The sequence below is a fragment of the Ramlibacter agri genome (assembly GCF_012927085.1).
In the GTDB taxonomy this organism is placed as follows: domain Bacteria; phylum Pseudomonadota; class Gammaproteobacteria; order Burkholderiales; family Burkholderiaceae_C; genus Ramlibacter; species Ramlibacter agri.
Genome location: NZ_JABBFX010000001.1, coordinates 3,156,474 through 3,830,216, shown reverse-complemented (window position 1 = coordinate 3,830,216; position 673,743 = coordinate 3,156,474). Strand labels below are relative to the sequence as shown.

648 protein-coding genes, 13 tRNA genes, 1 other RNA gene, 2 pseudogenes and 2 riboswitches (1 of these 666 cut by a window edge) are annotated in these 673,743 nt (G+C 69.2%); of the genes and pseudogenes, 293 read left to right on the top strand and 371 right to left on the bottom strand.

Going from position 1 to position 673,743, the window contains the following annotated elements; genetic code table 11:
- From HHL11_RS18705 to HHL11_RS18640, 14 genes are all read right to left on the bottom strand, one after another.
- Positions 1-815, bottom strand: an 815-nt coding sequence (locus HHL11_RS18705; RefSeq protein ID WP_281068673.1) for a calcium-binding protein, incomplete at its 3' end; no start/stop codon positions are given.
- Between the two features lie 40 nt (positions 816-855).
- The gene (locus tag HHL11_RS18700; protein WP_169419852.1) at positions 856-2,136 is read right to left on the bottom strand and encodes a glycosyltransferase; all 1,281 of its coding nucleotides are present in this window, start codon (positions 2,134-2,136) and stop codon (positions 856-858) included.
- 162 nt (positions 2,137-2,298) lie between these two features.
- A complete protein-coding gene (recD, locus tag HHL11_RS18695) occupies positions 2,299-4,260 on the bottom strand; it encodes an exodeoxyribonuclease V subunit alpha (RefSeq protein WP_169419851.1) in 1,962 nt (653 codons plus the stop codon).
- Positions 4,257-7,970, bottom strand: coding sequence for an exodeoxyribonuclease V subunit beta (gene recB, locus HHL11_RS18690; RefSeq protein WP_169419850.1), 3,714 nt, complete (start codon positions 7,968-7,970; stop codon positions 4,257-4,259). Before recB ends, recD begins: the two co-directional genes overlap by 4 nt.
- On the bottom strand, positions 7,967-11,464 hold the full coding sequence (gene recC / locus HHL11_RS18685) for an exodeoxyribonuclease V subunit gamma (RefSeq protein WP_205964307.1): 3,498 nt from the start codon (positions 11,462-11,464) through the stop codon (positions 7,967-7,969). Before recC ends, recB begins: the two co-directional genes overlap by 4 nt.
- Positions 11,465-11,545: 81 nt before the next feature.
- Complete coding sequence (locus HHL11_RS18680; RefSeq protein ID WP_169419848.1) at positions 11,546-11,941, bottom strand: LysM peptidoglycan-binding domain-containing protein; 396 nt, start codon at positions 11,939-11,941, stop codon at positions 11,546-11,548.
- Between the two features lie 257 nt (positions 11,942-12,198).
- Positions 12,199-12,274 (bottom strand) — tRNA-Lys (locus HHL11_RS18675).
- A 62-nt stretch (positions 12,275-12,336) separates the two neighbouring features.
- Complete coding sequence (locus tag HHL11_RS18670) at positions 12,337-13,101, bottom strand: tRNA threonylcarbamoyladenosine dehydratase (protein WP_169419847.1); 765 nt, start codon at positions 13,099-13,101, stop codon at positions 12,337-12,339.
- The gene (locus HHL11_RS18665) at positions 13,098-14,207 is read right to left on the bottom strand and encodes a YeeE/YedE family protein (RefSeq protein WP_169419846.1); all 1,110 of its coding nucleotides are present in this window, start codon (positions 14,205-14,207) and stop codon (positions 13,098-13,100) included. Before HHL11_RS18665 ends, HHL11_RS18670 begins: the two co-directional genes overlap by 4 nt.
- A gap of 78 nt (positions 14,208-14,285) precedes the next feature.
- Positions 14,286-15,053 carry a tol-pal system protein YbgF gene (ybgF, locus tag HHL11_RS18660; RefSeq protein ID WP_240980110.1) on the bottom strand — a complete coding sequence of 256 codons (768 nt, stop codon included), beginning with the start codon at positions 15,051-15,053 and terminating at the stop codon, positions 14,286-14,288.
- Between the two features lie 8 nt (positions 15,054-15,061).
- Positions 15,062-15,595 (bottom strand): peptidoglycan-associated lipoprotein Pal, encoded by a 534-nt coding sequence (pal, locus tag HHL11_RS18655; RefSeq protein ID WP_169419844.1) that lies wholly within the window; start codon positions 15,593-15,595, stop codon positions 15,062-15,064.
- Positions 15,596-15,626: 31 nt separating this feature from the next.
- Positions 15,627-16,910 (bottom strand): Tol-Pal system beta propeller repeat protein TolB, encoded by a 1,284-nt coding sequence (tolB, locus tag HHL11_RS18650; protein WP_240980109.1) that lies wholly within the window; start codon positions 16,908-16,910, stop codon positions 15,627-15,629.
- A 17-nt stretch (positions 16,911-16,927) separates the two neighbouring features.
- Positions 16,928-17,773: a glycosyltransferase gene (locus HHL11_RS34855; RefSeq protein WP_169419842.1), complete on the bottom strand. Its 846-nt coding sequence runs from the start codon at positions 17,771-17,773 to the stop codon at positions 16,928-16,930.
- Positions 17,770-18,579 (bottom strand): glycosyltransferase family 2 protein, encoded by an 810-nt coding sequence (locus HHL11_RS18640; protein WP_169419841.1) that lies wholly within the window; start codon positions 18,577-18,579, stop codon positions 17,770-17,772. Before HHL11_RS18640 ends, HHL11_RS34855 begins: the two co-directional genes overlap by 4 nt.
- Positions 18,580-18,656: 77 nt before the next feature.
- Between HHL11_RS18640 and msbA the strand changes: the two genes are divergently transcribed.
- Genes msbA through HHL11_RS18625 form a run of 3 tightly spaced genes read left to right on the top strand, consistent with a single transcriptional unit; the run spans position 18,657 to position 22,807 of the window.
- Positions 18,657-20,399, top strand: a complete 1,743-nt coding sequence (gene msbA, locus HHL11_RS18635; RefSeq protein ID WP_240980108.1) for a lipid A export permease/ATP-binding protein MsbA — start codon at positions 18,657-18,659, stop codon at positions 20,397-20,399.
- Positions 20,400-20,457: 58 nt separating this feature from the next.
- A complete protein-coding gene (locus tag HHL11_RS34850) occupies positions 20,458-21,723 on the top strand; it encodes an O-antigen ligase family protein (RefSeq protein WP_169419839.1) in 1,266 nt (421 codons plus the stop codon).
- A 7-nt stretch (positions 21,724-21,730) separates the two neighbouring features.
- Positions 21,731-22,807, top strand: coding sequence for a glycosyltransferase family 9 protein (locus tag HHL11_RS18625; protein WP_169419838.1), 1,077 nt, complete (start codon positions 21,731-21,733; stop codon positions 22,805-22,807).
- Positions 22,808-22,813: 6 nt separating this feature from the next.
- Here HHL11_RS18625 and chrA read toward each other — a convergent pair whose 3' ends face one another.
- The gene (gene chrA, locus HHL11_RS18620) at positions 22,814-23,998 is read right to left on the bottom strand and encodes a chromate efflux transporter (protein WP_169419837.1); all 1,185 of its coding nucleotides are present in this window, start codon (positions 23,996-23,998) and stop codon (positions 22,814-22,816) included.
- Positions 23,995-25,461, bottom strand: a complete 1,467-nt coding sequence (gene rng / locus HHL11_RS18615) for a ribonuclease G (protein WP_169419836.1) — start codon at positions 25,459-25,461, stop codon at positions 23,995-23,997. Before rng ends, chrA begins: the two co-directional genes overlap by 4 nt.
- A gap of 109 nt (positions 25,462-25,570) precedes the next feature.
- Here rng and HHL11_RS34680 point away from each other — a divergent pair, with 109 nt between their 5' ends.
- Both HHL11_RS34680 and HHL11_RS18605 read left to right on the top strand, forming a co-directional pair.
- Positions 25,571-26,935: a DUF3300 domain-containing protein gene (locus HHL11_RS34680; protein WP_169419835.1), complete on the top strand. Its 1,365-nt coding sequence runs from the start codon at positions 25,571-25,573 to the stop codon at positions 26,933-26,935.
- A 20-nt stretch (positions 26,936-26,955) separates the two neighbouring features.
- A complete protein-coding gene (locus tag HHL11_RS18605) occupies positions 26,956-27,882 on the top strand; it encodes a DUF2950 domain-containing protein (RefSeq protein WP_169419834.1) in 927 nt (308 codons plus the stop codon).
- A gap of 45 nt (positions 27,883-27,927) precedes the next feature.
- On the opposite strand, the gene HHL11_RS18600 is transcribed toward HHL11_RS18605, so the two are convergent.
- Positions 27,928-28,530, bottom strand: coding sequence for a hypothetical protein (locus HHL11_RS18600; protein WP_169419833.1), 603 nt, complete (start codon positions 28,528-28,530; stop codon positions 27,928-27,930).
- Positions 28,531-28,685: 155 nt separating this feature from the next.
- Here HHL11_RS18600 and HHL11_RS18595 point away from each other — a divergent pair, with 155 nt between their 5' ends.
- Positions 28,686-29,117 (top strand): hypothetical protein, encoded by a 432-nt coding sequence (locus HHL11_RS18595; protein WP_169419832.1) that lies wholly within the window; start codon positions 28,686-28,688, stop codon positions 29,115-29,117.
- A gap of 3 nt (positions 29,118-29,120) precedes the next feature.
- Here HHL11_RS18595 and HHL11_RS18590 read toward each other — a convergent pair whose 3' ends face one another.
- From HHL11_RS18590 to HHL11_RS18560, 7 genes are read right to left on the bottom strand one after another with little or no spacing between them, the layout of a single operon-like run.
- Complete coding sequence (locus tag HHL11_RS18590) at positions 29,121-29,726, bottom strand: Maf family nucleotide pyrophosphatase (protein ID WP_169419831.1); 606 nt, start codon at positions 29,724-29,726, stop codon at positions 29,121-29,123.
- Positions 29,719-30,186 carry a 23S rRNA (pseudouridine(1915)-N(3))-methyltransferase RlmH gene (gene rlmH / locus HHL11_RS18585; protein WP_169419830.1) on the bottom strand — a complete coding sequence of 156 codons (468 nt, stop codon included), beginning with the start codon at positions 30,184-30,186 and terminating at the stop codon, positions 29,719-29,721. The genes HHL11_RS18590 and rlmH overlap by 8 nt, the downstream gene beginning before the upstream one ends.
- 3 nt (positions 30,187-30,189) lie before the next feature.
- Positions 30,190-30,852 (bottom strand): ribosome silencing factor, encoded by a 663-nt coding sequence (rsfS, locus tag HHL11_RS18580; RefSeq protein WP_169419829.1) that lies wholly within the window; start codon positions 30,850-30,852, stop codon positions 30,190-30,192.
- Positions 30,852-31,424 carry a nicotinate (nicotinamide) nucleotide adenylyltransferase gene (gene nadD, locus HHL11_RS18575; RefSeq protein WP_169420101.1) on the bottom strand — a complete coding sequence of 191 codons (573 nt, stop codon included), beginning with the start codon at positions 31,422-31,424 and terminating at the stop codon, positions 30,852-30,854. Before nadD ends, rsfS begins: the two co-directional genes overlap by 1 nt.
- Before the next feature lie 8 nt (positions 31,425-31,432).
- A complete protein-coding gene (gene hemF, locus HHL11_RS18570) occupies positions 31,433-32,335 on the bottom strand; it encodes an oxygen-dependent coproporphyrinogen oxidase (protein ID WP_425355200.1) in 903 nt (300 codons plus the stop codon).
- Positions 32,336-32,348: 13 nt separating this feature from the next.
- Positions 32,349-33,629 (bottom strand): phosphoribosylamine--glycine ligase, encoded by a 1,281-nt coding sequence (gene purD, locus HHL11_RS18565; RefSeq protein ID WP_169419827.1) that lies wholly within the window; start codon positions 33,627-33,629, stop codon positions 32,349-32,351.
- Complete coding sequence (locus HHL11_RS18560) at positions 33,626-34,351, bottom strand: YebC/PmpR family DNA-binding transcriptional regulator (protein ID WP_169419826.1); 726 nt, start codon at positions 34,349-34,351, stop codon at positions 33,626-33,628. Before HHL11_RS18560 ends, purD begins: the two co-directional genes overlap by 4 nt.
- Positions 34,352-34,413: 62 nt before the next feature.
- Here HHL11_RS18560 and HHL11_RS18555 point away from each other — a divergent pair, with 62 nt between their 5' ends.
- The 10 genes from HHL11_RS18555 (at position 34,414) to HHL11_RS18510 (ending at position 45,225) form a co-directional block, all read left to right on the top strand.
- Positions 34,414-35,901 carry a helicase HerA-like domain-containing protein gene (locus tag HHL11_RS18555; RefSeq protein ID WP_169419825.1) on the top strand — a complete coding sequence of 496 codons (1,488 nt, stop codon included), beginning with the start codon at positions 34,414-34,416 and terminating at the stop codon, positions 35,899-35,901.
- Positions 35,902-35,958: 57 nt separating this feature from the next.
- Complete coding sequence (locus tag HHL11_RS18550) at positions 35,959-36,486, top strand: REP-associated tyrosine transposase (protein WP_169419824.1); 528 nt, start codon at positions 35,959-35,961, stop codon at positions 36,484-36,486.
- 54 nt (positions 36,487-36,540) lie between these two features.
- A complete protein-coding gene (locus HHL11_RS18545) occupies positions 36,541-37,788 on the top strand; it encodes a GTP cyclohydrolase II (RefSeq protein ID WP_169419823.1) in 1,248 nt (415 codons plus the stop codon).
- Positions 37,785-39,047: a URC4/urg3 family protein gene (locus HHL11_RS18540; protein ID WP_169419822.1), complete on the top strand. Its 1,263-nt coding sequence runs from the start codon at positions 37,785-37,787 to the stop codon at positions 39,045-39,047. The genes HHL11_RS18545 and HHL11_RS18540 overlap by 4 nt, the downstream gene beginning before the upstream one ends.
- A 24-nt stretch (positions 39,048-39,071) precedes the next feature.
- The gene (gene upp, locus HHL11_RS18535) at positions 39,072-39,707 is read left to right on the top strand and encodes a uracil phosphoribosyltransferase (RefSeq protein WP_169419821.1); all 636 of its coding nucleotides are present in this window, start codon (positions 39,072-39,074) and stop codon (positions 39,705-39,707) included.
- Between the two features lie 129 nt (positions 39,708-39,836).
- On the top strand, positions 39,837-40,808 hold the full coding sequence (locus HHL11_RS18530; RefSeq protein WP_240980332.1) for a BMP family protein: 972 nt from the start codon (positions 39,837-39,839) through the stop codon (positions 40,806-40,808).
- 4 nt (positions 40,809-40,812) lie between these two features.
- Positions 40,813-41,727 carry a 5'-methylthioadenosine/S-adenosylhomocysteine nucleosidase gene (locus HHL11_RS18525; protein WP_169419819.1) on the top strand — a complete coding sequence of 305 codons (915 nt, stop codon included), beginning with the start codon at positions 40,813-40,815 and terminating at the stop codon, positions 41,725-41,727.
- The gene (locus tag HHL11_RS18520) at positions 41,718-43,241 is read left to right on the top strand and encodes an ABC transporter ATP-binding protein (RefSeq protein ID WP_169419818.1); all 1,524 of its coding nucleotides are present in this window, start codon (positions 41,718-41,720) and stop codon (positions 43,239-43,241) included. The genes HHL11_RS18525 and HHL11_RS18520 overlap by 10 nt, the downstream gene beginning before the upstream one ends.
- Positions 43,241-44,302: an ABC transporter permease gene (locus tag HHL11_RS18515; RefSeq protein ID WP_205964480.1), complete on the top strand. Its 1,062-nt coding sequence runs from the start codon at positions 43,241-43,243 to the stop codon at positions 44,300-44,302. The genes HHL11_RS18520 and HHL11_RS18515 overlap by 1 nt, the downstream gene beginning before the upstream one ends.
- Positions 44,302-45,225 carry an ABC transporter permease gene (locus HHL11_RS18510; RefSeq protein WP_169419816.1) on the top strand — a complete coding sequence of 308 codons (924 nt, stop codon included), beginning with the start codon at positions 44,302-44,304 and terminating at the stop codon, positions 45,223-45,225. The genes HHL11_RS18515 and HHL11_RS18510 overlap by 1 nt, the downstream gene beginning before the upstream one ends.
- On the opposite strand, the gene HHL11_RS18505 is transcribed toward HHL11_RS18510, so the two are convergent.
- A complete protein-coding gene (locus HHL11_RS18505) occupies positions 45,222-45,596 on the bottom strand; it encodes a nuclear transport factor 2 family protein (RefSeq protein WP_169419815.1) in 375 nt (124 codons plus the stop codon). The two genes, HHL11_RS18510 and HHL11_RS18505, sit on opposite strands and share 4 nt — an antisense overlap.
- 94 nt (positions 45,597-45,690) lie before the next feature.
- Here HHL11_RS18505 and HHL11_RS18500 point away from each other — a divergent pair, with 94 nt between their 5' ends.
- The 8 genes from HHL11_RS18500 (at position 45,691) to HHL11_RS18465 (ending at position 53,192) form a co-directional block, all read left to right on the top strand.
- Positions 45,691-46,965, top strand: a complete 1,275-nt coding sequence (locus tag HHL11_RS18500) for an amidohydrolase family protein (protein ID WP_169419814.1) — start codon at positions 45,691-45,693, stop codon at positions 46,963-46,965.
- A gap of 64 nt (positions 46,966-47,029) precedes the next feature.
- Entirely contained in the window at positions 47,030-47,440 is a 411-nt protein-coding gene (locus HHL11_RS18495) for a nuclear transport factor 2-like protein (protein ID WP_169419813.1), read from the top strand.
- Entirely contained in the window at positions 47,437-48,342 is a 906-nt protein-coding gene (locus tag HHL11_RS18490; protein WP_342593238.1) for a polysaccharide deacetylase family protein, read from the top strand. The genes HHL11_RS18495 and HHL11_RS18490 overlap by 4 nt, the downstream gene beginning before the upstream one ends.
- A gap of 55 nt (positions 48,343-48,397) precedes the next feature.
- Positions 48,398-49,426 (top strand): ABC transporter ATP-binding protein, encoded by a 1,029-nt coding sequence (locus HHL11_RS18485; protein ID WP_169419811.1) that lies wholly within the window; start codon positions 48,398-48,400, stop codon positions 49,424-49,426.
- A 27-nt stretch (positions 49,427-49,453) separates the two neighbouring features.
- Positions 49,454-50,725, top strand: a complete 1,272-nt coding sequence (locus HHL11_RS18480) for an ABC transporter substrate-binding protein (protein WP_169419810.1) — start codon at positions 49,454-49,456, stop codon at positions 50,723-50,725.
- A complete protein-coding gene (locus HHL11_RS18475; RefSeq protein WP_169420100.1) occupies positions 50,725-51,603 on the top strand; it encodes an ABC transporter permease in 879 nt (292 codons plus the stop codon). Before HHL11_RS18480 ends, HHL11_RS18475 begins: the two co-directional genes overlap by 1 nt.
- A 3-nt stretch (positions 51,604-51,606) precedes the next feature.
- Positions 51,607-52,500, top strand: coding sequence for an ABC transporter permease (locus HHL11_RS18470; protein WP_169419809.1), 894 nt, complete (start codon positions 51,607-51,609; stop codon positions 52,498-52,500).
- A complete protein-coding gene (locus HHL11_RS18465; RefSeq protein WP_205964305.1) occupies positions 52,497-53,192 on the top strand; it encodes an aspartate/glutamate racemase family protein in 696 nt (231 codons plus the stop codon). The genes HHL11_RS18470 and HHL11_RS18465 overlap by 4 nt, the downstream gene beginning before the upstream one ends.
- Here HHL11_RS18465 and HHL11_RS18460 read toward each other — a convergent pair.
- Genes HHL11_RS18460 through HHL11_RS18450 form a run of 3 tightly spaced genes read right to left on the bottom strand, consistent with a single transcriptional unit; the run spans position 53,137 to position 55,923 of the window.
- Entirely contained in the window at positions 53,137-54,180 is a 1,044-nt protein-coding gene (locus HHL11_RS18460; protein ID WP_169420099.1) for an ABC transporter permease, read from the bottom strand. The two genes, HHL11_RS18465 and HHL11_RS18460, sit on opposite strands and share 56 nt — an antisense overlap.
- Positions 54,180-54,920 (bottom strand): ATP-binding cassette domain-containing protein, encoded by a 741-nt coding sequence (locus HHL11_RS18455; protein ID WP_169419808.1) that lies wholly within the window; start codon positions 54,918-54,920, stop codon positions 54,180-54,182. Before HHL11_RS18455 ends, HHL11_RS18460 begins: the two co-directional genes overlap by 1 nt.
- 7 nt (positions 54,921-54,927) lie before the next feature.
- A complete protein-coding gene (locus HHL11_RS18450) occupies positions 54,928-55,923 on the bottom strand; it encodes a substrate-binding domain-containing protein (RefSeq protein ID WP_169419807.1) in 996 nt (331 codons plus the stop codon).
- Positions 55,924-56,127: 204 nt separating this feature from the next.
- On the opposite strand from HHL11_RS18450, the gene HHL11_RS18445 reads away from it, so the two are divergent.
- Positions 56,128-56,394 carry a type II toxin-antitoxin system ParD family antitoxin gene (locus HHL11_RS18445; RefSeq protein WP_342593237.1) on the top strand — a complete coding sequence of 89 codons (267 nt, stop codon included), beginning with the start codon at positions 56,128-56,130 and terminating at the stop codon, positions 56,392-56,394.
- A 4-nt stretch (positions 56,395-56,398) separates the two neighbouring features.
- The gene (locus HHL11_RS18440; protein WP_169419805.1) at positions 56,399-56,716 is read left to right on the top strand and encodes a type II toxin-antitoxin system RelE/ParE family toxin; all 318 of its coding nucleotides are present in this window, start codon (positions 56,399-56,401) and stop codon (positions 56,714-56,716) included.
- Here the strand turns inward: HHL11_RS18440 and HHL11_RS18435 are convergent.
- The 13 genes from HHL11_RS18435 to HHL11_RS18375 are packed head-to-tail and all read right to left on the bottom strand — an operon-like array spanning position 56,713 to position 69,757.
- The gene (locus tag HHL11_RS18435) at positions 56,713-57,297 is read right to left on the bottom strand and encodes a hypothetical protein (protein ID WP_240980107.1); all 585 of its coding nucleotides are present in this window, start codon (positions 57,295-57,297) and stop codon (positions 56,713-56,715) included. The genes HHL11_RS18440 and HHL11_RS18435 overlap by 4 nt on opposite strands.
- 16 nt (positions 57,298-57,313) lie before the next feature.
- Entirely contained in the window at positions 57,314-58,207 is an 894-nt protein-coding gene (locus tag HHL11_RS18430) for a ketopantoate reductase family protein (protein WP_169420098.1), read from the bottom strand.
- Between the two features lie 51 nt (positions 58,208-58,258).
- Positions 58,259-59,566, bottom strand: a complete 1,308-nt coding sequence (locus HHL11_RS18425) for an MmgE/PrpD family protein (RefSeq protein WP_169419803.1) — start codon at positions 59,564-59,566, stop codon at positions 58,259-58,261.
- A complete protein-coding gene (locus HHL11_RS18420; RefSeq protein ID WP_169419802.1) occupies positions 59,563-61,131 on the bottom strand; it encodes an AMP-binding protein in 1,569 nt (522 codons plus the stop codon). Before HHL11_RS18420 ends, HHL11_RS18425 begins: the two co-directional genes overlap by 4 nt.
- Positions 61,128-61,520 (bottom strand): Zn-ribbon domain-containing OB-fold protein, encoded by a 393-nt coding sequence (locus tag HHL11_RS18415; RefSeq protein ID WP_169419801.1) that lies wholly within the window; start codon positions 61,518-61,520, stop codon positions 61,128-61,130. Before HHL11_RS18415 ends, HHL11_RS18420 begins: the two co-directional genes overlap by 4 nt.
- Entirely contained in the window at positions 61,520-62,677 is a 1,158-nt protein-coding gene (locus tag HHL11_RS34845; RefSeq protein WP_169419800.1) for a thiolase C-terminal domain-containing protein, read from the bottom strand. The genes HHL11_RS18415 and HHL11_RS34845 overlap by 1 nt, the downstream gene beginning before the upstream one ends.
- Positions 62,674-63,114: a cobalamin B12-binding domain-containing protein gene (locus HHL11_RS18405; RefSeq protein ID WP_169419799.1), complete on the bottom strand. Its 441-nt coding sequence runs from the start codon at positions 63,112-63,114 to the stop codon at positions 62,674-62,676. Before HHL11_RS18405 ends, HHL11_RS34845 begins: the two co-directional genes overlap by 4 nt.
- Positions 63,114-64,811, bottom strand: coding sequence for an acyl-CoA mutase large subunit family protein (locus tag HHL11_RS18400; RefSeq protein ID WP_169419798.1), 1,698 nt, complete (start codon positions 64,809-64,811; stop codon positions 63,114-63,116). Before HHL11_RS18400 ends, HHL11_RS18405 begins: the two co-directional genes overlap by 1 nt.
- A 13-nt stretch (positions 64,812-64,824) precedes the next feature.
- On the bottom strand, positions 64,825-65,796 hold the full coding sequence (locus HHL11_RS18395) for a Bug family tripartite tricarboxylate transporter substrate binding protein (protein WP_169419797.1): 972 nt from the start codon (positions 65,794-65,796) through the stop codon (positions 64,825-64,827).
- Between the two features lie 10 nt (positions 65,797-65,806).
- Complete coding sequence (locus HHL11_RS18390) at positions 65,807-66,796, bottom strand: Bug family tripartite tricarboxylate transporter substrate binding protein (RefSeq protein ID WP_169419796.1); 990 nt, start codon at positions 66,794-66,796, stop codon at positions 65,807-65,809.
- A 13-nt stretch (positions 66,797-66,809) separates the two neighbouring features.
- On the bottom strand, positions 66,810-67,823 hold the full coding sequence (meaB, locus tag HHL11_RS18385; RefSeq protein ID WP_169419795.1) for a methylmalonyl Co-A mutase-associated GTPase MeaB: 1,014 nt from the start codon (positions 67,821-67,823) through the stop codon (positions 66,810-66,812).
- On the bottom strand, positions 67,817-68,986 hold the full coding sequence (locus tag HHL11_RS18380) for an iron-containing alcohol dehydrogenase family protein (RefSeq protein WP_169419794.1): 1,170 nt from the start codon (positions 68,984-68,986) through the stop codon (positions 67,817-67,819). The genes meaB and HHL11_RS18380 overlap by 7 nt, the downstream gene beginning before the upstream one ends.
- A gap of 18 nt (positions 68,987-69,004) precedes the next feature.
- Complete coding sequence (locus HHL11_RS18375) at positions 69,005-69,757, bottom strand: IclR family transcriptional regulator domain-containing protein (RefSeq protein ID WP_169419793.1); 753 nt, start codon at positions 69,755-69,757, stop codon at positions 69,005-69,007.
- 268 nt (positions 69,758-70,025) lie between these two features.
- Between HHL11_RS18375 and HHL11_RS18370 the strand changes: the two genes are divergently transcribed.
- The 15 genes from HHL11_RS18370 to HHL11_RS18300 are packed head-to-tail and all read left to right on the top strand — an operon-like array spanning position 70,026 to position 83,784.
- On the top strand, positions 70,026-70,340 hold the full coding sequence (locus tag HHL11_RS18370; protein ID WP_169419792.1) for an EthD family reductase: 315 nt from the start codon (positions 70,026-70,028) through the stop codon (positions 70,338-70,340).
- A 7-nt stretch (positions 70,341-70,347) separates the two neighbouring features.
- Entirely contained in the window at positions 70,348-70,725 is a 378-nt protein-coding gene (locus HHL11_RS18365) for a hypothetical protein (protein WP_169419791.1), read from the top strand.
- Between the two features lie 4 nt (positions 70,726-70,729).
- The gene (locus HHL11_RS18360) at positions 70,730-71,533 is read left to right on the top strand and encodes an alpha/beta fold hydrolase (protein WP_169419790.1); all 804 of its coding nucleotides are present in this window, start codon (positions 70,730-70,732) and stop codon (positions 71,531-71,533) included.
- A 28-nt stretch (positions 71,534-71,561) separates the two neighbouring features.
- Complete coding sequence (locus HHL11_RS18355) at positions 71,562-72,752, top strand: ABC transporter substrate-binding protein (protein WP_169419789.1); 1,191 nt, start codon at positions 71,562-71,564, stop codon at positions 72,750-72,752.
- 6 nt (positions 72,753-72,758) lie between these two features.
- Positions 72,759-73,622 (top strand): branched-chain amino acid ABC transporter permease, encoded by an 864-nt coding sequence (locus tag HHL11_RS18350; protein ID WP_169419788.1) that lies wholly within the window; start codon positions 72,759-72,761, stop codon positions 73,620-73,622.
- Positions 73,623-73,645: 23 nt separating this feature from the next.
- A complete protein-coding gene (locus tag HHL11_RS18345) occupies positions 73,646-74,647 on the top strand; it encodes a branched-chain amino acid ABC transporter permease (RefSeq protein ID WP_169419787.1) in 1,002 nt (333 codons plus the stop codon).
- Positions 74,644-75,408 carry an ABC transporter ATP-binding protein gene (locus HHL11_RS18340; protein ID WP_169419786.1) on the top strand — a complete coding sequence of 255 codons (765 nt, stop codon included), beginning with the start codon at positions 74,644-74,646 and terminating at the stop codon, positions 75,406-75,408. The genes HHL11_RS18345 and HHL11_RS18340 overlap by 4 nt, the downstream gene beginning before the upstream one ends.
- Positions 75,409-75,412: 4 nt before the next feature.
- Positions 75,413-76,150 (top strand): ABC transporter ATP-binding protein, encoded by a 738-nt coding sequence (locus HHL11_RS18335; protein ID WP_169419785.1) that lies wholly within the window; start codon positions 75,413-75,415, stop codon positions 76,148-76,150.
- Between the two features lie 10 nt (positions 76,151-76,160).
- Positions 76,161-78,197, top strand: coding sequence for a hydantoinase/oxoprolinase family protein (locus HHL11_RS18330; protein WP_169419784.1), 2,037 nt, complete (start codon positions 76,161-76,163; stop codon positions 78,195-78,197).
- Complete coding sequence (locus tag HHL11_RS18325; RefSeq protein ID WP_169419783.1) at positions 78,197-79,969, top strand: hydantoinase B/oxoprolinase family protein; 1,773 nt, start codon at positions 78,197-78,199, stop codon at positions 79,967-79,969. The genes HHL11_RS18330 and HHL11_RS18325 overlap by 1 nt, the downstream gene beginning before the upstream one ends.
- Entirely contained in the window at positions 79,969-80,721 is a 753-nt protein-coding gene (locus tag HHL11_RS18320; RefSeq protein WP_169419782.1) for an SDR family NAD(P)-dependent oxidoreductase, read from the top strand. Before HHL11_RS18325 ends, HHL11_RS18320 begins: the two co-directional genes overlap by 1 nt.
- Before the next feature lie 4 nt (positions 80,722-80,725).
- A complete protein-coding gene (locus HHL11_RS18315; RefSeq protein ID WP_169419781.1) occupies positions 80,726-81,709 on the top strand; it encodes an NAD-dependent epimerase/dehydratase family protein in 984 nt (327 codons plus the stop codon).
- Position 81,710: 1 nt separating this feature from the next.
- Complete coding sequence (locus tag HHL11_RS18310) at positions 81,711-82,493, top strand: HpcH/HpaI aldolase family protein (protein WP_169419780.1); 783 nt, start codon at positions 81,711-81,713, stop codon at positions 82,491-82,493.
- Positions 82,490-82,963, top strand: a complete 474-nt coding sequence (locus tag HHL11_RS18305) for an EVE domain-containing protein (RefSeq protein WP_169419779.1) — start codon at positions 82,490-82,492, stop codon at positions 82,961-82,963. Before HHL11_RS18310 ends, HHL11_RS18305 begins: the two co-directional genes overlap by 4 nt.
- A gap of 50 nt (positions 82,964-83,013) precedes the next feature.
- Positions 83,014-83,784 carry a TSUP family transporter gene (locus tag HHL11_RS18300; protein ID WP_169419778.1) on the top strand — a complete coding sequence of 257 codons (771 nt, stop codon included), beginning with the start codon at positions 83,014-83,016 and terminating at the stop codon, positions 83,782-83,784.
- Here HHL11_RS18300 and HHL11_RS18295 read toward each other — a convergent pair.
- From HHL11_RS18295 to clpS, 18 genes are all read right to left on the bottom strand, one after another.
- Positions 83,781-84,929, bottom strand: a complete 1,149-nt coding sequence (locus tag HHL11_RS18295; protein ID WP_169419777.1) for a DUF1501 domain-containing protein — start codon at positions 84,927-84,929, stop codon at positions 83,781-83,783. The genes HHL11_RS18300 and HHL11_RS18295 overlap by 4 nt on opposite strands.
- A 1-nt stretch (position 84,930) precedes the next feature.
- Positions 84,931-86,286 carry a DUF1800 domain-containing protein gene (locus tag HHL11_RS18290; protein ID WP_240980105.1) on the bottom strand — a complete coding sequence of 452 codons (1,356 nt, stop codon included), beginning with the start codon at positions 86,284-86,286 and terminating at the stop codon, positions 84,931-84,933.
- Positions 86,287-86,389: 103 nt separating this feature from the next.
- The gene (locus tag HHL11_RS18285) at positions 86,390-87,055 is read right to left on the bottom strand and encodes a tetratricopeptide repeat protein (protein ID WP_169419775.1); all 666 of its coding nucleotides are present in this window, start codon (positions 87,053-87,055) and stop codon (positions 86,390-86,392) included.
- Positions 87,052-87,417 (bottom strand): cytochrome c-type biogenesis protein, encoded by a 366-nt coding sequence (locus HHL11_RS18280; protein WP_169419774.1) that lies wholly within the window; start codon positions 87,415-87,417, stop codon positions 87,052-87,054. The genes HHL11_RS18285 and HHL11_RS18280 overlap by 4 nt, the downstream gene beginning before the upstream one ends.
- Positions 87,410-87,949 carry a DsbE family thiol:disulfide interchange protein gene (locus HHL11_RS18275; RefSeq protein ID WP_169419773.1) on the bottom strand — a complete coding sequence of 180 codons (540 nt, stop codon included), beginning with the start codon at positions 87,947-87,949 and terminating at the stop codon, positions 87,410-87,412. Before HHL11_RS18275 ends, HHL11_RS18280 begins: the two co-directional genes overlap by 8 nt.
- Positions 87,946-89,913 carry a heme lyase CcmF/NrfE family subunit gene (locus tag HHL11_RS18270; protein WP_169419772.1) on the bottom strand — a complete coding sequence of 656 codons (1,968 nt, stop codon included), beginning with the start codon at positions 89,911-89,913 and terminating at the stop codon, positions 87,946-87,948. Before HHL11_RS18270 ends, HHL11_RS18275 begins: the two co-directional genes overlap by 4 nt.
- A complete protein-coding gene (gene ccmE, locus HHL11_RS18265; protein WP_169419771.1) occupies positions 89,910-90,344 on the bottom strand; it encodes a cytochrome c maturation protein CcmE in 435 nt (144 codons plus the stop codon). The genes HHL11_RS18270 and ccmE overlap by 4 nt, the downstream gene beginning before the upstream one ends.
- Positions 90,341-90,481: a heme exporter protein CcmD gene (locus HHL11_RS18260; RefSeq protein WP_169419770.1), complete on the bottom strand. Its 141-nt coding sequence runs from the start codon at positions 90,479-90,481 to the stop codon at positions 90,341-90,343. Before HHL11_RS18260 ends, ccmE begins: the two co-directional genes overlap by 4 nt.
- Before the next feature lies 1 nt (position 90,482).
- Positions 90,483-91,244 (bottom strand): heme ABC transporter permease CcmC, encoded by a 762-nt coding sequence (gene ccmC / locus HHL11_RS18255; protein WP_342593236.1) that lies wholly within the window; start codon positions 91,242-91,244, stop codon positions 90,483-90,485.
- Between the two features lie 4 nt (positions 91,245-91,248).
- Positions 91,249-91,917, bottom strand: coding sequence for a heme exporter protein CcmB (gene ccmB, locus HHL11_RS18250; protein ID WP_169419768.1), 669 nt, complete (start codon positions 91,915-91,917; stop codon positions 91,249-91,251).
- A gap of 4 nt (positions 91,918-91,921) precedes the next feature.
- Positions 91,922-92,578 carry a cytochrome c biogenesis heme-transporting ATPase CcmA gene (gene ccmA, locus HHL11_RS18245; protein WP_169419767.1) on the bottom strand — a complete coding sequence of 219 codons (657 nt, stop codon included), beginning with the start codon at positions 92,576-92,578 and terminating at the stop codon, positions 91,922-91,924.
- 4 nt (positions 92,579-92,582) lie between these two features.
- A complete protein-coding gene (locus tag HHL11_RS18240) occupies positions 92,583-93,182 on the bottom strand; it encodes a cytochrome c3 family protein (RefSeq protein WP_169419766.1) in 600 nt (199 codons plus the stop codon).
- 12 nt (positions 93,183-93,194) lie between these two features.
- Positions 93,195-93,695, bottom strand: coding sequence for a nitrate reductase cytochrome c-type subunit (locus HHL11_RS18235; protein ID WP_169419765.1), 501 nt, complete (start codon positions 93,693-93,695; stop codon positions 93,195-93,197).
- Entirely contained in the window at positions 93,692-96,193 is a 2,502-nt protein-coding gene (gene napA / locus HHL11_RS18230; protein WP_169419764.1) for a periplasmic nitrate reductase subunit alpha, read from the bottom strand. Before napA ends, HHL11_RS18235 begins: the two co-directional genes overlap by 4 nt.
- Complete coding sequence (locus HHL11_RS18225) at positions 96,165-96,509, bottom strand: chaperone NapD (RefSeq protein ID WP_169419763.1); 345 nt, start codon at positions 96,507-96,509, stop codon at positions 96,165-96,167. Before HHL11_RS18225 ends, napA begins: the two co-directional genes overlap by 29 nt.
- A gap of 10 nt (positions 96,510-96,519) precedes the next feature.
- Positions 96,520-96,678: a periplasmic nitrate reductase, NapE protein gene (gene napE / locus HHL11_RS18220; protein ID WP_169419762.1), complete on the bottom strand. Its 159-nt coding sequence runs from the start codon at positions 96,676-96,678 to the stop codon at positions 96,520-96,522.
- 118 nt (positions 96,679-96,796) lie between these two features.
- Complete coding sequence (gene clpA / locus HHL11_RS18215; RefSeq protein ID WP_169419761.1) at positions 96,797-99,142, bottom strand: ATP-dependent Clp protease ATP-binding subunit ClpA; 2,346 nt, start codon at positions 99,140-99,142, stop codon at positions 96,797-96,799.
- Positions 99,143-99,194: 52 nt separating this feature from the next.
- Positions 99,195-99,554, bottom strand: coding sequence for an ATP-dependent Clp protease adapter ClpS (clpS, locus tag HHL11_RS18210; RefSeq protein ID WP_205964304.1), 360 nt, complete (start codon positions 99,552-99,554; stop codon positions 99,195-99,197).
- A 242-nt stretch (positions 99,555-99,796) separates the two neighbouring features.
- Between clpS and HHL11_RS34445 the strand changes: the two are divergent.
- Positions 99,797-99,994: pseudogene (locus HHL11_RS34445) on the top strand (cold-shock protein); the annotation flags it as partial.
- Positions 99,995-100,169: 175 nt separating this feature from the next.
- On the opposite strand, the gene HHL11_RS18200 reads toward HHL11_RS34445, so the two are convergent.
- The 7 genes from HHL11_RS18200 to icd all read right to left on the bottom strand — a co-directional run bounded on the left by HHL11_RS18200 (position 100,170) and on the right by icd (position 108,715).
- Positions 100,170-100,937, bottom strand: a complete 768-nt coding sequence (locus HHL11_RS18200) for a slipin family protein (RefSeq protein ID WP_169419758.1) — start codon at positions 100,935-100,937, stop codon at positions 100,170-100,172.
- On the bottom strand, positions 100,934-102,277 hold the full coding sequence (locus HHL11_RS18195; RefSeq protein ID WP_169419757.1) for an NfeD family protein: 1,344 nt from the start codon (positions 102,275-102,277) through the stop codon (positions 100,934-100,936). The genes HHL11_RS18200 and HHL11_RS18195 overlap by 4 nt, the downstream gene beginning before the upstream one ends.
- A 62-nt stretch (positions 102,278-102,339) precedes the next feature.
- Positions 102,340-103,095 carry a glycine zipper 2TM domain-containing protein gene (locus HHL11_RS18190; RefSeq protein WP_240980104.1) on the bottom strand — a complete coding sequence of 252 codons (756 nt, stop codon included), beginning with the start codon at positions 103,093-103,095 and terminating at the stop codon, positions 102,340-102,342.
- Between the two features lie 138 nt (positions 103,096-103,233).
- Positions 103,234-105,471, bottom strand: a complete 2,238-nt coding sequence (locus tag HHL11_RS18185; protein WP_169419756.1) for an NADP-dependent isocitrate dehydrogenase — start codon at positions 105,469-105,471, stop codon at positions 103,234-103,236.
- 127 nt (positions 105,472-105,598) lie between these two features.
- A complete protein-coding gene (locus HHL11_RS18180; protein WP_169419755.1) occupies positions 105,599-106,777 on the bottom strand; it encodes a peptidylprolyl isomerase in 1,179 nt (392 codons plus the stop codon).
- Positions 106,778-106,796: 19 nt separating this feature from the next.
- Positions 106,797-107,330, bottom strand: coding sequence for a hypothetical protein (locus HHL11_RS18175; protein WP_169419754.1), 534 nt, complete (start codon positions 107,328-107,330; stop codon positions 106,797-106,799).
- Positions 107,331-107,458: 128 nt separating this feature from the next.
- Positions 107,459-108,715, bottom strand: a complete 1,257-nt coding sequence (gene icd / locus HHL11_RS18170) for an NADP-dependent isocitrate dehydrogenase (RefSeq protein ID WP_169419753.1) — start codon at positions 108,713-108,715, stop codon at positions 107,459-107,461.
- 147 nt (positions 108,716-108,862) lie between these two features.
- Between icd and HHL11_RS18165 the strand changes: the two genes are divergently transcribed.
- The 3 genes from HHL11_RS18165 to HHL11_RS18155 all read left to right on the top strand — a co-directional run bounded on the left by HHL11_RS18165 (position 108,863) and on the right by HHL11_RS18155 (position 109,996).
- Positions 108,863-109,120: a hypothetical protein gene (locus HHL11_RS18165; RefSeq protein ID WP_169419752.1), complete on the top strand. Its 258-nt coding sequence runs from the start codon at positions 108,863-108,865 to the stop codon at positions 109,118-109,120.
- A gap of 164 nt (positions 109,121-109,284) precedes the next feature.
- Positions 109,285-109,476, top strand: a complete 192-nt coding sequence (locus HHL11_RS18160; RefSeq protein WP_169419751.1) for a hypothetical protein — start codon at positions 109,285-109,287, stop codon at positions 109,474-109,476.
- Between the two features lie 79 nt (positions 109,477-109,555).
- On the top strand, positions 109,556-109,996 hold the full coding sequence (locus HHL11_RS18155) for a DUF192 domain-containing protein (RefSeq protein ID WP_169419750.1): 441 nt from the start codon (positions 109,556-109,558) through the stop codon (positions 109,994-109,996).
- Positions 109,997-110,036: 40 nt separating this feature from the next.
- On the opposite strand, the gene HHL11_RS18150 is transcribed toward HHL11_RS18155, so the two are convergent.
- Both HHL11_RS18150 and xseA read right to left on the bottom strand, forming a co-directional pair.
- The gene (locus HHL11_RS18150) at positions 110,037-110,618 is read right to left on the bottom strand and encodes a superoxide dismutase (protein ID WP_169419749.1); all 582 of its coding nucleotides are present in this window, start codon (positions 110,616-110,618) and stop codon (positions 110,037-110,039) included.
- Between the two features lie 43 nt (positions 110,619-110,661).
- Positions 110,662-111,927: an exodeoxyribonuclease VII large subunit gene (xseA, locus tag HHL11_RS18145; protein WP_169419748.1), complete on the bottom strand. Its 1,266-nt coding sequence runs from the start codon at positions 111,925-111,927 to the stop codon at positions 110,662-110,664.
- Positions 111,928-112,316: 389 nt separating this feature from the next.
- Here xseA and HHL11_RS18140 point away from each other — a divergent pair, with 389 nt between their 5' ends.
- From HHL11_RS18140 to adk, 6 genes are all read left to right on the top strand, one after another.
- Complete coding sequence (locus tag HHL11_RS18140) at positions 112,317-112,946, top strand: MotA/TolQ/ExbB proton channel family protein (RefSeq protein WP_169419747.1); 630 nt, start codon at positions 112,317-112,319, stop codon at positions 112,944-112,946.
- Positions 112,943-113,371, top strand: a complete 429-nt coding sequence (locus HHL11_RS18135) for an ExbD/TolR family protein (RefSeq protein ID WP_169419746.1) — start codon at positions 112,943-112,945, stop codon at positions 113,369-113,371. The genes HHL11_RS18140 and HHL11_RS18135 overlap by 4 nt, the downstream gene beginning before the upstream one ends.
- Positions 113,372-113,375: 4 nt before the next feature.
- Positions 113,376-114,356 (top strand): tetraacyldisaccharide 4'-kinase, encoded by a 981-nt coding sequence (gene lpxK, locus HHL11_RS18130; protein ID WP_169419745.1) that lies wholly within the window; start codon positions 113,376-113,378, stop codon positions 114,354-114,356.
- Complete coding sequence (locus HHL11_RS18125) at positions 114,337-114,543, top strand: Trm112 family protein (protein WP_169419744.1); 207 nt, start codon at positions 114,337-114,339, stop codon at positions 114,541-114,543. Before lpxK ends, HHL11_RS18125 begins: the two co-directional genes overlap by 20 nt.
- A 7-nt stretch (positions 114,544-114,550) precedes the next feature.
- Complete coding sequence (gene kdsB / locus HHL11_RS18120) at positions 114,551-115,303, top strand: 3-deoxy-manno-octulosonate cytidylyltransferase (RefSeq protein ID WP_169419743.1); 753 nt, start codon at positions 114,551-114,553, stop codon at positions 115,301-115,303.
- Between the two features lie 116 nt (positions 115,304-115,419).
- Positions 115,420-116,085 (top strand): adenylate kinase, encoded by a 666-nt coding sequence (gene adk, locus HHL11_RS18115; RefSeq protein ID WP_169419742.1) that lies wholly within the window; start codon positions 115,420-115,422, stop codon positions 116,083-116,085.
- Here the strand turns inward: adk and HHL11_RS18110 are convergent.
- A complete protein-coding gene (locus HHL11_RS18110) occupies positions 116,082-117,008 on the bottom strand; it encodes an asparaginase domain-containing protein (RefSeq protein WP_169419741.1) in 927 nt (308 codons plus the stop codon). The genes adk and HHL11_RS18110 overlap by 4 nt on opposite strands.
- Positions 117,009-117,080: 72 nt before the next feature.
- On the opposite strand from HHL11_RS18110, the gene lexA reads away from it, so the two are divergent.
- A complete protein-coding gene (gene lexA, locus HHL11_RS18105; protein WP_169419740.1) occupies positions 117,081-117,758 on the top strand; it encodes a transcriptional repressor LexA in 678 nt (225 codons plus the stop codon).
- A 115-nt stretch (positions 117,759-117,873) separates the two neighbouring features.
- The gene (locus tag HHL11_RS18100; protein ID WP_169419739.1) at positions 117,874-118,137 is read left to right on the top strand and encodes a hypothetical protein; all 264 of its coding nucleotides are present in this window, start codon (positions 117,874-117,876) and stop codon (positions 118,135-118,137) included.
- On the opposite strand, the gene HHL11_RS18095 is transcribed toward HHL11_RS18100, so the two are convergent.
- The gene (locus HHL11_RS18095) at positions 118,134-118,646 is read right to left on the bottom strand and encodes a DUF1993 domain-containing protein (protein WP_169419738.1); all 513 of its coding nucleotides are present in this window, start codon (positions 118,644-118,646) and stop codon (positions 118,134-118,136) included. The genes HHL11_RS18100 and HHL11_RS18095 overlap by 4 nt on opposite strands.
- A gap of 100 nt (positions 118,647-118,746) precedes the next feature.
- On the opposite strand from HHL11_RS18095, the gene HHL11_RS18090 reads away from it, so the two are divergent.
- The gene (locus HHL11_RS18090; protein ID WP_169419737.1) at positions 118,747-119,754 is read left to right on the top strand and encodes a D-2-hydroxyacid dehydrogenase family protein; all 1,008 of its coding nucleotides are present in this window, start codon (positions 118,747-118,749) and stop codon (positions 119,752-119,754) included.
- Positions 119,755-119,777: 23 nt separating this feature from the next.
- Entirely contained in the window at positions 119,778-120,965 is a 1,188-nt protein-coding gene (locus HHL11_RS18085) for an MFS transporter (protein WP_342593235.1), read from the top strand.
- Between the two features lie 6 nt (positions 120,966-120,971).
- On the opposite strand, the gene HHL11_RS18080 is transcribed toward HHL11_RS18085, so the two are convergent.
- Entirely contained in the window at positions 120,972-123,077 is a 2,106-nt protein-coding gene (locus HHL11_RS18080) for a hypothetical protein (RefSeq protein ID WP_169419736.1), read from the bottom strand.
- Positions 123,078-123,150: 73 nt separating this feature from the next.
- Between HHL11_RS18080 and HHL11_RS18075 the strand changes: the two genes are divergently transcribed.
- The 6 genes from HHL11_RS18075 to HHL11_RS18050 all read left to right on the top strand — a co-directional run bounded on the left by HHL11_RS18075 (position 123,151) and on the right by HHL11_RS18050 (position 129,167).
- Positions 123,151-124,671 carry a 3-hydroxyacyl-CoA dehydrogenase gene (locus HHL11_RS18075; RefSeq protein WP_169419735.1) on the top strand — a complete coding sequence of 507 codons (1,521 nt, stop codon included), beginning with the start codon at positions 123,151-123,153 and terminating at the stop codon, positions 124,669-124,671.
- 5 nt (positions 124,672-124,676) lie between these two features.
- Positions 124,677-125,456 carry an oxepin-CoA hydrolase, alternative type gene (locus HHL11_RS18070; RefSeq protein WP_169419734.1) on the top strand — a complete coding sequence of 260 codons (780 nt, stop codon included), beginning with the start codon at positions 124,677-124,679 and terminating at the stop codon, positions 125,454-125,456.
- 73 nt (positions 125,457-125,529) lie between these two features.
- Positions 125,530-126,249 carry a Crp/Fnr family transcriptional regulator gene (locus HHL11_RS18065; protein ID WP_169419733.1) on the top strand — a complete coding sequence of 240 codons (720 nt, stop codon included), beginning with the start codon at positions 125,530-125,532 and terminating at the stop codon, positions 126,247-126,249.
- Between the two features lie 12 nt (positions 126,250-126,261).
- On the top strand, positions 126,262-127,368 hold the full coding sequence (locus HHL11_RS18060) for a phosphotransferase (RefSeq protein ID WP_169419732.1): 1,107 nt from the start codon (positions 126,262-126,264) through the stop codon (positions 127,366-127,368).
- 20 nt (positions 127,369-127,388) lie between these two features.
- Positions 127,389-128,663 (top strand): acyl-CoA dehydrogenase family protein, encoded by a 1,275-nt coding sequence (locus tag HHL11_RS18055; protein WP_169419731.1) that lies wholly within the window; start codon positions 127,389-127,391, stop codon positions 128,661-128,663.
- A 24-nt stretch (positions 128,664-128,687) separates the two neighbouring features.
- Positions 128,688-129,167, top strand: a complete 480-nt coding sequence (locus HHL11_RS18050) for an ASCH domain-containing protein (protein WP_169419730.1) — start codon at positions 128,688-128,690, stop codon at positions 129,165-129,167.
- Between the two features lie 5 nt (positions 129,168-129,172).
- Here HHL11_RS18050 and HHL11_RS18045 read toward each other — a convergent pair whose 3' ends face one another.
- Positions 129,173-129,859, bottom strand: coding sequence for a hypothetical protein (locus HHL11_RS18045; protein WP_169419729.1), 687 nt, complete (start codon positions 129,857-129,859; stop codon positions 129,173-129,175).
- Positions 129,860-129,915: 56 nt separating this feature from the next.
- On the opposite strand from HHL11_RS18045, the gene HHL11_RS18040 reads away from it, so the two are divergent.
- The gene (locus HHL11_RS18040; RefSeq protein WP_342593234.1) at positions 129,916-130,614 is read left to right on the top strand and encodes a glutathione binding-like protein; all 699 of its coding nucleotides are present in this window, start codon (positions 129,916-129,918) and stop codon (positions 130,612-130,614) included.
- Here the strand turns inward: HHL11_RS18040 and HHL11_RS18035 are convergent, their stop codons facing one another.
- Entirely contained in the window at positions 130,615-131,952 is a 1,338-nt protein-coding gene (locus tag HHL11_RS18035) for an MFS transporter (protein ID WP_169420094.1), read from the bottom strand. It lies immediately after the preceding gene.
- 225 nt (positions 131,953-132,177) lie between these two features.
- On the opposite strand from HHL11_RS18035, the gene HHL11_RS18030 reads away from it, so the two are divergent.
- Complete coding sequence (locus HHL11_RS18030; RefSeq protein ID WP_169419728.1) at positions 132,178-133,140, top strand: recombination-associated protein RdgC; 963 nt, start codon at positions 132,178-132,180, stop codon at positions 133,138-133,140.
- A 137-nt stretch (positions 133,141-133,277) separates the two neighbouring features.
- Here HHL11_RS18030 and HHL11_RS18025 read toward each other — a convergent pair.
- A pseudogene (locus tag HHL11_RS18025) lies at positions 133,278-133,796 on the bottom strand (tripartite tricarboxylate transporter substrate-binding protein); the annotation flags it as partial.
- Between the two features lie 169 nt (positions 133,797-133,965).
- Here HHL11_RS18025 and HHL11_RS18020 point away from each other — a divergent pair.
- The 3 genes from HHL11_RS18020 to HHL11_RS34440 all read left to right on the top strand — a co-directional run bounded on the left by HHL11_RS18020 (position 133,966) and on the right by HHL11_RS34440 (position 136,015).
- Positions 133,966-134,550: an RNA polymerase sigma factor gene (locus HHL11_RS18020; protein ID WP_169419727.1), complete on the top strand. Its 585-nt coding sequence runs from the start codon at positions 133,966-133,968 to the stop codon at positions 134,548-134,550.
- Between the two features lie 8 nt (positions 134,551-134,558).
- Positions 134,559-135,320: an anti-sigma factor gene (locus tag HHL11_RS18015; protein WP_169419726.1), complete on the top strand. Its 762-nt coding sequence runs from the start codon at positions 134,559-134,561 to the stop codon at positions 135,318-135,320.
- Positions 135,321-135,406: 86 nt separating this feature from the next.
- Positions 135,407-136,015: a fasciclin domain-containing protein gene (locus tag HHL11_RS34440; protein ID WP_169419725.1), complete on the top strand. Its 609-nt coding sequence runs from the start codon at positions 135,407-135,409 to the stop codon at positions 136,013-136,015.
- Positions 136,016-136,035: 20 nt separating this feature from the next.
- Here HHL11_RS34440 and HHL11_RS18005 read toward each other — a convergent pair.
- From HHL11_RS18005 to HHL11_RS17985, 5 genes are all read right to left on the bottom strand, one after another.
- Positions 136,036-136,112: transfer RNA gene (locus tag HHL11_RS18005), tRNA-Arg, on the bottom strand.
- The gene (locus tag HHL11_RS18000) at positions 136,090-137,358 is read right to left on the bottom strand and encodes a tetratricopeptide repeat protein (RefSeq protein WP_169419724.1); all 1,269 of its coding nucleotides are present in this window, start codon (positions 137,356-137,358) and stop codon (positions 136,090-136,092) included. Before HHL11_RS18000 ends, HHL11_RS18005 begins: the two co-directional genes overlap by 23 nt.
- Positions 137,359-137,362: 4 nt before the next feature.
- The gene (locus HHL11_RS17995; RefSeq protein WP_169419723.1) at positions 137,363-138,244 is read right to left on the bottom strand and encodes a methyltransferase domain-containing protein; all 882 of its coding nucleotides are present in this window, start codon (positions 138,242-138,244) and stop codon (positions 137,363-137,365) included.
- Positions 138,241-139,941, bottom strand: coding sequence for a preprotein translocase subunit SecA (locus tag HHL11_RS17990; RefSeq protein ID WP_169419722.1), 1,701 nt, complete (start codon positions 139,939-139,941; stop codon positions 138,241-138,243). The genes HHL11_RS17995 and HHL11_RS17990 overlap by 4 nt, the downstream gene beginning before the upstream one ends.
- Positions 139,942-140,242: 301 nt before the next feature.
- A tRNA-Pro gene (locus tag HHL11_RS17985) sits at positions 140,243-140,319 on the bottom strand.
- A 204-nt stretch (positions 140,320-140,523) separates the two neighbouring features.
- On the opposite strand from HHL11_RS17985, the gene HHL11_RS17980 reads away from it, so the two are divergent.
- From HHL11_RS17980 to HHL11_RS17970, 3 genes are read left to right on the top strand one after another with little or no spacing between them, the layout of a single operon-like run.
- Positions 140,524-142,086 carry a methyl-accepting chemotaxis protein gene (locus tag HHL11_RS17980; RefSeq protein WP_169419721.1) on the top strand — a complete coding sequence of 521 codons (1,563 nt, stop codon included), beginning with the start codon at positions 140,524-140,526 and terminating at the stop codon, positions 142,084-142,086.
- 18 nt (positions 142,087-142,104) lie between these two features.
- Positions 142,105-142,533, top strand: a complete 429-nt coding sequence (locus HHL11_RS17975) for a hypothetical protein (RefSeq protein WP_169419720.1) — start codon at positions 142,105-142,107, stop codon at positions 142,531-142,533.
- The gene (locus HHL11_RS17970) at positions 142,526-143,995 is read left to right on the top strand and encodes a TRAP transporter large permease subunit (protein WP_169419719.1); all 1,470 of its coding nucleotides are present in this window, start codon (positions 142,526-142,528) and stop codon (positions 143,993-143,995) included. Before HHL11_RS17975 ends, HHL11_RS17970 begins: the two co-directional genes overlap by 8 nt.
- 3 nt (positions 143,996-143,998) lie before the next feature.
- On the opposite strand, the gene boxB is transcribed toward HHL11_RS17970, so the two are convergent.
- Genes boxB through HHL11_RS17955 form a run of 3 tightly spaced genes read right to left on the bottom strand, consistent with a single transcriptional unit; the run spans position 143,999 to position 148,057 of the window.
- Positions 143,999-145,423 (bottom strand): benzoyl-CoA 2,3-epoxidase subunit BoxB, encoded by a 1,425-nt coding sequence (gene boxB, locus HHL11_RS17965; RefSeq protein WP_169419718.1) that lies wholly within the window; start codon positions 145,421-145,423, stop codon positions 143,999-144,001.
- A 3-nt stretch (positions 145,424-145,426) separates the two neighbouring features.
- Positions 145,427-147,121 carry a 2,3-epoxybenzoyl-CoA dihydrolase gene (boxC, locus tag HHL11_RS17960; protein WP_425355213.1) on the bottom strand — a complete coding sequence of 565 codons (1,695 nt, stop codon included), beginning with the start codon at positions 147,119-147,121 and terminating at the stop codon, positions 145,427-145,429.
- A gap of 39 nt (positions 147,122-147,160) precedes the next feature.
- A complete protein-coding gene (locus tag HHL11_RS17955; RefSeq protein ID WP_240980103.1) occupies positions 147,161-148,057 on the bottom strand; it encodes a helix-turn-helix transcriptional regulator in 897 nt (298 codons plus the stop codon).
- Positions 148,058-148,141: 84 nt separating this feature from the next.
- On the opposite strand from HHL11_RS17955, the gene HHL11_RS17950 reads away from it, so the two are divergent.
- The 13 genes from HHL11_RS17950 (at position 148,142) to glgA (ending at position 168,948) form a co-directional block, all read left to right on the top strand.
- The gene (locus tag HHL11_RS17950; protein ID WP_169419716.1) at positions 148,142-148,621 is read left to right on the top strand and encodes a flavodoxin domain-containing protein; all 480 of its coding nucleotides are present in this window, start codon (positions 148,142-148,144) and stop codon (positions 148,619-148,621) included.
- A gap of 63 nt (positions 148,622-148,684) precedes the next feature.
- Positions 148,685-150,253, top strand: a complete 1,569-nt coding sequence (locus HHL11_RS17945) for a benzoate-CoA ligase family protein (protein ID WP_169419715.1) — start codon at positions 148,685-148,687, stop codon at positions 150,251-150,253.
- A gap of 118 nt (positions 150,254-150,371) precedes the next feature.
- The gene (locus HHL11_RS17940; protein ID WP_169419714.1) at positions 150,372-151,562 is read left to right on the top strand and encodes an ABC transporter substrate-binding protein; all 1,191 of its coding nucleotides are present in this window, start codon (positions 150,372-150,374) and stop codon (positions 151,560-151,562) included.
- A gap of 4 nt (positions 151,563-151,566) precedes the next feature.
- Positions 151,567-152,430, top strand: a complete 864-nt coding sequence (locus HHL11_RS17935; protein ID WP_169419713.1) for a branched-chain amino acid ABC transporter permease — start codon at positions 151,567-151,569, stop codon at positions 152,428-152,430.
- Positions 152,427-153,473, top strand: coding sequence for a branched-chain amino acid ABC transporter permease (locus HHL11_RS17930; protein ID WP_169419712.1), 1,047 nt, complete (start codon positions 152,427-152,429; stop codon positions 153,471-153,473). The genes HHL11_RS17935 and HHL11_RS17930 overlap by 4 nt, the downstream gene beginning before the upstream one ends.
- Positions 153,466-154,227 (top strand): ABC transporter ATP-binding protein, encoded by a 762-nt coding sequence (locus HHL11_RS17925; RefSeq protein ID WP_169419711.1) that lies wholly within the window; start codon positions 153,466-153,468, stop codon positions 154,225-154,227. Before HHL11_RS17930 ends, HHL11_RS17925 begins: the two co-directional genes overlap by 8 nt.
- Positions 154,220-154,933, top strand: coding sequence for an ABC transporter ATP-binding protein (locus HHL11_RS17920; protein WP_169419710.1), 714 nt, complete (start codon positions 154,220-154,222; stop codon positions 154,931-154,933). Before HHL11_RS17925 ends, HHL11_RS17920 begins: the two co-directional genes overlap by 8 nt.
- A gap of 173 nt (positions 154,934-155,106) precedes the next feature.
- Positions 155,107-157,059, top strand: a complete 1,953-nt coding sequence (gene glgB / locus HHL11_RS17915) for a 1,4-alpha-glucan branching protein GlgB (RefSeq protein ID WP_169419709.1) — start codon at positions 155,107-155,109, stop codon at positions 157,057-157,059.
- Entirely contained in the window at positions 157,046-158,347 is a 1,302-nt protein-coding gene (gene glgC, locus HHL11_RS17910) for a glucose-1-phosphate adenylyltransferase (protein WP_169419708.1), read from the top strand. Before glgB ends, glgC begins: the two co-directional genes overlap by 14 nt.
- Positions 158,344-160,521, top strand: coding sequence for a glycogen debranching protein GlgX (glgX, locus tag HHL11_RS17905; protein WP_169419707.1), 2,178 nt, complete (start codon positions 158,344-158,346; stop codon positions 160,519-160,521). Before glgC ends, glgX begins: the two co-directional genes overlap by 4 nt.
- 2 nt (positions 160,522-160,523) lie before the next feature.
- Positions 160,524-162,347 carry a malto-oligosyltrehalose trehalohydrolase gene (gene treZ, locus HHL11_RS17900; protein WP_169419706.1) on the top strand — a complete coding sequence of 608 codons (1,824 nt, stop codon included), beginning with the start codon at positions 160,524-160,526 and terminating at the stop codon, positions 162,345-162,347.
- Positions 162,344-167,416 carry a malto-oligosyltrehalose synthase gene (locus HHL11_RS17895; protein WP_169419705.1) on the top strand — a complete coding sequence of 1,691 codons (5,073 nt, stop codon included), beginning with the start codon at positions 162,344-162,346 and terminating at the stop codon, positions 167,414-167,416. Before treZ ends, HHL11_RS17895 begins: the two co-directional genes overlap by 4 nt.
- Positions 167,413-168,948, top strand: a complete 1,536-nt coding sequence (glgA, locus tag HHL11_RS17890; protein WP_169419704.1) for a glycogen synthase GlgA — start codon at positions 167,413-167,415, stop codon at positions 168,946-168,948. Before HHL11_RS17895 ends, glgA begins: the two co-directional genes overlap by 4 nt.
- 52 nt (positions 168,949-169,000) lie before the next feature.
- On the opposite strand, the gene HHL11_RS17885 is transcribed toward glgA, so the two are convergent.
- Positions 169,001-169,912 carry a LysR substrate-binding domain-containing protein gene (locus HHL11_RS17885; protein WP_169419703.1) on the bottom strand — a complete coding sequence of 304 codons (912 nt, stop codon included), beginning with the start codon at positions 169,910-169,912 and terminating at the stop codon, positions 169,001-169,003.
- 115 nt (positions 169,913-170,027) lie between these two features.
- Between HHL11_RS17885 and HHL11_RS17880 the strand changes: the two genes are divergently transcribed.
- Together HHL11_RS17880 and HHL11_RS17875 are read left to right on the top strand one after the other, a co-directional pair.
- On the top strand, positions 170,028-170,678 hold the full coding sequence (locus HHL11_RS17880) for an FMN-dependent NADH-azoreductase (protein ID WP_169419702.1): 651 nt from the start codon (positions 170,028-170,030) through the stop codon (positions 170,676-170,678).
- 190 nt (positions 170,679-170,868) lie between these two features.
- Entirely contained in the window at positions 170,869-171,999 is a 1,131-nt protein-coding gene (locus HHL11_RS17875) for a Fic family protein (RefSeq protein WP_169419701.1), read from the top strand.
- Between the two features lie 65 nt (positions 172,000-172,064).
- Here the strand turns inward: HHL11_RS17875 and HHL11_RS17870 are convergent, their stop codons facing one another.
- Entirely contained in the window at positions 172,065-172,631 is a 567-nt protein-coding gene (locus HHL11_RS17870; RefSeq protein WP_169419700.1) for an NADPH-dependent FMN reductase, read from the bottom strand.
- Between the two features lie 42 nt (positions 172,632-172,673).
- Positions 172,674-173,696, bottom strand: a complete 1,023-nt coding sequence (locus HHL11_RS17865) for a sulfate ABC transporter substrate-binding protein (protein ID WP_169419699.1) — start codon at positions 173,694-173,696, stop codon at positions 172,674-172,676.
- Between the two features lie 114 nt (positions 173,697-173,810).
- On the opposite strand from HHL11_RS17865, the gene HHL11_RS17860 reads away from it, so the two are divergent.
- Together HHL11_RS17860 and mnmC are read left to right on the top strand one after the other, a co-directional pair.
- Positions 173,811-174,083 (top strand): oxidative damage protection protein, encoded by a 273-nt coding sequence (locus HHL11_RS17860; protein WP_169419698.1) that lies wholly within the window; start codon positions 173,811-173,813, stop codon positions 174,081-174,083.
- Between the two features lie 4 nt (positions 174,084-174,087).
- The gene (gene mnmC, locus HHL11_RS17855; RefSeq protein WP_169419697.1) at positions 174,088-175,908 is read left to right on the top strand and encodes a bifunctional tRNA (5-methylaminomethyl-2-thiouridine)(34)-methyltransferase MnmC2/FAD-dependent 5-carboxymethylaminomethyl-2-thiouridine(34) oxidoreductase MnmC1; all 1,821 of its coding nucleotides are present in this window, start codon (positions 174,088-174,090) and stop codon (positions 175,906-175,908) included.
- Here the strand turns inward: mnmC and HHL11_RS17850 are convergent.
- On the bottom strand, positions 175,894-176,631 hold the full coding sequence (locus tag HHL11_RS17850; protein ID WP_169419696.1) for a response regulator: 738 nt from the start codon (positions 176,629-176,631) through the stop codon (positions 175,894-175,896). The two genes, mnmC and HHL11_RS17850, sit on opposite strands and share 15 nt — an antisense overlap.
- 225 nt (positions 176,632-176,856) lie before the next feature.
- On the opposite strand from HHL11_RS17850, the gene HHL11_RS17845 reads away from it, so the two are divergent.
- The 9 genes from HHL11_RS17845 to HHL11_RS17805 all read left to right on the top strand — a co-directional run bounded on the left by HHL11_RS17845 (position 176,857) and on the right by HHL11_RS17805 (position 183,792).
- The gene (locus HHL11_RS17845; protein ID WP_169419695.1) at positions 176,857-178,677 is read left to right on the top strand and encodes a nitrite/sulfite reductase; all 1,821 of its coding nucleotides are present in this window, start codon (positions 176,857-176,859) and stop codon (positions 178,675-178,677) included.
- A 2-nt stretch (positions 178,678-178,679) separates the two neighbouring features.
- Complete coding sequence (locus HHL11_RS17840; protein WP_205964475.1) at positions 178,680-179,060, top strand: DUF934 domain-containing protein; 381 nt, start codon at positions 178,680-178,682, stop codon at positions 179,058-179,060.
- Between the two features lie 4 nt (positions 179,061-179,064).
- Entirely contained in the window at positions 179,065-179,796 is a 732-nt protein-coding gene (locus HHL11_RS17835; RefSeq protein WP_169419694.1) for a phosphoadenylyl-sulfate reductase, read from the top strand.
- Positions 179,793-180,725, top strand: coding sequence for a sulfate adenylyltransferase subunit CysD (gene cysD / locus HHL11_RS17830; protein ID WP_169419693.1), 933 nt, complete (start codon positions 179,793-179,795; stop codon positions 180,723-180,725). Before HHL11_RS17835 ends, cysD begins: the two co-directional genes overlap by 4 nt.
- Entirely contained in the window at positions 180,725-181,996 is a 1,272-nt protein-coding gene (locus tag HHL11_RS17825) for a sulfate adenylyltransferase subunit 1 (RefSeq protein ID WP_169419692.1), read from the top strand. The genes cysD and HHL11_RS17825 overlap by 1 nt, the downstream gene beginning before the upstream one ends.
- Before the next feature lie 70 nt (positions 181,997-182,066).
- On the top strand, positions 182,067-182,396 hold the full coding sequence (fdxA, locus tag HHL11_RS17820) for a ferredoxin FdxA (protein WP_169419691.1): 330 nt from the start codon (positions 182,067-182,069) through the stop codon (positions 182,394-182,396).
- 6 nt (positions 182,397-182,402) lie between these two features.
- Positions 182,403-183,515: an NAD(P)/FAD-dependent oxidoreductase gene (locus HHL11_RS17815; RefSeq protein WP_169419690.1), complete on the top strand. Its 1,113-nt coding sequence runs from the start codon at positions 182,403-182,405 to the stop codon at positions 183,513-183,515.
- 67 nt (positions 183,516-183,582) lie between these two features.
- Positions 183,583-183,658 (top strand) — tRNA-Asn (locus HHL11_RS17810).
- A 58-nt stretch (positions 183,659-183,716) separates the two neighbouring features.
- Positions 183,717-183,792: transfer RNA gene (locus HHL11_RS17805), tRNA-Asn, on the top strand.
- 59 nt (positions 183,793-183,851) lie between these two features.
- Here the strand turns inward: HHL11_RS17805 and HHL11_RS17800 are convergent.
- Together HHL11_RS17800 and HHL11_RS17795 are read right to left on the bottom strand one after the other, a co-directional pair.
- On the bottom strand, positions 183,852-186,233 hold the full coding sequence (locus tag HHL11_RS17800; protein ID WP_169419689.1) for an arylsulfatase: 2,382 nt from the start codon (positions 186,231-186,233) through the stop codon (positions 183,852-183,854).
- A 31-nt stretch (positions 186,234-186,264) separates the two neighbouring features.
- Positions 186,265-186,810, bottom strand: coding sequence for an HdeD family acid-resistance protein (locus HHL11_RS17795; protein ID WP_169419688.1), 546 nt, complete (start codon positions 186,808-186,810; stop codon positions 186,265-186,267).
- Between the two features lie 126 nt (positions 186,811-186,936).
- Here HHL11_RS17795 and HHL11_RS17790 point away from each other — a divergent pair, with 126 nt between their 5' ends.
- Positions 186,937-187,701 carry a pentapeptide repeat-containing protein gene (locus HHL11_RS17790; protein WP_169419687.1) on the top strand — a complete coding sequence of 255 codons (765 nt, stop codon included), beginning with the start codon at positions 186,937-186,939 and terminating at the stop codon, positions 187,699-187,701.
- 90 nt (positions 187,702-187,791) lie between these two features.
- Positions 187,792-188,241: a hypothetical protein gene (locus HHL11_RS17785; RefSeq protein WP_169419686.1), complete on the top strand. Its 450-nt coding sequence runs from the start codon at positions 187,792-187,794 to the stop codon at positions 188,239-188,241.
- A gap of 6 nt (positions 188,242-188,247) precedes the next feature.
- On the opposite strand, the gene HHL11_RS17780 is transcribed toward HHL11_RS17785, so the two are convergent.
- Positions 188,248-188,877, bottom strand: a complete 630-nt coding sequence (locus HHL11_RS17780; RefSeq protein ID WP_342593233.1) for a response regulator — start codon at positions 188,875-188,877, stop codon at positions 188,248-188,250.
- Positions 188,874-190,238 (bottom strand): histidine kinase, encoded by a 1,365-nt coding sequence (locus HHL11_RS17775; protein ID WP_169419685.1) that lies wholly within the window; start codon positions 190,236-190,238, stop codon positions 188,874-188,876. Before HHL11_RS17775 ends, HHL11_RS17780 begins: the two co-directional genes overlap by 4 nt.
- On the opposite strand from HHL11_RS17775, the gene pqqA reads away from it, so the two are divergent.
- From pqqA to pqqE, 5 genes are read left to right on the top strand one after another with little or no spacing between them, the layout of a single operon-like run.
- Positions 190,237-190,467 (top strand): pyrroloquinoline quinone precursor peptide PqqA, encoded by a 231-nt coding sequence (pqqA, locus tag HHL11_RS34170; RefSeq protein WP_205964303.1) that lies wholly within the window; start codon positions 190,237-190,239, stop codon positions 190,465-190,467. The two genes, HHL11_RS17775 and pqqA, sit on opposite strands and share 2 nt — an antisense overlap.
- 23 nt (positions 190,468-190,490) lie before the next feature.
- Positions 190,491-191,411, top strand: a complete 921-nt coding sequence (gene pqqB / locus HHL11_RS17765) for a pyrroloquinoline quinone biosynthesis protein PqqB (protein WP_169419684.1) — start codon at positions 190,491-190,493, stop codon at positions 191,409-191,411.
- The gene (gene pqqC / locus HHL11_RS17760) at positions 191,408-192,112 is read left to right on the top strand and encodes a pyrroloquinoline-quinone synthase PqqC (protein ID WP_169419683.1); all 705 of its coding nucleotides are present in this window, start codon (positions 191,408-191,410) and stop codon (positions 192,110-192,112) included. The genes pqqB and pqqC overlap by 4 nt, the downstream gene beginning before the upstream one ends.
- Positions 192,109-192,375: a pyrroloquinoline quinone biosynthesis peptide chaperone PqqD gene (gene pqqD, locus HHL11_RS17755; RefSeq protein WP_169419682.1), complete on the top strand. Its 267-nt coding sequence runs from the start codon at positions 192,109-192,111 to the stop codon at positions 192,373-192,375. Before pqqC ends, pqqD begins: the two co-directional genes overlap by 4 nt.
- Before the next feature lie 4 nt (positions 192,376-192,379).
- Positions 192,380-193,477, top strand: a complete 1,098-nt coding sequence (gene pqqE / locus HHL11_RS17750) for a pyrroloquinoline quinone biosynthesis protein PqqE (protein WP_169419681.1) — start codon at positions 192,380-192,382, stop codon at positions 193,475-193,477.
- A gap of 37 nt (positions 193,478-193,514) precedes the next feature.
- Here the strand turns inward: pqqE and HHL11_RS17745 are convergent, their stop codons facing one another.
- The 5 genes from HHL11_RS17745 to HHL11_RS17725 form a co-directional block, all read right to left on the bottom strand.
- A complete protein-coding gene (locus HHL11_RS17745) occupies positions 193,515-194,333 on the bottom strand; it encodes a formylmethanofuran dehydrogenase subunit C (protein WP_169419680.1) in 819 nt (272 codons plus the stop codon).
- On the bottom strand, positions 194,330-195,238 hold the full coding sequence (gene fhcD, locus HHL11_RS17740; RefSeq protein WP_169419679.1) for a formylmethanofuran--tetrahydromethanopterin N-formyltransferase: 909 nt from the start codon (positions 195,236-195,238) through the stop codon (positions 194,330-194,332). The genes HHL11_RS17745 and fhcD overlap by 4 nt, the downstream gene beginning before the upstream one ends.
- Complete coding sequence (locus HHL11_RS17735; RefSeq protein ID WP_169419678.1) at positions 195,238-196,857, bottom strand: formylmethanofuran dehydrogenase subunit A; 1,620 nt, start codon at positions 196,855-196,857, stop codon at positions 195,238-195,240. Before HHL11_RS17735 ends, fhcD begins: the two co-directional genes overlap by 1 nt.
- Positions 196,854-198,089, bottom strand: a complete 1,236-nt coding sequence (locus HHL11_RS17730) for a molybdopterin-binding domain-containing protein (protein ID WP_240980102.1) — start codon at positions 198,087-198,089, stop codon at positions 196,854-196,856. Before HHL11_RS17730 ends, HHL11_RS17735 begins: the two co-directional genes overlap by 4 nt.
- 74 nt (positions 198,090-198,163) lie before the next feature.
- The gene (locus tag HHL11_RS17725) at positions 198,164-198,904 is read right to left on the bottom strand and encodes a HisA/HisF-related TIM barrel protein (protein WP_169419677.1); all 741 of its coding nucleotides are present in this window, start codon (positions 198,902-198,904) and stop codon (positions 198,164-198,166) included.
- Here HHL11_RS17725 and HHL11_RS17720 point away from each other — a divergent pair.
- Genes HHL11_RS17720 through HHL11_RS17710 form a run of 3 tightly spaced genes read left to right on the top strand, consistent with a single transcriptional unit; the run spans position 198,903 to position 201,627 of the window.
- The gene (locus HHL11_RS17720) at positions 198,903-199,886 is read left to right on the top strand and encodes an ATP-grasp domain-containing protein (RefSeq protein WP_169419676.1); all 984 of its coding nucleotides are present in this window, start codon (positions 198,903-198,905) and stop codon (positions 199,884-199,886) included. The genes HHL11_RS17725 and HHL11_RS17720 overlap by 2 nt on opposite strands.
- Positions 199,873-200,937 (top strand): hydantoinase/oxoprolinase family protein, encoded by a 1,065-nt coding sequence (locus tag HHL11_RS17715; RefSeq protein ID WP_169419675.1) that lies wholly within the window; start codon positions 199,873-199,875, stop codon positions 200,935-200,937. The genes HHL11_RS17720 and HHL11_RS17715 overlap by 14 nt, the downstream gene beginning before the upstream one ends.
- Positions 200,938-200,940: 3 nt before the next feature.
- Entirely contained in the window at positions 200,941-201,627 is a 687-nt protein-coding gene (locus tag HHL11_RS17710; RefSeq protein ID WP_342593232.1) for an amino acid kinase family protein, read from the top strand.
- Here HHL11_RS17710 and HHL11_RS17705 read toward each other — a convergent pair.
- Genes HHL11_RS17705 through HHL11_RS17685 form a run of 5 tightly spaced genes read right to left on the bottom strand, consistent with a single transcriptional unit; the run spans position 201,574 to position 206,711 of the window.
- Positions 201,574-202,278 (bottom strand): (5-formylfuran-3-yl)methyl phosphate synthase, encoded by a 705-nt coding sequence (locus tag HHL11_RS17705; RefSeq protein WP_240980101.1) that lies wholly within the window; start codon positions 202,276-202,278, stop codon positions 201,574-201,576. The two genes, HHL11_RS17710 and HHL11_RS17705, sit on opposite strands and share 54 nt — an antisense overlap.
- The gene (locus tag HHL11_RS17700) at positions 202,278-202,859 is read right to left on the bottom strand and encodes a DUF447 domain-containing protein (RefSeq protein ID WP_169419674.1); all 582 of its coding nucleotides are present in this window, start codon (positions 202,857-202,859) and stop codon (positions 202,278-202,280) included. Before HHL11_RS17700 ends, HHL11_RS17705 begins: the two co-directional genes overlap by 1 nt.
- Positions 202,856-204,205, bottom strand: coding sequence for a DUF6513 domain-containing protein (locus HHL11_RS17695; RefSeq protein WP_169419673.1), 1,350 nt, complete (start codon positions 204,203-204,205; stop codon positions 202,856-202,858). Before HHL11_RS17695 ends, HHL11_RS17700 begins: the two co-directional genes overlap by 4 nt.
- On the bottom strand, positions 204,184-204,753 hold the full coding sequence (locus HHL11_RS17690; protein WP_205964301.1) for a flavoprotein: 570 nt from the start codon (positions 204,751-204,753) through the stop codon (positions 204,184-204,186). The genes HHL11_RS17695 and HHL11_RS17690 overlap by 22 nt, the downstream gene beginning before the upstream one ends.
- Positions 204,750-206,711 carry a sigma-54-dependent Fis family transcriptional regulator gene (locus HHL11_RS17685; RefSeq protein WP_169419671.1) on the bottom strand — a complete coding sequence of 654 codons (1,962 nt, stop codon included), beginning with the start codon at positions 206,709-206,711 and terminating at the stop codon, positions 204,750-204,752. Before HHL11_RS17685 ends, HHL11_RS17690 begins: the two co-directional genes overlap by 4 nt.
- Positions 206,712-206,874: 163 nt before the next feature.
- On the opposite strand from HHL11_RS17685, the gene HHL11_RS17680 reads away from it, so the two are divergent.
- The 19 genes from HHL11_RS17680 to HHL11_RS17590 all read left to right on the top strand — a co-directional run bounded on the left by HHL11_RS17680 (position 206,875) and on the right by HHL11_RS17590 (position 223,078).
- Positions 206,875-207,363, top strand: a complete 489-nt coding sequence (locus HHL11_RS17680; protein ID WP_205964300.1) for a dihydroneopterin aldolase — start codon at positions 206,875-206,877, stop codon at positions 207,361-207,363.
- Between the two features lie 2 nt (positions 207,364-207,365).
- Positions 207,366-208,397: a beta-ribofuranosylaminobenzene 5'-phosphate synthase family protein gene (locus tag HHL11_RS17675; protein WP_169419670.1), complete on the top strand. Its 1,032-nt coding sequence runs from the start codon at positions 207,366-207,368 to the stop codon at positions 208,395-208,397.
- Positions 208,398-208,401: 4 nt separating this feature from the next.
- A complete protein-coding gene (locus tag HHL11_RS17670) occupies positions 208,402-209,298 on the top strand; it encodes an NAD(P)-dependent methylenetetrahydromethanopterin dehydrogenase (RefSeq protein ID WP_169419669.1) in 897 nt (298 codons plus the stop codon).
- Between the two features lie 10 nt (positions 209,299-209,308).
- Positions 209,309-210,451 (top strand): ATP-grasp domain-containing protein, encoded by a 1,143-nt coding sequence (locus HHL11_RS17665; RefSeq protein ID WP_169419668.1) that lies wholly within the window; start codon positions 209,309-209,311, stop codon positions 210,449-210,451.
- Positions 210,448-211,428 carry a methenyltetrahydromethanopterin cyclohydrolase gene (mch, locus tag HHL11_RS17660; RefSeq protein ID WP_169419667.1) on the top strand — a complete coding sequence of 327 codons (981 nt, stop codon included), beginning with the start codon at positions 210,448-210,450 and terminating at the stop codon, positions 211,426-211,428. Before HHL11_RS17665 ends, mch begins: the two co-directional genes overlap by 4 nt.
- Positions 211,425-212,366, top strand: a complete 942-nt coding sequence (locus tag HHL11_RS17655) for an ATP-grasp domain-containing protein (protein WP_169420085.1) — start codon at positions 211,425-211,427, stop codon at positions 212,364-212,366. The genes mch and HHL11_RS17655 overlap by 4 nt, the downstream gene beginning before the upstream one ends.
- Positions 212,333-213,244, top strand: a complete 912-nt coding sequence (locus HHL11_RS17650; protein WP_342593231.1) for a triphosphoribosyl-dephospho-CoA synthase — start codon at positions 212,333-212,335, stop codon at positions 213,242-213,244. The genes HHL11_RS17655 and HHL11_RS17650 overlap by 34 nt, the downstream gene beginning before the upstream one ends.
- A 67-nt stretch (positions 213,245-213,311) precedes the next feature.
- Positions 213,312-213,824 (top strand): formaldehyde-activating enzyme, encoded by a 513-nt coding sequence (gene fae / locus HHL11_RS17645; RefSeq protein WP_169419666.1) that lies wholly within the window; start codon positions 213,312-213,314, stop codon positions 213,822-213,824.
- A gap of 32 nt (positions 213,825-213,856) precedes the next feature.
- Complete coding sequence (locus HHL11_RS17640; RefSeq protein WP_169419665.1) at positions 213,857-215,668, top strand: methanol/ethanol family PQQ-dependent dehydrogenase; 1,812 nt, start codon at positions 213,857-213,859, stop codon at positions 215,666-215,668.
- On the top strand, positions 215,668-216,069 hold the full coding sequence (locus HHL11_RS17635; protein ID WP_169419664.1) for a c-type cytochrome: 402 nt from the start codon (positions 215,668-215,670) through the stop codon (positions 216,067-216,069). The genes HHL11_RS17640 and HHL11_RS17635 overlap by 1 nt, the downstream gene beginning before the upstream one ends.
- Positions 216,066-216,926 carry a substrate-binding domain-containing protein gene (locus HHL11_RS17630; protein WP_169419662.1) on the top strand — a complete coding sequence of 287 codons (861 nt, stop codon included), beginning with the start codon at positions 216,066-216,068 and terminating at the stop codon, positions 216,924-216,926. The genes HHL11_RS17635 and HHL11_RS17630 overlap by 4 nt, the downstream gene beginning before the upstream one ends.
- A gap of 11 nt (positions 216,927-216,937) precedes the next feature.
- Positions 216,938-217,597, top strand: a complete 660-nt coding sequence (locus tag HHL11_RS17625; RefSeq protein ID WP_169419660.1) for a hypothetical protein — start codon at positions 216,938-216,940, stop codon at positions 217,595-217,597.
- Positions 217,594-217,950 carry a hypothetical protein gene (locus HHL11_RS17620; RefSeq protein WP_169419658.1) on the top strand — a complete coding sequence of 119 codons (357 nt, stop codon included), beginning with the start codon at positions 217,594-217,596 and terminating at the stop codon, positions 217,948-217,950. Before HHL11_RS17625 ends, HHL11_RS17620 begins: the two co-directional genes overlap by 4 nt.
- On the top strand, positions 217,937-218,962 hold the full coding sequence (locus tag HHL11_RS17615; protein WP_169419656.1) for an AAA family ATPase: 1,026 nt from the start codon (positions 217,937-217,939) through the stop codon (positions 218,960-218,962). The genes HHL11_RS17620 and HHL11_RS17615 overlap by 14 nt, the downstream gene beginning before the upstream one ends.
- Positions 218,963-218,969: 7 nt before the next feature.
- Positions 218,970-219,821 carry a DUF58 domain-containing protein gene (locus tag HHL11_RS17610; protein WP_169419654.1) on the top strand — a complete coding sequence of 284 codons (852 nt, stop codon included), beginning with the start codon at positions 218,970-218,972 and terminating at the stop codon, positions 219,819-219,821.
- On the top strand, positions 219,818-220,654 hold the full coding sequence (locus HHL11_RS17605; protein WP_169419652.1) for a calcium incorporation protein MxaA: 837 nt from the start codon (positions 219,818-219,820) through the stop codon (positions 220,652-220,654). The genes HHL11_RS17610 and HHL11_RS17605 overlap by 4 nt, the downstream gene beginning before the upstream one ends.
- A complete protein-coding gene (locus tag HHL11_RS17600) occupies positions 220,651-221,667 on the top strand; it encodes a vWA domain-containing protein (protein ID WP_169419650.1) in 1,017 nt (338 codons plus the stop codon). The genes HHL11_RS17605 and HHL11_RS17600 overlap by 4 nt, the downstream gene beginning before the upstream one ends.
- The gene (locus HHL11_RS17595) at positions 221,664-222,200 is read left to right on the top strand and encodes an MxaK protein (protein ID WP_169419648.1); all 537 of its coding nucleotides are present in this window, start codon (positions 221,664-221,666) and stop codon (positions 222,198-222,200) included. The genes HHL11_RS17600 and HHL11_RS17595 overlap by 4 nt, the downstream gene beginning before the upstream one ends.
- Positions 222,197-223,078 carry a vWA domain-containing protein gene (locus tag HHL11_RS17590; RefSeq protein ID WP_169419647.1) on the top strand — a complete coding sequence of 294 codons (882 nt, stop codon included), beginning with the start codon at positions 222,197-222,199 and terminating at the stop codon, positions 223,076-223,078. The genes HHL11_RS17595 and HHL11_RS17590 overlap by 4 nt, the downstream gene beginning before the upstream one ends.
- Here the strand turns inward: HHL11_RS17590 and HHL11_RS17585 are convergent.
- Positions 223,065-223,448 (bottom strand): 4a-hydroxytetrahydrobiopterin dehydratase, encoded by a 384-nt coding sequence (locus HHL11_RS17585; protein ID WP_169419645.1) that lies wholly within the window; start codon positions 223,446-223,448, stop codon positions 223,065-223,067. The two genes, HHL11_RS17590 and HHL11_RS17585, sit on opposite strands and share 14 nt — an antisense overlap.
- Before the next feature lie 144 nt (positions 223,449-223,592).
- On the opposite strand from HHL11_RS17585, the gene HHL11_RS17580 reads away from it, so the two are divergent.
- A complete protein-coding gene (locus HHL11_RS17580) occupies positions 223,593-223,955 on the top strand; it encodes a SpoIIAA family protein (protein ID WP_169419644.1) in 363 nt (120 codons plus the stop codon).
- Here HHL11_RS17580 and HHL11_RS17575 read toward each other — a convergent pair.
- Positions 223,952-224,158 carry a hypothetical protein gene (locus HHL11_RS17575; protein ID WP_169419642.1) on the bottom strand — a complete coding sequence of 69 codons (207 nt, stop codon included), beginning with the start codon at positions 224,156-224,158 and terminating at the stop codon, positions 223,952-223,954. The two genes, HHL11_RS17580 and HHL11_RS17575, sit on opposite strands and share 4 nt — an antisense overlap.
- 109 nt (positions 224,159-224,267) lie before the next feature.
- Positions 224,268-224,432 carry a hypothetical protein gene (locus tag HHL11_RS17570; RefSeq protein ID WP_169419640.1) on the bottom strand — a complete coding sequence of 55 codons (165 nt, stop codon included), beginning with the start codon at positions 224,430-224,432 and terminating at the stop codon, positions 224,268-224,270.
- Positions 224,433-224,643: 211 nt separating this feature from the next.
- Between HHL11_RS17570 and HHL11_RS17565 the strand changes: the two genes are divergently transcribed.
- Positions 224,644-225,006: a PilZ domain-containing protein gene (locus HHL11_RS17565; RefSeq protein WP_169419638.1), complete on the top strand. Its 363-nt coding sequence runs from the start codon at positions 224,644-224,646 to the stop codon at positions 225,004-225,006.
- A 13-nt stretch (positions 225,007-225,019) separates the two neighbouring features.
- Here HHL11_RS17565 and HHL11_RS17560 read toward each other — a convergent pair whose 3' ends face one another.
- Positions 225,020-225,343, bottom strand: coding sequence for a PilZ domain-containing protein (locus HHL11_RS17560; protein ID WP_169419637.1), 324 nt, complete (start codon positions 225,341-225,343; stop codon positions 225,020-225,022).
- Positions 225,344-225,505: 162 nt separating this feature from the next.
- Here HHL11_RS17560 and aat point away from each other — a divergent pair, with 162 nt between their 5' ends.
- Genes aat through HHL11_RS17545 form a run of 3 tightly spaced genes read left to right on the top strand, consistent with a single transcriptional unit; the run spans position 225,506 to position 227,840 of the window.
- Positions 225,506-226,252, top strand: coding sequence for a leucyl/phenylalanyl-tRNA--protein transferase (gene aat / locus HHL11_RS17555; protein ID WP_169419635.1), 747 nt, complete (start codon positions 225,506-225,508; stop codon positions 226,250-226,252).
- Positions 226,249-226,989, top strand: a complete 741-nt coding sequence (locus tag HHL11_RS17550) for an arginyltransferase (RefSeq protein WP_169419634.1) — start codon at positions 226,249-226,251, stop codon at positions 226,987-226,989. Before aat ends, HHL11_RS17550 begins: the two co-directional genes overlap by 4 nt.
- A gap of 53 nt (positions 226,990-227,042) precedes the next feature.
- Positions 227,043-227,840, top strand: a complete 798-nt coding sequence (locus HHL11_RS17545) for an IclR family transcriptional regulator (RefSeq protein ID WP_169419632.1) — start codon at positions 227,043-227,045, stop codon at positions 227,838-227,840.
- Between the two features lie 146 nt (positions 227,841-227,986).
- On the opposite strand, the gene pbpG is transcribed toward HHL11_RS17545, so the two are convergent.
- From pbpG to HHL11_RS17510, 7 genes are all read right to left on the bottom strand, one after another.
- The gene (gene pbpG, locus HHL11_RS17540; protein ID WP_425355212.1) at positions 227,987-228,988 is read right to left on the bottom strand and encodes a D-alanyl-D-alanine endopeptidase; all 1,002 of its coding nucleotides are present in this window, start codon (positions 228,986-228,988) and stop codon (positions 227,987-227,989) included.
- 176 nt (positions 228,989-229,164) lie between these two features.
- Positions 229,165-230,703: a 2-isopropylmalate synthase gene (locus tag HHL11_RS17535; RefSeq protein ID WP_169419629.1), complete on the bottom strand. Its 1,539-nt coding sequence runs from the start codon at positions 230,701-230,703 to the stop codon at positions 229,165-229,167.
- On the bottom strand, positions 230,688-232,370 hold the full coding sequence (gene leuA, locus HHL11_RS17530; RefSeq protein WP_169419627.1) for a 2-isopropylmalate synthase: 1,683 nt from the start codon (positions 232,368-232,370) through the stop codon (positions 230,688-230,690). The genes HHL11_RS17535 and leuA overlap by 16 nt, the downstream gene beginning before the upstream one ends.
- Positions 232,371-232,586: 216 nt before the next feature.
- The gene (pssA, locus tag HHL11_RS17525) at positions 232,587-233,399 is read right to left on the bottom strand and encodes a CDP-diacylglycerol--serine O-phosphatidyltransferase (RefSeq protein WP_169419626.1); all 813 of its coding nucleotides are present in this window, start codon (positions 233,397-233,399) and stop codon (positions 232,587-232,589) included.
- A 130-nt stretch (positions 233,400-233,529) separates the two neighbouring features.
- Positions 233,530-234,546 carry a ketol-acid reductoisomerase gene (gene ilvC, locus HHL11_RS17520; protein ID WP_169419624.1) on the bottom strand — a complete coding sequence of 339 codons (1,017 nt, stop codon included), beginning with the start codon at positions 234,544-234,546 and terminating at the stop codon, positions 233,530-233,532.
- Between the two features lie 41 nt (positions 234,547-234,587).
- Entirely contained in the window at positions 234,588-235,079 is a 492-nt protein-coding gene (gene ilvN, locus HHL11_RS17515) for an acetolactate synthase small subunit (RefSeq protein ID WP_169419622.1), read from the bottom strand.
- 218 nt (positions 235,080-235,297) lie between these two features.
- Positions 235,298-237,073 (bottom strand): acetolactate synthase 3 catalytic subunit, encoded by a 1,776-nt coding sequence (locus tag HHL11_RS17510; protein WP_169419620.1) that lies wholly within the window; start codon positions 237,071-237,073, stop codon positions 235,298-235,300.
- A gap of 278 nt (positions 237,074-237,351) precedes the next feature.
- On the opposite strand from HHL11_RS17510, the gene HHL11_RS17505 reads away from it, so the two are divergent.
- The 6 genes from HHL11_RS17505 to HHL11_RS17480 all read left to right on the top strand — a co-directional run bounded on the left by HHL11_RS17505 (position 237,352) and on the right by HHL11_RS17480 (position 240,609).
- The gene (locus tag HHL11_RS17505) at positions 237,352-237,921 is read left to right on the top strand and encodes an RNA polymerase sigma factor (protein WP_169419619.1); all 570 of its coding nucleotides are present in this window, start codon (positions 237,352-237,354) and stop codon (positions 237,919-237,921) included.
- Complete coding sequence (locus tag HHL11_RS17500) at positions 237,918-238,331, top strand: DUF3619 family protein (RefSeq protein ID WP_169419617.1); 414 nt, start codon at positions 237,918-237,920, stop codon at positions 238,329-238,331. Before HHL11_RS17505 ends, HHL11_RS17500 begins: the two co-directional genes overlap by 4 nt.
- Positions 238,332-238,456: 125 nt before the next feature.
- Positions 238,457-239,083 (top strand): DUF3106 domain-containing protein, encoded by a 627-nt coding sequence (locus tag HHL11_RS17495; RefSeq protein ID WP_169419615.1) that lies wholly within the window; start codon positions 238,457-238,459, stop codon positions 239,081-239,083.
- Positions 239,084-239,096: 13 nt separating this feature from the next.
- On the top strand, positions 239,097-239,621 hold the full coding sequence (locus HHL11_RS17490) for an RDD family protein (protein ID WP_281068671.1): 525 nt from the start codon (positions 239,097-239,099) through the stop codon (positions 239,619-239,621).
- The gene (locus tag HHL11_RS17485; protein WP_169419613.1) at positions 239,618-240,028 is read left to right on the top strand and encodes a diacylglycerol kinase; all 411 of its coding nucleotides are present in this window, start codon (positions 239,618-239,620) and stop codon (positions 240,026-240,028) included. The genes HHL11_RS17490 and HHL11_RS17485 overlap by 4 nt, the downstream gene beginning before the upstream one ends.
- On the top strand, positions 240,025-240,609 hold the full coding sequence (locus tag HHL11_RS17480; RefSeq protein WP_169419612.1) for an LOG family protein: 585 nt from the start codon (positions 240,025-240,027) through the stop codon (positions 240,607-240,609). Before HHL11_RS17485 ends, HHL11_RS17480 begins: the two co-directional genes overlap by 4 nt.
- Here HHL11_RS17480 and HHL11_RS17475 read toward each other — a convergent pair.
- Positions 240,606-240,944, bottom strand: a complete 339-nt coding sequence (locus HHL11_RS17475) for a P-II family nitrogen regulator (RefSeq protein ID WP_169419610.1) — start codon at positions 240,942-240,944, stop codon at positions 240,606-240,608. The two genes, HHL11_RS17480 and HHL11_RS17475, sit on opposite strands and share 4 nt — an antisense overlap.
- Before the next feature lie 10 nt (positions 240,945-240,954).
- Positions 240,955-242,619, bottom strand: coding sequence for an NAD+ synthase (locus tag HHL11_RS17470; protein WP_169419608.1), 1,665 nt, complete (start codon positions 242,617-242,619; stop codon positions 240,955-240,957).
- Positions 242,620-242,626: 7 nt separating this feature from the next.
- On the opposite strand from HHL11_RS17470, the gene HHL11_RS17465 reads away from it, so the two are divergent.
- The 17 genes from HHL11_RS17465 (at position 242,627) to HHL11_RS17385 (ending at position 263,529) form a co-directional block, all read left to right on the top strand.
- The gene (locus tag HHL11_RS17465; RefSeq protein WP_342593230.1) at positions 242,627-243,787 is read left to right on the top strand and encodes a GNAT family N-acetyltransferase; all 1,161 of its coding nucleotides are present in this window, start codon (positions 242,627-242,629) and stop codon (positions 243,785-243,787) included.
- Between the two features lie 162 nt (positions 243,788-243,949).
- Positions 243,950-245,263, top strand: a complete 1,314-nt coding sequence (locus HHL11_RS17460) for a capsular biosynthesis protein (protein ID WP_169419606.1) — start codon at positions 243,950-243,952, stop codon at positions 245,261-245,263.
- A gap of 82 nt (positions 245,264-245,345) precedes the next feature.
- Positions 245,346-246,452 (top strand): KpsE/RkpR family capsule polysaccharide export protein, encoded by a 1,107-nt coding sequence (locus tag HHL11_RS17455; protein WP_169419605.1) that lies wholly within the window; start codon positions 245,346-245,348, stop codon positions 246,450-246,452.
- Positions 246,453-246,466: 14 nt separating this feature from the next.
- Positions 246,467-247,249 carry an ABC transporter permease gene (locus HHL11_RS17450; RefSeq protein ID WP_169419604.1) on the top strand — a complete coding sequence of 261 codons (783 nt, stop codon included), beginning with the start codon at positions 246,467-246,469 and terminating at the stop codon, positions 247,247-247,249.
- Positions 247,246-247,899 carry an ABC transporter ATP-binding protein gene (locus tag HHL11_RS17445; RefSeq protein ID WP_169419603.1) on the top strand — a complete coding sequence of 218 codons (654 nt, stop codon included), beginning with the start codon at positions 247,246-247,248 and terminating at the stop codon, positions 247,897-247,899. The genes HHL11_RS17450 and HHL11_RS17445 overlap by 4 nt, the downstream gene beginning before the upstream one ends.
- A gap of 26 nt (positions 247,900-247,925) precedes the next feature.
- Positions 247,926-249,437, top strand: coding sequence for a glycosyltransferase family 4 protein (locus HHL11_RS17440; protein ID WP_169419602.1), 1,512 nt, complete (start codon positions 247,926-247,928; stop codon positions 249,435-249,437).
- Positions 249,434-250,129, top strand: coding sequence for a class I SAM-dependent methyltransferase (locus HHL11_RS17435; RefSeq protein ID WP_169419601.1), 696 nt, complete (start codon positions 249,434-249,436; stop codon positions 250,127-250,129). Before HHL11_RS17440 ends, HHL11_RS17435 begins: the two co-directional genes overlap by 4 nt.
- Positions 250,130-250,162: 33 nt before the next feature.
- Entirely contained in the window at positions 250,163-250,879 is a 717-nt protein-coding gene (locus HHL11_RS17430; RefSeq protein ID WP_240980099.1) for a DUF4214 domain-containing protein, read from the top strand.
- Positions 250,880-250,882: 3 nt separating this feature from the next.
- A complete protein-coding gene (locus tag HHL11_RS17425) occupies positions 250,883-254,914 on the top strand; it encodes a glycosyltransferase (RefSeq protein ID WP_169419600.1) in 4,032 nt (1,343 codons plus the stop codon).
- 1 nt (position 254,915) lies between these two features.
- On the top strand, positions 254,916-256,106 hold the full coding sequence (locus tag HHL11_RS17420) for a polysaccharide biosynthesis/export family protein (RefSeq protein ID WP_169419599.1): 1,191 nt from the start codon (positions 254,916-254,918) through the stop codon (positions 256,104-256,106).
- A 13-nt stretch (positions 256,107-256,119) separates the two neighbouring features.
- On the top strand, positions 256,120-257,277 hold the full coding sequence (locus HHL11_RS17415; protein ID WP_169419598.1) for a glycosyltransferase family 4 protein: 1,158 nt from the start codon (positions 256,120-256,122) through the stop codon (positions 257,275-257,277).
- Positions 257,274-258,281 (top strand): capsular polysaccharide export protein, LipB/KpsS family, encoded by a 1,008-nt coding sequence (locus HHL11_RS17410; protein WP_169419597.1) that lies wholly within the window; start codon positions 257,274-257,276, stop codon positions 258,279-258,281. Before HHL11_RS17415 ends, HHL11_RS17410 begins: the two co-directional genes overlap by 4 nt.
- Entirely contained in the window at positions 258,278-259,531 is a 1,254-nt protein-coding gene (locus HHL11_RS17405; RefSeq protein WP_169419596.1) for a glycosyltransferase, read from the top strand. Before HHL11_RS17410 ends, HHL11_RS17405 begins: the two co-directional genes overlap by 4 nt.
- The gene (locus tag HHL11_RS17400) at positions 259,528-260,631 is read left to right on the top strand and encodes a thioesterase domain-containing protein (RefSeq protein ID WP_169419595.1); all 1,104 of its coding nucleotides are present in this window, start codon (positions 259,528-259,530) and stop codon (positions 260,629-260,631) included. The genes HHL11_RS17405 and HHL11_RS17400 overlap by 4 nt, the downstream gene beginning before the upstream one ends.
- Positions 260,628-262,013: a cytochrome P450 gene (locus HHL11_RS17395; protein ID WP_169419594.1), complete on the top strand. Its 1,386-nt coding sequence runs from the start codon at positions 260,628-260,630 to the stop codon at positions 262,011-262,013. Before HHL11_RS17400 ends, HHL11_RS17395 begins: the two co-directional genes overlap by 4 nt.
- On the top strand, positions 262,010-262,357 hold the full coding sequence (locus HHL11_RS17390; RefSeq protein WP_169419593.1) for a hypothetical protein: 348 nt from the start codon (positions 262,010-262,012) through the stop codon (positions 262,355-262,357). The genes HHL11_RS17395 and HHL11_RS17390 overlap by 4 nt, the downstream gene beginning before the upstream one ends.
- Complete coding sequence (locus HHL11_RS17385) at positions 262,357-263,529, top strand: hypothetical protein (RefSeq protein WP_169419592.1); 1,173 nt, start codon at positions 262,357-262,359, stop codon at positions 263,527-263,529. The genes HHL11_RS17390 and HHL11_RS17385 overlap by 1 nt, the downstream gene beginning before the upstream one ends.
- Here HHL11_RS17385 and ppa read toward each other — a convergent pair whose 3' ends face one another.
- Positions 263,530-264,072, bottom strand: a complete 543-nt coding sequence (ppa, locus tag HHL11_RS17380) for an inorganic diphosphatase (protein ID WP_169419591.1) — start codon at positions 264,070-264,072, stop codon at positions 263,530-263,532. It lies immediately after the preceding gene.
- A 235-nt stretch (positions 264,073-264,307) separates the two neighbouring features.
- On the opposite strand from ppa, the gene HHL11_RS17375 reads away from it, so the two are divergent.
- Entirely contained in the window at positions 264,308-266,377 is a 2,070-nt protein-coding gene (locus tag HHL11_RS17375) for a sodium-translocating pyrophosphatase (protein ID WP_169419590.1), read from the top strand.
- A gap of 74 nt (positions 266,378-266,451) precedes the next feature.
- Here the strand turns inward: HHL11_RS17375 and HHL11_RS17370 are convergent, their stop codons facing one another.
- Positions 266,452-267,039 carry a TetR/AcrR family transcriptional regulator gene (locus HHL11_RS17370; protein ID WP_240980098.1) on the bottom strand — a complete coding sequence of 196 codons (588 nt, stop codon included), beginning with the start codon at positions 267,037-267,039 and terminating at the stop codon, positions 266,452-266,454.
- A gap of 86 nt (positions 267,040-267,125) precedes the next feature.
- Between HHL11_RS17370 and HHL11_RS17365 the strand changes: the two genes are divergently transcribed.
- Both HHL11_RS17365 and HHL11_RS17360 read left to right on the top strand, forming a co-directional pair.
- Positions 267,126-267,944, top strand: a complete 819-nt coding sequence (locus HHL11_RS17365; protein WP_169419589.1) for a metal-dependent hydrolase — start codon at positions 267,126-267,128, stop codon at positions 267,942-267,944.
- A gap of 31 nt (positions 267,945-267,975) precedes the next feature.
- On the top strand, positions 267,976-269,409 hold the full coding sequence (locus HHL11_RS17360; RefSeq protein WP_169419588.1) for an aldehyde dehydrogenase family protein: 1,434 nt from the start codon (positions 267,976-267,978) through the stop codon (positions 269,407-269,409).
- 28 nt (positions 269,410-269,437) lie between these two features.
- Here HHL11_RS17360 and HHL11_RS17355 read toward each other — a convergent pair whose 3' ends face one another.
- From HHL11_RS17355 to HHL11_RS17345, 3 genes are read right to left on the bottom strand one after another with little or no spacing between them, the layout of a single operon-like run.
- A complete protein-coding gene (locus HHL11_RS17355; RefSeq protein ID WP_169419587.1) occupies positions 269,438-270,040 on the bottom strand; it encodes a hypothetical protein in 603 nt (200 codons plus the stop codon).
- Positions 270,037-271,236 (bottom strand): M48 family metallopeptidase, encoded by a 1,200-nt coding sequence (locus HHL11_RS17350; protein ID WP_169419586.1) that lies wholly within the window; start codon positions 271,234-271,236, stop codon positions 270,037-270,039. Before HHL11_RS17350 ends, HHL11_RS17355 begins: the two co-directional genes overlap by 4 nt.
- Positions 271,233-271,952 (bottom strand): hypothetical protein, encoded by a 720-nt coding sequence (locus HHL11_RS17345; RefSeq protein WP_169419585.1) that lies wholly within the window; start codon positions 271,950-271,952, stop codon positions 271,233-271,235. Before HHL11_RS17345 ends, HHL11_RS17350 begins: the two co-directional genes overlap by 4 nt.
- 205 nt (positions 271,953-272,157) lie before the next feature.
- On the opposite strand from HHL11_RS17345, the gene moaA reads away from it, so the two are divergent.
- From moaA to moeA, 3 genes are read left to right on the top strand one after another with little or no spacing between them, the layout of a single operon-like run.
- A complete protein-coding gene (moaA, locus tag HHL11_RS17340) occupies positions 272,158-273,273 on the top strand; it encodes a GTP 3',8-cyclase MoaA (RefSeq protein ID WP_169419584.1) in 1,116 nt (371 codons plus the stop codon).
- The gene (gene mobA / locus HHL11_RS17335; RefSeq protein WP_169419583.1) at positions 273,270-273,887 is read left to right on the top strand and encodes a molybdenum cofactor guanylyltransferase MobA; all 618 of its coding nucleotides are present in this window, start codon (positions 273,270-273,272) and stop codon (positions 273,885-273,887) included. The genes moaA and mobA overlap by 4 nt, the downstream gene beginning before the upstream one ends.
- Positions 273,884-275,158 carry a molybdopterin molybdotransferase MoeA gene (moeA, locus tag HHL11_RS17330; protein ID WP_169419582.1) on the top strand — a complete coding sequence of 425 codons (1,275 nt, stop codon included), beginning with the start codon at positions 273,884-273,886 and terminating at the stop codon, positions 275,156-275,158. The genes mobA and moeA overlap by 4 nt, the downstream gene beginning before the upstream one ends.
- A gap of 128 nt (positions 275,159-275,286) precedes the next feature.
- Here the strand turns inward: moeA and HHL11_RS17325 are convergent, their stop codons facing one another.
- From HHL11_RS17325 to HHL11_RS17310, 4 genes are all read right to left on the bottom strand, one after another.
- On the bottom strand, positions 275,287-278,457 hold the full coding sequence (locus tag HHL11_RS17325; protein ID WP_169419581.1) for an efflux RND transporter permease subunit: 3,171 nt from the start codon (positions 278,455-278,457) through the stop codon (positions 275,287-275,289).
- Positions 278,454-279,665 (bottom strand): efflux RND transporter periplasmic adaptor subunit, encoded by a 1,212-nt coding sequence (locus tag HHL11_RS17320; protein WP_169419580.1) that lies wholly within the window; start codon positions 279,663-279,665, stop codon positions 278,454-278,456. Before HHL11_RS17320 ends, HHL11_RS17325 begins: the two co-directional genes overlap by 4 nt.
- Positions 279,666-279,848: 183 nt before the next feature.
- Positions 279,849-280,298 carry a ribonuclease HI gene (gene rnhA / locus HHL11_RS17315; RefSeq protein WP_169419579.1) on the bottom strand — a complete coding sequence of 150 codons (450 nt, stop codon included), beginning with the start codon at positions 280,296-280,298 and terminating at the stop codon, positions 279,849-279,851.
- A complete protein-coding gene (locus tag HHL11_RS17310) occupies positions 280,295-281,077 on the bottom strand; it encodes a class I SAM-dependent methyltransferase (protein ID WP_169419578.1) in 783 nt (260 codons plus the stop codon). Before HHL11_RS17310 ends, rnhA begins: the two co-directional genes overlap by 4 nt.
- 237 nt (positions 281,078-281,314) lie before the next feature.
- Between HHL11_RS17310 and HHL11_RS17305 the strand changes: the two genes are divergently transcribed.
- Together HHL11_RS17305 and HHL11_RS17300 are read left to right on the top strand one after the other, a co-directional pair.
- Positions 281,315-282,850, top strand: a complete 1,536-nt coding sequence (locus tag HHL11_RS17305) for a transglycosylase SLT domain-containing protein (protein WP_169419577.1) — start codon at positions 281,315-281,317, stop codon at positions 282,848-282,850.
- Positions 282,851-282,989: 139 nt separating this feature from the next.
- Positions 282,990-283,403 (top strand): YXWGXW repeat-containing protein, encoded by a 414-nt coding sequence (locus tag HHL11_RS17300; protein WP_169419576.1) that lies wholly within the window; start codon positions 282,990-282,992, stop codon positions 283,401-283,403.
- Here the strand turns inward: HHL11_RS17300 and HHL11_RS17295 are convergent.
- The 5 genes from HHL11_RS17295 to dnaX all read right to left on the bottom strand — a co-directional run bounded on the left by HHL11_RS17295 (position 283,400) and on the right by dnaX (position 287,797).
- Positions 283,400-284,446: an ABC transporter substrate-binding protein gene (locus tag HHL11_RS17295; RefSeq protein ID WP_169419575.1), complete on the bottom strand. Its 1,047-nt coding sequence runs from the start codon at positions 284,444-284,446 to the stop codon at positions 283,400-283,402. The two genes, HHL11_RS17300 and HHL11_RS17295, sit on opposite strands and share 4 nt — an antisense overlap.
- A gap of 130 nt (positions 284,447-284,576) precedes the next feature.
- Positions 284,577-284,990: an MAPEG family protein gene (locus HHL11_RS17290; RefSeq protein ID WP_169419574.1), complete on the bottom strand. Its 414-nt coding sequence runs from the start codon at positions 284,988-284,990 to the stop codon at positions 284,577-284,579.
- 2 nt (positions 284,991-284,992) lie between these two features.
- The gene (recR, locus tag HHL11_RS17285) at positions 284,993-285,586 is read right to left on the bottom strand and encodes a recombination mediator RecR (RefSeq protein ID WP_169419573.1); all 594 of its coding nucleotides are present in this window, start codon (positions 285,584-285,586) and stop codon (positions 284,993-284,995) included.
- The gene (locus HHL11_RS17280) at positions 285,587-285,910 is read right to left on the bottom strand and encodes a YbaB/EbfC family nucleoid-associated protein (RefSeq protein ID WP_169419572.1); all 324 of its coding nucleotides are present in this window, start codon (positions 285,908-285,910) and stop codon (positions 285,587-285,589) included.
- Between the two features lie 12 nt (positions 285,911-285,922).
- Complete coding sequence (gene dnaX, locus HHL11_RS17275; RefSeq protein ID WP_169419571.1) at positions 285,923-287,797, bottom strand: DNA polymerase III subunit gamma/tau; 1,875 nt, start codon at positions 287,795-287,797, stop codon at positions 285,923-285,925.
- A 96-nt stretch (positions 287,798-287,893) separates the two neighbouring features.
- On the opposite strand from dnaX, the gene ffs reads away from it, so the two are divergent.
- The 4 genes from ffs (at position 287,894) to HHL11_RS17255 (ending at position 290,196) form a co-directional block, all read left to right on the top strand.
- An RNA gene (ffs, locus tag HHL11_RS17270) (signal recognition particle sRNA small type) lies at positions 287,894-287,990 on the top strand.
- 33 nt (positions 287,991-288,023) lie between these two features.
- The gene (locus tag HHL11_RS17265) at positions 288,024-288,944 is read left to right on the top strand and encodes a M14 family metallopeptidase (protein WP_169419570.1); all 921 of its coding nucleotides are present in this window, start codon (positions 288,024-288,026) and stop codon (positions 288,942-288,944) included.
- 294 nt (positions 288,945-289,238) lie between these two features.
- Positions 289,239-289,772 carry a hypothetical protein gene (locus HHL11_RS17260; RefSeq protein ID WP_169419569.1) on the top strand — a complete coding sequence of 178 codons (534 nt, stop codon included), beginning with the start codon at positions 289,239-289,241 and terminating at the stop codon, positions 289,770-289,772.
- Positions 289,773-289,809: 37 nt separating this feature from the next.
- Entirely contained in the window at positions 289,810-290,196 is a 387-nt protein-coding gene (locus HHL11_RS17255) for a response regulator transcription factor (RefSeq protein ID WP_169419568.1), read from the top strand.
- A 2-nt stretch (positions 290,197-290,198) separates the two neighbouring features.
- Here HHL11_RS17255 and HHL11_RS17250 read toward each other — a convergent pair whose 3' ends face one another.
- Complete coding sequence (locus HHL11_RS17250; RefSeq protein WP_169419567.1) at positions 290,199-292,427, bottom strand: sensor histidine kinase; 2,229 nt, start codon at positions 292,425-292,427, stop codon at positions 290,199-290,201.
- Positions 292,428-292,589: 162 nt separating this feature from the next.
- Between HHL11_RS17250 and trxA the strand changes: the two genes are divergently transcribed.
- The 9 genes from trxA (at position 292,590) to HHL11_RS17205 (ending at position 300,918) form a co-directional block, all read left to right on the top strand.
- Positions 292,590-292,922, top strand: coding sequence for a thioredoxin TrxA (trxA, locus tag HHL11_RS17245; protein ID WP_169419566.1), 333 nt, complete (start codon positions 292,590-292,592; stop codon positions 292,920-292,922).
- Positions 292,923-293,109: 187 nt separating this feature from the next.
- Positions 293,110-294,375: a transcription termination factor Rho gene (gene rho, locus HHL11_RS17240; protein ID WP_169419565.1), complete on the top strand. Its 1,266-nt coding sequence runs from the start codon at positions 293,110-293,112 to the stop codon at positions 294,373-294,375.
- Positions 294,376-294,448: 73 nt separating this feature from the next.
- Positions 294,449-295,204, top strand: coding sequence for an ABC transporter substrate-binding protein (locus HHL11_RS17235; RefSeq protein WP_169419564.1), 756 nt, complete (start codon positions 294,449-294,451; stop codon positions 295,202-295,204).
- On the top strand, positions 295,201-295,989 hold the full coding sequence (locus tag HHL11_RS17230) for an amino acid ABC transporter permease (RefSeq protein WP_169419563.1): 789 nt from the start codon (positions 295,201-295,203) through the stop codon (positions 295,987-295,989). Before HHL11_RS17235 ends, HHL11_RS17230 begins: the two co-directional genes overlap by 4 nt.
- Complete coding sequence (gene arsC / locus HHL11_RS17225) at positions 295,982-296,404, top strand: arsenate reductase (glutaredoxin) (protein ID WP_169419562.1); 423 nt, start codon at positions 295,982-295,984, stop codon at positions 296,402-296,404. Before HHL11_RS17230 ends, arsC begins: the two co-directional genes overlap by 8 nt.
- A 9-nt stretch (positions 296,405-296,413) precedes the next feature.
- The gene (gene pstS, locus HHL11_RS17220) at positions 296,414-297,463 is read left to right on the top strand and encodes a phosphate ABC transporter substrate-binding protein PstS (RefSeq protein WP_169419561.1); all 1,050 of its coding nucleotides are present in this window, start codon (positions 296,414-296,416) and stop codon (positions 297,461-297,463) included.
- Between the two features lie 82 nt (positions 297,464-297,545).
- Complete coding sequence (locus HHL11_RS17215) at positions 297,546-297,806, top strand: type B 50S ribosomal protein L31 (RefSeq protein WP_169419560.1); 261 nt, start codon at positions 297,546-297,548, stop codon at positions 297,804-297,806.
- An 89-nt stretch (positions 297,807-297,895) separates the two neighbouring features.
- On the top strand, positions 297,896-299,578 hold the full coding sequence (locus tag HHL11_RS34435) for a hypothetical protein (RefSeq protein ID WP_169419559.1): 1,683 nt from the start codon (positions 297,896-297,898) through the stop codon (positions 299,576-299,578).
- Positions 299,575-300,918 carry an MATE family efflux transporter gene (locus HHL11_RS17205; RefSeq protein ID WP_169419558.1) on the top strand — a complete coding sequence of 448 codons (1,344 nt, stop codon included), beginning with the start codon at positions 299,575-299,577 and terminating at the stop codon, positions 300,916-300,918. Before HHL11_RS34435 ends, HHL11_RS17205 begins: the two co-directional genes overlap by 4 nt.
- On the opposite strand, the gene phoR is transcribed toward HHL11_RS17205, so the two are convergent.
- The 7 genes from phoR to pstS (HHL11_RS17170) form a co-directional block, all read right to left on the bottom strand.
- Positions 300,866-302,227 (bottom strand): phosphate regulon sensor histidine kinase PhoR, encoded by a 1,362-nt coding sequence (gene phoR, locus HHL11_RS17200; protein WP_169419557.1) that lies wholly within the window; start codon positions 302,225-302,227, stop codon positions 300,866-300,868. The two genes, HHL11_RS17205 and phoR, sit on opposite strands and share 53 nt — an antisense overlap.
- Positions 302,228-302,243: 16 nt before the next feature.
- Positions 302,244-302,954: a phosphate regulon transcriptional regulator PhoB gene (gene phoB / locus HHL11_RS17195; RefSeq protein WP_169419556.1), complete on the bottom strand. Its 711-nt coding sequence runs from the start codon at positions 302,952-302,954 to the stop codon at positions 302,244-302,246.
- A 4-nt stretch (positions 302,955-302,958) separates the two neighbouring features.
- Entirely contained in the window at positions 302,959-303,663 is a 705-nt protein-coding gene (gene phoU, locus HHL11_RS17190; RefSeq protein WP_169419555.1) for a phosphate signaling complex protein PhoU, read from the bottom strand.
- A gap of 16 nt (positions 303,664-303,679) precedes the next feature.
- Positions 303,680-304,462 (bottom strand): phosphate ABC transporter ATP-binding protein PstB, encoded by a 783-nt coding sequence (gene pstB / locus HHL11_RS17185; RefSeq protein WP_169419554.1) that lies wholly within the window; start codon positions 304,460-304,462, stop codon positions 303,680-303,682.
- Between the two features lies 1 nt (position 304,463).
- On the bottom strand, positions 304,464-305,348 hold the full coding sequence (gene pstA, locus HHL11_RS17180; protein WP_169419553.1) for a phosphate ABC transporter permease PstA: 885 nt from the start codon (positions 305,346-305,348) through the stop codon (positions 304,464-304,466).
- On the bottom strand, positions 305,345-306,355 hold the full coding sequence (pstC, locus tag HHL11_RS17175; RefSeq protein WP_169419552.1) for a phosphate ABC transporter permease PstC: 1,011 nt from the start codon (positions 306,353-306,355) through the stop codon (positions 305,345-305,347). Before pstC ends, pstA begins: the two co-directional genes overlap by 4 nt.
- A gap of 100 nt (positions 306,356-306,455) precedes the next feature.
- Positions 306,456-307,493 (bottom strand): phosphate ABC transporter substrate-binding protein PstS, encoded by a 1,038-nt coding sequence (pstS, locus tag HHL11_RS17170; protein WP_169419551.1) that lies wholly within the window; start codon positions 307,491-307,493, stop codon positions 306,456-306,458.
- A 223-nt stretch (positions 307,494-307,716) separates the two neighbouring features.
- Here pstS (HHL11_RS17170) and HHL11_RS17165 point away from each other — a divergent pair, with 223 nt between their 5' ends.
- The 3 genes from HHL11_RS17165 (at position 307,717) to HHL11_RS17155 (ending at position 310,893) form a co-directional block, all read left to right on the top strand.
- The gene (locus tag HHL11_RS17165; RefSeq protein WP_169419550.1) at positions 307,717-308,838 is read left to right on the top strand and encodes an ABC transporter substrate-binding protein; all 1,122 of its coding nucleotides are present in this window, start codon (positions 307,717-307,719) and stop codon (positions 308,836-308,838) included.
- 70 nt (positions 308,839-308,908) lie between these two features.
- Positions 308,909-310,396, top strand: coding sequence for a Ppx/GppA phosphatase family protein (locus tag HHL11_RS17160; RefSeq protein ID WP_169419549.1), 1,488 nt, complete (start codon positions 308,909-308,911; stop codon positions 310,394-310,396).
- 59 nt (positions 310,397-310,455) lie between these two features.
- Positions 310,456-310,893, top strand: coding sequence for a hypothetical protein (locus tag HHL11_RS17155; RefSeq protein ID WP_169419548.1), 438 nt, complete (start codon positions 310,456-310,458; stop codon positions 310,891-310,893).
- On the opposite strand, the gene HHL11_RS17150 is transcribed toward HHL11_RS17155, so the two are convergent.
- The 7 genes from HHL11_RS17150 to HHL11_RS17120 form a co-directional block, all read right to left on the bottom strand.
- A complete protein-coding gene (locus tag HHL11_RS17150) occupies positions 310,890-311,351 on the bottom strand; it encodes a SixA phosphatase family protein (protein ID WP_169419547.1) in 462 nt (153 codons plus the stop codon). The two genes, HHL11_RS17155 and HHL11_RS17150, sit on opposite strands and share 4 nt — an antisense overlap.
- Positions 311,342-313,432 carry a polyphosphate kinase 1 gene (gene ppk1 / locus HHL11_RS17145; protein ID WP_169419546.1) on the bottom strand — a complete coding sequence of 697 codons (2,091 nt, stop codon included), beginning with the start codon at positions 313,430-313,432 and terminating at the stop codon, positions 311,342-311,344. The genes HHL11_RS17150 and ppk1 overlap by 10 nt, the downstream gene beginning before the upstream one ends.
- Before the next feature lie 45 nt (positions 313,433-313,477).
- A complete protein-coding gene (locus HHL11_RS17140; protein ID WP_169419545.1) occupies positions 313,478-314,548 on the bottom strand; it encodes a glycosyltransferase family 4 protein in 1,071 nt (356 codons plus the stop codon).
- Positions 314,545-315,405 (bottom strand): UDP-2,3-diacylglucosamine diphosphatase, encoded by an 861-nt coding sequence (locus HHL11_RS17135; RefSeq protein WP_169419544.1) that lies wholly within the window; start codon positions 315,403-315,405, stop codon positions 314,545-314,547. The genes HHL11_RS17140 and HHL11_RS17135 overlap by 4 nt, the downstream gene beginning before the upstream one ends.
- Positions 315,406-315,407: 2 nt before the next feature.
- Positions 315,408-316,220 (bottom strand): GNAT family N-acetyltransferase, encoded by an 813-nt coding sequence (locus HHL11_RS17130; RefSeq protein ID WP_169419543.1) that lies wholly within the window; start codon positions 316,218-316,220, stop codon positions 315,408-315,410.
- A gap of 102 nt (positions 316,221-316,322) precedes the next feature.
- A complete protein-coding gene (locus HHL11_RS17125) occupies positions 316,323-317,081 on the bottom strand; it encodes an alpha/beta fold hydrolase (RefSeq protein ID WP_169419542.1) in 759 nt (252 codons plus the stop codon).
- The gene (locus HHL11_RS17120; RefSeq protein WP_169419541.1) at positions 317,078-318,088 is read right to left on the bottom strand and encodes a M14 family zinc carboxypeptidase; all 1,011 of its coding nucleotides are present in this window, start codon (positions 318,086-318,088) and stop codon (positions 317,078-317,080) included. The genes HHL11_RS17125 and HHL11_RS17120 overlap by 4 nt, the downstream gene beginning before the upstream one ends.
- A gap of 183 nt (positions 318,089-318,271) precedes the next feature.
- Between HHL11_RS17120 and ppk2 the strand changes: the two genes are divergently transcribed.
- Both ppk2 and HHL11_RS17110 read left to right on the top strand, forming a co-directional pair.
- Complete coding sequence (ppk2, locus tag HHL11_RS17115; protein ID WP_169419540.1) at positions 318,272-319,174, top strand: polyphosphate kinase 2; 903 nt, start codon at positions 318,272-318,274, stop codon at positions 319,172-319,174.
- A 4-nt stretch (positions 319,175-319,178) separates the two neighbouring features.
- Positions 319,179-320,642, top strand: a complete 1,464-nt coding sequence (locus HHL11_RS17110) for a CYTH and CHAD domain-containing protein (RefSeq protein WP_169419539.1) — start codon at positions 319,179-319,181, stop codon at positions 320,640-320,642.
- A 34-nt stretch (positions 320,643-320,676) separates the two neighbouring features.
- On the opposite strand, the gene HHL11_RS17105 is transcribed toward HHL11_RS17110, so the two are convergent.
- From HHL11_RS17105 to HHL11_RS17085, 5 genes are all read right to left on the bottom strand, one after another.
- Positions 320,677-321,165, bottom strand: coding sequence for a hypothetical protein (locus tag HHL11_RS17105; protein ID WP_169419538.1), 489 nt, complete (start codon positions 321,163-321,165; stop codon positions 320,677-320,679).
- 116 nt (positions 321,166-321,281) lie between these two features.
- The gene (glmM, locus tag HHL11_RS17100; protein WP_169419537.1) at positions 321,282-322,616 is read right to left on the bottom strand and encodes a phosphoglucosamine mutase; all 1,335 of its coding nucleotides are present in this window, start codon (positions 322,614-322,616) and stop codon (positions 321,282-321,284) included.
- Positions 322,613-323,467, bottom strand: coding sequence for a dihydropteroate synthase (gene folP, locus HHL11_RS17095; RefSeq protein WP_169419536.1), 855 nt, complete (start codon positions 323,465-323,467; stop codon positions 322,613-322,615). Before folP ends, glmM begins: the two co-directional genes overlap by 4 nt.
- 72 nt (positions 323,468-323,539) lie before the next feature.
- Entirely contained in the window at positions 323,540-325,447 is a 1,908-nt protein-coding gene (gene ftsH / locus HHL11_RS17090; RefSeq protein ID WP_169419535.1) for an ATP-dependent zinc metalloprotease FtsH, read from the bottom strand.
- 134 nt (positions 325,448-325,581) lie between these two features.
- On the bottom strand, positions 325,582-326,235 hold the full coding sequence (locus HHL11_RS17085; protein ID WP_169419534.1) for an RlmE family RNA methyltransferase: 654 nt from the start codon (positions 326,233-326,235) through the stop codon (positions 325,582-325,584).
- A 20-nt stretch (positions 326,236-326,255) separates the two neighbouring features.
- Here HHL11_RS17085 and HHL11_RS17080 point away from each other — a divergent pair, with 20 nt between their 5' ends.
- Positions 326,256-326,729, top strand: coding sequence for a YhbY family RNA-binding protein (locus HHL11_RS17080; RefSeq protein ID WP_169419533.1), 474 nt, complete (start codon positions 326,256-326,258; stop codon positions 326,727-326,729).
- Here the strand turns inward: HHL11_RS17080 and HHL11_RS17075 are convergent.
- From HHL11_RS17075 to rpsB, 22 genes are all read right to left on the bottom strand, one after another.
- Positions 326,726-327,175, bottom strand: coding sequence for a DUF4149 domain-containing protein (locus HHL11_RS17075; protein ID WP_169419532.1), 450 nt, complete (start codon positions 327,173-327,175; stop codon positions 326,726-326,728). The genes HHL11_RS17080 and HHL11_RS17075 overlap by 4 nt on opposite strands.
- Before the next feature lie 2 nt (positions 327,176-327,177).
- Complete coding sequence (gene greA / locus HHL11_RS17070) at positions 327,178-327,654, bottom strand: transcription elongation factor GreA (protein WP_169419531.1); 477 nt, start codon at positions 327,652-327,654, stop codon at positions 327,178-327,180.
- A gap of 110 nt (positions 327,655-327,764) precedes the next feature.
- Positions 327,765-328,493 carry an alpha/beta hydrolase gene (locus HHL11_RS17065; protein WP_169419530.1) on the bottom strand — a complete coding sequence of 243 codons (729 nt, stop codon included), beginning with the start codon at positions 328,491-328,493 and terminating at the stop codon, positions 327,765-327,767.
- A gap of 53 nt (positions 328,494-328,546) precedes the next feature.
- Positions 328,547-329,431, bottom strand: a complete 885-nt coding sequence (kdoO, locus tag HHL11_RS17060; protein ID WP_169419529.1) for a Kdo hydroxylase KdoO — start codon at positions 329,429-329,431, stop codon at positions 328,547-328,549.
- 4 nt (positions 329,432-329,435) lie between these two features.
- Complete coding sequence (gene carB / locus HHL11_RS17055) at positions 329,436-332,726, bottom strand: carbamoyl-phosphate synthase large subunit (protein ID WP_169419528.1); 3,291 nt, start codon at positions 332,724-332,726, stop codon at positions 329,436-329,438.
- Between the two features lie 3 nt (positions 332,727-332,729).
- Positions 332,730-333,899 carry a glutamine-hydrolyzing carbamoyl-phosphate synthase small subunit gene (gene carA, locus HHL11_RS17050; RefSeq protein WP_169419527.1) on the bottom strand — a complete coding sequence of 390 codons (1,170 nt, stop codon included), beginning with the start codon at positions 333,897-333,899 and terminating at the stop codon, positions 332,730-332,732.
- Positions 333,900-334,058: 159 nt separating this feature from the next.
- Entirely contained in the window at positions 334,059-334,823 is a 765-nt protein-coding gene (locus HHL11_RS17045; RefSeq protein ID WP_169419526.1) for a TrmH family RNA methyltransferase, read from the bottom strand.
- Complete coding sequence (gene rnhB / locus HHL11_RS17040; protein ID WP_169419525.1) at positions 334,820-335,476, bottom strand: ribonuclease HII; 657 nt, start codon at positions 335,474-335,476, stop codon at positions 334,820-334,822. The genes HHL11_RS17045 and rnhB overlap by 4 nt, the downstream gene beginning before the upstream one ends.
- On the bottom strand, positions 335,448-336,587 hold the full coding sequence (lpxB, locus tag HHL11_RS17035) for a lipid-A-disaccharide synthase (RefSeq protein ID WP_240980096.1): 1,140 nt from the start codon (positions 336,585-336,587) through the stop codon (positions 335,448-335,450). The genes rnhB and lpxB overlap by 29 nt, the downstream gene beginning before the upstream one ends.
- Positions 336,588-336,591: 4 nt before the next feature.
- Entirely contained in the window at positions 336,592-337,380 is a 789-nt protein-coding gene (gene lpxA / locus HHL11_RS17030; RefSeq protein WP_169419524.1) for an acyl-ACP--UDP-N-acetylglucosamine O-acyltransferase, read from the bottom strand.
- 11 nt (positions 337,381-337,391) lie between these two features.
- Entirely contained in the window at positions 337,392-337,829 is a 438-nt protein-coding gene (fabZ, locus tag HHL11_RS17025) for a 3-hydroxyacyl-ACP dehydratase FabZ (protein ID WP_169420080.1), read from the bottom strand.
- Between the two features lie 11 nt (positions 337,830-337,840).
- Positions 337,841-338,815, bottom strand: coding sequence for a UDP-3-O-(3-hydroxymyristoyl)glucosamine N-acyltransferase (lpxD, locus tag HHL11_RS17020; RefSeq protein ID WP_169419523.1), 975 nt, complete (start codon positions 338,813-338,815; stop codon positions 337,841-337,843).
- 13 nt (positions 338,816-338,828) lie between these two features.
- Positions 338,829-339,356 (bottom strand): OmpH/Skp family outer membrane protein, encoded by a 528-nt coding sequence (locus HHL11_RS17015; RefSeq protein WP_169419522.1) that lies wholly within the window; start codon positions 339,354-339,356, stop codon positions 338,829-338,831.
- Positions 339,356-341,650 (bottom strand): outer membrane protein assembly factor BamA, encoded by a 2,295-nt coding sequence (bamA, locus tag HHL11_RS17010; protein ID WP_169419521.1) that lies wholly within the window; start codon positions 341,648-341,650, stop codon positions 339,356-339,358. The genes HHL11_RS17015 and bamA overlap by 1 nt, the downstream gene beginning before the upstream one ends.
- A 54-nt stretch (positions 341,651-341,704) precedes the next feature.
- Complete coding sequence (rseP, locus tag HHL11_RS17005) at positions 341,705-343,069, bottom strand: RIP metalloprotease RseP (RefSeq protein WP_169420079.1); 1,365 nt, start codon at positions 343,067-343,069, stop codon at positions 341,705-341,707.
- 15 nt (positions 343,070-343,084) lie between these two features.
- Positions 343,085-344,275, bottom strand: a complete 1,191-nt coding sequence (gene ispC, locus HHL11_RS17000) for a 1-deoxy-D-xylulose-5-phosphate reductoisomerase (RefSeq protein WP_169419520.1) — start codon at positions 344,273-344,275, stop codon at positions 343,085-343,087.
- Positions 344,272-345,129 carry a phosphatidate cytidylyltransferase gene (locus HHL11_RS16995; protein ID WP_169419519.1) on the bottom strand — a complete coding sequence of 286 codons (858 nt, stop codon included), beginning with the start codon at positions 345,127-345,129 and terminating at the stop codon, positions 344,272-344,274. Before HHL11_RS16995 ends, ispC begins: the two co-directional genes overlap by 4 nt.
- A 74-nt stretch (positions 345,130-345,203) precedes the next feature.
- Entirely contained in the window at positions 345,204-345,950 is a 747-nt protein-coding gene (gene uppS, locus HHL11_RS16990; RefSeq protein ID WP_169419518.1) for a polyprenyl diphosphate synthase, read from the bottom strand.
- Positions 345,951-345,969: 19 nt separating this feature from the next.
- The gene (gene frr, locus HHL11_RS16985) at positions 345,970-346,533 is read right to left on the bottom strand and encodes a ribosome recycling factor (RefSeq protein WP_169419517.1); all 564 of its coding nucleotides are present in this window, start codon (positions 346,531-346,533) and stop codon (positions 345,970-345,972) included.
- A 23-nt stretch (positions 346,534-346,556) separates the two neighbouring features.
- Positions 346,557-347,276, bottom strand: coding sequence for a UMP kinase (gene pyrH / locus HHL11_RS16980; RefSeq protein WP_169419516.1), 720 nt, complete (start codon positions 347,274-347,276; stop codon positions 346,557-346,559).
- 96 nt (positions 347,277-347,372) lie between these two features.
- Positions 347,373-348,263 carry a translation elongation factor Ts gene (tsf, locus tag HHL11_RS16975; RefSeq protein ID WP_169419515.1) on the bottom strand — a complete coding sequence of 297 codons (891 nt, stop codon included), beginning with the start codon at positions 348,261-348,263 and terminating at the stop codon, positions 347,373-347,375.
- Between the two features lie 83 nt (positions 348,264-348,346).
- Positions 348,347-349,099, bottom strand: coding sequence for a 30S ribosomal protein S2 (gene rpsB, locus HHL11_RS16970; RefSeq protein WP_169419514.1), 753 nt, complete (start codon positions 349,097-349,099; stop codon positions 348,347-348,349).
- A gap of 172 nt (positions 349,100-349,271) precedes the next feature.
- Between rpsB and HHL11_RS16965 the strand changes: the two genes are divergently transcribed.
- From HHL11_RS16965 to HHL11_RS16955, 3 genes are read left to right on the top strand one after another with little or no spacing between them, the layout of a single operon-like run.
- Complete coding sequence (locus HHL11_RS16965; RefSeq protein ID WP_169419513.1) at positions 349,272-350,549, top strand: amidase; 1,278 nt, start codon at positions 349,272-349,274, stop codon at positions 350,547-350,549.
- Positions 350,550-350,561: 12 nt separating this feature from the next.
- Complete coding sequence (locus HHL11_RS16960; RefSeq protein ID WP_169419512.1) at positions 350,562-351,836, top strand: D-amino acid dehydrogenase; 1,275 nt, start codon at positions 350,562-350,564, stop codon at positions 351,834-351,836.
- A 28-nt stretch (positions 351,837-351,864) separates the two neighbouring features.
- Complete coding sequence (locus tag HHL11_RS16955; protein WP_169419511.1) at positions 351,865-353,295, top strand: NAD(P)H-hydrate dehydratase; 1,431 nt, start codon at positions 351,865-351,867, stop codon at positions 353,293-353,295.
- Between the two features lie 54 nt (positions 353,296-353,349).
- On the opposite strand, the gene HHL11_RS16950 is transcribed toward HHL11_RS16955, so the two are convergent.
- From HHL11_RS16950 to rnr, 3 genes are all read right to left on the bottom strand, one after another.
- A complete protein-coding gene (locus HHL11_RS16950; protein ID WP_169419510.1) occupies positions 353,350-354,117 on the bottom strand; it encodes an SDR family oxidoreductase in 768 nt (255 codons plus the stop codon).
- A gap of 58 nt (positions 354,118-354,175) precedes the next feature.
- The gene (locus HHL11_RS16945) at positions 354,176-354,781 is read right to left on the bottom strand and encodes a DedA family protein (protein ID WP_169419509.1); all 606 of its coding nucleotides are present in this window, start codon (positions 354,779-354,781) and stop codon (positions 354,176-354,178) included.
- An 82-nt stretch (positions 354,782-354,863) separates the two neighbouring features.
- Complete coding sequence (gene rnr / locus HHL11_RS16940; RefSeq protein WP_169419508.1) at positions 354,864-357,137, bottom strand: ribonuclease R; 2,274 nt, start codon at positions 357,135-357,137, stop codon at positions 354,864-354,866.
- An 18-nt stretch (positions 357,138-357,155) separates the two neighbouring features.
- Here rnr and HHL11_RS16935 point away from each other — a divergent pair.
- A tRNA-Leu gene (locus HHL11_RS16935) sits at positions 357,156-357,240 on the top strand.
- Positions 357,241-357,421: 181 nt separating this feature from the next.
- Here the strand turns inward: HHL11_RS16935 and rimO are convergent.
- From rimO to phaR, 3 genes are all read right to left on the bottom strand, one after another.
- Positions 357,422-358,777 (bottom strand): 30S ribosomal protein S12 methylthiotransferase RimO, encoded by a 1,356-nt coding sequence (rimO, locus tag HHL11_RS16930; RefSeq protein WP_169419507.1) that lies wholly within the window; start codon positions 358,775-358,777, stop codon positions 357,422-357,424.
- A gap of 149 nt (positions 358,778-358,926) precedes the next feature.
- On the bottom strand, positions 358,927-360,144 hold the full coding sequence (gltS, locus tag HHL11_RS16925; RefSeq protein ID WP_169419506.1) for a sodium/glutamate symporter: 1,218 nt from the start codon (positions 360,142-360,144) through the stop codon (positions 358,927-358,929).
- A 63-nt stretch (positions 360,145-360,207) separates the two neighbouring features.
- Positions 360,208-360,747 carry a polyhydroxyalkanoate synthesis repressor PhaR gene (gene phaR, locus HHL11_RS16920; protein ID WP_205964297.1) on the bottom strand — a complete coding sequence of 180 codons (540 nt, stop codon included), beginning with the start codon at positions 360,745-360,747 and terminating at the stop codon, positions 360,208-360,210.
- A 205-nt stretch (positions 360,748-360,952) separates the two neighbouring features.
- Between phaR and HHL11_RS16915 the strand changes: the two genes are divergently transcribed.
- Positions 360,953-361,507: a hypothetical protein gene (locus HHL11_RS16915; RefSeq protein ID WP_169419504.1), complete on the top strand. Its 555-nt coding sequence runs from the start codon at positions 360,953-360,955 to the stop codon at positions 361,505-361,507.
- Positions 361,508-361,526: 19 nt separating this feature from the next.
- On the top strand, positions 361,527-362,474 hold the full coding sequence (locus HHL11_RS16910) for a dioxygenase family protein (protein WP_169419503.1): 948 nt from the start codon (positions 361,527-361,529) through the stop codon (positions 362,472-362,474).
- On the opposite strand, the gene HHL11_RS16905 is transcribed toward HHL11_RS16910, so the two are convergent.
- The 14 genes from HHL11_RS16905 to HHL11_RS16840 all read right to left on the bottom strand — a co-directional run bounded on the left by HHL11_RS16905 (position 362,413) and on the right by HHL11_RS16840 (position 375,105).
- Positions 362,413-364,119, bottom strand: a complete 1,707-nt coding sequence (locus tag HHL11_RS16905) for a mechanosensitive ion channel family protein (protein WP_342593229.1) — start codon at positions 364,117-364,119, stop codon at positions 362,413-362,415. The two genes, HHL11_RS16910 and HHL11_RS16905, sit on opposite strands and share 62 nt — an antisense overlap.
- On the bottom strand, positions 364,116-364,904 hold the full coding sequence (locus HHL11_RS16900) for a DUF2189 domain-containing protein (protein ID WP_169419501.1): 789 nt from the start codon (positions 364,902-364,904) through the stop codon (positions 364,116-364,118). Before HHL11_RS16900 ends, HHL11_RS16905 begins: the two co-directional genes overlap by 4 nt.
- Before the next feature lie 102 nt (positions 364,905-365,006).
- Positions 365,007-365,894, bottom strand: coding sequence for a fructose bisphosphate aldolase (locus tag HHL11_RS16895; RefSeq protein WP_169419500.1), 888 nt, complete (start codon positions 365,892-365,894; stop codon positions 365,007-365,009).
- Positions 365,895-365,947: 53 nt separating this feature from the next.
- Positions 365,948-366,505 (bottom strand): lipid-binding SYLF domain-containing protein, encoded by a 558-nt coding sequence (locus HHL11_RS16890; protein WP_169419499.1) that lies wholly within the window; start codon positions 366,503-366,505, stop codon positions 365,948-365,950.
- A 91-nt stretch (positions 366,506-366,596) separates the two neighbouring features.
- Entirely contained in the window at positions 366,597-367,220 is a 624-nt protein-coding gene (locus tag HHL11_RS16885) for a trypsin-like serine peptidase (RefSeq protein WP_169419498.1), read from the bottom strand.
- Positions 367,221-367,320: 100 nt separating this feature from the next.
- A complete protein-coding gene (locus HHL11_RS16880) occupies positions 367,321-367,950 on the bottom strand; it encodes a LysE family translocator (protein ID WP_169419497.1) in 630 nt (209 codons plus the stop codon).
- A 9-nt stretch (positions 367,951-367,959) separates the two neighbouring features.
- Positions 367,960-368,613: an AAA family ATPase gene (locus HHL11_RS16875; RefSeq protein WP_169419496.1), complete on the bottom strand. Its 654-nt coding sequence runs from the start codon at positions 368,611-368,613 to the stop codon at positions 367,960-367,962.
- On the bottom strand, positions 368,614-368,961 hold the full coding sequence (locus HHL11_RS16870; RefSeq protein WP_169419495.1) for a type II toxin-antitoxin system prevent-host-death family antitoxin: 348 nt from the start codon (positions 368,959-368,961) through the stop codon (positions 368,614-368,616).
- A gap of 131 nt (positions 368,962-369,092) precedes the next feature.
- Positions 369,093-369,169: transfer RNA gene (locus tag HHL11_RS16865), tRNA-Val, on the bottom strand.
- Positions 369,160-370,362, bottom strand: a complete 1,203-nt coding sequence (locus HHL11_RS16860) for an amidohydrolase family protein (protein ID WP_240980312.1) — start codon at positions 370,360-370,362, stop codon at positions 369,160-369,162. The genes HHL11_RS16865 and HHL11_RS16860 overlap by 10 nt, the downstream gene beginning before the upstream one ends.
- Positions 370,359-372,563: a RelA/SpoT family protein gene (locus HHL11_RS16855; RefSeq protein WP_169419493.1), complete on the bottom strand. Its 2,205-nt coding sequence runs from the start codon at positions 372,561-372,563 to the stop codon at positions 370,359-370,361. The genes HHL11_RS16860 and HHL11_RS16855 overlap by 4 nt, the downstream gene beginning before the upstream one ends.
- Positions 372,535-373,479: an alpha/beta fold hydrolase gene (locus tag HHL11_RS16850; protein WP_169419492.1), complete on the bottom strand. Its 945-nt coding sequence runs from the start codon at positions 373,477-373,479 to the stop codon at positions 372,535-372,537. The genes HHL11_RS16855 and HHL11_RS16850 overlap by 29 nt, the downstream gene beginning before the upstream one ends.
- A 32-nt stretch (positions 373,480-373,511) precedes the next feature.
- The gene (locus HHL11_RS16845) at positions 373,512-374,342 is read right to left on the bottom strand and encodes a metallophosphoesterase family protein (RefSeq protein WP_169419491.1); all 831 of its coding nucleotides are present in this window, start codon (positions 374,340-374,342) and stop codon (positions 373,512-373,514) included.
- Between the two features lie 61 nt (positions 374,343-374,403).
- Entirely contained in the window at positions 374,404-375,105 is a 702-nt protein-coding gene (locus HHL11_RS16840; protein WP_169419490.1) for an SIMPL domain-containing protein, read from the bottom strand.
- 180 nt (positions 375,106-375,285) lie between these two features.
- On the opposite strand from HHL11_RS16840, the gene ompR reads away from it, so the two are divergent.
- Entirely contained in the window at positions 375,286-376,017 is a 732-nt protein-coding gene (ompR, locus tag HHL11_RS16835; RefSeq protein WP_169419489.1) for an osmolarity response regulator transcription factor OmpR, read from the top strand.
- 56 nt (positions 376,018-376,073) lie between these two features.
- Positions 376,074-377,540, top strand: coding sequence for a sensor histidine kinase (locus tag HHL11_RS16830; protein WP_169419488.1), 1,467 nt, complete (start codon positions 376,074-376,076; stop codon positions 377,538-377,540).
- A 6-nt stretch (positions 377,541-377,546) separates the two neighbouring features.
- On the opposite strand, the gene HHL11_RS16825 is transcribed toward HHL11_RS16830, so the two are convergent.
- Positions 377,547-378,263, bottom strand: coding sequence for a Crp/Fnr family transcriptional regulator (locus tag HHL11_RS16825; RefSeq protein ID WP_169419487.1), 717 nt, complete (start codon positions 378,261-378,263; stop codon positions 377,547-377,549).
- A 99-nt stretch (positions 378,264-378,362) separates the two neighbouring features.
- On the opposite strand from HHL11_RS16825, the gene HHL11_RS16820 reads away from it, so the two are divergent.
- Together HHL11_RS16820 and HHL11_RS16815 are read left to right on the top strand one after the other, a co-directional pair.
- The gene (locus tag HHL11_RS16820) at positions 378,363-380,123 is read left to right on the top strand and encodes an adenylate/guanylate cyclase domain-containing protein (protein WP_169419486.1); all 1,761 of its coding nucleotides are present in this window, start codon (positions 378,363-378,365) and stop codon (positions 380,121-380,123) included.
- An 8-nt stretch (positions 380,124-380,131) separates the two neighbouring features.
- Positions 380,132-381,901 (top strand): adenylate/guanylate cyclase domain-containing protein, encoded by a 1,770-nt coding sequence (locus HHL11_RS16815; RefSeq protein ID WP_169419485.1) that lies wholly within the window; start codon positions 380,132-380,134, stop codon positions 381,899-381,901.
- On the opposite strand, the gene ispF is transcribed toward HHL11_RS16815, so the two are convergent.
- Both ispF and ispD read right to left on the bottom strand, forming a co-directional pair.
- A complete protein-coding gene (gene ispF / locus HHL11_RS16810; RefSeq protein ID WP_169419484.1) occupies positions 381,891-382,367 on the bottom strand; it encodes a 2-C-methyl-D-erythritol 2,4-cyclodiphosphate synthase in 477 nt (158 codons plus the stop codon). The genes HHL11_RS16815 and ispF overlap by 11 nt on opposite strands.
- Positions 382,367-383,059, bottom strand: coding sequence for a 2-C-methyl-D-erythritol 4-phosphate cytidylyltransferase (gene ispD / locus HHL11_RS16805; protein WP_342593228.1), 693 nt, complete (start codon positions 383,057-383,059; stop codon positions 382,367-382,369). The genes ispF and ispD overlap by 1 nt, the downstream gene beginning before the upstream one ends.
- A gap of 131 nt (positions 383,060-383,190) precedes the next feature.
- Between ispD and mfd the strand changes: the two genes are divergently transcribed.
- Together mfd and HHL11_RS16795 are read left to right on the top strand one after the other, a co-directional pair.
- Positions 383,191-386,634 (top strand): transcription-repair coupling factor, encoded by a 3,444-nt coding sequence (gene mfd, locus HHL11_RS16800; RefSeq protein ID WP_169419482.1) that lies wholly within the window; start codon positions 383,191-383,193, stop codon positions 386,632-386,634.
- 48 nt (positions 386,635-386,682) lie between these two features.
- A complete protein-coding gene (locus HHL11_RS16795) occupies positions 386,683-387,300 on the top strand; it encodes a hypothetical protein (RefSeq protein WP_169419481.1) in 618 nt (205 codons plus the stop codon).
- Here the strand turns inward: HHL11_RS16795 and HHL11_RS16790 are convergent, their stop codons facing one another.
- Together HHL11_RS16790 and HHL11_RS16785 are read right to left on the bottom strand one after the other, a co-directional pair.
- Positions 387,301-388,050: a Crp/Fnr family transcriptional regulator gene (locus HHL11_RS16790; protein ID WP_169419480.1), complete on the bottom strand. Its 750-nt coding sequence runs from the start codon at positions 388,048-388,050 to the stop codon at positions 387,301-387,303. It lies immediately after the preceding gene.
- Positions 388,051-388,181: 131 nt separating this feature from the next.
- Positions 388,182-388,823, bottom strand: a complete 642-nt coding sequence (locus HHL11_RS16785; RefSeq protein ID WP_169419479.1) for a response regulator — start codon at positions 388,821-388,823, stop codon at positions 388,182-388,184.
- Positions 388,824-388,894: 71 nt separating this feature from the next.
- Here HHL11_RS16785 and serB point away from each other — a divergent pair, with 71 nt between their 5' ends.
- Complete coding sequence (serB, locus tag HHL11_RS16780; RefSeq protein ID WP_169419478.1) at positions 388,895-389,614, top strand: phosphoserine phosphatase SerB; 720 nt, start codon at positions 388,895-388,897, stop codon at positions 389,612-389,614.
- Here serB and HHL11_RS16775 read toward each other — a convergent pair.
- Positions 389,611-390,207, bottom strand: coding sequence for a DJ-1/PfpI family protein (locus tag HHL11_RS16775; RefSeq protein ID WP_169419477.1), 597 nt, complete (start codon positions 390,205-390,207; stop codon positions 389,611-389,613). The two genes, serB and HHL11_RS16775, sit on opposite strands and share 4 nt — an antisense overlap.
- A gap of 60 nt (positions 390,208-390,267) precedes the next feature.
- On the opposite strand from HHL11_RS16775, the gene HHL11_RS16770 reads away from it, so the two are divergent.
- Positions 390,268-391,617: an aminotransferase-like domain-containing protein gene (locus tag HHL11_RS16770; RefSeq protein ID WP_169419476.1), complete on the top strand. Its 1,350-nt coding sequence runs from the start codon at positions 390,268-390,270 to the stop codon at positions 391,615-391,617.
- Here HHL11_RS16770 and HHL11_RS16765 read toward each other — a convergent pair.
- The 3 genes from HHL11_RS16765 to HHL11_RS16755 are packed head-to-tail and all read right to left on the bottom strand — an operon-like array spanning position 391,574 to position 396,791.
- Positions 391,574-393,958 (bottom strand): 7TM diverse intracellular signaling domain-containing protein, encoded by a 2,385-nt coding sequence (locus HHL11_RS16765; RefSeq protein ID WP_169419475.1) that lies wholly within the window; start codon positions 393,956-393,958, stop codon positions 391,574-391,576. The two genes, HHL11_RS16770 and HHL11_RS16765, sit on opposite strands and share 44 nt — an antisense overlap.
- On the bottom strand, positions 393,955-395,514 hold the full coding sequence (locus HHL11_RS16760; protein ID WP_169419474.1) for an alkaline phosphatase D family protein: 1,560 nt from the start codon (positions 395,512-395,514) through the stop codon (positions 393,955-393,957). Before HHL11_RS16760 ends, HHL11_RS16765 begins: the two co-directional genes overlap by 4 nt.
- A 17-nt stretch (positions 395,515-395,531) precedes the next feature.
- Positions 395,532-396,791 carry an MFS transporter gene (locus HHL11_RS16755; RefSeq protein WP_169419473.1) on the bottom strand — a complete coding sequence of 420 codons (1,260 nt, stop codon included), beginning with the start codon at positions 396,789-396,791 and terminating at the stop codon, positions 395,532-395,534.
- A gap of 86 nt (positions 396,792-396,877) precedes the next feature.
- On the opposite strand from HHL11_RS16755, the gene HHL11_RS16750 reads away from it, so the two are divergent.
- Entirely contained in the window at positions 396,878-398,002 is a 1,125-nt protein-coding gene (locus HHL11_RS16750) for an ABC transporter substrate-binding protein (protein ID WP_169419472.1), read from the top strand.
- Between the two features lie 104 nt (positions 398,003-398,106).
- Positions 398,107-398,736 (top strand): CDP-alcohol phosphatidyltransferase family protein, encoded by a 630-nt coding sequence (locus HHL11_RS16745; RefSeq protein WP_169419471.1) that lies wholly within the window; start codon positions 398,107-398,109, stop codon positions 398,734-398,736.
- Here the strand turns inward: HHL11_RS16745 and HHL11_RS16740 are convergent.
- Genes HHL11_RS16740 through HHL11_RS16730 form a run of 3 tightly spaced genes read right to left on the bottom strand, consistent with a single transcriptional unit; the run spans position 398,733 to position 399,636 of the window.
- On the bottom strand, positions 398,733-398,990 hold the full coding sequence (locus HHL11_RS16740; protein ID WP_169419470.1) for a DUF5985 family protein: 258 nt from the start codon (positions 398,988-398,990) through the stop codon (positions 398,733-398,735). The two genes, HHL11_RS16745 and HHL11_RS16740, sit on opposite strands and share 4 nt — an antisense overlap.
- Before the next feature lies 1 nt (position 398,991).
- Positions 398,992-399,255, bottom strand: a complete 264-nt coding sequence (locus tag HHL11_RS16735) for a DUF5985 family protein (RefSeq protein ID WP_169419469.1) — start codon at positions 399,253-399,255, stop codon at positions 398,992-398,994.
- 3 nt (positions 399,256-399,258) lie between these two features.
- Positions 399,259-399,636, bottom strand: coding sequence for a hypothetical protein (locus tag HHL11_RS16730; RefSeq protein ID WP_169419468.1), 378 nt, complete (start codon positions 399,634-399,636; stop codon positions 399,259-399,261).
- 117 nt (positions 399,637-399,753) lie between these two features.
- On the opposite strand from HHL11_RS16730, the gene thpR reads away from it, so the two are divergent.
- Entirely contained in the window at positions 399,754-400,260 is a 507-nt protein-coding gene (gene thpR / locus HHL11_RS16725; protein ID WP_169419467.1) for an RNA 2',3'-cyclic phosphodiesterase, read from the top strand.
- On the opposite strand, the gene HHL11_RS16720 is transcribed toward thpR, so the two are convergent.
- The 3 genes from HHL11_RS16720 to HHL11_RS16710 form a co-directional block, all read right to left on the bottom strand.
- The gene (locus HHL11_RS16720) at positions 400,245-400,559 is read right to left on the bottom strand and encodes a hypothetical protein (protein ID WP_169419466.1); all 315 of its coding nucleotides are present in this window, start codon (positions 400,557-400,559) and stop codon (positions 400,245-400,247) included. The two genes, thpR and HHL11_RS16720, sit on opposite strands and share 16 nt — an antisense overlap.
- Before the next feature lie 61 nt (positions 400,560-400,620).
- Complete coding sequence (locus HHL11_RS16715) at positions 400,621-401,319, bottom strand: hypothetical protein (RefSeq protein WP_169419465.1); 699 nt, start codon at positions 401,317-401,319, stop codon at positions 400,621-400,623.
- 15 nt (positions 401,320-401,334) lie between these two features.
- Positions 401,335-401,958, bottom strand: a complete 624-nt coding sequence (locus tag HHL11_RS16710; RefSeq protein WP_169419464.1) for an FHA domain-containing protein — start codon at positions 401,956-401,958, stop codon at positions 401,335-401,337.
- Between the two features lie 155 nt (positions 401,959-402,113).
- Here HHL11_RS16710 and HHL11_RS16705 point away from each other — a divergent pair, with 155 nt between their 5' ends.
- Positions 402,114-402,554, top strand: coding sequence for a universal stress protein (locus tag HHL11_RS16705; protein ID WP_169419463.1), 441 nt, complete (start codon positions 402,114-402,116; stop codon positions 402,552-402,554).
- 50 nt (positions 402,555-402,604) lie between these two features.
- Positions 402,605-403,042, top strand: coding sequence for a universal stress protein (locus HHL11_RS16700; RefSeq protein WP_169419462.1), 438 nt, complete (start codon positions 402,605-402,607; stop codon positions 403,040-403,042).
- Here the strand turns inward: HHL11_RS16700 and HHL11_RS16695 are convergent, their stop codons facing one another.
- Entirely contained in the window at positions 403,043-403,945 is a 903-nt protein-coding gene (locus tag HHL11_RS16695) for a hypothetical protein (RefSeq protein ID WP_169419461.1), read from the bottom strand.
- A gap of 71 nt (positions 403,946-404,016) precedes the next feature.
- Between HHL11_RS16695 and HHL11_RS16690 the strand changes: the two genes are divergently transcribed.
- Complete coding sequence (locus HHL11_RS16690; protein ID WP_342593227.1) at positions 404,017-405,264, top strand: YbfB/YjiJ family MFS transporter; 1,248 nt, start codon at positions 404,017-404,019, stop codon at positions 405,262-405,264.
- Between the two features lie 9 nt (positions 405,265-405,273).
- On the opposite strand, the gene HHL11_RS16685 is transcribed toward HHL11_RS16690, so the two are convergent.
- The 6 genes from HHL11_RS16685 to HHL11_RS16660 all read right to left on the bottom strand — a co-directional run bounded on the left by HHL11_RS16685 (position 405,274) and on the right by HHL11_RS16660 (position 409,820).
- On the bottom strand, positions 405,274-405,966 hold the full coding sequence (locus tag HHL11_RS16685; protein ID WP_169419459.1) for a M23 family metallopeptidase: 693 nt from the start codon (positions 405,964-405,966) through the stop codon (positions 405,274-405,276).
- Positions 405,963-407,009, bottom strand: a complete 1,047-nt coding sequence (locus HHL11_RS16680; RefSeq protein ID WP_169419458.1) for a L,D-transpeptidase family protein — start codon at positions 407,007-407,009, stop codon at positions 405,963-405,965. The genes HHL11_RS16685 and HHL11_RS16680 overlap by 4 nt, the downstream gene beginning before the upstream one ends.
- A 72-nt stretch (positions 407,010-407,081) precedes the next feature.
- Positions 407,082-407,669 carry a putative pterin-binding protein gene (locus HHL11_RS16675; RefSeq protein ID WP_169419457.1) on the bottom strand — a complete coding sequence of 196 codons (588 nt, stop codon included), beginning with the start codon at positions 407,667-407,669 and terminating at the stop codon, positions 407,082-407,084.
- A gap of 25 nt (positions 407,670-407,694) precedes the next feature.
- Positions 407,695-408,252, bottom strand: a complete 558-nt coding sequence (locus HHL11_RS16670; protein ID WP_342593226.1) for a transglutaminase-like domain-containing protein — start codon at positions 408,250-408,252, stop codon at positions 407,695-407,697.
- A gap of 128 nt (positions 408,253-408,380) precedes the next feature.
- Positions 408,381-409,169 (bottom strand): 2-keto-4-pentenoate hydratase, encoded by a 789-nt coding sequence (locus tag HHL11_RS16665; protein ID WP_169419456.1) that lies wholly within the window; start codon positions 409,167-409,169, stop codon positions 408,381-408,383.
- 9 nt (positions 409,170-409,178) lie between these two features.
- On the bottom strand, positions 409,179-409,820 hold the full coding sequence (locus HHL11_RS16660; protein ID WP_169419455.1) for a glutathione S-transferase family protein: 642 nt from the start codon (positions 409,818-409,820) through the stop codon (positions 409,179-409,181).
- A gap of 26 nt (positions 409,821-409,846) precedes the next feature.
- On the opposite strand from HHL11_RS16660, the gene HHL11_RS16655 reads away from it, so the two are divergent.
- On the top strand, positions 409,847-410,473 hold the full coding sequence (locus tag HHL11_RS16655; RefSeq protein ID WP_342593225.1) for a 3'-5' exonuclease: 627 nt from the start codon (positions 409,847-409,849) through the stop codon (positions 410,471-410,473).
- Here the strand turns inward: HHL11_RS16655 and HHL11_RS16650 are convergent.
- The 3 genes from HHL11_RS16650 to HHL11_RS16640 form a co-directional block, all read right to left on the bottom strand.
- The gene (locus HHL11_RS16650) at positions 410,433-412,466 is read right to left on the bottom strand and encodes a penicillin-binding protein 1A (protein ID WP_169419453.1); all 2,034 of its coding nucleotides are present in this window, start codon (positions 412,464-412,466) and stop codon (positions 410,433-410,435) included. The genes HHL11_RS16655 and HHL11_RS16650 overlap by 41 nt on opposite strands.
- Positions 412,467-412,564: 98 nt before the next feature.
- Positions 412,565-412,924 carry a translation initiation factor Sui1 gene (locus HHL11_RS16645; RefSeq protein WP_169419452.1) on the bottom strand — a complete coding sequence of 120 codons (360 nt, stop codon included), beginning with the start codon at positions 412,922-412,924 and terminating at the stop codon, positions 412,565-412,567.
- A gap of 14 nt (positions 412,925-412,938) precedes the next feature.
- Positions 412,939-414,003 (bottom strand): Ldh family oxidoreductase, encoded by a 1,065-nt coding sequence (locus HHL11_RS16640; RefSeq protein WP_169419451.1) that lies wholly within the window; start codon positions 414,001-414,003, stop codon positions 412,939-412,941.
- Positions 414,004-414,111: 108 nt separating this feature from the next.
- Here HHL11_RS16640 and HHL11_RS16635 point away from each other — a divergent pair, with 108 nt between their 5' ends.
- From HHL11_RS16635 to HHL11_RS16625, 3 genes are read left to right on the top strand one after another with little or no spacing between them, the layout of a single operon-like run.
- Positions 414,112-415,377 carry a phospholipase D-like domain-containing protein gene (locus tag HHL11_RS16635; protein ID WP_169419450.1) on the top strand — a complete coding sequence of 422 codons (1,266 nt, stop codon included), beginning with the start codon at positions 414,112-414,114 and terminating at the stop codon, positions 415,375-415,377.
- A gap of 23 nt (positions 415,378-415,400) precedes the next feature.
- Positions 415,401-416,804 (top strand): M20 family metallopeptidase, encoded by a 1,404-nt coding sequence (locus HHL11_RS16630; protein WP_169419449.1) that lies wholly within the window; start codon positions 415,401-415,403, stop codon positions 416,802-416,804.
- 26 nt (positions 416,805-416,830) lie between these two features.
- Entirely contained in the window at positions 416,831-417,805 is a 975-nt protein-coding gene (locus HHL11_RS16625) for a Bug family tripartite tricarboxylate transporter substrate binding protein (protein ID WP_169419448.1), read from the top strand.
- A 3-nt stretch (positions 417,806-417,808) separates the two neighbouring features.
- Here the strand turns inward: HHL11_RS16625 and HHL11_RS16620 are convergent, their stop codons facing one another.
- Together HHL11_RS16620 and HHL11_RS16615 are read right to left on the bottom strand one after the other, a co-directional pair.
- Positions 417,809-418,909: a matrixin family metalloprotease gene (locus HHL11_RS16620; protein ID WP_205964295.1), complete on the bottom strand. Its 1,101-nt coding sequence runs from the start codon at positions 418,907-418,909 to the stop codon at positions 417,809-417,811.
- Between the two features lie 9 nt (positions 418,910-418,918).
- A complete protein-coding gene (locus HHL11_RS16615; protein ID WP_169419447.1) occupies positions 418,919-420,733 on the bottom strand; it encodes a caspase family protein in 1,815 nt (604 codons plus the stop codon).
- Positions 420,734-420,906: 173 nt separating this feature from the next.
- Here HHL11_RS16615 and HHL11_RS16610 point away from each other — a divergent pair, with 173 nt between their 5' ends.
- From HHL11_RS16610 to HHL11_RS16600, 3 genes are read left to right on the top strand one after another with little or no spacing between them, the layout of a single operon-like run.
- Complete coding sequence (locus tag HHL11_RS16610) at positions 420,907-421,584, top strand: helix-turn-helix transcriptional regulator (protein ID WP_169419446.1); 678 nt, start codon at positions 420,907-420,909, stop codon at positions 421,582-421,584.
- Positions 421,581-422,210 carry a Crp/Fnr family transcriptional regulator gene (locus HHL11_RS16605; RefSeq protein ID WP_169419445.1) on the top strand — a complete coding sequence of 210 codons (630 nt, stop codon included), beginning with the start codon at positions 421,581-421,583 and terminating at the stop codon, positions 422,208-422,210. The genes HHL11_RS16610 and HHL11_RS16605 overlap by 4 nt, the downstream gene beginning before the upstream one ends.
- Positions 422,211-422,232: 22 nt before the next feature.
- Positions 422,233-423,081: an alpha/beta fold hydrolase gene (locus HHL11_RS16600; protein ID WP_169419444.1), complete on the top strand. Its 849-nt coding sequence runs from the start codon at positions 422,233-422,235 to the stop codon at positions 423,079-423,081.
- On the opposite strand, the gene HHL11_RS16595 is transcribed toward HHL11_RS16600, so the two are convergent.
- Positions 423,047-423,673 (bottom strand): DedA family protein, encoded by a 627-nt coding sequence (locus HHL11_RS16595; RefSeq protein WP_169419443.1) that lies wholly within the window; start codon positions 423,671-423,673, stop codon positions 423,047-423,049. The genes HHL11_RS16600 and HHL11_RS16595 overlap by 35 nt on opposite strands.
- 69 nt (positions 423,674-423,742) lie before the next feature.
- Here HHL11_RS16595 and HHL11_RS16590 point away from each other — a divergent pair, with 69 nt between their 5' ends.
- Positions 423,743-424,987, top strand: coding sequence for a hypothetical protein (locus HHL11_RS16590; protein WP_240980093.1), 1,245 nt, complete (start codon positions 423,743-423,745; stop codon positions 424,985-424,987).
- A 36-nt stretch (positions 424,988-425,023) separates the two neighbouring features.
- Here HHL11_RS16590 and HHL11_RS16585 read toward each other — a convergent pair whose 3' ends face one another.
- Positions 425,024-425,443: an Lrp/AsnC family transcriptional regulator gene (locus HHL11_RS16585; protein ID WP_169419442.1), complete on the bottom strand. Its 420-nt coding sequence runs from the start codon at positions 425,441-425,443 to the stop codon at positions 425,024-425,026.
- 120 nt (positions 425,444-425,563) lie between these two features.
- Here HHL11_RS16585 and HHL11_RS16580 point away from each other — a divergent pair, with 120 nt between their 5' ends.
- On the top strand, positions 425,564-426,601 hold the full coding sequence (locus HHL11_RS16580; RefSeq protein WP_169419441.1) for an ornithine cyclodeaminase: 1,038 nt from the start codon (positions 425,564-425,566) through the stop codon (positions 426,599-426,601).
- A gap of 20 nt (positions 426,602-426,621) precedes the next feature.
- On the opposite strand, the gene HHL11_RS16575 is transcribed toward HHL11_RS16580, so the two are convergent.
- The 4 genes from HHL11_RS16575 to HHL11_RS16560 are packed head-to-tail and all read right to left on the bottom strand — an operon-like array spanning position 426,622 to position 429,276.
- On the bottom strand, positions 426,622-426,951 hold the full coding sequence (locus HHL11_RS16575) for a CcdB family protein (protein ID WP_169419440.1): 330 nt from the start codon (positions 426,949-426,951) through the stop codon (positions 426,622-426,624).
- Positions 426,951-427,193, bottom strand: coding sequence for a type II toxin-antitoxin system CcdA family antitoxin (locus HHL11_RS16570; RefSeq protein ID WP_169419439.1), 243 nt, complete (start codon positions 427,191-427,193; stop codon positions 426,951-426,953). Before HHL11_RS16570 ends, HHL11_RS16575 begins: the two co-directional genes overlap by 1 nt.
- Before the next feature lie 60 nt (positions 427,194-427,253).
- A complete protein-coding gene (locus HHL11_RS16565) occupies positions 427,254-428,444 on the bottom strand; it encodes an aminotransferase-like domain-containing protein (protein WP_169420076.1) in 1,191 nt (396 codons plus the stop codon).
- Positions 428,445-428,487: 43 nt separating this feature from the next.
- Positions 428,488-429,276: an IclR family transcriptional regulator domain-containing protein gene (locus HHL11_RS16560; protein ID WP_169419438.1), complete on the bottom strand. Its 789-nt coding sequence runs from the start codon at positions 429,274-429,276 to the stop codon at positions 428,488-428,490.
- An 83-nt stretch (positions 429,277-429,359) separates the two neighbouring features.
- Here HHL11_RS16560 and HHL11_RS16555 point away from each other — a divergent pair, with 83 nt between their 5' ends.
- The 5 genes from HHL11_RS16555 to HHL11_RS16535 are packed head-to-tail and all read left to right on the top strand — an operon-like array spanning position 429,360 to position 433,983.
- A complete protein-coding gene (locus HHL11_RS16555) occupies positions 429,360-430,334 on the top strand; it encodes a Bug family tripartite tricarboxylate transporter substrate binding protein (RefSeq protein ID WP_169419437.1) in 975 nt (324 codons plus the stop codon).
- Positions 430,335-430,336: 2 nt separating this feature from the next.
- Complete coding sequence (locus HHL11_RS16550; protein WP_169419436.1) at positions 430,337-431,563, top strand: aromatic ring-hydroxylating dioxygenase subunit alpha; 1,227 nt, start codon at positions 430,337-430,339, stop codon at positions 431,561-431,563.
- 2 nt (positions 431,564-431,565) lie between these two features.
- Positions 431,566-432,030 (top strand): aromatic-ring-hydroxylating dioxygenase subunit beta, encoded by a 465-nt coding sequence (locus tag HHL11_RS16545; protein ID WP_169419435.1) that lies wholly within the window; start codon positions 431,566-431,568, stop codon positions 432,028-432,030.
- Between the two features lie 5 nt (positions 432,031-432,035).
- Positions 432,036-432,974 carry a PdxA family dehydrogenase gene (locus HHL11_RS16540; protein ID WP_169419434.1) on the top strand — a complete coding sequence of 313 codons (939 nt, stop codon included), beginning with the start codon at positions 432,036-432,038 and terminating at the stop codon, positions 432,972-432,974.
- 10 nt (positions 432,975-432,984) lie between these two features.
- A complete protein-coding gene (locus tag HHL11_RS16535) occupies positions 432,985-433,983 on the top strand; it encodes a 2Fe-2S iron-sulfur cluster-binding protein (RefSeq protein ID WP_169419433.1) in 999 nt (332 codons plus the stop codon).
- On the opposite strand, the gene HHL11_RS16530 is transcribed toward HHL11_RS16535, so the two are convergent.
- Positions 433,984-434,568 carry a hypothetical protein gene (locus HHL11_RS16530; protein ID WP_169419432.1) on the bottom strand — a complete coding sequence of 195 codons (585 nt, stop codon included), beginning with the start codon at positions 434,566-434,568 and terminating at the stop codon, positions 433,984-433,986.
- A gap of 109 nt (positions 434,569-434,677) precedes the next feature.
- Positions 434,678-435,244: a peptidoglycan recognition protein family protein gene (locus HHL11_RS16525; RefSeq protein ID WP_169419431.1), complete on the bottom strand. Its 567-nt coding sequence runs from the start codon at positions 435,242-435,244 to the stop codon at positions 434,678-434,680.
- 158 nt (positions 435,245-435,402) lie between these two features.
- Between HHL11_RS16525 and HHL11_RS16520 the strand changes: the two genes are divergently transcribed.
- Positions 435,403-435,837 carry a DNA-binding transcriptional response regulator gene (locus HHL11_RS16520; RefSeq protein WP_169419430.1) on the top strand — a complete coding sequence of 145 codons (435 nt, stop codon included), beginning with the start codon at positions 435,403-435,405 and terminating at the stop codon, positions 435,835-435,837.
- Between the two features lie 6 nt (positions 435,838-435,843).
- Here the strand turns inward: HHL11_RS16520 and HHL11_RS16515 are convergent, their stop codons facing one another.
- The 4 genes from HHL11_RS16515 to HHL11_RS16500 all read right to left on the bottom strand — a co-directional run bounded on the left by HHL11_RS16515 (position 435,844) and on the right by HHL11_RS16500 (position 439,875).
- A complete protein-coding gene (locus tag HHL11_RS16515; RefSeq protein WP_342593244.1) occupies positions 435,844-437,064 on the bottom strand; it encodes an ROK family transcriptional regulator in 1,221 nt (406 codons plus the stop codon).
- Between the two features lie 5 nt (positions 437,065-437,069).
- Positions 437,070-437,855 carry an ATP-binding cassette domain-containing protein gene (locus HHL11_RS16510; protein WP_169419429.1) on the bottom strand — a complete coding sequence of 262 codons (786 nt, stop codon included), beginning with the start codon at positions 437,853-437,855 and terminating at the stop codon, positions 437,070-437,072.
- On the bottom strand, positions 437,855-438,793 hold the full coding sequence (locus HHL11_RS16505) for an ABC transporter permease (RefSeq protein WP_169420074.1): 939 nt from the start codon (positions 438,791-438,793) through the stop codon (positions 437,855-437,857). Before HHL11_RS16505 ends, HHL11_RS16510 begins: the two co-directional genes overlap by 1 nt.
- Before the next feature lie 89 nt (positions 438,794-438,882).
- Positions 438,883-439,875 carry a sugar ABC transporter substrate-binding protein gene (locus tag HHL11_RS16500; protein WP_169419428.1) on the bottom strand — a complete coding sequence of 331 codons (993 nt, stop codon included), beginning with the start codon at positions 439,873-439,875 and terminating at the stop codon, positions 438,883-438,885.
- Between the two features lie 131 nt (positions 439,876-440,006).
- Here HHL11_RS16500 and HHL11_RS16495 point away from each other — a divergent pair, with 131 nt between their 5' ends.
- The 9 genes from HHL11_RS16495 to HHL11_RS16455 all read left to right on the top strand — a co-directional run bounded on the left by HHL11_RS16495 (position 440,007) and on the right by HHL11_RS16455 (position 447,771).
- The gene (locus tag HHL11_RS16495; protein ID WP_169419427.1) at positions 440,007-440,930 is read left to right on the top strand and encodes a carbohydrate kinase family protein; all 924 of its coding nucleotides are present in this window, start codon (positions 440,007-440,009) and stop codon (positions 440,928-440,930) included.
- 74 nt (positions 440,931-441,004) lie between these two features.
- Positions 441,005-441,694 (top strand): TetR/AcrR family transcriptional regulator, encoded by a 690-nt coding sequence (locus HHL11_RS16490; protein ID WP_169419426.1) that lies wholly within the window; start codon positions 441,005-441,007, stop codon positions 441,692-441,694.
- Positions 441,695-441,772: 78 nt separating this feature from the next.
- Positions 441,773-442,300, top strand: a complete 528-nt coding sequence (locus HHL11_RS16485) for a TRAP transporter small permease (RefSeq protein WP_205964294.1) — start codon at positions 441,773-441,775, stop codon at positions 442,298-442,300.
- Complete coding sequence (locus tag HHL11_RS16480) at positions 442,297-443,571, top strand: TRAP transporter large permease subunit (protein WP_169419425.1); 1,275 nt, start codon at positions 442,297-442,299, stop codon at positions 443,569-443,571. The genes HHL11_RS16485 and HHL11_RS16480 overlap by 4 nt, the downstream gene beginning before the upstream one ends.
- Positions 443,572-443,610: 39 nt before the next feature.
- Positions 443,611-444,609 carry a TRAP transporter substrate-binding protein gene (locus tag HHL11_RS16475; protein ID WP_169419424.1) on the top strand — a complete coding sequence of 333 codons (999 nt, stop codon included), beginning with the start codon at positions 443,611-443,613 and terminating at the stop codon, positions 444,607-444,609.
- 29 nt (positions 444,610-444,638) lie between these two features.
- Positions 444,639-445,109 carry a type II 3-dehydroquinate dehydratase gene (gene aroQ / locus HHL11_RS16470; RefSeq protein ID WP_169419423.1) on the top strand — a complete coding sequence of 157 codons (471 nt, stop codon included), beginning with the start codon at positions 444,639-444,641 and terminating at the stop codon, positions 445,107-445,109.
- Complete coding sequence (locus HHL11_RS16465; protein WP_169419422.1) at positions 445,106-445,942, top strand: shikimate dehydrogenase family protein; 837 nt, start codon at positions 445,106-445,108, stop codon at positions 445,940-445,942. Before aroQ ends, HHL11_RS16465 begins: the two co-directional genes overlap by 4 nt.
- 12 nt (positions 445,943-445,954) lie before the next feature.
- A complete protein-coding gene (locus HHL11_RS16460) occupies positions 445,955-446,869 on the top strand; it encodes a VOC family protein (protein ID WP_169419421.1) in 915 nt (304 codons plus the stop codon).
- On the top strand, positions 446,866-447,771 hold the full coding sequence (locus HHL11_RS16455; RefSeq protein ID WP_205964293.1) for a sugar phosphate isomerase/epimerase family protein: 906 nt from the start codon (positions 446,866-446,868) through the stop codon (positions 447,769-447,771). Before HHL11_RS16460 ends, HHL11_RS16455 begins: the two co-directional genes overlap by 4 nt.
- 37 nt (positions 447,772-447,808) lie before the next feature.
- Here HHL11_RS16455 and HHL11_RS16450 read toward each other — a convergent pair whose 3' ends face one another.
- A complete protein-coding gene (locus HHL11_RS16450) occupies positions 447,809-448,465 on the bottom strand; it encodes an ankyrin repeat domain-containing protein (protein WP_169419420.1) in 657 nt (218 codons plus the stop codon).
- Positions 448,466-448,607: 142 nt separating this feature from the next.
- Between HHL11_RS16450 and HHL11_RS16445 the strand changes: the two genes are divergently transcribed.
- Both HHL11_RS16445 and HHL11_RS16440 read left to right on the top strand, forming a co-directional pair.
- The gene (locus HHL11_RS16445) at positions 448,608-450,329 is read left to right on the top strand and encodes a pyrroloquinoline quinone-dependent dehydrogenase (RefSeq protein WP_169419419.1); all 1,722 of its coding nucleotides are present in this window, start codon (positions 448,608-448,610) and stop codon (positions 450,327-450,329) included.
- Positions 450,330-450,333: 4 nt separating this feature from the next.
- Entirely contained in the window at positions 450,334-450,909 is a 576-nt protein-coding gene (locus HHL11_RS16440) for a c-type cytochrome (RefSeq protein ID WP_169419418.1), read from the top strand.
- Here the strand turns inward: HHL11_RS16440 and HHL11_RS16435 are convergent, their stop codons facing one another.
- The 3 genes from HHL11_RS16435 to HHL11_RS16425 all read right to left on the bottom strand — a co-directional run bounded on the left by HHL11_RS16435 (position 450,910) and on the right by HHL11_RS16425 (position 453,546).
- Positions 450,910-451,170 (bottom strand): hypothetical protein, encoded by a 261-nt coding sequence (locus HHL11_RS16435; protein WP_169419417.1) that lies wholly within the window; start codon positions 451,168-451,170, stop codon positions 450,910-450,912. It lies immediately after the preceding gene.
- A 229-nt stretch (positions 451,171-451,399) separates the two neighbouring features.
- On the bottom strand, positions 451,400-452,563 hold the full coding sequence (locus HHL11_RS16430) for an FAD-dependent monooxygenase (RefSeq protein ID WP_169419416.1): 1,164 nt from the start codon (positions 452,561-452,563) through the stop codon (positions 451,400-451,402).
- Positions 452,564-452,574: 11 nt separating this feature from the next.
- The gene (locus HHL11_RS16425) at positions 452,575-453,546 is read right to left on the bottom strand and encodes a Bug family tripartite tricarboxylate transporter substrate binding protein (protein ID WP_169419415.1); all 972 of its coding nucleotides are present in this window, start codon (positions 453,544-453,546) and stop codon (positions 452,575-452,577) included.
- A gap of 114 nt (positions 453,547-453,660) precedes the next feature.
- Between HHL11_RS16425 and HHL11_RS16420 the strand changes: the two genes are divergently transcribed.
- Positions 453,661-454,617, top strand: a complete 957-nt coding sequence (locus HHL11_RS16420; RefSeq protein ID WP_169419414.1) for a LysR substrate-binding domain-containing protein — start codon at positions 453,661-453,663, stop codon at positions 454,615-454,617.
- 34 nt (positions 454,618-454,651) lie between these two features.
- Here HHL11_RS16420 and HHL11_RS16415 read toward each other — a convergent pair whose 3' ends face one another.
- Together HHL11_RS16415 and HHL11_RS16410 are read right to left on the bottom strand one after the other, a co-directional pair.
- Positions 454,652-456,265: a gamma-glutamyltransferase family protein gene (locus HHL11_RS16415; RefSeq protein ID WP_169419413.1), complete on the bottom strand. Its 1,614-nt coding sequence runs from the start codon at positions 456,263-456,265 to the stop codon at positions 454,652-454,654.
- Between the two features lie 5 nt (positions 456,266-456,270).
- Positions 456,271-457,236 carry a Bug family tripartite tricarboxylate transporter substrate binding protein gene (locus HHL11_RS16410; protein ID WP_169419412.1) on the bottom strand — a complete coding sequence of 322 codons (966 nt, stop codon included), beginning with the start codon at positions 457,234-457,236 and terminating at the stop codon, positions 456,271-456,273.
- Between the two features lie 82 nt (positions 457,237-457,318).
- Between HHL11_RS16410 and HHL11_RS16405 the strand changes: the two genes are divergently transcribed.
- Entirely contained in the window at positions 457,319-458,200 is an 882-nt protein-coding gene (locus tag HHL11_RS16405) for a LysR substrate-binding domain-containing protein (RefSeq protein WP_169419411.1), read from the top strand.
- Positions 458,197-458,841, top strand: coding sequence for an endonuclease III (nth, locus tag HHL11_RS16400; RefSeq protein ID WP_169419410.1), 645 nt, complete (start codon positions 458,197-458,199; stop codon positions 458,839-458,841). The genes HHL11_RS16405 and nth overlap by 4 nt, the downstream gene beginning before the upstream one ends.
- Here nth and HHL11_RS16395 read toward each other — a convergent pair.
- From HHL11_RS16395 to HHL11_RS16375, 5 genes are read right to left on the bottom strand one after another with little or no spacing between them, the layout of a single operon-like run.
- Positions 458,838-459,800: a Bug family tripartite tricarboxylate transporter substrate binding protein gene (locus tag HHL11_RS16395; RefSeq protein WP_240980092.1), complete on the bottom strand. Its 963-nt coding sequence runs from the start codon at positions 459,798-459,800 to the stop codon at positions 458,838-458,840. The two genes, nth and HHL11_RS16395, sit on opposite strands and share 4 nt — an antisense overlap.
- A gap of 15 nt (positions 459,801-459,815) precedes the next feature.
- Complete coding sequence (locus HHL11_RS16390; protein ID WP_169419409.1) at positions 459,816-460,940, bottom strand: DUF5624 domain-containing protein; 1,125 nt, start codon at positions 460,938-460,940, stop codon at positions 459,816-459,818.
- Complete coding sequence (locus HHL11_RS16385; RefSeq protein WP_169419408.1) at positions 460,937-462,025, bottom strand: hypothetical protein; 1,089 nt, start codon at positions 462,023-462,025, stop codon at positions 460,937-460,939. The genes HHL11_RS16390 and HHL11_RS16385 overlap by 4 nt, the downstream gene beginning before the upstream one ends.
- A 4-nt stretch (positions 462,026-462,029) precedes the next feature.
- Positions 462,030-462,911 carry an amidohydrolase family protein gene (locus HHL11_RS16380; RefSeq protein WP_205964292.1) on the bottom strand — a complete coding sequence of 294 codons (882 nt, stop codon included), beginning with the start codon at positions 462,909-462,911 and terminating at the stop codon, positions 462,030-462,032.
- A complete protein-coding gene (locus HHL11_RS16375; RefSeq protein ID WP_169419407.1) occupies positions 462,908-463,696 on the bottom strand; it encodes an HpcH/HpaI aldolase family protein in 789 nt (262 codons plus the stop codon). The genes HHL11_RS16380 and HHL11_RS16375 overlap by 4 nt, the downstream gene beginning before the upstream one ends.
- Positions 463,697-463,775: 79 nt before the next feature.
- On the opposite strand from HHL11_RS16375, the gene HHL11_RS16370 reads away from it, so the two are divergent.
- Positions 463,776-464,675, top strand: a complete 900-nt coding sequence (locus tag HHL11_RS16370; protein WP_169419406.1) for a LysR substrate-binding domain-containing protein — start codon at positions 463,776-463,778, stop codon at positions 464,673-464,675.
- Between the two features lie 35 nt (positions 464,676-464,710).
- Positions 464,711-464,986 (top strand): hypothetical protein, encoded by a 276-nt coding sequence (locus tag HHL11_RS16365; RefSeq protein ID WP_169419405.1) that lies wholly within the window; start codon positions 464,711-464,713, stop codon positions 464,984-464,986.
- An 18-nt stretch (positions 464,987-465,004) separates the two neighbouring features.
- Here the strand turns inward: HHL11_RS16365 and HHL11_RS16360 are convergent, their stop codons facing one another.
- The 25 genes from HHL11_RS16360 to HHL11_RS16240 all read right to left on the bottom strand — a co-directional run bounded on the left by HHL11_RS16360 (position 465,005) and on the right by HHL11_RS16240 (position 495,180).
- The gene (locus HHL11_RS16360) at positions 465,005-465,832 is read right to left on the bottom strand and encodes an alpha/beta hydrolase (protein ID WP_205964291.1); all 828 of its coding nucleotides are present in this window, start codon (positions 465,830-465,832) and stop codon (positions 465,005-465,007) included.
- A 2-nt stretch (positions 465,833-465,834) separates the two neighbouring features.
- Positions 465,835-466,743: an alpha/beta fold hydrolase gene (locus HHL11_RS16355; protein ID WP_425355211.1), complete on the bottom strand. Its 909-nt coding sequence runs from the start codon at positions 466,741-466,743 to the stop codon at positions 465,835-465,837.
- A 130-nt stretch (positions 466,744-466,873) separates the two neighbouring features.
- Entirely contained in the window at positions 466,874-467,638 is a 765-nt protein-coding gene (locus tag HHL11_RS16350) for a helix-turn-helix domain-containing protein (RefSeq protein ID WP_169419402.1), read from the bottom strand.
- A 210-nt stretch (positions 467,639-467,848) separates the two neighbouring features.
- Positions 467,849-468,256 carry a hypothetical protein gene (locus tag HHL11_RS16345; protein ID WP_169419401.1) on the bottom strand — a complete coding sequence of 136 codons (408 nt, stop codon included), beginning with the start codon at positions 468,254-468,256 and terminating at the stop codon, positions 467,849-467,851.
- A 43-nt stretch (positions 468,257-468,299) separates the two neighbouring features.
- Positions 468,300-469,727, bottom strand: a complete 1,428-nt coding sequence (locus tag HHL11_RS16340) for an efflux transporter outer membrane subunit (RefSeq protein ID WP_169419400.1) — start codon at positions 469,725-469,727, stop codon at positions 468,300-468,302.
- Positions 469,727-473,005, bottom strand: a complete 3,279-nt coding sequence (locus HHL11_RS16335) for an efflux RND transporter permease subunit (protein ID WP_169419399.1) — start codon at positions 473,003-473,005, stop codon at positions 469,727-469,729. Before HHL11_RS16335 ends, HHL11_RS16340 begins: the two co-directional genes overlap by 1 nt.
- 7 nt (positions 473,006-473,012) lie before the next feature.
- Entirely contained in the window at positions 473,013-476,156 is a 3,144-nt protein-coding gene (locus HHL11_RS16330; RefSeq protein ID WP_169419398.1) for an efflux RND transporter permease subunit, read from the bottom strand.
- Positions 476,153-477,841, bottom strand: a complete 1,689-nt coding sequence (locus HHL11_RS16325) for an efflux RND transporter periplasmic adaptor subunit (RefSeq protein WP_169419397.1) — start codon at positions 477,839-477,841, stop codon at positions 476,153-476,155. Before HHL11_RS16325 ends, HHL11_RS16330 begins: the two co-directional genes overlap by 4 nt.
- A gap of 203 nt (positions 477,842-478,044) precedes the next feature.
- On the bottom strand, positions 478,045-479,502 hold the full coding sequence (locus tag HHL11_RS16320; RefSeq protein ID WP_169419396.1) for an alkaline phosphatase family protein: 1,458 nt from the start codon (positions 479,500-479,502) through the stop codon (positions 478,045-478,047).
- Complete coding sequence (locus tag HHL11_RS16315) at positions 479,499-480,143, bottom strand: class I SAM-dependent methyltransferase (protein WP_169419395.1); 645 nt, start codon at positions 480,141-480,143, stop codon at positions 479,499-479,501. Before HHL11_RS16315 ends, HHL11_RS16320 begins: the two co-directional genes overlap by 4 nt.
- Positions 480,144-480,167: 24 nt before the next feature.
- Positions 480,168-480,605 carry a universal stress protein gene (locus HHL11_RS16310; protein ID WP_169419394.1) on the bottom strand — a complete coding sequence of 146 codons (438 nt, stop codon included), beginning with the start codon at positions 480,603-480,605 and terminating at the stop codon, positions 480,168-480,170.
- A gap of 167 nt (positions 480,606-480,772) precedes the next feature.
- Positions 480,773-481,315 carry a histidine phosphatase family protein gene (locus HHL11_RS16305; protein WP_169419393.1) on the bottom strand — a complete coding sequence of 181 codons (543 nt, stop codon included), beginning with the start codon at positions 481,313-481,315 and terminating at the stop codon, positions 480,773-480,775.
- Positions 481,312-482,109: an adenosylcobinamide-GDP ribazoletransferase gene (locus tag HHL11_RS16300; protein WP_169419392.1), complete on the bottom strand. Its 798-nt coding sequence runs from the start codon at positions 482,107-482,109 to the stop codon at positions 481,312-481,314. Before HHL11_RS16300 ends, HHL11_RS16305 begins: the two co-directional genes overlap by 4 nt.
- Position 482,110: 1 nt before the next feature.
- Positions 482,111-483,160 carry a nicotinate-nucleotide--dimethylbenzimidazole phosphoribosyltransferase gene (gene cobT, locus HHL11_RS16295; protein ID WP_169419391.1) on the bottom strand — a complete coding sequence of 350 codons (1,050 nt, stop codon included), beginning with the start codon at positions 483,158-483,160 and terminating at the stop codon, positions 482,111-482,113.
- Positions 483,161-484,603: a cobyric acid synthase gene (locus HHL11_RS16290; protein ID WP_169419390.1), complete on the bottom strand. Its 1,443-nt coding sequence runs from the start codon at positions 484,601-484,603 to the stop codon at positions 483,161-483,163. It abuts the gene before it with no gap.
- Positions 484,600-485,550 carry an aminotransferase class I/II-fold pyridoxal phosphate-dependent enzyme gene (locus tag HHL11_RS16285; protein WP_169419389.1) on the bottom strand — a complete coding sequence of 317 codons (951 nt, stop codon included), beginning with the start codon at positions 485,548-485,550 and terminating at the stop codon, positions 484,600-484,602. The genes HHL11_RS16290 and HHL11_RS16285 overlap by 4 nt, the downstream gene beginning before the upstream one ends.
- The gene (cbiB, locus tag HHL11_RS16280; RefSeq protein ID WP_169419388.1) at positions 485,547-486,491 is read right to left on the bottom strand and encodes an adenosylcobinamide-phosphate synthase CbiB; all 945 of its coding nucleotides are present in this window, start codon (positions 486,489-486,491) and stop codon (positions 485,547-485,549) included. Before cbiB ends, HHL11_RS16285 begins: the two co-directional genes overlap by 4 nt.
- A complete protein-coding gene (cobO, locus tag HHL11_RS16275; protein WP_169419387.1) occupies positions 486,492-487,061 on the bottom strand; it encodes a cob(I)yrinic acid a,c-diamide adenosyltransferase in 570 nt (189 codons plus the stop codon).
- Between the two features lie 11 nt (positions 487,062-487,072).
- On the bottom strand, positions 487,073-487,846 hold the full coding sequence (locus tag HHL11_RS16270) for an ABC transporter ATP-binding protein (RefSeq protein ID WP_342593224.1): 774 nt from the start codon (positions 487,844-487,846) through the stop codon (positions 487,073-487,075).
- Positions 487,843-488,859, bottom strand: coding sequence for a FecCD family ABC transporter permease (locus HHL11_RS16265; protein ID WP_169419386.1), 1,017 nt, complete (start codon positions 488,857-488,859; stop codon positions 487,843-487,845). The genes HHL11_RS16270 and HHL11_RS16265 overlap by 4 nt, the downstream gene beginning before the upstream one ends.
- The gene (locus HHL11_RS16260; RefSeq protein WP_169419385.1) at positions 488,856-489,719 is read right to left on the bottom strand and encodes an ABC transporter substrate-binding protein; all 864 of its coding nucleotides are present in this window, start codon (positions 489,717-489,719) and stop codon (positions 488,856-488,858) included. The genes HHL11_RS16265 and HHL11_RS16260 overlap by 4 nt, the downstream gene beginning before the upstream one ends.
- Entirely contained in the window at positions 489,716-490,285 is a 570-nt protein-coding gene (locus tag HHL11_RS16255; RefSeq protein WP_169419384.1) for a bifunctional adenosylcobinamide kinase/adenosylcobinamide-phosphate guanylyltransferase, read from the bottom strand. The genes HHL11_RS16260 and HHL11_RS16255 overlap by 4 nt, the downstream gene beginning before the upstream one ends.
- On the bottom strand, positions 490,278-491,090 hold the full coding sequence (locus HHL11_RS16250) for an ABC transporter substrate-binding protein (RefSeq protein ID WP_169419383.1): 813 nt from the start codon (positions 491,088-491,090) through the stop codon (positions 490,278-490,280). Before HHL11_RS16250 ends, HHL11_RS16255 begins: the two co-directional genes overlap by 8 nt.
- A 9-nt stretch (positions 491,091-491,099) precedes the next feature.
- Positions 491,100-492,908 (bottom strand): TonB-dependent receptor domain-containing protein, encoded by a 1,809-nt coding sequence (locus HHL11_RS16245; RefSeq protein ID WP_169419382.1) that lies wholly within the window; start codon positions 492,906-492,908, stop codon positions 491,100-491,102.
- Positions 492,909-492,981: 73 nt separating this feature from the next.
- Positions 492,982-493,239: riboswitch (cobalamin riboswitch) on the bottom strand.
- Positions 493,240-493,245: 6 nt separating this feature from the next.
- Positions 493,246-495,180, bottom strand: coding sequence for a TonB-dependent receptor (locus tag HHL11_RS16240; RefSeq protein WP_169419381.1), 1,935 nt, complete (start codon positions 495,178-495,180; stop codon positions 493,246-493,248).
- A 71-nt stretch (positions 495,181-495,251) separates the two neighbouring features.
- A riboswitch (cobalamin riboswitch) is annotated at positions 495,252-495,510 on the bottom strand.
- Between the two features lie 32 nt (positions 495,511-495,542).
- Here HHL11_RS16240 and zapB point away from each other — a divergent pair.
- The 7 genes from zapB to HHL11_RS16205 all read left to right on the top strand — a co-directional run bounded on the left by zapB (position 495,543) and on the right by HHL11_RS16205 (position 500,333).
- The gene (zapB, locus tag HHL11_RS16235; protein ID WP_169419380.1) at positions 495,543-495,755 is read left to right on the top strand and encodes a cell division protein ZapB; all 213 of its coding nucleotides are present in this window, start codon (positions 495,543-495,545) and stop codon (positions 495,753-495,755) included.
- Positions 495,752-496,093 carry a cell division protein ZapA gene (locus tag HHL11_RS16230; RefSeq protein ID WP_169419379.1) on the top strand — a complete coding sequence of 114 codons (342 nt, stop codon included), beginning with the start codon at positions 495,752-495,754 and terminating at the stop codon, positions 496,091-496,093. The genes zapB and HHL11_RS16230 overlap by 4 nt, the downstream gene beginning before the upstream one ends.
- Positions 496,094-496,415: 322 nt before the next feature.
- Positions 496,416-497,219: a sulfite exporter TauE/SafE family protein gene (locus HHL11_RS16225; protein ID WP_169419378.1), complete on the top strand. Its 804-nt coding sequence runs from the start codon at positions 496,416-496,418 to the stop codon at positions 497,217-497,219.
- A gap of 23 nt (positions 497,220-497,242) precedes the next feature.
- Positions 497,243-498,190 carry a methionyl-tRNA formyltransferase gene (locus tag HHL11_RS34840; RefSeq protein ID WP_342593242.1) on the top strand — a complete coding sequence of 316 codons (948 nt, stop codon included), beginning with the start codon at positions 497,243-497,245 and terminating at the stop codon, positions 498,188-498,190.
- A gap of 54 nt (positions 498,191-498,244) precedes the next feature.
- A complete protein-coding gene (locus HHL11_RS16215) occupies positions 498,245-498,526 on the top strand; it encodes a hypothetical protein (RefSeq protein WP_169419377.1) in 282 nt (93 codons plus the stop codon).
- Between the two features lie 10 nt (positions 498,527-498,536).
- Positions 498,537-499,304: a fumarylacetoacetate hydrolase family protein gene (locus tag HHL11_RS16210; protein WP_169419376.1), complete on the top strand. Its 768-nt coding sequence runs from the start codon at positions 498,537-498,539 to the stop codon at positions 499,302-499,304.
- Between the two features lie 21 nt (positions 499,305-499,325).
- A complete protein-coding gene (locus HHL11_RS16205) occupies positions 499,326-500,333 on the top strand; it encodes a 2-dehydropantoate 2-reductase (RefSeq protein WP_169419375.1) in 1,008 nt (335 codons plus the stop codon).
- On the opposite strand, the gene HHL11_RS16200 is transcribed toward HHL11_RS16205, so the two are convergent.
- Positions 500,330-501,268 carry a LysR family transcriptional regulator gene (locus tag HHL11_RS16200; protein WP_169419374.1) on the bottom strand — a complete coding sequence of 313 codons (939 nt, stop codon included), beginning with the start codon at positions 501,266-501,268 and terminating at the stop codon, positions 500,330-500,332. The genes HHL11_RS16205 and HHL11_RS16200 overlap by 4 nt on opposite strands.
- A 98-nt stretch (positions 501,269-501,366) precedes the next feature.
- On the opposite strand from HHL11_RS16200, the gene HHL11_RS16195 reads away from it, so the two are divergent.
- The 6 genes from HHL11_RS16195 to oxlT all read left to right on the top strand — a co-directional run bounded on the left by HHL11_RS16195 (position 501,367) and on the right by oxlT (position 507,191).
- A complete protein-coding gene (locus HHL11_RS16195; protein WP_169419373.1) occupies positions 501,367-501,603 on the top strand; it encodes an HAD family hydrolase in 237 nt (78 codons plus the stop codon).
- 248 nt (positions 501,604-501,851) lie between these two features.
- The gene (locus HHL11_RS16190) at positions 501,852-502,871 is read left to right on the top strand and encodes a Bug family tripartite tricarboxylate transporter substrate binding protein (protein ID WP_169420067.1); all 1,020 of its coding nucleotides are present in this window, start codon (positions 501,852-501,854) and stop codon (positions 502,869-502,871) included.
- Between the two features lie 49 nt (positions 502,872-502,920).
- Entirely contained in the window at positions 502,921-503,442 is a 522-nt protein-coding gene (locus tag HHL11_RS16185) for a tripartite tricarboxylate transporter TctB family protein (RefSeq protein WP_169419372.1), read from the top strand.
- Positions 503,443-503,463: 21 nt separating this feature from the next.
- The gene (locus HHL11_RS16180; RefSeq protein WP_169419371.1) at positions 503,464-504,993 is read left to right on the top strand and encodes a tripartite tricarboxylate transporter permease; all 1,530 of its coding nucleotides are present in this window, start codon (positions 503,464-503,466) and stop codon (positions 504,991-504,993) included.
- Between the two features lie 13 nt (positions 504,994-505,006).
- A complete protein-coding gene (locus HHL11_RS16175; RefSeq protein WP_169419370.1) occupies positions 505,007-505,840 on the top strand; it encodes a cytidylate kinase family protein in 834 nt (277 codons plus the stop codon).
- A gap of 40 nt (positions 505,841-505,880) precedes the next feature.
- Positions 505,881-507,191 carry an oxalate/formate MFS antiporter gene (oxlT, locus tag HHL11_RS16170; RefSeq protein ID WP_169419369.1) on the top strand — a complete coding sequence of 437 codons (1,311 nt, stop codon included), beginning with the start codon at positions 505,881-505,883 and terminating at the stop codon, positions 507,189-507,191.
- On the opposite strand, the gene HHL11_RS16165 is transcribed toward oxlT, so the two are convergent.
- Positions 507,188-507,796 carry a Crp/Fnr family transcriptional regulator gene (locus tag HHL11_RS16165; RefSeq protein ID WP_169419368.1) on the bottom strand — a complete coding sequence of 203 codons (609 nt, stop codon included), beginning with the start codon at positions 507,794-507,796 and terminating at the stop codon, positions 507,188-507,190. The two genes, oxlT and HHL11_RS16165, sit on opposite strands and share 4 nt — an antisense overlap.
- Before the next feature lie 113 nt (positions 507,797-507,909).
- Between HHL11_RS16165 and oxc the strand changes: the two genes are divergently transcribed.
- Genes oxc through HHL11_RS16135 form a run of 6 tightly spaced genes read left to right on the top strand, consistent with a single transcriptional unit; the run spans position 507,910 to position 516,552 of the window.
- Positions 507,910-509,634: an oxalyl-CoA decarboxylase gene (gene oxc / locus HHL11_RS16160; RefSeq protein ID WP_169419367.1), complete on the top strand. Its 1,725-nt coding sequence runs from the start codon at positions 507,910-507,912 to the stop codon at positions 509,632-509,634.
- 26 nt (positions 509,635-509,660) lie between these two features.
- Positions 509,661-510,908, top strand: a complete 1,248-nt coding sequence (frc, locus tag HHL11_RS16155) for a formyl-CoA transferase (protein ID WP_169419366.1) — start codon at positions 509,661-509,663, stop codon at positions 510,906-510,908.
- A gap of 19 nt (positions 510,909-510,927) precedes the next feature.
- Complete coding sequence (locus tag HHL11_RS16150; RefSeq protein ID WP_169419365.1) at positions 510,928-513,069, top strand: acetate--CoA ligase family protein; 2,142 nt, start codon at positions 510,928-510,930, stop codon at positions 513,067-513,069.
- A gap of 3 nt (positions 513,070-513,072) precedes the next feature.
- Positions 513,073-513,870, top strand: a complete 798-nt coding sequence (locus HHL11_RS16145) for a thioredoxin domain-containing protein (RefSeq protein WP_169419364.1) — start codon at positions 513,073-513,075, stop codon at positions 513,868-513,870.
- 34 nt (positions 513,871-513,904) lie between these two features.
- Positions 513,905-514,375 carry a (2Fe-2S)-binding protein gene (locus HHL11_RS16140; RefSeq protein ID WP_169419363.1) on the top strand — a complete coding sequence of 157 codons (471 nt, stop codon included), beginning with the start codon at positions 513,905-513,907 and terminating at the stop codon, positions 514,373-514,375.
- Positions 514,372-516,552, top strand: coding sequence for a xanthine dehydrogenase family protein molybdopterin-binding subunit (locus tag HHL11_RS16135; RefSeq protein ID WP_169419362.1), 2,181 nt, complete (start codon positions 514,372-514,374; stop codon positions 516,550-516,552). The genes HHL11_RS16140 and HHL11_RS16135 overlap by 4 nt, the downstream gene beginning before the upstream one ends.
- Here the strand turns inward: HHL11_RS16135 and HHL11_RS16130 are convergent, their stop codons facing one another.
- A complete protein-coding gene (locus HHL11_RS16130) occupies positions 516,553-516,897 on the bottom strand; it encodes an antibiotic biosynthesis monooxygenase family protein (protein ID WP_169419361.1) in 345 nt (114 codons plus the stop codon).
- 25 nt (positions 516,898-516,922) lie between these two features.
- Positions 516,923-517,915: a cytochrome P450 family protein gene (locus HHL11_RS16125; RefSeq protein ID WP_169419360.1), complete on the bottom strand. Its 993-nt coding sequence runs from the start codon at positions 517,913-517,915 to the stop codon at positions 516,923-516,925.
- 63 nt (positions 517,916-517,978) lie between these two features.
- Between HHL11_RS16125 and HHL11_RS16120 the strand changes: the two genes are divergently transcribed.
- Positions 517,979-518,665: an ArsR/SmtB family transcription factor gene (locus tag HHL11_RS16120; RefSeq protein ID WP_169419359.1), complete on the top strand. Its 687-nt coding sequence runs from the start codon at positions 517,979-517,981 to the stop codon at positions 518,663-518,665.
- 32 nt (positions 518,666-518,697) lie between these two features.
- On the opposite strand, the gene HHL11_RS16115 is transcribed toward HHL11_RS16120, so the two are convergent.
- Genes HHL11_RS16115 through HHL11_RS16105 form a run of 3 tightly spaced genes read right to left on the bottom strand, consistent with a single transcriptional unit; the run spans position 518,698 to position 521,460 of the window.
- Positions 518,698-519,486, bottom strand: a complete 789-nt coding sequence (locus HHL11_RS16115) for an alpha/beta fold hydrolase (protein WP_169419358.1) — start codon at positions 519,484-519,486, stop codon at positions 518,698-518,700.
- Between the two features lies 1 nt (position 519,487).
- A complete protein-coding gene (locus tag HHL11_RS34165; RefSeq protein WP_205964290.1) occupies positions 519,488-520,081 on the bottom strand; it encodes a DUF1294 domain-containing protein in 594 nt (197 codons plus the stop codon).
- Positions 520,078-521,460, bottom strand: coding sequence for an APC family permease (locus HHL11_RS16105; protein WP_169419357.1), 1,383 nt, complete (start codon positions 521,458-521,460; stop codon positions 520,078-520,080). Before HHL11_RS16105 ends, HHL11_RS34165 begins: the two co-directional genes overlap by 4 nt.
- Before the next feature lie 129 nt (positions 521,461-521,589).
- Here HHL11_RS16105 and HHL11_RS16100 point away from each other — a divergent pair, with 129 nt between their 5' ends.
- Positions 521,590-522,468: a DUF3014 domain-containing protein gene (locus HHL11_RS16100; protein WP_342593223.1), complete on the top strand. Its 879-nt coding sequence runs from the start codon at positions 521,590-521,592 to the stop codon at positions 522,466-522,468.
- Between the two features lie 51 nt (positions 522,469-522,519).
- Positions 522,520-524,223: a ClcB-like voltage-gated chloride channel protein gene (locus tag HHL11_RS16095; RefSeq protein WP_169419356.1), complete on the top strand. Its 1,704-nt coding sequence runs from the start codon at positions 522,520-522,522 to the stop codon at positions 524,221-524,223.
- Positions 524,224-524,230: 7 nt separating this feature from the next.
- Here HHL11_RS16095 and HHL11_RS16090 read toward each other — a convergent pair whose 3' ends face one another.
- Positions 524,231-525,886: an alpha-amylase family glycosyl hydrolase gene (locus HHL11_RS16090; protein ID WP_169419355.1), complete on the bottom strand. Its 1,656-nt coding sequence runs from the start codon at positions 525,884-525,886 to the stop codon at positions 524,231-524,233.
- Between the two features lie 181 nt (positions 525,887-526,067).
- Between HHL11_RS16090 and HHL11_RS16085 the strand changes: the two genes are divergently transcribed.
- The 6 genes from HHL11_RS16085 (at position 526,068) to HHL11_RS16060 (ending at position 534,144) form a co-directional block, all read left to right on the top strand.
- Positions 526,068-526,460, top strand: a complete 393-nt coding sequence (locus HHL11_RS16085; protein WP_169419354.1) for a hypothetical protein — start codon at positions 526,068-526,070, stop codon at positions 526,458-526,460.
- Positions 526,461-526,549: 89 nt separating this feature from the next.
- Positions 526,550-529,465, top strand: coding sequence for a PAS domain-containing hybrid sensor histidine kinase/response regulator (locus HHL11_RS16080; protein ID WP_169419353.1), 2,916 nt, complete (start codon positions 526,550-526,552; stop codon positions 529,463-529,465).
- A gap of 52 nt (positions 529,466-529,517) precedes the next feature.
- Entirely contained in the window at positions 529,518-530,243 is a 726-nt protein-coding gene (locus tag HHL11_RS16075; protein ID WP_169419352.1) for a response regulator, read from the top strand.
- Between the two features lie 148 nt (positions 530,244-530,391).
- Positions 530,392-532,062 carry a methyl-accepting chemotaxis protein gene (locus HHL11_RS34655; protein WP_205964289.1) on the top strand — a complete coding sequence of 557 codons (1,671 nt, stop codon included), beginning with the start codon at positions 530,392-530,394 and terminating at the stop codon, positions 532,060-532,062.
- Positions 532,063-532,221: 159 nt separating this feature from the next.
- Positions 532,222-533,070, top strand: coding sequence for a TauD/TfdA dioxygenase family protein (locus tag HHL11_RS16065; RefSeq protein ID WP_169420065.1), 849 nt, complete (start codon positions 532,222-532,224; stop codon positions 533,068-533,070).
- A gap of 27 nt (positions 533,071-533,097) precedes the next feature.
- On the top strand, positions 533,098-534,144 hold the full coding sequence (locus HHL11_RS16060) for a beta-keto acid cleavage family enzyme (protein ID WP_169419351.1): 1,047 nt from the start codon (positions 533,098-533,100) through the stop codon (positions 534,142-534,144).
- On the opposite strand, the gene HHL11_RS16055 is transcribed toward HHL11_RS16060, so the two are convergent.
- Positions 534,116-535,087 (bottom strand): MYG1 family protein, encoded by a 972-nt coding sequence (locus HHL11_RS16055; protein WP_169419350.1) that lies wholly within the window; start codon positions 535,085-535,087, stop codon positions 534,116-534,118. The genes HHL11_RS16060 and HHL11_RS16055 overlap by 29 nt on opposite strands.
- A gap of 35 nt (positions 535,088-535,122) precedes the next feature.
- Between HHL11_RS16055 and HHL11_RS16050 the strand changes: the two genes are divergently transcribed.
- The gene (locus tag HHL11_RS16050; RefSeq protein ID WP_169419349.1) at positions 535,123-536,106 is read left to right on the top strand and encodes an NADPH:quinone reductase; all 984 of its coding nucleotides are present in this window, start codon (positions 535,123-535,125) and stop codon (positions 536,104-536,106) included.
- On the opposite strand, the gene HHL11_RS16045 is transcribed toward HHL11_RS16050, so the two are convergent.
- From HHL11_RS16045 to HHL11_RS16030, 4 genes are read right to left on the bottom strand one after another with little or no spacing between them, the layout of a single operon-like run.
- Entirely contained in the window at positions 536,107-536,880 is a 774-nt protein-coding gene (locus HHL11_RS16045; protein ID WP_169419348.1) for an enoyl-CoA hydratase, read from the bottom strand.
- Positions 536,877-538,091, bottom strand: coding sequence for a CaiB/BaiF CoA transferase family protein (locus HHL11_RS16040; RefSeq protein ID WP_169419347.1), 1,215 nt, complete (start codon positions 538,089-538,091; stop codon positions 536,877-536,879). The genes HHL11_RS16045 and HHL11_RS16040 overlap by 4 nt, the downstream gene beginning before the upstream one ends.
- Positions 538,092-538,093: 2 nt before the next feature.
- Positions 538,094-539,059, bottom strand: a complete 966-nt coding sequence (locus tag HHL11_RS16035) for a Bug family tripartite tricarboxylate transporter substrate binding protein (RefSeq protein WP_169419346.1) — start codon at positions 539,057-539,059, stop codon at positions 538,094-538,096.
- A 36-nt stretch (positions 539,060-539,095) separates the two neighbouring features.
- The gene (locus HHL11_RS16030) at positions 539,096-540,325 is read right to left on the bottom strand and encodes a pyridoxal-phosphate-dependent aminotransferase family protein (protein WP_169419345.1); all 1,230 of its coding nucleotides are present in this window, start codon (positions 540,323-540,325) and stop codon (positions 539,096-539,098) included.
- Positions 540,326-540,422: 97 nt separating this feature from the next.
- Here HHL11_RS16030 and HHL11_RS16025 point away from each other — a divergent pair, with 97 nt between their 5' ends.
- From HHL11_RS16025 to HHL11_RS16005, 5 genes are read left to right on the top strand one after another with little or no spacing between them, the layout of a single operon-like run.
- A complete protein-coding gene (locus tag HHL11_RS16025) occupies positions 540,423-541,112 on the top strand; it encodes a GntR family transcriptional regulator (protein ID WP_169419344.1) in 690 nt (229 codons plus the stop codon).
- Positions 541,109-544,168 (top strand): FAD-binding and (Fe-S)-binding domain-containing protein, encoded by a 3,060-nt coding sequence (locus tag HHL11_RS16020; RefSeq protein ID WP_169419343.1) that lies wholly within the window; start codon positions 541,109-541,111, stop codon positions 544,166-544,168. The genes HHL11_RS16025 and HHL11_RS16020 overlap by 4 nt, the downstream gene beginning before the upstream one ends.
- 26 nt (positions 544,169-544,194) lie before the next feature.
- Positions 544,195-544,650, top strand: a complete 456-nt coding sequence (locus tag HHL11_RS16015; RefSeq protein WP_169419342.1) for a GNAT family N-acetyltransferase — start codon at positions 544,195-544,197, stop codon at positions 544,648-544,650.
- A gap of 2 nt (positions 544,651-544,652) precedes the next feature.
- Entirely contained in the window at positions 544,653-546,890 is a 2,238-nt protein-coding gene (locus tag HHL11_RS16010) for a hybrid sensor histidine kinase/response regulator (protein ID WP_169419341.1), read from the top strand.
- Positions 546,890-547,501: a hypothetical protein gene (locus tag HHL11_RS16005; RefSeq protein ID WP_169419340.1), complete on the top strand. Its 612-nt coding sequence runs from the start codon at positions 546,890-546,892 to the stop codon at positions 547,499-547,501. Before HHL11_RS16010 ends, HHL11_RS16005 begins: the two co-directional genes overlap by 1 nt.
- On the opposite strand, the gene murQ is transcribed toward HHL11_RS16005, so the two are convergent.
- The gene (gene murQ / locus HHL11_RS16000) at positions 547,498-548,502 is read right to left on the bottom strand and encodes an N-acetylmuramic acid 6-phosphate etherase (RefSeq protein WP_205964288.1); all 1,005 of its coding nucleotides are present in this window, start codon (positions 548,500-548,502) and stop codon (positions 547,498-547,500) included. The two genes, HHL11_RS16005 and murQ, sit on opposite strands and share 4 nt — an antisense overlap.
- A 220-nt stretch (positions 548,503-548,722) precedes the next feature.
- Here murQ and HHL11_RS15995 point away from each other — a divergent pair, with 220 nt between their 5' ends.
- The gene (locus HHL11_RS15995; protein WP_169419339.1) at positions 548,723-550,081 is read left to right on the top strand and encodes an MBL fold metallo-hydrolase RNA specificity domain-containing protein; all 1,359 of its coding nucleotides are present in this window, start codon (positions 548,723-548,725) and stop codon (positions 550,079-550,081) included.
- Between the two features lie 52 nt (positions 550,082-550,133).
- Here the strand turns inward: HHL11_RS15995 and HHL11_RS15990 are convergent, their stop codons facing one another.
- From HHL11_RS15990 to HHL11_RS15960, 7 genes are all read right to left on the bottom strand, one after another.
- Positions 550,134-550,601 (bottom strand): GFA family protein, encoded by a 468-nt coding sequence (locus HHL11_RS15990; protein WP_169419338.1) that lies wholly within the window; start codon positions 550,599-550,601, stop codon positions 550,134-550,136.
- Between the two features lie 13 nt (positions 550,602-550,614).
- Positions 550,615-551,001, bottom strand: coding sequence for a gamma-glutamylcyclotransferase family protein (locus HHL11_RS15985; protein WP_169419337.1), 387 nt, complete (start codon positions 550,999-551,001; stop codon positions 550,615-550,617).
- 30 nt (positions 551,002-551,031) lie between these two features.
- On the bottom strand, positions 551,032-551,271 hold the full coding sequence (locus HHL11_RS15980; RefSeq protein ID WP_169419336.1) for a DUF1653 domain-containing protein: 240 nt from the start codon (positions 551,269-551,271) through the stop codon (positions 551,032-551,034).
- 33 nt (positions 551,272-551,304) lie between these two features.
- The gene (locus HHL11_RS15975; protein ID WP_205964287.1) at positions 551,305-551,592 is read right to left on the bottom strand and encodes a hypothetical protein; all 288 of its coding nucleotides are present in this window, start codon (positions 551,590-551,592) and stop codon (positions 551,305-551,307) included.
- Positions 551,593-551,653: 61 nt separating this feature from the next.
- Entirely contained in the window at positions 551,654-551,941 is a 288-nt protein-coding gene (locus HHL11_RS15970) for a hypothetical protein (protein WP_169419335.1), read from the bottom strand.
- A 14-nt stretch (positions 551,942-551,955) separates the two neighbouring features.
- Positions 551,956-552,300, bottom strand: coding sequence for a hypothetical protein (locus HHL11_RS15965; protein WP_169419334.1), 345 nt, complete (start codon positions 552,298-552,300; stop codon positions 551,956-551,958).
- A 51-nt stretch (positions 552,301-552,351) separates the two neighbouring features.
- Positions 552,352-552,624 (bottom strand): hypothetical protein, encoded by a 273-nt coding sequence (locus tag HHL11_RS15960; protein WP_169419333.1) that lies wholly within the window; start codon positions 552,622-552,624, stop codon positions 552,352-552,354.
- 97 nt (positions 552,625-552,721) lie between these two features.
- On the opposite strand from HHL11_RS15960, the gene HHL11_RS15955 reads away from it, so the two are divergent.
- Complete coding sequence (locus HHL11_RS15955; RefSeq protein ID WP_169419332.1) at positions 552,722-553,444, top strand: TSUP family transporter; 723 nt, start codon at positions 552,722-552,724, stop codon at positions 553,442-553,444.
- A 21-nt stretch (positions 553,445-553,465) separates the two neighbouring features.
- Here the strand turns inward: HHL11_RS15955 and HHL11_RS15950 are convergent, their stop codons facing one another.
- Together HHL11_RS15950 and hemN are read right to left on the bottom strand one after the other, a co-directional pair.
- A complete protein-coding gene (locus HHL11_RS15950) occupies positions 553,466-554,146 on the bottom strand; it encodes an urease accessory protein UreH domain-containing protein (protein ID WP_169419331.1) in 681 nt (226 codons plus the stop codon).
- Between the two features lie 10 nt (positions 554,147-554,156).
- A complete protein-coding gene (gene hemN / locus HHL11_RS15945) occupies positions 554,157-555,542 on the bottom strand; it encodes an oxygen-independent coproporphyrinogen III oxidase (protein WP_169419330.1) in 1,386 nt (461 codons plus the stop codon).
- A 125-nt stretch (positions 555,543-555,667) separates the two neighbouring features.
- Between hemN and fnr the strand changes: the two genes are divergently transcribed.
- Together fnr and HHL11_RS15935 are read left to right on the top strand one after the other, a co-directional pair.
- Positions 555,668-556,399: a fumarate/nitrate reduction transcriptional regulator Fnr gene (gene fnr, locus HHL11_RS15940; protein ID WP_342593222.1), complete on the top strand. Its 732-nt coding sequence runs from the start codon at positions 555,668-555,670 to the stop codon at positions 556,397-556,399.
- 111 nt (positions 556,400-556,510) lie between these two features.
- The gene (locus HHL11_RS15935) at positions 556,511-556,738 is read left to right on the top strand and encodes a CsbD family protein (protein ID WP_169419328.1); all 228 of its coding nucleotides are present in this window, start codon (positions 556,511-556,513) and stop codon (positions 556,736-556,738) included.
- Between the two features lie 45 nt (positions 556,739-556,783).
- Here HHL11_RS15935 and HHL11_RS15930 read toward each other — a convergent pair whose 3' ends face one another.
- Positions 556,784-559,633 (bottom strand): penicillin-binding protein 1A, encoded by a 2,850-nt coding sequence (locus HHL11_RS15930; RefSeq protein ID WP_169419327.1) that lies wholly within the window; start codon positions 559,631-559,633, stop codon positions 556,784-556,786.
- Between the two features lie 232 nt (positions 559,634-559,865).
- On the opposite strand from HHL11_RS15930, the gene HHL11_RS15925 reads away from it, so the two are divergent.
- Positions 559,866-560,186 (top strand): DUF2917 domain-containing protein, encoded by a 321-nt coding sequence (locus HHL11_RS15925; RefSeq protein ID WP_169419326.1) that lies wholly within the window; start codon positions 559,866-559,868, stop codon positions 560,184-560,186.
- A gap of 55 nt (positions 560,187-560,241) precedes the next feature.
- Here HHL11_RS15925 and HHL11_RS15920 read toward each other — a convergent pair whose 3' ends face one another.
- Together HHL11_RS15920 and HHL11_RS15915 are read right to left on the bottom strand one after the other, a co-directional pair.
- Positions 560,242-560,886, bottom strand: coding sequence for a response regulator (locus HHL11_RS15920; protein ID WP_169419325.1), 645 nt, complete (start codon positions 560,884-560,886; stop codon positions 560,242-560,244).
- On the bottom strand, positions 560,883-561,935 hold the full coding sequence (locus HHL11_RS15915; protein ID WP_169419324.1) for a PAS domain-containing sensor histidine kinase: 1,053 nt from the start codon (positions 561,933-561,935) through the stop codon (positions 560,883-560,885). The genes HHL11_RS15920 and HHL11_RS15915 overlap by 4 nt, the downstream gene beginning before the upstream one ends.
- A 153-nt stretch (positions 561,936-562,088) precedes the next feature.
- Between HHL11_RS15915 and HHL11_RS15910 the strand changes: the two genes are divergently transcribed.
- Complete coding sequence (locus HHL11_RS15910) at positions 562,089-562,835, top strand: hypothetical protein (protein ID WP_169419323.1); 747 nt, start codon at positions 562,089-562,091, stop codon at positions 562,833-562,835.
- 5 nt (positions 562,836-562,840) lie between these two features.
- Here the strand turns inward: HHL11_RS15910 and HHL11_RS15905 are convergent, their stop codons facing one another.
- The 3 genes from HHL11_RS15905 to HHL11_RS15895 all read right to left on the bottom strand — a co-directional run bounded on the left by HHL11_RS15905 (position 562,841) and on the right by HHL11_RS15895 (position 567,713).
- Positions 562,841-563,656 carry a hypothetical protein gene (locus HHL11_RS15905; protein ID WP_169419322.1) on the bottom strand — a complete coding sequence of 272 codons (816 nt, stop codon included), beginning with the start codon at positions 563,654-563,656 and terminating at the stop codon, positions 562,841-562,843.
- An 803-nt stretch (positions 563,657-564,459) separates the two neighbouring features.
- The gene (locus HHL11_RS15900; RefSeq protein WP_169419321.1) at positions 564,460-565,080 is read right to left on the bottom strand and encodes a transposase; all 621 of its coding nucleotides are present in this window, start codon (positions 565,078-565,080) and stop codon (positions 564,460-564,462) included.
- 149 nt (positions 565,081-565,229) lie between these two features.
- Positions 565,230-567,713: a sensor domain-containing protein gene (locus tag HHL11_RS15895; RefSeq protein WP_169419320.1), complete on the bottom strand. Its 2,484-nt coding sequence runs from the start codon at positions 567,711-567,713 to the stop codon at positions 565,230-565,232.
- Between the two features lie 147 nt (positions 567,714-567,860).
- On the opposite strand from HHL11_RS15895, the gene HHL11_RS15890 reads away from it, so the two are divergent.
- The 3 genes from HHL11_RS15890 to HHL11_RS15880 all read left to right on the top strand — a co-directional run bounded on the left by HHL11_RS15890 (position 567,861) and on the right by HHL11_RS15880 (position 570,764).
- Entirely contained in the window at positions 567,861-568,265 is a 405-nt protein-coding gene (locus HHL11_RS15890; RefSeq protein ID WP_169419319.1) for a response regulator, read from the top strand.
- Positions 568,262-569,512, top strand: a complete 1,251-nt coding sequence (locus HHL11_RS15885; protein ID WP_169419318.1) for a hypothetical protein — start codon at positions 568,262-568,264, stop codon at positions 569,510-569,512. Before HHL11_RS15890 ends, HHL11_RS15885 begins: the two co-directional genes overlap by 4 nt.
- 79 nt (positions 569,513-569,591) lie before the next feature.
- Positions 569,592-570,764 (top strand): S41 family peptidase, encoded by a 1,173-nt coding sequence (locus HHL11_RS15880; protein WP_240980091.1) that lies wholly within the window; start codon positions 569,592-569,594, stop codon positions 570,762-570,764.
- Between the two features lie 56 nt (positions 570,765-570,820).
- Here the strand turns inward: HHL11_RS15880 and HHL11_RS15875 are convergent, their stop codons facing one another.
- From HHL11_RS15875 to HHL11_RS15790, 18 genes are all read right to left on the bottom strand, one after another.
- Entirely contained in the window at positions 570,821-572,710 is a 1,890-nt protein-coding gene (locus HHL11_RS15875; RefSeq protein ID WP_169419316.1) for a putative bifunctional diguanylate cyclase/phosphodiesterase, read from the bottom strand.
- A gap of 24 nt (positions 572,711-572,734) precedes the next feature.
- Positions 572,735-574,516, bottom strand: coding sequence for a hypothetical protein (locus HHL11_RS15870; protein ID WP_169419315.1), 1,782 nt, complete (start codon positions 574,514-574,516; stop codon positions 572,735-572,737).
- A 116-nt stretch (positions 574,517-574,632) separates the two neighbouring features.
- Positions 574,633-575,463: a DUF4434 domain-containing protein gene (locus HHL11_RS15865; RefSeq protein WP_169419314.1), complete on the bottom strand. Its 831-nt coding sequence runs from the start codon at positions 575,461-575,463 to the stop codon at positions 574,633-574,635.
- 7 nt (positions 575,464-575,470) lie between these two features.
- Positions 575,471-577,792, bottom strand: coding sequence for an NfrA family protein (locus HHL11_RS15860; RefSeq protein ID WP_169419313.1), 2,322 nt, complete (start codon positions 577,790-577,792; stop codon positions 575,471-575,473).
- Between the two features lie 21 nt (positions 577,793-577,813).
- On the bottom strand, positions 577,814-579,988 hold the full coding sequence (locus HHL11_RS15855; RefSeq protein ID WP_169419312.1) for a glycosyl transferase family protein: 2,175 nt from the start codon (positions 579,986-579,988) through the stop codon (positions 577,814-577,816).
- Between the two features lie 19 nt (positions 579,989-580,007).
- Positions 580,008-582,059 (bottom strand): hypothetical protein, encoded by a 2,052-nt coding sequence (locus HHL11_RS15850; RefSeq protein WP_169419311.1) that lies wholly within the window; start codon positions 582,057-582,059, stop codon positions 580,008-580,010.
- A 37-nt stretch (positions 582,060-582,096) separates the two neighbouring features.
- Complete coding sequence (locus HHL11_RS15845) at positions 582,097-583,950, bottom strand: DUF2334 domain-containing protein (protein WP_425355199.1); 1,854 nt, start codon at positions 583,948-583,950, stop codon at positions 582,097-582,099.
- A 10-nt stretch (positions 583,951-583,960) separates the two neighbouring features.
- Positions 583,961-584,353: a hypothetical protein gene (locus HHL11_RS15840; RefSeq protein WP_169419310.1), complete on the bottom strand. Its 393-nt coding sequence runs from the start codon at positions 584,351-584,353 to the stop codon at positions 583,961-583,963.
- Positions 584,354-584,371: 18 nt separating this feature from the next.
- The gene (gene wecB, locus HHL11_RS15835) at positions 584,372-585,508 is read right to left on the bottom strand and encodes a non-hydrolyzing UDP-N-acetylglucosamine 2-epimerase (RefSeq protein ID WP_169419309.1); all 1,137 of its coding nucleotides are present in this window, start codon (positions 585,506-585,508) and stop codon (positions 584,372-584,374) included.
- A 336-nt stretch (positions 585,509-585,844) separates the two neighbouring features.
- Positions 585,845-586,126, bottom strand: coding sequence for a hypothetical protein (locus HHL11_RS15830; protein WP_169419308.1), 282 nt, complete (start codon positions 586,124-586,126; stop codon positions 585,845-585,847).
- Positions 586,127-586,137: 11 nt separating this feature from the next.
- Positions 586,138-586,383: a FixH family protein gene (locus tag HHL11_RS15825; RefSeq protein ID WP_169419307.1), complete on the bottom strand. Its 246-nt coding sequence runs from the start codon at positions 586,381-586,383 to the stop codon at positions 586,138-586,140.
- Between the two features lie 10 nt (positions 586,384-586,393).
- Complete coding sequence (gene ccoG / locus HHL11_RS15820) at positions 586,394-587,821, bottom strand: cytochrome c oxidase accessory protein CcoG (protein ID WP_240980090.1); 1,428 nt, start codon at positions 587,819-587,821, stop codon at positions 586,394-586,396.
- A 103-nt stretch (positions 587,822-587,924) separates the two neighbouring features.
- On the bottom strand, positions 587,925-588,836 hold the full coding sequence (gene ccoP, locus HHL11_RS15815; RefSeq protein WP_169419305.1) for a cytochrome-c oxidase, cbb3-type subunit III: 912 nt from the start codon (positions 588,834-588,836) through the stop codon (positions 587,925-587,927).
- A 7-nt stretch (positions 588,837-588,843) separates the two neighbouring features.
- A complete protein-coding gene (locus tag HHL11_RS15810) occupies positions 588,844-588,981 on the bottom strand; it encodes a cbb3-type cytochrome oxidase subunit 3 (RefSeq protein ID WP_169419304.1) in 138 nt (45 codons plus the stop codon).
- 9 nt (positions 588,982-588,990) lie between these two features.
- Positions 588,991-589,614, bottom strand: coding sequence for a cytochrome-c oxidase, cbb3-type subunit II (ccoO, locus tag HHL11_RS15805; protein ID WP_169419303.1), 624 nt, complete (start codon positions 589,612-589,614; stop codon positions 588,991-588,993).
- Positions 589,615-589,633: 19 nt separating this feature from the next.
- Positions 589,634-591,073 carry a cytochrome-c oxidase, cbb3-type subunit I gene (ccoN, locus tag HHL11_RS15800; protein ID WP_169419302.1) on the bottom strand — a complete coding sequence of 480 codons (1,440 nt, stop codon included), beginning with the start codon at positions 591,071-591,073 and terminating at the stop codon, positions 589,634-589,636.
- Positions 591,074-591,136: 63 nt separating this feature from the next.
- Positions 591,137-591,274, bottom strand: coding sequence for a cbb3-type cytochrome oxidase assembly protein CcoS (gene ccoS, locus HHL11_RS15795; protein ID WP_169419301.1), 138 nt, complete (start codon positions 591,272-591,274; stop codon positions 591,137-591,139).
- A 12-nt stretch (positions 591,275-591,286) separates the two neighbouring features.
- Positions 591,287-593,536 (bottom strand): heavy metal translocating P-type ATPase, encoded by a 2,250-nt coding sequence (locus HHL11_RS15790; protein ID WP_169419300.1) that lies wholly within the window; start codon positions 593,534-593,536, stop codon positions 591,287-591,289.
- A gap of 103 nt (positions 593,537-593,639) precedes the next feature.
- Here HHL11_RS15790 and HHL11_RS15785 point away from each other — a divergent pair, with 103 nt between their 5' ends.
- Positions 593,640-594,083: a universal stress protein gene (locus tag HHL11_RS15785; protein ID WP_169419299.1), complete on the top strand. Its 444-nt coding sequence runs from the start codon at positions 593,640-593,642 to the stop codon at positions 594,081-594,083.
- Positions 594,080-594,502: a universal stress protein gene (locus HHL11_RS15780; RefSeq protein WP_169419298.1), complete on the top strand. Its 423-nt coding sequence runs from the start codon at positions 594,080-594,082 to the stop codon at positions 594,500-594,502. Before HHL11_RS15785 ends, HHL11_RS15780 begins: the two co-directional genes overlap by 4 nt.
- 6 nt (positions 594,503-594,508) lie before the next feature.
- Here HHL11_RS15780 and HHL11_RS15775 read toward each other — a convergent pair whose 3' ends face one another.
- The 3 genes from HHL11_RS15775 to HHL11_RS15765 all read right to left on the bottom strand — a co-directional run bounded on the left by HHL11_RS15775 (position 594,509) and on the right by HHL11_RS15765 (position 597,117).
- Entirely contained in the window at positions 594,509-595,048 is a 540-nt protein-coding gene (locus tag HHL11_RS15775) for a hemerythrin domain-containing protein (RefSeq protein WP_169419297.1), read from the bottom strand.
- Between the two features lie 159 nt (positions 595,049-595,207).
- A complete protein-coding gene (locus HHL11_RS15770) occupies positions 595,208-595,519 on the bottom strand; it encodes a hypothetical protein (protein ID WP_169419296.1) in 312 nt (103 codons plus the stop codon).
- On the bottom strand, positions 595,519-597,117 hold the full coding sequence (locus HHL11_RS15765; protein WP_169419295.1) for a multicopper oxidase domain-containing protein: 1,599 nt from the start codon (positions 597,115-597,117) through the stop codon (positions 595,519-595,521). Before HHL11_RS15765 ends, HHL11_RS15770 begins: the two co-directional genes overlap by 1 nt.
- A gap of 136 nt (positions 597,118-597,253) precedes the next feature.
- On the opposite strand from HHL11_RS15765, the gene HHL11_RS15760 reads away from it, so the two are divergent.
- Positions 597,254-597,793: a hemerythrin domain-containing protein gene (locus HHL11_RS15760; protein WP_169419294.1), complete on the top strand. Its 540-nt coding sequence runs from the start codon at positions 597,254-597,256 to the stop codon at positions 597,791-597,793.
- Between the two features lie 139 nt (positions 597,794-597,932).
- The gene (locus HHL11_RS15755; protein WP_169419293.1) at positions 597,933-598,445 is read left to right on the top strand and encodes a hypothetical protein; all 513 of its coding nucleotides are present in this window, start codon (positions 597,933-597,935) and stop codon (positions 598,443-598,445) included.
- 18 nt (positions 598,446-598,463) lie between these two features.
- On the opposite strand, the gene HHL11_RS15750 is transcribed toward HHL11_RS15755, so the two are convergent.
- The 10 genes from HHL11_RS15750 to HHL11_RS15705 form a co-directional block, all read right to left on the bottom strand.
- On the bottom strand, positions 598,464-599,111 hold the full coding sequence (locus HHL11_RS15750; protein WP_169419292.1) for a DUF4130 domain-containing protein: 648 nt from the start codon (positions 599,109-599,111) through the stop codon (positions 598,464-598,466).
- Between the two features lie 89 nt (positions 599,112-599,200).
- A complete protein-coding gene (locus tag HHL11_RS15745) occupies positions 599,201-602,419 on the bottom strand; it encodes a CheR family methyltransferase (protein ID WP_169419291.1) in 3,219 nt (1,072 codons plus the stop codon).
- Between the two features lie 23 nt (positions 602,420-602,442).
- Positions 602,443-603,474 carry a chemotaxis protein CheB gene (locus HHL11_RS15740; protein ID WP_169419290.1) on the bottom strand — a complete coding sequence of 344 codons (1,032 nt, stop codon included), beginning with the start codon at positions 603,472-603,474 and terminating at the stop codon, positions 602,443-602,445.
- Positions 603,475-603,514: 40 nt separating this feature from the next.
- Positions 603,515-603,901 carry a hypothetical protein gene (locus HHL11_RS15735; protein WP_169419289.1) on the bottom strand — a complete coding sequence of 129 codons (387 nt, stop codon included), beginning with the start codon at positions 603,899-603,901 and terminating at the stop codon, positions 603,515-603,517.
- 80 nt (positions 603,902-603,981) lie between these two features.
- Positions 603,982-605,502, bottom strand: a complete 1,521-nt coding sequence (locus tag HHL11_RS15730; RefSeq protein ID WP_169419288.1) for a malonate--CoA ligase — start codon at positions 605,500-605,502, stop codon at positions 603,982-603,984.
- A gap of 60 nt (positions 605,503-605,562) precedes the next feature.
- Positions 605,563-606,552: a Bug family tripartite tricarboxylate transporter substrate binding protein gene (locus HHL11_RS15725; protein WP_169419287.1), complete on the bottom strand. Its 990-nt coding sequence runs from the start codon at positions 606,550-606,552 to the stop codon at positions 605,563-605,565.
- A 38-nt stretch (positions 606,553-606,590) separates the two neighbouring features.
- Positions 606,591-607,997: a malonyl-CoA decarboxylase gene (locus HHL11_RS15720; RefSeq protein ID WP_169419286.1), complete on the bottom strand. Its 1,407-nt coding sequence runs from the start codon at positions 607,995-607,997 to the stop codon at positions 606,591-606,593.
- Positions 607,998-608,028: 31 nt separating this feature from the next.
- Complete coding sequence (locus tag HHL11_RS15715; RefSeq protein ID WP_169419285.1) at positions 608,029-608,694, bottom strand: GntR family transcriptional regulator; 666 nt, start codon at positions 608,692-608,694, stop codon at positions 608,029-608,031.
- Positions 608,695-608,908: 214 nt separating this feature from the next.
- Entirely contained in the window at positions 608,909-609,751 is an 843-nt protein-coding gene (gene lgt / locus HHL11_RS15710) for a prolipoprotein diacylglyceryl transferase (RefSeq protein ID WP_169419284.1), read from the bottom strand.
- Positions 609,752-609,767: 16 nt separating this feature from the next.
- Positions 609,768-610,727 carry a LysR family transcriptional regulator gene (locus HHL11_RS15705; protein ID WP_169419283.1) on the bottom strand — a complete coding sequence of 320 codons (960 nt, stop codon included), beginning with the start codon at positions 610,725-610,727 and terminating at the stop codon, positions 609,768-609,770.
- A gap of 87 nt (positions 610,728-610,814) precedes the next feature.
- Between HHL11_RS15705 and ilvD the strand changes: the two genes are divergently transcribed.
- Together ilvD and HHL11_RS15695 are read left to right on the top strand one after the other, a co-directional pair.
- Entirely contained in the window at positions 610,815-612,512 is a 1,698-nt protein-coding gene (ilvD, locus tag HHL11_RS15700) for a dihydroxy-acid dehydratase (protein ID WP_169419282.1), read from the top strand.
- A 180-nt stretch (positions 612,513-612,692) separates the two neighbouring features.
- Positions 612,693-614,201, top strand: coding sequence for an FAD-dependent oxidoreductase (locus HHL11_RS15695; protein WP_169419281.1), 1,509 nt, complete (start codon positions 612,693-612,695; stop codon positions 614,199-614,201).
- A 3-nt stretch (positions 614,202-614,204) separates the two neighbouring features.
- On the opposite strand, the gene HHL11_RS15690 is transcribed toward HHL11_RS15695, so the two are convergent.
- Positions 614,205-614,447, bottom strand: a complete 243-nt coding sequence (locus HHL11_RS15690) for a TIGR04438 family Trp-rich protein (RefSeq protein ID WP_169419280.1) — start codon at positions 614,445-614,447, stop codon at positions 614,205-614,207.
- Between the two features lie 97 nt (positions 614,448-614,544).
- On the opposite strand from HHL11_RS15690, the gene HHL11_RS15685 reads away from it, so the two are divergent.
- Positions 614,545-614,853: a c-type cytochrome gene (locus HHL11_RS15685; RefSeq protein WP_169419279.1), complete on the top strand. Its 309-nt coding sequence runs from the start codon at positions 614,545-614,547 to the stop codon at positions 614,851-614,853.
- 57 nt (positions 614,854-614,910) lie between these two features.
- On the opposite strand, the gene acs is transcribed toward HHL11_RS15685, so the two are convergent.
- The 4 genes from acs to fumC all read right to left on the bottom strand — a co-directional run bounded on the left by acs (position 614,911) and on the right by fumC (position 621,272).
- Positions 614,911-616,896 carry an acetate--CoA ligase gene (gene acs / locus HHL11_RS15680; protein ID WP_169419278.1) on the bottom strand — a complete coding sequence of 662 codons (1,986 nt, stop codon included), beginning with the start codon at positions 616,894-616,896 and terminating at the stop codon, positions 614,911-614,913.
- 94 nt (positions 616,897-616,990) lie between these two features.
- The gene (locus HHL11_RS15675) at positions 616,991-618,388 is read right to left on the bottom strand and encodes an MmgE/PrpD family protein (protein ID WP_169419277.1); all 1,398 of its coding nucleotides are present in this window, start codon (positions 618,386-618,388) and stop codon (positions 616,991-616,993) included.
- A 57-nt stretch (positions 618,389-618,445) separates the two neighbouring features.
- Positions 618,446-619,801, bottom strand: coding sequence for a glycerophosphodiester phosphodiesterase family protein (locus HHL11_RS15670; RefSeq protein WP_169419276.1), 1,356 nt, complete (start codon positions 619,799-619,801; stop codon positions 618,446-618,448).
- Between the two features lie 85 nt (positions 619,802-619,886).
- Positions 619,887-621,272, bottom strand: a complete 1,386-nt coding sequence (gene fumC, locus HHL11_RS15665; protein ID WP_169419275.1) for a class II fumarate hydratase — start codon at positions 621,270-621,272, stop codon at positions 619,887-619,889.
- 117 nt (positions 621,273-621,389) lie between these two features.
- Here fumC and HHL11_RS15660 point away from each other — a divergent pair, with 117 nt between their 5' ends.
- Positions 621,390-622,886, top strand: coding sequence for a methyl-accepting chemotaxis protein (locus tag HHL11_RS15660; protein ID WP_169419274.1), 1,497 nt, complete (start codon positions 621,390-621,392; stop codon positions 622,884-622,886).
- Between the two features lie 2 nt (positions 622,887-622,888).
- On the opposite strand, the gene HHL11_RS15655 is transcribed toward HHL11_RS15660, so the two are convergent.
- Positions 622,889-623,179, bottom strand: coding sequence for a hypothetical protein (locus HHL11_RS15655; RefSeq protein WP_169419273.1), 291 nt, complete (start codon positions 623,177-623,179; stop codon positions 622,889-622,891).
- Positions 623,180-623,257: 78 nt separating this feature from the next.
- A complete protein-coding gene (locus HHL11_RS15650) occupies positions 623,258-623,803 on the bottom strand; it encodes a hypothetical protein (protein ID WP_169419272.1) in 546 nt (181 codons plus the stop codon).
- 100 nt (positions 623,804-623,903) lie between these two features.
- Here HHL11_RS15650 and HHL11_RS15645 point away from each other — a divergent pair, with 100 nt between their 5' ends.
- Together HHL11_RS15645 and HHL11_RS15640 are read left to right on the top strand one after the other, a co-directional pair.
- Positions 623,904-624,269, top strand: a complete 366-nt coding sequence (locus tag HHL11_RS15645) for a helix-turn-helix domain-containing protein (protein WP_169419271.1) — start codon at positions 623,904-623,906, stop codon at positions 624,267-624,269.
- A gap of 140 nt (positions 624,270-624,409) precedes the next feature.
- A complete protein-coding gene (locus HHL11_RS15640) occupies positions 624,410-625,573 on the top strand; it encodes a methyl-accepting chemotaxis protein (RefSeq protein WP_169419270.1) in 1,164 nt (387 codons plus the stop codon).
- Here HHL11_RS15640 and HHL11_RS15635 read toward each other — a convergent pair.
- The 4 genes from HHL11_RS15635 to HHL11_RS15620 are packed head-to-tail and all read right to left on the bottom strand — an operon-like array spanning position 625,561 to position 628,982.
- Positions 625,561-626,157, bottom strand: a complete 597-nt coding sequence (locus HHL11_RS15635) for a hypothetical protein (RefSeq protein ID WP_169419269.1) — start codon at positions 626,155-626,157, stop codon at positions 625,561-625,563. The genes HHL11_RS15640 and HHL11_RS15635 overlap by 13 nt on opposite strands.
- Positions 626,154-627,005 carry a hypothetical protein gene (locus tag HHL11_RS15630; protein WP_169419268.1) on the bottom strand — a complete coding sequence of 284 codons (852 nt, stop codon included), beginning with the start codon at positions 627,003-627,005 and terminating at the stop codon, positions 626,154-626,156. Before HHL11_RS15630 ends, HHL11_RS15635 begins: the two co-directional genes overlap by 4 nt.
- On the bottom strand, positions 627,002-628,564 hold the full coding sequence (locus HHL11_RS15625; protein ID WP_169419267.1) for a cytochrome c3 family protein: 1,563 nt from the start codon (positions 628,562-628,564) through the stop codon (positions 627,002-627,004). The genes HHL11_RS15630 and HHL11_RS15625 overlap by 4 nt, the downstream gene beginning before the upstream one ends.
- A gap of 7 nt (positions 628,565-628,571) precedes the next feature.
- Positions 628,572-628,982, bottom strand: a complete 411-nt coding sequence (locus HHL11_RS15620) for a hemerythrin domain-containing protein (RefSeq protein WP_169419266.1) — start codon at positions 628,980-628,982, stop codon at positions 628,572-628,574.
- Positions 628,983-629,153: 171 nt separating this feature from the next.
- Between HHL11_RS15620 and HHL11_RS15615 the strand changes: the two genes are divergently transcribed.
- Together HHL11_RS15615 and murI are read left to right on the top strand one after the other, a co-directional pair.
- Positions 629,154-630,707 carry a fumarate hydratase gene (locus tag HHL11_RS15615; RefSeq protein ID WP_169419265.1) on the top strand — a complete coding sequence of 518 codons (1,554 nt, stop codon included), beginning with the start codon at positions 629,154-629,156 and terminating at the stop codon, positions 630,705-630,707.
- A gap of 46 nt (positions 630,708-630,753) precedes the next feature.
- Positions 630,754-631,512 carry a glutamate racemase gene (gene murI, locus HHL11_RS15610; RefSeq protein ID WP_169419264.1) on the top strand — a complete coding sequence of 253 codons (759 nt, stop codon included), beginning with the start codon at positions 630,754-630,756 and terminating at the stop codon, positions 631,510-631,512.
- Positions 631,513-631,516: 4 nt separating this feature from the next.
- On the opposite strand, the gene HHL11_RS15605 is transcribed toward murI, so the two are convergent.
- From HHL11_RS15605 to HHL11_RS15595, 3 genes are read right to left on the bottom strand one after another with little or no spacing between them, the layout of a single operon-like run.
- Complete coding sequence (locus HHL11_RS15605) at positions 631,517-632,689, bottom strand: lanthionine synthetase C family protein (RefSeq protein WP_169419263.1); 1,173 nt, start codon at positions 632,687-632,689, stop codon at positions 631,517-631,519.
- The gene (locus tag HHL11_RS15600; protein ID WP_169419262.1) at positions 632,686-634,017 is read right to left on the bottom strand and encodes an MFS transporter; all 1,332 of its coding nucleotides are present in this window, start codon (positions 634,015-634,017) and stop codon (positions 632,686-632,688) included. The genes HHL11_RS15605 and HHL11_RS15600 overlap by 4 nt, the downstream gene beginning before the upstream one ends.
- Positions 634,018-634,053: 36 nt before the next feature.
- Complete coding sequence (locus HHL11_RS15595; protein ID WP_169419261.1) at positions 634,054-634,683, bottom strand: DUF6806 family protein; 630 nt, start codon at positions 634,681-634,683, stop codon at positions 634,054-634,056.
- A gap of 169 nt (positions 634,684-634,852) precedes the next feature.
- Between HHL11_RS15595 and HHL11_RS15590 the strand changes: the two genes are divergently transcribed.
- The gene (locus tag HHL11_RS15590; protein WP_169419260.1) at positions 634,853-635,221 is read left to right on the top strand and encodes a response regulator; all 369 of its coding nucleotides are present in this window, start codon (positions 634,853-634,855) and stop codon (positions 635,219-635,221) included.
- A gap of 7 nt (positions 635,222-635,228) precedes the next feature.
- Here HHL11_RS15590 and HHL11_RS15585 read toward each other — a convergent pair.
- The 12 genes from HHL11_RS15585 to HHL11_RS15530 all read right to left on the bottom strand — a co-directional run bounded on the left by HHL11_RS15585 (position 635,229) and on the right by HHL11_RS15530 (position 647,095).
- Positions 635,229-635,318, bottom strand: a tRNA-Leu gene (locus tag HHL11_RS15585).
- A 43-nt stretch (positions 635,319-635,361) separates the two neighbouring features.
- Positions 635,362-635,437 (bottom strand) — tRNA-Gly (locus tag HHL11_RS15580).
- Positions 635,438-635,448: 11 nt separating this feature from the next.
- Positions 635,449-635,522, bottom strand: a tRNA-Cys gene (locus tag HHL11_RS15575).
- A 46-nt stretch (positions 635,523-635,568) separates the two neighbouring features.
- Positions 635,569-635,644, bottom strand: a tRNA-Gly gene (locus HHL11_RS15570).
- Positions 635,645-635,713: 69 nt separating this feature from the next.
- Positions 635,714-638,131: an endopeptidase La gene (lon, locus tag HHL11_RS15565; protein WP_169419259.1), complete on the bottom strand. Its 2,418-nt coding sequence runs from the start codon at positions 638,129-638,131 to the stop codon at positions 635,714-635,716.
- Positions 638,132-638,290: 159 nt separating this feature from the next.
- Positions 638,291-639,556 carry an ATP-dependent Clp protease ATP-binding subunit ClpX gene (gene clpX / locus HHL11_RS15560; RefSeq protein WP_169419258.1) on the bottom strand — a complete coding sequence of 422 codons (1,266 nt, stop codon included), beginning with the start codon at positions 639,554-639,556 and terminating at the stop codon, positions 638,291-638,293.
- Positions 639,557-639,685: 129 nt separating this feature from the next.
- Complete coding sequence (gene clpP / locus HHL11_RS15555) at positions 639,686-640,294, bottom strand: ATP-dependent Clp endopeptidase proteolytic subunit ClpP (RefSeq protein WP_169419257.1); 609 nt, start codon at positions 640,292-640,294, stop codon at positions 639,686-639,688.
- Between the two features lie 110 nt (positions 640,295-640,404).
- The gene (gene tig, locus HHL11_RS15550) at positions 640,405-641,721 is read right to left on the bottom strand and encodes a trigger factor (protein WP_169419256.1); all 1,317 of its coding nucleotides are present in this window, start codon (positions 641,719-641,721) and stop codon (positions 640,405-640,407) included.
- Positions 641,722-641,748: 27 nt separating this feature from the next.
- Positions 641,749-641,835, bottom strand: a tRNA-Leu gene (locus HHL11_RS15545).
- A 125-nt stretch (positions 641,836-641,960) separates the two neighbouring features.
- Entirely contained in the window at positions 641,961-642,689 is a 729-nt protein-coding gene (locus tag HHL11_RS15540; protein WP_169419255.1) for a glycosyltransferase family 25 protein, read from the bottom strand.
- A 61-nt stretch (positions 642,690-642,750) separates the two neighbouring features.
- On the bottom strand, positions 642,751-645,918 hold the full coding sequence (locus tag HHL11_RS15535; RefSeq protein ID WP_169419254.1) for an efflux RND transporter permease subunit: 3,168 nt from the start codon (positions 645,916-645,918) through the stop codon (positions 642,751-642,753).
- Positions 645,919-645,925: 7 nt separating this feature from the next.
- A complete protein-coding gene (locus tag HHL11_RS15530) occupies positions 645,926-647,095 on the bottom strand; it encodes an efflux RND transporter periplasmic adaptor subunit (protein WP_169419253.1) in 1,170 nt (389 codons plus the stop codon).
- A 199-nt stretch (positions 647,096-647,294) separates the two neighbouring features.
- Between HHL11_RS15530 and hpnC the strand changes: the two genes are divergently transcribed.
- From hpnC to hpnE, 3 genes are read left to right on the top strand one after another with little or no spacing between them, the layout of a single operon-like run.
- Positions 647,295-648,152 (top strand): squalene synthase HpnC, encoded by an 858-nt coding sequence (gene hpnC, locus HHL11_RS15525; protein ID WP_169419252.1) that lies wholly within the window; start codon positions 647,295-647,297, stop codon positions 648,150-648,152.
- Between the two features lie 11 nt (positions 648,153-648,163).
- Positions 648,164-649,003 (top strand): presqualene diphosphate synthase HpnD, encoded by an 840-nt coding sequence (gene hpnD, locus HHL11_RS15520; protein WP_169419251.1) that lies wholly within the window; start codon positions 648,164-648,166, stop codon positions 649,001-649,003.
- A 7-nt stretch (positions 649,004-649,010) separates the two neighbouring features.
- A complete protein-coding gene (hpnE, locus tag HHL11_RS15515) occupies positions 649,011-650,267 on the top strand; it encodes a hydroxysqualene dehydroxylase HpnE (protein WP_169419250.1) in 1,257 nt (418 codons plus the stop codon).
- Between the two features lie 64 nt (positions 650,268-650,331).
- On the opposite strand, the gene HHL11_RS15510 is transcribed toward hpnE, so the two are convergent.
- Positions 650,332-651,036 (bottom strand): HAD family hydrolase, encoded by a 705-nt coding sequence (locus HHL11_RS15510; RefSeq protein ID WP_169419249.1) that lies wholly within the window; start codon positions 651,034-651,036, stop codon positions 650,332-650,334.
- Between the two features lie 18 nt (positions 651,037-651,054).
- Here HHL11_RS15510 and hemH point away from each other — a divergent pair, with 18 nt between their 5' ends.
- Positions 651,055-652,062: a ferrochelatase gene (gene hemH, locus HHL11_RS15505; protein ID WP_169419248.1), complete on the top strand. Its 1,008-nt coding sequence runs from the start codon at positions 651,055-651,057 to the stop codon at positions 652,060-652,062.
- Here the strand turns inward: hemH and HHL11_RS15500 are convergent, their stop codons facing one another.
- The 10 genes from HHL11_RS15500 to HHL11_RS15455 all read right to left on the bottom strand — a co-directional run bounded on the left by HHL11_RS15500 (position 652,063) and on the right by HHL11_RS15455 (position 662,641).
- On the bottom strand, positions 652,063-652,929 hold the full coding sequence (locus tag HHL11_RS15500) for an alpha/beta fold hydrolase (protein WP_169419247.1): 867 nt from the start codon (positions 652,927-652,929) through the stop codon (positions 652,063-652,065).
- Between the two features lie 10 nt (positions 652,930-652,939).
- Complete coding sequence (locus tag HHL11_RS15495) at positions 652,940-653,995, bottom strand: branched-chain amino acid ABC transporter permease (protein WP_205964441.1); 1,056 nt, start codon at positions 653,993-653,995, stop codon at positions 652,940-652,942.
- Entirely contained in the window at positions 653,995-654,975 is a 981-nt protein-coding gene (locus tag HHL11_RS15490; RefSeq protein WP_169419245.1) for an ABC transporter permease subunit, read from the bottom strand. Before HHL11_RS15490 ends, HHL11_RS15495 begins: the two co-directional genes overlap by 1 nt.
- Positions 654,972-655,697 (bottom strand): ATP-binding cassette domain-containing protein, encoded by a 726-nt coding sequence (locus HHL11_RS15485; RefSeq protein WP_169419244.1) that lies wholly within the window; start codon positions 655,695-655,697, stop codon positions 654,972-654,974. The genes HHL11_RS15490 and HHL11_RS15485 overlap by 4 nt, the downstream gene beginning before the upstream one ends.
- Positions 655,694-656,458 (bottom strand): ABC transporter ATP-binding protein, encoded by a 765-nt coding sequence (locus HHL11_RS15480; RefSeq protein WP_169419243.1) that lies wholly within the window; start codon positions 656,456-656,458, stop codon positions 655,694-655,696. The genes HHL11_RS15485 and HHL11_RS15480 overlap by 4 nt, the downstream gene beginning before the upstream one ends.
- 180 nt (positions 656,459-656,638) lie before the next feature.
- On the bottom strand, positions 656,639-657,826 hold the full coding sequence (locus tag HHL11_RS15475; protein WP_169419242.1) for a substrate-binding domain-containing protein: 1,188 nt from the start codon (positions 657,824-657,826) through the stop codon (positions 656,639-656,641).
- A 157-nt stretch (positions 657,827-657,983) separates the two neighbouring features.
- Positions 657,984-659,438 (bottom strand): sigma-54 interaction domain-containing protein, encoded by a 1,455-nt coding sequence (locus HHL11_RS15470; protein ID WP_169419241.1) that lies wholly within the window; start codon positions 659,436-659,438, stop codon positions 657,984-657,986.
- Between the two features lie 156 nt (positions 659,439-659,594).
- Positions 659,595-661,106: a tripartite tricarboxylate transporter permease gene (locus HHL11_RS15465; RefSeq protein WP_169419240.1), complete on the bottom strand. Its 1,512-nt coding sequence runs from the start codon at positions 661,104-661,106 to the stop codon at positions 659,595-659,597.
- Positions 661,107-661,110: 4 nt separating this feature from the next.
- Entirely contained in the window at positions 661,111-661,623 is a 513-nt protein-coding gene (locus tag HHL11_RS15460) for a tripartite tricarboxylate transporter TctB family protein (RefSeq protein ID WP_169419239.1), read from the bottom strand.
- A 58-nt stretch (positions 661,624-661,681) separates the two neighbouring features.
- Positions 661,682-662,641, bottom strand: coding sequence for a Bug family tripartite tricarboxylate transporter substrate binding protein (locus HHL11_RS15455; protein WP_169419238.1), 960 nt, complete (start codon positions 662,639-662,641; stop codon positions 661,682-661,684).
- Positions 662,642-662,740: 99 nt separating this feature from the next.
- On the opposite strand from HHL11_RS15455, the gene HHL11_RS15450 reads away from it, so the two are divergent.
- Genes HHL11_RS15450 through HHL11_RS15440 form a run of 3 tightly spaced genes read left to right on the top strand, consistent with a single transcriptional unit; the run spans position 662,741 to position 665,255 of the window.
- Positions 662,741-663,427, top strand: a complete 687-nt coding sequence (locus HHL11_RS15450; RefSeq protein ID WP_169419237.1) for a response regulator transcription factor — start codon at positions 662,741-662,743, stop codon at positions 663,425-663,427.
- A complete protein-coding gene (locus HHL11_RS15445) occupies positions 663,424-664,833 on the top strand; it encodes a sensor histidine kinase (protein ID WP_169419236.1) in 1,410 nt (469 codons plus the stop codon). The genes HHL11_RS15450 and HHL11_RS15445 overlap by 4 nt, the downstream gene beginning before the upstream one ends.
- A complete protein-coding gene (locus tag HHL11_RS15440; RefSeq protein ID WP_169419235.1) occupies positions 664,833-665,255 on the top strand; it encodes an RNA-binding S4 domain-containing protein in 423 nt (140 codons plus the stop codon). Before HHL11_RS15445 ends, HHL11_RS15440 begins: the two co-directional genes overlap by 1 nt.
- 390 nt (positions 665,256-665,645) lie before the next feature.
- Here HHL11_RS15440 and HHL11_RS15435 read toward each other — a convergent pair whose 3' ends face one another.
- The 10 genes from HHL11_RS15435 to cysS all read right to left on the bottom strand — a co-directional run.
- Positions 665,646-665,822 carry a hypothetical protein gene (locus HHL11_RS15435; RefSeq protein WP_169419234.1) on the bottom strand — a complete coding sequence of 59 codons (177 nt, stop codon included), beginning with the start codon at positions 665,820-665,822 and terminating at the stop codon, positions 665,646-665,648.
- Between the two features lie 58 nt (positions 665,823-665,880).
- Entirely contained in the window at positions 665,881-667,038 is a 1,158-nt protein-coding gene (locus HHL11_RS15430) for a ferritin-like domain-containing protein (protein WP_240980087.1), read from the bottom strand.
- 10 nt (positions 667,039-667,048) lie between these two features.
- Entirely contained in the window at positions 667,049-667,909 is an 861-nt protein-coding gene (locus HHL11_RS15425) for a phosphate/phosphite/phosphonate ABC transporter substrate-binding protein (RefSeq protein WP_169419232.1), read from the bottom strand.
- Positions 667,910-667,919: 10 nt separating this feature from the next.
- A complete protein-coding gene (locus tag HHL11_RS15420) occupies positions 667,920-669,038 on the bottom strand; it encodes an acyl-CoA dehydrogenase family protein (RefSeq protein ID WP_169419231.1) in 1,119 nt (372 codons plus the stop codon).
- 169 nt (positions 669,039-669,207) lie between these two features.
- Positions 669,208-669,301 (bottom strand) — tRNA-Ser (locus tag HHL11_RS15415).
- A 52-nt stretch (positions 669,302-669,353) separates the two neighbouring features.
- A complete protein-coding gene (locus HHL11_RS15410; RefSeq protein ID WP_169419230.1) occupies positions 669,354-670,622 on the bottom strand; it encodes an aspartate kinase in 1,269 nt (422 codons plus the stop codon).
- A gap of 143 nt (positions 670,623-670,765) precedes the next feature.
- Complete coding sequence (gene tilS, locus HHL11_RS15405) at positions 670,766-671,776, bottom strand: tRNA lysidine(34) synthetase TilS (protein ID WP_169419229.1); 1,011 nt, start codon at positions 671,774-671,776, stop codon at positions 670,766-670,768.
- Positions 671,739-672,716: an acetyl-CoA carboxylase carboxyltransferase subunit alpha gene (locus HHL11_RS15400; protein WP_169419228.1), complete on the bottom strand. Its 978-nt coding sequence runs from the start codon at positions 672,714-672,716 to the stop codon at positions 671,739-671,741. The genes tilS and HHL11_RS15400 overlap by 38 nt, the downstream gene beginning before the upstream one ends.
- A gap of 42 nt (positions 672,717-672,758) precedes the next feature.
- Positions 672,759-673,412, bottom strand: a complete 654-nt coding sequence (locus HHL11_RS15395) for a DNA-3-methyladenine glycosylase family protein (protein ID WP_240980085.1) — start codon at positions 673,410-673,412, stop codon at positions 672,759-672,761.
- Positions 673,409-673,743: the 3' end of a cysteine--tRNA ligase gene (cysS, locus tag HHL11_RS15390; RefSeq protein WP_169419227.1), read on the bottom strand. Its footprint extends 1,039 nt past the window's final position; 335 of the gene's 1,374 nt are visible here — the last part of the coding sequence; the start codon falls outside the window, past its right edge; it ends in the stop codon at positions 673,409-673,411. Before cysS ends, HHL11_RS15395 begins: the two co-directional genes overlap by 4 nt.

Genomic DNA, 673,743 nt, shown 5'->3' with positions numbered 1-673,743 from the left:
GCCCACTCGATGTTCAGCAGCGTGTCGGTGCCGCCCTGGCCGTCGTTGGCCGTGCCGGCCATCAGGTCGACGCTGCCGCCGGTGGTGGCGCCGTCCATGCGGTACTGGTCGATGCCGCCGCGCCCGTCGATGGTGTCGTTGCCGCCGCGCCCGTCGAAGCCTTCGACGTAGGCCGTCGTGTCGCTGCCGTACAGGTGGTCGGCGAAGTTCGAGCCGCGCACCTGGCTGATGTTGGACAGCGTGTCGGTGCCGCCCATGCCATCCTGGGCCTGGCCGGTGGCGAGGTCCACCGTCACGGCGCCGCTGGAGTTCTGGTAGGACACGCGCGCGCCGGTGAAGTTGTTCGACGCGTCGATCGCCCCGCCGTCGATCGTGTCGTTGCCCGCGCCGCCTTCGAACTGCTCGAAGATGTTGGTCGCCGCGCCGGTCAGGCGGTCGTCGTATTGCGTGCCGCTCACCCAGTTGATGTTGACCAGCGTGTCGGTGCCGCCCTGTCCGTCCTGCGCCGTGCCGGCGCCCAGGTCCACCACCACCCCGGTGGTGGCGCCGTCGAAACGCACCCAGTTCAGGTCGGTGTAGTTCACCAGGTCGGTGATGGCGCCGCCGTCCAGCGTGTCGTTGCCGGCCCCGCCGACCAGCACGTCCTGGCCCGCGCCACCCAGCAGGCTGTCGTTGCCTGCGCCACCATCGAGAAAGTCGTTGCCTCCCTGGCCCTCCAGCGTGTCGTTGCCGTCCAGACCGTTGATCGTGTCGGCACCGGGAGTGCCGATCAGGTCATTGTCTTTGGCATCTCCGTTCATGATGGTGGTACCCATGGCGCGGACTCTCCTTGTCGATGTGAATGCGTTGCGGTTTCTAACAGGCCGTTGCTTTCACCGTCATCACTCGTTTGGGGGGTCGCCCCCGCGGATAGGGGTCTTCCCCCAGCACGGCACGCAGTTGCCCCGGCAGGCAGACGCTGGCCAGGTCATACCTTTCGCGCACTAGTTCACGCGCGCGCCGTCCCATCGCATGCGCGGCCTGCGGGTTTTCCAGCACGCCCACGACTTCTTCGACGAGTTGCTTCCCGTCGAAGAAATCGAACAGGCGGCCGGTGGCGCCATGCTCGACGACTTCCTGCACGGGGCCTGTGCGGCTCGCCACCATCGGGCAACCCACGCTCATGGCTTCCAGGCAGCTCCAGGACAGCACGAAGGGATAGGTCAGGTACACGTGGCAGGCCGAGACCTGCAGCACGCGCAGGTAGTCGGCATACGGCAGGCCGCCGAGGAAGTGCACGCGGCCGGCGGGCAGCCGGGCGCCGACTTCCTTCAGCATCGCGTCGCGCCAGGTGCCACCGCCGCTCGGTGGCGAGCCGTAGCTCACCGAGTCGCGGCCGACGATGATGCAGTGCGCATTCGGGCGGCGCTCCATCAGTTCGGGCAACGCCCGCATGAACACGTGGAAGCCGCGATAGGGCTCGAGGTTGCGGTTGACGAAGGTGATCACCTCGTCGCCCGGCGCGAGCTGCAGTTGCGCGCGCTGCAGCTGGATGGTGGCCGCGGGGTCCGGCGCGACGCGCGTGGTGTCGATGCCATCGAACATCACCTGCGCCTTGGCGCGGTATTCGGGCGGCAGCCGGCTGCGCTGCCACTCGGTGGGCGAATAGATCGCGTCCGCGGCGGCGAAAGCGTGCAGGTGCACCGTGTTTTTCAGGCGCAGGCGCGCCCGCTGCTCCGGGCCGTCGGTGGAGAGCTCGGGGTCGAACAGGAAGTCGGAGCCTTCGCCGCCATAGAAGAACTCGGCGTAGATGACCAGGCGCGCGCGCGGCCAGACGTCCTTGCAGAACAGCGCCTCGCCCCAGCCGGGATGGGCGACCACGATGTCCGGCTCGAAGCCTTCGCGCTGCAGCCGCTGCATGGCGGCGGCGCAGGCCAGGCCGCGCGCGACCTTCACCTCGAAGTCACGCGCGGTGTCCAGCGCGGACGCGCGCTGCAGGCGCGGCGGCGCATAGCGCAGGAAGCGCACGCCCTTCAGCGGCCGCCCCTCGATGCCGAGGGCGACCACCTGGTGGCCGGCGGCCGCCAGCGCGCTCGCCACGTGCACGAACTGCCCCGGGAAATTCTGGTGGATAAAGAGAACGTTCTGGTTTCGCAAACGATCCGGACTCCCCTTGCCGGCGCTGCGAGTCTCCCCAGCTGACACAAAACGTGTCAACTCCTCATCTGGGGGGTACTTGACCAAATTCCAACAGGGCGCGCTCACGCCGTCCCCCGCAAGGACGAAGCGCGGGCAGCCCGCGAGGGTGGGAATTGCCCTTTAAGCCAAGTCCCCGCCCGCGCGCTCCATCCGCCGCACCACGGCTTCTTCCAGCACGCCCATGCCGCCGGCGGTCGCCAGCGTGAAGCGCTGCCGCGCGCGCGTGATGCCCGTGTAGACCAGCTCGCGCGTCAACACGCGGCTTGCGCGGTCCGGCAGCAGCAGCGCCGCATGGCCGAACTCCGAACCCTGCGACTTGTGAACCGTCATTGCGAACACGGTCTCCACCGCCTGCAGCCGGCTGGGCAGCACCCAGCGGATGCCGTCGCTGCCGTCGCCGGCCGGGAAAGCCACGCGCAGCTTCCACTCGCCTTCGGCCGGCAGCCGCAGCGTGATGCCGACGTCGCCGTTCATGAGGCCCAGCCCGTAGTCGTTGCGGCTCACCATCACCGGCCGGCCCAGGTACCAGCCACTCGCGGCAGGTGTCAGGCCCGCGGCCTGCAGCATCGTGGCGATGCGCTGGTTGACGCGTTCCACGCCCTGCGGCCCCTTGCGCACCGCGCACAGCAGCTGGAAGGCGCCGTAGCCATCCAGCACCGCACGGGCCCAGTCGTCGAAGGCGCTGCGCTGCGCATCCGGGGCCGGCGCCTTCGCGCGCAGGCGCTCCAGGTACTGCCGATAACTGGCGTCGTCTTCCAGCACGAGGCGGCGCAACGCTGCATCGTCCGTACCGAGTTCGACGAAAGCCAGGTCGGCCTGCGGCGTGCGCACGATGGCGCGCACACGCTCGGGCGAACCGTCGTTCACCGCCTCGGCGAACTGGCCGATGCCGCTCTCCGCGCTGAAGCGGTGGCTCTTGCGCAGCTTCACCACGGCCTGGTCCAGCGGCTCGCCCGCCGCATCGAGCAGGAAGGCCGGCACATCCTCGCCGGTCGCCGCGCGCAGCCAGTCGCGCGTGGCTTGCGTGTAGTGGCCGCCGTCGGCGCGGCGGCACAGCGCGCCCAGCACCGCGCCGGCTTCCACGGAGGCGAGCTGGTCCTTGTCGCCCAGCAGCACCAGGCGCGCGGAAGGCGGCAGCGCATCGAGCACCGCGGCCATCATCTCCAGGTCCACCATCGAGGCTTCGTCCAGCACCAGCACGTCCAGCGGCAGGGGGTTGGCCGCGTGGTGGCGGAAGTGGCGCGTATCCGGCAGGCTGCCCAGCAGCCGGTGCACAGTGGTGACCTCGGTCGGGATCGCGGCGCGGACCGCCTCGCCTTGCGGCAGGCCTTCCAGCTTCAGCTTCTGCACCGTGCCGGCAATGGACGCGTTCAGCCGCGCCGCTGCCTTGCCGGTGGGCGCTGCGAGGCGGATGCGCAAGCGGCGCCCGCTGCTCCCCAGCGCCAGGTGCTGCAGCACGGCCAGCAGCTTCACCACCGTCGTCGTCTTGCCCGTGCCCGGGCCGCCGGTGACGATGCTGAAATCCTGCCGCGCGGCCAGCGCGCAGGCGACCTTCTGCCAGTCCGGCTCGCCCGGCTCGCTGGCGGGGCCCGGGAAGAGGACGTCCAGCGCCTCGCGCAGGCCCGGCACCGGCGCGGGATCGTCGCGCAGCCGCAGCACGATGGCCTGCTGCACGGTCTGCTCGTGCTGCCAGTAGCGGCGCAAGTACAGGCGCGCGCCATCCAGCACGAGTGGTGTGGCACCCGCACCCGCTGCCACCAGGCGCGGATGCTGCAAGGCCGCCTGCCAGCGCGCGAGGTCCACGCCTGCCAGCAGTTGCTGCGGGCCCGGCAGGTCGGACGGCGTCTCTTCTTCCGGCGGCAGCGCCAGCGTGTCGAGCGGAGCTTGCAGCGTGCCTTGCAAGTCCAGGCAGGCGTGGCCGCGCCCGAGCTGGTGGCTGGCCAGCGCCGCGGCCAGCAACAACAGCGGGTCGGCGTCGCTTGCTTCGCGGGCCAGGAAGGCCGCGAAGGCGTGGTCCAGCGGCCGCAGCCACCCGGCCTCGGCCCAGCGCGCGAGTTCCTGCAGCAGGGTCTCCACCTTCATGCCGCAACCTCCGCGCCGCTGAACAGGCGATCGAGCGCATCCATCAGCGCCACGCCCGGCCGCTCCAGGTGCAGGCCGCCACCGGGCGCCGCATGCCCGCGCAGGAACAGGTAGACGGCGCCGCCCACGTCGCGCTCGTAGTCGTAGTCCGGAATGCGCGAGCGCAGCAGCCGGTGCAGCGCGAACAGGTACAGCGTGTACTGCAATTCATAGCGGTGCTTGAGCACTTCGGCGCGCATCGCCGCCGGCGTGTAGTCGGCCTCCATCGCGCCGAGGCGGTTGGACTTGTAGTCGGCCACGTAGTAGCGGCCCTCGTGCGCGAACACCAGGTCGATGAAGCCCTTGAGCATGCCATTCAGCTGGTTGGGCTGCAGCGCCGGCCGCGGCGCGCCGGGCAGCACGTGGCGGCGCACCAGCGCGTCCAGCTTCTGCGTGTCCACGCGCGAGGCCGCGAACCAGAACTCCATCTCGACCTGCACCGAGCGCATCTGCGCCGGGCTCACGCGTGCTCCCGGCGTCAGGGCCGACAGCTCCAGCGGCGTCGCCAGCCAGCGCGCCAGCCACTGCTGCAGCGGCACGGTCCAGGCCTGCCAGCCGCGCGCCTGGCAGCGGCGCGCGATCAGCGCGTCGCGCTCGGCGGACGAGGTGGCGACGCGCGCAAAGCCTTCGCGGCCGGCCCACTCCAGCAGTCCGTGCAGGAAGCTGCCGGGGCTGGGTCCGCGCGGGAAGTCGTGCAGGGTGCCGGGCTCGGCGGCCACGTCGGCCGGCACGTCGTCGCTGGCGTCGTCCAGGCTTTCGCGATAGGTCGCCTCGGTGGCGCTCTCGGGCACGACGGCTTCCGCGACCGGTGCCGTGCCCTCTTCCAGGGCGGCACCCGGCGCGATGCGCAGGCCCGAATAGCTCGCGATCCACCAGGGCTCGCGCGGGCCGGCCGGCAGCGGCGGCTCGGGCGCGAGCACCGTTTGCGCCAGGCTCGCGACGTAAGGCTCATCGCCCGCTGCGGGCGCCGGAGCGATGGCGATCGCATCGCCCTCGCCCAGCGACGCGCGGACGACGTCCTCCAGCGTCCCTGCCGCCACCGGCGCAGCGCCGGCCAGCAGGTAGCCGACGGCGGTGCGCTCGAAATCGCGCACCGGAGCCAGCCCGATCCAGGTGGCATAGCGGGCCCGCGTGAGCGCCACGTACAGCTTGCGCAGGTCCTCGCCCAGGCGCTCTTCGTCCACCAGCGGCAGCAGGCCGGACTGCGCCTGCAGCGCCAGTTGCAAGCGGCCTTCGGCGTCATGCCACTTCAGCGGCAGGTCGGTGTCCTTCGCCGGGCGGCAGGCGCAGGCGAAGGGCAGGAACACCAGCGGGTATTCCAGGCCCTTGGACTTGTGCACCGTCACCACCTTCAGCAGCTCGGCGTCGCTTTCCAGCCGCACGAGCCGTGCTTCGCCGGCGTTATTGCCTTCGGCGCGCTGCTCCGCCAGGTAGCGCACCAGCGCATGTTCGCCATCGAGCAGCGCGCTGGCTTCCTGCAGCAGTTCGGCCAGGTGCAGCACGTCGGTCAGCGCGCGTTCGTCGGCGGCGGCGAGCAGCCGGCGCGGCACCTCGAAGTCGTTCAACAGGCGGCGCAGCATGGGCAGCACGCCCTGCGTGCGCCATTGCTCGCGATAGGCGCGGAACTGCAGCACCCGCGCCTCCCAGTGCAAGTCGTCCTGGTTCAGGCGATCCAGCGCGGACCAGGACAGCCCCAGCAGCCCGGTGCCGAGGGCGGCCCGCAGCACGCGGTCGTCTTCCGGCTCGGCGCAGCCTTGCAGCAGGCGCTGCAGGTCGGCGGCCACGGCGCTCGCGAACACCGAGTCCTGGTCGGACAGGTAGACGCTGCGAACGCCCAGCGCCGCCAGCGCCTGCCGCACGGCACGCGCCTCGCGGCCGGTGTTCACCAGCACCGCGATGTCGCCCGGCTGCAGCGGCTTCAGCACGCCGTCGTGCTCGAATCCGGCCTTCCTGTCCTGCCCCAGCTTCAGCAGGCGCACGATCTCGCCAGCAGCGGCGCCGGCCATGGACTGCACGTAGGCGTTGTTCGCCGGCGCGCCGCCCTCGTCCTGCACCCAGCAGGTGAGCGCGGGCGCGGGCGCGCCTTCCACCACCCAGCGCTGCTTGCGGCCCTGCGCGCCGACCCGCACGAAGGGCAGCGGGTTGTCGCCTTCCTTCCGGAACAGGAAGGCGCCCTTGCCGGCGGCCCGCTCCTCGGCCTGGCCGAAGAACTGGTTCACCGCGGCAACCATGTCCTGCGTCGAGCGGAAATTGGTGCCCAGGGTCGCGTGCCTCCCCTCGGTGTCGCGCCGCGCCGCAAGGTAGGTGTGGATATCGGCGCCGCGGAAGGCGTAGATCGCCTGCTTGGGGTCGCCGATCAGCACCACCGCGCCGTCCTGCGCGTTGCGCGCCACGCCATAGACCGCGTCGAAGATGCGGTACTGCAGCGGGTCGGTGTCCTGGAACTCGTCGATCAGCGCCACCGGGAACTGGGTGCGGATCACGTTCGCGAGCCGCGCGCCGTTCGGCCCCTGCAGCGCCGCGTCGAGCCGCGTCAGCAGGTCGTTGAAGCCCATCTCGGCGCGCCGCTCCTGCTCCAGCGCGAGGCGCGCCGCAATCCAGTGGGTCGCGTGGCATAGCACGTCGGCCTCGCCGGTGGGCAGCGACTGCAGGCGCTCGCGCAGGGTGCGCAGATCGTCCAGCGCCGGATGGTCCGGCGGCTGGCCCGCCTTCCAGACCTCGGCCAGGCCTTGCGGCGTGAGGCGGGCCCAGCCCTTGCCGAGATCCAGCTCCGCCAATGCGTCGTCCGCGGCCCAGGTTCGCAGGCGCGCGAACCAGGGCTTGTAGTGGCTGGACTTGAACTTGGTGCCGTTCACCTGCTTGGCCGCGCAGGCGGCGTCCAGCAGGCCTTCCAGCTGGTCTGCCCACTGCTTCCACGGCGCCTTGTACTCGCGCAGCTTCGCGGTGCGCTCGGCGCGCGCGGCAGCCAGCGCCTGCGCCGGCTCCTCGCCGGCGGGCAGGTGGGCGCGCTGCTCCAGCAGCTTGCGCACGATGTTCGCCAGGTCCTTTTTCTGCCGGCTGCCGGACTCCGAATCCGGCGTCGGCGCTGTCCAGCGCTTGGCCAGCTTCGCCACGTCCTCCGCCTCCAGCGGATAGAAGTAGCTGCGCCAGTAGTCGCGCACCGCTTCCTCGAACAGTTCGTCCTGCTGCGCCTCCAGCGCCTGCGTGAACAGGCTGCCGCTGTCGAACGCGTGCTCGCGCAGCATGCGGTAGCACCAGCCGTGGATGGTGGAGACGGCCGCCTCGTCCATCCACTCGGCGGCCAGGCGCAGCGTGCGGGCGCAGCGTGGCCACTCCGCGGGCGGATAGCTCGCGCGCAGGTCGTGCAGCAGTTCGCCGTTCGGCTCGCAGGCTTCGCTGGTCGGCTCTTCGAGGAACAGGTCCGCCGCTTCGGCCAGGCGCGCGCGGATGCGGTCACGCAACTCCTTGGTGGCGGCCTCGGTGAAGGTCACCACCAGGATCTGCGGCGGCACCAGCGCCTGCGGGAAGGCGGCCGCGCCGCCGTGCCCCAGCACCAGGCGCAGGTACAGCGCCGCGATCGTGAAAGTCTTGCCGGTGCCGGCACTGGCCTCGATCAGCGCGCTGCCGCGCAGGGGGAAAGCCAGCGGTTCCAGGATGGAGGGGACACTCATGCCGCGCCTCCTTCCTTCGGCGGCGTGCCCAGAGCGTCGGCCATCGGCTTCAGCAAGGCATCGGTCCATTGCGCGAACTCGCCGGCGGCCCACAAGGCCTCGAAATCGGTGAAGGCGCGCCCGAGATGCGCGTTGCGCTGCCGCTCGGCGAACTTGCCGTTGTCGGGATCGTGGTCCTCGTAGCAGGCACGCGCCGCTTCGCGGTCTTCGCCCTTCATCCAGGCGCTGGCCGGCAGCACGGCGAAGGGCAAGGGCCGCCGCAGGCCTTCGTCCCAGGCGCGCAGCAGCTGGTCCCAGCAGGCGCGCGCATGCGCGAGGTCCAGCGGCTTCAGCCAGGCCGTGCCGGCCTTGCTCAGGACCACCGTCGTCAAGGGCTCCCCTTTCACGTGGCCGGCCAGGTGCGCCACCCAGTGGGGCAGCAACTTGTCGTGGCGCCACTTGCCTTCCTTCACCACGCCGCTGCTTTCCAGCAGCAGGCGGGCGCGCGAACCGTCTTCGCCGGCGCGCAGGCCGGACAGCCAGTCGTCCAGCCGCAGCGTCGATGACGCCCCGTGCGGCAAGTAGTCGAGCGGTTCGTCGGGCAACACCCGCGGCCACGCCCGCAATTGGCGCTGGTACTCGGTGAACAGCCTGGCCATCGGCTCGGCCAACTGCTGCTGCGCACCGGCGGCGAAGTGGCCCAGCGGGAGCTCGCCCTGCGCGACCAGCCGATCCAGCTGCGCCTGCAAGGCCGGTTCGCGCTCGACGCCGGCATCGACTGCCGCCTTCTGGGCCTGGATCAGCGCGTCCTGCAATTGCCAGTTCTCCAGCGCGTTCAGCGCGAACGGCTCCTGGTCCTCGCCGACGGGATCGTCGTCCCGGAAGCGGATGCCCAGGCGCTCGTGGAAGAAGCCGCGCACCGGGTCCTTCACGAAGCTCGCCAGCGTGCGCACCGTCAGCGGCGCGTCGCGCGGCTGCGGCGGCAGTGCGGCGGGATCTTCCGCGGCGGCCTTCGGCGTGGCAAGGCTCGCGCGCCACTCGCCCGCATAGCTGAAGAGCCCCGGCAGGTTGCCGTCGAAATAGGACGGATGGAAAGGCTGCAGCCGATGCGCCACCGTCAATGCCTCGACCAGCGCACGGCCGGCCTTCGCCTGCCCGCGCTCGTCGCCGGCGAGCCGCCAGCCGGCCGCGATGTGGTCGCGCAGCTGTGCCAGCAGCACCGAGGGCGGACGCGCCTCGTTGTCGCGGATGCTGCGGCCCACCCAGCTCACGTGCAGGTGTTCGCGGGCCGACAGCAGCGCCTCCAGGAACAGGTAGCGGTCGTCCTCGCGCCGCGAGCGGTCGCCGGGCCGCCAGTCCTGCCCCATCAGGTCGAAGTCCATGGGCACGCGGCTGCGCGGGTAGTCGCCGTCGTTCATCCCGAGCAGCGCGATCCAGCGGAAGGGGATGGCGCGCATGGGCATCAGCGAGGCGAAGGTGACGCCACCGCCGAAGAAAGGCTGGTTCAGCCCGCCCTGCTCCATGCGCGCCAGCCAATGGTCGCGGACCACGGCCAGCGGCAGCGGCTCGCGCAGCGCGGCCTGCTCGCAGGCCTCCAGCCATTCCTGCAGCGCGCCTTCCAGCCGCAGCAGGGTGAAGCCCTCTTCGCTGCCATCCTCAGCCTCGAAGAAGCCGGCCAGCAGCGCGCGCAGGCGTTCGCCCCAGATGGCAGGCGGCGCCGGCTCGGCCAGGGCCTGCCAGTGCGCCTCCAGCGCATTGAGCAGGCCTACCAGCGGCCCGAGCAGCGCCGCGTCCAGGCCGCCGATTTCGTCCATCGGCGCGATGCCTTCCCAGGTCTCCCCCGCGCCCACTGCATAGCCAAGCAGCATGCGGCGCAGGCCGAAGGCCCAGCTGTTCTGTTCCAGGCCCTGCGGCAGCTCGAGGCTGGCCCGGTGCTGCGCATGCAGGCCCCAGCGCACGCGCGCCGCCGCGATCCAGCGATGCAGCAGCGGCAGCTGGTGCTCCTCGATGCCGAAGCGCTCGCGCAGCGCGGGCACCTCCAGCAGGTCCAGCACGTCGCTCACGGCCAGCCGCGACGTCGGCAGCGCGAGCAGCTTTTCCAGGGCGACCAGCAGCGGATCGTGCTGCCGCTGGCCGCGGTCGGCCAGCGCGTAAGGAATGTGGCGCGGGTCCTTGCGGTCCACCAGCCCGAACACGGCCTGCACGTGCGCCGCATAGGTCGCGATGTCCGGCACCATCACGATGACGTCGCGCGGACGCAGCGTGGGATCGGCGGCGAAGGCAGCGAGCAGCTGGTCGTGCAGGATCTCGACCTCGCGCTGCGGCCCGTGGGCGACGTGGAATTCGATCGAACGGTCCGCGCTCGCGTCCACCGCCGGCCACTGCGCGCGCGTCTCGGCCAGCGGCCGCAGGTCGCGGATGTCGTCCTGCAGCTGGCGCAGCAAGGTCAGAGGTTCCTCGCGCTCGAACACGTCGATGCGCTGGCCGATGGCGGCGAAGCGCGGCTCGTAGCTTTCGCGCTCGTCGTGCAGGTCCAGCAGGCGGATGAAGTCGCGGCCCTGCTTGCCCCAGGCCGCCAGCAGCGGCTGCGCCTGCAGATGCAGCACGTCCTCGTCGTCCGGCTCGTTGCGAGTGCCGGGCCGGCGCTGCTGCCGCATGCGCGCGCTGCGCAGCAGGTCCTGGTCGGCCACGATGTGCGACCAGTCGTGCTCGCAGGGGTTGTGCACGGTCAGCAGCACCTGCGTGAAGCGGGCCAGCGCCGCCAGCACTTCCAGCGCCTGCTGCGGCAGCGAGGACACGCCGAACACGCAGACGCGGCGCGGCAACTGCGCGGGCCGTTCGCCCGTCCAGTCCCGCGCGGCGAGGAGGAAGCGGCGGTGGACCTCGGCGCGGCTGCTGGCCGCGCCAGCGGCGCCCACGTCCTTCAGCAGCGCGCGCCACAGCTGCGGCTGCCACATCTGCTCGCGCGGCACCAGCAGGCGGCCCTGGCGGCTGGTGTCGATGTAGTCGGTGCCCGCGGCCCATTCGGCCAGCCAGTCGGCCCGGTACACCTGGTACTGGTCGAACAGGTCGGCGATGCGCTCGGCCAGCTGGTGCAGCTTGCGCGCGTCGGTGTCGCGTTCGAGGAAGCGCGCGAGCGGCGCGAACACCGGCTCGGCCAGGCGCTGCGGCAGCAGGCGCAGCAGGCGCCACACCAGCTGCGCCTTGTCGAAGGGCGAGGCGGCCGGCACGGCTTCGCGCCCGAGCACGGCGCGGTAGGCTTCCCAGAGGAATTGAGAAGGCAGCTGGGTGCGCAAGGCAGCGGCAATGCCGATGCCGCCATCCTGGCGGTCCGCCGCCAGCGACAGCTTCAGCCACTGGGCGACGCCGTTGCTCTGCACCAGCACCACCTCGTCTTCCAGGGGGGCCAGCGGATGGCCGGCGATCCAGGCCAGCATCAGGTCCCGCAGGGATTCGGGGTGGTTGCCATGGACCACCATGAAACCGGGGCTGAGTTCTTCGTCTTCTGGCCTCACGGCTGGTACTGCTTCCGTCGCATGCTGGCGCATGCATGCGACTCTACCGCAAGGGAGCTTGCGCCTAGCGGCGCCCGGGTATCAGTTGCAGGGCGCCGGCACTTCGATGGCCTGGCCAGGCTCGAGGCCCTTGTCTTCCACCCTCAGCCGATCGAGCAGCGGCTGGTTCAGCACCCAGATGTCCTGTGCATGCCACTCGGCGCCCATTTCGTTCGCCGCGATCGCTTCCAGCGTCTCGCCAGCCTGGAAGATGTGCGTGTGGTGGCAGCCCGTTGCGCGGCCGGGCGCCGGCGTCAGGCCCGCGCTGGCCAGCGGCCGCCCCGGCTCGGCGAAGTGCAGGCGCTGGGCCGGCATCTGCAGCCAGAGCACCCAGCCCGCGATCACGAGGACCGAGGCAGTGGCCGTCCAGCCGACGGCGACGTTCGCGATGTGGCGGCGCTTTTGCAGCACGCCATGCGCCGGTTCGGCGCGCGCCAAGACGGAATGGAGGGGGACGAAGAGGGAGCGGCCGCAGCTGGCGCACTGGTAGCGCCGGCGTGCCGGGAACAGCAGGCGCATCCAGCCGGAGCGCGGAAGCCGGTGGAGGTCCGCGGTACCGCAGCTGCAAAGAGTCCAGCGCATCGATGCGTCCCCTTGTTTCGGGGCGAGGCTAGCGCTGAGGCACTGACGGGCACCTGACCCGGCCCGGAAAAGGAAAAAGGGAATGGTCTCGCGACCATTCCCTTCGGGATTCCTGGTAGGACGTACAAGATTCGAACTTGTGACCAACGGATTAAAAGTCCGCTGCTCTACCAACTGAGCTAACGTCCCGCCGTTCACTGCTGTTTGCGCAGCAGCAAAGCCCACGATTATAGCGTCACTTTTCCCGGTTTTCAGGCCGCGATGCGATCGAGCACCCAGCCGGCCGCGCATTGGCCGAAAGTGGCGGTGACGCTGACCACCGAGCCGTAGCCGTGGCAGTTGAGCGTGCCATCGCCCTCGAGGTTGCACGACGGGTCCGGCGGCGCCACGGCCTCGCGGCTGAACACGCAGTTCACGCCGATCTTCTTGCCGTCCTTCGGCGCGCCATGGGACTTGCGCAGGCGATACCGGAGTTGCGCCAGCAAAGGGTCGTGCGTCGTCGCGGACAGGTCGTCAACGTCCACCTTGTGCGCGAGCCGCTTGCCGCCGGCCGCGCCGCAGGAGATGAACAGCGCGCGCGTGCGCCGCGCCCACTCGGCCATCGCCACCTTGGCCTTCAGCTGGTCGCAGGCGTCGATCACCGCGTCGGGCAGCACCGGCAGCAGCTGCGGCCAGTTCGACGGCTCCACGAACTCCTCGACCGCGTGCACCGTGCAGCGCGGGTTGATCTGCGCGATGCGCTCGCGCATGGCCTGCACCTTGGCCTGGCCGACCGTGCTGTCCAGCGCGTGGATCTGGCGGTTGATGTTGGACTCGGCCACGTGGTCCAGGTCGACCAGCGTCAGCGTGCCGACGCCGCTGCGCGCCAGCGCCTCGGCCGCCCACGAGCCGACGCCGCCGATGCCGATGACGGCCACGTGGGCGTTGCGGATCGCCGCGGCGCCGTCCATGCCATACAGGCGCTCCAGCCCGCCGAAGCGGCGCTGCAGGTCGAGGGCTTCATCCAGGTGGGTCATGCCATGCGCTCCACTCGCCAGGCCTGCCAGCGCAAGCCGCCCAGCGCACCGAGCACGATACCCGCGACGGCGACGAAGCTGGTGGCGCTGAGCGTAGCCAGTCCGCTCAGGCCCTGGCCGATGCTGCAGCCCAGCGCCGTCACGCCTCCCACGCCCATCAGGAAGGCGCCGACCAGGTGGTTGGCCACGTCCTCGGTGCCGGCGAAACCTTGCCAGCGGAACTGGCGGCGCAACAGCGCGCTGGCAAAAGAACCCGTGACCACGCCGGCGACCGACACGATGCCGATGGTGAGCAGCTTGCTCTTGTCGCTGAAGAACAGGAGCCAGTCCAGCGTGTAGGCGATGGGGCCGACGAAGCTCAGCGCCTCGGCCCGCCCCGAGTTGGTGGCGAGGAAGGTTTCCTCCAGCGTCTCCGGGTGTTCGGCGAGGTAGCCGAGATGGGCCGACACCCACCAGGCCGCGACGATGACGAGGCCCACGCCGATGCCCGCCAGCAGGTTGTCGAAGGTCCGGAAGCCGCGCCCGGCCAATGCCCACAGCGCGAGCCCGCCGCCCAGCACCAGCGCGCTGGCGAGGCCGGCCGCGTGCAGGCTGATGCCGCCGAGGCTGGCGATGCCCACCGGCAGCAGCGCCGGGGCGCCGAAATCGAACGCCACCCGGTCCACCGTGTTGACGCGAAGCACGCCGGTGATGCCCTTGAGCGTGGCGAAGGCCGACAGCCCCAGCACGAGGAAGACGACCAGCGACTTCAGGTTGCCAGCCCCGAGGCGCACCAGGTTCTTGCTGCCGCAGCCAGACGCCAGCACCATGCCAGCGCCGAACAGCGCGCCGCCGGTCAGCGCCGACAGCCAGATCCAGCGGCTGCCGCTGTAGAGGGTCTTGGCCGGGTCGATCTGGCCCGCGGCCGCCAGCGCCCAGAAACCGAGGATGGCGATGCCGGCGGCCAGCGCCCATTGGCGCAGTCGCATGGTGTCGCCCATGTTGTAGGCGTCGGCCAGCGCGCCCATGGTGCAGAAATGGGTGCGCTGCGCGATCGCGCCGAACAGGAAGGAAAGGAAAAAGGCCGCCAGGAGAACCTTGGCGGCCAGGGCTTGGACTTCGGCCATCGGGAAATTGTAGGGTGCGCGGCTCGGCCGCGCACCGCGGCCCAACGTTCCATGCGGTGCGCAGCGAAGCTGCGTACCCTAGCGCAGCCGCGCCAGCCGTTCCTTCGCCGCGCTTGCGGCCTCGGACTGCGGATACGCCTTCACCAGGTCGTCCAGCGTCCGGCGGGCGCTGGCGTTGTCCTTCAGCTCGATCTGGCAGTTGGCGACGGACAGCACGGCCTCGGGGGCACGCGGGTGGTCCGGAGCCTGCTGCAGCAGCGCGCGGAAGTTGGCGATGGCGCCGCGGTAGTCGCGGTTCGCGTACTGCGCGTTGCCCAGCCAGAACAGCGCCGTCGGCTTGTAGCCCGAGGACGGGTACTTGCGCACGAAATCGGCGAAGGCGCTCTGCGCCCCGACGAACTCGCCCTTGCGGAAGGACGCCAGCGCGGCTTCGAAGTCGCGCTGCTCCGCGGGGTCGGCCGCGAACTCCTTGCCGTCCACCGTCACCTGCACCGGCTCGAACTTGCGCAGCCGCTCGTCCACGCCCTGCGCGATGTCCTTCTGCCGGCGCTGCAGGTCCGACAGGTCGCGGGCCAGCGACTCGTCGTTGCCGCGCAGCCGCGCGATCTCGGCCTTCAGGGCTTCGATCTGCTGCTGCAGGTCCAGCAGGCTGCGGCGCAGCGAGGCGTTGTCCTCGTTGGCGTGCCGCAGGTCCTCGCCGAGCGACTGGCGCTGCTGGTCCACGCGCTGGCGCAGGTCCAGGATGGCGCGGCGCGCCTCTTCGTCCTCGAACAGCGCCGCGTGGGCGCCGGCGCTGAACAGGGACGCGACGGCCAGGGCGGCCGCGGCAAGGGCGGGACGGTTCATGCTGCGCATTATCGGTAGGCGATCTCGGCGCGGCGATTCTGCTGCCAGGAGGCCTCGTCATGGCCGTCGACGGCCGGCTTCTCCTTGCCGAAGCTCACCGACTCGACCTGCGAATCCGGCACGCCCAGCAGCTCCAGCGCGCGCCGCACGGACTCGCTGCGGCGCTGGCCGAGGGCCAGGTTGTACTCGCTGCCACCGCGCTCGTCGGTGTGGCCTTCGATCACGACGTGCCGGCGGTTGTTCGCCTTCAGGAAGCGCGCATGCGCCTCGATCAGCGAGCGGAACTCGGGCTTGATCTCGTTGCTGTCGTAGTCGAAGTAGATGATGCGGGCCACGTTGGCCGGGCCGGCCTTGTCCGCCGCGGACAGGTCGGCCTGCACCGGCGCCACGTTCGACTGCGCCCCACTGGCGGGGCCGGAGGCATCCGCGGGTGCTGTCACCCCGGTCTTGTCCTCGACGGGCACGTTGTTCAACGGCACGCCGCTGGAACACGCCGCCAATACCGCCACCATGGCAGCCGCAAGGAACACACGCTTCTTCATTCCAAAAACCTCCTGGAGAAAAACTGGAAAATCAACGCTGGAACGGGCCCCAGTCCGGCTCGCGGATGTCTCCGCTCTTGCCGGGCAGGCTGGCCTTGATCTTGCCGTCGAGGGTGGTGGTCATCAGCGCTTCGCGGCCGCCTTGCCGCGTGGCATAGATGATCAGCTTGCCGTTGGGCGCGAAGCTGGGGCTCTCGTCGGCCGTGGTATCGGTCACCGATGACACGTTGCCGCTGGCGAGCTCCATGACCTGCAGCTTGAAGGCGCCGCTGATGCGGGAAATGTAGGCGAGCCATTTTCCGTCGGGGCTCACCGTCGGCGAAATGTTGTAAGTCCCTGTAAAGGTGACGCGCTGCGGGTCGCCCCCCGTAGCGGGCATGCGGTAGATCTGCGGCGCGCCGCCACGATCGCTCACGAAATAGATGGTGCGGCCGTCGGCGGCATACACGGGCTCGGTGTCGATGCCGCTCGACTGCGTCAGGCGGCGCGGCTCGCCGCCCTCGGCGGGAATCGTGTACAGCTGCGAGCCGCCATCGCGCGTGAGCGTCACCGCGAGCGTGCGGCCGTCCGGCGACCAGGCCGGCGCGCTGTTGGAGCCGCGGAAATTGGCGATCAGGCGGCGCTTGCCGGAGCCGACGTCGTGCACGTAGACCACCGGCTTGCGCGACTCGAAGGAGACGTACGCGAGCTGCTGGCCGCTGGACGACCAGGCCGGCGAGATGATCGGCTCGGGGCTCGCCAGCGCCGACTGCGCGTTCTCGCCGTCGGCGTCGGCCACCCACAGGTTGTAGCGGTTGCCGGCCTTGGTGACGTAGGCGATGCGCGTGGAGAACACGCCCTTCTCGCCGGTCAACTTCTCGTAGACCAGGTCCGCGATGCGGTGCGCCGCCAGCCGCAGGTCGTTGGCGACCACCGTGAAGCTCTGGCCGCCCAGGTCCTGCCCGCGCACCACGTCCCACAGGCGGAAGCGCACGTCGTAGCGGCCGTCGGCCAGCCGCTGCACGCTGCCCACGGCCAGCGAGTCGGCGCCCTTCTGGCGCCACGGGCTCATGTCGGGCCGGCTGGTTTCGTCCAGCGCCTGGCCCGCGGCGTCGATCGCGCGGAACTGGCCGCTGCGCTCGAGGTCCGCCTGGACGATGGCGCCGACCTTCTGCGGCGCCTCCGCGTCGCCGCGGAAAGGCGCGACGGCGATGGGCAGCTGCCGCAGGCCGACACCCGTGACTTCCACCCGGAACTGGGCCCATGCCGGCCAGGCGGCCAGCCCTCCGACGAGCGCCGCCAGCTCCCGGCGGCGCCACAGCTTGTTCACTTGCATGCTGCTTGGTTCTTGATTCATCGGTTCAGTTCAGTGACGATTGCTTCCGGTTCATGAAGCGCTTCGGCCAGGCCGCGCTCTGCCCGGATCATGCCGCTTTCCATGCGCGCCGTGACGCGCGCGCGGTTGACGGCTTCGCCGGAGCGGCTCTGCTCGCGGTGCCAGAGGTGGTAGACCTCCGTGCCCAGGAAGCCGTTCTTGCGCTGCAGGCCCGCATGATGCAGGCGCAACACGAGATCGGCATCTTCGTGCCCCCAGCCGGCGAAGGTCTCGTCGAATCCGTTCACTGCCTCGAAATCCTTCCACGCCACGCCGAAGTTGCAACTGCGGATGCCCTTCCACCTGAAACGCGGCTGCACCCGGAAGGGCGCAGCCGGCCACTGGAGAAGATGCGTCAATTTGTTAACGTCACCCTTCAACCTCAGGCGCAGCCAGCCCGCAGTATCGCATTTGGACAAATCGATCCGCCCGGCCAGCACGCTTTCGGTCAGCTGCGGGCTCAGCAGCACCCGGCTGCCGTTGACGAAATGGCCCGCCTGCGCCAGTTGCGCGTGCCGCTGGACGAAGCGGGGATTGGGCACGCAGTCGCCGTCCATGAACACCACGTAGTCGGCCGCCGCCGCTGCCGCGCCCAGGTTGCGGGCGCGCGCCGCAGTGAAGCCGACGTCCGGATGCCACACGTGCTTCACGCTGCAGGCGAAGCGCGGCATGCCCGCGCGCAGGGCCTGCACGTTTTCCGGCTTCGAGCCGTCGTCGGCCACCACCACCACGTGCTCCGTCCCGCACTGCGGTGCGAGGCCGCGCAACACGGCGAGCGCAGCATCCGGACGGTTGTAGGTGAGGACGACGAAGGCGGTCTTCACGGGGCGCGGGTGGCCTGTTGCTGCAGCAGCCACAGCTTCAGGTAGCGGTAGTAGGTGCCCTCGGCGTTGGACACGGCCAGCGCGAAGCCCAGGCGCCCGTCGAGGAAGCCGCGCTGCAGCAGGTAGGTGCGCAGGAAGGCCCACAGGCCGTGCACCACGGCGCTGCCGAAAGAGGCGCGCTTGCCCTGCTCCCACATGCGCTGGGCGCCGGCCGTCGAATAGCGATCGACTTTCTGCAACACCGAATCGAAACCGGGAAAACTTTGATGCAACAAATCGTGCTGCAGGTGGCCCGTCGCGCCCTGCGCCACCAGCCGTTCATGCACGATGTCGTCGGAAAAGCGCGCGGTGCCCCGCTTGAACAGGCGCAGCACCCGGTCCGGATACCAGCCCGAGTGCGCCATGTACTGGCCGCAATAGCTGGAACGCCGCGGCATGTCCCAGGTATCCGCGCCGGCGTTGGCGCTGCGCACCACCGCCAGGATTTCTTCACGCAATTCGGGGGGCACGCGTTCGTCGGCGTCGATCGACAGCACCCAGGGCCGCGTGGCCAGGGCGAGCGCACGGTTCTTCTGCGGGCCGAAGCCGGGCCAGTCGGGGGCGTGGTGCACCTGCGCGCCGGCCGCACGGGCCAGTTCGGGCGTGCGGTCGGTGCTGGCGTTGTCCACCACGATCACTTCCCCGGCGAATGAAAGCGAGGCCAGGCATTCGGCGATGTTGGCCTCTTCGTTGCGCGTGATGAGGATGGCGCTGAGCTCGGGCGCGCGGACCGGGGGGGCCGCGGATTCGCTGGATAATCCACGCATGAACCTTGATTATGCCCGCGCCCCCTGCCGTGCCTGAGACTGCTCTCGGCGCCGCGCGCGCGGCGGCGGGATCGCCCATGCCACCAGAATCCACCCTGGTGCAGCGCATCCGCCGTGTCCTCCCCTATATCTCCCATGTCCGCCGCCTCTGGATCGTGGTGTTCCTCGCGACGGTGATCAGCTCCGCGACGGAGCCGGCCATGCCCGCGCTGATGAAGCCGCTGCTCGATCACGGCTTCACGCCGCAGGGGCTCAACCCCTGGCTGGTGCCGGCCGCCCTGCTCGGCCTCTTCGCCATCCGCGGCAGTGCCGGCTTCCTGGCCGACATCGCGCTGGCCAAGATCGCCAACGAAGGCATGTTCGCGCTGCGCAGCGCCCTGTTCGGCCGCCTGCTCGACGCCCGCATGGACCTGTTCGCGCGCGAGTCCGCCAGCTCGCTCGCCAACAGCATCGTCCACGAGGTGCAGAACGGCTTCAGCCTGCTGGTGAACGCCCTCACCGCGCTGGTGAAGGAAGCGTTCTCGGTCGTCGCCCTGCTTGGCTACCTGTTGTACCTGAACTGGCAGCTGACCCTGATCGTCGGCTTCCTCGGGCCGGCCGTCGCCTGGTTGATGCGCACGGCCTCGCGGCGGCTGCACCGCCTGGCCAAGAGCAGCCAGGCCGCGACCATCGAACTGTCGTATGCGGTCGAAGAGAACGTGCTGGCCAACCGCGTGGTGCGCCTGCACGAGGCGCAACCGGCGCAGGCCGGCCGCTTCGGCAGCCTCAGCAACCAGCTGCGCCGGCTGGCGATGAAGCAGGCGGTGGCCAACGCCGCCATCACGCCGACCATGCACATGTTCGCCGCCGCGGCGCTGTCCGGCGTGATCGTCATTGCGCTGTGGCAGACGCAAAACAACATGACGGTGGGCGGCTTCGCCGCTTTCGTGGCCGCCATGCTGATGCTGATCTCGCCGGTCAAGCGCCTGTCGGAGGTGACCAGCCCGATCACCCGCGCCCTGGCGGCGCTGGAACGCTCCTTCGACCTGGTGGAGCACACCGAGCCCGAAGCCGGCGGCACCTATGCGGCCGAGCGCGCGCAAGGCCACATCGAACTGCGCGGCGTGACGGTGCGCTACAAGGACGCCGCCCGCCCCGCCCTGCAGGACGTCTGGCTGGAGGTGAAGCCGGGCGAGGTCATCGCGCTGGTGGGCCCCTCGGGCTCCGGCAAGACCACGCTGGCCAACCTGCTGCCGCGCTTCCTGGACCTGAACGGCGGCAGCCTGCTGCTGGATGGCCATGAACTGCGCGACTGGGACCTGAAAGCGCTGCGCCGCCAGTTCGCCATGGTCAGCCAGGACGTGGTGATGTTCAACGACACCCTGGCCGCCAATGTGACGCTGGGCCGCGACTTCGACCGCGAGCGCGTGCTGCACGCGCTGGAAGCCGCCAACCTGGGCGACCTGCTGGCGCAGCTGCCGCAAGGCATCGACACGCCGGTGGGCCACAACGCCACGGCGCTGTCCGGCGGCCAGCGGCAGCGCCTGGCGATCGCGCGGGCGCTGTACAAGGACGCGCCGCTGCTGATCCTGGACGAGGCGACCTCGGCGCTGGACAACGAGTCGGAGCGCATGGTGCAGGAAGCCCTGCGCCGCCTGATGGCGGGCCGCACGACGCTGATCATCGCCCACCGGCTGTCCACCATCGAACACGCCGACCGCGTCGCGGTGCTGGACCAGGGCCGCCTCGCCGAACTCGGCACGCACGACGAACTGATCGCGCGCGGCGGCCTGTACGCCCGGCTGCATGCGCTGCACGCGTCGGAGGGGGCTCTTCCTTGAGCGCCGCACGGCCGCCCGAAGGCGCTCGAACCGCAGTGTGCAGCACGGAGGTCTCCGAGTGAGCGCCGTGGTTCCCCGGTACGTCAGCGAGGAAATTGCCTCCTGGAACGACCGCATTGCGCAGGCCATCCTGAGCTTCGGCCTGGCGACGCTGGGTTTCTTCGTCCTGTGGTCTTCGGCCGGCACCAGCATCGCGATGTTCTTCATCGTCGTCGCCTGCTGCCTGGTGCCGCGCCGCTTCGTCCAGCTCTGGCCCCGCCGCGACCGCATGGTGCAGATCGGCCTGCTGCTGCTGGCCTGGATCGCGCTGCGCTCCTTCGTCGGCGAGGGCGTGAACTACGCCAGCTGGCGCATCGTCAACCACTACCACGAGCTGCTGATGCTGCCCGTGATGTGGGCCGTGATGCGCCTGGCCTGGCGGCCGCAGGCCTTCACCAACGGGCTGATGCTGGCCGGACTGATCGCGACCGCCATCCTGTTCGCGACGGCGCTGCGCGCGTGGTACCACCTGGGTGGCAGCTACGAGCTGCAGGGGCACATGGAACAGGCCATCGTGGACCGCCGCATCTCGCTGGGCTTCGGCCTGAGCGTGTGCGCCTTCCTGATCTACGAGCACGCCCGGCTGGGGCGCCTGCCGCGCGTGCCGGGTTACGCGGGCGCGGCGCTGTTCGCCGGCGCGGTGCTGTTCGCCTGCGACGCCCGCACCGGCTACGTGCTGGTGCTGGCACTGGCCGGCTGCGCGGGCTACCGCGCCGCGCCGCGCAAGTGGCGCTACCAGGCCGTGGTGGCGCTGCTCGTGCTGGGCGCGCTGCTTGCCAGCACCTCGCAGCCGCTGCGCACCCGCTTCATGGACACGGTGAAGGTGCTGCAGGGCGCCCAGCCGGTCAACGATTCGGAGCTCTCGACCACGATCCGCCTCGAGGTGCTGCGCAACGGCCTCGACGTGGCCCGGGACCACTGGGTGCTGGGCACCGGCTGGGTCGCCTACCAGGATGCCTTCCGCGCGATCGCGCTGGCGCGCCACCCCGGCCAGCCCGAGCTGCCCGGCTCGCAGAGCGTCAACCCGCACAACGAGTACCTGTTGCAGCTCGGCGCGGGCGGCCTGCCGGCCCTGCTGCTGTTCCTCGCCTGGCTCGCGTGGCCCATGTGGCGGGCCGCGCGCCAGCGCCGCCTGGACCGCCCCTGGGTCGGCGCCGCCGGCTGCATCGCCTTCGCCTTCGCCATCAGCGCGCTGTTCAATTCGGTGCTGCTCGATTTCATGGAGGCGCACCTCTATGCCGCGCTCATGGGCTGGATGATGGCCCGGCGCCTGGACCGGAGCTGAGGCTTCGATGCGCTCCGTGCTGGTGGTGGTCACGCGCCAGATCGGCGACGTCCTGCTCACCACGCCGCTGGTGCATGCCGCGCGCGAGCGCTGGCCGGAGGCCGCGATCGACGTGCTCGGGTTTGCCGGCACGCTGGGCATGCTGCGCGGCAACCCGGACGTCCGCACGCTGATCGAGGTACCGGCGCGGCCCGGGCTGCGCGCCACCTGGGCCCTGGCCCGCAGGCTGTGGCGGCGCTACGACCTGGCGCTGGTGGCCGACCCGGGCGACCGCGCCCACCTGATCGGCTGGGTGGCGGCACGCGAACGCAGTGGCCTGCTGCCGGCGGAAAGCGGCAGCAACTGGTGGAAGCGCAAGCTGCTGCGGCATGGGGTCACGATCGGTGGCGACCAGGGCGAGACCCACGTCGTGCCCGAAAAAATGGAGCTGCTCGCGGCTTGGGGCGGCGGCACCGGCGCACCGCAATTGGTGGGCCCCGCGGGCGACCCGTTGCCCGCGCCGCTGGCCAGCCGGCTCGCGCCCGGCTACGTCGTGGTCCACACGCCTTCCATGTGGGTCTACAAGCAGTGGCCCGAGGAGCATTTCCGCAAGCTGATCGCGCTGCTGGCCCTGGCCGGCCGGCAGGTGGTGTTGACGGGCGGCCCGGGCGCCGGGGATCGCGCCACCGTGGCGGCGATGGAAGGCGCGGCGCCACCGGAACAGTTGCTCGACGCCGGCCTGCTCTCGTTCAACCAGGTGGCGACCTTGCTGCGCGGCGCGGCGCTCTACATCGGGCCCGACACGTCCGTGTCGCACCTGGCGGCCGCCTGCGGCACGCCGGTGCTGGCCATCTTCGGGCCCACGAATCCACGGCGCTGGGCGCCCTGGCCCGGTGGCGAGCAGCCGGTGCGTTTCGAGCGCCGCCGCCCGGCGCAGACGATCGGCCAGGTGACGCTGCTGCAAGCGCCGCTGCCCTGCGTGCCCTGCGGCCGCGCCGGCTGCGAGGACCACCGCGACAGCCGTGCCGACTGCCTGCCGGCCATCCTGCCGGAACGCGTGGCGGCGAAAGCGCTGGAGTTGCTCGACACCGCGCACGGCGCCTGAGGCGCCTCAGCCCAGGAAGGCCCAGCCCGTGGCCGCCGCCAGCAGCACGACGAGGAACGGCGACACGCGGGCGTAGACCAGCAGCGCGAACGCAGCCAGCGCCGTCGCGAAATCGGCGCGGCCGCGGATCGCGCTGGTCCACACCGGGTCATACAGCGCCGCCAGCAGGATGCCCACCACCGCCGCATTGATGCCCGCCATGGCGGACTGCACCGCATCACGCTGGCGCAGCGCATCCCAGAAGGGCAAGGCGCCCACCAGCAGCAGGAAGGCCGGCAGGAAGATCACGGCCAGCAGCACCAGCCCGCCCTGCCAGCCGGTGAGCGGCCCTTGCATCACCGCGCCCAGGTAGGCCGCGAAGGTGAAGAGCGGGCCCGGCACGGCCTGCGCCGCGCCATAGCCCGCCAGGAACTGGTCGTTGCTGACCACGCCGGCCGGGACCACCGCTGCCTGCAGCAAGGGCAGCACCACGTGGCCGCCACCGAACACCAGCGCGCCGGCCCGGTAGAAGCCGTCGACGACCTTCCAGGCCACCGACTGCGACGCAGCCGCGAGCAGCGGCAAGCCAACGAGTCCGGCCACGAGCAGCACCAGTGCCAGCACGCCCGCCATCCGCGAGACGCCGTAGCCCTGGTGCGCGACGGCCTGCTGGTGCGGCAGCTTCAGCAGCCTCCAACCCGCCAAGCCGGCCACGGCAATCGCCGCAACCTGCGCCAGCGCAGTCGGCAAGGCCAGCACCAGCAAGGCCGCGGCGACGGCGATGGCCGCCCGCGCGCGATCCGGGCACAGGTTCTTCGCCATGCCCCAGACCGCCTGTGCCACGACGGCGACCGCCGCCACCTTCAGGCCATGCACCGCGCCGCTGGCGGCCAGGTTGCCCCAGCGCGCCACGCCGTAGGCAAAGGCGATCAGCGCGAAGGCGGACGGCAGCGTGAAGCCGCACCAGGCGGCCAGCGCGCCCAGCCAGCCGGCGCGGGCCAGGCCGATGGCCATGCCGACCTGGCTACTGGCCGGCCCCGGCAGGAACTGGCACAGCGCCACCAGGTCGGTGTAGCTGCGGTCGTCGAACCAGCGCCGCCGGTCGACGAATTCGGAGCGGAAGTAGCCCAGGTGCGCCACCGGGCCACCGAAGGACGTCAGGCCCAGCTTGAGGAAGACACGCAGCACTTCGGCCACGGAGCCCCGGTTCACAGCAGCACGATGTCGTACTGCTCCTGGCCCATCGCGTTCTCGCTCTGCAACGAGATCGGCTTGCCGATGAAGTCCGACAGGCCGGCGAGGTGCTGGCTCTCCTCGTCGAGGAACAGCTCGATCACCTTGGGCGCGGCGATCACCCGGTATTCGCGCGGGTTGAACTGGCGGGCCTCGCGCAGGATCTCGCGCAGGATGTCGTAGGCCACGGTGCGCGGCGTGCGCACCGTGCCCTTGCCCTGGCAGAGGGGGCAAGGCTCGCACAGCATGTGGGCCAGCGATTCGCGGGTGCGCTTGCGCGTCATCTCCACCAGCCCCAGCTGCGAGAAGCCGCCGGCCATGGTCTTCACCCGGTCGCGCAGCAGCTGCTTGCGGAACTCCGCCAGCACCGCGTCGCGGTGGTCCTCGCGCTGCATGTCGATGAAGTCGACGATGATGATGCCGCCCAGGTTGCGCAGGCGCAGCTGCCGCGCGATGGCCTGCGCCGCCTCCAGGTTGGTCTTGAAGATCGTGTCGTCGAAGTTGCGCGAACCGACGAAGCCGCCGGTGTTGACGTCGATGGTGGTCAGCGCCTCGGTCTGGTCGACGATCAGGTAGCCGCCCGACTTCAGGTCCACCCGGCGGCCCAGCGCCTTGGCGATTTCCTCGTCGACGGAATACAGGTCGAAGATCGGCCGCTCGCCCTTGTAAAGCTGCAGCTTGGTGGCCGCCGCCGGCATGAATTCCTCGCCGAACTTCGCCAGCAGCCCGAACTGTTCGCGCGAGTCGAGGCGGATCGTCTGCGTCTCCGGCGTCACCAGGTCGCGCAGCACCCGCTGCAGCAGGTTCAGGTCCTGGTGCAGCAGCGCCGGCGGCGGCTGCCGCGTGGCGGCTTCGCGGATGCGGGCCCAGGTCTTGCGCAGGTAGGCGATGTCCTCGGCCAGCTCCGCGTCGGACGCGTCCTCGCCGTTGGTGCGCAGGATGAAGCCGCCGCCGGCATCGCCCACCAGCTTGGCCAGGCGCCGGCGCAGGCTGTCGCGCTGTTCGGAAGGAATCTTCTGCGAGACGCCGACATGGTCGTCCTGCGGCAGGAAGACCAGCAGCCGGCCGGCGATGCTGATCTGGGTGGACAGGCGCGCGCCCTTGGTGCCTATGGGGTCCTTGATCACCTGCACCATCAGGGCCTGGCCCTCGAACACCTGCTTCTCGATCGGCACCGCGGTGCGCGACGGCGCCGGCGGCTCGCCATCGGGTTGCCGCTGCCAGACGTCGGCCACGTGCAGGAAGGCGGCGCGCTCCAGTCCCATGTCGATGAAGGCCGACTGCATGCCCGGAAGCACCCGCGCAACTTTACCCAGATAGACGTTGCCCACCAGCCCGCGTTCCAGCGTGCGTTCGACGTGCAGTTCCTGCACGGCGCCGTTTTCGACGATGGCCACCCGCGTCTCCTGCGGGGACCAGTTCACCAGGATGTCCTGCTGCATGTTCTTGTCTGTTCCTGCCTGTCCGGCAGGAAAGCAGGATAACAGCCCGCAACCACATGCGACCAAAGTCCCATTGCCCGCGCAAGACACGAAACCTAGCCTCCGCGGCATGCTGTGCAGCAACCCCAGGCGGCGCCGCCACGCGCCCTTCACCCTCTCCCTGCGAGCCCTCGCGGTGGCGGCCGCACTCGTCGCTCTTGCGCCGCAACATGGGCTTGCGCAGGCACCGGCCGCGCCCGTCGCGGCCCCGCCGGTGCAGAACTCCGCGCAGGACCTCGAGCAACTGGTCGGGCCCATCGCGTTGTATCCGGACGACCTGGTGGCGATCATCCTGCCGGCGTCGACCAACCCGGTGCAGATCGTGCAGGTGGACCGCTTCCTGGACCAGCGCAAGTCCAACCCCAAGCTGGAACTCAATCCGAGTTGGGACGACGCGGTGAAGACGCTCGCCAACTATCCCGACGTCGTCAAGATGATGAGCCGGGACCTGGACTGGACCACGGCGCTCGGCGAGGCGGTGGTGGCCGACACCGGCGAGGTGATGGAGGCGGTGCAGGCCTTCCGCCGGCGCGCGCAGAGCGCCGGCAACCTGAAGTCGGACGACAAGACCAAGGTGACGGTGGAACAGGAGAACATCACCATCGTGCAGGCCGACCCGCAGGTGATCTACGTGCCCCAGTACAACCCGCAGACGGTGGTGGTCGCGGGCGGCTATCCGGCCTACAGCTACTACCCCTCGCCCTACCCGGTCTACTACTATCCGTATGCACCGGGCGCGGCGCTGGCCACCGGCATCATCTGGGGCGCCGCCATGGGCGCCATCTGGGGCGGCGGGCACTACGTCAACCACTACGGCGGCGGCGGCAACAACAACATCAACATCGATCGCAGCCGCAACACCAACATCAACACCGGCGACCGCAACATCGGTTCCGGCAACCGCGGCGGCAACCAGGCGACCCAGTGGAATTCCGGCAAGAAGCCGGGCGACGTCAGCCGCACCACCGGCAACACCGCGCACAACCGCGTGGGTGACCGGCAGGCGGGCGGCGGCGGCAACTACCAGAACCGACAGGGCGGCGCCGGCGGTGCCGGTGGCGTGCAGAACCGGCAGGCTGGCGGGGGCGGCGTCGGCGGCGGGACCAACGCAGGCGGCGCGCAGAACCGCGCCGGTGGCGCCGGCGTGCAGGACCGCGCCTCCACCCAGCAGATGGGCAACCGGGGCGGCGCCTTCGAAGGCAGCCAGGGTTCGGCGCGCCAGACCCAGATGGATAGCCAGCGCGGCGCGGCCAGCCGCGGCAATGCCGGGGCAGGCGCCTCGCGTCCCGCCCCGAGCAGCCGGCCCTCCCCCAGCGCCGGCGGCGGTGGCGGCGGCATGCGCGCCGGTGGCGGCGGTGGCGGGGCCCGCGCAGGCGGCGGCGGCGGTGGTCGCGGCGGCGGCGGCGGTGGCCGCGGTGGCGGCGGCCGGCGTTAGGAATCATCACCATGCAAGACATGCACAACCCATCGCATCCCGCATTCCGCCTGCGCACGCTCGCGCGCAGCCTGGCCCTCGCCGCGGCGCTGCTGGTGCCGCTGGCCGCAGCGGCGCAGCAGACCACCTTCGCCACGCCCGAGGCCGCGGCCGACGCGCTGCAGCGCGCGCTGCAGGCCAACGACTCGCAGGCCCTGGTGGCGCTCTTCGGCGACAAGTACAAGGACCTCGTCGGCACCGGCGAGCCCGGCTACGACGCCGCGCGCCGGGCCGAAGCGGCCCAGGCGCTCGCCACGCGGCGCAGCCTGGAGGAGATCGGCGCCGATCGCCGCATCCTGCGCATGGGCGCGCAGGCCTGGCCCTTCGCCATCCCGATCGTCCGCGAGGGCATCGCCTGGCGCTTCGCCTCCGAACAGGGCGCCGAGGAACTCCTGAACCGCCGCGTCGGCGCCAACGAACGGCATGCCATCCTCGTGATGCGCGCGCTGGTCGATGCACAGCGCGAGTACGCGCAGAAGGACCGCATGGGCGACGGCGTGCTGCAGTACGCCAGCCGCATCGGCAGCACGCCGGGCAAGCACGATGGCCTGTACTGGCCGGACACCGCTGGCGCGGATGCCAGCCCGCTCGGGCCCTTCGTGGCCGACGCTTCGCAGGAACTGGCGGGACACAAGGCCGGCGATCCCTACGGCGGCTACTACTTCCGCATCCTCACGCGCCAGGGCGCTGCCGCGCCGGGCGGGGCCCACAGCTACATGATCAACGGCCACATGCTGGCCGGCTTCGCGGCGGTGGCCTGGCCGGCCGAGTGGGGACGCAGCGGCGTGATGACCTTCGTGGTCAGCCAGAACGGCAAGGTGTACGAGAAGAACCTGGGGCCGAAGGGCGCACCGGTGACCAGCTTCGACCCGGGCGCGGGGTGGATCGAGGTGCCGCCGGAGGAATGAGGCGGCAAGCCGGGTTCGGCCATGCCGAACCCAGCACCCGGGGATTTACTTCGCCGCCGGCTCGACCTTGATGGCCAGCGACTCGGTGTAGAGCGCCTGCACCTGGTCGCCCTTCTTGATGTTCTTCAGCTGCTCCGGGTCGTCTACCGTCAGGTCGACCATATTGCCGGCCGGCCCCTTGAGGGTGACGGTCTTCTTCTTGGCATCGACGCTGACCACGTCCGCCAGCACCGTGACCTGGCGCGCCGCCATGCCACCCGGCTTCTGGCCCGGCTGCGAACGCGACATGCCTTCGCTGCTCGAGACTTCGGCCTTGCCGCCGCCGCCCTTCTTCAGGTCCAGCGCCAGCGCCTGCACGTACTCGGCCTTCACGGTATCGCCGACCTTGAGCTGGTCGAAGTTGCGCAGTTCGTCGCTGGCGACGACCGTGCTCACCTTGCCGTCCTGCCGCTTCAGCGTGATGGTCCGGGTGGCGGGGTCGAGCGAGACGATCTTCGCGCTGGTCTTGATGGTCTGGGCGGCCACCGCCTTGCCGGGCGCAGTGGCGGCGCCGACGTCCATGGTGGCGGCCGGCTGCTGCGCCAGCGCGGGCAGGCAGGCGGCGGCGAAACCGATGGCCACGATGACCGGGGTGCGACGGAATGACATGATGGAATGCTCCTGCGAAATGAGGCGGGGCGAGCATCGGCCGGCGCTGGGTTTGCGTCCATGGGACCTTGGTCGCACGGGCCGTCCCCGATGCGACCAAGGTCCCATGGACGAGCCGCGCCGGCGCCCTAGGCTGTATGCGCAAGGAGAACACCATGCGCATTTCCAGCATCCTCGTCCTGGCGGTCGCCCTCGCCGGTCCCGCCCTTGCGCAGAAGCCCAGCGCCTATCCGTCCAAGGGCCAGTCGGCCAGCCAGCAGTCCAAGGACGACCATGACTGCCAGGCCTGGGCCCAGCAGAACACCGGCGTGAACCCGGCGCAGGCGCAGCAGGCCGCCAACGCGCCGCCCCCGCCGCGCAGCGGTGGCGTGGCGCGCGGCGCCGTCGCCGGCGCCACGGTCGGCGCCATTGCCGATGGCGACACCGGCAAGGCCGCGGCCGCGGGCGCCGTGGTCGGCGGCGCACGGCAGAACCGCCAGCGCCGCGAAGCCCAGGCTGCGCAGAACGCCGGCGGCGCCAGCGCGATGACGGCTTACTGGAACGCCTATGCCAATTGCATGGGCAACCGCGGCTATTCGATGAAGTGAGGCTCAGGCGAGCCGCAAGCCCGCGGCTCGCAGCAGTTGCGCCGTCTCGTGCAGCGGCAGCCCCATGATCCCCGTGTACGACCCGGCGATGCGCGAGATATAGGCCGCGGCGCGGCCCTGCACCGCGTAGGCGCCGGCTTTGCCCATGGGCTCGCCGCTGGCCACATAGGCGCGGACCTGCGCCGGCGTCATCGGCGCAAAGGTGACGCGCGAATCGCTCACAGCCTCGTGGCGCTTGCGCCCCGACTGCACGCCGACGGCCGTCAGCACGCGGTGGGTGGCACCCGCCAGTTCCCGCAGCATGCGCTCCGCGTCGCGCCCGTCCACCGGCTTGCCGTAGATGCTGCGCCCCAGCGCCACCGTGGTGTCCGAGCACAGCACCGGCGCCGGCGGCAGCCCGCGGCGCTTCAGGCGCGCCACGGCGGCGTCGAGCTTGAGCGCCGTCACGCGCTTGACGTAGGCGGCCGGCGCCTCGCCCGCATGCACTTCTTCCAGCGCTTCGCTGTCCTCCTCGGGGCCGGCCAGCAGCAGCTCGTGCCGCACGCCCAGCTGCTCCAGCAACTGGCTGCGGCGCGGGCTCTGGGAGGCGAGATAGATGAAATCACTCACGGTGGTAAGGGTGGCCGACGTTGATGGACCAGGCACGATAGAGCTGTTCGGCGAGCAGCACGCGCACCATGGCGTGCGGCAGCGTCAGGTCCGACAGGCGCACGCGTTCGTGCGCAGCCTGGCGGAACGCCGGATCGAGGCCGTCGGGGCCACCGATCACCAGCGCCACGGCGTCGTTCTCCAGCTGCCAGGCCTTGAGCTTCTGCGCCAGGGCGACGGTGGTGAGCGAGGTGCCGCGCTCATCGAGCGCGACGACTCGTGCCCCTTTCGGAATCGCCGCCTCGATGCGTTCGCGTTCGGCGGCAAGCAAGGTCGCCAGCGTCTTGGAGCCGCGCGGCTCCGTCTTGACCGCCTTCAGCTCGAGCCGCGACTCCGGCGGGAAGCGCTTGGCGTAGTCGTCCCAGGCCACCTGTGCCCAATCGGGCACGCGCTGGCCGACGGCCACCACCAGCAGGCGCATGCGTCAGGCCTTGCGCGGCGCGGGCTTCTTGGCGGCGGCCTTCCTGGCGGGCGCCGCCTTCTTCGCCGGCGCGGCCTTCTTGGCGGGCACGGTCTTCACCGCGGCCTTCCTGGCCGGGGCGGACTTTTTCGCGGCGGGCGCGGCCTTCTTGGCCGCCACCTTCTTCGCCGCGGCCTTCTTGGCCGCTGTTGCCTCGCGCTCGATCGTCTTCACTGCGGTGCTGCGGCGCAGGGACTGGTTGGCGCCGGCCGGCAGCTTCTTGGCCGGCGTTGGCTTGACCGGCGCGGCCGGCTTGGGCGCGCCCAGGCGCAGGCGGATCGGCTTCTCGCCCCAGATCTCTTCCAGGTGGTAGTACTGGCGGATGGCGGGCTGCATGACGTGGACGACGGCGGGGCCGCAGTCCACGATGATCCATTCACCGTTCTCCTCGCCCTCGATGCGCGGCTTGGCGAAGCCCGCTTCGCGCACCGCGTCGACCACGCTGGAGGCCAGCGCCTTGGTCTGGCGGTTCGAGGTGCCCGAGGCGACGATCACGCGCTCGAACAGCGGCGACAGGTGCTCGGTGTTGAAGACCTGGATATCCTGCGCCTTGACATCCTCGAGGCCATCGACGATGGCCCTCTGGAGTTTCTGCGTGTCTTTCTTGGCGGTGGCTTCTTGGGTCATCAGGTCGGGGTGTAGAGGTGATGGCGGGCAATATAACTGGCAACCCGCGGGTCAACCAGTGCGGAAATGTCCTGCCCGGCTGCAAGCCGGGTCCGGATCTCGGTGGCGCTCTCGGACATGCGCGGCAGTTGCAGGCTTTCGACCCGCACGCCCGGCAGGGCGCGCAGGGCGGCAAGGCCCTCGCCTGCCCCGCGTCCAGCGACAGCAAGCGTAGCGAGGCGGGCGATCTCGGGCCAGGCGTGCCAGCGCTCGAAGCCGCTGGCCTGGTCCTCGCCCATCAGCAGCACGAGCGCCGCGCCGGGGTGTTCGGCCTGCAGCTCGCGCAGCGTGTCGACGCTGTAGGTGGGGCCGCTGCGACGCAGCTCGCGATCGTCGACGACGACCTGTGGCAGCTCCGCAAAGGCCTCGCGCGCCATGGCCAGGCGGTCTTCGGCCGGCGACAGCGTGCGCTGCTTGTGCCAGGCGTCGCCCGTGGGAAAAACGTAGAGGCGGTCCAGGCCCAACTGGCCCAGGGCCGCTTCGGCCAGGGCCACGTGGGCCCGGTGCGGCGGGTCGAAGGCGCCGCCGAACATGGCGATCTTCAAACCCAGTCCTTGCGCACGACGAAGCGCTCCAGCAGCGCGGCCTCCGGGGAGCCCGGCTCGGGCGCGTGGCGGTAGGCCCAGGCAGCCAGCGGCGGCATGGACATCAGGATGGACTCGGTGCGGCCGCCCGATTGCAGGCCGAAGTGCGTGCCGCGGTCCCATACCAGGTTGAATTCGACGTAGCGCCCACGGCGGTACAGCTGCCAGTCACGCTGGCGCTCGCCGGAAGCCTGGTCCTTGCGGCGCTCCAGGATGGGGCGGTAGGCCGGCACGAAGGCATCGCCCACCGAGCGCAGCATGGCGAAGCTCTGCTCGAAGCCGCCTTCGAAGTGGTCGTCGAAGAAGATGCCGCCGACGCCGCGCTGCTCGTTGCGGTGCTTCAGGAAGAAATATTCGTCGCACCAGGCCTTGAAGCGCGGGTACTTGTCGGCGCCGAAGGACGCCAGGCTGTCGCGGCAGGTCGCGTGGAAGTGGACCGCGTCCTCTTCGTAGCCGTAATAGGGCGTGAGGTCCATGCCGCCGCCGAACCAGTAGACCGGCTCGGCATCCTCGGGCAAGGCGGCCAGCATGCGCACGTTCATGTGCACCGTGGGCGCATACGGGTTGCGCGGGTGGAACACCAGCGACACGCCCATGGCCTCGAACGATGCACCCACCAGCTCGGGCCGGTGCTGCGTGGCCGAAGGCGGCAGCCTGGGCCCGGTGACATGCGAGAAGCCGCAGCCGGCGCGCTCGAACACGGCGCCGCCTTCCAGGATCATGGAGATGCCATCGCCCTGCAGCGGCTCGCCCGGGTCCTTCTTCCACGCATCGGGGACGAAGGGCTGGCCGTCGATGGCGCCGAACTCGCGGGTGATGCACTCCTGCAATCCGAGCAGGTAGGAGCGGACTTCCGGCACGCGTGACTGCACTTCAGCCTTTCACGGCGCGGTGGCCGATGTCGCGCCGGAACTGCGCGCCATCGAAATGGATGTTGCGCAGCACCTCGTAGGCGTGCAGCTGCGCCGCCTTGACGGTGTCCGCCAGCGCGGTGACGCACAGCACGCGGCCGCCCGAAACCACGGTCTGGTTGCCTTGCGGCGACGTGCCGGCATGGAACACCATCGCTTCCGGCGTCTCCTTGGGCAGGCCGGTGATCACGGCGCCCTTCTGCGGGTCCATCGGGTAGCCGGCGGCGGCCATCACCACGCCCAGCGCGGTGCGGCGGTCCCATTCGAGGTCGACGTTGTCCAGGCCGCCCGAGGTGGCCGCGATCATCACGTCGTACAGGTCCGACTTCAGCCGCATCATGATGGGCTGGGTTTCCGGGTCGCCCATGCGGCAGTTGAATTCCAGCGTCTTCGGGTGGCCGTCCTTGTCGATCATCAGGCCGGCGTAGAGGAAGCCGGTGAACGGGATGCCGTCCTTTTCCATGCCACGGATGGTGGGCAGGATGATCTCGCGCATGGCGCGCGCATGGATCTCGGGCGTGACCACCGGCGCCGGCGAATAAGCGCCCATGCCGCCCGTGTTGGGGCCCTGGTCGCCGTCCTGCAGGCGCTTGTGGTCCTGGCTGGTCGCCAGCGCCGTCACGTTCTTGCCGTCGCACAGGACGATGAAGCTGGCTTCCTCGCCCACCAGGCATTCCTCGATCACCACGCGGGCGCCGCCGGCGTTGTGGGAGACGCCCAGCTTGTTGTCCAGGAGCATGAAGTCGATGGCTTCGTGCGCCTCGACCAGCGTCGTCGCCACCACCACGCCCTTGCCGGCCGCCAGGCCGTCGGCCTTGATGACGATGGGCGCGCCCTTGCTGTCCACGTAGGCGTGGGCGGCCGCGGCGTCGGTGAAGGTCTCGTACTCCGCGGTCGGGATGTTGTGCCGCTTCATGAAGGCCTTGGCGAAGGCCTTGGAGCTTTCCAGCTGCGCGGCGGCCTGGGTGGGGCCGAAGATGCGCAGGCCGTGGGCCCGGAAATCGTCCACCACGCCGGCGGCCAGCGGGGCCTCGGGGCCGACCACCGTCAGCGCGATCTTCTGCTCCAGCGCCCAGTCGCGCAGCTGGCGCAGGTCGGCGATGGGCACGTTTTCCAGCCGCGGGTCGAGCGCGGTGCCGCCGTTGCCGGGCGCGACGTAGACCGCCTGCACCTTGGGCGAAGCCGCGAGCTTCCAGGCGAGCGCGTGTTCGCGCCCGCCGCCGCCGATCACGAGGACTTTCATTCAGAGATCTCGGCGTTGTGGTACACGGCCTGCACGTCGTCCAGGTCTTCCAGCATGTCGATGATCTTCTGCATGCGGGCGGCGTCGTCGCCGGCCAGGGCTATCGTGTTTTCCGGCCGCATCGTGACCTCGGCCAGCTCGGCCTTCAGGCCGGCGGCCTCCAGCGCGTCCTTGACCTTCTCGAAGTCGCCGGGGGCGGTGATGACCTCGATGGCGCCCTCGTCGTCGGTGATGACGTCCTCGGCACCAGCTTCCAGCGCCACGTCCATCACCTTGTCCTCGCTGGTGCCGGGGGCCAGGATCAGCTGGCCGACGTGGCGGAACTGGAAGGCCACCGAGCCTTCGGTGCCCATGTTGCCGCCGTACTTGCTGAAGACGTGGCGCACCTCGGCCACCGTGCGGACCTTGTTGTCAGTCATGGTGTCGACGATGATGGCCGCGCCCGCGATGCCGTAGCCCTCGTAGCGGATTTCCTCGTAGCTGACGCCTTCGAGGTTGCCGGTGGCCTTGTCGATGTTGCGCTTGATGGTGTCGGCCGGCATGTTGGCCGCCTTGGCCTTGTCCACCGCCAGCCGCAGCCGGGGGTTGGCCGTCAGGTCGCCGCCGCCCTGGCGGGCCGCGACCATGATTTCACGGATGACCCGCGTCCACACCTTGCCGCGCTTCTCGTCCTGGCGCCCCTTGCGGTGCTGGATGTTCGCCCATTTGCTGTGTCCGGCCACGGAATATTCCTTGTTCGCTGTGCGTTACTCTTCGGATAACCCCGATTCTACTTTTTGCCTCCATGTCCGAACCGCTGTTGATCGCCCAGGCCGGAAAGAACCAGGCCTTCCTGCTGCCCGGCCTGGCCAACCGCCACGGCCTGGTGACCGGCGCGACCGGAACCGGCAAGACCGTGACCCTGCAGAAACTCGCCGAAAGCCTGAGCCAGGCCGGCGTGCCGGTGTTCCTGGCCGACATCAAGGGCGACCTCACCGGCATCAGCCAACCGGGGCGCATCGAAGGCAAGCTGGCCGCCTCGATCCAGGAACGCGGCCTGCCTGAGCCGCAGCCCTTCGCCTGCCCGACGACCCTGTGGGACGTCTTCGGCGAGCAAGGCCATCCGGTGCGCGCCACGGTCTCGGACATGGGCCCGCTGCTGCTGGCCCGCATGCTGAACCTGAACGACACCCAGGCCGGCGTGCTGCAGATCGTCTTCAAGATCGCCGACGCCAACGGCCTGCTGCTGCTGGACCTGAAGGACCTGCGGGCCATGCTGCAGCATGTGGGCGACAACGCGAAGGACACCACCGAGTACGGCAACATCAGCGCCGCCAGCGTGGGCGCCATCCAGCGCGGCCTGCTCCAAGTGGAAGCGCAAGGCGGCGACCGGTTCTTCGGCGAGCCGATGCTGAACATCGCCGACTTCCTGCAGACGGATGCCGCCGGCCACGGCGTGGTGAACATCCTGGCTGCCGACAAGCTGCTGAATTCGCCGCGGCTCTATGCGACCGTCCTGCTGTGGATGCTGTCGGAGCTGTTCGAGCAATTGCCCGAGGTGGGCGACGTCGACCAGCCCAAGCTGGTGTTCTTCTTCGACGAGGCGCACCTGCTGTTCGACGACGCGCCCAAGGTGCTGCTGGAGCGCATCGAACTGGTGGTGCGGCTGGTGCGGTCCAAGGGCGTGGGCGTCTATTTCGTCACCCAGAACCCGCTGGACATCCCCGACAGCGTGCTGGCGCAGCTTGGCAACCGCGTGCAGCATGCGCTGCGCGCCTTCACGCCACGCGACCAGAAAGCCGTCAAGGCGACGGCCGAGACCATGCGGCCGAAGCCGGGGCTGGACATTGCGGCCGCCATCACGGAGCTGGCCGTGGGCGAGGCGCTGGTGAGCTTCCTCGACGAGAAGGGCCGGCCGAGCGTGACGGAGCGGCTGTATGTCATCCCGCCGGGCAGCCAGATCGGGCTGATCACCTCGGAGCAACGCAAGGCCTTGATCGCGAATTCCATCGTGGCCGGCGTGTACGAGCAGGCGGTGGATCGCGAGTCTGCCTACGAGAAGCTCAAGGGGCGGGCCGCGGCGGCGCCCTCGGCTTCCGCGGGTGGCGCGGCTGGCGGCGTGATGGGCGGGCTGTCGGACGTCCTGTTCGGTTCGACCGGTCCGCGCGGCGGCCGGCACGAGGGCCTGGTCGAGGGCTTCGCGAAGTCGGCGATCCGGACGATGGGGAGTTCGGTGGGGCGCGAGATTGCGCGCGGAATCCTGGGGAGCATTCTCGGCGGCAAGAAGCGCTAGGGAGCGCTCGTCCAAACGGGTGTCGGCGGGCGCGCACCCGCCCGGCGTTTCATGCCCATGCGCCGCTACATCCGTGCCAATACCACCGGGGCCACCTCCTTCTTCACGGTGACCCTGAGGGACCGCGGCATGCGCACCCTGGTCGACTACGTCGTCGACCTGCGCACGGCATTTGCCCAGGTGAAGCAACGCCATCCGTTCGCCATCGACGCGATGGTCGTCCTGCCGGAACACCTGCACACCATCTGGACGCTGCCGGAAGGCGACGCGGACTTCGGCATGCGGTGGATGTTGATCAAGCAGGCTTTCACGCACCGGCTGAGTGCGTCCGGGGTGGAACCCGCGCCCCGGCGCCAGCGCGGCGACCGATCGCTCTGGCAAGCACGCTGCTGGGAACATGCGATCCGTGACGAAGACGACTTCGCGCGGCACGTGGACTACATCCACTTCAACCCCGTGAAGCACGGCTGGGTGCTGCAGGCTTCGGACTGGCCCTATTCCAGCCTGCACAGGTACGTGCGCGACGGGGTATTGCAGCAACATTGGGGCATCGGAGGGCCGATCGAAGGCGAGTTCGGGGAGTGAGGTTGACGCATCAGGCCCGAGCTTTGCTAGAGTGTCCATTTTGAGGGCCCCGCCATGCCATCCGAAGTCTCGGCACCGCGCCACATCCGCCTGACGTCCCACTCGGGCAGCCACGGAGCGCTTCCCATCCACTGGGGGGCGGCGACGCCCGCAGAAAGGGGGCCGGTGGTCGGCACCACGACGAAGCGCAGCCATCGCAACGTCATCGGCACCCACAGCGGCTCGTACAGCGTCTACCGGGCGTTGGCAGTGGCAGCCGGTGCCCTGGCCCGCGACCACAAGGCCGACCTCACCAACACCTCTCCCACCGACGCCATCGGCCCCTACCCGCAGTGGGCCGACCCCGGCAAGATCGTCAGCCTCGACCCCTGGGGCGCGACGGTGGCTGAAGTTTTCGCCGGCGACATCAAGGCCGGCTACGACATCCGCCCGACCATCGCCGTCACCAAGGCGCACGTGATCCTGCCCGAGGTGATCGAAGCCCTGCAGAAGGGCCGGCTCAAGGCCGACGGCAAGTTCCTCACCGAAGGCGGCGCCGCCATGGTGACCAAGGCCGCCATCGAGCCCGTGTGGTACCTGCCCGGCGTGGCCCGGCGCTTCGGCTGCACGGAGGCGGACCTGCGCCGCGTGCTGTTCGAGGAAACCGGCGGCATGTACCCCGAGCTCGTCACGCGCAGCGACCTCGAAGTCTTCCTGCCCCCGATCGGCGGCCAGACCGTCTACATCTTCGGCAACCCGCAAGACCTGGCCAACCCCGAGGTGGAGCTCACCGCGCGGGTGCACGACGAGTGCAACGGCTCGGACGTGTTCGGCTCCGACATCTGCACCTGCCGCCCCTACCTGACGCACGCCATCGAGGAGTGCATCCAGGGCGCGCAACGCGGCGGCGTCGGCCTGGTTGCGTATTCGCGCAAGGAGGGCCGCGCGCTCGGCGAGGTGACCAAGTTCCTCGTCTACAACGCGCGCAAGCGCCAGGTGGGCGGCGACACCGCCGACAAGTACTTCGCCCGCACCGAATGCGTGGCGGGCGTGCAGGACATGCGCTTCCAGGAGCTCATGCCCGACGTGCTGCACTGGCTGGGCGTCAAGAAGATCCACCGGCTGGTCTCCATGAGCAACATGAAGTACGACGCCATCACCGGCAGCGGCATCGAGGTCGGCGAGCGCATCGACATCCCCGACTCGCTGATCCCCGCCGATGCCCGCGTGGAGATGGACGCCAAGAAGGCGGCCGGCTATTTCACCCCCGGCACGGTGCCCGACGCCGAAGCCCTGAAGAACACCAAGGGACGCGCGCTATGACCGCTCCCTGGGAATCGGATGCGGCGCAGCAGGCGGCCGAGCAACTACGCACCACGCCCGTCATCCGCGACCGCTGCAAGCAGCTGCTGCAGCGCGTGCGCGCCGGCGAGAGCAAGTGGTTCGTCCTGGACGAAGGCTTCCTGGACACCGCGGCACGCGAGGTTGCGGACAGCACGCGGCAACGCTATCCCAAGCTGCACGTGCCCTTCCACAGCCGCTGGCGCCACTTCGAAGCGGGCGGCGTCGACCGCAAGGCGCAGCTCGATCGCCTGCTGGCGCCCTTGCCTCCGGTGGAGCGCGCCCACGCGCTGATCGACCTCGCCTTCGTCAGCGTGCTGCTCGATGGCGGCGCTGGCCCCGACTGGAAATACGTCGAGCCGGCCACGGGCCAGACCTTCACCCGCTCCGAAGGCCTGGGCGTCGCCAGCTTCCATGCCTTCACCAGCGGCCTGTTCTCCAGCAACAAGGCCCGGCCGCTGCAAGCCGATGCCGACGGCCTGCGCGGGCTGGTTACCGACCACCTCGCCAGCGCCTTCCAGGTCAGCGAGGCCAACCCGCTGGTGGGCCTGGAAAGCCGTGCCGTGCTGCTGCGCCGCCTGGGCGAGGCGATGGCCGACCAGCCGGAGATCTTCGGCGACGAGGAAGTGCGGCCTGCCGGCATCTTCGACGTCATCATCTCGCCGCTGGGCCCGGCCGTGCCGCCGACGGCGGACGTCGCGGCGCACGACATCCTGTCGCAGGTCCTTGCCAGCTGCTCCGGCATCTGGCCTTCGGGCAACTCCATCGGCAACATCCCGCTGGGCGATTGCTGGCGGCATGCGGCCGTGCGCGGCGACGGCCTCAGCGACGGCTGGGTGCCCTTCCACAAGCTGTCGCAGTGGCTCACCTATTCGCTGCTGGAGCCCTTTGCCTGGGCCGGCGTGCAGGTGCGCGGCGTCGAGGCGCTGACGGCCCTGCCCGAATACCGCAACGGCGGGCTGGTGCTCGACTCCGGCTTGCTGCGCCTGCGCGACGAAGCGGCCGCCGGCGAGCTGTGGCAGCCCGGCGACGAGATCATCGTCGAATGGCGGGCCCTGACCGTGGCGCTGATGGACGAGGTCGCGCGCGCGGCGCGCAAGCAATTGCACCTCGACGAACAGCGCTTCCCGCTGGCCTGCGTGCTGGAAGGCGGCAGCTGGGCCGCCGGCCGGGCGCTGGCGCAGCAGCGGCGCGGCGGCCTGCCGCCGCTGCAGGTGGCCAGCGATGGCACCGTCTTCTAGAACACGAACCTGAGAACAACGATCATGCACAGCTCCAACGTCCACGTCATCGACCATCCCCTGGTGCAGCACAAGCTCTCGCTGATGCGCAACAAGGAGGCCAGCACCAACAGCTTCCGGCGCCTGCTGAACGAGCTGTCGATGCTGATGGCCTACGAGGTGACGCGCGACGTGCCGATGCAGGAAATCGACATGGAGACGCCGCTGGAGAAGACGCGCGTCAAGGTGATCGATGGCAAGAAGCTGGTGTTCGTCTCCATCCTGCGCGCCGGCACCGGCATCCTGGACGGCATGCTGAGCGTGGTGCCCGGCGCGCGCGTGGGCCACATCGGCCTGTACCGCGACCCCAAGACGCTGACGGCGGTGGAGTACTACTTCAAGATGCCGCAGAACATGGAGGAGCGCGACATCATCGTCGTCGACCCCATGCTCGCCACCGGCAACAGCGCCATCGCCGCCGTGGAGCGGCTGAAGGAGCTGGGCCCCAAGTCGATCAAGTTCGTCTGCCTGCTCACCTGCCCCGAGGGCGTGGCGAACCTGCAGAAGGCCCACCCCGACGTGCCGATCTACACCGCCGCCATCGACCGCGAACTCAACGACCACGGCTACATCCTGCCAGGCCTGGGCGACGCGGGCGACCGGATGTTCGGGACCAAGTAGGCGGGGTTGCGGGCAGCGGCTCCCCTCGCCTTCCCGCTTGACGTTTCCGCCGCCTGGCACGACGCTTGCACCGGTTTGCCGACCGATCACGCAAGGAGAAGAGCCATGCATTGCACCCGCCGTCACCTGATGGCGCTGGCCGCGGCCGCCCTGGCCGCTGCCGCACCGGGCTTCAGCCACGCCCAGGCGAAGACCAAGGTCGCCGCCGTCTACACCGTCCCCTTCGAGCAGCAGTGGGTGAGCCGCATCCACAAGGCGCTGAAGGCGGCGGAGGCGCGCGGCGAGATCGAGTACAAGGCCAGCGAGAACGTGGCCAACGCCGACTACGAGCGGGTGCTGCGCGAGTACGCCACCGCCGGCAACCAGCTGATCGTCGGCGAGTCCTTCGCCGTCGAAGCCGCGGCGCGCAAGGTGGCCAAGGACTTCCCCAAGACCGCCTTCCTCATGGGCAGCTCGGGCAAGCCGCAGGCGCCCAACTTCAGCGTGTTCGACAACTACATCCAGGAGCCGGCCTACCTCACGGGCATGATCGCCGGCGGCATGACCAAGTCGAACCGGATCGGCATGGTCGGCGGCTTCCCCATTCCCGAGGTCAACCGCCTGATGCACGCGTTCATGGCCGGCGCGAAGGAAACCAACCCCAAGGTGGAATTCACCGTCACCTTCATCAACAGCTGGTTCGATCCGCCCAAGGCCAAGGAAGCGGCCTTCGCCATGATCGACCAGGGCGCGGACCTGCTGTATGCCGAGCGCTTCGGCGTGTCGGACGCCGCCAAGGAGCGCAGCAAGCTCGCCGTCGGCAACGTGATCAACACGCAGGACAAGTACCCCGACACCGTCGTCGCCTCGGCCCTGTGGAACATGGAGCCGACCATCGACCTGGCGCTGAAGAAGGTGAAGGACGGCAAGTTCACCGCCGAAGACTATGGCCAGTACTCGATGATGAAGCACAAGGGCAGCGAACTGGCTCCGCTGGGCAGCTTCGAGAAGAAGGTGCCGCCGGAGGTCGTCGCCAAGGTCAAGGCCAGGGAACAGGCCATCCGCGACGGCAAGTTCACCGTGCCGGTGAACGACAGCCAGCCCAAGTCCTCGGCGAAGTAAGGCGATGCGCAAGCTGCTCCGCTGCCTGCTCGCGGGCGGGCTCGCCCTGGCAACCCTCCTCGCTTCCGCGGCGCCCGCCCTGGACGAGACCCCGCGCATCGCGGTGATCTCCGCCTTCCAGCCCGAGCTGTCGCTGCTGCTGTCGAAGGTGCAGCAGCCGCAGAAGTTCAGCGCCAACGGCGTGGAGTTCACCACCGGCACCTTGCAGGGCAAGCCGGTGGTGCTGTTCCTGAGCGGCATCAGCATGACCAATGCCGCGATGACCACCCAGCTCGCGCTGGACCGCTTCAAGGTGACGCACATCGTGGTCAGCGGCATCGCGGGCGGCGTCAACCCGGGCCTGCACATCGGCGACGTCACGGCGGCGCAGCGCTGGGGCCAGTACCTGGAAGTGATCGCGGCGCGCGAAGTCGCGCCGGGCCGCTACCTGGTGCCGGGCTGGGCGAAGGATGCGACCGTTCCCAACTTCGGCATGTTCTTCCCGCAGAAGGTGGAGGTGCGCTCCACCGGGCGCAGCGAGGCCGAGCACAAGTTCTGGTTCGACGCCGATCCGGGCCTGCTGGCCATCGCCGGCCGGATGAAGGACGTGCCGCTGGGCCGCTGCGACACGGAGCAGAAATGCCTGGGGCACCAGCCGCAGCTGGTGGTGGGCGGCAACGGCGTGTCGGGCCAGGCCTTCGTCGACAACGCTTCGTTGCGCGAATACGCCTTCAAGACGTTCGAGGCCAACGTGCTGGACATGGAGACGGCGGCGATGGCGCAGGTGGCCTATGCCAACGGCGTGCCCTTCATCGCCTTCCGTTCGCTGTCGGACCTGGCCGGTGGCGGCGAAGGCGAGAACGAGATCGGCACCTTTTTCAAGATCGCCGCGGACAACTCGGCCAACGTGCTGCTGGCCTTCCTCGCCGCATGGAAGTAGCCGCAGCCCCGGTGCTGCGGATGGAGCGCATCGCGAAGCGCTTCGGCCCGGTGCTGGCCAACGACGGCATCTCGCTGCAGCTGGCCGCCGGCGAGGTGCTGGGCCTGCTGGGCGAGAACGGCGCCGGCAAATCCACCCTGGTCTCCATCCTGTTCGGGCACTACACGCCCGACGCAGGACGCATCGAGGTGTTCGGCCGCGAGCTGCCGCTGGGGCAGCCGCGCGCCGCGCTGGCCGCGGGCATCGGCATGGCGCACCAGCATTTCACGCTGGCCGACAACCTGACGGTGCTCGAGAACGTGGTGCTGGGCACCGAACCCTTCTGGCGTCCTTTCACACGACGCGCCGAGGCGCGTGCGAAGCTGCTCGCCGTGGCGCAACGTTTCGGGCTGGCGGTGGCGCCGGATGCGATGGTGGGCGCCCTGTCGGTGGGCGAACGCCAGCGCGTCGAGATCCTCAAGGCCCTGTATCGCGGTGCGCGCATCCTGATCCTGGACGAGCCGACGGCGGTGCTGACGCCACAGGAAAGCGAGGCACTGTTCCGCACCCTGGCCGACATGGTGGCGCAAGGCCTGTCCATCATCTTCATCACGCACAAGCTGGCCGAAGTGATGCGGGTGGCGCTGCGTGTCGTGGTGCTGCGCGCCGGGCGCGTGGTGGCCGAGGCGAAGACGACGGACACGCAGCCGGCCGAACTGGCGCGCTGGATGGTGGGCCAGGACGTGGCATTGCCACAGGCGCGGCCTTCCACGGTGGCTGCGCGGCCGGTGGTGTGTGGGCTGGAGAACGTGGGTACCGGCGCGGGACGCGAGCGCCTGGTGGATGCGTCGCTGCAACTGCGCGCGGGCGAGATCACGGCGATCGCGGGTGTCTCCGGCAATGGGCAGCTCGCGTTGGCCGAACTGCTTTGTGGCATGCGTCCGGCCGTGTCGGGAAGCGTCACCTTGGGCGGTTCGCCGCTGGCAGCCGACCCGGCGTGGCTGGTGCGCAAGGGCGTGGCGCGCATCCCGGAAGACCGCCATGGCACCGGCGTCGTCGGCGACTTGCCGGTGTGGGAGAACGCGGTGGCGGAGCGCCTGCGCAGCCGCGCGTTCCGCCGCGGACCGCTGGTGCGGCGCGCAGCTGCGCGGGCCCATGCCCTGGCGATCGAACGCGCCTTCGATGTGCGCGGCGGCGGGCTGGACGTGCCCGCGCGCGCCCTCTCAGGCGGCAACATGCAGAAGCTGATCCTCGGCCGCGCGCTGCTGTCGCCCGAAGGCGGCGCGCCGCGGCTGATCGTCGCGCACCAGCCGACCTGGGGTCTCGACGTCGGCGCCGTCGCCTACGTGCAGCAGCAATTGCTGGCCGCGCGCGACGCCGGCGCCGCCGTGCTGCTGATCTCCGACGACCTCGACGAGGTGCTGGCGCTGGGCGACCGCATCGCAGTGATGCACGCAGGCAATCTCACGCCGGCCCTGCCGGCCAGCGGCTGGACCCGCGAACAGATCGGCCTCGCCATGGCAGGAGCCAGATGATGCGCCTCGAAAAGCGTCCGGCCATCTCCCCCCTTGCACTCACCCTTGCTCCCATCGGCGCCATCGCCTTCACCCTCCTCGTCAGCTCCCTCCTCGTCCTCTGGGCCGGCGCACCCGTCGCGCCGACGTGGGCGGCGCTCGTGAAAGGCGGCTTCGGCTCGCTCTTCGCCTGGACCGAAACGCTGACGCGCGCCACGCCCCTGATCCTTACCGGCCTGGCCGCAGCCGTTGCCTTCAGGGCCCGCCTGTTCAACATCGGCGCCGAAGGCCAGCTCTATGCCGGCGCGCTCGCCGCAGTCGCCGTGGGCGGGCTGCATGGCGGTACCGGCTTCGACCTGCCATCCGCCCTGCTTCTTCCCTTGATGTTCCTCGCCGCGGCGCTGGCCGGCGCCCTGCTCCTGCTCGGGCCCGCGCTGCTGAAGGCACGGCTCGGCGTCGACGAGGTGGTCACGACCCTGCTGCTCAATTTCATCGTGCTGCTGGCCGTGTCCGCGCTGCTGGATGGACCGATGAAGGATCCCGGCGCCATGGGCTGGCCGCAAAGCGTCGCGCTGCAGCAAGGGCTGGAGCTATCGAAGCTGGTGCAAGGCACGCGGGTGCACAGCGGGCTGCTGCTCGCTTGCGGGCTGGCCGTGCTGCTGTGGGCCGTGTTCAAGTACACCGTGTTCGGCTTCGACCTGCGCGCGCTCGGGGCGAACCCGCGCGCCGCCGCCTTCGCTGGCGTGCCGCCGCTGCGCACCCTGGCCGGCGTCGCCATCGTCTCCGGCGGACTCGCCGGGCTGGCGGGCGCCATCGAGGTGGCCGGGCGCACCGGCTATGTGACGCTCGACATGTCGCCCGGCTACGGCTACAGCGGCATCGTCATCGCGATGCTGGCGGGCCTGCATCCACTGGCGCTGCTGGCGGCCGCGGTGTTCGTGGCCGGCGTGCTGGTGGGCGCGGACAGCATGAGCCGCGTGATCGGCGTGCCGACCTATATCGCCGACGTCATCGTCTCGGCCTCGCTGATCGCGGTGCTGGTGGCGACGCTGCTCGCGCAATATCGCTTGCGGTGGCGCTGATGCAGGCCCTGCTGGAGCTGCTGGCCAACCAGGCGCTGTGGATCGCGGTGCTGCGCATCGCCACGCCCCTGATCTTCGGCACCTTGGGCGTGCTGCTGTGCGAGCGCGCCGGCGTGCTGAACCTGGGCATCGAAGGCATCATGGTCGCGGGCGCCTTCACCGGCTGGCTGGCGGTGTACGCGGGCTGGCCCTTGTGGGCCGGCGTGGCGGTGGCGGCCGGCACCGGCGCGGTGTTCGGCGCCTTGCACGCATTCCTGACCGTGGGGCTGGCGCTGTCACAGCACGTGTCGGGGATCGGCATCACGCTGCTGGCGACCTCGCTCAGCTCCTACGCGTATCGCGTGAGCTTTCCCAAGGTGAACACGCCGCCGACGGTGAAGCCCTTCGCGCCGATGGAGGGACTCGGCATCCCCATCCTGTCGGCGCAGACGCCGCTGACCTTGCTGGCCCTGCTGCTCGTGCCGGTGGTCGCGTGGCTGCTCTATCGCACGCCCGCCGGCCTGGCCCTGCGCATGGTGGGCGAGAACCCGCAGGCCGCGGAGAGCCAGGGCGTGTCGGTGCTGGCGGCGCGCAGCGGCGCGGTGATCGCGGGCTCGGCCTTGATGGGCGTGGCCGGCGCCTTCCTGACCTTGTCGGCCTTCGACGCCTTCTTCTTCAACATGGTCAACGGGCGTGGCTGGATCTGCGTGGCGCTGGTGGTGTTCGCCAGCTGGCGCCCCGGCAAGGCCTTGGCCGGGGCGCTGCTGTTCGCCTTCTTCGACGCATTGCAACTGCGGCTGCAGCAGTCCGGCGCGGCGGTGCTCCCGTACCAGGTGTACCTGATGCTGCCGTATGCCTTGTCGATCCTGGCGCTGGTGCTCGTTGCGCGGCGGGCGGCCTATCCGCAGGCCTTGATGAAGCCGTATCGCAAGGGCGAGCGCTAGACGGCCGCCGGCTGCGCGCCGAAGAAGCCGACGACACGCAGGAGCTTGCCATCGACGTCCAGCTCCGCGACGTCGACGCCCTCCAGCACCGCCGCGCCATCGGCGTTCACCAGCCGCCAGCCATAGCGCAGGAAGTCGTGGTGCGCATCCACCGCGGTGCTGCGCTCGAAGCGGTGCTGCGGAAACTGCGACAGCAAGGTCGCGGCCTGGTCCGAGATGCCCTGGTGGCCGCGGGCGGCCAGCGGCGGGTCGACCAGGCTGCCGTCGGCGTTCCAGGCGGCGCGGATGGCGCTGGCGCGGCGGGCGGCGTCGGCGTCGCAATAGGCGGCCAGGTGGCTGTCGACCAGGCGTTCGATGGCGGGAAGGTTCATCATGGGCTCCTTTCGTTGACGATGGAGCCATTGTTCGCGGCCGCTCGCCGCGTGGCGATGACCTTGGAGGTCATGGAAAGGCTATAAATCGGACATGCTCGACCTGCTCCTCACCAACGCCAGCCTGCCCGATGGCCGCACGGGCATGTCCGTCGCAGTGCAAGGCGGCAAGATCGCGGAGCTCGCGCCTGGCCTGCATGCTCCCGCGCTGGAGACCATCGATGCCGGCGGCCAGCTGCTGGCACCGCCCTTCTGCGACCCGCACTTCCACATGGACGCGACGCTCAGCTACGGCCTGCCGCGGGTCAACGAGAGCGGCACCTTGCTGGAAGGCATCGCGCTGTGGGGCGAGCTGAAGCCGCTGCTGAAAGCGGAGGACCTGGTCGCGCGCGCACTGGCCTACTGCGACTGGGCGGTCGCGCGCGGCCTGCTGGCGATCCGCAGCCACGTGGACACCAGCGACCCGAGCCTGCTGCCGGTGGAAGCGATGCTGGAGGTGAAGAAGCGCGTCGCGCCCTACCTCGACCTGCAGCTGGTGGCCTTCCCGCAGGACGGCGTGCTGCGCACCAAGGGCGGCGTGCAGAGCCTGCTGCGCGCGCTGGACCTGGGCGTGGACGTCGTCGGCGGCATCCCGCACTTCGAGCGCACCATGGCGCAGGGCGCGGACAGCGTGAAGCTCCTGTGCGAGATCGCCGCGGAGCGCGGCAAGCTGGTCGACATGCATTGCGACGAGACGGACGACCCGCAATCGCGCCACATCGAGACCCTGGCCTTCGAGGCGCAGCGCCTGGGCCTGCAGGGCCGCGTGAACGGCAGCCACTGCACCTCCATGCACAGCATGGACAACTACTACGTCAGCAAGCTGATTCCGTTGATCGCCGAGAGCGGCGTCAGCGTCATCGCCAACCCGCTGATCAACATCACCTTGCAGGGTCGGCACGACAGCTACCCCAAGCGGCGCGGCATGACGCGCGTGCCGGAGCTGCTGGCCGCCGGCGTCAACGTCGCCTTCGGGCACGACTGCGTGATGGATCCCTGGTACGGCATGGGCAGCGCCGACATGCTGGAGGTGGCGCACATGGGCCTGCACGTGGCGCAGATGACCAGCCAGAAGGGCATCCACGCCTGCTTCGCCGCGGTGACGGTGAATGCAGCGAAGGTGATGCACCTGCAGGGCTACGGCCTCGCGCCGGGCTGCGATGCGAGCTTCGTGCTGCTGCAGGCCCGCGACGTGGTCGAGGCGATCCGGCTGCGGGCGAATCGCCTGAAGGTGTGGCGCAAGGGCAAGCTGCTGGCGCAGACGGCGGAGGTGGTGGCGCAGTTGCATGTCGAAGGACGTCCCGCAGGCACGCGCTTCACGCGGCCGTGAGCTCGCCACGCTTGCCAAACAGGGCCGCTCCGCCCTCGGCACATCTCTTGCAAACTCCCCTCCCATGACCCCTGCCGACCTCGTCAATGAATACCTCCGCCTCCACATGCTGCCGGATCCGCAGGGCGCGGCGGCCTTCGTGGCGCCGGACATCCGCATCCGCTTCACCGGCAACCGGCCCATGGGCCACCCGGCGGACGCCACGGCCTTCAACGCCAAGCGCTATGCCTGGGTCAAGAAGAAGATCGAGCGCACCGAAGTGGTGGCCGGCGCCAGCGAAGACGAAGCCATCGTCTACAGCCTGGGCACGCTGTACGGCGCCTGGCCGGACGGCACGGCGTTCGAAGGCAACCGCTACGTCGACCGCTACGTGGTGAAGAACGGCCGGATCGTGCAGATGGACGTCTGGAACGACAGCGCCGAATGGCTGCTGGTGCGCGCCGGCCTGGCCGACGCCGACGGAGCGCCGGTGTGAGCGAGGCGCCCCAGTGGACCGGCCCGCTGCCCGGCCACGAGCGCTTTCCCTACCAGCCCATCACGCGCAGGCCCGGCTGGCGCTGGCCCAATGGCGCGCGACTGGCCGTCTACCTCGGCTTCAACCTGGAGCACTTCGCCTTCGGCGCCGGCCTCGGCGCCTGCCTGGGGCCGGCCTCGCCGCACCCCGACGTCCTCAACTACAGCTGGCGCGAATACGGCAACCGCGTGGGCGCCTGGCGCTGCCTGGAACTGTTCGACCAGCTGCGGCTGCCGGCCGCCGCCATCCTCAACACCGCGCTCTACGACCATTGCCCGGAACTGGTCGCGGCCTGCGCGGCGCGAGGCGACGAACTGGTCGGCCACGGCCACACCAACGCCGAACGCCAGGGCACCTGGACCGAGACGCACGAGCGCGCCCTGCTCGCATCCTGCGCCGAACGCATTACCCGCGAGAGCGGCCAGCGGCCCACCGGCTGGCTGTCGCCCTGGATCTCGGAAAGCGCCTCCACGCCCGACCTGCTGGCGGAGACCGGCTACCGCTACACCCTGAACTGGTGCCATGACGACCAGCCGGTCGCCATGCGCACGCGCGACGGCCGGCACCTGTGGTCCGTGCCCTATCCGCAGGAGCTGAACGACATCCCCATGATCGTGGCGCGCCAGATGGACGCGCGCGACTTCTTCGACCTGGTGCTGGACAACTTCGAGGAGATGCTGGAGCAGGCTCGCACTACGCCGCTGGTCATGGGCCTGGCGCTGCATCCTTACATCGTCGGCCAGCCCTACCGGCTGCGGCACCTGCGCCGGGCGCTCCAGCGGCTGGCGCAGGCACGCGACGACGACCGGATTTGGTTCACGACGCCGGGCGCGATCGCACGATTCATGGACGCGCCGGGCTGAAGCGCACCAGGGGCGTGCATCCCGGCTGGCACGGCCGTTGCATCCCTGCCCCAACATGGATGCCGCCGCAGTCGTGCCCGCCTATGCCGTCGAACTGGTCCACCTGACCAAGCGCTACGCGCCGGGCACGCCGCCCGCCGTCGATGCCATCGACCTGCGCATCCCCGCCGCCAGCTACTGCTGCCTGCTCGGGCCCTCGGGCTGCGGCAAGACGACGACCTTGCGCATGATCGCCGGCCACGAAAGCGTCAGTGCCGGCGACATCCTGCTGGAGAACCGCAACATCACCTTGCTGGGCGCCGCCGACCGCGGCACGGCAATGATGTTCCAGAGCTTCGCCCTGTTTCCCCATCTCTCGGCGCTGGACAACGTCGCCTTCAGCCTGAAGATGAAGGGCGTCGCGCGCGCCGAGCGCCACCAGCGCGCCCAGGAACTGCTGGAGCGCGTGGCCATGGGCCACCTCGCGCAGCGCAAGCCAGGCGAGCTCTCCGGCGGCCAGCAGCAGCGCGTGGCGCTGGCGCGCGCCCTCATCACCCAGCCGCGCGTGCTGCTGCTGGACGAGCCGCTGTCCGCCCTCGATCCCTTCCTGCGCATCCAGATGCGCGCCGAGCTGCGCCGCTGGCAAAAGGAACTGGGCCTCACCTTCATCCACGTCACGCACTCGCAGGAGGAAGCGATGGCGCTGGCCGACCAGATCGTGGTGATGAACCAGGGCCGCATCGAGCAGGTGGGCCGCCCGCGCGAGGTGTACAACGCGCCGGCCACCGAGTTCATCGCCCGCTTCATGGGCGGCCACAACGTGCTGGCCACCAGCGCCGGCAAGCTGGCCGTGCGCAACGACCACATGCTCATCGCCCCGGCCACGGGAGAAGCGCTCGACAACGGCAACCTGCCCGGCACCGTCACCGACGTCGAATACCAGGGCACCTACGTGCTGCTCGGCCTGCGCGCGCGTGACGCCGCCGGCGAGCGCGAGGTGTCGGTGATGCTGCCCGAAGCGCAGTTCGCCGCCCTGCCCTATGCGCCCGGCGACGCCGTGGAGCTGTCCTGGCTGCACGACAACGCGCACCCGCTGCTTGCCTGATTCCCACCCAGAGAAGGAGAGAAAACCATGGCTCACGACCAAAACGACGCCCCCAAGGGCCTGCTGCGGCGTTCGCTGCTGCAGGGAACCGCCGGCATCCTCGCCACCGGGCTCGCCCCGGCGATCCATGCGCAGGACAAGCCGGTGCTGCGCTACCTGGGCACCGCGGTGAACCAGGACAAGGAGATCGCGGACAAGTTCAAGGCCGACACCGGCATCACCATCCAGTACGTGGCGGTGACCACCGACGACGTCACCAAGCGCGCCGTCACCGCGCCCAACAGCTTCGACCTGCTGGACACCGAATACTTCTCGCTGAAGAAGATCGTGCCCACCGGCAACCTGAAGGGCATCGACGTCAAGCGCGTGAAGAACGCCGACAAGATCACGGCCCTCTTCACGCGGGGCGAGGTGGCGGGCAAGAAGGTCGGCGACCAGGGCACGGCGCCCAAGAAGGTGATCTTCCTGGAAGGCGAGAAGAGCAAGGTCTTCGCGAAGGCGCCGACGCAGTTCATGTCGCTGATCCCGACCACCTACAACGCCGACACGCTGGGCATCCGGCCAGACCTGATCAAGCGGCCGATCAACTCCTGGGCCGAACTGCTGAACCCCGAGTTCAAGGGCAAGACGTCGATCCTGAACATCCCCTCCATCGGCATCATGGACGCGGCGATGGTCGTGGAGGCCATGGGCAAGTACAAGTACCCGGACAAGGGCAACATGACGAAGAAGGAGATCGACCTCACGATCGCCACGCTCATCGAAGCCAAGAAGGCCGGCCAGTTCCGCGCTCTGTGGAAGGACTTCAACGAATCGGTGAACCTGATGGCTTCCGGCGAGGTCGTGATCCAGTCGATGTGGTCGCCGGCCGTGACGGCCGTGCGCACCAAGGGCATCGACTGCGTGTTCCAGCCGCTGAAGGAAGGCTATCGCGCCTGGGCTTCCGGCTTCGGCCTGCCGGCCACCTTGTCCGGCAAGAAGCTCGACGCCGCCTACGAGTTCATCAACTGGTTCCTCGACGGCTGGGCCGGCGCCTACCTCAATCGCCAGGGCTACTACAGCGCGGTGCTGGAGACGGCCAAGGCCAAGATGGAACCGTACGAGTGGGCCTACTGGATGGAAGGCAAGCCGGCCACGCAGGACATCAAGAGCCCGCACGGCGACCTGCTGGCCAAGACCGGCTCGGTGCGGGACGGCGGCAGCTACGAGCAGCGCATGGGCGGCATCGCCTGCTGGAACGCGGTCATGGACGAAAACGAGTACATGGTCCGCAAGTGGAACGAGTTCGTCGCGGCCTGATGGCGCGCGCGGTCCCCGCCTGGTGGCAGGCGGGGCCGTTCGCCGCGGTCTTCGGCTTGTTCTTCCTGCTGCCGCTGGCGTTAACGCTGGCGGTCAGCTTCTGGAACTTCAACGAATACGAGCTGATCCCGGCGTTCTCGCTGCGCAACTACCTGACGGTCTTCGAGGGCTGCGGCGCCCTCGGCGATCGCGGCAACCTGTGCGTGACGCTCGCCACCTATGCGTCCACCTTGCAGCTATGCGCGCTGGTGTGGGCCTGCACGCTGGCGCTGGGCTTCACGGTCGCCTACTTCCTGGCCTTCCACGTGCGTTCGCCGGGCATGCAGACCGCGCTGTTCGTGCTGTGCACGGTGCCGTTCTGGACCTCCAACGTGATCCGGATGATCTCCTGGGTGCCGCTGCTGGGGCGCAACGGGCTGGTCAACGACTTCCTGATGGGCGCGCACCTGGTGGACCACCCGGTGGAATGGCTGCTGTTCTCGCGCTTCTCGGTGGTGCTGGCTTTCGTGCACCTCTACACCATGTTCATGATCGTTCCCATCTTCAACAGCATGATGCGCATCGACCGCAGCCTGCTGGAAGCCGCCAGCGACGCCGGCGCCTCCGCCTGGCAGGCGTTGTGGAACGTGGTGGTGCCGCTGTCGCGCACCGGCATCCTGATCGGTTCCATCTTCGTCATCACCATCGTCATGGGCGACTTCGTCACCATCGGCGTGATGGGCGGGCAGCAGATCGCCTCGGTCGGCAAGATCATCCAGGTGCAGACCTCCTACCTGCAGTTCCCGCTGGCGGCCGCCAATGCGGTGATCCTGCTGGCGGTGGTGCTGATGATCATCTGGGGCCTGACCCAGCTGGTCGACATCCGCAGGGAGCTCTGAGCGATGCAGGCCCGCGTGTCCGACGCCCGTGCGCCCGGCTTCTGGCCGCTGGCGATCGTGTTCGGCCTGTTCGTGATGTTCCTGTACGGGCCGATGCTCACCATCTTCGTGCTCAGCTTCCAGGGGCCGGAAGGCGGCCTGACCTTTCCGCTGCGCGGGCTGTCGCTGCACTGGTTCCACGCGTTGGCCGCGGGGCTGGGGACGGTGGACATCGCCGCGGCCTTCCGGCGTTCGCTGCTGCTGGGGACCGTGGTCATGGGCTTCACCGTGCTGCTGTCGCTGCTGGCCGGCCTCGCCTTTCGCAAGCGCTTGCGTGGCGGCGATGCGCTGTTCTACGTGGCCATCGCCAGCCTGATCATGCCTTCGATCATCGTGTCGCTGGGCATCGGCCTGCAGTTCAGGCTGGTGGACACTGGCGTCAAGGCGGCGCTGTCCGCGCTGGGCGCCGAAGGCACTCTGGAGGGCTACGGCAGCGCGCTGGGCCTGCTGACCTCGGCGCTGGGCGCGCACCTCACGTGGACCCTGCCCTTCGGCCTGCTGATCATGTTCGCGGTGTTCAACCGCTTCGATCCGTCCTACGAGGAGGCGGCGCGCGACCTGGGCGCCACGCCCTGGCAGACCTTCCTCCACGTGGTGCTGCCGCTGATCGGGCCTTCCGTGGTCGGCATCGGCATGTTCGGCTTCACCTTGAGCTGGGACGAGATCGCGCGCACCTCGCAGGCCATCGGCGACGTCAACACGCTGCCGCTGGAGTTGCAGGGGCTGACGTCGACGGTGACGACGCCGGCCATCTATGCACTGGGGACGCTGACGACGGTGGTGTCGTTCCTCGTGATGGGCGTGACTGCAGGCTTGCTCGCCTGGCTGCGGAAGCGGCAGAAGCGAGGGCGGGCGTGAGCCGATCGCTGCTCGTGATCAATCCGAACACGACGGAGGCGGTCACGGTGTTGTTGCGGGAGCATCTGATGCGGGCGGCGGGTCCTGACATCAAGGTGCATGCGGTGACAGCCCGCTTCGGTGCGCCCTACATCGCCGACGAGGCCAGTTACGCGGTGGGGGGCCATGCGACGCTCGATGCGTGGACGACAGGGACTGCAGTCGCCCCGGATGCGGTGTTGATCGGGTGCTTCGGCGACCCGGGCCTGTTCGCACTGCGTGAATGCACGTCCGTTCCGGTGACCGGGCTGGCGGAAGCTTCGTTCGTCGAAGCGTCCCGCCACGGCCGCTTCGCCATCGTCACCGGCGGCGCGAAGTGGGAAGCCATGCTGCGGCGGCTGGCGCTCGCCACGGGATTCGCGCAAGCCCTGGCCGGTATCGTGACGGTGGCGCCTACCGGGGCGCAGTTGGCGGCGGATCCGCAAGGCGCGCGCGACCTGTTGACCCAGGCTTGCCAGGAGGCGGCGGTGCGCTTCGAGGCGCAGGCCGTGATCGTCGGCGGCGCAGCCCTGGCGGGCTACGCGGCGCTGATGCAGGCGGACGTGGGAGTGCCCTTGATCGACAGCGTGGCGGCCGGAGCGCGCTGGGCGCTGCGCGCTACTCACCCGCTTCGCGCGAGCGGAAGCGATCGAACAGCGCCGCCACCACGATGAACCCGCCGACGAAAGTCCCCTGCCAGAAGGTACTGACGCCCAGCAAGGTCAGGCTGTTCCGGATCACCTCGATCAACGCCGCCCCCACCACCGCACCGAAGGCCGTTCCCGCCCCACCCGCCAGGTTCGCGCCGCCGATCACGGCTGCCGCGATCACGGTGAGTTCCATGCCCTGCCCCAGCCCGGTGGTGATCGTCCCCAGCCAGCCCACCTCCAGGATGCCCGCGATGCCGGCGCAGAAGCTGCAGAACATGTAGACGCTGACCTTGGTGCGCTTCACCGGCACGCCGGTGAGGACAGCCGCGCGCTCGTTGCCGCCGATGGCGAACAGGTGCCGGCCCCAGCGCGTCCAGCGGAAGGCGAAGCTGGCCGCCAGCAGCAGCACCAACAGCACGAGCACCGGGTTGGGGATGCGCACCGCCGCCGCGAAGGGAATCGGCAGGTCGATGAATCCGCCGCCCAGGACCAGCAGCTTCGGCTGGTCCGGGCCGAACTCGTACACCATGCGGTTGTCCGAAAGCACCATCGCCAGGCTGCGCGCGATGGACAGCATGCCCAGCGTGACGACGAAGGCCGGCACGCCGACATACGCGATCAGCACGCCATTGATCGCGCCCACCAGCAGCGCCGCGCCCAGTGCCAGCGGAACCGCCAGCCACACCGACATGCCGTCGTGCATGGTCATGCCGATCACCATGCCCGAGAGCACCAGCACCGCGCCCACCGACAGGTCGATGCCGCCGCTGACGATGACCGCCGTCATGCCGATGGCGATGATGGCCACGAAGGCGAAGTTGCGCGTGACGTTGAACAGGTTCTGCTGGGTGGCGAAGACGACGCTGGTGAGCGTCAGCACCACGAAGGCGACGATGGCCGCCACCGTGACCCAGAAAGTCTGCTGGCCGACGACCCAGGCCAGCCAATGCCGGTGCGCCGAATGCGCGATGGCCTCGTCCAGGCTGGCAGCTACGTCGTCATCGCGAACCATCACGCCCTCTCGATCGCGCCGGTGATGAGGCCGGTGACTTCCTCCGGCGTGCTTTCGGCCACCGGCTTGTCGGCCACCTTCGAACCCCGCCGCAGCACCACGATGCGGTCCGCCACCGCGAACACGTCAGGCATCCGGTGGCTGATCAGGACCACCGCGATGCCGTGCTCGCGCAGCCGCCGGATCAGGGCCAGCACCTCCGCCACCTGGCGCACGCTGATGGCCGCCGTCGGTTCGTCCATCAGCACGATGCGCGGATCGGCCAGCCGCGTGCGCGCGATCGCCACCGCCTGGCGCTGGCCGCCGGACATGCGCCGCACGAGGTCGCGCGGACGCGTCTCGGACTTGAGCTCGGCGAACAGCTCGCCGGCGCGCTTGCGCATCGCCGCGTAGTCGAGGATCCGCAGGGGCCCGATGCCCTTGCGCAGCTCGCGTCCCAGGTAGACGTTCTCGGCCGCCGTCAGGTTGTCGCACAGCGCGAGGTCCTGGTAGACGATCTCGATGCCGGCCGCCCGCGCATCGGCCGGTTTGCGGAAGCTGACCGGGCGGCCTTCCAGCGCGATGCAGCCCACGCTTTGCGGGTAGTTGCCGGCAATGACCTTGACCAGCGTGGACTTGCCGGCGCCGTTGTCGCCCATCAGGCCGACGACCTCGCCGGCCTGCAGCGCAAGCGACACGCCGCTCAGCGCCTGGATGGCGCCGAAGTGCTTGGAAACCCCGTTCAGCTCGAGGACCGCCACGCCCGGCTTACTTGGCCGGGCACTTGCCCAGGTTGGCCGGCGTGCATTCGTCCAGGCCGGTGTACATCGGGTCCGTCACCTTCTTCTTGTTGATCAGGTCGATCAGCACGGTCGGCGCGCGGTAGCCCATCTCGAAGGGCCGCTGGCCGATCTGCGCATGGCTGCGGCCGCCCTTCAGCGCGTCCAGTTGCGGCGGCAGCGTGTCGCCGGCCACGATGATCAGGTCCTTGGTCTTGAGCTTGGGCATCACCTGGTCGGTGACCTGTGCATAGGCCTGCGGGCCGAACTGCGCCCAGCCGCCAACCAGGATGAAGGCATCGAGCTTCGGGTTCTTCGTGAACACGTCGGCCATCTGCTGGTTGGCCAGGTCGATCTGGTCGTTGGTGAACAGCGGGCAGCCCGCCACCTCGCTCCAGCCACCTTCGCCGGCCAGCTTGGCCACGCCCTTCTTGCCGGCGATGGTGTCGCGGAAGCCCGCGGCGCGCGCGTTGATGTTGTCGGCCGCCACGTTGCCCAGCTGCAGGCAGACGCTGCCGCCCTTGGGCTTGAGCTCCTTGAGGTGCCTCGCCATCAGCACGCCCATGTCGTAGTTGTTGGTGCCCAGGTAAGTGGTGCGCAGCGACCGGTCCGCCGCCGCCAGGTCGGCATCGATGGTCATGATGGGCATCGTCGGCTTCTTGTCCTTCAGCATCTTGGCCATGGCCGGCGCGTTGGATGGCGAGATGGCGATGCCCGCGACGCCCTTGTTGATGAGGTCCTCGACGATCTGGACCTCGCCGGCCTCGTCGGCGCTGGAGGCCGGGCCGGTGTACAGGCAGGTGTACTCGGAGTTCGGGTTCTCCTTGTTCCACTTGGCGCAGCCGTCGCCGAGCACCGTGAAGAAGGGGTTGTCCAGGCCCTTGACGACGACCGCGAGGGTCTTCTTCTGGGCCGCCGCGGGTGCCGCGGCAAGAAGAGCGGCGAGCGCGAAGCCCGCGATCCTGAGAAGCGACTGCCTGTTCATGCATGCCTCCTCGATGGAAACCCGGCGCAGGGAAAGCGCGGGGGGAAATCACTCTACGCGCCGCGGCGCGGGGTGTCGAGGAAGGGGAGACGCGAATATCGAAGCGGGTATCGGTCGATCACGGAACGAAGATGCCGCGCCCATGCGATGGGGACGATTCTTGCCAAAATTTGGCAAAATGGCTAGGCTCTGATCATGGGAACGATGAACGTCTCGCTGCCGGAAGGCATGAAGGAATTCGTTGACCAACAGGTGGCCGAACGCGGCTACGGAACCAGCAGCGAATACATCCGCGACCTGATCCGGAGGGAACAGGACCGACTGCAATTGCGCAACCTCATCCTCGAAGGTGCCACGGCCCCGCGGACGGGCGAAGCCGACGCCGTCTATTTCGACGGCCTTCGTGACCGGGTCCGCGGCAAGTCAGCGCCGCCTTCCAGCAAGAAGACGACTACGCCGCGCAAGCGCTGACGACATGAAGCCGCTGGTCCGGCGCGCGCTCGCAGATTGCGATGTGGAGTCCGCTGTCGACTACTACCTTGGTAAAGGCGATGCCGATGTTGCGTTGGCGTTCGTGGACGCGATTCAGGACGCCTATGGACATCTGTCACGGCATCCAGGCACTGGTTCACCGCGGTACGCCCAGTTGCTGGGCATCGACGGGCTTCGATCGTGGCCCATGCGATCGTTCCCCTACATCGTGTTCTACTTTGAACGCCCCGACCTGGTAGAGGTGTGGCGGGTTCTGCATGCAAACCGGGACCTGCCCGTCCACCTCCAGGAATCGCTCTAGGACCCGCGGTTCGGCGCGAGTCGCCGCAGCCTTCGCGCCTCCTCCCACATCCGCTCCGGCCCGACATGGGCGTACCACGCCAGGAAGCGGCGGCGGTCGCTTTCCCAGGGCTCGGCCAGCGGCTGGCGCGGGTCTTCGCTGAGGGCATAGGCCATGCCTTCGACCAGCCAGCGCGGCTTCAGCAGCATGGCCAGCGCGTTGAGGTGGCGGGCTTGCACGTAGTGGATCAGCTCGTGGCGCACGATCCAGTAGGTCCAGGCCCGCGGTCCGATCACCGCGCCCCAGGTGCCCATCATCACGGCGGCGCGGTCGCCCAGGCCGAAGGCCTCGGCACAGCGCTGCGTCCAGCAGAACACGATGCGCGGCGGCCGGTCCATGGGCGCGAGCCGGGCCGAGACGAAGGCCACGGCCTCGTCGTACAGCGCCTGCGCGTCGCCGGACCGGGCCAGGTCGTCGACGCATACGTTCGAGCGGACGCAGGTGACGCCCACCAGCGTCGGCGCCAGTACCCTCACCGGCTTGACGAGGAACCAGGCCGCCACCGGCAGCAGCAGCGCCAGCCCCAGCAATCGCCAGCGCAAGGAAAACAACGTTGCCTCAGGACTTCGTTTCGAGCAGCTTCACCAGCGCCCACAAGGTGCGGTTCACCGGCGTCGGGATGCCCAGCGCCTCGCCGCGGCGATCGACGTAGCCGTTCAGGTAGTCGATCTCGCTGGGCTTGCCGCGCGCCAGGTCCTGCGCCGTGGACGAGTACTGGGCGGGCATCTGTTCCGGCAGCTTGCGCACGACCTCGGCCACCTCGCCCGGCACCACCACGCCTTCGGCACGGGCCACGGCCAGGCATTCGGCGATGACGTCGTCCATGACGTCGCGGATGCCGGGGCTGTTCACCGTCTTGCCGTAGGGCAGCTGTGAGATGGCGGAAATCGCGTTGTACGCGCTGTTGAGGATCAGCTTGAGCCACAGCGCGCCCCGCACGTTATCCGAAAGCTCGGTCGGCACGCCGGCCGCGCGCAAGGCCTCGGCCAGCCGCTCGGCCGCGGGCGACGGGTCGATGACCAATTCGCCGCGGCCATGATGCTTGAGGTGGCCGGGCCCGGCCATCTCCGTGCCGACGTAGACGACGGCCGCCGCCACTTGGTGCTCCGGCAGCACGCTGCGCAGGCGGTCGGCGTTGTCCACGCCGTTCTGCAGGCACAGAACCAGCGCGTCCGGCCGCAGGTGCGGCCGGATCTGCTCGCCCGCGCTTTCGGTCGCCATGGACTTGACCGAGAACAACACCACGTCGGCGCCAGCCACCCCGGCCGGGTCGCTGGTGGCCGCGAGCCGCACCTGTTCGTCGAAACTGCGGGTTTCCATACGCAGGCCTTGTGCCTGGATCACGTCCACGTGCTGCGGCCGGGCGATCAGAGTGACTTCATGGCCGGCACGGGCCAGCATGCCGCCAAAGTAGCAGCCGACGGCGCCGGCGCCCATGACGGCGACTTTCAGGGAGGGAGTGGAAGGCATGGCGGCATTCTAGGAAGAACGCCGCCGCCCCGATCACTCCAGCGCGGCGCGGAGGCCCCGGAAGCCCGTGTTCGGCAGGGCCAGCACCGCCTTCCGCGCGCGCTCGCAGGCCGCGGCGCTCCGGCCGGCGGCGCTCCACAGTTCTTCCGTCCAGGCGGTGATCGTGTCCCACTCGATCGCGAGCTCCTTGCCGCCATCGCGCAGTTCGCCCGCCACCTGCTCGCCGCCCTCGACCGCCAGCGTGACGCGGCAGCTGAGCGTGCCCAGGTCCTGCGCGGCTTCCACGTCCGTCGCCGCCACCAGCCGCGAAGCCTCGCGCGACAGTGGTCGCAGGAAGGCGTCGAAGTCGAAGCGGCCGGCCTCCAGCACCGAAGCGGCGCAGAAGCGCGCGCTCATGAGGCGGTCGGAGAAAGACCGGAACTCGGGCCCGGCGTTGAGCGTCCCGGGATAGTTCATCTCGAAAGCGTTCATTTCGACCCGCACCTTCTCGATGCGGCGGCCGGCCAGCTGGCGCGCCAGCTTCTCGGTCAGGCGCACCACGGGCTGGCAGATGCCGCTGACCGGGTAGCGCTTGAGGACCGACTCCACGATCGCGGCATCGGGCTCGAAATCGGGGGCGATCTCCTCGAAGGAAGGCGTGCGCCCCAGCAGCGCCGGATAGAAGCCGGACGGGCCATCGAGCGCATGCGCGCCGCCCGCCACCCCGGCTTCGGTCAGCTCCGCGCACAGCAGCGCCTGGCTGGCGGCGTTGGCGGCGTGCAGTTGGTACTCGTCGGAGCCATCGCGCCAGCACTGCGTGGTGCCGAAGGACGACTGCGAGGCCAGCGCGACGGTGTTGCCGATGGCGCGGGCGTCCTGCCCGCGCAGGCGCGCCACGGCCGCCGCCGCGCCCATGCCGGCATACAGGCAGGTGGAGCGCAGGCCGCGCGGCGTGTTCAGCGGCGAGAAGCGGCGCGACAGGCCCACGGCGCAGGCGTAGCCCACGGCCATGGCATCGAGGAAGGTTTCGCCCGTCACCTCGCGGCGTTCCGCCTCCGCCAGCAGCGCCGGCAGCACGAGGGTGGCGATGTGCAGGTTGCCGGCCGGATGGAAGTCGTCCTGCGTGCGCGCATGCATCAGCGCGCCATTGAAGAAAGCCGCTTCGCGCGCGCTGCCGGTCTCGCCGCCATCGAGCAGCAGATGGCCGCTGCCCGCGGCGGGACGCGGCAGTCGCAGCGCGCTGCGCCCGGCAACGGCGACCGACAGGTTCGCGAGCAGGCACAGCAGCAGCTTGCGCCGTGCCGGTTCCGACAGCTTGCGCCAGGCGACCTCACGCAGCTGGCGTCCCAGGGCTTCGATCATGCACGGGCCTCCTTTCCATGCAGGCATTCGATGGCGAGCGCCGGCTTGAGCGCGCTCTTCTGGATCTTGCCGGCGGCGTTCTTGGGCAGTTCGGGCAGCGTGTAGATGCGCTGCGGCTTCTTGAACCCGAGCTGCTCGCGCGAGAAGGCCAGCAGCTCGCGCCCCTGGCCCGCGTGGGTGTCGCGCAGCACCACGTAGGCGACCACAGCCTGGCCCCATTCGGTGTCGCTCTCGCCCACCACCGCGGCTTCCTGCACGCCGGCGTGCTGGTACAGCACGTCCTCGACCTCGCGCGGCGCGATGTTGTAGCCGCCGCTGATGATCATCTCGTCCTTGCGACCCAGCAGGTACACGTAGCCGTGCTCGTCGATGCGCCCCATGTCCTTGGTCTTCAGCCAGCCGTCGCGCAGTGCTTCGCGGGTCTGCTCGGGCTTCTTCCAGTAGCCGCTCATCATGTGCGGGCCGCGCAGCACGACCTCGCCGATGCCGCCGGGTGCGACGTCCTGGAAGTCGTCGTCGACCACGCGCATCTCCACCGTGGCCCAGGGCCGGCCGGCCGAAAGCAGGCGCTGCGGGTACGGCTGGTCCAGCCGGTGCTCGCCGGCGTGCAGCACTGACAGCGTCACCGGGCATTCGCTCTGGCCGTAGATCTGCACCAGCCGCTCCGGCCCGAAGACGTCGATCGCCTGCTTCAGCGGCTCCGCCGGCATGGGGCTGGCGCCATAGATCATGGCTCGCAGCTTCGGCAGCTTCACCTGCGCCACGCCCGGCACGCGCAGGATGCGCTGGAGCATGGTGGGAATCAGCTTGATCACCTCGATCTCGTGCACGGCTGCCAGGCGCAGCACTTCGGCCGGGTCGAAGCTGCGCATGATGACGCTGCAGCCGCCCTTCATCCACTGCGGCAGCACGAAGAAGCCGGCGCCGTGGGACAGGGGCTGCATCAACAGCACCTTTTCGCCGATGGCGAGCGGCCCCACTTCCATCAGCAGGTTCCAGGCGACGTGCAGCATGGCGCGGTGCGTGAGCATCACGCCCTTGGGCCGGCCGGTGGTGCCCGAGGTGTAGAAGAGGCAGTAGAGGTCCTCGGCGTCGATCGCGCGCCCAGGCGCCTGCGGCGCACCGCTGGCCAGGAAGGCTTCGAAGTCCTCGCCGGCGGCGGACACAGGTGTCCCTTCGCTGGCCCGCACCCGCAGTTCCAGCTGCGGCGCGTCCTGCATCACCTGCGCGATCTGCGCATCGAAGGAAGCGCCCCAGACGAGGCAGCGGGCATCGCTGTCCTGCACGATGTACTGCGCCTCACGCGGCGTCAGGCGCGGGTTGAGCGAGACGCGCACCAGGCCGGCCTTGGCCAGCGCGAAGTCCAGCTCGACGCAGCGGATGGAGTTCTCCAGCCAGGTGGCGACGCGGTCGCCATGCTTCAGGCCGCGCGCGAGCAGCGCATGGGCCAGGCGGTTGCTGCGTTCCTCGAGCTCGGCAAAGCTGCGGACTTCGTCCTCGCAGCGCGCGGCGACGGCGTCGCCATACAGCAGCGCGCAGCGGTGCAATTGGTCGGCGACGTTCATGCGGCCTGCTCCAGCGGGGCGTAGGCGAAGCCGATGCGGCCGTCGGCGCGCTCCAGCAGCCTGAAGCGCAGCGGCATGCCTGCACGCAGCTCGGTGCCCGGCTTGGCCGCAATCGGCGCGAAGGTATGCGGCCCCTGCTCCGTGGCGATGGCGCCGATGAAATACGGCGCATCGAAGCCGTCGACCGAGTGGAACACCTCGGCCGATTCGCCCAGAGTCGCCCGCTGGCCGATGCAGACGGTTTCCAGCGCGCGCCCGCCGCAGCGCGGGCAGGCGGCGATCTGCAACAACACGGTCTGGCCGCAGGCCGGACAGCGCGAACCCTTGAGGCCCGGCGCGCCCGGCGCCTCGCCTTCCAGGAAGAAGAGGGAGGGATTGGTCTTCTGCATCAGCGGGAACCTTCGAGGATGTGGACGGCGCTGACGGCGGGGTCCTCGCCGATCCAGCCGCCGGAGTTGTGGGCCAGCGCGAGCCTGGCGCCCGGCACCTGGCGCGGGCCCGCATCGCCGCGCAGCTGCAGCGTCAGTTCGATCAGCTGCGCCACGCCGGTGGCGCCCACCGGGTGGCCGCGCGAGTTGAGGCCGCCGCTGGTGTTCACCGGCAGGCGGCCGCCCAGCGCGGTTGCCTTCTCGGCCACCAGCTTCGCCACCTCGCCTTCGCTGCACAGGCGCAGCTCGCGGTAGTGCATCAGTTCGGCCGGCGAGACCGCGTCGTGCACCTCGGCCAGGTGCAGGTCCGAAGGCGCGACGCCAGCCTGCGCATAGGCCTTGTCGGCGGCCATCGTCGGCCCGGGCAGCGCGCCCGCATCCAGCCGCCAGGGCGAGGACGCCAGCGCGCTCGCGCGCACGCGCACCTTGCCGCGCCCCGGCTTGCTCGAAAGCACCAGCGCGGCGGCGCCGTCCGAGATGGCGCTGCACATGAACAGGCGGATCGGGTCGGCGATCATGCGCGAGGCCCGCACCTGCTCCATCGTCACCGGCTTGCGATACTGCGCGATCGGGTTGCTCACGGCGTGCTCGTGGTTCTTCACCGTGACCCATTCGAAGGCCTCGGCGCCCACCTCCTCCTCGGCCATCATCTCGCGCACGCGGATCGCGTCCACCGCCGAAAACTGCAGGCCGATGTTGCCCATGACTTCGGTGTCGGCCGAATTCGCCAGCGCGGCCAGCGCGCGGCCGGTGTCGTTGACGAACATCTTCTCGGCGCCCACCACCAGCACGGTGTCGTAGTTGCCGCTGGCAATGCCCATGCAGGCCAGGTGCACCGCGGTGCTGCCGCTGGCGCAGGCGTTCTCCACGTTCATCACCGGGACACCGCCCAGGCCGATGCCGCGCAGCCACGTCTCGCCGCGGATGGACTCCTGGTTGTTCAGGAGGCCCGCATAGGCGTTGGCGCAGATGGCCGCATCGAGCTCGCGCACGCTGATGCCGGCGTCGTCCAGGGCGCCGAGCGCGGCGGTCGCCGCCAGCGTCTTGAGCGACTTGTCGGGAAAGCGGCCGAAGGGATGGAACCCGACGCCGGTGACATAAACGTCCTGCCCTTTCACTTGGCCTCCTGGTAGCTGCGCTCGGCGGGCACGCTGGCGCGGATGTAAGCGACGATCTGCGTGAGCGAGGTGCCCGGCGTGAACACGCCCTGCACGCCCAGGCTTTTCAGCTCCTCGCGCGCCGGCTCGGGCACGATGCCGCCCACCACCAGCACCACGTCGTTCACCTGCTGCGCATGCAGCGCTTCCAGCACGCGGCGCGTCAGCGGCACCACGGCGCCGGAGAGGATGGACAGGCCCAGCACGTCGGCGTCCTCCTCCAGCACGATGCGTGCGATGTCCTCGGGCGTGCGGCGCAGGCCGGCGTAGATCACCTCCATGCCGGCGTCGCGCAGCGCCTGCGCGATCACCTTCACGCCGCGGTCGTGGCCGTCCAGGCCCACCTTGGTCAGGACCACCCGCAGGGGCCGCTGCTTGTTGTCTGGCACGAGCTGCATCAGAACCTCACTGCTTCGGGAACATAGGTGCCGAAGGCGTCCCGCCAGACGTCGGCGATCTCGCCGATGGTGGCGTAGGCCTTGACGGCGGCGAGCACGGCGGGCATCACGTTGACACCGGCCTTGCAGTCTTCGCGCAGCCGCGCCAGGGTGCGCTGCACCTCGGCGGCATCGCGCCGCTCGCGCACCGCGCGCAGCTTCGCCACCTGCCGCTCCGCGGCGCCCGGGTCGAGCTTGAAAGTCGGCACCGGCTGCGCCTCGTCGGACTGGAAGCGGTTGACGCCCACCACCACCTGCTCGCCGCTCTCGATGGCGCAGGCCTCGCGGTAGGCGCCCTGCGCCAGTGCGCGCTGGTAGAAGCCGTCGTGCACCGCGGCCAGCGCGCCCCCCATGGCGTCGACCTGGCGGATGATGGCCTCGATCTCCCGCTCGTAGGTGAGCGTCAGGTGCTCCACGAAATAGGAGCCGCCCAGCGGATCCACCGTGTCGGGGATGCCGCTTTCGTAGCCGATGATCTGGTTGGTGCGGATCGAGGTGCGCGCCGCTTCCTGCGTGGGGATGCCCAGCGCTTCGTCGAAGGACGCGGTGCGGGTCTGCTCGCAGCCGCCCAGGATCTGCGCCAGTGCCTGCAGGGTGATGCGGGCGATGTTGTTCAGCGGTTGCTGCGCCGTCAGCGGCCGGCCCGAGGTGGCGGCATGCAGGCGGAAATGCTGCGAGCGCTCGGTGGTGCCGCCGAAGCGCTCGCGCACGAGCTTCGTCCACACCTTGCGGGTGGCGCGATATTTCGCCACCTCGTCGAAGAAGTCCATCTCCGTGCAGAAGTGCAGCTCAAGCACGTGGCCGAAGTCGTCGATCTTCATGCCACGCTCCAGGCAGGTCTCGACGTAGGCGATGGCATTGCAGATGGTGAACGCCGCTTCCTGCACGCAGGTGGCGCCGGCCTGCTTCATGTGCGAGCCGGACACCGAAATCGGCAGCCACTCGGGGGCGGCGGTGCGGCAGAACTCGATCATGTCGCAGGACAGCTTGACGGCCGCCTCGATCGGCAGGAACTGCGTGCCGCGCGCCACGTATTCCTTGATCGGGTCGTTCTGCAGCTGCACGATGCAGTCGCCGGTGGGCGTGCCGCGCTTCTCGTACAGCGCGATCAGCCAGGCGCAGACGATCGGTCCGATGGCGTTGGCGGTGGAGAAGATGTGGCCCACCTTCTCCAGCGGGATGCCGTCGAACACCCGCTCCACGTCGTCGAGCGAGGTGAGCGCCACGCCGATCTGGCCCACCTCGTCGCGCGCCATCGGGTGATCCGAGTCGTAGCCGACCTGCGTCGGCAGGTCCAGCGCGATCGAGATGCCGCCGGTGCTGCCCTGGGACATCAGGTAGCGATAGCGCTGGTTGGCTTCCTCGGCGGAGCCGAAGCCCGCATACATCTCCATCTTCCACAGCTGGCTGCGGTAGCCGCCGGGCGTGAAGCCGCGGGTGTAGGGCGCCTGGCCAGGGTAGCCGACGTCGCGCTGGTAGTCCCAGCCCTCGTGCTGCAAGTGCTCGGGCGTGTACAGCGTTTCGACCGGGATGCCGGCGGGCGTCTCGAAGGATTTCTTGCGCGAATCGCGCAGTTCCTCCTGGTGGCGCTGCAGCCAGGCTTCGTAGTTCTCGGCGGGGGGCGGCGGCACGCGGGCCGGCCGGGTGGATGAACCCATGTCCTCTCCTTCTCTATTCCAGCGCGATGCCGGCGGACTTGATCAGTTCTTCCATGCGCACGTAGTCGCGGCGATGGATGGCGCCGAACTCCTCGGCGCCGACCTGCTTGGGCACGAAACCGGTCTCGAAGATCTTCTGCTGCACGTCGGGGCGGCTCATGATCTTCACGATCTCGGTGCTGTAACGCTGCACGATCTCCTTGGGAACGCCGGCCGGCACGAAGAACCCGGCCCAGGTCTCGTGCTCCATCGGCAGGCCGGCCTCGGCCATGGTCGGCACGTTCAGGTCCAGCTTGTTGCGGTTCTTGCTGGTGATCGCCAGCGGCCGCAGCTTGCCGGCCTTGATCAGGCCCATGCTGGTGCCGAGCGGGTCGCACACCAGCTGCACGCGGTCGGCGGCCAGGTCGGTCAGGGACTGCGGCGAGCCCTTGTACGCCACCTTCATGATGTCCACGCCGGCGACGCCGTTGAACATCTCGCCGCACAGCAGCGCGGCGCTGGTGCCGTAGCCGTAACTGAGCTTGCCCGGCGCCGCCTTGGCCGCCGCCACCAGGTCCTTGACCGTGTGGTAGTTCGAGGACGCCGGCACCATCAGCGCGAAGTCGATCGTGCCCAGGATGGCCAGCGGCGCGAACTCCTTGAAGGGGTCCATGCTGGCTGCGGACTTGTACAGGAACTTGTTCGCCGCCAGCGTGGTCGACGAACCGATCACGAAGGTGTAGCCGTCGGGCGCGGCCCTGGCCGCCTCGTTGATGCCGACCACGCCGTTGGCGCCGACGCGGTTGTCGATGATGATGGGCTGGCCCAGCGCTTCGCCGAGGTACTGCGCCACCACGCGGGCCGCGACGTCGGTGCCGCCACCGGGCGCCAGCGGCACGATCATGCGGATCGGCCGGCTCGGCCAGGCATCGGCGCCCTGCGCGAAGCCCGCGGCCAGGGCCAGCACCGCGCCGGCGGCGCCGCGCAGGAAGTGTTTGCGGTCCATGCTCGTCTCCTTACTTGTTGACGGCGAAGTTGGAGTCCTTCACCGTCTTCGCCCAGCGCGCGGTGTCGGCGGCGATGCGCTGCTGGAACTGTTCCGGCGTGTCGGGCAGCGCGTCGTAGGAAAGCTCTGCCAGCTTCTGCTTCGATTCCGGCAGCGCGAAGATGCGGTTCGTTTCGCGATAGAGCTGGTCGACGATGGGCTTGGGCGTGCCCACCGGCGCGAACACGCCGATCCAGGTCTGCACTTCGTAGCCTGGGAGGCCGGCCTCGGCCAGCGTGGGCAGCTCCGGGAACACGCTGGAGCGGCGCGAACCGGTGACGGCCAGCGCGCGGAACTTGCCGGCCTTGAAGTGCTGCACGCCGAGGAAGGGATCGAAGATCACCTGCACCTCCTTGCCCAGCATGGCCGTGACCTGCGGCGCCGTGCCCTTGTACGGCACCGCCACCATGTCGGTGCCGCTGATGTGCTTGAACATCTCGCCGGCCAGGTGGGTGAAGGTCGAGCCCGCGGCGTAATTGAGCTTGCCCGGATTGGCCTTGGCGTAGGCCACCAGGTCCTGGACGTTCCTGATCGGCAGGTCCGGCTGCACGCCCAGCACGCAGCCCACGCTGGCGATGTTGGCCACGGGGATCAGGTCCTTGGCCGGGTCGAAGGGCATGCTCTTGTACAGCGCCGGGTTCATCACGATCGGGCTGGAGGGGATCACGCCCAGCGTGTAGCCGTCCGGCGCGGCCTTCACGATCAGGTCGGTGCCGATGATGCCGTCGGCGCCCTGCTTGTTGTCGACGATGAAGCCCTGGCCGGTGCTCTTCGTCATCTGGTCGGCCAGCACGCGGGCCAGCAGGTCGGTGCCCGAGCCGGCCGAGAACGGCACGATCATCTTGACCGGGCGCGTGGGCCAGTTCGGCGCCTGCGCGCGGGCCAGGGCGGGCAGCAGCGCGGCGAGCGCGGTGCCGGAGGAGAGCGCGAGCGCGCGACGGCGCGTGATCTGCGGGTTCATGGGCTTGTCTCCTTCATCGGGTAGCTTGGTTTTCGAGGACGGCGTCGGCCAGCAGGCGGGCGGCGGCGAGCGGGTCGCCCTGCCCGCCGGCGAGTTCGGCTTCCAGCCGGTCGGCCAGGGCCAGGGAGGCGATGCGTGCCTGCAGCCGCTGCTGCACCACCTCCATGAAGTAGGACTGCATCCGGCGCAGGTCGTGCAGCCGGTTCAGTTCGGCCAGGCGGCCCTGGCGCTCGAGCACCGCGCGGTGTTCGCGCAGCGTGTCGCACAGTTCCTGCACGCCCTGCCCGGTGAGCGCCACGGTCGCCAGCACGGGCGGGTGCCAGTGCACGGCGCCATCGGGCAGCGCGTTGGCGCCCGGGCGCATATGCGCTTCGCGCTCGGATAGCTGCAGCGCCTGGCGCAGCGAAGCGGCGGTGTCCAGCGCGCCGGGACGGTCGGCCTTGTTGACGGCCAGCACGTCGGCCACTTCCATCACGCCGGCCTTCTGCGCCTGCACGTCGTCGCCCAGGCCCGGCGCGTTGACCAGCAGCACCGTGTGCGCCACCTGCAGGATGCCCAGCTCGGATTGGCCGGCGCCCACTGTTTCGATCAGCACGATCTCGTGGCCGGCGGCGGCCGCGACCCGCACCAGGTCGGCAACGCAAGTCGCCAAACCGCCCTGCCCGCCTCGCGTGGCCACGCTGCGGAAGAAGACGCGCGGGTGCTGCTCGCCGTTGGCGTCGCGGATGCGGTCGCCCAGCAGCGCGCCGCCGGTGAGCGGGCTCGACGGGTCCACCGCCAGCACGGCGATGCGGGTGCCGTCCTCGGCGAGCCGGCGCGCGAGATGCGGCACCAGCGAGCTCTTGCCGGCGCCACCGACGCCCGTGATGCCGACCACCCAGGGATGCGGCGCCTGCGCGTAGACCTGCTCCAGCAGCGCGGAGGCCTGCGGCGCACCGTTCTCCACCCAGGAAATGGCGCGGGAGAAGGCACGCGGCCGGCCTGTGCGCAGGTCGCCGAACACCTGGCTCGCCTCCGCCTTCACCATGCAGCCTCCAGCAGCTCCAGCACTTCGGCTTCGCAGGCCAGCCGCGGATTGAAGTAGAGGCCGCGGTCGGACATGGCACCGTGCGCCAGGCGCGGCAACAGAGCGCGGTCCAGGCCGGCGTCGCGCAGGCGCAGCGGCACGCCGATGCGCCGTTGCAGCGCCTCGACTTCGGTGATCGCGGCATCGGCCGCCTGCACCGGCGTGAGGCCGGGCGTGTCCGCGCCCAGCGCCTGCGCCGCCAGTGCGAGCGGACCGCTCGCCGCGAGACGGTTGAAGCGCATCGCATGCGGCAGCAGGATGGAGTTCGCCACGCCGTGCGCCAGGCCACCCAGCGAGCCGAGGCCGTGGCAGACGCCGTGGTGGATGCCGACGCGGGCATTGCTGATCACGAGACCGCTCACGTAGGCGCCAACCAGCGCCTGTTCACGCGCCTCGGTGTCCGCCGCGTTCGCCACCACCCGGGGCAGCGCCGCGTGCAGCAGCCGGATGCCCTGCAGCGCGAGGCCTTCCGAAATCGGGTTGCGCACCCGCGAGTACATGCCTTCGACGCAGTGGGCCAGCGCGTTCATGCCGGTGCTGGCCAGCAGGCTGGCGGGCACGTCGGCGCAGGCCGCCGCATCGAGCACGATCAGGCGCGGCACCACGTTCGCGTCCCAGAACACCAGCTTGTGGCCCTGGGCGTCGCGGATGCCGAGGCCGGGCGTCACTTCGGCGGCCGACAGCGTCGTCGGCACCGCGATGATCGGCAGCTTGGGCGCCGGCAGCACCTTCTGCAGGTAGCGGTCCGGCGGGTAGAAGACGTTGGCGTGCTCCTGCAGCGTGCCGCCTTCGGCCAGCAGGATGGCCGCGGCCTTGGCGCTGTCGGACGCGCTGCCGCCGCCGACGGCAACGAAGCCGTCGATGCGCTGCTCGTGCGCCTGCGCGGCCAGCGCCGTGACGGCGTCCACGCCGGAATGTTGCGGGATCTCGGTCCACTCGGCGGCCAGCAAGCCACCGAGCGCGGCACGCACTGCCTGCGCCGCATCGCCGCGCGCCGAGCGCGAGCCGCTCACCAGCATCAGGCGCCGCGTGCCGAGCGCGGCCGCTTCTTCGGCCAGCGCGGCGATGGCGCCGGGGCGGCAAAGCAACTTGCTGCGAGCCGAGAGGTACTGGAAACCGTCCATGGTGCTTGCTCCGGGTTGTCAGGCGGCCGAACGCACGTGCGGGCGCAAGTGGCGGTCCACGGCGTTGCGCAGCAGGTCCACGTATTCCTGCTGGCGTGCGCGCATCTCGCGCGCCCAGCCGCCGATGCCCACGGCCAGCGGCAAGCCGCCCAGCTCCATGGGCAGCAACATGCCGACGAGGCCGGCGCCGGGCGTCACGCCGCGCAGCACCACGGCATGGCCGCGCGCGCGGATCCCGGACAACTCTCGCTGCAGCGCGGCCAGGCTCACGCGGCCTTCCTCCGCCGCCAGCGGGCCATCGTTGTGGCGCAGCACAAGTTGCCGCACCTTGTCCTCGCTCATCGTCGACAGCAGGACGCGGCCGAGGCCCGAGGCCACCAGCGGCCGCATGGTGCCGGGCCCGACGTGCATCCGCATCGTGGTGGTGGCCGGCACGACGTGCAGGTATTGCGCCTGGTCGCGCGTGGGCGCGGCGAGGATGATGGTTTCGCCGGTGGCTTCGCCCAGTTCCGCCATCATCCGCATCACTTCGGCCTGCGGCGTCAGCAGCGGCTCGACCCAGGAGCCGAGCAAGGTGACGCGCGGCGTAGGAAAGTAGGAGCGCTGGTCGGCGCCGTGGCGCAGGTAGCCGCGCTCGAACAGGTTGGCCAGCAGCATCGAGGTGCTGGAGATCGGGTAGCCCAGCTCGCGGGCGATCTCGCCGACCGACGCTTCCCGCTGGAGCCGGTCGAACAGTTCCAGCACTTCGAGCACTCGCACGGCAGACTTCACGGTACGCGGCATCTTGCTTCCTCGGCTCCCGCGGCAACGGGCTGAACCCATTCTCCGCCGCGCTTCCACGCATGCGGAATGGCAGTTCACATATGCGATGGGATCCGGGACTTTTCGGGGGTTAACCCGCGACTGCGAGGCGCGGCCGGGCTGGCTTCCGGGTTAACCCCCGAACTGCGCGCGCCGCATCGCATATGTGAAAGCCAATTCCCGTGTGTGGAGGGCCGGACATAGAGTGGTTTCGTCTGAAGCCACTCCAGGAGTCCCGATGATCAAGGTTGTCTCCCTCTGGGCCCTGCCCGCCGGCATGAGCGAGGACGAATTCGAGTCCTGGTACGTCGGCAAGCACATCGGCGATGCGCAGAAGATCCCCGGGCTGCGCCGCTACACCGTGAACCGCGTGGTCCCGGAAGAGCGCGCCAACACCCGCTTCTACCGCATGGCCGAACTCGGCTTCGACACCATGGACGCCGCCCGCGCCGCGTTCGAGTCGGAAGAGTGGCGCTACGCCTTCGCCGACGCCAAGCGCTACATCGGCGAGTTCATGCGCTTCTACTTCGACAGCACCGACATCAAGAGGTAGCCGCGCCATGAACGCATTCCCCGAGCTGCCCTGGTTTCGCGCCTATGCCGCGGCGCTGGAGAAGGACGCCGACTTCCGCGCCAACTGCCGCTGGTTCCGCGGCCGCGTGGCCTTCCGCGTGGATGGCCAGGCCTGCACCGTCGCCTTCGACGACGGCATGGTGACCGGCGTGGAGGAAGGCATGCAAGGCGCCGAGTACGTGCTGAGCGCGCCGCGCTCCTGCTGGGACCGCCTGCTGCATGCCGACATCACGCTGCTGCGCCTGTACCGCGCCGGCGAACTCGACATCCGCGGCCGCAACACCGAGATCATGAAGAACTGGAAGGCGCTGTTCTGGATCGCCGAAGGCATGAAGCTCGTCGCCGGTTCCGGCAGGAAGGACTGACACCATGCCCTACGCCAAGCTCCAAGGCTCCCGCCTGTACTACGAGGAGGAAGGCAGCGGCCAGCCGCTGATCTTCACGCACGGCGCGAGCCAGGACACCTTGTCCTGGCGCGAGAACATCGGCCATTTCGCGCAGCACTACAAGGTCTACGCGATCGACCTGCCGGGCCACGGCAAGTCGGACCTGGTGCAGAACCGCCCGACCCGCTCCACCGACGAACACGCGGCGGCCATTGCCGGCTTCATGCGCGCGCTGGACATCCGCCGGCCGATCCTGGTCGGCCACTCGATGGGCGCGGCGATCTCGATCACGGCCTCGCTGAACTATCCCGACCAGGTGCGCGGCGTCGTCGCCGTCGACGGCGGCGCGGCCTTCTCCGGCGCGGCCGGGGTCAACTACCGGGGCAACATCCTGACCGACGCCGAGATCAACCCCGGCGACTGGATGGAGACCTCGATCCTGTCGGTGCTGGGCAAGACCACGCCGACGGAGCGCCGGCGGCAGATGGCCTTCGACTGCTCGCGCTGTTCGCCCTACGTGCAGTATTCGGACCTGCTCACCTACACCTCCTTCGGCTTCGCCGCGCGCCTGCACGAGGCCAGGGTCCCCGTGTACTACATCATCGGCGAGGACGACTGGTCCACCACGCCCGCGATCTGCCGCGAGACCGCGGCCAAGCTGGAAGCGCGCGGCGTCGCCAGTGGCGTGTGGGAGCTGAAGGGCGTGGGCCACATCCCGCACTGGGAGCAGCCCGAGGTCTTCAACCGCACCCTGGAACAGGTTCTCGCCAAGCTCGGGCGGGATTGATTCCACAACCACAAGGAGACAAGCAGCCATGGAATTGCCAAACCCGCTCCGCGCCTGGCCCGGCATCGTCGCGATCCTCTGCGCTGCCCTGGCAGCACCCGCCGCGCTCGCGCAGGATGCCGGCGCATCCGACGTGGGCGTCAGCAAGGACGCCATCAAGATCGGCGCCACCGGCGGCATCACCGGCGCCTACCCGATGGCCGGGCGCCAGTTCACCGGCTTCATGAAGCGCGTCTTCGACAAGACGAACGCGGCCGGCGGCATCCACGGCCGCAAGATCCAGTTCACCGTCATGGACGACGGCGCCGACGGCAAGCGCGCCATCGACAATGCGCAGGCCCTGGTGCGGGAGGAGAAGGTCTTCATCATGACCTCGGTCGGCACCACGACGACGCCGGGCATCATGCGGCTGCTCGAATCGCAGAAGGTGCCGCTGGTGTTCCCGCTGGCGCTGTTCAACGACCTCATCACGCCGCCGAAGGATGGCGTCTATGCCTTCCTGCCGCTGTACCACCAGCAATCGAGCGCGATCGTGGAATGGGGCATGAAGAAGAAGGGGCCCGGCAAGGTGGTCATCATCCGCGCCAATGCCCCGGTCTGGGATCCGCCGACCGACGCCGCGGCGAAGAAGGTGAAGGAACTGGGCGGCGAGGTCGCCGGCGTGATCAACACCGAGTACAGCCAGAAGGAATGGGGCTCGGTCGTGATCCGGCTGAAGGAGCTGGCGCCCGATTACCTGATGGTCCTCACCACCGCGCCCGACCAGGGGCGGCTGTACGCCGAGATGAAGCGCCAGGGCTTCGCGGTGAAGAAGTCCATCCTCGGCACGGCGACGCTGGCCGACCAGGCTTTCCTGGACGCCGCCGGCTCGGTGCCCGACGGCCTGGTGTACGCCTCCGTCCCCGCGACGCTGATCCAGACGGCGCCCGAGGCCAAGGTCTGCCAGGACCTGTGGCCCGACGAGAAGATCGGCGTCTATGGCATCGAGGGCTGCGCCGCCGGCGAGATGATCGTCGAAACGCTGCAGAAGCTCGGCCCGCAGCCGACGCGCGCCAACCTGAACAAGATGCTGTCGACGAGCTTCGGCCCGTTCAAGCTGCCCTACACCGGCGTGTTCAAGTCCTCGCCCGACCACCTGCTGGCGCACGGCATGGGCGTCGCCACCGTCGAAGGCGGAAAGTTCGTGTCGGTCGGCACCGAAATCATCGAAGCGAAGTAGCCAGCCATGCAGATGCTCGGGGCCACGCTGGTCAACGGCGTCGTCGTCGGAATGATGTACGGCCTGCTGGCCATGGCCCTGATCCTGCTGCTGCAGACCACGGGCGTCTTCAACTTCGCGCAGGGCGACGTCGGCATGCTCGTGGCCTTCGTCTCCTGGGCGCTCATCACCTCCGGCAAGTGGCCGGTCGGCCTGGCGGTGCTGGCGAGCGTGCCGATTTCGGCGGCGCTCGGGGTGCTGCTCTACTTCGTCGTGATCCGGCCCGGGCGGGCCGATCCGGTGGGGCTGTCGCTGCGCAGCCTGGGGCTGCTGGTGCTGTTCATCGCCCTGGCGCAGCGCACCTGGGGCACCAATGCGCCCTACACCTTCCCGAAGCTGCTGCCCGATTCCGGCGTGGCGGTGTCCGGCTTCAACATCACCTGGCTGCAATTGGCCACGCTCGTGTTCACGATCGCGCTGGCCCTGCTCGTGAGCTTCATCCTGCAGCGCACGCGCATCGGCCTGATGATCCGCGCCGTCCGGGCCAACCGCGTCGCCGCCTTCGAGCTGGGCGTCAACGTGGCCGCCATCGAGATCACCGCCTGGGCCGCCGCCGCGGTGGTGTCGGGCGTGGTCGGCATCCTGTTCGCGATGCTCACCTTCCTGGCCCCGACCATGATGGCGCCCTTCCTGCTGTCCGCGTTTGCCGCGGCCATGCTCGGCGGCCTGTACAGCATGGCCGGCGCGCTGGCGGGCGGCGTGCTGCTCGGCGTCGTCCAGTCCGCGTCCTCCGTCTACCTGAACCAGCCGGAGCTGACCAGCCTGATCGCCTTCCTGATCCTCGTCGCGGGCCTGCTCCTGCGCCGCGAGCGCCTGGCGCTCAGCACCTGAGGCCCGCCTCCATGCGCAGTTCCATGCCGCAGTCTCCTCCGCTGCCGCTCGCCTGTGGCGGCTTCGAATCGCTGGCCGGCTGCGCGGCGCTCGTGCTGCTCGCGCCGCTGCTGCTGTCCGAGTACCAGGTCTACGCGCTGGCCGTGACCTTCGCCTACGCAATCGCCGCGCTGGGCACCGGCATCGCCTATTCCAGCCTGGGCATCCTGGCGCTCGGCCAGTCCGGCTTCATGGCGATCGGCGCCTTCGCGAGCATCCTCCTGCTGGAGGCCAAGGTGCCCTTCATCGCGGTGCTGCCGCTGTGCCTGCTGCTCGGGCTGGCCTGCGGCGCCGCCTTCGGCCTGCTAGCCAGCCGCCTCACGCAGTTCCCGCTGGCGGTGGTCGGCTTCGCCTTCGCCTTCCTGCTGATGGACCTGGGGACCGGCGGACTGCTGAAGCGCCTCACCGGCGGCGAAGCGGGACGCACGGCCCCCGTGGGCACGCTGTTCGCCGCCGACGTCAGCCAGGGCCTGCCCATGTACTACCTGGGCGCGATCGCGCTGGTGCTGTGCCTGCTGCTCGCGCTGCTGGCGCAACGCTCTTCCTTCGGACGCGCGCTGCTGTCGATCAAGCGGGACGAGATGCTCGCGGCCTCCTGCGGCGTCCACGTGTCCGGCTGCAAGACGGCACTGCTGGCCCTGGCCACGGCCTTTGCCACGCTGGGTGGCGCGCTGGTCGCGCAGTTCACCAACTTCGCGTCGCCGGGACAGTTCGGCCCGGGCTTGACGGTGAGCCTGCTCGCGATGGCGCTGGTCGGCGGTTCACGTTTTCTGCTCGGCCCGCTGGTGGGCACGCTGATCCTGGACACCCTGCCTTACCTGGTGAAGATGCGCGCCGACGACCGCCAGGTGCTGGTCGGCGTGGTGCTGCTCGCGGTGCTGGTGCTGGCGCCCGACGGCCTGCTCGCGTGGCTGCAATCGGGATGGCGCGCGCTCGCGCGCCGGCTGCCGCGCCCCGCGGCCAAGCACGAGGAGCGGACGCCATGAACGCCGGCATGCTGCAGGTGCAGGACGTTTCGGTGCGCTTCTCCGGCCTGCTGGCGCTCGACCGCGTCCGGCTGGCGGTGGGCCGGCGGGAAGTGGTCGCGCTGATCGGCCCCAACGGCGCCGGCAAGACGACGCTGCTCAACGCGATCTGCGGGCTGGTCACACCTGCCAGCGGCGGGGTCAAGTTCAGCGGCGGCAGCCTCGGCAGCGCCGGCTTGCGCGGCCTGCGCGGCATCGGCGTGGCGCGCACCTTCCAGCACGCCAAGCTGCTGGACGAACTGACGGTGCTGGAGAACGTGATGCTCGGCACGCACTCGATGCGCTCCCGCCTCTCGCTCGCGGGCGAATGCCTGCGCCTGCCCGCCAGCCGCCGGGATGCTCGAGCGGCCGAGCGCAAGGCCATGGACATGTTGTCGCTGTTCTCGCTGGCGGGGCTGGCCGGTACGCTGGCCGGCGCCCTGCCTTTCGGCAAGAAGAAGCTGGTGGACCTGGCGCGGGCGCTGGCGAGCGAGCCGACGCTGATCCTGGTCGACGAACCCACCGCCGGCCTGAACGACAGCGAAGTGCAGCACCTCGGCGCCGTGCTCGCCGACCTGCGCTCGCACATGTCCATGCTGATCGTCGCCCACCACATGGGCTTCGTGCGCGGGCTCGCCAACCGCGTGCTGTGCCTCGATCGCGGGTCCGCCATCGCCGAAGGCACACCCGAACAGGTGCAGCAGGATCCGGTCGTCGTGCAGGCCTACCTCGGAAAGGACTGAAGGCATGGCTGCGAACCAACCCGTGCTTCGAGTCCAGCAACTGGCCGTGTCCTACGGCGGGCTCACCGCGCTCGACGACGTGGCCTTCGCGCTGGCCGAGGGCGAAGTGCTGGGCGTGGCCGGCCCCAACGGCGCCGGCAAGAGCTCGCTGCTGAAGGCGTTGGCCGGCGTCGTGCGGCCGGCCGCCGGCCGCGTGGCCTTCGGCGAGGAGCCGATCTTCGATGGCAGCGCCCGCGTGGCGCGCGGACCGCGCTGGGCCGTGCGCCACGGCATCGTGCTGGTGCCGGAAGGGCGGCACCTGTTCGGCGACCTCAGCGTCGAAGAGAACCTGCGCTTCGGTGCCTACCTGCTGGGCGCGCATCGCTACGACGAGGACCTGGAGCGCGTCTACACGCTCTTCCCCAAGCTGCGCGAGCGGCGGCAGCAGAAATCCGCGACGCTCAGCGGCGGCGAGCAGCAGATGGTCGCCATCGGCCGCGGCCTGATGGCGCGGCCGCGCCTGCTGCTGCTGGACGAGATGTCGCTCGGCCTCGCGCCCGCGATCGCCGCGGAGGTTTCCTCCGCGCTGGTGCGGCTGCGCGAGCAGACCGGCCTCACGATGATCGTCGTCGACGAGAGCCTCAAGCGCCTGGCCCGCATGACCTCGCGCGTGCTGTTCCTCGCCCGCGGCCGCGTGCACAGCGAGCTCGACTCGCAAGGCATGCGCGTCGACGAGGCCAATTACCTGCTTTCGAGCTTCTGATGGACAAGGCATGAGCAAGCTACTGGGCATCGACGTAGGCGGCACCTTCACCGACCTCTTCCTGCTGGACGAGGCCACCGGCGAAGTCCGCATCAGCAAGGCCTCCACCACGCCGGGCGACCAGGCCACCGGCCTGTTCAACGCGATGGCGGCGATCGACGTGCAGGCGGCCGACATCAACCTCTTCATCCACGGCACCACCATCGCCACCAACGCGCTGATCGAGCGCAAGGGCGCGGCCTGCGGGATGATCACCACGCGCGGCTTCCGCGACGTGCTGGAACTCGGGCGGCGCGACCGGCCGCACCTGTACGGCATGACGGGCCTGCAGGATCCGCTGATCCCGCGCTGGCTGCGGCTGGAGGTGCTGGAGCGCATGGGCCCGGATGGCGCGGTCATCGAACCGCTCGACGAAGCTGCGGTGCTGCAAGCGGCACGGGTGCTGCGGGCCCGCGGCGCAGAGGCGATCGTCGTCTGCTTCCTGCATTCCTATGCCAACCCGGCGCACGAACGGCGCGCGCGGGACCTGCTGCGGGAAGCCGAGCCGGACTGCATCGTCAACCTGTCGTCGGACCTGCTGCCGCAGATCTACGAGCTGGAGCGCTTCAGCACCGCCGCCATCCACACCTACCTGCAGCCGCTGGTGAGCCGCTATGTCGATGCACTGCGGCAGCGCCTGTCGGCAGCCGGCTACCGCCAGGACGTGCTGTTCGTGCAATCCAGCGGCGGCGTGATGTCCAGCGCCACGGCGCGCCAGCGGCCGGCCAACCTCGCCCTGTCCGGCCCGGCCGCGGGCGTCATGGCCGCGAGCTACGTCGCCGAAGTTGCCGGTTTCGAGAACGTGATCTCCGCCGACATGGGCGGCACGAGCTTCGACGTCTGCCTGATCCCGAAGGGCCGGCCACGCACGTCGGACCAGACGGAGCTGGGCTTCCGCATGCCGCTGCGCGCGGCGATGATCGACATCCACACGATAGGCGCCGGCGGCGGCAGCATCGCGCGCGTCGACCGCGGCGGCATCCTGCAGGTGGGCCCCGAGTCGGCGGGCGCCATGCCCGGCCCCGCCGCCTACGGCCGCGGCGGCGTGCAGCCGACCGTGACCGATGCGAACCTCGTCATCGGCCACATCGGCGAATCGTTCGCCTTCGGCGGCCAGGGCGGCATGAAGCTGGATCGCCAGGCAGCTGAAAGCGCGATCCGCTCGCGCGTGGCCGAACCGCTGGGCCTGGCGGTCGAAGAAGCGGCGCGCGCCATCGTGCGCCTGGCCAACCACGGCATGGCCGGGCGCATCCGCGCGGTCTCCATCGAGCGCGGCTACGACCCGCGCGAGTTCGCGCTGGTCGCCTATGGCGGCGCCGGGCCGATGCACGCGGCGGCGCTGATGAAGGACGTCGGCATCGGCCGCTGCGTCATCCCCTACTACCCGGGCGTGCTGTGCGCGCTGGGCAGCGCCGCAGCGGACGTGCGGCAGGACATCGCGCGCACCGTGATGCGCGACCTCGACACGCTGGACTTCCCGGCCTTCGCGAAGACCGTCGACGAAATGGTGCAGGAAGGCGCGCGGCTGATCCAGGGCGAAGGCGTGCCGGTAGATCGCGTCGATGTCTTGCTCGCCGCCGACATGGGCTACGAAGGACAGCGGCACGACATCCGCGTCAACCTGCCGGCGGCGCTGTCGCGCGAATCGGTGCGGCAGGCTTTCGAGCAGGCCTACCAGCTCGAATACCGGCAGATCCTGCCGCGGATCGGCATCCGCCTGACCGCGCTGCGCGTGATGGTGCTGGGCGTGCGGCCCCGCCTGAACATCGCGGGCTGGTTCAAGCAGCGGGGGCGCGGCATCCAGGCCCCGCCGGCCACGCGGCCCCTGTACGTGGAGGGCGAATGGCGCACGGCCGAAGTGCACCAGCGCGACGACCTGGGCGTCGGCGCCGAGGTGTTCGGCCCCGCCATCATCGAGCAGCGCGACTCCACGGTCGTCGTCGACGCCGGCACCGCCGCCCGCGTGGACGCGCATGGCAACCTGGTCCTGGAAATGAGGAGCCGCTGATGGCCAAGGACAGCATCGACCCGATCACGCTCGCCGTCGTCAAGGGCGCGCTCGAGCAGATCGTCGAAGAGATGGACGCAATCATCGTGCGCGCCGCCTTCTCGCCCGTCATCTCCGAGCAGCTCGATCGCTCCAGCGGCATCTTCCATCCGGAGACCGGCGAGGTGGTGGCGCAGGGCACGCTGTCGCCGCCGCTGTTCGTCACGGCCATGCAGGTCACCACGCAGGCGACGCTGGAGGCCGCCAGGCAGCGCGGCGGCTTTCGTCCCGGCGACGTCTACATCGTCAACAACCCCTACCTCGCGGGCACGCACCTGCCGGACATCAAGCTGGTGGCGCCCGTGTTCGTCGAAGGCCAGCTGATCGCGCTGCTTGCCACCTGCGGCCACTGGAACGACATCGGCGGCGCCACGCCCGGCGGCTTCGCGCCCACCGCGACCGAGATCCACCAGGAAGGCCTGCTGCTGAACCCGCGGCCGCTCTACCGCGAAGGCGTGCTGCAGGAGGACTTCCTCGGCTTCCTCCTGGACAACGTGCGCATGCCGGAGGAGCGGCGCGGCGACCTCAACGCCTGCATCGCCGCGCTCGACGTCGGCAAGGCGCGCATGGGCGAGTTGGTGGAGCGGCATGGCGCGGCGACGGTGCTCGACACCTTCCAGTCCCTCAACGACCGCTCCGAGCAACACATGCGCTCGCTGATCCGCGAGATCCCCGACGGCACCTACCGCTTCCGGCACACGCTGGACAACGACGGCCAACAGGACCGCGAACTGGTCATCCAGCTTTCGGCCACCGTGCGCGGCGACACGATCCGGTTCGACTTCAGCGGCTCCTCGCCGCCGGTGCGCGGCGCCGTCAACGTGCCGCGCAAAACCTGCATCGCGGCCTGCCAGATCGCCATCAAGCACCTGTTCCCCGAGGTGCCCATCAACGGCGGCTGCTTCCGGCCCTTCGAGTACGAGATCCCGGCGACGACCTTCCTCGGCGTGGAGTACCCGTATGCGATCAGCGGCTACCTGGAGTCCATCGGCCGCGTGGTGTCGACCGTGGTCGGCGCGCTCAACCCGGGCCTGCCGCAGCGCGCGCTGGCCGACTCGATCAGCACCACCGGCGTCATCACGATGTCCGGCACCCACCCGCAGCGCAATGCCTACTACGTGATGCTGTTCCCGGCGGCCGGCGGCTACGGCGCCAACGCCCACGGCGACGGCCTCGTGCACGGACCGAGCGCGCTGGGCTCCGCCAACTATCCCTCGGTGGAGTCGGTGGAGCACCGGCTGCCGGTGCGGGTCGAAGCACTGGAACTGCGCACCGACTCCGGCGGCGCCGGTGCGCATCGCGGTGGCTGCGGCACGCGCTACGTGTACCGCAGCCTGGCCGAGGGCGTGGCCGTGGCGGCCCTGGGCGACCAGCATCGCAGCCGGCCTTTCGGCGTGCATGGCGGACAGCCGGGCGCGGGCTCGGATGTGGTCTTCTACGGCGCCGACGGCGCGACGCACCTGCCCTTGCGGACCAAGGGCTTGCGCGTGCTGAACACGGGCGACGTCCTCGAGTACCGCTCGCCTGGCGGCGGTGGCTACGGCCTGCCCGCGCAGCGCGCGCCCGAGGAGGTGCTGCGCGACGTGCGCTTCGGCTACGTGGCCGCCGCGACCGCACGCGAGGTCTACGGCGTCGTGCTGCGCCAGATGGCCGGCGCCGACCCGGACGCGATGGAAGTGGACGAACCCGCAACCGCCGCCGCGCGGTCCCGCATGATGAAGGAGAACGGATGATGCTGAAGGACAAAGTGGCCATCGTCACCGGAGGCGCCCGCGGCCTCGGATATTCGATGGCGCAGCACCTGGGCGCCCAGGGCGCGCGCGTCGTGATCTGCGACCTGGACGCAGCGGCCGTAGCCGAGGCGGCCAAGCGGCTCGAAACCGCGGATATCGAGGCGCTGCCGGTGGAATGCAACGTGGCCTCCACCGAGGACCTGGACCGCCTGGTGCAGGCCTGCCGCGAACGCTTCGGCCGCCTGGACATCCTCGTCAACAACGCGGGCGGCAGCGCCCACACGCCGCTGAAGATGGAGGACGTGACCGAGGAGCACTTCGACCGCGTGATGAACTGGAACGTGCGCGGCACCTTCTTCTGCATCCAGCGCGCGCTGCCCCTGCTGAAGGTGCGCGGCGGGTCGGTGATCAACATCTCGTCGATCGCCGGCCGCTCCGGCACCGAACTGGTGAGCCCGCAGTACAGCGCCGCCAAGGCCGGCATCGTCGGCATGAGCCGCAACCTGGCCAAGCACCTCGGGCCGGACGGCATCCGCGTCAACGTCATCGCGCCCGGCTTCATCAAGAGCGGCGAGCGGGTCGAGGCCGTCTGGCGCACGCGCGACGAGACTGCGGTGCTGTCGCAGGTGGCCCTGCGCCGCCGCGGCGAGATGCCGGAGATCGGGCAGGTGGCCGTCTTCCTGGCTTCCGACGCGTCCAGCTACATCACCGGTGCCGTGCTCGACGTCAACGGCGGCTTCATGATGGCCTGAGCCCATGGACGGCATACGCGGCCAATCGTTCCTCGTCACCGGCGGCTTCAGCCTGGTCGGGTCGCACATCGCGGAGCATCTGCTGGCCGCCGGGGCGGCACGCGTGCAGTTGCTGGACAACGGGTCCATCGGCCATGCCGGCACGGTGCGCTCGCTGTGCGCCGACGAGCGCGTGCACGTCCTGCACGCGGACATCCTGCGCCAGGACGCGCTGATGGAGGCCTGCGCGGGCGTGGACGGCGTCTTCCACACGGCCTTCTTCATCACCACGACACTCGCCCGCGACCTCGCCACCGGCATGGACGTCAACATCCGCGGCGTGCTGAACGTGCTGGAAGCCTGCCGCTGGCAGAAGGTGCCGAAGATCGTGATGTCCTCGTCCATCGCCGCCTACGGGCACCCCACCGGCGAAGTCGTGACGGAAGACGCCGCCTTCCAGCCGCAAGGCATGAAGCCGGCAGGCGCCCTTTATGGCGCCGCCAAGCTCATCGGCGAGCAGCTGTGCGCCTTCTACCAGGAGCGCCACGGCGTCGCTTACGCCAGCCTGCGCTATTCGACGGTCTATGGCGAACGCCAGCACGAGCGCGGCATGCACGTGATTCCGATGATGGCGGCCTGGCGCGCGGCGCGGGCCGGCCAGGACACGGTGTCGCTGCAGGGCGATGGCACCGACCGCCACGACTACGTGTACGCGGGCGACGTGGCACGCGCCAACCTGCTCGCGATGACAGCTGGCCAGGGCAACTACACGATCGCTACCGGCGTCTCCACGCCCGTGGACGAAGTGGTGCGGCTGGTGCTGCAGGCCTGCGGCGCGCGGACACAGGTCCGCTACCGCGAAGTGGCCGGCGGCAACCCGAACGCCTACCAGAGCGTGCCGCGCTTCGACATCGCGAAAGCCGGGCGCGAACTCGGCTGGGCACCCGAAGTCCGCTTGCCCGACGGCCTGGCGCGCATGGTCGCCTGGTGCGACGCCAACGGAGCCTGACATGCAAGCCGATTTCCCCCAGCGCGTACGGGCGGGCGAGCGCCTGCTCGGCTCCTTCGCCTTCCTGCCCAGCCCCGGCCTGGTGGAGGTGCTGGGCCGCGCCGGCCTGGACCACGTGATCATCGACCAGGAACACAGCCGCAAGGGCTGGGACGTGGTGGAGAACATGGTGCGCGCGGCCGACGCCGCGGGCATCGCGGCGCTGGTGCGCGTCGCCTGGAACGACGAGAAGGAGATCCTGCACGTGCTGGAGACCGGCGCCGCCGGCATCGTGCTGCCCTTCGTGGAGAGCGCCGCCGACGTGCGGCGCGCAGCGGCGGCCCTGCGCTATGCGCCCGAGGGCACCCGCGGCACCTGCACGCAGACGCGGGCGGCGGGCTACGGCTCGCGCAAGCAGGGCTTCGTGCAGTACGCCCAGGCGTGCAACCGGCAACTGCTGCTGGTGGGGCAGATCGAAAGCCGCAAGGGGCTGGAGAACATCGAGGAGATCGTCGCCGCCCAGCCGGGGCTGGACGTCGTCTTCCTCGGGCGCTCCGACCTGGCCTCCGACCTCGGCAAGCCCGGGCAGACCCATGACCCGGAAGTCGAGGCGGCCACCGGGCGCATCGTCGCCAGCGCACGTGCCGCCGGCAAGGTGGTGGGCATCGCGCACTACGAGGCGGCCGAAGTGGCGACCTGGGGGGCGCGCGGCTGCAGCTTCTTCGCCCTGGCCAGCGAGTCGGGATTCCTGCTGCGCCAGGTGGCGCGTTTCGTGGAAGACGCGGCACAATCCGCTCCACCATGAACTACTGGCTCATGAAATCCGAACCCGACGACGTGTCGGTCGACGACGCGCTGGCCGCGCCGAAGCACACGGTGCCGTGGACTGGCGTGCGCAACTACCAGGCGCGCAACTTCATGCGCGACCAGATGCGCGTGGGCGACGGCGTGCTGTTCTACCACTCCAGCTGTCCCGAGCCCGGCATCGTCGGCATCGCGAAGGTGGCTTCCACGGCCTACCCCGACCCGACGCAGTTCGAGAAGAAGTCGCCCTACTACGACGCCGCCTCGAAACCGGAAGAGCCACGCTGGTCGCTGGTGGACGTGCAGGTGGTGGAGAAGACCCGCAACTTCACCTTGCCCGAGATGCGCGAAGACCCGGAGCTCGCCGAGATGCTGGTGCTGAAGAAGGGCAACCGCCTGTCCATCACGCCCGTCGATCCGAAGCACTGGCGGCATATCGTGAAGAAGCTGGGCGCCAAGGCCGCCGCCTAGACAGGCTGCGGCAAGGCCAACGCCGGCCCGCCGCCGATAATCGCGGCGCAATGCAATTCGACATGAGCGGCTGGCAGGTCGCAGGCTTCCTCGCGTGCGCGGCCGTCGCCGCCGGCGCCCAGAGCATCACCGGTTTCGCGCAGGCGCTCATCCTCCTGGGGCTGACCGGGCTGTTCCACCTGGCGCCCTTGCCCGACGTCGCGAACGTGGCGATGGTGCTGTCGCTGGCCAGTGCCGCCACGGCGCTGCGCGGTTCGCTGCGCTCGCTCGACCGCGGCCTGCTGGTCTCCACCATCAACGGCAGCGTCGTGGGCGTCGCCGCGGGCGTCGTGCTGCTGTCCTGGCTCAACGCCAACGTCGTGATGCTGCTGCGCCTGCTGCTGGGGCTGGTGGTGATCGCGTGCGCCATCGTGGTCCTGGTGCGCGCCCGTCCGCTGGCGGCGCTGTCGTCACGACGCTCCTTCGCAGGCTTCGGCTTCCTCTCCGGCCTGCTGGGCGGCCTGTTCTCCGCTTCGGGGCCGCCGCTGGTCTACCAGTTCTACCGCCAGCCGATGGACATCGAGGCCGTCCGCGACACGCTGCAGGCCACGCTCGCCGCCGGCGCGCTGGTCCGCCTGGTGATGGTGGTGCCCAGCGGGCAGTTCAGCCTGCGCGCGCTGGTCCTGGCCGTCGTGGCCTTGCCGCTGGTGGTCGGGATCACGTGGTGGATGCGCCGGCATCCGCCTGCGTGGCGGCGGACCACGGTGCTGAAGTTCGTGTGCGCGCTGCTGGTGGTGACCGGCGTGGGCCTGGTCGGGCCCGCGGTGCACGCCGTCTTCTAGGCCCGCACGATTCTCGGCAGGGCCTTCACGGCCGATCCGGCCGGGAACAGCGCGTGCGCGACCCGCTCGCGATCCAGCCCGAAGGTCTCCGCCGCCGCGGTGGCGATGAGCGCATCGAGCTGCAAGGTAGGCCGCAGGTCCCGACCTTCGTGCAGGGCCCCGGTCGCCAACCCCGGCCAGTCCGCCAGCACCTTGCCGCCCTGCACCGCCCCGCCGGCCAGCAGCGCCGCCGACGCGGTGCCGTGGTCGGTGCCGCCGGTGCCATTGGCCGCGGCCGTGCGGCCGAACTCGGTGGCGACCAACACCACGGTGTGGTTCCAGGCCTCGCCCAGGCCCTGCTTCAAGGCGGCGAGCATCGCATCCAGCCCGCGCAACTGCGCAGCCAGGCGCGGGTTCTGCGCGCTGTGCGTGTCCCAACCGCCGGTCTCGATCATGGCGACGCGCGGGCCCTGGGCTTGCGCCAGGAAGTTGGCCGCCATGCGCCCGACAGCCCCCGGATCCTGGCGTCGGCCGCCCTCCTCCTGGCCGCCCGCCATGCCGCGCGCATCGAGCGCGGCCGACCACAGCGCGTGCAACTGCGCGTCGGCGGCATAGAGCTGTTCCACCCGCAGCAGCAGGTCGTCGCTCGCGGCCGGCAGAGCGGACGCCGCATAAGAACTGACCTCTGCGCTGCCGCGCAGCGCAAGCGGCACGGTCGGTGCGAAGGCGATGGCCTCCTTGCTCCGCCTGGGCAGCAGGCCCACCAGCCGGTTGAGCCAGCCGTCCTTCAGCTGGTAAGGCGAAGTGCCCCCGCTTTCCAGCACGTTCTGGCCGTCGAAGTGCGAGCGGTCGCGGTAAGGCGAGGCCACCGCGTGCACGCACAGCGCCTGCCCCTGCGTGTAGAGCGCGCCGAACTCCTGCAGCGCCGGATGCAGCGCGAAGCTGCCATCCAGCTTGATCGCGCTGGCGGGGTCGATCGCCAGCCCGGCCCGCAGCGCCGCGTAGTTCGGCTCCGCATACGGCACGACCGTGTTCAGGCCGTCGGCCGCGCCGCGCTGGATGACGAAGACGAAGCGGCGCTCGGTGGCCGCCTGCGCGAACAATACGCGCGGGGCCGCGAGCAAGGCCGCTGCGCCGCCGAGGAAGCCGCGTCGGTCCAGGGCCATGTCACCTCCTCAGGAATTCGGGCGCCACCAGCAGCAGCGCGAGCGCGCTGGCGGGGCTCTCGGAACGGGCGATCGCTTGCGTAGTCGCCTCGCCCACGCTGCCAGGCAGCAGGCGCGGCGCCAGTGCGCGCGCATCGGCACTGTCGCCGGAGCGGCCGGCGATGCGCTGCGCGACTTCCACGCGCCGCAGCAAGGCATCGGGTGCGGCCCAGGTGGCTGCCACGTCATCCCATCCGGCCGGCGAGCCGGGCCGCCACACGGGCTGGCCCAGCTGGTTCATCAGGTTCGCCACCTGCATGGGCGCGACATCGCGCACGCCGACGGCGCGCAGGCTGGAAATGCCCCAGTCCCAGGGTGACTTGAACTTGGCCGGCGCCGGCTGCCAGGCTTCGGGCGCCGCGACCAGTTCGCGGTAGACGGTGGGCAGGTCGCCGGCGCTGCGCTGGAAGGCCGCGGCCAGCCGCTGCACCAGCGCGGGCGGCGGGTCGTCGGCGACGAAGTGGCGCGCGAGCTTGCCGGCAATGTGCTGCGCCGTCGCCGGCGCGGTGGCCAGGTCGTGCAGGATGGCCCGGGCCTGCTGCTCGCCCGCTTCGCCGTAGCTGCGTCCCAGCAGCATGCGTGCGCCGGGCTCGTGCATCGCGGGGCGATAGCGGAAAGCCTCGCTGCCCGCCGCTTCGGCCTCCAGGCCCGGCAGCGACCAGCCGGTGAGGGCTCGCGCGAACTCGGTGACGTCCGCCTGCGTGTAGCCGCTGCGCACGCCCAACGTGTGCAGTTCCAGGATCTCCCGCGCCAGGTTTTCGTTCAGGCCGCGCCGGCGCCCGGCCTGCCGCTCGGCCAGCATGCTTTGCGGGCCCGCCGATTGCGCCTGGTCCAGGTACAGCAGCATGGCCGGATGGCGCACCGCGGCCAGCAGCAGGTCCTCAAAGCGGCCCAGCACGTGCGGGCGGATCGCGTCGGCCTCGAAGGCCCCGGCCAGCCCCACCACCGCGACCTTGTCGACCGAGATGGCGAAGTGGTTGGACCAGAAGTGCACCAGCCGCTCCGTGAAAGGCGTGGCGGTCGTGAGAGCGGTCGCAGCGCGGGCGCCGACGGCGGCGAGATAGGTGTCGCGCGCCTCACGCCGGTAGGCCTGGCGCGCGGCCTGCTTCTCGCCCTGCGCAGCGTCGCGCGCATTGCGCTGCTGTTCCACCAGGGCCTGCAGCAGCGCCGGCGTGCGCGGCTGCGCCTGCCACGTGGGCGGCAGCGGCTCGTAGCGATCCAGCTGCGCCAGCAGCCAGCCGCGCGGATCGGCGGGCGGCGCTTCGTCCGCGCGCGCGCCGAGGCCGAAGCGGTTGAGGGCGATGGCGGCGGGCGTCATGCGGCGATTGGACGCCATTGGCGGCCCGCATGCTTGTCAGGAAGGTATCGGCGAGGTAAAGCGAGACAGCGGCCAGCCTGGCCCGCGCTCGCCTGCCGGCCGGTCAGCGCGCGGGCGCGGCGCGTGCCCGCGCCAGGTTCGCCTGCACCTGCGCTGCGGTGCGCGAATCCGGCGGCAGCACCTGCAGCAGCCGCTCCCAGCTGGCAATCGCCTCGCTGCGATCGCCGCGCTCCAGCGCCGCGCTGGCCGCAAGGGCCAGCGCCTTGGGCTGCGCCGGGTCGAGCGCCAGCGCCGCGAGAATCTGCTCCCGCGCCGCGCCCTGCAACGTGCCGCCTTCGGCGCTGGCGAGCTCGTCGGCGAAATCGGCGCGCAGGGCAGCCTCACGCGGCAGCAGTTCCACGGCCCGGGCGTAGGCGGCTGCGGCGTCGCCGTGGCGCTCGAGGGCCGAGTAGGAGCGCGCCAGCATGGCCCAGCCCTCGGGGTCGTCCGGCTCGGCGCGCAGGCGTTGCGCCAGCTGGTTCACCATGCCTTCGACCTGCGCCGTGCTCGGCGTGCCGTGGCCATGGGCCAGGTCCTCGCCGGACCACAGCGCGATCGGATTGCCCAGGTGCAGGTACATCATGATCGCGCAGCTGGGAACCACGGCGATGAGCGCGCCGGCCAGCGCCGGCGCCGGAGGCGTCGCACCGGCGCCGCGCAGCAGGGGGCGCAGCAGGCCCGCCAGCACGCCGGCGACGAGCACGGCGGCAATGACCCAGAACGCCGTCATGCCTGCTGCCTCCGGTTGCGCACGAGGACCGCCACCACGGCGACCAGGAGGATCGCGGGCCCGAACCAGAGCAGCCAGGTGCGCGGCTGCAGCGGCGGCTCGTACAGCACGAAATCGCCATAGCGCCGCACCAGCCAGTCCTTGACGGCAGCATCGCTGGCGCCGGCGCGCAGCTGCTCGCCGATCTGCCGCCGCAGGTCCACGGCCAGGTCCGCCTGCGAATCGGCGAGCGTCTGGTTCTGGCACACCACGCAGCGCAGCTGCGCGGCCAGGCGCAGCACGTGCGCATCGAGGTCGGCGTCCGCTGCGCCGGCCGCGCAGCACGCAGCCAGCAGCAGCAGCGCCAGCACGCGCTCAGGCATGGCCGCCCTCCTGCCGCAGCTGCAGCAACAGGGGCAGCAGCTTCTGTTCGACGATCTCCGGCGTCAGCGGCCCCGCCAGGCGCAGGCGCACGATTCCGCGCCCGTCGACGACGAAGGTCTCGGGCACGCCATAGACGCCCCAGTCGATGCCGGTGCGGCCTTGCGGGTCCAGCAAGGTCGCCGCGTACGGATTGCCCAGGCGCCGCAACCACTCGCGCGCGGCAGCGGGCTGGTCCTTGTAGTTCAGGCCATAGACTGGCACGCGCGCGCGCCGCGCCAGGTCGGCCACCACGGGATGCTCCGCCTGGCAGGGCGCGCACCACGAGGCCCACACGTTGAACAGCCAGACCTGCCCGCGCAGTTCGTTCGCGGCCAGGCGGCGGCCCGCGCCATCGAGCACCGGCAGCTCGAACGCCGGCGCCGCCTGGCCCACCAGCGCCGAAGGCAAGGCCCGTGGGTCGTGCGACAGGCCCGCGGCCAGGGCGACCGCCAGCGCCAGGAACAGCGCCAGGGGCAGCAGGCGGCGCATCATGCGCGGGCCTCCTCGGTGGCCGCCAGGGCCGGCAGCGCCGCCCCCGCCGCGCTGCGTTGGCGCACTCGGCGGTCCCAGGCGGCGGCCAGGCCGCCCAGCATCATCAGGAGGCAGCCGGCCCAGATCCAGTCGACGAAGGGCTTCACGTAGATGCGTACGGCCCAGCGTCCGGTATCGACCTCCTCGCCGAACGCCACATAGAGGTCGCGCGTGACGCCGGCATCGATGGCCGCCTCGGTGGTCGGCATGCCCTGGCTGTGGTAGATGCGCCGTTCGGGCGCCAGCACCGCCACCAGCCTGCCCTCGTGCTGCGCCGTCACGCGCGCCACCAGCGCCTCGTAGTTGGCCCCCGTGGCCGGGGCGACACCCTCGAAGCGGAAGCGGTAGCCCCCGACTTCGACGCTGTCGCCAACCCGCATCGGCAGCTCGCGCATGCTTTCCTGGCTGCCCACCAGCGTGACGCCGGCGATGAAGACGCCGACACCCGCGTGCGCGAGCAGCATCCCGACGTAGCGGCCCGGCAGCCGCCGCCAGCCCTGCGGCTGGCGCAGCCGCTGCGCCAGGTGGGTGAGCACGCTGGCGCCCACCCAGCAGGCCAGCAGCAGGCCCAGTGCCGTCAACAGCGATGCGCCATGCAGCGAGGCCGCCAGCACCGCCGCGCCCAGCAGGCTCGCCGCGGCCGCCAGCCGCAGCGGGCGCAGCAGCTCGCGCGCCGTGCCTTCGCGCCAGCGGGCGAAGGGCGCGGCGCCCATCAACAGCACGGCCGGCGCCATCAGGGGCACGAAGACCTGTTCGAAGTAGGCCGGCCCGACCGAGATCTTGCCGAGGTCCAGCAGTTCCAGCACCAGCGGATACAGCGTACCGAGCAGCACGGTGGCGGCAGCCACGGCCAGCAGCACGTTGTTGGAGAGCAGGAAGTTCTCGCGCGAAGCCAGCATGCAGGGCACCGGGCGCAGGCCGCGCGGCGCACACAGCGCGAACACGAGGAGCGCCCCGCCGGTCACGGCGGCCAGCAGCGCCAGGATGAAGACGCCGCGCAGCGGGTCCACCGCGAAGGCGTGCACCGAGGTGATCACGCCCGAGCGCACCAGGAAAGTCCCCAGCAGGCTCAGCGAAAAGGTGAAGATGGCCAGCAGCGCAGTCCAGGCGCGGAAGGCGCCGCGCCTTTCCGTCGCCGCCAGCGAATGGACCAGCGCGGTACCGGCCAGCCAGGGCATGAAGGACGCGTTCTCCACCGGGTCCCAGAACCACCAGCCGCCCCAGCCCAGCTCGTAGTAGGCCCAGGAGCTTCCGAGCAGGATGCCCAGCGTGAGGAAGGCCCAGGCCGCGAGCGTCCACGGGCGCGAGCGACGGGCCCAGTCGGCGTCCAGCCGGCCGGAGAGCAGCGCGGCCAGTGCGAAGGCGAAGCTCACCGAGAAGCCGACATAGCCCAGGTACAGCATGGGCGGGTGCGCCACCATGCCGGGGTCCTGCAGCAGCGCGTTGAGGTCGCGGCCCTCCATGGGCGGCGGCAGCAGCCGCGTGAAGGGATTGGAGGCGAGCAGCAGGTACAGCAGGATGCCGCTGCTCACGAGGCCCAGGATGCCCAGCACGCGGGCGTGCAGCGCGCCGTCCAGGCCGGCGCCGCGCCAGGACACGGCGGCGGTCCACCCGCCCAGCATCAGCGCCCACAGCAGCATCGAGCCTTCGTGGGAGCCCCAGGTGGCCGCCAGCCGGTAGGCCAGCGGCAGTTCGCTGCTGGAATTGGCCGCGACGTTGGCCACGCTGAAGTCGTTGTCGGCGAAGGACCAGGCCAGCGCGCCGAAGGCCAGGGCCACCAGCAGTGCCTGCAGCCGGGCGGCCGGTTGCGCGACCGCCATCCAGCGCTGCCGCCCGCGCGCCGCGCCGGCCAGCGGCAGCAGGGCCTGCACCAGGGCCACCGCGAGCGCGAGGATCAGGCAGAAGTGGCCCAGCTCCGCGATCATGGCTGCCCGGTCCGCGCCTGCCGCAAGGCCGCGGCGGCCTCCGGCGGCATGTAGTTCTCGTCGTGCTTGGCGAGCACCTCGCTGGCGACGAAGGTGCCATCGGCGCGCAGCTGGCCGCGCGCCACCACGCCCTTGCCCTCGCGGAACAGGTCCGGCAGCAGGCCGCGATAGACGACCGGGACCTCGCGCGCGGTGTCGGTGACGACGAAGCGCACCGTCAGGCCGTCGCCTTCGCGGCGGATCGACCCCGGCAGCACCAGCCCGCCCAGCCGGAAGCTGCGCGTGGCCGGCGCCTCGCGCGCCAGCACCTGCGTGGGGCTGAAGAAGAACACGATGTTGGAGCGGAAGGCCTGCAGCACGAGGGCCAGCGCCACCGCGCCGCAGGCCAGGCCTGCCAGCAGCAGGCCGAGGCGGCGCTGGCGGCCCGTCATGCGCGAGCGCGCGCCGCCGCGCGCCAGCGCCGCCGCAGCATCGCCAGGTCCACCGCAAGCGCCCCGAACGCGAGGCCGAAGGCTGCCACCACGTAGGCCGTGTGGCCGTCCGCCGAGAGGCTCGCGAGCCAGGCCATGTCAGGCCGCCTCGCCCAGCACGCCGCGCTCGCGCAGCAGGCAGCGCAGGCGCACCAGCGACGCGCCGATCGCGTACAGCCAGCAGGCCAGCGCCATCAGCAGCATGCCGGCCAGCATGGCGAGCGCCATGGACGGAGCGGCGGTGAGGCTCACCGACGCGCCCTGGTGCAGCGTGTTCCACCACTGCACCGAGAACCAGATCACCGGTACGTTCACCGCGCCCACCACCGCCAGCAGCGCGCAGGCGCGCTCGGCGCGGCGCGGCTCCTCGATCGCCCCGTCGAGGGCCAGCAGTCCCAGGTAGAGGAACAGCAGCAGCAGCTCGGAGGTCAGGCGCGCATCCCACACCCACCAGGTGCCCCAGGTCGGCTGGCCCCACAGCGAGCCGGTGGCCAGCGCGATCGCCGTGAACAGCGCGCCCGTGGGCGCCAGCGCCGTGACCATCAGGGCCGACAAGCGCGTGTGCAGCACCAGTGCCAGCGCGCCGTAGCCGGCCATGACGAGGTAGATGAACATCGACAACCACGCCGCCGGCACGTGAATGAAGATGATGCGGTAGACCTCGCCCTGCTGCGCATCGGCCGGCGCGACGGCGAAGCCGACGTACAGGGCCGCCAGCGCACACGCCAGCGCGCCGGCGAAGAACAGCGGCACGAGCCGGCCGGCCACCGGGTCGAAGCGGCGCGCCGAAGCCAGCGCGAGCCAGCGCGCGCGGCGGCTGGGTGCCGGCGGGCTATTCCAGGAGGAAGCGACCCTGTCCACGGCCTCATTCCAGCGCGATGCGCAGGCCGGCTGCGGCCGCCAGCGGACAGGCGAACAGGCCGAGCGCCAGGCAGGCGCCCAGCAGCGACAACTGCGGCAGCATGCCGAGGCCGGCATCGGCGGCCGCGCCTGCGTCCGCGCCGAACACCAGCACCGGTACGCACAGGGGCAGCACCAGCACGCACAGCAGCACCGCGCCGCCCCGCACGCCGAGGGTGAGCGCCGCGCCGACCGCGCCCAGCAGGCTCAGCACCGGCGTCCCCACCAGCAGCGAGGCGGCGAGCTGCAGCGCGGAGCCGGCCGGCATGCCATATTGCTGCGCGAGCAGCGGCGCCAGCAGCAGCAGCGGCGCGCTGCTGGCCAGCCAGTGCGCGCAGGTCTTCGCCAGCACCAGCAGCGCGAGCGGCTGCGGCGCCAGCAGCAGCTGGTCGAGGCTGCCGTCCGCATATTGCGTTGCGAACAGCCCGGACAGCGAAAGCATGGAGGCCAACAGCGCCGCGACCCAGAGGATGCCTGGCGCGAGCAGGCGCAGCTGCTGCGGCTCGGGACCCAGCGCCAGCGGGAACAGGCTGGCCGCCACGACGAAGAACAGCAGGCCCGCCAGCAGGCCGCTGCGCCGGCGCCAGGCCAGCAGCAGGTCGTGCGCCACCGTCGCCGCGAACACCTGCGCCATCGCCCTAGCCTTCCAGCTGCAGCACGCGGCTGCGCAGGTCCAGCAACTGGTGGGTCGCGACAACCGCCAGGCCGCCGGCGCGCAGGTGCGTCGCCAGCTGGCTGGTGAAGCAGGCCGTGGCGGCGGCGTCCAGCGCGGCCAGGGGTTCGTCCAGCAGCCAGAGCGGACGCGCCAGCAGCACCAGCCGCGCCAGCGCGATGCGGCGCCGCTGACCCTGCGAGAGGCGCCGCAGCGGCGTCCCACCAGCCTCGTCGACACCGAAATCCCGCAGCGCACGCAGCGCCTCCGCGCGGTCCGGCCGCGCGCCCGCCAGCCGCTGCGCGTAGGCCAGGTTCTCGAACGCATCGAGGTCGGCCGAGAGGCCATCGGCGTGGCCGAGATAGCCGATGCAGCGCTGGTACCGCGCATCGCCGCCGCGCACGGGCAGCAGTTGCCAGGACAGCGTCCCGGCAGCCGGTGCCAGCAGGCCCGCCAGCACGCGCAGCAGGCTGGTCTTGCCGCTGCCGTTGGCGCCACAGACTTGCAGCAATTCGCCGGGTCCGAGGGCCAGGTCCAGGCCGGCCAGCAGCTGGCGGCCGCCACGGTGCAGCGAGAGCCCGCAAGCCGCCAGGCCCTGGCCGGCCGCCGGCACCGGTGCGTTCGCCTCGGCCGGCCCGCGCATGCCGCTACTTCCGTTCCGGCCCGGGGGCGGCCGCGCCCACGTCGGGCAGGTGGTGGGCGATGCCCTTGTGGCAGTCGATGCAGGTGCGCTCGCGGTTGGCCAGGTAGGTGGAGTGCATGGCCTGCGCGCGCGGCGACTGCCGGGTGAAATCCATCGACTCGTAGTCGTGGCAGTTGCGGCACTCGAGCGAGTCGTTCGCCTTCATGCGTGCCCATTCGTTCTGCGCCAGCTCCAACCGGTGCGCCACGAACTTCTCGCGCGTGTCGATGGTGCCGAAGATCTTGCCCCAGACCTCCTTCGACGCCTGCATCTTGCGGGCGATCTTGTTGGTCCAGTTGTGCGGCACGTGGCAATCCGGGCAGCGCGCGCGCACGCCGCTGCGGTTGGTGTAGTGGATCGTCGCCTGCAGCTCCTGGAACACGTTGTCGCGCATCTCGTGGCAGCCGGTGCAGAACTTCTCGGTGTTGGTCAGCTCCAGCGCGGTGTTGAACGCGCCCCAGAACATCACGCCGGCGATGAAGCCGCCCAGCGTGAGGAAGCCCAGGCTGAAATAGGCGCTCGGCCGGTTGATGGTCCTCCAGTAGCGCTTGAGCAGGTCCGGCATGGACGCCTCCGGCTACCTGGTGGATCCCAGCACGCCGGGCTTGCGCTGCAGCAGGCGCTCGACGTCGACGAACGTGTTGCCCACCAGCGGTTTCGCCTCGACCTGCGGCACGTGGCACTGGGTGCAGAAGTAGCGGCGCGGCGAGATCTCGGCCAGCACGTTGTTGTTGCGGTCCATGTAGTGCGTGACGCTCACGGGGATGGCGCCCGTGTCCTGCGCCACGGTGCGCGCGTGGCAGGCCATGCAGCGGTTGAAGTCCTTGTCGACCTGGTAGTTGTCGATCGTGTGGGGAATCGTCGGCGGCTGCATCGCGTAGTTGCGCGTGCGCCGGATGTCCTTGTTCTCGGTCGGGAAGACCGGCGGCGGCCGGGTCGAATCCGGGATGGGGGTCGCCCCCCGCATGGCGTCGCCGAAGGGCGGCGCAGGCGCCTTCTGGGCCGGCGCCGAGGAGCCCGCCAGCACGAGCGATGCCGCCAGCAAGAGCGTGCCTGCGATGCGCGCGACGCCCGTCATGCCTGCACCTTCACGAGCTTGACCGCGCACTTCTTGAAGTCGGTCTGCAGCGAGATCGGGCACGTGGCGTCCAGCGTGACCTTGTTGATCAACTCGCTGGCGTCGAACCACGGCACGAACACCAGCCCGCGCGGCGGCGCGTCGCGGCCGCGCGTCTCCACCCGCGTGCGCATGCGGCCGCGCCGCGAGACCACCTCCACCGTGTCGCCGCGCCGCATGCCCAGGGCCTTGGCGTCCTCGGGGTGCATGTAGCACAGCGCGTTGGGCACCGCCCGGTACAGCTCCGGCACGCGGCGCGTCATCGAGCCCGAATGCCAGTGCTCCAGCACGCGCCCGGTCGAGAGCCAGAACGGATATTCCTTGTCCGGCGCCTCGGCGGCGGGTTCGTAAGGCAGCGCGAAGATCACGGCCTTGCCATCGGGGTTGCCGTAGAACTTCCAGCCCTCGCCCGCCTTCACGTAGGGGTCGCTGCCCTCGCGATAGCGCCACCTGGTCTCGCGGCCGTTCACCACCGGCCAGCGCAGGCCGCGGGCCTCGTGGTACATGTCGAAGGGCGCGAGGTCGTGGCCGTGGCCGCGGCCGAAGGACGCGTACTCTTCGAACAGCCCCTTCTGGATGTAGAAGCCGAAGGCCTTGGCCTCGGCATTGGCGTAGTCGGGATCGACGTCCTTCAGCGGGAACTTGTCGACCACGCCATTGCGGTACAGGACGTCGAACAGCGTCTTGCCGCGCAGTTCGGGCTTCTTCGCGATCAGGTCGGCCGGCCAGACTTCCTCCACCTTGAATCGCTTGGAGAATTCCACCAGCTGCCACAGGTCGGAGCGGGACTCGCCCGGCGCGTCCACCAGCTGGTGCCAGAACTGCGTGCGGCGCTCCGCGTTGCCGTAGGCGCCCTCCTTCTCCACCCACATCGCCGTGGGCAGGATCAGGTCGGCGGCCAGCGCGGTCACGGTGGGATAGGCGTCGGAGACGACGATGAAGTTGTCCGGGTTGCGGTAGCCGGGGTAGCCCTCCTGCATCAGGTTGGCCGCGGCCTGCATGTTGTTGTTGACCTGCACCCAGTAGGCATTGAGCTTGCCGTCCTTGAGCATGCGGTTCTGCAGCACCGCGTGGTAGCCGGGCTTCTCGGGGATGGTGCCGGGCGGCAGGCGCCAGATCGTTTCGGCCGTCTCGCGATGCTTGGGATTGGCCACCAGCATGTCGGCCGGCAGCCGGTGCGAGAAGGTGCCGACCTCGCGCGCCGTGCCGCAGGCGGAGGGCTGGCCGGTCAGCGAGAACGGGCTGTTGCCGGGGGTGGCGATCTTGCCGGTCAGCAGGTGCAGGTTGTAGACCATGTTGTTGGCCCAGGTCCCGCGCGTGTGCTGGTTGAAGCCCATGGTCCACAGCGACATCACCTTGACGTTCGGGTCGGCGTAGAGCTGCGCCAGGTGCTCCAGCCGCTCGCGCGGCACGCCCGAGAGCTTGCTGACCGTCTCCACGTCGTACTTCGACACGAACCTGGCGAAGTCATCGAAGCTGATGGGCTTGGCCGCCCCCGGGTCCGCCGCGTTCTTCGCCGCCTTCTGCAACGGGTGTTCGGGCCGCAGGCCGTAGCCGATGTCGGTCACGCCCTCCTTGAACACGGTGTACTTGTTGACGAAGTCGCGGTTGACCTTGTTGTTGCTGATGATGTAGTTGGCGATGTAGTTCAGGATCGCCAGGTCGGTCTGCGGCTTGAAGACGATCGGGATGTCGGCCAGGTCGAAGGAACGGTGCGTGAAGGTGGACAGCACCGCCACCCGCGTCTTCGGCGCGCTCAGGCGCCGGTCGGTAACCCGCGTCCACAGGATGGGGTGCATCTCCGCCATGTTGGAGCCCCACAGCACGAAGGCATCGGCCGCCTCGAAGTCGTCGTAGCAGCCCATGGGCTCGTCCATGCCGAAGGTGCGCATGAAGCCCGCCACGGCGCTGGCCATGCAGTGCCGCGCGTTGGGGTCGAGATTGTTCGAGCGGAAGCCACCCTTCATCAGCTTGGAGGCCGCGTAGCCTTCCCACACCGTCCACTGGCCCGAGCCGAACATGCCGATCGCGGTGGGCCCCTTTTCCTTGAGCACGCGCTTGAACTGCTGCTCCATGACGTCGAAGGCCGTGTCCCAGCTGACCGGCTGGAATTCGCCGTTCTTGTCGTACTTGCCGTTGCGCATGCGCAGCAGCGGCCGCGTCAGGCGGTCCGAGCCGTACATGATCTTGGACAGGAAGTAGCCCTTGATGCAGTTCAGGCCGCGGTTCACCTCCGCCTGCGGGTCGCCCTGCGTGGCGACCACTCGGTTGTCCTTGACGGCCACCGTCACGCCGCAGCCGGTGCCGCAGAAGCGGCACGGCGCCTTCGACCACTTGAGCTTGGTGAGGTCGCCGTCGGTGACGAAGTTGGCCGCGCCCGCCGGCAGCGCCACGCCGGCCACCGAGGCGGTCGCCGCCACCGCCGTCTGCTTAATGAAGTCCCTGCGGCTGAAGCTCATGTCCCATCTCCTCGGCCATCGAGGCCGCGTCCTCGCCGTGCTGGTACACCAGCGCCGCGGACAGCACCCCTTCCAGCTGGTGGAGGACTTCGAGCTGCGCCGCGATGGCGCGCGCCGTAGGGCCTTCAAGGGTCACCACCAGTTTTCCTTCGGGGCTGCTCGCATGGACCTCGGCGCCCGTCATGAGGGCGACGGCCCCGGCTACGCCGGCGATCCGGGCCGGCGTGCAGTGGACTGCAACGCCGGCGACGTGCCATTCCTCGCAGGCTTCTGGCGCCTCGGGCTGGATGTGGATGAAGCGGGGGGTGATCGGCATGGCCGGCCCGTCAGTGCGTGGGCGGACCCGTGACGACCTGCGTCATCCAGACGACGAAGCCCCAGCCGCCCACCACGATGACCGACAGCACCGGCACCATCACGGCGGTCAGGAACAGGAAGCTGCGCCACTCCTCTTTCTTGCGTTGCGCGTCGATCTCGCTTGCCATGCCTTCCCCTGCAAACCGACGACGCGAAGTTTGCCTTGTGCGGCCGTCGACGCAATCCGGGATTGGGGCAAAGAAAAAGCCGCCCGAAGGCGGCCTGGTGTTGCGCGAGCGCGGCGGCTTACTGGCCGTCGGTGGAGATCTCTTCGGGCTCGGGCTTGGCCCGGCCTTCCTTCTTCGGCAACGGCTGGATATCCAGCTGCACGTCGCTGGTCTCCACGCCCTTGTCGTCCACCTTGGTCTCGATGTCCACCGTGAGGCGGCCACCTTCGGTGAGGCGTCCGAACAGCAGTTCGTCGGCCAGCGCCCGCCGGATCGTGTCCTGGATCAGCCGCTGCATCGGGCGCGCGCCCATCAGCGGGTCGAAGCCCTTCTTCGCCAGGTACTTGCGCAGGTTGTCGGTGAAGGTGACTTCGACCTTCTTCTCGGACAGCTGCTGTTCCAGCTGCAGCAGGAACTTGTCGACCACGCGCAGGATGATCTGCTCGTCCAGCGGCTTGAAGCTGACGATGGCGTCCAGGCGGTTGCGGAACTCCGGCGTGAACAGGCGCTTGATGTCCTGCATCTCGTCGCCCGCTTCGCGAGACGTCGTGAAGCCGATCACCGACTTGTTCATGGTCTCGGCGCCCGCGTTCGTGGTCATGATGATGATCACGTTGCGGAAGTCCGCCTTGCGGCCGTTGTTGTCCGTCAGGGTGCCGTGGTCCATCACCTGCAGCAGCACGTTGAAGATGTCCGGGTGCGCCTTCTCGATTTCGTCGAGCAGCAGCACCGCGTGCGGCTTCTTCGTGATGGCCTCGGTCAGCAGGCCGCCCTGGTCGAAGCCCACGTAGCCCGGGGGCGCGCCGATCAGGCGCGACACCGCGTGGCGCTCCATGTACTCCGACATGTCGAAGCGGATCAGGTCGATGCCCATGATGTAGGCCAGCTGCTTCGCCGCTTCCGTCTTGCCGACGCCCGTGGGGCCGGAGAACAGGAAGGCGCCGATCGGCTTGTCGCCCCGGCCCAGGCCGGAGCGAGCCATCTTGACGGAGGCCGCCAGCACTTCCAGCGCTTTGTCCTGGCCGAACACGACGCTCTTCAGGTCGCGCTCGATCGTCTGCAGCTTGCTGCGGTCGTCGTTGCTGACGGACGCCGGCGGGATGCGGGCGATCTTGGCCACGATCTCCTCGACCTCGGTCTTGGAGATGGTCTTCTTGCGCTTGCCCACCGGCAGGATGCGCTGCGCCGCGCCGGCTTCGTCGATCACGTCGATCGCCTTGTCCGGCAGGTGGCGGTCGTTGATGTACTTCGCGCTCAGTTCGGCCGCGGCCTGCAGGGCGCCGGCGGCGTACTTGACGCTGTGGTGTTCCTCGAAGCGGCTCTTGAGGCCCTTCAGGATTTCGACCGTCTGTTCCACCGTCGGCTCGACGACGTCGACCTTCTGGAAGCGCCGCGACAGCGCCGCGTCCTTCTCGAAGATGCCGCGGTATTCGGTGAACGTGGTCGCGCCGATGCACTTCAGCGCGCCGCTCGAAAGCGCCGGCTTCAGCAGGTTGGACGCGTCCAGCGTGCCGCCCGAGGCCGCGCCGGCGCCGATCAGCGTGTGGATCTCGTCGATGAACAGGATCGCGTTGGGCTTGTCCTTGAGTGACCTCAGCACGCCCTTCAGGCGCTGCTCGAAGTCGCCGCGGTACTTGGTGCCCGCCAGCAGCGCGCCCATGTCGAGGGAGTACACGTTGGATTCCGCGAGGATCTCCGGCACTTCCTTCTGCACGATGCGCCAGGCCAGGCCTTCGGCGATGGCCGTCTTGCCCACGCCGGCCTCGCCCACCAGCAGCGGGTTGTTCTTGCGGCGGCGGCACAGGATCTGGATGACGCGCTCGACCTCGTACTCGCGGCCGATCAGCGGGTCGATCTTGCCGTCCTTGGCCGACTGGTTCAGGTTCTGCGTGAACTGCTCCAGCGGCGAGGCCTTCTCGTTCTTCTCGCCGCCCTCGCCCTCTTCGGACGAGGCGTTCTCGCCGCTCTTGGCGGGCTCCGGCGGGTCGCTCTTCTTGATGCCGTGGGCGATGTAGTTCACCACGTCCAGGCGCGTCACGCCCTGCTGGTGCAGGTAGTAGACGGCGTGCGAATCCTTCTCGCCGAAGATGGCGACCAGCACGTTGGCGCCGGTGACTTCCTTCTTGCCGTTGCCGGTGGACTGCACGTGCATGATCGCGCGCTGGATGACGCGCTGGAACCCCAGGGTGGGCTGGGTGTCCACGTCGTCGGTGCCCGCGACCTGCGGCGTGTTGTCCTTGATGAAGTTCGACAGCGACTTGCGCAGGTCGTCGATGTTCGCACTGCAGGCGCGCAGCACTTCGGCCGCGCTGGGGTTGTCCAGCAGGGCCAGCAACAGGTGCTCCACGGTGATGAACTCGTGGCGCTGCTGACGCGCTTCCACGAAGGCCATGTGGAGGCTGACTTCCAATTCCTGGGCAATCATGAGATTTCCTTCTGCCTATCGTTCAAAACGTTCTGTTCCTTCTGAGTGCCGGTCATTCCACCGGTTCACTCAAACACTGCAGGGGATGGCCAGCTTGCCGGGCGGCCTCCTGCACTTGCTGGACTTTGGTCGCCGCGACGTCCCTGGAATAGACGCCGCAGATGCCTTTGCCGTCCAGATGGATCTTCAGCATGATCTGGGTAGCCGTCTCGCGGTCCTTGTTGAAAAACTCCTGGATTACCACCACCACGAATTCCATGGGCGTGTAGTCGTCATTCAGCATGACGACCTGGTACATCTGCGGAGGTTTGGTCTTCTGTGTTTTCCGCTCTGCTACCACCGAGCCGCCATCGTCGTCCGCCGGCCGGTTGACGGGACCGGTCGGGGGCGGGAGAGGTGTCTGACTGGCCATGAAAATCATTCTATCGAGGGCAAACAGCACCCGCCGACCTCAGGTGAATTGGTGGCGGTTGCGTCACATTCAAGCGACACGACGGCCGCGCTGTGCTGATTCTTGCGCGCACCCACCGCATTTGGAAAGTAATCGTTTGGCGACGCGGACTTACGCGGCCTTAAGTGAAAATATTGACAGCTGAGCCCGAGTGAACGAAACTCTCGGACCGCATTGAGGGAAGAAAAACGGGGGCGCACAGCATGGCGACCGGCACAGTGAAATGGTTCAACGACGCCAAGGGGTTCGGCTTCATCGAACCCGATGGCGGTGGCTCCGACGTGTTCGCTCATTTTTCAGCGATCACGATGGAAGGCTTCAAGACGCTCAAGCAGGGCTCGCGGGTCTCGTTCGACATCCAGCAGGGCCCCAAGGGCCAGCTGGCGCAGAACATCCAGGCGCAACCCGGCCCCATCCAGACGCAGCCCAGCTCCGGCGAACGGCCGCCGCGCCAGCCCAAGGTGCGTGCGCCGCAGTTCCACGCCACCGGCGGGCACGGCGGCGACCACGCCAGCAAACCCTAGGGCGGCTGCGCGCCGCCGCTGATGGCCGCCGCCAGGCGGCCATTTCATTTGCTCAGCGCGGTGGCTCATCCGTGCGGGCAGCCTTCCATCTACGCAACAGGTCCAGCGGCAGCGGCAGCACCACCGTGCTGGCGCGGTCGCCGGCGACTTGTGTCATGGTCTGAAGATAACGCAGTTGCAGCGCCTCGGGCTGCTGGGCGAGCGTACGCGCGGCCTCCAGCAAGGTCACGGCGGCCTGCTTCTCGCCTTCGGCGTGGATCACCTTGGCGCGCCGCTCGCGCTCGGCCTCGGCCTGGCGGGCGATGGCGCGCACCATGTTCTCGCTCAGGTCGATGTCCTTGATCTCGACGTTCGTGACCTTCACGCCCCAGGCGTCGGTCTGCGCGTCCAGGATCTGCTGCACGTCGATGTTCAGGCGCTCGCGCTCGGCCAGCATCTCGTCGAGCTCGTGCTTGCCCAGCACGACGCGCAGCGTGGTCTGGGCAAGCTGGCTGGTGGCCAGCAGGAAGTTCTCCACCTGGATGATCGCCTTCTGCGGGTCGATCACGCGGAAGAACACGACGGCGTTGACCTTCACCGAGACGTTGTCGCGCGAGATGACGTCCTGCGGCTCGACCACCATGGTCACCACGCGCAGGTCCACCCGCACCATCTGCTGGACGCCGGGGATCACCAGCACCAGGCCCGGCCCCTTCACCTTCCAGAAGCGTCCCAGCTGGAACACGACCCCGCGCTGGTACTCGCGCAGGATGCGTACCGAGAAGGCGGCCAGCAGCACGATGAGCGGCACCAGCGCTCCGAAGCCGTAGTTGAAGATCATCGCGGTCCTCCGGGGGATTCGGGTTCGGGGAGCACGTCCAGCGTGAGCCCGCGCAGCGCCGTCACGCGCACCCGCTGGCCGGCGTGCAGCGGCTCGGGGCTGGCGACGCGCCAGCGCTCGCCGCGCACCTGGGCCCACGCGCCGGCGGGCTCGGTGGGCAGCACCACCCCGCTCGCGCCAATCATTTCCTCGACGCCCGTCACCACGGGCCGGCGGCGGGCGCGCCAGGCCATGCCGCCCGCCAGCAGCACGAAGCCCACCGACGCCACCACCAGTTCGAGGATCAGCACCAGCGGCACGGCCATGCCCGGCACGTCGCGGTCGAACAGCAGCAGCCCGCCCGCCAGCAAGGCAACGGCGCCGCCCGCGCCCAGCACGAAGCTGGGGGCGGCGATTTCGGCCGCCAGCAGCAGCATGCCCAGCACGATCAGGCCGAGGCCGGCGTAGTTCACAGGCAGCATCTGCAGCGCGAACAGCGCCAGCAGCAGGCAGATGCCGCCGATCACGCCCGGCGCCACCAGGCCCGGCGACATGAATTCGAACGCCAGGCCATACAGCCCGATCATCAGCAGCATCAGCGCCAGGCTGGGATTGGCAATCACCGACAGCAGCCGCTGGCGCCAGTCGGGCAGCAGCCGCTCGGTGGCCGCGCCGCGCGTGGCCAGCGTCACTTCGCGGTCCTGCAGCTGCACCTTGCGGCCATCGACCTGGGCCAGCAGGTCGGGCACGTCCTTGGCCACCAGGTCGACCACGTGCTCGCGCACGGCCTCGCTGGCGGTCAGCGTCACCGCCTCGCGCACGGCCCGCTCGGCCCACTCGGCATTGCGGCCGCGTTGCTGGGCCAGCCCGCGGATGTAGGCCGCGGCGTCGTGTACCTGCTTGGCGGTCATCGGGTCGGCCGGGCCGGCGACCGCAGACGCCGCGCTGGCCGGCGCCGCCGGCTTGCGCTCGCCGCCGATGCCGATGGCTACCGGCGTGGCCGCGCCCAGCGTGGTCGCCGGCGCCATCGCCGCGATGTGGGCTGCATAGAGGATGTAGGTGCCGGCGCTGGCGGCCCGCGCGCCTTCCGGACTGACGTAGACGGCCACCGGGACCCGCGAGGCAAGAATGGCCTGGATCACCTGCCGCATCGAGAGGTCGAGTCCGCCCGGCGTGTCCAGGCGGATCACCAGCAGCGGCGCGCCTTCGGCCTCGGCCCGCGCGATGCCCCGCAGCATGTAGCTGGCGCTGGCGGGACCGATGGCGTCCTGCACTTCGAGCACCAGCACCGGCGCGGCATGCGCTGCCGCGGCCAGCAGCATGGCGGCCAGCCAGGCAAGTGCGCGACGGAACGGGCCCATGGCCGTTCGATCATGGCGAACGGCCGGGGTTCGCGCAAGCCGGGGCCCGCGCGTTTACCTGCTCAGGCGGCGACCCAGACGCCGCCCGGACGGCGGCAGGCCACGCCTTCGGTGCGCTGCCAGCCGGCGCCGACCTGCATGTCCAGCGTGTAGGGACGGCAATGCGCGCCATGGCGCTCCGTCACGCGACCGGGCGTCACGACGTAGGTCGTGCGGCTTTCCACCCACTGCACGCGGCGGCCCACCGGCGCCACCTCCAGCACCTCGCCGACGCAGGCCTGGTTGCCCGCATCGATGCGGCGTCCGACTTCGCCGCCGACCAGCACGCCCGCGACGGCGCCGCCCACGGTGGCTGCCGTGCGGCCGTTGCCGCTGCCGATCTGGTTGCCCAGCACGCCGCCGACGATGCCGCCCAGCACCCGGCCCACGTTGGCGCTGTTGCAGCGCCGGGCGTCGCCCGTGGCCATGACCGGCCGGTATTCCGGGTGGTACACGTACTGGCCGCGCTGCTGCACGATCCAGGGCGGATAGACCACGGCCATCGCAGGCTGCGGCGGGGGCGGCGGCGCCACCATCACCGGCTGCGGCTGCACGATGACCGCCGGCCGCGCCGGCACCACGTACACCGTCTCGGGGCGGTGCTCATGGCAGGTCCGCTTTTCCTCGACCTCGCCGTGCTTCCACTTGCGGACGACGTGGCACTCGCCGTCCCACCATTCGTCCTTGTCGTGGCCATGGCCGTGGCCGTGGCCATCCGCGAATGCCGCGGGCGCGGCCAGCGCGGCGCCGAAGGCCGCCATCACGAAGGCTTTGCGCATCTCGATCTCCCAACAGCTCTTCCGATGCCTTTTCTTGTAGCAGCGGGCCCGCAAAGCCATGAAAAAAGCCGCCCAAAGGCGGCTTTCCAGGCATGAGCGGCAGGACCCTTGTGGGCCCCAGCCACTCGTTACAGGCTGTCAGCCTTGCGCGGACGCCAGAGCGGCGTTGAAGGTCTCGCTGGGGCGCATGATCGCGCTGACCTTCTTGCGGTCCGGGAAGTAGTAGCCGCCGATATCGACCGCCTTGCCCTGCACGGCGTTCAGTTCCTCGACGATCTTCTTCTCGTTGTCGGCAAGCGCCTTGGCCAGGGGCGCGAAGCGCTTGGCCAGCTCGGCGTCGTCCTTCTGCTCCGCCAGCGCCTGGGCCCAGTACAGGGTCAGGTAGAACTGGCTGCCGCGGTTGTCCAGCTGTCCCGTCTTCGGCGAGGGGTTCTTGTTGTTGTCCAGGAGCTTGCCCGTGGCCGCGTCCAGCGCGTCGGCCACGACCTTGGCCTTCTTGTTGCCGGTCTTGAGGCCTTCGTCTTCCAGGCTGACGGCCAGCGCGAGGAACTCGCCCAGCGAATCCCAGCGCAGGTGGTTCTCCTCCACCAGCTGCTGCACGTGCTTGGGCGCGGAGCCGCCGGCACCCGTCTCGTACATGCCGCCGCCGGCCATCAGCGGCACGATGGACAGCATCTTGGCGCTGGTGCCCAGCTCCATGATCGGGAACAGGTCGGTCAGGTAGTCGCGCAGGATGTTGCCGGTGACGCTGATCGTGTCCTTGCCGCGCATCACGCGTTCCAGCGTGTAGCGCATGGCGCGCACCTGGCTCATGACCTTGATGGTCAGGCCATTGGTGTCGTGCTCCTTCAGGTACTTCTCGACCTTCTTGCGCAGCTCGGACTCGTGCGGGCGGTAGTTGTCCAGCCAGAACACGGCTTCCATGCCGGAGTTGCGGGCGCGGGTGACGGCCAGCTTGACCCAGTCGCGGATGGCGGCGTCCTTCACCTGGCACATGCGCCAGAGGTCGCCCTGCTCCACGTTCTGCGACAGCAGCACTTCGCCGGTGGCCAGGTCGGTGATGTTGGCGACGCCGTCCTCGGCGATCTCGAAGGTCTTGTCGTGCGAGCCGTATTCCTCGGCCTGCTGCGCCATCAGGCCCACGTTGGGGACCGTGCCCATGGTCTTCGGGTCGAAGGCGCCATGCCACTTGCAGAAGTTGATGATCTCCTGGTAGATGCGGGCGAAGGTCGACTCGGGGATCACGGCCTTCACTTCCTGCAGGCGGCCGTCGGCGCCGTACATCTTGCCGCCCTGGCGGATCATGGCCGGCATGGAGGCGTCGACGATCACGTCGTTGGGCGAGTGGAAGTTGGTGATGCCGCGGGCGGAATCGACCATGGCCAGCGCCGGGCGATGTTCCAGGCACTTGTGCAGGTCCAGCTTGATCTCGTCCTGCTTGGACTCGGGCAGCGTGGCGATCTTCTCGTAGAGGTTCGCCATGCCGTTGTTGACGTTCACGCCCAGCTCGTCGAACAGCTTGGCGTGCTTGGCGAAGGCGTCCTTGTAGAAGGTGCGCACGGCGTGGCCGAACACGATGGGGTGCGACACCTTCATCATGGTGGCCTTGACGTGCAGCGAGAACATCACGCCGGTCTTGTGCGCGTCCTCGATCTGCTGCTCGTAGAAGGCCAGCAGGGCCTTCTTGCTCATGAACATCGAGTCGATGATCTCGCCTTCCAGCAGCGCGACCTTCGGCTTCAGCACGACGGTCTTGCCGGACTTCGTGACCAGCTCCATCTTGACGTCGCGCGCCTTGTCCAGCGTCAGCGACTTCTCGCCGGCGTAGAAGTCGCCGCCGACCATGTGCGACACGTGCGTGCGCGAAGCCTGGCTCCACGGGGCCATGCTGTGCGGGTTCTTGCGGGCGTATTCCTTCACCGCCTTGGGCGCGCGGCGGTCGGAGTTGCCTTCGCGCAGCACGGGGTTCACCGCCGAACCCAGGATCTTCGCGTAGCGCTGGCGGATCGCCTTCTCTTCGTCGGTCTTCGGCGCTTCCGGGTACTCGGGGACCATGAAGCCCTTGGAGCGCAGCTCGCGGATGGCCGCGACCAGCTGGTTCTGCGAAGCGCTGATGTTCGGCAGCTTGATGATGTTGGCATCGGCCTGCAGCGTCTTCTTGCCCAGCTCCGACAGCGTGTTGGGCACCTTCTGGGCGTCCGTCAGGAAGTCCGGGAACTCGCCCAGGATCCGGTTCGCCACCGAGATGTCGCTCTCGGCCACGTCGATGCCGGCGGCCGCAGCGAAGGTGCGGACGATGGGCAGGAACGAGTGCGTTGCCAGGTACGGGGCTTCGTCGGTCAGCGTGTAGATGATCTTGGAACGGTCGGCAGCCAAGGGGATGTCTCTCAGGAAGGTTGGTGAAAGTCGGCGAGCGCCACGATGCGAGGAGGTATTTTACGCTGTGGAACCGGGGCCATAAAAATAGCCGCCCGGGGACGGCTCCTGAGCTGGGCCGGCTGGACTAATTCGCCGCCTTGAACTCAAAGGACTGCGTGGCAATCACCGGCCGGTCGAGGCGGTCGCATTCGTACCTGTTCACCGCATCGGTCACGGCGGCATGGAAGACGCCGGGCCCCGACAAGCTCAGGATTTCCACGACCTTGCCGTTCTCGACGCGCATCTCCGCGACCACGGTGCCCTGGGCGCCGTCCCGGACCGCGGCGGCGACGTCCGGCGCAACCATCTTCCTGCAGACGGCCTTCGCCGGGACGTGTGCGGCCGCGGCACGGGTGTCCCTGAGCTTCGCCGCGATCCGGTCCTTCACGGTGGCCAGCGGCGGGAACGAGTCCTTGCCGGTCTTGGCCGCCAGAACCTCGATCACATGCCAGCCGAAGCGCGTGCGCGTCGGTTCCGTCGCCAGGCCCGCGGGATCTAGCGACACCATGGTCTTCGAGAACTCGTCGATGAACGCCGAAGGCACGTTCCAGCCCAGGTCGCCACCCTTGAAGCGGCTGCTGGGATCGATGGAGACCCTGCCTGCCACTTCGGCGAACGACTTCCCGGACTGGATTTCCTTCAGCGCCGATTCGGCCTCTTCCCGCGTGCGCACCAGGATGTGCCGCACGTGGAACTCCCTCACCGGCACGGCCGCGGCGACGAGGCGGTCGTACTCCTGCTGGATCTCCGCATCGGTGGGCTCGCGCGGCGCCGCCTGCACCTGCGGCGCCGCCGGTTCAGGCGCCGGTGCAGGGTGGGCCGCGCGATACGCCGCGGTGCCGATGACGGTCGCCTCCATGCCGAGGCGGCACTGGGTGCCGAGGGGGTTCACCTCCAGCACCGTCGCGAGCCCGTAGAACTGGATGACCACTTCGTCCCCGACCTTCGAGCCCTGGGGAACGCACTGCGCCGACGGCACCTTGCGGACCTCCTCCGACGCCAGCTTCTGGGTCGTCGCCAGGTTCGGGAAGGCGGGGTCCGGGCAGCGGGCGGAATTGGCGCCGTGCACGCCCGTTGCCAGGACCAGAGTGCCGTCCGAAGCCTTCGTCTCCTGGCCGCTGGCCACGCCCTCGGCGATGCACGCGTTGCCCGGTTGGGCGGGCGCGACTCCCGGCACGACGACGATGTAGCTGCCGCCGCCTCTGGCCCACACGCCGCCCGCAAGCAGCGCAAGCGCCACGCATGCGATGATCGATCGAAGCATCTGTCCTTCCTCCGATGCTTCAGCGCAGGCTCAGTTCGGCGAAGGACTTCTGGAAATCCATGGCCTTGAAGTAGGCCGGATAGGTGTCGGCCAGGTAGGTGCGCATCTCGAGCTCGTGGTCCAGGGCCTGGATGCTGAAGCGGCTGTCCGTCACCTTGATGTTGATGTGCCCGATGTAGGTGATGGCGTTGGCGCGCACCTTGAAGCGGTTGGTCGCCTGCAGCCAGGCGAACTTCGGGTGCACGGTGAACTTGGTGAACATGTAGTCACCCGCGTCCAGGGGCACCATGTAGTAGGTCTCGCCCGCCTTGATGCGCAGTTGCCCCTTGGCGCCGACCATGTTCTCGTTGAAGCGGCTGCCGAAGGTGGAGGTGCTCGCAAAGTCGCCGAAACCCAGGAAGGCGTCGGCGTTCGAAGTGACGTGGAAAGCCAGCAGGCCCTGGTTCGGGCGCAGCGAGGCGCCGTCCGTTGTCGTCGGCGACGTGGCGCAGCCGCACAGGACGAGCAGCGCGAAGGCCAGGGTGAGCAGCAGGCGCAGTGGCAGAATTTTCATGAATTTCCTCCTCGTTGTTGGGATGTTTTGGCGGGCGCCATTCTAGGGAGGGCACTGTTGGCGCCCCGCGACGGAGCACCAAGGAAAAAGCCACCCGAAGGTGGCTTTCCTCGATGGTGCAGGCACCGTCACATCTGGTCGATCATCACCTGGCCGAAGCCCGAGCAACTGACCTGCGTGGCGCCTTCCATGAGCCGCGCGAAGTCGTAGGTGACCTTCTTCGACTGGACGGCCTTCTCCAGCGACTTGATGATCAGGTCGGCGGCCTCGGTCCAACCCATGTGGCGCAGCATCATCTCGGCCGACAGGATCTCCGAGCCGGGGTTCACGTAGTCCTTGCCGGCGTAGCGGGGCGCCGTGCCGTGGGTGGCCTCGAACATGGCGACCGAGTCGCTCATGTTCGCGCCGGGGGCGATGCCCATGCCGCCCACCTGCGCGACCAGCGCGTCGGAAATGTAGTCGCCGTTCAGGTTGAGCGTGGCGACCACGCTGTACTCCGCCGGCCGCATCAGGATCTGCTGCAGGAAGGCGTCGGCGATCGCGTCCTTGACGACGATGTCGCGGCCGGTGCGCGGGTTCTTGAACTTCATCCACGGCCCGCCGTCGATGGCCTCCGCGCCGAACTCCTTCCTGGCCAGGGCATAGCCCCAGTCGCGGAAGCCGCCTTCGGTGAACTTCATGATGTTGCCCTTGTGCACCAGCGTCACGGAGGGCCTGTCGTTGTCGATGGCGTACTGGTAGGCCTTGCGCACCAGGCGTTCGGTGCCTTCGATGGACACCGGCTTGACGCCGACGGCGGAGGTCTCGGGGAAGCGGATCGTGCGCACCCCCATGTCCTTCTCGAGGAAGGCGATCAGCTTCTTCGCCTTCTCGCTGCCCGCCTCGAACTCGATGCCGGCGTAGATGTCTTCCGAGTTCTCGCGGAAGATCACCATGTTGGTCTTCTCCGGCTCCTTCAGCGGCGAAGGCACGCCCTTGAAGTACTGCACCGGGCGCAGGCAGACATAGAGATCCAGCTGCTGGCGCAGGGCCACGTTCAGCGAACGGATGCCGCCGCCCACCGGCGTGGTCAGCGGGCCCTTGATGGAGAGGACATATTCGCGCGCGGCCTGCAGCGTCTCGTCCGGCAGCCAGACGTCGGGCCCGTAGACGCGCGTGGCCTTCTCGCCGGCGAACATCTCCATCCAGTGGATCCTGCGCTTGCCGCGGTAGGCATGTTCCACCGCGGCATCCACGACCTTCAGCATGACCGGCGTGATGTCGACCCCGGTGCCGTCGCCCTCGATGTAAGGGATGATCGGCTGGTCCGGCACGTTCAGGGACATGTCGGCGTTGACCGTGATCTTCTGGCCCTCCGCGGGGACCTGGATATGCTGGTAAGCCATTGTGGCGAAGATTCTAGCGGCGAACCGCACACACGATCTTTACGGGGCAGTGTCAACCGCCGCTTTCATTGCCGCGTTTCGGAAGTGTCTGCCGCAATATCGCGACGGGCGTTTTCAAAAACGATCCACTCTGAAGGAACGATTCCAATGAGCAAGCTCCTCGCCGCCCTGGTTGCCGGCCTGATGTCCGCCGCCGTGTTCGCGCAAGCTCCCGCCGCCGCCCCGGCTGCTGCTCCCGCCGCCGCTGCCGCCCCCGCGGCCGCCGCCGCTCCGGCCAAGGCCGAAGCGAAGAAGGAAGCGAAGGCCGAAAAGAAGAAGGCCACCAAGGCCGCCAAGGCTGACAAGAAGGCCTCCAAGAAGGAAGCCGCCAAGACCGAAGAGAAGAAGGAAGAGAAGAAGTCGTAATCGACTCACTCTTCGTGCAAAGCCCGCCTCTGGCGGGCTTTTTCATTTAGGGGTCGATCCCTGTCAACCGCCTGGCGTGAGCCGCCGTTACGGATGGGCCTTCCCGCATAGCGGGAGGATGCATTCCTGAAAAACCGGACCATTCCCGAAAGGACTCATTCGCCATGACCAAGCTGCTCGCCGCGCTGCTCGTTTCCGCCTTCGCCGTGACCGGCGCCTTCGCCCAGACCACGCCCGCCGCCGACGCTTCCGCGCCGAAGGCCGCCAAGTCCGAGAAGAAGGCCACCCACAAGAAGAAGTCCTCCCACAAGTCTTCGGCCAAGAAGGAAACCAAGGCCGAAGAAAAGAAGTCCTGATCCAGGCCTTCGCGAGAACGATGCCCGCCGCGTGCGGGCATTTTTCTTGGGGCCTCGCGCAAGACGCACAATACACACCATGAAGAAGCTGATTGCCCTGGCCGCGGCCTGCGCCGCCACCCTCGCACTGGCGCAGGACGCGCCCCAGATGGACCTGCCGCGGGTGAAGCTGTCCGCCGGCATGCACCAGATCGACGCCCAGGTCGCCGCCACCAACGAGCAGCGCATGATCGGGCTGATGTTCCGCAAGTCCATGCCGCAGCACGAAGGCATGCTGTTCGTGTTCGAGTACCCGAGCCAGCAGTGCTTCTGGATGAAGAACACCCTGTTGCCGCTGTCGGTCGCCTTCGTCGCCGACGACGGCCGCATCGTCAACATCGAGGACATGAAGCCCCAGACCGAGGACTCGCACTGCTCCAGGGAGCCGGTGCGCTACGTCCTGGAGATGAACAAGGGCTGGTTCGCCAAGAAGGGGATCAAGGCCGGAGCCGTGCTCGCGGGCCAGCCCTTCGCCAAATGAAAAAGGCCGCGTGAGCGGCCTTTTTCATTCATGCGAGACGTCAACCAAAGTTCTTGGCGGCGAAGTCCCAGTTCACCAGCTTGTCGAAGAAGGTCTCGACGAACTTCTGGCGGGCGTTGCGGTAGTCGATGTAGTACGCGTGTTCCCACACGTCCACCGTCAGCAGCGCGCGGTCGGCGGTGGTCAGCGGCGTGCCGGCGGCGCCGGTGTTGACGATGTCGACGCTGCCGTCGGCCTTCTTCACCAGCCAGGTCCAGCCGGAACCGAAGTTGCCGACGGCGGACTTGACGAAGGCTTCCTTGAAGGCCGCGAAGCTGCCCCACTTGGCGCTGATCGCCTGGGCCAGCGCGCCGGTGGGCTCGCCGCCGCCGTTGGGCTTCATGCAGTTCCAGAAGAAGGTGTGGTTCCAGATCTGGGCGGAGTTGTTGTAAATGGCGCCCGAGGACTTGCGGACGATGTCCTCCAGCGGCATGTTCTCGAACTCGGTGCCGACCTGCAGCTTGTTCAGGTTGTCGACGTAGGCCTTGTGGTGCTTGCCGTGGTGGTACTCGAGGGTCTCTTTCGAATAGGCGGGCGCCAGCGACTCGATCGGGTACGGCAGCGGGGGCAGGACGTGTTCCATGGCTCTTCTTTCCTCGTTGGGTGGTTATCGAACGTGCCCGATTCTAGGCGCGCGGCGAGGCGCCCGGCGCGACGGTCACATCAACCTCGCCATCCGCGAGGGCTGCGCGCAGTTCCTGGCCCGCCTGGACTTGCGCGACAGCGGTCACCGGGCGCCCCGATGCGCGATCGGTCAGCAGCGCGTAGCCACGCTGCAGCACGAGCCGCGGGTCCAGCAACTGCAGTCGCAGGTCGATGCGGTCGAGCCGCTGGTCCGCGCGCGCGAGGCGGTCCGCTGCCGCGCTTTGGTAGCGCGTGCCGGCAACCGCCAGCGCATCGCGCCCGCGCTGCACGCGCAGCGCAAGCGCATGGCGCAGGCGCTGCGCGCTGCGTTCCACGCGCAGGTGCTGCTGCGCCGCGCGCGCCGAAGGCCGGCCGAGGTGCGCCGCCGCGGCGTCGAGACGCTGGCTGGCACGGTCGAGCCGGCGCCACGCCGCTTGCTGCAGGCGCTCGCCCGCGAGGTCGAGCGCGCCCAGCCAGGTGTCGCGCGGCTGCGCGGCGAGTTCCGCCGCCGCGGTCGGCGTCGGCGCGCGCAGGTCGGCGCAGAAATCGGCGATGGTGAAGTCGGTCTCGTGGCCCACGCCGCTCACCAGCGGCACCGGGCTGCGCACGATGGTGCGGGCCAGCTGTTCGTCGTTGAAGGCCCAGAGGTCTTCGATGGAACCGCCGCCGCGCACCAGCAGGATGAGGTCGATGGCTCCCGCGTCGGCCTGGCGGTACAGCGCTTCGAGCCCGGCGACCAGTTCGCCCGGCGCCTGCGCGCCCTGCACGGCCGCCGGCGCCAGGACCACCTGGACATGCGGCGCGCGCCGCCGCAGGCAGGTGACCACGTCGTGCAGCGCAGCGGCCTGCAGCGAGGTGACGATGCCGATGCCGCGCGGCAGCAGCGGCAACGGCCGCTTGCGCTCGGGCTCGAACAGCCCTTCGGCCTCCAGCTTGGCCTTCATGCGCAGGAACTGCTCGAACAGCGCGCCCTGCCCGGCGCGCCGCAAGCTTTCCACAATCAGTTGCAGGTCGCCGCGCGGTTCATAGACGCCGAGGCGCCCTTGCACCTCGACCAGTTCGCCGTCGCGCGGCAGGAACTGCAGCAGGCCGGCGGCGCGGCGGAACATCGCGCAGCGGATCTGCCCCTGGGCATCCTTGAGCGTGAAATAGCAGTGGCCGCTGGCGGCGCGCGAAAAGCCGGTGATCTCGCCGCGCACGGACACGGGGTTGAAGCGGGACTCGAGCGCGTCGGCAATGGCGCGGCAAAGCGCGCCAACCTGCCACATGCGAGGCGTAACCGCTGGAAACGGGGATTGCGAAGTCAGCAAAATAGGAAGGATCCAGGGTTTACCCGATGGAAATTCATCCACAGCGTGCAGGAAGCAGGCAAGTGACCCAGCGGCCTAGCCGCAGACGCTGATTTCTCGATGCAAGCTATTGATAGCAAAGGGCTTTTTCCTGCTCAAAACGTCATCGTTCTGTCACGGCTCAGTATTGGCGCGGGTTCGGGCGGGGTGGAGGGGGCTTTCTCAACAAAGTTATCCACAGCTTTTGTGAGTGTCGTCCTACGGCCACGCGCTCGAGTCCTACAGCTGGCAAGTCCGCGATAATCCGCCCCACGCAAGGCGCCGCAAGTGTGCCTTTCAGCAGCGGAACCTGCCGCGGAGGACCCCCTTTGTTTTCGATCATACAAGCCGCGGGCTGGCCGATCTGGCCGCTGGTAGCCTGCTCCATCCTGGCCCTGGCGCTGATTTTCGAGCGCTTCCTGAGCCTGAAGCGGGCCAAGATCGCCCCGCCGCGACTGCTGGACGAAGCGCTCGCAGTCTCCCGAGTCTCGGTCCCTTCCCCCGACGTCGTCTCCCAGCTCGAGCAGAACTCGGCCCTGGGTGAAGTGCTGGCCAGCGGCTTTCGCGCCCTGAACGCCGACCCGCGCTGCACCGAAGCCGACCTGCGCGCCAACATGGAGCAGACCGGCCGGGCCGTCGCCCACCGGCTGGAGCGCTACCTGAACGCGCTGGCCACCATCGCCTCGGCCGCGCCACTGCTCGGCCTGCTGGGCACGGTGATCGGCATGATCGAGATCTTCGGCTCGCAGTCGGCCGGCAGCGTCACCGGCGGCAACCCGGCCCAGCTGGCGCACGGCATCTCGGTCGCGCTGTACAACACCGCCTTCGGCCTGATCGTCGCCATCCCGGCGCTGATCTTCTGGCGCTACTTCCGCGGCCGCGTCGACGACTACCTGCTCACGCTGGAACTCGCCGCCGAACGCTTCGCCCGCCACCTGGTTGCCTTGCGCCGGGCATGAACTTCCGCCCCCGTCCCAAGGATGAACCGGAGATCAACCTGATCCCGTTCATCGACGTGCTGCTGGTGATCCTCATCTTCCTGATGCTGACCACCACCTACAGCAAGTTCACCGAAATGCAGTTGCGGCTGCCGGTGGCGGACACCGAAGCCCAGCGCGACTATCCCAAGGAAGTGGTGGTGGCCGTCTCCGCCGACGGCCGCTACATGGTCAACAAGCAGCCGGTGTCCGGCCGCAGCACCGAAGCCCTGGCCGAGGCGCTGACCGAAGCCGCCAAGGCCGGCAAGGAATCGGTGGTGATCATCAGCGCCGACGCCACCGCGACCCACCAGTCGGTGATCACGGTGATGGAAGCGGCGCGCCGCATCGGCCTGACGCAGATCACCTTCGCCACCCAGTCCTCGGCGCAGGCCGGGGCCAAGTAGCCCCATGCGGGCGGCGTTGCAGCGCGCCTGGCTGGCGCGCGGCCCGCTGGCCCGCGTGCTGTGGCCGCTGTCGCTGCTGTATCGCGCCGGCGCGGCGCTGGATCGCCGCAACGCCCGCGCCGAGCATCTCCCGGTTCGCGTCATCGTCGTCGGCAACGTCGTGGCCGGCGGTGCGGGGAAGACGCCGGTGGTGCTGGCGATCGTCGAGCACCTGCGCAAACGCGGCTTCGCGGTCGGCATCGTCTCGCGTGGCTATGGACGCAGCGGCGATGGCACCACCGAGGTCCAGGCGGACGACGTGCCGTCCCGCGCCGGCGACGAACCCCTGCTGCTGAAAAGAAAGTCTGGCGTGCCGGTGTTCGTGGCCGGCAAGCGCGCGGAAGCCGGGCGGGCGCTGCTGGCCGCCTATCCGGCCACGCAGGTGATCGTCAGCGACGACGGCCTGCAGCACCATGCGCTCGCGCGCGACCTGGAAGTCTGCGTGTTCGATGCCCGCGGCCTGGGCAACGGCTGGCTGCTGCCGGCCGGCCCGCTGCGCGAACCCTGGCCGCGCCACGTGGACCTGGTGCTGCGGCCGCCACAGCTGCCGGCGATCGCGGGCCACGACATCAAGCGCGGCCTCGCGTCCACTGCCGTCCGCGCCGACGGCACCCGCATGCCGCTCACCAGCCTGGCGGGGCAAAACATCCAGGCCGTGGCGGGCATCGCCAACCCGGAGCCCTTCTTCGCGATGCTGCGCGCCGCCGGCCTGCAGCTCGCGCGCACGACCGCCCTGCCCGACCACCACGACTTCGCCGACGCGAGCGGACTCGATCCGCAGGCCACGCTGGTCTGCACGGAGAAGGACGCGGTGAAGCTCTGGCGGCTGCGGCCCGACGCCTGGGCGGTACCGCTGGAGGTGGAGATCGCACCTGCCTTCTGGCCGGAGCTCGATCGCCTGCTGGAGGCGAAGCTATCATCGCCGGATGGATCACCGACTGCTTGAGCTGCTGGTGTGCCCCGTGACCAAGGGGCCGCTGGACTACGACCGCGAGCGGCAGGAACTGCTGTCGCGCAGCGCCCGCCTCGCCTATCCCATCCGCGACGGTATTCCGGTGATGCTGGAAGAAGAAGCGCGCACGCTCAGCGACGAAGAGCTCGAGCGCCTGCCACCCCGCACGCCCGTGGCCTGAAGGCGGCATGCAGTACACCGTCCTGATTCCGGCGCGGCTCGCCTCCACCCGCCTGCCGGACAAGCCGCTCGCGGACATCGCCGGCCTGCCGATGGTGGTGCGCGTGGCGCAGCGCGCCCGTCTTTCGTCTGCCAGCCGCGTGGTGGTGGCCGCCGACAGCGAACGCATCGCCGAGGCCTGCCGCGCGCACGGCGTCGAAGTGGTGCTGACGCGCGCCGACCATCCTTCGGGCAGCGACCGGCTCGCCGAGGCCTGCACGAAGCTGGGCCTGCAAGGCGACGACGCGGTCGTCAACGTGCAGGGTGACGAGCCGCTGATCGACCCCGCGCTGATCGACGCGGTGGCGCGCCTGCTGCACGAGCGGCCGCAGGCCAGCATGAGCACGGCCGCGCACCCGATCGCGAGCATCGAGGAGTTCACCAGCCCCAACGTCGTGAAGGTGGTGCTGCAGGCCGACGGCATCGCCATGTATTTCAGCCGGGCGCCGCTGCCCTGGTGGCGCGATGGCTTCGCCCAGGGCATCACCGCCCTGCCCGAACCGCGCCCGCTGCGCCACATCGGCATCTACGGCTACCGCGCCGGCTTCCTGCGCCAGTTCCCCGCGCTGCCGCAGGCGCCGGTGGAAAGCTGCGAGGCGCTGGAGCAACTGCGCGCGCTCTGGCACGGCCACCGCATCGCGGTGCACGTGACCGAAGCCGACCCGGGCGCAGGCGTCGACACCCCCGAGGACCTGGAGCGCGTGCGCCGGCACTTCGCGTAGTCAACGCGTAAGTTCCCTGAGGGGGACGCATGCTATCCTCGCAGCAACAAGGTGCAACGGCTGGGTCGAGCCCCCGGCCCGCACGCGCCGGCGATTCCAAACCATCCGAGGATTTCATGAGACTGATCTTGTTGGGCGCTCCCGGCGCCGGCAAAGGCACGCAGGCCGCATTTCTCTGCCAGAAGTACGGCATTCCGCAGATCTCCACCGGGGACATGCTGCGCGCGGCGGTCAAGGCAGGCACCCCGCTCGGTCTCGCGGCGAAGAAAGTCATGGACGCCGGCGCGCTGGTCAGCGACGACATCATCATCGGCCTGGTGAAGGAGCGCATCGCGCAGGCGGACTGCGCCAAGGGCTTCCTGTTCGACGGCTTCCCGCGCACCATCCCGCAGGCCGAGGCGATGAAGAACGCCGGCGTGAAGATCGATTGCGTGCTGGAGATCGACGTGCCCTTCGACGCGATCGTCGAGCGCATGAGCGGCCGCCGCTCGCACCCGGCCTCGGGGCGCAGCTACCACCTGAAGTTCAATCCGCCCAAGGTGGATGGCCAGGACGACCTCACCGGCGAGCCGCTGATCCAGCGCGACGACGACAAGGAAGAAACCGTCCAGAAGCGCCTGCAGGTCTACGAGTCGCAGACGCGCCCGCTGGTGGAGTACTACTCCAACTGGGCCCGTGCCGACGGCCAGAACGCGCCGGTGTACCGCAAGATCGACGGCATGGGCTCGGTGGACGAGATTACCGGCCGCGCCCTCGGCGCGCTGGCCAACTGCCCGGCCTAATGCATCAACGCGAGGATCAGGCCGATCCTCGCCTTCACCGCTGACACTTCCACCGCCGGCAGCCTGTCGTTCGCGGTGGCAATGACCTGCCCCTGCGCGCAGCGCGTCGTCCGGCGCACGGCCACTCCCGCCTGCTGCGCCTCGAGCAAGGCCTGCTCCAGCGCATGGTGCAGCGTCCCGTTGCCGGTCCCTGCCACCACGAGGCCGCGCGCGCCGTCGGCCACCAGCGCACGCACCATGGCGCCCGTCGCGCCGGCGTGGTTCATCACGATCTCCACGCGCGGCCAGTCGGCCGGTGGCCGCAGGTTGGCGACGCCGCGCTGGGGCGTGCCCGCGGGCCAGGCGCGCAGTTGCCGCAGCCGGCCTTCTTCGATGTAAGCCAGCGGGCCTGCGTCGCCGGAACCGAAGGCGTCGAGCCGGTAGTTGTGCAGCTTCGCCACGTCGTGCGCGCCGTGCACCGCGCCGGCAAAGACGACGCTCACGCCCTGCGCCCCCGGCGCCGCCGCCACGGCCAGCGCATCGGCCAGGTTCTGCGGCCCGTCCGCCAGCGCCGAAGTCGCCGGCCGCATGGCGCCGGTCAGCACCACCGGCTTCGCGGGCGCCAAGACCGACTGCAGGAAGAACGCCGTCTCCTCCATCGTGTCGGTGCCGTGCGTGACCACCACACCGGCCACTTCCTCCTGTGCGAGCCAATGGGCGCAGTGTTGCGCCAACGCCGCCCAGATGGCGAAGTCCATGTCCTTGCTGTCCACCTGCGCGACCTGCTCGGCTTCCACCTGCAGCCCCGCGAGGCCAGTCACGCCCTGCAGCAGCTCCGCCACGCCCAGCTGCGCCGCCTGGTAGCCGACGTTGTCCGCCGCCGACGCCGCCCGCCCGGCGATCGTGCCGCCAGTGCCCAGTACCACGATTTTTCTTGCTGCCACTTGCGTTCCCGTCCGAACTGTTGAAAAATACAGCTACTGGATATCGAAACAGTTATTCCGCCAGGAGCCGCGATGATCGACGAAGCCCCGAAGCTCACTGCCCGCCAGCAACAGATTCTGGACCTGATCCAGAGCGCCATTGCTCGTACGGGCGCGCCGCCCACCCGCGCGGAAATCGCCGCCGAACTCGGCTTCAAGTCGGCCAACGCGGCCGAGGAGCACTTGCAGGCCCTCGCGCGCAAGGGCGTCATCGAACTGGTGAGCGGCACCTCGCGCGGCATCCGCCTCAAGGGCGAAACGCTGCGCTCCATCCACGAAAACCGCATCAAGCAGTTCGACCTGCCGCTGCCCAGCCTGGCGCAGCTCGGGCTGCCGCTGGTGGGCCGCGTCGCCGCCGGTTCGCCCATCCTGGCGCAGGAACACGTCGATCGCACCTATTACGTCGAAAGCGGGCTGTTCCAGCGCCGGCCGGACTACCTGCTGAAGGTGCGCGGCATGTCGATGCGCGACGCCGGCATCATGGACGGCGACCTGCTCGCCGTGCAGTCCACCAAGGAAGCCAAGAACGGCCAGATCATCGTGGCCCGCCTGGGCGACGACGTCACCGTCAAGCGCTTCCGCCGCAACAAGCACCTGATCGAGCTGCACGCCGAAAACCCCGACTACCCCACCATCGTGGTGGAGCCCGGCGAACCCTTCGAAGTCGAAGGCATCGCCGTCGGCCTCATTCGCAACACGATGTTGATGTAAGGCCTCCGGCTGCCGCCGCAGGTGGCAGGCGTATGGCGCGCGGATGCGCCATCACCCTGCGCCGGCAGCCCTGTTTTCGCAATCCTGCCTGTGCGTAACCCCAAGGAGCTTCCGCATGGCAACCGCAACCTTCTCCCTTCCGCAGCTGTTCGCACCGCTGCAGGCCTTCGTCCAGTGGCTGGCCGGTGGTCCGCAGCCGCCGCGCACGCCGTCCGCGCCGCTGCGCGTGGCCTACCCGGCGCCGGCAGCGCCGGCCAAGCCCTTGCGCGTGGTGCGCGTGCTCGATGCCGGCACCGGCAGCGGCCGGCTGGTCATCTCCGGCCGCATGGCGGACGTCTGCGCCGAGCTCGACCGGCTGGCGGCGCAGGAGGCCGCTTAACGCGCGCCGACCAGGTAGTCCTGCTTGCCCAGGTCCACGCCGTTGTGCCGCAGGATGGCGTAGGCGGTGGTGATGTGGAAGAACATGTTGGGCAGGACCCAGGTGGTGAGATAGGCCTGCGCCTTCATCGTGCGGGTGTTCTCGCGGCCGATGGGGAAGGTGATGTCCTTGTCCTCGGTGCCGTCCAGCGCGCTGGCCGGCACGGTGGCCAGCCAGTCCAGCGTCTTCTGGACGCGGTCCTTGAGCTCGGGGAAGGAGGCCTCGCTGTCGTCGAACTTGGGGGCTTCCAGGCCGGAAATGCGGGCGACACCCAGCTTGGCGGCGTCGCAGGCAATCATGATCTGCTTCGTGAAGGGAAGCATGTCGGGCGCAAGCCGGTAGGTGGTGAGCGCTGTCGGGTCCAACTTGCGGGCAGCCGCGGACTGCTCGCCCTTGTCGAGGATATGGACCAGGTTCTTCAGCATGTGCTGGAACACGGGAACACTGGCGGAATACATGGACATCGTCATCGAAGAATCTCCGGGGAGCCTGTTGTTCAGAGCCCGCCATCGTAGCGCCCACCGGGAGCCCTCGCAGCGGCGGGTGGATCGCTCAAGGCACAATCCGGGCATGAACATCGTCATCCTCGACGACTACCAGGACGCGGTGCGCAAGCTGCAATGCGCAACCAAGCTGGAGCCGTACCCGGCCAAAGTCTTCACCAATACCGTCAAGGGCATCGGCCAGCTGTCGGTGCGCCTGCGCGACGCCGACGTGATCGTGCTGATCCGCGAGCGCAGCTCCATCACTCGCCAGCTGGTCGAGAAGCTGCCCCGCCTCAAGCTGATCTCGCAGACGGGCCGGGTCGGCTCGCACGTCGACATCGAAGCCTGCACCGAGCGCGGCATCGCCGTGGCCGAGGGCGTGGGCTCGCCCATCGCCCCGGCCGAACTGACCTGGGCACTGATCATGACGGCCATGCGCCGCCTGCCGCAGTACATCAGCAGCCTGAAGCACGGCGCCTGGCAGCAGTCCGGCATGAAGTCCGCCTCCATGCCGGCCAATTTCGGCGTCGGCATGGTGCTGCGCGGCAAGACGCTGGGCATCTGGGGCTACGGCAAGATCGGCCAGCTGGTCGCCGGCTACGGCAAGGCCTTCGGCATGCGCGTGCAGGTCTGGGGCAGCCCGGAGTCGCGCGCCAAGGCCGAAAGCGACGGCTACCTGGCCGCCACCAGCCGCGAGGAACTCTTCGCCGAAAGCGACGTGTTGTCGCTGCACATGCGCCTGAACGAGGAGACTTTCGGCATCGTCAAGCTGGACGACCTCAACCGCATGAAGCCCACCTCGATGCTGGTGAACACCTCGCGCGCGGAGCTGATCGAGCCGGAAGCGCTGATCGCCGGCCTGAACCGCGGCCGGCCGGGCTTCGCCGCCGTCGACGTCTTCGAGAGCGAACCGATACTTCAGGGCCACGCGCTGCTGCGGCTGGAAAACTGCATCTGCACGCCGCACATCGGCTACGTCGAGCAGGAAAGCTACGAGCTCTACTTCGGCGCGGCTTTCGACAACGTGGTCAACTTCATCAAGGGCACGCCCACCAACATCGTCAACCCGGGCGCATTGCAGGTCCGCCGGTAACCGCGCGCAGCGCGGAGGTCCCCGTGTCATCCACCGCCACCCTCGAAGCTGCGCCGCGCGCCGGCAACCCGCCCGTGCTGTGGGCGCTGCTGGCCGGCAACTTCGTTATCGGGACCGGCGTGATGGTGGTGCCAGGGACGCTGAACGACATCAGCACGTCCCTCGCCGTGCCGGTCGCCACGGCCGGCCAGCTGATGACGGCCGGGGCGCTGCTGATGTGCCTGGGCGCACCGCTGCTGGCGGCAGTGGTGGCCGGCTGGGACCGGCGCCAGTTGCTGGCGCTGTCCATGGCCTGGTACGCCCTGCTGCACCTGGCCTGCGCACTGGCGCCCTCCTTCGCCTGGCTGCTGCCGCTGCGCGTGCTGGCCCTGGTGCCGCCCGCGGTCTTCACGCCGCAGGCCGCGGCCTGCGTGGGCCTGCTGGTGCCCGGCGCGCAGCGCGGGCGCGCCATCACCTTCATCTTCGTCGGCTGGTCACTGGCCTCGGTGCTGGGCATGCCGCTCGCGGCCTGGGTGGGCGGCACGCTCGGCTGGCGCTGGGCCTTCGGCCTGGTGGCCGTGGTCAGCCTGCTCAGCGCCGCGTGGGTCTGGCGCGCGATGCCGCAAGGGGTGCGGCCGCCTGCGCTGTCGGCGCAAGACTGGCAAGCCACCTTCCGTTCCCGCGCGCTGATGACGACCTGCCTGGTGACGGTGCTGTACGCCGCCGGCCAGTTCGTGCTGTTCTCCTATTTCGCGCCCTACTTCAAGCAGAAGCTGGACTCGGGCCCCACGGCCCTGAGCCTGTACTTCCTGTCCTTCGGCGTGTTCGGCCTGCTGGGCAACGTGCTCATGACGCGCTATATCGACCGGCTGGGCGTGCATCGCTCGGTGATGATCGCCGTGGGCTTGATGGCGCTGTCGCTCGCGGCCTATCCGCTCGGCACCACGCCTTGGCTCGCTGCGCTGGTCACCGTGCCCTGGGCGCTGGGCTGCTTCTCGTCCAACTCGGCGCAGCAGGCGCGCCTGGTCGGCATCGCCCCGCCGCTGGCGGCAGCCTCTGTGGCCCTGAATTCCTCGGCGATGTATGCCGGCCAGGCCATCGGCGCGGCGGTCGGGGGCTGGCTGATCGCGCGCGACGCCATGGACTGGCTGCACTGGGCCGGCCTCGCGGGGCTGCTGGCGGCGATGGTGGCCAGCGCGCTGGCGACGCGGTTCGCGCGCCGGGCGACCTGACCGGATTCAGCGCCGCGGCGGCGGCTCGCCAGGGTCCTGCGTATTCCAGCCGTCGAACTCGCTGGTGTCGAAATCCAGCGGCGGCAGCTCGCGCGGCGCCTGCTCCGGGGAGTCCAGGTCGATGTCGAGCCCGATGCGCGGCGAGGAAGGCGGCACCATGAGGTGGTCGCGGTCCTCGCCGAGATCCATGTCCAGGTCGAAGTCCGGCTGGCCCATCACCACGGTCGCCTCTTCCGGCGGCACCGCGTGCGGCGGCGTGCCGGTGCGCTCGGGCTCCGGCTCCGGCTTCGCATCCAGCGCCGGCTTCGCGGCAGCCGGCGGTTCGGCGGCCAGGGCTTGCGGGCGCGTGAGGACGGTGCGTTCGACGGTGTCCAGGGTGTTCAAGGGTTGCAGCGAGGTGGCGGGGAAATCGGTCGCGCGGTACTCCAGCGGGGCCGACACGCTGTCGTCCTCCGGGGCCACGTCCTTGGCGATGTGGTACAGCAGCACCAGCTCGCGGTAGGCCTCCAGGCTGAAAGGCTCGGCGCCGGGCAGCCCCGGCTTGCGGAAGATCGACTCCTCGATCACGTTCAGCACGCGCTTGGACGGCCACAACGCCACGATGCGGCTCAGCGCGCGGCCGTAGTTCTCCAGCGAGCTGGTCGGCTGGTCGAAATGGTCGAAGTCGGGCACCTGCACCGCGAAGCGCTGGCGGAACTCGGAGCGCAGCCGCTCGTAGTCGGCCCGGCGGTCCAGCTTGTGGTACTGCTCCAGCAGGTCCATCCAGGCCAGCGCGCTGGTCTCCACCTGGTCGTGCACGTGCGATTCCAGGATGGCGATGGCCTGGTCGTGCTGGCCGAGCGCGAAGAAGAAATCGGCCTTGTCGTGGACGTCGATCAGTTCCTGCACGCCCACCATCCGGACCGTGCCGCCCTGGCTGACGTGGAAGTCCGACGGCAGGCTGCCGAAGCCCGAGGACGTCACCGAGGCGATGGCCGCGGCGGCGGCCGGGCCCAGCGCCACCGGCGCGGCGGCCGCCGGCGTGGGCACTGTGGCCGCTGGCGCGGCGGGCGCAGGCGGCTGCGGCGCGGTCGAGGCCGCCTCGTGCGGCATCTCGAACCAGCGGCGCACGTTTTCCAGCCGGCGGGCACGCCACCACAGCCCGCCCATGAGGGCGGCCAGCACAGCCAGCACGGCCACACCCGCCAGGGCCAGCAGCGACACCTGCCGGCGCTCGGAGCGCGCCTTCTCCACCTGGGCGCGCATCTCGCCGACGGCGGCGGCGTTCTGCTGCGTCTGCGCGCGCAAGGCCTGCAGGTCACGCTCCAGCGCCTGTTGGCGGCGCGCGTCCTGCAGGATGTCCTCGGGGCTGCGCTGCAGCGCGGCCCACAGCGCGGCCGCATTCAGCCGCGCCTGCGGGTCCGCCTGCGCCGGCACCTGCAGTTCCTGGCTGAGGCGCAGCGTGGGATTGCGCTCGCTCGTGAGGTCCAGCAGGTCTATCTTCAGGCGGTCCGCCGGCGGCGCGCTGGCAACCGGCTTGCGCGGGCCGCGCGCCGGCGGAGCGGGCGGCGCGCCGGCAGCAGCCGTCGCGCGTTGCGCGGAGCTCCGGGGCGGCGGCGCCGAAGGCTCCGCGGATTCGGAGGTCGCGGGGGATGCGGAACGCGGCGCCGGCGCGGGCCGCGGTGCAGGGGCTTCGGCACTGCGCGGCAGTTGCGGCCGTGCCGACGGGACGCTGCCGACGTAAGGCGAGGACGGCTCGTTGACCGGCGGCACCTCGGCCAGCAGCACGAAGCGCCGGCTGACGCTCTGGCCGCAGCCGACCCGCAGGTAGATCGTCACGACGGGTTCGTCGACCGGCACCGAGGACTGGATGCGGACCACGCCCTGGCGGTCCGGGCCCGGCTCCCAGCGGGCGCTGGCGCGGGCCATCTTCTGCTCGCCGTAGAACACTTCCGCATCGGCGCAGGGCTCGCCTTCGGTGCCTTCCAGCGTGACGGGCACGGTGACTTCGAGCATCCGGCCCACGAGGGCGGCGCCACGGACGCGGCCCAGCGAAAGCGCGGACGCGTCTGCGGCGACCAGCCATCCGCAAGCCGCGAGAACCAGGGTACGGACGGTTACCGAGTGCAACATCAAGAGCGGCATTCTAGGCACGGAACGCAGCCGTGGCGAGTAGGGGCGGGGCAGTCGACCATAATTCGTCCCGATGGGAACGCAATACAACACCGTTGGCGTGGCCGGGGCCGGCGCCATGGGGCGAGGGATCGCCCAGATCGCAGCGCAGGCGGGCAGCACCGTCCTGCTTTATGACACCCAGCCCGAAGCCGTGCAGCGCGCACTGGCGGACCTGGGTTCCCAATGGGACAGGCTGCAGCAGAAGGGCCGCATGGACGCGGCCGCGGTGCAGGCCTGCAAGGACCGGCTGCGCCCGGCCAATTCGCTGCAGGACCTGGCCGGCTGCCAGCTGGTGGTGGAAGCCATCATCGAGCGGCTCGACATCAAGAAGCAGCTGTTCTCCGAGCTCGAAGGCATCGTGGCGGCCGACGCCGTGCTGGCCACCAACACGTCTTCGCTGTCGGTGACTTCGATCGCCGCGGCGCTGAAGCGGCCGCAGCAGTTCGCCGGCTTCCACTTCTTCAACCCCGTGCCGCTGATGAAGGTGGTGGAGGTCGTCGCCGGGCTGAAGACCGCGCCCGCCGTCTGCGAACAGCTCGCCACCTATGCCCGCCAGATGGGCCACACGCCGGTGCAGGCGCAGGACACGCCCGGCTTCATCGTCAACCACGCCGGCCGCGGCTACAACACCGAGGCGCTGCGCATCGTCGGCGAGGGCATAGCCGATTTCGCCACCATCGACCGCATCCTGCGCGACCAGGCCGGCTTCCGCCTGGGCCCCTTCGAGCTGATGGACCTGACCGCACTCGACGTCTCGCACCCGGTGATGGAGTCCATCTATCGCCAGTACTACGACGAGCCGCGCTATCGCCCCAGCGTCATCACCGCGCAGCGCCTGGCCGGCGGCGTGGTGGGCCGCAAGAGCGGCGAAGGCTTCTACCGCTATGTGGACGGCAAGGCCGAAGTACCGGCCGAGCCGCCGGTGCCAACCGTCGCCGAACTGCCGCCGGTGTGGGTGTCGACCCGCGCCGCCCGCCGCGCCGAGCTGCTGCAGCGGCTGAAGGAACTGGGCGCGAACATCGAGACCGGCCAGTCGCCGTCGATGCACGCGCTGACCATCGTCGCGCCGCTGGGCTTCGACGTGACCACGGTCGCCGTCGTGGAGCGCCTGGACCCGAGCCGCACGGTGGGCATCGACATGCTGGTCGAAGACGCCGCCACCAAGCGCCGCGTGCTGGCCACCAACCCGGCAACCCGCGCTGACATGCGCGACGCGGCCCACGCCCTGTTCGCCCGTGACGGCAAGGCAGTCAGCGTCATCCGCGACTCCGGCGGCTTCGTCACGCAGCGCGTGCTGGCCACCATCGTCAATATCGCGTCCGACATCTGCCAGCAGCGCATCTGCACGCCGGCCGACCTGGAAACGGCCGTCACGCTGGGCCTGGGCTACCCGATGGGCCCGCTGGCCATGGGCAACCGCTGGGGCCCGACCAACGTGCTGGAAGTGCTGTTCAACATGCAGACCGTGTACGGCGACCCGCGCTATCGCCCCAGCCCGTGGCTGCGCCGCCGCGGCGCCATCGGCCTGTCGCTGCTGCACGAGGAAAGCTGAACACCATGGCTGGCGAACTGAAAAGTGCCTCGCACGGCCGCACGATGGTCCTGACCATCAGCAACCCGGAGCACCGCAATGCGCTGGGGCCGGAGATCTACGCCGCCGGCGTGGAGGCCCTGAACGCCGCGGACAGCAACCCCGAGGTGCGCAGCGTCGTCATCACCGGGGCCGGCAGCACCTTCTGCGCCGGCGGCAACCTGCAGCGCCTGCTGGAGAACCGGGCCAAGCCCAAGGAAGTGCAGCGCGAATCCATCGAGGGCCTGCACGGCTGGATCGAGGCGATCCGCACCTTCCCGAAGCCAGTCATCGCCGCGGTGGAAGGGGCGGCCGCCGGCGCCGGCTTCTCGCTGGCGCTGGCCTGCGACTTCATCGTCGCCGCCAACAACGCCGTCTTCGTCATGGCTTACAGCAGCGTGGCGCTGTCGCCCGATGGCGGCGGCAGCTGGCACCTGGCGCGTGCCCTGCCCTCGCAGCTGGTGAACGAGCTGCTGATGTGCGGCGAGCGCATCTCCGCGGAGCGCCTGCAGCACTTCGGCCTGGTGAACCGGGTGGCGGACGCGGGCAGCGCGCTCGCCGAAGCCCTGCAGCTGGCGGAGCGCCTGAACGAGCGCGCCCCAAATGCACTGGCCAGCATCAAGGAGCTGGTGAACGAGGCGGCCCTGGCGCCGCTCACGCGCCAGCTCGCGCAGGAGCGCGACCAGTTCGTGGCCAACCTGCACCACGCGAACGCGGGGATCGGGATCGGCGCGTTCCTGGGCAAGAAGAAGCCGGATTACACCTGACGTCCTCGTCGCAGACGCTCAGGTGACAACCCTGAGCGGATCCGCCCATCACGCGCGCGAAAATGGCTGCAGCATGGACGACCCGATCCTCACCGTCGAAGAACGCGCCGCGATCAATGCCGGCCGCTGGTTCTCCACCCTCTCGCCTTCGCTGCGGCACGACATCCTGCGCTGCGCCTTCGTCAAGCGCTACAAGGACGGCGAGCTGATCTGCGCGCGCGGCGACCCGGCCGAATTCTGGAGCGCCGTCGCCAAGGGCTCGGTGCGCGTCAGCTCCACCTCCATCACCGGCAAGCAGGTGACCCTGCAGTACGTGGAGCCGGGCATCTGGTTCGGCGACGTCGCCATCTTCGACGGCGAACGCCGCACCCATGACGCCTACGCCCACGGCGACACCACGATGCTGATGGTGACGCGGGCCGACCTGCAGAAGATCCTGGCGCAGCACGTCGAACTGTACGAGGCCATGCTGCGGCTGCAGGCGCGCCGCATCCGCCAGCTGTTCGGCCTGGTCGAAGACCTGAACACCCTGCCCCTGCGCGCGCGCCTGGCCAAGCAGCTGGCCCACCTGGTGCGCAGCTACGGCACGCCTTCCCTTTCCGACAACCGCGAGATCCGCATCGGCCTGCACCTGGCGCAGGAAGAACTGGCGCAGCTGCTTGGCGCTTCACGCCAGCGCGTGAACCAGGAGCTGAAGGCGATGGAGCGCGAGGAAGTGATCCGCATCGAACCGGGCGGGCTGGTGGTGCGCAACCGCGAAGCGCTGCTGCGCATCGTCGAGGCCGACGACTAGGAGACAGAGGCAATGAGCAGCGAATTCGACCACTTCGTCGGCACCAAGGCGGTGTCGGACCGGCACGCCTTCGACATCCCGGCCCTGCAGGCCTGGCTGGAGAAGAACCTGGAAGGCTTCCGCGGCCCGCTGGCCGTGTCGATGTTCAAGGGCGGCCAGTCCAACCCCACCTACAAGCTGGACACGCCCGGGCGCAGCTACGTCATGCGAGCCAAGCCGGGCCCGGTGGCCAAGCTGCTGCCCTCGGCGCACGCCGTGGAGCGCGAGTTCGCCGTGATGAAAGGCCTGGCCGGCACCGACGTGCCGGTGCCGCGCATGGACTGCCTGTGCGAGGACGAGAGCGTGATCGGCCGGGCCTTCTACGTCATGGAGTTCAAGCAGGGCCGCGTGCTGTGGGACCAGGCGCTGCCGGAGATGAACACCGCGCAGCGCGGCGAGATCTACGCCGAGATGAACCGCGTCATCGCGGCGCTGCACACGGTGGACTTCGCGGCGCGCGGGCTGGCCGGCTACGGCAAGCCGGGCAACTATTTCGAACGCCAGATCGGCCGCTGGACCAAGCAATACAAGGCATCCACCGACGGCGCCGGCCCCATGAGCCAGCCGATTCCGGCGATGGAGAAGCTGGTGGAATGGCTGCCCGCGCACATCCCCGCGGCGGCGCGCGACGAGAGCAAGGTCTCCATCGTGCATGGCGACTACCGCCTCGACAACCTGATGTTCCACCCCGCCGAGCCGCGCGTGGTGGCGGTGCTGGACTGGGAGCTGTCGACGCTGGGCCATCCGCTCGCGGACTTCAGCTACCACTGCATGGCCTGGCACATCCCGCACGGCTCCTTCCGCGGCATCGGCGGGCTGGACCTGAAGGCGCTGGGCATTCCCGGCGAAGACGAGTACATGCGCCGCTACTGCGACCGCACCGGCCTCGCCACCGTCGCCGACCTGAAGGCCGACTGGAACTTCTACCTCGCCTACAACATGTTCCGCATCGCCGCCATCCTGCAAGGCATCGCCAAGCGGGTGGAAGCCGGCACCGCGTCCAGCGCCCAGGCCGCGGCCTCCGGCGCCAGCGCGCGCCCGATGGCGGAACTGGCCTGGAGCTACGCCCAGCGCGCCTGACACTCACGAGGGAGGGACCCATGGACTTCGCCTACTCCGCCAAGACGCAGGACCTGCAGGCGCGGCTGCAGCGCTTCATGGACGACCACGTCTACCCGGCCGAGAAGACCTGCGCGGAGCAGCTGCAGGCCAACACCGAGGCGGGCAGGCGCTGGACGCCGCTGCCGGTCATCGAAGACCTGAAGAAGAAGGCGCGCGTGGCGGGGCTGTGGAACCTGTTCCTGCCGGTGGACACCGCCGAAGCGTCGGGCTACGAAGGCGCCGGCCTCACCAACCAGGAATACGCGCCGCTGGCCGAGATCATGGGCCGCGTGACCTGGGCGTCCGAAGTCTTCAACTGCTCGGCGCCCGACACCGGCAACATGGAGACGATCGCCCGCTACGGCTCCGAGGCGATCAAGGACCGCTGGCTGAAGCCGCTGCTGGATGGCGAGATCCGCTCCGCCTTCGCGATGACCGAGCCCGAGGTCGCCTCGTCCGACGCGACCAACATCGCCACGCGCATCGAGCGCCAGGGCGAGCACTACGTGATCAACGGCCACAAGTGGTGGATCTCGGGCGCGTCCGATCCGCGCTGCAAGGTCTTCATCACCATGGGCAAGACCGACCCCGAAGCGCCCAAGCATTCGCAGCAAAGCATGATCATCGTGCCGGCGGACACGCCCGGCATCCGCATCGTGCGGCCGCTGAGCGTGTTCGGCTACGACGACGCGCCGCACGGCCACGCGGAGATGTACTTCGAGAACGTCAAGGTGCCGGCCGGCAACATCCTGCTCGGCGAAGGCCGCGGCTTCGAGATCGCGCAGGGCCGGCTCGGGCCGGGGCGCATCCACCACTGCATGCGCCTGATCGGCATGGCCGAACGCGCGCTGGAGCTGATGTGCCGCCGCGCGCTGTCGCGCACCGCCTTCGGCAAGACCGTGGCGCAGCAGACCGTGACGCAGGAGCGCATCGCCGAAGCCCGCTGCCGCATCGACATGGCACGCCTGCTCACGCTGAAGGCGGCCTGGATGATGGACGTGGCCGGCAACAAGGTGGCGCGCACCGAGATCGCGATGATCAAGGTGGTGGCGCCCAACATGGCGCTGCAGGTGATCGACTGGGCGATGCAGGTGCATGGCGCCGGCGGGGTGTCGGAGGACTTCCCGCTGGCGTATGCCTTCGCTGGCGCGCGCACGCTGCGCTACGCGGATGGGCCCGACGAGGTGCATCGGAATGCGATCGCCAAGTGGGAGCTGGGGAAGTACGGGACGTATGGGCGGGAGTCTGGCGTGCCCATCACGCGCGGCTCCTGACCGCCTCCGACCGGGGTTGCGGCCATGCCGGTCCCTGCCCGTCTAGCCGCCTTCTGGTACGGCTTCGCCGCGGACGAGGCGCGCTTCTACGAAGCCTTCTCCTTCGGCGACAACGAACAGCTTGCCGACGAACTCGCAGCGCTGGTCCTGCAAGGCAGCAAGCGCGCGACCGCGAGTTCCGTCTGGTCGTTCGAGGCCAAGGGCAAGCGGCTTCCGCAGCCGGGCGACCTCAGCATCGTGACCAACTGGGCCGGCGAGCCACTGTGCGTGATCGAGACCCGGGCCTTCGACGTCATGCCCTTCAGTGCAGTCAGCGCGGAATTTGCCGCTTTGGAGGGCGAAGGAGATGGATCCTTGTCGTACTGGCAGCGGGCGCACCGGCAGTATTTCACGCGTGAGTGCGCCAAGGCGGATCGCCAGTTTCTGGAAAACATGCTCGTGGCCTGCGAGCAGTTTGAAGTGGTCTATCGGCGGCGCCCTGGGTCCCCGCCTGCGCGGGGATGACGAAACTATTTCTTGAACCCCGACAGCGCACTCTCGCAGGCGCTGGTGAAGATCGTCGCCGCATGCTCCAGCGTGCTGGTGTCGGCCGGCTGGTACTGCATGCGCAGGTAGCACTTGCCGCGCAGCAGCACCACCAGGAAGGGCGTGCTGGCCGAGGGGCCGGGCTGGGGCCAATGCAACAGCAGGTTCACGAGGTTGGAGTCGACCCAGGCCAGCGCGTGCTCGCGGCGGTCGGACAGCACGGCATAGCGCTGCCAGAAGGCGTCGGCCACGGCTTCCCAGCCGATCTCGTCGTACATGGCCAGCCAGCGCATTTCCTCCGGCAGGTTGGGCGAGGCGGTGGTCTGCAGCGTGTCGGTGATCATGCTGTAGGCGCGCCGCTCCAGCGACTCCTTCAGCGGGCGGTTGATGATCATGGCCGCCACTTCGTCGTTGACGCCCAGTTCGGCGCGGGCACGCAGTTCCTCGCCGCCGATGTAGTCCCGCGTGGGGCGTCCCAGCTCCATCTTCCACGAGCGGCCGCCCACCTTGCCCTGCATCGACACGGCACTGGACAGGGCGGCGTTGGAAAACGTCATGCCGCGCGAATGCGCCCATTCGGACAGCGGTCCGTGCGCGGACAGCTGGGAAGCTGGCGCGCCGGACGGTCCCTTCGCATCGCGTAAAAAGGCCTTCTTGATGCGTTCGAACATGCCTTGGGGCTTTGTCCTAAAGTGGACATTATCAATTGAAACAGGAGGTTTCGATAGTGGAGCAGATCGAGGTTTACTCATGGGCGACGCCCAACGGCCACAAGGTCCACGTCATGCTGGAGGAATGTGGCCTTCCGTACCAAGCCATCCCGGTGAACATCGCGGCCGGCGACCAGTTCCAGGCCGGGTTCCTGGCCATCAGCCCCAACAACAAGATCCCGGCCATCGTCGACCCGCACGGGCCAGACGGCAAGCCGATCACGCTGTTCGAATCGGGCGCCATCCTGGTCTACCTGGCGGCCAAGACCGGCCGCTTCCTGCCCGCCACCGACCGCGAGAAGTACGAGGTGCTGCAGTGGGTGATGTTCCAGATGGCCAGCGTGGGCCCCATGCTGGGCCAGGCGCACCACTTCCGCGGCTATTCCAAGGAAAGGATCCAGTACGCCATCGACCGCTATTCCAACGAGGCCAAGCGCCTGTACGGGGTCATCGACAAGCGCCTGGCGGCCAGCCCCTGGCTGGGCGGCAAGGAGTACTCGATCGCCGACATCGCCACCTTCCCCTGGCTGCGCAGCTGGGAGAAGCAGGGCATCGTGCTCGATGACTACCCGCACCTGAAGAAATGGTTCGACACCATCGCGGCCCGGCCGGCGGTGCAGCGCGGCGTGAAGGTGCTGCAGGACCTGCGCCAGGAGATCACCGACGACAAGTCGCGCGAGATCCTGTTCGGGGCGACGCAGTACCAGCGGCGTTGATCACCCGCGCAGCCGCAACAGGCTGAAGCACGCCGACGCCGCCGACATCGCCGCTGCCAGCGACAGCGCGATCGTCGGCCCGGCGTCGTGTACGCCCCAGACGCTGAAGATGATCCCCAGCAGCACCGCGCCCAGCGACTGGCCGGTCAGGCGCGCGGTGCCCAGCATGCCGCTCGCCGCGCCGGCGCGCCGCAGCGGCGCGCTGGTCACGATGGTGTGGTTGTTGGGCGACTGGAACAGCCCGAAGCCGATCCCGCACAGCACCAGGCGCCACGCGATGTCCCACGCCGGCGGCGTGCCGTGCAGCATCGCGACCAGCGCCAGGCCCAGGGCCAGCACGCCCTGGCCGATGCCTCCGAGCAGCCCGCCGGGCACGCGGTGGATCAGCCGCCCGGCGATCGGCGCCGCCACCACGATGGCCGCCGGCCACGCCGTGATCAGCATGCCCGCCTCGAAGTGGCTGCGGCCCTGGCCTTCCAGCAGCAGGAAAGGCAAGGTGACGAAAGCCAGCGTCTGCGCCGCGAACGCGCAGACCGACGTGCACATGGACAGCGCGAACACCGGAATGCGTAGCAGGTCCACCGGAAACAGCGGCGTCGCCTCGCGCACCTGGCGCCGCAGGTAGACCCAGGCCACGACGACCGCGCCCGCCAGCATCGCCACGGCCGGCAGCAGGGAGCCGCCCGCGGCCGGCGACTCGCCGCGCCGCGCGCCCAGCATGTCGGCGCCCAGGAACATCAGCACGAACAGCGCCATGTTCAGCGCCACGTCCAGGGGTGACAGCGGCGGACCGCCGGAGGCGGCCGCATTGGAAGGCAGCGCGCGCCGCCCCAGCCACCACACCGCCATGCCAAAAGGCAACTGCAGGAAGAACAGCCAGGGCCAGGAAGCCAGCGACAGCACCAGCGCGGCGATGCTGGGGCCCGCCACGGAGCCGGCGGCAACCACCACCGAGTTGATTGCGAGCGCCCGTCCCAGCATGTCCACCGGGTAGGTCAGGCGCACCAGCGCAGAATTCACGGACATCATCCCGGCCGCGCCCAGGCCTTGCAGCGCGCGGAAGACGGACAGCATCACGAGCGAATGCGAGACCGCGCAGCCGATCGAAGCGATGAAGAACACGGCCAGTCCGACCAGGTAGACCCGCTTGTAGCCCAGGCGGTCGCCCAGGTGGGCGCAGGGCAGGAGCAGGCCCAAGGTGGCGAGCTGGTAGGCGTTGACCACCCAGACCGCCGCCGACGGCGAGGCGCCGAAATCGCGCGTGATGTCAGGCAAGGCGAGGTTGACGATGGATCCGTCCAGGACCGAGAGCGTCATGCCCAGGAGGATGGCCGCCATGGCCCAATAGCGCTGCGGCGCCGGCAGCCCGTCCCGTGCGGACGCTGCAGGCGCGGTGTCGTTCTTCTGCACCGGCGCGACTATACCCGCGCGACGACACCCCCTCGCCCCACTAGAATTTGAACCTTCGCCGGGGCGGACCACCGCCCCCCCGCCCCAAGCGCACGCCGCGTGCGCGCCCTCCCCGATCTTTTCCCGCCGCCGGTCCTCCCGGCGGCCGCAGCCATGTTCAAGAGCGCCTGTTACTTCCGCATCGCCGACGACTTCGTCCTGCCGCCGCTCGAAGCCCTCGAGCCCATCCTGCAGCAAGCCCAGTTCCTGCCCTGCGGCGCCACCCAGCCCGAGTCGCAGGGCTGGGTCGCGCCGCGCGGCCGCAAGAGCAGCATCCTGGCCGAAAGCCTCAATGGCCAGCTGATCGTGAAGCTGGCCACCGAGAAGCGCGCGGTGCCCTCATCCGCCATCAAGGCCGCCATCGACGAAAAGGTCGAACGCTACAAGGCCGAAACCGGCAACGAGCGCGTGCCGGCCAAGGTCAAGAAGGACTTCAAGGAGGAGGCGTTGCTGGACCTGATGCCGCGCGCCTTCACCAAGCGTTCCAGCACGCTGCTGTGGCTGGACACGATCCACAAGTTCCTGGTGGTGGACAGCCCCAGCCTGGCGGGCGCCGACCGCATCGTGACCGCGCTGCTCGACGCGCTCGCACAGGTGCCCGGCACCGGCAACATCGACCTGCAGCCGGTGCAGACGCAGACCTCGCCCTCGGCGGCGATGTCGCACTGGCTCAGCACCCGCGAAGCGCCGTGGAACTTCACCATCGACCGCGACTGCGAGCTGAAGGCGCCCGACGAGAACAAGTCCACCGTGCGCTACGCGCGCCACACGCTGGAGATCGACGAGGTGGCGCAGCACATCGCGGCCGGCAAGGTGCCGACGCAGCTGGCCATGACCTGGAACGACCGCATGTCCTTCGTCCTCAGCGACGCCGGCACGCTGCGCAAGCTGAAGCTGCTGGACGTGGTGATGGATGGCGTGGACAAGCCGGGCAAGGACGACGACGGCTTCGACACCGATGCGGCCATCTTCACCGGCGAATTCTCGGCCCTGTTGCCCGACCTGATCGAGGCGCTGGGCGGCGAGCAAGGCGAAGAAGCGCCCAAGGCCGAAGAGGCAGCCGCGGCTGCTGCCTGAGCTTTTTCAGACGAAGCCGTAGAGGCGCGCCGGGTTGTCGACCAGCACCTGGCGGCGCGCGGCATCGTCGGGCAACGCATCACGGACAGAACCTGCGGCAACTTTGGCGAACGCTGCTTCGAGGAGATCGCCACCGCGCGCCCGCGTCTCGACTGCAGCGCGCCGCCCATGCTGGTGATGCTGTCGATCAGCATGTCGATCTCGCCGCCCTGCAGCGCCTTCAGCGAATCGCCGCCGCCCTTGTACGGGATGTGCGTGAACTTCGCGCCGGTCAGCGTGCTGAGGTACTCCGTGGTCAGGTGGGGCGTGCTGCCAACGCCGCCCGAGCCTTAGTTCACTTTGCCCGGGTTCTGCTTCGCGTAGGCGATCAGGTCCGCTGCGGTCTTGAACTTCGACTCCGCGGACACCAGCAGCACCATCGGCGACTCGGCCACCTTGGTGATGGGCGCGAAGTCCTTGACCGTGTCGAAGGGCATGCGCGCCTGCAGCGCCGGCGCCATCACGAACGGCGCGCTCGCGAACAGCAGCGTGTAGCCATCGGCCGCGCCCTTGGCGACGTAGTCGCTGCCGATGATGCCGCCCGCGCCCGGCTTGTTCTCCACCAGCACCGGCTGGCCCAGCTGGCCCGCCAACTGGTTGCCCAGCAATCGGGCCATGAGGTCGTTGGGGCCGCCTGGCACGAAGCCGACGATGAAGCGCACGGGGTGGTCGGGATAGGCCGCTTGCGCCCGGGCGAGCGGCGACGGCCTCCGGCTGCGCTCGGTACCATGAGCGACTGACCAGCCGGGGCTGAATCCGGTTGGTCCCTTGCTGCGTAACCACCTGATGACCTCCCTCAATCCTGACCAGGTGCTCGTCGCCCTCCTGGACCGCGTGGCGGCCCGGCAGGCCGACAGCGAAACCTCCCTGCGCGAGCTCTACGACCTGAGCGCGAGCCGCCTCTTCGGCCTGGCGATGCGCATCGTCGGCCGGCGCGAATGGGCCGAAGACGTGCTGCAGGAGGCTTTCCTGACGATCTGGCGCTCGGCCGCCGCGTACAAGGAGACGCTCAGCCCGCCGCTCGCCTGGATGGGAATGATCGTGCGCGGCCGCGCGCTGGACTTCCTGCGGCGGCGCGCGAGCGAACGCGCGGATGCCGTGCAGGACCTCGACGATGGCATCCAGGAGACGGTTGCCGGCGAAGGCCCGGGCCCGGCTGACGCCACCGAGTCGAGCGAACAGGCTTTCGCGCTGAACGAGTGCCTGCGCAAGCTGGATGCGCGGCAGCGCGAAGTGGTGGTGCTGGCCTACCTGCGCGACCTGAGCCACAGCGAGCTCGCGCAGCAGCTCAAGCTGCCGCTCGGGACCGTGAAGACCTGGATCCGGCGCGGGCTGGAACAGCTGCGCGGCTGCATGGCGCGGTTTGCCTGAGGCGCACGATGAACATCCTCGAACGTCCCGAACTGATCGACCGCCTCGCCGCTGCCTATGCGCTGGGCACGCTGCGCGGGCCCGCCCGCCGCCGCTTCGAAACCATGGCACGCAACAGCCCGCGCCTGCGGCTGGCCGCGCGCACCTGGCAGGAGCGCCTGGTGTCGCTCACCGAACTGCAGCCGGGCGAAGCGCCCGATCCGAACGTCTGGAAGCGCATCGAGAACCTCGTGGCGGCGGAGCGTCGCGCCGTCGTTCCAGCGGGTACGCCCTCGCTGCCCGAACGCGTACGCGATCGCGTGAGCCGCTGGTGGCGCGCTGGCGCGCTCGCTGCGGGCGCCGCGGCGGTGGCGGCGCTGGCCGTGTCGCTGCAGCTGACCCAGCAGATGCACGCGCAGCGCACCGAGCTCGCGGCGCTGCAGGCGCAGCCCGCCGTGCGCTACGTCGCCGTGCTCACCGACGACCGCGCGCAGCCTGCCATGCTGGTCACGCTGGACCCCGCGCGCAGCACGGCCACCCTCAAGCGCGTGGCGGCCTTCCAGGAAGGGCCGGAGAAGTCGTTGCAGCTCTGGGGGCTGGTCCCTGGCGAACCACCGCATTCGCTGGGTGTGCTCGGCGACGGGCCGGTGCTGCGCCTGCCCATCCCGCGCGCGAGCGCGGCCATGCCGGCGCTGGCGATCAGCCTCGAACCCAAGGGCGGCGTTCCCGGCGAGCGCGGCCCGACGGGCCCGGTGCTCTGGAAGGGCGCGGTGCTGCAGGCCCCGGTGTAGCAGCTGAATCCAGTCGCAGGGATCGTGCGTATCAGGAGGTGGGGACGCAATCCAGCGGACCCGCCTTTCGATCAACGGAGTATTCCATGCGACATCACCTTCTCGCGGCCTGCGCCGCCTCCCTGCTTGCGGCCGCCGCCCTCCCCGCGCTGGCGGATGGCTATGGCCAAGGCGTTCCCATGGACAGGAACGCGTCGGCGATGGGCGCCAACGGCACCAAGATGGTCGGCGGCGCGCCGATGTACCCCAGCAAGGACATCATCGACAACGCAGTGAACTCGCGCGACCACACCACGCTGGTCGCCGCCGTCAAGGCCGCCGGCCTGGTGGACACGCTGAAGACGCCGGGCCCGTTCACGGTCTTCGCGCCCACCAACGCCGCCTTCGGCATGCTGCCCGCCGGCACCGTGGACACGCTGCTGCAGCCACAGAACAAGGCCAAGCTCACGCAGGTGCTGACCTACCACGTGGTCGCGGGCCGCCTCGACGCGATGGCGCTGGCCGAGCGCATCCGCGCCGGTGGCGGCAAGGCGACGCTGGTGACGGTGGAAGGCGAGCCGCTGACCGTGATGATGCGCGGCAAGGACATCGTGGTGAGCGACGCGAAGGGCGGCATGGCGACGGTGACCACGTCGGACGTGTACCAGTCGAACGGGGTGATCCACGTGGTCGATCACGTGCTGTTGCCGGGTTGATGGCTACGGCGCGCTGGACGTGGCCTGCCCGGAGGGAATCGAACCCCCGACAACCTGCTTAGAAGGCAGGTGCTCTATCCAACTGAGCTACGGGCAGCCAGGGCGTGATCGTAACCCGGTTGGGCCGCCGCGCCGGCCAGCACGCGCTCCAGTTGGCCGCAGCCGTCCCAGGCCGGCGCTGCCTCATGCGCCGCATGGGCCCAGCGCCAGCCCTGCGCGGGGTCGTTGAGGGCCGCGGCGCACAGGGCCAGGTGGTACCAGGCCGCCACCCGCGTTTCATCGTCCTGGGCCGCCAGGTGCAGCCACGGCAGCGCCTCCTGCGGATGGCCGGCCGCCAGTTCGAGCTTGCCCACTTGCAGGGCCAGGTCGGGGTGGCCGCCGAAGGCGATCTCCGCCTGTTCGTGGCATTCGCTGGCCTCGGCTGCGTTGCCGAAGGCGGCATACAGCTGGCCCAGCAGGATCCACTCGGTCGCCCGGCGTTCGCCGTCCTCTTCGGACCGCTCCACTTCGCGCCGCAATGCCAGCACGCTCGCCAGGTCCACCGGCCGGCCGTGGGCGCGAATCTCGCCCAGCCGGCGCAGCAGGTCGTCGTTGCCTGGCAGCGCGGGCAGCGGCAATCCGGACAGCTCCATGTCGAGAAGGCCCTGGCCATGGGCCACGTCCTCGGCCCGGCCTTCCCACAGCGCGGCCAGCAGGTCCGACACGAAGCGATGCCGCAGCGGCAGGAAACCGGAGCTCACCGAGCGGGCGATGGTGAGCTCGCGCCCTGCGCCCAGCCAGTTGCGCAACTGGCGCAGCACGGCTTGCGGCCGCACCCAGAGGCGGTCTTCCGGCACCTGCACGAAATAGTCGGTGTCGATGTCGACCAGCACCGGCTCGGGCAGCGGCAGCGCGACCAGTTCCTCGAGGGCGCCCACGACCAGTTCCACACCGAGCAGCCGGCCTTCGAACCAGCCGCCAGGCATGCGCTGGAACGAGGCGATGTCCTCGGGCGTCACGCCTTCCATCTGGCGCAGCGCACGCAGCGCGGCGCCCATCTCCGCCAGCACGTGCGGCGGCGCCACCCACACCAGCCGGCCGACCACGCCCAGCTGCGCCGCGGCATAGAGGAAGTCCTCGATGCCGTAGCAGGCGTCGCGCCGCGGGCTCAGCGGATGCGGGCTCTCCAGCGCAGCGACGGCCGCGGCATCCCGGCACGCGCGCAGCTGCGCGATGCGCGCCGGCTCGATGAACTGCAGGTCCAGGTGCGCGTCCAGGCAGACCAGCGTGGCGCCGTGCACGTGCCGCCCCACCCAGTGCGGCAGCACCGAAGCATGTTCCTCGAACAGGAAGGCGCGGTCCATGGCTTCATTCCTCCGGCTTGCGCGCCAGGAAGCGGCCGATCGTGAAGGCGCCGCGCTCGGCGGCCTCGCCCAGCACCAACAGGCCTTCGATGATGGAGTTGCGGATCAGGTCCGGCGTGTCCGCCAGCTCGGCCCGCACTTCGTCACGGCGGCCGGCGTCGGCGATGAAGCCGCGCAGCAGCGCCATCTCCCCCCGCATGTCGCGCGCCAGTTCCACGGCGAAGCCGGCTTCCGCCATCTGCCGCGCGTAGTCGTCCAGCGAACCCAGGGCGGGAATCGCCCAGGCCGTCGCGATGCGCTGGCTCCACAGCACGCGTGCAGGCTGCGGCCCCGCCGCCAGCCAGTCCTCGCCGGCCAGCACGCCGCCCGGGCGCAGCACGCGCAGTGCCTCCGCGAAGAAGCGCGGCCGGTCCGGGAAGTGGCAGGCCGACTCGAAGAACAGCACGGCGTCGAACGTGCCGGCCGGGTAAGGCAACGCGCTGGCTCCGCCCAGGTCGAAGGCCAGGCGGTCCTCGAGCCGCAGCGCGCTGGCGCGCCCGCGCGCCAACGCGAGCTGTTCGGCGTCGGGGGTGAGGCCGCGCATGTGCACGCCCAGCACCTGGGCCAGGTGGCAGGCGGTGCCACCGACGCCGCATCCCACGTCCAGCACCGAGGCGCCGGGGGCCAGCCGCGCGCTGTCGGCGATCACGAGCTCCATGCGAAGTTGGTCCCGCGGACCACACGCGCCATCGGCCGGGTAGTAACCGGTGTGCCAGTGGTCGCCGAGGAACTCGCGGTAGAAGGGGATGCACAGGCCGTAGTAGCGGTTCACCAGCTCCGCGCTGGCGGGCAGGCCGCTGGCCAGTGCGGCCACTACGGTACCGGCGCTGGCGCGCGCGACGTTCACTCGCTGCTCCCGGCGAAGGCCAGCGAGCGATGCAGTTGGCGGTCCTGCCGCACGTTCGCGCGGCGGGTCGCGCTGTGGCGGCGCTCGGTCGCCTGCTGGCACCACGCGCGCAGCGCCTGCAACGCCGAGGGCGGCGGCACCAGGCCGCCATTGCTCAGGCGCCGCAGCCAGGCGCTGGTGCGCGGCGCGCACACCGCGAAGATCTCGTCTTCCAGCGACACGATGGCTTCGCAGCTGCCGGGGTCGCCCCGGCGCGCGCAGCGGCCCACCAGCTGGCGGTCGACCCGGCGCGAGTCGTGGTACTCGGTGAGGATCACGTGCAGGCCGCCGCGCGCCTCCACGCCGGCACCCAGCGGGATGTCCGTGCCGCGGCCCGCCATGTTGGTGACCACCGTGACGCGTCCCGGCTGCCCGGCCTGCGCCACGACTTCCCCCTCTTCGGCATCCTGCCTGCCATGGAGCAGCGCATGCGGCACGCCGAAGGCGCGCAGCACCGCGCTCAGTTGCTCCGAGGCTGCCACCGAGCGCGTGCCGACCAGCACAGGGCGCCCCTGCAACATCGCCACCCGATGCACGGCCGCAGCAACCAGCTCCCACTTCTTTGCCACGCTGCCGCACCAGGTCACGCCCCACTCCGCGCGTTGCGAAGGCCGGTGCAGCGGGATGCGTGCCAGCTCCAGCCCGTACACCGAGCGGATCTCGGCGGACGCCTCGGCCGCCGTACCCGTCATGCCGGCCAGGTGCACGTAGCGGCGGAACAGGCGCTGGTAGGTCAGGCGCGCCAGCGTGTCGCGCCGCGTCGTGGGCGGCACGCCTTCCTTCAGTTCGATCAGCTGTTCCGCCGCCGCCGCCTCGTCGCCGCTGCTGGCCGACAGGATCAGCGGCGTGCGCGCCTCGTCGACGAACACGCTGTCGGCCTCGTCCACGATGGCGAAGTACAGGCCGCGCAGCACAGGGCCGTCGTCGCGCCCCTCCTCGGCCAGCGCCTGGTGCAGCCGGCTGCTGCGCCCCTGCAGCGCCACGCCGTCGCGCAGGTAGTCGAAGGCCAGTTCCTTGTTGGTGACGTAGGTGACGGGCTTCGCGTAAGCCGCGCGCCGCGCCGCCCGGTCCATGCCTTGCGACACCACGCCGACGCCGAAACCGAAGTAGGCATACAGCGGCTCCATCTTCTCGGCGTCGCGCTGCGCCAGGTAGTCGTTGACCGTGATGACGTGGACCGGATAGCCCGCCATGGCCACGGCACAGGCCGGCAGCGTGGCGCAGAAGGTCTTGCCCTCGCCGGTGGCCATCTCCATCAGGCGTCCGCGCAGCAGCGCCCAGCCGCCTATGAGCTGCGTGTCGAAGTGGCGCTGGCCCAGCGTCCGCTGGGCGGCGGCGCGCACCAGCGCGAAGCTCTCGGCCGCGGCATCCAGTGTGAAGCCATGGCGGCGCAGCCGCGCGCGCAGCGCATGGGCGCGTTGGCGCAGCACTTCGTCGGAAAGCAGCCGCAGGGTTTCCTCGCGCACCGCCACCGCCGCGACCAGCCGCTCGCGCTCGGGCGTGAAGGCCGCCACCGCGCGCAGCAGCGGCGCCACCGTGCCCGCGTGCAGCGCACGCGCGATCGCGTCGGGCCAGCGGGTGTCCTCCTCCGCGCGTTCGGCATAGGGCCGGCCCGGGGCCAGCACCGCCTGGTCGAAGGGCAAGGCGCGCCTAGACATGGAACTGCGGACTGCCTCGCATCGAACGGATCGCAGACATGGCTTTCCCTCCGGAGGAAAGCTGGGCGCTTGCCTCGCGTTGTGTCAACCAGGAATCGAATCTCCCGCGGCCCTGTGCCTCGTCGTTCTTCGCAGGCCGCCTATTCGAGCGACACGATGTGCGTCATCGCTGAGGAATGTTTATAGGGCAACGCCCTAAGCCAAGTCCATGGCCTGATGCAATCGCACACAAACGCTCAAGCTTTGTCTCGAAGCAAGTGTTCATGCGGAAGCCGCGCCGCTGCCCGCGGCGGGTGAAGAATGGTCGGAGCGATAGGATTCGAACCTACGACCCTCTGGTCCCAAACCAGATGCGCTACCAGACTGCGCTACGCTCCGACGAACCGCTATTGTAAGCGGGCCCCGGCCTGCCGCTCTTCCGCGCCAGACGACCGCCTGGCGCGGCATGTTGCGTTCCGCTTGCCGGTACCGCGAGCCCTGTGATAACTTGTGGTTACAAAAATCGCTGTGGCCATCCGCTGCAGGCAGCGGATGCGCGCCGGTTCTCCTTCCCACTCCCCGCGTCTCTCAGGCCTTTTCGCAATGCAATTCCAGTGGACCATCGCCCGGAAACTGACCGGGCTGAGCCTCCTTGCCGTCGCCTTCATGCTGGGAGTCGGCCTCGCCGGCCTCTACGCCCGGCATTTCCTCACGATCGGCGCCGAGCGCGTGCTCGCGGCCCAGGAAGTGCTGCGCCTCCAGATGGAGGCCGACCAGGCCCACGACGCGCTGCGCGGCGACGTGCTGGCCGCCCTGGTGTCCGCGCGCGAAATCGACCACGACGAGGTCGCGGCGGTCCGCAAGCAACTGGCCGACCACGCCAAGGAACTCCTCGGCCCGCTGGACAAGCTGAACGAGATGGCCATCGACGCGGACACCCGCGCGGCGCTGCAGAAGGCGCGGCCGCAGATCGACGCCTACGTCGCCCAGGCCACCACGCTGGTGGACCTCGCGTACAAGGACCGCATCGGCGCGCAGCAGAAGCTGGACGACTTCCACAAGATCTACAAGCAGGTCGAATCGGAAATGTCCGCCATCAGCGACCTCATCGGCGAGCGCGCCCGCGCCTCCCAGGCCGAATCGCGCGAGGTGGCGGAGCAGACCGGCCAGGTCGTGGCGGCGGGCGTCGTCCTCGCCGCGATCCTGCTGCTGTTCATCGCCTGGACCATCAGCCGCAGCATCGTGCGCCGCATCGACCGCGCCGTGCAGGTGGCGCGGACGGTAGCCAGCGGCGACCTCAGCTCGCGCATCCACGTGCAGGGCGACGACGAAGCGGCCGACCTGCTGCGGGCGCTGGCCGGCATGAACGGCAACCTGGTGCAACTGGTGAACACCGTGCGCCAGAGCAGCGAGAACATCGCCACCGGCACCGGCCAGATCGCCACCGGCAACCAGGACCTGAGCCAGCGCACCGAGGAGCAGGCCAGCAACCTGCAGCAGACCGCCGCCTCGATGGAGCAGCTGAGCGCCACGGTGCGCACCAACGCCGACACCACGCGCGAAGCCAGCGCCATGGCTGCCCAGGCCAGCACCGCCGCCCGCCTGAGCGGCAATGCGGTGGGCGAACTGGTGGCGACCATGAGCGAGATCACGGCCGCCAGCCGCCGCATCACCGACATCATCGGCGTCATCGACGGCATCGCCTTCCAGACCAACATCCTCGCGCTGAACGCCGCCGTCGAAGCGGCGCGCGCCGGCGAGCAGGGCCGCGGCTTCGCCGTGGTGGCCGCCGAAGTGCGCAACCTGGCGCAGCGCAGCGCCTCTGCCGCCAAGGAAATCAAGGGCCTGATCGAGGCCAGCGCCGGCAAGGTGGCCGACGGCGAACGCCAGGCCGCCAACGCGGGCGACCGCATGGCCGACGTGGTGCGGCAGGTGCAGCAGATGACGTCGCTGATCGGCGAGATCAGCAGCGCCACGCAGGAACAGACCAAGGGCATCGCGGAAGTGAGCCAGGCCGTGACGCAGATCGACCACGTCACCCAGAGCAATGCGTCGCTGGTGGAAGAAGCCGCCGCGGCGGCCGACAGCCTGAACCGGCAGGCGATGCGCCTCGTCGAGGCGGTGGCGCAGTTCCGCATGGACGAACGCGGGGCCGTCGCGGCCTGACCACCCCCCGCCGCAGCCATGCCGCAGCGCCTGCTCCTCGCCGCCGCGGCCCTGGTGCTGCCGCTGGCGGGGCTGTTGTTCGCGCAATGGCCGCTGCGCGATTGGCTGCAGGCCTACTCGCGCCAGGCCAACGACCTCGGGCAGGTCCTCTTCGCGCTGTACATAGCGGTCGCTGTGACGGCAGCCAGCGAGGCCGGCGCGCATCTCGCGGCGGCGCGCCAGCGGCTTTCGCCCCGCGCGGCTGCCATCGCGGTGCTCGCCTGCACCGGGCCCTGGGCCTTGTACCTGCTCGTCATCACGGCGCAGCCGGTGTGGCAGTCGCTGCGCACGCTGGAGAAATTCCCCGAGACGCTGGACCCCGGCTACTTCCTCGTGCGGATCGCGCTCTGGCTGCTGGCCGCCCTGGTGCTGCTGCAGGCGCTGCGGCGCGCAATGCGCCATGGCTAGCGCCGGACTCTGGATGCTGGCGCTGCTGGCGGCGCTGGTCGTCGCGACCGGCTTGCCGGTCTGGGCCCTGCTCGTCGGCGTGGCCAGCCTCTTTGCCGCACTGGGGGTCGCGCTCAGCGCCTTCGATTCCAGCGTTCTGAGCGCCGTTTACCCGCGCCTGACGAACCTGCTGGAAATGGACCTGCTGCAGGCGATGCCGCTGTACGTCTTCATCGGCGTGCTGCTGCAGCGGCTGCCGGTGGCCGACGCGCTGTTCGGCGCCTTCGCGCGCGCGCTGCGGCCCACGCGCGCCGCGCCTTCGCTGGCGGCGCTGGCGCTCGGCGCGCTGGTCGCGCCCATGAACGGTTCGGTGGCGTCCAGCTCCGCCCTGCTGGCGCGCCTGGTCGCGCCGCGCCTCACCGCCCTGCCCGCCGGCCGCGGCGTGGCGCTGGTAGCGGCCGCAGCCACGGTGGGCGTGGTGGTGCCGCCTTCCTTGGTGCTGCTGTTCCTGGGCGACGCCATGATGCGCGCGCACACCGAAGCAGCGAACCTGGCGGGCGCAGCGTCGGCACTGGCCACGCAGCGCATCGTGAACACGCAGGACGTGCTGCATGCCGCGCTGCTTCCTGCCGCCCTCGTACTGCTGCTGTGGGCCCTGGCCGCCTGGTGGCAGGGCCGCGGCCGCGAGCACGAGGTAGCACCCTTGCCGCTGCGGCGCCTGCTGCTCGCCGTGGCTGCGACGCTGGGCATCCTGGCCTTGCTGGCCGCGGTGTTCACGGGGCGCCTGTTCGCGGTGGAAGGCGCGGCCACCGGCGGCTGCGTGCTTGCCGTACTGACGCTGGTGACGCGCACGCTCGATCGCGCGGCCTGGCGCGCGGTGCTGCTGGACACGCTGGCCTTGAGCGGCGCGCTGTTCGCGGTGCTGGCGGGCGCCACCACCTTCAGCCTGGTGTTCGGCCTGTTCGGCACCGGGCCGTGGCTGGCCCAGCTCACGCAGGCTTCCAGCTGGCCGCCGGCCGTGCTGGCCGCCTGCCTGCTCGCCGGCGTGGCGGCTTGCGCCTGGGTGCTGGATGCCTTCGAGATGATCTTCGTGATCGTGCCCGTGGTCGGACCGCTGCTGGTGCTGCGCCTGGGCGACGCGCAGCAGGCGGCGGTGCTGCTCCTGCTGGTGCTGCAGCTCAGTTTCCTGCTGCCGCCCATGGGCTATGCGGTGCTGATGGCGCAGGCGCGTTCGGGCCTGGCCGCCGGAACCTTGCGCGTGTTGCTGGGCGCGCTGGCGCCTTATCTCGCGGGCCTGCTGCTGGTGCTGGCGGCGGTGTTCGCCTTTCCCGTGCTGGTGCACAAGCTGGACGAAGCGCCGGCCGCCACGCAGCAAAATGCGCCGCCCGAGTCCGAGGAGGACCTGGTGCGGCGCATGCGGGAGATGTCGCAGCCGGAGGAACCTGCCCCCACCCCGACCCTCCCCCAGAGGGGGAGGGAGTGAGCCTTACAGCTTCACGTACTCGTATTCGACCGGGTTCGCGTTGATGCCGCGGTCCGGCGGCGCGATCCACGCGGCCATCTTGCCCGGCTCGGTCACTCGCTGCATCAGGCTTTTGACGAAGGCGACGTCGGCGTCGGTGGGCAGCCAGTCGTCCTTTTTCGCGTCGAACTCGGCCTGCGTGATGGGCTGGCCTTCCGGATTGGTCGGCACGTTGGCCCACATGCCCACCTGGCGGCGGAAACGCGTGGACGGCAGCTTCAGCTCGAAGGGCACGCCGGCGCGCTTGATCGCCATGTTCCAGCGGGTCACGCCGACGTTGCAGTCCTTCACGTACTCCAGGCGCGTGATCTCGTTGATGCCGTTGCGCACCGAGACCGACTCGTCCTTCACGCCGCCCTGGCCGTCCGGCACCTGGATCGTCATGATGGTGTCGGCTTCCACGTGGTCGGCGAACTTGGTTTCGTCCGGCCGGCCCTTGATGCCGTTGGCGAAGTAGTTGGCGGCGTTGGACGAGGCTTCCGAACCGAACAGGTCCAGCGAGCTGGTGAACCAGAAGTTCATGAAGCGCTGGATGGTCGGCAGGTCGATGGCGCCGGCCTCGCGCACCTTCTTCCAGTCATCGGTGTCCAGCTCCTTCATCACTTCCAGGCTGCGCTTGATGACGCGGCCCACGCCCGTCTCGCCCACGAACATGTGGTGCGCTTCCTCGGTCAGCATGAAGCGCGTGGTGCGCGCCAGCGGGTCGAACGCGCTTTCGGCGAAGGACTTCAGCTGGAACTTGCCGTCGCGGTCCGTGAAGTAGGTGAACATGAAGAAGGACAGCCAGTTGTCCATGGGCTCGTTGAAGGTGCCCAGGATGCGCGGCTTGTCGGCGTCGCCGGAGTGGCGCTGCAGCAGTTCCTCCGCCTCTTCGCGGCCGTCGCGGCCGAAGTGCGCGTGCAGCAGGTAGACCATGGCCCACAGATGCCGGCCCTCTTCCACGTTCACCTGGAACAGGTTGCGCAAGTCGTAGAGCGAAGGCGCGGTGTGGCCCAGCAGGCGTTGCTGTTCGACCGACGCCGGCTCGGTGTCGCCCTGCGTCACGATCAGGCGGCGAAAGATGGAGCGGAACTCGCCGGGCACGTCCTGCCAGACGTCCTGGCCCTTGTGGTCGCCGAAGCCGATCTTGCGATCCGCTTCCTGGTCCGCCAGGAAGATGCCCCAGCGGTAGTCGGGCATGGGCGTGTAGCCGTACTGGGCCCAGCCCTGGGCGTCGACGCCGACGGCGGTGCGCAGGTACACCTCCTTGGCCTTGAAGTCGCTCGGGCCCATCTCGTCCCACCAGTTCAGGAAGGCGGGCTGCCAGTGTTCGAGGGCGCGCTGCAGCTGGCGGTTGTCGGCCAGGCTGACGTTGTTGGGGATCTTGGCCTGGAGGTCGATCGTGCTCATTTGTTAAACCCTCTTCCAATCAAACTTTGCCTTCTTGCCCGTGCCGAACAGCTTCAGCGCGCCGTCCTCGCCCACCGCATTCGGCCGGATGAAGATCCAGTTCTGCCAGGCCGAGAGGCGGCCGAACACGCGGGTCTCCATCGTTTCCTTGCCGGGGAAGCGCAGCGAGGCTTCCATGCCGGTCAGCGCGTCGGGCGACAAGGAGGCGCGCTCTTCCAGCATCAGGCGGATCTCGTCTTCCCAGTCGATGTCGTCGGGCGTCAAGGTCACCAGGCCCAGCTCCAGCGCCTGGTCGGCGCGCAGCGGGCTGTCCTGCAGGTCGCGCAGCTGCTTGACCGTCGATTCGTCTTCGCAAAAGCGCGTCTGCAGGCGCGTGAGGCCGTTCACCTCGGGATAGCGGCCGAAGTTGGCGGCGTTCAGGCGCAGGGCCGGCGCGGCGTCGGGCGCATCGGGCAGGTCCAGCATGTAGATCCGGTCGCAGGCCAGGGCAAGCTCGTAGAAGGTGCCGGCAAAGCAGGAGCCTTCGTCCACCAGCGCGATCAGCGAGCGGCTCGTGACGTCCAGGCGGGCCAGCGTGCGGCGCAGCAGGCCCAGCGTCTCGCGCACCAACCAGAAGTCATGGTGCTGCTCCAGCACGGCGTCGGCCTGCATCACCAGGTTGGCGTCGCCGCGGGTCTTGATCACCCAGGTGCCGACTTCCAGCTCGTTGGTGCGCAGGTTGAGGATCGCGTCGTCCAGCTCGCGCGCGAACTGCAGCGGCCACCAGTTGACGCCCGCGGCGACGATGGCTTCGGGCGTGTTCTCGATGGCTTGCGCCGGCGCCTTGACGGTGAAGGTGGCGATGCGCGTGGTGCGGTCCACCTGCACGTCGACCAGGCCGTAGTGGTAGCCCTGCTCGTCGATCTTCGCGTTGACCGGCGTCAGCGTGATGCCTTGCGCCGGGCCCTGGCGCGTGGATTGCGCGCGCAGAGCGGCGACCTCGCCGTCCACCAGTGCACCGAAAGCTTGCGGCTTCGCATGGCCGTCGATCAGCTTCCAGTCCTTGGCGCGGTCCGCGCGCACGCCTTCGCTGGTCGTGCAGAAGATGTCGGCGAGGTCGCGGCGCACCTTGCGCTTGTCGGTGACGCGCGTCAGGCCGCCGGTGCCGGGCAGCACGCCCAGCAGCGGCACTTCGGGCAGGCTGACGGTGGAGGAGCGGTCGTCCACCATCACGATGCGGTCGCAGGCCAGGGCCAGCTCGTAGCCGCCGCCGGCGCAGGCGCCGGTCACCGCGGCAAGCGACTTCAGGCCGTCGTTGCGCGAGGAGTCTTCCAGGCCGTTGCGCGTCTCGTTGGTGAACTTGCAGAAGTTCACCTTCCAGGCGTGCGTGGACAGGCCCAGCATGTAGATGTTGGCGCCGGAGCACCAGATGCGCTCCTTGCCGCTTTCGAACACCACCACCTTCACGGCGGGATGTTCGAAGCGGATGCGGTTCACCGCGTCGTGCAGCTCGATGTCGACGCCGAGGTCGTAGCTATTCAGCTTCAGCTTGTAGCCGGGCTTGATGCCGCCATCCTCGTCGATGTCCAGCTTCAGGCGCGCCACTTCGCCGTCGACGGCCAGGTTCCAATGGCGATAGCGCGAAGGATGCGTGGCGAAGCTCACCAGCTCGCGCTCCTCGCCGCCCAGGGTCTGCTTGAACAGCAGCGGTTCGGTCATGGCGTTCATCTCGTACTTCCTGTCTTCTCGGGTCTTGTCTCAGGCAGCGGGGACGGCCCGCTCCAGGTCTTTGAGGGATTGCTTGACGGTGCGGGCGGCGGTGTCCACCACCGCATCGGCACGCGCATAGAGCACTTCGCGGCTGGAAAGAATGCGGCGGATGTCCTCCAGCGCCTCGCCCATCGCGTGGGCACCTTCTCCGTGCGCGGCGCTGAAGGGACGCAGGTCGCCCTGGGCCACCACGCGGCTCATGTGTTCTTCGGGGCTGGCCTTCACCCACACGCAATAGAAATGGCTTTGCAGCAGGTCGAAGGTCTCGCGTTCGCTGACGATGCTGCCGCCGGTGGTCATCACGACGCCGTCGCCGTGCTCCTCGGCCACGCGCAGCAGCGCGCGGCGCTCGTAGCGGCGGTAGCCGGCCTGGCCGTGCAGCAGCAGGATCTCGTTCATGCTGGTGCCGGCCTCGCGCTCGATCTCGCGATCCAGCTCGATGAAGGGCACGCCGCGCTGCGCCGCCAATTGCGCACCCAGGGTGGACTTGCCGGCGCCGCGCAGGCCCACCAGGGCGATGCGCTGCTCGCGGCCCTGCGCGTCGGCCAGGCCGAAGCTGGAGGCCAGCAAGGTGTAGGCCTGGTCCAGTTGCGCATCATCGAGGCGCGACAGCAGGTTGTGCGCGCGGGCCAGGGCCGGCCGCGGCGCGTCCTGCAGCAGGTCCAGGATGGTGATGTTGAGGGCGCGGGCCGCGGCTTCCAGCGAGTTGATGGAGACGTTGCCCTTGCCGGTCTCGACGTCGGCAAGGAAACGCTCCGACAGGCCGGAGTCGGCGGCGAGCTGCTTGCGCGTCACGCCGCGGCGCGCGCGCCAGGCACGCACGCGGGCGCCCAGCTCGGAGAGCGTGGCACGGGACTCGGTGGCGTCGGTCATCGTCGGCTGCATGAACAAAGCTTGCGCTGAATCAATATTGCAGTATACTTCCTGCAACACGACAGTCAAGCAGTTTACTGCAGCAAGCCCCGCATCATGAAGCTCAAGATCCTCGTCGGCACCATGACCAGCACGGCGGACTACGTGGCCCAGGCCATCCAGATGGATTGCGCCGACCTGGTCGAGGACATCGAGGTGCAGCTGATGGACAACCTGGACATCGGCGCCTTCGACGAGACCGATGCACTTTACCTCATCTGCACGTCCACCTATGGTTCGGGCGACGTGCCGGACAACGCGCGGGCGCTCTACGACTCGCTGGACCTCACACCGAAGTTCCTGGGCCACGTGCGCTTCGGCGTGATCGCGCTGGGCGATCGCACCTACATGCAGACCTTCTGCTTCGGCGGCAAGAAGTTCGACGAGCGCCTGCGCGACCTGGGCGCGCAGCGCATCGGCGAAGTGTGGTGCCATGACGCCAGCGCCGCCACCTTGCCCGAGGAACTGGGAACGTCGTGGTGCCGCGAGTGGCTGCAGAACGAGGCCTTGCCGGCGATGCAAAAAGCGCCGGCTTAGGGCCCTGCGGCGGCCATGGATTGCGGGTCCGGCCCGCAATGACAAAAGAGTGAGGAGACAACCATGCACCTGAGCCACGCCGACCACAGCAGCACGCCGCCCCGCGTCGAGATCCCGCGCGACTACAACGCGGCGCACGATCTCCTGCAGCGCAATGCCTCGCGCCCGGACAAAGTCGCATTCATCGACGCCTCCAGCGGCGCGCAACTCAGCTACGGACAGCTCGCGGAGCAGGCCCGCCGCTTTGCCAACGCATTGCGCGCACGCGGCTTCGCCCCCGAGACGCGCGTGATGCTGGCCATGCTGGACACGCCCGAATGGCCGGTCGCCTTCCTGGGCTGCATCCTGGCCGGCGTCGTGCCGGTGGCGGTGAACACGCTGCTGACGGCCAAGGACTTCGAGTTCATGCTGCGCGACTCGCGCGCGCAGGCCCTGTTCGTTTCCAAGCCGCTGCTGCCGACCTTCGAGCCGCTGATCGGCAAGATCTCCACGCTGAAGCAGGTGTTCGTGGCCGGCGAGTCGGGCGAACGTTCGGTGGCGGGCCTCGTCGCCGCCGGCAGCCCCGACCAGGAGGTGGCCGGCACCTGCAGCGACGACGCCTGCTTCTGGCTGTATTCCAGCGGTTCGACCGGCACGCCCAAGGGCACGGTGCACCTGCACAGCCACGTGGTGCAGACCGCCGAACTCTATGGCCGCGCGGTGCTGGGCATCCGCGAGGACGACGTCGTCTTCTCCGCGGCGAAACTGTTCTTCGCCTACGGCCTGGGCAACGCCCTCACCTTCCCCATGAGCGTCGGCGCCACGACGGTGCTGCTGCCCGGGCGGCCCACGCCGGCGGACGTGTTCGGCGTGCTGAAGAAACACCAGCCGACGATCTTCTACGGCGTGCCGACGCTCTACGCCGCCTTGCTGGCCGACGCGAACCGGCCGAAGAAGTCCGAGCTGAAACTGCGCGTGTGCACCAGCGCCGGAGAGGCGCTGCCCGCCGACATCGGCAAGCGCTGGACCGCGGACTATGCCTGCGAGATCCTGGACGGCATCGGCAGCACCGAGATGCTGCACATCTTCCTGTCGAACAAGCCCGGCAAGGTGCGCTATGGCACCACGGGCCAGGCGGTGCCGGGCTACGAACTGCGCATCGTCGGTGACGACGGCCGCGAATGCGGCAATGGCGAGATCGGCGAACTGCAGATCAAGGGCCCGAGCGCGGCGCTGATGTACTGGAACAACCGCGCGAAGACCAAGAGCACCTTCGCCGGCGAGTGGACGCGCAGCGGCGACAAGTACACGCGCGACGCCGACGGCTACTACACCTATGGCGGGCGCAGCGACGACATGCTCAAGGTCGGCGGCATCTACGTCTCGCCGTTCGAGGTGGAAGCCTGCCTGATGACGCACCCCGCCATCCTGGAGGCGGCGGTGATCGGCGTGTCCGACAGCGATGGGCTCGTCAAGCCGAAGGCCTACGTGGTGCTCAAGCCCACGCAGCAGGCCAGCGCCGCGGACCTGCAGGCGCACGTGAAGAACCTGCTCGCGCCCTACAAGTACCCGCGCTGGATCGAGTTCGTGCCGGAGCTGCCGAAGACGGCCACCGGCAAGATCCAGCGCTTCAAGCTGCGCGCGGCGAACTGACGCCTGCACTCCCGCCTGCAGGGGAGTGCCGGAACCCGGGTAAGCCATGTGGCGAGTCGTCGCCACTCTCGCCGAGAATGCCTCACGCTGAAATCAACCAGAACGCAAGGAGCATCCCATGACCACTCGCCGTCTCGTCCTCTCGCGCGGCGCGGCCCTCGTAGGCGCCGCATCCACCGGCCTGCTGCTGCCCGAAATCGTGCGCGCGCAGTCCAACAAGATCCGCGTGGGCTTCATGCTGCCCTACACCGGTGCGTATGCGGCGCTGGGCGTGGCTATCGAGAACGGCGTGCGGATGGCCATCAACGAAAAGGGTGGCAAGCTGGGCGGCCGCGAGATCGAGTGGTTCAAGGTCGATGACGAATCCGAACCGTCCAAGGGCGTGGAGAACGCCAGCCGCCTGGTGCAGCGGGACAAGGTCGACGTCCTGATCGGCACGGTGCACTCCGGCGTGCAGATGGGCATCCACAAGGTGGCGCGCGAAAGCGGCGTGCTGAACATCATCCCGAACGCCGGCGTGCACGAAGCCACCCGTGCGCTGTGCGCGCCCAACGTGTTCCGCACCTCGTTCACCAACTCGCAGCCGACGCTGGCGCTGGGCAAGCCGATGTTCGACAAGGGCATCAAGCGCGCCGTGTGGATCACGCACAAGTACGCCGCCGGCGACCAGGCCTTCGAAGGCTTCCGCGACAGCTTCACCAAGGCCGGCGGCACCGTCGTCAAGGAACTGGGCCTGCCCTTCCCGCAAGTCGAATTCCAGGCGCTGCTGACCGAGATCGCCTCGCTCAAGCCCGATGCCGTGGCCTGCTTCTTTGCCGGCGCGCCGGCCGTCAAGTTCATGAAGGACTACGCGGCGGCCGGCCTGAAGGACAAGATCCCGCTGTGGGGCTCGGGCTTCCTGACCGAGGGCGTGCTCGATGCCACCGGCCCGGCCGCCGAAGGCGTGATGACCACGCTGCACTACAGCGACTCGCTGGACATCCCGCGCAACCACGAATTCCGCCTGGCCTACGCGAAGATGTTCAAGCTGCAGCCGGACGTCTACGCGGTCCAGGGCTACGACAGCGGCCAGTTGCTGGTGCAAGGCCTGGCGGCGGTCAAGGGCGACGTCGGCAACAAGCAGGCCCTGTACAAGGCCATGGAAACCGGCGTCATCGACAGCCCGCGCGGCAAGTGGACGATGAGCAAGGCCCACAACCCGATCCAGGACATGTACCTGCGCCGCGTGGAAAAGGGCGAAAACAAGGTGCTGGGCATCGCCGCCAAGGCGGTGGCGGATTCCGGCGCGGGTTGCCGGATGAACGCCTGATCCTTTGGATATCGCCAACTTCCTCATCCAGCTCCTGAACAGCGTGCAGTACGGGCTGTTGCTGTTCATGCTGGCCGCCGGTCTGACGCTCATCTTCGGCATCATGGGCGTGGTCAACCTCGCCCACGGCAGCTTCTACATGCTGGGCGCCTATCTCGCCTGGTCCCTCGCCAGCAAGACCGGCAGCCTCGCGCTGGCCATCGTGCTGGGCACGGCCTTGTCGGTGGTGTTCGGGCTCGCGCAGGAACGCATCCTGTTCCGCCACTTCTACCGGCGCGACCACCTCGACCAGGTGCTGCTCACGTTCGGCCTCATCTACATCTTCGAGGACCTGCGCTCCATCTTCTGGGGCGACGAGGTGCATGGCGTCACCGTGCCGGCGCTGCTGGGGGATTCGATCCGCCTCACCGATACGCTGTCCTATCCCGTCTACCGGCTCTTCATGTCCGGCATCTGTGTCGCGCTGGCCATCGGCCTCTACCTGCTGATCTCGAAGACCCGCCTGGGCATGAAGATCCGCGCCGGCGCCTTCAACCACGAGATGACCGAAGCGCTGGGCATCAACATCAAGTTCATCCACGCCATCGTGTTCGCGCTGGGCGTGGGCCTGGCCGCCGTGGCCGGCATGATCGCCGCGCCCGTCTCCAGCGTGTACCCGAACATGGGCGCGCAGGTGCTGATCATGTGCTTCGTGGTCGTCGTCATCGGCGGCATCGGCTCGGTGCGCGGCGCGCTCATCGCGGCCCTGCTGGTCGGCCTGGTCGACACCTTCGGCAAGGTGCTGCTGCCGCAGGTGGCCAGCATGCTGGTCTACGTGCTGATGGCGGTGGTCCTGCTCTGGAAACCGCAGGGGCTGTTCAAGCAATGACCCTGGCTGCCTCCCGCCTCGAAAAGCTGCCCCGCAGCGTGTACGTCGTGCTCGCGCTGGCGCTGGCCGCGCTGGCCGTGTTCCCTTTCGTCGCGACCGACTTCTACATCCAGATGGTCGCGCGGATGATGATCCTCGGCATTTTCGCCATGAGCCTGGACCTGCTGCAGGGCGTGACGGGCCTGGTGTCGCTGGGCCACGCCGCCTACTTCGGGCTGGCCGGCTACACGCTCGCCTTCGTGATGCCGCAGGACCATGCCGCCAGCCTGTGGTGGACCTTGCCCGTCGCCGTGGGCGCGTCGGCACTGGCCGCGCTGGTGATCGGCTTCGTCGTCGTCCGCACGCAGGGCATCTACTTCATCATGGTCACCCTCGCCTTCGCGCAGATGGTGTTCTACCTGTTCTTCGACAACAAGGTGCTGGGCGGCTCGGACGGCCTGTACATCAACTTCAAGCCGGACGCGGGCCTGTTCGACCTGGAGGACAAGCGCGTCTTCTACTGGTTCACACTGGCGGTGCTGCTGCTGGTGTACGGCTTCCTGCGGCGGCTGCTGTTCAGCCCCTTCGGGCGCGCGCTGGCCGGCATCCGTGTCAACGAGCACCGCATGCGTGCCATGGGCTTCGGCACCTTCGGCTACAAGCTGTCGGCCTTCACCCTCGCCGGTGCGCTGGCAGGACTGGCGGGCTACCTGTGGGGCGCGCAGACCGGTTTCGTCAACCCGGAGCTGATGGGTTTCCACATGAGCGCGCACGCGATCATGATGGTCATCCTGGGCGGCATGGGCAATTTCGCCGGCGCGGTGGTCGGCGCGTTTGCCTTCGAGTACCTGCTGCACCTGTTCAAGGACTTGCCCACGGTCGGCGGCTTCGATGCGGGCAAGCACTGGCAGTTGTGGATGGGGCTGTTCATCGTGCTGGTGGTGACGTTTGCGCCGCGGGGGTTGCTGGGGGCGCTGGATCGCCTGCTGGGTGGATTCGCATCGCGTCAAACCCGCAAGAACGAAAATGTCGAGACGGGCGGGGAAGGACTGGCGCATGAGTGAAGTCCTCCTCTCCGCCCGCGGCCTCACCAAGCGCTTCGGCGGCCTGGCCGCCGTCAACGCCGTCACCATCGACCTCTGGCGCGACCGCATCCATGCGGTGATCGGCCCCAATGGCGCCGGCAAGTCGACCCTGACCAACCTGCTTTCCGGCGACCTCGCACCCACCGAAGGCGGCATCGAGCTTGCCGGCCGCGACGTCACCGGCTGGAGTCCCGAGCGCATTTCGCGCGCGGGCCTCGGCCGCAGCTACCAGAAGACCAACATCTTCCTGCCCTTCACGGTGTGGGAGAACGTGCGCCTGGCCGCGCAATCGCGCACGCCGCATGCCGCGCGCTGGCTGACCTTGGCGAGCAAAGTGCGCGCAGCCAACGAGCGCGCCGAACGCGCGCTGGAGCTCGCCGGCCTGCAGCCTCGGCGCGACTTCGTCGCCGCGGCCATCAGCCACGGCGAGCAGCGGCAGCTCGAAATCGCCATGACCCTGGCCACCGAACCGCGCGTGCTGTTGCTGGACGAACCGCTGGCTGGCATGGGCTCGGCCGAAGCGGAGCGCATGGTCGCCCTGCTGCTGCGCCTGAAGCAGGACCACGCGATGCTGCTGGTCGAACACGACATGGACGCCGTCTTCGCGCTGGCCGACCACCTGACGGTGATGGTCAACGGCCAGGTCATCGCCGGCGGCACGCCGGCGCAGGTGCGCGCGGACGCCAGCGTGCAGTCCGCCTACCTCGGCGAAGGGGAAGCCGCCCATGGCTGAACGCCTGATCGAAGCACGCGGCCTGCAGACCTATTACGGCGCGAGCCACATCCTGCGCGGCATCGACTTCCACGTGGACCGCGGCGAGACCATCGGCCTCATGGGCCGCAACGGCATGGGCAAGAGCACGCTGCTGAAGTCGCTCATGGGCATCGTGCGGCCGCGCGCCGGCAGCGTCGAGGTCAAAGGCCGCACCACGCTGGGCCGGCCAGCCTACGAAGCCGCGCAACTCGGCATTGCCTACGTGCCGGAAGGCCGCGGCATCTTCGGCAACCTCAGCGTCAAGGAAAACCTGCTGATGGCCGCGCGGCCCGGCACGCAGGGCCAGCGCGACTGGACCTACGAGCGCGTGCTCGAAACCTTTCCGCGCCTGCGCGAAAGGCTGGGCCACGGCGGGCAGCAACTGTCCGGCGGCGAGCAGCAGATGCTGACCATCGGCCGCGCGCTGATGACCAACCCCGACGTGCTCATCCTCGACGAAGCCACGGAGGGCCTCGCGCCCCTCGTCGCGCGCGAGATCTGGCGCATCTGCGGCCTGATCCGCGAGAGCGGCATCTCCAGCGTCATCGTCGACAAGGCGTGGAAGCACGTCACGCAGGTCAGCGACCGCAACGTCATCCTCGTCAAGGGTGAAGTGGTGTATGAAGGCAGCTCCGGCGACCTGCGGTCGCAGCCGCAGTTGCTCGGGCATTACCTCGGGGTCTAGCGTTTCCGCACCCTGCGGCTGAAGCGTACTCGGCGTAGTCGCCACATGACGGCCGCATGACCGTGGCCGTCTGCTCCGGCTGTAGGTAACGACCTACGCCGCTTGATCTGTGCATCCTTCACGCTGCGCGCGTGGCCATCTTCAGAATGGCCTGCTCAGAACGAGCAGAGGACATGACTTCACAGTTGTCCGAGACGGACCCCCACGCATCAGGAAACGGCCCCGCCGGCGAGCCCTCGCGGCAGCGCTACGCCAGCCACCACCATCGCCAGTTCGAGGTGATGGGCGCGCACCCCACGGATCAAGGCACCTGGTTCACGGTGTGGGCCCCGAACGCGCACAACGTCGGCGTCATCGGCGCCTTCAACAACTGGCATTGCGAGCCGCTGCGCCGCATGGACGACGGCAGCGGCCGCTGGACCGGCCGCATCGCCAACGCGCGCGCCGGCGACTGCTACAAGTACCGCGTCGAGAACGCCTGGGGCCACTGGATGGACAAGGCGGACCCGTATGCCTTCCGCATGGAGCATCCGCCCGGCACGGCTTCGCAGGTCTGGGACCTGGCGTACGACTGGAACGACGGCGAGTGGATGCGCACGCGCGGGCAGCGCCAGGGCCACGAGCAGCCGATGTCCATCTACGAAGTGCACCTGGGCTCCTGGCAGCGCGAAGAGGACGGCCGCTTCCTCAACTACCGCGAACTCGCGCAGCGCCTGGCCGTGCATTGCCACAACATGGGCTTCACGCACGTGGAGCTGATGCCCGTCGCCGAGCATCCCTTCTACGGCTCCTGGGGCTACCAGGTCACCGGCTACTTCGCGCCGACTTCGCGCTATGGCACGCCGCAGGACCTGATGGCTTTCGTCGACACGCTGCACCAGCAGGGCATCGGCGTGTTCCTCGACTGGGTGCCTTCGCACTTCCCGGCCGACCCGCACGCGCTGGCGCGCTTCGACGGCACGGCGCTGTACGAGCACGAGGACCCGCGGCGCGGCTTCCACCCCGAGTGGAACAGCCTGATCTTCAACTACGGCCGCTACGAGGTGCGCGACTTCCTGATCAGCAATGCGCTGTTCTGGCTGGAGAAGTACCACTTCGACGGCCTGCGCGTGGACGCGGTCGCGTCGATGCTGTACCTGGATTACGCGCGCCGCCACGGCGAGTGGATCCCCAACCAGCATGGCGGCAACCAGAACCACGACGCGGTGCGCTTCCTGCAGGACCTGAACACGACGATCTACGCGCACTACCCCGACGTGCACATGATCGCGGAGGAATCCACCGCCTGGCCCGCGGTCTCGCGGCCCGTGCACTTCGGCGGCCTGGGCTTCGGCATGAAGTGGAACATGGGCTGGATGAACGACACGCTGCGCTACTTCTCGCGGCCGCACTTCTACCGGCACTGGCACGGCGACGACATCCGCTTCTCCGCGGTCTACGCCTTCCACGAGAACTTCATCCTGCCGCTGTCGCACGACGAGGTGGTGTACGGCAAGGGCAGCCTGTTGCGCCGCCAGCCCGGTGACGAGTGGCAGCGCTTCGCGGGCCTGCGCAACCTGTATGGCTACATGTGGGCGCACCCGGGCAAGAAGCTGCTCTTCATGGGCGGCGAGTTCGGGCAGTACGAGGAATGGCACCACGAGCGCACGCTCGACTGGCACCTGTGGGCACGCCCCTTCCATGCGGGCGTCGCGCGCTGGATCGCCGACCTCAATGCGGTCTACAAGCAGCTGCCTGCGCTGCACCGGCACGACTTCGACGGCGAGGGCTTCAGCTGGATCCCCTGCGAGCGCCACGAGAGCACCATCCTCACCTTCCTGCGCCGCGCCGGCCCCGGCGAGGGCAGCGCCGTCGTCATCTGCAACCTGACCGCCGAACCGCGGCCCGCGCTGCGCGTCGCGATGCCCGAAGCGGGCGAATGGCATGAAGTCCTCAACAGCGATGCGGCTGTCTATGGCGGCAGCGGCATCGGCAACCTCGGGCGCGTGCAAGCGTCGCCCCAACCGGTGGGCGGCTGGCCGGCCAGCGCCCTCGTCGCCGTGCCGCCCCTGGGCACCGTGATCCTCTCGAACCGCCCCATTCCAACGACTGCACCCCCTCAGGGAGATTTCCATGCCCGCCAATAGAAACGTCCTGGCCTTCGTGATGGCCGGAGGCGAAGGCTCGCGCCTGCATCCGCTGACCGCCAACCGCTGCAAGCCCGCGGTGCCGTTCAACGGCAAGCACCGCATCATCGACTTCGTGCTGTCCAACCTGGTGAACTCGGAGATCTACTCCACCTACCTGCTGGTCCAGTACAAGTCACAGTCGCTGATCGAGCACGTGCGGCAGACCTGGACCATGGCGCGCTTCATGCCGCAGCAGTTCATCACCGTGGTGCCGCCGCAGATGCGCAACGGGCCGGAATGGTTCCAGGGCACGGCGGACGCGGTCTACCAGAACATCCACCTGATCGAGAGCATGCAGCCGGACATCGTGGCAGTGTTCGGCGCCGACCACATCTACCGTATGGACGTGCGGCAGATGATCGACTTCCACATCAAGAGCAACGCCCACGCCAGCGTGGCGACCCTGCCGGTGGAACTGCGCGAGTGCGACCAGTTCGGCATCGTCGACGTCGACGACAACCACCGCATCGTCGACTTCAAGGAAAAGCCGAAGAGCGCGCGTCCCATGCCGGGCAGCCGCACGCACGCGCTGGCCTCGATGGGCAACTACATCTTCAACGCCGACGTGCTGCTGCAGCAGTTGAAGCGCATGCACGACAACGGCGAGACCGACTTCGGCAAGCACATCCTGCCGTCGATGGTGAAGAGCCACAAGCTGGTGGCCTACGACTTCGCCACCAACATCATCCCGGGCACCGAGCCCTACGAAGAGCACGCCTACTGGCGCGACGTCGGCACCATCGACGCCTATTACCAGGCGCACTTCGACACGCTGGGCGCGCAGCCGCGCTTCCGCATGACCAACCGCCGCTGGCCGATCTACGCCAGCCCGGACCAGGCGGAATCGGCGCAGATCGAGAACGGCGTCATCAACCGCTCGGTGGTGGGCTCCGGCAGCATCGTCGACGGCGCCACGCTGGACCATGCGATGCTGCGCCGCTCGGTGCTGGTGGAGCGCAACGCCCGGCTGGAACACTGCATCGTGATGGAGCGTTCGCGCATCGGCCGCGGCGCTCAGGTGCGGCGCGCCATCATCGACCAGGACAACGACGTGCCGCCGGAAGAGCGGATCGGCTTCAACCTGGAGCAGGACCGCAAGCGCTTCCCGGTCACGCCCAACGGCATCGTCGTGGTGCCGGCCGGCTACTTCCCGGTGCGCCGCGCGCAGTCGCCTTTCCTGGCGCAGATTGACGAAAGTGCCACGCTGGGCGAAGAATCCACCCGCATGATGGAGATGCTTGCATGACGGCGCAAGCCGTCGCTACATCCCGCTCTCCCCGCGTCAGCAATCCACCGGCCGAGTCCGGAGCACCTGCAGCCTGCGCAGCCGGGCGGCCCTGGCCGCTCGGCGCCACGCTGGAGGCCGGCGGCGTCAACTTCGCCGTCTATGCCAGCTCCGCCGAAAGGGTGGAGCTCTGCCTGTTCGCGGAGGGTGGCGAGCGCGAAGAGCGCCGCGTCATCCTGCCCGGCCACACCGACGACATCTGGCACGGCTTCGTGCCCGGCCTGCGGGCCGGGCAACGCTACGGCCTGCGCGTGCACGGCCCTTACGAGCCGCTGCACGGCTGGCGCTGCAACCCCTACAAGCTGCTGCTCGACCCTTACGCCAAGGCGCTGGACCGCCCGCTGCGCGGCGCCGCCTGGCAATACGGCTACCCGCTCGGCCAGGACAAGCGCGACCTGCACATGGACACGCGCGACAACGCCGCCTACGCCGCCAAGTGCGTCATCGTGGACTCCCGCTTCGACTGGGGCAAGGACCGCCCGCCCGGCACGCCGATGGAAGACAGCGTCTTCTACGAGGTCCACGTGCGCGGCTTCAGCAAGCAGTTGCCGGACTTGCCCGAGGAAGTGCGCGGCACTTTCCTGGGCCTGGCCAGCGAACCGGCCGTCGCGCACCTGAAAGCGCTGGGCATCACGGCGGTGCAGTTGCTGCCGGTGCACGCCTTCAACGACGAACGCCGGCTGGTCGAACTGGGGCTGGCCAACTACTGGGGCTACAACAGCATCGGCTTCTTCGCGCCGGACCCGCGCTACCTTTCCAAGGGCCAGCCGGACGAATTCCGGACGATGGTGAAGGCGCTGCATGGGGCCGGCATCGAGGTGATCCTGGACGTGGTCTACAACCACAGCTGCGAAGGCAACCACCTCGGCCCCACCCTCGCCTTCAAGGGCCTGGACAACCGCAGCTACTACCGCCTTACCGACGACTACCGCCACTACGTCGACTACACCGGCACCGGCAACACGCTCAATACCAGCCACCCGGCGATGCTGCGGTTGTGCATGGACAGCTTGCGCTACTGGGTGCAGGAGATGCACGTGGACGGCTTCCGCTTCGACCTGGCGCCGGCGCTGGCGCGCAACGCCAGCGGCGGCTTCGACCATCGCGGCCCCTTCCTGTCGGCGGTGGCGCAGGACCCAGTTCTCAAGCACGTGAAGATGATCGCCGAGCCCTGGGACCTGGGCGAGAACGGCTACCAGGTGGGCGGCTTTCCCATCGGCTGGAGCGAATGGAACGGGCAATACCGGGACCGCGTGCGCGACTACTGGCGGGGCGAGGAAGGCAGCCTGGGCGACTTCGCCGCGGCGCTCTGCGGCTCGGCCGACATCTACGGCCACTCGCGGCGGCCGCCGCGCGCCAGCATCAACCTGATCACCGTGCACGACGGCTTCACCCTGCAGGACCTGGTGAGCTACAACGAGAAGCACAACGAGGCCAACGCCGAGGACAACCGCGACGGCGAAAGCCACAACCGCAGCTGGAACTGCGGCGTCGAAGGGCCGACCGGCGACCCCGAGATCCTGGCCTTCCGCGAGCGCCAGAAGCGCAACTTCCTCACCACGCTGTTCGCCTCGCGCGGCGTGCCGCTGCTGCTGGGCGGCGACGAGATGGGCCGCACCCAGGGCGGCAACAACAACGCGTACTGCCAGGACAACCCGGTAAGCTGGTTCGACTGGAGCAAGGCGCGCCGCAGCGATCCGCTGATCGCCTTCACGAGCGACGTGATCCGGCTGCGGCGCGAGCTGCCGGTGCTGCGCCGGAACGCCTGGCTGACGGGCCGCCCGGACGAAGCGGGCCGGCGCGACATCGGCTGGTACAGCGTCTGGGGCCTGGAGATGACGGGCGAGGAATGGACCAACCCGGCCGTGCGCTGCGTGGCCGCCGTGCTCGATTGCCGCTACGCGCATCCGGAGGAAGAGCCCGGCTGCTCGGTGCTGCTGGTCTTCAACGCCACCGGCGACGAGGCCACCTTCACGCTGCCGCAGGTGCCCGGCCACGAGGAGGAATGGGCCCTGCGCATCTACACTGGGGAAGGCCACTTCGAGGAGGCCGCGGCGCGCCGCTACGCGCCCGGCGCCAAGCTGGAGATGCTGCCCCATTCCATGGCCTTGCTGACGCAGAAACCGAGGGAATAAGAATGCGGTGCCAGCACGAGATGCCTTTCGGCGCCAGCCTGCACGCGGGCGGCGCCACCTTCCGGCTCTGGGCGCCAGCCGCGCGCAGCGCGGAACTCTCCTTCGCGCCCAACGCGGCGGGGCGCGCGATAGCGCACCCGGCGGAAGCCGACGCCGAGGGCTGGTGGGAATGCACCTTGGCCGAGGCGGCGGCCGGCAGCGTCTACCAGTGGCGCATCGACGGCCAGCTGCTGGTGCCCGACCCGGCTTCGCGCCAGAACCCCGAGGGACCGCACGGGCCCAGCGCGGTCGTCGACCCGCGCCAGTTCGAATGGGACGCCGGCTGGTCCGGCCGGCCCTGGAACGAAGTGGTGCTGTACGAACTGCACGTGGGCGCCTTCACGCCCGAGGGCACCTTTCGCGCAGCCGAAGCGCGGCTACGCGAGCTGGCGGACATCGGCATCACGGCCATCGAGCTGATGCCGGTCAGCAACTTCGGCGGCCGCTTCGGCTGGGGTTACGACGGCGTGCTGCCCTTCGCGCCGCATGACGCCTATGGCGCACCCGACGACCTGAAGCACCTGGTGCAGGCAGCGCATCGCCTCGGGATGATGGTGTTCCTGGACGTTGTCTACAACCACTTCGGGCCCGACGGCAACTACCTGCACGCGTATGCGCCCGGCTTCTTCTCGCAGACGCATTCCAGCCCCTGGGGCGCTGCGATCAACTTCGACGGGCCGGACAACCGGCCGGTGCGCGACTTCTTCATCCACAACGCGCTCTACTGGCTGCAGGAGTACCGCTTCGACGGCCTGCGGCTGGACGCGGTGCACGCCATCCGCGACAGCAGCACGCCGCACATCCTGGAGGAGCTGTCCGCCACCGTGCGCAAGGCCACGCACGGCCGGCACGTGCACCTGGTGCTGGAGAACGAGGACAACGACTGGCGCCTGCTGGCCCGGTCCGAGCCGCCGGGCCGCTACGACGCACAGTGGAACGACGATTTCCACCATGCGCTGCACGTGGCGCTGACCGGCGAGACGCAGAGCTACTACCACGACTACGGTGTCGATCCGCTGGACCTGCTGGGACGAGCGTTCACGCACGGCATGGTGTTCGAGGGTTCGCAACGCAAGCCCGGCGGCGCCCGCAAGCATGTGCACGCGGCACCGGCGCAGGACCTGACGACGCTCGTCAACTTCGCGCACAACCACGACCAGGTCGGCAACCGCGCGCGCGGCGAGCGCCTGTCGCAGCTGGTGCCGCCGGAAGCGGCGCAGTTGCCGACCTTGCTGGCGCTGCTGACGCCGGCCATTCCCATGTTGTTTCTCGGCGAGGAGTCCGGCGCGAAAGCGCCCTTCCTCTATTTCGCCGACTGGGAAGGCAAGCTGCGCGAAGCGGTACGCGCAGGGCGCAAGCGCGAGTTCGGGCACGACCACGCCGAGGACCTGCCGGATCCCTGCAGCGCGGCCACCTTCGCTGCCTGCCGGCCTGACGCCGCGCAGGCGCACAGCGAAGCCGGCCGGGCCTGGCGCGACAACGTGCGTGCCGCCGTGGAGGCGCGCCGCAGTTGCATCACGCCGCGGCAGGCGCAGCTGCTCACCGGCAAGCACAGCGTGCAGCGCATCGGCGAGCACGGGCTGGCGGTGCAGTGGCGCTATGCGGATGGCCAGATGCTGTCGCTGGAGCTGAACCTCGGCGCCGCCCCCATCGCCGTGCCGCCGCAGCACCTGGGCCCGGTCGAAGCGAACTGCGTGTTCAGCCACCGCTGGCCCGCCAGCCAGCCGCCCGGCCAGTGGCCGCCCTTCGCGGCGCGCTGGCTGCTGGGCGCGGAGATCACGCAGTGAATGCTCCGGGGGAGCTCGAACGGGCCGCTCTGGCGGAGGAGGCGCGCAGCCTCGGCATCACCGACCGCTACCACGGCTTCTGGGGCAACGAGGAACTGGTTTCCGAGGAAGTCCTGCGCCGCGCGATCGAATCGGTACGCGGCGATGGCCGCGAGCCGCCGCGGCAGCATCTCGGCCTGCCGGCCGTCCACGTCGGCCACGAGCAGGAGCCGATCACCTTGCAATGGGCCTGCGAGGATGCACAGGCCGCGCAATGGCAATTGGCGCCCGAGGACGGCGGCGCTCCCATTGCAACGGGCGACTTGCAGCATGCAGAAGGCCAGGGCACCATCACGCTGCCCGCCGACCTCGCCATGGGCTACTACCGCCTCACGCTGCAAGGCGCACCGGAGGGAGAGTACTGCCGCGTCGTCGCCGCGCCGCGCCACTCCTACGTTCCGGCGCCTCTGCACGAGGGCGAGCGCTGGTGGGGCTGCACGATCCAGCTCTATGCCTTGCGCTCCTCGCGCAACTGGGGCATCGGCGATTTCGGCGACCTGCGCCGGCTGTGCGACGCCGCGGCCCACCAGGGCGCGAGCTTCCTCGGCCTGAGCCCGCTGCACGCCCTCTTCCCGCACAACCCGGCGGCTGCGAGCCCCTACAGCCCGTCCAGCCGCAAGGCGCTGAACCCGATCTACCTGGACGTGCAGACGCTGGTGGACCTGAGCGGCTGCGAGGAAGCCACGCAGAAGGTGCAGTCCGAGACCTTCCAGGAGCGGCTGCGCGCGCTGCGCGACGCCGAGATGGTGGACTACCCCGGCACCGCAGCGGCCAAGGGAGAAGTGCTGCGCCTGCTGTGGCAGCACTTCGAACGCCACGAGCTGCACAAGGACCATTCGCGCGGCGCGCACTTCCTGCGCTACGTGCGCGAGCGCGAATCCACGCTGGGCCGCCACGCCTTGTTCGAGGCCTTGCAGGAGCACCTGCACGCGGCCGACGCCAACGTGTGGGGCTGGCCGGCCTGGCCGCAGGAATATCGCGACCCGGGCGGCGAAGCGACCCGCGCCTTCGCCAGCGAGCATGCCTCCGACGTGCAGTACCGCTTCTGGCTGCAATGGCTGGCGGAGCTGCAGCTGGAAGCCTGCCAGCGCTACGCGCGCACGCGCGGCATGGGCATCGGCCTGTATTGCGACCTGGCCGTGGGCGTCAACGGCGGCGGCGCCGAGACCTGGATGGAGCACGAGCTGTTCGCGCTGGGCATGCATGCCGGCGCGCCGCCCGACCCGCTCGCGGTCAAGGGCCAGGACTGGGGCCTGCCGCCCTGGAGCCCGCACCGGCTGCAGCAGGCGCGCTACCAGCCCTTCATCGACACCTTGCGCGCCAACATGCGGCACTGCGGCGCGCTGCGGCTGGACCACGCGATGGCGCTGATGCGCCTGTTCTGGACCGGCCCGGACGGCGGCACCTACGTCGAATACCCGCTGGAAGACCTGATGGGCGTGCTGGCGCTGGAAAGCCGGCGCCACGAATGCATGGTGATCGGCGAAGACCTCGGCAACGTGGCGCCGCGCATGCGCGAGGCCATGCGCGAAGGCAGCCTGCTGTCGTACCGCCCGCTGCTGTTCGAACGCGAGGACGACGGCGGCTTCCGCCCGCCCGCGAACTGGCTGCCGCAGGCGCTGGCGGTGTTCAGCACGCACGACCTGCCGACCTTGCGCGGCTTCTGGCTGGGCGAGGACATCGAGCTCGCCACCAGGCTGCAGCTGTACCCGAACCCGCAGGCGCGCGAAGAGCACGTGCTGAGCCGCGCGCAGGACCGCGCCCGCCTGCTGATGGCGCTGGAGCGCGAACAGCTGCTGCCCGAGGGCGTGAGCGTGCAGCCGACCTCGCTGCCCGACGCCACGCCGGGCTTCACCGATGCGGTCTACGCCTTCCTGGCCCGCACGCCCTGCTGGCTGGTGGGGGTGCAGCTGGAAGACGTCACCGGCCAGGTGCTGCAGGTCAACGTGCCGGGCACCACCGAGGACCGCTTCCCCAACTGGCGGCGCAAGCTCTCGGTGACCCTGGAAGGCCTGGGCAGCGACCCACGCTGGGCCTCGGTGACACAGGTGCTGCGCGAAGCGCGCAGCGGCCCCAGCATCGCCGCGCAGGCACCGCGAGAGCTGCCGGCGCTGGACACCGCGCTCATTCCCTGCGGCACCTATCGCGTGCAGTTCCACAAGGGCAACACCTTCGAACAGGTCACACAGGCCATCCCCTACCTGCGGGCGATGGGCGTGAGCCACCTCTATAGCTCGCCCTACCTGCGCGCGCGGCCTGGCAGCACCCATGGCTACGACATCGTCGACCACGGCGAACTCAATCCCGAAGTGGGCGACGAAGTAGCGCATGGGCGCCTGTGCCAGGCCTTGCGCCGCAACGGCATGGGGCAGATCCTCGACGTCGTGCCCAATCACATGGGCGTGCTGGAAGCGGACAACGCCTGGTGGCTGGACGTGCTGGAGCACGGACGCGGCTCGCCGCACGCGGAGTTCTTCGACATCGAATGGAACCCGGCGCAGCCGGACCTGGCCGGCCGACTGCTGCTGCCGGTGCTGGGTGACCAGTACGGCAAGGTGCTGGAAGCCGGCGAGATCCAGCTGCACTTCGCGCCCGAGGACGGCGAGTTCCGCCTGCACTACTGGGACCATCGCTTCCCGCTGGACCCGGCCAGCTACCCGGAGATCCTGGCGACCCTGCCCGCGCCGCCCGCGCGCGACGACAGCGAGGGCGACAGCCATGCGGTGGTGGGCGCCCTGCTCGACTCCTTCGGCCGCCTGCCCTCGCGCGACGTGCCCACGCCCGAGGGTCGCGCGTCCCGCGTGCGCGACAGCGCCGTCTACAAGCGGCAACTGGCGCGACTGGCGCAGAGGCACGAGTGGCTGGCGCGCTGGATCGAGGCCTGCGTGCAGCGCCTGAACGGCCAGGCCGGCGAACCCTCCAGCTTCGACGCGCTGGACCGCTTGATCCGCGCGCAGGCCTACCGCCTCGCCGACTGGCGGGTGGCGAGCGACGACGTCAACTACCGCCGCTTCTTCGACGTCAACACGCTGGCCGCGCTACGCATGGAGAAGCCCGAGGTATTCGAGGCCACGCACCGCAAGGTGCTGCACTGGCTGCAGGACGGCATGCTCACGGGACTGCGCATCGACCACCCCGACGGCTTGAGCGACCCGCAGCACTACTTCGAGCAGCTGCAGGCGCGCTACGCCGGCCAGGCCGAGGTGGCCGGCCACCATCCGCGCGCGCTGTACCTGCTGGTGGAAAAGATCCAGGCCGAGCACGAGCCACTGCCCGAGGACTGGCCGGTGCACGGCGACACCGGCTACCGCTTCGGCAGCCTGGTCAACGGCCTGTTCGTCGAAGGGCGCAACGAGAACGCGCTGCTCGCGGCCTACCACGCCTTCACCGGCGAGAGCACCGACTTCGACGAGATCCTGTACCAGTGCAAGCGGCTGATCATCGAGACCTCGCTGTACTCGGAGCTGAACTGGCTGACGCACGCGCTGTACCGGCTGACGCGCAGCAACCGCCGCCGCTGGGACTTCACGCGCAACCGCCTGCGCTGGGCGCTGGCCGAGGTGGCCGCGGCCTTCCCGGTCTACCGCACCTACCTGCGCGTCGGCGAGCCGGCCAGCGCGATGGACCGCCGCCACATCGACTGGGCCATTTCCGCCGCCGAGCGCCGCCTGGGCGGCTCGGAGGCCACGGTGCTGGCCCACCTGCGCGAAGTGCTGCTGGGCGAAGGCGAAGGCGCGGACCTGCCGGCCGGGCCGCGGGCGCGCTTCATCGCGCGCTGGCAGCAGTACACCGCGCCGGTGACGGCGAAGTCGATGGAGGACACGGCGTTCTACCGCTACCTGCCCTTGCTGTCGCTCAACGAGGTGGGCAGCGACCCGCGCAGCTTCGGCGTGTCGATCGCGGCTTTCCACTTCGCCAATGCCACGCGCCAGCGGCACCGGCCGCATTGCATGCTGGGCACGTCCACGCACGACAGCAAGCGCGGCGAGGACCTGCGCTCGCGCATCGACGTGCTGTCCGAAATGCCGGCGCAGTGGGAGGACAGCCTGCTGCGCCTGTCGCACTGGGCGCAGCTGTATGTGACGCGCAATTCCAAGGCAACCTGGCCGACCGGCAACGACGTCTGGCTCCTGTTCCAGACCCTGGTGGGCCTGTGGCCGGCACGACCGCCGGGCGAGGCCGAGCGCGAATCCATCCGCACCCGCGTGCAGGACTACATGCGCAAGGCAGTGCGCGAAGCCAAGCAGAACACCAGCTGGGTCTGCCCGGAAGGCGAGTACGAGGACGCGCTGGAGCGCTACGTCGACGGCGTGCTGCGCTCCAGCCAGCCGACGCCTTTCGCCGACGAACTGCAGAAGATCACCGCGCGCATCGCGCCCTTCGGCTTCCGCAACAGCCTGGCGCAGGTGGCGCTGAAATACACGGTGCCCGGTGTGCCGGACCTGTACCAGGGCTGCGAGCATTGGAACTTCAGCCTGGTCGACCCCGACAACCGGCGCCACGTGGATTTCGGCAAGCTGGCCGCGGACCTGGAAGGCCTGCGTGCGCTTTATGCGAACGGCCATCCCGACACGGAGCAGTGGCGCGCCCTGCACGCCTCGGTGGCCGATGGCCGGTTGAAGCAGCTGGTCACCTGGCGCTTGCTGCAGCTGCGGCGCGAGCGCAAGACCCTGTTCCGCGAGGCCAGCTACCTGCCGCTGGGCGTGGAAGGCGGCGCCGCCGAACACGCGCTGGCCTTCGCCCGCATCTGCGATGGCGAAGCGGTGCTGGTGGTGGCGGCGCGCCTGACCTATACCTTGTGCCGCGGCGACGATGGGCGCTGGTCACCCGCGCTCTGGCGCGGCACGCAGCTGCACCTGGGTCCCGATGGCGCGCTGCGCCGCTTCCGGCGCTGGCGCAACTGGCTCACGGGCGCCGACTGCGCCGCAACGGCGGGCGATGGCGCCACCCTGGATCTGAACAACGTTTTCGAAGGCGCCGGCGGCCTGCCCTTTGCCGTGCTGGTCGCGCAGCCGGAGTCCCCTGCATGAACATCCTCTTTGCCACGCCCGAGTGCGCGCCCTGGGTCAAGACCGGCGGCCTCGGCGACGTCAGCGGCGCCCTGCCCGCCACCCTGGCCGCACTGGGCCACGACGTCCGCGTGCTGCTGCCGGCCTACCGCGGCATGAAGGTCACCGGCGAGATCGGCGACGGCGTCGAGCTGCCGGCGTGGGGCCCCTGGCCGGCCGCGCAGCTGGTGCCGGTGAAGGCCGACAACGGCGTCACCTTGCTGCTGCTGGCCTGTCCCGGCCTGTACCAGCGGCCCGGCGGGCCTTACGTCGACGCGAGCGGCCACGATTACCACGACAACGCGCTACGCTTCGGCCTCCTGAGCCGCGTGGCGGCGCAACTGGGCACGGCGCATTCGCCGCTGCACGGCTGGATGGCCGACGTGGTCCATGCCAACGACTGGCCCTGCGGGCTGGCGCCGCTGTACCTGGCACAGGCGCGCTCCACGCCCTTGCCGGAGCGCACCGCCGCCTCGGTGTTCACCATCCACAACCTCGCTTTCCAGGGCGTGTTCCCCATGGGGGCGGCCGATTTGCTGGACGTGCCGCACCACTGGCGCACGCTGGAAGGCGTGGAGTTCTGGGGCCAGCTGTCGATGCTGAAGGCGGCGCTGCAGTTTTCCGACGCCATCACCACCGTCAGCCCGACCTATGCGCGCGAGATCCAGACGCAGGCGCATGGCGTCGGCATGGACGGCGTGCTGCGCTCGCGCTCGCCCTACCTGCGCGGCATCCTGAACGGCATCGACACGAAGCAGTGGAACCCCGGCATCGACCCGCTGCTGCCGCACCACTTCGACGCCGACAACCTGCAAGGCAAGGCGCTGTGCAAGGCGGCGCTGCAGGCGCGCGTTGGCCTGCCGGCAGAACCCAAGTGCATGCTGTTCTCGCTGGTGAGCCGGCTCACGCAGCAGAAGGGCGTGGACCTGGTGCTCGCCACCTTGCCGCGCATCCTGCAGGCGGGCGCGCAACTGGTGGTGCTGGGCCAGGGTGACCCGGCGCTGGCGCAGGCGTTGCGCGAAGCGGCGCAGAAACATCCGAAGCAGGTGGCGGTGACGCTGGGCTTCGACGAGTCGCTGGCGCACCTGATCGAAGCCGGCGCCGATGCCTTCCTGATGCCTTCGCGCTTCGAGCCCTGCGGCCTGAACCAGATGTACAGCCAGGCCTACGGCACGCCGCCGATCGTGGCGCCGGTCGGCGGCCTGCTCGACTCGGTCACCGACGTCAGCGCCGACCCGGCGCACGGCACGGGCTTCATCATGACCGGCGTCGACCCGGCCGGCCTGGACGACGCCGTGCAGCGGGCTCTGCGCGCCTGGCGCGAGCCGCAGCGCTGGCGGAAGATCCAGGCGAACGGCATGGCGCGGCACTTCGGGTGGGAGGATTCGGCGATGCAGTACCTGGAGGTCTACGAGCGCGCGATTGCTAGGGCGCCACTCGTGGAGAAAAGCCCGAACAGCCAGGACGCAAAAGCCGCAAAGGCTGCGCAAAAGGCGCAGAAGAAGGCCAGCTGAGTTTACCTGGCGGACCCGGACGACTCGCCTTGCGGCGCAGGCGTGGCATCCATCACACGTCGCAGATGTGCGGGCCCTTCACGCTGTCGCCGAGGAAGTCGAGGAAGCGCCGCACCGCCGGCACCATGCCGCGGCGCGAGGGGAAGACGGCCAGCACCTTGGACGAAGGCAGCGACCAGCCTGGCAGCACCTCCACCAGTTCGCCTCGCTCGATCTCCTCCTGGCACATGTAGTCGGGCAGCATGCTGAAGCCGGTGCCCTGCATGACCGCGAACTTCAAGGTCAGCAGGTCGTCGGCGGTATAGACCGGATGGTGGGTGAACTCGTGCTCGTCCCCCTTGGGACCGACCAGGCGCCAGCTCGCGCGGCCGTCGGCGGCGGACATCGCCACCGTCGGCAGGTTGCGCAATTCATCGGGCGAGGCGGGCGTGCCGAAGCGCTGCAGCAACTGCGGGCTGGCAAGCAGCAGGCCGCCCGTAGGCCCGAGGTTCTTGACCACCAGTGAGCCGCTGTCGTCCAGGGTGGAGCGCACGCGCAGCGCCACGTCCACGCCTTCCTGCACCAGGTCGACCACCCGGTTGGTGACTTGCATCTCGATGCGCACCTGCGGATGCGCCGCCAGGAAGCGCGGCAGCACCGGCCCGATCGTGGTCTGCGCCAGGGTCACCGGGCAGGTGACGCGCACCGTGCCGCGCGGCTCGGTCTGCACCCGGGCCACCGCCTCGTCGGCGGCCTCGGCCTGCTCGCGCATGGCCACGCAATGCCGGTGGTAGATCTCGCCCGCCTGGGTCAGCGACAGCTTGCGGGTGGTGCGCTGCAAGAGCCGCACGCCCAGCCGCGCTTCCAGGTCGGCGACCCGGCGGGACAGCTTGGACTTGGGGATGCCCAGCGCCCGGCCGGCGGCCGCGAAGCCGCCCTGGTCGACCACTTCGGCGAAGTAGTACATGTCGTTCAAGTCCTGCATCGTTCCAAGGATAGAACAATCCAACCCGAAATTGCCGTCTTATCAAGGGATTGATGGATCCCCACAATTCATTCCCACGGGGAGCGCTGGCGCTCCCACCGAACAGGAGAAGACCTTGAAACTGCTGCAAATCGATTCCAGTCCCCTCGCCGCCAACTCCGTTTCGCGCGAACTCACGCGCCGCGTGGTGGGCCAGTGGAAGGCGAACCATCCCGGCACGACCGTCGAACACCTCGACCTGGCCAAGGACGCGCCGAGCCACCTGAACATGGATTCGCTGGGCTTCCGCCTGGGCGTGGACGCCCCGGACCTGAGCGAAGTGCAGAAGCGCGAGAACGTCGTGTCCGAGCAGCTGGTGAGCCAGTTCCTGGCCGCGGACGTGATCGTGGTGGGCGCCCCCATGTACAACTTCTCGATCCCCAGCCAGCTGAAGGCCTGGATCGACCGCATCGCGCAGGCCGGCCGCACCTTCAAGTACACCGAGAAGGGCCCGCAAGGCCTGGCCGGCGGCAAGACGGTGATCGTGGCTTCCACCCGCGGCGGCGTGTACTCGACCAACCCGGCGCTGGCCGGCCTGGACCACCAGGAAAGCTACCTGAAGACGGTGTTCGGCTTCCTGGGCATCACCGACGTGCGCTTCGTGCGTGCCGAAGGCGTGGCCATGGGTGAAGAGGCGAAGGCCAAGGCCCTGGCGGCGGCGGACGGCGAGATCCGGACGCATGCGCAAGTTGCCGCGAACGAAGCGGCGAAGGCCATTCGCGCCTGACGCCGTCCGGTTCCTCCGGCTCACGCCGGCTGGGCCGCGCAGCCCCTCCTGCCCTGGCAGCGAGGGGCTTTTTGCTGGGAGAACCCATCCAGTCGCCTTTTCGACTCAGATTTTGATTGGAATAAACGCCTTTTCGACTCATGAGTCGATTGACGGCTATATTCGACTCAATATCTGATGCGAATAGGCCATGGAATCGCCTCGCTACATCTGGCAGCACGACGGCTGGCCCGAGCTCCGCTTCGACGCGGCCCGGGTTGCGCAGGACGTCGGCCTGGCGCGCCGGGCCCAGGGCCTCGTGGAGGGCAAGCTCGCGGTCCTTGGTTTCCGGGAGCGCCAGGAGCTGGCCGCCGAAGCATGGGCGCAGGACGCCGTGGCCACTGCGGCGATCGAAGGCGAGCAACTGGACCTGCTGGCCGTGCGCTCCTCGGTTGCCCAGCGGCTGGGCGCCGCGGCAGCGTTCCGGGGGCCCGCGGCGCCGCGGCACGTCGACGGGCTCCTGAGCATCATGGACGACGCGGTCGTCAAGGCAACGGAGGCCTTGACGCACGAGCGGCTTCAGGCTTGGCAGGTGGCTCTCTTCCCCACGGGCTTCTCCGGCATGCGGCGGGTGCAGACGGCCGCCTATCGCACGGAAGCGATGCAGGTCGTCAGTGGTCCGGCGGGCCGCGAGACGGTGGACTACGAGGCCCCAGCGGCCGAACGAGTCGCTGCGCAAATGCAGCTGTTCCTGGACTGGTTCAACGCCAGCGAGCAGGACAGCCTCGTGAAGGCCGCGCTGTCGCACCTGTGGTTCGAGACCATCCACCCGTTCGATGACGGCAACGGGCGGGTCGGCCGCAACATCGTTGACTTGTGCCTGGCACGCGACGCCGGCGAGACCTCGCGCTTGCTCCGGATCTCGCAGCGCCTGCTCGAACAGCGGGAGGCGTACTACGGCGAGCTGGGCCGCGCCCAGCACGGCAGCCTGGACGTCACGCCGTGGATGACGTGGTTCGTGGCCCAGGTGGGTGCTGCCTGGGAGGCCGCCAGCAAGGTCGTCGACACCTCGCTGGAGAAAGCCCGCTTCTGGGCCAGCCACGCGGGCCTGGAGCTGAACGCGCGGCAGAAGAAGGTAGTCAATCTGCTGCTTGATGCAGGCTCGGGCGGCTTCGAGGGCGGCATGAACACCCGAAAGTACGTCGGCCTGACCGGCACGTCCCGCCCCACGGCATCGCGTGAGCTGATCGCACTCGACGCGCTCGGCGTGCTGCAGCAGGTGGGCGGAGGCCGTTCCACGCGCTATTACGTGAACCTGCCCGGCTGGGTTCCCGCAACGTGATCCTTGGATCCCGGCGTCCGCCGGGATGACAGGAAACAGCCCGCGTCGCGCGGGCCTTTTTCATGTCACTTGTTCGCCACGCGATCCGCGTGGTGCTTCACCCAGTCGGCGAAGCGGTCCAGGAACTTGCCCAGGAACTGCTTGGTGTCCTCGATCGCGATGCTGCCGTCCGGCGCGAACATGCCCTGCTTGTTCTGGATGAAGGCTTCCGGCTGGCCCAGCGTCGGCATGTCGAGGTAGGCCAGCACATTGCGCAGGTGCTGCTGCGCCATCGCGGTGCCGATCGCGCCGCCCGACATGCCGATCACCGCTGCCGGCTTGCCCGCCCACGCGCTCTGGCCATAGGGCCGCGAGGCGTGGTCAATCGCGTTCTTCAGGACTCCGGGCACCGAGCGGTTGTACTCCGGCGTCACGAACAGCACGCCCTGCGAATTGGCGACCTCGTCCTTGAGCCGCTTCACCGCCTCGGCCGGGTTCTTCTCGTCGTCCTGGTTGTACAGCGGCAGGTCGTCGATGCGCACCAGGGCCATGTTCAGCTGCTGGGGCGCCATCTTGACCAGCGCGGCGGCCAGCTGGCGGTTGATGGACTCGCGGCGCAGGCTGCCCACGACGACGGCGATCTGGTAGCTCATGGAGTTCTCCTTGGTGCAGGGAAACCCATTCTCGCCGCGGTCCTACTTGCGCGTGTAGACCTGGTCGAAGCTGCCGCCGTCGGCGAAGTGCTCCTTGTCGGCCTGGGCCCAGCCGCCGAAGGCCTGGGCTATGGTGAACAGGTTCAGCTTGGGGAACTGCTTCGCGTACTTCGCCTGCGCCTTCGCCGAGACGGCGGGGCGATAGAAATTCTTGCCGATGATGTCCTGGCCTTCCTCGCTGTACAGGTACTGCAGGTAGGCCTCGGCGACGGCGCGGGTGTGCTTGCGGTCCACGTTCCTGTCGACCACCGCCACGGCCGGCTCGGCCAGGATGCTCAGCGAAGGCGCCACGATGTCGAACTTGGCGCCGAACTCCTTTTCCAGCAGGAAGGCTTCGTTCTCCCAGGCGATCAGCACGTCGCCCTGGCCGCGCTGCGCGAAGGTGATCGTGGAGCCGCGGGCGCCGGTGTCCAGCACCGGCACGTTGTTGTAGACCCTGGCCACGAAGTCCCGGGCCTGCGCCTCCCCGCCGAACTTGCGCCTGGCATATTCCCAGGCCGCCAGGTAGTTCCAGCGGGCGCCGCCGGAGGTCTTGGGGTTGGGCGTGATGACGCTGACGCCCGGCCGCGCCAGGTCGTCCCAGTCCTTGATGTTCTTCGGGTTGCCCTTGCGCACCACCAGCACGATCGTCGAGGTGTAGGGCGAGGCGTTGTGGGACAGGCGCTTCTGCCAGTCGGGCGCGACCCAGCCGCCGTGCTTGACCAGTGCGTCGGTGTCGCCGGCCAGGGCCAGCGTGGCGACGTCGCCCTCCAGGCCGTCGATGATCGAGCGGGCCTGCTTGCCCGAGCCGCCATGCGACTGCTTGATGCTCACGTCCTGCCCGGTCTTGGCTTTCCAGTACTTCGCGAAGGCCTGGTTGAACTCGACGTACAGCTCGCGCGTCGGGTCGTAGGAGACGTTCAGCAGCTGCAGCGGCTGGGCGATCGAAGGCAGCCCGCTCAGGGACATGACGCCGGCCACGGCGACGGCCAGGGGAATCTTGATAAAGTCGCGGCGTTGGCTCATGAAGCGTCTCTCGTGTCGATGGGGCGCATTCTGGAAGCCGGTGGTGGCAAGGGGAACGACAGATTTCTCCTTTGCATATCCACATAAGCTCATTCCCTTTTTCCTGGAGGCGCCATGGCGCGCACTGTCAACTGCATCAAACTGGGCCGCGAAGCCGAAGGCCTGGATTTCCCTCCCTATCCCGGCGAGCTGGGCAAGCGCCTCTACGAAAGCGTCAGCAAGGAAGCCTGGCAGGCGTGGCTGAAGCAACAGACCATGCTGGTCAACGAGAACCGCCTGAACCTGGCGGACCAGCGCGCCCGCGAGTACCTGAAGCGCCAGATGGAGAACCATTTCTTCGGCTCCGGCGCGGACCAGGCCGCCGGCTACGTGCCGCCCTCGCAGTAAATCCGTGAGCGAGGTCGTGGCCTGGGGCGACGACGGCACGCCGCGCAGCCCGCGCTACGACGACAGCTATCGCACCGAAAGCGGCGGGCTGGCACAGGCGCGCCACGTCTTCCTGCAAGCTTGCGGGCTGCCGGCCGCCTGGGCTGGGCAGCGGCAGTGGCGCATCCTCGAGACCGGCTTCGGGCTGGGGCTGAATTTCCTGGCAGCCTGGCAGGCTTGGCGGGACGACCCGGCGCGGCCGGGGCTGCTGCATTTCGCCGCGGTCGAGGCGCATCCGGTCGCGGCCTCCGACCTGCTGCTCGTCGAGCCGGAACTCGCGCCGCTGGCCGCGGAGCTTGCCGAGCGCTGGCAGGGCCTGACGCCCGGCCACCATCGCTTTTCATTCGAGGAAGGCCGCGTGCTGCTCACGCTGTGCGTGGGCGATGCGGGCGCCATGCTGCGGGAGCTGGACTTCGCGGCCGACAGCGTGTTCCTGGACGGCCTCGAGCCGCTGCGCAATCCGGCCATGTGGGAGCTGGGCACGCTGAAGGCCGTGGCGCGGCTGTGCCGGCCCGGAACCACGCTGGCAACCTGGACGGTCAACGGCCAGGTGCGGCGCGATCTCGCCACCTGCGGCTTCCGGGTCGACAAGGTGGCGGGCCTGCCGCCCAAGCGCGCTTGCCTGCAGGGACGCTATGCGCCCGAATGGGACGTGAAGGGCATGCGGGCTGCCACCCCGCTTCCGCCCTCGCAATGCGTCGTGATCGGCGCAGGCCTGGCCGGCGCGGCGGCGGCGGCCAGCCTGGCCAGGCGCGGCTGGCAGGTGACGGTGCTGGATGCCGCACCGGCGCCGGCGGCCGGCGCTTCAGCGCTGCCGGCGGGCCTGCTGGCGCCGCACCAGTCGCCGGACGACAACGTGCTGTCGCGCCTTTCACGCGCCGGCGTGCGGATCACGCTGCAGGCTTGCGCGGGGCTGGGAAATGAGGACTGGCAGCCCACGGGCGTGCTGGAACATCGCATGGACGATGCCCGGACTCTGCCCGCGGTGGAAGGCCTCGAGGTGTGGAGCGCGGAGGCCAGAACTGAACAGCGCGCTGCCGCAAGACTTTCGGAAGACACGGCGGCCTGGTGGCATGCCAGCGCGGCGTGGGTCCGGCCGGGCGCGCTGGTGCGCCATTGGCTCGCGCAACGTGGCGTGAGCTTTCGCGGTGGCTGCCCGGTTCACGCCATCGAGCAAGCCGGAAGCGGCTGGCGGGTGTGCGACGCGGATGGCGTCACGCTCGCCGAGGCGCCGCTCGTCGTGGTCGCCGCGGCGCATGCCAGCGGCCCGCTGCTGGCCGGGCGCATCACCACCCACCCGGTGCGTGGGCAGGTGTCCTGGGCTTTGCACGACGAAGCCGCAGCAGCAGCCCTGCCCTCGTTCCCGGTGAACGGCCATGGGCATTTCCTGCCACGGGTCCCGACGGCGGACGGCCTGGCCTGGTTCAGCGGATCGACCTATGGGCGGGGCGACGCGGACACGCGTCCACGAGCCGAGGACCAGGTCGCCAACCGAAAGCGGCTGGGCGAATTGTTGCCCGGGCTGCTTGAATCGCTGTCACCAGCGTTTGATGAACAGCGCGTGCGCGCCTGGAGCGGCGTGCGCTGCACCTCTGTCGACCGCCGGCCGCTGGTGGGCGAACTGGCACCCGGCCTGTGGGTCAGCACGGCGATGGGCTCGCGCGGCTTGACCTTCGCGGCGCTGTGCGGGGAGTTGATTGCGGCGCGGCTGCATGGGGAGCCGCTGCCGCTGGAGAAGAAGCTGGCGGCGGCGCTGGACGTCAGCCGCTTGTCAAAGCCGTCGTAACCACGCGTTCAAGCGCTGCGGATGCGGCGGGCTATCCAGCAGCGCTTCCGCGCCGCCCCACCACGCCCGCACGTGCTCCGGCAAGGAGCGCTGGGCCTTGGTCAGGGCCACGTGCTGGATCGGCCGCTTGCCCTGCTTCAGCTGGCGCAGCAGGTTCCAGGCGTCCATGTCCGGCACCCGGAAATCGACCAGGGCAAAGTCGTATTGCTTGCCGCGGGCCAGCTGCAGCGCCTCGGCGCCGCTTTCGGCCTCGTCGGCCTGGGTCAGGTGGGCCAGCGACAGCCGCGCCCGCAGGTACAGGCGCTCGTCCCGGCTGGGGCTGACGATCAAGGCCAGCTTGGGCGGCAGCGGCGGCAGGGAATCCGGGGCTTCCGACGGTGTCACGTCCAGGTCCAGGTCGACCGAGCCCGGGTTGAAGACGGTATCCAGGGCCTCGATCACTTCCGGCCACTGGAAGGGCCGGGCGATGCTGCGCCAGACCGAGGGTGGCGCATCGGCCCCTATCCACAGGAGCTTCATGCCCGAATTCAGGGGCGACTCGGCTTCCAGCCGGGCCTCGTAGCTGTCCCCGTCCAGCAGGGCCATGCCAGCCGGCGCGCGCGCCTGCGGCGACCACAACTGGTACATGGTCAGGCACTGCTCGGAAAGCCGGAACAAGGTGTTCAGGGCATGCCGCTCCTCCTCGGAGAAGCCCACCACCTTGATGTAGATCCGCTGCGCCATGACTCCTCTTGCATTCTTCTAGTGCGGGCCATTATCGGGCGCACGGCCGCGCAGGCCAAACGGGCTTATCCGCCACTGTCGCGAAATGGCCCGGAAACCCGCGCCAATCCTCGCGAATAAGCTTATCCAGATAAGCGATGAAGAAAAAAATCGTTTGGATCCATAAGGGTCCACCCTAAAGTCCAGCGCTCGGGCCGATTCCCACCGGCCAGCACAACGACTCTCATGTACCAATACACAGAATTCGACCGCCAGTTCGTCCGTGCCCGGGCCGCGCAGTTCCGCGACCAGCTCGAGCGCTGGCAGGCCGGCACGCTCAGCGACGAGGAGCTGCGCCCGCTGCGCCTGCAGAACGGCTGGTACATCCAACGCTACGCGCCGATGGCGCGCATCTCCGTGCCCTACGGCGAGCTGTCCAGCGCCCAACTGCGCGCGCTGGGCACGGTGGCCCGCGACTACGACAAGCCGGACGCGGCGCTGCTGGCCGAATCCCAGGAAAAGCAGCTGGCCCTGGGCCCGGTGCCCGTGCCGGGGACCAACCGCCAGGTGGTGACCAAGCTGACCTACGGCTACGGCCACTTCACGACCCGCACCAACGTGCAGTTCAACTGGATCCCGATCGGCAAGGCCGCCGACGTGATGGAACTGCTGGCCGGCGTGAGCATGCACGGCATCCAGACCAGCGGCAACGCCATCCGCAACATCACCACCGAAGCCCTGGCGGGCATCGCCGTCGACGAGATCGCCGATCCGCGCCCCTTCGCCGAGATCATCCGCACCTGGGCCGCGCTGCACCCCGAATTCGCCTTCCTGCCCCGCAAGTTCAAGATCGCGCTGAACGGCGCCAAGGAAGACCGCGCGGCGACGGGCTGGTACGACATCAGCCTGCAGGCGGTGAAGAACGAAGCCGGCGCGCTGGGCTTCAAGGTGCTGGTGGGCGGCGGCATGGGCCGCACGCCGATCATCGGCACCGTGGTGCGCGAGTTCGTCGAGTGGCAGCACGTGCTGTCCTACCTCGAGGCCTGCATCCGCGTCTACAACCAGTACGGCCGCCGCGACAACATCTGGAAGGCGCGCATCAAGATCCTCGTGAAGTCCGAGGGCCAGAAATACATTGACAAGGTGGAAGAGGAGTTCCGCCAGATCGTCGAGATCGACGGCGCCCCGCACACGATCACGCAGGCCGAACTGGACCGCGTGTCCGCCTTCTTCGTCGCGCCCGAAGTCAAGCGCCCGCAGCAGGACGCGCGCGTGCACGAGATCATCCGCAGCGACGCCGAAGCCGACCCGCAGTACGACCGCTGGCTGCAGCGCAACGTGCTGCCGCACCGCAACCCCGGGCTGCGCGCCGTGGTGCTGTCGTTCAAGCGCCTGGGCCAGAACCCCGGCGACTGCACGGCCGACCAGTTCGACGCCGTCGCCGAACTCGCCGACCGCTTCTCCGCCGGCGAAGCGCGCGTCATGCACGAACAGAACCTGCTGCTGCCCTGGGTGCACCAGGACGACCTGCCGGAGCTGTGGGCCGCGGCCCGCAAGCTGGGCCTGGCGCGCGCCAACATCGGCCTGCTGACGGACATGATCGCCTGCCCCGGCGGCGACTTCTGCTCGCTGGCCAACGCGCGCTCGCTGCCCATCGCCGAAGCCATCACCGAGCGCTTCCAGGACCTCGACGAGGAATGGGACATCGGCGAGATCGACCTGAATTTCTCGGGTTGCATCAACTCCTGCGGCCACCACCACGCCGGCCACATCGGCATCCTCGGCGTCGACAAGGACGGCAAGGAGTGGTACCAGATCACCCTGGGCGGCTCCAACGGCTCGGACCTGTCCGGCCCCGCCACCCCCGGCAAGATCGTCGGCCCCTCCTTCGCCAAGGAGGAAGTGCCCGGCGTCATCGAAGCCCTGATCGACACCTATCGCCAGCTGCGGCAGCCCGCCGCGGACGGCAAGTCCGAAACCTTCATCGCCACCCTGCGCCGCGCCGGCCACGAGCCTTTCAAGGCCGCGGCCAATGCAGCCCGCTTCGTGGAAAGGGAAGTCGCGTGACCCTGCGCACCATCAACATCCTGCAAGCCGGCGCCGTGCCGGAAGACCAACTGAACGTCCTGGTGATCGGCAACGATGCCGACGTGCTGGAAGCCTCGCTCGAAGGCGTGGACCGCGTAGAACTGAACTTCCCCAAGTTCACCGACGGCCGCGCCTACAGCCAGGCCTACCTGCTGCGGCGACGCAGAAAATTTGAAGGCGACATCCGCGCCACCGGCGACGTGCTGATCGACCAGCTGGTGCAGATGCAGCGCACGGGCTTCAGCAGCGCCGTGCTGAAGGAAGGCAAGGACCCGGCCGAAGCCGAGCGCCAGTTCGCCCGCTTCGCCGAGTACTACCAGGCCGACGTGCAAGTGCAGCAACCGCACTTCGCCCGGAGCTGAAGCGGTGGGCGCCATTGCTCTGTACGCGCGGCCGTCGAAGGACTTCGAGGCCAAGCTGGCGGAAACGCAGCAGCTGCTGGTGCGCGCTGCCTCCGAATACGCCGGCAGCCTCAAGCAGGCTTCCAGCCTGGGCGCCGAGGACGTCGTCGTCACGCACCTGATCAACAGCCTGGCACTGGACATCCCGGTGTTCGTGCTGGAGACGGGTGCGCTGCACGCGGAGACGCTGGCGCTGCTGGAACGCACGCAAGCCGGCTCCCGCGCGCCGGTGGAGGTCTACCGCCCGGTGCAGGAGTCGGTGGTGCACTTCGTCGGCAAGGAAGGCAGCGACGCCATGTACCGCAGCATCGAGCTGCGCAAGGCCTGCTGCCACATTCGCAAGATGGAGCCGCTGGAGCGCGCCCTGGCCGGCCAGAAGGCCTGGATCACCGGCCTGCGCCGCGAGCAGTCGAACGCCCGCGCCGAAGTGCCGTTGGCCGACACCAGCGACGCCAGGCGCGTCAAGTTCAACCCCCTGGCCAACTGGACCTGGGGCGACGTGTGGCACTACATCAGCGCCAACAACGTCGACTACAACCCGCTGCACGACGATTTCTATCCCAGCATCGGCTGCGCGCCGTGCACGCGCGCGATCGCGGTCGGCGAGGACTTCCGCGCCGGCCGCTGGTGGTGGGAGGACGAGAAGGCCAAGGAATGCGGCCTGCATGTGAAGCAAGAAGAGAAAGTGGCCGCATGAACGCCCGTACCGAACCGCAACTGCTCTCGCGCATCTCCAACCGCCACCTCGACGCGCTGGAAGAGGAAGCCATCTTCATCCTGCGTGAAGTGGCCGGCGCCTTCGAGCGCCCCGCGCTGCTGTTCTCCGGCGGCAAGGATTCGCTGGTGATGCTGAAGCTCGCCGAAAAGGCTTTCGGCAGCGGCCGCATTCCCTACCCGCTGCTGATGGTCGATACCGGCCACAACTTCCCCGAGGTCACGGACTTCCGTGATTACCGGGCGCAGCAGCTCGGCGCGAAGCTGATCGTGCGGACGCTGGAGGATTCGATTGCCCGCGGCACCGTGCGCCTGTCGCGCCCCGACGAGAGCCGCAACCCGCACCAGTCGGTGACCTTGCTGGAAGCGATCGAGGAGTTCCGCTTCGACGCGCTGATCGGCGGCGCCCGCCGCGATGAGGAGAAGGCCCGCGCCAAGGAGCGCATCTTCTCCCACCGCGACAGCTTCGGCCAGTGGCAGCCCAAGGCGCAGCGCCCCGAGCTGTGGACGCTGTTCAACACCCGCATCCAGCCAGGCGAGCACTTCCGCGTGTTCCCCATCTCCAACTGGACCGAGCTGGACGTGTGGCAATACATCGAGCGGGAACAGATCGAGCTGCCGTCCATCTACTACGCCCATGAGCGCCAGGTGGTGGAGCGCCGCGGCCTGCTGGTCCCGGTGACCGAGCTGACGCCGCCCAAGGCGGGCGAGACGGTGGAGACGCGCACGGTGCGCTTCCGCACGGTGGGCGACATCACCTGCACCTGCCCGGTGGAAAGCGATGCGGCCGACGCCACCGACGTGGTGGCCGAAACGCTGGTGGCCGACGTCAGCGAGCGGGGCGCGACGCGGATGGACGACAAGACCTCCGACGCCTCGATGGAAAAGCGCAAGAAGGACGGGTATTTCTGATGACCACGCAAGCCCACGACCACGACGCCGCGCTGCGCTTCATCACCTGCGGTTCGGTCGATGACGGCAAGAGCACGCTGATCGGCCGCCTGCTGGTGGACAGCCGCACCGTGCTGCAGGACCAGCTGGCCTCCGTCTCCAAGTCGGGCGAGACCGACCTGGCGCTGCTGACCGACGGCCTGTCCGCCGAACGCGAACAGGGCATCACGATCGACGTGGCCTACCGCTACTTCGCCACGCCAGCGCGCAAGTTCATCATCGGTGACGCGCCCGGCCACGAGCAGTACACCCGCAACATGGTGACCGCCGCTTCCAGCGCCGACGCCGCCGTGGTGCTGGTGGACGCCACCAAGCTGAAGTGGCAGAACCCCGGCCTGGAGCTGCTGCCCCAGACCCGCCGCCACACGCTGCTGTGCAACCTGCTGCGCGTGCCGTCCATCGTGTTCGCCGTCAACAAACTGGACGCGGTGGAGGACGCCAAGACCGCCTTCACCAACATCCGCGGCGCGCTGGAGGACTTCACCGAGGCCGCCGGCATCCAGGCCGGCGCCATCGTGCCGATCTCCGCGCTGAAGGGCCACAACGTGGTCGAGCCGCAGCCCGGCTGGGCCGGCTACGAAGGCCCGTCGCTGCTGGCGCTGCTGGAACAGCTGGACGTGACGCCCGCCGAGACCGAGGAAGCTTTCGCCTTCCCGGTGCAGTGGGTGGAGAAGTTCTCCTCTTCCGCCGACACCAGCCAGGGCCGTCGCGTCTTCTGGGGCCGTGTGGCCACCGGCGAGGTGCAGCCCGGCCAACAGGTCACCGTGCTGCCCAGTGGCCAGACCGCCACCGTGGCCCAGGTGCTGGACCACGCGCGCGAGCCCAAGGCCGTCGAAGCCCGCCACAGCGCCGGCATCATCCTGGACCGCGAAGTGGACGTTTCCCGCGGCGACTGGCTGCTGGCGCCCGGCGCCTTTGCCCCCAGCCGTGAGATTTCCGCCACGGTCGCCTGGCTCGACGACGAGCCGCTGGTCGCCGGCCGCACCTACTGGGCGCTGCATGGGCACCGCTGGGTCAAGGCCAAGGTCAAGCGCATCGTGCACAAGCTGGACGTGAATACGCTGGCGGAACAGGACGCCAACCACCTGGAACCCAATGGCATCGGCCACGTCGAACTGGCCCTGCAGGAACCCCTGGTGACCCTGCCCTACGCCCGCTCGCGCGCCCTGGGCGCCCTGGTCCTGGTGGACACCGCTTCGCACAAGACCTCCGGAGCAGTGCTGGTTCGTTGATCGAACCGGGGGAGTTTTCTCCAAAACCAAATAAAATCAAGGGTTTTCCCCCGACCCTCGCGTTACAACAATGACCCACGTCGTCACCGAATCCTGTATCCGCTGCAAGTACACCGACTGCGTGGACGTCTGTCCCGTGGACTGCTTCCGCGAGGGGCCGAACATGCTCGTCATCGACCCCGACGAGTGCATCGACTGCGCGGTGTGCATCCCCGAGTGCCCGGTCAACGCGATCTATGCCGAAGAGGACGTGCCCGCGGACCAGGTCGCGTTCATCAAGATCAACGCGGAACTGACCCACGCCGCCGGCTGGAAGAGCATCACCAAGCGCAAGCCGGCCCTGCCGGACGCCGAAGAATGGAAGGACAAGACTGACAAGCTCAAGGAGCTGGTCAAGTAAGGCATCATGGAACTGCAACTCAACGAAGAAGTGATCAAGACCGCCGCCGCGCATGACGGCCCGATCGAGACCGACGCCATCATCGTGGGCGCCGGTCCCGTCGGCCTGTTCCAGGTGTTCGAACTCGGCCTGCTCGAGATCAAGGCACACGTCATCGACTCGCTCGCCTACCCCGGCGGCCAGCCGATCGAGCTGTATCCGGACAAGCCGATCTACGACATCCCGGCGATCCCGGTGTGCACCGGCAAGGAACTCACCGACGCGTTGCTGAAGCAGATCGAGCCCTTCGGCGCGACCTTCCACCTGGGCCAGACGGTCTCGGTGGTGCAGAAGCAGGACGACGGCCGCTTCTACGTCGAGACGTCCAAGGGCACGCAGTTCCTCACCAAGACCATCTTCATCGCCGCCGGCGTCGGCGCCTTCGAGCCCAAGCAGCTGAAGGTGGACGGCCTGCAGAAGTACGACGGCACGCAGCTGTCGTACCGCGTGAAGAACCCGGCGGAATACGCCGGCAAGAACCTGCTGATCGTCGGCGGCGGCGACTCCGCCCTCGACTGGGCGCTGAACTTCTGCGGCGGCAACGACAACGGCAACCCGCACAAGGCGGAGAGCGTGATCCTCGTGCACCGCCGCGACGGCTTCCGCGCCGCGCCCGCTTCCGTGGCCAAGATGCACGAACTGTGCGAAGCCATGGAGATGCAGTTCATCGTGGGCCAGGTCACCGGCATCGAGGAAAAGGACGGGCAGCTCGTGGGCGCCAAGGTCACCGGCGGTGACGGCGTGACGCGCGTGGTGCCGACCGATGCGGTGCTGGTCTTCTTCGGCCTGTCGCCGAAGCTGGGCCCGATCGCCGAGTGGGGCCTGGACATCGAGCGCAAACAGCTGAAGGTGGACACCGAGAAGTTCTCGACCAACGTGCCGGGCATCTTTGCGGTGGGCGACATCAACACCTACCCGGGCAAGAAGAAGCTGATCCTCTCCGGCTTCCACGAATGCGCGCTGGCCGCCTTCGCCGCCGCGCCCTTCATCTTCCCGGACAAGAAGATCCACCTGCAGTACACGACCACCAGCCCGAAGCTGCACAAGGTGCTGGGCGTCGAGACGCCCGTCTTCGACTGACGATTCGCTGAATCACGGTCGAGCCCTCCGGACTCGGCCGCTTTTCCGCATATAATCGAAGGCTTGTTCCCCGATAGCTCAGTTGGTAGAGCGCCGGACTGTTAATCCGTAGGTCCCTGGTTCGAGCCCAGGTCGGGGAGCCAAGAGAAAGCTGAAAGGCCTCGCTTCGCGGCGAGGCCTTTTCAATCATCGCCGACATATTCCCCGATAGCTCAGTCGGTAGAGCGCCGGACTGTTAATCCGTAGGTCCCTGGTTCGAGCCCAGGTCGGGGAGCCAAGCCAAACAGGAGCTCGCAGCGCACGCTGCGAGCTCCTGTTTTTTCATGCGCCGACGGCTCAGTAGTTGATGCCGGCGTGGAAGCGGGCCTGCATGGCACGTTCCTCGTCCTCGCTGAGGCCGGGGTCGCCCAGCACGATGTCGACCTTCTCGATCTCGCCGCTGAAGGCGAAAGGCGGCCGGTAGGCGTTGCACACCGGCGAGCCGGTGTCGCAGCCGACCCCGAAGGTGTCGATGCCGAAGCGGCCGGCTACGGTGCGCTCAATGCGCTTCCTGCCCACCACCTTGTCGTTGACGAACAGCACGGCCTCGCCGCCCTTGCCACCGCCGCCGCCGTCGTAGCGGAACTCGAAGGACACCTTCGACTTTCCCTTCGGCAGCGGCCTGCCGGACTCGATGCTCGTGCGCTCGAGCTCGAAGAAGTTGTAGTGGTAGCAGGGCTTGCCGTCCTTCACGTAGAGGACGAAGCCGGCCGACTGCCCGCCTTCGGCCAGCAGCACGCCATCGCCCTCGCGCGCGATCGACACGTCGATGCGGTGCGACCGGTTCTTCGTGTTCGGGGCAGCCGTCTCGGCCAGCCGCACGGCGCCCGGGTAGTAGGTGAACTGCCGCCGCTTCGGGTCGGCGCCGCCCGACGGCGGCTTCGGGATCGACAGGCGCTCGGCGCCGCGGTCGTCCATCGGGTACACGCCGTACTTGCGGCACTCCTGCTCGAAGGTCTTCTGCAAGGCGGCCAGCTTCCTGGGGAACCTGGCGGCCAGGTCGGTGTTCTCGCTGTAGTCCTCGTCGAGGTTGTACAGCTCCCAGCGGTCCTTGTCCCAGTTGCCCGGCGCGAAGTCCTGCCGCCACGGGAAGGTGTGCTGGGCACAGGCAATCCAGCCCTTGTCGTAGATGGCACGGTTGCTGAAGATCTCGAAGTACTGGCGCTCGCGCACCGGCTTGGCGTTCTTCGACTTGAAGGTGGCCGCGATCGACACGCCATCCATGCGCTTCTGCTTGATCCCGTTCACCGTCTTGGGCGCGGGAATGCTCGCGACGTCGAGGATGGTGGGGACGATGTCGATCAGGTGCGTGAAGTGGCTGCGGATGCCGCCCTTGTCCCTGATCTTCGCCGGCCACGACACGACCATCGGGTTGCGGCTGCCGCCGAAATGGCTGGCCACCTGCTTCACCCACTGGAAGGGCGCGTTGCCCGCCCAGGCCCAGCCCAGCGGATAGTGCGGTTCGGTGTCGGGCGCGCCGATGTCGTCGATGCGCTTCAGGTTGTCCTCGAGGTTCGACGGGATGCCATTGAGGTTCATGACCTCGTTGACGGTGCCGGTGAAGCCGCCTTCCGAACTGGCGCCGTTGTCGCCGACGATGTAGAAGACCAGCGTGTTGTCCGCGTCGGGCAGCGCCTCCACGGCGTCCAGCAGGCGGCCGCACTCGTGGTCGGCGAAGGACAGGTAGCCGGCGAAGTTCTCCATGAAGCGCGCGTAGAGCCGGCGCTCGTCGGCCGACAGCTCGTCCCAGGGCTTCACCCACTCGGGCCGCGGCGTGTTCGCTGTGCCCTTGGGGATCACGCCCAGCTTCAACTGGCGCTGGTAGGTTTCCTCGCGCACCTGGTCCCAGCCCTGGTCGAACTGGCCCTTGAACTTTTCGCGCCACGCCTTCGGTGCGTGGTGCGGCGCGTGGGCCGCGCCGGGCGCGAAGTACAGCAGGACCGGCTTGTCCGGGTTGACCGCCTTGCTGTAACGCAGCCAGCCGATCGCCCGGTCCGTCATGTCGGTCATGAAGTGGTAGCCCTCTTCCGGCGACCGGTCCGGTTCGACGGGCTTCGTGTTCTCGAACAGCACCGGGTAGTACTGGTGCGTCTCGCCGCCGACGAAGCCATAGAAATAGTCGAAGCCCAGGCCGGTGGGCCAGCGGTCGAACGGCCCCACGACGCTCGACTCCCAGTCCGGCGTGTTGTGGTTCTTGCCGAACCATGAGGTGTTGTAGCCGTTGTCCTTGAGCAGCCGCCCTATCGTGGCCGTGCTCTGCGGGAGCATGCAGTTGTACGACGGGAAGCCGGTGGCCCACTCGGCCAGGAAGCCCGACCCGCAGTTGTGGTGGTTGCGCCCGGTGATAAGCGCCGCCCGCGACGGCCCGCAGATGGCCGTGGTGTGGAAGCGGTTGTAGCGCAGCCCGCTGGCCGCCAGCTTCTCCAGGCAAGGCGTGGGCACCGGGCCGCCGAAGGTGCTCACCTGGCCGAAGCCGACGTCGTCCAGCAGGATGATCACGACGTTGGGGGCACCCTTCGGCGCCTTGGGCAGCGCCGGCCATTCCTGCTTCGACTCCTTGTAGGTCTTGCCGATCTTGCCGTGGAAAGGCGCGTCCGGCAGCGGCAGCGCCGTTCGGTCGCCCGCCTTGGCGCGGGCTGGCCTGGCTTGCGCCTTCGTCGTGGTCTTGCGGGTCGTCATGCTTCGGGCAGCGGCGCCTGATTGTTCGGGTTCACGCGAACCGCGCCTTGGGCATCGAGCGCACGCGCAGCCCCAGCGCCACCAGCAGCACCCCGAACACCACGGCGTACGAGGCAATCAGCCACACCACGGCCAGCGCCCCGCCCGCCGGGCTCATGAGCAGCACGACGCCGAAGGCCACCGAAGCGATGCCGGCGAGCGCGAGCCACCATTCGTTCTCGATCACCTTGCGCAGCTGGATCGCTTCGACGATCTCGAAGATGCCGGTGACGATGGCCCAGGCCGCGATCAGGTACAGCAGGACGACCGCCGTGAGGCCCGGGAAGAAGAACGCGCCCGCGGCCGCGGCGATGCTGACGAGGCCCTCGAGCGTCAGTACCCACCACGGCGCGCCGCCGGTCCCGGTCACCGCTGCGCCCAGGGCCAGGATGCCGCCGACGAAGGCGTAGCCGCCCCACAGGAACACCAGCGCGCCCAGCGTCACGTGCGGCCAGGCGAAGGCAAGCACGCCGAAGACGATCGAGCAGAGGCCCCGCAACACGAGCAACCACCAGTTCTTCGCGACGAAATCGAGCATGGGTCACCCTCCTTGCGAGACCCGACTATTCCGTCCCCCTGCCCGGCCTGCCATGGGACCTTGGGCCCACCAGGGCGGCAGGGCCTTTGCGCGCGGACACGGCAGGGGTGGTACCGTCCGGCCACCATGTCCCGGCGCAAGCATGCGGTGCTCGCGGCGCTCGTCGCGCTGGGCAGCGTCGCGTCCGGCGCCGAACTCTCGCGCGACCAGGTCGTGCAGGCGCTCACGGCTGAAAGCGCCGACTTCAATGGCAAGGACCTCTCCGATCTCGACCTGAGCGGCCTCGACCTGCGCCGCGCCAGCTTCCGCGGCACCAGCCTGTTCGGGACGAAGCTCGTGTCGGCCGACCTGCGCGGCGCCGACCTCGCGGGCGCCAACCTCAATGGCGCCTGGTTGATGGGCGCGGACTTCACCGGTGCGCAGTTGCGTGAGGCCAGCCTGCTGTCGGTGGTGGTGCTCGGGGGCACGGTGCGCAAGATGCCCACCTTCAAGGGCGCCAACCTGCGCGGAACGAAGATCATCGCGGACCTGCCGGGCGCGGACCTGAGCGGCGCCGACCTCGGCCAGGCGCGCATCGGCGTCAACATCAAGAACCAGGGCATGGGCCAGATGCGCACCGACCTCACGGGCGCGAACCTCTCCGGCGTGAATCTCGAAGGCGCGGACCTGAACCGCTCGCTGCTCGCTTTCGCCAACCTGCGCGGCAGCAACCTGCGCGGCGCGAACCTGTTCCGCGCGCGCCTGGCCGGCGCGGACCTGGGCGGAGCCGACGTCGCCGGCGCCGACTTCACCGAAGCCGACCTGGCCGGGACCATCCTGCGCGGCGCGACAGGGCTGGCCGAGGCCAAGGGACTGGAGCACGCGGAAAACCTGGACCGTGCGCTGCGTTGAAGTGAAGGCGTCTTTGTCCGTCCTGGCTTAAGCCATTCGGATGACACGAAGCCGCGTGCCCGGCCGGAGGCCGGAAGACAGAATGTCCCCATGACCGAGCTCTATGCCACCCTGCTGTCCTGGGCCGTGACCTTGTCCGGCTACCCCGCGCCCACCGAACCTCCGGTCGTGGTGCCCAAGCCGCACGAGTTCTTCGTCCAGCAGGCCTGCCACGGGCAGGAATGCAAGGTGCTCGGCTGGTACGCCGGCGGCCACAACCTGTACGTCGACGAAGCGCTGGACCCGGAGAACAACCTGTTCGCCAGTTCGGTCGTGGTGCACGAAATGGTCCACTACCTGCAGGCCGTGGCCCGCGGCGACGACGCGCTCCGCGACGGCGCAGCCTTCCGCGTCGCACCGTCCTGCACCGAGATCGTGAGCTGGGAACGCCAAGCCTACGCCGTGCAGCGCGAGTACATCATGCGCTACGGCGCCTACCTGCCCATCGGCGTGTCGATGGCGCACGTGCAATGCGAGGCCGAGGACGCGCCGCAACGCTGAACTGCGTCACGCCTGGATCAAGCCCCAGCGCAGCGCCACCAGCGTGAGCTCCGACTGGTTGCTCGCCCCCAGCTTCTGCTTCACGTGGTACAGGTGCGTCCCCACCGTGCTGGGCGACACCTTCAGGTTCTCCGCCACCTGCGCCACGCTGGCGCCGCGCGCGAGCTGCACGAACACCGAGAACTCGCGTTCGCTCAGCACGTCGGCCGGGCTGCCGCCGCCTTCCAGCTGCGCCATCGCCAAGGCCTGCGCCGTCTGCGGGTCGACGTAGCGCTCGCCGCGCGCCACCGTGCGGACCGCGGTGGCCAGCGCTTCCGGCGCGCTGCGCTTGGCCAGGTAGCCCAGGGCGCCGGCGCGCAGCACCCGGCTCGAATGCGCCGTGTCCTCGTGCGCGGACAAGGCGAGCACGCGGACCTTCGCGTCCTGCGCGAGCAGGCGCCGCACGGCCTCGATGCCGCCCATGCCGGGCATCGACAGGTCCATCACCACCACGTCGGGCCTGACGCGCGCATAGTCCTGGCAGGCCTGCTCGCCATCGCCGGCTTCGGCGACCACTTCCACCTGCGCGTCCGCGAGCAGCATGCGAAAGCCCATGCGCACGAGCGCATGGTCGTCCACCAGCATCACGCGGATCACGCGAGCGCCTCCGCGGCTTCGTCCACCGGCACGCTGACTTGCAGGCGCACGCCGCCCGTGCTGCCCCGCTCGACGCTGCAACTGCCACCCACCGACTCCACCCGCTCGGCCAGCCAGCGCAGGCCGCGCTGGCCGCGGTGCTCGGGCCAGTCCGCCGGCAAGCCGCGGCCGTCGTCCAGCAGCTGCAGTTCGATGCCATCGGCGACGACGCGCAGCTGCAGCCGCAACGTCCGCGCCTGGCCGTGGCGCAGCGCATTGGTGATGCCCTCCTGCGCCGCCCGGTACAGCGTCAGCGCCACTTCGGCCGAAGGCCGGGCATCGGCGAGCTGGGCATCGAGTTCGATGCGCACGTCAGGATGGCTGCGGCGCGTGCGCTCGACCAGGTCGGCCAAGGCCTCACGCAGGCCGAAGTTGTCCAGCACCAGGGGCGCCAGGCGCGGAATCAGCCCGTGCATCGCCTCGTAGAGACGCGAGGATTCATCGGCAATGACGCGCGCCGCGCGCTCCGATTCGGCGTCGATGCCGCGCGCACGCTGCGCAATCGACAAGGCCATGCTGCGGATGGCGGTGACCGACTGGCCCAATTCGTCGTGCAGCTCGCGTGCGATGCTGCGCCGCTCCTGCTCGATCTGGCCGGCCACCCAGTGCGCGAGTTCGCGGCTGTCGTTCAGCTCGCGCTCGGCGATGGCGGCGCGGCGCTCGCTTTCGATGTTCCGCCGCAGCATGCCCACCATGCGGTTGAAGGCCTCGCCAATGGCGCCCGCCTCCTTGCCGGGCAGGCGCGGCAGCTCCGTGTCGAAGCGGCCCGTCTCCACTTCGTTCAGCGCGACCACGATGCGGCCGAAGGGACGCACGGCCCGGCCCACCAGCCAGAACACCGCGGCATTGGCGGCCAGCAGCACCAGCAAGGACTGGCCCATGAGCGGGACGAACTCGTCCCAGGCGTCGAGCGCGGCACGCGAGGCGTTGGAGCGCACGGTCAGCGTGCCGTCGGGGAACTGGATGCTCTGCGACGAAGGCGGCGGCGAGATCAGGTCTTCGAACCAGTCCGGCGCATTGCGCCCCTCCTTGTAAGTGGACGGCGGCGAGCGGTACAGCTCGGCACCGGCGGCGTCGACCAGCGTGATGTCGTTGGAGCGCACCCGGCCCATGCCTTCGAGGTAAGCGCGCAAGGCCTCAGGCCCTTGCGCGGCCGCGCCCCACACCGCGCGCCGCAGCATCTGCGCCGCCACCCGGTTGGCGGCCACCACTTCCTCGTTGACCGACTTGCGCATGCCGTCGAACTGCTCCGCCAGCAGGGCGACGAGGAACAGCAGCGTCAGCGCGCCGACGATCAGGTGGATCTTCAATCGCAGGGTCATGGCCGGGCCCCTCCCCGAGCGCATGGTACGGCTGCGCGGCATGGGCGGCAAAACGCGATTCATGAAAATCATGAGGCAGGATTCATGCCGCGAGGGCTGGGCGGACCCGCACGGTCCGGCGACCATGGCCATCCCCTTTTCCAGGAGATCGACCATGAAGTGGCAAACCCCGCAGGCCCAGGACTTCCGGTTCGGGTTCGAAATCACGATGTACATCGCGGCCCGCTGAGGGGGCGCCGCCGGCCGTTGCCCATGCGGATCACCATCCTCGGCAGCGCCGCCGGCGGCGGTTTCCCCCAGTGGAACTGCAATTGCCGCAACTGCGCCGGCGTGCGCGGCGGCACGGTGCGCGCGAAGCCGCGTACCCAGTCCTCGATCTTCGTTCGCGCCGATGCCGGCGTGGACGGCATTCTCTTCAATGCGTCGCCGGACATCCTGGAGCAGATCCGTGCGCGGCCGGCGCTGCAGCCGGGCCGCAAGGTCCGCGACACGGCCATCGCCGGCGTCGTGCTCGTCGACGGCCAGGTGGACCACGCGACCGGGCTCCTGATGCTGCGCGAACGCGGCTCGCCCCTGCCCATCTGGTGCACCGAAGCAGTCGCCGCCGACCTGCGGCAGGGGTTGCCGCTGTTCGAGGTGCTGCGCCACTATTGCGGCGTCGAGTCCCATGGGGTCTCGCCGGACGGCCCGGGTTTCGAGCTGCCGGGCGTGCCCGGCATCGTGCTGCGTGCCCTCGCCCTGGCCGGCAAGGCCGCGCCCTATTCTCCGCACCGCCAGCAAGGCACGCCGGGCGACAACATCGCTGTGGTCATCGCGGACCGCCAGCGCGGCACCTCGGCGTTCTATGCGCCCGGCCTCATGGAGATCAGCCCGCCGGTGTTCGACGCCATGTGCACCGCCGACGCGGTGCTGGTGGACGGCACCTTCTGGACCGACGACGAAATGATCCGCCTCGGCCTGTCGCGGCACCGGGCCCGCGACATCGGCCACCTGGCCCTGTCCGGCAACGGCGGCATGCTGGACTGGCTCGCGCGCCTGCCGTCCCCTACCCGGCGCTTCCTCATCCACGTCAACAACACCAACCCCATCCTCGACGAGGACTCGCCCGAACGCGCCGCGCTGGCGGCGGCCGGCGTGACCGTTTGCGAGGACGGCATGGAGATCGTGCTGTGAGCAGTCCCTGGACGCGCGTCGAATTCGAGGAGCGCCTGCGCGCGCTCGGCAGCCGCTACCACATCCACCACCCCTTCAATCGCATGCTGAACGGCGGGAGGGCCACGCCCATGCAGATCCGCGGCTGGGTGGCCAACCGCTTCTATTACCAGGTGGCGATCCCGCAGAAGGACGCCGCCATCCTGGCCAACTGCCCGGACCGCGAAGTGCGGCGCGACTGGGTCCAGCGCATCCTGGACCACGACGGCTTCGAGCTGGGCGGGATCCAGGATGAAGGCGGCATCGAAGCCTGGCTGCGGCTCGCGCAAGCGACCGGCCTGGAGCGCAAAGAGGTGCAGGACCTGCGCCACGTGCTGCCGGGCGTGCGCTTCGCCGTCGATGCCTACGTCAACTTCGCGCGGCGCGCGCCCTGGCAGGAGGCGGTGTGCTCCTCGCTCACGGAGCTGTTCGCGCCGGAGATCCACCAGCAGCGGCTGGCGAACTGGCCCGAGCAATATCCGTGGATCGAGTCACAAGGCCTGGACTATTTCCGCCAGCGGGTGAGCCGCGCGCGCCGCGACGTCGAGCAGGGCCTGGCGATCACGCTGGCGCACTTCGACACGCACGCGCTGCAGCAGCGCGCGCTGGAAGTGCTGCAGTTCAAGCTGGACGTGCTGTGGGCGATGAACGATTCCATGGCCCAGGGCTACGGCGTGTCATGACGGCCAGCGATGTCCCGCGCCTAGGCAGCGGCTTCCGCCTTCAATGGGAAGCCGCGCAGGACTGCCACGTGCTGCTCTACCCCGAAGGCATGGTGAAGCTGAACCAGAGCGCGGGCGAGATCCTGAAGCGTTGCGACGGCCAGCGCACCGCCGGCGAGATCGTCACCGACCTGGAGACGGCGTTCGACACCGCGGGCCTGGCGCCGGACGTGTTCGCGTTCATGGACATCGCGGCGCAGCAGCGCTGGATCGCCTGGGACTGAGGCCATGGCAGTTCCCGGCCCTCCGCTCTGGCTGCTGGCCGAACTGACCTACCGCTGCCCGCTGCACTGCGTGTTCTGCTTCAACCCGCTGGACTTCGCGAAGCACGGGGACGAACTGGGCACGGCCGACTGGCTGCGCGTGTTGCGTGAAGCGCGCGCGTTGGGCGCGGTGCAGCTGGGCCTGTCCGGCGGCGAGCCGCTGCTGCGCGATGACCTGGAGGAGATCGTCGCCGAAGGCCGGCGCCTGGGCTTCTACACCAACCTCCTGACCTCCGGCGTCGGCCTGACCGCGGAACGGGCCCAGGCCTTGAAGCAGGCGGGACTGGACCACGTGCAGCTGTCCTTCCAGGACTCCACCCGCGAGATGAACGACTTCCTCTCGCACACGAAGACCTTCGAGCTGAAGAGCCGGGTGGCGGCGCTCGTCAAGGAACAGGGCTGGCCGATGGTGCTGAACGTGGTGATCCACCGCATGAACATCGACCACGTCGACCGCATCATCGAGATGGCACACGCGCTCGGGGCCGAATACCTGGAGCTGGCCAACACGCAGTACTACTCCTGGGCCTTCCTGAACCGCTCGCAGCTGCTGCCCACGCATGAACAACTGCGGCGAGCCGAGGAGCGCACCGATGCCTGGCGGGCGCGGTTGGGCACCTCCATGCGCATCTTCTTCGTGGCGCCGGACTACCACGAGGCCAAGGTCAAGCGCTGCGTGAACGGCTGGGGCAGCACGCTCTTGAACGTCGCGCCCGATGGCGTCGCCCTGCCCTGCCACACGGCCCGCATGCTGCCCGGGCTGGCTTTTCCCAACGTGCGCGAGCACGGGCTGCGTGAGATCTGGTTCGAGTCGGAGGGCTTCGCACGCTACCGCGGCACCGGCTGGATGAAGGAACCCTGTGCGAGCTGCGACCAACGCGAGATCGACCTGGGCGGCTGCCGCTGCCAGGCCTGGCTGGTGGCGCAGGATGCGCAGGCGGCCGATCCGGTCTGTCCCAAGAGTCCGCAACACGATCGCATCCGGAGCGCCGTGGCCGAGGCTGGGGTGGTTGAACGTCCGCTGGTGTTTCGCGACAAGCGCGAGTCGCTGCGGCTGGAGTGAGATGCTGGGGTCGGCTGCGCCGAACCCAGCCTACCTTTCACCGCGGCAGGATCCACTCCCCCTTGCCGTCGACCGCCAGGTCTCCTGCCCAGCGCGCGATGTTCCGTCGCGGCAAATCTTCGAACACACCACCGAATCCCGCCAGATCCCGCGCCAGCAATTGCCAGAACACCTCCGCCTCCGCGCGCACCGGCACGAAGCTCGCCGGCGGCGCCGGCGCGTCGCCCGCGAACACCACCGTCCCGCGCCGCATGCCCCAGCCCGCGTGCGCGCCGCAGCGTCCCGCGATCGCGATCGTGCCAGCCACCATGCGCGAGCCCAGGAACTCGCCGGCTTCGCCATGCACCACCACGGTCCCGCGGCGCATGCGATCGCCCAGGCGCGCACCCGCACGCCCGCGCACGACCAGAGTCCCGCCACGCATGCCCTCCATCTCTCCCGCCAGCGCGCCGGCGGCGAAATCGCCGACGCTGCCCTGCACCTGCAGCCGCCCACCGCTCATGGCGCAACCCGCCAGGTCGCGCGCCGAGCCCTGCACGCGCAGCTCGCCGCCGGACATGCCCAGGCCGGCGCAGTCGCCGACATTGCCTTCAACTTCCAGCGATCCGTCCGACAGGGCGGCGCCCAAGAAGTCGAAGCGCCCGAGATCGCCCTCCACCGTCAGGCAAGGCAGAGAGTCGTCCAGGACTTGCGAGAGCACCTCGAACCACTCCCCCACCGGCACGCCCTCGCGCCCGCACGGCAGCAGCACCCGCAGCACCTCTTCGCGGCCCAGCGCCGACAGCGCCGCCGGCAGCAGCGCCCGCGCATCGACCCGCAAGGAAGGCGTCGCGCGCAGCAGCAGCCGGTGCCTCATGGCGCCGCGCCTTCCGGCAGCAACTGGTGCAAGCGGAAATGGAAGGGGCCCAGCTTGCCGCCATAGTTGCCGGCGGTGATGCGGCTGACACCGGCCTGCGCGCCACGCGCGATCACGGCCGCCATCCCCGCCCGCATGGCGGCGGCGACGCTGCCCTCGGTCATGCCGTCGATGACGATCTCCAGCACGCAGCGGACCTCCTCGCCGAGCTCGCTGCGCGCGCGCCCGGCCAGCGAGGGGCAGAAGGCTTCGTTGGTCGAGGCTGGCAGCGAGCTGTACTTGCTGCCCACCTTGGAACCCGAGCGCACCACGCCGCCCGGGAAGGGCAGGATCACGCCCGGCATGCGCATCGCCTGCGCGGCGGCGGTGGCGCCGGCCAGCGCGGCGTCGGTGTCACGGGCCAGCAGCAGCAGGTTGCCGCCGCCCACGCCCTTCACCACGCGCGTGGTCTCCTGCGCGACGAATTCGCCGTCCATGACCGGGATGCGCCAGTAGCGCACGCCGGCGATCACCTTCGCGATCTGCCAGCCGTCGCCGAAGAAGCGCAGGTTGCGCCCCAGCGGCACCGGCTCGCCTTCGCGCAGGCCGGCGAAGATGGCCGTCGTCGGACAGGTCATCACGCACTGGCCGACGCGCCGCTCCACCTGCCGGGCCAGTTCCTTGCCCGAGACGGCGAACAGCAGGATGGACACGCCCGGGCGACCGTCCGGCGTTTCCTGCGGCGACAGCTCGCCTTCGATGCCGCCTTCGCAGCCGCAGCCGATCACCGACGTGGCCATGCCGGTGGCGCTGGTCGCCGCCAGCATGGCCCACATGCGCTCGTGCGCCGTGATCACCAGGCGCGTCGCTTTCATGGCGAAGGCCTCGGCGAAGCCGTCGTCGATCGCAATCCCGTTCACGCGCATCACGGGCTCCTCGGTTCGCAGGCCCAGGCGAACAGCCGCCCTCCGTTGCAGCAGGCGCAGAGTTCGTCACGTCCGATGACGGCGTGGTGGCGATGCAGCCCCAGCGGGGCGTCGCCACGCGCGTCCAGCAGGCGCTGCACGCCGGCATCGAACTGGACCTCGGCAAAGTGGGTGGCGCCCACCGGCGAGGCCCTCACCTCGCCGTCGCGCACCACCGGCTCGCCGTCCTTGTACACCCAGGCAGCATGCGCGAACATGACTTCGGCATTGCCCTGTTCCCGGTAGACGGCCACGTCCGCCGCCGCGCCCGGCCCGAGGTGGCCGCGGTCGCGCAGCCCCAGCAGCCGGGCCGGCGCCGCGCGCGTCATGGTGGCGATCTCCTCCAGGCTCAGCTCGCGCGTGATGTGCTTCAGCGCGGACTGCTCCGCGACTTCCGGGTGCAGGCGGGCCAACTGTTCGTCGCGGAAAGGCTTGTTCATCAGCAGCCGCATCAGGTGCGGATAGCTGGTGAAGGGCGCGCCGTTCGGGTGGTCGGTGGTCAGCACCACCCGCCACGGGTCGCGCACCTGCAGGAACAGCTCCAGCCCGATGCTCCATTGCAGCGCGTTCACGTAGCTCTGCTCCCGGTAGCGAAAGGGCAGCACCCCGCAGCCCGAGTCGCCATCGAGATCAGCCAGGACCGCCTTGTGCGGACTGGCGAAATCCACGTTCGCGTACTGGCGCATGGTGTCCGCCGAGGCCGTGACAGTCTGGCCGAACAGCACCTGCCCGATGTCGATGGAGCAGTTCGGGTGGGCATCCAGCGCCTCGGCCAGCTCCAGCGCGGCGGAGGAGAACTTGTGCGGCCCTTCGGTGCCGTAACTGTGGAACTGCACGTGCGTCAAATGCCCCGGCAGGCCTTCCAGGGCGTCCATGGTCGCCAGCGTGGAGGCGATGTTGCCCGCGACCCCGAGATTGCTGCAGTGGATGTGCAGCGGATGCGCGAGCCCCAGGTCGTGCACGGCCCGCGCCAGTGCGCGGATCACCTGCCGCGGCGTCACTCCCCAATGCACGTGCGCTTCGTCGACATCCAGCTTGCGCTGGTTGAACTTGAAGGCCGAGATGCCGGCGGGGTTCACGACCTTCACGCCCAGGGCCTTGGTCGCGTGCACTACCCAGCCGACGTAGTCGCGCACGAGCTGCGGGTCCGCACCCTGGGCCAGCAGTTCGAGCAGGGTCTCGTCGTTGCCCAGCATCACGTAGGCGCCGTGGTCGACGATGGGCACGTCGCCCATCTGCAAGTGCGCCTGGCGCGCATCGCTGGCGGCCATGGCCGGCTCGAACACCGAGGTGTAGCCCATTTCCGCGTAGTGCCTGCCGGTGGCCAGGGCGCTGGGCGTGCACTGGTGGCGGGGCAGCAGCAGGCGCGCGAGGTTCACCTTGCCGCCACCGATGTGGCTATGGAGGTCGATGCCGCCGGCCAGCACGATGCAGCCGCTGGCGTCGATCTCCTCATCCACCGCAGCGCGTGGATCGAGCTCGGCGATGCGGCCATCGCGCATGACGACGTCGCGCACTTCGCCGGCGATGCCGTTGGCCGGGTCGAACACGCGGCCGCCGCGCAGGCGCCGCGTGCTCATGGCAACGCCTCCAGCAGGCTCGCGGCAACGCGGTCCACGCCAGGCAGGGCGTCATCGCGCGCCGCCACCAGCGGGACGACCGTGCCATCGGTCCGGAACAGGTGGCCGGCCGCGTTCAGTCCCGGCGTCGCGACCGGCAGGAACACGCAATCGCGTGCGGCACCGGCCTGGCGCAGACGCGGCCCCATGCCGGGCGGCCCGAGGACGACGCGCGGCAGGTCCGCAACGGATGGCAGCCGCTCGGGCGTCCAGCTCCAAGTCCACAGCAGGCCATCGACCGCACCATCGGCCAGCAGGCGCTCGCCGGCGAAGCGGACCGGGTCGTGTTCCGGGTCGGCGGCCTGCAGGCGCGTGCGCAGCGGCAGCCCCGACAGCCAGGTGAAGGCCTGCTGCGCGGTGGCCGCGCCATCGCTGCCGCCCAAGGCAAAGCTGGCCGCGCGTGTCTCCCGGTTCAGCAACATGACGATGCGATGGAGCATCTCCACCGCCAGCGCGCCCTGGCGCGGCAAAGCGGCCGCTTCCCAGACCAGTACCGCGTAGCGCGCCGCTCGCAGCGCTTGCGCCAGGCCGGCAAGCTCTTGATCGGCATGGCGACAGGTCGCTGCGCCGACCAGCGTCGCCAGCTGTTGCAGGTCGGCAAGCAGGTCGCCGGAGCCCGCGATGCGCGGCGTCTCCATATGCGCGGGCAGTTGCGTGGGCGGCTCGGCCCCGAGAAAGACCAGCCGGCGGCAAGGCGTGTCGTCCCGGTCCAGGCCGCAGCGCCGGAAGAACTCCGGGTAATGGGTGACCGCGTCCGTCCCCACGCACACGAGCAGGTCGGCACGCGCGCGGATTTCCGCCAGCGTCGTGTGGAACTGGCCGCGATCCTGCAGCGCGCGCAGGCCCGCAGCCAGCGCCTCGCCGTCCGCGTGGTCGCAGATGGCGCCCGTGCGCAAGGCCAGGCGGAACAAGGCGCGAACGCCGGCCAGGTCGGTGCCGAGGCCGCCGAAAAGCGGCTGGCGCCACTGCGCCAGGCGGCGCGCGGCCTCGGCCAGGCCAGCTTCCAAAGACGCCACCGCGCCGTCGACAAAGGCTTCGGGCTGCCCGCGGGACTGGTGCGCGACGAGGCCGGCGCGGGCGCGCGGGCAATCGCTGCCGTCCAGCACGAGCGCACCCTCGCGCGACGCCAGCGCGAAGCCGTCGCACAGCAGCGAACAGAAGGGACAGGTCCACTCCACGCTGCCGACGCGCAAGCGTTGTGCCAGCCTGCAACGGCCTTATCGACTGCGCCTGTGGAACAGTGTGTGGCGTGCGGTGCTGGCACGCTTCATGAATCGTCCCGTCCATGGCCGGACACAACGAGGGTGCCGTCGTGCAAGGCGCTGGCCACCAGCCAGCCCGCCGCGCCCGCGGCGGAAGCGGCGCGCAGGTCCTGCGCGTCGCGCACGCCGCCGGCCCCGACCCAGTGCCGGTCGGGCGACAAGGCGCGCAAGCGGGAGAACGTCGACAGGTCGGGCCCGCTGGCGGCGCCGACGCGGTCGAGCGTCATCACGATCACCGTGCCCGGCCAGGCCTGCGGCCGTTGCCAGCTGCCGGACGGATCCAGCGGCCGCTCCAGCCGCGAGTCGAGCGACAGGATGGCGTGCGGGTCCGCGCCCAGTTCGTCCAGGTCGGCGGCCCCGGCCAGGGTTTCGCTGCCGTACACGGGCCGCAGCCTTGCCGCCGCAGCGCCGAGGTCGGCCCGCAGCGTGCGCACCGATGCGGGCCCGGTGAAGCCCGCATCGAGCCAGATGCTGAGATCGGGTTCGCCGTGCAGCAGGTCGGCCAGCACCTTCACCTGCGGCGCGCCGCCCTGGATCGCGTCGAGGTCGGCGACGTACAGCACCGGTTCGCGCCCCGGCACTGGCGGCGCCGCCTTGCGCAAGGCCAGCGCGACGTCGCAGGGCGCGCTGCCCTCCACCAGCCGCGAGACGATGGGCCGGTAGGCGTGGCGCTCGCCGCGCACGCCGCGCACCACTTCGCCACGCATCAGATCGATCACCGGGATCACCCGCGTCGTAAAGCTCATGGTCCGCATCCTTGTCTATGAGCCGCTGAGTGCCGGCGACGCGGCGACGGTCGAGAGTCTCGGCCGCGGCAGCGCTGCCCATCTCGACATGCTGGACGCCGGACTGGCCATGCGCAATGCCGTGGCCGGTGACCTCGTGCGCATCCCCGGCATTCAAGTCTCGCTGGCGACGGGCGAGCAAGAGGCAGGCCATGCCATCCATGGCAGCCGCGCGCTCACGCCGCGGCCCGGCGAAGGCGCGCCCGAATTCCTGCGTAGCCAGGCGCCGCTGCACGACTTCTGCTGGGTCGTGGCGCCGGAGACCGGCGGCCTGCTGCTGCGCCTGCACGCAGCCGTGGGCGCGCAACGCTGGATCGGCTGCAGCGCCGCTGCGATCCGCATCGCTGCCAGCAAGAAGGCCACGTGTGCCGCGCTGGATGCGGCAGGCATCGCGACACCGCTGGCGTTCAGCGGCGATTCGTGGATCGTGAAGCCCGACGACGGCGCCGGCACCTTGCAGACACGCCGGTACGCGACGCGCGCGGCCGCCGAGGAAGACCTGCAGGCGCGGCTGCAAGCCGGACGCTCCGCGCTGCTGCAGCCCTTCGTAGCCGGCGAGCCGCTGTCGATCGCAATCGTCGTCGGTCCGGTTCTTGCACGGCCCGTGGCGTTCAACCGGCAAAGGCTGGAGACCGACGGCGACGGCTGGCTGCACGACCTGGGCGTGCAGCCGGCGGCCCTGGACCCGGCCGGCCCGCGCGCGGCGCAGCTGCAGGCGCTGGCCGAACGCGTGGCTGCCGCCCTGCCGGGGCTGCGGGGCTACGTCGGCGTCGACGTGGTGTGGAACGAAAGGAAGGGACCGGTGGTCATCGAAGTGAATCCGCGCGTGACCTGCGCCTATGCGGGACTGTCCGCGATCCTGCAGCGCAACCTCGCGGTCGACATCCTCGCCGCCCACGGATGCAAGCCGGGGCGGCAACTGGCGGGCCATGCCGCCACGTAAGGGCGCAAGCCTGCAACTGGGCTGGGACATCGGCGGCGCCCACGTGAAGGCCTGCGTGCTGGCGGACGGGGCGCTCAGCGACATCGCACAGTGGCCCTGCCCGCTGTGGCAAGGCCTGCCTCACCTGGACGCGGCGCTGGAGCAGGCGCGCTCGCGCTGGCCCGCGGCGTGGCAGGCCGGGGCGCGCCACGCGGCCACCATGACCGGCGAGATGGTCGACCTGTTCGCCGACCGCGGCCAGGGCGTGGCCCGCATCGCCACGCACCTGGAAGCGGCACTGGCCGGCGACATCCGCCTCTTCGATGGCGACGGCGGCTGGCGCGCGCCACCTGAAGCCGCGGCGCACTGGCGCGGCATCGCCTCCGCCAACTGGTCGGCGACGGCTCGCGTGCTGGCGCCGCGCGCAGGCGACGCCGTGCTGGTCGACATCGGCAGCACGACCACCGATCTCGTTCCCCTGCGCGGCGGCCGCGTGGCAGCGCGCGGCACGAACGACGCCGAGCGCCTCGCCACCGGCGAGCTGGTCTACCACGGCGTCGTGCGTACCCCGCTGTGCGCCCTGGGCCCGCGCGTGCAGTGGCGCGGCGAACGCATCAACGTCATGAACGAATTCTTCGCGAGCACGGCCGACATCTACCGGCTCACCGGCGAACTCGATCCCGCTCACGACCAGGCGCCGGCCGCGAACGGCCAGGGCAAGGACGCCGTCGCGACCCGCCAGCGCCTGGCCCGCATGGTCGGGCGCGATGCCGCCGATGCGAGCGCGGACGACTGGCTCGCGCTGGCTGCGTGGTGGCGCCAGGCACAGCTGCGCGAGATCGGGATGCAGCTGGAGCGCGTCTGCGCGGAGGCGGATGTTCTTGCCAATGCGCCCATCATCGGCGCCGGCTGCGGCGCCTTCCTCGCGGCGCAACTGGCGCGCCGCCTGGGCCGGCCCTACCGGCGCTATGCCGAGGTCGCCTTGCCAGCGCCGCCAGCCGATACCGCGCTCGCCGGCTGGGCCGACGTCTGCGCGCCCGCCGTCTCGGTGGCCTTGCTGGCCTGGGGCTGAGCCATGTGGATCGTCAAGCTGGGAGGCAGCCTCGCACACGACCTGCGGCTCGTGCCGTGGCTGGCCATGCTGGCCGAACTGGGCGGCGGCCGCGTCACGGTCGTGCCCGGCGGCGGCATCTTCGCCGACGCGGTGCGCAATTCGCAGCAGCATTGGCGCTTCGCCGACCTGCCCGCGCACAACATGGCGGTGCTGGCGATGGCGCAGACGGCCCACCTGTTCCATGCGCTGGAGCCGCGGCTGGCACTGGCCGCCGACGAAGACGGCATCCGCCGGACCTTGCACGCCGGCCAGCCGGCGCTGTGGCTGCCCAGCATGGTGTTGCGCGATGCGCCGGACCTCCTCACCAGCTGGGAAGTCACCAGCGACAGCCTCGCGCTGTGGCTGGCACGCCTGCTCAATGCGGAACGGCTGGTGGTCGTGAAAGCCTGCAAGCTGCTGCCCGGCAGCTCGCTGGCGCAGCTTGGCGCGGATGGCGTGCTCGATGCGCGCTTCGACCAGTGGTCGCGCGATGCGCCCTTCCCGATCGAGGTGGTCGATGCCGACGCGGTCGAGGCCATGCGCGATGCGCTGCTGGGCGGCACGAGCGCGCGGCCGCCGGTGGCAGCGCCGCTTCCGGCTTCGGCGCTGGCGGGCTCAGGCGGCGGCCGGCAAAGGGGCGCGCGCACCCGCCGCAAGCCGGCGCCTTAGCTCGCGAACCCGGCGGCCATCGAGCGCCGCGGCGCGCTCGCCGTGCGTCAGGGCACCGCGGAAGCCTGCGATGTCGGGTGCCAGCGCCCGCAGCGCAGGCGCGTCCTCCATGCGCAAGGAGCCGGCGAGGCCAGCCAATCGGCCGCTCGAACGCACGGCGGCGATGAACCCGGAAAGTTCGGGCAGCGGCACGCGCCGCAGCAGGCTGCCGCCGCCCTTGTCCGCCGTGTCCACCATCAGCGCCGGGAAGGCGCGGCCACGCAGCGCATGGTCAAGCAGGCTGGCATTGATGCCAGCATCGGCCACCAGCACCGGTACGACGGTGGCTCCACAGTCGGCCAACGCATCGAGCAGCGCGCCGCCGCCCGGCCACACGCCCACCTTGACGTAATCGACATCGCAGGCTGCGACGCCCTGCACGCGCCGCAGGATTTCCTCGATGGCCGACGCGGGCAGGTCGCCCGTCGTGGCACTGAGCGGCAGGCCCGGGTAGCGCGCCCGCAGCACGGCCACGACCTGCGCGATGCGCTCTATGGTCAAGGCGCCGAGCGCGCCCGCGGCCGGGTCCTTCAGGTCGACCAGGTCCGCGCCGGCGTCGGCCGCACACAGCGCTTCGTCGACGTCGCGCACGCTCGCCAGCAGCTGCATCATCAGGCCTCCCCCAGCGCCGGCGCGAAATGCCGCGCCACGGCCTGCTGCAACCAGCCCCAGGCCTCCCGCTCCAGCGGGCCGGCGGTCTTGTCGATGGCGATCTGCAGGTAGGCCATCTCGGTCTCGATCTTTTCGCGCGGCAGCAGGTGCAGCCGGCTCGCCAGCACCGAACCCTCCACCACTGCAGCCTGCGCGCGGTTGAAGCCGGCGAAGGTGGCGTGGTGCTCCTCGTGCACGCGCACCAGGCGCAGGGTCGGGCGCTGCGTGTCGTCGTCGGCCACGGCCAGCCGCAGCAGCACATGCGCGTCCGCGCAGGCCAGGCGCACGGCGCCGCTGGCGGCTTCCACCGGCAGCGTGGGCCAGTCCTTGCGGCCGGTGACGCAGCCGGCGAACACGCGCACGTCGGTCACCGTGTTCAGCACCGCGGTGCGCGTGGCCAGCAGGTTGTCCAGCGTGCGCGAGGGCCGGAAGGGCTTGAGCACCACTTCGTCCTCCACGTAGCGCACGCCCATGGGCGCCACGTGCACGGCGCCACCCGGCGCGCAGGTGGTGATGACGACCTCGAAGATGCGATCGTTCATGGCAGGCCTCCATCGGTCGCGCAGCCCCAGTCCAGCGGCTGGTCCTGCACGTAACGCTTGCCGAGCTGCCAGGCGATCTGCGCCCTGGCCGTTTCCACGCCCATGTAGAAGGCGTGGCTGGCGTCGTGTTCGAGGTGCAGCTGCGGCCACAGCACGAAAGGGTCGCGCGCCAGCCGCAGCCCCTCGCGGTTGTAGACGTGCACGCCTTGCTGCGAGACCTGCACGCGGAAGTTGGGGTCGCGCACCTCTCGTGCGATGGCGGCGATCTCCTCCGGCTCGTCCGGGAAGGGACTACGGGCGTGCACCGTCATCAGCTGGTCGCTAAGGCCCTTGGGCAGCGTCTGCTGCGAGACCGCCACATGCATGATGCGCCGCGCCCAGTCCGCTTCGCGCACGGCACGCCGCGTATGCGGGCTGACCTGCGTGGTGAGGACGGCGCTGGCGCCCAGTTCGGCGGCGATCCCGAGCAGCACCGCGTTGATGCCGGTGGTGTCGGCTTCCACCAGCTCCGTGATGTTGCCTACGCCCATCAGGATCGGCGCTTCGGGATGGCGCTCGCGCAGGCGGTGGTAGCGCACCAGGGAAGCGAGCAAGCCGTAGGGAATGGGATCGAGGATGGTGTCGGCCAGGAAGGGCCGGCCAGCGGCCTGCATCTGCTCTATCGCTTCGTACAGCGAAGCTTCGTCCTGCGGCGTGCGCCCGATCAGCACCGGCGTGGCGGCGACCTCCTCCGCGATCCACAGCGTGTCCAGCGTCAGGCTCAGGAGATAGTCCGCGCCGGCCCGGCCGCCGCGCAGCAGTTCCTGCGGGTCCAGCGAATCGACGCTGACGCGCAGGCCGCGCTCCTTCAGCGCGCGCACGCTGTCTTCCAGCTGCGGGAAAGGCGTGTCGGGCAGGCAGCCCAGGTCGATGACGTCGGCGCCGTCCGCCCGATGCCCGAGGGCGCGCTGCACGATCGCATCCACGGTCAGCCGGGGCGCGTCGACGATCTCCGCGAAGATCGCGATGCCGTAGTCATCCAGCGCGATGGGGCGCGACTCCCGGCGGAAGAAGGCCGGCAAGTCCTTCAGTTCCTCGGGCCCGCGCTGCACCGGCACGCCCAGGTGCGCGGCCAGTTCTTCCACGTCGCCGCGGCAACGTCCCGGCAGCAGGACACGGTCGGCGTTCACCGGCAACGCCAGCCGTCGCTTCACCATGTCCGCCGTCATCAGGCCGGCCACCTGCAAGCCGATCTCGCGCACCTCCCAAGTGAAAGGCGCGTCGTCCCCCGCGGGCGCGAGCTGCGCCAGCACACGCTTCAGGGCCGGCTCCGCGAGCCGGCCGGTCAGGAAGAGGATGTGCTCCATGCGAGGGACAGCGCCCGCAGCCTTTCATCCAGGGCCGATTCAAGCTCGGCGACCGAGCAGGCCACCTGGCAATGCTCGAAGGCCCGCAGCCGCTCCACATTCTCGAACTCGATGCGGCGCGGACGCAAGGTGACCAGGTCGCGCGGGGCGCGCGTGATCACCACCGGCTCGGTGTCGCAGGCGAACACCAGGCTGGCGATGCCCAGCTTGCCGGCCTGCGCGAACATGTTGGTCGGCAAGGTGTCGCTGATGCCGAAGGCGCATTTCGCCACCGTGTTGCTGGTGGCCGGTGCCACCACCAGCGTGTGGTAACGCTCGTGGTACAGGAAACCCACCGGCACCGCGCTGGCACTGCGGTCGGTGAAAATGCGGAAGTGTTCGCGCAAGACCTCTAGCCGCAGGCCGTACATGGGCAGGATCTCTTCGGCCGCGGCGGACAGGAACAGGTCCACCTGCGGCAGCCGCTGCGCCAGCGCCAGCGCCTCGGGCAGCAGGTGGCCCGAGCCGGTGAGCGCCCAGGCGAAGCGGCCGGCCCCCGGCGCGCTCAACCGTTGTGCGTCACCGGGATGCGCAGCCTGTGCATGCGGCGGTACAGAGTGTTGCGGCTCACGCCCAGCGACTTCGCCACGTGGCTCACGTTCCACCGCTGGCTCTCCAGCACGTTCAGCAGCGAGGCCCGCTCCTCCGCGTCCTGTGGCGACAGGAAGGCTTCCTCGGGCGCGCCCGGCGCGCCGGCGGCCGCGGCCACCGAAGCCGGCACGTTCAGCGAGGGGAAGTGTTCCAGGCCCAGGGCCGCGCCCGCCGCCAGCGCCACTGCGCTGCGCAGCACGTGGTGCAGTTGCCGAAGGTTGCCGGGCCATGGATGGTGCAGCAGCAAGTCCCAGGCCGCAGGCGTCAGGGCGGCGTCGGCCCGGCCCTCTTCGACCAGCAGGTTGCGGATGATCTCGGCGCGGTCGCCGCGTTCGCGCAGCGGCGGCAGTTCCAGCTCGATGCCGGCCAGCCGGTAATAGAGATCCTGCCGAAACTCGCCTTCGGCCACCATCTCCGCCAGGTTGCGGTGGCTCGCGCTGATCAGCTGGAAGTCGATGGGCCGCGGCTCGTCGGTGCCCAGCGGCGTGACCATGCGTTCGTCCAGCACGCGCAGCAGCCGGGCCTGCAGCGGCAGCGGCATGTCGCCGATCTCGTCGAGGAACAAGGTGCCGCCATCGGACTGCGCGATCTTGCCGCGGCGGCCGCCCTTCTCGGCGCCGGTGAAGGCACCGGCGCGATAGCCGAACAGCTCGGACTCGATCAGCGACTCCGGCAGGCTCGCGCAATTGATCGCCACGAAGGGGCCGCCAGTGCGGTTGCCGGACGCATGGACGGCACGCGCGAAGACTTCCTTGCCGGCGCCGGTTTCGGCGCGCAGCAGCAGCGGCGTGCCGCCGGCGACCACGCGCCGCGCCGTGGCCAGGTGCGCGACCAGCCGCGGGTCGCCAAAAGTCGCGGCCGGCATCGCATGGCCCGGCGGCCGCGGACGCGCGGGCGGCTGCACGCGCGGCGCGATCGGCGGCACCTGCGCGCCGGTAATGCGTGGCGTGCCCTCTTCATGCACAGGCTGCCGCGCGACCGCGAAGAAGCGGTTCGCCGCATTGGCGCGATAGGTGACGATGGGGTGGAAGGCGGCGCGCTGGCTGCGTTCCAGCATGTCGTCCAGCGTGGTCTGGAACACCTGCTCCAGCGGCTTGCCGCGCAATTCCGTCGGCGTCGCACCGAGTTGCGTCAACGCGCTCTGGTTGGCCGCCAGGATGCGGCCGCCGTCGTCCACCACCAGCTTGCCTTCGTGCAGCGTGTAGACGAACTCGGGCCGGCTGTGGAAGTGGATCGGATGGGCGTCGCGGAAACGCGCGTCGATCAGGCGGTTCTCGATCATGCGCGCCGTCATGTTCAGCAGCACCAGCAGGTGGTTCTGCGGATGGATGGAACGGCTGCTGACGTCGAGCACCGCGGTCATCTGCCCCGCCGGGTCGTACACCGGCACCGCCGTGCAGGTGAGTCCCGTGTACTGGCTCTGGAAATGGTCCGCCTGCTGCACGACCACCGGCCCGGCCTGGGCCACGCAGGTGCCCATGCCGTTGGTGCCGACCTCGGCCTCGCTCCACACCGCGCCCAGCGACAGCCCGAGCGGCTGCGCGAGCCGCTCGAACTCCTGCGAGATCACCATGTGCAGGATGACGCCCTCCGTGTCGGTGAGCACCACCGCCAGCGCCGGGTCGCCCAGTTGCTGGTACAGGGTGGTCATCTCGTAGCGCGCGCATTCGATGACGGTGGCCATGCGGCGCTGGCGCCCCGGCAGGTCGACGCCGCCCAGCACCGGCGGCAGGCGCCGCTGGCTGGGATCGAGACCATGCTGCTGGACGCAGCGAGCCCACGACTGGGCCACCACGTCGTTCGAGGCATGGAGGATCTCGCCGCGCACGACATCGAAGACTCGATGCGCGTGGTCAAGCGCTTCGGAAACAGGCATGGTTGCCCCCTCGCTCCCTCTGCGGCCGGACGGTACCGGGCAGTCCGTGGCATTCTGGAACAGTCTGTGGCGGCCTGCACTAGGGATTGAGGCAGTAGCCGCCGAATGGCGCGCAAGTTGCTATCGGCCCCGGCACCACGAAGGAAAGCTGGAGGGATGCGCCATGTTCCAAGCCCTAGCTCCCGGCGCCGGCGAGCGCCCGTCGGCCACGGACCAGGAAGAGCCGCTGGACCTGGTCTTCCTCGAAGGCTTCCGCGGCCACACCGTCATCGGTATCTACGCCGGCGAACTGGATGAGCCTCAGCCGGTCGAGATCGACCTGTGCGCCGGCCGGCCCCGCGTGCGCGCCTGCGAGACCGACCGCATCGCCGACACCATGGACTATGGCGAGATCCGCGAGCGGCTGCACCGGCTGCTGCGCGAGCATGGCGTGCAATTGCTGGAAGCGTTGGCCGAGCAGGTGGCGCGCATCGTCATCGATGAATTCCATGCGCACTGGGTGCGCGTGCGCGTCGCCAAGCCGCGCAAGTTCGAGGACACGGCCGCCGTCGGCGTGGTGATCGAGCGCCGGCGCAGCCTGCCGTCGCTGGCCGCCTCCCGCGCCGCCACCTTGCGGCTCATCGGCCACGGCCTGGTCCCAGGGGGCCGCTAGCGATGCGGCTCGCGCTCGCGCCCGAAGCCGAAACACCGCTGCGCACCTGGCCCGCGGGACGCGTGCGTGTGCACGCGCCGGCGCGCCTCCACCTGGGTTTCCTGGACCCGGGCGCATCGCTCGGCCGCGCCTTCGGCAGCCTGGGCCTCGCGATCGCCGGGCCGGAAACGGCACTCGACCTCAGCCGCGCCGAAGCGGACTGCTTCGACGCCGCTCCCGGCTGCGCCGCGGCGCTGGAGCGCGCCCGCGCCCACCTCGAAACGCTGAGGCAGGCCACCGGCATGCGCGCGCCGGTCGCCTTGCGCTTGCGCAGTGCGCTGCCCGCCCACGTCGGCCTCGGCTCCGGCACCCAGCTGGCCGTGGCGCTGGGGCGCGCCTTCAGCGAGCTGTTCGGGCTGGACATGGAGAGCGCAAGAATCGCCGCGCTGCTGGGACGCGGCGCACGCTCCGGCGTGGGCATCGCCGCCTTCGACCAGGGCGGGCTGCTGCTCGATGGCGGTCCGCGGGCGGATGGCGGTCCGCCGGCGCTGCTGGCGCGCATCGCCTTGCCGCCAGCGTGGCGCGTGCTGCTCGTGCTCGATGCGCGCTTGCACGGGCTCAGCGGCGCCGCCGAGAAGGCGGCGCTGGCGCGGCTGGCGCCGTTGCCGCGCGAAGCCGCGGCCGAGATCTGCCACCAGGTGTTGATGCGCATCCTGCCGGGCGCCGCGGGCGCGGAGTTCGCGCCCTTTGCGGCGGGCATCACGCGCATGCAGGAAGTGCTGGGAGCCCATTTCGCCCCGGCGCAGGACGGCAGCGCCTTCACCAGCGCGGCGGCGGGACGGCTGCTGCGCTGGATGTCGGCACGCGCCGGCGCCGGCATCGGGCAGAGCTCGTGGGGCCCCGCCGGCTTCGCCATCCTGCCTTCGGAAGCGGCCGCGCGCGAGTTGCTGGCCGAAGCGCGCGCAGGCGGCCTGGTGGACCCGGCCCTGGACCTCCTCGTGACAGCCGCGCGCAACCACGGGGCGCTGGTGTCCGATGCGCGCGCGGGAGCTTGAAACCATGGAACGCCCTTACGTCCTCCACCTGTTCACGCCCGGCGCGCAGGTCAGTCCCTTCGACGTCAACATGGCGGCCGATGCCGGCTGGCAGATCCCGGTGCCCTATTGCCACGTGACGACGGACAACGTCGTGGCGCTCACGCAGGACGCGATCTTCTCGCGCGGCCCCAAGGGCGTCGCGCGCACCGGCCTGTTCATCGGTGGGCGCGACGTGCTGCTCGCCGACGACATGCTGCAATTGGCCCGCAAGGCGATGTTCCCGCCGTTCCAGGTCTCGGTGTGCGCCGACCCGAGCGGGGCGTACACGACGGCCGCGGCGCTGGTGGCTTGTACCGAGGCGTCGCTGGGAGGCGGCGGCCTGGCCGGATCGCAGGTGCTGCTGCTGGGCGGCACCGGGCCGGTGGGCCGCGTGGCGGCGGTGTTGTGCGCGCGCCGCGGGGCGCGCGTGACGTTGGGGAGCCAGCGCGGCCAGGCCGTGGCGGAAGAAGCTGCTTCCGCCACGGCCGCGCGCTTCGATGTCGTCTTGCAAGGCACCGGCACCGCGGGCGCGGGGCTGCGAGCCGCGCTGGCCGAAGCCGAGGTGGTGCTGGGCGTCGCCGGCGCCGGCGTGCAGGTGGCCAGCGAAACGGACCTGGCCGCAGCCAAGCGGCTGCGGGTTGCCGCCGACATCAACGCCGTGCCACCGGCCGGACTGGCCGGCGTCGGCGCGATGGACGACGCCAAGCCGCTGGCCGGGACGGCAGCGGTGGCGATCGGCGCGCTTGCCGTCGGCAACGTGAAGTACCAGGTCGAACACCGGATGCTCACGCGCATGCGCGAGGCCGAGCGGCCGGTGGTGTTCGGCTTCGCCGAGGCCTTCGAGCTGGCGCGCGAAGTGCTGGCCGAGAAGGGCCGCTGAGGGCCCCGGCATGCAGGGCACCCTCGTCGTCGCCGGGCTGTGGGTGCGGCCGCTGGCCGAATCGGCGCGCCAGGCCGGCTGGAAGGTGATCGCGCTCGACCTGTTCGGCGACACCGACACGCGCCGCGCCAGCATCCGCTGGGAGCGCATCGGCGAGCCCTCTTCCCTCGCGATCGCGCCGGCGCTGCTGCGCGATGCGCTGCACGACGCCGCGCGCGAGCCCGGCGTGGCCGGCTGGGTCGCCGGCAGCGGCTTCGAGGCGCTGACGGAAGAACTGGAGGCGCCCATCACGGGTCTGCCGCTGCTGGGCATGCCCGCCGCGGCGATCCGGCGCGTGCGCGACCCCGCCACTTTCTTCTCGCTGCTGGACGGCCTGCGGCTCGAACACCCGGAGGTTGCGCTCGAACCGCCCGCGGCGCCGGAAGGCTGGCTGGCCAAGAGCGCAGCCGGTTCCGGCGGCTGGCACATCCACCCGGCCGAAAACGGCGCACGGCCGGGCGGACGTGCGACCTACTGGCAGCGGATGCAGGTCGGCGTGCCGCTGTCGGCACTGTTCGTCGCGGACGGCCGGCGCGCCGTACTGGTGGCGCTGAACCGGCTGATCGTGCGGCCGCTGGGCGGCCTGCCCTTCGTCTACCACGGCGCGCTCGGGCCGATCCGCGATGCCGCGCTCACGCGCCACATGGAAGCGGCCCTCTCCGCGCTGGTGCCGGCGCTGGGGCTGCGCGGCCTCGCCAGCCTCGACTTCCTCGCCGACGGCAGCCATGCCTGGCTGCTGGAAATCAACGCGCGGCCGACGGCTACCATGGCGCTGCATCCCGGGGCGTGGCCGGGTGGCTTGATGCAGGCGCACGTGCAGGCCCTGCAGGGCGAACTGCCGCGGCAGCCGGCCTTCCATCCGGCCGGCCTGCGCGGTTGCCTCACGGTGTTCGCGGACCGTGCCTGCCGCATGGGCCTGGCACTGTCGGCGGAGCTCGCGCTGTCCGCCAACGCGCACGACGTGCCGGCCCCCGGCGCCTGCTTCGCCGAAGGCGAGCCGGTGTGCACCTTGAGCGGCGCGGGCGACAGCATGGAGGCGGTGCTGGCGGCGCTGGATGCGCGCGGCGCCCGCTTGCGCGAGCGCCTCGGCGCGCGCGAGGAGCTCGCGATATGAGCGGCGGCCCTGCCAGCGTCAACCAGCTCGCGCAACCCTTGCTGCAAGGCCTGTTGCGCGACGCCGGGCGCCTGCGCGTCAGTGCCACGCACGACGACGCCGGGGTGCAACTGCTGGACGCCGGCATCGCGGCAACGGGCGGTGTCGAGGCAGGCTTGCGCATCGCCGAACTGTGCATGGGTGGCCTGGGCGAAGTGCGCCTGGCCGCCGCTCCGCACGAAGGCTGGCCCGACTGGTTGCAGGTGCGCAGCTCGCAGCCGGTGCTGGCCTGCCTGGCCAGCCAGTATGCCGGCTGGAGCCTCGCGGCCAGCAAGGAGGAAACCGGCGGCAAGAAGTTCTTCGCGCTGGGTTCCGGGCCGGCGCGCGCGCTGGCTTGCAAGGAGCCGCTGTTCGAGGAGCTCGGTTACCGCGACACCAGCGAGCACGGCGTGCTGGTGCTCGAAGTCGACCGGCCGCCGCCGCCCGTGGTTGTCGCCAAGGTGCTGCGCGATTGCGCCCTCGCCGCCTCCGGCCTGGCGATCGTGCTGACGCCGACGGCCAGCCTGGCCGGCACGACGCAGGTCGTCGCCCGCGTGCTCGAGGTCGCGCTGCACCGCGCCCACCAGCTGGGTTTCCACCTGCCTGACATCATCGAAGGCAGCGGTTGCGCGCCGCTGCCCGCGCCGGGCGCCGACATGCTGCAGGCGATGGCCCGCACCAACGACGCCATCCTCTATGGCGGCCAGGTCCACCTGACGGTCAGTGGCGATGCCGACGCGGCGCGCGCGCTCGCGCTGGCCTTGCCGGCGGAGAACTCGCGCGACCACGGCCGCTCTTTCGGCGAACTGTTCGAGCAGGCCGGCTACGACTTCTACAAGCTGGACGGCGCCCTGTTCGCGCCGGCCGAGGTGTGGGTCAGCCATCTCGGTTCCGGCAAGACCTGGCATGCCGGCCGCCTGCACATGGAGCTGCTGCGGCAGTGGTGGCAAGCCGCATGACCGGCCTGCGCGTCGCCATCATGACCGACGAGACCGGCTGGCACACGCGCGAGCTGCTGCGCGCGCTGCGCGAGCGCGGCTGCACCGGCCGCTGCCTGGACCTGGCGCAATGCCGCATCGCGACCCCGCAAGCCTGGCACGGCCTGGTGTTGCCCGGCTTCGGCGATCGGCTGCCCGACGCCGTGCTGGTGCGCGGCATCGCCGGCGGCAGCTTCGAGCAGGTGACCAAGCGCCTGGGCGTGCTGCACGCGCTGCGCGAATTTGGCGTGCCGGTCTACAACGACGCGCGAGCCATCGAGCGCAGCGTCGACAAGTCGATGACCAGCCTGCTGCTGCACGCCGCCGGCGTGGCGACGCCGCCCACCTGGGCGACCGAGTCGCCGGCCGCCGCCGCGCAGCTGGTGCTGCGCGAGAGCGCCGCCGGCCGCGCGCTGGTGCTGAAGCCGCTGTTCGGCTCGCAGGGCCAGGGCCTGCAGCGGGTCGGTTGGGTCGACGGCACGCACGTGCCGCTGCCGCCGCTGGAAGGCGCCTATGGCGGGCTGGCCTACCTGCAGCGCTTCATTCCGCCACGCTCGCAGCCCGGGCACGACTGGCGCGTGCTGGTGGTGGGCGGCAGCGCCGTCGCCGCGATGCGGCGCGTCAGCGAGCACTGGGTGCACAACGTCGCCCAGGGCGCGCGCTGCGAGCCGCAGCCGCTCGCGCAAGGCGCCGGCCCGGAACTGGCCCGCTTGGCGGAAGCGGCCGCGCGCGCCCTGGACATGGACTATGCCGGCGTCGACCTGCTGCCCGATGCCGACGGGCCGACGGTGCTCGAAGTGAATGGCGTCGCGGCCTGGCAGGGCCTGCAGCGGGTCACGCCCTTCAACATCGCGCAGGCGCTGGTGCGCGATCTCGTGGAGCGCAAGTGCGCCCGCCCGCGGGCGCGGCTGCAGGCCTGAGCCCCATGGACGCGATCGCGGCCCGGGCAGAAGCCGGCCGCCAGGCCTTCCTCGCGGCCTGCGCGCTCGATGTGCAGGCGCGCAAGCCGGGCAACGTGAGCCTGGCCTCGCCGGGCCACGGCATGCAGGCCGCGCAGTTCCTGGCGAGCGCAGCGGCGGCCGCCGCTCCGATCAGCTCTGCGGGCTCGTCCACAGGCGAGCGCATCGAGGCGGCCGTGCGCGCCTCCTGGCAGGCGGCGGGCTGCAACACCAACCTGGGCATCGTGCTGCTCTGCGCACCGCTGCTCGCGGCCTTCGAGCACTGCGGCGGCGGCGTCACCCTGCGTGAAGCCCTGGACGCCGTGCTGCAGGGCCTGAACCTCGCCGACGCCCGCGCGGCCTATCGCGCGATTGCGCTGGCCCGGCCCGGCGGCCTGGGCAGCGCGCCGCAACAGGACGTGAATGCAGCACCCACCGTGAACCTGCGCGAGGCCATGGCGCTCGCCGCCGGCCGCGACCGCATCGCGCACCAGTACCTGCATGCGCACGCGGATGTGTTCGAGCTGGGAGCACCGGCGTTCCGCGCGGCGGGCGGCGGAACCTGCGGCATGCAGTCTGCCTTCCTGGAGTTCCTCGCCGCCTTTCCCGACTCACACATTGTGCGAAAGCAGGGCGAAGCGATGGCGCAATGTGTCATGCGCGAGGCAGCTCCGTGGCGCGAGCGCGCGCGCCGCGCCGAGCCCCTGGATGGCGATGCGGCCTTCGCGCGCTGGGACGAAGACCTCAAGTCCAGGGGGCTCAATCCCGGGACCAGCGCAGACCTCGCGGTGGCCACGGCGCTGGCCGCGGAACTGACCCTATCGTTTCCCCTGAGCGGACCCGGCATGGAATATGTGTGAGCGCCTTGATGCGCGCGGCAGGTGGCTGCGCGCTGCCACTGCCAAACCCCGTTCCGGAGGAGCACACATGGCCAAGATCGACCGCTTGCTGGTTGGAGAGTCCCTCGTCGGCGAGGGCAACGAGGTCGCCCACATCGACCTCATCATCGGCCCGCGCGGGTCGCCGGCCGAAAGCGCGTTCGCCCACGCCCTGACGAACAACAAGGACGGCTTCACGTCCCTGCTGGCCGTGGTGGCGCCGAACCTGCTGGCCAAGCCGGCCACCGTGATGTTCAACAAGGTGACCATCAAGGGCGCCAAGCAGGCCGTGCAGATGTTCGGCCCGGCGCAGCACGCGGTCGCACTGGCGGTGGCCGACTGCGTCGAGGACGGCACGATTCCCAAGGACGAGGCCGACGACCTGTTCATCTGCGTCGGCGTGTTCATCCACTGGCAGGCCGAGGATGACAAGAAGATCCAGGAATACAACTACCGCGCCACCAAGGAATCGATCAAGCGGGCGGTGGCCCGCGAACCGAGCGCCGCCGAAGTCGTGGCGAAGAAGGCCAGCGTGGCCCACCCGTTCCAGGCGGCCGGTTGATCCCCGATCTGCACCAGGAAGGAGACAGAGCTATGGATGCGAGACGCGTTCCCTGGCGGCAATGCCTTGCCGCCGTCCTGTTCGTCCTGCCGGCGCTGGCGCAAGCCAACGCCGACGTGGAGAAGAACATCGCCGACCCGAAGAACTGGGCCATGCAGGCCGGCGACATGTACAACCAGCGATACAGCAAGCTGAACCAGATCAACACCGGCAACGTCGGCAAGATGCAGGTCGCGTGGACCTTCTCCACCGGCGTGCTGCGTGGCCACGAGGGTTCGCCCCTGGTGATCGGCGACATGATGTACCTGCACTCGCCCTTCCCCAACAAGGTGTTCGCGATCGACCTGAACCAGCAGAAGATCGTCTGGAAGTACGAGCCCAAGCAGGACCCGGCGGTGATCCCGCAGATGTGCTGCGACACCGTCAACCGCGGCCTGGCCTATGCCGAAGGCAAGGTGTTCCTGCAGCAGGCCGACAGCACGCTGGTGGCCTTCGACGCCAAGACCGGCAAGGTGGTCTGGTCGGTGAAGAACGGCGACCCGAAGCTGGGCGCCGTGAACACCAACGCGCCGCACGTGTTCAAGGACAAGGTCATCACCGGCATCAGCGGCGGCGAATGGGGCGTGCGCGGCTTCGTCGCGGCCTACGACATCAATACCGGCAAGCAGGTCTGGAAGGCCTACAGCGTCGGCCCGGACGCCGAGATGCTGTTCGATCCCGCCAAGACCATGACCTGGACCGACGGCAAGATGGCGCCGGTGGGCGCGAACTCGTCGCTGAAGACCTGGCAGGGCGACCAGTGGAAGATCGGCGGCGGCACCACCTGGGGCTGGTACAGCTACGACAAGGCCACCAATACGATGTACTACGGCTCGGGCAACCCGTCCACCTGGAACCCGGCGCAGCGCCCGGGCGACAACAAGTGGTCGATGACCATCTTCGCGCGCGACGTCGACACGGGCCAGGCCAAGTGGGTCTACCAGATGACGCCGTATGACGAGTGGGACTTCGACGGCATCAACGAGATGATCCTGGCCGACATCAACGTGAAGGGCCAGCCGCGCAAGGCGCTGGTGCACTTCGACCGTAACGGCTTCGGCTACACGCTGGACCGCGTGACGGGCGAACTGCTGGTCGCCGAGAAGTATGACCCGCAGGTGAACTGGGCCACGAACGTCGACATGCGCACCGGTCGCCCGCAGGTGGTGAAGAAGTACTCCACGGCTTCCGGCGGTCCCGACGTCAACACCAAGGGCATCTGCCCGGCGGCGCTGGGCAGCAAGGACCAGCAACCCGCCAGTTTCGACCCGAACACCAAGCTGTTCTACGTGCCCACCAACCACGTGTGCATGGACTACGAGCCGTTCAAGGTCGAATACACGGCCGGCCAGCCCTACGTGGGCGCCACCCTGTCGATGTTCCCGGCGCCGAACAGCCACGGCGGCATGGGCAACTACATCGCCTGGGACGCGGGCACCGGCAAGATCGTGCAGAGCCACCCGGAGAAGTTCTCGGTCTGGAGCGGCGCGCTCAACACCGCGGGCGGCCTGTCCTGCTACGGCACGCTGGAAGGCTACATGAAGTGCGTGGATGCCAAGGACATCAACAAGGAACTGTTCAAGTTCAAGACCCCGTCGGGCATCATCGGCAACGTGTTCACCTATGAGCACGCCGGCAAGCAATACATCGGCGTGTTCTCCGGCATCGGCGGCTGGGCCGGCATCGGCATGGCGGCGGGCCTGGAGAAGGACACCGACGGCCTCGGCGCGGTGGGTGGCTATCGCGAACTGAACCAGTACACCGAACTGGGCGGCTCGCTGACCGTCTTCACGCTGCCGAACTGATGTCTCGCACCACCCGCGGCCTGCTGATCGCGTTGTACCTGGCCGCGGGGAGTGCCGCGGCCCAGGCGCCCGCGCCGGGCGATACGCCGTACAAGGTCGTCGACGGCTACAAGGTCGACGCCTTCACCATGACCGGCTTCCGCACCTGGCGCGCGGCCGCCTGCGACCGCTGCCACGGGGCCAACCAGGAAGGCCTGGTCGGCCCCTCGCTGGTGGAAAGCCTGAAGACCCTGTCCAAGGAGGATTTCGTCAAGACCGTGACGAACGGGCGATTGGACAAGGGCATGGTCAGCTTCGCGACCAACCAGACGGTCATGACCAACATCGATGCGCTGTATGCGTACCTGAAGGGCCGCTCCGACGGCGCCATCACGCGCGCGAAGGTGGAGCCGATGCCATGACGAAAGCCGCCTGGGCGATGCTCGTGCCTGCGGTCCTGGTTTGCGCGGGCGGCGCAGCGCGGGCCCAGCCCGCGCCGGACGAGGCCCGCACAGCCTTCCGTGTCTGCCAGGACCCGAACAACCTGCCCTTCTCCAACGTGCAGGGCGAAGGCTTCGAGAACAAGATCGCCGAACTGTTCGCACACGATCTCGGGCTGCCGCTCGACTACTTCTCCTTCCCCAACCGGCTCGCCTTCATCCGCAACACGCTGCGCTACAAGCTGCCGGACCAGCCCTATCGCTGCGACGTCGTGCTGGGCGTGCCGGCGGACTTCGACCAGGTCTCGGCCACCAAGCCCTACTACCGCTCGACCTACGTCCTGGTGTTTCCCAAGGGCCGCGGACTGGACGCGCTGCGCGGCTCGGACGACCTGCTGGCGCTCGCGCCCGACAAGCTGCGGGCCCTGCGCATCGGCGTCGGCGACCGTTCTCCGGGCTCGCTGTGGCTGGCACGCCATGAGCTGCTGGAAAGCGGCGTGCCCTACCCGGTGATGAGTCCCGACCCGGACGCGTATCCGGGCCAGATCATCGAGCGCGACCTCGCGCAGGGCAAGATCGACGCCGCCATCGTGTGGGGGCCGATCGCCGGCTATTTCGCCAAGCGGGTGCGCTCGCCCGAACTGGTGCTGGTGCCGATGAAGTCCGAGCCCGGCCTGCCCTTCGACTACGCGATCGCGATGGGCGTGCGCTATGGCGAGCCGGCCTGGAAGCAGCAGATCGAGGGCCTGCTCGTGAAGCATCGCGAGGCCATCCTGGCCATCCTGCGCGAGTACAACGTGCCGCTGGTCGCGCCGCCGGCGGCCACGGCCAGCCAGTGAGGGGCGGCGGCATGCGGCGGGCGCTGTTCGCCTTGCTGCTGGCCTGCGCCGCGGCGTCGGCCGCCGCACAGGACCCGGCGGTTGCGCCGTCGGAAGCGGAGCGCCTGCTGTTCCTGCAGGAACACCTGGCCAACGTGTCCCGGCCGCGCGTCCTGCGCTTCCGGTACGAGGAGGATGCCCCCGGCAAGGCGCGCGTGAGCGACGCCGCCGTGTTCACGCTGCGGATGCGCGAGGGCGGACCCTGTTGCGACGTGCACGGCGAGTACCTCTCCGGCGCGATGGCCGTGAACCTGCCGGACTTCACCGCCGCCCGCGCCAACCCTGTGGTGCTGTACTTCCTCGAAGGCGAGGTGCGCCGCCTGGAGCGCAGCACGGGCGGCCAGGCGGCCCATTTCCGCCGCCAGCTCCGCATCGCGCTCGCCGAGACCGCCGCCGTCAGCGACTCCAGCATCCAGTGGGACGCGCAGGCGCGACCAGCCCGCACGGTGCGCGTGGTTCCCTTCGCCAGGGATCCTTTCCGCGCCCGCTTCGCCGACCAGGCGGACATCGAATATGCCTTCGTGCTGTCCGACGCCGTGCCGGGCGGCGTTTACCAGATGAGCGCCACGCTGCCCGGGGCCGGCGCGCCCCGGGCCCGCCGCACGCTCACCCTCGAGGAGGACAAGCGATGAAATGCCTGCGCTGGATCGCCGCGGCTGCCCTGGCGCTGCCAGCGTGGGCCCAGGCCTTCGACTACCCGACCTCGGAGCGCGTCGTGTTCGTCGAAGCCTGCATGCGCGAGAACCCTGGCCACTACTACGAGATGCTGAACAAGTGCTCCTGCGTCATCGACACCCTCGCGCGCGAGCTGCCCTACGACGACTTCGTCACCATGAACACGATCGCCAACGCCAACACCATCGGCGGCGAGCGCGGCTCCGCGGTGCGCGACGTCGAGCCCCTGCAGGTGCAACTGCGCAAGTTCCGGCAGCTGCAGACGCAGGCGCGCAAGAGCTGCATGATCGGCCTCGATGCGCCGCGCTGACGAACTGCTGCACGACTGGCGCGAGCGCGCCCTGCGCGTCGAGGACGGCGTCGCCCGCGCGGTGGTCGGCCAGGCCGGCACGCTGCGCATGATCAACGTCGCCCTGTTCGCGCGCGGCCACGTGCTGCTGGAAGGCGACGTCGGCGTCGGCAAGACCACCGTGCTGCGGGCCTTCGCGCGCGCCATCGGTGGCGCCTTCGAGCGCGTCGAGGGCACGGTCGACCTCATGCCCGGCGACCTCGTCTACCACACCTACGTCGACGACCAGGGCCAGCCGCGCATCGAGCCCGGCCCGTTGCTGCGCCACGGCGATGCGCTCGCCACCTTCTTCTTCAACGAGGTCAACCGGGCCCGCCCGCAGGTGCAGGCGCTACTGCTGCGGGCGATGGCTGAGCGCAGCGTGACGGCCTTCAACCGCGAGTACCGCTTCCCGCACCTGACGGTGTTCGCCGACCGCAACCGGCTCGAGCGCGAGGAGACCTTCGAACTGCCCGCCGCCGCCCGCGACCGCTTCCTGTTCGAGCTGCGCATGGCCGCGCCCACCGATGAGGCAGCGCGCCACGCGATCGTGTTCGATCCCGCCTTCCACGACACCGAGGCCTTGCTGGAGCGCGTGGAGCCGGGCATCGTCGCCGCTAGCGAGCTGAACGACATCGCCGCGCAGATCCAGGCGAGCGTAGTCGCCAGCGAGGCCTTGCAGCGCTACGTGATGGACCTGTGGGAAGCCACGCAGGCGCCGCAACGCTTCGGCGTGGCCATCGAAGGCGTGGAGATGGACCGGCTGATGCTGGCCGGCGCCAGCCCGCGCGGAACGATGGCGCTGGTGCGCGCGGCACGCGTCGTCGCCTGGCTGGCCGGCCGCACGCACGTGGTGCCGGACGACGTCACGGCGGTGTTCTCCGCCGTGATGGGGCACCGCCTGTTCTTCTCGCCGCTGTACGAGATGCGCCGGGCGCAGATCGCCGAGGCCCTGACGGCGCAGCTGCTGCAGCAGGTGCCGACGCCGCGCTGAGGGCGCCATGGACGACGTCCAGGAGTTCCGCTACCGCGCGCCGCAGCGCGTGCCCGGCTGGCGCGCTGGCACCCATGCCGGTACCGCACCGGGCGCCGGGCTGGAGTTCGCCAATCACCTGCGCCTGCAGGACTATCCGGACCCGCGCCGGCTCGACCTGCGCGCCAGCATCGCCAGCCTGCGGCGCGAATGGCTCGTGCGCGTGAACCGCCAGCGTTCGGCGCTGACGGTGCGCCTGCTGGTCGACGTCTCCGCTTCCATGCGCTTCGGCACGCCGTCCAAGCTGGAGGTGGTGGCGGGCTTCGCGCGGGCGCTGGGCCACAGCGCCTTCCGCGTGGGCGACGCAGTGGGGATGGCGGCATTCGACCGCAGCGAGCGGCCGGAGCTGCGTGTCGCGGCCTGGCGGCATCGCGGCATGGGCGAGATGCTGGCATCGCTGCTGCTACAAAGCCGCGGCGGCGCCGGCGGCATCGAAGGTCTGCGCGAGGCCGCCGCGCTGCTGGCCGGACGCAGCGGCATCGTGTTCCTGGTGTCCGACTTCCAGTGGCCGCTGGCCGGGCTGGGCGAAGTGCTGGATGGACTGGCGCCTGCCCATATCGCGCCGCTGGTGGTCTGGGACGCCGCGGAGGTGGAACCGCCCGCAACTGACGGCCTCGCCATGCTGCGGGACGCGGAGAGTGGCCGCAGCCGCACACTGTGGCTGCGGCCGGCGCTGCGCGCGCGCTGGCGGGAGGCCGTCCATGAAAAGCGCAGCGCGCTGGACCGCATGTTCGGCGCGCGCGGGCTGCGCCCCTTCTACCTGCAGGGTGGCTTCGATGCCCAGGCCCTGGGCAACCATCTCTGCGAGGCGGAAGCATGAGGGCCGCGCTCTCCGCCATGCTGTTGGCGCTGGCCTGCGCGGGCGCGCTCGCGCAGCAGCGCGATGCGGTCGTGGAGCAGCCACGGCCCTTCGGCTACACGGTAGGCGACATCGCCACGCAACGCGTGCTGCTGCCCGAGGGCTCCACGCCGGCCGCGCTGCCCGAGGCGGCGCGCGCCAGCGCCTGGCTGGAACGCCGGCCGGCGCGCATCGAACGCGGCGCAGACGGCCGGCGCTGGCTGGTGGTGGAGTACCAGGTGGTGAATGCGCCGCGGGCACTAGCCACGATCACCGTGCCGGCCTGGGACCTTGCCGGCACGCCGCCGCTGCGCGTCGCGGCCACGGGGATCAGCGTCGGCCCCTTGACCGCGCCGGTCGAGGCGGGCCAGGCCTTGCCCTTGCGGCCTGATCGGCCCGCATCTGCCATCGCCACCGCGCCCATCGAGCGGCGGCTCTGGCTCTGGTCGGGCGTGCTGGCGATGGCCCTGGCGGCGTGGCTGGCCTACGCCGCATGGAACGCCTGGCGCGACCGCAACGCCCTGCCCTTCGGCCGCGCACTGCGCGAACTGCGCGGGAAAGCGGGCGTTCCGATGGCGGCCCATGTCGCCCTGCACCACGCCTTCGACCGCACGGCCGGCCAGGTCGTGCAGGCGGGCACGCTCGCGGCTCTCTTCCAGCGGGCGCCCTGGCTGCAGGCGCTGCGGCCGCAGATCGAGCGCTTCTACGCGCAATCGGCCGGACTGTTCTTCGGCAGCGGCCTGCCCGCGGATGCCGTGTCGCCGCAGGCGCTGTGCCGGCAATTGCACCGGCTGGAACGGCGGCACGTCGCATGAGTCCGCTGCTCGCTTTCGCGCAGCCCTGGGCCCTGGTGCTGCTGCCGCTGGCCCTGCTGCCGCTGCTGGCGGCGCGCCGCGATGCGCTCGCCTTCTCGCACCTGCCCTGGCTGCCGGCGGACCGGGCCGGCACGGTGCTCGGCTGGGTTTCGCGCGTACTCGCCGCGCTCGCGATCCTCGCGACGGCGCTGGCGCTGGCGGGACCGCAGCGGCCCGAAAGCTTCGTGCAGCGCACCGGCCGCGGCGCCGAGGTCGTGCTGCTGATCGACCGCAGCCGCAGCATGGACGAACGCATGGTGCCGGCCGACTGGCGCACGATCGATCCGCTGAACCTGCGCTACCAGGCGCAGTCGCGCGGCGAGCCCAAAGGCAAGGTCGCGCGCGAGCTGCTGGCCCGCTTTGTCGCCGAGCGGCGGGACGACCGCTTCTCGCTGATGTTCTTCAGCACCAACCCGATCCGCATCGTGCGCTTCACGCAGCATGACGCCGTGGTGCAGGCGGGCATCACGGCCGGCGGCATCGGCCGCGGGCTGTCGGATACCGAGGTCGGACGGGCGCTGGCCGCTGCCATCGCCGAGTTCGACCAGCGCGCCTACACCGGCAGCCGCATCGTGCTGCTGGTCTCCGACGGCGGCGCCCGCCTCGATGCGGCCACCAGGCAGCGCCTGCGCACGGCGGCCCTGCGCAATCGCGTTGCGCTGGCGTGGATCTACCTGCGCTCGGTCAACGGGCCGAAGCTCGACACGCCCGGAGAGGCCGCCGAGGCCGTACCCGAGGTCGCCCTGCACCGCTTCTTCCAGACCTTGCCGGGCGGCTACCGCTCGTACGAGGCCGAGGACCCGGCGGGCCTGGCGCGCGCGGTGGCCGACGTCGGCCGCCAGCAGAATTTCCCCCTCGACTACAGCGAACGCGTGCCACGCCGCGACCTCACCCGCGTCGCGCTGGCCTTCGCAGCCGTGTGCTGCGCGCTGCTGCTGGCGCTGCGGGCCTTGACCCTGGGAGCCTGGCGATGAAGCGGCGCACCGTGCATCTCGCATTCGCGCTGGCCAGCCTGGCCCTGGCTGTGCCCGTTGTGCTGCAGGCCTTGCGGCTGCAGCAGGCGGTGACGGTCAACCGCGCGATCGCCCAGGCAGCCGACCCGGCTACGCAGGCCGGCGACTTCGCCGAGGCCCGCTTCGCGCATGCGCAGGCCCTGGCGCGCACCGGCGGCTACGAAGCGGCGCTGGCCGCGCACAAGGCGCTGGTCCAGCGCGAAAGCGGCCCTTTGCGCGCGGCCGCCCTCTACAACCTGGGCAACCTGCACCTGCGGCAGGCCCTGCGCATCGGGGCGGGCGAGGCGCTGCCGCTGGTGGAACTGGCCAAGCAAGGCTACCGCGATGCGCTGCGCGCCGATCCCGGCGACTGGGACGCCCGCTACAACCTCGAGCGCGCCCTCGCGCTTTCGCCCGAGATCGACACCCAGGTCGACGAGGACCAGGAGCCGCCGGTGGTCGAGCGCGAGCGCACCATCACCACGGCGCCGGCAATGCGCACCGACCTGCCATGAAGTGGCCCGCCCGCCTGCAGCCCCGCGGCGCCGGCGCGTTGCTGGCCGCGACCTTGCTGCTCGTCGTCGCGCTCGTGCTGCCGGCCGTGACCTTGCCGCTGCAGCGCAGCGAGACCCTCGTCGTGTTCGACATCACGCAAAGCATGGACGTGGAGGACATGCAGCTAGCTGGCGCGCCGGCCAGCCGCCTCGCCTTCGCGCGCGAGTCCGCGCGGCGGGCGCTGCGCGCGCTGCCCTGCGGCACGCGCGTGGGCTGGGCGGCCTTCACCGAATACCGCACCCTCGTGCTGCTGGCGCCGATCGAGGTCTGCGAGAACTACAGCGACCTGCTGGCGACGCTGGCCGAGATCGACGGCCGCATCCGCTGGGGCAATGCCAGCGAGGTGGCCAAGGGCGTGTTCTGGGCGGTGCGCGCGGCGCGCGAGCTGGGCAAGCAGACCTCGATCGTCTTCCTCACCGACGGCCAGGAGGCGCCGCTGCTCGAGGCCTTGCCGCGCTTCGACGACGTGAAAGCCGGCGAGGTGCATGGCTGGCTGCTGGGCGTCGGCGGCAGCGTGCCGCAGCCGATCCCGCGCACCGATGCCGAAGGCCAGCGCGTCGGCTACTGGCGCGCCGCCGACATCCTGCAGCCGCCCGGCTCGCACGAGCACCTGTCGGAGCTGCGCGAGCCGCACCTGCGCATGCTTGCCAGCCGCACCGGCATGGCCTACGCCACGCTGCGCGATCCGCAGGCGCTGGCCGGCTTGATGCGCGACGCCAGCCTGGCCCACCGGGTGCCGGTGCCGGTCGACCTGTACGCCGTCCCGGCGGCGCTGGCGCTGCTGCTGCTGGCGTGGCAGTTCCGCCCCGCCAGGCCGCGCCGCTTCAGCCGTACTTGACGTAGGTGAAGCGCGGGTCGTCGGGCGTGCCTTCCAGGGCGCCGCCAGGCTCGGGACGCCACAGCACGACGTCCTCGATCTTGCGCGCCAGTTCGAAGTCCTTGTCGGTGACGCCCTTGGCGGCGTGGTTCACCAGCTTGACGATGACGAAGGCGTACGAGACGTTGAGGTCCGGGTGGTGCCAGGCGGCCTCCGCAAGGTGGCCCACGGTGTTCACCACCATCAGCGTGGCTTTCCAGCCGCTGGTCTTGTACTTGCGCCGGATCCAGCCGTCCTCGTAATACCAGGCCGGCAGCTCGGACACGAGCCGCTCCTTGATTTCGTCGGGTGAGTAGACCTCGCCGGGGGAATTCTTGCGCCACTTGGCCATGGGGGCCTCCTTCGGATGCGCGGAGGCCCAGCATATTCCGTGCGCGCGACTCACACTTTTTTCTTCGGCCTTCCGCCAACAACTACCGCCCGTTCACGGATCCTCACGCATGTCACAGGGCGGGTATGGCAAAGTGGGCGGGCGATGAGCTACGACGTGAGCGTCACCCAGCAGCGCTTCTATACCCGTGTCGCGGTCACGGGCGAACCCACTTTCGACCAGCTGCTGGCGCTGGTGCACCTGCTGGGCGTGGACAGCGACAGCTGGAAGCACGACGTCCTGCTCGTGGACCTGCGCAAGGTGGCGACACCGTTCTCGAACGAGGAACAGTTCGCCATCGGCCAGGCGGCCGCCACCAGCCTGTCCCACATGCGCCGCATCGCCTCCGTCGTGCCCACCGACCGCATCACCCGCATCAGCGAGAAGGCGGCACGGCGCGACGGCACCAACGTGCTGGTCTTCGTCGACGAAAAGGAAGCCCTGGCCTGGCTGCAGGCGGACGACTAGTGCCCGCGCTTCAGCATCCGCAGGGTGTTGTCCATGTGCGGGAACACCGGGTTGCGGATGAAGTCTTCCTCGCCCTCGCGCCCGCTGAAGGGCTTGGCCAGCAGCGACACGTACAGGTAGGGCACGATGCTGCGCGCGCCCATGCCCCAGCGCTTGCCTTCGGGCATCAGCGGAGAGCGGTCGTCGGGGCGGGACTTGGACATGCGAAGGCGAAGAAGCAACTGGAGTTTGGCACAGATCGGCCACGACGGCGCAGTGCCCCGCCCTGCTGCTCAGGCAAGCGGGGAGCCCTTGACAGGCAAAGTTTCGCGCTCAGGCGCTGGTGAGCAGCAGGGCGATGCCCGTCCACAGCAGCAGCGACGCGCCTCCGGTGAGCCACCAGCCGAGGCCGCCGAACATCTCGGCATCGCATTCCAGGTCGAACCTCGACGCGGACCCTTGCACGGGCAGGTCGGCGGCTTCGCTCTCTTGTCGCATCGCGTTTCTCCCTCACCAGGCAAGCGGGCATCGTCGAAGCGCGCGCCCGGACGGCATGTCGGAAAGGTCCTGCGGGTCGCGTAGTCACCCGTCCCACTCGAGCCTTCCTGCATGCGCCGCGTGCGGCGCATGCCGACGCGGGCCTGCGGGTTCGGCCTACACGGCTGGACAGCGGGCCGGCCAAGCATGCCCTCTGTCCCAGGAGAAGCGCATGGCTGCCGAGAAGCTCACGATCGCGGTTCCGCTGCGGCGGCGCGAGGACCGCCGCGCGGCCGAACGCTTCGTGGCCAGCATGCCGGCCAGCGTGAACGGCGGCGAGGCGACGACGCAGGACCTCAGCGCGACCGGCCTGTCCTTCGTCGTCGACCGGCCCTACGCGCCCGGCGACCGCATCGAGGTCACGATCGAATACCTGCTCGACGGCCACCACTACCCGCTGCAATGCGAAGCGGAGGTCGTGCGCGTGCAAGAGGGCCCGCTGGGCTACACCATCGGCGCACGGCTGGCGCCGGCGTCGCAGCCGGCGGTGGCCGTCCCGTCCGAGCCGGAAGCGCGCCTGCGGCGAGCTACCTGAGCGCGCGGCGCGCTCACGTGCCCGACTGCACTGGCTCCTGCAGCGTGAAGAGGGGCGCCAGCAGGCGCGCGGCCACGCCGATGCGCGTGCCCTGCGCTTCCACCCGCACCACCTTGCCTTCGCACAGCAGCCGGTGCCGCTGGCCATACAGCTGGAACTCCACCGTGAGGTTCACCAGCGCGCCCAGCTCGTGCGGCACGTCGGTCTCGAAGTAGATGCCATTGGTGCTGATGTTGTGCGAGACCGCGCGCTCCCCATCCAGCCGGACCGGCAGGTGCGTGTCGAAACGCACCGCGGTCCGCTGCTCGCTCCCTTGCTGTTGCGATGGCTTGTCCATGTCGGTCCCAGGTCAGGTCATGGGAAACCGCCACCCTAGGGCGGCGGCGTGACCGGGTTCGTCGGCGCCCGGCACCGCACGGTGTCGGACGGCTCGGACGCCGCCCGGCGCGCGCCGCGGCGCCAGCGCACAATGGGGGCGCATGACCGAAGCCCCGCCCCGATGCACCTGCCCTGGCTGAACCCCGGCGATCCCTTTCCCGACACCGCACGCGCATGGGACCAGAAGCAACCGGCGCCCGGCTTGCTGGCCGCCGGCGGGTCGCTCGACGTGGACACGCTGGCACGCGCCTACGGCTCCGGCATCTTCCCCTGGTTCAGCGAGGGCCAGCCCATCCTGTGGTGGAGCACCGACCCGCGCATGGTGCTGTTCACGGGCGAATTCCGGCTGCACCGGTCGCTGCGCAAGACGATCCAGAAATTCGTGGAGGACCCGCGCTGCGAGGTGCGCTTCGACAGCGATTTCGACGGCGTCATCCGCGCCTGCGCCGGCAGCCCGCGGCCCGGCCAGTCGGGCACGTGGATCGTCCCCGCCATGGTCTCCGCCTACGAGGGCTTCCATGCCGCCGGCTTCGCGCACAGCGTGGAGACCTGGATCGATGGCGAGCTCGCCGGCGGCCTGTATTGCGTTGGCATCGGCCGCGCAGTGTTCGGCGAATCGATGTTCACGCGCGTGCCTGACGCCTCGAAGATCGCGCTGGCCGCACTGGTGGCGTGGTGCCGGCACGCGGGCATTGCGATGATCGACTGCCAGCAGAACACGCGCCACCTCGCCTCGCTGGGCGCGCGCGAGGTCGCGCGCCGGGATTTTGTGCAACAGGTGGGGCGGCAGGCACAACTTGCGTCCCCGCGCTGGCAGTTCGAACCCGTATACTGGAACGCACTCCTGCCGCACACTTCGAAAGCGTGACGCACCTCAAGGATCTTCCGCTCCAGACGCTGCAGTTCTATGCGACGGCGCCTTATCCTTGCAGCTACCTGCCGGGCAAGCAGGCCCGCTCGCAGGTCGCCACGCCCAGCCACCTGATCCACAACGACGCCTACTCGGACCTCGTGACCAGCGGGTTCCGCCGCAGCGGCATGTTCACCTACCGGCCGTATTGCGACGGCTGCCGCGCCTGCGTGCCGCTGCGCGTGCAGGCCGAACGCTTCAGCCCGAACCGCAGCCAGCGCCGGGCCTGGGCGCAGCACGAGAACCTGCAGGCGCGCGTGCTGCGGCTGTGCTTCGTGCCGGAGCACTACCAGCTGTACCTGCGCTACCAGACCGGCCGCCATGCCGGCGGCGGCATGGACCACGACAGCATCGACCAGTACACGCAGTTCCTGCTGCAGAGCCGGGTGAACTCGCGGCTGGTGGAGTTCCGCGAGCGGCCCACCGACAACGGGCTGCCAGGCGCGCTGCGCATGGTCTCCATCCTCGATGTGCTCAACGACGGCATCTCCGCCGTCTACACCTTCTACGAGCCCGACGCGGCGGCGAGCTATGGCACCTACAGCGTGCTGTGGCAGATCGACCAGGCCAAGCGCCTGCGGCTACCGCACGTTTACCTGGGCTACTGGATAGGCGAGAGCGACAAGATGAACTACAAGGCCCGCTTCAACCCGCACGAGGTGCTGGTCGACGGGAAGTGGGTCCCGGGTACCTGACCGTTCCGGCCGGTTTGGCCCTTGGCGATTTCACCCTGTAAAATCGCCGGGCCATGCGAAAAACCGACCCCCAGGCTGCGGCCACTCCGACCATCCAGGTGATCGAGCGCATGTTCGCGCTGATCGACGTGCTCGCCTCGCGCGAGGATGCGGTCTCCCTCAAGGAAATCAGCGAGAAGACGGGCCTGCACCCGTCGACCACCCACCGCATCCTCAACGACCTCGCCACCGGCCGTTTCGTCGACCGCCCCGAGGCCGGCAGCTACCGCCTGGGCATGCGCCTGCTGGAGCTGGGCAACCTGGTGAAGGCGCGCCTGAACGTGCGCGACGCCGCGCTGGCGCCCATGCGCGAGCTGCACAAGCAGATCCAGCAGCCGGTGAACCTGAGCGTGCGCCAGGGCGACGAGATCGTCTACGTCGAGCGGGCGTACAGCGAGCGCTCCGGCATGCAGGTGGTGCGCGCCATCGGCGGCCGTGCGCCGCTGCACCTCACTTCCACCGGCAAGCTGTTCCTGGCGGCGGACGACGCGCAGCGGGTGCGTGCCTATGCCACGCGCACGGGCCTGGCTGGCCACACCAAGAACAGCATCACGCAGTTGCCGGTGCTGGAGCGCGAGCTGGCCAAGGCGCGCCAGTACGGCATCGCCCGCGACAACGAGGAACTGGAGCTGGGCGTGCGCTGCATGGCCGCCGGCATCTACGACGACCAGGCCCGCCTGGTGGCCGGCCTGTCGATCTCCGCCCCGGCCGACCGGCTGGACGAAAGCTGGCTGTCCAAGCTGCAAGGGACCGCCAACGAAATCTCGACGGCACTGGGGCACAAGGCTTCGGCGCAGCGGATGGCTGCGTAAGGGTCAGGACATCCGGACGCAAAGGCCGCAAAAGGTACGCGAAAGACGCAAAAGAGAAAAAGCCCTTGAGGAGAAAATCCCAAGGGCTTTTTTTGCGACCTTTGCGTACTTTTGCGCCTTTTGCGTCCGGAAGTCCGCCTTCCGATTCAACTACTCACTTGCCGGACGACGGTAGCGCCGGGCATCTGCGTTTCGACCCACTTGCGCACGCGCTCGGCGTCGCCGATGCGGCTCAACTTGCCGGCGGAGTCGAGGAAGACCATGATCAGCTTGCGGCCGGCGATCTTGGCTTCCATCACCAGGCACTGGCCCGCTTCGTTGATGAAGCCGGTCTTCTGCAGGCCGATGTCCCACGCCGGGTTCTTCACCAGGCGGTTGGTCGTGTGGAATTCCATCATGCGGCTGCCGACGGCGACCTGGTGGCTGGGCGAGGTGGTGAACTCGCGCAGCAGCGGGTCACGCGCGGCGGTGCCGACGAGACGCGCCAGATCCTGCGCGCTCGACTGGTTCTTGCTGGAAAGGCCGGTGGGCTCGACGTACTTCGTGTCCTTCATGCCCAGCAACTGCGCCTTGGTGTTCATCGCATCGACGAAGGCGCTGAGGCCGCCGGGATAGGTGCGGCCCAGGGCGTGCGCAGCGCGGTTCTCGCTGGACATGAGCGCCAGGTGCATCAGCTCCTCGCGGCTCAGGGTGGTGCCCACGCGCAAGCGCGAAGAGCTGTGCTTTTCGGTGTCGACGTCGTCGTCGGTGATGGTGATCATCTCGTCCATCGGCAGCTTGGCCTCGGACATGACCAGGCCCGTCATCAGCTTGGTGAGCGACGCGATCGGCAGGACGGCGGAATCGTTCTTGCGCAGCAGGACTTCGTTGGTGTCCTGGTCCAGGACCAGGGCCACGCTGGACTTCAGGTCGAGGTCGTCGGAGGTCTGGTGCAGGCCGGCAAGCTGGCCATAGGAGGGCACGGCCGGCGCCAGGCGCACGACGGAGCGGCGGCTGGCCTTGACAACGGTGTTGCCGCGCGCGCCTGCCACGAAGGTCTTGCTCACGCGCGAGGACTTCGCGACCTCGCCGTGCTTCTTCTTGACGATATGCGTCTCTGCGTTCGCGCCCAGCGGAACGAGCGAGAGGGCCAGCAGGCTGACTGCAATGCTGTGGACGAATCGGTTCAAGGCGCGGACTCCGTAACGACGATCAGGTGTGCGATGGGCTTGACTGCTGAACGCACGACCTGGCTGCGCAGTGTACTTCGGGCTCCAAAACTTACACAAATCAAGCACTTAGGAAATTATCCTAAAGTCTCGATGCAGATTATCAGTAGTAACCCTTATCCCTGCGCCGCCACCCGGTCCGACTTGCTCTGCAACTTGTTGAGCGCGCTCAGGTAAGCCTTGGCCGAAGCGACCACGATATCGGGGTCCGCACCCACGCCATTGACCACCCGGCCGGAGTTCTGCAGCCGCACCGTCACCTCGCCCTGGCTCTCGGTGGAACCGCTGATGGCGTTGACCGAATACAACACCATCTCCGCCCCGCTCTTCACGAAGCTCTCGATCGCCTTCAGCGAAGCGTCCACCGGACCGTTGCCGTCGGAAGCGCCCCGCACCTCCTTGCCGTCGGCAGTGAACACCACCTCGGCATGGGGCCGCTCGCCGGTCTCGCTGTGCTGGCTGAGGGCCACGAAGCGGTAGGTTTCCTGCTCGTGCTGCTGCGCCTCCTCGCTCACCAGCGCCAGGATGTCCTCGTCGAAGATTTCGCTCTTGCGGTCGGCCAGTTCCTTGAACTTGGCGAAGGCGACGTTGACGTCGGCCTCGCTCTCCAGCTGCACGCCCAGGTCCTGCAGGCGCTGCTTGAACGCGTTGCGGCCCGACAGCTTGCCCAGCACGATCTTGTTGGCGCTCCAGCCCACGTCCTCGGCGCGCATGATCTCGTAGGTGTCGCGCGCCTTCAGCACGCCGTCCTGGTGGATGCCGGAAGCGTGCGCGAAGGCGTTCGCGCCCACCACGGCCTTGTTCGGCTGCACGACGAAGCCGGTGGTCTGGCTGACCATGCGGCTGGCCGGCACCAGGTGCTTCGCGTCGATGTTCACCTCGAGGTCGAAGTAGTCCTTGCGCGTCTTCACGGCCATCACGATCTCTTCCAGCGAGCAGTTGCCCGCCCGTTCACCGAGGCCGTTGATGGTGCATTCGACCTGCCGCGCGCCGCCGATCTTGACGCCGGCCAGCGAGTTGGCCACCGCCATGCCGAGGTCGTTGTGGCAGTGCACCGACCACACCGCCTTGTCGGCGTTGGGGATGCGCTCGCGCAAGGTCTTGAAGAAGTTGCCGTACAGCTCCGGCACGGCGTAGCCCACCGTGTCCGGCACATTGATCGTGGTCGCGCCCTCGGCGATCACCGTCTCCAGCACGCGGCAGAGGAAGTCGATGTCGCTGCGGTAGCCGTCCTCGGGCGAGAACTCGATGTCGCCGCACAGGTTGCGGGCGAAGCGCACCGACAGCTTGGCCTGCTCCAGCACCTGCTCCGGCGTCATCCGCAGCTTCTTCTCCATGTGCAGCGGCGAGGTGGCGATGAAGGTGTGGATGCGCGCCCGCTCGGCGCCCTTCAGCGCCTCGGCCGCGCGCGAGATGTCGCGGTCGTTGGCCCGCGCCAGCGAACAGACAGTCGACTCCCTGATGGCCTGCGCGATGGCGTGCACGGCCTCGAAGTCGCCGTTGGAGCTGGCCGCGAAGCCGGCCTCGATGACGTCCACCTTCAGGCGCTCGAGCTGGCGCGCGATGCGCAGCTTCTCGTCCTTGGTCATGGACGCGCCGGGCGACTGCTCGCCGTCGCGCAGGGTCGTGTCGAAAATGATCAGTTGGTCTGCCATGAGGACTCCTTCGCCGCCTCGACCAGGCCTGCACGCTGCAGGCCCGACACGATCGCCTTGAGCGAGGCGGACACGATGTTCGCGTCGCTGCCCACGCCGAACAGGGTGCGTTCGCCCACGCGGATTTCCAGGTAGGCGACGGCACGCGCATCGGCGCCGGCCGCGACGGCGTGCTCATGGTAGTCCAGCACGCGGATGGTTTCGCCCGTGGATTCCGAGAGGCCTTGCACGAAGGCGTCGATGGGGCCGTTGCCGGTGCCACGCACGGTGATCGACTCGTGGCCGATCTTCACGTCGGCGGCCAGGGTCAGCTGGTCGCTGCCCGATTCGGTCACCTGGTGGGTGACTTCGGCCTGCCCGACGCGGTACTCGCCCTGGAACAGGTTCCAGAGGTCCTGCGCGCTCAACTCCTTGCCTTCCTGGTCCATCACGCCCTGCACCACCTGGCTGAACTCGATCTGCAGGCGGCGCGGCAGCTCCAGCCCGTATTCGGCTTCCAGCAGGTAGCTGATGCCGCCCTTGCCCGACTGGCTGTTGACGCGGATGACCGCCTCGTAGCTGCGGCCCACGTCCTTGGGGTCGATGGGCAGGTAGGGCATGTCCCAGATGTCGGTTTCCTTGCGGGCGCCGAAGGCTTTCTTGATGGCGTCCTGGTGCGAACCGGAGAACGAGGTGTAGACCAGGTCGCCCACATACGGATGGCGCGGATGCACCGGCAGCTGGTTGCAGTGCTCCACGGTGCGGCGGATCTCGTCGATGTCGGAGAAGTCCAGGCCCGGGTTCACGCCCTGGCTGTAGAGATTCAGCGCGACGTTGACGATGTCGAGGTTGCCGGTGCGCTCGCCGTTGCCGAACAGGCAGCCTTCCAGGCGGTCGGCGCCGGCCATCACGGACAGTTCGGCGGTGGCGGTGCCGGTGCCTCGGTCGTTGTGCGGGTGCACCGACAGCACGACGGAATCGCGCCGCTCGATGTTGCGATGCATCCACTCGATCATGTCGGCGAAGATGTTGGGCGTGGACAGTTCCACCGTCGTCGGCAGGTTGACAATGCACTTGCGCGCCGGCGTCGGCTGCCAGACCGCGGTGACCGCGTCGACCACGCGCTTGGCGAAGGGCAGCTCGGTGCCGGAGAACATCTCGGGCGAGTACTCGAACATCCACTCGGTCTCGGGCTGCTGCGCGGCCAGTTCCTTGAACAGGCGGGCCTGCGAGGTGGCGAGTTCGACGATGCCGTCCTCGTCCAGGCCCAGCACCACGTTGCGCATCACCGGCGCGGTGGCGTTGTACAGGTGGACGATGGCGCGCCGGGCGCCCTTGAGCGATTCGAAGGTGCGGCGGATCAGCGGCTCGCGGGCCTGGGTCAGCACCTGGATGGTGACGTCGCGCGGAATGAGGTCTTCCTCGATCAGCTTGCGCACGAAGTCCCACTCGATCTGCGAAGACGAGGGGAAGCCCACCTCGATCTCCTTGAAGCCGATGTCGACCAGCGTCTCGAACATGCGCAGCTTGCGCTGGATGTCCATGGGCTCGATCAGCGCCTGGTTGCCGTCCCGCAGGTCCACGCTGCACCAGACCGGAGGCTCGGTCAGCACCGCGTCCGGCCACGTGCGGTCCTTCAGGCCGATCGGGGCGAACGGGCGGTACTTGCTGGCGGGGTTCTTCAACATCGGCATGTGCTTCTCGCTTATCGGTAAGTGGTAGGTGTACCGGCAGCCCCAAAAGAAAAACGGCCCGCTGCTGGTGCAAACGGGCCGTGATCCGGGAATTAATTGCGCGTGCGCGCTACCGTCTCCGCCCGTGGGGGATTAGCAGTAGGGCCAGCGCGATGCGGTTCATGACTTTCAATGTACCACAGGTTTGGCGCGGCGCAACATCAGGGTTTTCTAGCGATGCAGTCCGGACTCTTCCGGCTCGTCGGTCGACGTGCTGATGACGCTGGCACGCTGGCCGCGCGAGCGGCGCCAGGCGTAGACGCCGTAGCCCGAGAGGCCGTAGACGCAGAAGATCCCGAACAGCACCACCGGCGGGTGGATGGCGATGAAGGCGAAGCCCAGCGCGATCAGCACGATCACGACGAAGGGCACGCTCTTCTTCATGTGGATGTCCTTGAAGCTGTAGAACGGCACGTTGGTGACCATGGTGAGGCCGGCATACAGCTGCACGGCGAACATGACCCACATGACGTCGTAGGGCTTGACCTGGTATTCGTCCATCAGCCAGATGAAGCCGGTAACCAGCGCCGCGGCGGCCGGCGAAGGCAGGCCCTGGAAGTAGCGCTTGTCCACCGAGCCGGTGTTGACGTTGAAGCGCGCCAGGCGCAGCGCGGCGCAGGAGCAATAGACGAAGGCGGCGATCCAGCCCCAGCGGCCCAGGCCCTTCAGGGTCCACTCGTAGGCGATCAGCGCCGGCGCGGCGCCGAAGGAGACCATGTCGGAGAGCGAATCCATCTGCTCGCCGAAGGCGCTCTGGGTGTTGGTCATGCGGGCCACCCGCCCGTCCAGGCTGTCCAGCACCATGGCGCTGAAGACGCCGGCGGCCGCCATGTCGAAACGGCCGTTCATGGCCATGACGACCGCGTAGAAGCCGCCGAACAGCGCGGCCAGCGTGAACAGGTTGGGCAGGATGTAGATCCCCTTGCGGCGCTTGCGCACCACCACGCCCTCGGGAAGGTGTTCGTCCTCGTGTCCGTCGTGCATATTCCGAAAGTGTAAGGCCTCCCCTCGTCATCCCCGCGCAGGCGGGGAACCAGGGCTCCCAAAGAAAACGCCCGCTGTTGCGGGCGCTCCTCAAAGCTCCGGGTTCCCGCGTCGGCGGGAATGACGGAGCTTAGTTGCGGGTCTGGTCGACCAGCTTGTTCTTCTTGATCCAGGGCATCATCGCGCGCAGCTGCTCGCCCACCACCTCGATCTGGTGCTCGGCGTTCAGACGGCGGCGCGACAGCAGGGTCGGCGCGCCGGCGCGGTTTTCCAGGATGAAGCTCTTGGCGTATTCGCCGGTCTGGATGTCCTTCAGGACCTGCTTCATCACCTTCTTGGTCTCGTCGGTGATGACGCGCGGGCCCGTCACGTACTCGCCGTACTCCGCGTTGTTGGAGATCGAGTAGTTCATGTTCGCGATGCCGCCTTCGTAGATCAGGTCCACGATCAGCTTCAGCTCGTGCAGGCACTCGAAGTAGGCCATTTCGGGCGCGTAGCCGGCTTCCACCAGCGTCTCGAAGCCGGCCTTGATCAGTTCCACGGTGCCGCCGCACAGCACGGCCTGCTCGCCGAACAGGTCGGTCTCGGTCTCTTCGCGGAAGTTGGTCTCGATGATGCCGGCCTTGCCGCCGCCGTTGGCCATCGCGTACGACAGGGCCAGGTCACGGGCCTTGCCGGTCTTGTCCTGGTGCACCGCCACCAGGTGGGGCACGCCGCCGCCCTGGGTGTAGGTGTTGCGCACGGTGTGGCCGGGGGCCTTGGGCGCCACCATCCACACGTCGAGGTCGGCGCGCGGCTGGACCTGGCCATAGTGCACGTTGAAGCCGTGGGCGAAGGCGAGCGAGGCGCCCTGCTTGATGTTCGGCTCGACGTCGTTCTTGTAGACCGTGGCGATCTGCTCGTCGGGCAGCAGGATCATGACGACGTCGGCGGACTTCACGGCCTCGGCGACTTCGGCGACCTTCAGGCCGGCCTTCTCCACCTTGGGCCAGCTGGCGCCGCCCTTGCGCAGGCCGACGATGACCTTGACGCCGCTGTCGTTCAGGTTCTGCGCGTGGGCGTGGCCCTGCGAACCGTAGCCGATGATCGCGACCGTCTTGCCCTTGATCAGGCTGAGATCACAGTCCTTGTCGTAAAAAACCTTCATGGTTGCTCCTGGGTGAATCGGGTTGGGGTTGTGGGTGCGCGTCAGGCGCGCAGGATGCGTTCGCCGCGGCCGATGCCGCTGGCGCCGGTGCGCACCGTCTCGAGAATGGCGGTCCGGTCGATGGCGACCAGGAAGGCGTCGTTCTTGGACTGGTCGCCGGTGAGCTCGATGGTGTAGCTCTTGTCGGTGACGTCGATGATGCGGCCGCGGAAGATGTCCGCCATGCGCTTCATCTCCTCGCGCTCCTTGCCCACCGCGCGCACCTTCACCATCATGAGCTCGCGCTCGGTGTAGGCGCCTTCGGTGAGGTCGACCACCTTCACCACCTCGATGAGGCGGTTCAGGTGCTTGGTGATCTGCTCGATCACGTCGTCGGAGCCGGTGGTCTGGATGGTCATCCGCGACAGCGACGGGTCTTCCGTCGGCGCCACGGTGAGCGACTCGATGTTGTAGCCGCGGGCCGAAAACAGGCCCACCACGCGGGAGAGTGCGCCGGGCTCGTTCTCGAGCAGCACGGCAATGATGTGCTTCATATGCGATTCCTCTTTTCGCCGCCCTCCCCTGGCACCGGTAAGTGCCAGGCTCGGCGGTCAATAGATTCGTCTTTGAAATCGGACTTCCGGACGCCAAGGACGCGAAGGTCACGCAAAGGACGCAAAAGAAAACCAAAAAATGGATTTTCCTTGATGTCTTCTTTTGCGTCCTTTGCGAATCCTTTGCGCCCTTTGCGTCCGGAAGTTGGGTCCGGGGGTTAGAGGTCTTCCGACCCGAGCAGCATTTCCGTGATGCCTTGCCCCGCCTTCACCATCGGCCAGACGTTTTCGGTCGGGTCGGTGCGGAAGTCCATGAACACGGTGCGGTCCTTCAGCTTGCGCGCCTCGCGCAGCGCCGGCTCGACGTCCTCGGGGCGCTCGATCAGCATGCCCACGTGGCCATAGGCCTCGGCCAGCTTCACGAAGTTCGGCAGGGCGTCCATGTAGCTGTGGCTGTAGCGGCCCTCGTAATCGAGCTGCTGCCACTGGCGCACCATGCCCAGGTAGCGGTTGTTCAGCGCGCAGATCTTGATCGGCGTGTTGTACTGCAGGCAGGTCGAGAGTTCCTGGATGCACATCTGCACCGAGCCTTCGCCGGTGATGCAGAACACTTCCGCATCGGGCTTGGCCAGCTTGATGCCCATGGCGTAGGGAATGCCCACGCCCATGGTGCCCAGGCCGCCGCTGTTGATCCAGCGGCGCGGCTCGGGGAACTTGTAGAACTGCGCGGCCCACATCTGGTGCTGGCCGACGTCGGACGTGATGTAGGTCTCGGTGTCCTTCGTCAGGTTCCACAGCGTCTCGATCACGTGCTGCGGCTTGATGACGTCGCGGTTGTTGCGGTCGTAGCGCAGGCAGTCGCGCTTGCGCCACTCGGCGATCTGGTCCCACCAGCCGCCCAGCGCCGCCGGGTCCGGCTTCTGGCCGGCTTCCTTGACCTGGGCGATCAGTTCGTCGAGCACGTCCTTGACGTCGCCGACGATCGGGATGTCGACCTTGACGCGCTTGGAAATGCTGGAAGGATCCACGTCGATGTGGATGATCTTGCGCTCGGCCTGCGCGAAGTGCTTCGGGTTGCCGATCACGCGGTCGTCGAAGCGCGCGCCCACGGCCAGCAGCACGTCGCAGTTCTGCATGGCGTTGTTGGCCTCGATCGTGCCGTGCATGCCCAGCATGCCCAGGAACTGCGGGTCGGTGCCGGGCATCGTGCCCAGGCCCATCAGCGTGTTGGTGACGGGCACTCCGAGCATGCGCGCCAGCGTGCGCAGTTCCTCGGTGGCGTTGCCCAGCACCACGCCGCCGCCGGTGTAGATGTAGGGGCGCTTGGCCGCCAGCAGCAGCTGCACCGCCTTGCGGATCTGGCCGCCGTGGCCCTTGTGCACCGGCTTGTACGAGCGCAGCTCGATCTTGTCCGGGTAGCCGTTCCACTGCGTCTTGGCGAAGGAGATGTCCTTGGGCACGTCCACCACCACCGGGCCGGGACGGCCGCTGCGGGCGATGTGGAAGGCCTTCTTCATCACCTCGGCGAGCTGGCGCACGTCCTTCACCAGGAAGTTGTGCTTGACGATCGGGCGGGTGATGCCGACGGTGTCGCACTCCTGGAAGGCGTCCTGGCCGATGACCGTGCTGGGCACCTGCGCGGTGATCAGCACCACCGGGATCGAATCCATGTAGGCAGTGGCCAGGCCGGTCACCGCGTTGGTGACGCCGGGGCCGGAGGTCACCAGGCAGACGCCGACGTCGCCGGTGGCGCGGGCGTAGCCGTCAGCGGCATGCACGGCGGCCTGTTCGTGGCGCACCAGCACGTGCTGGATGGTGTCCTGCTTGTACATCGCATCGTAGATGTGCAGGGCAGCGCCGCCGGGGTAGCCCCAGACGTACTTGACGCTCTCGGCCTGGAGGCACTTGATGAGGATTTCCGCGCCGCGGAGGTCCTGGGAGTGGCCGGAAGAGGCTGCGGCCGCGGAGCTGAGCTCCGTCCTCGAGATTTCCATGATCAACCTTTAGGGTTTCGAAAACGAACCTTGGGGTGCCCCTTCGCCCACCCTCGTGAGGCGACGTCGGGACTTAGAGCCTCGGGCCATGGGCGGGCCGATTGCGCCGCCGGATCCGGACTCGTTTGCCTTTGACTTGCAGCCGCCATTATCGCACTGCAACAGAACCTTGCCCACATGCCCGGCCCTGCAATGCCATAATTTCCGGCTGTCCAGTCCCGGCCGCGTCCTGGCCCGGCGGACCCCCAACCCGTATTTCCACCAGCGCCCACGGATCCTTGGCAACCGACCGCGAACTCTCCGATTTCCTGCAGAGCGTGGAAAAGCGGGCCTTCAAGCGCACCGTGTACCACGTGCGCGAAGAGGAATCCGCCCTGGACATCGTGCAGGACAGCATGATGAAGCTGGCCGAGCACTATGGGGACAAGCCGCCCAACGAGCTGCCCATGCTGTTCCAGCGCATCCTGTCCAACTGCACGCTGGACTGGTTCCGCCGCCAGAAGACCCGCAACGCCCTGTTTTCCAACCTGAGCGACTTCGAATCCAGCTCCGAAGACGGGGGCGATTTCGATCTTCTTGAAACTTATTCCTCGCCGGAGCATTCTCAGCAGGTCGAGAGCGCGGAGGACGCGACACGGCGGGCCCAGGTCTTGCGTGAGATCGAAACCGAGATCATGGAGCTGCCCGCCCGTCAACGCGAAGCGTTTTTGATGCGTTACTGGGAGGACATGGACGTTGCCGAGACGGCGGCCGCCATGGGCTGCTCGGAAGGCAGTGTCAAAACGCACTGCTCACGGGCAGTTGCCGCCCTCAGCAAGGCACTGAAGGCAAAGGGAATACAACTATGACCAGCAACGACCCAATCAGCTCGCAGGCTGCGGACCGCTTCGGCCGCATGGTGGCGGCGCGCCTGGAAACCGGGGCGGACGCGCTGGACTACGAAGTGCGCGAAAGGCTGCGTGCCGCCCGCGTGCGGGCCCTGCAGGTCCGCAAACCGGTCGCCGAACACACGCCCATCCTGGTGGGTCGTGGCGGCGCCGCAACACTCGGCGAAGGCCTGAGCCTGTGGAACCGCATCGCTTCGGTGCTGCCGCTGCTCGTCCTGGCCGCCGGCCTGGTGACCATCCACGTGGTGCAGAACGACAAGCGCGCGGCGGAAATCGCCGAGGTCGATGCCGCCCTGCTGACCGACGACCTGCCGCCCGCCGCCTATGCGGATCCGGGCTTCGTCCAGTACCTCAAATCCGGCGGCGAATAAGGGCCACCGGAATGATGCCGCCAGCCCCGCGACCACGTAGACCCCGCCTGCCGCTCGCCCTCGCCGCGGCGGCACTCCTGGCCGCAGGCTTCACCTGGGCGCAGCAACAGGACCCGACAACCCCGATGCCGGCCCCGGCCGCGCCGCCGGTGGTGGCGGTGCCGTCCGCTTCGCAGCCGCCCAAGCCCTCCGTCTCCACGCACCAGGCCATGAAGCCGGGCCAGCCGCGCATGGCGAAGACGGTGCGCACCGAGTCCAGCCCCACCTGGAACGAGCTGACCGCCGACCAGAAGAAGGCCCTGGAGCCGCTGGCCAGCAGCTGGAGCCGCCTGGGCACGGCGCACAAGCGCAAGTGGCTGGCCGTGTCCTCCAATTTCCCGACCATGCCGCCCGCGGAGCAGGCCCGCCTGCACAGCCGCATGGCCGAATGGGCGGCGCTGTCGCCCCAGCAGCGCACCCTGGCCCGCCTGAACTTCGCCGAGACGCAGGCCCTGCCGGTCGACGACAAGCGCGCCAAGTGGGAGGCCTACCAGAACCTGTCGCCGGAAGAAAAGAAGAAGCTCGCCGCCGGCGCCGGCAAGCCGGTGCCGCCCACGGCCGCCGCCGTGCACCCCGCGCCACAGAAGCTGACCGCCGTGCCGCCCCCCAGGAAGAACGACGCCCAGGCGCCACGCATCGCGGTGGCGCCCGGCAAGATCGACCACAACACGCTGCTGCCCGCGCCCGGCACCCTGCCCGCGTCGCAGCCTTGAGCTCTTTCCAGCCTTGACCGCCTCCGATCCGCTGGCCGCGCCCAGCCTGCGCCGGCGCATGGCCTGCTGGCTTTACGAAGCCCTGCTGCTGTTCGCGGTGGCCCTGCTCGCCACCCTGCTGTTTTCGGTCGCCACGCAGATGCGCAACGCGCTGCAGCACCGCCAATGGCTCACCGCCTTCCTGGCCGTGGTGCTGGGCATCTACTGCTCGTGGTTCTGGGCCCGCGGCCAGACCCTGCCCATGAAGACCTGGCGCATCGCCATCGTCGACCGCCACGGCCGCCGGCTGACGCAGGGCCGCGCCGCGCTGCGCTACGTCTACTGTTCGATGTGGGTGCTGCCGCCGCTGCTGATCGCGCAGGGCCGCTTCGCCGGCTGGGACCTGGCCGTCGTCTTCTCCGGCTGGGTCGCCGTCTGGGCCCTGTTGTCCCGCTTCCACCCGCAACAGCAGTTCTGGCACGACGCCTGGGCCGGCACGCGGCTGGTGGATGCCTCCGTGCTCGCCCCCCGGCCGGCGTCGGAGACAATCACCGCATGACGACAACATCGCAGGACGCGTTGGAAGAACCGGTCAACCCCCAGAAGCTGCGCTCCGGCTTCAGCCGCCTGTGGCACGCCACCGGCTATTCGCTGGCCGGGCTGCGCGCCGGCTGGGGCGAGGCGGCCTTCCGCCTGGAGGCCTGCCTGGCCGTGGTGCTGGTGCCGCTCGCCTTCTGGCTGGGCCGCTCCTGGGTCGAGGTGGCCCTGCTGGCCGGCTCGGTGCTGCTGGTCATGATCGTGGAACTCCTCAATACCGCGGTGGAGTCGGCCATCGACCGCATCGGGCTGGAGCGGCATCCGCTGTCCAAGCGTTCCAAGGACATGGGCAGCGCCGCCGTGCTGCTGGCGACCCTGATCGCCGGCGGCATCTGGCTGGCGGCCCTGGTGGAGTGGTTCAAGGCATGAGCAGTCCCCGTTTTTCCGTCTGCGTCTATTGCGCTTCGCGCACCGGCACCGACCCGCGCTTTGCCGCCGTCGCCGCCGAAACCGGCCGCTGGATAGCCGCGCAAGGCGGCCAGCTGGTCTACGGCGGCGGCAACAACGGCCTGATGGGCGTGATGGCCGGCGCCGCGCTGGCCGCCGGCGCCCGCGTGGTCGGCATCATCCCGCGCTCGATGGTGGAGCGCGAATGGGCCAAGCGCGATTGCACCGAGCTCCACATCGTGGAGAACATGCACGAGCGCAAGAGCATGATGGCCGAACGCTCCGACGCCTTCCTGGCGTTGCCGGGCGGCATCGGCACCTTCGAGGAATTCTTCGAGGCCTGGACCTGGCGGCAGCTGGATTTCCACACCAAGCCGGTGGGGCTGCTGAACACCGCGGGCTACTACGACAGCCTGCTGGCCTTCCTGCGCGACGGCGTGCAGCAGGGCTTCATGAGCCAGGGGATGATGGACCTGCTGACGTTCGGCACCGACGTGGCGCCGGTGCTGGAAGGGCTGGTGCAGTCCATCCGGCCGGGCCAGATGGACCTCTCGCAGATTTAAATCGCCGACTCGTCCATCTCGCCGGTGCGGATGCGCACCACGCGTTCCACGGTGGTCACGAAGATCTTGCCGTCGCCGATCTTGCCGGTGCGCGCGGCCTTGATGATGGCTTCGACGCAACGGTCCACGTCGTCGTCCTTCACCACCACTTCCACCTTCACCTTGGGCAGGAAATCGACGACGTACTCCGCGCCGCGATAGAGCTCGGTGTGGCCCTTCTGCCGGCCGAAGCCCTTGACCTCGGTGACCGTGAGGCCCGTCACGCCGCATTCGGCCAGCCCTTCGCGGACCTCCTCCAGCTTGAAGGGCTTGACGATGGCGGTGATCTGTTTCATTCAGTAGTCCTTAAGCACGAAATTTTCCGGTAATAGGATAGCGCCAATCCTTGCCGAAGCTGCGGTGGGTGACACGGATCCCCACCGGCGCCTGGCGGCGCTTGTACTCGTTGATGCGGATCAGGCGGGCTACGCGTTCCACCACGGCGCGCTCGAAGCCGGCGGCGACGATGTCCTCGATGCCCTGGTCGTTCTCCATGTAGCGCGAGAGGATCGCGTCCAGCACCTCGTAGGGCGGCAGGCTGTCCTGGTCGGTCTGGTCCGGGCGCAGTTCGGCCGAAGGCGGGCGCGTGATGATGCGCTCCGGGATCGGGTCGGCGCCGGTGCCGTAGGGATCGTTGGCGTTGCGCCAGCGGGCCAGCCGGAACACCACGGTCTTCAGCACGTCCTTGATCACCGCGAAGCCGCCCGCCATGTCGCCATAGAGCGTGCAGTAGCCGGTGGCCATCTCGCTCTTGTTGCCGGTGGTCAGCACGATGCTGCCGAACTTGTTGGACATGGCCATCAGCAGCACGCCGCGGATGCGCGCCTGGATGTTCTCCTCGGTCGTGTCCTCGGCCCGCCCCGCGAATTCGCCCGCCAGCGCCTGCTTGAAGGACTCGAACATCGGCTTGATCGAGATCTCGTCGTAGCGCACGTTCATGCGCTTCGACATTTCGGCGGCGTCGGTCCACGAGATCTCCGCCGTGTACGGCGAAGGCATCATCACCGCGCGCACCTTGTCCGCGCCCAGCGCATCGACGGCGATCGCCAGCACCAGGGCCGAATCGATGCCGCCCGACAGGCCCAGCAGCACGCCGGGGAAGCCGTTCTTGCCGATGTAGTCGCGCACGCCCAGTACCAGCGCGTGCCAGAGTTCGGCGTCGCCATCGGGCTGGCTGGCCTTGGGGCCGGACAGCGTCACGCGGCCGCCCTGCTCCTGCGCATCGACGTAGAACAGGTCCTCCACGAAGGCCGGCGCCAGCGCGGCCAGCTGGCCGTCGGCGTTGACCGCGAAGGAAGCGCCGTCGAAGATCACTTCGTCCTGGCCGCCCACCAGGTGGGCGTAGACCAGGGGCAGGTCCACGGACCGGGCGCGATCGGCCATGCGCGCGACCCGCTCGCCGCTCTTGCCGGCGTGGAAGGGCGAGGCATTGGGCACCACCAGCAGCTGCGCGCCGCCTTCGCGGGCCAGCTGCGCCGGTTCGTCGAACCAGGCGTCCTCGCAGATCAGGAGGCCGACGCTGATGCCTTCCACCTGGAACACGCAGCTGCCGTGGCCGCGGGTGAAGTAGCGGTATTCGTCGAACACCTGGTAGTTCGGCAGCTCGCGCTTGGCGTAGGTTTCCAGCACGCGGCCTTCGCACAGCACGCTGGCGGCGTTGTGGCGCTGCTGCACCTGCACCGACTTGCCGCGGATGCCGCCGCCATGCGGGTGGCCGACCACGACGTGCAGGCCCTTCAACCCCGCGAGCTCGCGGGCCACCGTTTTCACGGCATCATCGCAGGCGTCGATGAAGGCGGGCCGCAGCAGCAGGTCTTCGGCCGGATAGCCGCAGATGGACAGCTCCGGGGTGAGCACCAGGCGCGCACCCTGCTCGTAGGCCTGGCGGGCCGCGGCTATGATTTTTTGCGCGTTGCCCGCCATGTCGCCGACGATGACGTTCAGCTGGGCGGTACAGATTTTCAGTGGCATTTCAGTGGTGCAGGACAGCTCAATCGATTATGTCACCCGGGTGCTGAGGGCGCCGGGAGAGGCCAGCGCCGCGGCGTGGAACGCGCTGCTGGCGCACGCGGGCTTCTCGCCCTTCATGCGGCACGAGTACCTCGGCGCCCTGCACGCGAGCGGAAGCGCGACCGCGGACCAGGGCTGGGACCCGCACTTCGTGACGCTGTGGCGCGGCGACGAGCTCGTGGCCGCCTGCCCGCTGTACCTCAAGGACCACTCCTACGGCGAGTACGTGTTCGACTGGGCCTGGGCCAATGCCTATGCGCAGCACGGCCTGCACTACTACCCCAAGGCGCTGGTGGCCGTGCCCTTCACGCCGGTGCCGGGCCCGCGACTGCTGGCGCGCGACGCGACGCTGCGCGTGGCGTTGGTGAAGGAGGTGCTGGCCTTCTGCCGCAGGAAGAAGCTGTCCTCCTTGCACCTGCTGTTCGGCGACGAGAGCGACGTCGCGGCCTGCAGCGCCGCGGGGCTGATGCTGCGCCACACCGTGCAGTTCCACTGGATCAACGAAGGCTGGAAGGACTTCGACGCCTTCCTCGCCAGCCTGGCGCAGGAAAAGCGCAAGAAGATCCGCCAGGAGCGGCGCAAGGTCGCCGAGGCCGGCGTCACCTTCCGCGCGAGCCAAGGGCGCGCCATCGCGGCGGCCGACTGGGACTTCTTCTACCAGTGCTACGAGCGCACCTACCTCGAACATGGCAACGCGCCCTACCTCACGCGCGACTTCTTCCGCCGCATGGCCGCCACGATGCCGGAGAACTGGCTGCTGTTCGTCGCCGAGCGGGACGGCAAGCGCATCGCCGCCAGCCTGATCGGGCTGGGCGAGGACGTGGCCTACGGCCGCTACTGGGGTGCGTTGGAGCGGGTCGACTGCCTGCACTTCGAGGCCTGCTACTACCAGCCGCTCGCCTGGTGCATCGCCAATGGCATCCAGCGCTTCGAAGGCGGCGCGCAAGGCGAACACAAGATGGCGCGCGCGCTGATGCCGGTGAAGACCACCAGCGCCCACTGGCTCGCGCACCCGGCCTTCGCCGATGCGATCGAGCAGTTCCTGAAGCGCGAGGGACGCGGCGTGGACAGCTACCTGGAACACCTGGAAGCGCGGTCGCCGTTTCGGGAAGCGGAAGGCGGGCAATAAGGCCTTACCCGGCCTGGCATCGATACAAGTTCGAGAGCGTAGCGATCTGCAAAGCTTGTACCCCCCAAACGAGGGATGTGCGGGCAGCGACCGCGCTTTTATTCTCGACACCGTCCGTTGAAGGCCGGGTCGAAACTAGAGCGTCCGCGCATTGATCGTTACATGACCAGTACCCTGGTCGCGGGGAGCAAGCCCCGCGACGCCCTCTGTCCAGCCGCCGAACCCTGGCACCAGCCGGTTCACGAGAACCCGGCGTTCTCGTGCCTGAAGGGCGCGGCACGCGTTCTGATGCTGCAAGGGCCCGTGGGGCCCTTTTTCGATCGGTTGGCGGGCTGGCTGCAGGCGCGTGGCTGCAAAGTCGAACGCATCGTCTTCCAGGGCGGCGACGAACACGATTGCCAGTCCGTGCGGCCCATGCGCTTTCGCGCAGCGCCGGCCGAATGGCCAGCCTACATCAGCGAACTGCTCCAGTCGCAACGGCCCGACTGCATCCTGCTGTTCGGTCAGGGTCGCTCCTATCACAAGGTGGCGCTGGAGCGCGCTCGCGCCATGGACCTTCCCGTCGTCGTGACGGAGGAAGGCTATTTCCGCCCCGGCTACGTGACCATGGAACTGGGCGGCGTCAACGGCTATTCGACGACCCTGGAGCGTTTCGAGTGGGCGGGCGCGGAAGACAGGGCGCTGCACCCTTCGATCAGCCCGATGCATTTCCAGAAGATGGCGTGGCACGCGTCGCAGCACTACGTGGCCTTGGACAAGCGGCGCCGCCAGTACCCGCACTACGAGCACCATCGCTCGACGCACGCGCCTTCCTATGCGTTGTACTGGACCCGCTCGTGGCTCCGCAAGGGCTTGCATCGCGGAACCGACGGCAAGCTGCAGCACTGGCTGGTTGCCACCGGGCAGCCGTACTATTTCGTCCCGCTGCAGCTGGAAGGAGACAGCCAGGTCACGCAGCACAGCTCCTATGCCTCCGTGTCGCAGTTCGTGACGCAGGTGCTGCATTCCTTCGCGCGTCACGCGCCCGCCGGCTCCTTGCTGGTGTTCCGCCAGCATCCACACGCGCGCGGCGGCCCCGGGCATCAGGGACTGATCCGATCCCTCGCAAGAAGCCTGGGCGCGAGCGGCCGCATCTTCCACCTGGTGGAGGGCGACACCCCCGTCCTGGCCCAGCACTCGCTGGGCACGGTCTTGATCAACAGCACGGTGGGGTTGCAGGCGCTGGAACGCGGCTCGCCGCTGATCGTGCTCGGCGACGCGCCTTACAAGCGGCCCGCGCTGACGTTCACCGGCCCGCTGGATGCCTTCTGGAGCGAGCGCGCGCCGCCCGATCCGGAAGCGGCCGGGCGATTCCTCGCCCAGGTGAAGAACCTCACTCAGGCCCCCGCGAGCGTCTATGCACTGCGCAACGAGCCGCTGCCGTGGGTGTCTTCGTTGGTACCGGCGCCGCCGAAGTTGCAAATGGCGGACAGGTGAATTCCCTGAGATCGAGCCAACATCCCGCCGAAGACGACAGCGTTGGCTTCGACGATCAGTACGGTCGAACATAATCAAAATCATGATTGCAAGGTCTGCCCGCAAGCTGGGTGCCCGCCGCGTTCTCCTGATCGCAGTCGCCGTTCCCACCCTGCTCGCCGCCTTCTATCACGCGTTCTGGGCGAGCGACGTGTTCACCTCCGAGTCGCGCTTCGTCGTGCGCAGCCCGGAACGCCCGAGCCGCGGCGTGCTGGGAAGCTTCCTCGAAGGCACCGGCTTCAGCAAGACCCAGGACGACAGCTATACGGTGCGCGAATACATCCTCTCGCGCGACGCCTTGCGCGTGCTGGCCGATCGCCTGCAGTTGAAGGAGGCGTACGCAAGCAAGCACGTGGACCTGTTCAGCCGCTTTGGCGGGCTCGATTTCGACGACAGCTTCGAGGCGCTGCATCGCTACTATCAGACCAAGGTGGATGTGCAGACGGACTCGAATTCGTCGATCGTGACCTTGAACGTGAAGGCATTCACGGCGAAGGACGCGGCGGACTCCAACCGCCTCCTGCTGGAACAGAGCGAGGAACTGGTCAACCGCCTGAACGAACGCGGGCGCCGCGACCTGGTCCGCTACGCGCAGAACGAGGTCGCGCAAGCCGAGAAGGCAGCGCAGGCCGCGAGCCTCAAGCTCTCCAGCTTCCGCAACGCGCAGAGCGTCGTCGACCCGGAACGGCAGGCAGCCGTGCAGCTGCAACTGGTCGCGAAGCTGCAGGACGACCTGATCGCCACGACCACGCAGTTGTCCCAGCTGCAGGCCTTCACGCCCTCCAACCCGCAGATCCCCGCCCTGCGCAGCCGCAGCCGCACTTTGCAGGAGGAGATCACGAAGGAGACCGCGCGCGTGGCCGGCGGCAGCGCTTCACTGGCCAACAAGGCGGCCGGGATCCAGCAGCTCGCGCTGGAGACGGAGTTCGCCAACAAGCAACTGGCCAGCGCGCTGGCCAGCCTCGAGACGGCACGCAACGAAGCGCAGCGCCAGCAGGTGTACCTGGAGCGGATCGCGCAGCCCAGCCTGCCGGACGTCGCGCAGGAGCCACGGCGCGTGAAGGCGGTTCTGTCCGCCATGCTGCTGGGACTGGTCGCCTGGGCCATCCTGAGCATGCTGCTCGCCGGCGCCATGGAACATCTCGACTAGCGCGCGGCGACGACATGGAACCGGCCTTGAGCGCGCTGCGAGTCCAGGTCCGCGTGGTGCGCGCGCTTCTTCTGCGCGAGATCCTCACCCGCTACGGACGGCACAACATCGGCTTCCTGTGGCTGTTCGTCGAGCCGATGATCTTCACGCTGGGGGTCGCGGCGCTGTGGACCTTCGCCCGCTTCCACGAGCATTCCTCGATTCCCGTCGTCGCCTTCGCCGTGACCGGCTATTCCTCCGTTCTCCTGTGGCGCAACATGCCGACCCGCTGCATCGGCGCGGTGGAGCCCAATCTCGCGCTGATGTCGCATCGGCAGGTGAAGGTCATCGACATCTTCCTGTCCCGGCTAGTCCTCGAAGCGATGGGTGCCACGATCTCCTTCATCGTGCTGTCCCTCGTCTTCATCGCCATGGGCTGGATGAAGATGCCGCACGATGTGCTGAAGATCGCGCAGGCCTGGTTCATGCTCGCCTGGTTCGGCATGGCGCTCGCGATCTTCCTGGGTTCGCTCTCGATCCGGTCCGAGCTGGTCGAAAAGCTCTGGTATCCCGCCGCCTATCTCCTGTTCCCGCTGTCCGGTGCCGCCTTCATGGTGGACTGGCTGCCGCCAGCGGCACGGAAGGTCGTCCTGCTGCTGCCCATGGTCCATGGCGTGGAGTGCCTGCGCGAGGGCTACTTCGGCCCCGCCGTGAGCTCCCACCATGACCTGGCCTACATGGGAATCTTCAGCCTCGCCCTGACCGCGGTGGCCCTCGCGCAGGAGCGCGTGGCCAGCAAGCAGGTGGTGCCGGGATGATCGAACTGCAGGGAGTGGGCAAGTCGTACCCCACGCGTGGCGGGACCCACCAGGTCCTGCGCGACGTCGGCCTGACGATTCACCCCGGCCAGAAGCTCGGCATCCTCGGGCGCAATGGCGCCGGCAAGTCCACGCTGATCCGCCTGCTGAGCGGCGCCGAACGGCCTACCTCCGGCCAGGTACGCCGGAGGATGAGCGTCTCGTGGCCGCTCGCCTTCGGCGGCGCGTTCCAGGGCAGCCTGAGCGGGCTCGACAACCTGCGCTTCATATGCCGCATCCATGACGTGGACCACGCGCAGAAGGTGGACTACGTGGAGGATTTCGCCGAGTTGGGCAAGTACCTGCGCGAACCAGTCAAGAACTACTCCGCCGGCATGCGGGCCCGGCTGGCCTTCGCGATTTCGATGGCGGTGGAGTTCGACTGCTTCCTGATCGACGAGATCATCGCGGTCGGCGACGCGCGCTTCCACGCCAAGTGCCAGGCGGAACTGTTCGAAAAGCGCTCCGATCGCGCCTACGTCATCGTCTCCCACGACCCGAACAACATTCGCTGGCACTGCCAGAGTGCGGCGGTGCTGCACGAAGGAACTCTCAGCCACTTCCACGACCTGGAAGCCGCCTATCGCTACTACGACGAGGGCGCCGCCTGATGCCTGCTCCTCTCCGCCCTGGCGCCTTGAAGGTCCTCCTCGACCTGAAGCCGGCCTTCGACGGCCACGCCGGCATCCCGCAGGAAACGCGGCTGCTGTTCCGCAGCCTCTGTGCCAGCCCGGGCTACGAGGTGGAAGGCCTGATCCAGCATGGCGCACGCAAGCTCAAGGCCGGCATTCCGCCGAACAAGGCAGGCCTGGCCGATCCGCGGCGCATCAACCGCCTGTCGCGGGTGATCGTGTCCCTGTACGAGAAGCCGCACGGCAATCTGCTGGAAGCGGCGGCTGACGCCGCGGGCAAGCACCTGCAGGTCTCCCTGCTGCGGCTGAAGGCGCAGCTCGGGCTGCGCATGGAAACCCACATCTTCGAACCTGCGCTGTTCGACGATTTCCTCTGGCGCACCTTCTTCAGCATGACGCTGAAGGCCGCTGACAAGGCGACCATCGCCGGCGCGGGATTCCGGCTGCTGGGGCCTTCGCGCAAGATGATGCACCAGGTGGGGCTGGGCGGCCTGGCGCGCGGCGCGGCGCGGCGCTTCGCGACCGTGGACACGCGCGGCTTCGACGCCTTCGTCGCGCAGACGCCCTTTCCCGGCCGCGTGACGCCCGGCTGCCGGCTGGTCGTGCGCTACCACGACGCCGTCCCCGTGCTGATGCCGCACACCATCAGCGACAAGGCCTTCCACCAGGCTTCCCATTTCCACGCGCTGCAGGACAACGTCCGCTCCGGCGCGTACTTCTCCTGCGTGTCCGGCGCCACCCGCGACGACCTGCTGAAGATCTTCCCCGAGGCGCAGGACCGAGCCTTCGTCGTCCCCAACATCGTCTCGGACGAATACTTCCCCGAGGACTCGAACGGCGCCGTCGTGCAGCAGGTGATCCGCAACCGCCTGTGCAAGACGAACAAGCTCAACACGGTGCTCCCGCGGCCGGACGGCGCGCCCGCCCCCTTCGACTACCTGCTGATGGTCTCCACGCTGGAGCCGCGCAAGAACCACCTGTTGTTGGTCGAGGCTTGGGAACGCCTCAAGTACACCAGCCGCCCCGGCCTCAGGCTCGTGCTGGTTGGCGGCATGGGCTGGGATCACGCGGCGATCATCGAGGCGTTCAAGCCCTGGGCCGAGAGCGGAGACCTTTTCCACCTGAGCAACGTGCCGCCGGCGGAATTGCGCGCGCTGTACCGACACGCCGCGGCCACCGTTTGCCCCAGCCTCGCGGAAGGCTTCGACTATTCCGGCGTCGAGGCCATGCGCAGCGGCAGCGTGGTCGTCGCCTCGGACATCCCCGTCCACCGCGAGGTCTACCAGGACGCGGCGGAGTACTTCGACCCGTATTCCGCCGAGGACGCGGCGCACGCACTGGAGCGCGTGCTTGACGCCGGCGCGGCCGACCTGCGAGGCCGCCTGCGACAGCACGGCGCGCGGGTCGGCGCCCTCTATTCCGAACAGAACATCCTGCCGCAATGGGACGCGCTCCTGGACCACGCCCGGGTGCACCAGCGCCGACCGGCCGCTGCCGCTGGACAAGGACAGCCATGAACGCGAACCTGAAGCACTACCACGAAAGCGGATTCCCTTCCATCGAAGGCTGGTGTGCCGACCAGCTGTTCGACGCGGTCGACCTCCTCGACGGCGTCGCGATCAACAAGAAGGGCGGATGCATGGAGATCGGCGTCCACCACGGCAAGTTCTACATCCTCCTGAACCAGGTGGTCGCGGCCGGCGAGACGTCTTATGCCGTCGACATCTTCGAGGACCAGAACCTCAACATCGACCAGTCCGGCTCCGGCTCGCTCGAGAAATTCCAGGCGAACCTGGTCGCGCACGACGTGCACCGCGGCGCGAACACGATCATCGTGAAGGGCGACTCCACCGACTCCGGTCTGGCCCTGGACCAGAGAGTCCGTCCCGGCTCGCTGCGGTTCATCTCCGTCGACGGGGGCCACACCGTCGAACACACGGTCAACGACCTGCAGATCGCGGCCCGGCTGGTCGCCAACGAGGGGGTCGTCATCCTCGACGACATCCTCAACCACCACTGGCCCGGCGTCATCGAGGGCGCCTTCAGGTTCCTTGCGACCTCGCCGGTGCTGGTGCCATTCGCCCTGGGCCACAACAAGCTGTACCTGTGCAAGCTGAGCTTTCAGGCCTACTACTGCAACCTGTTCAGCGCGAGCCACCTGTTCACGAAGACGGTGCGCTTCCACGGCCACACCGTTGCCGCCCTGTAGCGGCCGACAACGACCATCGCGCAGTCCATCGCCATGACCCTGAACGAGCTCCTGGGCCTTCCCGCCGACTCCTTCATCACGACCGCCTACCTGCATCTCCTCGGCCGGGCCCCCGACGCGGCCGGGCGCGAGCACTACATGCGCCGCCTGGCGGAGGGCCACGGCAAGGCCGGGGTCATCTACGACCTGCTGCGGTCGCCCGAGGGCGCGAAGCTGGCGGCCGACTCGAAGGAAGACACCTCGCATCTCGGCGACGAGGCCTTCGTCGACTACAGCTACCGCAAGCTGCTGGGCCGCGCGCCCGATCCCGGCGGCCGGGACTACTACGTCAGCCGGCTCAAGGACGGAGCGGCACGCACCTGGGTGTACCAGCACATCGACGGGTCGGACGAAGCGCGCGAGCGCCGGGAGCGCGGGCTCGACTTCCGCGGCGACCTCGAGCGCCTCGTGCAGCAGCAGCGGCGCAAGCGCGGCTGGCTGGCGCGCCTCAGCCCGCTGGCGCGGCTCGAAAGGCGGCTCGCGCAGATCGAATTCGCCGCCGAGCAGCAGCATTGCGCGTTGGCCGGTGCCCTCGATTCCATGGCGGGCAGCGTTGCCCGCATCGAGCAGCAGGCGCTCACGGAAGGTATGCCGCAGCCATCGGACGCTGGGGCCGCCCGCCGGAGCAGCTATCCCTTTCCGGAACGCTCCGGTTCGCTGACGGACTCGCGCAGCCCACTGGCCAGGACCTTCGACCCGCAGGCGCGCTGAGCCGTGAAGAAGATCCTGGCCTTCTGCTTCTTTCCCGCCTTCGTGCCGCCGTCGAACGGCGGCGAGTCGCGCCTGTTCAACTTCTATCTCGCGCTCAGCAAGCACTTCGCCGTCACCCTGCTGACGTCCACCCATCCCGGTGAAATCGAGCAGGTCATCAACCACGGCGTGAACCTGGTCGAAAGGCGCATCCCCAAGGACGCGCACTTCGCCGGGCAATGGGAGCAGCTGCAGCCCTACGCCAGCGGCGGCGACCTGTCCGCGCCTTGCCTGGCCGCATCCGCAGCCTTTCCCGGCGCGCTTCACCAGGCCTACCTCGAGGAGTACGCGAGCGCGGACGCGATCATCCACGACTTCCCGTTCACCGCCGGCTACGACCTGTTCCTGGGCGTGGACCGCAAGCTGCGCATCTACAACGCGCACAACTGCGAAACCGCGCTCTATCGCGAACTGCATCCCGCCGATCATTCCGAGCCGCTCCACCGGATCGTGCGGGATTGCGAAAGCCGGATGCTGCGCCATTGCGACCTGCTGTTCTACTGCAGCGAGGACGACCTGCGCGGCCTGCGGGAGCTGGTCGAGGCGCCTCGCTACGAAGCGCTCTACGTTCCGCACGGAATGACGCCCTCCGCCCGCGCGCCCGCGCGGGACGTCCGCTCGGGTGAGGAATTCGCCGCGGTCTTCATGGGCAGCGCCCACCCACCGAACGCCGTCGCCGCGAAGTTCATCACCGAGGTCCTGGCACCGCAGGCGCCGACCGTCCGCTTCGACATCATCGGCACCTGCCTGCCCGCCGGTGAGTACGGACCGAACGTCGTGCGACACGGCGCGGTCAGCGAACAGCGCAAGCTGGAACTGCTGCAGGCAGCGGACCTCGCGCTCAACCCCATGGCGTCCGGCAGCGGGTCCAACGTCAAGGTGCTGGATTACATGGCCAACGGCCTGCCGGTCCTGTCCACCAGCTTCGGCATGCGCGGCATCGCAGCCATCGTGGGCCAGCACTTCCTGCAGGCGGAGCTGCCGGACTTCGCCACGGCGCTGCGGCACGCCGCGCAGGCGCCCCAGCTGCAGGCGATCGGGGCCGCTGGCCTCGCGCTGGTGTTCACCGGCTACACCTGGGACCGGGCGGCCACCCAGGCCGCCAGCCGCATCCACAGCCGGCTGAGCGAAGCGCCCGCCGCCTTGCCCGGCTTCGTCCTGGCCCTCAACGACTTCGATCCCTTCGCCGCCGTCGGCGGCGGCGGAACGCGGGTGCGCGGCCTGCACACCGCCATCGCCGGTTGGCGCGAAGTACTCTTCCTCACCTTCTCGGCCGACGACCGGCTGGCCGTGTACAGGCCCCAGCAAGGCGTGACCGTCTTCAACGTGCCGAAGACGCAGGAGCACCGGGCCGAAGTGGCGCGGACCAACGCCCTCTTCCACGTGTCGGCGGACGACATCGTCGCGGCCCGGCACTGCGCCGGCAACCCTTTGCTATCCGCGCTCTACGCGCTGCTGCGTCAGTCCGCCACCGCGGTGGTCCTGGAGCATTGCTACATGGGTGCGCTGCCCCGGGCTTTCGGCGACCCGTTCGTGTACTCCTCCCACAACCACGAGGCAGCCCTCAAGGCGCGACTACTGCACGGCCACCCGCGCGCCGCGGAACTGCTGCCCGTCGTCGCCGGCATCGAAGGCTTCGTGGTCGAATCGGCCGCCCTCACCATCGCCGTCTCGGAAGAAGATGCCGCCAGCTTGACCGTGGGCAAGCGCACTGCCGGCCCGATCCTGGTCGTGCGCAATGGCGTGCCGCCGGCCGGCGCGGAACGCCCCGGGTCACCAGCGGTCGAAGCGGCCGCCAGCAGCGTGGCTGCCGCTTCCGCAGTGTTCCTCGGGTCCGCGCACATGCCCAACGTGGAAGCCGTGCAGGCGTTGCTGCGGGATGTCGTGCCCCGGCTGCCGCACGTACAGTTCCACCTGCTCGGCGCAGTGTGCGACAGCGTGCAGGACGCGCCCCCGAATGTGGTCCTGTGGGGCACGGTGGACGAGGAGACGAAGTCGGCCGTCATGCGACGCTGCGCGCTCGCCCTGAATCCGATGGTCTCGGGCAGCGGCTCGAACGTGAAGCTGGCCGACTATCTCGCCCACGGCTTGTTCGTCGTCACGACGGAATTCGGCCAGCGCGGCTATCCACGCGCCATCGCGCCGCACGTCCAGGTCGCGTCGATCACCGGATTCGCCGAAGCGATGGAGCAAAGGCTCGCGGACGGCGACACCGCCTGCGCCGGCCGACGCGCCGAGCGCGAGCAGGTGTTCGCGCGGCACCTGTCCATCGCCACGCTGGCCCAGCGCTTCGTCCACGCGCTGCAGGTGCTTCCGCGCAAGCGGCGCCGCGTGCTGCTGGTGACTTACCGCTACCTGAGCCCGATCCTGGGCGGCGCCGAAGCGCACATCGAGCGCTTCATCCGCGCTCTCGGCCACAGCGGTGACTTCGATGTCGACGTCATCGCCCCCGAAGTGAGCAGCATGCAGAACCACCAGCGGTTCGGCGAGCGCTACGTGTTCGCCAGCGACAGCGCGGCCCCGGTGGACATGCCGAACGTGCGTTTCGCGCGCTTTCCCGTCGAGGCGCCCGACCCGGCGTGGCTGCAGCGGTCGCTGCGGCGCGCCTGGCGGGCACAGCCCCTGCTGGAGCGCGAAGCCAGCCGCCTGCTGGCAGACCGCTACCAGCACAGCGGCTGCACCTGGGGCTGGGCCTTCCCGGAAGGCGCGGGCGGCGATGCGCGGCGCTGGGCCTTCACGGCCTGCGAGATCTTCGTGGAGCGCGCAGGCAGCGTGCGCATGGCCGGACAGGCCGACGCCATGACGGTCGTGACCGCGAGCGACAGCGCCGGCCGAACCCTGGGCCACTGGACCCTCGAGGGCCTTTTCGAACTCGAATTCGCCGCCGAGGCCGGTTGCGTCCGGTTCTCCATCTCGGCACCCGTCCCGGCCGAGGACGCCCGGCCGCTCGCGTTGCTGCTTACCGCACTGCACATCGACGGCGAGGCGATCGCACTCGATGCGCCCACGCTCGTCCAGGAGGGCCTGGCCGGCCTGCCCTTCGCCGAAGTTCTCGATACCCTGGACAAGGCGGCGCAGCAGTCGCGTTTCGCGCTCGGCGTCGAACTGACGCCCCTGCGCGGCCCGTGGAGCCAGGGGCTGGAAAGCTTCATCGCGGAGCAAGTTGGCTCCTACGACCTGGTCGTGACCCACAACAACATCTTCCGCCCCGCGGTGGTGGCGCTAGCGGCCGCCCGAAAGCACGGCGTGCCGTCCATCCTCATTCCGCACGCGCACCTCGACGACGATTTCTATCACTTCCCGGACGTCCTCGAGAGCGCCAGGCAGGCCTCGCTGGTCCTGGCCGTGCCGCAGCTCGCCTGCGACTTCCTGGCGCAGCGCGGATGCAAGGTCAGCTACCTGCCGGCCGGCTGCGATGCCGGCGAGGAATTCTCGGACCAGGACGTGGACGCTTTCCGGCAGCTCCATCCCTCGCGGCGGGACTTCGTCCTGGTGCTGGGGCGGAAGACCGCGGCCAAGGGATATCGCGGCATCCTGGCGGCGGTGGAAGCGATCAACCGCGCGGGCACGCCGCTCGACGTGGTGCTGATCGGCCCGGATGACGACCAGGTTCCCGTCGCGGGCGCCCACGTCACCTACCTGGGGCGGCAGCCGCGCTCGGTGGTGCGGGGCGCGCTGCGCGCTTGCCAGATGCTTTGCAACATGAGCAGCAGCGAGAGTTTCGGCATCGTGCTGCTGGAAGCCTGGCTTGCCGGCAAGCCGGTCGTCGCCAACCGCCGCTGCGCGGCCTTCCAGGACCTGGCGCAATCGGAAGTGAACGCGTTGCTGGTCGACGAAGGCGCGCTGCCCGCAGCGATGCAAAGGCTCCATGCCTCTCCCGAACTCCGGGACCGACTGGCGGCCAATGGCCGGTCCGCAGCGCTGCGCTTCGACTGGGAGGCCGTGTCCGCCCGGTTTGTCGATTTCTGCCGCCAGACGGCCCGTTGCCCTTCCTAGCATGCGAATCCAGCAACCTTCCTTCCTCCTTTCCCTCGCCTGCGCGGCCCTGCTCCTCGCCGGCTGCGGCAGCCTCCCCACCTCCGGCCCGAACGAAACCGAGGTCCGCGCGGCAGCCAGCAAGACGCCCGCCGACACCGGCATCGTGCTCGTCGACCTCACCGACGAAGTCGTGCGCCACGCCGTCGACGCTTCGCGGCGCCCGCTGTTCTCCGAGAACTTCGGCAGCGCCCGCGCGCCCGGTTTCACCATCGGCCCCGGCGACGTCGTGGAGATCGCCGTTTGGGAAGCCCCGCCCGCCGCCCTGTTCGGCACGACCACGCTGGATACGCGCGGTCTCGCGGCCTCCAGTTCGCGCATGTCCACCCTGCCCGAGCAGCTGGTGAACAGCAACGGCACGATCAACATGCCCTTCGCCGGCAGCATTCCCGTCGCCGGCCGAACCACGCAGCAGGTGGAGGAAGAGATCGCGCGGCGGCTGAAGTCCAAGGCCAACGACCCGCAGGTGATGGTGCGCGTGGTGCGCAACGCTTCCAGCACGGTCACCGTGGTCGGAGAGGTGAACAACAGCACCCGCATGCCGCTCACGCCGCGCGGCGAGCGGCTGCTCGATGCGCTGGCGGCCGCCGGCGGCACGCGGCAGCCGGTGGGCAAGGTCACCGTGCAGCTCACGCGCGAGACGGCGGACACCGGCCGGCGCGGCGCGCGCGTGTACGCGTTGCCGCTGGACACCGTCATCGCCGATCCCGCGCAGAACGTATTGCTGCAGCCCGGCGACGTGGTCACCGTGCTGTTCCAGCCGAACAGCCTGCTGCTGCTGGGCGCGACGACGAAGAACGAGGAGATGAACTTCGAGGCGCAGGGCATCAGCCTGGCGCAGTCGCTGGCGCGCGCGGGCGGCCTCAACGACCTGCGCGCCGATCCCGAAGCCGTGTTCATCTTCCGCTTCGAGGACCCGGCGGTGGTCGGCGTATCCAACCCCGCCCGCACGACGGTCGATGGTCGCATCCCCGTGATCTATCGCGCCAACCTGCGCGACCCGGCCACCTTCTTCATGGCCCAGGGCTTCCCGATGCGCAACAAGGACATCCTGTACGTGTCCAACGCGCCCGGCGCGGAGCTGCAGAAGTTCCTGAACATCCTGTCCTCGGTCGTGACGCCGATCGTCACCGTGCGCGCCCTGGGCAACTGAGGCCACGCCACGCATGGAAGGCTCGCTGCTCATCGACGTCAGCCGGCTGATGGGCCGCGCCAGCCGCGGCCGCCTGCCGACCGGCGTCGATCGCGTGTGCCTGGCCCATGTCGAGCGCTTCGGCGCCCGCGCGCAGGCCGTGCTGCAGTGGCAAGGCTGGCGGCGCATCGCGCCTTACGGCGCGTCGCAGGAGCTGTTCGCGCTGCTGCGCAGTCCCGACGCCGCCTTCCGGGCGCAGGCCACGCGCGTGGTCGCCAGCGCCTGCCTGCCGCCCTGGCCCTCGCAGCAGGGCCGCGGCCGCGTCTATTTCAACCACGGCCACGCCCGGCTGGAAGACGCGGGCCTGGCCGGCTGGCTGCGCCGCACCGGGCAGCGGCCCGTATACATGGTGCACGACCTGATCCCGCTCACGCACCCCGAATACTGCAGGCCGGGCGAGCAGGAGCGCCATGCGCGGCGCCTGCAGCAGCTGCTGGCCAGCGCCGCCGGCGTCCTGGCCAACTCGGAGCACACGGCCGAAGGCCTGCGCCGCTTCGCGCAGGACCGCCAGCTGGCCTTGCCGCCCTTGCAGGCCGCCCCGCTCGCGCCCGCCGACCTGCGCGCGCCATCCACCGGGGCGCCGCTCGCGCGGCCCTACTTCGTCGTGCTGGGCACCATCGAGCCGCGCAAGAACCACTGGCTGCTGCTGCACCTGTGGCGCGAGCTGGTGGCGCAGCTCGGCGCGGATGCGCCGCACCTGGTCGTGATCGGCCAGCGCGGCTGGGAATGCGAGAACGTCGTCGACCTGTTGGAGCGCTGCGAAGCGCTGCGCGGGGTCGTGCACGAACTGCCGGCCTGCTCCGATGAGGAACTGGCCGGCTGGCTGGCCCACGCGCGCGCCCTGCTGTTCCCCTCCTTCGCCGAAGGCTACGGCCTGCCTCTGGTGGAGGCGCTGCGGCTCGGCACGCCGGCCATCGCCTCGCCGCTGCCGGCCTTCCACGAGATCGCCGGCGACGTGCCGGACTACGTCGCTCCGCTCGATGGCCCGGGCTGGGCGCGCGCCATCCGCGACTACGCGCAACCGCACAGCGTGCGCCGCGCCGCGCAAATCGAGCGCATGGCGGGCTTCGCCACGCCCACCTGGGACCGCCACTTCGAGCAGGTGGAGGCCCTGCTGGAGCGCCTGCGATGACGACGCCGCTCCATGCCCATGGCTTCTCGCTGCGCAAGCGCGCGCTGGTGCGCGCCTTCACCGGCCGGCGCGACGTGCGCTTCGTGCGCCGCGGCCAGGACGTGCCACCGGGCGCGCAGCTGTTGCTGTGGGGCGCCGCGCCCTTGCCGTCCGGCCTGCCCGAAGGCGTGCGCATCGTGCGGGTGGAAGACGGCTTCCTGCGCTCGGTCGGCCTCGGCGCCGACCTCGTGCGGCCGCTGTCCTGGGTGCTGGACGACCAGGGCATCTACTTCGACGCGCGCCGGCCCAGCGCCCTCGAACAGCTGCTGCAGCACGCCAGCTTCGAGGCCACGGAGCTGCAGCGCGCCGCGGCCCTGCGCGCACGGATCGTGCAGGCGGGCCTCACCAAGTACAACCTGGCCGCCGCGCCCTGGCAGCCGCGCGCCCACGGACGCCCGCTGGTGCTGGTGGCCGGGCAGGTGGAGACCGACGCCTCCATCGCCTGCGGCAGCGTGGACATCGCCACCAATCTCGGCCTGCTGCAGGCGGTGCGGCAGGCACGGCCGGACGCCCACATCGTCTACAAGCCGCATCCCGACGTGGCCGCCGGCCTGCGCGGTGCCGGCCAGGGCGAGCAGGAGGCGCATCGCTTCTGCGATGAAGTCCTGCGCGAAGCCGCCCTGCCCGAATTGCTGCGCCAGGTCGACGAAGTCCACGTGCTGACTTCGCTGACCGGCTTCGAGGCGCTGCTGCGCGGCAAGCGCGTCACCTGCTGGGGCCAGCCGTTCTATGCGGGCTGGGGGCTGACTGAAGACCGCCATCCGCATCCACGCCGCAGCCGCCGGCTCGCGCTGGACGAACTGGTCGCCGGCGCGCTGCTGCGCTATCCCGTGTACCTGGGCCGCTCCAACGGCGCTCGCTGCACACCGGAGCAGGCGCTGGACGAACTGTTGCAATGGCGCGCCCGCCAGCCCGCCACCGCCCGCTGGCGCCGCTGGTTGCGGCCGTTGCTCGCCCGCCCATGAGTGCCCTCGCACGAGTGTGCCTCGTCGGCTTCGGCAGCGCCGGTGACATCCATCCGCTGCTGGCCCTGGGACAGGCCTTGCGTGAACGCGGGCGCGCCGTGACGTTCGTCTCCAACCCTGCGTTCGCAACGGAAGCGGCCCAAGCCGGACTGGGCTTCCTGCCGGCCGGCGAGGCGCAGCACCTGCAGGACACCATCCGCCACCCGAAGTTGTGGCATCCCGTCGACGGCTTCGGCGTGATGTGGCGCTACCTGCTGCGGCCGGCGCTGCAGCCGACCTATGAGCGACTGGAACAGCTCGCGGGCCAGGGGCCGCTGGTCGTCGTCGCCAGCCCCGTCGCGATGGGCGCGCGCGTGGCCCAGGAGCGGCTCGGGATTCCGCTGGTCACGGCTTATACGGCGGCCACGATGCTGCGCACCGTGCAGGACCCGATGACGCTCGCGCACTGGCGCGTGCCGCGCTGGTGGCCGGACGCGGCACGGCGCGCCGCCTGGGCACTGTTGGACCGCTACAAGCTGGAGCCGCTGGTGCGGCCGGCGCTCGATGCGCTGCGGGGAAGGCTAGGACTCGAGCCGCTGCAAGGGCCGGTGTTCGGGGAATGGATGCATTCGCCGCAGGCGGGCCTTGCGCTGTTTCCGCAGTGGTTCGCGCCAGGCGCGGAGGATTGGCCGCGGCAAGTCGTGCAGGCGGGGTTTCCGTTGTATGACGAAGGCGGAGGTGGTTTGCCCGAAGGATTGCAGGAGTGGCTGGAGGAAGGCACGGCGCCGGTGGTGTTCATGCCGGGGACGGCGAGGCTGGGGGCGGAGGAGTTTTTCGCGGCGGCGCTGAAGGCATGTGGGGAAGCTGGGGTCCGCGGGCTGTTGCTCGGAGATGGGGCGCCGCGGTGCGCAGCGGAGCTGCGCACCCTACAAGGGGACGTCAGGGCGGAACGGTATGCGCCGTTCGGCGCGCTGCTGGCGCGCACGCGGGCGCTGGTGCACCACGGCGGGATCGGAAGCTGCGCGCAGGCGCTGCGAGCAGGCATTCCGCAGCTGGTGGTGCCGCAGGCGTATGACCAGTTCGACAACGCGATGCGGCTCGAGGGGCTGGGCGTCGGGGTGCAGGTGCGCGACGTGCAGGAAATGCCTGCGCAACTGCGGCGGCTGCTGGCCAGTCCCAGTGTCACCGCAGCTTGCCAACGCTGGTCGGTCCGCGCGGAGCCGCAGGCAGCCCGCGACGCCGCCGTGCGGGTGGTGGAGCAGCTCGCATGAACGCCAGCGTGCGCCACCGCCACGTGTTCTTCCTGAGCGGCTTCGACCCCAAGGGGGCGTCTTACTACCACGGCCTGTACGCCCGCAATGCGCCGCTGCAGGGCGAGGTCACCGGCACGCGCTACGAGGTCGGCCCGCGCACGCGCCTGGCCAACGGCAACAGCTGCTGGCAGGTGCGCAGCGGGGGCACCGAAACCAGCTTCGAGTTCGTGCGCTGGGACGACATCGTCCGGGCGCACTGGCCGCGCAGTGCCTGGCAGGTGCTGGTGGGCAGCCTGCGTGGCTACGCGGCGGCGCTCGCCTCGCCGGCGGCGCTGCGCAAGGTCGGCCAGGCGGCGCCGCGCACGCTGATCGCCCTGGCCTACCCGGCGGTTTTCTGGCTCGTGGCCTTGCTGCTGGCGCTACTCGCGGTCGTCGTGCTCGGGCCCCTCGGCGTGGTGGCTGCCGCGGCGATCCTGTGGGGCGCGTGGCGCTGGGAGCGGAGGCTCAACACCAGCTGGCTGCTGCGCATCTACCGGTTCGCCGCCGACTGGCGCGGCGGCCGCACGCCGCAGTTGCAGCAACGCATCGATGATGCTGCCGCCGCGGTGGTGCAGCGCTTGCTGGCCCAGGAGGACGATGAGGTGCTGCTGGTCGGCTACAGCGTCGGCAGCCTGCTGGCCGCCAGCATTGCCGCCCGCGTGCAGGCGCGGGGTCTGCCGCTGGAACGCTTTTCCTTCGTCACGCTGGGCCATTGCGTGCCCTTGCTGGGGCTGATGGCCGGCGCCGACGCCTTTCGCGCCGATCTCGCGCGCCTCGGCCTGCCGCCGCGCCTGCATTGGGTGGACTTCTCCTCACCCACCGACTGGGGCAGCTTCGCGCTGGTGGACCCGCTGGCCCTCTCGCTCGGCGCGCCGCAGGCGCATGGGCCGCGCATGGCCTCGCCGCGCTTCCACACGATGTTCCCGCCGGACGAATACGCGCTGCTGGTGCGCGACAAGCGCCGCATCCACCTGCAGTACCTGCTGGCCGGCCACAAGCCCGCCCTCTACGACTACTTCGCGATCACCGCCGGGCCGCAGCGCCTGGCCGAACGCATGGACACCGCCCCGGCAGCATGACCCACTTCTGCCCCGCCTACCCCCGCCCGCGCGCCTCGCGCGCCTCGAAGGCGCTGCTGTTCTTCAGCGCCCGCCGCTCCTGGCTGGACACGCTGTACGAGCGCAGCTACTCCATGCAGATGGGCGAAGTGCACCTGCCCGGCGTCGACCTGTACATGGTCAACGAGCCGGCCCTCGTGAAGCAGGTGCTGGGCGAACAGGCCGCGGACTTCCCCAAGAGCCCGCTGCTGGCCGAGGCGCTGGCGCCGCTGCTGGGAGAAAGCATATTCACCACCAACGGCGCGCAGTGGCAGCGCCAGCGCGCGATGATGGACCCGGCCTTCGCGCAGGCGCGGCTGCAGGTCGCCTTCCCGCGCATGCGCGAAGCCACGCAGGCGCTGCTGCAAAGGCTGCAGGCGCTGCCCGACGGCGCCGAGCACGACATGGAAATGGAGATGACCCATGTCACCGCCGACATCATCTTCCGCACCATCTTCTCGCTGCCGCTGGAGGGCGCCGACGCGCACCGCGTGTTCGACGCCTTCGCCCGCTACCAGGCGCTGGCGCCGCGGCTGATGCTGCCGGCCCTGTTCGGCCTGCGCTGGCTCACCTGGCCCTGGGACACGTGGCGCAGCCGCCGCGCCGCGCAGGAAATCCGCGGCCTGCTGGAAAAGCTGGTGCGCCCGCGCTACGAGGCATACCAGGCGGGCCTTCCCCACCCGCAGGCCGACATCCTGTCGGCCTTCCTCGACGCGCGCGACCCGCAGACCGGCGCGCCCTTCGACTTCGACGAGCTGGTGAACCAGGTCGCGATGCTGTTCCTGGCCGGCCACGAGACCTCGGCGAGCGCCCTGGGCTGGGCGTCCTACCTGCTCGCGCATGCGCCCGCCATCCAGGATCGCATGCACGCCGAGGCCTCAGCGCAGCTGGGCGAGCGCCAGCCGGAGTCCACCGACATGAAGCAACTCACCCTCACCTGGAACGTGTTCCGCGAAACCCTGCGCCTGTTCCCGCCGGTGGGCTTCTTCGCTCGCCAGTCCGCCGGCGGCTGCCCCATGCGCGACAAGCAGGTGCCCGCCGGCGCCACCGTGGTCGTGTCGCCCTGGCTGATCCACCGCCACCGCCAGTGGTGGGCCGAGCCGGATGCCTTCGACCCGGACCGCTACGACAACGACGCGGCACGCGAGCCGCTGAAGCGGGCTTACCTGCCCTTCGGCATGGGACCGCGCGTCTGCCTGGGCGCCGCCTTCGCCTTGCAGGAAGCGGCGCTGATCCTTTCCAGCATCGTGCGGCACTGGCGGCTCGAGCCGGTGCCGGGCCACGTGCCGCAACCCGTGGGGCGCCTCACCATCCGCTCGGCCAACGGCGTGCGGCTGGTCCTGCGGCGGAGGGCGACGGCATGAAGGAGCGCATGGCCGGTTTCCTGCTCATGTCCATCGTGGTGCCGCTGGCGATGCTGGGCTACCTGATCCTCGTGGTGGTCGGCTTCACCGGGCCCAACGCGCGCGGGCGCGCCGGCGTGCGGGCGCTGGACCACTTCGTCAATGCGACCGTCTTCAATGGCTACGCCTGGGAGAGCGTCTCCTCGCACGCATGGCGCGTGCGCGAGGAGAAGCGCTGGGCGCGCTGGGTGATCCGGGCTACCGACCACTTCCAGCAGGACCACTGCCGGCGCGCCAACAAGCGCGAACAGCCGGTGGTGGACCTGGTGCTGCAGAAGGGCCTGCAGAAGCAGACGATCTTCTGATGCGCCCCGTCCAGCGCCGCAGCGTGTTCTACGTCAGCGGCTTCGACCCCAAGGGCGCCGCCCACTACCACGCGCTGTACCGCGACGAAGCGGCGGCGCAGGAGCGCGCCGGCGGCCTGCCGCTGGAGGTGGGCGCGCGCAAGCGCCTGGCCGACGGCAACGCGGCCTGGAGCGTGGCCGCCGAAGAGGACGGCGCGGCCATCCGCACGCACTACGAATTCGTCCGCTGGGACCACGTGGTGCGCGCGCACTGGCCGCGCGGCAAGCTGCAGCTGTGGCGCGACATGCTGGTCGCAAGCCTCTTCAACCTGCGCCACGGTTCGCTGTGGCGCATGTTCAAGCAGTGCTGGCCGCCGGCGGTGGCGCTGTTCATCCCGTTCGTGGTGCTGTGCGTGCTGCTGCTCGGCGCGCCGCTGCTCGGCGGGCTGGCGGCGTGGGGCGCCTGGACGTTCACCGGGCAGGCATGGACGGCCTGGCCGGCCGTGGCGCTCGTGCTGCTCGCCCTGGCCTGGTTCGAGCGGCGCATGGACGAACGCTTCAACATGTACTGGCTGATGCGCAGCTACGCCTTCACGCGCAAGCAGGCCTTGGGCCGGACGCCCGACCTGGAAGCGGCGCTGGACGCGCAGGCCCGCAAGCTGGCCGCGCAACTGCGCGACGGCGAGGACGACGAGGTGCTGGTGGTCGGCCACAGCTCGGGGGCGATCATGGCCGCCCTGCTGGTGGTGCGGGCGCTGCGCCTGCTGGAAGGCAAGCCGCACCGGGCCACGCTGTCGCTGCTGACGCTGGGGCAATGCATTCCCCTGCTGGCGACCCTCCCGCAGGCCCTGCGCTTCCGGGACGAACTGGCCGAACTGGGGCGTGCCAGCGACCTGCACTGGGTCGATTTCTCGGCCCCGCCGGATGCCAGCTGCTTCGCGCTGTGCCCGCCTCCGGGAGCAGAGGCGCGCACGAAGCTGCTGTCCCCGCGCTTCGCGGAGATGTTCGATGCGCCGTCCTACCGGGCGCTGCGGCGGGACAAGTTCCGGATGCATTTCCAGTACCTGATGGCCGCGCCGCGGCCGGTCGACTACGACTATTTCCGGATCACGGCCGGCGCGAAGACGCTGGAGCAGCGCTTCGCGCACCTGGCGAGCGTCACGGACTTCCGGACGCTGCGGCCGTTCGGCTGATCACCCGTTCGGGTTGGCCTTCTTGTAGGCCTCGATGCCCTGCAGCACTTCCTGCTTGGCGCTCTCGGGGCCTTCCCAGCCCAGCACCTTGACCCACTTGCCGGGTTCGAGGTCCTTGTAGTGCTCGAAGAAGTGGGCGATGGTCTTCAGGCGCATCGGGTTCAGGTCTTCCGGCTTCTGCCACTGGGTGTAGATGGACAGGATCTTGTCGACGGGCACGGCCAGCACCTTGCCGTCGTCGCCGGCTTCGTCCTGCATCTTCAGGATGCCGATCGGGCGGCAGGGCACCACCACGCCGGGGATCAGGGGCACCGGGGTGATCACCAGCACGTCCACCGGGTCGCCGTCGCCGCTGATGGTCTTGGGCACGTAGCCGTAGTTGGTGGGGTAGTGCATGGCCGTGGACATGAAGCGGTCCACGAAGATGGCGCCGGTTTCCTTGTCCACCTCGTACTTCACGGGGTCCGCGTTCATCGGGATCTCGATGATCACGTTGAAGGCGTCGGGAACGTTCTTGCCGGGGGTGACGAGGTCGAGGGACATGTTTCTGCTTAAAGGAAAGAAAGTAGCAAGGCTCGGGACAAACCCTGATTTTAGTTGGCTGGAGGCCGCATTCCGCCGGACGACATGGAGCCGTCACGGCAATGCCCTATATAGTCATCCGGTTGGCCAATCGTCTCCTGCTTCACGGAGGAGTCACGAGGAAGCAACGCAGCGGGGGCACCGCGGCGTTGGCGCCTCCTCGAAGACTACCTAGCGCACACGACAGGAGAAACAGATGACTGGCAACTCGACGGCGCTGATATTGGCGCTCGTCTGCGGCCTCGCGGCCGTTGTGTATGGTTTCTGGGCTCGCAGCTGGATCCTATCCAAGGACGCGGGCAATCCCCGGATGCAGGAAATCGCGGCGGCCGTCCAGGCCGGCGCGGCCGCGTACCTCGCGCGGCAGTACCGCATCATCGCCATCGTCGGCGTGGTGCTGGCCATCCTGATCGGCATCTTCCTCGACATGACCACGGCCATCGGCTTCGTCGTCGGTGCGGTGCTCTCCGGGGCCTGCGGCTTCATCGGCATGAACGTCTCGGTGCGCGCCAACGTGCGCACCGCGCAGGCCGCCACCACCGGCATCGGGCCGGCGCTGGACGTCGCCTTCCGCGGCGGCGCCATCACCGGCATGCTGGTCGTGGGCCTCGGCCTGATCGGCGTCACCGGCTTCTACTGGTTCCTGGCCGGCAACGGCCAGCTGACGCCGGACAAGCACCTGGCGACCCTGCTCAACCCGCTGATCGGCTTCGCCTTCGGCGCCTCGCTGATCTCCATCTTCGCGCGCCTGGGCGGCGGCATCTTCACCAAGGGCGCCGACGTCGGCGCCGACCTGGTGGGCAAGGTGGAAGCGGGCATCCCCGAGGACGACCCGCGCAACCCCGCCGTGATCGCCGACAACGTCGGCGACAACGTCGGTGACTGCGCCGGCATGGCCGCCGACCTGTTCGAGACCTACGCGGTGACCTTGATCGCCACGATGGTGCTGGGCTCGCTGCTCATCGCCGCCGCGCCGGTCAACGCAGTGCTGTACCCGCTGGCGCTGGGCGCCGTGTCGATCATCGCGTCGATCATCGGCTGCTTCTTCGTGAAGGCCTCGCCCGGCATGAAGAACGTGATGCCGGCGCTGTACAAGGGCCTGATCGTGGCCGGCGTGCTGTCGCTGATCGCCTTCTTCTTCGTCACCAGGTGGCTGATGCCCGACAACGCCCTGGGCGGCACCGGCGCGCAGATGAAGCTGTTCGGCGCCTGCGTCGTCGGCCTGGCGCTCACCGGCATCCTGGTGTGGGTCACCGAGTACTACACCGGCACCCAGTACCACCCGGTCCAGCACATCGCGCAGGCCTCCACCACCGGCCATGGCACCAACATCATCGCCGGCCTCGGCGTGTCCATGAAGTCGACGGCCTGGCCGGTGCTCTTCGTCTGCGTGGCCATCTTCGTGGCGTATGCGCTGGCCGGCCTGTACGGCATCGCCGTCGCCGCCACCTCGATGCTGTCGATGGCCGGCATCGTGGTCGCCCTGGACGCCTACGGCCCGATCACGGACAACGCCGGCGGCATCGCCGAGATGTCGGACCTGCCCTCCTCGGTGCGTGACATCACCGACCCGCTGGATGCGGTGGGCAACACCACCAAGGCCGTGACCAAGGGCTACGCGATCGGCTCCGCCGGCCTCGCCGCACTGGTGCTGTTCGCCGACTACACGCACAAGCTGGAAACGCTGGGCCAGCAGATCCGCTTCGACCTGAGCGATCCGATGGTGATCATCGGCCTGTTCATCGGCGGCCTGATCCCCTACCTGTTCGGCGCCATGGCGATGGAAGCCGTCGGCCGCGCGGCGGGCTCGGTGGTGGTGGAAGTGCGGCGCCAGTTCCGCGAGATCAAGGGCATCATGGAAGGCACCGCCAAGCCCGAATACGGCGTCGCGGTGGACATGCTGACCAAGGCCGCGATCAAGGAAATGATGATCCCCTCGCTGCTGCCCGTGGTGGTGCCCATCCTGGTGGGCCTGCTGCTTGGGCCCAAGGCGCTGGGCGGCCTGCTCATGGGCACCATCGTCACCGGCCTGTTCGTGGCGATCTCCATGTGCACCGGTGGGGGTGCCTGGGACAACGCCAAGAAGTACATCGAAGACGGCCACCACGGCGGCAAGGGCAGCGACGCGCACAAGGCGGCGGTGACCGGCGACACCGTGGGCGACCCCTACAAGGACACGGCCGGCCCGGCGGTGAACCCGCTGATCAAGATCATCAACATCGTGGCGCTGCTGATCGTGCCGCTGGTGGTGAAGTTCCACAGCTAGGCCGTCGTCGTTCCCGCGCAGGCGGGAACCCAGGGCTCCCAAGTGCAAAGCGGCCGCGAGGCCGCTTTGTCCTTTCAGACTGCGGCCGCGATCGCCCGCACCATCCGGCTCGCCGGCCCCACCAGTTCCAGCAGCGCCGCCACGCGGTCCTGCTCGATGTACTGCAATACCAGTTCGTTGATGCCGCCGACGATGGCCATCGCCATCTGCGGCGGCAGCGGGCTGCCGTGGCCGTCCTTCACCACGTCCATGATCAGGTCGGCGATCTCCTGGTTGACGCGCCGCCGTGCCGCCAGGCCTTCGGCGCCCAGGCCCAGGATCTCGATGTACAGCGTGCGCAGCAGCACCGGGTTGGCCGCCAGCGCGCCGAAATAGGCGGCGTTGGCGTTCTCCACCTGCGACTGCCAGTCGTGCGCCGGGTCGATCGCCTGGCGCAGCACCTTCAGCGCGTTGTGGCTGGCCGCGCCATACAGCGCGATCAGGCAGCCCGCCTTGGTCGAGAAATGCTCGTAGAAGGTCCGGCGCGAAACGCTCGCCTCCCGCACGATGTCGGCGATCGTCGTGTCGGCGTAGCCCTTGGCGGCCACCGCGCGCGCCATGCCTTCCAGCAGCCGGCCGCGGTGCTGGTGGACGTTGCTCTCGGCCAGGATGTACTCGGTCATCGGGACATGATGGTACTTGACAGTACCGGGCGGCGCTGCCACCATGGTACGCACTCGTACTCTCCTTTTGCGGGGACACCTCCATCATGACCGATCTCGTCGTCCGCCGCCTCCTGGTCGACATGGAAGCCCCGATCGCGCGCCACTGGTGCGGCGGCGATGCCTTCCGCACCGCGCTGTTCAACGCGCTTTCCATGAGCTTCCCGGTGGGGGAGCAGTTCTTCATCGACTCGGTGCGCAACGGCTTCAAGGCGCTGCCGCCGGAGTTGCAGGTGAAGTACCAGGCCGACGTCCAGGGCTTCATCGGCCAGGAAGCCACCCATCGCCGCCTGCATGCCCTCTACAACGAGCACCTCGACAAGCTGGGCCTGAAGAACGAATGGGGCCCGCGCGCGCAGGGACGGCTGAAGTTGCTGGAGGGCGTCGAGCCGCGCCACTGGCTGGCCGCCACCGCCGCCAACGAGCACTTCACGGCCATCCTCGCCGACTACATGCTCGCCTGCCCCGAGTTCCTGGGCGACACCGACGCACGCCTTCGCACGCTGTGGCTGTGGCACTCCGCCGAGGAGTCGGAGCACAAGTGCGTGGCCTTCGACCTGTACCGCGCGCTGGGCGGCAACGAGGAATGGCGCATCAAGTGGATGAAGCGCATCACCACGGTGTTCCTGGCCGACGCGGTGCGGCAGACCGTGAACAACCTGCGCCACGACGGCACGCTGTGGAAGTGGAGCACGTGGAAGAGCGCGTGGACGAGCCTGTTCGGCAAGCAGGGCCTGGTGCGCCTCACCTACAAGCCGTGGCGGCAGTATTTCCGCGCCGACTTCCATCCGCTGCAGTTGGAAAGCGAATTGGGGCCGCAGTGGCTGGCGGCGAACGCGGCGCAGTTCATTCCCGTACGCGGCTGAAGGAAGGAGCCGCGTGGCGCAAAATGCGCCCATGCAGCTCCACTACATCGCCAACGCCTCCGTGCGCTCCGCCTCCGAGCGCACCCTGCCCGTCATCGACCCGTCCGACGGCCAGGTTTACGACAGCATCCAGCGCGGAACGGCTGAAGACGTCGACGCCGCCGTGCAGGCCGCGCGCCACTGCTACGAGAAGGTCTGGAGCAAGCTGAGCGCGGCGGAGCGCGGGCGCCTGCTGATGCGCCTGTCGATGAAGGTGGCCGAGCATGCCGACGAACTGGCCGCCATCGAGCAGCGCGATTGCGGCAAGCCGACCAGGCAGGCCAAGGCCGACGCCGCGGCGCTGGCGCGTTACTTCGAGTTCTACGCCGGCGCCTGCGACAAGCTGCACGGCGACACCCTGCCCTACCAGGAAGGCTACACGGTGCTCACGTGGCGCGAGCCGCACGGCGTCACCGGCCACGTCATCCCCTGGAACTACCCGATGCAGATCTTCGGCCGCAGCGTCGGCGGCGCGCTGGCCGCGGGCAATGCCTGCGTGGTCAAGCCGTCCGAAGACGCCTGCCTGTCGCTGCTCCGCGTGGCGCAGCTGGCCGCCGAAGTGGGCTTCCCGGCCGGCGCCATCAACATCGTCACCGGCTACGGCCACGAAGTGGGCGACGCGCTGGCGCGCCACCCCGGCATCGACCACATCAGCTTCACCGGCAGCCCCAGCGTCGGCACGATCATCCAGCAGGTCGCCGCCGAGCGGCACTGCCCGGTGACCCTGGAGCTGGGTGGCAAGAGCCCGCAGATCGTCTTCGCCGACGCCGACCTGGACCAGGTGCTGCCCACCGTCATCAACGCCATCGTGCAGAACGCCGGCCAGACCTGCTCCGCCGGCTCGCGCCTGCTGGTGGAACGCAGCCTGTACGAGCCGCTGCTGGACCGCCTGGGTGCGGCCTTCTCCCGGCTGCGCGTCGGCCCGGCGGCGATGGACCTCGACGTCGGCCCGCTGATCCGGCAGACGCAGCAGCAGCGCGTATGGGACTTCCTGTCCGACGCGCAGGTCGCCGGCATCCCCATGGTGGCCCAGGGCCAGGTGGTCGATGAGGCGCCGGAGACCGGCTACTACCAGGCGCCCACGCTGCTGCGCGACGTGCCGGTCTCGCACCGGCTGGCGCAGGAGGAAGTGTTCGGCCCCGTGCTGGCCGCCATGAGCTTCCAGGACGAGGACCATGCGGTGGAACTGGCCAACGCCACGCAGTTCGGCCTGGTGGCCGGCGTGTGGACGCGCGATGGCGCCCGCCAGCTGCGCATGGCGCGCCGCGTGCGCAGCGGCCAGGTCTTCATCAACAACTACGGCGCCGGCGGCGGCGTGGAGCTGCCTTTCGGCGGCGTGAAGTCTTCGGGCTACGGACGGGAAAAGGGATTCGAGGCGCTGCTTGGGTTCACGACCTTGAAGACGGTCGCGATCAAGCACGGTTGAAGCCGTGGCCCCCGCCTTCGCGGGGGTTCTACCCCTTGATCCGCGCCGTCTTCACCACCGCCTCTGCCTGCGGCAACAGGCGGTCGAAGAAGGCCAGCTGCGGCGCCACGAAGGTCGCCGCATAAAGCTCATCCCCGTTCGCCGTCTTCCGGACGGCGAACCAGCCCACGCCCTTCAGCACCAGGTCGTCCGAGCGCCGGTCAAGCGTGAACTCGAAGCGCACGCCCGGCTGGCCGGCGAAGCTGCCGCGGTCGACCTTCGTGACCTGCACCGCGCCTTCGTTGGCGTACAGCTCCTCGAACAGGTTCACCACCTTCTCCGCCGGCAGGCCTTCCTTGAAGGTCGGCACGCGCGGGTCCTTCGAGTCGGCGCCGCGCGAATAGGTGACGATGCGGTTCATCAGCGTCTGCCCCGGCTTCACCGCGCCCCAGATGCGCAGTTGGTCCAGCGGCAGGCCTTCCTGCGTCCAGGTGTCGTACAGCTCGCCTTCCCACGGGTCGGCGATGCGGTTCCAGGCGTCGTTGACGTGGACGACGAGCCTGTCGTTCACGATCTCGTCGCCTTCGACGCGGGTCATGATGCTGCAGGCCGCCAGCGAACAGGCGAGCAGCAGGGAGGCGAGGAGTCTCATGGCTTCAGGTCGGTGAGGTAGCCGCGCACCAGGCCGGCGTCGGCCGCCTGCGGCGCAACGGCCAGGTACTTCTGGAAGGCGGCCGTGGCGGCCGGGGCGTCGCTCCGCTGCTGGTACAGCAGGCCCAGCGAGCGGAAGGTCTCGGCCGGCGCCTTGATCTGCATCGAGGCGTGCTGCAGGTCGTCCATCGCCTTCATGTTGTCGCTGCCCTCGTCGCGCAGGCGGTAGATCTCGCCGCGCGCATACAGCGCTTCGGCGTCCTGGCCGTCGCGCTTGAGGATGCGGTCGAACAGCACCAGGCTCTCCTCGTACTGGCCGCGCTTGATCTCGTCCTGGATCCAGCCGAAGCGCAGCGGAGCGAAAGCCTTGCGCAGGGAGTCGGCGCCCAGCTCGCCCTTGCTGTTCTCCGCCATGCGGCGCAGTTCGTCGCGGCGCTCGGTGGTCGGCGGGTGGGTGGCGAAGATGTCGCCGCGCGAACCGGCGTCCTCGCCGCCGGTGATGCGGTCCTCCGCCAGCAGGTTCGCCCAGACGGCGACCGCCTCGTGGCCGTCGTAGCCGGCATGCTTCATCAGGCGCATGCCCAGGCGGTCGGCGCGCGCCTCGTGCTCGCGCGAGTAGGCGAACATGCCGGCCATGATGCCGATCTGCCCCGCGGCGGCGCCGAGGCCGCCGATCAGGCCGACGAACTGCGACACCAGCGCGGCGTCGCGCTGCGCGCGCAGCTGTTCGACCGTGTGCCGCTCCAGGTAGTGGCCCAGCTCGTGGCCGACGATGGCGGCCAGCTGCGCCTCGTTCTCCACGCGCAGCAGCAGGCCGCTCCACACGATCATCATGCCGTTGGGCGCCATCATGGCGTTGAACAGCGGCATGCGGACCGGATAGGAGCGGATGTCGGGCGCGTGCTCCGGCACCAGCCGTGTGATGAGCCCGCGCAGGTAGTCCTGCAGGCCGGCGTCGCGCAGGGTCAGCGGGCTGCGGCGGATGCGCTGCTCCTCGCGGTCCATCATGGCCCACAGGCCGCCCTCGTCGCTGTCGGCTGAGGGCCGCTTGAAGCGGGCCGGCAGTTCGAACTGGTCGTCGTCGGCTTCGCCGGCCAACGCGGGCAGCCCGCCGGCCAGGGCGGCGAGCGCCATGCAATGGCGGCAGCCGGAGCGCAGGAAGGCGCGACGGCCCGGGGTGCGGGGATCGAACATCATTTCGCCTCCGGAAAGTCCTTCAGCAGCCAGTCGACGGTCTCGCTGGCGGCGCCGCCGTCGCGCAGGTCGCCCCAGCTGCGGCTGATGCCGCTGAACCAGACCACACGGCCGGTGTTCAGGTCCACCAGCGAGGCATAGCCCTGCTGGTCGCCGCCGGGGGTGAAGGCGCCGAACAAGGCCATGCCCAGCATGGTCAGCTTGCGCTCGGTGCTGGCATAGCTGTCGCGCAGGTAGGTGAAGAGCGCGTAGTCGGCGCCCGTCTTGTCTTTCAGCGGCCGCACGGCCGCGCCCAGCGACCACTGCAGCTTGTCGTTCTTGGTGGGCAGCTTCAGGTTGCCCAGGTGGTGCATGGAAATCGCGCTGGCCACCGCGCGATGCAGCGCCTGGATGTCCTCGAACTCTTCCATCTGCGCCTGCGACAGCTGCACGATGTCGCTGCCCAGGTGCGCGTGGTCCGCGGCGAAGGCAGCGGCCAGGTTCTTCTGGGCCTGTTCGGTCCAGTCGGCGCGCGGCTCCTGCAGGCCGCCGGCGCTGATGGAGAACAGCTCCATGTCGGCGGGGATGATCACCAGCCGGGACGCCGCGGGGCGGCTCGTGAAGCCAGGCGCGAGCTTGGCGGCGGGGATGTCCTGCGCCTGCGCGGCGCCGGCAGCCAGCAGGAGGGCCAGGACGGCGGGGCAGGCCAGGCGGCGCGCCCGGGAAGAAGATGAGGCCATGAACTACTCCGGCCGACCGGGGAACTGCGGGCGATCGGCAACAATCGCACTCTATGCAGAGGCAGCGCGGGGTCCAGTGCACGGCAGGGCCAGCGCACAAATCAGTGCGCCAGCGCCCAGTTTTCACGCGCTCGTGCGCTTTAACCAACAGGCGGCGAATCCCCGGTTTTTTGTCCGGGACCGGCGCAAGCCCCACAATCACGGCATGGCAGAACGCGTGATTCCCCTGGTCGACCAGCGCCTGGCGGCGCTGGGCGCACCCGTGCCTGCGCAGGCGATCACGCCGACCGGCCTGCTGGCGGACACGCGCGGGCGGCCCTTGCGCGACCTGCGCATCAGCGTCACCGACCGCTGCAATTTCCGTTGCAGCTACTGCATGCCCAAGGAGGTGTTCGACAAGGACTACCAGTACCTGCCGCATGCGTCGCTGCTGAGCTTCGAGGAAATCACGCGCCTGGCCCGCCAGTTCCTGGCCCACGGCGTGCACAAGATCCGCCTGACCGGCGGCGAGCCGCTGCTGCGCAAGAACCTCGAAGTGCTGGTCGCCCAGCTCGCGGCGCTGCGCACCGTGGACGGCACGCCGCCCGAACTGACCCTCACCACCAACGGCTCGCTGCTGGCGCGCAAGGCCAAGGCCTTGAAGGAAGCCGGCCTGCAGCGCGTCACGGTCAGCCTCGACGGCCTGGACGACGAGGTCTTCCGGCGCATGAACGACGTCGACTTCCCGGTCCATGAGGTGCTGGCAGGGATAGACGCTGCGCGCGAAGCCGGGCTGGGCCCGATCAAGGTCAACATGGTCGTCAAGCGCGGCACCAACGAGGACCAGATCCTGCCCATGGCGCGCCATTTCCGCGGCACGGGCGTCGCGCTGCGCTTCATCGAATACATGGACGTCGGCGCCACCAACGGCTGGCGCATGGACGAAGTGCTGCCCTCGTCCGAGGTGCGGCGCCTGATCGAAAGCGAATTCCCGCTGCGGCCTTTGCAGCCCACCGCCGCTGGCGAGACCGCGCAGCGCTGGGCCTATGCCGACGGCGCCGGCGAGGTCGGCTTCATCAGCAGCGTGACCCACGCCTTCTGCGGCGACTGCAACCGGGCGCGGCTGTCCACCGAGGGCAAGCTCTACCTGTGCCTGTTCGCCAGCAACGGCTACGACCTGCGCGCACTCATGCGCGGCGGCGCCGACGACGCGGAGATCGCATCGGCCATCGGCCACATCTGGCAAGGCCGTGACGACCGCTATTCCGAACTGCGCGGCACGCAGGCTGCCGACACCGGCGGCGCAAGGCGCCGGGTCGAAATGAGCTACATCGGCGGATGATCCAAAGAGAAGACATCACCGGCGTCATCCTTGCCGGCGGACGCGGTTCCCGCATGGGCGGCGTCGACAAGGGCCTGCAGGCTTTCCACGGCATGCCGCTCGCCCTGCAGACGCTGCTGCGCCTGCAGCCGCAGGTGGCGGAAGTGATGGTCAATGCCAACCGCAACCTGAGCGCCTACGAGTCCTTCGGGGTGCCGGTCTGGCCCGATGGCCTGGCCGACTACGCGGGCCCGCTGGCGGGCTTCCTGGTGGGTCTGGAGCGCTGCGAGACCGAGTACCTGGTCACCGTGCCCTGCGACACGCCACTTTTTCCCGCGGACCTGGTGGTACGCCTGGCCGAGGCGATGGAGCGCGAAGGCGCCGAGATCGCGATGGCGGCGGCGCGCGAGCAGGAAGGCAGCGAGCCGCGGGCCCAGCCCGTGTTCTCGCTGATGCGCCACGCGCTGATGGAAAGCCTGGTGCGCTTCACGCACGCCGGCGGCCGCAAGATCGACGCCTGGACCGGCCAGCACCGGACCGTGCTGGTGCCTTTCGACCGGCCCGGCGACGACCCGGCCGCCTTCTTCAACGCCAACACGCTGGCCGAACTGCACAAGCTGGAACAGGCAAGGTGAGCCACAAGACGATCGCCGAGATCGCGGCGCAGCTGCAAGGCTACGACCCGCAGGCGCTGAGCGCCGATGCCGTGGGCGCCTTCCTGGCGCAATTGGTGGCCCCGGTGGCCGGGACCGAGTCCGTCGGCGTGTTCGGCGCGCTGGGCCGCGTGCTGGCCGCGGACCTGGTGTCGCCGATCAGCGTGCCGCCGCACGACAACTCCGCCATGGACGGCTACGCCTTCGACGGCGCGCTGCTGGCCGGCGATGCCCCGCTGCAGCTGGAAGTGGCGGGCACCGCGCTGGCGGGCAAGGCCTGGCCAGGCAGTGCCGGCCCGGGCCAGTGCGTGAAGATCATGACCGGCGCCATCATGCCGGCGGGCCTGGACACCGTGGTGCCGCAGGAGTTCGCGAAGGTCGCGGATGACGGCCGCATCGCCGTCCCCGCCGGCCTGCTGAAGCGCGGCGACAACCGGCGCCTGAAGGGCGAGGACCTGATGCAGGGCCACCCGGCCCTGCTTGCCGGCGAGCGGCTCGGTCCCGCGGCGCTGGGGCTCGTGGCGAGCCTCGGCATCGCGCAGGTGCAGGTGCGCCGCCGCCTGAAGGTGGCCTACTTCTCCACCGGCGACGAGATCCTGAGCCTGGGCGAGCCGCCGCGCGAAGGCGCCGTCTACGACAGCAACCGCTACACGGTGCACGGGCTGCTCACCCGCCTGGGCTGCGAGGTCATCGACCTCGGCGTGGTGCGCGACCAGCCGGACCTGCTGGAGGCGGCTTTCCGTGACGCCGCCACGCGCGCCGACGCCATCATCACCAGCGGCGGCGTCAGCGTCGGCGAGGCGGACTTCACCAAGGCCATGATGAAGAAGCTGGGCGATGTCGCCTTCTGGCGCATCGCCATGCGTCCGGGACGCCCGATGGCCGTCGGGCGCATTGGCTCCTCGGTGCTGTTCGGCCTGCCGGGCAACCCGGTGGCCGTGATGGTGACCTTCCTCGCCTTCGTGCGCCCTGCCCTGCTGCGGATGATGGGCGCGCGGGCCAGCGAGAGCTTCCTGCTGAAAGCGCACAGCGCGGAGACCATGCGCAAGAAGCCGGGCCGCACGGAATACCAGCGCGGCATCGTCAGCCGCGCCGCCGACGGCACGCTGCAGGTGCGCACGACCGGCAACCAGGGCTCGGGCGTGCTGAGCTCGATGGTGCAGGCGAACGGGCTGATCGTGCTGCATCACGCGCAGGGCGACGTCGCGCCGGGCGACGAAGTGGACGTGATGATGTTCGACGGGGCGATCTAGAGGGTAGAAGGCGGACTTCCGAACGCAAAGGGCGCGAAAGAACGCAAAGGACGCAAAACAATTCAAAGGATTTTTTTGCGTCCTTTGCGGATCCTTTGCGTCTTTTGCGTCCGGAAGTCCGTCCCCGCCTACTTCGCTATCAAGTCGCTCGGAGGCACCGGCGGGAACAGCTTGCGGCCGAAGGCTTCGAGGTCCTGCACCGGGCCGCGGCCGCTGAAGCGGTCCAGCGCCAGGTAGATGGCGGGCGTGATGTACAGCGTCACCACCTGCGAGAAGATCAGGCCGCCCGACACCGCCAGGCCCAGCGGCTGGCGCAGTTCGGCGCCGGCGCCGAGGCCGAAGGCGATCGGCAAGGCGCCCATCAGCGCGGCCAGCGTCGTCATCAGGATCGGGCGGAAGCGCAGGCGACAGGCTTCCCGGATCGCCTCCTGCGGCGTCATGCCCAGCTCGCGCTGCGCGTGCAGCGCGAAGTCGATCATCATGATCGCGTTCTTCTTCACGATGCCGATCAGCATCAGGATGCCGATGGTGGCGATCAGCGTCAGGTCGAAGCCGAAGAGCTTCAGCGTCAGCAGCGCGCCCACCGCCGCCGACGGCAGGCCGGCCAGGATGGTCAGCGGGTGGACGTAGCTTTCGTACAGCACCCCCAGCAGCACGTAGATCACCAGCAGCGCCGAGACCAGCAGGATGGCCTGGCTGCCCTGCGAATCCTGGAACACCGCCGCGTCACCGCCATAGCTGGTGATGATGGACGGCGGCAGCTTCAGCTGCTGCGCGAACTGGTCGATCTTGCCGGTGGCCACGCCCAGCGGCGTGTCGGGCGCGAGGTTGAACGAGATCGTGATCGCCTGCAACTGGCCCTGGTGGTTGACGGCGGTCGGCCCCACCGTGCGCTCCACCACCGCCAGCGCCGACAGCGGCACCAGCGCGCCGTTGCGCCCGCGCAGGTTGATCTTGGACACGCCTTCCTCGAAGCGCCGGTCCTCGTTGGACGCTTCCAGGATCACGAGGTAGCTGTTCGCCGAGCTGTAGATGGTGGACACCTGGCGCTCGCCGAAGGCGTCGTACAAGGCATTGCGCACGTCGCCGATCTGCACGCCCAGCAGGTTGGCCTTGTCGCGATCGATGCGCAGCGATGCCTGCAGGCCACGGTTCTGCGAATCGCTGGTAACGTCGCGGAACGCCGGGTCGGCGCGCATGCGCTCCATCATCCGGTTGGACCAGTCGGACAGCGCGTCGGCGCTGACGCTCTGCATCGCGTACTGGTAGCGGCTCTTGCTCTGGCGGCCGCCCAGGCGCAGGTTCTGCACCGGCTGCATGTAGACCTGGATGCCCGGCACCTGGCGGGTGGCGCGGCGCAGCGAGTCCATCACTTCGTGCATCTTGGCGCGCTCGCTGCGCGACTTGAGCGACACGAACATCCGGCCGGTATTGAGCGTGCCGTTGGGGCCGCCGCCGCCGATGAAGGAGCTGACGTCCTGCACCGCCGGATCCTTCTTGATCACGGCGGCCACGCGGTCCTGCAGGTCGAGCATCGCGGAAAAGGAGATGTCTTCCGAGGCCTCGGTCGTCACCTGGATCTGGCCGATGTCCTCCTCGGGGAAGAAGCCCTTGGGCATCGTCGTCGCGAGGTAGCCGGTCACCACGAAGGTGCCCAGCGCCACCAGCAGCATCAGCTTGCGGCGCGGCAGCGTCCAGTCGAGCGTGCGCAGGTAGAAGCCGTGCACAGCGCGGAACAGGCGCTCGAAGGCGCGGTTGATCGGGCCGCCCGGCACGTGCTCGATCGCGACTTCGGAGTCGTGCCCGGCGCCGTCGCTCTCCTCGTGCTTCAGGAAGCGGCTGGCCAGCATGGGCACCAGGGTAAGCGACACCGCCGCCGACACCAGCACGGCCAGCGACACCACCACCGCGAACTCGTGGAACAGCAGGCCGATGACGCCCGGCATGAAGAAGATCGGGATGAACACCGCCACCAGCGAGATCGAGATCGAGACGATGGTGAAGCCCATCTCCCTCGAGCCCTTCAGCGCCGCCTGCATCGGCGGTTCGCCCTGCTCGATGTGGCGCACGATGTTTTCCAGCACCACGATGGCATCGTCCACCACCAGGCCCACGGCGAGCGTGATGCCTAGCAATGACACGTTGTCCAGGCTGTAGCCGAAGGCGTACAGCAGGGCCACCGCGCCGATCAGCGAGATCGGCATGGTGATCGCCGGGATCATCGTGGCCGTCACGCGGTGCAGGAACAGGTAGATCACCAGCACCACCAGCAGCACCGTCAGCGCCAGCGTGATGTTGACGTCGTGGATGGCCTCGCGGATCGACAGCGAGCGGTCGTTCATCACCGTGATGGTGATCGACTGCGGCAGCTGGGCGCGGAACGTCGGGATCAGCCTGCGCACCGCATCCACCACCTGCACGGTGTTGGCATTGGGCTGGCGCTGCACCGACAGCAGGATCGAGCGCTCGCCGTTGTAGCTGGCCGAGGTCTTGACCGACTCGTAGCTGTCCTCCACCGTCGCCACTTCGGACAGCCGCACCGGCGCGCCGTTGCGCGAGGCGACGATGATGTCCGAGAACTCCTTGGCGCTCTTCATCTGCGCGTTGGCCTGGATGGTCAGCGTCTGGCGCGGGCCGTCCAGCACGCCGATGGGCGTGTTCGAGTTGGCGGACTTGATGGCGGCGGCCAGTTCCTCCAGCGTGATGCCGCGGGCATTGAGCAGGTCCGAATTGGCGCGCACGCGCACGGCGAAGCGCTTCTGGCCGTTCACGTTCACCTGCGCCACGCCGTCGATGGTCGACAGCGTCGGGGCGATCAGGTTCTCGGCGTAGTCGTCCAGCTCCGCCAGCCCCATGGAGGGCGAGTTGAGCGCGATGAACAGCACCGGCGCGTCGGCCGGGTTGACCTTGCGGTAGGACGGCAGGACCGTCATCTCCGCCGGCAGCTGGCGCTGCGCGCGCAGCAGCGCCGCCTGCACGTCCACGGCGGCGGCGTCGATGTCGCGCGAGGGCTCGAACTCCAGCGTGATCTGCGAGTTGCCCAGCGTGTTGACCGAGCTGATCAACTTGAGGCCGGCGATGGTGGAGAACTGCTTCTCCATCGGCAAGGCCACCGAGGCGGCCATGGTGTCCGGCGAGGCGCCGGCCAGCTGGCCGTTCACCGAGATGACGGGCGTGTTGTAGCTGGGAAGCGCCGAAATCGGGATCTTCAGGTAAGCCAGGACGCCGGCGACGACCAGGGCCGCGCTCAGCAGCACGGTCATCACCGGCCGCCGGATGCACAACTCGGAGATGTTCACGTCGGGTCCTTCTTCGCCACCGGACCGGGCGAGCCGGGAACCATGCCGCCGCCGGGCTGCGGCGCGCGCTCCAGGCGCACGCGCGAACCGGGGCGCAGGTTCTGCTTGCCTTCGACCACGACGCGCTCACCAACCTGCAGCGCGCTCAGCACCGCCTGGTCGCCGAAGGAGTAGACGATCTCCACCCGGCGCGGCTGCACCGTCATGTCGTCCTTCAGCACGTACACGATGCGGCCGTTGGGGCTGGTGATGACGGCGGCGATGGGCACCACCACCGCGTCCTTCAGCTGGCGCACGGTCACGCTGGCGTTGACGTACTGGCCGGGCCACAGCGCGTGGTCGGCGTTGTCGAAGGTGGCCTTGGCACGCACCGTGCCAGCCGTGGGATCGACCGTGTTGTCGACGAAGCTGAGGAAGCCCTTCAGCGCCGCCGGCCGGCCCGGCACCGTGGCCAGTACCTGGGTGTGCTGGCGGGAAGCATCCAGCAGGTCCTGCAGGCGGCCTTCCGGCACCGGGAACTGCACGGCGATCGGATCGAGCTGGGTGATGGTGACCAGCGCGTTGCCCGGTTGCGCCAGGGTGCCGACGAAGGCGTTGATCACGCCCGTGCGGCCGGAGATGGGCGCGCGGATCTCGTCGTAGGTCATTTGCACCGAGGCGGACTGGATGGCGGCCTTGTCGGCCTCGACCGCGGCGCGCTGCGCCTCCACCTGCGACAGCACGGTGTCGGTGGCGCCCTTGGCGACGAAGTTCTGCGCCAGCAGTTCCTGGCTGCGCTGGTACTGCCGTTCCAGGTCGGCGAGCTGCGCCTGGTCCTTCAGCATCTGCGCCTTGGCCTTCTCCAGGTTGGCCTGGTCGGCGCGCGAGTCCAGCGTGAACAGCGGCTGGCCCGCCTTGACGAAATCGCCTTCCTTGACATGGACCTTCTGGACCATGTTGCTCACCTGCGGCCGCACGTCGACGCTATTGAGCGAGACCACCATGCCGTTGACGGTGACGGTGACCGGCACGTCCTGCTTCTTCGCCGTGGCCAGCGTGACCAGGGTTGCGAATTGCTGGCCGCTGGCCGCGCCGCGCGGGCCGGCGGCGGCGGGGGATTCCGCGGCGTGCGCCTGATCGGGCGCGCCCTTGCCGTGGTACCACCAGGCCGCGGCGGCGCCGACCACGACCACCGCGGCGACTGCGCCGTATGTTGCTTTAGAAGGCATGAAAAGAGTCCGTCTTGCGATGGTTCCGCCCGCTCGCACGGGCGTTTTCGGGCGAATCGCCCAATGTAACAGGTCGTAGCACCAAAGGCATCAAGAGCATCCGCAAGGGTTGCAGCGCCCGCACGGAAGCGGCAGGTCTTTACGCCCGCTTTACAACCTCACCCCCTGATGCTTGTCGCAGTCCTAGCGTTGCGCCAGGGCGTGGCTCACGCCCATGTTGGCCAGCGCATCCGCGCGTTCGTTGCCGGCGTCCCCGGTGTGGCCGCGCACCCAGCGCCAGTCCACAACGTGACCACCCTGCGTCAGCAGATCATCCAGGCGGCGCCAGAGTTCCGCATTTTTCACCGGCTGCTTGCTGGCGGTCTTCCAGCCCTTGGCCTTCCACCCGGGCAGCCATTCGGTGATGCCCTTCAGAACGTACTGGCTGTCCAGGTAGAGCGTGACCGCGCACGGGCGCTTCAGAGCCTCCAGCGCCTGGATCACGGCCATCAGCTCCATGCGGTTGTTGGTGGTGCTGCGCTCGCCGCCGTACAGCTCCTTGTTGGTGGTCCCGGAGCGCATGAGCACGCCCCAGCCGCCGGGACCGGGATTGCCCTTGCAAGCCCCGTCCGTGTAGATCTCGACCTGGTTCATTCCGTCAGTGTGTTTTGATGGGCTTGCAGCTCCGGCTGGCGCCGGCCGCTGCGATTGGTGATCGGCACCGGCGCGGACGCGAGGGCTTTCGCCTTCTTCCACACCGGGCCGATCCATTTGGCGCCGCGCACGCGCTTGACCGCGACGATGAAATACACGGCGCCGAAGATCGGCCAGGAGCGCTCGCCGACCGCGTCCATCCAGCCGAAGCGCTCCAGCCACTTCTCGGTGTTGAGCGCCGGGCGGTAGCAGCCGAAGCTGCTGGCTTCCACCTCGAAGGACAAGAGGCGCAGCCAGTCGCGCAGCCGCCAGTAGCCGATGAAGTCGCCGGCGTCGGGCAGGTAAAGCTCGCCGACGCCGAAGCGCCGGTACAGGTGGGCGCGCCGCTGGCGCAGGCCCCACAGGCTGGCCGGGTTCAGGCAGCAGATCACCACCTTGCCTTCCGGCACCAGCACCCGCTCCACCTCGCGCAGCGTGGTGTGCGGGTCGACGTTCAGCTCCAGCGAGTGCGGCAACACGACCAGGTCGATGCTGTTCTCCTCGAAGGGCAAGGCGGCGAAGTCCGTCACCAGGTCCGGCTTGACGTCGGCGGCCACGGCCTGGGCCTCGGGCAGCGCCAGCCACTTGTGCGGCATGCGGTTGGCGGCCAGCGTATCCAGCTCCGGCAGCCCGAGCTGAAGCGCGTGGTAACCGAAGATGTCGCCGACCGCGCGGTCGAATTCCGCCCGTTCCCAGGCCAGGAGGTACCGGCCGGGCGGGGTTTCGAACCACTTCTGCATTCCTAGAATCGGATCGCTCATGCGCAACGGCGTGCAACTTGGACGCGATTCTAGTCACGGCCCGTGACGGCACTCCAGACCACCGGGCGGGCCCGCCGGTTCCTCCCGCCGTGCTGTGTTCACACGACGACACGCCCGGAAACCTGAAATTTGCCACGCCGGCGCGCTTCAGCCATAGGCAGCTGGGCCATTCCCGGCAACAATGCGGGGCCGCATGCGGATCACCGAATTCCACCGATGAAGCAGTACCACCTCCTCGCCCTGGTCGCCGCGCTGGCCCTCGCCGGCTGCGCGAACCTCCAGGGCCCCGAGGCCGTCCCCGGCAAGGAAGCGCCCGTGGCCGGCGCCAGCATCGGCAGCCCGCTGCCGGCGGTCATTCCCGCCGGCCCGCTGTCGGCGATCCAGCCGAACGAGCTCTCCTCGCAGAACGTCGCCGGCCTGGAAGCCCCGCCCGACCTCTGGTCGCGCATCCGCCGCGGCTTCGCCATGCCCAACCTGGACACCGACCTCGTGCGGCAGCAGGAGCAGTGGTACGCGACGCGGCCGGACTACCTGCAGCGCATGACGGACCGCTCGCGCAAGTACCTGTTCCACGTCGTCGAGGAACTGGAGCGGCGCAACATGCCCACCGAGCTGGCGCTGCTGCCGTTCATCGAGAGCGCGTTCAACCCGCAGGCCGTGTCGACCGCGCGCGCCGCCGGCATGTGGCAGTTCATGCCCGGCACGGGCAAGGACTACGACCTGAAGCAGAACGTCTTCCGCGACGACCGCCGCAACGTGCTGGCCTCGACCAAGGCGGCGCTGGACTACCTGCAAAAGCTGTATGGCATGTTCGGCGACTGGCACCTGGCGCTGGCCGCGTACAACTGGGGCGAAGGCAACGTCACCAAGGCGATCCAGCGCAACCAGCGCGCCGGCCTGGGCACGGGCTACCTCGACCTGAACCTGCCCGCCGAGACGCGCAACTACGTCCCGAAGCTGCAGGCGGTGAAGAACATCGTGGCCGCGCCGGATACCTTCCGCGCCGAACTGCCGCTGATCGAGAACCATCCTTACTTCCAGAGCGTCACGCTGGAGCGCGACATGGACGTGGCGCTGGCCGCCCGCCTGGCCGACGTGGAGATCGACGACTTCAAGGCGCTCAACCCGCAACTGAATCGCCCCGTGATCCTGGCGGCCGGCACGCCGCAGATCCTGCTGCCCTGGGACAACGCCGCCGTCTTCAAGCGCAACTTCGCCGAATACAGCGAGGGCAAGTTTGCAAGCTGGACGGCCTGGAGCGCGCCGGCCACCATGAGCCCGGCGGAGGCCGCGCGCCGCACCGGCATGAACGAAGCGGACCTGCGCAACGTCAACGCCATTCCGCCGCGCATGCTGATCAAGGCCGGCTCGGTGCTGATCGTGCCGCGCCGCAGCGCCGAACAGCCGGACGTGGCCGTGCATGTCGCCGACAACGCGCAACTGAGCCTGGCGCCGGAAATCGTCACGAAGCGCATCGTGGTGAAGGCTGGCCGCCGCGACAGCATTGCCAGCATCGCCCATCGCTACAAGCTGGCGCCGGCGCAGGTGGCCGACTGGAACAACCTGCACGCGAACAGCACGCTGAAGGCGGGCCAGCAGATCGTGCTGAACGTGCCGGTGCGCAGCTCGCCGATCAAGGCCGTGGCGCACCATCCGCAGATGAAGGCCGCGGCCGCGCCACGCAACGGCGTGCGCACGCCCGCCAAGCCGGCGCCGCACAAGGCCGCGCCGCCGCCCAAGAAACACCATTAGGCGTGAACTATTCCGCGCGCAAGGGGCTGCCTGCTCCACGCGCAGGACAGTTCCGACGAATTGAACCGTTCGGCTCCGATGCTGGAGCGCGTTCGACCGGGCCACAGTGACTCCGTTCCATCACTGGAAGGAGTTCTGTATGAAGAAGACCATTCTCGCGGCGCTGGCCGCTGCTTCCCTGCTGGGCCTCGGCGCCACCGCCGCCAACGCGCAGGTGCGCATCACCGTCGGCCCGCCGGCGCCCCTCGTCGAGACCGTTCCTGCGGGCCGCCCGGGCTACGTCTGGGGCGGCGGCCACTACGAGTGGCGCCATGGCCAGTACGTCTGGGTCGGCGGCCACTGGATCGCGGAACGCCACGGCCACGAATGGCGCGACGCCCGCTGGGTCCAGCGCGGCAACGGCGAATGGGTGATGGTGGGCGGCAACTGGGAACGCCGCATGGACTACGACCGTGACCACGATCGCGGCCACCACTACGGCCGCCGCGACGACGACGGCGACGGCGTCCCGAACCGCTTCGACCGGCACCCCGGCAACCCCAACCGGAGTTAGGCCTTGAACTTCTGCTTCGCGCGGCGCGCGAAGTCGTTGGTGTAGGTCTTGGCGAGCGCGATCTTCTCCGGCTTCAGGGCCGGCTCGAAGCTCGCGATCGCCTTCAGCGCGGTGCGCGCGCCCTCTTCCGGCAGGATGCCGTCCACCGAGATCGCCTCGTGCACCTTGTTGAAGGACGCGAGGTACAGCGCGCGATCCCCCAGCAGGTAAGCCTCCGGCACCGCCTTGATCAGGTCGCTGGGCCCGGCCGTCTGCAGCCACTTGAGGCTGTGCACGATGGCGTTGGTGAGCGCCTGGCAGGTCGCCGGGTTCCGGTCGACGAACTCCATCGACGCATACAGGCAGGCCGCCGGCATGGGGCCGCCGAACACTTCCTGCGTGCCCTTGAGCGTGCGCGTGTCGCTGATGATGCGCACCTCGCCCTTCTGTTCCAGCATGGTCATCACGGGATCGGTGTTGCAGATCGCATCCACCTGGCCCGTGCGCAGCGCCGTCAGCGCCGAGGCCGAATTGCCGACCCCCACGAAGCTCACGTCGGCCGCCTTCAGGCCACCGCGCGCCAGCACCAGCGCCGCCACCATGTTGGTGGAAGAACCTGGCGCCGTGATGCCGATGCGCTTGCCGCGCAGCTCGCCGATGTTGCGGTAGCCCGGCATGGTCTTCGCCGAAACGCCCATCGCGATCTGCGGCGCGCGCCCCTGCACGACGAAGGACTGGAAGTGCTGGTTGCGGCTTTGCAGGTTGATGGTGTGCTCGTAGGCGCCGCTTACCACGTCCGCCTGGCCGGCCAGCGCCGCCTGCAAGGCGGGCGTGCCGCCGGCATGGTCCGTCACCTCGACGTCCACGCCCTCGGCCTGGAAGAACCCGAGCTGCTCCGCGATGGTGAGCGGCAGGTAGTAGAACGCCGCCTTGCCCCCGCAGGCGATGGTGACCCGCGGCTTCTCGACCTTCAGCTGCGCGCGCAGGAGGCGCGCAGCCGGCACGGCGACTGCAGCCGCGGCCAGCGCGGCGAAACGCCGGCGGTCGAGCTTGGGCGGGGGCATCGCCAGGTCCTCTCTCTGTGTTCTTCTGCGAATGCACAGAGACTAGTGCGCACTTTGATGCAGTGCATCAGGACCATCCCGCGCGGGTTTCCACGTAAGCGGAATGGGTGGGGCGCCCCGCCCCGGGCGCCTAGCGCCAGCCGATGAAGAAGATGGCCACGTTGGCGAGGAAAGCCAGCGCCCAGATGGCGGAGCGCGTGGTCGGCAGGCCGGCCACGTACATCACGATGTAGATGATGCGCAGCGCGATGAACAGCACCGCCAGCACGTCCAGCATCGCCTGCGGCGCGCCGAGCTGGTGGGCGATGATGACCGCGCCGATGAAGAAGGGCAGCGCCTCGAAGCTGTTGGCCTGCGCGCCGTTGGCGCGGGCCTTCCAGCCGTCCTGGCGCGCGAGCCAGCCGCGCGGGTCGGCATTGTCGTAGCCGCCGTCGCGCCTGGACTTGCCGGCGCCGCCGCGCTTGGCCAGGATCGCGCAGGCGTAAGGCATCAGCACGGCGAACAGCACGCACCAGTAGGCCACGGTGAAGCGAGCGTATTGCATTTTTATTTCGTCCTCCTGTCCACCAGCGCGTGCGCGATGGTGCCCAGATCCACGTATTCGAGTTCACTGCCGGCCGGTACCCCCCGTGCCAGCCGCGTCACTTTCAGTCCGCGCTGCTTGAGCGCTTCGGCGATCACGTGCGCCGTGGCCTCCCCTTCGGCGGTGAAGTTGGTGGCGAGGATCACCTCCTGCACCTCGCCATCGGTGGCCCGGCCGAACAGCTTGGCCAGGCCGATGTCCTTGGGCCCGATGCCGTCCAGCGGGCTCAGCTTGCCCCCCAGCACGAAGTACAGGCCATGGAAGGCCTGCGTGCGCTCCACCGCGGCCTGGTCCGCCGGCGTCTCCACCACGCACAGCTTGCTGCGGTCCCGCTGCGGGCTGCGGCAGGTGGCGCACACCTCGTCCTCGGTGAAGGTGTTGCACATGCTGCAGTGGCGCACGTGCGAAGCCGCCTGCTCCAATGCCCGCGCCAGCACGTGCGCGCCTTCGCGATCGTGCTGGAGCATGTGGTAGGCCATGCGTGAAGCGGACTTCACGCCCACGCCGGGCAAGCGGCGCAGGGCCTCGATGAGGGCCTGGAGGGAAGGTTCGGCCAATTAGAACGGGAGCTTCATGCCCGGGGGCAGGCCCGCGGTGAGCTTGCCCATCTTCTCGGCGCTGGTTTCCTCGGCCTTGCGCACGGCGGCGTTGAAGGCCGCGGCGACCAGGTCTTCCAGCATGTCCTTGTCCTCGCCGAGCAGGCTGGGGTCGATGGTCACGCGCTTGACGTCGTGCTTGCAGGTCATGACGACCTTCACGAGCCCGGCGCCGGCTTCGCCGCTCACTTCGATGAGGGCAAGCTCTTCCTGCGCCTTCTTCAGGTTGTCCTGCATGGCCTGGGCCTGCTTCATCAGGCCTGCCAGCTGTCCTTTGTTGAACATGGTGTTGACTCTCTAGGTTTTCTCGACAGGTTTGATGCTGCCAGGTACGATTTTCGCCCCAAACTCCTCCTGCATCTTCTGCACGAAGGGGTCGTTGAGGATGATCTGCTCGGCGGCCTGCTGCCGCTGCCAGGCGGCGACGGCATTGCGGCGCGCGGGGCTGTCGGTGACGGCCCCCACTTCCACCGAGATTGCGACGCTGTGGCCGGCGGCCTGCAGCGCGTTCTTGAGGCGCTCGCGCGCCGCGGGCTGGTTGAGCGTCTCGCGCTCCACGCGCAGCATCCAGTGGCCTTCGTCGCGCGCGACCAGCTGCGCCTGCAGCGCGAGTTCGCGCACGAGCGCGGTGATGGCTTCGGCGGCGACGAGGCCCTGCACCACCTGCTGCCAGAAGTCGCCATCGGGCGTGGGTGTCACCGAAGGGGCGCCAGGCGGCGGATCGCGCAGGGGTTCCGGCTGCACGCGCACGGGGACACCGAGCACGTCGCCGGCTTCGCGATGGGGCGCGGCGCCGCGCGGCGGGGCGTTGCGCGGTTCGACGACGGGGAGGACCTGGCCGGGCGGGGCCGTGGGGCGCGGGGTTGGCGGCGTTAGCGCGGCAACGGCGGCCGGCGCTGCATCGCTGGGGTCCGCTGGCGCGGAACCCGGCCTACGGGATTCGGCTTGCGGTTGCGGAGCGCTCGCCTGGGGTGCCGGAGCGCTCGTCGCAGCGGGCCTGGCAGGCTGGGTTGGCGCAGCCACCCCAGCTCTCCCCCCCGCCGCAGCTTTATTCAGAGTTTTTTTTTCCGTCGCGCCGGGTTTGAAGGCCAGCAATCGGAGCAGCACCATCGTCAACGCCGCATATTCGTCCGGCGCCAGCCCCAGCTCCTGCCTTCCATGCAGGCACAGGCTATAGAGCAGCTGCGTCTCGTCGGCCGGCATCGCTTCGGCCAGGCTCGCGATGGTGGCCGACTCCTCGTCGCTCGCGTCCGCCGCCGAGGGCACGGCCTGCAGCACCGCCATGCGCTGCAGCACCATGCTCATTTCCTCCAGCGCCGCCGCGGCCGACAGGCCGTGCACGCGCAACGTCTCGGAGGTCTCGACGACGCTCTTGCCGTCGCCGGCCGCCAGCGCTTCGATCAGGCGGAACACGTGGCTGCGATCGACGCTGCCCAGCATCTGGCGCACCGCCGGCTCCTGCAGCTGGCCGCCGCCGAAGGCGATGGCCTGGTCGGTGAGCGACAGCGCATCGCGCATGGAACCGCGGGCGGCGCGCCCCAGCAGGCGCAGCGCGCCCGGCTCGGCGGCCACCTTTTCGGCCTCCAGCACGTGCGCCAGGTGCTCCTGCACCGTCTCGGGCGCCATCGGCCGCAGGTTGAACTGCAGGCAGCGTGACAGCACGGTCACCGGCACCTTCTGCGGGTCGGTGGTGGCGAGCACGAATTTCAGGTACTCGGGCGGCTCTTCCAGCGTCTTCAGCATCGCGTTGAAGGCGTGGCCCGTGAGCATGTGCACTTCGTCGATCATGAAGACCTTGAAGCGGCCCTGCACCGGCTTGTAGACCGCCTGCTCCAGCAGGCCCTGCACCTCGTCGACGCCGCGGTTCGAAGCGGCGTCCAGCTCGGTGTAGTCGACGAAGCGGCCCGAATCGATGTCGGTGCAAGCCTGGCACACGCCGCAGGGCGTGGCCGTGATGCCGCCATTGCCGTCCGGGCCCTGGCAGTTCAGCGACTTCGCAAGGATCCGCGAAACGGTGGTCTTGCCGACCCCGCGGGTGCCGGTGAACAGGTAGGCATGGTGCAGCCGCTGCTGCTCCAGGGCATTGGACAGCGCCTGCACCACATGCTCCTGGCCGACCATCTGGGAGAAGGTCCGGGGCCGGTATTTGCGGGCAAGCACGAGATACGACATCGGCTCGATTCTACGGGGCCGGCGGGTGGGGTTTTTTCGCCTGAGTTGGCGCATGGTCCGGCTTTCGCCCCCCGGAGATCGGTACAATGCGTCCCTGACGGGCCTCCCCGCATGGTGAAGTGGCCAACCGGGTCAGGTGGGGAACCAAGCAGCCCTAACTGCGTAGCCAGTGCCGGGGGTAAGGCTCGTCAACTCCCCTTTCCTCAGTCGATGGCACCATGTCGCCATGGCCACGCTCTTCGACACCTTCTCCTTCACCGGCTCCGCGCCGGGCCCGCGCCTCCTCATCCTCGGCGCCGTCCACGGCAACGAAACCTGCGGCGCGGTCGCCATCCAGCGGCTGCTGAAAGAACTCGCGTCCGGCGAAGTGCTGATCCAAGCCGGCCAGCTCACGCTGGTCCCGGTCACCAACAAGCTCGCCTTCGACCGCAAGCAGCGCGCCGGCGACCGCAACCTGAACCGCAACCTGCAGCCGAACGCACACCCGCAGGACAACGAAGACCGCATCGCCAACGAGCTGTGTCCGCTGCTGGAAGCCAACGAGGTGCTGCTGGACCTGCACTCTTTCCACTCGCCCGGCCAGCCCTTCGTCATGGTCGGCCCGGGCAACAACACGGACCCACTGCAGCCCTTCGCCCACGCCAGCGAGGAAGAAGCCCTGGCGCGCTCGCTGGGCGTCACGCGCGCCGTCGATGGCTGGCTGGAGACCTACGCCCGTGGCGCGACGCGCCGCGGCGACCGGGTGGAGTACGGCGTCGGCACCACGGAATACATGCGCGCTCGCGGCGGCTACGGCGTCACGCTGGAATGCGGCCAGCATGAAGACCCGTCCGCCCCCGAGGTCGCCTACGCGGCCATCCGCAATTGCCTCGCGCACCTGCGCATGGTCGACGCGCCGGCCCCGCCCGCACAGCAGATGGAGACGCTGCGCCTCGTGGAAGTGGTGGACAAAAACCAGCCCGGTGACCGCTTCGCCCAGCCCTGGAACAGTTTCGATCCCTGGTCCGCGGGCCAGTTGGTCGGCTGGCGCCAGGACGGCGCCGAGGTCCACTCCAGCGCCGCCGGCCATGTGGTTTTTCCGCACGCGGCGGCCGACCCCGGCACGGAATGGTTCTACTTTGCAGTACGGGCCCCGCGTTTCAGCTGACCGTTTCCCGCCTTACGTCCGCTTTCCCCTTGCAGGGGTACCCAAAGCTCGCATCCGGGTCTATCCTGATCGTGTCGTTCTGGCGCCCGCCCCGGGGGTGGATGCCGGCTGACAAGAGACCGATGGAAGCTCCCACAAACCTGGATCGACCGCAGACCTAAGCTGCTTCGCATCACTGGGAGGTGAGCCATGGAGAAGGCCGCTGCCGGCGCACGCGCCGGGTATGGTTCTGGTAGGAAGTTGTCGCTGGGCCACGCCGCATTGGCGCTCGGGTGCTGTTGCGCGTGCCCCCTGGTGCTGGCCGAAAGCCCCGCGGCGGCGGCGCAGGACGTCGCCGTCGCGCAGGCGCGCACCGAGCCCGCCATGCGCATCGAAGTCAACACGAGCACGCTGCCGCGCATCGATCCGCAGGACAACGGCTTCAAGGCCCCGCGCGTCGACATGACGCTGTCGCCCGACAAGCAGGGCCTCGGCGTGGTGCTCGGCATGAGCGGCTTTGGTTCCCGTGTCGGCGTGCAACCCGCAGCGCTGGCCGCGCCCGGCCCCAGCATGGACCTCGGCCTGCGCTGGCGGCAACTGGTGCAGAGCAAGCAGGTCGACGTGACGGCCTGGCGCCGCATGAGCAACGACGCCGACGCCTACACCCTCATCCAGCAGAGCCAGCAGCCGGTCTACGGCGCACGCGTCGAGATGAAGATCGACGAGGGCCGCAAGTCGGGCTTCACCGCGGCCAGCAACTTCCTCGGCTTCCAGATGGAAAGCGGCGCGCGCATCTCCGTGCGCCGCAGCGACGGCCGCCCGATGGTGTATTACCGCCAGGCCTTCTGAGCGGCGACAATGCCCGGGCGCACGCGCGCCCGGGACCATGCAACAAGAACAGGCACTACCCTCCGCCCTCGTCGTCGAGGACGACATCCACATCGGCCAGCTGCTGCAGTTCATGCTGGGGCGCTCCGGCTACCGCGTCACCCTCATCGCCGACGGCCAGGCCGCGCAGGACCACATCCTGTCGCAGCCGGCCCCCACCGTGATGCTGCTGGACGTGATGCTGCCCCACGTCGATGGCCTGCAGCTGGTCGCCCTGCTGCGGCAACAGCCTGCGTGGGAACGCGTGCCGGTGCTGATGCTCACCGCCAAGGCGCAGGAGCGCGACATCGCCCGCGCGCTGGAAGCGGGCGCCACCGACTACCTGGTCAAGCCCTTCTTGCCCGAGGACCTGCTCGCGCGCCTGCGCGCCCTCACGGGCGGCTGATTTCAGGCGAGCGGCAGCTCGAAGAAGAACTCGGTGCGCACGTCCGGCTCGCTGGTGAAGCCCATGCGACCGCCATGCGCTTCGATGATGCTGCGGCAGATGGCCAGCCCCAGCCCGGTGCCGCCTTGCGCACGCCGGTCGGAGGCGTCGGCCTGGGCGAAGCGCTGGAAGATGCGCTCGTGGAACTCCGGCGGGACGCCCGGGCCGTGGTCGGCGACGGCCACGCGCGCCTTGCCCTCGTCCACCTGCAAGGTGATTTCCACCTCGCCGCCCGGCGGCGAGAACTTCGCCGCGTTGGACAGCAGGTTCACGCACACCTGGACCAGCCGGTCGGCGTCGCCGTAGATGCGCGCGTCGGCGCCGGGCAGCAGGTGGAACTGCACCCGCATGCTCTCGGCATAGGCGCCGGTGTCGCGGATCGCCTGCTCCAGCAGCGGCCGCAGCGGCTGCGCGGCCATGCGGTATTCGATCTTGCCGCTGGCGATCTTCTCCAGGTCCAGCATCTCGTTGATCAGCCGGATCAGCCGTTCGGTGCTCTCGTGCGAGATCGTCAGCAGCTGCATCACGTCGGGCGGCAGCTCGCCGGCCATGCCGGAGGTCAGCAGGTTCAGCGAGCCGTAGATGGCGGTCAGCGGCGTGCGCAGCTCGTGCGAGACGGTGGAGATGAACTCGTCCTTCATCCGCTCCACCTCCTTGCGCCGGGAGATGTCGTGCACGAAGGCGGTGAAGAAGCGCTGCTCGCCGGTGCTCACCAGGCCCAGGCGCAGCTCCACCGGGAATTCGCGGCCCTGGCGGTCGATCATGACGCGCTCGACCGGGCGGTTCAGCGCCGCGGAGTGGCCGGTGCGGCGCACCTGTTCCAGCGTCACTTCCACATTGGTCGCATAGCGCGGCGGCACCAGCACCTCGCTGATGCGCCGGCCCACCACCTCCTCGCGGGCCCAGCCGAACACCGCTTCGGCCCGTGAGCTCCAGTCGGTGACCCGGCCGTCCAGGTCAGTGCCGATGAAAGGGTCCTGGGCCGACTCGATGATGGTCTGCACGCGGTGCTCGTTGGCCTGCACCCGTTCGAAGGCTTCCTGCAGTTCGGCCGTGCGCTGCTGCACCCGCTGTTCCAGTTGCCCATTGAGGGTGGCCAGCTCGTCGCCCTTGCTGTGCAGGCGCTCGACCATGGACTTCAACGCCGTGCCCAGCACCTCCACCTCGCGGTAGCCGTGCGAGGTCGGAACCTCGACCGGGTCGCCCGATTCCAGCCGGCGCGCCGCCGCCGTCAGTTCCTTCAGCGGCCGCGTGACGGCGCGCGCGGCGAACCACCCGATGATCGAGAACAGGATGGCGAGCAGCGCGCCAGCGATCGCGATGCGCTGCTGCAGCTCGCGCAGCGGCGCGTAAGCCGTCCCCAGCTCCTGCCGCACCAGCACGTACCAGCCCAGGCCGGGCGAACCGAGGAAGCCATTGCTGCGCGCGAAGCCCACCAGGTACTTCTGGCCGTTGGGCCACTGCTCGATGAGGTAGCCGCGCTCGCGCGCCTGGGCCCGCTGCAGGCTGGCCAGCTGGAGCTTGCCGCCCTCGGCATCCGGCGGCCCGAGCAGCACGCTGCCATCGGCCGCCACGATCAGCGGGTCCATGCGGCGCGCGGCGGCGCCGAAGATGACCTGGCGCACGTCCTTGGCCCACTCCCAGGACACGTGGGCCGCCAGCACGCCGTTGGTGATGCCGGTCCCCTGCACCGGGAAGGCGATGTCGAACTGTCGCGGCAGGCCGTCGCTGGCGCCGGGCAATTCGCCCGAATGCACGTCCACCAGGTGGTTGCCGGCGCGCGCGCTGCGGAACCAGGGGGTCTGCGAGACGTCGTCGCCCTTGCGGGCGCCGCCGCTGCCGGCCTGCACCACGCCCTTTTCGTCCGTCAGGCCCAGCCACAGGTAGTAGCGGTAGCTGTTGCGCGTGGCGTCCAGGTCGGCCTGGACCTCGCGCCAGGTGTCGGCGTCGCGCAGGCGCTCGGACATCAGCAGGATCTCGCGGTGCCGCTCGAACAGGCCGCGGTCCAGCCGCGATGCGGTCTGCTGTGCCAGCTCCGCCAGGCTCGAGCCGATGTTCGCCGCGACGTCGCGGCTGACCGTGCGCTCGATGACCAGCGCCAGCAGCAACGTCAGCAGCACCGAAAGCGCGGAAAACGCGAACGCCAGCCAGGCGCCCAGCGTGGTCAGCGGCAGCAGGCGGCGCCGCTTCATGCGCCGCGGCCGTCCCGGCTGGAAGGCGGACATGCCGGGGCGGGCGTGCGGCGATGGGTCTTTGCTATCGCATCAATAGCATGGAGCGGCCGGCGGGGGGACTGGGTTTCTGTCACAATGCCCTGACTGTAGCGGGACATTCACCGCACCCGAGAGGAACCCATGGCCAGCGACCTGATCAAGCACATCTCCGACGCCTCCTTCGAATCCGACGTCCTGCAGTCGGACAAGCCGGTGCTCGTGGACTACTGGGCCGAATGGTGCGGCCCCTGCAAGATGATCGCGCCGATCCTGGACGAAGTGTCCGAGTCGTACAAGGACAAGCTGCAGATCGCCAAGATGAACGTGGACGAAAACCGCGACATCCCGGGCAAGTTCGGCATCCGCGGCATCCCCACCCTGATGCTGTTCAAGGGCGGCGAACTCAAAGGCACCCTGGTGGGCGCCAAGCCGAAGGCGGAGATCGTCGCTTTCGTCGACAAGCACTCCGCCTAAGGGCAACACCTGAACATCGACGGGGCCGCAACGGCCCCGCTTCCTTTTTTTTGTTGCATAATCGTTTCCAACCACTGGCCGCCGACCCAAGCAGACCAGTTCGAGTTCCGGTTCGCAGGGCATCTCTCCGCCCCGCTTCGAACCTCCCCCAAGACCACCAAGAACACTGCCCCGAAGGGGTCCTCCCATGCACCTGAACGAACTCAAGGCGCTGCACGTCTCCGAAGTCCTCAAGCAGGCCGAAGAGCTCGAAATCGAAAACACCGGCCGGATGCGCAAGCAGGAGCTGATGTTCGCGATCATCAAGAAGCGCGCCCGCGCCGGCGAACAGGTCTTCGCAGATGGCGTGCTCGAAATCCTGCCTGACGGCTTCGGCTTCCTGCGCAGCCCGGACACCAGCTACACGGCGTCCACCGACGACATCTACATCTCGCCCTCGCAGGTGCGCCGCTTCAACCTGCACACCGGCGACATGATCGAAGGTGAAGTGCGCACGCCCAAGGACGGCGAGCGCTACTTCGCGCTGACCAAGCTGGATGCCGTGAACGGCGGCCCGCCCGAGCAGAACAAGCACAAGGTGATGTTCGAGAACCTGACGCCGCTGTTCCCGAAGGAACAGATGCGCCTCGAACGCGAAGCCTTCAAGGGCGAAGAGAACGTCACCGGCCGCGTCATCGACATCATCGCGCCCATCGGCCGTGGCCAGCGTGCGCTGATCGTCGCGCCGCCCAAGAGCGGCAAGACGGTGATGATGCAGAGCATCGCGCATGCCATCGCCGCCAACCACCCGGACGTGCACATGATGGTGCTGCTGGTGGACGAGCGCCCCGAGGAAGTGACCGACATGCAGCGCTCGGTGAAGGCCGAGGTCATCGCCTCCACCTTCGACGAGCCGGCCGCCCGCCACGTGCACGTCGCCGAAATGGTGATCGAGCGCGCCAAGCGCCTGGTCGAACTGAAGAAGGACGTGGTGATCCTGCTGGACTCGATCACCCGCCTCGCCCGCGCCTACAACAACGTCGTGCCCTCGTCCGGCAAGGTGCTGACCGGCGGTGTTGACGCCAACGCGCTGCAGCGCCCCAAGCGCTTCCTGGGCGCCGCCCGCAACGTCGAAGAAGGCGGCTCGCTGACCATCATCGCCACCGCGCTGATCGACACCGGCTCGCGCATGGACGAAGTGATCTTCGAAGAGTTCAAGGGCACCGGCAACTGCGAACTGCACCTGGACCGCCGCCTCTACGAGAAGCGCGTGTTCCCCTCGATCCAGCTGAATCGCTCCGGCACCCGCCGCGAGGAACTGCTGCTGGCCCCCGAGATCCTGCAGAAGACCCGCATCCTGCGCCAGTTCATGTACAACATGGACGAGATCGAGGCGATGGAAATGGTGCTGAAGTCGATGAAGGCCACCAAGACCAACGTGGAGTTCTTCGACATGATGCGCCGCGGCGGCTGACCCGCCCGTCACACCTCCCCACCGCAAAGCGGCGCAGTTGCGCCGCTTTTGCTTTTGGTCCGACACTTGAGCCATGCATCGCCGCGCAGTACTCGCTTTCGCATTGCTCCCCCTCGCCGCGGGCGCCCGCCCGCTCGCCGAAATCCGCCGCAGCGGCAAGCTGCGGATCGCCACCGAAGGCGCCTTCGCGCCCTTCAACTATTTCGACCAGGGCCGGCTCACCGGTTTCGAGGTCGAACTCGCGCAGCTCGTCGCGAAGAAGATGGGCCTCGCGCTGGAATGGAAGACACTGGGCTTCGACGGCCTGCTCACCGGCCTGGGCCAGGACCGCTGGGACGTGGTGATCGCCTCGCACGGCATCACCGAGGAGCGCGCGAAGGCCGTCAGCTTCATGGCGCCGCACTATTGCTCCGGCGGTCTCGTGGTTGCGCGCGACCCGAAGATCCGCCGCGCCAGGGACCTCGCCGGCCGCACCGTCGCCGTGCAGACCGGCACCACCTACCTGGAGCAGGTGAAGAAGCTGGTGCCGCCGCCCAGGGACGTGAAGAACTTCCCGACGGACGTGGATGCCCGCGCGGCCCTGGTCACCGGCCGCGTCGACGCCTGGGTGTCGGACCGCTTCGTGGCGCTGGAGACGCTGCAGAAGAACCCGCAGCTGAAGCTCAAGGCCGGCGAGTTGCTGTTCACCGAGCGCATCGCGGCGGCCGCCGCCAAGGGCAACCTGCCGCTGGTGGAGGCGTGGAACAAGACCCTGGCGGCACTGATGGCCGATGGCAGCTATGCGGCGCTGTCGCGCCGCTGGTTCGGCGAAGACGTGCGCTGCACATGACGACTGCGCCGCGGCCCATCCCCTGGATACGGCGCCGCGGCCATGCCGGACTGCTGGTGGCAGCCCTGGTGCTGGTGGCCACGCTGTGGCTGCTGGGCGCCGTGCTGGCACTGCTGCCGGAGCCGATCGGGAACAATGCCGCCCAGTTCGCGGCCGGCGCCCGCATGACGCTGTGGCTCACCCTGGCCGCCGGCACCATCGGCCTCATGCTGGGCACGTTGGCCGCACTGGGGCGCAGTTCGGAGCGTGCCGGGCCGCGTGCCGTGGCCGGCGCCTACCTGTGGATCATCCGCGGCACGCCGCTGCTGGTGCAGATCCTGTTCTTCTACTTCGCGCTGCCGGTGCTGGTGCCGGGCTGGAACCTGCCGGACTTCGCCGCCGCCGTCGTGGCGCTCGCCATCAACGTCGGCGCCTACAACGCCGAGGCCATTCGCGCCGGCCTGATCGCGGTGCCGCACAGCCAGCGCGACGCCGCCCGCGCCCTGGGCATGCGGCCGCTGCAGGTGCAGGCGCACGTCGTGTTCCCGCAGGCCATCCGCGTCGCGCTGCCGCCGCTGGCCAACAACGTGGTGGCGCTGCTGAAGGATTCCTCGCTGGCCTTTGCCATCGGCGTCGTGGAGCTCACCAACGTGGGCAACCGGGTGCAGGCCGCCACCTTCCAGCCCTTGCCGACGCTGGCGGCCACGGCCTGCATCTACCTGCTGCTGACGACCTGGCTCACCCAGGCCGCGGGCGCGCTGGAGGAACACTGGGACGCGCCCGGGCGACAATCGGGACATGGCTGAAGTCACGATCTTCCACAACCCCGCCTGCGGCACCAGCCGCAACACGCTGGCGCTGCTGCGCCATGCCGGCCTGGAGCCGCGCGTCGTCGAGTACCTGAAGACGCCGCCTTCGCGCGAGGAGCTGAAGCAGCTGCTCGCCGAGATGGGCATGACGGTGCGCCAGTTGCTGCGCGAGAAAGGCACGCCTTACGGCGAGCTCGGGCTGGCCGACGCCAAGTGGAGCGACGAGCAGCTGCTGGACTTCATGCAGCAGCATCCGATCCTGATGGAGCGGCCCGTCGTCCGCACGGCGCTGGGCACCAAGGTCTGCCGCCCCTGCGAGGAAGTGCTGGAACTGCTGCCCGTGGGCCCCATCGCGCCTTTCACCAAGCAGGACGGCAGCGTGGTGCAGGACCCCGGCCAGCGCCGGGGCTGAGCGGTCGGCATGAAGCACGGCTTGCTGGCAGCCGCCCTGTGCGCCTGCCTCGCCCTCGTCGGCTGCAACCGGGACGACTCGCTGGACGATGCCCCGGAGCCGGCCAAGCCCCTGGTGCCGCAGGTCACCGGCGGCGGCGCCAGCTTCCCTGCGCCGCTCTATGCCCGCTGGGCTGCCGACTACGCGAAGGGCGGCGGCGCCCACGTCAACTACCAGTCCCTGGGCTCGGCAGCCGGCATCCGGCAGGTCGAAGCCGGGACGCTGGATTTCGCCGGCTCCGACAAGCCCCTGAACGACGAGGAGCTGGCAAAGAACGGCCTGCTGCAGTTCCCGACCGTGATCGGTGGCGTCGTGCCCGTCGTCAACATCGCCGGCATCGGCCCGGGCCAGCTGCGCCTGAATGGGCAGGTACTGGGCGACATCTACCTGGGCAGGTTGCAAAGGTGGAACGATCCGGCCATCGCGGCCCTGAACCCCGGTCTCGCGCTGCCCGATGCGGCGATCGCCCCGATCCGGCGCGCCGACGGCTCGGGCAGCACCTTCGTCTTCACCAACTACCTGTCCAAGACCAACGCCGAATGGAAAGCCCGGGTGGGCGAAGGCACCGCGGTCAACTGGCCGGCCGGCGCCGGCGGCAAGGGCAATGAAGGCGTGGCGGCCTTCGTCGGGCGGCTGCCCAATTCGATCGGCTACGTGGAGTACTCCTACGTCCGGCAGAACCGGATGAAGTACGCGTTGCTGCAGAATGCAGCCGGCCAGTTCGTTGCGCCCGGCGACCAGTCGTTCCAGGCGGCGGCCGCCGGCGCGGACTGGAACCGCAGCTTCTACCAGGTGCTGACGCAGCAGCGGGGCGCCGACGCCTGGCCCATCACCGGCGCCACTTTCATCCTGCTGCACCGGCAGCTGGAGCATCCCGCCGCGACGGCCGACGCGCTGCGCTTCTTCGACTGGGCCTACACCCATGGCGACGCCACGGCGGCCAGCCTCGGCTACGTACCCATGCCCGCGGCCGTGAAGGCCCAGGTGCGCCAACTCTGGGCTTCCCAGCCCGGCCGGTAGAAAAAGCTATAATCGTGGGCTTCCCCTTTCGGAAAGTACGCCGGATGTCCCGGCGCGGCTACCGGACCTGACCGAGGACCCCATGAAAGAAGGCATTCACCCCAACTACCGCGACGTGTGCTTCGTGGACCTGTCGAACGGCTTCAAGTTCGTCACCCGCTCCTGCGTCAACACCCGCGAGACGACCAAGATGGACGACGGCCGCGAACTGCCGCTGTTCAAGCTGGACACCTCCAGCGAGTCGCACCCCTTCTACACGGGCACCCAGAAGTCCGTGAACGACATGGGCGGCCGCGTGGACAAGTTCCTGAAGAAGTTCGGCAACAAGGCCGCCGCCAAGTAAGGCTTCCGGCCCCCAAGCAGAAAAGGCAGCTGATGGCTGCCTTTTCCGTTTATGGGGCCGCACCGAGCTTTAGGCCACAATCCACCCGCGTGAACCAGCCCACCCCCGCCATCGTCGCCCAGAGCGCCGTGCGCCGCCTGCCGCGGGTGGCCCTGCTGCTTTTCTGCGCCGCCTACGTCATTCCCGGCTTCATCGGCCGCGGACCGTGGAAGAACCAGGACATGATGGCCTTCGGCTACATGTACGAGCTGGCCACTGGCCATGCTTCCTGGCTGCATCCCACGCTGCTGGGCCAGCCGCCGGAGTTCGACGCCCTGCTGCCGTACTGGCTGGGCGCCTGGGCCATCAAGCTGGCGCCGCCCTGGGTCGCCGCCGATTTCGCGGCGCGCCTGCCCTTCATCGGCCTCTTGGTGCTGACGCTGGCCGCCACCTGGTACGCCGTCTACTACCTGAGCCGCACGCCCGGCGCGCAGCCCGTGCCCTTCGCCTTCGGCGGCGAGGCCCACACCACCGATTACGCGCGGGCCATGGCCGATGGCGGCCTGCTGGCCCTGGTGGCGAGCCTGGGCCTGATGCAGCTGTCGCACGAGACCACGCCGGCGCTCGCGCAGCTGGGATTCACGGCGCTCACTTTCTACGGCCTCGCGGCCCTGCCCTATCGCCTGCTGGCCGGCGGCATTGCCGTCGCCCTGGGCCTGCTGGGCCTGGCCCTCAGTGGCGCGCCTTCGATGGGCGTGCTGTTCGGCCTGGGCGGCGCCGTGCTGCACTTCACCGATCCGCCGGATGACGCGACGCCGGAAGCGCGCGGCAGCGGCGGCGCCGTGCTCGTGATCCTGCTGGCTGCCGCGGCCTCGGCCTTCGCCGCCGGCTTCCACACCTGGCACTGGCGCCTGGGCGCCAACGAAGGCGTGGGCCAGGAATTGCACACGGTGCTCCGCCTGATCGTCTGGTTCACCTGGCCGGCCTGGCCGCTGGCGCTGTGGACCGTGTGGCGCTGGCGCCGCCAGCTGACGCGCCGCCACGTGGCGCTGCCGCTGTGGTTCGCGCTGGTCTCGCTGGCCACCACGATGCTGGCGCCCAACCCCGACCGCGCGCTGCTGCTGGGGCTGCCCGCGGTCGCCACGCTGGCGGCTTTTGCGCTACCCACTTTCTCGCGCAGCGCATCTTCGCTGATCGACTGGTTCACGCTGCTGTTCTTCAGCGGCTGCGCGCTGTTCATCTGGATCATGTGGGTCGCGATCCAGACAGGCTTCCCGCCGCGACCCGCCGCCAACGTGGCGCGGCTCGCGCCCGGCTTCCAGGCCAGCTTCGGCCTCATCGCCTTCGTCGTCGCCCTGGCCGCGACCCTGGCCTGGGCCTGGCTCGTGCGCTGGCGCACCAGCCGCAGCCGCGAGGCGATCTGGAAGAGCCTGGTGCTGCCGGCCGGCGGCACCGCGCTGTGCTGGCTGCTGGTGACCACGCTGTGGCTGCCGGCGCTGGATTACGCGCGCAGCTACGTCGCCCAGGTCAGCCACCTGGTGCAGAAGCTGGATCCCAACGAATGCGTCGAGGCCTTCGGCCTGACGCGCGCCCAGGTCGCGGCACTGCGCTTCCACGGCGGCCTGGACCTGCGTGCCGCGGGCCAGCCATCGGGCTGCCGCTGGCTGGTGACCACGCAGGAGCTGCAGCCCGCGCTGGGCATGGTGGCGGACCCGCAGCTGTGGGCCCTGGTCGGCGCGGCGAACCGGCCCACCGACGCCAAGGACAACCTGCTCCTGTACCGCAAGAAGTGACGGAACGCGGGATCATCGCGCGCCACGCCGGCACGGTGCTGGCCGGCCAGCTGGCCACCATGGCGTTCGGCATCACGGACACCATCGTGGCCGGGCGCTATTCGCAGCAGGCGCTGGCCGCGCTCTCGGTGGGTTCGGCCGTCTACATCACCGTGTTCGTGGCCTTGATGGGCGTGCTGACGTCGCTGCTGCCGATCTGGGCCGAGCTGCATGGCGCCGGCCGCAAGCTGGAACTCGGTCGCTCGGTGCGGCAGGCGCTGTACCTGGCCGCCGCGGCTTCGGTGGTGGGCGTGGTCGCCCTTTTCTTCCCCGGCTTCCTGCTGCAGGCCACCGACGTGCCGCCGGCCCTGCAGGGCGACGTGCGCAGCTACCTCGAGGTGCTGGCCCTGGCGCTGCCGCCGGCGCTGCTGTTCCGCCTCTACAGCACGCTGAACCAGAGTCTCCTCAAGCCGCAACTGGTGACCTGGCTGCAGCTCGCGTCGCTGCTGGTGAAGGTGCCGCTGACGATCTGGTTCGCCTTTGGCGGCCTCGGCCTGGACTCGCACGGCGCGGTGGGCTGCGCCTGGGCCACGGTGGCGGCCAATTACCTGTTCCTTGCGCTCGCGGTGGCGCTTGTGCGCACGGACGACCTGTACCGGCCCTACGCCATCTGGCAGCGCATCGAGCCGCCCGACTGGCGCGCCATCGGCCACTTCGCCCGCCTGGGCGTGCCGGCGGGCCTGGCCATCACGGTGGAAGTCACCTCCTTCACGCTGATGGCGCTGTTCATCGCGCGCCAGGGCACGCTGGCCGCCGCGGCGCATCAGGTGGCGTCCAACCTGGCGGCCGTGCTGTACATGGTGCCGCTGTCGATGGCCATCGCCACCAGCGCGCGCGTGAGCTACTGGCTGGGCGCCGGCGACCCGAAGAAGGCGCGCGCCTCCATCCGCACCGGCTTCCGCATGGGCGCCTCGTTCGCCCTGCTGCTGTCCGGCACGGTGCTGGTGGCGCGCCATGGCATCGCGGCGATCTACTCCTCCGACCCGCAGGTGGTGAGCGTGGCGGCCGGCCTGCTGGCGCTGGTGGCGGCTTTCCACCTGGGCGACACCACCCAGGTGCTGTGCGTGTTCGTGCTGCGCTGCTACCGCGTCGCCGTGGCGCCGCTGGTGGCGTATTGCGTGCTGCTGTGGGGCGTGGGGGTGGTCGGCGGCTACACGCTCGCCTACCGCGGCCTCGGGCCGGTGCCGGCGCAGCATACGCCGGCCGCCTTCTGGACGGCCAGCAGCATCGCGCTGGGCCTGCTGGCCTTCATCCTGCCGTGGATTCTGTGGCGGGCTGTGCGGCGCTACCGGCCGGCGTGATCGCCAACGGCCGCACGCGGGTGGCCGGCAACAGGATGCAGAAGGTGGAGCCGACGCCCACCATGCTCTCGATCTTCAGCTCGCCGCCATGGCGCTGCACCACGTGCTTCACGATCGCCAGGCCCAGGCCGGTGCCGCCGGTTTCGCGCGACCGGCTGCGGTCGACGCGGTAGAAGCGCTCGGTCAGGCGCGGCAGGTGTTCGGCCGCGATGCCGGGGCCGGTGTCCCGCACGCAGAACTGGAAGCGGCCGTCCGGCAACACGTCGGCCGCGATGTCGATGGCCTCGCCGCTGGGCGTGTAGCGCACGGCGTTGGTCACCAGGTTGGACATGGCGCTGGTCAATTCCACGGCCGCGCCGGAAATCGCGGCAGCCGGCGCCGCCGTGAAGCGGATCTCCAGCTGCTTGTTCAGGGACACCGCGACGGCCTTCGCCTCCTGCTCGCATTGCGCCAGCAGCTGTCCGACCTCGGTCCATTCGCTGGCGCCGGGCAAGGGGCTGCCTTCCAGCCGCGACAGGGTCAGCAGGTCGCTCACCAGCGTCTGCATGCGCTGCGCCTGCTGCGCCATCGTCTGCAGGTAGCGCCGGCGCTCCTCGAGCGGCAGGTCCAGGTTCTGCAGCGTCTCGATGAAGCCGGAGAGCACGGTCAGCGGCGTGCGGATCTCGTGCGAGACGTTGGCGACGAAGTCGCGCCGCATGGTCTCGGCCTGCTCCACCTGCGTGACGTCGCGTGACAGCAGCAGGATGCGTCCTTCGCCGTAGGGATGCAGGCGCAGCGAGACCTTGCGCGGGCGCGACGCGGTGCTGCCGGGCCCGGCGATCACGATGTCCTGGTTGGCGGTGCGGGCGCCGTAGAACAAGCTGAACACCGGGTCGCGCACCAGGTTCACCACCTGCTGCTGCAGGTCGCGCTGCGGGTCCAGCCCGAGGTGCAAGGCTGCGGTGTCGTTGATCCACTCGATGCGGCCGTGCGGGTCCAGCAGCACCACGCCGTTGGGCGAGGAGCGGATCGCGTCGAGGAAGGATTCCAGGCGCTGCTCGGCGTCGGCCGCCTGCCGTTCGCGCTGATTGGCCGCGCGCCGCATGCGGTCGGCCGCCTCGCCCCAGAGACCGGCGACGGCGGGCGCATTGCGCAGTTCGCCGCGGCGCAGCCAGCGCAGCACGCGATAGGCGCGCAGCGTTTCCATGACGACCCAGGCCACCGCGCCCATGAGCGCGCCTTCGATGGCGAAGCGCAGGCCGCCCGCAAACCAGCCAGCCACGCCGCCGATGGCCATGCAGAAGAAGAAAGCGCCGAAGCGGGCGAGCATGGGCTCTGCGCCTGGCTCAGGCCGCCGCGCGCGAGGCGGGCTGCGCGGTGATGCGGTAGCCGGCGCCGCGCACCGTCTCCACCAGCGTGCCGGCCGCGGGGCCCAGCGCTTCGCGCAGCCGCTTCACGTGCACGTCCACCGTGCGCTCCTCGATGAACACGTGGTCGCCCCAGACCTTGTCCAGCAGCTGCTGGCGGCTGTGCACGCGCTCCGGGTACTGCATCAGGTAATTGAGCAGCTTGAACTCGGTGGGACCGAGCTTCAGCGCCCGGCCCTGCCAGGTGACGCGGTGCGCCGCGGCGTCCAGCACCAGGCCGGCCAGGCTGACGGTGTCCTCGGACTTTTCCGGGGCGCGCCGGCGCAGCACCGCACGGATGCGCGCCAGCAGTTCCTGCGTGGAAAAGGGCTTGGTGATGTAGTCGTCGGCGCCGGCGTCCAGCCCGCCCACCTTGTCCGCTTCGTCACTGCGGGCGGTGAGCATCAGGATGGGGATGGCCTTGGTGCGGGCATCGGCGCGCCAGCGGCGGGCCAGCGCCACGCCGCTCTGGCCGGGCAGCATCCAGTCCAGCAGGATGGCGTCCGGCAGCACGGCATCGATCTCGCGCTGCGCCGAGTCGCCGTCCTCCGCCCACACCGGCGCCATGCCGTTGTGGCGCAGGTTGACGGCAACCAGTTCGGCAATGGCCGGTTCGTCTTCGACGATCAGGATGCGCGGGTTCTGTTTCATTCCTTCACTTCAGGGCGGACTCGATGGTTTCCATGGGGCTGTGGCGCACGTCGGCGCCCTTCACCACGTAGATGATGAACTCGGCGATGTTCTTCGCATGATCGCCGATGCGCTCGATGGCCTTGGCCACGAACAGCAGGTCGAGGCTGGAGGAGATCGTGCGCGGATCTTCCATCATGTAGGTGATGAGCTTGCGGACGAAGCCGTCGAACTCGCGGTCCAGCAGGTCGTCCTCCTTCAGCACGGCGACGGCGGCCTGCACGTCCAGCCGGGCGAAGGCGTCCAGCACCTTGCGCAGCTGCGCGGAGGCCAGGTCGGCGGCGACGTTCAGCTCGCCGGCCGGCAGCGCGCGGACGGTCCCGCTCTTCTCGATGATGGAACGGACCATGCGCGCGATGCGCTCGGCCTCGTCGCCCACGCGCTCCAGGTTCTGCGTGGTCTTGGAGATGGCCATCAGAAGGCGCAGGTCGCGCGCGGTGGGCTGGCGGCGGGCGATGACGGAGGAGAGGTCGCGGTCGATCTCCACTTCCATCGCGTTCACGCGGGTCTCGGTCTCGACCACCTCGCGCGCCGCGTCCTCGTTGAAATGGGCCAGCGCGTAGATGGCCTGGCGGATCTGCGACTCGACGAGGCCGCCGAGCTCCATCACGCGCGAGGACAGCGAGCTGAGTTCGCTGTCGAACTGGGTCGAAAGATGCTTGTCTGCCATGACTATGGCTCTCCCTTCAGCCGAAGCGGCCCGTGATGTAGTCTTCCGTCTCCTGGCGCTTGGGCTTGAAGAAGATCTGCTCCGTCTCGCCCACTTCCACCAGGTCGCCCAGGTACATGTAGGCGGTGTAGTCGGAAACCCGCGCCGCCTGCTGCATGTTGTGGGTGACGATCACCACGGTGTAGTCGTTCTTCAGTTCCCCGATCAGCTCCTCGATCTTGCCGGTGGAGATGGGGTCCAGCGCGGAGCACGGCTCGTCGAGCAGCAGCACTTCCGGCTTGATGGCGATGCCGCGCGCGATGCACAGCCGCTGCTGCTGGCCGCCGGACAGGCCGGAGCCGCTCTGGTTCAGCTTGGCCTTCACCTCGTCCCACAGGGCCGCCTTGCGCAGCGCCCATTCGACGCGGTCGTCCATGTCGGCTTCCGACAGCGACTCGAACAGCCGCACGCCGAAGGCGATGTTGTCGTAGATGGACATCGGGAACGGCGTGGGCTTCTGGAACACCATGCCGACGCGGGCGCGGATCAGCGCCACGTCCTTCTTCGACGTGAGCAGGTTCTCGCCATCGAGCACGATCTCGCCTTCGGCGCGCTGCTCGGGGTACAGCTCGTACATGCGGTTGAAGGTGCGCAGCAGCGTGGACTTGCCGCAGCCGGACGGGCCGATGAAGGCGGTGACCTTCTTCTCGGGGATGTCCAGGTTGATGCCCTTCAAGGCGTGGAACTTGCCGTAGTAGAAGTTCAGGTTGCGCACGGCCAGCTTGGAGGGCGCGGCGCGGGAGGCGATGTTTGCGTCCATGTCAGGTCTTGTTGCGGGTCAGCACCCGCGCGAGGATGTTCAGGCCCAGCACGGCCAGGGTGATGATGAAGACGCCGGCCCAGGCCAGCTGCTGCCAGCTCTCGTAGGGGCTCATGGCGAACTTGAAGATCGTCACGGGCAGGCTCGACATCGGGCCGGACATGTCCGAGGAGAAGAACTGGTTGTTCAGCGCGGTGAAGAGCAGCGGCGCGGTCTCGCCGGAGATGCGGGCCACGGCCAGCAGCACGCCGGTGATGACGCCGGCCCGGGCCGCGCGCATGGTGATCTTCATGATCACTTTCCACTTGGGCGCGCCCAGCGCGTAAGCCGCTTCGCGCAGCGCCGACGGCACCAGCAGCAGCATGTTCTCGGTGGTGCGGATCACCACCGGGATCACGATCAGCGACAGCGACGCGGCGCCGGCCCAGCCGGAAAACTGCTTGTAGCGCGCGACGATCACGGCGTAGACGAACAGGCCGATCACGATGGACGGCGCCGACAGCAGGATGTCGTTGAAGAAGCGCGTGACGGTGCCCAGCCAGCCCTTGGGATCGTATTCGACGAGGTAGACCCCCGCCATGATGCCGATCGGCGTGCCGATGACGGTGGCCAGGGTCACCATCATGATCGAGCCCCAGATCGCGTTCCACAGCCCGCCCGCCTCGTTGGGCGGCGGGGTGACTTCGCTCAAAGTCGCCCAGTTGAGGCCGCTCACGCCCAGCTGCAGTGTGGACCACAGGATCCACACCAGCCAGAACACGCCGAAGGCCATGGCCGCGAGCGACAGGGTCAGCGCGACCTTGTTGACGCGCTTGCGCCCCAGGTACTTGCGCTCGCGGGTGGCGGCCAGGTCGGCCGCCTGCAGCAGCGATTCGCCGGTCTTCATGCACGCGCTCCTTCGTTGCGTTGCAGGCGCATCAGCAGCAGCTTGGACAGCGCCAGCACCACGAGGGTGATGAAGAACAGCACCAGGCCCAGGTACATCAGGGCCGCCTGGTGCATGCCGCTGGCCGCTTCGGCGAACTCGTTGGCGAGCGCGGACGTGATGCTGTTGGCGGGCGCGAACAGGCTGATGGAGTCGAGCTGGTTGAAGTTGCCGATGACGAAGGTCACGGCCATGGTCTCGCCCAGGGCGCGGCCCAGGCCCAGCATGACGCCGCCGATGACGCCGCCCTTGGTGTAGGGCAGCACCACCTTGAACACCACTTCCCAGGTGGTGGAGCCCAGCGCGTAGGCCGACTCCTTGAGCATCGACGGGGTGACGTCGAAGACGTCGCGCATCACCGACGCGATGAAGGGAATGATCATGATCGCCAGGATGATCCCGGCGGAAAGGAGGCCGATGCCCACCGGCGGGCCGGAGAACAGCGCGCCGAGCACCGGCACGCCGGCGAACAGCTTCTGCAGCGGCTGCTGCACGAAGGTCGCGAGCAGCGGCCCGAACACCAGCAGGCCCCACATGCCGTAGACGATGGAGGGCACGGCGGCGAGCAGTTCGATGGCGGTGCCCAGCGGGCGCTTCAGCCAGCTCGGGGACAGCTCGGTGAGGAACAGCGCGATGCCGAAGCTCACCGGCACCGCGATCAGCAGCGCGATGAAGGAGGTGGCCAGGGTGCCGTAGATCATCACCAGGCCGCCGAACTCGTTGTTCGGGGGATCCCAGACGGTGGAGGCGAAGAAGCCCAGGCCGTACTTGGAGATCGCGGGGGCGGCGCCGACCACCAGCGAGACGAGGATGCCGAGCAGCAGGCCCAGCGTCAGCAGCGCGGCGGCGCGGGCAGCCCAGCCGAACAGCCGGTCCATGTGCGCACCCGTGCGGGCACGGCCAGCGGGCGGCGGCGTCGTCATCCGCTCGCCTTGGCGTTGCGCGGGATAGTCCAGCGTGTTACCCATATGGGCGGGGAGTGTAGAGGACACGTTCTTCTCGGGCTGCACAATGAAAAGGCCGGGGCAGGCGAGCCCGCCCCGGCGGTTCAGTCGGAGCGCAGTCCGCTCACTTGAAGGCGACGTTCTTGCCGGAAGCGTCCTTCACCTCGGTCGCCCAGAGCTTCTCGATCTGGGTCTTCACGGCGGCGGGCATCGGCACGTAGTCCAGGTCCTCGGCGATCTTGTCGCCCTGCTTGAAGCCCCAGTCGAAGAACTTGAGGGCGGCGGCGGCGACGGCCGGCTTGTCCTGCTGCTTGTGCATCAGCACGTAGGTCGTGCCGGTGATGGGCCAGGACTGGGCGCCGGGCTGGTTCGTCAGGATCTGGAAGAAGCTCTTGTTCCAGGCGGCGTTGGCGGCGGCGGCCTTGAAGGCGGTGTCGTCGGGGGCCACCATCTTGCCTTCGGCGTTCTGCAGCAGCGCGTACGTCATCTTGTTCTGCTTGACGTAGGCGTATTCGACGTAGCCGATCGAGCCAGGCAGGCGGCCGACGAAAGCGGCGACGCCTTCGTTGCCCTTGCCACCGGCGCCGGTGGGCCAGTTCACGGCGGTGCCTTCACCGACCTTGGTCTTCCACTCGGGGCTGACCTTGGACAGGTAGTTGGTGAAGATGAAGCTGGTGCCGGAGCCGTCGGCGCGGCGCACCGGGGCGATCGCGTCGTCAGGCAGGTTCAGGCTGGGGTTCAGCGCCTTGATGGCGGCGTCGTTCCACTTGGTGATCTTGCCCAGGTAGATGTCGGCCAGGATCGGGCCGTTCAGGTGCAGCTGGCCGGCGGCGATGCCCTTGATGTTGACGACGGGGATCACGCCGCCGATCACCACCGGGAACTGGATCTGGCCCTTCTTGGCCAGTTCTTCGTCCGTCAGGGGCATGTCGGAAGCGCCGAAGTCCACGGTCTTGGCATCGATCTGCTTGATGCCGGCGCCGGAACCGACCGACTGGTAGTTGATCTTGACGCCGGTCGACTTGTTGTAGTCGGACGCCCACTTCGCCAGCACGGGGGCGACGAAGCTGGAGCCCGCGCCGGTGACGTCCTGGGCAGCGGCGGCGCCGGCGAACGCGAAGGTGGCCAGGGCCAGGGAAGCTGTTTGGAATCGGATGTTCATGCAATCACCTCTTGGGGGTTGGTCAATCGTTGCGAGCCGGACTTTAAAAGTCTTGTGTGACATCTCCGTGACATCGGCTGAAGCATTGATTTGCAAGGAAAAAAGCCGGCGGACGGCCCCCGGCGCGTCACCCCGCTGACACGAAACCGTCATCGTTCCGTCACGGCGTCTCCGTAAGCTCCGGCGCGAAATTTCGCACAGCCAACACCCTTTCTTCCTAGCCATGCACCTGCCTTCCCTGATCCGGCGCCGCCTGCTTGCCAGCGCCGCGGCGGCCGCCCTGGCCACGCCTGCCTGGGCCCAGCGCGGCAGCCCGGTGCTGGTCGCCCAGCTGTTCGACACCTCGCCGCGCGAGCAGGATGTCGCCAAGGACTTCCTGAACGGCTCGCGCGCCGCCTGGCAGGAGATCAACGCGCAGGGCGGCCTGCGCGGCCGGCAGGTCGTGCACCAGCCGGTCGAAGTCGATGGCGCCAACCCCGAGAGCCTGCGCCAGGCCTGGCGCGCGCTGAAGGACAACAACGCCTGCGTGGCGCTGTCCGGAACCGCCAGCGACCCGCTGGCCAGCCAGCTGACGGCGCTGCTCGCCCAGGAAAACGCGGGCATCGCCCATGCGGCGCCCTGGCTGCAGAATTCCAGCCAGGAGATCGGCGACGCCACCTTCCCCATCTTCGCGGGGCGGCGCGAGCAGATCGAACATGCGCTGAAGTCGCTGTCCGTCATGGGCATCGCGGAAGTGGGCGCGGTCTACGCCGCGCCGCGCGATTTCGCCCTCCAGCGCGACGACGTCACCCGCATCGCCGCGGACTTCAAGCTGAAGCTGTCGGACTTCCAGGCGCACGGCGACCTCGCCCGCCTGGGCCAGCGCCTCGGCCCGAACTCGCCGGCGCTGCTGCTGTTCATGGGCGGCACGCCGGAACTGCTGCAGTTCACCCAGGGCCTGCAGCGGCAGGCCCGCCAGCGCTACGTGATCGCGCTGGCCGACGTCAACCTGCAGACCCTGCAGCAGATGGGCGGCGGCAAGTCCACGCCCATCATCGCCACCCAGGCCGTGCCGATGGCGACGGCCGCCCTGCCGGTGGTGCGCCGCTACCGCGACGCCATGGCGCGGCTGTTCGACGAGCCGCCGGCGGCGCTGAGCCTGGCCGGCTACATCGCCGCCCGCTACACCTACGAAGTCCTGGCCGGCGTCGACGGCCAGCTCACGCGCGCGAGCGCCCTTTCCGAATTCCGCCGCCGGGCCGAGGTCGACCTCGGCGGCTACCGGGTCCGTTTCGATGCCAGCCGCCGCAGCACGACCTTCGTCACGCAAAGCATGCTCACCGCCGACGGCCGCGTGGTCGGCTGAGGCGGGCGCCCCTCGCCGTGAGGGGCAGGCGGGGTGCTATGCTGGCCGCAACACCCCCACCCTCCCCCGCATGGAAAACGGTACCCTGCTCGCCGCGGTCGACCTCGGCTCCAACAGCTTTCGCCTCGAGATCGGGCGCCTCGACCACGGCCAGGTGCAGCGGGTCGAATACCTCAAGGAGACCGTGCGCCAGGGCAACGGCCTGGACGAAGCGCGCAACCTCACGCAGGAAGCGCTGGAGCGCGGCTGGGCCTGCCTGGCGCGCTTCAACGAGCGCATCGCCGCCTTCACGCAACCGCAGGTGCGGGCTGTCGCCACGCAGACCCTGCGCGAGGCGCGCAACCGCGACGTCTTCCTGACGAAGGCGCACGAGATCCTCGGCTTCCCGATCGAAGTCATCTCCGGCCACGAGGAAGCGCGCCTGATCTACCAGGGCGTGTCGCACCTGCTGCCGCAGTCCGACGAGAACCGGCTGGTCGTCGACATCGGCGGCCGCTCCACCGAGCTGATCCTGGGCCGCCAGTACGACGCCCGCGTGATGGAAAGCTACCGCGTGGGCAGCGTCAACTGGTCGATGAAGTACTTCCCCGAAGGCCAATTCACGCTGGCGGCTTTCGAGCGCGCGCAGATCGCCGCGCAGGCCGTGCTGGACGAAGCGCTGGCCATCTTCCCGCGCGGCAGCTGGGACATCGCCTACGGCTCCTCCGGCACGATAGGCGCAGTCGCCGACGTGCTGTATGCCTGCGGCTGGCCGGCCGGCTGGATCACGCGCGAAGGCCTCGACTGGCTGCAGCAGCAGTTGCTGGCCGCCCGCAGTGCGGACCGCGTGAAGCTGCCGATGCTGAAGGACGACCGGCGGCCCGTGATCGGCGGCGGCCTCAGCGTGCTGTGCGCCGTGTTCGACCTGCTGGGGCTGGAGCGCATGCAGCCGGCCGCCGGCGCGCTGCGCCAGGGCGTGCTGTACGACCTGCTAGACCGCGAGCACATCGACACCGACGTGCGCAATGCGTCGGTGCGGCGCCTGGCCCTCAAGTTCGGCATCGACACCCCGCAGGCGCAGCGCGTGGGCCGCGTCGCCGGCCAGCTGCTGCGGCAATTGCGCGCGGGCGAACCGGCGCGCGACCTGCAGCGCCACGAGCGCGAGCTGGCGTGGGCCGCGCAACTGCACGAGATCGGCAGCCTCATTTCGCACAGCGATTACCACAAGCACGGCGCCTACGTCCTGGACAACGCCGACGCGCCGGGTTTCGCGCAGCCGGAACTGCACCGACTGAGCCTGCTGGTGCTGGGGCATCGCGGCAAGCTGCGCAAGCTGGACATCGATTTCAGCGACACGCTGTTCGTGCACCAGCTGCTTTGCCTGCGGCTGGCGGTGATCCTGTGCCACGCGCGGCGCGACCCCGAGCTGCAAGGCCTGAAGCTGAAGGCGCAGGGACAGCTGGTCACCCTGCAGGCGCGGACCGACTGGGTCTCGGCCTTTCCGCAGTCGGCGCACCTGCTGCGCGAGGAAGCCGTGGCCTGGCAGAAGACGCCCTGGACGCTGGCGATCGCCTGCTGAGCCACGGCCTGGAAACTGTATATACTGTTTATACCGTTTCAGACTGAGGAGTCCCCAGCATGGCAACCCGCACCCCGACCAAGAAAGCCGCCAAGGCGCCGGCCGTGAAGACCGCGAGCGCTGCGAAGCCCGCCGCACCGCAGGCGAAGGCCGCCAGGACGGCCAAGGCCCCGAAGGCCTCCAAGCCTGCCAAGGTGAAGGCTCCGGTCGCGAAGGCAGCCAAGCCGGCGGCCGCCGACAGCGCCGCCAAGGCCGATGCGAAGGCCGACAAGGCACGCAAGCCGAAGATGGTGCGTGACAGCTTCACCATCCCCAAGGCCGAATACACCGTGCTGCAGGACCTGAAGGACCGCGCCGCCCGCCTCGGCCGCCCGGCCAAGAAGAGCGAACTGCTGCGCGCCGGCGTGCAGGCCCTGGCCGCGATGGCAGATGCTGCTTTCGTCGCCAGTGTCGCCGCCGTGCCGGCCGTGAAGACCGGCCGTCCCGCCAAGGTCTAAACGGTATCGGGCGACTGCACGGCCCAGACCACGGTCTGGCCGTCGCCGTCACGCTCGCGCGCGCGCAGCCACCACACGCCGCACTTGCGCACCGGCAGGCTGCCGCCTTCGATGCGCAGCAGCTGCGCCAGGGTCTCGCCCAGCACCGGCTGGTGACCCACCACCAGCACCGGGTGCTTGGCGTCCGGCCATTGCGCCGCCGCCAGCACCGCCGCCGGCGTGGCGCCCGGCGCCAACTCGCCACGCAGCTTGTACTTGCGCGCCAGCGGCAGCACCGTCTGCTCGCAGCGCAGCGCGGGGCTGCACAGGATGCGCGTGCCTTCCGGCAGGTTGCGGTCCAGCCAGGCCGCCACCCGCGCTGCCTGCTTCTCGCCGCGGCTGGTGAGCGCCCTGTCCATGTCCACCACGCCTTCGTGCTCGTCCTCGGCTTCGGCGTGGCGCCACAGGATCAGGTCCATGATCGCACCTCCTCGCTGCCCGGCGGGGCGGCATGGCGTTCCATCAATGCGGCTTGCGCGCCCTTGGCCTTGGGGTCCTCCGCGCTCTTCGGCCGCTTGTAGCTGCCATCGGGCTGCAGGTCCCAGGAATCCTTGGCGTCGTGCAGGTACGCGACCAGGCATTCGTCGATGATGCGCTGGCGCAGTTCCGCGTCCTTCACCGGCCACGCCAGTTCGATCCGGCGCAGCATGTTGCGGTTCATCCAGTCGGCGCTGGAGAGGAACAGCTGCTCCTCGTTGCCGGCGCGGAAATAGAACACCCGGGAGTGTTCCAGGAAGCGGCCGATGATGGAGCGCACGCGGATGTTGTCGGTGAGCCCCGGCACGCGCGCCGGCAGCATGCAGGCGCCGCGCACGATCAGGTCGATGCGCGCGCCGCGCTGGCCCGCGCGCACCAGCGCCTGCATCAGCGGTTCGTCGGTCAGCGCGTTCATCTTCAGCACGATGCGCGCGTCCAGCCCGCTCGCCGCGGCGACGCCGACCAGGTCGATCTGCTCGATCAGCTTGCGCTGCAGGTGGAAGGGCGCGATCGTCACGTGGTTCAACCGCGGCAGCTTGCTCTGGCTGGCCAGGTGCACGAAGACCTGTTCGACGTCGGCGGTCAGCAGCGGGTCGGCCGTGAGGTGGCTGACGTCGGTGTACAGGCGCGCGGTGCGCGGGTTGTAGTTGCCGGTGGAGAGATGGGCGTAGCGCACCAGCGAATGGCCCTCGCGCCGGGTCACCAGCAGCATCTTGGCGTGGGTCTTCAGGCCGACGACGCCATACACCACCTGCGCGCCGACGGCTTCCAGCGCCTCGGCCCAGTTGATGTTGGCTTCCTCGTCGAAGCGCGCCTTCAGCTCCACCACCAGCGTGACTTCCTTGCCCTGCACCACGGCTTCGCGCAGCAGCTCCATCATCACCGAGTCGTTGCCGGTGCGGTAGATGGTCTGCTTGATCGCCAGCACCTGCGGGTCGTGCACCGCCTCGCGCAGGAAATCCAGCACACCCTCGAAGCTCTCGAAAGGCTGGTGGATGATGACGTCGCGCTTTTTCAGCTGGTCGAAGATCGGCCGGCCCGGCACCAGCTGGCGCGGATAGCCCGGCCGGTAGGGCGGGAACAGCAGCTTGGGCGCGTTGACCAGGTCGATCATCTGCTGGAAGCGCACAAGGTTCACCGGCCCGTGCATGCGGTACAAGGCCGCCTCCGGCAGGTTGAACTGCTTCAGCAGGAAGGACGACAGGTACTCCGAACAGCCGGACGAGACCTCCAGCCGCACCGCCGCGCCATAGTGCCGCTGCTGCAGGCCCAGCCGCAGCGCGGTGCGCAGGTTGCGCACTTCCTCTTCCTCGATCGCCAGGTCCGAATGGCGGGTGACGCGGAACTGCGAGAACTGCCCCACTTCGCGGCCGGGGAACAGCAGGTCCAGGTGCGCGCGGATCACGCTGGACAGCGAGACGAACAGCTTCTTCTTGCCTGCCACCTTGGCCGGCATCGGGATCAGCCGCGGCAACACGCGCGGCACCTTGACGATGGCGATCTCGTTCTCGCGGCCGAAGGCGTCCTTGCCCGCCAGCCGCACGATGAAGTTGAGCGACTTGTTGGCGACCTGCGGGAAGGGATGCGCCGGATCCAGCCCCACCGGGATCAGCAGCGGCCGCACATCGTTCTCGAAGTACTGCCGCACCCACGCTTTCTGCGCGGCGCTGCGGTCGCCATGCGAGACGATCTCGATGCCGTGCTTCTTGAAGGCCGGCGCGAGTTCCTCGTTGAAGATCGCGTACTGCTTCTCGACCAGCCGGTGCGCGGCCCCGGCCAGCGCCTCGAAGCTTTCGACCGTGTACGGCCCCTTGTGTTCGCCGGCCTGCGCCGCGCTCAGGTGGTCCGCGGCGCGCACCTCGAAGAACTCGTCGAGGTTGGAGGAGACGATGGTGAGGAAGCGCAGCCGCTCCAGCAGCGGCACGCTGCCGCGCTGGGCCCAATCGAGCACCCGCTCGTTGAAGGCGAGGATGCTGTGGTCACGGTCGAGAAAGGGCACCACCGTCGGCGCGGCATCGCACATGAATATGTCGATTCGATGACTTGTTTGTGACAGTATCACCTTCCCTTATGACATAACCGTGACAGCCGAGCCGGAAAGCGGCTTGCGCGCTGGCACCAGGAAATTCTCGAACAGCGTGCTCGCGTGCGCCCAGCTGAAGTCCATCGCCCTCTCGCGGGCTTCCGCACGAGGGACTTCCAGCGCGGCGAAGCAGGCCTTCTGCAGGTCTTCATGCATCGCGCCGCCCAGGCTGCCCGTTTCCCTGGGTCCGGGACGCGACAGCACGGTCAGGGGTCCGTCGGCGGGATAAGCCGCCACCGGCGTGCCGCAGGCCATCGCCTCCACCATGACCAAGCCGAAGGTGTCCGCCAGGCTGGGGAACACGAAGAGGTCGGCTGCCGCGTACAGCTTGGCCAGCTCGTCGCGCGGCAGGATGCCGACCCAGCGCACTTCGGGATGCTTCTGCTTCAGCGTCGCCTCGACCGGGCCGACGCCGCACACGACCTTGGTCCCCGGAAAGGGCGTCTGCAGGAAGGCGGAGATGTTCTTCTCGTACGACACGCGGCCGACGAACAGCGACAGCGGCCGCGCCACCTCTTCCAGGCCGGCGAAGGTGCCGGGCATGGCCCGGAAGGGAAACAGGTCCAGGTCGACGCCGTGGGTCCAGGCCCGCAGGTTGCGGAAGCCGCGCTTCTGCAGCATCTCCAGCACGCTGGGCGTCGGCACCATGACGCCCGAGGACGGAGCGTGGAAATGCCGCATCACCGCATAGCCCAGCGCCAACGGCACCTTGATCGCGTGGTTGACGATCTCGGGGAACTTGGTGTGGAAGGCGGTCGTGAACGCCAGCCCGCGCTTCAGGCAGAAGCGCCGCCCGGCCCAGCCGAGCGGACCTTCGGTCGCCAGGTGGATCGCGTCCGGGCCGAAAGCCTCCAGCTGCTCCGCGAGCCGCCGCGCGGGACGAATGGCCAGGTCGATGCCCGAATAGCCCGGGCATGGGCGGGTGGCGAACCGCCCCGGCTCGATCACCAGCACCTCGTTGCCGCCGGCGCGCAGGTGCCGCACCAGTTCCACCAGCGTGGTGACCACTCCATTGACCTGGGGCATCCAGGCATCCGTGACCAGCGCGATCTTCATGCAGTCTCCGTCAGTGTCTTGTGTCCGTTGTCCTGGGCGGCCGGCAGCCACTCCACCAGTTCGAGCCGGCCGTCGTAGTGCTCCACCAGCGCCGTGCGGCTTTCGACCCAGTCGCCGTCGTTGCAATACAGCACGCCGTCGATGTGGCGCAGCTCGGCGCGGTGGATGTGCCCGCAGACCACGCCCTGGTGGCCGCGGCGGCGCGCCTCGTGCGCGACAGCCCGCTCGAAGTCCGTCACGTAGTTCAGCGCCTTCTTCACCTTGTTCTTCAGGTAGGCCGAGAGCGACCAGTAAGGCAGCCCCAGCCGGCCGCGCAGCCGGTTCAGGTGGCGATTGAGCTTCAGCGTGAACTCGTACAGCGAGTCGCCGACGTGCGCCAGCCACTTCGCGCACTGCACCACGCCGTCGAAGTAGTCGCCGTGGATCACCCACAGCTGCTGGCCCGCGGCCGTCACGTGCACGGCTTCCTGCTGCACCTCGATGCCGCCGAAATGGTTGCCAACGAACTGGCGTGCGAATTCGTCGTGGTTGCCCGGCACGTAGACCACGCGGCAGCCCTTGCGGGCGCGGCGCAGCAGCTTCTGCACCACGTCGTTGTGCAACTGCGGCCAGTACCAGCGCTTGCGCAGCTGCCAGCCGTCGATGATGTCGCCCACCAGGTACAGGTAGTCGCTGGGATGCGACTTCAGGAAATCCAGCAGCGGCGCGGCCTGGCAACCGGGCGTGCCCAGGTGCAGGTCGGAAATGAAGACGGCCCGGTAGCGGGAGCGTGCCGGGCCGTCGTCGTCGTCGCGTTCATCGGTGGGGACATCGAACCCCGGAACCAGGGTGCCGAAAGCTTCGAACGCGGTCCGCATGCTCAGGCCCCTCCGAGAAAATGCTTGCGGTAGCGCGGCGGCAGGTCGTGGATCCGCATCATCATTGGCAGGTCCGCGGTGTTGAAGTCCGGGTCCCAGGCCGGCGGCCCCAGCACCTTCGCGCCCAGGCGCAGGTAGCCCTTGATCAATGCCGGTGGTTCCACGTCCAGTCCGCTGTCCAGCGCATCGACCGGCAGCGGCAGGCGCGGCGTCACGTGGTATTCGATCGGCGCCAGGTGCGTGGCCTTCAGCTGGCGCCAGATGCTGGCAGCGATGTCGCCGCTGACCACGCCGTTGTGCAGCATCGGGATGCTGGCGCAGCCGATCATGGTGTCCAGCGCATTGCGCTGCATGAATTCGGCCAGCGCGCCCCACAGCGCCAGGATCACGCCGCCCTGGCGGTGGTCGGCGCGCACGCAGCTGCGCCCCAGTTCCACCATCCGTTCGCGCAGCCGGCGCAGGCGCCACAGGTCGAACTCGGTGTCGCTGTAGAAGCTGCCGACGCGGCGCGCCTGCGCCGGCGTCAGTACGCGGTAGGTGCCGATCACGTCGCCGGTGTCGGCCGCGCGCACCAGCAGGTGCTCGCAGTAGTCGTCGAACAGGTCGGCATCATGGCCTTCGAGGCGCGTGTCGAGCCGGGCGCCCATTTCGCCGGCGAACACTTCGTAGCGCAGGCGCTGGGCCTGGCGCACTTCGTCCTGGTGCCGCGCCCAGGTGACGGTGATGTTGCTGGACTCCCCCATCGATGCGCTGCGGGCGGCCTTGGGCAACGCGGCCGGCGCCAGGATGATGTTGGTGTCGGGCTGCTCGTTCATCTGCACTCCTGCGGTTTGGCGGAGTGTGCGGAGTGCCCATGACGCAGACATGGCGTTTCCGTGGCAGTTCGATGACGAGGCAACACCCTCGTCACGCGCCCGTCACACGGCGTGGAAAAGCCCCCGATGCCAGCGGATGATCGCGTCGGCCACCCATTGCGGGTCGTCCAGCGGCAAGTCGTGCCCGGCCGACGGGTGTTCGCGCAGGGGTACGTTCCAGGCCCGCGCGAGGCGGCGCGAACACTCGACCGAGACCAGGCGGTCGCGCGTCGAGGCCAGCAGCAGGGTCGGTGCGCGCGCGGGGCCGTCGGGCCGGTAGCGGGCCGCCGCGAGCAGTTGCCGCAGCACGTTGAGGCGCGAGACCGGCGCGGTCGCGGCAATGGCCGTCCACTGCTGCGCGACCTCCTCCTGGGCCGGAGCATTGCTGGTCAACCGGAGGATGCGTTGCTCACGCGGCAGCAAAGCCAGCCCCGGCCGCGCGAGCGCGAGCAAGGCCGGGTAACTGGAAGGACGCAGGCGTTGCCAGAACGGCGCCACGCCGCCCAGGCTGGTGTTGATCAGGACGGAGGCCGCGACATCCGGGTCGCGTCCGGCCCATTCCCGCGCCACCATGCCGCCCAGCGACAGTGCGACCAGCACATAGGGCGCGCGCGACCGCAGCAAGGCCAGTTCGCGCCGCGCCGCTTGCACCAGGCCGGTCACGCTGGCCGGGCTGGGCTCGTGCCACAGCGAGCCGGTGCCTGGCAGGTCCACGCACAGTACCTGGTCGCCAGGCGGCAGCCGCTGCTGCAGGTCGCGGGCAAAGCCGCCCCAGTGGCGCGCCTCGCGCGCCAGCCCACGCAGCAGCACCCAGGTGCTCATCGTCCGTACCAGCGGGCCAGGCCCCGGCGTTGCTGCAGCTCGCGCTCCGCTCCCTGCGGCAGCCAGTGCCGGTGGCCGGCCGCCGCGCGCGCCGCGAAATCCAGCAGCGGCAGGTGGCTGCGCAGCACCCGCTGCTCGCGGTGCGCGATCAGCGGGTTGAAGATGCCGTGGCGCGAGAACAGCTGGCGCGGGTTCTTCTTCACCCACAGCCAGGATCCCATCTCCAGCGTCAGCGGCAGGAACACGCCCTGCCCCGGCGCCCGCAGCACCAGGTGGTCCCACAGGTCGCCGTGGGCCAGGTACTGCCGGCTTTGCGGCTCGAAGACGTACTTGTGGTGCGCGTGGCTGCCTTCGAAGATCTCGTGCAGCGCATGCAGTTCCGCCAGCGCGGCTATGGGCAGGCGCCGGTGCGCGAAGGGAAACCAGATGCGGTCGCGCATGCCGAAGCCCGAATGGCAATCCAGCGCCAGGCTGAAGGGGCGGCCGTGCAGTTCCCGCTCGACCCAGGCGCACAGCGCCGCGCTTTCGGGCTCCATGGCGGCGCCGGCGGCGCCGCGGTACCAGGGCAGGCCGGAGCTGAGGCGCTGGCCGCCCACCAGCAAAGGCACCGGGTCGCGCGCCTCCACCGGCGAATTGCGCATCAGGTCCACGCCGCGCGGATTGGCTCGCGTGCCGCGCGCCATGCCGGCGGGGTTGACCAGCGGCATGAAGACGAAGCGCAATTGCTGCAGCATTTCCTGCAGCGACACGTCCCAGGCCAGGCGCGTGACCAGGCTGTGCAGGTAGGCCGTGACCACGCGGCTGCCGATGCGTTCCAGCCCGTGCACGCCGCCGAAGTACCCGACCGCGGGCAGTGAGGGGTCCGGGTTGCCCAGCGTGATGGCGTAGACCGGCAGCCGGCCTTCGAGATGTTCCACCTCGCAGGCCACGGTGCATTGCAGGCGCGCGCCACCCAGCGCGATCACGCGCTCCAGTTCCTGGAGTTCGGGCAGGTCGGCTTGTGGCACGGGGGCGAAGCTTAAGGGCTTCGCGTGTCATGAAGTTGCCACGCGGCTGCGCTAGCGTTGGCTCATGCTTTCCTTCCTTTCCCTCCTGCGCGCGCTCTTGCGCGGCCTCGCCGAATTCGCCATGCTTCAACGTTGGCGCCTGCGCCACGGCCGCTGAAAGACCACCGCCGTATGAGGATGCGAATGAACGACGAGGAGTTCCTGCGCGTGCAGCGCGACATCGTGGACAGCTTCGACGAGGAGCTCGAACTGGAACTGGAAGACCGGCCCTTCGACGCCGAGGGCGCCGAGATACCGCTCAGCGAGCTGGAAAGACAGGAGCGGCGCCAATACTTCCGCGAGCTGCTGCGGCTGCAGGGCGAGCTGGTCAAGCTGCAGGACTGGGTGGTGCACACCGGCCACAAGCTGGTCGTGCTGTTCGAGGGCCGCGACGCCGCCGGCAAGGGCGGCGTCATCAAGCGCATCGCGCAGCGCCTGAACCCGCGCATCTGCCGCGTGGCCGCCCTGCCCGCGCCCAACGACCGCGAGCGCACGCAGTGGTACTTCCAGCGCTACGTGCAGCACCTGCCGGCCGCCGGCGAGATCGTGCTGTTCGACCGCAGCTGGTACAACCGCGCCGGCGTCGAGCGCGTCATGGGCTTCTGCAACGACGAACAGCTGGAGGAGTTCTTCCGCGACGTCCCCGAGCTGGAGAAGATGTTCATCCGCTCCGGCATCCACCTGCTGAAGTACTGGTTCTCGATCTCGGACGAAGAGCAGCACATGCGCTTCCTCAGCCGCATGCACGACCCGCTGAAGCAGTGGAAGCTGAGCCCCATGGACCTCGAGTCGCGCCGGCGCTGGGAGGACTACACCTGGGCCAAGGAAGCGATGCTGGAGCGCACCCACACGCCGGAGGCGCCGTGGTGGGTGGTGCAGGCGGACAACAAGAAGAAGGCCCGCCTGAACTGCATCGCGCACCTGCTGGACCAGGTGCCCTACCGCGAGGTGCCGCACCCGGCGATAGCCCTCCCCTCCCGCGTGCGGCACGAAGACTACGAACGGCGCCCGGTGCCGGCGGAGTTGTACGTGCCGGAGCGATACTGAGGGCATGACGGAGTTCGAGCTGAAGTTCCAGGTGCCCGGCGAGCGCGTCGAGGCGCTCGATACGGCATTGCGCCGCGGCCCGGTGCAGGTCAAGCGCCTGCGCGCGCGCTACTACGACACCCCGCTGGAGGCGCTCGCCCGCCACGGCCTGGTGCTGCGCGTGCGGCAGGAAGGGCGCCACTGGGTGCAGACGGCCAAGGGCCCGGGCCGCAACGGCTTCGAGCGGCTGGAGCACGAGGTGCCGCTCGACGACGGCGACTCCACGCCCGATATCGAGCGCCACGCCATCCATCCCGTCGGCAAGCTGTTGCGCAAGGCGCTGGGCGATGCCGCGCAGGAACTGCATCCGGTGTTCGAGACCGACGTGAACCGGCTCACCCGCACCGTGGAAGCAGCGGGAACCGCGGTGGAAATCGCGCTGGACCGCGGCCGCGTGCGCGCCGGCAAGCGCAGCCACCCGGTGCAGGAGGTGGAGTTCGAGCTCAAACAGGGCAGCCCCGCCGCCGCCACCGAGCTGGCCCAGAGCTGGTGCGAGGAACACGGCCTGTGGCTGGACCCGCTGTCCAAGTCGGCGCTGGGACGGCGGCTGGCTCATGGCGGCCCGGAGGGCAATCCCGTGCAGGCCACGCCGCTGGAAGACAAGCCGGAATCGTCCTCCGCGCTGGTGGCGACGGTGATCGACGGCGCGCTGCAGCAGGTGCTGGGCAACGCGCGCGAGCTCGCGTCCGGCCGCGGCGGCGACGAACACATCCACCAGCTGCGGGTCGGCCTGCGGCGGCTGCGCACGGCCTTGCGCGAGCTGAAGGACGTGGCCGGCCTGCAGGCGCTGGACCCCGCCATCGAGCCGGCGCTGCGCGCCCTGTTCCAGGTGCTGGGCCACCACCGCGACCGCGCGACGCTCCTGCCCCAGCTCGAAGGCGTGATGGAGAAGGCGGGCGCGCCGTCGATGAAGGGCTGGCACCCGGAGCTGCCCGACGTGGGCGGCGCGATCCGCGACCCCGCTTTCCAGGGCGCCGTGCTGCAGCTCGTGGCGCTGGTGCAGGAACTGCGCGATGCGCCGCAGGACACGCCCCTGAAGGCCATGCGCAAGTCGGTCGCCACGCGCCTGCACAAGCTGCGACGCACGGTGGAGCGCGATGGCAAGAAGTTCGCGCGGCTGCCCGAGCCCAAGCGGCATCGCGTGCGCAAGCGCCTGAAGCGCCTGCGCTACCTCTCCGAGCTGGTGCGGCCGCTCTACGCGCCGCGCGACGTCGACCGCTTCGTCAAGTCGCTCAAGACGCTGCAGGACGCGCTGGGCGAGTACCAGGACGCGGCCACCGCGCGCGGGCTGTTCGAGGCGCACGCCAAGGAGGAGCCCACGGCCTGGTTCGCGGTAGGCTGGCTCGCCGCCCGCGAGCACGACATCGCGCAGGAATGCGAGCAGGCCTGCCGGGACACGGCGGCGGACATGAAGCCGTTCTGGACCTGATCCTTCCAGTCTTCGCGATGTCCGCCGGGTGGGCTCAGAAGCGCACGCCGGCGGAGAAGCGCAGCGTGTCGGGGCCGCTCATGGCGCGCGTCGGCGACTCGTAGGCGAGACGCAGGTAGGTGCGCGTCCAGTCGTAGCGCACGGCCAGGCCCAGGCGCTCCTGCCCGATCTGGCGGGTGACGTGCATGGACACCGCCTGGCCGCTGGTGAAGCGATAGCCGCCGCCGAAGCTCAGCACTTCGCTGTTCTCCAGGCTGTGGCCGATGCCGGCCCGCGCGAACCATTGGTGGCCGGCCTGCAGCGACAGCCCGCTGCCGGTGCCGGTGGTGGAAGTGGCGGCCGACAATTGCAACGGGCCGTAATTCAGCAACGGCTGCCGGGGCGACAGCTCGGGATCCAGCAGGGGCGCCGGGGTGGTCAGGGAGTACAGCGGCGCGGTCCCCTCCGCCGCCGCGCCGCAGGCAGAGGCCAGGAGCGCACCGGCCACGGAGGCCTGGGCGATGAAGTGGAAAAGGCGGCGCATGGCTGTCAATGTAGACCTTGCCAAACCGCCTGCCTAGCCGGGTGCGTGGCTCGCCAGCCACGAGATAGGGAATCGGCTTTACGCGAACTGTAACCAGTCGTTTAAAGCCTGCAGAATCAGCCCGCGCGCACCACTTCGGCCAGGTGTTCCGCGGTTTTCTGGGCCACCTGCGCATCGGCCGCTTCGACCATCACGCGCAGCACCGGCTCGGTGCCGCTGGCGCGGATCAGCACGCGGCCGGAGCCGTCCAGCTCGGCCTGCAGGCGGTCGGTCTCGCTTGCCAGCTTGGCGTTCTTCTTCCAGTCCTGGCCGGGCTGCAGGCGCACGTTGATCAGCGTCTGCGGGAACAGCTCCACGCCATCCAGCAGCTGCGCCAGGCTCTTGCCGCTGCGGGCGCAGGCCTTCAGCACCTGCAGCGCGCTGACGAGGCCGTCGCCGGTGGTGTGCTTGTCCAGGCACAGCAGGTGGCCGGAGCCCTCGCCGCCCAGCACCCAGTCGCGCTTTTCCAGTTCTTCCAGCACGTAGCGGTCGCCGACCTTGGCGCGCACGAACTCGATGTCGCGCTTCTTCAGCGCCACTTCGACGGCCATGTTGGTCATCAGCGTGCCGACGGCACCCGGCACGCGCTGGCCTTGCGCCAGGCGGTCCATGACCATCAGGTACAGCAGTTCGTCGCCGTTGAAGAGTCGGCCATCGGCGTCGACCATCTGCAGGCGGTCGGCATCGCCATCGAGCGCAACGCCGAAGTCCGCGCGGTTGGCGCGCACCGCATGCACCAGCGCTTCGGGATGCGTCGCGCCGACGCGGTCGTTGATGTTCAGGCCGTCGGGCGAGCAGCCCAGGCAGAACACCTCGGCGCCCAGTTCGTGGAACACCTTGGGAGCGATGTGGTACGCCGCGCCATGCGCCGCATCGACGGCGATGGTCATGCCCTTCAGGGTCAGGTCGCTGGCGAAGGTGCTCTTGCAGAACTCGATGTAGCGGCCCGACGCGTCGTCGAGCCGGCGGGCCTTGCCCAGTTGCGCCGAGCCGGCCCACACGGGCGGCTCGTCGAGCGCGGCCTCCACCTGCTGCTCCCATTCGTCCGGCAGCTTGGTGCCCTGGGCGCTGAAGAACTTGATGCCGTTGTCCGGAAAGGGGTTGTGGCTGGCGCTGATCACCACGCCCAGGCTGGCGCGCTGCGCCCGCGTGAGGTAGGCCACGCCAGGCGTCGGCAGCGGGCCGAGCAGCACGACGTCGACGCCCGCGGAGTTGAAGCCCGACTCCAGCGCGCTTTCCAGCATGTAGCCGGAGATGCGCGTGTCCTTGCCGATCAGGACGGTGGGTCTCTCCTCGGTGCGCTTCAGCACGCGGCCGACGGCATGCGCCAGGCGCAGCACGAAATCCGGGGTGATGGGGGCTTCGCCGACCTTGCCACGGATGCCGTCGGTGCCGAAATACTTCCTGCTCATTGCTTCCTCTCCGCCGGCACGGTGCCGGTTCCCTGCATTGCGTTCCACACCTTCAGTGCGGCCACCGTCTCGCGCACGTCGTGCACCCGCACGATGCGCGCCCCATGTTCCACCGCCAGCACCGCCGCGGCGACGCTGGCCACCACGCGCTCGTGCACCGGGTAGCCGGTGATGGCGCCCAGCGAGGACTTGCGCGACCAGCCCGCCAGCACCGGGTAGCCGTCCACCAGCAGCTCCCACTGGCGCGCCAGCAGCGCGAAATTCTGCTCCACCGTCTTGCCGAAGCCGATGCCCGGATCCCAGCTGATGCGCTCCGCGGCCACGCCGCGCTCGCGCAGCGCCTGGGTGCGCGCGCGCAGGAAGGCCCTCACTTGCGGCGGCGCGTCGCCATCCAGCGGCGTGCGCTGCATGGTCTTCGGCTCGCCGTGCATGTGCATCAGGCAGACGCCGCAGTTTGGATGCTCCACCACCGCGTCCACCGCGCCGGGCTGGCCCAGCGCCCAGATGTCGTTGATGATGTCGGCGCCCAGGTCCAGCACCGCGCGCATCACCTCGGGCTTGTAAGTGTCCACCGAGACCGGCACGCCCAGCGTGACGGCCTCGCGCACCACCGGCAGCACGCGCGCCAGTTCTTCTTCGAGCGGCACCGGGTCCACGCCCGGGCGGCTGGATTCGCCGCCGATGTCCAGGATGTCCGCGCCGGCCGCCAACAGTTCCTCGCAGTGCGCCAGCGCGCTTTCGGTGCTGGCGTGCAGGCCGCCATCCGAAAAGGAGTTGGGCGTGACGTTGACGATGCCCATCACCCGCGGGGTGTCGAGAGCGATCGCGAAGCGGGACGTCTGCCAGTGCATGAGCCGGATTGTGCGCCGGGGAAGAAAGGCGAAAGGGGCCCGCAGGGCCCCTTTGCACGGAAGGAAAGAATTTTACGCGGCGTTGGGCGCCGGCTCCGGGCCCGCGGACGGGCCACCAGTGCCGCCCGAGCTGGGCGTGCGCGGCGTGAAGTCCTTGGGCGGACGCGGCTCCTTGCCGGCCATGATGTCGTCGATCTGCTCGGCGTCGATGGTTTCCCATTCGAGCAGGGCCTTCGCCATGGCGTGCATCTTGTCGCTGTTGTCCTCGATCAGCTTGCGCGCCAGCGTGTACTGCTCGTCGATGATGCGGCGGACTTCCATGTCCACCTTCTGCATCGTCTGCTCGCTGATGTTGGTGGTCTTGGTGACCGAGCGGCCCAGGAAGACCTCGCCCTCGTTCTCCGCGTACACCATCGGGCCCAGTGCGTCGGTCATGCCGTAGCGCATCACCATGTCGCGGGCCAGGTGCGTCGCGCGCTCGAAGTCGTTCGAAGCGCCGGTGGTCATCTGGTTCATGAACACTTCTTCGGCGATGCGGCCGCCGAACAGCATGCTGATCTGGTTCAGCATGAAGTCGCGGTCGTAGCTGTAGCGGTCCTTCTCGGGCAGGCTCATCGTCACGCCCAGCGCGCGGCCGCGCGGGATGATGGTGACCTTGTGCACCGGGTCGCACTTGGGCAGCAGCTTGCCGATGATGGCGTGGCCGGACTCGTGGTACGCGGTGTTGCGGCGCTCTTCTTCCGGCATCACCATGGACTTGCGCTCCGGGCCCATGATGATCTTGTCCTTGGCCTTCTCGAAGTCCTGCATCTCCACCACGCGCGCATTGCGGCGGGCGGCCATCAGGGCGGCTTCGTTGCAGAGGTTGGCCAGGTCGGCGCCCGACATGCCCGGCGTGCCGCGCGCGATGATCTCGGCCTTCACGTCCTGGCCGATCGGGATCTTGCGCATGTGCACGTTCAGGATCTGCTCGCGGCCGCGGATGTCCGGCAGCGTCACGTAGACCTGGCGGTCGAAGCGGCCCGGGCGCAGCAGCGCGGAGTCGAGGATGTCGGGACGGTTGGTCGCCGCGATCACGATCACGCCGAGGTTGGTCTCGAAGCCGTCCATCTCCACCAGCATCTGGTTGAGGGTCTGCTCGCGCTCGTCGTTGCCGCCGCCCAGGCCGGCGCCACGCTGGCGGCCGACGGCGTCGATTTCGTCGATGAAGATGATGCAGGGCGCGTTCTTCTTCGCGTTCTCGAACATGTCGCGCACGCGGGCCGCGCCCACGCCGACGAACATCTCGACGAAGTCCGAACCGGAGATCGAGAAGAACGGCACCTTGGCTTCGCCCGCGATGGCCTTGGCCAGCAGCGTCTTGCCGGTGCCCGGGGGGCCGACCAGCAGCAGGCCGCGCGGGATGCGCCCGCCCAGCTTCTGGAACTTCTGCGGGTCCTTCAGGAAGTCGACGACTTCCTTGACTTCTTCCTTGGCCTCGTCGCAACCCGCGACGTCGGTGAAGGTCAGCTGGTTGCTGCTCTCATCGAGCATGCGGGCCTTGGACTTGCCGAAGCTGAACGCCCCGCCTTTGCCCCCGCCCTGCATCTGGCGCATGAAATAGATCCAGACGCCGATCAGCAGCAGCATCGGGCCCCAGCTCACGAGCAAGGTCATGAGCAGCGAGCCTTCCTCGCGGGGCTTGACGTCGAACTTGACGTTATTGTTGATCAGGTCGCCGACCAGGCCGCGATCGAGGTAGGTCGCCGTGGTGCGGACCTTGCGGTCGTCCTGGGTGACGGCGATGATCTCGGTGCCGCCCTGGCCTTCCTGGATGATCGCGCTCTTGATCTGGTGGTTGCGCACCTGCTCCAGGAAATCCGAGTAGCCGACCATCGATGCGCCGGCAGCGCCCCTGGTGTCGAATTGCTTGAATACGGTGAAGAGGACCAGTGCGATCACCAGCCAGACGGCGATCTTGCTAAACCACTGATTGTTCAAAAGAGTCTCCGGGGGTCGGGGTAGCCCATCACCTGAGCCAGTTGACGCCCATTCTAGGGGTTTCAAGACATGGAACGATGTATTTTTGCTACGCGTTCCCTAGGAATCCAGGCAGGATTCCTGACAGATCAAGACTACTTGAGGCCGATCCCGACCAGGAAGGTCTCGGAGGACTTATCACGCGAGGCCTTGGGTTTCAGAGGCTTGACGACCCTGAAATGTTCCTTGAAATGCTTGACCAGCTGGCTGTAGCCGCTGCCGTGGAACACCTTGCAGACCAGCGAGCCCTCGGGCTTCAGGTGGTGAATGGCGAAGTCGACGGCGAGCTCCACCAGGAGAGCGATGCGGGCCGAGTCCGACGAAGGGATGCCCGACAGGTTGGGCGCCATGTCGGAAACGACGGCGTCGACCTTGCGGCCCGCGAGTTCCTGCGCCACCAGCGCGGCCGCCGCGTCCTCGCGGAAGTCGCCCTGGATGAAGGTCACGCCCTCGATCGGGTCCATGGGCAGGATGTCCAGCGCGATGATGGTGCCGTCCAGCGCGCCGACGGCCGCGCCTTGCGGCGACAGCCTGCGGCGCACATACTGGCTCCAGGCCCCGGGCGTGGAGCCGAGGTCGACCACGACGTTCCCGGGCTTGATGAGGTGCAGCGCCTCGTCGATTTCCTTCAGCTTGTAGGCCGCGCGGGCGCGATAGCCCTCTTTCTGCGCGAGCTTCACGTACGGGTCATTGACATGGTCGTTCAGCCATGACTTGTTGACCTTCTTGCTTTTCGTCTTGGTTTTCATGTGCCAGGGATAATACGGGGATGACAGCCATTCAATTGAGCATCGCCGAGCGCAAGGCGCACCGGGCCGAAGCGCATCACCTCGATCCCGTGGTGATGATCGGCAACGAGGGCCTCACGCCCGCCGTCCGCAAGGAGGCCGACGCGGCGCTCAACGCGCACGGCCTGATCAAGATCCGCGTGCTCGGCGACGACCGCGAAGCCCGCGAAACCATTTACCAGCAACTCGCCGACGACCTCAACGCGGCGCCCATCCAGCACATCGGCAAGCTCCTCGTGCTGTGGCGCCCCAAGCCGAAGAAGGTGAAGGCCGAAGACGAGGAACGCAAGCCCGGCCCGCGCGAATTCAAGGTCGTCAAGAACTCCAGCCGGGGCGGCCAGCGGCCGGAAGTGAAGCGGGTTCGCGTTTTGGGCAACCAGCGCCTGACGACCGGCGGCATGGTCAAGAAGGCCAAGCCGAAGCAGAAGTCCGTCAAGAAGACACGGGCCGACTAAACCCCTGGATCCCGGCTTTCGCCGGGATGACGATCCTTGTTCGTCATTTTCCAGAAAACCACCAGGGCGCAGAGCCACTGCGCCGCATAAGCCCCCGTCCCCATGCTGTGCCAGAACGCCAGGTCCTGGCGCAGCACGATGCGCGGGGCGATGGCGAATTCCTGCAGCAGGGCCAGCAGCATGCCGGGCAGCACGTACATCAGCGCACCCTGCCCCCAGTCCATGCTGGGGCGCTCCTCGGCGGCGCCTGACAGCATCAGCAACAGCAGGCCGCAGCACACGCCCACCCAGGTCTGGCCGGAGAACAGCTTGGCGGCCACCATGCCGGCCTGTGCCGGGCTCGAAAGCGTGGCGAACACCAGGGGTACCGCCAGGAAGCCGATGGCCGTGAGGCTGCCCCACCAGAGGCCAGCGGCCAGCACCGGCGCTCGCGCCTTCCAGTCCATGCTCAGATGTACTGGACGTTGACGATCTCGTAGCGCTTCAGGCCGCCGGGCGCCTGCACTTCGGCCGTGTCGCCCTCTTCCTTGCCGATCAGCGCGCGGGCGATCGGGCTGGAGACGTTGATCAGGCCCTGCTTCAGGTCGGCCTCGTCCTCGCCGACGATCTGGTACCTGACGGTCTCGCCGGTCTCTTCTTCCTCGAGTTCCACCGTGGAGCCGAACACGACGCGGCCACCCGCGTCCAGCGAGGACGGGTCGATGACCTGGGCCGCCGCCAGCTTGCTTTCCAGCTCGCGGATCCGGCCTTCGATGAAGCCCTGGCGGTCCTTGGCGGCGTCGTATTCCGCGTTCTCCGACAGGTCGCCCTGCGCCCGCGCCTCGGCGATCGCCTGGATGACCCCCGGCCGATCGACGGTCTTCAGGCGGTGCAGTTCGGCCTTGAGCTTCTCAGCGCCGCGGGTGGTGATGGGAATGGTGACCATGTCTTCTCGCAAATGAAAACCGCCGGGCGTTGCCGCTCGGCGGTGGATTTACCCGGATTATGCCGCCAAAGGCGGTTTGCTGCCCACCACCTGACTCGGCCGCACGGGCACTAGTCGTGCCCGGCTTCCTCGATCTTCTGGGCCAGCAGCTTCGGATTGGTGAAGCACAGCTCGTGGCTGCCTTCGCACTCCACCAGCCGGAACAGGCCCAGGCGCTCCGACAGCCGCGGGTGCCAGGGAAGGCTATGCGGCAGCGCGATGTCCTGCCTGCAATTGATGTAACTCTTGCCGACCTGCAGGGCAGCCATCTCCAGGGGCAGCTGCACCGGCTCGGTGAAGGTCTTGTAGGGGTGCGGGTTCAACTGCGAATACGCCTTCTCGGCCAGCGCGGCGTCGGCATCGTTGATGAAGGCTTCGCGCCAGATCGGATAAGGCAGCATGACCGCGTTGTTGCCGGCCGCGGCCAGCTGGTCGAACAGCGCCTTGTAGTGCGGCGGGATCATGTCGTTGAGGCACTGGCCGTTCAGCGGCACGAAAGCGTTCCAGTAGACCAGGCGCTTCAGGCGGTTGCCCAGGCCGGCGGCGATCTGGCTGATGACCATGCCGCCGTAGCTGTGGCCCACCAGGCGCACGTCGGCCAGGCCGTTCTGCTGGATGAAGGCCTGCAGCGAGCGCACGGCGTCGCCCAGGCCGATGCGGCTGCGGTCGTCGCTGGGCCGGTTGCCGGCCAGCGTCGGGCAATGCACGGTGTGCCCGCGGGCACGCAACTGCTGCGCGACGGGCTCGAGCAGCTCGCCGGTATGCCAGGCGCCGTGGACCAGGACGTAGGTGTCTGCCATGCGGGTCTCCTTTGCCGCGGTTATAGACCGGGCGAAGGCGCACAGCAACCGCCTTACGGCAGCGGCGCGCCCTGCAAGGGCCGGCCGGCCATGCGCGTGAGGATGGCCAGCGGGCTGGCCTGCACGTCGTACTGGCGCGCCACCGGCAGGTGGAAGGTCTGCTCCAGCATGTGCTGGCCCGACATCGCGGCGTGCACCGCCTGGTCCGAGAAGCAGACCCAGGTGCTGCCCGAGGGGAAGGGCATGGTCACCTGCGGCGCCTCGCGCTGGTAGCGCTCGTCGGCCTTCATGCGGTCGTGCAGCTGCAGCATCATGTGGTCGTACTCGCTGCGCAGGCTCTTGGTGATGTGCAGCGACTGCAGCATCTTCGCCTGCCAGGCCGAGTACGGCCTGGCTACGGGCAGGTAGCGCTTCGCCACGTCCTCGAAGGGCTCGCCCACGCGCCAGACGCGCGGCTGCCCTTGCGGATTGATGTTGGTGAAGACGCGCAGGATGCGCTCGCCGTAGTTGGGCCGCGTCGGGAACGCATCGACATGCATGCGCCTGTCGTCGGCGCGCACCGACTGCTTGCGGGTCGACACGTCGGTTGGCCGCAGGCTGGTGGGCGCCGGCCGCAGGTGCGCGTCGTAGGCCGGGAACAGGCCCTTGACCAGGACACGCGCCTGCCGCGCGAAGCGGCCCATCAGCCCGGAGACCTGGCTTTCCACTGCCTCGCCGCCCGCCACGCCCTTGAGCTTGCCGGCCGAATCGAGGCTGATGTTGCGCACGCCCTCGGCCAGCAAGGCCGGCGACAGCAGCGCCTGCTCGCTCGCATCGAGCTTGAAATCGAGGCGGGGGAAGAACAGCACCTGGCCGCCCTCCACCGCCGCGATCCAGCCAGCCTCGCCCGTGGCGCCGTTCCAGTCGGCCAGCGGCAGATCGAGGATGGCCCGATCCATGGTCTTACGCGGCGAGCTGCGCGTGCATTTCCTGCACGGAGATCACGTCGAGGTTGTCCATGCTCTTCATGCCTTCGACCGCGGCTTCCGCCCCGGCGATGGTGGTGAAGGTGGTCACGCGGGCGAGCAGCGACGAGGTGCGGATCAGGCGCGAGTCGGCGATGGCGTTGCGGCGCTCTTCCACCGTGTTCACCACCATCACGATCTCGTTGTTCTTGATCATGTCGACCACGTGCGGCCGGCCTTCGGTCACCTTGTTGACCGTCTCGCAGGCGATGCCCGCAGCGTTGATGGCCGCGGACGTGCCCTTGGTCGCGATCAGCGGGAAGCCCATGGCCTGCAGCTGGCGCGCCACTTCCACGGCGCGCGGCTTGTCGCTGTTCTTCACCGTCAGGAAGACCTTGCCGGTGGACTTGCCGTTGGCGTCGGTCGGCTTCGGCAGCTTGGTGCCGGCGCCGAGCTGGCTCTTGACGAAGGCTTCGCCGAAGGTCTTGCCCACGCCCATCACCTCGCCCGTGGACTTCATCTCGGGGCCGAGGATGGTGTCCACGCCGGGGAACTTGACGAAGGGGAACACCGCTTCCTTCACGCTGAAGTAAGGCGGCGTCACTTCCTTGGCGATGCCCTGCTGCGCCAGCGTCTGGCCGACCATGCAGCGCGCGGCCACCTTGGCCAGCTGGATGCCGGTCGCCTTGGACACGTAAGGCACGGTGCGCGAGGCGCGCGGGTTCACTTCCAGCACGAAGATGACGTCCTGGCCGTCCTTCTCCTGGATGGCGAACTGCACGTTCATCAGGCCCACGACTTTCAGGGCCTTGGCCATCGCCGCGGTCTGGCGCTTCAGTTCGGCTACGGTTCCCTGCGACAAGGAGTACGGCGGCAGCGAGCAGGCGGAGTCGCCCGAGTGCACGCCGGCCTGCTCGATGTGCTCCATCACGCCGCCGATGAAGACGGCGCCGCTCGCGTCGGCGATGCAGTCGACGTCGCACTCGATCGCGTCGTTGAGAAAGCGGTCCAGCAGCACGGGCGAATCGTTCGACACCTTGACCGCTTCGCGCATGTAGCGCTCGAGGTCACGCTGCTCGTGCACGATTTCCATCGCGCGGCCGCCCAGCACGTACGAGGGACGCACCACCAGCGGATAACCCAGCGCTTGCGCCTTCTCCAGCGCCTCGGGTTCGGTGCGAGCGGTGGCGTTGGGCGGCTGGCGCAGGCCCAGTTCGTGCAACAGCTTCTGGAAGCGCTCGCGGTCTTCCGCGGCGTCGATCATGTCGGGCGAGGTGCCGATGATGGGCACGCCTTCCTTCTCGAGGCCCAGGGCCAGCTTCAGCGGCGTCTGGCCGCCGTATTGCACGATCACGCCGGTGGGCTTTTCCTTGTCGACGATCTCCAGCACGTCTTCGAGCGTGAGCGGCTCGAAGTACAGGCGGTCGGAGGTGTCGTAGTCGGTGGAAACCGTCTCCGGGTTGCAGTTGACCATGATGGTCTCGTAGCCGTCCTCACGCAGGGCGAGAGCGGCATGGACGCAGCAGTAGTCGAACTCGATGCCCTGGCCGATGCGGTTGGGGCCGCCACCCAGCACGATGATCTTCTTCTTGTCGGTCGGCTCGGCTTCGCACTCGTCCTCGTAGGTCGAGTACATGTAGGCGGTGTTGGTCGCGAACTCCGCGGCGCAGGTGTCCACGCGCTTGTAGACCGGGCGCACGTTGAACTTCTTGCGCGCTTCGCGCACGGCCTTGTCGCTGGTCTTCAGCAGCTTGGCCAGGCGGCGGTCGCTGAAGCCCTTGCGCTTCAGCGCGCGCAGCGTCGGCTCGTCCAGCGAGGCCAGGGCCTGGTCGCCCTTGGCTTCGGCCAGCTTGTCCAGGTCGAGTTCGATCTTGACGATCTCCTCGATCTGCACGAGGAACCACTTGTCGATCTTGGTCAGGTCGTAGACCTCGTCGACGCTGAGGCCCATGCCGAAGGCATCGCCCACGTACCAGATGCGCTCGGGACCGGGCTCGCCCAGTTCCTTCTCGAGCACTTCGCGGTCCAGCGTCTTCTGGTTCAGGCCGTCCACGCCCACTTCCAGGCCGCGCAGGGCCTTCTGGAAGCTTTCCTGGAAGGTGCGGCCCATGGCCATGACTTCACCGACCGACTTCATCTGCGTGGTCAGGCGGTCGTTGGCGTCCTTGAACTTCTCGAAGGCGAAGCGCGGGATCTTGGTGACGACGTAGTCGATCGAGGGCTCGAACGAAGCCGGGGTCGCGCCGCCGGTGATGTCGTTGCGCAGTTCGTCCAGCGTGTAGCCCACGGCCAGCTTGGCCGCGACCTTGGCGATCGGGAAGCCGGTGGCCTTGGAAGCGAGCGCGGAGGAGCGCGACACGCGCGGGTTCATCTCGATGACGATCATGCGACCGTCCTTCGGGTTGATCGAGAACTGCACGTTGGAGCCGCCGGTGTCCACGCCGATCTCGCGCAGCACCGCCAGCGAGGCGTCGCGCATGATCTGGTATTCCTTGTCGGTCAGCGTCTGCGCCGGTGCCACGGTGATCGAGTCGCCGGTGTGCACGCCCATCGGGTCCAGGTTCTCGATCGAGCACACGATGATGCAGTTGTCCTTCTTGTCGCGGACCACTTCCATCTCGTACTCTTTCCACCCGAGCAGCGACTCTTCGATCAGCAGCTCGCTGGTGGGCGAGGCCTCCAGGCCGCGCTTGCAGATGATCTCGAATTCTTCCGGGTTGTAGGCGATGCCGCCGCCGGTGCCGCCCAGCGTGAAGCTGGGGCGGATCACGGTGGGGAAGCCCACGGCCTTCTGCACGCCCCAGGCTTCTTCCATCGTGTGCGCGATGCCGGAGCGCGCCGAGCCCAGGCCGATGCGTGTCATCGCGTCCTTGAACTTCAGGCGGTCTTCGGCCTTGTCGATCGACTCGGGCGTGGCGCCGATCAGCTCGATGGCCTTGTTGGTGGCTGCGCCACGGTACTTGTGGAGCACGCCTTGGCGCCACAGGTCCAGCGCGCAGTTCAGCGCGGTCTGGCCACCCATGGTCGGCAGGATCGCGTCCGGGCGCTCCTTGGCGATGATCTTCTCCACCGTCTGCCAGGTGATCGGCTCGATGTAGGTGACGTCGGCGGTGGCCGGGTCCGTCATGATCGTCGCCGGGTTGGAGTTGATCAGGATGACCTTGTAGCCCTCCTCGCGCAGCGCCTTGCAGGCCTGCACGCCGGAGTAGTCGAACTCGCACGCCTGGCCGATGATGATCGGGCCAGCGCCGATGATGAGGATGCTCTTGATGTCTGTGCGCTTGGGCATGGCTTACTTCTTCTGCTGGTCCATCAGACCGGTGAACCGGTCGAACAGGTACCCGATGTCGTGGGGACCAGGAGAGGCTTCCGGGTGGCCCTGGAAGCAGAACGCGGGCTTGTCGGTGCGGGCCAGGCCTTGCAGCGTGCCGTCGAACAGGCTGATGTGCGTGGGCCGCAGGTTCGCGGGCAGCGTCTTCGCGTCCACCGCGAAGCCGTGGTTCTGGCTGGTGATGCTGACCCGGCCGCTATCCAGGTCCTTCACCGGGTGGTTGGCGCCGTGGTGGCCGAACTTCATCTTGAAGGTCTTCGCGCCGGAGGCGAGCGCCATGATCTGGTGGCCCAGGCAGATGCCGAAGGTGGGGTAACCCTCTTCGATCAGCTCGCGCGTGGACTCGATCGCGTAGTCGCAGGGCTCCGGGTCGCCGGGGCCGTTGGACAGGAACACGCCGTCCGGCTTCAGCTTCTTCACAACGGCTGCAGGCGTCTTGGCCGGCACCACCGTCACCTTGCAGCCGCGCTCGGCCAGCATGCGCAGGATGTTCTTCTTCACGCCGTAGTCGAAGGCGACCACGTGGTACTTCGCGTTCTCGAGCTGGCCGTAGCCGGCGCCGAGCTCCCACTCGGTCTGGTCCCAGTCGTAGGACTTGGCGACCGTCACTTCCTTGGCCAGGTCCAGGCCGGCCATCGACTTCTCGGCGCGCGCCTTGGCAACCGCTTCGTCGACCAGCGCAGGCGTCACTTCCTGGCCCTGCTTCAGCCCCAGGATGCAGCCGTTCTGCGCGCCCTTCGTGCGCAGGATGCGGGTGAGCTTGCGGGTGTCGATGTTGGCGATGGCGACCGTGTTCTCGCGCTGCAGGTACTGCTGCAGGGTCATGTCGGCGCGGAAGCTGGAAGCGATCAGCGGCAGGTCGCGGATGATCAGGCCGGCGGCGAAGACCTTGCGCGCCTCGACATCCTCGGCATTGACGCCGTAGTTGCCGATGTGCGGGTAGGTGAGCGTGACGATCTGCTGGGCGTAGCTCGGATCGGTCAGGATTTCCTGGTAGCCGGTGAGCGAGGTGTTGAACACCACCTCGCCGCTGGTGGCACCGGTGGCGCCGATCGAGTTGCCGATAAAGACCGTGCCGTCAGCAAGCGCCAGGATGGCGGGCGGGAAGGCTCCCTGAAGTGACGAAAGCACTGGGTTCTCCGGATAAAGACTACGGGTACGCCCAGGACGCGATCGAAAGCACGGCTCTCGATGCTGCTTTTGTCGGGGGAGGGGCTGATGCGCTAGGCGTACGTTGGGTTTGCGGGAAAGCCTCTGATTATAACCTGAGGCAAGGGTATTCCCCCAGGGTTACACCCGAGCCGCCGCGCTCGCGTGCAGGCAGATCGCGGCCGCTGCGGCCACGTTCAGAGATTCTTCGCCGCCCGGCTGGATGATCCGCACGTGGTGCGCCGCCTGGTTCATCAGCGCCGCGCTGACGCCCTGCCCTTCGTGTCCCATGACCCAGGCGCAAGGCCAGGGCAGCCTCGCCTGATGCAGGAACTCGCCCTGGTGGCTGCTGGTTGCCAGGATCGGCACCTGCAGCTGCACCGTGTCCAAGCCCTCGACCAGCCGCAACCCGAAATGCGCGCCCATGCCGGCGCGCAGCACCTTGGGGCTCCACAACGCCGCCGTGCCCTTGATGGCCAGCACCTGGCGGAAGCCGAAGGCGCCGGCACTGCGCAGGATGGCGCCGACGTTGCCGGCGTCCTGCACGCCATCCAGCACCACGCTGGCGGCCTCGGGGTCGACGGCGGCAGCCTCGGGCAGCGGCAACACGAAGCCCATGTGGCCCGGCGACTCCAGCCCGCTCAGCTGGGCGAACAGCGCATCGTCGACGATCACCACCTTGCCGATGTCGCCCGGCCACTCGCGTCCATGCGTCACCCAGTAGGACGCCTGGAACAGCGCATGCGTGGGAACCATGCCGCGCTGGAGTGCGGCCCGGCACAGGTGGTCGCCCTCCAGCCACAGCCGGCCCTGCTTGCGGTAGGCGCTGTTGTCCTGCGCGAGCCGGCGCAGCTCCTTGAGCAGCGCATTGTCGCGGGAGGTGATGGTCTGCGGACCGCTGGTCACTGGATGGAGACGGCGACCTCGCCGTCCTCCAGCGCGAACTGCGCCGCCACCGGCGCGAAATGCCTGCGGTGGTGCACGCAGGGCCCGTGCGCGCGCAGCGCCTCCAGGTGCTCCGGCGTGCCGTAGCCCTTGTGCGCGGCAAAGCCGTACTGCGGGAATTCCACGTGCATCTCCGCCAGCATGCGGTCGCGCGTGACCTTGGCGATGATGGAGGCGGCCGAGATCGACCGGACCTTGGCATCGCCGCCGACGATGGCCTCCGACAGCACGTCCAGCTTGGGCAGCCGGTTGCCGTCCACCAGCACCTTCACCGGCTTCAGCCGCAGGCCCTCCACGGCGCGCTTCATGGCCAGCATGGTCGCGTGGAAGATGTTCAGCTCGTCGATCTCCGCCACGCTGGCCATGCCCACCGAGCAGCACAGTGCCTTGTCGCGGATCTTGTCGTACAGCTTGTCGCGCACCAGCGCGGTCAGCACCTTGGAATCGGCCAGGCCGAGGATGCGCTTGCTGTCGTCCAGGATCACCGCGGCGGCCACCACGGGGCCGGCCAGCGGGCCGCGGCCCGCCTCGTCCACGCCGGCCATCAGGCCGACCGGGTCCCAGTCCAGCCGCTTCTGGCGGACTCTAATGGGCGAGGACTTTTTCGATGGCATTGGCGGCAAGGGTGGCGGTGTCGCGCCGGAGCTCCGAGTGCAGCACCCGGAATTTCTCCTGCACGGCCTGCATTCTGTCAGGGCTGCCCAGCCAGTCGGCCAGCGCCCGGGCGAGCAACTCGGGTTTTGCGTTGGACTGCAGCAACTCCGGCACGACGAATTCGCGGCACAGGATGTTGGGCAGGCCCACCCAGGGCTGCAGCGCCCGCGGCTTCATCAGCGCGTAGGTGAGCCAATGCGTGTGGTAGGCGATAACCATCGGCCGCTTGAACAGCGCCGCTTCCAGCGTGGCGGTGCCGCTGGTGACCAGCGCCAGGTCGCAGGCGGCCAGCACGGCGTGCGACTGGCCGGGGACGATGACCAGCCGCCGCGGCGACGGCCCGCGCCGGGCCAGCTCGCTGATGCGCGCCTGCAGGTGCGGCACCGCGGGAATGACGAAGGCGGCGTCGGGCCGCTGCTTCTGCAGCAGCGCGGCGGCCGCCAGGAAGCGCGGCAGCATCGCCTCGATCTCGGACGCCCGGCTGCCAGGCAGCACGGCGATCACCTCACCGTCGGGCGACAGCCCGAGCTGCGCGCGCGCGCCCGCCCGGTCCGGCTCCATCGGGATCGCGCTGGCCAGCGGATGGCCCACGTAGGTGGCCGGCACGCCGTGCTTCGCCAGCAGTTCCGGCTCGAAGGGGAAGATGCACAGCACGTGGTCGCAGGCCCGCTTGAGCTTCTCCACCCGCTTCATGCGCCAGGCCCAGATGGACGGGCAGACGAAGTGCACGGTCTTGATGCCCTGCCCGCGCAGCTGCTCCTCCAGCCCGAGGTTGAAGTCGGGCGCGTCGACGCCGATGAACAGGTCGGGCCGGTCGGCCAGCAGCCGCTGGCGCAGCGCGTCGCGGATGCCGAGGATCTCGCGCAGGTGCCGCAGCACCTCCGCATAGCCGCTCACGGAGAGTTTTTCGGCCGGCCACCAGGGCTCGAAGCGGCGCGCCTGCATCTGCGCGCCGCCTATGCCTTGGGCGACGAGATCGGGCCAGCGCGAGCGCATGGCATCCAGCACATGGCCGGCCAGCAGGTCCCCGGACGCCTCGCCGGCGACCATGGCGAAGCGGGGCTTCCCCATGGGGCTAACGGGCGATGCCGCGGGTGGCGCCCGCGAGGAATTCGCTCATCAAGGCCGTGTCCCCGGCCGCCTCGGGCATCTCGCGCGCCAGGGCGGCGATGGCCGCCTTGGCGTCTTCCAGGGTGCGGCCTTCGCGATACAGGATCTTGTGCATCTGGCGCACGGCGGCGATGCGCTCCGGGCTGAAGTCGCGCCGGCGCAGGCCGATCACGTTGACGCCGCGGACGGCAAGCGGGTTGCCGTCCACCAGCATGAAGGGCGGGACGTCCTGCGACACCGCGCTGGCGAAGCCGATCATGGCGTGGGCGCCGACCTTGACGAACTGGTGCAGGCCGACGAGGCCGCCCACCGTCACCCAGTCGCCGATCTCGACGTGGCCACCCAGCGTGGAGTTGTTGGCCATGGTCACGTTGTTGCCCACCACGCAGTCGTGCCCGACGTGGCTGTAGGCCATGATCCAGTTGTCGTCGCCGATCGTGGTGACGGCCTTGTCCTGCACCGTGCCCACGTGCAGCGTGACGAACTCGCGGATCGTGTTGCGGTCGCCGATCACCAGCCTGGTCGGCTCGCCCCTGTACTTCTTGTCCTGGTTGGCCGCGCCGATGGAGCCGAACTGGAAGATGCGGTTGTCGCGGCCGATGCTCGTATGGCCTTCGATCACGACATGCGCGGCCACCGTGGTGCCGGCGGCTATCTTCACGTTCGGGCCGATCACCGAGTAGGGGCCGACCTCGACGCTCGAATCCAGTTCCGCCTTCGGGTCGACGATCGCGGTCGGGTGGATGGCGCTCATGGCTGCTCCGCTCAGGCCACCGTACGCATCGTGCACATCAGCTCGGCTTCGCAGGCGATGTCCTCGCCCACGCGCGCCACCGCCTTGAACTTGTAGATGCCGGCGCGGGCACGCTCCAGCGACACGTCCATCACCAGCTGGTCGCCCGGCTCCACGGGGCGCTTGAAGCGCGCACCGTCGATGCCGGCGAAGTAGATGACCGAGTTGGAGTCCAGCGCGCTGCCCGAGGCGCTGAACGCCAGCAGCGCCGCGGCCTGGGCCATGGCTTCCAGCATCAGCACGCCCGGCATCACCGGCCGGTGCGGGAAGTGGCCGACGAAGTACGGCTCGTTGATGGTGACGTTCTTCAGCGCCTTGATGGCCTTGTCGTCCATCGCCAGCACGCGATCCACCAGCAGGATGGGGTAGCGGTGCGGCAGCTTCTTCAGGATCTGATGGATGTCCATCACGGGAGGGGAGCTCATGATTTCTTCTCGAGGGCCTTGATGCGGTCGCGCAGGCTGGCAAGCTGCTTCAGCGCCGCCGCGTTCTTTTCCCAGGACACATTGTCGTCCATGGGGAACACGCCGGTGTACATGCCCGGCTTGTGGATGGAGCGCGAAATGAAGGTGCCGGTCGACACGAAGGTGCCGTCGGCGATGGTGATGTGGCCCTGGATGCGGGCGGCGCCGCCGATCATGCAGTTGGCGCCGATGGTCGCGCTGCCGGCGATGCCGGTGCAGGCGGCCACCGCCGTGTTGCGGCCGATGCGCACGTTGTGGGCGACCTGGATCAGGTTGTCCAGCTTCACGCCGTCCTCGATGACGGTGTCGGCCAGCGCGCCGCGGTCGATGCAGGTGCCGGCGCCGATCTCGACGTCGTTGCCGATCGTCACCGCGCCCAGCTGTTCGATCTTTTCCCAGCCGGCGCCCTGGGGCAGCGGCGCGAAGCCGAAGCCGTCGCCGCCGATCACGGCGCCCGGCTGGACGATGCAGCGCTCGCCCAGCACGCAGTTCTCGCCGACGAAGACGCGCGCCTTCAGCTCCGTGTCCTTGCCGATGCGCGCACCGCGTTCCACCACGCACAGCGGGCCGATGCGGGCGCCCTCCTCCACCACGGCCTCCGGATCGACCACGGCGCTGGGGTGCACGGCGGGGCCGGCCGGCCGCGGCTGCGCCTTCTTCCACAGCTGGGTGACGCGGGCGAAGTAGAGATAAGGGTCGTCGGCGACGATGGCCGCGCCGCGCGCCAGCGCTGGCTCCTTCATGGCCGGCGAGACGATGACCACGCCGGCCTGCGAGCCTTCCAGCTGCGCGCGGTACCGGGGGTTGCTGAGGAAGCTGAGGTGCGAAGGGCCGGCGCTTTCCAGCGGCGCCAGGCCGTCGACCAGGAGATTGCCATCGCCGTGCAGTTCGCCCCCCAGGGCCTGCACGATGGCCGCGAGTTGCAGGGCCACGGCCGGATCCGCCTTACTTGCCGGTGGCGGCAGGTGTGGCGGCGTTGAGCGCCTTGATCACCTTGTCGGTGATGTCGTGCTTGGGGTTGATGTAGACGGCTTCCTGCAGGATCAGGTCGTACTTTTCCTGCTCCGCCACCTGCTTGACCACGCGGTTGGCGCGATCCAGCACCTGCTGCAGTTCCTCGTTCTTGCGCGCGTTCAGGTCTTCCTGGAATTCGCGGCGCTTGCGCTGGAAGTCGCGGTCCTGGTCGACCAGCGCCTTCTGGCGCTGCGCGCGCTGCTGCTCGGTCAACGTGGGGGCTTCGCGTTCGAACTTGTCGGAGGCCGTCTTGAGCCCCGCACCCAGGTCGTTGAGGTCCTTCTCGCGGCGCGAGAACTCCTGCTCCAGCTTGGCCTGGGCCGCCTTGGCGGAGTTGGCCTCGCGGAAGATGCGGTCGGTGTTGACGAAACCCACCTTGAAGTCCTCGGCCTGGGCCTGGGCGCCGAGCGCGAGCGCGCCCAGCAGGATCACCAGGCAATGACGGAAGAGGATTTTCATCAGAAGGAGGTTCCGATCTGGAATTGCAATTTCTGGATTCTATCCCCAGCCTGTTTCCGGACGGGCTGGGCCGCTGCCAGGCGCAGCGGGCCGATGGGGGACAGCCAGGACAGGCCGAAACCGACCGAGGCGCGCAGGTCGGCGAAATTGACCCTCTCGTTCTCGCCGAAGACGTTGCCGACGTCGACGAAGCCGAACAGGCGCAGCGTGCGGTCGTTGCCCGCGCCCGGGAAGGGCGTCAGGATTTCCGAGTTCAGCGTGATCTTCTTGGGGCCGCCGATGGAAGCGCCGGTCACGTCGCGCGGGCCCAGGGTGCCCTGGCCGAAGCCGCGCACCGAGCCGAGGCCGCCCGAATAGAAATTCTTGAAAACCGGGAAGGGCCGGCCCTGCAGGCCCTCGCCCCAGCCCAGCTCGCCGTTCAGGGCCACCGTGTACTGCTTGTTCAGCGGCAGGTACTGCTGGTACTGGTAGTTGGCGCGCAGGTAGCGGGCATCGCCGGCCACGCCCCATTCGCCGCCCAGACGCTGGTAGCGGCCGCGGGTGGGCGCGATGGAGCTGTCGCGGTCGTCGCGCGACCAGCCCAGCGTCAGCGGCAGCGTGTTGCTGGTGTTGCCGAAGCGCTCCGCATAGGCCAGGTAGGCCGCCGGGATCTGCGTGCCTTCCTTGATCTCGGTGCGCTCCAGGCTGCCGCCCAGGAACACCGTGTCCACCTCGCTGAAGGGCACGCCGAAGCGCAGGCCCAGGCCGGAGGTGATCAGCTCGTAGTTGCCGCCCTGGTCCTCGTACGGACGCGAGCTGCGGCGGTACAGGTCGATCGTGCGCGACACGCCGTCGTTGGTGAAGTACGGGTTCACCGAGGTGAAGGCGAGGGTGCGGTTGAACTTGGACGTGTTGACGTCCACGCCCAGGTAGTTGCCGGACCCGAAGGCGTTCTCCTGCTTGATGGAGAAGGACAGCGCCAGCTTTTCCGCGCTGGAGAAGCCCGCGCCCAGCTGCAGGCTGCCGGTGGGCCGCTCGGTGACGGCCACGTTCAGGTCCACCTGGTCGGGCGCGCCCGGCACGTCGGTGGTCTCGACGTTGACGTCCTTGAAGAAGTTCAAGCGGTCGATGCGGTCGCGCGAAAGCTTGATCTTCTCGGCGTCGTACCAGCTCGACTCGAACTGGCGGAATTCGCGGCGGATCACTTCATCGCGCGTGCGGTTGTTGCCGGCGATGTTGATGCGGCGCACATAGGCACGGCGCGACGGGTCCGCCCGCATGGTGAAAAACACCCGGTTGTTGGCGCGGTCGATGTCCGGCACCGCCTCGACCTGGGCGAAGGCGTAGCCGAAGTTGCCGAAGTAGTCGGTGAAGGCCTTGGTGGTCTCGGTCACCGTGTCGGCGTTGTAGGGCTCGCCCGGCTTGATCTTGACCAGCGACTTGAACTCGTCGTCCTTGCCCAGGTAGTCGCCTTCCAGCTTCACCCCGGAGACGACGTAGCGCTCGCCTTCGGTGATGTTGATGGTGATGCTGATGTCCTGCTTGTTCGGCGAGATGGCGACCTGCGTGCTGTCGATGCGGAACTCGAGGTAGCCGCGCTGCAGGTAGTAGGACTTCAGCGTCTCCAGGTCGGCGTTCAGCTTGGCGCGCGAGTAGCGGTCCGACTTGGTGTACCAGGACAGCCAGCCGCCGGTGTCCAGGTCGAACAGCCCCTTGAGCGTGCCTTCGCTGAAGGCATGGGCGCCGACGATGTGGATTTCCTTGATGCGCGTGGGCTCGCCCTCGGTCACCGTGAAGGTGAGGTTGACGCGGTTGCGCTCGATCGGCGTGACCGTGGTCACCACCTCCGCGCCGTACAGGCTGCGGTTGATGTACTGGCGCTTCAGCTCCTGCTCGGCGCGGTCGGCCAGCGCCTGGTCGTAGGGCCGGCCCTCGGTCAGGCCGATGTCGCGCAGCGCCTTCTTCAGCGTGTCCTTGTCGAATTCCTTGGTGCCGGCGAAGTCGACGTCGGCCACCGTGGGGCGTTCTTCGACCACCACGATCAGCACGTCGCCGTTCACCTCGAGGCGCACGTCCTTGAACAGGCCCAATGCGAAGAGGGCCCGGATCGCGGCCGAGCCCTTGTCGTCGTTGTACTGGTCGCCGACCCGGAAGGGCAGCGACGCGAACACGGTGCCGGGTTCGACGCGCTGCAGGCCTTCGACGCGGATGTCGCGCACGGTGAACGGATCCACCGCCCACACATTGGCCGCAAAGGCCAGGGCCGACACGGCCGCAACGGTACGCACGCGAAAGCGCTTCAAGTGTTTCTTCATTACTCTGGATTTGCCGGCGGGCCCGCGCGGCTACTGCTGCTTGTTCAGGTTTTACTAGCCAAAGAGCCGGGTGACGTCATTGAAGAGAGCGATCGACATCATCACCAGCAGCACCGCAACGCCACCGCGCTGCAGGCGCTCCATCCAGGCATCGCTGATGCTCCTGCCCGTCACGGCCTCCCAAAGATAATACATCAGGTGCCCGCCATCCAAGACTGGGAGCGGCAGCAGGTTCAGCACGCCGAGGCTCACCGAAATGAGCGCGAGGAAAAGCAAATATTGGGTAAAGCCCAGGCTGGCCGATTTGCCCGCGTAGTCGGCGATCGTCAGCGGGCCGGACAGGTTCTTCAGCGAGGCCTGGCCGATGACCATGCGGCCCATCATGCGCAGCGTCAGCTCGGACACTTCCCAGGTGCGCACCGCGCCCTTCCACAGCCCCTCCACCGGCCCGTAGCGGACGGTCACCATGGCCGGCGGCGCGCCGACGAAGGCGCCGATGCGGCCGTAGGGCGGCACGCCCGGGTCGTTCATCACCTCCGGGGTCACCTGCAGCGTCACCATGCGGCCGCCGCGCTCCACCTGCCAGCTGGAGGTGAGCGGCTTGCTGCCCTGCACCTGGCCGCGGATGAACTCGCGCAGCTGCTGGCCGTCGACGATGGCCACGGCGCCGGCCTGGCGGACGATGTCGCCCTTCTGCAGGCCCGCGCGCTGGGCGGCGCTGCCTGCCATCACCTCGCCCATCTGCGCCGGCGTCCAGGGCGCGAGCACGCCCACCTTGCGCATCAGCTGGGCATCGGCCTCCCGGCCACTGACCTGGGACAGCGGCAGCAGCACCTCGCGCTCGCGATCCAGCACCAGCCGCAGGTCGCGGCCGTCCAGCGCGCCGCGCGTGAGCAGCCAGCGCAGTTCCTCGAAGGAGCGCACCGGCTCGGTGGAGTCGCCCTCGAAACCCGCGCGCACCACGCGCTCGCCGCCGCGCACGCCCGCCTGGGCGGCAATGGAATCGGGCACGGGACTGGCCAGGATGGCTTGCGGCTCCTGCACGCCCAGCCAGTTGACGCCCGCGTACAGCAGGATGGCGAGCAGCAGGTTGGCGATGGGCCCGGCGGCGACGATGGCCGCCCGCTTCTTCAGCGGCTGGGTGTTGAAGGCGCGATGCCGTTCGGCGGGAGCTACGTCACCCTCGCGCTCGTCGAGCATCTTCACGTAGCCGCCCAGCGGGAAGGCGCCGATGACGAACTCGGTGTCCTGGCCGGGCCGCTGCTTCTTCGGCCTCCAGGCGAAGAGCGTGGTGCCGAAGCCGATGGAAAAGCGCAGCACCTTGACGCCGCAGGCCACCGCCACGCGGTAGTGGCCGTATTCGTGCACCGCGATCAGCAGACCGAGAGCGACGATGAAGGCGAGAACGGTCAGCATGATGGGGTTCCCGGAAGGCTACGGCGTGAGCCGGCGGATGGCCGCCTGCGCCGCTGACCGCGATTGTGCGTCCAGCGCCAGCAGGTCCGCCAGCGACCCCGGCCTGGATGGGCTGACGGCCGTCAAAGTTGCCACGTTTACATCGTGGATCTGGTCGAAGCGGATGCGCCGCTCGAGGAAGGCGGCGACCGCCTCTTCGTTGGCGGCGTTCAGCACCGCCGTCGTGCCCGGCGCTGCCGCCAGGGCGTCCCAGGCCAGCTGCAGGCCGGGAAAGCGCTGGCGGTGGCTGCGCGTGTCGAACGACTCGAAGCTCATGTCGGCCAGCTGCGTGAAGTCCAGCGCCTGGGCGCCGGAGGCGACGCGCTCGGGCCAGGCCAGGCCGTAGGCGATGGGCACGCGCATGTCGGGCGTGCCCAGCTGCGCGACCACCGAGGTGTCGCGGTACTGCACCATGGAGTGGATGACGGACTGCGGGTGGATCACCACCTCCAGCCGCTTCGGCTCCAGGCCGAACAGGTAGCGGGCCTCGATGACCTCGAGTGCCTTGTTCATCATGGTCGCCGAGTCGACCGAGATCTTGCGGCCCATCACCCAGTTGGGATGGGCGCAGGCCTGCTCCGGCGTCACCTCGCGCAGGCTGGCCACCTCGCGGGTGCGGAACGGGCCGCCGGAAGCGGTGAGGATGATCTTCTCGACCCGCGCGTCCCAGGTCGACGGGTCTTCCGGCAGCGACTGGAAGATCGCCGAATGCTCGGAGTCGATGGGCAGCAGGCGGGCGCCGCCCTGGCGCACGGCGTCCAGGAACAGATCACCGCCGACGACCAGCGCTTCCTTGTTGGCCAGCAGCAGCTTCTTGCCGGCGCGGGCCGCGGCCAGGCAGGACGACAGGCCGGCGGCGCCGACGATGGCGGCCATCACCGCATCCACCTGCTCGTGCGAGGCGATGGTGTCGAGCGCATCCGCGCCCCACAGCACGCGCGTGGCGAGGCCGCTGGACTCGATCTTCGCGGCCAGCGCGCGGCCGGCCTCTTCCTTCGCCATCACGGCGAAGGCGGGCTGGAACTGCTGGCATTGGCGCAGCATCAGGTCCACCTGGGTGGCGGCGCTGAGCGCGAAGACCTCGAAGCGGTCCGGGTGGCGGGCGACGACATCCAGCGTGCTGGTGCCGATCGAGCCGGTGGAGCCGAGGACGGCGAGACGTTGTTTCATCGGGAGGCGAACGAGGCCAGCATCATGGCCAGGGGCAGCGTGGGCAGCAATGCATCGACGCGGTCGAGCACGCCACCGTGGCCCGGCAGCAGCTGGCTGGAATCCTTGAAGCCGGCGCTGCGCTTGACGAGCGATTCGGCGAGGTCGCCGACGACGCTCATGGCGGCCAGGAACAGCGCCGCAATGACGAGGAGCGGCCAGCCGATGGCGGCCAGCCGGGAGTAAAGCGAAGGCACCGCGGCACCGGCGGCGTTGTCGGCCAGCACCCAGGCCACGGCCAGCACGACCACGCCGGCCATGCCGCCCCAGACGCCTTCCCAGCTTTTCTTGGGGCTGATGACGGGCGCGAGCCGGCGCTGCGTGAACTTGCCGCCGATGGCGCGGCCGGCGAAATAGGCAAACACGTCGGCCACCCAGACCAGCACGAGGATGGACAGCAGGAAGTTGACGCCGATCACGCGGGCCTGCGCCATCGCCAGCCAGGCCAGCACCAGCACCAGGATGCCGCCGACCACGCGCACGCCGCGCGGGATGCGCGGCCAGCCGTCGACGCCGGCCCGCACCAGCGCCGCGCCAGCCAGCACCCACAGGGCCCCGACGATGGTCCACAGCGTGGCGGAAGGCGGCTGCTCGGGCCAGCCCAGCGCCCAGGCGCCGCCGCACAAGGCGAGCGTGACGATGCCCAGGGCGATGTTGGCGCCCTGCCCCAGGCCGTTGAGCCGGCTCCATTCCCAACCCGCCGCCCCGATCAGGATCAGCGTGATGGCCAGGAAGGGTTCCGGCGTCTTCCAGAACAGCGCCGGCAACAGGATGGCCAGCAGGACGATGGCGGTAATGACTCTTTGCTTCAGCATCGGGCCAGAGGATAACGCGCCGCCATCAGCATCGGTCGCAGGAAACGCGCTGCATCGGCATCGCGTTGGCCGTCTCAGGCCGCCTTCTTGCGGCGGGCGCTGCTCTCGGCGGGAGACGTGACCTGCGCGGACGTGCGGCCGAAGCGGCGCTCGCGCTTGCCGAAATCGGCGATCGCCGCATCGATGGCGGCAGCGTCGAACTCGGGCCACAGCTTGTCGCTGAAGTACAGCTCGCTGTAGGCGGCCTGCCACATGACGAAGTTGCTGATGCGCATTTCGCCGCCGGTGCGGATCAGGAGGTCGGGGTCCGGCACGTGGGCCAGGGCCATCGCGCCGTTCAGGCTCTGCTCGGTGATGGGTTCGCCGCGCGCGGCCAGCTTGGCCGCGGCCTGGGCGATATCCCAGCGGCCGCCGTAGTTGAAGCAGATGTTGAAGGTCAGGCGCGTGTTGTGCGCCGTATTGGCCTCTGCCTGCGCCAGGCCGGCCCGCACCTTCTCGGAGAGGCCGGCGCGCTCGCCGATGAAATGGATGCGCACGCCTTCGGACTGCAGCTGCGGCACTTCGCGCGCCAGCGCCATGACCAGCAGCTCCATCAGCCCGGAGACCTCTTCCGCGGGGCGGTTCCAGTTCTCCGAGGAGAAGGCGAAGACCGTCAGCACCTTGACGCCGATGTCGCCGCAGTGGCGCACGCAGGCGCGCAGCGAGTCGACGCCCTTCTTGTGGCCGGCCACGCGCGGCAGGAAGCGCTTGGTGGCCCAGCGGCCATTGCCATCCATGACGATGGCGATGTGGTGGGGGATCTTGCCCGCGGCGGCGCTCATGGAATCGGACGGCTCGTCGTCAGACGGCCAGGATGTCCTGTTCCTTGGCGTGGACCAGGGCGTCGATCTCGGCGATGTGCTTGTCGGTCGCCTTCTGCACGTCGCCCTCGGCGCGCTTCAGGTCGTCCTCGGTCGCCGTCTTGTCCTTCACCAGCTTCTTCACGTGCTCGTTGGCGTCGCGGCGCAGGTTGCGGATGGCGATCTTGGCGTTCTCGCCCTCGTGGCGCACCAGCTTGGTCATTTCCTTGCGGCGCTCTTCCGACATCGGGGGCATCGGCACGCGCAGCAGGTCGCCCATCGAAGCCGGGTTCAGGCCCAGGTCGCTTTCGCGGATCGCCTTCTCGATCTTCGGGCCCATGCCCTTCTCGAACGGCTGGACCGAAATGGTCCGGGCATCCAGCAGGTTGACGCTGGCGACCTGGCTGATCGGCATCATGGAGCCGTAGTACTCGACCTGCACCGTGTCCAGGATGGCCGGGTTGGCGCGGCCGGTGCGGATCTTGGTCAGCGTGTTCTTGAACGCAGAAATGCTTGCGTCCATCTTGGACTGCGCGTTCTGCTTGATTTCGGGAATCGTTGTCATGGCCAGCTCCTCTTTCTCAGGCTTCAGGCGTACACCAGGGTGCCCTCGTCCTCGCCCAGCACCACGCGCTTGAGCGCCCCGTGCTTGAAGATGGAGAACACCTTGATCGGCAGCTTCTGGTCGCGGCACAGCGCGAAGGCCGTGGCGTCCATGATGCCCAGGTTGCGCTGCATCGCCTCGTCGAAGCTGAGGCGCGCATAGCGTTCGGCCTTGGGATCCTTGTGCGGGTCGGCGGTGTACACGCCGTCCACCTTCGTGGCCTTCAGCACCATCTCGGCGCCGATCTCGGCGCCGCGCAGGGCCGCGGCCGTGTCGGTGGTGAAGAAGGGGTTGCCCGTGCCGGCGGCGAAGATCACCACCTTGCCTTCTTCCAGGTACTGCAGCGCCTTGGGCCGCACGTAGGGCTCCACCACCTGCTCGATGGCGATGGCGGACATCACGCGGGAAACCAGGCCCTGCTTGTTCATCGCGTCGGACAGCGCCAGGGCGTTCATCACCGTGGCCAGCATGCCCATGTAGTCGGCGGTCGCGCGGTCCATGCCGACCGAGCCGCCGGCCACGCCGCGGAAAATGTTGCCGCCGCCGATGACGACGGCGACTTCCACCCCCATGTGCACCACCTCCGCCACTTCCTGCACCATGCGCACGATGGTCGCGCGGTTGATGCCGAAGGCGTCGTCGCCCATCAGGGCCTCACCGGACAGCTTGAGCAGGATGCGCTTGTGGGCTGGCTGGTCGGGCATGGGCGGGGATCTCCTTGGGGGATGCGGTGAGAGTGTAACTGGGGGGGAATTGGGGAGGTCCGGCGGGCATCCTGCCAGCCGGACCTGAAGCACGCCTTAAGCGGCCTGCTTGGCGGCGGCCACCTGGGCGGCCACTTCGGCGGCGAAGTCGTCCGCCTTCTTCTCGATGCCTTCGCCGACCACGTAGAGCGTGAAGCCCTTGATCGTGGTGTTGGCGGCCTTCAGCATCTGTTCGACCGTCTGCTTGTCGTTCTTGACGAACTGCTGGTTCAGCAGGGAGACCTCCTTGAGGTACTTCTGCACGGAACCTTCGATCATCTTGGCGGCGATGTCGGCCGGCTTGCCGGACTCGGCGGCCTTGGCGGTGGCAACCGAACGCTCCTTCTCGATCAGCTCGGCGGGCACGTCGGCGGACGACAGCGACACCGGCTTCATGGCGGCCACGTGCATGGCGACGTCCTTGGCAGCCACTTCGTCACCGGTGTACTCGACGACCACGCCGATGCGCGTGCCGTGCAGGTAGCTCACCAGCTTGCTGGAGCCTTCGAAGCGCTTGAAGCGGCGGAAGCTCATGTTCTCGCCGATCTTGCCGATCAGGCCCTTGCGCACGTCTTCCAGGGTCGGGCCGAAGCCGTCCTGGCTGTACGCCAGCGCGCCCAGCGCGGCGACGTCGGCCGGGTTGTTCTTCGCGATCAGTTCGGCGGCGGCGCGGGCCAGGGCCAGGAAGCTGTCGTTCTTGGTGACGAAGTCGGTTTCGCAGTTGGTTTCCAGCAGGGCGCCGGTGGTGCCCTCGATGGAAGCTGCGACCACGCCTTCGGCGGTGACGCGCGAACCGGCCTTGGCGGCCTTGCTGCCCAGCTTGACGCGCAGCAGCTCCTCGGCCTTTTCCATGTCGCCGGCGGCTTCGGTCAGGGCCTTCTTGCACTCCATCATGGGAGCGTCGGTCTTGGCGCGCAGTTCGGCGACCATGCTTGCGGTGATAGCCATCTCTATACCTCTTGTTCAGTTGATTCCGGTTGTGCGAAGGGGGCTACGAGAGCCCCCTTGGCGACGGGTCGGGCTCGTTGGCCTTACGCGGAAGCGCCTTCCTGCACTTCGACGAATTCGTCGCTGCCTTCGGCCACGGCGCGCTGCACGTCGGTCACGGCGTTCTGCTTGCCATCCAGCACGGCGTCGGCCATTTCACGCACGTACAGCGTCACGGCCTTGGCCGAGTCGTCGTTGCCGGGGATCACGTAGTCGATGCCCTCGGGCGAGTGGTTGGAGTCCACCACCGCGATGATCGGGATGCCCAGCTTCTGGGCTTCGGCCACGGCGATCTTGTGGTAGCCCACGTCGACGATGAACAGCGCGTCCGGCAGGGTGTTCATGTCCTGGATGCCGCCGATGTCCTTTTCCAGCTTGTCCAGCTCGCGCTGGAACATCAGCTGTTCCTTCTTGGACATGGCGTCCAGGCCGGCTTCCTGCTGGGCCTTCATGTCCTTCAGGCGCTTCAGGGAGGTCTTGACCGTCTTGAAGTTGGTCAGCATGCCGCCCAGCCAGCGCTGGTTCACGAAAGGCATGCCGGCGCGCTGGGCTTCGGAGGAGACCAGCTCACGGGCCTGGCGCTTGGTGCCGACGAACAGGATCGTGCCGCGGTTGGAAGCCAGCTGCTTGGCGAACTTGGTCGCCTCCTGGAACATCGGCAGCGTCTTTTCCAGGTTGATGATGTGGATCTTGTTGCGATGGCCGAAGATGAACGGCGCCATCTTGGGGTTCCAGAAGCGCGTCTGGTGTCCGAAATGGACACCGGCTTCCAGCATTTCACGCATGGTCACAGACATGGGAGCTCCGAAGGTTGGGTCTAGAATCCGGCTCGAAATCGCAACAAGAGGTTTGGTTGCGACACCTTGAGGGGACCGGATTCGCGATTTGCTTTGCTGTCAGATGGCAGCACAACATTGCGCGTGCCACCCAGCAAAACCCAAGGATTCTACCACGCCCTGCATTTGCGCGATGACACGCACCTCCGACCTGGCCGAAGCAAGGGCCGCCGCCGAGTCCACGGCTTGCCGGCACGCTTTCCTCTCCACCCGCTTTGAAGCGGCAGCTGCCGAAGCCCAGCACGTGCAGCCCGGCCTGCCGCTGGCCGGCTGGCCGGTTTCCATCAAGGACCTGTACGACTTCACGGGCGAGGTCACCCGCGCCGGCTCGGTGGCGCTGGCCGACGTGGCGCCCGCCACGGCCGACGCGCCAGCGGTCGCACGGCTGCGCGCCGCCGGCGGCCTGGTGGTGGGCCGCACCAACATGACCGAGTTCGCCTTCTCCGGCGTCGGCGTGAACCCGCACTACGGCACGCCGGCCAACCCCTGCGACGCCCGCGTCGCACGGATCCCGGGCGGCTCGTCCTCCGGCGCCGCCGTCTCGGTGGCGGCGGGCGCCGCGCGCCTGGGCCTGGGTTCCGACACCGGCGGGTCGATCCGCATCCCGGCGGCGCTGTGCGGCATCGTCGGCTTCAAGAACACCGCGCGCCTCGTCCCCACCGAAGGCGCCTTCCCGCTTTCGACGACGCTGGACACGGTGTGCGCGATGACGCGCAACGTGGCCGACACGATCTGCGCCCACGAAGTGCTGGCCGCGCGCAAGGTGGCGCGCAGCGACAAGCCGCTGAAGTCCTACCGGCTGGCCGTGGCCACGACGCAGATGCTCGATGGCTGCGACGCCACCGTGGCGCGCGCCTTCGAGCGCACGCTCAAGCGCCTGCGCGACGCCGGCGCGCAAGTCACCGAAATCCCGCTCGTGCAGATCCAGGACCTGGGCACGATCCAGTCCACCGGCGGCTTCTCCGCCGCCGAGAGCTACACCCACCATCGCCAGCTGCTGGCCGCCAGGGGCGACCAGTACGACCCGCGGGTGCGCGTCCGGATCGACAAGGGCGCGGCGATGAAGGCCTGGGAATACATCGAGCTGCACGCTGCCCGCCGCGCCTGGGAACAGGAAGTCGGCGCCGCGCTGGCGGGCTTCGACGCCGTGCTGTCGCCCACCGTGCCCATGGTCGCCCCGCCGATCGCCGAAGTCGATGCCGGCGCCGAGCGCGACGAAGCCTTCTTCCGCACCAACGCCCTGCTCCTGCGCAACACCAGCGTGGTCAACATGCTGGACGGCTGCGCCATCTCCCTGCCCTGCCAGGCGCCGGACGAGCTGCCAGTCGGCCTGATGGCCTGGCACGGGGCCCTGCGTGACGACACCATCCTCAACCTCGCATTGCAGATCGAGAATCTGCTCTCCGCCTAAATCCCCATAAGAATGAAAATCGCAATCGTGGGCGCCGGCATCATCGGCGTGACCACAGCGTACGAGCTGGCCGCCGACGGCCACGAAGTGACCGTCTACGAGCGGCACGGGGCAGCTGCGCTGGAGACCAGTTTTGCCAATGCAGGCGTCGTGGCGCCCGGCTACGTCACGCCCTGGGCCGCCCCGGGCATGCCGGCCAAGGTGGCGCGCTACCTGTTCAGCCGCCATGCACCGGTGCGCGTGTGCTGGCCGATCGCGGCGCACGAGGTGGGCTGGATGATGCGCTGGCGCCGCGCCTGCGAGCTGGACACCTACCTCGCCAACCGCGCGCGCCTGCATCGCCTGGCTTTCTACAGCCGGCACCGCCTGCACCAGCTGACCGAGGACCTGCAGCTCGAATACGACCACAGCACCGGCTACATGGTGCTGCTGCGCTCGGAGAAAGACCGCAAGCTGGTGCAACCCGGCCTGCAGGTGCTGCGCGATGCCGGCGTCAAGTTCGCCGAGGTCGACGCCGAACAGGCGCGCGTGCTGGAGCCGGCGCTGAACCCCGACACGCCCTTCGCCGGCGCCATCCACCTGCCGGACGACGAGGTGGGCAACTGCCGCCAGTTCGCGCTGCTGCTGAAGAACCAGGCGCAGGCGCTGGGCGCGAAGTTCGAGTTCAACGCCACGGTGGCGCCGCTGGATCCGGCATTGCCTACGCAGCTGCGCGTGACTCTGGGCGAGGACGCCACGCCGCAGCTGCGCCGCTTCGACGCGGTGGTGGTGTGCAGCGGCCTCGGCGCCGCAGCGCTGCTGCGGCCCGTGGGCATCAAAGTGCCGCTGGCGGCCGTGCATGGCTACTCGATCAGCGCGCCGATCCGCGAACCGCTGAACGCGCCGCGCAGCGGCCTGATGGACGAACGCTACAAGGTGTCGATCTCGCGCCTGGGCAACCGCGTGCGCGTGGCCGGCAGCGCCGAGATCGGCGGCCAGCCGAACCAGAAGCGGCCGTCGGCGATCAACACCCTCTACAAGGTGCTGGGCGACTGGTTCCCCGGCGCCGCGCAGCTGGCCAATACGGGCGCGGCGGTGCAGGAGTGGAAAGGCGCACGGCCGATGCTGCCCGATGGCCCGCCGGTGCTGGGCGCCACCCATGCGCCTGGCATCTGGGTGAACATCGGGCACGGGTCCAGCGGGTGGGCGTTGGCGTGCGGCAGTGCGCGCGCGGTGGCGGACCTGATTTCGGCGCGGCCGGCGGAAGTGGATCTGGAAGGCCTGGGCGTAGAGCGCCTCGAGTCCTGACCGGGTCGACCCGCTGCACAATGCCCCCATGCAGCGCGTCCTCCCCGATCGTCCCTGGCCCTTGCACGACCTGGCGGCCATCCGGCGCATCGAACAGCGCGCCGCTGCCGCCCTGCCCCCGCACACCTTGATGCAGCGCGCCGGCCTCGCGGTCGCGCGCCTCGCGCTCGCGCTCGCACCGCATGCGCGCACGGTCTGGGTCGCCTGCGGTCCCGGCAACAACGGCGGCGACGGCTTCGAAGCAGCGCTGCACCTGAAGGCCTGGGGCAAGGAGCCCGTCATCACCTGGCTCGGCGACGAAGCCCGGGCACCGGCCGATGCGCGCGCTTCGCTGCAGCGCGCCCGGGCCGCCGGCGTGCGCTTCGCCAGCGAGCCGCCGCCCCAATGGGATTTCGCGCTCGATGCCTTGCTGGGCATCGGCGCGGCGCGCGCGCCCGAAGGTGCGCTGGCCCCGCACATCGCCTACCTCAACACCAACAGCTCCCGCGTGCTGGCGGTGGACGTGCCCTCGGCGCTGGACGCCAACAAGGGGACGTCACTGCACGGCGCGCGCGCCGCGCACACGCTGTCGCTGCTCGCGCTGAAGCCCGGCCTGTTCACGGCGCAAGGGCGCGATGCGGCGGGCCGTGTCTGGTTCGACGACATCGGCGTGGCCACGGACGGCGAAGCGCCCTGTGCCCTGCTCTCCGGCCCGCCGCCCGAGCGGACGCGTCCGCATGCCTCGCACAAGGGCAGCTATGGGGACGTCGCCGTGATCGGTGGCGCGCCCGGCATGGCGGGCGCCGCGCTGCTGGCGGGGCGCGCCGCGTTGCACCATGGGGCTGGCCGCGTGCTGGTGGGCTTGCTCGATGAACGCATGCCGGCGCTCGACGCCGACCAGCCGGACCTGATGCTGCGCTCTTGGGACAGCCTGGCGCTGGAAGGCATGAGCGTCGCCTGCGGCTGCGGCGGCGGCGACGCCGTGCGCGCTGCGCTGCCGCGCGTGCTGTCCGCGGCGAAGGCGCTGGTGCTGGACGCCGATGCGCTCAATGCCGTCGCAACCGATCCGCAGTTGCAGGAGCTGCTCGCGGCGCGCGGGCGGCGCGGTGCGGCAACCGTGCTGACGCCGCATCCGCTGGAGGCGGCGCGGCTGCTGGGCGCCGATGCCGCCGGCGTGCAGGCGGACCGGCTGGCGGCGGCGCGCACGCTCGCCGAGCGGTTTCACGCCGTGACCTTGCTGAAGGGATCGGGGACGGTGATTGCATCACCCGGTGGTGACTTGCGGATCAACCCGACCGGCAATGCGCGGCTGGCGATTGCCGGGACGGGGGACGTGCAGGCGGGATGGGTGGCGGCGCGCCTTGCCGCCGGGGAAGCGCCGATGGATGCCGCGAGTGCGGCGGCCTGGCTGCACGGAAACGCCGCCGACCAATGGCCCGCCGATCGTCCGCTGACGGCCAACGCACTCGCCGCTTGGTGATCGCTGGGGTCGCTCGCTTCGCGCGCGAACCCAGCCTCCAGGACAAGCAGAGGATCAGCCCCGGCCCACGAACGGCATCTTGGTCGCCATCACCGTGTGGAACAGCACGTTCGCTTCCGGCGGCAGGCTGGCCATGTACAGCACCGATTCGCCGACCAGCTTCACGTCCATCACCGGTTCCACTGCGATCTCGCCATTGGCCTGCGGCACGCCGCGGGTCATGCGTTCGGCCAGCGGCGTCAACGCGTTGCCGATGTCGATCTGGCCCACCGCGATGTTGTAGCGGCGGCCGTCCAGCGCCGCGGCCTTGGTCAGGCCGGTCACCGCGTGCTTGGTGGACGTATAGGCGATCGAATGCGGCCGCGGCGCATGGGCCGAGATCGAGCCGTTGTTGATGATGCGCCCGCCCATCGGGTCCTGCGCCTTCATCACGCGGAAGGCCTGCTGGATGCCGTAGAACATGCCGCTCAGGTTGGTGTCGACCACGCGCTTCCAGTCGGCCACCGCGATGTCCTCCAGCGGCGCCGCCGCCAGGCCCATGCCGGCGTTGTTGAACAGCAGGTCCACACGGCCCCAGGCCTTCTGGGCCTGCTGGAACAGCGCCTCCACCTGCGCGGGATCCGTGACGTCGGTGGCCACCGGCAGCGCGCGGTCGCCGGCGCCGGACAGCTTGGCCGTCTCCTCCAGCGCGTCGACGCGGCGCCCGGCCAGCGCCACCTTCCAGCCGGCGCCGAGCAGCGCATGCGCCACGGCGCGGCCGATGCCGCTGCCGCCGCCGGTGACGATTGCGACCTTGCCGGCCGCCACTTGCTTGTCTGCCATCTCGGACCCCTCGAAAAAACAAAACCCGAATGCTAAGGCCAACCGGCCCCCGCTTCATTCAGGGAACGCGAGGCGTCCTGCTGCCACCCGGCGGCCGCGCGCCGCGCAGGCGCAATGCATGGAACAGGCGGTGCAGCATGATCATCAGGCCCACACCTGCGACCAGCGTCCAGGCCACCGCGTTCTCGTAGCGCTGGAGGTCGCCCAGCAGCATCTCCAGCGTGTGCCCGAGGACGTAGCCCAGCCCGCCGACGACGACGGCCCAGACCGCCGCCCCGAGTGCATTGAAGATGGCGAAGCGCCGCGCGCGCAGCCGCAGCGCGCCCATCGCGATCGGGCCCGCGATGCGCAACCCGTACATGAAGCGGATGCCGAAGACCAGGGAGGCGTCGTGGCGCCGCAGCAGCTTGCCCACGTACAGGGCGCGGGCCCGCGCCGCCGGCCAGCGCCGCAGCAGCCGCCGGCCCCAGTGGCGGCCGATCCAGAAGAAGGCCTGGTCGCCGACCGTGCCGCCGACGAAGGCGACCAGCATCACCAGCGGCAGCGACAGGTGCCCCTGGTGGGCCGCCCAGCCCGCCAGCAGCAGGATCATCTCGCCCTCCAGCAGGGTGCCCGCCAGCACGGCCGCGTAGCCGTAGGCAGCGATGAAGTCGATCAAGGACATGGCTTTGCGTCCAGCATCGGCCGGACGGTGCGCCAGGGCTTGCGTCACGTCAAGTGCCGCCGCGGTTGCGGCGGCAACGGGCTCAGCGGCGTGACTTTTTTGGCTTGCTCTTGGCCGCCGCCTTCTTGGCAGCCGCCTTCACGCCCTGCGCCGGCGGCTTCTTCTCGCCTTTGCTGGCCGCCGCCTTCTTGGCGGCGCGCTTGGCCGAGGCCTTGACCGGCACGCCCTTCTCGCTGCCGGCCGGCACGCCTTTTTCCTTCATGGCGCGCGCCGTCAGCTCCTCGCCTTCGCGCACCAGGCGGAAGTCGATCTTGCGGCCGTCGAGGTCGACGCGGCTCACCTGAATGCGCAGCCGCGTGCCGATGGCGTAGCGGATGCCGGTGCGCTCGCCGCGCAGTTCCTGCCGCGCCTCGTCGAACTTGAAATACTCGCCGCCCAGCTCGGTGATGTGCACCAGGCCCTCGACGTACATCGTGTCCAGCGTGACGAAGATGCCGAAGCTGGTGGCCGCCGTGACCACGCCGGAGTACTCCTCGCCCAGGTGGTCGCGCATGTACTTGCACTTGAGCCAGGCCTCGACGTCGCGGCTGGCTTCGTCGGCGCGGCGCTCGTTGGCGCTGCAGTGGAAGCCGGCGGCTTCCCAGGCCTGCAGCTCGCGCGAAGGCGGCGCGGCCGGCTTCTTGAGCTTCTGCGTCGGCGGCGCCACGCGCGAGGCGAGCCGGCGCGCCAGCTTCTCGTGCGCTTCGCCCGGCGTGGGCAGCGCCGGCAGCTGGTAGCGCTCCTTGGCCAGGATCGCCTTGATCACGCGGTGCACCAGCAGGTCCGGATAGCGCCGGATCGGGCTGGTGAAGTGCGTGTAGGCCTCGTAGGCCAGGCCGAAGTGGCCGCTGTTGATCGGCGTGTAGATCGCCTGCTGCATCGAGCGCAGCAGCATCGTGGAGATCTGCTGCGCGTCCGGACGCTCGCGCGTGGCTTCGGCGATCTTCTGGAACTCCGCCGGCTTCGGGTCGTCGCTGATCGTCATGCCGACGCCCAGCGCCTTCAGGTAGCCGCGCAGGACCTCCTTCTTCTCCGGCGTCGGGCCTTCGTGCACGCGGTACAGCCCGGGCACCTCGGCCTGCTGGATGAAGTCCGCCGCGCAGACGTTGGCGGCCAGCATGGCCTCCTCGATCAGCTTGTGGGCGTCGTTGCGCACCCGCGGCACGATCTGCTCGATGCGGCCGTTCTCGTCGCAGATGATCTGCGTCTCGGTCGTCTCGAAGTCCACTGCGCCGCGCACGTTGCGCGCCTTCAGCAGCGCGCGATAGACGTCGTGCAGGTTCAGGAAGTGCGGCACCAGGTCCTTGCGGCGCACCGCTTCCGGCCCGCGGGTGTTGCCCAGGATGGACGCGACCTCGGTGTAGGTCATGCGCGCATTGCTGTGCATGACGGCGGGGTAGAACTGGTAGGCGTGGATGTCGCCGGCGGCGGTGATCAGCATGTCGCAGACCATGCAGAGGCGATCCACCTCCGGGTTCAGCGAACACAGGCCGTTGGACAGCTTTTCCGGCAGCATCGGGATGACGCGGCGCGGGAAGTAGACGCTGGTCGCGCGGTCATACGCGTCGACGTCGATCGCGTTGCCGGTTTCCACGTAGTGGCTGACGTCGGCGATGGCGACCAGCAGGCGCCAGCCCTTGCCGCGGCCGACGCGCGCCGGCTCGCAATAGACGGCGTCGTCGAAATCGCGCGCGTCCTCGCCGTCGATGGTGACCAGCGGCACGTCGGTGAGGTCGACGCGCTTCTTGCGGTCCTGCGCCCGCACCTTGTCCGGCAGCGAGCGCGCCTGGGCGATGCAGGCCTCGGAGAATTCGTGCGGCACGCCGTACTTGCGCACCGCGATCTCGATCTCCATGCCGGGGTCGTCGATCTCGCCCAGGATTTCCTTCACGCGGCCCACGGGCTGCCCGTACAGGCTGGGCGGCTCGGTCAGTTCGACCACCACCACCTGGCCCGACTTCGCGAGGCCGGTCGCGCCCTTGGGGATCAGCACGTCCTGGCCGTAGCGCTTGTCTTCGGGCGCGACGAGCCAGACGCCGCTTTCGTGCAGCAGGCGGCCGATGATGGGATGCGGCGGCCGCTCCACGATCTCGACGACGCGGCCTTCGGGCCGGCCCTTGCGGTCGTGGCGCACGATGCGCGCCTTGACGCGGTCGCGGTGCAGCACCGCGCGCATCTCGTTGGGGGGCAGGTAGATGTCGGCCTCGCCGTCATCGCGCACCACGTAGCCGTGGCCGTCGCGATGTCCCTGGATGACTCCCTCGATCTCGTCGAGGAGCCCGGTGCCGTTGTTTCGCTCTATGTTTTTGCTATACAATCTTGTTTTTCCTGAAATGCCCAGGTGGCGGAATTGGTAGACGCACTAGTTTCAGGTACTAGCGGGTAACTCCGTGGAGGTTCGAGTCCTCTCCTGGGCACCAAATCAGCCGGCAGAGCCGGCTTTTTTGTGGCCAGTCGCGGCCTCGAACGTGTCCGTGGAGGCTCGAGTCCTCTCCTGGGCACCAACCAACAGGTTGGACAGACGAATGATAAAGCCGGCGCCAGCCGGCTTTGTTGTTTTTGCAGAGATAAAAAGAAACGCCGCGATAGCGCGGCGTTTCCTCAGATCGGTTCGGCAATGAGATCGTGCCCTTCGGTGCCCACGATCCGGGCCTTCGTGAACTCCCCCACCGCCAGACGCTTGCTGATCTTCTGCGGCGGCAGCAGCCGCACGGTGCCGTCGATCTCCGGTGCGTCGGCGTAGGAGCGGCCCACGCCACCCTTCTTGCCGAGCGCGGGCGCGGAATCCACCAGCACCTGCATCGTCGCGCCGATGCGGCGCTCCAGCTTCTTCGCCGACACCTCTTCGGCCACGGCCATGAAGCGCGCGCGGCGCTCCTCGCGCACTTCCTGCGGCAGCATGCCGGGGATGTCGTTGGCGGCGGCGCCTTCCACCGGGCTGTAGGCAAAGCAGCCGGCACGGTCGATCTGCGCCTCGCGCACGAAATCGAGCAGGTGCTGGAACTCCTCCTCGGTCTCGCCCGGGAAGCCGGCGATGAAGGTGCTGCGCACGGTCAATTCCGGACAGATCTCGCGCCAGCGTGCGATGCGCTCCAGGTTCTTCTCGCCGCTGGCGGGGCGCTTCATCCGGCGCAGCACGTCGGGATGGCTGTGCTGGAAAGGCACGTCCAGGTAAGGCAGCACCTTGCCTTCGGCCATCAGCGGGATCACCTCGTCGACGCTGGGGTACGGGTACACATAGTGCAGGCGGACCCAGGCGCCGTAGGGCTCGGCCATCTCGCCCAGGGCCTGCACCAGTTCCAGCATGCGCGTCTTCACCGGGCGGCCGTCGTAGAAGCCCGTGCGGTATTTCACGTCCACGCCGTAGGCGGAGGTGTCCTGGCTGATCACCAGCAGTTCCTTCACGCCGCCTTCGAACAGCGCCCGCGCTTCCTTCAGCACGTCGCCGATGGGCCGGCTCACCAGGTCGCCGCGCATCGAGGGGATGATGCAGAAGGTGCAGCGGTGGTTGCAGCCTTCGGAAATCTTCAGGTAGGCGTAGTGCTTGGGCGTGAGCTTGACGCCGGCGGCGGGAACGAGGTCGATGAAGGGATCGTGCGGCTTGGGCAGGTGCGCGTGCACCGCGTCCATCACCTCCTGCGTCGCGTGCGGGCCGGTCACGGCCAGCACGGCCGGGTGGATCTCCTTGACCATGTTGTCGGTCTTGTCGCCTGCGCGCGCGCCCAGGCAGCCGGTGACGATGACCTTGCCGTTGGCGGCCAGCGCCTCGCCGATGGTGTCCAGGCTTTCCTTGACCGCGTCGTCGATGAAGCCGCAGGTGTTCACGATCACCAGGTCCGCGCCTTCGAAGGTCTTGGACGTGGTGTAGCCCTCCGCGCTGAGCTGCGTGAGGATCAGTTCGGAATCGGTGAGGGCCTTGGGGCAGCCGAGGCTGACGAAGCCGACTTTGGGGAGCATGGACGCCTTCTCAGTCGCGCCTGGCAGGCAGGCGCCTGATTTGATGGGGTTGCGCAAGCCGCTGGGGCCCGCCGGGACAACTCTCCATTTTACGCGGGCCCCTCGAAAATCGCCCACGGCGGGGCTGGATCACCGGACGCCGCGCAAGCCTATCGGGCCAGCCAGCCGATCACCAGGGCGTTCGCCAGGTCGATGAAGAAGCCGCACACCAGCGGGACGACGATGAAGGCCCGGGGCGCTGCGCCGAACTCGCGCGTCACCGAAGTCATGTTGGCCACGGCGGTCGCCGTCGAGCCCAGCGCGATGCCGCCGAAGCCGGCGCAGACCACGGCCGCCTCGTAGTCGCGGCCCATCGCGCGGAAGACGACCAGCACCGTGAAGGCGACGGCCAGCAGGACCTGCAGCAGCATCGCGGCGGCGATGTAGCCCAGGATGCCATGCAGGGCCGACAGTTGCAGGCCCATCAGCGCCATCGTGATGAACAGCCCGAGGCAGATGTCCGAGATCAACGCGACGCTCGGCTGCATCCGCGGCCAGCGCCACAGCCCCCGCCCCCGCGGCGCGAGCCAGCCGCCCAGGCCCCGCAGCACGATGCCGGCCATCAGGCAGCCGACGAAGGCGGGCAACTGCAGGCCGGTGCGGGCGATGAGCCCCGACAGCTCCTGGCCCAGCACCAGGGCCGCGTTCAGCCACAGCAGCGCCAGCATGACGCCGTCGTAGTCCAGGCGGGCCGTGGCTTCGTCGCTGTGGCGCACGCCGACCTCCAGCTCCGCGCCCCCCGAGGGCTGCACGCCATGGCGCCGGATGAGGAACAGCGCGATCGGCCCGCCCACCACGCACGCCGACACCAGGCCCAGCATGTTCGCGGCCAGCCCCAGTTCGCCCGCCGCCTCCAGGCCCAGCCGCTGGGTGAAGTGCGGCGTCCACGCCAGCGTGGTGCCGACGCCGCCCGTGAGGGAGATCGAGCCGGCCATCAGGCCCAGCCGCGCGTCCATTCCGAAGGCCCGGGCCATCGCCATGCCGGCGAAGTTCTGCAGCAGCATGAAGCCGGTGGCCAGCGCCAGCAGCACCACCAGCCCGCGGCCGCGCTGCGCCAGGGTGCGCACGTCCGTGCTCAGGCCGAGCGCTGCGAAGAAATACAGCAGCAGGAGGTCGCGCGCCGGCAGGTCGAAGACGATCTCGACGTCCGCCTTGAGGTACAGCAGCAGCACCACGGCGGCGCAGCACAGCCCGCCGGCCACGGAATCGGGAATGCTGTAGCGGCGCAGGCCGGGGTAGCGCCGCGCCAGGCCCTTGCCCACGAACAGCAGCAGGATGGCCAGCGTGAAGCTGGCCAGGGAATCGACTGCGACAGTGTGAAGCGCCATTGGTTTCGCGGGGGCAAGGCAGGAGCCCTACGCCGCGCCGGCGCGGGAAGGTGGACGGCTAGCTCACTTCTTGATGCCGAATGCGCCCAGCATCTGCTCCGTCTGCTTCTGCATCTGCTCCTGCATCTTTTCGAACATTGTCTTCGACTGTTCGACGTAGTTGCCCATCATCCCCTGCATCAGTGGGTTCTGCATGTTCATGAACTGCGCCCACACCTCGGGCGCCACGTTCTTGGACTGCTCGGCCATCTGGGCCTGCAGGTCGGTGAAGGCCTGCACGTTCTTCTCGAGGTACGAGCCCATGAAGCCCTGCATCGCGTGGCCGTAGAAGCGGATGATGTTGGCCAGCGCGGGTTCGCTGAACATGGGCGTGCCGCCGGCCTCCTCTTCCAGGATGATCTGCAGCAGGATGCTGCGCGTGAGGTCCTCGTTGGTCTTGGCGTCGCGGACCACGAAGGACTGGTGGTCCATCACCAGCTGCTTCACTTCGGCCAGCGTGATGTAGGTGGACGTGTCGGTGTCGTAGAGGCGCCGGTTCGGATATTTCTTGATGATCCGCTGCGCCGGCTTGGCGGCGTGGGCTTTCTTGTTCTGCACGGGCAACTCCTCGCTGGATCGGCGCGCGCGATTTGCGCAGTGCAGCAGATTCTAGTGAACCGTACGGTTGCGTACGGCACAGGTTTTCCCTACGCATGGGAAGCATGCAGCAAAAGGCGCTACTGCGCAGCGGCACTTGGATGACTCCAGCACGGGCGCCGCTGCCGAAGAAGCGGGCATGCGGGCCCCGGCCCGCCTGGAGAACACCGACATGCCCCGCCTCGCTTTCTGCGCACTCGCCGCGCTCGCCACGTCCCTGCTCGCCCTCGGCGTCCAGGCCATGGAGTCCCGTCCGGACGACGCGCCGTTCGACATGCTCGCCGCGGCCGAACCCACGCCGGCCCCGCCCGAGGCCCAGGGCCCGGCCAGCGCCGGCTTCGCCTCCTGGACCGAGCTGCTGGCCAGCTTCCGCGCGCCGCGCTTCGGCGTGCACGTGGGCTCGCACCACTGGCCGGACCGCCGCACGCCCACCAGCCCCAAGTACAACAACGTCAACCTCGGCATGAACCTCCGCTTCGAGAACGGCGCGACGGCGGGCTTCTATTTCAACAGCGAGCGCCACCTGAGCACGTACGGCGGCTGGACCCTGACGAATTCCGCCTGCGGCCCCGCGCTGACAATCGGCGGCATCACCGGCTACCACCAGGGCCCCCTGCTCCCCATGGCCATCCCGAGCGTCTGCTTCCTCGACCACCTGCGCGTGATGTTCATCCCCAAGGCCGAACCCAAGGGCGCCAACGTGCTGCACCTCGCGCTGGAGTACTAGAAGCCGCTACGATGCCCGGATGATCATCGGGAACGAGCGCGAACTGACCGAAGCGGTGCTGGCGGAACTGGCGGGCGCGCCCGATCCGCGCTTCCGCGAAATCATGGGCGCCGCCGTGCGCCACCTGCACGCCTTCGTGCGCGAGGCGCGCCTGAGCGAAGCGGAATTCCAGCTGGCCTGCGGCTGGATCGCGAAGCTGGGCCAGCTCACCACCGGCTCCCACAACGAGGTGGTGCTCACGGCCGGCTCGCTGGGCGTCTCCGCGCTGGTCTGCCTCCTGAACAACGGCGACGGCGGCCAGACCGAGACCACGGCCAACCTGATGGGCCCCTTCTGGCGCATGGAGTCGCCCCGGACCGCCCATGGCGGCTCCATCGTGCGCTCGCCCACGCCGGGCCTGCCCCTGTTCGTGAACGCCTGGGTGCGCGACCGCGATGGCCGGCCGGTGGCCGATGCGGAGGTGGATGTCTGGCAGGCCTCGCCGGAAGGCTTCTACGAGAACCAGGACCCCGGCCAGGCCGACATGAACCTGCGCGGCAAGTTCACCACCGACGCCGCGGGCCGCATCGCCTTTCGCAGCGTCAAGCCCAAGGGCTACCCGATTCCCGCCGACGGCGTGGCCGGCGCCCTGCTGCGCACCCAGGGCCGCCACAACATGCGGCCCGCGCACGTGCATTTCATGATCCACAAGCCGGGCTACAAGACGCAGTTCTCGCAGGTCTATTCCAGCGACGACCCCAACCTGGAGACCGACGCCCAGTTCGGCGTCACCCGGGCGCTGGTCGGCCAGTACGTGCTGCATGACGGCGAGCCGGCGCCCGATGCCGACGTGGAGGGCTCCTGGTATTCGCTGGACCACCACTTCGTGGTCGAACCGGGCGAGGCGCGGCTGCCGCGCCCGCCCATCACGGGGAAGTCGGCGGGCGAGCGGCCGCAGCTGCGTGTGTTGGAACGGACTCCGCGCTAGCCGACGAAGCTGGCGGCCGGCGCGATGGCGCCGCATAGGGGTCGCCCGGCGGCACGACCTTGGCTCCGGCCGGATCGCTGAAGTAGTGCGGCGACATGATCTGCACGCCGTGCTCGTTGAACACGTCCAGCACGTTGGCGTTCAGCAGGTGCATCAGTTCGGCGCGCGCCAGGGGCCGCTGCGGCGTGGCCTGGCAAACCAGCCGGTACTCGACGTAGAAGTCCGACAGCGCGGTCTGGAACACGCGCGCCGCCGGCTCGGCGCAGATGCCTTCGGTGCGGCCCGCTGCTTCCAGCAGGATGGCGTGGACCTGGCGCCAGGGCGTGTCGTAGCCGATGGTCACGCTGGTGTCGACGATGAAGCCCGCGCCCTGCACCGTGCGCGAATAGTTGACCGTCACGTTGGCGAGGATCACCGAGTTGGGCAGGGTCACCTCCTCGCCCATGCCGGTACGGATGCGGGTGGTGAACAGGGCCAGCGACAGGACGGTGCCTTCGTTGCCGCCGACGCGGATGTATTCGCCGACCCGAAGCACGCGCCCGTACAAGAGGATGACGCCGCTGAAAGCCTGCCCGATCAGGCTGGAGCCGCCCAGCGTGATCATCAGGCCGATCAGCACCGACATGCCCTTGAAGGCCTCGCTCTGCGAGCCGGGCAGGTAGGGATAGGCCATCACGACGGCGAAGATCCAGATGCCGACGCTGACCAGCCGGCGCGTGGGCGCCGCCAGGTCGTGGTCCAGCCAGGTCGGGCCGGACTGGCCTTTCTCGGCCCGGTCGAAGATCGGCCGCACCGCCGCCACGAGGGCGCGCGCCAGCAGGAAGATGATGGCGGCCACCAGCAGGTCCGGCAGCGCCCGCAGCATGTTGCCCCCCAGCTGCTCCAGCAGGCGCAGCACCAGCAGGCCCAGCTGCTCGCCCCACACGCGCGTCGCCGGGAACTGCTGCAGCACGAACACCAGCCACTCGTAGGCCAGGGCCACCAGCAGCACCCAAGAGGCCGCGCGTACCAGCCACTGGCCGATGGCATGCGGCCGCGTGGCTTCCCACAGCGGCTGGCCGGCGCCGCGCGCCCGCTGCGCGGCCTGCGCGAGCAGGTCGCCGATGCGCGCTGACAAGGCGCCGCGCAGTCGCACGACGGCCCAGGCGAGGAAGGCAAAGAGGGCCGTGGCGATGAGCGAGAAGCCCACGGCGCGCAGCAGCCGGCCCTGGTCGCGCGCCTCGTGGGTTTCGTTGATCGCGCGGGACAGCGCCGCCACTGTGGCCTGCGTGGTCGCATCGAGCTTGTCCGGCCGCAGCGGGTCCACGTCCTCGGGCGTCAGGATCAGCGCGAACGCGCCGTCGACGAGGACCACGTTGCCCTGCGGCTCCTTGCGCACCGTCACCACGCCCGGGCCGCCGGCCTCCAACAGGTCTTCGATGGCCTCCTGCGCCCGGCTGGCGCGGCCGGGCGGCTGGATGCCGAGGAAGGGCGCGCGGAAGGTGGCGATCTTCCGGCTGTAGATGCGCACCGTCGCCTCGTCCTGGGGGGGCGCGGAAGCGGGTGTCGCCGCGACGGCGGCAACGGCGGCGGGAACCTGGCCGCAGGCCAGCCCGGACAGGGCGGCCAGCAGGACCAGCAGGAGGGCGAAGCGGCCGGCCCTCACTCCTCGAACGCCACCAGCGCGCGGTAGGCATGCCAACTGGCATGCGCAAGCCACGGGAACACCACGATGAGCCCCACCATGAAGGTGAGCAGCCCGATCCACGTGATCACCGCGATCAGCAGCGCCCAGAGCAGCATGGGCAGCGGATTGCGCAGGCAGCTTTGCACGCTGGCAATCACGGCGGTGATGATGTCCACCGGCCGGTCCAGCAGCATCGGCACGCTGACGACACTCAACGCGAACGCGACGGCGGCGATCAGCGCGCCGGCGGCGCCCAGCGCCAGCACCAGCGACAGGTGCTCGGGCGAAAACACCAGCGCGGTGAGCAGGTTCTTCACCGCCAGCGGCTCACCGCGGTAGAAGGCCGCGAAGATGATCGCCGCGATGCGTTCCCAGAAGATCAGCACCACGGCCAGCATGAAGCCGAACAGCGCGATGGACTGGGCGTTGGTGCGCCAGGCCCGGCGCGCCGCGGCCGGGTCGAGCGGCTCGCCGCGTTCCAGCTGGCGCGTGAGGCCGTAGACCAGGATGGCGGCGAAGGGCGCGACCAGCAGGAAGCCACCGGTCAGCGCTGGCACCAGGTAGGCGATGCCCCAGGTCGCCAGCAGCAGCACCCAGCCGGCCGCCGCCACCAGCAGCCCCACCCGCAGGCTGGGCCGCAGGCTGCGTTGCAGGTCCTGCGCCCCGAGCCGCAGCCACTGGATGGGTGCCCCCACGCCCACGTGCCGCACTTGCGGCGCCGCCGGCGCTGCTATCGCATGGGATTCGTCGAACGCATGGTCCATGGCCTGTCCCCTCGGAACGATGGTGCCGCCATGGTAGTCCTGCCAGCTCGCGCCAGCACAGCCGTGGGACCTTGGTCCAATGGGCGTTGCGCTGGGCCTGGCCTAGGCGGCGGACGCCGCGTAGATGCCGGCGATGGAAGCGTCCAGCGCGCGGTCGAACTCCGCGTCGGACTGCTGCGCCGCAAGGCCTTCGGTGAGCGCGCGCGAGAAGCTCGCGATGACGCCGTGGTTGCGCGCGAGCCGCCGGTTTGCGTCCTCGCGCGAGTAGCCGCCGGACAGGGCGACCACGCGCAGCACCTGCGGGTGCCGCACGAGGTCCGCGTAGAAGTCGTCCACCGAAGGCAGCGTGAGCTTCAGCATCACCTGCTGCTGCGGGCCCAGCGCGTCGAGGCGCTCGAGGATGGCGGCCTTGAGCAGCCGCTCCGCGCCCTCCTTGTCGGTGGCGTGGATGTCGACCTCGGGTTCGATGATGGGCATGAGGCCCGCCGCCAGGATCTGCCGGCCGACCGCGAACTGCTGGTCGGCGACGTCGGCGATGCCCTTGGCGTCCGCGTGCTTCACGACCGAACGCATCTTGGTGCCGAAGACGCCCTTCTCCCTGGCGCGCGCCAGCAGGCCATCGAGGGCGGGCATGGGCTTCATGCGTTGCACGCCGTCCGCCTCCTCGGCGAGCCCCTTGTCGACCTTGAGGAAGGGCACGACCTGCTTCACCGACCACAGGTAGTCGGCACTGGGGCGCCCCTGGATCTCGCGGTCCATCGTCTGCTCAAACAGGATCGCTCCCAGCACGCGGTCGCCGCCGAAGGCCGGGCTCGCAACGATGCGGCTGCGCATGGCATGCATCAGGTCGAACATCTGCTGCTCGCCCGCATAGCTGCCCGGCTCGACGCCGTACAGGCTCAGCGCCTTGGGCGTGCTGCCCCCGCTCTGGTCGAGCGCGGCGATGAAGCCGCGGGCGGACTTGACCTTCTCGTGCTGCTTCGGATCCATGGCGGCCCCCGTGCTCAGGACGACATCACGGGTGCATTCTGGACCGAAGAGCCTCAGTTGAGGTCCTTGTCCTTCCAAGCCTTCAGCCCGCCGACCGCGCCGCCGGCCTGCAGGCCCGCCTTGGTCAGCGCAAACATCTTGCCGCCGGAAACGTTGCCGCCGCCCGCGCCGGCATTGGCCGCGCTGGTCCCGGTGCCCGCGCCCGCCGAGGCGTTAGCCGAGGCTTCCCAGCCGTGCTCGATGAAATCGGACAGCGACTTGGCGTCCTGGAAGATGAACAAGTAGCGCGTGTCGGAGGCGCCGATCTGCAGGCCCGCGCTGGCCTGCCCCACGTTCATGAAGGTGTCCTTCTTCGACTTGTTGTCGTGCGCCAGGCCCTTGCCGCCCGCGCCGCCGAGGCCGAAGCTCAGGCCGTAGGTGGTGAACACGGCAAAGCCGGCGGCCTTGGAGACTTCGTCCTTGAGGCTGGCGTCGGACTTGTAGAAGTCCTGCAGCGTCTGCATGGCCTTCTGCCTGATCTCCGACTGCTTCGCGGTCTTGTCGGCTTCCGCGCGCGCGGTGGCCGCGAGCAGCAGTGACGGGACGGTGATGAGGACCTGGCGTCTTTGCATGGAATCTCCTGGATCGTTGAGCAGGAGATTGTTGGGCGCCGCGGCCGCCCGGCGCATGGGACCTAGGTCCCATGCACCCTTCGGGGGAAGCCTAGGGATGGTCGGCGCGCGCCTTGAGGATGAGGTCGACCAGGTCCTGGCCGCCGCTGGCGTTGTTCTCGCTCGAGTTCTGGGAGCTCTGCGTGGCGACGACGCTCGGCCAGGACTCGCCGTTCCACCAGCCGAAGAAGGGGCCACCCGACTGGCCGGGCCACGCGTCGGCGTAGTGCGACATCGCCTCGTGCGAATCGAATTCCCACCAGTAGCCGTCCAGCGGGATGCCGCCCTGGTAGGTCGGGCGGTTGCCGCCCGTGAGGTCGCCCGGGTAGCCGATGTGGCTCCAGTACGCGCCGCCGTCCCAGCCGTCGGTGTAGCCCTTGGCCCCCATCCAGCCGGTGAGGTTGCCGATCGGGTGCTCGAGCACGCAGCAGACGTAGTCGTACATGCCCTCGATGAAGTCGACCGTCGGGCCCACGACCTTGTACTTCGAATACGTCATGACGGCCCAGGCCACGCCGAACGGCGCGCTGCCGTCGAAGTACGAAGGCGTGAAGCGCACCCAGCCGGCCGTGCCGTCGTTGTTCCACTGGATCACGTGGCTCACCGTCAGCAGGTGGCGCGGGCCGACCATCACGCCGCTGCCCTGCCCCAGCGCCTGGGCGCCGCCCGTGCGCATTGCATCGGGAATGAGGATGACCGTCCGATGTGATGGTCGCCGCCCGCGGCAGACGATTCGACGCGCGGGACCTGGGTTCCGTGCCGCTGGCGCGGAGCGGCTAGCGGCGCCGGTCGAGCGCCAGGATCGACACGCCTGCAGCCACGAAAGTGAGCCCGGCGCCGACGTTGGCGGCCAGCACCACGCGCGGCCGCTTGGCCAGCGCCCGCGACAGCTGCGCGGCAAAGCAACCGAGCACGGTGAAGATCAGCGTCGTCAGCACGGCGAAGATCGCGCCGTACACGAGCATCTGTTCGGCCACGGAGCCGCGCGCGGCGGACACGAACTGCGGGATGAAGGCCACGACGAACAGCCCCGGCTTCGGGTTCAGCACGTTGGACAGCAGGCCGGTCAGGAACACGCGGCGCAACGGCTGCTGCTGCGCCGGCACGAAGGAAATGAGGTTGCGCGAGCGGATCGCCTTGAACCCCAGCCACACCAGGTAGGCCGCGCCGGCCGCCTTGACGATCCAGAACGCCAGCGGCGAGGTCTGCAGCACGAGCGCCAGGCCCAGGGTCGCGGCGACCGAGTGGCACAGGATGCCCAGGCCGGCGCCGAGCGAGGACAGCGCCGCGGCGGTCCGGCCCTGGCTCAAGCCGCGGCTGAGGGCCAGGATGTTGTCCGGCCCCGGCGCGATCACGACCAGCAGCACCGCGGCGAGGTAGGCGAGGAGGATGTCGGCGGGGAACATGGAGGCATCTTATCGGCTGGCTCGGCGCCGCGGCGCCAGCTGGATGGCGGCCTCCAGAATCGGTTGGGCCCACTCGGGCACCGCGGCGAGCGAAGCCGCCGAACGAACGTCCGGGAAGGTCACGCGCCCGCCTTCGAGCTCGATCACCAGGTTGGGATCCGGGATGTCCTGGCCAGGTCGCACCGTGAGGCTGTTGTCGAAGACCTGGACCCGCGCAAGCGTGGGCAAGAGCGTCACCAGGTTGGCCCGTGAAGTCGTCCACCGCTCGCGGATCTTGTCCTCGGGGATGGGGTGCCCGCGGTGCGCGACGCGCTGCGCCACGCGGGCGAGATGCAGTTCCGGTGACGACAGGCCGCAGTACAGCATGAACACGGCATGCGATTGCGAGGCCTCGCGCAGCAGCCGCGTGATCGTGTGCCCGCCCAGCGTCGTTTCGAACGCGTGGTTGCTGCCGCTCGCGATGGCCTCTTCCAGCAACGCCCTGCCCTGCTGCCAGGCATGCCCGTTCGCTTCAGCCAGGCCAATCCCCAGCTTGCGTGCCAGTTCCGCAGCATACCGGTCGGGGTTGAACCAGGTCAGCCCCTGGTCCTGCAGCAGCATGCTGAGAACCGAACTCTTGCCCGCGCCGTTCACCCCGGCGAGGACGACGATGAAGGGACGCACCTAGAACGAGGTGCCGGCTTTCGGTCGCTTGGCCAGCTTGCCCTTGCGCTGGAACATGGCGGCCACCTTGTCCCCAGCGCCAGGCGACTGCAAGCCGGCGAGCCTGTCCTTGAATTGCGCGGACAGCTGGTCCAGCGCCGAAGCTTCCCGCTCCTTGAGCGCAGCCGCGCTTGCGGCGAGCTGCCGGTAGGCTTCCGCGTTCACCAGCACCACTTCCACCGCGGAGTGGTTGGTGATGGCCACGCTTCCAGTCTCGCGGACTTCGCGCACCACCTCGCGCCATTTGTTCTTCACCGCCGACGCCGTCTGGCGAGGCAGTTCTTCCAGTTGGGGCAGGTCGGCCAGCATGCGGAGCTCCTAGGGTTAGGGCATTTTGCCATATTTCGGAAAAAATGGCATTTTTTCAATCCACGCCCTCGCGCTCCAGCGCCCCAGAACGACGAAGCCCCGCCTTCCTTGCGGAAGACGGGGCCGGATCTTGGTAGGCGCGATTGGACTCGAACCAACGACCCCCACCATGTCAAGGTGGTGCTCTAACCAGCTGAGCTACGCGCCTGTCGTTGAGCCCTCGATTGTAGCAGGGTTCTGCGCGACGACTTTCGCAAGGCTGACAACCAGTCTGCGCGGCGGCCGCGCGACCACTGCTTCGGCGATGTTCTGCGCCTCGACCAGCACGAAATCCGCGCGGCAGCCGACCGCGAGGCCGTAGTCGGAAAAGCCGCAGGCGCATGCCGCGGCGCTGGTGACCGCATCGAAGGCCAGCGCGATCTCGTCGTCGCGCCGCAGGTTGTTGCGCAGGCCGAGCAGCATCGCCCGCTCCAGCATGTCGGGCCGGCCATAAGGCGTCCAGGCGTCGCGGATGCCGTCGTTGCCGGCAGCCACCAGCACGCCGGCCTGCACGCACTCCTTCAACGGCGGGACCGGACGCGAGGCCGTGCCGGTCGTGATGATCGCCACCTGCAGGCGCGCCATGCGCTCCAGCAGTTGCGCGCGCCGCGCGAATGCGACATCACCAAGGCAGAAGCAGTGGCTGACGGCGACGCGGCCTGCGAAGCCCAGCGCCTGCGTGCGATCGAGCAGCAGGTCCAGCGTGCGCGCGCCCTCTTCCCCGCCTTCATGCAGGTGGATGTCGATGGGCTTGCCATGCTTCGTCGCGATGGCGAACAGCAGGTCCAGCGAAGCCGCGGCATCGCCATCGATCGCCTGCGGATCCAGGCCGCCCAGCACGTCGGCGCCGAGCCGCAAGGCTTCGTCCAGCAATTCCGCCGTCCCAGGACGTGCCAGCAGGCCCGATTGCGGGAAGGCGACCAGCTGGATCTCCATCTCGTCGCGCAAGGCTGCCCGCGTGGCAAGCACGCCGTGCAGATGCTTCAAGCCCGCTTCGGTGTCGATATCGACATGCGTGCGCAGGCGCGTCGTGCCCTGCGCCAGGAATTCGCGCGCCAGCTTCAGCGCCTGCGCGCCGGCATCGTGGCCGCTGTCAGCGCGGAAGCGGCGCTCGTTGGCGATGCGGTCTTCCAGGCGCGGGCCGACTTCGTTGACGTACCAGGGCAGGCCCCAGAGCGTCTTGTCCAGGTGGGTGTGGGACTCGATGAGGCCGGGGAGGAGCAAGGCACCGGCGCCGTCGATGACGGGCATGGATCCCGGATCGAGTCCGGGATGCAAAGCATGGATGCGGCCGCCGCGCACTTCCACGTCGACGGCCGCGCCGCCCAGCGGCCGCACGTTGCGCAGCAGCAGGTCCATCAGCGCCGGCGCGCCGAGCGCACCCCGTTGACATCGGCCACCACGACCAGCACCTTCGCCAGCTTCTGCGAATCGGTGATCTCCACCGTGAACGTCATCCAGGCCGTGCCCTTGACGCTCTGCGTCTGCACGCCGATCACGTTCATCTTCTCCTTGGCGAACACCTCGGAGATGTCGCGCAGCAGCCCCTGGCGGTCCTGCGCCTCGATGGCCACGTCCACCGGGTAGACCGCGCCCTCCTCCTTCTTCGGCTTGCCCCACTCCACCTCGATCACGCGCTCCGGCGTGCGCGCCGCCATCTCGCGGAAGTTGGCGCAGTCGTTGCGGTGGATGCTGACGCCCTTGCCGCGCGTGACGAAGCCGCTGATCGCGTCCGGCGGCGCCGGCTTGCAGCACTTGGCCAGCTGCGTCAGCAGCGAATCGACGCCCACCACCAGCACGCCGCCCTTGGGCGACTTCGGCGTGGCCTTCGCCTTCTTCAGCAGCAGGTAGTCGTCCTGCGGCAGCGGCGGCGCGGCCGGGTGCAGCAGGGTCTCGATGTTGCGCAGCGAGAATTCGTCCTTGCCGACGACGAAGAACAGGTCTTCCGCCGACTTGAACCCCAGCTGCGAAGCCAGGTCTTCCAGCTTGATCGCGGTCTTGCCTTCGCGCTGCAGCAGCTTTTCCACCAGCTCGCGGCCACGGCCCACGGTGTCGTGCCGCTGCTGCTCGTTGAACCAGGCGCGCGCCTTGGCCTTCCCCCGGCTGCTCGCGAGGAAACCCAGCTCCGGGTTCAGCCAGTCGCGCGAGGGCCCGCCTTCCTTGACGGCGATGATCTCCACGGTCTGGCCGTTATGCAGCGGCGTGTTCAGCGGCACCATCTGGCCGTCGACACGCGCGCCGCGGCAGCGATGGCCCAGGCTCGTGTGGACGCTGTAAGCGAAGTCCACCGGCGTGGCGCCCTGCGGCAGCTCCACCACCGAAGCCTGCGGCGTCAGCACGTAGATGCGGTCCTCGAACAGGCCTTCGGCGGAGCCTACCAGCTCGCGCTCCCACGCCAGCAGCTGGCGCAGCACCGCGATCTTGGCGTCGTAGTTGCTGCCGGCCGTGACGCCCGCATAGCCCTTGGCGCCGGCTTCCTTGTAGGCCCAATGCGCCGCCACGCCGTGCTCGGCGTGTTCGTGCATGGCCTTCGTGCGGATCTGGATCTCGATCGGCCGCCCCGCCGGGTCGCGCACCACCGTGTGCAGCGACTGGTAGCCGTTCGCCTTGGGACGGGCGATGTAGTCGTCGAACTCCTCGATGATCGGCATGAAGCGCGAATGCACCCAGGCCAGCGCCGCGTAGCAGTCCTTCACGTCTGGCACGATCACGCGCAGCGCGCGCACGTCCAGCACCTCGTCGAACTCCAGCGACTTGCCGCGCATCTTCTTGACGATGCTGTAGATGTGCTTCGGCCGGCCGTGCACCTCGGCGTCGATGCCCAGCCCCTTCAGCTCGATCTCCAGCTGCGAGCGCATCTGCTCGACGTAGTGCTCGCGCTCGACGCGCTTCTCGTCCAGCCAGCGGGCAACGCGCTTGTAGGTTTCCGGCTCCAGGAAGCGGAAGGCGAGGTCCTCCATCTCCCACTTCAGCTGCCAGATGCCCAGGCGGTTGGCAAGCGGCGCGAACACGTGCAGCGCCTCGTAGGCCACGCCCGGCGCCACCGGGCGCTTGGTCGCGGCGTACCAGCGCAGGGTCTGCAGGCGCGAGGCCAGGCGCAGCATCACCACCCGCAAATCGCGCGAGAAGGCGAGCAGCATCTTGCGCACGTTCTCGGTCTGCGCCTTGGGGTCGTCGATCAGGTGCGCGGTGACTTCGGCGCCGCGCGCCTGCTGCTGGATGCGCACCAGCTTGTTGGTCTCCACCGCGAGCGCGGCATAACTCTCGCCGAAGGCCTTGGCGATGACCTCCTGCGGCTTGTTCAGGTGGTGCGCGGCGTAGACCAGGTAGCTGGCCGCTTGCATGGCCTCGGAGCCGCCCATGGACTTCAGGATGGCGGCCACGGCGTCGGCGTGCACCAGCGTGTTCTCGCCGGTGTCCAGCGTCTCGCCGGCGATCAGGGGCTCGGCGAACGCGCGTGCGCGGGCCAGCGCGTTCGCCTGTTGCGGCAGCGCCTGTTCGGCCGCCATCACCAGTTCGGGGACGGGTGCGGCTTCAGCCAGTTCCGCGGAATGGCTTTTCATCGGATGCGGTGTCGGTAGGCAGCAGGAAGGAAGCAACGACCTCCACCTGCTTGTCGTCAATGAGGGTCGGCGCGTGGCCCACCCCTTCGAATTCCACCAGCCGGGCTTTCGGCCCGCGCCGGGACATCTCTTCGGCGGTCGCGCGCGTCAGCAGGTCGGAGTTGGCACCGCGCAGCAGCAGCGTGTCGGCGCGGATCGCGTCGTAAGCCTGCCAGAGCGCGGCCTCGCCCGCCGCCGCCGCTTCCTGCGTCATGCTGCGGAAAGGAACGGCGATCGCCGGATCGTAGTGCAGCGTGAAGCCGCCGGCGGGCAGCGGCTTCACCATCGCCTGCGACAGCGCCAGCCATTGCGCCGGCGTGTGCGGGCCGAAGCTGGTGGAGATCTGCCACATGGCGTCGGCGGCCTGCTGCACGCTGTCGAACTTGCCGGTGTTGCCCAGGTAGGTGCCGATGCGCTGCAGCGCGGCCCACTGGATCACCGGGCCGACGTCGTTCAGCACGAGACGGCGGACGGGCGCCGGCAACGGCAGCTTCGGCGTGCCGGCCAGCCCCATGCCGATCAGGCCGCCCATGCTGGTCCCCACCCAGTCCAGGGTGGCGATGGGCGCCTGCGCATTCAATTGGCCCAGCATGGCCAGCATGTCCGCCACGTAGGTCGGGAAGGCATAGCCCATGGGATCCGGCAGCCAGTCGCTGCGCCCGCGGCCGACGACGTCGGGGCAGACGATCCGCAGCGGCGTGCGGCTGCGTTCCAGCAGGCCCTGCGCCAGGACGTCGAAGTCGCGCCCCTGGCGCGACAGGCCGTGGACGCAGACGACCAGGTGCGGCGCGGCAGCGTCGCCCCATTGCCAATAGGCCATGCGGTGGCTGCCGGAAGGGCCGGCGCAGGTGACGTGGTTGAGCGTGGGCACGTTCATGAGCTGGTGGGCGCCGGGACAGCCCGGCCGCGTCATCCTAAATGAAACGGCTCGCCCAGCTTCAGCGTGTCCCCTTTCGACTCTTCGAAGCGGTCGTCCGCCAGGTCGTAATCCCAGCGTTCCGCCCGCACTTCGCGCATGCCGCCGGGGGCCGGCGGGCTCCAGCGCACCACGTTCACCGAATTCGGGCTGCCATGCCGGGTGCGGTGCGACAGCGCCGTGCCGGCCTGCAGGCAGAACAGCGGCCGCGGCGTGGCATTGGCGCGCGCCACCAGGTCGCTGGTGTAGGGCAGGTGGATGTGCCCGCCCAGCACCAGGTCGGCGCCGGCCCGGGCCCAGGCCTGCACCGCGGCCTCGCCGCCGTGCAGCCGGTCCTTTTCGTCTTCCGGCCGCAGCACGCAGGCCGGCTGGTGGGTCACCACCACCCGCAGCTGGCCGGGCCGGGCGCGGTGCAGGCGCTCGACGACGCGGCGGATCTGCCGGGCCGAGACTTCGCCGTCCTTGTGGCGGGTCGGTCGGGTGGTGTTGACGCCGAGCACCAGCACGTCGGCCAGGTCCAGCTCCGGCTCCAGGTCCTTGCCGAAGCAGGCCTGGTAGGCCGCGTACGGCGAAAGGACCCGGGCCGCAACGTTGTAGAGCGGGATGTCGTGGTTGCCCGGCAAGGTCAGCAGGTGCGGGACCTGCAGCGCGTCGCAGAACCGGCGCGCCGCCGCGAACTGGGCGCTGCGGGCGCGCTGGGTGATGTCGCCGGACAACACCACCACGTCCGGACGCAGCGCGTGCGTGAACTGCAGCAGCGCGGCCACGACCCGCGGCTCCTCGGTGCCGAAGTGCGGGTCGGACAGGTGCAGCAGGACGGTCATCGTTCTGCCGCCAATTTAGCCGGCCTGCCGCGGCGCCCTTGTCGGACGCCTTCGCTGCTGATCAGCGCAGTTGGACCGAGCCGGAGACGGTGACCGACACCGTGCTCTTGCCGGGCTCGACCGGCACCGCGCTGTCGCTGGCCGCCTTGGCCTCCATGGCCATCGGCCGGAAGCGCGGCGTCGGGCCCATGTCGTTGCTGTTCACCGCCACCTCGCGCAGCGTGTAGCCGGTGAAGCCGAAGCCCTTGGCCAGCTCGTTCGCGCGATTCTTGAACTGCTCGATGGCCTTGGTCTGCGCGTCCGACTCGACCCGGGCGCGCTGCTCGCGGCTGAGCCCGAAGGACATGCCGGCCAGCGTCAGCGTCTGGATGCGGCCGGCCGCCTGCGTGATGCGCGGGAAGTCGCGGCCTTCCAGGATCAGCTCGGCGCTGCCGGTCCAGCCGGAGATGCGGCCCTGCTTGTCATGTCGCGGAAAGAGCGCAAAGTTTCCACTGCGAACATCCAGCTGCCCCGGTTGTGCGCTTTTGCGCGCCTCCGCCAGCGCGGCTTCCAGCGCCGTCTTCAGCTGCGCCTGCACGGCGTTCGGGTCGGTGCCGTCGCGCGAGGTGGAGAGCGTCATCATCAGCAGGTCCTGCTGCACTTCGACGGTGCCGCTGGCTTGCAGCTGCAGCACGTTCTGCGGCGGCGGCAGCGTCTGGGCGCAGGTCAGCGAGGCCGCGGCCAGCAGCGCGCAGCCGGCGAAAAGGGTTCGGGTCTTGATCATGGCTCGGCAATGGTAGCGGCCGCTAACCGCCCAGCTCGCGTCCGGCAAGCCTCCCGCTTGTCAAGCGGCCCCTTGTGGGGCAACATCTGTAACACTGTGAAAGGCACCCCCGGAAAACCCGGAAACGGGGTTTCGGGGCCGTCAGAATCGCCGTTGTTACAAATTGGCTTCAGGAGAACCATGACGCAAGCTGCAGCACGGACCGACAAGATCCTGGTCGTCGACGACGACGCCCGCATCCGCGACCTGCTCCGCCGCTACCTCACCCAGGAAGGCTTCGAAGTCATCCTGGCCGAAGACGGCAAGGCACTCAACCGCCTGATGCTGCGGGAGACCGCGGACCTGATCGTGCTGGACCTGATGATGCCCGGCGAGGATGGCCTGTCCATCTGCCGGCGCCTGCGCGCGGCCAACGACCGCACCCCGATCATCATGCTGACCGCCAAGGGCGAGGACGTGGACCGCATCGTCGGGCTGGAGGTCGGCGCCGACGATTACCTGGGCAAGCCTTTCAACCCGCGCGAACTGCTGGCGCGCGTGCACGCGGTGCTGCGCCGCCGCCCGGCCCAGGAAGCGCCCGGCGCGCCCTCCTCCGACAACGAGGTGGTGAGCTTCGGCCCCTTCGCCTTCGACCTGGGCGCCCGCACGCTGCGCAAGAACGGCGAGGAACTGCCGCTGACCACCGGCGAATTCGCGATGCTGAAGGCCCTGGTGCGCCATCCGCGCCAGCCGCTGTCGCGCGAAAAGCTGGCCCAGCTGGCCCGCGGCCGCGAGTTCGAACCCTTCGACCGCAGCCTGGACGTGCAGGTCTCGCGCCTGCGCAAGCTGATCGAAGCCGACCCGGCTTCGCCGCGCTACATCCAGACGGTGTGGGGCGTGGGCTACGTGTTCGTGCCGGACGGCGCGGGCTGATCGACTGATCCACCGGGAAGCGTGACAGGACCGCCACGCTGCGGTCCAATCCCACCATGATTCGAGCTACGTCGGCGCACGTGGAACCTACCGGCCCCGCGCCGCTGGAAACCGCGCCCGCGCCCCTGGAAATGCGGCCCCGCGTGGGCCTGTCGCTGTTCTGGCGCACCTTCTTCCTGCTGTCGCTGCTGCTCATAGGCTCCATCGTGGCCTGGCTGCAGACCTTCCGGGCCCTGGAATTCGAGCCGCGCGCCGTGCAGACGGCGCAGCAGATCGCATCGCTGGTCAACCTGAGCCGCGCGGCGCTGGTCCATGCCGACCCGATCGCCCGCGTCTCGCTGATCAAGACCCTGGCCGATCAGGAAGGCGTGCGCATCCTGCCGCGCGAGCCGAAGGACAAGTGGGCGCCGCTGACCGGCAGCGCCATGGACCGCCGCATCGTCGAGGAGCTCGTCGGGCGGCTCGGCGCCGGCACCATCATGGCGAGCAGCGTCAATGGCGACGAAGGCCTGTGGATCGGCTTTCGGATCGAGCGCGACATGTTCTGGATGCTGCTGGACCGCGCGAAGTTCTCGCAGGTCGGTGGCAAGACCTGGCTGATCTGGCTGATCACGGCGGCGGCGCTGTCGCTGGCCGGCGCGGCGGTGATCGCCAGGCTGATCAACCGGCCATTGAAGCAACTGTCCTTCGCCGCCAGCCGGGTGCGTGACGGCGACTTCGACGCCAGCCGCCTCGACGAGAAGGCGGTGACCAGCGAGATCCGCGAGGTCAACATCGGCTTCAACCGCATGGCGCAGCAGCTGGCCAAGATCGAGCAGGACCGGGCCGTGATGCTGGCCGGCATCTCGCACGACCTGCGCACGCCGCTGGCCCGCCTGCGGCTGGAAACCGAGATGAGCGTGGCGGACGCCGACGCGCGCGACCACATGGCGGCCGACATCGACCAGCTCGACGCCATCATCGACAAGTTCCTCGACTACGCCCGCCCCGACCACGCCGAGCTCAAGCCCGTGGTGCTGAACGATGTGATCGAAGCGTGCATGTACGCCATCGAGGACCATGGCGACATCCGCGTCAACGTCGACCTGCCCAGGAACCTGACGGTGCTGGCGGACGAAGTGGAACTGGCCCGCGTCATCAGCAACCTGCTGGAAAACGCCCGCCGCTATGGCAAGACGCCGGAGACCGGCATCGCCGTGGTGGACATCGCCGCCCGCGCCCGCAACGAATGGGTGCTGCTGAAAGTGCGCGACCACGGGATGGGCGTGTCGGCGGAGGCCCTGCCCAACCTGGTGAAACCCTTCTTCCGCGGCGACGCCGCCCGCACGGCGGCCACCGGCGCCGGCCTGGGCCTGGCGATCGTCGACAAGACGGTGCAGCGCATGGGCGGCATCTTCGCCCTGGCCAACACCACGTCAGGCGGCTTGGCAGCGCACATCAAGCTGCAGCGGCCGCGGATGATGCCGCCGGTGCCGGGCGGCGGCAACGTCGAAGCGCAGAAGGAAAAGGCGCCCGTCGCCTGAACGGGTTCAAGCCACCTGCCGCCGCTGCTCCGCCTCCAGCGGCGCCGGCATCGTGTCCAGCTTGTGCTGCAGCTGCCGCACGTCGGTGATCAGCCGCTCCGCGATCAGCTCGGAGACGTGGAAGGCGAACTTCGGGTTGGTGAAGTACAGCTCCTTGAAGGCATCGCCGCGGATCTTCATGACCAGGCAATCGGTGACGCAGCGTCCCGTGAGCGTGCGCGTGCGGTCCGGCGCGAAGAAGGAGATCTCGCCGAACAGCTGCCCCTTGGGCTGGTAGGTGCCGATTTCCTCCCATTCCAGCTCGCCGTCGATCAGCAGGAACAGCGCGTCGGCGGGGTCGCCGCGGCGGAAGATGACGGTGCCCGCCGAAAAGCGCTTGGCCTTCATGTAGGGCTTGAGCCAGACGCCGGACAGGTCCTTGTGCTGCACGGCCTCCTCCACCTGCCGCGTGACCCGCATGATTTCCGCGAGCCGCACGCAGTTGACCGGGAACAGGATCAGGTACAGGACCACCAGCGCCCCGTGCGGCGCGGTGACGGCGCCGGCGAGCAGGAACAGGTTGCTCATCGCGGTGAAGAAGCGCAGCCGCACCATCGTGCGCATGAGGCTGGCGACGATGAGGAGCGCCACGCCCAGCAGCGTTGCCACGATGCTCACGACGCCCCGCACGGTTTCCAGGGGCCGTGTCAGGTCCGCAATCACGTTGGCGAGAAGGTCGCCCATGCGAACGCTTATAGGATCGCCCAGGAGGCGTGTCAACGCACCAAAGGGGAAAGGGTACCCACCTTGCGCGATGCCGGCCTTCGTCGCAATCTTGCAGGCATGGAAACGCCCGCCAGCCGACTCCAGCACCGCCTGCTCGCCATCCTCGCGGCGGACGCGGTGGGCTACTCGCGGGCGATGTCCGAGGACGACGTCGGCACCCTGGCCGCGCTGGAAACGGCGCGGGCGCACTTCCGCGCCTCGGCGCAGGAGCATGGCGGCCGGGTCGTGGACACCGCCGGCGACTCGGTGGTGGCCGCGTTCGACACCGCCACCGGCGCCGTGCAGGCGGCGGCGCAAGTGCAGGCTCGCATGGCCGAAGCCGTGCTGGCCTTTCGCGTCGGCGTTCACCTGGGCGACGTCCTCGTCCAGCCGGACGGCACGCTGTACGGCGAAGGCGTGAACGTGGCGGCCCGGCTGCAGGCGCTGGCGGACACCGGCGGCGTGCTGGTGTCGGGCGCGGTGCGCGCGGCGGTGCGCCCGGAGATCGCCGCGCGCCTCGCCGACCGCGGCGAGCACCGCGTGAAGAACATCGAGCATCCGGTCCGTGCGTTTGCGCTGCGTCCCGATGGCGCCGGGCCGGACGCCGCTGCCGCCTTTGCCGCCGACCGCGAGATCCAGGGCTTCGGCGGCCGGCCGGCGCTGGCCGTGCTGCCCTTCGACAACCTCAGCAACGACCCCGAGCAGAGCTACCTGGCCGACGGCATCGCCGAGGACCTGCTGACGCGGCTGGCGCTGGCGCGATGGCTGCCCATCATCGGCCGCAACTCGTCTTTCGCGTACCGGGGTGGCAACGTCGACCTGAAGAAGGTGGGCGCTGAACTCGGCGCGCGCTACCTCGTGGAAGGCAGCGTCCGCAAGGCCGGCGAGCGCGTGCGCATCACGGCCCAGCTGATCGACGCCACCACGGCCCACCACGTCTGGGCCCAGCGCTACGACCGCGTGCTGACGGACATCTTCGCCGTGCAGGACGAGATCGTGCAGGCCATCCTGGACGCGCTCGAGGCCTCGGTGGACGCAGCGGAGATCAGCCGCGTGCGCGGCCGCTCGCCGCGCGAGCTGGGCGCCTGGGAGCTGCACCACCAGGCCCTGGGCCACATGGCGCGGCCGGACCGGGAGGCCTTCGAACAGGCCATCGCGCTTTTCACGGAAGCGGCGCAGCGCGATCCCAGCTTTGCCGCGCCCACGGCGATGGCAGCCGTCGCGCTGTACTTCTGCGGGATGCTGGGCTGGCGCCCGGTGGCGGAAACGCTCGCGGAATGCCGCACCCTCTCGCTGGAGGCGCTGCGCCGCGACCCCGAGCATCCCACGGCGCTGGCCACGGCGGCCGCGATCGCGGTGATCGCCGGACAGCACGCCCATGCCCGCGGTTTCGCAGCCCAGGGCGTGGCGATCGATCCCAGCCATGCCCTGGGCCATTACATCCTGGGCTGGGTCCTCATGCTGGAAGGCGACGCCGCCGCCAGCGCGGCAGAACTCGAGACGGCGCTGCGCCTGAACCCGAACGACATCTTCGCGCCGATGATGCTGGCCAGCCTGTCCGGCGCGCACTACATGAAGGGCGACTTCACGCCCGCCCGCGAGGTCGCGCTGGTCGGCGTCGCCCGCGCGCCCGAATACCCGCTGAACCACCGCGCGCTCGCCAATGCCTGCGGCATGCTCGACCAGCAGGAGCTGGGCCAGGCCGCCCTGGAGCGCTTTCTCGAACTCTCGCCGCAGTACACCGAAGACGTGGCGCGGCGCACGGTGCCCTTCGCGGCCCCGGCCGATTTCGACCGCTACATGGAAGGCCTGCGCCGGCTCGGCTGGCCGGCCGCCTGAGGGCCCGCATGGAACCGGCCGCCACCGCAGTCCAGCACCGCCTGCTCGCGATCCTCGCTGCCGACGCGGTGGGCTATTCGCGCCTGATGTCCCAGGACGACGTCGGCACGCTGCGGGCGCTGGAAGCGGCGCGCACCCTCTTCCGGCAGGCCGCGCAGGAGCATGGCGGCCGGGTGGTGGACACCGCCGGCGACTCAGTGGTGGCAGCCTTCGACACGGCCACCGGCGCGGTGCAGGCCGCCGCGCAGGTGCAGGCGCGGGTCGCCACCGGCCCCGAGCCCATGGCGTTTCGGGTCGGCATCCACCTGGGCGACGTCATCGTGCAGCCGGACGGCACGCTCTATGGCGAAGGCGTGAACGTGGCGGCGCGCCTGCAGGCGCTGGCGGACACCGGCGGAATCCTGGTCTCGGAGGCGGTGCGCGCGGCGGTACGTCCCGAGATCGCGGCGCGCCTGGCCGACCGCGGCGAGCACGCGATGAAGAACATCGAGCGGCCGGTACGGGCCTTCGCGCTGGACGGCGCGCCAGCGCCGGCGACCGCCGCCTTCTCGGTGGCGCGCGAAGTCCAGGGCTTCGGCGGCAGGCCGGCGCTCGCCGTGCTGCCCTTCGACAACCTGAGCAACGATCCCGAGCAGGCACACCTGGCCGATGGCATCGCCGAGGACTTGCTGACCCGGCTGGCGCTGGCGCGCTGGCTGCCGGTGATCGCCCGCAATTCCTCTTTCGCCTACCGCGGCGGCAACGTCGACCTGAAGAAGGCCGGCGCGGAACTGGGCGCGCGCTACCTGCTGGAAGGCAGCGTGCGCAAGTCGGGCGAGCGCGTGCGCATCACCGCGCAGCTGATCGACGCTTCCACGGCGCACCACATCTGGGCCCAGCGCTACGACCGCGTGCTGACCGACATCTTCGACGTGCAGGACGAGATCGTCGAAGCCATCCAGAGCGCGCTGGAGCCGGCGGTGGACGCGGCGGAGATCGTGCGCGTGCGCGGCCGCCCGCCGGGCGACCTGGGCGCCTGGGAGCTGTACCACCAGGCGTTGTGGCACCTGGGGCGGCTGGAGCCGGAAGCCTTCGAGCAGGCGATCGCCCTCTTCCTGCAGGCGGCGGAGCAGGACCCGTCCTTCGCCGCGCCGGTGGCGATGGCCGCCGACGCCCGCTATTTCAGCGCGGCGCTCGGCTGGCGGCCGACCGCGGAGGCCTTCCCGGAGGCCTTGCGGCTGTCACGCGAGGCGCTGCAGCGCGACCCCGAACATCCCACCGCCTTGACGACCGCGGCCGCGGCGGCCGCCGTCACTGGCAAGCATGCGTCCGCGCGGGAGCTGGGGGAGAAGGCCGTCACGGTCAACCCCAGCAACGCGCTGGGCCACTACGTGCTGGGATGGATCGAAATGCTGCAAGGCGAACCCGCCGCGGCGGTGCGCGAGGTGGAGACTGCATTGAGGCTGAGCCCCAACGATCCCTTCGCGCCCATGATGCTGGGGACGCTGTCGGGCGCGCACTACATGAACGGCGACCCGGCAGCCGCGCGCGACGTGGCCCGGCTGGCGATCGAGCGCTCGCCCGATTACGCCCTGCACTATCGCTCGCTGGCGAACGCCTGCGGGATGCTGGGGCGAGAGGAGGAAGGGCGGGCGGCGCTGGCACGCTTCCGCGAGCTGGCGCCCCACCATGACGAAGCCCTGTCGCGGAACACGATGCCGTTCGTGAATCCGATGGACTTCGAGCGCTTCATGGAAGGCGTGCGGCGTTTGGGATGGGACGCGCCGGTCAAGCCGTAAGCAGCACCACCGCCCGCGCCTCGATGCTCTGCCCCATGCCCACCGGCCCCATCTTCTCCGCGGTCTTGGCCTTCACGTTCACTTCAGCCGGCTGGAGATCCAGCGCCTCGGCGATCCGCACCCGCATCGCCTCGATGTAAGGCGCCAGCTTCGGCGCCTGCGCCACGATCGTGCTGTCCACATTGGCGATGTTCCAGCCGGCCTGGCGCACGCGCAGCGCCGCTTCGCGCAACAGCACGATGGAATCGGCGCCGCGGAAACGCTCGTCGGTGTCGGGGAAATGGCGGCCGATGTCACCCAGCCCGGCGCCGCCGAGAAGCGCGTCGGTGATCGCGTGCAGCAGCGCGTCCGCGTCCGAGTGGCCCAGCAGCCCGCGGTCGAAGGGAATCTCGACGCCGCCCAGCAGCAACCTGCGGCCGGGCACCAGCGCGTGCGTGTCCCAGCCTTCGCCAACTCTCAACTTCATCAGCGGTTTCGGCCGCGGAGCACCGCTTCGGCCATCTGGAAGTCCTCGGGATAGGTGACCTTGAAGTTCTGCGCGCCGGCTTCCACCAGCAGCGGCTTCAGCCCCATGGCCTCGATGGCGCTGGATTCGTCGGTGATCTCGTCACCGGCGGCCTCCAGGGCCTGCCGCAGCATGCCCAGGCGGAACATCTGCGGCGTCTGGGCCTGCCACTTGTTGGCGCGGTTGACCGTGGCGGCGACGCGGCCGTCCTCGCCGATCTTCAGCGTGTCGGGCAGCGGGTGCGCCAGCAGGCCGCCCACCTCGTCGTTCGCGCAGGTGTCGATGAGGCGGTCGATCAGCTCCGGCGTGACCAGGCAGCGGGCGGCGTCGTGCACCAGCACCCAGTCGCCGTCGACGGCGCCGGCGCGGCGCAGTTCGCGCAGGCCGTTGGCCACGCTCTGGGCGCGCGTGGCGCCGCCACAGGTCACGACCAGGGCGGAGGTGGTGGGGTTGCGCTCGAAAAAGCCGTCGGTGGGCGCCACGACCACCAGCGTGCGGGCGATGCGCTTGACGCCGGCAAAGGCCGACAGGGTGTGCCAGACCAGCGGCTGGCCGGCCACGCGCTCGTACTGCTTGGGCCCGGCGGTCCCGGCCCGGCTGCCATTGCCGGCGCAGGGAATCAGGGCGAAGAAGCGGGGAGTAGTTTGGTTCATGTCCGTCGCTTTCATTCTAAGGAAATCACAGGCTTGCCCCCGGTCAACCCATTGGCTCCGGGTTCACCCTAAAATGCTCGCACACCCCGCCTTCTTCAAGCGCGGGGTGTTTGCATTTTCTTTTCGCCCGCATGGATTTACCCAAGCTCACTCCTGGCCGCCGGATGACGTTGCCGCGGCCCACCGGCTCGGCCGATGCACTGCTGCTCGCGCGGGTGGCCCAGCGCGAGCGCGAAGCCCAGCGGCTGACCGCCATCGTCACGGCCGACGCCAACGACGCCCAGCGCCTGCTCGACGAACTCGCCTTCTTCGCGCCGGAACTGCGCTGCGCCCTGTTTCCCGACTGGGAAACCCTGCCGTACGACCAGTTCTCGCCCCACCAGGACCTGATCAGCGAGCGCCTGGCGACGCTGTGGCGCATCCTGCAGCGCGAGGCCGACGTCGTGCTGGTGCCCGCCAGCACCGCGCTGTACCGGCTGGCGCCGCCCGGCTTCCTGGCCGGCTACACCTTCCATTTCCAGCAGGGCCAGAAGCTGGACGAGGCTCGCCTGAAGGCGCAGCTGACGCTGGCAGGCTACAACCATGTGACGCAAGTGGTGAGCCCGGGCGAATACGCGGTGCGCGGCGGCCTCATCGACCTGTTCCCCATGGGCTCGCCGGTGCCTTACCGGGTCGACCTGTTCGACGACGAGGTCGACTCCATCCGCACCTTCGATCCGGACACGCAGCGCAGCCTGTACCCGGTGCCCGAGGTTCGGCTGCTGCCGGGCCGCGAGTTCCCGATGGACGACGATGCGCGGGCGCGCTTCCGCAGCCGCTGGCGCGAGCTGCTGGAAGGCGACCCGACCAAGAGCCGCATCTACAAGGACATGGGCAACGGCGTCGCCACCGCCGGCATCGAGTACTACCTGCCGCTGTTCTTCGAGGACACGGCCACGGTGTTCGACTACCTCGGCGAGGCTTCGACCGTGGTGCTGCATGGCGACCTGGAGCCTTCCTTCCAGCGCTTCTGGCAGGACACGCGTGACCGCTACCGCCTGGTGCAGGGCGACCCCGAGCGGCCGGTGCTGCCGCCGGACGCGCTCTTCCTCAGCTCCGAGCAGTTCTTCGTGCGCGCCAACGCGCATGCGCAGCTGGCGCTGAAGTCGATTCCGCAGGAGGACGGCTACGCCGAATTCCGCCGGCTGCCGAACATCTCGGTCGTGCGCGGCGCGGAAGACCCGCTGAAGAACTTCAAGTACCACGCGGAGCAGAGTTCGCACCGCGTGCTGGTGCTGGCCGAAAGCGCCGGCCGGCGCGAAAGCCTGCTGGACTTCCTGCGCGCGAGCCACCTGACGCTGCCCGCCTTCGACTCGCTGGCGGAGTTCCAGGCCAGCGCCGAAAAGCTGGGCATCGCCACCGCCGCCGTGGCCCAGGGCTTCGCCTGGCAGGACGAGGAGATCGACCTCGTCACCGAGACGGAGTTGTTCGCCTCCGCGCCGACCGCGCGCCGCCGCAAGAAGCAGGAACAGGTCAGCGACGTCGACGCGCTGATCAAGGACCTGTCGGAGCTGAACGTCGGCGACCCCGTGGTCCACGCGCAGCACGGCATCGGCCGCTACAAGGGCCTCGTGAACCTGGACCTGGGCCAGGGCAACACCGAATTCCTGCACCTGGAGTACGCCGGCGACGCGACGCTGTACGTGCCGGTCAGCCAGCTGCACCTGATCTCGCGCTACACCGGCGTCGGCGCCGAGGAAGCGCCGCTGCACAAGCTGGGCTCCGGCCAGTGGGAAAAGGCCAAGCGCAAGGCGGCCGAACAGGTGCGCGACACCGCGGCCGAACTGCTGAACCTCTATGCGCGGCGCGCGGCGCGGCAAGGCCATGCCTTCCGCTATTCGCCGCAGGACTACGAGCAGTTCGCCAACGACTTCGGCTTCGACGAGACGCCGGACCAGAACGCCGCCATCCACGCGGTGATCCAGGACATGGTGTCGCCGCATCCGATGGACCGCCTGGTCTGCGGCGACGTGGGCTTCGGCAAGACCGAGGTGGCGCTGCGCGCCGCCTTCATCGCCATCACCGGTGGCAAGCAGGTGGCCTTCCTCGCGCCGACCACGCTGCTGGCGGAGCAGCACTACCAGACCCTGGTGGATCGCTTCAGCAAGTGGCCGGTGAAGGTGGCGGAGATGAGCCGCTTCCGCAGCACCAAGGAGATCAATGCCGCGGTGAAGGGGCTGGAGGACGGCAGCATCGACATCGTCGTCGGCACGCACAAGCTGCTCTCGCAGTCGACCAAGTTCAAGAACCTGGGCCTCCTGATCATCGACGAGGAGCACCGTTTCGGCGTGCGCCACAAGGAGGCGGTCAAGGCCATGCGGGCCGAAGTGGACGTGCTCACGCTGACCGCTACACCGATCCCCCGCACCCTGGGGATGGCGCTGGAAGGCCTGCGCGACCTGTCGGTGATCGCCACCGCACCGCAGCGGCGCCTGGCGATCAAGACCTTCGTGCGCAACGAAGGCAGCGGCGTCATCCGCGAAGCCGTGCTGCGCGAGCTGAAACGCGGCGGCCAGGTCTACTTCCTGCACAACGAGGTCGAAACCATCCAGAACCGGCGCCAGCAGCTGGAAGCCCTGCTTCCGGAAGCCCGCATCGCGGTGGCCCACGGCCAGATGCCGGAGCGCGAACTGGAGCGCGTGATGCGCGACTTCGTGCAGCAGCGCTTCAACATGCTGCTGTGCTCCACCATCATCGAAACCGGCATCGACGTGCCGAGCGCCAACACCATCGTCATGGCCCGCGCCGACAAGTTCGGCCTGGCGCAGCTGCACCAGCTGCGCGGCCGGGTCGGCCGCAGCCACCACCAGGCCTATGCCTACCTGATGGTGCCGGACGTGGAAGGCCTCACCAAGCAGGCGGCGCAGCGGCTCGAAGCGATCCAGCAGATGGAGGAACTCGGCTCCGGCTTCTACCTGGCGATGCACGACCTGGAGATCCGCGGCGCCGGCGAGGTGCTGGGCGAGAACCAGAGCGGCAACATGCTGGAGGTGGGCTTCCAGCTCTATAACGAGATGCTGTCGGAAGCGGTGAAGTCGCTGAAGGCCGGCAAGGAGCCCGACCTGCTGTCGCCGCTGTCGGTCACCACCGAAATCAACCTGCATGCGCCGGCCCTGCTGCCGGACGACTACTGCGGCGACGTGCACCTGCGGCTGTCCTTCTACAAGAAGCTGGCCACGGCGAAGAACGTCGACCAGATCGACCGCCTGCTGGAGGAAATCGTCGACCGCTTCGGCAAGCTGCCGCCGCAGGCGCAGTGCCTGATCGACGTGCACCGCCTGCGCGTGCTGGCGCGGCCCTATGGCGTGGTGAAGGTGGACGCGGCGCCGACGGTGATCCACATCACCTTCAAGCCGAATCCGCCCATCGAGCCCTTGACGATCATCCAGCTGGTGCAGAAGAACAAGCACATCAAGCTGGCCGGAAACGACAAGCTGCGCATCGAGAAGTCGCTGGTCGACGCCAAGGACCGGGCGCAGATGGTGCGGGACGTGCTGAAGTCGCTGGGGACGCCGAAGGCCACCGAGACGGCCTGATTGCGCCGCATCAAGTGCGGCGCCGTCCGGCGCCGACACAATGCGCCGGTGATCGCCGAATCCGCCATCGCTCTGCTCGCGCTGGGCGCCGCCGCGAGCGTCCGCCCCTGGTCGCTGCTGGCGCGCGCGCCGGCGCTGGCGGGCCCGGTGCTCGCGACCCTCGCCATCCTGCCCTGGCTGTGGGCGCTGCCGGTACTGCACCACGCGCCGCTGCAACTGCAATGGTCCGGCGCGGTCCTGGTGCTCCTGATGCTGGGCTGGCCGCTGGCCATCCCGGTGCTGCTGCTGGTGGGCGCGCTGGCCTGCCTGGTTTCGCCGCTGACGGCCGCGGCAGCCCTGGGCATCGCGGTCTGGCAGGGCGTGGTCCCGGCCACATTGGCCTTGCTGCTCGGGGCGGCCCTGCGCCGCTGGCTGCCCGCGAATCCTTTCGTCTACGTCCTCGGACGCGGCTTCCTCGGCGCGGTGCTGTGCCTGTTCGCCGCCGGCCTGCTGGCGCAGGAGTTCGGCGCGCCGCTGCCGGGCATCTCGCAGGAGCTGGGCGCCGTCGCCCGCTGGCTGATGGCCTGGGGCGACGCCTTCGTGACCGGCATGCTCACCGCGATCTTCGTGGCCTTCAGGCCGCAGTGGCTGCTGACCTGGTCGGACCGCCGCTACCTGCGGCAGTAGTCACCAGCTGCGTTGCGCTTCCCGCTGCAGCAGCTCGGGCCGCAGGATGCAGGTGACCAGGCCGTGGCGTTCCAGCAGCCGCCGGCTCTCCAGCCGGTCCAGCGCTTCGCCGGTGGCCCCGTCCGCCAGCCCCAGGTAGCCGGCGATTTCCGCGGGGGACGCCACCAGCCGCAACTCCCCTACCGGCGCGCCGTGCACCCGCAGTCGCAGTGCCACCAGCGAGAGAAAGGCAGCGACGCGGCGCAGCGGGGCGAGGCCCGCCAGCCAGGCGGACTGCCCGCGCTCGCGCACGATCTCGCGGCTGGCCATGTCCCACAGGCGCGCCTGGTAGGCCGCGGTCTGGCCGCCGTCGCGCGCCATCCAGCGAATCGCGCAAAGCTCGGAATCCTCCAGGGCGACCACCATGCCGGCATCGCGCAGGCCGCCCAGCCCTTCGGCGGCTGCGAGTTCACCCGGGAAGTGGAAGGCGCGCACCTGGCCATCGGGGGCGACCGATTTCAGCGCGCCTTCGTGCACCACGTGCAGGACACCGGGCCCGGCGGCTCGCGGATCCAGCCTCTGGCCAGCGCGCAGGCGCTGCCGGCCCGCCAGCATGCCCCGCAGCAGCCGGGTGCCGGCTTCGGCCGCCAGGCTGCCGACGCAAAGCCGCCGCACCGGGCAAGCCATGCACAGGGTCGCCGCGGGCCGTTCCGGCTCCGCGATCGCCACATCCTTGCCCCAGGAGTCGGTGTGCTCCCTGAAGTCGTCCATGCGAGTCCCTTCCTGCCCCTGCCTGCGTTTCCTGCGCGACAGGTGTCATTGACCAGCTTTACATGATGGATACAGTCGAGCGCGCCGTGCTATGTACAAGTACCTAGCGGGCCTCCGTACTTGAGGCCGCTTCAAGGTAGGCGGGAAGCGTAGGCGATCAGTTCGGAGCCGCTGCGCAGCCCCAGCTTGCGCTTCATGTTCGCGCGGTGGATGTCCACCGTACGGGTGCTCAGTTGCAGCACCAGCGCGATTTCCTTGGTCGTCTTGCCGCTGCGCAGCAGTTCCAGCACCTGCAGTTCGCGCGCGCTGAGCGAAGCGACGCCGGCGTCCGACTGCTGCCGGACGGCCGCATTGCGCCGCAGGTAGCGGTTGACCAGCTTCGAGTTCAGCCGCGGGCTCACCCAGCTGCCGCCGTGCAGCACCGTCAGGACGGCCGGCACCAGGTTCGCCTGGACGTTGCCTTTCATGAGGTAGCCGTGGGCGCCGAGGGCCAGCGCCTGCTCGCCGTACAGCAGTTCGTCCTGCATCGACAGCACCAGCAGCGCCCGGCCGGCCTGGGCCTGCGCCAGCGCGCGCACCGTGTCGACGCCGTTGGAATCGCCCAGGCCCATGTCGCTGATCACCAGGTCGGGCTGCAGGCGCCGCACCTGTTCCAGCGCGCCGCGCAGGCAGTCGGCCGAGCCCACCACGTGGACTTGCGGGCAACGTGCCAGCAAGGCCTCCAGGCCGAACCGGACGATGTCATGGTCATCGATGATCAGGACGGAGTGCACGCAGCTCTCCCGGACTACGGCTTCATCATAGGCCGGCGGAGCGCAGCCGTGCAGATGCGAAAATCGCATTCATGCCGTCCGAAATTTCCCCCGGCCTGGTCATCCAGGGCTTTACGCCGCCGTTGCGCCTTTCCGACTTCCGCCTGGTCGCCTTCGACATGGACTCCACGCTGATCAACATCGAGTGCGTGGACGAGATCGCCGATGCCGTCGGCAAGAAGGAAGAGGTGGCGGCCATCACCGAAGCCGCCATGCGCGGAGAGATCACCGACTACAAGGAAAGCCTGCGCCGCCGCGTCGCCCTGCTCGAAGGCGTGACCGTCGCCGACATGGAGCAGGTCTACACCCAGCGCCTGCAGCTGAACCCCGGCGCCGAGGCGCTGGTGCAGGCCTGCAAGGCCGCCGGCCTGAAGGTGCTGCTGGTCTCCGGCGGCTTCACCTTCTTCACCGACCGCATCCGCGACCGGCTGGGCATCGACTACACCCGCTCCAACATGCTGGAAGTGCGCTCCGGGCCCAACTGCGGCGAGCTGACCGGCCGCATGGTGGACCAGGAATGGGGCGACATCTGCGATGGCGCCGAGAAGCGCAAGATGTTCCTCGAGACCTGCGCCAGGCTGGGCATCAGCCCCGGGCAGGCCATCGCCATGGGCGACGGCGCCAACGACCTGCCCATGATGGGCGAGGCCGGCCTGTCGGTGGCCTACCACGCCAAGCCGAAGGTGCGCGAGCAGGCGATGGTGCAGATCAACGCCGGCGGCCTCGACCGCCTGCTGGAAGTCCTGCGCTAGACGTAAGGCACGACGTTCGCGCGCATGCGCGCGACGTACTCCTCTTTCTCGCCGACCGGCGCGACGTAATGGATCGCGTCCTCGGCGGCCGGCATGCCTTGCAGCCGCGCGATCACCCAGGCGGCGAGGTATTGCGAAGCGAGGCAGCCGCCAGCCGTGGCGACGTTTTCCCGCGCGAACAAGGGCTGGTCCAGGACGGACACGCCGGCCTCCTGGACCCAGGGCTTGGTGGTGAGGTCCGTGCAGGCCGGCACGTCCCGCAGCAGCCCCAGCTTGGCCAGCACCAGCGTGCCCGAGCATTGCGCGCCCAGCAGCTGCCGCTGCGGATCGAGCCGCAAGCGCGCCATCAGCGCCGGATCCGCGACGACATCGCGGGTGCGGATGCCGCTGCCGACGACCACCGCATCCGCCCCTGCCGCATCTTCCAGCGTGGCCTGCGCCTCCAGCAGCACGCCATTCATCGACCGCACCGTGGGCGTCGGGCTGGCGATGGAAACGCGCCAGCCGGGCGTCCTGACCCGGTTGAGGATGCCCAGGGCGATCAGCGAATCCAGCTCGTTGAAGCCGTCGAAGGTGAGGATGGCGATGTGCATGCCGCGATCCTAGGCGGCCGCACCAATACAATCAAATGATTGTCATGGATACATCCCCGCATGCGCCCTCCCCGCTACAAGGAACTGGTCGACCGCCTCGCGGCTGACATCCGGGCCGGCCGCCTGCGGCCGGGGACCCGCCTGCCCACCCACCGCGAGCTCGCGGCGCGCGAAGGCCTCGCGCTCGTGACCGCCACTCGTGTCTACGCCGAACTGCGCGCCATGGGCCTGGCCAGCGGCGAGACCGGCCGCGGCACCTTCGTGAAGGAGACCTCGCTGCCCTTCGGCCGCCAGGGCATCGACCAGCAGGCGCTGGCGGCGGACATCGCGGACCTGAACTTCAACTACCCGTCGCTGCCCGGCCAGGCGGAGATGTTGCGGACGGCGCTGCGCCAGCTGGCCACGGCCGGCGACCTGGAAGCGCTGCTGCGCTACCAGCCCCACGGCGGCCGGCTGCACGAGCGCGCCGCGGTCGCCCGCCACCTGGGCAAGCGCGGGCTCGCGGTGGACGCGGAGCAGGTCCTGCTCACGAACGGCGCCCAGCATGGCCTGGCGACGGCGGTGATGGCGCTGCTGCAACCCGGCGACGTGGTGGCCACGGACGCCCTCACCTATCCCGGCTTCAAGGTCCTCGCGCAGGCGCATCGCCTCGAGCTCGCGCCGGTGCCGGCCGCGGGCGCGGGGCCGGACCTGGATGCGCTGGAAGCGCTGTGCAGGCGCCGCAAGGTGAAGGCCGTCTACGCCATGCCGACCCTGCACAACCCGCTTGGATGGGTCATGGGCGCGAGCCGCCGCCGCGAACTGGTCGCCCTCGCCCGCCGGCACGACCTGGCCCTCCTCGAAGATGCTGCGTATGCCTTCCTCGCCAAGGACGCGCCGGCGCCGCTGGCGGCACTCGCGCCCGAACGCACGGTCTACGTCTCCGGCTTCTCGAAGAACGTGGCCACCGGCTTGCGGGTCGGCTTTCTGGCGGCCCCGCCGGACTGGAGGCCCGCGCTGGAGCGCGCGATCCGGGCGACGACCTGGAACGCGCCCGGCGTCATGACGGCCATCGCGTGCAACTGGTTGGAGGACGGCACCGTCGCCCGGCTCGAAACCGAGAAGCGCCGCGACGCGGCGAAGCGGCAGGCGATCGCCGCCGAAAGCCTGGGCCCGCTGGAACGCGTGGGCCATCCCAACTCCTACTTCCTGTGGCTCCCCTTGCACGAAGAGGCACGCGCGGACCCGATCGCAGCCGCCCTGATGCGCGAGCGGATTTCCGTTTCCACGGCGGAACCCTTCGCCACGACGCCGCAGCCGCCGCACGCCCTGCGCCTGGCCCTGGGCTCAGTCCCGCTGGACCGGCTGCGCGAGGCGCTCGCCGCGGTCAGGTGGGTCGTCGAGGCTCACTCGCTGGGAGCCGCACGGTAAACACCGTGCCCTCGCCCTGGCGGCTCGCCACGGCGATCGTTCCGCCGTGCATCTCCACGGCGTTCTTCACGATCGCCAGCCCCAGTCCCGTGCCCGGAATCGTGCCGACGTTGCCGGCCCGGTGGAAGGATTCGAACAGGTGTGCGAGCTCGGTTTCCGGGATGCCGATGCCCGCGTCGCGCACGCGGAACACCGTGTCGCCGTTGTCGCGCGCGATGGCGAACAGCACCTCGCCACCCTCGGGCGAGTATTTCAACGCGTTCGACAGCAGGTTGCCCAACGCGTGCCGCAGCAGTTTCTCGTCGTAGCGGCCCCGTCCCAGGTCCGGCGCCATCTCGCAGCGCACCGTGGCCTTCGCTTCGGGATGCTGCAGGCGCGCTTCCTCCACCAGTTGCGCGCACAGCGCCTGCAGGTTCACCTCCGCCGGCCGGAACTCCAGCATGCGCGCATCGGCGCGCCCGAGCAGCAGCACGCGGTCGACCATGCGCGACATGCGCTGCACGCCCTGCGCGATGTTGTCCAGGGTCTCGCGCCGCTCCTGGGACGGCAGCCGCTCGCCGTAGTGGCGCAGCAGCTCCTCCGCCGACAGGATGGCCGCCAGCGGCGTGCGGAACTCGTGGCTGGTCATGGCGACGAAGCGCGTGCGCAGCGCGTTGAGCGCTTTCTGCTGCTCCAGCGCCTCGCGGATCTCCGCCTCGGACTTCTTGCGCTCCGTGATGTCCAGGAAGGTCCAGATCACGCCCGCATCGGGATCGTTGGCGCGGATGCAGCTGCCGCCCATCTCCACCCAGAACAGCCCGCCGTCGCTGCGCCGCAGCTGCAGTTCCCAGGCGTAGTTGTTGGTGGCGAGCAGCGCCGAGCGCGCCTCCACGCCGAAGCGCTCCCAGCTCTCGCGGTCCGGATGGATGTAGTCGGACAGGCGCCCCACCAGCGCCTCACGCGCGTAGCCCAGCATGTGCGCGAACTTCTCGTTCACCCACACGTGCCGCCGCTTCACCGAGAGCACGATGCCCACCACGGCGTTGTTCAGGATCGCCTCGCGCTCGGACAGGATCACTTCGCGTTCATCGAGTACGGTGCGCAGGCGCTCGCGCGAGTCGGACAGCGCGGAGACCATCGCCTGCTCCGCCGCCAGCTTGATCTGCGCCTGCTCCCGGAAGCGCCGCGCCACGTTGATGCGGTCGGCCAGCGCGAAGGACAGCAGCACCAGCTCCAGCGCGGAGCCGATCAGCAGCGCATTGGCGGTGAAGGCGTTGGACGGCACGATGCCGGTGTTGTGCAGCGACAGGACCAGCACGCCGGCCAGCAGCAGTGCCCAGGCGGCCAGGTAGTGCCGCGCGCCGGCATGGCCGCGGCGCAGCGCCAGCACGCCCGAGGTCACGAGCACGATGACGCTGATCGGCGCCAGCAAGGTCACCAGCCAGTTCGACACCACATAGGGCAGGACCAGCAAGGGCACCAGGGTCAGGCCCCAGGCCGCGGCCAGCGCCAGCAGCAGGCGGTCGATCACCGGCATGCCTTCGGCGCTATCGAGGAAACGGCGCGCGAACAGCAGCCCGAACACCGCCGCGAAGCAGAAGCCCGCCGGCGGCGACACGCTGTTCCACCACACCTGCCGCGGCCACAGGAACTGGTAGCCCAGGCCGGTGAGCGCCGCCAGCGCCAGCGCCATGCCGGCCACGAACAGCACGTAGACCAGGTAGGCCGTGTCGCGCACGGAGACGAACAGCAGCAGGTTGTACAGCAGCAGCCCCGCCAGCAGGCCGAAGTAAAGCGCCAGCGCCGCGTAGCTGGCCTGGTCGCTGCGCCACAGCGCCGCCGGCCGCCACAGCCGCAGCGGCGCCGCCACCGTGCCTTCGCTTTCCAGCCGCAGGTACAGCGTGCTGGTCGCGCCGGCCGGCAGCAGCACGGGCAACACGTGGTTGCGATGCGCGATGGGCCGGCTGGCAAAGGGTTCGAGGTCGCCGCCCACCTGGCGCCGCCAGCCGCCCTGGCCATCGGGCGAATACAGCTGCAGGTGGTCCAGCGGCGGATAGGCCAGCTCCAGCAGCCAGCCCGGGTCGCTGCCCGGCGCCGCCGCGATGCGGATGCGCAGCCAGATCGCCGCGCGCGTCAGGCCGAAGTTGGCCGCGGGGCCATTGCCCTGGTCCGGCCGGAAGCGCGCCTGTTGCGCCGGCTGCAGGATGTCATCCAGCTGCAGCCGGCCGCCCGGATCCTCCAGGTAGGCGACATAGGGACCGAGCCGGTGCTGGTCCGCCGTGCCGCTTTCGAGCACGCCTTGCGCGTGGGCCGCGGCGGCCAGCAACCAGGCCAGCGCCAACAGCCACGCGCGCGCGGTCACGCGCGTTCCACCCGCGCCCGGCCGGCCTCCACGACGAAGCTGGAGCCGGTGGCGATGCCGCTGGCGGGATTCGCCACGTCGTCCAGCAGGCGCAGCTGCACCTTCAGCGCGCCGGGCGTGAAGTCGGCGATGCCGTAGCCGCGCTGCATCGCATCGGCGTGGATGAAGTGCGGGTTGGGCGCGAGCCGGTCGGCGACCTGCTCGGGATGCTGGGTGCGCGAGGTGATGCTGGTGCCGCAGAACTCCACGCCCAGCGCCACGCTCTCGGGCCGCTGGTAATCGGCCTTCACGTGGCCCACCCAGTTCTCGTGCACGTCGCCACCGAGCAGCACCGGGTTGGAGGGCTTGTGCTGCTGCAGCGAATCCAGCACACGCTGGCGGGCGGCAGGGTAGCCATCCCAGCCGTCGTTCCACAGCGTGCGGGTCGGGCCGGGGTCGAAGTCACGCTGGCCGAACAGCGTCGACTGGCCGATGACGTTCCAGGTCGCGCCGCTGCGCGCGAGTTGCCCGTCCAGCCATTGCTCCTGCGCCGCGCCGAGGAAAGTGCGCTTGGGGTCTTCCCAGATCGGGCAGATCGCGGGATCGAGCGTGGAGGAGCCCTTGTTCGGCTTGCTGCAGGCCTGCGGGTCGCGGTACTGGCGGCAATCCAGCAGCGACAGCTGCGCGAGGCGGCCGAAGCGTTGTTCGCTGTAGATGCGCATCTCGGCGCCACTGGCCATGCCCTGCAGCGCGCGCGTCAGCACCGAGGCGCGCAGCGGCATGTGTTCGTAGTAGGCCTGGTAGGCGGCGATGCGCCGGGCGTGGAAATCGACGCCGGGCGGCTGCACGTCGCCGCCGAAATCGGCCGCATAGTCGTTCTGCACCTCGTGGTCGTCCCAGGTGAACAGCCAGCCGCAGGCGGCGTGCATGGCCTGCAGGTCGGCGTCGCTCTTGTGCATCGCGTAGCGGTCGCGGTATTGCGCCAGCGTCGCCACCGTGACGCCGTCGGTGCGCCGCACCGCCTTCGCCGCGCCGGCGTACTCGTAGATGTAGTCGCCGAGGAACAGCACGAAATCCGGCGCGTCGGCGCGCATGTGGCGATAGGCGCTGAAGTAGCCGTGCTCCCAGCGCTGGCAGGACGCATAGGCCAGGCGCAGGCGCTGCACGATCGCGTCCGGCGCCGGCAAGGTGCGCGTGCGGCCGACGGTGCTGACCCAGTCGCCCGCCATGAAACGATAGAAGTAAGGCCGGTCCGGCGCCAGGCCGGCGGGCTCCACGTGCACGGAATGCGCGAGTTCGGGCAGCGCCTCGGCCTGCCCGCGCTGCACGATGCGCGCGAAGCTTTCGTCCTCGGCCAGTTCCCAGCGCACGGTGAGGCGGGTACTGGCGAGTTCCGGCGCGACGAGGCGCGTCCACAGCACCACCGAATCGGCGGCCGGCGAGCCGCTGGCGACGCCGAGCGTGAAGGGGTTGTTCGCGATGCGGGCCTGGCTCCAGGCGCTGCGCGGCAGCCAGCCGGCGGCGGCCGTGGCGGTCGCAAGCCGCAGGAGATGGCGGCGGTCCATGAGGTTGCTCATGGGCGGAGCACTCTACCTCAAGCGGCCGCCCCGCCCATCCGCCAGCGTTTCACCAGTCCCAGCGAGCTGGCCCGCCACAGGAGGAAGCCGACGATGCTGAGGTTCAACAGGTTCCAGGCGATGCCATTGAGGAAGGCCGCGCGGTAGGAGCCGGTCCAGTCGAACACCGCCCCCGAGAGCCAGCCGCCCAGCGCCATCCCGAGCATCGTCGCCATCAGCACGGTGCCCACGCGGCCACCTGCCTCCTGAGGCGGAAAGTATTCACGCACGATCAGCGCATAGGCCGGCACGATGCCGCCCTGGAACAGCCCGAACAATCCGGAGACGACGTACAGCGACACCAGTCCGTCCGAAGGCAGGAACATCAGCAGCGCCACGCCTTGCAGCAGCGAACCGAGCAGCAGCGTGCGCAGGCCGCCGATGCGGTCGGAGATCCAGCCCGAAACCAGCCGGCTCACGACGCCCATGCCCAGCATCAGCGACAGCATCTCGGCCCCGCGCGCGGCGCCGAAGCCGAGGTCGCCGCAGTAGGCGACGATGTGCACCTGCGGCATCGACATCGCCACGCAGCAGGCCACGCCGGCCACGGACAGCAGCGCCGTCAGCAGGCCGGGCGAAAGGCCCAGCGGGTGCGCCGAAGCGTGGCTCGTGGCGCTGCCGCCCGCCGCCACCGCGACCGATTGCACCGGCGGCCGGCGCCGCAGCACCAGGGCCAGCGGCAGCATGCTCACGAGGCAGAACACGCCCATGCCGGCATAGGTGGCGCGCCAGCCGTAGCCATCGATGAAGTGCTGCATCACCGGCGGCCACAGCGCACCGGCGGTGTAGTTGCCGCTCATGCAGATGGCCAGCGCGATGCCGCGGCGGCGGTCGAACCACTGCGAGGTGTCGGCCACCAGCGGCGCGAAGGTCGCCGACGTCCCGAGCAGGCCGACGAACAGGCCTTGGGCGAGGCAGAACACCGCCAGGCTGGGCGCATAGCCGGCGCCCACGAAGCCGATGCCCAGGCCCACCGCGCCCACCAGCACGGGAACCATCACGCCGAAGCGGTCGGCAAGGCGTCCCATGAGGATGCCGCCCAGGCCGAAACCGATCATGGTGAGCGTGTACGGCACCGAGGCGTCGCCGCGGGCCACGCCAAATTCTTGCTGGATGCGTGGCAACACCACCGTGATCGAATACATTCCGCTACCACCGATGGTCATCAGCATCAGCGAGATCCCTAAGCGCCACCAGGCGTAGGGCGATTCAATGGCGGTGCTCGGAGCGGGCTGCATGGCAGCAGGATTGGAACGCAATCCCGATTGCCATCGCGCCGCTGGGGCCTAGGGGTTTCCACGAGAAGGCAAGAGGAGCAAGTTCGATGAAGTTGAAAGTGATGGCCGCGCACGCGGCGCTGATCATGGCCGCTGCCTGCGGCGCGAACGGCGCGCAGGCGGCGCAGGTGGTGGTGGGCCAGGTCGGCCCCATGAGCGGGCTGGAAGCCAGCCAGGGCCGGGCCTACGCCACCGGCATGCAGCTGTATTTCAATGCGGTCAACAAGGCCGGCGGCATCAATGGCAACACCTTCGCCCTGGTGCGGCGCGACGACAGCGGCCGGCCCGAGGACACGCTGGCCCTGACGCGCACGATGCTGGCCGAGGACAAGCCGCTGGTGCTGGCGGGCTACTTCGGCAGCCGCAACCTCGCCGAGGTCGCGCCGGTGCTGGAAAAGGAAAAGATCGCGCTGGTGGGCTATCGCACCGCGGAGATCCGCCCCGAGGCGCCCTACGTCTACAACGTGCGCGCCACCCTGCGCGACGAGGTGGACAAGCTGGCGCAGCACCTGGCCACCATCGGCATCACGCGCATCGGCCTCGTGTACGAGAACGGCCCGGGCGCGCCGGCGCTGCTGGCCGCGGCCGACGAGGCCGCGAAGAAGGCGCACAGCACGATCACGCTGAAGGTGGGCTACGAAGCAGGCACGGCGCGCGTCGCGCCGGCGGTGGAGCAGCTGCTGAAGAACCCGCCGCAGGCCATCCTGCTGGTGACCAGCGGCGCCGCGGCCGCCGCCTTCATCGAGCAGTACCGCTCCAGCGGCGGCGCCGCGCAGCTGTTCGCGCATTCCGGCGCGGACATCGAGCAGCTCTCCAAGCGCCTGTCCGAGGAGCAGATGCAGGGCGTGGCGATCGCGCAGGTGACGCCCAGCCCCTACAAGATCTCCGGCAAGCTGGCCAAGGAGTTCATCGACACCGCGTCCAAGACGCCCAACCTCGAAGTGCCGGTCAGCTACGCGATGATGGAAGGCTACATCGCCGCCCACGTGATCGTCGAAGCGGTGCGGCGCCAGGGCGCGAAGCCCTCGCGCGAAGGCGTGGTGGCGGCGCTGGACAGCATCGACAACTACGACCTGGGCGGCTACGTCGTCGGCTTCAAGGGCAACCAGCACTCCGGTTCGCGCTTCGTCGAGCTGTCCATCATCACGGGCGCCGGAAAAATCAGGCAATAAGCCCGGCCAGTCGGCGCGCGACTACACAGCCGCCTGTCGCGTGCCGACGTGCTGCCGCGCTGCGCACAGCGTAAGCTGAAGGGTGTTTCCACCACGGGATCGCCATGGAACGCAGCGCGCCGCGCCATTTCTCGATGGTCAGGGAATTCCACCTGGCCGATTTCTTCACCCTGGGCAACGCCGCTTGCGGCGTCGGCGCCATCCTTCTGGCCATGCTGTTCGTGGCCACGGGCGAGCGGGGGCATTTCCTGGCCGCGGCGGCGCTCGCGCCCGCGGCCTTCATCCTCGACGTGCTGGACGGGCGTATCGCCCGCGCGCGGCACCAGCATTCGGCGCTGGGCCGCGAGCTCGACTCGCTCTCGGACGTCATTTCCTTCGGCGTGGCGCCCGCCGCCCTCGCCTTCGCGGCCGGCATGCAGGGCGGCTGGGACGCCGCGGCGCTGATCTACTTCGTCTGCTGCGGCGTGAGCCGCCTCGCGCGCTACAACGTGACGGCGGAGAAGCTGGCGGCCGACGACTCCGGCAAGGTAGCCTACTTCGAAGGCACCCCGATCCCGACCAGCGTGGTGCTCGTAGGCGTCCTGGCCTGGGCGGCCTGGGTCGACCGCCTGGAAGACGGGCTCTGGTTCGGCCGCGTCGACCTCGGACCGTGGGAGCTGCATCCGCTGGTGCTGCTGTTCGTGCTCTCCGGCAGCCTGATGATCAGCAAGACCCTGCGGATTCCGAAGCTCTAGGTTCGCGGCCGGTTCTTCTGCCAGATGGCCAGGATGATCAGGCCGTAGGAGATCAGGCGGAACACGTAGATCAACGCGTCGTCCTCGGACACGCCGATGCGCAGGCCGAGGGCGATCCGGTCGGCCGCCTCGATCCAGAAGGACAGCGCGAACCACAGGAAGAAGCGGTCGCGCGTCTGGCGCCAGAAGCGGAAGAAGAACAGGCCGGCGAGCAGCCAGCCGACCGCGATCGCGCCGATCATCATCTCGCGCATTTCAGCCCTCCTCCCAGATCAGCCCGAACAGCAGCAGCAGCACGGCGGCGAGCGCGGCGACCAGCCGCCAGGTGAACAGGTCCACTTCGACCGGGAACACGATCCGGTCCAGCACCAGCAGCACGTTGTTGACGCTGGACGCGGCGAAGCACAGCGCGCTCCAGAACAGGAGCCGCGAGCCGCTGGCCCGCCAGCTGCGCCACAGCAGCACGAAGCACGTGATGGAGGTGAGCGCACAGAGGGAGTAGATCAGGGGGGCGAGCACGTCTCAATCCTTGCGGAAGCGGAAGGCGTCGGCGAACTGCTGGGCGCGCCGGTCGATGCGTGAATGAATGAGATCGGTGATGGCGACGAGGTCGGCGGCATACGCTTGCGCCACCTGGTCGATCACCGCGCGCAACTCGCTGGACGGCGCATAGCGCAGCCGCCCGTCGCCGGCATCGGCGACGATGCCGGCCTCGGCCAGCGCGCGCAGCAATTCGCCGGCCGCGCGTTCCGGCAGGTACAGCCGCCGCGCCAGCTGCGCGGCGTCCCAGGCATGCCCCGGCTCGCCCCGGAACAGCAGCACTGCTTCGAGGTAGGGCACGGAAGGAACGCTGGTGAGGATGAACCGGCGAACTTCAGCCGGCACTTCGCCTTTGTTCATCGTCGAAGGAAGGCCGCGCTCCCGATGCACGCCTTCCGGATTTTGGATTGGAGCAAATGTAGCGGTTAACGCTGCTCATCCGTTCGCTCTTGCATTTCGCGCAGCCACAATCACTGCATGGACGAGAGCTGGCGGCTGTTCCTCGGATTGTGGCCTTCGGCCGAAGTACGTGGGGCGATCGTGCGCCAGGCGGACACGTGGCGCTGGCCGGCAGGCGCGCGCCGCACGCAGCCGGAGCGGCTGCACGTGACGCTGCACTTCCTGGGCAACGTCGCCGTCGAAAGAATCCAGCCGCTGCGCGAAGCCCTGCCCGCGCGCTGGGACGGGTGCCTGCTGGAACTGGACCAGGCCGAAGTCTCGCCGGGCGGGATCGTGGTGCTGGAAGCGGGCACCGTGCCGGCGCCGCTTGCCGCGCTGCATGCAGACCTGGCCGCGGTGCTGGAGCGCCTGGGGCTGCCGGTGGAAACGCGGCCCTACCGCCCGCACGTGACGCTGGCGCGCAAGGGCCAGGGCGCGCAGCCGCCGGCTTTCGAGCCGGTCGCCTGGCAGCTCGCGCCCGATTACGTGCTGGCGCGCTCGCTGCCGGGTGGCGGTGGCTACGTGCCGGTTCAGGCCTTCGGCTGAGGCTTGCGGGCGGCGTCGATGGCGGCGCGGGCCGCGAGTTCGGCGTTGAGGGCCTGCTCCAGCGGCGAGCGGCAGAGGCCGGCGTGCTGGTACTGCAGGTTCTCGTACAGCTCCGTGGTCGCGGGCGAAGCCTCGAGCACCGCGTCCAGGGCCGCATCGTGCGGCGCCTGCAGCAGCTGCTCGCTGAGACGCTCCACCACCCCGCGGTACTGGGCCGGGTCGACCGCCGCCGCACTGCGGTCCAGGCGCTCGAGCATGCGGGCCAGCATGAAGAGGTTCTTGGGTACGGTGGTATTCATGCATCCCACCTGGGGCCTGGCTCGGCCATTGCAAGGCCGGGCCGGCAGCCCGCCCGTCGCCTCAGCCCTTCTTGCCGGGCGACTCGTCGTCGTCGAAGGGACGGGTGTTCTCGAAGTCCGGCGGACCGTCGGCGTCCTGCCGCCGTGCCGCCTGCGCCATGGCGGCGTCGCGGATGGCGAACAGCGCCTTCAGGTCGCGCTGCACTTCCTCGTCCGACCTGGGCATCTCCGCCGCCATCGCATCGTCGGTCGGCGCGAAGGCGCGGTCCTGCGGCACGTTCATGGACAGCGGCGGCAGCGAGAACGGCGCCCCGGTGCCGGCCGGGTTGGCGATGGACCTGGGAAGCGCCGCCTGCGCGGCCAGCCCGGTGGGGAGACCCTGGAATTCCCAGGACAGGCCCATCAGCCAGTCGCGCGCCCGCGGCTCGAAGCGCGCCAGCTCGGTCTCGAAGCTGTCCTGGAAGGCGAACACGTACGACAGCATCTGCTGGTGCGCCTGCTTGATCACGAAGTTGGCGTGCAGGCCGGCGCGGCCGCTGCGGTTGACCGTGGACAGGATGCGGCACTCCATCCAGTCGGTGGGGATGCCGTGCTTGCGCATCGTGTCGCGCATGATCACCTGCACGAGCTCGCGGCGGGGCGCGTTGCGCGAGGCTTCGCCCTCGTTGCTGGTGCTGTCGCTCTCGTGGAACTGGGAGCTCGGGGGGCCGCCCGGCTCCCTCTCCCTGCCGTTACCGAAGATGCGAGTCAACAAGCCCATGGGGCTTATTCTGCTTCATTCCCTGAGCTGGAACCGCATTTGGGTGCCCGCCAGGTCCAGAACGTCCTGATCCGACAACAGCGTCGCGTCATCTCCGAGGGCCCGGCCGTTCAGGAGCGGCACGCTCTCGCCCGCCAGGTGGGTCACGAAGAAACCGTTGCGGCGGTGCGCGACCGAAACCACCGACACGCCAGGGCGGCCGAAAGTGGTGACGGCCTTCACAACGGGCACCTCCAATCCGGCCGACGAACCCGAGATCACGGCGAAGCTCGCCTGCATCTGCGGCTGCAGCATGCTGTCGGACAGGAAGGCCTGGGTTTCGCCGAAGCTGCTGGTGGGCTCCTCGGAAGCCTGCAGGTAGCGGATGCGGTACGGCCCGATGGCGATGACGTCGCCGTCGCTCAGGCGGGTCCTTTCGCGCACCATGTGGTCGTTGACGTAAGTGCCGTTGGTGCTGCCCAGGTCCTGCAGGAAGACGTCGGCCACGCCGACCAGGTCGAACGCGCAGTGCTGACCGCTCACGACCATCGTGTCCAGCACGATGTCGTTGCCCGGCTTGCGCCCGAGCGTAGTGCGGTTCTTCGTGAGGTAGACGTGCTTGACCTCGACACCCTTCACGCTCGCTATCAGTTGCGGCATCTGCACCTCCGCGCCGCATCGCGCGGCTCGCGGACCATGCTAGCGCCGCCGCTGGGCCTCATCAAGCGGACACGCCCGGTCCGCGTGGTCCATTGACGGGCGCGGGCCGTGCGCCTACTCTGGCGTTTCGAACCCGCCAGGCTGGAGGCTTCCCCATGTTCAAGCACATCCTGCTGGCCACCGACGGCTCCGCCGCCTGCGACCAGGCCACCCGCACCGCCATCGAACTGGCGCGCACGAACGGCGCGCGGCTGACCGCGGTCAACGTGGTCGACCCCTATCCCTATCTCGGCATCGGGCAGGCCAACCCGCTCGGTTTCCAGGCCTACATCGCCGCGGCCCATACGCACGCCGGCAAGGCGCTGGCTCGCGCGGCGGAACTGGCCGATGACGGCGGCGCGCCGCTCATGCTGGAAACCCGCATCGTCGAGGAGGCCACGGCCGCGCATGGCATCGCGCAATGCGCACGCGACGAGAAGGCGGACCTGATCGTGATCGGCTCGCATGGCCACGGCGCGCTGCGCAAGCTGGTCCTGGGCAGCGTCACCACGCGCGTGCTGGCCGAGGCTACGATGCCCGTGCTGGTCGTTCGCTGATTGATCCAGCTCAAACCAAGGCGGCTCGCGCCGCCGACCATGGGGGCACCATGTTCAAGCACATCCTGATCGCCACCGACGGCTCCGCCGCTTCCGAAGGCGCCGCCAAGCTCGCAGTCAACCTGGCCCGCGTGCACGGCGCGCGGCTGACGGCGCTGTTCGTCGTCGACTACCCTGAATTCGGCCTGGGCGAGGAGAGCCCGACGGCCTTCAAGAACTTCATGGCTTCGGCCATGGAACTCGCCGGCGAAGCGCACGGCAAGGTGCAGGCGCTCTGCGCGGCGGCCTCGCCCGCGGTCGACTTCCACCCGAAGCTGGTCGAGGACACGACCGCACCGGACGGCATCACCCGCGCGGCGCGCGAGGACGGCGTCGACCTGGTGGTGGTCGGTTCCCACGGCCGCACCGGCCTGGCCCGGCTGATGCTGGGCAGCGTCGCGTCGAAAGTCGTGGCGGAGTCGCCGGTGCCGGTGCTGGTCGCGCGCTGATCAGGCGATCACCGACGCGCCGGCCTGCTGCAGTTTCGCCAGCACGTCTTCCCAGCGCTGCGAATGCTCGCGGTGCAAGCGGCTGTCCGCCTGCAGCACCGGCTGGAACTTCCAGCCGCGGATCTGCGCGCTGTCGAACAGCTGCCGCGTGCGCTGGCTGACCACCCACGCCGGCGTGCGCCAGGCGCCCCAGGGCTCGGCGGTACGCGCCAGGTCCGGGCTCGCGGCCAGCGCGCCAGCCGGGTAGGTCAGCAGGCCGTAGCGGCGCGGCGTGGACGGCTGGCGCGGGCCGTCGTCGAAGGTCTCGAAGGTGGTGCGGTCCTCCAGCGCAGCGGGCAGCAGCTCGCGCGCGACCAGGTGTTCCGCGGCATCAGCCGGCGTTTCCGGCTTGTGATGCAGCACGGGACGCAGCTCGAAGCCGGTCAGGTCGCTGTCACGCAAGGCCTGTGCCGCCTGCGTGCCCAGGACGTATTCGCCGGTCCATTGATCGACGTGGGTGATCGCGCTGCCGGCGACCGGCTTGCTCAGGTAGATGCGCTGCGGCAGCCGCACCTGCCAGCGGCTGGCGGTGGCGTGCAGGCTGTCCTGGTGGTAGGCCGCCATGGTGGCCTTGGAATCGGCGCGGCTCTGGCCCACGTTGGAGCGGCTGATCGCCTCGAAATGCGCGCTGGCCTCGATCTCGGCCGGCGAGCACTGCACGTCGCGGATGAAGCTGAGGGACTCGCCCTCGGCCAGCTCCAGCAGGCGACCCAGCACCGGGCCGCTCGCGTCGAAGAACTTGGGAAAGACGAAGCCGATACCGGGGTTCGGCTTGGCACCGAGCGCCTTGGCCAACCCGGGGTCGGCCGCCACGCGGTGCGCCAGCGCCGAACTGCAGGGGCGCAAGGCGAGCAGGATCTTCATGCGCCAATGCTAACCGGTCGGTCCATAGCTTTTACCCGGAACCCTGACGAGACATGCGACACTTGCGCCCCGTGCACGCTGCCTCATCCTTCCGACCGCTTGCCATCGCGCTGGCCGGCCTGGGCGCGCTCGCCGTCGCCATGGGGATCGGCCGCTTCGCGTTCACGCCGCTGCTGCCGCTGATGATGGCCGAGGGCACCGTCACCCTGCCCGGCGCCAGCCTGCTGGCCAGCTCCAACTACTTCGGCTACCTGCTCGGCGCCGGGCTGCTGACCTTGCAGCCCTGGTTGTGGCGGCGGCTGGGCTGGTCGGTCGCGCTGAACGGGCCGACCCTGATCCGCGGCGGCCTGGTCGCCACGGCGCTGGTCACGGCCGCCATGGCACTGCCCTGGCCCGCGGCCTGGGCCTGGTGGCGCTTCGCCGCCGGGCTGGCGAGCGCGGTCGTCTTCCTCTACACGTCCGGCTGGTGCCTGGAGCAACTGGCGCGGCGCGGCGTGCCGGCCATGGGCGCGCTGATCTACGTCGGCCCCGGCCTGGGCATCGTGACGAGCGGGCTGGCGGCGAGCGCGCTGGTGGCGACCCATGCACCGGCGGCGGACGGCTGGTTCCTGTTCGGCGTGCTGGCGCTGGTGCTGACCGTGGTGGTCTGGCGCGTGTTCGATGCGCACCGCGCCCTGCCCGCGCCCGCTGCCACCAGCGCGAGCGGCGCCAACGCCAAGGGCGAAGAAGCCGACGTCGTCGAGATGGGCCTGCTGGCCGGCGCCTACAGCCTGGCCGGGCTGGGCTACATCGTCACGGCCACCTTCCTGCCGGTGATCGCGCGCCTGACCTTGCCCGGCTCGCGCTGGCTGGACCTGTTCTGGCCGCTGTTCGGCGTCGGCGTGATCCTGGGCGCGCTCGCGGCCTCGCGGCTGCGTGGCCCCGGTGACCAGCGGCTGCGGCTGGCGGCCTGCTACGTGATCCAGGCGATCGGCGTCGCCGCCAGCCTGGTGAGCCCAACGCTGGCGGGCTTCGCCATCGGCAGTGTGCTGCTGGGCCTGCCTTTTACCGCGATCACGTTCTTCGCCATGCAGGAGGCGCGCCGGCTGCGGCCGCAGCATCCGACCAGCTTCATGGGGCTGCTGACCGTGCTGTGGGGCCTGGGCCAGATGGTCGGGCCGCCGATCGCCGCGGTGCTGGTGGCACATGCGTCCAGCACGGCGGCGGGCTTCACGCAATCCCTGTGGTGCGCGACCGGGGCGTTGCTGGTGGGGGCGGGCTTGTACCTGCTGCTCGCCTGTGTGTATCCGGTGCGCAGCGGATCTGCCCACCCCAGGTAACTCCGGGAGTCAACGGCTCGCGGTGACCGTGCCTGCGGGTTCTGCGTCACGCAGCGCTGAATAGGGATTGACCGGCGTGCCTTCCCACCAGCGCTTCTCCGGCCCCAACTTGAACACGGCAAAGTGCAGGTGCGGCGTCCTGGCGTCGGCATTGCCGGTGCTGCCCACGTAACCCAGGAGGTCACCGCGCTTGACCTGCATGCCTTCGTGCAGGCCCTCCGCATAGCGGTCCAGGTGCGCGTAGTAGTAGCTGAGCCGGCCGTCCGGATCGAACTCGTAGACGGTGATGCCGCCCGGCTTGCTGTTGAACAGCTTCACGATCGTGCCGTCGTCCACCGCCACCACCGGCGTGCCGCGCGGCGCCAGGATGTCGATGGCCTCGTGCGGATGCGTGCCGCGCGACTGGCTGTAGGTGTCGACCAGGGCCGACGCCGGCACGCCTTGCACCGGCAGCCGCAGCGTGCGGTGCGAGAGCATCTCGACGCCGGCGGCATCGCCCGGCACGGCCATCGTGATCGCTTCGTGCGGCGGCGGCGTGGGAGCCGCAGCGGAGGGCGCCGGCGCTTGCGCGGCCGGTGCCTGCGCAGCGGGCTGCTGCTGCTCCTGCGGCTGCCGGTACACGGTGGTGCGCACCGGCGCGCGTTCGCAGCCTTGCAGCGCGAGCAGCACGCCGGCGGCGATGGCGACGTGCCGCAGCTTCATGCCTGCACGTCCACCGCCATGCCCTTGTCCGCGACGGTCGCGAGCCGCGACACGTCCCAGTTGGTCAGGCGCACGCAGCCATTGGTCTGCACCCGCGCCATCTGCGAGGGTTCCGCGGTGCCGTGGATGCCCCAGTGCTCCTTGCTCAGGCCCAGCCACACCACGCCGACCGGGTTGTTGGGACCGGGCGGCAGGCGCAGCTTCTCGTCGGCCTTGGGGTTCTTCAGCAGGCTGGGGTCGTAGCTGTAGTTCGGGTTCATCACCTTGGTCACGATGGACATCTGCCCGGGCTGGAGCGGGTTCTCGGCGCCGCCGAAGCTCACCGGGAAGGCGCCGATCACCTTGTCGCCTTCACCGAGAAGGTACAGCATCCGCTCGGACTTGGCGATGCGGATGCCGGTGGCCTTGCCGGCCAGCGCCTGCGCCTTCAGCACGTCGGGCACGACGATCATCTGGCCTTCACGCAGCGGGCGGTCCTTGTTCAAAGCGGCCAGCAGCCTGGGGCTGACGTGGAAGCGCTCGCCCAGCGCCTCCTCCGGGTTCTGGTAGCCGAGCGTCGGCAGCCTGGATTCCTCCACCGGGTCGTCCGGGATCTTCACGTAAGGGCCGGCCATGTCCTGCGGCGTCACCACGTAGGTGCCGAACACCGGCGCCTGCTGCTGCCCCAGCGCGCCCCAGGTTGCTGCGTCGATGCGCCCACTCGTGGGCAGCCCGCGCGCGAGCTGGAAGGCCGCGACGGCGTGCTTCATGTTCGTGCTGAACACGCCGTCGATCTCGCCCGGCGAGAACCACGCGCGATCCAGCATCACCTGCGCGCGCACGACGGCCGGGCCCTTGGCGCCTTCGGCCAGCACCGGCGCAGACGTGTCGCCATTGAGCTGGTTCATGTGCTGCGTGGGATCGGCCGGGTACGGCGTCACCACGGCGGACGCCGGGCGTTGCGCGCTGGCGTGGCCGTGATGCTGCGTCTTCGCCTGCGCGAACGGGGCCGCAGCCGCGACAGCGACCGCCAGGCCCAGCGAGAGGATGCTTCTTCTGTGCATACCCCACCGTAGCGCCACCCGCCCCGGGGTGCTTGTAGTCGCGCGGCGACGGCCGCGGTAGGCCCAGGCGGCTCAGCCGGCTTGCACGTCGATGTGGAACAGCGCCCAGGGCAGATTGGCGAAGCGCTGGTCCAGCGGCTTGGCGGCGAATTCGGGAACGCGGTCGACGTCGAACAGGGCCCACAGCGGACCGAGGCCGCCCAGCGGCATCGGCTGGCCATCGAGATGCGTCGCCAGGATGAAGCGGTACTTGCGGACGTCGGCCAGTGTCTGCACCGGAGCGTAGCCGTCCACGGCCCGCATCGCGAGCTTGCCGCCCTCGCCCTTCACGCCGGCCGCCGCCAGCACGTCGGCCAGCAGCGGGCCGGAGAGCCGGTGCGGCTTGCTGTCGTATTCGAGCGTGGGCCGGATCTCGACGGGCTTCATGGCCGCCAACGTGGCGAAGTCGAAAGCGTGGGCCTTGTCGAAGGTGAGCTTCTGCTTGCCCATCATCTGGTCCAGCACGGGGTCGAAGGGACCCCGGTTCGGCTTGACGCCGGCGCCGGTGACGGTCAGCAGCGTCGGGCCGCGCTGGCCCTTGGGCGAGTTGCCGCCCTGCGCGAGGGCAGGGAGAGCAGCGGCCCCGAGCGTGGCCGCAGCGAGGAACTGGCGCTTGTCCATTCGTTCTTCTCCTTGAAGCGGCGCATCATAGGGTCGTGCCGGGCTCCTGCGCAACGTCCGCCTGGAAATCCGCCTGCGCCAGGGAGATGGCCGTCTCGGCGCCGCGCAGCCAGCCCGGGTAGGTGACGCGGAAGTCGGTGACGATCGTCTCCAGCGGCACTTCGACGAAGCTGCCGCGGTCGTTCAGGTATTCCATGTGCCGGTTGCCGGCCCGGTCGAACGGGTGGTAGATCGAATCGCTGCGACCGTCGAACTCCAGCGGGTGCAGGCCGAAGCGCTCGCACAGCTCCACGTTGAAGGCGGGCGTGGCCTTGCGCCAGGCGCCAGCCAGCCAGAGCTCGGTGTAGCCGTGCCAGATGAAGACGTCGGTCGTCATGGTGGCGCGCATGCGCTCGGTCGACAGGTGGTTGCGCACGTCGGCATAGCCCACGCGGGCCGGGATGCCGGCGGCGCGCGCCACGGCCGCGAGCAGGCCGGCCTTGGGCACGCACCAGCCGTAGCCGGCCGCGACCACCGCGCTGGCGCGCATGCCTTCGGGCCGCAGGTCGATGCGGTAAGGGTCGTAGCGGAAGCCGTCGCGCACGGCGTAGTACAGCGCGATGGCGCGCTCGGTGTCGTTGGCGCAGCGCGAAGGCGCGGACCTCGGGGTGCGCGCTGTCGATCAGCGGGGTGGAGGCGAGGCAGTCCTCGGGCAGCGGAGCGGTCATCGTTTCAGGAAAAGCGGATCGAAAGAGTCGGCAGCGGCGCGCTGAACTCCGCGCGCCAGAATTCGCCCGGCAACACCGGCCAGGCATCGGTCCAGGTGCCGGTGGTGACGACGTCGCCGGCCTGCAGGTCGGGCGCGCCGGGGCAGTCGCGCAGCGCATTGACGAAATGCAGCAGCGCATGCAGCGGGCCATCGAGCACGTTGGCGCCTACGCCCTGGTCCACCTTCTGCGCGTCGCGGGACAGCGTGACGCGCGCGCCGGCGAGCACGGCCTCGAAGCCGGCGGCGTCAGCGGGCAGCGTGGAGGCGTCCACCTTGCGGCCCACGACCAGGCGGGCATGCAGGCCGCCGTCGGCCACCGTGTCGGCCGAGGCGCTGAACTTCCAGTCCGGCAGGTGGCACTGCACGATCTCGAAGCCAGGGGCGATCCAGGCGATGCACTTGCGCAGGTCGTCCAGCGTCGCCCGGGCCGGTGGCGTGGCCGCAAGCCCCAGCACGCACTCGGGCTCCAGCCGCGGCTGGCAGGTGCCGGCGAGCCAGACCTCGCCCACGTCCTCGCAGAAGCTGAGCGTGGTGTCGTACACCGTGCCCCAGATCGGCGCGTCCACGCCGTAGCGGGGCCAGATGCCGCGGTTGGTGAAACCGACCTTGTAGCCGCGCGGCTGCTCGCCGCGGCGGATGCGCAGTTCGCGCACGCTGAGCGCGCGCTCGTAGCCTTCGGGCATGGACAGGCCGCAGCCACCGCTCCAGAGGCTGGCGGCGTCGTAGTGGCGCAGCAATTGTTCGGGCGTCATGGCGCTAATTTAACGGGAAGCCATGGCGATCTTGCGATCCGCCACCACCTTCTGCGCGCTCGATCGCTCGCCGATGAACTGGATGTAAGCCTTGTAGTTGACGATCGGAGCCAGCAAGTCCTCGCCATAGATCGCGCGCGTGGCCATGCCGACCAGCGGCAGGCTGTTGAAGGCGCAGCAGTCGGCCAGCGTGAAGCTGTCGCCAGCGACATAGGGCGCGAACTTCGCCAGCCGCGCGAAGGCCTCGGCCTTCTGCTCGATCTCGCGCCGGATGCGAGCCTTGTTGCCGTCGCTGAGCGGCGCGGCGCCGAAGAAGGCGCTGGGATAGAGCTGGCGCGCCGCCATCTCCAGGTGCCAGTCGATGAAGATCGCGAGCTCGCGCACCTTGGCCGCCGCATACGCATCGGCCGGCAGCAGCGGCGGCGTGGGGTACGCCGCTTCGAGGTATTCCAGGATGGCCGAGCTCTCGCACAGCCCGCCCAGCTCCAGCGTGAGGAAGGGGATCTTGGCCAGCGGCGAGGACGCCAGCACTTCCGGATCATCGCCGTGGATGGCCGTGGCCACCTCCTCGAAGGCCACGCCCTTTTCGAGCAAGGCCATCTTCGCCTTGTTGTAGTAGTTGCTGTAGGCCAGCCCGTGCAGTCGGATCATCGTTGTCTCCTTGTATGCTCGCGTCCATGCAGTCGCCCACCATGCCCGCCCCCGAAGAGATCGCGCTGCTGGAGCCCTTCGAGCGTATCGGACTGGACCGCATCGAGATTGTCGCCAGCGTAACGCATGCCGAAGCGGCCGCCGCCGCGCTGGCCCGCGAACCGGTCTGGGGCTTCGACACGGAGTCGCGTCCCACCTTCGTCGCCGGCGAGGCCTCCGACGGCCCGCACACGGTGCAGCTGGCTACCCTGGACCGCGCCTACGTGTTCCAGCTGCACGACCCCGGCTGCCGCGCCATTGCCGGCGCCCTGCTCGCGCGGACCGGCATCGTCAAGGCGGGGTTCGGCCTGCACGACGACAAGCGCCGCATCACGCACAAGCTGGGCGTCGAGCCGCAGGACGTGCTGGACCTGGACACCTTGTTCCGCCAGCGGGGCTACCGCCGGCAGATGGGGATCAAGGCCGCAGTGGCGGTGCTGTTCGAGCGCCGCTACCTGAAGTCCAAGCGCGCCGCGACCTCGAACTGGGCCAACCGGCAATTGACGCAGCAGCAGGTGCTGTACGCCGCCAACGATGCGTGGGCGGCGTTGCGGGTGTATCAGGCGCTCGCGGTCACTGGATCATTTTCATCAGCCGCCCCAGCAGGTCGTTGATCACGCCCTGCATGGCGTCGCCCGGGCTCGTGGGCTCGCGCGGCCTCGGCTTCGGCCGCGGGATGTCGAATTCCACCCGGCTGTCGACGGCGTGCATGCGCAGCGCCTGGGTGAAGAAGTCGCCCACGATCGGCAAGGCGCTGCGCGCTCCCGGTCCCCAGCTGTCGCCCATGGCGATGCGGGCGTCGTCGAAGCCGACCCAGGCGCCGGCTACCAGCTGCGGGTGCATCAGGATGAACCAGCCGTCGGTGTTCTCCTGCGTGGTGCCGGTCTTGCCGGCCACGTCGGCCTGGATGCCCCAGCGCGAGCGGATCGCAGTGCCGGTGCCCTCGTCCACCACGCCGCGCATGACGTTGACCAGCTTCAAGGCCAGCGGCTTCTGCATCACCTGCTGCGGCTTGGGCGCGGCGAAGCTCATGAGCAGAGTGCCCTTGCGGTCCTCCACCCGCGTCACCACCTGCGGCTCGCCGATGTAGCGGCCGTTGTTGGCGAGCGTGCCGTAGGCCGAGACCATCTCGCGCAGGGTCACCGGGCTGGTGCCCAGCGCCAGCGAAGGCACGGGATCGAGCTTGCTTTCGCGCACGCCCAGCTGGTAGGCGAGTTCGGCCACGCGCGGCGGCCCGACCTTCTGCATCACCTGCGCCGTGATGCGGTTGCGCGAATGCACGAGGCCGTCACGCAAGCTCATGGGCTGGTTGGTCGGCGGCTCCGGGTCGCTGGGACTCCACACGGACTTGCCGTCGCGGATCTGCAGCTGCTGGTCGAGGAAGGTGTCGTCCGGGCTCATGCCCTGCTCGAACGCCGCGCCGTAGACGAAGGGCTTGAAAGTGGAACCCGGCTGGCGCCGCGCCTGGTTCACGTGGTCGAAGGGCTCGCTGGCGAAATCGGGGCTGCCGACCCAGGCGCGCACCTGCGCCGTGCGCGGGTCCAGTGCCAGGAAACCGGCCTGCAAGGCCAGCTTGTCGTCGCCGCGCCCGCGCGAGCGGTCGACGATGTCCTGCAGCGGCCGCAGCTGGCGCGCCACCGCCTGGTTGGCGGCGCGCTGCAACCGCGAGTCGATGGTCGTGTGCACCACCAGGCCGTCGGCGTAGATGTCGTAGTCCTCGCGGTCGGCCCAGGCGATCAGCCACTTGCGCAAGGTCTGCGCCAGGTGCGGGGCGATGCCCACCTGCTCCGGCTGGCGCTCGAAATCGAGCCGCATCGGCTGCGCCGCCAGCGCCTCGGCGCGCGCGGGCGTCAGCTTGCCGCGCTTGGCCATCTGCGCCAGCACCGTGTTGCGGCGGTCCACCGCGCGGTCCGGGTTCAGCACCGGGTTGTAGTAGGCCGTGCCCTTCAGCATGCCGATCAGGGTGGCTGCCTGCAGCACGTCCAGCTGGTCGGCCGAGCGGTCGAAATAGGTGCGCGCGGCCATCTCGATGCCGAACGCGTTGTACAGGAAGGGGACCGTGTTGAGGTAGGTCTCGAGGATCTCCTTCTTGGAGTAGATCGACTCGATCTTCAGCGCGGTGATCGCCTCCTTCACCTTGCGGTTGAGGGTGGGCGCGCGGCCGATCTCCTCGGGAAACATGTTGCGCGCGAGCTGCTGCGTGATCGTGGAGCCGCCCTGGCGGCCGCCGCGCAGCGTCGCCCACAGCGCGCCCACCGTGCGCCGCAGGTCCAGCCCGTGGTGCTCGTAGAAGCGGTGGTCCTCGGTGGCGATCAGCGCATCGATCACATAGGGCGAGATGCGCTCCAGCGGCACCCACTCGCGGTTCAGGCGCTTGTATTCGGCCAGCACGACGCCGTCGGCCGACAGCACCACCGTGGGCACTTCGGACTTGGCCTTGCGCAGGTCGGAGATGCCGGGCGTGAACGGGATCAGCACCAGCACGTAGGCCAGCACGAGAGCGGGGAGGATCAGGGCGGCGAGCGCGGGGTGCAGGCGCACCCACGCCGCGAAGCGGTGCCAGCGTTCGGCGGCCCAGGCGCGGGCCTGCGCGAGGGCAGGAATCATGCGAAGCAAATCCAGTCAGGGTCCAGGCTCAGCCGTACGGAAAACGGGCCGGGCCAACCCATAAGCCTAACCTGCTACTGCGTCCGTGCTGTAACCGCCTAGCCGCCGGCCCTTTTGACCTGGTAACCGCGCTGCTGCAGCAAGGCGATGACCTTCTCCACGTGGTCGCCCTGGACTTCGATCGTGCCGTCCTTGACGGTGCCGCCGGTACCGCAGGCGGCTTTCAGGTCCTGCCCCAGTTTCAGCAAAGCGCCGGCGTCCACCGGTACGCCGCGCACCACGGTCACCGCCTTGCCCCCGCGACCCTTGGTTTCCCGCAGCACGCGGACGATGCCGTCGCCGGGCGGCGGCTGGAGGGCGGTGCGGCAGGTGCACTGGGCGATGGGGCGGCGGCAGGCCGGGCACATGCGCCCGCCCTCGGTGGAATACACCAGGCCGCCGGTGGGGCGGTTTTTCATGCCCGGATTGTCGGCTACGCCAGGGCGCCGGGAATCTCGACCCGCAGCTTCTCCGCCCACGGCCGCAACGCATCCACGATCCCCGGATGCAGCGCCACGCCCTCGCGGCGCTGCGTTTCGGCCAGAGCAAAGCCTTGCTCGCCCGGCAAGCGCACCGGCCGGCCGGCCCGGGCCGGGCGCGAGGCATGGCATTGCCGCACCAACTCGCCGGTCTGGCGCAGGAAGGCTTCGCTGCCCGCAAAGCGCTGCGGGTCCATCACCTGCAGGAGCACCGTGGCGCCCCAGCCCTCCTTCGGATCCGCGCGCCCGTGGCCGGCGAGGCCACCGGTCAGCGCCTCCACCAGCAGTGACAGGCCATAACCCTTGTGCCCCGAATCCAGGCCACCGAGCGGCAGGATCGTGCCCTTGGGTTCCCGGAACAGCACGCCCGGGTCGTCGCTGGGCCGGCCTTCGCCATCGATGAGCCAGGGCGCCGGCAGCTTGCCGCCTTCCTGTTGCAGCCGGTTCGTGAGGCCGTTGGTGGTGGTCGATGTCGAGATGTCGGTGACGATCGGCAGGCCCGGTGCCGGGATGCCGGCAGACAGCGGATTCGGCGTGAACACCGGGTCCAGCCCGCCGAAGGGCGCGACGCTGCTGGCATTGGGATCGGAGCAGGCCAGCAGCAACAGCAAGCCCTGCTCGGTCGCGCGCAGGTGGTAGCTGGCCAGGCTGGCGATGTGGTGGCTGCGCCGGATGACGACCGTGCAAGTGCCCATCGTTCGCGCCCGTTCGGCCGCCGCTTCCATCGCCTGCAGCACCAGCCAGGGCCCGGGCAGCCGGCGGCCGTCCCAGGTGAGCGCGGCAGGCGCGTCCGCCACCACCTGCGGGCCGCCGTCCACGCGCATGCTGCCCGCGTCGATGTCGCGCAGGTAGGGCGCGAGCAGTTGCAGGCCATGCGTGGTGTGCCCCATCAGGTCGCCCTGCACCAGGATGCCGGCGACGGCGTCGGCCTTGTCGTCGGGCATGCCGGCAGCAGCAAGCAGGTTGCGGGCGAAGTCACGCAGGGAGTCGGCGCCGAAGCGCGGCGATGGGCTTTGCATGGTGCGGGCCAGTCTAGGCGCCGGTGGCGAACACCTGGTTACGGACAAGCCCGGATGGCGCCGCCTGACCGGAGAATGACCAAAAACGGAAGAGCTCACCGCGCCGCCATGTTCGATTCCGACCTCTGGGTCTGGCTGTCCCTCGCCCTCAGCGCCGTCCTGGCGCTGGTGATCTGGTCCATCCGCCGCCACCGCAGCCCGATCCTGCACGTGCAGTGCGACGCCACCATCGACCAGCTGATGCCCTCGCTGTCCGGCCTGTCGCTCAGCACCTCGGTGGAGGGCAACAGCATCGAGGTGCTGGAGAACGGCGCCTTCTTCGACGTGCTCGTCGCGCGCATCCTGGCCGCGCGGAAGTCGGTGCACTTCGAGACCTTCCTCTGGAAGCCCGGCCAGCTGGCCACGCGCGTGGCCGCCGCCTTCATGGACCGCGCGCGGGCCGGCGTCACGGTGCGCATCCTGCTCGACGCGCAGGGCTCCAAGAAGCTGCAGAACGACACCCTGGCGCGGCTGCGCGAGGCCGGCTGCAAGGTCAAGTTCTTCCACAAGCGCTCGATCTATACCATCGGCGTGCTGAACGACCGCGACCACCGCAAGCTGTGCGTCATCGACGGCAAGGAGGCTTTCGTCGGCGGCCACTGCATCGTCGACGACTGGCTGGGCAACGCCGAGGACGGCCAGCACTTCTCCGACGTCAGCGTCTGGCTGCACGGGCCCATCGTGCACAGCATCCAGGGCGCCTTCAGCGAGAACTGGACCGGCGAAACCGGCGAGGTGTTCGTGGGCGAGGAGGTGTTCCCGGTGCTGCACAAGGTGGGCGACATCCCCATCCACGCCGCCTTCGTCAAGCCCGAGAACTCGGCGCCCGCGGTCAAGCTGCTGCACCACACCGCGCTGTGCCTGGCCAGGAAGCGCATCTGGATCCAGAACCCCTACTTCATTCCCAAGGTGGAAGCCATCGCGGCGATGGCGCAGGCCGTCAAGCGCGGCGTCGACATCCGCGTGCTGATGCCGGCGGCCAGCGGCTCCGATAGCCCGGTGGTGCAGCATGCCGGCCACCGCCACTTCGAGACGATGCTGCGCAGCGGCGTGCGCCTGTTCGAGTACCCGCACACCTTGCTGCACCAGAAGATCATGACCATCGACGGCGCCTGGTCCGCGGTGGGCTCGACCAATTTCGACGACCGCTCCTTCGACACCAACGACGAGATCACGCTGGGCATCCTCGACGCCGGCATCGCCGCGCGCTTCGACGGCATCTTCGAGCGCTACGTGCAGCGGGCACGCGAGGTGAAGCTGGAGCAATGGCGCAAGCGCAGCATCTTTCACAAGCTGCACGACAACGCGGCCTACTTCATCAAGGACGTGCTGTAGGTCGCTAGGGCAGAATCGCCCGCATGACCCGATCCCTTGCCATCCAGCGCGCGCAGGACGTGCTGGATTCCGGCGCGCTGGCCGCCACCCTGGCGCGGCGCGTGCGCTACGCCTCCGAGAGCGAGGAACCGCAAGGCGCGCCCGTGCTGCGCGCCTACCTCGAGGAGGAGATGGCGCCCTCGCTCGCCGCCCTCGGCTTCACTTCGCAACTGCATGACAACCCGGTCGCCGCCGGCCTGCCGCTGCTCGTGGCCGAACGTATCGAAGCGCCCGGCCTGCCCACAGTGCTGATGTACGCCCACGGCGACGTGGTGCGCGGCCAGGCCGCGCAGTGGCGCGAAGGCCTCGCGCCCTGGGACCTGCACATCGAAGGCGAACGCTGGTACGGCCGCGGCACCGCCGACAACAAGGGCCAGCACACCGTCAACCTGGCGGCGCTGGAACAGGTGATCGCCGCGCGCGGCGGCCAGCTCGGTTTCAACCTCAAGCTGCTGGTGGAAACCGGCGAGGAAAAGGGCTCGCCCGGCCTGCGCGAATTTTGCGAACAGCAGCGCGAAGCCTTGAAGGCCGACCTGTTCCTGGCCAGCGACGGCCCGCGGGTGCAGGCCGCGCGGCCCACTCTCTTCCTCGGCTCCCGCGGCGCGCTCAATTTCGAACTGCGCCTGAACTGCCGCGAGCGCGCCTATCACTCCGGTAACTGGGGCGGCCTGTTGGCCAACCCCGGCATCGTGCTGGCCAATGCCGTCGCATCGCTGGTCGGTCCGCGCGGCCGCATCCTCGTCGACGCGCTGCGCCCGCGCGAGGTGCCGGAGCCCGTGCGCCGCGCGCTGGCCGACATCCAGGTCGGCGGCGACGCGGACGATCCGGCCGTCGACGCCGATTGGGGCGAGCCCGGGCTCACGCCCGCCGAGCGCGTGATCGGCTGGAACAGCATCGAGATCCTGGCCATGGTGGCCGGCAACCCGGCCCAGCCCGTGGGCGCCATCCCGGGCAGCGCGCGCGTGTTCTGCCAGATGCGCTTCGTCGTCGGCACCGCGGTGGAAGACATCGTGCCGGCGCTGCGCGCCCATCTCGATGCGCACGGCTTCCAGGCGGTGGAGATCCACACCGGCGCCAGCGGCGCGGCAACGCGCCTCGACCCGGAAGACCCGTGGGTGCGCTGGGCGCTGGAGTCGATCCAGCGCAGCACCGGCAAGCGCCCGGCCCTGCTGCCCAACCTGGGCGGCTCGCTGCCCAACGACATCTTCGCCAACACGCTGGGCCTGCCCACCTTGTGGGTGCCGCATTCCTACCCCGCATGCGCGCAGCACGCGCCCAACGAACACCTGCTGGCGCCGGTCGCCCGTGAAGGCCTGGCGCTGATGGCCGGCCTGTTCTGGGACCTGGGCGAGACCGGAGCCGCCGTGCGCGCGGCCCGCGCCGCCTGAATCGTTTCGCCTTTCCACACGATCCCATGAAGTCCCTGCGTTCCCTGCTCGTCCTCGCCGCCGCCTGCATGACCTTCGCCAGCGCCCCCGCGCTCGCGCAGGCCTGGCCCACGCATCCCGTCACCCTGGTCGTGCCCTTCCCGCCCGGCGGCGGCACCGACATCGTGGCCCGCATCATCGCGACCAAGCTCGCGCCGCGCCTGGGCCAGCCGGTCGTGATCGACAACAAGCCCGGCGCCTCCACCGCCATCGGCGCAGCGGCCGTGGCCCGTGCCGCGCCGGACGGCTACACGCTGCTGCTCTCCGGCTCGTCCACCTATTCCATCCTGCCAGCGCTGAAGCCCGGCCTGCCCTACGACCCGCTGGAAAGCTTTGCGCAGGTGGCGGTCGTCGCCAAGGCGCCGCTGGTGATGCTGACGGGCGCGAACTCCGGCATCAACTCGGTGGCCGACCTGCTGCAGCGCGCCCGCGGCGACGCCAACGGCCTGATGTTCGGCACCTTCGGCAGCGGCTCCGGCCCGCACCTGGCCGGCGCGATGCTGGCCGAGGCGACGCAGACCAGGCTGAATCCGGTGCCGTACAAGGGCGGCGCCCCGATGCTGACGGCGCTGATCGCCGGCGAGATCCCGCTCGGCTTCGACACGGTGGCCTCCGCCGCGCCGCACGTCAAGGCCGGCAAGCTGCGCGCGCTGGCCGTCACCGGCGAACTGCGCGCCGCGCTGCTGCCCGAGGTGCCGACCTATGCCGAAGCGAAGATCGGCAAGGCTTCGATCGTGAGCTGGTACGCCATCGCCGCGCCGGCGCGCACGCCCGACGCCGTGCTCACGCGCCTGAACCACGAGCTGGCCGCCGTGATGGCGGACCCCGAAGTGCGCAAGATCGTGACGACGGCGGGCATGGAGCCCGTGCTGCTCGGCCCCGACGTGCTGCGCGAGATGATCCGCGACGAGATGGCCACGTTCAAAGCCGTGGCCCAGCGCGCGCACATCACGATCGATTGATCATCACCAGACCATGACGGCGGCCTGCCCCGGCTGCTTCGCGTAGCGCAGCCGCAGCCGCAGCACGTATTCCTGGCCCGCGGCCAGGTGCACCTTGAGGTGGGCGTTGTCCTCCGTGCCGCCGTCGTCCTCCTGCGCCAGCGGCTTGCCCGCCGGTTTCGCCTGCGCATAGAGCGCCATCAGCGCATCGGCCTCACCGAAGGTGCGGAACTCGTAGTCGCGCGTCTCGATCGGCTTGAAGCGGAAGTCCGCCTGCTGGCCCGTCGCCAGGTACAGCGCATTGGCCTTGAAGGGCTGCAGCTCCTTGGCCGCCTGCGCCTTGACCGGCGGGTAGAAGCCGCGCGCCCACTTGCGGTCGCGCGCCGACAGCCCGCCCTTGGGCGTGAGGCCCTTGGCGTACTTCTTCGGCTCCACGATCAGCCCCGCCTCGAAGGGATAGTGCATCACCGAGTTCGGGTCCCAGGACGAGCCCTGCACCTTGTCGGCCTGCAGCTTGTCGATGATGTTGTGCCGGGTGGTCGCCTTGCTCCAGTTGTTGGGCGGCGCCCCCAGCGTCTTGTAGACGGCGGCCTCGTTCCAGACGATGCCGGCAAAGGGGTTCTGGTGCTCGTGCGGGAAGCCCAGCGTGTGGCCGATCTCGTGCAGCGCGGTGTCCATGCCCTCGGCCAGGTCCTCGGTGAGGCTCCAGCCGAAGTTCATGGTGCGCGGGTCGTCGCGCTTGGTAAGGACGTCGGTGCCGATGTAGGACCAGGAACCATCGCCATCGAGGAAGGCGATGCGCACGTCGGCCTGTTCCCTGGCCTGCACCTCCTCGAAGTCCAGACCGATGCCCAGCGCCTTCCAGGCGGCGAAGGCCTGGCGCACCACGTTGCGGTCGGCGTCGCTGCCGGCCCAGGCCTTGGGTTTCGGGAAGAACCAGTAGCGCAGCTTCGTCCCATTGAGCCACTTGTATTGGGTCTCGCGCAGGAGGCGCGTTCGTTCGTCCTTGATGGGCGCGCCGCCGGGCTGCATGCCCTTGGGATATTCCACCGCGCAGAAGCGGTGCTTGCGGGCTGCCTGGGCCAGGTACGCGCCGGTTTCGGCAGCTGTCTTCTTGCGGGCCATGGTGCTCTCCTAGAGCGGGGATAAACCGGGGATCAGGTCCTTGCGGCGCGCGGAGGCGCAGTGCAGTTGCGGTTGCTGCGGCTCGGGCACGACGGTGGCGATGCGCTTGCCGGTGCGCGCGATCAGCTGCTCGAAGCTCAGGCGCGGCTTCTTCTGCTCGCGCGCCACCTGGTGCAGCACGCTGACCAGGCTGTAGGTAAAGGCGCCGAAGGCGGTGACGCCATGCCGGTACTCGTAGGCCAGCTGGTTCTCGCCGCAGGCCTCCAGCATCATCGGCACGTAAGGGCCCGCGTGCCGGTTGGCCGTCTTCGCCGCGCCGTAGGCACGCGCGCTCGGCGCCCACAGGCTGGTGCCGCGGCCGATGCGACGCACGCTGCCGCTTTCGCCCAGCCACGATGCGCGGTCCGCCGCCCGGGCCACCTTCTTCTCCTCGGCCGCCGTAGGGCTGGCCAGTTGCTCGCGCGGCAGCCACATCTGGCTGGTCCGGTCCCAGCGCAGCATGCGATGGCGGATGTCGTCCGGCGGCGCCAGCCCGCGCGCCTTCAGGCCGCCGCGCGTCATCCCGCCCGCATGGCAGCAGTCCAGCATGATGGTGAACTGGCATTTGTAGGGCAGCTGGCCATAGAGCGCGGCCAGTTCGTCGTCGCTGATGCCCTGGCCGCGGGTCCAGTCGAAGTCGTAGGGCACCAGGCATTCGTCGAGCCGGTCGACTTCCGAATCGCGGCCATAGCCCGGCACCTGCGCGCCGTGGCCGGCGAAGAAGAAGAACAGCTGGTCGCCCTCCTGCGCCTCCTGCAGCAGCCACTTGAGGCGCTCGCGGATGCCTTCGGCGGTGGCGCGATCGTTCAGCACCACCCGGATGCCGTCGGGCGGGAAGCCCAGTTCCTGCAATGCGGCGCTGACGGCGAAGACGTCGTTCACCGGCCCATCGAGCTTGTTGGCCGGGTCGGCGTAGTCGGCCACGCCCACCAGCACCGCCTTCTGCTTCAGCTCCACCGGCTTGGGCTGCACGGCGGCGCGATGCGCCACGGCCAGGTTGGCCGGCTGCGCCGGCGCCGCGCGCTTGCTGCCGCGCGCGCTGGCCGCGAGGTCCTGCCAGACCGTCAGCGTGGTCTGCTCGTGCCCCAGGTAATGGGCGCCGTCGTGGTCGGCCATGCCGGGGATGTCGAAGAAGGTCGTCACCTGGCGGAAGCGGGCCCGCGCCGGCAGCCCGAGCGGGCAGGTGAAGACGTCGTCCTCGGGGTTGAACAGGTGCCACCAGAAGCGGCAGCTGGCCAGCGGCTCGATGCGCCCGCCGAACACCGAACGCACCGCCGGGTTGCCGATCTGCGAGCCGAAGGTGACGAAGGTGAGGTCCTTGGCCAGCGTGCCGCCGGCCGCTTCGTCGCGCCGCAGCGTGTCGTAAGCCAGCAGCGAGCCCAGGCTGTGGGCCAGGATCACGTCCGGCTGCTGCTGCTGGATGGCGGCGGCCAGGTGCTTGCGCAGCTGCTCGCGCAGGTCGTCCAGCGCCACCCACTGCGCGACCATGCCGGCCGTCCAGCGCACGGCGTCGAGGGCCGTGCCCAGCCCGCCGCGCGAACGCATCATGTCCGTCAGGCCGTGGAACAGCCCGCTCGCGGACAGGCGGAACAGCGCCTCGGCGACCTCGGGCGCGCCCAGCGGGGCCTGCTCGAAGAAGCTGTCGTAGTGCAGGAACTCGATGGCCGGCACGTCCAGGTCCGGCCGCCAGGTCTGCAGCCCGGACAGGACGGCCTGCTGCCATTGCGGCGGCCAGTCGGTCTTGGCGTCGCCGTGGCCGACGCCGTGGATCGCAAGGATTCGCATCCCTTCCCCCTGCCGGGATGGCCCGGTTGGACCGCAAGATAGGAAATACGGCTGACACGAACCATCCTCAGGATGGAGGAGGTGAATGGATCACACGCCACGGGGTACGGGCCGTATTTGCTTCGGGCAACAAATTTTTAGACTTGTTGCACCACAATGAGAAGGAGCACAGCATGCAAGCCCAGACCATCGTCTTCTCCCCGGCTCCTTCCGCCGCCCGGCTGCGCCCCGTCGCCACGGAGGTGGATCTCGCCTGGCGTGCGCTGGAAGAGATCGACTACGGCCTGATCCTGGTCGATGCCGATTGCACCTTGCGGCACGCCAACCACCTGGCGCGGCACGAGCTGTCGCGGGCGCGCTTTCTCCACGTGGCGGGCGGCCGGGTGGCCAGCCACACGCCCCTGCAGGCCGACGAGTTCCGCCGCGCGGTGGGCGCCGCCGCCCAGGGCCGGCGCCAGATGCTGATGCTGCGCGGCGAGGGCGACCCCCTGCCCGCGGCTTGCGTGCCGCTGTTCGAGGCCTACGAAGGCGCCGGCGGCCCGGTGCTGCTGATGCTGGCGCGCCAGCACGGCACGCAGAACCTGAACCTCGGCTTCTTCTCGCGCACCCACGGCCTGACGCCGAAGGAAGAGGCCGTGCTGCGCGGCCTGTGCGAAGGCCTGGACGTGCAGGACATCGCCAGCGCCCACGGCGTGTCGCTGTGCACCGTGCGCACCCAGGTGCGGGCGCTGCGCCTGAAGACCGGCATCAACAGCATCCGGCTGCTGGTGCAGCGGGTGGCCGCCCTGCCCCCCGTCGTGCCCGTCAGCCTCCACCTTGCCGCGCCCATGGGCGCGCACGCCCTGCTTTGACGAGCGGCGGCGCCCCCACCCACACGGAGGCGCTGGCCGCACGCGGCACGCTGCGGAGCTATCGGCGCGGCCTGCTTCTCATCCAGGAAGGCGACATCGGCAGCACGCTGTACATCGTGCGCAGCGGCCGGCTGCGCGCCTTCGCTGCCGACACGCAGGGCAAGGAAGTGACCCTGGGCATCTACGGCCCAGGCGAATACGTGGGCGAGATGTCGCTGGACGGCGGCCCGCGCTCCGCCAACGTGGAGACGATGGAGGCCACCAGCTGCGCGGTGATCACGCGCGAAACGCTGCTGGCCTACATCGCCGAGGAACCGGGTTTCGCGCTGGAGATGATGGGCCGCCTGATCCGCCGCGCCCGCCTGGCCACCGAAAGCACGCGCAGCCTGGCACTGATCGACGTCTACGGGCGGGCCAAGCGCCTGCTGGAGCAACTGGCGGGCGAACCCGATGCCGAAGGCATCCGCACCATCCCCGAGCCGATGACGCACAAGCAGATCGCCGGCCACCTGGCCTGCTCGCGCGAGATGGTGAGCCGCCTGATGAAGGACCTGGAGACAGGCGGCTACGTCGCCAAGAAGGACCAGCGCATCGTCCTGCTGAAGCCCCTGCCGGCGCGCTGGTGAGCGCCGCGGCGACAATCGAAGGATGTCCCAGCAGTCCCTCGCGTCGTCCCTCCCGCCCGAAGCCCTCCGCGTCCTCTCCCACGCCACCTGCCACACGACGCCCTGCGGCGACGGCGAAATCACGTGGCATGCCTGGGGCGAAGGCCAGCCGCTGGTGCTGTTCCACGGCGGCAGCGGCAGCTGGACGCACTGGATCCGCAACGTCGAGGCGCTCGCCGCGGCGGGCCGCCGCGTGCTGGTCCCGGACCTGCCCGGCATGGGCGACTCGGACCTGCCGGCCGGCAACAAGGACGCCGATGGCGCGGCGGAAGCGCTCGCCCAGGGCCTGCCGCTCCTGGTGGGCGAAGCCCCGGTGGACCTGGTCGGCTTCTCCTTCGGCGGCCTCACCGCCGGCTTGCTGACGGCGGGGCATCCGGAGCTCGTGCGACGCCTGATCGTGGTGGGCGCACCCGGCCTGGGCCTGCGCGACCGCCGCGTGGCGCTGACGGCCTGGCGCCACCTGGAAGACCGCACAGCGCAGCTGGCCGCCCACCGCAGCAACCTGAAGACGCTGATGCTGTGGCGCGAATCAGCGGTCGACGAACTGGCCGTGGAACTGCAGGCCGCCAACGTGCCGCACGACCGCATGCCGCGCCGGCGGCTGGCGATGACCGACGCCCTGGCCCGCGCATTGACCCGGATCACCGTCCCCGTGCAGGCGATCTACGGCGAGCAGGATGTGCTCTACACCGGCAAGCTGACGGAACTGAAGGAAGCGCTGCACGCCGCTGGCGTGCGCAAGGTGCTGATGGTGAAGGACGCCGGGCACTGGGTGCAGTACGAGGCGCCGCAGGTGTTCAACGAGACGCTGCTGCGGATGCTGGCGGGCTGAGCCGCTTCTGCCGCCGGTACCAGAAGAACACCAGCGCGATCAGCGCCAAGGTGAGCGCATCGTCGATGTGGTCCAGTGGCGCCTGCCAGGCTTCCCAGCGCCAGTGCAGCAGGCGCACGCCGTACACCAGCAGCGGCACGTGGATGGCCGCGGCCAGCGCATCGAAGGCCAGGAACTGCCGCCAGGGCATGTGCAGGGTCCCATAGGCGAAATACAGCGTGGCGCGCTGCCCGGGCAGGAAGCGCGCCAAGAAGGCCAGTAGCGGCCCCCGCCGGCGCGTGCCCTCCTCCAGCCGTTGCAGGGCCGCCGGCGGCACGCCGCGCTGCGCCCACGGCAGGCGGATCCAGCGCGCCCCGAAATAGCGGCCGGTCCAGAAGGTCACGGCGTCGCCCGCCAGCAAGGCCACCCAGGCCAGCGCCACCAGCTTCAACGGAGGCAGCACGCCCATGAGCGTCAGGGGCGCCGCCGCCAGCAGCATCAGGTCCTGGCTCAGGGGCAGGCCCATGCCGGCGCCGAACAGCACCAGGAACACGCACGCGGCCATGGACGCCGGGTCCAGGCCGTAGAAGAAGCCGAGGAACAGTTCGAACAACACCTTGCCCTAGTTGTACACCAACGGCCGGGTAGACAACATGGATGGTTGGAAAAGGAGTTCCAGCCGATGAACGAAAGCCAGGCCCTGGACCCGGACGAAATGCCGCCGCACCCGCTGCTCGCGGGCGAAGACATCGGCGAGGAAACGAACAATTTCTCGCTCGTCCTCGGCGGCCCGCTGTACCAGCTGCTGCTGCGCGCGCGCCTGAGCGACGATACCTTGCACATGCTGCGCAAGCGCATCGTCACGATCGCCGCGATCGCCTGGCTGCCGCTGCTGGTGCTGTCGGTGTTCGAAGGGCGGCTGCTGCCCGGGAGCGTGCCGGTGCCCTTCGTCTACGACCTGGAGGTGCAAATCCGCTTCCTGGTGGCCCTGCCCTTGCTGATCCTGGCGGAACTGGTGGTGCACCAGCGCCTGCGGCGCATCGCGCGCACCTTCCTCGACCGCCGCCTGGTGCCGGACGACTGCCGCGAGCGGTTCCAGCAAGCGGTGCACAGCGCCTTCGCCCTGCGCAACTCGGTGCTGGCGGAGGTGCTGCTGATCGCATTCGTCTATGGCTTCGGCGTGCTGGTGGTCTGGCGCCAGTACGGCGTGCTGAACACCACTTCGTGGTACGGCACGGTCGTCCCCGGCGGCAGCGTCCTGACCCCGGCCGGCGTCTGGTACGGCTACCTCAGCGTGCCGATGTTCCAGTTCCTGCTGCTGCGCTGGTACTTCCGGATGTTCATCTGGGCCCGCTTCCTGTGGCAGGTCTCGCGCATCCGGCTGGCGCTGGTGCCCACGCACCCGGACCGCGTGGGCGGGCTGGGCTTCCTGAGCAACACCGTCTATGCCTTCGCCGTGCTGGCGCTGGCGCACGGCGCGATCGTGTCGGCGCAGCTGGCCAACCGCATCTTCTTCGCCGGCGCGCAGCTGCTGGACTTCAAGCTGGAACTCGGTTTGATGGCCGCCTTCCTGGCCCTGCTGGTGTTCGGGCCGCTGCTGGTGTTCATGCCGCAGCTGGCCGAAGCCAAGCGGGCGGGCCTGCGCGAATACGGCGCGCTGGCGGAACGCTACGTGCGCGAGTTCGACCGCAAGTGGGTGCACGGCGCGGCGCCGGCGGACGAGCCCCTCATCGGCAGCGGCGACATCCAGTCGCTGGCCGACCTGGGCAACAGCTACCAGGTGGTGAAGGAAATGCGCTTCACCCCGATCACGCGCGATGCCATCGTGCAGCTGGCCGGCGCCCTCTTCCTGCCCATCGCGCCGCTGGCGCTCACCATCATGCCCATGGAGGATCTGGTGAAGAAGCTGGCGGGATTGCTGATGTAAGTTGTCATCCCGGCGCAAGCCGGGATCCATGCTGCCCTAGCGATACGTCGCCAGGTGGATGTTGGTCTCCGTGCTCCGGATCCCGCTGATCAGCCGGATCCGCTCCAGCACCTCTGACAGCTCGCCCATCGAGCGCGCCTCCAGCTCCGCCAGCAGGTCCCAGCGCCCGTTGGTGTCGTGCAGCGCCGCGACGCCCGGCTCCCCGAGGAGGCTGGCGATGACCTGCCGCGTCTGGTTGCCTTCCACCATCACGCCCATCCAGGCGCGGATGCGGTCCGGCTCGGCTTCCGGCCGCAGCTTCACCGTGTAGCCGACGATCACCTGCGAGTCTTCCAGCTTGCGGATGCGGTTGGTGACGGTGCCGCGCGACACGCCGAGCTTGTGCGCGAGATCGGCGACGCTCATGCGCGCGTCCTGCCGCAGGAGCGCGATGAGCTGCTGGTCGACTTCGTCCATTGCCATTTCGCCAGGTCGCCCCTGCCGGAATGGCAGGAAGGCGGGTGTTTCGCTGCATTCTTGCCGATTTTCATTGGCACGCGCCCGGGCGAGACTGTTCCCAGTCATTGGGAGACGAACATGCGTACCCTGTTCCTGAGCGTCGCCGACGTCGCGGCCATCGTCCGCGAGCGCGGCGTGGCGGCCTGCATCGCGGGCATCGCCGGCAACATCCGGGCCGACTTCCTGCGCTGGGAGTCCTTCGACAAGAGCGCCCGGCTGGCGGCGCATTCCGGGCTGGGCGTGATCGAGCTGATGCCGGTGTCCGATGCGCAGAGCTACAGCTTCAAGTACGTCAACGGGCATCCGCGGAACCACCTGCAGGCCTTGCCGACCGTGATGGCCTTCGGCGTGCTGGCGGATGTGGCGACCGGCATGCCGCGCCTCCTGAGCGAGCTGACCTTGACGACCGCGCTGCGTACCGCGGCGATGTCGGCCGTGGCTGCGCAGGTGCTGGCGCGTCCTGGCAGCAAGGTGATGGCCTTGATCGGCAATGGCGCACAGAGCGAGTTCCAGGCGCTGGGGTTCCAGCATCTGCTGGGGATCGAGGAGCTTCGCCTGTACGACGTCGATCCGTTGGCCACAGACAAGCTGGTGCGCAACCTGCAGGGCACGGGCTTGCGGCTGGTGCGCTGCGCCAGCATCGCCGAGGCAGTGCGAGGCGCGAACATCGTGACCACGGTCACCGCCGACAAGACGAATGCGACCATCCTCACGCCGCAGATGCTGGAGCGCGGCATGCACGTCAACGCGGTGGGTGGCGATTGCCCGGGGAAGACCGAACTGCACCCGGGTGTGCTGGAGGTTGCTTCGGTGTTCGTCGAATACGAGCCGCAGACGCGGGCGGAAGGCGACATCCAGCAGATGCCGCGCGATTTTCCCGTGACAGAGGTTTGGCAGGTGCTGGCGGGCGCCCGTCCTGGCCGCCAACTCGATTCGGAGATCACCGTGTTCGACTCGGTGGGCTTCGCTCTGGAAGACTTCTCGGCGCTGCGCTACCTGCGCGATGCCGCCGAGGCGCTGGGTGTCGGTGAGACGCTTGACCTCGTTCCCGAGTTGCCGGACCCCAAGGACCTGTTCGGCCGAGTCAAAGGCAGGCGCCTCCGTCTCGCTGCCTGAGTCCGAGGCGCGGCCCGCGCCTATCCCCGGGTCCTGGTCAGCAACTCGTCGAGAGCATCGGTGATCGTCTGGCCGTGCTCGGCCAACGAGGCCACCTTGGGCCCAAGCTGGTCGACCGCCACGGAAACGACATCGAGCGGATGCAATACGACCTCGATGTTCTTCACCCGGAACACCGGGTTCATTCGCGACCGCAGATCGGTCCCGCCGGCAGGCACCATCTTGCTTCGCACCAGGGGAACAACCACGCGGCGCCGGTAGCGGTCGAACTGGGACGACTGCACGACCACCACGAAAGGGATCGCTTCCCGCAACGCCCCCTTGTTCTGGTGGACGTCGAATTGCGCCATCAGAGCGTGGAGTGCTCGTCGGCGAAGGAACCTATGGCTTCATGCACGGCGTTCCAGTCCGCGGCGCACGCGTCGGCCATTTCGCGCCGGCCCTGCCGGGCATCGTCTTGCGAAGCGACGTAGCCGGTGAGCAGTTCTTCAACCGTTGCGGACAGGTTGTCCGTATAGCCGCGGGCCTGTTCCACCAAGCCCTCGCTCAAGGTCAGGTTGACGGCACGTTTACGATCAGTTTGCGAAGGCATGACGGAATCCTCCAATGCGCATGCTATGCGCATTGGATTTCGAACGCAAGATCGCAACCCTCAGAGCGCCTGCCCCAGCCGCCCCAACCCCTCCTCGATCTTCTCCACCCCCGCCGTCGCAAACGACAGCCGCAGCGTGCTCAGGTCCGGATCCTTCGCGAAGAACGGCGCGCCAGGCACGAAGGCCACGCCCTTCTCGATCGCCCGCTTCGCGAACTCGTTCGCATCCTTGACCTTGCCGCCCGCGCCGGTCAGGCGGGCCCAGAAGAACAGCCCGCCCTGCGGCTCGATGAACTCGATCGCATCGCCCAGTTCGCGCTTCAGGGCCACGGCCATCGTGCGGGCACGCTCGGCATAGACCTCGCGCACGCGCTTCAAGGTGGCAGGCATGCGGCCGGCCTTCAGGTACTGGGCGGCGGTCGCCTGGGCGAAAGTGCTGGTGTGGGCGTCGCTGAACTGCTTGCACATCACCGCGCGCTGCAGCAGCTCCGGCTGCGCCACCAGCCAGCCCACGCGCAGGCCCGGGCTCAGCACCTTGCTCATGCTGCCGCAGTGGGCCACCCACTCGCGGCTGCCTGGCACGTCCCTGGACAAGGCCAGCATCGAAGGCGGCGGCGCATCGCCGAAATAGAGGTCGCCATAGGGATCGTCCTCGACGATCAGGGTCTGGTACTTCACCGCGAGCTCCAGCACCTTCAGGCGCCGCTCGCGCGTCAGCAGCGCGCCGCTGGGGTTGCCGAAGGTCGGCACCAGGTAGACGAACTTGGGCTTGTGCTCCTTGATCAGGGCTTCGAGCTTGTCGACCTGCACGCCCTGGGCGTCGATGGGCGCCGGGATCACGTCGGCGCCGTAGAGGCGGAAGCACTGGATGGTGGCCAGGAAGGTCGGGCCTTCGACGATCACCTTGTCGCCCGGGTTGACCAGGGTCTTGCCGATCAGGTCCAGCGCCTGCTGGCTGCCGGTGGTGACGATCAGCTGCTGCGGTTCGATGTCCGTCACGCCCTTGCTGCGCTCGAAGGCGGCCAGCTGTGTGCGCAGCGGTTCGTAGCCTTCGGTGGCGCCGTATTGCAGCGCGGCGCCCGGCTCCTCCTGCAGCGCGCGGGCGGAGGCCTCGCGCAGGCCCTCCACGTCGAACATGGCGCTGTCCGGGAAGCCGCCGGCAAAGCTGATGATGCCGGGCTTGCCCAGGAGCTTGAACAGCTCGCGGATGGCGGAAGTTTCAACGTTGTTCAGGCGGTCGGCGAATTGCAGGGGCATGTCGGTCTTCTTTCGGAGGGTCCAGCCCGTCATTTTGTCACTCCCCGAACAGCATCTCCCCCAGCCGGTCCCGCGCCTTCAGCAGCACCGGCAGCAGCTCGTCCCGGAACTCCGCCATCGTCATGCGCTCGGCCCGCACCGAGATGCTGAGCCCGCCGACGAAAGTGCCGTTGCGGTCGTACACCGGCGCGGCCATCGAGCGCACGCCCAGTTCCAGCTCGCCGTCGGCGCCGATCCAGCCTTCGCGGCGGCAGCGCTCCACCTCGGCCAGCACCGCATCCACTTCGTAGATCGTCCTGGTGGTCAGCGGCACGCGCTGCATCGCGCGCACGCGGCGCGCGGCCTCGGCCGGCGGCAGGCTGGCCAGGATCACCCGCCCCAACGCCGAACAATAGCCCGGCAAGCGCGACCCGATCCCCAGGCCGGTGGACAGCGAACGCCGCGCCGTCGAGCGCGCAATGATGATCACGTCGTCGTCCAGCAACTGGCCCAGCGAGGCCGACTGGCGCGTGCGCTCCGACAAAGCGTCCAGCAATGGTTGCGCCAGCGCGGGCGTCGGGCGCGACGAGAGATAGGCATGCGCCACCAGCAGCGCCCGCGGCGCCACCCAGAAGCGCTTGCCGTCGCTGCCCAGGTAGCCCAGCGCGTGCAGCGTCACCAGCGAGCGCCGCGCCGAAGCCGGCGAGCTGCCGGTGAGCCGCGCCACTTCCGACAAGGTCAGCCTGGAATTCTGCCGGTTGAACGCGGTCAATACATCCAGCCCCTTTTGCAAGGAGGCCACGAAGTCCTTGTCCTGGCGCAAGGGTGCGGTCGAGTTTTTGCGCATAGCGCAATTCTGGCTTGGCCGGCGCCCCCTCGGCGCGGACACTGGCGCATCGCTGTAGCAGTCCCTTCCGGAGACGTTCCCCCATGCAAGCTTCCATCACCCGGCGCGGCCTGCTCGCGCTGTCGGCCCTGGCCGCGGCCGCGCGCGCCCTGCCCGCCTTCGCCCAGCCCAAGTCCACGGTCAAGCTCGTCGTGCCCTTCCCGGCCGGCGGCACCGCCGACATCCTGCCCCGCATCCTGGCCGAGAAGGTGCACACCTCCTACCCGGCCGGCATCATCGTCGAGAACCGCGCGGGCGCCGGCGGCAACATCGGCGCCGAGTACGTGGCGCGCTCCGACCCGGACGGCCTGACCTTCCTGGTGTCGCCGCCCGGTCCGATCGCGATCAACCAGAACCTGTACAAGAAGCTCTCGTTCGACCCGTCCAAGTGGGTGCCGATCACGGTGATCGCCACCGTGCCGAACGTGCTGGACGTGCGCAAGGACTTCCCGGCAAAGAACCTCGCCGAGTTCATCGCCTACGTGAAGGCCAACCCGGGCAAGGTCACCTATGCGTCGCAGGGCAACGGTTCCACCTCGCACCTGACGGCGCACCTGTTCATGCAGCTCACGGGCACCGAGATGATCCACGTGCCGTACAAGGGCACGGCGCCGGCGCTGGTGGACATCGTGGGCGGCCAGGTCGACGTGTTCTTCGACAACCTGAGCTCCTCGTTCCCGTACCACAAGAGCGGCAAGCTGCGCATCCTGGCCGTGGCCGACCAGAAGCGCTCGCCGCAACTGCCCGACGTGCCGACCTTCGTCGAAAACAAGCTGCCCGGCATGGTGGCGGTCACCTTCTTCACGATGGTGGCGCCCCCTGGCACCTCCCAGGCCATCGTCGACGTGACCTACAAGAACTTCGCCGGCGCGCTGGCCCAGGCCGACACCCGCGGCAAGTTCGCCGCGCAGGGCGCCACGCCCGCGGGCTGGACGCCGCAGCAGACGGCCAGGTTCATCCAGGACGAGACGGCCAAGTGGGCCAAGGTCATCAAGACCGCCAACGTGACGGTGGAGTGAGCATGAGCGAGCAGACGACCCGTTGGCCCGGCCCGGGCTACACCCGGATCCCCTACGGCCTGTACAGCGACCCGCAGACGCAGCAGCAGGAACAGGAGCGCGTCTTCCGTGGCGCCACCTGGAACTACCTGTGCCTGGAAGCCGAACTGCCCGAGGCCGGCAGCTACCGCACGACCCACGTCGGCGAGACGCCGGTGATCGTGAACAAGGACGCCGACGGCGAGATCTACGCCTTCGAGAACCGCTGCGCGCATCGCGGCGCCCTGATCGCGCTGGACAAGAGCGGCAAGGCCGACAGCTTCCAGTGCGTGTACCACGCCTGGAGCTACGACCTGCAGGGCAACCTGACCGGCGTGGCCTTCGAGAAGGGCGTCAAGGGCAAGGGCGGCATGCCGGATTCCTTCTGCAAGGAGGACCATGGCCCGCGCAAGCTGCGCGTCGCGGTCTACTGCGGCCTGGTGTTCGGCAGCTTCAGCGACGACGTGCCCTCGGTCGAGGAGTACCTGGGCGACGAGATCTGCCAGCGCATCGAGCGCGTGATGAACCGGCCGGTCGAAGTCATCGGCCGCTTCACCCAGGCGCTGCCGAACGACTGGAAGCTGTACGTGGAGAACGTGCGTGACAGCTACCACGCCAGCCTGCTGCACCTGTTCTTCACCACCTTCGAGCTGAACCGCCTGTCGCAGAAGGGCGGCGTCATCGTCGACGAGAGCGGCGGCAACCACGTCAGCTACTCGATGATCGACAAGGCCGCGGCCGACGCTTCGTACAAGGAGCAGGGCCTGCGTTCCGACGCCGACCACAAGCTGAAGGACACGACGGTGCTGGAAGGCTTCGAGGAGTTCGACGACGGCATCACGCTGCAGATCCTCTCGGTGTTCCCCGGCTTCGTGCTGCAGCAGATCAAGAACTGCATCGCCGTGCGCCAGGTGCTGCCCAAGGGCGATGGCCGCTGCGAATTGAACTGGACCTACCTGGGCTACGCCGGCGACACGCCCCAGCAGCGCAAGGCGCGCCTGAAGCAGCTGAACCTGGTCGGCCCGGCCGGCTTCATCTCCATGGAAGACGGCGCGGTCGGCAGCTTCGTGCAGCGCGGCATCGCCGGCGCCGCCGACCTGCAAGCCATCGTCGAAATGGGTGGCGACACCACCGCCTCCAGCGATGGCCGCGCCACCGAAACCTCCGTGCGCGGCTTCTGGAAGGCCTACCGCAACCACATGGAAGCCTGAGCATGATCGACCTGCTGCAACTGTGCGCGTTCAACGCGGCCTACGCCCGGGCGATCGACAGCGACGCCCTGGAGACCTGGGCGGCCTTTTTCACCGAGGACTGCCACTACCGCATCACCAACGCGGAGAACGAGCGCGATGGCCTGCCCGCGGGCATCGTCTACGCCGACTCGCGCGCGATGCTGGAAGACCGCGTGGCTTCGCTGCGCCAGGCCAACATCTACGAGCGCCAGGCTTACCGGCACCTGCTGGGCGTGCCGCTGGTGGAGTCGGCCGATGACACGCAAGCGGTGGCCCGCACGCCCTTCTTCGTGGCGCGCATCATGCACACCGGCGAGACGGCGCTGTTCGCCACCGGCGAGTACCGCGACCGCTTCGTCAAGAGCGGCGGCAAGCTGCTGCTGGCCGAGCGCGTGGCCGTGTGCGACAGCACGGTGACGGACACCCTGCTCGCCCTGCCCCTGTAATTGCCATGCGTCGGATCGCGCTGTCGCTCGGCGACCCCAACGGCATCGGGCCCGAGATCGTGCTGAAGGCGCTGGCCGAACTGGCCGGCGACTCGCGGATCCAGGTCACCGTGTTCGGCGCGCCCGCGGTGCTGCAACGCGCCGCGGCCTCGACCGGCCTGCAGGCGCTGCTGCCCACGCTGGACCTGCGCCCCTGCGGCGAGTTGCCGATGGAAGCGCTGCGCTGGGGCGAGATCGACGCCAAGGCGGGCGCGAGCACCGTGGCCGCGGCCACTGCCGCCATCGAAGCGACGCGTGCCGGCGAGTTCGACGCCGTGGTCGCGGGCCCGCACCACGAGACCGCGATCGCCCAGGCCGGCATCCACTTCAGCGGCTATCCCTCGCTGGTGGCGCGCGTCTGCGGCCAGCCCGAAGGCAGCGTGTTCCTGCTGCTGGTGGGCGGCGGCCTGCGCATCGTGCACGTGACCTTGCACGAGAGCGTGGCTTCCGCGCTGGCGCGTCTCACGCCCGAACTGGTGGTCGCGGCCACCGAGGCCGGTGTGCGCGGCTGCAAGCTGATCGGCGTGGACCAGCCCAAGGTGGCCCTGTTCGGCATCAACCCGCATGCCTCCGAAGGCACGCTGTTCGGGCCCGAGGACGCGCAATGCGTGGCGCCCGCGGCCGAACGGCTGCGCGCCTGGGGTTACGCGATCACCGGCCCGCAAGGCGCCGACGTGCTGCTGGCCGAGCGCAAGCACGACCTCTACGTGGCCATGCTGCACGATCAAGGCCACATCCCGGTCAAGCTGCTGGCGCCGCAGGCGGCCAGCGCCATTTCCATCGGCGCGGACGTGCTGCTGGCCAGCACCGGCCACGGCAGCGCGATGGACATCGCCGGCACGGGCCTGGCCCGGCCGGATGCCCTGCTGCGCAGCCTGCGCCTCGTCGCCGGCCTCTCCTCCTGAGATTTCCATCATGGCTTTCGACATCCGCATCGCCGGAACGGACGTGCATTTCTCCTGCGCCTCCGGCCAGAACATCCTCGACGCCGCGCTGGCCGCCGGCATCGAGATGCCCTATTCCTGCCGCAAGGGCGTGTGCGGCAACTGCGCGGGCGGCGTGAGCGCCGGCGAGGTGCAGAGCCCGCCCAGCGAAGCCAGGCCGGCCGGCCAGCACCTGTACTGCCAGTGCCTGCCGCAGACCGACGTGGAGATCGTTCCCGAGAGCTGGCACCGCTTCGACCCGACGGCCCGCAAGACCTTCACCGCCAAGGTGTTCCGCAACACGCTGGCCGCGGGTGACGTCAGCGTGCTGCAGCTGCGCCTGCCCGCGGGCCAGCGCGCCAAGTTCAAGGCCGGCCAGTACCTGCAGGTCGCGCTGCCCGATGGCAGCCGCCGCTCGTATTCCATGGCCAACCCGCCGCACGAGAGCGACTCGTTGCAGCTGCACATCCGCCACGTGCCCGGCGGCCAGTTCACGCAGATCGTGCCGCAACTGAAGGCCGGCGACACGCTGCAGGTGGAGCTGCCCTATGGCAACTTCGAGCTGAAGGAAGAATCCACCGCGCCCATGCTCTGCGTGGTGGGCGGCACCGGCTTCGCGCCCGTCAAGTCCCTGCTGGACGACATGGTGAAAAAGAAGGTGCAGCGGCCGGTCACGCTGATCTGGGGCGGGCGCGACAAGGGCGGCCTGTACCTGCTGGCCGCCGTGGAGAAGTGGCAGAAGCAGTTGCCCGGCTTCACCTTCGTGCCGGCGCTGGAAGATGCAGGCGATGCCGCGGCCCTGGACGGCTTCAACGGCCGCGTCGACGACGCGGTCCGCCAGCGCTTCGACGCGCTCGCCGGCCACGAGGTCTACTGCTGCGGCTCGCCAGGCATGGTGGCCGCGGTGCGCAAGGCCTGCGTCGAAGAGCGCGGGCTGGACCCGCACCACTTCTTCAGCGACGTGTTCGTGCCGGGCCCCGCGGCGACCTGATCATCGGTCGTCGTTCGGCTTGTCCTTGGCGCCGGAGCGCGGGCCCTGCGGGTACAAGGCCTCCCGGTTCGCCGCCATGGCGCGCTCCCGCTCGGTCAGGCTCGTGTCGCCGCGCGCCGTGCCGAAGCTGTCGGCCATGTCCTTGGTCAGGCCGGTCATCGTCAGCTGGTCGTCCGTCACGATGTCGCGCAAAGCCGGCTGCGCCGGCCGCTGCACGACGTTGAGGTTGTCCGCTTCCATGTCGTGCATCATGTGCTGCGCGCGCATGGCGGCGGCATCGTCGCCGGCGTCCACGATCACCACGCACTGGCCGCGCTCCACCGCGCTGGAATAGGTGTCCGCATGGCGGCTGGCGTCGTCCTTGCCGAACAGGCTGGCGAAGAAGCGCCCGAAGGACGCGAGTACGCCCGGGTCGACGGCCACTTCGCGCTCCATGCCGTCCCACTGGTTCGTGCCGGAATGGCGGCCGTCGCCATGGCGGTGCTTCAGGTGGATGTTGCTGCGGTCGTAGCCGGCCTGCACCAGGCGCTCCACCGTGCGCTCGGCCTGCGCCCGGTCATCGAAGGAACAGATGGCCGTATGCATTGTTTGCTCTCCTTGCGTTGCACTGCTTCCGGTGTAAGCGCTGCAACGCCAGCGCGGCGTCGTCCGTGCAGGCGCGGCCGCGTAGGCGCGGGACTACCGGGCGCCGCGCTCAGGCCACGTGTTCCACCATCCGGCCGCGCAACTGGCTCACGGCGCGATAGAGCTTTTCGCCGGGGCAGGTGGTGGGCACGAAATCGCGATGCGTGAGGATGTCGGCCGGATGCACGCCGTAGTGGCGGCACAGGAAGGCCAGCAGCCGCTCCAGCGCATCCAGCGCCTCGGGCGTGGGCGTGTCGCAGCACTCGCCGCCCTCGGCGTCGAAGCACCCCAGCAGGCAGATGCCCAGCTTGTGCGAATCGACGTTGAGGATGTGGCCGCCCAGCGCGAACTCGGGCACGTCGTCCAGCGTGTCGCCGCCCAGGAAGGGCCTGCCCTGGTAGATGTGGCCGCCCGAATCGACGAGGAAGTGGTAGGCGATGTCGGGGCAGTTGCACTGCGGGCCCTGGTGCAGCTTCTGCAGGGCCGCGACCTGCCGCGCGCCTTCCTGCCGGGTGGCGGCGCCATAGCCGCCGGCGTGATGCACCACGATCTGTTGCACCGCACCAAGCGGTCGCGGCTGGCCCTTGAACGGCCGCGCGCCCCATTGCAGTCGGTTGATGACATCCGGTGCGTCCATGCGCTGCTCCTTTTGAATTGCCTGGAGATGGCATCCAAGGTAGTGCGCGGAAACCCGGGAGCCAATCCCCCGCTTGGAGGAAGCGCTTGTGCCGGCAACACGCGCCGGCATGGGGCGAATGGTGTCATCTCATGACACTACATTACAATGTTCTTCGCATGTCCAGCACACCCCGAATCCTCGTCGCCGACACCCGCGAAGGCGTCGCCGCCTTCCGGCGCGCGCTCACCGGCAGCTACGAGGTGGCGCCGGCCCTGCACCTGGCGGAAGCCCGGCACGTGCTGGACGAAGCCGTGCCCGCTGTTGTGGTCTGCGGCTGCCATTTCGACGAAGGCCGCATGTACGACTTGCTGAGGCACATGAAGGCCAGCGAGCCGCTGGCGCGCGTGCCCTTCGTCGCGGTGCGCTGCGTCGAAGGCGAACTGCAGCTGGACGACGCGCTCTACGAAAGCGTGAAGATCGCGGTGCGGGCGCTGGGCGGCAATGCCTTCGTCGACCTGGTGCGCTGGCAGCGGCGCTATGGCGAGGCCGAGGCGGCGGAGCGTTTGACGGAGTTGGTGGAGAAGCTGCTCTCCGAGCCGGATACCCAGTAGGCCGGCTTACCGTTCCAGCTTCAGGAACAAATCCCGGTCCGGCGCGAAGTTCGCATACAGCGGCAGCAGCGCTCCGCCCAGCGCGCGCGCATCGCTGCCGATGCTCCCGGCCCACAGCTGCGGCCGCGCCACGCCTTCCCAGTCGTAGCCCGCCAGGTCGGCCTCCACCTGCGCCAGCAGCGCGTCGCGCAGGCCGCGCCCGAAGGAGCCGTCGATGATCACGCCGTCCAGGTCCAGCAGGCAGGCCGCATGGTTGATCGCCAAGCCGATCGCGGGACTCGCCTCGCGGATCCACCGCTGCGTATGCGGCTGCCACGCGCCCTGCAGCGCGCGCTCGTCCTGCGCCGCATCCGCATCCAGCCCCGCGGCGCGATACGCCGCTTCCAGGTTGAACAGCGACGCCACGCTCAGCAACTGCCGCGGCGGCGCCTTGCCGCCATGCGTCTCGAGCGCCAGCGAACCCACCGCGCCGGCATTGCCGTTGACGCCCGAGCGCAGGTGGCTGTCGATCACCAGCCCGCCGCCGATGAAGGTGTCGACGAACACGTAGAGAAAGCTGCGCAGGTTGCGGCCCTGCCCTGCCACGAGTTCGGCGACGCAGGCCGCCGCCGTATCCTTGACGAAGTGCACCGGCAGGCCGCAGGCGCGCTCGACCCGCTCGGACAGGTCCACGTGGTTCCACTTGTCCGCCATCGCGGCGTCCACGCCCAGCAGCTCGTGCCAGCCGCCCAGCGACAGCGGCGCGGCGATGCCTATGCCCTGCAGCCGCTCGCGCCGCGCCGGCGCCAGCGCCTTGCGGAAGGCCTTCACCTGCTGCGTGATCTCGGGCAGCAGCGTGTCCGGATCGGGGAATGCATAGGGCACGCTGGCGCGTTCGCGCACGTTGCCGGCGAAATCCAGCAGCAGCAGGTCCATGCCGCGCCGCCCCACCTTGATGCCGATCGAATACGCGCCGTCCGCATCCAGCGCCAGCGGCACCGAGGGCTGGCCCACCTTGCCGCGCACCGGCTCGCCCTTCACCAGCAGGCCGTCGTCCAGCAGGCGCTTGGTGATGAGGGACACCGTCTGCGCCGTCAGGCGCGTGAGCCGCGCGATGTCCGCCCCCGCCATCGCGCCATGCTGGCGCACCGCCTGCAGCACGACCCGTTCGTTGTACTGGCGCACGCCACCCTGGCTGGACCCATGCGGGCGCAGCGGGCCGGCGCCGGCAGCGGCGGCGTCCATCACGAAGCTCAAGCCAGGCACTCCTGCGGGATGTCCTCCGGCCGCATGGCCCCCGTCATCACGGCGACGGTGTCGCTCATGCTGATGGTCTTGGGGTTGACCACCGCGGCGCGCTTGCCGAGGCGGGCGATGTGGATGCGGTCGGCGATTTCGAACACGTGCGGCATATTGTGGCTGATCAGGATCACCGGCAAGCCCTTGTCGCGGACGCGCCGAATGAGTTCCAGGACCATGTTGCCCTCCTTCACGCCCAGGGCCGCAGTGGGTTCGTCCATGATCACCACGTGCCGCGCGAAGGCGGCGCTGCGCGCCACCGCGACGCCCTGGCGCTGGCCGCCGGAGAGCGTCTCCACCGGCTGCGTCATGCTGCGGATGCCGATCTTCAGGTCCGCCATCGCCGCCTTGGCCTCCGCCACCATGCGCTTCTTGTCCAGGATGCGCAGCAGCTTGCCGAGGGCGCCGAAGCGCGTGACCTCGCGCCCGAGGAACAGGTTCTCGGCGATGGTCATCGCCGGCGCCACCGCGAGTTCCTGGTAGACCGTCTCGATGCCGGCCTTGCGCGCATCGCTGGGGCTCTTGAAGTGGATCACGTCGCCATCGAGGCGGATCTCGCCCGAGTCCGGCACCACCGCGCCCGACAGCGCCTTGATCAGCGAGGACTTGCCGGCGCCGTTGTCGCCGATCACCGCCAGGATCTCGCCGGCGCGCAGTTCGAAGTCGGCGCCATCCAGCGCCGTGACCTGGCCATAGCGCTTGACGAGGTTGTTCGCTTCCAGGACGACAGGGGTTTTCATCAGCGGCCTCCACGGCGAGAGAGTTGGTCCATGGCGACCGCCAGGATGACCAGGATGCCGGTGACCAGGATCTGGTACACCGAGGACACGCCCATCAGCGTGAGGCCGTTGCGGAACACGCCGACGATCAGCGCGCCCACCAGCGAGCCGAGGATGACGCCGCGGCCGCCGAACAGCGAGGTGCCGCCCAGCACCACGGCCGTGATCGCATCGAGGTTCTCGGTCTGGCCGGCATTCGGGTCGCCGACGCCCGTGCGCGCCACCGACAGCAGCGAGGCGACGCCATACAGCAGGCCCGCGATCGCGTACACCGCCAGCAGCACGCGGCGCACCGGGATGCCGGTGAGGCGCGCCGCCTCGGCGTTGTTGCCGACCGCGTAGACATGGCGGCCCGGCGCGGTCTCGCGCAGCGCCAGCCAGGCGATGAAGTACAGCGCCAGCATCAGCACCACGCCCCAACTGACCTCCGTGCCACCGAGCTTGAAGGTCTCGCCCAGCGCCGTCAGCGCATCAGGCAGGTTGGTCACCGTCTGCGAGGACGAATAGAGCTGCGTCAGCGCGAACGCGATGTTCATCGTGCCCAGCGTCACGATGAAGGACGGCAGCTTGATCCGCGTCACCAGCAGGCCGTTGACGATGCCGAACAGCGTGGTCACCGCCAGCCCGCAGGCGATGGCGAGCGCGGGCGGCACGCCGGACTCCACCGCCAGCTTGGACATGACGATGCCGCCCAGCGCCATCACCATGCCGCAGGACAGGTCGATGCCGGCCGTGAGGATGATCAAGGTCTGGCCGATGGCGATGAGCCCCACCACCATCACCTGCTGCAGCACCAGCGAGAAGTTCTGCGCGGTGAGGAAGCGGTCGTTCTGGGTGGCGAAGAACAGGCAGGCCGCGAGCAGCGCGACGAAGGGGCCGAGCGCCGTCAGCGGCGGCATGTGGCTGGTCTTCTTCTCGCCGGGGGCCGCATCGGTCTTGCGGTGCAGGAAATCGGGCAGGTGCAGGGCGCCGGGCATGGTCGTCCTCCTCACTTGCCCCAGCAGAGCGCCAGGCCCTGCTTGGCGTCGATGCTCTGGATGCCGGGCAGCGGCTTGTCGGCGATCAGCGCGACGCCGGTGTCGGTGTAGCCGCTGGCCTTCTTCCCGCCATTGGCGTAGGCGATGCCGGCTTCCACGCCCATGGCCGCCATCTTCAGCGGGTACTGCTGCGAGGTGGCCGCGATGACGCCGGCCTGCACGTTGCGCACGCCCGCGCAGCCGCCGTCGACCGAGACGACGATCACGCCCTTCTCCTTGCCGGCCTTCTTCAGCGCCTGGTAGGCGCCGGCGGCGGCGGGTTCGTTGATCGTGTAGACCACGTTGACCTCGGGCGACTTCTGCAGGCAGTTCTCCATCGCGGTCTGGCCCTTGGCCTGGTCGCCGTAGCTGTCGGCGGCGCACACCACTTCGGCGGGCCTGCCCAGGTCGTTGCTCTTGGCGTCGGGCGCGGCCAGGCCGAAACCCTTGAGGAAGCCGTTGTGGCGTTGCGCGCCCACCGGGTGGCCGGGGAACAGGTCCAGCGTGACGATCTTCGCCGGCTTGCCGCCGAGCGCGACCTTGGCGTATTCGCCGATCAACACGCCGGCCTGGTAGTTGTCGGTGGCGAACAGCGCGTCGGTGCCGTCGGCGGGGTCGGTCGGGCTGTCCAGCGCGATCACCTGCACGCCCTTGGCGCGCGCCTTCTGGATGGCGGGAAGGATGGCCTTGGAGTCGCTCGGCGTGATGAGGATCGTCTTCGCGCCGGCGTTGACCATGTTCTCCAGCGCCGTCACCTGGCCGGCGTTGTCGCCGTCGGCCTTGCCCGCGCCGGTGAGCAGCTTGCCGCCCTTGGCCTGGGCCGCCTGCTGGGCGCCCTCCTTCATCTTCACGAAGAACGGGTTGGTCTCGGTCTTGGTGATCAGGCCGATCACGGGTTGCTGTTGCTGGGCAAGGGCTCCGGCCGCGAAGGCCGTGGCGGTGAGGACGAGCAGGGCGGAACGCATGGTGTCTCCTGGTTGGCGTACGGGGGAAGCGTTGCGCGAAGTCTGGTCGTCGTGTTTTAATAAATCAAGTGGATTTACTTATGGATAACCCGAAGTCACCGATGATGGCGGGCGGGTGAAGGAGACGCGAAATGTTCCTGGTCTGTGGCGAAGCCTTGATGGACGTGTTCCCCGCCGGTACGACACCGGCCGGCGTGGCGCTGGATGCGCGCGTGGGCGGCTCCCCTTTCAACGTGGCAGTCGGCCTGGCGCGGCTGGGACAGCCGGTGGGCTTCATCGGCGGCATCTCCACCGACACCTTCGGCCAGCGCCTGCTGCACGCGCTGCGCGAGGAAGGCGTGGACCTGGCCACCGTGCAGCGGCAGGCCGCGCCCACCACGCTGAGCGTGGTCGCGGCGGATGCCGAAGGTGTGCCCACTTACGCCTTCCATGGCGAGCACGGCGCCGACCGCCTGCTGGACCCGCGCGCGCTGGAGACGCTGCCCGCGGCGGCGCAAGTGCTGCAGCTCGGGTCCTTCGCGCTGGTCGTGGAGCCGATCGCGACGACCTTGCGCCTGCTGGTCGAACGCGAGCACCAGCGGCGCCTCGTCGCCTACGACCCCAACGTGCGCCTGAACGTGGAGCCTTCCGTGCCGCGCTGGCGCGCCGCGGTGGAGTGGATGGCGCAGCGCACGCACCTGCTGAAGATCTCCTCGGAAGACGCCGCCCTGCTCTATCCCGACGAACAGCTGCAGGCCCTGGCGCGGCGCTGGCTCGCGCAGGGCGTGCGCCTGGTCGTCATCACCTGCGGCAGCCTGGGCGCGGCCGCCTTCACCGCGCGCGAAGGCGCGCGCACCGAGGCCGTGCCGGTGCAGCTGGTGGACACGGTGGGCGCCGGCGACACCTTCCAGGCCGCTTTGCTCACCTGGCTGGCGGAGCGCGACTTGCTGAAGCCGCAGGCCATGCAGGCGCTGCCGGCGGCGCAGTTGAAAGAGATGTTGGCGTTCGCCGCCAAGGCGGCTGCAATCACCTGCTCGCGGCGCGGGGCGGATCTGCCGCGGCGGTCGGAACTCTGATCGCTAAGGCAGACGCCCTGGGTCCCCGCCTGCGCGGGGATGACGCGAGGGCTGCCGGGCTCTATACTGCCGAAATGAACGAACTAGTACAAATCGGCAAGGCCGCGGCGAAGAAGCCGCACGGCAAGGCGCCGAAGGAGACGACCCGCACGAACGACCCGGAGCGCACCAGGGCCAACATCCTCGAAGTGGCCGCGGTGGAGTTCGGCGAGAAGGGCCTCGCAGGCGCGCGCATCGACGAGATTGCCGCCGCCACGCAGACCAGCAAGCGGATGATCTACTACTACTTCGGCAGCAAGGAAGGCCTGTACCTGGCCGTGCTGGAGGACTCGTACAAGCGCGTGCGCGACATCGAGGCGGAACTGCACCTGCAGGACCTCGAGCCCGAGGCCGCCCTGCGCCGGCTGGTGGCCTTCACCTTCGACCACCACCTCAATCACGAGAACTACATCCGCCTCGTGATGAGCGAGAACATCAACCGCGGCCAGTACATCTCGCAGAGCCGGCACATCCAGGAACTGAACGTGCCCGCCATCGCGGCCATCAAGAACCTGTACGAGCGCGGCGTGAAGGCCGGCGCCTTCCGCAAGGGCCTGGACGCGGTGGACATCCACGCCTCCATCTCCGCCCTGAGCTTCTTCAACGTGTCCAACCGCCATACCTTCGGCGTGATCTTCAAGCTGGACACGCGTTCGGCCAGCTACATCGCGCACCGGCGCGAGAGCTGCATCGAGATGATCGTGCGCTTCATGCGCAAGGATTGAGCCTGGCCTCGGGATAACCCGTAGGTTTAAAACTAACCAGTCCGTACAAAATCGCGGTCGAGAGGAGATTCCCTTCCGATGATCGACCGCGTGATCGACCGCTTCTGCCGCCTGCTGACCCTGGTGATGGTCGTCAGCCTGTTCCTGATGGTCGTGATGGTGTTCGGCAACGTCGTGCTGCGCTACGGTTTCAACCGGGGCATCACGATGTCCGAGGAGCTCTCGCGCTGGCTCTTCGTCTGGATGACCTTCCTCGGCGCGCTCACGGCCCTGCGCAAGCGCGCGCACCTGGGCACCGACAGCCTCGTTTCGCGCCTGCCCGTGGCCGGCAAGAAGTTCTGCCTCGGCGCCAGCCAGGTGCTGATGCTGTACCTGTGCTGGCTGATGTTCCAGGGCTCCTGGCAGCAGATGAAGATCAACCGGGAGACCACCAGCGCCGTGATGGAAGTGTCCATGGGCTGGTTCTACGCGAGCGGGGTGTTCTTTTCCGTGTTCGCCTTCCTCTTCATCCTCTTCGATCTGGCCAAGCTGCTCACCGGCCGGCTGGCCGAGTCCGAGCTGATCGGCGTCACCGAATCCGAAGACGAAGTCCCGCAAACGCCATGACCATCTTCCTCGGCGCGCTGCTCGGCGCCATGGCCCTGGGCGTGCCCATCGCGTTCTCGCTGCTCGCCTGCGGCGCGGCGCTGATGTGGCACATGGACACCTTCGATCCGCAGATCCTGGCGCAGAACACGATCGAGGGCGCCAACAGCTTCCCGCTGCTGGCCGTTCCCTTCTTCATGCTGGCCGGCGAGATCATGAACGCGGGCGGCTTGTCGCGCCGCATCGTCAATTTCGCGATGACGCTGGTGGGCCACGTGCGCGGCGGCCTGGGCTACGTCGGCATCATGGCCGCCATCATCATGGCGGCGCTCTCCGGCTCCGCGGTGGCCGACGCCGCGGCCCTGGCGGCGCTGCTGCTGCCCATGATGAACCGCGCCGGCTACGACACCGCGCGCTCGGCCGGCCTGCTGTCCGCGGCCAGCATCATCGCGCCCATCATCCCGCCCTCCATCGGCTTCGTCGTGTTCGGCGTGGCCGCCAACGTGTCGATCTCCAAGCTGTTCATGGCCGGCGTGGTGCCCGGCCTGCTGCTGGGCGTGGCGCTGTGGATCACCTGGTGGTGGCTGGTGCGCAAGGAGAAGATCGAGGCCGCGCCGCGCGCGAGCCTGGCCGAGGTCCTCCAGTCCTTCAAGGACGCCACCTTCGCGCTGGTGATGCCGGTGATCGTCGTGGTGGGCCTGAAGTTCGGCGTGTTCACGCCCACCGAGGCCGCCGTCGTCGCCGCGGTCTACGCGCTGTTCGTCTCCATGGTCATCTACCGGGAGCTGAAGCTCAACCAGCTGTACAAGCTGTTCGAGGCGGCCGCGCAGACCACGGCGGTCATCATGTTCCTGGTGGCCGCGGCCATGGTCTCGGCCTGGATGATCACGGTGGCCAACCTGCCGGCCGAAGTGGTGTCGCTGTTGCAGCCGATGCTGGACCGCCCCACCCTGCTGATGTTCGCCATCATGGTGCTGGTGATGATCGTGGGCACGGCGATGGACATGACGCCCACCATCCTGATCCTGACGCCGGTGCTGATGCCGCTGGTGAAGGCCGCGGGCATCGACCCCGTCTACTTCGGCGTGCTCTTCATGATCAACAACGCCATCGGCCTGATCACCCCGCCGGTGGGCACCGTGCTCAGCACCGTGGCCGGCGTCGGCAAGGTGAGCATGGACGCGGTGACGAAGGGCGTGTGGCCCTTCATGGTCGCGCAATTCATCTGCATGTTCCTGATGGTTTTCTTCCCGCAGCTGGTCACAGTACCGGCGCGGTGGTTCTACGGCTGATTTCCCTCAACGCAGTTCTCAAGCAAGGAGACAAGAAGCATGAAACGAGTGTTCCTGAAATCACTGGTGGCCGTCGCGGCGATCGCCGTCGCCGGCCTGGCGCAGGCGCAGACCCGGACCATCAAGTTCGCCAACCAGAACGCCGAAGGCCACCCCGTCATCCTCGGCATGAAGAAGTTCGCCGAGCTCGTGGACAAGAACTCCGGCGGCAAGCTGAAGGTCAACGTGTTCCCCGGCGGCGCGCTGGGCAGCGACCAGGCCAATGTCTCCGCGCTGCAGGGCGGCACGCTGGAAATGGCCTCGATGAACTCGGGCATCTTCGCCAACACGGTGAAGGACTTCGCGATCTACGACTTCCCCTTCCTGTTCGGCAGCGCCAAGGAGGCCGACATCGTCGTCGACGGCCCCTTCGGCCAGATGATGCACAAGAAGCTGGAAGACAAGGGCCTGGTGGGCCTGGGCTACTACGAGCTCGGCTTCCGCCACATCACCAACAGCAAGCGTCCCATCCACAAGGTCGAGGACATCGCGGGCCTCAAGCTGCGCGTCATTCCGAACCCCATCAACATCGACTGGGTGACCGCCCTGGGCGCCAACCCCACGCCGCTGCCCTTCCCCGAGCTGTACTCGGCCCTGGAACAGGGCGCCGTGGATGGCCAGGAAAACCCCGTGGCCACCATCGTCGGCGCCAAGCTGTACGAGGTGCAGAAGCAGATCACCTTCACCTACCACCAATACAATCCGCAGTCGATCGTGGTGAGCAAGAAGTTCTGGGACGGCCTGTCGGCGGGCGAGAAGAAGGTGCTGGAAGACGCCGCCGTCGAGTCCGTCAAGTACGAGCGCGAACAGTCGCGCGCCCAGCTGGCTGCCGGCATCGAGCAGCTGAAGAAGGGCGGCATGCAGGTCAGCGAGCTGCCGCCCGCCGAAGTGGCCAAGCTGCGCGAGAAAATGAAACCCGTGCTCGCCAAGCACACCGCCACGGTGGGCGAGGCGACGGTCAAGGCCATGATGGCCGAGCTGGAAAAGGCCCGCAAGTAGCGAGCCACGTAAAGAGAGCCCCAAGCCCCATGAAGAAGATCCTCGTCCTCAACGGACCCAACCTCAACCTCCTGGGCCAGCGCGAACCGACCCAGTACGGGTCCACATCGCTGGCCGACGTCGAGGCCATGTGCCGCGCCGCAGGCCAGCGGCTAGGCTATGAAGTCGAGTGCTTCCAGAGCAATTGGGAAGGGGCCCTCATCGACAAGATCCAGGAATACGGCCGCCTGGTGAAGGAAGGCCAGGCGCTCGGCTGCGTGTTCAACGCCGGCGCCTACACCCACACCTCGGTCGCGCTGCACGACGCCATCAAGGGCGTGGAGCTGCCGGTGATCGAGTGCCACATCTCCAACGTGCACGCGCGCGAGCCGTTCCGCCACCACTCGTACCTGTCGCCCGCGGCCGCCGGCATCGTCGTCGGCTTCGGCGTGACGGGCTACATCATCGCCATGGAAGGCCTGGCCCGCCTGCGTGACAAGGACAACCCGGCGCTGCGATGAACATCGACGGAAACACGGAGTTCGTGGCGCACCTCGGCTGGCCGACGCACTCCTTCAAGGCGCCGATGATCTACAACCCCTACTTCGAGTCGGTGGGGGTGAACGCGGTCGTGGTGCCCATGGGCTGCAAGCCCGAGAATTTCGCCCACGTGCTGCGCAGCGTGTTCGCGCTGGAGAACATCCGTGGCGCGCTGATCACCATGCCGCACAAGGTGAGCGTGGTGGACCTGCTGGACGAGGTGACGCCCACCGTCAAGGTGGCCGGTTCCTGCAACGCCGTGAAGCGCGATGCGCAGGGCCGCCTGGTCGGCGACATGTTCGACGGCGAAGGCTTCGTGCGCGGCGTCAAGCGCAAGGGCCTGCAGGTGCAGGGCGCGAAAGCGCTGGTGGTCGGCGCCGGCGGCGTCGGCTGCGCCATCGCGGCCTCGCTGGCCGCGGCCGGCGTGGGCGCATTGGACCTGTTCGACGTGCACGCCGAGTCGGCCGAGGCGCTGGCGCAGCGCCTGCGCACGCACTACCCTAGAATCGCCGTGCAGGCCGGCAGGCGCGACCCCGCCGGCCTGGACCTGGTGGTCAACGCGACGCCCCTGGGCATGAACCCGGGCGACCCGTTGCCGGTGGACATGAGCCGCCTGGAGCCCCGCACCTTCGTCGGCGAGGTGGTGATGAAGACCGAGATGACGGCCTTCCTCACCGAGGCGAAGCAGCGCGGCTGCCCGATCCAGGTGGGCACCGACATGTTGTTCGAGCAGATCCCCGCCTACCTGGAGTTCTTCGGCTTCCCCACCACCACCGCGGAGAACCTGCGGGCCGTCGCCCGCGTGCAGTATTGAAAGGCTTCCCCCATGAGTGACCTGTTGCTTCAGCCGGAACATGCCCGCGAACCGCTGCAGGATTCCTTCAGCGACGCATCCAACCCGATCGGGCTGGACGGCATCGAGTTCATCGAATACGCCACCGCCAAGCCGCAGGCCCTGGGCCAGGTGCTGGAGATGATGGGCTTCCGCCCGGTGGCGCGGCATCGCTCCCGCGAGGTGCTGCTGTACCGCCAGGGCGGCATGAACATCGTGGTCAACGCGCATCCGCTGGATGACGAAGGCACGCCGCTGCCGGAGGCGCCGCGCATCGCCGCCGTCGCCGTGCGCGTGCGCGACGCGCGCGCCGCCTACCAGTACGTGCTGGAGCGCGGCGCCTGGGAGGTGCCCACGCACCCGGCCGCGATGGAGCTGAACATCCCCGCCATCCACGGCGTGGGCGGCAGCCGCATCTTCTTCGTCGACCGCTACCGCGAGTTCTCGATCTACGACGTCGACTTCGTGCCGATCCCCACGGTGGACCCGAAGCCGCCGGCGGTGGCCGGCATCCATTTCTTCGGCGTGGTGCAGTACATCGGCAGCGGCCGCAGCTACGACTGGATCGAGTTCTACTCCGAGCTGTTCGGCACCGCGTTGATCCCCGACGAGCAGCGCTTCGGCATCATGCCGGCGGGCAAGCTGCTGCGCGCCCCCGCGCTGCAGCCGGAAAACCGCTTCATGCTGCAGCTGATCGAACCGGACCCGCTGGCGCGCGACAACAGCGAACGCCTGCAGCGCATCGGCCTGGGCGTGCCCGACGTGCTGGCCGCCGTGCGTGCGCTGCGCGCGCTGGGCATGGAATTCGTCGAGAGCCCGCACGCCCACACCGAGCAGCGTGGCGCCATCACCAAGACCTTCCTGGGCAGCGTCGTGTTCGAGCTGGTCCACAGCGAGCAGCAGGCATGACCGGAACCAGCCGCGGCGTGCAGCAAGCCATGCGCGATTTCGGCATGGACACCATCACCCTGGCCGGCCCGCTGGAGGCCAAGCTGGAAGCCATGGCCGAAGCCGGCTTCAAGCAGGTGATGCTGAAGGCCAACGACCTCAACGGCCATCCGCAAGGCTGGAAGGCCGCCGTGAAGGTGGTGCGCGAAAGCGGGCTGCGGGGCACCGGCTTCCAGGTGCTGCGCGACTTCGAAGGCTTGTCGGGCCACCTGCACCAGTACAAGGTGGACATCGCCAAGCAGATGCTGGAGATGTGCGCGGCGCTCGGCTGCGACGTGCTGCTGGCCTGTTCGTCGACCTCCGTGCATGCCAGCGCGGACCTGGACCACATCGCGCGCGACCTGCGCAAGCTGGCGATGCTGGCCATCCCCTTCGGCATCCGCATCGCCTACGAGGGCCTGTCCTGGGGCCGCAACGTCAACGAGTACACGACGGCCTGGGACGTGGTGTGCCGCGCCGACTGCCCCAACCTGGGCATCGGCATCGACTCCTTCCACATCCTGGCGGCCAAGACGCCGCTGGACGCGATCGAGGACCTGGACCCGGCCAAGATCTTCCTGGTGCAGCTGTCGGACTTCATGTGGCAGGAGACGCGCACCTTCGAGGAGCGCATGGCCACCGCCCGCACCTTCCGCGTGTTCCCCGGCGAGGGCGTGCATACGCCGCAGCTGGTGGACCTGGTGCTGAAGCTGGACGCGCTGGGCTACGCCGGCGACTACAGCTTCGAAGTGTTCAACGACGACTACGTGCAGATGCCGCTGCCCTTCGTGGCGCAGCGGGCCCGGCGCTCGGCGATCTGGCTGGCGGAGGACGTGCTGCATCGCTCCGTGCCTTTGCCCGGCCAGTTGCGCCTGCGCGATTGACGCGCCCTACCGCACCCTACACACGCACCCCGACACCTCACCGCTCCAGGATTCGAAGCACCTCCGGGTGGTTCGCCTCCCGGGCGATGTCCGCCGCCGTCTTGCCGCGGTCGTCGCGCAGCGCCAGGTCGGCGCCCTGCTCCACCAGCAGCTTCGTCGTGCCCTCCTGGCCCTGCCCCGCCGCCCACATCAGCAGCGTGAGCTGGTTGACCAGCCGGGCGTTCACCGGCGTGCCCGCCTGCAGCAGCGCCAGCAGGCAGTCGCCGCAGCCCTGCGCCGCCGCATAGGTGGCGGCGTTCTTGTGCACGCGGTCGACCGGTTCGATACGCGCGCCGGCGGCGAGCAGCCTACGCACCACCACGCCGCTGCCGGCATAGCTGGCCGCCATCAGCGGCGTGACGCCCGCGAGGTTGGGGGTTTCGGGATCGGCCTTCGCCTGCAGCAAAGCTTCGGCCAGGGCCAGGTTGCCGTGCCTGGCAGCCAGGTTCAAGGGTGAATCGCCATTGCCGTCGCGCGAGTTGGCCGCGGCCCCGGCCGCCAGCAGCTCGCGCACGCGCGGCAGGTTGTCCGAGCGGGCCGCGACCAGCAGCTGGCTGTTGGCGTTGATCTCGCCCATGCCGCGCTGCGCGTGGGCCGCGGCGCCCAGCGTTCCAAGAAGCAGGACAACGGCGAGGCGGGCGATGCGGTGTTCCATGCTCACTCCCTAGGGCTTCGGGCATTGTCATCCGTACTGGAAATCATGATACTGGCGCCGGCCCTAGTGCGGCCAGCCCGACGCTTGCGCGCCGGACTTCACTCGAAGAATCACGTCCACCACCTGATCGAGGAGAAGTCGTATGCAAGTCCCGTCCCCCCGCTTCCACTGGATTGCCGCCCTCCTGCTGGCCTTCGCGGCGGCGCCCTCCGCCGCCCAGGAAATCCAGGGCCAGGGCGGCCGCGGCCCGGCCATGATCATCAAGGCGCCGGACGTGTCGCAGCAGATGCTGGACAACGCCGACAAGCAGTCGGTGAACTGGCTGCACACCAATGGCGGCTACTCGCAGCACCGCTACTACCCCGGCAGCCAGATCAACACCACCAACGTCAAGCGGCTGCGCCCGGTCTACCTGTTCCAGACCGAGGTGAAGGAATCGATGGAGACCGCGCCCATCGTGGTCGACGGCATCATGTACATGACCACCGCGTTCAACCACGTGTACGCGCTGGACGCCACCACCGGGCAGGAGTTCTGGCACTACAAGCACAACATGGGGCCGATCACCACCTTCTGCTGCGGCCCCAACAACCGCGGCGTGGCCATCGAAGGCGGCCGGCTCTACATGGGCACGCTCGACGCCAAGCTGGTCGCGCTGGACGCCAAGACCGGCCAGAAGCTGTGGGAGACGCAGATCGCCGATCCCGAAAAGGGCTACAGCGAGACCATGGCGCCCACGGTCGTCGGCGGCAAGGTGCTGATAGGCACCAACGGCGGCGAATACGGCATCCGCGGTTTCGTGAAGGCCTTCGACTCGCGCGACGGCAAGGCGCTGTGGACCTTCTACACCATCCCCGACAAGGGCCATGAAGGCGTGTGGGCCGAGAACGATGCGACCGGCCGCAACATGAAGCGCGACATCCCCGCCGAGAAGGACGCGCTCGCGAAGAACAGCGACTTCTACCAGACGCTGGGCGGCGGCGTGTGGATGAATCCGGCCGTGGACCTGGCCAGCCGCACGATCTTCTTCGTGGTCGGCAATCCTTCACCCGACCTGTACGGCGCGGTGCGGCCCGGCGACAACCTGTACACTGACTCGATGGTCGCGGTGGACTTGGACACCGGCCAGTACAAGTGGCACTCGCAGTACATCGCCCACGACGTGTGGGACCTCGACGCGGTGAGCCCGCCGATCCTGGTCGATGCCAAGGACGCGAGCGGCAAGATGGTCCCGGCCGTCATCCACGGCGGCAAGACCGGCCACGTCTACGTCCACGACCGCGCCACGGGCAAGCTGATCCGCTACTCCGAGGCGATGATCCCGCAGGAGAACATGTGGGTGCTGCCCACCGCGACCGGCGCGCGCATGCTGCCGGGCGCCAACGGCGGCGTCGAATGGTCGCCCATGGCCTTCAGCCCGAAGACGCGCATGGCCTACGCGCTGAACCTGCACCAGCCCATGACCTACCACGTCGAAGCCGGCCAGTACCCGGGCGGCAAGCTCTGGCTGGGCGGCGCCTTCAAGGTGATCGAAGGCGAAAAGCAATGGGGCCGGCTCGCGGCCGTCAACGTCGACACCGGCAAGTTGGCCTGGAAGTTCGACACGGCGCAGCCCCTGATCGGCGGCGCGCTCGCCACCGGCGGCGACCTCGTGTTCTACGGCGAAGGCAACGGCCTGTTCCGCGCGCTCGACGCTCGCAACGGCAAGCTGCTGTGGGAATTCAACTGCGGCGCCGGCGCCAACGCCATGCCCGTGAGCTACAGCGTCAAGGGCAAGCAGTACGTGGCCATGGGCTGCGGCGGCAACACCCAGCTCGATTTCAAGCGCGGCAACACGCTCGCGGTGTTCGCCTTGCCGGACTGAAGGCGTGACGGCGCGCCTCCTGTTCCTGCTCGCCCTGCTGGCCACCGTGCCGGCGGCCGCGCAGGACCAGGAGGCCGTGCGCGCGAAGGCGCAGGTCTGCGCAGCCTGCCACGGGCCGGACGGCAACGCCGTCTCGCCCGAGTACCCGAACCTGGCAGGCCAGACCTGGCGCTACCTCTACGTGCAGTTGAAGGACTTCAACGAAGGCCGGCGCAGCAACCCGCTGATGTCGCCGATGGCGGCCAACCTCAGCCGCGAGGACATGATGGCGCTGGCCAACTTCTACGCGGCCCAGCCGCTGAAGCCTTCAGCCTTCAAGGTCGATGAAACGAAGGCCAAGGCCGGCAAGGCCAAGGCCGACGAGACGCTCTGCACCATGTGCCACCTGGGCGGCTTCATGGGCCAGAACGAGATTCCGCGCGTGGCCGGGCAGAACTACGAGTACATCGTCCTCCAGCTGAAGGCCTTCAAGGCGCGCACGCGCACCAACGACGCCGGCACCATGACGAGCGTCGCGCAGACGCTCAACGACACCGACATCGAGAACCTCGGGAATTACCTCACGGGCCTGCGGCCCTGATCAGGCCGGCCACCAGCGCACGGTAATCCGCGGGATCCACGGCAGCAGCCGTGCGGCTTCGGACTGCAGCCGCGATTGCTCCGACGGCCCGAAGCGATGCTCGAGCCCGCTCAGGTCCAGCATCAGCTCGTCGCGCGGCCACTGGCGGCTTTCCACTTGCAGCAACTGCAGGAGGGACAGCAGCTGCCCCAAGCTCGCGTCTCCCTTGATGGTCACGCGGGACTGCTGCGCTTCCCGCGTCACGCTGATGTCGAAACTCATGCTGCCTACTCTGAAGACTCCGCGGCCAAGGCGTTGTCAACAAATCGGCGGGCCGGTCCCGGAAACAGCTGTTGCGCAGCGGCGCACTTGCTTCACGGACGTTCACCCGCAAAGGAGAGACAACACGTGGCAAAGTCCCGCCTGCGCGGCCCGTGCACGACTCAGCCGGGAAAGCCTGCGCGGCCGCAGCGTAAGCGGATTTGCCCTGGCTCAGCCGGTGGCAAGGCCCTCACGCAGGCACGGCCTCGCCTTCGGCTAGCGGGCAGGTCCAGGCGTCGTAGCCGTACAGCCAGTCCGGGTTGGTGTTGTTGCGCATCCAGGTGTTGGCACTCGACCCGGCCTGCACCTGCGAAGTGCGGGCCTTGCGCGTGGCCTCGAAGCGGGCGAACACCGCGCCGGGATCGGCCAGGCCGGACTCGGCGACGCAGCGCGAAAGCACCGCGGCGTCTTCCAGCGCCATCGCCGCGCCCGAGGCCATGTATGGCGTCATGGGGTGGCAGGAGTCGCCCAGCAAGGTGATGCGGCCGCGGGTCCACAGCGGCAGTGGGTCGCGCTCGAAGATGCCCCACTTGTGCACCTCGGGCGCCGCGGCCAGCACGGCGCGCACATCGGGGTGGAAGGCGGAGAAGGATTCGCGCAGTTCGTCGACGTCGCCCTTGGCCGACCAGGATTCGCGCGTGATCCAGTCGGCCTTCTCGGGCTGGCTGGTCACGAAGTAGATTTCGTCGCGCTTGGCCGTCACGTAGTAGATGACGATGTGGCGGTCCTTGCCCCACCACTTGGTGCGGGAAGAACCGATGTCCGCGTCCTTCAGCAGCGCGGTCGGGAACACCGTGCGGTAGGCGACGCGGCCGGTGAAGCGGGCCTGCTCGACGCCCTGCACGACGTGCTCGCGAATGAGGGAGTGCACGCCGTCGGCGGCGATCACCGCGCTGGCGCGCAGGCGCTCGCCGTTGGCAAAGGACAGTTCGACGCCGCTCGCGTCCTGGTCCACCGCGACCAGCTTGTGGCCCAGGCGCAGCGTGTCCGCGGGCACGATGTCGGCCAGCGCCGCATGCAGGTCGGCGCGGTGCATGGCCAGGAAGGGCGCGCCATAGCGCTCTTCGACGGCATGGCCCTGGCCCAGCGGGAACTCGTTGGTGGTGTCGCCACTGTAGGCGTCGCGGTTCAGCGAAGTGGCGGGCTCGAAAGCGATGTCGCGCATGCGCTGCTCCAGGCCCAGGCCGCGCAGCACCTTCATGGCGTTGGGGCTCTGCTGGATGCCGGCGCCGATGCGGGCGAAGGCCTGCGCCTGCTCGCACACGATGGTTTCCACGCCGACGCGGCGCAGCGCGGCGGCCGCTGCCAGGCCGCCGATGCCGGCGCCCAGCACCACCACGGGATCGTTCTTCATACCTGCTGTCCTCAATCGAAAGTCACGTTGGCGGCGGCAATCACCTTGCGCCATTTCGCCGTGTCCGCGCGCACCTGGGCGGCCATCTGCTGCGGGGTGGAAGGCGTGATCTCGACGTCGGGCAGGCGCCGGGCCAGCTCGGGGTCGACCAGCGCGTGTTGCACCTCGGTGGCGATGCGCTCCACCAGCGGTTGCGGCGTGGCTGCCGGCGCGGCAAGGCCGAACCACACGCCCACTTCGCAGCCGGGCACGCCGGCTTCGGCGATGGTCGGCAGCTCCGGCGCGGCACGGGTGCGCTTGTTGCTGGCCACGGCCAGCGCGCGCAGCTGCCCCTTGCGGGCGTACTCGACGCCGTTGCCCTCGAACATGATGTCCACGGTGCCGGCCATCAGGTCGGTGATGGCGCCGCCCGCGCCCTTGTAAGGCACGTGCAGCATCTTCACGCCGGCCTGCTGCGCGAACAGCTCGCCGGCCAGGTGGTTGGTCGAGCCGTTGCCGCCGGAGGCGAAGGTCACCTTGCCGGGGTTGGCGCGCGCGTAGGCCACCAGCTCCTGCACGCTCTTCACCGGCAAGCTCGGGCGCACGATCAGGTACAGCGGCGCCGTGAAGCAGATGGCGATGGGCGCGAAGTCCTTCAGCGGATCGTAGGGCAGCTTCTTCTGCGCGATCGGGTTGATCGCCATGCTGGTCGTGCTGGCCCAGAACAGGGTCAGGCCGTCCGGCTCCGAGCGCATGGCGGCTTGCGCACCCAGCACCTGGCTGGCGCCGGGCTTGTTGTCGACGAGCACCGGCTGGCCGATGCGCGGCTGCAGCACGGAGGCAAGCGCCCGCGGCAGGATGTCGCCGAGGCCGCCCGCGGTGTACGGGGAAATGATGCGCACGGGCTTGGCGGGCCAGCCGGTCTGGGCCCAGGCCGAGGGCAGCAGCGCGGCCAGGCCGGCGCCCAGCAGGAGGCGGCGGCGCGGTTCGGATTGCAAGGTCATGGGGGAAGGCTGCGGTGAGTGTTTCGTCCGGCACGAAGTGTGCGGCCTGGGAAGGGGCGCGGCAACTCACGCGGCCACCCCGGGCTGTTCGTTTTTCTCACAAGGTCGGGCCGCGTGCGATCATCGGATGTGCCCGAGCCCAAGTCCGACGTTTCCCTCAACGCCCTGCGTGCCTTCGAGGCGGTGGCGCGCCACCTGAGCGTGTCGCGCGCCGCCGAAGTGCTGGGCGTCACGCACAGCGCGGTCAGCCGCCAGGTCACGGCGCTGGAGGCGCAGCTGGGGGTGCAACTGTTCACGCGCGACAAGGCGCGGCTGCAGTTGTCCAACTCCGGCCGCATCCTGTTCGCGGATGTCGCACCGGCCTTCGAGCGCCTGCAGGCCGCGGTGCGCAACGTGCAGGCGCAGGCCAGCCCATCGACCTTGTTGATCAACGTGCCACCGAGCTTCGCCATGCGCTGGCTGATCCCGCGCCTGGCCGCCTACCAGCGCCGCCGGCCGGATGCCGAGATCCGGCTGACGACGGGCAAGGAGCCGCTGGCCGAGGTCGTGGGCCGCGGCTTCGACCTGGTGGTGCGGCGCCAGTCCTCCGCCTCGCGCAAGCTCGACTCCGTGCCCTTCCTCACCGCCAGCCTGGTGCCGGTCTGCGCGCCGGAGCTGCTGGAGCAGCAGGCGATCCGCAAGCCCGGCGACCTGCGGCAGCACGTGCTGCTGCACTCCAACCAGCAGGCGCTGGAATGGCCCGAGTGGCTGGCGAAAGCCGGCGTGCCGGAGCTGAAGCCGCGCTCGGAGCTGGTGTTCGAGGAGATCTACTTCGCCATGCAGGCCGCGCTGGACGGCATGGGCGTGGCGCTGGTGCCCTCGCCGCTGGCCGCCGACGACATCGCCGCCGGCCGCCTGGTACTGCCGCTGTACCTGCCGCGCGTCGGCGCGCGCGACTACCACTACTTCGCCTCGCCGGCCTCGGGCAGCAAGGCCCTGGTCGAAGAGTTCGGGCAGTGGCTGCGCAAGGAAGGCAAGGAGTCGAACCGCTTCGCGGGCGAGTTGATCGCGGGCCTGTTCCCGGGCACGTAGGCCGGGTTTCGCGCAGCGAACCCCGGCTCGCCGCCTAGAAACCGGCCGCCAACCCGTCGCGCCGCGAATCGCTCGCGACGACGTAGCCCTCGCGCTTCGGGTCGCCCATGCGCCAGATGAACTGGCCGGCGCCGAAGTCCTGGTAGTTGTCGTTGATCACTTCGATGCGGTGGCCGCGGTTCACCAGCTCCTGCACGGTGGCCTTGTCCATCTGCTGTTCGACGTTGATCTCCAGCCCCTGGTTGAAGCGCCAGCGCGGCGCATCGCAGGCCGCCTGCGGGCTCTGGTGGTAGTCCAGCATGCGCACCGTGGTCTGCAGGTGGCCCTGCGGCTGCATGTTGCCGCCCATCACGCCGAAGCTCATGACCGGCTGGCCCGCGCGCGTCAGGAAGGCCGGGATGATCGTGTGGAACGGCCGCTTGCCCGGCGCCACCTGGTTGGGCCCCGGCCGCAGGCTGAAGCCGTGGCCGCGGTTCTGCAGGCTGATGCCGTACTGCGGCTCCACGCAACCCGAGCCGAAGCCCATGTAGTTGCTCTGGATGAAGCTGACCATCATGCCGTTCTCGTCGGCGGCGGTCAGGTAGATGGTGCCGCCCTTGACGATGTTGCCGGACTGGAAGTCCTGCGCGCGCTTCATGTCGATCAGCTTCGCGCGGCTGGCGAGGTAGGCGTCGTCCAGCATCTGCGCGGGCGTCACTTCCATGTGCGACGGCTCCGCGCAGTGGCGGTAGACGTCGGCGAAGGCGAGCTTCATCGCCTCGATCTGCACGTGCTGCGAATCGGCGCCGTCCACCTTCATGCCGGCGATGTCGAACTTCTCCACGATGCCCAGCGCCATCAGCGCCGCGATGCCCTGCCCGTTGGGCGGGATCTCGTGCAGCGCGTAGCCACGGTAGTCGCGCGAGATCGGCGTCACCCACTCCGGCTTGTAGGAAGCGAAGTCCTTGACCGTGTGCACGCCGCCGTTGGCCTGGCTGAATTTCGCCAGCGCCTCGGCGATTTCGCCTTCGTAGAAGGCCTTGCCCTTGGTCTCGGCGATGGCGCGCAGTGCGCGCGCCGCGGCCGGGAAAGTGAACAGCTCGCCCACGTTGGGCGCGCGGCCCCAGGGCAGGAAGCTCTGTGCGAAGCCCGGCAGGCCGCCCAATTCCGGCGTCGCCGCGGCCCACTTCTGCTGCACGACGATGGGCAGCAGGTAGCCACGTTCGGCGATCTCGATGGCGGGCGCCAGCAGGTCGGCGAAGGGCAGCTTGCCATAGCGTTCCGACAGGGCCATCCAGGTACCGACGGCGCCGGGGACGGTGGCGGAATCCATGCCGCGCTTGGGCGGCGTCTTCGCGTCCGCGCCGTATTTCTTCTGGAAGTAGGAAGGCGTCCAGCCGGCCGGCGCCGGGCCGGACCCGTTGATGCCCTGCAGTTGCTTGCCGTCCCACAGGATGGCGAAGGCATCGCTTCCCAGGCCGTTGCTGACCGGCTCGACCAGCGTCATGCAGGCGGCGGCGGCGATGGCCGCATCGACCGCATTGCCGCCCTTCCACAGGATGCGCAGGCCGGCCTGCGCGGCCAGCGGATGCGAAGTGGACACCGCATTGCGCGCGAAGACGGGAATGCGGGTGGTCGGATAGGGGTTGTGGAAGTCGAAGTTCTTCATGCTGCTCAATCGACCCGGATGTTGCGTTCGGTGATGATAGTGCGCCACTTGGCGCGGTCCTTGTCCAGCATCGCGGCAAACTGCTGCGGCGTGCCGCCCACCGGGTCGATGCCCAGCTTGGCCAGGCTGGCCTTGACCTCCGCGTCCTGCAGGGCCTGGTTGAGGCCGGCGTTGAGCTTCGCGACCAGTTCAGGCGGCAGCGCCTTGGGGCCGTACACGCCGAACCAGGTCACCGACTCGAAGCCGGGCACGGTTTCAGAAATGGCCGGCAGGTCCGGCAGCAGCGGCGAGCGCTTCAGGCTGGTGATGCCGAGCGCGCGCAGGCGGCCGGCCTTGACGTGCGGCAGGCCGCTGGGGAGCGCGTCGAACAGCAGGTCCACCTTGCCGCTCACGAGGTCGGGGATGGACAGCGCCGTGCCCTTGTAGGGGATGTGGACCAGGAACAGGTTGGCCTGCGACTTGAAGTATTCGGCCGTGAGGTGGACGATGGTGCCGGTGCCGCTGCTGGCGTAGTTCAGCTTGCCCGGGTTCTTGCGAGCGTAGTCCACCCACTCCTTTACCGTCTTCGCCGGCGAGCTGTTCGGCACCAGCATGATGCTGGGCGCGTCGCCCACGTGGGCGATCGGCGTGAAGTCGCGGACGGCGTCGTAAGGCAGCTTGCTCAGCGCCGGGCCGATGCTGTGCGTGCTGGTCGTGGCCAGCAGCAGCGTGTAGCCGTCCGGCTGCGCCTTGGCGACGATGTCGGAACCGATGGCGCCGCCCGCGCCGGGCTTGTTGTCGACGACCACGGTCTGGCCGAGGCGTTCGCCGAGCTTCTGCGAAACGGCGCGGGCGAAGATGTCGGTGGCGCCGCCGGCCGGGAAAGGCACGACCAGGCGGATGGGATGGGCGGGATAGCCCTGGGCTTGGGCGGCGGCCGTGAACAGCGTGGCCGCGGCGAGCAGGATCGAGGCAAACGACTTCGTCTTCATCACTCGATGATAAGAATGGCGTCGCCAAAGAAAAAGCGAAACCTTCTTTAACCACGCGAAAGCTTTCCTTTAGCATGGCGACATGAGCAGCATCCGGCTCCTGCGCACCTTTTCCGCCGTGGCGGCGGAAGGCTCCTTCGCCGCCGCGGCGGCCCGCGTGGCGCTCACGCAGGCGGCGGTCGGCCAGCAGATGCGCGCGCTGGAGTCGGACCTGCGCCGGCCCCTGTTCGAACGGCAAGGCAAGACGGTGGCCCTCAACGATGCCGGCCGGGCCCTGGTGCCGCAGGTGCGCCGCCTGCTCGCCCTGTACGACCAGATGCTGGCGCAGCCCGCCGGCACCGAAGGCATGGCCGGCACGGTGCACCTGGGCGCCGTGGTGTCGGCGGCGCGGCCGCTGATCCAGGCAACCTTGCGGCTGAAGGCGCGCCATGCCGGCCTCGACCTGCATGTGTCGGCCGCCAAGTCCATCGAGCTGATCGAGCGGGTGCGCTCCGGCGAGCTGGACGCCGCGCTGGTGGTGCGCGAGCCCGGCCCGGCGCGGCCCGAGCTGGCCTGGAGCTCGCTCTACACCGAGCCCATGGTGCTGCTCGCGCCGCGCAAGCTGGACGAAGCGCCACCGCGCCAGCTGCTCGCCGAACAGCCCTTCCTGCGCTTCGACCACACGCAGCACACCGGCCACCTGGTGGAGCGCACCCTCAAGCGCCTGCGCGTGCAGCCGCGCGAGCTGCTGGAGCTGAACGCGCTGGAGAGCATCGTCGAACTGGTGCGCTCCGGCCTGGGCGTGGCGCTGGTACCGCTGCTGCGCGACGCGCGCTGGGCCAGCGACCCCAAGCTGCGCCTCATCGAACTGCCCAACGCCGAGGAGCGCCGCATCGCGCTGGTGCAGCGGCGCGATTCGGAAAAGGCCGACGTGGTCACCGCCGTCGCGCGCGAGTTCCGCGGCAAAAATACACTCCCTCCATGAAAGACAAAGACGTCGTCCCCTTCTTCGCGACCTTGCGCGCCGCCAACCCCTCGCCCGTCTCCGAGCTGGAATACAGCACCGTGTTCGAGCTGCTGGCGGCAGTGCTGCTGTCGGCCCAGGCCACCGACGCCGGCGTGAACAAGGCGACCCGCCACCTGTTCCACGCGGCCAACACGCCGCAGAAGATCCTGGACCTGGGGCTGGAGCGGCTGGAGGGCTACATCAAGACCATCGGCCTCTATCGCACCAAGGCGAAGAACCTGCTGGAGACCTGCCGCATCCTGGTCGAACAGTACGGCGGCGAGGTGCCCCGCACCCGCGACGAACTGGTGGCGCTGCCCGGCGTCGGCCGCAAGACGGCCAACGTGGTCCTCAACGTCGCTTTTGGCGAGGAGACGATGGCGGTCGATACGCACATCTTCCGCGTCAGCAACCGCACCGGCCTGGCGCCGGGCAAGACGCCGGAGCAGGTCGAGGCCAAGCTGGAGCAACGCGTGCCCAAGGAATTCCGGGTGGACGCGCACCACTGGCTGATCCTGCACGGGCGCTACGTCTGCGTGGCGCGCACGCCCAAGTGCTGGCAGTGCGCGGTCTCGCAGTATTGCGACTTCCAGCCGAAGACTCCCGCGCCCAAAGCCTAGTCGAGGCTGATGTTCTTCGCCTTGATCAGGCGGCCCATCACCTCGGCGTCCTTGCGCACCACGGCCGCAGTTTCCTGCGGTGTGGCCGGCGCGGGTTCCAGGCCCTGGTCGGCGATGTACTTCCGCATCTCCGGCGAGTTGTTGATCGCCGTGACCTCGCGATAGAGCCGCTGCACCACCGCATCGGGCGTCTTCGCGGGAACCCAGAAGCCCAGCCAGGTCAGGACCTCCACGCCCGGCAAGGTCTCGGCAACGGTGGGGACCTCCGGCGCCGCGGCGCTGCGCTGCCCGCCGGTATAGGCCAGCACCTTGAGGCGGCCGGCACGGATGTGCGGCAGCGCGGACACCGGCGGTTCGAAACCCAGCATCACCTGCCCGCCGATCACGTCGGTGATGGCGCCCTGCTTGTACGGCACGTGCAGCAGCTCGATGCCCGCCGCGTCCTGCACCAGCTCCATGCCCAGATGCGCGGTGCTGCCCGGGCCGTAGGACGCATAGCTGATCTTGCCCGGCGCCGCCTTGGCGCGCGCAATGAGCTCGCCAATGGTGCGCGCGGGAAATGCGTTGTTGGCGACGATGAACGACCCACCGCGCAAGGCCTGCGTCACCGGCTGCAGGTCGGCCTGCGCGTCGTAGGGCAGTTTCTTCAGCAGGAAGGGCGTCATGGTGAACGGGTTGCTGGTGGAGAACAACACCGTGTAGCCATCGGGCGCGGCCTTCGCCACGGCGTCGGTGCCCAGCACGGAGGCGGCGCCGGGCCGGTTCTCCACCAGCACCGCAACGCCCAGCGCATGCGTCAGGCGCTCTGCGTACTGGCGCGCGAACAGGTCCGAGCCCACGCCTACCGGGCTGGGCGTGATGATGCGGATGGGGCGGCTGGGCCAGGAAGGCTGGGCCCAGGCGGGGACGCCGGCGCAGGCGAGCCCCGCCGCGGCGAAAGTGCGGCGATTCATTGGCATGTCTTGTCTCCTGTCCTAGGAATCCAGGCCCGGCACGGTCACGCGCGCGGGATCGTTGCCGTGGGCGACGAGCTGCGCCACCGCGTAGTCGGTGACGCAGCCGGAAAGCAGCTGGCGCGGGTCTTCCAGCACCACGCGCAGCCGCGTCGTGAGCGCGCGCCAGTCGTCGGGAGCGTGGATTGCAGGCATCTCGGCGACGGCCTGCGTGTCCGGCGTGAGGACCGGCCGCTGCACGGCGCCAGGCGCGTAAGCGGGATAGCCTTCGTACATCAGCGGGGCCAGCTCGCAGGTGGCGCGGACCTGCGCCCACAGCTCGCGCAGGGGCTGCTCCTGTGCGCGCAAGGCCGCGAGATCGGGCGGTTGTGACACGCGGAAGTCCGGCCCGTGCGGCGCGATGAAGATGCGCTCCAGCGCCAGCCGCCCGCGCGCCGCGCCGGTCATCATCGCGTGGACCGAATTGGTGGTCCAGGTGACGCCCGCCGTGGGCCGGCCCTGGCGGCCGACGATCAGCGCCATCGCCCGGGTCCAGTCCAGCGCCAGGCCGTCGAACCAGGCGATCACGCGGTGCGCGATGTCCATGCCCACCAGGAAGAAGGTGGCGATCATCACCGCGTTCAGCCTCGGCTCCAGCAGGCGCCGGCGCAGGTCTTCGCGGGTGAACTCCTGCGGCGCACGCAGCACGCGCTCCAGGTAGTCCTCGCTGGCCAGGCAGGCGTCGTTCACCAGCGCGGCGATCTTCTCTTCGCGGCCGCGGAAGGCGGCCACGGCGATCTGCTCGCGCCACATCCGCACCGAGTTCGCGGCGCGGGCCGTGCGTGTGCTCGCCAGCAAGCGCTCGGCCTCGGCCCGCCAGGGCCCGGCGTCGCCCTGCAGTTCGCGCAGGCGCAGCAGCGAGGCGATGGCGGGCCCCAGGTGCGACACGCCGGCCAGCTCCTTGAAGCCGCGCGTGCCGAGCCGGAAGCCCTGCACTTGCGGCGTGCCGCCGCCGCCCGGGAACAGCACCAGGTCGGCGCTGGTGGCGACGATCAGCGGATCGTCCGCATGCGCCTGCGCGGTCACCCGCGCCAGCGTCGCGCCCAGGCTGTCGGGGCCGCCGGTGTAGGTCTCGAACAGATGCAGCAGTTCGGGGCTGGCGTTCATGGCCGCTCCTCCTTGGCGATGCGGTACACGCGGCTGGGCGCGCGGAAGCGCACTTCCGGCGCCAGGCTTTCGGAGACCACGAGCACGATGGCACCGCCGTCCTCCTCGAAGGCCACGGCGTCGGTGCCACCGCTGGTGGGGAATTCCTGGTCCACCTGCCAGCGGCCATCTTCCAGCTTGTGCACCAGAGACTGCAGGCGGGTGATGGGAGCCTCGCGCGAGCCTTGCAGGAAGTTCACCTGCACCAGGCGGCCGCCGTCCCAGCCGGGCACCCAGCGGAACTCGCGGCCGCCGGGACCGGACAGCACCTGGGCCGGTTCGAAACGCTGGCCGTTCCAGCGCAGCATCAGCGTCTCGGAGAACAGGCGCGCGAAGGCCAGCCAGCGCTCGCCGCCCGCCTCGACGAAGCAGAAGGCGCGGCCCGCGCGGCCCTCCAGTTCCTGGAAAGGCTCGAAGCGCTCTCCCTTCCAGCGCCACAGCGTCGAGGGCACGACGTGGTCCGCATGTGCCAGCAGTGGCAGGCCGTCCACCTCGAAGAAGCACCAGTTGTAGCCCCAGGCGGAAGGCAGCGCCTGGAAGAAGGCGAAGCGCTCGCCATCCCATTCGAAGATGCAGGAGCGCTCATCGTCGCGGCCGCCATCGGCCTCGGCCGCGCCCTGCGCCAGCGCGAGGAAGTCGCGTTCGCCGATGCGGAAGTGCCGCCACTGCTTGGCCGCCACCGTGGGCATGGACTGGAACGGGGCCCAGCGGCCTTCGCTCCATTCGAAGATGGTGCTGTCGGTCCGCAACGAGTAAGGATCCTTGCCAGTCCGCAGGCTGGCGGTAGCCAGGAACTTGCGGCCGCCCAGCGTGAAGAACTCCGCGTCCTCGCCGCCCGGCACCGGCAGCGTCCCGCAAGGCGTGAATGCGCTCTGCTCCCAGCGGAACACCAGCGCCTCGATGTCGCTGTTGCCCAAGGTCATGGCGGCCGGCTGGCCGGGCACGTCCACCGCCAGTTGCGGCACCACGAGGTAGCGCTCGCCATCGACGACGAAGGTCTCGACGGCCCGCGCGCCGCTGGTGTCCAGCGTCTGGATGCAGTCCATGCGTTCAGCTCCCATAGCCGAACAGCCGCGCCGGGTTGTCCACCAGGATGCGCCGGCGCAGCGGCGCTTCCGGCACCCAGTCGGCCAGCAGGTTCAGCAGTTCGCCGGTGTCGCGGCCGCCCTCCGGGATGTGCGGCCAGTCGCTGCCCCAGATCACGCGGTCCGGCACCGCTTCGACGATGGCGCGCGCCAGCGGCCGCAGCTTCGCGTAGTTGCCGTCCTTCGCCAGCCGGTACGGGCCGGACAGCTTGAACCAGCCGCGGCCATCGGCCACGGCGCGCAGCAGGCGGTCGAAGTCGGCGCGCGTCAGGCCGTCGCTTTCCAGCATGTAGCCCATGTGGTCGATGACGAAGTCCGACTCGATGGCCGCCAGGTGCGGGATCAGGTCGCGCACCACCCCTCCCGGCGTGTAGAACTGCACGTGCCAGCCGAGCGCGCGGGTCCGCGCGACGCTGCGCTGGATGAAGGCGGCGAGTTCCGCCGTGGGCAGCGCCGAGCGCAGGAACAGGTCCAGCCGCAGGGCGCGCACGCCCAGCGCGTGCATGCGGCGCAGTTCCTCTTCGCTCGTATCGTCTTCCACCATGGCGACACCGCGCGCTTGCGGCCCGGCCGCGGCCAGCGCATCCAGCATGCAACGGTTGTCGGTGCCGTAGAAGGACGGCTGCACGATGACGAAGCGCTCCAGGCCCAGCGCCGCCGTCGCCGCCTGCAATTGCCGCAAGTTGCCATCGGGCAGCGTGTAGTGCGGCTTGGCGACGTGCGGGTAACGCTCGCCGGATTCGAAGACGTGGACGTGGCAATCGCAGGCGCCGGGCGGCACTTCGAAGGCGGGACGGCTCAGGCTGGCGGCCGACCGCATAGGCGTTGGAATCAGGATGTCGCTCATGCCTGGCAGGCCTCCAGGCCGTGGCGGGCGCGCTCGTTCAACGCGGCCAGCAGGATGTCGCTGTCGATGCCCGTCATCACGAAGGGCGCGGCGCCTTGCCGCATCAGCTCCGCGGCGTAGGCGGGATCGGCGATGCCGCCGATGGCCAGCGGCTTGCCGGCGCGGGCGCAGGCGGCCAGCGCCTCCTGGTGCGCGGCGCGCACCAGCGAATGGCGGAAGTCGCCCGGCACGCCCAGCTCCGCGCTCAGGTCGTTGGTGCCGATGGCCAGCATGTCGACGCCGGGCACCCGTGCGATGGCCTCCGCGTTGGCGATGCCGCGCGGGCTTTCCAGCAGCACCTGCAGCACGGTCGCCGCGTTCGCGGCCTGCTGCAGTTCGGCGGCCGGCATGCGCGCGTGGCCCCACTGCGGCAGCGAAGCGATCGCCGAGCGATGCCCCAGCGGCGGGAAGCGGCAGGCGGCCACCAGGTCCGCCGCCTGCTCCGGTGTCTCGATGCGAGGCGCGATGATGCCCAGCGCGCCCGCGTCGAGCAGCCGGCCGATGACGCCGTAGTCGCGCTCCGGGACGCGAACCAGGGGAACAAGACCGAGGTCGAGGGCGGCGGCGCAGATCTGCCCCGCAATGTCGACGGGCATGGTGCTGTGCTCCAGGTCGACCCACAGGCAGTGGTGGCCGCTGGCGCGCGCGTAGCGGGCGATGTCGGGGCTGCGCGCGTGGCGCACGCCCAGCGCGAGCACCGGTTCGCGCCGTTCCAGCATGGCGATGAGGGAGGGATGGGAAGGCATGGACGGCATCCTAGGCAGCCCATTCCATATCCGCAAATACTTGATTACGATAGAAATCGATACCCAGGAGATATGGATCGTGGAACTGCGCCACCTGCGCTACTTCGTCGCCGTCGCCGAGGAACTGAGCTTCACCCGCGCGGCACAGCGCCTGCACATTGCGCAGCCGCCGCTGTCCACGCAGATCCGCGCGCTGGAGGAGGAGCTGAAGGCGCCGCTGTTCGAGCGCGACAAGCGCCGCATCCACCTGACTCCCGCGGGCCAGCACCTGCTGGACAAGGCCCGCGCCATCCTCGCCGCCGTCGACGAGGCGCGGCACGAGACGCGCCATGCCGCCAGCGGCGAGGTCGGGCGCATCCACCTGGGCTACACGGCTTCGGCCATGCTGTCGCCGGTGCTGCCCGCCGTGCTGCGGCGCTTTGCCGCGGCGCATCCCTCGGTGCGCCTCATGCTGCAGGAGCGGACTTCGCTGGACCAGTTGGACGCGGTGCACGCGCGGACGCTGGACATCGGCGTGCTGCGCAAGCCGGAGGCCACGACGCCACCGGGCGTCGTGCTGGAACAATGGCTGGAGTCACCGCTGGTGGCTGCCGTGCCGGCGGATTCGCCGCTGGCGGCGAAGCGGGCGTTGCGCATCGCCGACTTGCGCGACCATCCCTTGATCGCCTACCCCAAGGATTCGGGCATCGGCCTGTACTGGAAGGTGCAGGCGCTGTGCACGCAGGCAGGCTTCCGGCCGCAGGTGGTGCAGGAGGCCCGCGACACGGGGACGATCGTCGGGCTGGTGGCGGCGGGCATCGGCATCGCCATCGTGCCGCGCGACACGCGCTGCTTCGCCCTGCCCGGCGTCGCCTACCAGCGCATCCTGGACCAGGACGCCACCTCGAGCCTGCACCTGGCCTGGCGCGAGGCCGGCGACAACCCGCATGCCCAGCGGCTGTTGCGCGATCTGCGCGCCGCCCGCAAGGCCGGGGCCTGAGCGGCGACAATGGGCGCATCTAGACAGAGGCCGTCATGGACGACAAGGAATTCAAGGAAACCCTGGAAGTGCACACGCAGAGCATCCAGGGCCTGATGGACAACCAGGTGCTGCTCGCCGCCCAGGTGCAGGTGCTGCAGGCCGCGCTGGCCACGGTGCTGCTGCACCACGGCGACCGCCCGGCGCTGCTGCGCACCTTCAAGGGCTACATGAAGATCTCGAAGGAATCCACGCCCCAACTGGCCAAGTACATGGATTCGCTGGAGGGCGGGATGCTGGCGCTGCTGGGACAAGGGACCGAGCCGACGTAACCCAGCTGAGCGCCGCGTTCACAGCCGCTGGCCGATCCACCCCACGATATCCGCCATCACCTCCTCCTTGCCGAGGTCGTTGAGCGGATCGTGGAAGCGCTCCTCGTAGATGCGCAGCGTCTTGTCGCTCGAGCCCGCCTGTTCGTGGAAACGCCGGCTGCCGTCGGGCCTCGCCGCCTTGTCCGCCGCGCCGTGGAGGATGAACAGGGGCAGCGTGAGCTGCGCAAACGACGTCGCCAGGCGCTGGTCGGCTCGCACCAGCGCCGCCATCGTGGCGAAGGGCTGGGATTCGCCGGCGATCAGCGGATCCTCGTTCAGCGCCTTCACCACCGCCGGGTCGCGCGAGAAGTCCTCGTTCTTCAGCTTCAGCGCATGGGCATGCGGCACGAAGTGGCTGATGCCCTTCAGGATCGCCAGGGCCGCATCCGGCGCCGGCACCTGGAAGGCGAAGTCCTCGCAGACCAGGCCGGCCAAGTCGCCCGGGTGGTCGAGTGCGTAGAGGCAGGAGATGACGCCGCCCGCGCTGTGTCCCAGCAGCATGACCGGCAGGCCAGGCTCGCTGGCCCTGGCATGCAGGATGAGCCGGTGCAGGTCGTCGACGTAGTCTTCGAAGCTCTCGACGTAGAAGCGCTCGCCTTCCGACCGGCCCCGGCCCCGCAGGTCGAGCGCATAGGCAGCCAGCCCGGCCTGCGCGAACTGCGTTCCGGACCAGGCGTACAGGCCGCTGTGGGCGTTGAAGCCATGGCAGATGGCCACGACGGCGCGCGGCGCCGTGGCGGGCCGCCAGGCCCGGACAAAAAGCTGGCCGGCGGCGCCCGCGATGGTTTCGTTCCCGGACTCGGACATGCTCATGCTCCCTTCAGGAAATTCCGGATCGCTTGCACGGTAGCCTGCGGCTGCTCCTCCATCAGCCAGTGGCCGCTGCCGGCAATCACTGCCTCGTGCACGTCATCGGCGGCAAAGCGCATCACCTGCGCCATGGTCGTCCCGAACGAGTGGTCGCCCCCGATGGCCAGCACCGGCATCAGCATGCGGGCGCCCGCCGCCGCCCAGGCGCGGTTGTCGATGGCATCCTGGTCGAAGGCGGCGAACTGCAGGAAGCCGGCATGCATGCGGCCAGGCTGCGCGTAGAGCAGCGCGTAGTGGTTCCGCGACGCCTCCGGGAAATGCGCGGGGTCGGCCGAGAACTCGTTCCAGAAGCGATCCAGGTAGATGCGCTCGCGTCCGGCCACCAGGCGTTCCATGTCCGGGCCGCCGAAGCGGAAGTGCCACAGCAGCGGGTTCTTGAGGATCTCGTCCCAGGGGCCGATGCCCGGAACGGGGGCGTCCATCATCACGAGCCGCGTCGTGCGGTCCGGGTGCAGTGCGGCGAACGCAAAGGCGACCATGTTGCCGATGTCATGGCCCACGACGTCGGCCCGCGCGATGCCCAGCGCGTCCATCACGCCGGCGATGTCCTGCGCCTGGTTCTTCTTGGTGAAGCCGTCGGCAGCGACCGCCGACCGCCCCATGCCGCGCAGGTCGGGCACGACGACGGTGTGGTCGCGCATCAGCTCCGCCGCCAGCGGCACCCACATGTCGCCCGTGTCGCCGTAGCCGTGAATGAGCACGACCGCCGGGCCCGACCCGCCGACGCGGACGTGCAAGGTCGTGCCGTTGGCCGGCACCTCCTGGGTGCGGAAGCCCGCGGGGAAATCGAAGCTGTCGGCCAGCGCCGGCCCGGCCGCCAGCGCCGTTGCCGCAAACGCCCAGGCCAGGGGCCGGAGCCAGGGGTGGAATCGCACGGGTACCCTCCTTGCCATCGATGGTGGCCGCCCGAGGATGGCGGCCGGCGGCCGGCAGCGCTTGAAGAATCCTGGCGCTTCTTGGCGGAAAACGCCGTGGCGCCTACCGGAGCTCCTTGCGCCAGGCGCCGGGGCTGGCCCCGACCAGTCCGGTGAAGACGCGCGTGAAGTGGCTCTGGTCGGCGAAACCGCAGGCCGTGGCGATGTCGGCCAGCGGCCGGCCGGCTTCCCGCAGCAGCGACTTGGCGCGCAGCACGCGCTGCTGCAGCAGCCAGCGGTGCGGCGACGTGCCGACGCTGGCCTTGAAGGCGCGGGAGAAGTAGCTGACCGACAGCCCGCAGGCCCGCGCGGGTTCGGCCAGGGAGAGGTCTTCCGCGAGCCGTTCGATCATCAGCTCCGTGGCACAGCGCAGTTGCCAGGGCGCCAGCGCGCCGCGGCGGCCGTGGCGCGGCGGGCGCATGCCCCCGAAGGCAAGCGCGAAGTGGGTGTGCGTCGCCAGCAGCAGGTGGTCGGCATACATCGAGCCGATTTCGGCGGGACGCTCCAGCGCCGGCAGCAGCGCCTCGCCGAGATGCCACACCGAAGGATCGAAGGCGCCGCGCTCCCACCGCAGCGTGTCGACGCGGCGGGCGCCGTGCTCGTCGGCGATCTCGTCGAGCGCGGCGCGCGACACGTAGAAATGCAGCGTGTCGAACGGGCTTTCCAGGTGGGCGGTGGGCCGCTCCTGCAGGTCGACGATGCTGGTGGTTCGCGCGCCATAACCGCCGCGAAAGACGGACTGGCCGCCGATGAAGAGCTCGCGCTTCGGGCAGTCCCGCAATTGCAGCAGCACCGAGAACGCGGGTTCCGGCGGGAGGGCAACGGTCATGCCATGCCCCGGCGCGTCGCGCCGCACGCGCGTGACCGCCAGCCTCGACTTGCGAAGAACGGTGGTGCTCAGGTGCGAGCTTGCGTCCGCCCGGAAGGCTTTCGAGAGACCTCCGCCATAGGCGCCGCCAGTTGCCGGTTCCATGTGCCTTCCCCTCGGCTGCTCGCACCGAGTGTTACCCATCGGCGGGGAAAGCTCAACTCCGGCGCGCTAGGCTGCCCAATCCCCGAAGACGAAGCGGAAGACGCGCGGCTTGGCCTCCCCCGGCCGCTGGACATGCATCTCCAGCTCCTTCGGCCGCGGCTTCAGCGCAATGAACTTGAGGACACCGGCACGGTGCGTGCCGCCTGCCGCTTCGCCTTCCCAGGCCAGCGGCTTCATGGTGCGGCCGTCGCCGACCAGCACGATGTTCTCCATCACCTCGTCGGTCAGTTTCGCCCCGCGGGCGGAGTCGAAGGCGATCGCGAAGTCCCAGATGCCGTTGGACGGATCCAGGTTGCCGGGCGTCACGGCCACCGTCACGCCCCGGTATTCGCTCTTCTGCGTGACCACCGGCCACGCCGCGACGCCCACCGAGATCAGCAGCGCGAGGATGAAGGCGAAGCGGAGGTTGGACACTGGGACACCTTAGCGCGGCTCGATGACAGCGGGTTGACGGGCGTCAAATGCCCCCGGCAACAGCAGGCAATCCCTGCCAGCCGCCGCCCAGCGCCTGGATCAGCGAGACGGCCGCCAGCTGGCGGTCGATCTGCGACTGCACCAGCGTGCGCTGGGCATTGAAGGCAGACACCTGCGCGGTGACCACGTCGGTGAAGTTCACCTGCCCGGCCTGGTAGCGGTTCAGCGTCTGCTGCTCCACCAGCAGCGCCGCTCGCAGCGCTTCCTGCCGCAGCACCTGCTGCTGCTGCAGGATACGCAGCGCCAGCAGCTGGTCCTCGACGTTCTGGAAGGCGGTCAGCACCGTCTGCCGGTAGGTCGCGGACGACTTCTCCAGGCCGGCGCGCGCCTGGTCCACGCGGGCCGTCGTGGCGCCGCCATCGAAGATCGTCTGCGCCAGCGACAGGCCCAGCGACCACACCAGGCTGGACGCGTTGAACAGGTCGCCGATGTGCGCGGCGCTGGAGCCGATGTTGCCGTTCAGCGTGAAGCTGGGGTAGTAGCCGGCGCGCGCAATGCCGATCTGCGCGTTGGCCTGGGCCACGGCGCGCTCGGCCGCGGCGATGTCGGGCCGCCGCTGCAGCAAGGTCGATGGCACTTCCGGCGGGACCGCCGGAACCTTCACCGTCCACTTCGGGTCGACCGGCAGGCTGAAATTGGCCGGCGCCTTGCCGATCAGCACCGCGATCGCGTGTTCGAACTGTCCGCGGTTCTGCTCCGTCGTCAGCAGGTCCGCCCGCGCGTTGGCGAGCTGGGTCTCCGCCTGCAGCACGTCGGTGCGCGGCACCACGCCGGCCTCGTAGCGGTTCTGCGTGATCTTCAGCGTGCGCTCGTAGCCGCCGATGGTGTCCTCGACGATCTTGTGGCCGACATCGTTCAGCCGCAGGCCGAAATAGGCGGACAGCAGTTCGCCCTGGGCGGCCAGTTCCGCCGCCGCCAGGTCGGCCTCCGAGGCCTGTTCGCCGAAGCGCGCGTTGTCCACGCCCAGGCGCAGGCGCCCGAACACGTCGGGCTCCCAGGTGCCGCCGATGTTCACGCGGTAGGCGCTGGCCGCGCCGCCGTTGCCGGTGCCGCTGCGGGTGGCACTGGCGTCCAGGCTGACCTGCGGGAACAGCGCGGCGCGCTGCTCGCGCGTCAGCGCGCGGGCCTGCGCGTACGAGGCGACGGCCGCGGCGACGTTCTGGTTGGACACGTTCACCTGCGAAGCCAGCGAACTGAGCACCGGGTCGTCGAACAGCTCCCACCAGGGGCCACGCTCCAGCGTGTCGGCGGGCGCCGCCGTCACCCAGGCGCCGGCGCCCTCCTTGAAGGCTGTGGGCGTGTCGACGGCGGGCACTTCGTACTTGGGCGCGAGGTTGCCACAGGCGGACAGCAGCAGGGCCGCCGCCAGGGCGGCCGCGGTAAGGCGCGAAGGAATCATGTTCTTGTTCATCACACGGTTTGCGGGTCGCCGTCCCGCGACAGCAGCTTTTCGTTGGCGGTGCGGCGGCGCATCTTGTCCATCAGCAGGTAGACGACCGGCGTGGTCAGCAGCGTGATCACCTGGCTGGCCACCAGGCCGCCGATGATGGCGATGCCCAGCGGCCGGCGCAGCTCGGCGCCCTCGCCGAAGCCGACGGCCAGCGGCAGCGCGCCCAGGATGGCGGCCATGGTGGTCATCAGGATCGGGCGGAAGCGCAGCAGGCAGGCCTCGCGCACCGCGTCCTCGGGCGACAGGCCGCGCGAGCGCTCGGCGTCCAGCGCGAAGTCGATGATCAGGATGGCGTTCTTCTTGACGATGCCGATCAGCAGGAACAGCCCGATCAGCGCCATGATGGAGAACTCCATCTTGAAGATCAGCAACGCCAGCACGGCGCCGATGCCCGCCGAGGGCAGCGTGGACAGCACCGTCACCGGGTGCACCAGGCTTTCGTACAGGATGCCCAGCACGATGTAGATGACGACGATGGCCGCGGCGATCAGGAAGGGCTGCTGCTGGTTGGTTTCCTGCGCCTGGCGTGCCGTACCCTGGAAGCTGCCGCGCACGTTGATCGGCATCTTGATCTCGTCCTGCGCCGCCCGGACCGCGGCCTGGGCCTGGTCCATGGTGAAGCCGTCGGCGATGTTGTACGAGACGGTGGCGGCCAGCTCCGCGTCCTGGTGGTTGACGCTGGTCGCGGCCGGCCGCTCGGCGAAATGCGCGATCGCCGACAGCGGCACCATGCTGGTGGCCGTGCTGCTGACGGCGTTGCCGGTGGAGGCGTCGCGCAGCGACAGGTTGGCCGACGTGCCGGTGCTGGCCGTCGCGGTGGCCGTGCTGGTGCTGGCCGTCGTCGCCGCGATGGTCGGGCCGTTGGCGCCCGAGGTCGTGCCCGCCAGGACAGTCGCCGCGCCGGTGTTGCGGGCCGGCAGGTAGACGTCGTGCAGCGCCTCGGGGCTGACGATGAAGCGCGGCGCCAGCTGCATGATCACCTTGTACTGGTTCAGCTCCTCGTAGATGGTCGCCACCTGGCGCTGGCCGAAGGCGTCGTACAGCGCGTTGTCGACCGTGCGCGAGTTGATGCCCATGCGCGACGCGCTGTTCTGGTCCACGTCGACGAAGGTCTCGACCCCGTTTTCCTGCAGGTCGTTGTCGACGTCGGTCACCGCCGCCTGTTCCTTCAGCGCCTCGGTCAGCTTGCCGCCCCACAGCTTCAGGTCGGCCACGTTGTCGCTCTTCAGCGTGTACTGGTAGGTGCTGTTGCTGGAGCGGCCGCCCATGCGCACGTCCTGCACCGGGTTCAGGAAGAGGCTCAGGCCGGTGACGCGCGCCAGCTGCGGCCGCAGCCGCGCGATGACGGCCTGGCCCTTGTCGGCGTTGCCACCGCGCTTGAGGTTCAGGAACATGAAGCCGCCGCCCGCCCGGCTGCCGCCGGTAAAGGCCACCACCGTGTCGACGGCCGGATCGGCGCGCACGATGTCCACCACCTGCCGCAGCTTGTCCTGCATCTGCTGGAAGGAGATGCTCTGGTCCGCCCGCATGCCGGCGTTGATCTGGCCGGTGTCCTGCTGCGGGAAGAAGCCCTTGGGCACGCGGACGAACAGGAAGAAGTTCAGGAAGATCAGCAGCACCAGCATCAGCAGCACCAGCCAGCGCGCCGACAGCGCCCAGTCCAGGCTGTAGGCATACATGTGCTGCACGCGGTCGAACATGCGCTCGGCCCAGCGCGAGATGCGGCCGGGCTCATTCTCGTGCGCCGTCGGGCTCAGCAGCCAGGCGCACATCATCGGCGTGGTGGTCAGCGACAGCACCAGCGAGATCATCACGGCCGCCGACAGCGAGACCGCGAATTCGCGGAACAAGCGCCCCACCTGCCCGCCCATGAACAGCAGCGGGATGAACACGGCGATCAGCGAGATGCTCATGGACAGCACCGTGAAACCCACCTCGCGGGCACCGCGCAGCGCGGCGTCGAAGCGGCCCATGCCCTCCTCGATGTGGCGCGAGGTGTTCTCCAGCACCACGATCGCATCGTCCACCACGAAGCCGGTGGCCACGGTCAAGGCCATCAGCGACAGGTTGTTCAGCGAGAAGCCGAGCAGGTACATGATGCCCAGCGTCCCCATCAGCGAGACGACTGTGGCCACCGCCGGGATGAAGGTCGCCCGCGCGCTGCGCAGGAACACGCTGACCACCAGCACCACCAGGATGATGGCGATGAACAGCGTCACCTCCACCTCGTGCAGCGAGGAGCGGATCGAGAAGGTGCGATCCGAGGCCACCTGGATCGCGATGTCCTTGGGGATCGACGCCTGCAGCTCCGGCAGCAGCGCGCGCACGCCGTCCACCGTCTCGATGACGTTGGCGCCCGGCTGCAAGGTCACGAGCACGATCACCGCGGGCTGGCCGTTGAACAGGCCCATGGTGTTGATGTTCTCGACGCCGTCGCTGACCTCGGCGATGTCCTGCAGCCGCACCGCGGACCCGTTGCGCCAGGCAACCACCAGGTTCTTGTAGTCGGACGCCGTCTTGCCGTTGTTCGGCATGTCGGCGGTGCCGGTGTAGATCTGCAGGCGGTTGCCACGCACCGTGACGTCGCCCTTGGGCCGGTTGGCCGTGCCGGCCTGCACCGCCGCGCGCACGTCCTCCATCGCGATGCCGTACTTGTTCAGCGCGAAGGGAATCAGGTCCACGCGCACCGCCGGCTGCGAACCGCCACCGAGCTCGACGTCGCCGACGCCGGGCACCTGGGCGATCTTCTGCTGCACGACGTTGTTGACGACGTCGTAGATCTGCCCCGGCGAACGCGAGTTCGACGTCATCGCCAGGATGATCACCGGCGCGGCCGAGGGGTTGGCCTTGCGGTAGGTCGGGTTGCTTTTCAGCGTGGCCGGCAGGTCGGCGCGGGTCGCGTTGATGGCGGCCTGCACTTCGCGCGCGGCCGCGTCGATGTCGCGGTTCAGGTCGAACTGCAAGGTGACGCGCGTGCTGCCGTTGCCGCTGGAGGACGTGACCTCGTTGACGCCGGCGATCACGCCCAGCCGCCGCTCCAGCGGCGTCGCCACGCTGCTGGCCATGGTCTGCGGGCTGGCGCCCGGCAGGCTGGCGGACACCGAGATCACCGGGTAGTCCACCTGCGGCAGCGAAGCCACCGGCAGCCGGAAGAAGGCGGCGATGCCGGCCAGCGCGATCCAGATCGTGAGCAGCACCGTGCCCACGGGCCGGCGGACGAAGGGGGCGGAAAGGTTCATGCCCCGCTCACTCCCCGCCGGCCGGGCCCGGCAGGTAGTCGCCGCGTTCGTCCTTGGGCGCGCTCACCGGGGCGCTCGCGCCCTCGCCCGCCCGCTTGCGCCAGCGCCTTCCCAGCTTGTCGAACCCGAGATAGATGACGGGCGTCGTGAACAGCGTCAGCAACTGGCTCACGATCAAGCCGCCGAAGATGGCCAGGCCCAGCGGCCGCCGCAGTTCCGCGCCCTGCCCGAAGCTGAGCATCAGCGGGACCGCCGCGAACAAAGCTGCCAGGGTCGTCATCAGGATCGGCCGGAAGCGCAGCAGCGCCGCCTGGTGGATGGCTTCGCGCGGCGACTTGCCCTGCTCGCGCTCGGCGTCGAGCGCGAAGTCGATCATCATGATCGCGTTCTTCTTCACGATGCCGATCAGCAGGATGATGCCGATGATGCCGATCACGCCCAGGCCGCTGCCGGAGATCCACAGCGCCAGCAGCGCGCCGACGCCTGCCGAAGGCAACGTGGACAGGATCGTCAAGGGGTGCACGTAGCTTTCGTACAGCACGCCCAGCACGATGTAGACGCAGACCACGGCCGCCAGGATCAGCCACAGCTGGTTGGCCAGCGAGGACTCGTAGGCGCCGGCGGCGCCCAGCATGGTCACGCTGACCGTGGGCGGCAGCTTCAGCTCCGTCAGCACGCTGTGGATGTTGTCCACGGCGGTGCCCAGCGCCACGCCCGGCGCGGTGTTGAAGCCGATGGTGGCCGCCGGGTACTGCGCCACGTGGGTCAGCTGCAGCGGCGCGCGGCGCTCGCTCACGTGGGCCAGCGCGGTCAGCGGCGTCGCGTCGCCGGAACTGCTGATCAACTGGATCGCGTTGAGGTCGCTGATGTCGGGCAGCTGGTCGGTCTGCGCTTCCAGAATCACGCGGTACTGGTTGGTCTCGGTGAAGATGGTGGAGACGATGCGCTGGCCGAAAGCGCTGTACAGCGCCTCGTCGATGGTGGTGGCGGCGATGCCCAGGCGGGCCGCGGTGCCGCGATCGACGTCCACGTACAGCGCGGCGCCCGTTGCGCCGGCGTCGGAGGTGACGTCGGCCAGCCGCCGCTCCTGCGACAGGCGCTCGACGATGCGCTGCGCCCAGTCATTGACGACCGTGGGGTCCGAGCCCTCCACCGACATGCGGTACAGCGTCGGGCCGGTCTCCGACTCGATCGTCAGGTCCTGCACCGGCTGCAGGTACAGCCGGATGCCGGCCACCTGCTCGCCGGCCTTGCGCAGCCGGTCCATCACCGCCTGCAGGCCACCGTGCGAATCCTTCAGGTTCACCAGCATGCTGCCGTTGTGCAGCATGGTGTTGTTCGCCGCATCCACGCCGACGAAGCTGGCGATGGATTGCACCGCCGGGTCATCCAGCAGCCGCCGCGCCACCTCCTGCTGCATGGAAGCCATGCGCGGGAAGGACGTCGACTGCGGCGCCTGCACCCGCACCTGCAGCTGGCCCGTGTCCTGCACCGGGAACAGCGACTTCGGGATCACCATGTACAGCAGCACCGTGACGACCAGCGTGGCCAGCGCCACCAGCAGGGTCAGCCGCTCGCGCGCCAGCACCCAGGTCAGCGCGCCGTCGTACTTGTCGATGACACGGTCGAAGTAATGCTGGATGCGTGCGCCGATACCATGCTCCGGCGGCTCCAGGCTGCGCACCATGCGCGCCGTCATCATCGGCACCAGGGTCAGCGAGACGACCGCGGAGATCAGGATCGTGATCGCCAAGGTCACCGCGAACTCGCGGAACAGCCGGCCGATCACCTCGCTCATGAACAGCAGCGGGATCAGCACCGCGATCAGCGAGACCGTCAGCGAAATGATGGTGAAGCCGATCTCCGCGGCGCCCTTCAGCGCAGCCTGCATCGGCGGCTCGCCGTTCTCCATGTGCCGCGCGATGTTCTCGATCATCACGATGGCGTCGTCGACGACGAAGCCGGTCGCGATGGTCAAGGCCATCAGGGACAGGTTGTTCAGGCTGTATCCCAGCAGGTACATGGCGCCGGCCGTGCCGATCAGCGAGATCGGCACCGACAGGCTCGCCACCAGCGTAGCCCGCGGGCTGTGCAGGAAGGCGAAGATCACCAGCACCACCAGGATCACGGCCAGCACCAGTTCCATCTCCACGTGTTCCACCGAGGCGCGGATGCCCGTGGTGCGGTCGGCCAGCACGTCCACCTGGATCGACGCCGGCAGGCCGCCTGTCAGCTGCGGCAGCCGCGCCTTGATGGCGTCCACCGTGGCGATCACGTTGGCGCCGGGCTGGCGTTGCACGTTCAGGATGATCGCCGGCGACAGGTTGGCCCAGGCGCCCAGCTTCACGTTCTCCGCGCTGTCCGCCACCGTGGCCACGTCACCCAGGCGTACCGGCGCGCCGTTGCGGAAGGCCACCACCAGGCTCTTGTAGTCCTGCGCGGTGACCAGCTGGTCGTTGGAGTTGATGGTGTACGAGCGGGTCGGCCCGTCGATGCTGCCCTTGGCGGCGTTGGCGTTGGCCGCGGCAATGCCGGTGCGTAGCGTGTCGATGGAGATGCCCAGCGAGGCCAGCGACTTGGTGTCGGCCTGGATGCGCACCGCCGGCCGCTGCCCGCCGGACAAGGTGACGAGCCCGACGCCATTGACCTGGCTGATCTTCAGCGCGAGCTGGGTGTCGACGATGTTGCGCACCTCGGTCAGCGGCAAGGTCGTCGACGTGATCGCCAAGGTCAGCACCGGCGCGTCGGCCGGGTTCACCTTGGCGTACACCGGCGGCGCCGGCAGGTCGGCCGGCAGCAGCGAGGCGCCGGCATTGATGGCGGCCTGCACCTGCTGCTCGGCGACGTCGAGCGCGAGGCCCAACGTGAACTGCAAGGTGATGATGGAGACGCCAGCCGCGCTGGTGGAACCCATGCGGGACAGCCCCGGCATCTGGCCGAACTGCCGCTCCAGCGGCGCGGTGACGGTCTGCGCCATCACCTCCGGGCTCGCGCCCGGGTACAGCGTCTGCACCTGGATCGTCGGGTAGTCGACTTGCGGCAGCGCGGACAGCGGCAGGAACTTCAGGCCCAGCAGGCCCGCCAGCACGATCGCCACCATCAGCAGCGAGGTGGCGACCGGCCGCAGGATAAAGGGACGCGAGGGGCTCATTGCTGGCTGGAAGTGGTTCCCGCTTCACGGCGCTTCTGGTACTCGGCGCGCCGCTTCTCCCGCTCCTCCGGTGACAGCTTCATGAATTCCTCGCGCCGTTTCGCGCGCTCCTCGCGGCTCAGGTTGGCCCAGGGCCCGGCGTTCGCGTTGGCATTGGGCTGGGCCGGCGCGCCCATGGCCGAATCGGCCGCGGCCTGCGCCGGCGTGACCGGCTGCGTCGGTTCGCCGCGCGGCCAGGTCTTGGCGCCGGGCGCCTGCTTCTGCGCCTCCAGCGACGCGGACGCGCCGGCAAAGGGATTGGTGGCCGGGCCAGGCGCGGCCTTGGCGGCGGACGCGCCGGTGAGGGGCGCGGAAGCCGCCGGCTCGGCACCCGATGCTGCGCCGGCGGGATGGCGCCGCCGCCCCGCGCCGCCGTACTGGCCGCCCGAAGGCGCTTCGCCCGGCAGGATCACCTTGGAGCCGTCGCGCAGGCGGTCGGCGCCTTCGGTGATGACGCGCTCGCCGATCTGCAGGCCGCTGGCGATCTGCACCTTGTCGTCCAGCTGCTGGCCGCGCACCACGGGGCGCTGCTTGACCGTGTGGTCCTGCTGCAGCACGAACACGAACTCGCCGCTGCCGCTCTGGCGCACCGCCGTCACCGGCACGACCACCGCGTTCTGGATGACGCGTACCTGCAGCTGCACGTTGACGAACTGGCTGGGGAACAGCTGCAGCCGCGCGTTGTTGAAGCGCGCCTTGGCGCGGACCGTGCCGGTCGTGGTGTCGATCTGGTTGTCGAGCGAGGCGAACACGCCGGTGTCCAGCAGCGTGGTGCGGGTACGGTCGAAGGCGCGCACTTCCATGAAGCCACCGCCGTTGTGCTGCAGCCAGGCCGCGTTGTCCTGCGGGATGGAGAACTGCACGTCGATCGGCGTCATCTTGGTGATGACGACGATGCCGTTGGTGTCGCTCGTGCTCACCTGGTTGCCGATGTCGACGTTGCGCAGGCCCACGCGGCCGTCGATGGGCGAGGTGATGCGCGTCCACGCCAGGTTCAGGCGCGCCGTGCCTTCGCCGGCCTGGTCGCTCACCACCGTGGCCTCCAGCTGCTTGACGGTCGCGCTCTGGGTGTCGACGTCCTGGCGGGCGATGGAATCCTGCTTCAGCAGCGTCTCGTAGCGGTTCAAGGTCACCTTGGCCGCGGCCAGCGAGGCTTCGTCCTTCATGCGCGTGCCGATGGCCTGCTGCAGCGCCATCTCGAAGGGCCGCGGGTCGATGGTGGCCAGCAGTTGCCCGCGCTTGACGTTCTGGCCCTCCTGGAACAGCACCTGCGTCAGCACGCCGCTCACCTGCGGGCGCACGCGTACGGTGGCCTGCGGCGTCACGGTGCCCAGCGCGTCGAGGTTGACGGGGATGTCGGCCGCTTCGGCGGTGGCGAAGCCCACCGTCACCGCGTTGCGGCCGCCGGGGCCGCCGGGGCCACCCGGCGCGCCGCGCGCACCCGCGCCGCCGCGCGCCGCGGCGGCGGTCTGGTCCGGCCGCGTCAGGTCCCAGGCCAGCCAGGCCAGGCCGGCCGCGACCAGCAGGGCCAGCACCGTGCCGATGATGGAGGCGCGCCGGCTCAGTTTCCTGCGGGGAGCGGGGGGAGGCGTGGGCTGCTCGAAATATTCGGGCGGCTCGGCCGGCGAGGGAGGCGGTACGGGCATCGGTGTCCTTCTTGTTCCGTCCAAAGGCGGGCAAGTTCAGCAGGGGCTGAGGGTGCATCCCCGTGGCTCAACGGCGAGCCAGCTTCCTGCTTCTTTGCGTGTAGGCGTAATTCTGCTGTGCTTTGGCGGCATTGCAGCATGCGAGATGTGCGTTGCACACACATGTGTCGCATGTATCGCCTTTGTGAAGACGACGTCAGCTTCTAGTGAGGTAGCGGGAGCGGCCGGCCTTCGCTGGCGGCGGGTGGCGGCAAACGCAGCAAGTTGGCCAAGGTCGGGGCGACGTCGACCATGTCGACCGGCTGCGCGGCGTGGCCGGCCCGGACCCAGGCCGGCCCCCACAGCAGCAGCGGGACGTGGGTGTCTTCCTCATAGGGCGAGCCGTGGGTCGCGCCCGCGGTGCCAAACATCCAGAACGGCTTCGTGACGTACTGGACGTCGCCGGAGCGCCCGGCGTTCCAGCTGCGCTGCATCGCCGCGAAGAACGGCGCCCCGGCGCGGCTGCCGCTGGCCAGTTCCTGGCGCGTATACGCCGCGGCGATGCCCGGCTGCGCGAGCAGCGCCTCGCGCGCCGCCGCCGCCACTTCATCCGGCGCCAGCCCTTGCGCGGCCAGCAGCCGGCGGTCCAGCAGCAGCGCGGAGGCGGAGGTGCCTGCCACCAGCTTGTCGGCCTGGAAGCGCGCCGCCAGCGCGGCGTTCACCCGCCCCACCATGGTGCTGCCGGTGATGCGGCCGGCATCCAGGCCCTGGGCCCGCGCCCATTCCGGGCTGGGCGTGAAACCGTGGTCGGCCGTCAGCAGCGCGACGTAGCGGGCGCGGCCGACCGCCGCATCCAGTTCGCGCAGGAAGGCCTGCAGCAGCGCGTCGAGCTGCAACAGGTGTTCGCGCGATTGCGGCGACTCCGCCGACCAGCGGTGGTTGACCAGGTCGTGGCCCGAGAGGCTGACCAGCAGCAGGTCGGGCGCGTCGCGGCGCCCCAGCTGCTCCGCGGCGACGGCGGCGCGGGCGAAGGCGAGCGTGGCGGCATCGAGCTGCGCCTCGGCGCTGCGGCCTTCCGCCGCCGGCGGCTGGAAGGCGTCCACCCAGGCCGGGTGCGCCGCCATGTAGAAGGTGCTGGAGGCGAAGCGGCCATCCGCCATCGCGATGTAGGCAGTGCCCGCCTGGCCGCCCGGCAGGATGGCGCCGCGGTCCTTGCCGGACACCGCGATCACGCGCGATTGCGGGCTGATGCGCCGGAGCACGTCGCCGACCGTTTCCGCCTGCAGCTTGCGGGGGCTGGTTCCATCCAGCGCTCGGGTCGGGTGGCCGATGTAGTGCTCTTGCGGGTCGCTGGCGCAGTAGACGGCGGCGCCGGTCTGCGGGTCGCGCCATTCGTTGCCGATGATGCCGTGGCGGCTGGGCGAAACACCGGTCAGAAGCGTCGCGTGTCCCGCCGCCGTCACGGTGAACGCATGGCCGTAGTGGGCGGCGTCGAACACGGCGCCCTCTTTCAGGAAGCGGTTGAGGCCATCTGGCGCGAAGTCGCCGCGCAGCTGCTCCACCTGGCGGTAGGGCAATCCATCGACCACGAAGACGACCACGAGCGGCGGCCGCTGCGCCTCCGGCAAGTTCGCGCAAGCCGCAAGCAGCAGCGCCGCCAGCAGCAGCGCCAGGCGTCTCACGCCAGCCGCCCTTGCGCCACGAACACGCCACCCAGCATGCCGTCATGGACCTGGAAACCGGTGAGGCGGCGCGACAACCGCTCCCAAGGGCAGTCCAGCCCCGCCAGCGAGGACACCGAATAGAGCGCGGCGCCCAGCACGAAGGCATTGGTGGGCACCATCCAGAACGGCGCCCACTGCAGGCCGCAGGCGACGACGTGCGCGCCGGGCTTGAGGTGGCCGCAGACGTTGTCCAGCGCCACCTCGTCCTGCAGCACGTCGTGGGTGAAGTGGAACAAGGCTGCGTCGGCGGCTACTTGCAGCGGTGCGTCGGCCGCGCAGGCGCGCACCAGTTCGACGTTGGCCCAGTGGTGTTGCGTGACGCGGCTGCCGGCGCGCGCCAGCATGTCGGGACTCGGGTCCACGCCGACGATGTGGCCGCGCGGGCCGATGCGCTGCTCCAGCGCCGCGAAGCTCAGGCCGGTGCCGCAGCCGACGTCCAGCACCGTGTCGCCGTCGTGCAGGTCCAGCAAGCCGATCGCCTCCGCGCGGAACGGCTCGAAAGGCAGCAGCTCCAGGTCATAGTGCTCGGCGCGCCGCCGGTACTGCGCCAGCGACACCGAAAGGTCGGGCCGCCGGCGCGGCCCGGAGGGCAAGGCCATGGGATTGCGGAGGCTCGCTCGGCTCTAGTGCGTGATGACGACCAGCACGCTGCAGGGAGAGTGCTCGATCAGCGCCCCGGAAATGGAGCCGCGCCACCAGCGGGCGGCCCAGCTGTCCAGGTGCTTGTGGCCGACGATGACGAGGTCGGCGCCGCATTTCCTGGCGTACTTGGTGATCTCCTCGACGGCTTCACCGGTGACCACTTCGCCCTTGGCCGTCCAGCCGGCGTCGGCCATGCGGTGCAGGCCGTCGTCGAGCACGCCCTGGTACTTCTTCTTCTCGCGCTCTTCGAGTTCGACGTCGTAGACGCCGCCTTCCAGGCCGACGAAGCTCATGGCTGAGGGCATCACGGCGACGAGGCAGAGCTCGGCATGGCTCCAGTTGGCCAGCTCCCTGCATTCCAGCAGGGCCTTCTGGCCGGCATCGGAGCCGTCATAGGCCACCAGGATCTTCTTGTACATGACATGCCCCCAAGACAGTGCTGCGGCCGGGGTGCCGCGGCTGCGCAAGCATAGTCCGTGCACGCTGCTTCCGGCAAACACGAGCGCTGGCGTTTACCCTGAGAAACCTTTGTGCCAAAGCTTCGACGTTCGATCGTCGAAGCGCGTGGCACCATGCGACGCGAACATCACATCGGAAAGCACTGCAACTCTCCGAAAGCCAGCCCCTCGCGCGGCCAGTCGGCGGCTTGCAGCGGCGCGGTGACACCGGTGGCCAGCAGCCGCACTGCGCGGGCCACGCCGGCGTGGGTGATCCACAGCACGTCGCCGCCGCCGCGTGCGTCGGCCAGCGCGGCGCCGACGCGCGCCATGAATTCACCAACGCTTTCGCGGCCGCCGAAACGGTAGCCGGCGAAGTCCGCTTCCCAGCGCGCGTACTCGGCGCGCGCGATGGCATCCCAGCGCTCGCCTTCGAACAAGCCGAAATCCATTTCCGCCAAGCGGGACTCGACGCGGAACTCCAGGCCCGGCCGCAAGGCCTGCAGCGCCTCGGCCAGCTGCAGGCAACGCCGCAGCGGCGAACACGCGACGGCGACGTGCGGCGGCAATTGCGCAGCCAACACCGACGCAGCGAACGCCGTTGCGTCCGCATCGGCGTCGACATCCGTCACGCCATAGCACAGCCCCGGCGCCAGCAGCGGCCGCGCGTGGCGCACCAGCCAGAGTTTCATGGGAGGAAGGCGAGGCCCAGGTAGCAGGCAATCTCGCACACTTGCTGCGTCGTGCCCAGGCAATCGCCGGTGAAACCCTGCAGCCGCCGCCGGAACAGGCGCAGCACCCAGGCAAAGGCCAGCGCCGAAGCCAGCAGCGGCGCGACGACGAACAGCGGCCCCTGCAGTCCCGCGACCGCGGCCACGACCAGCGCCGTCCACGCCGCGCCGGCGGCCAGGGCCCGGCCACTGATCGCATCGGCCAGCGGCTTGGATTTGCTGCCGCCCGCGTCGCCCACGTGCGGCAAGCAGCGGATCAGCAACAGCGGCCAGGCACGCGACAGCACGTGCGCCAGCACCAGGCCGGTGCACAGTGCGCGCACGTCGTGCGCGCCCAGCAGCGCCAGCAAGGCCAGCTTGGTCGCGATCGCGAGCACCAGCGCCAGCGCGCCGAAGCTGCCGATGCGCGAGTCCTTCATGATCTCCAGCGCGCGCTGGCGGTCCGGCGAACCGCCCAGGCCGTCGGCGACGTCGCCCAGGCCGTCCTCGTGCAAGGCGCCGGTGAAGAGCAAGGTGGCGATGGTGGAAAACGCCGCCGCCACCAACGGCGCATACGGATTGGGCGGCAGCAGCACGAGCAGCCCGCCGGCCACCAGCGCCGCCAGCGCGCCCACCAGCAGGCCGATGCCGGGGAAATGCGCGGCACTCGCTCGCAGCATGGCGGGGCTGTAGCCCACCCAGCCGGCGAGCCGGCCCGTCACCGGCACCCGGGTGAAGAACTGCAGCGCCAGCAGCCAGTGCCGCAGCCACATCATGTCAGGCCTTGTCCGAAACGCCGGCCGATTCGAAGCTGGCCATCTCGGCGAGGATGGCGCAGGCCGATTGCAGCAGCGGCCAGGCCAGCGCCGCGCCCGAGCCCTCGCCCAGGCGCAAGCCCAGGTCCAGCAGCGCGCGCGCCGGCGTCGCGGCATCCGGGCCCAGGTGGCGCAGCATCAGCTGGTGGCCGAATTCGTCCGACCGGTGCGAGAACACGCAGCGCTGCGTCACGTGCGGCTGCAGCTTCTTCGCCACCAGCACCGCGGCGCTGGAAATGAAGCCGTCGACGACGATCACGCGCCGCTCGCGCGCGGCCTGCAGCACCGCGCCCACCAGGGTCGCGATCTCGAAGCCGCCGAAGGCCGCCAGCGCCTGCAGCGGCTCGCGCGCACCGGCGTGCCTGGCCAGCACCTGCTCCAGCACGGCGCGCTTGCGGGCGATGCCCGCTTCGTCCAGGCCGGTGCCGGCACCGACGCAATCCGCAATCGGCGTGCCGGTCAACGCCGCCAGCAGCAAGGAAGCGGCCGAGGTATTGCCGATGCCCATCTCGCCCAGCAGCACCGCGTTGCCCGGCAGCCCGGCCACCAGCTCGCGGCCGTTGGCGATGGCCTGCTCGCACTGCGCCGCGGTCATCGCCGGGCCTTCTGCACTGTCGGCGGTGCCGGGGCCGATCTTGCGGATGGCCAGGCCGGGCCGCGGCGCGAAGTCATGCCGCACGCCGCAATCGACCACCGTCAGTGCCAGGCCATGCTGGCGGGCCAGCACGCTCACGGCCGCGCCGCCAGCCAGGAAGTTCTCCACCATCTGCCAGGTGACGTCGCTCGGATAGGCCGACACGCCGCGGGCGGCCAGGCCATGGTCGCCGGCGCACACCAGCAGCTGCGGCTCGCGCAGTTGCGGCGTCTCGCTGCCCAGGATCAGCCCGAGTTGCAAGGCCAGCGTTTCCAGCCGGCCCAGCGCGCCCAGCGGCTTGGTCTTGCGGTCGATCTTGTGCTGCAGGCTTTGCGCCAGCACGGGGTCGTGGAGGTCTTCGATGTGTTGGATCTGCATTCAGTTGCAGGCGATCAGCCCGCCCAGGTAAGCCGCGGGGAACTCCCGCTCTATGAAATCGGCCAGGCCGTCGAACACGCTGTCCAGCGTCGGCGCCGCCGCGCCGAACAGCGCGTGCAGCACGGCCGGGTCTTCGAACAGGCCGTGCAGGTACACGCCCAGCACGTTGCCTTGCGCGTTCTGCCAGCCCAGGCCGCCGGGCAGCACCGTGTGCGCCGCCGCCATGCCGGCGTGCTGCACCGTCCTGCCGTGGTGGATCTCGTAGCCGGACGCTTCCACGCCCGAAAGCGCCGTCCACGGCCCGTGCATCGCGCCGAAGCTCGCCTGCGTGCGCCGCACCGTCTTGGCCGGCTCGAACTGCGTGACCAGCGGCAGCAGCCCCAGGCCCGGCCCGTTGCCGTCGATGGCGTACGGGTCGATCAGCGCCTCGCCCAGCATCTGCAGGCCGCCGCACACGCCCAGCACGGCGCGGCCGGCTTCGGCGTGGCGCGCGATGGCGCGGTCCAGGCCTTGTGTGCGCAGCCACTGCAGGTCGGAACTCGTGTGCTTGGAGCCGGGCAGCACGATCCAGTCGGCGCCGGCCACGTCCGCCGGGCTGCGCGCCCACAGCAGGCGCAGGCCGGGCACGTTCTTCAGCGGCTGGAATTCGTCGAGGTTGCTCAGGCGCGGATAGGCGACGACGGCGACCGTGCGCGTGACCGCGCCGGCCACGACGCTGCGATCGTCGAACACGCCGTCCTCTTCCGGCAGGCCGTGCTGCCACCACATGGGCAATGTGGCCACGGTGGGCACGCCGGTCAGGCGCTCCAGTTGCTGCGGGCCCGGCGCGAGCAGCGCCGCGTCGCCGCGGAACTTGTTCAGCACGAAGCCGCGCAGCAGGCGCCGCTCCGCTTCGTCCAGCAGCGCCCAGGTGCCGTACAGGTGGGCGAAGGCGCCGCCGCGGTCGATGTCGGTGACCAGCAGGCAGGCGGCATCGGCATGCAGCGCCACGCGCATGTTGACGATGTCGCTGGACTTCAGGTTGATTTCCGCCGGCGAACCGGCGCCTTCGATGACGACGACGTCGTTCTCTGCCCGCAACGCATCCAGCGACTGCGCGATCTGCGGCCACACCTTCTCGCTGCGGCCCCGCCAGGGCTCGTTCGCAAGCGCATCGTCGACCTGCCCCAGCAGGATGACCTGGCTATGGGTGTCGCGCTCGGGCTTCAGCAGCAGCGGGTTCATGCGCACGTCCGGCTCGGCCCGCGCGGCCAGCGCCTGGAAGTACTGCGCGCTGCCGATCTCCCCGCCGGCCACGACGCGCGCGTTGTTGGACATGTTCTGCGCCTTGAACGGCGCCACCTTCAGGCCCTGGCGCGCATACCAGCGGCACAAAGCCGTCGTCAGCCAGCTCTTGCCGGCGCCGCTGGTGGTGCCCAGCACCATCACGCAACGGGCGGTCATCGCGCATTCCTCCAGGCGAGCGCCAGCGCGTCCTGCGCCGCGGGCGGCTGCACGCTCAGGCGCGCATGCCCCCGCAGGCCGAAGGAAGCGCAGTCACGCAACTGCACGCCCTGCCCGCGCAGCGCCGGCAAGGCCGCAGTCAATTGCGGGGCCTGCACGACGAAGAAGTTGGCGTCGCTGGGCTGCAGCGACCAGCCGAGGTCGCGACACAGCGCCTGCTGCCGGTCTTTCCAGTTGCGCAGGGTGGCGCGGCTTGCGGCCAGCCATTGCTGCACGGCACTTTCGCACCACGCGAGGAGCATGGCCTCGCCGTGCGCGCCCAGGGGCCAGGACGGTGCCATCGCTTCGGCTTCCGCCGTGTCCACGGCGACCGGCGCGATGGCATAGGCGCCGCGCACGCCGGTGAGTCCCAGCGCCTTGTTGGGCGACCACAGCTGCCACATGGCATCGCATTGTGCGCCGCTGAAGGAGCTGGCGCCCGTCAATCGCAAGGGTTCGTAGGCACGATCCAGCACCACGATGGCACCGTCGGCCCCATGCAGATCGCGCTCCCCCTGCCCCAACGGGCTGGAAGGCTCGCAGGCCCAGGCCAGCGCGGCGTCCGCGGCCGGCACGAGGCCCCAGGCGCGCGCGGCCTGGGCATAGTCGCCATAGGAATGCCTGGGCAAGGCCACCTGCCGCACGCCGCTGCGCGCCGCCCAGGCGGTGAGCCGGAAGATCATCTCGCTGGCGCTCGCGGCCGGCACGATGCGCTCGACGGCCACGCCATGGAAGGCAGCCAAGGCTTCGCGCACGCGGGTCGAAGCCGGGTCCGGATAGCGCAGGGCGTCCGCGCCCTGCACGGCCGCCAATGCTTGCGGGCAAGGTCCGCAGGCATTGGCGTTGGTGGAGAAGTCGTAGCAGGCCGCGCCTTGCGCGCCGGGCCCGCCGTGCACGCGTCCGGTCATGCGCCTTCCACCAGCAACACGAGCACGCTCAACGCGAGCAACCAACCGACCGCCCGCGCGGCGAGCACCTGAGCCCGCGCGCCATCGGCCGGTTGCGCGCAGCGCGCGCCTGCATTCAGGACGTAGACACCCGGCTTTCCCAGGCGGACGTCCAATGCCAGCGCCATGGCCGCCATCGGCCAGCCGCTGTTCGGCGAAGCGGTGCGTGCCGCCTCCGCGCGCAGCGGGCGCCAGGGCAGCCCGTGATGCGCCAGGGCGATCAGCAGCGCCGTGAGGCGCGCCGGCAGCCAGGACAGCGCGTCGTCGGCACGCGCCGCGAACTTGCCGGCCCACTCCCAGTCGCGGCCGCCGCGCGGGCCGCGGTAGCCCCACATCGCATCGGCGGTGTTGGCGAAGCGGTACAACGTGGCGCCGGGCAGCCCGAGCAGCAGGAACCAGAACACCGGCGCGACGACGGAGTCGTTGAGGTTCTCCGCCAGCGATTCGATCGCGCTCTCGCGCACGCCGGCCTCGTCGAGCGCATTGACGTCTCGGCTGACCAGCCGCGCGAGGCGTTCACGTCCCGCGGCCAGCGAGACGGACAGCGCCTGCTCCACGGCCGCGGTCTCTTCGCGCAACATCCGCCAGGCCAGCAACGGCTTCAGCGCGATGCCTGCCAGCAAGGCCGTGGCCCATGCAGGCAACAGCAGCAAGGCGTGTTGCAGCGACCAGGCGAGCGCGACGACAAGCAAGGCACCGAGCAGCCAGGCAAGCGCGCCAAGCGTGAAGACGCGTGCCGTTGCAGTGGCAGCCTCACCGGCCCGCGGCGCAACCCGCCGCCCCGCCAGCTCCAGGTAGCGCCCCATCCCTACCACCGGATGCCAGCGCGCCCGCGGTTCGCCGAACACATGGTCCAACGCGAACGCGAGCAGCAGCGCCGCCAGGACAAGCCACGCGCCCATTCAGTCCTCGATGCCCCGCTGCGCCGGCACGCCGGCGTTGAAGGCGTGCTTGACCTTCTGCATCTCGGTCACGGTGTCGGCCAGCTCGATGATCTCCGGCGGGCAGCGCCGCCCCGTGATCGCCACGTGCACTTCGCGCGGGCGCTCGCGCAAGGTCGCCAGCACCTCGTCCAGCGGGAGCCAGCCGTAGATCAGCGGATAGGTCAGCTCGTCGAGGACGACCAGGAAGAACTCGCCGCCCAGGATGGCCGCCCTCGCCTTCTGCCAGCCATCGCGCGCGAGCTGCGCCGAACGCTCCAGGTCCTGGCTCTTCCAGGAGAAGCCATCGCCGAGGCCTTCGATCGGAATGCCGATCTGCTCGAACATGCGGTGTTCGCCGAAGCGCGCGGTGGGCACTTTCATGAACTGGAAGATCTTCACCGCCTTGCCGCGCCCGTGCGCCCGCAGCGCGAGACCGAAGGCGGCCGTGCTCTTGCCCTTGCCGTCGCCGGTGTTGACGATGACGAGGCCGCGGCGCTCGCCTTCGGGCTTCTCGTAGGGTTTCGCCGCGGGCGGCGTCTCGATCTGCATGGGAGTCTCTTTCAGTCGTGCGGCAGCGTGATCCACTGGCCTTCCAGCGAACGCACGCGGATGCGATGGTCGAATACGCGGGCCAGTTCGGCGTGGGTCTCGGCCGCGCCGCAGGGGCCGTGGTGGACGACGCGACCGCCGGCCAGCACCACCATGTCGTCGGCCTGCAAGGCCATGGAGAGTTCGTGCAGCACGCTGACCACCGTCGTGCCACGCGCGACGAGTTCGCGCACCAGCACCAGCCAGTCGGCCTGGTGCGGCGGGTCCAGGTTGGCGAGCGGCTCGTCCATCAGCAGCACGCCGGCGCGCACCGCGAGCGCGCGCGCCAGCAGCACGCGCTGGCGTTCGCCGCCGGACAGGTGCCCCAGCAGGCGTTCGCGCCAGTCCCAGGCCTGCGTCGCGCGCAAGGCTTCTTCCACCGCTTGATGGTCCGCGGGCGCCGGCGGCGCCAGCCAGGCGCGATGCGGCAGGCGGCCCAGCATCGCGACGTCATAGACCGTGAGGTCGTCGGCTGCCGATTCGTTCTGCCCCAGCCAGCCCAATTGGCGCGCGCGTTCGCGCAGGCTGAAAGTGGGCAGGTCGCGCCCATGCAGCAGCACGCCGCCCTCGTGGGGCAGCAGGCCCGCCAGCGCCCGCAGCAAGGTCGACTTGCCCGCGCCGTTCGGACCGACGATGCTGGTCCAGCGGCCGGCGGCGAAGCGCAGGTCGATGCCGTGCAGGACCTCGCGCCGGTCGCCGCGCGGGCCCAGGCTGGCGCGCAATGCGCGCGCTTCGAGGGCGCTCACGAGAACACGCCCCGCCGGCTGCGCCGGTGCATCAGCCACAGCAGATAGGTGCCACCGAGCACCGCGGTGAGCACTCCCACCGGCAACTCCTGCGGCGCGATCAGCCAGCGGGCCAGCACGTCGGCGCCCATCAACAGCAGCCCCCCCATCAAGGCCGCCAGCAGCACGAGGCGGCCATGCGGCACCGGCGCGAAGGAGCGCACCAGGTGCGGCGCCGCCAGTCCCACGAAACCAATCAGGCCCGTCTGCGCCACCGCGCCGCCGGTGGCAAGTGCCAGCACGGCGACCAGCGCCGCGCGCATCGCACCGAGCGGCAGGCCCAGGCTGGCCGCCGTGGCCTCGCCCAGGGCCAGCGCATCCAGCATGCGTCCCAGCGCCCAGGCCACGGCGAGCAGCGGCACCAGCAAGGCCAGCATCACGCCGCAGGCCGGCCAGCCGACGAAGCCGGTGGTGCCCAGCATGAAGCCCTGCATTGCCTGCAAGGTGTCGGGCACGGCCAGCGTCAGCAGGTCGCGCGCGGCGCCGAGCACCACGCCCACGATCACGCCGGCCAGCAACAGGCGCAAGGTGTGCAGCACGCCGCGCGCCAGCACCAGCGTCATCAGCACGCCGACCACGGCGCCACAGAAGGCCGCGCCCGTGAGGCCCACGCGCGGCAGCCAGTGCGCGGCGAAAGGCGAGGCGCCGACGAAGACCAGCGCCAGCGCGACGCCCAGCGCGGCCCCGGACGCGCTTCCAAGCAGGTAAGGATCCGCCAGCGGATTGCGGAACAAGCCCTGCGCCACGGCGCCAGCCAGTCCCAGCAGCGCGCCGGCGGCCCAGGCGCCCAGGGTGCGCGGCAGGCGGATGTCCCACAGGATCTGCCAGGCCGCGGCATCGTGGCGGGCCCGCAGCACGCTTTCGAAGCCGGTGCTGCCGACGCCGGCACCGACGGCCGCCACCAGCGCCGCGACCAGCAGCAGCACGAAGCCCAGCACCAGTCCGCGGCGGTCGACGACGGCTGCAGCGCTCATTTGCCAGCCTTGGCCGCCAGGCAGCCCGCCAGCAGGCGCGCGGCTTCGGCCATGCGCGGGCCGGGGCGGACCAGCACGTCCGACTGCGCGGCATCGAACACGCAGATGCGCTTCTCGCGCACCGCGCGCAGCTTCGCCCAGCCGGGACGCTGCTCCAGGCCGTCGGCGTTGCGGTCGCCGATCAGGATCAGGTCGGGATCGGCCTTCACCACGAACTCGGGGTTGATGCGCGGGAAAGGCCCCATCTCCGGCGTGATGATGTTGCGCGCGCCCAGCCGCTGCAGGACGTCGCCGATGAAGGAGCCGGGCCCGGCCGCATAGGGACCGCGGCTCACCTCGAAGTACACGCGCGCGCCGCGCGCCGCCGGCGGCAGCGACTGCGCGGCCGCCGCCACGCCGGCGTTGATGGCGCGCCAGATGCGCTGCGCATCGGGCACCTGCAGCAGCTGGCCCAGCTTCTCCATCACGCGCGGCACGTCGGCGGCCGTGCGCGGCTCCATCGCCAGCACCTTGACGCCCAGCGACTCCAGCCGCTCGGCGCCGCGCGAAGAGGTGGCCATCAGCACCACGTCGGGTTTGAGCGCGACCACCGCCTCGATGTTCGGATCGATGCCACCGCCCACCCTGGGCAGGGCCAGCACCGAAGCCGGATAGTTGGAATAGCGGTCCACGCCGACCAGCCGGCCGCATTCGCCCAGCTCGCAGACGGTCTCGGTCAGCGAAGGCAGCAGGCTCACGATGCGGCGCGGCGACTGCGGCAGCGTCACGGTGACGCCGCGGTCGTCGGTCACTTTCAGTTCCGCCCGGGCCGGCGCCGCCAGCACGAGCGCGAGGACCAGCGCCCCCAGGATCCTCTTCACGACTGTCCTTTCAGCGGCAGCGGCAGGCCCGCGGCCATCAGCGTCACGCGCTCGCAAGCCCTTGCGGCCTGCTGGTTGAGGCGGCCCAGCGCATCGACGAAGGCGCGCGACTCGCGGCCCATCGGGATCACGCCCAGGCCGATCTCGTTGCTCACCAGCACCAGCGGCCCGGCGGCCGCGGCGACCGCGCGTTCGATCAATTCATCGTCAGGCGCCGGCAGCGCCTGGAGGGCATCGACCGGCAGCAGGCGCGCCGTCAGCCACAAGGTCAGGCAGTCGACGACCACCAGCGTGTCGGCGCGGCTGTGCGCACCGATCGCGCGCACCAGCTCCAGAGGTTCTTCCACGGTTTCCATCGCCGGCACGCGCAGCGCGCGGTCCCGGCGATGCCGCGCAATGCGCTCGCGCATCTCCTCGTCCCAGGCCTGCGCCGTGGCGATGTAGACGGCGCGATGCGCCGGCGAGCGCGCCAGCCACGCCGCGGCCAGCGCCTCGGCGCGCGCGGTCTTGCCGCTTTTCTGGCCGCCCAGGATCAGCTCGCTGCGCGCCACCGCCAGTTCAGCCATGCGTGCGGCTCCATTCCAGGACGATGCGATGCAACTGCTCGACGCCGTCGGTCAGCGCCGCCGGCCCCGGCTGCAGGATGTCCGCGGACTTGATCTCGAACAGCTGCCCTGCGCGCACCGCGTTCACGTTCTCCCAGCCCGGACGCGCAGCAACCTTCTCGGGCCGGAACTTCTTGCCGCACCAGGAGCCGACCACGATGTCCGGATTGCGGCGGACGATCTCCGCCCCGTCCGCGATGATGCGGTCCTTGCCCATGGGCATCAGCGCCAGTTCGGGAAAGACGTCGTCGGCGCCGGCGATGCCGGCCAGCTGCGACACCCAGCGGATCGCGCTGATATGCGGCTCGTCCCACTCCTCGAAGAAGATGCGGGGCCGGCGTGGCAGCGCGCGCCCCGCGGCCTCGATCTCCAGCAGGCGCGCACGCATCGCCTCCAGCCGGCGCAGGCCGTCGGCGGCGCGGCCCACCATCGCCGCCACCTGGTACAGCATGGCGAAGATCTCCTCCACGCTGCGCTGGTTGAAGATGGTGACCTGCACGCCCTTGCGCACCAGCTCCGCGGCGATGTCGGCCTGCAGGTCGGAGAAACCGAAGACGCAATCCGGTTGCAGTTCCAGGATCTTGGCTATCTTGGCGCTGAGGAAGGCGCTGACCTTCGGCTTCTCCTCGCGGGCCCGGCGCGGGCGCACCGTGTAGCCGGAGATGCCCACGATGCGCGCATCCTCGCCCAGCAGGTAGAGCCACTCGGTGGCTTCCTCGGTGAGGCAGACGATGCGGCGCGGGCCGCGGGCGATCTCCAGAGACATGCGACGACTTTACTTCGGCTGCCAGCGCAGCGTCACGTAGAAGGCCCGCCCCGGCTGGTTGTAGCCCATGGCCGTCTCGTACACGCGGGCGGCGAGGTTGTTCACCTTGGCCTGCACGCTCCAGTCGCGCGCCACCTGCCAGTCGGCGTACAGGTCGATCGTGGCGTAGCCACCCAGGCGGTTGGCGTTGGCCGCGTCGTCATAGCGCTGGCCGGCGGCCAGCACGTTGCCGCCGTAGGTCCAGGCGCCTTGCGACCAGTCGGCGCCCGCGGTCACCTGCTGCTTGGCCCGGCGCGGCAGCTGCTTGCCGTTGGCCTCGTTGCGCGGGTCCAGCAGGTCCAGCGAGCTGTGCAGGCCCAGCTGGCCGAAACTGCCGGTGTAGCCCAAGGTCCAGCCGTCGATGCGCGCGTGCGGGATGTTCTGCGGCAAGGTGGTGTTGGTCATGAAGCCGCGGATCTTGTTGTCGAAGCGCACCAGCTTCACTTCCTGGCCGTCCTGCGACCAGGTCAGCGCCAGGTCGTAGTTCTTGCCCTTTTCCGGCTGCAAGGCCGGGTTGCCGAAGCCGGGGTAGTACAGCTGGTTGAACGAAGGCGCGACGAAGCTGGTGCCGTAGGACGCGCTGGCGCGCCAGGCCGGCGCGATGCGGTAGCCGTAGCCGGCGAAGCCGGTGGTGGCGCCGCCGAACTGCGAGTTTTCGTCGCGGCGCAGGTTGGCCTGCCAGCTGTGCGGGCCGCTGTTGCCGTTGATGCCGGCGAAGCCGGAGTTGATGGTGCGCTCGGTGACGGTGTAGGCCGTGGAACCGCTGACCTTCTGTACCCGCTGTTCCAGGCCGGCCAGCACCACGCCGGCGGCGGTGTCGATGTCGTTCTGCCAGCTCAGTTCGCTCTGTTCCGTCTTGAAGGCGCCGGGGGAGCTGGCCACGATGGCGTCGGACGTGTCGTTGCCCTGGTTGACGCGCAACGAGGTCTGCCACTTCGCCATGGGCCGGCCCTTGATGCCGGCATGCGCCACCAGGTTGCGCACGGTGGTGCGCGAGTCGCGTCCCGGGCCGTCGTCGATCGAGGTTACGCCGTCCGAATAGAGTGCCCCGGCGTCCACGCGCCAGCCGCCGCCCAGGTCGTACTGCAGCGAGCCGTTGAAGGCGTTCTGCTCGAAGGGGTCGTTGTCGGGGTTGTAGTTGCCGAAGGCGACGCGCGGGTTGGTGGCGGAGAAGCCGCCCTCTTGCGTGCGCTGCGCGCCCAGCGAGTAGCTCAGGTCGCCCTGCCCGCCGGCGATGCCGGCCGACGCGTTGTAGTGCGAATAGGTGCCCGCGGTGATGGAGGCAAAGGGGTGGAAGCCTTGCGTGCCCTTGCGGGTGAAGATCTGCACCACGCCACCCACGCCTTCGCTGCCGTAAAGCGCAGACGCGGGGCCGCGGAGGATCTCGATGCGCTCGATCATCTCCACCGGGATGTTGTCCCAGCTGGGCGTGCCGGCGGTGGCAGAGCCGAGGCGCACGCCATCCACCATCAGGATCGTGTGGCGGCTCTCGGTGCCGCGGATGAAGACGCTGGACTGCTTGCCCAGGCCGCCGTTGGACGACATCTGCAGGCCGGCGTTGCGGGCCAGCAGTTCGGCCAGCGTGCGCGCGGTGGAGGCTTCGATCTGCTCGCGGCCGATCACGGTGACGTCGCTCACCAGTTCGTCGGCGCGTGTTTCCACGCGGGTCGCGGTGACGACGGTTTCCTTCAGGGTGGTTTGCGCCCAGGCGGGCACGGCGGAGCACAGCGCAAGCGGCAGCAGCGCGAGGCGTGCGCGGGGCACGGACTTGGTTTTCATTGTTGGCAGGAACGGATATCACCCGCGCCGGCTTCCCCGCCGGCATTGGGCAACCACGGCCGCGCGCATGACACGCGCGGCCACCTCGTTGGCCGGTATCCGGGCTGGCGGAACTTTGATCCCATCGCCTTCCCGGCGGCGCTGTTTCAGGCGCCTGCCAGTGGCTTGCGATGATGGGAGCGGCAAGGCAACCGGAGGGTCGCCCTGCCTCCGCTTACCGTTGCGGGGGCAGCGCAGGTTGGCTTTGGCGCGTGCGCGCGGCGGCCTCCTGCTTCCCGTTGAACCGCGACATGCGAACCATGCCGCGAGCACCAACGACAGGGATTGTAATCAGATGCTAGAACTGCACCCGCACGGACGCCGTGAACGCGCGCCCTGCTTCCGGATAGATCGAGGTCGTCGTGCCCGCCACGCAACCGAAAGCCTGCGTGTAGTACTTGCGATCGAACAGGTTGGTCACGCCCAGCGCGAATTCGGCCATCTTGTAGGTGATGGCGTAGCGGGCGTCGGCCGTCGTGTACGAGGGCATCGAGCAGGTGTTGGCGAAGTCCGGGTGCTGCGAGGACACCCACGCCACGCCGCCGCTCACGCGCTGGTTCGCCACCGGCGTCCAGTCGGCCCGCACGGCCAAAGTGGCATGCGGCGCCAGCGGGATGTCGTTGCCGGCATAAGGGCCGGAGCGGAAGGTGGCTTCGCGCCAGGCCGCATTCACGCGCATGCCGACGGTGCGCGTCAGCGCATGCTGCGCGTCCACTTCCAGGCCCTGGCGGCGCGTCGGGTCGAAGTTGACGTTGGCGCCAAACGGTCCGAAGGGCCCGACCGCATTGGGGTCGAAGCCGATCTCGTTCTTCAACAGGCTGCGGTACAGGCGCGCATCCAGCTGGCCACCGTGCCAGGCGAAGCGCGCGCCGATCTCGGCGTCGTTGGAGGTCTGCGGCTGCAGCGCCACGCCCGGCGTCGTGAAGTTGAACTCGTCGACGTTGGGCAGGCGGAAGCTGCGGCCGGCGCGCGCATAGCCGGTGAAGGCCGGCGTGAAGGGATGGCTCACGCCCAGCTCCCACGCGTTCTGGCCGTCGGAGATGCCGCTGTCGCCGTCGTTCTTGTCCAGGTTGGCGTGGCGGCCACCGAGCGAGATGCGCGTGCCGCCGGCCAGGATGACGTCGTCCTTCGCATAGAAGGAGCGCGTCTGCTGCGTCGCCGTGGCGGGGAAGCTGCCCAGGGTGTCGCGCTGCCAGTCGTCGACGTCGACGCCGAGCACCAGCACGTTGTCCAGGCCGGCGATGCGGCCCTGGTTGCGCCCCCGCACGCCATAGTTGTCGGCCGCGATGTCGTAGTCGAAGGGGAAGCCGCTGTTCAGGCTGCGCAGGGCCTTGGTGCGATGGCCGGCGTCGAAGGCCAGCTGCCAGTTGCCGACGTCCGCATTGCCGAACACCGAGGCGCGCTCGTTGCGGATGTGCGCGTGGTCGTTGGGCGTGGAGGCCTGGTGCGGGTCCTGCGCGTACTCCTGCGCGGTCAACGCGCCCGGCAGGCCGGTGTCCAGGTTGTCCTGCGCCAGCCGCGCGCCCAGGCGCAGCCAGTCGTTCGACCATTGGCCGGTGGCGGAAACGGCGTCGCTGTCGCTGGCGAAGTTGTCGCGGTAGTTGTCGGTCTTGCGCTTCTGCGCATTGGCATCCAGGCTGAAGCCGTTGCCGCCCACCGTGGCGCCCGCGCGCAGGTCGGTCGTCGCGAAGCTGCCCACGCCGCCGTAGACGTAGGCGGAGTTCGGTTGCTGGCGGCCACTGCCGGACTTGGTGGTGATGGCGATGACGCCGCCGGTGGCGCCCTCGCCGTACAGCACCGCGCCGCTGCCGCGCAGCACCTCGATGCGTTCCACCGATTCGATGGGGATGCCGGAGATGCGCGTGCCACCGAGGTCGGCCTCGGAGATGCGCACGCCATCGAGCACGACCACCTGGTTCTGGTCCGCGGTGGTGCCGAAGCCGCGCAGGTCCAGGTTGTATTCGCCGCCGCCGTACAGGTCCTGCCGCCCCGGCACGCCCAGCAGGCGCACGATGGCGTCGTTGACGTTGGTGGCGCCGCTGGCGCGGATCTGGTCGGCGGTGATGACGCTGACGCCGAAAGGCAGCGTGCGTTCCAGCTCGGGAAAGCGGGTCGCGGTGACGCGGGTTTCGGCCAGGGTCGGAGTCGTCTGCGCGAAGAGCGCGGGCGCGGCGAAGGCGGCGGCCGCGGCGAGCAGCGCGCGCGCGAAGGGAGGCACGGTCGTTGTTGTCATGGGAAGGACCCGGATGCAAGCCCGCGTCCGGCTTCCCCGCCGGCGCCTTGGGCAAACCGGCCGCGCACGCATGCACGGCCCCTGCGTTGGCCGGTATCCGGGCTGGCGGATGGGCCTTCCATCGCCTTCCCAGGCCGCGCCGTGTCGAACGCGTCCCAGTGGCTGACGAGGATGGAAGCGGGCAGCGCCGCGCTTGGACGGCGCCGCCCTCCGCTTACCGTTGCGGGGGCAGCGCAGGTTGGCGGGGCACTGTTGCGCCGCGGCCTCCTGCTTCCCGTTGAACTGCGGCATGCGAACCACACCGCGAGCACCAACCCCTTGATTCTAAAGCGCTTGCAGACACAAAACCCTACAATTCGCCCATGGCCAGCGGCTCCCAGATCGACCCCTTCGTCGAACGCGTAGAGCGCCTGCTCGTACGCTACGAGGAGCTGCAACGCACGAACGCCCTGCTGCAGGAGCAGGTGGACCTGCTCACGCAGGAACGCGATTCGCTCAAGTCCCGCCTGTCGGCTGCGCGTGCGCGCGTAGACGCCTTGCTGGAACGCCTGCCGGACCTCAACACGCCCGCATGAAGCAGCTGGAAGTGCAGATCATGGGCCAGAGCTACCTGCTCGGTTGCCCCGAAGGCGGCGAGCAGCGCCTGCTCGAAGCCGTGGAAAAAGTCGACACCGCGATGTGCCGCATCCGTGATGCCGGCAAGGTCAAGGCCCGCGACCGCATCGCGGTGCTCGCCGCGCTGAACCTCGCCTTCGACCTCACCGACCGGCCCGCGCCGGCGGCGCAGCCTATCGTGGCGAACCACAGCGAGAAGACGCTCACCGGCATCCGCAACCTCGCCGACGACGTCCGCCTCGCGCAGCTGATGGTGCGCCTGGACAACGCGCTGGGCGAAGACGGCCGGCTGCTCTGACCGTCTGTGGCAGTTGAGCTTCGTGCTGCAATTGTCAAGCCCTAAAACTTGCAGGACTTCACACGCGGACTTTCGCGAACGCGCGATTTGCGTCCTAGAATGAACCCGTCTGCTGTGAGTGCCGGGCTTTATATTTCCTTGAACCAATGCTCTTTGAGCGCGGGCTTGGAACATCGCTGGCGAGCGTGATCATCTCGCGTCAGATGAACCCAACGCCATGCTGACCTCGCCCACCTGAACTCCGGTTCAGGATGCGGTCCGGTGCCACCGCAGACACCCTCTACCAGGGGCTGCCCATTCGGGCAGCCCCTTTTTCTTCGCCATGTCCTTCCTCCAACCGCAACTCATACTCGAACTCCTGCTTCTCGGCACGGCCACCGGCTTCGCGGCGGGGCTGCTGGGCATAGGCGGCGGCATGCTGCTGGTGCCCTTCATGACCATGATCCTCGCGGCCAAGGGCGTGGCGCCGGACCTCACGGTGAAGATGGCGGTGGCGACCTCGCTCGCCACCATCTGCTTCACCTCGCTGTCCTCGGTGCGCGCGCACCACAAGCGCGGCGCCGTGCTGTGGCACGTGGTGAAGGTGCTCGCGCCGGGCATCTTCGTCGGCTCGCTCATTGGCGCGCACATCGCCTCGGCGCTGCCCGGCAAGGTGGTGGGCATCCTGTTCGCGGTGTTCGTCGGCTTCTCCGCCACGCAGATGTTCCTGGGCCGCAAGCCCGAAGCCGGCCGCACCCTGCCCGGGCCAGCCGGTACCTTCGCGGCCGGCGGCGTCATCGGCATGCTGTCGGCCATCGTCGGCGCGGGCGGCGGCTTCATCAGCGTGCCCTTCATGACCTGGTGCAACATCAAGATCCACGACGCGGTGGGCACCTCCGCGGCGCTGGGCTTCCCCATCGCGCTCTCGGGCACCCTCGGCTACCTCTGGGCCGGCCGCGGCCTCACCGGCGTGCCGGAGGGCGCCATCGGCTACCTGTACCTGCCGGGCCTGGCGTGCATCGCGATCGCCAGCATGCTGATGGCGCCGGTGGGCGCGCGCACCGCGCACCGCATGGACGTGCGGCCGCTGAAGAAGGTGTTCGGCATCTTGTTGTACGCTCTGGCCGCCTACTTCGTCTTCAGGTAGGCGCGAACAACGAGCCGGAGGCCATCATCGCGCGCATCGCCTTCATCGGGCAGCAGGAATTCGGCAAGGCCGTCCTGGATGCCTTCCTCGCCCGCGGCGACACCATCGCCGGCGTCTTCTGCATCCCCGACCGGCCCGGCACCCGGCCGGACGCCCTGCGCGCCGACGCGCAGGCGCTGGGGCTGCCCGTGTTCACCTTCGCCAGCCTGCGCAGCGAGGAAGCGGTGCAGACCATGCGCTCGCTCGAGGCCGACCTGGGCATCATGGCCTACGTGCTGCAGTTCGCGCCGCAGGAGTTCGTGAACATCCCGCGCCACGGCACCATCCAGTTCCATCCCTCGCTGCTGCCACGGCATCGCGGGCCCAGCTCCATCAGCTGGCCGATCGCGCTGGGCGCCAAGGAAACGGGCCTCACCATCTTCCGCCCCACCGACGGCCTGGACGAAGGCCCGATCGTGCTGCAGAAGTCCTGCCCCATCGGCCCCGACGAGACGCTGGGCGAGGTCTACTTCCACAAGCTGTTCCCGCTGGGCGTGGCCGCCTTGCTGGAAGCCGCCGACCTGGTGATGGCGGGCAGGCACGTGGAACACCCGCAGGACGAGAGCCTGGCCACCTACGAAGGCTGGCTGCGCGACGAAGAAGCGCAGATCCGCTGGGCCGCGCCGCTGGACCACGTCTACGACCTGGTCCGCGCCTGCAACCCCGCGCCCGGCGCCTGGACGGTGCTCGATGGCGTGCACGTGCGCGTCTACGACTGCCGCAAGCACGTGGTCGGCCATTTCGTGCCCGGCGGCCACAAGCCGGGCGACATCGCGCGTGTCGGCAGCGACTCCATCTTCGTCTGGTCGCAGGGCGGGATGATCGAGATCCTCAAGCTGCGCCCCGAAGGCGGCGGCAAGGTGAGCGCCGGCGAATTCGCCCGCCAGCGCGGACTATCAACGATCGTTGATGGTTCGCATAAAAACGTTTAACTATCATTGATTGCTCGCAGCGCCTAGATTCCCTTCCAACCGAAGGAGATCCTGATGCTGCAGCTGGTGACGACCCCGGACCCCGCCGCGGAGGCGCAACGCCACGCGTACAACGCCGCCTTCCACGAGCTGGACCTCAGCTGGCACTGGGACGCCGCGACCTTCGCCCGCGTGCGGCTCGAAGGCGTGCGCGCCTGGATCGCGGCGGAGCACCCGCACCTGCTGCGCGCCTACGCCCTGGAGTTCCTGGCCGAGGCGATCGAGCAGACGCAGGCCCGCTGGCTCGCCGGCAGCTACGCGCCGGCCGCGCCGCAAGACGCACGGCTCGCCGCCTGAGGAGGCCCGCATGCAACAGCACTGGGTGCGTTTCGCCGAGAACGGGCGCGAGGGCTTCGGCACCCTCGAAGGCGAGCGGGTGCGCCACTGGCACGGCAACCTGTTCGAATACCCGGAGCGCGGCGACCGCACGGTGGCGCTGTCGGATGTGAGCCTGCTCACGCCCGTGCAGCCCAGCAAGGTGATCGCCTTGTGGAACAACTTCGGCGCGCTGCGCGAAAAGCTCAAGCTCGACGTGCCCGCCGAACCGCTGTACCTGGTGAAGACGCCCAATACCTACCTGGAGCCGGGCGGCACGATCCGCCATCCCGGCAACGGCGCCAAGATCGTCTTCGAAGGCGAGCTGGGCATCGTCATCGGACAGCGCTGCAAGCAGGTGAGCGAAGCGGATGCGCCGCGCTACGTGCTGGGCTACACCTGCGCCAATGACGTCACGCTGGCCGGCGTCGTCGATCGCGACCCGTCCTTCGGGCAATGGGTGCGCGCCAAGGGCCTGGACACCTTCTGCCCGTTCGGGCCGGCGGTGGCGACCGGCATCGACCCGCAGCAGCTGGTCGTGCGCACCTGGCTCGACGGCCAGCTGCGGCAGGACTACCCCATCAGCGACATGCGCTTTTCGGTGGCGCAGCTGGTGAGCCACATCTCCCAGGACATGACCCTGTTCCCGGGCGACATCATTCTCTGCGGCACTTCCGTCGGCGTCGGCTCGATGCAGCCGGGCAGCACGGTGGAAGTGGAAATTGCCGGCGTCGGCCGGCTGGCGAACCGCATCGCCTGATTCCCAAACCAGGAGCTCTCCGTGAAGATCGCGATCATCGGCGCCGGCGCCATCGGCGGGTATGTGGGCGCGCGCCTGGCGCTGGCCGGCGAGGACGTCACCTTCCTCGCCCGCGGCGCCAACCTGCAGGCCCTGCGCGCCAACGGCATCACGCTGCGGCAGGAAGGCAGCGAACAGGTGGCGCGCAACATCCGCGCCACCAACGACTACGGCGAAGCCGGCCCGCAGGACATCGTCGTGCTGGCGACCAAGGCGCACCAGGTGGCGGCGGTGGCCGGCGAACTGCCCAAGCTGTTCGGGCCGGACACCGTCGTGGTCACCATGCAGAACGGCATCCCCTTCTGGTACTTCCATCGCCTTGGCGGCCCGATGGAGGGCACGGCCGTGCGCAGCGTCGACGCCGACGGTTCATTGGCGCGCCGCATCCCGCCCGAGCGCGTGCTGGGCTGCGTGGTCTACCCCGCGACCGAGCTGGTGGCGCCGGGCGTGGTGCGGCACATCGAGGGCGACCGCTTCCCGCTGGGCGAGCTCGATGGCAGCAGCAGCGAACGCGTACATCGCGTCGCCGGCTGCTTCGTGCGCGCCGGGTTGAAGGCGCCGGTGCTGGACGACATCCGCGCGGAGATCTGGCTGAAGCTGTGGGGCAACCTCACCTTCAACCCGATCAGCGCGCTGACGCACGCGACACTGGTCGACATCTGCCAGGACCCGCTGGCGCGCAGCCTGGCGGCGGACATGATGCGCGAGGCGCAGGCCGTGGCCGGCAAGCTGGGCATCACCTTCCGCGTGCCGCTGGACAAGCGCATCGCCGGCGCCGAGAAGGTCGGCAAGCACAAGACCTCGATGCTGCAGGACGTGGAAGCCGGCCGCGAGCCGGAGATCGACGCGCTGGTCGGCTCGGTGGTGGAGCTCGCGCGGCTCACCGACACGCCGACGCCGCATATCGATGCGCTTTATGCGTTGGTGAAGTTGCTGGCGAAGACGATGGGTGAGAACGGCCATGCGCGAGTGCGCATGGAAAGCGTTTAACGCGCTTTCCGCACCGGCTTCGTCCCCAACGCCTGCTCGATCAGCTTCGCCCCGTCCTTCAACAGGAAGGCCTTGAAGGCCTGGGCGACGGGCGGCAGGCGCTTGGTGCGCCGGTGCACCACGTACCAGTTCAGCATCAGCGGAAAGCCCTGCACGTCCAGCACCACCAGGCTGCCCGCCTGCAGCTCGCGGCTGACGGTGTGCGCCGACAGGAAGCTGATGCCCATGCCGGCCATCACCGCCTGCTTGATGGTCTCGGTGCTGCGGATCTCCATCGCCACGTTCACGCTGGCCAGCTGTGGCCCGAAGCCCTGCGCCATCGAGTTCCAGGTGTCCGAGCCCTGCTCGCGCACCACGAAGGGCTCGCGCGCGATGCGGTTCACGGTGATGCGCCGGGTGCGCGCGAGCGCGTGCCCCGGCGGCGCGACGATCACGTAAGGGTGCGGCGCGAAGGCTTCGGCGTTGGTGTCCAGGTCGTCCGGCGGCCGCACCATCACCGCCAGGTCGGTCTGGTTGTCCTTCAGGCGCGTGAGCAGCTCCTCGCGGTTGACGACGCCGAAGTTGAAGCTGACGTCGGCATGGCGCTGCGCGAAATCCACCAGCAGCCGCGGAAAGAAATAGTCGCCGGCGCTGATCACCGACACGTTCAGCCGGCCGCCCGAGACGCCGCGGAAGTGCGCCATCGCCTCCTCGGCTTCCTGGAATTTCTGGATGATCTCGCGGCTGGACTCCAGCATCTGCGCGCCCGCGGGCGTCAGGTGGATCTTCTTGCCCAATTGCTCGAACAGCGGCAGCCCCGCGTGCTCCTGCAGCTTGCGCACCTGCGTCGACACCGCGGGCTGCGTGAGGTGCAGTTCTTCGGCCGCGCGCGAAAAACTGCGCAGGCGGGCCACCGCTTCGAACACCTTCAACTGCCGCAAGGTCGCATTGCGCATGGCCGTCAACTATAAGCGTTCGTGCATGGAAACCATGAATAACTTTGACTGTCCTTTATGGCGCGTCCGGCCTAGATTGCGCCCACAAGGAGACAGCCATGCAGACCCACACCGCCACCGCCGACGACCAGCGCCTCGCCTACAACGCCGCCTTCGAAGAGCTCGATCTCAACTGGGAATGGGACGCCGCCACCTGGGCCAGCCTGCCGCATGCGCAGGGTGAATGCGTGCGCGCCTACCTGCAGCGCGAGCGCCCGCACCTGCTGCGCGCCTACGACACCGAATTCCTCGTGAACGCCGTGGAGTGCGCGCGCCAGCGCTGGCAGGCGCGCTGATGCGCTCCCATTGCGATTGCAAGACGGGCCGTCCCGCGCAGCCGCGCCGGGCGGCCTTAGGGCGTTCGCCTAAGACCGGCGCGGACTCCCCCGGACAAACCCTGAACGGCCCACTGAATCTCGCAATCTTGACCGCAGTCAAGAGAAATCCAACCCGCTTGGTTGGAGCATCCGCCTGCGGTCTGGTGATCACGCCATCACTTCCCACGAATGGCGAACGCCGGGCGTAACGCAGGAGACAAGCCATGATGCAAGCGAGCTTCAGCACCCGGTTGGCGGCTCTCGCCTCCACCGTCCTCCTAGCGGGCCTAGCCGCCACGGCAGCCCCCCGCGCCCACGCAGCTTGGGAGCCGACCAAGCCCGTCGAATTCGTGGTGCCAGCCGGCACCGGCGGCGGCGCCGACCAGATGGCGCGCCTGATCCAGGGCATCGTGGTCAAGCACAGCCTCATGAAGCAGCCGATGATCGTCGTGAACAAGTCGGGCGGCGCCGGCGCCGAAGGCTTCCTCGACGTCAAGGGCGCCAAGGGCGACCCGCACAAGCTGGTGGTGACCCTCTCGAACCTGTTCACGACGCCGCTGGCGACCGGCGTGCCCTTCAACTGGCGCGACATGACGCCGGTGTCGATGATGGCCCTGGACAACTTCGTGCTGTGGGTCAACGCCGAGACGCCGTACAAGACGGCCGGCGACTACCTCGCCGCCGTCAAGGCGGGCGGTGCCAACAAGTTCAAGATGGGCGGCACCGGCTCCAAGCAGGAAGACCAGATCCTCACCGTCGGCATCGAGAAGGCCACCGGCGCCAAGTTCATCTACGTGCCCTTCAAGGGCGGCGGCGAAGTGGCCGTGCAGCTGGTGGGCAAGCACATCGACTCCACGGTGAACAACCCGATCGAGGCCGTGGCGCAGTGGCGCGCCGGCCAGCTGCGGCCGCTGTGCGTGTTCGACGACAAGCGCATGCCCTACCCGGCCAAGATCACCGACAAGCAGTCCTGGCAGGACATCCCCACCTGCAAGGAAGCCGGCGTGCCCACCGCTTACACCATGCTGCGCGGCGTCTTCATGCCCCCGGGCGTGAGCAAGGACCAGGTCGACTTCTACGTGAACCTGCTGAAGAAGGTCCGCGAGACGCCCGAGTGGAAGGACTACATGGAGAAGGGCGCCTTCAACCAGACCTCCATGGACGGCGACAAGTACTTCCAGTGGCTCGGCGCGGCGGAACAGCAGCACCGCGAGCTGATGAAGAGCGCGGGTTTCATCTCCCAGTAAGCCCCCTGCCCCCGCCGCGCGCGGGGGCTTCTCCTTGGAGATTCCACACATGGATTCGCAAGACCAGGCCAGCGAAGCCGAAGGCCACGGCGTGCCCACGTTTGCCATCGAAGCCGTGATGGCGCTGCTGGTGCTGGCCCTCGGGCTCGTCATCGTCGTCGCCAGCCACAAGCTCGGCGCCGGCTGGACCAGCGACGGCCCCGGCGCCGGCTACTTCCCCTTCTACGTCGGCCTCATCCTGTGCATCTCCGCGCTGGGAGTGCTGTACCAATCGCTGCTGGGCAAGAACCGCAGCCACGGCATCTTCGTCACCGGCGAGCAGCTGCGGCGCGTGCTGGTGGTGTTCGTGCCGGCGGTGATCTACGTGCTGGCCGTGCAGTTCGTCGGCATCTACATCGCCTCCGCCGTCTACATCGCGCTGTTCATGGTGCGGCTGGGGAAGATCAGCGTGATCAAGAGCGTCGTGACGGCGGTGCTGATCAACGCCGCCTTCTTCCTCATGTTCGAAGTCTGGTTCAAGGTGCCGCTCGCCAAGGGCACGCTGGACCTGCTGTCCTTCCTCGGCTACTGAAAACCTGAGGCGCCAAGAACCATGACCGAACTCAGCGCCCTGTTCCACGGCTTCGCCGTGGTCCTGAGCCCGATGAACATGCTGCTGATGCTGGTGGGCATTTCCCTCGGCGTCCTCATCGGCGTGCTGCCAGGGCTGGGAGGCGCCAACGGCGTCGCCATCCTGCTGCCGCTCACCTTCACGATGTCGCCGACCTCGGCGATCATCATGCTGTCCTGCATCTACTGGGGCGCCCTCTTCGGCGGCGCCATCACCTCGATCCTGTTCAACATCCCGGGCGAGCCGTGGTCGGTGGCGACCACCTTCGACGGCTACCCGATGGCGCAGGACGGGCGCGCGGGGCAGGCGCTGACCGCGGCCTTCACGTCGTCGTTCGTCGGCGCCTTCGTCGCGGTGGTGATGATCACCTTCCTCGCGCCGGTGGTCGCGAAGTTCGCGCTCAAGTTCGGGCCGCCGGAATTCTTCGCGGTCTACCTGCTCACCTTCTGCAGCTTCGTCGGCATGGGCAAGGGCTCGCCGTTCAAGATCCTCGCTTCGATGGCGATCGGCTTCGCGCTGGCCGCGGTCGGCATGGACACCGTCACCGGCCAGCTGCGCCTGACCTTCGGCATCCCCGACCTGATGCGCGGCTTCGACTTCCTGATCGCGGTGATCGGACTGTTCGGCATCGGCGAGATCCTGCTGTCGATGGAGGAAGGACTGGCCTTCACCGGCAAGAGCGCCAGGATCAACCCGAAGGTGGTGCTGGAGACCTGGAAGCAGCTGCCGAAGTACTGGGTCACCTCCATTCGCAGCTCGCTGGTGGGCATCTGGATGGGCATCACGCCCGGCGGCGCGACGCCCGCTTCCTTCATGAGCTACGGCCTGGCGAAGAAGATGTCCAAGGACGGCGCCAAGTTCGGCACCGGCCAGATGGAAGGCGTGATCGCGCCCGAGACCGCGGCCCACGCCGCCGGCACCAGCGCGCTGCTGCCCATGCTGGCCCTGGGCATCCCCGGCTCGCCGACCGCCGCCGTGCTGCTGGGCGGCCTGCTGATCTGGGGCCTGCAACCCGGCCCGCTGCTGTTCGTGGAGCAGAAGGACTTCGTTTGGGGCCTGATCGCCTCGATGTACCTGGGCAACCTGGCCGGCCTGCTGGTGGTGCTGACCACGGTGCCGCTGTTCGCCGCCATCCTGCGCATCCCCTTCGCCATCATCGCGCCGGTGATCGTGGTGATCTGCGCGATCGGCGCCTACACCGTGCACAACGCGATGCTGGACGTGTGGTTCATGCTGGGCTTCGGCGCGCTGGGCTACATCTTCAAGAAGCTGGATTACCCGCTGGCGCCGCTGGTGCTCGCCCTGGTGCTGGGCGACAAGGCGGAAGACTCGTTCCGCCAGGCCATGCTGGTGTCGCAGGGCGACCTGTCGATCATGGTCTCCAACCCGCTGGTGGGCACCATCACCGGCCTGGCGCTGCTGCTGCTGTTCTGGCCGGTCATCGGCCGCCTCATCGCGATGGTGCGCAAGCCCAAGGCAAGCACCTTCACCACCGAACAGCCGGTCGACTGAGGAAGGGCCCGCCATGCCGGTCATCGCACTGACGCAGGAGATGGGCTCGCTGGCCAAGGACGTGGCCCTGCGGCTCGCCGAAACCAGCGGCCTCGCCGTGCTGCGCGACGAGGTGGTGGACAACGTGGCCGGCCGCATGCAGGTGGCGCCCAGCCTGATCCGGCGCCTGCGCGAAGGCAAGGCCGGCCTGGTCGAACGCCTGTCCACCGACAAGCAGCAGGTGGCGCTCTACACCGCCGAGGAGGTGCTGGCGCAGGCCGCGCGCGGCAACGTCATCCTGCGCGGCTGGGGCGCGACCTGCCTGCTGCGCCCCGTCTCGCACGTGCTGCGGGTGCGCGTCACGCGCCCTTTCGCGCTGCGCGTGGGCTGGCTGATGGAGCACCTGGGAACCGACGACCGCCAGGCCGCGGAGAACGAAGTGCGCCGCAGCGACAACGCGCACATCGCGCGCATGAACGCGCAGTTCGGCGTGAGCTGGGGCGACCCCCTGCTCTATGACGTGGTGCTGAACACCGAGCGGCTGTCCGTGGACAGCTGCGTGGAGCAGATCGTGCAACTGGCGCAGCGGCCGGAGTTCCAGGAAACGACGGAATCGCGCGCCGTGCTGGAAGGCCTGGCGCTGGGCGCCCGCGTCCGCGCGGCGCTCAAGTCGCAGCCCGCCACGCGCGACGTCGACGTGCAGATCGAAGCGCGCGACGGCCGCGTGGTGCTCGCCGGCCTGGTCGCGAGCGATGAAGAAAAACAGGACAGCGAACGCGTGGCTTCGACGGTCGCCGGCCTGGGCAAGGTGGACAACCGGCTGCAGTTGATGACGGTATCGCGCCGGTTCATGCACTCGAAGACCTGATTGCTTCCCTCCTCCTAAACCTACATTACAGGAGACATCGATGGACAAGATCGTAGACGCGCTACCCGGCGCGGGCCTGGCCGCACCCGCCGCGGCGGAACACGGACCAGCCTACCGCTGGAGCCAGCTGGTCCTGGGCATCATCTGCATGGCGATGATCGCCAACCTGCAGTACGGCTGGACGCTGTTCGTGAACCCGATCGCGGAGCAGCACCACTGGACCAAGGCGGCGATCCAGGTCGCCTTCACCATCTTCGTGCTCACTGAAACCTGGCTGGTTCCGGTGGAGGGCTACCTGGTCGACAAGTACGGTCCGCGCGTGGTCGTCATGGCCGGCGGCCTGCTCGCGGGCCTGGGCTGGGTCATCAATGCCCATGCCGACACGCTGACCTTGCTGTACGTGGGCGCGGCCGTCGGCGGCGTCGGCGCCGGCGCGGTCTACGGCACCTGCGTTGGCAATGCGCTCAAGTGGTTCCCGGATCGCCGCGGTCTCGCGGCCGGCCTGACGGCCGCCGGCTTCGGCGCCGGCTCCGCATTGACGGTGGTGCCGATCTCGATGTACATCCAGGCGCACGGCTACCAGGCCGCCTTCCTGTACTTCGGCATCGGCCAGGGCGCGATCATCTTCGTGCTGTCCTGGTTCCTGCACGCGGCGCCGGCGGGCAACCGCTACGCCTCGCGCGCCTCCGACGCGGCGAAGGTGCAGCAGACCCGCAAGGAATACACGCCGGGCGAAATGCTGGGCAAGCCCGTGTTCTGGGTGATGTACCTGATGTTCGTGCTGGTTGCGGCCGGCGGCCTGATGGCCACCGCGCAGCTCGCGCCCATCGCCAAGGACTTCAAGGTCGCCGACACGCCGGTGAGCCTGGCCGGCATCGTGCTGCCCGCGCTGACCTTCGCGCTGGCGATGGACCGCGTGCTGAACGGCCTGACCCGCCCCTTCTTCGGCTGGGTCTCCGACCGCATCGGCCGCGAACAGACCATGTTCATCGCCTTCGGGCTGGAAGCGCTGGGCATCCTGGCGCTGTACGCCTTCGGCAGCAACCCGGTCATGTTCGTCATCCTGACCGGCCTGGTGTTCTTCGCCTGGGGCGAGATCTACAGCCTGTTCCCCTCGACCTGCGCGGACACCTTCGGCGCCAAGTACGCCGCCGCCAACGCCGGCCTGCTGTACACCGCCAAGGGCACCGCGGCGCTGCTGGTGCCGCTGTCCAGCGTGCTCTCGGCGGCCAGCGGCAGCTGGCATGCGGTGTTCATCACGGCGAGCATCATGAACGCGGCGGCCGCGATCCTGGCCTGGGTGGCGCTGCGGCCGATGCGCCGCACGCTGATCGAACGCTCGCAGGCCTAGATCTTGCCCTTGGCCTTCAGCCGGCTGAGCGTTTCTGCCGAGAGATTGAGATATGAGGCCAGCTCTTTCTTCGGCAGCCGCTCCTCCAGTTCCGGGTGCTTGCGCAGGAAGCGCTTCACCCGGCCTGGCGCGTCCAGCAGGTGCAAGGTGATCGTGTGCGCCATGATTTCACTCATGTGGTGCATCACCTCGTACTCGAAGGCCTGCTTCACGCCCGGATGGCGCTCGAGGAATACCACCCACTCGCGCAGCGGCAGCTTGGCCACCCGCGCGCGCGTCACGCACACGATGCTGTACGGCGCCGGCGTGCCGAGCCGCCAGGCGGCGTAGCTGGTCTCCATCTGGCCCTCTTCCGCGAAGCGCAGGATCATCTCCTTGGCTTCCTGGTTGCCCACCACCCGCTTCAGGATGCCGTCGAGGATGAAGTACTGCTCCATCTCGTGCACGCCCTGGTTCAGCAGCGCCTCGCCCTTCTGGCAATCGACGATGGTGAGCATGGGCTCGAGCTCCTGCATCTGCGCCGCCGTCATGCCCTTGAGGGCGACGTTGTGCGCGAGCTGCACGCGAATGACGTTCCGTTCGGGATGCTTTTCGATCGATGTCATCGGGTCTGGAGCAGGGATTCCCCTAGGAATTTCCGAAACTTGACTGCGGTCAAGAGGCTTTGCGGAAGGCGACTTCTACCATTCTCTCACTCTCAACGCGGGACTCTCCGACCATGACCACCTCCATGCAGGATCAAGAGACAACGGATGGTTTCCATCTGGTCATCGACGCTCTGAAGTTGAACGGCATCGACACGATCTTCGCGCTGCCGGGCATCCCCATCACCGACTTCCTGCGCCAGGCGCAAGGCGAAGGCGTCAAGGTCATCTCCTTCCGCCACGAACAGCACGCGGGCAACGCCGCGGCGGCGGCCGGCTTCATCACGGGCAAGCCCGGCATCTGCTTCACGGTGTCGGCGCCCGGCTTCTTGAACGGCCTGACGGCGCTGGCCAACGCCACCACCAACTGCTTCCCCATGATCCTCATCTCGGGCTCCAGTGAGCGCGAGGTGGTCGACCTGCAACAGGGCGACTACGAGGAGATGGACCAGCTCGCCATCGCCAAGCCGCTGTGCAAGGCGGCCTTCCGCGTGCTGCACGCCGAGGACATCGGCGTGGGCATCGCACGCGCCATCCGCGCCGCCGCGTCGGGCCGCCCCGGCGGCGTCTACCTGGACCTGCCGGCCAAGCTGTTCGCGCAGGTCGTGTCCAGGGAAGTCGGCCAGCGTTCGCTGATCAAGGTCGTCGACCCGGCGCCGAAGCAGATCCCCGGCCCCGATGCCGTGCAGCGCGCCATCGACCTGCTGAAGGGCGCGAAGAAGCCGCTGGTGATCCTGGGCAAGGGCGCCGCCTACGCGCAGGCCGACGAAGCGATCAAGCAGTTCGTCGAGAAGACCGGCATTCCCTACCTGCCGATGTCCATGGCCAAGGGCCTGCTGCCGGACAACCACGCGCAGTCCGCCTCCGCCGCCCGCTCCTACGTGCTGGCCGAAGCCGACGTCGTGATGCTGGTGGGCGCACGCCTCAACTGGCTGCTGTCGCACGGCAAGGGCAAGACCTGGGGCGCGGCCGATTCCAAGGGCTGGGGCCAGCAGCAGTTCATCCAGGTCGACATCTCGCCGACCGAAGCGGACAGCAACGTCGCCGTCGCCGCGCCGGTGATCGGCGACATCGGCTCCTGCATCGCCGCGATGAACCAGGCGATCGGCTCCTCCTGGAGCAAGCCGCCCAGCGACTGGACCGGCGCCATCGCCGAACGCAAGGACAAGAACCTCACCAAGATGGCCGAGACGCTGGCGAAGAACCCGCCGGTGATGAACTTCCACAGCGCGCTCAACGTCATCCGCGACACCATCAAGGCCAACCCGGACGCCTACCTGGTGAACGAAGGCGCCAACACGCTGGACTTCGCCCGCTCCATCGTCGACATGTACGAGCCGCGCAAGCGCCTCGACGTCGGCACCTGGGGGATCATGGGCATCGGCATGGGCTTCGCCGTCGCGGCCGCGGCCGTCACCGGCAAGCAGGTCATCGCCGTCTGCGGCGACAGCGCCTTCGGCTTCTCCGGCATGGAGGTCGAGACGGTCTGCCGCTACGACCTGCCGGTGTGCGTGGTCGTCTTCAACAACAACGGCATCTACAAGGGCACCGACGTCAACCCGCTGGGCAAGGAAGTCGCGCCCACGGTGTTCGTCAAGGACGCGAAGTACGAGCTGATGATGGAAGCCTTCGGCGGCAAGGGCGTGCGCGCGGCGACGCCGGCCGAACTGAAGCGCGCCATCGACGAGGCCATCGCCAGCGGCAAGCCGACGCTGATCAACGCGATCATCGACGAGACGGCCGGCACCGAATCGGGGCGGATCACGAACCTGAATCCGGCGGCGAAGAAGAAGGCCTGAACGAAATTCAACATCTGGAGCAAGCAATGGGCAAAGCACTCGAAGGCGTCAAGATCCTCGACTTCACGCACGTGCAGTCGGGTCCCACCTGCACGCAGCTGCTGGCATGGTTCGGCGCGGACGTCATCAAGGTCGAGAAGGCGGGTGAAGGCGACGTCACGCGGCAGCAGCTGCGCGACATCGACGGCGTGGACAGCCTCTACTTCACGATGCTGAACCACAACAAGCGCTCCATCACGCTGGACACCAAGAGCCCCAAGGGCAAGGAAGTGCTGATCGAGCTGATCAAGCATTGCGACGTGCTGGTGGAGAACTTCGCGCCCGGCGCGCTGGACCGCATGGGCTTCAGCTGGGACCGCATCCAGCAGATCAACCCGCGCATGATCGTCGCTTCGATCAAGGGCTTCGGCCCCGGCCCCTACGAGGACTGCAAGGTCTACGAGAACGTGGCGCAGTGCGCCGGCGGCGCCGCTTCCACCACCGGCTTCGACGACGGCCCGCCCATCGTCACCGGCGCGCAGATCGGCGACAGCGGCACCGGCCTGCACCTGTGCCTGGGCATCGTCACCGCGCTGTACCAGCGCCAGGCCACCGGCAAGGGCCAGCGCGTGCAGGCGGCCATGCAGGACGCCGTGCTGAACCTGTGCCGCGTGAAGCTGCGCGACCAGCAGCGCCTGGACCGCAAGGGCGTGATGGAGGAGTACCCGCAATACCCCGAAGGCGAGTTCGGCGAAGCGGTGCCGCGCGCGGGCAATGCGTCGGGTGGCGGCCAGCCGGGCTGGATCCTGAAGTGCAAGGGCTGGCAGCATGATCCCAACGCCTACATCTACTTCATCACGCAGGCCCCGGTGTGGGAAAAGATCTGCAAGGTCATCGGCGAAGAGACCTGGATCACCGACCCCAGCTACGCCACGCCCAAGGCACGCCTGCCGCACCTGAAGACCATCTTCTCGCGCATCGAGGAATGGACCAAGACCAAGACCAAGTTCGAGGCGATGGAGATCCTGAACGAGTACGACATCCCCTGCGGCCCGATCCTGTCGATGAAGGAGCTGGCCAACGAGGAGTCGCTGCGCGCCACCGGCACCGTGGTCGAAGTGGACCACCCCAAGCGCGGCAAGTACCTGAGCGTGGGCAACCCGATCAAGCTGTCGGACAGCCCCACCGAAGTCACGCGCTCGCCCCTGCTGGGCGAGCACACCGATGAAGTGCTGGCGCAACTGGGTTTCGGCAAGGACCAGATCGCCGAGCTGCGCCAGTCCAAAGTGATTTAACTCTCTCAAGGAGAAAGCCATGGGCAACTTCCAGGGTGACAAGGCCAAGGTCCGCCAGGTCCTCGATGCAGTCAAGAAGGCCGGGCGCGACGCGCTGACGGCGCCGGAAGGCAAGGTGGTCTGCGAGGCCTATGGCATCGCGGTGCCGAAGGAGGCGGTGTCCACGAGCGCGGCGGAAGCCTCCAAGCTGGCCAGTTCCATGGGCTTTCCCGTGGTGATGAAGATCGTCTCGCCCGACATCCTGCACAAGACGGAAGCCGGCGGCGTGATGGTGGGCCTGAAGAACGCCGACGAGGCCGCCACCGCCTACGAGCAGATCATCGCCAACGCGAAGAAGTACAAGGCCGACGCCAAGATCCTCGGCGTGCAGGTCCAGCAGATGATCAAGGGCGGCCAGGAGGTGATCGTCGGCGCGATGACCGACAACAGCTTCGGCAAGCTCGTGGCCTTCGGCATGGGCGGCGTGCTGGTGGAGGTGCTGAAGGACGTCACCTTCCGCCTGGCCCCGGCCACCATGGAAGACGCGGCCTCGATGCTGGATGGCATCCAGGCGAGCGAGATGCTGAAGGGCGTGCGCGGCGGCAAGCCGGTGAACCGCGAGGCGGTGCAGGACATCATCGTGCGCGTGTCGCAGCTGGTGCACGACTTCCCCGAGATCTCGGAGATGGACCTGAACCCGGTGTTCGCCAGCGAAACCGGCGCCATCGCGGCCGACGTGCGCATCGTGGTCAACTTCGCCCCGAAGGAGCCGCGCTACCGCCCGGACGAGAAGGCCGTCGTCACGTCCATGAACCGCATCATGAAGCCGAAGGCGGTAGCGGTGATCGGCGCGTCCGACCAGGCCGGCAAGATCGGCAACTCGGTGATGAAGAACCTGATCAACGGCGGCTACCAGGGCAAGATCTATCCGATCACGCCCAAGGGCGGCGAGATCATGGGCCTCACGGCCTACAAGAGCGTGAAGGACGTTCCGGGCGACATCGACACCGCGGTGTTCGCGATCCCCGCCCCGCTGGTGGCCGCCGCCCTCAAGGAATGCGGCGAGAAGAAGATCGCCGGCGCCATCCTCATCCCGTCCGGCTTCGGCGAGACGGGCAACATCGAAGGCCAGGAGGAACTGCAGCGGATCGGGCGCGAGTACAACATCCGCCTGATGGGGCCCAACATCTACGGCTTCTACTACACGCCGGCGAACCTGTGCGCCACCTTCTGCACGGCCTACGACGTCAAGGGCTCCACGGCCCTCAGCTCGCAGTCCGGCGGCATCGGCATGGCCATCATCGGCTTCTCGCGCTCCGCCAAGATGGGCGTGTCGGCCATCGTCGGCCTGGGCAACAAGTCGGACATCGACGAGGACGACCTGCTCCTCTTCTTCGAGCAGGACGACAACACGAAGGTGATCGCCCAGCACGCCGAGGACCTGAAGGACGGCCGCGCCTTCGCCGAAGTCGCCAAGCGCGTGTCGAAGAAGAAGCCGGTGATCATGCTCAAGGCGGGCCGCACCGCCATGGGCGCCGCCGCCGCGGCGTCGCACACCGGCGCCGTGGCCGGCACTGACAAGATCTACGAGGACGTCCTCAAGCAGTCCGGCGTCATCCGCGCCCGCAGCCTGCGCCAGATGCTGGAGCTGTCGCGCGGCGTGCCCATCCTGCCCACGCCCAAGGGCGAGAACGTGGTCATCATCACGGGCGCCGGCGGCTCCGGCGTGCTGCTGTCCGACGCCTGCGTGGACAACGGCCTGAAGCTGCTCAAGCCCATGCCGGCCGACCTGGACGCGGCTTTCCGCAAGTTCATCCCGCCCTTCGGCGCGGCCGGCAACCCGGTGGACATCACCGGCGGCGAGCCGCCCATCACCTACATGAACACGGTGCGCCTGGGCCTGGAGGACGACCGCATCCACGCGCTGATCCTGGGCTACTGGCACACCATCGTGACGCCGCCCATGGTGTTCGCGCGCAACATGGTGCAGGTGGTCAACGAGATGAAGGAGAAGGGCAAGGTCAAGCCCGTGGTCGCCTCGCTCGCGGGCGACGTGGAGGTCGAGGAAGCCGCGCAGTACCTGTACGAGAACGGCATCCCCGCCTATGCGTACTCCACCGAACTGCCGGTGGAAGTGCTGGGCGCCAAGTACCAGTGGGCGCGGGCGGCCGGCCTGCTGTGAGGCATGGCCAGCCGCGGGCGGCGCAAGGCTGAAACAGGGCCTGCCGTCACGGTCCACGTCTGCACCGGCGCGTCCTGCGTGGCGGCCGGTGCGCCGGGACTGCTGCACAAGCTGCCGCCCCTGCTGGGGCGCGAAATCCCGGTGCAGCCGGCCGGCTGCATCGGCCGCTGCGACCAGGCGCCGGCTGCGATGGTCGGCCAATTCCCGGTGGCCTGCGCCACGGCGCAGCGCGTCATCGATTGCGTCCAGGACGGCAGCGTCACGCACGAACCCGAGGGCTACATCGGCCTGTCGCAATACCGCGCCGCCGGCGGCTACGCGATGCTGGAGCAGTGCCTCAAGGGCGAGCGCGAAGCGCGCTTCGTCATCGCCGCCCTGGCCGCCGCCGGCCTGCCGGCCGCGCGCCAGTGGCGCGGCGCCCGCAAGCAGGGGGTACGGCTGCTCGCCGTCGATGCCTCCGACTTCCGCCACCGCTCCCGGCTGGAGCGCGACCCGCACCGCCTGCTGGAAGGGCTGCTGATCGCCGCCTGGGCTTGCGGCAGCGCCAGCGCCTGCGCCGTGCTGCACCCGGCCTGGCATGGCTGCCGCGCGCTGCTGCTGCAGGAGCTCGCCAGGCTGCAGGCCGAGCCGCCCTCGCCCGCCCTGCCGCGCCTCGAGCTGCGCAGCGCAGGCGACGCCTCCGCGCTGGCGCAGGACTTCGAAACCCTGTTCGGCTTGCGGGTGCTGCTGGAGCATGGCCCCGAGTGGTTCGCCGCGACCGGCGGCCACGGCCGCGAGGACTTCCAGTCGTACGCGAATTGAAGTACCGTCGCCTCCGTCTGCCCAGGAGGTGACCATGGCCAGCTACCGCTTGACAGTGAACGGCGCCCCGCGCGAGGTGGACGCCTGGGACGGCGACATGCCGCTGCTCTACGCCCTGCGCAACACGCTGGGCCTGCACGCCGCCAAGTTCGGCTGCGGGCTGGGCCAGTGCGGCGCCTGCACCGTGCTGCTCGATGGCAGCCCAGTGCGCTCCTGCCTGCTGAAGCTGTCCGACGCCGCCGGGCACGCGATCACCACCAACGAAGGCCTGGGCACGCCGGAGAAGCCGCATCCCGTGCAAGCGGCCTTCATCGCCGAACAGGCGGCGCAATGCGGCTACTGCACCAACGGCATGGTCATGACCTCGGTGGCGCTGCTGCAGCGCACGCCGCGGCCCACGCGCGAGCAGGCGCAGGCCGCGCTGGGCGGCAACCTGTGCCGCTGCGGCTCGCAGGACCGCGTGCTGAAAGCGATCGCGCGGGCGTCCGGACAAGGAGAAGCATGATGGCAGCCGTCACGCTCTCGCGCCGCGAACTGCTGAAGGGCAGCGTCTGCATCGTCGGCTTCTCGCTGCTGGGTCTTCCCGCCTACGGACAGCAGCAGGCGCCACGCGGCGCGCTGCCGCTGGACCAGGCCGATTCCTTCCTCGCGCTGCGCCCGGACGGCACGCTGGTCGTCTACTCCGGCAAGGTGGACCTGGGCACCGGCCACCGCATCTCCATGCGGCAGATGGTGGGCGAAGAACTCACCTTGCCGGTGAACCGCATCGAATTGATCGAGGGCGACAGCGCGCTCACGCCCAACCAGGGCCCCACCGCCGGCAGCACCGGCGTGATGCGCGGCGGCGTCGAACTGCGCCGCGCCGCAGCCACGATGCGCGAAGCGCTGCTGGCGCAGGCCGCGCAGCGCTGGGGCGTGGAAGCTTCCACCTTGAAGCTGCGCGACGGCCGCGTGCTGGGCGCCGACGGCCGCAGCATCGCCTGGACCGAGCTGCCGCTGCAGAAGCTGGCGGTCGACGCCAACGCGCCGCTGAAGCCGCCCGCGCAGTACGAGATCGTCGGCAAGTCGCTGCCCCGGCCCGACCTGCCGGCCAAGGTCACCGGCCAGCATGTGTGGATGCACGATTTCGCCGTGCCGGGCATGCTGCATGCGCGCGTGATCCGGCCGCCGGCAATCGGCGCGAAGCTGCTGGCCGTCGACGAAGGCTCGGTCGCGCAGTTGCCGGACGTGCGCGTGGTGCGCGTCAACGACTTCCTGGCCGTCGCCGCGCCGGATGAATGGGCCGCGATCCGCGCCTCGCGCGAGCTGAAGACGCAATGGAGCGAGAACGAGCCGCTGCCCTCCAGCCAGAAGGTCGCCGACTGGGCGCGCTCGGGGCCTTTCGTGGCCGAGGAAACTCTGGTCGACAAGGGCGACAAGACCCGGCTGGAAGCGCTGGCCGGCGACGCGCGCAAGCTGCACGCCAGCTACTACTGGCCGCTGCAGTCGCATGCGTCGATGGGCCCGTCGTGTTCGGTCGCGGACGTGCGCAGCGATGGCGCGACCATCTGGACCGCTTCGCAGGCCAGCCACCGGCTGGTCGTCTCCTGCGCCGCGGCGCTGGGCCTGGAGCAGGCCAGGGTCCGCACCATCTACCTCGACGGCGCCGGCTGCTACGGCATGAACGGGCATGACGATGCCAGCGTCGAAGCCGCGATGCTGTCGAAGGCGCTCGGCAAGCCGGTGCGGGTGCAATGGAGCCGCGAAGACGAACTTGGCTGGGACCCCAAGGGGCCCCCGCAGCTGCTGGAGATCAGCGCCAGCCTGACGCCCGAAGGCGGCATCGACGCCTGGTCCACCGAGATGTGGCTGCCGCGCGCGACGGCCAACCTGGCGTGGATCCCCCTGCTCTCACCTGTCGCTGCGGGCCTGCCGCAACCGAAGGGGCAATCGACCGGGCTGGTGTCGCAGAACGGCGATCCGCCTTACGGTGCCAAGGCGATGCGGGTGCACGTGCACTGGATCGAGGGCTCGCCGCTGCGGCCGTCCAACATCCGCGCGCCGGGCAAGGTGGGCAACTGCTTCGCGGTGGAGAGCTTCGTCGACGAACTGGCCGCGCGCGCCAACGTGGATCCGCTGCAATTCCGCTTGCGCGACCTGGCGCAGCCGCGCGGGCGCGAAGTGGTCGAGCGGCTCGCACGCCTGATGAAGTGGGAGACGCGTGCGGGCGCCGCCGGCCAGGGCCGCGGGCGCGGCATGGCCTACATCCACTACAAGCACAACGAGACCTTCGTCGCGATGGGCATGGACGTGGCGGTGGACCGCAAGAGCGGAGAGATCCGCGTGCTGCGCGTGGCCTGCGTGCACGACTGCGGGCTGATGATCAACCCCGATGCGGTGCGGGCACAGGTGGAGGGCAACATCCTGCAGACCTTGTCGCGTACCTTGCACGAGGAGACCACCTTCGACCGCAGCCGCGTGACCAGCGTCGACTGGCGCGGCTATCCCCTGCTGCGTTTCCCGGAGGTGCCGCGGCTGGACATCGAGCTGGTGCAGCGCCTGGACCAGCCGCCGCTGGGCGCGGGCGAAGCGGCCGCCGCGCCGGTGCCGGCGGCACTGGCCAATGCCGTCTTCGATGCGACCGGCAGGCGCGTGCGCAGCGTGCCTTTCACGCGCGAGCGCGTGCAGCCCTTGCTGGCCTGATCAGCCGTGCACCCGGCGGGAATCCGCCGGGGCTTCCTCGCGCTCCGTCTTGCCATAATCGCGCAGGACCTCGGCGACGCGCAGCCGGTATTCGCGGAACATCGTGCGCCGGCCGGCGGACTGCGCGGCGCGGTGCGCTTCCAGGTTGCGCCAGGCCTGCAGGCACTGCTCGTCGCGCCAGAATTGCAGCGACAGCAGCTTGCCGGGTTCGGTGAGGCTCTGGAAGCGCTCGATGGAGAGGAAGCCCTCCATCTTCACGAGCTCCTCCTTGAGCTCCGCGGCCCAGTCCAGGTAGCCCTGCTTGTGTTCGGGGTGCGGCCAGACTTCGAAGATGACGGTGACCATGATTTCCTCTGCTTGTTGTTCGACGCTACGAGAACACGGGAATCCGCGCGTTGGGCAATGGCCGATAGCCGCGCACCGCCCGGAACTTGTCCTGAAGAGGCTCGAGCACCTGCAGCGTCCGCAGCGCCGACACCGCGATCTGCAACGCAATGCGATCCCCGGGGCACGCATGCGCACCGCCGCCGAAAGGATGCTCGTTCACCAGCAGCAGCAACAGCGCGTCTCCAGCGGCGATCCGTTCGCCGCCCAATTCGACATCGGCGGCCGCGAAACGGCGCGTGTTGTGCACGGCCGGATCGTGCCGCGCCACGTGCGCGACCAGCTCGCCGGCATCCGGCGCCTCTTCCCCTTGCCGCAGCGCCGCGCACACCGCATTGCCGATCAAGCCCGCCGTCGCATCCAGCGACTGCTGCATGAAGGCGATGCGGTTCGCGGCGGCGAAAGGCTGCAGGCCGTCCCGCTCGCCTTGCGCCAGCAGCGCACGCGCTGCCGTATCGGAGCGCTCCAGCGTGTCCGCATCCACCCCGGGCCCGATGCCGCGAGTGAACTCGTGCACCCACTCCACCGTGCGATCCAGGGACGCGCCCGCCACGCCCAGCAGCCGCGCCATTGCTTGCACGGGGATCGCGGACAGCAGCGCGTTGGCCTCCAGGCGCGGCGCGAGGTCCCGCGTCGCCGCTTCCGTCGCCTGCGCCACGGCGGCCGGCGCGAAGCGCGCAGCCGCGGCTTCGACCGCGGGCCGGTGCCGCGCGTGGAAATCGCCGTCGTTCATGCGCACCAGCTGCGCGAACACATCGCCGGTGGGCCGCCCCAGCAGCGCCTTCGGCACGGGCTCGGCCGGTGGCCGCACGCGCAGCTGCAGGTGCTGCAGCGCTTGCTCCACCAGGTAAGGGCCGGCGACGACCCAGAGCTTCAGCTGGGCATCGTAGGCCAGCGGGCTGCGCACGCGCAGCCGCGCGTACCAGGCATAAGGATCGGTGTGGCTGGGCGCCGCCAGCGCGTCGCGCGGTTCTTCCATGCAGGCAGTGTGGTTCGCGGCCCGGGGTTTGTCGAGCGGCAACAGTTTGGCTAGCATCGAAGCATGCATGCCGAACCCGACCTCGCCCGCATCGCCACCACCGTGGGAGATCCGCGCCGCATCCAGATGCTGGCCCTGCTGATGGAGGGCCGCGCGCTCACGGCCAAGGAGCTCGCGCTGGGCGTGGGCGTGGAACCGGCCACCGCGAGCGCGCACCTCAAACGCCTGCTGGAAGACGGGCTGCTCGAATCGACGGCGCAAGGCCGGCACAAGTACTTCCGCTTCGCGTCCGAGCAGGTGGCGCAGATGGTGGAAGGCCTGATGCGCGTCGCGCCGCCGCTCAAGACCCCAGCCGCGAAACCGGCAACGCCCTCGCCCGAGCGGCGCGCCCGCTACTGCTACGACCACCTCGCCGGCTCGCTGGGCACGGGCCTGCTGGCGCTGATGCTGCGCAAGGGCTGGGTCAGGGACGACAGCGAGCCGAAGCAGCTGGCGCTGACGCCGCGCGGCGAAAAGGCGCTGCATGAACTCGGTGTCGACGTGGATGCGGCACAGGCCAGGCGCCGCCAGTTCGCCTGCCGCTGCCTCGACTGGTCCGAGCGGCGCGACCACCTGGCCGGCGCGCTCGGCGCCGCCTTGGCGCAGCAGTTGACGGAACGCCGGTGGATCGAGCGGAAGAAGCATTCACGCGCGGTGCGCATCACGCCGGCGGGTGAAGAAGGGTTTGCGGCACTGGGTGTGTCGGTGTGACGCTTGCTGGGGTGCGCGGCGCGCAACCCGGTCTACGTGACCCGGCAGGATTCGACGAGTTCTTCCAGCACTTCCAGCACCAGCTCCGGCTGCGACAGCTGCGGGAAATGCCCGCTCTTCCCGGCGATCACCTGCTCGCCGAGCGGCGACAGGGCCGCCAGCGCCTGCTGGTTTGCGCGCCGCGAAGCGATCACGCCGGGCAACAGCATCGCCCCCGTTGGCGTGATGCCGCCGCTGATGACGCGCACCGGCACGGGCGGGAATTCGCCGGCCGAAGCGATCTCGCGCACCGTCTCTTCAGCGGCGTCCAGCTCCGCGTGCACATTGGATTCGAACAGGAGCTGCGGCAAGCCCTGCACCTTCTCCAGCCCGCGCACGACGTGCTTCCTGTGCTTCTGCAGCATCGCGTTGTCGTCGGGATGCGCCGCTTCCAGGAACAGCACGCCCGCCACGTCGTCCGGATACAGGCGCGCGCACAGGTTGGCATAGAGGCCGCCGAGCGAGTGCCCCACCAGCACGAAGGGCGGCTTGAGGCCGGCGTACTTCAGCAGCTGGCGCAGCGACGCCAGCACCACGGTGCCGCTTTGCAGCGGGCCGGGCTCGTCGCTGCCCTGCAGGCCGAAGCGGTTCCAGGCGAACACCCTGGCGATCCCTTCGATCTGCGGGTACAGCGCGCGCCAGCCTTCGAGCGTCACGCCCGCGCCGTTGAACAGCAGCAGCGTCGGCTTGCCTTCGCCCGAGACGATGAAGGAGAGCCGGCCGCTGCGCGTCTGCAGCGCCCGGATCGCAGGCATGGTGCCCAGGCGCTGCAGCGAAGCCATGTCACGCTTTGCCGGTGGGTTGGGTGTCCTCCGGCGCTTGCGGCTTGGCCGGCTTGTCCGCGGCCTGTCCGGCCGGCTGGTCGGCGCGGCCGGGCGCATCGAAGGACGCGCCCGGGTCTTCCTCGCCCGCAACCGAGGTCGCCAGGTCGATGGGATCGCCGGGCTTGGCGGGCTGGTTCATGGGGGGCGTCTTGTTTGCCATGCTGGGCTCCAGGGTTGAACCTATCGTATGCAGGAGCAACAGCCGGACGCGTAGGACGCAGCCGGGGCGGCCTAAGGCATATCCGCAATGCGCCTGGTGCGCATGCCACCCGACCTGGCCCATCAGCGAGCAGGCCAGCACGAAGCCCGCCACGTTCAGGGCCACCGTGATCCGGAACACGGACAGGAACGCCGCCTTGCTGGATTTGTGCCGCAGCAGCTGCTGGGCCAGCCAGGCACCGGGCCAGCCCCCGGCGAGCGCAAGCAGGTGCAAGGTGTTTTCGGAAATCCGGCGAGCCCTGCGCCTGGCGGCGTTCTTGTCGAAAGCGTAGGTGCAGAAAGCGACGACGCTGGCGACGACGTAGATCGCCGCGATGAACACCCACGAACTCATGCCTGCATTGTCAGTGCAGTGAGCTTCCTCCGGTTCAGGAACAGCGGCACGGCGCCGATGGCGATGCCGCCCATGCCGACCACGTTGGTCACGACGTCGAAGGTCGGCACGCTGTACAGCGCGATGAAGAACATGAAGGCGCCGCTGGCGGCCGGCCACAGCACGTGGGTCACGGCGGCCAGCGCGCCGGCGGAAAGCTTGCGCCGGTAGTACCAGGCGCAGGCCAGCCCGGTGAGCCCCAGGTAGAAGCAGATCTGGAAACCGATGGCGTTGATCGAATCCTGCAGGATCACGTTGATCGTCGGCAGGTAGGACGACACGAGCAGCAGCCCCATGCCCGCCGCCCAGATGAAGAAGATGGCGACGTGCGGCGTCTTCCAGCGCGGATGCAGCTTCGAGTAGCGCGGGTGCAGCGCGCCGTCGCGGCCCTTGGCGAACAGCGTGCGGGTGAACTGCAGCATCTGCGTCTCCACCGTGCCCACGGTGCTCAGGAGCACGGCGATGATGGCGATGTAGCCCCAGGTGCGTCCGAGCACCTTCTCGCCGATGGCGAAGATGATGTTGGTGTTGTAGTGCTGGATCTCGGCGTCCGTCAGCCCCAGCAGCGCGATGGTGATGAACACCAGGAAGAACGCCATCAGGAACACCATGGACCAGAAGGCCGCCCGCCCCGGCGTGCGGTTCGGGTCGCGCGTTTCCTCGCTGAGGTTCAAGGTCACGTCCCAGCCGTAGTAGAAGAAGATGGCCACCAGCGCGGAACTGGCGAACAGCTTGGGCGAGAAGGCGAAGGGCGAGAACCAGGTCCACGCGAAGGCATGCTGCGGGTGCGCCGGGAAGATCCGCAGCGCCATGACGACGATGGCCAGCAGGATCGCGCCTTCGGCCAGGGTCATCGCCACCTGCACGTAGCTGGTGAGCTTGATGCCCTTCACCACCACCGCGCTCACGAAGGTGAGCCACAGCGCGGCGATCAAGGTCACCCAGTGCACGTTGTTCATCAGCTGCGGCTGCAGGATGAGCAGCGTGGCGTTGGCCGCGGGGATCATCGCCGACACCATGAACACGCAGCACAGCACCAGCAGCGCCCAGCCGGCGAAGAAGCCCGCGACCCGGCCGAACACCATGCTGACCCAGGCGTAGGAGGTGCCGGCGCTCGCGACCGCGCGATTGAGGTGGATGAAGGCGAAGGCGATGCCGAACATCACCAGGCCGCAGACCAGGATGCTGGCCGGGGCCAGCGTGCCGGCGGCGCCGATCAGCGTCGACGTGGTGATCTCGATGCTGTAGGCCGGCGCGGTGCCGGCAATGCCCATGATCACCGATTCGGTGATGCCGAGCGCGCCGGCGCTCAGGGTGGCAGTGGCAGTTGCGTCGGCCATGGTCACACCTCCGCGGCAAGCTTGTGCGGGCGCATTGTCGCGCGCATCCCGCGCCAGGACCAGGGGTTGCTCGCCCGGGGGCGGCCTGGCGGACTTGCGGCGGGGGCGGGACAGGCGCAGCATGCCGGGGTGATCGACCCGCGCCAGGAGCCCACCTTCGAGCCCTCGACCGGGCCGCCGCGGGTGCGGCCGCCTCGAAGAGCATCGCGCTGGCCGCTCGTGCTGCTCGTCCTGGCGCTCGCCGCGGGTGGGTGGCTGTGGTTCTACGGCGTCCGCCTGCCGGACTTCCTGGGTGGCCAGGACAAGAGCGCGCCCGTGGTGCTCGACACCGGCGAGCGCAGCGCCCCCGAGCGCGAAGTCCATCCGCCGCCAACCGACGAACCACCGCGCGTGGCCCAGGGCGACGAAGTCGAGACCGCGCTGGCCGACGCGCTGGGCCGCGAAGCCGTGCTGCGCTTCCTGCAGGTGGGCGGCTTCCAGCGCCGGCTGGTCGCCACCCTCGACAACCTCGGGCGCGAACATGCGCCGGTGGCGGCCTGGCCGGTGCTGGCCACGCCGGGACGCTTCGCGGTGGAAGGCCAGGCCGGCAGCGAACACATCGCCGCGGCGAATGCGGCGCGCTATGCCCCCTTCGTCGACTTCGCGACTTCCGTGCGGGCCACGACCGTCGTCGACCTGTACCGGCGGCTCTACCCGGTGCTGCAGCAGTCCTACATCGAGCTCGGCTTCGGCGGGCGCTCCTTCCACGAGCGCGTGATCGCGGTGGTCGACCTGCTGCTGGCCACGCCGGAGCCGCAGCAGGCACCGGCGGTGGAACTCACCGCCGTCCACGGCCCCATCCCCTCCGTGCAGCCTTGGACCCGCTATGCCTTCGCGGACCCGCGGCTGCAGGCGCTGCCCGCCGGCCAGAAGATGCTGCTGCGCCTGGACGCAGACCAGCGGCTGCGCGTGAAAGCCAGGCTGCGCGAGATCCGCACGCTGCTGGTCCAGCCGCCGCCGGCACGCTGACGATGTGCTGACGCGCGGGCCGCCTCGCGCGAACCGTTACGCTTGCGTCCCATGACGAAAGCGAATGAAGTCGCGCTGCGGGTGCTGGAGCGGCTGCGGCCCGGCGACTGGCAGCGCATGCTGGCCTGGGCGGCGCTGGTCGGCGCCACCGGCGCGCTGGCCACCCTGGGCTTCCGTGCCAGCCTGGGCTGGATCGAGCACTGGCTCTATGGAACCTCCGGGCTGGTGCAGGCCGCGGAGTCGCTGCCCTGGTGGCAGCGCCTGCTGGCGCCGGTGATCGGCGGCGCGCTGGCGGGGAGCTTCCTGGTGCTCGCGCGCCGCCTGCCGCGCGCGCCGCATGGCGACTACATGGAAGCCACCGTGCTCGGGCGCGGCCAGTTGCCGGTGCGCGCTTCGCTGCTGCGCGCGCTGTCCTCGGCCTGCACCGTCGCCAGCGGCGGCGCGATCGGCCGCGAAGGCCCGATGGTGCAATTGGCGGCGCTGACCGGTTCGCTGCTGGCCGGCTGGCGCGCCATGCCGGTCCCACGCCGGCGCTTGCTCGTTGCCTGCGGCGCGGCGGCGGGCCTGGCCACGGCCTATGGCGCGCCGATCGCCGGCGCGCTGTTCATCGCCGAGATCGTGCTGCAGTCGCTGGCCACCGAAACGCTGGCCGCGCTGCTGATCGCCTCGGTCAGCGCCCATGCCACCGTGGCCGTGCTGGTCGGCGCCCAGCCGCTGTATCACATGCCCGCCCTGCCCCCTCTGGGCGGGCAGGCGCTGCTGGCCTGCGGCCTGCTGGGCCTGCTGGCGGGCCTGGTGGCGCCGCTCTACCTGTGGTTGCTGGACCTGTCCAAGAAGGCGTTCGGCGCGTTGCAGGTGCCGCTGCCGCTGAAGCTCGCGGTGGGCGGCCTCATCGTCGGCGCGATCTCGGTCTACGCGCCGCAGGTGTGGGGCAACGGCTTCAGCGTGGTCGACAGCGTGCTGCAGGGCGGCTGGGCCTGGCAGGCGCTGCTGGTGATCCTGGCCCTGAAGATCGCCGCGGTGGCGGCCACCACCGGTTCGGGCGCGGTCGGCGGCATCTTCACGCCGACGCTGTTCGTGGGCGCGGTCAGCGGCGGCTTGTTCGCGGCGGCGACGCATGCGCTGTTTCCGCAGCTGCTGCCGGCACCGGCCAGTGCGGCAATCGGCATGGGCGCCTTCCTGGCGGCCAGCACGCATGCGCCGCTGACGGCGGTGCTGATGATCTTCGAGATGACGGAGAGCTACGGCATCGTCGCGCCGCTGATGCTGGCCAGCGTGCTGGCCTTCTCGGTGTCGCGGCTGCTGCGGCCGGATTCCATCTACGCGTCCTCGCAGAAGGCCAAGGCGGCGACCGACCCGCGCATCGCCACCGCCGGCGACCTGCTGCGTCCCGACAGCATCACCGTGCAGGCGGGCGACAGCCTGGCGGTGGTGGAAAAGCGCTTGCTGGAAAGCCGTTGGCGCCACGTGTACGTGCTGGACGAGCATGGCGTCTTCCGCGGCGCGATCGCCCTGCACGACCTCACGGGCGTGCTGAAGACGCCGCACGATCCGGCCTCGCCCTGGCCTGCCTCCCTGCTGCAGCCGGACTATCCGCGGCTGCGCATCGACATGCCCTTGTGGGAGGTGCTGGGCGTGTTCGAAGCGCATCCGGGTGAAAGGCTGCCGGTGCTGGATGCGTCCGGAAGGCTCGCCGGGCACCTCGCCAAGACGGACTTGATGCTGATGTTGCGGGACCGGCTGGCGATCGCGTGACCGCGGATCACTCCGAAGATCGATCCAGCAGGTACCCCAGCCCGCCCGCCCGGTACCAGTGGTACCCGAACGGCTCCATGATGACGCTGTGCACGCCGCGGCCATTGGCCTGGCTGTGGTCCTGCGTCAGCAGGTTGATCAGCTGCTTGCCGTGCGGGCCGCCCACGCGCAGCTGGATCTCCGCCGCCTCGCCCAGCAGGTTGTGGATCACCACCACCGTGTTGTTGCGCCAGTCGTAGCGCAAGGCCAGCACGCCGTCGTTGCCGGTCTCCAGCACCTCGAAGTCGCCCCAGCCGATCTCGGGCACTTCCTTGCGCATGCGCATGATGCGCTCGGTCCAATTGAGCAGCGAGTCGGCGTCGCGGCGCTGGTCCGCCGCGTTGACCTTGTGGTAGCCGTAGGGCCCGTGCTCGATCACCGGCAGGATCGCCTTGTTCGCGCGCGTGAAGCCCGCCTGCGGCTCGGTGGACCACTGCATCGGCGTGCGCGCGCAATTGCGCTCCGGCAGCGTGAGGTCGTCGCCCATGCCCAGCTCGTCGCCATAGCGGATCACCGGCGTCCCAGGCAAGGTGAACATCAGGCTGTAGGCCAGCTCCAGCCGCCGGCGGTCGCCGCGCATCATCGGCGCCAAGCGCCGGCGGATGCCGCGCCCATAGAGCTGCATGTCGCGCTCCGGCCCCAGCGCCGCGAACACCTTTTCGCGCTGCGCGTCGGTGAGGCGCCCCAGGTCCAGCTCGTCGTGGTTGCGCAGGAAGTGGGCCCACTGCGCGGTGGGCGGATGCTCGCGCGTCTGCTCCAGCGCCTTCGCCAGCGGCCGTGCGTCGCCCGTGGCCAGTGAATAGAAGGTGCGCTGGTTGACCCAGAAGTTGAACATCATCTGCAGGCGGTCGCCGTCGTCGCCGAAGTACTGCACGTTGTGCTTCGGTTCGACGTTGGCCTCGGCCAGCACGATGGCGTCGCCGCGCCGCCACTGCAGGAACTCGCGGAATTCGCGCAGCAGCGTGTAGCGCTCGCGGCTCTTCACGTCCGCGCCCTTGGTCTGGATCACGAAGGGCATGGCGTCCATGCGGAAGCCGCACACGCCCAGCTCCAGCCAGAAGCCCATGACCTTGCGGATCTCGGCCAGCACCGCCGGGTTCTGCGTGTTCAGGTCCGGCTGGAAGTCGTAGAAGCGATGGAAGTAGTAGGCGTTGGCGACCGGGTCGCGCGTCCAGGTGGACTTCTGCACGCCGGGAAACACCATGCCTTCGTCGGCATGCGGCGGCTTCTTGTCAGACCAGACGTAGAACTCGCGGTACTTGGAGCTGGGGTCGCGCCGCGCTTCCTGGAACCAGGGATGCTGGTCGCTGGTGTGGTTGACCACCAGGTCGATCATCACGCGGATGCCGCGCTGCTTGGCCTGGTTGGTGAAGTCGACGAAATCGCCCAGCGTGCCGAAGCATTCGTCGACCTGGTAGTAGTCGCTGATGTCGTAGCCGTCGTCCTTGCGCGGCGACTTCTGGAAGGGCATCAGCCACAGGCAGCTGACGCCCAGGCCCTGCAGGTAGTCCAGCCGGCGCGACAGGCCTTCGAAATCGCCGATGCCGTCGCCGTTGGAGTCCATGTAGGTCCCCACGTGCAGGCTGTAGATGACGGCGTTCTTGTACCAGAGGTCCTTGATCACGCGAGGCAGTATGGAACAGGACGCGCCGGCCGGGTTGCGATACCAGGCGCATACAAAGCCGCCGTCGCCTGAAACGGCGCGGATACCTCAGCCGCCCAGACTGCTTCCATCCCCCGGGGCAGGCGGCGTCAGAGCGGAAGCCGCAGGCCATTTCCCCAGCAGTCCGCTCACGGAGAGGACCATGAAACAGCACCATGCTTCGATGTTCGGCTATCTCGGCAGCGTAGCGGCGGCCGGCCTGGCCGCAGCCCTGATGAGCGGCAACGCCCGCGCGGAGTCGCCGCTGGACGATACCAAGGCGCCCTTCGTCTCGGAACGCGCCCGCGCCGAAGTGCTGGCCGAGCGCGACCAGATGCGGCCCATGATGACGAGCTACGCCTACGAGTGGACCTTGCAGCAAGGCGCCCGCGTCGACGTGGCGAGCGGCTACACCCGGGCCCAGGCCAAGGCCGACTACATCGCGGCGCGCGAACAGGTGCATGCGATGAACTCGGAAGCCGGCGGCGCGGCCCAGTTCGGCCGCAGCACGCCGCGCCTGCCGGCGGGCAACCTGGTCGCGGGCAGCACCCGCTGACGGGCGCGAAAAGCAACCGCGGTGTATCCGCCCGGTAACCGGGCGGAAATTCCCGCCGCGTTGCCGCCAGCGTCTCCTAGACTGAAGCCATGAGCACGCGCACGGACCAGGACCGGCCACCGGCGGACGCGCTGGCCCGGCTGGCCTTGTCCACCGCGCGCGCGACGGGGCCGGACCTGCTGGCCGTGCTCGTGCACGAGCTCGCCGCGGCGCTGGCCATGCCGCTGGTCCTGCTGGCCGTGCCGGCCCTGGATGCGCGCCGCACGCTGCGCACGCTGGCCGTCAGCCTGGACGGCCGCAGCCAGCCCAACTTCCACCTGCCTTGCAAGGCACTCGCCGGCCTGCCGACTTTTCCGTCCGGTTACCAGTTCGCGGCTGCTGGCGCGCTGCCGCAGCTGCCACCGCGTTCGCTGTTCGCGCGCGAGCGCATGGATGCGGTCGCCGTGCTGCCGCTCACCGACAGCTGCGGCGAAGCGCTGGGCCTGCTGGTCGCCATGGACCGCCAGCCCGTGCCGCTGCGCGCGGCCGCCTGCATCGAGGCGATGCTGGCGCTGGTCGGCGCCCGCGCGGCGGCCGAGATCGAGCGCGCCCGCACCGGCGAGACGCTGCGTGCCGTGGCCCTGGCGGTGTCGGAGTCGCGCAGCGGCTCGGTGTTCGACGAACTCGTGCGCCTGCTGGCCAGCATCCTGCAGGTGGACGTCGCCTTCATCGCGCAGCCCGAGCCCGCGCAGCCGGGCGCCATGCGCATGCTGGCCCTGTATTGCGGCGGCAAGGTGCTGCAGGACATCCGCTATCCGCTGGCCGGCTCGCCCTGCGCCACCGTGCTCGGCCATTCCTTCCGGGCCTATCCGTCCGGCGTGCAGGCCCTGTTCCCCGCCGACCTGGACCTGCGCGAGCTGGGCAGCGACAGCTACGCCGGCCATCCGCTGGTGGGGCTCGATGGCACGCCGCTGGGCATCGTCTCGGTGGCGTCGCGCCAGCCGCTGGCCCACCTGGACCGCGTCAAGTCCACGCTCAAGATCTTCGCGGTGCGCGCGGCGGCCGAGGTGGAGCGGCTGCGCGCCGGCGAAGCGCAGAAGCAGGCGCTGGAGGGCCTGCGCCAGCGCGAGGCGCAGTATCGCGCCATCTTCGAGAGCGCCGTCGACGGCCTGTTCCTGTGGAACGAGGACCTGCGGGTGGTCGACGCCAACCCGGCCGCGCTCGCCCTGTATGGCTACGGCCGCGACGAGGTCGTCGGCCACAGCTTCCCGCGCAGCATGCCCGAAACCTACGTGCGCGAGCGCCTCGAATGGGTGCGGCGCGCGCTGGCCGGCCAGGCGACGCACCTGGAGACCACGGTGCTGCGCCCCGACGGCAGCAGCTTCGAGGCCGACCTGCGCGTGCTGCCCTTCTCGCACCAGGGGCGGCCGCACGCGCTGGCCGTGGTGCGCGACATCAGCGAGCGGCGCCAGCGCGAGCGCGAGTTGCAACGCAGCGAGGAACAATACCGCTCGATCTTCAATGCCTCGCTCGACGCCATGGTGCTGCGGGCCGCGGATTTCAGCATCGTCGACGTCAACGACACCTACCAGGCCTGGACCGGCCTCACGCGCTCGGAGGTGCTGGGCGTGGCGCGCGTCATCGCCAACCCGCCGGAGGTGCGCGAGAAGATCCGCCGGCTGCACGAGGAAGCCCTGGCCGGCGCCACCATCCGCCTGGAGACGCAGCTGTCCCACCGCGACGGCCGCCGGCGCGAGCTGGAACTGCGCGGCGTGCCGATCACGCATCGCGGCCAGCCGCACGTGCTGTACATGGGCCGCGACATCACCGAGCGGGTCGCGGCCGAACACAAGCGCAGCGAACTGGAGCGGCAGCTGCGGCAGGCGCAGAAGATGGAAGCCATCGGCCAGCTCACCGGCGGCCTGGCGCACGACTTCAACAACCTGCTGACCAGCGTCCTGGGTTACCTCGCGATGGCGCAGGAACACGCGGGCGACGCGCGCCTGGGCCACGACCTGGACCAGGCGCAGCTGGCCGCGGAACGCGCGCGCGAGCATGTCGCGCAGCTGCTGGCTTTCTCGCGCCCGCGGCGCGGCGAGCGCAAGCTGCTGGCGGCCTCGCAGGTGGCGGGCGAAGCCCTGCAGCTGCTGCGCCCCAACCTGCCCTCCTCGATCGTCGTCGAAAGCGAGCTGGCCGCCGAGGCGCCGGTGCTCGCCGACCCGGTGCAGTTCGAGCAGGTGCTGCTGAACCTGTGCCTGAACGCCCGCGATGCGATCGGCGAACAGGGCACGATCCGCCTGCGGACCTTCCATGCCGCCGCCTTCGGCCACTGCGCGTCCTGCGGCGCCCGCGTGGAAGGCCAGCGCTGGGTGGCCTTCGAAGTGGCGGACGATGGCCGCGGCATGTCGCCCGACGTGGTGGACCGCATGTTCGAGCCCTTCTTCACCACCAAGGACAGCGGCCGCGGCACCGGCATGGGCCTGGCCATGGTGCATGGCATCGTGCATGACCATGGCGGCCACGTCCTGGTGGCGACGGCGCCCGGCGGGGGGTCCAGCTTCCGCGTGCTGCTGCCCGCGACCGGAGAGGCCGACGACGCCGCCGGCCCCGCAGCCGCACGCGCGGCCGCCGCCACGCTGCCGCCCTTGCGCGGGCGCGTGCTGCTGGTGGAGGACGAGCCCTTTGTCAACCGCTTCATGCAGGACCTGATGCGCAGCTGGGGCCTGGAAGTGGTGCCAGAACACGACGCGCTCGCCGCGGCGCGCCGCCTGGAAGCGCCCGGCGAAGCCTTCGCGCTGCTGCTCACCGACCACACCATGCCCGGCATGACCGGCCTGGCCCTGGCGCGGCATGCGCACCGGCAGCGGCCAGGCCTGCCAGTGCTGATGTACACCGGCAATGCGCTGGCGATCAGCGACGAGGAACTGGCTGCCAGCGGCGTCCACACCCTGCTGCGCAAGCCGGTGGACTGCTATGTGCTGCGGCCGCTGCTGGGCGAGCTGCTCGCGCGCGGCCCGGCGGCGTAACCCGCCGTTTCGGGACTCGCCAGCACCGGGGCGAAAGCGCAGAATTCCGGGCATGAACGCACGCGCGCGTCTGCTGGTGGTGGACGACGATCCCTCCGTGCGTTCGCTGCTGCGCGACTACCTGGAAGGCCATGGCTTCGCCGTGGCCGAGGCCGGCAACGGCGCGCAGATGCGCGAGGAGCTCGCGCGCGAGCGGCCGCACGCCGTGCTGCTGGACGTGCGGCTGCCCGGCGAGGACGGCCTGGTGCTGGCGCGCTACCTGCGCGAACACCACGACGTCGGCGTCATCATGGTCACCGCCTCCGGCGACGTCGTCGACCGCGTGGTGGGGCTCGAGGTGGGCGCCGACGACTACATCGCCAAGCCCTTCGACCTGCGCGAACTGCTGGCGCGCATCAAGAGCCTGTTGCGCCGGCTGCAGGCGCGGCCGGCCCCCGGCGAGCCCGCGCCGGAGCCGCCGGCCACGGCGCGCCGCTGCCGCGTCGGCCGCTGCGAACTGGACCTGGAGTCGCACCGCATGTTCGACCTGGGCGGCGCGGAGGTGAACCTCACCGCTATGGAATACGAGCTGCTGGCCGCCTTCGTCGCCAATCCCAACCGGGTGCTCTCGCGCGACCAGCTGCTGATGAAGACCCGCAACCGCGAGTGGGAACCCTTCGACCGCTCGGTGGACATCCGCATCGGCCGCCTGCGCCGCAAGGTGGAGCCGGACCCCGATGGCGAGCCCCGCGTGATCCGCACGGTGCGCAACGCCGGCTACATGTTCGTGCCGGGCTGAGCCGTCCACCGCCGGTAAACGCCTTGACAGGAAGTCACCGGCCGGCAGTGGTATCGTCCCGCCCCGCCGCCCGCGCGCACGCGCGGTAGCCGGTGTAATACGAAACACAACAGGCGAGCGACTACGCGCTACGCCGGAGGGATGAGTCGTGGGATTCGATGAACAAGGGACGCTGCTCCACCGGGTCAGCGTCAAGACGCGGCTGGCCGCCGCTTTCGGCGCGCTGATCGTGCTGCTGGTCACGATGGCCGTGCTGGGCGCCTGGCGCCTGGCGCAGCTGGACGAACGCACCAGCGAGATGGCGACCGTCAACCTGCGCGTGGAACGCGTGGTGGGCGAATGGCTGTCGCAGTCGCGGACCAGCCTGGTGCGGCGGCTGGTGGTGACGCGCAGCCAGGACCCCGGCCTCAACCAGATGCTGTTGCCGCAGCTGGAAGCCGGCACCAAGCGCATCAACGAGCTGCAGCAGGAAGTGGAGAAGATCGTCGACACGCCGCAGGCCCAGGCGCTGCTGAAGGTCGCCGCCGAAAAGCGCGACCTGTTCCTGAAGGCCCGCAAGCAGGTCGCCGCGAAGAAGGAAAGCGGCGACGAGACCGGCGCAAACACCGTGTTGGAGCAGCTGATGGTGCCGGCGCAGGACGCCTACCTCGCCTCGCTGGAAGCGCTGCGCGACTACTACACCACCGAGGTGGAGCGCGACGCCGCGGCCGCCGCCGAGAGCGCCCGCAGCGGCCGCCAGGTGCTGGCCGGCTTCTGCGCGCTGGGCGTGCTGCTCGCGCTGCTGGCCTCGTGGTTGATCGCCCGTTCCATCACCGGCCCGATCGAGCAGGCCGTGAAAGCGGCCCGCCGCGTCGCCGACGGCGACCTCACCGTGCGCCTCACCGTCACCGGCCGCGACGAGATGGCGCAGCTGTTGCACGCGCTGGCGGACATGAGCACGCGCTTGCGCGAGCTGGTGCAGGAAGTCGCGCAGGGCGCGCGCAGCGTCGCCGAGACCAGCGTGCAGATCGCCCAGGGCAACGCCGACCTGTCGCAGCGCACCGAGGAACAGGCCAGCACGCTGCAGGAAACGGCGAGCTCGATGGAGGAAATGACCTCCACCGTCGGCCAGAACGCCGACAACGCGCGCCTGGCCAAGGACCTGGCCGCCAGCGCCGCGTCCGTGGCCCGCGAAGGCGGCCTCGCCGTCGGCCAGGTGGTGGCCACCATGGAAGGCATCTCCTCGTCTTCGAAGAAGATCGCCGACATCATCGGCGTCATCGACGGCATCGCCTTCCAGACCAACATCCTCGCGCTGAACGCCGCGGTGGAAGCAGCGCGTGCCGGCGAGCAGGGCCGCGGCTTCGCCGTGGTCGCGGCGGAAGTGCGCACGCTGGCGCAGCGCTCCGCGCAGGCCGCGCGCGAGATCAAGGGCCTGATCGTCGACTCCGTGGCCCAGGTGAATGCGGGCTCCGGCCAGGTGGCCGTGGCCGGCAGCAAGATGCAGGACATCGTGGACTCGGTCTCGCGCGTCAGCCAGCTGGTGGCGGAAATCGCCGCCGCCAGCCAGGAACAGAGTAGCGGCATCGAGCAGATCAACACCGCGGTGACGCAGATGGACCAGGTGGTGCAGCAGAACGCCTCGCTGGTGGAGGAAGCCGCCGCGGCGACCGAGTCCATGAAGGGCGAAGCGCAATCGCTGCTGCAGCAGGTGGGCCGCTTCCGCCTGGGCGAGCAGCACGAGCTCGCCATCGCCACCCCGCAGCGCGCGCCAGCGCTGTTGCAGGCGCGCCCGGCGCTGGCCGGAGCGAACGCCGGCACCGAGTGGCGCGAATTCTGATGTAAATCAAGCTCCGTCCATCACCCCCCGGACCGGGGGGGAAGGACCCTGGGTCCTCTTCCTACGCTTCATGCACTTTCAGGAGGAGAACCCATGGCCATCACGCCACTCGCAGCCGGCGCGCCGGCAACCATCGCGGCCCAGTCGCGGCTGCAATCGCTGAGCGTCGAGCCGCTCACCTGCGCCATCGGCGCCGTCGTCGGCAACGTGCAGATCGGCGCCGCCTCGCGCGACCCTGCCCTGCTGGCGGCCCTGCACCGGCTGCTGTTGCAGCACAAGGTGCTGTTCTTCCGCGGGCAGCAGCTGGCCCGCGCCGAGCACGTGGCCTTCGCCCGCCACTTCGGCGAACTGGAAGACCATCCGGTGGCCGGCAGCGACCCGGAGCATCCGGGCCTGGTGCGCATCTACAAGTCGCCCGACACGCCCAACGACCGCTACGAGAACGCGTGGCACACCGACGCCACCTGGCGCGAGAAGCCGCCCATGGGCTGCGTGCTGCATTGCGTGCAGTGCCCGCCGGTGGGCGGCGACACGATGTGGGCCAACATGGCGCTGGCCTACGAGAAGCTGCCGCCTCACGTCAAGGAACAGATCGCCGGCCTGCGCGCCCGCCACAGCATCGAAGCCACTTTCGGCGCGGCCATGCCGATCGAGAAGCGGCTGGCGCTGAAGGCGCAGTTCCCCGACCCCGAGCATCCGGTGGTGCGCACGCACCCGGAGACCGGCGAGAAGGCGCTGTTCGTCAACGCCTTCACCACGCATTTCACCAACTTCCACACCGCCGCCAACGTGCGCTATGGCCAGGACTACACCCAGGGCGCTTCGGCGCTGCTGCAGTACCTGGTGAACCAGGCCGCGATTCCCGAGTACCAGGTGCGCTGGCGCTGGCAGCCGGGCGACGTGGCGATGTGGGACAACCGCTCCACCCAGCACTACGCCGTGATGGACTACCCGCCCTGCCATCGCAAGATGGAACGCGCCGGGATCGTGGGCGACCTGCCCTTCTGAGCACTTCTTTTCGACGAGGACGACACCATGAACTTCCAGGACGGCTCCCTCTATCCCGAGAACCAGGAAAAGCTGGTCATCACCGCGGCGCCCTACGGCCCCGAATGGATGCCCGAGGATTTCCCCGAAGACATCGCGGTCAGCATGAAGGACCAGGTGCAGAAGGCGGTGGACTGCTACAACGCCGGCGCCACCGTGCTGCACGTGCACGTGCGCGAACCCAACGGCCACGGCTCCAAGCGCCTGTCGCGCTTCAACGAGCTGCTGGATGGCATCCGCAACCGCGTGCCGAAGATGATCCTGCAGGTAGGCGGCTCCATCAGCTTCGCGCCCGAGAACGAAGGCGAGGTAGCGAAATGGCTGTCGGACGACACGCGCCACCTGCTGGCCGAACTGCTGCCCGCGCCCGACCAGGTAACCATCGCGATCAACACCAACCAGATGAACGTGGTGGAGCAGATGCTGCCGCGCGACGTGGAAGGCACCAGCCTGGGCACGCCGGCGGGCCTGCACGCCTACCGCGAGATGACCATCCCGGCCGGCCCGGCCTGGGTGGAGGAACACATCCGCCGCCTGAGCGCCAACGGCATCCAGACGCACTTCCAGCTGGCCAACATCACGCAGCTGGAGACGGTGGAACGCATGATGCGCCGCGGCGTGGCCAACGTGCCGCTCGTCCTGACCTGGGTGGCCATCGGCGGCGGCTTCGACCAGCCGAACCTCTACAACCTGGCCAACTTCGTGCGCGCCACGCCGGACGGCGCCGTGCTGACGCTGGAGACTTCGATGCTCAACGTGCTGCCGGTCAACATGATGGCGATCGCGCTGGGCCTGCACGTGCGCTGCGGCATCGAGGACAACATCTGGACGCAGGACCGCAAGGCCAAGCTGGGCAGCATCAAGCAGATCGAGCAGCTGGTGCGCATCGCCCGCGAGTGCTCGCGCGAAGTGGCGGACGGCGCGGAAGCGCGCCGCATCTACCGCATCGGCGAGTTCTACGCGAGCGCCGAGGAGACGCTGGCCCGCAACGGCTTCGCGCCCAGCCTCAAGCCGCGCCAGTTGAGGGCGGCGTAGCCAGGGCGAGCTCCGCCAGCCGCAGCGCGCCCGGCTTGCTGCGGGCGACGGCGATGAACAGGTTCAGGTGGCAGAAGGCGGCGTCGGGGACGCCGCTGGCCGCCGCCAGCTCCGCATCGCGCAGGCCGGCCCAGGCTTCGGGCAAGTCCAGCCGCGAGTCGAAGGAGGCCTGCTCCTTGGGCACGGTGCGCACCTGCCAGCGGCCGCCTTCCGAATCCGGGTAGGCAACCAGCAGCACCTGCGGCATCTCGTCGACCACCACGCGGGTCCACGGCATGCCGCCGTCTTCCAGCACCAGCACGCGGTCGTCGAACAGGCGCGGCGCCTGCCGCACCTTGTCGGCGGCCAGCAGCTGGCCGATGGTCTTCAGCACGAAGCGGTCCAGGTGGCGCCGCACCATCGCCCGCGCTTCATCGAAGCGCTGCAGTTGCAGGGAGGCCTGCGCCACCGCGTCCAGGTCCTGCTCCTCCAGCCAGTTGCTGTTCAGGAGCGCGACCTGGCTGGAGAGGCCGAAGACGCCGGGCGCCACGTTGGCGGCGCCGGTGTCGACCAGGTCGAGGTAGCGGACCAGCGAGGTGTCGACGTCGCCGGCGACCTGCTTCGCTTCGGCCTCGCTCAATTCGCGGCCCATGCCTTGCGCGACCTGGCGCACATAGTCGCGACCGTATTCACGCCAGACCAGGCCCGCGCTGGCGTAGCCTTCGGCGCGCGCGCCCTGGGCGTCGACCCGTGCGCCGTCGAAGCCGCGCTGGTGGTGGTCGAAGCGGCCTTGCGCGGCGTCCCAGCTGCCGCCGACGTCGACCGCGAAATCGGCTTTGGCGATCTCGCCGGCGTCGCGGGTGCGCACGATGCGGTTGTCGGGGAACATGGCGGCCAGCACCGCGACGCCGAAAACGTCGTCGGCGTGGAAGCTGCCGCTGTGGGTGGCAATCAGTTTCGTCATCGCATGGATTGTGCCGCCGCACTAAACTGCCCGCCATGAAAGCCGCCTTCTACGAGCGCGTCGGCCCTGCGCGCGAAGTTCTCCAAGTGGCCGACCTGCCCCAGCCGCAGCCTGGGCCGGGCGAAGTGCGCGTGCGCGTGCAGTGGTCGGGCGTCAACCCCTCGGACGTGAAGTCGCGGATGGGCTTGCGCAGCAAGGAGATGCCGTTTCCGCGGGTGATCCCGCATAGCGATGGCTCCGGCGTGATTGACGCGGTCGGTCCTGGCGTTCCGTCGACGCGCATGGGAGAGCGGGTGTGGATCTGGAATGCGGCCTGGGGCCGGGCACATGGCACGGCTTGCCAGTGGGTTTGTTTGCCGCAGGCGCAGGCTGTGGTCCTTCCTGAAGGCGTGAGTGGCGAAGCCGGTGCGTGCCTGGGGATTCCCGCGCTGACGGCCCCGCATGCGGTGTTGATGGACGGGGGCGTCGCCGGCAAGACGGTGTTCGTTGCGGGTGGGGCCGGGGCCGTGGGGCATTACGCGGTGCAGTTCGCCAGCCTGCTCGGCGCCGCTCGCGTTCTCACGTCCGCCAGCACGCCGGCGAAAGCGGCGCTGGCGCGCGAGGCCGGCGCCGATGCGGTGGTGTCGTACAAGAGCGAGCCGTTGGCGGCTCGCGTTGCCGAACTCACTGGGGGTCGTGGCGTTGATCGCATCATCGAGCTGGACATGGCCGCCAATGCGGGCGCCGACCTGGAGATGCTGCGTACGGGCGGCGAGTGCGTGGTGTACGGCAGCAGCGGGCAGTTGCAACTCCCCTTCTATCCGCTGATCGCGAAGAACCTGCAGCTGAAGTTCTTCATCGTCTACAACCTCGCTGCTGCAGACCGCGAGCGCGCGATCGCGACGCTTACCCGGATGCTTGCACGCGGCGCCTTGCAGCACAACATCGCTGCGCGGCTCACTCTCGACCAGATCGCCCAGGCCCATGAGATGGTGGAGAGCGGCCAGGCCGCCGGCAACGTCGTCCTGGCCGTCGACTGATTACCGGCCCGACCAAACCGGCGGCCGCTTGCCGACGAAAGCCTGCACGCCTTCCTTGAAGTCCGCACTGCCATAGCAACGCCGGATCAAGTCCTCCGCCTCCGGCAGGCTGTGGCGCAGAAGGCGGTTCAATGCGTCCTTGCTCACCTCCTGCGTCACCGGCGCGAGCGAAGCGAGCCTGGAACACAGCTTGGACGCCGAGGCTTCGAGAGACTCGGCAGGCAGCAGCTCCAGCAAATACCCGCAAGCCAACGCCTCCTCGGCGCCGATCAAATCCGCCAGCAACAACAAGCGCTGCACGCGCGGACGGCCGAAGCAGGAAACCAGGCCCGCGATGTTCGCCATCGACAGGCAATTCCCCAAGGTCCGCGCGATCGGCACGCCGAACTTGCTGCCCGGCGTCGCGATCCGAAAATCGCAGGCACTCGCCAGCGCCAGTCCGCCACCGATGCACCAGCCCTGCACCACGGCAACGGTAGGCATCGGCAAGGAAGCAACGAGCGACACCGTGGCATCGATCTTCCGCTCGTACGCGACACCGTCCTCGCCGCCCTGGAAATCCAGGAACTGCGCGATATCGGTCCCAGCCACGAAGGCCTCGCCGCCCGCGCCCTGGAAGCGCACCACGCGCACCGAGGCGTCGCCGCGCAGCTGCTCGCAGATCGCGCGCAGCTGCTCGTACATCGCCCAGGTCATCGCATTGCGCGCCTCGGGCCGGTCGAAGGTGACGGAGGCGACGCCGCCGTCCACCAGCAAGCGGACTTCGCCGCTCACGACCCGAAGGCTCCCGCGGCCCGCAGGCGCGCCAGGTCCTCGCGGCTCATGCCGATCTCCTGCAGCACTTCCTCGTTGTGCTCGCCCAGCAGCGGCGGATGCCGGCGCACCTGCTGCGGCGTGCCGGAGAGCTTCACCGCAAAGCCGATGTTGGGCACCTTGCCTTCGATGGGATGGTCGATCTCCATCCGCATGCCGCGCACCTTCGCGTGCTCGCTCCCGAAAGCCTCGGGGTAGCTGAGGATGGGGCCCGCGGGCAGGCCGGCGGCCAGCAGCCTCTCCACCCAGTAGTCCTTGGTGTTGGTCTTGAAGGACTTCTCCAGTTCGTCCTGCAAGGCCTGCCGGTTGGCCAGGCGGTTCGCGATGTTGGTGAAGCGCGGGTCGTCCAGCAGCTCGCGCCGGTCCATCAGCTCGCACAGCTGCACCCACAGCTTCTGGTTGTTGGCACCCATCACGAAGTGGCCGTCGCTGCAGGCCATGGCCTGGTACGGCGCGGTCATCTTGTTGGACGTGCCCAGCGGCTGCGGCGGCTTGCCGGTGCCCCACCAGTCGCAGGTGTCCCACACCGAGAAGGCCATCGCCGTCTCGAACAGCGACGCGTCGATGTACTGGCCCTGCCCCGTGTTCTTGGCGCCGATGTAGGCGGCCAGCGTCGCGTAGATCGCGAACAGCGCGCAACCGATGTCGGCCACCGGCACGCCGGCCTTCACCGGCGGGCTGTCGGGGTAGCCGGTCACGCTCATCACGCCGCTCATGGCCTGCGCCATCAGGTCGAAGCCGGGGCGGTCGGCCCAGGGGCCGGTCTGGCCGAAGCCGGAGATGCTGGTGTAGACCAGCCGCGGATTGATCTCCTTCAACACCTCGTAGCCCAGGCCCATGCGCTTCAGCGCACCGGGCCGGTAGTTCTCGACGAGGATGTCCGCGTCCTTCGCCAGCGTCAGCAGCACCTCCTTGCCCGCGGGCGACTTGAGGTCCAGCGTCACGCTGCGCTTGTTGCGGTTCATGTTCAGGAAGCCGAGCGAGTCGGGTCCCTTCATCTTGAAACCCATGGAGCCGCGCGTCTGGTCGCCGGTGCCGGGCGGTTCGATCTTGATGACGTCCGCGCCCAGGTCACCGAGCAGCATGCACGCGAACGGGCCTGCCATCACCTGGCTGATGTCCAGGACCCGCACGTTGGCCAGCGGCAAGGGCCGCTGGGTACTGCCTTCCATGCTCACACCTCGCCCTTCACTCCAGCGTCCTTGATCACCTTGGCCCACTTGACCTGCTCGGTCTTCATGAACTCGGCGAACTTCTCCACCGAGCCACCGCCGTCCTCGGCGCCGGACACTTCCAGCTTCTCCATGACGTCGGGCATCAGCAGCACCTTGTTGACGTCCTCGTTCATGCGCCTGGCCATGGCCACCGGCATCTTGGCCGGGCCGACCAGGCCGTACCAGGTGGTGGCTTCGAAGTTGGGGAAACCCGATTCGGCCATCGTCGGCACGGTGGGGTGGCCGGCCGCGCGCTTCAGGCGCGTCTGCGCGATGGCCACGGCCTTGCCGTTCTTCACGTGCGGCGTGGCGGCCGTCATCGTGTCGAAGCTGTACTGCACCTGGCCGCCGATCAGGTCGGTCAGCATGGGGCCGGAGCCCTTGTAAGGCACGTGGATCGCTTTCACGCCGGCCTGCAGCATGAACATCTCCAGCGCCAGGTGCTGGGCGCTGCCGGTGCCGGCGGAGCCGAAGCTCACCTGCCCCGGGTTCTTCTTGCAAAGCTCCACCAGGTCCTTCACCGTCTTGGCGGGCTGCATCTGGCCGCAGATCAGCAGGTTGGGCGTCACGCCCACCAGCACGATCGGCTGGAAGTCCTTGATCGGGTCGTAGCCCACCTTCTGCAGGTTGGGAACGATGGCATGGCTGTTGATGTGCGCCATGTGCAGCACCGTGCCATCGGCCGGCTGCTTGGCCACGTAGTCGGAGGCGATGGCGCCCGAAGCGCCCGCGCGGTTCTCCACGATCACCGTCGTCTTCCACATCTCCTGCAGCTTCTGGCCGATCACGCGGCCGAGCAGGTCCGTGCCTCCACCAGGGGCGAAGCCGACGATGATGCGCACCGTGCCGGTCGGCAGGTTCTGCGCCCGCAGCGTGGGCAGGGCCACGGTCGCGGCGGCGCCGGCAATGAACGTTCTACGTTGCATGGTCTCTCTCCTGATGGTGGTTTGCGAGTCGGAAACTTAAGCAGCCTTCTTCATGGGCAGCTGGACCGGGTGCCCGGCGAAGTACTCCATGGCCGCGGCGACGCCGGAGCCGGCCAGCTTGACGCCGGCGAGCTTCAGGCCCATCTCGCAGCCCGAGAGCGCCGCCATCAGCGTCAGGTCGTTGCAGTCGCCCAGGTGGCCGATGCGGAACATGCGGCCCTTGACCTTGCCCAGGCCCGTGCCCAGCGACAGGTCGAAGCGTTCGTAGATCAGCTTGCGCACGGCGTCGGCATCGACGCCCTCGGGCATGATCACGCCGGTCAGCACCGGCGAATAGGACGCAGCCTCGACGCACTGGATCTCCAGGCCCCAGGCCTTGACGGCGCTGCGCACGCCCTCGGCCCAGCGCTGGTGGCGCGCGAAGGTGCCTTGCAGGCCGCCGAAGGTGGGGTCCAGCAGCATGTCGCAGGCTTCGGCCAGGCCGTACAGCAGGTTGGTGTTGGGCGTGTAAGGCCAGTAACCGCCCTTGTTCATCTCGATGATCTCGTCCCAGGCCCAGAAGGCCTTGGGCAGCTTGGCGTGCTTGCTGGCCTCGATGGCCTTGGGCGAGACCGCATTGAAGCTGATGCCCGGCGGCAGCATCAGGCCCTTCTGCGAGCCGCTGACGGTGACGTCCACGCCCCACTCGTCATGCTTGTATTCGGCGGAGGCCAGGCCGGAAATGGTGTCCACCATCAGCAGCGCCGGGTGCTTGGCCGCATCGATGGCGCGGCGCACGGCCAGGATGTTGCTGGTCGCGCCGGTGGAGGTCTCGTTGTGGACCACACACACGGCCTTGATCGAGTGTTCCTTGTCGGCCTTCAGGCGCTCCTCGATCAGGTGGGCCTGCACGCCGCGGCGCCAGCCTTCCACGCCGGGCAGGCCGAGGAACTCGGTCTTCACGCCCAGGCGCGTGGCCATCTTCTGCCACAGCGTGGCGAAGTGGCCGGTCTCGTACATCAGCACGTGGTCGCCGGGGCTCAGCGTGTTGGCCAGGGCGGCCTCCCAGGCACCGGTGCCGGAAGCGGGATAGATGATGACCGGCTGCTTCGTCTGGAAGATCTGCTGGATGCCCTGGATCACGCGCAGGCCCAGCACGCCGAACTCGGGGCCGCGGTGGTCGATGGTGGGCAGGCTCATGGCCCGCAGGATGCGGTCCGGCACCGGCGACGGGCCCGGGATCTGCAGGAAATGGCGGCCGGTGGGGTGGAAGTCGAGGGTCAGCATGGCGGGCATTTTTTGCATACAAAATTCCCTTGTCAAGACCATTTAGGTAGAAATTGGGGTTTGCACCATCAGGAATTTGCATACAAAATGTGAACCCATGAGCGCTGAAGTCATTCCCATCCCGCGTGCCAGCCTGCACGAGCAGGCGGCCCAGCGGCTTCGCCAGATGCTGGTGGAAGGCCGCATCGCCCCGGGCGCCAAGCTCAATGAACGCGAGCTCTCCGAGCTGCTGAACGTCTCGCGCACGCCCCTGCGCGAAGCCATCAAGATGCTCGCCGCCGAAGGCCTGGTGGAGCTGCTGCCCAATCGCGGCGCGGTGGCCGTGTCGCTGAGCGAGGCGGACATCCTGAATACTTTCGAGGTCATGGCCGGCCTGGAGGCCCAGTGCGGCGAACTGGCGGCCCAGCGCATCACGCCGCAGGAACTGGCCGAGATCCAGGCCATGCACTTCGAGATGCTGGCCGCCTACACGCGGCGCGACCTTTCGACCTACTACAGCATCAACGCGCGCATCCACAGCGCCATCAGCGCCGCGGCCCGCAACCCGGTGCTGTCCTCCGTCTACCAGCAGGTCAATGCGCGCCTGCAAGCCCTGCGTTTCCGCTCCAACCAGGACGAGGAGAAGTGGAAGCGCGCCATGAAGGAACACGAACGGATGATCGAAGCCCTGGCCAAGCACGATGGCGCCGCGATGCGCGAAGTGCTGCTCACGCACCTGGCGAACAAGCGCGACGTGGTGCTGGAACAGCTGCGCGCCGGCCTGGTGGCGCTGGGAGGCGCACGATGAACGCCCCGCTGCCCCTGCACGTCACGCGCGCGAACGCCGGCACGGCCTACGACGATGTCGCGCGCGCCAGCAACGAAGTCGCCGGCCGCCTGGCCCAGCGCCTGGCAAGCGAAACGCAAGGCGAGGTGCTGTTCTCGCCGGCGGACCGCGGCCGCTATGCCACCGATGCGTCGATCTACCAGGTGATGCCGCTCGGCGTGTTCGTGCCGCGTTCGGCAGCCGACGCGCGCCTGGCGCTGGACATCTGCCGCGAACTGAAGGTCCCCATCGTCCCGCGCGGCGGCGGCACCAGCCAGTGCGGCCAGACCGTGGGCGCCGGCCTCGTCATCGACTTCTCCAAGCACGTGCGCAACGTGCTGGAAGTGAACGAGCAGGAGCGCACCGCAACGGTGGAACCCGGCATCGTGCTGGACCACCTGAACGCCCACCTGAAGAAGACCGGGCTCTGGTACCCGGTGGACGTCTCGACATCCGCGCAGGCCACACTGGGCGGCATGGCGGGCAACAACTCCTGCGGCAGCCGCAGCATCGCCTACGGCAACATGGTGCACAACGTGCTCGGCGCGCAGGCCTGGACGTCCGATGGCACGCTGCACGACTTCGGCCGGTTCGAGCAGGCCAGCGGCACCGCGCGCGCCCTCGGCGAGAAGGTGCGCGAGCTCGCCTGGAACCTGCAGCCCGAAATCGAGGCACGCTGGCCCAAGGTGCTGCGCCGCGTCGCCGGCTACAACCTGGACGTCTTCCACAACCAGAACGAGCGGCCCTACACGCAGGACGGCAGCGTCAACCTGGCCCACCTGCTGGTGGGCAGCGAAGGCACGCTCGCCTTGACGCGCAGCCTGAAGCTGCAACTGTCGGAGCTGCCGCGCGCCAAGGTGCTGGGCGTGGTGAACTTCGCCAGCTTCTACAAGGCGATGGATTCGGCCCAGCACATCGTCAAGCTGGGCGCCGACGGCACGCTGACCGCGGTCGAACTCGTCGACCGCACGATGATCGAGCTGTCGCTGCAGAACCCGGCCTTCGCGCCCACGGTGCGCAGCGCCCTCATCGGCGAGCCCGAAGCGCTGCTGCTGGTCGAATTCGCCGGCGCCGACCGCGCCGCGCTCACGCGCAAGCTGAAGGACCTGGAACAGCTGATGGGCGACCTGGGCCTGCCCGGCTCGGTGGTGCTGATGCCGGAGGAAGGTCCGCAGAAAGCCCTGTGGGAAGTGCGCAAGGCCGGCCTCAACATCATGATGAGCCTCAAGGGCGACGGCAAGCCGGTGTCCTTCATCGAGGACTGCGCGGTGCCGCTGCAGCACCTGGCCGAATACACCGAGGCCCTCACCCAGGTGTTCCGCAAGCACGGCACCAAGGGCACCTGGTACGCGCACGCCTCGGTCGGAACGCTGCATGTGCGGCCCATCCTGGACATGCGGCGCAACGGCGCGCCGGAGATGCGCGCCATCGCGGAGGAAGCCTCGGCGCTGGTGCGCAAGTACAAGGGCGCTTATTCGGGCGAGCACGGCGACGGCCTGTGCCGCGGCGAGTGGATCCAGTGGCAGTTCGGGCCTGCCATCGACGCCGCCTTCGGCGAGATCAAGCGCATGTTCGACCCGCTGGGCCTGCTGTGCCCGCAGCGCATCGTCAACCCGCCGCGCATGGACGACACGCGGCTGATGCGCTTCCCGCCCTCGTACAAGGTCATCCCGCTCAAAACGGCGCTGGACTGGAGCGCCTGGGACGTGCAGAACGACCCGGCCACCGAGCAGACCACGGCGCCCGGCACCGGCGGCGACCCCGCCCATGGCTTCGCCAAGGCCGTGGAGATGTGCAACAACAATGGCCACTGCCGCAAGTTCGACGCCGGCACCATGTGCCCCAGCTACCGCGTGACGCGCGACGAGCAGCACCTGACGCGCGGCCGCGCCAACACGCTGCGGCTGGCGGTCAGCGGCCAGCTCGGCGCCGACGGCCTGGCGAGCGCGGAAGTTCGCGAAGCGATGGACTTGTGCGTCTCCTGCAAAGGCTGCAAGCGCGACTGCCCCACCGGGGTCGACATGGCGCGCATGAAGATCGAGTTCCTGCACGCGGACCGGCAGAAGAACGGTTGGTCGCTGAAGGACAAGCTGATCGCACGCTTGCCGGATTACGCGGCCCAGGCCGCGAAGTTCGCCGGCCTGCTGAACCTGCGCAATCGCGTTCCCTTGCTGGCGACGCTGGGCGAGAAGCTGCTGGGTTTCTCGGCGAAGCGCAGCCTGCCCGAGTGGCAGGGAGATCACTTCTTCAGCGGCGAAGCGCATGGCGCCACGCGCGATGAAGTGCTGGCCGCTGCCAAGCCGGTGGTGCTGTTCGTCGACACCTTCAACGGCTTCTTCGAGTCGGACAACGCCCGCGCTGCGCTGCGGGTGCTGCAGGCGGGCGGCTACACGGTGCACGTCGCGGCCAGGCAAGGCGGCGACGGCAAGCACCTGTGCTGCGGCCGCACCTACCTGGCCAGCGGCATGGTGGACGAAGCCAAGGCCAAGGCCGGCGAGCTGCTCGCCGCGCTGCAGCCTTTCGTGGACCAGGGCATCGCCATCGTCGGCCTCGAGCCGTCCTGCCTGCTGACCCTGCGCGACGAGATGACGGCCATGGGCTTCGGCGCGCCGGCGCAGGCGCTGGCCAGGCAGGCGCTGCTGCTGGAGGAATTCCTGGCCCGTGAAGCGGCCGGCGGCCGACTGGAGCCGCTGCGCGCGCGCCTGAAGCCGCTGGCCCAGCCGCTGCTGGTGCACGGCCACTGCCACCAGAAGGCTTTCGGCGCGGTGTTGCCGGTGCTGGAAGTTCTCAAGCTCATCCCGGGCGCGCAGCCGCAGCTGATCGAATCGAGCTGCTGCGGCATGGCCGGCAGCTTCGGCTACGAAGCGAAGCATCATGCGGTGTCGATGCAGATGGCCGAACTGAGCCTGCTGCCGGCGGTGCGCTCCGCGCCGGACGCGATCGTGGTGGCGGACGGCACGAGCTGCCGGCACCAGATCCATGATGGGGCGCAGCGGGAGGCCGTGCATGCGGCCGTTTTGTTGGCGGCGCAACTCTGAGCACCCGGGGCAGGCACAATGACGCCGTGAGTTCCCCCGCAGTCATCATCCGTGCCGCCCTGCCCTCCGACGAAGCCACCTGGCGCGAGCTGTGGCGCGGGTATTGCGAGTTCTACGGCGCCCAGGTCGCGGACGAGGTCACCAACCGCACCTGGAAGCGGATATTGGATCCGGACGCACAGGTGATGTGCGTGGTGGCCGAAGTCGACGGCCAGGTCCACGGCTTCGCCAACTGCGTGGTGCACGAGAACACCTGGGAGACGCAGGCCATCTGCTACCTGGAGGACCTGTACGTGCGGCCGTCCGCGCGCGGGCGCGGCGTCGGCGGCGCGCTCATCGAGTGGCTGCGCAACGCCATGCGCGCCGAGGGCTGGGCCCGCCTGTACTGGATGACGCAGGCGGACAACGCACAGGCCCGGCGCCTGTACGACCGCTACACCACCGCCGACAATTTCGTCCGCTACGTCATCCGGCAGAAGTAGCCATGAAGCGGGCCGCCCGCACCCTGCGCTTTCGCCTGTTCCTGCTGGCTGCCAGCGGCCTGCTGCCGCTGGCGCTGGTCGCATCGGCGGCGCTGGCCTATTTCAGCGCTGACCACGTGCACGACGCCGAACTGGCCGCACTGGACATTTCGCGCGCGCTCGCCACCGCCGTCGACGCCGAGCACCGAGCCACCATCTCCGTGCTGCAAAGCCTGGCGCTGTCCGACGAGGTGCAGTCCGGCCGGCTCGCCAGCCTGCTGCCGGCGGCGCGGCGCGTCGCCTCCAGCCAGGGCTGGCGCGCGATCGTCGTGGCCGACGCCTACGGGCACCTGGTGCTCAGCACCTCCGAGGCGCCGGCCGAGGACAACCCCCAGCCCGTGGAGCCGGCCAGCCTGGCGCGCGTGATCCAGACGGGCCAGCCCGCCGTCGGCCAGGTGCGCGAAGGCCGCAACAAGCAGGGCGGGGCCTTCGCCGTCCGCGTGCCCGTCATGCACGACGGCCAGGTGAAGTACGTGCTGTCGGCCGTCATCCCGGCCGAACGCATGGGCGACGTCCTCACGCGCCAGAAGGTCCCCGACAGCTCCACGCTGGCCATCTTCGACCAGGCCGGCAACACCGTCGCCCGCTCGCGCGCCAATGGCATGAAGCGGCCCTCGCCCACGCTGCAGGCGCTGCTGGATAGCGGCGCCCCCGAAGGGCGCGGGCGCACCGTCACGCTGGAAGGCGTGCGCAGCTTCACCGGCTTCAGCCGGCTGAAGGGCTCGGGCTGGGCGGTGGCCACCGGCATCTCGGCCGGCGACGCGGACGAGGCCTTCGTGCACGTGCTGGGCGCCGTCATCGCGGGCCTGGCCGCGTCGCTGGCGCTGTCGGCCTTCCTCGCCTGGTACTTCGCGCGCGGCGTCACCGATCCGATTGACCACCTGAAGTCGGCCGCCGGCGCGCTGGGCCGCGGCGAGCCGGTGGCGCTGCCGGCGCTGCAGATCTCCGAGCTGCAGGACGTGGCCGCGGCGCTGCGCCTGGCTTCCGACGAGCGCGACCTCGCGGCGCAAGAGCGGCGCTTCGCCGAGGCCGAGCGCGAGACCCTGCTGGCGCGCGTCACCGAGGCGCTGCGCCAGGCCGAGGAAGCCGGCCGCAGCAAGGACGAATTCCTGGCCATGCTGGGCCACGAGCTGCGCAACCCGCTCGCGCCGATGGCGACCGCGCTGCACCTGATGGCGCGCAAGGGCGACGAGCGCACCCGCATGGAGCGCGAGGTCATGGAGCGCCAGGTGGCGCACATGAAGCGGCTGGTGGACGACCTGCTGGACGTCTCGCGCATCACCAGCAAGCGCCTCACCATGCGCTTCGAGCCGCTGCGCCTGGCCGACCTGGTGCGGCACGCGGCCCATGCGCTGGAGCCGGTGCTGGGCCGGCGCGGCTTGGCCCTGCAGGTGGCGCCCGAGGCGGAGCTGCTGTGGGTCTCGGGTGACGAGGTGCGGCTGGGGCAGGTGCTGAACAACCTGCTGGGCAACGCCATCAAGTTCTCGGGCCCCGACGCCAGCATCGCGTTGCGCCTGGCGCGCCGCGGCAACGAGGCGGAGATCTGCGTGCAGGACACCGGCCCCGGCATGGCGCCGGAGGTGCTGGCCCATGTGTTCGACCTGTTCTACCAGGCGCCGCAGGGCTCGGACCGCTCGCGCGGCGGCCTGGGCCTGGGGCTCGCCATCGTGCGCAGCCTGGTCGAGATGCACGGCGGTAGCGTGCGCGCCGAAAGCCCGGGCGAAGGCCACGGCAGCACCTTCATCGTCTGCCTGCCGTTGGTAGCCGCGCCGTTGCAGGGCCCTGCACAAGCCGCGCAGGCGCACGCGGCGGGCCACAGCGGCCGCGTGCTGGTGGTGGACGACAACCAGGACGCCGCCGACACGGCCGGCTCGCTGCTGGAGCTGGCCGGCTACGCGGTCAAGGTGGCCTACGACCCGGCCGTGGCGCTGCAAACGCTGGACGAGTTCCGTCCCGACGTGGCGCTGCTGGACATCGGCCTGCCGGGCATGAGCGGCTACGAGCTCGCCGAGCGCGTGCGCGCCCATCCCAACGGGCGCAACACGGGGCTGGTGGCCCTCACCGGCTACGGCACGCAGGCCGACGCGCAGCGCTCGCGCGAGGCCGGCTTCGACTCCCACATGGTCAAGCCGGTGGCGCCCAGCGCGCTGGTGGCGGCCGTGGAAGAATGCGTCCGCAAACATAACCAGGAGAAAACGTGATGGAGCGTAGTCGTCGTGTTCTCGTGCGTGGCGCAGCCGTCCTGCTGCTTGCCCTGCCCCTTGCCTCCCTCGCCCAGCCCGCCAGCGTGCGCCTGCGCGGCACCATCGATGCGATCACCGCGGACCACGTCACGCTGCGCCAGCGCAATGGCGATCGCGTGGAACTGGCGCTGGCGCCGAACGCCACGGTGACCGAGGTCTATCCGGTGACCCTGGCCGACGTGAAGCAGGGCAGCTTCGTCGGCGTCGGCGCGATGCCGCAGTCCGACGGCACCCAGCGCGCCATCGCGGTCACGCTGTTTCCCGAAGCGATGCGCGGCACCGGCGAAGGCTTCCGGCCCTTCGACTTCATGCCTTCATCCACGATGACCAATGCGACGGTGTCCGAAGTGGCGGTGGCTCCGGACGGCCAGCGGCTGCAGCTGACGTACAAGGACGGCGCCAAGACCATCGTGGTGCCGCCCGGCACGCCCATCGTCAGCCTGAAGCCGGCGGACAGGAGCCTGCTGGTGCAAGGCGCGGTGATCTCGGTGACGGCGCAGGAAGTGAACGGCGTGCCGACCGCGACGCGCTTCAGCGCCGGCCGCAACGGCTTCGCGCCGCCGTATTAAAGGAGCTTGCCGATCTCACCGCCGGCCTCGTCGAGCCGGCGGTCGGCTTCCTGCGCGTCGACCCCGAGGCGTTGCATGGCGATGGCGGTCTTCACGTGGCCGCCCGCCGCATCCAGCAGCTTGTGCGCTTCCTCGCGGGCAATGCCCAGCGTGTCCATCAGGATCCGCTCGCCGCGGTCCTGCAGCTTCTCGCAGGTGACCTGCAGGTCCACCATCAGGTTGCCGTAGACCTTGCCGGTCTTCACCATGGCGGCCGTGCTGATGGTATTCAGCACCATCTTGGTCGCGGTGCCGGCCTTCATGCGCGTGGAGCCCGTGACGACTTCCGGTCCCACCAGCGGCGCGATCACCACGTCGTGCGTGCGCAGCAGGTCCTCCGGGGGCGGCGTGCAGAGCAGGAAGCCGGTGCGGGCGCCGCGCTCGCGCGCGCGCTTCAGCGCGCCATGCACGAAGGGCGTGGTGCCCGATGCAGCGATGCCCAGCACGAAGTCGTGCCGGCCGACCTCGCGTTCGTCCATCGCCGCGGCGCCGTCTTCCGGATGGTCCTCGGCGCCCTCCTGCGCGCGCAGCAAAGCGTCGAAGCCGCCGGCGATGACGCCCTGCACGACCTCGGGTTCCACGCGGTAGGTGGGCGGCATCTCGGAGGCGTCGAGCACGCCGAGGCGGCCCGAGGTACCCGCTCCGACGTAGATCAGGCGGCCGCCCTGCTGCAGCCCTTCGACGACGAGGTCGATGGCGCGCGCGACCTGCAGCCGCTCGGCGCCCACGGCCGCGGCCACGCCGCGATCCTCCGCGTTCACCAGGTCGACGATCTCCAGCGTCGACATCTGGTCGATGCGGCTGCTGCGCGGGTTGCGCTGCTCGGTCAGGCGGGCATCGAGCGGCGCCTTGGCGGCGACGGGCAAGGATGGTTTGCGCGCGGGCTTCATCGTCGAGGTCGTCACGTCCAGCTTCATGGCGGCGCGCCCTTCGGCGTGGGCGTTCGACTTGTCGTCAGGCATGCGATGGTCCCATGGTAGAGGCTTGGGCATCCTCGCGCTGCCGTGGGGCCAGGCATGTAGGAGCAGCGCGGCATTGTTTGTCGTTTCCGTGCAATCACCCGCCGCCCCATAGGGTACGCAGCTCTGCTGCGCACCAGGCGCAGCCGAGGATCACGCGAAGCAGTCGCCCGCTTGACGCAGCGCAAGCCGCGGCAGCCACGCGTTCCTACACTCGGGCGCCATGCAACTCCAGTTCCTCGGCGCCACCGGCACCGTCACCGGTTCCAAGTACCTCGTGCGGCATGCGGGCCGGCAGCTGCTGGTCGACTGCGGCCTGTTCCAGGGCTACAAGCAGCTGCGGCTGCGCAACTGGGCGCCGCTGCCGGTGCAGCCCGCCGGCATCGATGCGGTCGTGCTCACGCATGCGCACATCGACCACAGCGGCTACCTGCCGCGGCTGGTGAAACAGGGCTTCACCGGCCCGATCTTCTGCACCGCGGCGACCGCCGACCTCTGCCACATCCTGCTGCCGGACAGCGGCGGCCTGCTGGAGGAAGAGGCCGACTACGACAACCGCCACCACACCAGCAAGCACGAACCCGCGCTGCCCCTGTACACGCGCGAAGACGCGGTGCGCTGCCTGCGCCAGCTGCGGCCCATGGACTGGCAACAGGACTGGGAGCCGCTGCCGGGCCTGCGGGCGCGGCTGGGACGCGCAGGCCACATGCCCGGCGCGGCCTTCGTGCGGCTGGACGACGGCGCCAGCTCGCTGCTCTTTTCCGGCGACCTGGGCCGGCCGGACGACATGGTGCTGCGCGCGCCGGAGCCGCCGCCCGCGGCCGACTTCCTGGTCGTCGAATCGACTTACGGCGACCGCCAGCATCCGCAAGCCGACGTGCTGGAGGAACTGAGCGCCGTCATCAACCGGACGTCCGCGCGCGGCGGCACGCTGGTGATCCCGGCCTTCGCCGTCGGCCGCGCGCAGAGCCTGCTCTACGCCATCCACCTGTTGAAGCAGCAGAAGCGCATCCACCAGCTGCCGGTGTTCCTGAACAGCCCGATGGCGGCCGAGGCCTTGCAGGTGTACCACCGGCACCACGAGGAACTGCGCCTGGGCGGCCCGCAGTGCGAAGCGATCCGCGAGGCCGCGGAGGTGGTGCGCACGCCGGACGAGTCACGCGCGCTGAACGCGCGCAAGGGGCCGATGGTGATCATCGCCGGCAGCGGCATGGCCACCGGCGGCCGCGTGGTGCACCACCTGAAGCAGTTCGCGCCGGAGCGCCGCAACACCATCCTGCTGGCCGGCTTCCAGGCCGGGGGCACGCGCGGGGCCGCGCTCGCGGCGGGTGCGCCGACGATCCGCATCCATGGCGAGGAAGTGCCGGTGCGGGCCGAAGTGGCACGCATCGATGCGCTGTCCGCGCATGCCGACGCCGACGAGATCGAGGCCTGGCTGCGCGCGATGCCGGCGCCGCCTAAGCGAGTCTTCGTCACCCACGGCGAACCCACCGCGGCGGATGCGCTGCGCGCGCGGATCGAGCACAAGCTGCACTGGGACGCGGAAGTGCCCGAGTACCTGCAAACGGTGGAGCTTGCCTAGGCTGGGTTCGCGCAGCGACCCCAGCGCTGGGGTGCGCTGCGCGCAACCCAGCCTACTTGCGCAGCGCCTCGCGCCGGGCCAAGGCCTCCGGCGTCCACACCTCCGCCGCATCGTAGTACTCCGGCACGGCACGGTGCCCCGGCGGGATCACCACCCACGGCTGCTTCGACGCGGTGAAGATGTGCATGTCCGGCGGGAAGCGGTCCGGCTCGTCGAGCGTGCCCACGCGCACGAAGTCCACGGCCTCGCCGGCGCCCGGGTAATGGCTCCAGACGGCCACGTGGCAACGCGGGCAGCGCAGGATCTTCTGGCCCTTGCCGCTTTCCGAAGGCGTGAGCACCATCTCGGGCTGGCCGGCCAGCAGCTGCACCTGGTCCGCCTCGATCATCGCGTTGAGCGCGAACGAAGCGCCGCTCTCGCGCTGGCACCAGCGGCAGTGGCAGCAGTGCACGATCATCGGCTGGCGCAGCATGCGGTAGCGCACGTGGCGGCAGGTGCAGCCGCCGTCGAAGCTCTCCATGGTCCCCTCCTGCTCAGGTGCGCGGCCGGTACAAGGCCGCGTGTTCCAGCGTGTATTCCGCCAGCGGCCCCAGCCGCGCCTCGGCCTGCGCAAACTGCTCCGGCGGCTTCAGGTAGGCCTGCACGGTGAGCGCGGCGCCGCCTGCGGCCGGTTGCACTTCGAGCGCGACGCGCCGGTAGCCGTCCGGGGCGCTGACGCGCTCCAGCACGTCCATCGCCGCCAGCACCTGCGCATCGACCTCGAACACCTGGCCCGCGACCTGGTGGCCCGCGCCGCGCTGGTCCAGCAGCCACGGCGAATGGCGCTCGCCCACGAGGTACAGCGGATAGCGCTCGCGCGTGACGTAGCGGCCCGGGAGTCGCCGCCCGCGATTGGTGGCGAAGTTGGGGAAGCCCTCCATCAGCGTGCGAACACGAAGACGAGGTGCACCTCAGGACCCCGCCACGAAAGCAAAGCGGGGTTGCCGCTTGCCGTCGATGACCACGTCCTCGACGAACATCGCGAAAGGCCGCACCCACCAGCCGGTGTCGTTGTACAGCGGCCGGTAGACGACCAGCGGTTCGTGGGTCTCGCTGTGGCGGGCGACGGAGACCACTTCGTACTCGCCGCCCTTGTAGTGGCGGTAGCGGCCGGAACGCAGCGTGGGCAGGGGCGGAAGATCGGAAGCCATGGCGCTAGCGTAACGCAGCGGCCGGCCACCGGCTCATCGCGGCAGGCGCAGCTTGTGAACCACCAGTTCGTCGATCTCCAGGCGGCGCACCCGCGCCTTGCCGATGGCGAGCCGGCCGATGGCCAGCGCCCCGAGCGCGAAGGCGCCCAGCGCGAAGCTGCCCAGGGCGAGCGCGCCGAGCGCCGCGGCACCGGTGGCCTGCGCCGGCCGCACCGCGGCCCGGTGGGGATGGATGTTGCGCAAGCCGTGCCGGATGCCGCTGTCGATCATGGCCGCGGGCGCGGCGACGGACTGGCGCTGGGGGTCCTGCTGCTGGTGCATGAAAGCCTCCTTGGGGCATGCCCACAGCATGGGGCCGCGCGCGGCGGCTGGCAAGGCGCGCTCAGAACTGCAAGTAGCGGCGCAGCCCGATCCACATGGTGAGCAGCAGCACCACGGCCAGCGGGAAGCCCACGGCGCCAGCCAGCGCGCGCAGCTGCACCCGCTCCTCGCTGCGCAGCACCTCCAGGCAGGTGAAGGCGGCCAGCACGACGCAGGCCTCGGTGAGGATGGTCCGCAGCGGGACGCCCGCCGGCGCATAGGCGCTCCAGGGCGTGAACAGCAGGAGGTAATACGCGAAAAGAGTCAGCACTGCCCAGAGGACGAGCAGCAGGCTGCGCGGCAAGCGCATGGAAACAAGGCCTTTCAGCGGGCTTCCTCCCGCAGCGGAATGCGGCGCTTCGCCGCCGCCTCGCGCAGCTTGGCCGCGCACTCCGGCGTGAGCGGCCCGAGCGCGACGACCCCGCCGCCCTTGTACGCCACGGCGAGCTGCGGCTCCAGCCGCAGCTCCTCGATGTTGGCCAGTTCGGTGGTGCCCCGCAGGTCGCCGCTGAGGACGAGCGCGGTGGGCGTCAGGTGGAACCGGCGCACCTGGTCGCGCGGCCCGCTGAAGCGCAGGTTGAGGTTGTGGCCGTCCACGGCGCAGCGGCGCAGCACGTACTGCGGCGCGGACCAGGCCGACGCCTGGACCAGCAGGGCAAACGCAAACAACGGGACGGCTCGTGCAATCACTGGCGCGGAGTATCGCCCATCCGGCGCCGGCTACTGCGGCACGAAGACGAAGCCCATGAAGCCGATCGACACCGTGCGGTCGCCCGCCTTGGTGTACGACGCCACGCCCAGCGAATGGTAGTTGGAGGCGAAGGCCACCAGCGAGCCCAGGCCCAGCACGCGGGCGACGCCGCTGCGCTCGGCCACCGCGGCCTTGATCCGCTCCCGGTGCCGCTCGGGCGAAGGATTCAGCACGAAGGCCGCCGCGACCACGGCGGCGGCGATGACGACGATGGGCAGGAGCCGCGAACGGGACTTGGACATGCGCGAATGGTGGGGGCGAAGGCCCCGCACCGGCAAGCGCGCGAGGTGGGCGCTGTCGCGTGGCCGACACGCAGGCAGCCGCTGTTAAGCTGCAGGCGTGGATTACCTCCTCCTGCTCGTGGCCGGACTGTTCGCCGGCACCCTCGGCGGCGTCGTCGGCACCGGCTCCTCGCTGGTGATGATGCCGATCCTGGTGGTGATGTTCGGCCCGCGGCAGGCGGTGCCCATCATGGCGGTGGCCGCCATCATGGGCAACCTCGGGCGCGTGCTGGCGTGGCGCCGCGACATCGACTGGCGGGCCTGCGGCGCCTACTGCGCCACTGCCGTGCCCGGCGCGGTGATCGGGGCACGGCTGCTGCTGGCGATCCCGCCCGGCGTCGCCGAGACGGCGCTCGGCGCCTTCTTCCTCTCGCTGATCCCGGCGCGGCGCTGGCTCGCGAAGCGCGAGTTCCGGCTGACCGCGACGCACCTTCTACTGCTCGGCGCGCCGCTGGGCATCCTGACCGGCATCGTCGTCTCCACCGGGCCGCTGACGGTGCCGCTGTTCACGTTCTACGGCCTGGAGCGCGGCGCCTTCCTCGGCACCGAGGCGGCCAGTTCCTTCGGCATGTACCTCGCCAAGGTCGCCACCTTCCAGGCCTTCGGCGCCCTGCCCCTGCAGGTGCTGGCCCAGGGCATGGGCGTCGGCGCGACGCTGATGGCGGGCTCCTTCGTGGGCCGCTTCGTCGTGCTGAAGCTGTCGTCGGCGGCCTACCGCTCGCTGATCGATGGCTTGATGGCGTTTTCGGGAGTGTCGCTGTTGTGGGCGGCGCTACGGTAGCGGACACGAAACCTGCCAGGCTCACGCCAGCCCGCACCACTCCGCCACCCGGTGCGCCACGTCCACCCACAGCGCCCAGGCCGCGGCGAGCGCCAGCAGGCCGCCGGCGATGCGCGTGCCCCAGTCGTTGCGCAGGTTGTTTCCCAGTTGCTGCAGGCGGCGCAACAGCGATGGCGCCAGCCCGAGCGAGATGCCGCTGCCCACGGCGAACAGCGCCATCGACACCGCACCGCCCACCGCACCGCCGGACAGCGAGGACACGAGCAAGGCGGAATACAGCAGCCCGCAAGGCATGAACACCCACAGCGCGCCGGTGGCGAGCAGGCCGCCGCGCCGCTGCGCCAGCGGGCGCACGCGTGCCCACACGCTGCGCCCGGTCGCTTCCACCCACGCGGGTTGGCGCGCCTTCGCCAGCAGGATCAGGCCCCAGGCCAGCACGGCCAGGTGGAACAGCGTCCAGGCTGGCCGCAAGGCCGCGGTATGCGTCGTCAGCCAGGCGAGGCTCTGCACAGCCAGCCCGCAGATCGCGCCACCCAGCGTGTAGCCCAGCAAGCGGCCCGCGAGGAAGGTCCACATGCCGCGAGCCGGCTTCGCGCCGACGCCGCGGATCACGCCGCCGCAGGCCGCGCCGCACATCGCCAGGCAATGCGGCCCGCCGGCCAGTCCCATGAGGAAGGCGGTGGTGGCGAGCGTGAGCGTCACGGCAGGCGCTTCAGATGATGCGCGAGAACTTCGCGCGGTTGCGGTCCGCCTGCAGGTAGCGGTCGAACTGCATCGCCACGGCCCGCACGAAGAACCAGCCCGAGGCGGTCACCTGGATGCCGGTGTCGTCGACCACGGCCAGGCCCTGCCGCTCCAGTTGCTTCAACTGCTCCATCTCCGCCGCGAAGTACTGGCGGAAGTCCAGCAGCCAGGCGAGCTCGATCGACTCGAACACCACCTGCCCCTGGCACATCAGCGCCATGATGACGGCGCGGCGCGCCAGGTCGTCGCGCGACAGCGCGAGGCCGCGCACCACCGGCAGCCGGCCCTGGTCCAGGTGGTCGCAGTATTCCTCCAGCGTCTTCGCGTTCTGGCTGTAGGTGGCGCCCACCTTGCCGATCGCGGACACGCCCAGGCCGATCAGGTCGCAATCCGGCTGCGTGCTGTAGCCCTGGAAGTTGCGGTGCAGGCGGCCCTGCCGCTTGGCCACCGCGAGCGCGTCGCCGGGCAGCGCGAAATGGTCCATGCCGATGTAGACATAGCCCGCGCTCAGGAAGGCCGCCAGCGCCTGCGACAGCATCGAGATCTTGCCGCTGGCCCCGGGCAGTTCGGCCGGCACGATGCGCCGCTGCGGCTTGAAGCGTTCCGGCAAGTGCGCGTAGGCGTACAGCGCGATGCGGTCGGGCTTCAGCGTGGCCACCTGCTGCAGCGTGCGGGCGAAGGACTCGGGCGTCTGCCGCGGCAGGCCGTAGATCAGGTCGACGTTGATGGAGTCGAAGCCGATGCGGCGTGCGTGCTGCATCAGGTCCGCCACCTGCTCGTAGGGCTGCACGCGGTGCACCGCCTTCTGCACCTCGGGGTCGAAGTCCTGCACGCCGAAGCTGATGCGGTTGAAGCCCAGGTCGGCCAGCACCTGCAGGCGCTCGGCGCTGACGGTGCGCGGGTCGATCTCGATCGAGCACTCCGCGCCGGGCGCCACCGCGAAACTGCGGCGCAGCATCGCCATCAGCTCGCGCAGTTCGTCGTCGGACAGGAAGGTGGGCGTGCCGCCGCCCAGGTGCAGCTGGCTCACCGGCTGGCCAGTGCCCAGGGTCTGCGTGTGCAGTTCGACCTCGCGGTTCAGGTAGCGCAGGTAAGTGGCCGCGCGATCATGATGCTTGGTGATGATCTTGTTGCAGGCGCAGTAGTAGCACAGCGACTCGCAGAAGGGGATGTGCACGTACAGCGAAAGCGGCAGCGACAGCGCCGCCGGGCCTTCGCGCCGCTGCAGCAGGGCCTGCGCGTAGTCGCGCTCGCCGAAGGCTTCGACGAAGCGGTCAGCGGTGGGGTAGGACGTGTAGCGGGGGCCGGGCACGTCGAAGCGCCGCAGCAGTTCAGGGGTGACGATGGTGCTCATGGGAGGCAGGCCTTGACTTCCATGCCACTGTGCCCGCCGCCAAGCGGCCCGGGCTTGACCTTCGTCAACTGCGGCGAGTTGCCGGCCGGGACAATTTGATGCAGGTCAGACAGCCAACCCCTGCCGTGCAAACACTTCCCTCTCCCGGCGCGATCAAGGTCGCCTGCTCCAACTGCAGCCTGCGCGAGCTGTGCCTGCCCATGGGCCTCAGCCCTGACGAACTGGCCCGTGTGGACGCGGTCATCACCACCCGCCGCAAGATCAAGCGCAAGACGCCCCTGTTCCGCAACGGCGAGCGCTTCCATGCGCTCTACGCCATCCGCACCGGCGTGTTCAAGACCTGCGTGGTCGCCGAGGACGGCCGCGACCAGGTCACCGGCTTCCAGATGGCGGGCGAGATCGTCGGGCTGGACGGCATCGTCAACGACCACCACACCTGCGACGCCATCGCATTGGAGGACTCCGAGGTCTGCGTGCTGCCCTTCGACCGCATCGGCGAGCTCTCGCGCGAAGTGGGCGCGCTGCAGCACCACCTGCACCGCGTCATGAGCCGCGAGATCGTGCGCGAGCACGGCGTGATGCTGCTGCTGGGCACCATGCGCGCCGAGGAGCGCCTGGCGGCCTTCCTGCTGAACCTGGTGCAGCGGCTGCAGGCCCGGGGCTTCTCGCAGTCCGAACTGGTGTTGCGCATGACGCGGCAGGAGATCGGCAGCTACCTCGGCCTGAAGCTGGAGACGGTGAGCCGCACCTTCTCGCGCTTTGCCGAGGAAGGGCTGATCGAGGTGCACCAGCGCCATGTGCGCATCCTCGAGGTCGAGCGCCTGCGCGCACTGCTGACGCCGGCCGGCGCCGCCTAGCGTCCCCCCGCTGTAGGACCTTCCGCACGCGCATTGCGGCCGTGCGGACCTACCTCGTCTGCGCTGGCGACCCCATCATGGAAGCATCCACAGCAATCCAAGGAGTTCACCATGAACAAGCAGCAGATCAAGGGCGCCGCCAACGAAGCCACCGGCGAGGTCAAGGAACAGGTCGGCAAGGCCCTGGGCGACAAGAGCATGGAACTGAAGGGCCACGCCCGCGAGATGGCCGGCAAGGCCCAGAAGAAGGTGGGCGACGCCAAGGAAGACCTGAAGGATGCCGCCCAGGACAGCGAAATTCGCCGCGAGCAGGAGCGGGACCTGAACCGCAAGCCGTAAGCGGCAGCGGCAGCAGGAAAAACCGGGGCCTCGGCCCCGGTTTTTTTATTGCGCGGAAGTCGCGTTGCCGCTCGCCTCGCTCACCGTGTTGCTGCTGCTGGCCGAGTCCTCGTGGTGGACAGGCGCGGGCACGGACTCGCGGGCCGAGCCGGTCGCGGCGCTGACCGCCGCTTCGCTCGCCGCCGGCGGCGCGCTGTTGGCGCCGTCGGAATTGCCATACCCGCTGCTGGTACTGCGAGAGCTGCTGGGGGCCGACGGCGGCGGCTGCAGCGGCCGCGGCTGGTACACCTGGACGCCGCCGGACGTTGCAGGCGACGGCGTGCCGCCGCCATTGTTGCCCATCACGCTGTTGTAGCTGCTGGACGGGCTGGGCGGCGCGGGTACGTCGCCCGAGCGCAGCGGCATCTCCTGCTGCCGGTACACCTGCGTGCCCGCGATGGTGTCGGTGGGCCGGCCTGCCTCCTGGTTGCGCGGATAGGTCGGCACCCGCGTCGGCTGCTCCACGATCACCGGGGCGTCGGCGGCCACGGCCGGCATCGAGCGCGTGGTGTCGGTGCGCGTGCTGTCCAGCGGGATCACGTCGGCCTGCTGCGGCGGCGGCACCAGTACCGGCGGCTCCAGCTTGACTTCGGGCAGCGTGGCAACTTCGGCCGGCTGCTGGTCGGCCGTCGACGGCTGCGCGCCGTTGAACAGGCCCGCCCACCAGTCCTTCACGCCCTGCACCATCGGCTGCTCCTGGTCCTTCAGGTGCGGCGCGGCGAACTGCGCCTTGGCGTCGACGAGGCCGGTCTTTTCCGCCTTCTGCATGAAGTCGCCCACCACCATCAGCGCGGTATGCGCGCCCTGGCCCCAGTAGCTGCTGCGCATGGCCACGCGGTTGTCGTTGAAGCCGGTCCAGGCGCCTGCCACCAGGTTGGGGTGCATCAGGATGAACCAGCCGTCGGTGTTGTCCTGGGTGGTGCCGGTCTTGCCGGCCAGGTCGCCGGTGAGCTGGAAGCGCGGCTTCAGGCCGGCGGCGGTGCCGTAGTCGATGACGCCGCGCATCACGTCCAGCAAGGTCTGCGCCGCCTGGTTCTGCAGCGCCGGCTCGGAGGCCGGGGCCGAAAAGCTTTCGAGCACGTTGTGGCCGCGGTCCTCGATGTCGGTCACCAGGGTCGGCTCGATGTAGTTGCCGCCGTTGGCGATGGTAGCGAAGGAGGTCACCATTTCCTTCAAGGTGACCGGGCTCGTGCCCAGGGCCAGCGAAGGCACTTCCTGCAGCTTGCTCTGGCGCACGCCCATGGCGCGGGCCAGGCTGGCCACGCGCGAGGGACCCACCTGCATCATCAGCTGCGCGGTGATGGTGTTCTTGGACTTCGCCAGGCCGTCGCGCAGCGTCATCGGCTCGTTGGTCGGCGCGCCCTCGATGTCGCCCGGGCGCCAGACCTGGTTGCGGTCGATCTGGATCGCCACCGGCTGGTCCATCAGGGTCTCGTTCGGCTGGTGGCCCATCTCGAAGGCGGCCCCGTAGACGAAGGGCTTGAAGGTGGAGCCGGGCTGGCGGCGCGCCTGCTGCACGTGGTCGAACTTGTCCTCGTTGAAGTCGCGGCTGCCGACCCAGGCCTTGACGTGGCCGGTGCTGGGCTCGATGGCCAGGAAGCCGGCCTGCAGCGTGGTCTTCTGCTTTTTCAGTTCGGCCATGAACTTGGCGTCGGACTTCAGCTTCTCCACCGCCTGCTTCGCGTCCAGGCCCTGCTGGCGCAGCGCCTGGAATTCGTCGGTGTCACGCACGAAGCCATTCAGCAGGTCCTGGTGCGTCGCCCAGTAGTAGGAGAACCCGTCCTTCGGACGATGCGTCAGGTAGGCCTGCGGGTCGGTGCCGTAGTTGCCGGCCTTGGCGCTGCCCCACTCCACTTCGGCCACCGCCTGCAGGGCGTCGCCCTGGCGCTTGACGGCTTCGTTGGCGTCGGCCTGCATGCGCGAGTCGATGGTGGTCTTCACTACCAGGCCGTCGGCGTAGATGTTGTAGTCGTGCTTGTCGGCCCAGTCCAGCAGCCAGCGGCGCAGGTATTCGGCCAGGTGCGGCGCCATGCCGTTGAATTCCGGCTGCCGCTCGAAGTCCAGCTTCAGGGGCTGCGCCTTCAGGCGCTCGTAGTCGGCCTCGGGCAGCTTGTCGGCCTTGACCATCTGCGCCAGCACGGTGTTGCGGCGCTCCACGGCGCGCTCGGGGTTCAGCACCGGGTTGTAGTAGCTGGTGCCTTTCAGCATGCCCACGAGCGTGGCCGCTTCCGCCGTATTCAGCTGCTTCGCCGGCTTGTCGAAGTAGGTGCGTGCGGCCATCTCGATGCCCCACGCGTTGTACAGGAAGGAGACCGAGTTGAGGTAGGTCTCCAGGATCTCGTCCTTGCTGTACACGGCCTCGATCTTGATGGCGGTGATGGCTTCCTTCACCTTGCGGGTGATGGTCTGCTCGCGGCCGATGTCCTCGGGGTACAGGTTGCGCGCGAGCTGCTGCGTGATGGTGGAGCCGCCCTGCACGTCGCCGTGGAAGGTGTTGATGGCGGCCTTCAGCGTGCGCGTGAAGTCGATGCCGTGGTGGTCGTAGAAGCGCTTGTCCTCGGTGGCGAGCAGCGCCTCGGTGACGGCGGGCGAAACGTCGGAGAGCTTCACCCAGTCCCGATTGGCGCGCTTGAACACGGCGAGTTCCTTGCCGTCGGCGGAGAGCACCACGCTGGGCGCTTCCTGCTTGGCCTTCTTGATGTCGCCGATGCTGGGCGTGAAGGGGACCAGCGCCGCCACGTAGACCGCCAGCGCCAGCGGCACCGCGAGCACCGTCAGGACAGGATGGCGCCGGACGGCCCTCCCCACGCGCCGCGCGCCATTGGCGAGACGCTCTCCCAGACCCCCGATCTTCATCGCATCTTCCTTGTTCCTTGCTTGCCGCCCAATCTAGGTGGCGCGGCTGGGCTGCCAAGTAGGACGGCAACGCGACGCGACCGCAGGCGTATGCGAAGGCGTGCATACGCGGCGACGTACGGACCGTGCGATGCGCGCGGGGCGGCCTACGCCGCGCGGCGCGGGCGTCCTACAGCAGCCTGCGCGGGCCACGCATTCCGCGCGCGGCGCGGCGCCGCAACATGCGCTGACCATGCTGCTCACCTTCGCCCCCGCCTTCTCGCTGCCGCGCCTGCTGGGGCGCGCGCCGGCCCTGCCCGTGCTCACCGCGCGCCCGCAGGTGACGCGCTGGCAGGCCTTCGGCGTGCGCGCCGGCCGCACGCGCGAGCTGCCGCGGGCCGAAGGCCGGTTCGTCGTGCACTGTCGCACGGGCGTGGTCTGGATCGTCCACGACGGCGAGCCGCAAGACATCGTGCTGCGGCCGAATCAAAGCTACGTGGTGAAGAGTGGCGCGCGCATGACGGCGCATGCGATGCGCGGGGATTGCGCGCTGGAATTGCAGGTGGACGTGTAGTTTTCTCCCGCCCAACTCTTCGTCATCCCCGCGCAGGCGGGAATGACGAAGGGGGTTACCCCAGCGGATCCGCCAGCCCGTGTTTCAACGCGTAGCGCACCAGCTCCGTCTGGTTCTGCAGGCCCAGCTTCTGCATCAGGTTGGACTTGTGCGTGCTGACCGTCTTCACCGACAGGTTCAGCTTGGCCGCGATGTCCGACACCGCGGCGCCGCTTACCAGCAGGCGGAACACCTCGAATTCGCGGTCCGACAGGGTCTCGTGCGGCAAGCCCTGCGCAGCGCCCGGCATCGCGCCCAGCGCCAACTGCTCCGCCACTTCCGCGCTGATGTAGGCGCCGCCGCCAGCGATCTTGCGGATGGCCTGTTCCAGCTGCGCCGGCGCGCTTTCCTTGGTGAGGTAGCCGCTGGCGCCCGACTTGATCGCGCGCACCGCGTACTGCATCTCCTGGTGCATGCTCAGCACCAGGATCCGGATCTTCGGCTTCTCCGCCTTCACCAGCTTGATCAGCTCCATGCCGCTGCGCCCCGGCATCGACAGGTCCAGCACCAGCACGTCGAAATCGAGCTCGCGCACGATCTGCATCACCTGGTTGCCGTCCGCCGCCTCGCCGGCGACGGTGAAGTCCTTGGCATCGCCGACGATGCGCTTCAAGCCTTCGCGGACGATGGCGTGGTCGTCGGCCAGAACAATCCTGATCATGCCCAGTGACTCCCCACCGGAATCCGCGCGCTGACCCGAGTGCCCTGCCCCGGCGCGCTGGTGACCCGCAGTTCACCCTGCATCAGCTGCGCGCGCTCGCGCAGGCCCACCAGGCCCAGCGACTGCGGCGGCCGCGGGTCCGTGGGCCGGAAGCCGACGCCGTTGTCCTGCACTTCCAGCACCAGCGCGTCGCCTTCGCGCGCCACCCGCAGCTTCACTTCACTGGCCTGCGCGTGCTTGGCGACGTTGGCCAGCGACTCCTGCAGGATGCGGAACACGCCGGTCGCATAAGGCTCGTCCAGCTCGATGTCCTCGTCGGCATCGAGCCGGCAGGGCACGCCGGTGCGCTGCGTGAAGCTCTGCACCAGCCACTCGATGGCCGGCACCAGGCCCAGGTCGTCCAGCACCAGCGGCCGCAGGTCGGCGGCGATGCGGCGGGTGGCGGCCACGCTGGCATCCAGCATGGCCAGCATGTCGGCGAGCTTGGCCTGCGCGTCGGCCTGGCCCGCCAGGCGGTCGCGCAGCCAGATGGCGTCCATCTTCAGCGCGGTCAGCGACTGCGCCAGTTCGTCGTGCAGCTCGCGGGCGATGCGCGACTTCTCCTGCTCGCGCACGCCGGCCGATTCGGCGGCGAAGGCCGCCAGCTCGGACTGCGCCCGCACGCGCTCGGTGACGTCGCGCACGATCACCGTGTAGAGCTTGCCGTCGGGCGTGTCCAGCTGCGAGATCGAGGCGTCGATGGGGAATTCCTCGCCATTGGCGCGCAAGGCGTACAGCACCGTGTTGCCGCCCATGCGGCGCGAGGTGACGCCGGTCGCGCCGAAGCGCCGCACCTGGGGGTCGTGCATGCCGCGGAAGCGCAGCGGCAGCAGCATGTCCAGCGGCTGCCCGCGCACATGCGCCGCGGGCCAGCCAAACAGCTTCTCGGCGGCACGGTTGTACAGCACGATGCGCTGCGAGTCATCGGTGCTGATGATCGCGTCCATCGCGGAATCGAGCAGGCCGGCCAGGCGCGCGGCCGCGACGTCGTCGGAAATGCTGGCACCCATTTGGCGCAAATTGTAGGCCGGCCGGGCTGGCCCGTTGCCAGGGCGCCGCTGCCGGCCGCCGACGTGGTCCTACACCCCCGCCCGGGCGGGCCTGACAAAAGGGCCCAGGGCCGCGCCACAGACTCGCACGGAACCTGAACTTTGAAGTAACCAGTGTTGGCCCTCGAAGACCCCGTCGCCACCCCCGCCGCCGCGCCGACCGCCGTCCCGGACGCCCTGGCCCCGCGGCAGCGCAGCCTGGCCCGCGCGGCCCGCCACGACATCCTGCGGCGGCTGGCGCCGCCGCTGCGCCACGACATGGTGGTTCCGCTGCAGTCGCTGGGCATGATGGCCGAGGCGCTGAGCGCGCGCCTGGAGCGCGGCTCCGTCAACCCCGACGACCTGCAGGGCATCGTCTCCAAGCTGAACCGGCTGTCGCGTCAGGCCGTCGCCACTTGCGTCGACGTCTCCACCTGGATGCAGCCGGCGGAGGACGATGCGGTGGCCCTGCGTGACGGCGTTGCCGAAAGCGTGCGGCTGCTGTCCACCAGCCTCAACTTCCGCGGCTTCGACCTGCGTTCCGAACTGGCCGACGGCGACTTCGAGGTGTCGCGCTTCGCGCTGCGCTTCCTGCTGCCCGGCGCCATCTTCGCGCTGGTCGACGCGGCCCCCGCGCCTGGCGAGGTGGTGGTGCGCACCGAGCATGCGTCGGCGCAGGCCGTGCTGCAGGTGGAGTACCAGCCGCAACCCGAAGGCGTGTTCACGCAGCTGCACGACTCCGGCGACGCGCCGCTGTCCTGGCTGGAAGTGCAGGCGCTGGCCGCGGAGGAAGGCGTGGAGATCGCGCGCAACGGCGCGGTCATCATCCTGCGCCTGCCGCGCGCCGTGGTCACGACACCGTTGAAGATGGTGCCGGTGTAGGCAACCTAGCGCGCCGCGCCCGGAAACACCCCTTCCAGCATCTTCCCGATCGCCTCGTCGCGGTCTGGGCAATGCCGCGCCTCGTTCTCCGTGCCGGGCGGGCGCTGAATGTCGCCCAGCCAGGACTTCTGGTGGATCACGGCCTCGGCCAGCAGCGTGTTGGTCTTCTCATCCAGCACGGTCACGCGGAAGCGCTCAATCAGCGGGGACAAGCGCTCGGGCCTGTGAACGTCCAGGATGTAAGCCGCCGTGACCTTCTGGATGCGTTCGCGCTTCTGGTCGGCCATCGAAATGTTCCACATGACGTGGCAGTCGTCGCGCTTGTAAGCCGCGGCGTCCGGTTGGCACCAGGACGCGGTGCTCACCCACTCAGTCTGCACGTTGGCGATGTGGGCCTTGGTGCAGCGTGTTGCCTCGGGCTCCAGCCAGCAGACGCTCTTTTTGCTGCCCGCCGGCATGTGCGGATCCAGGTTGTACATGTCGTTGGGCTGGCGGATGCGCACGTCCACGGCTTCGGCACTCGGTACCGTGGCGTGCACTTTCAGCTCCGGCGGAAGCTGGCAGATCCTGGCCCAGGCTTCGGACTCCTTCGCCGCCACGGCACGGCGGGCCGCCCAGTGGTCCGCCTCCTGCTTGCGCGCCACCAACCCCTGCATCACCACATAGACCGGCACGCTCGCCAGCGCCGCCAGCACGAAGCCGACCCGCAACGACCAGCGCTTCACCGCGAAGCAGGCGACGATGGCCGCGACTCCGATCAGGACCCAGATGACGCCCAGTTTTAGCAGGGCGATGAAGGCCCATGCCATCTCTTCCTTCATGCAACACCTTTCGCGTGCAACTGCGGTTCTTTGGTCCGAACAGTCTCCACGACGCCTGGCGCGTTTAACGTAGAAGTGAGCGGCGGACAGTAGGCTGGCGAAAGCCCGCCGATAGGACGTTCGTGTCGACTGCCAAGTTAGAGCGCTGCTCGGGGGAACTCACTTGTATATGCCTAACGCTTCGAACCGCCGCATCGTGGATGTCAGATCCAGAGTGTCCGAATCTGCTTCGCAAAGTACGGCTGGGGCAGCCGATTTCCCGGGAGGTGTCACCACGATTGATGCGCGGTCATCTATCGGTTGGTAGATCTCGTACAGATACTTGCCGTTCTCAAACGAAAGAACCGTCCCCCTCGCTAGCAGCTCGAGCTTGAACACGCCTGCCGGTCCACGCCGATCTGGAGGTACAACAAACTGCACCTTCCCGTTCGCACCGGCTCGATATTGCATGTACCCGGTGGTGGGGCTCAGGTCTGCGGAGGCGCAGAGCTCGTATCTCTTGGCTCGTGAATTACACCAAAAGATCGACTCCTCCTGCGCAGTACACAGCGAGACCTGACCTCCCCAGCACGGGAGACTGCTCACCGCGAGCAAGGAAAGAAGCAGCGGTTCGATTCGCACAATGGCTCCAGGCTCTAACGAGGCTGTGCAAAAAGCCGATTTCCACCGCACTGGTGGCCTCGGTGCCTGGTCTGGGTGCCCTGCATCGCCTCTCCTCCGTCTTTCAGCTCGCTTCTGATTTCTGGAAGCATTCTGGCATCTCGCGACGCTGCGGCAAGCCCTGATGGCATTTCGAGCACCTTTCAGCGCCCGTTTGCCCCTGATCCGTTGCGCGCCAGCTTCTCGATGTTGTGCACCAGGCAATACAGCCGCCACTGCGTGCCGACCTTCTCCTTGCCTCGCAGCGTGAACCGGTCGAGCCGTTTGGTATGGCGGATGTTGGCGAATACCGGCTCCACGGTGGCAATACGTTGGCTGTAGATCGCCCGGCCCCGAGCCGAGTCGATCGCGCGCATCATCAGCTCCGTGGCCGCGTGGCCGCTGCCGGGGCCACTGGCGAAGATCGCGACCTGCCGGATTGGCGTGCGCCCCGGATGTCGCAGGCACTGGGCGCGCATCGTGCACTGCCCGCAGCCCGCCTTGGTTCCCTTGTACCTGTGCGCCAAGCGCCCGTTGATGCTGCAGCGGCTGCCGCTGCTGTAAAGCTTCTGGCCCGCCGGGCAGATGCAGCAGTTGTTCTGGTTGTCCACGATGAAGTCACCGGGCCGGAACAGGCGAATCTTCTTCTCCTGCACCTTGGTCTTGTCGTGCAGTGGGTCGGGTTTGTCGCGATGCCTCTGCTGGCTGGTCAAGCGTTCGTCGCGCTTGCGCATCTGGCCGTCAGCCACCAAGGCAGGGATTCCAGCGTCGCGCAGCGCACGCATGTTCTCGTGGCTGCCCGCCAACGCGTCGTGGTGTGTTGCCTCCGCGAGCAGCCCCGCTACTTGCACTATAGCGTTCGCACCAGCTCCGACTCTTTCCTTCGCCTCAGCCCTTTGCCGCACCCACGCGACACAAGTTCCAACGAAGCAAGCTAAGACACGGCGGCGCCGGAGCGCGGAGCTTCTCCCGCGACTGCAGCGGACGAAGCATCGATAAACGCCTCCAGCTGCGCCAGCCGCAGCGGCCGGCAGTACAGGAAGCCCTGGAAGCGGTGGCAGCCGCGCGACGCCAGAAAGTCCCGCTGCTCCTCGGTCTCCACCCCTTCGGCGATCACTTCCAGCCCCAGGCTGCGGCCCAGGCCGATGATGGTGGTGGCGATGGCGGCGTCGTTGCTGTCGGTGAGGATGTCCTTGACGAATTCGCGGTCGATCTTCAGTTCGTCCAGCGGCAGCCGCTTCAGGTAGGACAGCGAGGAATAGCCGATGCCGAAGTCGTCCACCGACAGGCCCACGCCCATGTCCTTCAGGTTGCGCATCTTGGCCACCGTCACGTCCAGGCCGTCGGCCAGCAGGCTTTCGGTCAGCTCCATCTTCAGGCGGCCGGGCGGGACGCCGGCCTTGCGCACCGCCGCCGTCACCTCGCTCACGAACTCGGGGTGGCGGAACTGGCGCACGCTCACGTTCACCGAGATGCACAGGTGCCGGCGGTCCGGCCGCTCGGCCCAGGCCGCCAGCTGCGCGCAGGCTGCCTCCAGCACCCAGTGGCCGATGGGGATGATCAGCGATGTCTCTTCGGCGGTGGGGATGAAGTCGGCCGGCTGCACGGTGCCGCGCGTGGGGTGTTCCCAGCGCAGTAGCGCCTCCACGCCCACCATGCGGCCACCGGCGTCCACCTGCGGCTGGTATTCGATGCGCAGCTGGTTCTCGCGCCAGGCCTGGCGCAGGTCGGCCGCCAGCGCCGCGTTGGCGCTGGCCACGGCCTGCATCTCGGGGTCGAAGAAGCGCACCGCGTTGCGGCCCCCCGCCTTGGCCTGGTACATGGCCAGGTCAGCCTGCTTCAACAGTTCGCTCACGCTCGAAGGGAGCTTGCCGAACAAGGTCACGCCGATGCTGCAGGTGCTGTGGTGCAGGTAGCCTGGCAGCACATAGGGCTCGCCCAGCGCTTCCAGGATGCGCTGGCTGACGGCCTGCGCCGCGGTCAGCGGCTCCAGCGGCTTGTCCGCCGTGTTCTCCAGCAGCACCACGAATTCGTCGCCGCCCAGGCGCGCCACCAGGTCGCCCTTGGCCACGCAGTTGCGCAGGCGGCGCGCCACCTGCTGCAGCAGCAGGTCGCCCTTCTGGTGGCCCAGCGTGTCGTTCAGCACCTTGAAGTTGTCCAGGTCGATGAACATCAGCGCGCCTTCGTGCGCCGTGCCGCCGCCCTCGCCCACCGCCTGGTTCAGGCGGTCCAGCAGGTTCTGGCGATTGGGCAGCTGCGTGAGCGGGTCGTAGAAGGCCAGGTACTGGATCTTCTCTTCGGCCGTCTTGCGCTCGGTGATGTCGCGGCCCACCGCCACCCAGTGCGTGAGGCGGCGCAGTTCGTCCCACACCGGCGACACGTCGAGGTCGACCCAGTAGGGCTCGCCGGACTTGGTGTAGTTGATGATGTCCACGCGCACCCGTTCCCACTGCTCCAGCGCCGCGCGGATGCGATCGAGCTGTGCCCGCTGCGTCTCGGGCCCCTGCAGGAAGCGTGGCGAGTGGCCGACGACCTCCTCGCGCGTGTAGCCGGTGCGGCGCTCGAAGGCGTCGTTGACGAACACGATGCGCGGGCCCGGCGCGCGGAAAGGCGCGGCCTCGGTGATGATCACGATGTCGTTCAAGCGCGCGATGCTGCCTTCCAGCAAGCGCAGGTGGCGCTGCTCCTCGCGGCGCGAAGTGACGTCGCGCAAGTGCAGCGCCATGCCGGCGCCGAAGGGAAAGCCGCGCACTTCCAGCCAGTGGCTCACCTGCGCGTCCAGTTCCTCCAGCTCGATCGTCCGGCGCTGCTCCAGCGCCACGCGGAAGTGCTCCTCCACCTGCATGCGCACGCGCTTCTGGAAGAAGCTCCAGATCTTGCGCCCCAGCAGGCTTTCGTTGTCCAGGCCCAGCAGCTGCTCGGCCTGCTCGTTGGCGTAGCTGATGCGGCCCTGCCGGTCGATGGTGGCAAAGGCTTCGCCGCTGCCCAGCGCGCCGCCCATGCTCACCGTGTGCCGCATCAGCGTGCCGGCCTCATAGCCGGCCGGCGCGATCTCCTGCACCAGGCCTTCGACGCCGGCGATGGCGCCGTTGCCGTCACGCCAGGCCTGGCCCACGCAGCGCACCCAAGTACGGCGGCCTTCGATCGAGTCGATCTGCACCTCGACGTCGAAGGGCGTGCCGTCCTGCTCGCAGCGCCGCACGGCGGCTTCCAGCTCGGCGCGGTGTTCGCGCGCGTAGTGGTCCAGCGAATTCTCGAAGGTGGGGGTGTAGCCCGGCGGCGCGCCATGCATGCGCGCGAGCTGCTCGGACCAGTGCAGCTGGCCCTGCCGCGCGTCCAGCCGCCAGAAACCGATGAAGGCGCTGCGCTCGACCAGTTGCAACAAGTCGCTCGCGTTGTTCGAAATCGCTGGATCCATGTGTCCTGCGCATTGTGCGCACAGCCCGTCGGGGAAAGCGGTAGGCTGGCTCCTACACGCAAACGCGTGCGGCTCCGAGTGGGTCAACCGTGGCGCGCACCAGAATGCGTTCACACCTCGAAACCAACATTAACGAACTGAGCTCCCGTGCAACTCGCAGTCTTTGTCGTCGAGGACAACGCGGACATCCAGGAGAACCTGGTGGGCGCGCTGGAGGAACTGACCTGCGTCAAGGTCGTCGGCGGCAGCGCCACCGAGGAAGACGCGTTGGCCTGGCTGGCGCAGCATGCGCTCGACTGGGACCTGATGATCATCGACCTGTTCCTCAAGGGCGGCAGCGGCATCCGGCTGGTGCAGCGGGTGCAGCGCGCGCGGTCCGGGCAGAAGCTCATCATCTTCAGCAACTACGTGAACGCCAGCGTCCGCAAGCGCTGCGCCCAGCTGGGCGTGGACGCGGTGTTCGACAAGTCGACCGAAATCGACGCGCTGGTGGACTACTGCGCCCACCAGTGCAGCGTACTCGGCACGCAGCCCACCGGAGAATCACCATGACCCAGACCCTTGACCTGCCCGTCCTCTCGCTGGCCGAACCGGCGCACCCGGTGCGCCCGCAGGCCGAAGTGCCCGCGGCAGCGCCATCCGCGCCGGCGAACCCAGGCCGCCGCTGGTCCGACGGCTCCGGCAGCCATGCGCCGGTGGATCCGAACGCGCCCTGGTCGATGGCCCAGCAATGGCCCAACCTGGTGGCGGCGTTGTCCGAGCAGGCTGTGGAAAGCAGCAACCTGATGCTGCGGGCACTGAACTACCTGGTGGGCGCGGGGCGGCTGCGCCGCAGCGAAGCCAAGGCCTTGAGCGATGCGATGCACCAGCTGCGCGCCACCAGCCTGCGCGCGCAGCAGATCACGCGGCTGGCCGGCGGCCGCATCCGGCAGGCGCGCGAGCGCGTGGACCTGGCAGCGCTGGTGCGGCACGTGCTGGAGGAGCGCGACGCGGAAGTCGTGGCAGCCGGCGCGGCGGTGCATTCGGAACTGCAGGCGGTGGACGTGCTGCTGGACCCGCCGGTGGCGATCAGCCTGCTGAACGCGATCCTGGACTGGTCGCTGTCCTTCAGCAAGGAGATGACGCTGGCCCTGGTGCCCGCGGAATGGCCCGGCCCGGCGCAGCTGAAGGTGCGCGTGAAGACGCCGCCGCCGGCCGCGCAGGCGCATCCCAACGGCGCGGGCTGGACGGTGCGGCCGCGGGGCCGCCGCTTGAACGACGGCCTGCACTGGATGCTGCTGCGGCAGATCGCGCTGTCCGCGGGCCTGGAGGTGACGCGCACGCGCGAGGACGGCGTGGCGGTGCTGGCGATCGACTTCCCCAAGACCTTCCTGAACACCGAGGGCATGGCCTGCCTCGAGCTGACCGACTCCGGCAACCAGGCCGCGCCGCTGCGCGACACCTGGGTGCTGGTGCTGGCGCGGGACGAGCGCTTGCGCAACGAGGCCGTCGATGCGCTGCGCAAGATGGGCATCGACGCGGTCGCGGCCAGCGGCGCCGTGCAGGCCCGAACGGTGATCGCCGACAGCCGCCCGAACGTGCTGGTGACCGCCTGGGACATCCCCAACGACGAGATCGCCGCCTTCCGCCGCGACGTGCTCGGGGGCGAAGAGCGCTGCCCGCTGGTGGAGATCACGCGCGAGCTGCCGTCCTTCCACCTGAGCGGCTTCGACCGCTTCGAGACGCCGAAGGTGGGGCGGGAGCAGTTGACGGCGGAACTGCCGCCGACTGTTCTCTTCGAGCTGGTCAAGATCGTCTGACCTGGCCATCCCGGGCTGGACCCGGGATCCTTGCGGCGACAATCCCCTCGACACGAACGGAGGGGATATGCACTTTCAAATGGGGCGCGCCGCCGCCGGCGCGCTGCTCGCGCTTGCCGCCACCAGCGTCTTTTCGCAAACCAGCCGCAAGCCACTGCCACTCGATCAATTGCAGGTGCTTGCTGCCGCATACCAGGTGCTGCAGGACTCGCTGGTCTATCGTCCCGACGACAAGGCGCTGGTCGTCTCCGCCGTGAAGGGCATGCTGAAGGGCGCCGACCCCGAGTCGGGCGAATATTTCGACCAGCAGGAATTCGACGAATTCAAGCGTCCGCCTGAGCGGACCGGCGCGTCCGGGCTGGAAGTGCGCCTCAGGGACGGGCAGTTCCTGCTCACGCCCCTGGAGAACGGACCGGCCGCCGAAGCCGGAGTGCAGTTCGGCGACCAGTTGCATGCCATCGATGGGGCGCGCGTCAAGGGCCTGGACCTGCACATGATCGTGCGGCAGCTCTCCGGCGCGGCCGGCAGCAAGCTCACCTTGACGGTTTTCCGCGAGCGCGAACTCAAGGTGCTGGAGTTCACGATCGAACGCAAACCTTATGCGCCGCCGGGACCGGCGCTCACGGTGCTGCCCTCCGGCGTGGCGCTCCTGCGGATTCCGCAGTTCCGCGAACGCACGCTGCAGGAAGCCAGCACCGCGCTGCTCGACGCCTGGAACCGGCAGCCCTTTCGGGCCGTCATCCTCGACCTGCGCGCTTCACCCGGCGGCCTGCTGGACGTCGCAGTCGGAATCGCATCGATCTTCCTGCCGCGCGATGTCACCGTGGCCCGCATGACGGGCGCGCCGGCCACGTCGAACTTCGTCTACAAGTCCAGCAAGGAGTTCTACCTGCGGCATGGCGGCGCCGACCCGCTGGAGGCGCTGCCCGTGGCGCTGCGCGAACTGCCCGTGACAGTTCTCGTGGATGGCGCAACTGCGTCGGGAGCCGAGATCGTGGCGACCGCCTTGCAGGACAACCGGCGCGCGAACGTCGTGGGTCGCACCACTTTCGGCCGCGGCTCGATCCAGACCATCACGCCCCTGAGCATCGGGGCCATCAAGTACACGTCGGCCTACTGGCAGTCCCCGAACGGGCACAAGATCCAGGGTGCCGGCGTGACGCCGGACACCGTGGTGGACGACCCATGGGCGGCGAGCACGGTGGATGCGGTAGCCAGGGACCTGCTGTCGAAGAAGGTCGCGAAGCCTTGAGCTGCACTTTGTCATTGCGGGCTTGACCCGCAATCCATCGCCGCATGGATCCCGGGTCAAGCCCGGGATGACAACCCGAGCGGCCCGGACTTCAACATCCGCACCAGTTGGTCCGCCGGAACCGGCGGGCTGTAGAAGAACCCCTGCGCCTGGTCGCAGCCCAGTGCGCGCAGCGCGGCGGCCTGGGCTTCGGTTTCCACGCCTTCGGCGACCACCTTCAGGTTCAGCCCGCGCGCCAGCGACACGCAGGTGCGCACGATGCCTTCGTAGGCCGCGTCGGCCGTGATCTTCTTGATGAAGGCGCGGTCGATCTTCAGTTCGTCGATCGGCAAGGTCACGATGTAGGCCAGCGAGGAATAGCCGGTGCCGAAATCGTCGATCGCCACCGGCACGCCCAGCGAACGCACCTGCTGCAGCACCTCGATGGCGCGCTCCATGTTGGAGATCAGGATGCTTTCCGTCACCTCCAGCCCCAGCGCCGCGGGATCGCCGCGCACGGCCTCCAGCGCGCGCAGCAGGGCCGGGACGAAGTCGTCATTGCGCAGCTGCGCGGCCGCCACGTTGACGGCGATGCGCGGTGCCGGCAGGCCGGCGTCGCGCCAGCTGCGCCAGTCGGCCACCGCCCGCTCCATGATCTTCTGCGCGACGTCGCCGATCAAGCCCGTGGTCTCCAGCGCCGGCACGAACTCGCCCGGCGGCACCAGGCCGCGGTGCGGATCCATCCAGCGCACCAGCGCTTCGACGCCGACGATGCGGCCGGTCGCGACCTCCACCTTCGGCTGGTAGTAGTTGACGAACTCGTCGTTCGCGAGCGCGCGCCGCAGCTGCGGCTCCAGCCGGAAGTGGGTGCCCTGCACCGTGTCCACCGAGCGGTCGAAGAAGGCCATGGCCTGCTCGCGCTCGATCGCCGTCTGCAGCGCGGTGTCGGCCGCGTTCACCACTTCGTCCAGCGTCCGGCCGTCGTCCGGGAAGGACGCGAAGCCCAGGTTCACCGGGCACACCAGCGACAGCTGGTTCACCTCGTAGGGCGCGTTCAGGCGCGCCGCCAGCTCGGGGCCGCGCTCGCGCGCGAAGTCCGCCGCCGAAACATCCGGGAAGAACAGGATGAACAGCCCGCGCTTGATGCGCCCGATGAAGGCACCCTGCGCCTCGAAGCCGCGCAGGCGCTCCGCGGTCTGCTTGATCAGCGAGTCGGCGACGCGGAAGCCATGCGCCGAATTGATCTGGTTGATGGTCTTCAGCCGCACGAAGCAGACGATGCCGTGCGCCGGCCGCGTGTGGTCGAACTCGGCCTCGAAGTGGAACCAGTTCGGCAGGCCCGTCAGGCGGTCGGTCTCGGTGGCGATGCGCAGCTGCCGGCGCAGCGAGAGCTGGCTGGCAACCGCCTTCGCCAGCTTGTGCAGCGCGTCCTTCTGCGATTCGGTCAGGCGGCGCGGCACCTGGTCCATCACGCACAGCGTGCCGATGGCGCTGCCGTCACGCGTGCGCAGCGGCACGCCGGCATAAAAACGCAGCAGCGGACCCTGCGGTCCCCAGGGCTGCGGGTCAGCCCAACCCAGGCGCGCCACGTCCGGGATCTCCAGCAGCCGCTCGGGCTCGAGGATCGCGTGGCCGCAGAAGGACTTCTCGCGCGCGACCTGCGGCACCGGCAACCCGATGCGCGACTTGTACCACTGGCGGTCCGCATCGACGAGCGTCAGCGCCGCCATCGGCGCGCCGCACAGCACGGCGGCCAGTTGCACCAGCCGGTCGTAGTCCTCGTCGGCCTCGGTGTCGAGGATGCCGAAGCCACGCAGCTCCGCGAGCCTTTGCGGTTCGTCCGCCGGATGGAGGGCCGCGGTGTAGAGCCAGGCCGGGCGGCCGCTTGCCGCCCGCACGGGCGGCGCGTCCACCACGAAGGGCCGCCGCTCCCGCTCCCGCGTCTCGTCCTGCTGCACCAGGGCCATGCCATCTCCTCCTGTGTCGGATCCTTACTTGCGGCGCAGGCGCTCCGTCGCCACCGCGGCGTCGAAGGCCTCGATATCGAGCGCGAGCGGCATCGAATCGGTCGTCTCCGACTCGGGCTCCGGCCGCCGGACCACCGGGCGGCGCGGCGCCAGCGCCAGCGGTGCCGCCTCGCTGTCGCGCAATTCGCCGTCGCCGGCATCCTGATCGAGATCCAGGTCGAGCGCGAAGCGATGGTGGCTGGCCACGTCGGGCATCGCGTCCAGCGCGTGGCGCGGGTCGTCCGCATTCGCCCAGGGCGCGATGGCGTGGCCATCGCCCTCGCCTTCGCGCAGTTCCGCCATCGCCAGGTCGTGCAGGAACAGCAGGTCGCGCCCGGCCTGCAGCGAGCAGGCCTTGCCGGGCGGAGCGACGGTGAACAGCGTGAGCTCGATGAAATCCAGTGCGTCGTGCCGACCCCAGCCCGCGGTGAGGCGGCCGGCCAGCTCGGGATAGCTCTCGATGCCCAGCGGCGCGTTGATCTGCTCGAACTTCGGCGCGTCGACGCCGAACACCTGCGCATAGCGCTTGCGCACCGCCTGCAGGCTGCCGACGTCGTCGAGGTGCACGCACAGGCGCATCAGCTCGTAGTAGGCCAGCGGCGCCGGCGCCGCGCTGTCCTCGAGGTAGCCCTTGAGGACGTCCATCGCGTCGTTCCACAGGCCCAGCGAGGCCAGGAAGTCGACTTCGTCGAAGGTCGCGGCCAGCGTCTCCACCCGCAGCAAGGTGGCCATGGGCCGGTGCAGCAGCGGCGCGGGGGACGCCGGCTGCGGCTGCATCGCCGCGACCACCTCGGCCTGCGGCGCGGGCTGCACCGCATCAGCCTGCGCCGCGCGCTGCACCGGCGCGGGCTCCAGACCCGCGAACACGGGCCCCAGTGGCACACCGGACCACTCGCCGGCCCCGCCCTGGCGCGCGCGCCACCACAGGATGGCCAGCGTGCCAGCACCCAGGGCCAGCAGCAGCGCCAGCAGCCTGAGACCCTGCGCCGGCAGCACCATGGGCTGCGGCGCCTCCAGTTCGTGCCGCAGCGCCAGCACGTCGTCGTGCGTCCGGCCCGCGGCCTGCCGCAGCCGCGCGAGCTCGCCTTCCAGCTGCTGCAGGTTGGCCGAGGTGCGCAGCAACTGCTCGGGGCTCGCATTGATCGCCTGCCACAGCAGGGCCGCGGTCGCCCGCCCGGCCCCTTCCTGCGTCGGGCTCAAGGTGGAACTCACGCGCAGGATCGCTTGCGGATCGGATTCCCAGGCTTCCAGCTGCAGGCGCGCGCCGGCCGGCAGCTTCGCCTTGATGATGCCACGCGGCGCGTGCAGAGGCTTCGGCGCCATCACGCCATCGGCGGCCTTCACCTTCAGCGGCGCCACGCTGGCGCGCTGCGCCACCGCCATCCTGCTTTCGGCCGGCGGCCGCACGCGGCTCGTGGCGGCGTCAGCCAGCATCGCCTGGGTCGGGTACTCGGGCAGCAAGGTGAAGCTGCGCGTCATGCTGCTGCCGCAGCCCGCGCGCACCGCCACCGTCACCACCGGTTCGTCGATGGGCAGGCTGGTCTGCACGCGCACGCGCTGGGCGCCGGGCGCGCCCAGCACCGTGGCGCTCACCTGTTGTGGCGGCAGCTTGCTGTCGCCGAAGGACACCTCGGCCCGCACGCACGGACTGGCGCCCTCCTCCAGCGTGATCGGCAGGCTCGCTTCCAGCGGCCGGCCGATGAAAGCCTCGGCCTTGATGTTGCCCAGGGCTTGCGCGCCGGCTGCCCAGGGCAGCCCCAATAACACGGCTGTCGCCAAAGTGCAGGGGAGCGTAAGCAGACTTTTCATGGGCCTACGCACTGTAAGAAGCTCTGCAAAACCAGTCCTGTCAGAAGGCGAGCGCACACCCTGTAGGACGAAGACTACCTGCGCTGCTGGAGGGCTGCGAGGTCCTGCACGAGGCGCGGGGAAACGTAGCGCGGCCCTTCGAACAGGTAGATCGGGTAGCCGGCGTAGGTGGCCAGCTGCGGCCGCAGTTCATCGAGTGTAGCCGGGCGGAATCCGCCGCCCACCTGCGGCCGGAAGGCCTCGGCGATCACGCGCACGCGCTCCTTGCCAAGCCGCCGCTGCAAGGCCTTGATGTAGTCGACGGCCACGTAGGGCTCGCGCGCTTGCACGCCGACGCCGTCCTGGAAGAACACGCCGACGTCACTGGGCAGCCAGCCCGCCAGGCTGTCGGCCAGCTCGTTGGGGCCGACGTTGGCGCTGTCGTAGACGCTGATCCAAAGCGGCCGCGGCAGCTGCTGCAGCAGCGGCCCCAGCTTGGCCGCCTCGGTCCAGGTCGGATCGATCTCGATCGGGAAGTACCAGCCCGCCACGTGCACCGGCGGCGGCGTCTTCGCCACCTGCGCCGACAGCTTCACCAGGCCCTCGATGTCGCTGCGCGCGCCGCGCTCGTCGAACCGGCCGGCCAGGCCCACGATCACCTCCTGCGCCCAGGGCTGGGCGGCGATCTTGCGCCAGTCCGGCTGCTTCGCGCCGGCCGGCAGCGGCGTGCCATTGACGAAGGCCTGGCCGTCCACCACCGTCCATTGCACCAGCAGGCTGTGCACGCCCAGCTTGTCCCAGTCGCCCTGGGGCTGCGTGCTGTCGTTGTCGATCTGCCAGACCACGCCCTCGATCGGGGGCACGGTCGTGGCGCAGCCGGCCAGCAGCGCAGCCGCCGCCAGCAGGCCGGGAAGGAAGCGGCGCATGCGGTCCTCAGTAATTGAGCAGCGTGTTGAAGTACAGGCCCTGCATGCGGTCGTCGCCGGTCAGCCGGGCGCGGTACTGCAAGGTCACGTCCCAGTAGGAACGCGGCGCGTTGTACACGTCCTCGCGGAACCAGTGCCGCAGCCGCACGCCCGGGCCGATGCCGGCAGCCGTCTTGGCCACCGGGTCGTCCGAGTTGTATTCGGCGCCGACGAAGATGTGCGGGAACACGGTGGTGCGCCCGCTGCTGCCCACCAGGTAGCTGCGGCCGAACTCGCCCTGTGCGATGCCGTAGTTGGTGCCGGCCTCGAAGTAGTGGCCCGCCTCGGCGTACAGCAAGGTGGTCCACCACGAACTGCGGTCGACGAACAGGTCGTTGCCGTAGTCCCAGGACCAGCCGATCTGCCCCAGCCAGTCGTCGCGCACGTTCGGCCCGAACACGCGGCCGAAGGACAGCATCAGGTTGGTCGCCGAGATCGGCTTCCAGCGCACGCCCACGGTGCCGACGAAGCTGTCGGTGCCGGTGGAGCCGCTGTTCTGGCCACCGTCCACCGTCATGAAGCCGCGCGCGAAGAACTCGACGAACTCGCCGTTGCGGTAGCCCCAGGGCCGGTAATAGGCCTCGGCGCCGAGCTGCGTCGCGCGCTCGTTCACCGGGCCGCCGGTGATGCCGAAGCCGGGCAGCACGCCGGCGCCGTTGCGCGAGGTCAGCGAGGCGAGCACGCCCCACTTGCGCGTGAGGTCGGCGTGCGTGCGGCGCACGTCGTACACCATCTGCGGATCCAGCTTCAGCTGCAGGCCGTTGACGGCGTCGATGGCGCGCTCGAAGTAGTGCGCGGCCTCGGCGTCGTGCTTGCTGTGCATGGCGGCATAGCCGGCATCGAGCAGCGAGGTCGGCGGCAGCCCGCCGGCCGCATCGGCCTGCGCGAAGGACTCGCGCGCGCCTTCGGGGTCGCCGATGCGGGTGGAGAGATAGGCCATGTCCAGCCTGCCTTGCGGCGTCTGCGACTGTTCGCCGGAAGCGGCGGCCAGGCGAGCGCGCGCCTCGTTGCGGCGGCCCAGGTCGGCCAGCAGGCCGGCTTCGGCGGTGGCAGGCAGGCCGCCGATGCGCAAGGCCTCCTCGGCATCCGCGTTCGCGCCGGCAACGTCGCCCATGCGGCGGCGCACCGTGGACCGCTGCGCGAGGATGCTGGCGTCGGGCGCCGGCGCCAGTTGCAAGGCGGCGGTGGCGGCGCGGTCGGCTTCCGCGTAGTCGTTGTTGGCAAGCGCGGCGTTCATCAGCAGCAGTTGCCAGTCGCGCTGTTGCGGCGCGGCGGCAGTCGCCAGGCGCGCCTGCTCCAGGGCCCGCGCGTAATCGCGCTGCTCCATCGCGGCATAGCCGGCGGTCGCGTTCACGTAGCCGGGCACGGGCGGCATGGCGGCCGCTTGCAGCGTGCAGGTCTGCGCCGCGGCGACGTTGCTGCAGTCGATGCCGGGCGCGCGCAGCGCGAAGGACGGCGAGCCGCCCGGCGTGTTCATCTGCTGGCGGGCGTACTCGCGCCGCGCCGCCACGTCGTTGTCGGCCGCCAGCGGCTGCAGCACCTGCATCGCGCGCAGGCCGTTGCCTTGCGCGAGCGCCAAGTCGGCGGCGAGCAGCCGCAGCTGGCGTTGCGCCGCGGCGCCCAAGCCCTTCTGCTGCAGCGCGCGGTCGAGGTCCGCCGCCGCTTCCGCCGGCTTGCCCAGGCCTTGCCGTGCATAGCCGCGCAAGGCGAGCGGCGCGGCGCTCTCGGGCAGCAATGCGACGGTCTCGCCCGCCAGCCGTTCGGCTTCGGCATAGCGGTCGTCGCGCAACAGAGCATGTACCAGCACCAGCCGGTAGCCGGGGTTCTCGGGCGCGAGCTCCACCGCGCGCGTGCCGGCGGCGATGGCGCCCTTCACGTCGTTCGCGGCCAGCGCCTTGTACATGGCGTCGCCATAGCCTTGCGAGCGGGCGCGTGCCAGGTCGGCCCGCGTGCGCGCCAGCGCTGTGTCGTCGCCCTTGATCTGTTCGGCGCGGCGGATCGCCTGCTCCGCGGCGTCGGCCTGGCCGCTGGCCAGTTGCGCCTGCGCCAGCAGCAGCCACCAGTCGCGCCGGCTGGGCACCAGCTGCACGGCGCGCTGCGCCTCTTCGACGGCGGCCGCGTAATCGCGGCGCGCGTACGCCTTGTAGCCGGCGTCGGCCGCTGCCTGCGCGGCCTGCGCGCCGCGGGACGGCGCGCGGTGTGACGACGCGCGGGATTGCGCGTCGGCCTGGAGGGATGCAAGCGCAAGCACAGCGGCAAGCGCCAGCGCCTTTCGTTGTTGTTGTCTCATAATGATTCCGGGGTCCTTCCCCTAGCTGGGTTGGATGGATGCCTTGCCGAAGAATCCCCTCTGTTGTTGTTCCGATTGCGCCGCGGCCCGGGCGAACAGGCCCTTCTGCTCCTGCAGCACCTGGTCGAGCCGCTCGCGGACGATGACGCCGCGCTCGACCAGGTAGTCGCCGATGCGCCCGTGCTGCGCCGGCTTGTATTCCTGCATTGCGGCCTCGAACTGGTCGCGCCGCAGCAGCCCGCGCTCGATCAGCATGTCGCCCAGCAACGGTCCGCTGGGCACCGCCGGCGCCTTGGCGTCCTGGTCGGTTTCGCGCAGCAGCCGCAGCGCGGTGGCGAGCTCGCCTTCGCGCGCGATGCGCTGCACCGGCTCCTGGCCGACCGCCTGCGTGATCTCCGTCCGCGCCTGGTCCGACAGCGGGCTGGTGACGGCCAGGATGGGCCGGTTGTTCTTGTTGCGGCCCATCATGATGGCGCGGTGCCGCACCGCCAGTTCCACCGGCAGGTCCTTGGCGTGTTGCCGCACGAGATCCGCGGAGAGATGCGCGCGCGGCAGGTCGGACTGGTAGGCGATGGCTTCGGCCAGCGTCTCTTCATCCAGCCAGCCGTTCGACACGAGCACGCGGCCCAGCGGCAGGCCGGCGTCGGTCTGCTTCTCCAGCGCGCGCTCCAGCGCGGCGGGCTCCACCGCGTTCCACGACTGCAGCAGCTCGCCGAGGCGCTGGCGCCGGCGCGCGAGCTGCGCGCTGCTCGGGAATTCGTGGGCCGTCTTGTCCCACGCGAGGCGCGTGCCCTTGAACAGGTAGGACAGGTACATCTTCCAGGCGCGTGCCACCGCCATGCAGTTGACGAAGTTGCCCACCACCATGCGCGGCAGCGCCATCAGCCCGTGTTCCCAGCCGTACAGCTCGGTGGTGAAGTACACCCGGTGCGCCGCGCGCCACGCGAGGAAGAACGCGTTGATGTAGATCATCTTGCGCCAGATGCTGCCGTCCTGGAACAGCGAAGGATAGTACGCATGCCACCATCCCGTGGCGAGTCCGACGTGGAAGATGATGAAGTGCGCGACCAGGATGTACGCGAAGATGCTGACGAACGAGGTCAGCACGCCCTTGCGGTCGTGCAGCAGCAGGTAGCGCGAGGCCAGGCTGTTGCCGCGCCACTTGATCTGCTCCCAGCTCTGCAAGCCGATGCCCAGCACCCAGCGCGCCTTCTGCCGGTAGGCCGCGCGGAACTGGTCCGGGAAATACTCGCGCACGCACAGCGGCATCTGCAGCAGCAGCTCGTGGCGCTTCCTGCTGGTCCACGAGGTGCGGCTGACGTGGAAGGTGACGGGGAAGACGCCGAAGATGGAGGTCATGCCCATCTGCGCCAGGCGCATGCCGACGTCGTAGTCCTCGGTGAGGCTGTCGATGTTGAAGGGCTTGTTGCGCGTCGCGCCCACCAGGCCCATCAGCGCCTTGCGCGAGAAGCAGGTGCCGACGCCGGCGCTGGGCACCATGCCCGACACGCTCTCGCGCACCACCATCTCCTTGGCGTGGCTCTCGGCGAACTCGTCCATGTAGGTGCCGGCCACCAGCTCGTACCACTCGCGCTCCAGCGAAGCGACGGGCAGCTGGATCATGTCCTTGCGTGGCAGCAGGTAGTTGAAGAAGCGCAGCTCCAGCGGATGCAGCACGTCCTCGCTGTCGTGCAGGATCACGCCGGCGAACTCCATGTCGTGCTCGCGCTCGTGGTCGAAGATCGCCGCCACCACCGCGTTCAGGCAGTCGGCCTTGCAGGTGGGCCCGGGGTGCGGCACCTGCACGCGCTGCACCTGTGGGAAGCGGCGCGCCATCTTCTCCGCTTCGTCGATGGTGGCCTGGTCGTTCGGATAGGTGCCGATGAAGACGCGGTAGTTGCGGTACTCCAGCACCTCCACCATGTTCTGCACCATCGACGCGATGACGTCGCTCTCCTGCCAGGCCGGGATCATCAACGCCAACGGCTGTTCCTCGCGGTCGCGCAACTGCTCCACCGTCAGGCGCTTGTAGTGCGGGTTGCGCTCCACCTTGGCGCGGCGGACGATCCGCCGCCCCCAGTACCACAGGTCGATGAACAGGTCGTCCAGCGAGGAGACGAAGATCACCAGCGCCAGGATGGCCGCGAGCACCTCCAGGCCCGAGTTGTACTCGGCGATCATCAGGTCCCAATTCATCTCGCGGCTCTCCTACTGCTTAACGGTCGCCATGCAGGTTGTTGCGGCGGCGCATGCGGCTGGCGAACACCAGCAGGCCGATGAACAGGGCCACGATCACCAGCGGCAGCAGCCACCAGTAGCCGCGCTCGAACAGGCCCGGGCGCGCTTCCTTCATGATGCCCTGCCCCGAGGGATCGTTGGTGTTCACCTCGGTGCGCAGGCCGTTGTTGCCCATGATGGCCAGGTTGCCGCTGGACAGCGCGATGGGCTTCGTCATCGCCGGCGGCTGGTCGCCCATGGTGCGGTACACCGCGCCGACGTTGTCGCCCTTGCCGAAGACCTCGAGCACGCCGACGCGGTTCAGGCCGCGCACGTCGAGCAGCGGATGGTCCTTGCTGCCGGCCAGGAACAGGCGGTCCTTCTCCGGCTTGACGCCGCTGTCGGCCACGTCCTTGGGCATCACGTCGACCGCCAGGTACGGTCCGTCGACCTTCGGCTGCGAACCGTCGGCCACCGGCGTGAACTTCGCTTTCATCGGCGACAGGCCGGTGGCGGAAGCGAGGCGGATGACGCGCGGCAGCGTGCCGGCGGCGTCGTTCATGTGCGATTGCGGGACCAGCAGCGTGCCGCCGCCGGCGAACTTGGCCATCAGGCCGGTGAAGTCGCTGGCCGCCTCGATCTTGTCCAGCAGCATGTGGCTGGAGGGCAGCACCGAGACCGGGTACGGCTCGGGCGTCTCGCGGCAGCGGTCGGAAGCGAGCTGGCGCACGAAGGACACGCGGATCGTGTTGCGGGTCTGCAGCGCGTAGCGCGGCACCGGCGCGACGATGCGCTCGCGCTTGCCGGTGGCTTCCATCTCCTTGGCGCCGAGCAGCACTTCGTTCATGAAGACCGAGACCACGGGCGGCGTGCGCGCGGCGCTGGGCGAGGCGGCGACGTCGATCACCAGCGTGCCGGGGCCCTTGCCGTCGGCAGCGACGGAGCCGATGTCGAAGCTGGCGTTCCAGTCGGCATGCGACAGCACGTCGAAGCTGGCCGGCTTGGCGCCGAGGTATTGCAGCGAGACGGCGTTGGAGTCGCTCTTCGGCTGCTCCACCGCGCTCACGTGCAGGTCGCTGCCGGCCGCGGCCTGCTGCCAGATCTGCGTGAAGATGCCCGCCGCCTGCGCGCCGGCGTCCGGCGCGACCAGGATCACCGGCCGGCCATTGACGTTGCCCAGCTTGATCTCGTGCGAGCCCACCGGCTGCTTCGAGGCGCTGTCGGCGATGACGATGTCGGGCTCGTTCGACGGCGGCGTGAGCGCCGTGTTGCCGCCGGTGCCCTGCGGCAACGCGGGCGGCGGGGCCGAGCCGTCGGCCGTGCGGATCTGCGGCCGCTTGCCGGCGCGTTCCAGCGCGACGCCGACACGCCAGGCGGCGTCATAGCTCTCGGGCGACAGCTTGTTCGACGAGATCAGGATCGTCGGCATCGGCGGCAGCGAGGACCAGGCCGTGGCCAGGTCGCGGATGGCCGAGCCGTCGTACTTGAAGACGAACTTGCTGGTGGGCTCGATTCGCAGGATGTTGCCCGGCGTGCGGGAGTCGGCGCAGGTGTTCTCGCGGGCGACGGCCGTGCGCCAGTCGACGTTGAGGCGCACGAAGCCACTGGGCCGCGGCTTGCCGTCGATGGGCAGCGTGGCGCTCGCGTCACCGCGGTCCGCGGTCAGGCCGTTGGCCACCACCGGTGCGCCATCGATCGCGTAGATCAGCGTCGTGCGGCCGCCATCGGCGCGCACGTAGCTCGCGTTCAGCTGCAGCTGCGCGCCCGTGAGGTCGATGTTGGGCGGCACCGGCAGGTAGATCTCCTTCACCGTGTCCGGGTAGCCGAGCACCACGGGCTCGGTGAAGCCCAGGTCGGCGAAGGTCACGGTGCGCGGCACCCACGCGCCGGAGTTTTCGGCGGGCTTGAACACCGGGGTGGTGGGCGGCGGCGCGTTCTGCGTCGTCACCTGGTCGGACGTGCGCAGCTGCGGCGTCTGCGCCGTTCCCAGCGCTGGCAGCAGGCACAGGGCCGCCAGCGCGGCCGCAGGCAGGAAACGGTGGAGTTCCATGGAGTACCTCGTTGTCGAATGCATGGCGGGCCGGATCTCAGCGCAGCGCGCTGGGCGCAACCCAGGTGAAGCCCAGCTGGGTGATCCCCTCGACGGTCTTCTTGAAGTCCTCGAAGCCGGGCACGCCGAGGTCAGGCTCAAGCCAGAAGGGGTGGAAGAAATAGGAGGCGAAGCCGTCGCGCACCGCGAGCGCGTACTTCGCGTTGGCCAGGATGTCGTCCGCCGTGTAGTTGTAGTTGGAGGTCGGGTCGATCGTGTGGATGTCGTACTCGATGTTGCCCAGGCTCTCCGGCAGGATGCGCTGGCCGTAGTAGTCCTTGGACACGATGTAGGGGAAGATCTGCCCCACCGCGAAGTCCTTGGCCACCGCCGCATAGAAGTCCGGCTTGTCGGCGGTGTAGTAGACGACGCGCTGGTAGGTGGTGGTGAACAGCTGCGGCACCGCCTTGTTCGAGAGCGCGGAGCCCTGGTAGTGCGGCATCTCCCAGGCCTGCACGTTGTTGTAGCCGTTGGCGCGCAGTTCGGCCAAGCCGCTGTTCAGGCGGCCCAGCGCCCAGCTGGTGGAGTCTTCCGGCACCGGCACGTTGTCGACGATGTTCCAGAATTCATAGTCGTCGCCCGACACGCCGGTGTTCGGGTTGCGCATGGTCCCATACTGGTGGGTGTAGCCGTGCATGACGATCTCGCCGCCCTTCCTGAGCGCGTAGTCCAGCGACTTCTTCAGGTTGGTGGCCTGTGACAGCGGAATCGTCTGCGGCGTTCCGCCGTTGTAGGCGCCCAGCGCGTCGACGTAGTGCGGGATCGTGGCCACCGAGAACGGCACGTGCCTGCCGGCCAGGTAATCCGACAGCTTCTTCATCGAATCCACGCTGACCAGCGCACCCACGTCTTCCAGGCGGACCATCGCGCGGTGGCTCTCGGCATGCTGGATGCCCAGCATGTCGTGCAGCAGGTCGGCGAACACCAGGTAGCGGTCGCGCGGGCCGATGAAGGAGAACGGCAGGTCGGCCACGTACCAGAAGTTGCCCGAGCGCAGCACGTAGGGCAGCTGCTCGCCGGTCTTCGCGTTGGCGACGTTCACCACCGCCGTGGCCTTGGTGGCGTCGGCCACCTGGGCCCAGCCGAGGTCGGGGTCGGCGTTGATGGTGTTGTGGCCGGCGTCGTACGCGTAGTACTTGGTGAAGTCCAGGTTCTTGTACTTGACGGTGTCGAAGAAGCCCGGGTTCGGGTTGGCCGACGAGGGCGTGGCGTTCATGCCCTTCAGGCCCATGTACTGGATGCCGGTGTTCGCCTGGAAGGTGTAGGCCGTGTTCCAGGCCAGCTGCCACAGGTTGTACTTGAACCAGACCAGCGGCTTGGTGCTGGTGGACGCGTCGGCGAGGAAGGCGTCGGGGATCGGGTTGTCATAGATCGCGCCGAGGTAGAAAGTGGCGTCGTAGCCTTCCAGCGCGCCGGCCTGATACTGCGACACCGGCATCAGGTCCACCTGCGCATTGAAGTGGCCCAGCAGGTTGCGCAGCATGATGGCGTAGCCGAAACCCAGCTTGTCCCACTGCGTGCCGACCGGCGCGTCGTACAGCGCCAGCACCCTGGGCGAGGCGCCCGGCGCGGTGCCGCCGGGGTTGCTGCTGGTGCTGCCGCTTTCCATGATCTTCGTCAGCTGCAGCGCGACCGCCTGCAGCTGCGCGCGGTTCAGGTTCTTGGGCAACGAGTCGAGCAGCGCCTGCAGCTGCGCGCGCTGGTTCGGGTCCTTCACCTGGTTGACCAGCTTCTGCAGCTTCGGCTTGTCGAGGTCGAAGTTCTGCGCCGGCTGCGCGAACACGGGCGCAACCGCGATCGCGGCGCAGGCGGCCATGACCAGGGCCAGCAGGAACAGGTAAAGCTTCTTCATGGCGTTCTTCTCACTTCTTGTTGGTGCCGTAGAACCACGAGCTCGCGCCGCGGTCCGTCTTCTCGCGCGCCGGGCCGGTGCCCGCGCCTCCCTGCACCGCGCCGCCGGCGCCGGCGCCGGCGGAGGCGCCAGGCGCCACCGCACCGGGCGCGGCCGCCTGCGGGAACTGCTGCATCCCGTAGACGCTGTCGTCCTTGGTGTAGTCGCGGCGGTAGTGCAATTTGTCGTGGTGCGCGCGCACGTAGCGCTTGCGCTCCGGCTCGTTCAGGCCCGGTTCGGGCCGCGCCATCGCCGAGCCCAGGGGCAGCGGCGGCGGCGTGACGGCTGCGTGCGCGAGCGAGCCAGCCGTCCCCGCCACCAGCAGGGCGGAGCAGGCGGCGGAGCGGACAACGGTGAATTTCATCGGATCGGCTCCTGGGGTTCAGGCCGCCAGGGCGGCCAGGTCGGTGGCGACTTCGGCCACGGGCGCCACGCGGGCCATCACCGCTTGGGCGATGCGCCGCGAGGCCTGGCCGTCGCCGAAGGGATTGGCGACGCGGCGCATGGCTGCCGCCGCGGCGGGTTCGTCGAGCAGGCGCGTGGCTTCGCGCACGATGGCTTCGCGCTTCGGGCCCACGAGGCGGGCACAGCCGGCCTCCACGGCCTCGGGCCGCTCGGTCTCGTGCCGCAGCACCAGCGTGGGCACGCCGAAGGTGGGCGCCTCTTCCTGCAGGCCGCCGGAGTCGGTGAGCAGCAGTTGCGCATTGACCAGCGCCTGCTGCATGCCCAGGTAGTCCAGCGGCGCCACCAGCTGCACGTTGGCCAGGCCTTGCAGGATGGCGTGCGCGGGCCGCTGCACGACCGGGTTGAGGTGGACCGGGAACAGCACCTTCAGCTGCGGATGGGCGCGCGCGATGTCGGCGACCGCGTGGAAGGTCTGTTCCATCTCGTCGCCCCAGTTCTCGCGCCGGTGGGCGGTGACGAGGATGTGGCCGCTGGTGGCCGGGCCTTCGCGGCGCAGGCCATGGCGCTCGCAGATCCACTGCTGCGCGTCGACCACCGTGTTGCCCGTCAGCTCGATCTGCTGCGCCGGGATGCCTTCGCGCAGCAGCGCCTCGCGCGCCCGCTCGGTGGGCGCCCAGTGCATGCAGGCGATGCGGCTGATCATCTGGCGCAGGCCTTCCTCGGGGAAGGGACGCTCGAGGTTGTAGGTGCGCAGCCCCGCCTCGACGTGGCCGACCGGCACGCGGCGGTAGAAGGCGGCCAGCGCGCCGAGGAAGGCGCTTTCGGTGTCGCCCTGGACGATGCAGAGGTCCCAGCGCTGCCGCGCCATCAGGTCATCGAGCTGCGAGCGGCAGTCGACGCTGAACTGTTCGAGGGAAGTGCCCTTGCGGCAGAGGTGCACGTCCGGCACGATGCCGAAGCAGCGCAGCATGTCCGCCGCCATGGCGTCGTGCTGGCCGGTGTGGACCCACAGCACGCAGAGTTCCTGGTGCTGCCTCAGTGCGTGGTAGACCGGAGCGAGCTTGATGATCTCCGGCCTGGTGCCGCACACGATACCCACGAGACGTTGGTCCAACGCCGCCTCCCTTCCGCGCCGGCTGGATTGCCCGGCTTCCCGTTACCACTCGGGGCGGTTCGTAACGCGTTGCGTACGTCGCCTGCACGTCTGCTTACACACAGGCCGATCGCTTCGGTGCCGGGGGACGCGGGACGAAGTTCCCGCGGACCCGGCGATACGGCGGTGACGCCTGTATCAACCTGTGTGTTTCAAACTCGAACCGGATGTTGGATTTGCAGGGGTAGCGGGTTCGACAGTGCCACCCGCATTCGCGGGTAGGACGCTGCCTACTGCAGAGACGGGTTGCCGCGAGGGGCGTTCGCGGCTGAAATCGAAAGGCCTAGCCGAACGGGCCTAACGGCCCGGGCAGCCTTCGGGACGCTGGTCCGGCGCGTAGGGACAGGCGTCGTTCACTTCCTGCGGCGTCATGCGCAGCACCGTGGTGAGCCAGCAGGCGCCCAGGCTCACCGCCCAGAAAGCGAAGAAGGCCGACGTGTACACGGCCTGCCGCGACCAGTTCAGCGCCTGCCCGGACCAGGCCAGGTCGCTCGGGTCGACCAGCGCGAACACCAGCATTTCCAGCACGCAGGCGGCGAGGAAAGCCGGCCAGGTGATCCACATGAGTCTCGCGGCCATGGTCGGTCCCCTCATTCTTCCGCCGGCGTGGCGGCGTGGTTGCGGCCCTTCTCCGCGGGCAGCAGGGCCTTGCCCTGCGCCTTCAGCGTCTTGTTGATCTCCAGGCCGCGGACGTAGTAGTCGGCCTCGATCACCGGGTCGGGCGTGCGGATCGCGAGCCACAAGGTCACGAAGCCGGCGACCACCACCACGGCGGGGCCCGAGATCACCAGCCACACGTGGCCGAACTTCCACCAGGGCTTTTCATTGTTCGCCATGCGTCTCTCCTCAACGTGGAACCAGGAACACCGACTTCTCGTGCACGACCACCGTGCCATCCGCCTGCTTCACCACGAAGTGGATCGGATGCGAACCCGCGGCGACCGACCCGTAGGGGATCTGCAGCCGCACCGGCACCCAGCGCGATTCGGCGGGGCCGACTTCAACCTCCGCCTCGGAGGCGACGAGCAGGCCCGCCAGGCCTTCGGCGGTGATGACGTAGCGCTGCGTCTTCTCGGTGGCGTTCATCAGCTGCAGGCGGTAGACGTTCTCCAGCTTGCCGCCGGCCACGATGCGGGCCAGCGCCGCGCGATCGCGCACCACGTCCACTTTCAGCGGCGTGCGCAGCGCCAGGCTGAACATCAGGCCCGCCGTCAGCGCAGCGAGCACGGCGGCGTACACCAGCACGCGTGGCCGCAGCACGCGGCGCCAGATGGCACTGGCCTCCCTGACGTCGCCCTGGCCGCCGTGTTCCAGCGCGTTCTGCGTGGTGAAGCGGATCAGGCCGCGCGGATAGTTCATCTTGTCCATCACGCCGTTGCACACGTCGATGCAGCCGGCGCAGCCGATGCACTCGTACTGCAGGCCGTTGCGGATGTCGATGCCGGTGGGGCAGACCTGCACGCACAGCTCGCAGTCGATGCAGCTGCCCAGCCCCTTGGCCTTGTAGTCTTCCTTGCGGCCGCGGGTGCCGCGCGGCTCGCCGCGGGCGGCGTCGTAGCTCACCGTCAGGGTGTCGCCGTCGAACATGGCGCTCTGGAAGCGCGCATAGGGGCACATGTACTTGCAGACCTGCTCGCGCATGAAGCCGGCGTTGCCGTAGGTGGCGATGGCGTAGAAGAACACCCAGAACACCTCCCACGATCCCATGCGCGTCTGCAGGAACTCCATGCCCAGCTCGGTGATGGGCGTGAAGTAGCCGACGAAGGTGAAGCCGGTCCACATGGCGAGGCCGCCCCACAGCAGGTGCTTGAACCACTTCTTGACCAGCTTCTCCAGCGACATGGGCGCCGCATCGAGCTTCATGCGGGCCATGCGGTCGCCTTCGACCTTGCGCTCGATCCACAGGAACATCTCGGTGTACACCGTCTGCGGGCAGGTGAAGCCGCACCACAGGCGCCCCGCGATCGCGGTGAAGAGGAACAGCGACAGCGCGCTGACCACCAGCAGGCCGGTGAGGTAGATGAAGTCCTGCGGGTACAGCACGTAGCCGAACAGGTAGAAGCGGCGCGCGCCCAGGTCGAACAGCACCGCCTGGCGGTCGCCCCACTGCAGCCAGGGCAGGCCATAGAAGATGACCTGCGTGAGGGCGACGAAGGCCCAGCGCCAGCGGGCGAAGCGGCCGGTGACGGCACGCGGATAGACCTTCTTCTCGGAAACGTAGAGCGCCCCGCCCTCCTCTTCGGCGGGGACGGGCTGGATGGGGATGACTTTCATGGCTAGGTCGATGATCGGCCGCGCCACCGGGGGGCCAATTGACATTCGTCAGTTGCGCCAATGAAAAAGGGGCGCTCGCGCGCCCCTCCCTGGGGATGGCGAATCAGGGCTTCGCCGGCCGGTGCGAAAGGCCCCACACGTAGCTGGCCAGCACCTTGATCTGCGGTTCGGTCAGCTTGTGTTCCCAGGCCGGCATTTCGTTGGTCTTGCCGTTCTGGATCATCGCGATGACCGCCTGCTCGCCCCAGCCGTGCAGCCAGATGTCGTCGGTGAGGTTGGGCGCGCCGATCATCTGGTTGCCCTTGCCGTCGGCGCCGTGGCAGGCCGCGCAGGCCGTGAACTTGCTCTTGCCCAGCTGGGCGCGCAGCGAGTCGTGCGGGCTGCCGGAGAGCGACAGCACGTAGTTCGCCACGTTCTTCACGTCGTCGGGCGTGCCCACCGCCGCCGCCATGGGCGGCATCTGGCCGATGCGGCCCTTGGTGATGGTCTCGATGATCTTGTCCGGCGTGCCGCCATGCAGCCAGTCGTTGTCGGTCAGGTTCGGGAAGCCCTTGCTGCCGCGCGCGTCCGAGCCGTGGCACTGCGCGCAGTTGTTCATGAACAGCCGCTCGCCCACCGCCATGGCATTGGGGTCGCCCGCCAGCGCCTCGGGGGTCTTCGCCGTGAACTGCGCGTACAGCGGCTGCAGTTCCTTGTCCGCCTTGACCAGTTCGGCCGTGTACTCGCCCTCGGTCGTCCAGTGCAGGCGGCCCGGATAGGACCCGAGGCCGGGGAAGGCCACCAGGTACAGCAGCGCGAACACCACCGTGATGATGAACAGGCCCACCCACCACATGGGCAGCGGGTTGTTCATCTCGGTCAGGTCCTCGTCCCAGACGTGGCCGGTGGTGTTGTCGGCGCGCGGCGCCACCTTCTTGCGGCCGCTGATCCAGAGCAGCACCAGGCAGCCGATGATGCCGGCCAGCGCGAAGCCGGTGACGTAGATCGACCAGAATGAATTCTCGAAATCGCTCATGGGGTCCTCAGTCCTGGTCGAAGGGGATGCGGCCGGCTTCCTCGAAGGCAGCGCGGTTCCTGCGGGCCCAGGCCCAGGCCATGATGCCGACGAAGGTCACGAAGGAGGCGACCGTGGCGATGATGCGCAGCGTGGTGACGTCCATGTTCTCCTCCTACTTCAACAAGCGTCCAAGGGATTGCAGGTACGCGATCAGCGCGTCCTGCTCCGTCTTGCCCTTCAGCTCCGCAGGCGCCTTGGCGATCTCGTCGTCGGTGTAGGGCACGCCCACCACGCGCAGTGCCCGCATGTGGGCCGAGATGGTGGAGGCGTCGGCGGCGTTCTGCTCCAGCCAGGGGTAGGCGGGCATGTTCGACTCCGGCACCACGTCGCGCGGGTTGTGCAGGTGGATGCGGTGCCACTCGTCGCTGTAGCGGCCGCCCACGCGGTGCAGGTCGGGGCCGGTGCGCTTGCTGCCCCACTGGAACGGGTGGTCGTAGACGAACTCGCCCGCCACCGAGTAGTGGCCGTAGCGCAGCGTCTCGGCGCGGAAGGGCCGGATCATCTGCGAGTGGCAGTTGTAGCAGCCCTCGCGCTGGTAGATGTCGCGGCCGGCCAGCTGCAGCGCGGTGTAGGGCTTCAGGCCCGCGATCGGCTCGGTGGTCGACTTCTGGAAGAACAGGGGCACGATCTCCACCAGGCCGCCGATGGCGACCACGAGCAGGATCAGCACGATCAGCAGGAAGTTGCTGGTTTCGATCTTCTCGTGGGAGAAGGTCGGGACGGCGTTGTCGCTCATGATGAAACTTCTTTCTCGTTCAGGCGTGGGCGGCGGCAACGGCGGGGACGGTGACGCGCACGGCGCGGCCGTTGATCACGGTCATCCAGGTGTTCCAGGCCATCACCAGCATGCCCACCAGGTACATCAGGCCGCCGAGGACGCGGATCACGTAGAAGGGATAGGTGGCCTTCACGCTCTCGACGAAGGTGTAGGTGAGCGTGCCGTCGGCATTGACCGCGCGCCACATCAGGCCCTGCATCACGCCGGCGATCCACATCGCGGCGATGTACAGCACGATGCCGAGCGTGGAGATCCAGAAGTGCAGCTCGATCGCCGGCACCGAGTACATCTTCTTCTGGCCGAACAGGCGCGGGATCAGGTAGTACAGCGAGCCCATCGTGATCAGGCCCACCCAGCCCAGCGCGCCGGAGTGCACGTGGCCGATGGTCCAGTCGGTGTAGTGGGACAGCGCGTTGACCGTCTTCACGGACATCATCGGGCCCTCGAAGGTGCTCATGCCGTAGAAGGACAGCGACACGATCAGGAAGCGCAGCACCGGGTCGTCGCGCAGCTTGTGCCAGGCGCCCGAGAGGGTCATGATGCCGTTGATCATCCCGCCCCAGCTGGGCGCCAGCAGGATCAGCGAGAACACCATGCCCAGCGACTGGGTCCAGTCCGGCAGCGCGGTGTAGTGCAGGTGGTGCGGGCCCGCCCACATGTAGGTGAAGATCAGCGCCCAGAAGTGGACGATGGACAGGCGGTAGCTGTAGATCGGGCGCTCGGCCTGCTTCGGGATGAAGTAGTACATCATCCCCAGGAAGCCAGCGGTGAGGAAGAAGCCCACCGCGTTATGGCCGTACCACCACTGCACCATCGCGTCCTGCACGCCCGCATAGGCGGAGTAGGACTTCATCCAGCCGGCCGGGACCTCCGCGCTGTTCACCACGTGCAGCAGCGCGACGGCCAGGATGAAGGCGCCGAAGAACCAGTTGGCCACGTAGATGTGCTTGACCTTGCGCTTGCCCAGGGTGCCGAAGAACACGATGGCATACGACACCCACACCAGCGTGATCAGGATGTCGATCGGCCATTCGAGTTCGGCGTACTCCTTGCTCGTGGTGTAGCCCAGGGGCAGGCTGATGGCGGCGGCCACGATGACGGCCTGCCAGCCCCAGAAGCTGAAGGCGGCCAGCTTGGGAGCGAACAGCGGCACGTGCGAGGTGCGCTGCACCACGTAGTAGCTGGTGGCGAACAGCGCGCAGCCGCCGAAGGCGAAGATCACCGCGTTGGTGTGCAGCGGGCGCAGGCGCCCGTAGGACAGCCAGGGAATGCCGAAATTGAGTTCGGGCCAGGCGAGCTGGGCCGCGATGAACACGCCGACGAGCATGCCCACCACGCCCCAGAGCACGGCCGCAAGCGAGAACTGCCTGACAACGGTGTCGCTGTAGCTCGCTGCGGGGACGGTTGGATCGGTCATGGAACACTTTCTTGTGATGGTGGACAGTGTCCCGGGCGCCCCGCCCGGGCCGCTTGATGGAAATCAATCGCTGTGCAGAATGCGCTCCCCCTCGGCCTCCACCGAGTCGAACTGGCCACGCCACACCGCCCAACCGAGGGCGACCAGGATCGCCAGCGCCAGGACGACGGAGAGGGGGATGAGGATGAAGAGGATGTCCATGCTGCTACCTTGTCATTGCGGGCTCGACCCGCAATCCATGCCCTGAACGACGCCCAATCGCGCCGCGTTCGCCACGACGAACAGCGAACTCGCCGCCATCCCCAGCCCCGCCAGCCACGGCGGCATCATTCCCGCCAGCGCCAGCGGCACGCACACCACGTTGTAGGCCGCGGCCCAGGCCAGGTTCTGGCGCACCACCGCGCGGGTGCGGCGGGCCTGCCGCAGCAGCTGCGGCAGCGGGTCCAGCCGGCCGCCCTGCACGATGAAATCGGCGCGCGCCTGCGCCACCGGCACACCCTGCCCCAGCGCCACCGACAGGTCGGCGCGGGCCAGCACGGGGCCGTCGTTCATGCCGTCGCCCACCATGGCCACGCGCCGGCCGGCGCGCTGCAGGCCGGCGACGCGATCGAGCTTGTCCTGCGGCGACTGGCCAGCGCGCCAGGCGGCGATGCCGGCGCGCTCGGCGAGCTGCTGCACGGCCTGCGGCTGGTCGCCGGAGAGGATCTCCACCTGCAGGCCCATGGCCTGCAAGGCCTGCACCGCTTCGCGGGCACCGGGGCGCAGCGCTTCTTCGAGCTGGAAGCTGGCGAGCCAGCCGTGTTCGTCGGCGAGATGCACGCCTGCCGGATCCTGGCTCCCGCAAAACTCCGCGGAACCCAGTCGCAGGACACGTCCGCCGACGCTGCCTTCCACGCCCTCGCCCGCCCGCTCCTGCACGTCGACCGCCTGTTCTCCACCCACCGCCGCCGCCGCGATCGCTCGCGACACCGGGTGCAGCGAATGCCTGGCTAGCGCCGCTGCCAACCGAAGCGCCTCGTCTTCGGAAACACCCGTGCGCACCCGCACCGCCCCCACCGCCATCCGGTCCAGGGTCAAGGTGCCCGTCTTGTCGAACACCACCGTGTCGATCGCCGCCCCGCTCTCCAGCGCCTCCAGCCCGCGCACCAGCACGCCGCGCCGCGCCAGCGCGCCGGCCGCGGCCAAGGTGGCCGCCGGGGTGGCGAGCGACAGCGCGCACGGGCAGGTGACGATCAGCACCGCCACGGCGACGGCCAGCGCATGGCTGGGACGCTGAGGCCACCACCACAGCGCCGCGCCCGCCGCGGCCAGCAGCACGCCGGCCAGGAAAGGTGACGCAATGCGGTCGGCCAGCCGCGCCATCGCCGGCTTCTCCACCGAAGCGCGCTCCATCAGCGCGGCGATCTCCGCATAGCGCGTGTCCGCGCCGGTGCGCTCCACGGCCACCACCAGCGAGCCGGCCAGGTTGTGGCTGCCCGCAACCACCGCGTCGCCGGCGGCGCGCGCGAGCGGCGTCGATTCGCCCGTCAGCAGCGCCTCGTCGACCTGGCTCCGGCCTTCCAGCACGCGGCCGTCGGCCGGGACCATCTCGCCGGCGCGCACGCGCACGCGGTCGCCCGCGCGCAGTTGCCGCACGGCCACCGTCTCGGTGCCGCCGTCGGCCAGCAGCCGCTCCACCGTCTCGGGCAGGCGCCGCAATAGCGCCTCCAGCGCGCCGGCCGTGCGATTGCGCAGGCGCTGCTCCAGCAGGCGGCCGGAGAGCAGGAAGAAGACGAACATCGTCACCGAGTCGTACCAGACCTCGCCGCCCAGGCCCGAGCGCGGGTCGAAGGTGGCGGAGGTGCTGGCGCCGAAGGCGATCGCGATGCCCAGCGCCACCGGCACGTCCATGCCGATGCGGCGCGCGCGCAGGTCGCGCCAGGCCGAGGCGAAGAAAGGCTGGCAGGAGAACAGCAGCACCGGCAGCGTCAGCAGCCAGGCCGCCCAGCGCAGCAGCGCCGCGACGTCGGGCGTCATCTCGCCGGGCCCGGCCAGGTAGGCGGGCACGGCGTACATCATCACCTGCATCATGCAGAAGCCGGCCACCAGCCAGCGCCACAGCAGCATGCGCTGGGCCTGGCGGCGCGGGGCTGCGGCGAGCTGGTCGCCGGCGGGCAGCGCGCCGTAGCCCGCGCGCTGCAGCGCGCGCAGCCACTGCGAGGGCCGGCCCTGCGCCGGCGTCCAGACGATGCGGGCGGTGGCGGCCGCGCCATTCACCTCCACGCTGCGCACGCCGGCACAGGGCGCCAGCGCCTGCTCGATCAGCAGCGAGCAGCCGGGGCAGTGGATGCCCTCGATGGCGAGGTAGGACTCCCAGCTTCCATCCGGCAGCGCGCGGCTGAAGGTTTCCCACTCGCTGCGCTCGTCCAGCATGCCCTGGCCCACCGCCTGGGCGGGGGTGACGGAGAGGGACGCAGCTTGCATGCGGCAAGGCTACGTCCGCGCTGCTGCGCCGCGGTTGACGTGGATCAAGCGCGACCGGCCTGCCCTCCCCCAAGCTAGACCCCACCATAAGCAAGGAGAAACAATGTACCAACGCATCCTGGTCCCCACCGACGGCTCCGCGCTGTCGAAGAAGGCCATCCAGAGCGCCGTGGAACTCGCCTCCCGCGTCGGCGCCGAAGTCGTGGCGCTGCACGTGGTGCCGCGCTACCCGGTGTCCTACTTCGAAGGCGCGATGACGGTCACCAACGCCGAAGTGAAGCGCATCGAGAAGGAATGGGCCGAGCGCGGCCAGGCCGTGGCCGAAGCCGTGAGCAAGGCCGCCGAGAAGGCCGGCGTCCGCGCCAAGGCGGTCACCGTCAAGTCCGACCTGGTGGCCGAGTCCATCCTCGCGGCCGCGCGCAAGCACAAGTGCGACCTGGTGGTGATGGCCTCGCACGGGCGCAAGGGCATCAAGCGCCTGCTCCTGGGCAGCGAGACGCAGCATGTGCTGACGCACGGCACCGTCCCCGTGCTGGTGCTGCGATGAAGATCCTCCTGGCTGCCGACGGCAGCAGCTACACGAAGAAGGCGCTGGCCTACCTGGTCAACCACGAGGAGCTCGCCGCCGGCGACGGCGAACTGGTCGTGCTGAACGTGCAGGCCCCAATGCCGCCGCGCGTGAAGAGCCTGGTCGGCGCGGCCGCGATCAAGGACTACCACCGCGAGGAAGCGGAGAAGGTGCTGAAACCCATCGACCGCTTCCTGCAGCGGCACGACTTCGCCTACCGCACCCGCTGGCTGGTGGGCCTGCCGGGGCCGGAGATCGTCCGCGCCGCGAAGAAGGAGAAGGCCCACCTGGTCGTCATGGGCACGCACGGCCTCGGCCTGCTGGGCCGCGCCCTGCTGGGCAGCGTGGCGCAGCACGTGCTGACCGACTGCGAGGTGCCGGTGCTGCTGGTGAAGTAACGGCGTTCAGGCGGCGATGCGCCGCCGCAGTTCCTGGAAGCGCTGCGCCGGCTCCGGCCCGAACAGCGGGTCGCGCACCGCCGGCGCCGCCTCCTTCACCGCCTGCCAGTCTTCGGCGGACAGGTGCTTCGCGGCCCGCGGCAGCACGTCCTCTTCCTCGCGGGCGATGTGGTTGCCGTAGTAGACCAGGTAGGTGGCGGCGGCCATCTCCACTTCGGCGCGCTGCACCACGCCGTCGGCCACCACGCTTTCCAGCATCTCGCGCAAGGCCTCGCCGGCATGCGCGATCACGCGGTGTTCCTGCTGCAGCCTTGCGATCGGCAGCGCGCGCTCCGGGCAATGGCGCAGCAGGCGCCGGAACGCCTCGTCCTCGCGCGGGTGGTGCGAGTGGTCGCCGTACTCGCGCAGGTAGGTGATGATGTCCAGCATGAGCTGGTAGTCGGGGCTACCGCCGGCATGGAAGACATCCATTTCGCGCTGCAACAGGGCCAGCAGCCGGTTGAAGTACGCGTGCTCCTGGTGCCACGCTGCGATCGGGTTGGCCATGGCGCTCTCCCATGCGGATTCAAGGTCCGTCCATGTTCGCGCAAGGGGCGCCAGAGCATGTTGACATCGCGCAAGCGGCCCTGCATCGGCCGCGGCGGCCTACTCGAAGCCCGTGACCACGCGCACGATCTGCACGCGCGCGCCGGCCGGCGCGCCCGCCTACAAGGCCAGCACCGCCTGCTGCGCCGAGGCCTGGCGCGTGTCCAGCGCGAAAGAGACCGCGGCCGGATCGGCCGCGTAGCGCACCGTCGCCGCCTCGACACCCCGCACCCGCGCGGCCAGGCGCTTCAGCCGGGCGGCATCCCAGGGCCCGGCGAGTTCGCAGTAGACCATCGCGCGTCCCGAGGCCGCGGCCCGTTGCGCGGTGGCGTAGTCGTAGGTGGCGGCGATCTTGTCTTCGGCGCAGGTGCCGCAGGCCAGCGCGGCGCCGGCGCCGGTGGCCAGCAGCAGGGCGATGCAGGTGCGGTTCATCACTTGTGCTCCATCTGTCCGCCGGGCATGGGCGCGGCCGATTTGGTGGCCGACGGAGGCAGGGCCTGCCCCGCGGTGGCGGCCTGCGGCTGCTGCGCGCCCTGCGGCTGCAGGTTGGCGTCGGCCCAGCGGAAGTAGGCCAGGTAGTCCTTGATTTCGGGGTCGCCGAGGCCCTGGTTCGGCATGGGCACCTTGTACTTGTCCAGCAAGGCCTTGGCGGTGGCGTCGGACTGCAGCATCTGCTCCGGCGACTTCAGCCAGCGCGTCAGCCAGCCCTCGTCATGCCGCTTCGTCACGCCGAACAGGTCAGGGCCGAGGCGGTCGCCGCCGCCGATGGTGTGGCAGGCCAGGCACTTCGATTCGAAGGCCAGCTTGCCCCGCTGCGCGGCCGGGTCGGTGGGCGCCGCGGTGGCGGGGATGTTGTGGTGCTCCGCGTCGCTGCCCGGCGGCGCCCCGGCCGCCAGCGTGCCGACCGCGCCCTGCGAGGCATTGGCGAAGTGGTGGTCGACGATCGCGTAGTTGCCCGCTTCCGGCACCTTGAATTCGACGATGGCGCCGCTGGAGGAGCCGAGCAGCACCGTCTGCATGCCGCGGAACTGGTTGTCCGGATTGCCGTCGATCCAGACGCGGTCGAAGATCGTCCCGACCACGTGGAAGCTCGAAGTGTTGGACGGCCCCACGTTCATCACGAACAGGCGCACCCGCTCGTTGGGCTTGGCCTGCAGCGGCGTCTCCACCAGCCCGTTGTAACGCCCGTTGAACACGGTGTAGGTCGGCGCCTTGGCGCGCACCCGGTCGGTGTCCAGCACCTGCAGCGGCACGCCGTCCACCTTGCGCTTGTCGGGGTCGGGCTTGGTATAGAACTCGCTCTGGATGATGGCGTACTCGCGGTCCACCTGGGTCGGGTAGCCGCCGCGCGGCTCGACGATCACCATCCCGTACATGCCCGAGGCGATGTGTTCCAGCACCATCGGCGTGCCGCAGTGGTACATGAAGACGCCCGGATAGTTGAGCGTGAACTCGAAGGAGATCGTCTGCCCCGGCGCGATCGAGCGGTACTTGTCGTTGGGCGCCACCATCGCCGCGTGGAAGTCCATCGAGTGCATCATCGGCGCGGCCGTCAGGCGCACGCCCGGCGCCGCCTCGTCCGAGCGGTTGGTCATGGTGAACTTGATGCGGTCGCCGACGCGGGCCCGCAGCACCGGCCCCGGCACCTGGTCGCCGAAGGTCCAGGCGCTGAATTTCACGCCGGGCGCGAGGTCGATGATCTTGTGCGTGGTGTCGAGGCGGATCTCCTTCACCGGCGCCGGGTCCAGCGGCTTCACCGCGGGCAGCGTGCTCAGCGCGCTGCCCAGCGAGAAGGTGCCGGTATGGCGCTCCGAGGTGACGACGGCCGCCGGCGCGCCGAAGACCATGTCTTTCTCGTCATAGGTCGGGTGCGAGGCGGCGGCGGGTGGTGGCGGCGGAGGAGGAGCGGAAGCCGCGACGGCCGCAGCGGGCGGCTGCGCCCTGTCGCATGCGCCCAGGACGCAAAGGCTTGCCAGCGCGGCGAGGACGACGCGCGCGAGCGCAGAATGCAGGTGCGAGAGCGCAGCCATGGAGACCTCCTCCTTGTCGAGCGCGAGTCTAGGGCGGCCATTCGCCGGCCGGAACTAGGGTTGCGGGAGTTTCAGTGAGCATCCGCTGCAGCGAGCCGCAGGTGTATTGCCGCAAATGCATCAGGAGCGCGAACCGATGAACCGCCCCAACCTGCTCCACGCGGGCCCTGCCGCCAGCTTCGACGAACCCTTCGAGATGCTGGCGGCCTGCCACGACCGGCTGCAGCGCATGCTGGCCCTGCTGGCGCGCCTGCGCGAGCACCTGCCGGCCCACGGTGCCGACGCCCAGGCGCGGCAGGCGGCCCACGACGTCATGCGCTACTTCGACCAGGCGGCGCCGCAGCACCACCGCGACGAGGAGCTGCACGTGTTCCCGCCGCTGCTGGCACAGGGCGATCCGGCGACGGTGGAACGGGTCCAGGCGTTGCAGCGCGACCACCGCCAAATGGAGGAGGCCTGGGAACGGGCGCGTACCGTGCTGGCGGCGATCGAGGGCGGCCAATTGCAGCAGCCGGATGCGGCCTCGAGGGTCGCCCTGGAGACGTTTTCCTCTCTGTACGGGGCCCATCTCGAGGCGGAGGAGCAGCTCGTTTTCCCGGCCGCGCGCCAGCTCCTGGACGCCGCCGCCATCCGGGAGATGGGCAGGGAGATGCGCCTCAGACGCGGCGCGGCGTGAAGCGTTTATCGTCCGCGGGCGACCGCTGACGAACGGAGGCAAGCACGATCGGCCCGGGCAACGCAAAATGGTGGCCCTCCCTCCACCCAATCGCGGAAGCCGCCCCTTGGACTCCTCGCCGCTTTTGACCATTGCGCTGGTGGCTGCCGCCGCCCTCCTGGTACCGCTGTGGGTGGTGCGCTCGCGCATCGTCAAGCAGGTGCAACGCCGGCGCAACGCGGCCTACCGGTTGATGGACTGCCTGAAGGCCTATTCGGCCTGGGTGGACTGGCACCGCGACGAGCCGCTGCTGCACCAGAACCCGGAGGAGCTCACCGTTCCCGCGGCGCTGGCGCAGGCCTGCCAGATCAAGGACGAATCGCTGCCGGAGCTGTCGGCGCTGATGGTCAAGCTGCTGCAGACGCACCGCGAGCTCATGCAGTACTTCTGGGAAGAGAACATCCTGCGCATGACGCAGGCGTCGCTGCGGCCGCACTATGCCGACCCGCGCTACCACCACCTGCGCGACCTGCAGGACGCGGCCCTGGACAGCCTGTTCATGCGCTGCCGGCAGTTGATCGGCGAGGACGACCTCACCTGGCACCGCACGCGCAGCGACTTCAGTTTTTCCTCGGGCTTGAACCTGCCGTCGCATCCGTCGACGCCGGGGTGATCGCCCCGAAGCGGCGAACTACAACAACCAGGGAACCGTCTCCAGCGCCTGTGGCCAGGCCGCCCAGCCCACCACCTGCGGCTGCCGGTCCGGCGGCACCGAAGGCGCGGTCAGCAGGTGTTCGCCGTCCCAGCGCAGGCTGCGGTCGGGCGTGAGGATCATCCAGCGCTTCGGGGGCTGCTGCCTGGCCAGCCAGCCGGCCACCGTCTCGGCGACGAAGTGCGTGGGCTCGTACCAGCAGACGCTGGCCGGCGCGCCACGCAGCACCAGCTCGTGGAACTCCATGCGCGCCTTCATCTTCTGGATGTCGCGCCGCACGGCCTGCGCCATCTGGCGCAGCCGGGCCAGGTCGACATCGGCGAAGTCGTGCTTCAGGTCGGGCTCGTAGATCAGACGCCAGAGCGAGCGGTACAGCAGGTCGAAGCGCAGCGGGTCGCGGTGCAACACCACGAGCTCGCTCGTGCGCACGAAGGACTGCGGGATGATCGCGCGGGCCGCGCGGTTGCGGATCTGGGCCCGGTCGGCGTCGAGCTGCTGCTCGTCCACCGTCTGCGCCGGGGACGCGCTCCAGTCCACCGTTTCCGGCGGGACCTGGCGGGCGAGCAGGCGCGTGGCTTCGCTATGGAAACCCGCAACGTCTACTTCGTCGGCCAACGGCACTTTCACGCAATGTCCCCAGGTTCGCGGAATGCATCTCATTGTGCGCCCGATGCGACTCTCGCGCGGCCGGCATTAACACTTTTTTAACTGCCTCGTCAGTCCTGGCCCTGGAGCAGGCGCGTGATCGCGTCCTGCAGCGGGATCGCGCCCCGGCGGATGCCTTCGGCCAGTTCCCTCTGGGCCGGGGTCAGCTCCTGCTGCTGCAGCAGCCGCTCGGCCCGCTTGCGGATGTCCTCGGCGGTCAGCTGCTGGTCGCGCAGCGCGCCCTGGGTCCGCTCCACGGTCTGGCGCAGCTTCTCGTCGCTGCTGCGCAGGGCTTCGGCGGCGGCCCGGGCCGCGGTGATGTCGCGCACGATCGCGGTGCTGGCCATCACCTTGCCGCCCGCATCGCGGATCGGCGAGACGGTGATGGACACGTGCACCTCGCTGCCGTCCTTGCGCGTGCGCACCGTCTCCAGGTTCTCCACGCGCTGGGGCACCACCACCCAATCGGCGGCGTCCTGGCGGGCGAGGATGGACAGCGGCTGGCCGATCGCGTCTTCCGCGGTGTAGCCGAAGATGCGCTCGGCGCCGGCGTTCCAGCTGAGGATGGTCTGGTCCAGCGAGAAGCTGACGATGCCGTCGGCGGTGGAGGTGACCACGGCGGACAGCCACAGCCGCACTTCCTCCGCCTGCTTGCGTTCGGTGATGTTGATGAAGGACAGCACCACGCCGGCGATGCGGTCCTCGATGGTGCGGTAAGGCAGCAGGCGCGCCAGGTACCAGCTGCCGTCGGTCTGGCCCACCTCGCGCTCCACCGGCACCAGCCGCTCCAGCACGCGCTGCTCATCGCTCCCCAGCTCGGGATACTGCAGCTGCGTGGTGAGGTCCGTCAGCGGCCGGCCCACGTCGGTGGGGATCAGGTTGAACAGGCTGACGGCCGAGGGCGTGTAGCGGGTGATGCGCAGCTCGCGGTCGAGGAACACCGTGGCGATCGCCGTGGCGTCCATGAGGTTGTGCATGTCGCTGTTGGCGTGGCCCAGCTCCTCCACCTTGCTCTTGAGCTCGTGGTTGACGGTGGTGAGCTCCTCGTTGATGGATTGCAGCTCCTCACGGCTGGTCTCCAGCTCCTCGGTCGCCGAGCGCAGCTCCTCGTTCATGGCCTGCAGCTCCTCGTTGCTGGCCATGAGCTCCTCGGTGGACACCTCGTACTGCTCCACGGTGTCGCGCAGGTGCGCCTTCAGGCGTTCCAGCTCGCGGTCCAGGTGCTGGGCCACCGGGTCGGGCGAAGGGCGGGCCGAGTCCGGCGCCGGCGGCCCCGCGTTCGGCGCCTGCTCCGTCAGCACCACCAGGAAAACGTCGGAAGCGATGTCGTTGGCGGGCGTCACCTGGATGCTGACCGGCACCGCGTTGCCATGCAGGTCCAGCGGCACCGCCGGCACCTGCACCGTCTGGTGCGACTGCGCGGCCTGGTACAGCGCCGCGCGCAGCTCGATGCGCAGCGCGGGCGGCACGGAGCGCAGCAGGTTGCGGGTCGGCTCGCCGCCGCCCAGGCGCAGGAAACGGCCGGCGGTCGGCGACAGGTGCACGATGTCGTACTCGGCGTCCACCAGGATGGAAGGCGGCGCGAGGTGTTCCAGCAGCCGCAAGTGCAGCTCGCCCCAGGAGGCGACGCGGCCGGTGTCATTGCCTCGGATCGGCCGCTGCGGCTGCGCGTTGAAGGCGGCGCCGGCGATCACCGGCCCTTCGCGCAGGTTCTGCTGCAGCTCCATCGCATGCGCCAGCGTGCCCGGGCCGGTGGGCACCGGCAGGCCGACGCGCGGCGTGGAGCGCTGGCCGTAGATGCGGTGCTTCTTGTCCAGGACGGAGAACAGCGCGCTGCCGTCCTCCACCGCCTCCGAGGAGCCCAGGAACAGCTTGCCGCCGGGCAGCAGGGCGAAGTGGAAGATGTCGAACACGCGCCGCTGCGCATCGCGCCCGAGGTAGATCAGCAGGTTGCGGCAGGTCACCAGGTCCAGCCGCGAGAACGGCGAGTCCTTCAGCACGTCGTGCACGGCGAACAGCACCATCTCGCGCAGTTCGCGCCGCACGCGGTAGCCGCGGTGCTCCTTGATGAAGAAGCGGCGCAGCCGCTCCTCGTTCACGTCGGCCTCGATCGCCGCCGGGTAGATGCCTTCGCGCGCGGCGGCGATGGCCTCGTCGTCGAGGTCGGTGGCGAACACCTGCACCTGCGGCGGCGCCTCCATGGTGCGGGCATGCTCGTTCAGCAGCATCGCCACGCTGTAGGCCTCCTCGCCGGTCGCGCAGGCGGTGACCCACACGCGCACCGCGTCGTTGGGACCCTTGCCCTCGAACAGCGCGGGAATGTGCGACTCCAGCGCCGCGAAGCAGCCGGCGTCGCGGAAGAAGTTGGTGACGGTGATCAGCAGGTCCTGCAGCAGCGCCGCCGGTTCGCCGGGCCGGGTGCGCAGGCAGTTGAGGTATTCCTGCAGGTTGCCCACGCTGTTGACCTGCATGCGCCGGCCGATGCGGCGCAGGATGGTGGCCCGCTTGTAGTGGGCGAAGTCACGCCCGGTGCGGGTCCGCAGCAGGGTCAGCACGTCGCGCAACGCCGTTTCGTCCTCGCCGGCGGGCCGGACCACCTCGCCCAGCTGCGGCCCATCCTCGGGCGGCAGCCGCAGCTCCGGCTCCAGCTTGAAGTAGGACAGCAGGCGCGCAGGAATGTCCTCCAGGGGCAGGATCCAGTCCACCATGCCGGTGCCGATGGCGGAGCGGGGCATCGCCTCGTGCTCGGCCTCGTCCGGATCCTGGGCCACCGTCAGGCCGCCGCGCTCCTTGATGCGCTTGAGGCCGATGCTGCCATCGGCGGTGCTGCCGGAGAGCACCACGGCCGCGGAATGCGCGCCATGCGTGTCGGCCAGGCTGCGCAGGAACAGGTCGATCACCATCCACCCGTGGGCGGCTTCGCCGTCGGTCAGCAGCACCGAGCCGTCGAGCGCGCGGGCGCCGCGTTGCGGCGGCACGAGGTAGACCGTGTTGGGCTCGATCCGGGTGCTGCGCTCCAGCGACACGACGGCCATCGGGGTCTTGCTGCGCACTTCGGCCAGCCAGGCCGGGGCGTCGCTCGCGAAGCCGGCGCCGTGGAACAGCACGACGCAGGCCATGCCGGGGGCCTTGGGCATGGCGCCGAGCAGGCGCAGCACGGCGTCCCGATCCGTTCCGGACGCGCCGATGCCGGCCACGGGCACGCTGCGGTAGCCGTGGCTGGGAACAGCGTCGTCGAGGCGGCTGCCAAGCAGTTCTTCTGCTTCGTCGGGCGTGTGGTCGCTGGTCATCCTTCCTCCAATGCTCAGCGGGATTATCGGGGCTCGGGCTGGTCCGCCGCCGCGGGCTCCTCGCCTTCGGCACCCACGGTCTCGGTGAAAGTCAGCAGCAGCCGCACCTGCTCGCGCAACTGCTCCGCGCGGCGCAGCGCGGCATCCGCCTGCCGCTGGTCGCCCGTGCCCAGCGCCACGGTGGCCATCCGCCGCAGCAGGATTTCGCGCTCCTGCAGCGCGCGGACGCTGCCCCGCAGCGCATGCTCGCCAGCCTCCGCCTGGGCATGCTCCAGGGAGCGGGCGCTGAAGGCGTGGCCGGTGTGGCAGCGATAGCGCAGCGGTTGGACGTCCTCGACTTCCCACAGCGCACCGCCGCAGTCCGGGCAGGTCAGCGAGGACGGGGTCGCGATCGAGGCGAGATTCTCCATCAGGTTCGCTCCGAGGTTGATGGCGACTTCGCGCTCGAGCGCCACGTCGCGCGGCGCCTCCCGGGGCGCCTCGTACTGCACCAGGCTGGCCAGCAGCGGGCCGATCCCGGCGACGGGCAGGCAATGGTCCACTTCGACGTGCTGCAACGCGCTCAGCGGCATGCTCGGCTCGCAGGCGGTGGCGGGATCCTCCACCACCGTGACGCCGCCGCGCCGCTTGATCGCGCCCAGGCCCGCCGTGCCGTCATCCAGCAGCCCGGTGAGGATGACCCCGATCGCGTGCGGCCCCCAATGGAGCGCCGCCGAGCGGAACAGCGGATCGATCGCCGGCCGGGTGTAGTTCTCGCGCGGGCCGCGCGTGAGGCGGATCGTGTCGCCGATCACCAGCATGTGGCAGTCGGGCGGCGCGATGAAGATCTTGCCTGGCTCCAGCCGCTGCCCGTCGTGCGCGTGCACCGCCGGCAGCGGGCCGCGCGCCTGGACCAGGGCGGGCAGGATGCTGATGTTCGCGCCCACGTGCTGGACCACGCACACCGGCGCCGGGAAGCCGCGCGGCAGGCTCCCAGCCAGTTGCAGCAGCGTGGAAACGCCGCCGGCGGAAGCGCCCACGACCACGAGGTAAGCGGGGGGCGCTGCGGGGACCATCGGCCCATTGTGCGCCGCGGGAGCCGCGCGCGGGGCCGTCTCAGGCCGACTGCCGGGGGCCGGGAGACCTGTCCTCGCGGCTGAGGAAGCGCAGGCACCGCTGTCGCAAGCCCTCGACGCAGGCGGCGTGGCGCTCGCGCACCTCGAACAGCAACGCGGCGTCGCCCTCGCCCTCGCGGAATCGCGCACGCCACAGGGAATGCACCAGTTCCGCGTGCGCGATGAGCAGTTCCACCCATTGCACGCTCAGTTGCGGCAGCGCCGAGCTGTACATGCGGATCTGCTCCACCTGGTCGCTGACGCTGCGATACAGCTCCATGTCAAGCCAGGTGTCGGCCATGCGGCCCGCGTCCTGCCCATAACGCTCGAGGGCCGCCGCGAGCTGGAACGCCATGGCGTCGATGGCGGGAGCGTGCGATGCGGGCATGCCCAGAGTGTAAGCAGTTGGTGCGGCGCCGTCGCTCCGGTCAACCACCTAAAAAACCACGAAGCCGCGTCGGCTGCCAGTCAGGCAAACAGCGCCTTGTGCTGCTCGCGCAGCACGTTCTTCTGCACCTTGCCCATGGTGTTGCGAGGGAGTTCCTGCATCACGAAACAGCGTTTCGGAATCTTGAAGTTCGCCAGCTGCGACTTCAGCGTCGCGATCAGTTGGTCGGCATCGACCTGCGCGCCGGCGCGGGGCACGACGATCACCACGCCGACCTCGCCGAAGTCCGGATGCGGAACGCCGACCACGGCGCTTTCGGCCACGCCCGGCAGCTCGTTGATGTAGCCCTCGATCTCCGCGGGGTAGACGTTGTAGCCGCCGCTGATGATCAGGTCCTTGCTGCGGCCCACGATGGTGACGTAGCCGTGCTCGTCCACCTTGCCGACGTCGCCGGTCCGGAAGAAGCCGTCGGCGGTGAACTCCTCCTGCGTCTTCTCCGGCATGCGCCAGTAGCCCTTGAAGACGCCGGGGCCCTGCACCTGGATGCCGCCGATCTCGCCGGTGGGGACGTCGTTGCCCTGGTCGTCGCGCACGCGCAGCTGCACGCCGGGCAGCGGGAAGCCCACGGTGCCGCCGCGGCGTTCGCCGAGCTTTTCGTCATAGGGATTGGACGTGAGCATGACCGTCTCGCTCATGCCGTAGCGCTCCAGGATGGTGTGCCCGGTGCGCTCCTTCCAGGCGGCGAAGGTCTCCAGCAGCAGCGGCGCCGAGCCGGAGACGAACAGGCGCATGTTGCGCGCCGCGACCGGGTTGAGCCGCGACTCCGCCAGCATGCGCACGTACAGCGTGGGCACGCCCATGAAGATGGTGGCGTCGTGGAAGCGCTCGATGGTCTTCTTCGGGTCGAACTTCGCGAACCAGATCATCTTGCTGCCATTGAGCAGCGCGCCGTGCAGCGCCACGAACAGGCCGTGCACGTGGAAGATGGGCAAGGCGTGGATCAGGACGTCGCCCTCGCGCCAACCCCAGTAGTCCTTGAGCGTCTGCGCGTTGGCCAGCAGGTTGCCGTGCGTGAGCATGGCGCCCTTGCTGCGGCCGGTGGTGCCGCTGGTGTAGAGGATGGCGGCCAGGTCGTCTGCGGCGCGCGCCGCGGTCTCGAAGTCGTCCGCGTGCTTCGCCGCGCGTTCCAGCAGCGAGCCGTTGCGCTCGTCGCCCAGCGTGAACACGTGGCGCGTGCCGGCCTGGAAGGCGATCTTGCTGACCCAGCCGAAGTTGGCGGGGCTGCAGACCACGACGGCGGGTTCGGCATTGCCGACGAAGTATTCGATCTCCGCCTTCTGGTAGGCGGTGTTCAGCGGCAGGAACACGTAGCCGGCCTGCAAGGTGGCCAGGTACAGCATGACCGCTTCCACCGACTTCTCCACCTGCACCGCGATGCGGGCACCCTCCTCCAGCTGCAGCGAGGCGAGCAGGTTGGCGATCATCGCCGTGCCGCGCTCCAGGTCGCGCCAGCTGTAGGCGAGCCCGGTGTCGGTTTCGATGGCCGTGGAGTCGAGGTCGGAGGGGAAGGCGGCGCGCAGGGCCGCGAAGAGATTGGACATGGGGAAATGCGGGAAGTGGGATGCGCGTGGCCGCGCACCCCGGGAGGATAGCGCAGGGGCTCAGTCGGCCTTCACGTTGGCGGTCTTCACCACCTCCGCCCAGCGCTTCACCTCGCCGTCGATGAAGGTGGCGAACTGCTGCTGCGTGAGGTCGGGGAACTCGGCGCCCTGCTGGAACCAGATGGCCTTGAGTTCGTCGGTATGGATCGCCTTGCGGACTTCGTCGGCCACGTGCTTCTGGATGTCGGCAGCCGTGCCCTTGGGCACCCAGATGCCGTACCAGGTGGTCACGGTGTAATCGGGCAGGCCCACTTCGGCGGCGCAGGGCACGTCCGGGAAGGCGGGGTTGCGCTTGTCGCCGGCGACCATCAGCGCGCGGATGCGGCCGCTCTTGATGTGGTTGGACGAGGAGCCCAGGCCGTCGAACATGATTTCGGCGTTGCCGGAAATCAGGTCCTGCAGCGCCGGGCCGGCGCCGCGATACGGGATGTGCGTGATGAAGGTCTTGGTCTGGATCTTGAACAGCTCGCCCGCCAGGTGGTGCGAGGTGCCGTTGCCGGCCGAGGCGTAGTTGTACTTGCCCGGGTTGGCGCGCAGCAGGGCGATGAGCTCCTTGATGTTCTTCGCCGGGATGCGCTGCGGGTTGACCACCACCACCTGCGGCACGCGGGCCACCAGCGTGATCGGGATCAGGTCCTTCTGCAGGTCGTAATCGAGCTTCGGGTAGATCGATGGCGCTATGGTGTGGTGCACCGCGCCCATGAACAGGTTGTAGCCGTCGGGCGCCGCGCGCGCCGCCAGCGAGGCGCCGACCGTGCCGCCCGCGCCGCCGCGGTTGTCGATGATCAGCTGCTTGCCGGTCTGCTTGGTGAACTGCGCGCCCAGCGGACGGGCGAAGGCATCGGTGCCGCCGCCGGCCGGGAAGGGCACGATCATCGTGACCGGCTTGGTCGGCCAGGCGGTTTGCGCCTGGGCGAAGGGGCTGCAGGCGGCGGCGCCGGCGGCGGCCGCGCGCAGGACGTCGCGGCGGGTCAGATAGGGGCGGTTCATCTCCATCGACTCCTCTGTTGTGCTGATTCGGAAAACAGTCAAACGTACAGGTCCGCGACGGCGCCTGCCATCGGGATTTGTCCCTGCGCGAGCAGTGTCCGGTGCTTGTCCAGCCGTTTCAAGTCGTAGAGGTAGTTCACCATCAATCCGTACGACTGCTTGATGCCTTTTGGCGACGGATCGCCCGCCCAGTTCAGCCGCTCGACGCGGGCGCCGTTCCCCAGGTGGAAGCGCGCCACCGGGTCCAGCGGCTTGCCGTCCTGCAACTCCTGGCCCAGGTAGCGTGCAGCCCAGCCCAGGAGCTCCTGGCGTTCGGGCGACTTGGCGGCCAGCCCGAGGGGCTGCTCCCACTGGGCCAGCTTCTCCGCCGGCGCGTTCTTCGCCAGCCAGGCGCGCAGGCCGGGGATGGGCGACAGGGTGGCGAAGCACTTCAGCCGCGGCAGTTCCTCTTTCAGCTGCTCCACGACCCGCTTGATCAGCGAGTCGCCGAAGCTCACGCCGCGCAGCCCGGTCTGGGTGTTGCTGATGGAGTAGAAGATGGCGGTGGTGCTGCGCTCGGCGTCGGCCGCCGCGGCCGCCTCGTCCAGCAGCGGCGTGATGCAGTCGGACATGCTGTCGGTGAGCGCCACTTCCACGAAGATCAGCGGCTCGCCCTCGAGCTTGGGGTGGAAGAAGCCGTAGCAGCGGCGGTCGCCCTCGTCCAGCCGGTTCTTCAGGTCCGACCAGCTGCGGATGTCGTGCACCGCCTCGTACTTGATCAGCTTTTCCAGCAGCGAGGCCGGCGAGTCCCAGGACAGGCGGCGCAATTCGAGGAAGGCGACGTCGAACCAGGTGGAGAACAAAGTTTCCAGTTCGGCGTCCAGCGGCAGCAGGCGCTTGTCCTGCTTCAGGTGCGGCAGCAGCTCCGCCCGCAGGTCCACCAGGAAGCGCATGCCGGAAGGGATGGCGGCGAAACGTTGCAGCAGCCGCGTGCGCGGCGACACCAGAGCGCGGCGCCAGCGGATCTCCGCCGCGCCCTCTTCCGTCTTGCCCTGCATCGCCTCGAAGTGCTCGCGGGCGGCCTGCAGCTTCTTGGGATCGGGGCCGAAGTGTTCGCTCATGAGGAGCCAGCAGTCGCGCCGCTCCTCCGCCGTCGCCGTGCGGTACCACTCGGCGAAAGCCTTGGCGCGGCGGCCGCCCTCGACCTCGCTCAGGCGCGGGTCCACCACCGCCTGCAGTTCGGCCAGCGCGCGCCGCAGCACGCGCGGCGACAGTGCTTCCTGGCCGCGCCGCAACGTGGCTTGCAGGCGCTCGCGGGTGCTGCGCGCGGCGGGCGCGCCGGCCACGGCCGCCACGCCGGCGGCGGCCCGCGGCCGGCCTTCGCGCGGCGCAGCCGCCGAGGGCTTTTCGAAGCCCGGACGCCACAGCGACGCACGTTTCGCAATCCAGTCGACCGGAATCACCATGGAACGACCCTCCCAGGAGTGGATGACCTCTTCATGCGAGCCTCGAACGCTGGGCCCGCGCCAGTTCGCGCAGCGCCTCGCGCTGCCGCGTCAGGTGGGTGCGCATGGCGGCGTCGGCGCCCTCGGCGTCGCGCGCCTTCAGTGCGGCGAACACGGCCAGGTGTTCGGACAGGCTCTGCTCCAGCCGGCCCGGCGCGTGCAGCTGCTGCAGGCGCGCGAGCTTGACGATCTTGCGCAGGTCGGCGATGACGCCGGCCAGCCAGCGGTTGCCGGCCAGCGCGATGATGGCTTCGTGGATGGCGAAGTTGGTGACGTAGTACTCGTTGATGCGCTTCGCCTTGGCCTGCTTCTGCAGCTTCTGGTGCATGGCGTCGAGCGTCTCGAGATCGGCGTCACTGGCGTGCTGGGCGGCCTCGAAGGCGCAGCGGCCTTCCAGCAGCGCCAGCACCGGGAAGATCTCGTCGAGGTCCTGCTCGGTGACCTCGTTGACGAAGCAGCCGCGGCGCGGCTCGTGCCGCACCAGGCCTTCGGCCGTGAGGACCTTGAGCGCCTCGCGCAGCGGCGTGCGCGAGATCTTCAGCTGCTCGGCGAGCTGCACCTCGTCCAGGAAGCTGCCCGGCGCCAGCTCGCCCGCAAAGATGCGCTCGCGCAGCTGCGCGGCAACCTCGTCGTGCATGGAGTTGTGGACCAGGCGCATGGGCAGGCTCCTGTAATTACGCGTAATTATGACAGAGGCTGTGAAGGCTGTGGCAAGAACTTCCGGAACGCGAAGGGCGCAAAAGTGCGCAAAAGCCGCAAAAGAACTTCCAAAGTCCTCCTGGATTTTCCTTTTGCGTCCTTTGCGTTTTCTTTGCGCCCTTTGCGTTCGGAAGTCCGGCTGTCCGGCTGTCCGGAAGTCCGCTTGTCCCGGCCTAAGCCCGGCGAACCGGAGCGACCGGGCGGCCGGGTTCGCTACGCGTCTCGGCCCAGACCCACAGCAGCACGCCGCCGACGATCATGGGGATGCACAGCCACTGCCCCATCGTCATGTGCAGCGCCAGCACGCCGAGGAAGGAGTCCGGTTCGCGGAAGTATTCCGCCGTGAAGCGCGCCGCGCCGTAGCCCACCAGGAAGGCCGCCGACACCTGCGCTTCCTTGCGCTGCTTGCGGGCATAGAGCCACAGCAGCACGAACAGCACCACGCCTTCCAGCAACACCTCGTACAGCTGCGAGGGATGCCGCGGCTGCATGGTGCCGCTTTGCGGGAACACCATCGCCCACGGCAGCGAAGGGTCGGCCGGCCGGCCCCACAGTTCGCCGTTGATGAAGTTGCCGATGCGCCCGCAAGCCAGGCCCAGCGGCACGCAGGGCGCGACCAGGTCCATCACCTGCCAGAACGGCTTGTGGCGCGAACGGGCGAACCAGACCTGCGACAGGATCACCCCCAGCAGGCCGCCGTGGAAGCTCATGCCGCCCTGCCAGACGAAGAAGATCTGCAGCGGGTTGGCCAGGTAGTAGTCCGGCTTGTAGAACAGGCAGTAGCCCAGGCGGCCGCCGATGACGGTGCCCAGCACGCCCAGGAACAGCATGTCCTCGATGTCCTTGCGGCTCCAGGCGCCGGGCCCCTGCACCGAGCGGAAGGGCTCGTGCTGCAGGCGCAGGTGGGCCAGCCACAGGAACAGGCCGAAGGCCACGAGGTAGGTGATCCCGTACCAGTGGATGGCGACGGGGCCGAGCTGCAACGCGACCGGATCGATCTTGGGGTGGGTGAGCATGGGCGGCTATTGTGGCTTAGCCGTAGGACAGTTTTTTGTAGGCTGGGTTCGCGAAAGCGGCCCCAGCGGGCGAGACCTCCTTCGCGACGAAGGCGACAAAGCGCTCGAGCACCGGCGAAACCTCGCCCCAGACCAGCGTCGTCTCGCAGCCGGGCACGCTGGCGGCCTGCTTGCCGCCCAGCTGGCGGTAGACGACGCCGCTGCGCTGGAACTCGCGCACGCTTTCCGGCACCCAGGCCAGCCCGAGCCCGGCGGAGACCAGGTTGACGATGGTCTGCATCTGGATCGCCTCCTGCGCGATGCGCGGCTCGCGGCCGGCCGCGTGGTACATGCCCAGGATGGCATCGTGCAGCGAAGGCACGATGCGGCGCGGGAAGATCACCAGCGGCTCCTGCAGCACCGTCGCCAGCGCCAGGCGCGGCGCGCCAGCCAGCGGATGCGCCTCCGGCAGCGCCAGCACCAGCGGCTCGCGCGCGACCGCCAGGTGGTGCAGGCCCGCCGGCGCGAAGCCGGGCGAATGCAGCATGAAGCCGGCGTCGATGTCGCCGCGCGCCAGTGCTTCCAGTTGCAGGTCCCCCGTGGATTCGATCAGTTCCATCTGCACCTGCGGCTGCTGCGCCCGCCAGCGGCGCAGCCACTGCGGCAGCTGCGAGAAGCCGACCGTGGAGACGAAAGCCAGGCGCAGCCGCCCGGTCTCGCCCGCGGCGGCGGCGCGCGCCTGCGCGGGCAGCGCCTGCGCGCGCGCCAGCAGTTCGCGCGCGGGCGCCAGCAGCGCGGCACCAGCCGGCGTCAGTTCGACGCTGCGCTTGCTGCGTTCGAACAGGCGCACCGCCAGCAGCCGCTCCAGCTGCGCGATGGCCTGCGTCAGCGGCGGCTGCGTCATGTGCAGGCGCCGGGCCGCGCGGCCGAAGTGCAGCTCCTCGGCCACCGCGAGGAACTGGCGCCACAGCCGCAGTTCGACCAGGGGTTCGCTCATATGCCGGGCATATTAATCGCCCCGGGAAAATGGATTGGAAAGAATCAGCCGCCAGAGGCATACTCGGCGCCTTCCCGGAGCACCACCATGGACAAGAAGACCATCCCCATCCAGCCGCTGCGCAGCGACAACATCACGCAGGGCAAGTCCCGCGCCCCGAACCGCTCCATGTTCTACGGCATGGGCTACAAGGAAACCGACTTCGGCAAGCCCATGGTGGGCGTGGCCAACGGCCACAGCACCATCACGCCCTGCAACTCGGGCCTGCAGAAGCTGGCCGACGCCGCGGTGCGCGGCATCGAGGAAGCCGGCGGCAACCCGCAGATCTTCGGCGTGCCGACCATCAGCGACGGCATGGCCATGGGCACCGAAGGCATGAAGTACTCGCTGGTCAGCCGCGAAGTCATCGCCGACTGCATCGAGACCTGCGTGCAGGGCCAGTGGATGGACGGCGTGGTCGTCGTCGGCGGCTGCGACAAGAACATGCCGGGCGGCATGATGGGCATGCTTCGCGCCAACGTGCCGGCCATCTACGTCTACGGCGGGACCATCCTGCCCGGCAAGTGGAAGGGCGAGGACCTGAACATCGTCAGCGTGTTCGAGGCCGTGGGCCAGAACGCCGCCGGCAAGATCAGCGACCAGGAGCTGAAGGACATCGAGCAGCACGCCATCCCCGGCACCGGCAGCTGCGGCGGCATGTACACCGCCAACACGATGTCTTCCGCCTTCGAGGCGATGGGCATGTCCCTGCCCTACTCCTCCACCATGGCCAACCCGCACGACGAGAAGCAGAACTCGGCGCTGGAGTCGGCCCAGGTGCTGATGGAAGCGATCAAGAAGGACCTGAAGCCACGCGACATCGTCACGCGCAAGGCCATCGAGAACGCCGTGGCGGTGATCATGGCCACCGGCGGTTCGACCAACGCGGTGCTGCACTTCCTGGCCATCGCGCATGCGGCCGAAGTGGAGTTCACCATCGAGGACTTCGAGGCGATCCGAAAGAAGACGCCAGTGCTGTGCGACCTGAAGCCCTCGGGCAAGTACCTGGCCGTCGACCTGCACGAAGCAGGCGGCATCCCGCAGGTGATGAAGGTCCTGCTGAAGGCCGGCCTGCTGCACGGCGACTGCCTCACCATCACCGGCAAGACCATTGCGGAAACGCTGGCCGACGTGCCCGATGCGCCGCGCGCCGACCAGGACGTGATCCGCCCCATCGGCGCCCCGATGTACAAGGAAGGCCACCTGGCCATCCTGAAGGGCAATCTGTCGCCCGAAGGCGCGGTCGCCAAGATCACCGGCCTGAAGAACCCGGTCATCACCGGCCCGGCCCGCGTGTTCGACGACGAGCAGTCGGCGCTGCAGGCCATTCTCGACGGCAAGATCCAGGCCGGCGACGTGATGGTGCTGCGCTACCTGGGCCCCAAGGGCGGCCCGGGCATGCCCGAGATGCTGGCGCCCACCGGCGCGCTGATCGGCGCGGGCCTCGGTGAGAGCGTGGGCCTGATCACCGACGGCCGCTTCTCGGGCGGCACCTGGGGCATGGTGGTCGGCCACGTGGCGCCGGAAGCGGCGGCCGGCGGCAACATCGCGCTGGTGCACGAAGGCGACTCGATCACCATCGACGCCCACAAGCTGCTGCTGGAGCTGAACGTGCCGGAAGCCGAGCTCGCCCAGCGCAAGGCCGCGTGGAAGGCGCCCGCGCCGCGCTACACCCGCGGCGTGCAAGCCAAGTTCGCGTTCAACGCGGGCAGCGCCAGCAAGGGCGCGGTTCTCGACAGCTTCTGAAATCGGACAGCCGGACGCAAAGGACGCGAAAGTACGCAAAAACCGCAAAAGGATTTTGGATTTCCTTTTGCGACCTTTGCGGGACCTTTGCGACTTTTGCGTCCGGCAGTTTGTCGTCTGCGTCCTACGGAGAGGGTCGCAGCGGGTACCTAGCATGAGGTGTTTCGAAGGGAGCACCTCATGGACACGCTCTCCGTCTGGCGCGGCACCGCTGCGCCCTCCGGCTTCGCGCCGCTCGCCGGGCCGCAGACGGCCGACGTGCTGGTCATCGGCGGCGGCATCACCGGCCTGACGCTCGCGCTGCTGCTGGCCGAACAGGGACGCCAGGTCGTGCTGCTGGAAGCCGGCACCCTCGGCTGCGGCGCCACCGGCAACTCCACCGGCAACCTCTACGAGACGCTCGCGACCGGCTTCCACGCGGTGGCCGACCACTGGGGCGCCGACGTCGCGCGGCAGGTGCGGGCCGAACGCCGCGCCGCCGTCGATTTCATCAGCCAGCGCTGCGACACCCTGCCCGACGCCAGCCTGCGCGCCTGCCCGCTGTACCTGTACGCGCAGGAGCCGCGGCAGCAGGCCTTCGTCGACAGGGAGATCGCGGCGCTGGCGGCCGCCGGCGCGCGCGCCGAGCGCGTGCGCGTGGTGCCCGCCGGCCTGCCGGCGCCGCAAGGCGACGTGCTGCTGCTGCACGACCAGGCGCAGTTCCAGCCGCAGGCCTACCTCGTGGGCCTGGCGCGCCTGGCCGCCGCGGCCGGCGCACAGCTGCACGAGCAATCGCGCGTGATCGAACTGGACCCGAAGACCCGCGTGGCCATCACCGACGGAGGCTTCGTGCGGGCCCAGGAGATCGTGATGGCGACCCACACGCCCAAGGGCGTGCACCTGGTGCAGGCCGAGATGCCCGTGCACCGCGAGTACGCGATCGCACTGGCCCTGCCCGCGGGTGCCAGCGCCGACCCGGGCCCCGGCACCTTCTGGTGGCATGGCGACGAGCGCCTGTCGATGCGCACGCTGGACGCCAGCGGCCGCCGCTACCTGGTGTGCGCCGGCCAGCAGCAGAAGGTGGGCATCCACAACGCCAGGGCCTCGCTGCTCGCGCTGGAAGCCCTGGCGCACAGGCAGTTCGGCGCGCTGCCGGTGACGCATCGCTGGTCGGCGCAGAACTATCGCGGCGCGGACCACCTGCCCTACATCGGCCGCAACCAGGCGGGCTGCTTCATCGCGACGGGCTTTGCCACCGACGGCCTCATTTGGGGCACGGTCGCCGCGCGGCTCATTGCAGACGAACTGCAAGGGCACAAGCCGGCGTTCGCGGACGTGCTGAAGCCCAACCGGCTCTCGCCCGTGAAGGGCGCCAGGAACATCCTCGAGGAGAACGTGACGGTGGTGAAGCAGCTGGTGAAGGACTACCTCACCAGCCGCCAGGAGGAGAAGCTGTCGCAGCTGGCGCCCGGCGACAGCGCCATCATCGAGGTCGAAGGCGAAAGCTTCGCGGCCTGGCGCTCACCGGAGGGCGAGCTGTTCGCGGTGTCCAACGTCTGCCCGCACCTGGGTTGCAAGGTGCACTGGAACAGCGTGGAAACGAGCTGGGACTGCCCCTGCCACGGCAGCCGCTTCCGGCCGGACGGCAGGGTGATCGAGGGGCCGGCGCTCACCGGGCTGGAGCGCAAGCACCCGGACTCGATCGGCTGAACCTTACTTGCGCTTCTTGGGGCCCATGCCCAGGTCGGCACGGGAGCGGTCGATGCGGGCCTGGCGGCGCTCGTTCTCGCGTTCGACCGCCTTGCGCTTGGTGTAGCCGGTCATGTCGGCCCAGGTCCACCACGCCGCCGCCAGCGCGAACGGCGACAGCACCACCCACCACGGCCAGATGGCGACGGGGCCGATCTCGAGATATTTCATCAGCAGCAAAACAATCCCGATACCGAGCAGATACATTCGTCCTCCAACAATTGTCCAGGCGCAAGGAGCGGGTCAACCCCGCTCCCTACAATACCGTTGAAAGCACTGTAACCCAACCCGAAGAGGTCCCCGAATGATCAAACGAGCCCTGTTGGCGCTGGCTGCCCTGGCGGCGGTGTCGGCTCCGGCCCTGGCCGACCAGGCCCTGGCGACGGCCAAGAACTGCATGGCCTGCCACGCCATCGACAAGAAGCTGGTCGGCCCCGCCTACAAGGACGTGGCGGCCAAGTACGCGGGGCAGAAGGACGCGGTGGACAAGCTGGCCAACAAGATCATGAAGGGCGGCTCCGGTGTCTGGGGCCCGGTGCCCATGCCGGCCAACTCGCAGGTGAACGAAGCCGAGGCGAAGAAGCTCGCGGCCTGGGTGCTGAGCCAGAAATAAGGTAAAGCCGCAGTAAAGAAAAAGCCCGCTCTCGCGGGCTTTTTTGTTGCGCTTTCGTCAGTTGGTCTGCGCCAATTGATCCAGGATCCCGGGGTTTTCGAGGGTGGTCGTGTCCTGCGTGATCTGCTCGCCCTTGGCGATGGAGCGCAGCAGGCGGCGCATGATCTTGCCGCTGCGCGTCTTGGGCAGGTTGTCGCCGAAGCGGATGTCCTTGGGCTTGGCGATCGGGCCGATTTCCTTGGCCACCCAGTTGCGCAGTTCGTTGGCGATCTGCTTCGCCTCCTCGCCCGTGGGACGCGAGCGCTTCAGCACCACGAAGGCGCAGACCGCCTCGCCGGTCAGGTCGTCGGGACGGCCCACGACGGCGGCTTCCGCCACCAGGTCCGTCTTCGACACCAGCGCCGACTCGATCTCCATCGTGCCCAGGCGGTGGCCCGACACGTTCAGCACGTCGTCGATGCGGCCCGTGATGCGGAAGTAGCCGGTCTTCGCGTCGCGCACCGCGCCGTCGCCGGCCAGGTACAGCCGGCCCCCCATCTCCTCGGGGAAGTAGCTTTTCTTGAAGCGCTCCGGGTCGCCCCAGATGGTGCGGATCATCGACGGCCAGGGCCTCTTGATCACCAGCATGCCGCCGGAGCCGTTGGGAATGTCCTTGCCCGTCTCGTCAACGATCGCGGCCATGATCCCCGGCAGCGGCAGCGTGCACGAGCCGGGCACCAGCGGCGTCGCGCCGGGCAGCGGCGTGATCACGTGGCCGCCGGTCTCGGTCTGCCAGAAGGTGTCGACGATCGGGCAGCGCTCGCCGCCCACGTTCCGGTAGTACCACATCCAGGCTTCGGGGTTGATCGGCTCGCCCACCGTGCCCAGGATGCGCAGCGATTTCAAATTCCAGTTGTTCGGGTGAACCTTCGCGTCGGTCTCGGCCGCCTTGATCAGCGAACGGATCGCCGTGGGCGCCGTATAGAAGATCGAGACCTTGTGCTTCGCGATCATTTCCCAGAACCGGCCCGCGTGCGGGAAGGTCGGGATGCCTTCGAAGATCAGCTGGGTGGCGCCGGCCGCGAGCGGCCCGTAGGCGACGTAGCTGTGGCCCGTGATCCAGCCGATGTCGGCGGTGCACCAGAACAGGTCCTCGGGCCGCAGGTCGAAGGTCCAGTCCATCGTCAGCTTGGACCACAGCAGGTAGCCGCCGGTGGAGTGCTGCACGCCCTTGGGCTTGCCGGTTGAGCCCGAGGTGTAGAGGATGAAGAGCGGATGTTCCGCGTTCACTGGCTCCGGCCTGCATTCGGTGCCCTGGCCCTTCAGCGCTTCGGCGAAGGTCTTGTCGCGGCCGGCGACCATGTTGCAGGGCGTGGCCGTGCGCTCGTACACCAGCACCGACTTCACGCTGTCGCAGCCGCCCATGGCCAGCGCCTCGTCGACGATGACCTTCAGGCCCATCTCCTTGCCGCCGCGCATCTGGTAGTTGGCGGTGATGATGGCCACCGCGCCGGCGTCGAGGATGCGCTCGTGGATGGACTTGGCCGAGAAGCCGCCGAACACCACGCTGTGCGTCGCGCCGATGCGCGCGCAGGCCTGCATCGCCACCACGCCTTCCACGCCCATCGGCATGTAGACGATGACGCGGTCGCCCTTCCTGATGCCCTGCGCCTTCAGCGCGTTGGCGAACTGGCCGACGCGCGCGAGCAGTTCCTTGTAGCTGACGTTGGTGACCTGGCCGTCGTCGGACTCGAAGACGATGGCGGTCTTGTTCTCCACCGGCGTGCCGACGTGCTTGTCGAGGCAGTTGGCGCTGGCGTTGAGCTCGCCGTCGGCGAACCACTGGTAGAACGGCGCCTTCGACTCGTCCAGGACCTGCGTGAAGGGCTTGGTCCACTGCACGTTCTCGCGGCCGAGACGGGCCCAGAAGCCTTCGAAGTCGCTTTCGGCTTCGCGGCACAGAGCCTCGTAGGCCGGCATGCCGGAGATGCGCGCCGCCTGCACGGTGGCTTCACTGGGAGGGAACACCCGGTTTTCGACCAGGACCGACTCGATGGCGCTCATGCTGCTGTCTCCGATATGAGAGGAAGATTGTTCGCGAATGTCGGCTCGGCCACTTACAGCCCACTGACTTGCTCGGACCTGACAAATCTACCCTTCATCGCGCCAGCGCGTCCAGCAGGGGCCGCACCGAGGGCAGCGCCTCCAGCTCTCGGACCAGGGCCACCACTTCGTCCGCCTTCTTCGCGGACAAACCGGCGAAACCGGCGTTCTCACGGAATTTGGCCGCGACTTCCTCGTAGCTCATGGGCATGGCGGGGCTGCCCTGGCCGAAGTCCGCCCGGCCACGCAGCTTGCGGCCATCGGCCAGCTCGATCTCGATGATCGTCGTCATCTTGTGGTATCCCGCGGCCTCGGCTTCCTGGTCCACGCCGAATTCCACCTTGGCGATCATCGCCTGCATGTCGGGCCGCAGCACCACGGCATCGGTGAACTCGGCCAGGCCGGCACGGCCTTCCAGCAGCAGGATGGCCATGCAGAATTCCATCGAAAACTTGGCCTGCAGCTCGTTGCGCGGCTGGTGGTGGATGAGCGCGTTGGGCATGTTGCGGTTGGTGCCGACGCGCACGCGCCTCACGTCCTGCGCCCGGATCCCGTGCTCGCGGATCAGGCGCAGCATCTCCGTCATGCCCGGGTGCGTCAGCGAGCCGGAAGGATGCGGCTTGATCGAGACGCCCGGCTCGGCGAAGGTCCACGGCCGGCCCAGCCGCCCTTCGATGGCTTGCGCGTCGTAGCCGCCACCGGCTGCATGGAAGAAGCCGCGCGGCGCCTCGAGGATGCGGTCGGTCGCGGTCCAGCCGATCTGCGCCAGCTGCGCCGCGGCGACACCGCTTTCGGCGGCGCGGCCCGCATGGAATGGCTTGGTCATGGTGCCGAAGTTCTCGCGCAGGCCGCCCGACTGGCTGCCGGCGATGGCCAGCGCGCGCTGTGTCGCCTCCACGTCCAGCGCCAGCAGGCGCGAGGCCGCGGCGGCCGCTGCGAACGTGCCGCAGGTCGCCGTCGCATGGAAGCCGTCCTGGTAGTGGCGCGGAGCGATCGCCTCCGCGATCTTGCATTCCACTTCCACGCCGAGGTGGTAGGCCAGCATGGCGTCGGCGCCGCTCGCGCCTTGCGCTTCGGCCAGCGCCAGCGCCGCCGGCAACGCGGGTGCCGTGGGGTGCGTGAGCAGGCCGTAGACGCGGTCGGGGGCCACGGCCAGCTGTGTGTCGTCGTAGTCGTCGGCGTGGATGCCGACGCCGTTGGCAAAGGCGGCAAAACGCGGCGCCACCCGCAGCGAGGTGCCGATGATGGTGGCCGGCCCTGCCCCGAGGTTCAGGCTGGCGAGATGCTGGCGCGCCAGCACGCCGCAGTGGCTGGCGCCACCCGACAGCGCGAGCCCGAGGCCGTCGAGGATGGACTTCTTGCCCAGGGCCACCACGTCCTGCGGCAGGTCCGCCACTTGCGTGCGGCAGACGAACTCGGCGACGTAGCGGGTCAGGTGCGCAGCAACTTCCATCGCGGACCTCCTTCGCCGCGCATCTTGGAGGCCGCTGCCCGCAGTGTCAATGCGCGCTCAGCTCCCCATCTCCTTCAGGTACTGCGTCCGCGCCGCGAAGGCGGTGTTGGCGAAATCGCTGAAGACGCCGTCGATGCCCGCGCGGTAGAAGTCCAGGTACTCCTTGACCGGGTCGCCACCATAGAGGCCCGGCAGGTACTTCTTCTCGTTGCGGAAGGTGTACGAGTGCACGAACAGGCCGGCCTTGTGCGCGTCGGCAAGCAGGCTCGTGGGCTGGATGGTGTTGACGTCGGCGAGGCCGGCACCGGTCTTGAACGGCACCACGCTCCACGCCATCACCTGCGGTTTCCACGGGCCGATGCCGTCGGCGTAGGCCTTGACCTCCGCCAGGCCGGCCGGCGTGAGCATCACGCCGAAGTAGCGGCCGTCGCCGGCGAGCGTCCAGCTGTAGGGACGGCCGTCGACGAAGTTGTACACGTCGCTGGTCTGGTAGATCATCGCGCCGGTGCGGTAGTCGACGTCGTTGCCGTCGACGAGCTGCACCACCTTCGTCGCGAGGCCGATGGAGCGCAGGTACTTCAGGCTCTCGGGGTCGAAGCTCTGGACGAAGATGGGGGCGTCCTTCGTGTTCAGGCCGTTGTCCTGGATCGCCTTCAGCACGGCGTCCTCGAAGGGATGCGTGCCGGTGCCACAGCCATTGGCAATGGCCTGCTGGTTGTTCCAGTACGGGTTCTTCGTTTCCGGATAGACCGAGAGCGTGCGTCCCGTGCTGGCGGACTTGGCGCGCGCGATGTCGATCACCTCCTGGAAGGTGAGGATGGGCAGCTTGCCGTTCCAGTCGGTGGGGCGCTGGTCGCGCGCGTCATACGTGGTGCCGCCGATCCACTGCTTCAGTTCGGCCGCGGTGAAGTCGGTGATGGACCAGTCGCCCGTGTGGTCCTCGCCGTCGACCACCATCGACTTGAGGACCGACTTCTGGTCATTGGGATCGGTGCGGTCGCTCAGGTATTGCGCCGGGCCGCCATAGGTGGCCAGCGAGTACTTCACGTCCACCAGGACACCGGGGACGGTGCGCTTGCGGGCCGCGACCGTGGTGTTGGTCTTGGCGACGTCCGCGATGTTCGTGTTGTCGCTGAGCCAGGGGTTGTGGCGGGCGACCAGCACGCAGTCCTTGGTGAGGTGCAGGTCCAGCTCCAGCGAATCGGCGCCCGCGTCCGCGGCGCCTTCGTACGACAGGCGCGTCTCCTCCGGGTACAGCCCCGGCAGGCCGCGGTGGCCCATGATGATCGGCACGCTGCCCTGCAGCGTGGCCAGGGGCTGCGGCCCATCGCTGCCGCCACACGCCGCCAGCAAGGCGGCAGCGGCGAACACCGGCAAGCGGAACAAGGCGCGAAGCGGAAGCACGTGGCGCATGAGCGATCCTCCCTGTGTAAAGCAGGGGATGCTCATGGGCGCTCGTGACAGGTGCGTGACGGCGGCGAGCACCTCGACGAAGTGCCTACCGCCCCGTCATCTTCTCCGGCCGCACCCACTGGTCGAACTGCTCCGGTGTCACGTGGCCCAGCGCGATGGCGGCTTCGCGCAGGCTGGAGCTTTCCTTGTGCGCCTTCTTGGCGATGGCCGCGGCCTTGTCGTAGCCGATGTGCGGGTTGAGCGCGGTCACCAGCATCAGCGAACGCTCCACCAGCTCCTCGATGCGCTCGCGGTTCGGCTCGATGCCGGCGGCGCAGTGGTCGTTGAAGCTGTTCATGCCGTCGGCCAGCAGGCGCACGCTCTGCATGAAGTTGTGCGCGATCATCGGCCGGAACACGTTCAGTTCGAAGTTGCCCGAGGCGCCGCCGAAGTTGATGGCGACGTCGTTGCCGAACACCTGGCAGCACAGCATCGTGAGTGCTTCGCTCTGCGTCGGGTTCACCTTGCCCGGCATGATGGACGAGCCCGGCTCGTTCTCGGGAATCGAGATCTCGCCGATGCCGCTGCGCGGCCCGCTCGCCAGCCAGCGGACGTCGTTGGCGATCTTCATCAGGCTGGCCGCCAGCGTCTTCAGAGCGCCGTGCCCGTGCACCAGCGCATCGGCCGCGGCCATCACCTCGAACTTGCTGGCCGCGCTCACCAGCGGCAGGCCGGTCAGCCGCGCGAGCTCCTGCGCCACCTGGTCCGCGTAGCCCTTCGGCGCATTGAGTCCAGTGCCGACGGCAGTGCCGCCCAGCGCCAGTTCGCAAAGGTGCGGCAGCGCGGCGTGCAGGTGGCGGTCGCACTGTTCCAGCTGCGCGACGTAGCCGGAGAACTCCTGCCCCAGCGTGAGCGGCGTCGCGTCCTGCAGGTGCGTGCGGCCGATCTTGACGATGTCCATGAAGTCCGACGATTTCTTCGCCAGCGTCTCGCGCAACCGCGCCAACGCCGGCAGCAGCTTGTTGCGGATGCCTTCCACCGCCGCGATGTGCATGGCCGTCGGGTAGACGTCGTTCGACGACTGGCTCTTGTTGACGTCGTCGTTCGGGTGCACCTTGCGTCCCTCGCCGCGCGCGCCGCCCAGCAGCTCGCTGGCGCGGTTGGCCAGCACCTCGTTGACGTTCATGTTGGTTTGCGTGCCGGAGCCGGTCTGCCACACCACCAGCGGGAACTCGTCGTCGTGCAGGCCTTGCAGCACTTCGTCGGCCGCGGCCACGATGGCGGCCGCCTTCTGCTGGTCCATCAGCCCGAGCAGGTGGTTCGTCACTGCCGACGAACGCTTGACCTGCGCCAGCGCCCGGATGATCTCGCGCGGCTGGCGCTCGCCGGAGATGGCGAAGTTCTGCAGCGAGCGCTGCGTCTGCGCGCCCCACAGGCGGTCGGCGGGGACGGCGATGGGGCCGAAGGTGTCGTGTTCGATGCGGGTGGCCATGGCGAGCGGGACGAAAAAGGGAGGCCACCGTAACACCTTTGCCCAAGCGCGTGTACTCGGCCGTAACCCTTTATCATGCGGTCACGGGCGCAACAGACGCCCTGGAGTGAGACGTCGATGGTGAAGACCCTGTTCGGGCCGGCCTTCTGGCTGTTGGGCCGATTGAGTTTTATCGGCAGCTTCCTAGTCATCGGGTCGCTGTTCCTGCTGCCCACGGGCTGGGTGCTGGTGGAGCGTGACCTGCCGCTGGGGCAACTGCTGCCACCGGTGATCCTGTTCGCCTTGCTCGCCCTCTACGTACTCGCCGGCTTGCGCATCCAGGTCGCGATGGGCGTGCAGCGCCTGGTGCAGCTCACCGACCGCATCGCCAGCGGCGAGCTGGTGGAAGACGCAGGCCTGTCGTCCGCCGCCGACAAGTCGGGCCTGTGGGCATCGGTGATGCGCATGAACAATGGCCTGGCTGCGATCGTGCGGCAGGTCCGCGCCAGCGCCGAAGCCATCGCCCACGGCGCGCAGTCCATCGCCGAGGGCAACCAGCAACTTTCAGAACGCACCCAGGAACAGGCGGCGTCGCTGGAGGAAACCGCCTCCGGCATCGAGCAGCTGTCCGAAAGCGCGCGCCAGAACGCCGAGAGCTGCGTGCGCGCCAGCCGACTGGCGGGCAACTCGCGCGAGGTGGCGCAGCAAGCCGCCCAGCGCATGGAGGAACTGGCCCGTACCATGGCGCGCATCGAGTCCGGTTCGCGCAAGGTCAGCGAGATCCTGGGCACCGTGGAAGGCATCGCCTTCCAGACCAACATCCTGGCGCTCAACGCCGCGGTCGAGGCCGCCCGCGCGGGCGAGCAGGGCCGCGGCTTCGCGGTGGTGGCGTCCGAGGTGCGGGTGCTGGCGCAGCGCTCGGCGGCGGCCGCCAAGGAAATCAAGTCGCTGATCACCGAATCCGTGGACGGCGTCGAGGCCGGCAGCCGGCTGGTGGCGACCACTGGCGACACCATGGCGCAGGTGGTCGGCAGCTTCGCGCACGTCACCGACGAGATCGAGGCGATCGCACAGGCCACCCGCGAGCAGAGCAGCGGCGTGCAGGCCGTGCAGCAGGCCATCCAGCAGGTCGACAGCGCCACGCAGCAGAACGCCGCGCTGGTCGAGGAAGCCGCCGGCGCCGCCCAGGCCTTCGGCCAGGAAGCCGGCCGCCTCGTCGAAGTGGTGGGCCGTTTCAAGACCGACCGCGGCAACGACCGGGCGCGCGTGGTGGCGCTGGTGAAATCCGGGGTGGCGCATGTGCGCCGGAATGGCGCGGACAAGGCCTGCGCCGATTTCAACGACGGCGCCGGCGCCTTCGTGCGCGGCGAGGACTACATCTTCGCGCTCGACACCCGGGGCACGCGCCTGGCCTATGCGCCCGACCCGTCGGTGGTCGGCACCAACAGCATCGACGCGCAGGACGCGGACGGCCGCAAGTTCGGCCGCGAGCTGCTGGCCCTGGCCGGCAGCGTGGGCTTCGGCTGGTGCGACTTCAAGTTCCTCAACCCGCGCACCGGCCGGGTCGAGCCGAAGTCGGTCTACGTGGAAGCGGTGAACGGGATCGTGCTGGGCTGCGGCATCTACAGCAGCTAGCGCTATTCGAGGAAGTAGCGGGCGCAGGCGGCCAGCAGCCCGGCGGAAGCGGCGGCCACCAGGAAGGGCCACCAGCGCAGGCGGCCGCGCGGCGGCCGGGGGCTGTCGTCGGCCAGCAGTTCCTCGGCTTCTTCTTCCGGGTACGGCGGCACGACGCCGAAGCGCCGCACCGGGATGGCGGGCAGGCCCCGCCGCACCTGGGGCGCGCCGCAGATCGGGCACGCGCGATCGTCATGGCGCACCTGGGCGCCGCAGGTGTCGCAACCGTTCAGGGCCTCCCCGGAATCTCGCACTTTGCCCTCACTGCTCCAGCAAACAGAACAGTCCGAGGCTAGCGACTGCTCGGCCGTCGGTCAATCCTCCAGAGGTGGTCAGGCGCGGCGCGGGACCAGCGCAAGTGCCGCCTTCATGGCATAGATCACGATCAGCGTGCCGTTCAGGTCGCCCACGAACATCACGAAGAAGCTGCGCCACAGGTCCTGCTCGCCGCGCACGGCGAAGTACAGGTGGTGCAGCAGCGGGCTGGCGACCGAATAGGCTAGGCACAGGATGAGCAGTCGGCCCGGAGTCAGGTTGGCCAGCGAGGCCTCCAGCCCCCAGGCCTGGCGGGCGGTCCGGTACACCAGCCAGGGAGCCAGGGCGGCCAGGATGCCGCCGATGAAGGCCCGGTCGAAATCATGGGGGAAAAAATAGAGGAAACTCACGCCCCAGGAGACCAGCAGCAGCCCCACCGCCCCGGCTTCGGCGAACAGCAAGGTGGACAGCAGGCGCATGCCGGCGGGAAGATAGACCCAGTTGATTCCCGGCAGGAATTCCAGCCGCGCGAACAGCCATTCGTTGAGCGTCAGCATCGCGAGGAACAGCGCGATGGTGGCGAGCACGCAGGCGAGCTGCTGGCGGAACCACGCCGGTGTCATCGGAAGGGATGCGAGGATTGCACTGGAAACTGAATCGATCGGGCGGAGACCGCCCGCTTTCTAGCACAGGTGAACGCAAGGATTGATCGGGAGACCTTCGATGGCCGCCAAAAGGACGAACCCACCCGCGGATGTCTACCTGCGTTTCCTGCAGCTGGCGGACGCCATTCGCGGCCTGCCGGCCCTGCCGCCGCTGGATCCGCTCGAGGAAAGAATACTTTCGTGGATAGCTCGCGCGACGCGCGAAGAGGAGCGCCTGTCCGTGCGCGACATGATGTCGAAGGACGAACTCGGCGCGCCGGCCACCATCCATGGCCGGCTGAAGTCGATGCGCGAGAAAGGCTGGATCATGCTCGCCGACACCGAGGACGCGCGGCGCAAGCAGATCGAGCTCACGCGCGCCGCGTTGAAGCACTTCGAGAAGCTGGCCAAGGCCATGGTGCAGGCGAGCAAGGGCGCGGGCTGAGGCCGCGGGCCGCCGCCAAACATCCGCGCGCGCAGGCCGCAAGGCGGGTTTGGCCGGGCTGACGCAGGATCGCAACGCTACTACCATCGTTGTACTAAACAAGGGGCGGGTCCACGTGGCCGGTCCGAGGTGAGACGTCGATGGTGAAGATCCTGTTCGCGCCCGCTCTGTGGGTGCTGGCCCGGCTCAGCATGCTGGCCGCATTCGTCCTGGTCGCGGTGCTCGCCGCGCTGCCCACGGCGGTATCCCTGCTGGCGCCCTCGCCCGCTCCGGCGCTGCAAGCCGCCCTGCTGCTGCTCGCCCTCTACATGCTGCTGGCGCTGTGCCTCTTCATCGTGGTGCGGGTGGGCCGCATGCTCCAGGCCACCGACCGCATCGCCGCCGGCGAGCTGATGGACAGCCACGCGCAGCAAGAGGTGCTCGGAGGCGAGAACGATGCCTCGCGCGTGTGGCGCTCCATCGTGCGCATGAACGACAGCCTGGCCGCCATCGTGCGCCAGGTGCGCGCCAGCGCCGAAGCCATCGAAAGCGGCGCGCGCGGCATCGCCGAAGGCAACAACCTGCTCGCGCTGCGCAGCCAGGAGCAGGCCGCTTCGCTGGAGGAGACGGCCGCGGGCATCGAGCAGCTGGCGGGCAGCGCGCGCCAGAACGCCACGGCCTGCGCGGAGGCGAGCCGCATGGCAGCGCGCACGCGCGAGGCGGCCGACCGCGCGGCCGAACGCATGGACGGCGTGTCGGCTTCGATGGCCCGCATGGACGACAGCGCGCGCGCGGTCGGCGAGATCCTGGCCACCGTGCAGGGCATCGCCTTCCAGACCAACATCCTTGCGCTCAACGCCGCCATCGAGGCGGCGCGCGCCGGCAGCCACGGCCGCGGCTTCGCCGTGGTGGCCGACGAAGTGCGCACGCTGGCCCAGCGCAGCGCCAACGCGGCGCGCGAGATCCAGGGCCTGATCGAGGCCTCGACGCAGAACGCCGCCGCGGGCCGCGAAGTGGTGCAAGGCGCGGTGGCGGCGCTGCGCGACATGACCGGCGACGTCGCCGCGATGGACGAACTCATTGGCCAGATCGCCCGCGCGAGCAGCGAGCAGAGCACCGGCGTGCTCGAGATCAACCACGCGATTGCGCAGGTCGACACCGCCACGCAGCAGAACGCCGCGCTGGTGGAAGAAGCGAGCGCCTCGGCCGCCGCCTTCCAGCAGGAGGCGGCGCGGCTGGTGGAGGTGGTCGGGCGCTTCCGCGGCGCAGAGGGCACGCGGCATTCGCCAACGCCGCCCCCCGCGAGGGCGCGCTACGCGGTATAGGCGTACACGAAGTAGAGGTGCACCAGCGCGGCCGCGGCCACGAGGCAGGACAAGCTGATGTGCACCGCCAGCAAGGCCGTCGAAGCCTCGCGGCCGATGCGCCGCGCCAGCACCGGCCGCACGGCGCCGGCGGCCACTGCATAGGCCATGCAGTGGAACAGGTACAGCAGGAAGCCCGACGGGCCCTGCCCCATGTGCGCGCCCAGCAGCAGCAGGATCAGCACGCCGCCCAGCTGGTGCAGGTCCGAGGCCAGGCTGCGGCGCCGCGCGAGCGGGCCCCAGCGGCGCACGCGGCCGAAGAACATGGCCAGCACCATCAGCGTGACCAGCGTGTAGCCGGTGAACTGCTTGAAGAGCGGCGTCGCCTGCAGCGGGCTCAGCTGCAAGCCCTGCGGCAACACAGCGAGCGCCAGTTCCAGCACCAGCACGGCCGCCAGCGCGAACCACGCGACGGCCGTGGACTCGGCAGCGCGATGGCTGCGTACCGCGCTCACGCGTTGCGGGCGGGGCCGCGCCACGCTCAGCGGCGCCGGGCGCGAGCTGAGGGCGTCGAAGCCGGAAGCCGGTGCGAGCGCGGGCCTCATCGCTGGCCTCCCTGCGCGGGCTTGCGCTCGAGCGCGGCGAACAGTCCTGCCAGCGTGGCCGCGGAATTGCGCGCCTCCACCGCGCGCCGGAAGGTCTCGCGGTCCGGCAGGAAGAAGCCGTCGCGCGGCCACTTGTCGCCGATGGCGGGGCGCGCGGCGGCATCGAAGCCGCCTACCTTCTGCAGGTAGGAGCCATAGGCATCGACGGCCGAGGCGCGCAGCACCGCGATCATGCGCAGCATGGTTTCGGTGCTGACCTGCTTGCCCGCATAGGACCAGGTGGTCGCGCCCATGGGCTCGTCCAGCACCCAGTCCTTCTTGGGCGTGCCCGGATGCGCGTTGTGGCAGGTGACGCAGCCCTGCGCCGAGGCGCGATCCGGGAACATCGCCGTCGTGCGGCCCAGCGCCTGGTCGAAGTAGACCTGCGGCTGCAGCGTCTTCTTCACCTGCTGGTAGCGGGTGGCCTGCTCGCCGCGGAACAGGTTCTCGCGCACCAGCGGAAAGTCGGAGCCGAGGAACAGCCCCAGCTCCGGCACCTGGACCTGCAGCCGGTTGGACGTCTCGCGCAGCAGCAGCGCGGGCAGCGGGCCGGCCGCCACCTCGGGCTTCTTCCAGTCCTCGCGGAAGGCCAGGCCCTGCTTCTGGCCTTCGCCGACGATTTCACGCGTGTACATGGCGCGGATGGCCGCGTTCTCGGCGTCGAGCAGCGCCAGCGCCTCGCCGGCCGGGATCATGCGGCCGCCGCCAGCGCCGTCGGGCAGCGCCGGCGGCGCCGAGACGAACAGGTAGATGGCCAGCAGCGCGAACACCGCGCCGCCGATCCAGCCGTTGCGCTTGATCTTGATCACTCCTGCTTCGCCTTCACGATGGTGCTTCCGTAGGGCGAGGGGCCGCCCTTCAGGTATTTCTCCAGCAGTTCGACCGAGGGCGCATCCACCAGCCGCTTCGGCGCGATCCAGCGGTGGTTGCCGTGGTAGTCGTGGCACTGCAGGCAGGTTTCCCAGCGCTTGTCGGCGATCAGGGTCGCGTGCGTGGGAGCGATGCGGTCGTCCTTGACCTGGGTGTCCTGGTGGCAGCTGACGCAATAGTTCGCCGCCGGCAGCGATACGCACGTGGCCTGGTGCTCGCGGTGGCAGCTGACGCACAGCTGCGCGCCCGTCTCCTGGCGCGCCTGCGCGAAGCGCGGCTCCAGGAAGCGCTGCGGCGGATGGCGGTCGTCCGGGTTGGCATGGCACTGCACGCAGGTGGCGGACGTGACCGGCTGCGTGCCCAGCACCGCGCCGGTCTGGCGCAGGCCCAGCGCGTACTTCACCTTCGCCTGCAGCACCTGGCGGGTGGAAGCGCCGGTGTCGGCGTGGCAGGCCACGCACTTCAGCTGCTCGTGGCCGACGTTCGGATGGCCGTGCGGGCGCTGCGCTTCCAGCGGCGTCTGCAGCAAGAGCAATGGCAAGGCGGCGAGCAGCGCGCCGGCGTACCAGGCGGCGCTGCGCGAGGACTTCACCTTGCGCTTGCGGGCCGCCATTGCGAACAGCTCCACGTGGATGCGCGCCGGCTCCACGCCGGCCCGCGCAAGCCCGCGCCGCACGGTCTCGACATAGCCTTCCGGGCCGCAGACGAAGAACTTGGCTCCAGGCTGGGCGCGCACGATGGCGGCGATGGTGCTGTCGTCCAGCGGACCTTCGAGGCTCGTCTCGCGCAGCGTGTAGCTGAAGCCCGGGTGCTCGCCCCGGCGGGCGTCGAACTCCGGCAGGAAGGCGGCGTCCTCCGCGTTGCCCACGCTGTAGTGCACGTGCAGCGTCGCCTTGCTCCCCAGCGTCCTGGCGATCGCGGCGGCCGGGGTGATGCCCACGCCGCCGGCGAAGAACACGTCGGGACGACGCCCGCCGGAGCCCAGCGCGCGGCCGCCCGGCGCGGAGATCTCCACCTCGCGCGTCGTGCCTCCGCCATCCAGCAGCCAGGGCGTCAGCTTGCCGCCGGGGGTGCGGCGGATCGCCAGCGCCAGCGTGCCGGCCGCCTGGTCCTGCGCGACGACCGTGTAGGTGCGGTCCACGGTGCCGGCGCCGGTGCGGGCGCGCAGCACGATGTGCTGCCCGGGCAGCACGCGCGGATACGTGGAGTCGCCCGCCAGCGTGAGCTGCACGCCGAAGATCAGGCGCTCGAGGCCGGCCAGGTCGCGCGCGGTCGTCAGCGCGGTGGCTTGCGCCGTGGCCGCATACCAGGCCTGCTGCCCCAGCATCTCCTGGACCTGGGGCAGGCAGCTGCCGCACTCCGTGCCGCAGCCCAGCGTCGCGCAGAGGCGCTCGACGCTGATGCGTGGGTTTGCCGCACGCGCCTGCTCCACTTCGGCGTACGTGACGCCGGTGCATTGGCAGAGGACGCCGCGGCGCGTACTGCTCGCGCCGGACATGGCGTGGTCAGGCGGTGGTCGTTTCCGCGAGCGGGTAGAGTTCGGTGTTCTCCCGCTGGATGCGCTTCTTGAGGGCGCTGAACACGGCCTGGCTTTCCTCGGCGAAGCCCGCCGGGTCCGCCTTGATCGCGGAGAGCTGCCACTTGGCGTTGTAGGCGGTGAACACGCCGCCCAGCCCGCCCATTTCGTCCTTGAACCGGCGCGCCATCTCCTTCGCCTTCGCGTCCTTGCCGTCGATCAGGCGCGGATAGAGCGCGTCGTCCTCCATGGCCAGGTGGAAACTCAGCTTGCCCGCCAGGTTGGACAGCAGCTTGCGCAGCGTCGCCGGTTCGGCCTTGGCGCCGATCTGCTGCGTCAGCTCCTTGGCCACGGCCAGGATCTCGTTGTGCTGCACCTTGAACTTGTCAGTGAATCCCACGACGCCCTCCTTAGAGATTGCAACCAACTGTAAGGAGGCCTTAGGGATATGGCTTATCCGGGTTTACCCGACGAGCCGCGCCCGCGGCGTGAACCAATGCGCGGAAACCCGAGGGAAATGCGTGCTCGGCAGCGTCTGGGATAATCGAAGTCTCCCTCCCGTACCACGCCCATGACGACGACCATCCAGGCAGCCGACCTCATCGAGTCCGTTTCCGCCGCGCTGCAGTACATCAGCTACTACCACCCCGCCGACTACATCGCCCACCTGGCCCGCGCCTACGAGCGCGAGCAGAGCCCGGCGGCGAAGGACGCCATCGCGCAGATCCTCACCAACAGCAAGATGAGCGCGACGGGCCACCGCCCGATCTGCCAGGACACCGGCATCGTCAACGTGTTCCTGAAGATCGGCATGGACTGCAAGCTGGCCGGCTTCAGCGGCAGCCTGGAGGACGCCGTCAACGAAGGCGTGCGCCGCGGCTACCTGCACCCGGACAACACGCTGCGCGCCTCGGTCGTGGCCGACCCGCAGTTCGAGCGCAAGAACACCAAGGACAACACGCCCGCGGTGGTCAACGTCGAACTCGTCCCCGGCAACACGGTGGAAGTGACCGTGGCCGCCAAGGGCGGCGGCAGCGAGAACAAGAGCAAGATGGTCATGCTGAACCCCAGCGACTCCATCGTCGACTGGGTGCTGAAGACCGTGCCGACCATGGGCGCGGGCTGGTGCCCGCCCGGCATGCTGGGCATCGGCATCGGCGGCACCGCGGAAAAGGCGGTGCTGCTGGCCAAGGAAGCGCTGATGGAAGACATCGACATGTACGAGCTGCAGGCCAAGGCCGGCCGCGGCGAGAAGCTGTCGAAGGTCGAGGAAACGCGCCTGGAGCTGTACGAGAAGGTCAACGCGCTGGGCATCGGCGCACAGGGCCTGGGCGGCCTGACGACCGTCCTGGACATCAAGATCAAGATGTTCCCCTGCCACGCCGCCGGCAAGCCGGTCGCGATGATCCCCAACTGCGCCGCCACCCGCCACGCGCATTTCACGCTCGATGGTTCCGGCCCGGCCTACATCGACCCGCCCAGCCTGGACCTGTGGCCGCAAGTGGCCTGGCAGGCCGACACCAAGAAGAGCAAGCGCGTCAACCTGGACACGCTGTCGAAGGAAGAAATCGCCACCTGGAAGGCCGGCGACACCCTGCTCCTGAACGGCAAGATGCTCACCGGCCGCGACGCCGCGCACGCGCGCATCCAGGGCATGCTGGCCAAGGGCGAGCAGCTGCCCGTCGACTTCGCCAACCGCGTCATCTACTACGTCGGCCCGGTCGACCCGGTGCGTGACGAAGCGGTGGGCCCGGCCGGCCCGACCACCGCCACCCGCATGGACAAGTTCACCGACATGATGCTGGCCGAGACCGGCCTCATCGGCATGATCGGCAAGTCCGAGCGCGGCCCGGTGGCCATCGAGGCGATCAAGAAGCACAAGGCGGCCTACCTGATGGCCGTCGGCGGCGCCGCCTACCTGGTGTCCAAGGCCATCAAGAAGGCCAAGGTGCTGGGCTTCGCCGACCTCGGCATGGAAGCCATCTACGAATTCGACGTGGTCGACATGCCGGTAACGGTGGCCGTCGACGCCGGCGGCACCAGCGTGCACACCACCGGCCCCGCCGAATGGTCCAAGCGCATCGCTTCGGGCGAATTCAAGAACATTCCCGTCGCCGCGGCGTGACCTTGTCCTGCGCCGGGCACCCCGCCCGGCGCTCTACAGTCTCCGCATGGAGCGCGACCGACCTATTGGTGTTTTCGACAGCGGCGTCGGTGGCCTGAGCATCCTGCGCGCCTTGCGCGCGGAGCTGCCGGGCGAAGACTTCGTCTATTTCTCCGACGCCGGCCACGCGCCCTATGGCGAGAAAGGCGAGGACTTCGTCTCGGATCGCTCGCTGGCGATCGCGGTCGACCTGCTGGAGGCGCATCGCATCAAGGCGCTGGTCGTGGCCTGCAACACGGCCACCGCAGCCGCCGTGCACCTGCTGCGCGCACAGCACACCCATCTCCCCGTGGTCGGCGTCGAGCCGGCCTTGAAGCCGGCAGCGGCGCTGACGAAGACCGGCCGGGTCGGCGTGCTCGCCACGCGCGGCACTTTGTCCAGTGCGAAGTTCCAAACCCTGCGTGCCTCACTGGCGGGCCAGGCCGAGTTCGTGCTGGTGCCCTGCGATGGGCTGGCGGCGGCGATCGAGGCGGACGACCGCGCTCAGGTGGAAGCCTTATGCCGCGCCTACACGCGTTTCGACGGCGACGTCGATACCGTGGTGCTGGGGTGCACCCACTATCCGTTCGCGACCGAGGTGTTCGTGGACCTGCTGGGGCCGGAGATCGAGCTGGTGGAAACCGGCGAGCCGGTGGCGCGGCAGACGGGGCGCCTGCTTGAGACGCAGGACCTGCTGCGTCCGGAAGGCGGCGGCCACGTGCAGTGGCGCACGACGGGAGACGAACAGGCCTTGCGCAGCGCCGCGGCGCGCTGGCTGGGCCTTTGAAACCTCAAGCCCAGAACACGTCCAATGTCGGAAACCGGTCCTGACCCTCGATGCAATCGAGCAGGTACCACGCAAACCCCGGATCCCCGGTCCACAGCGACTGCCGCCAGCGGCCGTGCCTGGCGTGCGCCTCTTCGGTCTGCGCGATCCCGTGCATCGCGAACGCCCGCGCCCGCTCCAGCCACATCTCGTCGCCGAAACGCCGATAGAGCTTCAGGAAGGCGTAGCCGTTGCCGCCGGTGCCGTGGCACAGGTTGGAGCCCTTGGACAGCGGCCCGGCCTTCCACGTCGTCTCGCCGGCGGCCAGCAACGCCGCGTCCAGCGCGTCGCCCGGAAGGTCCGCCAGGCAGATGACGAAGCCCGGCGCGCCATGGCAGTACTGCACCAGCTTGGGCCCGCCGCGCGGCGACGTGAGCTGGGCGCGCCAGTTCACCAGCCCGTCCTCCCACTCCGCCGTGCGCAGTACGGTCTCCGCAATGCAGGCCTCCCAGTCCGCCCATTCGCTGGGCCACATCAGGTCGCGCCCGGCGATGACGACCGCGGCGGTGGCCGCAAAGCCGTGCACCGCATCGAGATAGGTGGAAGTCCGCCCGTACAGGTCCTGCGTCCAGTAGCGGCAGGATTCCGCCGCGTCCACGCGCAGCTGCCGCCACAGCTGCCGCGCGGCGTCCAGGAACAGCTCGCGCCACCACGCCTTGCCGGTCGCGCGGAACAGGAACAGGGCCGCCAGCATGCTGCCCGGCGAACCCCACATCAGCTCGCGGGCCGGATGCTCCAGGTTGTCGGCGATGTGCTGCTCCAGCAGTTCGGCGGTGCGCGGGTTCGGTTGCAGCCACTGCCGCAGCAGCAGCACGCCGGCCTCGCCCATCAGGTAGGAGCCGGGCTCGCTCTCGTCCAGGCCGCGCAGCTCCGGCAGCCACGGCGCATAGTCGTTGCGCAGTTCGACGGCGCCGCGCGCACGCAGCGCATGCAGCGCCCACAGCACGCCGGCGTCGCCGAAGTACAAGCCTTGCAGCGGATCGGGCTTCTTCGAGTCCTCGCGATGTGCGGCCCAGCCCTGGCCGGGTTGCCACTCCTCTTCCGCCCCGGCGACGATGCGCTCGATCATGGCGCGGGCCTGCGCGGCATCCCAGGCCGCCGCCTGCAAGGGCGCGTGGCGCTCCGCGTCGAAGATCATGCCGCCAGCTCCTCCGCCTGCCGCGCCGGCCGTGCCTGCAGGGCGGCCTGGCGACCGCGCGCCACGTCCACTTTCAGCAGCAGCACCAGCCCGATCATGAACAGCACCGCCGTGGAGACGATGGCCAGCCGCTGGTTGCCACCGGTGGCCCAGGTGATGGCGCCGTAGGTGAGCGGCCCGACGATGCTGGAAAGGCGGATCGCGAAGGTCCACAGGCCGTAGAACTCAGCCAGCTGCGTGGGCGGCGCGAACATGCCGGCCAGCGCGCGCCCCGCCGACTGGCTGGAGCCCATGCAGAGCCCCGCGATCGCGGCGGCCCACCAGAACTGCCCCTTGGTCTGCGACAGCGCCGCGATCACGCATACCGCCACCCAGCCCACCAGCGTGCTGCCCAGCGCCAGCTTGTGGCCGATGCGGTCCTGCAGGTAGCCCCAGGCAAAGGCGCCGCCTGCCGCCGCCAGGTTCAGCACGAAGATCAGGACCATGGTCTCCTGCTGCTGGAAGCCGATCACGCTCTCCGCATAGATGGCCGCCAGCGCGATCGCCACCGCCACGCCGCCCTGGTAGAACACCGCGCAGGCCATCAGCCACATGAAGTCGCGGTAGCGCCGCGCCGCGCGGAAGGTGTGCTGCAGCTGGTGCAGCGAGGCGGAGAGCCCGCCTTCGCGCAACGCCGCCGGATTGGGCCGCGCCCGCTCGCCCATCAGCCGGAAGGTCACGGTGGATGCAAGGCCGTAGATGACGGCCGTGACCAGCATCGTCACGGGCACGAAGCTGGAAGCGGGAATGCCCCGCGCCTGCGCCCACAGCACATAGGCGAGGCAGATGCCCAGCGTCAGCATGCCGCCGAAGTAGCCGAAGCTCCAGCCCCAGCCGCTGACCTTGCCCAGCGACTCCGGGCGCGCCAGCTCCGGCAGGAAGGCCGCCGTGAGCGACTCGCCGTAGCTGTAGAACACGTTGGAGACGATGATCAGCACGACCGCCACGCCCACTTCGCCGGGCCGCGCCAGTGCCAGCGCAGCGGTGCTCAGGACGCAGCCGGCAGTGACGATGGCCAGCACGCGCTTCTTGGCCGCGCGCAGGTCGGCATAGGCGCCGATGCTGGGCATGGTGAACATGACGATGGCATAGGAGACCGAGAGCGCCGCCGTCCAGGCGAAGGTGGCCCATTCGGCCTTGCCGGCGATGCCGCCGACGAAGTAGGCGGCGAACACCGCGGTGATGACGACGGTGGTGTAGCCGGAGTTGGCGAAGTCGTACATCGCCCAGCCGAACACCTCGCGCTTGCGCACGCCCGGGTTCAGCGCGTCCTGGGAAAACAAGGCCATCGTTACTCCTCGATGGCCCGAGTGTAGAGCTTGCGCCTAGTGCAAATGCCGCGGCCGGCGGCCCCCGCCATGGCCGCCGCCCGAGCCGCCGCCGCTGCCGCGCGGGGGCTTGCCCAGCTCCAGCGAGCTCACCAGGGCGTCGAAGCGCTGCGAGAACAGCTTGTCGACCTCGCCGACCACGCCGTTCAACTCGGAAGCGTCGAAATGGCGCTCCATCAGGCTCACGACGTCCTGCACCAGCAGGTCGCGCTGGACCTGCATGATGGCCGCCGGCGTCGGGCCGACGAACAGCATCAGGAAGTCGTCGCGGGCTTCCTCTTCCGGCTCGGCCTCTTCCTCGTCGAACTCGGCGTCGTAAAAGGTGACCTCGATGGCCGCGCCCTCTTCCGCCAGCTCGTTGAGCGACATGCACATCTCGTCCAGTTGCTGGCGGAAGTCCTCGTCGCCGGCGACCGTCCAGCACATGGTGAGCAGGTGCTCCTGGGCGTCGAACTTGATGCCGGGCTCTTCCTCGTAGGCGCTCTCGGCGCCGTCGGCCAGCGATTTGGCGCCGGCATAGGCCCACAGGGGCTTCAACGCTTCCTGCAGTTGCGCATAGGTGACGCCGGAACGCAGCGGCACATCGCCGTGCACGTGAATCTCGAAGGGGGCGTCGTATTGGGACATGGGGCTTCTCTCCGGCCCTATTGTGGACCGTCCGCGGTCGGGTTGTTGTTTTTCCTGCGCCTCGCCCCGGAACCGGGCCGCTGGAGGAGGCGCGAATTGTAAGGCCGGCTCCGTCCTACACCGCTGGCTCTGCGTTCCGGGCTCCAATGCCGGCCAAAGAATGAGCGCCTTGAAGGTTTTCATCGTGGAGGACGCCGTGAACATGCAGGCCGCATTGAAGGACCTGGTGTGCGCGGTGGCCGATGCCGAAGTCGTCGGCGTCGTGGCGTCCGAAGAGGCCGCCACGGCCTGGGCGCAGGCCCATCCGGGCCTGTGGGACCTGGCCATCGTGGACCTCACGCTGGCACAAGGCGACGGCTTCAACATCGTGAAAGAGCTGAAGGAGCACCCGCCTTGCGGCACCGTGCTGGTGTTCAGCGCCTTCGTCACCGATGTCATCCGCCGGCACTGCCTCACGCTCGGCGCCGATGCCGTGTTCCACAAGACGCAAAGCCGCGAACTGGCGGAATACATCGAGCAGTTCGCGCCCGCGCATTGAAAGCGTTTGGTGCCTCGAGCCGGAATCGAACCGGCACGCCTTGTTGAGGGGCGGCGGATTTTAAGTCCGCTGTGTCTACCGATTTCACCATCGAGGCACGGAAAGAAAAAAGGGAAGCCGCTCGGCTTCCCTTTTCATATTGGAGCGGGAGAAGAGTCTCGAACTCTCGACCTCAACCTTGGCAAGGTTGCGCTCTACCAACTGAGCTACTCCCGCATCGACTTTCCTGGAGGCGCGTCCCGGAGTCGAACCGAGCTAAACGGATTTGCAATCCGCTGCATAACCGCTTTGCTAACGCGCCAACTTCAGATGAAAGGGGACGCAGCATGCGTCCCCTTTCAAGAACCTGGAGCGGGAAAAGAGTCTCGAACTCTCGACCTCAACCTTGGCAAGGTTGCGCTCTACCAACTGAGCTATTCCCGCGTCGAAGCCGTAAGTATAACGGAGTTTTCAGCATCTCCTGACAGAGAGCTGAAAAACCTCCGGCACACTTCAATGCTTGACGGCGACCGGCGGCTTTTCGTCCTTCACCACGGGCGCGGCAGCGGCCGTCTCATCTTCCGTCAGCGGCGTGGGCTGGCGCTCCAGCGCCACTTCCAGCACCTTGTCGATCCACCGCACCGGCACGATCTCGAGCGCGCTCTTCACGTTCTCGGGGATGTCCTGCAGGTCCTTGGTGTTCTCCTCGGGGATCAGCACCGTCTTGATGCCGCCGCGCAGGGCCGCCAGCAGCTTTTCCTTCAAGCCGCCGATCGCCGTGACTTCACCACGGAGCGTGATCTCGCCGGTCATCGCCACGTCGGCGCGCACCGGGATCCCGGTGAGTGCAGACACCAGCGCAGTCGTCATCGCGGCACCCGCAGACGGGCCGTCCTTGGGCGTGGCGCCATCGGGCACGTGGATGTGGATGTCCTTCTTCTCGAACATCTCGTCCTTGATGCCGAGCGAGCGGGAGCGGCTGCGCACCACGGTGCGGGCGGCTTCCACGGACTCCTTCATCACGTCGCCGAGCGAACCGGTGCGCTGGATGACGCCCTTGCCGGGCATCAGCGCGGCCTCGATCGTCAGCAGGTCGCCGCCGACTTCGGTCCACGCCAGGCCGACCACCTGGCCCACCTGGTTCTGCTGCTCCGCGCGGCCATAGGTGTGCTTGCGCACGCCCAGGAAGTCGTTGAGGTTCTCCGCCGTCACGATGACCTTCGGCGTCATCTTCTTCAGCTGCAGGCCCTTCACCACCTTGCGGCAGATCTTGGACAGCTCGCGCTCCAGCGAACGAACGCCGGCTTCCCGCGTGTAGTAGCGCACGATGTCGCGGATGGCGTCTTCCTTGACCTCGAGCTCTTCGTCCTTCACGCCGTTGTTCTTCATCTGCTTGGGCAGCAGGTAGCGGATGGCGATGTTGGCCTTCTCGTCCTCGGTGTAGCCCGAGAGGCGGATGACTTCCATCCGGTCCAGCAGCGCCGGCGGGATGTTCATCGAGTTCGAGGTCGCCACGAACATCACGTCGCTCAGGTCGAAGTCGACCTCGACATAGTGGTCGCTGAACGTGTGGTTCTGCTCGGGGTCCAGCACCTCCAGCAGCGCCGAAGCCGGGTCGCCACGGAAGTCCTGTCCCAGCTTGTCGATCTCGTCGAGGAGGAACAGCGGGTTGCGCGTGCCGACCTTGGACAGCGACTGCAGCACCTTGCCCGGCATGGCGCCGATGTAGGTGCGGCGGTGCCCGCGGATCTCCGCTTCGTCGCGCATGCCACCGAGGGCCTGGCGAACGTACTTGCGGCCGGTCGCCTTGGCGATCGACTGCCCCAGCGAGGTCTTGCCGACGCCCGGGGGGCCGACCAGGCACAGGATCGGCGCCTTGACCTTGTCCACGCGCTGCTGCACCGCGAGGTATTCGAGGATGCGGTCCTTGACCTTCTCGAGGCCCCAGTGGTCCTCGTTCAGCACGTCTTCGGCGTACTGCAGGTCGTGCTTGATCTTCGTGCGCTTGGCCCACGGCAGGTTGGTCAGCACGTCGATGTAGTTGCGCACCACCGTCGCTTCGGCCGACATCGGCGACATCAGCTTCAGCTTCTTCAGCTCCGCGTCCGCCTTCTTCTTGGCGTCCTTGGGCATCTTGGCGGCCTTGATCTTCTTCTCGATCTCCTCGATGTCGGCGCCTTCTTCGCCTTCGCCGAGTTCCTTCTGGATGGCCTTGACCTGCTCGTTCAGGTAGAAGTCGCGCTGGTTCTTTTCCATCTGCCGCTTCACGCGGCCGCGGATGCGCTTGTCGACGTTGAGAATCTCGACCTCGCGCTCGATCTGCTCGAACAGGTTTTCGAGGCGCTCCTTCACTTCGGCCAGGTCCAGCACCACCTGCTTGTTGTCAAGCTTCAGCGGCAGGTGCGCCGCGATGGTGTCGGCCAGGCGGCCCGGATCGTCGATCGAAGCGATCGAGGTCAGGATCTCGGGCGGGATCTTCTTGTTCAGCTTGACGTACTGGTCGAACTGCTGGAGCACCGCGCGGCGCAGCGCTTCGATCTCCGCGTTCTTGCCGTCGGTGCTGGCGTTCTCCACCGGCACGACCGTCGCCACGAAGTGGGCGGCGCCGTCGGTGATCTTGGAGACGCGGGCGCGCTGCTGGCCTTCGACCAGGACCTTCACGGTGCCATCGGGGAGCTTCAGCATCTGCAGGATGGTCGAGATGCAGCCGACTTCGAACATGTCGGAGACGGAAGGCTCGTCCTTCGCGGCGGCTTTCTGCGCCACCAGCATGATGCGGCGCTCGGCTTCCATCGCCGCTTCCAGCGCCTTGATGCTCTTGGGCCGCCCTACGAACAGCGGAATGACCATGTGGGGGAACACCACCACGTCCCGCAGGGGCAGGAGCGGCAGGTCCATCGGGTCGGCTGGCAGGGGAGTGTGTCCGGACATGGAAATCCTTTTCGGGTTACTCAGCCGAATATGGCCGGCAAAGGGACATTTTCAACCCGGCCGCTCCTGATGGGGAGCAGCCAAGGCTGAATCGCACAAAAAAAGAGGGGATGAAAGGCCGGGCCGGCAGGCAGGGAGATTTGCGCGCGGCCCGGGTCATCAGGCTTTCTTGGCCGCTTCGCGGTAAACGAGAAGCGGCGGCTTGCTTTCATCGATGGTGGTCTCGTCGACCACCACTCTTTCGACGTTGCTGATGTTCGGCAGCTCGAACATCGTGTCGATGAGGCTCTGCTCCAGGATGGAACGCAGGCCCCGGGCACCCGTCTTGCGGGCCAGCGCCTTGCGCGCGATGGCCTTCAGCGCGTTGGGCCGCACTTCCAGGTCCACGCCTTCCATCGCCAGCAGCTTGGCGTACTGCTTGACCAGCGCGTTCTTCGGCTCGGTGAGGATCTGCACCAGGGCGTCCTCGGAGAGCTCCGCCAGCGTGGCGACCACCGGCAGGCGGCCCACCAGTTCGGGGATGAGGCCGAACTTGATCAGGTCCTCGGGCTCGACCTCGCGGAACATGTCCGTGAGGCTGCGCTCCTTCTTCGTCTTCACGGTGGCACTGAAGCCCATGCCGGAAGTCTCGGTGCGCTGCTCGATGACCTTCTCCAGGCCCGCGAAGGCGCCGCCGCAGATGAACAGGATGTTGGTCGTGTCGATCTGCAGGAAGTCCTGGTTCGGGTGCTTGCGGCCGCCTTGGGGCGGCACGCTGGCCATCGTGCCTTCGATCAGCTTCAGCAGCGCCTGCTGCACGCCCTCGCCCGAGACGTCGCGGGTGATCGAGGGGTTGTCGCTCTTGCGCGAGATCTTGTCGATCTCGTCGATGTACACGATGCCGCGCTGCGCCCGTTCCACCTCGTAGTTGCAGTTCTGCAGCAGCTTCTGGATGATGTTCTCGACGTCCTCGCCGACGTAGCCGGCTTCCGTCAGCGTGGTGGCGTCGGCCATCACGAAGGGCACGTCGAGCATGCGCGCCAGGGTCTGGGCCAGCAGCGTCTTGCCGCTGCCGGTGGGGCCGATCAGGAGGATGTTGCTCTTGGTGAGCTCCACTTCGTCCTTCTTGGCCTTTTCCTTGTGCCGCAGCCGCTTGTAGTGGTTGTAGACCGCGACGGACAGGCCACGCTTGGCGGCTTCCTGGCCGATCACGTAGTTGTCCAGGTTGGACTTGATCTCGGCGGGCGTCGGCAGGTCGCCGCGCGTTTCGCGCTGCTCGTCACCCGCGGGCAGTTCGTCGCGGATGATCTCGTTGCACAGGTCGATGCACTCGTCGCAGATGAAGACCGAGGGACCGGCGATCAGCTTCTTGACTTCGTGCTGGCTCTTGCCGCAGAACGAGCAGTAAAGCGTTTTCTCGCTGGAGGAGCCTTTTCTGTCGGGCATGGGCTTGGCGGGTATGGTTGGGTCAATGATAACCAGAAAGAAGCGAGAGGCTGGAAGCCGGCTGCCAGGGGTGTTGTAAGACCCCAGCTGACTCCGGACTCCAGCCTCTGGCGGGAACGCGCGGCGTGTTTACGGCCGCTTGGCGATGACCTGGTCGACCAGGCCGTAGTTCTTCGCCTCTTCGGCTTCCAGGAAGTAATCGCGGTCCGTGTCGCGCTCGATCTTCTCGAGCGGCTGGCCGGTGCGCTCCGCCAGGATCCTGTTCAGGACCGCCTTGGTCTTCAGGATGTCGCGGGCGTGGATCTCGATGTCCGTCGCCTGGCCCTGCATGCCGCCGAGGGGCTGGTGGATCATGATCTTCGAGTTGGGCAGCGCGAAGCGCTTGCCCTTCTCGCCGGCGGACAGCAGGAAGGCGCCCATGGACGCCGCCATGCCGGTGCACAGGGTGCTCACCGCCGGCTTGATGAAGTTCATCGTGTCGTAGATCGCCATGCCGGCGCTGACGCTGCCGCCGGGCGAGTTGATGTAAAGCGAGATGTCCTTGTCCGGGTTCTCGGACTCGAGGAACAGCAGCTGGGCGACCACGAGGTTGGCCGTCTGGTCGTTCACCGGGCCGACCATGAAGATCACGCGCTCCCGCAACAGGCGCGAGTAGATGTCGTACGACCGCTCGCCGCGGCCGGACTGCTCGATGACCATGGGAATCAGGCCCAGGCCCTGGGTATCAAGTGCGCTCATGGGGGGAATTTCGCTCCAAAGACTTGGCTGTACTTTAGCCTGAATGCAATTGGGGCCTGGAGGCTCGTTCACAAGAGCTTCCAGGCCCCAAGGGTTGGCGCGCGGCCGGCTTAGGCTTGCGCTTGGCCCATCAGCTCGTCGAAGGCGACCTGCTTGTCCACGACCTTGGCCTTGCCCAGGATGAAGTCCGTGACGTTGTTCTCGATCACGATGGCTTCGACTTCGGCCAGGCGGCGGTTGTCGCCGTAGTACCAGCGCACGACGTCGGCGGGACGCTCGTAGGAGGCGGCCAGTTCGTCGATGTGCTGCTTGATCTGCTCCGGCTTGGCTTCCAGGCCATTGGCGCGCACGAGTTCGGCGACCACCAGGCCCAGGCGCACGCGGCGCTCGGCTTGCGGACGGAACACGTCCTCGGGGATCGGGGCCTTGTCGGCGTCCTTGATGCCGCGCTGCTTCAGGTCGGCACGGGCGCCTTCGACCAGGCGGTCGATCTCGTTCTTGACGATCGATTGCGGCAGGTCGAGCTCGGCCTTCGAGACCAGCGCGTCCATCGCGGCCTGCTTATTGCGGGCCAGCAGGCGGAACTTCACTTCGCGCTCGAGGTTCTTGCGGATGTCGGCGCGCAGGCCCTCGACCGTGGCGTCGGCGATGCCCAGGCTCTTGGCGAAGGCTTCGTTGACTTCCGGCAGGTTGGCGGCTTCCACCTTCTTCACGGTGACCATGAAGTCGGCGGTCTTGCCCGCCACGTCCTTGCCGTGGTAGTCGGCCGGGAAGGCCAGCGGGAAGGTCTTGCTCTCGCCGGTCTTCATGCCGCGCACGGCATCTTCGAATTCCTTGAGCATCTGGCCTTCGCCGACCATGAACTGGAAGTCTTCGGCCTTGCCGCCTTCGAAGGGCTCGCCGTCGATCTTGCCTTCGAAGTCCACGGACACGCGGTCGCCGTCCTGCACGGCGGCGTCGGCCGCGCGCTGGGCGAAGGTGCGGCGCTGCTTGCGCAGGATGTCCAGGGTGCGGTCGATGGCGGCGTCGGTCACTTCGGTGCCGACCTTCTCGACCTCGGCGCTGTCCAGGTCGCCGATCTTCACTTCGGGATAGACCTCGAAGACCGCGTCGAAGGCCAGCTCGCCCTCGGGTGCGCCTTCCTTCTCGGTGATCTTGGGCTGGCCGGCCACGCGCAGCTTGGCCTCGTTCGCGGCGGCGGCGAAGGCCTCGCCGACCTTGTCGTTCATCACCTCGAACTGCACGGAGTAACCGTAGCGCTGGGCAACGACGGACAGCGGCACCTTGCCCGGACGGAAGCCGTCCATCTTGACGGTACGGGCCAGCTTCTTCAGGCGGGAATCGACTTCGGACTGGATGGCGTTGACGGGCAGCGTCAGCGTCATCTTGCGTTCCAGCTTGTCCAGGGTTTCTACGGTCACGGCCATGATCTATCTCGGTTGGGGTAAACGCGGTGGTGCGCGGGGTCGGACTCGAACCGACACGCCCGTGAGGGCGTCAGGACCTAAACCTGGTGCGTCTACCAATTTCGCCACCCGCGCAGGTCACTGAAAGGGAAAAGCGGGCCGCCAGGAGAACCCGGCAGCCCGCTCGAATCCGGTCAACCAGCTATTTTAGCCGACCTCGCGATGGCGAGATCGTCCCGGATCCGCCGTGGAAATTATCCTCACGCCTGGATCGTCGACAGGCGCTGCTCGTTCTTCGTCGCCACCAGGGGCGGGAAGGCGACGAAGGACTTCGTCACCGAGTAGGTCCGGGCCATCGCGATGTCGATGCCGGCATTGGGGATGTTGCGGTTCAGGACCGGGAAGAACATCTCGAAGTGCTTCATCGGGAAGCACTCCGCGCGGAACTTGCGGGCCCCCTTCGGCGAGATCGTGTACGCCGGGATGCCGCCACAGCGGTCCAGACCCAGCGGCACGGCCGGCGTCGTCGAAGTGCGGAAGCCCTCCATGTTCTCGCGCAGCAGGTCCTGGTCGAACACCATGACGGCGGGCGAAAAGCCGGCCGTGGACATCAGCGACAGGATCGAATCGAAGTTCCAGCCCCACAGGACGAAGTCCCAGTCCTCGGGCAGGCGCGCCAGCACGGCAGCCGACTCCCTGGCGAAGTCCAGGCGGAACACCGCATCGTCCTCGGACACCGTCACCGGGCGGTCCAGCGCGATCGCCTCCTCCCACAGCCGCAGGTGCGACAAGGCGCAGCCATAGGCGCCGAGGCTGGGGAAAGGCAGGGGATGGATGAAATGCCGCGGGTCTTCGATCTGCGCGTCGCTCAGCGCCTTGCCGTCCACGGCCTCGAAGAACTCGTGCGCCACGTGGGCGTTGTTGCGGCTGAAGCTTTCCCGGCGGTCACCGGACCGGCGCAGGTTGATGACCTTGACGGGGCTGTTCACTGCTCGCGTTGGGGGTTGTGTCGCGGCCGAGCATACGCCACGGCCGCGGCCACCCTCCCCGTCACGCCGCTGCCGGCACGAGCGCGGGAGCCTCGCCGTTGTTTTCGCGCCGCACGCGGAACCAGGCCGCGTACATCGCCGGCAGGGCCAGCAAGGTCAGCACCGTCGCCACCACCAGGCCGCCCATGATGGCTACGGCCATCGGGCCCCAGAACACGGAGCGGGACAGCGGGATCATGGCCAGCACGGCGGCCGCGGCGGTCAGAACGATGGGCCGCAAGCGGCGCACCGCCGACTCGACGATCGCGTCCCAGGCCGGCACGCCGCGGGCGCGGTCCTGCTCGATCTGGTCGATGAGGATCACCGAGTTGCGCTGGATCATGCCCATGAGCGCGATCACGCCGAGCAGCGCGACGAAGCCGAAGGGCCGGTCCAGCAGCAGCAGCGAACCCGCCACGCCGGCGATGCCCAGCGGGCCGGTCAGGAACACCAGCATCGCGCGGCTGAAGCTCTGCAACTGCAGCATCAGCAAGGTGAAGGTGATGAACAGCATGATCGGCACACCGGCGGCGATCGACGACGAGCCCTTGCCGCTCTCCTCCACCGCGCCGGCGACCTGGATGCGGTAGCCCGCAGGCCAGCGCTGTTCCAGCTCGCGCAGCTTGGGCAGGAGTTCGTTGGTGACGGTGGCGCCCTGCAGGCCCTCCACCACGTCGCCCTGCACAGTGATCGCGTAGTTGCGGCCTTCGCGCCACATCACGCCCGGCTCCCAGGTGAACACCGGCCGCGCGATCTGCGTGAGCGGGATCGACTTGCCGGAAGCCGTCGGCAGGTAGGCGTTGCCGATGTCGGTGATGGCGCTGCGCTCGTCCAGCGGCTGGCGCAGCATGATGTCGATCAGCTTGTCGCCTTCGCGGTATTGCCCGATCGTGTTGCCGGCCAGGATGGTGCGGCTGGCCTGGGCAATGGACTGGCTGGTGACGCCCAGCGCCCGCGCCTTGTCCTGGTCGACCTCGAGGCGGATCACCTTGACCGACTCGTTCCAGTTGTCGTTGACGCCGCGCGTATTGGGGCTCTGCCGCATGGCGGCCTTCACTTCGTCGGCGCGCTGGCGCAGCTGTCCGGGGTCCGGGCCCAGCACCCGGAACTGCACCGGATAAGGCACGGGCGGCCCATTGGGCAGCAGCTTCACGCGGCCGCGCACCTCCGGGAATTCCTGGGCCAGCAAGGTCGGCAGCTTCACGCGCAGCCGCTCGCGTTCGTGCATGTCCCTGGGCTGGATGATCAGCTGGGACACGTTGCTTTGCGGGAAGATCTGGTCCAGCGGCAGGTAGAAGCGCGGCACGCCGGAGCCGACCCAGGTGGTGACGTCCGACACGCCCGGCTCGTTGATCAGCCTCTTTTCGAAGCGCTTGGTCGTTTCCTCGTTGGCGGCAAAAGACGTGCCTTCCGGGAACCAGATGTCGACCAGGATCTCCGGCCGGCTCGAATCCGGGAAGAACTGCTGCTGCACCTTGCCCATGCCGACGATGCCCAGCCCGAAGATGACCAGCGTCGCTGCGATCGTCTTCCAGCGGTGCTCGACGCACCAGTTCACCGTCGCACGGAAACCGCGATAGAAAGCCGTGTCGAAGTGCTCGTGATGCTCGGCGGAGACCGGCTTGGCCTTCAGCAGCAGCTGGCCCAGGTAGGGCACGAAGAACACCGAGACGATCCAGCTCAGGACCAGAGCCACCACCGTCACCGCGAAGATCGCGAAGGTGTATTCGCCGACGGTGGAGCGGGCCAGGCCGATCGGCAGGAAGCCGGTGGCCGTGATCAGGGTGCCGGTCAGCATGGGCATGGCCGTCACTTCGTAGGCGAAGGTGGCGGCGCGGAACTTGTCGTAGCCCTCCTCCATCTTCCGCACCATCATCTCCACGGAAATGATGGCGTCGTCCACCAGCAGGCCCAGCGCGATGATCAGCGAGCCCAGCGAGATCTTGTGCAGGCCGATGCCCCAGAAGTTCATCGCCAGGAAGGTCACGGCCAGCACCAGCGGAATGGTGATGCCCACCACCAGGCCGGGACGCATGTCGACGTACCAGCGCTTCCAGATCGGGAGCTTCGGCGCGTCGGGCCGGCGATGCAGACCGAGGCTGATGAAGCTGACGCCCAGCACGATGACCACGGCTTCGATCAGCACGTGCACGAATTCGTTGACCGAAGACGACACGGCCTCCGGCTGGTCCTGCACCTGCACCAGGCGGATGCCCGCCGGCAGGCCGTCGTCGATGCGGTGCGTGGCCGCCTTCAGCGACTTGCCCAGGCGGATGATGTCGCCGCCCTTGGCCATGGAGACGCCCAGCGCGACCACCTCGCGGCCGTCGTGGCGCACCTTCACCTGCGGCGGGTCGACGTAGGCGCGCTTGACCTGCGCGATGTCGCCCAGGCGCAGCTGCATCCCGGAAGCGCCGCGGATCGGCATGGCGCGCAGCTGCTCGATGGTGTCGAACTGGCCGCCCACGCGCACCTGCACCGTGTCCAGCGGCGTCTGCACCGCACCGGCGGATTCGATCGCGTTCTGCTGCCCCAGCTGCGCGACGACCTGGTTCAGGTCCAGCCCCAGCTGCGCCAGGCGCTTCTGCGAGATCTCGACGTACAGCTTCTCGTCCTGCACGCCGAACATTTCGACCTTGGCCACGTCCGGCACGCGCAGCAGCTGCTGGCGCACGTCGTCGGCGAAGTCCTTGACCTCCGCGTAGCTGAAGCCCTTGTCGGCTTCCAGCGCGTAGATGACGCCGTAGACGTCGCCGTATTCGTCGTTGAAGACCGGGCCCACCACGCCGGCCGGCAAGGTGCTGCGCATGTCGCCGATCTTCTTGCGCACCGTGTACCAGACGTTGGGCACTTCGGAGGCACGCGACGAATCCTTGATCTGCAGCACCACCAGCGCCTCGCCGGGCTTGGAGTAGCTGCGGATCACGTCGGCGTACGGCACTTCCTGCAGCGTGCGCTCGATCTTGTCGGTGACCTGTTCGGCGGTCTGCTGCGCGGTGGCGCCGGGCCAGAACACGCGGATGATCATCGCGCGGAAGGTGAAGGGCGGATCCTCGTCCTGCCCGAGCTGGAAGTAGCTGGCGAAGCCCAGCACCATCAGCACGATCATCAGGTAGCGCGTGAGCGCCGGGTGCTCGAGGGCCCAGCGCGAGAGGTTGAAGCGCTCGCGTTGCGTTTTGCTTTCGCTCATCGAAGCCTCAGCGCGAAGTGGCGGACTGGGCCATGCCGGCCGGCACGCTCACCGGCTGGGGCTGCGAGGCGAGCGCGGGGGCCGCGGCCGTCTTGTCCTGCCAGATCGTGACCTTCTGGCCCGGCGACAGCACGTGCACGCCGGCCGAGACGACCAGCATGCCGGGCGTGAGGCCCGAGGCGATGACGGCGTCGTTGCCGTCGGCCGTGGCCACCGTCACCGGCTGCGAACGCACGGTCATCGTCTTGCGTTCCAGCACCCACACGGCCGTGCCCTGCCCTTCCTGCCGCAAGGCGCTGGTGGGCAGCTTGATGACCTGCGCGCCGACGTGGCTCAGCGCCTGCGGCATCACGGAAACCGTGGCGCCCAGCGGCGGCGGGGTCGGGCTGTCGAGGGAGACCTTGACGGGATAGGTGCGGGTCACGGGGTCGGCGCTGGCGGCGACCTCGCGGATGCGGCCAGGCAGCGTGGCGCCGGTGGACCAGGATTTCACGGTGACGGGCCCCCCGGTCTGCACTGCGCCGACCTTGTCCTCCGGCACGGAAAACACCACGTCGCGCAGTCCGTCCTGGGCGATGCGCACGATGGGCGTGCCGGCCGCGACCACCTGGCCCGGCTCGGCTTCGACCGCGGTCACCACGCCGGCCGCGTCGGCCAGCAGGTCGGTATAGCGCGCCTGGTTGCCCTGGGAAGCGAGCTGCGCCTGGGCCTGTTCCAGCTGGGCCTGCGCCGCCTTCAAGGCGGTCTCGCGGCGCTCCACTTCGGCGCCGGCGATGAAGTTCTCTTCCTTCAGCTTGACGTAGCGCTTGTAGTCGGCCGCGGCGAGGTCGCGGTTGGTCGTGGCGGCGGCCACCTGGGCGCGAGCCGCATCGGCGGCCAGCCGGTAGTCCTGCGGGTCCAGCTGCGCCAGCAACTGGCCGGCCTGCACGCGCTGGCCCACTTCGGCCTGGCGGCGCAGCACCTTGCCGGCCACGCGGAAGCCGATGCGCGACTCCACGCGCGGCTTCACCTCGCCGGAGAACTCGTGCACGGCCTGCAGCGAGGACGCCCCGACCGTGACCACCTTGACGGCACGTACCGGGTCCGCCGGGGCTTCGGTGCGCGAACAGGCACCGAGCAGCAGGGCCGCGGCAGCAACAGCGCTGCCGGTCAACAAGCGGGAGGGAAGTTTCTTCATGGCGCTCCGCCAATTTCGCAAAACAGCCGAGTTACGGCAAGTAACAATTTCTTGGATTCCCTGGAATCAAACACCAGGGAAGTTAGGTCCGCATTAGTACCGCCACCAGCACCGCCAAGACGGTCCGCGCAAACCCTTAATGACTGACTGGTTAGTAATCTAGGAAAATGACCCATCCTTGTCAAGCGACAATCCGGCTGTGACTGCGCTCCCCGACGACCGGCTCGCACGCGTCGACCACTACGAGAATTTCCCCGTCGCCTCGTGGCTCTGCCCGCCCCGGCTGCGCCCGCCCATTGCCGCGATCTACTGGTTCGCGCGCACCGCGGACGACATCGCCGACGAGGGCGACGCGCCGGCGGCGCAGCGGCTGGCCGACCTGCAGGCCTATCGCGCGGACCTCGCGGCGTGCTGCGCGGGCCAGCCCGATTCCGGCCGCTGGCCCAATGTGTTCGGTCCGTTGCGGCGCAACATCACCGCGTTCCAATTGCCCGAGCAGCTGCTCGCCGACCTGCTGGATGCTTTCCGGCAGGACGTCGAGATGACGCGCGACGGCGCGGTCCACCCCGACCGCGCCGCCCTGCTCGCTTACTGCAGCCGCTCGGCCAATCCGGTCGGGCGCCTGCTGCTGCACCTGTACGGCGTGCAGGACGCGAAAGCACTGGCCCAGAGCGATGCGATCTGCACCGCGCTGCAATTGATCAACTTCTGGCAGGACCTGAGCGTGGACCTGCCGCGCGGCCGCTACTACCTGCCGCAGGCCGACGCCAGCCGCCACGGCGTGGACCCGCGCGCGCCGGGCCAGACGCCGCATCGCGCCGCCGCCACCTTGCTGGTCGGCGAGCTGAGCGCCTGGACGCGCAAGCTGATGCTGGAAGGCGCGCCGCTCGTGCACCGGGTGCCCGGGCGCGCCGGCTGGGAGCTGCGGCTGGTGGTGCAGGGCGGCCTGCGCGTGCTCGATCGGATGGCGGCGCAGGGCTTCGACACGCTGCGCAAGCGCCCCAAGGTCGGCGCGCGCGACCTGCCGCTGTTGTTATGGCGCAGCACGCGGATGTGACAATCGCGGGCATGACGCCCGAGCAATACGTCCAGGAAAAAGCAGCCGCATCGGGCAGCAGCTTCTACTACGCTTTCCTCTTCCTGCCGCCGCCGCGGCGCGCGGCCATCACGGCCTTCTATGCCTTCTGCCGCGAGGTGGACGACGTCGTCGACGAAGTGACCGACCCCGGCGTGGCGCGCACCAAGCTCGCCTGGTGGGCGGCCGAGGTCGCGCAGTCCTTCGCCGGCAACCCCACCCACCCGGTGATGCGCGCGCTGATGCCCAGCGTGCCGGTTTTCGGCATCGCGCAGGAGCAGCTGCAGGCGGTGATCCGCGGCTGCGAGATGGACCTGGAGCAGACCCGCTACCTCGACTTCCCCAACCTGCAGCGCTACTGCCACCTGGTGGCCGGCGTCGTCGGCGAGGTCGCCGCGCGCATCTTCGGCCAGACGAAGGAAGTCACCACCGAATACGCGCGCAAGCTGGGGCTGGCCTTCCAGCTGACCAACATCATCCGCGACGTCGGCGAGGACGCGATGCGCGGGCGCATCTACCTGCCGGTCAACGAACTGCAGCAGTTCGACGTCAAGGCGCACGAGATCCTGCAGCGCACGCACTCGGACCGCTTCGTCGCGCTGATGAAGTTCCAGGCGCAGCGCGCGCATGCGCTGTACGACGAAGCGCTGGCCCTGCTGCCCTCGGAAGACCGCCGGGCGCAGAAGCCGGGCCTGATGATGGCCAGCATCTACCGCACCTTGCTGCGCGAAATCGAGGCCGAGGATTTCCGCGTGCTGAACCAGCGCATCAGCCTCACGCCCGTGCGCAAGCTGTGGCTGGCGTGGAAGGTGCAGGCGCTGGGAAGGATGTAGCGCCTAGATGCGGATTGCCGTCGTCGGAGCGGGCTGGGCCGGGCTGGCATGCGCGGTCGGGGCCGGCGAACGCGGGCACCAGGTGGTGGTGTTCGAGGCGGCGCGCGCGCCCGGCGGCCGCGCGCGCACGCTGGCGGTGACGCTGCCGGATGGCCGCGAGGCGCTGCTCGATAACGGCCAGCACATCCTGATCGGTGCGTACACCGAAACGCTCGGCATGATGGAGAAGGTGGGCGTGCGGCTGGACGAAGTCCTGTTGCGGATGCCGCTCACGCTGTTGCGGCCGGACGGCAACGGCCTCGCCCTGCCCGACTGGCCCGCGCCCTGGGACGCGGCAGCTGGCATCGTCAGCGCGCGCGGCTGGGACTGGCGCGACAAGCTCTCGCTGCTGCGCGCCGCCGCCGGCTGGCAGCGCAGCGGCTTCCGCTGCCCGCCGCAAGCCACCGTGGCGCAGCTGTCCGCGGGCCTGACACCGCGGGTGCAGCAGCAATTGATCGAGCCGCTGTGCGTCGCCGCGCTCAACACGCCGGCGGACCAGTCCAGCGGCGAAGTGTTCCTGCGCGTGCTGCGCGACAGCCTGTTCGGCCGCGGCCATGGGCCCTGGCGCGGCTCCAACCTGCTGTTGCCCAGGCAGCACCTGGGCGAGCTGTTCCCGCACGCCGCGCAAGGCTGGCTGGAAGCGCACGGCGCCGAAGTGCGTTCGGGCGCGCGGGTGCGCACCATCTCCGCCACCGACGCGCGCTGCGCCGTCGATGGCGAACGGTTCGACGCCGTGGTGCTGGCCTGCCCTGCGGGCGAAGCGGCACGGCTGGCGCGCGCGGCCGGTCCAGCCGGCGTCTCTTGGGCGACGCAGGCGGAAGCGCTGGAGCACGAGGCCATTGCGACGGTGTACGTCACCGGTGGCCCGCGGCTGGCGCAGCCGATGCTGGCGCTGGAAGGCGGCCCGGCGCAGTTCGTGTTTGACCGCGGGCAGCTGGGTGGCCCGTCCGGCCTGCTGGCCTTCGTCGCCAGCGCCAGCGAAGGCGGGCGCGAAGAGCTGGAGCCGCAGGTGCTGGCGCAGGCCAGCGCGCTGGGCTGGGCGGTGCAGCCGCTGCAGACGGTGGTGGAAAAACGCGCGACCTTTGCCTGCACGCCGGGGCTGCAGCGGCCGCCCGAGGCTGTCGCGCCACGGCTGTGGGCTTGCGGGGATTACGTGGCCGGACCGTATCCGGCGACCTTGGAAGGCGCCGTGCGCTCGGGGCTGGAGGTCGCTTCGCTGTTGTGACAGCGCTGGGGTTGCTGGCGCGAACCCAGCCTGCGGGAAACCGAGGTCGCCCCCAGGAACCACGCTAGGGGCGCGGCGGCTCGAAGAGCTCTTTCAGTTCGCCGAGGCTCGCCAGCGTCACGTGCGGCAGCTGCTCGTGCGGCCACAAGGCATCCGAGCGATTGAGCCACGCGGTCTGCATGCCGGCGTTCAGCCCGCCCAGCACGTCCAGCATCACGTCGTCGCCGATGTGCAGCACTTCGTCCGGCTGTACCTCCACGGCGCCGCAGGCGGCCAGGAAGATGCGCGGGTCCGGCTTGCCGACGCCGAACTCACGCGCCGAAATGCTGGCGCGGAAGAAGCGGCCCAGGCCCACGCGCTCGATGTTGGCATTGCCGTTGGACAGCGCCACCAGCGGATAGCGCTGCGCCAGGAATTCCAGCGCCGGCAAGGCGTCGTCGAACAGGATGACGTTCTGCCGCTCGGCGAAGAACACTTCGAAGGCGGCCTCGGCAAGCGCCGGGTCCTCCTCGGCGCGCGTCAGCGCCAGCCGGATCGACTCGCGCCGCAGCGCGCTCATGTCGTGCTTCAGGTCGGGCCGCAGGTCCGTCATCTGCTCGCGGATCTCGCGCATGGCGAGCGGGCTGGAGAACAGCGCCGCGGTCATCGGCGCGTTGTCCACCAGCCAGCGGTGGAGCGCCTTTTCGGCCCGTTCGATCACCGGCCAGATGGGCCACAAGGTGTCGTCCAGGTCCAGCGTGATCGCCTTGATTTTCCCGAGCTCGAGCATGGGGGGCGAGAATACCGCATGCCCGTTAACGAACGATGGACCGGGGTCTTGTACTGCAACCTCGGCACCCCCGAGGCGCCGACCGCTCCCGCGGTGCGGACCTACCTGGCCGAATTCCTGAGCGATCCGCGCGTGGTGGAGATCCCGCGCGCGGCCTGGCTGCCCCTGCTATACGGGCTGGTGCTGCCGCTGCGCGCCAGCAAGTCCGCCGCCAAGTACGCCACCATCTGGACGCCAGAAGGCTCGCCGCTGAAGGTTTGGACCGAGCGGCAGGCCAAGCGCCTGCAAGGCTGGCTCGGCGAGCGCGGGCACCGCGTGCGGGTCGCGTACGGCATGCGCTATGGCAAGCCCGCCATCGCCGCCCAACTCGACGCGCTGAGGGCGGCCGGCTGCACGCGCATCCTGGTGCTGACGGCCTATCCGCAGTATTCGGGCACGACCACCGCCAGCGTGATCGATGCCGTCAATGCCTGGAGCGCGCGCCAGCGGCACGTGCCGGAGCTGCGCTTCGTCAACCGCTACCACGACGACCGCGGCTACCTGCAGGCCCTGGCCCATCGCATCGAGCGGCACTGGCGCGAGCACGGCCGGCCCGACCAGCTGGTGCTGAGCTTCCATGGCATTCCGGAACGCGCCGTGCGCCTGGGCGACCCGTACGCCGACGAATGCCGCCGCACCGCGCACCTGCTGGCCGAATGGCTGCAGCTGTCGGACCAGCAGTACACCCTCACCTTCCAGTCACGCTTCGGCAAGGCGAAGTGGCTGGAGCCGTATACCGAGCCGACGCTGAAGAAGCTGGCGCGCGCGGGCACCAGGCGGGTCGACGTGGCCTGCCCCGGCTTCACGGCGGATTGCCTGGAGACGCTGGAGGAAATCGCCCAGGAAGGGCGCGCCGCCTTCCTCACCGCCGGCGGCAAGGAGTTCCACTACATCCCCTGCCTCAACGACGAGACGGAGTGGATCGCGGCGCTGGGCAACATCGCGCAGCAGCACCTGGCGGGGTGGGACACCACGCCGCCCAAGTGATCACGCCGCGGCTTCGATGAACGAGCGGACCAGCGCAAGCTGGTCCGGCACGTTGAGGGCCGGCGCATGCCCGCAGCCGGCGACCTCGACGACCTTGACCAGTCCGAGCTTGCCCGGCCCGCGCGCGAGCATCTCGTCGGCCGTCTCGCGCATCACCAGGTCCGACTGCGCGCCGCGCAGCAGCAGCACAGGGATGCGCAGCTGCTCGTAGTGGTCCCACAGCTCGTAGTCGTCGGGGTGGTCGGTGAATTGGCGCACCATGGCCGGGTCGTAGTGCGGCGTGACGCGGCCATCCGGCAGCCGGCGCGTCGAGGTCTCGGTCAGGCGCCGCCATTGCGCATCGCTGAGCCAGCCATAAGGCTTGTAGACGGTGCGGAAGAACTCCTCCAGCTGCGCGATCGTGGCGAAGGCCGGCGGGTTGCCCGCATAGTCGCGGATCCGGTCCACCGCCGCCTGCGCCAGGCTCGGCGCGTTGTCGTTCAGCAGCAGGCTCTGGATGCGCGGCGCCAGCTGCGGCTGGAACAGGCCGGAGGCGCAGACGGTGCCGATCGCGCCACCCATCGACGTGCCGACCCAGTGCGCGCGCTCGATCTTCAGCTGCTCGAACAGTTCGGCTGCGAGCCGCGCGTAGAACTCCAGCTTGTACTCGTTGCCCGGGTCCGGGCTCCATTGGCTCAGACCGCGGCCGACGGTGTCCGGGCAGATCACGCGGAAGCGGTCGCTCAGCGACGCGGCCAGTTCGTCCATGTCGCGGCCCGTGCGCGCCAGGCCGTGCCAGGCGATCACGGTGGGCTTGTTGCCGGCTCCCCACTCGGTGAAGTGGATCTCGCGGCCGGCGCACGTGAGGTAGTTCGATGTGAAAGACATGGCTCGTCCCTCAGTTCGTCTTGGCCGGGCCCAGGGCCCGCAGGCGCCCCACCACGCCGGTGGGGAAGTAGTAGACCGAGAGCACGAACAGCACGCCCAGCCACAGCAGCCAGCGGTCCGGCGACAGCAGCGCGGCCAGCCAGGGCAGGCCGCTGGCGGCGTCGCTGGCCAGCTTCAGCAGGTCCTGCAGGTAGCTCTGCGCCACCACGAACAGGCCGGAGCCGATGACTGCGCCGTAGATCGTGCCCATGCCGCCGATGACGACGACCAGCAGCACGTCCAGCATCACCTCGAAGGACAGCGTCGTGTCCGGGCCGTTGTAGCGCAGCCAGATGGCCAGCATCGCACCCGCCAGCGTCGCGAACAGCGCCGACAGGATGCTGGAGACGGTGCGGTACACGACCACGCGGTAGCCGATGGCCTCGGCGCGGAACTCGTTCTCGCGGATCGCCTGCAGCACGCGGCCGAAGGGCGAGTTGACGATGCGCAGCAGCGCCAGGAACAGCACCACGGCCAGCACGAAGAGCAGGTAGTAGCAGAGGATGCGGCCGTCGATGCGCTCGGTCAGCTCGAAGCTGGGCGACAGCACCGCGGGCATCTTGAAGGTGAGGCCGTCTTCGCCGCCGGTGAAATCCGACAGCTGCGAGGCCAAGGTCTGGAAGGCCGCCGCGAAGGCCAGCGTGATCATCGAGAAGAAGATCGCGCGTACCCTGAGCGAGAACAGGCCGATGGCCAGCGCCAGCACGAAGGACAGCGCCAGCGCGCAAGCCGTGCCCACCACCAGCGCGGACCAGCCCGCGCCCATGCGCGTCGAGGCAATCGCGATGCCGTAGGCGCCGATGCCGAAGAACATGGTGTGGGCGAAGCTCACGATGCCGGTGTAACCCAGCAGCAGGTCGAAGCTCGCCACCAGCACGATGAACACCAGCACCTTGGCCGCGACGTTCAACGCCTTGACGCCGGGAATGGCGAAAGGCGTGACGGCCAGCGCCAGGAAGATCGCCAGCAGGATCACCGCCAGCACGCGGCTGCGCGGGTAGTCGTTGGAAAGCAGGCGGGACAGCATCATTTGCTCAGCGCGTACACGCCCTGCGGCCGCCACAGCAGGATGGCCATCATGAGCAGGATGTTGGAGAACAGCGCCGCCTTCGGCACCAGGAAGCCGGTGTAGTTGGCCATCAGGCCCACCAGCAGCGCGCCCACCAGCGCGCCCGTGGTCGAACCCAGGCCGCCGATGATCAGCACGATGAAGATCAGCACGTTGACCTGGGCGCCCATCTGCGGGATGACGTTCTGCTGGTACATCCCCCACATCACGCCGCCCAGGCCTGCCAGCGCGCTGCCGACGACGAACACGCCGACGAACAGGCGCCTGATCCGGTAGCCCAGCGACTCCACCATCTCGCGGTCCTGCACCCCGGCGCGAATGAGCAGGCCGATCTTGGTGCGCGTCAGCGTCCACAGCAGCAGGCCGAACACGACGCTGCCCACCACCACCGCGATCAACCGGTACTTCTCGACCGCCGCATCGCCCCAGTAGAAGCTGCCGCGCATGCCTTCGGGCAGCGGCAGCGGGATCTGCAGCGGGCCCCAGATCACCTTGATCAGCTCCTCGCCGATGATCATGCCGCCCATGGTGATGAGGATCTGCTTCAGGTGGTTGCCGTACACGGGCCGCACGATGAAGCGCTCAAAAGCCAGGCCCACCGCGCCGGCCACGAGCATCGCGACCACCATCGCCGGCAGCACCGCCAGCAGGTTCACCCACAGGCTGGACGAGCCGGTGTAGTCGCCCATGGAACCCAGCACGCTGGTGGCGACGAAGGCGCCCAGCGCGATGAACACGCCGTGGCCGAAGTTCAGCACGTCCATCAGGCCGAACACCAGCGTGAGGCCGGAGGCGATGATAAAGATGATCATGCCCATGGCGAGGCCCGCCACCGTGAGCGTCACCCAGGTGGAGGCCGAGCCGATGAAGGGCAGCACGATCAACGCGAGCAGCGGCACCAGCGCGAGCGGCTTCCAGTCGAAGTCCTTGAGGTTCACAGTGCCAGCCCCAGCAGCGAGTGCTGCAGTTCCTCGTTTTCCGCCAGCGCCTTCATGGAACCCGCATGCACGACGACGCCGTTGTCCATGACGGCCACGCTGTCGCCGAGCCGCTTGGCGAAGTTGATGTTCTGCTCCACCAGCAGGATGGTCACGCCGCTTTGCTTGAGCGAAGCGAACGCGTCGATCATGTTGTTGATGATGGCGGGCGCAAGGCCCTTGCTCGGCTCGTCGACGATCAGCACCTGGCGCGGCTCGACGATCGCGCGCGAGACGGCCAGCATCTGCTTCTGCCCGCCGGACAGCTTGCCGGCGGGGTGGTTCCAGAACTTCTCCACCGCGGGGAACAGCGAGAAGATCCATTCGAGCCGGTTGCGGTCGATCTGCTGCACGCTGCGCGCGCCGCGCGCGGCCAGCAGCATGTTCTCCTTCACCGTCAGGTCGGCGAAGATGCCCATGTTCTCGGGCACGTAGGCCACGCCCAGTTCGGCGATGCGCGGCGTGGGCAGCTGCGCGATGTCCTCGCCGCCGAAGGTGATGCGGCCCTGCGAAGCGCGCCACAGGCCCATGATCGTCCGCAGGGTCGTCGTCTTGCCGGCGCCATTGCGCCCCAGCAGCATCGTGAGCTGGCCGCGCGGCACGACCAGGTCGACGCCGTGCAGGATGTGGTACGCCCCGATGTGCGTGTGCACGCCGGAGAGGGTCAACAGGTTTTCGCTCACGCGCCCTCCTTCGCGGACACGCCCAGGTAGGCTTCCTGCACGATGGGCGAAGCGATCACCGTCGCCGGGTCGCCGTCGGCCACCAGGGTGCCGTTGTGCAACACGATGATGCGGTCGGCCAGTTCGCGCACCACGTCCATCTTGTGTTCGACCAGCAGGATGGTCTTGCTGCGGTCCGCCTTCAGCTTGCGGATCAGGTCCAGGATGACGGGCGCTTCGGCGTGGTTCATGCCGGCGGTGGGCTCGTCGAACATGTAGACCTGCGGCTCCAGCGCCATCAGCAGCGCCACTTCCAGTTTGCGCTGGTCGCCGTGCGGCAGGTTGGCGACGAGCTCGTGTTCCTTGTCCTTCATGGCCACGGACTGCAGGATGGCGTCGGCGCGTTGCAGCAGGTCGCGGTGGTCGCTCCAGACGCTCCACAGGTTCAGGCCGGTCCTGGCCTGCGTGGCCTGCACGGCGAGGCGCACGTTCTCCAGCACGCTCAGGCGCGGGAACAGGTTGGTCAGCTGGAAGGCGCGGCCCAGGCCGGCGCGCGTGCGCTGCGACGGCGGCTCGTTCGACAGGTCGCGGCCGCCCAAGGTCACGCGTCCTGCACTGGCCTTCAACTGGCCGGAGATCAGGTTGAAATAGGTCGTCTTGCCGGCGCCGTTGGGGCCGACGATGGCGGTCAGGGTCCCCGGTTCGAACGAACAGGTGACGCCATTGACCGCGACGTGCCCGCCGAAGCGGATGGTCAGGTTCTCGGTGGCGAGGAGGCTCATGGGACTTCCAAACTTCCGGACTTCCAAACTTCCAAACTTCCGGACGCAAAAGACGCAAAGGTTGCGCAAAAGTCGCAAAGGGCAAGCCAAGACAACGAAATGTCTTTTTTGCGTCCTTTGCGTCCCTTTGCGGCTTTTGCGTCCGGAAGTCCGGCGGTTCGGCAGTCCGCCTTCAGGCGATCAACGCGTATTGCGGATCGGCACCTGCATCTCTTCAGGCTTGATCTCGTGCACCAGTTCCGGCACGCCCCAGGGGAAGGCCGGGTCCACCTTGATCTTGAAGTGGTACATGCTTTGCAGCGCCTGGTGGTCTTCCTTGCGGAAGGTCATCTTGCCCTTCGGCGTCTCGAAGCTCATGCCTTCCATCGCCGGGATCAGCTTGGCCGCGGTCGCGTCGCCGTTGGTCTTCTTCAGCGCGGTCACGATCGCCATCGCCGCGGAGAAGCCGCCGGCGGTGAAGAAGTCCGGCGGGCTCTTGAACTGCTTGTAGTGCTGGGCGACCATCGCCTCGTTCACCGGGTTCTTCGGGATGCCAAAGTAGTAGTAGGTCGCACCTTCCATGCCCGGGAACTGCTTGTACGAGGCCATCGCCGGCAGGATGTTGCCGCCGGTGGCGATCTCGATGCCGTAGCGCTTCAGGTCCAGGTCGGCGATCTTGAACGGGTTGCCGGCGCCGGCCCAGACGATCCAGATCACCTTGCGGCCCGGCTGGTTCTTCAGCGCGTCGATCAGGCGCTGCGCGCCGGCGGTGAAGTCGGTCGTGTTGGCCGGCAGGTATTCCTCGTGGACGATCTTGGCCTTGTGGACCGCTTCCTTGAAGGCCTTCACGCCGTCACGGCCGAAAGCGTAGTCCTGCGCCAGCGTGGCGATGGTCACGCCCGGCTTGTCCAGCGCCACGGCGTTGGAGATCGCGTCCTGCGAGCTGTTGCGGCCGGTGCGGAAGATGTACTTGTTCCACTTGTCGCCGGTGATGGAGTCGGCCACGGCGGGCTCCACCAGCAGGATCTTCTTGTATTCCTCGGCCACGGGCAGCAAGGCCAGCGCGACGCCGGAGGAGGTGGGGCCGATGGCGAGGTCGGCCTTGTCGTCGGAATAGGCGGTGGCCAGCAGCGACTTGCCCAGGTCCGGCTTGCCCTGGTCGTCCTTCTCGATCAGGACGATCTTCTTGCCGTTGACCATCATGGTGCCGCCGGTGGCGTATTCCAGGCCCATCTGCAGGCCGGTCTGCGTCTGCTTGCCGTAGGCTTCCAGCGCGCCGGTGCGGCTGTAGACGTGGGCGATGCGGATCTCCTTGGAATCCGCCCAGGCGGGAGCGGCGAGCGTGGCGGCGGCCACGGCGGCGGCCGCGACCCAAGTACGACGATGCATGTTGTCTCCTGTTCGTTGATGCGAAGCGCTGTTCTTTTGCACGGCCCGTGCCAGCTCGCAAGCCCTTGATTTCATTGGACTTGTCGCCGCCGGGAGGCACAAGTGTCCGAAGATCATACAGCCGCGCTTGGCTGGAAACCGGACAGATGCCTGAAAATCAGACAGTCAACTCCAGGCGTTCGTAGAGCTTGGCGCGGGAGATCCCGAGCAGTTTCGCCGCCGCGACCTTGTTGCCGCCGGTGGCCTCCAGCGCCGCCTGGATCGCCGCGCGTTCGACTTCGGCCACCTGCTCCGCGAGCGGGCGCAGCGCACTGCCCTGCACCGCTGCGGACGCAGCCGGCAGCGGCGGCGCGGGCGGCAGACGCTCGACGCCAGCGTCGCGCAGCACCTGTTCCAGCTGCGGCTCGGCGATGTGCTGCGTGTCGCTGCGCATGGCGGCCTGCTCCAGCACGTTGCGCAGCTCGCGCGTGTTGCCGCGCCAGTTCTGCGCACTGAGCATCGCGATGGCCGCGGGGCTGAGTTCGTAGGGCGCGGAGCCGTTGCGCAGCGCGATGTCTTCCACCAGCACTTCGGCCAGCGCAGGGATGTCCTCGCGCCGCTCGCGCAGCGGCGGCACGCGGATCGGCAGGACATTCAGGCGGTAATAGAGGTCTTCGCGAAACTTGCCTTCGCGCACGAGTGCGGCCAGGTCACGCGAGGTCGCGGCGATGACACGCGCGTCGAAGGGCACGACCTTGTTGGAGCCGAGCTGCTCGATCTCGCCTTCCTGCAGCGCGCGCAGCAGCTTGGGCTGCAGGGCGAGCGGCATGTCGCCGATCTCGTCGAGGAACAGCGTGCCGCCGTCGGCCAGCTTGAACTTGCCTTCACGGCCCTTGCGGTCGGCGCCGGTGTAGGCGCCCGGCGCGACGCCGAAGAACTCCGCTTCCAGCAGCGTGTCGGGGACCGCGGCGATGTTGACGCTGACGAAGGAGCCGCGCGAGCGCGCCGAAGCGGCGTGGATCGCGTGCGCCAGCAGTTCCTTGCCGGTGCCGGTTTCGCCGAGCAGCAGCACCGGGCTGGTGGATTGCGCGGCGCGGCGAGCCTGGCGCTTGACTTCGACGGCCGCGGGGCTGCCCCCGATGAAGCTGGCCAAGGTGTACTTGGTGCGGCGCTGCGTCGCCAGTTCGCGCCTGGCGTCCTCGAGGTCGCGTTGCAGGCTGGCGAACTTCTGGATCAGCGGCTGGATCGTGGTCTCGGGATGGTCGAACAGCACGATGCCCAGCGCGCCGATCACCGTGCCGGCCTCGTCGCGCAGCGGGATGCGGCTGACGACGAAGGTGCCGGCCTTGTTGGACAGCAGGTCGATCAGGATCGGCTTGCCGGTTTCCAGCACGCGGTGCATCTGCGTGTTGTGCACCACGTCCGAAACGCGGTGCCCGACGAAGTCCTCCACCCGCGGAAACCCCAGGGCCGGCAGGAAGCGCTTGTACTGCTCGTTGATCCACACGACCCGGGCTTCGCGGTCCACCAGCAGCATGCCTTCGCTGGCATTGGCGAACAGGTCGAACATGGAGCGCGCCGCCAGCTCCAGGATGCGCTGGCCGTCGAGCGGCAGCGGGTCGGTGGACTTCATGCCGTTGATGGTAGCGCGGCGAGCAAGGCGGACTGCCAAAGCGGACTGCCGAACGCAAAAGCCGCAAAGGTTACGCGAAGGACGCAAAAGAAATTCACTCCCTATTTTTTGCGTCCTTCGCGTCCTTTTGCGCCCTTTGCGTTAGGAAGTCCGCGTTCACGCCGCCGCGAGCGATTCCTTCCGACTAGCGAGCCACCGATACACCCGCGGCAGCACCAGCACCGCCGCGATGATCGCGATCAGCACGATCGACACCGGCCGCTGCACGAACACGCTGAAGCTGCCTTCGCCGATCGACACCGCGTTGCGCATCTGCGCTTCGGCCAGCGGGCCCAGGATCATGCCCACCACCACCGGCGCCGTGGGGAAGTCGAAGCGGCGCATCAGCACGCCGGCCAGGCCGATGCCCCACAGCAGCACCAGGTCGAAGGCGCTCTGGCGCATGCCGTAGGCGCCCACCGTGGCGAAGATCAGGATGCCCGCATAGAGCTGCGGCTTGGGGATCTTCAGCAGCTGCACCCACACCTTCACCATCGGCAGGTTCAGGATCAGCAGCATCACGTTGCCGATGTACAGCGACGCGATCAGCGCCCACACCAGCGCGGCGGAGTTGGTGAACAGCTGCGGACCCGGCTGGATGCCGTAGTTCTGGAAGGCGCCCAGCAGGATCGCCGTGGTGTTGGAAGTCGGGATGCCCAGCGTCAGCAGCGGGATCAGCGCCGTCGTCACCGTGGCGTTGTTGGCGGCCTCGGGGCCGGCCACGCCTTCGATGGCGCCGGTCGTGCCGAATTCGGCCTTGTCCTCGCCCCTGGCCAGCTTCTTCTCCACGGCATAGGACAGGAAGGTCGGGATCTCGGTGCCGCCGGCCGGGATGCAGCCGAAAGGCGCGCCGATCGCGGTGGCGCGCAGCCAGGCCGGGATCGAGCGCTTCCAGTCCCGCCTGGACATGTAGACGCGGCTCATCTTGTTCTGCGTCTCGACGACCTTGCCTTCGTACATCGCCGCGTACAACACTTCGGCCACCGCGAACAGGCCCACGGCCACCAGCACGATCTCGATGCCATCGAGCAGTTCGGGGACGCCGCCGGTGTAGCGCGCCTGGCCCGAGATCTGGTCCATGCCCACGAGGCCCAGCGCGAGGCCGAGGAACAACGCCGTCATGCCGCGCAGCGTGCTCTGTCCCAGCACCGCGCTCACGGTGGTGAAGGCCAGCACCATCAGCAGGAAGTATTCCGGCGGGCCCAGCTTCACCGCGAAGTCGGCCACCGTCGGCGCGAACAGCGTGACGATGACCGTGGCGATGGTGCCGGCCACGAAGGAGCCGATGGCGGCCGTGGCCAGCGCCTGCCCCGCGCGGCCGCTCTTGGCCATCTTGTTGCCTTCCATGGCCGTCACCATGGAAGCCGTCTCGCCCGGCGTATTGAGCAGGATCGACGTCGTCGAGCCGCCGTACATCGCGCCGTAGTAGATGCCGGCGAAGAAGATCATCGACGCGGTGATGTCCACCTTGGCCGTGATCGGCAGCAGCATGGCCACCGCCACGGCGGGGCCGATGCCGGGCAGGACGCCGACGGCCGTGCCGAGCACGCAGCCGACGAAGGCCCACAACAGGTTGAGCGGCGTGACCGCGGTGGCAAAGCCTTGCAGCAGGGAGGCGAAGATGTCCATGGCTTCAGATCCAGCCGGAGCCGGTCAGCCCGGGCAGGTTGATGGCGAGGAATTGGGTGAACATCCAGTACACCGGCGCGGAGATGACGAGGCCCGCCGCGAGGTCGCTCGCCAGCACGCGCGCCTGCCCGGCCTGCTGCCCCTGCGCGCGGCGCAGGCCTTGCACCGCCAGCATGTAGCACAGCGTGCAGCTCAGGATGAAGCCGATGGTGGTGATCAGAGCCGCGTTCGCGAGCAGGCCGGCCGAGACCCACACCAGGCCCGGCCACCAGGCGCGTTCGGCGCCGGAGGGTTCGCCCATCTCCCGGAAGCCGCCGGTGAGCGCCTCGCGCACGATCAGCACGCCGCAGACCAGCAGCACCACGGCGACCAGCCAGGGCAGGAAGTTGGGGCCGACGCCGCCGTAGCCGGCTTCGCCCGGGATGCTGAAGGCGCCGGCGGCCAGGCCGAGGCCGGTGAGCGCGATGGCGGCGCCCACGGCCACCTGGACCGGGTTGCGTTGGAGTGTTGTCGTCATGGTTTGCCTTCAATAAAAAACGCCCGGCGGTGCCGGGCGCAAGCGGGCGTGCGCCCGGTCAGACCATGCCGGCCTTGACCATCACGGCGCGCAGCTGCGCGAATTCGTCGTCCACGAACTTGTCGAAGGCGGGGCCGCTCAGCACGGCCGGCGTCCAGTCGTTCTTCTCCAGCGACTCCTTCCAGGACTTCGTGTTCAGCGACTTCAGCACGGCCTCGGTCAGCGCGGCGCGCTGGGCGGCGGTGATGCCGGGGGCGCCGTAGACGCCGCGCCAGTTGCCCAGCTCGACGTCGATGCCCTGCTCCTTCAGCGTGGGCACGTTCACGCCCTTCAGGCGCTGCGGCGAAGTGACGGCGATGGCCTTCATCTTGCCGGCGTTGATGTACTCGGAGAACTCGCTGTAGCCGCTGCCACCCACGGTGACGTTGCCGCCCAGGATGGCGGCGGTGGCCTCGCCGCCTCCGCGGAAAGCCACGTAGTTGATCTTGGACGGGTCGACGCCGACCTTGGTGGCGATCATGGCCGCGGCGATGTGCTCGGTGGAACCGCGCGAGCCGCCGCCCCACTTGACGCTGCCCGGGTCCTTCTTCAGCTGGGCGACCACGTCCGCCATCGTCTTGAAGGGCGAGTTGGCCGGCAGCACGAAGACGTTGTATTCGCTGGTCAGGCGCGCGACCGGCGTGGCCTGGGACAGGCTCACCGGCGGCTTGCCGGTGATGATGCCGCCCAGCATGACGGCGCCCATCACCATCAGCGCGTTCGGGTCGCCCTTGCTGCCGTTGACGAACTGGGCCAGGCCCAGCGCGCCGGCGGCGCCGCCCTTGTTGTCGAAGGTCACGCTGTCGGCGACCTTGGCTTCCTGCAGCGCCTTGCCCAGCGCGCGGCCGGTGGTGTCCCAGCCGCCACCCGGGTTGGCCGGGATCATCATCTTGAGGTTGGCCGCGGCCCGGGCCGACAGCGGCAGCGCGCCGGCGGCGGCCAGCGCGGCGATGCTCTTGAGAAATTCGTCACGACGCATTTGTTGTCTCCTGAATGGAACCTGACCAATGGTGCCGTCCGTGGCTGTCAATCTGCTGTCCGGCGGCATTAGGGAAAGTGCTAGGGTCTCTCTTTGGTTATGGTCATGGACATGAAGTTGCTGCTGGTCGAGGACGACCCGTCGATGCAGACGGCGCTGAAGCGCACGCTGACCAATCGCGGCATGGAGGTCGAAGTGTGCAGCGACGGCCGCGTGGCGCTGGAGCGCTGGAAGGCCGCGCCGCCGGATGTCGTGATGCTGGACCTCACCCTTCCCGGCATGGACGGCCTGCTGGTGCTGGAGGAAGCCCGCAAGGCCGGCGTGCGCACGCCGGTGCTGATCCTGACGGCGCGCGGCACCGTCGGCGACCGCGTCATCGGCCTCAACACCGGCGCCGACGACTACCTGCCCAAGCCTTTCGACCTCGACGAACTGGAAGCGCGCCTGCGCGCCCTGCACCGCCGCCGCGCGAGCGCCCCGGAGCCGGCCGAAGCGCCCGGCCTCGGCGGCCTGCGCTGGGACCGCGAGAGCGGCGCCATCTATTGGCGCGACGAGATCCTGGAACTGGCGCCGCGCGAATCGGCGCTGGTGCAGGCGCTGCTGGCCCGGCCCGGCCACGCGGTGCCCAAGGAGCGCCTGTTCGAGCTGGTGTTCCCCGGCGAGGCCGACGTGCACTACGAAGCGATCGAGGTGGTGGTCTACCGCCTGCGCAAGAAGCTCGCGCCGACCGGCATGAAGCTGGTGACGCTGCGCGGCCTGGGCTACCTGCTCAAGCCAGGCGAATGACGCGCGCGCTGTCGCTGCGGCGCTACCTGCTGGCCGGCATCCTGCTGCCGGTGGCGCTGCTCGTCCTGGTCAATTCGATCACGTTGTACCGGCAGGCCCTGGCGGCGGTGAACACCGCCTACGACCGCACCTTGCTGGCCTCGGCCAAGTCCATCGGCGAACAGCTGGACGTGTTCGGCTACGACGACGCTGCGGTGCTGCGCGCCACGGTGCCCTACGCGGCGCTGGACACCTTCGAGGCGGACAACCAGAGCAAGCTCTATTACCGGGTGTCCAACACCCGGGGCGACCTGGTCTCAGGCTTCGAGGACCTGCCCGTCTGGCACGGCACCATCCCGATCAAGAGCGCCTATGCCGCGCTGGTGGACTTCTACGACGCGCGCTTCCGCGACCAGGACGTGCGCGTCGCCGTGCTGCTGCAGCCCGTGGCCAGCGACACCGGCCGCGGCATGGCCGTGGTGCAGGTGGCCGAGACCTTGCAGCTGCGGCGCACCCTCACGCGCAAGATCCTGTTCGACTTCCTGCTGCAGCAGCTGCTGCTGGTGGCGGTGATCGCGCTGGTGGTGGTGCTGGTCGTGCAGCGCGCCACCCGGCCGGTGCGCAGCCTCAGCAAGGAGCTGCAGGCGCGGCCTGAAGGCGACCTGACGCCGCTGGAAAGCGCCGGCGCGCCGCGCGAGCTGCTGCCGCTGGTGGAGGCGACCAACGAAGTGATGGCGCGGCTGGCCCACCTGCTGGAACACCAGAAGCGTTTCGTGCGCGACACGGCGCACCAGCTGCGCACGCCGCTCGCCGTGCTGAAGGCGCAAGCGCAGTCGGCGCGGCGCGGCGACGTCGGCCCGGACCAGGCGCTGCAGGAAATCAACGACACGGTGGACCGCGCCACGGCGCTGGCGAACCAGATGCTGTCCCTGGCCAAGGTGGAACAGCTGAGGCAGCAGGGTGAAGCGCCGGTCACGGACTGGGCCCAGGTGATGCGCACGGTCGCGCTGGACCTGTCGCCGCTGATCGCCGACAAGGACCTCGACTTCGAGATCGAAACCCAGCCGGCGCCGGTGCGGGCGCACCAATGGATGCTCAGCGAGCTGTCGCGCAACCTGCTGCACAACGCCATCAAGCACAGCCGGGCCGGCGGCCCGCTGGCCGTGCGCATCTCGGCCGGCCAGGGCGCCGCTGCGCTGGAGGTCGCCGACAGCGGCCCGGGCGTGGCGCCGGAGCTGCAGCCGCGGCTGTTCCAGCCCTTCTCCGCCGGCGACGTGCGCAGCGGTTCGGGCCTGGGGCTGGCGATCTGCCACGAGATCGTCCGCGCGCTCGGGGGCAGCATCCAGCTTGAAAACCGCATGCGGCGCAACCACGTGGAAGGGCTGCTGGCCACGGTACGCTTGCCGCTGGCGGAAAATGGGGACTGATGGAAAGACTGCGGATCGACAAATGGCTCTGGTGCGCGCGCTTCTTCAAGACGCGCAGCCTGGCCTGCGATGAGATCGACAAGGGGCGGGTCCAGGTGAACGGCCAGGACGTGAAGCCCGCGCGCGAGGTGAAGGTGGGCGACACCGTGGCCATGCGGCGCGAAGGCGTCACGCGCACTGTTGTCGTCAAGGGCCTGTCCAACATGCGCGGCCCGGCGCCGGTGGCGCAGCAGCTCTATGAGGAAACGCCGGAGAGCATCGCCGAGCGCGAACGCGCCGCGGAGCGGCGGCGCCTCGCGCCCGAGCCGGCGGCGGCCATCGAGCACGGCCGGCCGACCAAGCGCGATCGCCGGGACCTGGACCAGCAGAAGGGCTGGGGCGACCGCTGGAGCGCGTCGGTCGACGACGACGACAAGCGGTGACCCGGCTTTTTGTCGGAAACGGCTGACCCGCGTTCGTGCCCCGCTCTGTCATGGCCGCGTCATGAAGCGGCCCATACTTTCTCCCACTGCAGTCACACACAAGCGCGATGGCAGGGAAGCAGAAGTACAGGGACAGAGACAGAAAAATGAGCGAAACGAGAACAGCATCGATGCTGCAGCGGGTGCCGGCGATCCTGGCAGTGACGGCCCATTCGTATGGCCTCACCTTCGACGCCGACCGCCCCCGCAGGCCGCAGGCGGGCAGTGGCCGCAGGCGTGTTGCCCGGGACAAGATGCCCGGCGACAAGCCAATGGCACACGACCGCTAGGGCGCGTCAGGGAGATAAGAAGAAAAAGAGAAAGGGCCGCCCGAGGGTGGCCCTTTTCATTTCAGCGGCCCTTGCGCTCGCGCGCCCGGCGCACCTGCCGGCTCTCGCCGACCCGCTGCTGCGCCGTTTCCTTCTGCTGCCGCTTCCTGCGCCAGGCGCGCGACAGCATGCGCGCGACCAGGAAGGTGAGTGCGGAAGTGAAGACCAGCACGAGCGTGCTGGTGAGATCGAAAGGCATGGGGGAAGCTGGACGTCAGTGAAAAGATGCAGCCGCAGCATAACGCAGCGGCGCGTCCTCACATGAAATTGCGCGTGTGCAGTTCCGCCAGCGCGCCGGCCCGCTCCGCCTCGAAACCCAGTCGCACCAGCCGCATGCGCCGGCCCTGTGCCATCTCCCGCTTCAGCAACTGCACCTTGGCGAAACCCTCACGCAGCTCGGACGCCTGCAGGCCGCCGGCGGCCAGCAGCACCAGCGCGTCGAACACCTCCTCGTTGAGGCCGGCGCCGGTCGAGAGTTCGTCGTAGCGCTGCTCGATGGCAGCCTGCAACGCGCCGCGGTAGCCGGGCTCGCGGGCCAGCCGGTATTCGAGGTGCGACATGCCGAAGGCGACGTGCCGCGCCTCGTCGCGCACCACCAGCCGAGCGATCTGGCGCGTGACCGGGTCGGGCGCATGCGCCTGCAGGAAACCCAGCAGGTTGACGAAACTGCCCTCGCCCAGCACCGACAGCAGCAAGGCGCTGGTGGAGAAATCCGGGCTGTCGAACAGCGTGCGCAAGGACGCCTGCCCGCCCGCGCCGGACAGCGCCGGGTTGGCCCGGTGCAGCAGCGCGCGCCGCGTGAACACCTCGACGTGCCGCGCTTCGTCCGCGCACTGGATCGCCAGCAGCTGCATCACTTCGCGGAAATGCGGATGCACCTGGCCCAGGTGGCGCGCCGGCACCAGCAGCGCCGCGTTCTCGTTCTCGACCAGGTAGGTCATCACCTGGACGACCGCGTCCTCCACCGCCTCGGGCAGCACGAAGTCCTGCCGCCAATCGATCGCCGTTTCCGGATCCCATTGCGAGGCCAGCGCCTGCCGGTACAGCGCCGCGGCGTTCTCGGCCCAGACCGCGGTCTTCTCGTCGAGGCGGAACACGAACCCGGGGCTGCCCGCTTCGACCTGCGCGCCGCGGGCCGCGAGGCCCCAGACGGGGGGCGCACGTTCGGCCAGGGCGCCGACCGCGTCCAGGCTGGCCTGGCCCGCCTGCGCGGCGCCGGCCCAGCGGCCTTGCTGGAACGGCCCGCGCGTCACCAGCACATGGTCCGAACAGGTCTCGGCAGCGTGCCCGTGCTGGCGGCACCAGGCGAGCAGCGGCACGTCCCAATGCGGACCGCTGCCGTCCACGCGCAGCGTTTCACCGGGCTGCACTTCGGCCAGCGCGCGCTTCACCAGCAGGTGCGCGCCCTGGTCCATGCCGAGGGCGTCAATAGCGATAGTCGCGCGCGGTGATGCGTCCGGCGGCGTCATAGAAGCCCTCGTCGGTGGCCGCGCGCTCCAGCGCCGTGTAGCCGGAGGTGCGGCCCGGCAGCCATTGCTTCAGGCCTTCCAGTTCCAGCAGCGGACGCACCGCCGGATCGTCCCAGCGCATCTCCATCAGCAGCGCCGTGAAGCTGCGCACCTGCGCCTCGGGCGCGCCCGGGCTCACGGTGAAGTTGCAGTGGTCGAAGGGCGCCGTCCGGTCCAGGATGGTGGTCGCGCCTGCGGGCAAGGTGCCGTCGGCAGAGAAGGCGAGGTAGTTGCCGTCGATCATCCACGCGGCGTCGACCGCGCCGTCCACCAGCGCCTGCGCCGCATCGCGCTCGCCGCCCACGTGGTCGCCATGCTTGCCGCCCAGGACGTCGAACAGGCGCGGCGCATAGTCACGCCCGGCCACCAGGCCCGCACGGCGCAGGTGGTCCAGCGGCAGCAAGGTGGCCTGCGGCGAATCGACCGCGCCGAAGCCGATGCGCCTTCCGTGCAGGTCGTCCAGCGTGGCGACGCCGGCGCCGCTGCGCACGGCCAGCACCGAGCGCAGGTCGCGGTCACTGTCACGCATCGCCACCGCCTGCACTTCCAGCCCGCGCGCCGCCCCGATGCGCCGCGCTCGCACCCAAGCCAGGGGTGAGTTCCAGGCCACCGCGACGTTGCCCGCGAACTGCGCCTCCACCTGCCGCTCGTAGTTGGAATACAGCACGTAGTCGAAGGGCAGCCCGTGCTGCACGAAGAAGGCCTTGAAGCCTTCCCAGATGGTCACGACCTTGGGGGCGTAGGCGACGGCGCCCAGGACCAGCGTGCAATCTTCCATGGTTCGGCTTTCAGAACAGCGGCAGGCCGGTGATGGCCTTGCCGATGAAGTCGTACAGCACGTCGGTGGTCGGCGCCATCACGTGGGCGGCGCGGGCGTCGCGGAACAGGCGCTCGATGCCCAGGTCCTTGCGGAAAGCGGCGCCGCCGCACACGCGCATGGCGATGTCGGTCACCTCCAGCGCGCTTTCGGCCGCCGCGCACTTGACCTCCAGCACGCGCAGCATCGTGTCGGGGCGATTGGCGGCGATCGCGGCCAGCGTGTCCTGCAGCAGGCAGTTGGCCATGTCGGTCTTGATGCGGCCGCGCGCCAGGTAGGCGCGGATCGTCGGCAGGTCGGCCAGCGAGCTTCCGAGGTGCTGGTGGCGCGTCTTGCCGGCGTGGGCGCAGGCACGCTCGATCGACCCTTCCATGATGCCCACCGAGGCCGATGCGTTGAGTACGCTGAACCAGGGCAGCACCACGCCCATCATCAGGTCGAAGCCCTTGCCGTCCTCGCCGATGCGCAGCTCCGCGGGGATGCGCACGCCTTCCGCCGTGATCGGCGAGGACGCATTGCCGCGCAGGCCCAGGCCGTCGAAGGCGCCCGGCTGGGTGAGGCCAGGCAGGCGCGCATCCACCAGCCACAGCGTGCTCGCCCCTTCGGCTGCCAGCGGCTTGCTGGACCAGACATACGAGTCCGCCTCGAAGGCGGAAGTCGCGAAGCTCTTGCGGGCGTCGAGCACGACCTCCGCACCGTCGCTCCGGGCCGTGCTGGCCGGCGCCCAGAAGTGGCTGCGCGATTCGGCTTCGCTGAAAGCCAAGGTGCTCAGGTGCTTGCCCGCGGCGATGGCCTGCCGCGCTTCACGCGGTCCAGCCGCCTGCTCCAGCACCGCGGTGGCGCAGTAGTGCATGCAGACGACCATGGCCGTGGAGGGGCAGGACTGGCCGAGCCGCCGCACGACGCGGCTGGCCTCCGCCAGGCCCAGGCCGGCGCCGCCGACTTCAGGGCTGCTGACCAGGCCCAGCAGGCCCGCGTCCTGCAGCGCCTGGATGCCGGCGCGCGGAAAGGCGGCCTGCCGGTCGGTGACGGGCGCCAGCTCCGCGATGGTGCTGGCGATGACGGAGTCGAGTGCGGCAACGTAGTCCACGAGGAATCCTCCCGTACGGAAGAACGAGCGTGGCGCGAGCTGCTCGCGGACGCTTCATGGACTGCGGGGGACGGGCCGTCGAGTGCCGGCGGATTTTGGCACCGCGTCCGCGCACGGACAAGCGGGGCAAAAAAAAGAAGCCCAGGCATGCCTGGGCTTCTTCTCGAACTGGCGGAGCGACAGGGATTCGAACCCTGGATGCAGGTTTTTGCCCGCATACTCCCTTAGCAGGGGAGCACCTTCGGCCACTCGGTCACCGCTCCGAAGGACTGCATTATGCCTCAATGAGGCAGCGCTGCAGCCCGCAATGCCGACTTATTGCGCCGGCTGGTCGAGGTCGAACGCGCGATGCAGCGCGCGCACGGCCAGTTCCATGTACTTCTCGTCGATGACGACGGAGGTCTTGATCTCGCTGGTGGAGATCATCTGGATGTTGATGCCCTCTTCCGACAGCGAGCGGAACATCTTGGAGGCGATGCCCACGTGGCTGCGCATGCCGATGCCGACGATGGAGACCTTGCAGATCTTGGTGTCGCCGTTGATGCGGTCGGTGCCCAGCGCGGGCAGCACCTTGGTCTTCAGCACGTCCACGGCGCGCGCGTAGTCGTTGCGGTGCACGGTGAAGCTGAAGTCGGTCTTGCCGTCGTGGCTGACGTTCTGGATGATGACGTCGACCTCGATGTTGGCGTCGGCCACGGCGCCGAGGATCTGGAAGGCGATGCCGGGGCGGTCGGGCACGCCCAGGATCGAGATCTTCGCTTCGTCGCGGTTGAAGGCAATGCCGGAGACAACGGCCTGTTCCATTTTCTCGTCTTCCTCAAAAGTGATCAGCGTGCCGGAGACCGCTTCTTCCTCGATGGGGATGTCCCACGGAGTGAAGCTGGACAGCACGCGCAGCGGCACCTGGTACTTGCCGGCGAATTCCACGGAACGAATCTGCAGGATCTTGGAGCCCATCGAGGCCATTTCCAGCATTTCCTCGAAGCTCACGGTCGCGAGGCGGCGCGCTTCGGGCACCACGCGCGGGTCGGTCGTGTAGACGCCGTCGACGTCGGTGTAGATCAGGCACTCGTTCGCCTTCAGCGCCGCCGCCACCGCGACCGCCGAGGTGTCGCTGCCGCCGCGGCCCAGCGTCGTGATGTTGCCTTCGCCGTCCACGCCCTGGAAGCCGGCGATGATCACGACCTTGCCGGTGTCCAGGTCCTTGCGGACGCGCTCGCCGGAGATCGACTCGATGCGGGCCTTGGTGTACGCGTCGTTGGTCAGGACGGGCACCTGCCAGCCGGCATAGCTGACGGCCGGCACGCCTTCGGCCTGCAGGGCCAGGGCCAGCAGGCCGACGGAGACCTGCTCGCCGGTGGAGGCCAGCATGTCCAGCTCGCGCTGCACGGCCGCATCGACCTTGCCGGGCTGCAGTTCCTTGGCCAGGCCCAGCAGGCGGTTGGTTTCGCCGCTCATGGCGCTGGGCACGACGACCATCTGGTGGCCGGCGCGCACCCACTTGGCCACGCGCTTGGCGACGTTGCGGATGCGCTCGGTCGAGCCCATCGACGTGCCGCCGTATTTGTGAACGATCAATGCCATCGGAATGGGGGAAGTTGGCTGCGGCACCGAAGGGAGCTCGCCAGGTGGCGGGGTGCGCAGAACGCGGGATTATACCTAGCACCCTCGTCGTTCCCGCGAAGGCGGGAATCCAGGGCATTGGACCTGCGCGCAGCGCGCGCAGTTCAGGGGCGCCCTGGGTCCCCGCCTTCGCGGGGATGACGAAAGTCGAGCCGCTCGCCCTGCCGTTCGACGAACCCGGCGCCCATCTTGATGCGGATCTGGTGCCCGCGCGTCCTGCAGTCGGCCACCTGATCGAGCAGTTCTTCCAGCTGCGCGGCGCTCGCGCTGGCGGCGTGCGTCACGCGCAGCCAGTGCCGCAGCAGGTTGGCCTGGCGCGCACGCGGCAGCACCTGCAAGGCCGTGATCGCCGGCACGCCGCCCATGCGCGCGAGGTCTTCGGCGGCCACGCCTTCGAGCAGCTCCTGCGCCTGCGCCGCATGGCGCGAGGCCCGAGCAAAAGTTTCGCGGTATTGCGGAAAGGCGTCTTCCAGCGCCGGCAGCAGCAGGTGGCGGATGCGATTGCGCGTGAAGGCGATGTCGCTGTTGGTCGGATCCTCGACCACCGCGATGCCCTGCTCCGCCACCCAGTCGCGGATGCCCTTGGCGGGCAGAGCCAGCAAGGGCCGCACGAACACCATGCCATCGCGCTGGAACACCGGCGCCATCGCCGCCATGCCGGGCAGGCCCGCGCCCCGGCTCAAGGCCAGCAGCAAGGTCTCGACCTGGTCGTCGGCATGCTGGCCCAGCAGCACGGCCTGCAGGCCGGCATCGCGCGCGGCACGCGCGAGCGCGCCGTAACGCGCGTTGCGCGCCGCATCCTCCGGGCTCTCGCCCGGCGCGTTGCGCGCGGCGACGCGCCGCACCTGCAGGGGTACGCCGAGCGACTCGCAGACGGCGCGGCAATGCGCCTCGAAATCATCCGCCGCAGCCTGCAGCCCATGGTGCACGTGGATGGCATGCACCTGCCCCGGCCAGCGTTCGGCCGCGGCGAGCAGGAGGACGGTGGAATCGGCGCCGCCGCTATACGCGACCGCCAGGGGCAGCGGGAGCTGCAACCCGGCCAACGCGACGCGCGCCGGGTTGCCCGCCGGAGGATCAGGCGGCTTCGGCCTTGGTGTCGGAGTAGCGGCCATAGCTTTGCAGCCGCTCGTAACGCCGTTCCAGCAGTTCGCGCACCTTCAGGTCGCTGACCTGGCGCCAGGCGTCGTTCAGCGCGCGCTTCAGGAAGGCCGCCATCTGCTTGGTGTCGCGGTGGGCGCCGCCCACCGGCTCGTTGACGATCTTGTCGACGAGGCCCAGCGCCTTCAGGCGGTGCGCCGTGATGCCCATGGCATCGGCCGCTTCCTGCGCCTTCTCGCTGGTCTTCCACAGGATGGACGCGCAGCCTTCGGGCGAGATCACCGAGTACACGGAGTACTGCAGCATCAGCACCTGGTCGGCCACCGAGATGGCCAGCGCGCCGCCGGAGCCGCCTTCGCCGATCACCGTGGTGATGATCGGCACTTCCAGCTGCGCCATCTCGAAGATGTTGCGGCCGATGGCTTCCGACTGGCTGCGCTCCTCGGCGTCGATGCCGGGGTAGGCGCCCGGCGTGTCGACGAAGGTGAACACCGGCAGCTTGAACTTTTCGGCGGTCTTCATCAGCCGCAGGGCCTTGCGGTAGCCCTCGGGCCGGCTCATGCCGAAGTTGCGCGCGGCGCGCTCCTTGGTGTCGCGGCCCTTCTGGTGCCCCAGCACCATGCAGGCGTTGCCGTTGAAGCGCGCCAGGCCGCCGACGATCGACTGGTCGTCGGCGAAATGGCGGTCGCCGTGCATCTCCACGAAGTCCGTGAAGATCTCGTTGACGTAGTCCAGCGTGTACGGCCGCTCCGGGTGCCGTGCGATCTTGGTGATCTGCCACGGCGAGAGCTGGCTGTAGATGTCCTTGGTCAGCTGCTGGCTCTTCTTGCCAAGCTGCTCGATTTCCTCGGAGATGTCCACCGCAGACTCGGTCTGCACGTAGCGCAGTTCCTCGATCTTGGTTTCCAGCTCCGCGATCGGCTGCTCGAAGTCCAGGAAGGTTCGTTTCGCCAAGCGTGTGCTCCTCTCTTGTGCCCTAACGCGCCGGCTGAGCCATCAGATGGCCACCGGCAGCGGGTCGAGCGATCTCCAAATATACCAAGTCGCCGCGCTGCAATAGGGGGCCCAGGCGGCGGCCACTTCCCGGGCGTCGCTGCGACTGACCGGGTCTCCCGAGAAATAGTTCTTGCTGATGCCGGTGATGAGGCCCACGTCGTCCAGCGGCAACACGTTGGGCCGCATCAGGTGGAAGATCAGGAACATTTCGGCGGTCCAGCGGCCGATGCCGCGGATTCCGACCAGTTCGCCGATGATCTCCTCGTCCTCCATGGCGCGCCACGATTCGACGTGGACCGCACCGGAGTCGAAGTGCAGCGCCAGGTCCACCAGGTACTCGATCTTGCGCGCCGACAGGCCGGCGGCGCGCATGTCGTCCACCTTCAGCTTCAGCACGTTGGCCGGCGTCATGCGCTTGGGCAGCGCGGCGAAGCGCTCCCACACGCTCTGCGCCGCCTTCACCGAGATCTGCTGGCCGACGATGCTGCGCGCCAACGTGGTGAAGGCGTCACCGCGCGACTCCAGGCAGGCGGTGCCGAACTGCGGGATCAGCCGCTTCATCACCCGGTCGCGCCGGGTCAGGTACTTGCGCGCCTCGTCCCAGTATTCCGGAATGACGAGGACGGGCTTTTCGGGGCTGGGTGCGACGCTCAAGACGCCGCCTCCCAGGTCGTGCCGGCCGCGGAGTCTTTCAGGACGACGCCCTTTGCCAGCAGTTCCTTGCGGATGCGGTCGGCCTCCGCGAAGTCTTTCGCCTGTTTTGCCGCGGCGCGCGCGTCGATCATCTGCTGGATGCTCGTTTCGTCCAGCGTCGCACCGGCGCGCAGGAAGGCCTTCGGGTCGTCCTGCAACAGGCCCAGTGTGCCGGCCAGCGCCTTCAGCAGGCCGGCGGCGTGGGCAGAGCGCGATCGGTTCACCTCGGTCGCCAGGTCGAACAGCACGGCCACCGCATCCGAGGTGCCGAAGTCGTTGTCCATCGCCGCCT

Coding starts and splice junctions, on each gene's coding strand:
- recD (WP_169419851.1), bottom strand. CDS start 4,260: ATGAAGGTGGAGACCCTGCTGCAGGAACTCGCGCGCTGGGCCGAGGCC.
- recB (WP_169419850.1), bottom strand. CDS start 7,970: ATGAGTGTCCCCTCCATCCTGGAACCGCTGGCTTTCCCCCTGCGCGGC.
- HHL11_RS18670 (WP_169419847.1), bottom strand. CDS start 13,101: ATGACCCACCTGGATGAAGCCCTCGACCTGCAGCGCCGCTTCGGCGGG.
- HHL11_RS18665 (WP_169419846.1), bottom strand. CDS start 14,207: ATGGCCGAAGTCCAAGCCCTGGCCGCCAAGGTTCTCCTGGCGGCCTTT.
- ybgF (WP_240980110.1), bottom strand. CDS start 15,053: ATGAACCGTCCCGCCCTTGCCGCGGCCGCCCTGGCCGTCGCGTCCCTG.
- pal (WP_169419844.1), bottom strand. CDS start 15,595: ATGAAGAAGCGTGTGTTCCTTGCGGCTGCCATGGTGGCGGTATTGGCG.
- tolB (WP_240980109.1), bottom strand. CDS start 16,910: ATGCAAGTGAACAAGCTGTGGCGCCGCCGGGAGCTGGCGGCGCTCGTC.
- HHL11_RS18640 (WP_169419841.1), bottom strand. CDS start 18,579: ATGCGTGGATTATCCAGCGAATCCGCGGCCCCCCCGGTCCGCGCGCCC.
- msbA (WP_240980108.1), top strand. CDS start 18,657: ATGCCACCAGAATCCACCCTGGTGCAGCGCATCCGCCGTGTCCTCCCC.
- HHL11_RS18625 (WP_169419838.1), top strand. CDS start 21,731: ATGCGCTCCGTGCTGGTGGTGGTCACGCGCCAGATCGGCGACGTCCTG.
- rng (WP_169419836.1), bottom strand. CDS start 25,461: ATGCAGCAGGACATCCTGGTGAACTGGTCCCCGCAGGAGACGCGGGTG.
- HHL11_RS34680 (WP_169419835.1), top strand. CDS start 25,571: ATGCTGTGCAGCAACCCCAGGCGGCGCCGCCACGCGCCCTTCACCCTC.
- HHL11_RS18605 (WP_169419834.1), top strand. CDS start 26,956: ATGCACAACCCATCGCATCCCGCATTCCGCCTGCGCACGCTCGCGCGC.
- HHL11_RS18600 (WP_169419833.1), bottom strand. CDS start 28,530: ATGTCATTCCGTCGCACCCCGGTCATCGTGGCCATCGGTTTCGCCGCC.
- HHL11_RS18595 (WP_169419832.1), top strand. CDS start 28,686: ATGCGCATTTCCAGCATCCTCGTCCTGGCGGTCGCCCTCGCCGGTCCC.
- rlmH (WP_169419830.1), bottom strand. CDS start 30,186: ATGCGCCTGCTGGTGGTGGCCGTCGGCCAGCGCGTGCCCGATTGGGCA.
- rsfS (WP_169419829.1), bottom strand. CDS start 30,852: ATGACCCAAGAAGCCACCGCCAAGAAAGACACGCAGAAACTCCAGAGG.
- nadD (WP_169420101.1), bottom strand. CDS start 31,424: ATGTTCGGCGGCGCCTTCGACCCGCCGCACCGGGCCCACGTGGCCCTG.
- purD (WP_169419827.1), bottom strand. CDS start 33,629: ATGAAAGTCCTCGTGATCGGCGGCGGCGGGCGCGAACACGCGCTCGCC.
- HHL11_RS18555 (WP_169419825.1), top strand. CDS start 34,414: ATGTCCGAACCGCTGTTGATCGCCCAGGCCGGAAAGAACCAGGCCTTC.
- HHL11_RS18550 (WP_169419824.1), top strand. CDS start 35,959: ATGCGCCGCTACATCCGTGCCAATACCACCGGGGCCACCTCCTTCTTC.
- HHL11_RS18545 (WP_169419823.1), top strand. CDS start 36,541: ATGCCATCCGAAGTCTCGGCACCGCGCCACATCCGCCTGACGTCCCAC.
- HHL11_RS18540 (WP_169419822.1), top strand. CDS start 37,785: ATGACCGCTCCCTGGGAATCGGATGCGGCGCAGCAGGCGGCCGAGCAA.
- upp (WP_169419821.1), top strand. CDS start 39,072: ATGCACAGCTCCAACGTCCACGTCATCGACCATCCCCTGGTGCAGCAC.
- HHL11_RS18530 (WP_240980332.1), top strand. CDS start 39,837: ATGGCGCTGGCCGCGGCCGCCCTGGCCGCTGCCGCACCGGGCTTCAGC.
- HHL11_RS18525 (WP_169419819.1), top strand. CDS start 40,813: ATGCGCAAGCTGCTCCGCTGCCTGCTCGCGGGCGGGCTCGCCCTGGCA.
- HHL11_RS18520 (WP_169419818.1), top strand. CDS start 41,718: ATGGAAGTAGCCGCAGCCCCGGTGCTGCGGATGGAGCGCATCGCGAAG.
- HHL11_RS18515 (WP_205964480.1), top strand. CDS start 43,241: ATGCGCCTCGAAAAGCGTCCGGCCATCTCCCCCCTTGCACTCACCCTT.
- HHL11_RS18510 (WP_169419816.1), top strand. CDS start 44,302: ATGCAGGCCCTGCTGGAGCTGCTGGCCAACCAGGCGCTGTGGATCGCG.
- HHL11_RS18505 (WP_169419815.1), bottom strand. CDS start 45,596: ATGAACCTTCCCGCCATCGAACGCCTGGTCGACAGCCACCTGGCCGCC.
- HHL11_RS18500 (WP_169419814.1), top strand. CDS start 45,691: ATGCTCGACCTGCTCCTCACCAACGCCAGCCTGCCCGATGGCCGCACG.
- HHL11_RS18495 (WP_169419813.1), top strand. CDS start 47,030: ATGACCCCTGCCGACCTCGTCAATGAATACCTCCGCCTCCACATGCTG.
- HHL11_RS18485 (WP_169419811.1), top strand. CDS start 48,398: ATGGATGCCGCCGCAGTCGTGCCCGCCTATGCCGTCGAACTGGTCCAC.
- HHL11_RS18480 (WP_169419810.1), top strand. CDS start 49,454: ATGGCTCACGACCAAAACGACGCCCCCAAGGGCCTGCTGCGGCGTTCG.
- HHL11_RS18475 (WP_169420100.1), top strand. CDS start 50,725: ATGGCGCGCGCGGTCCCCGCCTGGTGGCAGGCGGGGCCGTTCGCCGCG.
- HHL11_RS18470 (WP_169419809.1), top strand. CDS start 51,607: ATGCAGGCCCGCGTGTCCGACGCCCGTGCGCCCGGCTTCTGGCCGCTG.
- HHL11_RS18460 (WP_169420099.1), bottom strand. CDS start 54,180: ATGGTTCGCGATGACGACGTAGCTGCCAGCCTGGACGAGGCCATCGCG.
- HHL11_RS18450 (WP_169419807.1), bottom strand. CDS start 55,923: ATGAACAGGCAGTCGCTTCTCAGGATCGCGGGCTTCGCGCTCGCCGCT.
- HHL11_RS18445 (WP_342593237.1), top strand. CDS start 56,128: ATGAACGTCTCGCTGCCGGAAGGCATGAAGGAATTCGTTGACCAACAG.
- HHL11_RS18440 (WP_169419805.1), top strand. CDS start 56,399: ATGAAGCCGCTGGTCCGGCGCGCGCTCGCAGATTGCGATGTGGAGTCC.
- HHL11_RS18425 (WP_169419803.1), bottom strand. CDS start 59,566: ATGATCGAAGCCCTGGGACGCCAGCTGCGTGAGGTCGCCTGGCGCAAG.
- HHL11_RS18420 (WP_169419802.1), bottom strand. CDS start 61,131: ATGAACGTCGCCGACCAATTGCACCGCTGCGCGCTGCTGTATGGCGAC.
- HHL11_RS18415 (WP_169419801.1), bottom strand. CDS start 61,520: ATGCAGAAGACCAATCCCTCCCTCTTCTTCCTGGAAGGCGAGGCGCCG.
- HHL11_RS18405 (WP_169419799.1), bottom strand. CDS start 63,114: ATGCAGCTCGTGCCAGACAACAAGCAGCGGCCCCTGCGGGTGGTCCTG.
- HHL11_RS18400 (WP_169419798.1), bottom strand. CDS start 64,811: ATGGGTTCATCCACCCGGCCGGCCCGCGTGCCGCCGCCCCCCGCCGAG.
- HHL11_RS18395 (WP_169419797.1), bottom strand. CDS start 65,796: ATGGACCGCAAACACTTCCTGCGCGGCGCCGCCGGCGCGGTGCTGGCC.
- HHL11_RS18390 (WP_169419796.1), bottom strand. CDS start 66,796: ATGAACCCGCAGATCACGCGCCGTCGCGCGCTCGCGCTCTCCTCCGGC.
- meaB (WP_169419795.1), bottom strand. CDS start 67,823: ATGGTGAAGGCGGAGGCGAGCCAGGTGTTCGGCGACCTGCGCACAGGC.
- HHL11_RS18380 (WP_169419794.1), bottom strand. CDS start 68,986: ATGGACGGTTTCCAGTACCTCTCGGCTCGCAGCAAGTTGCTTTGCCGC.
- HHL11_RS18370 (WP_169419792.1), top strand. CDS start 70,026: ATGATCAAGGTTGTCTCCCTCTGGGCCCTGCCCGCCGGCATGAGCGAG.
- HHL11_RS18365 (WP_169419791.1), top strand. CDS start 70,348: ATGAACGCATTCCCCGAGCTGCCCTGGTTTCGCGCCTATGCCGCGGCG.
- HHL11_RS18360 (WP_169419790.1), top strand. CDS start 70,730: ATGCCCTACGCCAAGCTCCAAGGCTCCCGCCTGTACTACGAGGAGGAA.
- HHL11_RS18355 (WP_169419789.1), top strand. CDS start 71,562: ATGGAATTGCCAAACCCGCTCCGCGCCTGGCCCGGCATCGTCGCGATC.
- HHL11_RS18350 (WP_169419788.1), top strand. CDS start 72,759: ATGCAGATGCTCGGGGCCACGCTGGTCAACGGCGTCGTCGTCGGAATG.
- HHL11_RS18345 (WP_169419787.1), top strand. CDS start 73,646: ATGCCGCAGTCTCCTCCGCTGCCGCTCGCCTGTGGCGGCTTCGAATCG.
- HHL11_RS18340 (WP_169419786.1), top strand. CDS start 74,644: ATGAACGCCGGCATGCTGCAGGTGCAGGACGTTTCGGTGCGCTTCTCC.
- HHL11_RS18335 (WP_169419785.1), top strand. CDS start 75,413: ATGGCTGCGAACCAACCCGTGCTTCGAGTCCAGCAACTGGCCGTGTCC.
- HHL11_RS18330 (WP_169419784.1), top strand. CDS start 76,161: ATGAGCAAGCTACTGGGCATCGACGTAGGCGGCACCTTCACCGACCTC.
- HHL11_RS18325 (WP_169419783.1), top strand. CDS start 78,197: ATGGCCAAGGACAGCATCGACCCGATCACGCTCGCCGTCGTCAAGGGC.
- HHL11_RS18320 (WP_169419782.1), top strand. CDS start 79,969: ATGCTGAAGGACAAAGTGGCCATCGTCACCGGAGGCGCCCGCGGCCTC.
- HHL11_RS18315 (WP_169419781.1), top strand. CDS start 80,726: ATGGACGGCATACGCGGCCAATCGTTCCTCGTCACCGGCGGCTTCAGC.
- HHL11_RS18310 (WP_169419780.1), top strand. CDS start 81,711: ATGCAAGCCGATTTCCCCCAGCGCGTACGGGCGGGCGAGCGCCTGCTC.
- HHL11_RS18305 (WP_169419779.1), top strand. CDS start 82,490: ATGAACTACTGGCTCATGAAATCCGAACCCGACGACGTGTCGGTCGAC.
- HHL11_RS18300 (WP_169419778.1), top strand. CDS start 83,014: ATGCAATTCGACATGAGCGGCTGGCAGGTCGCAGGCTTCCTCGCGTGC.
- HHL11_RS18295 (WP_169419777.1), bottom strand. CDS start 84,929: ATGGCCCTGGACCGACGCGGCTTCCTCGGCGGCGCAGCGGCCTTGCTC.
- HHL11_RS18290 (WP_240980105.1), bottom strand. CDS start 86,286: ATGACGCCCGCCGCCATCGCCCTCAACCGCTTCGGCCTCGGCGCGCGC.
- HHL11_RS18285 (WP_169419775.1), bottom strand. CDS start 87,055: ATGACGGCGTTCTGGGTCATTGCCGCCGTGCTCGTCGCCGGCGTGCTG.
- HHL11_RS18280 (WP_169419774.1), bottom strand. CDS start 87,417: ATGCCTGAGCGCGTGCTGGCGCTGCTGCTGCTGGCTGCGTGCTGCGCG.
- HHL11_RS18275 (WP_169419773.1), bottom strand. CDS start 87,949: ATGATGCGCCGCCTGCTGCCCCTGGCGCTGTTCCTGGCGCTGGCGGTC.
- HHL11_RS18270 (WP_169419772.1), bottom strand. CDS start 89,913: ATGATCGCGGAGCTGGGCCACTTCTGCCTGATCCTCGCGCTCGCGGTG.
- ccmE (WP_169419771.1), bottom strand. CDS start 90,344: ATGACGGGCCGCCAGCGCCGCCTCGGCCTGCTGCTGGCAGGCCTGGCC.
- HHL11_RS18260 (WP_169419770.1), bottom strand. CDS start 90,481: ATGGCCTGGCTCGCGAGCCTCTCGGCGGACGGCCACACGGCCTACGTG.
- ccmB (WP_169419768.1), bottom strand. CDS start 91,917: ATGGCGCAGGTGTTCGCGGCGACGGTGGCGCACGACCTGCTGCTGGCC.
- ccmA (WP_169419767.1), bottom strand. CDS start 92,578: ATGCGCGGGCCGGCCGAGGCGAACGCACCGGTGCCGGCGGCCGGCCAG.
- HHL11_RS18240 (WP_169419766.1), bottom strand. CDS start 93,182: ATGCCGGACCTGCTCAAGCGCTACTGGAGGACCATCAACCGGCCGAGC.
- HHL11_RS18235 (WP_169419765.1), bottom strand. CDS start 93,695: ATGACGGGCGTCGCGCGCATCGCAGGCACGCTCTTGCTGGCGGCATCG.
- napA (WP_169419764.1), bottom strand. CDS start 96,193: ATGAGCTTCAGCCGCAGGGACTTCATTAAGCAGACGGCGGTGGCGGCG.
- HHL11_RS18225 (WP_169419763.1), bottom strand. CDS start 96,509: ATGCCGATCACCCCCCGCTTCATCCACATCCAGCCCGAGGCGCCAGAA.
- napE (WP_169419762.1), bottom strand. CDS start 96,678: ATGGCAAGCGAGATCGACGCGCAACGCAAGAAAGAGGAGTGGCGCAGC.
- clpA (WP_169419761.1), bottom strand. CDS start 99,142: ATGATTGCCCAGGAATTGGAAGTCAGCCTCCACATGGCCTTCGTGGAA.
- clpS (WP_205964304.1), bottom strand. CDS start 99,554: ATGGCCAGTCAGACACCTCTCCCGCCCCCGACCGGTCCCGTCAACCGG.
- HHL11_RS18200 (WP_169419758.1), bottom strand. CDS start 100,937: ATGATCTTCAACTACGGCTTCGGAGCGCTGGTGCCGCTCATCGTGCTG.
- HHL11_RS18195 (WP_169419757.1), bottom strand. CDS start 102,277: ATGGGCCCGTTCCGTCGCGCACTTGCCTGGCTGGCCGCCATGCTGCTG.
- HHL11_RS18190 (WP_240980104.1), bottom strand. CDS start 103,095: ATGCGCAAAGCCTTCGTGATGGCGGCCTTCGGCGCCGCGCTGGCCGCG.
- HHL11_RS18180 (WP_169419755.1), bottom strand. CDS start 106,777: ATGCTTCGATCGATCATCGCATGCGTGGCGCTTGCGCTGCTTGCGGGC.
- HHL11_RS18175 (WP_169419754.1), bottom strand. CDS start 107,330: ATGAAAATTCTGCCACTGCGCCTGCTGCTCACCCTGGCCTTCGCGCTG.
- icd (WP_169419753.1), bottom strand. CDS start 108,715: ATGGCTTACCAGCATATCCAGGTCCCCGCGGAGGGCCAGAAGATCACG.
- HHL11_RS18165 (WP_169419752.1), top strand. CDS start 108,863: ATGAGCAAGCTCCTCGCCGCCCTGGTTGCCGGCCTGATGTCCGCCGCC.
- HHL11_RS18160 (WP_169419751.1), top strand. CDS start 109,285: ATGACCAAGCTGCTCGCCGCGCTGCTCGTTTCCGCCTTCGCCGTGACC.
- HHL11_RS18155 (WP_169419750.1), top strand. CDS start 109,556: ATGAAGAAGCTGATTGCCCTGGCCGCGGCCTGCGCCGCCACCCTCGCA.
- HHL11_RS18150 (WP_169419749.1), bottom strand. CDS start 110,618: ATGGAACACGTCCTGCCCCCGCTGCCGTACCCGATCGAGTCGCTGGCG.
- xseA (WP_169419748.1), bottom strand. CDS start 111,927: ATGTGGCAGGTTGGCGCGCTTTGCCGCGCCATTGCCGACGCGCTCGAG.
- HHL11_RS18135 (WP_169419746.1), top strand. CDS start 112,943: ATGAACTTCCGCCCCCGTCCCAAGGATGAACCGGAGATCAACCTGATC.
- lpxK (WP_169419745.1), top strand. CDS start 113,376: ATGCGGGCGGCGTTGCAGCGCGCCTGGCTGGCGCGCGGCCCGCTGGCC.
- HHL11_RS18125 (WP_169419744.1), top strand. CDS start 114,337: ATGGATCACCGACTGCTTGAGCTGCTGGTGTGCCCCGTGACCAAGGGG.
- kdsB (WP_169419743.1), top strand. CDS start 114,551: ATGCAGTACACCGTCCTGATTCCGGCGCGGCTCGCCTCCACCCGCCTG.
- adk (WP_169419742.1), top strand. CDS start 115,420: ATGAGACTGATCTTGTTGGGCGCTCCCGGCGCCGGCAAAGGCACGCAG.
- lexA (WP_169419740.1), top strand. CDS start 117,081: ATGATCGACGAAGCCCCGAAGCTCACTGCCCGCCAGCAACAGATTCTG.
- HHL11_RS18100 (WP_169419739.1), top strand. CDS start 117,874: ATGGCAACCGCAACCTTCTCCCTTCCGCAGCTGTTCGCACCGCTGCAG.
- HHL11_RS18095 (WP_169419738.1), bottom strand. CDS start 118,646: ATGACGATGTCCATGTATTCCGCCAGTGTTCCCGTGTTCCAGCACATG.
- HHL11_RS18090 (WP_169419737.1), top strand. CDS start 118,747: ATGAACATCGTCATCCTCGACGACTACCAGGACGCGGTGCGCAAGCTG.
- HHL11_RS18080 (WP_169419736.1), bottom strand. CDS start 123,077: ATGTTGCACTCGGTAACCGTCCGTACCCTGGTTCTCGCGGCTTGCGGA.
- HHL11_RS18075 (WP_169419735.1), top strand. CDS start 123,151: ATGGGAACGCAATACAACACCGTTGGCGTGGCCGGGGCCGGCGCCATG.
- HHL11_RS18070 (WP_169419734.1), top strand. CDS start 124,677: ATGGCTGGCGAACTGAAAAGTGCCTCGCACGGCCGCACGATGGTCCTG.
- HHL11_RS18065 (WP_169419733.1), top strand. CDS start 125,530: ATGGACGACCCGATCCTCACCGTCGAAGAACGCGCCGCGATCAATGCC.
- HHL11_RS18060 (WP_169419732.1), top strand. CDS start 126,262: ATGAGCAGCGAATTCGACCACTTCGTCGGCACCAAGGCGGTGTCGGAC.
- HHL11_RS18055 (WP_169419731.1), top strand. CDS start 127,389: ATGGACTTCGCCTACTCCGCCAAGACGCAGGACCTGCAGGCGCGGCTG.
- HHL11_RS18050 (WP_169419730.1), top strand. CDS start 128,688: ATGCCGGTCCCTGCCCGTCTAGCCGCCTTCTGGTACGGCTTCGCCGCG.
- HHL11_RS18045 (WP_169419729.1), bottom strand. CDS start 129,859: ATGTTCGAACGCATCAAGAAGGCCTTTTTACGCGATGCGAAGGGACCG.
- HHL11_RS18035 (WP_169420094.1), bottom strand. CDS start 131,952: ATGGCGGCCATCCTCCTGGGCATGACGCTCTCGGTCCTGGACGGATCC.
- HHL11_RS18030 (WP_169419728.1), top strand. CDS start 132,178: ATGTTCAAGAGCGCCTGTTACTTCCGCATCGCCGACGACTTCGTCCTG.
- HHL11_RS18020 (WP_169419727.1), top strand. CDS start 133,966: ATGACCTCCCTCAATCCTGACCAGGTGCTCGTCGCCCTCCTGGACCGC.
- HHL11_RS18015 (WP_169419726.1), top strand. CDS start 134,559: ATGAACATCCTCGAACGTCCCGAACTGATCGACCGCCTCGCCGCTGCC.
- HHL11_RS34440 (WP_169419725.1), top strand. CDS start 135,407: ATGCGACATCACCTTCTCGCGGCCTGCGCCGCCTCCCTGCTTGCGGCC.
- HHL11_RS18000 (WP_169419724.1), bottom strand. CDS start 137,358: ATGGACCGCGCCTTCCTGTTCGAGGAACATGCTTCGGTGCTGCCGCAC.
- HHL11_RS17990 (WP_169419722.1), bottom strand. CDS start 139,941: ATGTCTAGGCGCGCCTTGCCCTTCGACCAGGCGGTGCTGGCCCCGGGC.
- HHL11_RS17980 (WP_169419721.1), top strand. CDS start 140,524: ATGCAATTCCAGTGGACCATCGCCCGGAAACTGACCGGGCTGAGCCTC.
- HHL11_RS17975 (WP_169419720.1), top strand. CDS start 142,105: ATGCCGCAGCGCCTGCTCCTCGCCGCCGCGGCCCTGGTGCTGCCGCTG.
- HHL11_RS17970 (WP_169419719.1), top strand. CDS start 142,526: ATGGCTAGCGCCGGACTCTGGATGCTGGCGCTGCTGGCGGCGCTGGTC.
- boxB (WP_169419718.1), bottom strand. CDS start 145,423: ATGAGCACGATCGACCTCCAGGCCAAGATCCCCAACAACGTCAGCCTG.
- boxC (WP_425355213.1), bottom strand. CDS start 147,121: ATGACCGAACCGCTGCTGTTCAAGCAGACCCTGGGCGGCGAGGAGCGC.
- HHL11_RS17955 (WP_240980103.1), bottom strand. CDS start 148,057: ATGCAGCCGACGATGACCGACGCCACCGAGTCCCGTGCCACGCTCTCC.
- HHL11_RS17950 (WP_169419716.1), top strand. CDS start 148,142: ATGAAGCTCAAGATCCTCGTCGGCACCATGACCAGCACGGCGGACTAC.
- HHL11_RS17945 (WP_169419715.1), top strand. CDS start 148,685: ATGCACCTGAGCCACGCCGACCACAGCAGCACGCCGCCCCGCGTCGAG.
- HHL11_RS17940 (WP_169419714.1), top strand. CDS start 150,372: ATGACCACTCGCCGTCTCGTCCTCTCGCGCGGCGCGGCCCTCGTAGGC.
- HHL11_RS17930 (WP_169419712.1), top strand. CDS start 152,427: ATGACCCTGGCTGCCTCCCGCCTCGAAAAGCTGCCCCGCAGCGTGTAC.
- HHL11_RS17925 (WP_169419711.1), top strand. CDS start 153,466: ATGAGTGAAGTCCTCCTCTCCGCCCGCGGCCTCACCAAGCGCTTCGGC.
- HHL11_RS17920 (WP_169419710.1), top strand. CDS start 154,220: ATGGCTGAACGCCTGATCGAAGCACGCGGCCTGCAGACCTATTACGGC.
- glgB (WP_169419709.1), top strand. CDS start 155,107: ATGACTTCACAGTTGTCCGAGACGGACCCCCACGCATCAGGAAACGGC.
- glgC (WP_169419708.1), top strand. CDS start 157,046: ATGCCCGCCAATAGAAACGTCCTGGCCTTCGTGATGGCCGGAGGCGAA.
- glgX (WP_169419707.1), top strand. CDS start 158,344: ATGACGGCGCAAGCCGTCGCTACATCCCGCTCTCCCCGCGTCAGCAAT.
- treZ (WP_169419706.1), top strand. CDS start 160,524: ATGCGGTGCCAGCACGAGATGCCTTTCGGCGCCAGCCTGCACGCGGGC.
- glgA (WP_169419704.1), top strand. CDS start 167,413: ATGAACATCCTCTTTGCCACGCCCGAGTGCGCGCCCTGGGTCAAGACC.
- HHL11_RS17885 (WP_169419703.1), bottom strand. CDS start 169,912: ATGCAGGACTTGAACGACATGTACTACTTCGCCGAAGTGGTCGACCAG.
- HHL11_RS17875 (WP_169419701.1), top strand. CDS start 170,869: ATGGAATCGCCTCGCTACATCTGGCAGCACGACGGCTGGCCCGAGCTC.
- HHL11_RS17870 (WP_169419700.1), bottom strand. CDS start 172,631: ATGAGCTACCAGATCGCCGTCGTCGTGGGCAGCCTGCGCCGCGAGTCC.
- HHL11_RS17865 (WP_169419699.1), bottom strand. CDS start 173,696: ATGAGCCAACGCCGCGACTTTATCAAGATTCCCCTGGCCGTCGCCGTG.
- HHL11_RS17860 (WP_169419698.1), top strand. CDS start 173,811: ATGGCGCGCACTGTCAACTGCATCAAACTGGGCCGCGAAGCCGAAGGC.
- HHL11_RS17850 (WP_169419696.1), bottom strand. CDS start 176,631: ATGGCGCAGCGGATCTACATCAAGGTGGTGGGCTTCTCCGAGGAGGAG.
- HHL11_RS17845 (WP_169419695.1), top strand. CDS start 176,857: ATGTACCAATACACAGAATTCGACCGCCAGTTCGTCCGTGCCCGGGCC.
- cysD (WP_169419693.1), top strand. CDS start 179,793: ATGAACGCCCGTACCGAACCGCAACTGCTCTCGCGCATCTCCAACCGC.
- HHL11_RS17825 (WP_169419692.1), top strand. CDS start 180,725: ATGACCACGCAAGCCCACGACCACGACGCCGCGCTGCGCTTCATCACC.
- fdxA (WP_169419691.1), top strand. CDS start 182,067: ATGACCCACGTCGTCACCGAATCCTGTATCCGCTGCAAGTACACCGAC.
- HHL11_RS17815 (WP_169419690.1), top strand. CDS start 182,403: ATGGAACTGCAACTCAACGAAGAAGTGATCAAGACCGCCGCCGCGCAT.
- HHL11_RS17800 (WP_169419689.1), bottom strand. CDS start 186,233: ATGACGACCCGCAAGACCACGACGAAGGCGCAAGCCAGGCCAGCCCGC.
- HHL11_RS17795 (WP_169419688.1), bottom strand. CDS start 186,810: ATGCTCGATTTCGTCGCGAAGAACTGGTGGTTGCTCGTGTTGCGGGGC.
- HHL11_RS17790 (WP_169419687.1), top strand. CDS start 186,937: ATGTCCCGGCGCAAGCATGCGGTGCTCGCGGCGCTCGTCGCGCTGGGC.
- HHL11_RS17785 (WP_169419686.1), top strand. CDS start 187,792: ATGACCGAGCTCTATGCCACCCTGCTGTCCTGGGCCGTGACCTTGTCC.
- pqqA (WP_205964303.1), top strand. CDS start 190,237: ATGGCCGGGCCCCTCCCCGAGCGCATGGTACGGCTGCGCGGCATGGGC.
- HHL11_RS17775 (WP_169419685.1), bottom strand. CDS start 190,238: ATGACCCTGCGATTGAAGATCCACCTGATCGTCGGCGCGCTGACGCTG.
- pqqB (WP_169419684.1), top strand. CDS start 190,491: ATGCGGATCACCATCCTCGGCAGCGCCGCCGGCGGCGGTTTCCCCCAG.
- pqqD (WP_169419682.1), top strand. CDS start 192,109: ATGACGGCCAGCGATGTCCCGCGCCTAGGCAGCGGCTTCCGCCTTCAA.
- pqqE (WP_169419681.1), top strand. CDS start 192,380: ATGGCAGTTCCCGGCCCTCCGCTCTGGCTGCTGGCCGAACTGACCTAC.
- HHL11_RS17745 (WP_169419680.1), bottom strand. CDS start 194,333: ATGAGGCACCGGCTGCTGCTGCGCGCGACGCCTTCCTTGCGGGTCGAT.
- fhcD (WP_169419679.1), bottom strand. CDS start 195,238: ATGCGCGTGAACGGGATTGCGATCGACGACGGCTTCGCCGAGGCCTTC.
- HHL11_RS17735 (WP_169419678.1), bottom strand. CDS start 196,857: ATGAGCACGCGGCGCCTGCGCGGCGGCCGCGTGTTCGACCCGGCCAAC.
- HHL11_RS17720 (WP_169419676.1), top strand. CDS start 198,903: ATGGTCCGCATCCTTGTCTATGAGCCGCTGAGTGCCGGCGACGCGGCG.
- HHL11_RS17725 (WP_169419677.1), bottom strand. CDS start 198,904: ATGAGCTTTACGACGCGGGTGATCCCGGTGATCGATCTGATGCGTGGC.
- HHL11_RS17715 (WP_169419675.1), top strand. CDS start 199,873: ATGCCGCCACGTAAGGGCGCAAGCCTGCAACTGGGCTGGGACATCGGC.
- HHL11_RS17710 (WP_342593232.1), top strand. CDS start 200,941: ATGTGGATCGTCAAGCTGGGAGGCAGCCTCGCACACGACCTGCGGCTC.
- HHL11_RS17705 (WP_240980101.1), bottom strand. CDS start 202,278: ATGATGCAGCTGCTGGCGAGCGTGCGCGACGTCGACGAAGCGCTGTGT.
- HHL11_RS17700 (WP_169419674.1), bottom strand. CDS start 202,859: ATGAACGATCGCATCTTCGAGGTCGTCATCACCACCTGCGCGCCGGGT.
- HHL11_RS17695 (WP_169419673.1), bottom strand. CDS start 204,205: ATGGAGCACATCCTCTTCCTGACCGGCCGGCTCGCGGAGCCGGCCCTG.
- HHL11_RS17685 (WP_169419671.1), bottom strand. CDS start 206,711: ATGCCTGTTTCCGAAGCGCTTGACCACGCGCATCGAGTCTTCGATGTC.
- HHL11_RS17680 (WP_205964300.1), top strand. CDS start 206,875: ATGTTCCAAGCCCTAGCTCCCGGCGCCGGCGAGCGCCCGTCGGCCACG.
- HHL11_RS17675 (WP_169419670.1), top strand. CDS start 207,366: ATGCGGCTCGCGCTCGCGCCCGAAGCCGAAACACCGCTGCGCACCTGG.
- HHL11_RS17670 (WP_169419669.1), top strand. CDS start 208,402: ATGGAACGCCCTTACGTCCTCCACCTGTTCACGCCCGGCGCGCAGGTC.
- HHL11_RS17665 (WP_169419668.1), top strand. CDS start 209,309: ATGCAGGGCACCCTCGTCGTCGCCGGGCTGTGGGTGCGGCCGCTGGCC.
- mch (WP_169419667.1), top strand. CDS start 210,448: ATGAGCGGCGGCCCTGCCAGCGTCAACCAGCTCGCGCAACCCTTGCTG.
- HHL11_RS17655 (WP_169420085.1), top strand. CDS start 211,425: ATGACCGGCCTGCGCGTCGCCATCATGACCGACGAGACCGGCTGGCAC.
- fae (WP_169419666.1), top strand. CDS start 213,312: ATGGCCAAGATCGACCGCTTGCTGGTTGGAGAGTCCCTCGTCGGCGAG.
- HHL11_RS17640 (WP_169419665.1), top strand. CDS start 213,857: ATGGATGCGAGACGCGTTCCCTGGCGGCAATGCCTTGCCGCCGTCCTG.
- HHL11_RS17635 (WP_169419664.1), top strand. CDS start 215,668: ATGTCTCGCACCACCCGCGGCCTGCTGATCGCGTTGTACCTGGCCGCG.
- HHL11_RS17630 (WP_169419662.1), top strand. CDS start 216,066: ATGACGAAAGCCGCCTGGGCGATGCTCGTGCCTGCGGTCCTGGTTTGC.
- HHL11_RS17625 (WP_169419660.1), top strand. CDS start 216,938: ATGCGGCGGGCGCTGTTCGCCTTGCTGCTGGCCTGCGCCGCGGCGTCG.
- HHL11_RS17620 (WP_169419658.1), top strand. CDS start 217,594: ATGAAATGCCTGCGCTGGATCGCCGCGGCTGCCCTGGCGCTGCCAGCG.
- HHL11_RS17615 (WP_169419656.1), top strand. CDS start 217,937: ATGCGCCGCGCTGACGAACTGCTGCACGACTGGCGCGAGCGCGCCCTG.
- HHL11_RS17610 (WP_169419654.1), top strand. CDS start 218,970: ATGGACGACGTCCAGGAGTTCCGCTACCGCGCGCCGCAGCGCGTGCCC.
- HHL11_RS17605 (WP_169419652.1), top strand. CDS start 219,818: ATGAGGGCCGCGCTCTCCGCCATGCTGTTGGCGCTGGCCTGCGCGGGC.
- HHL11_RS17600 (WP_169419650.1), top strand. CDS start 220,651: ATGAGTCCGCTGCTCGCTTTCGCGCAGCCCTGGGCCCTGGTGCTGCTG.
- HHL11_RS17595 (WP_169419648.1), top strand. CDS start 221,664: ATGAAGCGGCGCACCGTGCATCTCGCATTCGCGCTGGCCAGCCTGGCC.
- HHL11_RS17590 (WP_169419647.1), top strand. CDS start 222,197: ATGAAGTGGCCCGCCCGCCTGCAGCCCCGCGGCGCCGGCGCGTTGCTG.
- HHL11_RS17585 (WP_169419645.1), bottom strand. CDS start 223,448: ATGGCCAAGTGGCGCAAGAATTCCCCCGGCGAGGTCTACTCACCCGAC.
- HHL11_RS17580 (WP_169419644.1), top strand. CDS start 223,593: ATGAGCTACGACGTGAGCGTCACCCAGCAGCGCTTCTATACCCGTGTC.
- HHL11_RS17575 (WP_169419642.1), bottom strand. CDS start 224,158: ATGTCCAAGTCCCGCCCCGACGACCGCTCTCCGCTGATGCCCGAAGGC.
- HHL11_RS17570 (WP_169419640.1), bottom strand. CDS start 224,432: ATGCGACAAGAGAGCGAAGCCGCCGACCTGCCCGTGCAAGGGTCCGCG.
- HHL11_RS17565 (WP_169419638.1), top strand. CDS start 224,644: ATGGCTGCCGAGAAGCTCACGATCGCGGTTCCGCTGCGGCGGCGCGAG.
- HHL11_RS17560 (WP_169419637.1), bottom strand. CDS start 225,343: ATGGACAAGCCATCGCAACAGCAAGGGAGCGAGCAGCGGACCGCGGTG.
- aat (WP_169419635.1), top strand. CDS start 225,506: ATGCACCTGCCCTGGCTGAACCCCGGCGATCCCTTTCCCGACACCGCA.
- HHL11_RS17545 (WP_169419632.1), top strand. CDS start 227,043: ATGCGAAAAACCGACCCCCAGGCTGCGGCCACTCCGACCATCCAGGTG.
- HHL11_RS17535 (WP_169419629.1), bottom strand. CDS start 230,703: ATGGCAGACCAACTGATCATTTTCGACACGACCCTGCGCGACGGCGAG.
- leuA (WP_169419627.1), bottom strand. CDS start 232,370: ATGTTGAAGAACCCCGCCAGCAAGTACCGCCCGTTCGCCCCGATCGGC.
- pssA (WP_169419626.1), bottom strand. CDS start 233,399: ATGCACGACGGACACGAGGACGAACACCTTCCCGAGGGCGTGGTGGTG.
- ilvC (WP_169419624.1), bottom strand. CDS start 234,546: ATGAAGGTTTTTTACGACAAGGACTGTGATCTCAGCCTGATCAAGGGC.
- ilvN (WP_169419622.1), bottom strand. CDS start 235,079: ATGAAGCACATCATTGCCGTGCTGCTCGAGAACGAGCCCGGCGCACTC.
- HHL11_RS17510 (WP_169419620.1), bottom strand. CDS start 237,073: ATGGAAATCTCGAGGACGGAGCTCAGCTCCGCGGCCGCAGCCTCTTCC.
- HHL11_RS17500 (WP_169419617.1), top strand. CDS start 237,918: ATGACCAGCAACGACCCAATCAGCTCGCAGGCTGCGGACCGCTTCGGC.
- HHL11_RS17495 (WP_169419615.1), top strand. CDS start 238,457: ATGCCGGCCCCGGCCGCGCCGCCGGTGGTGGCGGTGCCGTCCGCTTCG.
- HHL11_RS17485 (WP_169419613.1), top strand. CDS start 239,618: ATGACGACAACATCGCAGGACGCGTTGGAAGAACCGGTCAACCCCCAG.
- HHL11_RS17480 (WP_169419612.1), top strand. CDS start 240,025: ATGAGCAGTCCCCGTTTTTCCGTCTGCGTCTATTGCGCTTCGCGCACC.
- HHL11_RS17475 (WP_169419610.1), bottom strand. CDS start 240,944: ATGAAACAGATCACCGCCATCGTCAAGCCCTTCAAGCTGGAGGAGGTC.
- HHL11_RS17470 (WP_169419608.1), bottom strand. CDS start 242,619: ATGCCACTGAAAATCTGTACCGCCCAGCTGAACGTCATCGTCGGCGAC.
- HHL11_RS17460 (WP_169419606.1), top strand. CDS start 243,950: ATGACCAGTACCCTGGTCGCGGGGAGCAAGCCCCGCGACGCCCTCTGT.
- HHL11_RS17455 (WP_169419605.1), top strand. CDS start 245,346: ATGATTGCAAGGTCTGCCCGCAAGCTGGGTGCCCGCCGCGTTCTCCTG.
- HHL11_RS17450 (WP_169419604.1), top strand. CDS start 246,467: ATGGAACCGGCCTTGAGCGCGCTGCGAGTCCAGGTCCGCGTGGTGCGC.
- HHL11_RS17445 (WP_169419603.1), top strand. CDS start 247,246: ATGATCGAACTGCAGGGAGTGGGCAAGTCGTACCCCACGCGTGGCGGG.
- HHL11_RS17435 (WP_169419601.1), top strand. CDS start 249,434: ATGAACGCGAACCTGAAGCACTACCACGAAAGCGGATTCCCTTCCATC.
- HHL11_RS17430 (WP_240980099.1), top strand. CDS start 250,163: ATGACCCTGAACGAGCTCCTGGGCCTTCCCGCCGACTCCTTCATCACG.
- HHL11_RS17420 (WP_169419599.1), top strand. CDS start 254,916: ATGCGAATCCAGCAACCTTCCTTCCTCCTTTCCCTCGCCTGCGCGGCC.
- HHL11_RS17415 (WP_169419598.1), top strand. CDS start 256,120: ATGGAAGGCTCGCTGCTCATCGACGTCAGCCGGCTGATGGGCCGCGCC.
- HHL11_RS17410 (WP_169419597.1), top strand. CDS start 257,274: ATGACGACGCCGCTCCATGCCCATGGCTTCTCGCTGCGCAAGCGCGCG.
- HHL11_RS17405 (WP_169419596.1), top strand. CDS start 258,278: ATGAGTGCCCTCGCACGAGTGTGCCTCGTCGGCTTCGGCAGCGCCGGT.
- HHL11_RS17400 (WP_169419595.1), top strand. CDS start 259,528: ATGAACGCCAGCGTGCGCCACCGCCACGTGTTCTTCCTGAGCGGCTTC.
- HHL11_RS17395 (WP_169419594.1), top strand. CDS start 260,628: ATGACCCACTTCTGCCCCGCCTACCCCCGCCCGCGCGCCTCGCGCGCC.
- HHL11_RS17390 (WP_169419593.1), top strand. CDS start 262,010: ATGAAGGAGCGCATGGCCGGTTTCCTGCTCATGTCCATCGTGGTGCCG.
- HHL11_RS17385 (WP_169419592.1), top strand. CDS start 262,357: ATGCGCCCCGTCCAGCGCCGCAGCGTGTTCTACGTCAGCGGCTTCGAC.
- ppa (WP_169419591.1), bottom strand. CDS start 264,072: ATGTCCCTCGACCTCGTCACCCCCGGCAAGAACGTTCCCGACGCCTTC.
- HHL11_RS17375 (WP_169419590.1), top strand. CDS start 264,308: ATGACTGGCAACTCGACGGCGCTGATATTGGCGCTCGTCTGCGGCCTC.
- HHL11_RS17370 (WP_240980098.1), bottom strand. CDS start 267,039: ATGACCGAGTACATCCTGGCCGAGAGCAACGTCCACCAGCACCGCGGC.
- HHL11_RS17365 (WP_169419589.1), top strand. CDS start 267,126: ATGACCGATCTCGTCGTCCGCCGCCTCCTGGTCGACATGGAAGCCCCG.
- HHL11_RS17360 (WP_169419588.1), top strand. CDS start 267,976: ATGCAGCTCCACTACATCGCCAACGCCTCCGTGCGCTCCGCCTCCGAG.
- HHL11_RS17355 (WP_169419587.1), bottom strand. CDS start 270,040: ATGAGACTCCTCGCCTCCCTGCTGCTCGCCTGTTCGCTGGCGGCCTGC.
- HHL11_RS17350 (WP_169419586.1), bottom strand. CDS start 271,236: ATGATGTTCGATCCCCGCACCCCGGGCCGTCGCGCCTTCCTGCGCTCC.
- HHL11_RS17345 (WP_169419585.1), bottom strand. CDS start 271,952: ATGGCCTCATCTTCTTCCCGGGCGCGCCGCCTGGCCTGCCCCGCCGTC.
- moaA (WP_169419584.1), top strand. CDS start 272,158: ATGGCAGAACGCGTGATTCCCCTGGTCGACCAGCGCCTGGCGGCGCTG.
- mobA (WP_169419583.1), top strand. CDS start 273,270: ATGATCCAAAGAGAAGACATCACCGGCGTCATCCTTGCCGGCGGACGC.
- HHL11_RS17320 (WP_169419580.1), bottom strand. CDS start 279,665: ATGCCTTCTAAAGCAACATACGGCGCAGTCGCCGCGGTGGTCGTGGTC.
- rnhA (WP_169419579.1), bottom strand. CDS start 280,298: ATGAACCAGGTCGAGATCTACACGGACGGGGCTTGCAAGGGCAATCCC.
- HHL11_RS17310 (WP_169419578.1), bottom strand. CDS start 281,077: ATGCAGAAGTGGTTCGAAACCCCGCCCGGCCGGTACCTCCTGGCCTGG.
- HHL11_RS17305 (WP_169419577.1), top strand. CDS start 281,315: ATGAAGCAGTACCACCTCCTCGCCCTGGTCGCCGCGCTGGCCCTCGCC.
- HHL11_RS17300 (WP_169419576.1), top strand. CDS start 282,990: ATGAAGAAGACCATTCTCGCGGCGCTGGCCGCTGCTTCCCTGCTGGGC.
- HHL11_RS17295 (WP_169419575.1), bottom strand. CDS start 284,446: ATGCCCCCGCCCAAGCTCGACCGCCGGCGTTTCGCCGCGCTGGCCGCG.
- HHL11_RS17290 (WP_169419574.1), bottom strand. CDS start 284,990: ATGCAATACGCTCGCTTCACCGTGGCCTACTGGTGCGTGCTGTTCGCC.
- HHL11_RS17280 (WP_169419572.1), bottom strand. CDS start 285,910: ATGTTCAACAAAGGACAGCTGGCAGGCCTGATGAAGCAGGCCCAGGCC.
- dnaX (WP_169419571.1), bottom strand. CDS start 287,797: ATGTCGTATCTCGTGCTTGCCCGCAAATACCGGCCCCGGACCTTCTCC.
- HHL11_RS17265 (WP_169419570.1), top strand. CDS start 288,024: ATGGCCACGCTCTTCGACACCTTCTCCTTCACCGGCTCCGCGCCGGGC.
- HHL11_RS17255 (WP_169419568.1), top strand. CDS start 289,810: ATGCAACAAGAACAGGCACTACCCTCCGCCCTCGTCGTCGAGGACGAC.
- HHL11_RS17250 (WP_169419567.1), bottom strand. CDS start 292,427: ATGAAGCGGCGCCGCCTGCTGCCGCTGACCACGCTGGGCGCCTGGCTG.
- trxA (WP_169419566.1), top strand. CDS start 292,590: ATGGCCAGCGACCTGATCAAGCACATCTCCGACGCCTCCTTCGAATCC.
- rho (WP_169419565.1), top strand. CDS start 293,110: ATGCACCTGAACGAACTCAAGGCGCTGCACGTCTCCGAAGTCCTCAAG.
- HHL11_RS17235 (WP_169419564.1), top strand. CDS start 294,449: ATGCATCGCCGCGCAGTACTCGCTTTCGCATTGCTCCCCCTCGCCGCG.
- HHL11_RS17230 (WP_169419563.1), top strand. CDS start 295,201: ATGACGACTGCGCCGCGGCCCATCCCCTGGATACGGCGCCGCGGCCAT.
- arsC (WP_169419562.1), top strand. CDS start 295,982: ATGGCTGAAGTCACGATCTTCCACAACCCCGCCTGCGGCACCAGCCGC.
- pstS (WP_169419561.1), top strand. CDS start 296,414: ATGAAGCACGGCTTGCTGGCAGCCGCCCTGTGCGCCTGCCTCGCCCTC.
- HHL11_RS17215 (WP_169419560.1), top strand. CDS start 297,546: ATGAAAGAAGGCATTCACCCCAACTACCGCGACGTGTGCTTCGTGGAC.
- phoR (WP_169419557.1), bottom strand. CDS start 302,227: ATGCTCGCCCGCTTCGGCGCTTTCTTCTTCTGCATGGCCATCGGCGGC.
- phoB (WP_169419556.1), bottom strand. CDS start 302,954: ATGAAACAGAACCCGCGCATCCTGATCGTCGAAGACGAACCGGCCATT.
- phoU (WP_169419555.1), bottom strand. CDS start 303,663: ATGGCAGACAAGCATCTTTCGACCCAGTTCGACAGCGAACTCAGCTCG.
- pstB (WP_169419554.1), bottom strand. CDS start 304,462: ATGGACGCAAACATCGCCTCCCGCGCCGCGCCCTCCAAGCTGGCCGTG.
- pstA (WP_169419553.1), bottom strand. CDS start 305,348: ATGAAGACCGGCGAATCGCTGCTGCAGGCGGCCGACCTGGCCGCCACC.
- pstC (WP_169419552.1), bottom strand. CDS start 306,355: ATGGGTAACACGCTGGACTATCCCGCGCAACGCCAAGGCGAGCGGATG.
- pstS (WP_169419551.1), bottom strand. CDS start 307,493: ATGAACATCCGATTCCAAACAGCTTCCCTGGCCCTGGCCACCTTCGCG.
- HHL11_RS17165 (WP_169419550.1), top strand. CDS start 307,717: ATGCACCTGCCTTCCCTGATCCGGCGCCGCCTGCTTGCCAGCGCCGCG.
- HHL11_RS17160 (WP_169419549.1), top strand. CDS start 308,909: ATGGAAAACGGTACCCTGCTCGCCGCGGTCGACCTCGGCTCCAACAGC.
- HHL11_RS17155 (WP_169419548.1), top strand. CDS start 310,456: ATGGCAACCCGCACCCCGACCAAGAAAGCCGCCAAGGCGCCGGCCGTG.
- HHL11_RS17150 (WP_169419547.1), bottom strand. CDS start 311,351: ATGGACCTGATCCTGTGGCGCCACGCCGAAGCCGAGGACGAGCACGAA.
- ppk1 (WP_169419546.1), bottom strand. CDS start 313,432: ATGTGCGATGCCGCGCCGACGGTGGTGCCCTTTCTCGACCGTGACCAC.
- HHL11_RS17140 (WP_169419545.1), bottom strand. CDS start 314,548: ATGAAGATCGCGCTGGTCACGGATGCCTGGATGCCCCAGGTCAATGGA.
- HHL11_RS17135 (WP_169419544.1), bottom strand. CDS start 315,405: ATGCGGACCGCGTTCGAAGCTTTCGGCACCCTGGTTCCGGGGTTCGAT.
- HHL11_RS17130 (WP_169419543.1), bottom strand. CDS start 316,220: ATGAACGAGCAGCCCGACACCAACATCATCCTGGCGCCGGCCGCGTTG.
- HHL11_RS17125 (WP_169419542.1), bottom strand. CDS start 317,081: ATGAGCACCTGGGTGCTGCTGCGTGGGCTGGCGCGCGAGGCGCGCCAC.
- ppk2 (WP_169419540.1), top strand. CDS start 318,272: ATGAACGACGAGGAGTTCCTGCGCGTGCAGCGCGACATCGTGGACAGC.
- HHL11_RS17110 (WP_169419539.1), top strand. CDS start 319,179: ATGACGGAGTTCGAGCTGAAGTTCCAGGTGCCCGGCGAGCGCGTCGAG.
- HHL11_RS17105 (WP_169419538.1), bottom strand. CDS start 321,165: ATGCGCCGCCTTTTCCACTTCATCGCCCAGGCCTCCGTGGCCGGTGCG.
- glmM (WP_169419537.1), bottom strand. CDS start 322,616: ATGAGCAGGAAGTATTTCGGCACCGACGGCATCCGTGGCAAGGTCGGC.
- folP (WP_169419536.1), bottom strand. CDS start 323,467: ATGCACTGGCAGACGTCCCGCTTCGCGATCGCTCTCGACACCCCGCGG.
- HHL11_RS17085 (WP_169419534.1), bottom strand. CDS start 326,235: ATGAAAACCAAGACGAAAAGCAAGAAGGTCAACAAGTCATGGCTGAAC.
- HHL11_RS17080 (WP_169419533.1), top strand. CDS start 326,256: ATGACAGCCATTCAATTGAGCATCGCCGAGCGCAAGGCGCACCGGGCC.
- HHL11_RS17075 (WP_169419532.1), bottom strand. CDS start 327,175: ATGGACTGGAAGGCGCGAGCGCCGGTGCTGGCCGCTGGCCTCTGGTGG.
- greA (WP_169419531.1), bottom strand. CDS start 327,654: ATGGTCACCATTCCCATCACCACCCGCGGCGCTGAGAAGCTCAAGGCC.
- HHL11_RS17065 (WP_169419530.1), bottom strand. CDS start 328,493: ATGGCAGACACCTACGTCCTGGTCCACGGCGCCTGGCATACCGGCGAG.
- kdoO (WP_169419529.1), bottom strand. CDS start 329,431: ATGGATCGGGCCATCCTCGATCTGCCGCTGGCCGACTGGAACGGCGCC.
- carB (WP_169419528.1), bottom strand. CDS start 332,726: ATGCCCAAGCGCACAGACATCAAGAGCATCCTCATCATCGGCGCTGGC.
- rnhB (WP_169419525.1), bottom strand. CDS start 335,476: ATGCCATCGAAAAAGTCCTCGCCCATTAGAGTCCGCCAGAAGCGGCTG.
- lpxB (WP_240980096.1), bottom strand. CDS start 336,587: ATGGGGAAGCCCCGCTTCGCCATGGTCGCCGGCGAGGCGTCCGGGGAC.
- lpxA (WP_169419524.1), bottom strand. CDS start 337,380: ATGAGCGCCATCCACCCGACCGCGATCGTCGACCCGAAGGCGGAACTG.
- HHL11_RS17015 (WP_169419522.1), bottom strand. CDS start 339,356: ATGAAAATCCTCTTCCGTCATTGCCTGGTGATCCTGCTGGGCGCGCTC.
- bamA (WP_169419521.1), bottom strand. CDS start 341,650: ATGAAGAAACACTTGAAGCGCTTTCGCGTGCGTACCGTTGCGGCCGTG.
- ispC (WP_169419520.1), bottom strand. CDS start 344,275: ATGAAACAACGTCTCGCCGTCCTCGGCTCCACCGGCTCGATCGGCACC.
- HHL11_RS16995 (WP_169419519.1), bottom strand. CDS start 345,129: ATGCTGAAGCAAAGAGTCATTACCGCCATCGTCCTGCTGGCCATCCTG.
- uppS (WP_169419518.1), bottom strand. CDS start 345,950: ATGAGCGCCGCCGCGGGCAAGATCCCCCACCACATCGCCATCGTCATG.
- frr (WP_169419517.1), bottom strand. CDS start 346,533: ATGACAACGATTCCCGAAATCAAGCAGAACGCGCAGTCCAAGATGGAC.
- pyrH (WP_169419516.1), bottom strand. CDS start 347,276: ATGCCCGACCAGCCAGCCCACAAGCGCATCCTGCTCAAGCTGTCCGGT.
- tsf (WP_169419515.1), bottom strand. CDS start 348,263: ATGGCTATCACCGCAAGCATGGTCGCCGAACTGCGCGCCAAGACCGAC.
- rpsB (WP_169419514.1), bottom strand. CDS start 349,099: ATGTCTGTGACCATGCGTGAAATGCTGGAAGCCGGTGTCCATTTCGGA.
- HHL11_RS16965 (WP_169419513.1), top strand. CDS start 349,272: ATGACACGCACCTCCGACCTGGCCGAAGCAAGGGCCGCCGCCGAGTCC.
- HHL11_RS16960 (WP_169419512.1), top strand. CDS start 350,562: ATGAAAATCGCAATCGTGGGCGCCGGCATCATCGGCGTGACCACAGCG.
- HHL11_RS16955 (WP_169419511.1), top strand. CDS start 351,865: ATGCAGCGCGTCCTCCCCGATCGTCCCTGGCCCTTGCACGACCTGGCG.
- HHL11_RS16950 (WP_169419510.1), bottom strand. CDS start 354,117: ATGGCAGACAAGCAAGTGGCGGCCGGCAAGGTCGCAATCGTCACCGGC.
- HHL11_RS16945 (WP_169419509.1), bottom strand. CDS start 354,781: ATGTCCTTGATCGACTTCATCGCTGCCTACGGCTACGCGGCCGTGCTG.
- rimO (WP_169419507.1), bottom strand. CDS start 358,777: ATGCTCCCCAAAGTCGGCTTCGTCAGCCTCGGCTGCCCCAAGGCCCTC.
- gltS (WP_169419506.1), bottom strand. CDS start 360,144: ATGGCGCTTCACACTGTCGCAGTCGATTCCCTGGCCAGCTTCACGCTG.
- HHL11_RS16915 (WP_169419504.1), top strand. CDS start 360,953: ATGCCCCGCCTCGCTTTCTGCGCACTCGCCGCGCTCGCCACGTCCCTG.
- HHL11_RS16910 (WP_169419503.1), top strand. CDS start 361,527: ATGATCATCGGGAACGAGCGCGAACTGACCGAAGCGGTGCTGGCGGAA.
- HHL11_RS16900 (WP_169419501.1), bottom strand. CDS start 364,904: ATGGACCATGCGTTCGACGAATCCCATGCGATAGCAGCGCCGGCGGCG.
- HHL11_RS16895 (WP_169419500.1), bottom strand. CDS start 365,894: ATGGATCCGAAGCAGCACGAGAAGGTCAAGTCCGCCCGCGGCTTCATC.
- HHL11_RS16890 (WP_169419499.1), bottom strand. CDS start 366,505: ATGCAAAGACGCCAGGTCCTCATCACCGTCCCGTCACTGCTGCTCGCG.
- HHL11_RS16885 (WP_169419498.1), bottom strand. CDS start 367,220: ATGCGCACGGGCGGCGCCCAGGCGCTGGGGCAGGGCAGCGGCGTGATG.
- HHL11_RS16880 (WP_169419497.1), bottom strand. CDS start 367,950: ATGTTCCCCGCCGACATCCTCCTCGCCTACCTCGCCGCGGTGCTGCTG.
- HHL11_RS16870 (WP_169419495.1), bottom strand. CDS start 368,961: ATGCTGGCCGACCTGCCCCAACTGGAAGAACTGCCTCGCCAGACGGCG.
- HHL11_RS16855 (WP_169419493.1), bottom strand. CDS start 372,563: ATGAAAAGCCATTCCGCGGAACTGGCTGAAGCCGCACCCGTCCCCGAA.
- HHL11_RS16850 (WP_169419492.1), bottom strand. CDS start 373,479: ATGAACGTGCCCACGCTCAACCACGTCACCTGCGCCGGCCCTTCCGGC.
- HHL11_RS16845 (WP_169419491.1), bottom strand. CDS start 374,342: ATGACCGTCCTGCTGCACCTGTCCGACCCGCACTTCGGCACCGAGGAG.
- HHL11_RS16840 (WP_169419490.1), bottom strand. CDS start 375,105: ATGATCAAGACCCGAACCCTTTTCGCCGGCTGCGCGCTGCTGGCCGCG.
- ompR (WP_169419489.1), top strand. CDS start 375,286: ATGACGCAAGCTGCAGCACGGACCGACAAGATCCTGGTCGTCGACGAC.
- HHL11_RS16830 (WP_169419488.1), top strand. CDS start 376,074: ATGATTCGAGCTACGTCGGCGCACGTGGAACCTACCGGCCCCGCGCCG.
- HHL11_RS16825 (WP_169419487.1), bottom strand. CDS start 378,263: ATGGGCGACCTTCTCGCCAACGTGATTGCGGACCTGACACGGCCCCTG.
- HHL11_RS16820 (WP_169419486.1), top strand. CDS start 378,363: ATGGAAACGCCCGCCAGCCGACTCCAGCACCGCCTGCTCGCCATCCTC.
- HHL11_RS16815 (WP_169419485.1), top strand. CDS start 380,132: ATGGAACCGGCCGCCACCGCAGTCCAGCACCGCCTGCTCGCGATCCTC.
- ispF (WP_169419484.1), bottom strand. CDS start 382,367: ATGAAGTTGAGAGTTGGCGAAGGCTGGGACACGCACGCGCTGGTGCCC.
- ispD (WP_342593228.1), bottom strand. CDS start 383,059: ATGAACCAAACTACTCCCCGCTTCTTCGCCCTGATTCCCTGCGCCGGC.
- mfd (WP_169419482.1), top strand. CDS start 383,191: ATGGATTTACCCAAGCTCACTCCTGGCCGCCGGATGACGTTGCCGCGG.
- HHL11_RS16790 (WP_169419480.1), bottom strand. CDS start 388,050: ATGGACGACTTCAGGGAGCACACCGACTCCTGGGGCAAGGATGTGGCG.
- serB (WP_169419478.1), top strand. CDS start 388,895: ATGCCGTCCGAAATTTCCCCCGGCCTGGTCATCCAGGGCTTTACGCCG.
- HHL11_RS16775 (WP_169419477.1), bottom strand. CDS start 390,207: ATGCACATCGCCATCCTCACCTTCGACGGCTTCAACGAGCTGGATTCG.
- HHL11_RS16770 (WP_169419476.1), top strand. CDS start 390,268: ATGCGCCCTCCCCGCTACAAGGAACTGGTCGACCGCCTCGCGGCTGAC.
- HHL11_RS16760 (WP_169419474.1), bottom strand. CDS start 395,514: ATGAGCAACCTCATGGACCGCCGCCATCTCCTGCGGCTTGCGACCGCC.
- HHL11_RS16755 (WP_169419473.1), bottom strand. CDS start 396,791: ATGCAGCCCGCTCCGAGCACCGCCATTGAATCGCCCTACGCCTGGTGG.
- HHL11_RS16750 (WP_169419472.1), top strand. CDS start 396,878: ATGAAGTTGAAAGTGATGGCCGCGCACGCGGCGCTGATCATGGCCGCT.
- HHL11_RS16745 (WP_169419471.1), top strand. CDS start 398,107: ATGGAACGCAGCGCGCCGCGCCATTTCTCGATGGTCAGGGAATTCCAC.
- HHL11_RS16740 (WP_169419470.1), bottom strand. CDS start 398,990: ATGCGCGAGATGATGATCGGCGCGATCGCGGTCGGCTGGCTGCTCGCC.
- HHL11_RS16730 (WP_169419468.1), bottom strand. CDS start 399,636: ATGAACAAAGGCGAAGTGCCGGCTGAAGTTCGCCGGTTCATCCTCACC.
- thpR (WP_169419467.1), top strand. CDS start 399,754: ATGGACGAGAGCTGGCGGCTGTTCCTCGGATTGTGGCCTTCGGCCGAA.
- HHL11_RS16720 (WP_169419466.1), bottom strand. CDS start 400,559: ATGAATACCACCGTACCCAAGAACCTCTTCATGCTGGCCCGCATGCTC.
- HHL11_RS16715 (WP_169419465.1), bottom strand. CDS start 401,319: ATGGGCTTGTTGACTCGCATCTTCGGTAACGGCAGGGAGAGGGAGCCG.
- HHL11_RS16710 (WP_169419464.1), bottom strand. CDS start 401,958: ATGCCGCAACTGATAGCGAGCGTGAAGGGTGTCGAGGTCAAGCACGTC.
- HHL11_RS16705 (WP_169419463.1), top strand. CDS start 402,114: ATGTTCAAGCACATCCTGCTGGCCACCGACGGCTCCGCCGCCTGCGAC.
- HHL11_RS16700 (WP_169419462.1), top strand. CDS start 402,605: ATGTTCAAGCACATCCTGATCGCCACCGACGGCTCCGCCGCTTCCGAA.
- HHL11_RS16695 (WP_169419461.1), bottom strand. CDS start 403,945: ATGAAGATCCTGCTCGCCTTGCGCCCCTGCAGTTCGGCGCTGGCGCAC.
- HHL11_RS16685 (WP_169419459.1), bottom strand. CDS start 405,966: ATGAAGCTGCGGCACGTCGCCATCGCCGCCGGCGTGCTGCTCGCGCTG.
- HHL11_RS16680 (WP_169419458.1), bottom strand. CDS start 407,009: ATGCACAGAAGAAGCATCCTCTCGCTGGGCCTGGCGGTCGCTGTCGCG.
- HHL11_RS16675 (WP_169419457.1), bottom strand. CDS start 407,669: ATGGACAAGCGCCAGTTCCTCGCTGCGGCCACGCTCGGGGCCGCTGCT.
- HHL11_RS16665 (WP_169419456.1), bottom strand. CDS start 409,169: ATGACGCCCGAACAATTGCTGCGCCACTACGACGCCGCCAGCCTCTGG.
- HHL11_RS16660 (WP_169419455.1), bottom strand. CDS start 409,820: ATGATCCGACTGCACGGGCTGGCCTACAGCAACTACTACAACAAGGCG.
- HHL11_RS16655 (WP_342593225.1), top strand. CDS start 409,847: ATGCAGTCGCCCACCATGCCCGCCCCCGAAGAGATCGCGCTGCTGGAG.
- HHL11_RS16650 (WP_169419453.1), bottom strand. CDS start 412,466: ATGATTCCTGCCCTCGCGCAGGCCCGCGCCTGGGCCGCCGAACGCTGG.
- HHL11_RS16645 (WP_169419452.1), bottom strand. CDS start 412,924: ATGAAAAACCGCCCCACCGGCGGCCTGGTGTATTCCACCGAGGGCGGG.
- HHL11_RS16640 (WP_169419451.1), bottom strand. CDS start 414,003: ATGCAAAGCCCATCGCCGCGCTTCGGCGCCGACTCCCTGCGTGACTTC.
- HHL11_RS16635 (WP_169419450.1), top strand. CDS start 414,112: ATGTTCGATTCCGACCTCTGGGTCTGGCTGTCCCTCGCCCTCAGCGCC.
- HHL11_RS16630 (WP_169419449.1), top strand. CDS start 415,401: ATGACCCGATCCCTTGCCATCCAGCGCGCGCAGGACGTGCTGGATTCC.
- HHL11_RS16625 (WP_169419448.1), top strand. CDS start 416,831: ATGAAGTCCCTGCGTTCCCTGCTCGTCCTCGCCGCCGCCTGCATGACC.
- HHL11_RS16620 (WP_205964295.1), bottom strand. CDS start 418,909: ATGGCCCGCAAGAAGACAGCTGCCGAAACCGGCGCGTACCTGGCCCAG.
- HHL11_RS16615 (WP_169419447.1), bottom strand. CDS start 420,733: ATGCGAATCCTTGCGATCCACGGCGTCGGCCACGGCGACGCCAAGACC.
- HHL11_RS16610 (WP_169419446.1), top strand. CDS start 420,907: ATGCAAGCCCAGACCATCGTCTTCTCCCCGGCTCCTTCCGCCGCCCGG.
- HHL11_RS16600 (WP_169419444.1), top strand. CDS start 422,233: ATGTCCCAGCAGTCCCTCGCGTCGTCCCTCCCGCCCGAAGCCCTCCGC.
- HHL11_RS16590 (WP_240980093.1), top strand. CDS start 423,743: ATGAACGAAAGCCAGGCCCTGGACCCGGACGAAATGCCGCCGCACCCG.
- HHL11_RS16585 (WP_169419442.1), bottom strand. CDS start 425,443: ATGGACGAAGTCGACCAGCAGCTCATCGCGCTCCTGCGGCAGGACGCG.
- HHL11_RS16580 (WP_169419441.1), top strand. CDS start 425,564: ATGCGTACCCTGTTCCTGAGCGTCGCCGACGTCGCGGCCATCGTCCGC.
- HHL11_RS16575 (WP_169419440.1), bottom strand. CDS start 426,951: ATGGCGCAATTCGACGTCCACCAGAACAAGGGGGCGTTGCGGGAAGCG.
- HHL11_RS16570 (WP_169419439.1), bottom strand. CDS start 427,193: ATGCCTTCGCAAACTGATCGTAAACGTGCCGTCAACCTGACCTTGAGC.
- HHL11_RS16560 (WP_169419438.1), bottom strand. CDS start 429,276: ATGCGCAAAAACTCGACCGCACCCTTGCGCCAGGACAAGGACTTCGTG.
- HHL11_RS16555 (WP_169419437.1), top strand. CDS start 429,360: ATGCAAGCTTCCATCACCCGGCGCGGCCTGCTCGCGCTGTCGGCCCTG.
- HHL11_RS16550 (WP_169419436.1), top strand. CDS start 430,337: ATGAGCGAGCAGACGACCCGTTGGCCCGGCCCGGGCTACACCCGGATC.
- HHL11_RS16545 (WP_169419435.1), top strand. CDS start 431,566: ATGATCGACCTGCTGCAACTGTGCGCGTTCAACGCGGCCTACGCCCGG.
- HHL11_RS16540 (WP_169419434.1), top strand. CDS start 432,036: ATGCGTCGGATCGCGCTGTCGCTCGGCGACCCCAACGGCATCGGGCCC.
- HHL11_RS16535 (WP_169419433.1), top strand. CDS start 432,985: ATGGCTTTCGACATCCGCATCGCCGGAACGGACGTGCATTTCTCCTGC.
- HHL11_RS16530 (WP_169419432.1), bottom strand. CDS start 434,568: ATGCATACGGCCATCTGTTCCTTCGATGACCGGGCGCAGGCCGAGCGC.
- HHL11_RS16525 (WP_169419431.1), bottom strand. CDS start 435,244: ATGGACGCACCGGATGTCATCAACCGACTGCAATGGGGCGCGCGGCCG.
- HHL11_RS16520 (WP_169419430.1), top strand. CDS start 435,403: ATGTCCAGCACACCCCGAATCCTCGTCGCCGACACCCGCGAAGGCGTC.
- HHL11_RS16510 (WP_169419429.1), bottom strand. CDS start 437,855: ATGAAAACCCCTGTCGTCCTGGAAGCGAACAACCTCGTCAAGCGCTAT.
- HHL11_RS16505 (WP_169420074.1), bottom strand. CDS start 438,793: ATGCCGCCGCTGACGGCGCTCGGCCCCTTCGTCGCGCTGCTCGCGGCC.
- HHL11_RS16500 (WP_169419428.1), bottom strand. CDS start 439,875: ATGCGTTCCGCCCTGCTCGTCCTCACCGCCACGGCCTTCGCGGCCGGA.
- HHL11_RS16495 (WP_169419427.1), top strand. CDS start 440,007: ATGTTCCTGGTCTGTGGCGAAGCCTTGATGGACGTGTTCCCCGCCGGT.
- HHL11_RS16490 (WP_169419426.1), top strand. CDS start 441,005: ATGAACGAACTAGTACAAATCGGCAAGGCCGCGGCGAAGAAGCCGCAC.
- HHL11_RS16485 (WP_205964294.1), top strand. CDS start 441,773: ATGATCGACCGCGTGATCGACCGCTTCTGCCGCCTGCTGACCCTGGTG.
- HHL11_RS16480 (WP_169419425.1), top strand. CDS start 442,297: ATGACCATCTTCCTCGGCGCGCTGCTCGGCGCCATGGCCCTGGGCGTG.
- HHL11_RS16475 (WP_169419424.1), top strand. CDS start 443,611: ATGAAACGAGTGTTCCTGAAATCACTGGTGGCCGTCGCGGCGATCGCC.
- aroQ (WP_169419423.1), top strand. CDS start 444,639: ATGAAGAAGATCCTCGTCCTCAACGGACCCAACCTCAACCTCCTGGGC.
- HHL11_RS16465 (WP_169419422.1), top strand. CDS start 445,106: ATGAACATCGACGGAAACACGGAGTTCGTGGCGCACCTCGGCTGGCCG.
- HHL11_RS16460 (WP_169419421.1), top strand. CDS start 445,955: ATGAGTGACCTGTTGCTTCAGCCGGAACATGCCCGCGAACCGCTGCAG.
- HHL11_RS16455 (WP_205964293.1), top strand. CDS start 446,866: ATGACCGGAACCAGCCGCGGCGTGCAGCAAGCCATGCGCGATTTCGGC.
- HHL11_RS16450 (WP_169419420.1), bottom strand. CDS start 448,465: ATGGAACACCGCATCGCCCGCCTCGCCGTTGTCCTGCTTCTTGGAACG.
- HHL11_RS16445 (WP_169419419.1), top strand. CDS start 448,608: ATGCAAGTCCCGTCCCCCCGCTTCCACTGGATTGCCGCCCTCCTGCTG.
- HHL11_RS16435 (WP_169419417.1), bottom strand. CDS start 451,170: ATGAGTTTCGACATCAGCGTGACGCGGGAAGCGCAGCAGTCCCGCGTG.
- HHL11_RS16430 (WP_169419416.1), bottom strand. CDS start 452,563: ATGAAGAACGATCCCGTGGTGGTGCTGGGCGCCGGCATCGGCGGCCTG.
- HHL11_RS16425 (WP_169419415.1), bottom strand. CDS start 453,546: ATGACCTTGCAATCCGAACCGCGCCGCCGCCTCCTGCTGGGCGCCGGC.
- HHL11_RS16415 (WP_169419413.1), bottom strand. CDS start 456,265: ATGAAGAACTTCGACTTCCACAACCCCTATCCGACCACCCGCATTCCC.
- HHL11_RS16410 (WP_169419412.1), bottom strand. CDS start 457,236: ATGAAGACGAAGTCGTTTGCCTCGATCCTGCTCGCCGCGGCCACGCTG.
- HHL11_RS16405 (WP_169419411.1), top strand. CDS start 457,319: ATGAGCAGCATCCGGCTCCTGCGCACCTTTTCCGCCGTGGCGGCGGAA.
- nth (WP_169419410.1), top strand. CDS start 458,197: ATGAAAGACAAAGACGTCGTCCCCTTCTTCGCGACCTTGCGCGCCGCC.
- HHL11_RS16395 (WP_240980092.1), bottom strand. CDS start 459,800: ATGCCAATGAATCGCCGCACTTTCGCCGCGGCGGGGCTCGCCTGCGCC.
- HHL11_RS16390 (WP_169419409.1), bottom strand. CDS start 460,940: ATGAACGCCAGCCCCGAACTGCTGCATCTGTTCGAGACCTACACCGGC.
- HHL11_RS16385 (WP_169419408.1), bottom strand. CDS start 462,025: ATGGACTGCATCCAGACGCTGGACACCAGCGGCGCGCGGGCCGTCGAG.
- HHL11_RS16380 (WP_205964292.1), bottom strand. CDS start 462,911: ATGAGCGACATCCTGATTCCAACGCCTATGCGGTCGGCCGCCAGCCTG.
- HHL11_RS16375 (WP_169419407.1), bottom strand. CDS start 463,696: ATGCCTTCCCATCCCTCCCTCATCGCCATGCTGGAACGGCGCGAACCG.
- HHL11_RS16365 (WP_169419405.1), top strand. CDS start 464,711: ATGGACGACAAGGAATTCAAGGAAACCCTGGAAGTGCACACGCAGAGC.
- HHL11_RS16360 (WP_205964291.1), bottom strand. CDS start 465,832: ATGTCCGAGTCCGGGAACGAAACCATCGCGGGCGCCGCCGGCCAGCTT.
- HHL11_RS16350 (WP_169419402.1), bottom strand. CDS start 467,638: ATGACCGTTGCCCTCCCGCCGGAACCCGCGTTCTCGGTGCTGCTGCAA.
- HHL11_RS16340 (WP_169419400.1), bottom strand. CDS start 469,727: ATGAACAAGAACATGATTCCTTCGCGCCTTACCGCGGCCGCCCTGGCG.
- HHL11_RS16335 (WP_169419399.1), bottom strand. CDS start 473,005: ATGAACCTTTCCGCCCCCTTCGTCCGCCGGCCCGTGGGCACGGTGCTG.
- HHL11_RS16330 (WP_169419398.1), bottom strand. CDS start 476,156: ATGAGCCCCTCGCGTCCCTTTATCCTGCGGCCGGTCGCCACCTCGCTG.
- HHL11_RS16325 (WP_169419397.1), bottom strand. CDS start 477,841: ATGCCCGTACCGCCTCCCTCGCCGGCCGAGCCGCCCGAATATTTCGAG.
- HHL11_RS16315 (WP_169419395.1), bottom strand. CDS start 480,143: ATGGCCTTGCCCTCCGGGCCGCGCCGGCGGCCCGACCTTTCGGTGTCG.
- HHL11_RS16310 (WP_169419394.1), bottom strand. CDS start 480,605: ATGTACAAGAAGATCCTGGTGGCCTATGACGGCTCCGATGCCGGCCAG.
- HHL11_RS16305 (WP_169419393.1), bottom strand. CDS start 481,315: ATGAAACTCTGGCTGGTGCGCCACGCGCGGCCGCTGCTGGCGCCGGGG.
- HHL11_RS16300 (WP_169419392.1), bottom strand. CDS start 482,109: ATGATGTGGCTGCGGCACTGGCTGCTGGCGCTGCAGTTCTTCACCCGG.
- cobT (WP_169419391.1), bottom strand. CDS start 483,160: ATGCAGATCCAACACATCGAAGACCTCCACGACCCCGTGCTGGCGCAA.
- HHL11_RS16290 (WP_169419390.1), bottom strand. CDS start 484,603: ATGACCGCCCGTTGCGTGATGGTGCTGGGCACCACCAGCGGCGCCGGC.
- HHL11_RS16285 (WP_169419389.1), bottom strand. CDS start 485,550: ATGACCGGACGCGTGCACGGCGGGCCCGGCGCGCAAGGCGCGGCCTGC.
- cbiB (WP_169419388.1), bottom strand. CDS start 486,491: ATGGGCGCGTGGCTTGTCCTGGCGGCGCTGCTGCTCGCGTTCGCGTTG.
- cobO (WP_169419387.1), bottom strand. CDS start 487,061: ATGCAGATCGAGACGCCGCCCGCGGCGAAACCCTACGAGAAGCCCGAA.
- HHL11_RS16265 (WP_169419386.1), bottom strand. CDS start 488,859: ATGAGCGCTGCAGCCGTCGTCGACCGCCGCGGACTGGTGCTGGGCTTC.
- HHL11_RS16255 (WP_169419384.1), bottom strand. CDS start 490,285: ATGGCTGAACTGGCGGTGGCGCGCAGCGAGCTGATCCTGGGCGGCCAG.
- HHL11_RS16250 (WP_169419383.1), bottom strand. CDS start 491,090: ATGTCTCTGGAGATCGCCCGCGGCCCGCGCCGCATCGTCTGCCTCACC.
- HHL11_RS16245 (WP_169419382.1), bottom strand. CDS start 492,908: ATGAAAACCAAGTCCGTGCCCCGCGCACGCCTCGCGCTGCTGCCGCTT.
- HHL11_RS16240 (WP_169419381.1), bottom strand. CDS start 495,180: ATGACAACAACGACCGTGCCTCCCTTCGCGCGCGCGCTGCTCGCCGCG.
- zapB (WP_169419380.1), top strand. CDS start 495,543: ATGGCCAGCGGCTCCCAGATCGACCCCTTCGTCGAACGCGTAGAGCGC.
- HHL11_RS16230 (WP_169419379.1), top strand. CDS start 495,752: ATGAAGCAGCTGGAAGTGCAGATCATGGGCCAGAGCTACCTGCTCGGT.
- HHL11_RS16225 (WP_169419378.1), top strand. CDS start 496,416: ATGTCCTTCCTCCAACCGCAACTCATACTCGAACTCCTGCTTCTCGGC.
- HHL11_RS16215 (WP_169419377.1), top strand. CDS start 498,245: ATGCTGCAGCTGGTGACGACCCCGGACCCCGCCGCGGAGGCGCAACGC.
- HHL11_RS16210 (WP_169419376.1), top strand. CDS start 498,537: ATGCAACAGCACTGGGTGCGTTTCGCCGAGAACGGGCGCGAGGGCTTC.
- HHL11_RS16200 (WP_169419374.1), bottom strand. CDS start 501,268: ATGCGCAATGCGACCTTGCGGCAGTTGAAGGTGTTCGAAGCGGTGGCC.
- HHL11_RS16195 (WP_169419373.1), top strand. CDS start 501,367: ATGCAGACCCACACCGCCACCGCCGACGACCAGCGCCTCGCCTACAAC.
- HHL11_RS16190 (WP_169420067.1), top strand. CDS start 501,852: ATGCAAGCGAGCTTCAGCACCCGGTTGGCGGCTCTCGCCTCCACCGTC.
- HHL11_RS16185 (WP_169419372.1), top strand. CDS start 502,921: ATGGATTCGCAAGACCAGGCCAGCGAAGCCGAAGGCCACGGCGTGCCC.
- HHL11_RS16180 (WP_169419371.1), top strand. CDS start 503,464: ATGACCGAACTCAGCGCCCTGTTCCACGGCTTCGCCGTGGTCCTGAGC.
- HHL11_RS16175 (WP_169419370.1), top strand. CDS start 505,007: ATGCCGGTCATCGCACTGACGCAGGAGATGGGCTCGCTGGCCAAGGAC.
- oxlT (WP_169419369.1), top strand. CDS start 505,881: ATGGACAAGATCGTAGACGCGCTACCCGGCGCGGGCCTGGCCGCACCC.
- HHL11_RS16165 (WP_169419368.1), bottom strand. CDS start 507,796: ATGACATCGATCGAAAAGCATCCCGAACGGAACGTCATTCGCGTGCAG.
- oxc (WP_169419367.1), top strand. CDS start 507,910: ATGACCACCTCCATGCAGGATCAAGAGACAACGGATGGTTTCCATCTG.
- frc (WP_169419366.1), top strand. CDS start 509,661: ATGGGCAAAGCACTCGAAGGCGTCAAGATCCTCGACTTCACGCACGTG.
- HHL11_RS16150 (WP_169419365.1), top strand. CDS start 510,928: ATGGGCAACTTCCAGGGTGACAAGGCCAAGGTCCGCCAGGTCCTCGAT.
- HHL11_RS16145 (WP_169419364.1), top strand. CDS start 513,073: ATGGCCAGCCGCGGGCGGCGCAAGGCTGAAACAGGGCCTGCCGTCACG.
- HHL11_RS16140 (WP_169419363.1), top strand. CDS start 513,905: ATGGCCAGCTACCGCTTGACAGTGAACGGCGCCCCGCGCGAGGTGGAC.
- HHL11_RS16135 (WP_169419362.1), top strand. CDS start 514,372: ATGATGGCAGCCGTCACGCTCTCGCGCCGCGAACTGCTGAAGGGCAGC.
- HHL11_RS16130 (WP_169419361.1), bottom strand. CDS start 516,897: ATGGTCACCGTCATCTTCGAAGTCTGGCCGCACCCCGAACACAAGCAG.
- HHL11_RS16125 (WP_169419360.1), bottom strand. CDS start 517,915: ATGGAAGAACCGCGCGACGCGCTGGCGGCGCCCAGCCACACCGATCCT.
- HHL11_RS16120 (WP_169419359.1), top strand. CDS start 517,979: ATGCATGCCGAACCCGACCTCGCCCGCATCGCCACCACCGTGGGAGAT.
- HHL11_RS16115 (WP_169419358.1), bottom strand. CDS start 519,486: ATGGCTTCGCTGCAGCGCCTGGGCACCATGCCTGCGATCCGGGCGCTG.
- HHL11_RS34165 (WP_205964290.1), bottom strand. CDS start 520,081: ATGAGTTCGTGGGTGTTCATCGCGGCGATCTACGTCGTCGCCAGCGTC.
- HHL11_RS16105 (WP_169419357.1), bottom strand. CDS start 521,460: ATGGCCGACGCAACTGCCACTGCCACCCTGAGCGCCGGCGCGCTCGGC.
- HHL11_RS16095 (WP_169419356.1), top strand. CDS start 522,520: ATGACGAAAGCGAATGAAGTCGCGCTGCGGGTGCTGGAGCGGCTGCGG.
- HHL11_RS16085 (WP_169419354.1), top strand. CDS start 526,068: ATGAAACAGCACCATGCTTCGATGTTCGGCTATCTCGGCAGCGTAGCG.
- HHL11_RS16080 (WP_169419353.1), top strand. CDS start 526,550: ATGAGCACGCGCACGGACCAGGACCGGCCACCGGCGGACGCGCTGGCC.
- HHL11_RS16075 (WP_169419352.1), top strand. CDS start 529,518: ATGAACGCACGCGCGCGTCTGCTGGTGGTGGACGACGATCCCTCCGTG.
- HHL11_RS16060 (WP_169419351.1), top strand. CDS start 533,098: ATGAACTTCCAGGACGGCTCCCTCTATCCCGAGAACCAGGAAAAGCTG.
- HHL11_RS16055 (WP_169419350.1), bottom strand. CDS start 535,087: ATGACGAAACTGATTGCCACCCACAGCGGCAGCTTCCACGCCGACGAC.
- HHL11_RS16050 (WP_169419349.1), top strand. CDS start 535,123: ATGAAAGCCGCCTTCTACGAGCGCGTCGGCCCTGCGCGCGAAGTTCTC.
- HHL11_RS16040 (WP_169419347.1), bottom strand. CDS start 538,091: ATGGAAGGCAGTACCCAGCGGCCCTTGCCGCTGGCCAACGTGCGGGTC.
- HHL11_RS16035 (WP_169419346.1), bottom strand. CDS start 539,059: ATGCAACGTAGAACGTTCATTGCCGGCGCCGCCGCGACCGTGGCCCTG.
- HHL11_RS16030 (WP_169419345.1), bottom strand. CDS start 540,325: ATGCTGACCCTCGACTTCCACCCCACCGGCCGCCATTTCCTGCAGATC.
- HHL11_RS16025 (WP_169419344.1), top strand. CDS start 540,423: ATGAGCGCTGAAGTCATTCCCATCCCGCGTGCCAGCCTGCACGAGCAG.
- HHL11_RS16020 (WP_169419343.1), top strand. CDS start 541,109: ATGAACGCCCCGCTGCCCCTGCACGTCACGCGCGCGAACGCCGGCACG.
- HHL11_RS16010 (WP_169419341.1), top strand. CDS start 544,653: ATGAAGCGGGCCGCCCGCACCCTGCGCTTTCGCCTGTTCCTGCTGGCT.
- HHL11_RS16005 (WP_169419340.1), top strand. CDS start 546,890: ATGGAGCGTAGTCGTCGTGTTCTCGTGCGTGGCGCAGCCGTCCTGCTG.
- murQ (WP_205964288.1), bottom strand. CDS start 548,502: ATGCCTGACGACAAGTCGAACGCCCACGCCGAAGGGCGCGCCGCCATG.
- HHL11_RS15995 (WP_169419339.1), top strand. CDS start 548,723: ATGCAACTCCAGTTCCTCGGCGCCACCGGCACCGTCACCGGTTCCAAG.
- HHL11_RS15990 (WP_169419338.1), bottom strand. CDS start 550,601: ATGGAGAGCTTCGACGGCGGCTGCACCTGCCGCCACGTGCGCTACCGC.
- HHL11_RS15985 (WP_169419337.1), bottom strand. CDS start 551,001: ATGGAGGGCTTCCCCAACTTCGCCACCAATCGCGGGCGGCGACTCCCG.
- HHL11_RS15980 (WP_169419336.1), bottom strand. CDS start 551,271: ATGGCTTCCGATCTTCCGCCCCTGCCCACGCTGCGTTCCGGCCGCTAC.
- HHL11_RS15975 (WP_205964287.1), bottom strand. CDS start 551,592: ATGCACCAGCAGCAGGACCCCCAGCGCCAGTCCGTCGCCGCGCCCGCG.
- HHL11_RS15970 (WP_169419335.1), bottom strand. CDS start 551,941: ATGCGCTTGCCGCGCAGCCTGCTGCTCGTCCTCTGGGCAGTGCTGACT.
- HHL11_RS15960 (WP_169419333.1), bottom strand. CDS start 552,624: ATGTCCAAGTCCCGTTCGCGGCTCCTGCCCATCGTCGTCATCGCCGCC.
- hemN (WP_169419330.1), bottom strand. CDS start 555,542: ATGAGCACCATCGTCACCCCTGAACTGCTGCGGCGCTTCGACGTGCCC.
- HHL11_RS15935 (WP_169419328.1), top strand. CDS start 556,511: ATGAACAAGCAGCAGATCAAGGGCGCCGCCAACGAAGCCACCGGCGAG.
- HHL11_RS15930 (WP_169419327.1), bottom strand. CDS start 559,633: ATGAAGATCGGGGGTCTGGGAGAGCGTCTCGCCAATGGCGCGCGGCGC.
- HHL11_RS15925 (WP_169419326.1), top strand. CDS start 559,866: ATGCTGCTCACCTTCGCCCCCGCCTTCTCGCTGCCGCGCCTGCTGGGG.
- HHL11_RS15920 (WP_169419325.1), bottom strand. CDS start 560,886: ATGATCAGGATTGTTCTGGCCGACGACCACGCCATCGTCCGCGAAGGC.
- HHL11_RS15915 (WP_169419324.1), bottom strand. CDS start 561,935: ATGGGTGCCAGCATTTCCGACGACGTCGCGGCCGCGCGCCTGGCCGGC.
- HHL11_RS15905 (WP_169419322.1), bottom strand. CDS start 563,656: ATGAAGGAAGAGATGGCATGGGCCTTCATCGCCCTGCTAAAACTGGGC.
- HHL11_RS15900 (WP_169419321.1), bottom strand. CDS start 565,080: ATGCGTGCGCTGCGCGACGCTGGAATCCCTGCCTTGGTGGCTGACGGC.
- HHL11_RS15895 (WP_169419320.1), bottom strand. CDS start 567,713: ATGGATCCAGCGATTTCGAACAACGCGAGCGACTTGTTGCAACTGGTC.
- HHL11_RS15885 (WP_169419318.1), top strand. CDS start 568,262: ATGACCCAGACCCTTGACCTGCCCGTCCTCTCGCTGGCCGAACCGGCG.
- HHL11_RS15880 (WP_240980091.1), top strand. CDS start 569,592: ATGGGGCGCGCCGCCGCCGGCGCGCTGCTCGCGCTTGCCGCCACCAGC.
- HHL11_RS15875 (WP_169419316.1), bottom strand. CDS start 572,710: ATGGCCCTGGTGCAGCAGGACGAGACGCGGGAGCGGGAGCGGCGGCCC.
- HHL11_RS15865 (WP_169419314.1), bottom strand. CDS start 575,463: ATGCGCCGCTTCCTTCCCGGCCTGCTGGCGGCGGCTGCGCTGCTGGCC.
- HHL11_RS15860 (WP_169419313.1), bottom strand. CDS start 577,792: ATGAGACAACAACAACGAAAGGCGCTGGCGCTTGCCGCTGTGCTTGCG.
- HHL11_RS15855 (WP_169419312.1), bottom strand. CDS start 579,988: ATGAATTGGGACCTGATGATCGCCGAGTACAACTCGGGCCTGGAGGTG.
- HHL11_RS15850 (WP_169419311.1), bottom strand. CDS start 582,059: ATGGAACTCCACCGTTTCCTGCCTGCGGCCGCGCTGGCGGCCCTGTGC.
- HHL11_RS15845 (WP_425355199.1), bottom strand. CDS start 583,950: ATGAAGAAGCTTTACCTGTTCCTGCTGGCCCTGGTCATGGCCGCCTGC.
- HHL11_RS15840 (WP_169419310.1), bottom strand. CDS start 584,353: ATGAAATTCACCGTTGTCCGCTCCGCCGCCTGCTCCGCCCTGCTGGTG.
- HHL11_RS15830 (WP_169419308.1), bottom strand. CDS start 586,126: ATGGCCGCGAGACTCATGTGGATCACCTGGCCGGCTTTCCTCGCCGCC.
- HHL11_RS15825 (WP_169419307.1), bottom strand. CDS start 586,383: ATGGCGAACAATGAAAAGCCCTGGTGGAAGTTCGGCCACGTGTGGCTG.
- ccoG (WP_240980090.1), bottom strand. CDS start 587,821: ATGAAAGTCATCCCCATCCAGCCCGTCCCCGCCGAAGAGGAGGGCGGG.
- ccoP (WP_169419305.1), bottom strand. CDS start 588,836: ATGAGCGATTTCGAGAATTCATTCTGGTCGATCTACGTCACCGGCTTC.
- HHL11_RS15810 (WP_169419304.1), bottom strand. CDS start 588,981: ATGGACGTCACCACGCTGCGCATCATCGCCACGGTCGCCTCCTTCGTG.
- ccoO (WP_169419303.1), bottom strand. CDS start 589,614: ATGAGCGACAACGCCGTCCCGACCTTCTCCCACGAGAAGATCGAAACC.
- ccoN (WP_169419302.1), bottom strand. CDS start 591,073: ATGACCGATCCAACCGTCCCCGCAGCGAGCTACAGCGACACCGTTGTC.
- ccoS (WP_169419301.1), bottom strand. CDS start 591,274: ATGGACATCCTCTTCATCCTCATCCCCCTCTCCGTCGTCCTGGCGCTG.
- HHL11_RS15790 (WP_169419300.1), bottom strand. CDS start 593,536: ATGCAAGCTGCGTCCCTCTCCGTCACCCCCGCCCAGGCGGTGGGCCAG.
- HHL11_RS15785 (WP_169419299.1), top strand. CDS start 593,640: ATGTACCAACGCATCCTGGTCCCCACCGACGGCTCCGCGCTGTCGAAG.
- HHL11_RS15780 (WP_169419298.1), top strand. CDS start 594,080: ATGAAGATCCTCCTGGCTGCCGACGGCAGCAGCTACACGAAGAAGGCG.
- HHL11_RS15775 (WP_169419297.1), bottom strand. CDS start 595,048: ATGGCCAACCCGATCGCAGCGTGGCACCAGGAGCACGCGTACTTCAAC.
- HHL11_RS15770 (WP_169419296.1), bottom strand. CDS start 595,519: ATGAACCGCACCTGCATCGCCCTGCTGCTGGCCACCGGCGCCGGCGCC.
- HHL11_RS15765 (WP_169419295.1), bottom strand. CDS start 597,117: ATGGCTGCGCTCTCGCACCTGCATTCTGCGCTCGCGCGCGTCGTCCTC.
- HHL11_RS15760 (WP_169419294.1), top strand. CDS start 597,254: ATGAACCGCCCCAACCTGCTCCACGCGGGCCCTGCCGCCAGCTTCGAC.
- HHL11_RS15745 (WP_169419291.1), bottom strand. CDS start 602,419: ATGACCAGCGACCACACGCCCGACGAAGCAGAAGAACTGCTTGGCAGC.
- HHL11_RS15740 (WP_169419290.1), bottom strand. CDS start 603,474: ATGGTCCCCGCAGCGCCCCCCGCTTACCTCGTGGTCGTGGGCGCTTCC.
- HHL11_RS15735 (WP_169419289.1), bottom strand. CDS start 603,901: ATGCCCGCATCGCACGCTCCCGCCATCGACGCCATGGCGTTCCAGCTC.
- HHL11_RS15730 (WP_169419288.1), bottom strand. CDS start 605,502: ATGTCCAATCTCTTCGCGGCCCTGCGCGCCGCCTTCCCCTCCGACCTC.
- HHL11_RS15725 (WP_169419287.1), bottom strand. CDS start 606,552: ATGAACCGCCCCTATCTGACCCGCCGCGACGTCCTGCGCGCGGCCGCC.
- HHL11_RS15720 (WP_169419286.1), bottom strand. CDS start 607,997: ATGGTGATTCCGGTCGACTGGATTGCGAAACGTGCGTCGCTGTGGCGT.
- HHL11_RS15715 (WP_169419285.1), bottom strand. CDS start 608,694: ATGCGCCTGGTCCACAACTCCATGCACGACGAGGTTGCCGCGCAGCTG.
- lgt (WP_169419284.1), bottom strand. CDS start 609,751: ATGCTCACCCACCCCAAGATCGATCCGGTCGCGTTGCAGCTCGGCCCC.
- HHL11_RS15705 (WP_169419283.1), bottom strand. CDS start 610,727: ATGAGCGAACCCCTGGTCGAACTGCGGCTGTGGCGCCAGTTCCTCGCG.
- ilvD (WP_169419282.1), top strand. CDS start 610,815: ATGGACAAGAAGACCATCCCCATCCAGCCGCTGCGCAGCGACAACATC.
- HHL11_RS15695 (WP_169419281.1), top strand. CDS start 612,693: ATGGACACGCTCTCCGTCTGGCGCGGCACCGCTGCGCCCTCCGGCTTC.
- HHL11_RS15690 (WP_169419280.1), bottom strand. CDS start 614,447: ATGTATCTGCTCGGTATCGGGATTGTTTTGCTGCTGATGAAATATCTC.
- HHL11_RS15685 (WP_169419279.1), top strand. CDS start 614,545: ATGATCAAACGAGCCCTGTTGGCGCTGGCTGCCCTGGCGGCGGTGTCG.
- acs (WP_169419278.1), bottom strand. CDS start 616,896: ATGAGCGCCATCGAGTCGGTCCTGGTCGAAAACCGGGTGTTCCCTCCC.
- HHL11_RS15675 (WP_169419277.1), bottom strand. CDS start 618,388: ATGGAAGTTGCTGCGCACCTGACCCGCTACGTCGCCGAGTTCGTCTGC.
- HHL11_RS15670 (WP_169419276.1), bottom strand. CDS start 619,801: ATGCGCCACGTGCTTCCGCTTCGCGCCTTGTTCCGCTTGCCGGTGTTC.
- fumC (WP_169419275.1), bottom strand. CDS start 621,272: ATGGCCACCCGCATCGAACACGACACCTTCGGCCCCATCGCCGTCCCC.
- HHL11_RS15660 (WP_169419274.1), top strand. CDS start 621,390: ATGGTGAAGACCCTGTTCGGGCCGGCCTTCTGGCTGTTGGGCCGATTG.
- HHL11_RS15650 (WP_169419272.1), bottom strand. CDS start 623,803: ATGACACCGGCGTGGTTCCGCCAGCAGCTCGCCTGCGTGCTCGCCACC.
- HHL11_RS15645 (WP_169419271.1), top strand. CDS start 623,904: ATGGCCGCCAAAAGGACGAACCCACCCGCGGATGTCTACCTGCGTTTC.
- HHL11_RS15640 (WP_169419270.1), top strand. CDS start 624,410: ATGGTGAAGATCCTGTTCGCGCCCGCTCTGTGGGTGCTGGCCCGGCTC.
- HHL11_RS15635 (WP_169419269.1), bottom strand. CDS start 626,157: ATGAGGCCCGCGCTCGCACCGGCTTCCGGCTTCGACGCCCTCAGCTCG.
- HHL11_RS15625 (WP_169419267.1), bottom strand. CDS start 628,564: ATGTCCGGCGCGAGCAGTACGCGCCGCGGCGTCCTCTGCCAATGCACC.
- HHL11_RS15615 (WP_169419265.1), top strand. CDS start 629,154: ATGACGACGACCATCCAGGCAGCCGACCTCATCGAGTCCGTTTCCGCC.
- murI (WP_169419264.1), top strand. CDS start 630,754: ATGGAGCGCGACCGACCTATTGGTGTTTTCGACAGCGGCGTCGGTGGC.
- HHL11_RS15605 (WP_169419263.1), bottom strand. CDS start 632,689: ATGATCTTCGACGCGGAGCGCCACGCGCCCTTGCAGGCGGCGGCCTGG.
- HHL11_RS15600 (WP_169419262.1), bottom strand. CDS start 634,017: ATGGCCTTGTTTTCCCAGGACGCGCTGAACCCGGGCGTGCGCAAGCGC.
- HHL11_RS15595 (WP_169419261.1), bottom strand. CDS start 634,683: ATGTCCCAATACGACGCCCCCTTCGAGATTCACGTGCACGGCGATGTG.
- lon (WP_169419259.1), bottom strand. CDS start 638,131: ATGTCCGGACACACTCCCCTGCCAGCCGACCCGATGGACCTGCCGCTC.
- clpX (WP_169419258.1), bottom strand. CDS start 639,556: ATGCCCGACAGAAAAGGCTCCTCCAGCGAGAAAACGCTTTACTGCTCG.
- clpP (WP_169419257.1), bottom strand. CDS start 640,294: ATGAGCGCACTTGATACCCAGGGCCTGGGCCTGATTCCCATGGTCATC.
- tig (WP_169419256.1), bottom strand. CDS start 641,721: ATGGCCGTGACCGTAGAAACCCTGGACAAGCTGGAACGCAAGATGACG.
- HHL11_RS15535 (WP_169419254.1), bottom strand. CDS start 645,918: ATGAGCGAAAGCAAAACGCAACGCGAGCGCTTCAACCTCTCGCGCTGG.
- HHL11_RS15530 (WP_169419253.1), bottom strand. CDS start 647,095: ATGAAGAAACTTCCCTCCCGCTTGTTGACCGGCAGCGCTGTTGCTGCC.
- hpnD (WP_169419251.1), top strand. CDS start 648,164: ATGACGCCCGAGCAATACGTCCAGGAAAAAGCAGCCGCATCGGGCAGC.
- hpnE (WP_169419250.1), top strand. CDS start 649,011: ATGCGGATTGCCGTCGTCGGAGCGGGCTGGGCCGGGCTGGCATGCGCG.
- HHL11_RS15510 (WP_169419249.1), bottom strand. CDS start 651,036: ATGCTCGAGCTCGGGAAAATCAAGGCGATCACGCTGGACCTGGACGAC.
- hemH (WP_169419248.1), top strand. CDS start 651,055: ATGCCCGTTAACGAACGATGGACCGGGGTCTTGTACTGCAACCTCGGC.
- HHL11_RS15500 (WP_169419247.1), bottom strand. CDS start 652,929: ATGTCTTTCACATCGAACTACCTCACGTGCGCCGGCCGCGAGATCCAC.
- HHL11_RS15495 (WP_205964441.1), bottom strand. CDS start 653,995: ATGCTGTCCCGCCTGCTTTCCAACGACTACCCGCGCAGCCGCGTGCTG.
- HHL11_RS15480 (WP_169419243.1), bottom strand. CDS start 656,458: ATGAGCCTCCTCGCCACCGAGAACCTGACCATCCGCTTCGGCGGGCAC.
- HHL11_RS15475 (WP_169419242.1), bottom strand. CDS start 657,826: ATGCATCGTCGTACTTGGGTCGCGGCCGCCGCCGTGGCCGCCGCCACG.
- HHL11_RS15470 (WP_169419241.1), bottom strand. CDS start 659,438: ATGAAGTCCACCGACCCGCTGCCGCTCGACGGCCAGCGCATCCTGGAG.
- HHL11_RS15465 (WP_169419240.1), bottom strand. CDS start 661,106: ATGGACATCTTCGCCTCCCTGCTGCAAGGCTTTGCCACCGCGGTCACG.
- HHL11_RS15460 (WP_169419239.1), bottom strand. CDS start 661,623: ATGACGACAACACTCCAACGCAACCCGGTCCAGGTGGCCGTGGGCGCC.
- HHL11_RS15455 (WP_169419238.1), bottom strand. CDS start 662,641: ATGCGTCGTGACGAATTTCTCAAGAGCATCGCCGCGCTGGCCGCCGCC.
- HHL11_RS15450 (WP_169419237.1), top strand. CDS start 662,741: ATGGTCATGGACATGAAGTTGCTGCTGGTCGAGGACGACCCGTCGATG.
- HHL11_RS15445 (WP_169419236.1), top strand. CDS start 663,424: ATGACGCGCGCGCTGTCGCTGCGGCGCTACCTGCTGGCCGGCATCCTG.
- HHL11_RS15440 (WP_169419235.1), top strand. CDS start 664,833: ATGGAAAGACTGCGGATCGACAAATGGCTCTGGTGCGCGCGCTTCTTC.
- HHL11_RS15435 (WP_169419234.1), bottom strand. CDS start 665,822: ATGCCTTTCGATCTCACCAGCACGCTCGTGCTGGTCTTCACTTCCGCA.
- HHL11_RS15430 (WP_240980087.1), bottom strand. CDS start 667,038: ATGGACCAGGGCGCGCACCTGCTGGTGAAGCGCGCGCTGGCCGAAGTG.
- HHL11_RS15425 (WP_169419232.1), bottom strand. CDS start 667,909: ATGGAAGATTGCACGCTGGTCCTGGGCGCCGTCGCCTACGCCCCCAAG.
- HHL11_RS15410 (WP_169419230.1), bottom strand. CDS start 670,622: ATGGCATTGATCGTTCACAAATACGGCGGCACGTCGATGGGCTCGACC.
- tilS (WP_169419229.1), bottom strand. CDS start 671,776: ATGGCCGCTACTCCGACACCAAGGCCGAAGCCGCCTGATCCTCCGGCG.